757 protein-coding genes, 12 tRNA genes, 3 rRNA genes, 6 pseudogenes and 1 riboswitch (2 of these 779 cut by a window edge) are annotated in these 922,746 nt (G+C 57.4%); of the genes and pseudogenes, 372 read left to right on the top strand and 406 right to left on the bottom strand.

Annotation, left to right across the window (positions count from 1 at the left end):
* Both RBB75_RS07190 and mltG read right to left on the bottom strand, forming a co-directional pair.
* On the bottom strand, positions 1 to 516 hold the 5' portion of the coding sequence (locus tag RBB75_RS07190) for a LolA family protein (RefSeq protein ID WP_218884865.1). It extends 369 nt beyond the left edge of the window; only the first 516 of its 885 coding nucleotides appear in the window; it begins with the start codon at positions 514 to 516; its stop codon lies beyond the left edge, outside the window.
* 257 nt (positions 517 to 773) lie between these two features.
* Positions 774 to 1,778 carry an endolytic transglycosylase MltG gene (mltG, locus tag RBB75_RS07185; RefSeq protein ID WP_353070015.1) on the bottom strand — a complete coding sequence of 335 codons (1,005 nt, stop codon included), beginning with the start codon at positions 1,776 to 1,778 and terminating at the stop codon, positions 774 to 776.
* Between the two features lie 393 nt (positions 1,779 to 2,171).
* Between mltG and RBB75_RS07180 the strand changes: the two genes are divergently transcribed.
* Positions 2,172 to 2,651, top strand: a complete 480-nt coding sequence (locus tag RBB75_RS07180; protein ID WP_353070014.1) for a GreA/GreB family elongation factor — start codon at positions 2,172 to 2,174, stop codon at positions 2,649 to 2,651.
* A 100-nt stretch (positions 2,652 to 2,751) separates the two neighbouring features.
* A complete protein-coding gene (locus RBB75_RS07175) occupies positions 2,752 to 3,387 on the top strand; it encodes a CDP-alcohol phosphatidyltransferase family protein (protein ID WP_179640197.1) in 636 nt (211 codons plus the stop codon).
* A 194-nt stretch (positions 3,388 to 3,581) separates the two neighbouring features.
* Here the strand turns inward: RBB75_RS07175 and poxB are convergent, their stop codons facing one another.
* Positions 3,582 to 5,318 (bottom strand): ubiquinone-dependent pyruvate dehydrogenase, encoded by a 1,737-nt coding sequence (poxB, locus tag RBB75_RS07170; RefSeq protein WP_179640196.1) that lies wholly within the window; start codon positions 5,316 to 5,318, stop codon positions 3,582 to 3,584.
* 21 nt (positions 5,319 to 5,339) lie between these two features.
* Positions 5,340 to 5,582, bottom strand: a complete 243-nt coding sequence (locus tag RBB75_RS07165) for a KTSC domain-containing protein (RefSeq protein ID WP_218884863.1) — start codon at positions 5,580 to 5,582, stop codon at positions 5,340 to 5,342.
* A gap of 31 nt (positions 5,583 to 5,613) precedes the next feature.
* On the opposite strand from RBB75_RS07165, the gene RBB75_RS07160 reads away from it, so the two are divergent.
* The 4 genes from RBB75_RS07160 to RBB75_RS07145 all read left to right on the top strand — a co-directional run bounded on the left by RBB75_RS07160 (position 5,614) and on the right by RBB75_RS07145 (position 12,398).
* On the top strand, positions 5,614 to 6,534 hold the full coding sequence (locus tag RBB75_RS07160) for an isoaspartyl peptidase/L-asparaginase (RefSeq protein WP_179640610.1): 921 nt from the start codon (positions 5,614 to 5,616) through the stop codon (positions 6,532 to 6,534).
* Between the two features lie 90 nt (positions 6,535 to 6,624).
* A complete protein-coding gene (locus RBB75_RS07155; RefSeq protein ID WP_353070013.1) occupies positions 6,625 to 7,374 on the top strand; it encodes an endonuclease III domain-containing protein in 750 nt (249 codons plus the stop codon).
* A 65-nt stretch (positions 7,375 to 7,439) separates the two neighbouring features.
* Positions 7,440 to 11,222, top strand: a complete 3,783-nt coding sequence (locus tag RBB75_RS07150; protein WP_353070012.1) for a TonB-dependent receptor — start codon at positions 7,440 to 7,442, stop codon at positions 11,220 to 11,222.
* Positions 11,223 to 11,366: 144 nt separating this feature from the next.
* Positions 11,367 to 12,398, top strand: coding sequence for a hypothetical protein (locus tag RBB75_RS07145; protein WP_353070011.1), 1,032 nt, complete (start codon positions 11,367 to 11,369; stop codon positions 12,396 to 12,398).
* Positions 12,399 to 12,407: 9 nt separating this feature from the next.
* Here the strand turns inward: RBB75_RS07145 and RBB75_RS07140 are convergent, their stop codons facing one another.
* The gene (locus RBB75_RS07140) at positions 12,408 to 12,995 is read right to left on the bottom strand and encodes a hypothetical protein (protein ID WP_353070010.1); all 588 of its coding nucleotides are present in this window, start codon (positions 12,993 to 12,995) and stop codon (positions 12,408 to 12,410) included.
* An 88-nt stretch (positions 12,996 to 13,083) separates the two neighbouring features.
* Here RBB75_RS07140 and RBB75_RS07135 point away from each other — a divergent pair, with 88 nt between their 5' ends.
* The 4 genes from RBB75_RS07135 (at position 13,084) to RBB75_RS07120 (ending at position 16,712) form a co-directional block, all read left to right on the top strand.
* On the top strand, positions 13,084 to 14,187 hold the full coding sequence (locus RBB75_RS07135; protein WP_257031273.1) for a nucleoside hydrolase: 1,104 nt from the start codon (positions 13,084 to 13,086) through the stop codon (positions 14,185 to 14,187).
* Positions 14,188 to 14,286: 99 nt separating this feature from the next.
* Entirely contained in the window at positions 14,287 to 15,081 is a 795-nt protein-coding gene (locus RBB75_RS07130) for an NIPSNAP family protein (protein WP_353070009.1), read from the top strand.
* Between the two features lie 50 nt (positions 15,082 to 15,131).
* Entirely contained in the window at positions 15,132 to 16,037 is a 906-nt protein-coding gene (locus tag RBB75_RS07125) for a D-hexose-6-phosphate mutarotase (protein ID WP_179640189.1), read from the top strand.
* A 75-nt stretch (positions 16,038 to 16,112) separates the two neighbouring features.
* Positions 16,113 to 16,712 carry a Maf family protein gene (locus tag RBB75_RS07120; RefSeq protein WP_353070367.1) on the top strand — a complete coding sequence of 200 codons (600 nt, stop codon included), beginning with the start codon at positions 16,113 to 16,115 and terminating at the stop codon, positions 16,710 to 16,712.
* Between the two features lie 20 nt (positions 16,713 to 16,732).
* Here RBB75_RS07120 and RBB75_RS07115 read toward each other — a convergent pair whose 3' ends face one another.
* The gene (locus RBB75_RS07115) at positions 16,733 to 17,869 is read right to left on the bottom strand and encodes a M20 family metallopeptidase (RefSeq protein ID WP_179640188.1); all 1,137 of its coding nucleotides are present in this window, start codon (positions 17,867 to 17,869) and stop codon (positions 16,733 to 16,735) included.
* 153 nt (positions 17,870 to 18,022) lie between these two features.
* Between RBB75_RS07115 and lpxC the strand changes: the two genes are divergently transcribed.
* Both lpxC and folK read left to right on the top strand, forming a co-directional pair.
* Positions 18,023 to 18,940 (top strand): UDP-3-O-acyl-N-acetylglucosamine deacetylase, encoded by a 918-nt coding sequence (gene lpxC / locus RBB75_RS07110; RefSeq protein ID WP_179640187.1) that lies wholly within the window; start codon positions 18,023 to 18,025, stop codon positions 18,938 to 18,940.
* A gap of 96 nt (positions 18,941 to 19,036) precedes the next feature.
* The gene (folK, locus tag RBB75_RS07105) at positions 19,037 to 19,528 is read left to right on the top strand and encodes a 2-amino-4-hydroxy-6-hydroxymethyldihydropteridine diphosphokinase (protein WP_353070008.1); all 492 of its coding nucleotides are present in this window, start codon (positions 19,037 to 19,039) and stop codon (positions 19,526 to 19,528) included.
* 193 nt (positions 19,529 to 19,721) lie between these two features.
* Here folK and RBB75_RS07100 read toward each other — a convergent pair whose 3' ends face one another.
* Together RBB75_RS07100 and RBB75_RS07095 are read right to left on the bottom strand one after the other, a co-directional pair.
* Positions 19,722 to 21,296, bottom strand: a complete 1,575-nt coding sequence (locus RBB75_RS07100; protein WP_353070007.1) for a phosphatase PAP2 family protein — start codon at positions 21,294 to 21,296, stop codon at positions 19,722 to 19,724.
* 8 nt (positions 21,297 to 21,304) lie between these two features.
* Positions 21,305 to 22,348: a hypothetical protein gene (locus RBB75_RS07095; RefSeq protein WP_353070006.1), complete on the bottom strand. Its 1,044-nt coding sequence runs from the start codon at positions 22,346 to 22,348 to the stop codon at positions 21,305 to 21,307.
* A 278-nt stretch (positions 22,349 to 22,626) separates the two neighbouring features.
* Here RBB75_RS07095 and RBB75_RS07090 point away from each other — a divergent pair, with 278 nt between their 5' ends.
* Complete coding sequence (locus RBB75_RS07090) at positions 22,627 to 23,334, top strand: CADD family putative folate metabolism protein (RefSeq protein ID WP_353070005.1); 708 nt, start codon at positions 22,627 to 22,629, stop codon at positions 23,332 to 23,334.
* Positions 23,335 to 23,409: 75 nt separating this feature from the next.
* On the opposite strand, the gene RBB75_RS07085 is transcribed toward RBB75_RS07090, so the two are convergent.
* Positions 23,410 to 24,027, bottom strand: coding sequence for a CPBP family intramembrane glutamic endopeptidase (locus tag RBB75_RS07085; RefSeq protein WP_353070004.1), 618 nt, complete (start codon positions 24,025 to 24,027; stop codon positions 23,410 to 23,412).
* A 104-nt stretch (positions 24,028 to 24,131) separates the two neighbouring features.
* Positions 24,132 to 25,967, bottom strand: a complete 1,836-nt coding sequence (locus RBB75_RS07080; RefSeq protein WP_353070003.1) for an AI-2E family transporter — start codon at positions 25,965 to 25,967, stop codon at positions 24,132 to 24,134.
* Between the two features lie 135 nt (positions 25,968 to 26,102).
* Here RBB75_RS07080 and RBB75_RS07075 point away from each other — a divergent pair, with 135 nt between their 5' ends.
* Together RBB75_RS07075 and RBB75_RS07070 are read left to right on the top strand one after the other, a co-directional pair.
* Positions 26,103 to 27,494, top strand: a complete 1,392-nt coding sequence (locus tag RBB75_RS07075) for a DUF2252 domain-containing protein (protein WP_353070002.1) — start codon at positions 26,103 to 26,105, stop codon at positions 27,492 to 27,494.
* Between the two features lie 200 nt (positions 27,495 to 27,694).
* Positions 27,695 to 28,213 (top strand): L,D-transpeptidase family protein, encoded by a 519-nt coding sequence (locus RBB75_RS07070; protein WP_353070001.1) that lies wholly within the window; start codon positions 27,695 to 27,697, stop codon positions 28,211 to 28,213.
* 31 nt (positions 28,214 to 28,244) lie between these two features.
* Here RBB75_RS07070 and RBB75_RS07065 read toward each other — a convergent pair whose 3' ends face one another.
* The 4 genes from RBB75_RS07065 to RBB75_RS07050 all read right to left on the bottom strand — a co-directional run bounded on the left by RBB75_RS07065 (position 28,245) and on the right by RBB75_RS07050 (position 32,380).
* Positions 28,245 to 29,984 carry a L,D-transpeptidase family protein gene (locus RBB75_RS07065; RefSeq protein WP_353070000.1) on the bottom strand — a complete coding sequence of 580 codons (1,740 nt, stop codon included), beginning with the start codon at positions 29,982 to 29,984 and terminating at the stop codon, positions 28,245 to 28,247.
* Positions 29,985 to 30,231: 247 nt separating this feature from the next.
* Entirely contained in the window at positions 30,232 to 30,414 is a 183-nt protein-coding gene (locus RBB75_RS07060) for a hypothetical protein (RefSeq protein ID WP_353069999.1), read from the bottom strand.
* 48 nt (positions 30,415 to 30,462) lie between these two features.
* The gene (locus RBB75_RS07055) at positions 30,463 to 30,906 is read right to left on the bottom strand and encodes a nuclear transport factor 2 family protein (RefSeq protein ID WP_353069998.1); all 444 of its coding nucleotides are present in this window, start codon (positions 30,904 to 30,906) and stop codon (positions 30,463 to 30,465) included.
* A gap of 136 nt (positions 30,907 to 31,042) precedes the next feature.
* Positions 31,043 to 32,380 (bottom strand): TCR/Tet family MFS transporter, encoded by a 1,338-nt coding sequence (locus tag RBB75_RS07050; protein WP_179640178.1) that lies wholly within the window; start codon positions 32,378 to 32,380, stop codon positions 31,043 to 31,045.
* A gap of 201 nt (positions 32,381 to 32,581) precedes the next feature.
* Here RBB75_RS07050 and RBB75_RS07045 point away from each other — a divergent pair, with 201 nt between their 5' ends.
* A complete protein-coding gene (locus RBB75_RS07045; protein ID WP_179640177.1) occupies positions 32,582 to 33,391 on the top strand; it encodes a hypothetical protein in 810 nt (269 codons plus the stop codon).
* A gap of 223 nt (positions 33,392 to 33,614) precedes the next feature.
* On the opposite strand, the gene RBB75_RS07040 is transcribed toward RBB75_RS07045, so the two are convergent.
* The 3 genes from RBB75_RS07040 to RBB75_RS07030 all read right to left on the bottom strand — a co-directional run bounded on the left by RBB75_RS07040 (position 33,615) and on the right by RBB75_RS07030 (position 38,746).
* On the bottom strand, positions 33,615 to 34,490 hold the full coding sequence (locus tag RBB75_RS07040) for an aldo/keto reductase (protein WP_353069997.1): 876 nt from the start codon (positions 34,488 to 34,490) through the stop codon (positions 33,615 to 33,617).
* Between the two features lie 673 nt (positions 34,491 to 35,163).
* Positions 35,164 to 36,843: a multicopper oxidase family protein gene (locus tag RBB75_RS07035; protein WP_353069996.1), complete on the bottom strand. Its 1,680-nt coding sequence runs from the start codon at positions 36,841 to 36,843 to the stop codon at positions 35,164 to 35,166.
* Positions 36,844 to 36,961: 118 nt separating this feature from the next.
* Positions 36,962 to 38,746 carry a phospholipase C gene (locus RBB75_RS07030; protein ID WP_353069995.1) on the bottom strand — a complete coding sequence of 595 codons (1,785 nt, stop codon included), beginning with the start codon at positions 38,744 to 38,746 and terminating at the stop codon, positions 36,962 to 36,964.
* A 177-nt stretch (positions 38,747 to 38,923) separates the two neighbouring features.
* On the opposite strand from RBB75_RS07030, the gene tgt reads away from it, so the two are divergent.
* Positions 38,924 to 40,051 (top strand): tRNA guanosine(34) transglycosylase Tgt, encoded by a 1,128-nt coding sequence (gene tgt, locus RBB75_RS07025; RefSeq protein ID WP_353069994.1) that lies wholly within the window; start codon positions 38,924 to 38,926, stop codon positions 40,049 to 40,051.
* On the opposite strand, the gene RBB75_RS07020 is transcribed toward tgt, so the two are convergent.
* The gene (locus RBB75_RS07020) at positions 40,044 to 41,642 is read right to left on the bottom strand and encodes a hypothetical protein (protein WP_353069993.1); all 1,599 of its coding nucleotides are present in this window, start codon (positions 41,640 to 41,642) and stop codon (positions 40,044 to 40,046) included. The two genes, tgt and RBB75_RS07020, sit on opposite strands and share 8 nt — an antisense overlap.
* A 305-nt stretch (positions 41,643 to 41,947) precedes the next feature.
* Positions 41,948 to 42,448 (bottom strand): heme-degrading domain-containing protein, encoded by a 501-nt coding sequence (locus RBB75_RS07015; protein WP_353069992.1) that lies wholly within the window; start codon positions 42,446 to 42,448, stop codon positions 41,948 to 41,950.
* A 129-nt stretch (positions 42,449 to 42,577) separates the two neighbouring features.
* Between RBB75_RS07015 and RBB75_RS07010 the strand changes: the two genes are divergently transcribed.
* The 14 genes from RBB75_RS07010 (at position 42,578) to RBB75_RS06945 (ending at position 53,429) form a co-directional block, all read left to right on the top strand.
* Complete coding sequence (locus tag RBB75_RS07010; RefSeq protein ID WP_353069991.1) at positions 42,578 to 43,018, top strand: nuclear transport factor 2 family protein; 441 nt, start codon at positions 42,578 to 42,580, stop codon at positions 43,016 to 43,018.
* A 158-nt stretch (positions 43,019 to 43,176) separates the two neighbouring features.
* Complete coding sequence (locus RBB75_RS07005) at positions 43,177 to 43,497, top strand: MmcQ/YjbR family DNA-binding protein (RefSeq protein ID WP_353070366.1); 321 nt, start codon at positions 43,177 to 43,179, stop codon at positions 43,495 to 43,497.
* A 164-nt stretch (positions 43,498 to 43,661) separates the two neighbouring features.
* Positions 43,662 to 43,973, top strand: a complete 312-nt coding sequence (gene yajC, locus RBB75_RS07000) for a preprotein translocase subunit YajC (protein ID WP_179580550.1) — start codon at positions 43,662 to 43,664, stop codon at positions 43,971 to 43,973.
* A 144-nt stretch (positions 43,974 to 44,117) separates the two neighbouring features.
* Positions 44,118 to 45,725 carry a protein translocase subunit SecD gene (gene secD, locus RBB75_RS06995; protein ID WP_353069990.1) on the top strand — a complete coding sequence of 536 codons (1,608 nt, stop codon included), beginning with the start codon at positions 44,118 to 44,120 and terminating at the stop codon, positions 45,723 to 45,725.
* Between the two features lie 47 nt (positions 45,726 to 45,772).
* Entirely contained in the window at positions 45,773 to 46,735 is a 963-nt protein-coding gene (gene secF / locus RBB75_RS06990) for a protein translocase subunit SecF (RefSeq protein ID WP_179640168.1), read from the top strand.
* A gap of 135 nt (positions 46,736 to 46,870) precedes the next feature.
* A complete protein-coding gene (locus tag RBB75_RS06985) occupies positions 46,871 to 47,605 on the top strand; it encodes an energy transducer TonB (protein ID WP_179640167.1) in 735 nt (244 codons plus the stop codon).
* A gap of 132 nt (positions 47,606 to 47,737) precedes the next feature.
* Positions 47,738 to 48,481, top strand: coding sequence for a MotA/TolQ/ExbB proton channel family protein (locus RBB75_RS06980; protein WP_179640166.1), 744 nt, complete (start codon positions 47,738 to 47,740; stop codon positions 48,479 to 48,481).
* Positions 48,482 to 48,631: 150 nt separating this feature from the next.
* A complete protein-coding gene (locus RBB75_RS06975) occupies positions 48,632 to 49,078 on the top strand; it encodes an ExbD/TolR family protein (RefSeq protein WP_179640165.1) in 447 nt (148 codons plus the stop codon).
* 58 nt (positions 49,079 to 49,136) lie between these two features.
* Positions 49,137 to 49,571 carry an ExbD/TolR family protein gene (locus RBB75_RS06970; RefSeq protein ID WP_179640164.1) on the top strand — a complete coding sequence of 145 codons (435 nt, stop codon included), beginning with the start codon at positions 49,137 to 49,139 and terminating at the stop codon, positions 49,569 to 49,571.
* Positions 49,572 to 49,771: 200 nt separating this feature from the next.
* The gene (locus tag RBB75_RS06965; protein WP_353069989.1) at positions 49,772 to 49,969 is read left to right on the top strand and encodes a hypothetical protein; all 198 of its coding nucleotides are present in this window, start codon (positions 49,772 to 49,774) and stop codon (positions 49,967 to 49,969) included.
* 33 nt (positions 49,970 to 50,002) lie between these two features.
* The gene (locus RBB75_RS06960) at positions 50,003 to 50,218 is read left to right on the top strand and encodes a hypothetical protein (protein WP_353069988.1); all 216 of its coding nucleotides are present in this window, start codon (positions 50,003 to 50,005) and stop codon (positions 50,216 to 50,218) included.
* Positions 50,219 to 50,480: 262 nt separating this feature from the next.
* Positions 50,481 to 51,302, top strand: coding sequence for a hypothetical protein (locus tag RBB75_RS06955; RefSeq protein WP_353069987.1), 822 nt, complete (start codon positions 50,481 to 50,483; stop codon positions 51,300 to 51,302).
* Between the two features lie 133 nt (positions 51,303 to 51,435).
* On the top strand, positions 51,436 to 52,944 hold the full coding sequence (locus tag RBB75_RS06950; protein WP_353069986.1) for an acetyl-CoA carboxylase biotin carboxylase subunit: 1,509 nt from the start codon (positions 51,436 to 51,438) through the stop codon (positions 52,942 to 52,944).
* Entirely contained in the window at positions 52,941 to 53,429 is a 489-nt protein-coding gene (locus RBB75_RS06945; protein ID WP_353069985.1) for a biotin/lipoyl-containing protein, read from the top strand. The genes RBB75_RS06950 and RBB75_RS06945 overlap by 4 nt, the downstream gene beginning before the upstream one ends.
* A 416-nt stretch (positions 53,430 to 53,845) precedes the next feature.
* Here RBB75_RS06945 and RBB75_RS06940 read toward each other — a convergent pair whose 3' ends face one another.
* From RBB75_RS06940 to RBB75_RS06925, 4 genes are all read right to left on the bottom strand, one after another.
* Positions 53,846 to 54,715 (bottom strand): hypothetical protein, encoded by an 870-nt coding sequence (locus RBB75_RS06940; protein ID WP_179640160.1) that lies wholly within the window; start codon positions 54,713 to 54,715, stop codon positions 53,846 to 53,848.
* A gap of 144 nt (positions 54,716 to 54,859) precedes the next feature.
* Positions 54,860 to 55,576 carry a hypothetical protein gene (locus tag RBB75_RS06935; RefSeq protein WP_353069984.1) on the bottom strand — a complete coding sequence of 239 codons (717 nt, stop codon included), beginning with the start codon at positions 55,574 to 55,576 and terminating at the stop codon, positions 54,860 to 54,862.
* Positions 55,557 to 55,913, bottom strand: a complete 357-nt coding sequence (locus RBB75_RS06930; protein ID WP_353070365.1) for a PadR family transcriptional regulator — start codon at positions 55,911 to 55,913, stop codon at positions 55,557 to 55,559. Before RBB75_RS06930 ends, RBB75_RS06935 begins: the two co-directional genes overlap by 20 nt.
* A 45-nt stretch (positions 55,914 to 55,958) precedes the next feature.
* Entirely contained in the window at positions 55,959 to 56,630 is a 672-nt protein-coding gene (locus RBB75_RS06925) for a hypothetical protein (protein ID WP_353069983.1), read from the bottom strand.
* A gap of 176 nt (positions 56,631 to 56,806) precedes the next feature.
* Here RBB75_RS06925 and RBB75_RS06920 point away from each other — a divergent pair, with 176 nt between their 5' ends.
* Positions 56,807 to 57,247, top strand: a complete 441-nt coding sequence (locus RBB75_RS06920) for a hypothetical protein (RefSeq protein WP_353069982.1) — start codon at positions 56,807 to 56,809, stop codon at positions 57,245 to 57,247.
* Positions 57,248 to 57,262: 15 nt separating this feature from the next.
* Here RBB75_RS06920 and RBB75_RS06915 read toward each other — a convergent pair whose 3' ends face one another.
* The 6 genes from RBB75_RS06915 to RBB75_RS06890 form a co-directional block, all read right to left on the bottom strand.
* The gene (locus tag RBB75_RS06915; RefSeq protein WP_353069981.1) at positions 57,263 to 60,208 is read right to left on the bottom strand and encodes an FAD-binding and (Fe-S)-binding domain-containing protein; all 2,946 of its coding nucleotides are present in this window, start codon (positions 60,206 to 60,208) and stop codon (positions 57,263 to 57,265) included.
* 219 nt (positions 60,209 to 60,427) lie between these two features.
* Complete coding sequence (locus tag RBB75_RS06910; RefSeq protein WP_353069980.1) at positions 60,428 to 61,459, bottom strand: DUF1338 domain-containing protein; 1,032 nt, start codon at positions 61,457 to 61,459, stop codon at positions 60,428 to 60,430.
* Between the two features lie 238 nt (positions 61,460 to 61,697).
* Positions 61,698 to 63,008, bottom strand: coding sequence for an amidase (locus tag RBB75_RS06905; protein WP_353069979.1), 1,311 nt, complete (start codon positions 63,006 to 63,008; stop codon positions 61,698 to 61,700).
* 27 nt (positions 63,009 to 63,035) lie between these two features.
* Positions 63,036 to 63,917 (bottom strand): hypothetical protein, encoded by an 882-nt coding sequence (locus RBB75_RS06900; RefSeq protein WP_353069978.1) that lies wholly within the window; start codon positions 63,915 to 63,917, stop codon positions 63,036 to 63,038.
* 82 nt (positions 63,918 to 63,999) lie between these two features.
* On the bottom strand, positions 64,000 to 67,314 hold the full coding sequence (gene treS, locus RBB75_RS06895) for a maltose alpha-D-glucosyltransferase (RefSeq protein WP_353069977.1): 3,315 nt from the start codon (positions 67,312 to 67,314) through the stop codon (positions 64,000 to 64,002).
* Between the two features lie 27 nt (positions 67,315 to 67,341).
* Positions 67,342 to 69,375 (bottom strand): alpha-1,4-glucan--maltose-1-phosphate maltosyltransferase, encoded by a 2,034-nt coding sequence (locus RBB75_RS06890; protein WP_353069976.1) that lies wholly within the window; start codon positions 69,373 to 69,375, stop codon positions 67,342 to 67,344.
* Between the two features lie 532 nt (positions 69,376 to 69,907).
* Between RBB75_RS06890 and RBB75_RS06885 the strand changes: the two genes are divergently transcribed.
* The 3 genes from RBB75_RS06885 (at position 69,908) to RBB75_RS06875 (ending at position 79,139) form a co-directional block, all read left to right on the top strand.
* The gene (locus RBB75_RS06885; RefSeq protein ID WP_353069975.1) at positions 69,908 to 73,192 is read left to right on the top strand and encodes a TonB-dependent receptor; all 3,285 of its coding nucleotides are present in this window, start codon (positions 69,908 to 69,910) and stop codon (positions 73,190 to 73,192) included.
* A gap of 131 nt (positions 73,193 to 73,323) precedes the next feature.
* Positions 73,324 to 75,789, top strand: coding sequence for a beta-L-arabinofuranosidase domain-containing protein (locus RBB75_RS06880; protein WP_353069974.1), 2,466 nt, complete (start codon positions 73,324 to 73,326; stop codon positions 75,787 to 75,789).
* 113 nt (positions 75,790 to 75,902) lie between these two features.
* Entirely contained in the window at positions 75,903 to 79,139 is a 3,237-nt protein-coding gene (locus RBB75_RS06875) for an alpha-L-rhamnosidase (protein ID WP_353069973.1), read from the top strand.
* 36 nt (positions 79,140 to 79,175) lie between these two features.
* Here RBB75_RS06875 and ggt read toward each other — a convergent pair whose 3' ends face one another.
* The gene (gene ggt, locus RBB75_RS06870) at positions 79,176 to 80,954 is read right to left on the bottom strand and encodes a gamma-glutamyltransferase (protein WP_353069972.1); all 1,779 of its coding nucleotides are present in this window, start codon (positions 80,952 to 80,954) and stop codon (positions 79,176 to 79,178) included.
* Between the two features lie 136 nt (positions 80,955 to 81,090).
* Between ggt and RBB75_RS06865 the strand changes: the two genes are divergently transcribed.
* The 8 genes from RBB75_RS06865 to rplI all read left to right on the top strand — a co-directional run bounded on the left by RBB75_RS06865 (position 81,091) and on the right by rplI (position 87,018).
* Complete coding sequence (locus RBB75_RS06865; protein WP_353069971.1) at positions 81,091 to 82,284, top strand: 4-(cytidine 5'-diphospho)-2-C-methyl-D-erythritol kinase; 1,194 nt, start codon at positions 81,091 to 81,093, stop codon at positions 82,282 to 82,284.
* Between the two features lie 56 nt (positions 82,285 to 82,340).
* Positions 82,341 to 82,414, top strand: a tRNA-Gln gene (locus RBB75_RS06860).
* Positions 82,415 to 82,682: 268 nt separating this feature from the next.
* Positions 82,683 to 83,810 carry a ribose-phosphate diphosphokinase gene (locus RBB75_RS06855; RefSeq protein ID WP_433985308.1) on the top strand — a complete coding sequence of 376 codons (1,128 nt, stop codon included), beginning with the start codon at positions 82,683 to 82,685 and terminating at the stop codon, positions 83,808 to 83,810.
* Between the two features lie 114 nt (positions 83,811 to 83,924).
* Positions 83,925 to 84,623, top strand: a complete 699-nt coding sequence (locus tag RBB75_RS06850) for a 50S ribosomal protein L25 (protein ID WP_179640144.1) — start codon at positions 83,925 to 83,927, stop codon at positions 84,621 to 84,623.
* Positions 84,624 to 84,691: 68 nt separating this feature from the next.
* Positions 84,692 to 85,321, top strand: a complete 630-nt coding sequence (gene pth / locus RBB75_RS06845) for an aminoacyl-tRNA hydrolase (RefSeq protein ID WP_179640143.1) — start codon at positions 84,692 to 84,694, stop codon at positions 85,319 to 85,321.
* A 115-nt stretch (positions 85,322 to 85,436) separates the two neighbouring features.
* Complete coding sequence (gene rpsF / locus RBB75_RS06840; protein WP_179640142.1) at positions 85,437 to 85,940, top strand: 30S ribosomal protein S6; 504 nt, start codon at positions 85,437 to 85,439, stop codon at positions 85,938 to 85,940.
* 165 nt (positions 85,941 to 86,105) lie between these two features.
* Positions 86,106 to 86,456: a 30S ribosomal protein S18 gene (gene rpsR / locus RBB75_RS06835; protein WP_179640141.1), complete on the top strand. Its 351-nt coding sequence runs from the start codon at positions 86,106 to 86,108 to the stop codon at positions 86,454 to 86,456.
* Positions 86,457 to 86,535: 79 nt separating this feature from the next.
* Positions 86,536 to 87,018: a 50S ribosomal protein L9 gene (rplI, locus tag RBB75_RS06830; protein WP_179640140.1), complete on the top strand. Its 483-nt coding sequence runs from the start codon at positions 86,536 to 86,538 to the stop codon at positions 87,016 to 87,018.
* A 119-nt stretch (positions 87,019 to 87,137) separates the two neighbouring features.
* Here rplI and RBB75_RS06825 read toward each other — a convergent pair whose 3' ends face one another.
* Positions 87,138 to 88,412 (bottom strand): ABC transporter permease, encoded by a 1,275-nt coding sequence (locus RBB75_RS06825; protein ID WP_179640139.1) that lies wholly within the window; start codon positions 88,410 to 88,412, stop codon positions 87,138 to 87,140.
* Between the two features lie 37 nt (positions 88,413 to 88,449).
* On the opposite strand from RBB75_RS06825, the gene RBB75_RS06820 reads away from it, so the two are divergent.
* Positions 88,450 to 89,103: a hypothetical protein gene (locus RBB75_RS06820; RefSeq protein ID WP_353069970.1), complete on the top strand. Its 654-nt coding sequence runs from the start codon at positions 88,450 to 88,452 to the stop codon at positions 89,101 to 89,103.
* Between the two features lie 50 nt (positions 89,104 to 89,153).
* On the opposite strand, the gene RBB75_RS06815 is transcribed toward RBB75_RS06820, so the two are convergent.
* The 3 genes from RBB75_RS06815 to RBB75_RS06805 form a co-directional block, all read right to left on the bottom strand.
* Positions 89,154 to 89,984 (bottom strand): SGNH/GDSL hydrolase family protein, encoded by an 831-nt coding sequence (locus tag RBB75_RS06815; protein ID WP_353069969.1) that lies wholly within the window; start codon positions 89,982 to 89,984, stop codon positions 89,154 to 89,156.
* A 290-nt stretch (positions 89,985 to 90,274) separates the two neighbouring features.
* Entirely contained in the window at positions 90,275 to 90,868 is a 594-nt protein-coding gene (locus RBB75_RS06810) for a hypothetical protein (protein ID WP_257031268.1), read from the bottom strand.
* 190 nt (positions 90,869 to 91,058) lie between these two features.
* Entirely contained in the window at positions 91,059 to 91,808 is a 750-nt protein-coding gene (locus tag RBB75_RS06805; protein WP_257031267.1) for an SGNH/GDSL hydrolase family protein, read from the bottom strand.
* A gap of 83 nt (positions 91,809 to 91,891) precedes the next feature.
* On the opposite strand from RBB75_RS06805, the gene RBB75_RS06800 reads away from it, so the two are divergent.
* From RBB75_RS06800 to RBB75_RS06785, 4 genes are all read left to right on the top strand, one after another.
* On the top strand, positions 91,892 to 92,794 hold the full coding sequence (locus RBB75_RS06800) for a sugar phosphate isomerase/epimerase family protein (protein WP_306459729.1): 903 nt from the start codon (positions 91,892 to 91,894) through the stop codon (positions 92,792 to 92,794).
* A 29-nt stretch (positions 92,795 to 92,823) separates the two neighbouring features.
* Complete coding sequence (gene asnS, locus RBB75_RS06795) at positions 92,824 to 94,317, top strand: asparagine--tRNA ligase (protein ID WP_179640137.1); 1,494 nt, start codon at positions 92,824 to 92,826, stop codon at positions 94,315 to 94,317.
* A 101-nt stretch (positions 94,318 to 94,418) separates the two neighbouring features.
* Positions 94,419 to 95,501, top strand: a complete 1,083-nt coding sequence (locus RBB75_RS06790) for a DNA topoisomerase IB (RefSeq protein ID WP_353069968.1) — start codon at positions 94,419 to 94,421, stop codon at positions 95,499 to 95,501.
* A 340-nt stretch (positions 95,502 to 95,841) separates the two neighbouring features.
* A complete protein-coding gene (locus RBB75_RS06785) occupies positions 95,842 to 96,165 on the top strand; it encodes a hypothetical protein (RefSeq protein WP_353069967.1) in 324 nt (107 codons plus the stop codon).
* A 74-nt stretch (positions 96,166 to 96,239) separates the two neighbouring features.
* On the opposite strand, the gene RBB75_RS06780 is transcribed toward RBB75_RS06785, so the two are convergent.
* The 5 genes from RBB75_RS06780 to RBB75_RS06760 form a co-directional block, all read right to left on the bottom strand.
* The gene (locus RBB75_RS06780) at positions 96,240 to 96,764 is read right to left on the bottom strand and encodes a DUF4136 domain-containing protein (RefSeq protein WP_179640134.1); all 525 of its coding nucleotides are present in this window, start codon (positions 96,762 to 96,764) and stop codon (positions 96,240 to 96,242) included.
* Positions 96,765 to 96,865: 101 nt separating this feature from the next.
* Positions 96,866 to 97,609 carry a hypothetical protein gene (locus tag RBB75_RS06775; RefSeq protein ID WP_353069966.1) on the bottom strand — a complete coding sequence of 248 codons (744 nt, stop codon included), beginning with the start codon at positions 97,607 to 97,609 and terminating at the stop codon, positions 96,866 to 96,868.
* A 105-nt stretch (positions 97,610 to 97,714) separates the two neighbouring features.
* Positions 97,715 to 98,254, bottom strand: coding sequence for a DinB family protein (locus tag RBB75_RS06770; RefSeq protein WP_179640132.1), 540 nt, complete (start codon positions 98,252 to 98,254; stop codon positions 97,715 to 97,717).
* Positions 98,255 to 98,761: 507 nt separating this feature from the next.
* Positions 98,762 to 99,301: a DinB family protein gene (locus tag RBB75_RS06765; protein WP_179640131.1), complete on the bottom strand. Its 540-nt coding sequence runs from the start codon at positions 99,299 to 99,301 to the stop codon at positions 98,762 to 98,764.
* 54 nt (positions 99,302 to 99,355) lie between these two features.
* The gene (locus tag RBB75_RS06760; RefSeq protein WP_179640130.1) at positions 99,356 to 100,378 is read right to left on the bottom strand and encodes a VWA domain-containing protein; all 1,023 of its coding nucleotides are present in this window, start codon (positions 100,376 to 100,378) and stop codon (positions 99,356 to 99,358) included.
* A 126-nt stretch (positions 100,379 to 100,504) separates the two neighbouring features.
* Between RBB75_RS06760 and ychF the strand changes: the two genes are divergently transcribed.
* From ychF to RBB75_RS06740, 4 genes are all read left to right on the top strand, one after another.
* Positions 100,505 to 101,602, top strand: coding sequence for a redox-regulated ATPase YchF (gene ychF, locus RBB75_RS06755; protein ID WP_179640129.1), 1,098 nt, complete (start codon positions 100,505 to 100,507; stop codon positions 101,600 to 101,602).
* Between the two features lie 62 nt (positions 101,603 to 101,664).
* Positions 101,665 to 102,927, top strand: coding sequence for a tyrosine--tRNA ligase (gene tyrS, locus RBB75_RS06750; RefSeq protein ID WP_179640128.1), 1,263 nt, complete (start codon positions 101,665 to 101,667; stop codon positions 102,925 to 102,927).
* 106 nt (positions 102,928 to 103,033) lie between these two features.
* Positions 103,034 to 103,852 carry a hypothetical protein gene (locus tag RBB75_RS06745; protein ID WP_179640127.1) on the top strand — a complete coding sequence of 273 codons (819 nt, stop codon included), beginning with the start codon at positions 103,034 to 103,036 and terminating at the stop codon, positions 103,850 to 103,852.
* Between the two features lie 36 nt (positions 103,853 to 103,888).
* Entirely contained in the window at positions 103,889 to 106,579 is a 2,691-nt protein-coding gene (locus RBB75_RS06740) for a ribonuclease R family protein (protein ID WP_353069965.1), read from the top strand.
* A 61-nt stretch (positions 106,580 to 106,640) separates the two neighbouring features.
* On the opposite strand, the gene RBB75_RS06735 is transcribed toward RBB75_RS06740, so the two are convergent.
* Entirely contained in the window at positions 106,641 to 107,123 is a 483-nt protein-coding gene (locus RBB75_RS06735) for a hypothetical protein (RefSeq protein ID WP_179640125.1), read from the bottom strand.
* Between the two features lie 31 nt (positions 107,124 to 107,154).
* On the opposite strand from RBB75_RS06735, the gene RBB75_RS06730 reads away from it, so the two are divergent.
* The 3 genes from RBB75_RS06730 to RBB75_RS06720 all read left to right on the top strand — a co-directional run bounded on the left by RBB75_RS06730 (position 107,155) and on the right by RBB75_RS06720 (position 112,378).
* Complete coding sequence (locus RBB75_RS06730; RefSeq protein WP_179640124.1) at positions 107,155 to 107,427, top strand: oxidative damage protection protein; 273 nt, start codon at positions 107,155 to 107,157, stop codon at positions 107,425 to 107,427.
* A gap of 93 nt (positions 107,428 to 107,520) precedes the next feature.
* Positions 107,521 to 107,597, top strand: a tRNA-Pro gene (locus RBB75_RS06725).
* A 362-nt stretch (positions 107,598 to 107,959) separates the two neighbouring features.
* Positions 107,960 to 112,378, top strand: a complete 4,419-nt coding sequence (locus tag RBB75_RS06720) for an IPT/TIG domain-containing protein (protein ID WP_353069964.1) — start codon at positions 107,960 to 107,962, stop codon at positions 112,376 to 112,378.
* 161 nt (positions 112,379 to 112,539) lie between these two features.
* On the opposite strand, the gene RBB75_RS06715 is transcribed toward RBB75_RS06720, so the two are convergent.
* Positions 112,540 to 113,949, bottom strand: coding sequence for a glycoside hydrolase family 30 protein (locus tag RBB75_RS06715; RefSeq protein ID WP_353069963.1), 1,410 nt, complete (start codon positions 113,947 to 113,949; stop codon positions 112,540 to 112,542).
* Positions 113,950 to 114,021: 72 nt separating this feature from the next.
* Positions 114,022 to 117,504 carry a carboxypeptidase regulatory-like domain-containing protein gene (locus RBB75_RS06710; RefSeq protein ID WP_179640122.1) on the bottom strand — a complete coding sequence of 1,161 codons (3,483 nt, stop codon included), beginning with the start codon at positions 117,502 to 117,504 and terminating at the stop codon, positions 114,022 to 114,024.
* A 236-nt stretch (positions 117,505 to 117,740) separates the two neighbouring features.
* Here RBB75_RS06710 and RBB75_RS06705 point away from each other — a divergent pair.
* A pseudogene (locus RBB75_RS06705) lies at positions 117,741 to 118,061 on the top strand (winged helix-turn-helix domain-containing protein); the annotation flags it as partial.
* Positions 118,062 to 118,400: 339 nt separating this feature from the next.
* Entirely contained in the window at positions 118,401 to 119,942 is a 1,542-nt protein-coding gene (locus tag RBB75_RS06700; RefSeq protein ID WP_353070429.1) for a hypothetical protein, read from the top strand.
* A gap of 102 nt (positions 119,943 to 120,044) precedes the next feature.
* Here the strand turns inward: RBB75_RS06700 and RBB75_RS06695 are convergent, their stop codons facing one another.
* Positions 120,045 to 121,028, bottom strand: a complete 984-nt coding sequence (locus RBB75_RS06695; protein WP_353069962.1) for an oxidoreductase — start codon at positions 121,026 to 121,028, stop codon at positions 120,045 to 120,047.
* A 150-nt stretch (positions 121,029 to 121,178) separates the two neighbouring features.
* Here RBB75_RS06695 and RBB75_RS06690 point away from each other — a divergent pair, with 150 nt between their 5' ends.
* From RBB75_RS06690 to RBB75_RS06665, 6 genes are all read left to right on the top strand, one after another.
* The gene (locus RBB75_RS06690) at positions 121,179 to 122,120 is read left to right on the top strand and encodes a catalase family peroxidase (RefSeq protein ID WP_179640120.1); all 942 of its coding nucleotides are present in this window, start codon (positions 121,179 to 121,181) and stop codon (positions 122,118 to 122,120) included.
* Between the two features lie 206 nt (positions 122,121 to 122,326).
* Complete coding sequence (locus tag RBB75_RS06685) at positions 122,327 to 122,941, top strand: YceD family protein (protein WP_353069961.1); 615 nt, start codon at positions 122,327 to 122,329, stop codon at positions 122,939 to 122,941.
* 69 nt (positions 122,942 to 123,010) lie between these two features.
* Positions 123,011 to 123,196 carry a 50S ribosomal protein L32 gene (rpmF, locus tag RBB75_RS06680; protein WP_179581146.1) on the top strand — a complete coding sequence of 62 codons (186 nt, stop codon included), beginning with the start codon at positions 123,011 to 123,013 and terminating at the stop codon, positions 123,194 to 123,196.
* A gap of 33 nt (positions 123,197 to 123,229) precedes the next feature.
* The gene (gene plsX, locus RBB75_RS06675) at positions 123,230 to 124,234 is read left to right on the top strand and encodes a phosphate acyltransferase PlsX (RefSeq protein ID WP_179640118.1); all 1,005 of its coding nucleotides are present in this window, start codon (positions 123,230 to 123,232) and stop codon (positions 124,232 to 124,234) included.
* A gap of 488 nt (positions 124,235 to 124,722) precedes the next feature.
* Positions 124,723 to 125,049 carry a PadR family transcriptional regulator gene (locus RBB75_RS06670; protein ID WP_353069960.1) on the top strand — a complete coding sequence of 109 codons (327 nt, stop codon included), beginning with the start codon at positions 124,723 to 124,725 and terminating at the stop codon, positions 125,047 to 125,049.
* Between the two features lie 39 nt (positions 125,050 to 125,088).
* Positions 125,089 to 127,689 (top strand): ABC transporter permease, encoded by a 2,601-nt coding sequence (locus RBB75_RS06665; RefSeq protein WP_257031265.1) that lies wholly within the window; start codon positions 125,089 to 125,091, stop codon positions 127,687 to 127,689.
* 80 nt (positions 127,690 to 127,769) lie between these two features.
* On the opposite strand, the gene RBB75_RS06660 is transcribed toward RBB75_RS06665, so the two are convergent.
* Positions 127,770 to 128,420, bottom strand: a complete 651-nt coding sequence (locus RBB75_RS06660; protein ID WP_353069959.1) for a thiamine phosphate synthase — start codon at positions 128,418 to 128,420, stop codon at positions 127,770 to 127,772.
* A 166-nt stretch (positions 128,421 to 128,586) separates the two neighbouring features.
* Between RBB75_RS06660 and sthA the strand changes: the two genes are divergently transcribed.
* Both sthA and RBB75_RS06650 read left to right on the top strand, forming a co-directional pair.
* Positions 128,587 to 129,984 (top strand): Si-specific NAD(P)(+) transhydrogenase, encoded by a 1,398-nt coding sequence (sthA, locus tag RBB75_RS06655; RefSeq protein ID WP_353069958.1) that lies wholly within the window; start codon positions 128,587 to 128,589, stop codon positions 129,982 to 129,984.
* Between the two features lie 35 nt (positions 129,985 to 130,019).
* Entirely contained in the window at positions 130,020 to 130,916 is an 897-nt protein-coding gene (locus RBB75_RS06650) for an ROK family protein (RefSeq protein WP_353069957.1), read from the top strand.
* A gap of 28 nt (positions 130,917 to 130,944) precedes the next feature.
* Here RBB75_RS06650 and RBB75_RS06645 read toward each other — a convergent pair whose 3' ends face one another.
* Positions 130,945 to 131,775 (bottom strand): DNA-formamidopyrimidine glycosylase, encoded by an 831-nt coding sequence (locus RBB75_RS06645; RefSeq protein WP_353069956.1) that lies wholly within the window; start codon positions 131,773 to 131,775, stop codon positions 130,945 to 130,947.
* Positions 131,776 to 131,970: 195 nt separating this feature from the next.
* Here RBB75_RS06645 and RBB75_RS06640 point away from each other — a divergent pair, with 195 nt between their 5' ends.
* Both RBB75_RS06640 and RBB75_RS06635 read left to right on the top strand, forming a co-directional pair.
* Positions 131,971 to 132,783, top strand: a complete 813-nt coding sequence (locus RBB75_RS06640) for a methyltransferase, TIGR04325 family (RefSeq protein ID WP_353069955.1) — start codon at positions 131,971 to 131,973, stop codon at positions 132,781 to 132,783.
* 91 nt (positions 132,784 to 132,874) lie between these two features.
* Positions 132,875 to 133,915, top strand: coding sequence for a cytochrome D1 domain-containing protein (locus tag RBB75_RS06635; RefSeq protein WP_353069954.1), 1,041 nt, complete (start codon positions 132,875 to 132,877; stop codon positions 133,913 to 133,915).
* Between the two features lie 290 nt (positions 133,916 to 134,205).
* On the opposite strand, the gene RBB75_RS06630 is transcribed toward RBB75_RS06635, so the two are convergent.
* Positions 134,206 to 136,260, bottom strand: a complete 2,055-nt coding sequence (locus RBB75_RS06630; RefSeq protein WP_353069953.1) for a fused MFS/spermidine synthase — start codon at positions 136,258 to 136,260, stop codon at positions 134,206 to 134,208.
* Between the two features lie 354 nt (positions 136,261 to 136,614).
* Here RBB75_RS06630 and RBB75_RS06625 point away from each other — a divergent pair, with 354 nt between their 5' ends.
* The 4 genes from RBB75_RS06625 to RBB75_RS06610 all read left to right on the top strand — a co-directional run bounded on the left by RBB75_RS06625 (position 136,615) and on the right by RBB75_RS06610 (position 140,128).
* Positions 136,615 to 137,700: a VWA domain-containing protein gene (locus tag RBB75_RS06625; RefSeq protein ID WP_353069952.1), complete on the top strand. Its 1,086-nt coding sequence runs from the start codon at positions 136,615 to 136,617 to the stop codon at positions 137,698 to 137,700.
* A 139-nt stretch (positions 137,701 to 137,839) separates the two neighbouring features.
* Positions 137,840 to 139,150 carry an adenylosuccinate synthase gene (locus tag RBB75_RS06620; RefSeq protein WP_179640108.1) on the top strand — a complete coding sequence of 437 codons (1,311 nt, stop codon included), beginning with the start codon at positions 137,840 to 137,842 and terminating at the stop codon, positions 139,148 to 139,150.
* A 14-nt stretch (positions 139,151 to 139,164) separates the two neighbouring features.
* Positions 139,165 to 139,452 (top strand): putative quinol monooxygenase, encoded by a 288-nt coding sequence (locus tag RBB75_RS06615; protein ID WP_179640107.1) that lies wholly within the window; start codon positions 139,165 to 139,167, stop codon positions 139,450 to 139,452.
* 136 nt (positions 139,453 to 139,588) lie between these two features.
* On the top strand, positions 139,589 to 140,128 hold the full coding sequence (locus RBB75_RS06610; protein WP_257031263.1) for a nuclear transport factor 2 family protein: 540 nt from the start codon (positions 139,589 to 139,591) through the stop codon (positions 140,126 to 140,128).
* A 171-nt stretch (positions 140,129 to 140,299) separates the two neighbouring features.
* On the opposite strand, the gene RBB75_RS06605 is transcribed toward RBB75_RS06610, so the two are convergent.
* On the bottom strand, positions 140,300 to 140,617 hold the full coding sequence (locus RBB75_RS06605; RefSeq protein WP_179640105.1) for a hypothetical protein: 318 nt from the start codon (positions 140,615 to 140,617) through the stop codon (positions 140,300 to 140,302).
* Positions 140,618 to 140,691: 74 nt separating this feature from the next.
* Positions 140,692 to 141,267: an HIT family protein gene (locus RBB75_RS06600; RefSeq protein ID WP_353069951.1), complete on the bottom strand. Its 576-nt coding sequence runs from the start codon at positions 141,265 to 141,267 to the stop codon at positions 140,692 to 140,694.
* Between the two features lie 448 nt (positions 141,268 to 141,715).
* Between RBB75_RS06600 and RBB75_RS06595 the strand changes: the two genes are divergently transcribed.
* Entirely contained in the window at positions 141,716 to 143,728 is a 2,013-nt protein-coding gene (locus RBB75_RS06595; RefSeq protein ID WP_353069950.1) for a 30S ribosomal protein S1, read from the top strand.
* Positions 143,729 to 143,828: 100 nt separating this feature from the next.
* Here the strand turns inward: RBB75_RS06595 and RBB75_RS06590 are convergent, their stop codons facing one another.
* The 4 genes from RBB75_RS06590 to infC form a co-directional block, all read right to left on the bottom strand.
* Complete coding sequence (locus tag RBB75_RS06590) at positions 143,829 to 144,410, bottom strand: hypothetical protein (protein WP_257031262.1); 582 nt, start codon at positions 144,408 to 144,410, stop codon at positions 143,829 to 143,831.
* A gap of 426 nt (positions 144,411 to 144,836) precedes the next feature.
* Positions 144,837 to 145,013, bottom strand: coding sequence for a hypothetical protein (locus RBB75_RS06585; protein WP_353069949.1), 177 nt, complete (start codon positions 145,011 to 145,013; stop codon positions 144,837 to 144,839).
* Positions 145,014 to 145,078: 65 nt separating this feature from the next.
* On the bottom strand, positions 145,079 to 145,255 hold the full coding sequence (locus RBB75_RS06580; RefSeq protein ID WP_179640100.1) for a hypothetical protein: 177 nt from the start codon (positions 145,253 to 145,255) through the stop codon (positions 145,079 to 145,081).
* 469 nt (positions 145,256 to 145,724) lie between these two features.
* Positions 145,725 to 146,318, bottom strand: a complete 594-nt coding sequence (infC, locus tag RBB75_RS06575) for a translation initiation factor IF-3 (RefSeq protein WP_434557153.1) — start codon at positions 146,316 to 146,318, stop codon at positions 145,725 to 145,727.
* Positions 146,319 to 146,613: 295 nt separating this feature from the next.
* On the opposite strand from infC, the gene RBB75_RS06570 reads away from it, so the two are divergent.
* Positions 146,614 to 147,273, top strand: coding sequence for a response regulator (locus tag RBB75_RS06570; RefSeq protein ID WP_353069948.1), 660 nt, complete (start codon positions 146,614 to 146,616; stop codon positions 147,271 to 147,273).
* A 17-nt stretch (positions 147,274 to 147,290) separates the two neighbouring features.
* On the opposite strand, the gene RBB75_RS06565 is transcribed toward RBB75_RS06570, so the two are convergent.
* Positions 147,291 to 147,548 carry a hypothetical protein gene (locus tag RBB75_RS06565; RefSeq protein ID WP_179640098.1) on the bottom strand — a complete coding sequence of 86 codons (258 nt, stop codon included), beginning with the start codon at positions 147,546 to 147,548 and terminating at the stop codon, positions 147,291 to 147,293.
* Positions 147,549 to 147,809: 261 nt separating this feature from the next.
* Between RBB75_RS06565 and RBB75_RS06560 the strand changes: the two genes are divergently transcribed.
* The 4 genes from RBB75_RS06560 to RBB75_RS06545 all read left to right on the top strand — a co-directional run bounded on the left by RBB75_RS06560 (position 147,810) and on the right by RBB75_RS06545 (position 150,931).
* Positions 147,810 to 147,896, top strand: a tRNA-Leu gene (locus RBB75_RS06560).
* 112 nt (positions 147,897 to 148,008) lie between these two features.
* Positions 148,009 to 148,812 carry an indole-3-glycerol phosphate synthase TrpC gene (gene trpC / locus RBB75_RS06555; RefSeq protein ID WP_353069947.1) on the top strand — a complete coding sequence of 268 codons (804 nt, stop codon included), beginning with the start codon at positions 148,009 to 148,011 and terminating at the stop codon, positions 148,810 to 148,812.
* A gap of 33 nt (positions 148,813 to 148,845) precedes the next feature.
* The gene (locus tag RBB75_RS06550; RefSeq protein ID WP_353069946.1) at positions 148,846 to 149,529 is read left to right on the top strand and encodes a phosphoribosylanthranilate isomerase; all 684 of its coding nucleotides are present in this window, start codon (positions 148,846 to 148,848) and stop codon (positions 149,527 to 149,529) included.
* A 499-nt stretch (positions 149,530 to 150,028) separates the two neighbouring features.
* Entirely contained in the window at positions 150,029 to 150,931 is a 903-nt protein-coding gene (locus RBB75_RS06545) for a bifunctional helix-turn-helix transcriptional regulator/GNAT family N-acetyltransferase (protein ID WP_353069945.1), read from the top strand.
* Between the two features lie 187 nt (positions 150,932 to 151,118).
* On the opposite strand, the gene RBB75_RS06540 is transcribed toward RBB75_RS06545, so the two are convergent.
* A complete protein-coding gene (locus RBB75_RS06540) occupies positions 151,119 to 153,227 on the bottom strand; it encodes a prolyl oligopeptidase family serine peptidase (protein ID WP_353069944.1) in 2,109 nt (702 codons plus the stop codon).
* A 395-nt stretch (positions 153,228 to 153,622) separates the two neighbouring features.
* On the opposite strand from RBB75_RS06540, the gene RBB75_RS06535 reads away from it, so the two are divergent.
* Both RBB75_RS06535 and RBB75_RS06530 read left to right on the top strand, forming a co-directional pair.
* A complete protein-coding gene (locus RBB75_RS06535; protein WP_353069943.1) occupies positions 153,623 to 154,627 on the top strand; it encodes a VWA domain-containing protein in 1,005 nt (334 codons plus the stop codon).
* Positions 154,628 to 154,769: 142 nt separating this feature from the next.
* Positions 154,770 to 156,614 carry a bifunctional diguanylate cyclase/phosphodiesterase gene (locus tag RBB75_RS06530; RefSeq protein ID WP_179640093.1) on the top strand — a complete coding sequence of 615 codons (1,845 nt, stop codon included), beginning with the start codon at positions 154,770 to 154,772 and terminating at the stop codon, positions 156,612 to 156,614.
* A 476-nt stretch (positions 156,615 to 157,090) separates the two neighbouring features.
* Here the strand turns inward: RBB75_RS06530 and RBB75_RS06525 are convergent, their stop codons facing one another.
* The 7 genes from RBB75_RS06525 to RBB75_RS06495 form a co-directional block, all read right to left on the bottom strand.
* Complete coding sequence (locus tag RBB75_RS06525; protein ID WP_179640092.1) at positions 157,091 to 157,483, bottom strand: LysM peptidoglycan-binding domain-containing protein; 393 nt, start codon at positions 157,481 to 157,483, stop codon at positions 157,091 to 157,093.
* Positions 157,484 to 157,603: 120 nt separating this feature from the next.
* Entirely contained in the window at positions 157,604 to 158,011 is a 408-nt protein-coding gene (locus tag RBB75_RS06520) for a YidB family protein (RefSeq protein WP_179640091.1), read from the bottom strand.
* Positions 158,012 to 158,161: 150 nt separating this feature from the next.
* Positions 158,162 to 158,947 (bottom strand): hypothetical protein, encoded by a 786-nt coding sequence (locus RBB75_RS06515; RefSeq protein WP_353069942.1) that lies wholly within the window; start codon positions 158,945 to 158,947, stop codon positions 158,162 to 158,164.
* Entirely contained in the window at positions 158,830 to 159,513 is a 684-nt protein-coding gene (locus RBB75_RS06510; RefSeq protein ID WP_353069941.1) for a glycosyltransferase family 39 protein, read from the bottom strand. Before RBB75_RS06510 ends, RBB75_RS06515 begins: the two co-directional genes overlap by 118 nt.
* Positions 159,396 to 159,731, bottom strand: a complete 336-nt coding sequence (locus RBB75_RS06505; protein WP_353069940.1) for a hypothetical protein — start codon at positions 159,729 to 159,731, stop codon at positions 159,396 to 159,398. Before RBB75_RS06505 ends, RBB75_RS06510 begins: the two co-directional genes overlap by 118 nt.
* 122 nt (positions 159,732 to 159,853) lie before the next feature.
* Positions 159,854 to 160,921: a cobalamin-independent methionine synthase II family protein gene (locus RBB75_RS06500; protein WP_353069939.1), complete on the bottom strand. Its 1,068-nt coding sequence runs from the start codon at positions 160,919 to 160,921 to the stop codon at positions 159,854 to 159,856.
* A gap of 103 nt (positions 160,922 to 161,024) precedes the next feature.
* Positions 161,025 to 161,510, bottom strand: a complete 486-nt coding sequence (locus RBB75_RS06495; RefSeq protein WP_353069938.1) for a hypothetical protein — start codon at positions 161,508 to 161,510, stop codon at positions 161,025 to 161,027.
* Between the two features lie 65 nt (positions 161,511 to 161,575).
* On the opposite strand from RBB75_RS06495, the gene RBB75_RS06490 reads away from it, so the two are divergent.
* Entirely contained in the window at positions 161,576 to 161,992 is a 417-nt protein-coding gene (locus tag RBB75_RS06490; RefSeq protein WP_353069937.1) for a RidA family protein, read from the top strand.
* Between the two features lie 46 nt (positions 161,993 to 162,038).
* Complete coding sequence (gene msrB, locus RBB75_RS06485; RefSeq protein ID WP_353069936.1) at positions 162,039 to 162,449, top strand: peptide-methionine (R)-S-oxide reductase MsrB; 411 nt, start codon at positions 162,039 to 162,041, stop codon at positions 162,447 to 162,449.
* A gap of 92 nt (positions 162,450 to 162,541) precedes the next feature.
* Here the strand turns inward: msrB and rpmB are convergent, their stop codons facing one another.
* Positions 162,542 to 162,730 (bottom strand): 50S ribosomal protein L28, encoded by a 189-nt coding sequence (rpmB, locus tag RBB75_RS06480; protein ID WP_179640086.1) that lies wholly within the window; start codon positions 162,728 to 162,730, stop codon positions 162,542 to 162,544.
* Positions 162,731 to 163,128: 398 nt separating this feature from the next.
* On the opposite strand from rpmB, the gene RBB75_RS06475 reads away from it, so the two are divergent.
* From RBB75_RS06475 to RBB75_RS06455, 5 genes are all read left to right on the top strand, one after another.
* Positions 163,129 to 164,379 (top strand): efflux RND transporter periplasmic adaptor subunit, encoded by a 1,251-nt coding sequence (locus RBB75_RS06475; protein ID WP_353069935.1) that lies wholly within the window; start codon positions 163,129 to 163,131, stop codon positions 164,377 to 164,379.
* Positions 164,376 to 167,702, top strand: a complete 3,327-nt coding sequence (locus RBB75_RS06470) for an efflux RND transporter permease subunit (RefSeq protein ID WP_179640084.1) — start codon at positions 164,376 to 164,378, stop codon at positions 167,700 to 167,702. The genes RBB75_RS06475 and RBB75_RS06470 overlap by 4 nt, the downstream gene beginning before the upstream one ends.
* A complete protein-coding gene (locus RBB75_RS06465; protein WP_179640083.1) occupies positions 167,699 to 170,830 on the top strand; it encodes an efflux RND transporter permease subunit in 3,132 nt (1,043 codons plus the stop codon). The genes RBB75_RS06470 and RBB75_RS06465 overlap by 4 nt, the downstream gene beginning before the upstream one ends.
* A 6-nt stretch (positions 170,831 to 170,836) precedes the next feature.
* Positions 170,837 to 172,363, top strand: a complete 1,527-nt coding sequence (locus RBB75_RS06460; RefSeq protein ID WP_353069934.1) for an efflux transporter outer membrane subunit — start codon at positions 170,837 to 170,839, stop codon at positions 172,361 to 172,363.
* A gap of 110 nt (positions 172,364 to 172,473) precedes the next feature.
* Positions 172,474 to 175,155 (top strand): glycoside hydrolase family 2 protein, encoded by a 2,682-nt coding sequence (locus tag RBB75_RS06455; protein ID WP_353069933.1) that lies wholly within the window; start codon positions 172,474 to 172,476, stop codon positions 175,153 to 175,155.
* 19 nt (positions 175,156 to 175,174) lie between these two features.
* On the opposite strand, the gene RBB75_RS06450 is transcribed toward RBB75_RS06455, so the two are convergent.
* Positions 175,175 to 175,417, bottom strand: a complete 243-nt coding sequence (locus tag RBB75_RS06450; RefSeq protein WP_179640081.1) for a hypothetical protein — start codon at positions 175,415 to 175,417, stop codon at positions 175,175 to 175,177.
* A gap of 117 nt (positions 175,418 to 175,534) precedes the next feature.
* Positions 175,535 to 175,747 (bottom strand): hypothetical protein, encoded by a 213-nt coding sequence (locus RBB75_RS06445; protein WP_353069932.1) that lies wholly within the window; start codon positions 175,745 to 175,747, stop codon positions 175,535 to 175,537.
* A gap of 133 nt (positions 175,748 to 175,880) precedes the next feature.
* Between RBB75_RS06445 and RBB75_RS06440 the strand changes: the two genes are divergently transcribed.
* From RBB75_RS06440 to RBB75_RS06400, 9 genes are all read left to right on the top strand, one after another.
* A complete protein-coding gene (locus RBB75_RS06440; RefSeq protein ID WP_353069931.1) occupies positions 175,881 to 177,242 on the top strand; it encodes an APC family permease in 1,362 nt (453 codons plus the stop codon).
* Positions 177,239 to 178,171, top strand: a complete 933-nt coding sequence (locus RBB75_RS06435) for a carbohydrate kinase family protein (RefSeq protein ID WP_179640078.1) — start codon at positions 177,239 to 177,241, stop codon at positions 178,169 to 178,171. Before RBB75_RS06440 ends, RBB75_RS06435 begins: the two co-directional genes overlap by 4 nt.
* Positions 178,172 to 178,185: 14 nt before the next feature.
* On the top strand, positions 178,186 to 179,139 hold the full coding sequence (locus tag RBB75_RS06430; protein WP_353069930.1) for an alpha/beta hydrolase: 954 nt from the start codon (positions 178,186 to 178,188) through the stop codon (positions 179,137 to 179,139).
* Between the two features lie 388 nt (positions 179,140 to 179,527).
* Positions 179,528 to 180,652, top strand: a complete 1,125-nt coding sequence (locus RBB75_RS06425; RefSeq protein WP_353069929.1) for an ROK family transcriptional regulator — start codon at positions 179,528 to 179,530, stop codon at positions 180,650 to 180,652.
* Positions 180,653 to 181,160: 508 nt separating this feature from the next.
* Positions 181,161 to 183,680, top strand: coding sequence for a glycosyl hydrolase family 18 protein (locus RBB75_RS06420; RefSeq protein ID WP_353069928.1), 2,520 nt, complete (start codon positions 181,161 to 181,163; stop codon positions 183,678 to 183,680).
* Between the two features lie 146 nt (positions 183,681 to 183,826).
* Positions 183,827 to 187,357: a carboxypeptidase regulatory-like domain-containing protein gene (locus RBB75_RS06415; protein WP_179640074.1), complete on the top strand. Its 3,531-nt coding sequence runs from the start codon at positions 183,827 to 183,829 to the stop codon at positions 187,355 to 187,357.
* Positions 187,358 to 187,366: 9 nt separating this feature from the next.
* Positions 187,367 to 188,248 carry a GntR family transcriptional regulator gene (locus RBB75_RS06410; RefSeq protein ID WP_353069927.1) on the top strand — a complete coding sequence of 294 codons (882 nt, stop codon included), beginning with the start codon at positions 187,367 to 187,369 and terminating at the stop codon, positions 188,246 to 188,248.
* 108 nt (positions 188,249 to 188,356) lie between these two features.
* Positions 188,357 to 190,408 carry a beta-N-acetylhexosaminidase gene (locus RBB75_RS06405; protein WP_179640072.1) on the top strand — a complete coding sequence of 684 codons (2,052 nt, stop codon included), beginning with the start codon at positions 188,357 to 188,359 and terminating at the stop codon, positions 190,406 to 190,408.
* Positions 190,409 to 190,568: 160 nt separating this feature from the next.
* Positions 190,569 to 191,744 (top strand): tetratricopeptide repeat protein, encoded by a 1,176-nt coding sequence (locus RBB75_RS06400; RefSeq protein ID WP_179640071.1) that lies wholly within the window; start codon positions 190,569 to 190,571, stop codon positions 191,742 to 191,744.
* A 735-nt stretch (positions 191,745 to 192,479) separates the two neighbouring features.
* On the opposite strand, the gene RBB75_RS06395 is transcribed toward RBB75_RS06400, so the two are convergent.
* On the bottom strand, positions 192,480 to 193,241 hold the full coding sequence (locus tag RBB75_RS06395) for a GNAT family N-acetyltransferase (protein WP_353069926.1): 762 nt from the start codon (positions 193,239 to 193,241) through the stop codon (positions 192,480 to 192,482).
* Positions 193,242 to 193,373: 132 nt separating this feature from the next.
* Here RBB75_RS06395 and RBB75_RS06390 point away from each other — a divergent pair, with 132 nt between their 5' ends.
* Entirely contained in the window at positions 193,374 to 193,766 is a 393-nt protein-coding gene (locus RBB75_RS06390; RefSeq protein WP_353069925.1) for a hypothetical protein, read from the top strand.
* A gap of 109 nt (positions 193,767 to 193,875) precedes the next feature.
* Here the strand turns inward: RBB75_RS06390 and RBB75_RS06385 are convergent, their stop codons facing one another.
* Positions 193,876 to 194,178, bottom strand: coding sequence for a hypothetical protein (locus RBB75_RS06385; RefSeq protein ID WP_179640068.1), 303 nt, complete (start codon positions 194,176 to 194,178; stop codon positions 193,876 to 193,878).
* A 547-nt stretch (positions 194,179 to 194,725) separates the two neighbouring features.
* Between RBB75_RS06385 and RBB75_RS06380 the strand changes: the two genes are divergently transcribed.
* From RBB75_RS06380 to RBB75_RS06370, 3 genes and pseudogenes are all read left to right on the top strand, one after another.
* Complete coding sequence (locus RBB75_RS06380; protein ID WP_306459727.1) at positions 194,726 to 195,175, top strand: recombinase family protein; 450 nt, start codon at positions 194,726 to 194,728, stop codon at positions 195,173 to 195,175.
* 67 nt (positions 195,176 to 195,242) lie between these two features.
* Positions 195,243 to 195,377: pseudogene (locus tag RBB75_RS06375) on the top strand (helix-turn-helix domain-containing protein); the annotation flags it as partial.
* A gap of 143 nt (positions 195,378 to 195,520) precedes the next feature.
* Positions 195,521 to 196,516, top strand: a complete 996-nt coding sequence (locus RBB75_RS06370; RefSeq protein ID WP_353069924.1) for a DUF5700 domain-containing putative Zn-dependent protease — start codon at positions 195,521 to 195,523, stop codon at positions 196,514 to 196,516.
* Between the two features lie 292 nt (positions 196,517 to 196,808).
* Here RBB75_RS06370 and RBB75_RS06365 read toward each other — a convergent pair whose 3' ends face one another.
* The gene (locus RBB75_RS06365) at positions 196,809 to 197,438 is read right to left on the bottom strand and encodes a hypothetical protein (RefSeq protein WP_353069923.1); all 630 of its coding nucleotides are present in this window, start codon (positions 197,436 to 197,438) and stop codon (positions 196,809 to 196,811) included.
* A 339-nt stretch (positions 197,439 to 197,777) separates the two neighbouring features.
* Between RBB75_RS06365 and RBB75_RS06360 the strand changes: the two genes are divergently transcribed.
* From RBB75_RS06360 to RBB75_RS06350, 3 genes are all read left to right on the top strand, one after another.
* The gene (locus tag RBB75_RS06360) at positions 197,778 to 198,023 is read left to right on the top strand and encodes a hypothetical protein (RefSeq protein WP_353070428.1); all 246 of its coding nucleotides are present in this window, start codon (positions 197,778 to 197,780) and stop codon (positions 198,021 to 198,023) included.
* Positions 197,945 to 198,340, top strand: a complete 396-nt coding sequence (locus RBB75_RS06355; protein ID WP_353070363.1) for a recombinase family protein — start codon at positions 197,945 to 197,947, stop codon at positions 198,338 to 198,340. Before RBB75_RS06360 ends, RBB75_RS06355 begins: the two co-directional genes overlap by 79 nt.
* Positions 198,341 to 198,588: 248 nt before the next feature.
* The gene (locus RBB75_RS06350) at positions 198,589 to 199,032 is read left to right on the top strand and encodes a hypothetical protein (RefSeq protein WP_179640065.1); all 444 of its coding nucleotides are present in this window, start codon (positions 198,589 to 198,591) and stop codon (positions 199,030 to 199,032) included.
* Positions 199,033 to 199,044: 12 nt separating this feature from the next.
* Here RBB75_RS06350 and RBB75_RS06345 read toward each other — a convergent pair whose 3' ends face one another.
* From RBB75_RS06345 to RBB75_RS06335, 3 genes are all read right to left on the bottom strand, one after another.
* Positions 199,045 to 199,407: a vitamin K epoxide reductase family protein gene (locus RBB75_RS06345; RefSeq protein ID WP_353070362.1), complete on the bottom strand. Its 363-nt coding sequence runs from the start codon at positions 199,405 to 199,407 to the stop codon at positions 199,045 to 199,047.
* Between the two features lie 92 nt (positions 199,408 to 199,499).
* Positions 199,500 to 200,507: an SDR family oxidoreductase gene (locus tag RBB75_RS06340; RefSeq protein WP_179640063.1), complete on the bottom strand. Its 1,008-nt coding sequence runs from the start codon at positions 200,505 to 200,507 to the stop codon at positions 199,500 to 199,502.
* 220 nt (positions 200,508 to 200,727) lie between these two features.
* Positions 200,728 to 201,213 carry a DUF1440 domain-containing protein gene (locus RBB75_RS06335; RefSeq protein WP_353069922.1) on the bottom strand — a complete coding sequence of 162 codons (486 nt, stop codon included), beginning with the start codon at positions 201,211 to 201,213 and terminating at the stop codon, positions 200,728 to 200,730.
* Between the two features lie 382 nt (positions 201,214 to 201,595).
* Here RBB75_RS06335 and RBB75_RS06330 point away from each other — a divergent pair, with 382 nt between their 5' ends.
* From RBB75_RS06330 to RBB75_RS06295, 8 genes are all read left to right on the top strand, one after another.
* Positions 201,596 to 202,438 carry an alpha/beta fold hydrolase gene (locus tag RBB75_RS06330; protein WP_353069921.1) on the top strand — a complete coding sequence of 281 codons (843 nt, stop codon included), beginning with the start codon at positions 201,596 to 201,598 and terminating at the stop codon, positions 202,436 to 202,438.
* Positions 202,438 to 203,097, top strand: a complete 660-nt coding sequence (locus tag RBB75_RS06325; RefSeq protein ID WP_179640060.1) for a gluconate 2-dehydrogenase subunit 3 family protein — start codon at positions 202,438 to 202,440, stop codon at positions 203,095 to 203,097. Before RBB75_RS06330 ends, RBB75_RS06325 begins: the two co-directional genes overlap by 1 nt.
* Complete coding sequence (locus tag RBB75_RS06320) at positions 203,087 to 204,664, top strand: GMC family oxidoreductase (protein WP_353069920.1); 1,578 nt, start codon at positions 203,087 to 203,089, stop codon at positions 204,662 to 204,664. Before RBB75_RS06325 ends, RBB75_RS06320 begins: the two co-directional genes overlap by 11 nt.
* Positions 204,655 to 206,562: a glycoside hydrolase family 15 protein gene (locus RBB75_RS06315; protein ID WP_353069919.1), complete on the top strand. Its 1,908-nt coding sequence runs from the start codon at positions 204,655 to 204,657 to the stop codon at positions 206,560 to 206,562. The genes RBB75_RS06320 and RBB75_RS06315 overlap by 10 nt, the downstream gene beginning before the upstream one ends.
* Positions 206,559 to 207,032, top strand: a complete 474-nt coding sequence (locus RBB75_RS06310; protein ID WP_179640057.1) for a hypothetical protein — start codon at positions 206,559 to 206,561, stop codon at positions 207,030 to 207,032. The genes RBB75_RS06315 and RBB75_RS06310 overlap by 4 nt, the downstream gene beginning before the upstream one ends.
* A gap of 7 nt (positions 207,033 to 207,039) precedes the next feature.
* On the top strand, positions 207,040 to 207,729 hold the full coding sequence (locus tag RBB75_RS06305; protein ID WP_353069918.1) for a hypothetical protein: 690 nt from the start codon (positions 207,040 to 207,042) through the stop codon (positions 207,727 to 207,729).
* Positions 207,730 to 209,663: 1,934 nt separating this feature from the next.
* Positions 209,664 to 210,065 carry a BON domain-containing protein gene (locus RBB75_RS06300; RefSeq protein WP_218884847.1) on the top strand — a complete coding sequence of 134 codons (402 nt, stop codon included), beginning with the start codon at positions 209,664 to 209,666 and terminating at the stop codon, positions 210,063 to 210,065.
* A gap of 55 nt (positions 210,066 to 210,120) precedes the next feature.
* Positions 210,121 to 210,780 carry a general stress protein gene (locus RBB75_RS06295; RefSeq protein ID WP_257031258.1) on the top strand — a complete coding sequence of 220 codons (660 nt, stop codon included), beginning with the start codon at positions 210,121 to 210,123 and terminating at the stop codon, positions 210,778 to 210,780.
* Between the two features lie 661 nt (positions 210,781 to 211,441).
* On the opposite strand, the gene RBB75_RS06290 is transcribed toward RBB75_RS06295, so the two are convergent.
* On the bottom strand, positions 211,442 to 212,080 hold the full coding sequence (locus RBB75_RS06290; RefSeq protein WP_353070361.1) for a Crp/Fnr family transcriptional regulator: 639 nt from the start codon (positions 212,078 to 212,080) through the stop codon (positions 211,442 to 211,444).
* A 381-nt stretch (positions 212,081 to 212,461) separates the two neighbouring features.
* On the opposite strand from RBB75_RS06290, the gene RBB75_RS06285 reads away from it, so the two are divergent.
* From RBB75_RS06285 to RBB75_RS06255, 6 genes are all read left to right on the top strand, one after another.
* Positions 212,462 to 212,656, top strand: a complete 195-nt coding sequence (locus RBB75_RS06285) for a hypothetical protein (RefSeq protein WP_353069917.1) — start codon at positions 212,462 to 212,464, stop codon at positions 212,654 to 212,656.
* Positions 212,657 to 212,736: 80 nt separating this feature from the next.
* Entirely contained in the window at positions 212,737 to 212,997 is a 261-nt protein-coding gene (locus RBB75_RS06280) for a GlsB/YeaQ/YmgE family stress response membrane protein (protein ID WP_179640053.1), read from the top strand.
* A gap of 195 nt (positions 212,998 to 213,192) precedes the next feature.
* Positions 213,193 to 215,055 (top strand): AI-2E family transporter, encoded by a 1,863-nt coding sequence (locus tag RBB75_RS06275; RefSeq protein WP_353069916.1) that lies wholly within the window; start codon positions 213,193 to 213,195, stop codon positions 215,053 to 215,055.
* A 759-nt stretch (positions 215,056 to 215,814) separates the two neighbouring features.
* Positions 215,815 to 219,087: an Ig-like domain repeat protein gene (locus RBB75_RS06265; protein ID WP_353069914.1), complete on the top strand. Its 3,273-nt coding sequence runs from the start codon at positions 215,815 to 215,817 to the stop codon at positions 219,085 to 219,087.
* A gap of 467 nt (positions 219,088 to 219,554) precedes the next feature.
* Positions 219,555 to 219,743, top strand: a complete 189-nt coding sequence (locus RBB75_RS06260) for a hypothetical protein (RefSeq protein WP_353069913.1) — start codon at positions 219,555 to 219,557, stop codon at positions 219,741 to 219,743.
* Positions 219,744 to 220,142: 399 nt separating this feature from the next.
* On the top strand, positions 220,143 to 220,757 hold the full coding sequence (locus RBB75_RS06255) for a hypothetical protein (protein ID WP_353069912.1): 615 nt from the start codon (positions 220,143 to 220,145) through the stop codon (positions 220,755 to 220,757).
* Positions 220,758 to 220,926: 169 nt separating this feature from the next.
* Here the strand turns inward: RBB75_RS06255 and RBB75_RS06250 are convergent, their stop codons facing one another.
* The 7 genes from RBB75_RS06250 to RBB75_RS06220 form a co-directional block, all read right to left on the bottom strand.
* A complete protein-coding gene (locus RBB75_RS06250; RefSeq protein WP_353069911.1) occupies positions 220,927 to 222,939 on the bottom strand; it encodes an ATP-binding protein in 2,013 nt (670 codons plus the stop codon).
* A 416-nt stretch (positions 222,940 to 223,355) separates the two neighbouring features.
* Positions 223,356 to 223,571 carry a hypothetical protein gene (locus RBB75_RS06245; RefSeq protein WP_353069910.1) on the bottom strand — a complete coding sequence of 72 codons (216 nt, stop codon included), beginning with the start codon at positions 223,569 to 223,571 and terminating at the stop codon, positions 223,356 to 223,358.
* Positions 223,572 to 223,588: 17 nt separating this feature from the next.
* Positions 223,589 to 224,362 carry an SDR family NAD(P)-dependent oxidoreductase gene (locus RBB75_RS06240; protein ID WP_353069909.1) on the bottom strand — a complete coding sequence of 258 codons (774 nt, stop codon included), beginning with the start codon at positions 224,360 to 224,362 and terminating at the stop codon, positions 223,589 to 223,591.
* 367 nt (positions 224,363 to 224,729) lie between these two features.
* On the bottom strand, positions 224,730 to 225,071 hold the full coding sequence (locus RBB75_RS06235; RefSeq protein WP_353069908.1) for a hypothetical protein: 342 nt from the start codon (positions 225,069 to 225,071) through the stop codon (positions 224,730 to 224,732).
* Positions 225,072 to 225,293: 222 nt separating this feature from the next.
* Positions 225,294 to 225,740 carry a DUF2141 domain-containing protein gene (locus RBB75_RS06230; protein WP_353069907.1) on the bottom strand — a complete coding sequence of 149 codons (447 nt, stop codon included), beginning with the start codon at positions 225,738 to 225,740 and terminating at the stop codon, positions 225,294 to 225,296.
* A gap of 47 nt (positions 225,741 to 225,787) precedes the next feature.
* Positions 225,788 to 226,783: an amidohydrolase family protein gene (locus RBB75_RS06225; protein ID WP_353069906.1), complete on the bottom strand. Its 996-nt coding sequence runs from the start codon at positions 226,781 to 226,783 to the stop codon at positions 225,788 to 225,790.
* 86 nt (positions 226,784 to 226,869) lie between these two features.
* A complete protein-coding gene (locus RBB75_RS06220; protein ID WP_353069905.1) occupies positions 226,870 to 227,829 on the bottom strand; it encodes a hypothetical protein in 960 nt (319 codons plus the stop codon).
* A 186-nt stretch (positions 227,830 to 228,015) separates the two neighbouring features.
* Between RBB75_RS06220 and RBB75_RS06215 the strand changes: the two genes are divergently transcribed.
* The 4 genes from RBB75_RS06215 (at position 228,016) to RBB75_RS06200 (ending at position 233,462) form a co-directional block, all read left to right on the top strand.
* Entirely contained in the window at positions 228,016 to 229,602 is a 1,587-nt protein-coding gene (locus RBB75_RS06215; protein WP_353069904.1) for a DHA2 family efflux MFS transporter permease subunit, read from the top strand.
* Between the two features lie 90 nt (positions 229,603 to 229,692).
* Positions 229,693 to 231,153, top strand: coding sequence for a TolC family protein (locus RBB75_RS06210; RefSeq protein WP_353069903.1), 1,461 nt, complete (start codon positions 229,693 to 229,695; stop codon positions 231,151 to 231,153).
* A gap of 2 nt (positions 231,154 to 231,155) precedes the next feature.
* Positions 231,156 to 232,406, top strand: a complete 1,251-nt coding sequence (locus tag RBB75_RS06205; protein WP_353069902.1) for an HlyD family secretion protein — start codon at positions 231,156 to 231,158, stop codon at positions 232,404 to 232,406.
* A gap of 66 nt (positions 232,407 to 232,472) precedes the next feature.
* A complete protein-coding gene (locus RBB75_RS06200) occupies positions 232,473 to 233,462 on the top strand; it encodes an amidohydrolase family protein (RefSeq protein WP_353069901.1) in 990 nt (329 codons plus the stop codon).
* Positions 233,463 to 233,540: 78 nt separating this feature from the next.
* On the opposite strand, the gene RBB75_RS06195 is transcribed toward RBB75_RS06200, so the two are convergent.
* The 6 genes from RBB75_RS06195 to RBB75_RS06170 form a co-directional block, all read right to left on the bottom strand.
* Positions 233,541 to 234,548, bottom strand: a complete 1,008-nt coding sequence (locus tag RBB75_RS06195) for a VTT domain-containing protein (protein ID WP_353069900.1) — start codon at positions 234,546 to 234,548, stop codon at positions 233,541 to 233,543.
* Positions 234,549 to 234,625: 77 nt separating this feature from the next.
* Positions 234,626 to 235,873, bottom strand: a complete 1,248-nt coding sequence (locus RBB75_RS06190) for a carboxypeptidase-like regulatory domain-containing protein (protein ID WP_353069899.1) — start codon at positions 235,871 to 235,873, stop codon at positions 234,626 to 234,628.
* A 329-nt stretch (positions 235,874 to 236,202) separates the two neighbouring features.
* Positions 236,203 to 237,699 (bottom strand): efflux transporter outer membrane subunit, encoded by a 1,497-nt coding sequence (locus RBB75_RS06185; protein ID WP_353069898.1) that lies wholly within the window; start codon positions 237,697 to 237,699, stop codon positions 236,203 to 236,205.
* 22 nt (positions 237,700 to 237,721) lie between these two features.
* Complete coding sequence (locus tag RBB75_RS06180) at positions 237,722 to 240,838, bottom strand: efflux RND transporter permease subunit (protein ID WP_353069897.1); 3,117 nt, start codon at positions 240,836 to 240,838, stop codon at positions 237,722 to 237,724.
* Positions 240,835 to 244,206 (bottom strand): efflux RND transporter permease subunit, encoded by a 3,372-nt coding sequence (locus RBB75_RS06175; protein WP_353069896.1) that lies wholly within the window; start codon positions 244,204 to 244,206, stop codon positions 240,835 to 240,837. Before RBB75_RS06175 ends, RBB75_RS06180 begins: the two co-directional genes overlap by 4 nt.
* A gap of 3 nt (positions 244,207 to 244,209) precedes the next feature.
* Positions 244,210 to 245,493 (bottom strand): efflux RND transporter periplasmic adaptor subunit, encoded by a 1,284-nt coding sequence (locus RBB75_RS06170; protein WP_353069895.1) that lies wholly within the window; start codon positions 245,491 to 245,493, stop codon positions 244,210 to 244,212.
* Positions 245,494 to 245,595: 102 nt separating this feature from the next.
* Between RBB75_RS06170 and RBB75_RS06165 the strand changes: the two genes are divergently transcribed.
* Positions 245,596 to 246,231: a TetR/AcrR family transcriptional regulator gene (locus RBB75_RS06165; RefSeq protein ID WP_353069894.1), complete on the top strand. Its 636-nt coding sequence runs from the start codon at positions 245,596 to 245,598 to the stop codon at positions 246,229 to 246,231.
* A 1,746-nt stretch (positions 246,232 to 247,977) separates the two neighbouring features.
* Here RBB75_RS06165 and RBB75_RS06160 read toward each other — a convergent pair.
* Together RBB75_RS06160 and RBB75_RS06155 are read right to left on the bottom strand one after the other, a co-directional pair.
* Positions 247,978 to 251,676 (bottom strand): TonB-dependent receptor, encoded by a 3,699-nt coding sequence (locus tag RBB75_RS06160; protein ID WP_353069893.1) that lies wholly within the window; start codon positions 251,674 to 251,676, stop codon positions 247,978 to 247,980.
* 449 nt (positions 251,677 to 252,125) lie between these two features.
* Complete coding sequence (locus RBB75_RS06155) at positions 252,126 to 252,779, bottom strand: hypothetical protein (RefSeq protein WP_353069892.1); 654 nt, start codon at positions 252,777 to 252,779, stop codon at positions 252,126 to 252,128.
* Positions 252,780 to 253,186: 407 nt separating this feature from the next.
* Between RBB75_RS06155 and RBB75_RS06150 the strand changes: the two genes are divergently transcribed.
* Positions 253,187 to 253,999 carry an SDR family NAD(P)-dependent oxidoreductase gene (locus tag RBB75_RS06150; protein WP_353069891.1) on the top strand — a complete coding sequence of 271 codons (813 nt, stop codon included), beginning with the start codon at positions 253,187 to 253,189 and terminating at the stop codon, positions 253,997 to 253,999.
* A 509-nt stretch (positions 254,000 to 254,508) separates the two neighbouring features.
* On the opposite strand, the pseudogene RBB75_RS06145 reads toward RBB75_RS06150, so the two are convergent.
* The 3 genes and pseudogenes from RBB75_RS06145 to RBB75_RS06135 all read right to left on the bottom strand — a co-directional run bounded on the left by RBB75_RS06145 (position 254,509) and on the right by RBB75_RS06135 (position 256,963).
* Positions 254,509 to 254,821: pseudogene (locus RBB75_RS06145) on the bottom strand (SDR family NAD(P)-dependent oxidoreductase).
* 383 nt (positions 254,822 to 255,204) lie between these two features.
* Positions 255,205 to 256,209, bottom strand: a complete 1,005-nt coding sequence (locus RBB75_RS06140) for a zinc-dependent alcohol dehydrogenase family protein (protein ID WP_353069890.1) — start codon at positions 256,207 to 256,209, stop codon at positions 255,205 to 255,207.
* 304 nt (positions 256,210 to 256,513) lie between these two features.
* Complete coding sequence (locus RBB75_RS06135) at positions 256,514 to 256,963, bottom strand: hypothetical protein (RefSeq protein WP_353069889.1); 450 nt, start codon at positions 256,961 to 256,963, stop codon at positions 256,514 to 256,516.
* Positions 256,964 to 257,276: 313 nt separating this feature from the next.
* Here RBB75_RS06135 and RBB75_RS06130 point away from each other — a divergent pair, with 313 nt between their 5' ends.
* The 4 genes from RBB75_RS06130 (at position 257,277) to RBB75_RS06115 (ending at position 260,368) form a co-directional block, all read left to right on the top strand.
* Positions 257,277 to 257,891 carry a hypothetical protein gene (locus RBB75_RS06130; protein WP_353069888.1) on the top strand — a complete coding sequence of 205 codons (615 nt, stop codon included), beginning with the start codon at positions 257,277 to 257,279 and terminating at the stop codon, positions 257,889 to 257,891.
* Positions 257,881 to 258,270 (top strand): transcriptional regulator, encoded by a 390-nt coding sequence (locus RBB75_RS06125; RefSeq protein WP_353069887.1) that lies wholly within the window; start codon positions 257,881 to 257,883, stop codon positions 258,268 to 258,270. Before RBB75_RS06130 ends, RBB75_RS06125 begins: the two co-directional genes overlap by 11 nt.
* Positions 258,271 to 258,395: 125 nt before the next feature.
* On the top strand, positions 258,396 to 259,694 hold the full coding sequence (gene creD / locus RBB75_RS06120; protein ID WP_353069886.1) for a cell envelope integrity protein CreD: 1,299 nt from the start codon (positions 258,396 to 258,398) through the stop codon (positions 259,692 to 259,694).
* A gap of 164 nt (positions 259,695 to 259,858) precedes the next feature.
* On the top strand, positions 259,859 to 260,368 hold the full coding sequence (locus RBB75_RS06115) for a hypothetical protein (RefSeq protein WP_353069885.1): 510 nt from the start codon (positions 259,859 to 259,861) through the stop codon (positions 260,366 to 260,368).
* Positions 260,369 to 260,552: 184 nt separating this feature from the next.
* On the opposite strand, the gene RBB75_RS06110 is transcribed toward RBB75_RS06115, so the two are convergent.
* Positions 260,553 to 260,999 (bottom strand): PA2169 family four-helix-bundle protein, encoded by a 447-nt coding sequence (locus tag RBB75_RS06110; RefSeq protein ID WP_353069884.1) that lies wholly within the window; start codon positions 260,997 to 260,999, stop codon positions 260,553 to 260,555.
* A gap of 51 nt (positions 261,000 to 261,050) precedes the next feature.
* Between RBB75_RS06110 and RBB75_RS06105 the strand changes: the two genes are divergently transcribed.
* Positions 261,051 to 261,530, top strand: a complete 480-nt coding sequence (locus RBB75_RS06105) for a DUF3300 domain-containing protein (protein WP_353069883.1) — start codon at positions 261,051 to 261,053, stop codon at positions 261,528 to 261,530.
* A gap of 153 nt (positions 261,531 to 261,683) precedes the next feature.
* Positions 261,684 to 262,160, top strand: coding sequence for a DUF2127 domain-containing protein (locus tag RBB75_RS06100; protein WP_353069882.1), 477 nt, complete (start codon positions 261,684 to 261,686; stop codon positions 262,158 to 262,160).
* Positions 262,161 to 263,236: 1,076 nt separating this feature from the next.
* On the opposite strand, the gene RBB75_RS06095 is transcribed toward RBB75_RS06100, so the two are convergent.
* The 4 genes from RBB75_RS06095 to RBB75_RS06080 are packed head-to-tail and all read right to left on the bottom strand — an operon-like array spanning position 263,237 to position 269,267.
* Positions 263,237 to 263,530: a hypothetical protein gene (locus RBB75_RS06095; RefSeq protein ID WP_353069881.1), complete on the bottom strand. Its 294-nt coding sequence runs from the start codon at positions 263,528 to 263,530 to the stop codon at positions 263,237 to 263,239.
* Positions 263,517 to 266,732 (bottom strand): error-prone DNA polymerase, encoded by a 3,216-nt coding sequence (locus tag RBB75_RS06090; RefSeq protein ID WP_353069880.1) that lies wholly within the window; start codon positions 266,730 to 266,732, stop codon positions 263,517 to 263,519. The genes RBB75_RS06095 and RBB75_RS06090 overlap by 14 nt, the downstream gene beginning before the upstream one ends.
* A complete protein-coding gene (locus RBB75_RS06085; RefSeq protein ID WP_353069879.1) occupies positions 266,725 to 268,239 on the bottom strand; it encodes a DNA polymerase Y family protein in 1,515 nt (504 codons plus the stop codon). Before RBB75_RS06085 ends, RBB75_RS06090 begins: the two co-directional genes overlap by 8 nt.
* Positions 268,236 to 269,267: a recombinase RecA gene (locus RBB75_RS06080; protein ID WP_353069878.1), complete on the bottom strand. Its 1,032-nt coding sequence runs from the start codon at positions 269,265 to 269,267 to the stop codon at positions 268,236 to 268,238. Before RBB75_RS06080 ends, RBB75_RS06085 begins: the two co-directional genes overlap by 4 nt.
* A 413-nt stretch (positions 269,268 to 269,680) precedes the next feature.
* Between RBB75_RS06080 and RBB75_RS06075 the strand changes: the two genes are divergently transcribed.
* Both RBB75_RS06075 and RBB75_RS06070 read left to right on the top strand, forming a co-directional pair.
* Entirely contained in the window at positions 269,681 to 269,896 is a 216-nt protein-coding gene (locus RBB75_RS06075; protein WP_353069877.1) for a hypothetical protein, read from the top strand.
* A gap of 2 nt (positions 269,897 to 269,898) precedes the next feature.
* Complete coding sequence (locus RBB75_RS06070) at positions 269,899 to 270,681, top strand: SOS response-associated peptidase (protein ID WP_353069876.1); 783 nt, start codon at positions 269,899 to 269,901, stop codon at positions 270,679 to 270,681.
* 311 nt (positions 270,682 to 270,992) lie between these two features.
* On the opposite strand, the gene RBB75_RS06065 is transcribed toward RBB75_RS06070, so the two are convergent.
* The 7 genes from RBB75_RS06065 to RBB75_RS06035 all read right to left on the bottom strand — a co-directional run bounded on the left by RBB75_RS06065 (position 270,993) and on the right by RBB75_RS06035 (position 273,566).
* On the bottom strand, positions 270,993 to 271,181 hold the full coding sequence (locus tag RBB75_RS06065; RefSeq protein WP_353069875.1) for a hypothetical protein: 189 nt from the start codon (positions 271,179 to 271,181) through the stop codon (positions 270,993 to 270,995).
* A gap of 50 nt (positions 271,182 to 271,231) precedes the next feature.
* Positions 271,232 to 271,579 carry a hypothetical protein gene (locus RBB75_RS06060; RefSeq protein WP_353069874.1) on the bottom strand — a complete coding sequence of 116 codons (348 nt, stop codon included), beginning with the start codon at positions 271,577 to 271,579 and terminating at the stop codon, positions 271,232 to 271,234.
* A gap of 97 nt (positions 271,580 to 271,676) precedes the next feature.
* Positions 271,677 to 271,880 (bottom strand): hypothetical protein, encoded by a 204-nt coding sequence (locus tag RBB75_RS06055; RefSeq protein WP_353069873.1) that lies wholly within the window; start codon positions 271,878 to 271,880, stop codon positions 271,677 to 271,679.
* Positions 271,881 to 272,032: 152 nt separating this feature from the next.
* Complete coding sequence (locus tag RBB75_RS06050) at positions 272,033 to 272,461, bottom strand: type II toxin-antitoxin system VapC family toxin (protein WP_353069872.1); 429 nt, start codon at positions 272,459 to 272,461, stop codon at positions 272,033 to 272,035.
* Positions 272,458 to 272,703, bottom strand: coding sequence for a type II toxin-antitoxin system Phd/YefM family antitoxin (locus RBB75_RS06045; RefSeq protein ID WP_353069871.1), 246 nt, complete (start codon positions 272,701 to 272,703; stop codon positions 272,458 to 272,460). The genes RBB75_RS06050 and RBB75_RS06045 overlap by 4 nt, the downstream gene beginning before the upstream one ends.
* A 98-nt stretch (positions 272,704 to 272,801) precedes the next feature.
* Entirely contained in the window at positions 272,802 to 273,140 is a 339-nt protein-coding gene (locus RBB75_RS06040; RefSeq protein WP_353069870.1) for a helix-turn-helix domain-containing protein, read from the bottom strand.
* 153 nt (positions 273,141 to 273,293) lie between these two features.
* The gene (locus tag RBB75_RS06035) at positions 273,294 to 273,566 is read right to left on the bottom strand and encodes a helix-turn-helix domain-containing protein (protein WP_353069869.1); all 273 of its coding nucleotides are present in this window, start codon (positions 273,564 to 273,566) and stop codon (positions 273,294 to 273,296) included.
* A gap of 128 nt (positions 273,567 to 273,694) precedes the next feature.
* On the opposite strand from RBB75_RS06035, the gene RBB75_RS06030 reads away from it, so the two are divergent.
* The 4 genes from RBB75_RS06030 to RBB75_RS06015 all read left to right on the top strand — a co-directional run bounded on the left by RBB75_RS06030 (position 273,695) and on the right by RBB75_RS06015 (position 281,190).
* Positions 273,695 to 274,396 carry an RNA polymerase sigma factor gene (locus tag RBB75_RS06030; RefSeq protein WP_353069868.1) on the top strand — a complete coding sequence of 234 codons (702 nt, stop codon included), beginning with the start codon at positions 273,695 to 273,697 and terminating at the stop codon, positions 274,394 to 274,396.
* A 40-nt stretch (positions 274,397 to 274,436) separates the two neighbouring features.
* Positions 274,437 to 275,669, top strand: coding sequence for an anti-sigma factor (locus RBB75_RS06025; protein WP_353069867.1), 1,233 nt, complete (start codon positions 274,437 to 274,439; stop codon positions 275,667 to 275,669).
* 88 nt (positions 275,670 to 275,757) lie between these two features.
* Positions 275,758 to 278,868: a TonB-dependent receptor gene (locus RBB75_RS06020; RefSeq protein WP_353069866.1), complete on the top strand. Its 3,111-nt coding sequence runs from the start codon at positions 275,758 to 275,760 to the stop codon at positions 278,866 to 278,868.
* 15 nt (positions 278,869 to 278,883) lie between these two features.
* Positions 278,884 to 281,190 carry a prolyl oligopeptidase family serine peptidase gene (locus RBB75_RS06015; protein ID WP_353069865.1) on the top strand — a complete coding sequence of 769 codons (2,307 nt, stop codon included), beginning with the start codon at positions 278,884 to 278,886 and terminating at the stop codon, positions 281,188 to 281,190.
* 320 nt (positions 281,191 to 281,510) lie between these two features.
* Here the strand turns inward: RBB75_RS06015 and RBB75_RS06010 are convergent, their stop codons facing one another.
* The 8 genes and pseudogenes from RBB75_RS06010 to RBB75_RS05975 all read right to left on the bottom strand — a co-directional run bounded on the left by RBB75_RS06010 (position 281,511) and on the right by RBB75_RS05975 (position 289,790).
* Positions 281,511 to 283,355, bottom strand: coding sequence for an asparagine synthase-related protein (locus tag RBB75_RS06010; RefSeq protein ID WP_353069864.1), 1,845 nt, complete (start codon positions 283,353 to 283,355; stop codon positions 281,511 to 281,513).
* Positions 283,356 to 283,368: 13 nt separating this feature from the next.
* Entirely contained in the window at positions 283,369 to 283,746 is a 378-nt protein-coding gene (locus RBB75_RS06005) for a lasso peptide biosynthesis B2 protein (RefSeq protein WP_353069863.1), read from the bottom strand.
* Positions 283,727 to 284,473: a prolyl oligopeptidase family serine peptidase gene (locus tag RBB75_RS06000; protein WP_353070360.1), complete on the bottom strand. Its 747-nt coding sequence runs from the start codon at positions 284,471 to 284,473 to the stop codon at positions 283,727 to 283,729. Before RBB75_RS06000 ends, RBB75_RS06005 begins: the two co-directional genes overlap by 20 nt.
* A 168-nt stretch (positions 284,474 to 284,641) precedes the next feature.
* Positions 284,642 to 284,893 (bottom strand): annotated as a pseudogene (locus tag RBB75_RS05995) (hypothetical protein); the annotation flags it as partial.
* Between the two features lie 227 nt (positions 284,894 to 285,120).
* Positions 285,121 to 285,756, bottom strand: a pseudogene (locus RBB75_RS05990) (hypothetical protein); the annotation flags it as partial.
* Positions 285,747 to 287,117, bottom strand: coding sequence for a phosphotransferase (locus tag RBB75_RS05985; protein ID WP_353069862.1), 1,371 nt, complete (start codon positions 287,115 to 287,117; stop codon positions 285,747 to 285,749). The gene RBB75_RS05985 and the pseudogene RBB75_RS05990, both read right to left, overlap by 10 nt.
* A complete protein-coding gene (locus tag RBB75_RS05980; RefSeq protein WP_353069861.1) occupies positions 287,118 to 287,387 on the bottom strand; it encodes a PqqD family protein in 270 nt (89 codons plus the stop codon).
* Positions 287,388 to 288,230: 843 nt separating this feature from the next.
* On the bottom strand, positions 288,231 to 289,790 hold the full coding sequence (locus tag RBB75_RS05975; RefSeq protein WP_353069860.1) for a hypothetical protein: 1,560 nt from the start codon (positions 289,788 to 289,790) through the stop codon (positions 288,231 to 288,233).
* Between the two features lie 1,035 nt (positions 289,791 to 290,825).
* Here RBB75_RS05975 and RBB75_RS05970 point away from each other — a divergent pair.
* Complete coding sequence (locus tag RBB75_RS05970; protein WP_353069859.1) at positions 290,826 to 291,734, top strand: LysR family transcriptional regulator; 909 nt, start codon at positions 290,826 to 290,828, stop codon at positions 291,732 to 291,734.
* Between the two features lie 84 nt (positions 291,735 to 291,818).
* On the opposite strand, the gene RBB75_RS05965 is transcribed toward RBB75_RS05970, so the two are convergent.
* From RBB75_RS05965 to RBB75_RS05865, 21 genes are all read right to left on the bottom strand, one after another.
* Positions 291,819 to 292,721 carry a CpaF family protein gene (locus RBB75_RS05965; RefSeq protein ID WP_353069858.1) on the bottom strand — a complete coding sequence of 301 codons (903 nt, stop codon included), beginning with the start codon at positions 292,719 to 292,721 and terminating at the stop codon, positions 291,819 to 291,821.
* A gap of 163 nt (positions 292,722 to 292,884) precedes the next feature.
* Positions 292,885 to 294,921, bottom strand: coding sequence for a type IV secretory system conjugative DNA transfer family protein (locus RBB75_RS05960; protein ID WP_353069857.1), 2,037 nt, complete (start codon positions 294,919 to 294,921; stop codon positions 292,885 to 292,887).
* 17 nt (positions 294,922 to 294,938) lie between these two features.
* A complete protein-coding gene (locus RBB75_RS05955) occupies positions 294,939 to 295,247 on the bottom strand; it encodes a hypothetical protein (protein ID WP_353069856.1) in 309 nt (102 codons plus the stop codon).
* Positions 295,248 to 295,545: 298 nt separating this feature from the next.
* Positions 295,546 to 296,595: a hypothetical protein gene (locus RBB75_RS05950; protein ID WP_353069855.1), complete on the bottom strand. Its 1,050-nt coding sequence runs from the start codon at positions 296,593 to 296,595 to the stop codon at positions 295,546 to 295,548.
* Entirely contained in the window at positions 296,592 to 297,650 is a 1,059-nt protein-coding gene (locus RBB75_RS05945; protein WP_353069854.1) for a hypothetical protein, read from the bottom strand. The genes RBB75_RS05950 and RBB75_RS05945 overlap by 4 nt, the downstream gene beginning before the upstream one ends.
* Positions 297,647 to 297,940, bottom strand: coding sequence for a hypothetical protein (locus tag RBB75_RS05940; protein ID WP_353069853.1), 294 nt, complete (start codon positions 297,938 to 297,940; stop codon positions 297,647 to 297,649). The genes RBB75_RS05945 and RBB75_RS05940 overlap by 4 nt, the downstream gene beginning before the upstream one ends.
* Before the next feature lie 2 nt (positions 297,941 to 297,942).
* On the bottom strand, positions 297,943 to 298,251 hold the full coding sequence (locus RBB75_RS05935) for a hypothetical protein (protein WP_353069852.1): 309 nt from the start codon (positions 298,249 to 298,251) through the stop codon (positions 297,943 to 297,945).
* Between the two features lie 89 nt (positions 298,252 to 298,340).
* Positions 298,341 to 298,736 (bottom strand): hypothetical protein, encoded by a 396-nt coding sequence (locus RBB75_RS05930; protein ID WP_179639757.1) that lies wholly within the window; start codon positions 298,734 to 298,736, stop codon positions 298,341 to 298,343.
* Positions 298,737 to 298,767: 31 nt separating this feature from the next.
* Complete coding sequence (locus RBB75_RS05925; protein ID WP_353069851.1) at positions 298,768 to 299,181, bottom strand: single-stranded DNA-binding protein; 414 nt, start codon at positions 299,179 to 299,181, stop codon at positions 298,768 to 298,770.
* Between the two features lie 587 nt (positions 299,182 to 299,768).
* A complete protein-coding gene (dcm, locus tag RBB75_RS05920; protein WP_353069850.1) occupies positions 299,769 to 301,574 on the bottom strand; it encodes a DNA cytosine methyltransferase in 1,806 nt (601 codons plus the stop codon).
* Positions 301,571 to 301,951: a hypothetical protein gene (locus RBB75_RS05915; protein ID WP_179639755.1), complete on the bottom strand. Its 381-nt coding sequence runs from the start codon at positions 301,949 to 301,951 to the stop codon at positions 301,571 to 301,573. The genes dcm and RBB75_RS05915 overlap by 4 nt, the downstream gene beginning before the upstream one ends.
* A 5-nt stretch (positions 301,952 to 301,956) precedes the next feature.
* A complete protein-coding gene (locus RBB75_RS05910) occupies positions 301,957 to 302,640 on the bottom strand; it encodes a VirB8/TrbF family protein (protein ID WP_353069849.1) in 684 nt (227 codons plus the stop codon).
* A gap of 2 nt (positions 302,641 to 302,642) precedes the next feature.
* A complete protein-coding gene (locus RBB75_RS05905; protein ID WP_353069848.1) occupies positions 302,643 to 303,464 on the bottom strand; it encodes a type IV secretion system protein in 822 nt (273 codons plus the stop codon).
* Positions 303,465 to 303,478: 14 nt separating this feature from the next.
* Positions 303,479 to 304,384, bottom strand: a complete 906-nt coding sequence (locus RBB75_RS05900; protein ID WP_353069847.1) for a hypothetical protein — start codon at positions 304,382 to 304,384, stop codon at positions 303,479 to 303,481.
* Positions 304,385 to 304,554: 170 nt separating this feature from the next.
* Positions 304,555 to 305,820, bottom strand: coding sequence for a TrbI/VirB10 family protein (locus RBB75_RS05895; RefSeq protein WP_353069846.1), 1,266 nt, complete (start codon positions 305,818 to 305,820; stop codon positions 304,555 to 304,557).
* 8 nt (positions 305,821 to 305,828) lie between these two features.
* A complete protein-coding gene (locus RBB75_RS05890) occupies positions 305,829 to 306,581 on the bottom strand; it encodes a TrbG/VirB9 family P-type conjugative transfer protein (protein WP_353069845.1) in 753 nt (250 codons plus the stop codon).
* A gap of 27 nt (positions 306,582 to 306,608) precedes the next feature.
* Entirely contained in the window at positions 306,609 to 309,071 is a 2,463-nt protein-coding gene (locus tag RBB75_RS05885) for a VirB4 family type IV secretion system protein (RefSeq protein WP_353069844.1), read from the bottom strand.
* Positions 309,058 to 309,381 (bottom strand): VirB3 family type IV secretion system protein, encoded by a 324-nt coding sequence (locus tag RBB75_RS05880; protein ID WP_179639748.1) that lies wholly within the window; start codon positions 309,379 to 309,381, stop codon positions 309,058 to 309,060. Before RBB75_RS05880 ends, RBB75_RS05885 begins: the two co-directional genes overlap by 14 nt.
* 61 nt (positions 309,382 to 309,442) lie before the next feature.
* Positions 309,443 to 309,769, bottom strand: a complete 327-nt coding sequence (locus RBB75_RS05875; RefSeq protein ID WP_179639747.1) for a TrbC/VirB2 family protein — start codon at positions 309,767 to 309,769, stop codon at positions 309,443 to 309,445.
* A gap of 328 nt (positions 309,770 to 310,097) precedes the next feature.
* Positions 310,098 to 310,820, bottom strand: a complete 723-nt coding sequence (locus RBB75_RS05870; RefSeq protein WP_353069843.1) for a DNA methyltransferase — start codon at positions 310,818 to 310,820, stop codon at positions 310,098 to 310,100.
* Between the two features lie 350 nt (positions 310,821 to 311,170).
* Entirely contained in the window at positions 311,171 to 311,614 is a 444-nt protein-coding gene (locus tag RBB75_RS05865; RefSeq protein WP_353069842.1) for a hypothetical protein, read from the bottom strand.
* Positions 311,615 to 311,855: 241 nt separating this feature from the next.
* Here RBB75_RS05865 and RBB75_RS05860 point away from each other — a divergent pair, with 241 nt between their 5' ends.
* Positions 311,856 to 312,065, top strand: coding sequence for a helix-turn-helix domain-containing protein (locus RBB75_RS05860; RefSeq protein ID WP_179639744.1), 210 nt, complete (start codon positions 311,856 to 311,858; stop codon positions 312,063 to 312,065).
* A gap of 115 nt (positions 312,066 to 312,180) precedes the next feature.
* Positions 312,181 to 313,371, top strand: a complete 1,191-nt coding sequence (locus RBB75_RS05855; protein WP_353069841.1) for a tyrosine-type recombinase/integrase — start codon at positions 312,181 to 312,183, stop codon at positions 313,369 to 313,371.
* 5 nt (positions 313,372 to 313,376) lie between these two features.
* Here RBB75_RS05855 and RBB75_RS05850 read toward each other — a convergent pair.
* A tRNA-Val gene (locus RBB75_RS05850) sits at positions 313,377 to 313,453 on the bottom strand.
* Between the two features lie 80 nt (positions 313,454 to 313,533).
* Here RBB75_RS05850 and RBB75_RS05845 point away from each other — a divergent pair.
* Positions 313,534 to 314,112, top strand: a complete 579-nt coding sequence (locus RBB75_RS05845) for a CDP-alcohol phosphatidyltransferase family protein (RefSeq protein WP_179639742.1) — start codon at positions 313,534 to 313,536, stop codon at positions 314,110 to 314,112.
* On the opposite strand, the gene RBB75_RS05840 is transcribed toward RBB75_RS05845, so the two are convergent.
* Positions 314,109 to 314,393, bottom strand: coding sequence for a hypothetical protein (locus RBB75_RS05840; RefSeq protein ID WP_179638962.1), 285 nt, complete (start codon positions 314,391 to 314,393; stop codon positions 314,109 to 314,111). The two genes, RBB75_RS05845 and RBB75_RS05840, sit on opposite strands and share 4 nt — an antisense overlap.
* 101 nt (positions 314,394 to 314,494) lie before the next feature.
* Here RBB75_RS05840 and RBB75_RS05835 point away from each other — a divergent pair, with 101 nt between their 5' ends.
* From RBB75_RS05835 to RBB75_RS05800, 8 genes are all read left to right on the top strand, one after another.
* Positions 314,495 to 314,962 carry an RrF2 family transcriptional regulator gene (locus tag RBB75_RS05835; RefSeq protein ID WP_179640027.1) on the top strand — a complete coding sequence of 156 codons (468 nt, stop codon included), beginning with the start codon at positions 314,495 to 314,497 and terminating at the stop codon, positions 314,960 to 314,962.
* Positions 314,963 to 315,039: 77 nt separating this feature from the next.
* Positions 315,040 to 316,320, top strand: a complete 1,281-nt coding sequence (locus tag RBB75_RS05830; RefSeq protein ID WP_434557147.1) for an IscS subfamily cysteine desulfurase — start codon at positions 315,040 to 315,042, stop codon at positions 316,318 to 316,320.
* A 59-nt stretch (positions 316,321 to 316,379) separates the two neighbouring features.
* Positions 316,380 to 316,796: a Fe-S cluster assembly scaffold IscU gene (iscU, locus tag RBB75_RS05825; RefSeq protein ID WP_179639741.1), complete on the top strand. Its 417-nt coding sequence runs from the start codon at positions 316,380 to 316,382 to the stop codon at positions 316,794 to 316,796.
* Between the two features lie 94 nt (positions 316,797 to 316,890).
* Complete coding sequence (locus RBB75_RS05820) at positions 316,891 to 317,391, top strand: HesB/IscA family protein (RefSeq protein ID WP_179639740.1); 501 nt, start codon at positions 316,891 to 316,893, stop codon at positions 317,389 to 317,391.
* A gap of 90 nt (positions 317,392 to 317,481) precedes the next feature.
* Positions 317,482 to 317,667, top strand: a complete 186-nt coding sequence (locus RBB75_RS05815) for a type II toxin-antitoxin system HicA family toxin (protein WP_179639739.1) — start codon at positions 317,482 to 317,484, stop codon at positions 317,665 to 317,667.
* Between the two features lie 4 nt (positions 317,668 to 317,671).
* A complete protein-coding gene (locus tag RBB75_RS05810) occupies positions 317,672 to 317,893 on the top strand; it encodes a type II toxin-antitoxin system HicB family antitoxin (protein WP_179639738.1) in 222 nt (73 codons plus the stop codon).
* A complete protein-coding gene (gene hscB, locus RBB75_RS05805) occupies positions 317,890 to 318,510 on the top strand; it encodes a Fe-S protein assembly co-chaperone HscB (RefSeq protein ID WP_179639737.1) in 621 nt (206 codons plus the stop codon). Before RBB75_RS05810 ends, hscB begins: the two co-directional genes overlap by 4 nt.
* A gap of 408 nt (positions 318,511 to 318,918) precedes the next feature.
* A complete protein-coding gene (locus RBB75_RS05800; RefSeq protein ID WP_353069840.1) occupies positions 318,919 to 319,686 on the top strand; it encodes a hypothetical protein in 768 nt (255 codons plus the stop codon).
* 415 nt (positions 319,687 to 320,101) lie between these two features.
* Here the strand turns inward: RBB75_RS05800 and RBB75_RS05795 are convergent, their stop codons facing one another.
* The 3 genes from RBB75_RS05795 to RBB75_RS05785 form a co-directional block, all read right to left on the bottom strand.
* Positions 320,102 to 320,599, bottom strand: a complete 498-nt coding sequence (locus tag RBB75_RS05795; protein WP_179639735.1) for a DinB family protein — start codon at positions 320,597 to 320,599, stop codon at positions 320,102 to 320,104.
* A 155-nt stretch (positions 320,600 to 320,754) separates the two neighbouring features.
* Positions 320,755 to 321,210, bottom strand: a complete 456-nt coding sequence (locus RBB75_RS05790) for a VOC family protein (protein ID WP_179639734.1) — start codon at positions 321,208 to 321,210, stop codon at positions 320,755 to 320,757.
* A gap of 160 nt (positions 321,211 to 321,370) precedes the next feature.
* Positions 321,371 to 322,192, bottom strand: a complete 822-nt coding sequence (locus tag RBB75_RS05785; protein WP_179639733.1) for a helix-turn-helix domain-containing protein — start codon at positions 322,190 to 322,192, stop codon at positions 321,371 to 321,373.
* 107 nt (positions 322,193 to 322,299) lie between these two features.
* Here RBB75_RS05785 and hscA point away from each other — a divergent pair, with 107 nt between their 5' ends.
* Both hscA and RBB75_RS05775 read left to right on the top strand, forming a co-directional pair.
* Positions 322,300 to 324,369, top strand: coding sequence for a Fe-S protein assembly chaperone HscA (gene hscA, locus RBB75_RS05780; RefSeq protein ID WP_353069839.1), 2,070 nt, complete (start codon positions 322,300 to 322,302; stop codon positions 324,367 to 324,369).
* A gap of 3 nt (positions 324,370 to 324,372) precedes the next feature.
* The gene (locus RBB75_RS05775) at positions 324,373 to 324,807 is read left to right on the top strand and encodes a 2Fe-2S iron-sulfur cluster-binding protein (RefSeq protein WP_179639731.1); all 435 of its coding nucleotides are present in this window, start codon (positions 324,373 to 324,375) and stop codon (positions 324,805 to 324,807) included.
* A gap of 15 nt (positions 324,808 to 324,822) precedes the next feature.
* Here RBB75_RS05775 and RBB75_RS05770 read toward each other — a convergent pair whose 3' ends face one another.
* Positions 324,823 to 325,911, bottom strand: coding sequence for a PGN_0703 family putative restriction endonuclease (locus tag RBB75_RS05770; protein WP_353069838.1), 1,089 nt, complete (start codon positions 325,909 to 325,911; stop codon positions 324,823 to 324,825).
* Positions 325,912 to 325,990: 79 nt separating this feature from the next.
* Between RBB75_RS05770 and iscX the strand changes: the two genes are divergently transcribed.
* A complete protein-coding gene (gene iscX / locus RBB75_RS05765; RefSeq protein ID WP_179639729.1) occupies positions 325,991 to 326,206 on the top strand; it encodes a Fe-S cluster assembly protein IscX in 216 nt (71 codons plus the stop codon).
* Positions 326,207 to 326,334: 128 nt separating this feature from the next.
* Here the strand turns inward: iscX and murJ are convergent, their stop codons facing one another.
* The gene (murJ, locus tag RBB75_RS05760) at positions 326,335 to 327,984 is read right to left on the bottom strand and encodes a murein biosynthesis integral membrane protein MurJ (protein ID WP_353069837.1); all 1,650 of its coding nucleotides are present in this window, start codon (positions 327,982 to 327,984) and stop codon (positions 326,335 to 326,337) included.
* Between the two features lie 71 nt (positions 327,985 to 328,055).
* Here murJ and RBB75_RS05755 point away from each other — a divergent pair, with 71 nt between their 5' ends.
* Positions 328,056 to 328,976 carry a LysR substrate-binding domain-containing protein gene (locus tag RBB75_RS05755; RefSeq protein WP_179639728.1) on the top strand — a complete coding sequence of 307 codons (921 nt, stop codon included), beginning with the start codon at positions 328,056 to 328,058 and terminating at the stop codon, positions 328,974 to 328,976.
* Positions 328,977 to 329,058: 82 nt separating this feature from the next.
* The gene (locus tag RBB75_RS05750) at positions 329,059 to 329,994 is read left to right on the top strand and encodes a YeiH family protein (protein WP_179639727.1); all 936 of its coding nucleotides are present in this window, start codon (positions 329,059 to 329,061) and stop codon (positions 329,992 to 329,994) included.
* 4 nt (positions 329,995 to 329,998) lie between these two features.
* Here the strand turns inward: RBB75_RS05750 and RBB75_RS05745 are convergent, their stop codons facing one another.
* The 3 genes from RBB75_RS05745 to RBB75_RS05735 all read right to left on the bottom strand — a co-directional run bounded on the left by RBB75_RS05745 (position 329,999) and on the right by RBB75_RS05735 (position 332,155).
* Positions 329,999 to 330,376: a hypothetical protein gene (locus RBB75_RS05745; RefSeq protein ID WP_353069836.1), complete on the bottom strand. Its 378-nt coding sequence runs from the start codon at positions 330,374 to 330,376 to the stop codon at positions 329,999 to 330,001.
* Between the two features lie 2 nt (positions 330,377 to 330,378).
* On the bottom strand, positions 330,379 to 330,909 hold the full coding sequence (locus RBB75_RS05740) for a MerR family transcriptional regulator (RefSeq protein ID WP_179639725.1): 531 nt from the start codon (positions 330,907 to 330,909) through the stop codon (positions 330,379 to 330,381).
* 115 nt (positions 330,910 to 331,024) lie between these two features.
* Positions 331,025 to 332,155: an NADH:flavin oxidoreductase/NADH oxidase gene (locus tag RBB75_RS05735; RefSeq protein ID WP_353069835.1), complete on the bottom strand. Its 1,131-nt coding sequence runs from the start codon at positions 332,153 to 332,155 to the stop codon at positions 331,025 to 331,027.
* Positions 332,156 to 332,441: 286 nt separating this feature from the next.
* Between RBB75_RS05735 and RBB75_RS05730 the strand changes: the two genes are divergently transcribed.
* The 11 genes from RBB75_RS05730 to RBB75_RS05680 all read left to right on the top strand — a co-directional run bounded on the left by RBB75_RS05730 (position 332,442) and on the right by RBB75_RS05680 (position 343,954).
* Complete coding sequence (locus RBB75_RS05730; RefSeq protein WP_257031192.1) at positions 332,442 to 333,068, top strand: hypothetical protein; 627 nt, start codon at positions 332,442 to 332,444, stop codon at positions 333,066 to 333,068.
* 210 nt (positions 333,069 to 333,278) lie between these two features.
* On the top strand, positions 333,279 to 333,983 hold the full coding sequence (locus RBB75_RS05725; protein ID WP_353069834.1) for a hypothetical protein: 705 nt from the start codon (positions 333,279 to 333,281) through the stop codon (positions 333,981 to 333,983).
* A gap of 127 nt (positions 333,984 to 334,110) precedes the next feature.
* Positions 334,111 to 336,135 (top strand): DUF3857 domain-containing transglutaminase family protein, encoded by a 2,025-nt coding sequence (locus RBB75_RS05720; protein WP_353069833.1) that lies wholly within the window; start codon positions 334,111 to 334,113, stop codon positions 336,133 to 336,135.
* Entirely contained in the window at positions 336,107 to 336,853 is a 747-nt protein-coding gene (locus RBB75_RS05715; protein ID WP_353069832.1) for a tetratricopeptide repeat protein, read from the top strand. Before RBB75_RS05720 ends, RBB75_RS05715 begins: the two co-directional genes overlap by 29 nt.
* Positions 336,854 to 336,889: 36 nt before the next feature.
* Complete coding sequence (locus tag RBB75_RS05710; RefSeq protein WP_353069831.1) at positions 336,890 to 337,396, top strand: hypothetical protein; 507 nt, start codon at positions 336,890 to 336,892, stop codon at positions 337,394 to 337,396.
* A 78-nt stretch (positions 337,397 to 337,474) separates the two neighbouring features.
* Positions 337,475 to 338,050, top strand: coding sequence for a bifunctional pyr operon transcriptional regulator/uracil phosphoribosyltransferase PyrR (gene pyrR / locus RBB75_RS05705; protein WP_257031191.1), 576 nt, complete (start codon positions 337,475 to 337,477; stop codon positions 338,048 to 338,050).
* 213 nt (positions 338,051 to 338,263) lie between these two features.
* Positions 338,264 to 339,277 carry an aspartate carbamoyltransferase catalytic subunit gene (locus tag RBB75_RS05700; protein ID WP_353069830.1) on the top strand — a complete coding sequence of 338 codons (1,014 nt, stop codon included), beginning with the start codon at positions 338,264 to 338,266 and terminating at the stop codon, positions 339,275 to 339,277.
* Complete coding sequence (locus RBB75_RS05695; protein WP_353069829.1) at positions 339,274 to 340,590, top strand: dihydroorotase; 1,317 nt, start codon at positions 339,274 to 339,276, stop codon at positions 340,588 to 340,590. The genes RBB75_RS05700 and RBB75_RS05695 overlap by 4 nt, the downstream gene beginning before the upstream one ends.
* Positions 340,591 to 341,292, top strand: a complete 702-nt coding sequence (locus RBB75_RS05690) for a hypothetical protein (protein WP_179639721.1) — start codon at positions 340,591 to 340,593, stop codon at positions 341,290 to 341,292.
* A 199-nt stretch (positions 341,293 to 341,491) separates the two neighbouring features.
* Positions 341,492 to 342,604, top strand: a complete 1,113-nt coding sequence (locus RBB75_RS05685; RefSeq protein WP_179639720.1) for an alpha/beta hydrolase family protein — start codon at positions 341,492 to 341,494, stop codon at positions 342,602 to 342,604.
* A gap of 378 nt (positions 342,605 to 342,982) precedes the next feature.
* Positions 342,983 to 343,954: a hypothetical protein gene (locus RBB75_RS05680; RefSeq protein ID WP_179639719.1), complete on the top strand. Its 972-nt coding sequence runs from the start codon at positions 342,983 to 342,985 to the stop codon at positions 343,952 to 343,954.
* Positions 343,955 to 344,075: 121 nt separating this feature from the next.
* Here the strand turns inward: RBB75_RS05680 and RBB75_RS05675 are convergent, their stop codons facing one another.
* The gene (locus RBB75_RS05675; protein ID WP_179639718.1) at positions 344,076 to 345,296 is read right to left on the bottom strand and encodes a glycine C-acetyltransferase; all 1,221 of its coding nucleotides are present in this window, start codon (positions 345,294 to 345,296) and stop codon (positions 344,076 to 344,078) included.
* 132 nt (positions 345,297 to 345,428) lie between these two features.
* On the opposite strand from RBB75_RS05675, the gene RBB75_RS05670 reads away from it, so the two are divergent.
* Entirely contained in the window at positions 345,429 to 346,361 is a 933-nt protein-coding gene (locus tag RBB75_RS05670; RefSeq protein ID WP_179639717.1) for a hypothetical protein, read from the top strand.
* A 62-nt stretch (positions 346,362 to 346,423) separates the two neighbouring features.
* Here the strand turns inward: RBB75_RS05670 and miaA are convergent, their stop codons facing one another.
* On the bottom strand, positions 346,424 to 347,404 hold the full coding sequence (miaA, locus tag RBB75_RS05665) for a tRNA (adenosine(37)-N6)-dimethylallyltransferase MiaA (protein WP_353069828.1): 981 nt from the start codon (positions 347,402 to 347,404) through the stop codon (positions 346,424 to 346,426).
* A gap of 326 nt (positions 347,405 to 347,730) precedes the next feature.
* Between miaA and RBB75_RS05660 the strand changes: the two genes are divergently transcribed.
* Positions 347,731 to 348,204 carry a hypothetical protein gene (locus RBB75_RS05660; RefSeq protein WP_353069827.1) on the top strand — a complete coding sequence of 158 codons (474 nt, stop codon included), beginning with the start codon at positions 347,731 to 347,733 and terminating at the stop codon, positions 348,202 to 348,204.
* Positions 348,205 to 348,314: 110 nt separating this feature from the next.
* Here the strand turns inward: RBB75_RS05660 and RBB75_RS05655 are convergent, their stop codons facing one another.
* On the bottom strand, positions 348,315 to 349,340 hold the full coding sequence (locus RBB75_RS05655; protein ID WP_179639715.1) for a TonB C-terminal domain-containing protein: 1,026 nt from the start codon (positions 349,338 to 349,340) through the stop codon (positions 348,315 to 348,317).
* 182 nt (positions 349,341 to 349,522) lie between these two features.
* Between RBB75_RS05655 and RBB75_RS05650 the strand changes: the two genes are divergently transcribed.
* Positions 349,523 to 350,062, top strand: a complete 540-nt coding sequence (locus RBB75_RS05650; protein WP_353069826.1) for a MogA/MoaB family molybdenum cofactor biosynthesis protein — start codon at positions 349,523 to 349,525, stop codon at positions 350,060 to 350,062.
* A gap of 15 nt (positions 350,063 to 350,077) precedes the next feature.
* Complete coding sequence (locus tag RBB75_RS05645) at positions 350,078 to 350,725, top strand: YqaA family protein (RefSeq protein ID WP_353069825.1); 648 nt, start codon at positions 350,078 to 350,080, stop codon at positions 350,723 to 350,725.
* Here RBB75_RS05645 and RBB75_RS05640 read toward each other — a convergent pair.
* Positions 350,722 to 351,819 (bottom strand): metal-dependent hydrolase, encoded by a 1,098-nt coding sequence (locus RBB75_RS05640; RefSeq protein WP_353069824.1) that lies wholly within the window; start codon positions 351,817 to 351,819, stop codon positions 350,722 to 350,724. The genes RBB75_RS05645 and RBB75_RS05640 overlap by 4 nt on opposite strands.
* A gap of 235 nt (positions 351,820 to 352,054) precedes the next feature.
* On the opposite strand from RBB75_RS05640, the gene gatB reads away from it, so the two are divergent.
* From gatB to RBB75_RS05615, 5 genes are all read left to right on the top strand, one after another.
* Positions 352,055 to 353,551: an Asp-tRNA(Asn)/Glu-tRNA(Gln) amidotransferase subunit GatB gene (gene gatB, locus RBB75_RS05635; RefSeq protein WP_353069823.1), complete on the top strand. Its 1,497-nt coding sequence runs from the start codon at positions 352,055 to 352,057 to the stop codon at positions 353,549 to 353,551.
* A gap of 262 nt (positions 353,552 to 353,813) precedes the next feature.
* Positions 353,814 to 355,352, top strand: coding sequence for a hypothetical protein (locus tag RBB75_RS05630; protein WP_353069822.1), 1,539 nt, complete (start codon positions 353,814 to 353,816; stop codon positions 355,350 to 355,352).
* 89 nt (positions 355,353 to 355,441) lie between these two features.
* Entirely contained in the window at positions 355,442 to 355,738 is a 297-nt protein-coding gene (locus RBB75_RS05625) for a DUF6496 domain-containing protein (protein WP_353069821.1), read from the top strand.
* A gap of 2 nt (positions 355,739 to 355,740) precedes the next feature.
* Positions 355,741 to 356,196 carry a nucleoside deaminase gene (locus RBB75_RS05620; RefSeq protein WP_353069820.1) on the top strand — a complete coding sequence of 152 codons (456 nt, stop codon included), beginning with the start codon at positions 355,741 to 355,743 and terminating at the stop codon, positions 356,194 to 356,196.
* A 61-nt stretch (positions 356,197 to 356,257) separates the two neighbouring features.
* Positions 356,258 to 356,812 (top strand): DUF2199 domain-containing protein, encoded by a 555-nt coding sequence (locus RBB75_RS05615; RefSeq protein ID WP_353069819.1) that lies wholly within the window; start codon positions 356,258 to 356,260, stop codon positions 356,810 to 356,812.
* Between the two features lie 57 nt (positions 356,813 to 356,869).
* Here RBB75_RS05615 and RBB75_RS05610 read toward each other — a convergent pair whose 3' ends face one another.
* Entirely contained in the window at positions 356,870 to 358,255 is a 1,386-nt protein-coding gene (locus tag RBB75_RS05610) for an APC family permease (protein ID WP_353069818.1), read from the bottom strand.
* A 328-nt stretch (positions 358,256 to 358,583) separates the two neighbouring features.
* Between RBB75_RS05610 and RBB75_RS05605 the strand changes: the two genes are divergently transcribed.
* Positions 358,584 to 359,027, top strand: coding sequence for a hypothetical protein (locus RBB75_RS05605; protein WP_353069817.1), 444 nt, complete (start codon positions 358,584 to 358,586; stop codon positions 359,025 to 359,027).
* Positions 359,028 to 359,089: 62 nt separating this feature from the next.
* Here the strand turns inward: RBB75_RS05605 and RBB75_RS05600 are convergent, their stop codons facing one another.
* The 9 genes from RBB75_RS05600 to RBB75_RS05560 all read right to left on the bottom strand — a co-directional run bounded on the left by RBB75_RS05600 (position 359,090) and on the right by RBB75_RS05560 (position 369,063).
* Positions 359,090 to 359,518 carry an FmdB family zinc ribbon protein gene (locus tag RBB75_RS05600; protein ID WP_353069816.1) on the bottom strand — a complete coding sequence of 143 codons (429 nt, stop codon included), beginning with the start codon at positions 359,516 to 359,518 and terminating at the stop codon, positions 359,090 to 359,092.
* Positions 359,519 to 359,557: 39 nt separating this feature from the next.
* On the bottom strand, positions 359,558 to 361,435 hold the full coding sequence (locus tag RBB75_RS05595; protein WP_353069815.1) for a DEAD/DEAH box helicase: 1,878 nt from the start codon (positions 361,433 to 361,435) through the stop codon (positions 359,558 to 359,560).
* Positions 361,436 to 361,541: 106 nt separating this feature from the next.
* Positions 361,542 to 363,185: a phosphoglycerate dehydrogenase gene (serA, locus tag RBB75_RS05590; RefSeq protein ID WP_179639703.1), complete on the bottom strand. Its 1,644-nt coding sequence runs from the start codon at positions 363,183 to 363,185 to the stop codon at positions 361,542 to 361,544.
* A 95-nt stretch (positions 363,186 to 363,280) separates the two neighbouring features.
* The gene (locus RBB75_RS05585) at positions 363,281 to 363,922 is read right to left on the bottom strand and encodes a hypothetical protein (protein WP_353069814.1); all 642 of its coding nucleotides are present in this window, start codon (positions 363,920 to 363,922) and stop codon (positions 363,281 to 363,283) included.
* Positions 363,923 to 363,971: 49 nt separating this feature from the next.
* The gene (locus tag RBB75_RS05580; RefSeq protein WP_353069813.1) at positions 363,972 to 365,138 is read right to left on the bottom strand and encodes a glutathionylspermidine synthase family protein; all 1,167 of its coding nucleotides are present in this window, start codon (positions 365,136 to 365,138) and stop codon (positions 363,972 to 363,974) included.
* Between the two features lie 26 nt (positions 365,139 to 365,164).
* A complete protein-coding gene (locus RBB75_RS05575; protein WP_353069812.1) occupies positions 365,165 to 365,578 on the bottom strand; it encodes a hypothetical protein in 414 nt (137 codons plus the stop codon).
* Positions 365,579 to 365,617: 39 nt separating this feature from the next.
* A complete protein-coding gene (locus tag RBB75_RS05570; RefSeq protein ID WP_353069811.1) occupies positions 365,618 to 366,370 on the bottom strand; it encodes a glutaminyl-peptide cyclotransferase in 753 nt (250 codons plus the stop codon).
* A 21-nt stretch (positions 366,371 to 366,391) separates the two neighbouring features.
* Positions 366,392 to 367,762, bottom strand: a complete 1,371-nt coding sequence (locus RBB75_RS05565; protein WP_353069810.1) for a DUF3863 domain-containing protein — start codon at positions 367,760 to 367,762, stop codon at positions 366,392 to 366,394.
* A gap of 101 nt (positions 367,763 to 367,863) precedes the next feature.
* Positions 367,864 to 369,063, bottom strand: a complete 1,200-nt coding sequence (locus RBB75_RS05560; protein WP_353069809.1) for a pyridoxal-phosphate-dependent aminotransferase family protein — start codon at positions 369,061 to 369,063, stop codon at positions 367,864 to 367,866.
* A 196-nt stretch (positions 369,064 to 369,259) separates the two neighbouring features.
* On the opposite strand from RBB75_RS05560, the gene RBB75_RS05555 reads away from it, so the two are divergent.
* The 3 genes from RBB75_RS05555 to RBB75_RS05545 all read left to right on the top strand — a co-directional run bounded on the left by RBB75_RS05555 (position 369,260) and on the right by RBB75_RS05545 (position 370,906).
* A complete protein-coding gene (locus RBB75_RS05555) occupies positions 369,260 to 369,727 on the top strand; it encodes a GatB/YqeY domain-containing protein (RefSeq protein WP_179639696.1) in 468 nt (155 codons plus the stop codon).
* Positions 369,728 to 369,764: 37 nt separating this feature from the next.
* Complete coding sequence (locus RBB75_RS05550; protein WP_353069808.1) at positions 369,765 to 370,229, top strand: hypothetical protein; 465 nt, start codon at positions 369,765 to 369,767, stop codon at positions 370,227 to 370,229.
* A 221-nt stretch (positions 370,230 to 370,450) separates the two neighbouring features.
* Complete coding sequence (locus RBB75_RS05545; RefSeq protein WP_353069807.1) at positions 370,451 to 370,906, top strand: hypothetical protein; 456 nt, start codon at positions 370,451 to 370,453, stop codon at positions 370,904 to 370,906.
* 126 nt (positions 370,907 to 371,032) lie between these two features.
* Here RBB75_RS05545 and RBB75_RS05540 read toward each other — a convergent pair whose 3' ends face one another.
* Positions 371,033 to 372,928 (bottom strand): TonB-dependent receptor plug domain-containing protein, encoded by a 1,896-nt coding sequence (locus tag RBB75_RS05540; RefSeq protein ID WP_353069806.1) that lies wholly within the window; start codon positions 372,926 to 372,928, stop codon positions 371,033 to 371,035.
* A gap of 113 nt (positions 372,929 to 373,041) precedes the next feature.
* On the opposite strand from RBB75_RS05540, the gene RBB75_RS05535 reads away from it, so the two are divergent.
* Both RBB75_RS05535 and RBB75_RS05530 read left to right on the top strand, forming a co-directional pair.
* Complete coding sequence (locus tag RBB75_RS05535; RefSeq protein ID WP_353069805.1) at positions 373,042 to 373,512, top strand: MarR family winged helix-turn-helix transcriptional regulator; 471 nt, start codon at positions 373,042 to 373,044, stop codon at positions 373,510 to 373,512.
* A 206-nt stretch (positions 373,513 to 373,718) separates the two neighbouring features.
* Positions 373,719 to 374,129, top strand: a complete 411-nt coding sequence (locus RBB75_RS05530; protein ID WP_353069804.1) for an OsmC family protein — start codon at positions 373,719 to 373,721, stop codon at positions 374,127 to 374,129.
* 10 nt (positions 374,130 to 374,139) lie between these two features.
* Here RBB75_RS05530 and RBB75_RS05525 read toward each other — a convergent pair whose 3' ends face one another.
* A complete protein-coding gene (locus tag RBB75_RS05525; protein WP_353069803.1) occupies positions 374,140 to 374,826 on the bottom strand; it encodes a ribonuclease HI family protein in 687 nt (228 codons plus the stop codon).
* Between the two features lie 432 nt (positions 374,827 to 375,258).
* Between RBB75_RS05525 and RBB75_RS05520 the strand changes: the two genes are divergently transcribed.
* The 5 genes from RBB75_RS05520 to RBB75_RS05500 all read left to right on the top strand — a co-directional run bounded on the left by RBB75_RS05520 (position 375,259) and on the right by RBB75_RS05500 (position 380,133).
* A complete protein-coding gene (locus RBB75_RS05520; protein ID WP_179639689.1) occupies positions 375,259 to 375,915 on the top strand; it encodes an RNA polymerase sigma factor in 657 nt (218 codons plus the stop codon).
* Positions 375,916 to 376,049: 134 nt separating this feature from the next.
* Positions 376,050 to 377,000, top strand: a complete 951-nt coding sequence (locus RBB75_RS05515; RefSeq protein WP_257031188.1) for a HEAT repeat domain-containing protein — start codon at positions 376,050 to 376,052, stop codon at positions 376,998 to 377,000.
* Between the two features lie 62 nt (positions 377,001 to 377,062).
* A complete protein-coding gene (locus tag RBB75_RS05510) occupies positions 377,063 to 378,058 on the top strand; it encodes a PDZ domain-containing protein (RefSeq protein ID WP_353069802.1) in 996 nt (331 codons plus the stop codon).
* 177 nt (positions 378,059 to 378,235) lie between these two features.
* Positions 378,236 to 379,300, top strand: a complete 1,065-nt coding sequence (locus RBB75_RS05505) for a radical SAM protein (RefSeq protein WP_257031187.1) — start codon at positions 378,236 to 378,238, stop codon at positions 379,298 to 379,300.
* Positions 379,301 to 379,461: 161 nt separating this feature from the next.
* Positions 379,462 to 380,133, top strand: a complete 672-nt coding sequence (locus RBB75_RS05500) for a class I SAM-dependent methyltransferase (protein ID WP_353069801.1) — start codon at positions 379,462 to 379,464, stop codon at positions 380,131 to 380,133.
* 66 nt (positions 380,134 to 380,199) lie between these two features.
* Here RBB75_RS05500 and RBB75_RS05495 read toward each other — a convergent pair whose 3' ends face one another.
* Positions 380,200 to 380,850 (bottom strand): DsbA family protein, encoded by a 651-nt coding sequence (locus RBB75_RS05495; RefSeq protein WP_257031186.1) that lies wholly within the window; start codon positions 380,848 to 380,850, stop codon positions 380,200 to 380,202.
* 98 nt (positions 380,851 to 380,948) lie between these two features.
* Here RBB75_RS05495 and RBB75_RS05490 point away from each other — a divergent pair, with 98 nt between their 5' ends.
* From RBB75_RS05490 to RBB75_RS05480, 3 genes are all read left to right on the top strand, one after another.
* Complete coding sequence (locus tag RBB75_RS05490) at positions 380,949 to 382,433, top strand: TolC family protein (RefSeq protein WP_218884736.1); 1,485 nt, start codon at positions 380,949 to 380,951, stop codon at positions 382,431 to 382,433.
* A gap of 195 nt (positions 382,434 to 382,628) precedes the next feature.
* On the top strand, positions 382,629 to 383,969 hold the full coding sequence (locus RBB75_RS05485; RefSeq protein ID WP_179639686.1) for an MFS transporter: 1,341 nt from the start codon (positions 382,629 to 382,631) through the stop codon (positions 383,967 to 383,969).
* 38 nt (positions 383,970 to 384,007) lie between these two features.
* Positions 384,008 to 384,751, top strand: a complete 744-nt coding sequence (locus RBB75_RS05480; protein ID WP_179639685.1) for a hypothetical protein — start codon at positions 384,008 to 384,010, stop codon at positions 384,749 to 384,751.
* Between the two features lie 67 nt (positions 384,752 to 384,818).
* On the opposite strand, the gene RBB75_RS05475 is transcribed toward RBB75_RS05480, so the two are convergent.
* The 5 genes from RBB75_RS05475 to RBB75_RS05455 all read right to left on the bottom strand — a co-directional run bounded on the left by RBB75_RS05475 (position 384,819) and on the right by RBB75_RS05455 (position 391,910).
* The gene (locus tag RBB75_RS05475) at positions 384,819 to 386,801 is read right to left on the bottom strand and encodes a CocE/NonD family hydrolase (protein WP_179639684.1); all 1,983 of its coding nucleotides are present in this window, start codon (positions 386,799 to 386,801) and stop codon (positions 384,819 to 384,821) included.
* A gap of 98 nt (positions 386,802 to 386,899) precedes the next feature.
* A complete protein-coding gene (locus tag RBB75_RS05470) occupies positions 386,900 to 387,568 on the bottom strand; it encodes an energy transducer TonB (RefSeq protein WP_353069800.1) in 669 nt (222 codons plus the stop codon).
* A gap of 227 nt (positions 387,569 to 387,795) precedes the next feature.
* Positions 387,796 to 390,732: a phosphoenolpyruvate carboxylase gene (gene ppc / locus RBB75_RS05465; RefSeq protein ID WP_179639682.1), complete on the bottom strand. Its 2,937-nt coding sequence runs from the start codon at positions 390,730 to 390,732 to the stop codon at positions 387,796 to 387,798.
* 90 nt (positions 390,733 to 390,822) lie between these two features.
* Complete coding sequence (locus tag RBB75_RS05460; protein ID WP_179639681.1) at positions 390,823 to 391,599, bottom strand: DUF3052 family protein; 777 nt, start codon at positions 391,597 to 391,599, stop codon at positions 390,823 to 390,825.
* Between the two features lie 62 nt (positions 391,600 to 391,661).
* Positions 391,662 to 391,910: a hypothetical protein gene (locus tag RBB75_RS05455; protein ID WP_179639680.1), complete on the bottom strand. Its 249-nt coding sequence runs from the start codon at positions 391,908 to 391,910 to the stop codon at positions 391,662 to 391,664.
* A gap of 344 nt (positions 391,911 to 392,254) precedes the next feature.
* Between RBB75_RS05455 and RBB75_RS05450 the strand changes: the two genes are divergently transcribed.
* From RBB75_RS05450 to RBB75_RS05435, 4 genes are all read left to right on the top strand, one after another.
* Positions 392,255 to 393,202, top strand: coding sequence for a bifunctional 5,10-methylenetetrahydrofolate dehydrogenase/5,10-methenyltetrahydrofolate cyclohydrolase (locus tag RBB75_RS05450; protein ID WP_179639679.1), 948 nt, complete (start codon positions 392,255 to 392,257; stop codon positions 393,200 to 393,202).
* A 5-nt stretch (positions 393,203 to 393,207) separates the two neighbouring features.
* Positions 393,208 to 393,864, top strand: coding sequence for a dephospho-CoA kinase (coaE, locus tag RBB75_RS05445; protein WP_179639678.1), 657 nt, complete (start codon positions 393,208 to 393,210; stop codon positions 393,862 to 393,864).
* 149 nt (positions 393,865 to 394,013) lie between these two features.
* Entirely contained in the window at positions 394,014 to 394,562 is a 549-nt protein-coding gene (locus RBB75_RS05440) for a hypothetical protein (RefSeq protein WP_179639677.1), read from the top strand.
* 240 nt (positions 394,563 to 394,802) lie between these two features.
* Entirely contained in the window at positions 394,803 to 396,023 is a 1,221-nt protein-coding gene (locus RBB75_RS05435) for a S1C family serine protease (protein WP_179639676.1), read from the top strand.
* A 24-nt stretch (positions 396,024 to 396,047) separates the two neighbouring features.
* Here RBB75_RS05435 and purN read toward each other — a convergent pair whose 3' ends face one another.
* The gene (gene purN / locus RBB75_RS05430) at positions 396,048 to 396,656 is read right to left on the bottom strand and encodes a phosphoribosylglycinamide formyltransferase (RefSeq protein WP_179639675.1); all 609 of its coding nucleotides are present in this window, start codon (positions 396,654 to 396,656) and stop codon (positions 396,048 to 396,050) included.
* Positions 396,657 to 396,720: 64 nt separating this feature from the next.
* Complete coding sequence (locus RBB75_RS05425) at positions 396,721 to 398,370, bottom strand: amidase (RefSeq protein ID WP_353069799.1); 1,650 nt, start codon at positions 398,368 to 398,370, stop codon at positions 396,721 to 396,723.
* 186 nt (positions 398,371 to 398,556) lie between these two features.
* Between RBB75_RS05425 and RBB75_RS05420 the strand changes: the two genes are divergently transcribed.
* Positions 398,557 to 399,219 carry a DUF6629 family protein gene (locus RBB75_RS05420; protein WP_179639673.1) on the top strand — a complete coding sequence of 221 codons (663 nt, stop codon included), beginning with the start codon at positions 398,557 to 398,559 and terminating at the stop codon, positions 399,217 to 399,219.
* Between the two features lie 103 nt (positions 399,220 to 399,322).
* Here RBB75_RS05420 and purM read toward each other — a convergent pair whose 3' ends face one another.
* Both purM and RBB75_RS05410 read right to left on the bottom strand, forming a co-directional pair.
* A complete protein-coding gene (gene purM, locus RBB75_RS05415; protein WP_353069798.1) occupies positions 399,323 to 400,519 on the bottom strand; it encodes a phosphoribosylformylglycinamidine cyclo-ligase in 1,197 nt (398 codons plus the stop codon).
* 79 nt (positions 400,520 to 400,598) lie between these two features.
* Positions 400,599 to 401,048 carry a thiol-disulfide oxidoreductase DCC family protein gene (locus RBB75_RS05410; protein ID WP_179639672.1) on the bottom strand — a complete coding sequence of 150 codons (450 nt, stop codon included), beginning with the start codon at positions 401,046 to 401,048 and terminating at the stop codon, positions 400,599 to 400,601.
* 74 nt (positions 401,049 to 401,122) lie between these two features.
* On the opposite strand from RBB75_RS05410, the gene hemL reads away from it, so the two are divergent.
* On the top strand, positions 401,123 to 402,412 hold the full coding sequence (gene hemL / locus RBB75_RS05405) for a glutamate-1-semialdehyde 2,1-aminomutase (RefSeq protein ID WP_353070358.1): 1,290 nt from the start codon (positions 401,123 to 401,125) through the stop codon (positions 402,410 to 402,412).
* A 313-nt stretch (positions 402,413 to 402,725) separates the two neighbouring features.
* Positions 402,726 to 403,634, top strand: coding sequence for an NADP-dependent oxidoreductase (locus RBB75_RS05400; protein ID WP_353069797.1), 909 nt, complete (start codon positions 402,726 to 402,728; stop codon positions 403,632 to 403,634).
* Between the two features lie 32 nt (positions 403,635 to 403,666).
* On the opposite strand, the gene RBB75_RS05395 is transcribed toward RBB75_RS05400, so the two are convergent.
* Positions 403,667 to 404,065, bottom strand: coding sequence for an arsenate reductase ArsC (locus tag RBB75_RS05395; RefSeq protein WP_353069796.1), 399 nt, complete (start codon positions 404,063 to 404,065; stop codon positions 403,667 to 403,669).
* Positions 404,066 to 404,082: 17 nt separating this feature from the next.
* Positions 404,083 to 404,991 (bottom strand): arsenite methyltransferase, encoded by a 909-nt coding sequence (gene arsM, locus RBB75_RS05390; RefSeq protein ID WP_179639669.1) that lies wholly within the window; start codon positions 404,989 to 404,991, stop codon positions 404,083 to 404,085.
* A 75-nt stretch (positions 404,992 to 405,066) separates the two neighbouring features.
* Between arsM and RBB75_RS05385 the strand changes: the two genes are divergently transcribed.
* The 3 genes from RBB75_RS05385 (at position 405,067) to RBB75_RS05375 (ending at position 408,314) form a co-directional block, all read left to right on the top strand.
* On the top strand, positions 405,067 to 405,477 hold the full coding sequence (locus RBB75_RS05385) for an ArsR/SmtB family transcription factor (RefSeq protein ID WP_353069795.1): 411 nt from the start codon (positions 405,067 to 405,069) through the stop codon (positions 405,475 to 405,477).
* Positions 405,477 to 406,586, top strand: a complete 1,110-nt coding sequence (gene arsB, locus RBB75_RS05380; RefSeq protein ID WP_353069794.1) for an ACR3 family arsenite efflux transporter — start codon at positions 405,477 to 405,479, stop codon at positions 406,584 to 406,586. The genes RBB75_RS05385 and arsB overlap by 1 nt, the downstream gene beginning before the upstream one ends.
* Positions 406,587 to 407,009: 423 nt before the next feature.
* A complete protein-coding gene (locus RBB75_RS05375; RefSeq protein ID WP_353069793.1) occupies positions 407,010 to 408,314 on the top strand; it encodes a tetratricopeptide repeat protein in 1,305 nt (434 codons plus the stop codon).
* Here RBB75_RS05375 and RBB75_RS05370 read toward each other — a convergent pair.
* On the bottom strand, positions 408,307 to 408,945 hold the full coding sequence (locus RBB75_RS05370; RefSeq protein ID WP_353069792.1) for a TetR/AcrR family transcriptional regulator: 639 nt from the start codon (positions 408,943 to 408,945) through the stop codon (positions 408,307 to 408,309). The two genes, RBB75_RS05375 and RBB75_RS05370, sit on opposite strands and share 8 nt — an antisense overlap.
* 150 nt (positions 408,946 to 409,095) lie before the next feature.
* Here RBB75_RS05370 and RBB75_RS05365 point away from each other — a divergent pair, with 150 nt between their 5' ends.
* On the top strand, positions 409,096 to 409,983 hold the full coding sequence (locus RBB75_RS05365; protein ID WP_179639663.1) for an SDR family oxidoreductase: 888 nt from the start codon (positions 409,096 to 409,098) through the stop codon (positions 409,981 to 409,983).
* Positions 409,984 to 410,107: 124 nt separating this feature from the next.
* Here the strand turns inward: RBB75_RS05365 and RBB75_RS05360 are convergent, their stop codons facing one another.
* Positions 410,108 to 410,764 (bottom strand): TetR/AcrR family transcriptional regulator, encoded by a 657-nt coding sequence (locus tag RBB75_RS05360; protein WP_179639662.1) that lies wholly within the window; start codon positions 410,762 to 410,764, stop codon positions 410,108 to 410,110.
* Between the two features lie 91 nt (positions 410,765 to 410,855).
* Between RBB75_RS05360 and RBB75_RS05355 the strand changes: the two genes are divergently transcribed.
* Positions 410,856 to 411,725, top strand: coding sequence for an NmrA family NAD(P)-binding protein (locus tag RBB75_RS05355; protein WP_179639661.1), 870 nt, complete (start codon positions 410,856 to 410,858; stop codon positions 411,723 to 411,725).
* 208 nt (positions 411,726 to 411,933) lie between these two features.
* Here the strand turns inward: RBB75_RS05355 and RBB75_RS05350 are convergent, their stop codons facing one another.
* The gene (locus tag RBB75_RS05350) at positions 411,934 to 413,013 is read right to left on the bottom strand and encodes an AraC family transcriptional regulator (RefSeq protein ID WP_257031185.1); all 1,080 of its coding nucleotides are present in this window, start codon (positions 413,011 to 413,013) and stop codon (positions 411,934 to 411,936) included.
* Positions 413,014 to 413,106: 93 nt separating this feature from the next.
* Between RBB75_RS05350 and RBB75_RS05345 the strand changes: the two genes are divergently transcribed.
* Positions 413,107 to 413,997: an SDR family oxidoreductase gene (locus RBB75_RS05345; RefSeq protein ID WP_353069791.1), complete on the top strand. Its 891-nt coding sequence runs from the start codon at positions 413,107 to 413,109 to the stop codon at positions 413,995 to 413,997.
* Between the two features lie 162 nt (positions 413,998 to 414,159).
* Here the strand turns inward: RBB75_RS05345 and RBB75_RS05340 are convergent, their stop codons facing one another.
* Entirely contained in the window at positions 414,160 to 415,464 is a 1,305-nt protein-coding gene (locus RBB75_RS05340; protein ID WP_353069790.1) for an MFS transporter, read from the bottom strand.
* A gap of 207 nt (positions 415,465 to 415,671) precedes the next feature.
* Positions 415,672 to 416,403 (bottom strand): polysaccharide deacetylase family protein, encoded by a 732-nt coding sequence (locus tag RBB75_RS05335; RefSeq protein ID WP_353069789.1) that lies wholly within the window; start codon positions 416,401 to 416,403, stop codon positions 415,672 to 415,674.
* Between the two features lie 349 nt (positions 416,404 to 416,752).
* Between RBB75_RS05335 and RBB75_RS05330 the strand changes: the two genes are divergently transcribed.
* A complete protein-coding gene (locus RBB75_RS05330) occupies positions 416,753 to 417,589 on the top strand; it encodes a hypothetical protein (protein WP_179639657.1) in 837 nt (278 codons plus the stop codon).
* 112 nt (positions 417,590 to 417,701) lie between these two features.
* On the opposite strand, the gene RBB75_RS05325 is transcribed toward RBB75_RS05330, so the two are convergent.
* The 5 genes from RBB75_RS05325 to fabD all read right to left on the bottom strand — a co-directional run bounded on the left by RBB75_RS05325 (position 417,702) and on the right by fabD (position 420,754).
* A complete protein-coding gene (locus RBB75_RS05325; protein ID WP_179639656.1) occupies positions 417,702 to 417,989 on the bottom strand; it encodes a hypothetical protein in 288 nt (95 codons plus the stop codon).
* A 60-nt stretch (positions 417,990 to 418,049) separates the two neighbouring features.
* On the bottom strand, positions 418,050 to 418,529 hold the full coding sequence (locus tag RBB75_RS05320; RefSeq protein WP_179639655.1) for a peroxiredoxin: 480 nt from the start codon (positions 418,527 to 418,529) through the stop codon (positions 418,050 to 418,052).
* A gap of 66 nt (positions 418,530 to 418,595) precedes the next feature.
* Positions 418,596 to 419,063: a nuclear transport factor 2 family protein gene (locus RBB75_RS05315; RefSeq protein ID WP_353069788.1), complete on the bottom strand. Its 468-nt coding sequence runs from the start codon at positions 419,061 to 419,063 to the stop codon at positions 418,596 to 418,598.
* Between the two features lie 188 nt (positions 419,064 to 419,251).
* Positions 419,252 to 419,707, bottom strand: a complete 456-nt coding sequence (locus tag RBB75_RS05310) for a hypothetical protein (protein ID WP_353069787.1) — start codon at positions 419,705 to 419,707, stop codon at positions 419,252 to 419,254.
* Between the two features lie 42 nt (positions 419,708 to 419,749).
* On the bottom strand, positions 419,750 to 420,754 hold the full coding sequence (fabD, locus tag RBB75_RS05305; protein WP_353069786.1) for an ACP S-malonyltransferase: 1,005 nt from the start codon (positions 420,752 to 420,754) through the stop codon (positions 419,750 to 419,752).
* Positions 420,755 to 420,873: 119 nt separating this feature from the next.
* Between fabD and RBB75_RS05300 the strand changes: the two genes are divergently transcribed.
* Positions 420,874 to 421,311: a universal stress protein gene (locus tag RBB75_RS05300; RefSeq protein WP_179639651.1), complete on the top strand. Its 438-nt coding sequence runs from the start codon at positions 420,874 to 420,876 to the stop codon at positions 421,309 to 421,311.
* Positions 421,312 to 421,344: 33 nt separating this feature from the next.
* Here RBB75_RS05300 and RBB75_RS05295 read toward each other — a convergent pair whose 3' ends face one another.
* The 7 genes from RBB75_RS05295 to RBB75_RS05265 all read right to left on the bottom strand — a co-directional run bounded on the left by RBB75_RS05295 (position 421,345) and on the right by RBB75_RS05265 (position 430,818).
* The gene (locus tag RBB75_RS05295) at positions 421,345 to 421,629 is read right to left on the bottom strand and encodes a hypothetical protein (protein ID WP_179639650.1); all 285 of its coding nucleotides are present in this window, start codon (positions 421,627 to 421,629) and stop codon (positions 421,345 to 421,347) included.
* A 129-nt stretch (positions 421,630 to 421,758) separates the two neighbouring features.
* Entirely contained in the window at positions 421,759 to 422,418 is a 660-nt protein-coding gene (locus RBB75_RS05290) for a DUF4230 domain-containing protein (protein WP_179639649.1), read from the bottom strand.
* A 230-nt stretch (positions 422,419 to 422,648) separates the two neighbouring features.
* A complete protein-coding gene (locus tag RBB75_RS05285) occupies positions 422,649 to 424,907 on the bottom strand; it encodes a S9 family peptidase (protein ID WP_353069785.1) in 2,259 nt (752 codons plus the stop codon).
* A gap of 130 nt (positions 424,908 to 425,037) precedes the next feature.
* Positions 425,038 to 426,681 carry a CTP synthase gene (locus RBB75_RS05280; RefSeq protein WP_179639647.1) on the bottom strand — a complete coding sequence of 548 codons (1,644 nt, stop codon included), beginning with the start codon at positions 426,679 to 426,681 and terminating at the stop codon, positions 425,038 to 425,040.
* A 155-nt stretch (positions 426,682 to 426,836) separates the two neighbouring features.
* The gene (locus tag RBB75_RS05275) at positions 426,837 to 427,979 is read right to left on the bottom strand and encodes a carboxypeptidase-like regulatory domain-containing protein (RefSeq protein WP_179639646.1); all 1,143 of its coding nucleotides are present in this window, start codon (positions 427,977 to 427,979) and stop codon (positions 426,837 to 426,839) included.
* A 276-nt stretch (positions 427,980 to 428,255) separates the two neighbouring features.
* Positions 428,256 to 428,915: an epimerase gene (locus tag RBB75_RS05270; protein ID WP_353069784.1), complete on the bottom strand. Its 660-nt coding sequence runs from the start codon at positions 428,913 to 428,915 to the stop codon at positions 428,256 to 428,258.
* Between the two features lie 37 nt (positions 428,916 to 428,952).
* Positions 428,953 to 430,818, bottom strand: coding sequence for an LssY C-terminal domain-containing protein (locus RBB75_RS05265; protein WP_353069783.1), 1,866 nt, complete (start codon positions 430,816 to 430,818; stop codon positions 428,953 to 428,955).
* A 120-nt stretch (positions 430,819 to 430,938) separates the two neighbouring features.
* On the opposite strand from RBB75_RS05265, the gene RBB75_RS05260 reads away from it, so the two are divergent.
* From RBB75_RS05260 to RBB75_RS05250, 3 genes are all read left to right on the top strand, one after another.
* The gene (locus tag RBB75_RS05260) at positions 430,939 to 431,391 is read left to right on the top strand and encodes a YraN family protein (protein WP_353069782.1); all 453 of its coding nucleotides are present in this window, start codon (positions 430,939 to 430,941) and stop codon (positions 431,389 to 431,391) included.
* A complete protein-coding gene (locus RBB75_RS05255; RefSeq protein ID WP_353069781.1) occupies positions 431,385 to 431,894 on the top strand; it encodes a DinB family protein in 510 nt (169 codons plus the stop codon). The genes RBB75_RS05260 and RBB75_RS05255 overlap by 7 nt, the downstream gene beginning before the upstream one ends.
* A gap of 69 nt (positions 431,895 to 431,963) precedes the next feature.
* Positions 431,964 to 432,458 carry a hypothetical protein gene (locus tag RBB75_RS05250; RefSeq protein ID WP_353069780.1) on the top strand — a complete coding sequence of 165 codons (495 nt, stop codon included), beginning with the start codon at positions 431,964 to 431,966 and terminating at the stop codon, positions 432,456 to 432,458.
* A 49-nt stretch (positions 432,459 to 432,507) separates the two neighbouring features.
* Here RBB75_RS05250 and RBB75_RS05245 read toward each other — a convergent pair whose 3' ends face one another.
* Both RBB75_RS05245 and RBB75_RS05240 read right to left on the bottom strand, forming a co-directional pair.
* Positions 432,508 to 433,635 (bottom strand): glycosyltransferase family 4 protein, encoded by a 1,128-nt coding sequence (locus tag RBB75_RS05245; RefSeq protein ID WP_353069779.1) that lies wholly within the window; start codon positions 433,633 to 433,635, stop codon positions 432,508 to 432,510.
* 99 nt (positions 433,636 to 433,734) lie between these two features.
* On the bottom strand, positions 433,735 to 434,544 hold the full coding sequence (locus RBB75_RS05240) for a 2OG-Fe(II) oxygenase (protein ID WP_179639640.1): 810 nt from the start codon (positions 434,542 to 434,544) through the stop codon (positions 433,735 to 433,737).
* A 464-nt stretch (positions 434,545 to 435,008) separates the two neighbouring features.
* Here RBB75_RS05240 and RBB75_RS05235 point away from each other — a divergent pair, with 464 nt between their 5' ends.
* Entirely contained in the window at positions 435,009 to 436,013 is a 1,005-nt protein-coding gene (locus RBB75_RS05235; protein ID WP_353069778.1) for a glycosyltransferase, read from the top strand.
* 92 nt (positions 436,014 to 436,105) lie between these two features.
* Complete coding sequence (locus RBB75_RS05230) at positions 436,106 to 437,041, top strand: glycosyltransferase (RefSeq protein ID WP_179639639.1); 936 nt, start codon at positions 436,106 to 436,108, stop codon at positions 437,039 to 437,041.
* Between the two features lie 70 nt (positions 437,042 to 437,111).
* Here RBB75_RS05230 and RBB75_RS05225 read toward each other — a convergent pair whose 3' ends face one another.
* The 4 genes from RBB75_RS05225 to RBB75_RS05210 form a co-directional block, all read right to left on the bottom strand.
* The gene (locus tag RBB75_RS05225; protein WP_179639638.1) at positions 437,112 to 438,590 is read right to left on the bottom strand and encodes a hypothetical protein; all 1,479 of its coding nucleotides are present in this window, start codon (positions 438,588 to 438,590) and stop codon (positions 437,112 to 437,114) included.
* Between the two features lie 186 nt (positions 438,591 to 438,776).
* Positions 438,777 to 440,093 carry an O-antigen ligase family protein gene (locus tag RBB75_RS05220; protein WP_179639637.1) on the bottom strand — a complete coding sequence of 439 codons (1,317 nt, stop codon included), beginning with the start codon at positions 440,091 to 440,093 and terminating at the stop codon, positions 438,777 to 438,779.
* Positions 440,094 to 440,131: 38 nt separating this feature from the next.
* Positions 440,132 to 441,310, bottom strand: coding sequence for a GumC family protein (locus tag RBB75_RS05215; protein WP_179639636.1), 1,179 nt, complete (start codon positions 441,308 to 441,310; stop codon positions 440,132 to 440,134).
* A gap of 154 nt (positions 441,311 to 441,464) precedes the next feature.
* A complete protein-coding gene (locus RBB75_RS05210; RefSeq protein ID WP_218884733.1) occupies positions 441,465 to 442,361 on the bottom strand; it encodes a glycosyltransferase family 2 protein in 897 nt (298 codons plus the stop codon).
* Between the two features lie 98 nt (positions 442,362 to 442,459).
* On the opposite strand from RBB75_RS05210, the gene RBB75_RS05205 reads away from it, so the two are divergent.
* From RBB75_RS05205 to RBB75_RS05195, 3 genes are all read left to right on the top strand, one after another.
* A complete protein-coding gene (locus RBB75_RS05205; protein WP_179639634.1) occupies positions 442,460 to 442,660 on the top strand; it encodes a hypothetical protein in 201 nt (66 codons plus the stop codon).
* Positions 442,661 to 442,836: 176 nt separating this feature from the next.
* On the top strand, positions 442,837 to 443,457 hold the full coding sequence (locus tag RBB75_RS05200) for a class I SAM-dependent methyltransferase (RefSeq protein WP_179639633.1): 621 nt from the start codon (positions 442,837 to 442,839) through the stop codon (positions 443,455 to 443,457).
* 104 nt (positions 443,458 to 443,561) lie between these two features.
* Positions 443,562 to 444,938 carry a lipopolysaccharide biosynthesis protein gene (locus tag RBB75_RS05195; protein ID WP_179639632.1) on the top strand — a complete coding sequence of 459 codons (1,377 nt, stop codon included), beginning with the start codon at positions 443,562 to 443,564 and terminating at the stop codon, positions 444,936 to 444,938.
* 192 nt (positions 444,939 to 445,130) lie between these two features.
* On the opposite strand, the gene RBB75_RS05190 is transcribed toward RBB75_RS05195, so the two are convergent.
* A tRNA-Ile gene (locus RBB75_RS05190) sits at positions 445,131 to 445,206 on the bottom strand.
* Between the two features lie 1,033 nt (positions 445,207 to 446,239).
* On the opposite strand from RBB75_RS05190, the gene RBB75_RS05185 reads away from it, so the two are divergent.
* Together RBB75_RS05185 and RBB75_RS05180 are read left to right on the top strand one after the other, a co-directional pair.
* The gene (locus tag RBB75_RS05185) at positions 446,240 to 446,905 is read left to right on the top strand and encodes a hypothetical protein (RefSeq protein ID WP_353069777.1); all 666 of its coding nucleotides are present in this window, start codon (positions 446,240 to 446,242) and stop codon (positions 446,903 to 446,905) included.
* Between the two features lie 566 nt (positions 446,906 to 447,471).
* Complete coding sequence (locus RBB75_RS05180) at positions 447,472 to 449,541, top strand: PP2C family protein-serine/threonine phosphatase (RefSeq protein ID WP_353069776.1); 2,070 nt, start codon at positions 447,472 to 447,474, stop codon at positions 449,539 to 449,541.
* 48 nt (positions 449,542 to 449,589) lie between these two features.
* Here RBB75_RS05180 and RBB75_RS05175 read toward each other — a convergent pair whose 3' ends face one another.
* The 4 genes from RBB75_RS05175 to RBB75_RS05160 all read right to left on the bottom strand — a co-directional run bounded on the left by RBB75_RS05175 (position 449,590) and on the right by RBB75_RS05160 (position 451,993).
* Positions 449,590 to 449,955 (bottom strand): STAS domain-containing protein, encoded by a 366-nt coding sequence (locus RBB75_RS05175; protein ID WP_179639629.1) that lies wholly within the window; start codon positions 449,953 to 449,955, stop codon positions 449,590 to 449,592.
* Between the two features lie 12 nt (positions 449,956 to 449,967).
* On the bottom strand, positions 449,968 to 450,396 hold the full coding sequence (locus RBB75_RS05170) for an ATP-binding protein (RefSeq protein WP_353069775.1): 429 nt from the start codon (positions 450,394 to 450,396) through the stop codon (positions 449,968 to 449,970).
* A 23-nt stretch (positions 450,397 to 450,419) separates the two neighbouring features.
* Entirely contained in the window at positions 450,420 to 451,568 is a 1,149-nt protein-coding gene (locus tag RBB75_RS05165; RefSeq protein ID WP_179639628.1) for a PP2C family protein-serine/threonine phosphatase, read from the bottom strand.
* A 200-nt stretch (positions 451,569 to 451,768) separates the two neighbouring features.
* A complete protein-coding gene (locus tag RBB75_RS05160) occupies positions 451,769 to 451,993 on the bottom strand; it encodes a hypothetical protein (protein WP_179639627.1) in 225 nt (74 codons plus the stop codon).
* A gap of 168 nt (positions 451,994 to 452,161) precedes the next feature.
* Between RBB75_RS05160 and rfbB the strand changes: the two genes are divergently transcribed.
* From rfbB to RBB75_RS05140, 4 genes are read left to right on the top strand one after another with little or no spacing between them, the layout of a single operon-like run.
* The gene (gene rfbB, locus RBB75_RS05155; RefSeq protein ID WP_179639626.1) at positions 452,162 to 453,325 is read left to right on the top strand and encodes a dTDP-glucose 4,6-dehydratase; all 1,164 of its coding nucleotides are present in this window, start codon (positions 452,162 to 452,164) and stop codon (positions 453,323 to 453,325) included.
* Complete coding sequence (gene rfbA, locus RBB75_RS05150; protein ID WP_179639625.1) at positions 453,322 to 454,197, top strand: glucose-1-phosphate thymidylyltransferase RfbA; 876 nt, start codon at positions 453,322 to 453,324, stop codon at positions 454,195 to 454,197. The genes rfbB and rfbA overlap by 4 nt, the downstream gene beginning before the upstream one ends.
* The gene (gene rfbD / locus RBB75_RS05145; protein WP_179639624.1) at positions 454,197 to 455,123 is read left to right on the top strand and encodes a dTDP-4-dehydrorhamnose reductase; all 927 of its coding nucleotides are present in this window, start codon (positions 454,197 to 454,199) and stop codon (positions 455,121 to 455,123) included. Before rfbA ends, rfbD begins: the two co-directional genes overlap by 1 nt.
* The gene (locus RBB75_RS05140) at positions 455,120 to 455,668 is read left to right on the top strand and encodes a D-glycero-alpha-D-manno-heptose-1,7-bisphosphate 7-phosphatase (RefSeq protein ID WP_353069774.1); all 549 of its coding nucleotides are present in this window, start codon (positions 455,120 to 455,122) and stop codon (positions 455,666 to 455,668) included. Before rfbD ends, RBB75_RS05140 begins: the two co-directional genes overlap by 4 nt.
* 110 nt (positions 455,669 to 455,778) lie before the next feature.
* On the opposite strand, the gene rfbC is transcribed toward RBB75_RS05140, so the two are convergent.
* Positions 455,779 to 456,366: a dTDP-4-dehydrorhamnose 3,5-epimerase gene (gene rfbC, locus RBB75_RS05135; RefSeq protein ID WP_179639622.1), complete on the bottom strand. Its 588-nt coding sequence runs from the start codon at positions 456,364 to 456,366 to the stop codon at positions 455,779 to 455,781.
* Between the two features lie 393 nt (positions 456,367 to 456,759).
* On the opposite strand from rfbC, the gene RBB75_RS05130 reads away from it, so the two are divergent.
* The 6 genes from RBB75_RS05130 (at position 456,760) to RBB75_RS05105 (ending at position 463,962) form a co-directional block, all read left to right on the top strand.
* The gene (locus RBB75_RS05130; RefSeq protein ID WP_353069773.1) at positions 456,760 to 457,500 is read left to right on the top strand and encodes a sugar transferase; all 741 of its coding nucleotides are present in this window, start codon (positions 456,760 to 456,762) and stop codon (positions 457,498 to 457,500) included.
* A gap of 263 nt (positions 457,501 to 457,763) precedes the next feature.
* Positions 457,764 to 458,060, top strand: coding sequence for a DciA family protein (locus RBB75_RS05125; RefSeq protein WP_179639620.1), 297 nt, complete (start codon positions 457,764 to 457,766; stop codon positions 458,058 to 458,060).
* Positions 458,057 to 458,383 (top strand): Asp-tRNA(Asn)/Glu-tRNA(Gln) amidotransferase subunit GatC, encoded by a 327-nt coding sequence (gene gatC, locus RBB75_RS05120; RefSeq protein WP_179639619.1) that lies wholly within the window; start codon positions 458,057 to 458,059, stop codon positions 458,381 to 458,383. The genes RBB75_RS05125 and gatC overlap by 4 nt, the downstream gene beginning before the upstream one ends.
* Before the next feature lie 11 nt (positions 458,384 to 458,394).
* Positions 458,395 to 459,849 (top strand): Asp-tRNA(Asn)/Glu-tRNA(Gln) amidotransferase subunit GatA, encoded by a 1,455-nt coding sequence (gatA, locus tag RBB75_RS05115; protein WP_179640008.1) that lies wholly within the window; start codon positions 458,395 to 458,397, stop codon positions 459,847 to 459,849.
* A 159-nt stretch (positions 459,850 to 460,008) separates the two neighbouring features.
* Positions 460,009 to 462,843 carry an SLBB domain-containing protein gene (locus RBB75_RS05110; protein ID WP_353069772.1) on the top strand — a complete coding sequence of 945 codons (2,835 nt, stop codon included), beginning with the start codon at positions 460,009 to 460,011 and terminating at the stop codon, positions 462,841 to 462,843.
* Positions 462,844 to 463,056: 213 nt separating this feature from the next.
* The gene (locus tag RBB75_RS05105; protein WP_179639617.1) at positions 463,057 to 463,962 is read left to right on the top strand and encodes a glycosyltransferase family 2 protein; all 906 of its coding nucleotides are present in this window, start codon (positions 463,057 to 463,059) and stop codon (positions 463,960 to 463,962) included.
* 76 nt (positions 463,963 to 464,038) lie between these two features.
* On the opposite strand, the gene RBB75_RS05100 is transcribed toward RBB75_RS05105, so the two are convergent.
* From RBB75_RS05100 to RBB75_RS05090, 3 genes are all read right to left on the bottom strand, one after another.
* Positions 464,039 to 466,549 carry a capsule assembly Wzi family protein gene (locus RBB75_RS05100; RefSeq protein ID WP_179639616.1) on the bottom strand — a complete coding sequence of 837 codons (2,511 nt, stop codon included), beginning with the start codon at positions 466,547 to 466,549 and terminating at the stop codon, positions 464,039 to 464,041.
* A gap of 283 nt (positions 466,550 to 466,832) precedes the next feature.
* A complete protein-coding gene (locus RBB75_RS05095; RefSeq protein ID WP_179639615.1) occupies positions 466,833 to 467,993 on the bottom strand; it encodes a YeiH family protein in 1,161 nt (386 codons plus the stop codon).
* A gap of 344 nt (positions 467,994 to 468,337) precedes the next feature.
* A complete protein-coding gene (locus RBB75_RS05090; RefSeq protein ID WP_353069771.1) occupies positions 468,338 to 469,117 on the bottom strand; it encodes a CHAD domain-containing protein in 780 nt (259 codons plus the stop codon).
* A 129-nt stretch (positions 469,118 to 469,246) separates the two neighbouring features.
* Here RBB75_RS05090 and RBB75_RS05085 point away from each other — a divergent pair, with 129 nt between their 5' ends.
* Positions 469,247 to 469,525, top strand: a complete 279-nt coding sequence (locus RBB75_RS05085; RefSeq protein WP_353069770.1) for a hypothetical protein — start codon at positions 469,247 to 469,249, stop codon at positions 469,523 to 469,525.
* 30 nt (positions 469,526 to 469,555) lie between these two features.
* Here the strand turns inward: RBB75_RS05085 and RBB75_RS05080 are convergent, their stop codons facing one another.
* Positions 469,556 to 470,245, bottom strand: coding sequence for an FmdE family protein (locus RBB75_RS05080; RefSeq protein ID WP_353069769.1), 690 nt, complete (start codon positions 470,243 to 470,245; stop codon positions 469,556 to 469,558).
* A gap of 92 nt (positions 470,246 to 470,337) precedes the next feature.
* On the opposite strand from RBB75_RS05080, the gene RBB75_RS05075 reads away from it, so the two are divergent.
* Positions 470,338 to 470,790, top strand: a complete 453-nt coding sequence (locus tag RBB75_RS05075) for a CBS domain-containing protein (protein WP_179639611.1) — start codon at positions 470,338 to 470,340, stop codon at positions 470,788 to 470,790.
* On the opposite strand, the gene RBB75_RS05070 is transcribed toward RBB75_RS05075, so the two are convergent.
* A complete protein-coding gene (locus tag RBB75_RS05070; RefSeq protein WP_353070357.1) occupies positions 470,780 to 472,456 on the bottom strand; it encodes a SulP family inorganic anion transporter in 1,677 nt (558 codons plus the stop codon). The two genes, RBB75_RS05075 and RBB75_RS05070, sit on opposite strands and share 11 nt — an antisense overlap.
* A gap of 178 nt (positions 472,457 to 472,634) precedes the next feature.
* Positions 472,635 to 473,291, bottom strand: coding sequence for a hypothetical protein (locus tag RBB75_RS05065; RefSeq protein ID WP_353069768.1), 657 nt, complete (start codon positions 473,289 to 473,291; stop codon positions 472,635 to 472,637).
* A 400-nt stretch (positions 473,292 to 473,691) separates the two neighbouring features.
* Here RBB75_RS05065 and RBB75_RS05060 point away from each other — a divergent pair, with 400 nt between their 5' ends.
* A complete protein-coding gene (locus RBB75_RS05060; protein ID WP_179639609.1) occupies positions 473,692 to 474,222 on the top strand; it encodes a bactofilin family protein in 531 nt (176 codons plus the stop codon).
* A gap of 66 nt (positions 474,223 to 474,288) precedes the next feature.
* On the opposite strand, the gene RBB75_RS05055 is transcribed toward RBB75_RS05060, so the two are convergent.
* Both RBB75_RS05055 and RBB75_RS05050 read right to left on the bottom strand, forming a co-directional pair.
* Positions 474,289 to 474,702 carry a DUF2752 domain-containing protein gene (locus RBB75_RS05055; protein WP_353069767.1) on the bottom strand — a complete coding sequence of 138 codons (414 nt, stop codon included), beginning with the start codon at positions 474,700 to 474,702 and terminating at the stop codon, positions 474,289 to 474,291.
* Positions 474,699 to 475,373, bottom strand: a complete 675-nt coding sequence (locus RBB75_RS05050; protein WP_353069766.1) for a DUF4339 domain-containing protein — start codon at positions 475,371 to 475,373, stop codon at positions 474,699 to 474,701. The genes RBB75_RS05055 and RBB75_RS05050 overlap by 4 nt, the downstream gene beginning before the upstream one ends.
* Before the next feature lie 147 nt (positions 475,374 to 475,520).
* Here RBB75_RS05050 and RBB75_RS05045 point away from each other — a divergent pair, with 147 nt between their 5' ends.
* Complete coding sequence (locus RBB75_RS05045) at positions 475,521 to 476,486, top strand: diacylglycerol/lipid kinase family protein (RefSeq protein WP_353069765.1); 966 nt, start codon at positions 475,521 to 475,523, stop codon at positions 476,484 to 476,486.
* Between the two features lies 1 nt (position 476,487).
* Here the strand turns inward: RBB75_RS05045 and RBB75_RS05040 are convergent, their stop codons facing one another.
* The 3 genes from RBB75_RS05040 to RBB75_RS05030 form a co-directional block, all read right to left on the bottom strand.
* Complete coding sequence (locus tag RBB75_RS05040) at positions 476,488 to 478,074, bottom strand: rhamnogalacturonidase (protein WP_353069764.1); 1,587 nt, start codon at positions 478,072 to 478,074, stop codon at positions 476,488 to 476,490.
* Between the two features lie 121 nt (positions 478,075 to 478,195).
* Positions 478,196 to 478,912 carry a response regulator transcription factor gene (locus tag RBB75_RS05035; RefSeq protein ID WP_353069763.1) on the bottom strand — a complete coding sequence of 239 codons (717 nt, stop codon included), beginning with the start codon at positions 478,910 to 478,912 and terminating at the stop codon, positions 478,196 to 478,198.
* Entirely contained in the window at positions 478,909 to 480,063 is a 1,155-nt protein-coding gene (locus tag RBB75_RS05030; protein ID WP_179639603.1) for a histidine kinase, read from the bottom strand. The genes RBB75_RS05035 and RBB75_RS05030 overlap by 4 nt, the downstream gene beginning before the upstream one ends.
* 17 nt (positions 480,064 to 480,080) lie before the next feature.
* Here RBB75_RS05030 and RBB75_RS05025 point away from each other — a divergent pair, with 17 nt between their 5' ends.
* Positions 480,081 to 481,532: a sensor histidine kinase gene (locus RBB75_RS05025; RefSeq protein ID WP_179639602.1), complete on the top strand. Its 1,452-nt coding sequence runs from the start codon at positions 480,081 to 480,083 to the stop codon at positions 481,530 to 481,532.
* 4 nt (positions 481,533 to 481,536) lie between these two features.
* On the opposite strand, the gene RBB75_RS05020 is transcribed toward RBB75_RS05025, so the two are convergent.
* From RBB75_RS05020 to RBB75_RS05010, 3 genes are read right to left on the bottom strand one after another with little or no spacing between them, the layout of a single operon-like run.
* Positions 481,537 to 482,991, bottom strand: coding sequence for an efflux transporter outer membrane subunit (locus tag RBB75_RS05020; RefSeq protein WP_353069762.1), 1,455 nt, complete (start codon positions 482,989 to 482,991; stop codon positions 481,537 to 481,539).
* A complete protein-coding gene (locus RBB75_RS05015) occupies positions 482,988 to 484,253 on the bottom strand; it encodes an efflux RND transporter periplasmic adaptor subunit (RefSeq protein WP_353069761.1) in 1,266 nt (421 codons plus the stop codon). Before RBB75_RS05015 ends, RBB75_RS05020 begins: the two co-directional genes overlap by 4 nt.
* Before the next feature lie 29 nt (positions 484,254 to 484,282).
* Positions 484,283 to 487,462, bottom strand: coding sequence for an efflux RND transporter permease subunit (locus tag RBB75_RS05010; protein WP_353069760.1), 3,180 nt, complete (start codon positions 487,460 to 487,462; stop codon positions 484,283 to 484,285).
* Between the two features lie 135 nt (positions 487,463 to 487,597).
* Here RBB75_RS05010 and RBB75_RS05005 point away from each other — a divergent pair, with 135 nt between their 5' ends.
* Together RBB75_RS05005 and RBB75_RS05000 are read left to right on the top strand one after the other, a co-directional pair.
* Entirely contained in the window at positions 487,598 to 488,506 is a 909-nt protein-coding gene (locus RBB75_RS05005; protein WP_179639598.1) for a LysR family transcriptional regulator, read from the top strand.
* A gap of 62 nt (positions 488,507 to 488,568) precedes the next feature.
* Entirely contained in the window at positions 488,569 to 488,973 is a 405-nt protein-coding gene (locus tag RBB75_RS05000; RefSeq protein WP_179639597.1) for a response regulator, read from the top strand.
* Positions 488,974 to 489,040: 67 nt separating this feature from the next.
* Here RBB75_RS05000 and RBB75_RS04995 read toward each other — a convergent pair whose 3' ends face one another.
* From RBB75_RS04995 to RBB75_RS04985, 3 genes are all read right to left on the bottom strand, one after another.
* Positions 489,041 to 489,619 (bottom strand): YceI family protein, encoded by a 579-nt coding sequence (locus RBB75_RS04995; RefSeq protein WP_179639596.1) that lies wholly within the window; start codon positions 489,617 to 489,619, stop codon positions 489,041 to 489,043.
* 133 nt (positions 489,620 to 489,752) lie between these two features.
* Positions 489,753 to 490,457 carry a pirin family protein gene (locus tag RBB75_RS04990; RefSeq protein ID WP_179639595.1) on the bottom strand — a complete coding sequence of 235 codons (705 nt, stop codon included), beginning with the start codon at positions 490,455 to 490,457 and terminating at the stop codon, positions 489,753 to 489,755.
* Between the two features lie 212 nt (positions 490,458 to 490,669).
* Positions 490,670 to 491,143: a MarR family winged helix-turn-helix transcriptional regulator gene (locus RBB75_RS04985; protein WP_179639594.1), complete on the bottom strand. Its 474-nt coding sequence runs from the start codon at positions 491,141 to 491,143 to the stop codon at positions 490,670 to 490,672.
* 208 nt (positions 491,144 to 491,351) lie between these two features.
* On the opposite strand from RBB75_RS04985, the gene RBB75_RS04980 reads away from it, so the two are divergent.
* Positions 491,352 to 492,068 carry a carboxypeptidase-like regulatory domain-containing protein gene (locus RBB75_RS04980; protein ID WP_179639593.1) on the top strand — a complete coding sequence of 239 codons (717 nt, stop codon included), beginning with the start codon at positions 491,352 to 491,354 and terminating at the stop codon, positions 492,066 to 492,068.
* On the opposite strand, the gene RBB75_RS04975 is transcribed toward RBB75_RS04980, so the two are convergent.
* Positions 492,056 to 492,526 carry a hypothetical protein gene (locus RBB75_RS04975; protein ID WP_179639592.1) on the bottom strand — a complete coding sequence of 157 codons (471 nt, stop codon included), beginning with the start codon at positions 492,524 to 492,526 and terminating at the stop codon, positions 492,056 to 492,058. The two genes, RBB75_RS04980 and RBB75_RS04975, sit on opposite strands and share 13 nt — an antisense overlap.
* Before the next feature lie 52 nt (positions 492,527 to 492,578).
* On the opposite strand from RBB75_RS04975, the gene RBB75_RS04970 reads away from it, so the two are divergent.
* On the top strand, positions 492,579 to 492,857 hold the full coding sequence (locus RBB75_RS04970) for a hypothetical protein (RefSeq protein ID WP_179639591.1): 279 nt from the start codon (positions 492,579 to 492,581) through the stop codon (positions 492,855 to 492,857).
* Here the strand turns inward: RBB75_RS04970 and RBB75_RS04965 are convergent.
* Together RBB75_RS04965 and RBB75_RS04960 are read right to left on the bottom strand one after the other, a co-directional pair.
* The gene (locus RBB75_RS04965) at positions 492,844 to 495,213 is read right to left on the bottom strand and encodes an OPT family oligopeptide transporter (protein WP_179639590.1); all 2,370 of its coding nucleotides are present in this window, start codon (positions 495,211 to 495,213) and stop codon (positions 492,844 to 492,846) included. The two genes, RBB75_RS04970 and RBB75_RS04965, sit on opposite strands and share 14 nt — an antisense overlap.
* Positions 495,214 to 495,389: 176 nt before the next feature.
* On the bottom strand, positions 495,390 to 495,881 hold the full coding sequence (locus RBB75_RS04960) for a hypothetical protein (RefSeq protein WP_179639589.1): 492 nt from the start codon (positions 495,879 to 495,881) through the stop codon (positions 495,390 to 495,392).
* 253 nt (positions 495,882 to 496,134) lie between these two features.
* Here RBB75_RS04960 and RBB75_RS04955 point away from each other — a divergent pair, with 253 nt between their 5' ends.
* The 4 genes from RBB75_RS04955 (at position 496,135) to RBB75_RS04940 (ending at position 499,591) form a co-directional block, all read left to right on the top strand.
* Positions 496,135 to 497,118, top strand: coding sequence for a ComF family protein (locus tag RBB75_RS04955; RefSeq protein WP_353069759.1), 984 nt, complete (start codon positions 496,135 to 496,137; stop codon positions 497,116 to 497,118).
* A gap of 67 nt (positions 497,119 to 497,185) precedes the next feature.
* On the top strand, positions 497,186 to 497,845 hold the full coding sequence (locus tag RBB75_RS04950) for an HNH endonuclease (RefSeq protein WP_353069758.1): 660 nt from the start codon (positions 497,186 to 497,188) through the stop codon (positions 497,843 to 497,845).
* Between the two features lie 1,008 nt (positions 497,846 to 498,853).
* Positions 498,854 to 499,117 carry a hypothetical protein gene (locus RBB75_RS04945; RefSeq protein WP_179639586.1) on the top strand — a complete coding sequence of 88 codons (264 nt, stop codon included), beginning with the start codon at positions 498,854 to 498,856 and terminating at the stop codon, positions 499,115 to 499,117.
* 174 nt (positions 499,118 to 499,291) lie between these two features.
* Positions 499,292 to 499,591 carry a hypothetical protein gene (locus RBB75_RS04940; protein ID WP_353069757.1) on the top strand — a complete coding sequence of 100 codons (300 nt, stop codon included), beginning with the start codon at positions 499,292 to 499,294 and terminating at the stop codon, positions 499,589 to 499,591.
* Positions 499,592 to 499,639: 48 nt separating this feature from the next.
* On the opposite strand, the gene RBB75_RS04935 is transcribed toward RBB75_RS04940, so the two are convergent.
* The 3 genes from RBB75_RS04935 to RBB75_RS04925 all read right to left on the bottom strand — a co-directional run bounded on the left by RBB75_RS04935 (position 499,640) and on the right by RBB75_RS04925 (position 502,480).
* The gene (locus RBB75_RS04935) at positions 499,640 to 500,380 is read right to left on the bottom strand and encodes a hypothetical protein (protein WP_179639584.1); all 741 of its coding nucleotides are present in this window, start codon (positions 500,378 to 500,380) and stop codon (positions 499,640 to 499,642) included.
* A 15-nt stretch (positions 500,381 to 500,395) separates the two neighbouring features.
* Positions 500,396 to 501,196: a hypothetical protein gene (locus tag RBB75_RS04930; RefSeq protein ID WP_353069756.1), complete on the bottom strand. Its 801-nt coding sequence runs from the start codon at positions 501,194 to 501,196 to the stop codon at positions 500,396 to 500,398.
* A 336-nt stretch (positions 501,197 to 501,532) separates the two neighbouring features.
* Positions 501,533 to 502,480 carry a hypothetical protein gene (locus RBB75_RS04925; RefSeq protein WP_353069755.1) on the bottom strand — a complete coding sequence of 316 codons (948 nt, stop codon included), beginning with the start codon at positions 502,478 to 502,480 and terminating at the stop codon, positions 501,533 to 501,535.
* A gap of 124 nt (positions 502,481 to 502,604) precedes the next feature.
* Here RBB75_RS04925 and RBB75_RS04920 point away from each other — a divergent pair, with 124 nt between their 5' ends.
* From RBB75_RS04920 to RBB75_RS04910, 3 genes are all read left to right on the top strand, one after another.
* Positions 502,605 to 504,122: a sensor histidine kinase gene (locus RBB75_RS04920; protein ID WP_353069754.1), complete on the top strand. Its 1,518-nt coding sequence runs from the start codon at positions 502,605 to 502,607 to the stop codon at positions 504,120 to 504,122.
* A gap of 215 nt (positions 504,123 to 504,337) precedes the next feature.
* Entirely contained in the window at positions 504,338 to 507,361 is a 3,024-nt protein-coding gene (locus RBB75_RS04915) for a S9 family peptidase (RefSeq protein WP_353069753.1), read from the top strand.
* Positions 507,362 to 507,537: 176 nt separating this feature from the next.
* A complete protein-coding gene (locus tag RBB75_RS04910; protein WP_353069752.1) occupies positions 507,538 to 508,083 on the top strand; it encodes a regulatory protein RecX in 546 nt (181 codons plus the stop codon).
* A 200-nt stretch (positions 508,084 to 508,283) separates the two neighbouring features.
* On the opposite strand, the gene RBB75_RS04905 is transcribed toward RBB75_RS04910, so the two are convergent.
* Both RBB75_RS04905 and RBB75_RS04900 read right to left on the bottom strand, forming a co-directional pair.
* Entirely contained in the window at positions 508,284 to 508,667 is a 384-nt protein-coding gene (locus RBB75_RS04905; protein ID WP_353069751.1) for an RNA-binding S4 domain-containing protein, read from the bottom strand.
* Between the two features lie 33 nt (positions 508,668 to 508,700).
* Positions 508,701 to 508,892, bottom strand: a complete 192-nt coding sequence (locus RBB75_RS04900; RefSeq protein ID WP_353069750.1) for a hypothetical protein — start codon at positions 508,890 to 508,892, stop codon at positions 508,701 to 508,703.
* A 70-nt stretch (positions 508,893 to 508,962) separates the two neighbouring features.
* Between RBB75_RS04900 and RBB75_RS04895 the strand changes: the two genes are divergently transcribed.
* The 3 genes from RBB75_RS04895 to alaS all read left to right on the top strand — a co-directional run bounded on the left by RBB75_RS04895 (position 508,963) and on the right by alaS (position 513,433).
* Positions 508,963 to 509,877: a hypothetical protein gene (locus RBB75_RS04895; RefSeq protein ID WP_353069749.1), complete on the top strand. Its 915-nt coding sequence runs from the start codon at positions 508,963 to 508,965 to the stop codon at positions 509,875 to 509,877.
* Positions 509,878 to 510,006: 129 nt separating this feature from the next.
* The gene (locus tag RBB75_RS04890; protein WP_353069748.1) at positions 510,007 to 510,420 is read left to right on the top strand and encodes a methyltransferase family protein; all 414 of its coding nucleotides are present in this window, start codon (positions 510,007 to 510,009) and stop codon (positions 510,418 to 510,420) included.
* Between the two features lie 31 nt (positions 510,421 to 510,451).
* Entirely contained in the window at positions 510,452 to 513,433 is a 2,982-nt protein-coding gene (gene alaS / locus RBB75_RS04885; protein ID WP_353069747.1) for an alanine--tRNA ligase, read from the top strand.
* A gap of 109 nt (positions 513,434 to 513,542) precedes the next feature.
* Here the strand turns inward: alaS and RBB75_RS04880 are convergent, their stop codons facing one another.
* The 3 genes from RBB75_RS04880 to RBB75_RS04870 form a co-directional block, all read right to left on the bottom strand.
* Positions 513,543 to 514,871 carry an Nramp family divalent metal transporter gene (locus RBB75_RS04880; RefSeq protein ID WP_353069746.1) on the bottom strand — a complete coding sequence of 443 codons (1,329 nt, stop codon included), beginning with the start codon at positions 514,869 to 514,871 and terminating at the stop codon, positions 513,543 to 513,545.
* Positions 514,872 to 514,928: 57 nt separating this feature from the next.
* Entirely contained in the window at positions 514,929 to 515,636 is a 708-nt protein-coding gene (locus RBB75_RS04875) for a metal-dependent transcriptional regulator (protein ID WP_353069745.1), read from the bottom strand.
* Positions 515,637 to 515,853: 217 nt separating this feature from the next.
* Positions 515,854 to 516,024, bottom strand: coding sequence for a hypothetical protein (locus RBB75_RS04870; RefSeq protein WP_179639574.1), 171 nt, complete (start codon positions 516,022 to 516,024; stop codon positions 515,854 to 515,856).
* A 145-nt stretch (positions 516,025 to 516,169) separates the two neighbouring features.
* On the opposite strand from RBB75_RS04870, the gene RBB75_RS04865 reads away from it, so the two are divergent.
* Both RBB75_RS04865 and RBB75_RS04860 read left to right on the top strand, forming a co-directional pair.
* Positions 516,170 to 516,856, top strand: coding sequence for a hypothetical protein (locus tag RBB75_RS04865; RefSeq protein ID WP_179639573.1), 687 nt, complete (start codon positions 516,170 to 516,172; stop codon positions 516,854 to 516,856).
* A gap of 138 nt (positions 516,857 to 516,994) precedes the next feature.
* Positions 516,995 to 519,355: an N-acetylmuramoyl-L-alanine amidase gene (locus RBB75_RS04860; RefSeq protein WP_257031177.1), complete on the top strand. Its 2,361-nt coding sequence runs from the start codon at positions 516,995 to 516,997 to the stop codon at positions 519,353 to 519,355.
* Positions 519,356 to 519,460: 105 nt separating this feature from the next.
* On the opposite strand, the gene RBB75_RS04855 is transcribed toward RBB75_RS04860, so the two are convergent.
* Positions 519,461 to 521,893 carry an ABC transporter permease gene (locus RBB75_RS04855; RefSeq protein WP_353069744.1) on the bottom strand — a complete coding sequence of 811 codons (2,433 nt, stop codon included), beginning with the start codon at positions 521,891 to 521,893 and terminating at the stop codon, positions 519,461 to 519,463.
* A gap of 145 nt (positions 521,894 to 522,038) precedes the next feature.
* On the opposite strand from RBB75_RS04855, the gene RBB75_RS04850 reads away from it, so the two are divergent.
* Positions 522,039 to 523,136 carry a DUF6599 family protein gene (locus RBB75_RS04850; protein WP_179639571.1) on the top strand — a complete coding sequence of 366 codons (1,098 nt, stop codon included), beginning with the start codon at positions 522,039 to 522,041 and terminating at the stop codon, positions 523,134 to 523,136.
* 469 nt (positions 523,137 to 523,605) lie between these two features.
* The gene (locus RBB75_RS04845; protein ID WP_179639570.1) at positions 523,606 to 523,746 is read left to right on the top strand and encodes a hypothetical protein; all 141 of its coding nucleotides are present in this window, start codon (positions 523,606 to 523,608) and stop codon (positions 523,744 to 523,746) included.
* A gap of 83 nt (positions 523,747 to 523,829) precedes the next feature.
* Here the strand turns inward: RBB75_RS04845 and RBB75_RS04840 are convergent, their stop codons facing one another.
* Positions 523,830 to 524,321, bottom strand: a complete 492-nt coding sequence (locus tag RBB75_RS04840; protein WP_179639569.1) for a GNAT family N-acetyltransferase — start codon at positions 524,319 to 524,321, stop codon at positions 523,830 to 523,832.
* A gap of 122 nt (positions 524,322 to 524,443) precedes the next feature.
* On the opposite strand from RBB75_RS04840, the gene RBB75_RS04835 reads away from it, so the two are divergent.
* From RBB75_RS04835 to RBB75_RS04825, 3 genes are all read left to right on the top strand, one after another.
* Positions 524,444 to 525,337 carry a LysR substrate-binding domain-containing protein gene (locus RBB75_RS04835; RefSeq protein ID WP_179639568.1) on the top strand — a complete coding sequence of 298 codons (894 nt, stop codon included), beginning with the start codon at positions 524,444 to 524,446 and terminating at the stop codon, positions 525,335 to 525,337.
* 93 nt (positions 525,338 to 525,430) lie between these two features.
* Positions 525,431 to 525,506, top strand: a tRNA-Thr gene (locus RBB75_RS04830).
* 325 nt (positions 525,507 to 525,831) lie between these two features.
* Positions 525,832 to 526,284 carry a hypothetical protein gene (locus RBB75_RS04825; RefSeq protein WP_179639567.1) on the top strand — a complete coding sequence of 151 codons (453 nt, stop codon included), beginning with the start codon at positions 525,832 to 525,834 and terminating at the stop codon, positions 526,282 to 526,284.
* Positions 526,285 to 526,338: 54 nt separating this feature from the next.
* Here RBB75_RS04825 and RBB75_RS04820 read toward each other — a convergent pair whose 3' ends face one another.
* On the bottom strand, positions 526,339 to 528,441 hold the full coding sequence (locus RBB75_RS04820) for a PP2C family protein-serine/threonine phosphatase (protein WP_179639566.1): 2,103 nt from the start codon (positions 528,439 to 528,441) through the stop codon (positions 526,339 to 526,341).
* Between the two features lie 162 nt (positions 528,442 to 528,603).
* Between RBB75_RS04820 and RBB75_RS04815 the strand changes: the two genes are divergently transcribed.
* The 7 genes from RBB75_RS04815 (at position 528,604) to RBB75_RS04785 (ending at position 535,761) form a co-directional block, all read left to right on the top strand.
* Positions 528,604 to 529,170: a helix-turn-helix domain-containing protein gene (locus RBB75_RS04815; RefSeq protein WP_179639565.1), complete on the top strand. Its 567-nt coding sequence runs from the start codon at positions 528,604 to 528,606 to the stop codon at positions 529,168 to 529,170.
* Position 529,171: 1 nt separating this feature from the next.
* Complete coding sequence (locus RBB75_RS04810) at positions 529,172 to 529,759, top strand: hypothetical protein (RefSeq protein ID WP_179639564.1); 588 nt, start codon at positions 529,172 to 529,174, stop codon at positions 529,757 to 529,759.
* Positions 529,760 to 529,906: 147 nt separating this feature from the next.
* Positions 529,907 to 531,325 carry a flotillin family protein gene (locus RBB75_RS04805; RefSeq protein WP_353069743.1) on the top strand — a complete coding sequence of 473 codons (1,419 nt, stop codon included), beginning with the start codon at positions 529,907 to 529,909 and terminating at the stop codon, positions 531,323 to 531,325.
* 68 nt (positions 531,326 to 531,393) lie between these two features.
* Positions 531,394 to 532,062: a PspA/IM30 family protein gene (locus RBB75_RS04800; RefSeq protein ID WP_353069742.1), complete on the top strand. Its 669-nt coding sequence runs from the start codon at positions 531,394 to 531,396 to the stop codon at positions 532,060 to 532,062.
* A gap of 187 nt (positions 532,063 to 532,249) precedes the next feature.
* A complete protein-coding gene (locus RBB75_RS04795) occupies positions 532,250 to 533,158 on the top strand; it encodes a tetratricopeptide repeat protein (protein WP_434557146.1) in 909 nt (302 codons plus the stop codon).
* Between the two features lie 128 nt (positions 533,159 to 533,286).
* A complete protein-coding gene (locus RBB75_RS04790; RefSeq protein ID WP_353069740.1) occupies positions 533,287 to 534,453 on the top strand; it encodes an acyl-CoA dehydrogenase in 1,167 nt (388 codons plus the stop codon).
* Positions 534,454 to 534,522: 69 nt separating this feature from the next.
* The gene (locus tag RBB75_RS04785) at positions 534,523 to 535,761 is read left to right on the top strand and encodes an MFS transporter (RefSeq protein WP_179639559.1); all 1,239 of its coding nucleotides are present in this window, start codon (positions 534,523 to 534,525) and stop codon (positions 535,759 to 535,761) included.
* A gap of 43 nt (positions 535,762 to 535,804) precedes the next feature.
* Here the strand turns inward: RBB75_RS04785 and RBB75_RS04780 are convergent.
* From RBB75_RS04780 to RBB75_RS04760, 5 genes are all read right to left on the bottom strand, one after another.
* Positions 535,805 to 535,881, bottom strand: a tRNA-Arg gene (locus RBB75_RS04780).
* 60 nt (positions 535,882 to 535,941) lie between these two features.
* Complete coding sequence (locus tag RBB75_RS04775; protein WP_179639558.1) at positions 535,942 to 536,541, bottom strand: hypothetical protein; 600 nt, start codon at positions 536,539 to 536,541, stop codon at positions 535,942 to 535,944.
* A gap of 11 nt (positions 536,542 to 536,552) precedes the next feature.
* Positions 536,553 to 537,590, bottom strand: a complete 1,038-nt coding sequence (locus RBB75_RS04770) for a YheT family hydrolase (RefSeq protein WP_353069739.1) — start codon at positions 537,588 to 537,590, stop codon at positions 536,553 to 536,555.
* The gene (locus RBB75_RS04765) at positions 537,590 to 538,381 is read right to left on the bottom strand and encodes a DUF72 domain-containing protein (RefSeq protein ID WP_353069738.1); all 792 of its coding nucleotides are present in this window, start codon (positions 538,379 to 538,381) and stop codon (positions 537,590 to 537,592) included. The genes RBB75_RS04770 and RBB75_RS04765 overlap by 1 nt, the downstream gene beginning before the upstream one ends.
* A 42-nt stretch (positions 538,382 to 538,423) precedes the next feature.
* A tRNA-His gene (locus tag RBB75_RS04760) sits at positions 538,424 to 538,498 on the bottom strand.
* 65 nt (positions 538,499 to 538,563) lie between these two features.
* On the opposite strand from RBB75_RS04760, the gene RBB75_RS04755 reads away from it, so the two are divergent.
* Both RBB75_RS04755 and RBB75_RS04750 read left to right on the top strand, forming a co-directional pair.
* Positions 538,564 to 539,106 (top strand): DUF4112 domain-containing protein, encoded by a 543-nt coding sequence (locus RBB75_RS04755; protein ID WP_353069737.1) that lies wholly within the window; start codon positions 538,564 to 538,566, stop codon positions 539,104 to 539,106.
* 38 nt (positions 539,107 to 539,144) lie between these two features.
* Positions 539,145 to 539,221: transfer RNA gene (locus RBB75_RS04750), tRNA-Pro, on the top strand.
* A gap of 157 nt (positions 539,222 to 539,378) precedes the next feature.
* Here RBB75_RS04750 and RBB75_RS04745 read toward each other — a convergent pair.
* The 5 genes from RBB75_RS04745 to RBB75_RS04725 all read right to left on the bottom strand — a co-directional run bounded on the left by RBB75_RS04745 (position 539,379) and on the right by RBB75_RS04725 (position 548,850).
* Positions 539,379 to 543,047, bottom strand: coding sequence for an efflux RND transporter permease subunit (locus RBB75_RS04745; RefSeq protein ID WP_353069736.1), 3,669 nt, complete (start codon positions 543,045 to 543,047; stop codon positions 539,379 to 539,381).
* Positions 543,048 to 543,098: 51 nt separating this feature from the next.
* Positions 543,099 to 544,235 carry an efflux RND transporter periplasmic adaptor subunit gene (locus RBB75_RS04740; protein ID WP_179639554.1) on the bottom strand — a complete coding sequence of 379 codons (1,137 nt, stop codon included), beginning with the start codon at positions 544,233 to 544,235 and terminating at the stop codon, positions 543,099 to 543,101.
* A gap of 3 nt (positions 544,236 to 544,238) precedes the next feature.
* Positions 544,239 to 545,657: a TolC family protein gene (locus RBB75_RS04735; protein WP_257031176.1), complete on the bottom strand. Its 1,419-nt coding sequence runs from the start codon at positions 545,655 to 545,657 to the stop codon at positions 544,239 to 544,241.
* The gene (locus RBB75_RS04730) at positions 545,647 to 546,318 is read right to left on the bottom strand and encodes a hypothetical protein (RefSeq protein WP_179639553.1); all 672 of its coding nucleotides are present in this window, start codon (positions 546,316 to 546,318) and stop codon (positions 545,647 to 545,649) included. The genes RBB75_RS04735 and RBB75_RS04730 overlap by 11 nt, the downstream gene beginning before the upstream one ends.
* A 117-nt stretch (positions 546,319 to 546,435) precedes the next feature.
* The gene (locus RBB75_RS04725) at positions 546,436 to 548,850 is read right to left on the bottom strand and encodes a hypothetical protein (RefSeq protein WP_179639552.1); all 2,415 of its coding nucleotides are present in this window, start codon (positions 548,848 to 548,850) and stop codon (positions 546,436 to 546,438) included.
* A gap of 302 nt (positions 548,851 to 549,152) precedes the next feature.
* Here RBB75_RS04725 and RBB75_RS04720 point away from each other — a divergent pair, with 302 nt between their 5' ends.
* Positions 549,153 to 549,854, top strand: a complete 702-nt coding sequence (locus RBB75_RS04720) for a DUF4410 domain-containing protein (protein WP_353069735.1) — start codon at positions 549,153 to 549,155, stop codon at positions 549,852 to 549,854.
* A 96-nt stretch (positions 549,855 to 549,950) separates the two neighbouring features.
* On the opposite strand, the gene RBB75_RS04715 is transcribed toward RBB75_RS04720, so the two are convergent.
* The gene (locus tag RBB75_RS04715) at positions 549,951 to 552,173 is read right to left on the bottom strand and encodes a winged helix-turn-helix domain-containing protein (RefSeq protein ID WP_353069734.1); all 2,223 of its coding nucleotides are present in this window, start codon (positions 552,171 to 552,173) and stop codon (positions 549,951 to 549,953) included.
* Between the two features lie 266 nt (positions 552,174 to 552,439).
* Between RBB75_RS04715 and RBB75_RS04710 the strand changes: the two genes are divergently transcribed.
* Positions 552,440 to 555,937: a TonB-dependent receptor gene (locus RBB75_RS04710; RefSeq protein ID WP_353069733.1), complete on the top strand. Its 3,498-nt coding sequence runs from the start codon at positions 552,440 to 552,442 to the stop codon at positions 555,935 to 555,937.
* A 98-nt stretch (positions 555,938 to 556,035) separates the two neighbouring features.
* On the opposite strand, the gene RBB75_RS04705 is transcribed toward RBB75_RS04710, so the two are convergent.
* Positions 556,036 to 556,245: a hypothetical protein gene (locus tag RBB75_RS04705; RefSeq protein ID WP_353069732.1), complete on the bottom strand. Its 210-nt coding sequence runs from the start codon at positions 556,243 to 556,245 to the stop codon at positions 556,036 to 556,038.
* Between RBB75_RS04705 and RBB75_RS04700 the strand changes: the two genes are divergently transcribed.
* Positions 556,244 to 558,016 (top strand): alpha-amylase family glycosyl hydrolase, encoded by a 1,773-nt coding sequence (locus RBB75_RS04700; protein WP_353069731.1) that lies wholly within the window; start codon positions 556,244 to 556,246, stop codon positions 558,014 to 558,016. The two genes, RBB75_RS04705 and RBB75_RS04700, sit on opposite strands and share 2 nt — an antisense overlap.
* Before the next feature lie 143 nt (positions 558,017 to 558,159).
* Here the strand turns inward: RBB75_RS04700 and RBB75_RS04695 are convergent, their stop codons facing one another.
* The 15 genes from RBB75_RS04695 to purS all read right to left on the bottom strand — a co-directional run bounded on the left by RBB75_RS04695 (position 558,160) and on the right by purS (position 572,658).
* On the bottom strand, positions 558,160 to 559,275 hold the full coding sequence (locus tag RBB75_RS04695; RefSeq protein WP_353069730.1) for a pyridoxal phosphate-dependent aminotransferase: 1,116 nt from the start codon (positions 559,273 to 559,275) through the stop codon (positions 558,160 to 558,162).
* Complete coding sequence (cbiB, locus tag RBB75_RS04690; RefSeq protein ID WP_353069729.1) at positions 559,272 to 560,225, bottom strand: adenosylcobinamide-phosphate synthase CbiB; 954 nt, start codon at positions 560,223 to 560,225, stop codon at positions 559,272 to 559,274. The genes RBB75_RS04695 and cbiB overlap by 4 nt, the downstream gene beginning before the upstream one ends.
* Positions 560,222 to 561,832, bottom strand: a complete 1,611-nt coding sequence (locus tag RBB75_RS04685; protein ID WP_353069728.1) for a cobyric acid synthase — start codon at positions 561,830 to 561,832, stop codon at positions 560,222 to 560,224. Before RBB75_RS04685 ends, cbiB begins: the two co-directional genes overlap by 4 nt.
* Positions 561,829 to 562,518, bottom strand: a complete 690-nt coding sequence (gene bluB, locus RBB75_RS04680; RefSeq protein ID WP_353069727.1) for a 5,6-dimethylbenzimidazole synthase — start codon at positions 562,516 to 562,518, stop codon at positions 561,829 to 561,831. Before bluB ends, RBB75_RS04685 begins: the two co-directional genes overlap by 4 nt.
* On the bottom strand, positions 562,509 to 563,087 hold the full coding sequence (locus RBB75_RS04675) for a cob(I)yrinic acid a,c-diamide adenosyltransferase (protein ID WP_353069726.1): 579 nt from the start codon (positions 563,085 to 563,087) through the stop codon (positions 562,509 to 562,511). The genes bluB and RBB75_RS04675 overlap by 10 nt, the downstream gene beginning before the upstream one ends.
* Positions 563,084 to 563,923: a hypothetical protein gene (locus RBB75_RS04670; protein WP_353069725.1), complete on the bottom strand. Its 840-nt coding sequence runs from the start codon at positions 563,921 to 563,923 to the stop codon at positions 563,084 to 563,086. Before RBB75_RS04670 ends, RBB75_RS04675 begins: the two co-directional genes overlap by 4 nt.
* 26 nt (positions 563,924 to 563,949) lie before the next feature.
* Positions 563,950 to 564,537: a histidine phosphatase family protein gene (locus tag RBB75_RS04665; RefSeq protein WP_353069724.1), complete on the bottom strand. Its 588-nt coding sequence runs from the start codon at positions 564,535 to 564,537 to the stop codon at positions 563,950 to 563,952.
* Complete coding sequence (gene cobS, locus RBB75_RS04660) at positions 564,534 to 565,298, bottom strand: adenosylcobinamide-GDP ribazoletransferase (protein WP_353069723.1); 765 nt, start codon at positions 565,296 to 565,298, stop codon at positions 564,534 to 564,536. Before cobS ends, RBB75_RS04665 begins: the two co-directional genes overlap by 4 nt.
* Positions 565,295 to 566,365 (bottom strand): nicotinate-nucleotide--dimethylbenzimidazole phosphoribosyltransferase, encoded by a 1,071-nt coding sequence (cobT, locus tag RBB75_RS04655; protein ID WP_353069722.1) that lies wholly within the window; start codon positions 566,363 to 566,365, stop codon positions 565,295 to 565,297. The genes cobS and cobT overlap by 4 nt, the downstream gene beginning before the upstream one ends.
* Positions 566,362 to 567,753: a cobyrinate a,c-diamide synthase gene (locus RBB75_RS04650; RefSeq protein WP_353069721.1), complete on the bottom strand. Its 1,392-nt coding sequence runs from the start codon at positions 567,751 to 567,753 to the stop codon at positions 566,362 to 566,364. The genes cobT and RBB75_RS04650 overlap by 4 nt, the downstream gene beginning before the upstream one ends.
* Entirely contained in the window at positions 567,750 to 568,304 is a 555-nt protein-coding gene (gene cobU, locus RBB75_RS04645) for a bifunctional adenosylcobinamide kinase/adenosylcobinamide-phosphate guanylyltransferase (RefSeq protein ID WP_353069720.1), read from the bottom strand. Before cobU ends, RBB75_RS04650 begins: the two co-directional genes overlap by 4 nt.
* 127 nt (positions 568,305 to 568,431) lie before the next feature.
* Positions 568,432 to 568,606, bottom strand: a riboswitch (cobalamin riboswitch).
* Between the two features lie 26 nt (positions 568,607 to 568,632).
* Positions 568,633 to 570,042, bottom strand: a complete 1,410-nt coding sequence (gene hemG / locus RBB75_RS04640; protein ID WP_353069719.1) for a protoporphyrinogen oxidase — start codon at positions 570,040 to 570,042, stop codon at positions 568,633 to 568,635.
* Positions 570,043 to 570,119: 77 nt separating this feature from the next.
* Positions 570,120 to 571,142: a ferrochelatase gene (locus RBB75_RS04635; protein WP_353069718.1), complete on the bottom strand. Its 1,023-nt coding sequence runs from the start codon at positions 571,140 to 571,142 to the stop codon at positions 570,120 to 570,122.
* Positions 571,139 to 572,263 carry a uroporphyrinogen decarboxylase gene (gene hemE, locus RBB75_RS04630; RefSeq protein WP_353069717.1) on the bottom strand — a complete coding sequence of 375 codons (1,125 nt, stop codon included), beginning with the start codon at positions 572,261 to 572,263 and terminating at the stop codon, positions 571,139 to 571,141. Before hemE ends, RBB75_RS04635 begins: the two co-directional genes overlap by 4 nt.
* Positions 572,264 to 572,412: 149 nt before the next feature.
* A complete protein-coding gene (gene purS / locus RBB75_RS04625; RefSeq protein WP_179581391.1) occupies positions 572,413 to 572,658 on the bottom strand; it encodes a phosphoribosylformylglycinamidine synthase subunit PurS in 246 nt (81 codons plus the stop codon).
* A 140-nt stretch (positions 572,659 to 572,798) separates the two neighbouring features.
* Between purS and RBB75_RS04620 the strand changes: the two genes are divergently transcribed.
* Entirely contained in the window at positions 572,799 to 573,356 is a 558-nt protein-coding gene (locus tag RBB75_RS04620; RefSeq protein WP_179639533.1) for an inorganic diphosphatase, read from the top strand.
* A gap of 118 nt (positions 573,357 to 573,474) precedes the next feature.
* Here the strand turns inward: RBB75_RS04620 and RBB75_RS04615 are convergent, their stop codons facing one another.
* On the bottom strand, positions 573,475 to 574,845 hold the full coding sequence (locus RBB75_RS04615) for an APC family permease (RefSeq protein WP_353069716.1): 1,371 nt from the start codon (positions 574,843 to 574,845) through the stop codon (positions 573,475 to 573,477).
* Between the two features lie 195 nt (positions 574,846 to 575,040).
* Here RBB75_RS04615 and RBB75_RS04610 point away from each other — a divergent pair.
* Positions 575,041 to 575,132 (top strand) — tRNA-Ser (locus RBB75_RS04610).
* Between the two features lie 276 nt (positions 575,133 to 575,408).
* Here RBB75_RS04610 and RBB75_RS04605 read toward each other — a convergent pair.
* From RBB75_RS04605 to RBB75_RS04580, 6 genes are all read right to left on the bottom strand, one after another.
* Positions 575,409 to 576,947, bottom strand: coding sequence for an MmgE/PrpD family protein (locus tag RBB75_RS04605; RefSeq protein WP_353069715.1), 1,539 nt, complete (start codon positions 576,945 to 576,947; stop codon positions 575,409 to 575,411).
* 86 nt (positions 576,948 to 577,033) lie between these two features.
* Complete coding sequence (locus RBB75_RS04600) at positions 577,034 to 578,287, bottom strand: cupin domain-containing protein (RefSeq protein WP_353069714.1); 1,254 nt, start codon at positions 578,285 to 578,287, stop codon at positions 577,034 to 577,036.
* Between the two features lie 34 nt (positions 578,288 to 578,321).
* Positions 578,322 to 579,815 (bottom strand): MmgE/PrpD family protein, encoded by a 1,494-nt coding sequence (locus tag RBB75_RS04595; protein ID WP_353069713.1) that lies wholly within the window; start codon positions 579,813 to 579,815, stop codon positions 578,322 to 578,324.
* Between the two features lie 76 nt (positions 579,816 to 579,891).
* A complete protein-coding gene (locus RBB75_RS04590) occupies positions 579,892 to 580,992 on the bottom strand; it encodes an alpha/beta hydrolase (protein ID WP_353069712.1) in 1,101 nt (366 codons plus the stop codon).
* Entirely contained in the window at positions 580,976 to 582,364 is a 1,389-nt protein-coding gene (locus RBB75_RS04585) for a dicarboxylate/amino acid:cation symporter (RefSeq protein ID WP_353069711.1), read from the bottom strand. The genes RBB75_RS04590 and RBB75_RS04585 overlap by 17 nt, the downstream gene beginning before the upstream one ends.
* Before the next feature lie 75 nt (positions 582,365 to 582,439).
* Positions 582,440 to 585,775, bottom strand: a complete 3,336-nt coding sequence (locus RBB75_RS04580; RefSeq protein WP_179639529.1) for a TonB-dependent receptor — start codon at positions 585,773 to 585,775, stop codon at positions 582,440 to 582,442.
* Positions 585,776 to 585,934: 159 nt separating this feature from the next.
* Here RBB75_RS04580 and RBB75_RS04575 point away from each other — a divergent pair, with 159 nt between their 5' ends.
* Complete coding sequence (locus RBB75_RS04575; RefSeq protein WP_353069710.1) at positions 585,935 to 587,851, top strand: tetratricopeptide repeat protein; 1,917 nt, start codon at positions 585,935 to 585,937, stop codon at positions 587,849 to 587,851.
* 199 nt (positions 587,852 to 588,050) lie between these two features.
* Here RBB75_RS04575 and RBB75_RS04570 read toward each other — a convergent pair whose 3' ends face one another.
* The 7 genes from RBB75_RS04570 to RBB75_RS04540 all read right to left on the bottom strand — a co-directional run bounded on the left by RBB75_RS04570 (position 588,051) and on the right by RBB75_RS04540 (position 596,149).
* A complete protein-coding gene (locus RBB75_RS04570) occupies positions 588,051 to 590,642 on the bottom strand; it encodes a beta-glucosidase (protein WP_353069709.1) in 2,592 nt (863 codons plus the stop codon).
* Positions 590,643 to 590,767: 125 nt separating this feature from the next.
* Positions 590,768 to 591,877, bottom strand: a complete 1,110-nt coding sequence (locus RBB75_RS04565; RefSeq protein ID WP_353069708.1) for a hypothetical protein — start codon at positions 591,875 to 591,877, stop codon at positions 590,768 to 590,770.
* Between the two features lie 119 nt (positions 591,878 to 591,996).
* A complete protein-coding gene (locus RBB75_RS04560) occupies positions 591,997 to 592,785 on the bottom strand; it encodes a tetratricopeptide repeat protein (protein WP_179639526.1) in 789 nt (262 codons plus the stop codon).
* 2 nt (positions 592,786 to 592,787) lie between these two features.
* Complete coding sequence (locus tag RBB75_RS04555; RefSeq protein ID WP_353069707.1) at positions 592,788 to 593,570, bottom strand: hypothetical protein; 783 nt, start codon at positions 593,568 to 593,570, stop codon at positions 592,788 to 592,790.
* Positions 593,571 to 593,643: 73 nt separating this feature from the next.
* On the bottom strand, positions 593,644 to 594,996 hold the full coding sequence (locus RBB75_RS04550; RefSeq protein WP_353069706.1) for a sensor histidine kinase: 1,353 nt from the start codon (positions 594,994 to 594,996) through the stop codon (positions 593,644 to 593,646).
* Positions 594,993 to 595,688 carry a response regulator transcription factor gene (locus RBB75_RS04545; RefSeq protein ID WP_353069705.1) on the bottom strand — a complete coding sequence of 232 codons (696 nt, stop codon included), beginning with the start codon at positions 595,686 to 595,688 and terminating at the stop codon, positions 594,993 to 594,995. The genes RBB75_RS04550 and RBB75_RS04545 overlap by 4 nt, the downstream gene beginning before the upstream one ends.
* Positions 595,689 to 595,807: 119 nt before the next feature.
* Entirely contained in the window at positions 595,808 to 596,149 is a 342-nt protein-coding gene (locus RBB75_RS04540) for a hypothetical protein (RefSeq protein ID WP_353069704.1), read from the bottom strand.
* Between the two features lie 160 nt (positions 596,150 to 596,309).
* On the opposite strand from RBB75_RS04540, the gene RBB75_RS04535 reads away from it, so the two are divergent.
* The 4 genes from RBB75_RS04535 (at position 596,310) to RBB75_RS04520 (ending at position 603,452) form a co-directional block, all read left to right on the top strand.
* Positions 596,310 to 597,377, top strand: a complete 1,068-nt coding sequence (locus RBB75_RS04535; protein WP_353069703.1) for an FAD:protein FMN transferase — start codon at positions 596,310 to 596,312, stop codon at positions 597,375 to 597,377.
* Positions 597,377 to 598,669, top strand: a complete 1,293-nt coding sequence (locus tag RBB75_RS04530) for a Gfo/Idh/MocA family protein (RefSeq protein WP_353069702.1) — start codon at positions 597,377 to 597,379, stop codon at positions 598,667 to 598,669. The genes RBB75_RS04535 and RBB75_RS04530 overlap by 1 nt, the downstream gene beginning before the upstream one ends.
* A 443-nt stretch (positions 598,670 to 599,112) precedes the next feature.
* Positions 599,113 to 600,039, top strand: coding sequence for a bifunctional 5,10-methylenetetrahydrofolate dehydrogenase/5,10-methenyltetrahydrofolate cyclohydrolase (locus RBB75_RS04525; RefSeq protein WP_179639520.1), 927 nt, complete (start codon positions 599,113 to 599,115; stop codon positions 600,037 to 600,039).
* Positions 600,040 to 600,089: 50 nt separating this feature from the next.
* On the top strand, positions 600,090 to 603,452 hold the full coding sequence (locus RBB75_RS04520) for a TonB-dependent receptor (protein ID WP_353069701.1): 3,363 nt from the start codon (positions 600,090 to 600,092) through the stop codon (positions 603,450 to 603,452).
* A gap of 105 nt (positions 603,453 to 603,557) precedes the next feature.
* Here RBB75_RS04520 and RBB75_RS04515 read toward each other — a convergent pair whose 3' ends face one another.
* A complete protein-coding gene (locus RBB75_RS04515) occupies positions 603,558 to 606,068 on the bottom strand; it encodes a glycogen/starch/alpha-glucan phosphorylase (protein ID WP_353069700.1) in 2,511 nt (836 codons plus the stop codon).
* A gap of 375 nt (positions 606,069 to 606,443) precedes the next feature.
* Here RBB75_RS04515 and RBB75_RS04510 point away from each other — a divergent pair, with 375 nt between their 5' ends.
* Entirely contained in the window at positions 606,444 to 606,680 is a 237-nt protein-coding gene (locus tag RBB75_RS04510; protein ID WP_353069699.1) for a hypothetical protein, read from the top strand.
* 366 nt (positions 606,681 to 607,046) lie between these two features.
* Here the strand turns inward: RBB75_RS04510 and RBB75_RS04505 are convergent, their stop codons facing one another.
* The 6 genes from RBB75_RS04505 to RBB75_RS04480 all read right to left on the bottom strand — a co-directional run bounded on the left by RBB75_RS04505 (position 607,047) and on the right by RBB75_RS04480 (position 613,910).
* Positions 607,047 to 608,348, bottom strand: coding sequence for an MFS transporter (locus RBB75_RS04505; RefSeq protein WP_353069698.1), 1,302 nt, complete (start codon positions 608,346 to 608,348; stop codon positions 607,047 to 607,049).
* Positions 608,349 to 608,470: 122 nt separating this feature from the next.
* Entirely contained in the window at positions 608,471 to 608,857 is a 387-nt protein-coding gene (locus RBB75_RS04500; RefSeq protein WP_353069697.1) for an MliC family protein, read from the bottom strand.
* 406 nt (positions 608,858 to 609,263) lie between these two features.
* The gene (locus tag RBB75_RS04495; RefSeq protein ID WP_353069696.1) at positions 609,264 to 611,555 is read right to left on the bottom strand and encodes a CHAT domain-containing protein; all 2,292 of its coding nucleotides are present in this window, start codon (positions 611,553 to 611,555) and stop codon (positions 609,264 to 609,266) included.
* A gap of 185 nt (positions 611,556 to 611,740) precedes the next feature.
* On the bottom strand, positions 611,741 to 612,427 hold the full coding sequence (locus RBB75_RS04490; protein ID WP_353069695.1) for a hypothetical protein: 687 nt from the start codon (positions 612,425 to 612,427) through the stop codon (positions 611,741 to 611,743).
* Between the two features lie 155 nt (positions 612,428 to 612,582).
* Complete coding sequence (locus RBB75_RS04485; protein WP_353069694.1) at positions 612,583 to 613,272, bottom strand: anti-sigma factor family protein; 690 nt, start codon at positions 613,270 to 613,272, stop codon at positions 612,583 to 612,585.
* 59 nt (positions 613,273 to 613,331) lie between these two features.
* Positions 613,332 to 613,910 carry an RNA polymerase sigma factor gene (locus RBB75_RS04480; protein WP_353069693.1) on the bottom strand — a complete coding sequence of 193 codons (579 nt, stop codon included), beginning with the start codon at positions 613,908 to 613,910 and terminating at the stop codon, positions 613,332 to 613,334.
* 374 nt (positions 613,911 to 614,284) lie between these two features.
* On the opposite strand from RBB75_RS04480, the gene RBB75_RS04475 reads away from it, so the two are divergent.
* Positions 614,285 to 615,826, top strand: coding sequence for a CoA-acylating methylmalonate-semialdehyde dehydrogenase (locus RBB75_RS04475; protein WP_353069692.1), 1,542 nt, complete (start codon positions 614,285 to 614,287; stop codon positions 615,824 to 615,826).
* 103 nt (positions 615,827 to 615,929) lie between these two features.
* Here the strand turns inward: RBB75_RS04475 and RBB75_RS04470 are convergent, their stop codons facing one another.
* The 6 genes from RBB75_RS04470 to RBB75_RS04445 all read right to left on the bottom strand — a co-directional run bounded on the left by RBB75_RS04470 (position 615,930) and on the right by RBB75_RS04445 (position 624,487).
* The gene (locus tag RBB75_RS04470; RefSeq protein ID WP_353069691.1) at positions 615,930 to 617,315 is read right to left on the bottom strand and encodes an aspartate aminotransferase family protein; all 1,386 of its coding nucleotides are present in this window, start codon (positions 617,313 to 617,315) and stop codon (positions 615,930 to 615,932) included.
* A 10-nt stretch (positions 617,316 to 617,325) separates the two neighbouring features.
* Positions 617,326 to 618,810, bottom strand: a complete 1,485-nt coding sequence (locus RBB75_RS04465) for an NCS1 family nucleobase:cation symporter-1 (protein WP_179639510.1) — start codon at positions 618,808 to 618,810, stop codon at positions 617,326 to 617,328.
* A complete protein-coding gene (gene hydA / locus RBB75_RS04460) occupies positions 618,801 to 620,204 on the bottom strand; it encodes a dihydropyrimidinase (protein WP_179639509.1) in 1,404 nt (467 codons plus the stop codon). The genes RBB75_RS04465 and hydA overlap by 10 nt, the downstream gene beginning before the upstream one ends.
* Positions 620,205 to 620,276: 72 nt before the next feature.
* Positions 620,277 to 621,701, bottom strand: a complete 1,425-nt coding sequence (preA, locus tag RBB75_RS04455) for an NAD-dependent dihydropyrimidine dehydrogenase subunit PreA (protein WP_353069690.1) — start codon at positions 621,699 to 621,701, stop codon at positions 620,277 to 620,279.
* Complete coding sequence (locus RBB75_RS04450; RefSeq protein WP_353069689.1) at positions 621,688 to 623,061, bottom strand: NAD(P)-dependent oxidoreductase; 1,374 nt, start codon at positions 623,059 to 623,061, stop codon at positions 621,688 to 621,690. Before RBB75_RS04450 ends, preA begins: the two co-directional genes overlap by 14 nt.
* A 178-nt stretch (positions 623,062 to 623,239) precedes the next feature.
* Complete coding sequence (locus RBB75_RS04445; protein ID WP_353069688.1) at positions 623,240 to 624,487, bottom strand: Zn-dependent hydrolase; 1,248 nt, start codon at positions 624,485 to 624,487, stop codon at positions 623,240 to 623,242.
* A gap of 193 nt (positions 624,488 to 624,680) precedes the next feature.
* Between RBB75_RS04445 and RBB75_RS04440 the strand changes: the two genes are divergently transcribed.
* From RBB75_RS04440 to RBB75_RS04400, 9 genes are all read left to right on the top strand, one after another.
* On the top strand, positions 624,681 to 625,958 hold the full coding sequence (locus tag RBB75_RS04440) for an ectonucleotide pyrophosphatase/phosphodiesterase (protein WP_353069687.1): 1,278 nt from the start codon (positions 624,681 to 624,683) through the stop codon (positions 625,956 to 625,958).
* Between the two features lie 390 nt (positions 625,959 to 626,348).
* Positions 626,349 to 628,685: a penicillin acylase family protein gene (locus RBB75_RS04435; protein ID WP_179639506.1), complete on the top strand. Its 2,337-nt coding sequence runs from the start codon at positions 626,349 to 626,351 to the stop codon at positions 628,683 to 628,685.
* 81 nt (positions 628,686 to 628,766) lie between these two features.
* A complete protein-coding gene (locus RBB75_RS04430; RefSeq protein ID WP_353069686.1) occupies positions 628,767 to 629,414 on the top strand; it encodes a GntR family transcriptional regulator in 648 nt (215 codons plus the stop codon).
* A 649-nt stretch (positions 629,415 to 630,063) separates the two neighbouring features.
* Entirely contained in the window at positions 630,064 to 633,624 is a 3,561-nt protein-coding gene (locus tag RBB75_RS04425; RefSeq protein WP_353069685.1) for a TonB-dependent receptor, read from the top strand.
* A gap of 380 nt (positions 633,625 to 634,004) precedes the next feature.
* Positions 634,005 to 635,501 carry a GH1 family beta-glucosidase gene (locus RBB75_RS04420; RefSeq protein WP_353069684.1) on the top strand — a complete coding sequence of 499 codons (1,497 nt, stop codon included), beginning with the start codon at positions 634,005 to 634,007 and terminating at the stop codon, positions 635,499 to 635,501.
* 63 nt (positions 635,502 to 635,564) lie between these two features.
* Positions 635,565 to 637,391, top strand: coding sequence for a MutS-related protein (locus RBB75_RS04415; RefSeq protein ID WP_179639503.1), 1,827 nt, complete (start codon positions 635,565 to 635,567; stop codon positions 637,389 to 637,391).
* A 253-nt stretch (positions 637,392 to 637,644) separates the two neighbouring features.
* Positions 637,645 to 638,403, top strand: coding sequence for an electron transfer flavoprotein subunit beta/FixA family protein (locus RBB75_RS04410; protein ID WP_179639502.1), 759 nt, complete (start codon positions 637,645 to 637,647; stop codon positions 638,401 to 638,403).
* A complete protein-coding gene (locus tag RBB75_RS04405; protein ID WP_179639501.1) occupies positions 638,400 to 639,350 on the top strand; it encodes an electron transfer flavoprotein subunit alpha/FixB family protein in 951 nt (316 codons plus the stop codon). Before RBB75_RS04410 ends, RBB75_RS04405 begins: the two co-directional genes overlap by 4 nt.
* A gap of 259 nt (positions 639,351 to 639,609) precedes the next feature.
* Positions 639,610 to 642,318 (top strand): (Fe-S)-binding protein, encoded by a 2,709-nt coding sequence (locus RBB75_RS04400; RefSeq protein ID WP_353069683.1) that lies wholly within the window; start codon positions 639,610 to 639,612, stop codon positions 642,316 to 642,318.
* Between the two features lies 1 nt (position 642,319).
* Here the strand turns inward: RBB75_RS04400 and RBB75_RS04395 are convergent, their stop codons facing one another.
* Positions 642,320 to 643,297, bottom strand: a complete 978-nt coding sequence (locus tag RBB75_RS04395; RefSeq protein WP_353069682.1) for an alpha/beta hydrolase — start codon at positions 643,295 to 643,297, stop codon at positions 642,320 to 642,322.
* Positions 643,298 to 643,337: 40 nt separating this feature from the next.
* Between RBB75_RS04395 and RBB75_RS04390 the strand changes: the two genes are divergently transcribed.
* Positions 643,338 to 643,892: a hypothetical protein gene (locus tag RBB75_RS04390; RefSeq protein ID WP_353069681.1), complete on the top strand. Its 555-nt coding sequence runs from the start codon at positions 643,338 to 643,340 to the stop codon at positions 643,890 to 643,892.
* Between the two features lie 206 nt (positions 643,893 to 644,098).
* Here RBB75_RS04390 and RBB75_RS04385 read toward each other — a convergent pair whose 3' ends face one another.
* Positions 644,099 to 644,614: a septal ring lytic transglycosylase RlpA family protein gene (locus RBB75_RS04385; RefSeq protein ID WP_353069680.1), complete on the bottom strand. Its 516-nt coding sequence runs from the start codon at positions 644,612 to 644,614 to the stop codon at positions 644,099 to 644,101.
* Positions 644,615 to 645,224: 610 nt separating this feature from the next.
* A complete protein-coding gene (locus RBB75_RS04380) occupies positions 645,225 to 645,842 on the bottom strand; it encodes a CGNR zinc finger domain-containing protein (RefSeq protein ID WP_353069679.1) in 618 nt (205 codons plus the stop codon).
* A 511-nt stretch (positions 645,843 to 646,353) separates the two neighbouring features.
* On the opposite strand from RBB75_RS04380, the gene RBB75_RS04375 reads away from it, so the two are divergent.
* Positions 646,354 to 646,527, top strand: a complete 174-nt coding sequence (locus RBB75_RS04375; RefSeq protein WP_353069678.1) for a hypothetical protein — start codon at positions 646,354 to 646,356, stop codon at positions 646,525 to 646,527.
* 825 nt (positions 646,528 to 647,352) lie between these two features.
* On the opposite strand, the gene RBB75_RS04370 is transcribed toward RBB75_RS04375, so the two are convergent.
* Together RBB75_RS04370 and RBB75_RS04365 are read right to left on the bottom strand one after the other, a co-directional pair.
* A complete protein-coding gene (locus tag RBB75_RS04370; protein WP_353069677.1) occupies positions 647,353 to 648,303 on the bottom strand; it encodes an IS1595 family transposase in 951 nt (316 codons plus the stop codon).
* Positions 648,304 to 648,444: 141 nt separating this feature from the next.
* Positions 648,445 to 649,596, bottom strand: coding sequence for a lactonase family protein (locus RBB75_RS04365; RefSeq protein ID WP_353069676.1), 1,152 nt, complete (start codon positions 649,594 to 649,596; stop codon positions 648,445 to 648,447).
* 114 nt (positions 649,597 to 649,710) lie between these two features.
* Here RBB75_RS04365 and RBB75_RS04360 point away from each other — a divergent pair, with 114 nt between their 5' ends.
* Together RBB75_RS04360 and RBB75_RS04355 are read left to right on the top strand one after the other, a co-directional pair.
* Positions 649,711 to 650,439, top strand: coding sequence for an N-acetylmannosamine-6-phosphate 2-epimerase (locus RBB75_RS04360; RefSeq protein ID WP_179639495.1), 729 nt, complete (start codon positions 649,711 to 649,713; stop codon positions 650,437 to 650,439).
* A 66-nt stretch (positions 650,440 to 650,505) separates the two neighbouring features.
* Positions 650,506 to 651,786 carry a sugar MFS transporter gene (locus RBB75_RS04355; RefSeq protein WP_179639494.1) on the top strand — a complete coding sequence of 427 codons (1,281 nt, stop codon included), beginning with the start codon at positions 650,506 to 650,508 and terminating at the stop codon, positions 651,784 to 651,786.
* Here the strand turns inward: RBB75_RS04355 and RBB75_RS04350 are convergent.
* Positions 651,776 to 652,552, bottom strand: a complete 777-nt coding sequence (locus RBB75_RS04350) for a GntR family transcriptional regulator (protein WP_353069675.1) — start codon at positions 652,550 to 652,552, stop codon at positions 651,776 to 651,778. The two genes, RBB75_RS04355 and RBB75_RS04350, sit on opposite strands and share 11 nt — an antisense overlap.
* Before the next feature lie 214 nt (positions 652,553 to 652,766).
* The gene (nagA, locus tag RBB75_RS04345) at positions 652,767 to 653,888 is read right to left on the bottom strand and encodes an N-acetylglucosamine-6-phosphate deacetylase (protein ID WP_353069674.1); all 1,122 of its coding nucleotides are present in this window, start codon (positions 653,886 to 653,888) and stop codon (positions 652,767 to 652,769) included.
* 365 nt (positions 653,889 to 654,253) lie between these two features.
* Here nagA and RBB75_RS04340 point away from each other — a divergent pair, with 365 nt between their 5' ends.
* The 4 genes and pseudogenes from RBB75_RS04340 to RBB75_RS04330 all read left to right on the top strand — a co-directional run bounded on the left by RBB75_RS04340 (position 654,254) and on the right by RBB75_RS04330 (position 662,828).
* Positions 654,254 to 655,399 carry an SIS domain-containing protein gene (locus tag RBB75_RS04340; protein ID WP_353069673.1) on the top strand — a complete coding sequence of 382 codons (1,146 nt, stop codon included), beginning with the start codon at positions 654,254 to 654,256 and terminating at the stop codon, positions 655,397 to 655,399.
* A gap of 339 nt (positions 655,400 to 655,738) precedes the next feature.
* Positions 655,739 to 656,170 (top strand): annotated as a pseudogene (locus RBB75_RS21095) (Ig-like domain-containing protein); the annotation flags it as partial.
* 255 nt (positions 656,171 to 656,425) lie between these two features.
* Entirely contained in the window at positions 656,426 to 662,239 is a 5,814-nt protein-coding gene (locus RBB75_RS04335; protein ID WP_353069672.1) for an Ig-like domain repeat protein, read from the top strand.
* A 7-nt stretch (positions 662,240 to 662,246) separates the two neighbouring features.
* Positions 662,247 to 662,828: an outer membrane beta-barrel protein gene (locus RBB75_RS04330; protein WP_179639489.1), complete on the top strand. Its 582-nt coding sequence runs from the start codon at positions 662,247 to 662,249 to the stop codon at positions 662,826 to 662,828.
* 116 nt (positions 662,829 to 662,944) lie between these two features.
* Here the strand turns inward: RBB75_RS04330 and RBB75_RS04325 are convergent, their stop codons facing one another.
* From RBB75_RS04325 to trxB, 10 genes are all read right to left on the bottom strand, one after another.
* The gene (locus RBB75_RS04325; protein WP_179639488.1) at positions 662,945 to 664,360 is read right to left on the bottom strand and encodes an APC family permease; all 1,416 of its coding nucleotides are present in this window, start codon (positions 664,358 to 664,360) and stop codon (positions 662,945 to 662,947) included.
* Positions 664,357 to 665,055, bottom strand: a complete 699-nt coding sequence (locus RBB75_RS04320) for a YggS family pyridoxal phosphate-dependent enzyme (RefSeq protein ID WP_353069671.1) — start codon at positions 665,053 to 665,055, stop codon at positions 664,357 to 664,359. The genes RBB75_RS04325 and RBB75_RS04320 overlap by 4 nt, the downstream gene beginning before the upstream one ends.
* A 428-nt stretch (positions 665,056 to 665,483) precedes the next feature.
* Complete coding sequence (locus tag RBB75_RS04315) at positions 665,484 to 666,263, bottom strand: AAA family ATPase (RefSeq protein WP_353069670.1); 780 nt, start codon at positions 666,261 to 666,263, stop codon at positions 665,484 to 665,486.
* Between the two features lie 187 nt (positions 666,264 to 666,450).
* Entirely contained in the window at positions 666,451 to 667,707 is a 1,257-nt protein-coding gene (locus RBB75_RS04310; protein ID WP_353069669.1) for an amidohydrolase family protein, read from the bottom strand.
* Positions 667,708 to 667,966: 259 nt separating this feature from the next.
* Positions 667,967 to 669,268, bottom strand: coding sequence for an alpha/beta hydrolase (locus RBB75_RS04305; protein ID WP_353069667.1), 1,302 nt, complete (start codon positions 669,266 to 669,268; stop codon positions 667,967 to 667,969).
* Between the two features lie 24 nt (positions 669,269 to 669,292).
* Complete coding sequence (locus RBB75_RS04300; RefSeq protein ID WP_353069666.1) at positions 669,293 to 669,784, bottom strand: hypothetical protein; 492 nt, start codon at positions 669,782 to 669,784, stop codon at positions 669,293 to 669,295.
* Complete coding sequence (locus tag RBB75_RS04295) at positions 669,781 to 670,134, bottom strand: PadR family transcriptional regulator (protein WP_353069665.1); 354 nt, start codon at positions 670,132 to 670,134, stop codon at positions 669,781 to 669,783. Before RBB75_RS04295 ends, RBB75_RS04300 begins: the two co-directional genes overlap by 4 nt.
* 55 nt (positions 670,135 to 670,189) lie before the next feature.
* Positions 670,190 to 670,903, bottom strand: coding sequence for a hypothetical protein (locus RBB75_RS04290; RefSeq protein WP_353069664.1), 714 nt, complete (start codon positions 670,901 to 670,903; stop codon positions 670,190 to 670,192).
* Positions 670,904 to 670,995: 92 nt separating this feature from the next.
* Complete coding sequence (locus RBB75_RS04285) at positions 670,996 to 671,907, bottom strand: DUF3592 domain-containing protein (protein WP_179639482.1); 912 nt, start codon at positions 671,905 to 671,907, stop codon at positions 670,996 to 670,998.
* A gap of 46 nt (positions 671,908 to 671,953) precedes the next feature.
* Positions 671,954 to 672,907: a thioredoxin-disulfide reductase gene (gene trxB / locus RBB75_RS04280; RefSeq protein WP_353069662.1), complete on the bottom strand. Its 954-nt coding sequence runs from the start codon at positions 672,905 to 672,907 to the stop codon at positions 671,954 to 671,956.
* An 84-nt stretch (positions 672,908 to 672,991) separates the two neighbouring features.
* Here trxB and RBB75_RS04275 point away from each other — a divergent pair, with 84 nt between their 5' ends.
* The 4 genes from RBB75_RS04275 (at position 672,992) to RBB75_RS04260 (ending at position 678,568) form a co-directional block, all read left to right on the top strand.
* On the top strand, positions 672,992 to 673,192 hold the full coding sequence (locus tag RBB75_RS04275) for an allantoinase (protein ID WP_179639480.1): 201 nt from the start codon (positions 672,992 to 672,994) through the stop codon (positions 673,190 to 673,192).
* A gap of 88 nt (positions 673,193 to 673,280) precedes the next feature.
* Complete coding sequence (locus RBB75_RS04270) at positions 673,281 to 674,078, top strand: hypothetical protein (RefSeq protein ID WP_353069660.1); 798 nt, start codon at positions 673,281 to 673,283, stop codon at positions 674,076 to 674,078.
* On the top strand, positions 674,065 to 677,007 hold the full coding sequence (locus RBB75_RS04265; protein ID WP_353069658.1) for an IPT/TIG domain-containing protein: 2,943 nt from the start codon (positions 674,065 to 674,067) through the stop codon (positions 677,005 to 677,007). Before RBB75_RS04270 ends, RBB75_RS04265 begins: the two co-directional genes overlap by 14 nt.
* 181 nt (positions 677,008 to 677,188) lie before the next feature.
* Positions 677,189 to 678,568, top strand: coding sequence for an NAD(P)/FAD-dependent oxidoreductase (locus tag RBB75_RS04260; protein WP_179639477.1), 1,380 nt, complete (start codon positions 677,189 to 677,191; stop codon positions 678,566 to 678,568).
* 98 nt (positions 678,569 to 678,666) lie between these two features.
* Here RBB75_RS04260 and RBB75_RS04255 read toward each other — a convergent pair whose 3' ends face one another.
* Together RBB75_RS04255 and RBB75_RS04250 are read right to left on the bottom strand one after the other, a co-directional pair.
* Complete coding sequence (locus RBB75_RS04255) at positions 678,667 to 679,536, bottom strand: aldo/keto reductase (protein ID WP_179639476.1); 870 nt, start codon at positions 679,534 to 679,536, stop codon at positions 678,667 to 678,669.
* 3 nt (positions 679,537 to 679,539) lie between these two features.
* Entirely contained in the window at positions 679,540 to 680,457 is a 918-nt protein-coding gene (locus tag RBB75_RS04250; protein ID WP_179639475.1) for an MBL fold metallo-hydrolase, read from the bottom strand.
* Positions 680,458 to 680,603: 146 nt separating this feature from the next.
* Here RBB75_RS04250 and RBB75_RS04245 point away from each other — a divergent pair, with 146 nt between their 5' ends.
* Positions 680,604 to 681,677 (top strand): YihY/virulence factor BrkB family protein, encoded by a 1,074-nt coding sequence (locus RBB75_RS04245; protein ID WP_353069657.1) that lies wholly within the window; start codon positions 680,604 to 680,606, stop codon positions 681,675 to 681,677.
* A gap of 11 nt (positions 681,678 to 681,688) precedes the next feature.
* Here the strand turns inward: RBB75_RS04245 and RBB75_RS04240 are convergent, their stop codons facing one another.
* Positions 681,689 to 683,569 carry a M61 family metallopeptidase gene (locus RBB75_RS04240; RefSeq protein WP_353069656.1) on the bottom strand — a complete coding sequence of 627 codons (1,881 nt, stop codon included), beginning with the start codon at positions 683,567 to 683,569 and terminating at the stop codon, positions 681,689 to 681,691.
* 133 nt (positions 683,570 to 683,702) lie between these two features.
* Here RBB75_RS04240 and RBB75_RS04235 point away from each other — a divergent pair, with 133 nt between their 5' ends.
* From RBB75_RS04235 to RBB75_RS04225, 3 genes are all read left to right on the top strand, one after another.
* Positions 683,703 to 685,754, top strand: coding sequence for a M13 family metallopeptidase (locus tag RBB75_RS04235; RefSeq protein ID WP_353069654.1), 2,052 nt, complete (start codon positions 683,703 to 683,705; stop codon positions 685,752 to 685,754).
* A 92-nt stretch (positions 685,755 to 685,846) separates the two neighbouring features.
* Positions 685,847 to 687,295 carry a sodium:solute symporter family protein gene (locus tag RBB75_RS04230; RefSeq protein WP_353069653.1) on the top strand — a complete coding sequence of 483 codons (1,449 nt, stop codon included), beginning with the start codon at positions 685,847 to 685,849 and terminating at the stop codon, positions 687,293 to 687,295.
* Between the two features lie 215 nt (positions 687,296 to 687,510).
* Positions 687,511 to 687,861, top strand: coding sequence for a hypothetical protein (locus RBB75_RS04225; RefSeq protein ID WP_353069651.1), 351 nt, complete (start codon positions 687,511 to 687,513; stop codon positions 687,859 to 687,861).
* Between the two features lie 128 nt (positions 687,862 to 687,989).
* Here the strand turns inward: RBB75_RS04225 and RBB75_RS04220 are convergent, their stop codons facing one another.
* Complete coding sequence (locus RBB75_RS04220; protein WP_353069650.1) at positions 687,990 to 688,961, bottom strand: 2-hydroxyacid dehydrogenase; 972 nt, start codon at positions 688,959 to 688,961, stop codon at positions 687,990 to 687,992.
* 178 nt (positions 688,962 to 689,139) lie between these two features.
* On the opposite strand from RBB75_RS04220, the gene RBB75_RS04215 reads away from it, so the two are divergent.
* The gene (locus RBB75_RS04215; RefSeq protein WP_353069649.1) at positions 689,140 to 689,715 is read left to right on the top strand and encodes an elongation factor P; all 576 of its coding nucleotides are present in this window, start codon (positions 689,140 to 689,142) and stop codon (positions 689,713 to 689,715) included.
* A gap of 101 nt (positions 689,716 to 689,816) precedes the next feature.
* The gene (locus tag RBB75_RS04210) at positions 689,817 to 690,728 is read left to right on the top strand and encodes an acyl-CoA desaturase (protein WP_353069648.1); all 912 of its coding nucleotides are present in this window, start codon (positions 689,817 to 689,819) and stop codon (positions 690,726 to 690,728) included.
* A 91-nt stretch (positions 690,729 to 690,819) separates the two neighbouring features.
* Here the strand turns inward: RBB75_RS04210 and RBB75_RS04205 are convergent, their stop codons facing one another.
* From RBB75_RS04205 to RBB75_RS04195, 3 genes are all read right to left on the bottom strand, one after another.
* Positions 690,820 to 691,158, bottom strand: a complete 339-nt coding sequence (locus RBB75_RS04205; RefSeq protein WP_353069647.1) for a hypothetical protein — start codon at positions 691,156 to 691,158, stop codon at positions 690,820 to 690,822.
* 42 nt (positions 691,159 to 691,200) lie between these two features.
* On the bottom strand, positions 691,201 to 693,846 hold the full coding sequence (locus tag RBB75_RS04200; RefSeq protein ID WP_353069646.1) for a protein kinase domain-containing protein: 2,646 nt from the start codon (positions 693,844 to 693,846) through the stop codon (positions 691,201 to 691,203).
* 374 nt (positions 693,847 to 694,220) lie between these two features.
* Positions 694,221 to 695,480, bottom strand: a complete 1,260-nt coding sequence (locus RBB75_RS04195; protein WP_353069644.1) for an alginate lyase family protein — start codon at positions 695,478 to 695,480, stop codon at positions 694,221 to 694,223.
* A 209-nt stretch (positions 695,481 to 695,689) separates the two neighbouring features.
* On the opposite strand from RBB75_RS04195, the gene lepB reads away from it, so the two are divergent.
* The 3 genes from lepB to RBB75_RS04180 are packed head-to-tail and all read left to right on the top strand — an operon-like array spanning position 695,690 to position 698,518.
* The gene (gene lepB, locus RBB75_RS04190) at positions 695,690 to 696,490 is read left to right on the top strand and encodes a signal peptidase I (protein WP_353069643.1); all 801 of its coding nucleotides are present in this window, start codon (positions 695,690 to 695,692) and stop codon (positions 696,488 to 696,490) included.
* 15 nt (positions 696,491 to 696,505) lie between these two features.
* A complete protein-coding gene (locus tag RBB75_RS04185) occupies positions 696,506 to 696,757 on the top strand; it encodes a hypothetical protein (protein ID WP_353069642.1) in 252 nt (83 codons plus the stop codon).
* 36 nt (positions 696,758 to 696,793) lie between these two features.
* On the top strand, positions 696,794 to 698,518 hold the full coding sequence (locus tag RBB75_RS04180) for an AsmA family protein (RefSeq protein ID WP_353069641.1): 1,725 nt from the start codon (positions 696,794 to 696,796) through the stop codon (positions 698,516 to 698,518).
* Between the two features lie 486 nt (positions 698,519 to 699,004).
* Here the strand turns inward: RBB75_RS04180 and RBB75_RS04175 are convergent, their stop codons facing one another.
* Together RBB75_RS04175 and rlmB are read right to left on the bottom strand one after the other, a co-directional pair.
* Positions 699,005 to 700,963 carry a M1 family aminopeptidase gene (locus tag RBB75_RS04175; protein WP_353069640.1) on the bottom strand — a complete coding sequence of 653 codons (1,959 nt, stop codon included), beginning with the start codon at positions 700,961 to 700,963 and terminating at the stop codon, positions 699,005 to 699,007.
* Positions 700,960 to 701,745: a 23S rRNA (guanosine(2251)-2'-O)-methyltransferase RlmB gene (rlmB, locus tag RBB75_RS04170; RefSeq protein ID WP_179639462.1), complete on the bottom strand. Its 786-nt coding sequence runs from the start codon at positions 701,743 to 701,745 to the stop codon at positions 700,960 to 700,962. Before rlmB ends, RBB75_RS04175 begins: the two co-directional genes overlap by 4 nt.
* Before the next feature lie 169 nt (positions 701,746 to 701,914).
* Between rlmB and RBB75_RS04165 the strand changes: the two genes are divergently transcribed.
* The 4 genes from RBB75_RS04165 to RBB75_RS04150 are packed head-to-tail and all read left to right on the top strand — an operon-like array spanning position 701,915 to position 704,287.
* The gene (locus RBB75_RS04165; protein WP_353070356.1) at positions 701,915 to 702,550 is read left to right on the top strand and encodes an RNA polymerase sigma factor; all 636 of its coding nucleotides are present in this window, start codon (positions 701,915 to 701,917) and stop codon (positions 702,548 to 702,550) included.
* Entirely contained in the window at positions 702,547 to 702,930 is a 384-nt protein-coding gene (locus tag RBB75_RS04160; protein WP_353069639.1) for a hypothetical protein, read from the top strand. The genes RBB75_RS04165 and RBB75_RS04160 overlap by 4 nt, the downstream gene beginning before the upstream one ends.
* On the top strand, positions 702,927 to 703,475 hold the full coding sequence (locus tag RBB75_RS04155) for a zinc ribbon domain-containing protein (RefSeq protein WP_353069638.1): 549 nt from the start codon (positions 702,927 to 702,929) through the stop codon (positions 703,473 to 703,475). Before RBB75_RS04160 ends, RBB75_RS04155 begins: the two co-directional genes overlap by 4 nt.
* A gap of 8 nt (positions 703,476 to 703,483) precedes the next feature.
* Positions 703,484 to 704,287 carry a LytR/AlgR family response regulator transcription factor gene (locus RBB75_RS04150; protein ID WP_353069637.1) on the top strand — a complete coding sequence of 268 codons (804 nt, stop codon included), beginning with the start codon at positions 703,484 to 703,486 and terminating at the stop codon, positions 704,285 to 704,287.
* 793 nt (positions 704,288 to 705,080) lie between these two features.
* On the opposite strand, the gene RBB75_RS04145 is transcribed toward RBB75_RS04150, so the two are convergent.
* Together RBB75_RS04145 and RBB75_RS04140 are read right to left on the bottom strand one after the other, a co-directional pair.
* Positions 705,081 to 705,749 carry a BON domain-containing protein gene (locus RBB75_RS04145; RefSeq protein ID WP_353069636.1) on the bottom strand — a complete coding sequence of 223 codons (669 nt, stop codon included), beginning with the start codon at positions 705,747 to 705,749 and terminating at the stop codon, positions 705,081 to 705,083.
* A 680-nt stretch (positions 705,750 to 706,429) separates the two neighbouring features.
* Positions 706,430 to 707,044: an outer membrane beta-barrel protein gene (locus RBB75_RS04140; RefSeq protein ID WP_353069635.1), complete on the bottom strand. Its 615-nt coding sequence runs from the start codon at positions 707,042 to 707,044 to the stop codon at positions 706,430 to 706,432.
* A 182-nt stretch (positions 707,045 to 707,226) separates the two neighbouring features.
* Here RBB75_RS04140 and RBB75_RS04135 point away from each other — a divergent pair, with 182 nt between their 5' ends.
* Positions 707,227 to 707,490 carry a hypothetical protein gene (locus tag RBB75_RS04135; protein ID WP_353069633.1) on the top strand — a complete coding sequence of 88 codons (264 nt, stop codon included), beginning with the start codon at positions 707,227 to 707,229 and terminating at the stop codon, positions 707,488 to 707,490.
* A gap of 22 nt (positions 707,491 to 707,512) precedes the next feature.
* On the opposite strand, the gene RBB75_RS04130 is transcribed toward RBB75_RS04135, so the two are convergent.
* The gene (locus RBB75_RS04130) at positions 707,513 to 708,103 is read right to left on the bottom strand and encodes a hypothetical protein (RefSeq protein ID WP_353069632.1); all 591 of its coding nucleotides are present in this window, start codon (positions 708,101 to 708,103) and stop codon (positions 707,513 to 707,515) included.
* Positions 708,104 to 708,129: 26 nt separating this feature from the next.
* On the opposite strand from RBB75_RS04130, the gene RBB75_RS04125 reads away from it, so the two are divergent.
* From RBB75_RS04125 to RBB75_RS04115, 3 genes are all read left to right on the top strand, one after another.
* Positions 708,130 to 708,459: an Mpo1-like protein gene (locus tag RBB75_RS04125; protein ID WP_218884718.1), complete on the top strand. Its 330-nt coding sequence runs from the start codon at positions 708,130 to 708,132 to the stop codon at positions 708,457 to 708,459.
* 241 nt (positions 708,460 to 708,700) lie between these two features.
* Positions 708,701 to 715,363: an Ig-like domain repeat protein gene (locus RBB75_RS04120; protein WP_353069631.1), complete on the top strand. Its 6,663-nt coding sequence runs from the start codon at positions 708,701 to 708,703 to the stop codon at positions 715,361 to 715,363.
* A gap of 35 nt (positions 715,364 to 715,398) precedes the next feature.
* The gene (locus RBB75_RS04115) at positions 715,399 to 715,929 is read left to right on the top strand and encodes a hypothetical protein (RefSeq protein WP_179639452.1); all 531 of its coding nucleotides are present in this window, start codon (positions 715,399 to 715,401) and stop codon (positions 715,927 to 715,929) included.
* Between the two features lie 79 nt (positions 715,930 to 716,008).
* On the opposite strand, the gene RBB75_RS04110 is transcribed toward RBB75_RS04115, so the two are convergent.
* From RBB75_RS04110 to RBB75_RS04060, 11 genes are all read right to left on the bottom strand, one after another.
* The gene (locus RBB75_RS04110; RefSeq protein WP_179639451.1) at positions 716,009 to 717,118 is read right to left on the bottom strand and encodes a glycoside hydrolase family 130 protein; all 1,110 of its coding nucleotides are present in this window, start codon (positions 717,116 to 717,118) and stop codon (positions 716,009 to 716,011) included.
* Positions 717,119 to 717,246: 128 nt separating this feature from the next.
* A complete protein-coding gene (locus RBB75_RS04105; protein ID WP_257031162.1) occupies positions 717,247 to 717,603 on the bottom strand; it encodes a hypothetical protein in 357 nt (118 codons plus the stop codon).
* Positions 717,604 to 717,770: 167 nt separating this feature from the next.
* A complete protein-coding gene (locus RBB75_RS04100; RefSeq protein ID WP_179639449.1) occupies positions 717,771 to 718,397 on the bottom strand; it encodes a response regulator in 627 nt (208 codons plus the stop codon).
* The gene (locus RBB75_RS04095) at positions 718,390 to 721,362 is read right to left on the bottom strand and encodes a sensor histidine kinase (protein WP_353069630.1); all 2,973 of its coding nucleotides are present in this window, start codon (positions 721,360 to 721,362) and stop codon (positions 718,390 to 718,392) included. The genes RBB75_RS04100 and RBB75_RS04095 overlap by 8 nt, the downstream gene beginning before the upstream one ends.
* Positions 721,363 to 721,440: 78 nt before the next feature.
* Positions 721,441 to 721,767, bottom strand: coding sequence for a c-type cytochrome (locus RBB75_RS04090; RefSeq protein ID WP_179639447.1), 327 nt, complete (start codon positions 721,765 to 721,767; stop codon positions 721,441 to 721,443).
* Positions 721,764 to 723,911: a tetratricopeptide repeat protein gene (locus tag RBB75_RS04085; protein ID WP_353069629.1), complete on the bottom strand. Its 2,148-nt coding sequence runs from the start codon at positions 723,909 to 723,911 to the stop codon at positions 721,764 to 721,766. Before RBB75_RS04085 ends, RBB75_RS04090 begins: the two co-directional genes overlap by 4 nt.
* 173 nt (positions 723,912 to 724,084) lie before the next feature.
* A complete protein-coding gene (locus tag RBB75_RS04080) occupies positions 724,085 to 725,899 on the bottom strand; it encodes a CRTAC1 family protein (RefSeq protein WP_218884717.1) in 1,815 nt (604 codons plus the stop codon).
* 222 nt (positions 725,900 to 726,121) lie between these two features.
* A complete protein-coding gene (locus RBB75_RS04075) occupies positions 726,122 to 727,858 on the bottom strand; it encodes a CRTAC1 family protein (RefSeq protein WP_179639445.1) in 1,737 nt (578 codons plus the stop codon).
* Complete coding sequence (locus RBB75_RS04070; protein WP_179639444.1) at positions 727,855 to 729,744, bottom strand: CRTAC1 family protein; 1,890 nt, start codon at positions 729,742 to 729,744, stop codon at positions 727,855 to 727,857. Before RBB75_RS04070 ends, RBB75_RS04075 begins: the two co-directional genes overlap by 4 nt.
* Before the next feature lie 170 nt (positions 729,745 to 729,914).
* Positions 729,915 to 731,744 carry a tetratricopeptide repeat protein gene (locus tag RBB75_RS04065; RefSeq protein ID WP_179639443.1) on the bottom strand — a complete coding sequence of 610 codons (1,830 nt, stop codon included), beginning with the start codon at positions 731,742 to 731,744 and terminating at the stop codon, positions 729,915 to 729,917.
* A 16-nt stretch (positions 731,745 to 731,760) separates the two neighbouring features.
* Positions 731,761 to 732,345 carry a hypothetical protein gene (locus RBB75_RS04060; RefSeq protein ID WP_179639442.1) on the bottom strand — a complete coding sequence of 195 codons (585 nt, stop codon included), beginning with the start codon at positions 732,343 to 732,345 and terminating at the stop codon, positions 731,761 to 731,763.
* Positions 732,346 to 732,425: 80 nt separating this feature from the next.
* Between RBB75_RS04060 and RBB75_RS04055 the strand changes: the two genes are divergently transcribed.
* Positions 732,426 to 734,942 (top strand): amylo-alpha-1,6-glucosidase, encoded by a 2,517-nt coding sequence (locus RBB75_RS04055; protein ID WP_353069628.1) that lies wholly within the window; start codon positions 732,426 to 732,428, stop codon positions 734,940 to 734,942.
* 54 nt (positions 734,943 to 734,996) lie between these two features.
* Here RBB75_RS04055 and RBB75_RS04050 read toward each other — a convergent pair whose 3' ends face one another.
* Positions 734,997 to 735,869: a GNAT family N-acetyltransferase gene (locus RBB75_RS04050; protein ID WP_179639440.1), complete on the bottom strand. Its 873-nt coding sequence runs from the start codon at positions 735,867 to 735,869 to the stop codon at positions 734,997 to 734,999.
* Positions 735,870 to 736,061: 192 nt separating this feature from the next.
* Between RBB75_RS04050 and RBB75_RS04045 the strand changes: the two genes are divergently transcribed.
* Positions 736,062 to 736,868, top strand: coding sequence for a class I SAM-dependent methyltransferase (locus RBB75_RS04045; RefSeq protein WP_179639439.1), 807 nt, complete (start codon positions 736,062 to 736,064; stop codon positions 736,866 to 736,868).
* Between the two features lie 16 nt (positions 736,869 to 736,884).
* Here RBB75_RS04045 and RBB75_RS04040 read toward each other — a convergent pair whose 3' ends face one another.
* The 3 genes from RBB75_RS04040 to RBB75_RS04030 form a co-directional block, all read right to left on the bottom strand.
* Positions 736,885 to 738,681: a glycoside hydrolase family 13 protein gene (locus tag RBB75_RS04040; RefSeq protein WP_353069627.1), complete on the bottom strand. Its 1,797-nt coding sequence runs from the start codon at positions 738,679 to 738,681 to the stop codon at positions 736,885 to 736,887.
* Between the two features lie 27 nt (positions 738,682 to 738,708).
* Entirely contained in the window at positions 738,709 to 740,568 is a 1,860-nt protein-coding gene (locus RBB75_RS04035) for a glycoside hydrolase family 13 protein (RefSeq protein WP_353069625.1), read from the bottom strand.
* Positions 740,569 to 740,642: 74 nt separating this feature from the next.
* The gene (locus tag RBB75_RS04030) at positions 740,643 to 741,839 is read right to left on the bottom strand and encodes a GntR family transcriptional regulator (protein ID WP_353069624.1); all 1,197 of its coding nucleotides are present in this window, start codon (positions 741,837 to 741,839) and stop codon (positions 740,643 to 740,645) included.
* Between the two features lie 510 nt (positions 741,840 to 742,349).
* Between RBB75_RS04030 and RBB75_RS04025 the strand changes: the two genes are divergently transcribed.
* From RBB75_RS04025 to RBB75_RS04000, 6 genes are all read left to right on the top strand, one after another.
* Entirely contained in the window at positions 742,350 to 746,057 is a 3,708-nt protein-coding gene (locus RBB75_RS04025) for a TonB-dependent receptor (RefSeq protein ID WP_353069623.1), read from the top strand.
* Between the two features lie 200 nt (positions 746,058 to 746,257).
* Positions 746,258 to 747,235 (top strand): tetratricopeptide repeat protein, encoded by a 978-nt coding sequence (locus tag RBB75_RS04020; RefSeq protein ID WP_353069622.1) that lies wholly within the window; start codon positions 746,258 to 746,260, stop codon positions 747,233 to 747,235.
* 306 nt (positions 747,236 to 747,541) lie between these two features.
* A complete protein-coding gene (locus RBB75_RS04015) occupies positions 747,542 to 749,062 on the top strand; it encodes a tetratricopeptide repeat protein (RefSeq protein ID WP_179639435.1) in 1,521 nt (506 codons plus the stop codon).
* Between the two features lie 77 nt (positions 749,063 to 749,139).
* On the top strand, positions 749,140 to 750,906 hold the full coding sequence (locus RBB75_RS04010; protein WP_179639434.1) for a tetratricopeptide repeat protein: 1,767 nt from the start codon (positions 749,140 to 749,142) through the stop codon (positions 750,904 to 750,906).
* Positions 750,907 to 751,301: 395 nt separating this feature from the next.
* Positions 751,302 to 752,984, top strand: coding sequence for a CRTAC1 family protein (locus tag RBB75_RS04005; protein ID WP_406703567.1), 1,683 nt, complete (start codon positions 751,302 to 751,304; stop codon positions 752,982 to 752,984).
* A 58-nt stretch (positions 752,985 to 753,042) separates the two neighbouring features.
* Positions 753,043 to 753,624, top strand: coding sequence for a YceI family protein (locus tag RBB75_RS04000; RefSeq protein WP_353069621.1), 582 nt, complete (start codon positions 753,043 to 753,045; stop codon positions 753,622 to 753,624).
* A 109-nt stretch (positions 753,625 to 753,733) separates the two neighbouring features.
* On the opposite strand, the gene RBB75_RS03995 is transcribed toward RBB75_RS04000, so the two are convergent.
* From RBB75_RS03995 to RBB75_RS03985, 3 genes are all read right to left on the bottom strand, one after another.
* Positions 753,734 to 753,910, bottom strand: coding sequence for a hypothetical protein (locus RBB75_RS03995; protein WP_353069619.1), 177 nt, complete (start codon positions 753,908 to 753,910; stop codon positions 753,734 to 753,736).
* Between the two features lie 43 nt (positions 753,911 to 753,953).
* The gene (locus RBB75_RS03990) at positions 753,954 to 754,496 is read right to left on the bottom strand and encodes a hypothetical protein (RefSeq protein ID WP_353069618.1); all 543 of its coding nucleotides are present in this window, start codon (positions 754,494 to 754,496) and stop codon (positions 753,954 to 753,956) included.
* A 185-nt stretch (positions 754,497 to 754,681) separates the two neighbouring features.
* Entirely contained in the window at positions 754,682 to 754,942 is a 261-nt protein-coding gene (locus RBB75_RS03985; protein WP_179639430.1) for a GlsB/YeaQ/YmgE family stress response membrane protein, read from the bottom strand.
* A gap of 339 nt (positions 754,943 to 755,281) precedes the next feature.
* On the opposite strand from RBB75_RS03985, the gene RBB75_RS03980 reads away from it, so the two are divergent.
* On the top strand, positions 755,282 to 756,016 hold the full coding sequence (locus tag RBB75_RS03980; protein ID WP_179639429.1) for an MgtC/SapB family protein: 735 nt from the start codon (positions 755,282 to 755,284) through the stop codon (positions 756,014 to 756,016).
* Positions 756,017 to 756,122: 106 nt separating this feature from the next.
* Here RBB75_RS03980 and RBB75_RS03975 read toward each other — a convergent pair whose 3' ends face one another.
* The 3 genes from RBB75_RS03975 to RBB75_RS03965 form a co-directional block, all read right to left on the bottom strand.
* A complete protein-coding gene (locus RBB75_RS03975; protein ID WP_353069616.1) occupies positions 756,123 to 756,671 on the bottom strand; it encodes a cupin domain-containing protein in 549 nt (182 codons plus the stop codon).
* Positions 756,672 to 757,085: 414 nt separating this feature from the next.
* Positions 757,086 to 757,835, bottom strand: a complete 750-nt coding sequence (locus RBB75_RS03970) for a hypothetical protein (protein ID WP_179639427.1) — start codon at positions 757,833 to 757,835, stop codon at positions 757,086 to 757,088.
* Positions 757,836 to 757,905: 70 nt separating this feature from the next.
* Positions 757,906 to 758,250 carry an STAS domain-containing protein gene (locus tag RBB75_RS03965; RefSeq protein WP_179639426.1) on the bottom strand — a complete coding sequence of 115 codons (345 nt, stop codon included), beginning with the start codon at positions 758,248 to 758,250 and terminating at the stop codon, positions 757,906 to 757,908.
* Positions 758,251 to 758,642: 392 nt separating this feature from the next.
* Between RBB75_RS03965 and RBB75_RS03960 the strand changes: the two genes are divergently transcribed.
* Positions 758,643 to 759,548: a hypothetical protein gene (locus RBB75_RS03960; protein WP_353069615.1), complete on the top strand. Its 906-nt coding sequence runs from the start codon at positions 758,643 to 758,645 to the stop codon at positions 759,546 to 759,548.
* A gap of 481 nt (positions 759,549 to 760,029) precedes the next feature.
* Here the strand turns inward: RBB75_RS03960 and RBB75_RS03955 are convergent, their stop codons facing one another.
* The 4 genes from RBB75_RS03955 to RBB75_RS03940 all read right to left on the bottom strand — a co-directional run bounded on the left by RBB75_RS03955 (position 760,030) and on the right by RBB75_RS03940 (position 764,039).
* Positions 760,030 to 760,587 carry a hypothetical protein gene (locus RBB75_RS03955; RefSeq protein WP_353069614.1) on the bottom strand — a complete coding sequence of 186 codons (558 nt, stop codon included), beginning with the start codon at positions 760,585 to 760,587 and terminating at the stop codon, positions 760,030 to 760,032.
* Between the two features lie 150 nt (positions 760,588 to 760,737).
* Positions 760,738 to 761,334, bottom strand: a complete 597-nt coding sequence (locus RBB75_RS03950) for a Fic family protein (RefSeq protein WP_353069612.1) — start codon at positions 761,332 to 761,334, stop codon at positions 760,738 to 760,740.
* Between the two features lie 46 nt (positions 761,335 to 761,380).
* Positions 761,381 to 761,587, bottom strand: a complete 207-nt coding sequence (locus RBB75_RS03945; protein WP_353069611.1) for a hypothetical protein — start codon at positions 761,585 to 761,587, stop codon at positions 761,381 to 761,383.
* Between the two features lie 244 nt (positions 761,588 to 761,831).
* On the bottom strand, positions 761,832 to 764,039 hold the full coding sequence (locus RBB75_RS03940; protein WP_353069609.1) for a glutamine--fructose-6-phosphate aminotransferase: 2,208 nt from the start codon (positions 764,037 to 764,039) through the stop codon (positions 761,832 to 761,834).
* 236 nt (positions 764,040 to 764,275) lie between these two features.
* Here RBB75_RS03940 and RBB75_RS03935 point away from each other — a divergent pair, with 236 nt between their 5' ends.
* Together RBB75_RS03935 and RBB75_RS03930 are read left to right on the top strand one after the other, a co-directional pair.
* Positions 764,276 to 765,475, top strand: a complete 1,200-nt coding sequence (locus tag RBB75_RS03935) for an acetate/propionate family kinase (RefSeq protein ID WP_353069607.1) — start codon at positions 764,276 to 764,278, stop codon at positions 765,473 to 765,475.
* 76 nt (positions 765,476 to 765,551) lie between these two features.
* Entirely contained in the window at positions 765,552 to 767,972 is a 2,421-nt protein-coding gene (locus RBB75_RS03930; RefSeq protein ID WP_353069606.1) for a phosphoketolase family protein, read from the top strand.
* An 84-nt stretch (positions 767,973 to 768,056) separates the two neighbouring features.
* On the opposite strand, the gene RBB75_RS03925 is transcribed toward RBB75_RS03930, so the two are convergent.
* Complete coding sequence (locus RBB75_RS03925) at positions 768,057 to 771,389, bottom strand: TonB-dependent receptor (RefSeq protein WP_353069604.1); 3,333 nt, start codon at positions 771,387 to 771,389, stop codon at positions 768,057 to 768,059.
* Between the two features lie 624 nt (positions 771,390 to 772,013).
* Here RBB75_RS03925 and fabF point away from each other — a divergent pair.
* Positions 772,014 to 773,267, top strand: coding sequence for a beta-ketoacyl-ACP synthase II (gene fabF, locus RBB75_RS03920; protein WP_353070355.1), 1,254 nt, complete (start codon positions 772,014 to 772,016; stop codon positions 773,265 to 773,267).
* A gap of 2 nt (positions 773,268 to 773,269) precedes the next feature.
* On the opposite strand, the gene RBB75_RS03915 is transcribed toward fabF, so the two are convergent.
* On the bottom strand, positions 773,270 to 774,088 hold the full coding sequence (locus tag RBB75_RS03915) for a glycosyltransferase family 2 protein (RefSeq protein WP_353069603.1): 819 nt from the start codon (positions 774,086 to 774,088) through the stop codon (positions 773,270 to 773,272).
* A 98-nt stretch (positions 774,089 to 774,186) separates the two neighbouring features.
* A complete protein-coding gene (locus RBB75_RS03910; RefSeq protein WP_353069602.1) occupies positions 774,187 to 774,912 on the bottom strand; it encodes an FkbM family methyltransferase in 726 nt (241 codons plus the stop codon).
* 273 nt (positions 774,913 to 775,185) lie between these two features.
* Here RBB75_RS03910 and RBB75_RS03905 point away from each other — a divergent pair, with 273 nt between their 5' ends.
* On the top strand, positions 775,186 to 776,730 hold the full coding sequence (locus RBB75_RS03905) for an MFS transporter (RefSeq protein ID WP_353069601.1): 1,545 nt from the start codon (positions 775,186 to 775,188) through the stop codon (positions 776,728 to 776,730).
* Between the two features lie 12 nt (positions 776,731 to 776,742).
* Here the strand turns inward: RBB75_RS03905 and RBB75_RS03900 are convergent, their stop codons facing one another.
* Positions 776,743 to 777,978, bottom strand: coding sequence for a beta-ketoacyl-[acyl-carrier-protein] synthase family protein (locus RBB75_RS03900; protein ID WP_353069600.1), 1,236 nt, complete (start codon positions 777,976 to 777,978; stop codon positions 776,743 to 776,745).
* Positions 777,979 to 778,425: 447 nt separating this feature from the next.
* On the opposite strand from RBB75_RS03900, the gene RBB75_RS03895 reads away from it, so the two are divergent.
* The gene (locus tag RBB75_RS03895; RefSeq protein ID WP_353069599.1) at positions 778,426 to 779,001 is read left to right on the top strand and encodes a hypothetical protein; all 576 of its coding nucleotides are present in this window, start codon (positions 778,426 to 778,428) and stop codon (positions 778,999 to 779,001) included.
* Between the two features lie 32 nt (positions 779,002 to 779,033).
* Positions 779,034 to 779,933: a class I SAM-dependent methyltransferase gene (locus tag RBB75_RS03890; RefSeq protein ID WP_353069597.1), complete on the top strand. Its 900-nt coding sequence runs from the start codon at positions 779,034 to 779,036 to the stop codon at positions 779,931 to 779,933.
* Between the two features lie 176 nt (positions 779,934 to 780,109).
* Here the strand turns inward: RBB75_RS03890 and RBB75_RS03885 are convergent, their stop codons facing one another.
* Complete coding sequence (locus RBB75_RS03885; protein WP_353069595.1) at positions 780,110 to 781,525, bottom strand: PP2C family protein-serine/threonine phosphatase; 1,416 nt, start codon at positions 781,523 to 781,525, stop codon at positions 780,110 to 780,112.
* A gap of 85 nt (positions 781,526 to 781,610) precedes the next feature.
* On the opposite strand from RBB75_RS03885, the gene RBB75_RS03880 reads away from it, so the two are divergent.
* Positions 781,611 to 781,958: an EthD family reductase gene (locus RBB75_RS03880; RefSeq protein WP_353069593.1), complete on the top strand. Its 348-nt coding sequence runs from the start codon at positions 781,611 to 781,613 to the stop codon at positions 781,956 to 781,958.
* 185 nt (positions 781,959 to 782,143) lie between these two features.
* On the opposite strand, the gene RBB75_RS03875 is transcribed toward RBB75_RS03880, so the two are convergent.
* From RBB75_RS03875 to RBB75_RS03860, 4 genes are all read right to left on the bottom strand, one after another.
* Entirely contained in the window at positions 782,144 to 782,401 is a 258-nt protein-coding gene (locus RBB75_RS03875; protein ID WP_179639410.1) for an acyl carrier protein, read from the bottom strand.
* Between the two features lie 88 nt (positions 782,402 to 782,489).
* A complete protein-coding gene (locus tag RBB75_RS03870; RefSeq protein ID WP_353069592.1) occupies positions 782,490 to 783,683 on the bottom strand; it encodes an NAD(P)/FAD-dependent oxidoreductase in 1,194 nt (397 codons plus the stop codon).
* Between the two features lie 45 nt (positions 783,684 to 783,728).
* The gene (locus RBB75_RS03865) at positions 783,729 to 784,805 is read right to left on the bottom strand and encodes a type III polyketide synthase (RefSeq protein ID WP_353069590.1); all 1,077 of its coding nucleotides are present in this window, start codon (positions 784,803 to 784,805) and stop codon (positions 783,729 to 783,731) included.
* A 160-nt stretch (positions 784,806 to 784,965) separates the two neighbouring features.
* Complete coding sequence (locus RBB75_RS03860; RefSeq protein WP_179639407.1) at positions 784,966 to 785,847, bottom strand: hypothetical protein; 882 nt, start codon at positions 785,845 to 785,847, stop codon at positions 784,966 to 784,968.
* Positions 785,848 to 786,318: 471 nt separating this feature from the next.
* Between RBB75_RS03860 and RBB75_RS03855 the strand changes: the two genes are divergently transcribed.
* Positions 786,319 to 787,044: a PEP-CTERM sorting domain-containing protein gene (locus RBB75_RS03855; RefSeq protein WP_353069589.1), complete on the top strand. Its 726-nt coding sequence runs from the start codon at positions 786,319 to 786,321 to the stop codon at positions 787,042 to 787,044.
* A gap of 129 nt (positions 787,045 to 787,173) precedes the next feature.
* On the opposite strand, the gene RBB75_RS03850 is transcribed toward RBB75_RS03855, so the two are convergent.
* Positions 787,174 to 788,145 carry an SDR family oxidoreductase gene (locus RBB75_RS03850; protein WP_353070354.1) on the bottom strand — a complete coding sequence of 324 codons (972 nt, stop codon included), beginning with the start codon at positions 788,143 to 788,145 and terminating at the stop codon, positions 787,174 to 787,176.
* Positions 788,146 to 788,535: 390 nt separating this feature from the next.
* Here RBB75_RS03850 and RBB75_RS03845 point away from each other — a divergent pair, with 390 nt between their 5' ends.
* Positions 788,536 to 789,903 (top strand): nucleotide sugar dehydrogenase, encoded by a 1,368-nt coding sequence (locus RBB75_RS03845; protein WP_353069588.1) that lies wholly within the window; start codon positions 788,536 to 788,538, stop codon positions 789,901 to 789,903.
* Positions 789,904 to 790,041: 138 nt separating this feature from the next.
* Here RBB75_RS03845 and RBB75_RS03840 read toward each other — a convergent pair whose 3' ends face one another.
* The 11 genes from RBB75_RS03840 to RBB75_RS03790 form a co-directional block, all read right to left on the bottom strand.
* On the bottom strand, positions 790,042 to 791,493 hold the full coding sequence (locus tag RBB75_RS03840; RefSeq protein WP_353069587.1) for a hypothetical protein: 1,452 nt from the start codon (positions 791,491 to 791,493) through the stop codon (positions 790,042 to 790,044).
* On the bottom strand, positions 791,394 to 797,207 hold the full coding sequence (locus RBB75_RS03835; RefSeq protein WP_353069585.1) for a beta strand repeat-containing protein: 5,814 nt from the start codon (positions 797,205 to 797,207) through the stop codon (positions 791,394 to 791,396). Before RBB75_RS03835 ends, RBB75_RS03840 begins: the two co-directional genes overlap by 100 nt.
* Before the next feature lie 899 nt (positions 797,208 to 798,106).
* On the bottom strand, positions 798,107 to 799,885 hold the full coding sequence (locus tag RBB75_RS03830; RefSeq protein WP_353069584.1) for a hypothetical protein: 1,779 nt from the start codon (positions 799,883 to 799,885) through the stop codon (positions 798,107 to 798,109).
* A gap of 152 nt (positions 799,886 to 800,037) precedes the next feature.
* Positions 800,038 to 803,016, bottom strand: coding sequence for a putative Ig domain-containing protein (locus RBB75_RS03825; protein WP_179639402.1), 2,979 nt, complete (start codon positions 803,014 to 803,016; stop codon positions 800,038 to 800,040).
* Positions 803,017 to 803,582: 566 nt separating this feature from the next.
* The gene (locus RBB75_RS03820; protein WP_179639401.1) at positions 803,583 to 804,788 is read right to left on the bottom strand and encodes a glycosyltransferase family 4 protein; all 1,206 of its coding nucleotides are present in this window, start codon (positions 804,786 to 804,788) and stop codon (positions 803,583 to 803,585) included.
* Positions 804,785 to 805,951: a GT4 family glycosyltransferase PelF gene (pelF, locus tag RBB75_RS03815; RefSeq protein WP_179639400.1), complete on the bottom strand. Its 1,167-nt coding sequence runs from the start codon at positions 805,949 to 805,951 to the stop codon at positions 804,785 to 804,787. Before pelF ends, RBB75_RS03820 begins: the two co-directional genes overlap by 4 nt.
* Positions 805,926 to 806,720, bottom strand: coding sequence for a polysaccharide deacetylase family protein (locus RBB75_RS03810; protein WP_179639399.1), 795 nt, complete (start codon positions 806,718 to 806,720; stop codon positions 805,926 to 805,928). The genes pelF and RBB75_RS03810 overlap by 26 nt, the downstream gene beginning before the upstream one ends.
* A 170-nt stretch (positions 806,721 to 806,890) precedes the next feature.
* Positions 806,891 to 807,139, bottom strand: a complete 249-nt coding sequence (locus RBB75_RS03805; RefSeq protein WP_179639398.1) for an acyl carrier protein — start codon at positions 807,137 to 807,139, stop codon at positions 806,891 to 806,893.
* Positions 807,105 to 809,054 (bottom strand): HAD-IIIC family phosphatase, encoded by a 1,950-nt coding sequence (locus tag RBB75_RS03800; protein WP_353069582.1) that lies wholly within the window; start codon positions 809,052 to 809,054, stop codon positions 807,105 to 807,107. The genes RBB75_RS03805 and RBB75_RS03800 overlap by 35 nt, the downstream gene beginning before the upstream one ends.
* A complete protein-coding gene (locus RBB75_RS03795) occupies positions 809,044 to 809,415 on the bottom strand; it encodes a serine O-acetyltransferase (protein WP_179639396.1) in 372 nt (123 codons plus the stop codon). Before RBB75_RS03795 ends, RBB75_RS03800 begins: the two co-directional genes overlap by 11 nt.
* 418 nt (positions 809,416 to 809,833) lie before the next feature.
* Entirely contained in the window at positions 809,834 to 811,363 is a 1,530-nt protein-coding gene (locus RBB75_RS03790; protein WP_179639395.1) for a lipopolysaccharide biosynthesis protein, read from the bottom strand.
* A 465-nt stretch (positions 811,364 to 811,828) separates the two neighbouring features.
* Between RBB75_RS03790 and RBB75_RS03785 the strand changes: the two genes are divergently transcribed.
* The 3 genes from RBB75_RS03785 (at position 811,829) to RBB75_RS03775 (ending at position 815,558) form a co-directional block, all read left to right on the top strand.
* Positions 811,829 to 812,935 carry a glycosyltransferase family 2 protein gene (locus RBB75_RS03785; RefSeq protein WP_179639394.1) on the top strand — a complete coding sequence of 369 codons (1,107 nt, stop codon included), beginning with the start codon at positions 811,829 to 811,831 and terminating at the stop codon, positions 812,933 to 812,935.
* Between the two features lie 172 nt (positions 812,936 to 813,107).
* The gene (locus RBB75_RS03780; protein ID WP_353069581.1) at positions 813,108 to 814,337 is read left to right on the top strand and encodes an O-antigen ligase family protein; all 1,230 of its coding nucleotides are present in this window, start codon (positions 813,108 to 813,110) and stop codon (positions 814,335 to 814,337) included.
* A gap of 57 nt (positions 814,338 to 814,394) precedes the next feature.
* Entirely contained in the window at positions 814,395 to 815,558 is a 1,164-nt protein-coding gene (locus RBB75_RS03775; protein ID WP_179639392.1) for a glycosyltransferase family 4 protein, read from the top strand.
* 54 nt (positions 815,559 to 815,612) lie between these two features.
* Here RBB75_RS03775 and RBB75_RS03770 read toward each other — a convergent pair whose 3' ends face one another.
* The 3 genes from RBB75_RS03770 to RBB75_RS03760 all read right to left on the bottom strand — a co-directional run bounded on the left by RBB75_RS03770 (position 815,613) and on the right by RBB75_RS03760 (position 819,599).
* Positions 815,613 to 817,910, bottom strand: a complete 2,298-nt coding sequence (locus RBB75_RS03770; RefSeq protein ID WP_179639391.1) for a tetratricopeptide repeat protein — start codon at positions 817,908 to 817,910, stop codon at positions 815,613 to 815,615.
* A gap of 121 nt (positions 817,911 to 818,031) precedes the next feature.
* On the bottom strand, positions 818,032 to 818,694 hold the full coding sequence (locus RBB75_RS03765) for an exosortase C-terminal domain/associated protein EpsI (protein WP_353069579.1): 663 nt from the start codon (positions 818,692 to 818,694) through the stop codon (positions 818,032 to 818,034).
* Entirely contained in the window at positions 818,691 to 819,599 is a 909-nt protein-coding gene (locus RBB75_RS03760; protein ID WP_179639389.1) for an exosortase/archaeosortase family protein, read from the bottom strand. The genes RBB75_RS03765 and RBB75_RS03760 overlap by 4 nt, the downstream gene beginning before the upstream one ends.
* A 464-nt stretch (positions 819,600 to 820,063) precedes the next feature.
* On the opposite strand from RBB75_RS03760, the gene RBB75_RS03755 reads away from it, so the two are divergent.
* The 6 genes from RBB75_RS03755 to RBB75_RS03730 are packed head-to-tail and all read left to right on the top strand — an operon-like array spanning position 820,064 to position 826,929.
* Positions 820,064 to 820,768 (top strand): polysaccharide biosynthesis/export family protein, encoded by a 705-nt coding sequence (locus RBB75_RS03755; protein ID WP_257031158.1) that lies wholly within the window; start codon positions 820,064 to 820,066, stop codon positions 820,766 to 820,768.
* An 8-nt stretch (positions 820,769 to 820,776) separates the two neighbouring features.
* On the top strand, positions 820,777 to 822,108 hold the full coding sequence (locus RBB75_RS03750) for a hypothetical protein (RefSeq protein WP_179639388.1): 1,332 nt from the start codon (positions 820,777 to 820,779) through the stop codon (positions 822,106 to 822,108).
* A 9-nt stretch (positions 822,109 to 822,117) separates the two neighbouring features.
* Positions 822,118 to 823,650: a GumC family protein gene (locus RBB75_RS03745; RefSeq protein ID WP_179639387.1), complete on the top strand. Its 1,533-nt coding sequence runs from the start codon at positions 822,118 to 822,120 to the stop codon at positions 823,648 to 823,650.
* Position 823,651: 1 nt separating this feature from the next.
* Positions 823,652 to 824,569 carry an ExeA family protein gene (locus RBB75_RS03740; RefSeq protein ID WP_179639386.1) on the top strand — a complete coding sequence of 306 codons (918 nt, stop codon included), beginning with the start codon at positions 823,652 to 823,654 and terminating at the stop codon, positions 824,567 to 824,569.
* Positions 824,566 to 825,534 (top strand): CpsD/CapB family tyrosine-protein kinase, encoded by a 969-nt coding sequence (locus RBB75_RS03735; RefSeq protein WP_353069576.1) that lies wholly within the window; start codon positions 824,566 to 824,568, stop codon positions 825,532 to 825,534. The genes RBB75_RS03740 and RBB75_RS03735 overlap by 4 nt, the downstream gene beginning before the upstream one ends.
* An 18-nt stretch (positions 825,535 to 825,552) precedes the next feature.
* Positions 825,553 to 826,929: a TIGR03013 family XrtA/PEP-CTERM system glycosyltransferase gene (locus tag RBB75_RS03730; RefSeq protein ID WP_179639384.1), complete on the top strand. Its 1,377-nt coding sequence runs from the start codon at positions 825,553 to 825,555 to the stop codon at positions 826,927 to 826,929.
* 224 nt (positions 826,930 to 827,153) lie between these two features.
* Here RBB75_RS03730 and RBB75_RS03725 read toward each other — a convergent pair whose 3' ends face one another.
* Entirely contained in the window at positions 827,154 to 828,248 is a 1,095-nt protein-coding gene (locus tag RBB75_RS03725; protein WP_179639383.1) for a sigma 54-interacting transcriptional regulator, read from the bottom strand.
* Positions 828,249 to 828,755: 507 nt separating this feature from the next.
* Between RBB75_RS03725 and RBB75_RS03720 the strand changes: the two genes are divergently transcribed.
* From RBB75_RS03720 to RBB75_RS03710, 3 genes are all read left to right on the top strand, one after another.
* Complete coding sequence (locus RBB75_RS03720) at positions 828,756 to 830,201, top strand: sigma-54-dependent transcriptional regulator (protein ID WP_179639382.1); 1,446 nt, start codon at positions 828,756 to 828,758, stop codon at positions 830,199 to 830,201.
* Entirely contained in the window at positions 830,096 to 830,707 is a 612-nt protein-coding gene (locus tag RBB75_RS21090; protein ID WP_179638961.1) for a DUF6982 domain-containing protein, read from the top strand. Before RBB75_RS03720 ends, RBB75_RS21090 begins: the two co-directional genes overlap by 106 nt.
* Positions 830,708 to 830,860: 153 nt before the next feature.
* Positions 830,861 to 831,082, top strand: a complete 222-nt coding sequence (locus tag RBB75_RS03710; RefSeq protein ID WP_353070353.1) for a cupin domain-containing protein — start codon at positions 830,861 to 830,863, stop codon at positions 831,080 to 831,082.
* Positions 831,083 to 831,211: 129 nt separating this feature from the next.
* Here RBB75_RS03710 and RBB75_RS03705 read toward each other — a convergent pair whose 3' ends face one another.
* The gene (locus RBB75_RS03705) at positions 831,212 to 832,153 is read right to left on the bottom strand and encodes a branched-chain amino acid transaminase (protein ID WP_179639380.1); all 942 of its coding nucleotides are present in this window, start codon (positions 832,151 to 832,153) and stop codon (positions 831,212 to 831,214) included.
* Positions 832,154 to 832,217: 64 nt separating this feature from the next.
* Here RBB75_RS03705 and RBB75_RS03700 point away from each other — a divergent pair, with 64 nt between their 5' ends.
* The 3 genes from RBB75_RS03700 (at position 832,218) to RBB75_RS03690 (ending at position 834,763) form a co-directional block, all read left to right on the top strand.
* Positions 832,218 to 832,898, top strand: coding sequence for a MarC family protein (locus RBB75_RS03700; protein WP_179639379.1), 681 nt, complete (start codon positions 832,218 to 832,220; stop codon positions 832,896 to 832,898).
* A 135-nt stretch (positions 832,899 to 833,033) separates the two neighbouring features.
* The gene (egtB, locus tag RBB75_RS03695) at positions 833,034 to 834,434 is read left to right on the top strand and encodes an ergothioneine biosynthesis protein EgtB (protein WP_353069574.1); all 1,401 of its coding nucleotides are present in this window, start codon (positions 833,034 to 833,036) and stop codon (positions 834,432 to 834,434) included.
* A gap of 137 nt (positions 834,435 to 834,571) precedes the next feature.
* On the top strand, positions 834,572 to 834,763 hold the full coding sequence (locus RBB75_RS03690; protein ID WP_353069573.1) for a DUF5522 domain-containing protein: 192 nt from the start codon (positions 834,572 to 834,574) through the stop codon (positions 834,761 to 834,763).
* A 5-nt stretch (positions 834,764 to 834,768) separates the two neighbouring features.
* Here RBB75_RS03690 and RBB75_RS03685 read toward each other — a convergent pair whose 3' ends face one another.
* The 4 genes from RBB75_RS03685 to RBB75_RS03670 form a co-directional block, all read right to left on the bottom strand.
* Positions 834,769 to 835,662, bottom strand: a complete 894-nt coding sequence (locus tag RBB75_RS03685) for a tetratricopeptide repeat protein (protein WP_353069571.1) — start codon at positions 835,660 to 835,662, stop codon at positions 834,769 to 834,771.
* Between the two features lie 81 nt (positions 835,663 to 835,743).
* Positions 835,744 to 837,960 carry a VWA domain-containing protein gene (locus tag RBB75_RS03680; protein ID WP_353069570.1) on the bottom strand — a complete coding sequence of 739 codons (2,217 nt, stop codon included), beginning with the start codon at positions 837,958 to 837,960 and terminating at the stop codon, positions 835,744 to 835,746.
* 17 nt (positions 837,961 to 837,977) lie between these two features.
* The gene (locus tag RBB75_RS03675; protein ID WP_353069568.1) at positions 837,978 to 841,520 is read right to left on the bottom strand and encodes a TonB-dependent receptor; all 3,543 of its coding nucleotides are present in this window, start codon (positions 841,518 to 841,520) and stop codon (positions 837,978 to 837,980) included.
* Entirely contained in the window at positions 841,520 to 842,365 is an 846-nt protein-coding gene (locus RBB75_RS03670; RefSeq protein WP_179639375.1) for a hypothetical protein, read from the bottom strand. The genes RBB75_RS03675 and RBB75_RS03670 overlap by 1 nt, the downstream gene beginning before the upstream one ends.
* A gap of 157 nt (positions 842,366 to 842,522) precedes the next feature.
* Here RBB75_RS03670 and RBB75_RS03665 point away from each other — a divergent pair, with 157 nt between their 5' ends.
* On the top strand, positions 842,523 to 843,254 hold the full coding sequence (locus RBB75_RS03665; protein ID WP_179639374.1) for a VIT1/CCC1 transporter family protein: 732 nt from the start codon (positions 842,523 to 842,525) through the stop codon (positions 843,252 to 843,254).
* On the opposite strand, the gene RBB75_RS03660 is transcribed toward RBB75_RS03665, so the two are convergent.
* Together RBB75_RS03660 and RBB75_RS03655 are read right to left on the bottom strand one after the other, a co-directional pair.
* Positions 843,215 to 843,463, bottom strand: a complete 249-nt coding sequence (locus tag RBB75_RS03660) for a hypothetical protein (RefSeq protein WP_179639373.1) — start codon at positions 843,461 to 843,463, stop codon at positions 843,215 to 843,217. The genes RBB75_RS03665 and RBB75_RS03660 overlap by 40 nt on opposite strands.
* A 696-nt stretch (positions 843,464 to 844,159) precedes the next feature.
* Positions 844,160 to 844,711, bottom strand: a complete 552-nt coding sequence (locus RBB75_RS03655; protein WP_353069566.1) for a DUF4337 domain-containing protein — start codon at positions 844,709 to 844,711, stop codon at positions 844,160 to 844,162.
* Positions 844,712 to 845,649: 938 nt separating this feature from the next.
* Between RBB75_RS03655 and RBB75_RS03650 the strand changes: the two genes are divergently transcribed.
* The 6 genes from RBB75_RS03650 (at position 845,650) to RBB75_RS03625 (ending at position 852,044) form a co-directional block, all read left to right on the top strand.
* A 16S ribosomal RNA gene (locus RBB75_RS03650) occupies positions 845,650 to 847,149 on the top strand.
* 300 nt (positions 847,150 to 847,449) lie between these two features.
* Positions 847,450 to 847,526: transfer RNA gene (locus RBB75_RS03645), tRNA-Ile, on the top strand.
* 35 nt (positions 847,527 to 847,561) lie between these two features.
* Positions 847,562 to 847,637: transfer RNA gene (locus RBB75_RS03640), tRNA-Ala, on the top strand.
* A gap of 398 nt (positions 847,638 to 848,035) precedes the next feature.
* Positions 848,036 to 850,986 (top strand): 23S ribosomal RNA (locus tag RBB75_RS03635).
* Between the two features lie 180 nt (positions 850,987 to 851,166).
* Positions 851,167 to 851,283 (top strand): 5S ribosomal RNA (gene rrf, locus RBB75_RS03630).
* Together the 16S, 23S and 5S rRNA genes with 2 tRNA genes alongside form the textbook arrangement of a ribosomal RNA operon.
* A 599-nt stretch (positions 851,284 to 851,882) precedes the next feature.
* Positions 851,883 to 852,044 carry a hypothetical protein gene (locus RBB75_RS03625; RefSeq protein ID WP_353069564.1) on the top strand — a complete coding sequence of 54 codons (162 nt, stop codon included), beginning with the start codon at positions 851,883 to 851,885 and terminating at the stop codon, positions 852,042 to 852,044.
* Between the two features lie 12 nt (positions 852,045 to 852,056).
* On the opposite strand, the gene RBB75_RS03620 is transcribed toward RBB75_RS03625, so the two are convergent.
* The gene (locus RBB75_RS03620; RefSeq protein WP_353069562.1) at positions 852,057 to 853,886 is read right to left on the bottom strand and encodes an AIPR family protein; all 1,830 of its coding nucleotides are present in this window, start codon (positions 853,884 to 853,886) and stop codon (positions 852,057 to 852,059) included.
* A 311-nt stretch (positions 853,887 to 854,197) separates the two neighbouring features.
* Here RBB75_RS03620 and RBB75_RS03615 point away from each other — a divergent pair, with 311 nt between their 5' ends.
* On the top strand, positions 854,198 to 855,142 hold the full coding sequence (locus tag RBB75_RS03615) for an SAM hydrolase/SAM-dependent halogenase family protein (RefSeq protein WP_353069560.1): 945 nt from the start codon (positions 854,198 to 854,200) through the stop codon (positions 855,140 to 855,142).
* 58 nt (positions 855,143 to 855,200) lie between these two features.
* On the opposite strand, the gene RBB75_RS03610 is transcribed toward RBB75_RS03615, so the two are convergent.
* Genes RBB75_RS03610 through RBB75_RS03590 form a run of 5 tightly spaced genes read right to left on the bottom strand, consistent with a single transcriptional unit; the run spans position 855,201 to position 860,769 of the window.
* Entirely contained in the window at positions 855,201 to 857,036 is a 1,836-nt protein-coding gene (locus RBB75_RS03610; RefSeq protein WP_353069558.1) for a DUF4097 family beta strand repeat-containing protein, read from the bottom strand.
* A gap of 3 nt (positions 857,037 to 857,039) precedes the next feature.
* Positions 857,040 to 858,302, bottom strand: coding sequence for a B-box zinc finger protein (locus RBB75_RS03605; protein WP_179639368.1), 1,263 nt, complete (start codon positions 858,300 to 858,302; stop codon positions 857,040 to 857,042).
* Positions 858,299 to 859,321 (bottom strand): anti-sigma factor family protein, encoded by a 1,023-nt coding sequence (locus RBB75_RS03600; protein ID WP_179639367.1) that lies wholly within the window; start codon positions 859,319 to 859,321, stop codon positions 858,299 to 858,301. Before RBB75_RS03600 ends, RBB75_RS03605 begins: the two co-directional genes overlap by 4 nt.
* A gap of 33 nt (positions 859,322 to 859,354) precedes the next feature.
* On the bottom strand, positions 859,355 to 860,173 hold the full coding sequence (locus tag RBB75_RS03595) for an RNA polymerase sigma factor (RefSeq protein ID WP_353069555.1): 819 nt from the start codon (positions 860,171 to 860,173) through the stop codon (positions 859,355 to 859,357).
* Between the two features lie 56 nt (positions 860,174 to 860,229).
* A complete protein-coding gene (locus RBB75_RS03590) occupies positions 860,230 to 860,769 on the bottom strand; it encodes a superoxide dismutase family protein (RefSeq protein WP_353069553.1) in 540 nt (179 codons plus the stop codon).
* A gap of 166 nt (positions 860,770 to 860,935) precedes the next feature.
* Between RBB75_RS03590 and RBB75_RS03585 the strand changes: the two genes are divergently transcribed.
* The gene (locus tag RBB75_RS03585; RefSeq protein WP_353069552.1) at positions 860,936 to 862,411 is read left to right on the top strand and encodes a S10 family peptidase; all 1,476 of its coding nucleotides are present in this window, start codon (positions 860,936 to 860,938) and stop codon (positions 862,409 to 862,411) included.
* A gap of 151 nt (positions 862,412 to 862,562) precedes the next feature.
* Positions 862,563 to 863,831, top strand: coding sequence for a hypothetical protein (locus RBB75_RS03580; RefSeq protein WP_179639363.1), 1,269 nt, complete (start codon positions 862,563 to 862,565; stop codon positions 863,829 to 863,831).
* Between the two features lie 244 nt (positions 863,832 to 864,075).
* Here RBB75_RS03580 and RBB75_RS03575 read toward each other — a convergent pair whose 3' ends face one another.
* Both RBB75_RS03575 and RBB75_RS03570 read right to left on the bottom strand, forming a co-directional pair.
* Positions 864,076 to 865,047 (bottom strand): hypothetical protein, encoded by a 972-nt coding sequence (locus tag RBB75_RS03575; protein ID WP_353069551.1) that lies wholly within the window; start codon positions 865,045 to 865,047, stop codon positions 864,076 to 864,078.
* Between the two features lie 75 nt (positions 865,048 to 865,122).
* On the bottom strand, positions 865,123 to 865,737 hold the full coding sequence (locus tag RBB75_RS03570; protein WP_353069550.1) for a thymidine kinase: 615 nt from the start codon (positions 865,735 to 865,737) through the stop codon (positions 865,123 to 865,125).
* Between the two features lie 426 nt (positions 865,738 to 866,163).
* On the opposite strand from RBB75_RS03570, the gene RBB75_RS03565 reads away from it, so the two are divergent.
* Positions 866,164 to 868,251 carry a S53 family peptidase gene (locus RBB75_RS03565; RefSeq protein ID WP_179639360.1) on the top strand — a complete coding sequence of 696 codons (2,088 nt, stop codon included), beginning with the start codon at positions 866,164 to 866,166 and terminating at the stop codon, positions 868,249 to 868,251.
* Between the two features lie 155 nt (positions 868,252 to 868,406).
* Positions 868,407 to 870,146: a hypothetical protein gene (locus tag RBB75_RS03560; RefSeq protein WP_353069549.1), complete on the top strand. Its 1,740-nt coding sequence runs from the start codon at positions 868,407 to 868,409 to the stop codon at positions 870,144 to 870,146.
* A 243-nt stretch (positions 870,147 to 870,389) separates the two neighbouring features.
* Here the strand turns inward: RBB75_RS03560 and RBB75_RS03555 are convergent, their stop codons facing one another.
* The 11 genes from RBB75_RS03555 to RBB75_RS03505 all read right to left on the bottom strand — a co-directional run bounded on the left by RBB75_RS03555 (position 870,390) and on the right by RBB75_RS03505 (position 878,872).
* Positions 870,390 to 871,154 (bottom strand): class I SAM-dependent DNA methyltransferase, encoded by a 765-nt coding sequence (locus RBB75_RS03555; RefSeq protein ID WP_353069548.1) that lies wholly within the window; start codon positions 871,152 to 871,154, stop codon positions 870,390 to 870,392.
* An 84-nt stretch (positions 871,155 to 871,238) separates the two neighbouring features.
* Positions 871,239 to 871,679, bottom strand: a complete 441-nt coding sequence (locus RBB75_RS03550; protein ID WP_353069547.1) for a VOC family protein — start codon at positions 871,677 to 871,679, stop codon at positions 871,239 to 871,241.
* A gap of 26 nt (positions 871,680 to 871,705) precedes the next feature.
* The gene (locus tag RBB75_RS03545; protein WP_353069545.1) at positions 871,706 to 872,101 is read right to left on the bottom strand and encodes a VOC family protein; all 396 of its coding nucleotides are present in this window, start codon (positions 872,099 to 872,101) and stop codon (positions 871,706 to 871,708) included.
* 82 nt (positions 872,102 to 872,183) lie between these two features.
* Positions 872,184 to 872,699, bottom strand: a complete 516-nt coding sequence (locus RBB75_RS03540; RefSeq protein ID WP_257031154.1) for a DUF4142 domain-containing protein — start codon at positions 872,697 to 872,699, stop codon at positions 872,184 to 872,186.
* Positions 872,700 to 872,791: 92 nt separating this feature from the next.
* Positions 872,792 to 873,160, bottom strand: coding sequence for a YbjQ family protein (locus RBB75_RS03535; RefSeq protein ID WP_179639355.1), 369 nt, complete (start codon positions 873,158 to 873,160; stop codon positions 872,792 to 872,794).
* A gap of 195 nt (positions 873,161 to 873,355) precedes the next feature.
* On the bottom strand, positions 873,356 to 873,697 hold the full coding sequence (locus tag RBB75_RS03530; protein ID WP_353069543.1) for an L-rhamnose mutarotase: 342 nt from the start codon (positions 873,695 to 873,697) through the stop codon (positions 873,356 to 873,358).
* 39 nt (positions 873,698 to 873,736) lie between these two features.
* Positions 873,737 to 874,795: an anthranilate phosphoribosyltransferase gene (trpD, locus tag RBB75_RS03525; protein ID WP_353069542.1), complete on the bottom strand. Its 1,059-nt coding sequence runs from the start codon at positions 874,793 to 874,795 to the stop codon at positions 873,737 to 873,739.
* A 67-nt stretch (positions 874,796 to 874,862) separates the two neighbouring features.
* Positions 874,863 to 876,026 (bottom strand): MSCRAMM family protein, encoded by a 1,164-nt coding sequence (locus RBB75_RS03520; RefSeq protein WP_353069540.1) that lies wholly within the window; start codon positions 876,024 to 876,026, stop codon positions 874,863 to 874,865.
* 78 nt (positions 876,027 to 876,104) lie between these two features.
* Positions 876,105 to 876,479 (bottom strand): hypothetical protein, encoded by a 375-nt coding sequence (locus tag RBB75_RS03515; protein ID WP_353069538.1) that lies wholly within the window; start codon positions 876,477 to 876,479, stop codon positions 876,105 to 876,107.
* Positions 876,480 to 876,637: 158 nt separating this feature from the next.
* On the bottom strand, positions 876,638 to 877,033 hold the full coding sequence (locus RBB75_RS03510) for a hypothetical protein (protein ID WP_353069537.1): 396 nt from the start codon (positions 877,031 to 877,033) through the stop codon (positions 876,638 to 876,640).
* A 225-nt stretch (positions 877,034 to 877,258) separates the two neighbouring features.
* Complete coding sequence (locus tag RBB75_RS03505; protein ID WP_353069535.1) at positions 877,259 to 878,872, bottom strand: B12-binding domain-containing radical SAM protein; 1,614 nt, start codon at positions 878,870 to 878,872, stop codon at positions 877,259 to 877,261.
* A gap of 276 nt (positions 878,873 to 879,148) precedes the next feature.
* Here RBB75_RS03505 and sucC point away from each other — a divergent pair, with 276 nt between their 5' ends.
* Entirely contained in the window at positions 879,149 to 880,327 is a 1,179-nt protein-coding gene (gene sucC / locus RBB75_RS03500; protein WP_183764026.1) for an ADP-forming succinate--CoA ligase subunit beta, read from the top strand.
* Positions 880,327 to 881,202, top strand: coding sequence for a succinate--CoA ligase subunit alpha (gene sucD / locus RBB75_RS03495; RefSeq protein WP_353069534.1), 876 nt, complete (start codon positions 880,327 to 880,329; stop codon positions 881,200 to 881,202). Before sucC ends, sucD begins: the two co-directional genes overlap by 1 nt.
* 460 nt (positions 881,203 to 881,662) lie before the next feature.
* Here the strand turns inward: sucD and RBB75_RS03490 are convergent, their stop codons facing one another.
* Entirely contained in the window at positions 881,663 to 884,494 is a 2,832-nt protein-coding gene (locus tag RBB75_RS03490; RefSeq protein WP_353069532.1) for a M16 family metallopeptidase, read from the bottom strand.
* A 149-nt stretch (positions 884,495 to 884,643) separates the two neighbouring features.
* On the opposite strand from RBB75_RS03490, the gene RBB75_RS03485 reads away from it, so the two are divergent.
* Positions 884,644 to 886,395, top strand: a complete 1,752-nt coding sequence (locus RBB75_RS03485; protein WP_353069530.1) for a hypothetical protein — start codon at positions 884,644 to 884,646, stop codon at positions 886,393 to 886,395.
* A gap of 211 nt (positions 886,396 to 886,606) precedes the next feature.
* Positions 886,607 to 887,641, top strand: a complete 1,035-nt coding sequence (gene egtD, locus RBB75_RS03480) for an L-histidine N(alpha)-methyltransferase (RefSeq protein WP_179639346.1) — start codon at positions 886,607 to 886,609, stop codon at positions 887,639 to 887,641.
* Position 887,642: 1 nt separating this feature from the next.
* Here egtD and moaC read toward each other — a convergent pair whose 3' ends face one another.
* The 10 genes from moaC to RBB75_RS03430 form a co-directional block, all read right to left on the bottom strand.
* Positions 887,643 to 888,206 (bottom strand): cyclic pyranopterin monophosphate synthase MoaC, encoded by a 564-nt coding sequence (moaC, locus tag RBB75_RS03475; protein WP_257031152.1) that lies wholly within the window; start codon positions 888,204 to 888,206, stop codon positions 887,643 to 887,645.
* A 9-nt stretch (positions 888,207 to 888,215) separates the two neighbouring features.
* Positions 888,216 to 889,451, bottom strand: coding sequence for a molybdopterin molybdotransferase MoeA (locus tag RBB75_RS03470; protein WP_179639345.1), 1,236 nt, complete (start codon positions 889,449 to 889,451; stop codon positions 888,216 to 888,218).
* A gap of 101 nt (positions 889,452 to 889,552) precedes the next feature.
* Positions 889,553 to 890,746, bottom strand: a complete 1,194-nt coding sequence (locus tag RBB75_RS03465; RefSeq protein ID WP_353069528.1) for a tetratricopeptide repeat protein — start codon at positions 890,744 to 890,746, stop codon at positions 889,553 to 889,555.
* A 94-nt stretch (positions 890,747 to 890,840) separates the two neighbouring features.
* Complete coding sequence (queC, locus tag RBB75_RS03460) at positions 890,841 to 891,533, bottom strand: 7-cyano-7-deazaguanine synthase QueC (protein WP_353069527.1); 693 nt, start codon at positions 891,531 to 891,533, stop codon at positions 890,841 to 890,843.
* Positions 891,523 to 891,855 carry a DUF2007 domain-containing protein gene (locus RBB75_RS03455; RefSeq protein WP_353069525.1) on the bottom strand — a complete coding sequence of 111 codons (333 nt, stop codon included), beginning with the start codon at positions 891,853 to 891,855 and terminating at the stop codon, positions 891,523 to 891,525. The genes queC and RBB75_RS03455 overlap by 11 nt, the downstream gene beginning before the upstream one ends.
* Positions 891,856 to 891,875: 20 nt before the next feature.
* On the bottom strand, positions 891,876 to 892,691 hold the full coding sequence (locus tag RBB75_RS03450; RefSeq protein WP_353069524.1) for a DUF3108 domain-containing protein: 816 nt from the start codon (positions 892,689 to 892,691) through the stop codon (positions 891,876 to 891,878).
* Positions 892,692 to 892,763: 72 nt separating this feature from the next.
* Positions 892,764 to 893,339 carry a methyltransferase family protein gene (locus tag RBB75_RS03445; RefSeq protein ID WP_353069522.1) on the bottom strand — a complete coding sequence of 192 codons (576 nt, stop codon included), beginning with the start codon at positions 893,337 to 893,339 and terminating at the stop codon, positions 892,764 to 892,766.
* Entirely contained in the window at positions 893,336 to 894,496 is a 1,161-nt protein-coding gene (locus RBB75_RS03440; RefSeq protein ID WP_353069521.1) for a glycosyltransferase family 9 protein, read from the bottom strand. The genes RBB75_RS03445 and RBB75_RS03440 overlap by 4 nt, the downstream gene beginning before the upstream one ends.
* 39 nt (positions 894,497 to 894,535) lie before the next feature.
* Positions 894,536 to 895,564: a tetraacyldisaccharide 4'-kinase gene (gene lpxK / locus RBB75_RS03435; RefSeq protein ID WP_353069520.1), complete on the bottom strand. Its 1,029-nt coding sequence runs from the start codon at positions 895,562 to 895,564 to the stop codon at positions 894,536 to 894,538.
* Positions 895,561 to 896,856 (bottom strand): 3-deoxy-D-manno-octulosonic acid transferase, encoded by a 1,296-nt coding sequence (locus RBB75_RS03430; protein WP_353069519.1) that lies wholly within the window; start codon positions 896,854 to 896,856, stop codon positions 895,561 to 895,563. Before RBB75_RS03430 ends, lpxK begins: the two co-directional genes overlap by 4 nt.
* 133 nt (positions 896,857 to 896,989) lie before the next feature.
* Between RBB75_RS03430 and RBB75_RS03425 the strand changes: the two genes are divergently transcribed.
* The 3 genes from RBB75_RS03425 to trmFO all read left to right on the top strand — a co-directional run bounded on the left by RBB75_RS03425 (position 896,990) and on the right by trmFO (position 899,600).
* The gene (locus tag RBB75_RS03425) at positions 896,990 to 897,616 is read left to right on the top strand and encodes a hypothetical protein (protein ID WP_353069518.1); all 627 of its coding nucleotides are present in this window, start codon (positions 896,990 to 896,992) and stop codon (positions 897,614 to 897,616) included.
* Between the two features lie 16 nt (positions 897,617 to 897,632).
* Positions 897,633 to 898,160, top strand: coding sequence for a GNAT family N-acetyltransferase (locus tag RBB75_RS03420; protein ID WP_179639338.1), 528 nt, complete (start codon positions 897,633 to 897,635; stop codon positions 898,158 to 898,160).
* 87 nt (positions 898,161 to 898,247) lie between these two features.
* Entirely contained in the window at positions 898,248 to 899,600 is a 1,353-nt protein-coding gene (gene trmFO / locus RBB75_RS03415; protein WP_353069516.1) for a methylenetetrahydrofolate--tRNA-(uracil(54)-C(5))-methyltransferase (FADH(2)-oxidizing) TrmFO, read from the top strand.
* Between the two features lie 51 nt (positions 899,601 to 899,651).
* Here the strand turns inward: trmFO and RBB75_RS03410 are convergent, their stop codons facing one another.
* Positions 899,652 to 899,969, bottom strand: a complete 318-nt coding sequence (locus tag RBB75_RS03410) for a hypothetical protein (RefSeq protein WP_353069515.1) — start codon at positions 899,967 to 899,969, stop codon at positions 899,652 to 899,654.
* Positions 899,970 to 900,175: 206 nt separating this feature from the next.
* A complete protein-coding gene (gene der / locus RBB75_RS03405; protein WP_353069514.1) occupies positions 900,176 to 902,095 on the bottom strand; it encodes a ribosome biogenesis GTPase Der in 1,920 nt (639 codons plus the stop codon).
* A 123-nt stretch (positions 902,096 to 902,218) separates the two neighbouring features.
* On the opposite strand from der, the gene RBB75_RS03400 reads away from it, so the two are divergent.
* The 5 genes from RBB75_RS03400 to RBB75_RS03380 all read left to right on the top strand — a co-directional run bounded on the left by RBB75_RS03400 (position 902,219) and on the right by RBB75_RS03380 (position 907,636).
* Positions 902,219 to 904,267, top strand: coding sequence for an ATP-dependent DNA helicase (locus RBB75_RS03400; protein WP_353069513.1), 2,049 nt, complete (start codon positions 902,219 to 902,221; stop codon positions 904,265 to 904,267).
* Between the two features lie 46 nt (positions 904,268 to 904,313).
* Positions 904,314 to 906,113 carry a glycoside hydrolase family 13 protein gene (locus tag RBB75_RS03395; protein ID WP_353069511.1) on the top strand — a complete coding sequence of 600 codons (1,800 nt, stop codon included), beginning with the start codon at positions 904,314 to 904,316 and terminating at the stop codon, positions 906,111 to 906,113.
* Positions 906,114 to 906,153: 40 nt separating this feature from the next.
* Positions 906,154 to 906,399: a hypothetical protein gene (locus RBB75_RS03390; protein WP_179639333.1), complete on the top strand. Its 246-nt coding sequence runs from the start codon at positions 906,154 to 906,156 to the stop codon at positions 906,397 to 906,399.
* Between the two features lie 112 nt (positions 906,400 to 906,511).
* The gene (queD, locus tag RBB75_RS03385; RefSeq protein ID WP_179639332.1) at positions 906,512 to 906,892 is read left to right on the top strand and encodes a 6-carboxytetrahydropterin synthase QueD; all 381 of its coding nucleotides are present in this window, start codon (positions 906,512 to 906,514) and stop codon (positions 906,890 to 906,892) included.
* Between the two features lie 60 nt (positions 906,893 to 906,952).
* A complete protein-coding gene (locus RBB75_RS03380; RefSeq protein WP_179639331.1) occupies positions 906,953 to 907,636 on the top strand; it encodes a 7-carboxy-7-deazaguanine synthase QueE in 684 nt (227 codons plus the stop codon).
* Positions 907,637 to 907,642: 6 nt separating this feature from the next.
* Here RBB75_RS03380 and RBB75_RS03375 read toward each other — a convergent pair whose 3' ends face one another.
* Positions 907,643 to 907,900 (bottom strand): hypothetical protein, encoded by a 258-nt coding sequence (locus RBB75_RS03375; RefSeq protein ID WP_179639330.1) that lies wholly within the window; start codon positions 907,898 to 907,900, stop codon positions 907,643 to 907,645.
* 129 nt (positions 907,901 to 908,029) lie between these two features.
* Here RBB75_RS03375 and RBB75_RS03370 point away from each other — a divergent pair, with 129 nt between their 5' ends.
* Together RBB75_RS03370 and RBB75_RS03365 are read left to right on the top strand one after the other, a co-directional pair.
* Positions 908,030 to 909,130 carry a purine nucleoside permease gene (locus RBB75_RS03370; RefSeq protein ID WP_353069508.1) on the top strand — a complete coding sequence of 367 codons (1,101 nt, stop codon included), beginning with the start codon at positions 908,030 to 908,032 and terminating at the stop codon, positions 909,128 to 909,130.
* 75 nt (positions 909,131 to 909,205) lie between these two features.
* Complete coding sequence (locus RBB75_RS03365) at positions 909,206 to 909,937, top strand: hypothetical protein (protein ID WP_353069507.1); 732 nt, start codon at positions 909,206 to 909,208, stop codon at positions 909,935 to 909,937.
* Positions 909,938 to 909,972: 35 nt separating this feature from the next.
* Here RBB75_RS03365 and RBB75_RS03360 read toward each other — a convergent pair whose 3' ends face one another.
* The 4 genes from RBB75_RS03360 to RBB75_RS03345 all read right to left on the bottom strand — a co-directional run bounded on the left by RBB75_RS03360 (position 909,973) and on the right by RBB75_RS03345 (position 914,473).
* Positions 909,973 to 910,452, bottom strand: coding sequence for a DUF1440 domain-containing protein (locus tag RBB75_RS03360; protein ID WP_179639329.1), 480 nt, complete (start codon positions 910,450 to 910,452; stop codon positions 909,973 to 909,975).
* A gap of 190 nt (positions 910,453 to 910,642) precedes the next feature.
* On the bottom strand, positions 910,643 to 911,632 hold the full coding sequence (locus RBB75_RS03355; protein ID WP_434557152.1) for a tagatose 1,6-diphosphate aldolase: 990 nt from the start codon (positions 911,630 to 911,632) through the stop codon (positions 910,643 to 910,645).
* Positions 911,633 to 912,272: 640 nt separating this feature from the next.
* Positions 912,273 to 912,833 (bottom strand): PEP-CTERM sorting domain-containing protein, encoded by a 561-nt coding sequence (locus RBB75_RS03350; protein ID WP_353069504.1) that lies wholly within the window; start codon positions 912,831 to 912,833, stop codon positions 912,273 to 912,275.
* 302 nt (positions 912,834 to 913,135) lie between these two features.
* Positions 913,136 to 914,473, bottom strand: a complete 1,338-nt coding sequence (locus tag RBB75_RS03345) for a sugar MFS transporter (RefSeq protein ID WP_353069503.1) — start codon at positions 914,471 to 914,473, stop codon at positions 913,136 to 913,138.
* A 214-nt stretch (positions 914,474 to 914,687) separates the two neighbouring features.
* On the opposite strand from RBB75_RS03345, the gene RBB75_RS03340 reads away from it, so the two are divergent.
* On the top strand, positions 914,688 to 915,761 hold the full coding sequence (locus RBB75_RS03340) for a hypothetical protein (protein WP_353069502.1): 1,074 nt from the start codon (positions 914,688 to 914,690) through the stop codon (positions 915,759 to 915,761).
* Between the two features lie 114 nt (positions 915,762 to 915,875).
* Here RBB75_RS03340 and rph read toward each other — a convergent pair whose 3' ends face one another.
* Positions 915,876 to 916,643, bottom strand: a complete 768-nt coding sequence (gene rph, locus RBB75_RS03335) for a ribonuclease PH (RefSeq protein ID WP_218884712.1) — start codon at positions 916,641 to 916,643, stop codon at positions 915,876 to 915,878.
* A gap of 335 nt (positions 916,644 to 916,978) precedes the next feature.
* Between rph and RBB75_RS03330 the strand changes: the two genes are divergently transcribed.
* From RBB75_RS03330 to RBB75_RS03305, 6 genes are all read left to right on the top strand, one after another.
* Positions 916,979 to 917,953 (top strand): sensor histidine kinase, encoded by a 975-nt coding sequence (locus RBB75_RS03330; protein ID WP_353069501.1) that lies wholly within the window; start codon positions 916,979 to 916,981, stop codon positions 917,951 to 917,953.
* Positions 917,938 to 919,569 (top strand): sigma-54-dependent transcriptional regulator, encoded by a 1,632-nt coding sequence (locus RBB75_RS03325; protein ID WP_257031144.1) that lies wholly within the window; start codon positions 917,938 to 917,940, stop codon positions 919,567 to 919,569. The genes RBB75_RS03330 and RBB75_RS03325 overlap by 16 nt, the downstream gene beginning before the upstream one ends.
* 233 nt (positions 919,570 to 919,802) lie before the next feature.
* Positions 919,803 to 920,063 (top strand): ubiquitin carboxyl-terminal hydrolase 14, encoded by a 261-nt coding sequence (locus RBB75_RS03320; RefSeq protein WP_179639325.1) that lies wholly within the window; start codon positions 919,803 to 919,805, stop codon positions 920,061 to 920,063.
* A gap of 17 nt (positions 920,064 to 920,080) precedes the next feature.
* The gene (locus RBB75_RS03315) at positions 920,081 to 921,313 is read left to right on the top strand and encodes an acyltransferase family protein (RefSeq protein WP_353069499.1); all 1,233 of its coding nucleotides are present in this window, start codon (positions 920,081 to 920,083) and stop codon (positions 921,311 to 921,313) included.
* Between the two features lie 100 nt (positions 921,314 to 921,413).
* A complete protein-coding gene (locus RBB75_RS03310; protein WP_179639324.1) occupies positions 921,414 to 921,638 on the top strand; it encodes a CDGSH iron-sulfur domain-containing protein in 225 nt (74 codons plus the stop codon).
* Between the two features lie 116 nt (positions 921,639 to 921,754).
* Positions 921,755 to 922,746: the 5' end (the start) of a CocE/NonD family hydrolase gene (locus RBB75_RS03305; protein WP_353069497.1), read on the top strand. 1,180 nt of this gene lie beyond the right edge of the window; the window shows 992 of its 2,172 coding nt (coding positions 1-992); the start codon lies at positions 921,755 to 921,757; its stop codon lies beyond the right edge, outside the window.

The following is a 922,746-nucleotide window of genomic DNA, read 5'->3' as shown; positions in this document are numbered from 1 at the left end:
GGTGTCCTGGGTGAGGGAGACGACCTGGTCGGGGCCGAGGCCGTGGATGAGAAGCGAGTCGAAGAAGACGGCAGGGCGGAGATTTTCGAGACCGTTGGTGGAGGGTTTGGTGACCTCGCTGGTGCCGGTCATGGCGAGGTTGCGCTTGGGCACCCAAAGCTTCCAGGTCTTGCCGTCGCTGACCATGTCGAGGGCTACCGAGCCGAGAAAGGGGACGCGCAACAGGACGCGGAGGTCCTGCGGCTTTCTAAGGAAGATGTATCCGGCGAAGCTGGGGTACTGGGTCTCTTTGCCCTGGCGGCCGCCTCCGGTGGTGGCGACGATCTCGATACTGGCGTTCATGGTCTGGACGGCGCTGAAACGAACGTCGACCTGTTTGAGGAGATCTTCGAGTTCGGCGTTGAGGACGACATCGGCTGGACGGGTCTTAGGGACGATGCGGGTATGGGTCAGGCAGCCGGTTAGCGCCGGAGCCAGCCCAAGGATTGCCATCGCCGCCGCTTGTCTTATCCTCATGAGCACAAACTTCAAGTATATCTTTTCCGGTTCGGTTCCCGTGGTTCGGGCCGTGACGCGGCGATCTTCGACTATTCCGTGTACGAATTGGATGTCTTGAGGCTCCGATGCGCTTCCGAAACTTCTGGCTAAAGCGCGGTTGGCTAAAGCACTTCTCCCGTTGATGGGTATCCCGAAACGGGCGTGCAGCGTCGTTTTCATTGGGGAAAACGCCCATTGATATCTCTTCCCCGCGCTACACCTGCGGGAGAAATGCTCTAGGGGGTAACTCCGGTGCCGGTAAGCTGTTGCTTCTGTGCGGCGCGATAGGACTGGACCTGCTGGGCGTGCTCCTGCAGGGTGGTGGAGAAACGGGTGTGGCCGGAGGCGTCGCTGACGAAGTAGAGGTAGTCGGTGCGGGCGGGGCGCATGGCGGCTCGGAGGGCGGCGAGGCCGGGGTTGGCGATGGGTCCGGGGGGCAGGCCGGCGTGTTTGTAGGTGTTATAGGGTGAGGGAGACTGGAGATCGGAGGCGTAGATGGTGCCGCGCCAGTGATTGTTGAGCAGGGCCGCGTAGATGACGGTGGGGTCGGTGGCGAGCGGGATGCCTTTGGCGAGGCGGTTAACGAAGACGCCGGCTACGAGGGGGCGCTCGGCATCCTGGCGGACTTCTTTTTCGACGAGGGAGGCCATGATGACGGTGCGGGAGACGTCGTTGGTGAGACCGATCTGGGCGGAGACCTGGTGGAAGCGGCGGACCATGGCGGAGAGGATCTGGAGCGGGGTGGCGTGCCGGGAGAGCTGGTAGGTGTCGGGGAAGAGATAGCCTTCAAGGGATGCGGGGGGCGGTCCATCGGTCCAGGCTGAGATGAGTTCGGTGTGCTGGCGTTCGGCGGCGAGAAAGGCGTCGCGGGGGCCGAAGCCGGCTGCCTCGGCTGCCTGGGCGATGTCGAAGATGTTGAAACCCTCGGGGATGGTGAAGGCGCGGGTGTAGATCTCGCCGTGGAGGATGTGCTGGTAGACGTCGGTCATGGGGAGCTTGCCCTCGAAGCGGTACTCTCCGGCTTTGAGGGTGCCTCCCATTTTGAGGCGCAGGAGGTAAAAGGCGTAGCGGCTGCGGATGATGCCGCTCTTTTCGAGCTGGGTGGCGATGGTCTCGGTGCCGGTGCCGGGGAGGATGTCGAGGAAGGTCTCGGTGGAGGGGCCGTAGGGCAGGTAGATGACGCCGGCTGCGACGGCCAGGGCGATTAGCAGAAGCAGGAGGAGGAAACCGAGAAACTTCAAATGGGTGTCTCCGCTTTCGGGCTTGGAAGAAGTGGGCTGTCGCCGGGTTGCCGACGGGATCTGGCCGGAGTCGTTGGTGCGCCGGTTTCATTTTACGGCTGCTGGCAGAGAATCGGGGAGCGCGGGGCCGGTGGACTCAACTTTATGACTGCCGGGGAAGGTCCGGGGAAGATTCGCTGGTGGCCTCTGACCTAGAACAGGCTCGGCAGTACTGATTTTATGAGTGCTTTCTGAGGTCCGACCGAGAGAGGGTGGTGTTCCGCAGAGGTTGAGCGGCGCGTAGGAGGAGCGCAAGGGGTGGTTTTGCGGTCCGCCATCGTATAATCGAGTTTTGATCAGAGAGCGTTGACGCGCGAAGGGTTGCGCGCTCGCCAGTACCATCCGGAAGGCCCCATGCCAGAACAAGTAAAAAAGAGGCTTGCAGAAGAGATCAAGTTGCTGGAGCACGAACTTACGACCGAACTCCCTGCAGAGATCAAGAAGGCCGTCGCACTGGGCGACCTAAGTGAAAACGCGGAATACCACATGGCCAAGCAGCGCCAGGTCTTCGTCAACGCCCGGTTGGGGCAGTTGAAGAAGCGGATGGGCGAGCTGGCGATGGTGAACCTGGTGAATATCCCCAATGACAAGGTTGGATTCGGCTCACGCGTGACAGTCTTCGACTCGAGCAAGGACGAGGAGATCAAGTATCAGCTGGTGACCAGCGAGGAGTCGGACGTGTCCAAGGGTCTGATCTCGACGACTTCTCCGATTGGCCGGGCACTGCTGGGCAAACAGGTTGGCGACTCCGCGACGGTGATTACGCCGAACGGCAAGCGCGAACTTGAGATCCTCAAGCTGATGACGATTCACGACGCCCCCGAGGAAGCATAGACGCACGGCATCGCAGGCGTGGCGCACGTGTGCCGATGTGAACTCAGTGTGATAACAAGGAAGTGGTAGAGACGGGGATCGGCCCCGGAGGATTTGCTTTTTGACCTGGACAAGCGCATTCGGCAAAGGCAGCGGCTGGCTGCTGCAGAAGATCGTGAACGGCCTAGCGCTGACCCGCATCTCGCCAAACGCACTGACGTTTATCGGCCTGGTGATCAACATCATCGCGGCGTGTTTCTTTGGATTTGCGCGGCCGAATAATGCCAATCGGATGTTTCTCTATGCGGGTCTGATCATCATCGGGGCTGGCGTCTTCGACATGGTGGATGGGCGGGTAGCGCGGAAGACGAATCAGGTTTCTGTGTTTGGCGCGTTCTTCGATTCGGTGATGGATCGGTACTCGGATGTCGCTATCTTCTTTGGCTTGCTGATCTACTATGCACGCGGAAACCGCTTGTTTTATGTGGGACTGGTGGCGTTTGTGATGACGGCTTGCGTAATGGTGAGTTACACACGCGCGCGGGCTGAAGCGCTGATTGGGACCTGCAAGGTTGGGTTTATGGAGCGGCCGGAGCGTATCGTCTGCGTGATTTTGGGTGCGCTGTGCAACCGGTGGGGCGTGATGGCTCCTGCGCTTTGGGTGCTGGCGCTGTTTGCGACTCTGACGGTGATTCACCGCATTCGCTATACGTATGTGGAGACGGAGCGCAGAAAGCTGATCGCACAGGCTAAGTAGGTGAGCGGTGTCCTGCTGGACGGGCGCCCTGCGCGGGCGGCGGTCACTTCGTGACTTGTATACCGGCTTCGCCTGATCCTCCCGTTGGTCGGGGGAGGATTTTTTTCTTGCGACCAGCGGGAGCACGAACCGAAGGGATATACAAGTCACGAAGTGACCGCACCGCGCGTAGCGGTCCCGGCGGAAAGCCAGCCTTAAGACAGGATTCGCTGGAGGATGTTTGTCTTTGCGAGGTCGATAATCTCGTCGCCGCGTCCGCTGAAGACGCTTTTTGCCATGTAGAGCGAGAAGCCCTTCATCTGGTCGAGACTGATGTGCGGCGGCATGGAGAGCTCCTGTCGATTGACCATCACTTCGATCAGTGCAGGCCCCGGAGTTGCGAGTGCCGTCTTCAGTGCAGATTCGAGGTTGTTCGGTTTATCAACGTGAACTCCGTGTATGCCGATGGAGTTGGCCAGATCGGCGAAGCTGGGGTTGTCGAGGTCGGTGGCATAGTTGACGATGCCTCCGGCCTTCATCTCGAGCTCGACGAAGGCCAGAGCGCCGTTGTTGAAGACGACCATCTTGATGGGGAGCTTGAGCTGGCGGAGGGTGAGGAGGTCGCCGAGCATCATGGCGAGGCCGCCGTCGCCGGAGAGCGTGACGACCTGACGGGTGGGGAAGGCCGTTTGTGCGCCGATGGCTTGCGGGACCGCAGAGGCCATCGATCCGTGGGAGAAGGAGCCGAGGAGGCGGCGGCGGCCGTTCATCGTGAGATATCGGGCGGACCAGACGGTGGGGGTGCCTACATCGCAGGTGAAGATGGCGTCGTCGGCTGCTAACTGGTCGATGAGTTTTGCGACGTACTGCGGGTGGATAGGAGTCTTGTTGTCGTCCGGGCCGGCCAGCTCGTCCAGACCTTCGCGGACTTTTTTGTAGTCCTTTGTCTTGGTGTCAAGGTGGGCGCGATCGGTCTTTGTGGTGAGCAGGGGAAGGAGCGCGGAGAGGGTGTCCTTGATGGAGCCGACGAGACCGAGATCGACCTTGGTGCGCCGCCCGATCTGGTCGCCGCGGAGGTCCACCTGGATGATCTTCGCGTGGCTGGGGAAGAACTGCGGATAGGGGAAGTCGGTGCCGAGCATGAGCAAGACGTCGCAATCTTCCATGGCGTGATATCCGGAGCTGAACCCGAGCAGGCCGGTCATGCCGACGTCGAAGGGATTCTCGTACTCGATGTACTCTTTGCCACGGAGTGCGTGAACGATTGGGGACTTCAAGGCTTCGGCGGTAGCGATCAATTCTTTGTGCGCGCCAATGCAACCGGCGCCGCCGAGGATGGTGACCTTTGCTGCGGAGTTCAGGATCTCTGCGGCATCGCGCAGCTCGTCGTCGTTGGGGCGGATGACGGGGTTTGCGCTTCTGATAGGAACGAGGTTGTGATCGGCGGGGGCTTTGTGGAGGAGGACATCGCCGGGCAGCACGAGGACGGAGACGCCGGAGAGGTTGATGGCGGTGCGCATAGCGATCTCGAGCACGCGGGGCATCTGCTCGGGGATGCCGACCATCTCGCAGTAGTGGCTGCACTCTTTGAAGAGATTTTGCGGATGGGTCTCCTGAAAGTAGTTGGTGCCGATCTCGGTGCTGGGGATGTGGGCGGCAATGGCGAGCACGGGGACACGATTGCGATGGCAGTCGAAGAGGCCGTTGATGAGATGGAGATTGCCAGGGCCACAGCTTGCGGCGCAGACTGCGAGGGAGCCGGTGAGGTGGGCGTCCGCGCCTGCGGCAAATGCGGCGACCTCCTCGTTGCGCACGTGGACCCATTCGATGGTGCCGTCGCGGCGGAGGGAGTCGGTAAATCCGTTGAGCGAGTCGCCCGGGAGGCCGTAGACGCGCTTTACACCAGCGTTCTTCAGGCTTTCTACGATCAGGTCAGCGATTGTCTTTGCCATGGAGCACTCCATTTGTCTGTTTTATGAATCACCTGGTTGATGATGGGAGGACAGTTGACGGTTTGCGATGCGTTCGTAGTGGTATTGCTTTATCTTGAAGACTTCGTTGAGATAGACACCCTTTGATGGCGCTGCGCAAAATGCTGCAAACTCCTCCGGCGGAACGTTGAAGTACCGATAGACACCCCGGTTCCCGCGATAGACGAGGGTGAGGATTCGGCCTTCGTCGTTGTAGGACATGGCGGCGATGACGCTGGAAGGCATTCGGGGGAAGACTCCCGTAGACTTGGATGCGATGAGTGTGAAACCAGTTTTGTTAATTCATGGCGGTGCGTGGGCGATGCCTGACGACGCCATCGCTGCTCACGAAGCCGGTATCGCGAATGCTCTGGTTGCCGGTTATGCTCTGCTGGAACGAGGCGCTGCTGCGGTGGATGCCGTGGAGGCCGCTGTCGCAGTGATGGAGGACGATGACACCTTCGACGCGGGGCGTGGATCGTTTCTGACGCAGGATGGCCGGGTGCAGATGGATGCTCTGCTGATGAACGGGGAGAATCTTCGCACGGGCGGCGTGGCTTGCGTGGAGCGGCTGCGGAATCCGATACGGGCGGCTCGGCTGGTGCTGGATAAGTCGCCGCATGTGTACTTTGTCGGTACCGGGGCGGAGAGGTTCGCGCGGCAGCATGGCATGGCGCTGTGCGACAACATGGAGCTGGTGGTGCCGCGGGAGCGGGAGCGGTTGTATAAGGCTCAAGCTGATGAGCTGGCGGGCCTGCCGGATGAGACCTTTTCAGGAAGTCTTGAGTCGCACGATACGGTGGGCGCGGTGGCGCTCGATGGACATGGAAATATCGCGGCGGGGACGAGTACGGGCGGGACGTTGAATAAGGCGCCGGGGCGGGTGGGGGACTCTTCGCTGATAGGGTGTGGGTGCTATGCGGATAATCTTTCGGCGGCGGTGTCGCTGACGGGGTGGGGCGAGCCGATTATGAAGCTGGTGCTGGGCAAGTGGGCGGTGGATCGTGTGGCGGCTGGAGCCAGCCCTGACGAGGCTGCGCATGCGGCGATCGATTATCTCTTCGATCGGCTGGGCGGGCATGGCGGGATTATTTTGCTGGGACCGGATGGGCGCGTGGGGATGGCGCATAATACGCCGCGGATGGCCTGGGGGCTGCAGACGGCAGCGGGGAGAGAGTTCGGCGTTACTCGCAACTAGTTTGCATTGGATCGCATGCAAGCTGTGGCATCTCTTCCTCGAATCTTCTCTCAAAGGGCTCGTAGCGCCAGGGAATAAAATTACAGGGTGATGCTGGCTGCGCCGCTGTTTACCGATACACGTCTGGAGGAGATTCATCGCCGGTTGCTGGCGCACTACGGCCGGCCACAGGAGCGGGAGGTGTGGGATCCGCTGAAGCAGTTCATCTACTCGATGCTGTCGTCGCGGACGAAGACGGAGATCTCGCTGGAGGTGATCCGTCATCTCGAAGAACGCTTTGGTAGTTGGGAGAATCTTCGCGATGCTTCGCTTCCGGAGATCGAAGATGCGATTCGGGCGGTGACGTTTCCTGAACCGAAGGCGATTAATTTGAAGACCGCGCTGGAACAGATTACGCGGCGTTGCGGATCGCTCTCGCTGGATTTTCTGAAGGGGTACCGCACGGACAAGATTCGCTTGTGGCTGGAGCGCTTTGATGGGGTGGGAGTGAAGACCAGCGCGGCGGTGGTGAACTTCAGTAGCTTGCGGCGCAGGGCGATGTGCGTGGATAGCCATCATCTTCGGGTGACGCAGCGGCTGGGGTTTGTCGCGAAGAGTGCGGATGCGCGCGAGACGGAGAGCCGGTTGATGGAGATGGCTCCGGAGGAGTGGACGCCGGAGATGCTGGATGAGCACCACTCTTTGATCAAGATTCACGGCCAGCAGCTTTGTATGAAGAACCAGCCGAGGTGCGAGGAGTGCCCGCTGTTCGATCTCTGCCCTGCCGGCAAAGTGGAGGAGAGCCGGCGAGATGGCGTGAGCGGAGCCGGGCAGGCAAAGTTCACAAAACAAGGTCATTGAGCGGCTGAATTTGAAGGGGATTGCTCAGGTAAAGACGCCCGTGCCGCTTTCCTCTTGCGTACTGAATGGTCATTCATGTAGAACATCGCGTCGTCAAAGTTGTCGCTCAGGCCGTCGCCAACGGGGCTGGGCTGCCGACACAACGGGGAGCAACACGCATGTTCAACTTCAAGTCGCGGCTTTTCTGTTTCACCGCTCTGGCCGCTGTTCTTCTTCTGGTGTGCGTCTCCACCGGCCTCAAGGCTCAAAACATCTCTACGGCGCAGCTCAATGGCGCGGTTCACGACCAGACCGGAGCGGTGATTCCGAATGCCGCCGTTTCGATTGCGGATGAATCGAAGGGCTTTTCGCGCTCGACCACGACGGATGCACAGGGCAACTATCGCCTGCTGCTGCTGCCGCCGGGGAGCTACACGGTGCAGGCGACGGCGACGGGCTTCAACACCTACATCAGCAAGAATGTGGTTTTGACGACTGGCGAACAGGCTGAGCTGCCGCTGTCTCTTTCGGTGGGGACGACGCAGGTTGTTACGGTGAGCTCGGGCGCGGATATTATCGAGACGCAGCGCAGCTCGCAGTCCACGACGGTCGATCAACTGCGCATCGACAACCTGCCGACGAACGGACGCAACTACATCAACTTCACGCTGACGAACTCGCAGATTGCGCGCGATGCTGCGCCTTCGGTGGGCGCGATTCCGACTTCGGGACTGAACTTCGGTGGTGTTCGGGCGCGGTCGAACTCGATCAACGTCGACGGCGCCGATGCGGGGGATTACATCTCCGGAGGCACGCGGTCGACCGTGTCGCAGGATGCGGTGCAGGAGTTTCAGATCATCACGAACGGCTTTGCGGCGGAGTACGGCAGGGCGTCGGGCGGCGTGGTGAATATTGTGACTAAATCAGGCACAAATGCGACGCATGCAAGCGCCTTCGGGTTTCTGCGCAATCGCTACATTCAGGCGACTAACCCGTTTTCGACGGTGAATCAGCCGGCGTATACGCGGGTTCAGGCGGGCTTTACCGTTGGCGGCGCGATCGTTCCCGATAAGACGTTTTACTTCTTTTCGACTGAGATTACACGGCGGCAGGAGACAGGCTTTTCCGATATCGGCTCGAACAACTTTGGGCTGACGAGCATCGATGTGAGCCGGTTCTACGGGGTTCCGGGCGGTGCGCTTTCGATTCAGGGGACGCCGGAGCAGCAGGCGTTTTTGCAGAACGTTCCAGCGGCCACTCCGGGGATTCAGCAGTACATCGCCCTGGTCGGATCGGGGTCGTCGCTGGCTACGACCGGTCAAAATCCTGCGTTTCTGCAGTCGACGATTGGCCCTAAGAACTTTGTGACTTCGGGCCAGCCGACGCCTGCTTCGTTTACGCCGCTCAACAGCCTGATCGGAAACTTTCCTGTGACGGAGAAGACCGAGGTCTATTCGCTGCGCATCGATCATAAGCTGACGGGCAATCAGCAGCTGGTTTTGCACGCCAGTGTGAGCCCCAGCTACATCACTGGAATCGAGGAGAGTGCGGCGAACCAGAATATCGGCGAGAACTCTTTCTCCCGCACCGCGACACAGAGTCTGCATGATGTCGCGATTGCAGGGCAGCATACGATCCTGATCGGCAACAACAAGGTGAATGAGCTGCGCTTTCAATATGCGCGGCACCCGGTGCGATTCGCCAATACGGACGCGCCCGGGGGCAGCAGTACCGCGGTGAATATTCCGGGCTATGCGTACTTTGGCAAGACTCCGTTCTCGGTTGTTGACCGGATTGAGAATCAGAATCAGCTGCAGGACAACTTTACCTACACGCGCGGCGGCCACACGTTCAAGGCTGGTATCGACCTTCGGTACATCCCGATCAACCTGCTGCAGGGGCAGCTTTATGGTGGCGGCGACTATACGTTCGCTGCCCTGAATGCAACCGATATTTCGCCCTTGCTGGAGGGGTTGCCGGGCTTCTCTCCGGTGCAGGCTTATGGCCTGGGAATTCCACAGTCGTTCGCGCAGGGCATTGGGCAGACGACGTACAAGTACGACCTGAAGACGCTCGGAGGCTTTCTGCAGGACAGCTGGCGCGCGACCAGCAGGCTAACGTTGAACCTCGGAATCCGGTACGACATTGAGGCCTTCCCGACGCAGCTTGCGCTGAACTCCAACACGAATGCGGCTGAGAGGATCTATGGGATTCGGGAGGGCATTCGCCTGCAGGATAGCAACTTCGCGCCGCGGGTTGGAGTTGCATGGGACGTGCGCGGCGATGCGAAGACGGTGGTCCGCGCGAACTACGGGCTGTTCTACGATCGCGCTCCGGGAAATCTTGAGTCGCAGTCGACGAGCTTCAATTCGACCAAGGTGCCGCTGGTGATTCTTGGCGGCGGGTCGCCTTGCAGTGTAGCGAGTCCGAATGCTGCGGCGAGCCCGCTGAATCTGAACGCAACGAATGCGTTTCAGGGATCGCTGGCCAATCCGAACTGCCTGGGCGCGAGTGCTGCGGGGGTCAACTATCTTGCGAGTCAGCAGCGGTTCGATCCCAACAACTCGAACTCCGTCTTCGTCAATCAGAACTTTCTGGCTGCGGGTTTTCCTCTGGCGATTCTTCCCTCGGGGCTGCCTGCGGACCTGCACTATGTGACGCCGTATGTGCAGCAGATGTCGTTTGGAGTGGAGAAGGATCTCGGGCACGATCTATCGCTGAACGTTGCGTTTAATTCGACCGGTGGGCGTCACCTGAACCGTCCGGTCAATGTGAATCCGGTCAATCCACAGCTGCTCGTCGCCAACTGGCGTAATGCGGTGAACGCGGTGAAGGCAGGGACGGCGGCGCCTGGAACTGCCAGCCCTACCTCCAACCCGCTGACGGTCGGAACGGCGGCTGGGGTTAATCCCTGCGGAGTCGGCCCCACGGGACCCTTTGTTACTCCTGCGCTGCTCAACTTCTTTCGCCGGTCGGGGCTCAACACCTCGCTTGCGACCTTTCTTGCGAATCCGAGTGTAGGCGGCGGACAGTGCGTTGCGCTAGCTAGCGAGATTGCTGCCGGGGATGGGCTTGGCGTGGGTATTCCTGTTCCGTTCGGCGATATGTCGCCCAACCTGACGACGGGAACCTCGAGCTATAACGCTCTGAGCGCAAACCTGAGGAAGCGCTTTTCGACGAACTATGAGTTCCTCGTAAGCTACACGTGGTCGCATGCGATTGATGACTCGACCGACGTGGTCTCGACCTCGGATGCTCCGCAGAGCAACTTTGCGCCCAATGCGGAGCGCAGCACCTCGACCTTCGACCAGCGCCATCGCCTGGTGCTGTCGGGGGTGTATAACTCGGGCCATCTCGGCGGCTCGGGATTCTTTCCTGCGGCGTTCTCCGGCGTAACCGTGGCGCCGATCTTTGAGATCTCCTCGGGCCGGCCGTTCAACATCTTGACCGGAAGCGATACAAACTTCGACTTCGATCCGCTGACAGACAGGCCGAACGCGGTCGCGCCTGGCAGTGGGACGACGAGTTGCGGCACGGCGCCGGTGTTGTCCAAATACTCTCCGACGGGGGCGTTCAATCTGCCCTGCTATGCGGATGCGCCTGCAGACGCAGGCCCGGCGAGCAGCTACTTCGCAGGCAATCTCGGCCGCAATGTTGGAGTAAAACCGTACACGGTGTTCACGGATCTGCGAATCGCGAAGGCGTTCACGTTTTCGCATGAGATTGCGCTGCAGGTGACTGCGGATGTCTTCAACCTGATCAACAAGAACAACACGCTTGATGTGAACCTGCTCTACACCGCGGCCGGCACGCCAACTGCCTCGTCCGATCCGCGGCAGTTTCAATTCGGAGCGCGTGTCTCTTTCTAGCTGAATCTACAACTCGGCCGCACTATTCGACCTCTGTCCCCTTGTCACAGATAGCTCTGCGAGAACCTGCGCAACTTGTCTGAGAAGATAGAGGTTTGGGTCGATGAGGCTTTATCGAATCGAGCAGCCGCAGAGAGGATTCGCATGAGACAGTGGTGCGCCGGACTAACGACGCTTGTAATGCTGGTGTTGGCGATGGGTGGAGTCTGGGCTCGTGCGGATGCGGCGCTGCTGATGGAAGAGCCTTATGGCGAGTTCGGGGCATTCAACCCCACAGGGCATGCCGCGATCTACCTGAACCACATCTGCGCCGAGTCGCCGACGGTGCTGAGGCCGTGTCGCGCTGGCGAGCCTGGCGCGGTGATCAGCCGCTATCACAAGATCGACGGCTACGACTGGCTGGCCATTCCGCTGGTTCCTTACCTTTATGCGGTTGAGCATGTAGAAGACGTTCCGAAGACTGCAGATGCGCCACTGGAGGCGAGGTTGCGCGATCAGTATCGACGCGATCATCTACTGGAGCTGGCACCCGACGTTGAGAAGGGCAAGAAGGTCGGCGAAGCACCGGGGGGCGAGTGGACGCAGCTTGTCGGTGCGTCCTACGATCGCAGGATCTACGGATTTCAGATTCAGACGACTGCGGAAGAAGACGAGGAGTTCATGAACCGATTCAACGACAGCCGGAATGCCGGGCACTTCAACCTGCTGTTTCACAACTGTGCAGACTTCTCGCGGACTTTGCTCGATGTTTACTATCCGCACAGTGTGCATCGAAATATCTTTTCCGATCTTGGGATTACGACGCCGAAGCAGGTGGCGCGATCGCTTACGAAGTACGCCGATCAGCATCCCGATCTGAAGTTCTCGACGTTCATGATTCCGCAGGTGCCGGGCAGCATCAAGCGCAGCCATCCGATCGACGGAGTGTTGGAGGCGGTGGTGAAGTCAAAGAAATATGTCGTGCCGCTTGCGGTTTTGAATCCGGAGGTTGCGGCTGGATTTGTGGTGGCTTATCTGACGGACGGGCGTTTCAAAACGCCAAAGGATTCCGCGGTCGAGGTGATACCCGGGGAGCCTACGACGATGAACGGAGCCACGCCAGAACCCGGAGCGAACGAAGCTCGGCGACCGCTGCCCACTCCAGCAGCAACGCCAGACCCGGCGGCTCCACAGTAGGCTGCGAGGCTAGTTCACCTTCAGATTAGCGTCGGCGTCCATGACCAGGGACTCGCCTTCGACGAACAGCGAGTGGAGTTTGAGCGAGTCGAGTGAGAGGGCGTAGCCGGTGGTTTCGGTCGAGCGGCTGAGGAGCTGACGCATCAACACTGCGGCGTTGACCTTCATCTGTGCAGGGACTTTGTGGCTCAGGAAGGGTGCGAGGATGAAGTTCAGCTCCCTGGATTCACTGAGCTTTTCAATTCGCGCGTCGCGAAATCCGATGCTCTCTTCTTCGGCTTCGGGGATCAGCGAGACGTCGGTGTCGGTAGTGAGGGAGACGCCGAGGCAGGCGCCGCGGACGGAGGTCCCGAGCTTCGACCTGGCGTGAACGCGGACGACGATGCGGTCCTGCACGAAGGTGACGTGAGGTGATTCGGCGTAGACATAGCAGGGTGAGTTGGCGTCGCCGCGAAGGTAGTACCGGCCCTGTGGACCGTTGAAGAGCTGTGCCCGCAAGGTGCGCTCCAATGCCTGCGCGGACACCTTCACCTCAATCGCCGAGGCAGCTTGAGAGGCAGAGAAGATAAGAGCAAGCGAGAGCACGATTCGGCGCATGTTGTTAAGAGCATAACGGCTGTCGCGCGGGACAGCTCGACGTTTTACCTTTAGCTCTCTTCTAGATGGCTGGTAATCTGTGCTGACCATGAGCCGAAGATCCCCTCTGTTCCGCGTCGTGCTTTTTTGCGCTGCGATCTCGCAGCTTTCCAATGCTCAGGCCAGGCGTATGGTCTTGATCGATCAGGACGGCTCCGGCCCGGGCGGCTCTAACCAGATGGCGATGATGGTGCTGCTGCAGTCACCGCAGGCCGAAGTGCTGGGCATCACGATGGTGAGCGGAAATGCGTGGGAGCCGGAGGAGGTGCAGCATACGCTGCGTATGCTCGAACTGATTCATCGGACGGATGTTCCTGTTGTGCCGGGGGCGATTTTTCCGCTGGTCAGAACCGAGGAAGAATCGAAGATTCAGCAACAGCTTTATGGGACGTTTCCCTGGTACGGGGCTTGGGGCGATCTGACCGCGACGACGAGTCGCCAGCCATACCATGGACCTTACGTTGTTCCAAAGATGGAGGAGGGCGAACCGACGTTGAAGCCTTTGGCGGAGGATGCAGTGCACTTTCTCATCCGTCAGGTTCATGCGCATCCGCATCAGGTCACGATCTACGCCGCTGGCCCGCTCACGAATATTGCGCTTGCGATCTCGATCGATCCTCACTTCGCCGAGCTCACGCAGGGCATCGTGATTATGGGCGGCAGCCTGAGTCCGCAGACGGGCGATCCGGAGTTTGCGAACAATCCCCGGCACGAGTTCAACTTCTGGTTCGATCCGGAGGCCTCCCACATCACGCTTCGCGCGCACTGGCCACGCATCGACCTCACGACAGTCGATATCTCCATCAAGACAGCATTCACCAAAGCGATGCTGGAAGAGATCGCTCGTTCGCCTAACCCAGGTGCGAAGTATCTGGCGGCGTACACGGGCGAGTTCTACTACTTGTGGGACGAGCTTACGGCCGCAGCGTGGCTCGATCCAGCGATCATCACCAAAGAGGAGAAGCTATACGTTGATGTGGACCTGACTCGAGGCCCGTTCTACGGAGACACGCTTTCGTGGACTGCGGCCAACAAGCCTCGACTCGATGTGCAGCTTGTTCACGTCCAGAAAGATCTCGATCTGCCGCGATTCAACAAACTCTTTATCGAACTGATGAAGGGGCCGCCTCAGATTGAATCTTCAGCGAAGTAACTGGGCCTTCCGTTCACACTAACTGGCGAGACTGTCTGTATTCTGTACGAGATATTTCGTCCTGCAGCGGCGCATGTCTGGCCGACAGGGGAGGGCTTGATGGAAAGGCGTGACTTCTTGACCGCATCACTGGCAACCTCGGCGTTTGCACTCGCGAATCAGGTGTCTGCTCAGACCTCATCCGGCAAGCCGCGCGAATACTATGAGATTCGCAGATATCATTTGCAGACCGGACCGCAGATTAAGCTCACCGACAGCTACCTCTCGGACGCGTTGATCCCCGCGCTGAATCGAATGGGCATCGCGCCGGTCGGGGCGTTCCATCTGGACATTGGACCAGAGACGCCGACGCTGTACCTTCTGCTGCCATGCACAAAGCTGGAGGCGCTTGTCTCTACGGAGCTGCAGCTCGTGCACGACGAGCAGTTCATGAAGGCGGCGGAGCCTTTCTGGAGTGCACCTGCGACGGCTCCTGGGTTTCAGCGCATCGAGAGCTCACTTCATATTGCGTTTGAAGGCTGGCCAAAGTTGACTCCGCCGGCCGCAACGGCAGAGCACGGCAAGAGGATCTTTCAACTGCGCACCTACGAAAGTCCCAGTAGCCAGGACCATATCCGCAAGGTCGAGATGTTTCACCACGGAGAGTTCGACATCTTTCAACGTGCAGGATTCAGCCAGGTCTTCTACGGCGATACGTTGATCGGTCCGCGTATGCCGAACCTTACCTACATGCTTAGCTTCTCGGATCTGACGGACCTCAACGTCAAATGGGACAAGTTCCGCACTGATCCTGAGTGGATCAAGTTGAAGGGTTCGCCGCGTTACAACTTTGAAGAGATCGTGAGTAACATCTCGAATCTGATACTGAGCCCGACGGCTTACTCGCAGATCTAACTGGGGCAACACGGTTCTCTCGTCCTAGGGAGCGCAAGGAAAAGGAAACGATGGATATCAATCAACTGAACGAACACTTCGGCCTGCCGGGCGTGCTCGCATTTCACGCAACGGAAGGCGGCCTGGTGCGCGCCGACATTACGACGCCACATGCGACCGCAACCGTCTACCTGCAAGGCGCTCACCTGACAGCGTGGCAGCCTGCGGGCCATCAGCCTGCGATCTTTACCAGCCGCAAGACCGATCTCAAACCGGGTAAGGCTATTCGCGGCGGAGTGCCGATTGCGTTTCCGTGGTTTGCTGCGCGGCATGATGGCAAGACGGGGCCTTCGCATGGCTTCGCGCGGATTCAGGACTGGACGCTCGCATTTGCCGCGCTGGCCGGAGACGATCTGCACCTTACCTTTACGCTTGGGCCCAACGATCTCAGCCGAAGCCTGGGATACGATCACTTTCGTCTTGCCTATCAGCTCACCATTGGACGCACGCTGACGATGCAGCTGACCGTGGCCAACGATGCCGCTACGCCGCTTGTCTTCGAGGAGGCGCTCCACACCTACTACGCCGTGGGGGACATTCACGAGATTTCGATTGCGGGTCTCGATGGGGTCAGCTATCTCGACAAGGTCGATAACTTTGTAAAGAAGCTACAGCATGGTGACATTACGGTCACGGGCCCGACGGATCGTGTCTATCTGGACACGGCTGCGACCTGCACGTTGAACGACCACACGGGCAAGCGCCGCATCGTCGTGGCGAAGACCGGCTCCACTACTACTGTTGTGTGGAATCCTTGGGAAGAGGGAGCGGCAAAGTTGGCTGATATGGACCCGACGGAGTGGCATGAGTTCGTCGCGATTGAGACGGTGAATGCTGCGGTCGATGCGATTACTCTCGCTCCTGGCGCTACGCACACCATGCAGGCTCGAGTTTCGATAGAGGAGCTTTCTGCGTAACAGAGTCGCTAGGAGGAGGGGTCGCGCGTGGATGATTTTGCAGAACCGGCGCAGTGCCGATAGTCTCATAGCGTGATGCTCATCCTTGCCTCTGGTTCGCCACGCCGCCACGAACTTCTCACACAGGCGGGTCTTACGTTTACTGCGAAGGCTGCCGACCTCGACGAAGATCTGTTGCCGAGCGAAGCCGCTGCCGCTTATGTGCAGCGGCTTGCGGAAGAGAAGGCGCAGGCTGTGTGGAACGCTCATAGAGCCTCGGACACGGCTGAAGACCCGCTGGTTGTTCTTGGCGCGGACACCTGTGTTGTTGTCGAGGGACAGATTCTGGGCAAGCCCACAGACAGCGCCGACGCACGCCGCATGCTGGAACTCTTGAGCGGGCGCACTCATGCGGTGTTGACGGGGATCGCGGCTATCACGGCGAAGAAGACGGTTCGGGATCTCGATATCACCCAGGTGACCTTCAACGTCATCACCGACTCGGAGATCGGGCGATATATCTCGAGCGGAGAGCCTCTCGACAAGGCGGGAGCCTATGCGATTCAGGGGTACGCGGCACGGTGGATTCCGCGCATCGAAGGCTGCTACTTCAATGTTGTTGGCCTGCCGATCGCTCGCACGATCACGCTTCTCGCCCAGGCGGAATCGGATACACCAGCTGTAGAGAAGGTCTAGGACGCTCCTACTGTTACTGCTTACTCGATGCTGGCGATCATCGCTGCGAGTAGGGCAGTTCGCGGTACCAGATGTTCGATGATGACAGACTCGTGCGGGGCGTGGGCTCCGTCGCCTACTGCGCCCATGCCGTCGAGTGTTGGTACGCCGAGAGCGGCGGTGAAGTTACCATCGGAGCCTCCGCCGGTGGAGGCTTCCTCAAGGTTGAAGCCAAGTTCGGCGGCAAGGGTGCGGGCCTTTTTGAAGAGCGCAATCGTTCCCGGTTTGCGTTCCATCGGAGGACGGTTGATGCCCCCGGTGATGGTGAGCTTGCAGTGGGGGTCTGAGACTTTCAGTTTGCGGAAGAGCTTGTCGACATAGGCGGCGTCGCTGGCCTTGGCGATGCGGACATCAATCTCGGCGGAGGCGTGCGAAGGGACCACATTGGACCGTGTTCCACCAGCGATCACACCACAATTTACCGTGAGTTTGCGATCGAGATTCGTGAATCCGGAGATGGTTTCGACCAGTTTTGCAAGCTCGAGGATGGCGGAGTGGCCGCGCTCGAAGTCCACCCCACTATGCGCGCCGACTCCTGTAACCTGCACATTATATTGGCCTACGCCTTTACGGGCGGTCTTATAGGCCAGCCCCTGTGCGGGCTCCAGAACGAGGACGGCGGATGATTCTTTAGCCAACTTTTCCGTGATTGGCCGGGAAACAGTGCTCCCTACCTCTTCATCGGTATTCAAAAGTAATATCGTTGGGCGAGATAACTCTAGTTGTTTCAATGCGTTTAGGGCAGCCAGTGCCATTACGACTCCGGCTTTCATGTCCAGGACGCCGGGCCCCCAGAGACGACCTTCTGCATTGCGCCACGGCATCGTCTTGAGAGTGCCGCGCGACCAGACGGTGTCGAGGTGGCCTAAAAGGAGCACCGGTTGCTGCTGGGAGCGCGTTGGGCCGAAGCGGAGCTCCAGGACGTCGCCGAATTGGCGCTGTTTATGGCGTTTGGAGCGAGAGCCGATCATTTGAGCCGATTGCTCAACAAGAGTTACAGCCGCGTTAACTGACTGCGGGTCTTCACTTGGAGATTCCTGCAGCACGAGATCTCGCAGGGTGTCTTCGATCCATCCCTTTTGCTTCTCTACGGCGTTGAGGATCGCTTTGGCTTCCATGGACGGATGTTATAGCAATCAAAAGGATTAGTTGGTCGCCTTCTTGAGGAAAAAAGTAGTCATCCTTAGAGGTAAATGTGGTTTATTTGCCACAGCAGGAAGAGTTCCTTTCGCTATAGTCTCGGTGATGGTTCTATCCGGAGACGCCTACTCGTGGCATTGGAAGCTCACTTTGAGCAGACAATTCGTTCGGAGATAGAGTTCAGCGGTATCGGCTTGCATAGCGGGGCGCCTGTGCTGATGCGCTTGGTCCCGGCGCCGGCTGGATCTGGTATCGTCTTTCGTCGCACGGACTTAGACAACTTCGAGATTGCCGCGATTGGGCGGAATGTCGCTAAAGTTAGCTATGCGACAAGTTTGATGCGGCAGAGCGTTTTGATCTCCACAACCGAACATCTGCTCTCTGCTCTTATCGGCTTTGGCGTGGATAACGTGATCGTCGAGGTGGATAATCTTGAGGTTCCGATCCTGGATGGGAGCTCTTTGCCTTATGTTCAAGCCTTTCATTCTGTGGGGCTTAAACAACAGAGGCGGAAGCGCGAATACCTAAAAATTTTAAAAGAGGTGGAGGTTCGGGACGGATCCAAGTTTATCGGGGTCTATCCGGGGTCGGGGTACCGGATTCAGTATACGATCGACTTCCCGCAACCTATTGGTTATGAGACGTTTAGGGGAGATCTGGCGACTGGCGATTATGTTAAGTTGATTGCTCCGGCGCGTACCTTCGGGTTTAAAGAAGATGAAGCTATGTTGCGGGATATGGGGCTGATTCGTGGGGTTTCGGACGAGAGCGCTATTATTCTTTCGCGGCAAGGTGTTGAAAATGGGCCACTTCGGTTTGACGACGAGTTTGTACGGCATAAGGTGCTGGACCTGATTGGGGATCTGGCGCTGGCGGGGCGCAGAATTCAGGGTCATGTGGTGGCTGAACGGGCTGGACATGCGATGCATACTGCTCTTGTGCAACGACTTATGAGGGATAGATCGGCGTGGGAGCTGGCGCATGGGTATGATGAGGTAGCGGAGCCAGCCAGGGTGATGGGCCAGCTGCAACCAGCCACGGTTTCGTAATTTTGTGGTCAAAACGCGTGGTTTGTTGATGGTGGATTGTGGTGACGGCGTGGTGATTTGGGTGGCTGCTAAACCCGCTTTTCGCGCGGAGCGGGCGTGAAGGCTTTGGCGGCGATCGCATTGGGGTCGAACCTAGAATCGCGCTTCGGGGATCGTGAGGCGAATCTGGAGGAGGCGGTGCGGTTGATCCGGCCGCTGGGTGAGGTGACGGCGGTCTCGTCGTTTTACGATACGGAGCCGGTGGGTTTTTTGGATCAGCCTAGATTTCTGAATGCTGCTTTGCTGCTTGAGACCGAGCTGGACCCGGTTGTTTTGCTGCGGGAGTTGCTGATGGTGGAGCGGACGATGGGAAGGGATCGGGTTAGGTCCGTTGCGAAGGGGCCGCGGGTGATCGATCTTGATCTGCTGCTTTATGTCGATGCGACGGGGCGCGATGTGGTGATGTCGAATGAGGAGCTGGTGCTGCCGCATCCAGAGATGCAGGGGCGGAGGTTTGTGCTGGAGCCGCTGGAGGAGATTGCGCCGGGGATGGTTCATCCGGTGTCAGGGCTGACGGTGCGGGAGATGCTGGACGCGCTTCAAGGGTAGGGATCTCGAGGTGGACTGACGGAGGGTTCGAAGAGAACAGACAACAGCAAAGGCAATATCATCCGTGCTGCTTCGGCTTCACTCCGGCCTTCGGCAGAGAGGAGCCTACTCATTGCGCCGGAAGCCGAGCGATGAATGGGGCACCCGGCTGCGTGGACTTAGCTTCGGGTTTTATGCCTTCTGTCTCTTGTCTTTAGTTTGCTCCGTCGGTCTTTGCGAAGCTGACTGTGTAGTCTCCGATTCTCTTGCCATGATCCATTCCAACGTTGATATCGGAACGATAGTGAATGCCTGCGTAGAGCCTGGACATGGCGGCTTCCTGCATCTGCGCTTGAAAGTAGGTTGCGCCGCTGGGGAAGAGATAGGACAGGACATCTGAGCCTGCGGCGGAGAAGTCGGAGTGGCCCGAGACGTAGGATGGGAAGTTTGGCAGTCCGGTCTGGGTCTTGATCGACGGGTCGAGTTGCGAGGGTCGGGGGTTGAAGTAGAAGTACTTCGCATCCCAACAGGCAACGGCGGCGTCATGGAGGGCCATATTGAGCAGCGCGAAAGAGCGTGAGGCGCGAACCTCGCTGAAGCTGGCAGCGCTGATGTACGGCTCGGCGATGGCGTCCCAGTGTCCGGGAGGAGTTACGGTGCTGACTCCATCGGCCCACTTGTAGACCGTCGCCTGCTGGTCGCGGGTGAGGCTGTTGACGATGCTTTTTACTTCGGCGGTCTCGGTCTGCATTTGAGCGGATGACGTAGACGGAGGAGGCCCCGGCCGCTCGTTGACGATGTCGGTTGGAGTCATCATCCACGCCTTGACCTTGCCGAAGACGGGCAGCATCGGAGGGCGAGGGGGACCATCCTGGCTGATCCAGGGGATCTCTCCGCGGGCGGTTGCGTTGGCGGCCAGGGACTGCCAGATTGCAGGCGAGCCACCGGCTGCCTTCATTCCGTCGGTGGCGGCGCGGGCAGCGAAGACGGCGGCGACGGCTTTGCCGAGGGCGACTCCGGCGGCGATGTCGCTGGCGGACGCTCTGCCGGAGATGAGGGCGACTTGCTGCTGCTCGGCTGCCTTGGCGTTGATCTCGTCGACCGAGGTGGGGAAGAGGAGGGTAAGCAGAGCGGCGTTGACTCCTGCTTCGACAGCGTCCTCGGAGGGGTAGGAGGGAATGTTGCTGTCCGGCAGCAGCGCCTTGATGCCGGTGTCGGTTTTGAAAGGAGAGGGGCGGTTGTACTGGTACTTGTAGTACCAGGCGGTCTTTAGCGCCTCAAACTGCGCGACCGAGACGTAACTGTAGGCGCGTGCGGCGTAGGGAGGGTTGCTGAACGGATATTGCGGATTCGCGAATGGATTTGCGGGGTTGGGAACGGGATAGCTTCCGTCCGGATTAGGCGAAGGCGGCAGATCGGAGCGCGCTGCAATCTCGCGCATGATCTGATTCCAACGCAGGACGCCGCCGCTGCTCCAATAGGTGATGGCGGTCTTTTGCGCATCGGTAAGGCTGGCCTGGGCGGTCTTGATGGAGGCCAACTCGGACTGATAGCCGGGGTCGCTTACGGGGGCTGGGGCAGCTACAGCGATCTGCGTGGGGCCTGAGAGAACGATCATCTTCCAAGCTCCGGCATTGGCGTCGGTGTTCGCCGGAGTGACTGCGGGCAATGGCTCGGAGGTGGGGATGTCCTTGCTGCAGCTGGAGGTGCTTAGGGCCAGAGCAAGGAAGATCGCGGCTGAGATCGATGTGCGGAGGAGAGGCGTTTTTTTTGTGACGATCGTGGTCATTATCGTTTTCAAGGGGTGGCTCGCTTTTCGAAGGGAAGGGTGTACATGAGGCCGGTGGTGAAGGTGTTCGCCTGTCCAACGTTGCGGCCTTGAAAGGTGTTGGAGTAGATGAACCAGTACTGAAGGTCTTTTACCTTCGGGACCGGGACCTTGATGGTTGCGCCGGCTTTGGAGAAGTTGGTGCGGTTGGAGACGAAGGGCATGTCCTGGGGGCGGATGTCTCCGCCTCCGCGGGCTTGCTGTACGGAGAAGTCGCCTAAGAGCGAGAGGTTGTTTTTGCGATAGCCGACGCTGGTGCCGTAGTTGAAGAGGTTGGGCATCGCGACCTGATTGCTGAGATAGAGCTGTCCATTGGTGTAGTAGCTGGTGCGGTCGAGCGTTACGTTGCTGCGGAAGGTGTAGGCGGCGGTGCCGTTAAGATAGAGGCCGCGCCTGCCCAGATAGTTCAAGGTGGCGCGTCCGGTGAGGGTCTTGCTGTTGGTGCCGAGCGAGAGCGGTTGAAGGTCGGGGGTGTAGTTGGTCATGGGGAGGGTGCCCGATAGCACGGCGATCGCTCGTAGCGCGCCGAATTTGCCGACGGGAACGCTGACGAGCTTGTACTTTGCGGCGAGGGTGAGGTCCTGAAATCCGGACTGGCCGTGGAGTACGCCCTTGCTGGCGTCGGTCCACACGTACGGCACGTTGATGATGAAGTCGAGCCGGCTGGTCACGCCGTAGTTGGCTGCCATGGTGATGGTCTGGGTCGTGATGGTGCCGATGTTTCCGTTGACGCGTTGGAGGCTTCCCTGCCAGTAGCTGTCCCAACTGTCGTGCGTGTAGAGGGCGCCTGCACAGAGAGACCGCTTCGCCAGCATGATGCCGTCGTCGATGGTCTGGGCATGGAGCGATGGGCTGAGCAGAGACAGGAAGGTAAGACAGCCAGAGAGGAGAGCGGCATGTCCGGCTCTCCTCCCGTTGGATTTGGGGGTGCTTCCGGCGAGGAGGAATCGGCGACGGGAGAAGAGTAGCGGCTTATTGAACCCGGATGATGCTGGCACGTGATTCGAAGTCATGGGTGGTTCTCCGTGTCGTGAGAGGAAGGCATACGCACAGCCTCGTACGGAGCTGGCAGTCATCGGGTGACTGCGAAGCCTGGCTGCGAAGAGATTCGTATACCTTGGTCACGAGGGAGTTTATGCGCGCACGCGGGTGCTGTCTTCAGCTCAAAGGATGGTTTTTCTCTCCATCGTCTGGGGGACAGGCTTTGTGCCGGGGGCGTGGCGGGGGTACACTCTGAGAGTTCACGTGGGCGGTTGTGCCTGCTTGCGAATCTCTGAATGGAGCTTTGATTATGTCTGCGATTATGTCTGCTAGTGCTGGTTTCTGGAGCCGTTTCGAGGAGCGCGTTGCTCCGTTCAACCTGTTGCAGCACCCGTTTTATCAGGCGTGGTCGAAGGGTGAGCTGACGCGTGAGGATCTGCGGGAGTATGCGGCGGAGTACTGGCATCATGTGTCGGCGTTTCCGACTTATTTGAGTGCGCTGCACTCGCGGCTGCCGGATGGAGAGATGCGGCGCGAGGTGTTGCGCAATCTGGCGGAGGAAGAGGGTGTGGATCGGGCTACGTCTCGTCCGCATAGCGACCTCTGGATGGACTTTGCAGCTGGAATGGGTGCGACTCGCAGCGAGGTTGAGGATCGCGCGGTGCAGCCGGAGATGACGGCGTTGATGGCAACGTTTCGCGAGCTGATGCAGGAGGAGAAGGCCTCTGCTGCGATGGCGGCGCTGTATGCGTATGAGTCGAAGGTTCCTGCGATTGCGAAGACCAAGGCGGAGGGGTTGGCGGAGCACTATGGGACTGAGGGTGCGGCGGTGCGGTACTTCACGCTGCACCAGACGGCCGATGTTGCGCATGCGAGTGTGTGGCGAGAGTTGATTGAGAAGCAGCTTGCTGGTGCGCCGGAGGAGGAAGAGGCTGTGCTGGCGGCTGGGGAGCGGGCGGCAAAGGCGCTCTGGGTTGCTCTGGATGGTGTGGAGCGGGAGCGGCTGGCGGTCAACTAAGTCCAGAGGATCAATTTGAAGCGAGGGGCCAGGCGAAAGATGCCTGGCTCTTTTTTGCTTTCGGAAGCTCTGCGGTTAGTGGTGCGTGGGTGGAGTGTAGAGGTTGAGGAAGACCCAGACGCTCATGTTTCCGAGATCGACCAGCATGTGAGAGAAGGTGTTTGAACGCAGACTGCGTGTCTGACGATAGGTTGCGCTCCATACGATTCCCATAATCATGAGTGCGGCAACCATCTGCCAGTTTCTACTTCCAACGGAGAAGACTCCCCATTGCAGGGGATGGGCAGCCGCAAAGAACAGCGTTGGGTAGAGGAGTGCTGCCCATGCTGGCCATTGCGAGGTGACTTCACCGAAGAGGCCGCGCCAATAAGACTCTTCGATGAAGGGATTGATGAGGGCCAGAGCAAGCCAGCAGACGATAAGAAGTGGGGAGTGGAGGAGATTCAGGTGAAGGAGCAGGATCGGCCAGGGAATCAAGCCGATGAGGATGCCTGACGACCATGATCTCCATCCGGAGCTTCTCGTGTATGCCGTGAAGATGGTTGACATTCCATTGACGGAATAGAGAACCGCAATCATTCCGGACCAATACACGAGCTGCAGGGGAATCCAGGCCCAGGCTCCTACTACGGAAGAAAATACGCGAGCCGTAAGGTGGCCAGCGGAGATGAGCAGGATCGGTGACAGCAGCACGAAACGGCGTTGCCTGGAGGAGAACGCTTGTAGATCCTGATCTGGTGGCGTCGAAGAGTTTTCTATCACGCGAGTTTGGATTCGTGGGGATTGAATAATTCGGCTTAGAAGCGCATGTACTGAGTGTCGTGCTGTTGGTGCCATTGGGTGACTTGCTGGAGGGCCAGGGCCAGGGAGTTGACGACCACGGTGGGTCTGCCGCTGCCGAAGCGTTCGATGGACTGCTCGGCGGTCTGGTCCTGGTCGCTGGCAGAGTTCCAGAGACCGACGACGATGCGGTTATTGGGCAGGTGGGTACGGACGCGCTGGCAGATGGCTCGGGCCTGGGAGAAGGCGAAGGGTGGGAGGGCGGAGATAAAGACGACGGTGTTGGATTCGGTGGCGAGGGAGTCGAGGATCTCGCTGGAGACGGCGGAGGCGGAGAGGAGGAGGGTCTGATGGTTGGCTCGCTCCATGAGCTGGCCGAGCATGAGGGTGGTGAGCTCGTCGGCCTGGTCGTTGACGGAGATGCAGATGACGGCGAACTCTTTCTCCTGGTCGTTGGGGCGGGAGGAGCGGCGGGGTTTGACGGGGCTGGGGGCGTCGGCGGGTTCCTTCTGGTGGTAGTCGGCTAGTTCGGCGACGATCTCGCCGATGGTGAGGAAGAAGAAGTCGGAGCGCTTGTCGTCGAGGTTGCCCTGGTGCCGGTCCTGCTCGACGAGGGCGAGGGCGGGGATGAGGACGGAGTCGTAGAGCTCGATGAGTGGCTTGCCGACGAGGAAGCGGTTGGCGATGGCCTGGGCTTCGCGCTGGTCCATGGCGAGGAGGCGCTCGTAGAAGTGGGCTTCGGTGGAGAGCTCGGCGTCGGTGCCGAGGAGGGTGTGGAGGAAGGAGAGCTGCGGTACGTGTCGGCCCATGACGACGATGCAGACGGTGAGCGGGGTAGAGAGGATGAGGCCGGGCCATCCCCAGAGCAGCGCCCAGAAGATGGCCATGGCAAGGAGTGCGAGCGAGGAGATGCCGGTGCGGGTGCTGTAGAGCCAGGGTTCGACGAAGTTGGTGGCGGTGAGCTCGAGCGCGAGGAAGAGACAGAGGATGAGGATGGGCGGCCACCAGGTGGTGGAGATGGCGACCGAGACGATGAGAGGCAGCGCGAGGCTGGTGGCGGTGCCGACGTAAGGGACGATGCGGAGGATGCCGGCGAGGACTCCCCAGAGCGTAGCGTCGGGTACGCCGATGAGATAGAGACCGCCGCCGAAGAGGATGCCGTAGGCGGCGTTGACGGCGAGTTGGAAGAGGAGATATTGGCTGATGCGGGTGGCGGCCTCCTGCAGGGCCTGGGTCATGAGGTTGATGCGGCCCATGCCGGCGAGCAGGAGGATGCGGTGGCGCAGGTCCTCGCGCTTCATCAGGAGGTAGATGGTGAAGACGATGACGACGCCTACGGTTCCGATAGGGCGGAGGAAGCGCATGAGCAGCTCGGCGGTGGTCTGGAGCTGGGTGCGGTCGGGATCGATGACGCGGACGGGCTGGACCTGCACGGGGGTCTGCGAGACGGACGTGGGCGAGGAGGGGGCGATGTCGCCGCTGATGTCTTCGACGGCAGTGAAGGCCTTTTCAAGGGACTGTTCGGCTGGCGAGTGGACGGTGGCCATCTTCTGGTGGATGTTGAGGCGGTATGCGGGGAGGGTGCGAGCTACGTTGAGAAGCTGCTTGGCGACTACGTAGCCGACGCTGAAGATGCTGAGGAAGGCGAGGATGCCGATGAGGGCGACGGCGAGGACGCGGGGGACGCGGCGTGTTTCGAGGCGGCTGACGGCGGGGGCGAGCAGGAAGGACAAGGTGAGCGCGAAGGTGAGCGGGATGAGGAGCTCGCGCGCGAAGTAGAGGATGAGCACGATGACGGCAAGGACGAGGAGGGGCTCTACCCTGGGGATCTCGGTGGTGCCGGCGCGGGACATGGGTGTTGTGAGACCTCGTAAGACCTGATGAATGCTCTGCGCTTATGCGGGCAAGAATACATCAACATGCAGGCTCGCGGAGTTTATTTGCCGCGTGGGTAGACTAGACTCTTGGTTGCAGATGGAGGTGGATGGATGAAGGAGACGCAGCCGGTAAGCGCGCGGGAACGCTATGCCTTCGGGCACGAGCGGCGGAAGCAGTTGAAGCGCCAGCATCATAAGGCGTGGACAGCGAAGCAGAGGCGGGAGAGTCCGCTGAAGCTGCTGGAGATCTCGACGCGGGGGCGGGTGCCGGCGCTGGTGACGCTGAAGAACGAGTTGATGGCGGCGTCGCCGTTCGGGTACTTTCGCGGAGCGGTGCCGGTGATGGCGTATGACCTGTCGTTGGTGGGTAGTACGGGGATCTGCAACCAGCTATGCGGCGATGCGCATGTGAGGAACCTGGGGGCGTTTGCAGGGCCGGATGGGCGGCTGGTCTTCGATATTAATGATTTTGACGAGACGATCGTCGCGCCGTTCGAGTGGGACGTGAAGCGGATGGCGACGAGTCTGGTGCTGGCGGGACGTGGGTCCGGGGCCAAGGATGTGCGTTGCCGGGAGGCGGCATCGGTATTTCTGGAGCGGTACCGGACGATGATGCAGTCGTTTGCGCGAATGCCGGTGCTGGAGGTCGCGAAGTACCAGGTGCATCGGCTGGGGAGTGTGACGCCGGTGGCGGGGATCCTGATGATGGCGGAGCGAGCTACGCCGATGCATACCTTGTTGACGCTGACGGAGGTAGAAGGACGAGCTTCGGCGGCGAAGAAGAAGGGGAGCAAGACGGCGAAGGGTGCAGCTAAGAGCTCGGCTAAGAGTGCGGGGCGGGCGCCGAGGGTGTTTCGGACGATTCCGCCAAACCTGAAACGGGTGACGGGGGCGCTGGCGGAGCAGGTGGTGGGGTCACTGACGATGTATGCGGAGAGTCTGCAGCCGGAGCGGAGACACTTTCTGGCGCAGTACCGGCCGATGGATGTCGCGTTCAAGGTGGTGGGGACTGGGTCGGTGGGTCTGCGGGACTACGTGGTGTTGATGGAGGGAAATGGCACGAAGGACCCCCTGTTTCTGCAGATCAAAGAGGAGGTGGCTTCGGGGTATGCGCCCTACGTTTCGGGTGCTTTGAAGGGACGAAGAGGAAAGCAGCACGAGGGCCAGCGAGTAGTGAATGGGGAGCGAGCGATGCAGCTGCAGTCCGATCCGTTTCTGGGATGGACGACGATGGACAGCAGAGATTACCTGGTGAGGCAGTTGAACGATCACAAGGCCTCGATTCAGCTGGGAGATCTGAAGGCTGCTGGATTGCTGGAGTATGCGGGGGTGTGCGGCGAGATTCTGGCGCGGGGACATGCGCGGGCAGGAGATAGCGCAATGGTGGCCGGTTATGTAGGGACTTCACCGCGGTTCGATGAGGCGGTGGGAGCGTTTGCGGAGGCCTATGCGGATCAGACGGAGCTGGACTGGAGACAGCTGGTGAAGTCGTTGAAGAAGTGATGGCGATAGGAGACCTCCCTATCCAGGGAGAGGATCAATCACGGTATATCCCACCCACGTGTGATTGGCCTCGAGTCAGATAATCTTTTATAAGCCAACTGGCAGTAGAGTTATCTTCGCAACGGTTAGCCGCTGGGTTTAACCAGAGCCGCGGCGACCCTGTGTAATCCTTTGCCTGTGACGGAGTGCGGTCGATGTTGTTGTCGAAGATCACAAAGCTCGGCGTTCTCGCTCTTTTTGCCCTGCCAGTCCTTCCATTGCGGGCTATCTCAGCGAACGATGCTCCGTTACCAGCCTCCGCCATAGCCGACAAAGTGCTTGTCTTGAAGAGTGAGAGAAAGCTGCTTTTGATGAAGGGCAGCGAAGTGCTAAAGACGTATACGCTGTCGTTGGGGGGCAATCCGGTCGGTCCGAAGATCATGGAAGGCGATCGCAGGACACCTGAAGGCACCTACGTGCTCGACCGGCATAACGCACATAGCCAGTATCACCGGTCCATTCACATCTCGTACCCAAACGCGGACGATGTGGCGCGCGCGAAGAGGTATGGTGTTCCAACCGGCGGCGAACTGTACATCCATGGGCTTCCGAACGACTTCAAAGGGCCGGCTCACCACCTGGGCGACTGGACCGAGGGCTGCATCGCGGTGACCAATGCGGAGATTGACGAGATCTGGCGAGTGGTGGCCGATGGCACGCCCATCGAGATCAAACCTTAGCCGCGATGATCTGCGACCGCAGCGCTTCCGCTCATTTGGGATAGGGGTAGCCCTGGGCCAACTCCAGCTTGAGCGTTCTGTCATGATCGTAGATGTCATGAAAGAAGTGAACATCACCGTTCTCTTCCACGACGACCGTCATATAAAAGATCAACACGGGAACCGCCGGTACAAGATTCACCTGGAAGTTATCCCGGCCGTCATGCATGGCCTTCTCAACCTTTTCGAGATTCCAATTGGGATTGTTCCGGAGAAGCCACGCTGCAAACTTGGCGGGATCCTGCACGTGGATGCATCCATGGCTGGCCACCCGCTTTAGCTCTCCCTCTTCCCCTTCGGTTGCCTCGGAGAACATATCGAGGCTCGCAGGGGTGTCGTGGATATAGACATCGTGCTGGTTGGGAAATATGAATTTGACCAGACCCATCCCGTTCTCGGGACCGGGTGGCTGCCTCACCGTCAGCTTCCCTGCTCGCACCTGCTGCAACAGGGCAGGAGTGACGTCTCCCGACTTAATCACCTTCCCTCCTGCGCTGACCAGCTCCAGATTCTGATCGCTCAGAGAAGGATTTTTCTCAAGGTCGGGAATGATCTCCTTGCGCAGGATGTTTGGCGTAGGTGTCCAGTAAGGACGAAAGACGAGGTACTGAATGTTGTTTTCGAACATGGGTGTCTGGTGGTCGTAGTCCTCGCCCACATTCACCCTCATCGTGAGGCCCACTTCATTTTTACCGTCGAACCCGTAGAGACGGAACTCCGGAACGTTGATGACGATAGGAGGCTGTTTGAACTGGTAGGGCAACCAGCGATATCTCTCCAATCCCAGGCGCATCTGCTCAATCCGGTTGCTGAGCGGGACGTTCAACTCGACCACTGTCTTGTAATCGAGTTCCCCGGTTGCCTGTCGGCCCAGGCGCTCCTGAAAGTGTTTTACCGCATCGACCAGGGGGCCTTCATATACCTTCGAGTCGGGCGGGATGCTAACGCTATCCGGTAGATCGCCCAACAGCCGCAACCGGTTTGCCAGCCCTGCTATGCCCGCGTACTGGCCGCCTGGAGACACTCCTCCGACGTCAAGCACCTTCTCTCCGTCACCGCTCTTCTCAAGCTCCATGTAATGCAGCAAAGCAACGCGGAGCCGCTTGTAGCTTGGGAATGGTGGTTCGATCTGGGCCAGCTCGGCATGTAGATCGGACCCATTAACCAGCCGCTCGCGGACAAAGTGCGGCAGGTCGAGTTTCTTGCTGGAGACGTCGAACTCGAAACCCAGATTTTGCGGGTTAACCCTTCCAATATGCAGGTCGGAGACGTAACGCATCCCGCAGACGGTCAGGGTGGCGTCGAACCGCGCTTCGTCAGCAGCCTCGTGCGAACTCTTCAACAAGGTTAGGCGATCAGCCCACCGTGAGGCGTCGTAGTCCTCAGCCTGCAGGCCCTCTCGATCGGCATCCTGCAAGATCTGGATCAGTTCGAGAGCCTGGGTGGTGGGTTGGCCGTCGTGGATCCACGCAGGTTGATATCCGGGGCGGTAAAAGTTGATGACATGCGAGCGATAGTCCGAGAAGTCGGGCCAGCGAAGATCTTCGAGATGACCGGAGGCAGCGATCGCACTCAACCGGGCAGAGGCACTCTCTTGCTTCGCCGCCGAACGGGCTTCTCCAGCGGTTGTAGTTGGGGAGCTCGTTGTCTTCTGAGCGAAGATCTGTCCTCCAATCGGCAGAGGTGAGACAAGAAGAAGTAGGGCGATCTCAAGCCGGCGTGAAGGATGCACAAGACACTCCTCGAAACAACAATTCGCTTATGTTAAGAACGAGTTAACGGGCATTCGGCGCTAGTGCAGGCCCATCATAGCAAGACACCCGTCGCCACACTTTTCTGCTCAACCTGCCGCTCGCTGCACAGGATTTAATCCCGTCGCAGTTCCGCATGATTCCCTCTTTGTCTCGACTTGCGTCTCCACATCGCAATCGTCTGCTTGTCGAGGTGCACGATCTTTCGGGCGCGCCAGCGATTGGCTCTCAGGTTTGAATCGCGGGCTTGGCAGATCGAGTGGCGTATTGAGCGAGGATCAGGCCGATGAGGAGCATGGCGGCGGCGACGTAGAAGGGTGTGCCGGCGCACGGGAGAGCGCCGTGGATCGGGCTCGCTCCCGCCGCCTGAAGGCTGGGACCTGGCGGAGGCGGGGGTACGTCCGGAACCATCAGTGGCGTGTTTCCTCACAGCCTTGCGCCAGCGCTCTGCTTGACTGGCTACTTGATTGAGATGATGGTCGCCTGCCGGGCGATCTGCCGCCAGCTCGTGCCGGAACGCTGCCAGATATCGAGGAAGCGGCGCTGAACAATCTTGCCGGTGTTCGGGCCGGTCAAGGGCTTGACCATCTCTTGGCCCATGATGGCGACGACGTCCTGAGAGACGGAGACCCTTTCGATGGACTGCTCATAAGCAGAGTATTTGAGCATGCCGGCGTGCATGGCTCCGAAGACTTCGGGCTTGCTGCGCACCACGTTGTCGGGAGCGTTGACGATCATCTGCGGCGACCAGAGCTTATCGAGCGTGGGAGCGTCTTCGGCCAGGACGGCTTGGACCTGAGCGGCTTCGGCAGTTCGAACCTGTTGTTCGGCAGCGTCGCTCTGCGCGAAGACGGGGAGGGCGAACAGGCAGACGAGAAGAGAGAAGAGGCTGGAATGCTTCATCTATTTTTTCTCCAGGTAAAGGGATAGCTGTATGGTGCGGCAGGCGCCGGCAGCGTATCAAGCAAAATCCGCGCGGAGTCTTCAGCCGCGAGTGCAGGGCGCTGGGAAGAAGCTCGCCAGCCTCTTGTGGCCGGACTCAGGAGGGAACCGCGGGTTGAGTCTTGCGGGTGGCGTATTGGGCGAGGATCAGACCGATGAGGAGCATGGCGGCGGCGACGTAGAAGGGGGTGCCGGGGCTGCTGATGATCGCGTTGGCTCCGATGGATTTGCTGAAGATGTAGGTGAAGAAGCCCGGACCGATGAGTCCTGCGATGCCGCGCAGGCTGTTGATGGCGCCTTGAAGCTGGCCTTGTTCGGAGGGGCTGGTCTTGCGGGAGAGAAGGCTTTGGGCGGAGGGCCAGGTGAAGGACATCAGGTTGAGGACGGGGATGCCGAACCATAAGAGGAGGCCGGTTTTGGAGGAGCCGATCATGGAGTAGCCGATGGCTCCGCCGATGAGGCCGATGGTCATGGCGCCGCGCTCGCCTACTTTGGCGATGACGGGTTTGATGAGGAGTGCACCGTAGATGACGGTGAAGACGCCTACGGTGGCGAGCGAGAGACCGACGGTGCGATTGGTCCAGTGGTAGCGGTAGTCGTCGTAGATAACATAGACGTTCATGAGGACCTGCTGGGCGAAGTAGCCGAGGAGAAGGACTCCCGAGATGGCGAGCATGCCACCGCGGTTGAGCAGCTTGAGCGAACCGACGGGGTTGGCGCGCGCCCAGGAGAAGGGGCTGCGGTTGGCGAGCGAGAGCGACTCGGGGAGCACGAAGAGGCCGTAGAGTCCGTTGATGAGGCTGAGGCCGCCTGCGACCCAGAACGGCAGGCGCGGGTTGATGTTGCCGAGAAGTCCGCCCATGGCCGGACCAAGGACGAAGCCGATGCCGAACGCGGCGTTCAACATGCCGAAGGCTGCGGCGCGACGCTCGCGTGGGGTGACGTCGGCCATGTAAGCCATGGCAGTGGGGATGCTGGAGGCCGTGAGCCCGGAGATGACGCGGCCTACAAAGAGCCAGCTGAGTGCGGGAGCCCAGGCCATGAGGAGGTAATCGAAGCCGAGGCCGAAGTTAGAGAGCAGGACGACGGGACGGCGGCCGAAGCGGTCGGAGAGCGAGCCGAGAATGGGCGAGAAGAAGAACTGCATGGCGGCAAAGACGGTGCCGAAGAGGCCAAGCATCTTTGCGGCGCTGGAGGTGTCGCCGTGGAGGAAGCCTTCGATGAGACGAGGCAGGACAGGGGCGATCATGCCGAGGGCGAGCATGTCGAGGGTGACGGTGAAGAAGATAAAGGTGGCGGCGGCGCGGCGTCCCGCGGGTGGTGCGGACGGGAGCGCGGCGTTGCCGGTCAAGTCAGGGGCGACGAGTTCAGGCTCGGTGATCAGGGTATCGGGCGTGGTGATGGGTGGCAGCGGTTTTTCGGGAGATTCGGCCATGCGATTGATGGCAGTCTACGTGAGTTTTGTGACGGGTTATTGGATATTTCGGCGGGCAATCTCGAGGGCGAGTCCTACAGCGTTGCGATCGCGTCTGTACGGGCAGTTGGCAGGAATTTATACGAGTAGTGTTGCTGGCGTGCTTTACTGGGGCTTGGTGGGCTGGTAATTTTTTGCTGACGAGATGAGGATCCAAGGTCGATGCGGTTTGTTGTAGGAGCCACAGTGTCGATTTGTCTACTGGCAGCAGGGAGCTTGCATGCGCAGAGCTCGAGCGCCGCGAAGCAGATCGTCGACACCATGCTGCACCATGAGAACGATCCGGCGGAGCATCGCAACCGGTATATCTATCTCTGTGAGGAACGGTCTGATCGTACGGGCGGCCATCTGTGGCGGGAGCGCGTGATAGAGACTGCACTGGGTAAGGTGAGACTTCTGCTGACCGAAGATGGCAAGCCATTGAGTGCGGATCGGATGGCTGCCGAGAAGAACAAGCTTGCCGAGATTGTTGCGCATCCCGAGGTCTTTCGGCGGCGAGAGCAGGCCATGAAGAGTGACGAAGAGCACGCGGAGCAGATGCTGGCGTTGCTGCGAAAGGCTTTTCTCTTTGAGGATCCTCACGTGGAAGGGAGCGATCTGCATATTGCATTTCGACCGGATCCTGCTTACAAGACGCAGTCGCTTGAGGAGCGCGTGTTGCATGCAATGCTGGGCACTGTCTTGATAGATCGACGGACGATGCAGTTGCACGGGATTGATGGCAAGATGCCTGCGGATGTCAGCCTCGGGTTTGGTTTGCTGGGAACGGTGCATGCTGGCAGCAGCTTCAGCACGACGCATGAGATGGAGCCAGGTGGCGATTGGAAGGACGCGACGGTGAACACGGCGATCGAAGGCAAGGCGATGCTCTTCAAAGAGATTGGCAGGAATGAGCGGGTGGTGCACAGTGAGTTTCGACAGGTCCCGCAGGATATAACGGTGGCGCAGGCGGTGGAGATGCTGGAACGGTAGCCGGGTAACCCCAAAATAAATCTGCCGTCCGTGGCGTGTTTTGAGTCGAAGAATTTAGCGCGGCTCGCCACCACGTTTATCACCACAACTCACCACGCTCTCACCATCAATTCACCACACCAAAATCCCCGATTTTCGCAAAAACCCCTTACAAAACCACGAAACCCCGCGCAACATTTTTTGGTGAGTTGAAGGAAATTTAAGTTAGTCAGGTCCCAGACAGCTAAGCTGCGGCTACGCGCTGGATGAGGTTGTTCTGCTCTCGTTGGGATTCGGCGCCGATGGTGAAGGCGTCGAGTACGCCGGTGCCGAGGGCGTAGCGAATGGCTTCGGCCGGCTTGTCGCGAAGATCGCCCTGGCCGAGGATCTTCATGCCGACGATTCCCTTCCCTTGCGCGCGCATCTGCTTGATGACGCTGATTACGGTCGCTGGGTCAGCATCCATATGGGAGCCGATGGGGTTGAGTCGGACGAGATCGACTTCGACCCAGGGCGAGGCCGCCGCTGCTTTCAAGGCGGAGAGGCTGTGGCAGGAGACACCGTGCGCGCGGATGATGCCTTTTTGCTTGGCCTCGGAGAGGACATCCATGACGCCACGATAGCGTGTGGTCCAGTCGGCCTCGGTGACGCAGTGAATCAGGACGATGTCGATGTAGTCGACTCCCAGCTCTTTGCGATAGCGGTCGAGGTCGGCGCGGACTCCGGCGGCGTCACGCGTGTCGGTCTTGGTGAGGACGGTGACTTTGTCGCGGGGGATGTGCTTGAGAGCCTCGGCGACGTAGGGATGGCTGCCGTAGGAGTCGGCGGAGTCGAAGAAGCGGAGACCGTTATTGTTGTAGCCGTCGAGGAGGAGTCTGGTGAGAGGCGAGGTGCCGAGGCGGGTTTGGTTGGAGGAGCCTCCGAAGCCGATGGTGCCGGTTCCCATGGCGAGGCGGCTGGTGCGGATGCCGGTGTGGCCGAGGACGACTTCGTCCTGGGCTTGGAACTTTTGCGGGAGAGGATCGGGTTCGAGTAATGCAGCGCGAGCGATTGGGGAGCAGGCGAGAAGGGCGGCACCTACGGTGCGGGTCGAGCGGCGAAGGAAGTCTCTCCTTAGCATGGCGCGATCTCCTTGGGGATACGGTACTCCAAAAACGGGCACTAAGGAGAATGGCTGGAGGCGAGTTTTGCCGGTGGTGGGTAGGGGGTACCCCCCCCTATTGCCCGCGCGCAAGTCTTTTACAATGTGAAGGTTGCGGCGAGGCATTACTCGTAAAAACTTCATTCTAAAACACTTGCGTGCAGATACGTGCAAGCAAAGGAGTTAGGTCCTATAAGACGGCTGATCGAGGGGAAACTGACATGCAAATCTGTTTTGTTTGTCTTTTTAAAGAATAGCGGATCGAGCCTAACTGATACGCCACGCGAATTCCCTTGTCTGGCGGAGGGATTTGCAGTTTTGGGGGTTGACATGCGAATTTGCTGAGGAAATTCAGAAAAGTTTTTAGACATTTTTTTTAGAAGCTCGGTGCCGTGCATTGCTTCATGTGGGTGGCTTGTTCGGCGGGACACGAATCTTGAAATGATTCGATATCCATAACCTTTTGCTCCGGGTCTACTCGAAGCTAAAGCAGGTGGGTTGTTAATTCGAGGAAGGGAAAAGCAGATTCCCTTCGGGAATGGCAACAAAAAAGGCAAACTGCAAACGCAGATTCCCTTTGGGAATGACAAACAAGAAAAGCAGATGCAACTGCAACAGCAAGAGGGCGAGGCCGAGTTCACGGCAACTGCGACTAGGCGATGACTTCGAAGGGGCGCATCATGTCGTTGGCTTCGTGCTCGAGGATGTGGCAGTGGTAGAGGTATTTGCCGGGGTAGCCGTCGAAGTGCACGATGATGCGGGTGATCGCGCCGGCCGGACAATGGACGGTGTCCTTCCAGCCTGTTTCGTTCGGGTCGGGCGGGACGGCTGCTGCGAGATAACGGGTTCCCAGATTGTTGCGATATTTGAAGACATCAAATGCGCGACGATCGAGGACCTGGAAGCGCACCAGGTGCAGGTGCATGGGGTGCGTGTCTTCGGTGAGGTTTACGAACTCCCATATCTCAGTGGAGTTGAGGCGTGGAGTTTCGGTGACGGGCTCATGCCAATGCTTGTTGTTTAGCAGCATGAGCATGGAATTACCGATCTTGTCGAGATACTCGTTGAGGGTGATGGTGCGTGTAGTGGTGGCGGCGGACTCGGCGATTGGGTCGAGGGTGCGAAGAGCGGATGGAATGGAAGCTGCGGTGGCGATTCCATTCGAGGTCCGCGGGGTTCGCGATGATTGAGACGGTGCGGCGTCTTGGCTGGTCGTCGGGGCGACGCGAAATTCGAGGATCTGGACGGCGCCATTGACGAGGTGAATGTACTGACCGGGTGCCTGAGAGAAGTCGATCAAGAGGTCGGCTCGTTCGGCCGGGGCGATGAGAAGGTTGGACATCTTGACGGGTGCTGGGAGCAGGCCCTGGTCGCTGCCGATCTGATGAAACGGCTGCCGATTGGTGAGGGACAGATTGAAGAAGCTGCTGTTGGCGGTGTTGAGGAGGCGGAAGCGGTAGAGGCGCGGCTCGACTTCGAGATAGGGCCGCATCTTGCCGTTGAGGAGGATGCAGCTTCCGCCAAACTCGGGAACCCAGGGATGTTCGGGGTCGCCGGAGTCGGGATAGAAGAGCTGGCCGTCGGTGGTGAACTGGCGGTCGTAGATTTGAAGCGGAATCTCGTATTTGCCGGAGGGCAGGTTGAGCGCGTCCTCTGCGTCGTCGCGTAGGAGCACCATGCCGAAGAGTCCGGCGTAGGTGTTGAGCCGGTTGAGTCCCATGGCGTGGTCGTGATACCAAAGAGCGGCGGCGTCCTGCTGGAGAGGATAGGTACAGGTGCGGGAGGTGCCGGGAACGAACCAGTCTTCCGGGAAGCCATCGTCTTTGGAGGGGGTGCGACCACCGTGGAGATGGACGCAGGCGCGAACGTCCGGGATGTCATGACCGCAGCCGTGGAGGGAGTGATCGATGGGAAGGAAGTGCTGCTTGGGAAGCTGGTTGACCCATTCAACCTGAAGCGGCCGGTGGGCGCGGATGTCGATGAGAGGGGCGAGGGCGGTGTCTCCGTAACTCCACATGCGGGTGGGGGGGATGTCACGGTGGGCCTTGGCGTGGATCTCGCGCATGGTGATGCGCAGCTTGTGCGGGTGGAGTGAGGAGATGGGCCTGGCGCGTTCGGGAAGGGGGAGTTCGTCGACGAAGGGAGTGAGGGAGAAGCCGTTGATTGCAGGCTTGTCAGATTGCTGGGTGGGAGCCATGCCAGCCATGGACATGCCTGAGTCGGCGGACACGACGTGATTCTGCAGGAGGCGACTGGCGAAAGCGATTGGTGGGGAGGCGAGGGTTCCCAGCGCAGAGAGCTGCTGGAGTATGGTGCGGCGGGTGGGGGACAAACTTATCTCCGTACGAGCGTGATGGTGCGGGCTGAAAGCAGAAAAAGGACGCACCCTTGAATGCAGGGTACGTCCTTTGAGTTTATGGCTTATTTGTGAACGTACCGTGAAACCTTGGCTAGTTGCCAGAGGTAACTGCACCGGTAGTTGGGTTGAGGAGAACGACGTTGGGATTGGGCGGAACATTGCTCGTGAAGTTGAACATGTTCATGAGAGATCCGGCAGAGGCGTCGAAGGATCCGCCACCGATGCGTGCGCTGCTCAGGAAGACATCTTCAATAAAGCGAGTGATGGAGGCCTGGTCGGTCGGAGTCTGATCGACGTAGTTTTTCTTGGCCCAGGGTGAGATGACGAGCAGGGGCAAGCGAGGACCGTGACCGCAACGGCCCTGGACGGGAAGTCCGTTGGAGTTGGGACCCGCCAGAGTGGGAGCGGCGCCGTTGCAGAAGGCTGCATCGGAGGTTGTCTGGGAGCCGTTGACGAAGTCGGTGAGGTGATCGTACCAACCGTCGGAGTCGTCGTAGGCAAGGATGATAGCGGTCGAACCCCAGAAGGACGAGGACTCGATGGCGTTGATCTCGGTGACGAGGAAGGTCTGCTCGTCGAGAGGATCGGAGTAACCGGCGTGGCCGTCCTGGTAGCCGGGAGCCTTGAGGAAGGTGACGGCAGGCATGTTTCCGGCCTTGAGAGCTGCGTTGAAGTCAAGAATGTCGTACTGGTGGTTGGCGGTGGAGGGGCCGGTATCGGCCGCGGTTCCGATCGCTGCGACGGAGGCGGGGCGGATATGAGTCGGGTTTGCGGTGCTGGCGTAGTACTGGAAGGGCTGGTGGTGGGGGATGTAGTCAGCCTTGAGAGGATTGCCGGGGATGTTGACGGCGCCGGTGGCGCGGCTGCCGGTTGCTTCCCCGGGCAGGCATCCGGTACCGGAGGCGATGACGCCGTTGGCGCTGGTGTTGGTGATGGAGAGATTGAAGCCGCCCTCGAAGAAGCCCCAGGAGATGCCGGCGGTGTTCAACAGATCGCCGATGTTTTTGCCGGACATGCTGAAGTACTCGCCCGTCGAGGAGCAGACGTCATTGGCCGGGTCAGCGTCGTTGATGTCCGTTAAGCCACCCTGGCCGTCGGCGATTACGGCGCTGCCCAGGGCGCCGACCTGATTGATGACGCCGTTGGTCTGGCCGGAGATGAGGTTGATGGCGCCTGGGGTGGAGGGACCAAAGGTGGTGCCGAAGGAGTGGTCGTTGAGGCCGTAGTGCTGGGCATAATTCCAGAGTGCGGTGACGGTGTTGCCGTCATAGTAGCCCATGGTGAGGGCGGTGGTGCCAGTGATGGGAGCTGCTCCGGTCGAATTGACGAGGGAGGCGGGGTTGGCGGTTCCGACGGAGAGTGGGAAGAGATCCATCTTGCCGTTATCGAATGCCAGCTGCTCGGGGCCGTAGTTGTGGTCCTGGTCATTGGTGGCAGCCTGGTTTGGGCCGAGTCGGAAGGGATTGGCCGACACAGAGTTCGATGCAGACACATTATTGGCGCTGTTGAGATTCGGATTGGCCGTGAGCAGACTGGGGTTCGAGATGTAGTTATTGGTGATGGTGGGAGTGGCCGGAAGGCTGGTGGTGCCGGCGGCGGCCGCAGCAGCTACCGTGGCGGCGGTTGCAGGGGTAAAGGTGGTTCCGCCTGTGTTGGCCGCGTTGGGGTAGGTACCGAAGTAGTGGTCGAAGGAGATGTTTTCGCCGTAGATGACGACGATGTGCTTGATGGCGGCCTGGGCGGTGGTGGGCGTGATGACGACGGGCGGAGTGGTGTTGGCGTTGCCGTTGCCTGGAGGCGTGCTGACCGTGCCCTGGCCGCAGCCACTGAGAATAAGGGTCGAGGACAACGAGAGGGCGAGAAGTTTCCGAATCATTTTTTGAGGCCTCAAAAGTTGGTAGAGATGCGGTGCTCCTTATTGTTAGGTCTGAAGGTGGCTGGATTTGTGAATTGAAGTTGAATGCCAGATGAATTAATGGAGTGTGACTGCTCCGAAGAGGCTGTTGGTGCGTCGTTGGAGGCGAAATGGGCCTGCCCTCATACAATCGGAGTAATGGGATTTTCGTTTGAGGTAGACAGGACCGCTGAGGGCGGAGGGCGGAGGGGGCGGCTGAGGCTGCCGCATGGAGTGGTGGAGACTCCGGTGTTTATGCCGGTGGGGACGGCGGCGAGCGTGAAGGCGGTGCCGCAGAGTCTGCTGGAAGAGGTTGGCGCGGGTGGAAAGGGGGCGCAGATTATTCTGGCGAACACCTACCATCTGTATCTGCGGCCGGGGCATGAGCTGGTGCGGCGCATGGGCGGGGTGCATCGGTTTATGAGCTGGGAGCGCCCGATGCTGACGGATTCGGGCGGGTTCCAGGTGTTCAGTTTAAGCAAGCTGCGGAAGGTGACGCCGGAGGGGGTGGAGTTTCGGTCGCACCTGGATGGGAGCAAGCATTTTTTCTCGCCGGAGCACTCGATGGAGGTGCAGATTGCATTGGGGGCGGATATTGCGATGGTCTTCGATGAGTGCGTGGAGACGCCGGCGACGTGGGAGAGGACGCGGGAGTCGATGGGGTTGACGCATGCGTGGGCGCAGCGGTCGAAGGATCACTTTGAGTTACATAAGGACCGGGTACCGTGGTTTTCGGAGAGACAGGGGCAGACGCAGAGTTTGTTTGGGATTGTGCAGGGCGGCATGTATGCGGATTTGAGGAAGGAGTCGGCGGAGAGGCTGGTGGAGATGGATCTGCCAGGGTATGCCATCGGCGGGCTGGCGGTGGGGGAGCCGCGGAAGGTGACGCGGGAGATGATCGCCTGGACGCTGGAGCATCTGCCGAAGGATAAGCCGCGATATGTGATGGGGGTGGGGTATCCGGATGAGATTGAGGAGTACGCGCGGATGGGCGTGGACATGATGGACTGCGTGCTGCCGACGCGGGCGGGGCGGCATGGGCTGCTGTTTACATCGGAGGGCAGGCTGAATATCAAGAAGAAGGAGTATGCGGAGGATCAGGGGCCGATCGACGCGACGTGCGGATGTATGGTGTGCCGGCGGTATACGCGGGCTTATCTGCGGCATTTATTTGCGTCGGGCGAGCCGTTGAGTGCTGTGCTGAATAGCGTGCACAATATTGCGTTTTATCTGGATACGATGGAGCGGGTGCGGCGGGATTTGGCAGGAGTTGGCGAAGCTAGTTGAGGTTGTTTTGGACGTAGATTCTGTAGCCGAGGGGCTTGGAGGGGCTGCTGCCTGCGTTGACCATGCGCGGGGGGATTCGTTCTACGTCGAGGTGGTAGTTGGCTTGGAGGTAGTCGTCGAATTGGGGCCAGCGGTTCAGCTTTTGATAGGCGTAGCCGGGGCGCTGGGTGGCTGGGTCGCAGTCGTTGCTTGAGACGACGAAGACGGCAGGGGGATTCTTCGTGATGGCCTGCCAGAAGGCTTCGCGAGATCGGTCTCGTTCGGTCCCGGGTTGGTTGGAGAGCATGTAGCAGTCGTAGAGATAGCCGGTGGATTGCACGAGACGCATGTTGTAGAGCGTGGGGATGCAGCCGTCGGCCATGTCCAGACACTGCACACGGGCGTCGAGTTTTTCGCCTCCCAGTCGGTTGAGGTCGGCGCGGAGCATGGTGTCGAACTCCTGATTGCGCCAGTCCTGCCAGAGGGCGTGTGCGGTGGAACCGCCTGCGACGAAGACTACGCCAACCACAATTCCCGCTATGGACAGGGCAGGCAGAAGTTTATTGGTCTTGGTGAAGCGGAGTCGCCAGTGGGCTGGTTTGGTTTTGAGGATGGTGGTGAAGTCGATGGCGATCAGGAGGAGCAGAAAGGCTTCGGAGGGGTAGCGATGGTAGGGAAAACCCTTCCGTTGGAGATAGAAGGAGGCTAGTCCGAAGAGAACTGCGACGAGGAGGGCGGCTCGCTCCCAGGTGAGCCAGTCTTTTTTGAGGAGGACGATGGGGAGCCAGAGCAGCACGACGGGAAGCATGACGGACGAGATGCTGTGAAGGATGAGATGAGGGTAAGAGCGGGGGCCGAGGAGGAGGAAGTAGGGGAGGAGTTGGGTGAGGGTTCGGAAGAAATCGGCGGTGATGTGTTGGTGGTGAAGCCAGGCGAGGATTAATAGGAGCGGCGTCAGTGTTCCAAGAAGCCCAGCGATGAGGTGCGAGGCGAAGGGTTGACCTCTGCGTTTTAGGGCGATGGTTGCGAGGAGCAGGACAGCTGGTCCGAGGAAGAGAACGGATGGCTTGATGGTGGCTGCGACGCCGCAGAAGAATCCGAAGAGGGCCGTCATCCAGGGCCTGGTCTTTCCTGGTGGAAGCGCTCTGTGATGGGTTCTCAGGCCGGTGAGTAGGAAGGCGTAGCCGATGAGGAGGCAGACCGTCATCGTGAGATCGCGCTGACCTAGTTCGACTAGGCCGTTGCGGCCGTGGATGAGCGCGAAGAGGGACGCTGCAAAGAGTGCAGCGAAGCGGCTGTAGGGCCGGCAGATGACGAACATGGCGAGTGCCGAGACGGCCAGGAGCGAGAGGTCGAAGAGCCGCCAGGTGAGCGAGTTGCCGCCGAAGAGATGCATGACGGCGCCTTCTATCAGAAGCGTCGTCGGCATGTTGGGATCGACGATGTCGCGATACGGAGCCATGCCGTGGTCCATGAGGAAGACGACGTAATGCATGAGGGCGGCGTCGCCCATGAGGGGCCAGTGCCAGGTACGGATCACGAAGAGCAGAAGGTATCCCACGAGGAACACGGAGGAGAGTGTCCGGGTGATGGCGTATGACCGATCCGACATGGCTTCGATGCTCCCGTGGTGCCGCTGCTGCGGGCAAACTTTTATTAGAGCATTGCAGTTGTTAGAAGTTGTCATGAAGCTGTCCTGCCGGACGGGCCTTCTGCGCGGAGGGCGGGCGTTCGCGCGCCTTTTTTAGAGCTTCGCGTGGTCCTCCCGTTGGTCGGAATCATCTTTTTTTCGCGACCAACGGGAGAGCCAACCGAAGGGGTATACCCGTCACGAAGTGACCGCTCCGCGCGCAGCGGGCCCGTCCGGCAGGACAGTGTCTGGACAGATTATTAGAGCATTGCAGTGCGGCAGGTCGGTTATGCGAGGCGCAGGGAGTCGTGGTTCTGCTTAAGTTCGAGGCAGAGCGCTTCGACAACGAGACTGTGGTCTTCGCGCTGTGGCAGGCCGGAGACGGTGACGCAGCCGATCACGCCCGCGCCGATGACGTGGAGGGGAAAGCTACCGCCGTGGGCGGCGTAGTCGGCATCGGGAAGACTGTAGCGTTCGCTGAAGGTGCGGCTGCTCTGCTCGAGTGCGAGGCCGATGGCATAGGAGCTGCGATGGAAGCGGGCGACTACATTCGATTTGCGCTGCACCCAGCGGGGATTGTCCGGCGTGGTGTCGGCGAGGGCAGTGTAGAAGAGCGGCTGGTAAGGTTGGCCGAAGCGGCGAATGTCGATGACGAGAGACTGATTGCGGGAGACGGCCAGATCGCGCAGACTCTGGCCGAGACGCCAGGCCGTGTCATAGTCGAAGGTGGAGAAGCGGAGTTCGGCCTCCTGGTGAGCGATGGCGGCGAGGTCTTCGGGGATGGGCATGGGCGCTTCCTTCTTGCTTGCATACGGTTGCAAATCGATTGCTTCACGAAAAAAGAAATTCTGGCTAACTATTCCAGAGTCAAAATGTCCGACCGCTGCGTCTCTAACGGCATAGGAATGATAACGGCCATGAAATTTTTTTTACCCCTGTTGCTATTGTGTTCGTTTTCGTTGGCGCATGGCCAAGGTTGCCCAGCGGGCCAGCAAAAAGATCCGGTGACGCTGGTTCAGATTGAGCAGGTCTGGCTGCGAGCCGTGGAGCAGCACGATAAGGCTGCGCTAGAGTGCATTCTGGCAGATGAATTCGAAGAGGCAAACTTTGATGGCTCACTGATCGACCGCAGAGCAATGCTGGCGACCGTCGCGAAGCCGAGCACCGTTCACTTCGAATTATCTGAGTTGCATGCGCATGTGCATGGCAATTCCGCTTATGTCCGTGGTGTGGGCGGGACAAGAAGCCAGGACGGAAAATTTCATGCGAAGAATCGCTTTACGGATATTTTTGTCTATCGCGATGGGCGCTGGCAATGTGTCGCAGGCCATGAATCGCATTTTCCTGAAGAACGCTAGCGGCCCCATGCCAAAGCAACCCGTTTTTCGGCGGTGGTTGGCTAGGCATGTCTATTCATGCCTTTATGAGATAGGCGATTAGCGTCCCGCGTTAAGGCGAAGGTTGGCGCTGGATTGGCGGCGGTGGGCGTAGAGTGTTGAGAGCTTTTTACGAGGAGATGCGGGTGACTGCAAAGGATTATCGACGGATGGCGTTGAGTCTGCCGGGAGCCTCCGAGGGGTCACATCAGGGGCATCCCGACTTCCGGGTGGGAGGGAAGATCTTTTGTACTCTTGCGTTTGAGAAGGAGGGCTATGGCGTTCTGAAGCTGAGCCCGGAGGAGCAAACTGGGCTGGTGGAGGATGCGCCGGAGGCGTTTTCTCCTGTGCCTGGCGGGTGGGGTCGCGGTGGGGCCACCCGGGTACGGCTGGACTCGGTGAGCGCGGATATGTTGGAGGGCGCGATAAAGATGGCCTGGAAGCGACGTTTGGCGAAGTGAGGAGCGATGCTCGCGCCTTGACAGGGGGTTGCGGTTACGCGATGCTTAGGGGCTAGGCACACTTTTGCACCATAGGCGAAGTTGCGTCCGGCTGCGCGCACTGGGCTGTGGTTTCGCTGGCCAGTGCTAAAGAAGAATTGAGTGATTGAACGGAGTTTCGATTGATGTTTGCGATGTGGTTGCAGAGTGCGATGGGTGGACTGGGTAATCTTGGCAGTCTTGCCCTGCCGATCCTGTTTTTTGTGGTGCTTTATTTTTTGATGATCGCGCCGAACCAAAGGAAGCAGAAAAAGTGGCAGGAGATGCTGGGGCAGTTGAAGACCGGCGACCGTGTCACCACCAATGGCGGGATTCGCGGCACGGTACTGACCGTGAAGGACGATCTGGTAATCCTGCGGGTTCAGCCGGACGGCGTGAAGCTAGAGTTTGTCAAAAGCGCGATTGCCGCGGTGACGACTGACGAACAGGCTGCCTAGAACAAAGACTTCACAACAAAGCTGTAACAGATATTAGATGTAGGCACGTTGAGATTGAACCGTTAACAACGGACGAGGAAGAAACAAGGATAGCGGCGGCGGGACTGAAGCATGGCACCGCGGCTGCACCCTTCAATAAAGATCATGGGCAAGAATCTGGCCGGGAAATCGGCATTCATCGTTGCGGTACTGGTGATCTTCTGCTTCGGCATCGTGGGCATTCCACATGGCGGGCTCACGCAGTCGATCAAAGATCGTATCCACCTGGGGCTCGACCTTAAGGGCGGCACCCACCTGGTGCTTGAAGTGCACGTGGCTGAGGCGATCGCTTCGGCTACGGACCGCGATGTAGCGAGGCTTGAGGGCGATCTGCAGAAGGCCGGAGTGGTCGGCGCTACTGTGGGCAAGACGGATCCCTTGCGGCCACAGACAATCATCGTGTCGGGTATTCCGGCGGCGAAGTTGAGTGACGCTCGCTCCGTGCTGCAGGGGAACGATTATTCGACCTATGACGTCACCACGACGCCTGATGGCAACTCGGCACTGACGATGAAGGTTGGCGCGGCTCGGGATCTTGAGACGCGGACGCTCGATACTTCGATCGAGACGATTCGCGAGCGCATTGACAAGCTGGGTGTAGCTGAGCCGGTGATTCAGAAGTACGGGCTGGGCGAGAACCAGATCCTGGTGGAGCTGCCCGGCGTCAGCGATCCCGGCCGGGTGGAAGAGATTATTCAGTCGACTGCCAAGCTGTCGATTCATGCGGTGACTGGTGGGCCTTATGAGACGGATCAGGCTGCGTTGCAGGCGAACGGCGGGGCGATTCCTCCTGACTCGATGCTGGTGCATGGCAGCGGCTCCGCAGGCGCACCGGACCAGATCTGGCTGCTGAAGCGAGTCAGCGAAGTGGAAGGCACTGATTTCCGCGATGCGCAGCCGGGGCAGGACCAGAACGGCCGGCCGAACATCCGGTTCAACCTGACGACTGAGGCGGGAGATCGCTTCTACAAGTACACCGAGGCGCATACAGCTTCAAGCGCGACGCCGGGCTCGATGGCGATTCTGCTGGATAACAAGGTTCGCGAGGTTGCGGGAATCCAGTCAGCAATTCGCGACAGCGGCGAGATCACCGGTGCGTTTACGCAGCAGCAGGCGAACGATCTGTCGCTGATGTTGCGCACGGGCGCGTTGCCGGCTTCGATCTCGTATCTTGAGACGCGGACGGTTGGGCCGAGCCTTGGCGCTGCCTCGATCCATCAGGGCGTGGTCGCGGCGATCGCCGGTATGTTGGCGGTCATGATCTTCATGCTGATTTACTACAAGGGTGCTGGCATCAATGCGGATCTGGCGCTGATGCTGAACCTGGTGATCCTGCTGGGGTTCATGGGCTTCACCGGCTCGACTTTGACACTGCCAGGAATCGCGGGTGTGATCCTGACGATTGGTATGGGCGTGGACTCGAATGTACTGATCTTCGAGCGTATTCGCGAAGAACTTCGGGCCGGCAAGACAGCGGCGGCGGCGGTGCAGCAGGGCTTTGCGCATGCCTGGGTGACGATCATCGATACCCACGTGACGACCATCGTTTCGGCGATGATTCTGTTCCTCTTCGGTTCGGGTCCGGTGCGTGGGTTTGCGGTGACGCTGGCGTTCGGTTTGTTCGCCAATTTGTTTACCGCGGTGCTGGTGTCGCGCGTGATCTTTGACGCGATTCTGCAGAAGAAGGAACGCGGCGCGGCGCTGTCTATTTAGTTTTTCGAGAGATTGCGGAGCCATTGGCTGCCGCTGAGGGTTTGAGCTTGGAACTGTTTCGTACAACAAATATTGATTGGCTCGGGAAGAAGTGGTACTTCCTCGGGTTTTCCCTGATCTTTTCTGTTCTGGGTGTGTTGAGCATCCTGTTCTGGCACCACATTCCGATGGGGGTTGATTTCAAGGGAGGCACGCAGGTTCGTGTGGCCTTTGACCAGACTCCGAATGAGGATCATATCCGGCAGGCGATGGACCGTGCGGGCGTGCACGATGCCCGCATTCAGCGCGTCAGTGATCCCAGCGGCCATGCGGCGAACAAGGTGATCATCGCGCTGCCCGAGTCAACGGCGACCGACCAGTCGCACGATGCGGGTCGGCAGAGTGTGGAGAGCGCCCTGACTGCCAACTACCGCGACTCCGCGTTTACGGTGGAGCAGGTTGAGATTGTTGGACCTACGGCTGGGAAACAGCTGCAGAAGCAGGCGTGGCTGGCTACCCTGTACTCGCTGATCGGAATGCTGATCTATCTGTGGTTCCGGTTTGAGCTGATCTATGGCGTGGCTGCGGTGGTGGCGGTGTTCCACGACACGCTGATCACGGTTGGCGCGTTCAGTTTGACGAATCAGGAGATTACGCTTACCGTTATCGCTGCAATCCTGACGTTGATTGGTTATTCGATGAACGACACCATCGTCGTCTTCGACCGCATTCGCGAGAATCTTGCGCTTTCGCGGAGGGAGTCGCTGCATGATGTTGTCAATCGGAGCATTAACCAGACGTTGAGCAGAACTGTTATCTCGTCTGGCCTAACCTTCTTGACGGTGCTTTCGCTGTATTTATTTGGCGGAGAAGTGCTGCATGGGTTTTCCTTTGCGCTCGTTGTTGGCATCCTAATTGGAACCTACTCATCGATCGCGGTGGCTGCGCCGATGCTGGTGGCCTATCAGGACTGGCGAGTGAGCAAGGGCAAGTCGGTGACGTTACCTGCGGGCAAGCGCGCGAAGGTGTAGGGATCGGCTCTTCTGCCGATGGAGTAGGACAGGAACAAAAAAAGAAGTGGCTGGAACAAAAAACAACTGGGAACAAAAAGCAGCAACGTGGTGTCTAAAGAAAAATAGCTCTTCTTCACAGTAAAGAGGCTGCATATGTTCGAATCCTCGTTGATGGAATCCGGCGGCCAGATCAAGACCAAGTCCAAGTACTGGATGATTGGGACCTTTATCTTCAATGGCGCGATCCTGGCAACCATGATCCTTATTCCGCTGCTGTATCCGGAGGCTTTGCCGAAGACGGCAATGACTGCGATGCTGACAGCGCCGCCTCCACCCCCTCCCCCTCCACCCCCTCCGCCGCCGCAACAGATCGTCAAGCCGATCAAGATGGTGTCGGAGATCGACGCAGGTCTTCACGCTCCGACGAAGATTCCTAAAGACATTAAGATGCTGAAGGAAGATGCTGCTCCACCTCCGCAGGTTGCCGGTGTTGCCGGCATGGCTGGTATGGGTGGCGGAAGCGGTGTTCCAGGTGGCGTGATGGGCGGAATCGGCACTGCGCCGACTCCAGTCGTCAAGGTTGCTCCGCCGAAGGGCCCGGCTCGCGTATCGAGCGGCGTCGTAGCTGGCAATAAGCTGTCTGGGCAGAATCCCGTTTACCCACCAATCGCGAGAGCTGCTCACGTCTCCGGTGCGGTTGTTCTGCATGCGGTGATCTCGAAGAGCGGCACGATCGAAAAGCTCGAGGTCGTCAGTGGTCCTGAGATGCTTCGGTCTGCGGCGGTCTCGGCCGTCCAAGGGTGGCGCTACAAGCCGTACTTCCTGAACGGCGAGCCCACCGAAGTGGATACTCAGATCACCGTCAACTTCAACTTCGGCGGCGGCTAAACCAAGGCTCATCTAAATCAAGTCTAATCAGGCAATAACGTCTCTCGCGGGTCTCCCAAAGGTGTCGAACTTTTGGGGGATTCCCGGGTCAAGATTCTGAAAGTTAGAGTTCTACCAGGAGGAAATATTCCAGTGATTCTCGCTCATCTAGCAACAACCTTCGCTCACGTTCCCGCTTCCCTCGCCCTGTACTTCGAGGAAGCCCAGGTCAGCTTCAGTGTAATGGGACTTTGGGGCAACATGGGCTGGCTGGCCCGTTGCGTCGTCATTCTTCTCTTCATCATGTCGATCTGGTCGCTCGCTGTGATCATCGACCGGGCCCTCTATTTCTCTGCTGCCCGCAAGCAGTCTCGCGAGTTTGCCCCGAAGGTTGCAGGCGCGTTGAAGGACGGCCGTCTGGATGAGGCGATCAAAGTTGCGGACCGTTCGAAGAAGTCGCACCTCGCCGAGGTTGTTACCGCTGGCTTGCAGGAGTTTCGCAGCTTTGGTTCGGGTGGCACGATCACCGAGGAGCAGGTTGAGAGCTCCAAGCGTGCACTCGAGCGCTCGGAAGCCATCGTTCACGCAAAGCTGAAGCGCGGCCTGGGCGGTCTGGCTACGATCGGCTCGACGGCTCCCTTCATCGGACTGTTCGGTACCGTGGTCGGTATTTTGAACGCCTTCCAGCAGATTGCAACCCAGAAGACCTCTGGTATCGGCGCAGTTGCCGGCGGTATCTCGGAGGCTCTCGTAACGACCGCCTTCGGTCTGCTCGTCGCCATCCCGGCCGTTATGACGTTCAACTACTTCACCGGTAAGGTCGAGGCGTTTGACGTCGAGATGGACAACAGCTCGAGCGAACTGGTTGACTACTTCATCAAGCAGAGCCACCGGTAAGGCTTCGGTCCTGAAGGCGCAAGGCAATCAGCAGCACTCTGCGGGAATCACCCTCTGACCAAGCTTTCGGGCGCCGCCAGCGAACGGCGTCCGAGGGCTGGGCAGCTATCGCAGGAAGAGTAAATACAGCAACCGGACGGAGCATACGTTATGGGTATCAATAAGCGGGATGAAGGCAAGAAGGTCAACTCCAACATCAACGTGACGCCGATGGTGGACGTGATGCTGGTGCTGTTGATCATCTTCATGGTCATCACCCCCATGCTGAACAACAAAGTCAACGTGGATCTGCCGAAGGCTGATGCCGCGGTGGTAATGGAAGATGCCAATAAGGAAGATGCCGTCGTCGTCGCTGTGACCCGCGATGGCAGGACGTTTCTCGGCGGCGACCAGGTAACGCTCGATGATCTTGGACCTAAGATCTCCGCGAAACTGGAGAACAAGACCAGCAAAGAGGTCTTTATGCGCGCGGACATCCGTGCCAACTATGGCAAAGTGATGGATGCGGTGGATGGAATCCGGTCCGCCGGTGTAAGCCAGCTTGGCCTGTTGACTGAAAGAACAGACGACACCGGCGCGACAACAACCAAGAAGTAGCATGTAGGGTGCCGGACTCGCATCGACTGGAGCGGCAAGAGTATCTGAGGAGATTGCTATGGGAATGGGTGGTGGAAATACTGGCGGAGCGGTTTCTGAGATCAACGTAACCCCGCTTATCGACGTTCTTCTGGTGCTGTTGATCATCTTCATGGTCATCGTGCCAGTCACGCCTCGAGGGTTGGAGACGTTGGTTCCTCAGCCTCCCAAGGATCATAAGGAGCAGCAGGAGAATGACCGTACGATCGTCGTTCAGGTGCTATCCAATGGCGCTGCAGCCCCGGCTTACAAGATCAACGAGACTTCGATGAACAAGGGCGACCTTGAGCCTAAGCTTGCCGAGATCTTTGCAACCCGGCAGGAGAAGGTCATGTTCGTCAAAGGCGACAAGGATCTGGACTTCAGCAAGGTTGCTGAGGTTATCGACTTCGGTCATCAAGCCGGAGTGGATAACATCGGTCTCATTACACCCCGAGTCGAAGCAGGACAGTAATTCAGTAGGTAAAGCTTTGCGCAGGCGACTGGTCCAGGTGACCAGTTGCCTGAAGTTTTGTGTAAGTAACTGTGGTTGATCGAGTGCTAGCGTTACCTAAATTTCGTTCACCCCTCCGTCGACTCTCTTTCATATCCTGGGTGGTTTGACCCCGATGACAACAGGGACAGTGCATCTGAACGGCCGGGGATTTGGCGGGCATGACCAACGCCGAGCGAACGGAGCTTCGCAATACCACGGTGGGGTTCGTGTTCCAGAAGTACAACCTGCTGCCGACTCTGTCTGCAGAAGACAATATCCGGATCGTGCAGTATATCGGTGGCCGGAATACTGTGTTCGACCCGGCATTTCAGGAGATTCTCAAGCTGCTTGGGATTACCGACAGGCTGAAACATTAGCCTCGTGCCCTCTCTGGCGGGCAGCAGCAACGGGTGGCGATTGCGCGCGGACTGCTGAATTCACCGGCGATTTTGCTGACCGACGAGCCTACGGGCAATCTGGACAGTGAGAACTCGGAGGCAGTGCTGAAGTTGATCAAGGACCTGAACCGCCGGCTCGGGCAGACGATTCTGATGATCACTCATGACGCCGACGCCGCTTCCTATGCGGACAGAATCGTCAAGATGCGAGATGGGCGTATAGTTTAGGCCACTTTGTTTGTGTTCCGGCTAGCCCACGACCGCTGGCTTGCATCGAATCACGAAGAGCAGTTCGAGCTAGGCAGAAGCTTCATGGTTGTAGTACAAAAGACCGACATTAGTTCCTTTTTGAAGTAGGGAAAGAAAGCTGCTCTAGTCACGTTAGGACATATACCATTACAATCAAGCGAACGCCGAAACTTGGTTATGTAGTCTTTCCCGGTCTTTGGAATAGAAACTCGCGCCCATTTTGAAGGAGATGATTCGCCCAATGAAATTCACCGCACGGATTCCGGTTACGGCTGCTTTGCTGGCGCTGATGCTTATCACTGCAACCGGGTGTAATCGCCTGAAGGCTCGGGATCAGCTGACCAAGGGAGTGCAGGCATTCAAGAATGCACGATACGAAGAGGCAGTGAACCACTTCCAAAATTCGATCGCCCTAGATCCGAACTACGAAGACGCGAAGCTGTATCTGGCGACCGCTTACTCGTATCAAGTGGTGCCGAATCTGGACACGCCAGAGAACCTTGCGGTCGCGCAGAAAGCCCTTGATGGCTTCAACGCTGTTCTCGCGAAGGATCCTAACGATCTGACTGCGTTGAAACAGATAGCCTCCATCAATCGAAACATCAAGAAGTTTGATGTGGCTAAGGAGTACGAGAAGAAGGTCATCGCGATTGCTCCGAATGATCCGGAGGCCTACTACACCGTCGGCTTCGTGGACTGGACGCTGGCTTATAAGAACGCGATCACAATTCTTGCTGCGGACGGGTTGACCGACCAAGGCGATGGCAACCCCAAAAAGAGCAAGGGAGCATGCCAGAAGCTGCAGACTGCTAACACCGATCTGGTGAACGAGGGACTGCAGTATCTGAATAAAGCTGTCGAGTTGAACCCTACCTATGACGACGCCATGCAGTACCTGCAACTGACCTATCGTCGAAAGGCGGATCTGGAGTGCGGTGATGAACCTGCTCGTAAGGCTGATATGGCCCAGGTTGATACCTGGATACAGAAGGCCATGGGCGCTCGCAAGGAAAATGAGCTGAAGAAGGAAAAGGCGACACAGGGTGGCGTTTCGATGCAGTAGCCGCCGTTGCTTGTTGTGATGCTGGAGGCCTCCCATAGCGGGAGGCCTCTTTGTGTTTGGGTGTGTTCTGGTTTTGGCTCGGTGAGTCAGTCGTCTGGGGTAGAATGGCCGCTTGCGACGGTCGATAAAAAAAGTGTTGATTGCGAACCGCGGGGAGATTGCGCTGCGGGTTATTCGTGCGTGCCGGGAGATAGGGATGGCCACGGTGGCGGTTTACTCGGATGTCGACCGGGGGGCCCTGCATGTGCTGCACGCGGATGAGGCCTACCGGCTGGGGCCGGCGCCGGCGGGGGAGAGCTATCTGCGGGGGGATCTGATCCTCGAGGTGGCGCGGCGGACGGGTACGGATGCGATTCACCCTGGGTACGGGTTCCTCTCGGAGAATGCGGAGTTCGCCGAGGCTTGTGCCAAGGCTGGGGTGACGTTCATTGGGCCTCCGGCGAGCGCGATGCGGGTGCTTGGCTCGAAGACCAGGGCGCGACAGGCGGCGGATGCGGCGGGGATGCCTCGTGTCCCGGGGAGCGTGACGGGGCTGGCCGATGTGGCCGAGGCGCTGCGCGTGGCCGCCGGGATTGGCTATCCGGTGATGCTGAAGGCTGCGGCTGGAGGCGGTGGTAAGGGCATGCGGGCGGTGACGCGGGCGGAGGATCTCGGGGCGGCATTTACGGCGGCCAGCAGTGAGGCGGAGCGGAGCTTTGGGTCGGGCGAGGTGTATCTGGAGAAGCTGATCGAGCGGCCTCGGCATATCGAGATCCAGTTGATGGCGGATGAGCATGGGAGCTGCGTGTATCTGGGCGAGCGGGAGTGCTCGGTGCAGCGGCGGCACCAGAAGGTGATCGAAGAGGCTCCTTCCGCGGTTGTGGGAGATGATCTGCGCCGCAGGATGGGCGAGGCTGCGGCGCGACTGGCGCTCTCGGCTGGGTATGTGAACGCTGGGACGGTCGAGTTCCTGGTGGATGATGCGGAGAACTTCTACTTCCTGGAGATGAACACGCGGCTGCAGGTGGAGCATCCTGTGACCGAGATGGTGACTGGATTGGATCTGGTGCATCTGCAGCTTCGTTTGGCGATGGGCGAGCCTCTGCCGCTGACGCAGGAGGATGTTCGGCTGCGCGGACACGCGATTGAGTGCAGGATCTATGCGGAGGACCCTGAGAATCATTTCTTTCCTTCGCCGGGATTGATTACGCGGCTGATTCAGCCGAGCGGTCCGGGGATTCGCGAGGACTGCGCGGTGTATGAGGGTTGGAATGTGCCGCTGGACTACGATCCGATGCTGTCGAAGCTGGTGGCGTTTGCGCCGACGCGGGAGCAGGCTATTGACCGGATGCTGCGGGCGCTGGGGGAGTATGTTATTGGCGGGATCAAGACCAATATCGGGCTGTTCCGGCGGATCCTGATGGATGAAGACTTTCGCGCCGCCCGGATTGACACGGGGTATCTGGAGAGGCTGCTGGCTGAACCCGCTGCCCCTGCGCAGGAAGATGCGCAGGAGGATGTCCCGGAGGATGTGGTGGCGCTGGCGGCTGCGCTGTTTGCTGCGTCTGCGAGGCGGGAAACGATCGGGGCGCAGGCTGTCTCCGGTGTCTCTGAGGAGAGCCGGTGGGCTGTGGCCGGGCGGCGGGAGGGGTTGCGACTGTGACGGTCTGGCTTGAGGTTGTGGGAGAGAAGCGGCGGGTTGAGCTTGCGGCTGAGTTCGGCGCGGGGATGGAGTGCTCGGTGGACGGGCGGCCGATGGTGGCGGATGTAAGGGTGTTGCAGGCTGGAGTGCTGTCGTTGTTGATTGACGGACGGCAGTACCGGTGCGTTCTGGATGGCAATGGGGTGGTGATTGGGGGACGGCGGTTCGAGTTTGAGGTTGCCGATCCTCGGTCGCTGCAGGGGCGCCGGGGGGCGGGTGCCGGGACGGATGGGCCGCGTCCGGTGAAGGCTCCTATGCCGGGTAGGATGGTGCGGGTGCTGGTGGAGGTGGGCGATGCGGTCGAGGAGGGCCAGGCGCTGGTAGTGATCGAAGCAATGAAGATGCAGAACGAGCTGAAGTCTCCCAAGACCGGACGGGTGGCCAGAATTGCGGTCGCGGTTGGCGATGCGGTCGGCTCCGGGGATGTGCTGGTGGTGGTTGAGTAGAGCGGTTCTCCTAGCTGGCAGCTTGATAGGGTCATTTCTTTCTCCTCTCTCTGGGTGGGGGTACCCCCCTCCCCCCTTGGGGTATTTTGGGAGTAAATCACTTGGAATCATTGGTTTGCCGGCTGCTTGTGTATGTAAATTATTGATTCCATGCGACTTGCTTGCAAAATATTGAAAATAAATGACTTGTTGGCTAATAACAGAGGCCCCCGATTGCTCGGCGGCCTCTTTTGCTTCTCTACTACCAGTATAGCGGTTGGAGGATAACTCATACGCCACGCGAATGTGCTGGATTGGCGCAGGGATTTGCGGTTTGGGGGCTTGACAGTTTTTGGGGCACTTCCACTTGGGTGCCTCGAGGAGATTGTTGCGCGCGGGCCAGACACGACCGGGAACGGAGAATATGCTGTGTTGCTTTACTGCTCCGGGTTGGGCTGAAAGTGAACCGAGACTGGAAGGGCGGCACCTTGCCGGATCCGATAGGTCGCGACGACCTCTCCTACCCAATCGCAGGCGTGGCAGGTTGCATTGCGTTTTTGCACTCCGCTTTTTAGCCTGGATTCTTCAGGATGGAGCGCCCAGCACCGAGAGGTATATACGGTGTCCGGCGGCAGCGCAGTCGTGATGGCGCGGTCGAGTTGCGAGAAGTCCACCGGGTGAGCTCCTGCCGCATCGAACCACCAGTATCCGTCAGCGCATCCTCCTCCGTTTCCACCGTCAGGGTCGAAGGTCCCAAGGATGGCATTGGGTCCTACGCCATAGACGGATGCGGACTTGAGAGACTGAAAGAGTCCTCCGTCGGCTTGCAGTCGATAGATTTCGAAGTACTGATCAGGCTGCGGAGCAACACTGCGATCGTCGACCGGAACCTTCACCAGCAGGCTCTTCCATTGCGCGGGCGGTAGATCGGCTAAGGAAATAGGTGGGCCGGCGCCTGGCACCGTCGAGGTATCGAGGGCTAGACCGGGCTGGGCATAGATGGTGGTGATGATCTGGACGATGGCGTGGGTCGAGAGAACGCAGAGGTCGGTCACCTTCTGTTCGACGCGATAGTCCTGGGCGCTGATAAGGTGACCATCCGTTGCCTTGAGGCCGAAGGGAAGAGTGCGGTCCACATCGAGTCGAAGCGGGTCTTGAGTCCACCATGAGAGCGGATGGGCGACTGGAGTATCGTGCGTGTCTGATTTATCGGTCACAACCTCCCGCTGCAATTGGGAGGTTTGCGCGAGTGCCCGCTGGAAGAGGAGGACGGCTAAAAAAACGAAAGAGAGGGAGAATCGCAGCATGGGTCTTCTAATCTTCCACACTCTATCAAACTATCCATTACGTGGAGTCGGTTTGAGCAGGCTAAGTGTGGGTTGAGGGCGCGGAAGAGGCTCAATCTGGGTAGGCGGTGAGGAATTTTTTGTAGGCGCGGTCCGGGGAGTTCCTTAAGTCGATATTCCGCGACCGCGCCGGAGTATCGAAAAAAGGAGATAGGGCAGGACTGTTAGCAAGAAGATCAGCAGGGCTTGAGACAGGCCATCGGGAATCCCCTGGAGGAGAGGTCCAAGCGTGAAGCTCATGGTAATATGTGCGACTTTGTCATGCAGGTTTGGACGATGGGCGTGGACTTTCGCTGTGCCACCGACCAGTGCGACCAGAATCCAGCCGACGATGGGCCAAACCAGATTGAGTCTCTGACGGGCTGCGATGAGTCCGATTGCCCAACCGATGAGAGTCGGCGCTGCGGTAAAGAGAGACCAGCCAACGCCGAAGTAGAGAATGGCGAGGCCATTTATTGGGACGAATGGCGAATCGAGTCCCGGCAGGAAGATTCGCCAGCCAGACCACAAGATGAGACAGGCAATGAAGTAGGCCGCTGCGAGGAGCGAGAGCGGGGCGAGGCAAAAGGTTGCCCACGGCGCCCTGACGCTCCAGGACTGGAGTTGACGCTGGTCGATCATTGCCCTGGCGAGATCCTCCGTTTCGCCGAGCCGGAGGAGCGCCGCGGACTTCGCGTCCCCTGGGCTGAGACCGGCTCGCTCCTCTTCCGCGTTCAGGTCGGCCAGGTGATCGACAAGTTCGCTCAAGTAACGTTTTACATACCGTGGCGCTACGCCAGCCCGAAGCAGGCGTTCGCGAAGTTCATGGAATGGCCTGGCCATGGTGCCCTCCTGTCAGCATGGTTTGGATTGCGGTGGCCAGGTTGGTCCAGGTCTTCGAGAGATCGGCTAACCGTTTCGCTCCGACGGGCGTTACGGAGTAATAGATACGGCTACGGCGGTTGACGGTCTTGCGTCGGGACTTAAGCGCTCCGTCGCGTTCCAGTCCATGGAGAACCGGATACACGACGCCTTCGCCGACCGCGATCACTGCGCCGGTGCGGCTGCGGATTGCGTCGACGATCTCATAGCCATACATCTCCTCGTGCTGGAGGAGTCTGAGGATGAGGAGCTCCGGAACTCCATTCATAAAGTTCGGATTGGTCTCGCGGCGAGTCATCAAGGACACAATACCTTGTGGTTCGAGGTATTGCAATGGCTTTGTTCAGTCGGGGTGGGCGGTGAGGAATTTTTTGTACTCGCGGTCGAGGGTATTCATGAAGGATTCGACCAGGGTTAGCTGTCCCTGAAGAACCTCGATCTTTTGCTTCATGTCGCTGGCCTGGGCCTCGGTCAGGTCGGGACCTTTCTCCTCCATATTCATGAAGGGAGCGAGGCTGATGATGGCGTCGCGGGCGGCCTGCTGCTCGGCGTTGTAGAGCTCGGTCTGGGTGGTGTAGATATTGGCATACTCCTCGGCCCGGGCATAGGGCATGTAGGAGAGGGCGGTGGTGGATTGTGCGGTCCTCCAGCTCACGTCGTCGATGGTCTGGATACCGGAACCAATCGACATGCTCGCGTGCTCTGGCTCCTTGTGGTTCTTGATGACGTATTTGAGAACTTCGACGTCGTGCTTGAGTTCAGCCTGGTTCTTGTGCAGACCGGCCAGTGCATCGGGCAGGCCCTTAGCGTTGCTTTCGATCTCGGCGTGGAGGCTGGCTTCGGCTTCGTGGACGAGATGACGGTGGTGTTGCCACTCGACGCAGCCTTCGAGGCTGAGCGCGATGAGCAGGCCGATGGTGATGGTCAGGAGATGAAGCAGAAAGTCTCGCCAGCCATGAATGGGCTCATGGGGAGGGTGCACATCGATCACGGTGGGGACCTCGTCGAGATTCATTGAGGACTAGGGTAGCAAATCGTCTGGGGCGGGATGCATGTTGCGGCTTCGTGGTGCGGTTCTGAAGGAAGGGGTTTCTGGTCTCTCTTGATTTGTAACCAAAAATGTGATATAATACTAAAGTCCACTTTTTCCGGATGTTGGCTGTGGGACTATTCGAAATTCAAGGAGGCGAGATGGAGAATCTAAGCGAAGAGGTAAGAGTTTTTCTTGAGAAGTATGAGGCGAACTCTAACGTGGGGAGTCCTGAAGAGATTGCGATGCAGTTTGCCGATGTCTTTATGGCGGCTGATCCAAGCGGCGCTCGTGCAGTTCCGTCTTCGGTGCTGCTGATGGCGATTCCGCAACGCAGGCAGCTGTTTGAGAGCGTGGGGAGCAGTGTTAGTACGCTGGCATCGGTGGAACAGACAAGACTGGATGATCGATACGTTTTGCTAAAGACTGAGTGGTTGGTGAAGTTTGATCGAGGGAGCGGGCTAAACGACGAGCTTAGCCTGCGATCGACCTTTGTTGTGCATCGTTCGGGCGATGGTCTGAAGATTGTCTTTTATTTGAGCTACGAGGATCTAACGGCGGTTCTGCGCGATAGGGGGCTTTTGCTGTCGGATATGGCTTAGGTTGGCGCTTATCTCCTAGTCTGATTTTGACAGGGCTAAGACTTCGGCGAGGTGCATGGGTTTGGCTTTGGTGTTCTGGGTGATCTGCTCGGCGCAGCTGAAGCCATCGGTGACGAGGATGGTGCTGGCGGCTTTGTTGCGAACGGCGGGGAGGAGGACGCGGTTGGCGAGGGTTTGGGAGACGTCGTACTTGTCCTTTTCGAAGCCAAAGGGACCCGCCATGCCGCAGCAGCCGGAGTCGAGTAATTCAACGTCTGCTCCGGTTAGGCGGAGGAGGGCGACCTCGTCGTGCATGCCCATGGTGGCGCGGTGGTGGCAGTGGCCGTGAACGAGGATTTTTTCTGCCAGTTGTGGCGGGCGGTAGTTGGGCGCGTGTTTGACGAGGAACTCGCTGAGGAGGAAGGTCTGGTCGCGGAGTTTTTGCGCGCGGGGATCGTGGGGGAGGAGGTTGGTGAGCTCGTCGCGGAAGACGGAGGCGCAGGAGGGTTCGAGCACGACGATGGGGGTGCCGGCCTGGAGCTGCGGGGTAAGGGCGTTGAGAGTTTTGAGGAGGTAGTCTTTGGCGGTGTCGAGCATGCCGAAGTCGTAGAGGGGGCGGCCGCAGCAGAGATGCTGCGTGGGCAGGGTGACGCGGAAGCCGGCGGTGGTGAGGACCTGGTGGGCGGCGCGCATGGCGGCGGGGTGGAAGTAGTTGTTGAAGGTGTCGGCCCAGAGGAAGACCTCGGGGGCTTCGGCGGGGAGTGGATTGCGGCGGTCGCGGCGGCGTTTTGGGTCGCGGGCGAGGCGGCGGTCGGGGGTGAAGGGTTTGGAGAAGCGGGGGAAGGTTCGCTGCGGATGGATGTGGAGGATCTTCTTCATGACAGCGCTGATGAGCGGTGTGTGGTTGATCGCGTTGACGAGGTGTGGGGCGTAGGAGGCGAGGCGGGCGAAGACGTCGATGCGGCCAAAGGCGTAGTGCGAGAGCGGGCGGGACTCGCCTTCATAGTGGTGGGCGAGGAACTCGGACTTGTAGGTGGCCATGTCGACCGAGACGGGACACTCGGACTTGCAGGCTTTGCAGGCGAGGCAGAGGTCGAGCGACTCTTTGACTTGCTTGTTCTTCCACTGGTCGGGCAGGACTTCGCCCTGCATCAGCTCCCAGAGGAGATGGGCGCGGCCGCGGGTGGAGTGGAGCTCTTCGCCGGTGGCCATGAAGCTGGGACACATGGTGCCGGCGTCGGTCTTGCGGCAGGCTCCTACGCCTACGCAGCGGAGGTTGGCGTCGGCGAAGCTGCCGTTGTTTTCGGCGTAGGCGAAGTGGGTCTTGGGCTGCCAGGGATTGTAGTCGGCGCCGAGGCGGAGATCTTCGTGCGGCTGGTGGGCGTCGATGAGCTTGTTGGGGTTCATCCGATTGGTGGGGTCGAAGAGGCGCTTGAAGGTGCGGAAGGCGTTCATCAACTCTTCGCCGAACATCTTGGGGAGGAGCGCGCCGCGGGCCTGGCCGTCGCCGTGTTCGCCGGAGAGAGAGCCGCCGTGGGCGAGAGCGATGTCAGTGGCGCGATCCATGAACTGGCGGAATTTGAGGATGCCTGCTTCGGTTTCGAGGTCGAAGTTGTGGCGCATGTGGACGCAGCCCTGGCCGAAGTGGCCGTACATGGGGCTGCGGTAGCCGAACTCGTTCATGAGGGCGAAGATGGCGCGGAGATAGCTTCCGAGTTGATGGGGATCGACGGCGGCGTCTTCCCATCCCTCCCAGCCGGTGCCGACGCCGGGGATGAAGGCGGTTGCGCCAAGGGCGGACTCGCGGATGCGCCAGACGTTCTTGGCTTCGGCTGTCGCGTAAATACGTGATGTTGCGTCCGGGGCGATGGTTTTGAGTGAGGCGACCAGGGCGCGGGCTTTGGTGTTGGCTTCGGCCTGGGTGTCTGCGCCGAACTCGACGATGAGGAAGCCGTTGCCGCCGGGGAGGAGCGCGAGCTCTTCGGAGAACTTCTGCTTGCGGCGCATAGCGTCGAGGAGGAGACCGTCCATGCCTTCGAAGCCGATGGGTTTGTGCTCGAGGATTTGGGGGACGTGGTCGGCGGCGAGGAAGATGTCGGGGAAGCCCACGCCGACGAGGGTGCGGCAGGGTGGAGACTGGACGAGCTGGAGGGTGGCGCCAAGGATGATGGCGCAGGTACCTTCGCTGCCCACCAGGGCTCGGGCTACGTTGAAGGAGTTTTCAGGGAGGAGCTCGTCGAGATTAAAGCCGGAGACGCGACGGGGGATGTTGGGAAATTTTTCGCGGACCTGGCTGGCGTAGTTGTCGCGAAGGGATTTCAGGGTGGCGTAGATCTCGCCTATGCGTCCTCCTGTTGCGATGTGGGCGGCGAGCTCGGCTTCGGTGGTGGGGCCTACGGTGAGGCGGGTGCCGTCGTAGAGGAGGAGGTCGAGGGTGGCGATGTTGTCGACGGTCTTGCCGCCCATGAGGCCGTGAACGCCGCAGGAGTTGTTGCCGATCATGCCGCCGATGGTGCAGCGGCTGTGGGTGGCGGGGTCGGGGGCAAAGGTGAGGTGGAGCTTTTCGGCGGCGTCGCGAACGCGGTCGAGGACGATGCCGGGCTGGACTTTGACTGTGCGATTTTGCACGTCGATCTCGCCCATGCCGTTCATGTATTTGGAGATGTCAAGGATGACGGCGGCGTTGCAGCCCTGGCCGGCGAGCGAGGTACCGGCGCCACGGGTAAGGATGGGTGCGTTGAAGCGGCGACAGAGTGCGACGGTGGCGATGACGTCGGCTTCGTCGCGGGGGAGGACGACGCCGATGGGGATGTGGCGGTAGTTGGAGGCGTCGGTGGAGTAGAGGGCTTTGGAGGCGGGATCGAAGCGGACTTCACCGCGGATCTGCTCCTGGAGGAGCTGGGCTAGCTCGTCGGAGGCGGGGAAGGTGTCGTGCGCGCGGGCGTGGGAGCTCGGCAGGACGACGAAGGGGGAGGAGGACATATTGGTCACTATACTTTGGTCCTGCCAGACGGGCCCACTGCGCGTGGCGCGGTCACTTCGTGACTTGTGTACCTTGTCTGGGTTGGGGAGAAGCGCTGGTCCTTCCGTTGGTCGGAATCATTCTCTCTCGCGACCAACGGGAGCGCCAACCGAAGGGGTATACAAGTCACGAAGTGACCGCGCCACGCGCAGGAGGCCCGTTCGTCAGAACAGGATTTTTCAAGACTTGCCGGTGGCGGTCATCTTGAAGATGGCCTGGGCGTTTGAGCTGTCGAAGCCGAGGTCGAGTTTTTGTTTGCCGTCTTCTTCGGGAAGGGGCAAGCGGGTGATGAACTCGTAGAAGGAGCCATTAACTTCTTTGGGGATAAGAGCGCCTTCGGGCGTACGGAACTTGCGTTGAACTTTGGCGGCTAGAAAGGCTGTCTGGCGAACACGGCCGGACTGCGAGGTTTCGACTGCGGCCTTCATGGGCTGGCCTAGAGCTTTCTGTTCTTCGGCGAGCTGATCGACATCGGGAACGCGGTCGGTGGCGTGGTTGAAGGCGTTGCCTTCGGTCGAGATCCAGGCCATCTCAGGAGATTCGGCGAGGAGGATCTCGTAGTCGGCGAGAGCGGGTTCGGTGTGCTGACGCTCGAAGACGGAGGCCAGGATGGGGAGCAGCGTTACAGACTCTTCGACGCTGAGGGAGCCAGCGGATTCGAGTTTGTCGAGGAGGGACGTTGCCTGTGGGGTGACAGGATCCTTTGAAGTTGCGGTGACGCGTTGGACGGCGGCCTGGAACTCGGGCGAGAAGCGCTCGGGATGAAGCTCGCTGAGGAAGAACTGGGCGATCTCTTCGGGGTAGTCGGCCTGGGCGTGGGAGCGGCCGGTCATCTTGAGGCGTTCGAGGGGGTAGACGCCGTTGAGTCCATAGCCGAGTGGGCGGAGGATGCGCGTGATGGCTTCCTGCCCGGCGGGGAGACCACCCATGCCTTCGAGCGCAACGGTGCGGACGGCGCCGTGGTCGTGGAGGATCTGCCGGCCTTTGTTGAGGGTGTAGTCGGCGTAGGTTTTGGCGGTGGGTACGCGACGCAGAAGATCTTCAAAGAGGAGCATGTTGAGTGCTTGCGCGAGAACGGCGCGAGAGACCTGCGGGCCGGGGTCGGCGGCGATCTCGGGATGGATGACCAACAGCTTGAAGAGGTGTTCGGTGCGCTCGGTACCGATGATCTGGTCGAGTGTTTTGCGTAGGACGCTGGTGCCTGTGCTCATGGTTAATTCCTCGTGACTCCCGGAGGGTTTCGTCCGGCCCCTAACATCATCGTCAATGGGAGCGCGTCTGTAAAGGTCACTTCGTGACATGTATACCGGCTTCGCCGTGGGCCTCTCAATGGTCGGCAAAAAGATTTTTGATCGCGACCAACGGGAGCGCCAACCAAAGGGGCATACATGTCACGAAGTGACCGCCCCGCGCGTAGCGGGTAGTTCCGCGTCGTGAATGGTCTACGGCCTAGTGGTGGCGGATTGGGAGGGAGGCGGCGAAGGCTAAGAGTGCAGCGTCCTGCATGGGCGCGGCGATGAGCTGTATGCCGGTGCCGAAGGGCGCGCCGATGGCTTCGCCAGCGAGTGTGACAGCGGGCAAGCCCGCAAGGCTGACTGGCGTGGTGTAACGCAGAATCGCTTTACGGATGTGCGACTGGTCTTTGCCTGCAAAAAGTTTGCTGACCGGCGCGCAGGGGATCAAGAGAAGGTCGACCTGCCGAAAGAGCGAGGACATCTTTGAGCGGAAGTCTTCGAGACGACGGTGATGGAGGCTGAGCTGATCGGCGGTGATGGATGCTCCCCAAGTGAGGCGATCCGCGATTGCGGGCTCGAAGTGTTGATAGTGGCCGCGATGGAGATGGGCTGCTTCGCTGGCCTGGATGGAGGTAAAGATCTCTAAGCTGTCGGCCCAGAAGGTGGTGTCGATTGGCGAGAGGCTTGCGCCGTGTTGCCGGAGGTGCTGCTTCCACGCGGCGAATGCTGAGTGAACTTCGGGTTCGCAATCTTGCATGAACTCGTCGTTGACATAGCCGATGCGGAGTTGAGTTGGTACGGGCGCCAAGGGGATGTCGTAGATGGCGCTGGCGAGTGCGGGGCCATCGCGGAGATCGCGAAAGAGCAGACCGAGGGTATCGAAGGATGGTGCGAGATGGGCTGCGCCGGACCAGCGTTCTCTGCCGCGGCTGACAGCGTGAGAGGCGCGGTAGCCGGCGAGTCCGCAGAGTGCGGCGGGGACGCGGACGGAGCCGCCGGTGTCGGTGCCGATGGCTGCGAGGGCGGACCCTTGCTGCACGCTGGCCGCTGCGCCGCTGGAGGAGCCGCCGGTGAGCAGGGTTGAATCGCGCGGCTGGAGGCAGTCTCCGAAGTCGGCGTTCTCGCCGGTAATGCCGTAGGCGAGTTGATTGAGGTGAGTTTTTCCGGGGATGATTGCTCCCGCATCGAGCAGCCGCTGTGCGACCCATGAGTTCTTTGCGGCAATCGGATGGAGCTGCTGGTAGTAGCTGGAGCCGCAACTGGTAGCGCTTCCTGCCAGGTCGAAGCAGTCTTTGAGCGAGATGGGAACGCCGTAGAGCGGAGGGCGATTCTGAACGTCAGCAAAGAGGTTCGGGAGTTGTTCGGCTCGATGGAGCGATTCGGTTGTGGTGAGGGTGAGGTAGGTGTTGTGCGAGGCGTTGCTGTTCGCTTTACCGGCGGCAGCGGTTGCGATCGTGTAGGGATCGGTTTCGGCTGATGTAATTGCGTGGCGCAGGGATGTGAGCGGAGAGAGCGCGGTTGTCATAGTCTTGACCGCCAGGTGAGGAGATAGTTAGTGAGGCGTGGTGGCAAAGGTCTGGAAATAAGCCTGCAGGGCCTTTGCAGCAGGCTCGCCGAGCTGTGGATCACAGGACATGGTTGATTTCGGGTCGACGGACTTCGGGTCGCGGAGATAGCGTTCGAAGATGGCTGGCGACGAGGAGGCGAAGCTGCCTAATGTCTGCCACGGTTTACCTGCTTTTGTGCCGCCGTAACTGCCCAGGTTGTGGCAGCGAAAACAGTGTTGCTGGGCGATGCGAAAACCATCGATGACCTGCGGGTTGGCTGCGTCTCTTTGATGAGGTGAGATGGCGCCATAGACCTGTTGCGACGTGCCGAACTCCAGCCGGGTTACTTTCGCTGGTATCTTGGGGATCTCCTGGAAGGAGAGGACGCTGAAGGACGGAGTGAACCCTGCGTGCGTGATGAAGTAGGCGCCGGGGTCGTCGCTATGCGTCCGGGCTACCCAGGTTTCAACGGGCAGCCCATTGATCTTCAACGCGAGAATGGGACGGTGGATCTTCACATAGTCGCGAGGATAGGTTGCACGATAGCCATCGGAGCACAGGGCGATCAGGAGATCCGAGCCGGGAAGCGCGCGGAGGGAGCTTTCCAGTACGTCAAGATAAACGCCGGTCACGGCTAATTTTTGCTGAGGGAGTTCGCGGAAGTTGTCGTCTCCAGTGACTGTGACCGTCGTCTGTGGAAGTGTTAGAAGTCGCTCGTAGGAGATGTAGCGAACTGTTCCGGGCGTGACACCTGCAGCCATGCCTGTGATCTCGAGGTCTGACGGAGCGCTGCGCTCCATCAAAAGGGGAGGCCCGGATGAAGGGGAGTTGGCGGCTAGTAACGCAAGGCATGCAGCAAAGACAACGATCAGCTTCACTGGAGACATGATTCAGACTATCGTGTAATTTCTTTCCAACAAGAGCAAAAAAACAGGTTTTCGCGTATCGCTATCAAGGCCGGCCCGATGTTTACAGTTGCAGGGACAGAATGCCTGCGAGGGGAATTCTGACCCATGCGGGGCGGTTGTTGAGTTCATAGAGGAGTTCGTAGAGGGATTTTTCGAGCAGGTAGGCGCTGAGAAGAAGTTGTGCCTGCTTGGCTTTTGGAATGAGCTCAGAATCTTTGGCCATGACGGTTGCGTGGTAGGCGCGGAGAAATTCTGTGGAGACGGAGTTCTGCCAGAGGGTGGACCAGGGCTCGAGATACTTTGCGTCGTCGGGACGGCGCTGGGCGAAGGCGTTGTGCGCGGCGTGTGCGGCGTAACTGAAGGAGCGCAGCATCCCGGCTACATCGCGCAGAGGGGATTGCTTGGCGCGGCGTTCGGCGAGGCTGCGTGCGGGTTCGCCTTCGAAGTCGAGGATGACGTAGTCGCTGCGGGAGCGTAGGACCTGGCCGAGATGGTAGTCGCCGTGGATGCGGATGCGCTGGCCGGCTTGAGTAGGTGTTGCGGAGGCGATGGCGCGGGCGCGGGCGAAGAGCTCGATGCGACGGCTAAGAACGAGAGCCGCGTTATCGGCAGTGATCTCGGTAAGCTGCGACATGCCGCGCTTGAGGGCGTCGAGTGTGAGAGACAGCTGCGCGTCGATGCGGTCGGCATCGGCGACGAGATCGGCAGTGGTGAAGTCTTCGGACATGAAGGCGGGATCGTGAGTGGGTGTGGCGAGCGCCAGGTGCATCTCGGCGGTACGGCGGCCAAGGAGAGCGGCGGCATCGAGATAGAGGCCTGCATGCTCGCGGGCCAGGGCGGGTATTTCATTGTTGGAGAGGAAGGACGGGGGAGTGCCGAGGTCGTGAAGAGCGGGCAGGATGGCGACGCTGTCGTAGTAGTGAGAGAGCTCGTCGAGGGTCCACTGCCAGCCGTCGCCTTCGTTTTCGACCAGGCCTTGGAGCATCGCGATGGTGGTGGGTTCGCCGGTCTTGGAGTGGAGTGTGATGTCGCCTAGAAAAGGAGCGATGCGGGGGAAGTGTGCCGTCTCGGTGAGAAAGCGGCCAATCTCGGTGTCGGGATTTTCACCAGGCTGGAGCCGGCGGAAGAGCTTCAGGATGAGCTTCGCGTCGTACAGGATGGAGGTGTTGGATTGCTCGGCTGATCCTGTGCGGGCCGGCAGAGGATCCGAGCCGCGAGCTTCGGCGAATGCGCTGCTGCTTCGTCCTTGAAGGTTGCCGTTTTGCGTGGCGAGTTCGCCGTTTGTCTCGATGAGGTGAAGGATCGCCTGACGAACGTCTTCGCGCACGAGTGCATCGTGGAGGACCGCGGGGCCGTCAGAGGTTGTAACGGTTGCGACGATGCTCGCGGGATCGGCAGCGCGGATCATATCGGCAGTCTCGCCTGTGCTGGTGGTTAGGGCGAGCTGATAGACATCGGTGCTGTTGTCTTCGTAGGTGAGACGGAGGAGGAGAAGCACTGCGTTGAGATCGGGCAGCATCGCGGAGTCGTGAACTTCGACCGCTTTGATGGTCCGTGACTTGGCCCCAAACCAGCGTTGATGCGGGAGGTAGCCGACGAGCAGACGTTGCAGGAGAGCTAATCCCTCCCCGGTCAGAACGCCTTCGACGCCGCGGCTGAGCAAGTTGACGATAGGCTCGTCAACGGGCACCTCGACCGGCTCTGGTGCGGCGGGCGCGGATTGGAGTTCAAGCCAGAGAAAGGAGTATGGCGAAAGCGTGAGCGGATAGGGCTGTGCGGTGATGGTCGGAAAGTTGACGTATCCCAGCATCTCGACGGGGACCATGCCGGAGTACTTCGACAGGTCAAGGGAGACGGGTTGCGAGAAGCGTGACAGGTTCGCGACGCAAAGAACGGTCTCGCAGTTGCCATTCTCTTCGTATTGGCGAACATAGGCGAGGATCTTGCGGTTCTCGGGGTTGAGAAACTCCTGCGTGCCTCGCCCGAAGACATGGAAGAGTTTGCGCAGGGCGATCATGTTGCGCGTCCAGTGCAGGAGAGATGACTGATCGGACTGCTGTGCCTCGACGTTGATGGATTGATAGCCCCAGATGGGGTCGGTGATGACGGGGAAGTAGAGTCGCGCGGGGACTGACGTGGAGAAGCCTGCGTTGCGGTCGGAGTTCCACTGCATCGGCGTGCGGACACCATTGCGATCGCCCAGATAGATGTTGTCGCCCATGCCGATCTCGTCGCCGTAGTAGAGGATGGGGGTGCCGGGGAAGCTGAGCAGAAGCGAGTTGAGCAGCTCGATGCGGCGACGATTGTTATCGACCAGAGGCGCGAGGCGTCGGCGGATGCCAACATTGATGCGCATGCGCGGGTCGGCCGAGTATGCGAAGTACATGTAGTCGCGCTCGTCGTCGGTGACCATCTCGAGGGTGAGTTCGTCGTGGTTGCGAAGGAAGAGTCCCCACTGACAGTTATCCGGGATGGCAGGGGTCTGGGCCATGATGTCCGTGATGGGCAGGCGGTCTTCCTGGCGAAGGGCCATGTAGATGCGCGGCATCAGCGGGAAGTGGAAGGCCATGTTGCACTCATCGCCGTCGCCGAAGTAGGGGCGGACGTCCGCGGGCCACATGTTGGCCTCGGCAAGCACCAGGCGATTCTCATATTCGGCGTCGATCACCGCGCGAATCTGCTTGATCTTGACGTGGGTCTCGGGCACGTTCTCGCAGCTTGTGCCGTCGCGCTCGATCAGATAAGGAATTGCATCCAGACGCAGGCCGTCCACGCCCATATCCAGCCAGAACCGCATCGCCGTGAGAACCTCCTCCATCACGCGGGGGTTGTCGAAGTTCAGGTCAGGCTGATGAGAGAAGAAGCGGTGCCAGTAGTACTGCTGCGCGACGTCGTCCCAGGTCCAGTTGGATTTTTCTGTGTCGGTGAAGATGATGCGGACGCCCTCGAAGAGCTTGTCGGTATCGCTCCAGACGTACATCTCGCGCTCGGGCGAGCCTTTCGGCGCCAGGCGTGCTGCTTTGAACCAAGGATGCTGATCGCTGGTGTGATTAATCACCAGCTCGATCATCACCTGCATGTTGCGAAGGTGAGCGGCGTCGAGAAACTGCTTGAAGTCGTTGATGGTTCCGTAGCTGGGATTGACGTCGACGTAGTTTGCAATGTCATAGCCATCATCTCGCAAGGGAGAGGGGAAGAACGGAAGCAGCCATAGACAGGTGACGCCAAGATCCTGAAGGTAGTCGAGCTTTGACATGAGGCCGGGAAAGTCGCCGATGCCGTCCGCATTCGAGTCCATGAAGGCTCGAATGTGAATCTCGTAGATGATCGCGTCTTTGTACCAAAGCGGATCGGTGGCGCTGCCGGCTTTTTTCACTCTTCGTCCTCGCGCTGGAAGCTGTTTTTACGAATTGGTTGACTGCGTGGTTTGCGGAGCTTCGATGTTAGGTTTGCGAAGTAGGCGGAAGATGTGCGCGGGCATCACGTCCGGGCGCAGGGCAACGTAGTTGCTGCGATCATGCCATTGATAGCGGGTTCCGGTGAGCAGGTCTTCAATGTCAAAGGTTTCGTTGTGCGGGATGGCAAGTTCCTTGAGGTCGAGATCGATCCATCCCGCCTGCTCCTGGGTTGGGTCGAGATTGACGGCGACAAGAATTTGATTTTGGCCGCTCCATTTGCTGTAGCAGAGGATGCTTGAGTTATCGACGTTGTGGAAGTGGAGCGACCCGTCGCTCTGGAGCGCGGGATTGTTACGACGAATCTGATTGAGGAGCGTGATCAGCGGCGCGATGCTGTGGCTTGCGCTGCGGTCCCACTGGCGAATCTCATATTTCTCGCTGTTGAGATACTCTTCGCTGCCTGGTTTGGCAGGGACGTTTTCGCCAAGTTCGTATGCGGGGCCATAGATGCCGTAGTTTGCGCCGAGGGTCGCTGCGAGGATGACGCGCTGCATGAAGGCGGGGCGGCCACCATTTTGAAGTGCGGCGTGCAGGATGTCAGGCGTGTTGGGCCAGAGGTTGGGATGAAAGAAGTCCGTCACAGGCGGCTTGGTGATCTCTTCGAAGTACTCCCGAAGTTCGTCCTTGGTGTTGCGCCAGGTGAAGTAGGTGTAGGACTGGCTAAAGCCGGCCTTGGCTAGCGAGTACATCACGTGCGGACGTGTGAACGCCTCCGCGAGAAAGATCACATCGGGATCCTTTTTGTGGATCTCTCCGATGCACCACTCCCAAAAAGGAAGAGCTTTCGTGTGGGGGTTGTCGACACGAAAGATTTTGACATCGCGACAGATCCAATAGGTAAAGACATCACGCAGAGCCTCCCAAAGCCCGCGCCAATCGGCCGATTCGAAGTTGAGCGGGTAGATGTCCTGGTACTTCTTCGGAGGGTTTTCCGCGTATTGGATGGAGCCGTCGGGGCGAATGTTAAACCAGTCGGGATGCTCGGCGACCCAGGGATGATCGGGAGAACACTGGAAGGCGATGTCGAGAGCGAGTTCCATGCCGTGTTCGCGTGCGGCGGCGACCAGCGCGTCGAAGTCTCGAAGAGTGCCGAGAGGAGAGTGGATGGCCTTGTGGCCGCCCTCTTTTGCGCCGATGGCCCAGGGGCTTCCTGGATCGCCTTCCGCCGAGGTGACGCTGTTGTTCGGGCCTTTGCGAAACGCTTTGCCGATGGGATGAATCGGCGGCAGGTAGAGCACATCGAAGCCCATTGCGGCGATGGTCGGCAGAAGGGCCTGCACATCGGCGAAGGTGCCATGCCGCGCCGGATCGGGCGAGGTGGATCGGGGAAAGAGCTCGTACCAGGTGGAGTAGCGGGCTCGCTCGCGGTCGACCCACAGGTGCAGCTCTTTTGAGTAGCGCGTCGCCAGGGTGAGGTCGGGATGCTGCGCAACAAGGGTGACGATCTCGTCTGTCAAAGGATAGTCATAGGTGTCAGACTTCGCCTTTGCCAGTTTGAGCAGACGTGCGGCCTCGTCCGCTAAACGTTTGCTGTCGGGCCCTTTGGCGCGTGCTGCAGCCTGCTCCAATAGAAGAGCACCAGAGCGCAGAGCGAGCGGAATATCCTGTGATTCGGCGGAAGCGCTCACGCCAGTCTGACCCGGTTGTGCTGCCAGCCGCTTCCGTAGATCGGCAGACCATGTGTCGAAGTGGTCAACCCACGCCTCGAGGGTATAGACCCAGTCCCCGAGTGCATCTGCGTGGAAGGTGGCAGACCAGAGATCGTTGGTAAGTGCGGAGAGCGGCGTCGATCTCCAATCCTTCTCGGTTGAGGGGCGATAGAGCAGACGACCTGAGACATGGTCGTGGCCATCGCCAAAGATTGCGGCGGTTACGGTGACGATGTCGCCTAAAATTCGCTTTGCTGGATAGCGTCCGCAGTCAACCTGCGGGTTGACCTCTTCAATGATGACTCGCTTACGGCCTTCAATAGGTTTCATATCGCTCAGATCTTCACACTGCTTTCGTACCTATAGTAGCCCGACAGACTGCGCCAAATGCGCTATCGGGAGGAATGAGAACAACTGATAAGGAGATGCATCCCGAGCTGCATATGTTTGCTGGAGATGATGACAGGTCGGCGCATCGTGCGGAGGTCCAGCGGAAGGGCGAGGCTGGGGAGGGGGAGCCCTGGTTTACCGATGGAGGTTTATTCACATCCCTCGCTCGAAGGCTCGCGCGTGCCCTGACGACTATTTGCCCCTGATGGGGCTGTTTCGACGAGCCGCCGTTCGTCAGATTGTGACGGATTCCCCTGTTGAAATTCCTGACAACGTTAGTACCGAGGCAACAGAATCCATGCCGTCGTTTAGGCTGCTTTTTTGATGGTCGAAGCTGCTTTTACTGGCACTCAGCAGAGCAAGAACAGGCGATTGATTTCGAGGGAATTTTCCAATTGAAATAATTTTCCCCTTGACAATCGGTTAACACCTCTGTTCGACTTGCGGGCGTTACATGGAGGCGGAATCTCGCATGACACACCTAACCAAAACCAACGCTCCTTCAGAGCCGATCGCTAACGGCAGAACCAATCGCAAGTCCTCGACCCGGCCACGCGGCCTTCTCAAGATCAGACTTTCCCGGGCTCTCCAGACCGTACTCGTACTGCTGTTTGCTGCAGGCTTTGGTCCGCAGAGGACAATGCTCGCCCAGACCGATCTCGGCTTCATCTCAGGCACTGTCCGCGACAGCGCGGACGCGGTAGTTCCCAACTGTCAGATCGAGATCAAAAACACAAGAACAGCCACAACGCGTTTGGTCACGACGGATCAAAACGGCTACTTCAATGCTCCATCCCTCACGATCGGGCCGTATACGGTCTCGGCGACGGCGCCGGGCTTCAAACACCTGGTGACGAACGTGGACGTGACTACGAATGGTGCAACCGCCAACCTGCAACTCTCAGTTGGCAACGTGCAGCAGGAGGTGACGGTCACCTCAGAGTCTGGCTCGGTGAGTCTGCAGACCGACAATCATGAGTTGGTGACGACCGTCTCGCCGACCCAGCTGGTCAATCTGCCGAACAATAGCCGGAGCATCCTGAACGTTGCAACGCTTGGGCCCGCGTCGCAACAAGGAACCGATGTCGGCGTCGATGGCGGAGACGAAGGCTTCTACGGACAGACAGCGAACTCGGTCATCATCTCAGGGCTTGGCAATGCACACACGGCATTTCTCCAGGACGGCGTCGACAACACGAACCTGCTGACGCAGACGGTGAATATCCTGTCGTCGGTGGAGGCGAGCCAGGAGGTCACGACGATTCTGAACGGCGCTCCTGCGCGCTTCAGCCAGCCTTCGATCATCAACGTCATCACGAAGAGCGGATCGAACCAGATTCACGGAACGGCGTACGACTTTCTTCAGAATGACGACTTCGATGCCAAGAACTGGTTCGCCACTACCAAACCTGCGAAACGCTATAACCAGTTTGGAGCCAACATCGGCGCTCCGCTCTGGAAGAACAAGCTGTTCGCCTTCTTCGACTACTCGGGGCTGCGCAGCCACACGGCGAACATCAATCGCGACCGCGTTCCGACGGACGCAGAGCGCCTTGGAGACTTCTCGGCAGACGGAGTTACTCTCTACGATCCTTCCACCTACAATCCTGCAACTGGAACAAGCCAGCCGTTCGCGGGCAACAAGATCGGTGCGATCAGCCCGTTTGCGCAGCAGTGGTTGAAGAACTATCCCGAACCCAACACGACATTGGACGCGAACAACGTCAACTACGTTGTGAACCTGCCGCAGATCAGCAACTACGACGAGTACCTTGGCCGTGTCGACTACAACATCTCGCAACGGGACTTGCTGTTCGGCACGGTAGCAAGGCTGGAGAGCCAGTTCGGTAACGACAGCATTACGCCTGGGCTCTTCGGGATCTTCGATGCGCTCAAAGGAACGAATATCTCGGCCGCGGAGACGCACGTGTTCAACGCGAACGTTGTGAACGTCTTCAAGGTCGGCTACAACCGCAGCAATCTGTTTCGTACGCAGCAGGGCGAAGGAGCCGTCAACTATGCGGCACAGTATGGACTGGCGAACGTCAATCCTCAGCCTTCCCAATGGACGCCCCCTGCGATCAACTTGAACACGGGCAACTACACTTCGCTGGGAGACCCTTATTCCCCTCAGGGTGCCATTCAAAACCGCTATCAGTTCACCGACGAAGTGAGCTGGAAGGTAGGCAACCATACCTTCGTGTTCGGCGGTGATTATGTGAGGACGCAGTTCAATGGCAACTGGGTCGTCGGCAACAACGGCATCTACAACTTCGACGGCAGCTCGACCTCGGCTTATAGCGGAGGAGTACGCAGCGCGACAGATCAGGGAAACTCGCTGGCCGATCTTGAACTCGGATTCCCTCGAACCGCCAACGCTGCCAACGGCGTAACGGTGGGCGCGTTTCGCGGCACCGACGTCTCCGGCTATGTGCAGGATGACTGGAAGGCGCTGCCTCGGCTGACCTTCAACATCGGTCTGCGTTATGACTTCGACAATCCGCCGAACGACAAAAATGGCCACGGCGGGCAGTTCGATGTTGCGTCGAATCGCGTCATTCCCGGCACGTGGAAGACGAACTACAACGACTGGGCGCCCCGGTTTGGCTTCTCCTATCAGGCAAACGATCGTACCGTCGTGCGTGGTGGTTATGGCATCTACTATGCGCCAATCCTCTACAACAACCTGCAGTTCCAACTGCTCTATTCTCCGAACTTCGTGAATCAGTCTTACTCTTTCAACGTAGCGGCGCCGGTGGATATCCAAAACCTGTTTGTTCCTAATCCATCGTTGGCCGGACAACAGAACTACACCCTGACGAAGACTTTGAAAGATACGTCGGTTCAGGACTGGAACCTCAACATCGAGCGGTCGCTCAGTAACAACACTCTGTTGACGATCGGTTATATCGGGAATGTGACTCGTCATCAGTCCGCGCGCGCCGATCTCAATCAGCCCTTTGGATTGTTGCCCGGAAACAAGAGCGGCATCCTCGATCTGAGACCGAATCAAAACGTGGGAACGACTGACGGCCAGCTCAACGCGGTCTCGGCCAACTACAACGCTCTCGCGGTCAAAGTGGAGAGAACCTATACAAACGGGCTGCAGTTCCTGGGCGCTTACACCTACTCCAAGGCAATGGATATTCTCGATGGCGATAACGCGGATATTCAAAATCTCTATAACCCTGGCCTGACCTATGGGCCCGCAGGCTTCGACCGGACGCAGAATCTCATTATCAGCGCGGTCTACGAGTTGCCCATCGGCCCTGGAAAGAAGTTTTTGAACTCCAATAACCTGATCAATCGTGAGATCGTAGGCGGCTGGCAGCTCTCTGGAGTTCAGCAGTTCGCCACCGGTCAGCCGATCCAGGTCACGGCCAACAACAATGCTGATACCAGCTCGGTGCACAGCGTGTATGCCAATAGGATCTGCACTGGAAATCCGCCTACAGGACATCCGCGGCTCCAGTTCTTTGATCCGTCCTGCTATGTGCAGCCCGCCACAGGCCAGTATGGAACGGCCAGAAGTGGACCGCGTCAGCCTGGCATCGACACGACGAACCTGAGCCTGCAGAAGGCGTTTGCGATTACCGAGCGGCAGCAGCTTCAGTTCCGTGCAGAGGCGTTCAGCGTCTTCAACCACCCTAACTTTTCTACCGGCAGCACCAGCGTTACCAATCCGGCTGCCGGACTACTCACCCAGGAAGTTGTTGGTCAGCGAGTGCTGCAGCTTGCTTTGCGTTACGCGTTCTAATCCCGCTGACGTCAAACTCACAAGGGGTCAAGGGCTTCCCTTCTGACCCCTCTCACCTTAGGATTGCTCGACGAGATTCTTTCCTTTGACGCAACCGCAGTAACTCAGAACGAAGCACCGGGAGATGGGTCATGGCTGTGACACGACGTAAGTTTCTATTGAACTCCACCTATGCAGGAGCTGGATTTGCCGTAATTGGCGCCATGAAGCCCATAGCCCTCTTCGGGCAGACGAGCGAGAAGGAGATGGCGCCTTACCTCACTGGAATCAGAATGGCAGCAACGCCGGCAACGAACTATCGCGCGTATCGCTCGAAGGTGGTTACCACGCCCGATGTAACGACCTGGGTTCAGGTCGATCTCAAGAAGAGTGTCCCAATCTCTGCGATCCAGTTATTCCCTGCGTCGGAGCGGATGTATCCGGGGCGCGACCAGTACTACGGCGGCGAAGGTTTCCCACTACGATTTAAGCTGGAAGCTTCTGACGAGGCCAACTTCGCAAAGCCCAAGACCATTGCGGACTTCACGAAGTCGGACTTTCCGGATTTGAAAGACAACATCACGCAGTATGCGGCGCACGATGTTCACGGCCGGTATGTGAGGTTGACGGCAACGCGGCTTCGCGCAGTCAAGGCAGTGGCCTCAGACAGCACGCCGCTTGGCAAAGAGCCGCAGGACAGCCCCGACTACACGCTGATGGTTGCGAAGATGGCTGTTCTCTCTGGTGGACACGATGTTGCCTTGGGCAGCAAAGTAACCGCGGATGAGCAGTATGGAAACAGCGAACTCGTGGCACAACTGACGCGGCCGCCGCGACAGGATGGGGAGGGAATTCGTGTCGACAATCCCCACGCCGTGACCGACTCCGCAACCTGGAGGCCGGCAAAGTACAAAGCTGAAGCGCCGAAGACGGGAGTGACTCTGGATGGTGGTGTCTTTCAGGAGGCGATGCAAAACAACATTCAGTATCTGTTGAACTCGTACACGACAGACGATCTGCTGCGTCAGTTCTACGAGCGAACCGGCAAGATCAAGAACTTTAAGCCAACCGGCTCACAGGTCTTCTGGGAGGAGGATCTTGCCGGCTCAAATGCTGGACGCTTCCTGATGGGTGCGGGTAACACAATACGGTGGATCGATGATCCTGAGTTGCGCCGCCGAGTCAATGTCGTGGTTGATGGCATCGAAGAGTGTCGTCAGTCGAACGGATACATCATGGCGTACCCCGAAGACACGATCTTTTACTCGGAGCGCGCCGCCTACACTCGCGCGTGGCTTACGCACGGATTGCTCGAAGCTGCCTACGGCGGCAACCCCAAGGCTCTGCCGATGCTGCGCGGATACTACGACTGGTTCAATCAACAGCCGTTCCTCCCGGACATGCTGCGCGGCGCGATTCAAGGCGGTCAGGGCATGGTCGCGAATACGCGTATGTGCACCAGCCCCATGGGAAAGCCAGCGGATGCACAGGTAATTCAACGCTACTACCAGGAAGACGGTTGGATGGAGGGTTTGGCGAAGCATGAGAAAGAGCAGGTGTGGCAATACCCCTACGACCGCCCGCATTGCTATCTGCTGACTAACCTCGAAGCGTATCTGGATATGTATCTCGCCACCGGCGACGTGCGGTATCGCGACGGAGTTCTTGGAGCATGGGAGCTCTATCGCGCACACTGGCAGCAGGCCGGAGGAAGCATCTCGATCATCGAGTTCGAGAAGGATCCGCCCAACAGCAACTATCTTCGCCAGAAACTGGGAGAGCTTTGCGGCAGCAGTTTCTGGGTCTTTTTGAGCCAGCGCTTTCAGCTGCTAAATCCGGACGAGGAGCGCTATGCTACAGAGATCGAGAAGTCGATCTACAACGTTGGCATGGCGAACCAGGATGGCGGCGTCGGCCTGCGCTATCACACGATCATGGAAGGCAAGAAAGAAAAGTCGACGCACGAGAACACGTGCTGCGAAGGACAGGGGACCAGGCTGCTTGGAACTCTGCCGGAGCACATCTACTCCATCGCGCCGGATGGGATCTATGTAAACCTCTACGAGCCTTCGACGATTCGCTGGCAGCAGGCAGGTCAGCCGATGGAGTTGAAGCTGAAGACTCGCTTCCCCTACGACACCCACGTTAGCGGCGCGGTGAAGGTCTCGGCGCCCACACAAGCTAATCTTCGGATTCGAGTTCCTTCCTGGGCGGCGAAGGAGATGGCGGTTTCGGTAAACGGCAAGGTTGCAGGCTCTGGTAAGCCCGGCACTTATCTCGCAGTCAACCGTCAGTGGAGCGATGGGGACGTCATCGAGTTTGTGCTTCCTGCGGAGATTCGGGTACGCCGTTATAACGGGGACGACCAGATTGCGGGCAAGAAGAGGTACTCCGTGGAGTACGGCCCGATCCTGCTGGCCGCTGTCGGATCTCCCACTGCGAACCTCACCGTGGATAAGGGCAAGGAAGCCGAGCATCTCGCCAATCATCTGGAGCCGGTTGATGGTTCGCCGCTGCACTTCACGGTTCGAGGCAACGACGGCCAGAAGTTTGTGCCGTACTGGAAGATCTCGGAAGAGGAGTTCACTTGCTATCCGCAGGTCACCGCGATGGCTTGATGAGTCTGGACAGACTGCTGTAGGGCAGTCTGTCCTTGTTTTCCTAGAGGCGATGTTCAAGTCGATCTTCTCAACACATCACGCAGCGCTTTGATGTCCTGGATAGCCAACTCATGAAAACTCCGCGCGTCGCAATCTTCTCGTTCGCCTCCGTGGCGCAGCGTGCTTCGTTCCTGGCACTGTCCTTGTCTCTCTGCGTTTCGACGGCGTCTGCTGCACCGATCCATCTCCGTGTGGATCAGAGGATCGATCCGCTTGGCATCGATTCAACACATCCAACACTATCGTGGCAGAGTGATGCGACTACACGCAACTGGAGCCAATCGGCGTACCGGATTCTGGTTGCCAGCGCTCCAGATGCATTGCGTAACGGGCATGCAGATGTGTGGGACAGCGGTAAGCAGGTGTCCTCGGAGTCGGTGAATGTGGCGTATGCCGGACCCGCGTTGAAATCTCACCAGCGCTGCTACTGGGCAGTTCAAACCTGGGATGCGCAGGGAAAAGAGGAACGGTCTTCCGAGGTTGCATGGTGGGAGATGGGCCTGCTGCAACCCTCCGACTGGAAGGCTCAGTGGATTCGGCGCGATAACCGCGAAGAGGCCGAGGTGTTGAAGACGACCTCGTGGATCTGGTTACCGGATAGCGACTCAGAGCGCGTCTCACAGGGAGCCGAGGCGGAGTTCCGTTACAACCTCCATCTGGACAAAGTTCCGAGCTCGGCCAGTCTTCACGTTCTGGTGGGTGGCATCTTCACCACGCAGGTCAACGACACAGTCACAGGGCATAAGGATCAGTGGGGAGCGTTCGATCGTGAAGATATTCGTGACCAACTTCATGTTGGCGACAATCAGATCGTCGTCCACGTGGAGACACCGAGATCGAATGAATCGAATAAAACCTTTCGCGCTGCTTTGGCCGCTGCTCTAAAGCTCACCGACGATGCGGGCAAAACAAGGTGGATTGAAAGTGACGGCGCGTGGCAGGCCCGATCAATCAAGCCAGTGGAAGACAAGGAGTGGTCCCCTGCGAAAAAGCTCGGTGCATTTGCGGACCTTAACTTCGGTGTCGGTACGGATCGCGAATCGCGTGGGCAGAATCCCGCGGTGATCGAGTCGAGCACGGCGCTACTCCGAAAGCAGTTCACGCCGACTCGCAAGGTGGTCTCAGCTCGGCTCTATGTAACTGCGCTGGGCAGCTACCAGAGTTATTTGAACGGTAAAGAAGTAAGCAAATTCAGGCTCACGCCAGGATTTACGGACTATCGCAAGCGCGTGCTGTACCAGACCTACGATGTCACTTCTCTGCTTGTCCAAGGACGCAACACGATCGCTGCAATCCTCGGTGCAGGCTGGCACGGCAGTCCGCTCCTGTGGTCGGGCTCGCGGTTGTTTCCCGGCCCGGACCGTCTGCGCGCTCAGCTTGAGTTGACCTTCGCCGATGGCACTCATCAGACCATCGCAACCGACTCCAGCTGGGAGACAGCCGCGTCGCCCATTGTCTCTTCGGAGATCTATGGCGGAGAAGCCTACGACGCCCGGCTTGAAGTTCCGGGATGGAATACGTCCGCGTCTCCTAACTCCATAAAGTGGTCGCCGGTGGTTGTAGATGATGCAAATACTGCCATGCTTGTCACCGCTCAGCCGGACACACCGGTGCAGCCTGCGCAGACAGTCGCGCCTATTGCAGTAACCATGGTCGGCTCCGGCAATGTGCAAGATGCCGTCTTCGACATGGGACAGAATATGGTGGGGGTGGCGCGCCTGCGTGTGCACGGAGGGCGTGGAACTACCGTGAAGCTTCGCTTTGCGGAACGGCTCAATCCCGACGGCACGGTCTACACTGAAAACCTGCGCGACGCTGATGCAACGGACTACTACACCCTCAGCGGTCATGGGGAGGAAGAGTGGACTCCGGCCTTCACGTTCCATGGCTTTCGTTATGTGCAGGTGTCTGGCTATGGCGGCAAGCCTCCCCTCTCGGCGCTGCAGGGTCAAGTGCTCAATAGCCTTCCCGCTTCGCCGGCGATTCGTTTTGAGAGCTCCAGCGCACTGCTGAACAAGATGAGTGAGCTTGGGCTGTGGGGCCAGCGCGGCAACTTCGTCTCCATTCCCACCGACTGTCCGCAACGCGACGAACGCATGGGATGGATGGGCGATGCTGGTGCATTCTGGCGCACAGGTACGTACAACTTTGACATCGACGCCTTCTCCCACAAGTTCATGCTCGATGTCACCGATGCGCAAAGCCCGGACGGCGCCTTCGCCAACATCTCGCCGAATCTTTTGCAGGGGAGGGACGGCCATCCCGGCGCTCCCGGCTGGGGCGATGCGGGCGTGCTCGTTCCGTACGCAACCTGGCTGCAGTATGGTGACGCTGCGGTGATCGAGCAGAGCTGGCCGAACATGGAGCGGTGGATGGAGTTCATCCTGCGCACGAATCCGAACTATATTCGCGAAAAAGATCTGGGAGCGAACTACGCAGACTGGCTCGCGCCCGATCCGCATACTCCCTCTGATCTCGTCGCCACGGCCTACTGGGTCATCATCGCGCGCCAGATGCAGACGATGGCCACCGCGCTGGGTCGCACCGCAGACGCGGAGAAGTATGCGACGCTGATCTCTCGCATTCAGGCTGCGTATCAGCAGAAGTACGTGCACTCCGACGGCTTGGTCGCAGGCGACACCCAGACATCGTATGTGTTGACGCTCTACACAGGGCTCGCTCCAAGGGAGCTTGAGAAGTCGATGACCGACCGCCTGGTGCGCGACATTCAGGCCCACCAGACCCATCTGACGACGGGCTTTCTCGGCACGCCGTTTCTGCTCTCCGTACTGGAAGCGCAAGGCCGCTCCGACGTGGCGTACAACCTGCTCTTGACCTCGACCTATCCCTCCTGGGGATACATGGTCGACAAGGGTGCGACGACGTGGTGGGAGCGCTGGAACGGAGACACCGGCGACCCATCCATGAACTCCTATAACCACTATGCGTTCGGCTCCGTCATGGCATGGGTCTTTCGGCGCGTAGGTGGTATCGACGCAGATCCTGCGAACGCGGGTTTCCATCACGTTATTGTTAGCCCGCATGTGGAGCAGGGTCTGTCGCACGTGCACACCGAGTACGATTCGGTATATGGAACGATCGTCACGGACTGGACGAAGACGCCGAACGGCCAGTTTCAGTTGACCGTCAAAGTACCCGCGAATACTACGGCCACGGTCCTTCTTCCCGCAACGCCGACGAGCGTAGCAAAGCAGGACGGAGAACGCATCACGACTCCTTATAAAGAAGGGTTGATGGTCCGCGAGATTGGCTCAGGGAGTTACAACTTTTTGGTTGATAGCAACTAGGCACAGTGGAAGGCTGTTGTTGTCGGCAATCGCTCCTCAATAGCCCGCAGCTTTACCGTAGTTGCGGCGGTTATCGTGGCCGCCCAATAGCTCATGAGTCTTGGGGTCGACTGCGATGAGCTCGCTATCGCCCCAGGTGCCGGGGTTGTGTTCGTCAGCGACGGCAAGGCGATTCACGTTGTAGCCCATTGCTTTGAGTTGCTCTGCGACGTCGGGCGAGAACTTCTTTTCAAGGTCGAGACGATCCGGAAGATATTGGTGATGAAAGCGCGGCGCGTCGGCAGCTTGTTGAATATTTAGTCCGTTGTCGACGCAGCTGAGCAGGTCATTTGCCACGGTAGTGATAATGGTCGAGCCGCCGGGAGTGCCCAGAACGTAGGCCACTCTTGCGCGGCGAAAGAGGCCGACCTTCGTCGTGACGATGGTGGGCGTCATCGCAGAGAGCGGGCGCTTGCCGGGAGCAATCGAGTTGGCGGGGCCCTGGATCAGCCCGTACATATTCGGCTCGCCCATCTTGGAGGCGAAGTCGTCCATCTCGTTATTCATCAGGAAGCCGAGGCCGTCCACTGTCACGCCCGATCCGAAGGTGCCGTTGAGCGTATAGGTGTTGGAGACGGCATTGCCATCAGCATCGACGATAGAAAAATGTGTCGTCTGGGTCGACTCGTGCGCGACGGGCTGAAGCTGCGGTGGAGGTGGCATGAAGCCCGCGGGCCGAACCAGATCTTTGGACGGCGTCGGCGAGTAGGGTTGAATCGAGCTGCGCCATGCCGCCGCGTAGGCAGGGTTTGCCATCTGTTTGAGAGGCTGCGGCGTAAAGTCAGGATCGCCGAGATAGTCGGCGCGATCCATGTAGGCGCGACGAAAGGCCTCGGTGATGATGTGAACTTGCGGCGCAGACCGGTCCGGACCCAGCCTGGGCAGATCGTAGGTCGAGAGGATGTTGAGGATCTCCATCAGAACGATGCCGCCGGACGAGGGTGGAGGTGCAGTAATAATTTTGTAACCGTGGTAGGCACCTTTTACCGGCTCGCGATCCTTCACCTGGTAAGCCGCGAGATCAGCAGCAGTAATAAGCCCTCCGCCGGCCTGTTCAAACGAGGCGATCTGTTTCGCCATCTCGCCTTTGTAGAAGTCGTCGGGATTCGCAGCGATTCGCGTCAGCGTTGCAGCCAGCAGAGGCTGCTTGAACGTACCGCCTTCCTTGTAGAAGTTGCCGTCGCGCTGGAAGATGAGTGCCGAAGTCGGGAAGCGCGTGAGCATTTTGCTGTGGAGATTCTGCGCCTCTTCTGCTGAGAGCACATAGCCATCGGTGGCCAGGTGGATCGCCGGTGCCATGTCCTGTTGCAGCGTCAGCTTGCCGAAGTGGCTCTGCGCATAGACGAGCCCTGCGACAGTGCCAGGGACACCGGACGCTTTATAACCAACTGTGGAGAGGCCGGGAACTACGTTTTTCTGCTCGTCCAGGTACATATCGCGGCTGGCAGCAGCAGGGGCTTTTTCGCGGTAGTCGAGGAAGTGAGTCTGACCATGCCTGGTGCGGATCAGCATGAAGCCGCCGCCGCCGAGATTTCCCGCCTGGGGGTAGACGACGGCGAGCGTAAACGCGACGGTTACAGCCGCGTCGATCGCGTTGCCTCCCTGCTTCAGGATGGCGAGGCCGGCGTCGGTCGCGTCATGGTGAATCGTGACGACCATCGCATGCTTCGCGCGAACCGGCTCTTCGGAGGCTGAAGCGACGGTTTGCGCTCCGAGCGAATTTGTAACGAGGGCTAGTCCGACGGTAGCTGCGAAGACACGGGTGCCAGCGGGCATTCAGGGCTCCGGAAAGTTGTGGATGGGCGCTTTGATCAGCATAGCTGGTTCGTGATCGCGGCGTCCGAAATAATGGCTGATTGGTCCTCGGTGGCGAAGGGTCGGTAGAATCAGGATCGGTAGAATCAGAGGGGTCATGTCTACGCGTGTTCGTTCGTATTCGAAGATCAATCTGGGGTTGGCGATCGGGCCGGTGCGTTCGGATGGCTTTCATGGTCTGACGACTCTCTACCAGACGCTGGACCTGCACGATTTCGTCACGGTGAAGGCGAGGCGAGCGTCCGCAACCAGGATCTCGCTGACGACCAACCATCCGTTTGTTCCTCGCGATGGACGGAACACCGCCTGGCGGATGGTGGAGCGGGCACTGGTTCGATTGGGAATCACCGCAGAGGTCGAGATCAATATAGATAAGAGGCTCCCCGTTCAAGGGGGAGTGGGAGCCGGTTCCGCCAACGCTGCGACGGCCCTGTTGGGCTTGGAAAAGGAGCTTGGCGAAGCTCTCCCGGGAGTCGAAAGGCTGAAACTGGCGACGGAGATCGGGTCGGATGTGCCCTTGTTTCTGCTCGGTGGGGCTGTTCTGGGACTCGGCCGGGGGGAGCAGGTTGTGCCGATGCCGGACCTTCCCAGAACCTGGTGTGTCGTCGCGGTACCCGCAGTGGGCGTCTCAACGCCAGCGGCTTTTAAAGAGTGGGATGCGCGGCGGGAGGTGGAGGCAGAGCGGCATGTGGTTGATAAAAATACGGTTAGCGCATCAGAAGAAGGGGAGTTGGGGGAGGGCCACGGCGTCACTCGGGTGCTGGGGTTGACTTCCGATCCTCAAGTTGATAGGCTACATCAGTTGAGTCTAGCTTACTCATCCCTCTCTGCCCGAACTGGCGTTAGCCTAACGAGAAAGACAGACGATAGTAGGCCCGGCACCTCCGGTATCGTTCGCGATCCTAATCCTGAGAAAAAACAGGGTTTGCCTGGTGAAAATCAGGCTGACGCGAGGAACGATCTGGCCGAGAATACCCTTCTCGCGCTTGTCCGCACCGGGATTGGAAGCGATGGTCTTCAGAATGACTTTGAAGAGGTCGTCTTTCCTCAGTATCCCTCCTTGCGAATAACCAAGCGTCAATTGATGGGTAGTGATTTGGGCAGTTCCGGTCTAGATAGCTCTGCTATTTACGCGGCTCTGTCAGGTTCTGGCTCTGCTCTGTTTGGACTTTACCGGTCCGAGCGGGATGCCAAGGCAGCTCAACTGCGCGTCCAGTCCTCTGGGGTCCAAGCTCTCCTTACGGAGACCTTGCCTCGAGCCGAGTACTGGAACAGAATGTTCGCGGAGTGACCTCGCCGGTCGTTCGCAGGGTTGATAGTAAAATCAGACTGCATCCGGCGATGTACTGGGCGATCGACTAATGGTAGGTCAAGAGACTTTGAATCTCTTTGTCTAGGTTCGAATCCTAGTCGCCCAACCAGACAGTCGACGCCAGATGCGACGAGTGAGATTAGGGAGTCTTGTAGAGATGTTACGCGGCAGCAACAACTTGCCGCAGGATGAAGACGATTTTGGACTCCGCGGAAAACAGCGCGGAGAAAGAAGTACGAAGTTTGAAGAACCGAAGTCTTTTAGTTTTTTTGAGCAGTCCGCAACAAGGATTTCAGAAGAAGTAACGGGGCCGCAACAAGGCCTCGCAAGACAGTGCAGCAGGAACATTCAAGGTCAACCAGCCTGGAGGGTTTCACGTGAACGAACGAAACACGACTGCGGTTCTTTCCCCTATTTCAGAGCAGGCTGAAGAGACAGAAACGAGCTCTCAGCCTGCGAACGCGCCTTCTACGCAGGGCGGACAGACTAAAGGACCTCAAGGCCCACAGGGGCCGCGGGTATCAGAACCAGCTCCGGAAAAAAAGCGCCCGGGCCGGCTGGCAGATGATAAGCGCATCAAGATTTTTTGCGGATCTTCGAATAAGGCTCTGGCCGAGGAGATCTGCAAGTTCGTCGGTGTGCCGCTGGGCGAGACCCGGTTGCAGAGATTCTCCGACGGCGAGGTTCATTTTCAACTGCTCGAGAACGTTCGCGGTGCGGATGTCTTTCTCGTGCAGCCTACGTGTTTCCCGGTCGATCAGCACCTTGTTGAGCTGCTGATCATGATGGATGCGCTCAAGCGCGCCTCAGCTGGACGGATCACGGTTGTGATTCCCTACTATGGCTACGCCCGGCAGGACAGAAAAGACCGTCCGCGCGTTGCCATTACGTCGAAGCTGGTTGCCGATCTTCTGACCACCGCCGGGGCAAACCGCGCTCTGCTCGTCGATTTGCACGCAGCCCAGATTCAGGGGTTCTTCAATATCCCGGTGGATCATCTGTTTGCCAGCCCGGTGCTGGTGAGCTACTTCCGGGAGCTTGACCTGCCCAATCTGACGGTAGTTTCGCCGGACGCAGGGGGCGTGGAGCGTGCGCGCTTCTTTGCCAAGAAGCTGGATGTACCGTTGGCCATCGTCGACAAGCGGCGGACCGACATCAATGTCACCGAGGTAATGAACGTTATCGGCGATGTACAGGGCCGGACATGCTTGATCCTCGACGACATCATCGACACCGCCGGAACTCTGGTGAAGACGGTGGATGCGCTGCTGGCCGAGGGCGCGGAAAAAGTTTATGCGTGCGCGACGCATCCGGTGCTCTCGGGCCCGGCGGTCGAGCGTATCGCAGCCTCACGATTGGAGCAGTTGATCGTGACCAATACCATCCCTCTGCGCGAAGATGCGCTGAAGGTGGAGAAGATTAAAGTGCTTTCGATCGCAGGCCTGCTTGGCCGCGCCATCGAGAGTATTCACATGGAGACCAGCGTCAGTACGCTGTTCAACTAGGTCGCAATCAGCTACAGGCGGCCTGGATCAACCCAGGTAGCCTGGTAGCAAGAGACAGGAAGCAAGAGACAAAGGGAGCAGAGCTCAACTCTGTGCCCGAAAGGAAGATTCATCATGGCATCATCCACTATGGAAGCAGTCGTCGCAACGCCCCGCGAGGGCAAGTTCAACAAGAACGCCGCTCGTCGCGTTCGTGTCGCAGGCAAAATTCCGGCGGTCGTCTACGGCGCAGGCCAGGACGCAGTCGCCGTTGCGGTAGACCCTAAGGTCATCACCAAGATTCTCCACTCCGACTCGGGCCACAACACCATCTTCGATCTCAACGTCGAAGGTTCCGCGATCGTCAAGGCCATGATCGTCGACTGGCAGAATGAGCCCATCAAGGGCCACCTGCTGCACATCGACCTGAAGCGCATTGCGATGGACAAGATGATGACCGTTTCGGTGCCGATCCAGTTGGTTGGCATTCCTGTCGGCGTCAAATCGCAGGGTGGCATCCTCGAGCATGTCATGCGGGAAGTTGAAGTTGAGTGCTTGCCAAACGATATTCCGAGCCACCTCGACGTCGACGTTTCTAACCTCGAGCTGCACGGCATCATCCACGTCTCTGACCTGCCGCACTCGGGCAGTCTCAAGTTCCTCGAAGACGAGAACGCGACCGTTGCGCACGTCACCATCATCAAGGAAGAGGTTGTGGCAGTCGAAGCAGTCGTTGTTGCACCGACTGAGCCAGAGGTCGCCAAGAAGGGCAAGACAGATGCAGCCGCTCCTGCTGCTCCTGCTGCCGATGCCAAGGACGCGAAGAAGAAGTAGTTTTACGCGGCCTGCCGATCTTTTGGGATTTGCGGGCCGCCTGAGTTTGCTGGAAAGGGAAACAAAGCGTGAAGTTGATTGTCGGTCTCGGCAACCCCGGTATCGAGTATCAGTTCACGCCGCACAACGCTGGCTTTCTTGCAGTGGATCGCATCGCGGACGACTGCGGCGTGGTCCTCTCCAATCGCCGGGGACGGGCTCTCACAGCGAAGGCAAGGCTTAGAGGACACGAGGTTCTGCTGGCCAAACCTGAGACGTACATGAATTTGAGCGGGCTTTCGGTAGCCGCGCTGGTTCACGAGCTTGAGATTGCAATCCCGTCGGAGGACCTGATCGTCCTCTATGACGAGCTTGCATTTCCGCTGGGCAGGCTTCGCATCAGCGCGAACGGCAGGGCGAACGGGCATAACGGAGTGAAGTCGATCTCCGGTGCGCTTGGAACGGAAGAGTGGCTGCGCATTCGGATCGGCGTTGGGAAACCGGCGCTTGAGGATGGTAGAGAGATTAAGGCCGGCGGCAGAGATTATCTGCTGTCGCAGTTTCGCAAGCAGGAGCTTGCGAAGCTGGATGAGGTGCTCGACAGGGTCGAAGATGCTGTCGAGATGGTGTTGACCGAAGGGGTCAGTGCCGCGATGAACAGGTTTAACCGTCGGCCAGATGATCCGGAGAATGGATCGGACGTGTCGAAGGAGAAGTAAAGAAGCATTAGGTCAGGTGTAGTTAGAAATTAACCGCAGTCGAAATTCCAAACCGGGTTGGCAGAATAGACGTCAGCACGGTGCGAAGCAGAACTTCGCAGAAAGAAGTAATCGAATGAATCGTACCTACGAAATCATGTTCATCGTCCGTCCGGATGTTGAAGAAGCCGAACTCGACAAGCTGATTGAAGGCTTCTCCGCGAACGTCACCAATGGTGGCGGTGAAATCAAGAGCGTCGAGAAGATGGGCCGTCGCCGGCTCGCCTACACTGTCCGCAAGTTCAACGACGGCTTCTACGTCCTGCTGAACGTCGCCGCAGCCGGTTCGCTGATCACCGAGATCGAGCGTCGCCTCCGCGTCTCCGAGCAGGTCATCAAGTTCATCACCGTTCGCATGGACGAAGAAGAGAAGCGTCTCGCGAAGGTAAAGGCCATCCGCGACACCAAGGTCAAGCGTAGCGCCCAGCCGATCGCAGCACCTGTTCAGGCCCCTGCCGCAGCACCTGACGCCGATTCAGCAAAGTCTGAGACCGAAGAAGAGAAGAAGCCAGTTGCAGCAGCTCCCGTTGAGCACGTCACCTCCGACGCGCCGCCCGAGACTGTCTCCACCGCGGTCTAACTTCCGTCTTCGCCTGAACATTCGCGATGAGATACAAATCGCATCGCACAACGCACTACGATCACCGATCTTCGCTTCCAATCGACTGCATTTTACCGATTGTTCAGAGGCTCCAATGCGAACCTGGAGCGAGGAGAGGCACAACGCACCTGAGAGGGAACTATCATGGCTGACGAAACCAGCACGCAATCCACTGAGCACCACGCACCAACACCCCGCCCATCGCACTCTGGCCCCGGCGCAGGTCCTCGCACCCCACGCCCCGCAGGCGCACCCGGCGGCGGTCCTGGCGGCCGAAAGTTCTTCCGTCGCAAGAAAGTCTGCAAGTTCTGCACCGAGAAGATTGACGCCATCTCCTACCGCGACGTTCGCCTGCTTCAGGGCTTCGTTGCCGAGCGTGGCAAGATCGTTCCCCGTCGCCTGACCGGTGTCTGCACTCGCCACCAGCGCAAGCTCAGCCTGGCCATCAAGCAGTCGCGCAACATCGCCCTGCTCGCCTTCGCTGCACGCTTCTAACTCTTCCGCTGCGGCGGGACCTTACGGGATACGCAAGACTGGCGGCACCGCGAGCCAGAGACGAAATCGGAGAAATGCAATGGAAGTCATTCTGAAGGAAGACGTAAACAAGCTCGGACATCGCGGCGACGTGGTCAAGGTCGCTGACGGCTACGGGCGCAACTATCTGCTGCCGGAGAAGCTCGCCATCGAGGCGACCCTCGCCAACAAGGCAGTCATCGAACAGATGAAGTCATCGGCGGTTCGCAAGTCCGCCAAGGAGAAGGCTGGAGCCGAGCAGCTGGCCACCCAACTCTCTGAGGTTGAGCTTGTGTTCGAGCGCAAGGTCGGCGAGAACGAGCATCTGTTCGGCTCGGTCACCTCGGGCGATATCGCGCACCAACTCGAAGCCAAGGGCTTCACTATCGACCGTCGCAAGATCTCCCTCGAGGAGCCGCTGAAGACGATCGGCGAGTACCACGTTCCCGTGAAGCTGCACCGCGAGGTCACCAGCCACGTCAAGGTGACGGTCAAGGGCGATCAGCCGGAAGCCGAAGCAGCAGCCACCACCACCACCGCGTAACTCACGCATCACGAATTACAAAAACGCATCGCCCTGCGCAGATCTCTTGCGAAGGGCGATGCGTTTCTATTTGTAACCAGGTTTATTTGTAACCAGTAACGATCAGAGCCAAGGAAGCGCTATTCGTACTTGAGCGTCTGAACAGGATCAAGCCGTGCTGCACGGTTTGCTGGCAGCGTTCCAAAGAGCACCCCAACCAGCACTGAACTTCCCAGCGAAAACACTACCGACCAGGGGTTGATCGGGATCTTGAACGGTGTGAGCAGGCCAAGGGTAAAGGGAATCGCAAGGCCGAGAATAGTCCCAATGATCCCGCCGCTCAACGAGAGAAAAACAGCTTCGGTCAGAAACTGCATTCGAATCTCGCGGCTCGTCGCACCCAGCGCCTTGCGGATCCCAATCTCTTTCAGCCTCGACTGCACGTTGGCGAGCATGCTGTTCATAATGCCGACGCCGCTCACGATCATCGTGATGCCTGCGCCCAGCGTGAGCACGATGGTTAGCATATCGGCGATCTTCGCCATGCTGGTGAGAAGATCGGTCAGTGTAGCGGCGGTGTAGACCGAGCCCGCATAGTGACGCGACCGGACGATCTCGAGAATATGATCGCTGGCTGGAACCACCATGGACGCGCTTCGCATGGTGAAGAAGATCTCTTTCAACGTATTGGTGCCGGTAAAGTAACGCACCACAGGGTAGGGCACAAGCATGGTGTGGTCGCTGATCTCTGACTGTCCATAGGTGTCAAACGCCTCTCTGAATACCCCTATGACGACGAACGGAATGCCTTTGATGCTGATCGTCTTTCCGACGGCCGCGTTTGCGCTGCCATACAACTCTTCAGCGAATGGCTTGACGATCACGGCGACCTTCTCGTGGGCAAGCTCATCCTGATCGTCAAAAAAGCGGCCGGACACAATGATGAGATTGCGCACGACCCGATACTCCGGAGACACGCCAAGCAACGTTGTCTGCTTCGTGATGCCGCCTCCTAGGCTCACATTGTCGTGATACTCCAGCATGGGAGACGATGCGACGATGCCCGGAACCTGATCAAGAACAGCATGAAGATCATCGAGCGTCATGTAGTCCGGGGTGCTGGTGTTTTCGGGGCCGCTGACGTTTCCGCCGCCGTACTGCAGTTCAACCTTGTTGGGTCCGATGCTGGTCAACTGATCCAGCGCATACTGTTTACCGGTGGATCCAAGCGTCGCAACCAAAATAATCGACATCGAGCCGATGACCATGCCGAGCATGGTAAGCAGAAACCGCGTCTTACTTGCGCGGAAGCTGTCGACCGCCAGCCTCGCAACCTCACTGAACATCATGGTCGAACGCGCGCTGGCCAACGTACGGTCGAATGAGCTCGGTTTGGGAAGGTTCGTGGTTGCCATCGGCTTAAACCATTAGACGCCTACCAGTATCGCAGCGGTGCATGCTTTCTCGCTAACCCGAACGTCAGACTCCAGCGCTGTCGAATCCATCCGGCTCGACGGCCTCGGCCTCACCCACATCTCCGGCCCCGAGTCCGGCCTGCGCCAGCTCGCAGGCAGCGAAGCCGCAGCCTCTCAGCTTGTAGTCCTCATCTCCACGCTCTCCCCGGTCCCGTTCCACGAACGCTACCAGCAACAGAAGACCTCACAGCTCACCCCCATGGGCAACGCCGTCGACTACACCCGACCCGACCCACCCCTTCGCGAAGACCTGCGCCTGCTGGTCGAACGCTACCTCCATAGCGCCACGCCTGCCGACCACGTCGCCGCGCACCAGCAGCTTCAAACCCCCTTCCAGTCATGGATCGCCTCTGGTCCAGCGTTAGATGCCCTCGCCCCCGAACATCCGAAGCTTAACCAGCTCACCCTTCGCCGCAGCCAGCTTACTCAACTCGGCCAACTGGGAATCCAATCTCTCGCATCGATCGAATCCCACACCCCACCAACCGCGGCATGGATCGAAGCCCAGAGCACTCTCCTGAAGACATCAGCAGACCACTCCGAGCTAACCGACTTCGTCATACTGCCGCCCCTGCAACAACTAGTCGATACTGCCGGAAAGCAGGTGGTCACTGGCCCGTCGAGTCGATGAGATCTTCGATCACAGCATAATGGGCCTTCACAAGCAGTGGGGCCGCTGCGCTACTTATTCAGCGCCTTATCGATCGCTGCCTGCGCCAGCGGTGTCATAATCGCATACCCCTGCGCATTCGGATGCACCCCATCACTGCTGAGACCTGGCTTCATCCCGCCATCCGGCCCCACCATCGCGGAGTAATAGTCCAAATACGTCACCGAGTGGTTGATGCAGTATCCCCTTAGCCAGTCGTTTAATGTCTTGATCTTCAGCGCTGGCTCCAGTCCCCGCTTCCATGGGTAATCTGCCGCCGGAAGAATCGAAGCCACAATCACCTTGATCCCATTCGACTTCGCGAGATCGATCATCGACCGGAAGTTATCCTCCGTCATCTGCGCGGTCATCGGCCCTGTATTTCCAGCAATGTCATTTGTCCCGGCCAGAATCAAAACCGCCGCCGGATGCAGGCCGATCACATCCTGCCGAAACCGCACCACCATCTGCGGCGTGGTCTGCCCGCTGATCCCCCGATTCACATATGGCTTCGCAGGGAAGAACTCTCCCGTAGTTGGGGATCGTCCCCATGCGTCCGTAATCGAGTCTCCATAGAACACCACCCGTTGCTCTCCCTCCGCCACCGGAGCCAGTCCTTCATTGTCGGCCTTATACCGATCCAACCCCGGCCAATCCGCAAGCTTAGCCTGTAGCGTGGCAATCTGCTTCGCCATCTCCACTGGCGTCCCAACCACCGGCACCTTAGTCGAAGTTGGTCCCACGGCAGGAGTCTGCATTGACGTTTGCGCTGGCGTCTCCGGAGCCGTCCCAACCTGCCCATACCCCGCCCCACACCACATCCCGATACATCCAGTCACAATCAGCCGTGTAGAACCCGTCATCCTATGCTCCACTTGCGGCCCAATTTTAGCCGAACCACCCCAATGCCCTTCAATTCACCACCGAACCCTCTCCCGCTGTGCCTTGAAAGATATGCACCTGACATCTCGATCCAGGCCCTCTGCCCTAGCGTCTTCACCCACGCCTGCTCGACGCTCTCTACAAATCCGCACCCAGATCATTGAGAGCTTCGCCGCCCGCCGTCACTTAGCTACATTGCCCGAGCCGCAGCCCGCGAACGTCGCCTCATGGTTCCGCACCATCGCTATCCTCAACGTGTTCGAATGGGACATTACGAAATAGGCGGCAGCGAGATATCATCCGCTACGAAAGCGTGCAGCGATTGCCCCTGCTTAATATCGACATCTTTCCCGTGTTTGATCAGGCCGATAGGGCCAAACAGCACCGTCAGCACCACCGCTGCTCTTGTGCCACTCTCTCCCTTTTTGTCTTTCGTGCCCCGCAGCGCTACTTTTTCGTCTCCAACCTTCAGGTAGTCGAGGCTAATGTCTAGCTCGCCAGCCTTTCCCATCATCCGGGGCCGCTCTGCTCTGGCCACTTCGCCGACAGCTTTGCATCCGGCCTTCGCCACCACGACGCCACTGACCCTCAGATCGTCGACCAGCGTGAACCTGACGGGGTCACCCTCTACCGCCGTCTTCGAACTCACATCACGCGAGAATGCCAGGACTAGATCCATGCCTTCACGCAGTTTGTACTTGCCGGAAGCATCCGGGCCTCTTAACACACGAGTGACAAGAGTAGGTGCTATCTCCATCCGCGCAACCAGTGCGGGCCGAGATGCCGGCGCAACTGCTTGCTGGCTGTAGGCATCAGTGCCCAACCCAGAGAGAACCAACAGAGAAGAAACACCAAGCCAGCGCATAGTTTTCGTACGACCCTCTCTCAGCAAAGTTGAAGTCCATCCGAAACTAACCTCACTCATCACAGCACGGGCAGCACCACACAAAAACTCCACGAAAGTCGCAGAGAATTCCTTTATCGGCCGCATCCAACCGGAGCATGACTTTTTCAACAGGATCGTCGCTGGTGGAACCCTGGACCGCTAGTCCGCGTTATCGACGACCCAGCGTCTTATCGATCGCTGCCTGCGCCAGTGGCGTCATAATCGCATACCCCTTCGCGTTCGGATGTAACCCGTCGAAGCTTATCCCCGGTTTCATTCCTCCCGTTGCGTCCACCATAGCCGAGTAATAATCCAGGTACGTCAACGAGTGCTCCACGCAATACTCCCGCAGCCAGTCGTTCAGCGCCTTGATCTTCGGCACTGGAGCCAGGCCTCTCCTCCAGGGATAGTCCAGAGTCGGCGTAATAGACGCCAGAATCACTTGAATTCCGTTCGCCTTTGCCAGCTCCGCCATCGAACGGAAGTTATCTTCGGTCATCTCGGGTGTCATTGGCCCCGTCTTTACCCCGATGTCGTTTGTCCCCGCTAGAATAACCACCGCGTCCGGGTGCAGATCGATCACATCCTGCCGAAACCGCAACACCATCTGAGCTGTAGTCTGTCCGATGATGCCCCGATTGATATAAGGTTTGCCAGGAAAAAACTCCCCCGTGTCCTCGCGCCGACCCCAGAAGTCCGTAACCGAGTCCCCATAAAATACAATCCGTTGCTCTCCCGCAGGAACCGGTTCAAGGGTCGCATTGTCCACACGGTATCGCCCCAGCTGTGGCCAATCCGCCAGCTTCGCCCGCATGATCTCCACATCCTCCGGCCTTTCCACCCGAGCCACCATCGGCGTGCACCCAGTAGCGGTAATCAGCGCCATAGACCCCACGAGCGCCCATGTCGAAGTCTTCATCTCGTCCCCCGTCGGTCCGATTCTAGCCGACCCCTGCCGAACTCCTTCGATGTCTTTGAGCTTCCACTGCTGTACCTTAAGAGATGATGCAACCCGGAATCTCCACCCACGTCTTCCTGCCCCAGCGTCTTCACCCAGGCCTGCTCGACTCCCTGCACAAATCCGGCGCTCAGGTCATCGAGATCTTCGCCGCCCGCCACCACTTCGACTACACCGACCGTGCCGCCGTCCGGGACATCGCCACCTGGTTCAACTCGACCGGCGTGGGAGCCACCCTTCACCAGCCCCTCTACATCAGCGACCGCGCCGATGCCCAGTGGTCCCGCCACGTCGCCCCCAATCTCAACCTCATCGACCCCGAAAAGTCCCGCCGCATCGCTGCCATGGACGAGGTCAAGCGCGCCCTCGAGTCCGCCGAGCAAATTCCCATCTCCGCCTGTACCCTTCATCTTGGCTACAAGGACGACGCCTGGAACCTCCGCGCCCTCGAGAACTCCCTCACCGCCATCGAGCACCTCAAAGCCTTCGCCCACCCCCTCGGTGTCCGCATCCTGCTCGAAAATCTCCAGAACGAGATCACCACACCCGAGCACCTCCTCGAGATCCTCAAGGTCGGCCACTTCGACCGCGTAGGCGTCACCCTCGACGTCGGTCACGCGCATCTTTCAGCACCCCCCGACGGTAGCCAGCCCAATAAGGGTATCGACGAAGCCTTTGAGCTTCTCAAGCCCCGCATCGCCGAGCTTCACCTTCACGACAACCTCGGCCAGAGGGACGATCACCTCTGGCCCGGCACCGCGAGTCCCGGAAGTTTGAGTATCGACTGGAAAAATGTCGCAAAACACATCGCCTCCCTCCCAGCCAACACCCCCGGTATCCTCGAGATCGCCCACGAACTTGAAGAGACCCCCGAATCCGCAATCACCAAAGCCACGCAAGCCTTCGACCTCCTCAGGCGAACCACCGAAGCAGCGGCGAATAATTAGTACCTGTGACAAGTACAAATAAGGAACCAATGAGCGAATCTGTAACCACTGCCCGCACAACCTCCGCACCACTCGCCACCATCGCCTCCCTCTCCGCTCACGAAGGCCGAACCGTCACCCTCCGCGGCTGGCTCTACAACCTCCGCGCCTCGGGCAAGCTCCTCTTTCCCATCTTTCGCGACGGCACCGGCACCATTCAGGGCATCGTCCCCAAGGCCGCCGTCTCCGAAGAGGTCTTCAACACGCTCAAAGAACTAACCCTGGAATCCAGCCTCACCGTAACCGGCAAAGTCCGTGCCGACAGCCGCGCCCCCAGTGGCTACGAACTAGACGTGGAAAGCATCGAAGTCCTCCAGCGCGTCCCCGAAGACACCCCCTTCCCCATCTCCCTCAAAGAGCACGGCGTCGACTTCCTCATGGAGCATCGCCACCTTTGGCTCCGCACCCCGCGCCAGTCCGCCATCCTGCGCGTCCGAGCCACTATCATGCGCGCGGCAGCCGAGTACTTCGACACCAACAGCTTCATCCGCACCGACCCGCCCATCCTCACCCCCAACGCCTGCGAAGGCACCTCTGAGCTCTTCGAGATGGACTACTTCGACGACGACAAGGCCTACCTCACCCAATCCGGCCAGCTTTACATCGAAGCCACCGCCCTCGCCCTCGGCAAGGTCTACAGCTTCGGCCCCACCTTCCGCGCAGAAAAATCCAAGACCCGCCGCCACCTCACCGAGTTCTGGATGATCGAACCCGAGGTCGCCTTCCTCGAGCTCGACGGCCTCCTCAACCTCGCCGAAGCCTTCATCACCCACATCGTCACCCGCGTCCTCGAGTCGCACCGCGCCGACCTTAAAGTCATTGGCAAAGACATCGCCAAACTCGAAGCCGTCATCGCACCCGACTCTCCCGAGGCCCCCCGAAATGAGGCCCTCATCCTGAGCGCAGCGAAGGACCCCGAGGATGCTGAACCCGGCACAGCCGTTCAGAACCTTTCCGGCGCGACTGCGCAAACTTCGGCTGGCACCCCCAACCGCTTCCCGCGCCTAAGCTACGACGAAGCCCACGCCATGCTCGAAAAGGCCTTCGCCGAAGGCAAGCTCGAAGCCCCCCACAAGTACGGCGACGACTTCGGCAGCCCCGACGAGACCTACATCTCCAGCCAGTTCTCCAAGCCAGTCATGATCCACCGCTACCCCGCCGCCTTCAAGGCCTTCTACATGCAGCCCGACCCGCTCGACCCCACCAAGGCCCTCTGCGTCGACGTCCTCGCCCCCGAGGGCTACGGCGAGATCATCGGCGGCTCCCAGCGCATCCACGACTACGACCTCCTCAAATCCCGCATCGAGCAGCACGACCTGCCCCTCGCCGCCTTCCAGTGGTACCTCGACCTGCGCAAGTACGGCAGCGTCCCCCACGCCGGCTTCGGCATGGGCATCGAGCGCGCCGTAGCCTGGATCTGCGGCCTCGACCACGTCCGCGAAACCATCCCCTTCGCCCGGACCCTCAATCGCATCTACCCTTAGCGGCCGTGTCTTCCGTACCATCAAAACTCCGGCATAAGCCTCAAGCTCTCACCGTTCGCAAACTGCATCCAAAGCCCCCAGACGGAACCCCGAGACATCCGATGCCGCGAAAGAAACAGCTACAAATAGTCACCGATCCTGAGGAGTCAGCAAAAGCAGCAGGTCTGCGCTACGTCACCGACACGAAACCCGGAATTCAACGCAAACCCTGGCGCAAAAGTTTTCATTACTTCAACGCCGATGGAACCCCTGTGCATGAGGCCGAGACTTTAGCTCGCATCAAGTCCATCGTCATCCCTCCAGCTTGGAAAGAGGTATGGATCTGCCCTAATCCAAAAGGACATCTCCAGGTCACCGGTCGCGACGCAAGGGGGAGAAAGCAGAGCCGCTACCATCCCCGCTGGCGCGAAGTCCGCGACGAGACCAAGTACGAGCGCATGGTCGTCTTCGGAGCCGCCCTGCCAGCTATCCGGGAGCGGGTAGAACACGACCTCTCAACACCCGGTCTGCCTCGTCCAAAGGTTTTGGCCACCATCGTTCGTCTCATGGAGACAACCCTCATCCGCGTCGGCAACGAGGAGTACGCTCGCCAAAACCACTCCTACGGCCTAACCACAATGCGAAATAAACACGTTGATGTCGAGGGCTCTACCGTAACCTTCAACTTCCAGGGTAAGAGCGGAGTCAAACATACCGTCGACATAACTGATCGCCGCATCGCAAAGATCGTCCAACGGTGTCAGGACATACCCGGATATGAGCTATTTCAGTACGTCGACAAAGATGGTACTCAGCACTCCATCGATTCATCCGACGTCAATGACTATCTCCGCGAGATCGCGGGGCAGGACTTCACCGCAAAAGACTTCCGCACCTGGGCCGGGAGCGTACTGGCTTGCGACTTGCTGCATGAGTTCGAGGCATTCGAATCCGAAACGCAAGCTAAGCGAAACGTAGTTCAGGCAATCAAATCCGTCGCCGCGCGACTCGGCAACACACCATCTGTCTGTAGAAAGTGTTACGTGCACCCCGCAGTTCTCGACTCCTATATGAGCGGAGCGATGCTGAAGAGTGTTAAACGCACCATCGAAGAGAAAGACATTGACTCCTCCCACGAGCTACGACAACAGGAGTCCGCTCTTCTGGATGTTCTGCGTCGCCAGGTCGACCGTGCAGTTGCTTGATTTTGCTCAAAAACTTCTTGCAATTTCAATTCGTAACTGGCAAAGTAACAAAGCGTAGGAGAAGCCCGATGAACACAAAATCGCACAACACGATGCGTAGATCCCCAGAGACAAACTATCTCTGCGGCGATCGCCGGGCCATGCTTCTCACCTGCCAATAGCCGCTAGCGGACGATCCTACGCAACAACTCGCTCTCACAAATAAACTTCGATGAAGTCTCAGGAGAGATCTGTCTCTCCACTTCAACGAGTAGTCCACTGTCACGGACGCTACTGCGTACCCACGAAGCTGCGCCCGCAAATAATCCAGCCACGCGCTGGTTAGAAAGAAAGGCTCGCCATGGGCAAGCCATACATCAAGGGCGGAACTCCGATTGGTTCGGATTCGCTCTGCAAAACGTGCTCTTACGCGCACATCATGACCGGCTACCGAGAGTCGGAGATGGTCACAATGTGCAACGAAGTCCAACCCAATATCATCGTTCCGTTCCTCATCTACGACTGCACCGGATTCTACGACAAGAATAAGCCAAGTTGGAAGCAGATGGAGGACCTCGCCATCGACCTCGCTACCGGACCGATGAAGCCAGCCGGCTTCAAGGTAGGTGCTGGCTTTCACGAAGCTGTTGTAGCACGCATCTGTGACGACGAAGATGATGAGTAACCAATCCGCAACTTACCAACTGAGAGCGTCCATCTTTGCCCGTTCCTTAACGCGAAGATGGACATTTCAATCGTCTACTTTCCGCTCGGTGGATACTTCTTGAACATCTTCGCTACAGCCTTATCGATCTTCTGGCTGTTCTTGTCCGGCTTATCGGACAGAGTGTCCTTCGCTGCCCCACGCCAGGCCAGCTCCTTCGTCTTCCCGTCGTTGATATCCACCACCAAGGTCCCCACATTGGTGACATATTGGTTCACCGTAGCCATGCCACCACCCCGCCTCCATCCGCCGCCCATCCCCGTTGCCACCGCCTGATGCTGCTGCGAGACCCCCGCGCCATAGGTCACAAACACATCAGGAGACTGTTCGACCTTCCTCATACCTTTTTCTGCCAGCTGGCTGTCGATCGCTGCAACGATTCGCTGGTCCATCAGGGGATTCGATGTCGGACGCGTCGGTTTTACCCAGGCGTAAGTCTTGAAGTCTGAGAAGTTACTGATGTTGTGGTCCCAGTCCACAACCACCGACTGCGAATGACCAATTAGCGGAAACAGGAAGGTAACAGCCACCAGCAAAAGAATCTTCGCGCTTGACTTCATGGGTTCGTCCTCTCCAAACGCAGAAAACGGATGAACTACCGAACGCGGCTATCTTAGCAAAGCCTGTACAGTCAGCGTCACAAATAAGGAGCGCTCCCTCTTCAGCGGGTTCCATCCACGGTCTTCCGCGCGTTATGCACTGCGCAGGCCGCCGGAACATTCGTCATCTGCTTCGCAAACACCCGATAGCTCACCGTCCCAGGCCGGAGCGTCGACCAGTACCCCGATGCGGAAAGCAGCGCCATATGCTTCTCGATAATCTGCTTATCCAGAATCTTCACGCCGCACTCAAGATTGTTCTTCGGCTGCAGAATCGTCCTGTCCGGATCACCCACCTTCAACTGTTTATCCCGCTCCCAGTCGAAGTCGCACCCATACCGCTTCTGGTCTTCATAGGTAAGCTGCAGCAGACCCGAGGTTCGGCCCGGCCGCCCCGTCACCTCATCCTTCACCGCCATCTCCGGCTGGGCATGTTTGGCCTGAACCGTCGGCTCGAGGCCTGCCTCTGCACCAGCCAAAGCTTGAAAGAAGTAAGCCCAGAAAGCCCGCTTGTCGTCCTCCGCCATCCCGTAGAACGCCGGACAGAAGCGCTTCACATCATGCGGCACCTGCCCCGACAGCATCGCCGGCGGCAGCGCTAACTCAACAATCTTGTCCCACTCCGGATCCCACGTCGGCCCACCCACCTCTTCCTTCTTCACCTCGATCGGTGTAGGCGGCGCAGGCTTCATCGCCGGGGCCGGAACCGCTGTAGCCTGCGCTGTCTCGTGCTTTCCGCACCCAGCCAGCATCAACGCAGCCAGGCCACCAGCCAAAACTACCGCAATCCTCAGACCTCGGTTCATCTTTACACCTTCACGTTCATTTGCAGTCGGGAGCCCACCACACAGAGATGCGGTCTGTGAGTGTTCCGTTGTAGAGAGGGCTCGCTATATCGACTGCATGACTAGCTACTTAACGCCTTTATTCGGATCCCATACGCCCTGCAGCTTCCGCACGTAGACCATCTGCCCGATGTGATACGCGTTGTGCGTGCCAACATGCGCGATCCTCGAGGCCCAGAGCGAGACCTTCGCGTCATCTGCCGCCTCCACCGCACTCTCCCAATCGGTCATCACCTGGTCCAGCTGCTTTACTGTCGTGTCCCAGCTCTTGGCGTCGAAGTTGTTGAACGTCTCGTCATTGTTGCCATCGAACTTCGCCGGCGTCTCACCCTTGAACTTCGCGAGCATATCTCGATCCCAGAAGACAAGATGATTCGCCAGCTGTCCCACCGAATGATTCCCGCTCTTGTCCGTCCAGCTTGCCTGTGCCGGAGTCAGCCCCGCCACCGCGGTATTCGCCGGAACGAACCACTCCGCCTTGTTGTGCGTCGTCCGCAGCTGCTCCAGCAGAACGGCCTTCAGCGTCATCGGCTTCTCCTGCTGCCCCAGCGCAAAGATAGACGAAGCCACAACGAACACCATCAGACTAACCAGAACTCGCCTCATAAAGCTCTCCCTGGACCATGATTTAGCGCATCGACAACTGTTGATCCCACTTGAAGGGATCATTCTACGGCGGAGGTAGTACAAAAAGCTGCGCCCAGGCTATTCGCGCCGCATGCAAAACCGTGTCAAGCCCCAGACAACCGAAAACCCGCGTCAGACAAGGAGATTCACGTGGCGTATGAGTTATCTCTGTTCAGCTATACTTGAAGTACAAGGTAGAAAAAGCAAGCCCCGCGAAAGTGTCCGGGGCTTTCTCCTTTGTTTTGAATAATCTGCAAGTAAGTTCCATGGAATGAATATTTTGCAGCTGGTTACCCCCGCTAACTAGCTGTATTGATTGGACTTACATGCAGGTAATGGGGGGGGACCCCTCCCGGTTGCAACTGGCAACCGGGAGCGGACGGCCAAGAGAGATCACGGTCAGCGTAAGAGGCATACGGAGTGTTGCAGGGACACATATCACTTGCTGCCTGCTCAGCTTTAAGACTGCGCAGCAACGGCCCAGGATTATTTCTCGCTGGTCGGTGGCACCAGTCCTTTCAATCGCAGATAGAGCGCAAGCGTCGCGTACTGTTCGTTGTCATGCGACACTGTTCCCCACATGATCCCGATGCGCGATCGTTTCGCGTTGAACACCTCAAACATATCGCCCAGATTTGCATCCGTTACTGCGGCGAACGCCTTATCGCACTCTGCGAACGAGGCCTTCAGTCCTTCGACGATGGCTGCTTTATCTGCAGTATCCGCTGGAACCTTCGCAAGATCGGCGGCCGCTGTGCGATTTACCGCGCCGCATGTACGGAGCTGCGCCTCTGTCACATGGTTGACCACGCGCGCATAGGTTCGTACCTCAGGCGTCGGCTTGAACTGGTAGTCGCTCTCCGGCATCTTATCGGCGGACTTCAGGATGTTACCTTTCTGAGCCGCATAACCACGTTGTACCTCAGCTGCAGGCCCGGTCGGTCCAGTTGGAACCGCCGGCGTCTGACCCATCGCCACAGAAACAAATAACGCTGCTATCACGCACATCGAAAGTATCTGCCGCATCTTGTTCTCACCTCGTACCTTTAGCTTATCCGCGCCTCTTGAGACACGCCGAAATTATTTGTCAAAGTTTCGTTGTTTGTTACTCTCAGCCTCCGCCGCCCAGTAGTTGCTTCTGGCCGAAACCAGCATCTCCGGATGCCGCGCTAGCCGCACGCTGATCGTATGCAGCCCAGGGGCCGCAGATGTAGGTGTAAAGCTAAGCACGTAGCTGTTGTGCAGATGGTTCGTCAGCACGCCTAGGTCCTGCGTCAGCTCCCCAAGATTGTCGAAGCTAGTCCACTCTCCCCCGGACAACGTAGCCAACTCCGCCGAAGTATTCTTCCGCATCGCGCCAAAGATCAGCCGCAACGGCTCACTCAAATTGAAGTAAGCCTGGTAATCGCCTTCCCCAACATGCAATGGCGGATTCAGATGCGCTGGATCTTTGAAAGCCTGCCGCGCCGCCGTCTTCTCTGCTGAAAAAGTCACGCTATAGATCGCAGTATTCGTCTCTCCCAGCTCACGCACGATATCTTTCATCGGGGCCTTGCTTCCATCGTCATGCTCCTGGCTGATCAGCAGAATCGCCCGCCGATTTCGGATAGGCCGTTTCGACAGGAGATCCAATCCAAACGAAATTCCATCGAAGATTGCCGCCCCTTTATCTCCCACATCCGGATGATCGATCGCCTCCCCCCACTCCGCAACATTCGACGTAAACGGGGACGCCGCCTCTGGCTTGCTGTCGAAGTTCACAATCGACACCTCGTTCGGCGCCCCACCTATCAGCGAACCCAGCATCGTGTCGAGATTCGCATAACTCGGAAACTGCCCCCGCGCATCCCCACTGGTCTGTATCAGCACTACCAGCGATAGCGGCCTCTGCGTCTCCTCCTCCAACGTCACCTTCTGCGGAACTCCGTTATCCGTCAGCACAAAATCATCCGCCTTCAGCGAATACACCAGCTCTTTGCCTGGAGTCTGCACCAGCGTCGGCACAACCACCAGCGTCGTAGTGGTATGCAGCGTAGTCTGCGCAAATGCCGCGCTGGTCCAAACACCAACGAAAGTAACGAATACTCGAAGTCTCAACTGCATGGTGTCTCATTTAGACGAGCCAGCGGCCTATCGGCACGGGAAAACTAGCAAAAAAGGTATCCTATAAAGAACACACACGACGCCGAAACAGCCTCGTACTCAAGCCAGCAGCAAGGAAACAGCATAATGCCATTGAACTGCGGAATCGTTGGTCTTCCCAACGTCGGAAAATCAACGATCTTCAACGCCCTTACCTCGGCCAAGGCGCAAGCCGCCAACTATCCCTTCTGCACGATCGACCCCAACACCGGTGTTGTTACCGTGCCCGATGAGCGACTGGCCAAAATCTCCGATCTCATCAAGCCCAAGTCTCTCGTACCTACTTCTATGGAGTTTATCGACATCGCAGGACTCGTTGAAGGAGCCTCCAAAGGGGAAGGCCTCGGCAACCAGTTTCTGGGCCACATCCGCGCCACCGATGCCGTCGCACACGTAGTTCGTTGCTTCGACGATCCTGAGGTCATCCACGTGGCCGGCGGAGTCAATCCACTGCATGACATCGATATCATCAACACTGAACTGCTGCTCGCCGACCTCGATACTGTTGAAAAGCGCAACACAAAAGTCGAGCGCGCTGCGAAAGCATCGAGTGATAGCAAGATCAAGGCTGAGCACGCCATGCTGCAGAAACTTCTGGCGGCTCTCAATGCTGGTAAACCCGCCCGCACCGCGGATCTTACCGAAGAAGAAAAGCTCCTGTCCCGCGAACTCTTTCTCATCACGGCGAAGCCTCAGCTTTACGTTGCAAACGTCGACGAGTCAGGTCTCATCGAAGGCAACTCGTACACTGCTGCAGTTGAAAAGCGCGCCGAAGAAGAGGGCAGCCAGGTAGTGCGTATCTGCGGCGCACTCGAATCGGAGATTGCGCAGTTAGAACCTACTGAGCGCGACGAGTTTCTCAAAGACATGGGCCTCTCAGAGCCCGGTCTCAACCGGCTTATTCACTCTGCTTACCGTCTCCTCGATCTCATTACTTACTTCACGGCGGGCGTCCAGGAGGTTAGAGCTTGGACTATCCGTCGCGGCACGAAGGCACCTGGCGCAGCAGGCGTCATTCACTCGGACTTTGAAAAAGGATTTATCAAAGCCGATTGCTACGCCTCCGATGACCTTTTCAAATATGGCAGCGAACAGGCCGTCAAGGAAAAAGGTTTACTCCGTTCCGAAGGTAAAGAATATGTTGTCAAAGATGGTGACATTCTCTTTTTCAAGTTCAACGTCTAACGTGGTCATTAGTTGACCTAAGGTTGGTGCCAGTCACATTCTGGTCTTTATACTTGAGGGATATGCCTACGTTCGCTTCGCTTGAGGACCAGCTTGATTTGATCACTAAAGGTGCCGCGGAGATTGTTCCGCTGGAATCACTGAAAGAGCGCATTTCCAAGTCGATTGCTACTGGAGTACCGATGCGGATCAAGGCGGGGTTTGACCCGACTGCTCCAGACCTGCACCTGGGACATACCGTTCTGCTTAGAAAGTTGAAGCACTTTCAGGCTCTGGGACATACGGTGATCTTCCTGATCGGCGATTCGACTGCATTGATCGGCGATCCGACCGGGCGCAACGTAACTCGCAAGCCGCTGACGCGGGAGCAGATCGCGGCCAATGCGGAGACCTATAAAGAGCAAGTGTTCAAGATTCTCGACCCCGAGAAGACCGAGGTTCGATACAACTCCGAATGGCTGGACAAGCTCAGCTACTACGACATGGTGAAGTTGATGGCGCAGTTCACGGTATCGCAGATGCTGGAACGTGAGGAGTTTCATAAGCGCTTTAGCGAAGAGCAGCCGATTGGGCTTCACGAGTTCATCTATCCGATCGCGCAGGGCTACGACTCTGTGGCGTTGGAGTGCGACGTGGAGTTGGGTGGGACCGATCAGAAGTTTAATCTGATGCGAGGGCGCGATTTACAGAAACACTTCGGGCAATCCCAGCAGATAGTGCTGATGACCTCGATTATCGAGGGGTTGGATGGCGTCCAGAAGATGTCGAAGTCGCTAGGCAATGCAATCGGTGTACATGAGCCGTCGGGTGAGATGTATGGAAAGCTGATGTCGATCTCCGATGAGCTGATGTGGAAGTATTGGACGATGCTCACGGATCTGCGGGGTTCAGAGATTGCGCAGATGCAGACTGATGTTGTCGCCGGGGCGCTCCATCCGATGCAGGCGAAAAAGAATCTGGCATGGACGATTACTCAAGATTTTCATTCAAAGCAAGAGGCGGACGCGGCGGCTGAGAGCTGGGCGAAGATGTTTCAGCAACGCGGGATTAGCGAAGACGTGCCGGCGATAAAGATTGCCCTTGGTGCTGACGGACTCGCTATTCTGCTTGATTCGAAAGATGGTTCGGCGGTTCGTCTGCCGAAGCTCTTGCAGCTTGCTGGGCTTGCTGCCTCTACAGGAGAAGCGACGCGCAAGATCGCGGAGAATGCAGTCAGTGTGGACGGCGAGAAGTATAGCGGCAAGTCGCTTGAGGGTGTGAAGGCCGGTAGCTCGCATACATTGCGGCTAGGTAAGAAAAGCATTCGAGTGGAGTGGGTGAGCTAAGCTCGTAAGGGGCAGAGGTCGTGCACCCGCTGTAGACGGTACTTACTGCTAGATCAGGTAGCGCTAACATTATTGAAGAATCTGCATCTTATAGGATGTGGGGTCTATGAAGAGTTCGAAGTTCTTTTTGCGGGCGATCGTGACGGCGGGGTTTTTGTTGACGGAGCTTCTACCTTCGGGTGCGCAGGGCCTTCCCGAGCCTAAGGAGATCGTCAGAAAAGCCATGCAGGCGGAACTGTCGGCGGATTTGAACGACCACTCGCGGTGGAAGTATCGTGATGCACAGAAGGATGGCACAGATACGGTTTCGATTGTGGTGGAGACTGACCACGGATCGGTAAAGCGTTTGATCAGCAAGAATGGGCGACCGCTGAACAGTTCAGAGGCAGGAATTGAGGACGCACGAGTACAGACGTTTATTCACGATTCAAGTCAGATTGCGAAGCAGAAAAAGGACGGAGTGCAGGACGGTAAGAATGCTGAAGAGCTGTTGAGGATGCTTCCGGAGGCATTCACCTGGGGGGTGCAGAGCGAAGATGCGAAGATTATGACGCTGCACTTCGAGCCGAATCCGAAGTTTAGTCCGCCGGACATGCAAGGACGGGTGCTGGGGCAGATGGCTGGCGAACTGGTGGTCGATAAAGGGCAGAACAGGATCGTAACGATCAGTGGAAAGTTGACGGAAGACGTAACCATCGGCTGGGGACTTCTGGGACGACTGCGTCAGGGAGGGACTTTCCGCGTAGAGCGCAGAGAAGTTGCACCAGGTCTTTGGCAGATCACCGAGACCCACGTGCACATCGAAGGGAAGGCCCTGTTCTTCAAGAACATCGGACAGCAGCAGGACGAGATCCAGACTGACTTCACGCAGATGCCGCACGGAACCACGCTGGAGCAAGCGGCTGAGATGTCGAAGTCGCTCTAGTGAAGAAAAAGAATAGTGACTGTATGCTCGGAGACGATGGCACATACACCCTATCCACAAACTGACCGCGAGTTGATGAGGTTGATTGAGCGCTCTCCGGGCCATCGGGCTGGGTACAAGCAGCTGATCCGTGAACTGGGATTGAGCGGTGGACGTGAGCGTCGGTTGTTGTTAGAGCAACTCGCGCGGATCACGGCGCGGGGAGAGTTGGTGAAGGTTGATAGTGAGCAGTGGAGTCTGCCAACGGCAACGCCGGAGAAGACGAAACGTGTAAAGCGTGGTGGTGTCGAGATGCCGGTGGAGCATCGGGCCACGCGGGATAAGCTGCTGGCGGGGCGGCTGGATCTGCATCGAGATGGCTACGGATTTGTGCGGCCCAATGGGAGCGTGGATCGAAGCGATGACCTCTTCATCCCACCGAATGAGCTGAACGGTGCGATGCAAGGGGACGAAGTTCTGGTGGATGAAGCGCCTCCGGGTCGAGATGGCCGGAGGTCAGGCCGAATTGCCCGGGTACTGAATCGAAGAAATCCCACGGTAGTAGGGATCTTTCATTATGCGAAGACGCATCGCGGGGGAGGCCTTTGGGAGAGCGCTCCCATGATCAACGGAAACTACATTACGCCGTTGGATGAACGGATGACGCAGGCGATTTTGATTCCGGAGGGTGCAGAGATTGCCTCAGCGCCGAAGAAGACGCCACATCGCGTTCTAGGTGAAGAAGCAGTGGCGCAACAATCTCATTGGTCGGAAGAGCTAGACCCGCATAGGCCACTCGAAGGGCTTGCTGTCGATGTGGAGATCACCGATTTTCCAACTGTTGGAAGGCCAGCGCGCGGACGGATCATTGAAGTCTTAGGGCCACCGGATGCTTTCGGGGTTGATGTGGAAATCATTATCCGTAAACATCATTTACCGCATGTCTTCCCTGCCAACGTGCTCGCCGAGGCGACGGCGTCTGCAGAACAGACTGTCGCCACGCTGGACACCGATGAAATCAGGCAGCGCAGGGATTTTCGTGGACTGAACATCGTAACGATTGATGGGGAGACTGCTCGGGACTTCGACGACGCGGTACTGGTAACGCCGCTGTCGAATGGAAACTGGGAGCTACAGGTTCATATCGCAGATGTCAGTCATTATGTGAGACCAGGTACGGCACTTGATCTCGAGGCTCGCCTGCGGGGGACGTCTGTTTATTTTCCAGACCGTGCGATTCCAATGCTCCCGTCTCAGCTTTCAAGCGGCATGTGCAGTCTTCGACCCGATGAGGATCGCCTGGTCCTGAGTTGCGTCATGGAGATCGATGGGCGCGGCGAGGTGTTGGGATACGAGATCTGTGAGGGAATCATTCGCAGCGTCAAACGAATGACTTACACACAAATTCAGGGCGTAATTGATGGCAACGTCGAGACGCGGTCGGAGTTTGCCGAACTTGTCCCGGAGTTCGAACGGATGTATGAGTTGGCGCTGAAGCTCAATGCGAAACGGCATCGCCGCGGATCGATTGACTTCGATCTTCCCGAACCGGTGATTCAATTTGATCCAGATGGAAACATGGAGGCGATCGTACGGTCACAGCGCGGGTGGTCGCACCGATTGATTGAAGAGTTCATGTTGTCGGCGAACGAATGTGTCGCGACCTGGATCGAGTCCCAAGGTGTGGCAAGCGTGTATCGCATTCACGAGGTTCCGGACCCGAAGCGGATTGTCGATTTTGAAGAGACGGCGAGCCAATTTGGTTACTCTCTGGGCTTCAGCAGCCTGCCTGTAAAACGGATTCAAACGAAGGGCGACCGGCGTGATGCGCGTGGGACTAGCAGGCAGACGAAGACGCATGAGGTGGCGGAGTCGATTCCGGTAACGCCGCAGATGTATCAGAAGTTGACGGCGAAGATTGCGGGAAAAGCGGAGGAGAGGATACTCTCGTACCTCATGCTGCGGTCGTTGAAGCAGGCGCGCTACAGCGAAAAGAATGTAGGACACTTTGCGCTGGCAAGTCCCAGCTATACTCATTTCACTTCCCCGATCCGGCGCTATCCGGATTTGATCGTGCATCGGTTGCTGCGGGAGCTCATTCGAAGCGGTGTAGATACCCAGGGGGCGGCGATTCTGTCCAACTCTCCTCAGCCGTGGGGAGAGGCACGGGTTAAAGGGCCTTCCGAGAAATCTGAACGATCGGTTTTAGAAGGGCCGATACCCGAGGCTGAGCTTGGTGCGATTGCTGCGGAGTCAAGCCAGTCCGAGAGACGGGCCGATGATGCAGAGCGTGAGCTGATCGAGTGGAAGAAGATCAAGTTCATGCAAGACCGTGTGGGTGAAGACTTCAACGCCATCATACTTTCCTGCACGAAGTACGGCTTCTTTGTGGAACTGGACAGCCTCTTCATTGAAGGGCTAGTGCCTCTCACTTCACTGCAAGACGATCGCTACATGTTTCGCGACACAGACAGACAAATCGTCGGAACCCGCAATGGCCGTGTGTTCAAGATGGGGCAGCGGGTGCACGTGCTGCTGGATCGCATAGATCGTCAGCAGCGGCGGCTGCAATTCGCGCTGCTGCCTGGAGAAGGGGAGTCTGTTCTGCGTGCGCCTCGTAAATCGAAGACCGCTGCCAGTGCAAACGGAGAACGGCCTCACTCCAGTCCTAACCGTTCGGGGAAGAAGGGCAAGACGAAGTCAAAGGCTCGGGAACGAAATAAGAAATCGAGGGGTAAACGGCGTTAGGCGCCGGCCTTCACACAAGTCAAAATCAGAAGCTGGTTGAGGAGATTTTAGCAAGCCGACTTCAATAAGCCGTAAGGAGCAGAAGAATAGATACTACTAGCACCGCAACCCGTATGCGGTGAAGAAGATCCCAATGTACGCGATCTTTGAGCCAACCCGTCGTAGGGACGCGCGGTATCATCTTCGCTATACGATTATTGATCGGCACGAGCATGGTTACGGTGAAGGTGATGGTGCGGCCCAGAGAGATTCGGCATACGCAATGAGCTTCAAAGCCGTGTGAAATTGGGCGATGCTCGAAGGCTGCACCGATGAGGAACAGGAGCAAGAGGGCGTACCAGAAAGGCATCCCCTTTCCGAGGCTTGCTCCCATCGAAGCGGCAGCTTCAGCGTGCGTTCTGGTACTCAATCTTCCAAATTGAGATGGACAAAAAGCTGCAATGGCGAACTCATTGCCTGCCATCATTGCTGCTCCGGCTGCCATCACTACGTCGTAAGCGATAGTCATGGGGTATTGGATGCTGCGCAATAATTCGTACGGCATCGTAGAATAAAAGTTCCAAAGGAGTTAGAGAATGGCACACATGGTGTTCGACACGAGATTCAAGACTGAGATGGAAGGACTGGATGAGCCGCCGTTCGATTCGGACTTTGGTCAGAAGATCTTCAAGAACGTCTCGAAAAAGTCGTGGGGCGAATGGGTAGAGCGGCAGAAGATGCTTTTGAATGAGTATCGCTTGCAGCCGTGGACACGAGAGGCGCAGGAATTTCTTGTTGAACAGATGAACGAGTTCTTTTTTGGTGAGGGGGGCTCGTTGCCGAAGGAGTTTGTGGCGCCGACGACATAGTCTCCCTGACCTCAAAACCGGGCCGGTCGTGTACACTTAGGACTGCAACATACCCCCGCCGTCACCCTCCTGGGCTGACGTGCAAACCATAGTCGGGACGTGGCTCAGCCTGGTAGAGCGCACCCTTGGGGTGGGTGAGGTCGCTAGTTCGAATCTAGTCGTCCCGACCATTATTTTGTCTTTTGTTTCTAGCATCTTACAGCGGAACCCATTCTTCTATTTCGAACTGTATTGGGCGAGTCCGCTGATGCGTTCGATAGTGACTCGTCTAAATGAGGCTGCGCACAGTACTTCGTCAACAGTTTTGGTCGAGCTGCTGGAACGAAGTTTCCTCAGGCTCTGAGCGTCAGGCGATATATCGAGCGAGGACTGCGCTAGAAACACGGCGTGAGCCCCTCGTATCAATTAAAAGATGATCTGTGGCGAGGAGCAGGAGCCTCGTAAAGAGAGGGAGTGCGCTTGCTTCGATTGCTCTCCTTCCGCTGAAAATCGCACGCGAAATTAATCCCTCGCGGGTATACTATCCCCGATCATGAAACCCTGCTTATCTTTTGCCTTTGTCTCTGCCATAGTGTGTCTATCGGTTGCTCTCTTTGTTTCTGGTTGTGGAAGTTCAAGTCCTGCCGCTTCGGGTGGCGGAACTACGCAGACACCACCGCCAGCCGCTCTCGTTATCACCTCGATTAGGCCGACATCTGTCCCTGCAGGTTCCACAGCCGTCACGGTCACGGTGGCGGGCAGCGGATTTCTGAGCACGAGCGTTGTTCATGTGAACGGAACGTCCAGTCCGACTACCTACGTTAGCCCAACGGAGTTAGCAACGACCGTCCCAGCGGCTTATCTTGCCACCGGGGCGATGCTGCAGATTACCGTGTCTAACGGGAGCACGAGCACCGGCAGTGATACATCGGCTATCGCCCTCGAGGTTGATAACCCTGCTCCCATCATTACAGGCTATTCTCCGTCCGGCTTTCTCTCTGGCGCGATGCCAGTGACCGTCGCCGTAACGGGATCGGATTTCGTCCCGGCAACTGTCATTCAGGTAAACGGGACTGCGCGTGAGACTACTTATATCGATGCAACGCACGTTAGCGTGTTGCTCACTGCCAACGATCTGGCGAATCCAGGCAATATCGTACTGGTAGCAATTAATCCTGCGCCGGGTGGTGGCACGTCGGCCGGAGCTTCTCTGCCGGTAACGAATCCTGTGCCTGGAGTCATTTCTGTCGCCCCAAGCACGGTGGCAGTTGGATCCGCAACAGCGACAACCATCTCGGTGACGGGAACGAGCTTCATCCCGGGTTCCGTTGTGCACGTGAACGGCTCATCACGTCCCACCACGGTAGGCAGCCCGACGCAATTGAGCTTCCAACTTACGGTTGCTGATCAAGCTGCCGCGGGAAGCCTCCAAGTGAATGTAGTGAATCCTTCGCCCGGAGGCGGGGCGTCTTCAGGAATTTCTTTACTTGTGTCGAATCCGACGCCAAGCGTAGTTTCGCTAACACCCAATACTGTCGCCGCCGGAGCAGCTACGCCAACACCGGTCACGGTCGTAGGGTCTAGTTTTATCCCGGGTTCTGCTGTGCAGGTGAACGGCTCGTCACGTGCTACCACGATCGTCAGCGCGACACAATTGAGCTTCCAACTCACCGTTGCTGATCAAGCCGCCGCGGGAAGTCTCCAAGTAGATGTGGTGAACCCGGCGCCCGGAGGAGGAGCCTCTGCCTCTGTACCGTTTGTGATAACGTCACCTTCGGGAACACCACCACCGGTTTTGGCATCGATCTCTCCTCCCGTAGTCCCAATCAATCAAGACGCTACAGTCTTGATTAATGGCGATAACTTCACATCCACCTCTACGGTTGTAGTCAATGGCGTCACGGTTCCGTTTACCTGCGCCTGCCCTCAGCAACTCTCCCTAAGTATCCCCGCTTCTGCCCTGTCTGTACCAGGCATTAGCACGATTACTGTCACCAATGACTCTGGCACCAGTTCACCCATCGACCTGACGACTTACGTTCCAATAATCAATAACAGCATGATCTACAACCCGGCCAACGGGCTTTTCTACCTCTCCGTTCCCAGCTACGCCCCGGCGCCCTATAGCAACTCGATCGTATCGGTCGACCCCGTGACCGGGGCACTTGGAACACCTATCCCCGTCGGCAGCGAACCCAATCGTCTGGCAATTAGCTCCGATGGCCAAAACCTCTGGGTAGCTCTCGACGGTGCTTCAGCTGTCCGTCAAGTGAACCTCGCCACAGGTACGGCAGGGCTTCAGTTCCCGATCCCCGCGGATACACTATTTGAGGGTCCAGGCCTAGTCGCCTCGATGGCTGCCATCCCAGGCCAGCCTAACTCGGTCGCTGTGATGAGCTATTTCCCGTCTGACGGTCCCAACGGTATCCTACTCGCGATCTATGACAGTGGCGTTCCCCGGCCTACGACCGTAAGTTATGTCGCCTACGACCCGTTTCCATGGGCTATGGTCGTGAACGCCGCCACCAACGAGATCTATGGCCCCGGCGACCCCCTTGGCATCGGCGGCTACAGCACCTACACCTACAATTCGAGCGGCATCACTCGCGAATTCTCCACTTCCTCTGGCGAGAATACCGCTGAGAGCAACGTCGATGATGTCCAACTTGCCAATGGGGTGCTCTATACCTCCTATGGCCAAGCCATCAACCCGGCAAACGCTGACGTTCTCGGAACTTTCTATCCCAGCGGGACGACCGCTGCCATGGGGTCAATCGCAGTTGATACGACACTCGGCAAAGCCTTCTTTCTAGAAAATATAACCACTAACTTCTTCATCGGTACCGGTTTTAGTGCATACCAGATCGGCGCATTCAACCTCTCCAACTACACCGCAACTTCCGACACCCCCATCCAGATCGCTGCGCCGGAATCCAGGGTCAACTACCAGTATGAGGGCCCAACCGGTCCCAGACTCACACGTTGGGGATCGAATGGTCTCGCCTTCCACGGCACTGGAGGCTTTATCAGTTTCCGCTCCAACCTTGTTCAGAACCTCTCCACCACAAACGCAGACCTCGCCGTTGCCCTGACCCCATCCGGAGCCACCGCCACCGGCAATACAACTACCTATACCGCGATTGTGACCAACAACGGACCATCCTCCGCATCGAACGTTGATCTTACAGCGTTCCTCCCCTCGACTGGCATCCTGGTCTCTTCCACCTCGTCCTCCGGCACATGCGCGGGCCCGGGTCCTATCTCCTGTGATCTTGGTGGCCTGTCCAGCAATGGCACCGCCATCGTCACCATTGTCGTCCAGCAGCTTAGCTCTGGAAGCGCCACGATGACAGTTCAGGTAAGCGCTAGCGAAAATGACCCGGCCCCAGCGAACAATCAAGCCAGCTCCACCCAGACCATCACCGGAGGTGACTTCTCCGCATTGCCTACCCTCACGTCGATCAGCCCGCAGGTGATCGCTTCAGGCTCAACTGCCACCAACCTCACCGTGACAGGAACTGGCTTCAACAGCAGTTCCACAGTCCTGCTGAATGGCTCTTCGCTCTCGACCACCTTCAACAACAGCACCACTCTTACGGCTGTCGTTCTGCCTGCGGATGTTGCAAGCCTCGGCTGGGCCTCTATCTCGGTGGCGACCCCGGCACCCGGTGGAGGAACCTCCGCGGTGCTGCCGCTCACTGTCTTCTCCGTTCTCAAGCTCGGCGCGAACCACATCCTTTACGATCCTTATTCGCGCAACCTCATGGCCAGCATTGGTGCAGGAACCGCGTCAGTTGCAGCGAATTCCATCCTTGCCATCACCCCGGATACTGCTTCTATCGGAATCCCGGTCCCTATCGGCGGTGTGCCTACCGATCTCGCCCTCACCTACGACGGCCAGATCCTTTACACGCTTCTCCCTGCAACCGCCAACGGAAGTATCGCGCGCTTCAACATGCTCACTCAGCAGCCTGACTTCACCGTCTCCGGATTCCAATCCGCTAGCTACGACACACCCATCAGCTATGTCTCTACCATGCCGGGCACCGAGGACACGGTCGCGATCTACATAGGCGAATACACCGGGGCCGCTGTTATCGACTTCAATACAGCGCAGCATACCGCGGCAGAACGCGGCAGTCCGACCGGAATCTATTCCGGAATGTGCCCTGTCTTTCTCAGCTCAACCGTTCTCGTCGCGCCAGTCAGTCCGGATGCCGGCGAGGGAGCAACCAGCTTCCCCGTCACAGCCTCCGGAATCTCCCGTGGGACCAACATCCCAGTGAGCACCGCTTGCTTCAAACTCATCGCAGGAATTGCTTACGGTGAGACAGGAGCAGTCGTCAATTTCAATTCCGCCACGCCAATTTATAACGGAATATTCCATGGAGCGATCCCGCTTGTCGTCGGAACCTCCGGTTTCGGCATGGAGGCAGATCCCTCGCTGAATGTCGCCTTCTATCCGACCCTCGCCTCCTCCAACGGTGCCCTCGGGGCTTTCGACAGCATCAGCACCTTCAATACAACCACTTTTGCGACCACAAGCGTGCTCTCTCTTCCTTTCGCTTCTATCGAAGGCAGCACCACCAGCTTTAGCCCGGTAGATACGTTCCGTTGGGGCCAGGACGGCCTCGCCATCCTCACCTCCACTGGAAACGTTTATCTTCTACGCGGCCCTGCCATTGTTCCGCAGCTGCTCGACACGAATACTCCAGTCACCTTAAGCTCAAGCTCCCTCACCAGCGTCACTCACGGCACCGGGAACACCGTTCTTACGCTTACAGGAACAAATTTTGTACCCGGGGTGGCTGTGCTATGGAACGGCAGCTACCGGACCACGACCATTGTGGATCCAGCGCATGTCTCGGTAGCCATTCCAGCAAGCGATTTGGCCAGCGCCGGGACTGCAACCATCACAGCCGCTAATCCTGGGGCTGCGGTATCCGCTCCACTGTACTTCAATATCAACTAGGAACGACAAGCGACATGGTGGACGATGACTAGCGTCCATGGCAAGGAGGTCACATAACATCTTCGTAGAGCTTCAGATTTCGAAAATCGTCTATTAGGGCCGACCATTTTTCCAAATTTGACCATTCGAAAATCATGTTGGCCACATATCGGGTGGAATGGCTAGTGCTTCAGAGACCACATGTAAGTTGCAAGCGCTCCAGGTGGTAGCGACGTGTGGAAGGTACTGGCTCTCCAACTCACGTCGAATGTTGCCGCGTCGCTTCGATTGTTCAAGACCAGCAAGGCGATTGATCCGTCTACGTTTTGAAAAGCCACGCTTTCGAGACTGTCACTCCCGAAGGATGTTGAATCGATACGAGTTGCCACGGGATGGACGAACTTGCTAGCCTGTGCCAACGCGTAAAAATCCCCAGTGTAGGAAACGCTCATCTTATTCGTATCCAACGTAACCAATCCCCGACACGTCCCACAGCCGCCCGCATGTGGGTTGTGGTCGGTATCCAACACAATGCCCCAGAGTGCCACTGCCTTGGCCCAATTGCGGGTAGAGTCAATCAGTAGGTGAGCCGTAACCTCCAATGGAGCCTTCTTTTGCCACGTCCCACCGGAACACTCCGTCATCCATATTCCTTTGTCGGGAAACTTATTATGAATGACGCTCTGGGCAGTTGGCTCACCTCCATAGCAGTGCAGTGCGGACCCAGCCATGAAGGGAGCGGCCGCAGGGTCCGACAGCACCTCAAGTGGATACTCCGGATGATCCCAGTTGTGATCGTAGGCAAGCACCTGCGTCCGCAGGCCCATGCGACGTAGATCGGGCCCGAGATAATGGCCGATCAAATGCTTCTGCTGATCCGCAAGCATCAAGGTTCCGGGAAAGTCTTCTGTCTCATGTAGTGGTTCGTTCTGCACTGTCAAGTATTTCACCGGGATGCCTTCCTTCTCAAAGGACTGCAGCGATCGCACGATGTACTCTGCGTAAGCAGACATGTCCTCTTCGCGAAGAGAACCGCCGATCATGGAATCATGCGTCTTCATCCATGCAGGAGCGCTCCATGGTGTGGCCATGACGGTAATGGACGGATTGAGTTTCAGTGCCTCTCGCATGATGGGGAAGACATACGCCTCATCGTGCGTGGTTGAGAAGTGGTGCAGTTCGGTGTCTTGTTGTCCTGCGGGCATGTCGTCGTAGCTGTAGTGATTGAGCGATAGATCAGTAGAACCGATAGGGAGCCGAACAAAACTTAGGCCAATTCCGCTAGAGGGATCGAAGAGCTTCGTCATCACATCGCGGCTCATCGCTGGGGGCATCCGCTCGTGGAGCAACCATGCAGAGCCCTCCGTCATAGAGATGCCGAAGCCGTCCATTGTCTGGAAGCGGCTGCTCTCATCTACGCTAATCGTAAGAGGCGCCGGACTGCTTGCGGGCGCGAACGACAGGATAGGCTGCGCCTCAAGAGCACGGGAGAGATCGGATGTAGATATGTAAGACCGTACAGTCTGCGAGAACAAGGGGCTGGATGCGATAAGCAAAACAGCAGAGGCGTAGCGAAGCGCGCGAGAGAGCACAAAATTCCTCGGGAAGCAGAGATAAAAAATCGGGCTATCGTTTTCGGCGATAGCCCGGATGATGCAATTCGTTTAGAAGTAAACCTTTGCGGCAAGCTGGATAACGCGTGGGCCACCGGGACCAGCTGCTCCGAAAGCAGCAGTGGGTTGACCCCAGTTGGTGTCCTTCGCGATAGAGAGCGGCGTAAAGGTTCCATTTGCATTGTAGGTTGGCAGCGTGACGTTTGCGTTGTAGTCGCGTGTCAGGATGTTCGGATGATTGAGGACGTTGAAGAACTCGCCGCGAAGCTGGATGGAACGGCCTTTGCTTGCCTCTCCGATGGCGAAGTTCTTGAAGATAGAAGAGTCCCAGGTGACCATGCCGCCTTGACGGAGGCTGCCGGGTGCGCCCAAGTTAGGCTGCCCAATAGTAGGCAGAATCAGGTTGCCAAGGTGATCGACACCCACCCATGCAGGAGGCGTCTTGCTGTACTGTGAACCGCCAGTGACCTGGTTCGCAGGTGAGTAGAGGGAGTTCCGTACTGGCTGGCCGCTCATTATGTTGGCGAGGCCGGAGAGCTGATAGCCATCGGTAACGTAACTGAGCCAGTGAGGTCCATTGAAGCGACGGGCAAGGTTAGGAAGATCATAGACGTAGTTGATTGCGCCGATGTTGGGACGGTCGTAGCTCGCGACACCGTAGCTGTATTTGCGCGGGTTGAAGGGATCGACGAAGCTCTCATCTGCGCTGGAGGTAGTGAGTGTTTTGGACCAAGTGTAGACGCCGCCGAAGGTAAGACCACGGGCAAAGCGCCGCTGCACCGAGACCTGTAGCGAGTTATAGTTCGAGGTTCCGTCGAACTTGTAATACTCCATTTGGCCGTAGCCCTTGTACGGAGAGAGGAAGTTCTGCGTGTAGGCATACCGTCCACTGAAGGCGTATCCAGCGGCGGCGTACTCGGGTGGAAGGTTCGGCTCGACGGTTGGAACGACACCGCCGGCAAACTGGCTTGGATCCTGTGCAGCACGGGTGAAAGTTGTGCCGTACGGAATCGTGTTAAGGTCACGAGCTGTGACCAGATGGCGGCCCTGGGTGCCTACGTAGGCTACATCGAGAGTGGTTTCATGAAGGATCTCTCGCTGGATGCCGAGGCTGTAGCTATAGACAGTTGGAACCTGACCGTTTACGTCCGCACCGTAGATACCGCTGAGCACACCGGAGTTTGCCTGGGCAGCCGTAGGTATCTGTGGGATGGTGCTGAAAGGGACGGATGGAGTAGTTACAAGAGATGGGTTGCCGAAGACGGTATTGAAGATCAGGTTGCCCTGCTCACGGTCGTGCGAGATACCGAAGCCGCCGCGAAGAACACCCTTGTTGTCGCCGAAGATATCGTAAGAAGCTCCAAGGCGAGGCTCGTACATAATGCCGCGGCTATTCCATCCGCCCTTCGGCAGCGTTCCATCGGCGGCGTAGGTCATGCCATTGAGTCGATTGCCGGAGTTCGGAATAATGTTGCCACCGGTATCGATAGAGACTGCATCGGCGGGGTTGTAAGCAGATGGCGTAAAGAGAGCAATCTGGTTTTTAGCGTCGTACTGCGGCGGAATGTAGGCAAAACGAAGTCCGTAGTCGAGAGTGAAACGAGGCGAGACTTGCCATGTATCCTGCGCGTAGAACTCTACTTGGTTATAACGGAAGTAGCCTGTAGGCCGAGCGCTCGACTGGTCGAAGTTTGAGAAGGAACCGATCAGGGCACTAGCAAAGGGAGATCCACTGTTTGAGGAGCTGGAGTTAAGGCAACCCAGCGATCCAGTGCAATTGTTGCCGAAGCTGAACTGGCCGTTCGAGTTGCCGTAGCTGATCTGGTCTTTGCGAGCGCGCTGATAGAAGGCGCCGAACTTGACCGTGTGACTGTGCAGGCTCCATGTCAGGTTATCGTTTGCGGTGATGGTCGTGGTCGCCTGGTGCCACGGCGTCGAACCTAAGTAGGTAGAGGGATAGTTTTGCCCGTTGCCGCTGAATCCGAAGTCCGGAATCGAAGTATCACTTGTGACCGGATACAGCAGAGGCAGGTTAATGTTATTCGCACCGACGGTGATATTGCCATTCACGCCGTCGATATTGGAGTGATACACGCTGGGGCCGACGGTGAGCTCGTTGAGCAACGTCGGTCTCAGGGTGCTGGTGAGGTCGACCGAGAGATTCCAGCCAGGCTGCTTGTCGGTGCAACCACCTGCAAACTGGAGCGAGCCACCGCACAAGATGCCACCGAACGAACCGATAGGGCCAGTTTGGGTATCTTGGTTGTTGATATACCGAACGAAGATGCGTTCGGACGGCGAAATCTGGTAGTCAACGCGACCAATGTACTCGGTACGGGGATGGGTCGAGGAGAGAGGGTCCTGCCGGTTGTAGGTATTGTTATTGGAGACGTTCGGTAGGGGATAGAGACTGAAGATCTTTTGCACCTGGGCGAAGCTGGCCTGCTGCGAAGGCGTCAAAGCTGCCTGCGTGATCTTGTTACCAGCGAATGGAGCGCCAGTGGCTGGGTTGAAGATCTGGATAGGGTTGCCGCTGCTGTCGACACTCTGTGAAAAATCGCCCTGGCGCTCAAGCTGAGTCGGCGTGCGGTACTGGTCGAGGCTGCCTGGCACGAGTTGACGGTAAAACTCATTGGAGAAGAAGAAGAAGAGCTTATCCTTGAGAATCGGGCCCCCGATCTGGTAGCCGAACGTGTTGTACCGGTAAAGCTGTTTTGGGGTCCCGTTTTGATCGCTGACATAGTCGTTTGCATTCAAACCTTCGTTGCGATGAAAGTAGTGTGCGTTGCCATGAAAGTCATTGGTTCCACCGCGCGAGGTGACGACGAAAGACCCGCCGCCCGCCTTGCCGAACTCAGCTTGATAGTTCGAGGTGAGAACCTTTACTTCGGCGATGGCGTCGGTGTTGACGGTCACCTGGGTTCCGCCGTTGTCGCCTGTATCGACGTTTGAAGCTCCATCTATGGTGAAGTCGTGCTGATTTTGCCGTGTACCGTTGACACTGTACGAGGTGAGGCCACCCGTTCCGGAGGCACCGAAGGATCCTACGCCCGAGACGCCTGGAACGACGCGAATGATATCGAGAACGTTGCGGCCGTTGAGAGCGATATCATTGAGTTGCTTGCCAGTGATGAGGTCCGACCTCTCGCCTGAGTTCGCCTGAATCTGGAGCTGTCCAGAATCTGCGGTCACAGTGACGCTTGTGGCCTCGGCGCCGACTTTGAGGCTGAAGGTACCGGCGTTTAGTTTATCGGCGGAGCTGAGAATGATGCCGTCTTTTTCGAGGGTTTCGAACCCCTTTGCCGTTACCGTGAGTTTGTAAGTGGTCGCTGGGAGGTTAGAGAGCGAAAAGGTGCCGTTGTCGGCTGAGTTCACCGTCCGCGAAATGCCAAGATTCGAAGCAGTAGCAGTGACCTTAGCGCCGGGGATAATGGCTCCCGATGTATCCTGAATGGAGCCGAGAATAGTGCCCGAAGTGACTTGCGCGAAGGCAGGGAAACAGCAGGCCAGTAGGATAAACACCGCGGCCAACATAACTCTGTTCAGCGGATGAGCGGCCAGACATTCTGCCGACAGGAACCAGGTGCGACTCGGAGCGCTATTAACGAATCTATTAAGACTGCATGATTTTTTTGATTGGTTCACTTTGGCTTCCTCTGAAAACAAACAACTAATTGCGTTTCGAACCCTATGCAGACGACAACGCGATGATCCTGAAGAGAGAGTGATGCTTGTCTGAGGGTTTTCTGAGGGACGACAAGCATATTTGAATGAGCAATTTAAAGGAAGTCGGGGCAGAGGTGGAAGAACGCTGGACAGAGTTTCGGGTCGGAGAGTGGCTAGTTCAGACCGAGCTCAACTCTCTAACAAGGGACGAAGTGGTACGCCACATCGAACCTAAAGTCATGAAAGTGCTCCTTACACTCTCAGCTCAGCATGGTCGTGTCGTCTCCAAGGAAGACTTAATCTCTGCAGTTTGGCCGGACACATTCGTTAGCGACGACGTCCTCACCCGATGTATCTCCATTCTGCGACGTATCACCGAGGATGACCCTCATACGCCACACTTCATTCAGACGATCCCCAAAGTTGGTTACAGGCTCGTAGCCCCGGTCTCTGAGCTACCCATCGAAACTCAAGACTTATCATCTATCCACCCCTCCTTCAGCCACGCTGCTTTGCCTCCCCCAGTGCTATCGCAAACCTCCAGGTGGAGTGATCGCTACTGGATTGGGTGGATCGTCTTGATCGCGGTGCTGATTTTGGGTGCATTGATAGCCATTTGGTCCTACCAGAGAAGCAAGGGAAGATCGGTCAGGGCCGCCAACTCCTTTCGGACGATCCAGTTCACCTCTTACTCAGGTGAGCAGATTCAGCCCGCGTTCTCTCCTGATGGAAGAAAAGTTGCCTTCGTCTGGATCTCCGAAGATATGGCTTCTCGACGGATTTATATCAAGACCATTGGCACGGAAGAGGTAAAACAGCTCACCTCTGACGAGAACGAGCAGTTCAGCCCCACCTGGTCGCCGGATGGGAGTCAGATAGCTTATCTGGCTAGATCGAACGATGGTCTCAGCCTCTCGGTTGCGAATGTGAGTTCGCAGGCGGCTCCACATAGACTACTGATCCCGCAGGAACCCAGCCATTGGGAGCAAGGCGCGCTCTCCTGGGCTCCCTCAGGAAGCTCATTGATCTATCCGGACCACTCCGGCACCTCTCCAAACTCCTCAATCTTCCTGCTTGATCTCCATACCTTCAGTACCAGATCCATCACGACGCCACCTGCGGGCTGGGAGGGTGATCTGAACCCAGCTTACTCGCCCAACGGCAAATGGATCGCATTTACTCGGGCAAGTGAAACCGCCGTTCGGGACATCTACTTCATGTCGACTGCCACTGGCGAGTTGCATCAGCTCACGCATGACCATTTGAACATCGACAGCCTCGCCTGGGCTGCGGATAGCTCCTTCCTCATCTTCTCCTCTAACCGGGGCGGGAAGTATGGTCTTTGGAAGATCGGGCTGAAAGATAAGCTCCCCGAGCGCCTACCCGTGGGAACGGAAGATGCGTATCAGCCGGCGGTGGGGCCGAAGGCCGGAGAGTTAGCCTACACGCAAGGATCCGCCATCTGGAGCATTCTCCGTCTCCAACCGAGCTCAGGCAAGGAGACTCCGGTTCAGTCCGACTCTGTTCTGACCTCAACCCAGCAAGATTCAGCCCCAGCCCTTTCGCCCGATGGGCGCTTCTTCGCCTTCCAGTCCCGACGCTCGGGCAATCAGGAGATATGGATTGCCTCCCAGTCCGGGGATCAGCTTCGGCAACTGACTTTCATGGCTGGCCCGCTCACCGGCAGCCCCTCCTGGTCCAACCAAGGCAACAAAATTCTCTTCGACTCACGTCCCGAAGGTCACTCGCATATCTTCTGCGTGCCCGCTGCCGGGGGCCATCCAAAGCAGCTCACCTTTGGGGATGCGAACGATATCACTCCGAGGTGGTCTCATGATGATCAGTCGATCTACTTTCGCTCTAACCGCGGCGACCGCTGGCAGCTCTGGCGAGTACCCGCAGCAGGAGGGGACCCGCAGCCGGTGACCACGGGAGATGGGATCGTTCCGCAGGAATCGCCCGATGGCAAATGGCTCTATTACACCCGCGGCGATGAAGACGGGATCTGGCGGGTCCCACCAACTGGCGGAGCTGAGACGCAGATCCTGACGCAGCCATCCGCAGGTTATTGGGGGTACTGGCAGATTACTTCCCGGGGGATCTTCTACCTCGACCGCGGGGACTCCTCCAGTGCAATTCGTCTCTTCAATCCCGATACGAAGATCACATCCTTGTACGCAATGCTCAAGCAGACTCCTCCCGTCTACGCTGGCCTGACTGTCGCTCAGGATGGGAAGATCGTTCTGTTGACCGATCAGCACGATGCGGGAAGGCACATTACTCTTATTCAGGCCTTAGGCGAGTGAGTTGGTTTTAGTTCTTCTCATTCACCCACGTCTGCCAAAAGCTCCAGATCACTTAAGCGAGAGCCGTGTCTGCGTGGTGCCGTCGAGAAATTCTCATCACGTTTACGAGGCGACAGCCGCCACCTCGCTAAAGAATTTAACCCCTGTCAATTCTTCGCAGACTTGCCATAAGCGAACGGCACAGGCGGTGTCGGTCGCTTGTGCAGCTATCTTTGCTCGTCCTACCTCGTGACCACGCATCTCCAGAAAACCTTGCGGCCCATAATACCCACCGTCTTCTGCATCGTCGGATGTTGATGCATAGAGCGTCGGGAGAGCCCCTTCGGAGTCCGAGTTGAGAGCAATGCCAATAACATGTCCCACAAAGGTGCGAAGGCTCTTTTCAACTGCGGAGTATTCGCCCGACTGGAAGAGATTTGTATTCGCTACGCCAGGGTGCGCAGCAACGCTCATGATGCGTGAGCTCGCCGCGCGCAGGCGACGATCCAGCTCGAAAGCAATCAGAAGATTGGCGAGCTTCGATTGTTGATAGGCTCCCATCGGAGAGTAGCTTCGCGTGGAGTTCAAGTCATCGAAGTTTATGCGTCCTCGTTTGTGTGCAATCGAAGCAATGGTCACGACTCGAGGTCGTTCGGCTGCATTGCCGGAAGATGCGCCAGCAGCCTGCTGCAGCGCGGGCATAAGAAGTGCAGTGAGTGCGAAGTGGCCTAGAACATTCGTGCCAAATTGCACCTCGAAGCCATCAGCTGTTTCTTTGCGGCGGGGCGGAGTCATAACGCCGGCGTTATTGATGAGCAGGTGCAGCGGGCGATGTTGCGCGAGTTCAGCAGCCGCAAAATGATGGATCGAAGAAAGAGAAGCGAGGTCAAGAATTGCCAGCTCCATGCGCAAGCCCGGTGAATCGGCTTCCACTCGGGCGAGGGCAGCTTCGCCTCGTCTCTGATCACGGCAGGCAAAGATAATGTGAGCACCCTTACGGGCAAGCTTTAGCGCAGCATGATAACCGATGCCGCTATTCGCTCCAGTGATAAGAACACGCTTGTCTGCGAGCGACGGAATGTCTGATGCTTGCCACTTCTTGCTCATCGGTATTGGACGTAGCAGGGGGTCATGAAAGATGCGAACTTTTTCTGCGAGTAAGCCAGGCATTGTCTTTCTCAGACAATCATTTCGAGAAGAGTCCGTTTTAACTAAAGCTGAATCAGAGTGCAGTAGATTGTGAGAAGGAGAATAACGATGCCGCTTCCTACCGACGAAAAACTCATTGCGCTCAGCGAACAGCTTCTACAACAGTTTGACGCAATCTTTGGGTTGAATCCCGGGTTTCGACCGGCCCATGCTAAGGGCACGATGCTGACCGGCACGTTTACACCTTCCTCCGAGGCGGCCACACTTACCAAAGCGCCGCACATCTTGCGGCAGTCGATGCCAGTGACTGTCCGATTTTCGGACTCGACTGGTATTCCTCTGGTGCCTGATAACGATCCGAATGCAAATCCCCGAGGATTCGCGATTCGGTTCAACCTTGCGGAACACGTCCACACCGATATCGTCAGCCATTCGACGGATGGCTTTCCGACAAGAACAGGGGCGGAGTTTCTAGAGTTACTGAAGGCTCTTGCGACGAGTGACCCTAAGAATCTGGCCGGCTCTTCGCTTGAGGCGTTTCTTGGTTCGCATCCAAAGGCGCTGGCGTTTGTGCAGGCGCCGAAGCCTGCGCCGTCGAGCTTTGCCCGCGAGAGCTACTTTGGTGTGACCGCGATGAAGTTCACCAACAAGGATGGAGTCAGCCGATTTGGGCGCTATCGCATCGTTCCTGAGGCTGGGAACGATCATTTGGATGACGCTGCGGCTGCTGCCAAAGACGCGAACTACCTGATGGATGAGATTGCGGAGCGAGTTGCGAGAGGGCCAATCAAGTTCAAGATTCTGGTGCAGCTTGCGAACGATGGCGATGTGGTGGACGATGCGACCAATCACTGGCCGGACGATCGAAAAGTTCTTGAACTCGGCACCTTCGCTTTGACGGCGCTGGTGGCCGATAACGCTCAGGAACAGAAGCAGATCATCTTCGATCCGATTCCGCGGGTGGAGGGAATCGAACCATCGGATGATCCGCTGCTGGAGTTGCGAGCGGCGATTTATCTGCTGAGCGGGCGTCGGCGAAGGGCTGCTTAGAATCGATGTCCTGCTGGGCGGGCGTTCGCACACCTTTTTAGAGCTTCGCGTGGTCTTCCCGTTGGTCGGAGTCAGATTATGCCGACCAAGGGGAGGCCCCATGACTATCATCCTGCCAAGACCGGTATACCCGTCACGAAGTGACCGCTCCACGCGCTGTGGGCCCGTCCGGCAGGACATAAGCTTCCGATAGCCTCTTCGGCGCGATGGGCAGGGTATTTGATCTGCGCCGGGAACCTGCTACCCTTAATAACGTGCTGATTACTCCGCTCCAACTCGTAGATGAACCCCTTGAGTTCACTGAAGTCATCGCTCCAGGTGCATTGGACTATGCCTCCGATATTCGGCAGGTGGGGCCGCTGCCTGTCAACGGCGTTGCGGACCTGCTGATTGAGCACCGCAGCTCCAGTTCGCATGTGAACGATATCCGGTTGCGGGCTAATTACAGTGCGGACTTCGAGATTCTCTGTGCGCGGTGCGTCGACCCGGTGAAGGTGCCGCTTACGGGCGATTTCGACCTCATCTTTCGTCCCGAATCCGCCGATGCGGACGCCGGGGAGCGTTCTATTACTGCGGATGAGACCGAAATCGGTTATTATCAAGAGAGCGGTCTTTTGCTGGAGGATGTGGTGCGCGAGCAGGTGTTACTCTCCCTGCCAAGTCGCACCCTCTGTACGGCAGATTGCAAGGGGCTTTGCCCGCGCTGTGGTCAGAACCTGAATCAAGCGAAATGCTCCTGCGAGGAGGCTCCGGCTGATCCGCGTTGGAATGCGCTTGCGGGTCTGGGAACTCTGACCGACAAGCTCGAGCTGAAGCACTAATCAAGTTTTTGCCTCGTCGACTGCGTGTTTTTTGCGTGATTGCCGCGGCCGATTGAAAGGGATACTGCAATGCCTAATCCGAAACGGCGCCACTCCAAGCAACGGACTGCCAAGCGCCGCAGCCACGACTTTTTGACCCCCACCGGCCTCTCCGAGTGCCCCAACTGCCACGAGCGCAAGCTTCCCCATCGTGCCTGCCGCAAGTGCGGTACGTACAAGGGCCGCGACGTTCTCGTGACCAAAGAAGCCAACTAATCTTTCCAACTCAAACCCTGCTCTTCCCTGCTGATGCCGACTGACATCGTTGTAGATGCAATGGGTTCCGACAAGTCCCCAGAACCAGAGGTTCGCGGGGCCGTCCTTGCTGCGCGTCAGTATGACGTTCGCGTCCACCTGGTTGGGCCGGAGGATAAACTTCGTCCAATTCTGCGGCAGGCGCTGCGTGGACAACGTCTTCCGGTGTTCATCGTGCCTGCCACCGAGTGGATCACGATGGACGACAAGGCCGCCCAGGCGGTCCGGTCCAAGCGCGATTCGACGATGCGGGTAGGGCTGAAGATGGTCCGCGAGGGACGTGCCGCGGGGTTCTTTACCGCAGGCAACACCGGCGCGGCGATGGCTACGGCGAAGATGGTTCTGGGAATGCTTTCCGGCGTCGACCGGCCTGCGCTGGCCCAGATTCTGCCGACCGTCCATCGCATTCCCTCGTTACTGCTGGACGTTGGGGCGAATGTTGACTGCGATCCGGACAATCTGGTCCAGTTTGCCGTGATGGGCCACATGTATGCCAAGAACATCCTGAAGATCAACAACCCTCGCGTCGGCCTTCTCTCGATCGGAGAGGAGGATTCGAAGGGCAACGCTCTGACCCGCGATACTCTGCCGCTGCTGCGTGCCTTGAAGGGGATCAACTTCAAGGGGAACGTGGAGGGTCGCGACCTGTTCAACGGGCACAGCGATGTGGCGGTATGCGACGGTTTCGTCGGGAACGTGGCGCTGAAGTCGATTGAGGGGACGGCCCAGTTGCTGAGTGCGTCGTTGCGCGAGTCGTTGAAGTCCACGGTGACCTCTCAGGTAGGGGCGCTGCTGTCGCGCAGGGCCTTTGCCGAGTTCAAGAAGAGGCTGGATTACTCGGAGTACGGCGGTGCGGTGCTGCTGGGCGTGCGAGGTGTTTGCATCGTAGGGCATGGATCGTCGAATGAGAAGGCGATCATGAACGGGGTGCGGGTTGCGGCAGAGTTTGCTCAAGCCGAGGTGAACTCCGGGATTGAAGCGGCGCTGCTTCCTTCCTAGGGTCGTTCTCTCAAACTGCAACTTACCCCCCCCTTATTACCGTTGCGTAAGCCTTTTATTATTAATGATTTACGAGGATGCAAGCCTCGTAAATCATTCCTGCCAAAGGAGTTACGTACAAATTCCTCTGAATCAATGAGTTAGCGTTCGAAGTCTTACAGTTCTAGTTGCGCATAAGAACAGCCCCGGTCCCGGGGCTATTCTTGTCTCTATTTATCTTCTCTCTACTTATTATATCGGGTTGGCAATAACTCATACGCCACGCGATTGTCCAGCATTGACGAGGGTTTTCGTGTGGTGGGGACTTGACAGGATTTCGATCGGTACTCCGGGATAGCCAAATAGGGTCAACATAGGCGCGTTTATCGGTCCTGTTTCCGAGCAGCCTAACTGAGCTGTCATCGCCTATTAGTTTAGTCGTTTCGCCGTTGACACCCCTATACATCTATGGGTATCTTTTATCCCAAGTTGTTTAGGGGTCAATTTTCATGGCTAAGAATGATTTGCAGGGGACGCTCGATTTGCTGGTTCTCAAGACTCTCTCCCAGATGGGGGAGTTGCATGGTTATGGAATTGTGGTCCATATTCAGCGAGCGTCGGACGATCTGCTGCGCGTCGAGGAAGGCTCTTTATACCCAGCGCTGCACCGGATGGAACAACGTCGATGGATCGCTTCAGAGTGGGCGCTGACGAATACCAACCGCAGGGCCAAGTATTACAAGCTGACCTCCGTGGGCCGCCAGCAGTTACAGGATGCCGAGAAGAACTTTGAGTACCTAGTGAAAGGCGTTCGCGCCATTTTGAGCTATGCGTGAGGTAAATATATGTCGATGCTTCGCCGCATTTCGAATCTCATGTCCCGATCAAAGGTGAACCGGGAGATCGACGCTGAACTAAGGTCTCATATCGAGCTGCGGATAGAGGACAATCTTGCCGCGGGGATGTCGGCCGAGGATGCACGCCGTGATGCGCTGCTGCGCTTCGGCAATCTGACGAGCACCAAAGAGCACGTGGCAGGGGCGGATACGGCGCTGACACTTGACAGCATCTGGTCGGACCTATGCTATGCGTGCCGTCAGTTGTGGAAGAATCCGGGGTTCGCCTGCACTGCGATCCTTGTGCTGACTTTGGGTATGTGTGCCAGCATTGCGATCTTTGCATTTGTCGATGCGGTGCTGATCAGTCCGTTGCCGTATCAAGTTCCATCGCGGTTGGCGGGGCTGTTTGAGAGCACGCCCCTTGGGCCGAGATTCCATCTTTCGTATCTCGATTATCTGGACTGGAAGAGGCAGAACAAGGTCTTCAGTTCAGTGGAGGCTTACGACAGCATATCTTTTGCCTTGAAGACAGCGACGGAGACGCAGCGTGTGGAAGGCGCTACGGTGAGCGCTGGATTTTTTCGCACGTTGGGCGTTGCTCCCATCGTTGGTCGCGATTTTGGTGTCGGCGAGGATACTCCCAGTGCGCCGCGCACAGTCATCGTGAGTTACGCTGCGTGGCAGAGCCGCTTCGGCAAACGGCAGGATCTGCTGGGCCAGACGGTCACGCTTAATGGAGAACCGAGCGTCATCATCGGCGTGTTGCCGCAGGACTTTCACTTCGCGCTTACGGGGCAGACAGAGTTTTGGACGGCTCTCAGCGAGTCCTCCGATCCCAAGAATCGTGGAAACCACGGACTTTCGGCGATTGCGCGGCTGAAGGATGGAATCACGTGGGAGGCGGCATCGTCTGACATGCGTTCGATCGCGCAGCAGCTCGCGAAACAATATCCGGACTCCGATGAAGGACGCGGCGCGACCGTGTTGCCGCTGACGGAGGTCCTTGTGGGGAGCCTGCGCCCGGTCCTGCTGTTGCTGCTGTGCGGGGCGGTTCTTCTCCTGTTGATCGCGTGCGTGAATGTCTCCGGCCTTCTGCTGGTTCGCTCGGAGAACCGTCGTCACGAGATCGCGATTCGTGGGGCGCTGGGCGCATCGCGGATGCGGCTGCTCCGCCAGTTCGTGACGGAGGGAGTCATGCTTGCCGCGACCGGCAGCCTTCTTGGCGTGTGCGCTGCATGCGGAGCGATCCATCTCCTGAAGCTTCTTATGCCGGTCAACATGCTGATGGATATGCCTTATCTGAAAGGACTGGGACTGAATCTGCATGTGATGGGTTTCGCCGTGGCCATCGGTCTCGCGATGGCGAATCTGTTTTCGCTCACGCCCATCCTCCGTTTGTCGCTCGCAGATCTCCGCACTGGGTTGACGGAGGGCGGTCGTTCCAGTTCCAGAACGGTGTGGAGCCACCTGGGAGCGAATCTTGTGGCGCTAGAGCTAAGCGCGGCGATGGTGTTGCTGGTGGGAGCCGGGTTGCTGGGCAAGAGCTTCTACCGGTTGATGCACGCCGATATTGGATTCCAGACGGATCATCTGGCGTCAATGAGATTGTTGGCACCCCTTTCGCGCTATGCGAAGGATGAGCAGCAGGTTGCATTGGCGCGGCATGTCATGGACGAGACAAACCATCTGCCAGGGGTTCAGTCGGTGGCCATAGCGCACCAGATTCCTGTCGCCAATGTTGCAGGAGGAAATACGACCTTCGAGGTGATTGGCAGGCCGCAACATGGGAGTGAAGATGAATCGAGCAGCCGCAATGTGAGTGTTGACTACTTCAGCACGGTGCGGGCGCGGCTGGTGCGAGGCCGCTACTTCAGTGAGGGGGACGATGTCTCGAAGCCTCGGGTGACGATCGTCAATCGATCCTTCACGCGAAAGTACTTTGCTGGAGAAGATCCGATCGGCAGGCAGATACGATATGACGCGACGACGCCAGCAATCGAGATCGTCGGCATAGTGGACGACCTTAAGGAAGGACCTCTGGATGAGGAGGTTCAGCCGGTACTGTATACGCCGTTCAACCAGGAGCCCGACAATGCGTTCTTCCTAGTTGCAAGGACAGCACAAGAGCCGCAGGAACTGCTGAAGTCACTCGAAGCAACGGTCCACCGAATCGATCCCGAAATCCTGACCTTCAATGCGGAGACGATGGAGGACCGTATCAATCACTCGCAGTCAACTTATCTGCATCGCTCGTCTGCATGCCTTGTTGGCGGCTTTGCGGCGATAGCTCTGCTGCTGGGAGTGGTTGGTCTGTATGGTCTGATCGCGTACTCGGTGAGCCAGCGAACGCGGGAGATTGGTGTGCGTATAGCGATGGGCGCGCAGCGCAGCTCTGTGTACAAACTGATTCTTAAAGAAGCGGGGCGGCTGGCAGCTATCGGCATTCTTGCGGGCCTGATCTGTTCGGTGGTGACGGCGAGCCTGATGCGCAAGATCCTGTTCGGCACACAACCATGGGACGCAGGCACACTGGCAGGAGTGGCTCTAGTGCTCTCGATCTCTGCTCTGCTCGCAAGCTATATCCCCGCGCACCGCGCAGCCTCGGTTAATCCTGTGGAAGCCCTGCGCGCGGAGTAGCCTGAACTGCGGGCGTTTTGCCAGCTCTTAGGAACTACTTCAAAGCCAAGGGCTGATGGTTGGAAGGGACGTGGTGGGAGTCAGCTTTCTTTATGGGGAACGCGATGGAAGAGGCGGATGCCGGCGACTCCGGCTGCGCCTGCCTTGAGACATTCGGGAGTGTTTTCGGCGGTGACTCCGCCAAGGGCGAAGACCGGGATGGGGGCTGCGGCGAGGCAGGCGGCGCGGAGCTGATCGAGGCCCTGGCCGGGGAGGTCTTCGCCGTCGGCGAGGGGCTTCTCGAAGACGGGGGCAAACAGGATCGCGTCGACCTGGTGGGGATGGGCGCGGTGGACCTCGACGAGGTTGTGGCAGGAGAGCGTAATCAGGGGTTTGGTTGCGCGGGCGGAGAGGAAGAGGTCGCGGATCTGGCAGGGGGCTAGCTCGTCTGGCGAGGCGGTGAGATGGACCCCGTGGGCTCCGCTTGCGAGGGCGATGTCGGGGCGGGAGTTGACGAGCAGGCGCGTCGGGCTGACGGCGAGGGCTGTCATCTCCAGCAGGTTACGGGCGAGGTTCGCGAGCGTGGCGGCGGGAAGGTCTTTTTCTCTCAGCTGGATAAAGTCGATGCCATCGGCGATCCATCGGGCGGCTTCGGCGAGGAGTGCGGTTTGTTTTTCCTGCTCGCTGCCGGGGTAGAGCGCGCGGCTTGTGATGGCGTAGCGGAGCATGGTGAAATCAGTGTATGGTGCCAAGGGCCACTCAGTGGAGTCTGTGATGTTGGTGTGGTAGCTTCAAGGCAGTAAGGCGAACACGCACACAGTCAAGAACTGGCCCCCTCACGATCGCCACTCGAGGGGCCGATAACGGGACAAGAGCCGCCAAGACGCTGGAGTGGAATGTCCATGAGTATGTGCCAATATGAGTAGTGTTTACGATCTGATTGTCATCGGGTCCGGACCAGCCGGGCAGCGCGCTGCAATTTACGCCTCGAAGCTGGGCAAAAAGGTCGCATTGGTGGAGATGCGGGAGGTCGTTGGGGGCGCCTGCATCAGCACCGGCACCATCCCTTCAAAGACCATGCGCGAGGCGGTTCTTCACCTCTCCGGATACAACTACAAGTCCATCTACGGGATGAACTACCGGGTGAAGGAACGGATCACGATGGCGGACCTGGCGTTCCGGGTGCAGCATGTGATCAAGACCGAGATCGACGTGACCGAGGCGCAGCTTTCGCGCAACAACATCGAGATGCTGGTAGGCGTGGCGAGCTTTGAAGATGCGACCCACATCAAGGTGACCAACTCGCGCGGTTCGACGGTGTATGAGGCGACCAACATTCTGATTGGTACCGGGACCAAGCCGGCGTCATCACCGAAGGTGCCGATCAACGGGCGCAGCATCATCAACTCGGACCTGGTGCTGGAGCTGGTGAACCTGCCGAAGACGATGATTATCGTGGGCGGCGGCGTGATCGGGGTGGAGTACACGTGTATGTTCTCAGCCCTCGGGGTGCGGGTAACGCTGATTGAGCGGAGGCCGCGTCTGCTGGAGTTTGCCGACCAGGAGATCATCGAGGCGCTGAGCTACCATCTGCGGGACTCGCGGGTGACGATGCGGCTGAATGAAGAGGTGGAGTCGGTGGAGGAGATGCCGGACGGAACCGTCGTGGCAAATCTCGAGAGCAAGAAAAAAGTTCAGGGCGATGCGCTGCTGTACGCGGTCGGCCGCCAGGGCAATGTGGACGAGCTGAACCTGGTTGCGGTGGGGATCGAGTCGGACTCACGCGGACGCATCCCGGTGGATAAGGACTTCAGGACGAAGGTGCCGACGATCTTTGCCGTGGGCGACGTGATTGGGTTTCCGTCGCTGGCTTCTGTCTCGATGGAGCAGGGGCGCGTGGCGGCGGCGCGGGCGTTTGGGGATGAGAAGATCCTGTCGAACCCAGGGCTTTATCCGTATGGGATCTATACGATTCCGGAGATCAGCTTTATCGGCAAGACCGAGGAGCAGCTGACCGAAGAGGATGTTCCTTACGAGGTGGGCGTGGCCTACTATCGCGAGATTGCACGCGGCCAGATTCGCGGCGATACGACGGGCCGGCTCAAGATCATCTTTCACCGGATGAACCACTTGATCCTTGGGGTGCACATCATCGGCGAGGGTGCGAGCGAGCTGCTGCACATCGGCCAGGCTGTGATGGCGCTGGGCGGAACGCTGGATTATTTCGTGGATACGGTCTTCAACTATCCAACTCTCGCGGAATGTTATAAAGTTGCGGCTTTCAACGGGTTGAACCGCGTCAGTAAATTTGAGTAGAAACACGGGCACCTGAGGATGAGGCGGACAGGGTAATGGCAAAGACAGTTGGGGTAATACTTTCGGAGCGGATCTCGGCCGGATTGGTCGTGGATCACAAGCTTGTAGGACCGGTACGCCGTTTTCCTGAAGATCATGACGACGAAGATGCGTTGGTGGAGCAACACACCGAAGCTTTGGTGGAGACGATCGCAAATCAGGTGCTCCTGGCTGCTGATGGAGCGAGGGACTTTACGGCGATCGGCGTGGCGTTGCCAGGGCTGGTGAAGGATGGCGTGGTGGCAGAGGCGCCGAACCTGCCGCAGCTGAAGGGCGCGAAGATTCAGGAGTTGCTGGTTGCCCAGATGCGCAACCATGGGCTCGACGTGACCGTGACGGCGGTGAACGATGCTGATGGAATGGCTGCGGGGCTGGCTTCGATGCACGGCAAGCTGGACAGCATGATCCGGGTCTGGACGCTGGGCGTTGGTATCGGCTATGGGCGGTATCCCTTCGCTCCGGGCGTGTGGGAGGGCGGCCACACGGTGGTGACGCTCGACGAGAAAGAGCGCTTCTGCGGATGCGGCGGGCGCGGGCATATGGAGGGGATCATGGGGCATCGTGCGATGCGTCTGCGCTTCCTGGACATGGAGCCGGAGGAGGTCTTCGAGGCGGCAAAACAGGGCGATGCCCGCTGTGTGGACTTCAAGCGGCTCTGGCACAAGGCCCTGGCTGCAGCGTCGGCGACCACGATTCACATGGCTGGGCCTGGGAAGATCTTTCTCTCCGGGTTCAATACGCGGTTTCTCGATATGTCCATGCTGAAGGACTATCTGCAACAGATGGTGAAGATGAGTCCGCTGCAGGGGTATTCGCTGGAGATCGTCGACGATACGCCAGAGGTGCGGGTGATCGGCGCTGCTGTCTCGGCGGAACTTGCCGCGGGCCGGTAAGAAGTGAAACCGAATCCGACCGAACGCGCTATCTCTGGCAGGTGGGGCAGAAGTGGGTGCTACGGCCGCCGAGGACGATGCGCTTGATGGGCGTTCCGCAGGTAAGACACGGCTGGCCGGTGCGCGAGTAGGCGTGATGGTGCAGCTGAAAGAAGCCTGCGACTCCGTCGGCGTCGACGTAGTCTGAGACGGACGATCCACCAAGCTTGATCGCCTCGGTGAGTACTTTAATCAACGCTGCGTGGAGGCGCGTCAGTTCGGCGCGGGTGAGGCGGCCAGCGTGACGTGTGGGGCGAATGCCGGCGTGAAAGAGGCTCTCGTCGGCGTAGATATTACCGACACCGTGGAGCAGCGACTGATTGAGCAGCGCGGCTTTGATCGGGGTTTTGCGGCCACGAAAGAGCGCGATGAAGTCCTCAAGCTCGATGGTGAGGGGTTCGGCGCCTGGGCCGGCGTATCGTCCTTCGGGGCTTGCGGCTTTAACAACGGAAAGCCGGCCAAAGCGTCGGGCATCGACGAAGCGAAGCTCCTTTCCGCTGCTGAGAGAGAGGATCGCGTGCGTGTGGGGTGGAATCGGTGTGTCTGGAGTTGAGACGAGCAGGCGGCCGGTCATGCCGAGGTGGACGAGGAACTGCGCTGATTTTTGATTCTCTCTGGAGCAACTGAGATCGACGACGATGGTTTTGCCGACGCGGTGGACACGGTCGATGCGGCTGCCGGTGAGAGCTTCGACGATCTCGTCGGGCGAAGATTTAAAGGTTTGGGGTTTGTTGCTGGTCCAGACCGAACGGATTGTCTGGCCGTGGACTCTGGCGTGAACGCCGTTCGCGACGGTTTCGACCTCAGGAAGTTCGGGCATACTTTCTGTAAGTATAGGCGAATGAATGGATACAGGATTGCATGCAAGAAAATGCGCAGCAATCCCCTAACCTTTTGCATGTTTGCGGCTCAACAGTTAGATAATATTTACACAATATTAACAATTAATCACTGAATTCAGTCCCTGCGCGGCCTATATTTAAGTTCCTCCCCAAATACAACTGGATGAAATGCCATGACTATGACGGGTGTTCTGACACGTTTGAACCTCTCAACCCTTCCGGGATACAAGCAGCTACGGCAGTCCGGAGTACTGGATTTCGTAGCCGGCAAAGAGTTTGGGCACTATCGCGGGAGATTCAGTACCAGCGAAGAGGCGACGAACTCTCTTCCGCCTTCGCGCCGCGCAACTTATGACAATGAATCGCTGGTCTCGATCGGGATCGAATCGTACTCGACCATTCATCCGTTTGACTGGCCGATTCTGACCTTCTGCCAGAAGCTGATGCGCGAGAACCATCTGCATGCGGTGACCGATTTTGGTGGTCATATCGGCGTGAAGTTCTATGCGTTTCGACAGATGCTCGACCTTCCGGAAGACTTTCGCTGGCAGATTGTCGATGTGCCGGCGATGGTGAGGGAGGGGCGGCGGCGCGTGCCTCCTGAGGTGCACTCGTTGAGCTTCTACGAGAACGTCGAAGAGACCCAGGCGTGTGATGCGCTGTTGTGCTCTGGGAGTCTGCAGTATGTGGACTGGTCGATTGAAGAGCTCATCGAGCGGCTGCCGAGGAGGCCGTACATGATCTTTTTGAATAAGGTTCCTGTCTCGGCGAGTGAGGGCTTCTTCACGCTGGAGACGTTTGTTAAGACGCTGCCGTGCCGCATCTTCGGGCCCCACGAGCTTGAGGCGGCCCGTAAACATCTGGGCTACAAGCTTGCCGCGAGCTGGCCGATACCCAACCGCGACTTTGTTGTGCTCTCTTCGAAGGGCATGGAGAAGGTGCAGATGGTTGGCGAGGCCTGGGTATTGCAGCCAAGCAATGCATGAAGAGCTTCCTCTGGTTTGCGTTGATGGTTGTGCAACGGAACGCAGACCCGCAGCGGCCTATATCGTTCGGCGAGGCTATACTGATCGACTTATGAAGAAGATCTTTTTCTCGCGTTGCATGATGGGCTGTTCTCTTCTGAGCCTTCCCTTTTTACTCAGCGCCGCCGGTGCGGTTGCGTTCTCTCAGAGCGGCATGGAGAGACAAGCCCGGCCATTGCTGCTGGTGGTGAACCAGGGTGACCGAGATCTGAGTTTGATCGATCCCGGCGCGGGTAAACAGATGGCTACTGTGCTGGTGAATGGTGTGACGGGCCATGAGGTGGCGGCTTCGCCTGATGGAACGACGGCGTATGTGCCGATCTACGGCAGTGCCGGGGTGGGAAAGCCGGGTACGGACGGCAGCAAGATCTCGGTGATCGATCTTGCCAGCCACAAGATTGTCCACACGATCGATTTCGGGCATGGAGTGCGGCCGCACTGCGTGATCTACGACAAGAATAGCGGGATGCTGTACGTGACGACGGAGCTGGATAAGACGATCAGCATTATCGATCCGAAGACGTTGAAGATTGTCGGCAGCGTGCCTACGGGGCAGGAGCAGTCGCACATGCTGGCGCTGTCGCGTGATGGCTCGCGGGGATACACGGCGAACGTGGGACCGGGCACGGTATCGGTTCTGGATATGAAGGCGCGCAAGACGCTGGCGATTATTCCGGTTTCGACCGATACCCAGAGGATTGCGGTCTCTCGCGACGACAGCATGGTGTTTACGGCAGACCAGACCAAGCCGCAGCTTGCTGTCATCGATACTGCGACCAATAAGCTGAAGACGTGGATTCCGCTGCCGAGTGTCGGATACGGAACGGCGACGACGCTTGATGGGCGGTGGCTGCTCGTGGCGCTGCGAACGACGCATCAGGTGGCGGTGATCGATCTGAGGTCTATGCAGGTGGCACGCACGATCGACGTTGCGGAGGGGCCAACGGCGATCCTGATGAGTCCCGATGGCAAGACTGCGTTTGTCTCTTGCACTCGAAGCAATCAGGTGGCGGAGATTGATCTGGGGCAGTGGAAGATGGCGCGACTGATTGATGCGGGGAATGCGGCGGACGGGCTAGCCTGGGCGAAGTAGCGCACCTTGTGGGTTGTATACCGGCTTCGCCACGAGCGTCCCGTTGGTCGGCGAAAGCTTATTAACGCGACCAACGGGAGCACCAACCGAAGGGGTATACACGTCACGAAGTGACCGCGCTCCGCGCAGGAGGCCCGTCCGGCAGGACAACTCAGTTTTAGGGAACCTCTGATCAAGTTCCCGCTCAAAAAAGAAAGCGTACCCCAGCGGCTAAAGCCGCGTTCCTTTTGAACTCATTACGGCACGGCTGAAGCCGTGCCCTTAACAAAACGGGAGTTGATCAGAGTTTCCTAGTGATGTGAGAGCTGAAGAATAGGCAGGATGCTGGAGTAGTCGTCGGTCCAGACGCGGAGGCGCGCGTCGGTGGGAACGGCGCTGGCAGCGACGGCGATCTCGGGTTGATCGAAGAAGGTGGGACTCGAGGTGAGCAGTATCCAGGTGGCGCGATAGGCTCCGAGCGAGTCGTCGGGCTGGCTTTCGATCAGCTTTGCCTGCATATCGGCGGCGTGGGCGAGCTGTGCGATCTCGGGTGCGAGGTTGAGGTACTGGTTGGAGACGTGGAAGGCCAGGATGCCGTTTGGCGCGAGGTGTTTTTTGTAGAGTGCGACGGACTCGATGGTGAGCAGGTGGAGAGGAATGGCGTCGCCGGAGAAGGCGTCGATGGCGATAACGTCAAAGTTCTGCGGGCCCTCTTGCGTCAACTCGCGGGTGAGGGAGGTGCGTGCATCGCCGTCGGCAAAGGTGATCTGCGCGGGGGAGTCTCGCAGATAGGTGAAGAGATTTTGTGCGATGGGGCGTACGAGAGGGTTGATCTCGTAGAAGCGGATGCGGTCGCTGGTGGTGCCGTAGGTTGCGAGGGTGCCGGTGCCGAGGCCGATGACAGCGATGTTGCGTGAGCGCGACTGGCAGCAGTAGTGGAGGGCGAGTCCGATGCCAGAGTTATCGGCGTAGTAGGTGGTGGGGGTGCGGGTGAGGCCGGGCGCGAAGAGCTGCGTGCCGTGCTGGATGGTGCCGTTCAGCAGCATGCGCTCGGTGCCGCCGTGGGGGCCGACCGTCTGCTTGACGCGAAGGGTTCCGTAGAAGTTGCGAACCTCGAGGATTGCCTCGCGGGCATAAGCGGTGCGCAGCATGAAGGCGAAGAAGAGCAGCAGTGCGGCTGCGGTGGACCAGAGAAGACGCTGCGGCCAGCCGTCGCTCCACGTCACGACTACGGCGAGTGCGGCGGTGACGAAGAACGAGATTGCGAGGTCGTAGTTGGCCGAGAAGATCATCGGGCTGGCGATGCCGATGAAGAAGGTTCCGGCTGCTCCTCCTGCGGCGATCAGCAGATAGAAGAGCGTGGTTTCGGTGGGGCGTGAGGGTCGCAGGGCGAAGGCTTCCGCGTGGCAGAAGAGTCCGGCCAGGAAGCACTCTGTGAGAAAGAAGAGGATGGCGATGCCGATGGGCAGGCTCACGTCGGTCTTCGAGATGGCGTAGCCGAGGCTGGCCAGCATTACGACAAGCAGACGCACCACGATGCCGCGGCGGTAGAGTGCTGGGAACTCGAAGGCGAGGATGAAGGTAAGCAGGTAGATGGCGAGAGGCAGCATCCAGAGGAGCGGGATGGCTGCGATGTTGACGGTGAGGTGGCTGGTGACTGCGCTGAGCTGCATGGCGGCGGCCATGGGGAGGAGAAACCAAAGCCACTTTGATCTGGCGGGGGCTTTGGCGGGAGCGGGGGCTTCGGTCTCTTCCACAGTTTCCGAGGGCGCAGGTGCGGGGAGTTGGCGCGTGATGGTCGCGCATAAGACGGCATAGAGGAGGAAGCTGAACGACCAGAGGCTCCGCTGGAGCTTCAGGGTGAGGTGCGGCTCGACGACGAAGGGGTAGGCGATGAGAGCGAGAAGCGAGCCGAAGTTCGAGAGCGCGAAGAGGCGATAGGGGATGGTGCCGCCCCTGGCGCGTTGGAGCCAGACCTGCAGCAGGGGGCTGGTAGCGCTGAGCAGGAGAAACGGCAGGCCGATGGTGAAGGCGAGTGTCGAGAAGATGGTGGTGACGGGGTGGCCGACGCCCTGGGCTGGCTCTGCGGGGACGACTCTTTGTGCGATCAGGAGCACAGCTCCGGCGGCGAGCGTGACCAGATAGACGTGGCGGCGCCAGGTGGTGGCCTGACAGCGGGTGATCCAATGGGCGTAGAGGTAGCCGAGCAGCAGAGTCATCTGGAAGAAGACCAGGCATGTCAGCCAGACGGCGGAGGAGCCGCCAAGCACAGGCAGCAGTTGCTTGGCGGCCATCGGCTCGACGAGAAAGAGAAGGAAGGCGCCGAGGAAGACGGTAGTGCCGTAGAGCAGGCGGGATGCAGACATGGTGGGCCCTGAGGTCTCCGAGTTGAAGCAAAGCGCCAGCGCTGTCGCTCCGCACCTGATCTTTGTCGACCGAAGCGCAAGAGGAGCATATCGAGAGAGCCCTACGCTGCGCCACCGAAAAGGCCCGGCGCGGCTTTTTTGAGGATGCTGTCGCATCCAGCGGTCTGCCGGGGCGAGTTTTGCTGAAACTACTGGCCTGGCTGCCGCGTCTTCATGGAGGGCCGAAGATCGGCCCCTGCGACGTATTTTGCTGTGCATGGTTCGCTGGGCTGACTTTCATCATCTCAAGTTTCATCGTGCTAGGTTTCACGCTGCAAGCCGCACGGCTGCAGAGAGGTAATCGAGGTGGAAGTGATGAGTGCGTTGAATCGGGTCCCGCTGGTTCTGTTCTGTCTTTCGTTCCTCCCTCTCGCGGCATTCTCACAGCAGCAGGCACCGTCGGCGGAGCAGCTGCCAGCGGCCTCCGTGCCAATCCCTGAAGCGCGAGACGCTAACCTGACGCTGGATGTTGTGGTGACCGACCGGTCGGGTAAGCCCAGAACAGGTCTCACGCAGAGTGACTTTGTCGTGCGGGACAATAACCAGATCCGAAAGGTTCTCTCGTTCCGCGCTGTGGATAGTACTGCTCCCGCCGAGCCGGTGAAGATCATCCTCCTGGTGGATGAGGTAAACACTTCGTTCACTCGTGTAGCGTATGAGCGCGACCAGCTCAAGAAGTTTCTTCAGCAAAGCGGTGGGCAGCTTACCCATCCGGTATCGCTGGCCTTCTTCAGCGACGCGGGGACAGAGCTGCAGAGCGGCTCCTCGCGTGACGGCAATGCGTTGCTGGCAGAGTTCGATCAGCATGTGACGAAGCTGCGAACCATCAGGCGCTCAGCGGGTTTTTATGGCGCGACGGAGCGCTTCGATCTCTCCCTCAAGGCGATCAGTCTGCTTGCGGCCACCGAGGCGAAGGAGCAGGGACGGAAGATGGTGATCTGGATAAGCCCAGGCTGGCCGATTCTCAGCGGACCGAATATCACGTTGAGTGCGAAGCAGGAGCAGGGGCTGTTTTCGTCGATCGTCTATCTCTCTACGATGCTCCGGCAGGCTCGGATCACGCTCTACAGCATCGATCCGCTGGGGGTGGCCGATGCCGCGACGACCCGCGTCTTTTACTACGAGGAGTTTTTGAAGCCGATATCGAAGCCGCAGGATGCCCAGGCGGGAAACCTTGCGTTGCAGGTGCTGGCGCGACAGAGCGGCGGGCAGGCACTCAACTCCAGCAACGATATTACCGAGCAGATCACACGCTGCGTTCAAGAGGCGGACGCGTTCTATACGCTGACCGTGGAGCCGATGCCGTCGGACCGGCCAAACCAATCTCATGTGGTCGCGGTTAGTGTGGAAGCCCCTGGGCTGACGGCTCGAACGAGAAACCTGTACTACGGCCAGCCGTAAGAATGCCGAGACAGCGAAGCAAAACGCCGGAGCGAGCGACGCTATATGATAGATAGCAGCGTGCATCGGCCGTTTGCGGTGCGCGTCTTCGGGCTTCCGGTCTTGCGGCCAACCACCATCCTTGGAGAACACATCCGTCGTGAATCAACGCAAATCAGCGGTTATTTTGGGTGCCCAGTGGGGCGATGAGGGCAAAGGCAAGATTGTCGACGTGCTTTCGGAGAAGTTCTCCGTGGTGGCGCGCTATGCAGGCGGCCACAATGCCGGCCATACGGTCATCATCAAAGGCAAAAAGTTCGTTCTGCAGCTGATTCCATGCGGCGTTCTGCGGCCGGAGTGCAAGGGTGTCATTGGCAACGGCGTCGTTCTGGACCCCATGGCGTTTTTGAGCGAGGTCAAGAAGTTAAAGGACGCGGGTCTGCCGGTCGACGGTCAGCTCTTCGTGTCGAACCGTGCGCAGGTGATTCTGCCCTACCACCGGATGATCGAACTGGCAGCGGAGAATGCGCCTGGACGCACGAAGATCGGCACGACCAGCCGCGGCATCGGGCCGGCCTACGAAGACAAGATGCATCGCAGCGGACTGCGGGTGGTGGACCTGCTGAACTCGGCGCTGCTGCGGACGCATATTGAGAACGCCTGCCACGAGAAGAACACCATCGCTCATGCGTTGTTCGGCACGGAGCCGCTGGACCCTAAGACGATGTACGAGGAGTACTCACGCGCCGCCGAGCAGATCGCACCCTTTGTGACCGATACGGCGGTGATGTTGAACCAAGAGATCGACAACGGCGGGAAGGTGATGTTCGAAGGGGCGCAGGGCGCGTTGCTGGATATCGACCACGGCACCTATCCCTTCGTGACCTCTTCCTCTTCGACCGCAGGCGGAGCCGTGACGGGTACGGGAGTTGGGCCGACCAGGATCGGCACAGTTATCGGCGTTACCAAGGCTTACGTGACGCGAGTCGGCGAAGGTCCGTTCCCCACCGAGATCCATGATTCTACCAGCGATCTGTTGCGTGCTCGCGGGCAGGAGTATGGTGCGGTGACCGGACGTCCGCGACGCTGCGGCTGGCTCGATCTGCCGCTGCTGCGCTACAGCAACATGATCAACGGGACCGAATGGCTGGTGGTCACCAAGATGGATGTGATGGACGAGTGCGCCGAGATTCCGGTATGCACCGGCTACAAGGTAAACGGCAAGCTGACCGATCTGATTCCCGCGGACATGCCGGGTTACAACGCCATCGAGCCGGTCTACACCAGGCTGAAGGGCTGGAACAGCTCGACCGAGGGGATTACCGAGTTCGACAAGCTGCCGCAGCTGGCGCAGGATTACCTGAAATTTGTAGAGAAGGAGTCCGGGGCGAAGATTGGCATGGTCTCCACCGGCCCGGACCGCGACCAGACCATGAGCCTGCCAGCGTTTGAAGACGCATTGAAGGCATAGGGGAAAAGGCGATTATGCTTAGTTTCAACGTGCGAATGACCTTCGACCAGTCCGACCGCGACGAGATCTACGAGATCCTGTGCCATATCACCGCGGCCTCCAGGAAGGAGCCCGGCTGCGTCAGCTATATCCCGCACTTCGTAGAAGGAGAGGGCTGCACGGTACTTATCTATGAGCAGTATGTGGATGACGCTGCCTTGGAGCATCATAGAGGGACACCTCATTTTCATCAGTACGCGATCGGTGGTCTGTATCAGAAGATGAAAGAACGTCAGGTCGAGAATCTGACCGCTGTCTGTTGATGATTTTCCTGCGCGTCGCTCTGTCTAATGCGTGGAGTCTCGCGTACGACTAAAGTAGTTTTGACGCAACGCGATAAATCGATCTACTATCCGGTACGCTATGGGCTTGTCTGGTCGTCCAATTCGTAGGTCGCTGATGGGCTCTGGCGTGTTGCTGGCGGCCATGGCGATGGGATGGCCTGCGTCGATCGCCTTTGCCGGTCATCTCCAGCCGCTGCATGAGAAGAAGCACGACGCCAAGCGGCAGGTGGAAGCGCTCGAGGAGCAGTGGCGGCAGGCACAGCTGGCGGGCGACGTTGCCACCATGGATAAGCTACTCTCCGACGATTACATCGGCATCTCGATGACCGGCCAGGTCAACACCAAGATGCAGCAACTGGACCGCATGCGGACCCGCAAGTTTGTCCTGACCAAGCTGGACCTGGGCGAAATGCAGGTTAAGCTGGTCGGCTCCATCGCGATTGTGACCTCTCGCGCCCAGGTGGAAGGAACCAACGAAGGCGTAGCGGTTCAGGGAACCTACCGCTATACGCGTGTCTACCAACGGCTGCCTTCCGGGGGATGGAAGATTACGAGCTTTGAGGCTACGAGGGTGCCTGGACCAAGAGATCCGGGCAATCACGATGCGGCAGCACCCAAGGCTGTAAGCAGTGTGCCTCCGGAGGGGCCCTCTTAGCTCCCTTGGATGATTCGGTGGTCTCGGGGCGAATCTCGTTCGAGTAGGCGTGAAAGTCGCGTTTCGAGTGGAAACCCTGTTCGCGGCAGGGTTTTTTCCTATCGCAGCTTTGAAGGTCTTCAAGGCTCTGAAATTCTTCACGATTCTGCGGCGAGCTTTGGAGCGGAGGCCTTATGCGGTCTTCGGTGCAATCACCGTGACGCGTATCTCCCTTGCCTCCCGTGGCGTAATGGGAAGCTCTGATGCTTCGACTGGCCGGGGAAGATTCAACGCAAGCAGTCTGCGATAGAGAGAGCGGGTTGCCCCGGTCAGGCGTGCATCCTCGGACTCATGAGGAAAGAGCGAAAGATATTTGCGAGTCGAGGCTGCGGGCTTGCGCACGGGAACGATATAAGGGCGGCGATCGGGCTTTGATGCGCTGCGATCTTCGTTCGAAGCGGACGGAACCGATCGAAGAGATGCGGGGAGTGTCTGTGAGATATTTTGCATTGAGCCCTCAACGAAGACCAACGTGGCTTCATGCTTCTACACGATAGGACGGAGGCTGGGAGGCTTTGGTTGTATTAAATTTCGAAGGCAGCGCGAAGCCTCTCCCATGTCACATCGAGAGCCTCAGGAAGGACGCGGGTTTCGGCCGTCACCGTCATGAAGTTCGTATCTCCGATCCATCGGGGCAGGGCATGGAGGTGCATGTGAGCGGCGATGCCGGCACCCGCAGCCTCCCCCAGATTGAGGCCCATGTTGATGCCGCCCGGGCGATAGACCTGCCGGAGGGCCAGCTCCGAACGCTGAGCCAGAGCCACGAACTCCCGGGCGACCTCGACAGGAAGCGCAGCCAGCGTGTCCAGATGTTGATACGGCAGCAGCAGCAGGTGGCCGGTGGCGTAGGGAAAGGCGTTGAGGCAGATAAAGCAGTGTGTTCCACGGTGAACGATATGAGCGGCCTTCTCTGCGGCTTCCGGCTCCATCCCGTGCTCGACCGCGTAGTCGACCGCTGCGATCATATTGCAGAAGACGCAGTGCTTGTCCTCTGCTTCGGTCGGGGGCCAGGCGCTGAGAGCCTCGGGAACCCCGCTTTTGGCCTGCGGTTCCGAGCGGGTGACGTAGCTATAGCGCCAGGGCGTCCAGAGGCGGTCCATTCGGGGAGTATAGCGCGGGGGCTAAGCGCCTTCAGACTGAGAATGCGGCCGGACAGGCCGTGGCGAGTCCGATTCCGGTTCGTTCCCTGTGCTTTACCGGGTTTGGCGGACACTCTCTGCATCAAAACCGGACTTTCTGCATCGAACTAGGTACGACCCAAGAAGATTTCCTTCACTTCCGAGCATGACATGGTGATGAAAATGCAGGCGAAGAGGCCGGCTTTTGTTGACGTACCGTATGCAAAGTTCTATGCTTTATCAGTGAGCTATTGCGTGTGGGACCCAAGTGCAATAGCTCCTCTGCAAGACCTGATTCCTTCCATCCTGCCGAAGCTGTTGCGGGGATAGAGAAAGCAGCCAGCCTCCCCTCCCGGATTCGCTGATTGCTCCCGCCCACGCGCTGCTCTTAGAGGAAGGAATCTCTTGGATCCCGGAGTCCGCATTCACCATGGTAGAAAACCATAATCCTGACCACAACGAGAGCAAACCCCTGACCACCGAAACGGAAGTCCTAGCGCACGAAGCGACAGCGGCTCACACAGACCTGTCTTCTGAATCCACCTCAACCCAACAGCATGAGACCGCCCACGACGCGTCAAATGTAGCTGCACAGCATGTTGCACCCGCTGCCGCCGCTCATGAATCTGCAGATCACGGAACCGTTGCCACGGTCACCGCTGCAGCCGACGAGTCTGACGATGATTTGAACTACGACGCAGCTGACTTTGCCGCCGCCCTTGCGAACTTTGATCGCGAGCAGGCTGCCGAGTCCGCCGCTGCCCAAAACCTGACCGCAGAAGAGGTCATCGTTACCGGCACCGTCGTCAAGATCACCGACAAGCATGTTGTTGTCGACATCGGGCTTAAGTCTGAAGGTCTCATCCCCCTGGAACAGGTTCTGGACATCCATGGTGTCTCGAAGTTCCAAGCAGGTGACACTGTTGAAGTTGTGGTAGAGCGCGAAGAGTCCGAAGGCGGATACCTGGTCAGCTATGACAAGGCTCTCCGTCACAAGGTCTGGGACAAGCTGGAGCAGGCGGCGAACGACAAGACCCCTGTGAAGGGCATGGTTCTCAGCCGCGTCAAGGGTGGTCTCACCGTTGACATCGGCATCAAGGCGTTTCTACCCGGTTCACAGGTCGAGGTTCGTCCCGTCCGCAATCTGGACGGCTACATCGGCACCGAGATCGAAGTCCGCGTCATCAAGCTCAACAAAAAGCGCGGCAACGTCGTCATCAGCCGCAAAGAGCTTCTCGAAGAAGACCAGAACGCCAAGAAGTCCGTCACTCTCTCCACTTTGGAAGAGGGAAGCGTCCTCACCGGCACAGTGAAGAACCTCACCGACTACGGCGCATTCGTCGATATGGGCGGCCTCGATGGCCTGCTCCACATCACCGACATGAGCTGGGGTCGCCTCACCCACCCCCGCGACCTCGTCAACGTTGGCGACGAGATCCAGGTGAAGGTGTTGAAGTTCGACAAGGATAAGCAGCGCGTCTCGCTTGGCTTCAAGCAGCTCACGCCTGATCCGTGGCTCGATGCCACCGAGCGTTACCCAATCGGTGCGCAGGTTCGCGGCCGCGTTCTGTCGGTCACCGACTACGGCGCGTTCGTTGAGCTTGAGCAGGGAATCGAAGGTCTCGTTCACGTCTCCGAGATGACCTGGTCCAAGCGGATGAAACATCCGTCGAAGATGGTCAAGCCCGGCGACGAGGTCGACACCATCATTCTCAGCGTCAACCCGAACGATCGCCGCATCTCGCTCGGCATGAAGCAGCTGCAGGACAATCCGTGGGAGCAGCTCGAAGACAAGTACCCAACGGGTGCCATCATCGAAGGCCGCGTTCGCAACCTCACCGACTTCGGTGCCTTCATTGAGATTGAAGACGGAATCGACGGACTGGTGCATGTCTCGAACCTGAGCTGGACCAAGCGCATCAAGCATCCTTCCGAAGTCCTGAAGAAGGGCGAGAAGGTTCGCGCGCTCGTCCTCGGAGTTGAACCCGAGAATCGCCGTCTGTCGTTGGGCGTCAAGCAGCTTCAGCCGGATGTCTGGGATACGTTCTTCGCTCAGCACCGCGTTGGCGATGTCATCAAGGGTAAGATCCTGCGTACGGCACAGTTCGGAGCCTTCGTTGAGATCGCAGAAGGAGTCGAGGGCCTCTGCCACGTCTCCGAAGCGATCGATGCTGAGGGTAAGCCAGTCTCGATGGATGTGGACTCGGAGCACGAGTTCAAGATCGTCAAGATGAACCAGGAAGAGAAGAAGGTCGGTCTCAGCATCCGTGCCGTCGGCGAAGAAGCGAGCCGCGCAGAGGTCGAGAGCTACAAGGAGCGCGAGAAGTCGCCCAAGGGAGGCAACAACTCGGGCTCGTCTTCCTCTTCATCCTCGGGCAACAGCAGCAGCACGACGCTGGGCGATCTGATCAACTGGAAGCGTTCTGAATCTGAGCGTGACTAAGCTCGAATAAGCAAGCAGTAAAAAGGCCATCCCGCTTGGGATGGCCTTTTCATGTCTTTCGACAGAGGGCAAACGGATCGATGCTGCTCGGCAAAGGCTGTTATGCGGAGAGAGTGTGCATGGAGGCTGGCGACTCGATCGCTCCGGTAGCCATCTTCGCAGAGGCGCGGCGCATGACCTCGAGCTCAGCCGGGGCAAAGAGCTCCGGCGGAATTCCACCGACAGCCACATGCCCAGGATCGTCGCCCAGAGCCATCGAGATCTGGTTCCAGCGAAGAAACGGCGAGGTAGTTGGGAGAGTGATGATGCGGCGCTTCGGCTCAGGGAACGCGAAGTAGGTCGACCAGGTCAATAAAGTAATGCCAACGGCGAGGCCGTTAATCACACTAAACATGGAGTACATGTTTGAGTTATGCGCGATCCAGGCTGAATTGACCAGACTGATCGTCGCAAGGAAACCCAGACCTAGACTGATGCCGAAGATCCTGCTCCGATAAGAAAGCCCCATAGGGCGGATGGCAAAGCACACAAAGAGCAGCAAGCAAAGAGTAAGAATGCTTGAGGTTTGCTGAAGCTGCGTGATCATAGCAACCATGAAGTTGATTCCGGAGAGGTGCGGAGTGACGGCGACGCCTACTGCAACCGCAACCGAAATAGCAGCTACCCATCGGAAAACCAACATCCCTAGTGTTTGGAGTCCTTTAAGCGGTGCCATTGCAAGCTTGAAGATGCTGTAGATTACGAGCAGAGAAAGCACTGCTTCAAGAGCGTAACCGGACCAATAAACATAAAAGTAAATCTGGTATGCCAGATGACGTTCCATCCCAAAGTGTGCACTGACATAGATCAGGCTTAAGCACGCTAGGGAACAAACCAGACGCACACCCATGAGTGCCGTGAGATACGCAAACTGGCGAGCATTCTTGCCGCGAACCAAAAACGTGATGACAATCAGGCAAAGTAGGGGCTCGAGGTATTCAAGGAACGAAACTAAGCTTGCTGAGGATACGTTCATAGGCTCTGTACCTTAACGACAGAGCTAGCGTAGCCTAATGCAGTAGCGCACACAAGAAATAAATACCTGAATTATGCAAAAAGGTGCCTTTGCTCAACGCCCTTTCATTCCGCACGCATTTGGATCGCTCGGCGCACAAGTGGGAACCGGTAACATGCTGACGCGGCTGGCAACTACCTTTTTCTTCGCGGAGGCATTGGAGTTCTGGGTTGTGGCAGCTACACCGGTGAGGACGAGGACGACGACGAAAGCGCGAACGATGTGTTTCATGGGGATCCCTTAAGAGTTATTTTTGTAAGTGGCTGAAAATAAGCTTGTAAAGAAGGAAACCACTATCAACGACCGATCATCCCACAGGCATTAGGATCGTTCGGAGCGCAGGTTGGAACGGGCAACATACTGACGCGGCTGGCGACTACCTTGTTCTTGGCGGAGGCGTTGGAGGTCTGGGTTGTGGCAGCTGCACCGGTGAGGACGAGGACGACAACAAAAGCGCGAACGATATGTTTCATAACGAGATACCCCCAAAGTTGTATTTCTGTAAAAAGATTTCTCTGGACAAACCAGATGATGTAACCATAGGATACAAACTGGACTAAGTCTAATAGAATCAGTTATATAAAAAAGTATATAACAGTTTATATTACTAAAGTAACGTAAGCATCTTCACGGATGGGTGATGCTTGTAGACGTGCCGATTCTGGGATCAAATGTTGAACGGCCTGTTAGGTAGAGCTTTTGTCACGGGGCGCGAGTCGCCACGGTCAGGCTCGATGCCACTAACGTGTGGCTGGCTCTTAGTTAGAAGACTTCCGATTCGGCGGGGCCAGAGCCAGCCGCGGAGAAAGCGCCGGCGGCAACTAGGAAAAACAGCAAAGTCCCATCAGATGAAGGTGTCTGATGGGACTTTTTTCTTCTCTTGAAGCCGAAATGTTTTGCGCACCCGCCTCAGCCTAAAACCGATGGCAGAAGGAGTGTTGCTTAGGCTTGAGCAGGCGTTGGAGCTACAGGTTCGGCGGCCTTGGAGCCGGAAGCCGGAGTGGCTGAGGAGGCAGCTTTCTTTGGGGCAGCCTCAACCTTCTTGGACGGAGCCAGAATGGCATGGAGCGTGGTGCCTTCCATGCGGGGCATGAACTCCACCAGTCCGGCATCGCCGATATCCAAAATGAGGCGGTTTATGATCTTATAGCCAAGGTCGCGATGCGCCATCTGGCGGCCCTTGAAGCGCAGTGAGGCCTTGACCTTGTCGCCCTCTCCCAGGAAACGGACAGCTTGGTTCTTCTTGGTCTGATAGTCGTGCTCGTCCACGGTCACGGAGAACTTGACCTCTTTGATGACGATGACCTTCTGTTTCTTGCGGGCAGCGCGGTCGCTCTTGTCTTTCTCGTAGAGGAACTTTCCGTAGTCCTGAATCTTGCAGACAGGGGGAACGGCGTTGGGTGAGATCTCTACCAGATCGAGCGAACGCTCGCGGGCCATCTTGAGGGCGTCGAAGGGAGCCATGACGCCGAGCTGTTCGCCATTTTCGTCGATGACGCGAATCTCGCGGGCGCGGATGCGTTCGTTGGTGCGGATAAAAGACTTGGCGGAACGTTTATCAATTGGTGGAATAAGTCGCCTCCACAGCGGATTTTCTCAGCCGCTATGCGTTGTTTAGGGTTTAGATGCAAATCTTACGAAAGGTTGCACCGCAACGTGAAGTATAACACTTCGCGCACCAAGCCCCCTGTAATCAGCGAAGAAGATCGAACGTTGTGGGCTTCGAGTGGGAGCCTTCCAGTGCAGGACTCTTCAACGTCGGGACCCTTCCGCTTTGGAATCGTGCGCTCGATCATGTATGTTTGCACGGAAGCCTTCGAAAGGGAACTGAATGAGACGCCGTATTCTGTTGGTCGATGATGAAGTCGCTGTTCTGCTGACCCTGAAGGCTGTGCTGGAGATCAGCGGCTTCGATGTGGACACAGCCGCCTCCGCGCGCGAGGGCATCTCGAAGCTGCACACCCGCGAGTATCAGATGCTGATCACCGACATGCGCATGGAGCACGATGTTGCCGGTATCGAGGTGATCAAGGCCGCGCGGTTGGCCAACTACCATCCCGCGGTTGCGTTGTTGACAGCCTTCCCTGTCGCCGAAGAGGACTGGCAGGAGATGGGCGCTGATCAACTTCTGGTCAAGCCCATGCATACGCGGATACTCCTCCAGCAGATTGAAGACCTGATCGCCTCTCACGAGCGAAAGTTGGCCACTCTTGGCTTGACGTTAACCGCGTCGAACCCCGCTGCTGCTAAGGCGATTGGCAAAAAGAAAGCAGCCGTCAAGAAAGCGGTCGCCAAAAAAGCAGTTATCAAGAAAGCGGTTGCGAAGAAGGTTGCCAATAGAACGTCGCCGGCCAAGAAGGCTGCTACCGCGAAGACGCCAATCCGAAAGAAGCCCGTCGTCAAGAAAGCTATCGTCAAAAAAGCTATCGCGAAGAAGGCGACAAAGGCGTCCGCCAAGTCGAAGCCTGCACGTCGTCGAACGAAGCCCTGATCTCGCAGCTTTGCGTATCAGCTTGTGGTGTGTTCCTTGATGTAAGTGCGCAGCGACAGATTGAGCTTCAGTGCTTTTTCCACGCCACCATCGAGCATCCGCAGCCAGTCCGAAGCCGGTTCTTTCAGCTCGGTGGTGCTCAGCAGATAGCTCGTCTGCACAATAATCTCGAGTGCATTGCTCAGATCGTGTGCGATTCTGCGCATCTCGACTGAGATATCTTCCGGAATCTTTTCAACGTTTGTCCCCTGGGAGGGAGCCTTCGGTTCGTTCATGGAAATGGGTCAGCCTTCCTTAGGATCTAGACGCGGTTGCCGGGAAGAAGACTCGCAATCTCCGATCCTGCATTGAACCATGTTTCGTTATTGGATGCGCAAGGTCCCCACTCCGGACGTCTCCTTCTTCGGGGGATGTCCGCCTCCCGGAAACCTGCGCCACACTGGCAGCGACAACATTGACAGCAGCTGTCGCGTTTGTAAAACTAGAGACTCGCGGTTAGCGTGCTCCGGCCTTTGCGGTGGGGCGAATGACACCGTGCCGTAGTGGCGGAATTGGCAGACGCGCATGGTTCAGGTCCATGTACTCGCAAGGGTGTGGGGGTTCGAGTCCCCCCTTCGGCACCAAAGTTTCAACCTCGGTTGCAGGCAGGCAGCTTTCAATAGCCGCCAACGACAGCCGAGTGTTGGTCGAACCGGTCGCATCCGGAGCTGACCACAAGGCCATCGCAAGGGGACTATGCCCACTCAGCTCGACCAGATTCTTGCGCACACGCTCCTACAGGTAAGAGCTCGCAAGGCGGTCGCGGACTTTGGGCTGCTTGAGAGCATGGCCGCCGCCCACATCCCCCGCGGCTTCCGTGCCGGCCTCCAGGCAGCTGCAAAAAATGGCCCCGCCATCATCGCCGAGATTAAAAAAGCCTCTCCCTCCAAGGGCCTCATCCGCAGCAACTTCTATCCTGCCACCCTCGCCAAGACCTTCGAGTCCTCCGGCGCCGCTGCCCTCTCCATCCTCACCGACGAGGAGTTCTTCCAGGGTTCGCTCGCCTACCTCGAACAGGCATCGAGCGTCGTCGACATTCCCTGCCTCCGCAAGGACTTCATCCTCGATCCCTTCCAGATCCTCGAAGCCCGCGCCTACGGAGCCGATGCGATCCTGCTCATCGTCTCCGCGCACAGCGACGAGGCGCTCAGCGATCTGCGCGACGAAGCCAGCTCCCGCGGCCTCGACGTCCTCTGCGAGACCCACGACCGTGAAGAGATGGAACGCGCCGTCGCTCTGGGCTTCGACCTCATCGGTGTCAACAGCCGCGATCTGCGCACCTTCTCCGTACGCACCGAAGTTCTCTTCGAGCTCGCCGCATCCGTACCGAAAGACGTCGTCACCGTAGCCGAGAGCGGCATCCGCACTGCGGAAGATATCGCCAGGCTGCGGGCCGCCGGATATGATGCCTTCCTCATCGGCGAGACTCTCATGCGGCAGCCCAACCCCGCAGCCGCGCTCGCTACCCTTCTGGATCGTGAGTACTCCTCCGACATCTAACCAGAAGGCACGCGAGCGAAGCCGGCCAACCTCATGTGGATTAAGATCTGCGCCAACACTAACCTCGAAGATGCAAAACTAGCCGCCGAACTTGGCGCCGATGCGCTCGGCTTCGTCTTCGCCCCCAGCCCGCGCCGCGTCACCTCTGCCGAGGTCGCAAAGATTACGCCGCATCTTCCATCCACCGTCGAGCGCGTAGGCGTCTTCCACGCAGTCGATGCCTACGAGATCGCGCGCGCAGCCCATGAGGCCGGTCTCACCGCAGTGCAGCTCCACAGCGGCGTCGACTTCGCCCTTCTGCATCGCCTCCACAAGCTCTTCGCCGGGCAGGTCTCCCTCATCCAGACTATTCACTGGCAAGTCGATGCCGACGCCGCCAGCGCAGTGATCGTAGCCTCGGAGCTGCGCAAGATTGCAGCTGACGGCTTAGTAGATCGTGTTCTGATCGATTCGAAGGTAGGCGCAGTCCTCGGGGGCACTGGCGTCTCGTTTGACTGGGACATCGCGCGCAGCATCTTCGACGAAGCCCCGCCTCAGCTCAAGCTCATTGTGGCAGGTGGCCTCCGCGCCGAAAACGTAGCGGAGGCTATCCAGGGGCTCAATCCTTGGGGGGTCGATGTCGCAAGTGGTGTGGAGGCGGTGCCGGGCAGAAAAAGCCCGGAAAAACTAGCGGTATTTATTCGGAAGGCGCGTGAGTCGAAGGTCGATTCGATCTGACCTAAGTTGGTTTTATCTCAACTCAGCGGCAGCGAAGAACACTCGTTTACGCGTGGTGCGGGTATGAGTGTTCAATGTGAGCCTTCGGGGCGCGGTCGTGATACCCCTGTGGCCGCAGATGCGCTGCGGGCTGCTTTGGTGCTGCCGAAGCGAGTGCAGGAACCAGTGCCAGTAGGAACGCGATAGAAATTCTCAGTTTCATAGAGCGACCTTTCTACGTATTTATTAAGACGCGTAGGCGATGTCCCCGGATTCACATTTCTCCGCCGGATCACCACAAATGCTGGGTATTTGGATATACCCCGAAAGCAGGACAAACCCAGTATCGCCGCAAAAATAGCGATAAAAAATTGAATCCCGCCGTCGGGTGCCGCAAGCTGTATTGCGTAATTGGTTATTACCTGCCGAAATGCCCCAACCACTCCACAAGATTCAACGGCCGTGTCATCAGAAATCTAGATACTTGCTTTTAGCAACTATTTAATCTTAAACTCCTCCTATGGTTGGCACCAACCTCGACGAACCGAATCAGGTCTCCGCAGTACGAGAGTTCAACCGCTTCTACACCGCGCGGCTGGGCTTGCTGAGAAAGCGGCATCTGGACGGGGAGTTTTCGCTGACGGAGGCGCGGATCCTCTATGAGATCGGAGCCAATCCCCGACAGACTGCGTCCTCATTACGCAACACGCTCGGCCTCGACGCCGGATACATCAGTCGATGCCTCGCTCTGCTCACACGGCGAAGGTTGGTGCGCCAGGTCTCCTCAAAGCACGACGGCCGCGAAAGGCTGCTTACCCTCTCGCCATCCGGAGCCAGAGCCGTAGCAAAGCTCAACGAACAGTCTGAGTTACAAATACAGCAAATGCTCGCAGACATTAATTCCCCCGACCGCGAGGTGCTGCTTGATTCGCTCTCGAAGGTTCGCTCCATCATGAGTCGGCCGAAAGAATCTTCCCTGCGCATCGTTCGCGTATCGAAGTGCAGCGACGAGGTGCTTCAACTTCTGCAGGAGTACTACGATGCGATCAACGTCGTGGTACGCGATACGCTCCCTTCGATCCAGCAGATCATCAACGGCGCCTCCTCCGGCGTGTGGCTCGCCTTCCTGGAAGACAAGCCAGTTGGCTGCGTCCTGCTGCGAAAGATGACCACCATTCCGTTTGCCGGCGAGTGCAAGCGGCTCTACGTGCAGCCGGCCGCCCGCGGGCATCGCATCGCAGACAAGCTTATGGATGCGCTGGAGGAGTTCGCCCGAAGCAGAGGATTGCGTTGGATCTACCTTGATAGCCACGACGGTCTGAAGACTGCAATTGCTCTCTATCGGAGACGCGGCTACGTCCCATGCGAACGCTACAACGACAACCCCCAGGCGACAGTCTTCCTTCGCAAAAACATCTCTTAAGACTGTCCTGCCGGACGGGCCCACTGCGCGTGGGGCGGGCGTTCGCACGCCTTTTTAAAGCTTCGCGTGGCCCTCCCGTTGGTCGGGAATAGCTTCTTCTCCGACCAACGGGAGGACCAACCGAAGGGGTATACAAGTCACGAAGTGACCGCCCCACGCGTAGTGAGCCCGTCCGGCAGGACAGTCTCTACCGGTTTAACTCTCGTACCAGAAAAGCGTACTGATCTACCGTCGCTTCAATTCTCTTACTCAGCGGCATCCCCGCCCCATGCCCCGCCCGCGTCTCCACCCGAATCAGGATCGGATTCGTGCCGCCTTGTGCCGCCTGCAGAGCTGCCGTGTACTTGAAGCTGTGCGCCGGATAGACTCGGTCGTCGTGGTCGCCCGTGGTAATCAACGTCGCCGGATAGGCCACGCCCGGCCGAATATTGTGCAGCGGCGAGTACTTGTAGATCGCGGCAAACTCCTCCGCGTTCTCTGAAGGAGATCCATACTCCTCCTTCCACGCCCAGCCGATGGTGAACTTATCGAAGCGCAACATATCCATCACACCAACCTGTGCGACTACGGCGCCAAAGAGATCCGGCCGCTGCAGCTCACAGGCCGCCACCAGCAGACCGCCGTTGCTTCCGCCGGAGATGGCCAGCTTCGCCGCCGAGGTGTACCTGTTCGCGATTAGCCACTCTGCCGCAGCGATGAAGTCGTCGAAGACGTTCTGCTTCTTCAGCCGCGTTCCGGCCTCGTGCCATGCCTCGCCATACTCGCCGCCGCCTCGCAGGCTGGGTTGTGCGTAGACCCCGCCCATCTCCATCCACATCACATGCGCGGAAGAGAACTCCGGCATCAACGGCACATTGAAGCCGCCATACGCATACAGTAGTGTCGGCGCACTGCCGTCGAGCATAAGGCCCTTCTTGTGGCTGAGAAACATCGGCACACGCGTGCCATCTTTGCTGGTGTAGAAGATCTGCGTCGTCTCATAGAGCGCCGGATCGAACAACAACTTCGGCTGTCGATAGATGGTTGACTGGCGCGTCTTCATATCCAGTCGGTAGATCGTGCCCGGCGTCGTAAAGTTGGTGAACTGGTAGAAGGTCTCGGTATCCTCGCGCAGTCCGCCGAAGCCGTAGGCGGTGCCGATCGCGGGCAGCTTCAGCCGTTCGATCAACTGACCATCAAGACTGCGAAGTTCGATCAGGCTCTGCGCATCGGCAAGATAGTTCGCGATAAACGTATTGTCGATGATCGAGATGTCGCTCAGCTTGTTTTTGCTCTCGGGAATTACCGTCTTCCAGTGTTCGCGCTCAGGATGATTCAGGTCAATGGAGATGACCTTACCGTTAGGAGCATCGAGCGTTGTGAGCAGCCAGAAGAGAGAGCCGTCGTTGTTAATCGGTGCGTAGGTGGCATCCGCAGTTTCGATCAGCCGCAGAGTCGCAGACTCGGGCTGCTGAAGATTCTTGATGGCGATCTCGTTGTTCGGACTTGTGCCTTTGCTCTGATAGAGCACCAGGTATCTCCCGTCATCAGTCACGTTCGCCCCGAGATTCAACTCCTTGTCGTCGGGACGGTCGAAGACGAGCTTGTCCTCGCTCTGCGGTGTACCCAGTTTGTGAAAGAACACCTTGTGAAAGTAGTTGGCAGCCTTCAGCGCCTCAGCCGCAGGCGCGTCGTAGCCCTCGTAGAAGAAGCCGCTGCCGTCCTTGAGCCACGCGGCCCCGCTGAACTTCGACCACTCGACGATATCGGGCAGGTCCTTGCCGGTGGTGACATCGCGCACATGCCACTTCACCCAATCGCTGCCTGCGTCCGCGATCGAGTACGCTGCCAGTGATCCATCGTCGGTGATGCTGAGGCCGCTGATCGCAACCGTGCCATCGGCCGAGAAGATATTCGGATCGAGCAGCACCTTCGGCTCACCCTCCAGCCCCTCGTGCCAGTAGATGACGTTCTGATTCTGCAACCCGCTGTTGTGCGAGTAGAAGTATCGCTCGCCTCGCCGCGCGGGAGCGGTGTATCGCTCGAAGTCGATCAGTTCCATCAGCCGCTTCTGCATCGCCTCGCGAGAGGGGACCTCCGCAAGATAGCTCTGTGTCAGTTCATTCTCGGCATCCACCCAGACCTTCAACTCGGCGGAGTCGACATCCTCCATCCATCGGTAAGGATCGCTGACCGAAGTGCCAAAGTAGTCGTCCGTCTGCTCCACCTTGCGGGCAGTAGGATACGTGAGAGCTGAGGTCGTCGCAGGGGAGGTCATCGCAGGGGAGGGTGAAGCAATAGCAGGGGTCGTAGTCATCAAGTCAACTTTCGGTTCAATTCTCGTTCCAGGGGGAGGTCAGACAGCCACCCTCGGACTATAACTTAGATGAGTGACTCTGAAGTAAGTCGCCGCGAGGCAGTAGAGATTCCTGTCGTGTGGACGCAAATGGGAAAATTTTCTTTCGACCGCCCGGGAGGCAGAAAGTAAACCGGCAAGTCCGAAAATAAAGTTGAGATTTGTGGCGCATCTTTCGGTTGCAGAAAAGTGACGGCTAAAACACCACGTCAGCCACACAAGTCACCACGATCACACCACGATTTAACCATCGCAAAACACCACAAAAGCGCAAAACCCCAACAAAAGCCACCCCCTCACCACAAACCATTTTTTCCCAATCAAAATGCAAAATTTCCTCCGTTTAGACTTGAGGGATGCGGTCTCTCCTCCTCGCCCTTCTGCTGTGCGCCACGCTTCCAGCCCTGGCTCAGGCGCCGGCGGACAGCCAGAGCTACACCCTCAAAACCCAATCCAACGTGGTTCTGATCCCAACCACCGTCCAGACCAAACACGGCGAGATGATCTACGAGCTCAAGCCGGAGCAGTTTGTCGTTGAAGACAATGGAGTTCCGCAGGCGGTGCGCGTCGATGAGGACACCGACTCCCTCGGCCTGTCGCTCGTCGTCGTCGTCCAATGCAGCCGCGCCGCTGGTTATGAGTACCCCAAGCTAAGCGGCCTGGGCTCGATGATCGATGGCATCGCCGGCGATGCCCCGCGCGAGGTCGCCATCGTCACGTACGGCTCCGCACCGCTGCTGCTCGGCAAATTCTCCAACAACGTCGACGCTATGAGCCGCGCACTCTCGCAGCTTGAACCCTGCGACGATCCCGAAGCCTCAACCCTCGACGCCGTCGCGTATGCGACGAAGCTGCTTGAAGCGCGCCAGAACCAATATCGTCACGCGATTCTGCTGATCAGCGAGACCCGTGACCACGGCAGCACAGCTAAGCCGGCCGAGGTAGTTGCTGCACTTGGGAGAACCAATACGGTCGTCGACTCTGTGGCGTTTGGGCCAGGAAAGACGGAGGTTATGAGTGATTTGAAGTATGGCGGCGGTAGCGGGCCGATCGGCCTTCTGGTGATGGCGGTGAACGCCCTGAAGAAGAATGCGGCGCATGAGCTGGCTGCGCTCTCGGGCGGCGAGTACATCAACTTCACCACGCAGCGAGGCTTCGACGAAGGCCTGCATCAGCTCTCCAATCACGTGCATAACTACTATCTGTTGAGCTTTCAGCCCCACGCCGAGGCGAACGGTGAGCCGGCATCGGGAATGCACAGGATACGGGTCAAGATTCCGGATTATCCTGAGGCGCGAATCCGCTTTCGCGAGAGCTACTTTGCCGGCGAGCTGGACGCCGCTGCGGCAAACACGAACTGAGGCTTCGATCGCCCAGGTGAACAACAGGGTTCGAGATCGTTCGTTGGATGGTTGAACTTTCAGGAAGGAGCATACTAGGAGTCCGATGAAAGGCAATAAAGCGAAACGCTGCGTTTGCCGATAAGGTGGCTCCGGGCTGGTTATGGGTATTGGTTCTCTCAATGAGGCCGTAGAGGATCGCGTCTCGTCTCTGTGGCGACTGACGACGGTCGCGCTGGTGCTTGTGTGCCTGGGCTATGCGGCGCTACTGTTGAATATTCGGAGCTGGGACATTGGCGGGGCGACGATCCTGTGGCCTTCGAACGGCCTGCTGCTGGGGGTGCTCCTATGTTCGAGGCGTCGACAGTGGGCGGCTTATCTGGCGGTAGGTTTCGCTGTCGACCTTGGACTCAATCTATCGCTGTCGTTTGCGCCTGGTATCTCTATCTATCTTGCCGGGTGCAACATGCTGGAGGTGGGCATCGCGGCGGCGCTGACGTATCGGACGATCTCACCCAATCCAGACCTTACCCAGCGGAGGCAGCTGTTGCGGCTGCTGGCGTATGGCGTTGTGCTCGCGCCGGCGATTGCTTCGGTGCTGGCACAGCTGAGCATCTCGAGCCTCCATGCGCTGCCGAGGTTTATCGCAGCCAGACACTGGTTTGTGGCGGATGCGCTGGGCATTGCGGTGATGACGCCGCTGTACCTGTCGTTCCGGGAGAGGGAGCGGTTTCCCGGCCGGTCGCGGCTGGAGGTTACTGGGCTCCTGATGCTTCTGCTCGCGACGACGGTGGGTGTCTTCTGGCAGACGCGGTTTCCGCTTCTGTTCCTGCTGCTGCCTGTGCTGCTACTGCTTGGCGCTCGCCTGCGCCTGGCAGGATCGGCGCTTGGGCTGTTGATCGTGTCGATAGTCGGCGGCTACCTGACGATTCGGGGACGGGGTCCGATCGCGCTGGTGCATGCGGGCTCGCCGCTGACTGGTGATCTGCTGCTGCAGTTCTTCGTTGCGGTCTCGATGCTGGTGCTTTATGTCGTTGAGGTAGTGATCTCCGAGCGTGAGAGGCTGCAGGTCAACCTGAAGGCCAGCGAGACGCTATTTCGTCTTTTGGCTGAGGCTTCAAACGATGTGATTGTTCTCTCGGACCTCGCTGGCGCGAGGCGGTACGTCTCTCCAGCTGTTTTTACCGTGCTGGGGTGGGAGCCGGAGGAGCTGATCGGCCGGACCCACCACCAGATTGTCCATGCTGACGATATTGTGGCGGTGGAGGCGATGATGCGGGCCTGTCGTGAGGGGGAGCCGGTCGAGCCGTTGATCTACCGGTGTGCGGGAAAGGATGGCAGGTATGTCTGGATGGAGGCGAGCCTGCGGCTCTATCACGACGAGACGACGTGGGAGCCTATCGGGTTCGTCAACGTGGTGCGGGATGTAACTGCTCGCAAGGCTGCCGAGGAGGAGCTGAACCGCGCCTTCCGGCTGGTGGAGAATCTTGCGATGGCTGACGGCTTGACTGGCGTCGCAAACCGGCGGCGGTTCGAGGAGAAGATGGACCTGGAGTGGCGCAGGGCTATGCGCGATGGCTCGCTGATTTCGGTGTTGATGATCGATGTCGATCACTTCAAACCTTACAACGACCTTTACGGGCATGTGATGGGCGACAGCTGCCTGCGCCAGATTGCCATGGCGGCGCAGGAGGTGATCCACCGGTCGTCGGACCTGTTCGCCCGGTATGGGGGCGAGGAGTTTGTGGCCGTGCTGCCGAACACCGGGAGCAGCGGCGCGCAGCTGGTCGCTGAACAGATTCGCCGGACTGTGGAGTTGCTTGGGCTGCCGCACTCGGGCAGTCCTAGCGGGGTGGTGACGGTGAGTATCGGCTGCGCGACGAAGATGCTGGGGCATGATTCGGCTGCGACGATGCTGGTGGATGCGGCCGACCAGGCGCTCTACCAAGCGAAGTCCGCGGGCAGAAACCGGGTTGAGGTGGCTGCGGCTTCGACGATCCCGGGCTAGCGGGGTAACCCCCCCCTCCCGGGTATCTTGGGCGTAAACTGTTTACAATCAGTGGCCTAGCGGCATGGCATGCCTGTAAAATATTGATTTTAGATGACTTGCCTGCAAAATATAAGAAATAAAGGAGTTACTGGTTAAACTGGAGAACCCCGGAGTGGTCTCCGGGGCTCTCCATTCTATTAGTCCAGTATAACGGATGGAGACTAACTCATACGCCACGCGAATCTTCAGAATTGGCGCGGGTTTTCGTGGGGAGGGGGCTTGACAGGATTTTTGAGGCTGCCCTTGCGGAGGTGGCTTGGCCGTGTGCCCCATGTCTCAGAATCGAGACATGAGGCTACCGGTGATTTTATGAGGGTATAGAGACTGCGGACGCAGATTCCCTTCGGGAATGACAAACAAGAAAGCGAAGGCGACTCTACACCCCACCGCAGCGTTGCTCTAACCACCGCGGCGTTGCTCTAAATGACTTTGCGCTAGGTGATGACGGGGAGCTGAAGGGTGGCACCGGCCTGGATTTTGTTGGGGTCGGAGATGTTGTTGGCCTGAGCGATCTGAGTATATTTGCTGGCGGTGGCGTAGAAGAGCTGGCTGATGGCGCCGAGGGTGTCGCCGGATTTGATGGTGTAGGCCTGGGTGTCTCCGCCGGTGTTGGTGATCTCGTGGTGGAGGTCGGCGTAGGTGGGGTCCGCCTTTTTGATCTCGTCCCATACGCGCTCGAGGATGACGCGGGAGGGAACGCTGCCTTTGATGTGGAGCTTCTCGCCGTCGAGGTCGACTGCATCGAGGGTGGCTCCGTAGGGGGCGAACTTCTGCAGGGATGCAATGACACCGGCGTACTTCTGTTTCAATGCGTCTAGATCTGCCATGGCATGGTTCTCCTTGTCAGCTTGGCTGACTGTTTGGTTGATGCTGTTGGGAGGAAGCGCGGTGGCCCCTTGCGCTCCTGAAAATGATCCCGCGAAGTTGTTCCGCTTCGACCTTGCGGTTTAGACGAATTTGCTGAGGAGACTCTGTGCCATGCTGCCCATAGAGCTAGTCGGCGCGGCCTGTCCGTTGGGAGCGAAGTGCTGAATGACCATAGGCAGGACGGTGGCGAGGGCTACCTGAACGATCTGAGGCGAGACGCCGGCTTTGGCTGCAGTGGCCTCGATGAGGCCGGTTCCGCCGAGGCCCTGCTGGACCTGCTCGGGAGTGGCTGTGGTGGCCTGACCTGCGCCCCAGTTGTTGACGTGCTCGGCCATTCCGTTGTTCTTGAAGGCGTCGAGAACGCCCTGAATACCTTCGGGGTGCTGGGTGAGAGCTTCAATGAAGCCACCTGCAACTTTAGCCTGATCGGTGCCGGCTGCGGCTCCAGTCTGACCGGCGAGCGATTGGATCATATCCATAATTCCCATGTTGTTCACCTCGCACCCAATATATGACTGATTTAGCAGGAGTGCGGGCGTAAGAAAGAAATATTTATGGATTTGTCATGCGGTGACTTTTGATTTGGGTAGACGAAAAGGCGGGTCTGTTGGCCCGGCTGCGCGGCATAGAGTCGATGCTCAATTCCAACGCTTGAGGTCCGGCCAGATCGTTTGCAGGTTCCGCTTGAATCCGCGGCAGTGATAGATGGGTCCCCATTCATCGCGGCGGGAGAGCGGGTACTCCGTATTGCCGACAATCGAATAGCTGGTGCATTTTGTCTGCATGTTGCGCTCATTGCCCTCTCCGAGGACGATGATGCTCTCGCCGGTGTAGCTACGGGGTCCCCAGATCCAGTAGTTCTGATGAACTCCGATGGATTTGGGGAGGCCGTACTTTGGTCCGAAGAAGTCGATGGCTCCGGCGTCGCCGTAGTTATTGGCGAAGATGGCGGTCTTCTGTTGTTCCTCCGGCGAGAGGCTGTGATAGTACACGGCCACTCGCTGGGCGATCTGCTCCCAACCGAACATGTCGGCGTACAACTGCGGGAGAACCCCCTGTGGCATATTTTCGAACTTCTGTTGCTCGATGCCGGTCTTGTGCTCGTAGGCGAGGAAGTCAGGCACGGTGAGGATGGGCAGGATGGTTGGAGCGTAGATGCCGCCGACGGCGAGGATTGCGAGCGCGAGAGCGGGTTTGACCCAGATCCAGAGGGTGGAATCTGTGACGGCTTCGATCCAGACTGCACCGGCGGCGAACATGATGGGGTATACGGGGGCGACGTAGTACATTTTGCCGTGAAGAATCATCATTTCGGCGAGAAATACGAGGTAGGCCCATCCGAGGGCGCGATACGGGCGGCCCTGCCTGGAGAAGAAGAACAGAAGCGCAAAGGGTACGAGCAGCGCGGCGACAAAGCCAAGCATCTGTGCCTGGGCCTGGAGAAAAGGCAGCGGGGAGAGAAGAATGTCGCGGCCACTCTTTCGGACATTGGCATGAGCTGGAGAAATGGGAAGTGGTGCTGCCACTGCCAGAGGAAGTTGGGGAGAGCGATGGCCGCTGCCAGGGCGCAGCCGAACCAAAACCAGCGATGACGCAGACTTTGACGAAGAGGCGTCAGGCAGACGCCGATAATCAGCCCCGAGAGCCAGAAGATGACGGCGTACTTGTTGAGGATCGTGGCACCTGCAAGTGCGCCGACGGCAAGCCAGAGGGGCTCGTTGCCGGTCTTCGCGATACGCACGACGAGATATGCGATCGCGGCCCAGAGCAGGGGATCGAAGGCGTTCATGGTGAACAGGTGGGACAGGGCGAGGGAGACGGGGGCCATCAACGCTGCAAGTGAGGCGAGGAACATCGCCCAGCGGCGGCCACCTAGTTCGCGTGCGAGGAGGCCGGCAAGAAGGATGGTGGCAGCACCGGCAAGGGCTGGCAGGAGACGCAGAGCCCAAAGCGAGGTCCGATGGTGTGCTGGAGGAGCCAGGCGATCCATCCGATGAGTGGCGGCTGATCGACGTATCCCCAGGCGGGGTGCTCCCCACAGGCCAGGTAGTAGAGTTCATCGCGAAAGTATCCGTAGCGTGGTCCGGCAAAAAAGTAGAGGACGAGACGCACCAAGGCGACGTAGACGATGATGGCGGTTCCGGAGGTCAGGAGAGATGGGGTTCGGTCTTGTTTTGGCGCAAGAGTTGCCGATGGGGTCGCACTCATGCAAACAGAGTACGAAGGAGTGAGGGGAATGTTCCGCTGGACGGGTGGATTTATGGAGATCGCCAAGCGCTCCAATTTTGGTTAATTGTGATGGATTTTCATTGGAGCGAGAACGGGTGGTTCTAGGAGAGGCCAAGTTCCCGCGCGGCAAGTTCGGTGCCCTCGACTCTGGCCCGAATTTTGCTGAAGGCAAGGTCACGAGCGGTGGAGGTGTCATCGGCGAAGGGAGCGAAGCCGCAGTCATCGGTGGTTCCGAGCTGTGCTGCCGGGAGGAAGGAAGCCGCTTCGAGGACGCGATCACGCACTTGCGCCGGGGTTTCGATTTCTGGGTCAATAGGGTCGATGACGCCGATGAAGATGGTGTGATTCGGTTGAAGGAGCTGGCGTACCAGTTGGAGGATTCGTTTCCTGTCGGGTTCGCTGGCCATCTGGAGATAGAAGCACCCGACGTTCAACTGGAAGAGGTCAGGTAGCAACTTCGAGTAGTCCACCTCAGCACTGTGGGTGGAGTCGTGATCGCCTCCGGGACAGACGTGAACTCCGATGCGAAGGCGCTCGTCGGGGGTGAAGCGTTCGAGGACCTGATTGTTGAGGGCTATGAAGCTGCGCAGTAAGCCGGCTGAGGGATCGAGTTTGAGGGAGAGCCTGGCTTCGGTGAAGTCGATCTGGACAGAGGCTGCTCCGGCCTGGAGGGCGCCACGGATGTCGGCGGCAGCTTCGTCGATGAGGTCGGCCAGAAACTCTTCGCGAGGATAGCCCGGTATGCCCGCCGAGGGGTAGAGCAGACTCAGGGCAGAGGCGGAGATGACGGCCTGTTTTATTGGGAGCCGGGTGTAGCGACGAGCTGCGTTGAGGTAGCTGGCAGCGTGAACGCCGTAGCGGAAGGGACCTGCGGTGAGGCGAGGTAGCTGACGGACGTGGCCGTCGGCGAAGGGGATCGTGACTCCGTCCGGGGCGAGATTGGTGAGCCCGGAGAGGGGATAGGTTGCGAAGCTGGGCTTGGTCTGTTCGCCGTCGGTGAGGATGGGGGATCCGGTTTGCTCGAATCGCTGGATGGTGTCGCGGAGTGCCTCGGCGGTGGCTTCTTCAAGCGCCTTATTGCTGATTTGCTGGTTGTGGAAGGCGACGGAGGCTTCGAGCAATGCAGGTGGACGGGGGATGCTGCCGATGGGTTCAGTCGGGATCGCCATTGAGGGAGCATACTGATTTGAAGTTTGGCGGGATATCCATCAATAGATTGAGATGGATCTCGAGCAGGTCTTGCCGTGTGGAGGGTGCCTCGGGGCGATGTTGTTAGCGACGAGAGTCCCAGGTAATGCAGTTCCCTCTGGGGTCGGTTGTGTTGAGCGATTGGCAGCTGGCGACGCTGGTGACCTGAGGGACTTTGCCGCCGAAGGGTGTCAGTTTGGGCGGTCCGAGCACGCCAAGGGTGGTGGCGTCCCATGAGGTTGCGGTGAGAGTGCCGTGTTTGAAGGTGAAGACCAGAGGTTCGGGGATGGGTTTGTCGCTGGCAGGGTCAAAGGTGAGGGTGATCAGGTTTTTATTGCGCTTCCACTGTGTGTGCCAGATTTGGGGATCTTTTTCATGCCAGTTCTGCTCGACGATGGCGCTGCCGTCTGCCGCGAATTCGATGAGGACGACGCGGTGGACATCCCGGGAGAGGCCGCCGCTGCCGGAGTAGAAGCCATTCAGTTTGTCGGCAGCATGAGCCATGGGAGAGAGAGTCGCGATCGACAGAGCAAGAGCCACCATGGCGAGGGAGCGAAGAAGAAGGCGCATGGCAGCCATGCTACACGCAGGCGGATGATTTTCAACGAGCTAAGGAACGGGATAGACTTAGCGGCATGAGTGAACTTTTGAGCGATCAGGGGAAGACGGCGGTTTCGACGAAAGAGGCGCCGGGGGCGATTGGCCCATACTCGCAGGCGGTTCGGGTGGGCGATATGTTGTTTGCGTCGGGGCAGGTTGGGCTGGATCCGGCTACGGGGCAGATGGTTGCCGGGGGGATTGTGGAACAGACGGTGCGGGCGCTGGAGAATGTGAAGGCGGTGCTGGCGCAGGCTGGGCTTGATCTGAGCCATGTGGTGAAGACGACTGTGTTTTTGAAGTCGATGGGGGACTTTGCGGCGATGAACGAGGTCTATGCGAGGTACCTGGCGCCAGAGGGCGTGGTTCCGCCGGCGCGGTCGACGGTGGCGGTGGCCGGTCTGCCGAAGGATGCGCTGGTGGAGATTGAAGTGATCGTGAAGGGTGCCGCCTGAAACATAATGGGTGGCTGGGCATCTAAAGAGGTAGGAGGTCGGAACGATGGCCGAAGTGACAAAGGGTGAGAAGGTTCATAAGACGGAGGCGGAGTGGCGGGAGCTGCTGACTCCGGAGCAGTTTCATGTGATGCGTGAGGGCGGGACGGAGCGTCCGTTTACCGGGGTGTTGGTGAATAACCATGAGGACGGGGTGTATCACTGCGGGGCTTGCAATGCGCCGCTGTTTACCTCGGATAAGAAGTTCGAGTCGGGGAGCGGATGGCCGAGCTTCTGGAACCCGGTTTCGACGGACGCGATTGTTTCGATCGAGGACAATTCGCTTGGGATGAGGCGGGTGGAGGTGCAGTGTGCGACCTGTGGGGCTCACCTGGGGCATGTATTCCCGGATGGTCCGAAGCCTACGGGGATGCGGTACTGCATCAATAGTGCTTCGCTGGGATTCGAGAAACAGTGATTTTAGAAGCAGTAAATTGAGCTGAAAAACAGGAAATGCCCCAGCCGGCTGAGACGCGGCTGGGGCATTCTGTTTCTGCAGGTTAGAGCTGGTTAGCCTTTTACGACTTTGCCGGTCTTGATGCAGCTGGTGCAGACGCGCATGCGCTTGCTGGCACCGTTGACCTGGGCTTTGACGGGCTGGAGGTTCACGTTCCAACGACGACGGGTGGTGTTGTGGGCGTGAGAGATGTTGTTGCCAAACTGCGGGCCTTTGCCGCAAAGATCACATTTTTGTGCCATGACGAAGTGCTCCAATCCTGAGTCGCAGAAGATTCCCGGGGACGTGCGCCTGAGTGAAAGAAGCCTCAAAACGGGGTCGGGAAGGGTGGTACTGGGAGCGGGGTCGCTCCTGACCGCTACCCAGTGAAGGGTAGTCTGCCGATTTTGTAATCATACCATGCTGGGGGCGGTGGGCTCAATGGGAGAGTCGCGGGAAGGGGAAGGCTGGGGACATCGTGTGGGATTTTGCAGGCATCTCATTGAGGAGTCATTGCTTATTGAGCTGTCGATCAGATAAAAGTTGACGATTGCGTGGGCCGAAGCTGAGTCTTTGTACGGGCTCATCCGTCGATAGGATTAGGGACCTGCTGCACATTTTCTGTCCAAAAAAAATTCTCTGATGTGGCAAGGGAGACGTATTGCCAGCCGAATCGCATGAACAGCACCCCATCGTTGGGCCGGATCATCAACTTCCGGCTCCTCCTCCGACCTCGTCTCGAAGTAAGCTGCTTCGGGTTATTGTATGGGTCGTATTGCTGCTGATCTTTGCTATTGGTTTCTTTCTGGTGTTGCGGCATCACGAAGATTCGAGCACGAGCGCTGCTCCGAAGCGGGGGGCCGGGGGTGGGGCGGTGGCGCTAACGACCGCAACCGCACAGAAGGGCAACATCGGCGTGTACATCGATGCGATTGGGACGGTGACTCCGGTTTATACGGCTTCGATTACAAGCCAGGTAACGGGGCCGGTTGTCGCGGTGCGCTTCAAGGAGGGCCAGGTTGTGCGGAAGGGCGATCCGTTGATTGAGATCGATCCGCGGCCGTTTGAGGCGACGCTGATGCAGGCGCAGGGTGTACTGGAGCGCGATCAGGCTACGCTGGCGCAGGCGACGATGGATCTTAATCGATATCGCGATGCGTGGTCGAGGAATGCGATTCCGAAGCAGACGCTGGATGACCAGGAGAAGATTGTGCTGCAGGATGCGGGCACGGTGAAGAACGATGAAGGGACGGTGAAGTTCGACCAGATTCAGGTTGGGTACTGTCATATTCGGGCGCCGATCTCGGGAAGGGTCGGGCTGCGGCTGGTCGATCCGGGAAATGTGGTGCAGGCCTCGGGAACGACCACGCTTGCGGTGATTACGCAGATACAGCCGATCACGGTGATCTTTACGGTGCCGGAGGACAACCTGGGGCAGATTCAGCCGCGGCTTCGTCAGCAGGCGAAGCTGCCTGTCGAGGCATTTGATCGCGCGGCGTTGAGGCAGATTGCAACGGGGACGTTGTTGACGCTGGATAACCAGATCGATACGACGACAGGGACGGTGAAGGCTAGGGCGACGTTTGAAAATAAGGATTCGGCGCTGTTTCCGAATGAGTTTGTGAATGCGCGGCTGCTGGTGAATACGCTGCAGGGAGCGACGCTGATTCCGACATCCGCGATTCAGCATAACGGCACGGCGTCGTTTGTTTATGTTTTGCAGAATAATACGGCGCACATGCGCTCGGTAAAGCCGGGGGTGGTCGAGGGCGAGACCGCGCAGGTGACCGGGATCAATCCCGGGGACGTGGTTGCCAACAGCAGCTTTGACAAGTTGCAGGACAATTCGAAGGTCAGCGTGTCGAATAAGCCGATTCCTGCGGCAGCGACGGCTGGGAGTAGCGCTCCTTGAGTCCATCCCGTCCGTTTATTTTGCGACCGGTCGCAACGTCGTTGTTGATGGCTGCGATTCTGCTAGTCGGTATTGTGAGTTACACGCAGTTGCCGGTGTCGGCGCTGCCTGAGGTCGACTATCCGACGATCCAGGTGCTGACGTTTTATCCGGGCGCGAGTCCGCAGGTGATGGCGACGACGGTGACGGCTCCGCTGGAGCGCCAGTTCGGCGAGTTGCAGGGGTTGAGTCAGATGACCTCCAGCAGTTCGGGTGGAACCTCGGTGGTGGTGCTGCAGTTCAATTTGAGTTTGAACATCGATATTGCGGAAGAAGAGGTGCAGTCGGCGATCAATGCTTCGCAGAGCTTTCTGCCTGCGAACCTTCCTGCGCCGCCGATCTACAGCAAGACGAATCCTGCCGATGCGCCGGTGCTGACGCTGGCGATTACTTCGAAGACGGTGCCGCTCTCCCAGGTGGAGGATCTGGTGGATACGCGGCTGGCACCGAAGATCTCGCAGCTGAGCGGGGTTGGGTTGGTGAGCATCAGCGGCGGACAGAAGCCTGCGGTGCGGATTCAGGCGAATCCGACGGCGCTCTCGTCGTACGGCATCAACCTTGAGGATCTGCGTACGGCGGTCAGCCAGAGCAGCGTGAATGCTGCGAAGGGAAACTTCGACGGGCCGCGGCAGGACTACCAGATCGACGCGAACGATCAGCTTGTGACCAGCAAGGACTACAGGAGTGTGGTGGTTGCGTATCGCAATGGCGCGCCAGTGATGTTGACCGATGTAGCGCACATTCTTGACGGCGTTGAGAACACGACGCAGGCTGCGTGGATGAACCAGACGCCTGCGGTGATTTTGAATGTGCAGCGCCAGCCGGGTGGAAACACGATCAGCGTGGTCAAGAGCATCAAGAAGTTGCTGCCGCAGCTCGAGGCCAATCTGCCGAAGGGCATCGAGGTGACGACGCTGACTGACCTTACGACCCCGATTCAGGCGTCGGTGAGCGATGTTGAGTTTGAACTAATGCTGACCATCGGGCTGGTAGTGCTGGTCATCTTCCTGTTCCTGCGAAATCTGTATGCAACGATCATTCCAAGTGTGGCGGTGCCGCTGTCACTGATTGGAACCTTTGCGGCGATGTACTCGCTTGGCTACAGCCTGGATAACCTGTCGTTGATGGCGCTGACGATCTCGACGGGGTTCGTCGTCGATGACGCGATTGTGATGGTGGAGAATATCTCGCGGTATCTGGAAGAGGGCGATACGCCGATGGAGGCGGCGCTGAAGGGCGCGGAGCAGATCGGGTTTACGATTCTTTCGCTGACGGTCTCTTTGATTGCGGTGTTGATTCCGCTGTTGTTCATGGGAGATGTTGTGGGCCGTCTGTTCCGTGAGTTCGCGGTGACGCTGGCGGTGACGATCGTTGTGTCTGCGGTGGTTTCGCTGACGCTGACGCCGATGATGGCTTCGCGGATTTTAAAACACAATCCTGAAGCGCAGCAGGGACGTTTCTATCGAGCCTCGGAGCACGTCTTTGAACGGATGATTGCGTTCTACGGACGGACGTTGAAGGTTGTACTCCGCTACCAGACGATTACGCTGCTGGTTGCTCTTGCGACGTTGATGCTGACGATCTTTCTGTACATCATTATTCCCAAGGGATTTTTTCCTGTGCAGGATACGGGCGTGATCCAGGGAATCACGCAGGCTCCCCAGACGATTGGGTCGAAGGCGATGGCGGTCAAGCAGCAGGAGGTGGCGAAGGTGATCCTGGCGGATCCTGCTGTCGAGAGCCTGTCCTCGTTTATTGGCGCGGATGGAACAAATATCACGACGAACAGTGGAAGGATGTCGATCAACCTGAAGCCGCTCGAAGATCGCGATTTGAATGCCTCCGATGTGATTCGACGGCTTCAGTCGAAGCTGAAGGATGTGCAGGACATTCAGATCTTTATGCAGCCGGTGCAGAACATTACGGTGGATGACCGGGTGAGCCGCACGCAGTACCAGTACTCGCTGGAGGATCCGGATCAGAACGAGCTGAACGACTGGACGGCTCGATTTGTAACTCGGTTGAAGGAGTTGCCAGAACTGGAGGATGTTGCGACGGACCAGCAGTTGGGCGGGCTGGCGGTGTCGCTGATGATTGACCGGGCGACGGCCTCGCGGCTTGGTGTGGCGCCGACGACGATCGATAACACGCTTTACGATGCGTTTGGCCAGCGGCAGATCAACACGATGTATACGCAGTTGAATCAGTATCACGTGATTCTGGAGGCCGAGCCGCAGTTTCAGCTCGATCCGAATAAGCTGAACCATCTCTATATCCGGTCGGGTTCGGCGTCAGGGACCACGGGTGCAGCGGCAACTTCGTCTTCGGGCAATGGCTCGACCTCGGCGGGGTCGAACGCACTGACGGGCTCGGCACTGTTTACGGCTTCTGCGAATACGCTGGCTCCTCCGATCAATGCACTCACTTCGAGCACTGTGAATTCGACCTCGAGCAAGGGCGCGACTTCGGCTGGTACTACGAGTTCGACGTTCAATAATGCAGTGCCGTTCAGCGCGTTTTCGCACTTTGAGACGACGACGGAGGCGCTCTCGATTACTCACCAGGGACAGTTTCCGGCGATTACGGTCTCGTTTAATCTTGCGCCGAATGCTGCGCTGGGAGGCGCGATCACCGAGATTACAAAAGTGCAGAAGGACATGCACATGCCAGCAAGTCTGCAGGCGGATTTTCAGGGGACTGCGGCTTCATTTCGGAACTCGCTCTCGGGAATGCCGCTGCTGATTCTGGCTGCGCTGGTGACGGTATACATCGTTCTGGGTGTTCTTTACGAAAGCTTCATTCATCCAGTTACGATTCTTTCAACGCTGCCTTCGGCGGGTGTTGGCGCGTTTCTTTCTCTGATCCTCTTTCACCAGGATCTGAGCGTGGTGGCGATTATCGGGTTGGTTCTGCTAATCGGCATCGTTAAGAAAAACGGAATCATGATGGTCGACTTTGCGCTTGATGCGGAGCGCCACCGCGGGCTTAGTTCGACCGATGCTATCTATGAGGCGTGCCTGCTGCGCTTTCGTCCGATCATGATGACGACGATGGCTGCGCTGCTGGGCGGTCTCCCGTTGGCGTTTGGGCATGGTATCGGTTCGGAGTTGCGCAGGCCGCTTGGAATTGCCATGGTGGGCGGCCTGCTGGTAAGCCAGGTGCTCACGCTTTATACGACTCCGGTGATCTACATCTTCTTTGACAATCTTTCGCATCGGTTCTCGAGCAAGTCGAAGAAGGCGGAGCAGGGCGGAGGCGAGTTAGAGCCGGCGGAGCAGCCATGAACATCTCTGCACCATTCATCCATCGGCCTGTGGCGACGACGCTGCTTACGATTGCAATTGCGATTGCGGGGGCGATTGCGTTCAATGTGCTGCCGGTTTCGCCACTGCCGCAGGTGGATTTTCCGACGATCTCGGTGGGTGCGAGTTTGCCGGGCGGGAGCGCCGAGATCATGGCGTCGTCGGTGGCGACCCCGCTGGAACGGCAGTTTGGGCATATTGCAGGGGTGACGGAGATGACCTCTGCGAGCAGCCTCGGCACGACGTCGATCACGATTCAATTTGATTTGAGCCGGAATATTGATGGCGCGGCGCGCGATGTCGAGGCGGCGATCAACGCGGCGAGAACTTATCTTCCGGCGAATCTTCCGGGAAATCCGACGTATCGCAAGGTGAACCCCGCGGATGCGCCGATCATGATTCTGGGGCTGACGTCGGATAAATATGGGCCGGACAAGTTGTACGACGAAGCGTCGACGGTGGTGCAGCAAAAGCTTTCGCAGATCCAGGGAGTGGGGCAGGTCAATCCTGGTGGAGGCGCGCTGCCCTCGGTTCGGGTTGAGGTAAATCCGACGAAGCTTGCGAGCTTTGGGATGACGATGGCGAATGTGCAGTCGGTGGTGAGTCTGCAGAATTCGAACCTGGCGAAGGGTCAGATCACGAACGGAGACGTGTCAGCGGATATCGTTGCGAATGACCAGATCTCGCATGCGGAGGACTATAAACCGATCATTATTGGTTACAATAACGGGTCGGCGGTGCGGTTGTCTGATGTGGCAGATGTGGTCGACTCGACACAGAACCTGCGTGCGGCGGGATATCTGAACGGCAAGCGGGCTGTGATGCTGATTATCTTTCGGCAGCCCGGGGCCAACATTATTGATACGGTGGATCGTATCCGGGCTGAGCTGCCGTCGGTGGAGGCCTCGATTCCGAAGGGGATCGATACGACGATTGTGCTGGATCGCACGACGACGATTCGTGCGTCGGTGAGTGATGTGGAGCGAACGCTGCTGCTCTCTATCGCGCTGGTGATTGGGGTGGTTTTCGTCTTTCTGCGGAATGGGCGAGCGACGCTGATTCCCGCGGTGGCGGTTCCGGTTTCGTTGATTGGGACCTTTGCGGTGATGTACATGTTTGGCTACAGCATCGATAACCTCTCGCTGATGGCACTGACGATCTCGACCGGGTTTGTGGTGGACGATGCGATTGTGGTGATGGAGAACATCACGCGGCATCTCGAGAACGGGATGACTCCGTTTGCCGCTGCGCTAAAGGGAGCGCAGGAGATTGGTTTTACGGTGGTGTCGATCAGCATCTCGCTGGTTGCGGTTTTTATTCCCCTGCTTTTGATGGGCGGGATTGTGGGGAGGCTGTTTCGCGAGTTTGCGGTGACCCTTTCTACAGCGATCTTCGTGTCGATGCTGATCTCGCTGACGACGACGCCGATGATGTGCGCGTATCTGCTGCGGAACGAGCACGCGAAGAAGCATGGCCGGATTTACATGGCGTCGGAGAGGTTTTTCGACTGGGTGCTTTCGCTCTATCGGCGAAGCCTGCATTGGGTGCTGGAAAACCCTGTGCTGACTCTGACTGTACTGCTGTTGACGATCGCTTTGAATGTGGCTCTGGTGATCAAGATTCCGAAGGGATTTTTTCCGCAGCAGGATACGGGGTCGCTGGCAGGGGCGGTTCGGGGGCCGCAGGATGCTTCGTTCGCTTCTATGAATATGGCACTTCAGGAAGTCGCAAATATCGTGAAGAATGATCCGGCCGTTCAAAACGTGATTGGCTTTACGGGTGGCGGCGGGGCTACGAATACAGGAAATATATTCGTGGCGCTGAAGCCGTTGAACCTTCGCAAGATCACGGCGCCGGATATTATCAACCGGCTGCGGCCGAAGCTGAACCGGGTGACGGGCGCCTCGGCGTTTTTGCAGGCTTCACAGGATCTTCGCATTGGCGGACGATCGAGCAACGCGCTCTATCAGTACACGATTCAGGCGGATAACGTTACGGATCTTTCGACGTGGGGTCCCAAGCTGCTGACAGCTATGATGCATCTGCCCGGGTTTCAAGATGTGAGCTCGGATCAGCAGAATGGGGGCCTGGATCAGCTGCTTACGTACGACCGGGTGACGGCGGCGAAGCTGGGCCAGACGGCGCAGTCGCTCGATCAGGGGCTGTACAGTGCGTTCGGGCAGCAGCAGGTTTCGATCATCTATACCCAACTGAATCAGTACTACGTCGTGCTGGAGGTTGCGCCGGAGTACTGGCAGACGCCAGAGGGATTGAAGAATATCTATTTTCATCCTTCCGGCACCAGCAGCACGACGGCCAGCGGGAACGTCCCGCTCTTTACGATGGCGACATCTATGACTAATACGACTCCGCTTTCTTTGAATCACACGGGGCTGTTCCCTTCGGTGACGGTGTCGTTCAATCTGGCTCCCGGGATGTCATTGAGCGATGCGACGCTTGAGATTGCGCAGATGCAGCAGCGGCTGGGGACTCCCACCTCGGTGCATGGATTCTTTGCGGGAACGCTGCTGGCGTATCAGCAGTCGCTGGGGACCGAACCCCTGCTGATTTTGACGGCGTTGCTTGCGGTCTATATTGTGCTGGGAGTTTTGTACGAGAGTCTGGTGCATCCGTTGACGATTCTTTCGACGCTGCCTTCGGCCAGTGTTGGCGCGATGCTGGCGCTGATGCTCTTCAAGACGGATTTGAACGTTATTTCGATCATCGGGATTGTGCTGCTGATCGGCATTGTGAAGAAGAACGCGATTATGATGATCGACTTTGCGCTGCAGGCAGAGCGCGAGGGTGGCATGAATACGGAAGACGCGATCTTTGAGGCGTGCATGCTGCGTTTTCGGCCTATTCTGATGACGACGATGGCTGCGCTCTTTGGGGCGTTGCCGCTGGCATTTGGGACAGGAACGGGGTCGGAGTTGCGACGACCGCTGGGCATAACGATTGTTGGGGGTTTGATCGTGAGCCAGATGCTTACGCTCTACACCACTCCCGTTGTCTATCTCACGCTGGATCGCCTGCGTCTGCGTGCATTGGGTCGTAAGCACGATACTTTCAACCCCGGGGGCGGCCCAGCTGCCGTCGCTGCGGAGTAGATTTGGATGTCTAACTCTATGACGAACCTTCGATGGACCATCGCGATTTGCCCGACAGCCACGGCGCTTTTGTTGGCCGGATGCATGGTGGGGCCTAAGTACCACACGCCTCCGGCCGTTGCGCAGGCGCCGCCGGCGACGTATAAGGAGTCGCCGACACAATTTCAGGATACGGATGGCTGGAAGGTGGCACAGCCTCAGGATGCGATGCTGCATGGAAAGTGGTGGGAGATCTATGGCGATCCGGAGCTGAATGCGCTGGAAGAGCGGTTGAACATCGATAACCAGAACATCAAGCAGTTCTTTGCGAACTTTATGGAGGCGCGCACGCTGGTTGCACAGGCACGCTCGCAGCTTTATCCGACTGCGTCCGTAGGACCTTCGTATACCCGCTCCAAATCTTCAGCGAATCTTGGGCGTTCGTCGCAAGCCAACACGGGCTCAACGAACTCCGTCGGCTCTCTGCCGCTTTCAGTTTCGTGGGAGCCGGATGTCTGGGGCAGAGTTCGCAGCACGATTCATGAACAGCAGTACAACGCACAGTTGAGCGCTGCCGATCTTGAAAATGAGAAGCTGACTGAGCAGGCAAGCCTTGCCACGTTTTTCTTTGAGATACGAGGTCAGGATGCGCTGCAGGCAATTCTGAACGACACGGTGGAAGCGGATAAAACGGCGTTGAAGCTGACGCAGGCGCAGTACGAGACCGGCGTTGGCGACCGGATTTCGGTGGTGGAGGCGCAGAATACACTGCAGAATGTGCAGTCGCAGGCGATCAATCTTGGGGTGGCGCGCGCGCAGTATGAGCATGCGATTGCGCTGCTGGTGGGCGCCAATGCGTCCGACTTTTCTATTCCGGTGAGGGCTTCGAGTGTGACTCCCCCACCGATACCGATTGGGTTGCCGTCGGCGCTTCTGGAGAGGCGGCCTGATATTGCTGCTTCGGAGCGAAATATGGCGTCGGCGAATGCCCAGATTGGTATTGCGACGGCGGCGTACTATCCGAATCTAACGTTGAGCGCTTCGGGTGGATTTGAGAGCTCGACCTTCAAGCATCTTCTTGATTGGCCGAGCCGGTTCTGGTCGATCGGGCCGACGGTGAGCGAGACTGTCTTCGACGCCGGGCTGCGAAGGGCAACGGTGAATCAGTTTGTGGAGGTCTATAACGCCGATGTTGCGAGCTATCGGCAGGCTGTTCTTACGGGATTTCAGCAGGTGGAGGATGCGCTTGCTTCCGTGCGTATTCTTTCGCAGCAGCAGTTACAGCAGCAAGAGGCGGTGAAGTCGGCGGAGGAGTTTGTGACGCTCCAGACGGCGCGGTATCAGACGGGCATCGATCCTTACGTGAACGTGGTGACAGCGCAGACGACGCTACTGACGGATAGGCAGTCGGTCGCGTCTCTACGAGTGCAGGAGATGACGGCCTCGGTGCAGTTGATTGAGGCGCTGGGCGGAGGGTGGGATCGATCGCAGTTGCCTACCCCGGCGCAGGTCTCGAAGAAGCTGACGAAGCCAGAGTCGACGACTCAACAGTGAGGCCGCAGGTGTGACCTTTGCTTGATGATCGTGTAGGGTTTTCTATGTCAGGCGCGGGGCGGTCTTCGCGTTCGAAAATTCCGATCGTCACGATCAAAGGTGCGGGTTGAATGCGAATGAGAGTCTGGGGATCGGCGTTGGTGCTGTCGTTTGTTGCAGGTTCTGTGGGGTTGGGTTCGGTGGCTTTGGCAGCTAGCTCATCAGTTCCTGAGAGTGTGACTCTGTCGGCTGGCTGGCAGCTGCAGGATGCGGCGAAGGTGACGCAGGCCGGGGATGCGATCGCTTCGGCGAAGTTTAAACCGCAGGGGTGGTACTCCGCGACGGTGCCTGGGACGGTGCTGACGAGCCTGGTGAATGCAGGCGCCTACCCGGAGCCTTTGTATGGGGAGAATAGCCGTCCCGACAAGATTCCCGATAGTCTTGCGCGCACGCAGTACTGGTATCGCACGGTTTTTGAGGTGCCGAAGACGTACGCGGGGAGGCATGTGTGGCTGAACCTGGAAGGAATCAATTTTTCAGCACAGGTGTGGGTGAATGGGACGCAGGTTGGCACGATGAAGGGCGCGTTCAAGCGGGGGATCTTCGATATCTCGACCGTGGTGAAGCCGGGTAAGAGGGCGGTTCTGGCGGTGCTGGTGTCGCCGCAGCCTCATCCGGGCGTGCCGCATGAACATACGATTCGGGATGGCGTGGGCAAGAATGGCGGCATCACCGCGATCGATGGGCCGACGTTTCTTTCGACGATTGGATGGGACTGGATTCCGGCGATAAGGGATCGGGATACGGGAATCTGGCAGAAAGTTTTTCTCTCGGCGAGTGGGCCGGTGATGATTAAAGATCCGCTGGTGACGACGGATCTTCCTTTGCCTAAGACGGATACGGCTGATGTTTCAGTGCAGGCGCGAGTGGAGAATGTGACGGATGCCCCGCAGAAGGGCGTGCTGAAGGGAAGCTTTGGGGATGTGACGTTCGAACAGAGCGTGGTGGTGGCGGCGCATAGCTCGCAGACGGTTGCGGTCGACGCGAAGAACACGCCGGCGATGCACGTGGAGCATCCGAAGCTGTGGTGGCCGAATGGGTATGGGCCGCAGAATCTGTACAAGCTGCATTTGAGTTTTGAGGTGGATGGGAAGACTTCGGACGACAAAGATGTGAGCTTCGGCGTTCGCAAGTTTACCTATGCCGTGCCTGATTCGGAGAACCTGACGATCACAGTGAATGGGGTTCGGGTGTTTATTCGCGGGGGGAACTGGGGGCTAGATGAAGCGATGAAGCGCAATCCGCGGGAGCGGCTGGAGGCGCAGATTCGGATGCACCAGATTGCGAATCTCAACCTGATTCGCAACTGGGTAGGACAGAGTACGAGCGAAGATTTTTATGAGCTGTGCGACAAGTACGGGATTCTGGTGTGGGATGAGTTTTTTCAGCCGAATCCTTCGGATGGGCCTGATCCAGATGATTTTGATACGTACATGGCGAATGTGCGCGACAAGATTCTGCGGTTTAGGAACCATGCCTCGATTGTGCTGTGGTGCGCGCGGAATGAAGGGTATCCGCCGAAGAAGATTGACGATGCGCTGCGCGTTTTGATGAGTGAACTGGAGCCGACGAGGTTGTACCAGGCGAACTCGGCTGATGGGCGCGGGGTCAACTCGCATGGGCCGTATCACTGGAGGACGCCGCGTGAGTTCTATGTGTATGACGAGGCGTTCAAGACAGAGATTGGAAGCATGTCGGTGCCGACGCTGGAGTCGATTCATGGCATGATGCCGGAGAAGGATTGGGAGACGATCAACGACGACTGGGCGCAGCATGACTTTGCCAAGGGCGCGGCGGATGGCGACAAATATCCGGCGATGATTGCGGACAGGTACGGCAAGGTGGCGAATCTTGCGGACTTTGTGCGGAAGTCGCAGCTGGCGAACTATGAGGCGTTTCGCGCGATGTATGAAGGCCGCAATGCGAAGCTGTTCCATCCGACAACGGGCGTGATTACATGGATGAGTAATCCTGCTCAACCCAGCTTTGTGTGGCAGCTTTACCACCATGATCTGGAGCCGAACTCAGCGCTGTTCGCGGTGAAGAAGGCGGCCGAGCCGGTTCATATTCAACTGAATGAGGCGAATGGCGAGGTCCAGGTGATCAACAATCTGGATACTCCGCTGGAGAGTGCGCATGCTCACCTGGCGATCTACAACCTGGATGGGGTAGTGCAGTATCAACACGACTTTGACGTGTCGGCTGCACCGAGCCTGGCAACGACGCTCGGAAGCGTGGAGTGGCCTTCAACGCTTTCGGCGGTTCACTTCGTGAAGCTTGAGCTGCGTGATGCAACAGGGAAGCTGATCTCGGAGAACTTTTACTGGCGTGCGCTGCCGGAGCATCAGGATGATCTTAAAGCGTTGGGCAGCTTGCCTGTGGTGACGCTTGGAGCGTCGGTGATTCGCCGCGATGCGGAGGACAAGGTCTTCGTTACTGTGACGCTGCAAAATACAGGGAAAGACATTGCGCTGATGACTCACCTGCAACTGCGGCGCAAGCGCTCGGGAGAACGAGTGCTGCCCGTTTATTACAGCGACAACTACGTGTCTCTGTTGCCGAACGAGACGAGGACGATCACGATTGAAGCTGCGACCGCGGATCTAAAGGGAGAGGACGCCCTGGTCGTTTTGGATGGATGGAATGTTGGAGTGACCTCCGCTACTTCAGCGGGGGCTGGTGTTGAAGCTAACGTGGGAGCTTTGGTAGATCACTGGCGGCTCACCGGGTTGCCCACGGAAGGGGCCCGGTGAGCCGCGGCTGAAGACGCGCCTACTCTTTGGTCTTGAGCAGGCTGTCGTTCTTTACGATGAAGTCCTCGATCTCGGATGCCATTGCGAGGATCTTGCGCCACTGCTCCTTGTACAGAGTGACGGGAAATCTACCGACTCCATAGAGGGACAACCCACCCTTTTCGCTGACCTTGAGACTCAGTCCACGCACACTCTTGTTCTTCAGTTGATCGTTCTCTGCTCGCAAGCGTTCGAGTTCTGCTCTCAAATCCTCTTCAGACATGTGTCCTCCTTGAGCATGTGTTCTGACTACGAGAATACGACAAAGGCCGAAGCCGGGTTTGGAGAGACAATCGGCTGAATAATGATTGCGAAGGCCGCCTTGATTGCGCCGGAGTCGCTACGCAATGTTGCGGCTATATTTTCTTATTCCTTCAAGTGCTGCTCGATCTCTTCCAGAGTTTTGCCTTTGGTTCGGCAAGAGGAAGATTGCCGTGAGGAAGTAGATGACTGCCAAGGCAGCAAAGATAAAGAGCACTGTGGAGTAGCTGTACTCGCGGACGACAGGCAGGAAGAGGACGCAGGTATCGATGATGACGAAAGCGATGCTCATGCCTACCGAACGGATGCCGGTGGCATAAGCTTCAGGAAGACGCCTATACTAAGGAACTTATTAACGACTATTGACAAAGAATCTCCACTGCCCGATACTCGTCAATATCATTTATGGTGACTCGGAGCCTCTGATGCAGGTCAATCTAGCAGGTGTAGAGGAGGATTCAAGTCACGGGATGGGGATCCTCGGAGCCTGCACCTCTAACATGCTCAACATGATAGGCGTGGGCCCGTTTCTGAGTATTCCTCTTATCCTGGTCGCAGTGCATGGCTCAAAGGTTTTGCTGGCGTGGATTCTGGGTGCGGCAATTTCATTGTGCGATGGTCTTGTGTGGGCAGAGTTAGGAGCTGCGATGCCTTACTCTGGCGGTCCTTACTTCTACTTGCGACATGCATTTGGAGCCGAGTCTTATGGCAGGGCGGCAAGCTTTCTTGTTCTTTGGTCCTCTGTACTTACTGCGCCGCTTCTTATCGCCTCTGGCGCGGTAGGGTTCTCACAGTATTTTCATTACCTCTGGCCTTCCGTTCACACTGCGGGCCTTTGCGCGTTGGCAATGGCTGTCTGTCTTATCAACGTGATATTGCTTTATCGCAGAATTACTACGATCAGCGCAATCTCGATTGGTCTCTGGATATTAGTTGTCGGAACGATCGTCTGGATAATCATTGGTGGAGCGGAGCATATTCCGTCTGCTCTCAGAGCGCAGATCAGTGGTGGGTATCCAGTCTTAGATGGCGCTTTTTGGAAGGGCGTGGGTGCCGCGACTTTGATAGCTGTCTACGATTATGCCGGTTACTATAACGTCTGCCTGATCGGCGGTGAACTGAAGCGCCCCGAACGCACGATTCCCTACTCAATTATCGTCTCCATCCTCCTGGTAGCTATTCTTTACATTGCAATGAGCCTGGCCATTCTAGGTGTATTACCAGTTCAGCAAAGCATGCATTCAAGTGCGATCGTAGCGGACTTCATGCAGACGGTCTACAGTGTCAAGGCTGCTAGAGTGGCCGATGTGCTTATCCTGGTTGCGTCATTTGCATCAGTATTTGCGATTCTGCTTGGTTACTCGCGTATTCCGTTTGCTGCCGCAAAACAGGGGGAGTTTTTCAGCGTCTTTGCAAAGCTGCATCCGACGAAAGACTTTCCACATTTCTCGCTGGTTATCTTAGGCATTCTCTCTGCTTGCGCTTGTATGCTCAGCCTCAGTACGCTCATCAGCCTTGTAATTGTCATCCAGACAATGGTCCAGTTTCTTGCTCAGTGTGTCGCCGTAGTTCTACTACGTCGCCGCCATACTAAAGAAAACAACGCCACGTTTCTTATGCCGCTCTATCCTTTGCCGGCAGTGATCGCTTTTGTGGGATGGCTTTTTATTCTTATCTCCAGCGGGGCGAGAAATATACTCACCGCTTTTGCGATGACGCTGGTAGGAATAACAGTTTTTCTCTTTAAATCACGCCATGAACAAAGATGGCCTTTTGAAATCATATGACCAAGAGCAGGAATATTGCCGTTGCAGGTGAAGTGTTTGTAGACCATATCTTCACTGATTTCGATCACGTTCCGTTGCCGGGAGAAGAGGTATTCGCGGAGCAGTATCACCGTGAGGCTGGAGGCGGGACTGTCAACACGGCATGTGCTCTGGCTCGTCTGGGACATCACACTTCCATCTTTGGAGTGTTTGGAGAAGATGAAGAGGCGTGGCTTCGGTCGAGGCTCAGTTCGTTTGGAGTACACGCCGAACATGCTCGCTCCTCCGAATTGCCCAATGCGCTTACTATAAGCATGTCGACAACAGTGGATCGCAGCTTTTTAAGCTATGCAGGGGCAAATAGAGTTCTGGAAGAGTTTGTAGTTTTGCCTGAGACCATTGCCGCTCTTTCCATGGCTCAGCATATTCACTTTGCGATGCCGCTTGAAGTGGGGTTTGCAAGAGTATTGCTGCCTTCTCTACGAAACGCCGGTTGCACTCTTTCTATTGATCCTGGGTGGCGTAAGGATTGGTTTCTGAACTCTGACAATCTTGATGTATTACGCATGGTAGATATATTTTTGCCGAATGAAAGCGAAGCGCAGTTGTTGACGGGGCGCACGACGCCGGAGCAGATGTTGCGTGCATGTGCAGAGTTAGGGTTGGAGCACACGGTTATCAAGTTAGGGTCCCGGGGGGCAGTCGCTCTTCAGAATGATCGCCTGTACGCGATGGAGCCGCCCAATGTTCAAGTTGTAGATACTACCGGCGCGGGCGATGCTTTTGATGCGGGGTTCATCGATGCATGGTTATCCGAGGCCGATCTGGAGGAGCAACTACGGAGGGCTTGTGTTTGCGGGTCTCTTTCTACCCGTGCCCGCGGCGCACTCACCGCTTTGCCTTTCCGCGAAGAGATACTGGATGACGTGCTGGAAAAATCTATCTTTTGATCCGTGGAGAACGAATGTCGAACCTGCTGATGGATCCTGCGTTCGCGCCACTTGCCAAGGAACCGAGAGCGGTTCTTCGTGATGCTAACGTCGTGCGTGAAGCTCTCTCTGCTGCGCGGCTGGAAACGCGGCCGTTGCCATCAGATTATGATCTTGAAATTACAGACTACGATGTTCGTCTTTCTGAGGACGAGAAGGCGCAGATACCCGTGCGGATCTATCGCAGAAAAAATGTGATAAGTGCGTTACCTGTCCTGCTTTACTTTCATGGTGGTGGGTTTTTTTGCGGTGACCTTTTTTCTGAAGAGTCACAATGTGCCCATTACGCTCTGAACGCAGGGTGCGCTGTTGTATGTGTTGCCTACAGACTCGCACCCGAGGAGCCGTTTCCTGCTGCCCTTACGGACTGTTATCGGGTGCTTGAGTTTCTTTGGAGCAAGAGTCGCGATTTGAATCTCGATCGAGACTTTCTCGCTGTTGGAGGTTCGAGTGCGGGCGCGAATCTTGCCGCCGCGGTCTCACTTCTTGCCCGTGATCGCACCGGGCCGAAGATATGCTTTCAGATGCTATTGATTCCGGCACTGGATGACCGTCTTGAGACTCTGTCAGCACGCCAGTTTACGGACGTTCCTGACTTTGGCAGATCTGAGGCAGAAGTTATGTGGCGCTGGTACCTGGGTGAACACGCACATAATATTTCGCCCTATGCAGCTCCGGCACGAGCGAAGGATTTATCGGATCTGCCCACTTCATACGTTCTCTGCGCGGGCCTTGATCCGTTGCGCGATGAAGGTCTTGACTATGCACGTCGTCTCACAGAAGCCGGAGTGGCCGTTGAACTTCATCTGGTGCCATCGATTCCTCATGGCTTCGCGAGTATTCCGTCCGCTGCGATCTCAAAACGGTTGCTGAAAGAGCAGGTCGAGGTGCTGCGTGGTGCGTTTTCGCGCAAATCGGAGCAGTTTTGAGTCTATTTAGGGGGGAGCTTTCAGAAATGCGCTCAGGCGGGGGGTGGCTGGATCGTCTTTATCTTTATCCCTGATGGTCAAAGAAAGACTCTGAATCGCATGTGGTTCTCGCGAACTATTAGGAAATGTCAAGAGATCGATTTGGAAGCCTCATATAGGTTATCTGGATCATAAGCTCGATGAGAAAATATGACGTTGAACTGGAGCCTGGCCAAACCGCACGAAGTCTTGTTGCTGATAGAGCGGATTGGTGGACCAGTAGTTATTACCTTATGTCGGAAGGACGGAAGTCTCTTCCAAGATCGAACAAGGCGGTGTAATGAGTAAGAGCCGGTTGCTGATAGGTAATCCAGCATTAATGCGTCAGACGAATGCGCGCACAATTTTGATGCTGTTGAAGAAGCTAGGCCACTCCTCACGTGCAGATATTGCACGTGAAACCGGCATGAGTGCACCAACGGTTGCGAACGTCGTCTCTGATCTCAACGACATGGGGCTTATTGAGTGGATCGGGGAAGGTGCTTCGAGTGGAGGGCGCCGACCAGACAACCTTCGCTTCAAAGCTGACTATGGATATCTCGCAGGCGTGGATATCGCGGCTGATTCGTTTCGCGTACTACTGACTGACCTGAACGGAACTCTTCTCGAGGAGCAATATGAACCTCTTGCGAAGGAAGCCCGCAACCCAAGCGCTGTGATTGAGGTGTTGCGCGTCTCTCTGAAGGAATTAATGCAGAGACGTGGTCTGCCATGGAAAAAATTACTAGCGATGACAGTTGGTGTGGCGGGAATCACCAATGTTAGAGACGGGATTGTCATCTCTGTCAGCGGCTCAGACACCTGGAGAGATGTTCCTCTTCTGGAGATGCTGAAAGAGCAGTTTTCCTGTGCTCTGTTTGTTGAGAACGATACGAACCTTGCTGCAATTGGCGAACACTTTCGCGGGATTGCCCAATCCGAAGAGAGCTTTATTTTCGTGACCGTTGGTGCGGGCGTAGGCGCGGGGATATTTGTAAATGGCAGGATTGTGCACGGATCAAGTTGGTCGGCTGGTGAGATAGGTTATCTTCGTATCCCCAATATTGCCAGCATGCAGCCTTCGTTGTACGAATTCGGCCGCCTCGAGCAGGTACTGGGCGCTCCTGGCATTCTGAGAAGCTGGAATGCAGTAAGTCATAAGGCTGGAGTGCCGGCGAAGGTACGTAAGGCAAGTAGCGTGCTTGACCTTGCGTTAGAAGGGAACTCAGTTGCACAGAAGATCGTTCATCAGCGCGCACGCCTTCTTAAGGACGTGGTTCTGAATCTCTCTTTAACTCTGAACCCGAGCCTCTTTGTATTCGGAGGCGATCTTGGCGCCCATCCGGCGCTGCTCGAACCGACAGTAGAGATGCTCCGCAAGAGTGAAGTGGCGGTCGCCAGGGTGCTCCCGAGCAGCCTGGGAAATTCGGCAGTCGTATGGGGTGCCATCGCTGTCGCAATGAAAGATGCAGAACAGAATCTATACCGCTACTGAATCGAACGGGGATGGATGCAGAAAACTAGTTAGATTGCTGGGTATTCCTCTTCTGATTGTTTCCATCCCCCGGCTGATCTCGTCGTAGAGAAAAAGAGCAGGTTTTAAGTTTGAAATCCTTGTTGACCATTCCAACATTGTAATGATAGGTTCGTAAGTATCTTTTTGAGCCTAAGATTTAAAGTCGCATTTCGAGTCGACGCGTCGTCATAAGGCAGATCATTTTGTGGGTAACACCTTCTGGTTGGCCCATTCTGTCTATCGATGCATCGATGGAGGTTTCGAATGTCAACGAACGTCGAAGCGCTTACTCCCGTAATCCTGGTTGGCTGTGTCATGGGCACTTGGATCGCATCATGGATCCTCTCTCCTATCCTGTTCGCTCGATGCTTTATCACGGTGCCGCTTACCAGGTCTTGCCGAGAGTGATCTGATGCGACTCTATCCGAGTTTCCAACTTTCAAACCGCGGGCGGGTGCAACCTGCCCATCGAGTTCAAGGAGATTCCATGAAACGCGCTGTTCTCCCTTTATTCCTGCTCCTCAGCCTGATCATGCCCATGCTGCCCACCAGGGCCTCCGCCCAGACCATTCCCAATTGGGCGGTCGGTGTGTCTTACTCTGTTGGTTCGCTGGTGATGTATCAAGGTGTCGAATACCAAGCGCTCCAAGCTAATGTCTCCGAAGCAGGTTGGGATCCCATCGACGCTCCAGCCCTTTGGCAAAAGGTCGGCAGCGGCAGCTCCTGTACAACGATACCCAGCACTCCTACAGGTCTAACGGCTTCTGGAACCACTAGTTCCAGCACGAATCTTAGTTGGTCTGCAGTCAGCTCCCCCACAGGCTGTAGCGTTAGTTACAAAGTATTGCAGGGGGCAACCTCTATTGCGGCGCCGACGACAACATCCGATGCTGTAACTGGCCTTTCCGCTTCAACCACATACAGCTTCGCCGTCGAAGCGACAGATGCCGCGGGCACATCAGCCGCCAGCCCTGCAGTGAATGTGACGACTCTGGCAGGGTCCGGCGGTGGCGGAGGCACGTGCGGTACAGCGTGGAGCGCCACTGCTGTCTACACTGCGGGAATGACAGCGAGCCTGGGAGGGCAAAACTATGTCGCTAACTATTGGACACAGAACCAGAGTCCGGCGACCAACAGCGGTGGCGCCGGCAGTGGGCTGCCCTGGACTGCAACAGGAGCCTGTTCGAGCTGCACAACTGTACCCAGTGTCCCAACTGGATTGGCGGCTTCAGGGACAACCAGCTCCGGCACGAACCTAAGTTGGACAGCGGACACCACTCCAACAGGGTGCACTGTTAGCTATAAGGTACTGCAGGGTGGAACCTCCATCGCAACCCCGACCACGCCATCCGATGCAGTTAGTGGCCTAACTCCTTCGACGACTTACAGCTTTACAGTGGAGGCGACCGACTCTGCTGGCACTTCAGCAGCGAGCTCCGCTCTCAATGTGAAGACATCTGCAAGCTCCTGCACGACTAAACCCAGCGCGCCAACAGGGTTGACGGCTTCAGGTGCAACTTCCTCAACTGCAAATATTAGTTGGACAGCAGTATCTGCTCCATCCGGCTGCACTGTCAGCTACTCGATATCGGGAGGACCGTCCACTCTAACTTCAACGACTGCATCCGATGTTGAGAGCGGGTTGGCTCCATCCACCACTTATACCTTCACAGTAGCCGCTACTGACTATGCCGGTACGTCGCCCGGAACTTCGGTAAACGTTACAACGACCGCACCAAGCACGTTGATCGTTGGCGGGTGGTTTGAAGAGTGGAGCATCTATTACGCCGGCTACAACATTGCGAACATGCAGACCAATGGTGTGGCCGACAAACTGACGCATCTTTTTTACGCTTTCAGCGGTTTGACAGCACCAACCTCTGCGACCGCGGCATGCGTCATCGCTGATTCCTATGCCGACTATCAGAAGTTGGGTGTGCCTCAGGTCACTGGACCATACAGCGGAGCCGGAGGTGTCTATGGAAACTTTGGCGCAATCCAACAACTTAAAGCGGCCCATCCCAACCTAAAGACGATCATCTCCATAGGCGGTGCAAACGCTGCCGCGGTGACTGCCTTCACGACTGCCGCCAGCACTGCAGCGGGACGCACAGCGCTAGCCAGCTCGTGCATCAATATCTTCATTCAAGGCAATATCGCCTCAGGGATCACCGCTCCGGGCCTGTTCGATGGCATTAATATCGATTGGGAGTTCCCGACGCCGACGGACACGACTAACTTTACTGCATTATTGACAGAGTTCCGCAGGCAACTGACCGCCCTATCGGCAACCACCGGTAAGACATATCAATTGACCTTCGATGCGCCCGCCGGTCCCTCAGACGCGAACAACCCGGGCGGCTTCGATACGATCGATATCCCAGGGACATTCGCTCAATCGGACTTCGTCACCATCGATGGCTACAACTACGCCGGAGATTGGAAGTTAGCAACCAACGACGCATCCCCTATATACGACGATGCTGCCGATCCCTTGAATGGAACCGGCAATACGATTGATGCGACGGTAAACTATTACCTCGCAAAAGGTGTACCGGCGTACAAATACACCATGGGCTTCCCGGCGTATGGTGCCGGGTGGACTGGGGGATTGAATAGTACAAACTGTGGCGAGTATCAGAACGCGACTGCGGTTTCTCCAGTTCCTAACGCCAATGGGGCCGGGGTTTGTTCAACAGGTAATAACCAAAGTTCGCCGGCAGCAGGATGTGACACATTGCTGACGAACGGACTAGCCACTTATGGGACGATCAAGAATCTTCTAAGCAACGGGTACACCGCTTGCTACGACTCCACAAGAATAGCCACTTCGGCGTTCAACCCAACTACACAGACAGTCTTCAGTTATGACGACGCTACTTCAATAGCCGCGAAGGCAACTTACATCAAGGCACATGGTCTTGGTGGCGGGTATGTGTGGGCGGTGAAAGACGACGATGCCAATGGAACCATCGTAAAATCGCTTGCTGCAGGTCTCAATCCGTAGAGATCGTCACGAATGACTGGGGCGTCCTTACCAAGCTAAAGGTAGGACGCCTCCTAACATCCGGCTTCTTCTCAGAAGCTTGACTTGAATTAGCGATAAAGATGTAAATACCGGAATTGAACGCGCAACACCTTAAGGAGAGGCATATGAGAGAGATAAGTTCTTCGGACTGTCAGACAAAAATAAGAACTGCAAAAGCTGTCACAAGAGTTAACTTCGTCCCGGTTGTCCTTGCAAAAGCGTTAAGTCTTGCGAAGGGTGCGTCATTTGTACTTTTGATGCTGGCGTTGTTTGCGTTCCCTTCTGCCGCAAGCGCACAAGAACTGGCTGGAACCTTTACAGGTACAGTTACCGATACCACGGGCGCCGTAATTCCGCATGCCATCGTGACCATCACACTCAATGGAGTGGACGGCAACTCTCGCGTGGTGCAGTCGAATGACTCCGGCAACTATACCGCTACCAACCTTCCTGCCGGAACCTATACGATCAGCGTCTCGGTTTCGAGCTTCGAGAAGTTTTCGGATCGTAACGTCATCTTGAATGTGGCACAGAAACGAACCGTGAATGTCCAACTGAAAGCCGGCTCGCAGAGCCAGACCGTGACTGTGGAGGATAATCCGGTGGCGGTCGAAACGGAGAGCAGTTCCCAGGCCGGGACCATCTCCGGAACGCAGTTGCGCGAGCTAGAGCTGGTCAATCGGAATTTTCAACAGTTGGTTACGCTACAGCCAGGGGTCGTGAACCTGCTCGGCGATCAGCCTGGCTTTGGTGGGATCAACAGTACTTCTGCCGTTTCGATCAACGGCGCACGCAGTACAGCCAACAACTGGTCGGTGGACGGCGCCGATGTTAACGACAGCGGTTCAAACGCCACGCTGCTTAACATTCCCAGCGTCGATGCGATCCAGGAGTTTACGCTGGAGAGAAGCTCCTACGATGCGAGCTTTGGGCGCAGCGGCGGCGGCCAGGTCCTGGTAGCTACTCGGTCCGGTACTAGCTCGTTCCATGGCTCGGCCTACGAGTTTGTGCGCACGGCGAACACCGATGCAAACACCTACTTCAACAAAAATAACCCCGCAGCACTCCTCCCACGCGCACCCGATCACTACAATAACTTCGGTTTTACCCTGGGTGGGCCAATCTATATTCCCCACGTCTACAACACAGGCAAAACGAAGACCTTCTTTTTCTGGTCGGAGGAATGGCGTAAGATCACGAGTCCCAATGGGGAAAATGTAGCGGCGCCTACCGCGGCACAACTGGCCGGCTCGTTTTACGCTGCGAATGAGCCGAGCGCACCCGCCGGTTGCATAACTGGTTGGACGCCTAACCCGAATACGGTAGTAGGGGGCGGCACAGGCACTATCAGTCCCACCTGCTTCAGCGCAAATACCAAGGTATATCTTTCGCAAATCTTCAGTAAGAACCAAGCCAACGCCACGGCAGTCAACACCAACACCGGCTTTATCGGTGGCAGCCAGATCTCGTCTTTCTCTACGTTGAACAACTTCCGCCAAGACCTGGTTCGAGTGGACCACTATTTTAACGACAAGCTGCATTTCTTCGCTCGCGGCATGCAGGATGACGCTCCCAGCAATCAGCCTCTGGGGCTTTGGGGCGGTACCAACTACCCGGGAGTGGTGAATGTGGGCATCAATGCTCCCGGCAAGAATGTAGTGGCCAATCTTACCTGGACGATCTCTCCGAAGATGGTGAATGAGGTAGAGTTTGCCTACTCGCAGGGAACAATCAAAGGCGCGCTCTCCGGTCCAGCAAACTCATCTTCCATCCTCTCGTCGCTGACTAACAACCTGGCCAACCCAGACCCCTACGGACGCATTCCGACCGTGACTATATTGGACGGATCAGTCACAGGCGTTTCGCAGGGCAGCGCTCCATATTTCGAAAGAAACCTGGATCGCAATATCTTCGACAACTTCTCGGTGACTCTGGGGAATCACACCCTACGCGCAGGCGTAACGGCTCAGCAACTGTTGAAGACGGAGGACGCCTCTGAGGGGAATCCCAGCTTCACCTTCAATAGCTGGGGAGACTTCCTGCTGGGTAACGTGAATCAATACACGCAGGCCAATCGGGACATCGTGCCGGATCTGCGCTTCTGGAATACGGAAGCCTATGTTCAGGACGACTGGAAGGTGAGCCACAGACTAACGATGAATCTGGGCCTTCGCTGGACACGATTCCCTTCGCCTTCCGACGCGAAGAATACTCTGACCAACTTCGATCCACTGGTGTACCAGTCGACTCTGGCCCCGGCTCTCGACAACACCGGAAACTTTAAGCCTGGGCAGGCCTTCACGCCGGCGACTTACACCAATGGGTTGATCTTCCCCCAGGGCGCTGCCTGCGCAGCTGCCAAAGCCATCTCGGCGCAGGTCACCTGCTCTCCTTATGGTAGCAACGTAAACCCCAACTACAACTGGAACTTTGGACCACGTGTGGGCTTTGCCTACTCTCCTTTTGGAGACGGCAAGACCGTTTTGCGCGGCGGATTCGGTCTCTTCTTCGATCGCACGCTCAACGGCATCTGGGAGCAGAATGCATTCGGAGACCCGCCGCTGGTGCAGACGACTACAGTGGTCAACGCGTCGTTTGACAATCCGACGGGAGTTGGTTCTGCTGCGCCTCCGGCACTAGGACCGAACGCGCTGACAACAACAGGAAGCCCCGCTTTCAAGGTTCCCTCGTATTCGGATTACAACCTCTCGGTCCAACAGCAGCTGGCCCCGACAGCCACCCTTGAGATCGCGTATGTTGGCTCGCAGTCTAGACACCTACTCGGCGAACTGGATCTGAACCAGCCGACGCTCTCCACCCGCGTGGACAATCCGCTCTCACCTCTCAACAACATACGCCCCTATTTGGGCTATTCGGACTTTCACACAAGGTTGCCCATCTTCACCTCCAACTACAACTCGCTACAGGTATCGCTGAATCTTCGGACGACGCGCGACCTGACACTGGGCATCGCCTATACCTGGTCGAAGAATCTGTCAGACCAGACCAACGACCGCGGCACTGCAAACACCTATACCTATGATCCGAAGCTGGACTACGGTCCCTCTGGGCTGAATGAACCGCAGATCTTCATTGCCAACTTTGTTTACAAGGAGCCGTTCTTCCGCCAGCAGCATGGTCTTACTGGACATGTGCTTGGCGGCTGGGAGCTCTCAGGTATTACCTCCTTCAACACCGGAGTATCGACTACCGTCACTCAGGCAGTTGACCCATTCGCGGGAACCTATCCGGGCGGTCTGGGCATCTTCAGCCCGAACGCTGACATTGTGCCTCGTGCCGATCAGGTGGCTCCAGTTCACATGATCAAAACTCAGGCTCAATGGTTCTCGACCAGCTCCTTCGCTACAGCCCAGGGCCACTTCGGTACTGCTGCGCCTGGAAGTTTCCTGAGTCCAGGTACAGAAAGGATTGATTTGGGTCTGTTGAAGAACTTTAGGTTTACTGAAACTATCAATCTTCAGTTGCGCGCTGAGGCATTCAACCTCTTCAATCACACCAATTTCGGCAATACCGGCGGAGGTGTGGGTTCGACACTCAATGGCATAGATGTCGCTATTGCAGACAGCCAATTTGGACAGGCCACAAGCACTCGTATACCGCGCACCATGCAGTTCAGCGGAAAGATGTACTTCTAACAAGAACACATGGTTGTGAAGGTGGACCAGCGCGATGCTTACGTCTGGTCCACCTTTGCGAGTAGACACTGTGAGCATATGACTACAACTCCGTCTCAAACAGCCTCAGCGGTGCGGTCGCTCGACAAGAACGGATTTGTTCCCTTGTACTACCAGATTCAGCGCGCACTAATTGAGAAGATTCATTCAGGAGAGTTACGGAAGGGAGATCTTCTGGCTTCTGAGGGGGAGCTTGCGCGCGCCTACCAGGTAAGTCGGGTGACGGCGCGGCAGGCTCTGCAAGGGCTGAAGGCTAGGGGCTATGCGTTTAGCCAAAGAGGGCGTGGCACCTTTGTTACTAAGTCCAAGGTTGAGGAACAACTGTCGCAGCTCCAAGGTTTCACGGAGGAGACGATGCAGCGCGGCAGGGTGCCATCCTCGCGTGTGTTAGAGCAGAGAGTCGTTGATGCCGATAACGAATTGGCTGAGGATCTGGAAGTCCAAATCGGAGCGCCTGTGATGATACTTCGCCGCCTTCGTCTAGCCGATGGAACTCCCATGGCAGTCGAGAAGACCTACGTGTCGCTCAGGCACTTTCCGGGTATCGAACGGACTAACTTCGCTGAGCAGTCGCTCTACCATACGCTTCGTGAACAGTTTGGGGTTCGTGTGGCCTGGGCGGCCGAAGCAATCGAAGTTATGCCGGCAACATGGGAAGAGTCTGAGCTATTGGACGTTCCTGCAAACACGAGTGTGTTGTCAATCTCGAGAAACACGATTACAGCGGAGCGGATGCCGATCGAAGTGACAGTCTCACGATATCGCGGAGATCGATATCGCGCCCTGATTCGTATTCCGGCGGCGACCCTCCCCACAAGTGAGAGAATTCACGAAGAAAAATGTTTTGTGTAGGGGATATATTGCAATTAGCAACGCTCAAGGTCTTGCAAAAAGCAACCGTGCTCGTTACGATTTTCTTTGCAAATTAGCCCGAGATGGTTCAACAATGAAAAGGGTGTAATGTTTAAACCTGGTGTAGTGCGAGCCTGTTGCGCAATTTTTGTGTTCTATATAGTGTTGCCTGTTGGCGGGCAGTCAGTGCGGGCGCAGACGCCGCTTTCCATCATTCCTCTTCCTGCGGCCGCAGTCCAAAGGCCCGGGAGTTTGTCAGTCGATCATGGCCTGCAGGTTGTATTCGAGGGCTATACTGAGCCACGCCTCGAGCGAGCCCGAATACGTTTCTTCGGAACTCTATACCGTGAAATGGGGATTCCCGAACTGCCTGCCTCTCCTTTCAAGAGAGCGCAATTAGTCATTAAGACTGCCGGCCCGAGCGCACCCGTGCAGCATCTTGGTGAAGATGAGTCTTACCACTTGGAGATTACGGCAGCCGGGGCACTCCTCACAGCGCCCAATCCGCTCGGCGTGCTGCATGGACTTCAGACTTTTCTTCAACTTGTGCAGAGCACTCCTGAAGGATTTGCGGTTGCAGCAATGACAATCGATGATAGGCCACGCTTTCCCTGGCGTGGACTGATGATCGATTCAGGCCGACACTTTATGCCGCTCGATGTGATTCGACAGAATCTCGATGGTATGGAGGCGGTGAAGATGAATGTCTTCCACTGGCATCTCTCCGAAGATCAGGGATTTCGGATTGAGAGCAAGACCTTTCCTTTGCTGCAGGAAAAAGGCTCAGATGGTCTGTACTACACACAGGATCAGGTTCGAGGCATTCTCGATTACGCTCGTGATCGAGGGATTCGTGTTGTCCCGGAGTTCGACATGCCGGGTCACGCAATGTCGTGGTTTGTAGGGTATCCCGATCTGGCGAGTGGCAGCGGACCGTACAAGATCGAACGTCACTGGGGGGTCTTTGATCCGGCCATGGATCCGACCCGTGAGAGCACCTATCAGTTTCTCGACCAGTTCCTCGGGGAGATGACTGCTCTGTTTCCTGATGCCTACTTCCACATCGGCGGGGATGAGTGCAACGGGAAGGAGTGGGACGCTAGCCCGCGCATCAAGCAGTTCATGCAAACGCATCATCTCAAAGATGACGCTGCCTTACAGGCCTACTTCACAGGCAGGGTGCAGAAGCTCGTCACCAAACGCGACAAGATTACGGTGGGTTGGGACGAAGTGTTACAGCCAGACACGCCCCATGATGTCGTTATTCAGTCGTGGCGTGGCCAGGATTCGCTGGCAGAGGCTGCACGGAGGGGCTATCGCGGGATTTTGTCAGCAGGCTACTACGTTGACCTGAATCAATCGGCAGCCGATCATTATGCAGTGGATCCTCTGGTGAACGGCACGGCCGCACTATCCCCAGCGCAGACAGCCAACATCCTCGGTGGTGAGGCGACCATGTGGACGGAGTATGCCACACCTGAGATCGTAAACGGCCGCATCTGGCCGCGGACCGCCGCCGTCGCGGAACGGCTTTGGTCGGCTCAGAGTGTGAAAGATGTCGACTCCATGTACCAACGTCTCGATACGCTTTCACAAAAGCTTTCGTATTACGGTTTGCCATACCAAAGCGTCAGTGAGCAGATGTTACGGCGTCTGAGTGGCTACTCCGATCCAGTGGCTCTGCAGGTACTTGCGAGCGTGGTTCAGCCACCCAGGGATTACGCTCGAGAGGAGCTGAAGTCTTATGATGTGTTCTCTCCTCTGAATCGACTCGTCGATACGGTTCCCCCCGAAAGCGACACGGCACGGAGGTTCAACGAGGTTGCTGCGCGAATCGCAACAGGAAAAGCGGCGCCTGGAGATTGGGAGAAGGCGCGTCAATGGCTGCTGTTGTGGCGAGATAATGATGCAACTCTCCAGCCCTCGTTAGTGAGATCTGCGTTGACCGTCGAGTTAGTACCGATGTCCCACAATCTCTCTAAGGCGGCCACAACCGGTCTAATCGCCCTCGATGCCTTGCAAAACAGCACGCCGGTAGATGCCGAAACGCGGAAGAGGCAATTGTCCGAACTCAAGGAGTTTGAGAAACCAGAGGCCGTCCTGTTGAACAGGATCGTCCCCGGGGTAGAAGTGTTGGTACAGGCAACCAAGATTCAATAGATATGTGTTTTGAGGACCACCACCTGATCCTCTCGTTTCCTAGTTATCGATTTGCCTAAAAAGGGCGCCAATATTGAGGTCATCTGCCTAGTGAAACGATGCCGTTGCGTGTCAGGCTTCAGCGAGAGAAAATCTGAGAGGATGTGAGGAGAGATATCTATTGAGTTACAGGTTAGCCATCTGGTTGGCGTTGGTGCTGGTTACCTGGAATCCACCCATATACTCACAGAGCGATTCGACGCAGGCAGCGGTCCCACACGATCAACCACAGAGCGCGACTGATTCCGAAGCTACCTTGATTGCCTTATCGAAGGCCCACCCAACGAATGCCGAGCCGCTTGCCCAACTGGGTCTTCTTGAAGCCCGTCAGGGCCATTACCCGCAGGCGATTGTCTACTATCGGAAGGCCATGGCGTTGAAACCCGCGATGCCCGGCCTGCGTTTGAACCTTGGTCTGGCATTCTTCAAGGATGGTCAATACAAACAGGCGATTCAAACCTTCACTCCACTGCTCAGATTACAGTCGCAATCCACATCCGAGATGCAGCGTCTGAATGTGTTGGTCGGAATGTCGCACTATGGCTTGGGCGAGTATCAGGCTGCAGTCCCATACCTTAAACAAGTTGCGGACCGCGACGGGCAGAATCTTTCCTTGCTCTTGACCTTAGCGCATAGCTGCCTGTTATCGAAGCAGTATCAATGCGTTCTGGATACCTACCATCGGATGGTTGCGCAGAATGCTGAGTCCGCCGAGGCCGACATTTTGGTTGGAGAAGCGCTGGATGAGATGAAAGATACAGCCGGAGCGACGCGGGAGTTTCGCGCTGCGGTTCAGGTCAATCCGAAGGAACCTAACGCGCACTTCGGACTGGGGTACTTGTTGTGGACGCAACGGCAGTACCAGGAAGCTTCCCGGGAGTTTCAGGCCGAGCTCGAGAATACACCGGATTACACCCAGGCAATGGTCTACCTGGCAGACGCAGAGATTCAGATGAACCGGAATGAAGACGCCCGGTCCTTATTGGAAAAGGTGGTGAAGGTCGACCCCGCAATTTTTATGGGGCATCTCGATCTGGGCATTGTCTACGCCGAGGCCAACCGCGAAGAGGACGCGCTGCGAGAGTTCAAAGCGGCTGCCGCACTCAAACCGGACGATGTGAATGTCCACATGCGGTTGGGGCGGCTGTACCGCTCGATGGGGAAGGCCGGTGAAGCGAAGAACGAATTTGACAAAGCTCGTAACCAGAACAGAACCGCCCACGACGCGTTAATTACGGTGATGTCCAGCGCTTCCGAAAAATACAACAAGGCTCCGGCGAAGTCACCTGCCAGATAAGAAACAGAGAACGGTATGCAATAGAGATGGGGCTCTTGTGCCCTTTTCAGACTGGAAGGGGCGTCTCTGATGAAGGAGTTGTTTGGGGAGTTTGGTAGGCACGAGCGGATTCGAACCGCTGACCTCTACCGTGTCAAGATCTCAATGTAACGCAACTTATTGAAACCAGTTGGCACAGACCGCACTCTACGCCACTGATTACACCGAAAAACGCTGCTATTGGACCCTTATTGGACCCCCGTTTGGCTTCTACCCTTCATGGGTAAAATAGCCGAACCAATCGAACCGCCGATGCCGGCCTTTTCAGGGCCACCTTCCAATTATGCCAAGCGGTTTAGAATGAGAGTAAGTAACTAAACCAAAAGAGTTTAGACTGAGACCAATTTAGGATGACTTAGGGCTATCTGGGATGTTTTCGGTTCGTCGATGTACGCTAATGGTACGTTGTCATCCAGAGTCTTCCCGTCGCGATGGTCGAGCTTTGAAATGCATTAGCTTAGACGCACACTAGATTACCGGAGCAGATGGGACATGCCTCACCGCAGCGTGTTCTGCTCCTCACGATAGCTTTTGCATTTCTAATCGTGGGTATTATTGGCAAATAGGCATCTTTGACTTCTTCCTTGATGGCGGCTTTTGCTGGAGACGATGTGTTGTCCGGGAGAAAGTCTAGCTTGAAACGTTGGCCGTTCCAGATGACGGCTCGAACGATTCCGTTCGAGCCGATTTTCATGTCTAGCGAAGAGTCGAGATTCGCGACACCCGCTTGATGCCTGGCGAGGGTGGCTTGATCACTGCTAGCTGGAAAGTGCGACGAACGACAAACCCCACCTGCCGATAAATGCGAACCGCTCCCGTGTTTGCCTCAAGGGAGGTTAGAAACGGAGTGCGGCCTTCGGCGCGAATGTTCCGCGTGACTGCGGCAACAAGCGCTTGGGCACATCCGCGGCCGCAGAAACTAGGGTGAGTGCAGACGGCGCTGACTTCCGCGAAGCCGGTTGGGGATAATCGTTGTCCAGCCATCGCAGCGAGACGACCGTCGACCCGAATTCCTAAGAATCTTCCGAGCTTGGCGGTATCGTGGCGAAACGGTCCCGGCTCAGTGAGGTCTGCTAGAGCAACCATCTCGGGGATATCAGCCGCCTCCATCAAGACAATTGTGTCGTCGAGAGGAGGTTGTTCCGGAATCGACGGGCAGACCATCTGAACGAGTGTTCCACCGCGGAGAAGCTGCCAGCCTGCAGGAATTTCGGGTTGGTCTTCGAGAAAGAGAACGGCAACGTCTCCCTCCGGGACAATAGCGGCCAGGTCCGCATATGCAGCCGGTGTTGGTTCCTGGAAAGCCGAGAGTGGGCCTACCTCGGCAGGATAACGGCGGGCGAGGCCCTGTCCAATATGGGACCCTACAGCGAGATGGGCGTGACTCGTGGTGAGCGAATTCCAAATCGGATTATCGAGCAGCGCGTCGCCAAAGGGGTGTAAGGCTGAATCGCTCATGGTCGTTTTGTTGATAGGGTTGATGGGGTGTTGTATCGACAACGAGAGCTCGTTTCATGTCGCAGATCATTTCGGGAGAGTTGGGAAAAGCGAGGGCACCATTTGACTCGCGAACTCTTTGAAGACACGCACTTGACGCGGGATGTACCTGTTGCCAAGATGGACAAGCCAAAGGTCGAGCGTCCGGAAATGCCATTTCGGCATGACCTCTACCAGCCTCCCTTCGCGGAGCAATTGAGGGCACTACCAAGATTTTTGAGTCTTTCCATTGCAGGCTATGGCGGAGCTGCCGATGCAAAGCTGACAAAAACGCGTTCCTTGGGACTCATCTTTTCTCCGGTCACCTATGTGCCAATCGGCATCGCTAATGTCAGTGATCAAGGGCTCGAAAGCCCTCAGCAGACATCAATGGAGTCAATCCCGCCAAATTGCCTAAGTCCGGGTCTGTGTCTGAATCGAGTAGGGCCTTCAACGCTGCCCGAAATTGCAGGAAAGCCAGATGCTCTTTCAGGAACCCGCAGTTAGATCGTTCGGCTTTATTGATGAAGACCCGGCTAAGGCCGCTCCGTTACGTTAGGGTCCGGGCCTCAGTATCAAGCCGAACACATCAGACAGGATTCGGTACGGCTTCGTTTCAGCTCGTTAAATCAAAGACTATCAAGCCTGGGGCGAGCGCACTTAGTTCGCCGAGTTGCAATGAGGTAAGACTGGTGAGGTTTTTCACTGTGATCTTGGCCTTCCCGGAACTCGCAGCTGTTGTAATGTCTCGAAGTTGATTGAAGGTCAGGGTTGACGCATCGAGCGTCAGGCCGCCTCCTGTATCTGCTATCTGCTTCGCCGCGCTGCTCACTTTGAAGCCATGCTGCTCCAGAATCATGCTAAGACTGTATCGAATGGTGTTGTCGTCATCGACCAGGAGCACCTTCGCGTTCGCCATGAGAGTTCTCCCTCGGCGGGCTAAAGGTGCGATCCGCCTTGTCGTGACGAGAGTATACGCTTATGTCATATACCAGACAGAGCTGTTTAGACCTGAAAAATGTCCTGCCCTGAACTGACGCTTCTAGAGTGCAAAGTCACCGTGGTGGATCTCAACGCATGACACAGGACATTGTTCTGAGAATAGGGCGCTCTACTCAGCCGCGAAGGTGTTGTAGCCGAGCCTCTTGAGACAGCGAATATGGTGCCGGGCGCGCTCCTCGTTCCGGCTGACTGCTCAGAACGGGGTTTACTGGGATGGAAGAGTTGTCCTCGACCATCGTGCTTCATGAGAATCGAACTCCGCGCCCCAGGACCAAAACAAGGAATGTCCTCATTCGCTACATGCCACAGTTTTGCCATCCATCGTTGAACAGGGCCATCTCGCCAGTCTGCAAACTTCGCCCGATCTCACTGCGTCGCTAGAATTTCTTCTTTGGTAAGCGGGTCGCCAGAAGCGACCGCTCAAAGTCTGCCTTCCTCTGCTGAAGGGTCTGAGGCGGATCGTCTTGCGGCGAGGTCCCAGGACAGATCCATTGTGCCCGCTGGCGTGTACGCTGCCATACGGGTTGACGGTCCTGGAGAGAACAGGGGCGAGTCTCGCATTAGGAATCCTGAGTGCGATATATTTTGCAAAAGGATTGGGAGGCAGGTTCAATGAAGATAGGGTATGCGAGGGTCTCGACCGAAGATCAACGGCTGTCTTCCGGGAAAAAGTCTCCGGGGCGTACCGAGACCGCCCGGAGTTGAACCGAATGCTCGATCAGCTCCGCGAGGGCGACATCGTCACTGTCTGGAAGCCTCGCTCCACCCGCAATCTGCTGGAAATCGTCGAGACGATCAATCAGGTCGGCGCCCGCTTTCAATCTATTTCGGAACCCTGGGCCGACACCACCACCCACGCCGGCAAGATGATCATGACCATCTTTGCTGGTATCGCCGATCTGAACGTGATCTGATCCGCGAACGCACCGGACCGGACGGGCGGACGCGCACAAGCGCGGCGTCCGCTTCGGTCGCCCCAAGAAGATGAATGAAAATCAGCGCGAGCTCGCCAAAAGACTGCTCAAGGAAGGCAAACACGTCCGCGAGGTCGCCCGTACCTTCAGCGTTCATCCGGCCACTCTCTACCGTCTCCTTACACCTGCCGCTTCAGCCTAGTTGGGCAGGCCTAGCGAAAAGCTATCGTCGCAACAAGTACCACCCGAAGCACGTTATTAATGTATGTAGCTAATCTTTCTTAGGAGCGGCCCTTGCACAAAGGAGCGATCGTCTTTCTGGTTACAGTTTTATGTGGAGTACGGTTGGCCACCGCGCAAACAACGCCCTCAGTCCAGCTCACCTTGGACACTTCCGAAGCTGAACAGGCTTTGCAAATCCTTGATAAGGAAGCCGCCCATCAAGCGGTAAATCCTGAAGACTGGCAAAGGCTCTTTGCAACCACTCCGTACCAGTGGCTAAAAGACCGCGAAGCCGCCATGGGGCGAGAATTTACGGACGAAACATTCAAGCACTTTCTTCTCCAGCCAGAAACGCTCAGCAAGAGAGCAGAGTGGCACGACACGCTCACCAATCTTGAAAAGGCAAACATGGCTGCGTTGGGAGCCAACGTGCTGACGTGGTTGCCGCCCGGCGCAACTATCCACGCCCGCGTCTTTCCTGAGATCAAGCCGGTACACAATAGCTTTGTCTGGGCTAAACAGGGCGAGAGCCCCGCAATCTTCCTCTACCTTGAAAAGCAGTCTCAAGACAAATTCGAGAATACCGTCGCCCACGAATGTCATCATATTGGGCTAGCAAGCCTCGAAAAACAGCAGGACGCGATACAAGCCGGGCTGCCACTCAATGTGAAAAAAGCGATGGAATGGATCGGTGGGTTTGGCGAGGGGGAAGCGATGCTCGCCGCGGCGGGATCGGCGGACCGACACCCGCATTGGGAAGATGACGGGGTAGCACGAGCTCGGTGGGACGCCGACATGATGCACTTCAATGTCGATCTTCAATCGATACAGCAGCTTTTGATGGATATTCTCGATGGGAAATTGACCCCCGATACAGAGATCCGAAAGCGAGCGGCTCCATTCTGGGGCGAAATTCAGGGCGGCTGGTATACCGTCGGCTACGAGATGGCATCCCTGGTTGAAAAACAGTATGGTCGATCCGCACTCAATGAGTGCCTGCTTGATCCCAGAAAGCTGCTCGTTTTCTACAACCAGATTGCTGAGCAGGCGGATGCCAACGGTGCGACGTTAGCAACTTGGACACCGCAACTCATCGCCAAACTGAACAGCCAAAACTAACGTGCTGTCGCGCCACGGCCCTGGGGCATGTCCCTTTGAGCAGGTCGCTGAAACTGGCAGATTGCCCCTGGTAACAGCAATGTTGGGTTTAAGCAATGAATGAGCCTGTTCAATATTGGAGATCGCTCTCGATTCTTGCTACCAGACCGAGTCACTCATTGGAGGAGCGGCCCTGGCCTATCAGGTCGTAAGGAGTTGTCACGCCCCTTGGGTTCATAAACCAAAGGGTTGGGGCAGCGTACTGCTCTGAAACGTTCGTTTCAGAGAAGACAAGAAAGCCAATCGGTCCGAACTACGGTTTGGTAGCTTTGAAGCTAACGGATACGGGTTTAGCGACGCCTTGCTCGATCCTATAGACAGCATGTATCTCCCCGAGACCGCCACAAGCGCGACACTCGGCGTCCCTACGTTGCACCCAGCTCTTCAATTCAGAAGTCTCAGGGTGCAGAGCCCAGCAGTTCGGAGTGAACCTGGAATTCGCCGGAATCTCACGCTTGATTGCTTCGAGCAGGGGAGAAAAATTGACTTCGTGAGGACCCTTGTTGTCGATCCACCAGTAGCCGTCAAGACAACCGCCGCCGTTTCCAGTATCTGGATCATAGCTACCTAAAAAGGCATTCGCTCCCGATCCAAACAGCTGCGCTGTTGTCTCATGGATCAGCCCACCTCCGTCATAGTGCAGCGCGTAGATTTCGACGTATAAGCCTTCGCTCCCCGTAGATACAAGCAAATCTTTCCACTCTCCAGCGCTCCCGTCATCAGAGGCAAAACCTGCTGCGATCACTCGCGGACCCGGGTGAATGGAGGTTTGTACTTGAAGGATAGCGTGTCCTGCGAGGACACCCACTTTGGTTATCGTTTGTTTTGTCCGGTAGTCTTTCGCTGTGAGAGGTTGGCCGTCGGGTGCTTTAAAGCCAAGCATGAGATCTCCGCTCGAATCCAGTCGCAACAGGTCCTTGGTCCACCAAGAGAGAGGGTGTGCCGATAGGGCATCGCGTGTCTCACCCTTCTCCGTGTCAAGTCTCCTCTGCAACTCCTGACCGGAAAGAAAGCTCGACCCCATGCTGCAAAAGATCAAGAAGAGGCATACACAGCTTCTGAGCATTTCCGTCCACAATATCTAAGATGACCTCATTTAGCACTTTGACTTAATCCGCTAAACGTCAGCTCTCCGCTACCGACGACAACTCCGGTTGTTGGGGAGGCGTTGCTGGGAACCCAGTTTGCAGCTGCGACCGCGTCGGCTAACATCGAAATACCCATGGCAAACTCGCGAGAAAAGAAGCGGCTGGGATGGATTGATGGGCTATTCATCGTCCTCACGGGAGGTGTGTGGATTGTGACAGTCTACAAAGTGGTAACGAATGGTATCCCATCTGGATTGCTTCCGGGAGAAGGCCACCCGGGGGGCGCTGGAATCGTCCTGAGCTGCAACGACTGCTCGACCATCTTCGTAAAGGAGATGTCCTGGTCGTCTGGAAGCTGGACCGGCTTTCGCGATCATTGAGGGATGTCCTCACGATCATGGAGCGGATACAGGAAGCGAAGGCGGGTTTCCGCAGCCTCACAGAGGCGATCGACACCACGACACCCGCCGGCCGAATGATGATGCAGATGATCGGATCGTTTGCGGAATTTGAGCGAGCCATGCTGCGTGAGCGAACGCGAGCGGGCCTGGAGTCCGCCCGTGACCAAGGTCGTATCGGAGGGCGCCGTCCAAAGCCGACTCTTCGTGCAAGTGGAAAGCTTCAACAGCCGATCAGATCAGTCCCGAATCGAACCGCCGAGGATTTGACCAATTGTTCGGTCGCTAAGTATCTGTAGTTTCAGATTGCATTGCAGCGTGCGGCGGTTCAACGCGCAAGACACCTTTGTTCATTGCTACACACGCCTTTGCGGGTTCCGACAACCGGGATTGTGCTGAATCCGCGTCTGGAAATCGCGGCTGAATCGTGTGGAACTCATTGATCGATGTGTAGTTACGCAATGATGTCTTTACACCGTCGAATCAGACCTTAAAAGCCTCGGCTAAATTCTAAGACGAGCCTGACAAATGGTGTGAGAATGGATAGATGGCGCAACAGACAGTAGATGAACTTCAGAGAATGGAGCGAATCGAGACCCGTAGCGGGGCTCTCGCGTGGTCGGCGCTGGCATTCGCCTTTCTTCAAAGCGTTTGTACTGCGGTGATCGCAGCCAGCGGCATGCGTTTCGCGATTGGCTTAGCGGCATTCGTTACCTCGATTGCCACGTCTGCTCCTTCGCAGGATTTTCATAGGGATCGGATTAGGCTGCCGATGCTGATCTTTGCTCTCGCTGGCGCGGCTCTCAATTTCGCCGTTCTTTGGCAAGTGAGGCGACTTCGCCGAAGACCGTCAGCTCAGTGGCGTCTGACTCCAATATCAGCACACAAGAAGCGTATGGAGCAGTTCACGTTTTGGGTGAGCGTTATAACTGTACTTCTTGTTTTTGCTGAACTGTTCGCTCACCACAGGATCCACGGCTTCTACTTTTAATTAAAGTTAGAGTTAACTGAGGCGCCGACTCACGACTACGGTTTCTTGTGCGATGAGTTTTCGTCCCGCGAAGACCATAGCTGCAGTACAAAGAACCGTACCGGTGCACCACGAACATAATTTTCCGAACGACACCAATTGCCTAACTGCATTGAAACTTGCAGCCGATCCATCGGCTACCAATTTCACGACAAGCATCTTCCGTGCTATCGGGTGTCGTCGCGAAAGTAGGATAAGTGCGAGAGTGCCCCCATAACTTCCGAGCCCAAGAAGACCGTCTGGAATTCCTAATGGGTGCGCTGCTTTCGATTCGGTAATGTCATCGGAGGTAAAGATGGCAAAGGGCGGATCCGGTAAGTGCGAGAGTAGGCCCACCTGGTGAGCCGCCACTGGTAACAAAGTCAGGATTGCAGCCGAAGTTGCGGTGACAAGGGCTATATTCTCCGAGTGACCTTTCTTGTCTACCCTCACGAACGTCTCCTTCCGCCAAACGCAGCAACGCCTGCGCCGACCAGAGCCGCAGCCCCAAGAACAAGCCACGTACGGTGCATGGAGAGGAAGACCTCTGCACTGGTATGTTTGGATCGGTCGTCGAACTTGCCACGCGTATTGTGCGCTCCTGCGACTGGTTCGTACAGGTTGTTGGGAGCATTCGGATCGCTAGGCTCATCCATCAGCTGTTGCGCTTTGTATCCTGTCCTGCCGAGATATCGATCAAGCAAGCCTGGAACCACCTTCTGGGCGAGGATCGCGGCGATCGTTGGTGCGCCCACCCAATATTCACGACGAGGATGTTTCGCTAATCCCGCAGCCACTACTACTTCCGCGGCGATCTCCGGTTCGAAGATTGGAGGGACGGGTTGGGTATTGTGCGGCATCCGATTCTTTACCCAGCCAAACTGAGTCGTATTCATCGCGGGCATGTGTACGGCGGTGAGTCGAACGTTGCTGTGATCATGAAACAGTTCACAACGAAGTGAGTCAGTAAAGCCATTGATGGCGTGTTTGGACGCGCAGTAGGCCGATTGCAAAGGAATCGAACGATACGAAAGCGCGGAGCCAATTTGAACGATTGTTCCCCTATTGCGCGGCAGCATCCGGCGCAAAGCGGATAATGTTCCATAAACGAACCCGAGATACAACACGTCTGTAACACGCTTGTAGTCAGATGCCTCCATGTCTTTGACTGGAGAGAACACACTGACCATGGCGTTGTTGATCCATATATCGATTGGACCCAACTCCTGCTCAATCTGGCTAGCTGCCCGTTCCACCGCCTCAGCGTCCGAGACATCGACGGAAATGAAGATTGCTTGGCCGCCAAACTCATGGCATTCGCGCTGAGCCGCAGCGAGTGCCTCTGAACTTCTGGCTAGAAGACCTAGTTTTGCGCCGCGTTTGGCATAAGCATGCGCAATTGCGCGGCCCAGACCAGCAGACGCTCCCGTAATCACAACAACAGGTGGTGAGCTCATGATTGACTTGCGACCTCTACTGCAAATGCTTTTATCGATACGATTTTATGTCGTCCAGTGAATTGAATTTGCCAGCCGTCTTCTCAACCTAAACTCGTAGGTTCTTCCCATTGATGAAACTTTGCAATACTCATCATGCAACCTACGACTTTGATGCTCAATGGCAGCAAGTTGCTGGAAGAATGTCTTTTGTAAATCGACTGATATCAAGCCTCAGTCATTAGGATGCAACAGCCCTCCACCGCTTAATGAGGCGCCTTCTAATAAACTCCACGACAAAACCGTAGAGAGAATGGGTCGCAAGTTCGCTTGTGTGCTCTCGCAACGGCTGCTGCGTCGGCGGTTTGTCGAGACCCAGGAGAGGAAGTGTCGATTCATGGGTACCCAGCATGACCGCGATCCCAAACGCCACGCCGTAGCCAACCGTTACGATAGGCGAAAACTCCGCCGCCACTCCGTACGCTCCAGCGATACTCGTTCCAAGTGTCCAGTGAAAGAATTGGGTTGCAATTTCTTTATGAGTCTCACTAAGCGGATGACCGACGACTTTCTCCGCCAAGACAGCAGGAGGGGGGTCTTGCCCTTGCGTTCTCGGAGGATAAACAGCCTCACCGATCAACTTAGCTGCTGAACCTCCCACGCCGCCAATTAATCCAGCCAGAAGGCCTTGAGCGATGAAATGTTGGGACGGGCGCTGAATGTTCATGATGTGTTGATTCCTTAACAAAGCAACACTCCTCTTACTTCCAGCACTTTCAAAGAGGAGTCATCGCTTAGTGGGTGCGTGTGAAAAAGCAGTTTCGTTCTGCTAGCAGTCTGACGCTCAAACCATGCGTGCGGTTACAATTTAGACCGAAAATCACTTAAGTCTTTATTCGTAGGATCTCGTTCATTGCTTTCGTGTGCCGGCTTAACAAGATTCATAACATTACAGCTGTCGCGTGAGCGAACGCAGACTCAAAACTACACCCGTTGGTTCGCAAAAGTGCATCGAATGTCAATAGGTTTGTAACCAAATTGACGTCATACATGTCGAATGTTGGGACTTTCAAGATCGACAAGCTGTTTCTGAAGGAAGTGTGAAATGTATGGAAAGACAAACAGCCTATGAATCTGATACGAAAGTGCTCCTGAAACAATCTCCTGGCAAAGACAACGCTGGTCTTTCTTTGGTAGTAATGCCGTTTCTCGGCGGCAGTTGGAAGGAATGGGCGGAGGTGATCGAACTGCTTTCCCCCCGATTGCAGTGTGTCGGCATCGATCTGCCCGGATTTGGTGATGCCGCAGAGGTCAACGGATACTCGGTTGCGCTCATGGCCGATTACATTATCGCGCGACTGAAAACCCTGAAGCTCAAGCGCTTCGTGCTGGCGGGACATAGCATGGCTGGCAAGGTTTCCATGGTCGTTGCACTTCGTGCGAAGAATGACCCGGAACTCGCGGGGTTGGCAGGCTTGGTATTGGTAGCATCGTCGCCGGCGTCTCCCGAGCCTATGAGCGACGACAAGCGGACTGAGATGCAGGCCAGACTCGGGAAGCCGGGAAACAGTTATCGAAAGCATGCCGAGAAATTCATTCAAGAAAACTCAGCCCAGACACTCCCGTCCCACGTCTTCACACGTGCAGTCTCCGATGTGTTGCGCATGAACTGTGCGGCGTGGAATGCATGGCTTGACTCCGGGAGCAAAGAGGATTGGGCGGAGCGCGTGGGAGAACTGAATTTACCGGCACTTGTCGTGGCGGGAGACAAAGACAAAGCGCTGGGTTTTGATGCGCAGGCAAAGCTGGTAATGCCTCATCTTCCCCATGCACAACTGAAGGTGTTGGCCGGTGCAGCTCATCTCCTTCCTATGGAACGGCCGCAGGAACTGGCGAAGCTTATCGCCGACTTCGCAGATCGCATCGTACCGGATTTCGAGAGGCGAGGGTGATGATCACAAAAGAGAAAATCGATCCTTCTTATCTAGCTCTCATTGACTCCGACCGCGTAAGCACTCCGACGCGTGAGGTCCTGTTGAAGCGGCTCCGATCTTCAGATGAGCCAGGCAGAAAGACGGCCCTATCGACGGGCGAAAAAAAGATACTCCAGGCGCTCGCGGAATGCGTAACGCCGATGCCCGATCGTTCTATCGATTTCGCAACGTGCATTGATGCGCGGTTGGCGGTGGGACAAGGAAAGGGATGGCGTTATTCGGAGCTACCACCAGATCTGACGGCTTATCGCGGAGCCTTAGCGGCGATCGATCGGTATGCGCGCAGAGAGTTTCGGGCGTGTTTTGCTGAATTGCTCTCAGAGAAGAAGAACCAGGTCCTGAGGGTGATCGAAAGCGGAGAGATGGAGGCGGGCGAGCCTGATTCTGGTGTTGACGTCGCGAGTCTCAGCGCAACTCAGATGCAAAGGTGGTTCGAGGATCTGCGGGGGGACGTTACGGGGATTTATATGTCACACCCTGAGACCCTGGCACAGTTAGGGTATAGCGGGATCGCGGATGGAGCAGACTCGGCGGCATTATCCGGTTTCGTTCAATTGGGTCTCGGCAAGGTTGAGGGGTGGGAGCCGAAGGCAAAGGTGCGGGAGAATGAATCTTGATTCGATGCGGCGATATGGAACGGACGAAGTAGTAGATGCAGTAGTGATCGGCACGGGCGCGGGTGGAGCGCCATTGTTGGCGAAGCTGGCTCGTGCTGGATTGCGAGTAGTTGCTTTCGAAGCTGGACGCAACTGGGATCCGGGACGTGATTTTGCGACTGACGAAGTTGCAGCCTCGGAGCTTTATTGGCTTGGCGAACGGCTTAGTGCAGGAAACACTCCGACGGCGTTCGGTGGTAACAATAGCGGCACAGGCGTTGGCGGCTCAATGCTTCACTGGGGAGCGTTTGTACCACGGGCTGACCCGCGTGATTTTAGGATTCATTCTGAATTCGGCATAGGTGTTGACTGGCCGATGAGGGTGGACGATCTGAGGCCCTATTACGAAAAGCTCGAAAGGTTCTTCGGAGTCTCAGGTCCGGCACTATATCCCTGGGACCCGGAGCGAAGGTATCCGCTGCTCCCTGTACCTTTGAATGCACCCGCAGAACTGATGCAGCGAGGCTTTCGCGAACTTGGCCTCCGCACCAGCGAGGCGCCGGTGGCTGCTGTCTCTAGCGATTACCAGCAGGAAGGGTATGAGGCCCGACACGCCTGCGTGAATCGCGGATACTGCCATCAAGGCTGTCGCAACGGCGCGAAAGCCAGCATGGATGTGACCTATCTCCCCGCAGCCGTTAAAGCTGGCGCAGAGATCCGGCCTGAATGCTTTGTGCACAACTTCGAACTCAACAATCAGGGAAGAGTGAGTGCCGTAATCTATCGGCATGGCGATGAGAATATTCGACAGCGCTGCAAGGTTGTGTTCCTGTGCGCTGGAGCGGTCGAGACACCGCGGCTCCTCTTGCATTGCAATGGAGGGCATGGGGAAGGACTCGGCAACTCCAGCGGACAGGTCGGTCGCAACTTCATGGCACATGTGGCTACGCAGGTATGGGGGACGTTCGCCGATGAAACCCGGCCGAACAAAGGCTTTCCCGCGTCTCTGATCAGCGAAGACACGATTCGGCCTGCACAGGCAGGCTTCGCCGGCGGTTACCTCACTCAAAGCCTGGGCATCGTTCCGGTCACATGGTCGATGCAAGTGGCGCGAGGGCGCGGCCTTTGGGGTAAACCGCTCGTCGATTACTTGCAACAGTACAACCACGTCGCCGGTATTGGGATTAACGGCGATTGCCTTCCATCTGAAAACAATTTCCTTGAACTATCCGAGGAGAGCGATGCCCTGGGTATGAAGAAGGCACGTGTTCACTTCAGTTATGGCGAGAACGAACTGCGTATGAGTCGACATGCCCAGGATCTCATGACGGCTGCCTGGAAGGCCGCCGGGGCAACCGACATCTGGACCTTCCAACGATCGGCACACACAATCGGCACGTGCCGTATGGGCGACAATCCAAATACGAATGTGGTCGATCCGAACGGACGGAGCTTCGATGTGCCAAATCTATGGATTTGCGACAACTCTGTCTTCCCGTCTGCACTACCCGCAAACCCCGCACTCACGATCATGGCGCTGTCCCTGCGGACAGCAGATATATTTCTTCAGGATGGGGAATGGCGATGAGTCAATCCATGCCGATTCAGGAGCTTCCGGCCACCTTTTCTCGCCTCCAGCTTGGAATTGAGGATTACGCAGTCATTGGGGATTGCCGCTCGGCCGCGCTGGTTTCGACCGAGGGGTCGATTGATTGGCTTTGCTGGCCGTGCTTTGACAGCCCTTCAATGTTTGCTTATCTCATAGGGCCAGAGAACGGAGGCAGCTGGCAGATCTGCCCCGCGACTACCTTCACCACAAGCCGAAAATACGTGCACGACACAAACGTGCTCCAAACAACATTCGAGACTCAGACGGGAACCGTTCGATTGACCGATTTCATGCCGGTTGCCGGAGAAGAATTCACATCCGGCCGTCTCGTTCCTCAGCGGGAACTGATCCGTATCCTCGAAGGAGTGACCGGAGAAGTAGAGATCAATGTGCAATTCAATCCGCGACCCCAGTATGGAACAAAGAAGCCCGATATCCAAGATAACGGGAAGCTCGGTCTTCGCGTTGACATCCCGGGCGCGGTTGTTCGCTTACAAAGCCAGATGGAGTTTAAGCTCAATCCCTCCGGTGCGACCGGTATGACCAATATCCAAGCGGGAGATCGACTATCTTTCTCGCTGACTTTCGCGACTGATGCGCCCGCGGCACTCGCATTTCCTGAAGGGTCACTCGCTGCGCTCACTCGAACCATCGACTGGTGGCAGATGTGGTCTGCGAAGTGTTCTTACTCCGGGGAATATCGTGAAGCCGTCTTGCGAAGTGTGCTGGCGCTTAAGATGCTCCATTTTGCTCCCTCTGGAGCGTTCGTTGCCGCTGCGACAACTTCGCTGCCGGAACAGATCGGCGGCGACAAGAACTACGACTACAGATATTGCTGGCTGCGCGACGCTTCTGTGGCTGTCCATGTGTTGTGCGGCACGGGTCACGAGCTTGAGGCTGAAGCCTTTGTCGAATGGATGCTTCATGCGACGCGTCTGACGCAACCTAAGTTAATGGTAGTGTATGACGTCTACGGAAATATCGTGGGCGAAGAGAAAGAGCTGCCGCGCCTGTCCGGCTACAGGAGTTCGGTCCCGGTTATGATGGGAAACTCGGCCCGCTCGCAAGTGCAGATGGACCTCTATGGGGAGGTCATCTGCGCCTCGGCGAAGCTGTACAAGGGCAAAGGCAAGCTCGACCGGGACACCGCAAAAACAATCGTCAATTTCGGCAATTATGTATGCAAACACTGGCGCGAACCGGACGCGGGAATCTGGGAGCCAAGGGGTGAGCCGGTCTTGCATACACATTCTCTTCTGTTATGTTGGGTGGCGCTCGACGAGCTTGTTAAATTTGCAGAGACCGGGACGATCGACGTAAAGCAGATCGAAGCGTTCAAAAAGACTCGGAATGAAATCCGCACTTTTATCGAAACCCAATCCTGGAACGACCGCATCCGTAGTTACGCTAGTGAGCCGGGGTCGGAGAAGATGGACTCTAGTCTTCTGCTCATGTCATTCCACAACTTCCACGAAGCTTCTTCAGAGCGGCTTCAAGGCACCTATAACCGCATCAAGAATGAGCTAGGTGCGGGCGGGTCCCTCCTCTACCGAAATCGACCGGACGGTAGAGGTACATTCCCTGAGGAAGGAGCTTTCGGCATCTGCGGTTTTTGGGCAGTTGAGCATCTGGCCATGGGCGGAGGTAGCCTGAAACAAGCAGAGGAAACCTTTGAAGAACTTCTCCGGTACGCGAATGATGTCGGCTTGTTCGCCGAAGAGATCGACCCGAAGAGCGGTGCCGCGCTGGGAAACTTCCCACAGGCTTTTACACATATTGGTCTGATCAGCGCTGCACTTGCCATTGAAAAACGACGAAAAGAAGTTGCAGAGGACGTGAGAAATAGCGCACGTCAATGGATCGAGGCGAAGCAATGAACTGGCAAAGCTGGTTGTTCTGGGGCGTCATGGCGACGCTCGCACAAGCTACATTCGAGTCGATTACTCAAGCCCTTCACCTCACTCGGATGAGCTTGCCCTTTATGCTCGGCACAATGGTTACTTCGGCACGATCAAAAGCTCGCTTGTGGGGCTTTGGACTGCACATCGTAAGCGGTTTAATCTTCGCCCTGCCATACATCGTGGCTTTCCATTTTCTTGGCGGGCCTTCCTGGTGGCGAGGCGCCCTCTTTGGGGCTGTTCAAGGCACTATCGTCCTCACACTGGGTATGTCTCTGATGCCCAACCTGCACCCGCGGATGGCGACCGAATGGGCTGGGCCATCAGCAACACGCAGGCTGGAACCACCTGGTTTTCTTGCACTCAACTATGGCGCCAAGACACCCATTGCGGTTTTGCTTTCGCACGTAATCTTTGGAACCGTTCTCGGCAGTTTTTGCAATGCATGAAGCAGATATGAGCGATGAGAACACAAAACCAGCGGATGTCCAGTCAATCACAAGGATTGTCGTGCGTCCTTATGGCACTGCCCTCCCCCTCGGATGCTTCGGCTTCGGAGTGGGAAATGCATTGCTCAGCGCTTATGCGCTTCACTGGATTCCGTTGGCGGACACAAAGCTCCTCGCGGTGATGCTATTGGCCTTCGTCGCTCCCCTTGAGCTAATCCCGTGCATCATGGCTTTCCTTTCGCGAGACTCCGGAGGAGCCACAGCTATGGGCATCTTTGCCGCAGCATGGGTGGTGCAAGGGGTTGAATTTTACACTGGCGTACCAGGCAGCACCAGTATCGCGATGGGAGTTTTTCTACTCCTCCTGGCCCTCATCCTGATCGTCCTTACGGTAGTGACATTCCCAGGAAAGCCATTGCTTGGAGTTCTCTTGACCATCGCAATCCTACGATCCAGCGGCGGCGGCTTGGTGCAATTTGGATTTGGTGGCGGCGCGGTTCTCTTCGCAGCATGGACAGGCTTTTTGCTCGCCGCGTTTGCGTTCTACAGCGGCTTGGGCTTCCTCATGGAAGATGTCAAACAAAGGCCGCTCGCAATGACCTTTCGCCGAAAGGAAGCTAAGGCCGCTCTCCAAGGCGACTTATCGCACCAGTTGAAGCCCTTGGCAAATGAAGCGGGAGTCAGACAACAGTTGTGAAAATGTGAAAGCGAGAATCGCGAACTTAGCCCTAAACAGCTTGCAATTCAAACCAGGAGGGGTTTGTCATGGAAATCCCATCAACTCCGATACTTTCGAGCAGTGGCTGAGTGCCGCACGCACCGTTCATGCCTCCCAGTGTTCCGGGGTGATGAGGAACGATGTCGATAAACTTACCAATCTATATCGTTTATCTGTGGACTTGATTGGGATCGAATCGATGACTCTTCCATGCCATATAACTCAACGTTTGTAACTTATTGAATTCATGAGCATCGATGGCGATCGTAACGACTCAAAAGCACTGGAAATCACATAACCTGAAGTTTTCGGCACCCTATTTAGCACCCCAAATACCGCCAGTCAAAAACATCAGGGATCGCTTCTTTACTGAGCTTGTTCGGGTAGCCTGGGCCAATCCTTACTCAAGCCAAGCTTTTTGCTTCGGTCTGAGTTCGTTCTACACATCGAGACACATCCCCTGCCTAAGCTGCTTCTGCCGTCCTGATCAGATTCTCAAAACACTGCTCTAAGGCACCTGCTATGGGCGGCCTCCGCCAGTACGCCCGAACTTAGATGGATAGCAGGCGACGAGGGTGTCTCATTTACAGGTCCGACTACCTTAAGGTATTTATCTTTGGTTCGTCTGAATGCGAGTCCATAAGTCAATGCAATGATTTATATCAATCAGCTCAGACTTCTGTGCACTTATGGCACCGATCACTATGATTCACCATGGCGTTGTACGTCCAAAGAAGGTCTGAACGGCTCGAGCTCGTTCTGCCAGGGCCTACTGAGTTCACACACTCTCCAGCTGCCGCCAAAAACCTTAGCGCAAGCTCCAGTCGTTCATGACACGCTGGCATCTTCTCAATTTTTGAAACGGATGGTTGGGTATCGCTTTCTAATGGCATATTCCTTTACCTCTTTGTTCTTTTCTTACACCCTATTCTGATGACTGAAAGAGTGAAGCAGACGCTCTTTTCTGATGGTGACTTTAGCGTCGAGAGTGTTGCATTTCAGAGGCTGATCATCTCGGAAGTTTCCCGACCCGACTGACAAGGGAAATCGGATACGGACCGTGGTTTAGCAGGGGGTAAAGCATCGGATCGACTATGTTTGGCTGCGGCAGGGTTCTGGACCGGTCTGAGCTTCAGGCTCATCAACAAGGGCGATGTGGTCTGAATAAAGATCACGGAAGCCATGGCGGTCTAGCGCCTGGTGATGCGCTACGCAAGGGCCCAGAACTGAGCAAACTCGCGCCGTACGACCTGCGACAGACTCGCGCGAAACTCTGCCGGAAGCAGAAGGGGCACCAAAGCAAATTCAGCTGCTCCTCGGCCATGCCTCCATTCGACCCACGAGAGGTGCCTGGGGGACCAAACATCTTTCGTAAATGATGTGGACGGTCATTGGAACCGTGATAGCGATCTAAACAGATCTTCGTTTCCGTCGAATGACTGGCGAGAACAGATTGTTGCATCAGAATGAAAAGCCTGCAGAAGTGACAAGGCGATTCCGTAGGCGTTCCGTCCGTGTGCAATCATCTGGGAAGTCTGGTCCATATCTGCCAGGCTTTTTGCAGTTTGATAGACCGAGTGACCTGCTCTCGGATTCTTGCGTCCTAATTGCTGTGTTTGCCGCATTATTTCGTACAGTCCTGACTGACTTCTGCGGGAAGGCCCTGCGTAGGAAACTCGTGTTTTAGCGCCTTTCGGCATCAGCAGTGCCTACGCAGGAAACGAAAACGTACCTGGAGTACCAAAAATAAATTCAGATTCGCTCGCGCGCGAAGAAGTGTTCGGCATCATACATTTTGTAAGGGGCGGTGACGCTGCAGGTATTGATCCGAAGGCATACCCCCGAACTGTTCACCAATGCAATTCGCGCGACATAACTCAGGCGATTCGCAGTGCTTATTAAGGGAGACACATATGTCAACAAAGCTTCAAAACCTACGGAAATCGGCTATGACCTGTTGTGTGCTCATGGCGCTGTGCTTTCTGCCTGTTGCACTACCTGCTCAAGACCAGGCACAACCTGCCGCTTCTCCTGCTGCAGACAACTCAGCGAGGAACAAAGCGCGACAAACGACCGCGGACCAGCAAAAAGAAAACACAGCAGACCGCCTTACAAGCAAGAAAATCCGTCAATCAATCATGGCGGACAAATCGCTTTCGACATATGCGCACAACGTGAAGATCATCACTCAGGATGGAGCCGTAACGTTAAAGGGGCCTGTCAAATCCGAAGAGGAGAGGCAGAATATCGCCTCCAAGACAGCGGCTATCGTTGGTCAGGACAAAGTGACAAATCAGTTAACGGTCAAACAATAACAGAAATTGAAACTACGGTTTCAATCACTCTCTATCTGATTCAAGGAGAACTACCATGGCAGGAAAGAATACAGCAGCATTCGCAATATTCTCTACTCGTAAGGCCGCGGAATTAGCAGTCGATCAGCTAACAACCGCCGGTTTTTCTAACGATGATGTTTCAGTCTTGATGTCTGACAAAGAGGGATCCAAAGACTTCGCGACTGAGAAGAACACGAAGGCCCCTGAAGGAACTGCGACTGGCGTCGGAGTCGGTGGCGTGGTTGGAGGCACGCTCGGTTTGCTGGCAGGCATCGGAGCGTTGGCAATTCCTGGAGTCGGTCCTCTTATTGCCGCAGGTCCGATCATGGCCTCACTGGCGGGGCTTGGCATCGGCGGGGCAGTAGGGGGTTTAGTCGGTGCACTCGTTGGCATGGGCATCCCGGAATACGAGGCCAAACGCTACGAAGGGCGTGTCAATGACGGTGGCATTTTGCTATCGGTTCATTGTGACAGCTCTGATGAAGTATCCCGTGCCAAGGATATTCTCAAGGCTGCCGGCGGTGAAGACGTCGCATCGTCAGGGGAAAAGAGCGTCAGCAGCCACACCGTTGCGTCTGCAAATGAAAGCCCAGAGCAGGCCGCTTTACATCACTTAGGAACGGATCGGCCCGGCGCCACGCGAACTGCGGATGACGTTCTGATCGACCGGGAAAAGACTAAAGCAACTTATTAAACTTTTGCCACAATGACGTTTTCTCTGCTATCGGCTATCGAAGGCTTGCATGCGACTTGGTGTGCAGGCCTTCGCTTTTTCTGCTAGCAATTGACGTGCGACCCCATAAATCTGTATAGACAAACAGTACCGGATTCCTCATGAATTTGAGGCTTCCGAGAAAACTGGCGGTGGATGCCTCTGATGCTAACATTTTGCATGCTCTATGCCCTCACATTCAGGACTACGGACGAAGGACACCTTCGCATGGCGAGCTTGCCCATAGCGGAGCGGGCTAAAGGCGATCCAGTGGTAGCCATACAACCCAACATCTCGGCCCTTCAAACTGCGTTGGGCCTCGCTAAGATCAGGCCTACGGATTGTGATTCGATTTTGTCGTTTGCAAGGAATGCCTATGAGTCCCCAGGAGTCGATGTTTGCTGCGACCAATTAGAACTAAGCGCAGATCAATTAGCGATTCTATGTATGGCGCCTGGCCGGCAAAGACCCTTTATCGCTTCGACGGAATTTGCGCCAGAGCAGAACAATTCTGGCGATCCGGATTGCCAATAGCTTGGTGAGCCACAATGGAGACATTGAATTCAGCTCAAGCCCCGTCTGCCCCGGTCACATTCAAATCAACATCGCATACTACTCAGCCGTGGCTACTACTACGGCGTCTTTATGCGTAAAGCTTGACCAACACCTGCCGCGTGGTTTCGTAGCACAGACAAGCGATAGCTCGGAGACCAGTTCGGTTAAGGATCTGAACCGTTCCGCGGCGATGGCCTACCAATCCGGCCTTTTCAAAAGACCTGGCGACGATATTCAAGGTTGGCCTTCCAATCCCTAGCATCTGTGCGAGAAAGTCCTGAGTAAGAGAGAACTCCGCCGCTCGACTCCGGTCTTGGATAGTTAGGAGCCAACGGGCAAAGCGCGGAGCCGCGTCATGCACTCGATTGCAAGCTGCTGTTTGCGCCAAGTGCGCAATCTGATGTTGTACGTATTTCAGGACACCACTTCTCAGATCCGGAGAAGCTGCGAAGAGATTTTCTAACTCAGAGAACGGAATCTCATACGCTGTCCCCGTGGTTTGGATGAAACAGCGATGGAGCGATGACGATGGTCCCAAAAGATAGTAACTGCCGGTCAGCCCCTCGTTTCCCACCAGCCCTATTTCTACGAACTCCCCGTCGGCAAGTTGGACCACTTCCGACGCAAAGCCGGAGAGAAGAAAATAGGCTAGTTTTGGAGGCCCGCCTGCGTCTGAAAGGGTTTGCCGAACGGACAAATCGACAAGGCTGGACCTGGCAATAACCATTTGGCGAGTTTTGCGGTTCAGAGATTCTAGGAGCCTATTCGTTACTTCCCTTGCCATGAGTTCCTTAGAAGAGGTTTGACTTTCGCTATCTCAGGCCATTTCACTAGCCTGATTGTTAGCAGGTGGACGCTCTTCATCAAGAACACCGCCTACGAATGCTCCGGACAGTATCTCGCACTGTCACGCTATCAGGATACTCCCTAAAAAATTCATTCTAATTCTTCATTTGCCGATAAGTGTTCGGCATCATACACTTTGTACCAAGCCGTTTGGACCAACCAAGGACTGCCTGAAGGCGAACTTTTGCCGTCTGAAACGAAACCATCAGGTCAACCTAAGCGCACCAGTAACCTGAGTTCGGCTCAGATAAGGAAATCGATCATGGCACACGAAGCACATAAGAAAGCAGCAGAACACCACGAGAACGCAGCAAAGGCGCGTCACACGGCTGCGGACAAGCACGCAAAGAATGACCCGACTGCGGCGGAGCACTCGAACCAGGCACATGACCATTCCCGCAAAGCGCACGAAGCCTCGAAAACGGCGCATGACAAATCAACGATAACCAAAAAGTAATATAGCGTCCCGGGGGGGGGCTTGGTAGACTCAGCCGTCCCTTCGTACTCATCTCCTCCGAAGAATAGAAAGGTTACCTAATGTTTATTATCTGGTGGATTATTGTCGGTCTGATTGCAGGCTTTCTCACGGGGAAGCTTATGAAGGGGAGCGGTTTTGGTCCCCTAATGGATATCGTCGTCGGCATCGTTGGAGCAATTGTCGGCGGTTTTATCATGCGCACGCTTGGTTTTGCTGATCAAGGTGGACTGATTTATACGATCATTGTTGCCATCGTTGGAGCTGTGATTCTTACTTTGCTGGTGAGACTTGTCACTGGCGGAAGAGCCCGAAATCTGTAGACGCCTACCGCGGGGGCCATGGATTTGGCAACCAGGCCCCCATGCGTTCAAGTACCCCTATCCGATTGGAGACTCAGTCACGTTTGCTATTCGGTTCCGTTGCAAAAGGCACCGATCCGAAAACATCGCCCTTCCCGTCTACCTGTTCAGCGAAGGAACAGTGAATCTCGCTTCGATGGTCCGTGAGATGAACAAATGAACCGAAAATCGAATCTGACCGAGACGGCGCAGCTGCTTCGGATCGTTACCCTTGTCGTTATTGTTGCTGCCCTTTACTTTGGTAAGAGCGTATTCATCCCGCTCGCGCTGGCCTTCCTTCTTTCTTTGCTCTTAGCCCCCTTGATGACACTTCTGGGAAAACTCCGCATCCCGAGGATAGGCGCGGTTCTCATCATCGCTACCGGTTTGTGTCTATTAGCTTTTGCATTTGCGTGGAAACTATCCATGGAAGTTACCGATCTGACACTTCAGCTGCCGACGTATAAGGCAACGCTCGAGCAGAAGATCCATGCTGTGGGGGCTCTCCGAGGTTCGAATTTCAGCAAGGTTTCCGACGCTCTTGGAGATCTGGAAAAGGATCTTAAGCCGCAAAACGAGTCGACGCAGCAAGATCGCGGCAAGAAGCCGCTCCCTGGCGCTTCCCTTCAGAGGCCCCTAGCGGTTGAAGTCGTTCCCGAATCTCATACCTTTGCTTTCCTTGAAAGCGCCGTAGAATCCATGGGTTCAGCGGGCCTGGTTGTCATCTTCACAATCTTCGTATTGATCGGGCGTGAGGATCTGCGTAACAGGTTCATTCACCTTTCGAGTGGAGGCCGACTCCATGTAATGACACAGGCACTGGATGAAGCCACCAGACGTATTCAGCGTTATCTGCTTCTGCAATCGATGGTGAATGCAATCTTTGGACTGGTGGTGGGAATTGGCCTTTACTTCATCGGAATTCCTGAAGCTTGGCTCTGGGGCCTCTTAGCAGCGATCCTTCGCTTTTTGCCCTACATTGGAGCTCCCGCTTCTGCAGCGGTACCGATTTTGTTGTCACTTGCGGTCTTCCCGGGGTGGAAACATTGCTTCGGTACCACCGCATTTTTTTTAGCTTTAGAACTGGTTGTTGCCAACTTCGTGGAACCTCTGCTCTATGGCGCCCAGGTCGGTCTGTCTAGTCTAGCTATCCTTGTTGCAGCCGTCTTTTGGACGCTAATATGGGGCTTTCCCGGCCTAATCCTGGCGACACCCTTGACTGTTTCGCTGGTCGTTATGGGGCGATATGTTCCCAGTCTCAGCTTCCTAGACACTCTTCTGGGAGATGAACCCGAAATCTCAAAAAGCGGACTTTACTATCAGCGGTTACTCGCCTCTGATCAGGCCGAGGCTAGACAAGTCTTGGAGCAATACCTTGAAACTAAGCACCTCGACGATCTGTACACTGAAGTCCTGATACCTGCTCTTAGCCTGGTCGAACAGGACCGCCATCGCAACGAGCTAGACGATGCAACTTTAGCATTCATCATGCAGAGCACCCGAGAGCTCATTGAAGAGCTTGGGGAATCCGCACCCGTTGAAGCGACTAACCGACAGCTATTAGGATCGGATGCCGAGAGCCGCATCGCGTGCATCCCGGCACGGGATGAGGCGGATGAGGTCGTGGGAATGCTCCTCTGTCAGTCGCTGGATCGAGCAGGGCTCGTCAGTCAGAGCATCCCCACCGGGCCTGTTGCTGAGATGCTCTCCGCAGTGGCTGATCTTGATCCTGTGGTCGTCTGTATCTCGGCTCTACCGCCCTTTGCCATCGAACACACCCGAACCTTGTATCACAAACTTCGGGCCAAATTTCCGGAGATCAACATCATCATTTGTCTATGGCAATTTGCGGGCGATCTTGAGAAGACACAGCGTCGATTAAAGACGTCGAACGGGCACCCAGTATTCTTCACGCTACCTGAAGTGCTTGAGCACGTGAAAGATAAGCTGCTCCAACCTAAGGCCGGTTCAACAAGCACCGTTGAACTAGACGGTGCAGTACTACTTGCAGATGAAGAGAGAATTTCAGACTCGGTCTGATTAGTGATGTTTTATAACTCATTGCTTGGCTCAAAGCGATTCGGATAAGGCTAACCTTACGTCCTACCGCTTGGCATTGCGATTGAATCCGGTTCTTTCGAGGATACAGACAGACGGACGGCGCTTTTCTTTCGAGAACCTAAGCCGGTAGCAGAAGTCCTGCTCTAGCTATTGAGTTGGTGTGCAATACTACCGTTTTTCGTGGAATTTTGGTTCATTTGAGTCGATATCCCTCGCGTCCACAAGGCATGGACGTGGGTAAATTCCGCTCCAAAGAGGAAGATTTGCGCAGAGTAATAGACCCAAATGACCATAACCAATAGTGATCCTGCGGCTCCATAGGCGGCGCCTGGGATTGCTTTACCGAGATAGACTCCCAGAAACGATTTCCCGATCGTAAGCGTTCGGAATTCAACAACACACTGCAAAATTTGTAAGTTGTTGGCGCAACCGGCGGACTGACCAGGACCGAATGATGACTCATCCGCCTTATTTGGCAGCGTCATGCAACTCATTAGAGCAAATGATACAGACCCCTCTCTATGCCACCGATTACACATAAAATCTCCTTATTGGACCGGCGAAATCCCATCTCCTGATCGAGAGACTGGAGCCAAGCCGAAGCATTATTAGACGAGCCGCTTGAAAGGCATGGTCACCACATAAATTTTCTGCAACTTAGGTTGTATACATGGGGTGTGCTGGGCCGTCTAGGCTGACAAAGCAGACCATCTTCGCTCGATTGTGAGACGCCTCCCCATGCGATTCGACGTCGACACCCGATGCATTCAACTACTAGTCGCATGCGTTGCTGCGTCCGCAACAGCGGTAGGACAAGCTGGGCCTGCTCCCACAGTATCGATCGACATCGCCAGTGGAAGACATCCGATCAGCGCGCAAGTGTATGGCATCGCAAACTACGGTCTGGATGCGACGTATGCGAAAGAGATCGCAGTGCCGAATATTCGTTGGGGCGGAGACGGCACTACTCGTTACAACTGGCAGGTTGACTCGAGCAATGCGGGATTCGATTGGTACTTCATGGGCGGCAGTGGGACCACCAACACCACGCCAGGCGGCTCCGCCGATCAAATGATTCGGACGTATGAGCCGGCGAATGCGCTGATCACGATACCTATTATTCCGTTCGTCAATAAATCCGCAGCGTGGAGCTGCAGCTTCCCGGTCTCTGTCTACGGCGCGCAACAATCGACCAATCCCTATGTTCATCCAAATGGCGATAACTGCGGCAACAGCATCGCGTCCAATGGAACTCAGCTAATTGATAACAATATCTACGCCAACCATATCGACAACTCAACCGGCCTACAGAAAGGCTGGCTACAACACCTGGTGGGAACCTTCGGACCTGCAGCTCAGGGCGGAGTCGCCTTCTATCAACTGGATAATGAACCTTTAGGATGGGGCAACACCCATCGGGATGTTCTGCCCAGTGGGGCGGACTATCCCACCATTACACAACTAGGCGAGCAGTATGCCGCGGCGATCAAACAGGTCGACCCATCGGCCATGGTTCTCGGGCCTTCTGACTTCACCTTAGGCGGCTGGGTTGGCGATACCACCAAACAGGGTGGCCTTCTGGCGGGCCAATACTATCTTCAGCAGATGGCCGCGTATCAGGCGACGAACGGTAGCCGCATCCTCGACTATTTTGACGAGCATTATTATTTCGACGTGTCGTCCGCCACCGCACAGCTTGCTTCCACACGGACTCTTTGGGATCCAACCTTCAACGGAGGCACGTGGGTAGAACAGTATGTCTTCAACGGCCCCATGCAGTTGCTGCCGCGGTTTAAGGGATGGGTCAGCCAGTACTACCCCGGCACCAAGATCGCCTTATCGGAGTACTCCATCGACAGTGGAAGGAAGTCGATCGTCGATGCGATAGCCGAGATGGATGTTCTGGGAATCTTTGGACGCGAACAGCTCGGCTTTGCGAATATGTGGAGCGCTCCGGCTCCGGCTGATCCAATCGCCTACGCCTTCAGGATGTATCGCAACTATGACGGCAACGGGGAACAGTACGGAGACACCTGGGTCGATGCGGCCAGCTCCGATCAGAGCCAGCTTTCGGTCTACGCCGCGCAACGAACGTCAGATAGCGTCGTAACCATTCTCATCTTGAACAAGACGGGCGCAGCGATCAGCACAACGGTCGCCCTTACCGGCGTTCCTCTACCGGCTACTGCCTCTGTCCACAGCTACTCCGGCGCAAATCTGCAACAGATTGTCTCGGGAGCCAATGCCTCTATCGACAATGGAACGATCACGTACAGCTTCGCGGGCTACTCGGCTACTCTCTTTGCCTTTACTCCCGCTGCAGCGCCTCCAGCAGTTACAACGACCACGCTTACGGCATCCACAACGACGCTAACCACTGGACAGACGGTAACTCTTACGGCTGTCGTCGCGGGCTCAGGTTCGCCGACGGGAATCGTGGCCTTCAAAGATGGAGGCAGCACAATCGGTAGCGCGACGCTCTCCGGCAGCAGAGCCATCTTTAGCACGTCAGCTCTTAGCGTTGGCTCTCACATTATCACTGCGGTCTATGGCGGAGACCCCGGCGACGCTGTCTCCACGTCGAGCCCTGTGACTGTCACGCTGACGCAGCCTGCGCCTCTGAGCACTACAACCGTGCTCTCTGCAAGACCTTCGCTGCCCACAGCCGGCCAAAGCGTTGTTCTCAGCGCAATCGTCTCAGGCTCAGGTACACCGACAGGAATCGTGTCCTTCAAAGATGGAAGCAGCACCATCGGGAGCGCAGTTCTTTCCAGCGGCAAAGCCGTATTCAGCACCTCAGCTCTCAGCGCCGGCTCTCACACCATCATCGCGGATTATAACGGCGATTCGAATGACGCGACCTCCAGTTCAAACACAGTGATTGTGACCGTAGCCCAAGCCGCACCAGCCGCCACGATGACGACGCTTACAGCCTCGAGCACTCAGATCACGACACAACAAAATCTTGCCCTTTCCCTATCCGTCAGTTCCGCAACCGGCACGCCTGCCGGCACGGTGATCCTAAGTGACGGCGCGACCACCCTGGCCTCCGTACCCCTTGCAAATGGAGCCGCTACTTTCATTGACTCCAATCTTGCCGTCGGAGTTCATAGCATCGTAGCTGTTTACAACGGCGAAGCGACTTACGCAGCCTCAACCTCTTCCATCCTGACCGTAGCCGTGACAGAGCCTCCCGTTACTCCGCCCGTTGTGCCTCAACCACCAGCCGCCTCGAGCACCACCACAATCCTCAACGCGTCCTCGACTCAACTCACTGCAGGTCAAACTCTCACCCTCACCGCGACAGTAAACACCTCGACCCCGTCCGCGACCGGAACTGTCACATTCAGCGACGCCACCGACACACTCGGCGCCGTGTCGCTCTCTCATGGACTTGCCAGCATCACCACTACCCTCAACGCAGGCGCTCAAACCATCGTCGCGAACTACAGCGGAGATGCCAACGACGCTGCATCTGTCTCAGCTCCGCTAACGATTAGCGTGGCTGCTTCGGCACCGCCACCACCGGCTCCACAGGACTTTTCGCTGCAGCTGAGTCAAAGTGCAATGACTTTGGCACCGGGAGCCTCCGGACAGATTGGCTTTACCATCGCCCCGCAAAACGGATTCAACCAGCAACTGAAACTCAGCTGCTCCGGTCTTCCTGCCAGTGCCGCCTGCAGCTTTTCGCCCGCCACGCTGAACCCCACCGCTGCAGCTACCGGCAGCATGACAATTACAGTAGTCTCCTCCACGACTTCAACTGCCTATCTCCTCCTTCCGATCTCCGGCATCCTTCTATTTTTCCACAGGAGATTGGGCAGGTTCGGCGCAGCCTTTGTCATGGCAGCCTTCACGCTTCTTATCGCAGGATGTGGAGCAGGAGTCAACCAGACGATCGGGACGGCCACCAACGCAGGAGCGACAGCTGGCAACTACACGGTTCAGGTGACCGCCGCGACCACAACAGGATTAGTCCACATGCAACCAATGATATTGACAGTGCAATAGACAGGACGAGTGCGGCTTAACCGAACTTTCATCAGATTGTGCCCTATTCTCTTCACTTCCGACGAGGGAGAGCGCATCTCGGTCTCCTCTTCACCCGCATAGGAAGCGTTCAAGCAATTCTTCTCGCATTTCGTCCAACGTCACAGATTGCACATCTCATTTACGCGATCCCCTTGCCAGTAATCTGCGGCTCGCATCGATTGAACCGACACGGACGCCTGCAGTGATTGCTCAGTGGAACCCGGTGGGGAGGATGTCACTGAACATAGTGAGACCTGTACCTTTTCATGGCCCGGAGCGATTTCAGCAAAGGGGATCAAATTGAAGCCTACCGATCTTTAGGCCAAAGTTCTCCTTCGGAGCCGCCGCCACATACCTCTCCCCCGTTTTCGTCGGGTCAAAAGCGTACCACGTGAGCCATATCTCCTGAGGTATGCTGTACCCAACTTCCCATGGCTAACTTCGCTATGATCGAACAGCAGAAGCGCGAGCTCATCGACGAGCTCAGCCATTGGGCATCCGAGCGGCTCGCCTTCCGCCCCACTTCCAACGAATGGTCAGCCCTCCAGATGGTGGACCACCTCATCCGCACCGAACGCGAAATCCTCCTCGTGACCTACAGCAACGAGCATCAACTGCACCGTATCGGCCGATAGACCACCTGCGCACCCGGTTCCTCGAGGGCCTTTTCCGCTCCGACCGCAAAGTTAAGGTTCCCTCCACCGCCAGCGTTGTCCTCCCGGCATAGATGTCCAACTGCCGATCCTCACGGCGGAATGGCTAGAGGTCCGTGCCAAACTTGCCCAAAATGTCGATCGGCTCCTCGCCGGCCCTCATGGCATGGCGCTCTTCCATCATCCGGTAGGTGGGTGGATGAGTATGCAAGCAGTGCTTAACTTCTTATCCGTTCACCTAGTGCATCACCGTTTTCAGTTACAGCGCCTCCGCGCCGCATCAGTGCACCTGCAGCCGCTCGACGTCTCACCGTTCTCTCAATAAGCCTGCACCCAACCAGGCTTCCGGTAAATGAGCATCGATGGCGATCGAAGATGGTAATGAGCATTCAAACCGCGTATGCCAAGTTTTCAGCACCCTCGACAGCACCTTATAAGCATTCAGATCCTGAGTGTAGAAGGAGTGTTGGCGTTAGGCGGATCACGGCTCTGGCGCCCAAGCCGCGTTCGCAGAAGGTTGCGGACGACCCGAAAGCAAAGGCGCAGGAGGAGCGCCAGCGCAGGGAGATTGCGATTGCCAACACCACAGGCATCCGCACTCTTGCTGCCATCGCCGAAGCTGTCCCGGTGCGGTTGATGAAACGCGACTTGCTCTTCGTTGCCGAGCGGCTGGCTTCCGTGTTGGACGACAACCGTCTGTCTATCATCGCCCGCAGGTACGGCATAAAGAAGGCCAAGGACACCGACTCTCTCGGTAAACTCTTTGCGGCCTATCTCCGTCGTGCCGAAGAGAGCGTGTTGGGGAGCGTATTGGTCGAAACCACCATTCTCTATATGAGTACCCGGCAGAACCCGGCTCAGGTGCTCCAGGAAGCGGCGACCCTGTACAAGGTGGACACGGACGCCATCGCGCTCAAGGTTAAGCAGGAGTTCGCCGCGAAAGAGAAGTCGAAGAAACCTCCGAAGGCGGTGACCAAGGCTAAGAAAGCGGCTTGAAGTCCGTTCTGCCGGATGGGGCTGCCAATCGGCAGCCCCATTTGTTCTGCTTCCAGACGCCTGCGCTGCGGGCGGCAGGAGACGTTCCCCCTCCTGCACCTTCTCCTTTACTGCCTGCGGCGCTTCAGTGACGAGAACAGCGTTTATCGCTACCAATCTCGTGCAGCCGCTATTGGTGCGGGCTACATGGAAACGAGAGCGAGAAGACCGTTCCCCCGAACTCTTCAAGCCGCCGACTCTTCACGCGAATGCTGGCCTTATGCCTATTCAGAATTTCAGCGCTCACCCAAAGTCCCAGGCCCGTTCCGTTGAGTCCCTTCGTGGTAAAGAACGGGTCGAATATCCGCGAGCGCGTCTTCATATCCATACCATGTCCTGTATCCGCAATCGTCACTCGGACACACTTCTTGCTTGTCTGCCAATTGAAGGAATCTCGTGTGCGAAGGGTCAGCGTTCCTCCTCTTTTCGAAGCGTCATAGGCGTTCCCGATCAGATTCGATAGCACCTGTCGGATTTCGGATTGCATGCAGAAAACCGTTTGTTGCTCTCGGTAGTCACGTACCAATCGAACCCCTGATTGCGTAAGTCGGGCACTGTAAATGGCTACCGCAGACTCCATCAGAGTCGAGAGGTTTTGTTCTTGGGGTGCGGTACTCTCCCGGTTGAATTGCAAGGTATGCGTCACGATCTGAGAAACGCGGGCAAGTTCCTCCTCTGCCTGTTCCGCGTACCCTGACAGGCTGTCACTGGCTTCAGCATGGGTGCGTATCAGATAGAGAAGGTTCGTCACCGACTCAAGCGGATTGTTGATCTCATGTGAGATGCTTGCCGCCATGCGACCAACGACCGCCAGCTTCTCATTTCTGAGTAGCGCTTCCTCCGACTGCCTCTGATGTGTAATGTCAATCGTGATGCCGTCGAAGCGGATCGGATCCCCGTCCTCGCCGTAGCCAGTTCGTCCGATGGCCCTGATCCACTTGAGTTTTCCGTCCGGCGCCACAGTTCGGTACACCGTATCGTAGGTCGTCTTGCACGCAATTGAAGTTTCGATAGCCTGTCGCGTCGACTCGCGGTCGTCTGGATGGATAACCGCATAGAAGGTCTCGATTGTGACGCGCGTGTCGGACGCCAACCAAAAGTGTTCTTTAACACAGTTGTCCCAAATGAGCTCGGCAAACGGTAAGTCGCAAAACCAGTACCCGACACCCGCCGCCGTGGTGGCAAAGCTGAAACGCTCCTGCTGTTGCTGTAGCGCATTCTCGGTTGTCTTGCGGCCTGTGACATCGACTCCGACGGCGATGATGCCGGTAGTGCTCCCGTCAATTTTCTTGATCGGCTGGTACACGAAATCGATATAACGGCGTTCCAGGTGCTCGCCTTTCGTTCGAGCGAGGTCGATTGATATTCCGTTTGCACGGAACACTTCACCGCTCTGATAGACCTGGTCAAGTAGGCCAATGAACCCCTGATCGACAGCTTCGGGTATTGCTTCGCGAACCGGCTTGCCGACCGCATCTCGGTTTCCAATCAGTTCATCGTAGAGCCGGTTCGTCATCTCAAAGGTGTGTTCTGGCCCACTTAGAACAGTCATGAATACGGGCGCTTGACGAAAAAGATCAAGCAGACGGCCTCGCTCGGCACGTAGTTGCTCTTCGCTGGCGCGTATCTTGGCTTCCGCCGCTAGGCGCCCCATAGCCGTTCGCGTGCGACGAGCCACCTCTTGGATTAATAACAATTCATCTTTCGACCAAATGCGTTGTTTGGCATGATTGACGTACATCACCGCCCTAAGACGCCCTAGCTCGATCACCGGAACATTGACGAGCGAACGCGCGCTCGCACTCTCCAGGGATGCCGCAGCCACGGCGGTTCGTTCGTCCTCTCGCACATCATTGATCGCTATGAACTCGCCGCGCCTGAGGCTTTCAATGAAGGGAGTATAGTCGCGAAGCTGAAGCATCCCGGCGAACGACAAGACTCCCGGCGCACACCAATCTTTCGAGGTGTGAAGCGTTTCCTTGTCTGGATCGATGGCTGAGTATCCAACACGGCTCACACTCAACGCGCGTCCTAGGATTTCAGATGCCCCGTAGCCCAGATCGTCTGGATCGTTCATCTCGATGATCAAATCACTGAGTTTTAGCAGCACTGACCAGTGCTGCGCGGGGATACCTTCGGCCATCTCGGCACTACCATGAGGCCAAATCGTCATAACGCGTTCATGCCTTCTGGGGAAACTTTCAGTCAGTCATTCGGCCAAAAGCTCTCCATGGCTTTGACGGAGAGTTGCAGGTTTTTGAGATGATAGTCGAGTGCAGGGCCAATCCTCAAGGCACGCCTCTTGTCACGCAGCCATTTGACAGGCGTGAATGGACGAATTTGAGGTTGGTGCCTCACACATTCCGTTCCGTCAGAGTTCTCAAGCCCAACAGGAATTATGCAGGGCTGTTTTCTTTCGATACTGGCTAAACCGCCATCCACCATGTAACGGTCCGTTGCTTCTGCCTCAGTCCTGACAAGTCAGCTGTCAGTGAAAAGATCAACTCCCGAGAAGCGCGTTTATCCTTAGTTATCCAGAAGTGCTGATCTTTCGTCAATTTACTGGACCCGAACGTCCAGATGATCCACGGTCAACGTACCGATCGAGAGGTTCTCGATGCGTGCTTCCATCACTCCCAAGCGCCTCACGGTCATGGTACCCAAAGCGAGTACACCGATAGCCATTGCTTCAAAAGCAACCGCCCCCACCGCGAGTGCGCCCACCGCCGTACTGCCAATTTTGACTTTATCGACTGCACTCTTCGTTTGCGTCATCTTGTCTCCTGAAAATACTAGCTTTGGTTGAGCTTGCTGGTCGTCTTGAGGGCAAGGCGCAAGATCATGTTCCGCGGAAGGAACCTGGCACCCCAAGTACCGAGGCGGTTCGCCAGCTTGCCGGGATAGACCACCCTCTCCCCCCGCTCGAATCCGCGCAGGATGTCACGAACGACCGGCGTGGGCTGGTCCATTTGTTTTGCGTTCAGTGTGGGATTCATCTTGGCAAAGAAGTGTGTCGCAACGGGTCCGGGACAGGCTGCAGTGATTGTCACGCCGGTCTTCTCAAGTTCCAGAGAGAGCGCCTCAGTGAACGAGAGAACGAAAGCCTTGGACGCTGCATACACACTTGCACCAGCCAGCGGTTGAAAGGCGGCGGTCGAAGCGATGTTGATGACTCCGCCGCAGCGCCTTTCCACCATTCCGGGAGCAAAGGCATGAGTGAGCGCAACTAGAGCGCGTACATTCAAATCGACTTGCTGTACCTGCTGAGCAAAGGTCGTGGCGAGGAAGTCTTCAAAAACCCCAAGTCCGGCGTTGTTCACCAAGATATCTATTTTGAGATCACGGAGTATGACTTCGGCGATCAGATTGTCGACTGCATCGGCCGATGAAAGATCAGCGGCTAAGACGGTGACCTGCCCATTAGCTTCCCCACGCAACGTCTCCGCCAGTAGGTTCAGCTTGTTTCTAGAACGGGCTACCAGAACAAGGTCTGCGCCTTGTTTAGCCAGTTGTAGTGCAAACGCCTCGCCTAAACCAGCCGAAGCGCCTGTGATCAGAGCAGTCATGCCTCGGTGGTTCATTCGTTACCTCGGCACTAAATTTTGTGTACGACAGGTAGTTGCTGCGGCGGTACATGATTTGCTCAAGGTAGCTTCGCGCGTTCCATTATGCGGCGCTCTCCTTCTTTGATGCGGTCGCCGCAAGCAACGCACCCCTGGAGGACAGCGGCAGCCTACCGTCATCCTGAACGACGGTGCCGAATATTCCGACGCGTATGACGCGATTTGAGGATTGGTCTATCCCCGTGCCAGCTTGTCAGTACTTCCAAGCTGGCGACAAGAGCGTTTATGGATACCAATTCCGTCCTATCCGAAGATAGCCGTTTTCCCCTGGGGCGCAATAGAGCTTTTTGGTACCCAGCGCTGCTCTTTTTCACCGATCCCGCTTCGTTGTAGCAATCGGCGCAGCTGTTGAGTTTTCTGCTGAATTGCCAGACGTCATTTCACCTCTCTCACCCGAAGACTTTTCATCAAGCTCCGGTTCGCCTTGTTTATAGAATGCGAATCGCATTAGTGCGACTCCAATGAGTCCGATGGCGATCGTCAAAAGCCAACCAATTGAAACAAGTGTTGTTGTGTTGAAATGGAGTAAATGCCAAACGTAAAACGCACTGTATCGATCTAAGGCTGTCCACGCGAACACCACGAGACAGCTGATACCAAGTAGTAAAGCTATCCATTGTTCCAACAGAAAGAGCAAATCAGCACTGAACATGCGGTGACGCCTAATAGTTGACTCCATGGTCATTCCTCCGACTCAGCCAAGCTTCGTATACTGTGTGGGGTTCGTATGAACGATTCCATCAAGAGCAATTCAAGCAGCTAAAGAGGTAGCGAGGGAATGGCATTTCTACCGCTCCCCCCGTAAAACTAGACTCGATGGCTTCCCATCATGCGGCTCAAGCTTTTTGAGTGCAAATTGACTTGTGTTCCTGCGTTAATAGTGCAGCGTCAATGAGACTGACTGCTCTGAAGCGGTCAGCGAGAATTTGCTTGCGTCAAAACTCGGAGGATGCCCGGTTGCGTTATTCGAGACAGCGAAGCCCTCTTTGGGTCTCCCAAACGCTCCCCGATCCAGAATGCCGTTCCCATTCTCATCGTGAAATGTAAGGACGGCATAGTCGCCAGACGGAAGATCCTTGAATGTAGTCTGTATCGTGCCTTGCTGCGCCTGTGAAGCGTCTATCCAGACCGACTGAAGCGCATTCGCGTCCTCTTTCGGAAAGCCTTTCGCCGAGTTGAAAAGTTCAATGCGGACTTTACCGTTGGAACTGCGGAGGCCAGTAACCTTGACAGTCAATTGATCGCCGCCAGTAGATTGTGCTTGAGTCGCGGGCACGGCTGGCGTCAACAGAAGGACGAGTAATAAAGACTGTTTCAACATAGAGTTCTCCTTTGCGTGTTTGAGTTGTGTGAAAATTGGTATGACGGCTAGCGATCTGCTGCGGAGCGGGACGCCTGCTCGATCGCTTTTATCAGGCGAGGAAAGAGTTTCTCTGCGTTTGTCTGATCGATGGCAGACTTCTCCTGTTCAGAGAAACCTTCGAAATCACTCACGCCATCCTTGGCCCTGCCGATTGAAACCGGCGGCATGAATGGGAAATCGAATCCCATCAAGAGCCTGGAAGGGTCATGCGTTTCTTTGAGCGCTGCGAGATAGGCTGGGCTGGTTGCGGCTGTAAGGTCGAAGAAACAGGATTTTACTTGCCTTTCAACCCGCATGATATTGATAAGGGCAGAGAGCTTGTTGCCTCCGTTCTTAGCGACCATAAGTGGGCCAATCCGCGGTACAAGCAGAGGCAGTGCGCCTCCACCATGAGAGAAAATAAAGCGGACATGGCTGCAGCGCTCGATCGTATCTGTGTCCAACAGACTGACGGCCATACGCGTCGTGTCGAAAGGATATTCGAGCATCGGTGCCGGATAGCCTAACGTCAAACGGTCGGAACCTGCAGGCGTCGTCGGATGCACGAATGCGACGGCCCGCCGTCTGTGCAGTTCATCGAGTACCGGCGCAAATCGCGGGTCACCAAGATATACGCCTCCGTAATTCGTGAAGAGTCCTACACCATCTAGCTTCAACACATCCAAGGCATAGTCGATCTCTTGGAGCGCGGCTTCGACGTTCGGAAGGGGGAGCAACGCGAACGCACCGAATCGAGCTGGGTTGTCGCAAATGATTTCCGAAAATAGGATATTTATGGTTCGGGCAAGCTCGGCCGCAAGGCCGGGCTCCGCAAATTCTAATCCCGGAGATGATAAGGACAGAACACACGCCTGAATCTTGTGACTATCCATCATCTTGAGATGGTCTTCAACGCTCCAGTCGGGCGTAGAAAAACCGTCTATGTTTGTAATGCCGGCTTTCTGAAGCGCATTTAAGTAAATGTCGGGTAGAACATGAGAATGAACATCGATGGTTGACATGAGATGAACTCCTTCTTGTGTCGTCTACTTGACCGGCAAGTATGCAGCGTTCCAAAGAGAACGGCTGTTAGTAAATGTGCTTAGCGCTAAGCGGCCGGTTTCAAGCCCGCAGTCTTTGATTTCGCGAGAGACTTGGAGACGTTTTTGGCAAGGTTGCGGGTGACGCTCAGGCTGTCTCCGTCGCCATGCTTGCTCGCCTTCACAGACTTGTCGAAGAGAGTTGCCCCAGCGCTATCCACAAGGGTCATATGAAACGTTACCGATGATGCGCCGATAAATAGGCCAACCGGCCCTGTGGAGGCCCGGAGTGCTTCATTGCCCTTCTTGAACGCTGTAACGGAGATCTGTAATTTCCTGGCAGAACAGCCTGCTGCGGCGTCTCCAACGCGGTAGACCGTGCTGGCACCATTCGACATGCCCAGTTGATCCACTAGCTCCTCATAGAGCAAGGCGCGATATTCCGCCGGCAGTTCTACACCCGAAGCGGCAATGGGCTCTACGAGGAGCGTATTCGGGACCACGGAACCGCCACATGAAGGCGACTCAACGGCGGAAGCCGGACTGATGTGAGCGACGAACTGCTGCTGTGCAAGCGCAACCTGTACCTTCGGAACTTCAAACACAGCCCCGTGATACCCTCCGGTTTGATCGAGATATTCGATCGTCAACACGCCTACATTTTTGCTTGTCACTGCACCCATGGCTTGTCCGACTCCCATCGGAATCACCCGTGCTACCTTGCCGGCAGACCCACCCGTTGCCACGCGCTCATCTCCGATAGAAACCGCGGTGATTCGCTCGATGGGAATGGACCCCTGGGCGTGCTTGTTCGCGAAAACTACCGTGTTCTGCATCAAGCTGAGGGAACCGGAGCTGCCGGGTTTGACATCAGCCAGTCCTGCAACATAGACAACTGAATCTGAGTGCCAGGCTTCCGTTAGAGCGCCCCCTGGGTTGGGAGCCGCAGTTTGTGCGAACGCGAGACACGACCCAAGAGTGGCGGTCAGAATGGCTGCGCTGAAGATTTGAACATTCATATTGAACATGATTCCTCCGTGAAGTTCCGGATCAGTTTGGCAAGTCGTACCGAACCGACCAGTTCGGTATAAACTTATGACTCTAGCTACACGCAAAAGGTCTCACGATTATTAGTCAATTTTCTTTGCATCCCCAATTATGCGTTTTGCGTCCTAAAAGAACCGAACCGATCCGTTCGGTTATAAGGAGCGAGGATGGCTGAGGCTGCCTGGAAACCGAAGGTCAATCCGTGGGTTATCGCTGTGACCGTCACGCTTGCCACGTTTATGGAGGTTCTAGATACCTCCATCGCGAACGTTGCCTTGCCTCATATCGCTGGTGGACTTGGGGCGAGCTATGACGAGTCGACTTGGGTCATCAATTGTTACTTAGTCTCGAACGCCGTTGTTCTGCCGATCAGTGCCTACCTCACAACACTCTTTGGACGCAAAAGACTGTACATGACCTGTGTGGCACTGTTTGGGGTGAGCTCTCTATTGTGCGGGTTCGCTCCCTCGCTGCCGCTGCTGCTGTTCTTCCGGGTGCTGCAGGGAGCTGGCGGAGGCGGTCTTGGTCCATGCGAACAAGCGATCCTCACCGACACATTTCCGCAGGAGAAACGAAGCATGGCATTCGCCGTCTATGGCTTGGCGGTGGTGCTGGCTCCGGTACTCGGGCCGACTCTGGGTGGATTCATCACAGAACACTACTCCTGGCGCTGGATATTCTTTATCAACATCCCCATCGCAATCCTCTCGCTGATACTTACGCACAAATTGATCGAAGATCCTCCACGCATTCAGGAGGAAGTTAGGAAGTCAAAACAGGGCGGATTCCGGCTCGATTATCTCGGCTTCGGATTGACGGCCCTCACTTTTGGAGCACTCGAGTGTGTCCTCGATAAGGGACAGGAAGATGACTGGTTCAACTCACCATTTATCACCTGCGCTTCCGTCGTGTGTCTCTTTGCGCTAACAGCGCTCATTGTTTGGGAGTTGCGTCGTGCCCGCACCGACCAAAGACCCATCCTTGACCTGCGGCTTTTTAAAAATCGCACCTTTGCAGTGTCCTTCGTGATGATGTTCATTGTTGGGCTGGCGCTCTATGCAACTTCGAACCTGCTGCCCAATCTCTTGCAGAACTTGATGGGCTACACGGCGGAGTCGGCCGGCTTTGTCATGTCTTTTGGAGGCATCGCCACTGTGCTTACCATGCCGCTCGTCGGCATCCTGGGCGGCAAGATGGATAACCGGTATCTGGCCGCATTCGGCTTCGCGCTTACAGGCTGCACGATCCTCTACCTGACGAACATGGACTTACAGATGAGTTTCCAATATGCATCGGAGATCCGATTTGTACAGATGTTGGGTATCTCGTTTCTTTTTGTACCCGTCAGCACACTGTCCTATACGGGCACGACAGAGGCGCAAGGGAACGATGTATCGGGTATGACGAACCTCGCCCGCAACGTCGGCGGCTCGTGCGGCACCGCATTCGTGACAACGATGCTTGCCCGCAAACAACAAGTTCACCAGGTATACCTGAGCAGCCACGCCAAGAACTCAAATCCCTTTTACCTGGCGAAGATCCAGCAGTTGCAGCAGCACTACCAGCAACTCGGCTACGGCATATATCAGGCCAAGCAGCAGGCACTTGCAGATTTCTACAACACGCTCCAGAACCAGGCCTCGATGCTGTCATACCTCGACATCGTCGTGATACTGGGCGTGGCATCGCTATGCATGGTGCCGCTGGTTTTCTTGATGAAGAAGCCCAAGCAGGGCGCAGTGGTCATGCATTAAGGAGATGAAATGCGAGCTTTGAAAGCGGTAGTCATAACGTCGATAGCGATCTTAATTTTGCGGGACGCACACGCACAAGAGCAGGCCCCTATGGTAACGCCGGCGAAGGCACAACAGCAGCAGCAGCTTTCGGGCAGACCACAGGGCGGAGCGAGTGTAAGCGCTCAACAGTCTACGGCACCAGGCGGAAGCTCCAGTAGCGTGGATGTGTTGAACACGACCGTACAGGTGCAAGGGAGTTATATAGGGAGCGTACCGGACACGATCTCTGGCGCAGTACACCTAAATCTCCATGATGCGATTCAACGTGCTTTAAAGACAAATCTGGGTACGGTCGGCGCTAGCGCCTCCCAGCAGCAAGCACGCGGTGTGAGACTTGCGTCTCTAAGCGCACTTCTGCCCAGCATCACCGGGAGCATCAGCGAAAACGTGAATCGGTTCGATCTCCAGTCCGAAGGGTTGAGCGCGAGCACCTTCGGCGGTGCGGGAGCCTCATTTCCCACGGCTGTCGGTCCAGTCCACTATTACGACGCTCATGCTGCCGTGTCGGAAGACCTGCTTGATCCCGCCGCGGTGCATAATCTGCGCAGTGCTAGAGCGTCCGAAAACGCTGCTCTGTTGAACTTCAAGGATGCCCGCGAGTTGGTTGTGTACGCTACTGCCGGCACCTATTTGCAACTGCTCGCGACGATGGCTGAGGTAGAGTCGGAGCGCGTACAGGTGGACTATGCGCAAGCCAGTTACAAACAGGCTGCCGCGCAGAACAGTGTGGGGACGAAGTCCACCGTAGATACAAACAAGATTCTGATTCAGCTGGAGACGGAACAGCAACGTCTCTTGTCAAGGCAAACCGACTACGAGAAGCAGAAGATGCAATTGGAACGCATCATGGGATTGCCGTTGGGCGCGACTGTGATCATCGACGAGACGCTGCCTTACACACCGCAGCCGCCGATATCGCTTGAAGATGCGCTGCAACAGGCTGTCGCAAACCGCGCCGATTTACAGGCCGCCAAAGCGCAACTCCGCGCGGCAGAGCAAACTGTGAAAGCGTCAAAGTCGGAGTATTTACCAACCTTTGCTTTAAGTGGTACTTACGGCATAGAGGGCACGAACCCAAACCAGGGTATCTCTGTTTACACCGGTGTCGCTTCGCTTTCGATTCCAATCTGGCAGGGAGGCAAGGCGAAGGCCGATGTGGTGCAGGCGAACGCCGCCGTTGCGCAGCGCAAGGCGGAGCTTGCCGACCAGCAACAGGTTGTGGAACTCGACGTGCGCAACGCATATCTCGATATGGAAACGGCGACCAAGCAGGTGACTGTCGCGATCGACAACCGCAAACTCGCGCTCGCTACGTTGAAGCAATCGCAGGACAGGTTTGCAGCCGGTGTCACCACTTCAGTCGAGGTGGTGCAGGCACACGAGACCCTCGCCTCCGCGGAACAGGACTACATCAGCAGCCTGTACTCCCACAACCTTGCTAAAGTATCGCTCGCTCGAGCAATCGGCGATGCCGAACATACCATCCCTGATCTTTTGAAAGGAAACTAACCATGGCCGTTGACGAGACGAAACCAGAGCAGCAGTCAGAAACAAACCAAGGCGACCAGAACCATGACGACAAGAAGCAGGAAAAGACCCCGGTGTCTCCCCGTGCTAAGCTCCTGCTCTGGGCCGGTGTCGCGGTCGCGCTAGCAATCGTCATCGTATGGTGGCTGCATTCACGCACTTACGAAGACACGGACGACGCGCAGATCGACGGCCATCTCAATGCCGTCGCGGCCCGTGTCGACGGTACTGTCAAAGCGATCTATGTTGACGACAACCAGGTTGTTCATGCCGGACAGCCTTTGCTCGACCTCGATACCGCGGACGCCGAGGCGAAGTTGACGCAAGCTCAGGCGCAGTACGACCAGGCGCTTGCGCAGCTTAGCGCCCAGCAACCTAATCTTCCGATTACTCAGCGCAGCAATGCCACCGATGCACTCAGCTACGGGTCGGAAGTATCTGCCGCGCAAGCTGCGCTTGCTGGAGCGCAGAATGACCGTGACAGTGCCGTAGCAAAGTTGCAGCAGGCTGAGGCGACAAACATAAAGAACCAGTCTGACTTGGCGCGATATAGGCAACTCCTCGACAGGGAGGAGATCGCACCCTCTGACTACGATCAATACCTGGCCACAGCGAGAGCCCAGGAAGCCAGCGTGCAAGCAAGTCGGGCTTCGGCCGATTCGTCGGCGAAAACCGTGGATCAACGTCGAGCCCAACTTGACGAGCAAGTGGCTAAACTCGCCCAGATCGAGCAGAATGCGCCTCTCCAGCTTTCGATAAAATCCGCTGACATCAAGAGCCAGCAGGCCAATGTCGAGTCGGCAAAAGCCCAACTCATCACAAGCAAGCTGAACCTTCAGTATTGCCAAATCGTCTCCCCGGTAGATGGGATCGTGAGCGAGCGCTCTGTCGAACTGGGTGGACGGATCTCGACCGGGCAGCAGCTCCTCATCGTGGCGCAGACAAGCGATCTTTGGGTTACCGCCAACTTCAAGGAAACCCAAATGAAGAAGATGAAGCCAGGCCAGTCTGTCCGTATCACGGTAGATGCGTTTGGCCAGACCTTCGACGGATACGTGGAAGGTCTACCTGCAGCGACGGGGGATCGCACCAGCGTGCTTCCACCGGAGAACGCAACCGGCAACTACGTCAAGGTCGTACAAAGACTTCCAGTACGCATCCGCTTCAAAGGCGGCCAGAGCGGCTTGGAAAGGCTTCGTCCCGGTATGTCAGTCACACCCAAAGTGCTTTATTGAAAGCGCGATGATGGCATACATTCACCCACCAATAACTCACTCAAAACAGAAACAGGAGCCACAGCCATGAAAAACAAAATCATCGATGTTCATTCGCACTACCTACCCAAAGCCTACGTAGACGCTATGAAGAGCACCGGTGCGGTCGCTGTCGACGGAGTGCCCATGCCCGAGGAGTGGACCGTTGAAAAGCACCTCGAAATGATGGAGAAGAACAATGTTGGGAGTTGCGTGTTGTCCATCACATCTCCTGGGCCGAAGTATTGGAGTAACGAAGAAGCAATCCGTCTTTCCAGGACGATCAACGATTTTGGTGCGCAGGTCATAGCAGAACATCCCCAACAGTTCGGAGTTGACGCGCTGCTGCCCTTGCCGGATGTGGATGCCGCGTTGAAAGAGCTCGAATACGCTCTGGACGTTCTAAAGCTGGATGGCGTGGGTCTTTCCACCAACTATGATGGCGCTTATCTGGGCCACCCAAAGTTTCGTCCCGTGTTCGAGGAGCTCAATCGCCGCAAGGCAGTCGTCTTTGTCCATCCGGTCGAGCCGTCAAACTTCGAGCAGATCGGCCTTGGCTTCCCCGCGCCGATGCTTGAATATCCCTTCGAAACGACGCGCATGATCACAAGTCTGCTGCGCAAAAATGTGATCAAAGACTTTCCAGACATACGTTTCATCACGACCCACGGCGGAGGAGCGGTGCCGTTCCTAGGGCCGGAAAGAATGAGCATCCTCATTCCGATGACATTGGCGATGGAGGCGAAAAAGAAAGGCGAGCATCCATCGCTTTCACCAAAGGACGTTCTCTCGCAAATCAAGACGCTCTATTTTGATGTGGCCGCTGCGACCATACCGCCGTATTTTTTGGCGCTTAAGCAAGTGGCCTCAACTTCGCAGTTGCTGACCGGCTTCGACTTTCCCTTTATGCCGGCGCAATCAATCCCCCATGCCATTGACGCCGTAGAAAGCTACGACGAGTTCAGCAAAGGAGATAAGGAAGACATCTTCAGCAAGAATGCTCTATCGCTTTATCCAAGATTGGCTCCCAAGGTCTAGTCCGACAACGCGGGCATAATCCCTTTGTCGGCAAGCCGCCCTGCTGGCAAAGGGAATGCACACGCTAGGCCTGCTTGATTACGGTCCTGGTTCCTTCAGCCCAACATCCGTAGGCAGCACAACACCCATCCGAGCTGCCACGCGTTCGCCCGTGTCCAATTCGGTCGTGACAAGCCGTCCATCGCCCACCCAGGCCTCGAGGCCACCTTCCAATACCCACACGTTGTGCACGCCTCTTTTTTGCAGGGCGTCCGCAACACGAGCGCTAACAAATTCGTTCCTGGAAGAGCAGTACAGCACTATCTCCACGTCCGCAGGTACGAACAGTTTCTTCACCTTGCTCAGCCTTGAGGGCTTCGCACGGAATGCACCGGGAATTCCTTTGATCTCGCTATCCTGCGCCTCGTAGTTCAAAAGATCGACGACCATTACTTTTTCCTGATCGTCCAGTTTTCTCTGAAGCATCGCGGGGCTGATGCGTCGTAGCCTTAGATGGCGGATCATCCTTCCCACACGAACAGCCTTCCAGATGACATAGAGCAACAACGGAACGCCAACGATGATCCCCAGCGACACTCCAAAGCGTTGAATAACGCGCATTACACTGTTCACTTCATCAGCAAACAGAAAGCCGACGAGCACATAGGTGGACGTCCATAAGAGAGATCCGATCGCGTCATAAGACAGAAATCCATGGACAGTCGAGCCCTCAGCGCCGGCCAAAGGTGGTGCCACGCCGTCCAACCCCGGCACGAACTTCGCAACCGTGAGCAACCATAGGCCCCATTTTTCGAAGATGCGATGTGAGTTCTCGCGACTGCTTTGAGGATCTGCCGTAAAGCTGCACACCAGCCGGATGACCCCGCTACCCCATCGCCTGCCCAACCAAAACCAAAAGCTATCGGCAAGCAGGCATCCGGTTACTCCCGCGAGAATGACGAGCCAGATATGCAGAGCTTCCTGACCGTGCGCAGCCAATGCTCCGACAGTGACGAGCAGCACCATCGACGGAACCGGCAGGCAGAGTTGTTGGGCAAACACTGCAATGCCAATTCCCGGATACGTGAGCTGTGTCGACAGGTTCATAGTGTGCATCCCCTAAGAGGCCTTGGTCAGTCACCACCATTTAATGGGAGATGAACGCGAATCATCTTTCGATCTTCCTATGGCTTGCCTTCACCGGGGATATTTGTGGTAACGTGCTTCGAAACGAACTCTCGAATGACAGTTCCTCCAGCTTTTCCCAACATACCAAATGCCGCAGTGCTGAAGACTAGGCCGACTCCCCGGTCACCGTGGGGATAGTATGCGTTGGAGATGGCTCCCGAGCACAGAAGCGCTAAAAAATAAGAGTAGTTGGGCATAGGTTTCCCGGTGTCGCTCCGTGCGATCACTGTGCTGCTGAGAGCGTGGCTTAGGCGGGACGTTGTAGAACCGCTCCCTTGATAGAAATAGCGCGGGTCCTGATGGAACAGCGAGGGAAACACCGCATTGCTGAGATAGTCACTGGTTCGTCCATCGGCGAATAGAGCTGCGGAACGTTTGCCGTATCCCGCCGCGCCTTGCCCATAGCCGGGATGGGTGTTAAGCGCTTGTTGAATGCCGGCACCGAGACCAACTCCTATAAGTGAAACCGGATCGAGGGTGTCGTGTGTGGCAAGCGAAAACTTCTGCTTCGTCGTTAGAGGGGCAGCGTCCCAGGTGTAGCTTGTGAGATAGTTGGGCACGATACCGAACACACGCTGCTTTTCCTCCGCTTTAATCTGTTCAGCGGCAATCACGTCAGTGGGACGAACGGTGATTTCTGTATCGGTCGCTGCGACCGAAAGGGCGATGGCAGGAATTGCATAGTCTTGTTTGGACGTCACCACAAATTCCGTCGATACAAACGGCTGAAATCCCTTTGCGTAAATCGTCACGACATACGAACCTGCCGGGACGCTTCTAAATGAGAACTCACCAGCCCCGCCGGACTTGATACTGCCGAACAGTGTTTTGTCTCTGCGCGTTACATTGACTCGTGCTCCTGGAATGGCTGCCCCGCTTGCGTCTAGCACGGTGCCTGAGACAGTGGCTGCTCCCACCGGGCTAGGCACCTGCTCAGATGAGTTTTGAGAGTTCGATTGAGGCAAAGGTGCTTCTGGGAGCGAACTGCTCCTCCTCTCTGAAGCCCGTGACTCTTGTTGACCAGATGCGATGCCGGTGACTAGCAACAAAGAACATACGACGCAGGCGCGCGAAAGAGTCCCGAAGCCGCCACTCAAAGCGCGATTGTTGCCGTAAGAGGGCTCAGTGAAAAAAGCGGTCAAGCCCAACAAAGTTGCGCTAAAGGTGCGTTGCTGCATAAGGGGCTTGTCCTCAAATAATTTCTGAATAGCATCTGCACTTAATGGAGAAATGATGACGGACAACAAAAATGGCTCGGAACAACGGCACACCTGCTACAGCAGTGTGAGCGATAAAGATTGCTTTGCCGTCTCCTGTGAGTGCTTTGCACTATCTACGGGCGACTTGAAAATAGTACCGTACCGACCCGTTCGGCATGAATATCAGACTCTGGAGAAACCGAAAGGTTTCAGAAAAGGTTCCTAGGTAGATAAGCAGCTCTTAGGAGACTCTAATTAAGTCCATATGACCCTTGTCGTGAGCACGGAAGACGCAGATTCCCTTCGGGAATGACAAACAAAAGAAGCGTCCAGCAGCAGGAAATAGGACTTAATCAGAGCCTCCCTAACGCGTTTTACTTCTTTGCAGCCACTTCCTTTTCCGTTGGGAGCTGCGTTGTGTCCCATCCGCCACCGAGCGCCTCGATAAGCTGAACACTGCTTGTCATTTGCTGTACTCGCAAGTTGACCTGTGTCTGCTGGTCGGCTAGCAGCGTATTTTGGGCCGTAAATACGTTCAGATAGGTGTCGACTCCAGTGCGATAGCGGACTACAGACAGATCATAATAGCGCTGTGCCGCCGCAATCACTTCCTGCTCTTGCTGCAACTGCTTAGCAAGGATGCGTTCTGACGCAAGCGAGTCTTCGGTCTGCTGAAATGCGGTGAGTACGGTCTGCCGATAACTGGCAACATCTGCGTCGTACTGTGCCTTGTACTGTGCGACCGTATTGCGGCGGAGGCCTGCATCGAAGAGCGTCTGCGACGCCGATGGCCCGAGGGAGAAGAAGCGGCTGGGCCAGGTGAACCAATTCTTGACGTTCGAGCTCTCAAGGCCACCCTCAAATGAGATGCTGAAGCTGGGATAAAAAGCGGCAGTTTCGACACCGATAAGGGCATTGGCCTGAGACATCGTGCGCTCGGCTGCCGCAATGTCAGGACGACGCTGTAGCAGTTGTGAAGGCACACCAAGCGGTATTCCCGGAACCGCTGTCGTCAGCGGGTGCATTGGCATAGAGAAAGATGATGCAGGTTGGCCGATCAGCAGCGCGATCGCGTGTTCGTATTGCGCGCGGGCGACGCCCAAATTGGTGGCTGCGGCTTGTGCTGTTTTCAGGTTCAGCTCAGCTTGCGCGACGGCCTGATCGCTGTCTATACCAGTCCTGCCAAGTACGCGTGTCAATTCAAGACTCTTCTGGTATGTTTCAATCGTCTGTTTGTAGAGTTCTATGAGCTGATCCTGACCGCGAAGCTCGAAGTAGTACTCGGCCAGATTGGCTTGTTCTGTCAGCTTTTCATTCGCGAGATCAGCCGCGCTTACCTGGGCGGCATTTGCGTACTCTTTGACGGTGTTGCGAACGCGTCCCCAAACGTCCGGCTCCCAAGAGACATCGAAGGGCAGATCGAAGTTGTTGCTGTTGAGGTTCGTATTTGCTGGAGCCTGGCCGACGACGTTCGCGGAGGTCCGTGACCGGGTGTAGGAAGGCGTTGTAGAGACGGTCGGCGAATAACTAGATCGGGCTTCGCGGACTTGGGCGCGTGCGGCCATAAGGTTGTGGAACGCCTGAGCGATGTTTTGGTTCGAGTCGTTCAGCTTGTCTTCAAGACCGTTCAGTTCTGGCTTCTGATAGATTTCCCACCATTTGCCGCGCAACGTCGTGTCCTGCGGCTTCGCTGTAGTCCATGTCGTACCGTCGGGAGCGGTCTGGTCTGTCGTCTCCTTGAACGCAGGCGGAGCCTGAACGGTGGGCCTTACGTACTTGGGTCCTACCATGCAGCCTTGCAGCAGTGGCAGACAAGCAAAGCACAAAAGGATGGATTTGCGAGTGATGGGAAGAGGTCTGAAGCGTTTCATGATGTCCATTTCCTTCGCCTTTCTAGGCTGTTGCGCCGCTCGTGAGGTTCGTTGTCGTACCGCGACGACGTTTGAACCACTGACTAACTCGGTTGAAATACAGGTAGATGATTGGCGTGGTGTAGAGTGTGAGCGCCTGGCTGAAGATAAGACCGCCAACAATGGCAATTCCCAGCGGACGGCGAAGCTCCGAGCCCACGCCGCGACCAAAGGCGAGTGGCAGCGCTCCGAAGAGTGCGGCCAACGTCGTCATCAAAATGGGGCGGAAGCGCAGTAGGCAGGCCTCGAAGATGGAATCCTCTGTGCTCTTGCCCTCCAGCCGTTCCGCCTGCAGCGCAAAATCGATCATCAGGATGGCATTCTTTTTTACAATGCCGATGAGCAGCAATATTCCAATGAGGGAGATGACATCGAGCTCGCTCTTGAAGAACTGCAAAGCGAACATTGCGCCGACGCTCGCCGACGGAAGCGTTGTGAGAATCGTGACGGGATGAATGAGGCTTTCGTAGAGAATGCCAAGCACGATATAAATGGCAACGATGGCCGCAAGAATGAGAAACGGCTCCGTGGCGAGTGAACTTTGGAAGGCCTGTGCGGTGCCCGCAAATTGGCTCGTGATTGTTGTCGGTGTGCCTGCCCGCTGTTGCATATCGGTGATCAATTTCGTGACCTCCCCAAGCGAGACACCGGGAGCAAGATTGAACGATATGGTGGCTGACGGGAAGAAAGAGGAGTGATTGACTGACAGCGGCGACGTAGAAGCTTGCATGTGCGCAAACGTGCTCAGAGGGGCCGAACCCTTGCCTGTGGAGTGAACATTGGTTGAGTTCAATGCGGAAGGCGAAGTGAGCAGATGCGGAGCAGCTTCCATCACTACGTAATACTGGTTTAGTGAGGTGTAGATGGTCGAGACTTGCGACTCGCCGAACTCGTAGTAAAGGGAATTGTCGATCAGTTGCGGAGTTATGCCGAGTCGGGCGGCTGTGGCGCGGTCATAGTTGAGCAGCATCTGCAGGCCGCCATTCTGCTGGTCGGTCGTAACGTCCTTGATCTGCGGCATCTTCAGCATTTGGTGATAGAGGACAGGTGCCCATTGGCTGAGAGTCTCTACAGAGTCTGCCGATAGCTGATATTGATACTGTGCGTTGCTCTGCCTGCCGCCGACACTGATGTCCTGCGCAGCCTGAAGGAATGTCGAAGCCCCGGTAAGCGCGGCGAGTTTAGGGCGCAGGCGGTCGACCACCTCACCCGCGCTAATCTTTCGTTCGGCTAGAGGCTTTAGGCTGACGAATGCAAATCCCGTGTTGCTCGCGCCCCCGCCCGGTCCACCTTGTCCGCCTGTGAAGCCTGCGACCTTGCTGACCGCAGGATCTGCGCTGATGACGGATTGGATCGCCAGGAGAGAGCGATTCATCGACTGGAAGGATGCGTCCTGAGATCCTTGAAAACCGCCGAAGATGGTCCCAGTATCCTGTAGCGGGAACAGTCCTTTCGGCACTCGAACAGCAAGCACAACATTGAGCGCAAGAGTAACCAGAAGAGTGAGCGCGATCAGCGCGGGATGGCGAAGCGCCCACACCAGAGTGCGACGGTAGAACGCGAGTAAACCGTCAAAAGCGCGTTCGCTGAATCGATAGAGACGACCATGCCGTTCACTGTTGTGAGGTTTAAGGATATAGGCGCACATCGTTGGCGTCAGCGTAAGCGAAACGACCATGGAGATGGCGATCGACGCCGAAAGCGTCACGGCGAATTCATGAAAGAGCCGTCCTGGAAGACCACCCATGAAGAGGATTGGGACAAAGACTGCAGTGAGCGATAGGCTCATCGAAATCACTGTAAAGCCAACCTCCTTTGCTCCATCAAAAGCCGCCCGCATGGGCGAAACGCCTAATTCGATGAGCCGCGTAATGTTTTCCATTACGACGATCGCGTCATCGACGACAAACCCCGTCGAGACTGTTAGCGCCATCAACGACAGGTTATCAAGCGTATAGCCGCAAAAATACATGACGGCGAATGTGCCGATGAGCGAGACGGTAACGGCAACACCAGGAATGAGCGTCGCACGCGGGCTTCGCAGAAAGACGAAGACGACAGCAATCACCAGCACGATCGAGAGCACGAGTGTTCTTTCCACATCGTTGACAGACGCGCGAATCGTCGTCGTGAGATCGTTCACGATACCCAGCTGGTCGCCGGTTGGGATGGAGGCGCGTATGGACGGCAGTTCCTTTTTGACGCGGTCAGATGTCTCGATCACGTTGGCGTTGGGTAGCCGATAGACCAGCAAAATGACACTCGGTTTCCCATTGACGTAGCCTGCCGACCGCAGCGTTTGCACCGAGTCATAAACGTTGGCTACATCGCTGAGATGAACTACTTTCCCTTTACTCGAACCGATGACTAACGGAGCATAGTCTTTCGCCTTCGAGATCTGATCGTTGGCCTTGATGTCCGCAGTTGTGTACTGGTCGCTGATCTGTCCCTTGGGACGGTTGGAGTTCTGTACCGAGATTGTTTGTGCGACGTTCTGTGGGCCGATGCCATAGCTATTGAGCTGGGTCGGGTTCAACTCGATTCGTACAGCAGGCAGCGAGCTGCCGACCACCTGCACCTGCCCGACGCCCTGCAACTGCGAAATTTTCTGCTCGATGATCGATGAGGCCGTATCGTAGAGAGTTCCTGTGTCATAGACATCAGACGTGAGGCTCAGCACCATCATGGGCGCAACAGCGGAGTTGATCTTCCTGTACGTTGGGTTTGAGGGCAGGTTCGCCGGCAGATAGGTCCGAGCGGCATTGATCGCCGCCTCAACGTCCCTGGCAGCGCCATCGACATCACGGCTCAAGTCGAACTGCAGCGTGACGGAGGTGATGCCAAGAGTGCTTGAGGAGGTCATCTGAGCGACACCGGCGATATGTCCGAACTGGCGTTCGAGTGGAGTTGCCACTGAAGAAGCCATTACCTCGGGGCTGGCGCCGGGCAGCGTCGCGGCCACCGTAATCGTGGCAAAGTCGACCTGGGGCAACGAGGCAACAGGAAGCTCTTCGAAGGCGATCGCTCCCGCGATGGCCATGGCTATGGCGAGGAGCGTCGTCGCGACGGGCCTTTGGATAAATGGAGAAGAGATGTTCATGCCTGCTCCGCTGCTACTGACTGGTCAAACGCGGGTTTGGTGCGGCGACCGAATCGTTGCGCAATGCGATCGAAGAAGACATAGATCACAGGCGTGGTGTAAAGCGTAAGCACCTGACTGACGAGCAGGCCGCCCACCATCGCGATGCCGAGTGGGCGGCGTAACTCTGATCCGATCCCGGAACCGAAAGCAAGCGGAATTCCTGCAAAGAGCGCGCATAGAGTCGTCATCAGGATCGGCCGGAACCGAAGCTGCGACGCCTCGAAAATAGCGTCCACAGAGTTCAGTCCGCGGACCCGTTCTGCTTCGAGCGCAAAGTCGACGATCATGATTCCGTTCTTCTTGACGATTCCGATCAGAAGAATGATCCCGATGACGGCGATGATCCCGAGGTCCTGATGGAAAAGCCGAAGCGCTAACAAAGCCCCGACACCCGCGGAAGGCAGCGTCGATAAGATCGTGAGGGGATGAACGAAGCTTTCGTAAAGTACTCCAAGCACGATATACACGGCCAGTAGCGCAGCGAGGATCAAGATAGCCTCGTTGGAGCCGATGCCCTTATAAGCGGCGGCTGTCCCCTGAAAGTCAGCCTGCACGCTCGCGGGCATGTGCAATCGTTCTTGTGCCTTCTCCACTGCTTCGACGGCCTGGCCAAGCGAGTAACCTGTTGCCACATTGAACGATATGGTGACCACCGGGAACTGGCCTTGATGGGCAATTGTCAGCGGCGACGGCGCTGTCCCGAAGTGGCTGATAGCGCTCAGTGGCACGGGTGTCGGCTGTGTGGAGGAGGAGTTCGATGAGCCCGAACTACTCTGCAAACTCGATGAATTTGGAGAGCTGCCCCCGGTGCCCTGGCCGCTCGAAGCCATATTTCCCGAAGAGCCATTTGAACCGGACGAACTCGAGGCCAAAACACTCGTCGGCGTGGTCGAAGCTAAGCTCTCGTTGGAGGAAGGCGTAAGCGTTGTCGGCGTACCGTTTGAGCCGGACGACGTGCGCCCTGACGTACTCTGCGCCGAAGAACTGGACGAGGACGTTGAGCCCTGTATGTAGATGTCGTTGAGCTTGCCGGGGCTCTGCTGAAACTGGGGCAGGGTTTCGAGGATGACGTGGTACTGATTTGACTGCGTGTAAAGAGTGCTGATCTGCCGCTGTCCGAAGGCATCGTAAAGTGTGGAATCGATCTGGTCCGGTGTGATGTTCAGACGGGACGCGGTCGCCCTGTCAATGGTGAGGTTCGCGCTCACTCCATTTGTCTGCTGGTCGGTAGCCACATCGGTGATCTGCGGCAACTTGTGAAGTTCTGTGACCAGCCTGGAAGTCCATTGGTTCAACTCCAGAGTGTCCGGATCTTCAAGCGTGTACTGATATTCGGTTCGGCTCACACGGTCGTCCACGGTCAGATCCTGTACCGGTTGCATGTACACCTGAATCCCCTGCACGTTCCGCAATCTTTTTTGTAAGCGCTGTATAACGTCTGTCGCACTGATGTGTCGTGTCTGCTGTGGCTTCAGATTGATTTGAATGCGGCCACTGTTCAATGTTGTGTTGATTCCGTCGGCTCCAATGAACGAAGAGATACTTTCCACCGCAGGATCTTTCAGAATCTCTGTGGATAGCTCTTGCTGCTTGCGAGACATTGCCGCAAATGAGATCGACTCCGGGGCCTGCGATACGGCTTGAATAATGCCCGTGTCCTGGGTCGGAAAGAACCCCTTCGGGATCTCGATGTACTGGAAGACGGTGAGCAGGAGTGTGGCCAGCGCGACCAGAAGCGCGGGTGTCTCGTGTCTCAGCACCCACTGTAGACTGCGTCCGTAAGCCGCGATGATGCGCTTGAAGATACCTTCGGTCCAGCGGTAGAAGCCGTTCTGTTCGGACTCTGCTTTATGCCGCAGAATACGCGAACTCATCATGGGAGTGAGCGTCAAGGAAACTACAGCGGAGATCAAAACGGTCACCGCAAGAGTCACTGCAAACTCCCGGAAGAGACGACCCACCACTTCGCCCAGGAACAGCAGCGGAATGAGCACCGCGATGAGCGAAATCGTCAAAGAGATGATCGTGAATCCAATTTGCTCAGCGCCCTTGAGTGCCGCCTCCATCGGATTCATGCCCTCTTCGAGAAAACGCGAGATGTTTTCGATCATGACGATGGCATCATCCACCACGAACCCTGTCGAGATGGTGAACGCCATCATGGTGAGATTGTTGATGCTATAGCCCAGAAAGTGCATCACGGCCAACGTTCCGACCAACGACAGCGGCACGGCAACACTGGGGATGATGGTGGCTGCAAAGTTTCTGAGAAAGATAAAGATGACCATCACAACAAGCGCAATGGTGAGCATGAGCTCAAACTGGACGTCCTTGACCGACGCACGGATCGTAGTCGTGCGATCGGTCAGAATCTTTACGTTCACGGCCGAGGGAAGCGTCGCCTGGAGCTTGGGCAGAAGTTTTTCCACCTCATCCACCACGGCGATGGTGTTCGCTCCCGGCTGCCGTTGAATGTTCAGGAGGATTGCGGGCGTTTGATTCATCCACGCGGCGAGCTTCTCGTTTTCCACGCCATCGCTGATCTTTGCGACATCGGTGAGCATCACGGGGGCACCGTTTTTATAGGCCACGAGCACATCCCGATAACCGGCGCTGGAGAGGAGCTGATCGTTCGCATTGATCTGAAATGCCTGCGACTGCCCATCGAAGCTGCCCTTTGCGGAGTTGACCGTAGTGGCAGTCAGTGCGTTCCGCAGATCTTCGAGGTTAAGCCCGTAAGAAGCAAGCGCCACTGGATTCGTCTGGATGCGGACCGCTGGCTTCTGGCCTCCGCTGATCGTCACGAGACCGACACCGCTCAACTGAGAGATTTTGGGAGCAAGGCGTGTATCGACGAGGTCTTCCACTTTGGAAAGCGGAATCGTTGAAGACGTAAGTGCAAGCGTCAACACGGGAGCGTCGGCCGGATTCGATTTGCTGTATACCGGTGGGACCGGAAGGTCTGTCGGGAGATAAGCTTGCGCGGCGTTGATAGCCGCTTGCACCTCTTGCTCCGCCACATCGATATTGAGTGTCAGCGCGAACTGCAGGACGATCACGGAGCTACCGTCGGAGCTTGTGGATGTCATCTGCGTAAGCCCGGCAACCTGCCCGAACTGCCGCTCCAATGGGGCGGTCACCGCAGATGACATCACATCGGGGCTTGCACCGGGATAGAAGGTCTGTACCTGGATCGTCGGGTAGTCTGCCTCCGGCAGCGCGGACACGGGCAACGTGAAATACGCCGCGATCCCAACTACTAAGATCGCTGTCATCAGCAGTGCGGTCGCTACAGGCCGAAGAATAAAGATTCGCGATGGACTCATGGCCTACCTGCCCGCCGTCTTCGCCGAAGCATTCGGGAGGTTGTCGCTGTTGCCAAAGGGAACGATGCCCTGCACGTTGACCTTCGAGCCGTCAAGGAGCTTGTCGAAGCCTGTGACGGACACAACATCGCCGGCGTTGATACCGTTGACGGCAGCCACATTGTCCTCGGTGGAAGCCTCCGTGACGTTTCTGATCTTTGCGGTGCCGTTATCGATGATGTAAACGAACGCCTGCGCACCGTTCCGTTGCACCGCCGCCGTAGGAATTAGAACGACGCCCCTGAGCGTCTTTACCAGCAGGCGCGCATTTACAAACTGGTTCGGATAGAGCGTTAATGCGTCGTTGTCGAATTGGCCGCGGAAACGCACAGTGCCCGTCGATGTATCGACCTGATTGTCCAGAGTAAGAAGTTTTCCGGAGGCGATCTTCGTCATTTGCGAGCGGTCCAGCACGTCCACCGGTAAGGTCTTGCGCCGAAGAATCTGATCGTGGACCTGTCCTAAACTGTCTTCCGACACATTGAAGACGACCGTGATCGGCTGGAGCTGTGTAATGACGACGATGGCAGTTGAGCTGCCGGAGAAAACGGTGTTCCCAGGATCGACGAGGCGCAGCCCGACCCGTCCAGAGATCGGTGAGTTGATGTGGCAGTAGCTCAATTGCACCTGAGCGTATTTGACTTGACCTTCATCGTTCTGCACCGTCCCGCGATTCTGGTCCACGGTGTGCACCTGGTCCTCGTAGGTCTGCCGGGCTATAGCCTGTTGGCTGGAAGCATCCTTGTAACGCGCAAGGTCCATCTCCGCCTGCGCGAGGACGGCACGATCATGAGCTAGCGTACCTTGGGCCTCCAGGAGTTGCGCCTCGTAGGGGCGGGGGTCGATATCGATCAACGGATCTCCACGACGCACCATCTGGCCTTCGACATAATGCACGGCATCCACCTTGCCATTGACTTGGCTGTAAAGATTGACCGTCGCGAGCGGCGTCACCGTGCCCAGTGCTTCAATATATGTCCCCATATCGCCGAGGCGCGCCTGAGAGGCCATAATGTTCGCAACAGCTGGTTGAGTTGTATCGACAGAAGTGGTTGTAGACTTTGGCTTACGCACGACAGCAACGATGATCAGCGCAAGAAGCACGCCCACGCCTAGAAGCCATGCCCAGAGGCGGTGTCGGTGCGGTGACGATGCAGTTTCTGGAGAAGAATGGTCTGGCGCTTGCGTATCGACTTTGCCGGCGCTCACCTTCTTTGAGCCTTCAGTCCTCTGTGTCGAGTCGTCCATTGATTACAGATCCTTTCCGGCTATACTGGAACCGAACCGTTCCGTACTATATTTTAGACTGAGTGGAGCGGTTTAGGGATTCAAAATACCTTAGGAGAAATTATGGCGAAAAGCAAAAAGGCCTTAACATCTGCACCGACCGACAAGTCTGAGGCCCTAACCGAACACTTGCTGGATGTCGCCGCCTCCTTTTTCCTAAAGAACGGATTTGCAGGGTCGAGCGTTACCCAGATTGCGCGTGAGGCGCGTGCTTCGAAGGAATCGTTTTATAGCCGCTTTCCAACCAAAGAAGATCTCTTCCGTGCGGTGATTCAACGGCAGACCGACCACATGTCAGGCAAGATGAGTGCGCTGTTCATATCTGATGCCCCTATAGCGGTCACATTAACTTCATTTGGGGAAGGATTTCTAGCGCGGTTCATGGCGGACGACACCATTACACTCCAACGAACGCTCTCCTTGGACAGAGGTAAATTCCCAGAGCTGGGGAGAATGTTCTATGAGTTAGGACCGGCGCGGATGATAGGTGCTCTAAGTCGCTATCTCGAACAGCAGGTTTCTCAAAGCAAACTTCGGGAACTCAATTCAGAAGCTGCCGCGCACCATTTTCTCGGTCTCATCATCTCCGAGACAATGCTGAAAGTGACGCTCGGCGTTTCTCCAAAGCCAAATAAAGATGCACAACAACGCATAGTCAAATCCGCGGTTGATGTGTTCTTGCACGGCTACACGAAGTGACACTCGCCTCAAACGGCGGAATAGCTTTCGCACTTCGGCTGTACTTGGAGACGAGTAGAAAATCGTCGCGATTTCCCAACAAACATTCCGATGTGGCGTTCGTATTCCCTCTTTGGTGCGCGCCCGACAAATCAACTAGATTTTCGCCTGCGTCCGCATATCCTTCGAGCTTCGTCTGGCTAGGTCCCGTAGCCATAGGCCTTACCCAGCATCCCTGTACCCTGCGCGAACTCTAATACATTGAGACCCGTTCGACTTCCCAAGACTTTATAACGCATTGGGCTTCCCGGTTGATCCGTTAGAGGGTGTGCACGATTGGGAACGCTCGACTGTCTAGATCACTATTCCCCCATCTATCCGATGAGGTCGCAGTCACAGATGAGCTTTGTTCTAATGTGGATTTATGTCAACTTATGCGGTCTGCTCCTTTCGCTGTTGGTCGTAGATCCGCTGTCGCTCCTCGGCCTCTTCCTCTGTCTTCGGCCTCTGAAGCGGGTGTCATCGTCGGGGCTGGATTGGCCGCTTGTTCTGCCGCTGCTCGTGGGTCGTGCACGGGGCAGTCGTCGTCAGTGCATACGGTGACGGTGGTCCCTACACGTTTTGCCGTAGTTGTTGGAGCGCTTCGGGAGATCGCCTTCCTAGAAGGTCGCCGGGTGCTGTATGACGATTGAGAGATGGAGGTGCCCGACCACTACGTGCGGTCAGTGATCGAAATCCGCCAATAACTCACCGAGGAGGTAGGCAAGCCTGGAAGTTTGCACCGGCCTAGCCGCGGGCTTGCGAGCGATGCGTGCAGTATCTCGGAAGTTCCTTGACCGGGTTAGGCAAAGATGGACACGAGGGCATCCGGTACGCCATCGGCAGCAATGTTCATAGCTGGACGTTCGGCAGTGCCCTTGGGAGCTGCGGGGCACGTTAGGAGTCCACGTCGCCAAGATCGCAAATGTATCCCGGCCGGACGTGGAAGACAAACTGGCAGCGATCCGTCACCTTAGAAGGGATGCTGCACAGCGTGTTGCTATCGGCTCCGGCAGAGCCAGGGCCGGAGGCGGCGAGGTGGTGCTGGCCGACGTGTTGCCTCTGCGGTCGCTGCCCTTGAGTCTCCCCTTTCGGACGGCGAAAGGGAGCCTATAGCCGAAGCGGAGATGCGCGGCCTGATCGAGCCGACGGGGAAAGATGTAGCGGGGCGCGAGAGCGTCTGGACGCGGTGCGTAAGGAGTCGCGCAGGGCGGATGAGGAATCCCAACCGGAGGCATGGTCGGCAATTGCGCGGTCCGGAGCGGCTGCCGTTGGCCCACTGGTAAACGAATGTCTCAAGTCGCGGTCCGTAAACTCAGCCCGACAACTGAAATTTGTAGCGGTGTGTAATGGTGATGCTGGCCAGAAACGGCTTCGTTCAGTGATGCACATACCCTTTCAAATACCGACGATTGTAGGGTGCTGGACCCACGACGCAAAATCGCAGCTTGATGGGGTAGTTCAGCCTTGTGACTTCGGGCTTGGAGTGACGTAACAAATCGTATTATCAACTGGCTAGGGGCATAGTCAGGAGCTTCAGAGAGTCCAAAGTCATTGAATACGTTGCATCCGCAATATATGGTGGCGCGGGACGATTACTGCAAATCAGCCCACAGTGAGGGATATTGCTATCGGAAGTAAAGCGGATAGCCTTCCAAGCGTCGAGGGTAACGGGAAGTGATAACCGCGCCATCCGACCGGGTTCGAACGGCGCGGCTGGGTAGGTTGTCAGAAGCTGAAGATGCCGTAGAACTGAACCTGTCGTGGGCTTCCAATGGGGTTGGTGATGGCGCCTACTCCCTGACTGGAGAAGACTGTGGGGTCGCTGTTGGGTAGCGGAGTGATTCCCGGCGGGTTGTTGAAGTCGCTGCCGCTGAAGTTGTTGCCGGGCGTATCGAAGCTGGGGGTGTTGGTGACGTTGAAGACCTCCATGGCGATGCGGAGGCGGTACTGTTCGTGTAGCTTGGTCTCTTTGAAGAGGGCGATGTCGGCCCGCTTCTGGAAGGCGCTGCGGAAGATGTTGCGCTGGCCGGTTGCAAAGGTCGACTCGAAGGTATCGCAGAGATAACCGCCGCTGGTAGTCCCGCCGCAAGGTGGAACGCCGGACTCTCCGGGCTGCAAGGAAGGATAGGCGAAGGCAGACGGGGTGAAAGCGACATCGTTGAAGTTGGAGGAGGTGCCGTTGGGTGCATTCGGGTTCACGAAGGCTCCGCTGTGCTTGGTGCGCGCACTCTTCGGATTGAAGCCGGGCGCGAGCGGTAGCACAGGGTTGGTAAGGAAGTCGTTCGATGCGAAGAAGATGCTGCCGACGGTTCCGGAGAAGTCGTACACGTTATAAGGCTGGCCGCTCTGGAACGTGGCGACGCCACTAAGGCCCCATCCACTTCCCGCCTTGTCGGCAAAGCGGTTTCCAGTTTTAAGATCGGGTACCTGGTAGTTGAAGCTGAAGCTGGTGACGTGGGTGCGATCGTAGTCCGAAGAGGCATAGCCGGAGGCGAGATTCTGAGGATTGTTGCCGTTGTAAAAGAGCCCGAAGCCGCTTGCAGCATCCAGGGAGTGCGACCAGGTGTACGACAGAAGAAAGTCGAATCCATGCCAATTCGTCTGCCGAATCGAGGCCAGTAAAGCGTCGTAGTGGGACCAGCCTACCGTCGTCCAGGCCACGGAGTTGGGACTGTAGCCGATGTAAGGCACACGCAGATCGGTGTTGCCTCCGGTACTGGTGTTGTATGGCTCGGTGAGAAGCGTAGCTCCGTTAGGATACGTGGCGTTATACCCGTAGCTATAGCTCTGCCCGTTAACCGGGTGATCCGGCGTAGCCACCTGCGGCTGATTGAACGGGACAGGCACGGTCTGGTGGACCCCGTGATTGCCCGTGTATCCGAGCGTGGCCACGATACTACGCGTAGCTTGGTACTGGAGGTCGAGGCTCCAGTTCTCGGTGTACGGAAGGCTGTTGTTGGCCGCGTAAGCACCGAACAGATAGGGGTTGGCTCCATTAATCAGGGCTGCCTGATTGGAGAGATTCTTGATGAAGTCAGCAGGATTGGTGTCGATTGGCGGGCGCACGGTTCCGAACGGATTCTCCGACGTCGCACCCTTAGCGGGAATCACACCCTGCACAAACGGCGGCTGCAGCGTAACGCCGAAGGGCCCGTTGAAGCCATTACCGGCAGAGGGTGAGAACTCGGTGAAGTATTCGCCGCGATCGTAGTAAAGCCCGAAGCCTGCCCGCAGCACCAGCCTGTCTGTCAGGCTGTCAGCGAGACCGATGCGCGGACCGATACCCCATTGCCGGTTGGTCAGCGTGGACTTCGACGCGCCCGGCGAGGCATAAAGCTTGTTGTTGCCCGCTACGACCAGCCCACTGTTGATGATCGTATCGCTGGCGAGGTCGTAGGAGTACTGCCTTGGACTGAAGTTGACCAGATTGCCGTACTTCTCGTAGAGGCCGCCGTCGTAGTCGTAGCGTATGCCGGCAGTGATGGTCAGGTGCGGGGTCGCACGCCACTGATCCTGGGCATACCCGCCAACCTGAGGCGAGCGGTAGTAGCGGTTGCTTGCGCCCTGGAAGTAGACCGAGGTTCCAGCGCTGTTGCGAAGCGGCCCGCCGGTGAGGAAGTTGCCGATGCTGTTATAGGAGAGCGTGGCAACCTGGTTGGCGCGGTTGATGATGTTGAGTTGGGTGAAGTCGTAGTTGCCGCCGAAGGCGAAGGAGTGGTTTCCGACCACGTAGTTCAGCGTCGAGGTTCCCTCGAACGTGTTCTGAGAGAAGCCAGTGTTGGCAAAGTTGGAGGTTGGGCCGATATTAAGACTATTGAAGCCGTTTGCATTGCGAATGGCGATACCGGGAAGCAGCGGGCTGCCGAAGAGATTGATGCCCACCGCAGAAGGACCAAAGGGCTGCCCGGTAAAAGAGTCCACCTTCATGCGAACGAAGCCCCCCTTCTGCTCCCACGTAAGCCGCGGCGAGAGAACAACCGTGTTCTCAAGCGAGAAGACCTGGCTGCCGGCAGTGTACTTCTGCGGAAATCCGAGCAGGTTGGTGCTGGAAAAAGGACTCTCGCTGGGGTCTTGTTGGAAGTAGTACCTGCCGGTAAGCGTGTCTTTGTGAGAGAGCACATAGCTGATATTCAAATTAGCTTGATCCGCCTGAAACTTTGAAGCCGGGCCAATGAACGATACCTTCCCGGCAGGATCGGCAGGCGACTGAATCAGAAGCCGGCCGCCGGGCAGTTTGGCTTGGAGAAACGCGAGTGCGACGGGGTCGATGGGCGTGCCGGGAGGAAGGTTTGCCGCGGCTAATACAGGCTGCAGGCCAGCCACACTGCGGTCGTCGGTAATGCCAAGGGGCGCGAAGTAGCTACTGAGCGAATTGAGTTGGTCGCGCGCGCGGGTGTACTGATAGCTGGCGTAGAAGAAGAGCTTGTCGTGCCGGATGGGGCCACCGAGTTCCGCACCCGCGACATAGCGGTGAAGATCTGGAGTAGGGTTGCCGGTCTGTTTGTTGAAGAACGGATTGGCGTTGAGCGCGGAGGTCTCCCAGTTGCCATAAGCGGACCCATGAAGCGCGTTGGTGCCGGTTTTTGTAGTTACGTCGATGTGGGCGCCCGCAGTGGCTCCCTGCGCAGCGTCGAACATGGACGTGTTGACGCGCTCCTCTGCAATAGTCTGCTGCGGGGGAGAGGGAAGAGCTTCGCCGATAGCGTCGAAGATCGAGGTGTTGGTGCGGATGGTGCCATTCGACTGGAATGACTCGCCAGTGTTCAGAACGGCGCGGCTTTCGGTGACCTGACTGGAAGAGGCGCCGTTGAACAGGTTGTTAGTCATGACTCCGTTAAAAGTGAAGGTGTTGCTGCTGAGGCGCTGTCCGTTGGCATAGATGTTCTGGTTGCCAAGGCCGGTGTTGGTGCCGGTGTCGGCAAGCAGGTCAGCGTGAACTCCCGGACTAAGCGTTGCCAGTTGCGTGAAGCTGCCGGTGCCGAGCGGAATCTTTTCAATCTGCGCCGCGTCGAGAATGTAACCGTTGGTGGTATCCACTGTGTCGAGCTGAGGCGTCGCTGCAACGTCGATAGTGGAGGAGACCTGGCCGGCCTTGAGGCGCACAACCAGCGCGGCAGTGCGATCGGCCTGAATCTGGAAGCCGCTAAGCTTTTCCGTATCAAAGCCATTGGCTGTGATAGTCACCGTGTACAGACCGATCGGCAGACCTTGCACCTGGTAGGCGCCGCTTCCGTTCGTGGAAGTAGTACGGCTCGCTGCAGTTTGATCGTTGACGAGCACGACACTTGCTCCGGAGATGATTGCTCCGGTCGCGTCGCTGATGACGCCGGACACCGAACCCAGTGTTTGTTGCGCGTTTGCGGATTGAAGAATAATCGCACTCAGGATGATCAGGGCGATAAGTATCGCTCTACGTGGCGTCATTGGCTCTACCTTTCAGTAAACAAAGCAGGTATGTAGTAGTGAAATTAGGGCCTATGGTTCAGTTGTGGCCTTTGTTGATGAGGCTAGGGATCAAATGTTAAACGGCGGTGACAATTGTCTCGCGTATGTCGCGGTATGAATAAAGGACGGTTTTTTTGTTGTGCTATTCCGACGACCTCCCGGAACGATCCGCCCTTCTCAAAAAAAACTGCGACTCTAAAAGTCGTCTATACCTTTTGGCGGGGGGTAGGGTGACGACAACCCCCCGCGTCCGCACCCAAAGACTGCGAGGTCTCGATTGCCACGCGCTCCCTTCACCGAGTCTGTACCGCCTCAAATTCGCCCCCTGCCCTCGAGGCGTGCGTCTGAATTCGGGTACCCCTAAAATCCTATTCGCGAGACATCCGCGTGGGGCATCGATCGGATAAGTTGCGTTGCGCCTGCGCTGGCTAACAGCCCGAGGAGCGCGGCTGCAGCCCGTCGAACAAAATAAGACGCAATATCTGATCACGTTGCGCGCCGAGGGCGATGCGAATGCCAATTTCCGACACTCGCTGGGTCACCAAGTAGGAAAGCACTCCATACAGGCCTACCGCGGCCAGGAGAAGCCGGCGCACGCGCTCAAGCAGTGACTGGTGGAAGAGCATCACTTTGTCGCGCGTATCGTATTGGATTTCCGGCAAACCGAATTTCATGGTCATCACGTGATCGATACCGCAGCCTAGGTCCGCCATGCGCAGGTGCATGAAGCTCTTGAAAAGCAGTCCGGCTGAGAAGAGCAGCATGACCGTGAGCGCGATTTCAACTGTAAGCATCGTCTTGTGAAGCTGCGCCCGCGAGGTGCTGGTGCTGGCCGATCGTGAGGACTCCTGCAGCGCTGTGAGTAGCCGACTGCCAGTGGATGTGACTGCCGGCGCGAGACCAGCCAGCAATCCTGTAATCACGACCAGCCCTGCGGCAAAAGTGAAAACCCATCCATCGATGTGCACGGAGTCGGCCCGGGGTAGATTGCGCCAGTTGGCAGCTAGCCATCGCGTCGAAGCGAGCGATAGCATCAGGGCGAGCCCGCCACCCGCCATGCAGATCAGCAGGCTTTCGGTCATCTGCTCGCGAATTAAAACAGGCTTTCGAAAGCGCAGAGAGCGGATTCCTGGTTGTACCTCCCTCGTTTGCAAACAACAACGAGCAAGTACAGGCGGATCCTATAAGGCGCAGTTCATCCAGTATCGAGCGAATTCGGTCTTTGCAGAAGGAATCGTAGACATGCTGATCTCCAAGGACAGGGATTAGACAACGCCGAACTGCGCACCGCTCACAATACGACTCCGACCAGCTTCAGCGATTGGTGCGAGGAAGTCTTGAAGCCTGCCGTAATGAGCTAGGCTGTTGATCAAATCTACTCACCGGAGTCCGGTCGCGTGCATGAGGGTTGAGTGCTTCTTTGCTGGAGTGTCTGTTGCTTCTTTGCGAGTTCTTGTTATTCACCGGAATTGAGCCTAGCCTTGGACACATGGAATTGCAATTGCATGGCAAACGTGCCTTAGTCACGGGCAGCAGCAAAGGAATCGGCGAGGCGATTGCGCGTTTTCTCGCGGTCGAGGGCGCGATCGTGCTCGTTCATGGCCGGGATCGGGAGATGACAGAACACGTCGTCGCCAGCATCGTCGGTCATGGAGGCCAGGCTCATCCTGTCACCGGGGACTTGACGGACGATCGTGCCGTCAAACGGCTCATCACGGCAGCCGAGGATATCGTCGGTTCCGTTGATATCCTCGTGAACAACGCTGGAGGTTCTGGTCCAAAGGAAAGTTGGGAGACGACTCAGCCCTCGACATGGGCTTCTGCCTATGACCGGAACGTTCTGGCCGCGCTTCGAGTCATAGCGCGCGTTCTGCCGAAGATGCGGCAGGCCAGGTGGGGGCGCATCGTTAACATTTCGAGTCTGGCGGGGACGATGCCCCCAGCAAGCGGGCCGGATTATTCCGCATGCAAGGCTGCTATGAATGCGATGACCGTGTCCTTAGCGAAGGCGGTTGCTGCAGAAGGCATTATGGCCAACGCCATTTCACCGGGAACGATTTTTAGCCCCACCCTCGAAGCACGGTTCAGGCAGTTCGCGGAAGAGCGAGGCCTAGGGGGGCCGGATACGCCATGGAAGGAGATCGAACATGCCGTCCTGCCTATGTTCGCTCCAGTTCCTCTCGGCAGAGTCGGGCAGCTTGATGACATAGCCAACGCAGTCGCTTTTCTGGCTAGTCCCCTGGCAGGCTATATCACCGGAGTCAATCTACGGATAGACGGCGGCGCGTCGCCGAGCCTTTAGTTCTCTCTCGACAACGGTTGAATCGGCAGCGACTAAGTGGCGCTCTGGTAAAAAATATTAATGAAGTCAGTCAGAAAAAACACAGAGAAGGACGCCCGGATTGCTACTGCCTTCTCTGTCTGCAGATTACTTTGTGAGTACTGGCACCTCTTCTGAATTTTCGAAGACGGTTGAATGCCCCAAATCGCTCCACTTCGCAGCTTCATCGCGGCGCGCCGATTCAAAAAGCTTCTACGCGTTTCTCGGTGTGACGCCGAGGATAAGCCGGAGAAGGATCTTGTCCTCGTTCGCGAGCTTCACTACTAGTTGCGCGATCCGTTTCGGGTCGCCTTCCTGCTTGCGGAGTACTGTTTCGTCGTATCGACTATTTTGCCAAACAGAGGCTTCGTAACTGGCAGAAGCTCCGGCATGTCCTCGCGAAAGCGCTCCATCCAGTTGGTGCGAATGCCTCCGGGTTCAACTGTTATACCTGGACTTCAAAGGGCGCCACCTCTGCGGCCACCGAGTGGCTAGAGCCGCCGGCGGCCCCATTTGGCAGCATGGTAGGGAGAGTTGCCAGGTATCGCCATCCGGCCGCCGATCAAGGACACCTGAAAAATGCTCCCGCTACGCTGACTGCGCATGACCGGAACTGCAGCACGCGTTGTGTAAACCATCGAGCCGCCCATACTCAGATACGGCCGTCGCGACTGCATCTTTCGCAGCTGCTTCATCGCGGACTTCGAGCGAGACCGGTTTGATTCGCTCTCCATACTGTCGCACCAAATCATCGAGTTGCGCAGTCTTGCGAGCCCCGGCGACTACGTTGTCACCTGCAGCCAACGCCGCTTCCAAAATGTCCCGCCCTAGTCCGTTGCCACTTCCTGTAACTAACCAAACTTTTGTCGTGAGAAGATCTCCTAGTTATTAGATTCACAATTCAAGGCCGAGGTTCCGAACAAGACCGGGTCCATTGCTAATTCGCACTCCCTCCACTCTAGGACTGGAGTAAAAAAACTTTGTCCAGCTTGATAGCGACTCTGCAAGCCAAGTCGCTTGACACATTGCCATTGCAGTCGCCTTTCTGGCTAGTCCGCTGGCAAGATATGTCTCCGGAGTCATTGTGCGAATCGGCGGCGGCGTATAGCCGAGCTTCGAGCCTTTCTCACCAGCACGAACGACGGCCTTTAGTCTTCCAGTGAGCGTGCCGCCCTTGGAATTGAGAGCTAAGGGATGCTGATCGCGATCTTGCCAAAGTGCCCGCCTTCAGCCAGATGTCTGTAGGCTGCCTGCGCCTGATCCATGGGGAACGTAGCGTCGAGAACGGGTTTGATTCCATGGGCGGTCATCGCAGCTGCGGCGTCGGCAAAATCAGCCACAGGGCCTGTATTGTTGCCCTGCAGGCGAATGCGCCTCTCCATCACGGGGACCACGTTGATCGAGACCTCCGTCCCGGACAGGAAGCCGATGATGAACACTGTGCTATCAAGACCCGCAGCTTCGATCGATTGCGGAAAGGTCGCCGCACCGCCTGTCTCAAGCACAAGATCAGCGCCTCTTCCATCAGTCAGGCGAAGCACCTCATCCGCCCACTTGGGAGTGAATTTGTAATTGATAATTCCATCAGCGCCCAGTTTACGGGCGCGCTCCAGCTTTTCGTCAGAGGACGATGTAACAAGAACCCGCGCCCCGTGCGCCTTTGCAAACTGCATTGCAAAAAGCGATACGCCGCCGGTGCCGAGCACGAGAGCCGTCTTGTGCGGTCCCAGTCCGGCGCTGCGAACGGCGCGCCAGGCCGTGGTCGCTGCTATCGGTAAGGTGGCCGCTTCAGCGTGCGATAGGTGCGCCGGTGTATGGACCAGCGAGTGCGCAGGAACCACCACATACTCCGCGAGGCTGCCGGGAAGATCGATGCCACGACGTGGGCCGCCGCCGGCGGTGGGCATCCGGCCATCCTGCCAGTTGGGAATGAAATGCGGGATGACCCGTTCTCCAACAGTCCAGTCGGTCACAGCCGCGCCGAAAGCCGCGATCTCGCCTGCTCCGTCTGTAACGGGGATGATCGGAAAATTGTTGATGGGATACTTACCGGTGGCAACGGCGATATCAAGAAAGTTCAACGAAGCAGCCCGCAGACGAACTAACACCTCAGCCGGGCCTGGGACGGGATCAGGATAAGTGCTGGAATGCAGTGCATCGACACGTGGTGCCGCTAGCTCTATGACTTTCATGAGTTCTCCAAGTTAATCTTTTAGATGGCCGCGGAATCGATTCGATTCCACACCTTGCCAGCGCGCGAAATACTACCGATAAATCATCTTAAACGAAATAGAAGGTCAGATGGCGAGATGCGCGCGATGAGCGCTATCAAGTCGGAGCGCGGTGTGCTGAGGCGGCTTAGCATTAGCGGCTATGTGTGCCACAAAGTCGTTTGAACTGGACTCACATAAGCCGCCTTATCAGCAGCGGTCCATTGCTCAATAGAAGCGCATTTTACGGCGAGTAACGAGCACTCGCAAGATTCTGTATCGTAGGTTAATGCAGCGAGTCTCCATGTGGTTGTGAGGGGTCGTTGCCGCTGTAATAGTTTGCAACACCGCCTGTCGGCTGCTCACCGCGGATCGACAACAGACCCGAGGAAGTTGGAAGTCGCAGTACGAGCGACTCCTTACCTCGGCTGCTCGGAAGAACGATGCGGTCCTTTTCGAGAAGTATGAACCCATCTTTTGTGTGAGCGAGAAAGCGTACCTTCGGATCAAACTGTCTCCGATTCCCCTGGAAGACGAGAGGAAGCTTTACGGAAGCGGGAACCGCGTGGGGCGCCAATTTACTCGGCCCAATCTTATAGTCGTCGACGTTATCGAGGGACGCATCCGCCGTTGCGCCTGGAACGGAACTGCCGGGCACCTTTGGCGTAGAAGCTGCAGTGAAATAGCTGGTGGAGAACAGAAGCAGAAAAAGAGCGAGCCGGCCCGAAGTGAACATGAGACTCCCAAAAGCAGCAGTAGCGAAGCTGCCCTAGCAACTATCCGCTGCTGAACCCAACAATCTAAATTGATTGACGCTCTGATCGTGCTTAAATAGACATAGCTCCAGTGACTGAAGATTGGCTCTCGAAGCGGAAGTTGGTGTGTCCACCCAAGTCAATTTTGTTGAGTCCCTTGTAATCTGAGTAACCATTGGGGACTAGTCGCAGTAAATGCCTTTTTGTCAGTGCGTCCACTTGGAAGGTACTCACAACGTTCAACTGTAAAAATTATTGTTCCACAAAATTACTTTGCAGTGTAAAGTTACCAGCATGAGTGAACTTCATGAGGCGCTTGGTGATATCAGCAGCATACGCAGGCAGATGGCCCATAGTACTCAGTTTCGGGGTTATGGGCCTGCAACGCTTGCCGCCACGGGGATATTCGCATTGCTGGCTGCGTCGTTCCAATCGACATGGCTGAAGGATCCAGCCAACCACATTCCGGCATACCTCAGCATTTGGGTCAGCACCGCTGCGCTATCAGCTGCACTGACCGGAGTACAGATGTATACGCGGACCCGACGCATTCATTCTGGTCTATCCAATGAGATGATCCGTATGGCCGTAGAGCAGTTCCTCCCAGCGGTCGGCGCGGGAATACTTATCACCGTTGTTTTCGTACGCTTTGTCCCTTCGGTCGTCTGGATGCTGCCCGCACTCTGGCAGGTGATTTTTAGTCTGGGGATCTTTTCGTCTTGCCGCTTTCTCCCACGCCCCATGATTGCTGCCGGTACTTGGTACCTGCTCACCGGGTTGGTCTGTATTGCGCTCGGAGATAGCCGCGTACTCGCTCCCTGGACCATGGGTCTTGCCTTTGGGGCGGGCCAGTTTCTGGTAGCTGGCATCCTATTCGTTGCCTCGCAGGAGGATGCAGATGAAAACTAAAGCTCCGTCAAGCGAAGGGCGCTTTGCATATGAAGGCCTTGATCGAGTGATTCATGAGCGTGCACGTCTCAGCGTTCTGACGTCTCTGATTACAAATTCAAAGGGCCTGATCTTCAATGATCTCAAGCAGCTTTGCTCGCTGACGGACGGAAATTTGAGTCGTCATCTGCGAGTTCTGGAGACGGAAGGGATGGTTGAGATTCTGAAAGGCCATGACCGCAATCGTCCACAAACGATCTGCCGCATCACGCCCGAAGGGCGGAAGCGTTATCTTGAATATCTTTCGACGCTCGAACGTGTAGTGAAGGACGCGACAAATGGAAGCAAAGAGGTAACTTCCCCCAATCTATTGCGCGGTCTGGCCCCCTCTCGCGCTTAACCTTTTTCGGAGATAACTTTACGATGCAAAGCTTCCTCGCCGCGTCCACCTACTTTGTATTGCAAAGTTAATTCTCGAAACGTATTGAAGCATTGAACGGACAGGGATTCAAAGAGGAGAATGAGATGAACCTTAAGTTAACGTTTAAGCTGCTGGTCATTGGCGTGGTGACAGGAGTTATCTTGATTGCCTTGGCGATGGTGAACGGTGCGATCACCGATCGACAGAAGTACCGGGACGAGGCGGTGCAGAGTATCGAGGCGAGCTACGCTGGTCCACAAACGGTGATCGGTCCTGTATTGGTGAGGCCGTATACACAGACGACTGTGACGATGGAGGATGGCGAGAAGGGCGTGAAGAAGAGAGTTGAGCATGTCGCTAAGCTGACCGCAACGTCGTTTCCCCATGTGCTGGATGTGCGTGGAAGGCTGACACCGACGGAACGGCAGCATGGGCTATATACGGTGACAGTCTACGAGTTTGCGGGGCACCTAAAAGGATCGGTGGATATTGTACCGCTACACACGACGGGACAGGTGGAGTGGGGTGAGCCATATCTGGCGATGTCTGTTGAGGACGTGCGCGGTATCGTAGGGACGCCGACGGTCGTGGTAAATGGGATTCCTCAGACGATGTTTCAGGGGGCTGAATCTACGATGGGTTGGCAGCCCAATCTGCGAGTGCCATTACGATGGGTGAGGGAGCTGAAAGGTCATATGGAGTTTGCTATCGATATGGATCTGGCAGGGACAGAACAGCTGAGCGTGGCGCCTGTGGGCGATTCGAATCATGTTGAGCTGAGTTCGACTTGGCGTTCACCGCTGTTTGCTGGACGCTTTCTTCCGCGGACAAGGCAGGTGGGAGGAAATGGGTTTTCAGCCGCATGGGATATTTCTTCCTTGGCAACAGGGACGCAGGTACAGATGGAGTCGAACCCCGCGAAGCCGATCGATCTGATGAATGTGAGCCTGTTGACGCCGATCGATTCGTACAAATTGAGCGATCGGGCGACGAAGTATGGAATTTTATTTGTAGTGCTGACGTTCGGTGGGTTCTTCCTATTCGAGATGATTAAGGAGTTGCCGATTCATCCAGTTCAGTATCTACTGGTCGGGTTCGGGCTAGCGATCTTCTTTTTGCTGCTCGTCAGCTTCTCGGAACATATGGCGTTTGCGCTGTCCTACCTGGTTGCCAGCGCAGCTTGTATCGGGTTGCTGACGTTCTATCTATCGTATGTCTTGCGAAGCGTGACGCGCGGCGTCGGGTTTGGAGCGATGCTCACTTCCCTTTATGCTGCGGTCTACGGACTGCTCATCAGCGAGGACAACGCGCTCATTCTGGGATCCCTACTCTTGTTCGCAGTACTGGCCGTGGTGATGGTGGTGACGCGGAAGGTAGATTGGTACAAGAGTGGTTCGGATTGATGAAGGCCGCCGTCCCACCGGCACCACCGCCTCCTATGCGAGGACTGGGACTGTAAGGGGCAATAAGGTCGCCCTAACGCCAATCGGAAAGCAAATAAGCTAGTTACTACGGTATGAGCAGTTCAACAACATGCAGACCGGCTTTTGGGAAAGAAGTTTAGTCTTTGGCGCATAACCATCTGCGAGCGATCCGATTCTGGCTTGTCATTTTTATGACTGGTTTGTTTCTCAGCGGAGTCACGGCCTTTCCGTTACAAACCGAACTCCATTGGCTGTTGTCTATTCTCGAGACCCCGCCCGTTCGACGAACCGCTAAAGCTACTCATCTGCTGCCCTGGATCGCTCGCGTGCATCATGCGCTCTCCGAAACAAATGCGCAGTATCCATTCCTCGCATATGGAACGGACTGGCTGGCTTTTGCCCACCTAGTGCTCGTTGTTTTGTCTATAGGGCCCTACCGCGATCCCGTGCGCAACAAATGGATCATCACGTTTGGTTTGATGGCCTGCGGAGGAGTGATTCCGCTCGCTCTGATTGCGGGCGATGTTCGTGGCATTCCTCTCTCAGGCGACTCATTGACTGCAGCTTTGGCGTCTTCGCAGCACATTCCTCTTGTGCGTTGCAGAGTGCTCATTAACGAATTAGAGCAAAGGGAAACAGTGGCTCAAATCTGATGGTAATTGGTGCTATAGATCTCGCTCTTTTAAGTCTGCAATTGTCGACGAGGGTATCCTATGCGGATTGGCTCGTCACTGAGAGGATTAGCGTGCCTGCCAATAATCTGCGCTAAGATCTTTAATCGGTCTTAAACTTGCTCGGGCCGCGGCCGAGGCCGCGACCCGAACTTGCGTTTGTGCTCTACGAAGCAGTGCTGTCGCGGAACGCCTTCACTTTGTCATGTGAAGCCGTAATGTGGGCCTGCTGACGCGTAAGCAGCTCGCGTGTCGCTGAGGAGGGTAGATCCTTCGCCTCTAAAGCTTCTTTGTAAACCTTCTTCGCAACGTCTTCGCCTTGCTCCGCGGTCTCGAGCAGGGAATGATCGCCACCGCCAAGACTGGCTTTCAGGTCGGCCCAAGTGCGGTGAATCGCTCCCGTAGCCGTCCCGCCTATATCTTTCGTATCGCCCTTTGCGAGCGCGAGTTCAGCCTCAAGTTCTGTAGCAAACTTGCCGCGGTTAGTGGACTCTGCCAGAAAGAATTCTCTTAGATCTGGTCTCTTCAGTTTCTCTCCAAGATCTGCAAACCCTGTTTGTCCGTCGTGGAGTACCTGCACAATTGTCTTCACTAGTGAGTAGCCTTCAGCCATGGGAGCACCTCACTTGGTTTGAAGCGCAAGCGCTAACAATGGTTGTCATGTGTGCCCGCGTGGAACGGCTCAGATCGGCTGGCGCAAGATCCCACATGGACGCAGCAGCTCGACAACGCCGTTCTTAGCCAGCGCGCCGAGGTGATGGATGCTGTGCAGCCGATGCGGCAGAAGGCACGCAGCTATGGCGATCGGGCTCCTAACAGCTACGTGAATATGGTCGAGACGGGAGGCTCCATTGAGATCCGACTTCTAAACCCTGCGGTATTCTACGTACCTTACTACGATCCGGTCATCGTGTTCGCTCGCCCTCGGCCAGGCTTCGTAGTTGGCACCGCGATCCGATTTGGACCCGCAGTCACCATCTCCGCCACCTTCGGGACATGGGGCTGGTGGACCGGTCCGGCGTTCTTCTGGCCAGCTCACACGATTGTGATCGGAGGGAATCCGTGGGAACATAGTTGGGTAAACCGGGGGTCTATGTTCACCCGTACTCCCATCCCCGGATTCGGCCGGTCGGCCCGCGAGTGAGATCCACCGGAGATAGGAAGCGTGGCAAACGCAGACAATCGAGATTGTAAGGGGGCGGCAGAGATGCCGCCCCAGGTGCCACTGGGGTATCTCTTAGAGACTTCGGTTAGCATCCAATGGCAATGCTAAAGTCCTCTGAAGGCGAACGGTCCAATGAACAAAAAAAATTCTGGTCTGCTAAAACTAATAGCGATCTTCAAATTATTCAAAGCGATCGCTCTTATCGCGGTGGGCTTTGGCGCCTTGCATTTGTTTCACGATGGCGTTCCTGGGGACTCAGTGACTCTCTTGATCGCCAAGTTCGGCTTCAATCCTGGGGGGCACTACGTCGACCTTGCCCTTGGCAAATTATCGAATATTCCGCCCAAGGACTTCAAGGATCTTGGCATCGGCAGCTTCGTCTATGCCGCCCTCTTTCTCACCGAGGGTATTGGGCTCTGGCTTGCGAAGCCATGGGCGGAGTGGTTCACGACGATTACCACGAGCTCACTTGTGCCACTAGAGATTTTCGAGATTTACCGCCATCCAACTGCCACGAAGGTCATCGTGCTCCTGCTCAACATTGCCATCGCTGTCTATCTCATATTGAGAATTCGTGAAGAACGATCTAGTGTCAACGAAACACACTAGCCGAGCCCGAGGCCAGCTCCTTTCGTTGACCGTTTCTCAACTGTTTTCCGCAATCCATACTCCCGCCTGAGCTAGGAAAACGGCCAGTTCTATTAAGTGTTGTCGAGACTAGGTCTGACGGAACTAAAGGGGAGCATCTCGCGTTTCAGCCTAACTGAATGCATGCTCTTAGCCGCTTCAAGGGACTAAAGCTATACCGATTGTTTCCCGTGACGAGCCGAACAAGCAAGGTGAGAATCACATCTCCGACAACCGCGATCACATGCTCGTAATGACGCCATGATCTCCGACGCCGCCGAGACCAATATGCGAGGAGATGAACCCTCCGGTCAGGGCACCGATGACCCCGACACTATATCCATCACGGCTCCGAAGCTAGATCCTTTCATGATTTTGCTCGTAAGCCAGCCTGCGACGATGCCAATGATGATCCGGCACTCCCGCAGAACAGCAGCGCCGCCTGTTTGGTCGCAGGCGAGTCGCATTTTGAATTCAGGGCGAGTTCTGGGGCCTCTTTGCGGAGCCTTCCTGGCAAATTTGTTTCTTGATGCAGTGTTCTTCTGAGCGAAGCTGCGTTGCTGATCGCAGCCTTGGCGACCTTTGTCCTCCTACCCGAGACCTTGGTGTCCACTGGCAATCTATTGCCTGCCTTCTGGATAGCCGTCTAGCAGTGCTGCTGCTCTGGTTTTTGGTGCTGGAGGTCGCAGGCAACTGGGTGGAGTCCGTTTTACCACTTTATGCCCATAATGCTGAAACACTTACGGGATCGGGGGTTGGTCTTCTCTTCTCCTGTGCGGCTCTGCTCATAGTGTGTTTCCAGCTTGCGCTGACTCGTATGCTAGCGTCTGTCTCCGGCTTTGGGATGATTTTGGCCAGTGGTGCCCGCTGATCGGTGGCTTTACGTGTCCGAGCATCTCCGCCTCGACCGGCTCAGTGATTTTCGCAGTAACTCTCTTTTTATTCGCGGACATGCTGGTCAGGACACTTATTTCAATTGGCGATATCAGTCAATGCCCTCATGGAGCAAGTTTAGGAATATTGGTCTTGTAAGACACGCTTGTGTCTACCCAAAAAACCTATCTCGGAGTTTCTTCATCTGTCGCGACATACCAGGCGACATCTCTCGATTGAAAGAGATCAGGATGCCGGGAAGTCAGATGAGAAAGCACAATCTTCGCGATGCGGACGCTATGCTCAACTTCTTTTTCCCACTCCACGTTTGCGAGCCCGTCGCTCTGCGTTGGGTCCCAACGTGATGTGCGAATCGCGAGGACAAGACTGGAGGCGATGAGCAGTGCCGACCCAAGCTTTTGAAAGTCCACCTCCCGACGATAGCCGCCCACCCGAGAACCAACATTAGTGGAAGTCATGCGACGTCACCTCTAACACTCGTGTCAGTAGAGCTTTGATTCGTGAGGCTTTGACATGAATCGTGCCGTCTTCGTTCTGAAGCGGCCCTTCCACCGAAATGAACTTAGCGTTCGAGATTGCGCTACGATTTCGCTCAAAGAATTCCTTGGTAACGATGACGTTAAAAATCCCTGTCTCATCCGAGACGGACAGGAAGACCGTACCCTTCGCTGTACCTGGCCTCTGTTTTACGATGGCCAAACCCGCTGTCCTTACGAACTCTCCGTTCCGTCGCTTCCTCAATTCAATGGCAGTGAGATATCCCTGCTTGTTAAGTTCCTGCCTGCGAAAGTGCATAGGATGCGGGCCGGTGGTCACACTCGTTCCAGCATAATCGGCAACCAAGCGTTCTTCTGAGGTCATCTCTCGTAATGGAAGACTTTTGCTGTTTTCCTGGAGCCAATCGCTTTGCTGACTGAGCAAAGGTCCTTCCAGCTTGCCAGCCCGTTCTACTTGCCAGAGTGCGTCGCGCCGATGCTGCACTCCGTCAATACCATTCATCGCGCCCACACGCGCGAGCAAAGCCAGCTCCTTCCGGTTCAAAACAGGTACACGTAAAGCAACATCCTCGACAGAACTGAATCGACTTGCGTCGCGGGCGCTGACAACCGCTTCCGCAGCATGTCGCCGAAGACCTTTCGCATAGCCCAGACCAAGCCTAAGCGAGAGCGAATAGTCCGGTTCGCGTTCCAGCGTACAAGCCCATCCCGATACCTGAATATTTATTGGTTTAACACGGAGCCCATGACGCCGAGCATCTTCGATCAAGACGGCTGGACTATAAAAGCCCATCGGCTGGTTATTCAGAATCGCGCAAGTGAAGGCAGCGAGATACTTTATCTTGAGGTACGCCGAAGCGTACGCGATCAGAGCGAAGCTCGCCGCGTGCGACTCAGGAAATCCATAGAGCGCGAAGGAACTGATGTTCTGGATGATGTTTTCCTGGGTTGCCGTGTCGAGGCCGTTTGCGGTCATTCCGGCCCGGAGCTTGCCTTCAAGATTCTTCATGCGCTCCCAGGATCGGCGCATTCCTACTGCGCGGCGTAATTCTTCTGCCTCCGCACCTGTGAAGTTCGCAACCGTCATCGCCATGCGGAGCAATTGTTCCTGAAAAAGCGGCACCCCTAGAGTGCGTTTTAGTGTGCTTTCGAGGGAGGGGTGAGGATAGGTGATCTCTTCTTTCTTCTGTCGTCTCCGCATGTAGGGATGCATCATCTTGCCGACGATGGGCCCAGGGCGAATGATGGCAACCTGCACCACTACGTCATAGAACTTCTCTGGCTTGTTTCGAGGTAGAGACGCCATCTGTGCACGGCTCTCAACCTGAAACATACCGATCGTGTCGGCCCTCTGCAATGCCCGATACACTTCCGTATCTTCGGGCAAGTCGGAAAGATCTACGGGGTCACCATAGTGCTCAGGGATTAGCTCGACGCAATCCTTGAGCACGGCCATCATGCCGAGCCCGAGCAGATCGACTTTGATGATGCCGAGGTCGGCGCAGTCTTCCTTGTCCCACTGCACGACGGTGCGGCCCGGCATGGAGGCTCGCTCCAGCGGAACCACGCGATCTAGTTGCCCCTGGCAGATAATCATGCCGCCCGAGTGTTGCCCCAGATGACGCGGAAGATCCTGGATGCGCATACAGAGTTCAAGATATTTCGCGATACGCGGATGCTTGATATCGAAGCCAGCATTGCGAAACGAGTGCGCCATCGTGTCGGTTGGTCCACGCCACTCGAAGTGGCTAACGAGACTCGATAGCCTCTGAAGTGATTCACGATCAAACCCGAGCGTCTTCCCGACTTCACGCGCTGACGACTTTCCGCGATAGGTAATCACGTTAGCGCACATGGCTGCACCCAGTTCACCGTACCGTTGGTAAACATGCTGAATGGCTTGTTCCCGTTTGTCTTCCGAAGGCAGATCGAGATCAATGTCCGGCCACTCGCCGCGACTCTCGCTCAGGAATCTCTCAAAGAGCAGTTCCATTCCAACCGGATCGACCGCCGTGATCTCCAAGGCATAACAGACCGCGGAGTTAGCCGCGCTCCCGCGCCCCTGAATGAGAATATTGTTCCGCTTACAGAAGCAGACGATGTCCCAGACAATAAGGAAATATCCTGCAAAACCAAGCTTTGCAATCAATGCAAGTTCATGCTCGACTTGCTTCTTCGCACGTTCGAAAAGTCCCGAATTGCTTTTTGCCCCGTAACGCTTCGTAACTCCCTCGGACACACGTTTCCGGAGAAAGCTGTCCATTGTCTCGCCGTCCGGCACCGGATAGCGCGGAAACTCGTATCCCAGGTCACCCAACTGAAATTCAAGACGATTGGATAATTCGACAGTGTTAGCCACAGCACAATTCAAATCAGCGAAAAGCGTCGCCATCTCGGAGGCCGAACGGAGATGGCGTTGGCTGTTCTCGGATAAGAGTCGCCCCGCGAGATCAAGTTCTGTGTGGTTCCGAATCGATGTGAAGAGGTCAAGAATTTCGCGGTCATAGGCGTGCGCATAGCGCACTCCATTTGTGGCCAGCAGTGGCAGCTTCAGAGAACTAGCAATACGAATCGCTGCTTGATTGCGCCACTCTTCCTCGCGCTCGTGATGTCGTTGCAATTCCACGTAGACATTCTGGGGACCAAAGACGCGGACCATACGCTCAACCACATCGCGCCCAGCGGTCTCGCCGCCGCGCGCCAAGGCCGAGGCGAGCGGCCCTTCATCGCCACCTGTCAGGCAGACCAGACCACGCGAGTAATCCTGCATTTCTTCGAGCTTCGCTGACCCATCTCCCTTGCTCTTCTCTCTCATTTTGAAGCGTGTGATGAGCTGGCAAAGATTCTGATACCCCTCCCGTGACTCGCATAGGAGAGGCAGTCGCACAGGCTCCGCAATGTGTTGGTGCGGGAGCCATTTCGGAGGGGTAAGACGAGTACCGAGGTTAGGAACCGCGATCTCAGCCCCAACATGGGCTCGAATGCTATTTCGTTTCGCAGAGGTGTGGAAGCGGGCTGAGCCATAGACGCCGTTATGATCGAGCAACGCCATTGCAGGCATCTCTATTCCAACTGCACGCTCTACCAACTTTTCGGGTTGGGAGGCTCCCTGAAGGAACGAGAACGCGCTCGCGCTATGGAGTTCGACATAGGGGTTAGTCATAGAGTGCCTCCATCTGCCATCGATTTCTTACCCTGTCCCGCACCACGCAGCAGCACAGGAGTGATCCATCCTCACTACGCGCATCGAGATCCCACTGTTCCATTCCGTAACGATCTCGACTCCACCATGCGCCGCTTGCGAACCACGGCCCATAGAGATGCTCGACCACATAGCGCCGGGTGCGAAAGCGTAGACTCTTGGGCCGCGCATCCTTCAACATGACGGCTATCGGCTCGGGTGGACGCAGTTGCCGAAGGGAGACTCGCGACATCGGGGATGCCGTGATAGTTGCGTCTCCTGACGGCAGGGTGAATGGCTCGATACGGAAGCTACCCGGGAGATGTTGATCGGGGAGAGCCGGAGATCCGACATTGCCTTCTCCCACGAGCGCCGACAGACGCGCTAGCGTGATATCCAGCCGGCCTGCTTCCGGCAACTGAGGAGAAAACAGTCCGAGCTGAACCTTGCTGGTAGAGCCGGAGTCCGCACGCAGTCCGACAGCGAGAATCGCTGCCCGTGGTGGATGGGCCTCAAGATCAAGGTGGAGCAGTTTGATCCAGAGTTGCTTGTCATTTGTTGGCAATGCGGGACGTACCGTCCGCTCATGAGTGCCGCTGCCTTCGAGGTCCAACGTAACAGTCACAGAAGCCAACGCGAGAACGCGCGCTGACACACGCGCGATGAGTTGATCCAGCATCATCGCGATACCAAAGAGGAGCGATTCCAGGACATCGAGTGGCGAATCCAGTTCCAGTCTGTCTTCAAGCCGAAACACTGGCTCCGCCGCTTGGAAGAGGTGGGGCAGCGATCCTGCTGCCATCTGCCGGAGTCGCTTGCCGTCCTGGCCCATACGGGAGATCAGTTCTTTCTCAGGAAGGGTTGCCAACTCTCCAAGTCTGTAGATGCCCCACGATGCGAAGGTTTCCAATTGAGTGTCAGACACTGCAAGAACAGTCAGCGGTAAAGATGACAACGCGGCCGCTTCCTCACCCAACGCGACAACCTGCACCGAGGCTCGCCGTGAGAATCCCTTCGCGAGGCTCACAGCCGTATGGAAGTTCGTGCTGACTGCGACGCTCGCGGACATGCCGCTGGCTCGGATCTGTGTGATGAGGCTTCTGCCTAATTGCTCAGGTGGTCCGAACAAACTTCGCGTTCCCGTAATGTCGATGCCACAGAGGAACGCTGTATCTTCGCTTCGGTCCTCCACCTGCGGCGAGAAGCTTCCGGCTACCTCAAGCAACGCAGCCTTCGTCATGCTTTCCGCGACAGTGGACCGACGCATGATGATTGGATTGGCGAACGTTTCTATTTCGACGCGAGACATGCGGTGCTTCATGCCAGCAAGCCGGGCCTTGGTGTTTAGCGAGCAGACCTTTTCGCTGGGCACTTCGCCAGTCATGACGACGCAGGCTGCACCACGTAATTCCGGTCTCAGCCGTAGGAGCGACTGTGCGGGAAACTCCCGCACATAGAGGCAGGCGTAGAGAGAAGCTTCGTTTGTCATCGCTGACCTGCCCAGGTCACGCGGTTTTGCCAGCAAGCTGTCGTGACGTTCTGGGGAGGCTTACGAATCGGGAGGATATTACTTCCTCGCTCTTGGAAGCGATGCCGCGTGACCTCTGCCTTCGGCTGTGTTCCGGAGAACACGGTTGTCTCCTCGCGGAGCATCCTTGGAGTATGCAGACGCAACAAGAGTTCTGCGCTACTCTTGGCACAGACATACTGGGTCAAAAGAACGATGCTCGACTGCGTCCGTTCTGCCGCTACGCGATACCGATGCCATGTCCCTAGCTCTACGCGCGACACGAACTCTGGCGCGATGCTTCCAAGATCGAGCACGATGGCACCGAATCCGCCGGCCTGCAGGATCAAGTCGGCGCTCTTCAGACCCTGTTCAATCCGCTGGTACTGGCCGAGTGCGGATCGCCTCCGCACTGGAGATACCACAGGCTGAGAAGCCGGAGCATAGGTGACCTGAATAGGGCGCGTCTTTCGTTGCGGTTCCGCACACCGTGGATTCAGCGCCTCGGTCTGAAGCAGACCGCTGACAGCCAAAGAGAGGCCCTTGGCTTCATGCCGAGGATGAGTGCCACAGCCGCCTCCATGAATACCTTTCTTTGGTGTTCCAGGAATCAGGTATGCGTTTGGAAGCGCGAAATCGCGGGCCTGTTCCGGATTAGAATTTTCCGGTACCCCGCAACGTACCCAAAGAAGCCGCCGCAGATCGATGCCGGCTGCAGCAGCAGAGGCCGGGTCGAAGGTGTCCGATACATCTATCCAGGCGGCAACTTTGCCACTTTCGACGACCCGCGCAATAAGGGATTGCGCCAGGGAGGTCCGGCCGGAACAATCTGGACCGGTGATCTCGCTGACTGATCCGATCCGGAAACCACCTTGTAAGAGATCATCTACCGGCGCAACCCCTGAAGAGACTACGGGTCGGACCATCTTCGCAACCGGAGTCAGGGCAGAAGGGATCTTATTGGCGAGGGTACTTTCGACTTGAATACGGAGGGCAGAGGATGACGGCATCGTGAACAACCTTCGCCAAATCTTCGCCTATTACATTTGAAAACGCAACCGCCCTTGCCTCCAAAATTGGGCAACAAATCATTTAGGTAATTGATTCTATGCCGATTATTTAAGGCAAAAAATGTACTGTCGGTATAGGAGCTGAAGCAGGTTGGGCGTGATTTATGGAATAACCGTAGACAGAGGTTCACTCTGGATAGCAATTTCCGCCGAATAAACGCCGATTTGCATCCAACAGAAAAGTCAAAGAGTTTGGTAGTGGACCGTCTAGGGGCAGAGAAGCGTTCAAACTGCTGCAGAAATTATGAAACCGTGTTACCTGGCTCTAGTGGACCATGGTGACGGCTGTCAACAGATGCAATGAAGCTTGAGTTAGCTAAACCCGATTCCCAAATCCCAGCCCGGAGCACCACATGATCAGCGATGCATTAGAAAAAATCATAATCAAACGAGTGGATATCGCTTATGAACTCACGGGCTCCGATGGCGTCAGTATCGCTGTTTACCTAAACTGGGATCCCATCGAACAGATGTTTCGTAAAGCGGATTTCTCGACTGAGTACATCGAAATGCGAAAGGCCGAAATTGACCGCGGCGGCGAAACAGCAATTGACGAGACCGAGGAATAGCTATGTGCGGCCGTTACTACAGCCAAGGCGACAAACAGCGTATTGCGGAAGCTTTCAAGGTGGGCAAGATGCCGCCCGGCTATCATTTGCCTGCGGATTACAATATCGCTCCCAGCACCTACCAGCCAGTCATCCGTCCGGACCGGGAAACGAGGGAAAGGGAACTGGTGCCGATGAGATGGGGATTGGTTCCCGCCAAAGTCGCCGACCCGAAAGCATTTAAGATTTACACCACCTCCAACGCCCGCGCCGAATCGATACTTGATAAGCCTATCTGGAGAGGGCCTTTCCTCCACACACGTTGCCTGATACCGATCGACGGTTTTTATGAATGGCTGCAACGCCCCGGTCTCCCTCAGCCTCCTGCTATAGAGCCCGGCGAACACGGCCTGTTTCCAGGAGCGCCACCACCACGGATGAAGACGCCAAAACCCAAGTCGGCCTCGAAGCCTGTTTATAAATTCGAGATGAAGGGCCATACGCCATTTGCAATGGGTGGCCTGTATTCACAATGGCGACCACGTCCGGGTGATATGCAGGAGCCGCTGGATACATTTTCCATCGTCACGACGGAAGCGAATGAGATGATGACGGCGATCCATGACCGGATGCCGGTAATCCTCCACGAGCGCGACTATGACCGCTGGCTAAACGACTATGATGAATCGCGGCCGCCCATTGATCTACTGCGGCCTTTCGAGTCGGAAGGCATGAGTATGACTCCAGCAAATCAGCTGGTAGGCAACGTTAAAAATAATGGGCCAGAGATGCTCAATAGTGCTTAGGCCCCACCGGGATCATTTGTTGAAATGACCTCGGGCCCAAAGCCAAAGCGCGAAACACCGGCAGAATTTTCTCAGCGCGCCGACTCTGTTACGCTCAGCATTGCGCGCATCCATGAAGCAAGATGGTAGTGATACGGCGCCCACAATCGCTGCGTCAGCCAGGCGAAGGCGTGGCATATGACTTAATCGAAGGCATGTATAAGCCCTCGGCCTTATGGGTGAACTTCTGACAATCGCAAACTGGGCGTGACGGTCATTGCAGACACGACCCGACACAGTCACGGTTACTCCATCGTTTTTCGCTCGACTACTCAGGCCGACTTTAATTCCCGCGCGTCTTCAGCAGCAGCTTTTCGAGCGGGCTTCTTGGAGTCTGCCGTGACAATACCCAGCGAGACCGCTTTGTCGACCGCGCCCTCGGTGACACCTCTTTTTACTGCTCTCCTGACCGCTTTTTCGACTTTCTTCACTGCCTTCTTCTTAGCTTTGTTGTTTGCCATAATCCCTCACAGTTATTACTGACGACGCGCAGCTTCCTTCGCGGCCTTCTTTACGATTTTTTTCGCAGCTTTCTTTGCTGGTGTTTTTTGGAAGCAGCTTTCTTGAAAGTCTTCTTATCGGGTGCCTTCTTGACGGCTTTCTTGGTCGCGGCTTTTATAGTGGTCTTCTTCATAGTTGCCTTTTTGGCCGCGTTTTTTTTCGGAGCCTTCGCAACGGGCACCTTCCTGACAGCTTTATTTCTCGCAACCGCTTTGGAAGGCTCCTTCTTCAGCACGTCCGTTACCGTGGTTACAGCCGCGCCAGCTGCCGTTTTGACCTTGCCAGCTGCATCTTCCGCCATTGCCATTCCAAACCCAACTGCTTCAGCAACCTTTTCAACTATTGTCTTCTCAGCCACTTTTCGTCCTTTCAATCTACGTGTTCACACGTAAGTAGGGATTGTAGAGGCATACGGGCATATCCGCATCAAACTCTTGAAATTGACGACGAATCCCCTAATGGCTGGACTGCCCGTAGCAGTACAGGCCGATGTGGGCCTTCGTAACACCCGCGTCTTCCAAGATGCTTAGGGCAGTCAACGCGACCATTTCGTTTTCGCCGATAGCTTGCGCGAGCATGGCTGGGCGAATCTCGGCGTCGGGATTGTCGGTTGCACGATTCCGTAGGTACGCGAAAGTTCGCTCGATGAGAGATCGCACGGCGGGCGACCGCTTCGAGCAGAAAGGGATAGTGAATCCTTATTTCTGCATTTTCACTGGACCGATCCGTTGGTCTATCCGCTCTAGTTTGCGCTATGCCGAATTCAAAGACAGAAAAAGTACATGAGGAATCATCTCCCGGCGACGATGGTTCACGAGTCGCTCCGCCAGGGGTTTAACAGCTTGATAGGAAGATCTTGAACATCGCTTTCGTTGCGCGTGACGAAGACTAGGCCGTGTACTACGGCGGTTGCGGCGAGAAGTGTATCGATGACGGGCCGGGGCCTCTGGACCGACCACTCACCCCAGAGCTTCGCGCTGGCAGTGTCCACACTCAAGATCCGGTCTGCAAAGTTCATCTCAAGGCCATCGACCCACCCCGCAATTGCCTTGGCTGCCGACGGGTCGGAGTTCCGCTTGAGGGCCACACCCTTCCTGAGTTCTCCAACGGAGAGGCAGCTAAGATACAACGCAGTGGGAGCCGCATTCGAGAGGAATGCCAAGACCCGCTCATCCGGCCTCTTCTTGCGAGTCTCGGACAACACGTTTGTGTCCAGGAGATATCGGCTTCGACCGGTCACAGGCGGATCTTTCGTCCTCTATCGCGACTGCGCTTGACCTCGAAGTCGTCCACCTTTGGGCCGCCTAACAGATAGTCCTTCAGATTCGCTCTCTGATCAGTAAGCGCGCGATAGTCAGTGATCGAGAGCACCACGGCGTGTTCGGAGCCGTGACGGGTGATGACCTGGGGGCCTTTTTTGTTGGCTTCCTCGATCAGTGCGCTTAAACGAGTTTTCGCTTCCTGAACCTGCCATTTCGCCATTCTCCCCCCGGACTATCTGACTATAAATATAGCATTTCTAGTCAGAATGATTTTCTGAGCATACTCCAGGCGTTTTGTAAGCAATACGCTGTCGTTCATCATTCTTCAACTATCACCAGAAGTAAACGATAGAATTTACGAAGCTTTTTAACGTCCGAAGTTTCAAGTAACGTTTTGATCCGGAACTTTATGTCGTCTGCACTTTCTGCCAATCCGTCGATAAACAATAGATCGTCAATAGTCACGTCCAAAGCGAGCGCCAATTTCGCAAGGACATCAAAAGGTACGGTCTTAACGCGTCCCGTCTCCACTCGACTAATGTAGTTGTAGGCACGTCCAATTCTCTCTGACAACTGCTCCTGCTTCAGCCCCTTGGCATTGCGAAGCAATACCAGTCGAGCTCGAAACTGTTTTCCATCGAGAGGATGAAGGCTCATGTACCTCAAGCATCCTGAATCTTACGAATGACTTGAAGTACATAACAACTACAATATGGTTGACTGATTGTACCGTTTACGCCAATATGGGGACGTAACCAAGTTAGTGAGCAATTTGGACTAGTGTAGTTATTCTGCATGTTTCCGGAAGAGCTAGTCGGTAGGAAAGACAAAAAAACGAGACTTCACGGTTCTTTCAATGAGAGCTTGGGGTTCGACTTCTACTCCTCTGGCGACACGAAGGACAGTTCTTAGACTTGGACCTTGTATGCCCCGCTCCAAATCACTGATGAACGTTCGATCTAAACCCGTGGCCTCATATAAGGCCATCTGCGACATCTTTTTCTTCAATCTAGCCTTACGCATCTCATCCCCAAAAGCTCGCTCAACGCCCGCCCGAGGTTGAATTTGTTTACGCTTAGCCATCACGACTTTTATGGTCTGTTTATGTCGGTAATTGCCCAACGGGTAATTACCGACAAGTGTGTGGCTAGACATTTCTTCGATAATGTTGTTTTTAGCAGCGCACCGCTGAATGTTTGGGGCGCAACCGAATGAGTCTCGACGCCGCCGCCTATTTCCCGGATACTCTTGCGAGTGCCTCAGACGTCGACGCGCCTGCTTCTGCATCGTCTCCCGTCATGGTCCAGCCCAACAGCGGATCAGCTTCACCGGCCATTGCGATCTATAGTCCTCTCCGAGAGAGCACTGATGAAGATCTTTTGGTTCAGGTGGGGAAGGGAAGCAAGGAAGCGCTGTCTGTTCTGTTTCAGAGACACGCCCGGGCCGTCCTCAGCATCGCCCGCCGCATTCTGAGAGACGACTGCGAGGCAGAAGATCTCTTACAAGAGCTCTTCCTCTTTATCTTCCAGAAGGCAAGCATCTTCGACGCGGCAAAGGGTTCGGGTGCCTCCTGGATCATTCAAATGGCTTACTGCCGAGCTATTGATCGCCGAAGGTATCTGAGCTTTCGCCAGCACTACAATGGTGAGGAGCTTGATGAGGACCGCTTGACAGGTCATCAGGGGCGGATATCGATTGACGGACTTGCTGGGAGAGCGCTGTTGGAGAAGCTTCGCAGGGAGCTCTCGCCGGAGCAGATTCAGACGATGGAGCTCCACTTCTTTGAAGGATATAGCTTCCATGAGATCGCCGAAAAGACCGGCCGAACGTTCGGGAGTGTCAGAAACCATTACTACCGTGGACTGGAGCGGCTCCGGTCCCACATCTTCCCGGGAAAAAGAATCACGAAGTGAGAGAATTGGTACACAATAGCTCCAAGCGGGAGCCGAGCCGGTGAACCCTCAATGGCATGACGAGTTCGTTGCCCTTTGCGCCCTCTTCCCTTCGGGTGAACTGACAGAGGAGGAGTGGGCTCTCCTGCAGGTGCACCTCGCCTACTGTAATTCCTGCCGTATGGTGTTCGATGAGTACCAACAGCTTGCCAAGGATGTGATTCCGGTGATGGCCGCCAGCGCGGCTTCAGAGCTGGACGGGCCGCCAGGACCGGCGTCGTTTTTTCTGGAAGAGGCTGAGCAACGGCTGATGAGCCGGTTGAACTCCGACGGCCCAGCCGACAGTACACACAAACCACAGAGCAGGAGCTGGAGGCTTCCGCTAGCCCTGATTGCGGCCTGCGTCGCGATCCTGTCCGGCCTGATTGGCCTTAGTCTGCATCACTCAGGGATTCGACCTGCCGTGCGGCCTGTCTCTACAAGCAGTGTGGATGAGAGAACACGGCCAGAGGGGAAGTCTGGAGCCAATAGCGAGCTCAGAGCTCAATTGGAGGCCACCCAAAATGAAGTGACAGAGCTTCAACAGCAGATTAACTCAACCAAAGACCTCTATCGGCAATCAACGTCTACTGCGACCAACACGGAGCAGCAACTGGAGGCTGAGAAGAGCCAGCGGGTTAAGATCAGCGATGAGCGAGACACTCTTAGCCAACAGCTTGCCGCCGCGCAGACCGAACTCGAATCTCTGCGCAGCCGATCCACAACCTTCGATGTGGCTTCCTCGCAGCAAGCGGTTCAAGCAGAAAGTCTAAAGGCGAAACTTCGCGAGGCAAACCTGGCTCTCGAGGAGAAGGACCGGATGCTGGCGCTCGACAAGGAGTTCCTTGCCCATGACCGGGAGATCCGAGACCTGATCGGGGCGAGAGATCTTTACATCGCCGATATCTTTGATGTGGCGCAGACTGGAAAGACAAACAAGCCTTTCGGCCGGCTCTTCTATACGAAAGACAAGTCGCTAGTGTTTTATGGCTATGATCTGGATAAGCAGTCCGGCTTGAAGCAGTCAGTTGCCTTCCAGGCGTGGGGCAGCAGTGACGACAGACAGGACGTCAGTCTCGGCATCTTTTATCAAGACGATACGCACAAGCGATGGGTCCTCAGGTTTAACGACATCAAGACGCTGGCGCATTTGAACAAGGTCTTTGTCACGGCAGAGCCGCAGGGAGGAAGCGCCAAGCCAACCGGCAAGCCGCTTCTGCTCGCCTACCTTCAGATTCAACCCAACCACCCATAAAATAGCACCAGCAGCTGATACATAACCTCGACCTCCAACCGTAGACAGGATGAACACCTTTCATCCTAGATTTCCGGAGCATCGTCGTATGAAGCTACTTGCTTGCCTTCTCCTGTCCTCCCTCTGGTTCGTCTCCACGGCGGTGTTTTCCCAGTCGACGAGTGCCACGATCAGCGGAGGAGTCACCGATCCCACAGGCCGTTTTATCACGGGCGCCGCGGTGGAGATTGCCAATGATGAGACCGGCGTGCGGTATTCCGACCAGACGAACACCTCAGGAATGTACTTCGTTCCCATCCTGCCTCCGGGACACTACCATGTGCAGGTCTCGAAGCAGGGCTTCAAGACCATCATCAAGCCTGACGTGGTTCTGAATGTGCAAGGGGCTATCGCGCTGAACTTTGTTCTGCCCGTGGGGGCGACGTCGCAGAGCATCACGGTGGAAGCTGGGTCGTCCTTGCTCAATACAGCGGACGCTTCGGTCAGTACGGTGATTGACCGCAAATTTGTTGCGAATATCCCCCTCAACGGCCGCAGTTTTCAGGATCTCATCTCAATGACGCCAGGCATCGTGACTCAGAGCCCGCAGTCGTCTCAAGCTGTGGGCGCGAGCGGTGATTTCAGTGTGAATGGCCAGCGAACCGAGAGCAATTACTACGCGGTCGACGGTGTGAGCGCGAACGTCGGCGCCGGAGCAGCAACGGGAGGTCCTCAAGCGGCGACCAGCGGAGGGATCGGAGCTACAACCGCCCTTGGCACGACGCAAAGCCTGGTTTCGGTCGATGCGCTGCAAGAGTTCCGTGTATCCGGATCAACCTATTCTGCGGAGTACGGGCGCTCCCCTGGAGGACAGTTCTCACTACTTACCCGGTCGGGCACAAAGAAATTTCATGGGAGCGCATTCGACTATCTTCGCAACAATTACTTCGACGCGAACAACTGGTTTAACGACCATTACGGAAGAGCGATCACCCCTTTACGCCAGAACGACTTTGGGGGAACACTCGGAGGCCCAATCCACCTTCCGTATCTTGGTCCGCCTTCGCACCCAAGCTACTTCTTTGCTTCCTACGAGGGGCTTCGGCTTACCCAACCTCAAGCTGCTTCAATTCAGTATGTTCCTGACGCTGCCATGAGGCAGAATGCTCCTCCTGCCATGAAGTCCATACTTAGCGCTTTTCCTCTTCCAAGCATCGGCGGCATCGACTACGCTAGCGGTCTTGCGCAGTTCATCGAGCCTTTCTCTCTCCCGAGCAAGATCGACTCCATCAGCGGCCGGATCGATTACGTCGTCTCACCCAAGTCGAGCGTCTTCTTTCGCTTTAGCGATACACCCAGCTCCACCAGCACCCGCGTGCTCTCTGCTCTAACGCAGACTTCATTTGACACACAGACCTACACTGTTGGCGCAACCAGCCAATTATCAAATCGGTTCACAAATGAGTTCCGACTTGGCTACTCCCGTAGCGACTCGAGAACGCAAACGGCGTTGGATTCCTTTGGAGGAGCTACGTCCGTTGACCTCGGAAGCGCGCTTGGGAATGAAGCGTCTAAAACTGCCGGCAGCGCTTTTCAACTGAGCTTTTTCGGTACGGGAACATCGATCTTGCAGGCAATCGGCAGTGTGAATCAGAGCCGACAATGGAATATCGTCGATACAGCCGGTCTGAGCCTCGGGAAGCACCAGCTCAAGCTCGGCATCGACTACCGGAGGATCAAATCTCCACTGTATCCATCATCTCCCTATGTCTCGGGCATCTATCTCGATCAATCCTCGGTTCTCAATAACAGCGCGGATATCGGTATTCTCTCGAAGGTTCTGCCAGCCACGCCAATATTTAACGAAACCGCGGTGTTCTTGCAGGACGAATGGCATTCGCTTCCAAGGCTGACCATCTCCGGTGGGATTCGGTGGGAGATCGATCCCCCGCCAACCGAAGAGCACGGGAACGACGCCTTCACCCTTCTCGGCGATCTAGCCGACCCTAGTTCGCTTACAGTCGCACCACGAGGGACACCATTGTGGAAGACAAGTTGGTACAACTTCGCTCCGAGACTTGGAGCTGCATGGACGGCTCGGGATCAGCCGGATTGGGAGACGATTTTGAGGACAGGGGCTGGCGTGTTCTTCGACAGCGGAAACCAAATCGCCACAACGGGCTATCAGTATCTCGGTTTCTCCGCAATTCAAATCGGAACGGGCCAGGCATTCCCGGTAATTCCAGCACAGTTGGCTTTCTCGCCTTCCACCACCGCTCCCTACACCAGCACCGCAGTAGTTGCTTTTCCCCCGCATCTGCAACTGCCATATACGCTGCAATGGAATGTGAGCCTGCAACAGGCATTGGGGCGGCCTCAGGCTCTGACAGTCTCCTATGTCGGATCGAACGGCCGGCGGCTATTGCAGATGCAGCAGCTCTCTCTGACAGCGTTGAATCCGAACTTCAGCACCGTGGATGTCGTCCAAACGGGAACCACATCGAACTACCAGGCCTTGCAGATACAGTTCCAGCGCACAGTGACCCACGGCATTCAGGCGCTTGCCTCCTACACCTGGTCTCACTCGTTAGACTTCGGTTCAAACAACGCTTCTCTGCCACTGACTCGAGGGAACTCCGACTTCGACGTCAGAGATAATCTTCAGGGAGGGGTGAGTTGGGAGCTGCCAGGCGAGTACCAGAGGAAGAGTGCGGAAGCGATCCTTGGAGGGTGGGCGCTCGATGGCCGCCTCATAGCACGGACTGCTTTCCCCGTCACTTTGGGAGGCGACCTGCTTACCGATCCGGCAACAGGTAGCCGTTACTATAGCAATGTCGACCTGATCGCAACTCAACCTGTCTATCTCTATGGTTCCCAATATCCAGGTGGACGTTCGATCAATCAGGTTGCTTTCCAGCTTCCGGCAGCGGAGAAGACAGGGAATGCCCCGCGCAACTTCGTAAGAGGATTCGATGCTTCGCAGATCAACCTCGCCGCACGCCGCACCTTCCCCCTGGCGGGTAGCGCAACAGTGCAGTTCAGAGCGGAAGCGTTCAATCTCCTCAACCATCCGATGTTCGGTCTGATCGATTCGACGCTGTCCGATGCTACGTTTGGACAGGCTACTCAGACGCTGAATCAAAGTCTCGCTACCTTAGGTTCGCAATACCAACAGGGCGGTCCTCGCTCTCTTCAATTTGCATTGAAGATTCAATTTTAGAGCGAGGAAAAGCCAATGACCCAACAGAAGATGTGGAAGCGCCACAACAAGTTCTTGATATTCACCCTATGCGTCTTCGCGGGAAGTCTTCAGGCTGAGTTGCGGAGGGCAATCGTTCCGGCAGATTGCGTTACTGTCCGGCACTTTCTCGAGGACGATTTTCGTTCTTCCATTCAGACCAATTCCCAAGGGACTGCTGTTGCGTACCTGGTTCAGGCCCCTAATCTTCAGTCAAATCAGAACGATATTCTCCTCGAGCTGAAACAGCTTGGTGCGCCGCAGGGGCAAGTGCAACACTTACTCGCCGGTGCGGATATCTCCGGCTTGCAGTGGCTGAACGATGGCACGGCCGTCATTGTCTTGGCGAAGGATGACGGCCACACCGTTGTTAAACAGGTTGAGATCCCTTCAGGACGCGTCCAGGTCTTAGCGCGAGCGTCTCAGGATATCTCCGAATACAGCGTCGCCGAAGATGGTAAAACCATTGTCTTTGCGATGGAAGAGCCGGACCAAACCCGGAACAAGCTAAAAAGTGCCAGCGACCTCGCGCAAGGCTATAGAATCCCCTTTCAGAGAGAGCAGGTAGCGCTCTTCTTTCGGCGAAAGATCTTCGTTACCCGGAGACGCGGTACGGGAGGGTGGACCGCACCACAGGCCTTGAACGTGCAGTCGCCATTTACCAAGGGAACTCTCACGTCTCTTTCCTACGCCCTCAATCTGCGGCTAAGCCTCTCTCCAAATGGAGAGTCGCTGGCGTTAACATATCTTGAAAATTCCAGCCGGATTTCAAACGCCTGGAAGAAAAGCCCGGTAGTTCGGGACATCCTTTCCAGCATTGGAGTAGCGCAGGTTACTGTAGTGGTCGATTTATCGGACGGCGAAACACATCTTCCATTTGAGGGCCCATGGGCATGGAGCATTCCCTTCTGGTCGCGCGACAGCAAGTCGTTCATGATCGCCTCTGTCTCTCCAGTCAATAGCGTGTGGGAGCAGCAAGACCTGCGAGAGCATCGAGGAGCCAGCGAGGCAGTTCACTTATTCGAAGTCAACGTTGCGTCCGGCTCGGTCATACAGGTTCGTTCTGAACTTAATGGAATCTACGATCGTCCCTTGTCGTGGAGATCCGATGACGATCTTGTCCTTCGTACAGGAGACAACATCGTTTCGCGGTTTCAGTATAAGCATCAGAAGTGGGAGGAGTCGTCGCAGATCCATCTTCCCCTTCAGGGGCTCTTCAGGAATGCAGGGCTTGCGAGCGATGGAAAATCTGTCGTAGGAGACTATGAATCACCGGCAACTCCGCCGGAGCTGTTTTCTTACAAAGAGGACGAAGAACAGGTGCAGATCCTGGCCAAGCTCAATCCGCAGTTCGACGAACTGACTCTGGCACCAATCAAAGAAGTGCAGTGGGAGACTTCGACCGGCTATCGTGCCTCCGGCATTCTCCTTCTACCTCCGGACTACAAGCCAGGCACACGCTATCCCTTGGTGATCCACTCATATCCAGCAGCGGGTAATTTCTTTTGCGATAGTGGCTTGAATCACGAGCCCTCATTTGCTCCCCAGCCGATTGCAAATGCCGGAATCATGTATTTGATTCGTTTTTTGCCCGAAGGACCGCAGACAGCGGAGGAACAAACCCACTATCCCAAAGGCCTCCCTGGACTTTTGGGACAAGTAGCATTTCAGGCGGATGTCTGGGATAGTGCCATCGACCATCTTGCGAAGGACGGCCTCATTGACCGGAACAGAGTTGGAATCATAGGCTTCAGCCGTTCCGGCTGGTATACCGAATTTGCGCTTACACACGGCAAAACAAACTATGCTGCAGCGACCGTCGCAGATAATACACAATACAGCTTGGGCGAGTATTGGATGATCCACACGGATGGGGTTCTACGCGCTTGGGATGCGATGTACGGAGGGCCGCCCTATGGCGCGACACTGAGATCGTGGCTGGACTATTCCATCTCGTTCAACCTTCCAAGGGTTCAGACTCCATTGTTGATGGAGGTAATGGGTAACGGCGTGGCGTATGACAACGATGGGGCACCTCCAAGCAATCTCGCTCTAAAGTGGGAGGTGTTTGTCGGACTCAGTCGCCTAGGAAAACCTGTCGAGATGTACTACTATCCTCTGGAGTCGCACCAGCCCGGTCATCCCTTGGCCCGCCTGGCATCGCTAGAACGCAATCTGGATTGGTATCTGTTCTGGCTAAGAGACCAAGAGCGACCTACAGCGATGGACCCTCAGCAATACCAGCGATGGCGTGAATTGCGGAGCGCAGTTAATGCAGAACGCCGGCTGGATTCGCCACACTAGTGTGAACGATTTTCATATCACACAGGAGTTGAGTGTCCAGATTTCCGGCAATCAACTCCTGTATGGAAAGCATGAAGGTTACTCGTCCGCCTCATATGCTCCGACGGAACTGAGGAAAGCAGGCATGCCACCTTCAATGTTGTCAGGGTTTCTGGTTGCCTTCGGAGAGCCCATGACGGAAGAACTAGCCATGGAGTAGGACAAAACAACTGGTTCCGTGTAGCGCATAGAATTACTCCTTTTGTGACTTCCGTATGGGTGATCCATCCGGAACTTGTAGCCTTCCAGAGAAGGCAAACTGTCTAGCGTTTTTCTCAGGTCTAAGGAATGGTGGCCCATCCTGACTTCAACCAGATTTCAAAGAGGGATGTCCTCATGAGAGACAATCCCCACCTGCTCTGATCTTGGGATCCCACTTGACGAAGAAAGCTTTCGAATTTAGGAATGTCGATATATCCATGCCTGGCCAGGAGTGAGTTCGCCACGGAGTCCAGAATTGTGTCTGTAGAGAGGGCAAGTGTGACAGCTGGTCCTCGATCGATATAGGCCTTCCTGCGCCGCTCCAATACAATGGAGGGAAGAATGCCCGAGAGCGCTCTACGCATGAGAGCGCGTCTTCGGCCTGGGCGAACGAGCTGATCATTGGGGATGCGAAGGAGGAAATCCACCAGATCTCGGTCAAGGTAAGGAAAACGGTATTCTCTTCTCGAAGATGCAAGGTGGGGGCTGGGAAGGGTCTCCAGTATCGACCACCACGTTCTTCCGTTCATGACCCTACTCGGCAGGAGCAAACCTCCTTCTTGTTTGGCATCAGCCTCGTTCGGTTCCAAGCGGGGGGAGGCCCATGGCGGCAGGTGTATCTTGCCGGATGAACCGCTCCAATAGGCGCGCTTTGAGAACCTAACAGTATCCCGAACCAGATGTAGGAGCGAGGTGCGCAAACTCAGGCACCAAGGAAGCGTCTTCTGAAACAAAGCAGCGAGATTGCAGGTCAAGAGATAATCGGACAGCTCGGGCAGAGGCGTCGGCACGCCCCCCAAGAGCTCATCTCCTCCGACTCCGGACAAGAGGACTCGATATCCCCGCGATGCCAAGATTTCTTCAAAGTGCTCCCTTTGTTCGTAGGAGCCCCCATCGTTCCCCGGCAGTAGGGGATATCCCCCTGGAGGACAAGACAGCGGAGTGAATGTTGGGCGTGTTGAAGATACGTCAACGTGTAAACCCACTTTGCCTCGCTGGGACTCCACAGCCGTAAAATAAGGTTTTTCATCCCAGGCTGGCTCGGAGTCGTCGTAAAACGAAACCGTATCGAGCAGTTGCTCTATTTGTCGCCCCTGATGCAGCCTGAGGGTGTCGGACATGCAAACAATTGCGCTGGAGTCCATCCCACCGCTGAGGTGCGCGAGAATCGGGGCCCCGGGACCGGTGCGACGATCGACAGCCTGTGCAAAGAGCTTCAGGAAATGCTCCTCATATTCACTGTCCTGGTTGTAGGTGATCCGGTCTTTGACCATCCATTGCCAGTGCGGTCTGCGAACAATGGTTCCCTTAGAGAAGATGAAATAGTGCGCGGGGGTCACCGCAGCAATATTGGCGAAGGGTGTCAGGTCGCCGATTGGGTGGCACGACAGGTAGCGTGCCGCATAAGTTTCATCCAGAGGCCTCGACCTTCTATCGGCAAAGAAGGTCTCCAAGAAGGTCGACCATACAAGATGGCCGTTTGTTTCTTCAAAATATAGCGTCCGCGTACCGGCATGATCTCTAGCGAGGTAAAGCGAGCTGTTCTCTTGTATCCAAAGAGCGAGCGCCCAGTCTCCCACAAATCTAGCAAAGCACTCCTCCCCCCAGCAACGGAAAGCCGTTAGAATGATCAGCGAATCCGCCGTATCCGTCCCAGGAATGTCCAGCAATTCACGAAGTTCTTTGTGATTATCGAGGCGGCCATCCAACGAGACCATATTGCCGAAGTCATCGAGGAATGGCTGGGATTCCAGATCAGCACGCTGATGAGTACGGTACGACTGAAAGCCCATCCCGACGCTTCCCTTGGCTCGTACAAAGGTCCCATCCAGCGCATAGCGATTAGTCGCGTGAGCTAGGTCGAGTAGTTGCCGCCCCTCGACCAACGCTCCTTCGGTCTTTCTGATTCCGAAAATAACACTCATGACCTACCTCAGATCAGCAGCGCTCCAGTACCCGGTACGTATCCAGCATGTACGGTTTGTCATTCACGACAACACCCTTGATCTCCACCCACGCGTGCGAGCGGAACGGCATTATCTGGGCTCCGATGACCATCTCTGCTGCCCACCCATGACGACGCAACAGAAGCGTCGTTGCGGCTGAACGTTGCAAGCACATCACTCGCTTGAAATAAAAGACGCAGGCCAGATCGACGGCATGACACAGGCCGGTGCTTGTCAGGCAATCCTGCTCGCCAACGGGTCGTACCTTCATCTCTCGGACAGTGCGATGAAGGTGTTTGAAGCCGCAGACGCGTAAGATTAATTCGAAATAGAGCAACAATAACCAGCTTTCAAGCACAAGCCGTTTCATGACAGTCTCCGAAGACGACAGGCAGGTTGAGCTCCTTGCACAGAAAAGCGATTCTCCTTGCTAAGGCCTCGATGCGAACAGACAAAGGCAGAACCGGGGAATGTCCTCGTTCTCCGCAGTAGTCCACGATGATGGGAGAACGTTGGGCCGCGCGGTTCTGCAGACGAGCCGCCATCTTCCTGACATGAGCGGGATTACAGCGATCATCGCTGTCTCCGGCTACAAACAATAAGGACGGATAGTTCATATGGTCCCCAATATGGTGGTACGGAGAAGATGCGTACAGAGCGGAGAAGTCCTGCGGATCGTTGACAGTCCCATACTCCTTCCGCCACTTCGCGGCTTGGTCGAAAAATTCGTAACGCACCATGTCCAGAAGCGGAGCAATGCAGAGTACAGCGGTGAACAGATCTGGCCGCTGCGTCATCCCTGCGCAGACCAATAGCCCCGAGTTCGATCCGCCAAAGATGGCAAGCCGAGGCGAAGTCAAACTTTCCCTGTTCAGCCACTCCGCGGCGGCTATGAAATCGCTGAAAGCTACCTGGCGATTTCTTCCTCGGCCAGCTTCGTGCCAATCCTTTCCGAACTCCCCGCCGCCGCGGATGTGGGGCAGCACGAAGGTACAGCCCAGCTCCATCATGATGGACACGAGAACGGAGAACTGTGGCGTCATCGACACACCGAAGCCTCCATAGCTTGTCATCAACACTGGCAATCCAGCGCTCAAACCAACTCCTTTGGGAGTCACGAGGGTTATCGGAATGCTCTTTTCGTCTCCGGAGGGGTAATAGGCCTCACGAATAGTACACAAAGGCGCTATTGGTGTGCATCTCCGGTGCCAGAGGTGCGGCTCGTCGGCGTCAATCTCATACTCAAACAAGACGAGCGGCTGCGTGAACGATTCAAATGTGTAGAAGACACTATTTCCATGGTCGCCATGGTGAGCCAGCAGTTGAACTGTTCCATTCGGGGGAATGGGTACACGGCCCATATCTTTCCCAGCGAGATTCCAGCAACGGACCGAATGTTCCAGTTGATCCAGATAGTTGATAAAGATTCTGTCGCCGAGCATGATGAGCTCACGGATTGTCCCTGCCTGCTCCGCAATGACCGTCCGGATCTCAGTTCCCGCGAGATCGAGCTCCACGAGCTTCCCCGGGAGGCATGTTCGTAGCTGAGAGCGAAAAGACGACCTTGTTTCAAAATGGGGCCAAATGGGAGGGTGCGATTTGCGAACACACAATTCCAGATCTTCGTCTCATCGCGCCGGGCGACCCAGAAATCGACAACGAACTCCCCATCGAGCTCGTGTACGTACAACGCACCCAAATGGATCTCATCGGCTCTCAGGAGCAAGCGGCTTCCACGCGTGCGTGGAGCGCGAAAACATACCTGATCCTCGGCTGGCTCTCCAAACAGGTGGACGCAGATCAAATGCTCTTCCGGTGATTCCAGCACTTCGTGGCAATAATAAAACCCCCGAAGATCCGAAGTGAAGCAGAAGCCCCTCGCATAGCCGGTCTCGATGCTGTCGGGCAAGATGTAACCACTCACAACATCTACAATGCGGATGGCTTTCCGATCTCCGCCATCCCGTTTGAGCTCATAAGCGAGCAGCGATCCGTCGTCGGCGACCTGATGGATGCCGACGCTTGTGAAGGGTCCCATCGCCGCAGGGTCGACGAGTAGCCGCTCGAGTCCCGATGTCATGTCTCGAATGTAGATGCTTGCCTGTTCCTGCCCTCTATCGCGCCGACGGTAAAAGTATCGGCCTGCCACTCTTGCCGGCTGATCGACGACTTCGATATCCAGATACTCACGTGCACGCTTTCGAAGCCCGTCGAGATCGATGCAGTCTGCGAAATATTCTTCGCACCTCAAGTGCTGATCGCGGAGCCATTCTTCCGTTTCGGGAAGATTCCGATCTTCAAGCCAGCGATAAGGGTCACGTACCACAACGCCGTGGATGAGTTCTTCGACCGGAGTATGAATTGAGTTGGTTAGTGGCATAGCGCCTCCAGCAGCTTCGGCTCGCGCGCTGCGTTGTCCATGTGTCGCGCAAGACTGCGTGCGTACGACTGCCGTCGGGGATCATTTCGTTGGGGCGAAGTCAGCCAATCGCCTCTTCCATACAAGGTCGAGACAACCGCAAGGAGCGGCATATAAATCAATCCCTTATCGAATGAGCCGGCATTGCAGGATCGCAACCAGATCGTTCGATACCTGTCCGTGATCCCCTGGCTCATGAAGCCCCTCAGCTCCGGATCCTTCGTCTTGTTAAGAAGCAACAGGTGCTGTAGGGAAATGAGTGGACTAGCGATATATGCCTCGCACCAGTCAATGAACTGACAACGTCCGGAACGGAACAAGATATTGCCGTAATTGATGTCTCCATGCACGATAGTCTTGGGTATATCGAGACGCTCCATGCGACTGCATACATCATCGAATATTATGCGAATCTCCTGCAGACGTGATCGTTCAAGACGAGGAACCCTGGATGAGGTTTGCAGGCTCATGGCCTCTTCGAGAGAGTCGAATAATGCTTCGGAATGCATTTGAAAGACATCGAAGCCTTGATCGAAGACGCCGGAGTCCATCAGATTCTGGCTGTGTCCTTGAGTTCTCATTTGAAGTTCAGCTATGGATCCAGCGGCGCCTTCCAAAAAGCAGAAGAGCTTGTAAGGCTCGGTAGTCACCTCCTCGACCTGGGGCCCACCTGACATCAACCAGGCGTTCCATTCTGGCCGTGCTGAGACGAAGTGTGGGAGACAATCACCGCTCAGCTCGGACAAATGCTTCGTAATCGGGAGTTCGTGTATACATGGCTCGCCCGTCGCCTTCAGCCAGTAATTCGTCGTATCGTCCATAGGAAAACGGATAAGGGAGAAAGCTCCACCCGCGTTGTACTGTTCGATTTGGCTCTTGGACGAGAGCTTCGCAGCAGTCTCCCACTCAAGCCATCCAATTGCCTGATCGATCCAGCCGATCTGGGATACTGCGGAATGGCTGGTGCCGGAAAGCAGGGAAGCAAGTTGGGCACGCTCCTGTTCGGATAACTCGGCACCCGCAATCTTCTCGGGCGTCACCGGCCTGAGTTCGGAGCTTGCATCGGGAGCAAGGACCTCAGCAACCGCGCAGCGGCAGCAACCGTTCTCCACGGCGAGAAACTCGAGAATGATAACGGCCAGTCCCACTATGGCTTTGATAGCCTTCTGCAATTGCTCCGCTGGACGGGTAAACAGCGGAATCCGAACACGCGGCAGACAGTAGCCTCCAACTGCATCGAACGCCAGCAGCTGGCGGGAGTCAGAACGCACAAGGATGACCCGATACTCGATCGTCTCGATAGTAGCTTCGGCGATTGACACTTAGGCCCTCCGCATAGGCCGAGTCAAGAGGTTGTTTTGCTTGAGTGATTCGACAAACTCGCGCACGTCACGCTCGACGGTTAAGACATCTTCGCCGGTATCACGCGAAAGACTCGCGGCAATGATCTGCAGACCTTCCCCTCGCTCAAGTCGTTGCCAAACAAAGGCCCCAGTGGAATTGAGCGTAGTGACCGTGCCGTGTTCGATATCGAGGATGGCGGCGCCATCCTGATCGGTGACCGTATGAATATGATTGCTGCCGATGCTCATTGGCTTCCTCCAGCTGCTTTATACCCCGCAAGGATGCGGACAATGGAGAAGAGCTTAACCTCAAACCAAGTACTGACCCTGAAAAATCTGACGCATGGCCAAACTTAATCGAAAACTCAGGCTCATATCGGATAGCTGGGTCGCTGCTCTGTCAAGATTCTGTAGGTTCACACGCAATAACGGTCGAAGCTCGAAGTATAAACTTCTCGTCGATAGGTCCCGGAGGAAGTCACTTACTTTCCCTGAGGGCTAATTGGCCGAAATGTAAATTAAAGGCTGATAATCCCAGTGCAACTGTCATCACAGGCGATGATCCAGGTCCAGTCAGCCAGTGCGTGGAACTTGTTCACTAACAAAAGGACGACGGCAGCGGGCTTGAGTGTGCACTCAGAAGCGGGAACTCTGTACCTTGGCGCTGGTGGGAAGGGAATTGGGGAAGGACGGCGAGCAGAGTAGGAACTGAAGAAAACCGGCACTCGCAAGCTTCTGCGAAGCATCGCAAAGGATGCGTTGCCTGATGGAAAGGTCTCATCCTGAGATGCAACAACTGTCTGAGTTGGTTCTATCTACATGCAATTCGCGTCTACGCCCCCACTAAAGTATGGATAATCATCCTTGCGGTAAGTCTGCACGTGCATCGGCTACGCCTGAGCACGATCAGCCAAACAACCTCTAACCGAATCACAGATTATTCATCTGGTCGGCAGATCATCGAAGGCTTCGGATGATCTGTAGCAGTCCTAACCAAGACGTATAGCCCGGCTCACATGTCAAGAACCCCAGATTATGTTGAAACCACGATCCCCCAAGGAAAAGTCTGAAGCGAAACCCGCACGCAGATCGTTATAGCGGCACAGCAACGCCGGAGATGCGGTTAAGCTGGTGAATTTCGTCCTGACGAATCGAAATCGCTTCGCCGGCACCGTCAGAGCCGACAAGAAGAGTGTAATGGTCCTCATTTCTATCCAAGTAGCCGCATCGTAGATCCGTGCCTCTACGAAACGCATAGAGCCGGCGCCCCCAGCCGGCCTTTGTCGTGTCGCTATGAATCTCAGAGATACCGGGTATTTCTTCCAAAAGAATGAGAGAGCCTGGAGAGATGGGTGGATCGACACCCTGAAGTGCGCTGCCCTGCGGAAGTAGAACCACTCGATCGTCCAAAGAGCGAAGTTGCGGAAATCGTAGCGACAGCAGCATGGGCCATTCAGCAAATTTCTTGCGGAGTTCCATCCACCGATCCCTCGGAACGGGCATATGCGGTCGGCGAAACTTTCCCGATAGATCCGCAAGGTGTCTTGCATTGAGAAGAGCATCGAGAGAATACCTCCCTAGATCAGAGGGCATAGGCCGCAGCACCCTGAGGGCATCGGTGTAACGCGTCAGATGCATCACGGAGAGTCGGATCAGTGCATCGACATGGGGCATAGATGACGTATGGCGCCGATAGCGCCGTTCCGTCCTGCCGCTGAGTTTCGTATGGAAGATTGACTCCATCGTCTCTTGAATGCGCGGAAGATCCTGACGCGATCTCCGAAACCGGCGATGTTTCGTCCCGAACAGCCGATCCATTGAGGAATGCTCCCAGGGAAGGACCAGCGGGGCGTTGTGCTCAGACATTGGAAGAGAATGGAGTAACGAATAGTCGGGCAGCGGAAGGCTCAACGCGAACATGCGTATTCTTCCTACAATCCGCACGTCTTTCGGAAAAGCGAACTCATGAGGGCCGTTATGTCTTCGACCGGAGACTAGCAATATGAGCTTTCCTCGGCTGACGACACAGCGACTGCAACGGTATCCGTTACCGAACTGAAGCAGATAGATTGCTCTTGGGTTTGGACGCGATTGTTCTGCTTCGTCTATCGGCACTACAAGAGCAATTGCACCGGGCGGCAGGCTGGAGCCCAGGCTGTCTTCTGTTCCGACGTGCACATAGAATGCGCCTGGCTGACGCCAATCGGCATTCTCCAAGGCATGGATAGGAACGTTGCCTTGCCACTCCGGGACAAGTTCATGTAGGGTGGCACTCCTGGTAAAGATCTCATCGCCGCCCAACTGTGAGGGCAGGTCAACCAGAAGATCGCGCTCGAATGGGTAAGTTTCAATGATGTGAGTGCGTCCGGCGTTCAATCTGAGGTCATACTCTCTGATTCTCTCCAACTCGTATCCGAAGAGTCGGTGCGCGCCATCAAGAGTCAGCGAGAAGGCATTCGCAACCTCAAGAACGGAGTGAAGAGTGGGATGATCCTTGGTGCGGCGGAGATTCGAAAGCAGGTTCTTTGTCAAAAGCTCTCTTCTCTCTTGCGCCCGATATTCCTTTTCGTCGACGGGTGGAACGTTACGAAACAGCCCGCGGAGATGGATGAGTGTGTCGGCGATTTGCTCGCGTGGGACAAAACTGTACACAATGAGCAGCCTCCTCAAAGAAGCTCAGCACGGGAGTCGGAAGGACGAAATGAACAGGAGAGCCCTTAGCAGCAGGATCGTAAAGAATCCATGTAAAGAATATTTACTTCAAAGTTTGCCTATTGCCTATATGGCGCGAGCCGACGATATGAGCAATTTTGTGCCTCGACATAAGGTAACGCAACAGGAAATATTCGGCTTCGTCGCCGAACGCGAGAATCCGTCCGATTAGCGGTTTTAGACATGTTTCGCAGTGAGCTTCAATTCCTTACCGCACCCCCCTTCGACGCCTGGGCAATCATCCAGCCCTTCGTGACTGTCACTTTGATCCGCCGTAGCTCTGCTCGTCTAGCATTACTCTCTCAGCCTCCGACACATTTCAAGTCGGGCTCTCCAGTTTCATTGAGAGAGTAAATTTGGCCAATCGCATAATTTCTGTTGCATGTCCACCATCTCACTGCCAAGCTTGCGGCACGGAGCCAGTCCGGCTCCAATGTCGCACTGATTGCTCTTTTTGTCGCTGAGTAGGGAGCTATGTACGATTGGGCCGAGTTGTGCCATTTCAATTATTTGCCTACGATCCTCAAGAAACAGGGGTTCGGAGTCGCTGCAGAGGAACCGCAGACCTCACGGTCGAAGTTGATCCTCCATGTGCGGTGGCTGCAGTGGTGCGTTTTAGTCCGACTCGTCCACAAAATGAAGAAGAGTCGTATCCGACCTGCCGGAACCAGGATTGCGTTGACTACCCTTGCCCGGTCGCATTTGGGTGTGTCCTGCTAGGCGGATATGAGCCTGTTTCGCAGGTTCCGAGCTCTGCACAAAAATGACTCCAATTTGTGTAGTTTTCCCCCAACGATGGGGATTACTGTGCCATCCCACGGAAGAACGTCTAGTCGGCGCAAGTGTAGGAACAGAGCTGCGCAATATCTAGCCCCTCCATTTCGTTTTATTCCAGAATCGCTGACGCAGAAAGGCATTTCCCACTCATCATAACCTCTACTTTGAAGGCAGGTCTCCATGCAGAGCAAGAATCCATTGGAAGTCACCATCATGATTGTCATCATCGCTCAGGAGGGCAATTTCGTCCGGGCCTCGAAGAAGCTGGGAATTACTCCGCCCTCACTCACCAGAAGAGTCACGTTGCTGGAGCAAAGCATCGGCGTCAAGCTGTTTGACAGATCGACGCGCAAGGTGGATCTTACCGCTGCAGGAAGGCTCTTCGTTCAGGAGGCATCTCTCTCGATCAGCCATGCGGAACGTGCTTGGGATCTCGCCAGATTTCAGGCTCAGATTGAGACCGGCCCCTATCGCATCGGGTATTCTCCCTACACTCACAATGCGTTCCTACCGCTTTTGAACAGGCTGAGCCCGGCGTCTCATCCTCCCGGCGATGAACCTTCCGGAATCGTCCTTGAGACAGCGAATACTCTAGAGTTAGTGGAGCGAGTTCTTCAGGGCCGTCTACACGTCGCCTTGGGAGTTGGCCCCATAGTTGACCGCGATCTATGGGTACAGCGCGTTGGACAGGAGGGATTCTCGGTCTGCCTGCCAAGGAATCACCGGTTGGCTCAGAAGGTAGCGGTGACCGCACATGACCTGGACCGCGAAATGATCTTCTGGATGCCGCGATCGTTGCAGCCACGGTTCTATGGACGGGTAATGAGATATATGGCCAGCCTGTCTGTACGACCGGTATTCAAAGAGGTCAAAAGTACGACGCACGCTCTTGAGTTCACTGTTCATGGCTTTGGTATCGCCTTGCTGCCCCGTTCTTCTGTGGCCCATATCTCCTATTCCGGAATTGTTTTCAAGCCGCTTGCTGATCGCTATCTCGGAATTGAGATTGCGCTCTTCATGAGGCGCGATCAACGGTACGGCAAACTCAAAGAGATCGCAGATGGATTTCTCTCTCAACTCTTGGCTCTCAGGATTGAAATCAATTGAGGGTCAGATAGGTGTCCTGCGGTCGAAGTATGGATCGCTCCCGATCACCTGACTTCTGAGGGTTTATGCATACATCCCCTTGGATCATTCCCTCGATGTGCGAATCTCCGAGAGATGGCGCCAACCGTCGTGATTCATCACGTGCGCGATCATGTCGATGGACCTTCTACACTCCTCTTCGACGTCATCCAGCGGGACACCTCCGGAGCCGCGCATGGCGAGTTGCGCGAGACGCCGCAGCGCATCTCCGGCGCTGTTGGCGTGGATGGTTGAGAGCGATCCGCGATGGCCAGTGTTCAGAGCGTCCAAAAATGTTCGCGCTTCTGTGCCGCGAATTTCACCAACAATGATCCTGTCCGGCCTGTGACGGAGCGCAGCCTTGAGGAGATCAGCAAAGCTGATCTCGCTCTTATGAGTATCGAGCTGGGCTTCAGCGGAGATAACATGTGGCTTCTTAATGTTGAGTTCAGCGACATCTTCGAGGATCAGGATACGATCCCCATCAGGAATGAACGAGGCCAGCACGTTGGTCAATGTGGTTTTACCTGATGAGGTACTACCTGAGATTAGAAGATTGTCGCCGCGTTCAATCGCGTCCGAGAGTCGTTGTCCTTGTGCGCTTGTGATCATTCTGCGTTCGATCAAATCGTCCATCGTGAAATCGCGAGAGGTGAACTTGCGGATGGTCATCATGGGCTGAGGATTGACCACGGGGGGAATGAGCGCAGCCATACGACTACCGTCCGGCAGTCGGAGATTGAGGATGGGCGAATCGGCGTCAAGTTTTTTGCCAAAGCTGTTGGCGATCACTTCGAGGCTGGTCAACAGCGCGCCGTCTTCAAATCCTACGCTTGGTTGTAAAACGATATGGCCCTTCTCTTCCATCCATACGGAGCCGTCAGGATTCACCATGATCTCGGAGACTGTTTTGCTGGACAGAAGATGCTCGATAGGTTTGAGAAACGGAATAATAACGTCGAAGCTCATAGTTGATACCTCTTGTTGGTTGAATGTCTGAAATCAAAATTCGATCGCCGCGGTCGTGGCGGTGGTAATGTGGGAATCGCAAAGCGATTTCCAAGGTCAGTGAGAAGGGAGGAAACGGCAGCGTTCTTTTTACGCTTTCCACTGCCCGTCATTTCCACCGCCTTCATATAGAAATCCTGTCCGGATTGAAGCCGATCTGCGCCTGCTCGAACCAGCTCATATTATTGGGCAGGAAATCAGGCTTGAGATAGCAATAGGTTGGTGGCAAAGGGCTGATGCCGTCGAACGCAACGACTACGGACTGTGCATTCTTCAGGTCGAAGAAGATCTTCTCTTCAAAGAGTGGTTCCTTATGTTTCTGGTACTGCTTTGAGGCAGAGACGGAACCTTTACTGGACGAGGTGCGGCCACTCAAAAGTCCAACATTTGCATTGGTGTTGGATTCAGAGACGGTGTAGCTGATCCGGGTACGGTCTGCTTTGCCGCACAACTCAGACGCGTATCGTGCCGTCTCTGGGTCTGTCGTTGTCAGAAAGACCTTGGTACGGAGAGCCTGTAGCAGGGTCATGACTCCTTCGTTGGGAAGAGCCTCTTTGAGGCTTGAGACGCTCTGGGTTGCGACAATGGGAATGCACTTCGGTTGCCGGGACATCGAGTAGAAGCGCTCATCGCCAGTCGGATTGTCACCACCGACCGTAGCGAAGTTCTGGTACTCGTCGCAGATGAATACCGTTGGACGGAAGTGCCGTTCGGGGTGAGCATCCATAATCGGGATGCGTAGCTGAACGGCACGCTGGTAGTCGATCTTCATGAAGGTGCCGATGGTCTTGGCGAGCGCGGGGTTGAGAGCCACCGGGAAGTTCAGGCCGACGATTCTGCCGGATTCGATCAGTTCGTCGAACGGTGGAAGTACCCGTCCTTTGAGGTCGGAGGAACAGGGTTTGCCTTCGTACAGCTCTTTGGGCGGACAGAAGACCCGACGGACCTTGGCGTCGGTCTCAAAGAGAGACAGAAAGACGACAATACCCTGCACGATCGAAGTCTTGACCTCGGAGCGAAAGAACTTCCAGTGTTCCCAGTACCAATACTGGACGCTCTCGAAAAGGTCTCGCTGTTCAGCTTGGTATGGCCTTCGAGTGTAAACAGCAAATTCTGCTGACGTGTGTTGGATCAGCAACTGTTCCAACGCCTCGGTCCAGGCTACGAGGTAAAGTTCCTCGTCTTCGCGCCACTCGAGTCCCAGCGGGGACAACAGACCCTCATGCTCCAGGTATGCTTCCTTATCGATACCGATATAGCTGGTTGTGCTGAAGCGCGTTCCAACTTCGATCATGAGTTCTTCGAGTCGTCCGGCGCTGATGACGGTGCGGAAGATATCGACCATCGTCAGGTATCCGTCGCGGATGCGGTGGAGCAGGATCACGTACCGGACAAGGTCTGTATAAGACTGCTGCCAGAAGGGCTCCTTACCCTTGCCCCATATCGAAGTAATGATGGAGGCGATGTTGAATGCCTGCGCGTAGGCGTCGAGAGTATTATTTAGCGGGTTATAGCGCAGATCGCCATCGAGGGAAATTTCGTCATAGTCGGTCTCTCGCCCGCACCACATAAGGATGCGTTGGAGTTGGCGGCATAGGTCCCCTTTGACCTCAAGGACGATGCCCGAGAGCTTTCTTTCCGGATCGTCGGCACGGTATGCGAATAACTGGCGCATCGCCGGCAGGATCAGGCCGAGGGTTTTGCCAGAGCCGATGGAACCGAAGGAGGCGATGCCGGTATAGAGACCCCGTTCCGGGATGGAGAGCCATCGCGGGGTCGGACTGGGTCGCGGAACGAGCTGACGATGTACCTCGCCAAGTACCAGCGATAGCTCCTGCCTGATGCGTGGATCGACGAATGGAGGCAGCGATCCGGCAGCCTGCTCCAGCTCTTTTCTATATATATGGACATAGATCAGAGAGAACATCATGGAGAACACTAGGAACGGTGTGCTGTAGAGGAACAGGTTATAGCTCCATACCAGATCGAGATAGATTGATGACCGTTCGAGTGAGATCAACCGCAGTAAAGGGTTCACCTGATTGATCGGGTAAAGACTATTAAGGACGATGCCGCAGGCTGCGCTGAGTCCAAGCGACAGCAGGATGCGGTACTCGACCAGGGGACGGACGATCTGTTGAAAAGTTGCGCTTAGACGCATACGGATCACGTCTCCTCTTAAGCGTGGGGCGTGCTGCTGTTTGGAGTGGAATCGATTTTGCGAACCGGTTCAGTTGCGCCTTTGATCGGCGTCGCCTGAATTTTTTGCTCGCTGGGAGGACGTGAGGACTGGCTGCCTTTGTACTTGAGGAAGTCCTCCTCCTGTGTCAGAGCGAAACGCAGAAGCTCGTTGATGATGTACTTGCGTTCGTTATCCGACCACTGACACATCAGGTCGATGTCGTTTGAGATGCTGTCCTCGATATTGGTCTTCAGGAGCACGAGCCGAACCTTACTGGCACCATGCTCGATCTTGAATCTACTCATTTGCAGTTTCCTCCGTGGCCGGGATACGGCCTCGTTTTGAACTTGTACCGGACTAATCCGGTACCTCCTCTAGCCAGAGCCAGGTACTCACCTCAGCCAAGTCAGGTACAGGCTTCGGACTGGACGAGGTACCAACTCTGGACCTGACGTGGTGTCTGATTGGGACAACGGCAGGTCGGGGGTGGGAGCGACCAGCGCGGCGAAGCCGACGCGGAAGTGCGGCGCACTGGGGTCGCTCCCACCCCCTGCATACACCCCTCCCTGACCCCATCCACTAGTGCAAATCTCTGTATATAAGTCACTTATCCTCCAACAAGGGGGTATTGTGGTGGATATGGTGATGGGTATCGTCATCCTCGACAGAGAAAGACTCGGGCTGCGTCGGATCTAATGGGTAGCGATAGAGGAGGACCAGAGTGGAGAAGGTCACACGCATGGACGTCTGGAGAAACCGTTGGCGGACCTTCTCCACTGTGGTGCTCCCCGCCTTCCACGCCGAGTAGAGAGCCTGGTGCTCCAGCGAGGTGTAGAGTGATTCGCCCTCCCGCAGAGTTTTCAGATCGCTCGACAGAACGCCGCGGCCACCCATCTCGGACTGCTGACGGACGGCGAGATATTCGAGGAAGTGATCGACGCCGAGCGGTGTCACGGCAGTGACTCCGCGCAGGCGGTCTGCGGGCAGAAAGCGGTTGAAGGTGGTTTTGGCTCTGGCGGAGTTACTGTTGGTGGCGGTGACGTAAACCAACTCGAACTCGCCGAGCGCCCCAAACAGTAGTTGGTACTGTTTGAGGTAGCGCTCGAAGCGAGCTGTTGTCGCCTGTCCCTCGTCGAAGAAGGCGAAGCGTGGAATGCCAGCGTTCGAGACGAGGATGGGGAACCCATCCGAGAAATACATCAGGCGTCCGGCGTGACTGCGAGGCAGCAGTTCCGACCGGACACCACACTGCGTAGTGAAGAAGTCAACTTTGTTGACTTCTTCAACGAGCATGTTCGCGCTTAGGTGTGCGAGGACGAAGTCCAGCACCATGAGGCGCGATTTGATGTGAGCGTCGCCCTTGATGCGGCGATTCTGGGAGTGTGGCCGTTCGATGGCGGCGTAAAGAGTCTTCGATTTCAGGTGGTAAATGTGCCAGCCCCGACCGCATTCGATGACCTGAATATGGTTATGTCGATCCGCTTTGCGGAGCATCCGATCAAGCGCAGTACCGCCGTCGCGACAAGCGAAGCGGTTGTACTGACGGCGCAGGAAGTAGCCGGAGTGAACGGCAACCAGATACAGAAATGAAGCCTCCCTTTCCAGGTAGCCGATGGCTTCGAGTGATGAGATCGGATCGTAGTCCATGGTCATAGCTCCAGAATGTCTCCCAGGGGATAGTGTTCGTCTTCGATCCTGGAGATGATGGTGGCTCGGTCTGCGGCAGAGGCATAGTTCCGGAAGCCAGCCTGGCCTTTGGATCGGAGATGGCCGGCATGGTAGGCGGCGGTTAGGACTTCGATGTCCTCGTGGCCGGTGCGTGATCGGTCGTCCGCATCTACGGTCTGCTCCATATCGCGGGGAAGGTCATATTCGATTCGAGCGTCAGGGATCTGGATTTTTCCATCGACGAACGGCAACTCCAGGCGTTCGGCGACCTCGTGCTTGATCTCGGCCATGTCGCGTTTGGGATCGGCTTTGCGTTCGGCGTGGATCGCCTTCTGTACCTGCGACTTGATCTCGAAATCGAGTTTCACTCGAAGATTCGAGCCACCCTTCTCCGTGATCTTCTGTACCTCTTTCCGATAAGCGCGGTAGATTTGGGAGTCGTGCTCCACCTCGCGCGGCTTTACTAGTCCTGCATAGAGCCTCTGGTCTTTCGGCAGGTCGCCCTGCTTGAGAAGCAAGCGGCGACCGTCCTGGGTCAAGGTGGCAACCTCGACGCGCTCAATCGTGCGCCGCCTTCCGTCGCGACGCAGATTGACCTGAGAGGTTTCGACGAGACCTTTGTCTCGGAGATACCAAAGGTCATTCTCAAGAGGACGTGATTTTCCGTTGTAAAGCGTCTCGCGGAGGTCCGCGACGCGGACGACGCGAAAGCGCCCAGCTTCGCTCAGGAGTTGTTTCTCTTCTGGGCGCAATTCAAGTCCGACGATGTTACTCGCTGTCCGAGACGGACGCCGAGGATCGGCGGATGGCTCGGGACGGCGACGGTCACGCGGAACATCTCGCGCACCCTTGTCACGCGGGCGTTTCTCCCGAGGACAGGTGCGGCGAAAGTCCTCATCCTTCACCTCCAGAGACTTTAGGCGATGGCGAATCGGGTTGTTAGGGACCTTGCGGGAGACGGACCATTCGCCGGGCTGTGGGGCAACGCGTTCGTCGCCATCGCGACGACGCGGCGGTTCCTGGGGGATGTCGATTCTCATGCGGCCTCCCCGTCATCGCCGCGCCCTGCGGGAGCGGGCGCGAAGTCAATCGCGGTCTGGGTATTCGCAGGCTTCGCGGACGACTTCTTCTGGCGGTTGGCTGGGGGAGAAGGCAAGATGGTTTCGTTAGAAACCGGTGGAGCCTTAGGGAGTTGGCCTACGACACGACGGACGTCGTAGTCGTCCACGTGCGTGAAACGGTTCATTTGCTTGTCGACAAACTCGCGCATTGCACGGATACTGGCGACAAGATCGGGCGTGCGCTCCATGTATTGGTCTTCGTTGGACATAGTTACTGTTCCTCCTCTGCACCACCGAAGCGAGAGAGAATCTCTTCGGAGAGTTCACTCTGTCCGGTCTGAATCTCCTGATCGAGATGCCGGAGCTTGCGACCGGCATCTCGGAGGAAGAACTTGCGCTCGATCCAGATGGTGACGCCAAGGATGTTGGCGAAGAGCAGAGCGCAGTAAAGCGCGATGCTCTGAAGATCGTGATGAAGAATGAAGCTGCGCCAGGGAGTGAGGAAGCGCAGTTCCGCGCTCAGCCAGAATCCGAGCGCGAGAAAGATCAGAGTGGCAACGAATACAGCGTTGGCGAACATTGGGTTCCTTTCCGCCGCGATGGCGAAGCGGGAATTTCAGAAAAGAGCGGAGAGGCGTTAGCCTCTCCGTGAAGAAGGCTGGACAGCGATTAGTTGTCGGCAACCTCGTATACTTCGCTTGGCGGATAGTCGAGTCGCTGAATCTTGATGGCATGTATCTCGAAGCCGCTCTCCTTCATCGCGAGTGGGTCTTCAGAGATCACGACTGGTTGGGGGTACTCGAAGTCTCTTAGCGTGCCCTCGATTTCGATGTAGTCACCCCGCTTCATGCCGCGCGTCAGACCGCACAAGAACGGGCCGGGACAGATGATCGTATGTTCGGCGGTATGAGAGAGCCAGTAGCTATCGCGTTTCACCCACTGACCGGCCTCGGTACATAGGGTGAGTACTGCGAACGACTCTGCCGTGATGCCATCCGATGGAGGCGCCTCGGCATCTCTGCCGAGGAACCCACGCAACGTAACACTGTTGGCGAAGAGATTCATGATTGCACCTCCCGAGGGAGGACAACACGGCCTAAGCCGCGTCGTCCTCCGTGACCGGCTCGGCGTCGAGGTTCTCTCCACGTGAGCTCTCGGGCTGCGCCAGCTTCTTGACGAGGCTGGCGCGTATCTCCCAACCACGACGCTTGAACGTGGTCTTCTTCTTGCCCTCACCGACCTCGGCGTCAAACTCGGTGCTGCGGAGCTCGCCCTCGATCTCGACGTAGTCGCCCTTCTTCAGGTTCTTCGCGTGGTCGGCGGGCTTGCCGAAGGTGACGATGCGGTGCCATTCGGTGTGGTTGACCCATTGCTCGATCTGCTTGTCCTTGTAGCCGGACTTGGTGGCAAGTGAGAGGACGGTGAAGGTCTTCTGCTGTTTGGTTGCGAAGTTCTCGGCGTCCTTGCCGAGGAAGCCCTTCAGAGTGATCTTGTTTTCGTAGAGTGCCATTGTGTTTCTCCTTGTTTGTATTTGCCCGGATTGCCCTCGGGACACTCTTGCGCGAAGCGACGGGAGGTGCCCCGCTCCCAAGTGCCAAGCGGCGCTTTTACGGAAGGTTCGGAAAATCTTTTCGTCCGCGTCTTGTGCGGAGTCTTGCCGAAAAGATTTTCTGAAAGCCGTAACCCGCAAGGGCGGCGAAGCCGAAGCAGAGACGCGCCGTGCCGCAGGGCGTGGGATAAGCACCGAGCGAGTGACCGAGGGTGAGCAGGGAAAATACGAGGAGGGATGGCGCTTTACGGAAACACCCGTCTGAAGAGATCCATCGCGTTCAGGACTTCTGTGCAATCGGACAGCAGTGGTGCCATGTCCGCTCGCCACCAAGTCCTGCTCCAAAAGCAGATCGTGGGTGAACCGCACCGATCGGTTGCTTCCATCGCCGTTTGCGTCCTGGCACGCGAAGAGCCTGTGTTTGGGCGACCGGCGAGAAGGCGAGTTGCACAGCGTGAACTCCGAAGCTGTGAGGGCAAGAAAAAGACCATAGCTTTTCCGTGATTGGGAGATACGCGCCAGTCTGTTCAGAATCTGCAAGCCGTTGCTCATTGGACCCTCTCGATACCGGGCCGGTCGCGGAGGACCTTATCGACTGCTGCAATCCGTTTCCCGATCCAATGCATGACCGGAACCGCCATCGAGTTACCGAGCGCTTTGTAGCGAGGGCCATCGGCTGCCATCTTGCCGCGATACTCGACCAGCGTGTAATCGTCTGGGAATCCCTGTAATCGCTCGCACTCGCGTGGAGCCAATCGCCGCACTGCCATCTGAGGCGTCATAACACCATCGACGCGCCCGCCCTCTCCGCCACGCTGAAGTGTTCCCGCTACATCGGTCGATGCAGTGAGTTCTCCAGACCAGGCGACAGACTGTTCCTGGAGCACCGCGGTAGTCGAGCTGTTCTCGATGCTTCCCGGAGCACGGGTCCGGAGGCTTCCTGCGGTTTCGGTGGATGAGGCTGCACTCGCGGTGCCGTCACTGCCGTGGAGCGTGAACGCAATCGTCGGGGCGTTGCGTCCGGTGGCATTGGAGTTGGTTCCGAGCGACTGCATTACATCGCCGCTGAGAACATCTCCTTCCTGATTCTGTGCGAAGGCGATCGCTACCTGGCCGCCACCGTTGGCATGGCTCCGATCAGGCCCAATGCTGCGCAATGTCGGTGCGACGTCATCCGCGTCAGCGCCATAAACTTTTGCGGAGAAGGCGACGTAGGATTGCTGCTTCGCGCCCGGTTGCGCAGACAGCGCTCCGACTGTCCTTCCGTCCCATCCATGCAGTCGTACTTCGTCCCGGCTGTTCTGCGCAAAGGCGACAGCCTGCGCCCCTCCACTCTCCAAGGTATGGGCAACATCGTCAGAGAACCCGCTACCATTCGACTGGGTATGCGCAGTACAGATGGCGACCGGCACGACGGACGTTCCACGCCCGGTGCCGTCCTCGCCCGCGTCGAAGCCATCGGCTGAGAGCGCATGAGCGATCAGTGTTTCTGTTTCGAAGTCCTGCCTGCCCATGCCACCAGCATTCGGGCAATGAGATATCTCATCGGTGGAGGAGAGGACTCCTGCGCCTAGTTGATTGCGGACGAACCCGTCCTTACATCCGGCATCGATGGTTGGGGCAGTGTCCGTGAGGCGACCGCCAGCAGGGCCGACTTCAACGCCTCCGGTAGCTCCTTGCCGCGCTTCTCGGCGCGGCGGAGGATACCCCGACAGGCTGTGGCGCTCAAATAATACCGCTGCGGCACCTCGCCAGCTTCCAAGACATCCGACAACGAAGACGCGGCGCGGTCGCTGGGGTACTCCGAAATACTGAGCGTCCAGAACTCTATAGGCGATCCCGTACCCGAGTTCGACCAGCATCCCGAGGAAGGCTCCAAACGTGCGTCCGTCATCGATCGACAGGACGCCGGGGACGTTCTCCCACACCAGCCATAGGGGCCGGAGTCGACCAGCAAGTCGAGCAAACTCGATGGTGAGGTTGCCACGCGGGTCATCCAGTCCCGCTCGCTTACCGGCGATGGAGAAAGATTGGCAAGGTGTTCCTCCGGCCAAAAGGTCGATTGCTCCGGCATCCTCAGCTCCAATCTTTGTGAAGTCTCCGGCATTGGTAACGGCGCCTCCGGCAGACAGAGCAACGATGTTGCGAATGGCTGCCGCGCGCTGCTTCGCCTCTTTCCGTGTGGGCGCATCGTGCGGACTGGGCATGTGGATGGGCCGCGATGCGCCATAGCGCGAGCACAGCAGCCAGCAACAGAAAGGATCAATCTCCGCGAACATGGCAGGTTGCCAGCCCAACGGGCCCCACGCAACCGAGACAGCCTCAATGCCTGAACACACGGACAGATACCTCATGCAGCGTTCCGGGGTCCGCGCTTTCTCGCGCAGAGCACATTGAGAGCGCTGAGGATGTGGGCCATCGAGGTATTGCGGCCATAGAGCACCATGTCTGCGTACCGGACGGGTGCGAGATCTCCTGCCCGATCCACCAGCAGCAAAGGTGTATGCAGGTCCGTTTCGAGCAAGCGATGGATCATCCTGCCTGCGAGATCACCTTGTCTTGCGTGGATCAGGATGCCGCAGACGAGGTGGCTCGCCATCATGACGGCAGCGGCGCTCCGACTGTCGTCAATGGCAGTGACATCGTAGGGTTGCAGGCGCAGCGCGAAGGCCGTGTTTGAGAGCAGTTCGCGGTCGGCGCAGTAAAGCAGTATGGGCATCTTCGATCGCATGATCGTTAGCTCCCGAATGCCTGATCCTCATGGACATAGCTGATGACCAGGCCGAGAGGATTGGTGAGTAACATCTTGTTTGGCACTTCATCACGGAAGCTGTAGACGACATTCGCAGTCCAGCATTCGCGTCGTTGTTCGTCCTGATCACCAAGCGAACGGAACACTTTCTCGAATTCGATATGGGCGCGATAGGGTGCCTCTCGCAGGTCTTCAAGAACGACGGCCTTGATTTCTATATCGACGGTCGACGTGCTCGGATCGAGAAGAAAGGTTTCGAGTGTCTTTGCTTTGGTGACGCGCAGGAGCGTAGCGCCCTGCAAGTCGTTCGAGAAGAAGTTGAGCGACTCGGTGAAGTCACGCTGGAGAGTAGCGTGATTGCGACCGTAATAAAGCTCCGTCCAGCGGGCGAGGTAATACTTGCTTACGCGATCGACCGGGACTTTGGAGAAGTCGGCGTAGCTCGACACCTGCCCGCGTCCGGCTTCCGAGACCGCGATGACTAGCGGCTTCAGCCGCAAGGCGGCGGTTTCGGCGCGATACAGAAGCGCAAGCGAAGCGAGCGTAACGACGGAGAGTACGAGCAGTGCCACCTTCAGATAGGTGTTGGTGACGACGGGCTCGGCGTACAACTCCAGGAACTTGTGTCCGGCATCGGTGGTTCTAAGCGTGTTATTCGTAGCTGTCATGATTACCTTCCCATTGGGTTAACCCAGGTGCCGCTGCGTCCGCTGAGGATCGCGCCGGTCAGCTCTGGGATTTTGACCAGTCCATAGATGCAGACAAAAAGAGTGATGAACAGCGCGGGTAGCTCCATCAGTGCATTCGAGATGCTGATGGTTCCGATGACCTGGAACATAGAGGTCAGCACCTTTGAAAAGACGAAGATGAACGCGGAGGCAATGACCTGATAGAAGCTGAAGCCGATAAAGGCTTTAAACCATCCCCAGAAGAGCCAGTCCATCTTGGGCACGATGAACCACGGGATAAAGACCGGACCTATCAGCACGCATACGGCGGCGGCGACGTAGCCATAGGAGATGACTGCGAAGGATACGGCCTGCATCGCCGCCAAAAGAATGGCAAGTATCAGGTACACCAGATCTTCGAGGATGTTGAAGTTACCCGGAGGCGCTCCAAGCTGCTGCTCGGCTGTGGTGACGGTGGTTGCGATCTGCTGTGTGGTATCGGACTCGATCTGGCCGGAGATGTTCAGGGTTTCTTTGGTGATCAGGTCGCTGAAGCTAAAGCCGACACCCGGGATCGGCGTCGAATAGTATGTCAGCATTCCCAGGCCAAATGAGATCAACAGGATCAGGTCGGCAAACTTGCCGAAATGAAATCCGCCGTGTCCCTGCGAGGCGGACAGGGCGGATTTGATCCCGAACCAGGCGATAAGAATAACGGCTAGACCACGGAACATATCAAGTCCCGCAGCCTGCAATGCAGCGCTGTTTGACGACAGAAGCTGACTGATGGCCTGGCCGAGAAAGGTAAACGAATTATCCTGCATGAACGGCCTCCGGCTTACTGTCCTGTGGTGCTGAGTGAGATCGCACGCAAGGACGTGCTCACGCCGTTGCTCACGTTCTGCATTGTGTTGGAGAAGTTTTGCTGGAAGTAAATGGAGTCATTGATGGCGCGGTTCTGCGCGTCAATCTGCTGCTTTTGGGCGAAAAGCTGTTGCTGGATCGAAGCCATGAGGAGTTGGTTGGTGTCCTGCTGGGAGTGAATCTGGAGCAGCGTGGCGGAGTTGATCTTGCCGAGCAGGGCATTCTGCGTCTGCTGGCTGGGATCGTTGGAGAAGGTGTCCGATTCGAGGTTGGCGAGCTTGGTTGCGAATGCCTCGGCATCGGCGCGAATCGTGCCCAGGGTCGAGAGTGTGCCGGTGGTCGTGCTTTGTGCTAACTCGGACGTGGCGTACTGGTTCGCGACTGTGGCTTGTGTTCTTGAATCGAGCGACGAGTAGGTCCCCGAGGGGTAGCTCTGAGGCTGCACGTAGGCGATGTTGTAACTCTGCTGTGCCTGGGACAGGCCACCGAAGTTCAGAGCATTTACCAGCGGAGACGTATTGCCGTAGGCATTTGGCGGAGCCGCGAGGCTCTGCCATTGCGACCAGTCAGCCTTATATCGCGCCTCAAGGTTTTGCGGCATCGTGGCCATTTGGTAGGCCAGGTTGTACATGGTCACGATCTGCGTCCTGGTCTGTTCCGCGGTGGTAAATATCTGGGATTCCTTGAGGAGATGTTGCTGCCAGTTATTGAGTTCGGTTGCCCACTTCTGAAGTTGCTGCTCGCCTTGCTGGATCTCCTGGACGGCATGGGCGCTCTGTGTGGGGTCGTAGACGATGCCTGATCCGAACTGCGCGTGCGCCGCAGGCGCGAGTGCAGTGAACAGGCCGAAGACAGGAAGTACAATCCTTACTGCTTTCATGGTGGAACCTCCGGTGCGTTACGGGTGGATGGATACGGGACGGGACGGAGAACGTGTTTCAACACGTTCGGGCGTCCTGTACCGATAGGGAGAGGGTTTGGGCGGCGGCGAGGGGGAGGCGCAGCCAACCACGAGCACGCAGCCGAGACAAAGGATGAGAGGGACACGCATCAGAACACCGCCGGCATGTCGTGGTTTTCGTAAGCGGGCAGCAGCATGTCCTGGATGATGTAGACCTTGATGCGGTGCCCCTCGAAGATCGTGTGCGTGGGCAGGACGTTGATGAAGCGGTCGAGCACGTTCGCGCTCGACTGTGAAAGGCTGGACGCTATGCCCTGGCGGTAGGCGTCCGAGCCGCTCTGGTTATAGCCGCTGTTCGTCGTGGACTCAGCGGCGCCGGCGATGACGCCGAGAGCAATGGATGTTCCGAAAACTTCGAGATAGTGGTTGTTGACTTTGCCTTTGACACCTGTCTCCCCGGCCTGATCGAGACCTTTGAACACATCGAGATCGACGGAGTATTTGTCCGGCATAAGCATCCGGTGGAAGGTGAGAGCCAGGCGCTTTTGGCCGAAGCTCGACACCTTCTGGGTATTTCCGAGAATGAAGGTTCCCTCGGGGATGACCACATGCTGACGGTCTTCGCTGTAGACGGGATTGGTGACCATGACCTTGAAGCTCCCCGCGAACTCTCCGTCGAGTCTGTCCACCAGAACGGTGTCGATCGTGGTGCCCTCGAAGATCGCAAAAGGCTGGCCGTGTGCTGAGTTGAGGCTCACCTCCGGCGCACGTTTATTCGCCGCGGTCTGCGAAGCAGAAGCCTGCGATGGCGAGTTCGCAGAATGAGCCGCAGGCGTGACCGAGTCGGACTCCGGGCGGGCGATCGCGTCAGCGGAGTCTTCAGGAGACGCCGATGGGCGCGAAGCGCCGATATCGGCGGAGACGAGGTTCGACGCGAATCTTGCCTTGAAGGCCATCGCCTTCTCCGCGTCCGCTATGGGATCGCGGGGAGGCTCCGTGGCCGCAGGCGTTACCGACTGCGCAGCAGGAGACGCCGGGCCACCCGCCTGTGTCGGAGCCTGGATGCCTGCAGTCGTGCCGGCAGCAGACGTTTTCTGCTGCTGGGTCTGCTGCTGGCTTTGTCGCTGCTCCGCAGTGAGGTTCTGCTCCAACTCTGCGATCTTGCGTGCGTTCGCATCGCTTGAAAACGGCGTGACGCTCGGCAAAGAGACAGGCGTGGTCTTCGCGTGGTTCTTCGAGAACATGACCGCGAGCAGAATGAGCACGGCGAGTCCTGCAACGACGTAGCCCTGCGCCTGTTTGGGGACGACACCCTCCGGCAAAGCGCGCTTGTCGCGCAGGGCCGGAGGGACTTTTGTCTGAGGTGCAGCAGCCTGCACCTCGGATACTTCGGGGATCTGTTTTTCTTCTGGCACGTTGCCTCCTATTTGTCTTTGTGGTCGAAGCTGAGCTTGTGTTTGCCGATCTCGAGGTAGCCGTGATCGACCACAGTGGGGATGACATAGGTGCCGTCGAGCAGCTGGAAGGTGATCAGGTCGGGCTTCTTATCCTTCAGCTCGTAGATGGAGAACTTCTCTGACGCCGACGACTTGATGTAGGTGAACTTGTCATCGTGATAGATCGCCGAGACATCGAAAGGGCTCTCGGTGCGGTAGGTGTAGTCAAACTTCAAAGCCTTGACCGGATAGTCGGCGCGGAACTGTTCGACGGCACTCGCTGCATGAGTCTGGGCAAGTCGCGCCTGCTCCTGAGCAGCAATCACTTCCGACGCGGAGACCAGCTTGCCTGCGTTGCCGGCGGCAAATAAGGACTGGTCGGACGGCTCGATAACGATCTTCAGGTCGGGATCGGCGGGCCCGGCTTCATCGAGGGTGAATGAATAGATGCTGCCCCTGTCGGTAATCAGGTCCAGGCTGGAGTGGATGCCAGCCTTCGCAGGATGCACAAAGCAATAGTTTCCGACCGTATCGACGATCCAGAAGTCTTTGTCGCCGGTGGCTGCATCCAGAATCTTCTCTGTTGGCGGAAGCTGAATGAGTGTTGTGTAGCTCATCTTGCCGCGGACATTCACGATGTCGTTGGCGTGGTATTTGACGATGCGGGCGGTGGTCTGCTGGCCGTGAGCGACGGTTGCAGCAAGGCCGAGTAGAAGAGGGATGATGGGTGCAGAAGGCATGAGATCTCCTTTGAGGGTCGAGTTGGGTTATGAGCTGAGCGGGTTCGGGTAGTCCTGGGCGAGCCGGATCAAGCCTTGCTCCGGCCCAAAGCGGGCAAAATAATCCTGTTTGCGAACGTTGTCGCGAGCGTTGTTGGTAGCCATCCAATACCCGAGCGCATCGACTTCGAGGACCAGCTTCTTCGTACCGCGCGGCTGTATTAACAGCAGCTCGCGCTTGGGTACAAGCGACTCGAACAGCTCAAGCTGCGTGTCATTGAGCTGGAAGACCTCGGCATAGAGTTTGCGATCGATGTTTGGATTGGCCAGAAAGATCTTGGTGGGACAGGACTCGTTGATGATGTTGAGAACGCCCGCATCGGCTAACTCCACGACCGACTGCGTCGCCAGAATCATGGCGGCATTTTTCTTACGCCACGTCCGTGCTGCCCGCACCACCCAATCGCGGATGATTGCGTTCTTCAGGAAGATCGAGGCTTCGTCGGCGAGAAACACTTTGAAGATTGCGGCATTCGTCGCCTTTTCAATCTCCGATGAGGCCCTTTGGAGCACGTAAAAGAGCAGCGGCTCCAGGATGTCGGGATAGTCCGACCAGCCATCGAAGTTGAAAGTCTGGAAGCGGGCGAAGGTCAGGGTGTCCTCGGCGTTGTCGAAGAGGTAGCCGAACTGACCTTTACCTAGCCATCGTTGCAGCCGCTCACCCAGAGGCCCGAGGATGGAGGCGAAGTTGGATAGGGTCCGTATCTCGCGCGGGAGTTTATAAGCACGCTCGATCGTGGCGAAGAGCGATTTTTCATCGTCGCCTGTCAACGTGTACTTCCCCTGGCCTTCGATCAAAACCCTCATGAATAGGTAGAGAAAGTTCAGGTTCTCGTATGTGGGTGCGAGCGAGAAAGGATTAATACTGAAGCCGGGAGTCTTGAGTCCGACGTTCAGGCAGGTGCCTCCGAAAGTCCGCGTCAAAGCCTCGTAGCTGCCACCGACATCGAAGATAAAGGTCAGCGGGGCATACTTCTGCAGTGATTGAATGATGAACCCCAGGGTGAAGGATTTGCCCGCGCCCGTTGCGCCGAGCAATAGGGTGTGGGCAACATCTCCCGCATGGAGGTTCAGGTAGTACGGTGTTCCATGCGTCGATTCAAGGAGAGAGAGATACTCGCGATCGAGATGCCCGTTCCACGGCGATCCGGTATTGATCGTGAAGAGGAAGGATAGATCGGCATAGTTGGAGTTGAGCGCCCACTGCTTCCGGAGATTGAACTGTTTATTTCCCGGCACAGTAGCGAAGAACGCATTGAGAAGGTTGTAACGTTCCTCGTATAGCAACCCATCGTGCTGTGTGAATAACTTCTGAAACTCGGCGACGGCATGTTCGACCTTCAGGCGGTCCTCGTCGTAAATCACGACGGAGAACGTGAACTCGCCGAAGTTCTTGCCTTCCATACCAATGGCCGTCAGGGCCGAGCCCAGCTCGGCGACCGCCGCTTCCTTCGAGTCATCGACCAACTCGTCCTTCGGTCCGGCGTTCTGCCGGTCCTGGAGGTTCGAGACAAAGCTGGTCTTGGAGTTGTGGTGATGGCGGCGACGCGAAGCGATCTCCTTGCGCGCCTTCGCGTTGTCTACCGGATGCCATTCGGTGACGACATGGAAGTTGGCTGGAATGTCGAGCAGACTACGCAACTGCAGTGGCCGCGTCTCGCTGGGCATCTCCTTCAGCGTGAGGACGCGGACGAAGCAGTCGTCAAGACGCAGATAGCCACGGTGCGCCTCTAACTCCGAGTCGCATGCCTGCCGGTCGAGATGACGCGAGCCGCGAAGCGGAGCGTCATCGATTTTGGAGGGGCGGAAGTTGACGAGACGCCGGACAAGCCGGAAGGTCGTCTCCGCCCCTGACAGCTCGATCTTCATCAGATCGTTAAGCTGTCCACTCAAACTCTGAACTTTTTGCTGCAGGCGCAAACGGTCGCGTTCGATCTGCTCAGAGAGCAGGGTGCGCTCTTTGTTGCCTGAGAACAGAGCGCGCAGTTCGCGCAGCGACGAACTCGGCTGTTTCGGTAGTTGCGCCAGCGCATGGAGGAAGCTCGTCTTTGCATAGCTGCCGTCCACCATGACGATCCAGTAGATCTCGATGGAATAGAGCCGATCGGATTTCGACTGGAGAAACGCAGCGCGTTGTTCTGCGGCGGCGCGGACGAGTGGGTCGTCGTACTCGGCATAAGAGATCTCCGGCCGATTGTGTTTGAACAGGATCTGGTAGAGGCGCGTCTTGTCGTCGAGAGACCGCAGAGCGGCTTCGAGCCGCTTCACCGCGTAGTCGCGTCCAGCATGATCGAGACTCTCGTAGTCGATCCCACCGACTTTGAGTACGACGCCCAGGTCGCCTGTCTTCGTCAGGAAGCTGTGTTCGTCCCAGAAGCCGTACAGGTTGAGTTGTGCGGCGAAGGAGCCTGCTTCCATCCAATCTTTCGTGATGTTTTCAATTCTGAACATTGCGTGTCCTGACGCTGATTGCGGTGGACTCCCACTTCATGGAGTCGTAGCGCCTGTGGAACTTTGCGGAGTTGAAGAGGATGCGAAGGATCTCTACGTCGTGCTTCGTGGCGACTTGCGCAATGATGACCCCAACGATGAACAGGCCTATGCCACCGACCAGCGAGTGCAGCATGGAGAAGATCGCGCCGCCTGTAATCAGCGCAACAAAGAAAAGTCGCCGTTCTGCGCCTAACACGGTCAGCGGGCGGTTCATCGCCTTGAAGACCCTATTTCTACGTGCGTCGCGTTGTGAACCGCCCTCTGCCATGCGCTACCTCCCTTCTGCCCACCATCCTTGGGTTGTGATTGAGCCTGCCGTCAAAACACTGCTACGGAAAGAGCCAGGCCATGAAGTTCACAGCGCCGATGGCCATGCCTATGCCGAAGACGATGCCGGCGAGCATCTTCTTCGACTGGCCTTCGCCGTAGGCGAACATCAGGCCTCCGACGACAATGGCCACGAGCGACAGACCCTGTGCGATGGGGCCAGTGAACGAGGTCTTGAGGGCGTTGACCGCGTTCTCCCATGGACTAGCGCCGGTCTGGGCGTAGACCGGCAGAGCGGCAAGGAACATCAGCGTTGGAATGGCCCACCTCCGGCATTGCGAACGCAATCGCCGGAAGTGAAGCCGTTTGGTGGGAAGGCTGGGTTGCATGTCTGCTCCTTTCGTTTGCATCTCCGGCGAGTGAGCACTCTCCGTTGCAACGACTGGAGCGACAGTAGGCGACAAAAGGGAGGTCGATTATTACCTTTTGCGACGCATTATTGCGTTAAAAGCAATAATCCAGAGACACAGTTTGCGAACGAAAAAACACATCATGAGAAGGGGAAGATGGGCTTCAGCTACCGCGCCGCGCAGGCGCAGAGCCTGGCATTCCCACCATGACTGGCAAAGAATCCGCGGGCGTGCTGCGGGTCAAGGCAACGATCATGCGACTCAGAGCGACTGCTCGCATTGAGGCGCGACCGGCATGCGGATAACATCACACTCGCGTAGGAATGCCCGAACCAGAAGATCGTCTTACGGCGACCCTCTGGTGGACTCTCTTTAAGCGTTCGCTGGCCTGCTGGAAGTACACGTCATCCATCTCCACGCCGATGTACTCACGACCCGTAAGGAGCGATGCGGCGCAGGTGCTTCCGCTTCCAGCGAAGGGATCAAGGACGTTCTCTCCTGGAATGGAGAAACTGCGGATCAGTTGTGCGAGTGCTGATACCGGCTTCTGCGTGGGATGAAGCTTGTTGCCGCTGTAGGGCATATCCATCACATCGCCGAGCGGCTGCTTCGGGAGTGGCGGCCTGCCCTTCGCTAGTAGGAATGCCTGCTCGTGCTGATAGCGGAGGAACCTGCTCTTCGAGCTATAGCTCTTGCGAAATACGATGTGTCCGACAGGGTGGAAACCTGCGCTGCGCCAAGCTTCGAAGAACGCATCGATCTTCGTCCACCCGTAGAACACGACGGCGACGCGGTCCTGCTTTAGTACACGATACGCTTCTGCCATCGCGGGTTTGAGCCAGCTCTCATCGACGTCGTTCTGAATCGTGCGTCCACTGCGATCACGGTAGTTCACGAGATACGGTGGATCGGTTAGTATGAAATCGACGCTATTCGCGAGCATCTGACGCATGACTTCGATGCAGTTGCCGTAAAGGATCTGGTTGTTGAAGTTGCTCTGCTGTGCGGTTGCTACGGTCGTGGTTGCCATCTCTGAATCTCCTCTTGATCCCTTGCCTCTGAAGGCGCTCGGGACACACCACGCGAAGCGATGCGAGGGACCCGCCTCCCAAGGCAAGCGGGTGCATTTTCGTGAGGGCCGAAAGAATGTTCTGTGTTCTTTGCAGAAGATTGTTTTGGAGAGACCCGAAACCCGGAGGGCGGCTGTCAGGCCGAAGCAGAGCCCGCCCCGTCCGAAGGGCGGCGGACCAGGCCCGAAGTAGTGTCCGCGCGCGCGAATGAAGAGCAATGGAGTTGCGGGGATCAGTATTGGCAATCACTCAAGTGCTGCAGGAACGTCTTCGAGAATCGCTCCTTCAGACATTTCGAAGACGCAGACTTTTACTGAACGATTCCAGACTGCCCGCCCATCAGCATGGTTGCGATCAGAGTGACTCGCTGGACAACGTCTTCAGGCAAAACCTTAGCGATAGGTTGGGCCGCATCGATCTCGTCCTGCGGAGGGACCTGAATGAATTCTTCGTCGCAGGCGGATAGTTCGTTTGAATTGAGAAGGCGGATGAACTCAGCTTTGTTCTCAGTCGAATTGAACGAGAACAGCAGCTCGTACGCGTCCGCTCGAGGATCACCCAAAAGGGCCAGCATTCGGGTGTCGGTCATTTGCGCATACGCCAGCATGTACCCGATCCGCTCTGCGGCCTGCGTGCGGTCTTCGACGTCATCTTTTGGCAGAAACTCGATGAGGACGATCCAATCGCTTTCCTCAAGCCAGTGCGGTGGGGTTGGCGGCATACCGCCTGGCGGAATGATGGGTGTGCTGCTCATCGATGAAATCGATCATCGCGCATAACCGGGCAAGACTCAAGCTGAAGGCTTTAACAATTGTGGTCGCGATGCAACACAGTGTGGCTCTGGATTATTGCCTCAGATGGAATAATGCGTCGCAAAAGGTAATAATCGCCGCCATAATTTCAACCTATCGTCTGGCTATGGGCGCTACGGAGCGCAATTGATCGCACTTCCCAATCTCGCGAAATCCGGGAAAACGTGCCGATAGGAGACGAAGATGCAAAAGCAAGAAGACGATCAGATGAAGGCGGCCGAGATCTTCGAGCCTTTACTGGACAGCCAGCAGGCTGCGGAACTAATGCGTGTGCATCCCGAGACGGTAAAGCGAAGAGCACGGCGAGGGGAGATTCCCGGCCTCAAATTCGGGAAATTATGGCGTTTTCGCGCCTCCGGCCTGGAGGGCTATATCCGCAATTTAATGCAGTAATTTGCGACCCAACTGCTGAAAATATGGCACCATCGAAATCAGCGGTCTGTGGCCAACGAAACGGGAGGACTTTATGTTTCGAAGGGCACGATACCAACAAGGAATGATCAACCGCATGAAGAGGAAGCAGGGCCCGGACTGCTGGATCTTCCGCTGGCGTGAGACCGATGCCAGCGGAAAACGGGTTCGCCGCAAGGTGGTTCTCGGAACGGTCGAGAAGTATCCCACCGAATCGAGCGCCATAAGGGCTGCCGAATCTTTACGCATCACCATCAACGAAGAGCAGCCCCGGTTCCCTCAGCAGCCGGTCTCGGTCGCCGCTCTCATCACACACTTCAAGCAGCATGAACTGGGTGCTATGCAGGAAGACGACGAAGGCCGGGCATACTCAACGCGGATCGTCTACAAAGACTTTCTTCGATTGTATGTCGAGCCCAAGTGGGGCGACGCAGGGCTGCGTGAGGTGCGGGCAGTAGCTGTCGAGAAGTGGCTTCGCACCCTGCCCATTGCAAAGGGAACCAAGTCGAAGGTCCGCAACATTATGAGCGTTCTGTTTAATCACGCGATCCGGCACGAGTTCCTTCCACAGAACTCAAACCCCATCTCGATGGTGCGGCAGAGTGCGAAGCGGAAGTCCATTCCGGACATCCTCGATGTGGCAGAACTGGTCGCTTTATTCGAGGAGCTTTCACGCCGGGAACGGGTGATGGTGTTGCTCGACGCGCTGACCGGTCTTCGCCGCGGCGAGCTGATGGCTCTGAAGTGGAAGGATGCCAACCTCGAGGAACTGGAACTTGCTGTCACGCGGTCGATCTACCGGCAGGTAGTGGGACCGTGCAAGACGGAGGCCTCGATGAAGCCGGTTCCTCTTGATCCTTGGATCGCCGAGGAGCTGCTGACTTGGAGACGCGCTTCTCCCTACAACCAGCCGGAGGACTGGATCTTCGCCAGCACGCGGAAGAAGGGGAAGCAGCCTTATAGCCCTGATGCCATCCTCAAACGATGCATCCGCCCCGCAGCGACGCGGGCAAAGATCACGAAGCGAATTGGCTGGCACACCTTCCGGCGGACCTTCTCGACTTTGCTGAAGGCCAACGGCGAAGACGTCAAGGTGATACAGGAACTATTGCGGCACGCGAGCGCGAAGATCACGCTCGATGTGTACGCGCAGGCTGTCACACCGGACAAGCGGCGGGCGCAGTCGAAGGTGGCGGAGATGCTGCGGGCGGGAAGGGGAATGGCGGAGAAATGCTTATTGGACCCTTCTGGACCCTCGGCTATTTCTAAGGAGGTTGTAAGTGATTGAAGATATGGTAGGCACGAGCGGATTCGAACCGCTGACCTCTACCGTGTCAAGGTAGCGCTCTAACCAACTGAGCTACGCGCCTGTGCGTTCATTCAGTCTAAACGGAGATTGGGGTTGGGGCAACCTTGTCGGGGTTGGGTTAGGATGGATTGACCCCGCAACGTGCCCTTTCTGAGCCAATTTCGCGCCGCGCCGAACCTGCTTACGCTTATGCGGCTCTTTATTATCCCCTTCCTTTTGATTGAGATTCTGGACGGGCACTACGGGGTGTCGTTTGCCTTGTTCATGCTGGCTGGCATCAGCGATGCGCTCGATGGATTGCTGGCTCGATGGCTGAGCCAGAAGACTACGCTGGGACTATATCTGGACCCAATTGCGGACAAATTGCTGCTGAGTTCGCTGTTTGTGGTGCTGACGCATGTTGGGCTGATTCCGCTGTACGTTACGGTTCTGGTCTTCAGCCGCGATGTTGGGATTTTGTTGATCGCTACGCTGCTGTTTGCGACGGGAACGCTACGGGACTTTCGGCCGAGCGCGTTGGGAAAGCTGAACACGTTTGTGCAGATCGTCGCTTTGATTGTGGTGATCTGTCAGAAGCTGTTTCTGTCCCCGCAGCTTGCGACGCTGCGGGATATTCTGGTGCGCGCGATCGCAGTGCTGGCTCCGCTGTCTGCTGCCCAGTATGCATGGATTGTGCTTCGCAGGATGAGCACTCCACCACCGGAGCAGACGGTCGTCTAGTCGTCTGAGGGAATCTCGGAGAGGGCGGATTTTTCTTCGATGGCGATATCACTGTACTCGGCCGAATCGAAGACTTCTCCGCATTTTTGACACTCAACAAATTCGGCGTCTTCCTCTCGGGCGACGATTTTGACAATGGGATGTTTGCAGATGGCGGTCATTTTGGGGAGAAAAAAATGTGAATGGTATGGATTTTGCGCGTCCGCAGACCCCTTGTCAACCCGGATTCCGGAGTTTTTGTCCGGCAAAAACGCTGGAAGGAATGTTGAATCGGAGGGCACTCGCCCCCTGTTGCATGCATGGAATTTTGGACGTACACTATCTAGGACTGGAATTGTCTGATTTGCGCCCAATTTCCAGGGACCGGGAGCGCGAAGTCTACATGCTGCGTCTGACCAAAAAAGCCGATTATGGTCTGATGGCTCTGAAGTATCTGGCAGAGCAGACGGACGGCAGCGCGCACAGCGCCAAGGATATTGCAGAGGCGTATCACATTCCACCGCAGTTGCTGGCGAAGATTCTACAGACTTTAGCGAAGGCTGGACTGCTCGTTTCGCACGCTGGGACCAATGGGGGCTATGCGCTCTCTCGCAGTGCGACGGAAATGACGGCCTTTGAGGTGATTCGGGCGATCGACGGGCCGCTTTTTATTACTAGCTGCATTACGATTCACGGAACTTGCGACCTTGCCGGGCATTGCACCATCAAAGAACCACTGCGCAAGGTCAACGACAGCATTAAGGATTTGTTGAACGGGATCCGTATTGCGGACTTGATCGAGGCCGGGGATACGGAGCAGGCTGGACCGGGAGCGCCGGTGGGCGGTGGTCTGGTAAGTATTGCGGTTTAGCCGTACGCTGCCGATGATAGATAGTTTGAGTTGAGTGACGAGTCAGAAGCATTAGTTTGGGAGATTTGGGAGATACGATGAGCAACGAGATGAGCAATAGCGGCGTAGTGATCAGCGAGTCCTCTGAACCACTGCCGGCTGGCGTAACGCTGCCGATTTATATGGACAATCACGCGACGACACCGATGGACCCGCGGGTCCTGGATGCGATGTTGCCTTATTTCGGCAAGGTGTTTGGCAATGCAGCGAGCCGCAATCATATGTTTGGCTGGGAGGCCGAGCAGGCGGTGGAGAAGGCGCGGGAACAGATAGCCAAGTTGATTGGCGCGACCGCTAAGGAGATTATCTTCACCAGCGGTGCGACCGAGTCGAACAATCTCGCGCTGAAGGGAATCGCCGAGATGTATCGCGAGCGCGGCAACCACATCATCACGCAGGTGACCGAGCACAAGGCAGTTCTGGATACGTGCAAGAAGCTCGAAAAGCAGGGCTATCGCGTGACTTATCTGCCTGTGCAGGCGGATGGGTTGATTGATCTTGAGGATCTGAAGCGTGCGATCGACGATAAGACGATCCTGGTTTCGATCATGTATGCCAACAATGAGATTGGGGTGATTCAGCCCATCGCCGAGATCGGCAAGCTGTGTCATGAGAAGGGTGTGATCTTTCACACCGATGCGGTGCAGGCTGTGGGTAAGATTCCGGTGGATGTGCAGAAGGACAACATCGATGTGCTCTCACTCTCGGGGCATAAGGTCTACGGGCCGAAGGGTGTGGGGGCGCTGTACGTTCGTCGCCGTAATCCGCGAGTGCAGATCTCGGAGCAGATCAACGGCGGTGGTCATGAGCGCGGGATGCGGTCGGGCACGCTGAATGTTCCGGGTATCGTTGGCCTTGGCGCGGCTTGCGAGATCGCCGGGCAAGAGATGGAGGCCGAGGCGAAGCGCGAGCAGGAGTTGCGCGACTACATGAAGGCCAAGTTTGAGAAGGCGTTGGACTACGTTCATGTGAACGGCAACATGGCGCATCATCTGCCGGGCAACCTGAATATGAGCTTCGTCTATGTTGAGGGCGAGAGCCTTCTGATGGGAATCAACGATATTGCGGTTTCTTCAGGCTCTGCTTGCACCTCGGCGACGCTTGAGCCATCTTATGTATTGAAGGCTTTGGGTCTGGGCGACGATGTGGCGCACAGCTCGATCCGGTTCGGTCTTGGGCGCTTCAACACGAAGGCTGAGGTCGATTATGTTTCGGACAAGGTCATCGACGTGGTTTCGAAGCTGAGAGAGCTTTCGCCTTTGTATGAGATGGTGAAGGAAGGTATTGATCTCACCAAGATTGAATGGGCTGCTCATTAGTTCGGCGGCATTTGCACATTAGAGTTTGGAATCGGACAAGGTAGAGACAGGAGAATAAGATGGCATATAGCGATAAGGTCGTAGACCACTACAACAATCCACGAAACGTTGGCACGCTGGACAAGGGCGCGGCCGAGGTTGGGACTGGGCTTGTAGGCGCGCCGGAGTGCGGCGACGTGATGCGGCTGCAGATCCGCGTGAATCCCGAAACGAACGTGATTGAAGATGCCAAGTTCAAAACCTTCGGCTGCGGGTCGGCGATTGCTTCTTCTTCGCTGGCGACGGAGTGGGTGAAGGGCAAGACGATCGACGAGGCATTGGCGATCACGAACACAGACATTGTGAAGGAGCTTGCGCTTCCTCCGGTGAAGATTCACTGCTCGGTGCTCGCGGAAGACGCGATTCGTGCGGCGATCGGCGATTGGAAGAAGAAGAACAACGTTGCCGAGACGGCGTCGGTTGCTGTTGCTCACTAGGTTTTGAGCGGCGGTAAAGGGTTGGGAACAACGGTAGCGGCGCATTTTTTAGTCGCGCCGCTACCGTGTTCTGTTGGTAGGGAGTGATGGCACTATGGCGATGGTGACTCTACAAACCGCGGCGGAGATGGAGGCGGCCCAGCAGGCTGCAGCCTCAGGCCAGGCGAAGAATCCTCTGGCGGGGATGAACGTGCTGACGGCGCAGGGGCAGGAGGCGGGCCAGAAGGGCATTCAGATTACCGAGAAGGCGCTGAAGCGGATTCGTGTCGCGATGGCCAAGGAAGGCGTTTCGCCGGAGCAGGGTGGACTGCGGGTGGGGATTCAGGGTGGCGGCTGCTCGGGTCTGAGCTACAACATTCGCTTCGATACGCAGCCTCGGGAGCGGGATCGCGTCTATGCGTTTGGCGAGGGGCTGGCTACGGCCGGCGATCCGACCGACGGGAAGGCGATACGGATCTTCGTCGATCCGAAGAGCTTTATTTATCTGCATGGCATGGTGCTCGACTTTGAAGAGACGCTGATGCGGCAGGGGTTCAACTTCATCAATCCGAATTCGACCAAGAGCTGTGGCTGCGGGTCGAGTTTTACGGCGTAGATGGCGCTGAATTAGAAGAACCCGTTTCGAAAGCCTAAAGACTATTGTCTGAATCATGACTGCCTCTTTTGTTGTGTGCTGCGCGCATTTATGAACTATCGAGATCTCATCAAACTCATTGAGCAGGACGGCTGGTATCTTCACAAAACGACCGGCAGCCATCAGCAATTCAAGCATCCCACGAAGCCGGGCCGGACCACGGTCGCAGGCAAAGGCGGGAAAGACGTTCCAGAGGGCACGCTGAAGAGTATTCTTCGGCAGGCAGGTCTAAAATAGAGCCATGCGCGAATATACCGTCATCTACGAGCGTGCAAAGGATGGTGGGTGGGGAGCCTATGTGCCCGACCTCCCGGGTCTCGGTGTCGTTGGCGACAGCCGCGAGGAGGCACACCGGCTGATCGTTGAGGGAATCGCGATCCATATTGCGGGATTGATCGAAGATGGACTGCCTGTTCCAGAGGCTGCGTCGTATGCGGAACTCGTCACTGTTCCTGCCGCATGAGCCATCAGGATTATTTCTCCTTTTTTGATCTGCCGCGGAAGCTGACGCTGGATGTGGTGGCGTTGGAGAAGCAGTTTTATGTGCTCAGCCGGAAGCTGCATCCGGATCGCTTCGCTTCGAAGCCGGTGGCGGAGCAGGAGGCGGCACTGGCGCAGAGTTCGCTGCTGAATGATGCCTACCGGACTCTGAAGGATCCGATTGCGCGGACGCAATACCTGCTTGGGCTTGAAGGAGTTGAGCTGGAAGAGCAGTCGAAGACGGCGACCGATGCGGCGCGGGCTTCGGGTGAACAGAAGAAGCAGATTGTGCCTCCGGAGCTGCTGGAGGAGGTCTTTGAGCTGAACATGCAGCTGCAGGAGATGCGCGCGGCCAACCAGATGGGTGAGGATGAGCCGGAGCTGCGGCGCGACCTGATGACGGCGAAGGACAGTTTCGACGCGAAGATGGTGGAGACGCAGGCGGAGTTGGAGGGGCTGTGGTCGGCCTGGGACGCAGGTGTGGATGCCGGGGATGAGGGGGCGAAGCTTCGGGCGAAGGACGCCATGGTGGTGCTGCTGAACAAGCGGAGCTATCTGCGGAACCTGGTGCGGGATGTGAATGAGGCTTTGGATATGTAGGCTCCGGCGCGGGTGTGCATCGTTGACTTCCCTTTCCGGGGTACCCCCCTATATACGCCGCGCGTAAATTCCCCATTATGAACGGTTTACGCCGGGTAACTCCTCGCAAATACGTCATATCAAACGACTTGCTTGCAAATACGTGCAGGCGCTGGACTTAGCCTAATAAAAGAGAAAAGCCCCGGCTGACTGCCGAGGCTTTTTCTCTTCTCTATCGATTATAGCGGATCGCACATAACTGATACGCCACGCGAATGTGCTGGATTGGCGCGGGTATTTCGCGTTTGGGGGGTTGACAAGCTTTTTTGCCGGGTTTTTGGGCTGGGCGGCAGTTTGCAATTGTCGGGCGGCGAGATGCCGGGAGCATTCGGGTAGTATGGTGCGCAGCGGAGGTGAGGGTGAAGAGCGATGATTTCTTTAGTCAACAGTCGCCCAGTTGCCGTCCTGTCTTGCGTGGTTTTGTCTCTGCTTTCTTTGACGGCGAACGCACAGATAGAAGTGGAATCTCCGCAACAGGAGCCGACATTTGATAACGATGTCTGGCATGTGAGTGTTTCACCCTATCTATGGCTTGCCGGGCTTGATGGAAACCTGAATCTGTTGGGTCATGATGCTGCAGTACACCAGTCGTTTGGTGACATTTTCAGCAACCTCAAAGTCGGGTTTATGGGATTGGGCGAGGTTCGCCGCGGTCGTGTGGGCGTGCTTACCGATCTTCTCTTTGTGCGCGTCGGCGATCAAGCTGCTGTCCCGGTGCTTCAGCTTCCACTCCCAGTGCAGGTGAAGCTGACGACAACTACGTTTACGCTGACGCCGGAGTTCGCTTACCGCGTCTATTCGCAGAAGCACTTCACTGCGGATGTACTCGGTGGATTCCGCTTCTACCATCTCGGTGCGAATTCGAATTTCAACGCTGGACCACTTGGCCAAGCTTTTTATTCGGGCACAAATGATTGGGCCGACGTTACGGGATGCGCGCGCCTGCTTGCCAGAGTCACACCAAAGATTGGTGTATTTCTGATTGGTGATGCCGGAGGAGGCGGTTCGAGCCCGACCTGGGAGATTGCTTATGGCGCTGGATACAAAATCCTCAAAGATGCGACGGCGCAGATCGGGTATAAGCGCCTCTATTTCAACCGGCAGGACGGAAACGCCTTCGGCTTGGAAGCCACATAGCAGGGACTTATCTTAGGGACTACCATTCGCTTGCGCTAGCCGCTGCAGCGGTGGATACACACTTGACTAATCCATGCTCCTGAAAGGATACCAACTATGATGGATTCTGAGATTGCGGCTCATGCAGCTAAGCTGTGGCCCCACAGAGAGCATGAAGCGAGCGTAGTGTTAGGTTTGCTCTGCTGTTTGGGGATCCATCGATGGCGGCGACTCGACCTTACAGAGCTGATACCTGGCAAGGATATTGCACACTGTTTCTGGTGCTCAAAGGTGAAGGTTGACGGCGTTGTTTATGACGTTTGATCGAGCGTCATCTTCGGCTTGGATTAGCCAAGTAAGTTGTTACCGCTGCAGCTACTTGAGCGCAGAGGATTGGGCTTTTCGTAGCACAGTCCTCTGTTGGATTTAAGAAGAGTTAGAGGCCTATTTGAGCGAGGCGCTCGAGTTGCTGGAGGTGGTTGAGGTCGTGGCCGGCCATGGTTTCGACGATGGTCCAGAGGGTCATGGTGCCTCGCTCGGGGTGAGTTGCGGGGCGGTGGCGGTCGTCGTCGGAGACGGTGGCGAGAAAGAGGAGGTTCCAGTTGCGGATGGCGTCGAAGAGAGCGAGCGCGGGTTCGAGAGGGTAGACGGCGTAGCGCTGAGCCCAGGCGTCCTGGTCGAAGGGCTGGATGATGTGGTGGGGCTGGTCGAGCGCGGGGGCAAGAGTCTGACGGAGGCGGAAGGAGAAGACGAGTTCGGTGTCGGCGAGGTGGGTGACGATGTTTGTGATGCTCCACTTGCCTGGGGCGGGTGGGGTGGTCAGTTGGGCGTAGGTAAGGCCGGTGGTGAGGGTGTGGAGGCGCTTGGAGGTGCTGGCGAGGACGGGAATGGGGTCGTTGCCGTCGAGGTTTTTGGCGTAGGGGTTTAATTCCATTTGGAGACGGTATCATGACGGCGCTGGGATGGCCTTAAGAACAGTCCTGCCGGACGGGCCCACTACGCGTGGAGCGGTCACTTCGTGACGTGTATGCCGGTTTGGGAGGATGAGGTGCTTGGGTCCTCCCGTTGGTCGGGATGAGCGTTTGGTGGCTAGGGCTTTGGTTTGAGCTCTGGTTCGGCCCAGGGATCGTAGGTGCCGATGCCCCACGTGTGACCTTCGAGGTCGCGACAGGAGAAGTGGCGGCCGCCGTAGTCCATGTCGCGGATGTCGATGATCATCTCGGCACCGGCGGCTTTTGCGGTGGCGTAGATGGTGTCGGCGTTGGGGACTACGAGGTACGCGCCCTGCGTTTCGCGGAAGCCGATCTCGTCGGGCTGGACCATGAATTTGCCAGCTTCGCCGCCGTTGTCGACGGAGCCGAGCATGATCATGCCGTTGCCGAAGGTGAGTTGGGCGTGCTGGACGGTTTTTTTGTCCGGGCCGACAAAGACGGCTTGTTTCTTGAAGCCAAAGGCGGTGACGAGCCATTCGATGGCGGCGAGGGCGTCGCGGTAGCGGAGGCTGGGGATGATGGTGGAGTGTGTGCTGCTGATTGAAGTGTTCATGGTTGGAAGGATGCCATGTTGCGGGGGGATGGTCTTGGAAAAATCGGCGTGATGAAAGAGAGATGTCCTGCCGGACGGGCCCGCTGCGCGCGGCGCGGTCACTTCGTGACGTGTATACCCCTTCGGTTGGTGCTCCCGTTGGTCGCAAATGAAATTCATGCTAATCGAGGGGGATGTGGTTGGCCCAGATGCGGTTGGTGGTGGAATAGTCGGTGGCGCTGAGGCCGGAGAAGGCGCGGAAGTCGTTGGCGAAGTGGGACTGGTCGTAGTAGCCGCAGGCGAGGGCGAGCTCGGCCCAGGGGATGTCGGCGCCGCGATGCATCTGCTGGATGGCTTGCTGGAAGCGCTGGATGCGGCAGTAGAGTTTTGGAGAGATGCCGATGTGTTGGTTGAAGCGCTCGGAGAGACGGCGGGGGCTGAGGCCGGTGGTGCGGGTGAGCTCGGCGATGGTGGTGGTGCCGGGCGAGGCGTCGAGGTGGGTCAGGGCGTAGTGGAGGATGGGGTCGCGACGTTGTTGTCTGCTGAGGGAGAGGCGAGTGAGAAGGGCGAATTCGAGGAGGGCGAACTTTTGTTTGGGGGTGGGAGCCTCGCGGAGCTCGTTGCGGAGGTTGTCGGCGGCGCGGCCCCAGAGATCGCTGAGTGCGGTTTCGCTGTTGGTGAAGACGTGGGCGTTGTCGGGGAAGAAGGCAGCGGTGCCGCCGGGGTGGAAGACGACGCCGATGAGTTCGGTGAAGTCGATGGCGTCGATCTGCTGGTAGCGGGAGTAGATGCCGAGGAAGATGCCGGCGGGCGAGTGATTGAGGGGATTGGCGAAGTTGTTGGCGTCGGTGAGATGGTCGCGGGCGAGGGAGAGGACGATCTGGGCTCGGCCGGTGGGGAGGACGCGCTCGTGCCGGTGGGTGGCGCGGGGGTCGCGAACGTACCAGAGGGCTTTCACGAAGGGTGCGAGGACGGGATGGGGAATGTGCTCCAGGTAAAGCATGCATCTGTCTCGAGTTGTGAGTCATCTGAAGGAGATGGCCGTGGGTGGCTCTGCCGGTGATGCGATTGTAGGACAATAGAAGATGGACGAATAGGGGATTTGAAGCGATGGCGGAGGAGCGGGTTGTAGGGATCGGGCGTGTTGTCGGGATAGACCTGGGTACGACGAACTCCCTGGTGGCATATATGGAGGATGGTGCGCCGGTGGTGATCCCCGGCGAGGACGGTGAGCGCCTGGTGCCGTCGGTGGTGGCGTGGACCGATAGCGGGGTGATGGTGGGGAATGCGGCTCGGGGGACGTTGATGGCGGACTCGGCGAGCGCGGTGTACTCGGCTAAGCGGCTGATGGGCAGGGATATTGAGGATGTGCAGGGGGAGCTGAAGCTGTTTCCGTTCAAGCTGGCGGAGGGTTTGAGGCCGGGTGAGGTGCTGAAGGTGAGTGTGGCCGGGTTGATGCTGACGCCGCCGGAGATCTCGGCTTATGTGCTGCAGCAGCTGAAGAAGAATGCGGAGAGGTTTTTTGGCGGGCCGGTGACGAAGGCGGTGATTACGGTTCCGGCTTACTTCAATGATGCGCAGCGTCAGGCTACGAAGGATGCGGGACGGATTGCCGGGCTGGAGGTGCTGCGTCTGGTGAACGAGCCTACAGCTGCGGCGCTGGCTTATGGGCTGGATAAGAAAACTGCCGAGAGCGCCAATGGGGATGACCGGCTGATTGCGGTGTATGACTTTGGCGGCGGGACATTTGACGTTTCAATTTTGAAGCTGCATGAGGGGATCTTTGAGGTGGTGGCGACGGGTGGGGATACGCACCTGGGTGGGGACGATATCGACAGCCTGATGATTGCGATTGCGCTGGATGATATTGCCGGGGATCTGGGTGTGGATGTTCGCGGGAATGGTGAAGCGGTGCAGGCGGTGCGCAAGGCTGTGATCGAGGCGAAGATTCTGCTTTCGAGTGCGAAGAATGCGACGTTGAATGTTGAGCTGCCGCCGGTCGATGGGAAGCCCGCGAAGAGGTATCAGCGGCAGATCTCGCGAGAGCAGTTTGAAGGCTTGATTGCCGACGTGATTGCGCGGACAGCTGGACCTTGCAGGCAGGCTTTGAAAGACGCTGGGTTGAACGCGGCGCAGATCGATGAGGTGGTGCTGGTGGGCGGGTCGACGCGAATTCCTGCGGTGCGGGCGCTGGTGGATGATTTGTTTGAGATGGGTGCTCGTGGGAAGAAGCCGCATACGGAGTTGAATCCGGATGAGGTGGTGGCGCTGGGGGCCGCGGTGCAGGCGCAGATTCTTGCTGGTGGGGCTGTGTCGGGATCGGGGCTTGAGGATCTGTTGCTGCTGGATGTGACTCCGTTGTCGCTGGGGATTGAGGCGCTGGGTGGCGTGGTGGCAAAGATTATTCAACGGAACTCGACGATTCCGGCGAGTGCGACGGAGCACTTTACGACGGGCGTGGATGGACAGACGAATGTTGCGATCCACGTGGTGCAGGGAGAGCGGGAGTTGGCGAAGGATTGCCGGTCGCTGGCGCGCTTTGATCTGAAGGGGATTCCGCCGATGGTGGCGGGGCTGCCGCGCATCGAGGTGAAGTTTCTGATCGATGCGAACGGGATTCTGCACGTGAGTGCGCGGGAGCAGAGAAGCGGCAAGGAGGCTGAGGTCGAGGTGAAGCCGACGTATGGGCTTACAGATGAGCAGGTAGAGACGATGATTCTGGACTCGTTCGATAACGCCGAGACAGATATTCAGGAGCGGCAGACGATCGAGGCGAAGAATGAGGCTGAGACGATTCTAAGTGCGGTGAAGAAGGGCAAGAGCCATGCTGCGTGGCAGATGTTGACGAGTGTGGAGATAGAGAAGATTGAGGAACAGGCGTCGTTTTTAGAGGCGGCTGTGCAGGGCAGAAACTATAAAGACATTCGAGCGGGAATCGAGCGGCTGGATAAGGCGACGCGGAGGTTTGCGGAGTTGATGATGGATAACGCGGTGTCGGGCGCGATTGAGGGCAAGACGATGGAGGCGGCGGGTGAGAGCATGGGAGAAGGACCGACGGCTCCTCACCCCTTTGCGAAGGCGCAGGTGAGCAGTTCGCGTTCGGACGCGGATGTTGAGGCGACAAAGATTGAGGAATCAGTTAAGGATGAGGCTACGGCCGGAGAGTCGACGGAAGACTGAATAATGAGTGAGACGAAGAAGGTTGCTGAAGCTGTGGATCTGTCGAAGCCTGCGGGCGACGGGATGGTTCGCGTGACGTTTTTGCCTGAGGGCAGAACGGTGGAGTTCCCGTTCGATACGCTGCCCTACGAAGGGCACGGCCTGCCGATGTCGTTTCTGGATGTAGCGGAGAACTATGACATCTTTTTGGATCACGCGTGTGGCGGAGTTTGCGCTTGTACGACGTGCCATCTCCACGTGAAGGAAGGCGCGCAGGGGATTAGCGAGGCGGAGGATCTGGAGTTGGACCGGATGGAGACGGCGGCGGATATTCAGTTGAACTCGCGGCTGGGATGCCAGGCGGTGATTGAGAAGCCGGGAACATATGTCGTGGAGATTCCGAAGTGGAATCGGAACTATGTGCAGGAGGGTAAGCCTAGCCACGGGCCGGGAGCTTAAGCCTGGTCTCCTGGTCTATGGTTTCGCTGGAAGAATTCCGTACTTTGCTTCGAGGAATTGTTGCAGGTCTTCGGGGAGGACGGATGTCAGTTCCTGCCATGTCAGGAGCTTCAGTCGCCAGGTGAAGTTGGGGTGATGGACAGCGGAGAGAATGGAGTACCAGGTTTCGACGAGGTCGTGGCGGCGAGCGTCGCAGAGGACGCAGAAGGATGCGTTGGACGCGAAGGCGGCGAGGACGTTGCGGATGAGTTGGTAGCCCTGGATGACAGTGCGTGAACGCGCAGACGTCGGGATTGGTGAGGGTGGATTGGGCGATCGCTCTTCAAGGTCGGAGAAGTCCTCTGCTGATGGGTGTGGTGATGGAGCGATGATTTTGTGGGGCAGGCGTTCGATGGCGAAGATTGTTTCGAGATCGCGGTAGCGCTCGATGAGGCGCGGGCTGGCGGTTTGGAAGTTGGATTCGGTGAGCTTGGCTTCGACAAAGAGTTTGCCAAGTTGGAGATCGATCTCGGTGCGGTCTTTGAGATGCTGCTGCTCTTCCGTTTGTGGCGAATTTGTGAGGATGTCGGCGTCGTTGAAGAGTGATGCGGTCGATTCTTGTTGATAGATGATGTGGGCTGTTTTCTTTCGACTGGCAGGAGATTTTTTCAGCGGAATGCCGGGATGAATTCCGAAGTTGGGTTGAGTTTCGGCGGGGACGCCAAGAAGATTCGCAACGGCGGGGGTGAGGTGGCCGTTAGAGAAGATTCCCGGGTGGCAAAAAATGTTCATTAGGAGAGCGTCGGAGCTGTTGGCGCAGTCGAGCTCCTTCCACTGCCAGTCAGCGTGTGCGCGAACGCGGCGGTGGGCGGTGTGGGCTTTGGTGAGGCGACGGGACCAGGCTGGGTTGGCGCAGATGGCGGCGTAGCTGGCGGGATGGAAGTTGCCGTGACGGGCTTGCTCTGCCTTGTCTTCATGGCCGAAGAGGATGCTGGGCTCGGAGCCGGTGGTTTGCTCGTGCAGAAGATTGCTTGTGACGGCGAGGTGCTGGGCGCGGGCGTTCAGGTCGCGGCGCAGCAGGGAGGCGGACCAGGGGATTGAAGCGGGTTGGTGGTTATGCGTCATAAAACTGTGGCAGGTTTTCTTGTAGTCTTTCGATGAGACGGTTCTTTGCCGCTTGAGATTAGTTTATTTGGGGGATGCTATGGCTTTTGAGTTTGATTGGACAGATGCGGAAGAGATTGGGATTCAGTTGCAGGAGAAGTATCCGGAGATCGAGCCCTATTCGGTGCGGTTTACGGATCTGCACAAGTATGTGACGGGGCTGCCGGGATTTGTCGGCGATCCCGCGAAGTCGAGTGAGGGGATTCTGGAGGCGATTCAGACGGCTTGGAATGAAGAGTATGAGGATGCTAAGTAAGGGGTTTGTCCTGCCGGACGGGCTCCCTGCGCGGGAGGCGGTCACTTCGTGACTTGTGTACCGCTTCGCCTGGTCCTCGCGTTGCTCGGAGGAGAGATCCCCTCCTGTTGGTTGGGAGTGCGCGTGGCTTAGGCTATGCGGGAGCGGATTTGATGCAGGAGCTTTGAGCCGGTTAGATGGAGGGTTGCGATTGAGAACGCGGCCCAGACTGCGGTGGCGGCGGCAATGATCATGAGATCGCGAAGGTGGCTGTGGTGGAGGGGGATGAGATGGACGACGACGGCTGCTCCGGCAAAGCTGATGATGGCGGCGAGAAGTGCGCCGGCTAATTCGCGGAGTTCGAGTCCAGAGAGACGGACCAGTTTGCGGTGGTTGAGGAGGATGGCCAGCGTCAGGGTTTGAATCACGATACCGATGTCGGAGGCGATGGTGAGGCCTTTGAGTCCGAGGGTGTGAAAGAGAAGCGCGTAGATGGGGATGGAGACGAGGGTGACGATCCACCCAGCGGTGGCGGGCGTTATGGTGTTGCCGGCGGCGTAGAAGGAGCGGGCGTAGATTCCCTGAGCGGCCCAAAAAGCAATGGAGAGGGTGAAGAGAGTGAAGTAGAGCGCAGTGGCGCGGGCATCTTCTGGCGTGAAGGAGCCGCCGCGGAAGAGATCGACGATTGGGTTGGCGAGGGCGATCATCCACGCTCCGAGGAGGAAGGATGCGGCTAGAACTCGGGAGACGGAGCGGTTGACGGCGTTGGCGAAGTCGTCGAATCGACTCTGGCTGTAGAGGGCGGAGAAGAAGGGGAGCGAGGCTGCTCCTGCGGCTTGGCCGAGGATACCCATGGGAGCGGTGAAGAGCGTCTTGGCTACGGTGAGGAGGCTGATGCCGCCTACGTCATTTGAGGCGAAGTAGCTGAGTATCCACTTGTCGGCGGTGACGAGGGAGACGCCGATCATGAGAGGGAGGGTGAGTCGCAGCCATTCGAGGAAGGCTGGGTGGCGGAGGTTGAGGATGGGGTGATAGCGGAGGCCGCCGTGGAAGGCTCCGTAGAGATTGAGTGCGGCTGGGCCAAGGATGACTCCGGCTAGCACTCCGATGGCAAGAGAGTAGATGCCGAAGCGTTGGTGGAGGAAGATAGCTCCGACGATGATGCCGGCGTTATAGATGAGCGGGCTGATGGCCTGGTAGAGAAAGATCTTTCGGACAAGGAGGCGGGAGCCTAAGACTCCGCCGAGGAAGAAGAAGAACTGCGCGGGGAGCAGGAGGCGGGTGAGTGCGGTGCAGAGGGCGGCGCGATGGGGATCGAAGCCGCGGAAGGCGATGTGGGTGTAATAGGGGGCGAAGATCTCCGCGATGACGATGCCGAGGAGAAGCACGGCGGCCATGGCGTTGAGGATGATGGAGAGTGCGCGGTCTGCGCCTGCTTCGTCGTTTTGCGCCCGGTAGCGACTGAGGATGGTGACGAGCGAGATGGAGACGACCCCGCCGACGAGGAAGTAGGCGAGCATGTCGGGTAGCTGAAAGGCGGCGTTGTAGGCGTCGGTTTCGGGGCTGGCTCCGAAGATGCGGTTGATGTACTTGGTGCGGATGAGGCCGAGGACTCCGGAGAGGAGGGTGGAGAGCATGAGGAGGAGCGTGGCGGAGAAGGCGCTCTGCGACGAGGAGGGGTGGAGGAGAGCGAAGAGGCTGCGGCGAGGGTTGCGTTCGATGCCAGGGGCGATGAGGGGCTCGATGGTAGCGGATTCGAGAGGGTTGACGGCCGGGTTGGGATCTTCGTTGATGGACACGGGTTGAGTTGATTTTATCGGGTGGGCTTATGCTGATGGGTGGCGGGTCTGGTTCGTGGTGAGGAGTGGGTTTGGAGAACTTTCGGTTGCGGGTGTTTCGGGCGGTGGCGGAGGAGTTGAGCTTTCGCAAGGCGGCGGAGGTGTTGCATCTGAGCCAGCCGGCGGTGAGTCAGCATGTGCATGCGCTGGAGGAGGAGGTTGGAGTGCAGTTGTTCGACCGTGCGAGAGGCGCAGGGCATGGGAGCCAGATCTCGCTGACCGAAGCAGGGCGAGTACTACTGGGGTATGCGAATGCGGCTGCGGAGACGATGGTGGAGGCGAGGCGGGCGCTGGCCATGTTGAATCACGAGGCTGCGGGTCCGTTGAAGCTTGGTGCATCGACGACGGTGGCTCAATATCTTTTACCGCGGATCCTTGGAGCGTTCTTGAAGCAGCATTCGCAGGTGAAGCTTTCCCTGGTGAGTGGGAATACAGAACAGATTGTGGAGGCGGTGGCGGAGAAGAAGGTTGCGCTGGGGATTATTGAGGGGCCAGCGATGCGGCGGGATGTGAAGACTGAGCGCATGGTGCAGGACGAGATGGTGCTGATTGCTAGTCCGAATCATGCGTGGGTGTTGCGCAAAGGCGGAGCGATTGAGGTGGCGGAGTTGACGAAGGTGCCGCTGTTATTGAGAGAGCGCGGGTCAGGATCGCGGCGGGTGGTGGAGCGGGCCTTGAAGAAGATGGGGCTGCCGCTGCGGTCCTTGCAGGTTGCGGTGGAGTTGGATTCGACCGAAGCGATTATTTCGGGCGTGGAGGCAGAGCTGGGTGTGGGGTTTGTTTCGCGTTGGGCGCTGGGAAAGGTCTTGCGGCTGGGAGCGGTAAAGGTCGTTGCGGTTAAGGGGCTGGAGATTCGGCGGGACTTTAGCTTCGTTTGGCTGGCTGGTACCGAATTGACGGGGGCAGCGGCTGCGTTTCAGGGATTCGCCGTGGGAGCGATTGACGTTCGCTAGATAATGTTGGCGATAAGTAATACTTATCACCAATTGGAAAGTACTTCTCGACTGGGTAGACAGGCACGCGCATGCTTTAAGCATGTGGAAGAAGAACCTCTTTTATATCGGAATTATCATTTCGGCGAGCGGGCTGATCGGGCCTCCGCTTGCGTTGGCTGCGGGGCTCGCGTTTGGCCTGAGTACGGTGCATACATTTCATGGGGAAGGTCGGAATCTTTCAAAGTTTCTGCTGCAGGCTGCGGTGGTCTGCCTGGGATTTGGGATGAATTTGAAGGAAGTAGTGCACGCCGGGGCATCGGGGTTCTTGTATACGGCGATCAGCATTACGTTTGCGCTGGCGCTGGGTGTCGCTCTGGGCAAGTTGCTGCAGGTGGGGAAGACACAGTCGCTGCTGATCAGCTTCGGGACGGCGATCTGCGGAGGGAGCGCGATTGCGGCGATGGGGCCGGTGCTGAATGCGAATGAGGAGGAGATGGCTGTTTCGCTGGGTACTGTGTTTGTGCTGAACTCGGTAGCGCTGCTGCTGTTTCCATTGATTGGACATCTGCTGAACTTTTCGCAAACGCAGTTTGGGCTGTGGTCGGCGCTGGCGATTCATGACACCAGTTCGGTGGTGGGCGCAGGTGCTAAGTATGGACCTACGGCGCTGGCTGTGGGGACGACAGTGAAGCTGGCGCGGGCACTGTGGATTGTGCCGCTGGCGATTGCTACGGCGATGCTGAAGAAGAGCAAAGCGAAGGTGCCATGGCCGTGGTTCATTCTGTACTTCTGCTTTGCGGCGGTAGCGGCGAGTTACCTGCCGCGGTATATTCCGCAGGCTGTGCCCTTGTTTTCTGCTCTGAACCGGTTGGGGCGCGCTGCTTTGACTGTAGTGCTGTTTTTGATCGGGACCGGCATTACGCGGGAGACATTGAAAGAAGTTGGAGTAAGGCCGATGGTGCAGGGGATTACGCTTTGGATTGTGGTGGCGAGCTTGTCGCTATGGGCGATCCATGTGGGATGGATTTCACTATGAGGAACTAGCGATCGGGCGGCGTCGAGACAGTGGCTCGCGGCTGATCGCCGCTTCTATCCTTGAAGGGGTCTTTCCATTGGGTAGGGAGGCTGTGTCGACTGCCTCTTTTTTTTATTTTGATGCTGGAAGAGATGGAGATGCCGGCTACGGTGAAGCTGACCATCTGGCGCTGACTGCAGCGGAGGCAGCGGACGGGATAGCGCATGAGGAGTATTTCGGTGAGGTCTTGCGAGCGAAGGCTAGAGCGGCGGAAGTTTTGACCGGGGCAAAACTGACAACGGATGGGAGCGCCGTTGCGAGACTCGGTTCCGAGGTAGGGGGCGCGATCGCGGGAGGAGTGCCAGCGGCGAGAGCTTTCCTTGTAGCTTTCGTTGAATCTCATCTTCAACTCTTGTCCCCTTCGGGAAGGAGTGGAAGGTTGAAGAGCCTTTCCGGAGTTCGTCGCGGGGTGTTCGGTGTACGTGGAGCGCGGATCGTGTGTACGGTGGGACGGGCTGGTGATTTAGAGAGCAGAGTATGGAGATCGCGAAGATCTTTGTGCAGTTTGCGGAGCTGGCGCGAGTCGATGCTGGTGGGTGCGCCTTCGATGGTGAGAGCCAGTTGCGGCTCGCTATGTCTGAGTTCACTTTTGAAGACCTGACGAGCGCCGGGGATGGTGTAGCCCTCACTGTAGAGGAGGCTCTTGATGCGGAGCGCCATCTCGACGTCTCGCCGGCGATAGAGCCGCTGGCCTGTGCCGCCTTTGTGTGGCTTGAGTTGAGGGAACTCGCTCTCCCAGAAGCGCAGGACATAGGCGGGGACGTCGCAGAGTTTGGCGACCTCACCGATGCGAAAGTAGAGCTTATCGGGGATGCCGCCGGGGATGTCAGACCCGGAGGGTGGGGTGGTTTTGCGGATTGGCTGGTGCTGCGCCATGCCAGGAGCTCCGGAACCGCCTGCCCGGCGGAGTGGCCTATCGTTCGGCTGCTGCCAGTATAGGCCACTCGGTCGGCATGGTTTGTAATTTTTCCCTGGTGAGGGCTGTTGAATTTCAGGCAACTGGGGTGGAGACGGGCTGGCGTGGCTCAGTCTTTCCGCGGGCGCTGCGGACATATTGGACAGGCCAGGTGGTGGATTGGTGAAGGACCGCCGCCGCGTGAAGCGGCCAGTAGGGGTTGCGGAGGAGCTCGCGCGCCAGGAGGATGAGGTCGGCCTGACCGGTGCGGATGATCTGGTCGGCTTGGGCTGGCTCGGTGATCATGCCGACGGCTGCGGTGGGGATCTCGGCCTCGCGGTGGATGGTGTCGGAGTGGTGAACCTGATAGCCGGAGCCTACGGGAATCTGCTGGGCGGGGTGATTGCCGCCGGTGGAGACGTCTACCAGATCGATGTCGGCCTGTTTAAGGAGTCTCGAGAAAGCGACGGATTGGGGAAGATCCCAGCTTGGGCCGAGTGACTCCGGTGCCCAGTCTGTGGCTGAGATGCGGACGAAGAGAGGGAGATGCTGGGGCCATGCGGCACGGACGGCGCGAACGATCTCGAGGGGGAAGCGAACCCGGTTTTCAAAGCTTCCGCCGTACTCGTCGGTGCGTTGATTGGAGAGCGGGGAGAGGAACTCATGCAAAAGATAGCCGTGCGCTGCGTGGATTTCGACGAGGTCGAAGCCGGCGGTGAGGGCGCGGTGGGTGGCTGCTACGAAGTCGGCGATGATCTTGTCCATGCCGGCGCGGTCGAGGGCGGTCGGGAGCGGATAGGCCTCGTCGAAGCGGATGGCGGAGGGGGCTACGGGCTGCCAACCGCCTTCGGAGGAGGGCATGGTGCGGACTGGATCCCAGGGGAGGGACATGCTGGCTTTGCGGCCGGCGTGGGCTAGCTGGGTTCCGGCGTAGGCGCCGTGCTGGTGGAGGAAGGTGGTGATGCGGGTGAGTTCGGGGATGTGTTCGTCTTTCCAGATGCCGAGGTCGCCGGGGGTGATGCGGGCTTCGGGGCTGACTGCATTGGCTTCCGTGATGACGAGGCCGACACCGCCAATGGCGCGGCTTCCGAGGTGGACGAGGTGCCAATCGTTGGCAAAACCGTCGACTGAGGAGTATTCGCACATGGGGGAGACGGCGATTCGGTTGGGAAGCGTGAGGCTGCGGAGCTTGAGAGGAGCGAAGAGGTGGTTGATGGGCTGAGGCACTCCTATTGGATGTGGCGAAGTGGATTTGGATGTGAGGGATCGATAGTTGTGCGCAGGAATTAAATTTTGTGGTGGTTTTTGGGCGGGTTTTGGGAAAAGCCAGAGATTTTTGTGGTGTTTTGATGGTGTGGTTGTGGTGAAATGCGTGGTGAACGTGGTGAGCAGACAGCGGTTATTTGAGTTCCGAAAAAAGCGCCACGGTTTCGTTGTTTTTTTGCGTGCCCGGGGGAATGGAACCCGACAGGACAAGAGAGCGTATTGTTTCTCTGATCGGATGGAGGCTGAGATGAGGGTGAATCAGAGTGCGGCGGCGTCGATGTTGGCAGCGACGATTGCAGCGTCGACGATGTTGATGACCGGGTGCCGGATTGAGAACGATAAACATGGCGACGCGGATAACGTGAAGATCGCTACGCCGTTTGGCGGTATGTCGGTGAAGACGAACGAATCTGCTGTGGTCGATGGGATTGGGCTGCCGGTGTATCCGGGCGCGGTATTGGTGAGGAAGAAGGACAAGAACGATGGCGCGGCAGACATCAATCTCAGCTTCGGCAGCTTTTCGCTCAAGGTGAAGGCGGCCAGCTACACGACGCCGGATAGTCCGGACCAGGTGACTGCCTTTTACAAAAAGGCACTGGGACGGTATGGCGATGTGATTCAGTGCCAGAACGACAAGCCGGTGAGCTCGCAGACGCAGACTGCTGAGGGGTTGACGTGCGCGGATGATCAGAAGAACCACATCAAGGTGGACAATGATCTTTCGGGCAAGCTGGAGCTGAAGGCTGGGTCGAAGCAGCATCAGCACATTGTCGGGATCGATCCCGATGGTGGCGGAACGAAGATCGGGATGGTGGCGCTGGATCTCCCGGGGCATATCTCAGTAGGAGACGGGGACGACTCGAACAAGCAGTGATGCGGATTGTGTTTCCTGAAGACGTGTCCTGCCGGACGGGCCCACTTCGCGTGGGGCGGTCACTTCGTGACGTGTATACCTTTCTCTGCAGGAATGATCATTCTCGTCCTCCCGTTGGTCGGCGTCATCTTCTCGTCCCGCAGGACACGCAGTGGCGGTCTGGAGGCGGTCGCTTGCCGCGCCCTTTGGGGTGGGGTAGCTTCATAAGATATGCATGAGTACTGTCATCGTTGCGGAGGCGAGCTTTCTGCCAGTGTTGGCGATTCGCCGTTCTGTCCCCACTGCGGTTCGCCGCAGATCTATCTGCAGGACTATGAGCTGCAGAGCAACGGGGAAGAGCAGAGCAACGGCGCGGAAGGCGATACGACCGGCGCGATGCCGCCCCCGCGGCCGCAGCAGGTGGAGTGGAAGACTGCGATTCGGTGCGCACTGCTGGTGGCGGTTGTGGCGGCGGTGCTGAGTGTGTTGTCGGCACGGGTGCAGCTGGTGTCGCCGCTGACGTGGCTGTGGACGATCAGTGGGTCGATGATTACGCTGGCGCTGTATCAGAAGAGGAAGCCGCTGGCGTGGATGGATGCCGGGATCGGAGCGCGGATTGGGGTGGTGGTGGGGCTGGCCTTGGTCTCGTGTCTTGCGGTCGCGATGGCGGGTGCGGGGCTGGTGGCGAGGTTTGGTCTGCATAACATGGCGGGGTTCGATGCGGAGCTGACGCAGACGCTGCATGCCCAGGTTGAAAAGGCCGCTGCGACGACGCCGGAGCCGCCGGATGTGGTGCGTTTTTTGTATTCGCCGGAGGCGCGGGCGGGGATCATGCTTGCCGGGTTTGCGATGGTGTCGGGCGTGCTGCTGGTGTTGTCGACCGTGGGCGGGGCGCTGGGTGGATTTATGCGGATGCGGCGAAAGATTTCTGCGTAGGTTTCGTTGGAGGGGGATTCTACGACCTTTGTGGTAATTCTTTCGTTTTCGAGGCAGTTCTGCGCTCGTGACGTGATGAATTCCGTGGTTCGTTGAATTAGGTTCTGCTATACACAGCAGAGAGATTATGAAAGCCACTTTGTTTCGCTGTGCTCCTCTGCTAGTTCTCTCTGCCTTCGCGTTCGGTCAAAGCCCGACTCCGCCGGAACATATTCCTGTCAAGAATTTGCCGTTGTCCGCGCCCGCATCAAGTGCGAAGGGTGCGGTAAGCTCCCCAGACTACTCTGGAGAACCAGGCATTATTCAACATATGGACAGGGTGTATCAGGTGGAGGCAGACGGTACGGGTTGGCGATTGCTGACGACGTCGGCTCAGGTGTTGACCGAAGGCGCGGTGAAGCAGTTTGGCGTGCTCTGCATTGCCTTTGCGAGTAGTTCGGAGAGCGTTGAGATTGTCTATGCCAGGGTGAAGCGCCCGGATGGAACGGTGGTGGAGACGCCGGTGAGCGGTGCGATGGAGCAGCCCGATCCGGTGACGCAGGCGGCTCCGTTTTATAGCGATCTGAAGCAAAAGCAGCTTCCGATTCGGAGTCTGAGCGTTGGCGACACGCTGGAGTGGCAGGCAAAGATCGTGCGAACCAAGGCAGAGGCTCCAGGCCACTTCTGGGGTCAGGAGACCTTCTTCGAAGATGCGGTGATCCTGTCTCAATCGGTGGAGCTGCGGGTTCCGAAGGATGCGTTTGTAAATGTGTGGAGCCCTACGTTGAAGCCGACGGAGACGACTGCGGGCGGGTACAGGGTACTGCGATGGGAGAACTCGCAGCTGAAGCCGACCGTGGGCAAAGAGGCCGACGCGGAGAAGGAGGCCAAGAGCAAGGGAGTGTGGACGCCGGAGCAGGAGTTGGAGGCGACGCAGGGCAAGCTGCCTATGATTGAGTGGACGAACTTCAAGAGCTGGGAGGATGTGGGTGGATGGTATCGAGGTCTGGAGAAGGACCGGACGGTGCCGGATGAGGAGATCAAGGCGAAGGTTGCGGAGTTGACGGCGGGGAAGACGACGGAGGAGGAGAAGGTTCGCGCGGTGTATGGGTATGTGGCGACGCAGATACGGTACATCGGAGTTGCGTTTGGTGTGGGTCGGTATCAGCCGCATCGCGCGGAGGACGTGATGCAGAACCGGTATGGGGACTGCAAGGACAAGCACACGCTGTTGGCCTCGATGCTGGAGGCTTTGGGGTTGCACCCGGATGCGGTGTTGATTGGTGCGGGGATTCGGTTCAACGAGGCGGTCCCTTCGCCCGCGGCGTTCAATCACCTGATCACGATGGTTCCTGTGGATGGGAAGGATGTGTGGCTGGATGCGACGGCGGAGGTCGCTCCGTACAAGATGCTGATGTACTCGATTCGCGACAAGCAGGCGCTGGTGATTCCGAGTACTGGAGTTGCGCAGGTGGAACGGACACCGGAAAAGCCTCCTTTTGCTTCGTATCAGGCGATGCATGCGGAGGGTTCGCTGGATAAGGATGGGACTTCGAACTCCCGGCTGTCGATAACGTTTCGCGGCGATGACGAGTTGTTGATGCGGAGCGTGTTGCGGCAGCTGTCACCTGCGCAGTATGACCAGGTAGTGCAGCAGATGTCACAGAATATCGGTTATCAGGGAACGACGAGCCACTCCGAGGTGAGCAAACCTGACGATACGGCAGAGCCACTAAAGATCAGTTACGACTACAAGCGAGAGAAGGGAGGCGACTGGGATAACTACCGAATTCTTCCGCAGATCGCGCCGGTGCTGCTTACGAGACCGGACGATAAGATGCCTCCGGTTCGCGCGATCTTACTCGGTGTTCCGAGGACTGAGACTTCGACTGCGGAGATGAAGCTGCCGCAGGGTTGGGGTGTCGAGCTTCCTGAGGCGGTGCATCAGAGGTCGGCTTATGCGACGTATGACCAGACGTACCGATTTGAAAAAGGGACTCTATATACGGAACGACGAATCGAGGTGTTGCAGGACAAGGTTCCGGTGAGTGACTGGAAGAGCTACAAGAAGTGGGCGGATGCAGTCGATCTGGGGAATGAACAGTATGTGCAGCTGACGGGGCAAGGTGGCGGAGGGCGCCGGTTTGACGGGATCGCCCACCGCGACGGTTAACAATGCGGAGGCGCAGAAGCTGATTCAGGACGCGTGGAAGGCGGTGCAGCAACGTGACTTCAGTACGGCGCAGACCAAGTTGGATAGTGCGAAGAACTTGAATGAAAGACAGATCGGACTCTGGACGACTTATGGATACCTTGCATTCTCGCAAGGAGAGATGTCGAAGGCGATTGAAGACTATCAAAAGGAGCTGAAGTCTCATCCGGAGCAGTATGCGGCGTATGGGATGTTAGGGCAGTTGCAGAGGAATATGGGACGGCGTAAGGATGCGATGGAGACTTTGAAGAGCTGGAGTGCTGCTCAAGGAGATAATCCAACGCCCGTCGTAGCTTTGGTGGGCATGCTTCTTGAGGATAAGAATGCTACGGAGGCCGTTTTGGTGGCGGAATCTGCGGTTGCCAAGCTTCCGGAGGATAAGAAGAAAGATGCAAGCCTTCAGCTAGCGCTGGGGAAGGCGCAGATTATGGGGGGAGAGAAGGAGCAGGGCCGCGCTACGTTGCTCGGCTTGATGCAGAGTACGGAAGATCCTTTGATGATGAATAACAGCGCTTATGAGCTTGCGGATGCGGGGCTTGAACTACCGGCAGCAGAGACGGCGACGCGGACTGCGCTGGGCAAGATGGAGGAGGAGAGCAAGACGTGGACGCTCGATGAGAATCCACAGATGCTGGCTGCCAAGTCAGAATTGATTGCAGCGACATGGGACACGATGTGATGGATTCTCTATCGCGAAGGGAGGTTGCCGGAGGCGGTGAGTTACATCCAGGCTTCGTGGAGGAGCAATCAGAACGCGGAGGAGGGAGAGCATCTGGCGCAGTTGCTGGAGAAGACGGGCGATAAGAGTGCGGCTCTGACGGCCTACGAGCTTGCGGGCGCCACGATTCCTGACTATGACGCTATGGGGGTGAAGAAGGCTCCTGGAGAGAAGAAGATTGAGTTGGGGAAGCGGTCGGAGGCGCTGCGGAAGGCGGGAGTGAAACCAGGGCCGCATGATGCGCATACTCTGCAGGAACTTCGTACGATTCCGCTGGGGGCGGCGAAGGGGATGTCGGGAACGATGGAGTATCGTCTGCTGCTAAGCCAGGGGAAGGTGGTGCGGGCTGAAGCCATGGGGTCGAAGGCGATGGAGGGCGGGGAGGAGCGGGTGAAGACGCTGGCGGTTGCGGGGTTCTGGCCGGCGGGTTCACAGGCGCAACTTGTTAAGACGGGGTTCCTGAACTGTCATGCGAATGTTTGTGAGGTGGTGATGGAGCCTTAGGCTTTGGCGGAGACGGATTGGGCTGATGGCGGCGGTTCGTTCGGGTGGGTGGATGCTGATATCATCAAGCGCAATTATATGAGTGAAAATACTGGAGTTCGGAAGCCGAAGTTTCGTGAAAAGGGGAGGCTGATGTCGGCCTCGGAGATCGAGCGTACGCTGGTGCGGCTGGCGCATGAGATCGTGGAAAAACATGACGGCAGTAAGAATGTCGGCCTGGTGGGGATCAAGCGCCGGGGCGTTCCGCTGGCGCAGAGGCTGGGCGTACTGATCGAGAAGATTGAGAAGCATCCGGTGGATGTGGGGGTGCTGGATATCAGCTTTTATCGCGACGATCTGTCGACGGATGGGCCGCGACCGAAGGTGACGCCGGGGGCGATCGGATTCGATGTGACGGGGCGCGACGTTATTTTGATGGACGATGTGCTGTATACGGGGCGGACGATTCGGGCGGCGCTGGATGCGCTGTTTGACTATGGGCGGCCGAAGAGTGTGCGGCTGCTGGTGCTGATCGATCGCGGGCATCGCGAGCTGCCGATCGAGGCGACGTATGTGGGGCGGCTGATTCCTACGTCAAAGCGGGAGATTATCGAGGTGAAATTGAACGAGGTGGATGGGCAGGAGCAGGTGCTGCTGGTTGAGCTGATGGATTGAGCTTGTCCTGCCGGACGGGCTCCCTGCGCGGGAGGCGGTCACTTCGTGACTTGTATACCCCTTCGGTTGGCACTCCCGTTGGTTGCGAGGGAAGATTGTGCCGACCAACGGGAGGGCCGCGCGAAGCTTTAAAAAGGCGTGCGAACGCCCGCGTTCCGCGCAGGAGGCTCGTCCGGCAGGACAGAGAGTCGCCACAGGCTCTAAGATAAATTCGTGACGATATTAGAGACGGGCACGATTGCGGCGGGGTCGCTGCTGACGGTTGCAGGCCTGACGGTGGAGGAGGTTGCGGCGATTCTGGCGGCGACCGACCGGCTGGAACGAATGGCTGCTGCGGAGAGAGCGAAGATTCTGGCGGGGCGGCGGATTGCGCTGCTGTTTTATGAGTCGAGTACGCGGACAAGGACTTCGTTTGAGCTGGCGGCGAAGTCGTTGGGTGCGATGACGACGCTGGTGAGCGATAAGTCGTCGTCGATTGAGAAGGGTGAGAGCCTGAAGGACACGGGGCTGACGCTGCGGGCACTGGGGGCGGAGTGCATTGTGCTGCGTCATGCGAACTCGGGGGCGCCGTATCTGCTGGCGAAGACGACGGGGCTGCCTGTGTTGAATGCGGGGGATGGGATGCATGAGCATCCGTCGCAGGCGCTGCTGGATCTGCGGACGATGCTGGCGCGATTGCCGGGGATGAGTGGGCGGCTGGTGAACGCGAAGACGCTTGAGGGTGTGACGGTGGTGATTACGGGGGATATTCTGCATAGCCGGGTGGCGCGTTCGAATGCGATGCTGCTGCCGCGGCTGGGGGCGAGGGTGGTGCTGTGTGGGCCACCCGGGTTGCTGCCGGATGATGCGTTGGGGCTGGGCTTGGATTCTAAAGGGGGGATTGAGATTGAGCGGGATTTTGATAAGGCTTTGAAGCAGGCTGGCTCGGGGGGTAAAGCGGTGGTGATGATGCTGCGGATTCAGCGGGAGCGGCTGGCGGGGTTGGAGCTGGATTTGGAGGAGTATATCTCGCGGTATCAGCTGGACGAGGAACGGTTGATGGCGCGGGCGCCGGAGGCTCTGGTGATGCATCCGGGGCCTATGATTCGCGGGCTGGAGATCGCGGGTGAGGTGGCGGACGGGCCGAACTCGGCGATTGAGGACCAGGTGCGGCATGGGTTGGGCGTGAGGATGGCTCTGCTGGTGAGGGCGCTGGGTGCAGGCGGATTTGAGAGTGTAACGGTATGAGTGACGTATTGATTTTGAACGGGCGGCTGGTGGACCCAGCGAGTGGAGTGGATGGGGAGCGGGATCTATTGCTGCGGCATGGGCGAGTGGCTGCGGTGGAGATGCCGGGGGTCTTGCGCGCTGTCAAGGGCAAGGAGATTGGTAAGGAGATCATCGATGCGAAGGGGATGATCGTCGCGCCGGGGCTGGTGGATGTGCATGTACATCTGCGGGAGCCGGGACAGACTTATAAGGAGTCGATCAAGACGGGTACGGCGGCTGCGGCGGCGGGTGGATTTACGAGTGTAGTGGCGATGCCGAATACTTTGCCGGTGAACGATTCGGTGGAGAAGCTGGAGTGGATGCTGGATGCGTCGCGTGGGGCCTGCGTGAAGCTGTTTGCGATGCCAGCGGCTACGTTTGGAAGCTTGGGCGAGGAGATTACGGACTATCACGAGCTGCAGAGGGTCGGGGCGGTGGGGTTTACCGATGATGGAAAGCCGGTGTTGCATGATCGCGTGATGCGTGCGGCGCTGGTGGCGGCTGCGGGGATTGGCGTGCCGGTGTCGCAGCATGCGGAGGATACGCGGCTGACGGGTGGGTGCAGCATGAATGCGGGGCCGGTGGCGTTTCGGCTGGGGCTGCGCGGGATGACGGTGGAGGCGGAGTCGAAGATTGTGGAGCGGGATATTCGGCTGCTGCGGGATATCGAGCAGCATGATGGATTGCGGCCGCATCTGCATGTGCAGCATGTGTCTACGGCGAAGGCGATGGAGGCGATTCGGCAGGCTAGGCGGGCGGGGCTGCATGTGACGTGCGAGGTTGCGCCGCATCACTTTACGCTGACCGATGAGGCAATTGGCGAGTACGACACGAATGCGAAGATGAATCCTCCGCTGCGCAATGATGCGGACCGCATGGCGATGATTGCCGGGTTGATGGATGGCACGGTGGACTGCATTGCGACCGATCATGCTCCACATGCGTTGTTTGAGAAAGAGCAGGAGTTTGAGCGGGCTCCGAATGGGATTACGGGGCTGGAGACGGCGCTGGGATTGGCGTTGCGAGTATTGCATAAGGGCAATGGGATGCCGATCTCGCGGGTGATTGAGTTGATGAGTGCGCAGCCGGCTGGGATTGTTTCGCTCGAGGGGCGTGGGACGCTGAAGGTGGATAGTTTTGCGGATGTGGTGATATTTGATCCAGCGGCGGAGTGGAGTTTTGCGGCTGCGAAGAGTCTGTCGAAGTCGCGGAATACTCCTTTTGATGGGGCGCCGATGTTGGGCAGAGTAATGGCTACGATCTGCGAAGGCGTGATTGTTTATAGAGGATAGATGCTTCGTTTTGTGCAGAGTTGGATGGTCGTTCTGTTCGGTACAGTGCTAGCCACCTCCTATGGGCAGTCCTCTATTAAAGCTCGCCCCACAGACTTTCCAAGTTTCACGGTGTTCCCAGGTGCTGCAGATTCGGATGGCTTGCCGACTTCAGGGGCGAAGCTTTGTCTTCTTAAGCCGGCAGGAGTTTGTTTCCAAATGCCTTCACATCGGGCGTCCGATTCTGTGGAGTACGAATTTGGTCTCGATCCTCGCTCAGAGATTCTTTCGTTACCGGGCGGCGGATCACTTGTTTTCTTTTCGTCCCAGTTTTCTGGTGGTGGCAGCGGGACTTTAGATAGGCTTGCGATTTTGCGGTATCAAGTTGATGGCAAGATTATCAATCTGATGCCATTCGTTGGAGTGACAAATCAAAGCGACCGAGCTGTGTGGCATATTGCTTCGATATCAAACTTTCCTATTCTGATGACGGCTGATTTTTACTGGAGGGATGGAGAGACGCACTTCTCAGAGCATTACTATACGGTGACTGCATATGAGTTCGATACTAAAAGGGGACGGTATGTCAAAGCCTTCTCGTATGAAACGTCTAAGAGATATCCGGGGCTCGATAGAGTTGATCAAGTCCATGTGCTGAACTCAGAACGTGCGCAGATTTTGCGACGTCTTGAAACAGGCCTCGACGAGCACAAAGCAAGGTAAACGATTTTAAAGATGCCGCGATTCTAGGGATCCGGCCTCGCGGGGGGACAGATTCAACATAAAACCGCGCGGGTGCGGGGTGGTTGGGATAGAGTATTTTTTCTAACTGCGCTGTTGCGTGCGAGCAAAGGGACATCGCTATGTATAGGAAAGTGCGAGGGCGGTGGAACCCAGTGGAGGCGGTTTCGTATAGTGACGCATGAGAACTTTGCGATTGGCGGCGACGCTGGTTTTTGGATTGACGGTGATGGTGAGTGTGCGGGGTGGGTTGGCCGCGACGACCACATATGAAGTGGGAGAGAGTTCGCGGGTTTTTAAGCCTGGTCATGCTCGGAACTGGCGGGGTGCGAAGACTCAGGCGCTGGTGGCGACGATCTGGTATCCGGCGAATGCCGATGGGACATTGTATGAGGAGCCGCAGGTGATTGGGCCGCCGGACATGCCTCTGTTTCTGGCAGGTGGAGCGGTGCTCAATGCTCCGATTGCGAGTTCGCAGGTGAAGTTTCCGGTGGTGATGCTGTCGCATGGGACGGGTGGGTCGGCGATGCAGCTGGCGTGGCTGGGCACGGTGCTGGCGCGGCATGGATATATTGCAGTGGGGGTGAATCATCCTGGCAACAATGCGCTTGAGCCGTATACCGCTGAGGGGTTTGTGTTGTGGTGGGAGCGGGCGACCGATATCAGCGATGCGCTGGATGGGTTGATGACTGATTCGACGTTTGGACCGCACGTGGATGAGGGCCGGATTGGTGCGGCTGGGTTTTCGATCGGCGGCTACACGGTGCTGGAGCTGGCGGGGGCGAGAACGGATCAGGAGAGATTTCTGAAGGCGTGCCAGACGGATCCGACACTGCATAAGTGCGTGGTGCCGGAGATGAAGAACATGGGTGATCCGGAGCAGATGCTGGCGAAGGTGAGGGCGAGCAGTGCGGAGTCGATGGCGCGTGGAGGTGCGAGCTATCGCGATGCGCGGGTGAAGGCGGTGTTTGCGATCGCTCCAGCGGTGGGGCAGGCGTTCGCCCCGGATGGATTTCGTGAGGTGACGATTCCTGTGGCGATGGTGGTGGGAGCGGCGGACCCGATCGCTCCTGTGGCGACGAATGCGGGGAGATTTCTGGCGTTGATGCCGGATGCGCACCTAACGGTGCTACCCGATGGCGTGGCGCACTACACGTTTTTGGATACGTGTACGGATGTGGGAAGGGCTAAGCTTGGCGTGTTTTGCGGGGATGCTGCTGGTGTGGATCGCGAGAAGGTGCATGCGACCGTGTCGGCGATGGCGGTGAAGTTCTTCGATAAAAATCTGAAGTGAGGAGGGGAAGAGCGGACTCCTTCGCTGTTCGGCTATGCTGAGCTGGAGCTGATGACGTCGGCGTAGTTGAGACACAGGGATTTGAGGCAGGGTTCAAGTTGCTGATTCAAAGCAGGCAAATGACTAGACACGCGGCACACATATTCTTTCATCCCACTGTAGGCGAGAACACATTTGGCTCGTCTATATTCATAACCCCAATCCCTAATCAGTTAGTGGGAGGAGTGTCCACCAGCTTTGATTTCTGTTTAGACTTTTCCGTACGGCACATCATGCATCGGCAATAGCGAGAGGAATTAATTGATTCCTCGAGTATGAATCGCTGCCGATGCCTGGGGGGTGCAGGGTATTGCAATACCATTCAGGTAAACTTTTAAAGTGACCGTTTTTTCTCGCCGTCTTCCGCTCTTCGTCATCAATGTGATGTTCCTCGTCATTGCAGCCCCGGTGCTCTCGCAGAGTCCTGTTGCGATTGAGGCGACGCTGCCTGATGCGCCTTTGCCGCAAGCGCCCGTGGAGATCGCAAACAACACAGACGAATATAGTTCTTCTACTCTTGATGAGGCGCGGACCGGGCAATCTCAGACCGTTCCGGCTCAGCCGACTTCGCCTGGGCAGACGGATACGGCGCAGAAGCCAATGACGGATGAGCAGAAGAAGAGCGCCTCGGAAGAGGAGCTTCAGAAGGAACTACACCAGCGAATCGGAGTCGTCGTGCCGAACTTCAACGCTGTGCTCGACGGGAACAATCTTCCTTTGACTCCGGGGCAGAAGATGCGGGCGGCTTTCCGAAGCGCGGTCGATCCGTACCAGTTTGGACTCGCGCTTTTTACGTCGGCGATTGGGCAGGCGGAGAATTCGCATTCCAGCTATGATCTGATTCCGGGTACAAATCCGGCGCAGTATATGCCAGAGGGTTATCAGCAGGGCTGGGGGGCTTATGGCAAGCGCTTCGGGGCGGCATACACCGACCAGTTCGATGGAACGATTCTCGGCAACGGCGTGTTTCCTGTGCTGTTGCACCAAGACGCACGCTACTTTCGGATGGGTAAGGGAACTTTCAAGAAACGGTTCTTTTATTCGGTGAGTACAACAGTCCGCTGCAAGGGCGATAACGGAAACTGGCAGCCTAACTTCTCGAACCTGCTGGGGAATCTAGCCGCAGGCGGAATCTCGAATCTTTACTATCCGGCGGCGGATCGAGGATTTGGTTTGACGATCGAGCAGGGTCTGCTGGTGACCGCCGAGGGTGTGTTCGGCGCGCTTCTCATTGAGTTTGCGCCAGATGTTATCGGACATTTTCACAAGAATCGTACCCCGCCGGATGTGCCTACCCAAAGCGCTCCTTAAGGAAGAGAGTGTCCTGCCGGACGGGCTCCCTACGCGGGAGGCGGTCACTTCGTGACGTGTGACCGGTTTGGGGTAAGTGAGACGCTTAGGTCCTCCCGTTGGTCGGGACGGGTGATTTCCTTCAGGCTTGAAGGATGCCCATTTTTCTAGCGACGGAGGAGAAGGTTTCGAGGGCCTGATCGATCTGTTCGCGGGTGTGTTCGCTGGTCATGATGGTGCGAATACGGGCTTTACCTTCGGGGACGGTGGGAAAGGCGATGCCGGTGGCCATGACGCCGGCGTCGAAGAGGGCGCGGGAGAAGTCCATGGTGCGGCGGCTGTCTCCGATGAGGATGGGGGTGATGGGGGTTTCGCTTTTGGGCGTGGTGTTGCCGCCTGTGTCAAAGCCGGCATCGGCGAGCTGCTGTTTGAAGTAGCTGGTGTTGGCCCAGAGGCGGGCTATGCGGTCGGGCTCATTCTCCAATATGTCGAATGCGGCGATGCAGGTGGCGGCGACTGAGGGTGGGTGCGAGGTGGAGAAGAGGAAGGGGCGGGCGCGGTGGTAGAGGTAGTCGATGAGGTCGCGGCTGCCGCAGACGTAGCCGCCGAGTGCTCCGATGGCCTTGGACAGGGTGCCGACCTGGACGTCGACTTTGTCGGTGGCGTGGAAGTGATCGACGGAGCCGCGGCCGTTGCGGCCGAGGACGCCTGAGGCGTGGGCGTCGTCGACCATCATGATGGCGCCGTACTTTTCGCAGAGGTCAGCGAGCTTGTCGACGGGGCCGATGTCGCCGTCCATGGAGAAGACGCCGTCGGTGATGAGGAGCTTACGGCCGGGCTCGTTCTGGACTTCCTGCAGGAGCTGCTCGGCGTGGGCGATATCTTTGTGGCGGAAGACTTTGATCTTGGCCTTCGAGAGGCGGGCTCCGTCGATGATGCTGGCGTGGTTGAGCTCGTCGGAGAGGATGAAGTCTTCTTTGCCGAGGATGCTGGAGACGGTGCCGGCGTTGGCGGCGAAGCCTGACTGGAAGACGACGCAGGCTTCGACTCCCTTGAAGGCAGCGATCTTTTCTTCGAGTTCCATGTGGATGTGCATGGTGCCGGCGATGGTGCGGACTGCTCCGGAGCCTACGCCGTATTTTTTTGTGGCGGCGATGGCAGCCTCTTCGAGGCGGGGGTCATTGCAGAGGCCGAGGTAGTTGTTGGAGGCGAGGTTGATGACGCGCTTGCCGTCGTAGGTGCAGACGGGGGCCTGCTGGTCGTCGAGCACACGCAGCTTGAAGAAGGTGCCGCGCTCGCGGAGGTCGTCGAGCTGGGCGGTGAGGTGGGCAAGCTGGGGGCGTTTGGCGGCTGCGGAGGTCATGAAATTATCTTAAACCTTTTTAGGCTGGGCGGTCTCCGGTGAAGAATGAGCATCTTACGAGGTGAAGTGCTTCGCGAGGCGCGACTTCTGGTCGCTGAAGCTTATTTCTGAACTAAGAACGAGGATGTCACGATGAATTTTTCCTATAAGACTGTTGGAGCGATGATGCTGGCTGTGGTGATGCTGGCCGGATGCAAGTCGAAACAGGATGCTGCGATTGACCAGGCAAAGAAACAGGCTGCGGCTACGGGGCAGGCGCAGCAGGTGGTTTCGACCGACAGTAACGGCAATGTGACGACCACGACAGTGCAACCACCCGCGCCTGGACAGACGGCGCAGGCTATTACGACGACCACGACTCCTGCTGCTGCTGCGGGACCGGTAGCGGCGAACACGCCGGCGGTTGCGCCTGGTGCTCCTGAGCAGGTTGCGCCTGGAACTGCGGACCAAGTGGCGCAAGGACAACCGGCGACTGCAGGGCCAACGGATTCTTCCGGTCAGCCGGTCGGGCCACCTGCTCCTGGGGGTGCGCCGATTATTCGGCCGGCAGATGTGAATGTTCCTGCAGGGACGAATCTGACGATCCGCATCAATCAGCACATCAGCGTGAAGACGAGTCATGCAGGAGACCGGTTTACCGGAGAGGTGGAAGAGCCGGTGGTTGGCCGGGGTGACCGTGTCGTGATTCCGAGGGGAGCGCCGGTGAGCGGTGTGGTGGTTGCTTCGCATCGCCGGGGGCACTTCAAAGGGTCTTCGATTCTGGAGTTGAGGCTAACCTATCTGACTCTCAACGGGTCTCGCTATGCGCTGGATACTTCTGATTTGACGCGGACCAAGAAGGGCAAAGGGAAGCGGTCGGCTGCGATTATTGGCGGCGGCGCTGGGGCGGGCATGCTGGTTGGCGGTTTGGCCACCGGAGGCGTTGGGCTTTTGGTTGGCGGGCTGGTTGGTGGCGGTGGCGGTACGCTCCTCAGCGGGTTAACCGGGAATCGGGATATCGAGATTCCGGCTGAGTCGATTGTGCGGTTCAAGCTGGCGGATAACCTTGTGATCCAGCCTTCTTGATTTTGTTTGAGGAGTGAAGAGAGAGACTCATCTTTGCGGGTGGGATTTTTTCTTGTCAGGACTTATGTTTGAAGGTGCTTTGCGACGAGGTGGTGGGCCTGAGCTGTGATGTCTGCGTCGCCGCCGCAGCCAAGAAGCCAGTGCATGCCGGGTTCGCGCCGGAACCAGGTGAGCTGGCGCTTGGCGTAGTTGCGATGGCCTTGCTGGGCGTGGGCGACGGCCTGCTCGCGGGTGATTTCGTTGCGGAGGACGGCGGTGGCTTCCGCATAGCCGAGTGAGGTGAGGGGGCGGCAGGCTTCGCCGTAGCGGGCTATGAGGCGCTCCGTCTCTTCGATAAGGCCGCCGTCGGGCCGTTCGCGGGAGAACATAGCTGCGGCGCGCTGGTTGATGCGTTCATAGAGGAGGGTTCGGGGTGGGTTGAGGCCGAGGCGCAGGATGCGGTATCCGGTGAGGGCATCGCGGCCCTGCTGCCATTGCTCGGTCATAGGAGTGCGCTTGTTGGCGTTGTGGCTTTGGCCGGTTGCAAGAGAGACCTCGATGGCGCGGATGACTTTGGGGACGTCGTTGGGGTGGATGGCTGCTGCGGCGGCCGAGTCGAGGCGGGTGAGGATGCGATGGAGATAGGCGGGGCCGCGGGTCGAGGCAATATTGCGGAGGCGTTCGCGCTGGCCAGGTTTTTGTGGTGGAGCGGGGAAGAGGCCGTCGATGAGGGCACGGAGATAGAGGCCGGTTCCTCCGGCGACGATCGGCAGGCGGCCTCGGGCGGTAATGGCGGCGAGGGCTTCTCGGGCCTCGCGGCTATAGTCGCCTGCGGTGCAGGACTCGTCGGGCCACGCGATGTCGATCATGTGGTGGGGGACGAGGGCGCGTTCTTCGTGGGTGGGCTTGGCGGTGCCGATCTCCATCTCGCGGTAGATGGCGACTGAGTCGCAGCTGATGATCTCGCCGTTGAACTGCTGGGCGAGAGAGAGCGCGAGGGAGGTCTTGCCGCTGGCGGTGGGGCCGACCAGAACGATGAGGGGGTGCTCGGGGGCGCTTACCATAGACGCCACCAGCCAGGGTGGAAGAGGTTGTGGACTCCGGCGCGGAAGAGACTGAAGAGGAACACTGCGAGGGCGAGCAAGAGGAGGCCGCGAATCTGGCGGCGGCGTTCGGTTTGGAGTGGAGTTGCTATGGTGGTGGCCCTTTTTGGATGATAGTGGATTGACTTGGTGGAATGGATTGGGCCGGTTTTTGTGGGTTGAGGAGAGCGGTTCGCGCCTGCCGGCGCGAATACCCCACCCTATCGCGATAAAACTGCGAGAGGATGGGGCACCCGGTGTTTGGCGCGCGGTTGCCCGGAGGGTGCTTAGAATGGCATGCTTGGAAGATGATGCGGAAGAAGATGGCCGGTGCGATGGTTGGGGCTGTGGCTGGTTCCGTGCTGGCCTGCTGTCTTTCTGTGGCGGCACAGGAAAAAGGGTACTGGCGTGCAGAGAGTTCTACGGCGCAGGCCATTACCGGCGATATCGGCTTCACCGGGGAGAAGATGTCGATTAACTTCACGAGCTTCGTGGTGGCGCAGATACGTTCTCTTGAGCCGGGCGAGGTGAGCGCGGTCTTCGATGTGGACAGCAGTGCCGGTGGGAATGGCAACCTCTTCAGGCTGGACATCCCGGCTGCTAAGAAGTTTCTGCATAAGAATACTTTGTGCGGCACGGAAGACGTGCAGTGGATGGCCACTTATGTTGCGGGGCGCTCTTTGAAGATTGCATTTTTTTCGGGAGCCAAGATGCCGGTATTCGCGTTGAATGAGATCGCAAATTCGACGGATTTGTGTGGCACGTTTTCTTATGTTCGGTGAGCTGCTTGCCCCTTGTGTCCTGCCGGACGGGCGCCCTGCGCGGGCTGCGGTCACTTCGTGACTTGTGTACCGCTTCGCTTGGCGCTCCAGTTGGTCGCGAAGGAAGGCGATCAGGGGAGCGGTTTGTTCGTGTAGAAGGCGATGCGGAGTTCGAGGTTGGGGCCGTGGAAGTTTGCCGGGAGTGGGGGGAACTGGCCTTCGCCGGTGATAGCGCCCCAGCATGCTCTGTCGATGGATTGATCCTGGCTTGAGCCGTCGAGGTTCATAGCGGCGATGCGGCCGTCAGGGAGAATGGTGAAGCGGACGAGGGTCTCGCCTTGTTTATTGAGCGGCGGGCGGGCCTCCTCGGGGATGAGGGGAATCCAATTGCGTTTTATATCACTGAGGATTCGGCGGAGGTAGGGGTTGAAGTCTACGCCCTGCATATCGGACAAAACCTGAACTCCTTGGCCCATACCGGTGCGTCCGCTGGATGAGCCTCCGCTGTAGTCTCCTGAGCTGCCGTGGTCGTGGGCGGCGCCCTGCGCAGCTTGACGAATGGCATCGCCTGCGGTCTGGTTGGGATTGCCAAAGTTCGGCCGGGTTGCGACGGGCTTTGGCGCTTCAACGAGAGCCTGTTGCTGTGTAGGCTGGGGTTGCGGCGATGGAGGCAGAGGAGTTGCCTGTTGCTGGGGAGCCGGCTGCGTCACAGGGGGGGTGGACGTTGGCGGAGCAGGGGCAGCGGGTGTTGGCGGAGCGGCCTTGCGCATCGCCTGAAGCTGCTTCAGCATCTTTTGGTCAACGGCTGGCTGCGATGGTCGTGCTTTAGGGGTTCTGGGCGCGATTTTAGATAAGTTTGCCGGGTCTTCGAGACGGGTCAGCTGCTGCTCACGCTCTTTGAGTACTTCGGCGGGACTGATGAGGCGAGGCTGATGAAAGAGGACGCGGGGGCCATAGAAGAGGAACCAGGCGATGGCCAGGTAGATGATGATGGAGATGTAGATGGACTCGCGGAAGCGGGCTTTGGAGCGCTCGTCGTCGAGGGAGTCCAGCAGGTGAATCAACTCCCGCTCGTCGAGCTCTCCGAAGCGGCCGGTGCGCACCTTTACGGGCTGGTTGGACGGTGCGGATTTGGGCGGAGTCTCGAGTAAGGGCATCGGCTATGTGGTCTGACGGCTACGGGGGACGAAAGTTTCGTGCGGGATGGATCGGGACACTTCCCAGTAGGGTGCACCGGGTTGCGTAGTTCTCCCTATTTTCTCATCTTTGATGCATGTATTGGGAAAAGAAGCGTCGCTTGGAACTTTCGGACAGAGAGGCGAAACCGTAGACTGGGAGGGTGACTCTAAGATTTGCGCCAGATGTACGTGCCGTTGTGCTGACGATCAGCGACCGCTGTTCTCGCGGGGAACAGATGGATCTGTCGGGGCCTGCTGTGTGCGAGCTGCTGGAAGATGCCGGAGTGGGGCAGGTGTTGAGCGAGATGTTGCCGGATGAGATCGATCAGATTGCGGCGGCGTTAAGACGTAACGCGAAAGTTGTAGATCTGATTGTGACGACCGGAGGGACCGGGCTGGGCAAACGCGATGTGACGCCGGAGGCTACGAGAATGGTCTGTGAGCGGCTAGTTGAGGGGTTATCGGAGAGAATGCGAGCGGATGGGCTGCTGCAGACTCCGCTTGCTGCACTGAGCCGAGCGGTCTGCGGGACGCTGGGGGATGCGCTGATTGTGAATCTGCCGGGGAGTCCGGCGGGCGCGAGGAGTTCGCTCGCGTCGATTCTGCCGGTGTTGCCGCACGCGCTAGATCTGCTGGCGGGGCGGACGGCTCATCATGCATTCACAGAGAGCGGTCAGCATGGAAGGGCCGACGGCAATTAGAATGAGAAGGACCCCGTGAAGATCTCTCCTGTCGCACTTCTGCATAAGTTGAATGTCGTGATGCTTGCGGCACTGAAGCCGCTTGGCGTGTGGGGTATCGGCGCGCTGGCGGTGATCGATTCGGCGGCGATTCCGGTGCCGATTGATGCGCTGCTGATCGATTATGTGGTGCACGATAAGTCGCGTTTTCTGCTTTATTGCTTTATGGCAGCAGTGGGCTCTGCGATTGGGAGCCTGTTGCCGTACTACCTGGGGCGCGCGGGCGGGGAGCTGTTTCTGCTGAAGCGGATCAACCGGCAGCGCTATGAGCAGATGCGGGACCGGTTTGAGAAGCAGGAGTTTCTGGCGATCATGATTCCGGCGATGATGCCCCCGCCGACGCCGGTGAAGCTGTTTGAGTTTGCCGCGGGTGTGTTCGAGATGAAGATGCTGTGGTTCTTCAGCGCGATCTGCGTGGGTAAGTTTATTCGGTTTTTGATCTGGGCCATTATCACGATCACTTATGGGCCGGCGATTCTGCATACGATTACGCGCGCGATTCATCAACACCTCGCTTATGTGCTTGGATTCAGCGGTGTTTTGATTGTGCTGCTGCTGGTGTATGTGCTGCGGAAGGTGTTCGACCGGCGACGAGGCACGACGCTTCCGGTGGAAGAGGGTTAATGCTGGATGCGGCCGTCCATCTCCATGCGGACGATGCGGCGGTCGGCGTTGAGGTAGACGGCGCCTGAGAGTGGGGGCTTTTCGCGGCCGGCCAGCAATGGCGTGTCGTAGAAGAAACGCAGGTCGCGAAAGGTGACGGTGGTGAGGCCTTCTTCGTTCGTGCCGATGTCGGTGACTACGGGGTACTGGGACCAGTCGAGGTAGGCCTCGCCGAGCCAACTGCGTTTGGCGACGAGGGTGGCCAGCGTAGTGGGGGGCTTATAGATGACGTCGGGCTGGGTGCTGGTGGTGACTATGCTGTTGAGAGTGTCGATGGTGGCGAGCTGGTAGAACTGCGGAGTTTCGGCGATGGTCTGCCAACGAAAAGGATTGATGGGGTAAGGGCTGGCGAAGACGCGGGAGACGGGGGATTCGTTGTAGTCGGCGGATTGGGCTAATTGGAGGGCTTTGGCGTGTTCTACGAAGCGGAGGGTCCAGAGGGCAATGATGGCGAGGAGAGCGAAGATGGCCCAGCCTCGTCCGCGGAAGGCTTGTTTGCGTGCGCCTACTTCGCTGTTGATGAGGCCGAAGAGAGAGGGCGCGATGAGGGCGAGGAGCAGGATGAGAAAGAGGACGGGCTCGAAGATGAAGACGATGGAGCCGGAGTACCAGCGGGGGTTGAAGGGAAAGAAGGGGCGGATGCCGTAGTTGTTGGTCCAGTCGAGCAGGAGGTGGCTGAGCAGGGCGATGAGGGAGAAGCAGTAGAGCAAACCCCAGCGGACGGGGGCGTGATAGTGGGGCAGCGGAGTTGTGGTGGGGTCGTACGGGAGGGTGGGTTCGGGTTGTTTACGGGCTTCGTTGCGGCGGATTCGCCAGCGGTGGAAGAGCCAGACGACTCCGGTGACGATGGCGGCTTCCAAGGGGATGCCGAGGAGGGTATGGGTCCATCCGCGATGATGCTGGAAGGCTGCGATGGGGCCGCGGATGGACCAGAGGGTGTCGAGGTCGGGGGCTTCGGCGGCGAGGGTCATCGCTGCGGTGGCGTAGGCTGCTTTACGATTGAAGCCCGCGTGGGAGAGGACGGCTCCGGTCATGAGGTGAGTGATGGGTTCCATGCTGATGCGATGTTAGCTTGTTTCGCGAAGCTGTCCTGCCGGACGGGCCCACTGCGCGTGGGGCGGGCGTTCGCACGCCTTTTTAAAGCTTCGCGTGGTCCTCCCGTTGGTCGGGATCATTTTTCTTGCGACCAACGGGAGCGCCAACCGAAGGGGTACACGCGTCACGAAGTGACCGCTCCACGCGCAGTGGGCCCGTCCTGCCGGACATGAGCTTGGTAGAATCAAGTTGTCTATGCCTACTTTGACCGCGCTCTCACCCGAGATTCTTGCCAAATATCAGCCCGTGATTGGGCTGGAGGTTCACGTTCAGCTTTTGACCAAGTCGAAGGCTTTCTGCGGATGCGTGAATAAATATGGCGGAGAGCCGAATACGCATTGCTGTCCGACCTGCCTGGGATTGCCGGGAGCGCTGCCGGTGTTGAATCGGAGGGCGGTGGCGTTTGCGGTGCTGGCGGCGAAGGCGATCAACTGTGAGATTCGCGAGACCAGTATCTTTTCGCGGAAGAACTATTTTTATCCGGATTCGCCGAAGGGGTACCAGATCTCGCAGTTCGATAGGCCGATTGCGGAGCATGGTTGGGTAGAGGTGCCTTCGTTCGATGCGAGCGGTGCGGCGGTGACGAAGCGGATCGGCGTGACGCGGCTGCATATGGAAGAGGATGCGGGGAAGAGCATTCATGATGGATTTGCGGATTCGGTGTCGAAGACTTATATCGACCTGAACCGGTGCGGGACGCCGCTGGTGGAGATTGTGAGTGAACCGGATCTGCGGACGGCGGATGAGGTGTTTGAGTATCTGACGAAGTTGAAGGAGATTCTGCTCTACACCGGCGTGAGCGATTGCAATATGGAGGAAGGCTCGCTGCGCTGCGATGCGAACGTCAGCGTCATGCTGAAGGGCGCGAAAGAGTTTGGGACGAAGGCTGAGGTGAAGAACGTCAACAGCTTCCGATATATTCGCGCTGCGGTGGAGTATGAGATTGAGCGCCAGATTGGCGTGCTCGAAGACGGTGGGCGGGTGGTGCAGGAGTCGCGGCTTTGGAGTAGCGCGGAGGGGCGGACTTACTCAATGCGGAGTAAGGAGCAGGCGCATGACTATCGGTACTTCCCGGAGCCGGATCTACCGCCGCTGGTGGTTGGTGCGGAGTGGCAGGCTGAGATTCTGAAGATGATGCCGGAGTTGCCGGAGGCTCGGCGAGCGCGAATGATTGCGGAGTATGAGATTTCGGTGCAGGACGCGGCTACGCTGACGGCGACGCGTGAGTTTGCGGACAAGTTTGAAGATGCGGCGAAGAAGGCGAAGAGTCCTCGGCGCGTGGCGTCGCTGCTGACGAGCGAGTTGACGATGCGGTTGCGGGCAGCGGGGCTGGAGCTGGAGCAGTCGCCGGTGTCGATGGCGGGTGTGGTGATGGCGGCGGACCTCGCGGAGTCGGGGGAGCTGTCGAGCAAGATGCTGAAGCAGTTGCTGGATATGGCGTTTGAGAAGAACGAAGACTTTCCTGTTGTGTACGAGCGGGAGAAGCCGCAGCAGATCTCGGATACGGGTGCGATTGAAGCGATGATCGATGAGGTGATCGCAGCGAATGCGAAGCAGGTGGAGCAGTATCGCGGGGGGAAGAAGACGGTGGCTGCGTTCTTTATCGGCCAGGTGATGAGGCTGTCGAAGGGACAGGTAAATCCGGCGCTTCTGAATGAGCTGGTGACGAAGAAGCTAGATGCGTTGGGGTAGAAGATAGGTCCTGCCGGACGGGCCCACTGCGCGTGGGGCGGGCGTTCACACGCCTTTTTAAAGCTTCGCGTGGTCCTCCCGCTGGTCGGCACAATCTTCCCTCCGACCAACGGGAGGATCGTTGTCTTCCACTTGCCACATCAAGGTATACGCGTCACGAAGTGACCGCTCCACGCGCAGTGGGACCGTCCGGCAGGACATGAATCTTTTCTTAGGGTTTAATGGGCGGATGTGTTTGAGGAATGTTTGTCGTGGGGTGTGTGTGAGCATTTTGCTTGCTCTTTTTGGGTGCCGGAGCGAGGCTCCGTATGTTGTGCCGGAGGAGCCGATGCCGGCGAACACCGTGATGCTGTCGCAGATGATGCGGCAGTTGTCGGCTACGCCTGGATTTACCGATGCGATGCTCGCGCAGTTGGATAAGAACGGAAAGAAGGGGCCGGCGTTGATGACGCCGGCGCTGGTGAAGCGGCTTCGCGAGTTGATCCTCGGGAAAGACTGGCAGGGTCTGGACCGGTTTCCCGGGTGGACGATGCAGGCGATCAATCCCACGGTGAGAGTTGCTGGCCGCGTGGTTGCCAAAGATCAGAAGATGGATGGTTTGGCGGAGCGGCATCCGGGGGCGCCGGATACAACTGCAAATGCAACAACGAAAGCAAATGCGGGGGTTCTTCGCTCCGCTCAGAATGACAAGGAGGGAGAGTCAGCAGCTCTGACAGCTTATGTCGATCTTGGCGACTATTCGCTGGTGAAGGCTGAGGTGGTCAATCTGGACACCCCATCGAAGCTGCCGGGATTCACGACAGATGGATTGGTGAGCGAGCTTGGTGCCGGGGTTGTTCGAGGAGATGGGGCGAATGCGACGCTTGCGCCAATGCATGCTGAGAGTCAGAGGCTGGCGGATGTGCTGAACCGGCTGAGCCTGAATGGGCTGGATGGTACTGCTCCTATGGTGGTTACAATTGAAGGACAGGATGTGAAGACGCCGCAGGATTTGGTGAAAGCGCTGATGGCTGCTGGACACACTGTGGTGGTGGCAGATGCGCGCTACTTCGCTAACTTCGGGCACTTTCATTACAAGGGACAGGATGTAATGATGCCGTTCTGGGTGGACTCTCAGATCCGCATACCGGGGACGAGACGTCCGCTTCTGGTTCCGGTGAGCCATGCTGAATATGAGTGGGAGTTTCGCGGGCCGAAGGTGAATGCGAATGTGAGTTGGTACTTCGGCATCGACGGCAAGGCGGAGTTTCGCACGATGGACACGCAGGATCAGTCCTGGGTGCTGGGGCGTCACGCGCATGAGTACGCGCAGGCGGATGCGGTGGAGGTGACGCGGCTGGCGGGGAAGATGTCGATTGCGTATATGCATCAGCACCTGGCGCGGCCTGAGCTTCCGTTTGGCGGGTATTATCTGCTTGGAGTTTGCCAGGATGGCGTTGCGGCGATTGAGAGGAAGATGACGGGGAACGACACTCTGTTTCCCAACACGGCGGATGGTGCACTGTTTGATGATCCACGCGATGCGGAGATCAATGAACTGATCAAGGCAATTCCGAAGGACCGGGAGGGAGGCGCGCCGGCACCTGAACGGATCTTCGGGTCTCTGCCGGTTACGGATTTTGATTTGATCACAATTCCTGGTTTCGCGGCTGATCTAAAGCTGGTGCATGCGGCGTGGCAGGATGGATCGCTGGAGCGGACTCCCTCGTGGGTTAGAAAAGTGACGTTGAGAGTTGTTGGTGTGGCAGCTTTAGGGATGCTGATGGGAGTTGTGGTTTGGCGAAGAAGGCGAAATAGTTGAAGCTGGTTGATGTCGTTTGAGGTGCGGTGACGAACTGTTGATGCAACGTGCGGTGGCCATAAGGACTCCTAGTGGGAGGAGGAACCTCGATGACTACAAAGAAGGCAACGACAAAGAAGTCAGTGAGTAAGAAGACAGCTTTAAAGAAGACGGCAGCTAAGAAGGCTCCGGCAAAGAAGAGTTCAGTAAAGAAAAGCCCGGGGCGGAAGTACAGTCCTTCGGCCAGCAAAAACGTTGAGACCGAGATGCGCGAGATGAAGAAGGGCACGCTGAAGAGCGGTCGCAGCGGGAAGAAGGTGACCAATCCGAAGCAGGCGATTGCGATTGGTTTGTCAGAGGCGCGGCGGGCCGGGAAGAAGGTTCCGCCGCCACCGGAGAAAGGGTAAGGATGACTGAGCTCGAGAGGTACCGCGCGATGCTGGAGGTCGCGTTGGAAGAGGCCCGCACCGGGCGGAACGAGGGTGGTGTTCCGATCGGTGCGGCGTTGTTCGATGGGGAGGGCAGGCTGCTGGCATCGGGAAGAAATCGCCGGGTGCAACAGGATGACCCGTCGGTGCATGGAGAGACCGATGCCTTTCGCCGCGCAGGCCGGCAGCGATCTTATAAGGACAAGGTGATGGTGACTACGCTTGCTCCCTGCTGGTACTGCAGTGGGCTGATTCGGCAGTTTGGTATTCGCACCCTGGTGGTTGGGGAGAGCAGGAATTTTGCTGGCGGGGTGGGGTGGCTGAAGGAGCTTGGTGTTAAGGTGATCGATCTTGATTCGCAGGAGTGTTCGGATCTGTTGACCGGGTTTATTGCGGAGAAGCCTGAGATCTGGAACGAGGATATCGGTGAGGAGTAAAGGCTCTTTGGCAGAGATCACTCTCGCGTGAAGATGCTCTTCGATATGGAATGATGGAGAGATGAGCATAGAGTCAGGGAGCGGATTTGGGTGCAGGGTTTGCGGCGAACGACATGCTCTGCCGTTGAGTTACAGTGTCAAGGCTCCGCTGGCCGTGGGTGCTATTCCAGCGGAGGAGTTTGATCAGCGAGTGGTGATAACTCCCGACCAGTGTGTGATCGATGGCAGGGACTTTTATCTCCGCGGACGTATTCTGGTGCCGGTGATTGGACTGGAGGAGCCGTTTGTCTGGGGGATCTGGGCGGAGGTGAGTCCAAAGAACTTTGTGCGGACGAATGAACTGTGGGTTGTTGAGGGGCGGGAGAAGGAGCCAGCGTTTCCGGGATGGCTGAATTCGCAGCTCCCGGTCTTTGGCGATACCTACAACCTTGAAGTGAGCGTGCAGACACAGCCGGTTGGGCAGCGGCCGCAGTTTACGATTGTCGATCAGGATCATCCGCTGGCAAGGGAGCAGAGGGATGGGATTACGATGGAGAGGGTGGAAGACATTGCGGTGAGGATGCTGCATCCGGTCCTGCCGGACGGGCCCGCTGCGCGCGGCGCGGTCACTTCGTGACTTGTGTACCTTTTTCTCGGTTGGTAACCGGCGAGGGTCTCCTCTGTCTGCGTGGCTTTAGATTGCCGAGGATTGGCGACGCGTGGTAAAGCCAAACCATGCAATGCCGGCAAGGATGTAAACGAGGTATACGTACGGCAGCCAGTTGTAAGGACGCTCGGGGACCGGATAGAGGGTTCCGGCGATTGCGAGGACGATGGCGAGCGTGGTGGCGATGGAGAGGATCAGCGAAGCGCTGGTGAGGTGGTGGTTGCGCTTGAGATAGAGGCCCAGCGCGATTGCGGCGAGACCGTAGGTGGTGAGGAAGCCATAGACGGCGAGAGAGCCCATCCAGCCATAGATATCGGTTCCGGCGACGCCGCGGAGAGCGAGGATCGTCACAGGAAGCGCGGTGAAGACTCCGGAGACGACGACTGCTGAGCCTGGAGTGGCGTTTTTGCGGTGGGCCAGTCCTAGTCGCTGGGGGACCAGGCCGTTGTGGCCCATGCGCATGAGCACGCGTGCGGCCGCAGTAATGCAGGCGAGGGTACAGGCGAACATGCTGACAAGAGCGCCGAGGTCGATGAAGGGGCCAAGGGGCGTGACACCGGCCAGTGTGGCGAGGACGCGCATGGGGGCGGTGGATTCGCCGAGGTTCTGGTGGGCGGTGTGCATACCCAGGGTTTCGAGATAGGCGCAGAGGATGAAGAAGAGCCCGGTGAAGACGGCGCTCTGGATGACGGCGCGGGGAATGGTGCGGAGCGGATTGGAGGCTTCGGCTCCGAGGGTGGTGGCGCTCTCGAAGCCGACGAAGCTGAAGAGGGCGAGGACGACGCCTAGACGGACGGCTGAGGGCGTGACGCCTTGAAGGTGGAGTTGGGCGTGATCGATGTGGAGGCCGTTGCGCCAGAGCAGGAGCGCGAGCACGATGGCGATGAGCGCGACAGAGGTGGCTTCGATCCAGAGCATGAGGCGGGCGGAGACCTGCACGTCACGATAGGCGATGAAGGTGGAGACGCCGACGCAGAGAATCGCGAGGAGGAAGGTTGGGGCTGACTTGCCGGTGATCGAGAGGAGGAAGACGTTGGCGTAGTTGATGAAGCCCCCTGCGACTGAGGCTCCCGTAGCGATGTAGGCGAGCAAAAGTGCCCAGCCGGCGATGCCGCTGATGGATGGCGGCAGAGATGAGGTGGCGTAGGTGTAGAGCGAGCCGGAGCAGGAGGTGTAACGGGCGAAGCGGCTGATACAGAGAGCGATGAGCAGGATGGCGACGGTGGCGAAGAGGTAGGCGAGCCAGGTTCCGTTGCCGGCGAGGACGAAGACCAGGGGGATGGTCATGGTCGGTGTGGTTGTGGGCGCGATGGTGGAGATGGATTGGGCGAGGGTTTCCATCGGCGAAAGGATGTTCGCGCGTAGACCGGGGACTCGAACGAGGGAGGCTTCGGATTCGGCGACTTGCTCCATTGTGCTTGACCCTTCTTGCGTCGTTGGAAACGGAGATGCGGATGCTGAAGCGTTGCCGGATGATCGAGGCAGAGCTGCTGTTGGCTGGAACGATGACGTGGAGTTAGATCGAGGATAGCCGAAGTTGCCAGTGGCGCGAAGGAGTATCTTGCGCGGATGCCGATGACAGGGAGCTTGCCGTAATCGAATGCAGAGGTTGGTTTACCGGAAAAGGCTAGCTTGTTGCTGCGATCCAACTCTTCAGATGAGTGAAACGGAGAGTTCAAAATCGCAAATTAGGTGTAAGCTTCGGGCGGGTCCCCACACACAAAAACTATGAGGTACGACCATGAAGGCGTTCGCACGTTGTTTCGTCGCTTTGGTACTCACTGCTGCTCCGCTCAGCGGGCTGGCACAACAGTATTACAGTCATGCCGGAGTCACTCGGGCGGTGAAGCTCCGGATTTTGCCCGGGAAGACGAAGGAGTTTTACGAGGCGTTTGCTTATGCCCCTAAGGTCTTCGAGGCCGAAAAGGCAGCTGGCATTATCACGGGATACTCGATCTACACCTCAGTCAACTTCGAAGGGCCGGAGAAGTGGGATGTGATGTATGTGATCTTCTTTAAGAATATGGCGGCACTGGATACGTCCGCGGATCTGGCCGAGCCGATTGTTGCCAAGGTGTACGGCTCGCCCGAGAAGAGAGCAGAGGTGCTCAAGATGAGGGCGGAGAGCACGGAGGTGGTTTCGAGCGAGCTGGTTCGCGAGATTCATCTGAAGCCGCTGCCATAAAACTGAAGCCGCTCCATAAACCGAAGCCGCATCATAAACCGAAATCCGGCGCGCCTGTGCGATTACTTCTTGTCTGACGAGGAGGATGCCGCTGCAGGCGCTGCCGGGGCAGACGGAGCGGTAGCCGGGGTGCTGTTGCCCGAGGAGCTGGAGTCGGTGCTCGACTTTGAACCGCCGGACTTGGAATCACCAGACTTGGAACCTTCAGACTTGGAACCTTCAGACTTGGAATCGCCAGATTTCGAATCGCCGGACTTGGAGTCGCTGGCGCTTGATCCTGAGTTATTGCTGTCGCCGGAGGATTTTGGCTTGGCGTTGCCGTAGCCGTCGGCGTACCAGCCGCCGCCTTTGAAGCTGACGGCAGGGGCGGAGAGGACGCGCTCGAGATGGCCTCCGCAGTGAGGGCAGATGGTGATCTCAGGATCGGAGAACTTCTGGATCTTTTCAGTGTGCTTACGGCAGGTGGTGCATTCGTATTCGTAAAGCGGCATGGGGCAGTTTTCACTTTCTAGTTATAGCTTACTGAAATTTCACACCTGAACGGTTGTAGAGAGCATCTCGCTGATTTCAATAAGCTCGTTTAAAAAGCCTGACTGAGTGTTTCCCAGGATATACAGGAGGTCCTGGGCGCGAGTGAGGCCGACGTAGGCAAGTTTTCTTTCGCTGGCTTCGTCGCGGTTGGGTCTGGGAAGCATTTCGATGCCGACCAGAAAAACGAGTCGAAACTCCATTCCTTTGGTAGATTCGATGGTGGAGAGCTTAAGCGATGGAGAGGAAAGGTTTAACCCCATCTTGCTTTGCCGCGATTCGCTGACCCAATAGAGTTTCTCGTTGCCGAACCGCTTTTCAAACGCGGATGAGAAGCTCTTTGCGAAGTTTGGGGAGACATAAAGCACGGCAACATCACACCAGCTACAAAGGCCCCCGTCGATGTATTCGGATATTTCTTTCAAGATGTATTGGATCTGGTCGACGCTCGCCATTCCGCAGATTATCTGTGGAGGTTGACCGTGACGATTTACATCGACTGGAAAGAGGAGGCTCTCGATGGCAGACTCGGTATCCGGATCAGAGGGGGTGTCCTGAACCTTCGAGAAGTTTCGGGCAAGACTTAGAATTTCGGCAGTATTGCGGTAGCTCCTGTTAAGCGAGACGGGTCGTTTGCCTTGTACCTTGATGCCCACACTCTTGAAGGAGACCTTTCTTCCGAAGATGTTCTGCGCGGGGTCGAGGCAGAAGAGGAGGCTGTCGCTCTTTTCCTCAAGGAGCTCAGTGAGGGATTGCAGCCATTCAACGGCGAAGTCCTGGCCTTCGTCAATCAAGATCGCATCGTATTTTGCAATTGATCCGCTGGCGATGGCCTCGCGAAGGATGACGCCTATTCGTTCGTCCCATTGTTCTTGGGTCTCAGAGTCGCGCCGCTGCAGGCTTGCTCCTGTGAGCTCTTTGACGAGGCCGTGATAGAGAAAGACCTCGATGCCGATGTGCTCCGATTCGGGCTCAGAGATCGTAAGCAGCTGCTGAATGTACTGGCGAAGAGAGATGTTGTAACAGACGATGAGAATTCGCCAGTTGGGCTGAAGCTTTTTGAGATACTTGGCGCGACAGGAGAGGACGAGAGTTTTGCCGCTACCTGCAACACCCTTCAGAATGCGATGCCCTTCCAGGATGCTCTTCGCGGTTCTCTCCTGTTCGAGATCAAGGGCTCTGATCATGGCGCTCTGATCGGGGTCACGCAGGACGCATGCGTTATCGGAGCGCACGTTGTTAATCCGGACCTCGGGAAAGATGAGGTAGCGAAGTGTTTTGAGATCATCGGCGGTCAGAGGATCGAAGGGGAACGTAATGACAAAAGTCTTTTTCAGCTTGGAGACTAACTTCCGCCTCGATTCCTTGGAGTCGAAGGTATCCGTGAGATCGTCGCTGAAGAAGCAAAAGACGGGACCGAGTGCGCGGATGATGCCGGAATCTCCAGCTTGTTTGCGGGTGATCTGGGTGAAGGCAGCGCAGTACCCAATCGGAAACCGGATATTGCCCTGGTTGGGGCCATCTTTGTGACGCAGTTCGGGAGATTTCTGGATCAGCTCCTTAAATTTGATAAAGCATTTTCGTGCCTGTTCGACGGGGCTATCTTGTGTTTTGAGAACATTATCCCAGCGAATCGTCCACCGCTCAGGGTTGAGATCGACAATCTGCTTGAGACCCCAATCTTTTACTTCAATGACGAGAAGTCCCAGATCTTGAGACCAGACAAGAAAGTCGGGGCGCTTCTTTACGGCTTTCGGTTCGAACCAGACGATAAACTCTTCGTCCGGGAGTAAAGCGTCTCGGAGCACTTTGAAGACGCGCTTCTCGCCCGACGTTGCTTCTTTCATCGCGGCGATCGACTCTGGAATCATTTCCGCCATGCTGTAAATTCCTTTTGGGATGCTTAGCCGCTCCGGGCGAACAGCCAAGGGTTAGCAATAAATGATGCGATAGAGTCAGACAACGATGTAAGAAGTATCGACCCGGTTAGAGCTTGCCCAGTTCGATGAGGCGGACGCTGGCGATAGCTTCTACTTTGCGCAGGGCTTCGACGGCGGCGGTGGCTGAGGCTGCCTTGGGGACGTCGATCTGCACGACGGCGAGGGCCTGGCCCTGTGGAACGCAATGACTTTGCGTGGAGTGTGCACGGCCCAGGGCGAAGTTGGCGATGTTGACCGAGTGCTCGCCGAGGATGGTTCCGATGCGGCCGACGACGCCGGGGACGTCGTGGTTGCGAATGGCGACGAGGGTGCCGTGGAGCGGGGCTTCGATGTCGATGCCGTCGTAGGTGAGTAGGCGGGGCGAGGTGCCGTGGAGGACGGTGGCGGAGGCGCTGGCGTCACCGGCCTTCTCTCCAGTGGCAGCCCCGGAGGAGTGGAGCACGATCTTGAGCACAGAGCCTGCGCCGCCGATCGTGAACTCCTTCTTGTCCTCCTGAATGCGGATGCCGCGCTCAGCTGCGATGGCGGCGGCGTTGATACGGTTGGCGGTGCTGCCTCCGTCTGTTCCTGAGAAGATGCCGGCCAGGGCAGCGTTGCGGATAAGGTCGGTTTTGCCGGAGGCGATGCGGCCGGTGTAGGTGATCTGGATGTTTTCGAGGTTGCCGGGTGTCGCATGCGAGAGAAATTGACCGAGGCGTTCGGCCATCTCGATGTAGGGAGCAATCTCTTTGTACTCCTCGTGCGAGAGCGAGGGCAGGTTGACGGCGTTCTGGACGACGCCGAGCTTGAGGTAGTCGCGGACCTGCATGGCGAGTTGGATGCCGATGGCCTCCTGGGCTTCGTCGGTTGCGCCGGCGATGTGGGGGGAGAGGAGGACGTTATCCAGATCGTAGAAGGGCGACTCTTTGAGCGGCTCCTGATGGAAGACATCGAGAGCTGCGCCGCCGACGTGGCCGGATTTGATGGCGTCGGCGAGGGCCTGCTCGACGATGAGCTCGCCGCGGGCGCAGTTGATGATGCGGATGCCCTTCTTCATGATCTTGATGGAAGTGGCGTTGATAAGGCCCTCGGTCTGGGTGGTGAGGCCGACATGGAGGGTGAGGTAGTCGGAGGTTTTGAAGATCTCGTCGATGGGGACGAGAGTGACGTTGTTCTCGCGGGCGATGACCGGGGCGACGAAGGGGTCGTAGCCGATGATCTCCATGCCGAAGCTGGCGGCGCGACGGGCGACTTCGAGTCCGATCCGGCCCAGGCCTACGATGCCGAGCGTCTTGCCGCGGAGTTCCTGGCCCTGAAGGGTTTTCTTGTCCCACTTGGCCTGGTGCATGGTGGAGTTGGCGCGTGGGATGGAGCGGGCGAGCGAGATCATGAGGCCGAGGGTGAGTTCGGCGACGGCGACGGCGTTGGCGCCGGGGGTGTTCATGACGACGATGCCGCGATGGGTGGCGGCATCGGTGTCGATGTTGTCGACGCCTACGCCGGCGCGGCCGATGACGCGGAGCTTGGGGGCAGCGGCAAGGAGCTTGGCGTCGGCCTGAACGGCGGAGCGGACGACGAGGGCGTCGGCATCGGCTAGCTCGGCGGCGAGGCCGTTTTTGATCTGGTCGGGGGTGACGATCTGCCAGCCTGGTTCTTGTTGGAAGACGGCGAGGGTTGCAGGGGAGACTTTTTCGGCGAGAACGATCTTCATGGAGCTCCGTAAGCGCAATTAAGGTTAAGACTTAGTTTAGTCGACAAGGCGTTATCGAGTGGAATGAGAACAAAAGGGTGTTTGTTCTGAAAAGATTAGAGCGCCTTGTCTTCGCTCTGATAGATCTTGTTGAGGCTCTGCATGAGATCTCTGAGGTAGTGGACATCTGTCAAAGTCTGCTTTGAATTGACGATGGCTTCATCGATCTCCTCCGGTTGGAGATCCTCGACTTTGCGTGTCGCAACAGGGCGCCCACATTTGTACACGTCGCGAATGTAGACCCAGGCCTGATCGTTCACCAGCGACTGTTGGCTATAGATTACGGAATAATCCTCAGCCGTTTCGTAGGACATCAGGGCGATCGCCCCGGTGTTGCGTGCCGTATCCCAGGCTGCTGATTGCAGTCCGTTCCACTCCCACTGCAGTCCGAATTTTTCGGTCGGGACGCGATGAGCTTTGAGGTCGGCGAGAATTTTCAGATTATCTTCCATTCGATGTTCGATCTCGGCTAGTTGCTTCTCGTCCGCTGCCAGGGTCTGGCGGTTGTCCTGGATCTCCGAGTGGAGATTGTCCTCTGCCTGATGGAGGAGATGTCGGTGATGGAAGTACTCCACGGTCTGTTCAAGGCCTATGGCGATAAGCAGTCCGATTACGATGGTGGCAATGTGGATGAAGAAGTCTTTCCAGCTATGTGCGGCCTGGTGTGGCGGATGAACGTCGAGAATGGCGGGCTCCATTTCTGCCCCTAGGGGCTGAGGCGTGCTCGGCGTCGGATTGGGTGTCGACTCAGACAAAAAAGTGAGGTACGAAGGAGCTTAGATTATCAGTGATGGGGTTGAAGGACTCGCGGACGCCGAGGCCGCAGCAGTCCTGGTCGATCATCCAAAGGCCGAGGACAGTGTGGCGATGGTCAAAGACCGCGTCGGGGGCGAGCGCCTGAATGATTTGTTTGCCGTTGTAGGGACCAGGGGTGGTGGCGCTGTTTACGCCTTCGCGAACGAGAGTGATGTTGGCGCCTTCACGGGACATGAGCGGCTTGCGGACAAAGTTGCGAAGCTGAGCGGCGTTGGGGTCGTCGGCAAAGTGGGATTCGAGGAGGAGCTCGTGATTAGGGTAGAGCTGCCATAGGATAGGCAGGATGCCTTTGTTGGAGAGCAGCATCTTCCAGATGGGTTCGATCCAGCGGGTGCTGGGGTAGGTGTCGATGGCGTGAGGGGCAAACTCCTCTTGGAGCATGGCCTCCCACGGGTAGAGCTTGAAGACGGAGAACATGGGATGCTCGTCGGGGTCGAGGAAGAGCTGCTGCTCGTCGTTCCAGCCGATCTCGTTCATGAACATCTGTAGGGTGTCGAGACCTGCTTGCTGTGCGGTGTCGCGGAGGTAGGTGACGGTGAGCTGGTCTTCGGGGTTGTCGAGCGCTGCGAAGTAGATGGGCTTGGAGAGGTAGGGGTCGATGTCCTTCCACTTGGCGATGAGTTTTTCGTGGATGGAGTTGAACTGGTCCGGCTTGGTGGAGACAAGCGACGAGGGCATGTCTTTGAGCCAGTGCCATTGCACAACGCCGGCTTCGAGGAGCGAGGTAGGAGTGTCGGCGTTGTACTCGAGGAGCTTGGGGACTTGGCCTGATTGTGCGCCAGCCCAGCTTAGGTCGAAGCGGCCGTAGAGCGCGGGTGGCTCGTTGCTCCAGGCCCACTCTATGGCTTCGATGGCGAAGGCGGGGATGTCGAGTTCGGCGTAGCGTTTTTGGTCGATGATGTGCTGGGCGGCGGCGAGGCACATCTCTTGCAGCTTGTAGCCGGCGGCTTCGAGAGTGTCGATCTCGGCGGCGGTGAAGCTGTAGGCGGCTGACTCGTCCCAGTAGGGAGTGCCGTTTTCGAGGGTGTGGAAGGTGAGGCCGACGGACTCGACTTTTTGTTGCCAGTTGTCGCGGGGAGTGAGGGTGATGCGCTGCATGGTCTCCTGTGTTATTGCTTGCGTCTTTATTCGCCTGCGCCGCCGCCGTGAGCTCCACCTTCGCCCCCGCTGCTGTGGCTTCCGCCTTCGGAGAACGAGCTCCCGAAGCCTCCGCGAATGGTGACGCCGGAGCGGTTGGCGTAGCTGCGGCCGGAGACAGGAGCATAGCCTCCGCCGCCGACTACGCTGCCGAGGCCGTAGCCTCCCCAACCGCCGTAGTAGTAACGATAGGGGATGAGGACAGGAAGGAAGCCGCCGTGGCCATCGGAGCGTTGCAGTACGCCCTGCTGATTGGCAGGAAGATTGGCGCAGAGGTTGTCGTCCACGACGTGGTTGTTCTCGTCGACGCAGCGCTGCATCTGGGGTTTCTGACAACCGGCAAGCATGGAGAGTGCGGCTGCGGCTAGAAGTGGGGCGGCGACTTGGTTTGAGCGGCGCATGATGAGTAGTTTCGGTGTAGCTGAAAGAGTAGCAGGCGGCTACTTTGATTTTGGGATGATTTTTATCTCGAAGACTGTGGGCCATTGCTTGCCGGTGACGAAGAGGCGGTCTTTCTTTGCGTCGTAGGCGATGCCGTTGAGGACGGACTCGGCGTTGACGCGCTGGTCCTCGAGGAGGAGACCTGTGAGGTTGATCCACGCGATGACGTGTCCGTCGATCGGCGAGATGCGGGCGATGCGGTCAGAGTGCCAGACATTGGCGTAGATCTCGCCTTTGATGTACTCGAGTTCATTTAACTGGTCGATGGTTTTGGGGCCGTCTTTGACGACGATGTGGCGGGTCTCGTCGAAGGTGTCGGGGTTGCGGAAGCGAAGGGTGGCGGTGCCGTCGCTGGTGATGAGCTCCTTTGCGCTGCGAGTGATGCCCCAGCCCTCGCCGTCGTAGTGAAACTGGCTCACAATGCGCAGGGAGAAGCGATCGAGCACAAAACCAGTGTGGGATTGCCAGGTCCATTGCAGGAGGTCCGGGCCCCAGTCGATGATGCCTTCGCCAAAATACTTCGAGGGTAGATCGAAACGCTGAACCGGGATGCCGGTCTCGGGCTGCGTCACGACTATGCCAGAGTGGCCGTTGAGGCCGATGCCCTCGTAGAAGAGACCGTTGAGGTAGAAGAAGCCTTCGGTGTAGCTGTCGGTGGAGTGCGGATATTTGGCGATGATTTTGTAGCCATAGATGGGAGCGGCGGCACAGGGTAGGGTGAGGGCGAAGAGAAGACAGAGTTTGTGGAGCATCAGGCTTGGCTATGGGAGAGTTTACCTCCCATCGTTCAAATTCGGATACCGCTCAAATATCTGTCGCTGGTCCTCCGCTGTCAACTGTCCCAGCCGCTGGGGCTTATCCTGCGGCCGCGTGCCTTTCTGATTCAGCACATTCATCAAGCTCCACTCCCGCTGCAAAGTTTGCGGCTCCTGCGTCGGTAAGTCGTAGCGAGTAAAGTCGATGACCATCGGTGCTTCGTTTTTTGTCCAGTTCCGCAGCAGCGCCAAACGAAACTCGCGATTCATGTACCACTCGATCTCCAACTCTTTTTCCGAACCCGGCGCGCCGGTTCCTCGCGCATCGAACTGATAGTTCAACGAAGCATTGCTGGGCGTGTGCTCACGCCACTTCAGGCCGAATTCACCCTCGGTCAATACGCTCGTGTCGGGCCACCTGTCCCTCACGGCCTGTAGCCAGTAGGTCAGATCCTCGTCGTGCCCAACCGACACCTCCCAGATCCCTGTAACCCAGCCAAATCCATTCAGAGCGTGGCCTCGGTCAAAGTGCACCGCCGTGGTGTCCAGCATCTCCTTACGGCCCGCTGCCGTCCCGAGATTTCCTACAGCTTCGATTGGACCCACGCCCAATCGGCTGTTGAACCCGCCCTCGAAGCCCTCCCGCCGTGCCGTTAGAAAGTCGCAGGTCCAGCCATCCAGGCAGACGCAGTCGATGAAGTCGGCCGCATCCTGTGCCGGTTTCAGATAGTGCTCGCGGCTTGGATAGTACGGATAGCAGATGCCACCATCGCCATCACCGTGGTCGATGCCGTGCTGGCTCCAGATCTGCCCTTGGCAAACATGAATGCCTTCTTCCGTGGCCAGGTATCTCTGGTTCTCCGCATCCAGGAAGCCCGCGACGATGCACTGCGGACGATATCCGCCGCCCACCATGCTAGAGATCAAGCCCAACGCCTTGTGAATCGTCTCCCGGTTATGCGCTCGCGTGTCATACATGGGTGCAAAGTAGCCGCCCGGAATGAAGGTGACCTCGTCGCCATACCGATCGTGATACGACGCCAGAAGGCGGCGCGCGTCTTTGTACTCCTGCCGGCTGTCGTTCAAGGCCAGCCAACTTACCGCCCACGTCATCCGTCCTTCCGGGCACCCTCTGGCAAACGCTTCTCTTCGCGAACGAATATGGGCCGGGCTGTTGTCCGTAGCTTCGTCTTCTCCGATCGAACGACTCGGCGTCACCTCGATCTGATTAACGCGCACCACTGAGACATGGGTCAGGAATCGTCCGCGTAGAGCAGAAGTGCTCGCCCCCAACGCCATCGCGCTCTGCGCCTTGAGCGCGCCTGAGACCGCAGCGCCGGCGGCACCGATCAGGAACTCTCGTCTGCTATAAACGTCGTCCGTTGCCATATTTAGATTTCCTGTCTTCCCATGGCTACTGAAAACCCACGTCCGAGAGTCCGGACGTGGGGCACGGTTTTGTGGTGAAACCGAGAGGGTGGTGTTGCTGGTTATTTGGCGTGTTCGGCGAAGAAGGTTTGGGCGGCGATGAGGCCTTTGCCGAAGGTGAAGTTGGGGGCGGGAAACTTGGTTTTGTGGATGACTTGTTCGAGGGCACCGAGGATGGCGATGGTGTCCATGTAGTCGAAGAAGCCGATGTGGGCGATGCGGAAGAGCTGGCCCTTCATCTCGCCCTGGCCGTCGGTGACGATGGCACCGAACTGCGACTTGAGGCCTTTGACCAGCGTGCCGGAGTCCGAGCCTTCGGGGGCTACGATGGCGGTGGCGGCTGCGGCTTCGTAGCCTTCGGGGGCGAAGAGTTTTAGGCCGAGTGCGGTGGCTGCGGCGCGGGTCATGGCGGCGCAGGTGATCGCGTTGTCGACCAGCTTCTTGCGGCCTTCGGCTAGATCGCCCTCTGGTTTTTCGGGTGTGGCGGCTTGTGCGGCGATGTAGTTCAACGCTGCGCCCAGAGCGGCGATGAGCGCGACGGAGGGTGTGTAGGCGGACTCGCCCTTGGCGGCGTTCTTGCGCTCTTTGCGGAGGTCGAAGTAGTAGCGCGGGTTGTAGGTGGCCTCCATGCGGTCCCAGGCGCGGGCGCTGACGGCGAGGTAGCTGAGGCCGGGGGGAATCATGACGGCTTTTTGCGAGCCGCCGATGAGGACGTCGATGCCCCAGCCGTCCATATCGAGGTGCGAGGTGCCGAGGCCGGTGATGCCGTCGACGATGAGGAGAGCTTCGGATTTTTCCTGCTTGAGGAGCTTGGCGATGGCCTCGATGTCGTGACGGACGCCGGTGGAGGACTCGGTGGCCTGGACAAAGACGGCGCGGGTTTCGAGGTGGAGATTGGCTTTCACTTCGTCGAGGGAGAAGGTGCTGCCGTAGGGGGCGCTGACGACGTCGACGTGGCAGCCGAAGGCCTTTGTGATGCCGGTCCAGCGCTCGCCGAACTTGCCGGCTGTCAACACCAGCACGCGATCTCCAGGTGATGTCAGGTTGGAGACGGCGGCTTCCATGGCGCCCGAGCCGCTGCTCGAGAGGATGATGACGTCGTTCTTGGTGCCGACGAACTCTTTGAGCTGGGAGAGGACGCGGGTATACATGGCACGGAACTCGGGCGTGCGGTGGTGGATATCGGCCGCAGCCATGGCGAACTGGGCGGCGGGGAGTAGGGGGGTCGGGCCTGGGGTGAAGAGGCGAGTTTTGCGGATCATGGGTTTATTGTAGCGGGGTCCTGCCGGACGGGCCGCCTGCGCGGCGGGCGGGCGTTCGCGCGCCTTTTTACTGCTTCGCTTGGTCCTCCCGTTGGTCGGAATGATTATTATGCGACCGCTGGGGGCGGCGTGCTTGTGTACCTGCTTCGCGTTGCTCGGCTTCCCTATAATGGAGGGATTGTTGGATGGAGATGCGATGACAATTGGCGAGAAGATTCAGACAGATATTGTGGTGGCAATGAAGGCGAAGGATGAGCATAAGCTGACGACGCTGCGGATGGTGAAGTCTGCGCTGAGGAATAAAGAGATCGACAAGCGCGAGAAGCTGACCGATGCTGAGGAGTCGCAGATCCTGACGACGCTGATCAAGCAGCGTAGAGAGTCCGTGGAGTCGTTCACCAAGGGCGGACGGCCGGAGCTGGCGGAGAAGGAACAGACGGAGATTGGGATGATCGAGGGCTATCTGCCGCAGGCCGCGGGCGAGGATGTGATTCGCGGCGTGGTGCTGGGTGCGATCGATTCATTGACGGTGGATGGGAAACGACCGGGGCCGAAGGATATGGGCCCGCTGATGCGGGTGGTGCAGCAGCGGATACTGGCGGATGGCCTGCGAGCGGATGGGAAGCTGGTGAGCGAGATGGTGAAGACGGAGCTGGCGAAGTAGGGCGAAGGATGGTTTTTGCCCTGAGGAGTTAGAGTTCATGCCGATCGCTCCAGTGAAACCGGCGCAGTCTGAAGGCGCTCAGCGGCTGCTGATCTCAAACGAGGCAGAGGCAGCGCGTGGTGCGATTGCGTGGTCGAGCTTGTTCTTCGTGATGTTGCAGAGTGTCTGTACGTTTTTTACGGCGCTGGATGGTTTGCGGCTTGTCCTTGGAGTGAGTGCGCTGGCCAGCATGGTTGGTGCTGGGGAGAGATGGGATAAGTTGCATGCAGACTGGATCCGCTTGCCGATGGTCGTCTTCGCGCTCGCAGGAGCCTTGTTGAACCTGACGATCCTGATGCATGTTCGGCATCTGCGCAGTCGTCCCGCGGCGCAGTGGCGTCTGCAGCCGCTTACGCCGGGTAAGGTTCGCAGGGAGCGTGTTCAGCTGATCTTATCTACGGTGGCGCTCGCTCTTCTTGTGATCGAAGAAGTGACACATCTGCATACGTTTCATCGGATGTAATCCTCGATTTCGGGTGAGTTGGCGTCTATCTTCTATCTTCGCTACCAGTTGAAGTTCCGAGCTGCGATGATGGTGAGCCTGGCGCGCGAATGGAAGCTCTGCGAGCGAGATCTTGAACGACGGAGTTGGCAAAATAAATCAGGCGCTTCGGAATAGGCGATTTCTGAATTGCGTGGGCGCGGCGAGCAGGTGTATAGTCCTCGGCCATCGAGGTAACAACTATGCGAAAGATTCTGTGCGCCTTAGTGCTGTTAGCGTTTGCGACGCCGCTGCTGGCGAGTGATCCCTTCGTTGGGACATGGACGCTCAACTCGGCAAAGACGAAGTATACGACCGGTACCGCACCAAAGAACGTGACGCTTGTGATCGAAGAGCAGGGCGACAGTCTTCAGGTGACTGGTACCGGCACGACCGGTGATGGCTCACCCATATCGGTGAAATATACGGTTCCGATCAAAGGCGGGGCGGGGACGGTGCAGCAGGGTGACTTTGACGGAGTCAGCTCAAAGCTAGTCAGCTCTCACAGCCGCATCAATACCTTCATAAAAGGCGGAAAAGAGATCAGGAAGCGTCATACCGTTGTGTCATCGGACGGGAAGACGCTTTCGACCACAGTCAAGGGAGTGGGATGGGATGGGAAGCCGACTGCGGGTCTTGACGTTTACGACAAGCAGTAGCCAGACGGCTGACAGAAAGCGATGCGACTCAAAATATTGAAGGTTAGGTGTGGTTAGCCCGGAATGTAGAAACGGCGCATCTGGGGTTCCCGAGTGCTGTCATTTCGGAACCCAAGTTGTGCAGGGCTAATGGTGCAAAGTAGTCCAGTTGAACTCGGTGCCGGCGAGGATGGTACGGCCTTGCATGGGAACTTGCGGGATCTCCTGATAGCCGGTGTTGCTAAGGTCGAGCAGGCGCAGATAAGGGCGGATGCGGCCGGTGTTGCGGGAGAGGGCGATGTCCCAGAGCGGGTAGGCGGTGTGCTGGGTGCGCTGGACGACGTTGAACTGGGTGCGGGCGTTGATCTGGCGGCCTGCGCGTCCGAAGATTGAGCCGGGCAGGGTTCCGTTCCAGGCGAAGACGGCGTTTTGTGCGGCGTAGTTGTAGGCGTACTCGGAGATGAGGTTTGGCGGTGGGGATGCGGCGTGGGCTCCTGAGTAGCTGAACTGCAGGTTCTGAGTTTGTGTGAGGCGGAGGCGGAGTGTGGTCTCGGCTCCGGTGATGTTGAGGTTCTGGATGTTGACGGCCTGGTAGGGTTCGGCGAAGGTGAGGGCTGGGGTGGCGAGGGAGAGTTTGGAGTAGTCGATGGTGTCTTTTTGCTGGAGGCGGAAGGTGGTCGCGGTAAGGGTTAGGCGTCCGTTGTTCGGAGTCCAGTCGAGACCGGCCTCGTAGCTCCACGAGGACTCGGGTTTGAGGTTGGGGTTGCCGATGGTGGTGGGGTCGGCGTAGTAGAGATCGATGTATGTGGGGAGGCGGAAGCCGTGGCCGGCGGAGGCTCGGAGGCGGACCGTGTGAGTGAGGGTGTAGGCGGTGGCTATCGAGGGGGAAAAGACGTTGCCGTTGCTGGAGAGGACTTCGTCGCGTGCTCCGAGGGAGAGGGAGAAGCGAGCTAAATATCGATTAGAAAAGGCGCGGAGGCTGAGGTTGGCGTAGCCTGCGCCCTGATTGCGGGCGTGTTTGCCGAGCGAGTTGGAGCGGATGGAGTCGCCGTCGGCTTCGAGGCCGTAGGAGAGGGTGGTGTTGGGGGTGAGGTTGTCGGCGCGGCGCAGGGCAGCTTCGTAGCTGGTGGTGATGTGGTTGTTTTCGTAGATCTGGGGCTGGTCGGCGAAGAGGACGAAGAGGTCGGAGTGGCGGCGGTAGCCGTAGCTGGCGGCGGTGCGCTGGCCTAGCTGTTGCTGGATGCTGGCGAACCAGCCCTTGGTGCGCTCCCATGAGTCGTAGGGGCCGTAGAAGAGGTTGGCTCCGTAGGGGCGGTCGCTGGCGGCGAGGAGGATGTCGGTGGTGCCGGGTTTTAGGGTGAGCCAGGTCTCGGAAGCCAACGCGTTGCTGCTGTAGTTGCGGTCGGGAATGAAGCCGTCGGAGGTGTCGCGGCTGCCGGTGAGCTGCTCGGCGATGGGGCCGCGAGTGTAGGAGGCGCGGAGGTGCTGCTCGATGGAGTAAAAGCTGCCTGCTCCTGCGCTGGCTACGATGGCGAGGCCGGGGGCGGGGGATTGGGTGAGGAGGTTGACGGCGCCCCCGATGGCGTCGGAGCCGTAGAAGGTGGAGCCAGAGCCGTGGAGGATGTCGATTCTGGTGACGGCGTTGAGGGGGATGGGGAGGTCGAGATTGAGGTGGCCGGTCTCGGGGTCGTTGATGCGGAGGCCGTTGAGGAGTATGAGGGACTGCTCGAAGGTGGTGCCGCGAAGGGAGAGGTCGGCCTGAACGCCGTTGGCCGCGCGGGCCTGGAGGTTGAGGGACGGGTCCTGGCGGAGGAGGTCTACGACGGAGTTTGAGACGAGAGGCTGGTCGCGTGGGGAGAGGAGATTGACAGCGCGGTCGTTCTCGGCGAGAGGCAGGGGTTCGAGGGTGGTGGTGACGGTAATGCTTTCGGCGATGGGGGCGAGTTTTGTTTGGAGCTGGGTGGAGTTGGCTTGCTGGGGCTGCTGGGCGATGGCCACGCTCAGGCAGAAGAGTAGGGGAAGATGTGCTGGGCAAATTTTCATGGTTGGCGATGCGCTTTGATCTTGTCACTATCATCGGTTGAAATGGGCGGGAAGAGGAGTTAGTTTAGTCTGTTTTTAGATAGTTGAATTGCTCAACTAGTGGAGGGCTGGCGTTGAGGATTGAAGCGTTTTTGCGGCAGAGCCCGATCTTTCAGGCGAGCCGGATCGCTCGGAGGATGGAGATCTCGCTGAATTTGATTCTGCGGGATGAGAGACTGACCTTGTTTGAGGCATTGATGCTGGCTGCTATCTTCTTTGAGGAAAAGGGCGGCATTAAGCCTTCGGACCTGGCGGAGACGTTTCAGACGACTCGGGGGAATGTGAGCCATTGTGTCTCATCGCTTGAGGCGAAGGGATTAGTGCGGCGGCGGATCGATGAGGACGACGCACGGTCGTTCCGGTTGGTTCTACAACCGATGGGCAAGAGGCGTGCCGCGCGAGTAGCGGGAATCTTCGATCGCATGCAGACTCACTTTGAGGAGAATGTGGGGGAGGCAAAGCTGGCGGGGATGTTGGAACAGATGCGTGTCGTGGAGGAGTTGTGCTTGCATTTGGCCGAAGCGGCTGGCGAGCGAGGACGGTGAAGCAGGTGAAATTGAAGGGAGAAGCCATGTCTTTTGAATATGCGAATGGAAAGATCTGTATATCGAAATACCTTCATCTGCCAAAAGGGGGCGCCTGAAAGCATTAGGGAAGAGAGCGTTATTCGTGGATGATCTTGACGAAGATGCCTTCGCGGAAGATTTCCAGCTCTTATCGACTGTCTAATGAATTCGGGAAGGAGCGACCTATGATTGCCAAAACGGTTTGGAAAAAGGAGATGGAATTTGATGGGCACTCCGAAAGTGGTCATCATGTCGTTTTCGACGCCGGAGCTGCGCACGCCAACGGCCCTACCCCTATGGAGGCGGTTCTGATGGCCCTTTGCGCCTGCACCTCCGTCGACATAATGTCTATCCTGCAAAAGATGCGCGAGCCTCTGACAAGCCTTACTGTATCTGCAACTGCTGAACAGGCCGCTGAGCCGCCCCGTGTCTTTACACGGATCGGTTTGGTCTATTGCGTTGGTGGTGCTGTCTCAAAAAAGGCCGCCGAAGACGCAGTCGCACTCTCCAAGAACAAGTACTGTTCGGTCTCGAAGATGCTTGAAAAAGCCGTCCAGATCGACTTCACCATCGAATACGCAAGCACGACCGTCTGAAGCGGATAGCTTACTCGCGGATGATTTTTACGAAGACGCCGTCGGGGAGGGTGGCTCCGCCGAGGATGTGGACGACGCCGTCTTTGGTGAAGCCGCGGAGCATGGTGTCGGCTTTGGCGTAGGGGTTTGGCGGGGCGTCGGATTTGTTTGGGTAGGGGGTGGCTTTGATGGGTGGTGGCGCGGGCTGGCTGGCGCTGGAGCCGGTGGCTGGGCCTCGGCGCATTCCGTGGTCCATGGCTTCGTTGGCGAGGCGGTCGGCGTCCTTGTTTTTGTGGCGGAGGGCGTGGGAGATCTCGAAGCCTTCGAGTTTGGCGATGCGGCTTCGGGCCTCCTGCCAGAGGGGTTTGAGGTCGGGGGAGTTGACCTTGTACTTGCCCTGGATCTGCTTGACCATCAGTTCGGAGTCGGAGACGACGCGGAGGCGGGGGTGGTGGTGGTCGAGAGCGTATTGCAGGCAGCCGAGGAGTCCGGAGTACTCGGCGTAGTTGTTGGTGCGAAGCCCGAGGAACTCGGAGAGTTCGGCGAGGACGTTGCCGTGGTCGTCCTGGATGAGAGCGCCGTATCCGGAGGGGCCGGGGTTGCCGCGGGCTCCGCCGTCGCAGTGGGCGTTGATCCAGTCGGTCTTTTTCGGGGTAGGCGTATTTGGGCTGGGGGCTTCGGGGAAGAGGCTGGGGACGGCGGTCGGACGGGGAGGCATTGGGTGAGTTTACCGGATGTGGCGTGCGTGAATTCGGCGGCGTGATGAATCGGAGCTCCTGGAATTATGGCTAAGGTAAGTGCGAAATGCGGGGGTCTCTCCACTACGGCGGCAAATTGCGCCGCCTCCGGTCGAGATGACGAGCATTTTTGTAGATAGTGAGTATTTGTAGGGATGGCAATGCTATGCGGTTTGGTGGGGGGATGCCTCTTTCGTGGGATCTTTTTGCGCTCACCTTTTGGAAGTTCGGGGGTCTATCGGGGTGTACTTTGATTTCCTGACTCCGGAGTCAGAACGATGAATGCAGAAGTCGCTGGGTTGAATCCTGGCGGGGAGTTGTCTTCTCCGCTCGCTGTGGGGCTCCGAAAACGGCACGTTAGCCCGTTTGCCACGGGATTATTAGGGGCAACAGCGGTAGAATCGTTGCCAGCGATGGCAAAAGCAGCGGCTCAACCTGGAACCCGGAACGGCGGCAAGCTGACGCAGGCGCAGCTCGATGCACGGGCGCAGCAGCGAACCGAAGACGACGAGTTGATTCGCGAGGCGCAGAAGGGCCAGCGAACGGCGTTCGACGCTTTGGTGCGGCGATATGACCAGTCTGTGCTTCGGCTGGCGCTGCATATGCTCGGTAATGAGCAGGATGCGCAGGATGTCCACCAAGAGGCCTTCATTAAGGCGTATCGCCACCTGGGGAACTTTCGGTTCGAGTGCAGCTTTTACACGTGGCTTTACCGGATTGTGACAAACCTTTGCCTGGACCAGTTGCGTCGGCGAAAGAGCCGCAGGGAGGATCCGGCGACGGTGCTGGATGCCAGTGGCGATGAGATGGACCTGATGGCCAATATCACCGACGACCGGGCTATGGCGAACCCTGGGCGGGAGCTGGACCGGAAGGTGATGAGTGAGCGGATCGGCGAGGCTTTGAGCAAGCTGACACCCAGGGAGCGAACGGTCTTCGAGCTGAAGCACTACCAGGGGCTGAAGCTGCGGACGATCGGGGAGATGTTGAGCACGACGGAAGAGACGGCTAAGAATACGCTGTTCCGGGCCACGCGAAAGCTGCGGGCTAATCTGGCGGAGCTTCGGTAGAAGCCGGTGTGGGTGCGGTAGGTTAGGGATGACTTTACAAGGGCGCACGTAGAGCCTACGAAGAACAAGCAAAATTTGAGGCTGGCTGAGGTAGGACAATGAAGTGTGAGAGCGCAAGAGACTGTATCGTTTTGTTGAACTACGGCGAGCTGCCCGATGAGCTGGCTGGGGGACTGGAACAGCATCTGACCGAGTGCGAAGGTTGCCGCGCGGAGCTGGAGGCGTTCCATATGTTTGAAGAGCGGTTGGCGTTGCTGCCGGTGCTGGAGCCATCGCCGAATCTTCTGGCGCAATCGCGAATGCGGCTCGACGACGAGCTGGACATGATTGAGCCGCATGGGTTTCTTACTCAACTGAGGACACATTTTTATCGTTGGCTGGGGCATGTGCAAGGTGCGCCGGCGCTTGCGACGCTGCTTCTGGGAGTAGGGTTTCTGGCGGGAAACTTTACGCTGCGCTACCAGGTGGCTCATGCGCCGAAGCCTCAGAAGCCTGTGATTGTGACGGGTCCTGATGAAGGCGTGGATAAAGGCGTGATCGCGAATGTGACCGGGATTGTGCAGACGCCGAACTCGGAGCTGGTGCAGGTGAAGTACAACAGGGTGGTTCCCGAGACGATGGAAGGGTCGCTGGACAGCCCGGAGATCCGGAACCTGTTAATGGTGGGCACACGTGCCGCCGGCGTGGCTGGCGCCGATACAGTGCGGAAGGATTCGGTTGCGTTGCTGACGAACGAATGCAAGTCCGGGCATGCGTGTCAGCCGACCGCGGTAGACGGTAAAGAGATTCGCAGTGCGCTGATGGTGTCGCTGCGATATGACCAGGATGCCGGGGTTCGAATGACGGCGCTCGAGGGATTGCAGCGGTTTGTGGGACAGGATCAGCACGTCCGCGACGCGGTGCTCGAAGCTGTGATGCATGATTCAGATGCGCAGGTTCGGAAGACCGCGATTGGGTTGCTGGAGCCGGTCCAGTCAGACTCGAGCGTGCGGCAGGTGCTGCGAACGGTTTCGACGCAGGACGCCAACCCGTATATTCGGACAGCATCGTATAACGCGCTGCAGGGCTCCGCAGATATTCAGTAGACAAGGCAGGAAAGTGCGCTCGATCACCGGGTGCGAGAGATGGTGCGGATGAGGGTAGGCGAATGAAATACCGCAGGTCATTGGGAGTTGTGGCGGGGTTTGTGGCGCTGGCTGGGACGGCTGGTCTGCAGAACTCACTCGTGGCACAGGGTCTTCCTTTCTGGTCTGCGCGCACGGTGCTCGAAGGAGCGATGGAGGGCAGTTCGCATAAGTACGCGGCGCAGGGGTACCTCGGGGTGGAGGCACGCGACGTGAACGACGATCAGGTTGGTTCGCTTCGGATGAAAGAGGCGCGCGGGGCGGAGATTGTGAGCCTCGATCACGATGGGCCGGCATGCAAGGCAGGGATGCGGATGCATGATGTGATTCTGCAGATGAACGGCCAGGCGATCGACGGCCAGGAGCAGTTCAAGCGGATGCTGCGCGATCAGCCAGTGGGGCGGACGGTGAGCTTCGTGGTAAGCCGCGATGGGCAGACGATGACGATGACCATGCAGATGGCGGATCGGCGAACGGTGGGGCAGCAGGCTTGGGACCAGCACTACACAGTTCCGGCGCCGGGTGATGGACCTTCAGGGGCTGTGCGCGGTGGCAATAGTTTTATGGGCGCTTCAACATCGTCCGGCACAACAACGATTCCCAAGGGGCATCGCGAGATGCTGGCGATGAATATGATTCTGAGTTCGTCTTACACTGGCGCTCAGCTTGAGGTGATGGGGCCGCAGCTTGCGGGTTTTTTTGGCGCAGAGGGTGGAGCGGGGTTGCTGGTACGGAGCGTCGACGGCAACAGTCCGGCGGAGCAGGCTGGGTTGAAAGCGGGAGATGTGGTGGTGCGGGTTAACTTGATCGCGGTTTCGAGCGGAACCGATTGGACGAAGACGATCCACGACAACCGGGGCCGGCCGGTGCCGGTGGTGGTGATTCGTGACAAGCAGGAGCAGACGCTGACGCTGACGCCGGATACCAAGAAGCGCTCGTGTGTGCTTCCGGGGTTTGGGCTGGAGGAGTTGTTTGGCGAGACAAGCCAATATACCCGCGAACTGCTGGCCAAGTTGTAGGGCGAAGTGCGGTTCGGAAGACTCAGCAGGATTTTTAGCAGAACTCTATCTGGGTGATAGGCGCGAGTTCTTTGGCAGGTAGCCGAGACATAATTTCTGGTCTTTTCGCGCGGATTTGCCGGTCCTCTCGTTGGGGAAGGAGGAGATTGGCATACACTTCGATATACTTAAGCTGATATGTCTTCTGCTCCTACAACTGCCGTGGTGAACGGCAGCCGTCCGATGACTGCCAGGCGCCGCTGGAAGGCAGTGACGCGCAAGCTGCGTGAGCTGGGTTCGATCGGGTCGGCGGTGCTTTCGACCGGGCATCCATACATGGCGCACATTGTGCCGATGCGGCGATGCAATCTGGCCTGTACCTACTGCAATGAGTACGACGACCACTCGGACCCGGTGCCACTGGAGGAGATGCTGCGACGCATCGACGATCTGGGGCGGCTGGGGACTTCGGTGATTACGATCTCGGGCGGCGAGCCGCTACTGCATCCGGATCTCGATCAGATTATTGCGCGAATCAGGAAGACGGGCGCCATTGCGGGGATGATCACAAACGGGTATCTGCTGATGCCAGACCGGATCGAGAGGCTGAATAAAGCCGGGCTCGATCATATGCAGATCTCGATCGATAACGTGATGCCGGACGAGGTCTCGAAGAAGAGTCTGAAGGTGCTGGACAAGAAGCTGCAGATGCTGGCCGAGCATGCGGACTTTCATGTGAATATCAACTCTGTGGTGGGTGGTGGGATTGCGAATCCAAATGATGCGCTGACGGTGAGTGAGCGAGCGCTGGCGCTGGGGTTCAGCTCTACGATCGGGATCATTCATGATGGCAGCGGACAGTTGAAGCCGCTGGGCGAGGCCGAGCGCACGGTCTGGGACAAGGTGCGGAACCTGACGCGGCGGAGCTACTCGCGGTTCAACCACTTCCAGGAGGCGATTGCCAACGGGAAGACGAATGACTGGCGTTGCCGGGCGGGCGGACGGTATGTGTATATCTGCGAGAACGGGCTGGTGCACTATTGCAGCCAGCAGCGTGGATATCCGGCGGTGCCGCTGGCGCAGTATCAGACTGCAGATGTGAAGCGGGAGTTTTTGACGGAGAAGAGCTGCGCGCCGAGCTGCACGATCAGTTGTGTACACCAGGTAAGCTACATCGACCACTGGCGCGCGCCGCAGACCTCGTCGGTGACGCCGGGTGCATCGGGGCATGGAGCGGACGCGGAGCTGGTACAGATTCGTTGACCGTGCGGTGGCGATGTTGGTGAGGTTGTAACAGACGACTGACCGCGATTGCTTCAGCCGCTAAATTGGTGGATTCTGTTGGAATGATGCTTTCGAGTGGTACGTCGCGGCTTGGGATGGGCCGAGGTCTTCTGATTTCAGTTTTGGCGGTCGGAGTTTGCGTGCCTTCTCGCGCGCAGACCGGGGCGGGAACGCAGCGCACCCTCGACAAGGCAACCGTGGGGATGTCGACCTCGCCCGATCCAACCGAAGACGTGACGCAGCGGCCTACCAGCACTCCGTACTCTGGCGATCTTTCCATCTTCGAGTATCCGGATCGGGATAAGAAGCTGCAGATCGAGCGCGTGATGGATCTGCTGGGAATTGTACCGGGAAAGAATGTCGCAGATATCGGTGCAGGCTCGGGGTGGTTTACGGTGCGTGCGTCGCGCAGGGTGGGACCGGCGGGCGTGGTGATTGCAGAGGATATCAATCCGCTAGCGATCGAATACATCGGCAAGAGAGCGTTGAAGGAGAATCTGCCGAATGTGCGGACGGTGCTGGGGAGTCCGGACGATCCGCGGCTGCCGGGGGGAAGCGTGGATGCGGTGTTGATGTTGAAGGTTTACCACGAGATCGTGCATCCTGTGCCGACGATGAAGGTGCTGCAGAAGGCGCTGCGACCGGGAGCTAAGGTGGGGATCATCGACCGCAACGGCAATGGAGCGGATCATGGGTTGAACCACGAGGTAGTGGTGAAGGAGATGGGCCAGGCCGGGTACAGGCTGGTTGGGACCTATGACTTTACCAAGGCGGACGGGCAGGATTACTTTTTGATCTTTCAGGTTCGATGAGCGGAAGGTCACATTGCAGAAAAAGATCCGGGATTTCCGGGCCTTTTGGTTTTGTGACAGAAATCGTTACTTGTGGGCGGTGGTCTTCGGCTTGGCTGCTGCAGGTGCCGGGTTCTCTGCGATCGCATTGTCCAGCATGGCGTAGAGCTGGGTGACATCATTGACCTCGACAAAGCCCTTGTGGGTGACGATGAAGATGGTCGGGGTCTTGGTGAGGCCGACTCGTTCGCCCAAGGTTTGGTCAGCGTGCACCTCGGCGGCGAAGAGACCGTTCGGATCGATGACGAACGGCATCACGCGACCGTGAGATTGAAAGTACTTTTGCGTGAAGGCGTTGAGATCTTCCTTTGAGGCGATGGAGATCTGGTTGGCGAAGACGGCGCCGCGATACTCTTCGGCGGCCTGGGGCGAGATCTTGTCCTGAATGTAGCGGGCGATCACAGCCGCGTCAAAGCTCCAGACGTGCATTCGCAGGGGGAAGTCGTGGCGGAGAAGGGGAATCTTATATTTCTCCACAGCCGCATGGACGATGGGGAATGCGTGCGAGCAGGCGGGGCACTCGAGGTCTTCAAAGTCGTAGATGGCGACCTGAGATCCGGCGGGAGCGCGAAGCATTGAGGTGTCTTTAAAACCCTGGGCAAGGGCCGGGATGCCGACCGGAATGGCGAGGAGCAGGGCTGCGGCGAGGAGGATGCGGTTCATTGGTATAAGACGCATAGGATTATCTTTTGTATTTTAGCCGAGGGAGGGAGCCGAAGACCGTTTTCTCGCTATTTCTGCATCGAGAGGGGAGTGTGGCACTCTAATAAGAGAGCATGAAAGCCCAGACTGGAATTTCAAGAGAAGCGAAGACGCGGCTATGGGCTGCGGTGTGGACTGCGGCGCTGATTTTAAGCGTTCCCCTGGCGATTGCGCAGAGCCAAGGTGCTCAGACCCAGAACGTTGATCTTCCGCCGGCGCCGGTGCCGAATATCGTCAAACTGCCGGGCGGGGTGGTGGTTGAGCAGGGGACGGCTGGGGCGTTGCCGCTGAGCCTTGATGACGCGATCGCTCGGGGAGAGAAGCGCAACCTGCAGATGCTGCTGGTCATCCAGAACGAACGAGCGGTGCGCGGCCAAGTGTTGACCGTCGAAAATAGTTTGTTGCCGAGTCTGACGGCCAAGGGAGCGGTTGAGGCCCAGGAGATCAATCTCGCGGCGCAGGGATTCAAGGCCTCGTCACTGGCGGGATTTGGCCTTGCGCCAGGAACGTTCAACGAGATTGTCAAGGTGAATACGGCTTCGGCGCAGTTGAGCCTGAATCAGCAACTCTTCAATGTGCCCGCCTATTACCTGTTCCGATCGGCGCAGCAAGCGGTGAAGGCGGCTAATCTCACGACCTTGAATCAGCTGGGCAACGTCACTCTTTCCGTGGGCACACAGTATCTCCTTGCATTGGCGGACGCCTCGCAGATTGCGAATGCGCAAGCTCTGGAGAAAGCGGATGAGGTGGCGTACCAGCAGGCGAAGGCCTCGCACGAGGCGGGCGTGGGGACGAATCTGGATGAGTTGCGCGCCAGGGTTCAACTGCAGACGCAACAGCAGGCGCTAATCAACGATGAGAACGCGTTTGCGAAGGACAAGATTGCGCTGAACCGGCTGATCGGACTCCCTGCGGACCAGGAGATTGCGCTGACCGATACGGCTCCTTATGCGGAGTTTGCGCAGCTGCCGCTCGAAGATGCGAAGAATCTGGCTTTTCAGAGACGGAAGGATCTGCTGAGTCTGCAGGCGCAGCTTGAGGTTGCAGCCAAGGCGCGGAAGGCAGTGCGGGCGGAGCGTCTCCCGGTGGTCTCGTTCGATGGATACTACGGCGTGCTGGGGGAGATTGGTTCGCTCTACCATGGAGTGTTTGCGGCGACAGGCAAGGTAAGCGTACCGGTGTTTCAGGAAGGACAGCTTCGCGGCGAGCGTGAGGTAGCAGACGCGCAGGTTACGGGGCTGAAACAGCAGATCGACTCGCTTCGGGTGACGATCGAGCAGCAGATTCGCGCGGCGATGCTGGATGTTCAGTCGTCGAATGATCTGGTGAAGGTGGCGAAGAGCAACGTGGACCTCGCGACCCAGGAACTGCAGGATGCGACGGACCGCTTCTCTGCCGGGGTGGATGATAATCTACCGGTCGTGCAGGCGCAGGCGACGTTGGCGGCGGCGCAGAGCAGGCTGGTGGATACGCTGTATCAATACAACCAGTCGAAGCTGCAACTGGCGCGGAATACCGGAGTTGTCGAAACCCAATACAAAGTTTACCTGGGCCGATAGAGCTCCTTCGACGCGGGAATCTCCAACAAAATGAGGCGTGATTGCCTTATGTCCTTGCGATGCGCTCTCGCTGGGGAGAGGCGTCTTCGGCCTGAAGGCTCGAGAAGTCAGGTGATGCTTCAGATGTTGGCTAGAGAGCGAAGGAGATCCCGGAGATGGTGACACTTTCGTAACAGAAGTGTGAAAACATAGGGCATGGCGGATGGTTCGGAACGAGTGAAGCCGGCGGTAGAGAAGGGTTACCGCTCGGCATTCAAGTCACGGGACTTTCGGCTATATCAAGCGGCGCGGTTGATGGTGATTCTGGGCGCAGAGGCGCAGTCGGTCGCTGTGGCATGGCAGGTATATGCGATCACCCACTCTGCCTTGGACCTTGGATATACGGGGCTCGCGCTCTTTCTGCCCGGGTTGTTCGTCATGCTGGCCGCAGGACATGCTGCGGACCGATATGACCGGCGCAGGATTATTCTGCTCTGTTATGGATTGCAGGCGTGTTGCACGGCTGTGCTGCTGTGGCTCTCCTTGAGTGCGACGGCGTTGCAGCATGGGCGAATCTGGCCGATCTATGCGGTACTGGTGGGGATTGGGTTGGGCAGAGCGTTCAGCGGGCCGGCGGCAAGTGCCATGCTGCCAAGCCTGGTGCCGAAGGAAGATTTCGTCAACGCGGTGACCTGGGGGGCGACGGTCTACCAGATTGCGAATATGTCCGGCCCCGCCGTCGGCGGCCTGCTGTTTACGCTACCGCTGGCCGGTGTTGCGGCGATGTGTAATGGCGCGCCGCTTGTATACAGCTTCACGCTCCTGATGCTGGTTGGGTTCATCGTGCTGGTCGGTATGATTCGAACGAAGATGGTTACCACGGAGAAGAAGGCCTTCAGCATGAAGACGGTGCTGGCAGGGTTGGAGTATGTGTGGCGAGCGAAGCTTTTGTTGGGGTCGATTTCGCTGGACCTGTTTGCCGTGCTGTTGGGCGGAGCAACGGCGCTGCTGCCGATCTTTGCGACTGACATTCTGCATGCTGGGCCGCGCGGGCTTGGATTGCTCCGGGCGATGCCATCGGTGGGCGCGCTCGCGGTTTCTCTGTTGATGGTCGTGAGGCCGATAAAGCGCAGAGCCGGTCTGACGATGCTGGTGTGCGTTGGAATCTTCGGCGTGGCAACGGTTGTCTTCGGGTTGTCGAAGAGCATCTATCTGAGTGCAGCGGCCCTTGTCATCGTCGGCGCGAGTGACATGGTGAGCGTGGTGGTTCGGTCGAGCGTGCTGCAACTGGCGACTCCGCCTGAGATGCGTGGACGCGTGAGTGCGGTGAATTGGCTGTTTATCGGAGCTTCGAATGAGTTTGGCGAGTTCGAGAGCGGCGTGACGGCGCACTGGTGGGGTGCGGTTCGGGCCGTGGTGGTTGGGGGAATCGGGTCGATGCTGGTGACGGCCTCTGCTGCCGGGCTGTTCCCGCAGCTGCGCAATGCTGACGCTCTGACGGCGGAGGCTTTGATGGGAGCCAATGAGGAGTTGAGTGTCGCAGAGCCGGTAGATTAGAGTGCAGAGGTTGCTATCTAAGGGGTAAGGGAGAGTCGATGCAGAATGGGGCTAAGGCGGCGATCGGGGCGACTGTGGTGCTGGTGCTGGCGGTGGGCATTCGTGTGGGGTTGATCTACCGGGAGCGAAATGCTCCAGACAACTCGGTGAAGGCGCCTGCGCGCGAGGTGATTCCCGAGGACGATCTCGTCTTCTTAAAGAAGAAGCGGCCGGATACGCTGAAAGACATCAAGGATCTGGCTGGCACGACGGTCTGGGTTTCGGCTGGCGGACAGCTCGAATACTACCCTCTCGTTGGACATGCGGCTCAGTACGGCAAGGCTGCCGGAACGTTGTTGGGCGCGGAGCCTCTGGTCGTGAAGGACGCGATTGAGCAGGTGGCTCCTAAGGCTGCGACGTTTCGAATCCCAGGCGGCGACAAGCAGGTGTTGATGGTCTTCACGCGGCCCGATGTCGCAGGAGATACCAAGGAGTATGCCGTGCCAGTGGGGTACCGGCAGGGGGGCCAGTACACCTTTTATACCGACGAGATCCTGTTCTATGACGATCCGCATGATCTGTACAAGCACTGGGGACCGGAGATCTGGAAGGCAGTGGACACACACCAAGTCATTCTCGGAATGAACGAGCGGCAGGTGGAACTCTCGTTGGGACAGGTGAGTAAGAGCACGAGTAACGACTACGGAAACCGCATGGTGGTGTTTGCGAATCTTGGTAAACCGATGGCGGTCACGTTTGTGAAGAATAAAGTGACGGCGTTCCGGGCGGATCAGGGGTATTGAGTCTTAGTCTGGAACAAATAGAAAAGGGCGAGTTCATGGCGCTCCCCCCTTTTGCGATCCCGATGGCTTAGTGCTTTACCACCGTTAGTATCACGGCGCTTGGATACTGGCTGCTGTGATGGATGGCGGTGTGAGCGACGAGCCCAGTGGTCTCGTCGTAGTTGTTGCCGCCTGTGTTGAGATTGCGGTCGAACCGTGGGAAGTTTGAGCCGGCGACCTCGATGCGAACTCTGTGGCCAACATCAAAGTAGTTGCTGGTGTTCATCGGGGTTAGGGTCACTTTGTAGATCTTATCCTTCTCCATCCATACAGTGTGGTCGTCGCCCTCACGGTAGCGAAGGCGCTGGATCGTCTCGTCGAGGTTGTAGGCGGTGCCGTCGGGCAGGACGTCGATGACTTTGACGGTGACGTCGGTATCCTTCACGTCGGAGGAGACGTAGAGCGTTGCCGTAATCGGGCCGCTTACCTCCATGCCTTCTTTCAGCGGCTCACTGGTATAGACAAGGATGTCGGGACGCTCCTCCATCTTGCGTTGATCGAGCGCGCCGCCCATGCCAGAGATCGTATTGGCTGCGCAGCAGACGTTGCCGCCATAGCTCGGTGTGGGATTCATGGGATCGTAGGTGAAGAGGTCAGCGATATCTGGAGACTTCGCCTTCGACTTTGCGGGTGGCGTTGAAGAGAAGGAGAGAACGCCGTCGCCGTGAAGTGTGTTCGCATGGCCGCCGCTGGAGAGGGTGAGCGTTACGGGCTTTGCGCCTTCAGGAGGCCAGCTCTCAGAGTGCTGCCACTTGTTGATGCCCATGGTGAAGTACTGCACCTTGGGTGTCTTCTGGAGAAAGCCGTTGTCTTCGTGCTTGAGGAAGTGATCGAACCAGGCGTAAGTGAGCGCGTCGTAGTCGAGCCGTGCGTCGCCCATGCTGCGTTCGCCGACGATGGTGTCCTCCTTGGCACGCTTGTAGCCGCAGTGAAGTGTGGGGGCAATCACCGCGTACTGCTCGTTTGCCGCCTCACCTTTAGCGGCGGAGCGGACGAAGTTGTAAGCAGCGAGATTTGGACCGATGGAGACGTCGTACCAGGTCATGAACCAGAAGCCCGGAACGTTGATCGGCATGGTGTCGGACTGCCAGATGCCGCCCTTGCGCCACGCGGGATCGTTCGGCGTGCGCTGGATCATGGCGCCTCCGGTGGTGTTCGGCATCTTGTCGGAGAAGATGCCCTTCGGGCCATCAATGGCGGAGATGATCTCTTGCTCTGGCAGATGCTGAAAGGCCTTGGCCCAGTCGACAGGAGGAAGCTGCGGTGCGAGGTCAAACAGTTTCGATGCCTTGATGAGATCAGCTTGTGAGGTGTCCTTTGGAAAGCTGGGACGCACCTGGTTTTGTTCGCCATAGAGCCAGTCGATGAAGAGCATCTGTACGGCGCCGCCGCGATACCAATTCCCTTGTTCGTTGTATGGACCGACCTTGCCGACGCCAGCGCCGAAGCTCTGCGGAATGATTGTGGTGAGTGCCTTGTTGCCCAGTGAAGCTGCGGCGAGCTGCCACTCTGCGGTGGAAGAGCAGCCGATGAGACCGATCTTGCCGCTGGACCAGGGTTGCGCGGCCATCCAGTCGAGCTGATCGTTGGCATCGGAGAGAGGTGCGCCGAGGATGTCGTAGTTGCCCTCGGAGAAGAAGTGTCCGCGCTCGTTCATCTCGATCAGGACATAGCCGCGCTTGACGGCGTCGAGCTCCTGGCTCATGTCGCGATACGTCCCGAGCTTCACGTCCCAGAAGTTGAAGTTGTAGGGCGTGCGGCTGAAGATGATCGGATACTTCTTGCTTGTATCTTTCGGGCGATAGATATCGGCGGCCATACGCGCACCGTCACTCATCGGAACCATTACCTTGCGGTCGATGACGGCGACATCTTCCAGTTGCCTCTCGATAGCTTCGCGCTTTTCGATGAGAGCCTTGGTCTCCTCAGGCGAGAGCTGGGGCCGTGGACCTTGGGCAAAAGCAATCGGAGCGACGGCGAGAAATAGAGCTATCAGGTTAGACAAGCGCATTGGAGTCTTCTTCCAATTCATATAAGGCTTTTGAGACGTAATAGGAGATGAACTGGTGGCGACATGAGCTTCGTCGAAGTGGAAGATTTTTACTAACACTAGTGGAACGAAAAGGCAGTTTCAATATTGAGTTCGACCGTTACGGGTTTCCCATTCTCCTTTGCTGGTTCGAAGGTGTACTGCTGCACGGCGGCCATCGCATCTTCGTCCATACCAAGCCCCAACGCCCGACGAACACTAAGGTGACTTATCGCGCCGTTGCTTCCTACCCATAAGTTCATGAGGACAGTCCCGCTATACTTTTTATCTTTTGCCACGTTGTTGTAATTGGGATTGACGTATCTCACAACCTTTGGCGGGGTGATCGCACCACCGATCTTTCTAGGCCTCGTGTTCGGTGACTGTGAGTCAGAGTCTGCCGAAGTGGCTGCAGGCGTTGTTGTGGTGGAAGTTGGCAGGAAGTTCTTTTCCGCATAGTTCTTCCAGTAATACGGCATGGATGGAACTAGCTTATCGAGCCCATCGACAAAGACTGCATCAAGCGCAGGTCCATAGTCGCCACTTGGGCTTGCATCTATCTCGATATGGATGGGAGAGTCGAGGTGAACGCGGTTTTGCTTGTTGTCCGCTAATTCGAGACCGACGCGGGGGCCTTCGAGGATGAGTTTATCCGGCTTTAATTTAACCGACTTAAGGTCGAAGCCGCACACCGTGAAGGTAACTCTACCGGACTTTCCGATGAGTGTACCGTTGGAATCGAAGTGCAATTTATCTTCTCGCCAGAGTCCGCGTAGGGTAGAGGGGCTTGTCTTTCAGCTTGGCTTTGATGTCCGCTTCGGTCGATTGTGCGTTGAGGGATGGTAAGAGCGGGCAGGAGAAAATGAACGCAAAAGCGCAACGAGCAAGAGGCGAACGCAAAATCAGCATGAGTTCGAATCTAGACGAAAAATAAGCCTAGTGAAACAGCAAAATGAGAGATAGACCTACAGAGTCCTCAGCCGGTATTGCGGAGGCCGGCGCTGATGCCGTTGATGGTTGCGGAGATGGCGCGGTCCAGCTCGGGAGAATTGGGTTCTCCTTTTCTCAGAGCGGCTCGTTTGCGTCGCATCAGTTCGACCTGTATGAGCGACATCGGATCGACATAGGGATTGCGCAGCCGGATGGAGCGCTCGAGAACAGGGTTGGTTTCGAGGAGCGACTTTTGCTGCGTGATCTCGAGAATCATGCGGTGGGTCAGGTTGAACTCAGCTTCGAGGGTAGTAAAGACGCGGTCGCGCAGGGCTTCGTCTTCGACCAGTGACGCGTAGAGGCGGGCGATCCCGAAGTCTGCCTTCGCAAGCGCCATCTCGACGTTACGCATGATATCGAGAAAGAGAGGGAAGGCGCGGGCCATAGTTTGAAGCTGCGCGAGGCCGTCGGGTTTGGATTGAATGAATTGATGAAGCGCGTGGCCGACGCCGAAGTAGGCAGGAACAAGCTGCCGCGACTGCATCCAGCCGAAGACCCATGGAATAGCACGCAGATCGGCCATGGATTTTTTACCGCTCCGTTTAGCGGGGCGTGAGCCGAGGCGGGCGTGTTCAAGCTCCGCGACGGGAGTGGATTGCTCGAAGTAGGTAAACGTGTCGGCGCTGTCGACGATGTGTTTGCGGTAGAACTCGTAGGAGGTAGCCGAAAGCTCGTCGAGCGTGGCCTCCCATGCGGGAAGGATCTCGCCGGTGAGATGGGGAGTCTCCGCGCCACGCTGCAGCGCTGCATCGGGGCGGGCCAGTGCGTCGAGGCTTGCGGCGATCATCAGCTCGAGATTGCGCTCGGCGAGCACTACGTCGGAGTACTTCCAGTTGAGGACCTCTCCCTGCTCGGTGATGCGAAGTTCGCCGGTGAAGCTGTCGACAGGCTGAGCGAAGATGGCGCGGTGCGTCGGTCCACCACCGCGACCGACGGTGCCGCCGCGACCGTGGAACAGACGCAACGTCACGTTGCACTCGCGAGCGACCTCGTGGAGTGCTCGGTGGGCCTTCCATATCTCCCACGTACTTGTGATCATGCCGCCGTCCTTGTTGGAGTCGGAGTAGCCGAGCATGACTTCCTGGTGTCGATTCCAGCTTGCGAGCAGTGGCTTGTAGACATCGCTCGTCCAGAGCTTGCGCATGATTGCCGGGGCATTCTGAAGATCCTCGATAGACTCAAAGAGGGGGACAGGTTGGAGGCCAGGATCGTCTACTCTTCCATTTGCAGCCGGGGCTGTGCCTTCCACTCTGACGCCGCCGAGACGCGCAAGCCAGATCACCTGGAGTACATCTTCGGCGCTGGTTGCACCACTGATAACGTACTGCCGGATGGACTCCGGAGAGTACGTTTGTTTGAGCTCAGCGATTGTGCGGAAGGTGTCGAGGACCTCGGCGGTCTGCTCACTGAGAGATGACGGAAGGTTCAGGGAGTCAGTCGAGTTGGAAGGGCACCATGCCGAGACCTCGGCGACGGCGGCGGCGTGGACGCGGGCGTGTTGGCGGATGTCCAGCGTCTGCAGGTGCAGTCCGTAGGTGCGAACCTCTATCAGCAGCGGATCGATCAGCATCTCGGCGAGTCGCGGACCGCTGTTGCCGATCAGCGAATCACGAAGGATGGTCAGATCGGAGAGCATCTCGGAGGCGCGGGTGTAGGGCTTGAGCGCGGGATTGGCTGGAACGGGAACGGCGGATTGGGGAGTTGCTCCCAACCGCATCATGATGCAGGCGATGAGGAGCCGGATGGACTCGTGAGGGAAGCGTTCGCCCAGGGCGCTCTGACCAGCGGTGCGAAGTTGGCTGAGGTAACAGTCGAGCAGCGCGCTTAGTTCGTTGGAGACGGGAACCTGCTGGGTGGAGCTTGCAAGCTGTTCGAAGACGTTCTGAAGGCGGCGTCGATAGTGCGTGAACAGGAGCGTGCGAGCCATCGCGAGGGCGTCACGAGTCGCCTGGGGAGTGACGAAGGGATTGCCATCCCGGTCGCCGCCGATCCAGGAACCGAAGCGGATCAGCAAGGGAAGATCGGCAATACAGGATTGAGTCGTTGAGGATTTGTCTTGTTCGGGTCTATTTGTAACTGAACTGAAGCTTTTCTCGCTGGGGTATTCAGCGGCGAGCGCGGTGGCGACTTCGGAGTAGAGGACGGGGAGGGTGTCGAAGAGGCTGGACTCGTAGTAGTCGAGCGCCATGCGGATCTCGTCGAGCACTGTGGGGCGGGCGCTGCGCACGTCATCAGTCTGCCAGAGTGCGGTGATCTCGGCCAGCAGGTCGCGTTCAAGAGATTCGAGGTGGGGTTCGGGGACGGGGATGCGGTCGAGCTGCTCGAGCAGATCGGAGATGCGGCGGCGCTTGAACATGACGCTGCGCCGGGCGACCTCGGTGGGATGTGCGGTGAAGACCGGGGAGACGCAGATGCGAGTCAGCAGAGCGTGCACCTGTTCGGTGGTAACGCCAGCCTGGCGCAGACGACGAAGAGTTCCGCGCAGATCGCCACGTTGGATAGAGCCGGATGCGCTGGCATTCTGATTGAGCTGCAAGGAGAGGCGCCGCCGCTTGCGATGGTTGGTCTCGGCGAGGTTGATGAGCTCGAAGTAGAAGCCGAAGGCGCGGGCCAGCTGATAGGCAGCGGGAAGGTCAAGCGTGTGGACGCGGGCGAGCGCCTGCTGAAGATGGGCGGTGGCGGCGGCTTGGTCGGCAGCTCCGGTTTGCGGGGCCTCTGCTTCGCGACGGGCGATTGCAATGCGGCGAAGCGCCTCGACGGCCTCGTAGAGAGGCTCACCGGCCTGCTCGCGTAACACCTCGCCGAGCAACATACCGAGAGAACGGACGTCGCGACGCAGAGGAGCTTCTTTCAACTCACCAGTTGGAGCCTGGAGTTCGGCGAGGCGCTGGGGCCAGTCGGTTGGAGACCAGAGAGACGACATGCTTTGATTATGCCTTGTGAGATGGCCGAAGAATATTTAGATGAGGTAGCGCAGGTGTTTTAGGTGGTGAAGGGGATCAGGCACGACGGGCTAACGCTTGCGCCAGGCAAATTTTAGAGCGGACCAGACTTCGTTGATGGAGCAGACCTTGTAGTCGACCAGACCTGCCGTGAGGGACGCATCGCGTACATGATTCTGGTTGAAGTCGACGTGGTGTTTGCCGCTGCGCTTGGGATGAATGATCCAGACGGATGCTGGCCTGGGGAGACGAAGTGTCAGGAGATCCAGTGTGGAGGACAGGTCTTCGAGTGAGCGGGTAAAACACAGCGCGAGACTTGTGGTGGGGCGCAGGCGCGAGAGTAGTGCGGTGTTTTCCGGGAGATCGCCTAGCAGCTCTTCGAAGCCATCCGGGGCGGCGATTAGAGCTACCTCCATGCTCGTATTGATTCCTAATTTTTTTAGCAGGGGTGTCGCCGAGAAGTCGCGTGGTGGGGCGACAGCCGGAGTGACCGGTGGATGAGCAAGGAGTGCGGCGAGGGCGCCAGGAACTTCGGACCAGGAGGCGTAACTGGCGTCGGGATTTTCTACGCGGATTCGTTCAGTTCTTTCGGGCGATCCGCCTGCGAAGAGAATCGGTATATGGTGTGCGGATCTGCTGGAGCGAAGAATTAGAGCGATCTCACGGGAGCGCGATGGAAGTTTGTCCAGATCGAAGATGAGCACGGCAGGGTTGAGATGGGCAAGCTCACCGACAACTGCTGAGGTTCTGATCAGAGGAGAGGCGTCGATCTTCAGGCCACGGCGTTTCAGCGCCGCCGCCTTTGTCATAACGTCTTCGTGCCAGGAGAGAAGTCTGACGATCTTCATGGGCTTTCGCGGGTTCGCGCTGTGTTGCAAAGGATTTTAGGCCATCGCCCTGACGTCATACCTCACATCAGCTGCGCGATCTTCTCCAACTCCTCTTGGAGGCAGGGCAGGGAGCAGCTGATAGCCTCCATCCGGAAGGCCGCTTTGCGAGCATCCTGCGTGGAGACCCCGTAACCGCGCGCGACAAGAAAGCTGCTGATGAGATCGGCGGCCTGCCAGGAGTCGAGACCCGACTTCATCAGATCTTCCCGCAATCCGGAGAGATCGGCCTCAGCGAACTTTTCGACGTGGGCACCCTTAGCCTTTGTCATTTGTTCTTCTCCTGCTCGGCGTGTGTTCGCCGTCAGCTTACCCAAAGTGTTAGACGTCATATATCGACCTATCGTCAGAGGACTTTACGAAAAGATGGCCTGGAAAGTTTCCTTGAGGCGCTCCCAGCAGAGAGTGCGGTTCGCAAGCAGTACGGGAGATCCTTCGATCACCGGATAGCGTCACCCGCATCTCCCGTGCACGAGATGACATTTCCGGCGCGGCCAAGCTTCTGATGGCACACTGGACAGACAACGTACTGCAGATCTGCGGCGGCAGGGATTGCGCGCTCACGGAACTATCTTATCGTCGGAGATGCGGGGGAGCGCGATACCATGAAAGATGTATGGATGAGATAAAGAGAACTCCGGCGCTTTTGGACGGCGTCGCCATCGCCACCCGGATCAAGGCCGAGGTCGCAGCCGAAGTCCGAGCTCTCTCGGCTCGCGGGATCACTCCTGGGCTGGCGGTGATTTTGGTCGGCGAAGAGCCTGCGTCACAGATTTACGTCCGAACCAAAGTGAAGACCTGCAGCGAGTTGGGAATCTTCAGCGAGATGATCACACCACCGGAGAGCATCACGACTGACGAGATGCTGGCGCTGGTCGCGGCTTTGAATGCCCGCGATGACATCGACGGAATCCTGATCCAGCTTCCGCTGCCGAAGCACGTGGACACCAAGCGGCTCCTCGAGGCTGTCTCTCCGGACAAAGACGTGGATGGATTTCACCCCGTGAACATGGGCCGGTTGCAGAGCGGTCAGGCGGGGCTGGCTCCATGCACACCTGCGGGCATCCTCGAGATTTTGCGGCGGAGCGGATTGCCAATCGCAGGCCAGAACGCGGTCGTCGTGGGGCGCTCGGATATCGTAGGCAAACCGACGGCGGTGATGTTGCTAAATGCCTCTGCCACGGTGACTGTATGCCACAGCAAAACGGTCGACCTCGGTAGCTTCACCCGCGAGGCTGATCTTCTCGTAGCAGCGATTGGTCGGCCGGGGTTTATTACCTCGAAGATGGTCAAGCCGGGCGCGACGCTAATAGACGTCGGAATCAATCGCATCACCGAAGCCGCCGAGGTGGAAGAGTTCTTCCCGGGCGATCCGGCCCGGGCGGCAACTTTTGCCAAACGCGGATCGGTCGTCGTCGGGGACATTCATCCGGCTGCCTTTGCGGTGTCGGGCGCGTACACCCCGGTCCCGGGTGGAGTCGGCGCGCTGACCATAGCGATGTTGATGCAGAACACGGTAGCTGCGGCGAAGCTGCGCCGGGGAATCTCGCGGGGGAGCAAGTAGCCACGATGCTGCGCGTTGGACTCACCGGCGGCCTGGGAAGCGGCAAGTCAACCGCGGCGAACCTGTTCGCAGCTCTCGGGGCGCATATCCTGCAGTCGGATGCGATCGGCCGCGAGCTGATGGAGGTCGGCCAGCCGATCTATGACGGGATGGTCGCGCACTTTGGCCCCAACGTGGTGTTGGCCGATGGCACACTTGACCGCACTGTCCTGGCACGCATCGCCTTCACGGAGGGCCGCGTTGAAGAGTTGAATGCAATCGCTCATCCTCTTGTGATTGCGCGCCAGATGGAGTTGACCGAAACAATCTTTCACAAGAATCCTCACGCCGTCGTGATGGTGGAGTCAGCGCTGATCTTCGAGACGCACTACGGTGCCGCAGATGGTTCGCGCTGGCAAAGTCGTTTCGACAGGATCATCTTAGTGACGGCTCCAGAGGAGGTGAAGGTCGCACGATTTGTCGCTCGGTCTTCCGCCGGCAGGTCGATCAGCGAGGAGCAACGCACGGAGTTCGAAGCGGAGGCGCGTCGCAGGCTGGCACAGCAGATCTCCGACGAGCAGAAGGCAGCTTTGTCAGACTATGTACTGACCAACGGTGGTGCGCTGCCCGAACTGGAGTGGCAGGTCGATCAACTCTGGCCGATCCTCGAAGCCGCGGCGTAGATGATCTTTGTCTGAATTTAGAGAGTGGAACCTGCTGCGTCGAACCCAACAAACAATTGACTATCCTCGGATGATGCATTTCGATCTTTTGCCGATGAAAGGACTGTGTCAGACAGGCACACTTCACCGAGGGATAAGGAGACGGGCAGATGATCCGGCAAGCTATCAATTGCGATATCTGTGCAGCAGAGAAGCAGACGAGTAACTACTGGTTCGTCGCTTACGAGCAGGACGGGGAGTTGAAAGTTCGTGGCTGGGAGTCGCCCAAGAATTCGCGCAAGGGCGCCAAGCACCTGTGCGGACAGAAGTGTGCGCAGCGCATGATGGCAAACTTCATGGCTTCGTTGATGGCCGCCGTTCATAGCAGCGATCAGGACGCCGAGCCTGCGTTGGAAGATATTGAGGTTGTGGCGAAGAGAAAAGAGGTAGAGGGGATCGTCCGTCCGGAACGCTCCGAGCGTACGGAGTGGCTTGAGCGCGGCGATGGATCCGATCGGCTCGATCGCACTGACCGCTCGCTGGTAGGTCGCGCAAGCATCGACAGCGTCGACCTCGAAGCCGAATCGTGGGCCGGTCCGGTAAAGGTCAGGGAGGAGCCCTGGGAGGTGCAGACCAAACGCCTGCCCGAACGCGAGAACTTCCTCCATGCGCCGCGTATCAAGCCCTCGGCACTCAATCGGCTGCAGCGAATGGTGTGAGAAGGTCGAGACTTAGCCCTGTCCAGCAAAGAGGGCGGGAGCACGACCGATTGGGTGCCCGATGCTCTCCAAAAAGTGGGACGAATTCGGTTCGTAGTCCCACTGTTCTGACAATCATCTGAATCGCTTCGATAGGATCCGCGACTATACGCCGCCCGAGCAGCAGGGCGCGCGGCTCGATACAATAAGATGTGTCGGTCTTTCGCAACCGGCTATTTGAAAGATCAGGTCGTGCTCACGATGAAACTGCGCCCCGTTCTCCTTGTGGTCCTTCTTCTCTCCGGCTTTTACTACCTGACCACGCACGTCTGGTCGACAGGAGCCGCTTCGCCCTGGCTCCATCGTGCCGCAGCGCCCTCCGCATCACTGCCTGCGACGAATACTGCAGCCGTGAATGGCCCGCTGGGAACCTTCGAGCTGACCGAGGCCCATGCCGCGCCCGCGTACGACACCGAGGAGCAGCAGAATATTGCGGTCTACAAGAAGGCTTTGCCGTCGGTGGTCAACATCACTTCCACAGCGATCGCGATGGACTTCTTTTACGGCCCGGTTCCGCAGCAGGGGCAAGGCTCCGGATTCATTCTGGACAAGCAGGGACACATCCTCACCAACAACCACGTCATCGACAACGCCCAACGCGTCGAGGTCACGCTCTCTGACAAGCACAAGTACAAGGCTACCGTCGTTGGCGTGGATAAAGGACATGATCTCGCTCTGCTTCTGATCAACAATGCTCCTAACCTTCAGCCGGCAACGCTCGCAGAGTCGCAGAGCCTCACCGTGGGTCAGCGCGTCTACGCCATCGGCAATCCGTTCGGCTTGTCCGGCACCATGACACGCGGAATCATCTCGGCGATTCGGTCGATTCGCGGGCCCAACAACAATCCCATTGAAGACGCGATTCAGACCGACGCCAGCGTCAACCCAGGCAACTCCGGCGGCCCACTGCTCAACTCCCGCGGCGAGGTCATCGGGATCACCACTCTCATTGCTTCGAATGGCGTTGATCAGTCGGCTGGTATTGGTTTTGCTATCCCGGTCAATACGGCCAAAGCTGTCATCGCAGACTTCGCGAAATACGGTCGAATCCGTCGTCCGTCGCTCGACATCGCCACGCTGGAGATTGGTCCGGAGGTTGCGCAACAGATCGGTCTGGCGGCTGACTATGGGTTGTTGATCGAGCGTGTCCTGCCAGGCGGCGCAGCGGAGAAAGCCGGGCTGCACGGGGGAACTCAAAGGGCCTACCAGGGAAACATACCCGTGATGCTGGGCGGCGATCTGATCGTCGCGATGGACGGACAGGAGATCACCAACGCGCAGGATCTGGCGGCAGTGATGAACTCGCATAAAGCGGGCGACGAGGTGACACTTACAGTCTTCCGCGGGCGCAAACGGGTCGACGTAAAGGTAAGGCTGAACGATGCAACTGAGCAGCAAGGGCAGGCTGGTCGCGAGACGTAGGAGGCGTCCGGCAGGACATTGCTGTTAAACTTTGCTGCGAACGTAGCGGCGATCCTGGATGGAGTATTCGCCGCTAAGTACAGCCGCGATCGCCTCCGGATAGGCGCGGTGCTCCTGTTCGAGGATGCGAGCCGACAGTGTCTTATCGGTATCGTCGTCGTGGACGGGCACAGTCTTCTGCACAATGATGACGCCATGATCCACTGCCTCATCGACAAAGTGCACGGTGCATCCGGCGACCTTGGCTCCATATTTCAGCGCCTGCGCCTGCGCATCAAGCCCCGGAAAAGCAGGTAACAGCGACGGGTGTACGTTGAGAATCCGATCTGGAAACGCCTCCACAAACACCGTTGAGATGATGCGCATGTACCCCGCCAGGCAGACCAGATCAACCTTGTGCTGATGCAGCCGCGCGATCATCTCCGCGTCATGCTCAGCACGCTTGCGGCCAGCGGAAGGAATCGCAAACGCTGGAATTTTCAGCTCGTTCGCTGCTGAAAGCCCCGGAGCATCTTCAAGATTTGACAATACCACGGCGATCTCCGTGCCGAGCAGCCGGTGTTCGTGGATAGCCCTAGCGATTGCAAGAAAGTTTGAGCCTCTGCCGGAGAGAAGAATGCCGAGTCGATGCATGAAGGGGTCCCTTGTTTAGATTTTAGGCGACGCCTACGCTTGATGTCTCGCCGACTCACAATCCTTACCGCGCATCCGGCAGCAAGCCATTCTCCACCAGCACCGGCGGCCTGCGATGCTTCGTTGCCTGCTCATACGCATAGGCCCAGCCCAGCAGATCACCATCTTCCCACCGCCGGGCCGAGATCTCCAGCCCAAACGGCAGTCCGTCGGGATAGAAGCCGCCCGGCACCACCACAGCCGGCACGCCGATCATGTTCACCCATCCAGTATCACTGTGCGGTCCCTCGCTGAGCTTTCCATTCTGCGGCATCGTCTCATCCGGCGGCGGCATCTGCGTCGCCGGGTAGACAAACCCGTCGAGTTGCAATCGGTCCAGCGTCTCGTTGTAGGTTTCGAGCGCCTTCCTGCGCGGGGCGTAAAAATTTGCTTCAGCCTGCGGATCGCTTTCGATCGACTCCTGCACGATCGCCGGTCGTCCTCGTCTTGTTGCGGGATCGGCGCCACCGATTATGGTTGTTGGGAGTGGCGATCCTACCACCTTCGCATACTCCGCAGCCGAGTGATACTCCGCCGGGCCATACTCCGCCAGAAACTTCTCCGTTCCCTCCTTCACATAAGGAAACGTCCCCACTCGTCCCACTGTCACGGCAAAGCTGTCCGGCAGAATCGAATCATCGAACACGACCGTAGCTCCCGCCGCCCGCAAACCTTCAATCGCCTTTATAAACGCCGCCCGCGTCTCTGGTCGCAAGGGTTCACGTGCGTCCTCGGTATCCTCGGCCACCTCGCTCGCTGTTGCCGATGCAGGGATACCTTGAAAGGCAATCCCAGCTCCCGCAAGAATGAAAGCCGGTACGCCAAACCGCTTGCCCTTCAGCGCATCCGTCTTCAGATACTGCGTATACGGCCCTCTTTGTGCCTTCGCGGTGAAATCGACTGTGCGCGCATCCGCAGCGTCCTCTCCGGCCATCACATCGAGCGCGATCGTCGCATCGGTCACTGTGCGAGCGATTGGCCCCGTGTTGTCCAGCAGCCAATCCAGGGGCGCGATCCCCGTGATACTCACCAGCCCGCGCGTCGGAAACACGCCTACCACCGAGCTCGTCGCCGACGGCATGCGAATCGAGTTCCCCGTATCGGTCCCGTTGCCCAGTAGCGCAAAGTTGCTTGTCACCGCCGTTACAGTTCCGCCCGACGAGCCGCCTGGGCTGAATCGGACGTCGTAAGCATTACCCGTCCGCCCAAACGCCGTGCTGCGATTAGTATCGCTCGCCGCAAAGTCCGGCATGTTTGTTTGCCCCAGAATCACCGCTCCAGCCGCCCGCAGCTTTGCCACGATGGTCGCATCCTTTGGGGCGACCAGCTCGTGCCCTGGAATCAAGTAGCCTTTCCACCCATCGGTCGTCACCAGCCCCTTAATACTCGTATTCGCCTTCGTCACAATCGGAACGCCCCACATCGGCCTGCGGCGAAAGCCGCTCCCACCAGCCTTTGCCTCTGCATCTTCTCGAGCCGCAGTGGCCAGCGCATTCTGTGTATCCACCGTCTGCACGGCGCGATAGATTCCGTTGTACCTCGCAATTCGCGCGAGGTACCACTCCACCACCTCGGTCACGGTGTACTTGTGGGCACGGTACAACTCCTCCAGGCGAGGAATCGTAACCTCCAACAGGTCGCGATCCATTGCTGTCTGCGAAGCCCGCGCATTCACGGAAGGCGCATCCTGCGCGTACAAACAAGTACCTGACAACAAGCCGACCACGACAAGAGCAAGGCAAGCGCTGACTCGAATCCTCATATTGTCCTTGAATGATCTTGAGAGATTTGGTGCCTTCTATAAGAACACAAATCCATCGCTAGACACTCAAGTTATGATGGCCTGAACCAAGAGGCTCCTATGTGTTTCTCTGCAACCGCGAACTTTGTCGGCAGTGCTGTTCTGGGCGGCATCGGCGTCGCCACGCTGACTGAAGTAAAGCACCGCCGCGAGCTGCTCTTCGCCGCCATGCCCTGCCTCTTCGCCTTCCACCAGTTCATCGAAGGATTCGTCTGGCTGGGCCTCGGCGGAATCCTCTCCTCTACGGTGACCCATAACGCTGGGGCAGCATACGTTCTCTACGCCCAAGGTCTGCTGCCGTTTCTCCTTCCTCTCAGCGTCCTGCTCATCGAGCCTACCCACAAGCTCCGCCGTCAGATGCTCCCCTTCGCCATCCTCGGCTGCATACTCATGCTCTACATGCTCTGGGGCCTGATCGCCTATCCGCTGCAGGTCTCGGTGCAGGACAACAGCATCGTCTACGTCAACAGCATCACAACCACGACGGTCATTGCAATCCTCTATGTCATCGCTACCTGCGGCTCGCTCTTCTTTTCTGGCTTCCGCGACCTCATCACCCTGGCGTGGCTCAACCTTGTAGGGCTGCTCGTCGTCATGCTGGTCAAGAGATACGCCTTCACCTCGGTCTGGTGCGCCTACGCCGCCGTCGTCAGCGTCATCATCTACTTCTTCTTTCGCCGCAGCCGTGCGCACCGCCCATCTACCTACACTCCCCTCGCTTAGCGGACTTCATTCGCCGAAGAAAACCGCGCCAAAACGAAAGTCCCCGGCCACCATGTAAAAGAATACAGTGGCCAGCGGGCTCGTAAAGCGACACTGCGACTATCTAGTTGTAGCTGACCTTGCGTTCCCCACGCACCACGCGGCCAATCAGGCAGTGCCGTTCGTTCGCGCGGTTCAAAATCGCCTTCGCCTTCTTGATCTTCTCTGCCGGAATCACCGCGATCAGACCAATGCCCATGTTGAAGGTCCGCAGCATCTCGTCCTCATCCACATTGCCCAATTGTTGCAGGTGTTCAAACAGTGGCGGTACCGTCCACGAGGCACGGTCGATCAGCGCTCCCATGCCCTTCGGCAGAATGCGCGGCAGATTCTCGGTGATTCCACCTCCTGTAATGTGCGCCATTCCGCTCACCACCTCGGCTCCGGTCAGCTTCTTGATCACCGACAGATAGCTGCGATGCGTCCGCATCAACGCGGCTCCAGTCTTGTCTTTCAGCTCGTTGATGTACTGCTCCGGGCCATACTTCGCGACTTCAAACAGCAGCTTGCGCGCTAGCGAATATCCGTTCGTATGTAGTCCGTTAGAAGGCAGCCCCACCAGAACATCACCGATCTGAATCTGTTCTCCGGTGATGATCTTGTCACGGCTCACTGCGCCGATGATCGTGCCGGCAAGATCGTACTCGCCATCTGCGTAGAAGCCAGGCATCTGTGCGGTCTCACCGCCGATCAATGCACAGCCGTTGGCCTTGCAGGCCTCGCTGATACCCTGCACCACCCGCTCGATCACCATGTCTTCGAGCTTGCCTGTGGCCAGGTAGTCGAGGAAGAACAGCGGCGTCGCGCCCTGCACAGCAATGTCGTTGACGCAGTGGTTCACCAGGTCCTGGCCAACGGTATGGTGAATGCCCAGTTCAAACGCGACCTTCAGCTTCGTGCCAACGCCGTCTGCGCTCGAGACCAGCACGGGGTTGGGAAACTTCTCCAGGTCTAGCGCGAACAAGCCGCCGAAGCCGCCGATCTCGCTCAGCACCTGTTTGTTGAAGGTTTTGCGCGCCAGCATCTTGATGCGCTGCTTGCTACGGTCGCCCGAGGTGATGTCCACCCCGGCATCCGCATAGCTGATGCTCTTTTTTGAGGGGATCTTGGTCTTTTCTTCCGAAGCAGGCCGCTTTATGCCAGCGGCTTTTCTCTGTGCGACTGCGGACTGCAACGAAGTGGTCTCCACGGGCATCTCCCGCCCGGACGTGGTGGAATGCGTGGCGATTGAATCGGGCGGCGGGGAGGTCTCATCCGGCAAGGTCGTGCTCCATATCGTAGTGCTTGAAAAGAAGAAGTTTAGTCTAGCAGGGCGGCGGTCAAAGCATCGTAAACAAACGTTATTCGTACACGCCCAAAAGTTTTTGTCGCTGATGCAAAGGTGGTAGAGGACAGGTATCGTAGCGCCCGAAGATGCGGTAGCGGAGGCGAGCAACAACGCCGTAGCCGAACTCACGCAGGGCTCGGGGAACCAGCGTTACCAGCCGCCCAAGAAGCCTCCAGGGGGTCGAAAGCAGCTTCAACGCCGCGGCAATCGCATCGGAGCGGTGGTAGAGCCGCTCCTGCGGCCTCAGGGCATCGGTCAGAAGCACTACACCATCGGGAAAGCTGTGAATGCCGAAGCGGTCGAGCACTTCGCGGCCGAGAGCGCTCTGGAGCGGGGCATAGCGCAGCCTCTCGCTACGGTCGTGTTTGAGCAGGAACTGAACCACGCCATTGCACAACGCGCAGACGCCGTCGTAAAGCAGTAGAGCCCGGCCCTCAATCTCTGCATGTTCTGGCTCGGTCATGTCTCCTCGGTTCTGTCTTCGTCTTCTAACTTCTCGTTTTCTACTTTCATGATATGCCCTCTTATACTGTTGATATGTCCCGCAGCCTCACCCGCTCCCGTCAATTGCAGCTTCGCGCTGAAAAGTTTCTGCCCGGGGGCGTCGACTCGCCGGTGCGCGCGTTTCGCGCCGTGGGGGGTGATCCACCCTTTGTCACCCATGCCGAAGGGGCCTATCTGTTTGATGCGGATGGAAATAAGTACCTAGACTTCTTCGGCTCGTGGGGGCCGATGATTCTTGGACATGCTTTTCCACCAGCGGTCGAGGCGACTCAGAGGGCAGCCTCGCGTGGGGCGAGCTTTGGAGCCTCCACCGCGGCCGAAGCAGATCTGGCTGAACTGGTGACGCGATGCTTTCCCTCGGTCGAAAGGCTGCGCTTCGTCAGCTCCGGCACGGAGGCATGTATGTCAGCTATCCGACTTGCGCGCGGCTTTACAGGACGCAACTTCGTCATCAAGTTCGAAGGCTGCTACCACGGCCACTCGGACGCCATGCTGGTCAAAGCAGGCAGCGGAGTTGCTACGCTGGGAATCCCTGGGTCCGCCGGCGTTCCCGCCGAGACCGCGATGCACACTCTTGCGCTGCCCTACAACGATCTCGATGCTGTGCGAGAGGCCTTCGCCGCACGACCAAACGAGATTGCCTGCGTCATTGTTGAGCCGGTGGTCGGCAACGCCGGGACGATTGCCCCTGCTGCAGATTATCTGCAGGGCCTGCGGGAAATCACCGCGGAGTACGGCGCACTTCTCATTCTCGACGAGGTAATGACTGGCTTCCGTCTCTCGCTTGGCGGTGCGCAGCAGGTCTATGGCGTCGCACCGGATCTTACGACTTTAGGCAAGATTATCGGGGGTGGGCTGCCCTGCGGAGCGTTTGGGGGACGAGCCGATGTGATGGAGTTGCTCGCTCCGCTTGGGCCTGTCTACCAGGCGGGAACGCTGAGCGGAAACCCGCTCGCCATGGCTGCGGGGATCGCTACTTTGAGTCACCTGCTCAAGCATGAAGAGGAGGTCTACAACGGCCTTGAGAGCACCTCTGCTCGCATTGCTGAGGGGGTTGCGGGTGTGGCGCGGGAGGCGGGAATTTCGTTGACGACCAATCGCGTTGGGTCAATGTTTACGTGGTTTTTTACGGATAAACCAGTTACTGATTTTGCTTCGGCTGCGACGTCGGACACGGTCGCCTTTGGCCGGTTTCATCGTGCCATGCTCGACGCTGGAGTCTGGTTGCCGCCTAGTCAGTTCGAGGCCGCCTTCGTCTCGACCGCGCATGGGGAGGCGGAGATTGGAATGGTCCTCGAAGCTGCCCGCAAGTCGCTTTCCTGAAACCTGCCTGGGAGTAATTTCGGGACTTTTTTGCAGATTTTTTTTGGCTGTGGTGGCCGGGTTAAGAGTTGCTGGTTTGCTGAGGTTTTTGAAGGGGGTTGCAGGAAAACCGGGTGTTTGGACGTGGTTTTTTGATGGTGAAGACGTGGTGGGATGCGTGGTGGATGTGGTGTATTAGCACCCTACTTTTCGGCTTCAAAAGATACGCCAACTTTTTGAGATTTATTTTTGGCTGGCCTGGAACGGATTCGTCTCGATGAACCGATGCCGCCAACAACCGCATCTAAGCCTGAAAAACGAGAGAGGTATTGCTATGAAAGCAGTGGTGCTACATGAGTACGGCGGCCCCGATATGCTGAAGTATGAGGAGTGGGAGGATCCCCAGGCGGGCGAGGGTCAGATCCTTATTCGGGTGACCGCAGCGGGAGTCAATCCGATCGATTGGAAGATCCGCAGCGGCGCCATGAAGGATTTTATGCCGCTGGAACTGCCCATCATCCTCGGGTACGACTACTCCGGCGTCGTACGCTCGGTGGGCCGAGGCGTGGAGGGATATGCCGAGGGTGACAAGGTCTTCGGCCGCGCCGGCAAGACCTACGCCGAGCTGCTTTTGGGTGATCTTGCGGGCTTGTCGAAGCTTCCTGAGGGCCTTGATCCCATCGAAGCCGCTGCACTCCCTGTGGTGCTGAACACTGGGGAACAGCTTATTACGCAGGCCGGCAAGGTTCAGCGTGGCCAGACGGTTGTCATCACCGGCGCACTGGGCAGCGTAGGCCGCACTGCCGTATGGGTGGCGAAGAAGCTTGGTGCTCACGTCATCGCCGGCGTCCGCGGTTCACAGAAGAAGGCGGCGGAGGAGCTCGGGGCCGATGCTGTTCTCGCGCTCGATAGCCAACAGGAGATGGACTCACTGGGCCTGGTCGAGGTGGTCGCGGATACGATTGGCGGCAACGTCGGCGACGGGCTTCTGGCTAAGGTCAAGCCGGGTGGAAGCTTTGCCTCCGTGGTGGGGTCTCCACCAAATGCCAAACTTTATCCCGACGTAAGAGTGGAGGCCTTTGGCTCGCATCCTGATGCAGTGAGTATGCGTTCGCTCGCGGAAGATATTGCAAAGGGAAGGTTCAAGATTTCTATTGATCGGACGATGCCGCTTGCCGACGCGGCGAAAGCACACGCTGAGGCGGAGAAGGGCGGCATCGGGAAGATTCTCTTATTAGCATGACCGCGCGTTCCTTGAAACGGATTTTGTGAAGACTAATCTAAACCTTCCAGCCTGAGAAGAACCTGCACGCGACTTTTGATGTCATCGCGTATCGCCCGGACTTCCTCTGTCGGCAGTCCCTTCGGGTCGCGGAGCGGCCAATCGTCCCGGCGTAGGCCGGGGACGTAAGGGCATTTGTCACCGCAGCCCATCGTGATCAGAAGGTTCGCGGCCCTCGCGAGTTCCTCCGTGAGCTTCTGGGGCTTCGCGTGGCTGAGGTCGATGCCGATCTCCTGCATGACAGCCTGCACTTCCGGGTGGATACGGTCTCCCGGCTCTGTACCAGCTGAAACGGCTTGTGCCTTCCGTGGATCTGCAAGATGATTGAAGAACGCCGCCGCCATCTGAGACCGACCAGCGTTGTGCACGCAGGCGAAGATTACTTTGAGCATGTCGCCTCCTCTGTCTCTTATGAACAGCAACCCGGAGCACAGCATGACGCGACTGTTTTGCTTGTGGCTCCAGCCATGGGCTTGATGGCATATACCTTTACGCTTGCCGCTGCTGCGTTCAGGTCATACTTGCTCAAGAGGTCGGACAGCTCCGTGTGCAGTGTGGTGTCCCTATCCGATATGGGCGAACAGCACGACTCCTCGGCCATCGCCGGGGAGCAGCAGCCGGACTGGTTCTCCACCTTCGCGTAGGCGTTGAGGTTTGAGCCGCTGTCCACGATCTCCACATGCTCGAAGCCAGCAGCCAGCAAGCCGGTGCGGTAGTCGTCAATCCTGATGGCACCAGCGATGCAGCCGACATATGCCGCCATGCTCTGGGCGACGGCTTCCGGTAGCTCTCCCTTGAGCGCGATGTCGCTGACTGCAAGTCGGCCGCCCGGCTTGAGGATGCGGGCAATCTCACGAAAGACGACAGGCTTGTCCGGCGCCAGGTTCAGGACGCAGTTCGAGATGACGCAATCAACCGACGCATCCGGTAGTGGGATCTTGTCGATGGTGGACTGGTAGAACTCCACGTTGGTGTATCCACCGGAAGCCGCATTTGCCCGTGCCCGTTCCATCATGGCCGGTGTCATATCGATACCGATGGCACGCCCCTCCGGCCCTACCATCTTCGCGGCGAGAAACACGTCCAGGCCGCCACCGGAGCCGAGGTCTACGACAACTTCACCGGCTCTCAGATGCGCGGTCGCTGTGGGATTGCCGCACGACAAACCCATGTTGGCCTCAGCCGGAATGGAAGTCAGTTCTTCTGCGGAGTAGCCGAAGGCCTCCGCCACGGCCTTGACACCTGCATCGTTGCTGGAGAGCTTGCTCTGCGCGACCGCGCCATACTTCGAGCGGACGGAATCAAGAATCTGTGCCATGTCTCACCTCCCACATATTCGTCTAGGTGAATATATATATTGCTAACGAATTTGTCAAGGCGTATATATAAATGCATGACCCGCGCCAGACAGTTCGACCTGCCTCAGTTCTTTCAGGCACTTGGTGACACAACCCGCCTCCGGCTGCTGAACCTTATGGGAGAACAAGAGATCTGTGTCTGCTACTTTGTGGAGATTCTGGGGGCACCGCAGCCGAAGATCTCCCGGCATCTTGCGTATCTGCGAAACGCCGGCATCGTCTCAGCCCGGCGCGAGGGCAAATGGATGCACTACCGCATCGTCATGCCGCCGCACGTCGGGGCATCGCAGGTGCTCCTGCAGACGCTCGACTCCCTGAAGGAAGACAAGGCGATGCAGGCAGACCGGGCGCGTCTCACAAAGGCTTGCTGCTCCCCTGCGAAGTACGCGCTTGATGGCGTTCCATTGCCTACCGCTGTGGCTGAGCAGAGCTGTGAGGCTTGCTAATGGCTACGACACCCACACCGACGACCCGGGGCCGCGTCTGTGCTCCGGCCGCCCAACGGAAAAAGCTTTCTTTCCTAGATCGACTTCTGACGCTCTGGATATTCCTTGCGATGGTGTTAGGCGTGAGCATCGGGCATTTCGTTCCCGGTTCGGCTGCCTTCGTTAACCATTTTCAGACCGGCACGACGAACATCCCTATCGCCATTGGCCTGATCGTGATGATGTTTCCGCCGCTGGCCAAGGTGCGTTATGAGAAGTTGGGTGAGGTGTTCCGCAATAAGCGGCTGTTGGGGTTGTCGCTGGTGCAGAACTGGCTTATCGGTCCGGTGTTGATGTTCGTGCTTGCCGTGATCTTTTTACGGGACGAACCGGCCTACATGCGCGGCCTGATCTTGATTGGCATTGCGCGTTGCATCGCGATGGTGCTGGTCTGGAATGAGCTTGCCGAGGGTGATACGGATTACGTCGCCGGATTGGTCGCAATCAACAGCGTCTTTCAGGTGCTCTTCTACAGCGTCTATGCATGGGCATTCCTAACCATCCTTCCCCGGTGGTTCGGCCTGCAAGGAAGCGTCGTACAGATTGGCATCGGCCAGATTGCCAAGAGCGTGGGCCTGTATCTGGGGGTGCCGTTCGCGGCGGGCTTCCTGACTCGCTATGCGCTGATCCGGGCCAAAGGTGAGGAGTGGTACCGGACGCGGTTCGTGCCCCGTATAAGCCCGCTGACGCTACTCGCGTTGCTCTTCACGATCCTTGTGATGTTCTGCCTGAAGGGCGACTTGATCGTCCGGCTTCCGTTGGACGTGGTGAAGATTGCAGTCCCGCTGGTGGTGTACTTCCTCCTTATGTTTCTAGTCAGCTTCTGGATGGGGAAACGGCTGGGAGCCGACTACGCACAGTCCGCCACGCTGTCATTCACGGCTGCTGGAAACAACTTTGAACTTGCGATTGCGGTGGCGGTCGCGGTATTCGGGTTGAACTCTGGGGAGGCATTCGTAGGTGTCGTGGGTCCGTTGATCGAGGTTCCGGCTCTCATCGGCTTGGTGAATGTAGCATTTTGGCTACGCCGCAGACTCTTTAGCAATTCTGTCGCAGCTTATGAACGGTAGTCCCGGTAATCCGGTTTGTGCTTAGCGAGTAGCTGCGAGGACGGCAGGACGAAACTGCGCGGCGTGCTCTTCGACGGTAGTTGAACCGAAGGAGACCGCGGCTGTGCCGCCAGCAAGGATGACTTCGACTTCGGTGATGCCGATGAAGGCGAGGATGCGTTTTATGACGACTATTTAGCGCGCAGCAGCAGTGATAAACTTCCCATGAATTAACCTCGATCAGCCTCTTTTCAGGAGCGCCTTCGTGAGAGTTGTGTTTCGAATTGCGTGTGTGCTCATACTGCCCGCTGCTCTGTCAGTGCTGTGCAGCTCTCAGGTGCACCAGCCATCCTCGACATATCCAGAAGTAATCTCGATGTGTGAGGACTCAGACGGATGCTCCAACTGGCTCTTCAAGACGGGAGACGGCAAGGGGACGGGCCAGTGGGCGAGTGGCGGCAATGCAGACCTCACCATCACCACCTTGATGCCACCTCTATCACCGTCCATCGCGAGGACAGGGCCGGTCCAGTCAAAGGCATCGTCGTCGATTACACCGGTACGATCTCAAACTACTGGATCGACGGCGATGTGAGTGCGACTTGGCCAGGCCACTCGACGGGGGCTTCGCACATGAGATGGCGAGGATTATTACTCCCAACCCCCTCCGAATTTGGAGATGCCGGCAAGCTCTATGACAACTCGATCGCCCATGCTCAGGCATGGAGCATGTGCCAGGCATTCGGAGAGGAATGCTCCGCTGCCAAACCGCCAGTCAACTCCCTTATGGTCATTGGGGGAAAGATCGGCTCGATGCAACTCACTACGGACTACTCCGCGGTGATTACAACCTTCGTCGATACGCTTCCCGGAGGCACTGTCGTCATGCGGCGTTTCGATATGAAAGGAACCTTCTCCGGTGCCACTGGAATTTATACAGGGAAGCGAATTGGAAACCGGATCAGTGGAACGTTCAAGGTCATCTGGCCAGGACAGTCGAATAATGCCATGGAGAGTAAGTGGAATGCGACGGTGGCCCCGACTCGCTGCGACCCTGCCATGAATGTCGAAACAGAAAAGAACACAGGTACGCTCGCAAACATGATTGGCGATAAGGCCGCTTCCTTATCCTGCTACACGGCTGCTGCGAACAAGGGCGACGGCGAAGCTGAGGATGTAGCGGGCTATTACAGCTACGTCGGTTGGGGCGGGGCGCCTGACTACCAGAAAGCCCAGATGTACCTGATGCGGAGCGCTGCGCAGGAAAACGTGAATGCGATGCTTTCTCTCTCGCAATACTACAGAGAAAGTAAGTGGGGTCCGCCGAATCTGTTGCTGGCTAACTACTACGGCAACCGGGCGGAGTTGCATAAGAGGAAGACTCAGGAGAATGCTGCCACTTTCTTTTTCTTCCGAGGTGACGATCTCGCTGCCACTGTCGCCCATGAGGAATCCGTCATCAGCCTCATGGGTAGCGGGACATCGAGAGTCGATGCGGAGGCAGAGGCTTTCAAAAGAGAGGATGCCGACAATCCCAGCCGGGAGGTTGACCCCGAAAAGCGCTGTCCCGCCGGCAGCCCGGCTGACTACTACAAGTTAAGCTACCAGCAACGCGAACAGGCCGAATCGAAGCACGCCGAATGCGTCAATTCCGTAAAGAGAGCGGCAAATCAGGGGCGCGATTATCAAAGTTGCGTGCAGCGCTATAAAGACTCGAATGCCATCGAAGAAAATTGCAAATTCAACTGATCTCCCTGACCGAAGCTAATTTTGTGATTCTGTGAGTGCGGGGTTTCGTTGGGCGCGAGCCGGCAATAAGGATGTCGACGAGACGACGGGCGCTTGGCTCCCAGCCGGGCATAGCAGTAGTGTGGAAGACGCCGACGAGGGCACGGACGAAGTCGTTGGGGTCGGTGTCAGAGCGGAGATCACCGCTGGCGATGGCGCGCTCGACGGAGGTTACGAAGGCAGTGTGAATGAGCGAGCGGGAGTCTTCGAACAGACGCCTGGAGCCGCCAGCGACGGTGTCCATCGCGGGAAGGATGAGTTTCTTGCCTAGGATGTGGTCGATGAAGAGGAGCATCCAGGCGCGCAGCGCTTCAAGCGGCGGCATAGTGGCAGCGAAGCGCTGTTCGGCTGCCGCAAGCTTTTCGACTTCGCTGCGGTAGACGGCTTCGATGAGGTCGTCGCGAGTGGGGAAGTGGCGATAGAGGGTGGCGTTGCCGATGCCGGAGCGGCGTGCGATGTCGTCGAGGCTTGCAGCTGCTCCATCGCGGGTGAAGGCTTCCCTGGCTACCTCTAGGATGCGCTCGCGGTTGCGCTTCGCGTCGGCGCGAGGTTTGCGGGAGGGCGGGAGTGGTGAGATCTTCTTTATCGACATCGGAGATGTGGCGAAACTTTTTTTGCAACCGGGGACTATCCCCGTTTATCTTATCTATACGGGGACTGCCCCCGTTTTATAAGGCACAGGCTCGGATGTCAACTTTAACGCGGCCTCCGAAGGGCTGCGCCACCAACAATAGGAGGAGCGATGCGCGTATTCGTAACGGGAGCGACGGGATTCATTGGGACGGAGCTGGTGAAGGAGTTAATCGGATCAGGGCACCAGGTGCGTGGGCTTACCCGCAGTGATGCGGGCGTAGAGCAGTTGAAGGTTGTGGGTGCGGAGGTCCATCGCGGCAATCTGCAGGATCTCGACAGCCTGCGCAGTGGAGCGACGGGGATGGATGCCGTGGTGAACCTGGCGTTCAACCACGACGACTTTTCGAAGTTTGCGCAGAATGCGAAGGACGAGATTCAGGCGATTGAGGCGCTGGGATCGGTGCTCGAATCGGGCAAACTGCTGGTGGTGACCTCCGGGGTTGGACCCGGCGCGCCAGGCCAGGTGCGGAAAGAGTCTGATCCTGCAACAGATTCGTCTGCGATGCCGCGCAGGCCGGAACAGGCGGCGCAGGCGGTGGCGGCAAAGGGTGTGCATTTGGCGATTGTGCGTCTGCCGCAGGTGCATGACACGCGCAAGCAGGGGTTGGTGACGAGGTTGATTCAGATCGCGCGCGAGAAGGGTATTTCGGCGTATGTGGGCGATGGGACGAACCGGTGGGCGGCCGCTCCACTGAAGGATGTGGCGCATCTGTATCGGCTGGCGGTCGAGAGTAGTGGACCGGGCGTGACGACGTATCACGCGGTGCAGGAAGAGGGCGTGCCGCTGCGGGATATCGCGGAGACGGTCGGTAAGGGGCTGAAGGTGCCGGTGGTTTCGATCCCGGCGGAAAAGGCCGTCGAGCACTTCGGGATGTTCTTCGGACACGCTGCGTCGCAGGATATGCCGGGTTCGAGCGAGTGGACGCGCAAGACGCTGGGGTGGGAGCCGACCGGGCCGGGGATGATCGAGGATCTGACAAATATGAAGTACTTCTGATGAAGCTGCAGTGGGCAGGTTTGGACGACCGTGGTGATTTAAATGGAAAGGCCCCGGAGTTCTCCGGGGTGCTTCCTCCGCAACGGATTCGTTCTGGAAGGCCGGCTTCTCGTTATCTGCGTTTCTAACTGTGCGCTTCTAACTGTGCGCTTCTAACTGCGCGGCCCGCCTTCGATTCAGCCAGTACAGGGGTCAGATAGCGGAGAATGGCATTGCGCATCGCCTGCTGCAGGCGCGGGCGGGCATGAGGCGAGGCGACGGTCAGCTCGTCGAGGATTCCGCGGAAGATCATAAGGGCTACCTGCCCATGGTGGGCCGCTTCGGAGCGAGAGAGAGTGGGTAGCTCGCGGCGGAGGCGGGCCTCGATGAAGTCGACGAAGACCTGCCCAAGAACCTGTTTGTCTTCGCGGGCGGAAGGTGAGAGCGGTGCGTCGACCACGAGGGTGTGAAACTCGGGACGCTTCCGGTTGAAGCTCATGCAGACATTGATCAGTTCGCCGACGGCTTCTGTGAAGCTCAACACGCCTTCGGAGTCGATTGCGCGTTCTGCCTCGGCCATTTCGCGCGCGTACCTCGAGGCGAGTTCGCTGGCGATGGCTTCCTTATTGGGGAAAAACTGGTAAAGAGTAGCCGGAGATACGCCCGCCTCCGTGGCGATCGCGTTTGTGGTGGTCTGGTGGTAACCAAGACGACCGAAGACTGCGGCAGCGGCGCGGAGGAGAGCCTGCTGGCGCTCCTCGCCCCGAGCGTTGCGCTTGCGGTTTGGATCGAAGACGGTCACAGGAGGATTCTCGCAGAAAAGGAATCATATAAGTAAAAACTTGCATCCTTTCTTTGAATATAAGTATCTACTTGCATAGGAGGTGAACGATATGTTCACAGTGATGGGAATTACGGGCAAAGTTGGCGGCGCAGTGGCGGAGAATCTTCTTGCTGCGGGTAAAACGGTGCGGGGCGTGGTGCGCGATTTGGGGAAGGCGAAAGCCTGGGCTGATCGCGGTGTGGAGCTGGTGCAATCCGCGTATGACGACGCGGCGAGGCTCGCACGGGCGTTCTCGGGGGCAGAGGGTGTATTCGCGATGATTCCACCAGACTTTGCGCCTGCTCCCGGGCTGCCGGACCAGAAGCGTACGATTGAGGCGATCCGTGAGGCGCTTGAGCAGGCGAATCCTGGCAAGGCTGTGTTTCTTTCGTCTATCGGTTCGGAGCAGGCGAGCGGGCTAGGACTGATTACCTCGACCCACCTGATGGAAGAGGCTATGCGCACGCTGCCGATTCCTGTGGCGTATCTGCGCGGGGGTAGTTTCATGGAGAACTGGCTGGGAGCGTTGGACCACATCCGGGCGACGGGTGAGATGCCGTTCTTCTATGCGCCACTCGATCGCAAATTTCCGCTGGTCGCCACGCGAGACATCGGCATGGCTGGCGCCAAGGTGTTGCAGGAGACCTGGACGGGCGAGCGTGTGCTCGAGGTAGACGGGCCTGAGGGTGGAACCGATTTGCATGAAGCGGCGGCCGCGTTCGGCAAGGCGCTGGGCTGTGGGGTGAAGGCCGTGCAATTACCTGAGGCTGCGTGGCAGAACGTTTTGGAAGCGATGGGTACGCCGGCTGATCGGACCGGGCTCTACATGGAGATGGTGAAGAGCTTCAACTCGGGCTGGATCCACTTCGGCAATTCAGGAACAGAGAAATTCCACGGGCCGACGACGATCGAGGCGTTCGCACAGGAACAGGTCAAGTAAAGAGAACAGGCGCAGGAGCTCTTCGATGCAATAAATTCGGCATCTCGGAAGCGGCGTTAGCTTCCGAGATGCGCGCTTCTCGTTACTTCCGCGAGAACGCCGGAGTAGCCCTTTGCAAGATATTCTTCTTCTCGTCACTCAATATGCGGACGAGAGTCATGTCTTATGAAGACAGAAGACAGATAGTCCTCGCAACGCGTACAACGTCTTATCCAGTGACAACTAGCTCTTGCTCGTGATCTTCAGCGGAGTTCGTTGGTGTTATTGCGCACGGCACCGAAGACCGGGAGTATTGCCTTGGAGAGTAGCCCATCATGCGGCGGAAGGCCTTGCCGAAGGCACTCTCGGACTCGTAGCCAAGGGACTGCGCGATAGTGGAGAGCCCGTCACTGGAGTTCTTCAGGCGGTCGGCAGCCAAGAACATGCGCCAGCGGAGGAGGTACTCCATCGGCGTGGCACCAACGGTCTGGCGGAAGCGCAGAGAGAAGACTGAGCGCGACATACCGACACGTTCGGCCAGCAACTGGAGGGTCCAGGGATATCCCGGGTCGTTGTGCATGCTGGTGATGGCGATACTCATATGCTTGTCGGACAGCGCAGAGAGCCAGCCGGGCCCAGCGCTGGCGGCGTCAGCTAAGTGCAGGCGCAGGGCTTGAATGAGCATCATGTAGGCGAGTTGCTGCGCAATCAGCGAACCGCCGGGTTGTGGGTCGCGCAGTTCTTCGCGCAAGCGCTCGAGGGACCAGCGCATGGCGGCCTTGTCCGACTCGCGGCGTATGTGGACGATGGGCGGTAGAGAGTGCAGGAGCATCTCGGCGTGGCTGCCGGTGAACCGGAAGAAGCCGCCGGCCATGTATTGCGCCTCTTCGGGGATCTCCGGGAGGTCCTTGGCCTTGCTGAGGCGCGCCAACGCGAGGGTGTAGTGGACCGGTTCGAGCGAGAGATCCGCGGTGAGCTGGAACGACAACCCGCGCGGCAGAAGAAAACAGTCCCCGGCCTTTAGCAGGACGGGCTCCGGGACCTCCTCGACCAGCAGCCAACACTGGCCGGCAAGCATCGCGTAGCACTTGACGCCTTGATGCTTCGGGAAGTGAATCGCCATATCGTCAGGAACCACGAAGCCGCCGGAGTACAAGCTCTGCGGCTTCAGCAGGGCAAGAACCTCGGAGAGCGGATCCATACGCTGACTCGATTCGGCAGCCGGTTGCAGGAGCGGCGTCTCGGATCTCAGAGCCTCAAAGTTCGGGGTTTCGAGGTTCTGGCTTGGCAGGACGATTGAACCGATCATACGGACTCTCAGTATAGATCGTCCCAACACCAGGACCCATCTAGTAGTAGACGGCGCAGATTGGCCGCATCAAAACTTTAAGGAGACATCATCATGCGTATCTTTGTGACCGGAGCAACGGGGTTCATTGGTTCGGCGCTTGTTCCGGACTTGTTAGCGGCAGGGCATCAGGTGCTGGGCCTGACGCGTTCGGAGGAAGGCGCCGAGAAGCTGCGGGCGGCAGGCGCTGAGGTGCTTCATGGCAACCTCGAGGACCTCGACAGCCTGCGCAAGGGAGCAGCCGATTCGGAGGGCGTGATCCATCTGGCCTTCAACCATGACTTCTCGCAGTTTGAGAAGAACGCGGCTGACGAACGCAAGGCAATCGCGGCGCTGGGATATGTGCTGGTGGGTTCCGATCGGCCGTTCGTGGTCACCTCGGGTACTGCGATGGCAGCTAATGTGAACGGCAAGCCCTCGACCGAAGACAGCCCGATAGCGTCCTGGAACCCTCGCGTGGGGTTGGAGACGGCGGTGAAGGAGTTTACTGAGCGCGGCGTGAAGACCTCCATTGTTCGGCTCGCGCAGATTCATGACACGCGCAAGCAAGGGCTGGTGCCCTACGTCACGGCCGCGGCACGAGAGAAGCGGGTGTCGGCCTACATCGGCGATGGCAGCAATAGCTGGCCGGCGGCACACGTCTCGGACACGGCGCGGCTCTACCGCTTGGCGTTTGAGAGGGCGGAGCGGGGCGCGATCTATCACGCGGTCGACGAAGAGGGCGTTTCGATGAAGACTATCGCCGAAGCGCTGGGCCGCGGGCTGAAGGTGCCGGTGGTCAGCATCACGCCCGAGGAGACTGCGGCGCACTTCGGCTGGCTGGCTCCCTTCGCCGGGCTCAATATGCCATCCTCCAGCGCTATCACGCAACAGAAGCTGAACTGGAAGCCAACGGGGCCGGGCCTGATCGCCGACCTGGACGGCATGGACTACACGCAGGCCTGAGTCATCGACGGCGCACCGGCGGCTACAGCAGATTGCCGGTGCGCTTTGCGTTGATAGATCTCATTAACTTCGACCACAATTTGTATATGGCAGGAGCATCTGCACGACTGATCAGTAATATGTCGGCTTAGCTGAGTGAGCGTCAGACCGTTTGAGTGGAGTTCAGGCAGGCTGTGTGACTGCGGGTTTTGGCTCCATCCAGATTTTGCCTACTGCCATCAGGACTACCAGCATGGCGGCGCATAGGGCGAAGACCCGGCGCACGCCGATGTAGTGGGTGAGGATGCCGGAGAGGACGAGGCCTGAGATCTGAGCGGTGAAGATGATGGACATGAAGGTGGAACCTACGCGACCCATCAGCTCCGGGGGCGTTGCTTTTTGAAAGAGGGTTTGGGAGGGGACGATGATGCCGGCGACGGAGAAGCCGATGATGAGGTTGCCGAGGATGGTCGACCAGAGGTGGGGCAGTAGCGTGAGTATGACGAGGCCGACCGCGATGCCGCAGAGGCCGGAGTAGACGAGGAGGGTGTCCTTCAGCTTCTTGCCGAAGGTGTTGAGGCCGTTGATGCCGAGGAGCATCCCGAGGCCGATCATCGCTGAGGCGATGGCGAAGGATTTGGTCGAGGCGTGGAGGGAGTCGCGCACGTAGATGGCGATTAACGGGCCAAAGCAGCCGAGAACAAACATACCCGCTGCCATGGCGAGGATGACGAACAATAGAGCGGCGTGGTGCAGGATGAAGTTGAAGCCCTGCTTCATGTCGAGCCACACTTTGCCGATGGCGGATGCGTCCGCGGCATGGGGTGTTGGTGCGGCTGCCTTCGGTCCGGGTGCGAGGAAGGAGACGGAGGCGATGAGTAATGCGGAGCCAATGAAGCTGGCGGAGTCGAAGGCGTAGCAGCTGACGGCTCCCATGTAGGAGACCATGAGGCCTGCGATGGCGGGGCCTACGATACGCATACCGAACATGACCTGCTGCATGAGCGCGTTCGCGGAGCGGAGACCGTGCAGCGGGACTGCGGAGCGGATGGCGACCCCTTGTGCGGGGCCGAAGAAGCTGGAGATGACGCTGATGGCGGCGAGGATGGCGTAGTAGTGCCAGATCTGCGTGGCGAAGAGGAGCAGGAGACAGAGGCCTGCGCGGATGGAGTCGCTTGAGACCATGGTGGGTTTGAGGGGCCAGCGGTCGACGAAGACTCCGGCAAGGATGCCGAGGACCGCAATGGGCAGCATATAGGCGATTTGCACGCCCGTAACCTGCTGAGCGGTGGCGTGGAGCTTAAAGGTGAGGACGTTGATGACGGCGAAGAGGGCGAGGAAGTCGCCGAAGACGGAGATGACCTGGGCGTACCAGAGGCGACGCATCATGGAGATGCGGAGGACATCTCTCATGGATAGAGGTGCTGGGAGTTCGGGATCGATGACGGGATTCTGCTGGGCCGCGGCCGGATTGGCGGTTGTGCTCATCGGAGTTCCTCTCGGGTGTTGCATGGTACGGGGTCAAGTGGGATTAGACTCCAGAGTTTTGCATGGCGTCTGTCTGGAGATCTACTTGGGAAATCTTTCTGGGACTATGGCAATTTGCCTGATGGTGTAGAGACTGCAAAACGCAGATTCCCTTCGGGAATGACAAACAAAAGGCCAAGACGACTCTACCTCAGCTTCGGCGTTGCTCTATGTCCAGGAATCTACTGTCACGAACGCTATCTTGGGTTGATTTTGGTAGTGGTGAAGAATCAGTGCTGTAGCTTCGACGCTGGGCAGACGTGGTTGGCCTAGACCAGCCTGTCCGCCGTCGTGCAGCACGATATTGGATGAACGGTTTTGGCGTTGGTTGCGGAGAATTCCACGGAGGGTTCGGTCTGCGATCTCGCGTGGGGAGAGGGGCTTCCAATCGCCGGGAAGGATGTTCCACTGAACGGGGGTGAGGCCTAGCTCGTGGGCCATGCGGAGGACTGCGGGGCGACGGGCGCCGTGGGGGGCGCGGAAGTAACGGACGGGGATGCCGAGCGCGTCTTCAATGGCGGCGTTGCAGCGGGTGAGCTCTTCGCGGATGCGGGCGGGCGACTGCCATGCCAGCCAGGGATGGGTCATGGTGTGGTTGCCAATGAGATGTCCCGCGGCTGCGATGGCGCGGGTAATGGCGGGGCGCTGCTGGACATAACGGCCGATGAGGAAGAAGGTGGCGCGGGTCTGATGGCGGGCGAGGGTTTCGAGCAGGCGTTCGGTGACGATGTCGTTGGGGCCGTCGTCGTAGGTGAGGGCGATCTGGTTGGGATTATCGCCGGCGATGAGCAGCTTGCCGAAGAGTTGAGACTGAGCGGAGAGCGCGGCGTAGGTGAGGGTGGCTGCGGCGGTAGCGGCCGCGGTGAGAAGGGCGGTGGTGGCTATTTGAGTTTGTGTCATGCCCCGTATCTGCATTATAGGGAATCGACCCTGAGTCGATGGGGTTGAAGGGGGAGCGCGGCTGAGTTGCGGTGTGGGCGTCTGAGATCTGGCAGGTAACGGAAAGCAGGTAACGGAAGATCGATTGCTTTCCTGCATTCAAGTTCCTACTATTGGCCGCACCAAAATTGACACTTGCTTCCAGGCTCCGGGGAAAGACTCGTTCCCGGGCAGTCAGGCTGAGGATTTTTATTCGCGGCGTGCCTGTCCGCATTGCAGCCGATATACCTCTCGCGAAGACACCAGAGGAGTTCGTCGTCTGCGCTCCGCCTTAGCTTCTCTCACGTTTGAAATCAAGGAGAAAGACTGTATGAAGCTGCCAATGAGTTTTCGATGCACCGTGCTGCCCCTGTTGTTTTTTGGTCTCGCAGGCAGCGTTGCTGTTACGGCCTCTGCGCAGGAAAAGACGATTGCGAGTCAGAAGATATTAACGATTCAGCGGGAGTACACCAAGCCGGGCAAGGAGGGTGCAGCCCATGAGAAGAGCGAGGCTGCGTTTTCCAAGGCGATGGCGGATGCGAAGGTGACGGACCACTATTACGCCCTTACGTCTCTTTCAGGCCGGCCGAGAGTTCTGTTTCTCAGTACCTATCCGAGCTTTGCGGAGATTGAAGCTGAGCGCAAGAAGGTGAATGGCAACGCGTCTCTTTCTGCGGAGCTTGATCGGGCGAATGAGGCGGATGGGGATCTGCTTGCGGAGACGAACTCCAGCATGTGGATACGAAGGGACGATATGAGTCTGAACCAGGGATATCGGGTGGGAGCTCGCTATGAGGAGTTGACGCAGTTTGTGGTTCGGCCGGGCCACATGGGCGAGTGGACAGAGTTGGTGAAGCTGGTGATCGGCGCGTACAAAAAGGGCGTTCCGGATGCTCACTGGGGAACCTACGAGATGGTTTATGGCGGGGGGAGCACGTTCCTGGTGATTACGACGCTGAGGTCCGGGGAGGAGATCGACTCGAACTTCGCGAAGGATCCTAAGTTCATCGAGGCGCTGGGGCCAGAGGGATTGAAGAGGCTGGAGGCGTTGGAGGCTTCGTGCGTCGAGTCGAGACAGTCGAATCTGTTTCGGATCGCACCGACGATGAGCTACCCGCCAGAGCAGTTGGTGCAGGCTGAGCCGGATTTCTGGACGCCGAAGCCGTAGGTGCCGGGAGAGTCACGGTTGCTAAAGGAAGAGCCCTGCGCTGGCTGGCGTGGGGCTCTTTTTTTTTCGCTTTTCGTCTTACGGCGGCTTGCGCTGGAGCGGCTGCGCGGGATCAGGCGGGTATGTCGAAGCCTATGTCCCGCATCATTTGATCGGTGACTTCGTAGTTCTGCTCAGCGTCCGGCATGACGTCTCTGCCTGAGTCCTCGTGGCCGAAGGAGTGGAGGTAGAGGCCGGCTTTGAGGAAGGCTCCACGAAGTTTTACTGCGTCTGGAAAGGCAACTTTCAAGAGATTTTCTTCCTGTGTGATGTCGATCACAGGCTGGTATTGAAGGATGTATCCGCCGGCGTGTTCTGGGTCTGGATGAAGCTTGAATCTGACTGGGTAGGTGTTCATCATCTGTAGAGTACCTTCTCCTTCGATGCCGGATCGGAGTCGGCAGGCCCAGTGTTTTGGAGGTTATTTCTTTGCGTGAGCTTTGAGGAGCGCGAGGACCTCTTCGGCGTGGCCTTCGGGTTTGACCTCTTCGAAGATGTGGAGGAGGCGCTGGCCTTTTCCTATGTCTGGACCGATGAGGTAGGTAGTGCGTTTGACACCTTTGACGAGCTTGCCGTACATGTTCTTGGGCTTGACGAGGTTGTAACGATTGATGAGCTCCATGTCGGGGTCGGCGAGGAGATCGTAGGGGAGGTCGTACTTGTCTTTGAACTTCTTCTGGTCTTTAACGGTGTCGCGGGAGATGCCGAGGACGACGATGCCTTGCTTCTGGAACTTCTCGAAGGCGTCGCGGAAGCCACAGGACTCGATGGTGCAGCCTGGGGTGTCGGCGCGGGGGTAGAAGAAGAGGACCACAGGCTTGCCCTTGAAGTCGGTGAGGGAGACTTCTTTGCCGTCTTGGTTTTGGAGGGTGAAGTTTTCTACGACGTCGTTGATTTGCATGCTGGCCTCTTGTTGTCTGAGATGAAGTTTATCGCTTGCGCAGTTTCCGCCGGATGGTTGCGCTCGTTACTTCGCGGAACAGTCTTTGCGTCCGGTGTCTGCTACGCTGGCGATCAACCATTTGCCATCCTTGCGGACGAGGTTGAAGAGATCGGTTCCGCAATGATCCACTTTACCGTCGACTAAGAACTCGAACGGGGCCCAGACGACGGCGAGGTCGTTGTCGATGCGTATGAGCGGATCGTGGATGCGTTCTTCGATCTTTGTGGTGCCGGGTTTTCCTACTCGGGTGGCAAAGTCCTCGAATGTCATCTGGGTTGGCTTGCCGTCTCGCATTAGAACCATCGTGCCGCCGGGGAGGGTTGGCTCCTTAATGGCTGCTGCGTCTCGCTTGGCCATGCCGTCGAACATAGCTGTTACGGGAGCAAGAACTGCCTGCTCTTCTGTTGTGGTGGCGTGTAACAGAGCGGGCACTAACACGGTTGCGATTGTTACGGCGATAGACAAAACCAAACACAGTTTAGGTGTCTTCATGGCTCCCGATTCTAAACCTTGAGTTAGAGGGAGTTGGATAGATCTCAAAATTGAAGGCGTTACAAGCAGTTAAGTGAAGCTGGTGTCTCGGTATTTGATAGGCTCAGACTTCTTTCTGACGTTTTCGTATTTGGTCTTTATGCCGGCTTGACTTTAGAGGATGAAGTTCTCTCCTTTGTCGCCTGAATTCATGAGATCTTCTCCTGTCGAAGCGGTTCATTTTTTTGATTGAGCTGCGCGTATTCAACTTCGTTCACAAAATATGCTGCGAAGACAAGGACTTGATGAGGATCGAGGCCCTGAGCCATTGCGTCCTGGACAGAGGGCCATTCGGATGCAATCTTCCGAAAGTCTGTCTCTGCAATGAGCTTAGTAAAAGCGCTCAAAATCTCCGAGCAGGAGCGACGACAAAAGGCTGGCCATGGTTCATTGAGTTTGCGCTCTTTCGAATCAGCACTGAGCCAGTACATTTCACAAGTGCCGGTAGAGAGGCGAAGTTGAAACTGCCCTCCAAGGCAAGCGTATCCAAGAGCCTCTGCTTTAGCGAGAGCACTGGGGAAACAATCAAGTTGCCACGCATACTCGCTACCGCTTTGCGCTGCGCCAATTGTCATCTCTGGCGGAAGATTGTCAGGCTTGATCATGGGTTCTTTTCAAAGCAATGAGATTGTAGGCAACGCAGAGTATCAGGCTGGGGCCATAGAAGCCAGAGTCTTTTCGAGGGAGGCGGAGTCGGAGACGTGGGAGGCGTGCTGGTTTTTGTCGATCTTGTGGACGAGGCCGGAGAGGACTTTGCCGGGGCCTACTTCGATGAAATGGGTGGCGCCCTCGGCGATGAGGAGCTGCATGCACTCGACCCAGCGGACGGAGCCGGTGACCTGACGGATGAGGCAGTCGGGGACTTCGGCGCGGCGGTGGACGAGACGGGCGTCTACGTTGGAGGCGACGGGGAAGGCGGGGTCATGAAAGGTGACGGCTTCGAGGGTGGAGGTGAGGGACAGTTGGGCGGGCTGCATGAGGGCGCAGTGGAATGGGGCGCTGACCTGAAGCATGATGGCGCGCTTGGCTCCAGCTTGTTTGCAGAGATCGGCCGCGCGCTCGACGGCTGCTGCGGCGCCGGAGATGACGGTCTGATCGGGGGAGTTGAGGTTGGCGGGTGAGACTACGGCGTCGTTGGGGGAGAAGTCTTTTGCGGCGGGGTCGTTGGGGAGGGGTGTGAGGTCGTCGGAGACCTGGGCGCAGATGTCGTTGATGAGGTCGGCGGAGAGGCCGAGGATGGCGGCCATGGCCCCGACGCCGGGGGGGACGGCTTGTTGCATGAACTGGCCACGGGAGCGAACGGTGCGGACGGCTTCGGTGAAGGAGAGGGTGCCGGCGGCGACATGGGCGGAGTACTCGCCGAGGGAGTGGCCGGCGGCTAAGGCGGGGCCGGGGAGGCCTTTTTCTGCGAGGGCTTCGGTAAAGACACGGGCGGCTGCTACGGAGACGGTGAGGATGGCGGGCTGGGTGTGCTCGGTGAGCTTGAGCTGGTCTTCGGGGCCTTCGAAGATGAGTTGGGAGAGGGGGAAGCCGAGGGCCTGGTCGGCCTCGTCGAAGATGGCGCGGGCGGTGGGGAAGTTGTCGTAGAGATCGCGGCCCATGCCTACGGATTGCGAGCCTTGGCCGGGGAAGAGAAGAGCTAGTTTAGTCATCGTGATTATCGTAAATCAGGGTGCGGACTGCTCGCTGAACGAGGAATTCAGGCTTGTGAACAATTATTTCGGTCCTAACTGCCGTTCGCGGGTATCTGAATATTGGAAGGGTAGAGATCATGTTCAAAAAAATCGCTGTGGCCTTCGATGAATCGCCTGAGGCGGGACGAGCGTTTCATTCTGCGCTGAATCTGGCCAAATTTTCTTCGGCCGAACTTCACCTGATCACAGTGCTTGAGGGCTTTCCGGCCTATATGAGTTATGTTGCGGCGGTGGCTCCTGATGTGCCGGTTTTGTTGAAGAACGAAAAGCGGAATTTTTATACGGATCTGCAGGGCAAGGCAAGGGCGGAGGCAGACCGGGCTGGGGTGCGTGTCGTTCCGGAGATCGCTGAGGGAGATGTGGCGGCGGAGTTGTTACGAGTGATTGAGGCGATCAGACCGGATTTGTTGGTGGTTGGTCTTTGCCATCACCAAGGTCCTGTGGGGCGATTGATGGGTCGAACGGCGCACTACATCGCGGTCCATGCCAAGTGCAATCTGCTGGGAGTTCATTGAGGAGTTTTTGAGTTGATTACAACTTTGAATAGGTTAGATGCCGAGGCCGAAGTCTACGTCTTTTTCGTCGCCGGAGTGGGCGTAGAAGTCGTAGGGGGTGCGGCGGTTGAATTTATAGCGCTGGCGGAGTTCGCGGCCTACGAAGAGGCCGAGGGCTACGGCGCCGAGACCGGCGGAGATCCAGCCTACGGTCTTGATGAGAGTTGATTCTGCGTCGTCTTCTTCCAGTTGCGCGAGGCGCGGGAAGGGGAGCTGGGCGGTGACCGGGACGTCCTCGTTTTGGGTGTCTTCAGGCCTCGATTTGGAGCGGAAGATCATGGTTGAATGATAGCGCAGGTTCGTGGGTGGCTGGGAGAGGCGACGGTGGCGAGGTGCTGCTTCGGTGGCATTGACCAGTTGGACGCCGTGCGTCAGATAAGGTTGCCGCGGATAGTGTCGATGGTTGGTTTAGGTGACATCGACCTGGTGGAAGCCCAAGCTGTAGAGCAGGGTGGTGACGGTGGCGCGGGCGTTTTTGCGGGCGGTGTCGAGGATGCCGTCGGCGAGTGCGGACTGCTGGAGCTGCTGCTCGGCTTTGACGCGGGTGTCAGACTCGAGGTTCTGGTCGGCGGGAACGAGGATGCCGGTTGAACGGGCGTAGACGCGAGTGTGCTGGTTGTCAAGCGTGGTGAGGAAGAGTTGCGAGGCGGGGAGGGTGACGTGGATGGACTGGCCGTTGTTGTCGATGCGGACGTCTTCGGGTTTCAGTTGCGAGAGATCGATGCCGGCGATGGACTGGCCGTGGACGACGAGGAGGAGGCGGTCTCCGGCGAGGAGGTCGGGCAGGACGGCGCTGGACTTAGAGCCTTCCACTACAGTGTCGATGGAGTAGACGACGGTTTCGAGGCGGTTGAGGCGTTGAATGCGCTGGACGACGGCGGGGACCGAGGTGTCGAAGGTGGTGGTTCGGCCGGTGATGGCGGTGGCAACGCGGGCGAAGATGCCGGTGGTGGCGTGTCGCAGGAAGACGGCCAGGGCTGCGGCGCCGAGGATCAACGAGAGCAGGACGACGAAGAAGGTGCCGGAGGATCTGCGTTCTGAACCGTATGAGCCGTATTGGGTAGTCATGTTGTTTGGATGCTACTACTTCGCGTGGCGGAGGGGGGTATGGGTGCGGCAACTGCGCTGTGCCCGGGATGACGGCTGTAAAGGCGGAACGCAGATCCCCTTCGGGGATGACAAAAAAAGACAGGTGCAACAGCAAAAGCAAATGCCAAAACAAATGCGGGGATCCTTCGCTGCGCTCAGGATGACGACAAGCTCAGGATGACGACAATTTGAGGCGCATGTAAAGGGAGTCAGGGCTTGAGGTAGGTTTCGAAGTGCCAGAGGATGCGGTTGAAGAGTTCGTCGCGGGCGGTGGGGCCGGCGATGGAGTGGGTCTTGCGCGGGAAGAGCTGGAGGTCGTAGGGGATGCCGGCGTCGATGAGGGGCTGAAGGAACTGGATGGTGTTGGCCATGTGGACGTTGTCGTCGCCGGTGCCCTGGGCGATGAGGAGACGGCCTTTGAGGTTGGCGGCGTTCGTGGTGGGGGAGTCGAGGGTATAGATGTCGGTTGCTACATCGGGCTTCGATGCGGGGATGCCGAGGTAGCGCTCGGTGTAGATGGAGTCGTAGTTGCGCCAGTCGGTGACGGGGGCTACGGCGACGCCTGCGCGGATGCGGTCGGTATGCGTCATAGAGTAGAGGGTGAAGGTTCCTCCCCAGCTCCAGCCCCACCAGCCGATGCGTTTGGGGTCGAGTTGCGGGTATTGCGCGAGGATCTGGTCGAGCGCGGCCATCTGGTCGGATAACTGGATGGGGCCGAAGTTGCGGTAGGCGGCCTGCTGGAAGTCGCGTCCGCGTCCGCCGCTGCCGCGGGTGTCGACGTCGAGGACTGCGAAGCCATGCTGGGCGAGGAGCTCGTTGAAGATCTGGCCGGCGCTCCAGGAGTTGCGGATGCTGCTTTCGGGAGTTGGTCCGTTGTAGGGGTTGAGGATGAGTGGAATGGAGACGGATGTAGGACTTGTTGTTGGGGAAGGAAGTGTAAGGCGACCGTATAGTTTGGTCTTTCCGTCGGCGGCGGTGACGGAGACGATGTCACTGGTGACGGTTGTGGCGGGGGGAAGCGGCTTCGACTTCCAGATGGGAGAGCAGTTTCGGGTGATGTTGCAGAGGCTAATGACGGGCGGGGTGATGGCGTCGCTGTAGTAGTCGGTGAAGTGGGCGCCGTCGGGTGAGGTTTTTGTGCCGTGGGTGCCGCGGCCGGCGGTGAGCTGATCTTTTGCGGAGCCGTCGAGTTTGATGGACCAGAGATTGTCTTCGAGGGGCGAGCCCTCGTTGGAGGTGAAGAAGACTGTGCTGGATTTTTCGTCTGTGCCTGACTTGATGCTGTTGACGTACTCGACTTCGTAGTCGCCCTGGGTGAGTTGGCGGGTGAGGGTGGCGTCGGCGGCGAGGGGATGATGCTCGTCGAAGCTGTAGAGGTAGAGGTGGGTGTGGCCGTCGCGCCAGCTTTCGATGAGGAAGCGGCCGCCGGGGAGGATGCTGAGGTCGGTGCTGAAGTCGAGGTATTTGGCGTCGGTGTTGGTGTAGACGAGGCGGGTCTTGCCTGAGCGGGCGTCGGCGAAGTAGAGGTTGAGGTGCTGCTGGTCGCGGGTGAGGACTTCGAGGTAGATGGTGTTGGCGTCGACCCAGCCGAAGCGGGGGATGTAGTCGTTGTTGGGGCTGAAGGGGACTTCGAGGAACTTGGTCTTGCCGCCTTTCGCGGCGACGATGCCGACGCGGACGGCGGGGTTGGGGTCGCCGGGCTGGGGATAGCGCTGGCTGTCGATGGTGGCGTGGGTGGGGATCCAGTCGGTGATGGGGTACTGCGGGACTTTGGCCTCGTCCATCTGGAGGTAGGCGATGGATTTGGAGTCGGGCGACCAGAAGTAGTTGCTGCGGACGTCTAGCTCTTCGAGGTAGACCCAGTCGACTTCGCCGTTGAGGAGAGTGTCTGTGGTGTCGCGTGTGAGGGCGGTCTCCTTGCCTTGGGCGGCTACGGGGTGGACGTAGAGGTTGTGGTTGTGGAGGTAGGAGACGGACCTAGCGTCGGGGGAGAACTTGGGGTCGTCGCCGGAACCCTCGTGGGTGTCGACGATGAGGGAGCCGGTGCCGGCGGCGATGTCGTAGAGCCAGAGGCGGCCGCCGTTGTCGAGCAGTAGATGTTTGGAGTCGGCGGCCCAGAGGTAGGCGGACATGCCGTAGCGGGCGCGATGATCGGCGTCTTTCTCGTTGACGGCGGCGGCGGTGAGTTTGCTGAGCTGCTCGGCGGTGGCGAGGACGCTGGCGTGGCCGGTGGCGGCTTCGATCTGGACGATGTCGCCGGGCTTGCCGGTGGTGTCGTCGTCGGAGGCGATGTAGGTGAGGAGCTTGCCGTCGGGGCTCCAGTCGATGCCGTGGGGAGGGGTGCCGGTGAGGTTTTTGTTGGCGTCGGCGATGGTGCGGAGGCCGGGGTCGATAGCCGTGGTGGTCTGGGCGATGGCGCAGGTAGTCGAAAGGCTGAGGAGGAGAGCAACGCGCAAAGAGAGAGGCATGATTGCGACCAGTCTACAGAGAAGGCAGGCGCTGTCCAAACCTTAGTCGTGTTCGAGAGATTGTCCCTGGCGTCGGATCGAGCCATATCGCCATAGTGGTTAGAGATATGGCTCCCGGGCAAAGCTTTCGTTACTGGGCTTCGAGGCTGGAGGAGGTCGCGATCTCGTGGCGGATGGCGAGGCGGTTCTGATAGCTGGCGGCGATGAAGTCGCGGAAGAGCGGGTGGGGCTCGAGGGGCTTCGATTTGAACTCGGGGTGGAACTGGCAGCCAAGGAAGAAGGGGTGGGTGGGAATCTCGACGATCTCGACGTAGGTGGAGTCGGGTGTGGTGCCGGTGAGGCGTAGGCCGGCGCCGGTGAGGATGGCCTCGTACTCGCGGTTGAACTCGTAGCGATGGCGGTGGCGCTCGCTGATCTCGGTCTTGCCGTAGGCGTGGGCGGCGAGGGAGTCGGGCTCCATGACGCAGTCCCAGGCTCCGAGGCGCATGGTGCCGCCCATCTCTTCGACGCCGGTGAGTTCGCGGAGCTTGTAGATGATGCGGTAGGGGGTGGCGGGGTCGAACTCGCCGGAGTTGGCGTCCTTGAGGCCGCAGACGTTGCGGGCGTACTCGATGCAGGCGGTCTGCATGCCGAGGCAGATGCCGAAGTAGGGGACGGCCTCTTCGCGGGCGTAGCGGATGGCGTTGAGCATGCCTTCGATGCCGCGCTTGCCGAAGCCGCCGGGGACGAGGATGCCGTCGAAGCCTTGAAGTTGCACGGGGTAGTCGGGGGTTTCGAGGCCCTCGGCTTCGAGCCAGGTGACGCGGAGCTTGAGGTTGTGGGCAAGGGCGCCGTGGACGAGGGCTTCCTTGAGGGACTTGTAGGAGTCTTCGTACTCGACGTACTTGCCGACGATGGCGATGGAGACCTCGTCCTTGGGGTTGTAGGCGCGGCGGACGATGTCCTGCCACTTGGAGAGGTCGGGCGCTTTGGTTTCGATGCGGAGGTATTTGAGGGCTAGAGTGTCTACGCCTTCGGCGGCGAAGGTGAGGGGGACTTCGTAGATGCTGGGGACGTCGCGTGCGGCGATGACGGCGGCCTCTTCGACGTTGCAAAAGAGGGCGATCTTGTTGCGCATCTCGCGGGGGACGGCGCGGTCGGAGCGGCAGAGCAAAATGTCGGGCTGGATGCCGATGGAGAGCATCTCCTTGACGGAGTGTTGGGTGGGCTTGGTTTTGAGTTCCTGCGCGGCGGCGATCCAGGGGATGAGGGTGACGTGGACGAAGCAGGTATTTTCCCGGCCCAAATCTTGCCTCATCTGTCGAATCGCTTCGAGGAATGGTAGGGATTCGATATCTCCTACGGTGCCGCCGATCTCGACGATTGCTACTTCGCAGTCTGCCGCGACCTTGCGCATGGCGTTTTTGATCTCGTTGGTGACGTGCGGGATGACCTGGACGGTCTTGCCGAGATAGTCGCCGCGGCGCTCTTTGGTGATGATCTGCTCGTAGATGCGGCCGGTGGTGAGGTTGTTGTCGCGGGTGAGCTTGGCGTGGGTGAAGCGCTCGTAGTGGCCGAGGTCGAGGTCGGTCTCGGCTCCGTCGTCGGTGACGAAGACCTCGCCGTGCTGGAAGGGCGACATGGTGCCGGGATCGACGTTGAGATAGGGGTCAAACTTCATGAGGTTGACCTTGATCCCGCGGGCTTCCAGGAGGCAGCCGATAGAGGCTGCGGCGAGACCCTTGCCGAGCGAAGACACGACTCCGCCAGTTACGAAGATGTACTTTGCAGACATGTCCGCGACCTCTTTATTTGTATTTGAAATTTGTGCAGGATGGGCACGGTTAAGTATCGCAGGGTCCGCGCTTGGAAGCAATGGGTTGACTTTTTGAGGGGAAGCCAGTTTGAGTCGTGAGATTTTGGCGAGTCAGGCAGAATCGGCTCTATTTTTCAGGGGAGGGGATTCTTTGGGACGCCGCGTGAGATCTTCTTGACGAGGAACTCCTGAATGAGGGAGGAGGCTGCGCCTGAGGCGGTGTCGATGAGTCCATTTCTGATGGTGAGGCCTGCTCCGTTGCGGTCGCTGGCGGGATAATAGAGGTTCGATATGCCGGCGGAGGCGAAGTTACCGAGGATGAAGGAGTAGTTGGGTTGCCAGTGGCCGTTGTCTCCTTTGCAGATGAAGGCGGTGGACATGGCATAGAGGGCGCGGGAGCGAATGGTTCCGGTGCCTTTGTAGAAGTAGCGCGGGTCCTGGTGGAAGACGGAGGGGAGGATGGCGTTGCCGAGGAGGTTGCCGATGAAGCCGTCGCCGTAGGAGGCACCGAAGCGTTTGAAGTAGCCTGCGGTGCCCTGGCCGTAGCCGCTGAAGATGTCCTGAGACTGCTCGGTGCCTGCGATGATTGCGGGGACTGCGAAGGAGACGGGATCGTAGGCGGTTCTGAGGGAGAGGCGGAACTTCTGCCCGGTGCTGAGGGGAACGGCGTCCCAGTTGTAGGAGACGTAGAAGTTTGGGAAGACGCCGAGGACGCGCTGTTTTTCTTCGAGCGAGACCTGCTCTTCGGCGATGTCGTGGCGCGTGAAGTTGACGTCGACGTTGGTGGTGGCGGAGGAGAGTTGGAGGGTGATGGTTGGCAGCTCGTATTGCTGGCCTCTTTGCAGGATGAGGGAGGAGGACGCCCAGCTTGCAAAGCCGGAGGAGATGACTGTGATTTTGAAGGTGCCGGGGTTGACTGCGGTGAATCTGAAGGAGCCGGTGGAGTCTGTGGCGACGGTGCGCTGGGGTCTGGAGTCGAGGAATTGAATTGAGACGAGAGCGCCTTCGACCTGGGCTCCGCTGGGATCTAAGACGGTGCCACTGATGCTGCCAGGGGGTTGCTGATCGGATGAGAGGAGGTTGGCGGATTGCTGTGCGGGCGCTTCTGGGAGTTCGTTGTGGAGGGGATCGAGTGTGGCGATCTGTCGGACTGCGGCTGTCGGCGTTGATGGGATTGGCGAGGGGCGAGAGAGTGTCTGCGCGTGTGCATACGCGCTGAGCATCGTGAACAGCAGAGTGGTCAGCAGAAGAGGGCCCGGATTACGCAAATCATGCATATCAGCGATGTTTCCAATTGTAGATGTCTACGCACCGTGGTTGATAGGACGCAAGCGCGTGGAGCCGATCTTGCTGACGTGATTGATCTTCTTAATCTTTGCTTTTCGAGGATCGATCCTGCAATCACCCATCGGTCCAATCCCTTGGATAGTCCCGGACGGGATCTCTTATTGGATTGGATTCAATATCGCTCTTAGAGTTTGCAAGCACGAGTTTGCAACTGGGGATGGATGCTGCGGTTGATTCTTGTTTCAGGGGATAGCTCAGTGGTTTTTTTACAGGGTGTTAATGTCTCTGGGCTCCAGGATGGGTCGAGGGAAGCCGTGTTTGGCGACCAGCAGCATGGCGCGGCCGACCTGTTCGGTAGTGCCGATCTGCGCGGGGAAGGCGCGTCTCATCAGGGGGAGGATGGGATTCAGGACGGAGTAGAAGATGCGGTACACCTTTGTTTTGGAGACGATGCCGTGGAGCGGCTGGATGAATCCGATGCGGAACATGTAGGCAGCTTTGAAGGGGAGTTTGAGGATGTCGTTTTCGGTTTTGCCTTTGACGCGAGCCCACATGGTGCGGCCGCGCTCGGTGCTGTCGGTCCCGGATCCTGAGACGTAGATGAAGGTCATGGAGGGGTTGAGCTTTGCCAGGGTTGTTGCAGCCGCGAGGGCGAGGTCGTGGGTGACATGGGTGTACTGCGCCTCGGACATGCCGGCAGAGGTGACACCGAGGCAGAAGAAGCAGGCGTGGTAGCCGGTGAGGTCGGCTTCGATGGTGGAGTAGTCGAAGAGGTCCGGGTGGGCCAGTTCGCGCAGCCTGGCGTGATGTTGGCCGGTTGAATTGCGGCCGATGGTGAGGACCTGCGTTACGTCGGGGTCGAGCAGGCACTCGCGCAGTACGCCCTGGCCCACCATGCCGGTTGCGCCGAAGAGGATTACGTTCATCGGTTCATGCTACAGGTTGGTTCGAGGTGGAACGCTGCTAACGGGATTGCAGGACTGGAGAGGGTGGGTTGAGGATGTTCGGTTTGGTTGGGCCGAGTTCTACGATGGATAACTGGCCGTCGGTGAGCAGCTCGTCGCCGGTTGCGTTGGCGGTCTTCTTCGGAGCGTGCGGACGATCGACCAGAGCGTAGGAGGTTGCGGTGCCGGAGTAGAGGAGATCGGTTTCAATCCATTCGCGTTCGCGGTCGACATGGGGATCGATGCGGTGGGACCACTTCGTTTTCGCTTTTGCGGTGGAGATGGCGATGTCGTGAGTGGCGGCTCCGATCCAGACGTCGCGGCCCTGGTAGGTTCCAGGCTCCTTCCAGATACGGATGTGATGCCGTTTGGCAAAGGTGTCGAGGGATTTTTGAAAGACGAGATCGGGTGGTTTGCCGTTGATGGTCAGGAGAGAGACTGGAGCGTTGGTGTAGCCGGCACCGCGAATGGTTGCTTGAACCGACTTTGCGGCAGAGCCCATGCTGAGGGAGTCGGCTTCGAACCAACCTGACTCGCGAAAGGCTGCTTCGAGTTGTTGCTGTGAGCCGAGGAACATGAGATTGGTGACGTCGGAGGGCTTGTTGTCTTTGGTGTAGACGCGTATCGGGGCCGCCGTGACGAGTGCCTTCAGCTGTGTGTCGACCGGCAGTACGGGCCAGCCGGACCAGGTGTCGCGGGTTTTAAGCATGGAGGGCCGTACGACCTGGATCTGGAGGTCTGTTCCTGCGGGGAAGAGGATCTCGCGTCGAATGGAGAGGCCGTAGACCGCGGAAACTCCTCTGATGGTGTATCCGGCGATTGGATTGACCATGCCGAGTCCGGCGAGAGCAACGGATGCCTTGGTGGAGGCGTGAGGCTGGATGATGCCGAGGATCTCGTTGTTGCGGACGGTCTCACGGGCGTTATCGACATCGAGGACGCGGGCGTAGAGTGGCGAGCGGGTGCCGTCGGCGTGAATGATGTTGGAGAAGTCGAGGACGAGACGGGGGCGTGAGTATTTGTCGGGAGCTTTTTGCGCGAAGAGGACAGTCGCCTGAATCTTTGTGCCGGGAGCCATGACTAGTTCTCCGTTGGGGCAAGCAATATTTTCTCCGCTCTTGCAGAGGGGATAGGTGACGGTCCCTTCGACGGGATCGCCGGTGCGGGAGTGTTCACTGTAGACGGGGCCGTTGAGGCGGACGCTCAGGGTTTGGCCGGGTGCGAGATCGGCTTGTCTTGACTTCGCTACGCTGGCGGCGATGGTGTGCGGCATATCACCGTTTTCCTGGTTGAAGAAGTGGAAGAAGGCGGTAAGGAATCCGCTGGTTGCTCCGTTTTCTATTAGCAGGGTCTGGATCTCGAAGTTAGGAGAGTAGAGCAGGTAGTCGAGCGCGGTGTCGTTGTAGATGTCTTCGCGATTGATCTCTACGCCGTGCTGGATGAGCTGGTCTGCGATGCCTTCGTAGGCGACGATGATCTTCGGCTTGGTGTTGTAGCTGGAGCCGAAGATGGTCCAGTGAAGGGCGGTGCGGCCGTACTGGTCGGTTGGCTTGACGTCGGCTCCGTCGGCGATCAGTTTTTTGGCTTCGGCGAGCCGGTCGAGGATGGGCTGCTCCTTGGTTTCGCGGGTGGCCTGGTAGAGCTTTTGAATGAGCGGTGATGTGTGCGAGAGGTCGAGGGTTACGGCGGCAGTGTCCAGCTCGTCGTCGGGCGTCTCCTGTGTGTATGCGGTGGCGTCGGCGGCTTCAGGTGGGGGCGTCTGTTGATCGGCTTGAGCTGACGGTGCGGGCTGGCTTTGAGCGATCGCCTGATCTCCCGACGCAGGTCCGGCGAGAGTCAAGGAGATGGCGAGGAGAAAGAGCGACGCTCTCGATGCGTTTGGCATATGTGACCTCTGAGTTCAGGGGGCCCGAGTATGGAACAGGGAACGCTACGTAAGGACAGCAGTTCGAAAGCCACGTATTCTACTGGGAGATGATGGTTGAAATGATATACGAGAGAACGGATGCCAGCTACGGTGTGGATTGACGTTCAGGCCTGGGCGATGCGGAGGCTGGATTCTCTGAGTGTCCGCCGCGATGGAGGGCCTGCTCATCTCGCGACAGGGGAGCAGGGCGAACGGGAGGCTCTGTTTTATCTTCGGAAGTTGGGATATACGGTTGTCGCGCAGAGGTGGAAGAGCGCGAAGTTGTGGGGGGATATCGACCTGGTGGGGTGGGATGGGCCGACGTTGTGCTTTGTCGAGGTAAAGGCGCGTGGTGCCAGGGATGGAATGACGGCGGAGTCGGCCGTGGACCGGGACAAGCGGGAGATGCTGAGGAGGATGGGGCGGGCGTACCTGAAGGGATTTCCGGAGAAGCTGAGGGGCGATGTGCCGGTGCGATTCGATGTGGTGTCGGTATACTTGCTGCCAACTGGAACTGAGTTTGAAGTGTATCGGGGAGCGTTTGGATGGTGATCTATGCGCAGGAGTCGGATGTTGGGCTGCTGGATTCTGCCGAGTTGAGTGAACGGCTTGCGGCGGTACTCAGAGACTGGATGCCGTGGCTGGTGACACTCTCCGAGGCTGAGGCAAGTGTGCCGGAGCGGCCGGGCAAGTGGAGCGCGAAGCAGGTGATCGGGCATCTTGTCGATTCAGCGGTGAATAACGTAGGAAGGGTTGTTCGATTACAGATTAAGCCGGGTCAGAGTGAGCCAGGCTATGAGCAGGTGGAGTGGGTGAACCTGCAGCATTACGCCGAACGCGAGTGGGCGCAGGTGCTGGCACTATGGTTTGCGCTGAATGAGCATATGGCATGGACAGTTCGGCATATCGAAAAGTCTCGTCTTAAGAGTGTCGGATTGATTGAGGGCGAGTCTGTGACCCTGGGATTTCTGATCGAGGACTACATTGCGCATATGCAGCATCACTTGCGACTGATGCAGGGATGGCTGGGAGTCGGCGGCGATACGGTGGGGTAGTCGTACGAAAGAAGTGGCACCGGTGTCTAATAAAGTTGATTTGTGTTTGATCTACAAGAATGAGGAACTATGACCCTGCTGAATGCACCGGAGTTCGACAACCGCCGCGAGACGCGAAACCGTAATTTGTTGATCGCTTCCGGGGCTCTGATTGTGCTGTTGGTCGTTTTGGGGATGGGCGGATTTCTTTTGGGACATGGGTGGTTCTTCTCCAATCTTCCGGCCGAGCATAAGGTGAGCAACTTCTTTAGCGCCCTCGAGGCGCAGGACTACGGCAAGGCGTTTGCAATTTATACAAACGACCCGGACTGGCAGCAGCATCCCGAACGTCATGTGGACTATCCGCTGAAGAGATTTACCGAAGACTGGACGACTGCAAGTCCGGTGGGCGAACCGATTCGTTCTCATCACGTGGATATTTCGAAGACAGACGGAACGGGGGCGTTTGGAAGTGGGATCATTGTTGCAGTGCGGGTGAATGGGAATCACAAACTGTTCATGTGGTATGAGCGCAAGGACGGAACACTGACTGAGCCGGCGCCACATGAGCTTCAATATGACTGACCCGGCTGTTAAGCAAACACCGCATAACGCAGGCTCGATTTTTGTTCTTCTACACTAGCTCCACAATCGCGTTATTGAACGTATCCCAATACACGCGGGTTGTACCGGCGGCGGTTTCTTGCCATGTGAACCGGGCGGCCTGGAGAAGCGAAGCTTTATGCAATTCTTGCCGTAAAACTGAATCTGAGAGAAGACGATTTAAAGAGAAGGCGATCTGTTCGACATCCGTTGGATCCACCGCCAGTGCGGCGACTCCAGAGACCTCTGGCAAGGAGGATGTGGTGCTGGTGAGAGTAGGAATTCCGCAGGCAAGAGCTTCTAGCACGGGGAGACCAAAGCCCTCGTACAAAGAAATATAAGCAAAGACGTCCGCGGCGCAGATGAGGAATCGCTTATCTGCTTCTGCTACGAATCCCGGGAAAAATATACGTGCTTCCAGCCGCAGGCGGCTTATGCACTCAAACAGTGAGTCATACATCCATCCTTTTGATCCTGCTATTACTAGTGCGGTATCCGGATGAAGGGGGGCTATCTCCGAGAACGCTTCAACCAGCCGCACGAGGTTTTTCCGAGGCTCTATTGTTCCCACATACAAAATGAAACGCGTGGGCAGACCATACTTTTTCCGGACTTGCTGGAGAAGGTCCTGATCCCAACAAGGCGAGAAACTATCGCTTTTACCATGATGTATTACGGCAGAAATACCCTTCGGAGAGCCGAACCTTGCTGTCAGATCGCTTTGAGCGGATTGGGAGACGAAAATAAGAGCGTCCGCCAGCTTGGCTGCAGCTCGAATAAAAGTCCGGTAATAAAGCCTCTTAAAAGTTAGGTGCACTTCGGGCATCGAGAATGATGTCATGTCATGAATTGTGACAACGTTCTTTGCTCGACCGCTGATGAGAGGAAAAGAGTAGTGGAGGGAATGCACAACATCGATATGGTGCTTCCATAGGATAAGAGGCAAAAGCAGCTGCTCGAAGATCAAGCGAATCAGCGGTGTTCGCAGCAGTTTCGAGGGAACCCACAATACCGTGACATTAGGCAAGCCTTGGTAATCGAAGTCGGAGTCATCATCCTGAGCGAGAACAAACAGATGTAATTCGTCATTCGATACCAACGAATCAATTAGATTCTTTGCATATACGCCGACCCCGGCCTTCTTCTTGGTCACACCCATTGCATTGATAAGTATTCTCATGACCATTTAAGCCGGGTCAACGATCCGATAACAGCGCACATTAGTTGCACACTGGCTCTGTCGAGCGGCTTCCAGGACTTAGCTCTTTTCGTAAACGTGCTTGTTATCTACAATACCCTTCTTGAACACCTTCCGAATACCTTGTCGTAGAGCTATGTCCCCCTGTAGCACCAAATCGCGTACTGGCTGCTCAGGCCTACCCCTAAACGAAGTCACATGAAAATACTCATGATCTTCTAAGGGCTTCGGCGAAAAGTAATAGTTGGAGACGCAGCAACGCGAACGGTCTACTTTCACCTCGCTCACTGAATGCCATGAATTCTCGTGAGTGGCCATCAGGGCAAGGCGATTGAAATGACTTGTAATCTCGCGCGGCGCACCCTTAGGGCCGTCATCCCATAACTCCAAGTTTCCACCGTGTTCATGGCCCCAGTTTGGGGTTACGTAGTAAAGCAGATTGAGGACACGGTACATCTCGCGCTTGATGTCATGAGAGTTGTCAAGATGTGGATTTAGGAAGTTTTCTTTCGCCATGAGGCTGATTCCACCGGCATACAGTTTCTCGTCGGGGACCATGCCCTGGATGCCGGTAATTTCCGCTACCGCGTTCAGGACGCCTGGCTCTTGGAACGCATAAACGATCTCTTCAAGTATTGGGGCATATTGATTCATCTGCGCGGCAACATGCTTGTTTTCGCGCAGGCTCTTCTTGAGCATCATCGCGCTCTTGTCAGGAAAGGCGTTGCATATCTCTAACGCGAGTTCTTTCGGTAAAAGGTCATCGACATAGCAGCTTTGCACCACATACTTTGGAAATTCCTGCCGCAGCCGGTCAGATTCGACTTTGAGTCGTCTTTCGATAAGCGCGGCGTACTCTCTGCGATTCATGTGAGCCAACTCCTAAATAAGACGCGTTCTGCGATGTTCAATCGCAGTGGGACAAAAATAGTATAAAGGAATTGATTCGTTGGTAAGTAGAGAGCCCATCCGTTAACGTTACTTTGGCACAAATTCTGGCGGCCCCTCCTCTCGATCGGATCGTCGTGCGAAAAACGAGACCACTCTTATCTATAATGAGATGCGGCGGTCCCGTTCGTGGTGGAGGAGGCAACGGGAAGTGGCCCGGTATGATCTGTAGAGGCGAGTGACCCAGTTGGCGCGTGAGGCTGCTTCTCAAAGGAATATTCCGAAGAAAGCTGGCAGGATGACGCGACGCAAAGCGCACATTGGCGGCACGGAGGTATGCCTAAATCAGCGCACCGCTTGCGGCCGGCTCGCGGCACTCTCGGAGTGCGTCGGAACGTGGATGTCTCAAGGGATTGATTTTCAAAGGAAACCGACGGAGAAATTTGGTGCGTGAAGACGTGCGATTCTCAATCGCAATGTGTACTTACAACGGGGAAAAGTATCTTGGCGAACAGCTGGAGAGCATTGCACGTCAGCAGCAGCTGCCAGCAGAACTTGTTCTTTGCGATGATTGCTCGAGCGATGCCACTGTGAGCATCGCAGAGAGGTTCGCAGTCGAGAGTCCTTTCCCGGTGCGTATTATCCGCAATCCGAAGAATCTAGGCTATCGTGGCAACTTCGCGCAGGCCATCGAGCTTTGCACCGGGGAGCTTATCGCGCTCTGCGATCAGGATGATGTCTGGTATCCGCAGAAATTGAAAAAGCTGAAAGAGTTGTTCCTCAGCAATCCTTCCGCCGCAGGGGTCTTCTCAAACGGCGACTTGATCGACTCGTCCTCGCGGCTTTTGGGAAAAGATCTTTGGGGAAGTTTTCAATTTGATACTTTCGATCAAATGAACTTTCGATCAGGACAGGCTGTGGGGGTTTTGCTGAAGAGGAATGTCGTTACGGGCATGGCCTTTGCTATACGCAGCTCATCAAAGAATGAGCTTCTCGCAATGCCATCGAGTTGGAATCACGATGCCTGGCTTGCACTCATGCTGGCGGCACACGCTAGATTGATAGCCTGTCCCGAGCATTTGGTTGGATATCGCGTGCATGGAAATCAACAGATCGGTGTGCCAATCTCTCTAAAAGAGAAGTGTAGTTACATCTTGTCGCACGGCATCAGTGGCTATATTCAGCTCTCACGCGATCGAAACCAAAAAGAATATCGAGAAAATGCTCTCCAATTCGACGCACTGCAGGTGTGTTTGGAAAAACTGGGTATCTCGAGTGACGATCATCTGTTGATCGAGGCGCATGCCAAGGCAGAACATGCTCATCGTGGTGGTGCACTTTTATCTCTTAGCAGGTTGAGAAGATTGCCCACTGTCCTGGGTCATCTACGGAGTTATAAGAAATACTCACCAACTGGATTAAATGCTGCCTTTCGGGATCTTGTTTTGTGAGCAGATCTGAACAACGAAGCCATGCTGTGTGGAAGCGGATGCCTGACCCAAAGTTATAATGAAGTCGAAAGGTCTATCAATCTACCATCCGTATGGATGCCCCTGCCCAGTTCGAGACGCAACGTAATGGAAGAACAAGCATTTTCGCTATCATTGTTCTTTACAACAAGCTGGCCGCCTCGTCTCCCACCATAAAGACACTGCTCGAGGCAGCCCACGCGGCTTCTAACCGACTGCGGCTTACGGTTTTGATTGTCGATAATACCCCCGGAGGCCAGGACCCAGGCATTCTTCCGGAGGGGGTTCGATATTACGCAGAGCCTGATAATCCAGGGCTGGCTGTGCCCTATAACAAGGCGCTAAAGATGGCCGAAGAAGAGGGCTTTACCTGGTTGCTCACCCTCGATCAGGACACAAACCTCCCAGTGGACTTTCTCAAAAAGATCGAGGTTTATGCAGAGGAGTATGTCTCTGATGCACGAGTCGCAGGCATCGTTCCTCGTATTGCAGATCGTGGAAGACTTATCTCTCCGTTCCGTTTCGTAGGAGGGTTTTTCCCGAAGGTTCTTGCGCCGGGGGTGGAGGGCGTCTCGAAGCGATTCACGTCTGCGCTCAATTCAGCGTCGATGCTCCGTGTTTCTGCCGTCCGGATGCTCGGTGGTTATGATTTGCAATTTCCACTTCATAATAGCGACACAAATCTCTTTCATCGTCTGGATCTAGCGGGAAAACGGCTGATTGTAGCTGGAAATATTCTGGTAAACCACGAGCTCGCGATCATGGATCGTCAGGGTCGCATGACTCCAGAACGGTACAGGCGACTTCTGGCGGATGAGCGCGCGTTCTGGGATTTTCACATGGGAGTTTTGGGCAGGGCCGAGCGGCTGTTGCGGCTAGTTGGACGAATGTGTAAGGACACTCTACGCGACGAGAATCGTGATTTTCGCGCGATAACACTCAATGAGATCAAGCTCCGGTTGCTGACTCGCAGGAGCAATAGGATTAGGCGCTGGACAGAAGCTAGGTGAGGTTAAGTTGGTACTCGGATGATTGCCTGTGGAGGCGCATTCTCTAATCCATGCGGCGCTCCGCACCAAGTTAGTGAGGTATGCGCCAAATCCCTACCTCAGGGTAGACCGTTTCAAGATCAGTGGTAATTTCACGATAGCGAAAGATAAGATTTGCGTCGGAAAGTATGACTGTGCCGGCATCTCGTTTTGTCAATGGTGCCTTTATTTCCATAATCTGTTTAGCCTTTCCACCAGATCCTCGAAGTGCGAGGCGGTCGTATATCTGACCCTGATGCAGGTAAGGAGCTATAAAATAATCGATGTGCTTTCTGGTGGCATAATCACTAAATCCCTCTTTTACTACTTCATCGTTGTACGCATAATTGGCTACAAGACCATCTACGGGAAGAATGCTCATACCGGAGTAGAAAGCAACGCTACCAGGAGCGTCAAACACGAAGATTCGGCTTCCTTTTGGAAGAGTATCTCGCAGTGTTATTGCGAGGCCCAGTTTAGGTTCGAGATAAGATCCGTGAAATGTAACCTGCCTATGCACGAAGTGCGTATAGGTGAAATTTGAAAATATACGTAAAGCAGCCAAGCTCAGAAAAGCAAAAAAGACAAGTGCTGCGAGCGCCGTTTCCATCCACTCCAGAGATGGCGCCACTCGTAAAACGCTGTCGACCATCCATATGACGCAAAAACAAAGAGTAAGATACCCCGTTGTGAGGTACCAAGGGGCTAACTCTCCGAACGTTAGTGTGTATGCCATGTGAAGTGCGGCTGCTATTGCGGTGAGAATGCAAATATTCTCGAAGCTCGTCCTAGTTTTTTTAATAAGCAAAGAGCTATTTAAAAATATAGCCCCAATAACCGGATACATAAAATTGCTAAAACCCCAGCGTTCTGGGTGTGGAAAAGTACTTTTGATAGCACCACTGATGGGAAGCAAGTGACCGAATTGATGTATGTTCCATATGAAATATGGCGCTAAGAGCATTCCTGCCGCAGTCATTTGTATCAGTGATGATCTAGTCCGCGTCTGTAAGCTGAGCGACCAATTGGTATTGACAATTTCGTAGATAAGTATTGTCGCAACAAAAAACATAAGATCTAGTCGTGCGAGCATTGTTAAGCCAAACAGTGTTCCGATGAGAAGGTTACGCCATCTACCTAACTTGTCATAAAAACTTGCCGAGAGGACTGGACACACTATGATCAACACGCTTAACTGAAGTGCAAGTGCCAAGTTCGCCTCGAGCAGGCGCCAAATACCCAATACCATGCCGAAGAATAGGAGCGGCAGGCACCCTAGGACGGAACCACGCATTTTGGCACGGCGTGATACTGAGACGATCGTGTACACGCAGCCCAATATGAGCACGTCCTGTACTGAGGTTAGAAGTTGGACGAGTGGATAAGAGGCTGGCGTGATCCATGCGCCTATTACACAGATCAGCATCCAAAGTGGGTGATAGCCGTTTGTCAGCATTATGCCGTTGAAGGTACTACCTTGACCACGTGCGATGTAGCGCGCAATTTGAGGATAAAAATAGCCATCATCCACAATGAAATTGTCAGGGCGAAGATGGAAGGGGACCGCTAGTAACAGGGTCCCAACCAATATTAGCCACATAGGAATTTGAGGCAACCGTCGATGAAGTGGCATAATGAGATAATCGATTTTACGCGATTTTGATAGCATGGGTGCGGATTATTGAGGTGGCAGAGATCAAGAAGTAAGAATCAAGTCTCAAGTCTCAAAGGATTTGAGCGTGCTCATCAATCCTGACTCAGAGCTTATTTCCGAGAGCGCATTAATGGCGGCATATGACATTGCCGCAGCGGAATTGAATAGCATTGGGTTAAATAGGCCAGCGGCAAGCCAGCCAAATAGAATAATGATCAGGCCGAATCGGTGGCTGGAAAAGAATCTTCCTTTCGACCATAATAATGGGTAATAGTAGAGCAACAATAAAACACCCATCAGCAAAAGCCCAATTATGCCTTCTTGTCCAGCCAATGCGTAGAGCTGAACCTCGTATCCGTATTGAAGGTCGGAGCTTCGGATAACATCTGGGGTATAGCTGCCATATCCATGTCCTAAGAGCGGGGCATCTAAGAAGAACCGCTCAAGCGCTGGAATTTGTTCTGTTCGTACTGAATCCGATCCGCCTGCAATCGCGTCAGAAAAGCGAATTTGATAGAGATCGACAATGACAGGAAGACTCACCAGTAAAACAATGCAAAGCAATGTGATGACCGAAGCGTGAAAATGATCTTTTTTACTAAAGATCATTCCGAGAGAAAAGGCTAGAGCTGCAAACCCCCAAAAATATCTTGAAAAGGTAAAGACAAGGGATACGGCAAGAAGAAAAAACATGACGACTGCACTCACGCTACTAATCTTAAGTTTTGTACGGTAGCGCAGCAGCATATAAATGCATATGGGAATTAGACCATCGGCTACAAATTGAATCCTGCCGAGAGCTGAGTCCAAGTCCATGCTCATTAGCTTCGTCCCAAAAAAGTCACTGATACTATCGATCATGAGCGAAACGGGAATTTCCTTATAAAAGCAGTAACCGAGCAGCGTAATCTTGATCAAACACGCAACGATTTCTGCAATAAGTACCGTTCGTAAGAATCGAATATCTGCGCCTTTTCTGTTTCTGCAGAAAACGGAGACCAGCCAGCAACTCGCAAAGGTTGTGGCAATGTCCTTGAATTGAAAGTAAGACAGAGCTGCGTTGGCTTCATAAACCTGCGCGATCAAAATCCAAACGAGCAGTGCTCCGGGTACAACAAACAGTAATGAAACCTTGGACAAGGTGGTTTTGCTATCTGCTAGATGTTTCGAGAGCGCAATTGGGAAAAGAAGAAAAAAGCAGATGAACTTGATGTTGATTCCGAAGAGGCTACCAGTCGGCAAGAGGACTAGGAGATAGACGTATATATGAAAGAGGGGCTCAAAACCTTTATTTGAGATCCAATTTAAGATCGACGAGTGGCCAAACGGGGGGGTCTTTGAATGCCCAACCTCCACGTACAGTGTGGACTCATTACTCACGGCTCGTTCCTCCATGTCGCCCTAAGAATCCGACGTCGTCAGCGTACAACGCGCTTGATCGTATCGGCCCGCAACAAAACCCAGGCGGAGCTCCCCAGCACGCCAATCACAAGACCGAGGGCCATGATCAGAGAGCGGTGCGGCCCGGACTTCATATCGGGGAGGACCGGCTGGTCGAGAACCTGAAGGGGAGAGTCTTTTGCTTCGTCTAATCGCGCCGCTTCGTATTGTTTGGCGATGATTTCGAAGAGTGCTTGATGATACTTCACCTCACGGGCCTTCCGAATATAGTCGAGCTCCAAGCCAGGCACCAAAGCACTCGAGAGGCTTCCTGTAGGGTTTTTACCGTTTCCCTTTGCCAATTGGGAGGCTTGAGACTGCAAACTTTCGATCTGCGTCCGTAACCGAAGGATATCAGGATTTTGTTCGGTCTCATTCATGAGCAGGGCGGCCAGCCTTGTCTGGAGGTCTGTGATTTGTGCCTGGACCTGTGCCTGCGCTTGAATGTTGGAAGCCATCTGCCCGACCGGCGCCACCAATCCACTCTTTTCCTCTTCCAGCTTCAAGGCGACCTCTGCGTTGGCGAGGTCGTCCTTTTCTTTGGCAAGGCGCTGCTCGTAGAACAGACGCCGCTGTGAACTCTCTGAGAGGGCCAATCCGGCCGAGGTAGCTTGTAACGTCTGAAGATATCCTGCGGCCAAATCCCGGGCGCGCTCGGGGGATTTATCGGTCACCGACACGGTAACGATGGGATCTTTCGTTCCCAGCGTAAACTCGGATTCCGAAAGGAGCTTCTTCTCCGCCAGACTCTCTTTTTTAACTTTGTACACCTGCATAAGATTGAAACGCTGAACAATGTCGCGAGCGACTGTATGACTCTTGAGAATGCCGACGTAGAGATCGCCTTGGCCTTTGCCGCCAAGGAGGCTGCCAGCTCCTATGGCTGAAAGCTGACCCATCAGTGCTGCGGCACTTGAAGTATTGTTCGCTCCCGGAGGGACAAAGGAGCCAGTTGCGGTGTAGTAAGGAGGGAGTATGAACGCCAGGATTGTTGCGAGAATGAACGTTATAGCTGCTGTCTTTAAAATGAAGCGTCGAGAACGCTGCAGAATCTGTAGCACCAGCGTCAAGGAGAGCGGTTCATTCTCGGTAAAGACGAGGCTCGTGGATTCCGAGATGTTGGAGCTCTCACTCTGAGTCGGTGTTTCGATTGGCATTCCGTACCTTTATACTCGCTATTGTCTTTTCAGCACATCCTGCAAAGTGCTGGCGGATAATGCTCGTTAGCCGATGACTAACTTCCAGTGTAATAGATTTTAGAAACCTTCTGAGGACGGCGAACGTGCGGACCTGCAAGCTCAGGTGGACGCCTTACTGATTTGATTCCAGATATCCCCGCTGTTGGTGACTTCGTAGAAGCATGGCGTGTAATTTTCCGGGCTTCAGCGGTCCAGAGAGACGGTCGACCGACGAGGTAAGAATGTCTAAAAGGAGGGGACGAGCTCCTAAAATCGTACAGATTTTCGTCTTTATATCCCTAACCGCTATATCCCGAGCAGAAGGCCAGATTTGATGAAACTGTCGCTGTGAACGGCCAAGGGTGTGCATTCTTCTGACAGCTTGCAGGAAAGTGGTTGGATGGACGTGGGAAGCGATTGCATTAGGAAGAAAGGTGAGGTGCATCTGATCCCGGTCTGCCAGCCGAAACCCGAGTTCTATGTCCTCCCAGGCAGCTGCTTTAAACCTTTCGTCAAAGGGGTTGGCTCGAAATAAACGCGTTTTGAACGACAGATTGCTAGTGTAGAAATGCTGCCAGGTCGGGGTCAGTCCTGCAGTCAGTCGCCCATAGTCAAACTGAACCTCTTCGTACCATTCCATAAAGGGTGTGATCTTCTGGTGAACTGTGTCCCATTGCGTCCGACCAAGACCGACCGCCTTGTTGTCCGGGTTAGCTCGGTGAAACTGGAGATGAGCGTCGAGGAGATTCGGAGTCGCAAGGATATCGTCGCCAATCAGAAGACAGATCTCAGTTGTGACATGTGCAATCGCCCAATTTCGCGCTCGTGCGGGTCCGGAGTTTTGCTGATGCAGAACCTGTAGATGGAGAGAGCTATTCTCTCGAATGTCAGCTAGCGCTGCCTCGGTGCCGTCGGTCGATCCGTCGTTGACGATGAGTACATCGAAGTCGGTCATCGTCTGCGCCTCTAAACAGTCCAAGCAAAGTCGCAGAGTGGACAAGCGATTGAAGGTAGGGATGATGACCGTCATCGCACTTCTAGTAATCATAGGATCTTCGGGATCTTGAGGGTTGTTGATAGAGAACCCTGGCACAGCCACAGGAAATTTCGAGCAGGTAGATATGGCTAATGGAGATCGCCGACCTCATTGCATCTGGTTCAAAACTGCTTATTGATAAGTTTATCGCACCAGTCACCATTTTTCTCGATCTGGTGCTCACGTACTCTCGCGCGAGAGTATGTCTTTCATTTTTGCGTCGGAATGTATCAGTTATCTTTGCTTTGGATTCTGCGCAAGCGCGCATTTTGATGGACGAAGAGATTGTATAATTTCGCTGTGCTATCTTCCGATTCTCTAACAGTTTAAATCGACCAGGGATAGCGACTATCGCGTTTCTTACTTTGTGCGGACGACCGTCGGTTGCCGCCTCTACCATGTAAAGGATCCAATGCTTAACTGGGCGGCCAGGTATTATCCAATTACACGAATATTGAAATCCCACGACATGTTCGAGCAGGGATCTGTACTTGAAATTGGTTCTGGCCCTGTCGGTCTGGGGCGATTCCGTAAAGTTCCTTTTGTCGGTTGTGATGTTTCCTTCCCCTTTGAGCCATCATGGCCTATGACCCCCATGGTCGCTTCTGCGACGGAGTTGCCCCTGAAGGACAACGAATTTGATGTCGTCGTCGCATCGGATGTACTTGAGCATGTTCCACCTCATCTACGAAAAATGGTGATTAGCGAGGCTCTTCGTGTTGCACGTAAGCTTGTTATCTTCGGATTTCCGTCTGGCAGGCCAGCCTGGGAGTCGGATCGAGAGTTGCTGAATGTTTACGTGAAATCTAAACGGACACCACCAGGTTGGCTCAGCGAGCACATGGATGCACCCTTCCCTGAATCAGAGATATTTGAAGGATTGGAAGGGTGGGAGATGCGGCAACAAGGCAATGAAAGCATATCCTTCCATTCATGGCTGATGCAGAAAGAGATGTCAGGAATCTTTAATAGGGCGTCTTCGCTAGGAATGCAAATTGCGCCGTCTCTTGTTGAGATGTTGCTACGCAGAGCGGATCGAGGGCCATTTTATCGGCAGATTTTTACCTTACGAAGCACCAAGAATGATTGAAGACTACTTGGTTAGAGTCATCTCTCTCTCCACAAGCGTTCCTGACCGTTCACGATGCTCCGGGCCGAGGCTGCACAACAATGTTCCTTGGGAGCAGGCTTGCCATGACAACCGTAAGATCTGACGATTCTCGTGGCGATCCTTCACTGGAGACAGTTGATGAAGCGACGCGTAGCCCATTGAACGCGAAGGTTCGCCGAATGCTCCGGATCGTGTTCCACTTTTTTCTTGGCCAGGGAGCACTTCAGGGAATCAACGTAATCATTGGAATTTTTCTTATACGCGTCTTGAGCGTCAGTGATTATGCAAAGTTCGGGTTGGCTTCAGGATTTCAGGCTACGACCTCGATCTTAATGGATCTAGGTTGTGCCAGTACGATCATACCTTTGATTGGCGATCGGGCTCTGGATCCATTAGTTGTAGGTAGATATGTGCGGGGCGCAAAGTCTCTCCGGGACACTGCATTTTGGATGTTGTCACCTTTTGCAGCTGTTGTCTTCTTGATCATTACTCATAAACAGAAGTGGCCATGGCCCATTCAGATCACGCTGTTGATGACGGTTCTTCTCGCGCTTTATTCGAGCGGCCCCGTCTCTTACTATTCAGCCCCGTTGTTTCTTCACAGGCGGTTGCGCGATTATTATGTCCCGCAAACGATTTCGAACATCTATAGGTTGGGTGCTTATGTTGTTCTGAGTGTTTTAGGTGCGCTCAATTCATGGACGGCTGCTGGATTGAGTGCATTGAATATCACCTTTAATGGCCAACTTCTCGGGAGAAAGAGCCGACAGTTCTTCACTTGGCCACAGACCAACGACCTGTCGATCCGGAAAGAGATTGGTCGTTATATCCTGCCAGCTTCTCCGGCTATCATTTTGGGTGCTTTTCATGGACAGGTGGCGTTATTTCTAATCAGTATCTTTGGCAATACGGTGAGCATCGCTGAGGTCGCGGCGTTAGGACGTCTCGGTCTCATCTTCAACTTTCTGATGACGTTTAATATAGTGATCGTCGAACCGTATATAGCTCGCTTGCAACGGGGACGATTACTTCTCACTTATTTTCGTCTGATTTTCTTCGCTGCACTCTGCTGTGCCGGACTAGTTCTGTTTTCTTTTGCTGTTCCCACTGTCTTCCTATGGCTTTTAGGGCCGAAATATGGCGATCTACGCGGTTTGATCGGATGGGTCGTTCTGACGGCATGCATCAACTACGTTGCTGGGTTGATTTGGATCATGAACCGCTCCCGCAAATGGGTGTTCTGGCGAGGGACGATTGCGGAGATCGGACTGCTGCTGCTTGTTCAAGTCGGATATGTAATCGTCTTTGGAGTACGAAGCACTCGAGACGCGGTTATGTTTAATCTTGCTTCCAGTTTCTGTTATGTTTTCGCCCATTCGTACGTAGCGGTCTACGGCTTTCTAAAGAAGGAAGAGAACCCCGTGGCGGAACTGGCACCGGATCCACCTATGATGGATTGATCAATGCACGTGTTGGGTGGAACGCAGAGACTCGGTCAGTTGAAGGCGGAGTTTAGTCAGTCTTTATTGGAAATCGAAAAGAACAAACGGTGAGTACAACGTAGTCGGGTCCGAATACGTTCTCTACACTCAGAATATTGATCGTATTTCCGCGCACTCACATCCGAGCCTAGAATCAATCCCTTACGCGAATGGTGGGCCCGGAGGGATTTGAACCCCCAACCAAGGGATTATGAGTCCCCTGCTCTAACCGTTGAGCTACAGGCCCTTCCATGACTTACGGACAACGACTGCGACAGGGTAGCGGATACTGCCACGCCGCGTAGCTGTCTTTTCGGCTCAACTTCGGGTCCCGTTGCCAGACAATTACAACCGCTCGAAAGCGCGCTCCACTGCCTGGCGTCGGATGGATATACCGTTGCGATACGAGGGTAGTGCTGTGTTCGGCAATCCGCATGGTGATGAAAGCGTCACTCCCGATTCCCCAAGCCTAATCAGCATTGTATGGCGTAGAGAGTGCAGCTCAAAATCAGCCGATAAGTAATTGGGGATTTTGCGTAGATCAGGAAAAGGTCTGTGCCTGTCGAGATATTTACAATGGCCCCGTTACCGTCAAGTGTCTGGCAGGGCAGCATAGTGAAGCGGGTAAGCAACCCGTCACATTCCGGATGTATTGCGTCGTTTTGTTTTGCTGCGATCTAGCCAATTGTGTCTGGCCTAGGATCGACTGACAAAGAGCAGAACGCTAAGAATGCCTGCAAAACGGTAGAAAGCTCTGTGCACGAAAAAGTTCCCCAACAGATTCGGCTCATAGCCTTCTCACCTGACCAACTGGATTCGAATGTCAGACGCATCAACTATTTGAAAGTAACGGTTGGTTAGCCAAAAGGACAGGAGTAGGGCCGGGGAATCGAAGTTTGGAACAGGATTGTGTTAAATCCGGTTAAGGATTATTGGCATTCTTCGCGGAGTTCAGCCATCTCCTGACACTTCATTTTGAACGTGTTATCCATTGCCCCAAACGGCGCCCGTTCTGGAGGAAGTCAGATGAAGTCGCCGCGGGTTTCCCGTGCCCTGAAAGGTACTAATACTTCCGTTTGCCCTGCAATGTTCTGCGTATTGAGAAAGATGGAGTTGATGATTTTGCTGGATTTTTTGGGTTTTTCTTTGGCATGTCACGTGCTTCATGAGATCGCAATCAAGGGTCATAAACGATAAGGTCCAACGGTGTACCGGCACGATTTCCTGATCCAAGCTGTGGTTGCAGATAGACACATGAGTTTTCTGGAGGAATACAGATAATGAAACATCTTCTTCGCATCCTTTTCGTTCTGGCTCTGCTTTGCGGCGGTTCCAGCCTCGCCCACGCGAGCGGCATCGACTTCCGAATGACCGTTCTTGACCCTCCAGCAGTGGATGTTTGCAATCCGCCGGGCGTTCCCCAAGGATCTCCGGGCAACACGAATTGCACGATCTTTACTGGTGGTGACATCTCCCCTGTTAACCTCTCGCAAGCTGCTTGCAACGGGGCTGGAATTGGAAACGGCCTCACTTCAGGCACCTACGGATGCTTTGTCGTAGACAATGAATCGGGCCAAACTATTACCTCGCTCGACCTTGGTTTTCTTATTGCACCTCTTAGTACCACTCCCCAGTGCGACTCGGGTGGTCAGGTTGGGAATGGGGGCACCGTTATTCCGAGCGCTCTAAACGTTGTGAGTTGTGGACCTGATCCCAGCAATCCTCTTGAGTACGCTCTGGATTTTGCGGGTGGCGCGGGTGTTGCTCCTGGGGGCGCACTTATAGTCTTCGAGCAGGGAGAAAATCCCGGCGACTTCCAGGGAGGGTCCGGAACGATCGGTGTCGCCCCTGAGCCGGATTCGCTGTTGCTGTTCTCGACGGGCGTCATGATGGCTGGCATGTATATGTCGCGCCGGCTTTGGACGACTGTCAGAAAATCAAACTGATTGTAACCGCTGAGTCAGATGGAGTTGAAATCAGGGGGGCGGGCACGAGCCAAACAGCTCGCCTCCCTGAACGTCAATAGAGTTAGAAAGAAGCCCGGGCTCAAGCCTGGGTTTCCTTGTTATGAACGTCGGGTCTTGTGGTGGGTCGAGGAATGACAAAGTGAGAGTCACTGACCCGTTTCCAAATAGCAAGGCAGACGTGACTGAAACGGGGTGGTTCGCAACGGTGTTATCGTGGCTGAGTTGCAGGACGCGAGCCCATGATATTTCGGGGCAGCATGTCCCAAAGTCCCGTGGTGTCAGAAAGATGACGTTGACATCGGAGCTTTGTTTTGCGTAACCTTCGAAATAGCAACCTGCGGGCTAGCTACCTCCTCAACCGAAAGTCTTGCCTGGCAATCGTTGGAACAATTTTTGGAAAGTTCCAAGAGAACCTCACTCAGAATCAGACGCGGGTTGATGTGAGGAAAGTGGCAGCTACCCTTAGCCCAGTCCGTGGGGAGTAGTGTTCGGTCTTCCTTTCATCCGCAGACAGATTTTATCGACAAGTTTTGAGAGTTGCATCTATGCGCCGTGCAAGAGTTTCGACCGTGTTGTTGCTGCTCTTTGGTTTTGCAGTTGGACTGCGTGGAGAGAAACCTCAGTCAGCTCCTGCACCTAGAGCGCAGCTGGAGGCCACGCTCGGCGATAGCACCGTCGAACTCTCCGGCCTCTGGAAGTTCCATATCGGCGACGACATGGCCTGGGCGCAACCGGACTTTGACGACTCGAGCTGGGGGACGATCGATCTGACTCCACCTGCGGGGTCCGCGAATCCGGAGCTAGGCAGCAGCGGATACATTCCTGGCTGGACCGCCAACGGTTATCCGAAACATACGGGATTTGCCTGGTATCGGCTGCGCGTGAATGTGCAGAGTTCGCACGGCAGGCTTGCGATCAAGATGCCGAACGAAGTCGACGACGCATATCAGCTTTATGTCAATGGTCAGCTGCTTGGGGAACTCGGGAAGTTTGGCGAACATAGGACGACCGCGTATAGCACACTTCCGCGAGAGTTTCGGCTGCCGAGAGAGCTGCGCAACGGGCCAATTACTATTGCGGTGCGGATCTACATGGACAGTGCATCTCTTTTTCTTACTCCAGACGCGGGGGGAATGCACGAACCTCCAGTTCTTGGCCACGCCGGAGTGATTGGAACCCTGATTCAGATGGACTGGGACAACACCGCGCATGTTGTAGGCAGTGGCTTCCTGGAGATGTTGATTCTGCTCCTTGCATGGATGGTCGCAGTCAGCCTTCTCTCAATGGACCGCACGGAACCTTCGTATCTGTGGCTAAGCCTGGTTTGCGCAGTGACGATCCTGGGAAATGGCGTCGTCCTGATTGTCAGTTTTGTGCCATGGATTGCCCTGACACCTGGAATTTTTCTGCAGTCTGTCATCATTAATCCGATTCGAATTGGGCTTTGGGTTATCTTCTGGGGCTATTGGTTCCGCATCAGCCAGATGCAGTGGGTTCATCGCATCGTTTGGGGGCTGGTCGCGCTTACGATGATCGGAACGGCCATGATGAGTGCGCCGATTTACGGTGAACACATCCCGGTGCACGCTTCCGTTTATCTGCTACCTATTCTGCTGGGGCTGAGGCTTAGTTTTGCTGCGCTTTTGTGCGCAATTACCTTTCGAGGTATCCGCAAACAGAAGACCGAAGGATGGCTGGCCCTCTCGGCAGTCGTTCTGGTAGCCGTCGCTCTCTTTCAAGTACAACTCCGCCTTCTTCTTCATATACCGACCGCATTCAACATCCTTGGATTCGATGTTCAATTGGGAACTATCTCGACGATCTTCTCACTCTTTCTGATCACGGTCATGTTGGTTCGGCGATTCCTGCAGACCCAGCGGATACGTGAACAGTGGAAGGCTGAGATCGAACAGGCACGGCAGATTCAACACGTGCTTATTCCAGAGCATCTACCGCAGACACCTGGTCTTGCCATCGAAAGTGAGTATCGTCCGGCACGCGAGGTCGGCGGGGACTTCTTCCAGATCCTTCCTGTGCAGGAGGATGGCAGCGTGCTGATCGTGGTTGGCGACGTCACAGGGAAGGGCTTGCAGGCTGGGATGCTGGTTGCGCTGATCGTTGGCGCGATACGGACGGCGGTTCAATACGACTCCGATCCTTTGATTTTAATGAACAGCCTTAATGATCGGTTGTGGGGGCGTGGTCGGGCCAGTGCGACCTGCCTCATCCTGCAGATTTGCACCGACGGGCGGGTCACGCTGGCAAACGCGGGACATCTGCCACCGTATCTGAACGGGGCAGAGGTTGAGATGGGCGGTTCGCTGCCGATCGGCGTGGTGCCTGGAGCTGAGTTCTTTGTCTCCCATTTCAAGCTGGAGCCAGGGGACACACTGATGCTGATGTCAGACGGAGTCGCTGAGGCGCAGGATCAAGAGAAGCAGCTGTTTGGGTTTGAACGCATCGAGAAGATGCTGCAACAGCCAATCTCAGCGGCAGAGTTGGCGTCGGCTGCCCAGGACTTTGGGCAGGAAGATGACATTCTGGTGCTGCGGATTCAGCGCAGACTCCAGCCTGAGAACGTTCCTGACGAGAAGCGCATTCTCACGGCGATGTAAACCGCGGTTTCAGCGAGGACGATTTGATGCCTCAGCGAAGGCTCAGGTTTATTCGAAGCCTGCACAGGCGGCGGCTTCATCGGGGTAGAGTTTGGTGTACTTCGTTATGCCTACCATGGTGAAGACTTTCTGGAAGTGCGGAGTCAGGCCGAAGGTCTGGACGGTTTGTCCTTTCTGACTTGCAGCGTAGAGCAGTTGAATGATCAGTGCGATGCCGCTGGAGTTGAGATACTCCACCTTGGAAAAATCAAGCAGGATGCGCTTGGATGTCTCGGGCGATAGTCCGCTGTACGTGCCTAGTACCGCAGGCTCGGACGAACTCGTGATGTCGCCGGCGAAGCGCAGTACCGTGATTGGATCGCCAGAGGCGCACTTAACCTGCTCCATTTTGACCTTCGTACCTGAGTCCGCCATCTTGGTGTCTCCTCAATCTCTAGTGTTGTTTAAGCGTATGACGAGTCGGGCGTAGCTTCCAGTGAGAGGCGCACTCACCCATTCTGCCTCATCCACCAAAGACTGAATAAGGAACATTCCCATGCCGCGACTAGCCTCTTCTCCGTGCATTTTTTTGTCCATATCCGGGGCGTGAACTCCGCCCGGAGGCCCGGTGCCCGTGTCGAGCACCTTTACTTCAAGGGAACCCTCGTTCATGGAGAGAATGACATCGACAATCAGAGATTCGTCGAGTTTGTTTCCATGCTCCATGGCATTGATGCAAGCTTCGGCGACAGCGGTTTTTAGATCTTCAACCCGGTCCGGAGCGAAGCCCATCAGTTTGGCGACACTGGAGGCGGTGCTCATTGCAACTTTTTCAAAGCCGAGACGCGAAGGAAGACGCAGCTCGATGCTGTTCACGTTCTTTCCGTTCACTTCCCCTCCTACGGCTTTCGTCCAATTACGAGTGCGGTCATATCGTCTGATTGGTTTTCCTGATTGGAGAAAGCATCCAGAGTCTGCCAAATCGAGTTCAGTGTTCCAGTCGCGTCCGAGACTCGGCAGGTGCGGAAGGCCTCCATGAGACGATCCTGGCCGAATTCTTCGTCACCTTGAAATACCTCAGTCATTCCGTCGGTGTAGATTAGCAGCTTCGCCTTCTCGGACAGTACATATTTTTCTGCCGAGTAACCAGAGAAAGGCAACATCCCGACCGGGGTTCCACTGGCCTCAATCAACTCAGGGACATCGCTGCCGTTGAGAAGAAAGGCCGGATTGTGACCGCAGTTAACTACTTCGACAGTATGTGTCTTTGGATCAAGCTTCAGGAACATGGCCGTGACGTAGCGGCGGCGGGACTCCTCGCCTTCTTTGTAGTGGAGAAGGTTCATGTGTGTCGCCATGTCGGCGAGCGGCATCCCCGAGTTCGCGATAGCTCGCAACGCCGCCCGAAATGAGCTGCCAACCAGGGCCGAGGCAAGGCCTTTGCCTGCGACGTCGGCTACGACGATCATCAGCTCGCCAGAGGTAAGTGGGATGAGATCGAGGTAGTCGCCGCCGACTTCATAGCAGGTCTGCGAGCGGCCCGCGATGCTGTAGCCGGAGATGTCTGGAAACGTTTGAGGAAGGAGGCTCCGCTGAATGTCGCGTGCGCAGGAGAGATCCTGCTTGACCCTCTCCATATCCAGGGTTTGTTCGTGATATCGTGCGTTTTCAATCGCGACGGCGGCCTGGACTGCGAGATGTTCTAGAAAGTCCTGCTCGAAGAGGGTGAGCGGAGCGCCTTCGCGGGTGATGACTACCATTTCGGTAAGGGCAGCACCGTGGCGATCCAGCAAAGGGAAGCGGTAACAACCGCGTCTTGGATCGGAGGACGGCGGATGCAAGAGAAATCGTGGGGGGATCTCCCCGTAAGAAAACGGAAAGGCTGTAAAAAATGCACCCGCCATCTCAAGTTCCCGCACGGTGATCTGCAGGACGCTGCGGAGAACGCTGTCCAATTCGATGGTGCTATGGATTCTGTGGGTCGTGTCGAGGAGTGCTTGTAGACGTGCAATTTGCTGCTGAAGATGGAGACTGCTTTCGATTTCCATGGGAACTGCTCCTTCACGTAACCCCTTTCAGACGACGATAAGAACTCTTTGCCGCATAGGCGGGCGAAGGGTTCGCTCCTGCCGTTATCCACTGTTTCCTGGGCAAACAGTGGCGCAAACTCGACTGGCGCAGTGGATGTCGACGTCTTGTAGGTCCTTTCAGGAGATACCACGGATGAAAGACATTGAACAGAACAATCTTATTTCTTGTCTGTTGTGCCTGGGGTTGTGTTCGCATCTTCGGGCGCCGAGGGATTGATGCGCCCCCGATTATTTTCCGGGGTGTTGGAGGTGACCTTTGTGGGGCCCGGGCCTGCGGTCGATGGGTTATCCCCCTTGGGACCTGAGGGTTCTACAGCATGTTTTGAGTCGCCCGCAGGCGTCTGGTAGCTGGTTTGATTGGACTGTTGATTATTCGTGGTCATAGGGTCACCTTTCGCGTCTCGATCTCCATTGGAGAGAACGGTGGAGTTTGCAGTTGCCTGGTTCTTCGCAAAGGCAAAACACCGCCGGGAGGTGATCCACCTGATGGCGAAGGGTAGGTAGCCTATTATTAAGCGTTGGAACCAAAGTTCGGAGGCATAAACAGAAACATGAGAGCAGCAACAGAGGCAGAAGCGATCCCGTGCAGCGATTCCATTCTAGTGACTGGCGGAGCCGGGTTTATAGGGAGCAACTACGTGCTGGACTGGCTGGCTGCAGGCCATGGACCGGTCGTCAACCTGGACAAGCTGACGTATGCGGGGAATCCGGAGAACCTTGCGTCTATTGAGCGCAGCTCTGCCTACACGTTTGTGCATGGTGATATCTGCGACGCGAAGGCGGTTTCCGGATTGCTGCAAAGATACCGCCCGCGAGCGGTGATTCATTTCGCAGCGGAAAGCCATGTCGACCGTTCGATTTTGGGCCCAGAAGCGTTTCTGCGAACCAATATCGACGGCACATTTACCTTGCTGCAGGCGGCACGGGCGTACTACGAGGGCTTAGCAGGGGCAGATCGGGAGAGGTTCCGCTTTCTGCATGTTTCGACCGATGAGGTGTATGGCACGCTGACGCCGGAGGCGCCGGCTTTTCATGAAGACACGCCATACGCTCCAAACAGTCCTTATGCGGCGTCGAAGGCGGCGTCGGACCATCTGGTGAGGGCATGGGTGCATACCTACGGGCTACCGGCTATCATCACGAACTGCTCAAATAACTATGGTCCGTATCAGTTTCCAGAGAAGCTGATTCCGCTGATGATTGCGAATGCGCTGCAGGGTAAGCCGCTGCCTGTCTATGGAGATGGACAACAGGTTAGAGACTGGTTGTATGTAGGAGACCATGCGAGTGCCTTGCGCACGATTCTGGAACGAGGCCGCATTGGCGAGACGTACAACATCGGCGGGGGAAATCAGCGAAGCAATCTCGAGGTAGTGACTACGGTGTGCGCACTGCTGGATGAGCTGGTGCCGCAGTCAAAATTTAAACCGCATCTGCAGTTGATGACCTACGTTACCGATCGGCCGGGGCATGATCGACGGTATGCGATCGATGCGCGCAAGCTTGAGGGAGAACTCGGCTGGAGAGCGCAGGAGAGCTTTGAGACCGGGCTGAGGAAGACGGTGGAGTGGTATCTGAGAAACGCGTCGTGGGTAGAGCATGTAACCAGCGGGGCTTATCAGCAATGGGTTCTCCAGAACTATTCCGGTCGCGAAGATCAGCTTGCTGTTGCTGATCGTGGCTTCTTGACCGAGGCAGGCGAGAGGGTTCGATGAAGGGGATTATTCTCGCAGGCGGCTCTGGGACGAGGCTGCATCCGGTCACGCAGGTAGTCTCAAAGCAACTGCTGCCGGTCTACGACAAGCCGATGATCTACTATCCGCTGTCGGCGCTCTTACTGGCAGGGATTCGCGAGATTCTCGTGATCTCTACTCCGGAAGATACCCCGCGTTTCGAGCAGCTGTTGGGAAGTGGTGAGCAGTGGGGAATCAAGCTTCAGTATGCGGTGCAGCCGTCTCCAGATGGTCTGGCCCAGGCGTTTTTGATCGGTAAAGAGTTTCTTGCAGGGAAGGGGTGTTGTCTGGTGCTGGGAGACAACATCTTCTACGGACATGATTTTGCCAGGACATTACGGGAGGCTGCTGCAGGTGGTGCCGGAGCGACAGTGTTCGCTTATCCTGTTCTTGACCCGGAGCGATATGGGGTTGTGGAGTTCGACCAGCATCGCCAGGCGATCTCGATTGAAGAGAAGCCGCTGAAACCGAAGTCGCGCTATGCGGTGACGGGAATCTACTTTTATGATGCGCAGGTTGTTGGCATCGCTGAAGGGCTGAAACCCTCGCCGCGGGGTGAACTCGAGATCACAGATGTAAATCGCTGGTACCTGGAGCGAGGACAACTGAGGACTCAGGTGCTTGGCCGCGGAATCGCATGGCTCGATACTGGAACACACGATTCTCTGCTGGATGCGGCGACGTTCATCCATACGATTGAGAAGCGACAGGGGCTGAAGGTAGCTTGCCCTGAAGAGATTGTGTACCGGCTCGGTTACATAAATACCGATCAGCTGCGAAACCTGGCATCGAAGATCGCGAAGAGCACTTATGGGCAGTATCTGCTGAGGGTGCTGGAAGAGACGGTGTACTGATGGTGTCTGGGAGGTTGCCGCTGGGTGAGCGGATCCTGTTGACGGGAGCTTCGGGCCAGGTTGGTGGTGAGCTACTTCAGACCCTGAAGTCGTTGGGGGATGTGGTTGCCCCGGAACGCGAAATGATGGATCTTGCGAATGCGGTTTCGGTCAGGGAGACGATTCGTGCGATTCGGCCCAGATGGATTGTGAATCCCGGAGCTTACACGGCGGTCGACAAAGCGGAGAGCGAGCCGGAGATGGCGAATGCGATTAATGCCGAGGCTGTCAGGGTAATAGGAGAAGAGGCGCGAGCGCTTGGTGCTGGTGTCGTCCATTTTTCTACGGACTATGTTTTTGATGGCTTAGGGAATAGACCATACCTTGAAACTGATGCAGCCGAACCAGGGAGTGTCTATGGCGCGAGCAAGCTGGCCGGCGAGAGGGCACTTGCGGAGAGTGGTGCAGGGCACATGATCTTCCGCACGAGTTGGGTCTATGGAGGACGAGGGCGGAATTTTCTGTTGACGATCTTGAAGCTTGCAAGCGAACGCGAGACATTACGAATCGTGAACGACCAGCATGGTGCGCCAACCTGGAGTCGTGATCTGGCGAGGATGACAGCGCATGTAATCGGGCGAGTCGAAGCAACCGCAGAGACAACCGGACTAGAGAGGTCAATTGAGGACGCGAGCGGGATTTACCACGCGGCTGGCTGCGGTGAGACTACATGGTTCGAATTTGCAGCGGAGGCGCTTCAACTGCGCCGCGAAATGGAGCCTGGAGTGCAGTTTGCGACCGTCGAGGCAATCTCGACTGCTCAATATCCCACTCCTGCGAGGCGGCCGTTGAACTCACGGTTGAACTGCAGCAAGCTGAGGGAACGATTCAGTTGGTCCATGATGGACTGGCGGCAATCGCTGCGAGAGGTGTTAGCAGAGCTATGAAGCAGCGAGCGTTATTTCTCGATCGAGATGGTGTTGTCAATGAAGAGGTGGGATATCTGCACCGCGCCGAGGAGGTGCGATTTGTTGATGGGATATTTTCGCTCTGCAAGACCGCTGTAGGACTTGGATATCGGCTGATCGTTGTGACCAATCAGGCGGGCATCGCGCGGGGCTACTACTCTGAGGCCGATTTCCACGCGCTGATGCTGTTCATGCGCGCAGAGCTTCGTGCAGAGGGGGTTGAGCTGGATGCTGTTTATTTTTGCCCGTTCCATCCCGAGCATGGTGTTGGCGAGTACAAACGCGAGCATGAGGATCGGAAGCCCGGCACGGGTATGCTTCGACGGGGGGTTGCTCAATTCGGGGTGGAACTGAACGAGAGTGTGATGATTGGAGACAGATGTTCGGACGTGGCGGCCGCGAACGCAGCCGGATTGCGGCAGGCTTTCTTGATCAGAGGGACTGAGACTGACCGATGTGACGGCGAGTATCTAATGGTGGAGTCCTTGGCTGAGGTTGAACGTTGGCTGGTAGCGCACGGATAAGCGACTGTTGAGCATGCAGGTGTCACTGCGTTCAAATTGTGTAAGCTGCGGGATTCGGAATCTGCGGGGAAGCAAGAAGCTCCTCGACCGCGACGTTACTCGCGGAGTTTTCAGACCAGATGACTCACTTCGACCGGTGGCAGTTCGGCCTCGAGAAAGTGCTTGCCTAGGGCGTCTTTGGAACTGACCAGGGGAGGGTTACCATCGAGCGCCTCGATGGGCCAATCAATAGCGAGGACGGGATCGTTCCAGAGGATGGAGCGCTCTCCCGCAGGGTAGTAGAGGTTCGTGGCTTTGTAAAAAACCTCCGCGGTCTCTGAGAGAACAAGAAAGCCGTGGGCGAAGCCTTCGGGGATCCAGAGGAGTTGCAGTTGGTCGGCGGAGGATTGGGCTTTCAGGTGGAATCCGGCCCATCTGCCGAAATCGGGAGATTCGCGCCGAAGATCGACTGCCACGTCCCAAATGTGGCCGGAGAGGACTCTGACGAGCTTGCCCTGAGGCCTGCCAAGTTGATAATGAAGGCCGCGAAGTACACCTTTCAGCGAGAAAGAGTGGTTGTCCTGCACAAAATTCGCTGATAATCCTTGAGCGGCGAAGGTTGATTGATTGAATACCTCTGCAAACCAACCGCGACTATCTTCGAAGCGTTGGGGTTGAAGTAGCTTAACGTCACGTAGAGGCGTTTCAAGAACCTGCATCAAAGTAGTTTAGTGTCTCGACTCATACATGAAAACAGACCCAACGTGGCGGTTCCAAAGTGGAACGAATAAAAGGCGAACTCGGAATGCGTAAACTCCTTTTTCAGAACACCGTCGGTTAGAATAGTGAAGTTGTATCAATGCGCTTTGTTTTCCCAGTCGTCGACTTGGTCCAACCCGACCGATAGAGAGGCCATCGTATAAGGTCCATGGACGGGTAGCATGAGCAGGCAGGTGGAAGTGATTTGGAAGCGCGGCCGTTTCCCGGTCTCATTTGAGACTCCAGGAGCGGATTAGAGAAGGTACCGCGACACAAGGCGTGTAACAGGAACCGGTCCGGCTGATGGAACGCAGAGCATGCGGACATGCGAGCCGAACAGATACAGGATTCGAATGCAGGCTGAATATCAATCTCCCGAGTCGCGGACAGCGGCTATCGAAGGTTCTTATTCGTATCCAGAGTCGGTTGGTAGCTCGTTAGAGATTTCGCATCGAGCAGAGGAAACGCCATCCGACTTCTTCCGATACCGGGTGATCAAACGATCAGTCGATGTTGTCCTGGTTTTGATTTCAATGCCGGTTGTGCTGTTGTTACTCAGTATTGTGGCCATCTCCGTGAAACTGAGTTCGCCCGGGCCAGTCTTGTATTCGCATCGGCGGATTCGCAAGCATGGCGCCTTTTTTTCCATGTGGAAGTTCCGCACGATGTGTATCAACTCGGCTGAAGTGCTGGAGACTCATCTAGCGCGATATCCAAAGGCGAGGGCGGAATGGAACAAGACCCATAAACTTCGTAAAGATCCGCGGATTACCCCCCTGGGGCTTTTTCTCCGGCGATACAGTTTGGATGAGTTGCCGCAGCTTTGGAACGTGCTTGCTGGACAGATGAGTCTGGTGGGGCCTCGACCGATTGTAGCGGCGGAAGTAGAAAAGTACGGTGATTGCTTCGACTGCTACTGCAGGGTCAAGCCCGGCTTGACTGGTCTTTGGCAGGTGTCGGGACGCAGTGCGTTGAGCTATGAAAAACGTGTCGCACTTGACTGTGAATACGTTGAAAGATGGTCTCTGATGAGAGACCTCTGGATCCTGCTGAAGACGTTTGCCTCGGTAGTGAATCAGGATGGCGCGTATTAGTCTGACTCACATAAAATAAAAGTGACGTGGCTGCAACCACCTGTCTCTCACTCACTAGCGCGTGGAGTTTATCTCTTCATCTTGAGGGTTTGCAGCTTGTTTTGTATCTTGGCTTTGCCGTGGGCTAGGCTGGACAAACCGCGCATCTGCCGTAATTTCAACAGTGGGGCACGAAGTTGGCCCATGACTGACATTTAGCCGGAAGCTTGCTTTTAACTCCCAGTCGAGAATCTCAACCGTGACAACTTGATCGGGGTTTGCCGATGCCTTTAGAGGGAATGCGGGATATGTTGAAAGGCTCATTAAGAAGGAGCCTGCAAGCGCTCCGGGAGGAGGACAGACTCGCGGCAGCGTGGCCGGTGGCGTGCGGAAGGGCAATGGCCGAACGAGGGCAGGTCATAGGATTTGAGAATGGCGTGGTGCGCGTTGAGGTGGAAGATGGCGTATGGTTGCGGCAACTGGTCAGTATGCGTCGACAGCTTGCCGCAGAGCTGTCGCGTATTTCGGGAGTACCTGTAAGCGAGATACACTTTGATAAGAAGGGGAACTACAAGCGATGAAGGAACAGGCTGGCGTGACCCTGGAGGATGTGCGGCGGGTCGCAGAGTTGGCGAATCTGGAGCTAACGGCGGAGGAAGAGCCGAGGATGCAAAGAGACTTGAACGCCATTCTTGGCCACATCGATCAATTGAATGAGCTGAATACTTCTGGGGTTCCTGCGATGGCGCAGGTAGGGGAGATGTTGGGCGGCGCGTTGCTCGACAATGGAGAGGCATTGCGGAGGGACGAGGTACGGCCGTCGCTCGACCGCGCTGAAGTGATGTCTGCGGCTCCTGATACCGATGGACGGTTTTTCAAGGTTCCCAAGGTGATCGAAAGGTGAGCGCAAAGGTAGTGAACCTGGAAAATCTAACGATCGATGCCGCGCATAAGGCGGTAGCTTCGGGTGAAACTACGGCAACAGCGCTTGCGGAGCAGCACTATGACCGTATCGCCTCCCAGGATGGCAAGATTAACAGCTTTCTGGCGTTCAGCCGTGAGCGGGCGATGGCCCAGGCTGAGAGGATCGATGAGATGGCCTCCAGGGGGAACCCGCTGCCGCCGCTGGCAGGGGTTCCAGTGGGCATCAAAGATGTTCTTGTCATGAAGGGAGCCCCGGCCACTGCCGGTTCTCTTATTTTGAAGGGGTATCGGCCGCCGTATGATGCAACCGCGGTCGCTAAGCTGGAAGAGGCTGGGGCGGTGCTGCTGGGAAAGTTGAACTGCGACGAGTTTGCCATGGGTTCGTCGAATGAGAACTCTGCCTACGGACCGGTATTGAATCCAAAAGCGTTAGATCGTGTCCCCGGCGGATCGAGCGGCGGATCGGCGGCTGCCGTGGCGGCAAATTTTGCAGTAGCGACCCTTGGATCCGATACTGGCGGGTCGATTCGCCAGCCAGCGGCCTTTTGCGGCGTGGTGGGGGTCTTGCCTACCTATGGCAGGGTCAGCCGCTATGGATTGATTGCATTCGCCTCCTCGCTGGATCGTGTCGGGCCATTCACCACGACTGTCAAGGACGCGGCAACTGTACTGCAGGTGATTGCAGGAAAAGATGTTATGGATGCAACCTCATCGACCAGGCCGGTGGATGACTATGTTGCCGGACTGGGAAAACCTGTGGAGGGGTTGCGGATCGGCGTGCCGGAGGAGTACTTCGGCGAAGGATTGGATCCGGAGATTCGCAGCGCAATCGATGGTGTAATTGCTGGTCTGAAGCTGGTGGGATGCGTGGTGAAGCCGGTCAGTTTACCGCACACCAAATACGCGATTCCAACCTATTACGTGATTGCGACGGCAGAGGCATCCTCCAATCTCTCCCGGTTCGATGGGGTCAGGTTCGGGTTAAGGGCGGAAGAGGCGACCACGTTGTCCGCGATGTTTCGCAAGACTCGAGATGCAGGCTTTGGCGCCGAAGTGAAGCGGCGAATCCTGCTGGGCACTTATGCCCTCAGTGCGGGCTACTATGACGCGTATTACCGCAAGGCGCAGCAGGTTCGAACTCTGTTGACCCGCGACTTTCTGACGGCATTTGCCGATGTGGATGTGCTGGTGGCTCCCGTGACTCCGACCCCGGCATTCAAGCTGGGCGAAAAGACAGACGACCCTGTCCAGATGTATCTGGAGGACATTTACTCGGTGGCTGCGAGTCTGGCGGGTATCTGCGGTGTGTCCGTGCCCTGCGGGCAGACGAAGGAAGGATTGCCGATCGGAGTTCAAGTCCTGGGCAATCACTTTGATGAATCGACGATGCTTCGAGTGGCGCAGGCCGTGGAGACGCAACAAGCTCGCCAGGAGTCTGGTGCCTGAGGCTGGCTTTCCTTACAGGAGGACGCTCCGCCATTTTGATGGGATCGGGCACCTGAGAGATCCGGAGATCAGGTGTCCGGCCGCCATTTCAGCGAGTTCGGCTGCTGATTGTATGATGAACGATACTAGGCTAAAAGAAGGTTGCGAGGATTAGAGCAGATGCAGTTTGGTAGTTCCCCCAGAGTACGCAGGTTTGGATATGTGCTTCTAGTCAGCGTGTTCGGAACGCTAACATCCTCTGCTCAGTTCGAACAATTCGGTCAGGCGCTCAGTGGGCAAACTTCACAGCAGCAGTCCTGCGACCCGAATGATCCGACGTGTCAGTCTTCTGACGATCAAAGCAACCTTCAGCTCCGCAACCCATCGGTCAATCAGCAGCAGCAACAGACCTTGACTCCGCAGATTATTGTGCCCGGGCAGCAGGACACCCAAACCAACTCGCAAAATAATACTCGGACCCAACAGCAAAATCAGAATCTTCAGACTCCTCTTCCGCTGGACTCGCCCACTGAGTTTCAACTTCTGGTCGCTAATTCGATTGGGAAGATGCTGCCGATCTACGGCGTGAATCTATTTCGCAACTTGCCGTCTACTTTCGCGCCGGTCAACCAGATACCGGTGACGCCAGATTACGTCGTAGGGCCGGGCGACCAGTTGCTGATCCAGATGTGGGGCCAGGTTACCTTGAACGGCCGCTTTCTGGTAGATCGATCTGGAAGCATCTTCGTGCCCCAGGTAGGCTCGGTTCACGTTGCTGGGGTGAAGTTTGAGCAGATGCATGACTTTTTGAAGAGCCAGATTAGCAGGGTCTTCCGAAACTTTGATCTCAATGTGAATCTGGGCCAGTTGAGGTCCATTCAGGTATTTGTGGTAGGACAAGCGCGCAGGCCAGGAAGCTATACGATCAGCTCGTTGAGCACACTGACCAACGCTCTCTTCGCCACGGGGGGACCAACTCCGCAGGGAAGCCTGCGACACATTCAGTTGAAACGCGGCGATAAAGTAGTCGTTGATTTCGATTTGTATGACCTGCTGCAGCGTGGCGACAAATCGAAGGATGAAAAACTCCTGCCCGGGGACGTTATCTACATTCCGCCGGTCGGTCCGCAGGTGGCTGTCACTGGAAGTGTCAATCATCCAGCGATCTACGAGCTCAAGTCACCGAGCGATACAACCGTCGGGGATGTTCTCGAGTTGGCGGCAGGTTTGACGAACGTTGCTTCGGGACAGAGGGTCCGGTTAGAGAGAGTGGACGAGCGCCGCAGGCGTAGCATGCTTGAGATATCCCTTGACGCGCAGGGAAGAGCGACTGTGATGCAGAATGGCGACGTGTTGGAGCTGGACGCGGTGGTCAGCCAGTACAAGGATGCGGTCACGCTGCGCGGAAATGTGGCTAATCCGGGACGGTACACTTGGAAGCCGGGAATGCGCATTCGCGATCTGCTGCCCGATAAAGATGCATTGATCACCCGCGACTATTGGTTGAAGCGAAGCCAACTCGGTCAGCCCACTCTGACCTACATTCCCACCTGCCTTCCCTTGACCCCCTACGGCATTCCAAATCTGCGGTACGGGATTCCTGTTGGAGAGGAAGGATCTAACCCCAACTGGAGATACTCCTCTACCAGGAATCCCAATTTAATTGGGCTGGCCTTCGGAAGCGAAGAAGGAAGTAGCTATCGAACGACGGATAGCGATATGGGAAACGACAACGATACCGATCCCCCCACCGATGGCGGACTCGACTGCATCAAAATTCCCGCTTCTCAGACCTCGTTGAGCGGAAGCAATGATCGATATTCTCCTTCCGCAGCGGCAAATGCAGCCAACGGAATAAGTGGGACGAATTCGGCGAACAACAATCAAAACGCCTACAGCGGTAGCAACTCCAACCCATCCGGGTTGCCGCAAAATGGCTCCCAGTTCAACACGGCACCTACAAATCGCGTCAGTGCAGCCAGCGCGAGTCTGGGTTCAACTGTGGCAAGTGCATCGTCTGGAGAGTTTAAGCCGCGGAATAATGTCAAGTTGAGCGAGCCCGATATCGACTGGAGCTACGCGGTCATCGAGCGTCAGAGCAAAGCGAACCTGACAACCTCTCTCGTCCCATTCAATCTCGGCAAAGCGATATTAGAAGAAGACGCTGCTCAGAATATCGAGCTGCTTCCCGGCGATGTTCTTACCATATTCTCGAAGGCTGACATTCGGGTGCCCCAGGCGCAACAGACCCGATTCGTGCGGCTGGAGGGAGAGTTTGCCTCCTCTGGTGTCTACAGCGTTCTGCCAGGCGAGACCTTGCGACAGTTGGTAGAGCGTGCCGGCGGGTTTACCTCGGAAGCATATCTCTATGGCTCGGAGTTCACTCGCGAATCTACACGTCGGGTGCAACAACAGCGCCTGAATCAATACGTCGACGAGATTGCGCTGCAGGTGAGTACAAACGCAACAAATAATGCGGGCCGAGCTATAAGCGCTTCGGACACCGCAGCCGCAGCTGCAACTCAGGCCCAGAATCAGAACATCATCGCCAGCTTGCGGCAAGCGAGGGCGACCGGACGCATCGTGTTGGATTTGAAGCCTGACAGCCGCGACTTGAGCCAGATCCCTGATCTCCCACTCGAAGATGGAGACCGTTTCATCGTTCCGCGTGTTCCCTCTACCGTAAGCGTCGATGGGGCAGTCTATAACCAGAACTCTTTTGTTTTCGAGTCACAACGCAGGCTTGGCGGCTACATAAGACTAGCCGGTGGCTCCAATAGAGATGCTGATAAGAGCCGGGCTTACGTCATTAGAGCGAGTGGATCTGTGATCAGCAAGCAATATAGTTCTTCGTTACGAGGAAACAGCTTTGACTCGCTCCACTTGTATCCTGGCGACACGGTAGTGGTCCCATTGAATCTGACCAAGGGCAATACGATACGGCTAATCGTCGATATTGCGCAGATCGTCGGTCAGTTTGGACTTGCCATAGCCGCGGCTAACGTTGTCTTCTAGAGAGACGACATTTAGCCGTGGGTTGGAATGCTGAAAATGGAATTGCAGTCCCTCCAACTGAATCGATGCCGGCATCGGAGTGATCGGTTCTGCCACCGCGATTCTTGAGCGAGAATGTAACCAGAGAGTGACAGAATGTACGCCGCCACACTCCCCTCGACGACTCAGCTTATCTCTATAAACCGCCGTTTCAACAGTGATAACCTCTGACAGGTGAATTTTTTTGTAGTTGTACCCACTTTGAATGCCGCCGAGGGATGGTCGCGGCTTACGTCGCTGCTGTTGGAATCAATTGCGGCGGACCGGGTGTTGATTCTCGACTCTTCTTCTACAGATGAAACAGTGAATCTAGCGAATGCCGCGGGCTTTCGAGTCCATGTGATCGCAAGATCCGAGTTTAATCACGGCGGAACAAGGCAACTGGCCGCTGAACTGTTACCTGATGCTGAGATTCTCGTCTTCCTTACGCAGGATGTTGAGCTGGCGCAATCCGATGCCATTCGTTGCCTGCTCGAGGCCTTTACCGATTCTGGCGTTGCAGCTGCCTTTGGACGTCAGCTTCCGCGTCGTGGTGCAACTCCGATTGAAGCTCATGCGCGCTTCTACAACTATCCTGCTGAGTCTGGCGTGCGCACGTTGTCGAGCCGGGAGCAGCTTGGGTTCAAGGCTATCTTTATCTCAAACTCCTTTGCCGCTTACCGGCGCGAGGCGCTGATGGCCGTCGGCGGATTTCCGCGCGGCGTTATTTTTGGAGAAGATACAGTCACCGCCGCCAGGCTACTGCTCGCGGGATGGAAGCTCGCCTACGTGGCTCAGGCGAAGGTCTATCACTCCCATAGCTATACCTGGATGCAGGAGTTCCGGCGATACTTCGATATTGGCGTGCTGCACCACCAGGAGAGCTGGATGCTGAGTGAGTTCGGTGGCGCTGGAGGGGAAGGCGGCCGCTTTGTTCGATCGGAGTTGCGGTCTCTCTGGCCTCGCTATTGGTGGCTTATTCCTTCTGCCTTGGCTCATACAGCGGCTAAACTGCTAGGCTACCGGCTCGGTCGAGTTGAGAGTCTGTTCAGCGTCGGTTTGAAGCGTCGATTGAGCATGAATCGTCTTTTCTGGAACTAGCAACAGTGTATGACTAACGGCAGCCGCTCCCATGAATTGCTGTCGGGAGATACCTGCGTGCCTATCGAAGCGTCTCTTAGCGATGCAGATGTAACTCGGGCGTCCACGTAACCTGAAGCCAGCCGCTCACATTGTGCCGCGAGCCGCTCATGTAGGAGGGAATCAGGAATCGCTCGTACTGCGTGAAGACTTGCGCCTGCCAGTGTTGATTGAAGGCATAGGATCCGTTGAGGAAGCCATCCGTTATCGTACTGCCACCGGGAAGAAATTGGATGCCCCCCTTGTTCTGCCGGTAGCCTAGTTCGACTTTAGTCCGCGCTGAAAACCAGTAGCCGGTGCGGCCTTCGATAGCTCGGCCATCGCGGCCCACAGCGTTGCCCAGCAGAAATCCCTTATTAGTATTTCCGTCCAGGTACTGGTTATTGATGAAGAAGTGCTGGCCGCCGAAGTCATTCACAAGCCCCTGCGAACTAACGGCCTCGACGCGTAAATCCATATGCGGCAGAAAGGGCAATCGCGCAAAGTATATGCCTGGGCTCCAGGCAGCCCTGCGAGGTGCATCGATTGGACTGGGGTCGTCGTCGGAGTATGCATCCGCGTAGAGGGTGACGGCCCGGCGCAAAAATGGCAGCCGATAACTGAAGTCGAAGTTACTCTTGCGGTCGCCAGGATCGGCTCGATCTCCGTAGCCGCCGCTCCCGCCGTTTCCAGTGGATATATCCCCGGTTGAGTTGAAGCTGAATACATTGTTCTTGAAGGTGTGGAGTGTGATGGGGTGTCCGACGCCCCAGAAGATGGACCAGCGGGTGAAGCTCATCTCGAGGTTATCGCCAAAATTAAAGTCAAGCTTTTGCCCATTGAACCAGGGACGTGCCGGATAGCTATGTCCGGAGAGCTTTCCGAGCACGATATCAAAGCGATAGGTGCCCAGCGATGGCAGGAACGGTATCGGGTGAGGGCGCGTGGATACGAGGCGCAAGTTGTACGTTGGCTCTGCGTTACTGGAGAAGGCGAGCGGACCCATCGTAGTCGGTCCCCAGTAGATCTCCTGTTTGCCCAAAGAAAGCGCATTGCCCTCGAAGGCAACGCCTGCATATAGCTCGATCGGCCGTTGGCGAGTGTAGGCTGATCTTTCAGGGATAGGCTGTATGGTTGGGTCGCCGAAGTTCGGTAATCGATCCAACACGTTGATCAGCTGATTAATTGCCAGCGATTCAGCCGGATTCCCAGGGCTTTGCTGCAGCTCCTGGCGATCATAAAAGAAGAGCCTTCCGTAGTTGGCGCGTATCGAATAGCCGGCGATTGCGCTGCCGCCGCGGCCAAGGGGGCGGCCGAAGTCGTTCCACCAGGTCTGTCCAAAGTGGAAGCTGTCTGCCAGCGCAGGGCCTGCGATTGTGCCGTATCGTGCGTAAACTGACTCGAGACTCAACGACTCGTAGTAGTTAGGTTCGATCTCGAACTCATTGTGGAGATCGGCCATGAGACGGCGAGCCTCAGAGACAAGCCTGGGACTGTTGTATTGCTCCATATCGATCTGGTCCTCCGCCACTCTGAGCTGGCGTAGGCACTCCTGCCGGGTCCACGGGCGGATTGAGACACTCTGACCGGGGATGAAGCCCATGGCGGCAAGCCGTTCCAGTGCCGGATAGACCCAACTGTCCATGGGGACGTTGGTCGATCCGATCGAATCTGGATCGTCATCTTCAGAGAAGAGCCGCGGTGGATGATGAGCGACAGGCACTGGCTGAGAGCTTCCCTGCGCTTGCTGCGTCTTGTGGGTTCGCGGCACCCCAAAGTCATCCGGCATCGCCTTGGAATCGAATGGGTTCAGGCTGAAGTTGTGGTGCGCGCGATAGACGTAGTGACCGATCAGCCATCCGGTTGCGCTTCCAATCAGAACGTCCGAGGGAAAGTGCTGTTCGGCGAGCACGCGGCTGACGCTTACGCCGGTTGCCAGTCCATAAACCGCTGTGCGGGTAATCCAGCCAGGGTACTCATCTCCAATTACCGAAGCCATCGCCCATGCAGCAGTCGCGTGATTCGAAGGGAAGCCTGACGCAGATGGACTGGAGTTGAAGAAGTCTCCCTTGGCATTGTTTACAAGGGGACGGTCACGCAGGGAGATGAATTTGCCTACTTCGCTCACCGCCAGGCTGTCCGCCAGCGCTTCTGCTGTCAGCAGGCCGGTCTCGTGGGCCTGGGGCGCGTCGTTGAAGAGACTCCAGAGGTACATGGCTGCCGGCGCCGCCCCAAGCGCCACTACGCCAGCGTTCGAGAAGGTGTTGAATTTGCTTCGGTCGTTTGCGTTGATTTGGATCAACGAGTTCATGGTGTGCTGGTCGCTGCCGATCAACAAACCTGTCGTCGCGCCAAGGGGAGCCAGCCAGATTGCGTCGCTGGGCCGAAGATGCAGAGGGCTCGTCCAGATGGCCTTTTGATCGGCCAGGAGACGACGCGGGGTGCCAGCGAAGGTTACGGGGGGTTCGACCTTTTCTGCCGCTGTTGCAGAAGACGAGGCCGGGTCGGTGGCGACTTGAGGCTCCGGCGCATCAGGCAGAGAGCTCGATGTCTCCGCTGAAACATTCATCGACGCTTGCCGAGGAGCTACGTTTTGAGCGAAGCACAGTCGCCCAATCGAAAGCAGAAGGAATGCTGTGAGGCGGAAGTATCGACCAGGTTTTGGGTGAGCTACAAGCATCGGCAACGGGTCGGGGTGAGCTTACTCGGATAATGCAACCCCTTGCAGGAGGCTACCATAGCTGGGCACGCCATGAGGACACCGTGACGAAAGCGTGACAACTTTCCCACTCGGAACTCCCGCTTCGCTTGACCAAAATCGGCGAAACGGGAGCGTCCACAAGGTGGTGATTTTAAAGATGGAAGAAGTGGTTGGCACCGAGGACAAGCAGCAGAGTAATGGCGGCAATAGCGACCTCGCCGACTGCTCCCACAATGAACGGCCTCGCTCCTTGTTTGAACAGGTCCTTCAGGTTTGTGCGCAGCCCAACTCCGGCAAAGGTGAGCAGAAAGGCCCAGCGGCTGAGGTTCCCTAACGCTGCGAGCTGAGGTTTCGAAAAGCCCAGCGCGGCTACATTGGGGTTGGTCGAAGAGCCCAGGGTGGCCAGCAGAGAGATAAAGAGGAAGCCGAGGACGAACTTGGGAAACTTCTTCCAGAGGAATGCGGCTTTGTTCTCGAGTTGTTCCGTGGCGCCGCGGCTGGCGAGGCCCTTCCGTGCCCACTGGATCGCGTAGGCCAGCACGACGAAGCCGATGAGGGCGTTGCGGCAGGTCTTGGCGAGCACGGCAAACTTGCCGGCGGCATCGGAGTAGAGGGCTCCAGCGGCGGTGGCTTCGGCGGTATTGTCGACCGCGAGACCGGCCCAAAGACCGTAAGCGCGATCACTCATGTGCAACGCATGGCCGATCAGCGGAAAGGTGAACAGCGAGATTGCGCCGAGAGCCAGAATGGCGGCAATAGCGGTCGAAGAGTCTTCTTCGTCGGCGTCAATTGCACCCTGGGTTGCGATGATGGCGGAGACGCCGCAGACGCTGGACCCAACGGCCAGCAGCGTAGTGAGTTGGGGACCTAGTTTGAAGGTGCGGCCCAGCCACGTCATGAAGGTCAGTGAGAACGCGAAGGCGACGAAGACCAGGGCCAGCGAGATGCCGCCGAGTTTAAGAATATCGCCGAGAATAAAGCGTGCGCCGAGCAGGATGATGCCTGCCTTCAGCCAGAACTCGTAGGTAGCGACACCCGCACGAAAGATGCGGGGCAGACCGACGGTGTTGGCGATGAGGATCCCAAAAAGAATGGCCCAGAGCACGTATTCGATGTTGGGCAGGACGTAGTGGTGAGCCTTCCCGTAGGTGTTGATGAAGTGCTCGACGAACTTGCCGGCATAGCCGACGACGGCCAGAAGTGCGATGCCTGGGAGCAGGCCAAGGAGGGAGGAGCGCTCGGCTGGGACGCGGCCCGGGGCGTGTGGGGGGTACTCGCTGCGAAGATCGGGTAGATCGACTGAGGCGGCCATAGACTCTCCTTCATGTTGTTTTGTTGAGGCGAGGACCTCGATGTTTACCAGGCGACGGTTTTGAGCAGACCGGCGCGGACGATGATCGCTAGAGCAAGGGACAATACGATTGCCCAGGTGTCGGTGGAAAAAGAGAGACGGGTACGAGGGGTGGACATGGAGAAGTCTCCTTGGAGAAAGAAGTGGTGCCCACGAAGCGACGTGTGGGCTATAACGCTGAATTTAGAAGAGGGGTAGTAAGAAGGAAGGACTAGCTACAACAACAACGAGTCGGCATGAGGTACAACGCGGCGGATTGGCGGAAGACCGTCATGTCAACTTTGAGTCTACACCACGGAGGCTGCTCAGGCTCTCAAGAGATGCGCTGCCTTCGCCTCAGCCTGGCGCCGCAGCAGTGCGGCCTTCGCGTAAAGCTTTTTGATGACTCGACTTCCGTCCGGCAGCCGGGTCTGAGCCTGATCCAGCAGAAGAAGATAGTCGTGCCACGCGCCGGTTGTCTGCTGGATGTTCTCCATATGCTTGGCAAACTTCATTGCGGTCCTGGACTCTTCGCCGCCAATCTCTGCGATGTAGCGTGCGGTCTTGCAGGCCTTCCGAATCGAGTGAAGGTCATCGTCCTCGTGAGGATCGAGCCCCTGCACCGCCGGCGTCAGCCAACTTCGTGCGACATGGAACAGCCTTCCACCGCTAAGTTTAAAATCGGCGATTCCCGCAAAGATCATCTCGAGTCTGTCGAGCGCGTGGCGGATCTTATCTTCGTCGGCGCTGATCTGCTGTAGCAGTTTCTTCACCTTCTTTTTTCTCGATACTGCCAGCTCTTTCTCCAATTTGGTTGCGCCGTCTGAGGTTTGATAAGCGCGGAGAAGTTCAAGTTGAACGTCCAGGTCGCGGACGTCGCCGGCGATGCGTCGGGTCTTTTGGACGGAACGTTTGAAGGCGCGGGACCTCTTCGGCAGAGCGGGAAGATCGGCGGAGGCAGTCAGCAGCTCGAGCACAGCTTCCAGGCGGCGATTGCTGGAGCGAAGTCGATGGACGACCTCCGGCTTAGGATCCTCGAGGCAGTCCGCCATTGCGGCTTTCAGGATCAGAGAGTAGCGAAGAAAGATGATAACCGGCTGCGGCATAGAACACCTGCTTTTGTTACAGATGCAGCTTATACGGATTAGGGTTTCAGGACACAGGATCGTCACGATAGTTGCGCGCAACCGGTGCGCGTAGGGCGGGTTTCATCAGGTGTAGGCAGGAGGATTGTTATGAAGATCACAAACGTAAAAGCGATGGTTGCAAAGGGTGTAACGGTTGGCTTACTGGCAGGTGCGTTTGTGTTGGCAGCACCGGTGAAGGCTGACGCACAGCAGTTCGCAGTGGGGGTCCGGGTCGGCTATCCGGCTTACTACGGCTACCCCGCTTACCGTTGCTATGGGCCGGACTACTATGCTCGTCAACGCTTCGAACAAGAACGCCGGCATGACGAGTGGGTGCGAGCGCATGAGTTTGAACGCTACCACTACGATCATCGCGGACGCTGGTAGTCCACGCGAAAGGCTGCAATCTTGCAGCGCCTAACAATGTTCGCAGGCCGGTTGCGGAGAGGTTTCCGCGCCGGCCTTGCTGTTGTTAGGGAACTCCGCTTCCGTAAGCGGTCGATAGTAGCGGGCCTCGGGAAAGGCGCACCCTTGGCAAAGTGTTCGTCCGTCGCTAAAGCGCTCGCGATCGTAGTTGATGCCCTCGCCGCACTGCGCGCAGGTGATCCGCGCCGACTTGTAGCCAGGCATCTCGCGTGGATGGATCGGTACGGCAACCCACTCTTCGTGGAAGAGGTCTTCGTCAGGTAGCTCGCGATAAGCAAGCATCTGCTGCTCGTTCTTGTTTTCAATCTGCGGAAAAAGTTCGCGGGCGCGTTGTTTAGAAGATTCGAGTGCGGCAATCCGCAGAGCTTTGAAAACAGGAGTATCGCCCAGCGGTGTCAGGGGTGATGTCAGGTCGACAAAGGTAGCTGCCATCTTCCCCCAGTCGCGAAACTTGATGGCGCGCTTGCCCAGGCGGCAGCCTGTGACGACGGCAATCGCGTCCGTGGCGCAGCGGTCGATCTCGATGAAGGTGACCAGGCGCTTGCGGTCGGCACCCTTGGGATCTTCGACGCCAAGCCGTTCGCAACCCAGCATGGCCATGCGGACGCCGAGAATCTGGCCGGCGCAAAGGTGGCCGTGGGCGATCTCAGCTTCGCGGAGAAGGGCGTCAAAAGACTGCATAACCAGATGATACTGCTGGATGCGGGAGCGCGTTTTTAAGTGTTTGCGCGAGGTTGCTCAGCGGGGGTACTATTCGAGGCCCGAGGTGCTCTATGGCAGAATTTGCAACGACAATCGGTATGGTGCTGAAGCAGAAGTCTGGGCCAATTGCGGCGATCGCGCCCGACGCCTCCGTCTATCAGGCAGTCGAGATGATGGCCGAGCGAAAGGTCGGCGCGTTGTTGGTGATGGAGCATCAAACCCTAATGGGCATCATCTCCGAACGCGACTACGCACGAAAAGTCATCTTGCAAGGGCGCTCGTCAAAAGAGACGCAGGTTGCCGAGATCATGAGCAGCCCGGTGATCTCCGTTTCGCCAAAGCATACTGTGGGCGAGTGCATGCGCATCATTACGAAGAATCGCATCCGTCACCTGCCGGTGGTGGAGGCTAATGCAGTTGTCGGTGTGGTCTCGATCGGCGATCTGGTGAACTCGGTCATCAGCGAGCAGGAGATGACGATCCGGCATCTCGAAGCCTATATCTCGGGTGCGGCTACGACCTAGCGTGTGGTGGCACTATTGCGACGGATAACGCTGGGTTCTTTGCCGCGAATGCCTCGTAGGCATCGAGCGCGTCATGCAGCCGGCTGAAGATCCATGCGCTCCCGATGGTCTCGGTCAGGTGATGCCGATCGAAGTCTGCCCTCGTGTTCCAGGGCACTCGAGCGAACCCCAGTTGAACACCGGCATCTGTCAGATTTTTTTTCAACTCCTCCACCACTCGCGCAGCGCTGTAATCCAGGTTGGTGATTGCCTCGGCATCAACGATGAACCAGCGGACGGTGGTCGGTGATGGGCCTACCAAGCCGAGAACCTCGTCGGAGAACCGGCTCGCGTTCGCGTAGAACAGTGCGGCGCCGAAGCGGTACATCACCAGCCCGGGTTCGGTCACTGCGCCCGGAGTCGGAGGAATCAGCTTCCACACATTAGCCTCATCCGGAATCATGACGCCCGTGCGGGGATGATAGCTGTGATGCACGATGCGCAGCAGAGACAGGACCATCGCCAGAACGATACCCACCTCGACGCCCGCAGTAATCACGACGAGGGTGGTTGTCACGGCAAGCGCGAACTCGGCAGGGCTTTCGCGGAGAATATCCTTCAGGCTGCGCAGCTTGATCAGCCGGATCGCGACGAGGAAGACCAGTGTGCCAAGGACGCACTGGGGCAGGTATTGAAGCGGCTTGGTCAGAAACAGCAGGACCAGCCCGACGATGATCGCCGTGGTGACCTGGGCGACCTGGCTCCGGCTGCCAACACTTTCCACCATGGCCGTCTGCGTAGGGCTGCCGTTGACGACGAACGTCCCGCTGAAGGCAGCGGCTGCATTGGCCGCGGACAGGCCGATCAGGTCCTGATTCTCATCCAGCCGTTGATGGTAACGCGCTGCGTAGATACGAGAGGTGGCAGCGCTCTGGGTAAGGATCATGACAGCGCATGAGCCGGCGACCGAGACCAGCGGCCGGATGTCGCTCCATCTGACGTCCGGCATCGCAAGGTGAGGCAGGCCGCCAGCCACCGCGCCGATGATGGCGATGCCATGTCCGGCAAAGTTCCATAACGCGCTGGCCGCCGTGGCTAGAATGACGGCCAGCATTGGCCCCGGCACCTTCGGGGCAGACCAGCGGAGAGCGAAGACGAACACAAGCACGGCAAGTGTCACCGCCAGCGTAGGCAGATGCACCTTCGGGAGGCCACGGGTAATCTCTACAAGCTGAAGAATCGATCTGCGCGAGGTGGCCTGAATGCCAAGCATCTGGCCCAGAACCGCTATGCCAACCTGAAATCCTATGCCCGTGAGGAAGCCGACGAGCACCGTCTGCGAGAGGAAGTCGGCGACGAACCCCAGCCCGCACAACCGCCCCACCAGTAGGAAGACGGCGGTGAGCAGCGCCACCAGGCTCGCCAGTGCGACATACCGGGTGCTCGCAGTTGGCGCCATGCCTGCCAGGCCACTATGAAGGATGGCTGCGGTGGCCGAATCGGCGGCGACGACCAGAAACCGCGACGAGCCAAAGGTCGCAAAGGCAAGTAGTGGCAAAAGAAGGGAATAGAGGCCGGTTACGACAGGCATTCCAGCGATCCGGGTATACCCGAGCGCCTGGGGAATGTTCATCGCGGCAAACGCGACCCCGGCAACAGCGTCTCGTATAACGCCGTTTCGCTTCAATGGTCTGATGCCCTGGAACAGATTCAACAAATTCGAAACTCCTGCCTGGGAGACGCGCAAAGTCCCCAGCCTCCGCAGCTGTCTTGTAACTAGACGTTGATCCTAAACCAAATATCGCCGGTTTGATGCAGGTCGTGTCGCGAATCCTCAACCCCGTCAGCCCAAACCAACACTCCCACTATTCATCCGAGTTATCGCCCTCTTCCAGGAGAGAGACAGTGCCGACCACATCGTAAGTGGTGGCCTCGCCGCCAGTCGGCTTCAAGGTCACCCGCATGGGCAGCCGTTGCCACTGCGCAGGCTGGCAGACCGGAATGAAGTGATCAGCCTCGGGCCACTTTCCAATCTGCTTCTGAACCACAGGACGACGCGCCCCCAGTTCGGCCACAATCGCGTAGAGTCCTCCCTTGGCCGTCGTGGCGATGCCGCAGTACGCCGCATAGTCGCGAAACCAAACCACATCGGAGACAGAGAAGTCGAAGTCGGGCAGGTGCAGCACCGTGATGTGGCCGGTGACGCGATCAACCGAAAGCCACGGTCCAGGCTGCCAGATCCAATGCGGCGCAGCGTCATTCGGTAGAGCGTCGTTGAGCCGAAGCGCGCGGCGGACAGTGAAGGTACGGTCCGTCACATCGTGAATCTCGCCAGTCGTCCACTCCTTCTGGCGGTCATCCACAAACAGCGGGCGCACCTTCAAGATGCTCGTCTCATCCACTTTCGTGTCGGGGGTGGCGTCCGGCTGCGTGTAGGGAACCTTGCGATACGCCCCCAACGTGACCGTATGAATCTTAGGACCGGCCGCCAGCAGCGGATGTCCCAAGTAATTTGACGACAAAGCTAAAAAAAACATTGCTGGCAGGAGACGAGAAAACTGCGGTCTGGCGGGGGTCGCGCGAGGAGTCGAACTCAAGGGATAGGGCTCTCACAGTGGAAATTTCCGTTGTTGCCATGCTACCTGACACATAGTCTTTTCTATGCGGTAGGGGCCTTAGGCCGCGTACCACTTTCGAGGTGGAATAAAAGGGAGAAAAGGCAGAAGAAAATTCAGGGAGGCCGGAAAGAACTTCATAGGTAACGGAAAAGGTACAGACGTTGTGGAATAGATTGTGAATACAGGGCAATCCGCGGGCCTTTGCAGAGTAGTATCGTGGAAAGTATGCGTGCTGCCGTCGTGGTAGCGCGTGCGACAGACCGCGGCGGATCATTTGAAGCAGTACGAAAGGATACAAACGAACATGTGGAAACCGAATCAGACTGGAAGCAACACTCCCTCGACTCCTGAACCGGTGCGTCCGTCGACTCCAGCGACGAACTTCGAGGCGAGCCCAACCCGTCCCGCGACCGTCGGCGCTGGCAATGCGGCAGCCGCTGTACCAACCGGCGAACAGGCCACCATCGGCAAGTCTCTCATCGTCAAGGGAGAGCTGACAGGTTCTGAGTCTCTTTACATCGACGGCAAAGTCGAAGGCGCAATCAACCTCCCCGGCAACCGCGTCACCGTAGGCCGCAACGGCCAGGTCGCGGCGAACATCGTGGCGCGCGAGATCGTTGTGCTGGGTAAGGTTCGCGGCAACTGCCAGGCCAGCGACCGCGTTGATATTCGCAGCGAAGGCTCGCTCACCGGCGACGTCATCGCAGCGCGTATCTCGATTGAAGATGGCGCCTTCTTTAAAGGCGGCATCGACATTCGCAAGCCCGGCGGAACCGACCTGAAGGGTGGCACCGCTACCCAGGCTTCTACCGAGCCTGTCGCCGTCGAAGCATAACGCTTCGTCGACATCGTTCCTTATTGAGTCGAGCGGTCCCTGCTAATCCCAGGGATCGTTTGCTTTTTATTGGAATAGCTGCAGCGGAAGATTGCGAAGAACCGTAAATATTGAAGCCGCAGCAAGCGCGACATAAACAGCCTCCTGCGAAACGACCAGTCCGCGGTAGACTCCGCGCCGCACAAAGCGTACGTACCAATAAAAACCATAAGCTGCGGCGACAGGGAGCAGGAGCGTCACGAGCGCATTCAAATGCATCGCCTCGCCGAAACGACCCCGCAACAGCGCAGCAAGCGCGCGTGTAGCTCCGCACCCCGGACACTTTAAATGAAAAGCTTCATAAATAGGACATCGTGGATAGAAGTTGTTCTGCGCTGGGGGAAAGCGATGCAGAACCTCAGCGAACGGCCCGAGAATCACCAGCGGCGCAGCTGCGCGCACGATTGCTGCGACACGGTCGCCTCGAATCAGCCAGATCATCGCGGCAGGTTCTGGTATCGAAGCGTCTGTTTCAGCTGGTTGATCTCGTTGAGCTTGTACTGAAAGTAAATGCCGCCGAAGAAGAAGGTCATGACGGGGTTCAGACGCAGCCCAAGCGGCTCCGCGCTGTTGAAGTGCTGTTCCAGCGTATCGCGCAGCGTAAAGCGAGCGATAAGGCGGGCGACCCAAGAGGCAATTCCAATGAATCCTCCTACAAAGTTCTGGTGCGGCTGCTGATGGTGGCTCATCGAGATCACAACCCCCCACGACCCGCCAAGGTTGAGCACGACCAGCACCGTGGCAATGATGTAAAACATCAGGGCTTTGCTCGCCGGCTGCACCTTGTTTGCCCATGCTGCGATTACCAGGTTCCACACCACTACGAAGAAGGTGCAGGTTAGAAATCCCAGCAGCAACTCGAGCACCCAGTTCAAATTCGGAGGATCTGGATATGCGCCGCCAGCCTGCGGATACGCAACCGGAGCAGCGTAGGCGGCTGCCGTCGGCACTACCGCTGCGCCGACGAGCTGGGCAACAGGAACCCAATCCGGCATCGCGTCGCTCTTAGCCATGTCCGTCGGCAGAACGTTTCCCGAAGCGACGTAGCGCTGAAGATCTTCGAGGGTATACGGTCCATACATCTGCCCATTGCGCGAAACCTGATAGGTCATGCAAAGCTCCTGAGTGTCGAGGACTGCAACGCAGCTGCAGCCTCGATGAAATCACGGAGAGGCGCTTTCGCACAATCACTTTCGAAGCGGGCGCCTCGATAGCTCAAATTCTGTCCCCTCGGAATACAGATGTGAGAGTCTTGCAGTGTGGAGCGAGCAACTCTGATCGTCAACGCGTCGGCGGGCAGAAGGAAAGTTGTGCAAACGCTGGTCCCAGCCCTGTTGCAGGTGCTTGAAAGAGCTGGTGTGCAGTCAAATGCACTTTTGACCACGGCCGCTGGGGAGGCACAGTCCCTTGCGGCGGACGCAGCGGCCAGCGGAAGCGATGCGGTCTTCGCCTGCGGGGGCGATGGCACTGTGCACGAGGTTCTGCAGGGCCTCGTGGGCACAACAGCCGCGCTTGGAGTCGTACCTCTCGGCACGGCAAACGTCTTTGCACGCAATCTGGGGCTGGCGCTCGATCCTGTGAGAGCCCTCCAACAACAGCTCAACAGTGAGCCTCGTGCGATCTCGGTCGGCGAGGCTTGCTACGCCACCAGCGGATCCGAACAAAAAAAATTCTTCATCGTCATGGCCGGGGCCGGCCCCGACGGTGCGCTCGTCTATCGACTTCTTGCAGGAAAACGATCGAGGCTGGGTCGCAGCGCCTACTATGGCCACTCCCTGCGGCTCTTCCTAACGCGGAAGTTTCCGGCGTTTCGTGTGGAGTATCGCAGCAACGAATCTTCCGAGTGGGTGGAACGGCGCGGAGTTGGCGTGATCTGCTCACGTGTCCCGAACCTTGGAGGCATATTCAGGAGTCTGGCAATGGAAAGCTCGCCAACCGACGACAAGCTTCTTCTCTCGATAGTGAAACCGCCCGCCGGAATCGGCTTACCGGCCTGGTTTGCGTTCAGCTACCTTACACTCAACGCAAAAAATCCATGGCTGGAACAAGTTCGAGTCTCCGAGTTTCGCTGCACACCACTTGAGCAGAATCATCGCATTCACGCAGAACTCGACGGCGAGTGGATCGGACATCTGCCAATGTCAGCGCGACTTTTGCCGCAGGCGGTCTCGCTGCTTATGCCACCCCTAAAACGTGAAGACATTCGGCATCATGGCACGGTATAGCTTATAAATTTTTCTTATCCGCGCTCTCCATCTGGATGTCCTTGGCAGCTCTGCTCAGGAGGATGCGCAGATCGGTAACTTTTTCGAGATAGAAAGCCGGACGATCGGTGGGAGCTGTGACGGCAATAAAATCCGCACGGTTGACACTCTCCAGAAAAAAGCTTGGTCGCGGATCGGGCTCGATGGGCCGAATCTCGACGTGGCTCATCTCAAGATTGCGTATATGCCGAAGATAAAACCCCTGCGCAGGCATCGGTCCGAACATGCCCGGGTCCGGATATCTCTCTTCGTACTCGGGCGGCCGTATGGCAACAGCATCCCTGGAGGCTCCCCCCGTGTGCTCTTGATAGATGTTTGAAAGTTTGATGTCCTGAATCGCATGATCGGGAACGCCGCTGAGAATCGAGCACAGCCTCGAGTTCGCGTTTGAGCTCACCACGTTGTTGATCAGGATTCGCTGCATCTTGCCGACTTGGGTGCTCTCTTTAGGGCCGCGAAGCCGGGCGCCCAGGCGCAGGAACAAGGGCGACGTAACGATGTCGCGCATCGTAATGTTGCTGATCGTGATGTCTTCACACAGCGCACCGTCTTCACTCTCAAGCGCCAGTCCATCGCAACCCTCAAACACGCAGTTGGAGATCGTGATGTTCTTGAATCCTCCATTGGACTCCGTTCCGCATTTGATTCGACCAGTGCGCGGAACCCGAACCTCAGGGCCGAACTTCTTGAAGCTGCCGTCAAGCACCGTTCCCAGTTCATAGGTGCCTGTGACGTAGCAGTTTGTAATCGTGACGTCTTCGGTAGTCCGGCTGTAACCCAGGGCATAGCTGCTCTTCGGGCATATTCCATCGTCCCAGGGCGAGTTCACCGTGCAGTTGGAGACGCGAGCGTTTTTACAGCAATCAAGATCCATCCCGTCTCGATCAGTATCGATCTTTAGATTGTCGATCGTGAGGTTGTCGACCCCCGTAAGCAGCAGACCGAAGTGACCGCCCTTCAGAATGGAGAAATCCCGAAAGATGACATTCCGGCAGTTCTTCAACGCGATCGCTTTATTGCCAACCCCAGGCTGTTCCGCTACGTATACCGGATAGTTGCCCCGAGCCTCCCGAGTGCCTCCAAAGCTAAGGCCTTTGCCATAGATAAGGCCAGGCCCCGTAATGCTGACATTGGTAAGCGACTCGCCCCAGAGCAGCGAGTTATGCCAGTGATTGTGACCGTAGTCCTGGTACGCCTCCCACGCAGTGTTGGGTTCGGCGGCGTCGTAGGTCCCGCCGTTGTATCCGGTCGATGCACCAGGCAACGGAGAGTCAGCGGCAACGATCATCGCACCCTGGGCCAGGTAGAGCTCCACGTAGCTCTTCAATCGAACGGAGAAGCAAAGCCATGTTCCGGCCGGGAAAAAAACTGTGCCGCCGCCCGCCGCTGCTGCCGCTTCGATTGCTCTGTTGATGGCAGGGGAATCGACTGTTTTGCCGTCGCCGGCTGCTCCATAGGAGCGGATATCGAAGACGCTCCCGCCAACTGACTGGTGATTTGCAGCAAAGGATCTGGAAGGAGAAGCGGCTACGGCTGCTGCCAATCCCATACCTCCCAGCCGAAGTAGATCGCGACGAACAGAGTTGAACGAGTCCATTGGCAATGATCGTAGCAGACCTATGGCTGAGTCAAAGATTGCTCTTCTGGAGACCTTCGGTCAATTAGAAAAATCAGAAATCGTCGTTCCCGGTGGGACGAAAGCGATAGCCGATCCAAGGCTCCGTCACGATATACGCAGGCTCCTCTGTCAGTTCAATCTTCTTCCGCAACTGACCGATGTTGACGCGCAGATACTCCGGCTGGTCGGCGTTCGTTCCCCACACTGCGTGGAGCAGCGCTCGATGCGTAAGCACCTGCCCAGGATGCTGCGCCAGGCACACAAGCAGATCGAACTGTTTCGGCGTCAGATGGGTGTCTTGCCCGCGAACCACCACACGGTGCTGCGGAATATCGATATAAAAATCACCAGCCGAGATAATCTGCGGAGCCTCGGCCTCGGCGGCCGAACTGCGGCGGAGCTGTGCACGGACGCGAGCCTGCAGCTCCTGAATGCTGAATGGCTTCGTCACATAGTCATCCGCACCGGCGTCGAGCGCTTCAATCTTCACCGCCTCTTGATTGCGGACCGAAAGAACAATGATCGGAACCTTGGATACGGCGCGAATCTCGCGGCATAGCTCAATTCCATTCATCTCCGGCATGGAGACATCGGTGACGACGAGGTCCGGCTTCCACTCGTGCACAGCCTCCATTCCTTCCACGCCATTCGCAGCGATGCGCAACGAATAGCCTTGCGTCGAAAGCGCCGTGCGAAGGACGCGGGTGATCTGTGCTTCGTCGTCCACGATAAGAATCTTTGCGTGCTGGTCCTGCACGTTCTGTTTCATTCACGCTCCGGATGTTGCGTCACGATGTGGACATCCACATTCGGCGACTCTTTCAAAAAATGCTGAATCGCCCAGTAATAGAGGTATTTGCGAAAGCCGTGGACGGCGGTCCGGCCGAAGACAATGTGGGTGATGCGCTTCTCGCGGACAAAACTGGCAGCAGCGTGCGCGATGCTCTTTCCTTTGACCGTGAACACCTGCGCGTCGAGATTGCGTGCGAACTGCATATTGGCAGCAAGCGTAGCCTTCTCGTCGTCAGCCAGGTCTTCCTCGGTGTCAACATGCAGGACGAACAACTCGCCGCCAACACCCTCCGCTACCCGCGCCCCCCGCGCAATCAGCATCTGCGACGAGCTGTTGGAGCTGATGCACACAGCAACGCGCTCGCGGACAGCCCAATGTGCTTCGATACGTTTCGCGTCCATGTAAGCGGTCAGCGTGCGATCAACCGCCTTGGTCACATGCTGTAGTGCGAGCTCGCGCAACGCGATCAGGTTGCCGCGGCGGAAGAAGTTTGCCAGGGCCTTCTCCGCGCGCGCCGTTCCATAGATATCTCCGCGCCGCATCCTGGTCTGAAGAGCCTCAGGTGTCAGATCGGCCATGACGATCTCATCCGCGCGCTGCACCAGCCAATCCGGCACGGTCTCGCGAATCATCACGCCCGTGACGCTCTGCACTGTTGGCGCAACGCTCTCAATGTGCTGTACGTTCATCGTCGCCAGTACGTCAATGTTTGCAGCCAGAACGTCCAGCACATCCTCATAGCGTTTGCGATGTTTGCTGCCCTCGATATTGCTGTGCGCCAGTTCGTCGATCAGAACGATCTGCGGTCGCCGAGTCAGGATGCCGTCGAGGTCCATCTCTTCAAAGACCACGCCCTTGTACTCGATCCTTCGACGTGGCACCTGCTCCAGCTGCTCAGCCAACTCCGCCGTGCGCGGTCTGCCATGCGTCTCGACTACCCCGATGACAATATCCTCACCCCGCTGATGCCGCCGGATCGCCTCGCTCAGCATGCTGTAGGTCTTGCCGACGCCCGGCGCATAGCCAAGGAACAGTTTGAAGGTCCCCCGCATCTTCTCCGGTGCGACCTTCTCCAGCCATTCCTCCGGACTCTTTAACGCCGGATTCGAGTTGTCACGAGTGCCCATAAGGATAAGATAAGACAGTGCAGCGCAAGCTTACACGCAGTATCGTCCGCTACAGTATCTCCACTGCCGGCGCAGCTGTCATTGTAGCCGTCTACTTTCTTCGGCTGCATGTCAACGAAACCACGGTAGCCCTGACATTTCTGATTGGCATTCTTCTCGTAGCCGCAAACTGGGGCCTGCGCCACTCGATCTACCTGTCCATCCTCTCGGCGGCAGCCTTCAACTTCTTCTTCCTGCCTCCAGTCCTCACCTTTACCGTCGGGGATGGCCGAAACTGGGTCGCCCTCTTCGCCTTTCTGGTAACCGGAATCGTCGCCAGCCAGCTCGCCGAGCGCGCACGTCGTGAAGCAAAGATCTCGCGCCGCCGCCAGCGCGAAGCAGAACGCTTGTACGAGTTCAGCCAACAGATGCTGGTCACCGGCAATGTCATCGATCTCCTCAACGTCCTGCCACAGATGATCGCCGCGACCTTCAACCTCACCGGAGCCGCTGTTTATCTTCGGGAGAAAGATCGCATCTATCGCTCGAGCCCCAACTACATGGACGTAACCGCCTCCGAGCTGCGGGATGCAGCCTTCACCCGCGATCATCGCTATGACGAAGCACGCGCCGTCACCCTCGTCCCAATTCTCCTCGGAACCCGCCCCATCGGCGCCGTCGGAATCACAGGCAACAGGACCTCCCCTGAGGCTCTCGATGCAGTTTGTGGCCTGGCGGCGATTGCGATCGAACGCGCCGGCGCCGTCGAAACCCTGACCCGAGTCCAGGCCTCACGCGAGAGCGAGCGACTGCGCAATGCCTTGTTGGACTCTGTTGCGCACGAACTCCGAACACCTCTCACCTCCATCACTGCTGCCGTCACAACCCTTCGTAGCGAGCCCTCCCTCGATGCCGAGCAAAGTGGGGAGATGTTACAGGTCATCGAAGAGGAAGCCGCCCGACTAGATCGGCTCGTCGGCCAAGCAATGGAGATGGCGGAGCTCGATGCAAACGACATCAAGCTCGATCTACGTATGCACTCCATGCGAGAGGCCGTCGATCTCGCGCTCGAGGCTGTTCAAGGGCCGCTCAAAAATCATCCCCTCGAACTACGCCTCCCCGACACTCTTCCTCCCGTCCAGATGGACCTCGAGCGCATCGCCAAAGTGCTCCAGCACCTGTTAGAGAACGCGGCAAAGTATTCCACCGAGGGAAGTCCAATCTTCGTCAGCGCCGAAGTCTCCCGAGGCCAGCTCGTCACCAGCGTCGCCGACCGTGGTGCAGGAGTCGACGACCTGGAAAAGATGATGATCTTCGACAAGTTCTACCGCGGCCAGGGGCAGCGATATCGCGTCCAGGGAACAGGCATGGGGCTGGCCATCGCAAAGGCGATCGTTGAAGCCCACGGCGGCTCCATCGAGGTCACCAGCCAGCCCACACAAGGCTCAGTCTTCTCCTTCTACCTGCCGCTGAATCTCTCCGGCCGCTGAGGGGCTACAACTTCGGCAGCTGCGTCACGTTCCAGCCGCCACCCAGAGCCTTGATCAAGAGCACGCTCGCATCCATCTGCCTGCGCATAATATCGATGTCGTTGCGCTCGTTATTCAGCTCAGTGGTCTGGGCCGTCACCACCTGCAGATAAGTGTCGAGTCCGCCAACGTATCGATTGTTGAATATCTGCGCCGCAGACTGGGCCGCCATCGTGGCTTGGTGTTGATGCCCTGCCTCCTGGTTCAGAACGCGAAGCGCGACCAGATTATCTTCAACCTGTTGAAACGCCGTCAAAGTCGTCTGCCGATAGTTCGCAACCGTCTCGTCATAGCTCGCATTGGCCTGTTCGGACACCGAGGCTCTACGTCCAGCGTCAAACACCGTCTGCGACAGCATTGGCCCAAGCGACCACAGCAGACTCGCCGGGTCGAACAGGTTCGCAAACGAGGTCCCCTCCACCCCGACGGTACCGCTCAACGAAATCGTAGGATAAAACGCAGCCCGTGCAATGCCAATGCGGTCATTCGCTTCGGCAACCCGCCGTTCTGCCGAGGCAATATCCGGACGCCTTTCCAGCAGCTCCGAAGGCAGCCCTGGCGGAATCGCCGGCGGCCTCGCATCGAGAGGAGCGTTCGGCAACGCGAACGACGCCGGCGGCTTGCCCAGCAGAATCGCGATCGCATGCTCGAACTGTGCTCGCTGTAGCGTAATATCACGCGACAGCACCTTCGCCGCCTCAAGCTGCGTCTGCGCCTGATCGACGTCCGACTTCGGAGCGACGCCGCCCTCAAAACGATTCTTTGTAATCCGGTAGGCCTCTTCGAAGTCCTTCACAGTATCGTTCAGCAGCTTCTCCTGGGCATCGGCGCTGCGGGCCTCGAAGTAATCTACCGCAAGCTCAGCCTGCAGGCTTAACATTACTGTCTGCCGATCTCCCGCGCTTGCCTGGGCCTCCTCGCGAGCAGCGCTCACTGTGCGCCGAACACGCCCCCAGACATCGAATTCGTAGTTCAAATCCACAGGCAGTTGAAGTACACCCACGCCATTTCCCTGGGCGTTGTTCACATTGAAGTAAGGCTGGTTGGACGATTCCCGTTCGCCCCCGCCAGTCGGCGCCACACCAACGGTCGGATACAGCGACGCATGATTGAAGCGGATCAAAGCTCGGGCCTCGCGAAAACGAGCATCCGTTGCCTTGAGACTCTGGTTATTCTCCGCCACCTGCGGCTCAAGGGCATTCAGCTCCGCATCGCCAAAGATCGTCCACCACTCTCCGCGCTGTGCTGCATCGGACGGCTGCGCCACCTGCCAACTCGAGTTCTCCTTGTAGGCATCCGGCCCTGCTTCCTTATAGTCAGGCGCCATGGGAACCGAAGGCTTCACATACTTTGGCCCCACCATGCATCCGCTAAGCAGGAACACAGCGGCACTGGCCAGAGCACCTGGTCGTAGCGTCACTGCGCCCCCTCTTTCTTTTCCATCTGCGTTGCGTTTTCATTCATCTGGCTCTTCACCTGCACCTCCTGGCCGCTCGCCAGCGAGTCGGAAGGATCCAGAATTACGGCATCGTTCGGTGTCAACCCCGAGGCAATCTCAACGTTCGCGCCCATGTCTTTGCTGATCGTCACTGGCACCAGCTGCACGCGTCCATCGCGAACGACTCCCACCTGCAGACCCTGTGCCCGGAACAGCAGCGTGTTCGACGGAATCATCAAATTCGAACTGCGCTGCGGCACCTTGAAGTGGGCAAACACATAGGCGCCCGGCAACAATTCGCCCTTGGGATTGTCTACATCCACTTCAACATTCAGTGTGCGTGTTGCTGAATCGATCGCGTTCGAGTTGCGCGCAACGGTGCCCTCAAACTCCCGCCCCGGATACTCGTCCAAAGTCAGCATCGCCTTGCCGCCGGCCTTGATCGAGGTGGAGTAAGCCTCCGGAACCGACACGAACACGCGGATCTTTTGAATCGCAGCAAGATGGAACAGCTCCTTCGGAGTCGTATTCTCGCCAGCCTGAATCAGTCCGCCGATATCGATATTGCGTGCCGTCACGATTCCATCGAAGGGTGCATAAATCTTCTCGAACGATTGCAATTGTTGCAGTCTACGCACTGCCGCCATCGAGGCATCCACCGCCGCCTTCTTCGCCGCGGCATCACTCACCGCAACATCGGTCTCCTGCTTTGAGACCGAGTTAGTCGTCAGAAGATTTTGATAGCGTGCTGAGGTCGTATTCGCCAGGTTGAGGTTAGCCTCTGCGCTCTTCAGATCGGCCTGCGCCACCTGAAGCTGCTCATCCAACTCCGGCGTCTCGATGACCGCCATCAACTGTCCTTTGCGAACATGCGTGCCAATGTCGAAGTACCATTTCTTTAGATAGCCGCTCGTGCGCGCGTAGATCGGCGTGTCTACATACGCCTGCGTGTTTCCCGGCAGCGCCAGCCCCGAAGACAGCACCGAACTCGCAGGATGAATCACTTTGACGGACGGAATCGCGGCAGCTTTTGTGTCCGTTTCGAGCGTGCTCTCCGTCCGGCGACGCGCGGCAATCCCGAAGATGACAACCAGGGCCACAATCACAGCGATGACCGCCACTCCAATCCACGTCCCCCTTGTCAGGCCGGGCGCGGGGGCGTCCACCACCGCAGCCGGGCGATCGCCGGAGAGTGTGGTCTCATCCTCATTCATCCTGGTCTCCACCTTAGTTCCGCTCGTCATGCGTTCTCCTTCATGCCTCTCAAATTCTTTCAGTCGCCCGCAGTCAACTGGTGCTCGCGGCTCTCGTTGGCAACCGCATTTTTCTTATCCGAGCTGTGCAGCAAAGCAAAGACCGCGGGAACGAAGATCAGAGTCGCAACCGTAGCGCAGCACAGTCCGCCGATCACAGCTCTACCTAGCGGAGCGTTTTGTTCTCCGCCCTCTCCCGCACCCAGTGCCATCGGAATCATGCCGATGATCATCGCCAGAGCCGTCATCATCACAGGCCGGAACCGCGTCGCTCCCGCTTCAATAGCAGCCTCGATCGCGTTCCCATGATGCAACAGGCGCTCTTTCGCAAACGATACCACCAGAATACTGTTCGCCGTCGCAACGCCCATACACATGATCGCGCCCATCAGCGCGGGCACACTCAACGTCGTCCTCGTTGTGAACAGGAAGAGCACAATACCCGCCAGCGCTGCCGGCAGAGCAGTAATAATGATGAACGGATCGAGCCAGGACTGGAAGTTAACAACGATCAACAGGTAGACCAGCACAATCGCAAACGCCAGTCCGGCAAACAGTCCAAAGTAAGAGCTGTTCATCGTCTCAATCTGACCGCGCACCCTCACAAAGCTGCCGCGCACCAGCGACTTCTCATTTCTTGCCACAATCTTGTTGATGTCTCGCCCCACCGACCCAAGATCGCGCCCCTGAACATTTCCATAGATATCGAGCGTGCGCCGCACGTTGTAGTGCGTCACCACCTCCATTTCGCTGCTGCGCTTAATCGTCGCGACATCGGTCAAAATCTCCGGCTGCTTTGCCGTCGGAGACGAGATTGGAATATTCTCGAGCGAGTTCAATGAGCTGATCTGGTACTGTGGCGTCTGCTCCACAATGTTGTACGTGTTGCCATTGTTCCAGTTCAGATAAAACATCGGATTCAGCTGCGTACTGCCCCCGAGGATGTTCAGCAAACTGCTGCCCACATCCCGTTCCGAGTAGCCGCCCTGCGCCGCCTTAGTGCGGTCTACGTCGACGTTCAGCACGGGATAATCATCCGGCTGCTGGATGCGCAGATCCACAAGGCCAGGAACCTTGTGCAGTTCGCTCAATACCTGGTTCGCAACCTTTCGGTTAGCCGCGATATCCGAACCCTCGAACTGAATGTCAATCGGAGCAGGCAGGCCAAAGTTCAGAATCTGCGTAACAATATCCGACGGTAGAAAGTAGAACGTAACCCCAGGGAAGGCACGCGGGAGATCCCTGCGCAATTCCTCGACATACTTGGCGGTCGGATGGTGATCTTCCTTCAGCGAGACCAGAATGTCCGCATCTCCCGCACCGATTAGCCCCGAAGTAGCATGCTGCGTATTCAGTGTGCTGTACGGCAGGCCAATGTTATCGAGGATGTTGTCCATCTCTCCTGCGGGAACGGTCTTCCGAATATCTTGTTCGATCAGATCGCAAAGCTTCGCAGTCTCCTCGATGCGGATTCCGCTCTTGCCCCGAACATGGAGGATGAATGATCCGTTGTCTGTGCTCGGAAAGAAGTTCTGTCCAAGAAACGGCAGCAGTGCGAAAACACACAGGCACAGCAGCAAAAAGATGGGAACGAAGAAGACCCGTGCCGCTACCAGCCGTCCGAGCAGATCTTGATAACTGGTGCGCAGCTTCTCAAAAAGGCGCTCAAACCCCCGCTGGAACCGCGCAAGAATGTTATTCGAGGGCACAGCATGGTGATCATGCGCCTTCAGCAGATACATCGCCAGCGTCGGAACCAGCGTGCGAGAGAGAACATACGAAGCCAGCATGGCGAAGACCACAGCCTCCGCCAGCGGCACAAAGAGATAACGCGCAACCCCGCTCAAAAAGAACATCGGCAGAAACACAATGCAGATACACAGCGTCGATACCAGCGCCGGCACCGAGATCTGCGCCGCACCTTCCAGAATCGCGTCATGCAGCTCTCTGCCCTCCTCCAGGTAGCGTTCGATATTCTCAATCGTCACCGTCGCATCGTCCACCAGAATGCCGACTGCCAGCGCCAATCCGCCCAGCGTCATAATGTTGATCGTCTCGCCCAGAAGTCCCAGCACAATGATCGAGGTCAGGATCGACAGCGGAATCGAGATCGCGATAATAATCGTGCTGCGCCAGCTCCCCAGGAACAAAAGAATCATCAGCCCTGTCAGCACCGCCGCAATCACAGCCTCGCGGATCACCCCCTGCACCGATCCGCGAACGAACACAGACTGGTCCCCGATCGGCGTAATCTTCAACTCAGGCGGCACCGTCAGCTTCACCCTTGGAATCAGATTCCGCACGCCGCTCACCACGGTCAATGTCGATGCGGTCCCCGACTTCAGAATCACCATCAGCGCCCCGCGGCGTCCGTCCTGCCGCACAATATTCGTCTGCGGTATGCTTCCGTCCGCCACCGTCGCCACGTCATGCAGATAGATCGTCGTGCCATTCACCTGCTTGATCGGCAGGTTGCTGATCCCCTCCAGCGTCACCGGCGACGAGTTGATGTGAATGTCATACTCGTCCTGGCCAATCTTCGCCGTCCCACCCGGCTGCACCACATTCTGCTGTCCCACCGCATTCAACACATCAACCGGCGACAGCCCTTTGGCCTGCAGCAGCTTCGGATCGATGTTCAACATAATCGACCGCTGCTTGCCGCCATAGATATTCGGAATCACAACCCCCGGCACCGAGATCAGCTGCGGCCGAACAAAATTTGCCCCCAGGTCATTCAGCTGCTGCTCGCTCAGCCCCGCGCCCGACAAGCCCAGTTGTACGATCGGCACGCTCGACGCGCTGAAGTTAATAATCTGCGGCGGCAGAATCCCCGGAGGCAGGCTCCTCAGTTGGTACTCCGAAGCCGCCGAAACCTGCGAGTTCGCCGTATCCAGACTCGCCCCCGGCTGCAGGTAGATCTTCACAATCACCTGCCCCGCAAACGTAGTCGACTCGATATGCTGAATGTTGTCCACCAGCACCGTCAGAGCCTTCTCATACGGAGTCGTCAGCCGGCCCTCAAGCTCCTCCGGATTCAGTCCCGTGTACTGCCACGCAACCGACACCACAGGAATATTAATATTCGGAAAGATGTCGGTCGGCGTACTCGAGATGACCACAGGCGCAGCAATCAGAATCAGGATCGCCAGCACGATAAACGTGTACGGTCGGCTCAGAGCTACTTTGACAATCCACATGCGACAAGCCCTCTTCCGCTTCGGGTAAATCTTTCTCTATAGAGTAAGACATTCCTACCCGCCTGAAGGTTGCGACAGTTATTTCCGCGACCCGCCATCGGAAAAACCGATACCATCAAACCAGAGGACCCTTCCATGGAACTGAGACATCTGCGTTACCTCTGCGCCGTCGCCGAGCACGGCACCTTCAGCGAAGCCAGCCGCCGCCTCCACGTCTCCCAGTCCGCTATCAGCGAGCAGGTCGCCGATCTCGAGCGCGAAGTCGGCGGCCCGCTCCTCAATCGCAACTCAGGCCGAACCCGCCTCACGCCCCAAGGCCAGCTCTTCCTCGCCGAAGCGCGCAAAACCCTCGCCGCCGCCGACCGCGCCATCGAAATCACTCAGCGATCCCTCATTGGCCAGGTAGGGTCTCTCAACATCGGCTTCTTCCTCTGGGGCGCCGGCGGCTTCTTCGCCCGCATCATCCGCGACTACCGCAAGCTCCACCCCGACATCAAGCTCTCCCTCTACGAGATGCGCACGCCCGAGCAGATGGAGGCCCTCCTCACCGGCAAGATCGACATCGCCTTCGCCCGCCCCCTCGAGCCGCCCTTCGACCAGACCCTCCGCGCCGAACTCCTCTATCGCGACCCCATCGTCGTCGTCCTTCCCCGCGACCATCCTCTCGCCGGCAAACCCATCTCGATCCAATCCCTTATCACCGAACGCTTCGTCCTCTGCGATCGCCAGATGACTCCCGCTCTCTTCGACGGTATCCTCGCCCTCTGCTCCGGCGCAGGCTTCTCCCCGAACATCGTCAACACCTCCTCCACCTGGTCCGGCGTTCTCACCCTCGTCGAATCCGGCGAAGGCGTCGCACTGGTCCCGTCCGGAGTCCGCTACCTCCGCCCGCCTGGAGTCGTCATCACGAAGCTTGTGCCACAAAAGCTCCACATGGGACTCGCCGTCGCCTGGAACCCGCTGAACGAAGACCCCATCCAGCAGAACTTTCTCCGTTTGGTCCGCGATAACAAAGACCGCATCCAGCGCACCCACGGCCTCTAACTGAAAATTTTTGCCTCACCCTGAAATCGTCTTCTAAAGTGTTTTTAGCGTCTAATGTCTTCATGATCAGACCCTGCTTCCTAGTCATCGACCGAGAGTTTCCCGGCAGCATCTCGACCCGCAAGCTAGTGATCGAAACCGCAAAGTTCAACGTCATCACCGCCTACAGCGGTCAGGAGGCCTTTGATGTCTTCACTCGCTTTCCCGCTGTCAACGGCATTGTTCTCGACGGCGGTCTCGACGACATGTCCTGCGAAGAGGTCGCCAGCAAAATCAAACTGCTTCAACCAAAAGTCCCCATCATCGTCATCACCACCCCCGGCTTCAAGGGCTGCCCCTCAGCCGACTATCAACTCGAGTCCTTCGACCCGGCGAAGCTGCTGGAGATCCTGCGCAGCCTGAAGCCGGAGGCCGCCGCCGCAATCGAAAAGCGCAACGAAGAGCTCAGCCGCGAAACCCTCTCCTGATTCAGACACACAAAAGCCCTTCCCTCCGCGATCTTCCGCGAAAAGAAGGGCCATTTCTGCTTCCTGCTTATTTACCCGCTTCTACGTCGATCGTGAACTGAACCTCATCGCCCAGCATCGGCGAGCCATACTTCGAACCGAAGTTGAAGTCGCTGCGCTTCAGCGTTCCCGTAGCTGAAAAGCCCGTCACCATCTTGCCCCCCATACCCTTCTGCGGAGGCGTCGGTCCATCCACATCGAGTGTCACGCTCTTGGTCACCCCGGCCAGCGTCAGATCGCCCACCACCTGCAGCTTGCCGTTCGCGCTCGTCACCGCAGTCGACTTGTACGTCATCGTCGGGAACTTCTCAACGTTGAAGAAGTCAGGTGACTTCAGGTGAGCGTCGCGCTTTTCATTATTGGTGGAAACGGTCGTCGTAGTAATTGTCGCTTCCACACTCGACTTGCTGGGATTCTTCTCATCCCAGACCACGGTCCCGTTCACGCCGCTGATAGAGCCGCGCACCGTGCTGACGCCAAGGTGTTTGATCCCAAAGTTCACCTGCGAATGGTTAGGGTCAATCGTCCAGCTTGAGCTTTGGGCCAGCGCGCTGACTCCGGTCAGGAGCAGCGCAGAGAGGGCGGCGGTAAAGATGCGACGGTTCATAATCGTTCTCCTCGGAAAATTAAGTCTGCTGTGAGATGTCATCGTTATAGTGACCGACTCAAAAAATATGTGCCGGTCACCGTTGCAATTGTGTAAAACGTTGTCAACTCGCTGTCAGCGGCGGGGGAAAGGATTATGCGAGATCGAACAACAGTATCTCGCTATTCGCCTTCCCCTGCGCACTTACTTCCAGTGCCTCTTCGTTATCGACGGCAACAGCATCGCCCGTCTCCAGCGCCTTGCCGTTCACCGTCACCTCTCCCTGGATCACATGCAGCCACGCATGGCGCTTGCTCCCCAGCGGATAGGTAATCTGTTTGCCCGGCGTCAACTCAGCAACCGACACGCTCGTGTCCTGGTTGATCGTCGCCGCCCCGGCTGTCGGCGTCGGCGAAGCCAACAGCTTGAAGCGGTCCAGCTTCTCCTCGGCCTCAAACTTCAACTGCTCATAGCTCGGCTTCGTGCCTCGGCTCTTCGGCTCAATCCAGATCTGCAGAAAGTGAACCGGCTCCGTCTCCGAACCGTTGAACTCGCTATGCACCACCCCGCTGCCGGCCGACATCTTCTGAATCTCGTTCGGTCCCAGCACCTCCACATGGCCCATGCTGTCCTTGTGGGCAAGCTGGCCCTTCAGCACATAGCTCAGAATCTCCATATCGCGATGCGCATGCGCTCCAAACCCGCGCCCCTCTGCCACGCGATCCTCATTGATCACCCGCAGCGAACGATATCCCATATGCTCCGAGTCGTGATAGTTGGCGAACGAAAACGTATGGTGCGAATCCAGCCATCCGTGGTCTGCATGGCCTCTCTCGTTACTCTTCCGAACAGTCAACATAACATTTCCTTTCCATATCTCCACCGGCCCATTGCTTAGGCCCGCATGTCCTGCAAATCAAACTGCTCTTGCAATCTTCAGCTACCTCTGAACACTCTCAAAACTGTCGTCATCCCGACCCCGACCACTAAACCGTCGTCATCCTGAGCGGAGCGAAGGATCCCCGCATTTGCCTCTCCTCATCTCCGCAGATCTTCCCCTTTGATCCATCTCTAACCAGCCTTCATACACTTCTGTGTGGGAACCGCAACCTTCGCCGCGATCCCCATCTTCTTCAATCCCTCGTACATCGTCCTTCGCTCTGCCTCGCTCAACCCGGCAGCGACAAACTCAAGATCCTTCTCATGCCGCGCGTAGATCTCCTCGATGAACTCCTTGCCATCGCACGTCAGCTCCACGTAGCGGGTGCGCCGGTCCGAAGCGCAGTTCTTACGACGCACCAGCCCTCGCTTCTCCAGCCGGTCGATCGCAGAAGTCATCGAAGCGCTTGCCAGCAAGACCTTCTCGCCGATCGCCGAGATCGTTAGTGGCCCCTTATGCAGCAAAACCTCCAGCACCATAAAGTCACTAAGAATCAACCCCTGAGCAGTAAAAGAGCCCTCGATGAAGTCCCCGATTGAGTGAAATGCCCGAGCCAGAACGAGCCAGAGCCGAGGGGCCGAAACTATATTGTGCTCATCCGTCATCTTCGGCCTCCAAACTCCTACGGCATAAGATATCTCGACATCGAGATAAGATTCAGAATCAGCCTTATACTCCGGCCAGGAAAAGTGGCTATCCGAAGGTTCTGTGGAGTGGCCATTGGCATCCGTCCTGCCTCGCTCTAAGTTCAAACATAGCTAAGTGCAGCAGTTTCAGGCATCTCCCTGGGCGCTGCCGGAGGACGCTTTGTCGATGTCTCTACTGCCCCTGTCGTTGTTGGGCCTACCGATTCAGGTGCTCTTGCCTCTAGCTCTTGCATTCCTCCTGCTGTTTGTACCCCTGCCGCTTCCTCTCCTCATGCTTTCCCTGCGTAGCGTTGCGGAGGAATCTGTTGTTCTGGTCTTTTCGAACTTTAGCGCTCATGCCGCCTCCCTCCGACATCTCTCCTTGGCCCTCGCCATCCTTACAACCGTACCGACCTCGACGATCAGGACGGCGAGCAACATGAAGAGCAACGCATCGACAATCGCACGCCTGCTCTGCTTCGTACTGTTTCTCTCATTCGCCGCAATTCCGGCCTCAAGCGCGAAGAATCTCTCCCCCTCCATTCGCGGCACGGTCACTAACCCCGACGGAGCAATCGTCAAAGGTGCCAGGGTGCTGGTGACCAATCAGAAAACCGAGGCGGTCTTCAAAACCCAGACCAGCGCAGACGGAACCTACGAGTTCTCGAAACTTCCAAACGGCATCTACTCGCTGAGCGTTCAGGTTCCAGGCTTCCAGACCTTCACGGTCTACGGAATCAATCTTTCGGTCGACTCGAAGTACTCCAGGCAGGTCCAGATGCTTCGCGGCATGACCAGCGCAGTTCTGGTTCCGGCCGGAGATCAAGCCAAAGACACATCGAACGAACTGGCCGTTCGATCACTTTCATCGCATATCTTGTCGCGATGTCCTCAGATCCGTTGACGCCCAAGCTGGCGGCCGGCATCCTTCATTCGCTCCGTCTCATCGGCAGCATCCGAGACCAGTGCAGGTACCGGAGTGATTCCAGCCGTCAGTAAAGCCTCCTCCGCTAACGTCTGTGCCTCGGTCCTCTTCGAGGCGATACCCTCCGCGTTAAACGTCCAGTACTCCTTACCCTTCATCTGGCTGGAATCAAGCCCGGACAGCACCATAACCAGCCCGTTCAGCTCCTGTGTACTGGATTTTTCGCCCTCCAATCCAACCACAACCGTATCCGCCCAGAGCACGTCCGCCTCGCGCAGCGTCCCATAACCCTTATGCCCCACCTCGACGGCGCCTGGCATCCTCAGGCGCCGCAACCGAATGCCCGCCTCAGCCTCGACTGCACCCACCCCGACGGCCAGCGCCATCTGCTCTGTGCGCTCCGTATCCGCTTGGAAGATAACCAGTACGTGACTCATATCCCAAATCCCCTTCCGGTCCCAAATCTCCTCCGACCGGGAGTTCAGGACCATGGCCGAGCAAGTGCCCACAATCGCCCGTCTCCTTAAACCCGAAAAAGACAGCTCCGACAGGCGGCCGGTCAAAAATAAAGTTCAAAAACGTGGCGTATTTTTTCTCCTCCAAAAAGTGACGGCTAAAACACCACGTCAGCCACACAATTCACCACAACGTCACCACGACTTACCAGCGAAAAACACCATCAAAAACGCAAAACCCCCTGCAAAAAGCCCAATTCACCACGCAGCAATTTTTTTGGTCGCAAAATTCCGAAAAATTACCCCTCGTTAGTGAGCGGTTTCCGCGCAAAGTAGTAAAGCGAAAAAGCCAGCAGAGCAAACATCACCACGCTGACCGGATCATGATGCAGAGGATTATGCTCGCTGAACCGCGGAATCGAGCGATCCGTAGCCGCCTCATAAAGTTTCACGCAAACCCCCAGTAATCCAACGATTCCACCCGCCGCAATCAGCCCCGAAGCATAAAGAGAACCTGGCGAAACCTCAGACTCAATCGTCACATCGCGAGCAGTAATCGCGTTGAAGACAGGAACGCCGCTGGGATCCGCATGGGCAGGATCTGTAGGGTCAAAGCTCGGGTGTTGAGCTAGCCATGAATCGCGATCAGAGTGCCACAACGCCAACGAAGCATCATGCTCAACTCGAGCCTTCTCCGCAGCATGGCGAAGCATCGCGCGATCCACCATCCAGCGCATCACACCACCCACAAAGATCGCCAGCGTAGTCGCAATGCTGAGATAAGCGCCCACAGCGAAGGTGAGAGAGCGCACGCCAAGAAGCTCAACAACGACAACGATCGCAACACCCAGCAAGACCAGAGCCCAGGGAAGCTTACGGCTTAGAATGCCATTGATGACAGTGGCCATCAGACGGCCCTGCGGCGCAGCTGCTTTTTCACTGCCGATGCCCTGAATCCACTGAACTTCGATCTCGCCGGTCGAGGTGTTGTAGAGATATTTGCCATCATCCAGCGTGGTTGATCCAATGGCATTCAGCAGTACGTACTGTCGTGCGTTGGAGAGCTCTTCTTTGGCATGGTCGACACTGTGAGAGGTAAGAGTGATCTTGTCGTTACCAGTGAAGTGACCGTTGTTCTGAACGCCGTCAGGGAGTTTATCTAAAGAAAAGACGATTGGTTTCGGGAGGCGCTGAAAGGTCTCGAGTCCCTTGTTCATCGCGTTGAGCGTGGCGCCGATGGAGAAGATGGAGATGATGACGCCGATCATGATGGCGATCTGCTGCTTCCACGGCGTTGCGCCGATGAGGTAACCGGTTTTGAGGTCCTGCGAGGTGTCGCCTGCGTTCGAAGCGGCGATGCAGACGACTCCGCCAATGGTGATGGCGAGCGCTCCGAAGGCAGGTGCTGTCCAGCCTTTGACGAGGAAGATGGCGGCGGTTGCCATGAGAGTTGCGATGGTCATTCCCGAGACGGGTGAGGCGGACGAGCCGACGATGCCTACGATTCGGGCGCTGACGGTGACGAAGAGAAAGCCGAAGACGACGACGAGAAGGGCTGCGGCGATGTTGGCGAGTGGACCGACCTGCGCTCCGGGGATCGGCTTGAATTGGAGGAAGAGGAACATCAGCACGATGAGAAGAAGAGAGCCACCGAAGACCACGATGGGAGGAAGGTCATGTTCGGTGCGAGACGGCTGTGTCGCAGCCGATTTGCCGGAGCCTGTCTTCTTGAAGCCCTGAGTGAGTGCTCCTACGATGGTAGGAAGAGTGCGAAGCAGGGTGATGAGGCCCGCGGCGGCAACTCCACCTGCACCCATCGGACGGACGTAGGTTCTCCAGAGATCGGACGGCGACATCTGCGTGATGAGGACAGTGCCGGGATAGAGCGGCGTGGAGAGATGTGAGCCGAAGAAGTAGATCGCTGGCATGAGGACCAGCCACGAGAAGACACCACCAGCGAGCATGATGGCGGCGACTCGAATTCCGATGATGTAGCCGACGCCGAGATACTCAGGTGTGCAGTCAGCACGGATGGCAGAACCTTTGAGAAGATGTTGCGAACCGAGATCGGGCTGATAGTCGGGCTGGCTGGGCCAGAGTGCGAAGAGGTTGTCGTTCTGGAATAGAGTGTAAAGGCCGCCAAGCCCGAGGCCGAGGAAGACACGAGAGGCGAATGAGCCTCCGCGTTCACCGGCAATGAGGACGTCGGCGCAGGCCGTGCCTTCGGGATAGATGAGATTGTCGTGTTCTTCGACGATGAGCTGGCGGCGAAGCGGGATCATGAAGAGAACGCCGAGCCATCCTCCGAATAGAGCCAGCGCGAAGATGCGGGATGCTTCAAGATCGAAGCCAAGGAAGATGAGAGCGGGAAGGGTGAAGATGACGCCGGACGCGATGGACTGGCCTGCGTTGCCAGTGCTTTGGACGATGTTGTTTTCAAGAATGCTGGCTTTGCCGAAGGCTCGCAGGATGGAGATGGACAGGACTGATATGGGAATGGACGCGGCAACCGTGAGACCAGCACGAAGACCGACGTAGACCGTGACGGCGCCGAAGAGAACGCCGAAGATTGCCCCGAGGATGAGCGCCCGGGCGGAGAGCTCGGGTCGGGTCTCCGTGGTGGGGACGAAGGGTTTGAAGGTCGGTTTGGTCGGTGTGGATGTTGCCATGGTGGTGCGTCTCCCGCTTGGTCGAGCTTTGTTTTGGCTTCGATGGAGTGTATCAGCGCGGTGAGTCTATAGGTATCGAACGGATCTGAAGGGGGATGTTCGAGTATGGTGCGCTTCTTTTGTGTTGCGAAGAAAACTTTGCCACGGAATTAGCTTCGGTACGAGAGCAGTGAGGATCACACCGACTCGTCATCGTGTGTGTGCGCTTCTGGTTGTGGCTTGCGCGAGTTTGTCAGTTGATAGCGGAGCAGGGCTGCGAAGGCGCAGGCGATGAGGAAGAGCATGGGGCCGGTGAAGAGGAAGCGATCGGTGATCCATTTGCTGTCGAGCAGGCCGGAGGTCTGTCCATAAAGAGGTCCGAAGAAGCGTTCCATACGACCGACTGATCGGTGCGTGTCGAAGATACTTGAGGCTTGGGACTTCCAGGTGGCAAAGCGGATGAGAAAGGCGACGGTGACGGGTAGCCATGCCCACAGGATTGGTGGGACGGCTTCGGGCTCCTGGGTTGGCCCGGCAGAGGTGGAAGGGGTGATAGAGCGGGAGAGGTCACCTAGCGCTTTGCCGAGTTTGCCGAAGGGGATGAGGCCGAGGAGAAATCCGGTGGCTGCGAAGATGGGCAGAAAGTAGCTCAGTACGTATCCGACACGATTCAGGCTGGTCCAGTGCATGGTGGTAGCCAGTTGCCATACTGGCGTCGTGACCCATGAGAATCGGATCGCGGCGATCGCGACCAAGAGGTACAGAAACAAACATTTGGCGCACCAGGTGGCGACTTTCAACATGGCCTAGATGTAGCACAGGCGCATCTTTTGTGGTGCAGAATTGTTGACGGCTGGTGTGGCTAAGGGGCTATACTGCGTGAAATGGCGCGGTCCGACGGACCTGGAGCGCCGGCGAGTGAGGTGAGTCTTCAGCGATTGCTTGAATGACAATGCGCTCGGGATTGGTTCCGGGGGCCCCCCCGGTGTTCCGCCTGGCGGCGGGGTAGAAGGGCACGCGATCTCTCGCTGGTGGCGTGGGCCGGGACGGGTGGTTCGGACAGCGCTGGATGATCTGGTTACTACGTTGTATCCGACCGATTGCAGGGCTTGTGGTGGGCCTCTGCTGACAGCTGGGCTGTCTCCTGTATGTGACAGATGTGTAGAGGGGGTTGAGGCGCAGTCGATGACGCTGTGCGTGCGTTGCGGCGAGGCGCTCGACATGGAAGGCGTGCGGTTCGCGGGGCAGTTTCCTGTGGAGGGGCTGGTGTGTTCGCCCTGCAGGATGGCGCCGCCGGAGTTCGAGCGAGCTGTGGCCTATGCGGTGTATCAGGATGAGCTGCGGGAGATGATTCACCTGCTGAAGTATGAGCGGATGGCTTCTATGGCTAGGCCGCTGGGGAGGTTCCTCGCGCGGGCGATTGAGATGCTTGAGGGCGAGGCTGGTGATGAGTTGCTGGTTGTTGCGGTGCCGTTGTTTCCCTCCAAGGAGCGCGAGCGAGGCTACAACCAGGCGGTTTTGATGGCGGATGCTGCGCTTGTGGAGTTGAAGAGGACTCGTCCGCAGTGGAAGCTGCGTTCGGCCCATGAGGTGATTCGCCGGGTGAAGGATACGCGGAGCCAGTTTGAGTTGACTCCGAAGGGGCGGAGACGAAATCTGCAGGGTGCGTTCAAGGTAGACGATCGCGCGGCGCTGGCTGGACGCGAAGTTTTGTTGGTGGATGACATCTATACGACTGGGGCTACGGCTCGCGCTTGTGCGCAGGTTTTGCGGCGGGCCGGGGCTGGCAAGGTGTGGGTGGCGACGGCGTCGCGGGCCCAGGCGGAGATGGTCGCTTCGTGGGATGCGGCTTCCTCTGATTCGGCTTCGGCGGATGCAAGGTCTGGTATTGCGGGTTCTGGTGTTGCCGTCTGGGATGCTGGTTAGTGGAGTTGGAGTGGCAGAGAAGCTTGGCGCGGAGTGCTAACAGTAGCTGGAACCGGAGGGCTTTGAGATGCAATCGGGGAAGATGCGGAAGCAGGGGCTGAGTGGAAAACGACACGCGGGGCACGGGGCTGGCCACGTTTCCGGACGGGTTACGACGGAGCGCGAGGTGCGGGTTGGCGTGTTTCGTCAGCCGGCGATGCAGACCCCGGTGCTGGTGCTGAATGCTTCGTACGAGCCGATCAACATCTGCGGGGCGCGACGGGCGCTGGTGCTGGTGTTGAAGGGCGTTGCCAGGACCGAGGAGGAGCAGGGTGCGGTGCTGCATGCGGCGCGGATGCGGGTGGCGATGCCGAGCGTGATTCGGCTGCTGGAGTACCGCCGGATTCCGCACCAGACGCGGGCGCTAAGCCGCAAGAACATTCTTCTGCGCGACCGCAACTCGTGCCAGTACTGCAGCGTCATCCTGACCGCGGGGGAGTTGACGCTGGATCATGTCATTCCGCGGTCGCGTGGCGGGCTTTCGACGTGGGAGAATCTCGTTGCCTGCTGCCACAACTGCAACCGGCGCAAGGGCAACCAGATGCTGCATGAGCTGACGGACATGAAGCTGCAGCGGGAGCCAAGGCCGTTTTCTCTGCATACCTCCCGGCACATTATGCGCATGATCGGAAGCGCGGACGCGGCGTGGCGGAAGTACCTTTACTTCGAGGCTGAGCCGGCGGCCTAAGGTTGTAGCGTTGTCAGTTCTCCGTTTCCTTGTTACTTAGTCGATGTCAGGTCCCCCCTCCCCCCTTGGGGGTATCTTGCGACTAAAGTTATTGCAATCAATAATTTACACTGGATACCCGTCTGTAAAATATTGACGACAAAGTAGTTGTGGCTAAAATACTTGTAATCAATGGCTTAGCGGCTCTTTTCGAGTAGCGCAAAGAGGCCCCGAAGTATCATATCCGGGGCTTTTTCTTGCTTTGATTCCATTATAGTTGTTTCGATATAACTCATACGCCAAGCGGAAGTACTTGTTTTGTATGGGTTTGCAGTGTTTAGGACTTGACAACATTCCTGGGTCCGCATGATAGGTCACAAGGCCTATCGATGTTATGAAATCCGTTATCACTCCCGCTTGCACTTCCCGGGAAGGTTTTTTAGAGGAGTGCTCGGATAAGCGCAAATGACGATGATGCTGTTTCACTTACTCCTGAGTGCCGGACTAGTCAGGACGGTTTCCACTTCGATTGGGGCGGGGCACCCGGGCGGAGTAGGGTACTGCTTTGCACCTGTGCGCTCTATCCAGTTCGTTCAGTTCTTCTTCTAGTTTGCTTACGCCGACGGTTCTCAAGCAGGTGAGGCATATCGATTGAAGGTTGCCATCCTGGATGCGCCGGTGGGGGAAAAATGGTTCAGTTTTCTTATCCATCGTGTCTCCTGACTTCAAGAACGCGATGGGTGGGTGGTTCAGATTTCACTGTTTTTCCCAATTAATCTGCTGTTTTCGGGATATTTTCGGACTTCGGCAGGCGGACATCCCGGTAAAGCAGATGCACATCTTAGCGATGTTTGCGGTTGATTCAGGCACAGAGAAAGTGCATCCGCAAGGACGGAATGCGGGGGTCTCTCCACTGCGTCGCGCGATGAGACTGCGCGACTCTGGTCGAGATGACGTGGTTTGGGGGTGTCCCGTCTGGGGGCTGCCCGTTGAAACGGGGATGTGATAGTTTCAGCGGCAGGAGTTCGAATGTCTTATATCGAGAGTTATCAGTGCGACGTGTGCGGGGATAAGAAGGGCGAGGGTGGGGACTGGTGGCTGGCCTGGGTGGATTGTTTTCCGGGGGAGAAGCCGGAGGAGGATCAGCCTCTGATCAAGCTGACGCGGTGGCAACATCACCATGCGCACTCGGCTGGGGTGAAGCATTTGTGCGGTGCGCGGTGCGCGGGCACGCTGATGGATCGGTGGATGACGCAGCAGCATGCGGACCCTGATGCTCACTGCGAGACTTAGGCGGTTTTTTCCTCTAACTCGTGCGCCGTCTTGTCACGGAGTGTAGTGCGTCTTTGCGTTGATGTCGACGGTATGTGGAGCAAAACGGAATGCGGGGTCTCTCCACTGCGTCGCGCGACGATACTGCGCGGCTTCGGTTGAGATGACGGATCTTGGGGATGGGACGAGATAGCGATGGGTTGCTTCGGTTGGCTTTTCGGGTGGGGGAAGAACGGTATCGGCTGGAGTGTTGGGTTGAAAGGTTCGAACGGTATGGGTGGGTGGAAAGTATCGGGATCCTTCCCCTTCGGCTTCGCTCAGGGTCAGGATGACGACTTTAACTTTCGTTTTGATATCGACTGGTTTACTAAGAGCAAAAAACGGAATGCGGGGGTCTCTCCACTGCGCCGCGTGATGAGGCTGCGTGGCTCCGGTCGAGATGACGAATTCTGGGGATGGGTCGAGATGATGAATCTTGAGGATGGGTCGAGGTGACGGATTGTAGGGCGGTCTTTGGATTGGGGGGAGATGGCGGCGGCTATTTTATTGGCCGATGGGCTCGTAGCCGGAGTTGGTGGTGGTGACCTGGAGTTTTTTTGCGGTGGCGTCGAGGACTGACCGCTCGACGTAGTTGGTGTTGTCGGGCAGGCTGGCAAAGCGTACGGCGAGGGTCACGACGTCCTTCGGTTCGTCCATGTAGGTGTTTACGTTCAGGGCGCTGATCTTCTTGTCCGAAGTGTCGAAGGAGATGGTCATCTGGTCGCCGGGTTGAGCGTAGTCCTTGAAGACGATCTTAGCGATGCCTGAGTCCGGGGAGGGGTTGATGGAGACTTTTCCTTCCTGAAAGGCCTGCTGCATGCGTTGGGCGTCGGGCGGCACGTACATGGCGAGCAGGATCTTGACCTGCCCCATGTAGTCCTTCATCTCTTCCTTCTTCTTGGCGATGATTCGTTGTTTGAAGCGTCCTCCGCTGGGGGCCTCCTGACGCTGGGGGCTCATGGGGGCCTTCTCCACCTTTCCGTCAGGACCGTACTGGCACATGGCCTGGGTGGCGGGTTTGGCTTCGCCCTTGAGCGTGAGCTGAGTGGTCTCGAGCCAGCGGTAGTGATGCAGCTTCTGCTGGTTTTCGGCGGTGGACTGCTTGAGGGCCGCCATCTTCGCCTGCAGATCGCCAAGGGCCTGGCCGTTTGCGGCGGTGGCGGAGAGAAGAGAGGCGAGCAGCGCTGCTGTGACGAGTACGGCCGGGTGACGATGCGATGGAGTGCCTGCGGTTGACCGGTTCATCGAGCACCTAATGGTTTACTTGGTCGCGGTTTTTTTGACGTGGGGAATGCGGGTGACTGAGCCGTCGGGCATGACGATGTATTTGTCGCCGGTAGCGTCTTCGATGTAGGCGTTCTTGCTGCCGGGGGCGAGAGTGACCTCGCGGGCGTCGGTCTGTCCGGGTGCGGTGAGGACGAAGTGTTTGCCGTCGCCTTCATCGACTACGGGGGATTTGGTGGGGAGCGGAGCCGGGGCGACCATGGCTGCGGGGGCTGGGCCAGGGGTGGGCGCGGGTGCGGCGGAGCTGGTGGGGGGCGCGCCGGTGTAGGCGGTCATCTGGCCGGTCTGGCGGAAGTGGACGTACTCTGGCCCCTTGATGCCGTTGACGCACTGCTGGTAGGCGTCGACGCCGACGGTCTGGCTGGTGGCGGTGGTGCTGGCGACGGCCTGGCTGTTGCGGTCGGTGCGCTGGGTGGCTCCGGTGGCGGCGGCGGTCTGGGCGCCGTTATTATTGCCGCCCCACCAGCCGTAGTTGTTCTTGCGGGAGATGGCGCTGGTAGCTGCGCCGGTGATTCCGGTGATGCCGCCCTGGGCCATCTTGTCTTTATCTTGACCATGTTCACGGTCGTGAAGGGTTTTTTGTTCGTCGGTGAGCTGGCTGGAGGCCTGTTGGCGGCACTGGGTAAGCTGCTCCTGAGTGATGGGGATCATGTCCATGGTGATGCCGTCGGCGGGGCCAGCTGCGGGTGGCGCGGGTGCGGGCGCTGTCTGGGCGAGGGCGTAGCCCAGGGAGAGGGTGGCGATGCAGGTGGTTTTGAGAAGGAATTTGATTGGCACGGTGACCTCCCGGTGTGCGATCGTTCCCGACGATCAGACGCTGCAGGGGCCCGTGAATCAAAGGATACGGGAACAGAGTGATAGTAAACTCGGCGCGGTTGGTGGGCAAGCGAATCTTCGGTAACTTTGATTAATTCTTGTCCTGCCGGACGGGCCCACTTCGCGTGGGGCGGTCACTTCGTGACTTGTATACCCCTTCGGTTGGCGCTCCCGTTGGTCGCGAGAGATCCTGTGCCGACCATCGGGAGGCCCCATGCTGCTCATCCTGACCTGACCGGTATACGCGTCACGAAGTGACCGCTGCCCGCGCAGGGCGCTCGTCCGGCAGGACATGCGTTATGGTTTTGGGTTCTGCGGAGGATTGGCCGGGGGCTGGGTGGTGTCCTTCTTGTCGGTAATGTCCTCGCCGTTGTAGATGATGCGCGCGGTGGCGTGGTACTGCTTGTAGTCGGTGTATTTGACGATGTTGCGCATGTGGACGTCCTGAGAGAGGGCGCCCTCCTGGGCGACGAAGTGGAGGTTGCCCTCGGCCTTGGTGTAGGTAGGGAACCAGTACTTGCCGTCGATCTGCTCGTAGTAGGTGGTGAAGGGCGGGGAGAGATCTTCGTGGCCTTTGCGCTTGTCCTGGGGAACGGTGATGCCGTTGACGAGGACGATCTGGAAGTCCTGCTGGTCGACCCAGACTTTGCCCTGGAAGTAGCGCTTGCCTTTTTCGAAGGTCTTGGGGGCGGCGGAAAAGACGTAGGTTTCGAGCTCGTCAATGTGCTGGCGGCCGAGGTAGGTGATGTCGTACTTGGGTAGGTCTTCGGTGGTGAGGATGAAGGGGAGGCGGTGCTCGATCTCGTCGAAGTCGGCGGGGGTCATCTGGACGCGGTCAAGGGTGTTCTGGGGGGCGAAGACGACGTGCTCGGCGCGCTTGCCGTCCTTGTCGAAGGTGATGTCGGTGACCTGCTGGTACTCGCCGTCGATGCGGTTGGTGTCTTCGGCGAGGGTGTCGACCTTGACGGTCTGGCGGAAGGTGTAGTTCTGGCGGGCGAGCTTGAAGAGGGTCTCGCGGGCGGCGAACTTGTCGATGATCTGCTGGGGGGTCATGCCGGCGGGGGGCGCGGGGTCAAGCTGGCCAAAGCCGGAGGGTTCCTGGGAGGCGGTTGAGGCGGGGGCGGCTCCGTCTGGATTTGCGACAGCGGCGATGGCTGCGGTGGACGGGGCCGATAGCAAGAGGGATAAGACGCTTGCAGCAAAAAAGTAATGGGTCGCGGAGGCAGAGGCGCGGCTGGGCTTCATGTGGAGAACTCCATGGGCGGGGCTGTCTGTTGTCTTGCCTGCGTCGCCCCACACATTACTAACGCACGCTACAAGAATAGACGCGATTTGGGGAGGTTTGGTGATGTGGCCTGGAGCGAGGGAGATGAGCGGGTTGATTGTGGTGAGGTGGGTGGAGCTTTCGCTGGCGGGCGGGGGGCTGTGGGCACTGTGGTGTCGCATGCAGGCTCGGGTGGCGGAGGGCAGGCGGGAGCGGCGGGAGCAGGAGGAGCTGCGCGCTTATGCAGGGCTGGATGTTCGGCTGGATGGTCGTCTGGGGGCGGATGCGGAGATGCCTGAGCTGGCGGCGCGGGTGAGCCGGCTGATGGCGGAGAAGAGCGTCTTTCGCAGGACGGCGGTTCTGGTTCGTGATGCGGCGGGAGTGCTGGCGGTGGCGGCCAACGCGGGGATGGAGGAGATGACGGTGGAGTCGCTGAACGCCTGGGCAGAGGGTGTGGTGGAGGCTGAGCGCAGGGGTGGGATTGGCACACGGCGTGGGGAGGGCGGCCTGGGACGGCGGGTGAAGAACAATGCGTTTGCGGTGGTGTTTGAAGGGGGAAGGGGGCAGAGTGCGCGATTGGGGGAGGAGGCGCGGGGGGCGATCGTGGTTCCGCTGTGGACAACGAGCGGGAGAATGATGGGAGCGCTGGCGGTGGGGGCGGATGGGTTGCTGAGCGTGAGGCAGAGGGAGCTGGAAGAGGTGTTGTGGCCACTGGAGGCGCTGGGAGTGAAGGTGGCGCGGGCGATGGAGAACGTTGCGCTGGCCGAGAAGCTGATGCGTGCGGAGAGGCTTGCGGGGCTGGGGATGCTGGCTGGGGGGATGGCGCATGCGCTGAGTAATCCGTTGACTGCGGTGCTGGGGTTTGCGGAGCTGATTGCGGGATCGACGGGCGAGGCGCGGGTGAAGGAGGATGCGGAGATCATCGTGCGGGAGGCGCTGCGGATGCGGCAGACGGTGGAGACGCTGCTGGAGTTCTGGAAGCCGGTGGGGCAGGGCGATGAGCTGATTGACCTGACGGAGCTGGTGCGGGAGCTGGCGGCGGCGTGTGGCGAGAAGCTGGAGGGCAGGGGGATTCGGCTGGTAGTGCAGGCCGAGGGCGAGGTGCCTGAGGTGAGGGGGAACCGGCACAGGCTGCGGCAGTTACTGGAACATCTGCTGAATAATGCGGCGCAGGCGCTGGCTGGGGTGCGGGGCGTGAAAGCGGAGGAGGAGATGGTGATCCGAATGTCTTTGAATTGTTCGGGGAACTGTTCCGGGAGTGGTTCGGGGAGTGGTTCAGGAGGCGTTTCGGGGAGTTTTCCAGGGGCTTTTTCCGGAGAGGATTCGGAGGAGGCATTGGGCTTGGATGGGCGGAGGGTTCACTTGATTGTGAGCGATACGGGGCCGGGTTTTCGGGAACCGCGGAGGATCTTCGATCCGATTTACACGATGCAGGAGGCGGGCGATGGTGCGGGGATGGGCCTGAGTCTCTGCTACTCGATTGTGCAGGAGCATGGCGGGGAGATTAGCGCGTTCAACATGCATCCGCATGGGGCGGGGGTCGCGGTGGAGCTGCCGGTGAGGATGGAAAAAAAATCTGTGGTGGCGGAGGAGACGATTCGCCGCGCCGCTGTTGGGGGATAGCCTGTTTTGCCTGTGGTTTTTTGTGGTGCAGAACGTGGTGGGACGCGTGGTGGGCGTGGTATCGACGTGGTGTTTTGCGTGGCGAATTTTGTGGCTGGAAAAAGTGCCAGGTTTTCTGAATTTATTTCTTGCGGAGTGTGAAAACTTTGATGGGGATTTTCTTCCGTGGTTCCCCTTTCGGTTCGATCTTTGAGTAGCGGCGTTAGACTGGCGCGATGAAGAAGTGTGCGGTTCGGGCGGGTGTTCTGGCTCTATCGGGTGTTCTGGCTCTGGCAGTGGTTGGGATTTGGGGCTGGTCCGGTGGCACGATGTTGGCGCAGGGATTTGGTCCTGACTCTGATTCTCTGCCGGGTAGTGCTGCGGGAAGACGGCCGATGACGTTTGCGGATCTGCAGCGGATGAAGCGGGTGAGCGATCCGCAGGTTTCGCCGTCGGGGAAGTGGGTGATGTTTTCGGCGACCGACGTTGATCTTGAGAAGAACACGAAGGTGAATCATCTGTGGGTGGTGCCGATGGCGGCTCCCGCTGCGGCTTCGGGAAAGAGTGAGGGCGCGGGTGTGCTTGCGAAAGAGCGGCAGGTCACGTTCTGGAAGGACGGCGAGTCGGGGGGACGATTCTCGCCGGATGGGAGACAGGTTGCGTTTGTGGCGACCGAAAGCACGACGGGGTTGTCGCAGATCTTTCTGGCGGCGTGGGATGACGCGATGGGGACGCTGGGGACGCCGAAGCGGCTGACGAATGTGAGCACGGAGGCGGATGGGCCGGTGTGGTCGCCGAACTCGCAGCGGATCCTGTTTGCGTCGCGCGTGTATCCGGAGTGCAGTGATGAGGCCTCGTGGGTGGATGAGGATCTTTGCAACAAGAAGAAGGACGATGCGGCGGCGGCGAGTCCGGTGAAGGCTCAGGTCTTTGAGCATCTGCTGTACCGGCACTGGAACAGTTACCTCGGTCCGAAGCGGAGCCATGTGCTGGTAGTGTCTGCAGCCGATGGAAATGCTATTCGAGACCTGACGCCGCGGAGGGATATTGGAGAGGCGGAGTCGCCGACGTTTACCCTTGGCGGTCCGCTGGGATACGCATGGGCTCCTGGCTCGGAGGAGATTGCTTATGTAACTAATGTTGATCTTGTTCGGGCGGCGAGCACAAATAACGATGTATTTACGCTTCTGCTGGATGACGCGAATGCGAAGCCGCGCCGGATTTCGACATCGTTCGGCAGCGACGATGGGCCGTCTTACTCGCCGGATGGAAAGTACATTGCATTTCGCTCGCAGGAGCGGGCGGGGTATGAGAGCGATCGGTTTCGGCTTGTGACCTATGACAGGTTAGCGCACAAACTACAAACGTTGGACATGATGTTGCTTGAGCGAGAGCCGCCAACGATTGTTATAGCGGGAGCCAAACCAAGTCAAAACTTGCCTCCCCCGGTCATCAAGCCGGAGCGCGATGTAGATCGCTGGGTGGACGAGTTTATATGGTCGAGCGATTCGCAGCGCATCTTTTTTACTGCCGGCGACCAGGGCCAGCAAGTTATTTATGGAGTCAATGCCACCGGTGGAAATCTTCATCGTTATGGTAAGTACGCGGGTGCCAAAACGGTTGGCGAATGGAGCGATCTCGTTCAGGTGGGACCGGGATACCGACTAGCCGGAGTTTTAATGCGAGCGGATAAGCCAGCCGAGTTGGCGATCGCCAATATGTCCGAGATGGACGACTCCGGCTTCATTAACATGCCTGTTGTAAGCAAGTCGCCGTCGGCAATGAAGATGTATAACTTGCGCGAAGGTGTAGCGCTGGCCACTCCAAACTTTCTAACTCATCTAAATGACCATCTTGTTGAGGCTCTAGATTTAGAGCCGTTAGAGCCGTTTTGGTTTACGGGTGCGGAGGGGACAAAGGTGCAGGGGTTTGTGATTCGTCCGCCGAAGTTCGATGCTTCACGGAAGTATCCGTTGAAGTTTTTGATTCATGGGGGGCCGCAGGGGGCGTGGGGAGATATGTGGAGCTACCGGTGGAATGCGGAGCTGATGGCGGCGAGTGGATATGTGGTGGTGATGGTGAATCCTCGCGGGTCGACCGGGTACGGGCAGGCGTTTATTGATGGTGTCAATGGCGATTGGGGTGGGAAGGCTTATGTCGATCTGATGAAGGGGCTGGACTATGCGGAGGCGCACTACTCCTTTATCGATAAGCGGCGGGAGTGTGCGCTGGGCGCGAGCTACGGCGGGTTTATGGCGAACTGGATTTTGACGCACACGAATCGGTTTGCCTGCATTGTGACGCATGATGGGATGTTCAATCCGGAGAGCGCGTACGGAACGACGGAGGAGCTTTGGTTTAACGAGTGGGAGTTCCGGCGACCAGAGGAGATTGCGCCGGGTCAGCCGTGGAGGTATGCGGCGGGGCCGGTGGCGAACGATCCTTTCAGGAGATGGTCGCCGATGCTTGCGATTGAGAACGCGAAGACACCTACGCTGGTGATTCACTCGCAGCGAGACTATCGGCTGGATGTGTCAGAGGGGTTTCAACTCTTTACGGCGCTGCAGCGGCTGAATGTTCCGAGCAGGATGCTTTATTTTCCCGATGAAGGGCACTGGGTGTTGAAGCCGCAGAACTCGAAGCTCTGGTATGAGACGGTGGGGGAGTGGTGCGACCGGTGGACGAAGACGAATCTGTATGCGGATTTAGTGCCAGACACAGAAGCACCGGTTGCACCTACCAAGGGGAAGGGAGCTACGCGTACGACGACTGCTCCAGCGAACCCGACTACGCATTCTGCGCCTGTGGCTGCTGGGCCGGGGGTGGAAGATCTGCCGCAACGAGCTGTGGGTTCAGAGGATTTTACGGTTGCGATTGGCGCTCCGCAGGATGAGGTGAAGGCGGGGACGGATGCGAAGGTGACGATTGCGCTGAGGAATGTCTCGAATCACCAGATTGCGTTTGCGCATAAGCCTGGGGCGAACAATCCGGAGTTTTCTTACCGGATCGAGGTGAAGGACGCGAAGGGCCATGAGGTGGAGGGGACTGCGTATGGCCGGGAGGCGTTGCAGCACCAGCAGGAGGAGACGCGCATGGTGGAGTATGTGCAGCCTGGGAAAGCGGCGGTGCAGACGGCGCATCTGGAGAGGCTGGTGAATATGAATCGGCCGGGGCGATATACGGTGGTGGTGTTTCGCAAGGATGCGAAGAATGGTGCGGTGGTGCGGTCGAATGAGCTGACGATGAACGTGGTTCCCTGAAGGTGACGAGCGTGAACTGCAACTACTGTCCTGCCTGACGGGCCTCCTGCGCGGAGGGCGGTCACTTCGTGACTTGTATACCGGTCAGGGTAGATCCTCTTCATGGAGCCTCCCGTTGGTCGGCGTGGGATCTGCTCTTTAGTTATTTGGGTGAGAATGGGTTGAGGGGATTCGCGATGGCGTTTGTGCGGCCGAAGAAACGGGAGCCGGTGGGTGAGGCGGGGTTGTTCGAGTATGCGGTGGGGGCACTGGCGCGGCGGATGCGGACGGTGCGGGATCTGCGGCGGTTGATGAAGGCTCGCGCGGAGGAGGGTGAGGCGGGCGAGCGGGCGATGGATGCGGTGATCGTGCGCTTGAAAGAGCTCGGCTATGTGAGTGATGAGAAGTTTGCGGAGGGCTATGCGCGGGTGCGGAAGGAGAACGAGAAGTTTGGGAAGAGGCGGGTGCAGCAGGATCTGATGATGAAGGGGGTGGAGAAGGAGCTGGTGGCGTCGACGCTGGAGACGGCGTATGGCGAAGTGGATGAGGTGGCATTGGCTCGGGAGTATATTGCGCGGAAGCGGATGAAGAAGCCTGGTGGGGAGAACGCTCAGAAGGAGACGGTTCGGACGATGAATCGGCTGATGCGGGCTGGGTTTTCTTCGAGTGCGATCTTTAAGGTGCTGCGGGAGTGGGATCTGCCGGAGGAGGCTCTGGCTGGGGTGGAGGAGGAGATGGATTGAGTCCTGCCGGACGGGCGCCCTGCGCGGGCGGCGGTCACTTCGTGACTTGTAGACCCCTTCGGTTGGTGCTCCCGTTGGTCGCAGGCTAGATTTTGTGCCGACCAACGGGAGGAGCGAGTGTCTCATTCTGTCACGACAAGGTATACCCGTCACGAAGTGACCGCGCTCCGCGCAGGAGGCCCGTCCGGCAGGACCTATCTTTAATAGTCGCCACGGAAGCTGTGGATGAGGCGCCGGTCGCGCTTGCTGGGGCGCTTGGAGGGGGCGGTGTAGGCGATGGGGCCGAGGAGTTTGCGCTCTTCGGCGGCTTTGCGGCGCGCCTCTTTACTGTCTTCGGTTTCGCGGTAGAGGGTTTGGGCTACGGCTGCAGAGCCGCGCTGCTGGCTTAGGGCGAGGACTTCTACTTCGAACTCGCCGCCTTCATTTTTGATACGGAGCATGTCGCCGAGGCGGACCTCGCGGGAGGGCTTGGCGGAGAGGTTGTTCGAGGTGATGCGGTTCATGTCGCAGGCTTTGGAGGCTTGCTCGCGGGTCTTGAAGAAGCGGGCGGCCCAGAGCCACTTGTCGATACGGGTGCCAGTCATGGATCTATTTTCTTCTACTTCTGCAGGCAGGTGTTAGATGGCGCGGAGCATTCGCACGGGGAGATAGAAGAGCGCGGCGATAAGTTCGAAGGTGCCACTGACAACGATGCCGATGAGGCGGAAGGGTAGGAGGATCAGCCAGACTAGCGGATAGAGGAGGAGTGCCGCGAGGGCAAGGGGCCAGCAGACGATCATGAGGATCAAAAAGAGTAGAAGGTTGAGCATTGGTGTTTCTCTCCTGGGAGATTAAACGTGGTTCGTTGGGGAAAAGTTCCCTTGGGTAGATGATAGGAGGATGGCGGAGAGCGGGCTCGAGCGGGTGGTGGGGGTGGATTGGTCGGGCGATAAGGGGCCGGGGCAGCGGAGGAAGATCTGGGCTGGGGTTTGGACGGCTTCCTCTACGGGCGGCCGGGTGACGCTGGAGAGTGGGCGAACGCGGGAGGAGTTGGTGGCGTGGCTGGTGGAGATGAGCCGCGAGACTCCGCGGATGGTGGTGGGATTTGATTTTTCGTTTAGTTATCCGGAGTGGTTTTTGCGGGAGCTGGGGATTGGGTCGGCGCCTGAGTTCTGGGAGCTGGTGGCGAGTGGACGCGGGGAGGAGTGGCTGCATCGGGAGTGCGCGGATGTGCGGTTCTGGGGGAGGGTGGGGCCGAGGCGGCATGGGAAGAAGCCGGCGGAGTTCAGCGGAGAGCATGCGCACAGGATGTTGCGGAGGGCGGAGACGGTGTTGAAGGTGAGGGCGGAGATGACAGACCCGCTGCAGGTAGCGAAGATTGCGGGGATCGCGCCGAAGTCGGTGTTTCAGATTGGCGGGGCGGGGGCGGTAGGGACGGCTTCGCTGCGGGGGATGCCGGGGTTGCTGGTGTTGCGGGCGGCTGGGTTTCGGATCTGGCCTTATGATGAGCCTTCAGTGCGGAGTGCTCCTTTGGTGGTGGAGATTTATACGCGGTTGATGACGGGGGCGGTGACGAAGAGCTCGGAGGTGGCGCGGACGGCTTATCTCGCGAAGAAGCGGAGGGAGAGTGCGCTGTATGCGGGGCTGCCGCGGGGGGTGGTGGCGAAGGCGCGGGCTTTGGAGGATGCGTTCGACGCGCTGGTGACGGCGCTGGTGATGACGGAGCATCGCGGGGAGTTTGCGGAGCTGAGGAAGACGGAGGATGAGGTGTTTCGGATGGAGGGGCAGACGTGGGTGCCGGGGTTGGTCGGCTAGCGTTAGTGCTTGTGGTGGAGAGCGGTTCGCGCGTGGCGCGAATGCCTACATCTCAGAATCGAGATATGGGGCACCCTGCACCCGGTCGCGGCTACACTGAAGGCCAGCACTGAAGGGGCTGGGACTGGTATGAAAGCAAATCTGCTGACGCTTGCTGTCGTTATCTTTACGCTTGGTCTCCTTCTGGCTCATCCGTCGGAGGTGATCTGGAGTACGGCGAAGGTGATTGGAGCAGTGATCGCTGGGATATCGTTTCCGTTGTTTGTGCTGGCGCGGTGGCAGCTCGGCAGTTCGTTTTCGATCAAGGCGAAGGCTAGCCGGCTGGTAACGACGGGGCTGTACTCGCGGATTCGGAATCCGATTTATCTGTTTGGGGGATTGTTTACGGTGGGGGTGTCGCTCTTCTTTTCGGTGTGGGGGCCGCTGGTGGTGGCGTTGGTGATTGTGCCGATGCAGGTGGTGAGGGCTCGCAGGGAAGAACGGGTTTTGGCGGGGGCGTTTGGGGAGGAGTACGCGCGGTACAAGAGCAGGACGTGGTTTTGAGGTGCGGGCTCGCTGGTAGACTTTAAGGTCTATGACGAATCGTTCGGGAAGCCAGCGTTTTTTTTCGGGAACGCAAATCAGGGAAGATTTTTTGCGGTTTTTTGAGGGCAAGGGGCATCGGCGGGTGCACTCTTCTTCGCTGGTGCCGGCGAACGATCCTACGCTGCTGTTTACCAATGCGGGGATGAATCAGTTTAAGGATGTCTTTCTGGGGAACGAGAGGCGGGATTACTCGCGGGCGGTGAGTTCGCAGAAGTGTGTGCGTGCGGGGGGGAAGCATAACGATCTGGAGAACGTCGGGTTTACGCGGCGGCACCATACTTTCTTTGAGATGCTGGGGAACTTTTCCTTTGGGGATTACTTCAAGAAGGATGCGATTGCTTATGCGTGGGAGTTGCTGACTTCGAATCATGATCATTGTTTTGGGATCGATCCTTCGCGGCTTTATGTGACGATCTGGGATGGTACTGGCGTTCCTGGGTTGGATCAGGGCGAGGATGACGAGGCAAGACGGCTATGGGTTGAGACAGGAATTCCCGCGGAACGAATCTTTGGAATGCCCGGCAAAGACAATTTCTGGCAGATGGGCGAAACCGGGCCGTGCGGGCCTTGTAGCGAAATTTTCTACGACCTTGGGATTGAGGCGGCGGAGGAAGCAGGTGTCGATAAGCCGTTTCCGCTGGACGAGCAGAGGTATGTCGAGATTTGGAATCTGGTGTTCATGCAGTTTGATCGTTCGGTAAACGGATCAGCACGGACGGATGGTACGTTCCCATCCTATGGGTTCGCGCTTTTGCCTAAGCCTTCGATCGATACGGGCATGGGTTTGGAGCGGGTGGCGGCGGTACTTCAGGGAGTGCTGTCGAACTTTGAGACGGATCTGTTCACTCCGCTGATTGCGCGAGCGGCGCAGCTTGTGCTCTATTCGGGTTCTGACACCAGTGATACGCTCGGTTCAATCTCGCGCAATTTAGAACTTTCGCGAGTCAAACGCTATGTTGCAGACCTTGGCGGATCTCCAAGCGAAGTTGAGCCACATCATCTCCTTAAGAATGCTAGCTTGCGAATTATTGCAGACCACGCTCGTGCAGCTACTTTTCTAGTTAATGATGGTGTGCTTCCTGCCAACGAAGGGCGCGGATATGTTCTGCGAAAAATCTTGCGACGCGCGATTCGACATGGGCGTTTACAAAATCAAAATAAGCCCTTTTTATCCAAGATGGTTTTCGCCGTTCGTGACCTGATGCAGACAGCTTATCCCGAGTTAAACGATTCCGTAGATCGGATAGCCTCAGTGGTACATGCGGAAGAGCTGCAGTTTGATCGAGTACTGAAGGTTGGCCTCGCCGCTTGGGAAGAGCGCGTTCAATTATTGATGTACGAGAACATGGGGAATGCTGAGGGCTCGATATCTTTCTCCAGTACCGGCGAAAATCGCGTAACTGATGTTATGCGAAGCGGTGCACCAGTCGTATTCCCGGGAAAGGATGCATTTCATCTCTACGAGACGTTCGGGATGCCGCTCGATTTTATGGTCGATGCGGCGCGAGACGCAGGGCTCAATTTCGACCAAGAAGGATTCGATAGGGCGAAGGAGGAGGAGCAGCAGCGGGCGCGTGCGAGTTGGAAGGGTGGGTCGCAGAAGTCGGCGGCGCCGGTTTATCGGGAGTTGCCGAAGACGGAGTTTGAAGGGTACTCGACGCTACGGGTGGATGGAGCGAAGGTGTTGGCGCTGGTGAAAGACGGGGTTGGTGTGCCGGAGTTGAAGGGCGGCGAGTCGGGTGAGGTGGTGCTCGATACTACGAGTTTTTATGCGGACTCGGGTGGGCAGGTGGGGGATCAGGGATGGCTGGTGGTTCCTAGGGGGGCGGGGGGCGATCACAGCTCGGTGGTGGCTGAGGTGAGTGGCGCGACCAAGCCGGTGCAGGGGGTGTTTGCGCATAAGGTGAGGGCGAACCGGACGATTGCGGTGGGCGATACGGTGGATACGGTGGTCGATGGTGCGGTGCGGGCGGCGACGACGCGGAATCATACGGGGACGCATCTGCTGCATGCGGCGCTGCGGGAGGTGCTGGGGAAGCATGTGAAGCAGGCGGGGTCGTTGAACGATGCGGCCAGATTGCGGTTTGATTTCTCGCACTTCACGGGTGTGGCCGAGGAGGAGTTGCGCGAGGTTGAGGAGATTGTGAATCGGCAGGTGATGGGGAATACGAAGGTGGAGACGCTGGTGGATGTGCCGATCGACGTGGCGGTGAATGAGCTGGGGGCGATGGCGCTGTTTGGCGAGAAGTATGGCGAGAGGGTGCGGGTGGTGAAGATCGGCGACTTTTCGACGGAGCTTTGCGGCGGAATTCATACGGGGGCTACGGGGGAGATTGGCGTGATTAAGGTGGTGGGGGAGGGGTCGGTGTCTTCGGGGGTGCGGAGGGTGGAGGCGGTGAGTGGTACGGGGGCGTTGCAGGAGTTCAGACGCGATTTTGAGGTGGCTCGTGTGGTGGGGGCTTTCGTGGGTTCGGGGGTGGGGAGCTCGTCTGAGGGTGTTACGCCGGCGGAGGCGCTGCGTGCGCGGATTGCGACGCAGGAGGAGGAGATGAAGAAGCTGCGGCGGGAGCTGGATGCGGTGCGGATGAAGGCGGCGAGTTCGTCTTTGTCTGACGCTGGCGCGTCTGCCGTGGAGGTGAAAGGTGTGAAGGTGCTCGCGCAGCGGGTGGATGGAGTGGAGAAGGCTCAGATGCGGGAGCTGGTGGATTCGCTGCGAATCAAGCTGGGGAGTGGCGTGGTGGTGTTGGGTGCGGCGGATTCTGCTGCAGGGAAGGTTTCGCTGATTGTGGGTGTGACGAAGGATTTGACGGCGCGAGTGCAGGCTGGGAAGATTGTTGGGCTGCTGGCGGCGCAGGTTGGCGGGAAGGGTGGTGGGCGGCCTGATCTGGCGGAGGCTGGGGGGAGCGATGTGGGTTCGCTCGATGCGGCGCTGAAGGGTGCGGCTGAGGTGGTGGGCGGGTTGCTGGGTTAGGGGCTGGTGTCCTGCCGGACGGGCCCACTGCGCGTGGGGCGGTCACTTCGTGACGCGTATACCTTGTCTCGGTGGGACAGGACCTGCTGGTCCTTCCTTCGGTCGGTGGCTAATGGTGGTGGAAGGTTTCTATGAGGAACCAGATGTTTAGTCCGGCTATGAGGAATGCTACGGCGTAGCTTAGGAGCCTGGTTCGCGCATGATTGACGAAGGGGCCCATCTTCGTTGCGTTGCTGGTGAAGGCTACCAAGGGAAAGACGGCGAAGCTCAACTGCAGACTGAGGATGACCTGGCTTAGCAGTAGCAGTTTCGTGATGCCTCTGTCGCCGTAGAAGTAAGTGACGATGACGGTGGGGATGATCGCGAGAGAGCGGGTGATGAGCCGGCGCAGCCAGGGAGCGAGGCGAATGTGGAGGAAGCCTTCCATGACGATCTGGCCGGCGAGGGTTCCGGTGATGGTGGAGTTTTGACCGGAGGCGAGCAGGGCGAGGGCGAACATGGTGCTGGCTCCTGCGAAGCCCAGCATGGGGGTGAGGAGCTTGTAGGCGTCGCCTATCTCGGCGACCTCGTAGTGGCCCGCGCGATGGAAGACGGCGGCGGCGAGGATGAGGATTGCAGCGTTGACGAAGAGGGCGAGCATGAGGGCGGTTGCGGAGTCGATGTTGGCGAAACGGATTGCTTCGCGTTTGCCCTGCTCGGTGCGTGGGTAGTTGCGCGTCTGGACGATAGAGGAGTGGAGATAGAGGTTGTGCGGCATGACGGTGGCGCCGAGGATTCCGATGGCGATGTAGAGCATGTCGGGGTTGGTGATGATGGCTCGCGAGGGGATGAAGAGGTTGTGGGCGATGGGGAGCCACTCGGGATGCGAGAGCAGGACTTCGACGCCGAAGAGCGCGGCGATGGTGCCGATGAGGGTGATGACGAGCGCTTCGAGATAGCGGAAGCCGCGATTTTGCAGGAGCAGGATGAGTAGGACGTCGGCGCCGGTGATGAGGACGCCGAGGAGGAGTGGGATGTGGAAGAGGAGTTGGAGGGCGATGGCGGAGCCGATGACTTCGGCCAGGTCGCAGGCGGCTATGGCGATCTCGGCGAAGAGCCAGAGGAGGATGTTGGTGGGGCGGCTGTAGGTTTCGCGGCATGCCTGGGCGAGGTCGCGTTCGGTGGCGATGCCGAGTTTGAGGGAGAGGCTTTGGAGGAGGATCGCCATCAGGTTGGAGAGCATGATGACGAAGAGGAGGGTGTATCCGTACTTGGAGCCGCCGGCGAGGTCGGTGGCCCAGTTGCCGGGGTCCATGTAGCCGACGGAGATGAGGAAGCCGGGGCCGAGAAAGCCGAAGAGGCGTCGCCAGAAGCCGGGCGACTGCGTGAGGCGCACTGAGGAGAATGCCTCCGGCAGGGATGGACGCAGCTCGCGATTGAGTTCCTGGAGGGTTGGCATAGGCGGCATGGAGACGTGCAGTCTTAAATGCAGTATGCCACATTTAGTTAACCGAGGTTACGTTTTTTTACGTCGCCTTGGTTCATGCGCTTCTTTGGATCCTGAACTTGGCCGTACCCAGACCCTGATGGCGGCGGATTGGCCGAGGATCACGGAGCCGTTTGGGGTCTTTAGTTGCATCGTGTTGTCGTAGTTGCGTTTCTGTACGCGGACGGCGACTTTGGGTCCGATTCCGAGCTCGTGAAGAAATTCGAGGAGGCTGGAGTCTCGTTCGTAGAGACTGGCGACGACGTAGTCGGTGTTCTCGGTGGCTTCGGAGAGGGCGACGAGGCCTCGGCGTTTGATCTGCGCGGGGGTTTCGGGGAGGACCTTGTTGCCGTGGGGGCAGTCGCCCTCTTCGCCGAGTCTTTCGATGAGCTTGGCTTCGAAGGCGGGGGAGATGGCGTGTTCGAGGCGTTCGGCTTCGGTGTGGATCTGGTGCCACTCCATGCCGAACATCTCGGAGAGCATGCGTTCGACGAGATGATGGCGGAGGGCGGTGCGGTGAGCCGCTTCGCGGCCCTTGGTGGTTAGTTTGAGGGCGCCTTCGCGGCCTGCTTCGATGTAGCCGTCTTCGCGGAGGCGCTTTACGGCCTTGGTGACGGCGGGTGCGGAGACCTCCAGCCACTGGGCGAGTAGGGCGGCGATGACGGTGTGGCCTTCGCTCTCAGCTTCAATGATTGCCTTGAGGTAGTCTTCTTTCGAGACTGTGATTTCCTGCGACATGATTGCAAGTTAACCATGGTAAAGGCGATTTGTCATCGCAGGAGATGACGCCTGGGGTGGGAATAACGGCAAACTGTGGGTGTTTGGTTTGGAAGGTTTGAACGGCATGGGTAGGTGGAAGACGTCGGGATCCTTCACTCCGTTCAGGATGACGGCAAGAACAGACTACGGGCCTTCCCGTTCGACTCGCTCAGGGTCAGGTGCTCAGGGGCATTGGCTATTTTGATTCTTGCTCGTCTTCGAGAAGCTGTCTGGCTTCTTCGAGGTTGAGGAGATTGCCGTCTACGACGATTTCGTAGACGCCTGCGTTATCCGGGACTGAGAAGACGCTTTCGACAGTGTGGCCGCGTTTGCGAATCGCTTCGACGAGAAGATCGATGTCTACCATGGGTGGAAGTTTACAGGATTCAAGTTCAGACGGGCAGGCGTTGTAAAGAACTAGGTTTCGGGTGCGCTAGAATTTGTCGCAGGGTGGAGCGGATGTTTGCTTGCTCAGACCTTGGCAACGGAGATTCGCGGTACTGGAGGGGACTTTGGATGTACATGCTCCGCATGAACCGATACATGGCGTGAAGGATTTTCTGCTGCATCTGTTGACGATTACGGTGGGGCTATTGATTGCGGTGGGGATCGAAGGCTGCGTAGAGCGGCATCGCGAGCACAAGCTGGCGAATGAGGCGCGGGCGACGATGCGGGAGGAGATTGAAGACAACTCGAAGGTGATGGAGGGCGCAGTAGCGGACGTGCAGAAGGAGAAGAGTCTGATGCAGAAGAATATGGATCTGCTGTCGCGGATTCAGGTGAACCCGAAGGATCAAGAGTCCGATGGGCCTAGTATCAATGCTTCGTTTTCGAATAAGAGTTTGAAAGGGACTGCGTGGAAGACGGCCCAGACGACCGGGGCGCTTGGTTATATGCCATACGCCGAGGCGCAGCGGTATGCAGACATCTATCAGGCGCAGGATGCGTTTCTAGCGGCGCAGGACAAGAACTGGGAAGATCAGTCGCAGTTACTGGGTGTGATTGGAAAGACGAACTTAGGTCACGGGCCTGTGACGCGGGAGCAGGCCAGTCTGATGATGGAGCGATTCGGGATATGGAAGGGACACCTGATGTATCTCGACTTGATGGCAAAGCTTACCTCTTTGAGTGATAAGGCTTTTCTGGAGGGGAAGGAGGGGCCGAAGTCGTTGCATGAGGATTTTGGCGGCGGGAAGTAGTGCTCCTTGGTGAAGGCTGAAAGCTGAAGACTTTTCTAAGGTCTGGGGGTATCGGGGGGTGTACCGGGCTTCTTTTCACGGGCGTTGCGGGGTGGGTTCTCTTAAACTTAGGCAGTCTGTCGATTTTTTGAAAAGACTATGGGCCTGAGAAAGACAAGGCGTGGTGTCTGGTGGGGTGCGGGTTGCGCGGTGGTGCTGAGCTGCGTGATGGTACAGGTTCTGCCTGCGAAGGCGGCGCGGCAGCGGCATGCGGAGTTGACGCTGTGGGAGCAGGCTGAGCGCGGGCGCGAGACGCTGGAGGCGATGCCGACGGGCACGCGGACCAGGGCAGATTATGCGCGGGCGATGGATGGATTTCGTGCGGTGTACCACGAGGCTCCGGGAGATGTGCATGCTCCCGACAGTGTGAATTCGGTGGCGGAGCTGCTGGCTGAGCAGGGGCGCGGGTTGCATGATGCGAAGAGTCTGAAGGCGGCGGTGGGGCAGTATGAGTTTTTGCGGACGCAGTATCCGGGCAGCTCGCTGCGGGTGGGGGCGTTGCTGGCGGAGGGGCAGATCTATGAGAACGATCTGCAGGATGCGGGCGCGGCGCGGGAGAGATATGCGCTGCTGGTGAAGCAGTATCCGCGGAATGAGATGGCGGAGGAGGCGAGGGCTGGGCTGGCTTCGTTGGAGCAGGGGATAGGGCGTAGGGATCAGGGTGTAGTGGGTGCGGCTCGGGGTGGGTCTTTCGGGACTTTCGGATCTTCCGGGACTTCGGTTTCTTCGGTTGCGAAGGAGGCTGGGGTCGGCGGGATGCTGGCGACGGATAGTGCGTCTGATGGGAGTGATGCCAAGGTTTTGGGTACAGGTTCTGGTACAGGTTCTGCGGGGCAGGCGGGAGTTGGGGAGAGACAGGGGGGCGCAGGTCAGGGGTTTGCGGCGCCGGGATTAGCTGCTGAGGATGGGGCGGTTGATGCTGCTTCGGGTTTGGCTTCGGGCTCCGATGCGGGAGCGCAGAGTGGGGCGCCGATGCATGTGGCGAAGGTTGTGCGGCGGGGACACATGGCGCAGGTGACGGGGATTCGTCACTGGTCCACGCCGAACTACACGCGGGTGGCGATTGATCTGGGTGACGATGTGACTTATGAAGCGGCGCGGGTGCCGCATCCGGATCGTATCTACTTTGATCTGCATGGAACGCGTCTGGCGCAGGAGCTGGTGGGTAAGAGTTTTGCGGTGACCGATGATGGTTTTCTGAAGAAGATTCGAGCGGCGCAGTTTTCAAACGATATGACGCGGGTGGTGCTGGATGTTAATGATGTGACGGAGTATTCGGCGTTTCTGCTGCCGAATCCTTATCGCTTAATTATTGATATCCATGGTGGGAGCAAGGCGGAGCCGGGTGCTCCGGCGGTGAGCGTGCCAATGCAGAGGGCGGCGGCTCCTGCGCCTTCGGTTCCGAATACGACGGCGGTGAGGTCGGGGAGTTCGTTCGATGTGGCGGCGGTGAGTGCACAGCCGGGCAGGGTGGAGGCGACGACGCAGCCTACGTCGCAGCCTATCTCGGCGGTGGTGTCGGATAGGAGTCAGTCAGATAGGGCTCAGGGTTCAGGGCTTGGTGTTCCGGGTGCTTCGGGGACGGGTACTTCAACTATGCCAGCAACAAGCTCTGCTGATGTGGCGGTGCCTGTGCCGAGCACCAAGAAGCTGCGGCACGGCAAAGGTGTGAGGGATGCCGATGCGGTTCCGGCGCGGGCGGCGTTGCCTACGGCGGATGGCGAGACCTCGATGGTTCGGGCGCTGGGGTTGAAGGTTGGGCGGATCGTGATCGATGCCGGGCATGGGGGGCATGACTCGGGGACGCTGGGCGTGGATGGGATTGAAGAAAAGGACGTGGTGCTGGATGTGGCGCTGCGGCTGGGGAAGCTGCTGCATGAGCGGCTGGGGTCGGAGATTATCTATACGCGATCGGATGATACGTTTATTCCGCTTGAGACGCGGACGGCGATTGCGAATAAGGCGCAGGCGGATCTATTTCTTTCGATCCATGCGAACTCGTCGGCGGATGCGAGTGCGCGGGGGGTGGAGACTTACTACTTGAACTTCTCTTCGTCGCCCGATGCGCTGGAGACGGCGGCGCGCGAGAATGCGGTGTCGGATCAGTCGATTCATCAACTGAGTGATTTGGTGAAGAAGATTGCGCTGAAGGACAAGATTGCGGAGTCGCGGGAGTTTGCAGGAGATGTAGAGCAGAGTCTGTATGGCGGACTGCAGAGGGGCAATGCGGGGCTGAAGGATCGCGGGGTGAAGAAGGCTCCGTTTGTGGTGCTGATCGGGGCGAATATGCCTTCGATTCTGGCGGAGATCTCGTTTGTGACGAATGCGAAGGATGCGCGGCAGCTACAGCAGCCGGAGTATCGGGAGCGGGTGGCGGAGAGTCTGTACAAGGGTGTCGCGAGGTATGCGGGTGGGTTGAGTGGGGCGAAGACGCCGACGGAGCGGGCTAGCGGGAACTAGGACGATTGCTGCATGGGGTAGAGAGTGCAAACGCAGATTCCCCATTCGGGAATGACAAACCAAAAGCTAGACAACTTCAACAACTGTGGTATTGCTTAGGGCTTGTTATTCGTCGCGCAGGGTCTTAGCAGGATCGATTCCGGCGATGCGCAGCGTTGGGACGGTGGTGGCGAGAAGTGTTATCGCGATGAGGGTGAAGACTACGGTGAGGAGGGTGGGCGCGTCGTAGACGTCAACTCCGTAGAGCACACTGTGCATGGCCCGCAAGGCTGCTGCGGAGAAGATTAAGCCCAGGAGGAGGCCTAATGCAGAGGCTCTTAGACCAGGTGCGCCGATGTGGACCATGGCCTGGCGGATGGTGGAACCGAGAGCGATGCGGATGCCGATCTCGCGGGTTCGCTGCACGACGATGTTGGAGACAAGGGCAAAGATTCCTACGGCGCTGAGCAGCAAAGCGAGAGCCGACATGGTGCTGAGGAGGGCGACTTCGACGCGCTGGGTTGCGAGGGTTTTTGCGAGCAGGTCGCGCATGCTGTAGAAGCCGGAGAAGGGGAGGTTGGGATCGGCGCTGGCGAGGGCCTGCTGCATCTGCGCGGTGAGGCCTTCGATTGGGTAGGCGGTGCGGACGATCCAACTGGGTTGAAACCAGACGTGGACCATCGCGAGTTGTCTGGCTTCGATCTGTGCGGCAGGAACGTACATCGTCTCTTCGCCGGTGAGGGGCGCGACGGGATCGACTCCCGGCGCCATGGATACACTCTCCACCACTCCGACGATCCTTGTGTCTTTATTAAGGTAGCGGCCAACCGGATTTGCGCCATGGAAGAACTTGCGTGCGAACTCCTGGTTGACGATGGCCACATGCTGCGACTCGGCACGGTCTGCTTCGGTGAAGGATCGTCCTGCCATGACTGGAATCTGCAAGGCGGCGAAGTAATCAGGGGTGACATAGACCTCGTCGGCCATAGCCTTTTGGCCGGCTTCCTTGCCATCGCTCAGGGTAATCCCTCCCATAATCAGCGAGCGTTCATAGGGCAGGCTGAGGCCGACGGCGGCATGTTGCACGCCGGGAATCTGGCGCATGGCGGAGGTGCTTTCCTGAAGCAACTTTTGGAAGGCGGCCGCGTCGTGATAGTGGACGTCGTCGAGCGATGCCTTGGCGGTCATGACTCCCGTGGGGTTGAATCCGGGGGGCAGGGTCTGGAGGTGGACGAGGGTGCGGATGAGAAGGCCGGAGGCGGCGAGCAAGACTACGGTGAGGGCGACCTCGGCCACGATGAGGGCTTGACGGAGGCCGATGCGGTCGCCGCCGGTGGCGGAGCGGCTGGCGATGGCGGAGCGCAGATCGAGCTTTCGCATGACAAGGGCGGGAAGCATGCCGAAGAGCACGCTGGTGAACAGGGAGAGGAGAAGGGTGAAGGCGAGGACGCGGCCATCGAGGGGAATGCGGGCGACGGGCAAGAAGTGTTCGGGGAGGAGCAGGAGGAGGCCGCGGAGGGCGACGAAGCCGACAGCGACGCCTACGGCTCCGCCGATGAAGGCGAGGAGGAGATTTTCCACCCAGAGCTGCCGTTGAATCTGCCAGCGCGAGGCTCCGAGGGCGAGACGGGTTGCGACTTCGGGGGTGCGGCGCAGCATGCGGACCAGGGATAGGCCGGCGAGGTTGGCACAGGCGATGAGCAGGATGAATCCGGCGGCGAGCATGAGCGCCAGGACCTGCGGACGCAGGGTTGCGGTCTGTCCCTGTTGCAATGGCACGGAGTAGTAGGTCACCTGTGCGCCGGGGTTGTCGGCCAGTTCGTAGCGGTTGGAGCGGAGGGACCAGGCGCGACTAATCTCGGCATCGGCCTGCTGCCAAGTTGCGCCGTCGCGGAGGCGGGTGATGGCCTCGAAGTTAGTTCCTCCGCCTTCGCCGTCGCGGGCGGGTTGAAGCGCGGTGTAGAGGTCGGCGTTGAGGGGAGTGGTTGCGCCTTCAGGGAGCACCCCGATGACGGTGTAGGGCTCGCCCTTGAGGAGGATGGGTTGGCCTAGGATGCTGGCATTGGTGCCGAAGGCGCTGTGCCAGAGGTTGTAACTGAGGATGACGGTCTTCGGGCCGTGGGGGAGATCTTCGACGTTGGAGAAGTTGCGTCCGGCAATGGGGTGGATGGCCAGCACGTCGAGGTAGTGCTGGGAGATTCGGCCAGCATGTAGATATTGAATGTGGGAGCCGGCCTGGAGATTGACACCGGCTGCCCTGGAGCTGGAGACGGCGGAGAGGAGGGAGGGGACGTTGTCGCGCAGCAACTCCCATTGCTCGCCGTTGACGTGGTGACGCTCGTCGGAGGGTTTGGCTCCGGTGACGCGGGTGTAGATGGTGCCCATGCGCTCCGGCTGGGAGTAGGGCAGGCTCTTCAACATGAGGGCGTTGACCAGGGAGAAGATTGCGGTGTTAGCGCCGATGGAGAGTGCCAAGGTAAGGATCACCGTGACGGTGAAGCCAGGGTTGCGACTCAACTGGCGTACTGCAAACTTGAGGTTTTGAACGAAGGCTTCCATCGACGATCTCCTAGTGCAGCGCGGCAGGGATTTCTCTACAGCAATATTCCATCAACATACGTTGATGCGCCGAGGAAGTTCCAGCAAACGAAGACGGGTGTGGCTCTAGGCTTACGTTCGCGTGCTGGTGTAGTCTGACCAACGTATGGGTTTTCTCTCTCGGATACGGGTGGCGGCTGTGCTGGGGCTGGTGGTGATGGGTGCGTCAGTGATTTCGTTGGAGGGGCAGACGCCGAAGGTGATGCTGGCGGAGCCTCCGACGCCGCTGCTGCCGGAGTCGCTGCGGGGAGGGTCTGATCATGACGCTGGGACGGGTGCTCCTTCGTGGAGTGGGGCCGATGCGCCGGTGCTGGTCGAGGATGGAATTCGCCGGTATGAGCGGGGTGGGCCACAGGGTCCGGGTGCAAAGGGCATGGTGACGGTGTATCAGTTTGACGATGCGACGGGTGCGGCAGCGGCGTGTGACTATCTGCGGAAGAGCGGTTCCACAGTGGTGCGGAGTGGGGTGTCCGTTGTGGTCGCGGCTTTGAAGGGCAGTCCGGCTTCGACGGAGGCGGTTCTGCGAACGGTGGAGGTGGGGCTGCCGAAGGTGGGGGGTCCGAAGGGGATGTCTCCGCTGCTGCCGACTTACTTGCCGGTGAAGGATTTGGAGAAGGGCTCGGAGCGGTATGCTGTGGGGCCGCTGGGCTATCAGGCAATGGGTGGGGTGCTTCCGGCGGAGATGATTGGTTTCGACAAGGCAGCCGAGGTGGTGACGGCGAAGTACGAGGGGAAGGGTGTGCTAACGATGCTGCTCTACCCGACGCCTCAGATTGCAGGCGAGCATGGGCGACAAATTGAGGCGGAGATGAACCGGGAGGGCAGTGCGGCCGGGACGGTGAAGCTGAGGCGGGAGGGGCCGCTGGTGCTGCTGACGACAGGGGTCTGGGGTGCGGCCGAGGCGCAGAGGCTGGTGGAGGGGATTCATCTGCGGAGTGAGGTGACCTGGAACAAGCCGGTGCCTCCTGAATTCCATGCGGAGATCAAGAAGACGGTGAGTTTGCTGACGAGCATCCTGGTGTTCTGCGGGGTGGGGGCTTTGGCGGCTGTGATTCTGGCGCTGTTTCTGGGTGGCGGACGGGCGGCGATCAGGGTACTTCAGGGTAAGCCAGCGGCGACTGAGCCGGAGTTTCTTCGTATCGATCTGAGCGGAAGTGCGGCTCGGATTCATACGGAGGGGTCCGGGGTTGAGCATGGGGGATGATCGACGGGCTCGCAGATCTGCACTGGGGATGGTGCAGGCGAGGAGCTAAGCGTCTGATAGGATAGCGGTTTAGATTTTGGCGGTGGCGCTAAAAACGAAACTTAGGCGAATATAGGGGCCCCTGTTGGCAGGTTAGTAACCCCCGTAACCATTGAGGAATAAGGACTTACAGTAGTCAAGTTTTGGCCTTGACACGTCATATCGCCAAACTTAGTATTTCGCCAGAAAGTTCTGATGGCTTTGCCTCCGTTGGAACTATTCTCCCTAAAGAAGAGGCCACCTCGTTGCCGGGTGGCCTCTTCGCTTTTCCGGAGGGAATTTTCGTGCGTTCTCTTCCGAGAGAGTTGGTTACCAAAGTGGGATGGCTGTGGTGAGGAATCAGCCGGGGTGATGGCGTTGCGTCACGGTCGAGAATGAGGCTGCCGATGAAGATCGCAAGGGAACAAAAGGCTCTCTGCCGAGGCGCACTATGTCTCAGGGTCTACATCCGGTGCTGCAAGTAGTGATCGCTCTGGCGGCGCTCGCGATACTGGTGTGGCCTGCCGACGGAGCGAATTGGGTGGACTCGGATGGTGGAGAGTTTGACGGTGCTGGTCGCCGCGACCTGTGAGTGTGTGATCTCTGCGCTGTGAGTGTGGAATTGGGCTTGTCTGCTCTGATGGACGATGACGCGCGTGGATCTTTGGTCTTCGGTCAGCGAGTGGGGAACGATAGCTCCATCGAGACGTCTGCGCGGGCGTAGGGGGATGGCACTACGCGGTCTGGCGGGAGGCGTCTGAAACCGACCGCTTCGTAGAGGTGAATGGCTGGGGTTAGCTTGTGGTTGGTTTCGAGATAGAGCCGGGTTGCGCCTGAGGTCCTCGCTTCGTCCACGACGGTTTGGAGGAGGCGACGTCCGATTCCGGTTCCCTGGCAAGCTTGGGTAACGGCCATCTTGGCTACTTCGAACTCTCCGGGTTTCATCGCGACAAGAGCACAGCAGCCGACGGTCTCGCCGTTTTGAATGGCGAAGAAGATGCGGCCGCCATGATCGAGGATGGTTGCCTGTGGGTTGGAGAGGGAGTAAAGGTCCTTGGGTTCGAGGACGAACTCGCGGGTGATCCACTCTTCGTTGAGGCGGCGGAAGGCGATCTTGTCTTCCGGTTCGAACTCCCGGATCTTGAACTCCAGGGCTGTGTTGTTCATGAGACCTCCACTGAATCTTTTGTTCCGGAAAGGGTCACTGGCGGTGTGTCCTGCACTCAACGCTACGAGGAGTGGCGCGGGATGTCCAATAGCTGAAAGGTCGCGATCTATATGATTGAGATATGAATGAGCGCATCGAGCTGCGGCATCTGCGGTACTTCCTGGCGGTTGCGGAGACGCTTCACTTCAGCAAGGCGGCGAGACGTCTGGGGATGGCGCAGCCTCCGTTGAGCCAGCAGATCAAACGGCTGGAACAGATGCTTGGTCATGCGTTGTTTGAGCGGACGACACGCGGAGTGAAGCTGACGGCTGCCGGTCAGCTGCTTGCGAGACGTGCGAGGAGCACGATGGAGAAGGTGGACGAGGACCTTGCCCAGGTTAGGCGTTTGGGTCGCGGTGAGGAGGGAACGCTGACGGTGGGTTTCAGCGGCTCGGTGATGTTTACGGAGCTGCCGGCTGCTATTCAAAGTTTTCGGCGCCATTATCCGAAGGTGGAGTTGCGTCTTCGGGAGTTGGTGACGTCGGCGCAGATTGCCGCGTTGTTGAATGGGCAGATCGACCTGGCGTTTCTGCGGGATGGAGATCCGACCGAGGGGATTCGCATCACTACTTTGTTGAAGGAGAGGTATGTGGCGGTGTTGCCGGAGGCGCACCCGCTGGCCCAACGGAAGACGCTGGGCGTGAAGGCGTTGGAGGGCGAACCGTTCATCATGTTTGCGCGGCGGATGGGTCCGCTGGCCTATGACCGGACGATTGCGTGCTGCGAACGGAGCGGGTTTCGTCCGAACATCGTTCAAGATGCGCCGCAGTGGTTGACGCTAGTGCGCTTGGTGGCGGCGGGACTTGGGGTGACGCTGGCACCGGCTTGCGTGGCGAGGGTTGCGATGCCGGGGGCGGTGTATCGAGCGGTGACGGCTGCTTGCCGGACGACGATTGATCTTGGAGTAAAGACGGGTGCGGAGAGCGTTCTTGCGAGGAACTTCATCGAGATTGCGAATCAGCATCTGGTGGGTTGATCTCTGACGTTGGCAGCTTTTTGGTTACGGCTCATCGCCGGGCGAACTGAAGAGTTGGCGAATGGCCACGAAGCCGATAGAATAGAGAAACAGGCCGATGTAGCTCAGTTGGTAGAGCAACTGATTCGTAATCAGTAGGTCAGCGGTTCAACTCCGCTCATCGGCTCCACAATCCCTTTAAAGATGAATTATTTGGTAGGCTCTGCTCCTGCAGTTGGGGAGACGGTGCGATTTGAGGGCGTGCCTCCTCTTGGAGGAGCTTTGCCTTGGGTGCGGCCCGTGGCCAATCGCAAAAAGTGCCGAGGCGACCAAAAAATGCGAGGGCGCTTGAATCAATGCTATAAACACTGCACCTAGCTTTCTCCTTGGCAAGGGTCTGTGTTTTTTCAAGGTCACATGGGACTCGCCGGATTGAGTTGGCAGTAATTCTTCGGGTTGTGGGGCCCCGTATTTCAATTCAATGGAATGATAGTGAAATCAACAAGGAGAGAGCTATGTCAAACATGACGAAGTGGACCACTCAGCATTTGGTTGAGAAGGGGAACAAGCATGGGCTGAGCGGGGTTCATCCGGATTGGGGGATGCACCCGTCGTGGATCGCGGGAATCGAGGGTTTGGACGCTTATAACCGCTGGGTGTCCGAGGTGCTGATGCCGATCGTGTTCCAGTGGATCGACGAGAACTATGACGAGGTCTATGCGAGCGTACCGCCTGATTTGGAGGACGATGTGGGTGTTGTCATCGCATCTGCCTTCGAGATCGTGAAGGGCATGCAGAATTACACGGATGGAGAGAATAAAGCTCAAGAATTCGCTACAGCGCATGGGCACGGGCAGGTCGATCTCACGACAATCAACCCGGTATGGACCGATATCATCTCAAAGGTAAGAAACGACACGACGGCGGAATTTCAAAAGTACAAGGGTGTTCTCAAAGACACGATTTGATTGATCTTAGGTAGATCTGCGGTTGATCTGCGGTGAGGCCGCTCACAGGCATTTTTACAGGTTCCGATTGGCCGGCGCGATGTCGGTCGATTCTTCGCCCATGGGGACGCGGACCAGGGTGACGACGGTGATGTCGTCGTCCTGACCAAAGTGCACGGCGGCTTCGGCGGCGCGGGCGGCGTTGGGGAGTGCCGCGAAGAGTTCGCGCGTCCGGTCGAAGCCGTAGAGTTCGCCGGACTTGTTGCGGGCTTCTAGGAGTCCGTCGGTATAGAGGGCGAGGTGATCGTTGACCTGCAAAGGCAGGCGGCTATCCGGATAGGCGACGGTGGGAAACAGGCCGAGCGGGAACGACCCGGGGATGACTACCTCTCGATCGTTGAGGTAGGGAGGGGGGTGTCCGGCGCTGGCGAGGACGCAGTTGCCGTGGGGATCGAGACGCAGGGCCACGCACGTGGCAAAACCGCCATGCAGGCGGCCGGTCAGTCTCCGGTTCAACTCGGTCAATAGTTGAGCGGGGCTGTGAGTGTTTTCCACCAGGACGCGCACCAGTCCGACGATGAGTGAGACCGCGATGGCAGCCTTGAGGCCTTTTCCGCTGACATCGCCGAGGATGACAAGGGTGAAGTCGCCATCGAGGGGGATGATCTGGAAGAAGTCTCCGCCGACCTCAAGTGCGGGGCGATAGGCACTGGTGACGGCGAAGCCAGGGATCGAAGGGAAGGTTTCGGGGATGAGCACGTGCTGGAGTTCGCGGGCACTGCTCATCTCGTGCTCGAGAAGGCTGCGGCGGCGGCGGTCCTCCATGGAGGTGCGATAGACGGAGTAGAGCAGAGCGACGAGCAGGAAGATTCCGGCGAGCGTGGGCAGGGATACGGCGTTGCCGTAGAGGTGAAAGAGGGGGGCGCGTAGTTTGTCGGCGAGGGTCCAGTGGGTGAAGCGCTGTCCCTGGGGAGCTAGCCTCTGGACGACCTGAATCATGCCCCAGAGAAATGCTGCGATGACTAGTAAGCGACGGGCCAGATCCAGATGGCGGTGCTGTTTGATGGCGAGGGCGACGAGTGCAAGGGGAACTGCCGCGGTGATGAAGTAGATCCCTGTGAGCACCGCGTCCGCGATCTGAATGAGCCAGAACCAACTCACGCTCGCATCCAGGAGCGACAGAAGGCCATCGGAGATACTGGCTGCCAGGCTGATGATGGCAAAGCGACGGATGAGTTTTGTTAATGATGGGTTGTCGTCGAGGTGCAGAAGCCAGAGCAGCAGAAACCAGAGAGAGATGTCGCGAATCGAGGAGACGGGCGGTCCGAGCGCGTTTGATAAGCCTACGGGCCACGCGATACGCATTCCGTAGAGGACCAGCCGGAGGAGCGGGCTCAGGGCGAATCCGGTCATCCACAGGAGGGCTTTCTGCTGTCGATCTCGAAGCCAGGCGAAGAGGGCGAGGAGCCCGGCGATTCCGTAGAGGAGGTATTGGCTGAACGAAAATTGATTGGCGCGGAGCCACTGATAGTCGAGCGTGGTTTTATACGCGGCTACGGATTCGGGATAGCCGATGACGGGGGATCCCTCGAAGCCGCCGGATTGTCCTGAGTCCTCGGAGGTAAGAGGAGCCTTCCAGACGCGGATGGCGAGTGTGCCGTTTTCGTGCTCCGACCCAGACTCAGGGGTTGCCGGGTGGAGCGGGTAGGTAGCTGGTGCGTTTGAGGATCGATACCAGATGGGGTAGGGAGGGAACTTTCCGCTGCGGCCGATGGAACTGCCGTTCCAGAAGATCTCGTACACGTCGTCGAGGTGGGGCACGAGGAGGGCGAAGCTGGGTTGATCTCTTGGGGACGGGTTGAGCGACAGGTGCAGGCGGTACCATGCATAGCCGGTGTAACTCGTGTAGCCCTGCTCGCCCCAGGGTTTCTCTGCGGTGAGTTGTTCCCATTGGGAGTCATCGAAGGAGGGCGAGGCCCAGGTGGGATCGTCGCCCAGGTGGAAGCGCCAGGGGCCATCAAGTCGTGCGACGGCTCTGCCTAAGCCTTCAATCGCGAGAGTGGATGCGGGGGGCTGGCCGAGCGCGGGTGCCGGTGGAGATGCGACGAGGAAGGAGACGCTAAGCAGGTGTGCGGGCAGGCAGCACGAATGCGATAGACGCCAGGCAGGCCGAAGCATGTGGCCAGCATACGCCGGGTTTCCATGTGTGAGGAATCGAACGTACTCTGCAGATTCTTGCGATGTCTTTGGGGCGGAGCTTTTCTGGTTTGAATTGGAGTGAAAAATCGGTCTTGATTTTTATTGCATATTGCGATATAAATATTGCGATTTGTAATTGTCATGAGACTCAGCGACAAAATCCGTTATCTGCGTGAGGTTGAGGGCAGCCTTCGTGGTCTTAATCGCGCTATGACGCAACAGGAGCTGGTTCGGGCGATTCAACAAGAGAATGGTGCGGGTAAGAAGGCAGGCAACAGGGCAAACAAGGGAACTATCAGCCAGTCGTATCTGTCTCAGATTGAGAGTGGCGCGCGCCCGCACCTGACGAACACGACGCGGCTGCTGCTGGCGAAGTTCTTCAAAGTTCATCCCGGCTATCTCGTCGATGATCCAGAGGGTTATCACTCCGAGTTGATCTCCGACCTGCGAACGGCGGAAGACAAGCTCGACCTGTGGCTGGTCGGAGGCGTCGAACGCTTCCGTCGTGACCCGGCACTCTGCCAGGCTCTGCTGGCGCTGGCGAACCATAGCGATTCACGGCGCTGCTTTCTTCTGATCGAGAGCATTCTTGAGACGCCTGCTCTGCTGGATCGTCTGTTTCAGGTTCTTCGTCCTGAAGGCTCTTCGATGATGGCTCCACTAACTCAACCGGCTCCAAAGAAAGCCGCGAAACGGAGCACCAAATAATATGGACTCCTTCTATCTCATCTGTTTCTGTGTCGGCTTGGTGCTTAGCCTGATCTCGGTCGTTGGGGGTTTCGGCCATCTGCATATCGGCCGATTCCATATTGGCAATGTGGCTCACGGTCATGCCGCGCATGGGGCACATCGGGGATCAGGCTTGTCTGCGGTGAACGGCTTCACCATCACGGTGTTTCTGTGCTGGTTTGGCGGCGCCGGGTATCTGCTGCACCACTCGAGCATCTTCGGCGGCGTGCTGATTTTGCTGACTGCATTGATAAGCGGTGTCGCCGGGGCCGCGCTCATCTGGGCTGTTCTCTTCAAGCTGCTTCTTCCTCATGAGCGGATTCTGACTCCGGAAGAGACGGAGATGGCGGGCGTACTTGCCCAGGTGAGCGACTCCATTCGTGACGGGGATGGGATTGGCGAGATTATCTTTTCGCAGGCCGGGGCTCGTCGTGCGGCTGCTGCCCGGAGCGAAGACGGCAGCGCCATCGCGCGAGGAACGGAGGTTGTTGTTATTCGTTATGACCGCGGCGTTGCCTACGTCCGTCGATGGGACGAACTCGCGAATGGAATGCACGATGCGTTGTAGATCATGATTGTAATTTTTGTTGATCGTCGTTCCTGATCCGGGCGGCCTCACTTGCCGAGGCACATCACCCGCTCAACCCTCTCTTGAGGCAAGCACATTACACGCTCTCTCGTCCGTCTGGACAAAGGACTGGGACAAAGGAACGATATGCCGAACTCGGTCGTTATTATTGTTGGTCTGGTAGTTCTCGCCACTCTCGCATTGGCCCTTCTAATGGCTAAGATGTTTCGCAAGGCTGGTCCTAACGAAGCGATTATTGTCTATGGATTCCGCGGGCCGCGCGTCATCAAGGGCGGCGGCGCGGTGATCTTTCCGGTCGTGGAAAACTCTCGTCAACTTTCGCTGGAGCTGATGAGCTTTGACGTTGCGCCGCAGCAGGATCTCTACACCAAGCAGGGTGTCGCGGTGACTGTGGAGGCTGTTGCGCAGATCAAAGTTCGTTCGGACAAAGAGTCGATCCTCACTGCAGCGGAACAGTTTCTGACGAAGTCTCCTGACCAGCGCGAGGGTCTCATTCGACTGGTGATGGAGGGTCATCTGCGCGGCATTATTGGTCAGCTTACCGTTGAGCAGATTGTGAAAGAGCCGGAGATGGTGGCTGAACGGATGCGCTCTACTTGTATGGATGACATGAGCAAGATGGGGCTTGAGGTGATCTCTTTCACGATTCGCGAGGTGCGCGATAAGAACGAGTACATCACCAACATGGGCCGTCCAGATGTGGCTCGCATACGACGCGATGCCGAGATTGCTACGGCAGAGGCTGAGCGCGATACGGCGATTCGCCGCGCCATTGCACTACGCGAGGCAGCAGTCGCCAAGTCCTCGGCGGATCAGGATCGCGTGATCGCAGAGACAGCGTCGCTTGCAAAACAGGCGGAGGCTCAACGTGACCTTGATATCCAGAAGGCGCAGTTCATGGAGCAGAGCCGTCGCCAGGAGGCTCAGGCGGATAAGGCGTACGAACTCCAGACCAACGTCATGCAGCAGAAGGTCGTTGCCGAGCAGGTTCGCGTTCAGCAGGTTGAGAAGCAGGAGCAGGTGAAGGTGCAGGAGGCTGAGATTCTGCGTCATGAAAAGGAGCTGATTGCGACGGTGCTCAAGGGCTCTGAGATTGAGCGTCAGCGCATCGAGAATATCGCTCAGGCCGATAAGGCTCGCGTCATGATGGAGGCCGAGGGTCGTGCCGCAGCCACGAAGCTGCAGGGCGAGGCGGAGGCCAACATCATCTTTCAGAAGGGCGAGGCGGAGGCGAAAGCGATGAACGTAAAGGCCGAAGCTTACCAGGAGTGGACGCAGGCCGCCGTCGTCGACAAGCTCATCACCAACATGGCCGATGTGGTTCGCGCAATGGCGGAGCCTCTGAGCAAGGTCGACAAGATCACCATTGTTTCGACCGGGAACGATGGGGCGACCGGAGCCAGCAAGATTACGGGCGAGATGACGAAGATCGCGGCTCAGGTTCCTGCGCTCTTCGAGGCGCTCTCCGGGATGAACCTTCACGATCTGATGTCCAACGTTAAAGCGATGAAGCCTCGCGATGACGGCAACGGTCCACAAGCCTGATCTATCAAACCAGCGCGGAGAAAACTCTCTCCGCGCTGGACGCACTACCGCAGTAAAGGAGAACTCCCATGGCACTGCTTGAGCGTGTAGGAACACTTCTACGAGCCAACATCAACGACCTTATCGAGAGGGCGGAAGATCCTGAGAAGCTGGCGAAGCAACTCGTGCTGGATATGGAAAACCAGCTGCTCCAGGTCAAGACGCAGGTCGCTATCGCGATTGCCGACCAGCACCTTCTCGAGAAGAAGCTCAAGGAGTACGAGGTTGCTATGACCCAGTGGAATCGGAAGGCAGAGCTCGCGGTGCAGAAGCAGCAGGACGATCTAGCCCGCGCTGCGTTGGAGCGCAGCCTGAGCAACCAACAGCTGACAGCAAACTTTGCGCAGCAGCTTGAAGATCAGAAGGCTGAGACGGAGACTCTTCGCAACGCCTTCAATCGTCTGCAGCAGAAGCTGTCCGAGACGCGCTCGGCTTGCGAGTTATTGATCGCTCAGCAACGCCGCGCCCGCACGGTAGGCAAGGCGAACGCTGCCCGCACGATCGCTGCCTCGCACCAGAGATCGACCGCCATGAACCGGCTGCGCTCGAGCATTCAGCGTGAGGAGGCAGACAACTTTGCCAGCCATGTGGTTCTTGAATCTCAATCTCTTGAAGACCGACTCAACACTTTGGAAAGAGAGGATCAGATCGAGCGGCTGCTTGAAGATCTGAAGAGCAGACAGCCACGCCTGAGTTGAAGTGGGCCTGCGATCTGCCGAGTGTGAATGTGGGTTGAAGATCGGGGAACCCATTTGGGTACGAGTTATCCACCACTATTCGAGGGGGTTAGAAGGTTTTGGTCTTGATTGGCGCGGGTTTCGAAGGCATACTCCAGAGAGAGTTCGCAGGATGAACTTGTAAGACGGTGCCAACTGAGACACCACTGTGACCCGATATAGCCGTCAAGACGTAATCCGGATCCTTCACTTGCAGGCACGCCAGCTAACGGCGTGGGAGCGAGCAGGACTGATCTCTCCCAAGGATGACTATTCTTTTGATGCGCTGGGTCAGTTGCGCAGGCTGCGCGATCTGCAGGCGACGACAAAGATCTCTGCAAAAAATATACGAGCGTCGGTGGAGGCCATGCAGCGGCTAGGCGGAGTAGGGAATCCGCTGCTGGAGGCGAGCTTTGTGCGGCGCGGATCACGGTTGAGCTTTCGGCATGGCGGTGCGCTGATGGATCCGCTGACGCAGCAGCTGGCCTTTGACTTTGAAACTGCGCCGGCGCGTCAGCTTCGTGTCGTGGGTAGTGGGGATGCCGGTTTGCGACAGGCGGCAGAGATCCAAGAGATGTTTTTGCGTGCGGTGCAGTTGGAGGAAAATCCGGCTACGATCCAGCAGGCTGCCGAGATCTATGCTGCGATTCTGGCGATGCGCCCGCAGCATGCGCCGGCGTTGATCAATCTTGGGACGATCCACTACAACCTGCGGCGGTTTGAGGATGCGGAAGGGCTCTATCGACAGGCGACGGTGGCCGACCCGGAGTATGCGCTTGCGTTCTTCGATCTGGGCAATGTGCTGGACGAGATGCAGCGTCTGGCTGAGGCGACGACCGCTTATCAGAAGGCTGTTGCTCTGGTTCCGCAGTATGCCGATGCACACTACAACCTTGCGCTAGCGTATGAGCGGCAGGGGCAGCGTCGAAGGGCGTTGCGACACTGGCTGGCTTATGTGCGGCTCGATCCAGTGGGACCGTGGGCCAATCATGCCAGAGAGCAGGCTCGGAAGATTTTGAATACCGAGAAGCTCTCGATCGTCACCCGGCGTGGGCGGTTGGTTAAGGTCGCGGGCTAGCGATTTGCTCTCTTCTTGATGAGCGATTAGACAGATGCCTTTGCTCAATTAGTTGAGTGAATGACTATTCAGTGGTGTGCTCAAGATGCTAGACTCGCCTTTTCCTGAATACGGGCAGAGGTGAGTGGATGTCGCAGCAGGTTGGACCGATGGCGTTGACGCAGCTAGGGGATGACGAGCAGCTTTTTCGTAATACGATACGGCGCTTTGCGGTAGAACAAATCGGTCCGCTGGTGCGCGGCATGGATGAGTCGCAGCAGATGGATGCCGGACTTATCCGGAAACTCTTCGAACTTGGGTTGATGGGGATCGAGATTCCCGAAGAGTACGGTGGGGCAGGGGGCACGTTTTTCAATGCGATTCTCGCGGTCGAAGAGATCTCTGCGGTCGATCCGTCGGTCGGGGTGATGGTCGATGTGCAGAACACGCTGTGCATCAATGCGCTGGTGCGATGGGCGAATGAAGAGCAGAAGAAAAAATACCTGACGCGTCTTGCAACAGACACCATTGGATCGTATGCGCTCAGTGAAGCTTCGTCGGGGTCTGACGCCTTTGCGTTGCAGACGCGCGCGGTGAAGCGCGGGGACGATTATGTTCTCAACGGACAGAAGCTGTGGATCACGAATGCAAAAGAGGCAGGACTGTTTATTGTCTTTGCGACGATCGATCCGGCAGCCGGTTACAAGGGGATTACGGCGTTTCTGGTTGAGAAGGGTGCAGCCGGATTTACGCTTGGGAAGAAGGAAGACAAGCTTGGTATTCGCGCGTCGAGTACTTGCGAACTGATCTTCAACGACTGCGTTGTGCCTGCGGCGCAGGTGCTGGGCGAGCCGGGCAAGGGATACAAGATCGCTATCGAGACGCTGAACGAAGGCCGTATCGGGATTGGCTCGCAGATGCTCGGACTGGCCGAAGGTGCATGGGGCTATGCGGCGAAGTGGGCGAAGGAGCGCAAACAGTTCGGTAAAACCCTGGTGGAGTTTCAGGCGATGCAGTTTCAACTGGCCGAGATGGCGACTGAGATCGAAGCGGCGAAGCTGATGGTCTATAACGCGGCTCGGCTGAAGGATGCGGGACTGGATTTTCTGAAGGAGGCGGCGATGTGTAAGTACTTCACGTCGCAGGTGGCGGAGCGCGTTGCCAGTCTAGCGGTCGAGGTCTATGGGGGATCGGGCTTTGTGAAGGACTACCCTGTCGAGAAGCTGTATCGCGACGCCAAGATCGGCAAGATCTATGAAGGCACGTCGTTTATGCAGCTAGCGACCATTGCTAAGTTGACATTGGGCAAGGCTTAGCGTTTCCGCGCAGACTTCGCCTCTGGTCGAGCAGGCTCTAATGCTTTACACTTGAATTAGAGCATTGGTATGACCACTTCATTACGATCCGAACAACGTGCTCCGCTGCCTTTTCTGGGGCTGGCTTGCGCAGTTGGTGTTTCGACGATCTACTACAACCAGCCGCTTCTGCTGGAGATGGGCCGTTCGTATGGCGTTACGGCTGGCCATGTGGGCTTTGTGGCGGTGGCGACCCAGGTGGGTTACGCGTGTGGTTTGCTAGCCTTCGTTCCGCTGGGCGATGTGCTGGAACGCCGCGCCCTGATGATGAAGATGTATGGTGCGGAGGCGGTTGCGCTTCTGCTGGTCGCGCTTGCCCCCGGACTGACCTGGCTTATCGTTGCGAGTGTGTTGCTTGGACTCTTTGCGTCGGTCACCCATGTTGCGCTTCCGATTGCGCCCGATCTGGTTTCGCATGAAAAGCGCGGTCGGGCTATCGGTACGGTGATGACTGGACTGCTGCTGGGTATTCTGCTGGCCCGCACTTTTGCGGGGTGGGTGAGCGGTATTCATGGCTGGCGCTGGGTCTTTGTGGTGGCGGCGGTGGTGAATGCGGCCTTTGTTCCGCTGATGGGGCGGGTGATGCCCAAGCTGCCCCCGAAGCAGCAGTTGCGCTACTCCGATGCGATGAAGTCGCTCTGGACGCTCTTTCGCACGCAGCCTCTGTTGAGAGAGTCCTCCGTTGTCGGGGCACTAGTCTTTGCGTCATTCAGCTGTTTTTGGACGACGCTGGCTTTTGTGCTGCATAGTCACTACGGGCTGGGCGCCGGGGTCGCGGGTACCTTCGGGGTGGTTGGCGCGGCGGGAGCGTTGGTCGCACCACTTGCAGGGAGGCTGTCCGATAGGCATGGGTCGCGATGGGTGATCTCGCTTGGGATGGGCCTGCTCACGTTTTCCTACGTTTTATTGTGGGTGGAAGAAGTAGCCGGGCTGCCGATCACGATCCATATCATCGCGCTGGCGGTCGGAGTGCTGGTGCTCGACGTAGGAGCGCAGATGACGCAGGTCGCCAATCAGACACGGATCTTCGGGCTGATGCCCTCTGCGCGCAGCCGGATCAATACGGTTTATATGACGGTGTACTTTAGCGGGGCGGCAGTGGGATCGGCTCTGGCGACTATCGCATGGGAGCACTGGAGGTGGAACGGAGTCTGTTGCCTGGCTATCGGCTTTATCGCGTTGGCGGGGCTGCGACATGCGACCGGAGGCCGCGATGCTGGAGCAGATTACCACCAGGTCAAAGAAGAAGATCTCTTGCTCGAGGCTTAAGTAAGCTCGGGAAGCTTAGAGGGGCGCAGACGCTTGGTACGGGTGGTGGGCGAGGCGGGGATCGAACCCACAACCCCGAGCTTAGAAGGCTCGTGCTCTATCCAATTGAGCTACTCGCCCGTATGCGTCTGTATTGATTGTATCGGGGAAGGCGACCCAGAGGGTTTGGAAAATTGGGGGCTAGCCCAAGGCAAGATCCTTGCTGCGCAACAGTGCGACGACAGCGTCCAAGGCCGAGGCCCAGTTCTGTTCTGCTGCCTGGGGGTCGTGACCGATGGCCTTCACGTACAGGCTGATGGCAAAACCCTCCTGCGGGCCGGTGAGATCGACGAGCGCAGGTCGGATGACGCAGTCGAGCATGGCATAGGGCTGATCGAGCGGAGCGGAGTGACGGGTCAAGCGATGCACCCTTTGCTCCATCTGGTGGTAGGAGGCGAAGAGAGATCGCTCGCGCCAGAGGATGTCGATGTAGCTGCCGAAGCCTGCCGGGGCGTCGTCGGAGGTTGCGTCGAGGTTTGCGCGGAGAGCGTCAAGCTCCTCTGCTTCGAGCGGCCATACATCGCACTTCGCGGTGAATACAGCGGATCGTGGGGCATTGAGCGCGCGCAGGGCATGCATCAGCGGGGGATGCTGCTCGACTTCGGGGAGATGGTCGAGGTCGTAAGGGTTCTCGCGGAGATCGATGAATCGGCGATTGCCGGAGGGATCGGATGGGTCAGACCAGGGAACCACGAGTACAGGATCGTCTGAAGAACATTCGGCGGACCAGTCAGAGAGCATTACGAACTATCTTATGCGTTGGCGAGCAGGAAGCGCAGCAGGGTGTGCTCGGCCCAGTAGCCATCGTAGCCACTGTCGGCATCGGGCCGCGCGAGGAAGGCGCAGTGACCTCCGTGATGGGTCGTGATCAGCTGGATACTCGGATTGGCCTCGAGTGTTTTGCAACTCTCATCGCTGATGCGGACAAAGGGATCGTCCAATGCATGAAGGATGAGTGTCGGCACGGCGATCTGGTCGATGACGCGGGCGGCAGCGGCGCGGTAGTAGTAGTCGTCCGCTCCAGTGAAACCTGAATAGAAGGCGGTGATACGGTCGTCCAACTCGCGCAGAGAACGGATCCCAGTGGCGAGAGTGGGATCGTAGACGTGAGGAAACAGCGCGACCTTGCGGCGATAACGGCTGAGAAGAGCGCGCAAGAACTTCAGCTCGTAGACCCGATTGTACGGGCGATGCAGAGCGTCAGCCGATGGGCCAAGATCGAGCGCGGGCGATACGCCGATGACGGAGTGCAGCTCTGGCGGAGCAGCAGAGCCAAGCTCGCCGGCAAGCTTGAGGACGAGATTTCCGCCCATCGAGTAACCGATCAAGGATACTGACCGCAGGCGGTGTTGTGCGACGAAGAAGTCCATCACGGCGAGTACGTCGTTGGAGAGACCGGAGTGATAGAGCGTCTGCGTAAGCGCTTCGGTGCCTCCGCAGTTACGCATGTTCATGCGGATGATGTTGCATCCGGCTCGCCAGAGCTTGTTCGAGTTGCCGATGACGTACTGTGAGTTCGAGGAGCCTTCCAGCCCGTGGACGAGAATGGCTGTTGGACGCGAGGAGCGGACGTTCTCGGGCTGCCAATGACAGTGGCAGAGAACCTGACTTGCGATCTGGTTGGGTGTCGCCGGCGAAACCTCGACGAGCGTTGCCTCGGGCGCGGGCAGACTGTTGAGTCGCGGCAGGTAGTTGCCCATGATCGTCTGCAGATGTCCGTTGATTATGAAACGTCGAGGCTGAAACTCTACGGCGTGGCTCTCGATGCTCTCGATCTCCGCTGTCGGCATTACTGCTTCTCCGACAGTGCCTGAAGGCGGGCAAGAAATTGCGTAGCGTTGAGTGCTCCGGTTGGCTCGTCCTCGTGTTTGAAGTAGACGTAGACGTCGCGCTGCTGGGCGAGAGCTGCGAAACGTTGAGCAAAGGCATCCAACTCGATTGGCGAGTAGCCGCTGCTTCGCCGCAGCCGGTAACAGGTGTAGTCCTTCGCGGTGTGCACCTCCGGCGTGAGCAGGTCGTCGCTCTCGGCGATGCAGACTGCTGCGTTGTGCTCGCGTAAGACTGCATAGATCTTCTCGTCGAACCAGGACTCATGGCGGAATTCAAAGGCGATTAGCGGTGCGCTGCTTCCGTGGAGGGCAGAGAGAAAGAGGAAGGTGCTGAGAAGTTCGGCGTCAGCCTTGAAGTTCGGAGGAAGCTGGAAGAGCAGAAGGCCAAGTTTGCCGGACTGACGAACTGGTTCAAGGGCTGCCACAAACTGAGTTACCAGTTCTTCGCAACTGCGCAGCCGCTTGAGGTGGGTGATGCGTTGTGGGGCCTTGAAGCTGAAGCGAAACTCTGACGGCGTCGCGGCAAGCCAACTCTCGAGTATCTTCGCCGTCGGCAGGGCACGGAAGGTGTAGTTGACCTCCACCGAGGTAAGTTGCGAGGCGTAAAACTCCAGAAACTTTTTGGCGGGTGTGCCAGCAGGATAGAACTCCGGCTTCCAGGTGGGATAGGCCCAACCCGAGGTCCCGGCATAGAGGCGCGCCAGTAATTTAGGAGCGGCTACCGGGGCGGGCGTAGAGGGAGCTTTTGGCACGCGGGGCAAAGGTTGATCCGCAGGTTAAAGATTTGAGAAGTTTGGGGCGGCTAGTGGGTTTCGAACCCACGACATCCGCTGCCACAGAGCGGCGTTCTGCCACTGAACTATAGCCGCCGTATACTGGAATTATAGCACTGGCCGCCTGCGAGACAATCTCCCAGTCGGACGGGGAGGGTCCGATGCCGTTTACCGCAAAGCCGGAGGTCCTGTCTCCTCGCCTGAAACGTGGCGGAAAAGCTTTTGATGACGAGAATCTGGACCTGCTTTCGCATGTTCTAGACGATTTCATCAGGATTCCCGGCACCTCGATCCGCTTCGGACTTGACGGGATTGTGGGCTTCATTCCAGGCGTCGGCGACCTGATCGGCGGAATTGCCTCTTGCATCATCATCGTCGCGGCGTGGGTGCGTGGCGTCTCGTATGCTACTGTGGCGCGCATGGTGGCCAATGTGGCGATTGAGGTCGTGGTTGGGTCTGTTCCGGTTCTCGGCGATATGTTCGACATCGCCTGGCGCGCCAACCGGCGGAACTACGCTCTCCTTGTCGGCAGCGTGGATGAGCCGCGCAAACATACGCTGCAGAGCTGGCTGTTTCTTGGGGTCCTCTGTCTTGTGTTGGCCGGGCTGGTCATTTTGCCGCTCCTTCTGTTCACGTGGGTCTTTGACGGCCTCTTCCACGCGCTCTTCGGGACTAGCAGCCACGGCTTGTTTCGAACACTCTGATCGCGGTGGCCAGCTTGATGCGATAAACTAAATTAAGTCGGGGCGTAGCGCAGTCTGGTAGCGCATCTGGTTTGGGACCAGAGGGTCGGGGGTTCGAATCCCTCCGCCCCGACCATTTTGAATACAATCCCGTCTACAACTTACTTTGCATTCTTTGGCGATGATGCGCTGGCGCTTGGCGACTCAGAGGCACGTCAAGGCAAAAATGCAGGCACGAGAAAAAGATGCGATTTTCGCGCGAGACTCCTGCATGAAGGACGACGATTGATAACTTATGCGTTTGTAGGTTGAGCGGCAGGCTCTTTCTCGGCTGCATCCCACTTCAAGATTTTGAGATCAAGTACAAAAATCGCGTACATCACTGGTACCTGGAGCTTCGTGACCACGGTCGCGACCAGCAGCCCACCTATCTGCGCATAGCAGAGCGGCTTCCAAAGCGGACCGCCATGCGCTGCGAGAGGGACAAGCGCCAGCACGGTTGCGAACACTGTTATCAGCACGGGACGAAGGCGGAGAATGCCAGCATCAATCAAAGCCAGTTCAAAGTCATCGCCAGCGATGCGCCGCTCTTCGATGAAGTCGAAGAGGACTATGGAGTGGCTGACGATGACGCCGACAAGACTGGCGATGCCGAGAAAGGCCATGAAGCCGAAGGGCTCGCCCATGACCCACAGCGCGGCGAAGGCGCCCACCATGCCATACGGCGCAGCGGCCAACACCAGCGTGGGTTTAATGGCGTTCTTGAATTGAAAGACAAGAGCCATGAAGATGGCGGCAACCGAGATCACCATCACCGTGGCGAGATTCCGGAAGCCATGCTTTGTCTTGTCATATTCGCCCCCGATCTGGATCTTGTAGCCGGGTGGCAGGGTCGCTTCCAGTGCCAGCAGCTTAGGCATGGCGATATTCAGGACTTCCGAACTTAGGTGCCCAGCGACGGGGAAGCTGCGCACATTGATGGTACGGAACTGCTCCAGCCGAACGATGCGACCGGTCACCAGGTCGTGGTTGATATCCGAAATTTGCGCAAGCTTGATCTTGTTGCTGTCCTGCGAGCCATAGACGTAGAGACTTTGGATATCCGAGAGCTGAGCACGTTCGTTCATGCGCAGGCGCGCTACGACCGGAATCTGCTTCTGACCCTCCTGCAGAACACCGACGGTAGATCCGCTAATGCCTGCCGTCGAAGAGTTCGCCACGTCCATGTTCGTGATCCCGGCAAGATTGGCGCGGTCTGGATCGATGGTGAGCGCAATCTGCGCATTCGCCTCTCCCCATTCATTACGGGTGCGCTCCGCGATCGGAATGGAGCGCAAGATGTCCTCGACCCTGCCCGCAACAGCCTGCAACCCGCGGATGTCCTCCGGCTCCTGCTGAGCGCTCAGATCGGCGGTACTGGAGACGCGAATTTCAATGGGATAGTCCATGGGGTTGGTCAGCAACTGGCGTGCATCCAGACGCGCACCCGGAATGGACGCGGTCAGCGCCGGCTGCAGCGCCCTGATGAACTCCGGCGTCATCTCTTTGTCACGAACCTCAATCAGGATCTGCGCATAGTTCAATTGCTGTCCTTGCGGGGAAGCGGAAAACCAAAAGCGCGGGCCGCCGCCGCCGACAAAGGTCGTGATGTAACGCAACAGGTCGCATTGTTTCAATGGATGTTCGTGTTCTTTCGAGAATCGCGCCGCTTGCTCCCGAATGATCTGTTCCGCTTTGAGCGCGATCTCATTGGTCGCTCCAATGTTTGCATCGTTCGGCAGCCAGACGTCGATGTAAGACCAGTACTGAACGTCCTCCGGGAAGAAGGCAGTCGTGAGCCTCGAAAAGATCAAGACACCGGCGGCGAGAAACAAGAGCGAAGCGAAGAAGAACTTCCAACGATGCTCGATCGAGTACTTCGCAGCTCGCGCATAGAGGCCGAAGAAGCCGTGTTTGCGCTGCTCCTCCAAAGATTTTTCGCCGTTCTTTTCCGGGCGAAGCAGATAGTAGCCGAGCATGGGCAGAAAAGTCATCGAAACCAGACGTGAAGCAATCAGCGCTACGGTCATGACGATCGGCAGGCTGAAGAGAAATTCACCGGTACTGCCAGTGACCATCAGGAAGGGCAGGTAGGCCACGATGTTAGTGACTGTTGCATACATGATGGCGGTTGCAAGCTTGGTAGGGCCAAGCCATGCGGCGACGATGCTTGGGTGGCCTTCGGCGAGCGCATGTTTAATAGAGTCGCCTGCGATTACCGGGTCGTCGACCAACAGACCCAGTGCGATGATCAGAGTAGCGACTGAGACTTGTTGAATATCAATGCCGATCAGATACAAGACGCCAAAAGTCATGGCTAAGGTGATGGGAATAGAGATCGCCATCAGCAACGCCGAGCGCCACTCCCAGAAGCCGATCCACGATACCAGCACGACGAGAACAATCGCCTCGTACAGCGAATCCATGAAGAGACTGATGTTTTCTTTTACCTGCAGCGGCTGATCGGAGGTGCGGGCGAAGATTAGATCGTCGGGGAGATATTGCTTCACGGCAGCGAGCTTCGCGTCCACGCTTCGGCCAAAGGCGTCGATCTGTTCAGAGTCTTTTACCTGAACCGCAATCGTAATCGCGCGGCTGCGATGCCAGTGTCCTTGCTTATCCGCCCAGGTCAGGTAGTTTAGGTACCGCGCAGGGCTCTGATAAGCGCGAGATATCTCCACCAGATCGCGAAGGTAGACCGGACTCTGCGCGGCGGAGGAAGAAGAGCCGACTATTACATCGCCAATTTGTCGTGGGTCAGTGAACTTCCCCGACGGGTCAATCTGAATGCTGGCAGGGCCGACCTCAAGCTGGCCTCCGGGTAGCGTAGTGTTGCGCGCCCCGAGTATGTCCTTCAGATTGGAAGGAGTCATGCCGTATTGGGCTAGCCGGTCCTGAGAGTAGTCCAGATAGATTTGTTCAGGAAGCACTCCCTTGCGATCGATCTTGGCGACCTCAGGAGCTCCCTGTAGCGTTCTTCCTATGAGGTCGGTAAAGTCATCGAGTTCGCGATACGTGTACCTGTCTCCCGCCACTGCGGACAGCTGCGTCTCTGTGTCTTGGGGATTGCGGATGAAGGCCGCTGGCCACGCATCGGGGTGGATTTCGGAGCGGTGCAGCTTCTCCACCACTAATCGGTCTCCGGCTTCGCGAAGCTCTGCGTCAGTCAGGGTAGTGGCGACATCGACGCCGATGAAGCCGCTGCCTTCAAAAAAATGTGGGTCGAAGATCATCCTAGTCTGTGCTGCCGCTTCGATGAACGACACAAAAGAATCGTGCATCAGAGAAGCGGAGACCGACAAGGGAAATGCGTTGACAATCGTCACTCGTGGCTGCGGAGATCGTTTTGGTTCGGCAGCTCGCGTCTTTTCGATCGCACCGCGAATCGACCTCGCCCGCAAAGCAACCTCGACTTCATTCGCGGGGGGACTGGCTACAGTTAACATCAGAGCTGCGGTGTCACCAAAATCGCTGTTGAACTGAATGGGACCGGCACCCTGCGGCAAGCTGCTGTTGAGCGCATTCAGCTTCAGGTTCATATCAGTGAACTGCTTTTTGGGATCGCTCACCTGATCGTCAAGTTGGACATAGACCATCGACAGATTAGGAAAGCTGAAGGAGCGAATGCCGAAGTCAGAGGCTGACGGTGGCTTGATGAAGGAGTTCTGTGCCATTGTCTGCTCGACTTGCCGGGTGACCAGTTGTTCGACCTCCTGCGCGGTTGCGCCAGGCCACTGCGTGAATGCAACGGCCACACGCACCGGTATCTTCGGATCTTTGCGCTTTGCCATGTGCTGAAAGCCGTACCAACCCCATAGGCAGAGAGCGATCAGGATGACAAGCGAGAGCTGCCGGTTCTCCACGAAGAAGCGCGCCGTATTGTGGGTATGAGCAATGTACTCGGCTTCCGACTTGTGGCTCATGGCTTCGTGCACCCTTGATGACTGTTCCAGCGAGACGTGTTCGCCGGGAGTTTACGGTATGACGCGGACCTTATCGCCGCTCTTGATCAAAGTGACTCCGGTAGTGATGACTCTCTCTCCGGAGGTGAGTCCTCCCTTCACGACGATCATGTTTCCAGAGGTATCGCCGAGATCCACTGGCTGCAAACGTGCCGATACGAGATCTCCGCTGCCGTCGGCTGCCATGACGGCGAAGCCATCTGCGTGCGAGGGATCGCGGATGACTGCTGATAACGGAACGACCAGGGCGGGCTGTTGCAGACTTGCGCCATCCAGACTGAGCGAGGCGATCATACCCGACTTCAACTCATCTTTTTGATTTGGGATTGTGACTTCGACTGAGAATACGCGGCTCTTTGGGTCGGCGGCGGGCGAGATCGCACTGACCCGGCCTTCTACAGGATGCGATAGCGCGTCGGTGGCGATAATTAGATGCTGGCCCAGTCTGACCCGGCTGATGAGGATGTCGGGAACTCCAAAGACAGCTTTCACCGAGCTTGTATCCGCCAGTGTAAAACCATTGGTGGCTGGTCCCACCAGGCTTCCGAGATCGACGCTGCGCTTGACCAGCCATCCATTGAACGGCGCTCGCAGGGAGCAATAAGCGAGAGCAACCTTCGCCTCGCTGATCTGCGCTTGTGCGCCTGAAACGGAGGCAGTCGTGCTGTCCATCTGTGCTTTAGCGGAGTCGTAGTCGGGTTTGGTGGCGCTTTGCGTGGAGTAGAGAGAGGAGACTCGGTCGAAGCTCAGCTTGGCTTTTTCTTGTTCGGCTTGTCCACGTGCGAGTTGCGCCTGTGCCTGCTGCAACTTGTCGCTATAGTCCTGTTGGCTGACCAGCGCCAGCACCGTTCCTTTCGGAACCCAATCGCCCTGATCGACATTTCTCATGCCGCCACTTGGGCTCTTGACCTGATGGATGCGCTCGACGTAACCGTTCGATTTGAAGGACAAGTCGACCTGGGCATAGGGAACGATGTTGGCAGAATATTTTGTGCCGCTCTCTGCGGAGACTGACTGCACGACTGCCGTGTGCACTGGAAGGGGAAGTGTCGTCGCCGGATTTTCCTGTTTGCAGGCAGCGAGAGCTAGGACAAGAGAGTTCGCGAGAGCTGCGACCCAGAGACGACCCGGCTTGGCGAGGCGATTCATGTTTCACTCTTCTCCCAAGGCTTTTTCAAATTCTGCCTTCGCGTTCCAGAATGCGAGCAGGCTCTCTTCGTATTCGTGATTGGCATTCGCGACTGCGGCTTGCTGCTTCAAGACGTCGCGCAGCAGGACCGTCACCTGTCTGTACTGGTCATTCACTTCGCGTAACTTTTCGTTCGCGGCATCGCGGGCGGCCTGTGCGACCTCCAACATGGAACGGCTCTCGCTCAGTTTGCGGAAGGTATTGTCGACATCCAACAGCACCTGGGAGCTGGTGTGGTCCAACTGGTATTGGCTTTGCTGCACCTGAATGTCTTTTTCTTTCACATTGTCTTTGCGCCGGCCCCATTCGTATGGCTCCCAGGTCATCTTCAAACCGACGGAGAGGATATTTTGCGGCAGGATCTGGGTATTGATTGGAGTGAGGTATTGGAGTTGCGCGCCGATGCCGGGGATGTATTCGGCCTTTGCGAGGCTGCGGTCGTAACCGGCCTTCTCGACGTTGATCTTTGCTTCCTGTAACTCGGGCCGCTGCTGGAGAGCCGTCTTTCTAGCTGCCTTCAAATCCATCTCATCGGTTGAGGCCGGTGGAACGGGTTGAGTGCGAAAGGATGTATCGAGATCCCTCCCCAGCAGATCGTTGAAGTGTTCTTTCTGGGTCTGCAGATCGTCCCGGAGCGTGATTAGCTGATGTCTTGCCTGGGCCAGTTGTGCTTTCACCTGCAGGCTGTCCGATTTCAGGATGGACTCTTTGCTCAGATATTGCGTGGTGACTCGATCGGTTTCCTCGTATTCCTTTATCAGCGCCTGCTCGGACTCGAGAGCGCTCTCGGATTGAAGAATGGCGTAATAGCCTTGCTTTACATCCACCACGGTAGCCTGCCTCTTCTGCTTGTATTTTTCTCCTGCAAGATCGACGGAGAGCTGCTTCTCTCGCACCAAGAGATGTATTTGATAAAGCTGCGAGATTGGCTGAGCTACCGTTGCGATAGCGTAACCAGTCAATCCGCTCGAGAGACTGATCTGCTTATCCGTCGTTGGAACCGGTTGGTTGTCTATGGTCCCGAAGACGCCTTGCTTGAAGGTAAAGCTGGGAGAGTCGATATTTCCGGAGGCGAGCAGCTCTGTCTTGAGTTCGGGAAATCGATGAGTCTTGGCCTCGGCGACCTCCCATCCATATTTCGTAACGTCAAGCCTGGCTATTTGAACCGGCCGATTGTTTCCCAGCGCAATCTGAATCGCGTCAACCAGCGCAAGTTCCGGTGCCTGGTCTGAGGTGCTTTGGCCAAAGCCAGAGACGCCCCACAGAATGACCAGTGCGCTTGAAAAAAATCCGAGAGATCCTGTACGTCTTACTCGAATCGTCGCCATACAGAGAATTAAGAAGGATGTCAGCGTCCTCATTCCGGCCTGACTAAAGCCCATTTCTCCTCAAACCACCTCCGCCTCCGTTGCCTCCAAGATTGTTTAAGTCATCGAGGACGGTTTGCTTGTCCTGCGGCCGGAACGAGCCTTCATTCATCGTCTGCTCGATCTGTGCTTTGGCGGTCTTCATCGTCCTGAACTTTTCGAGCATGCCGCCACCGCTGGTTTTGATCGATTGAAGGGAGTTCAGGCTTTCCTGAAGTTGCTGCACTTGCGGAGGAGTTGGTTCGCCGTGCATCACAGCAGCGAAGATATCTCTGCCGAGTTTTTTCCCCGGCGTATCAGGTTCAGCAGAGGGCTCGGGCTGTTTCGTCGCCATCATGAGCTGAAAGTCCTGCCGCAGAGTGCTACGGTCCGGTTCCTTGACGGTAGCCATGGTCGCTCTTATTTTGGAGACGGCCAGGTAAGGGGTCATCAGGTCCACAGGCGCTCCAGGCTGCTGTTCGGCCTTCGCCGCCTTGAGTGTCGCAAGGTTCTCCTGCATCTCCTTCAACTGGGGGACGGTGATGCTTTCGTTCATGACGGCTGCTTTAAGATCTTCCTGAAACTTTTCCTTGACTGGGTTGGGTTCGTCCTGGGCTATGACGTACACCGAAGATGGGCACAGGAGTGCCGCCATGAGGAAGGCAGAGAAGGCGATTGTCTTGCGCGTGGTTTTCATAGATCCCGCTTTCTAGAGAATCTTCTGGATTGACTGGGGATTATTTCCTTGATCAGTGATTGAGCGGTAAGTCATCGGCGACGTGTGCCACGATCAAATAATGCTTCATTCTTTTGCTTATCGCTGCCTGCGCGAGCCCCGTGAGCCGCCGCCTCCGCGATTTTGCGATTGCTCTAGTTGATCTCCGCGTGCGCGCGATTGCGAATCATTCTGTAGCTGGCCCATGGTGCTGGGAGGGTTCAAACTTCCCGGATTATTCTGTGCCTGAGACGGAGGCTGGTTCTGAGTTCCGCGTCCTGAAGTACGAGGGTTCGTCGGATCGGACCCTCTGCCAGTTGCTGGCGTAGTGTTTCCGGCTTGCGAGCCTGGGGTTGAAGATTGCGGCTGCTTCGGCTGATTGGCACTATTGGAGTTCTGCTTCTGCTGCCGCGTCTGGTTTGCGCCAGTGGATGGATCTACTGGAGTCCAGCTGCCGTTGTCGTACTTGCTCCAGTTTCCGCTGGAATCTTTCTTGTAGACGTTGCCATCGGCTCCCGCATAGACATTGTTGTTATTCGCATCCTTAGCCACGAAGCCACTGTTTCCATTGGCCCCGGAATATCCGGCGCCGGCGCTTCCCTTGGAGGTCTGGAAAGATCCCGCCGTTCCGTTGCTGTTCGTGACATGCTGCGCCTGGGCCCAGTTGTCGCCATTGGTCACTACGGAACTTCCCCATTGGCTGTACTGGTTGTGGCCCTGGGAGGTCGCGGCAGAGGTACCAGTCCAGGGATTATAGGTTGAGGCGTATGTATGACCGCCATAGGCATTTTGAGTTGTTACGGCCCGTCCATAAGTCCCAGTGGTGGGGTTGTACCAGGCCGCTGTTCCAGCTGAGCCATACGGTCCGTACACTGCGCGGCCCACTCCATAGGCTCCTGTGTAGGGGCTGTACACAGCAGCCACGCCGTAGGTATAGGGATACGGATAGTAGATTGGATGTGGTCCCCAATAAACATAGGGAGGGTAGTAGTAGCCTGTGCCATACACGACGGTGGATCCAACTGCCATCCCCACAACGAAGACTCCAAGATATCCGCTTGAATAGCTTGTCTGCACGGTCGTTACAGTCGGGTTTGAGACCACCACATATGTGACGTTGTACACAGGGGAGCTTGGTGGAATCGTGTAGATGACTGGAGGCACTGAATCCACGGTCTTCCACGGACCAGCGGGGTTTCGAGAGACAAACCAGACTCCCTGAAAACAAAGATAGTAGAGGTCCCCGACACGGATCACTTTATCGGGCGTGTTCACCGCGTAAGACATCGTTGTGGTTTCGATCTTATTGAATTGGGGCGGCCCCGCATAAGCGACTTTGACCTGCGCCTCCGCCTGGGCGCGATTTACGATTGCCGTAGTCGGTACTTGCGAGAGCAACACAGCGTCACTAGCCTCCTGCGTTCCTGGCACGGAGACAAGAACATCGTGGCACGGATTGCCCCTCGGGATCATTGCGAAGTCAGCTGGAAGAGAATCGCCTGCATAGCTCCATGAACCATCCAGTCTGGCGGCTCGAAACCATCGTCCAGAGATCAAGACGTAGATCTGGCCGTCGGGCTGATGAACGAAGACCTTATTCTCTGTATTCGTTGCATAGCTGAGACTAGTGCCGGGGATCTTTGAGTAGACCGGCTTACCCCTGAAGGCAAGCAACTCGGCCGGCTTTTCTGTGAACAAAACCTGAGGAGCAGCCAAACCATTGGAGCGCGGCGGCACGGCTTTCAAAACCTCGTCCCAGTTCTGCTGAGCGGGCAACTTGGCTATGTCCGGGGGCAGCTTCATGGTTGCGGCCCAAGGTCCATGCAGATCTTTTGCTTTCAGCCAAGTCTTGCCACTTAGTAAGTAGTAGTCGGATTTATCAAAGAAGAGATCCCAATTGGTGTTGACGACATACTCCAACGTTGTGCCTTGAATTGGAGCCAGTATTGGTTTTCCATCGACCAGGAGCATGATCGCTGGCGCCGTGGCGACGAGAATTAATGGCGCCTGGGTGCTGGCAGCAACCGTCCGCACAGGCTCGTTTACCTTCGCAAGACTGGCGATCATACGCGGCAGTCCAATCGTGAACGTCATGGTTGGATAGAGTTGGTGGGCACGCTGCTGCATTTGCGCTTCCTGCGCTGCATTGAGCGAAGGAAAGCGTGCATCGAGTACCTGAATATCGTTCACATAGACAGTTTGCGCACTTACGTTGGCGATGGTATCGGCGCGCCAGGAGACAACACCCAGAATAGGCTTCTGTCCTTTGTCTGTCACGGAGATCGCAGTATCCGCAACCATCGTGCGATATTTTTGCCAGGCCTTAAGCTGGGGCTGATAGACGACGAGGTGCACGCCGTTCCGGTCAAAGACCCGTGGCCAGGAAGGAGCAGAAGCTGGGGGGCCGATCGGCTTGCTGGTGGCCGGAGATGCCGGTAGCGCCAAGGAGGAGATTGCACCACCCAGAAGGCAAATCGCAACGGCGGTAATTGTAAGACCCTTTGGTTCTCTCAAAAGTGGCCTACTTTAACGTTCGAAAGTGAGTAGTATCTGGCCTGTTTTTGTGCGAAACCGATTGTAACCCCATAACTTTTATTTCCAAGGATTTTTTTTGAAGGGCCACTAGGAAAGCGGTTGAGCTAAGACGTTACCTCTTTAGTCTGCAAAAGGTCTGGAGAAGGATAAGTAAAAATGCCAATAAATTTATTTGCAAGAAATCAGATTCACTCTTAGAATTGACGCGTTTCCGAAACATAATTGCGCATCTGGGCTCAAGTACTGTCGGAGCAATCTGGCTAGCTCTTTTTGAGGCACAAATGAAACTTATGCGACGACTTTCGGCACTATCCCTTTTGCTCGTGTCTCTCAACGTTGTCGCTCAAGCTCCTCCAGCGCAAAGCTCCGCAGCGCCGCAGACGCTTCCGACATTCACCTTTACGAAGGATATGACGGTCTACGTGAGCGACTTCGAACTGGACGCGCAGAATGTTCAGGTAGATAAGGGGTCGGTGATAGATCAAGTAAGGCCGGGAATTCTGGAAAGACCTTCGAAGAAGGAGCAACGAGATCCGGAGGCCCAGGCAAAGAAGTTGGTCGACACGATGTCGAAGAGCATCGTCAGCGATCTCCAAAAGGCCGGTTACAAAGCTCAAAGATTGACAGACGATGATCCGAAGCCAACGGCTGGCGCCTGGGTGCACGGTGTGTTTACCCAGGTGGATGAAGGGAGCCGTATCCACCGCGCGGTCATCGGCTTTGGATCCGGCAAGACGACAATGGAGCTAGTTGTAACACTCTCGGATCTGGCGAGCCCCAAAAAGCCGCTCTATGAAAGCTCGGAAGAGGGAGCGAGCAAGAAGAAGCCTGGCGCGGTTATTACACTGAACCCTTACGTAGCCGCTGCTAAATTCGTTATGGAAAAGAATGCGCCAGAGAAGACGGTCAAGAGTACCGCCTCGGCGATTACAAAAGAGATCGTGCAGCATCTGCAACCAAGTCCTAGCTTGCCGGCGATGTAACTTGCCAACCGGGACGATGAATCGCGTGAAGCGATAGCATGCAGCAGTAGCGCGACTCGACCTATGAGTTACAAAAAATGGGAGTGTTGATGGATATTAGGGGCCATCAAGATTAAGCGTATAAAGATTGCCCGTACGAGTTCGTGATCGCACGATTGGCACGCTCTCCGGCGTCAAGCCACAGAAGAAATAGTCTTCCGTATCTCCCCCGCTGAAGTTTGACAGGTTCGCAATTTGTTCCAGCCGACCACCTGGAATCGAAACACGGTAGATCGGCTGCATCTCGGCCGAGGACGCATGAAAGAAGATGGTTTTACTATCTGACGACCAAACTGGATCCGCGACCGTGGTCTCTGCGATCGTCCGCCAAGTTTTCGACTCGGTATCAAAGAGCGCAAGCTTCCGCTGATCCAGCGAGATTGCGGCTATATAACGTCCGTCTGGCGACCATCGCGGACTGAACCATCCTTCGGATCCAGTTACCGTCGACACCGCCTGAGTTCTCAGATCGAATATCTGAATGGCTCGCGGCCCATCCTCTTTTCCCATCATATCGGTCACGCGCCCAAAGGCGATCTGCTGCCCATCCGCAGACCAGGATGGGTCTGCCGCATTACGGCTCTCCCGCAGTAGTCTCTCTGGAGCTCCACCGTCCGCAGGCACCAGGTAGATCTGCCACGCTTTACCTGACTCCTTCGCCATGATTGCCAGTTTCTTTCCATCGGGCGACCAATGGGCGAGAAATACCTGCAAAGAATCTGGGGTTATCTGGATCAACTCTGATCCATCAGCCTTCGCCCTCCATAGTCTTCCGGACGCGTCGGTCCAAAGAACCCACTGCCGATCGTGCGAGTATTCAACCCTGTTTGCTTCTGCCAGAAATCCTGGTAAGGGTACAAATTCATGTCGGCTGGCGTCGTAGTGCTGAAGAAGCGATTGGGTCTCAAGCCCAAGGAAGAAGATCCTATGCCCGATCCGCGAGGTCACAGGTCCGACAAAACTCAACGGACCATTTGTCACGCGTTTCGGTTCACCAATACTTTTTCCGTCAAGTCGCCAAAGATCGCTGCTTCCTCCACGATCCGACTGAAAGACAAAGTACTTCCCATCCCCGGTCCAGATGCCACAGCACTCCGACGAAGGCTTGGTCCAATTGCTAAGAATTGGACGGACTGACTTACCATCGCTCGACGCCTCCCAGAGCCCCAGCGTATGTTGTATCGGATCGAGCAGTGTAAATCTCAGTACCTTGCCGTCAGGCGACCAGCGCAACCAGAAGGCTCGTTCCGGCAGTTTCGCGAAGAGGGAAGAGGTGCCGTCCTGAAGTTTGTTCACCAACAACTCGTCTCCCGTGGCGTAGAGGATGCTCTTGCCATCAGGCATCCATGTCGCATCGTGAGCCACAACATTCGCTACCCGCAGCGGACTGCCTCCACCCACGGGAACCGTCCATAGCGATTGCTCTGACTCCGGCGATACATGACTTCGCAGCAGCAGCATCGACCCATCGGGAGACAGGTCTCCAAGCGTGGCGGAGGCAAGCTCGCTTGGCAGTGGAAGGTTCTGTACCGCCCCAGTGCGCACATCCACCTGCGCCAGAACCGACCTGCCACCTGAAATTACCGGAATATAGATGCGTAGTCCATCCGTTGCTGAGGCAGGAAGGCTCTCCATTGCCTGCACTCCCGGCGCTATCCGTCCGATCCGGGTTAGGCGTTCCACACGCGGCAGAGGTGAAGTGCTTCGAGAGCCATAATAAAACCCAGCCAAACCCGCTAAAACGGCCATGGGAACCAATATCGCGAGCCATAGCCAGGATCCGAAGTCCCTCTGGCGCGTGGGTGATAGATCGAGTTCGTTGGGAGATGGAGAGACTTGAATTGAAGGAGAAGTCCCCGGCGGTTTCTCCAACACAACTCGTGCAGCACCCGATTCTGCACTGAACTCATGGTTCATTGATTCGGCTGCTAAAGATCCGTTCAGTGCCGTAACGGGCGCGACGAAGCGATAACCCCGTTTTGCCAGTGTCTCTACAAATCGCGGATTATCTGCTGTGTCGCCTAACGCATCCCGGATCTTATTGATCGCGGTGCCCAGCGAGTGATCAAAGTCGACGACTACGTTCTTGCCCCACACCCGAAGCTGCAGCTCTTCTCTGGTGACAACCTCACCATGTTTCTCCAGCAGTATTGCCAGCACCTTGAAAGGCTGACTTTGAAGCTTGATCTTCCGGCCCGCCTTCCACAGCTCGCCGGTCTGGAGGTCAGCCTCATAAACTCCGAATCCGAACCTAGAGGCGATTTCCGGGTGAGACAGCATAACGAGGAACCCTGTAATCAAACTTTATCATGCGGTGATCCAAGCAGATTGCACCTGCGATCTAAGCAAAGTTGGAGCACTTGCCTGTTGATGCAAAGCAACTATGTGCTTTCAAAATGAGCGACTTACTCGATGATAAAAGATTGATCGAAAAAGGACAGCCAGAAGATGGCCATGAACGCAAAGAAACGTTCATCGTTCTCCCTCAAAGTCTTGACAACCAATCGACTACACGCAATTTAGGCAGCACCTTTGGAGGCTTCACCATGCACACGGATCTCGATCAACGTCAGCCGGCCCTCGCCAGCAAGCTACTGGTTTTATTCCTTTGTCTGCTTTTCTTGCCAGTCCTAAGCCTGAGAGCTCAGACAGACACCGGTCGAGTCACCGGTATCGTCACAGATCCTTCCGGTGCCGTTGTCCCAGGTACCACTCTCAAGCTCACCAACACTGACACTGGCATTGCTCTCACGGTCACTGCAGGGAGCGACGGCAACTTCACGTTCTCCGCCGTCCCTCGCGGCAACTATCGCGTCGAAGCCAGCCATGCCGGATTTCAGACCATCGATCAGACCTTCGCTCTCCAGGTCTCTCAGGTCCAAACCGTCGAGTTCAAGCTACCCATCGGCTCCTCCAGCCAGACTGTCGAAGTTACCGATGCCGCACCGGTCGTCAATCTGTCCACCTCGTCCACCGGAGCGGTCATTGAAGGCAAGCAGGTCACCGATCTCCCTCTCAACGGCCGCAACTTTACCAGCCTCGCCAATCTGATCCCCGGGGTAACCCGTGGCGCCTTCAACTCCGACGCCAGCGGGCGCAACGGCAACGTCGAGACCTTCCGCTACTCAGACTCCGGCGGTGGCGCTCTCTCGGCCAACGGACTCCGGCAGCAGTCCAATAACTTCATCCTTGATGGCGTCGACAACAACGAATCCCTCGTCAACTCCATCGTCTTCTTCACGCCGCCCGAAGCCATCCAGGAGTTCCGCGTCACCACCTCCGTCGCCCCCGCCGAATTTGGTCGCGCCGGGGGAGCCATTCTCCAGAACTCCGTCAAATCCGGAACTAACAGCATCCACGGCTCGGCCTTCGGCTACTTCCGCGACCAGATCTTCGATGCCAACCCCCTCTTCTTCAATCCCGGCACCCCGGCACCAGCCTTTCAGCGCAAACAGTTCGGCTTCGCCGCAGGCGGACCCCTCTGGAAAGATAAGATCTTCCTCTTCGGCGACTACCAGGCTCTTCGTCAGAAGCAGCCAAAGGACACCGGCTTCTACACCGTTCCCACTGCGCTGATGCGTCAGGGTAACTTCTCCGAGCTGCTCGGGCAAAACGTCACCAGCGATCCGGGAACCTTCTCTTCGGCAACCGGCTGCCCCGCACCCGCTGCAAACGCAACCGCGGTGGTCGGGGCCATCTATGACCCAACAACCTGCCAGCCCTTCACCGGAAACATCATCCCGCAAAATCGCATCAACTCTGCCGGTCTCAAGTACCTCAACGCCTTCGACGCGCCGACACGTGCCGGCATCCTGAACAACTACTTCGCCGTGCGTAAGGCCATCCAGAACTTCAACGACTTCGACGCACGCCTCGACTACCACGTCACCCAGAGGGATTCGGTCTTCGCCCGTTACAGCTACGGCCAAGACAACCTCGACGTCAACAGCCTCTTTACCAAGCTTCCGGCGGGCTTTGCCTCAGGCGGCAACGTAAACCACCCACGCGGCGGAGCGGCCGGGTATACCCACATCTTTACCTCGAATCTCGTCAACGAATTTCGCTTCGGCTACATCCGCCCGGAGTTCGCCTACGTCAATCCGGACCAGGGCACACCCATCTCAGCCAATCTCGGCATCGTCAACGCGAACCGTACCCCGCTTCTGGGAGGCGGGGCTCTCATCGGCGGCAACAACTCTCAAATCGAGTACACCGGCGACGGCGGACCCTACTCCGTGCCTGAGAAGACCTTCCAATATCTCGACAGCGTCACCTACAACCGTGGCAGACATACCCTGAAAGGCGGTGCTAACGTTATTCGCCGCGAGGTCGACTTCTTTCAGGGGAACGACTCCAAGGGCTACTTCATCCTGGGCGGAGTTAACTTCCCCGGCACAGGACGCTTCACCGGATATGAAGCCTCCGAGGTTCTCGCTGGCTTCTCCGACTATGAGATCGGCGCAGCCAGCACGTTCTTCAAGACCTTCAACTACGAGACCGGCTACTTCGTCCAGGACGATTGGAAGGTGAATCGCAGGCTTACACTTAACCTCGGCGTTCGCTACGATTTTTATACCTACCCCTACGAACAAAACAACAACCAGGCGAACTACGACTTTGCCACCGCGTCCCTCCAGGTTGCAGGCGTCAACGGAAACTCTCGCTCGCTCATCAACACCGACAAGAACAACTTCGCGCCTCGCATCGGCTTTGCCTACGACCTCTACGGCAACGGTAAGACCTCACTCCGCGGCGGCTATGGCATCTTCTACTTCCTCGATCGTGGCGGAGTCGGCAACCAGCTCTCCAACCAGCCCGGCTTCAACGGCATCAGTCAGTACACCGCCACCAACGGCTACCGCATTACCTTCACCGGCCAAAGCCCCACGATTCCTAACAACGCAGCCACCGCAACCGCTGCTCTACCCCTACCTGCCTTTGGACCAGGAGCGATTAGCTCTATCGACCTGTCGAACGCCTCCGTCATCGCCGTGCCAAAGAACAATCAGAACGGTGCGGTTACTCAATACAACCTGCAGATCCAGCAGCAACTCGATCATGCAACCTCGCTCAACATTGCCTACGTCGGCAACAAAACCGATCACCTCATGACCTGGTACAACGCCAACGCGCCGGTCCTCGACGGCACCACGAAGGGCCTCTACCCCAACCGCGGAACCATCACCGAAGGCCTGGCCGGCGGCTCCTCGAAGTACGACGGACTGCAGGTCTACCTTGATCGTCACGTCGGCTCGAGTTTCCTGGCAACGGTCGCTTACACCTGGTCCCACTCCCGCGACAACTCGAATGGCGCCTTCAGTTCTGGTGCCGGTGCAAGCGCTAGCGGACGCATCTTCATCACCCAGCAGGGAGTCGATCTGCCCGCCAACTACGGCAACTCCGACCAGGATCAGCGTAACGTCTTCGTCGCCAGCGCCGTCTACTCGCTCCCCGTCGGCCGTGGCAAGATGTTCGGCTCAAACATGAATCGCGCTCTCGACGAAGCCATCGGCGGCTGGCAGCTCAATACCATCGTCACACTCGATAGCGGCACTCCGATCGACTTCAGCACTAATGGCAGCGGCGGCACCATCGACAACCGTCCGGACTTCATCAGCTTCAGCAAGGTACATCGCCAGCTAGTCGGCGGCTCGACGAACTCCAACAACCGAACCTTCTTCACCGGAGAATTTGCCCTGCCGCCTATCAACTCTTCCGGCATCTTCACTCGTCCGGGCACCCTCCAGCGCAACGCCTTCTCCGGCCCAGGCTACAAGACCGTGGACCTCGGACTCTTCAAAGGATTTCGTATCACCGAACGAGTCAACGCCGAGTTTCGCGCTCAAGCCTACAACCTCTTCAACACGCCGCAGTTTGGCAACCCCGACACCAACATCCACGATGGCGCCAACATCCCCGGATCAACGACCATCTTCACCACCGGTCCAAATACCAGCGGCGCAGACAACGGCTTCGGAAGCATCAACAGCATTCGCCTCAATACCGAACGCCAGCTTGAACTCGCCGCTCACATCAACTTCTAACCCGTAGGAACCTCAGGCGGCATCATCGAGCGAGTCTCGTGGTGCCGCTGCTCTCTTCGAAGAACACTAACTACAGGCACCCTCACCCTTCACCTCGCTCACCAGACCGCCGCTTCTTCAACCTGAAGTAGCGGCGTCGGAAAGTTGTCGCCATTGTTGACCATGTCGATTCGAAGCTGCTCGCTAAGTGTCCTTCGTGCGATTCTGTCCACGGTGCTTGGATCTCTCTTGCTCTTCTCAACTGCTGCGGCCTTGGCTGAACTGCCCGTGATCACCAAAATAGATCCGCCAAACTGGTGGATCAGCATGCCTCCTCCCATGCTGCTCGTGCATGGCGAACACCTCACAGGGTGCACGTTCCGACTCCGCAACAGCAAGGCTTTGATAACCAAGCAGAGTGTTTCAACCAACGGACGTTGGGCATTTCTCGATATCTCGACAGCTTCAGCTGCTCCGGGCACGTTTTTGATCGAAGCCAGGAATGCTGATGGCGTGGCCACGAGCCCCTATACTCTCGAAAAGCGCCGGACCGCCTCGGACCAACCGCGCGGCTTCTCCTCGGCAGACGTCATGTACCTCATCATGACGGACCGATTCGCCGATGGCGACCCCAGCAACGACCATCAGCCGGGGATGCCCTACGCTCTCGATGTCCCAAATGCCTGGCACGGCGGCGACCTTCGCGGGATCGAACAACACCTGGACTACCTCGCGGAACTAGGCGTGACCACCATCTGGATTACGCCTGTGGTCCAGAACCGGGAACCGGAAAGCTACCACGGATATGGGGCCACGGATCTATATAAGGTAGACGACCACTTCGGTTCTCTCGACGACTTGAGAACTCTCTCGAACAAGCTACACGAACGGGGCATGAAGCTTGTATTGGATATTGTGCCCAACCACGTGGGGCCTGCGCATCCTTGGGTCGAAGACTCGCCTCAGCCCGACTGGTTTCATGGCACCAAGGCAAACCACAGCGAAGCAGTAGGAACTTTTCAAACGCTCCTAGATCCCTACGCTCCCTGGCGTGATCGAGAGAAGGTGCTCAATGGATGGTTCGTCAATCTCCTGCCCGACATGAATCAGGAAAATCCGGCTGTCTCTCGTTACCTCATCCAGAACACTCTCTGGTGGATCGAGGAGTCCGGTGCGGACGGTCTCAGGCTTGACACCTTTCCCTACGTCGGCCGGACCTTCTGGCATGACTTCCATTCGCAGCTCCGTGCCACCTATCCGAAGCTAACGACGGTAGGCGAAGTATTCAACGGGACCTTCGATATGTATCCCGTCTTGAACTCATTCTTCGCTGGCGGCGCAGTGCGTAGCGGCGATCAAGGCTCGATCGACACCGGCTTAGATACCCCCTTTGACTACCCTATGTACTCTGCCATCCGGAATACACTGCTGCGTGGCGCGCCCATGTCGCAGATCGCGGATATTCTTAGTCAGGACGGCCTCTATCCGCATCCGGAGCGCCTCGTTCCACTCATCGGCAGCCATGATACGAAGCGCTTTTTGGGTGAACAAGGGGCGACCGAAGAGAAGATGAAGCTGGCGTTCGCAATCCTGTTGACCATGCGAGGCACTCCGCTCATCTACTCCGGCGACGAGATCGCCATGACCGGCGGAGACGATCCCGACAATCGGCGTGACTTTCCCGGCGGCTTTCCCCACGATGGACAAAAGACAGAAAACAATGCATTTGACAGTAGCGCGCGAACCGAACCCCAGCGAAAGATGCATGACTGGGTAAGCCTTCTAACTACCCTCCGCAAGACCTCCCCTGAGTTAGAAGCTGGCGGCATACAGATTGAAGACGTGGCAGCTGATTCGATCAGCTACGTGCGTGGATTTGATTTTGATCGTGGTTGTTCGTCTGGGTCGCAACGCGTTCTCGTGATGGTGAATAAAGCAGAGCATCCTAAGACCATTCTTCTGTCCACTGACAAGACGGCCCTCCAGAATTGCACCAAGGCAGATGTCCTGCTCGGCGATAAAGTCTCCGTAGAGCTATCTTCCGGCAAACTACAATTTCTTGTTCAACCGGAAAGCGTTGTCATTCTTCGATTGAAATAGCAATCCAGTATTTAGGAGCAAAAAGTGTAGTTCAGTGATCACAACCCCTGCGAGCCTAAAACGCGCCGCTCCCCTGGGATTCCTATACCAAGCCTGCAGCGCGTTGTTTTGCAAGCAGAGGGGGCGAATTTCCTCTCTGGCCACTATCCTTTCGCGCGCCGAAGGACCTGCTCCAGACCTCGAATCAACCTCTCATTTTCGGTTTCCGAACGGACTGCTATACGCAGATGGCCTGGCGCGAGCCCTTCGAAGTTCGCGCAAGAGCGAAGCACGATCTGGTGTTCGAGGAGCATCCTCTCCCAAAGCAGTGAGACCTCGACCTCTGCGGAAAAGCGAAGCAGCAGGAAGTTCGTGTTTGAGGGGTAGGTGACGATCTTCAAGCGAGCGAGTTCCCCTTCAAGCCAGGTCCGCCGTGGGGAGTTCTTCCGCCGAGTGTCTTCCGCATAGGTCTCATCCTGCAACGCAGCGCAGACTGCACACGATGCCAATGTTGTAACCGGCCATGGCGGAAGCCTCCGGTTCAGATCTTCTATCGAAGAAGGACTGCTGACGACGTAGGCGACACGTAACCCGGGGATTGCAAAAAATTTTGTAACCGAGCGGAACACAATCAAATTCTCATGTTGAGAAGCAGCTTCAGTCAGGGACTGTTCTGGAACATAATCTATGAAAGCTTCATCAAGCAGCACTTTAATTCCTTGCTCAGCGGCCGCTTCTATCAGACGTCGCATCGTCTTCGCTTCACAAAGTGAGCCGGAAGGATTCTGCGGATTCGCCAGCAGGATTGCGTTGCATCTCTCTTTCAGCGCAGCCTGCAACAGGGAGTCCGGAGCGTATGAGAAACTATTTTCTTGGAAGAGGTAGTGCGGAGCGGCCGCAACTCCGGCGTTCTCGAGCGTACGTCGATACTCGCTGAACGAGGGCACAGGCAGAAGGCAACGTGTAATCCCTAACGAACGCAGAGCAGCTTCGAGCAGCGGTACAAAGCCGTTAGCCACAGAGATATTTTCCGGCGAAATATTCGAAGCTTTCGACAGTGCCTGCTTGAGTGCGGCGAGTTCAAGGTCTGGATACGCCGTCAGTGTGGCAAAGTCCGCCAAAGCTCGATTTAGAGTTGCAAGCACTGACGCAGGGGGATCAGCCGGGTTAATGTTGGCGCTGAAATCAACGAGCTGTTCCACCGGGATTTCATATTGCGCAGCGATTTGACGCAGTTGTCCCCCGTGTGCGGGTAAAAAATCCTGCGGAGGGTGACTCATCTTCGTCTCCGATGCAGCAACAGTGCGGTAACTGCGCCAAGGGCAGAGACGATAGTAACTATCCTGATGGCCAGCCTTGCTTTGAGCACATTGGGCGGCGGAAAACCCGCCCCAAGCAGGGGCGCTGCAATAAGCTCGCCGGCGTAGTAGTTGTCTCCTCCAAGTCGCACCTTCAGTGCGCCCGCCATGGCGCTCTCTGGCTGTCCCGCGTTCGGACTTTTGTGTTTCATGCCGTCGCGCCACCATGTCTCAAGCGCTGCTGCAGGACTCGCGTCTTGTAAGGCGGCTGCTGCAGCGATACCCAGAGCTGTCAATCGAGAGGGTATAAAATTGGCGACATCATCCAGCCGCGCTGCGATTTTTCCAAAGTAAAAATATCGATCATCTGCATGGCCGATCATCGAATCAAGAGTGTTGATCGCCTTATAGGCCATGGCAAGCGGAACTCCTCCGATAGCCAAATAAAAAAGTGGTGCGACGACGCCATCCGAACCGCTCTCTGCCACGGTCTCGATGACAGCGCGGCTGATCTCCTGCATGTCGAGTGCCTGCGTATCGCGACCGACGATTCGTGTCAGCCGCTGTCGGGCCAGGATGCTGTCGCCTTCCTCCATAGCGTCGACAACTGCAGAAGCCTCCTTGTGCAGGCTGCGCGATGCAAGGCACGTCCATGCGAGCAGCATCTCCGCAGCGAATCCCAGCCGCCGGTCCGTCTTATGCGCCCAGTCAATCGTCTTTGCCGACGCGAAATACGCCGCAACGACCACTCCTAAGGTCAGTATGCCACCGGCGACAAACTCTGCTGCTGGAGTCTGCCTGGGCCTTCGAAGAATTCGTTCTCCCCCTTCTATTCCTTTGCCAATCAACCGAACGGGATGAGGGAACCATTCAGGATCGCCAGCTACCCAGTCGAACAGATAAGCTGCTGCGATAACGCTTCGACGACTCATCGCATCGCACCTGCACTTCGACGCTGCGGAGATACATCCTCTGTCAGAGGGACCTCATAAGACAGACCCACCCACTTGAAGATTGCTTTCATATCAAGCGAACTCTCAACCTCGCGTGCCAGCCTGTTCAGGGAGTCTACTCGAAGTTGCTTCCAGGGATTCATCTTCGTCGGCGTGGAGAGCTTGTGAAACCCGCGAGCGGCACTGAGAAACTGATGACGAAAGCAATCATCATCGAAGATCCCATGAAGATAGGTGCCAAAGACGCGCGTGTCGGCACTGACGCAACCGTCTCTGCTGTTGCTGGAGGGGTCATTCTCGGGTGAGAGTGTCGAGAAGTGCTTTGCTCCAGCTTCATAGTCAGTGTGTCCAATGTGAATCTCATACCCTGCGAGCCTGCTATCAGTAACGGGATGGTCGAACAAAACCTCAACCTCAATCTGTCCGCTGGCATTTCTGGTTACTTTTTCGGTGTGCATGACGGTGCCGATGGGAAGCAAGCCAAGACCCGCAACCGATCCCTCGTGCTCCATTCCGGACGGGTCGCTGATAGTTTTACCAAGCATCTGCATACCACCGCAGATACCTGCAACCAAGCCTGTCTGCGCGTGTCGCTTTATAGCGACCTCTAAACCTGAACCTCTCATCCAAAGAAGGTCATCCACAGTCTGTTTACTGCCAGGCAGAATGACGACATCAGCGTGTGCGATCGCCTCTGCTGTGCGACAGAAGAGAAGTGATACCGATGGCTCCGCCCGCAAAGAATCGAAGTCCGTAAAGTTCGAAAAAGAAGGGAGTGCAATGACTGCGACCCGCAAGGCGCGATCAGTCCATTGGTCCGCAATCTGCTCTCCAGTCCACTGAGTTTGAGCAGACACCGGCAGACCCAGGCTATCTTCTTCTTCGAGCATAAGAGAATTCAGATAAGGAACGACGCCGAGACATGGCTTCTTCACACGCTCTTCTATCATTCGTATGCCGGGCTCCAAGAGGCTTGCGTCACCACGGAATTTATTGATCGCGAATCCACGAATCCGCCGCTGCTCGTCCGGTTCCAACAGCTCCAGCGTTCCCAGCAACGACGCGAACACCCCTCCGCGATCTATATCCCCCACCAGCAGGCAGCTGGCATCTGCCATCTCCGCCATTCGCATGTTCGCAATGTCATGCTGTTTGAGGTTGATCTCAGCTGGTGATCCGGCACCTTCCAGAATAATTACGTCGTACTGAGAGGCAAGCGAGTCATAGCTCTCGCGTACCACGGGCAGCAGCTCTTCTATGCGTCGACGATGATAGTCCGCTGCCGTGACTCGTCCCCAGATCTTGCCGCGTACAACTACCTGCGAAGAGTGGTCGCCCGACGGCTTGATCAAAATTGGATTCATATGAACCGAGGACGCGACTCCTGCAGCCTCTGCCTGCAACGCTTGTGCACGCCCGATCTCGAGACCTTCAACAGTTGCTGCAGAGTTCAATGACATATTCTGCGATTTGAACGGCGCAACGCGATAGCCATGTTGCGCGAAGATTCGGCATAGAGCGGCAGTCAGCAGAGACTTGCCGACATGAGAGCCCGTACCTAGAACCATGATTGCTCGCGCTCTCATGACGGCAGCCGCCCCTGGTCCCAGCTGCTGTCATATTCATCCAGCGAGAGCACGCTCTTCAGAGGCGTTCTTGTCTCCCAACCGGCGCGCTCAAGGTCCGGTTCTGTAGCAAACGCATCGACGTAACCCAAGCACAGATAAGCCACCGGAGTAATATGGCCGGGAATCTTCAGAGCCTCGCGCAACAAAGACGGCTCAAGGATACTCACCCAGCCCATGCCGATGCCCTCGGCTCTTGCGGCGAGCCACAGATTCTGAACCGCGCAGACGGCCGAGTAGATCGCGGTCTCAGGCATCGTTCGTCGTCCCAGCTGGTGCCCCTGGCTGCTCTGCGAATCGCACACGATGCACAGATTCTGCGGTGCCTCCAGTATGCCTTCGAGCTTCATCCCCGCATAGCTCTGTTGCTTTTCCCCTTCGTAGTGCGCCAGCGCCTGCGTGTTTGCATCGAGGAAGATCTGGTGAACCTTTTGACGCACAGCGAGTTCGCGCACGACAATGAATCGCCAGGGCTGCATCAGACCAACCGAAGGTGCGTTATGTGCAGCTTCGAGTAGCCGATATAGCAACTCATTTGGAATTGGCTCCGGGAGAAAGCCGCGGCGCACATCTCTCCGCTCGCGAATCGCCCGGTAGATGGCATTTCGCTCATTCTCGTCGAAGCCTGCAGCCTTCGTCATTTCCATGCCCTTGACCACTTCGGTCCCGCAGTGTCGCCGCTGCGCAGCCGCGCATCAACGCCTACCTTTACTTCAATGAGTCTGCCGAAGAGCCAGATCACGTCGGACAAGCGATTGAGGTACGAGAGTATCTCAGGCTTGAGCTCTACGCCACTGTTCACAAGTCGAACAGCGTTTCGCTCTGCGCGCCGGCAAATTGTGCGAGCAACTTCGTATGCGGCAGACTCGGTATGCGCACCGGGCAAAGACCAGTCGGCAAGGATGCCTTCGGTTGCCTCGATCTGATGAACCAGGTCTGTCAGCATGTCAACGTCCTCGATCAAAACGGATGGCGGAGGTTTTTTGCTCTCCGGCGGGGTAGCCAGCGCGGACCCTACTCGAAACAGCGTGCGTTGGATCGTCTCGGTCCAGTCATGAATCTCCTTATTTGTGCAGATGCTTCGGGCAAAGCCTAGAGCCGAGTTCAGCTCATCGACCGTCCCATAAGCTTCAACACGCAAGTCAGCCTTCGAGATGCGAATTCCGCCGGCCAGTCCTGTCTGTCCGCCATCTCCACGTTTGGTTGCAATGCTCATAGTCTTTCCTCTTGTTCTTGAACTTCGTCAAACGGCTGCAGCGACTCTTCCACACGAATACGAATTAATTTGCGGAGAGCCGTTCTCTCGTAGTGCAGGATCAGGTCGTCATCAAGAAAATCCGTGACCCGCGGAGGACGATCAGAGAAGATCTGCTCTTCACCGAAAAACCATGGGGCGGTTGCGCCAAGTTCCTCGATGCTCCGTGTGTGGATCACGACGGCAGGAGTGCGATCGACTCCCGCCTGCAGAAGATGGTAGGCGCGATGATAGCCATCGCGCAAAAGCCAGCGTCCGCGTAGTTCAGCTACTTCGAAGAAAGGAGTGCCGCCATACAGCGACAGTGGCAAAGCTCCAAATCCGCTCGTCTTCGGAGTAAACCGTAGCTGCAGATCAGGATTATTCGAGTGAAGGCTAATATCCAAAAGGTCAGTATCGCTGCCGTTATGAACCAAAACATGCTCCGTGCTGCGTTGCGAACCGACAGTGAGTGAGATCAAACCGGGCCAATCGTTTTGCGCCGGCATACACAATGCCTGCCGTGATGGATTGAAGATCAACCGGCGTTGAAATGCAAGCAGAAGGCGCAGGTCGACCACGCCCAGCATCCAGTCAAGGCCCCGATACTCCGCTTGCAAGTCTTCGCGTTGCGTTACCGTCGCGAGCAAAGGTTGAATGTCTCGTGTCTCTCGCTCGAGTAAAGCGCTGATACTCGTGTACCGAGCATGCTCGGCTAACTTCGCACCTGCTTTCGCAATGCGGGCAGCTAACTCCCTCGAATTGAAACCTGTGACGTCGTCGCGGTAGGAGTATTCATCCAAACCCCAGGCGATCAACTCGCGTACGTCAACCTTACGCGAAGTCATGAGCTCGCTCCGATGATCTGCGTCAGGAGCGGTGGTGCAACCGTATGCCGAACAATGGCACAGTAGCTCTCAGTCTGTCTCCAGGCATCTTGCTGGCTGCAGTTGCCCAGCGAGCACAGCACGGTTCTCAGGACTCCCGCGTGGGTCACGACCGCGATCCTTTGTTCTATTGCCTTTGTAGACAAGAACTCCACTTCCTTCAGCACCCGCCGTTCAAAGTCGCTGAAGTCCTCTCCGTCAGGCGCCGCAAATCTCGGATATTCCGCCATCCATCGATGCGCATAAACCGCATCGCGCTGTTCAATGTCTTTCCAGCTAAGCCCCTCCCATGTGCCGAAGCTGATCTCACGCAGGGCCGCACGCACCTCGCACTCAACGCCGAACGCCTCGGCAATTGCGCTGGCAGTCGCCGCAGCGCGACGCAGATCGCTCGTGTAAACGATGTCGATACTCTCCTTGCGAAGTCTGTCGATCAACTCGGAGATCTGTTGCTGTCCGCGCGCATTGATGTCAGGGTCAGAGTGGCCGCAAAAGGTTCCAGCCATGTCTGTCGCCGCATGACGAATGAAGAGTATCTCGCTCATGCGATCCATACCCCACAGAAGTAAACCGCGATTTCGGTAAGCTGATTGGTTGCGCCGAAGCAATCTCCAGTCACGCCATCAATCCTTCGATAGTAGAACCACCCGCTCAATGTCACTACAAAGAGGGAGACGAAAAGAGGCTGCACGGAAGCCCGTCGAAGAGCGAAGACCACGATTGCGGCAGCGAAGGTCGAACCAAACAGCAGCGAAGGGAGAGAGGTGAGCCGAGCGATGCGCGCACCTTGTCCCTCCTGTTTGCGAGCAGGAGGGAGAAAATAACTCAGCGGAAGGGAGCTCCATCGGCAGAGCACATGGGCGGATATGACGTAAGCGGCAAAGTGCTCCATCGGCATTGAAGACAGCAGGAGATAGCGCGCCAGCAACGACAGAATAAGAGCAGTCGCGCCGTAACTTCCAATCCTGCTATCTCGCAGGATGGCTAATACCCGATCCTTAGTCCAACCACCGCCGAACCCGTCTGCAGTATCCGCAAGGCCATCTTCATGCAGAAAGCCGGTAATCAGTACAAAATAAGTGAGCACAACCAGCGCGGCAAGAGGACGAATAAGATGTGTTGTCAGCAGCTTTTGCAGCAGCACGGCTCCTGATCCGACAACTAATCCAACCAGCGGGAAAAATTTGACGGCACGCGAGAGGGAATCGGACTCGAACGCAATCGCAGGCATGGGGATTCGCGTGAGAAATTGGAAGGCGACTATGAGCTCCTCGCCAAGTCTCCGAATTTGTGCTGCTACGGTCAATCCCTAGCCTCGCTCACGCCGGCAGATTCAAACGTCGCCATCTGGTTATAAAGGCACATCGCGGACTCAAGGATCGGCATAGCCAGGACCGCGCCAGTGCCTTCGCCCAGACGCATATTCAACGCGAGAATCGGCCTCAATTCCAGGTAGTCGAGCAGCGCCTTGTGCCCGGGTTCTTCGGATTGATGTCCAGCAAAAAGATAGCCGCGCACCTGCGGGGCTAACGCGTATGCAATTGCAGCAGCTGCTGTAGAAATGAAGCCGTCGACAACCACTGCGACTCCATGCCGCGCCGCGCCGAGTATGAAACCCGTCATCGCAGCGATCTCCAACCCACCGACGATACGGAGTATATCGACTGGATCAGGCAGAGTGTCACCTTTCGCTTCCCCAAAATACTTCTGCAAAACTACTTCGATGATCCGGCGTTTGTGCTGCAACGCCTCGGTGTTCAGGCCGGTCCCTTTGCCGGTAGTGAACTCAACTGGTTTCCCGGTAAGAAGAGTGGTGATGGCGCTCGCAGCCGTGGTATTTCCAATGCCCATCTCGCCGACAGCAACCAGGTTGTGCCCCTTCGTCTTCGAATCGTCAGCCAGGTCCAGTCCTACACCAAGAGCTTCCGTCAACTCGTCGCTGCTCATTGCGGGCTCATGCATCATATTGCGCGTTCCCCTGCGCACTTTGCGATGCAACAGTCCGCCGATCCGGTTGAAGTCCGCATCCACACCGACATCGACAACATTCATCTCGACGCCGTGAAGTTTCGCGAGCACATTGATAGCCGCGCCATGAGCAAGAAAGTTGAGCACCATCTGCCGCGTCACTTCGCTTGGATACGCACTGACGCCCTCAGCGGTAACTCCATGATCGGCTGCAAAGATGTAGACAGCCTTTCGTAGCGGCTCCGCAAACTCCTGCTGTCGAATCGACACCATCTGTGCCGCAAAGTCTTCCAACCGGCCGAGACTGCCCAGCGGTTTGGTCAAAGTATCGAGATGCGCTCGTGCCTTTGCAAGCCACCGCTCACTAGGCGACTCAATGGTCGACACGATGTTAGAGTCGCTCACCGCGCCACCGTCTGCAGTGTGCGCGCTCGTCGAATGGCAGCGACAAAATCTCTCGCGATTGTAGGATTCGCCCGGAAGTGTAGATGAACATAGCTGGCCAGCACATTGCCTTGCCTAAATCCCTCAAGCTCCTCTTTGCCGGACATCGAGTACTGCACGCGATAATTTGTTGCCACCTCTCCCCGGGAAACAAGACACGAATAGTGAAAGCTGTGCCCGCGAACGGTGGTTCCTTTCACGCCCAGCAAGCAGTCGGCGGTGAACTCAACAGTGACGTATCCGAACTGCACGAGTTTATCCGTCATCTGCATCGACAGCGGTAGCACGCCAGCCATCGGGTACGTCTCCCCGTCCGTTGTGCTGAGGCTTTCGGATAGATAAATCATCCCTCCGCACTCCGCATAGACCGGTCTTCCCGAAGCCGCGAAGGTACGAACATCCTCGAGCATCCTGCGATTACTGCTCAACTGTTCTGCATGCAGTTCGGGATATCCTCCCCCCAGATACAGCCCGTCCAGTCCGTCTGGCAGACACCTGTCGTGCAGTGGACTGAACCAGACGATCTCAGCTCCCTGTTCGCGCAGCAGGTCAAGATTGTCCTCATAATAGAACGAGAACGCATGATCGGACGGGACGCCGATTCGCACATCTTCTTCAGATCGCGAACGCTTCACGCCGAAATCCTGATTCTCGTTCAGCTCCAAATCATAGTGCAGCTCAAGCAAACGATCCAGACAGAAGAACTTTTCCGCAAGCGCAGACAGCGTGTCGATCGCTGCATCGTTATCAATCGCCGCTTCCGCCGCCCCCTGCAAGCCAAGATGCCGTTCAGGAATCGCAATCGTCGGATCGCGCGGCAGCCAGCCCAGAATCTTTGTCCTGCAGTTGGTCTCAATCGCCGCCCGCAGCATCTCGTAGTGCCGCTCCGTCGCAACGCGGTTCAGAATCACACCAGCAAGCTGCAACTGCGGATCGAACATCTCAAAGCCGAGCACCACCGCTGCGATGCTTCGCGCAGTCTTTGCCGCATCGACAACCAGCACTACCGGCAGCTTCAGCAGCTTAGCAATCTCCGCGGTGCTTCCCGCTTCGGTGTTCCCGCTCTTTCCATCGAACAGTCCCATCATGCCTTCAGCAACCAGAACATCCGCGCCCCGAGCTGCATCTCGCAGAACACTTCGGTTCGCCTCTTCACTCAGCATCCACGTGTCAAGGTTGCGAGCCTTTCGCCCACATATTCGGGTGTGGTGTCCCGTGTCCAGAAAGTCAGGCCCACATTTGAACGGCTGCACCGCAAGCCCGCGCCGTCGAAGGCCCGCCATAACCGCAAGAGATACCGTAGTCTTACCAACGCCGCTTGCAGCACCTGAAATCAGCAGCCCTCTCACAGAGTCACCTCAAGATGTCCCTTCAGCGCAAGTGGCAGCCCGGCTACCATCAGCACCACATCATCGGCGACTCTTGCCACGCTCTGATTGATCTCTCCCAGCAGATCACGGTAACGCCGCCCCATCGGGTACGCCGGCACCACTCCGCTGCCCACCTCGTTTGAAACCAGCACAACCGAGCAACCAGCCGACCGCAACGCCTCACAGAAAGCCTCAACGCGACGATTTACGGTGTCCTGGTCATCACCTTCGGTCTCAAGAAGATTCGCCGCAAAGATCGTCAGGCAATCCACCACCATCACATCGCAGCTCTGCCCATGCTCTGTCAGTACCTGTACCAGCTCCAACGGCTCCTCCACCGTGATCCACTCCGCCGGGCGCTCTTTGCGATGCCGTTCGATCTTCCTCTGCATCTCGTCGTCCGAAGCCTTCGCTGTCGCCACAAAGATCACGCGGCTTTCTCGCTCTGCAAGCTGCTGCGCATAACGGCTCTTGCCGCTGCGAACGCCGCCAAGAACGAGTGTCACGGAACTCTGGCGCATCTCCTGCATTGTTAGCTCCTTGCCCGGCATCTTTCGAAGCAGCCGAGCAGAGCGGGAATAAAGTTAGGCAGCGCTCGGGCAGACCTCGGTTGCAGTCAGCGAGAATGCTCTTCAGCTCTCCCAGCGAAGCTGAATCAAGCCTGATCGGCCACCGGCAGGTCTCCTGACTTACGCTTCACCGAGCTTCGACTCACCTTCCCAGGACAAATCCCAGTGGCTTAATACCAATCGTCAAAACTCTCAGCGCTTACAGTTACGGGGTAGCGACGGATTTACACCGTCTTCCCAACACCAGTGTAGAAAAAGACTATCCCGGCCATTGCGCCGGGTCAAATATTTACAGCTCCGCGACCCCTGCAAGATCTTTATTCGCACCTGCGATACGCCTCGCCGCAACCCGGGCATCCCGAATTAGGTCGGGCACACCCACGCCACGATATCCGTTGCCAAGCAGCGACAGTCCATCAAGCTCACTCACTCGTTCATCTAGCTTCTTCATCCGTTCCAGATGCCCCACGGCATACTGTGGGAGGCTTCGCGGCCATCGCCGAACCACGGTCACTTGAGGCTCCGGCAGCGGCCCCAGAATCCTGGCCAGCTCCATCCGCGCCACTGCGGCGGTCTCGTCGTTACGACATCGCATCAGCCGTTCTGCAGCTTTGCCTCCAAAGAAGGCTCGCACTAACCGTCCACCCTGCGGCACCCGGTCTTCAAACTTCTGATCGACGAAGGTTGCAGCGAGCAGCAGACTATCGGAGCCTGGGGGCACCAGAAAGCCAAACCCAGGCGGCACGGGAAACTTCGTCGCATCGGGAAAGCCAAATGCCACCACCACCGCGGAGCTTGCCGCCATCTCCATCAACGGAGCCACCTCCGCGTCCACCGGTTTCAGCAAAGAACAAGCAACATCCACCGGAGTCGCCATCATCACGGCATCGAACCGTTCCACACCGCGAGCTGTTCCCACCAGCCAACCTTCGTCGCCGCACGACACAAATTGCACTTCGGCAGCCAGTCGAATCCAATCTTCAGGAATGGCCGCAATCATACGATCCACCAGCGTTCCCATACCGCTGCGCAGTGTAGTGAACACTGAGTGTTTCTTCGCTCCCGCACGCGCCTGCAGTGCGACGATCAGACTGCCATGCTCTCGTTCCATTGCGACAAAGGGAGTCATCACCGCCCGCACGCTCAACTTCGATACATCGCCGCCAAACACACCGCTCAGCAAAGGCGCACCGATCTTCGTCAGCACCTCTTCTCCAAAGTGGCGTCGAATAAACTCCGCAACGCTTTCATCCTCATCAGGAGCGTCCGCCCGCAACTGCTCCGCTCGTCCCACCTCTTCGCGATAAGCCCGCTTCGCCGCCGCGCTAAACATCTCCGACGCATCCAGCGCATCGAGATCGGCCGGCACCATCATCCGCATACCATCCGGTATCGCCTGCAGCTTCTTGTCGACCAGAATATAAGTCTTCCGCGTGGCATCGTTGGAAGGTATCACTTCATCGCCCAGGCCAAGCTCTTCTGCCAGCTCACGCGCCCACGGCTTCTCCGTCACCCACGCATCGGGTCCGCACTCAATCACGAACTCACCTTCATGCACCGTCTCGATAATTCCACCCAGGCGCGTCGAGGCTTCGAACAACACCACCTGCAGCGATGCGCCGTTACGGGCCTGCCGCGACAGCTCATACGCCGCCGCCAGTCCTGCGACTCCGCCGCCAACAATCGCAACGCGCTTCATCTTCTCTCCAGGAAACATCTGCCAATAAAAGAGCGGAGAACAGAGCCCCCGCCGTCGGCCCTCAAGACAGCCTATACCTAAGCCGGAACCATCACCTCATCGACGGTCGCCTTATATTTTCCGGTGATTACGTCCACCAGCGCCTCCACCAGCACCGGCGAGTCGTTCAGGCTCTCCGCCCGCCACAACTTCAGACCCAGCTCGCTCGCCGTCTGACGAAAAGCAACGTCAATGTCGTACAGAATCTCCACATGATCGCAGAGAAACCCCACCGGCTGCATCACGACGCCCACGTGCCCTTCTGCCTTGATCGCTTTGAGCGTGTCCTCCACCGTCGGCCCAATCCACGGTCCTCCGCTCATACCCTGACTCTGAAACGCGAAGTACCAATCGTTCTCGCGAAAACCGATTGCCGACATTCGATCGGCCACCATCTGTGCGGTGCGCTTGGCCTCCACAGGATAAGGATCAGGCGAGTCCTGCACAGGAGTTCCCGGCCTCGCTCCCGTAATCGAAGCCTCACCAGTCATGATTGTTCGGCACGGCACGCTGTGCGCTGTAAACAGAACCGGCACTCGCTGTCCCGACTCAGCGCAGGCTTCCGTCCACACCGGGCGCAGCTTCTCGGCAAAGGCCTCCGCCAGCAGCGGACTGTCCGCCCATCCAGCAACAAACTCAACCTCAATGCCAGTCGCCGCAGAGAGCACAGCCTTCCGGTAAAGTCCGACGCTGGTCCGGGAGTTCTGCGGAGCCAGGCACACAGCCTTGATTCTCGTCACTCCATCCTGTCGCATCTCCGCAACGGTGTCCGCAATATAGGGATGCCAGTTACGCATACCGACATACACCTTGCCCGCGTCCAAGACATGCTCCAACATATGTGCCTGCACCATCGTCCACTTCGTCAGCGGCGGAGGCTCCAACCCAGGCGCCTCTTGCAGCCCGATCTGCGCATACCGATGCTGCAGCTCTTTGACAATCTCCTGCGGCATCGCTCGCCCGCCGGTCACCTTGCTCAGATACTCGGCCATCTCACCCAGCATGTCCGGCGTTCCATGGGCAAGCAGCAAAACCGCGCTTTTACCTTTCTCAAAACTCATCGTCGTGTCACTCCAACCGCGCTCAACTCCTTGACCCACTCCACCACGCGAATTACATTCTCCACCGGCGTACCAGGCACAATGCCGTGGCCCAGGTTGAAGATGTGCCCGGGCCGTCCATTTGCGGCGGTCAGAATCTCGCGCACCTGATCCTTCAACACCTCTTCGTTTGCGAACAATGCAACCGGATCAAGATTTCCCTGCACCGCGCAGCCCGGGCCGACTGCCTTCCATCCCGCATCCAAAGGCGTCCGCCAATCCAGCCCAATCACGTCTGCTCCCGTCTCGCTCATCGCCGGCAGCAGGGAAGCGGTCTCCACGCCAAAGTAGATCACCGGCACTCCAAGGGACTTGATGCGCTCGACCAGCTCCGTCGTCCATCCAAGACAGTACCGCCGATAGTCTCGAACGCTCAGCTTTCCCACCCAGCTATCGAAGACCTGGATCACATCCGCGCCAGCCTCCACCTGCTGCTGCGCATAAGCAACTAAAACGGTAACAATCTTCTCCATCAGGAGCGACCACGCAGCTCCATCGGAGTACATCATCTTCTTCGTCTCGATGTAGTTGCGATCCCCGCCGCCCTGCTTGCCGCCCTCAATCATGTACCCAGCCAGCGTCCACGGAGCACCGCAGAATCCAATGATTCCCAACTCATCCCCATCCGCCCGCGGAGCAGCAAAGTGCTTTGCAACCTGCTCGATGGCGCGCGCAACGTACTGTAGTTCCTCCACGCGATCGGTCCGCAGCGCCTTCACATGCTCCAGCGTCCGCACCGGCGTATGAACCACCGGCCCTTCTCCCGCAACGAACTCGAAGTCCAGTCCCATCGGCGTAAACGGCAGCAGCAGATCGGCAAAGATAATCGCAGCATCCACGCCCAGCCGTTCAGCGGCCGTAATCGTTACCTCGGCCGCAATCGTCGGAGTCCGGCAGATCTCCAGCAGCGAATGGTGCTTCCGCACGGCCATATACTCCGGCATGTACCGCCCTGCCTGCCGCAGAAACCACACCGGCGTCCTGGCTACCGGCCGACGCAGGCACGCCCGCACAAAGCGGCTGCCGCCCGACGCCGCATCGGCAGACCATACTGTCGCACCTTCCACGATCGCATCACTCAAAAGACTCGTCCTCTATAACCTTTTAAGCCTAGCACTCGTGGCTCGTCGCGCGAACTCGCGCCAGCCTAAGCTGTTCATGGCACCCGAAAAATTCACGTCACTTTAGTATCGGGTGCCGCCCGTCGAGTACAGACCCAAAAAGCCTTCGCTCAGGCCTCAAGCCGGAACGTAAACTCTTCAATCACAGGGTTTGTCAGCACCTCACGCGCAATCCGTTCCACTTCGGCCTGCGCGGCGCTCTGTTCCAATCCATTTTCCAGAGTCAGCAGAAAATACTTCCCCTGCCGTACATCCGCAACGCCGCGATATTCCATCCGCCGCAAAGCATCTGCAACCGTCTGCCCCTGGGCATCCAGCACCGTTCGTTTCAGCGTGACATAGACATGAGCCTTCATCTTGTCTGATTATAGACAAGGTGCAGCCTTCGCCCTCAATCGAGGTCACGAACCTCCGCCAGGCAAGCTCGGACCCAAGCGACACAACGCCGCCCTCCGCCTAAAACTTTGATCGGACAAGAGAAGAGACACCAGCCTTTATGACGAACTACCTGGAACTCCCCGTTGGGCCTAAAAGCCCCGAGGTCATCAACGCAGTCATCGAGATTCCCTACGAGGGTGTCAACAAGTACGAGTACGACAAGGAGCTCCACGTCTTCCGTCTCGACCGCAACCTCTACTCCCCCGTCCACTACCCCGGCGACTACGGCTTCATCCCCAGCACCCTCGGCGACGACGGCGACCCCCTCGACTGCCTCGTCCTCGTCGACACTCCCAGCTTCTCCGGCTGCGTCATGCAGGTCCGCCCCATCGGTGTCCTCGAGATGCTCGATCAGGGCCTCGGCGACGAGAAGGTCCTCTGCGTCGGACAGGACAACCCTCGCTACAAAGATGTCTGGAACTTCTCCGAGATATATCCCCACATGCTTAAGGAGATCACCCACTTCTTCGCTATCTATAAGGACCTCGAAGGCAAGCGCGTCGAAGTCAAAGGCTGGCGCGACGCCTCCTTCGCCCGCAACAAGGTCCTCGAAGCCCAGCAGCGCTTCCTCGATAACAAAGTCACGCCCATCCCCAAGCCAGTCCCGAAAAAATAGTCTAAGCCAGATCCCGACCAACGGGAGGGTCAAGCCCCTCATCCTGCCGAGACAGGGTACACAAGTCACGAAGTGACCGCCTCACGCGCAGTGAGCCCGTCCGGCAGGACAAGCACTTTCACCCACCCAAGCGGCCCTTCCGCACCATCCGCGCCCCCAGATAAACCATCGGCCCCGCCGCCGCCACAATCCCCGCAAACTCCAGCGCCGGCAGCCCAGCCACCCGCTCCCCTCGCGCTGCCCATAGCGCAAACGCGATCAACACCCCCGGCCCAACCCCCATCCCCACCGCACCCCAAACCCCACCCGGCACCCTGAACGGCCTCGCCAATCCGGGCTCTTTCACCCGCAATACCACCAGCGCCACAAACTCCAGCATCAACGCCCCTCCATACAGCACCAGGTCAATCGAGATCAGCCGCTCAAATGACAACCGCAGCGCCAGCGCCCACCCCACCGAACACACCGCCACGCTTACCCACGGCACGCCCCACCTGTTCTTCCGCTCCATCACCTCCGGCAGCAGACCCTCCTCTGCCAGCGCATACGGCACACGCGTATAGCTCATCATCAGCGCGTTGAACATCCCCCCACCATTGATCATTCCACCCAGCACCACGCACAGCGCCAGCCAGGGTCCTACCAGCTCTCTCGCCGCATCCGTCCACGCCCCCGTAGAAAACTGTGCCGCCGGAATCCCCACCAGCGCCACCGCGGCCAGCGGCAGCACATACGTCAGCGCTACCAGCCCCGTCGCCGACAGCATCGCCCGCGGATAGTTCCTCTGCGGCTCCTCCACCTCCTGCGCCACCGTCGACGCATTATCCCACCCCATATAGTTCCACAGCGTCACCGACACCGCCCCCGCCCAATCCACTCGCCCCGTCCCAACTCCCGGTCCACGAAGCAAAGCGAACTCCACCCCATGCCCACTCACCAGCCCCTTCCACAACCCCACCGCTGTCAGCACCACAAAAGGCGACAGCAGCACGCAGAACAGCCCCACCGACCCCTCGCCCACCGCCCGCGCCCCTCGCAGATTCCACACCATACAAACCACCACCACCGCCAGCGCCCAAGCCGTCCCCCGATACCCCGCCGTCCACGCCGGCTCAATCCTCCCCAGGTACAGCACAAAGATCGTCGGGTAGATTGCCATATCGAACACGCTCGCCGCCAGGCTCAGCCACGCCTCCTGAAACCCCCAGAACTCCCCCATCGCCCGCCGCACCCACCGGTAGTACCCACCCTCCTCCGGTATAGCCGCCGCCAGCTCCCCCACCATCAAACTCGTCGGCAGACTCCACACCACCGGAATCACCAGCAGCAGCAGCAGAGCCCGCCCATAACCCGCCATGCCAATCACATCTTCCAGCCCATACGGCCCACCCGCCACCATAAAGTACGTCGCCGCAATCAGCGGCAGCAGCCGTATCTTCCCCCCGCCCGCCGCCCTCGCTCTTCCCAAACCCACCCGGCCCAGCGCCATTCAGTCTTTATATAGCGAGTCCCGCCAGACCGCGAACCCGAAGCGCCTCACTTACCAGACATTCTTCGTCGTCTCCACCTGTCGTCATGCCACGAAGTGGCCGACTCGTTAACCCGCTGACTCGCGAAGCAGCTGTCTTGCTATAATTGCCTCAGCCGGGCATCACCTATAGGTGATGCTCACCGCAACACAGACGGAGAGTTGGCCGAGTGGCTGAAGGCGGCGGTTTGCTAAACCGTTATAGGGCGAAAGCTCTATCGGGGGTTCGAATCCCCCATTCTCCGCCACAAACTAGTATCAGGATCCCCAAGAGACCTCTAGATTTCCGGTGAAGCAGACGAGGCATCACCTCATCGCGGAAGTTCGCGTGGGCGGACCATCCGTCCGATCCAGCCTCGTTCCCGAATGAACGAACGACAGGCTGTGGCAGTCAAGTCGATCATGACGCGGATTGTCTCCAGCACGCTTTCCATCCAGTGTGAACGCGGCCTACGCGGGCGGTCTTCTCGCCTTTGGAGCCAAGCGTCGACGCGCCTTTTGCTCCATGCGCTTGTGTCCCAATATCATGACGAGCTGCGAAGCAACCGGCTGAGAGTGTGTATGTCTGTGAGTTGCTCGAGCTGGAGGACTGCAGAGATAAGCGCCTTCGAGGACGCAGGTCCGAGGACAGGTTCGATGAGGTCGCGGGACTTGGCGATGATCTCTTCACGACTCATTGGGTTCTCGGCAGTTCCGCGGACGGCGTCGACGTGCTGGGTGAGGACGGTGCCGTCATTCAAAAGGATCTCGACGGTGGCTTCGCGGGCGGGGAGGCGTTTCTCGAGCTCTTCGTCTCCGATCAGAGTGACTTTGGCGCGTTGTTGGAGGATGCCTGAATCCTTCATGAGGGCGGCGTCGTGGGCAGAGCGAAAGGTTAGGGTTCGCTGGACGAGCGTGACGGCGACGAGGTGTTGGAGGCAGATGTCGGGGAGTGCGCGGTTGTCGACTATCGTGGCCTCGCGGGTGGCGACTTTTACGGTGACGTGACGAACCTGGTCCGGGGTGAAGGAGTGCTGGTTCAGGAGGAGCTGAACGGCGTCGAGCGGCGCTTGAATGGGCGAGCCGACGCACCATTTCTTGATATTCGTGCGTGTGATCTCGTAGTGCTCTCCGAGACCGCCGACTAGATTCTTGGCGAGCCCCTGAGGATTGGCGTGAGAGGCGTAGGCTGCGAAGAAGCTTTCGGGGCCTGAGAGCACATCATCGACGCCGCTCCAGCCCGCCTGAACCAGCAAAGCGGAGGTGACTCCATTGCGGGCGGGCATGCCGGCGAAGACGAAGGCTTTTTCGACGTGGAGGGTGTCCCGTTGCCACGCAGTGAAGCCTGAGGACTGCTGCGAAGCGTAATCGAGGAGGAGGCGCATCTGGCGTACGTCGAGGGAGGCGGCACAGCCAGCGGCAGCTGCGGCTCCGAAGCCTTCGGAGGTGGCGTGGGGATCACGGTGTGTCTCGGTCTGATAGTTGACTCCACCGAGGGTGACGCCGAAGCGCGGGCCTATGTCGTACCCGAGGGTGACGGCGCGGAGAAAGTGGGAGCCGGAGATGTTGAACTGTTCGCCCACAGCGAGTGCGGCGGGAACTACAGCGCAGCCTGGGTGGGACTGCGACGGGGAGTGGGAGTCATCGGTCTCGTCGGAGTGGGCGAGGACTCCGTTGGCCAGGGCGGCTTCGAGCGGACCGCACAGAATGGTGGAGGTGGCGACAGAGGCGACTGGCTTACCGCCGTAGGATTGCGCGAATGCGATGGCGGCGCGGCCGGGAGGAAGCTGGGAGCCGGAGATCATAGCGGCGAAGGTGTCGAGGATGTGATTCTTTGCCTGCTCGATGATGGCGAGAGGGAGTGGCCGGGTGGCGGCCTGGGCCATGTAGGTGCTGAGGGTCTGCATGACAGGGCCGATGGGGGCGGAGGGCGTCTGCTGCTCCTCTGAAAATAGATAGGAACGAAGAGGCAGAGCCGCGCCGGCCAGCACACAGGCTCCCTTTGCGAGCAGATTCCGGCGAGTGAGTTGGGGGACGGAGTTTGTGGCCTCCATTGGTTTGAACGATAGGTGCGGTGCGTCCATTGAGTCTCCTGAATTCGGGCAAATCGCGGTGGTGGGGAAGCGGAACAACGAGGATGCCACGCAGGAATCCCCATCACGACACGCGACTAAAGGATGGCCAGCTTCTCTGCGGGAATGCGGCTTATGGAAGAGGCGTCAAGGTTGAGGTGAGCCGAGACCATCTCTGGGGGGAGACGACGTATCCAGTTATTGAGAGAGAACTCGAGGAATTGATCGAGCTTGAACATCTCAAGAAAGATGAGGTCGGAGGAGCCGGTGTTTTCGATGTAGTGGCCAGCAGCCGTGGGGACGAAGCCAACGTCGTTTGCGTTGAAGTCCATGGTGCGTGCGCGGCCACCTGGGGCTATGACAGTCATCCTGCCGGAGCCTGCGATGTAGAACTGCCATTCGGCGGCGGTGGGGTGCCAATGCAGCTCGCGCAGGCCTCCGGGTTTGAGGGTTACGATGCCGGCGGCGACGGACTTCGAAGCGGGAAAGTTACGCGAGTCGACGATGCGAACTTCGCCCTGGGCGGAAGACTTTGTGGGCGGCATGGATCCCGCGCGGAAGATGTATTGGATGGGCGATACGGCAGAGGGACCGCCTGCGGATTGGCGGTCGTGCTCGAGGGACTGCGGCAGCGCGGCGGGGAAGATGAAGAGTTCGCGTGTGGGCAGCTTCGAAAGCTCGCTGGTGCTAAGGCGGAAGTTCTTTTCAAGGATCTCTGGCGGGGTGTGAGCGACCCACTCGGAGATGGAAAAGGTGTTCTCCTCGGAGAAAAATCCTTCGTCGAAGACCAAAAGAAACTCGCAGCCGTCGGAGGCGAGGCCCTGAATGGAGTGCGGGAAGCCAGCGGGAAAAAACCAGAGGTCGCCCTTGGAGACATCTTCGATCTGGATGGTCCCGTCCGGATTGAGGACAGTTACGCGGGCGGAGCCGTAGATCATGTAGGCCCACTCGTCTGCGGTGTGCCAGTGGAGCTCGCGGAAGCTCCCGGCGGTGAGGCGCATGTTGACTCCGGCGAGATCCCTGGATGGAGGAAGCTCACGCTGAGTCACTTGATGTGTCCAGCCACCATTCTCCAGGCGTTTGTGGTTAAGGTCGAAGGAGTACCAGATCGGTCCAATGTCTCCACGGTCAGTACGGGGAGGAGTATTAGAGCTGGGGTTTTCTTTGAGGAGCGGAAGATTCTCTTGACCGGGATTAGAGCCGGATGCGTTATGTGGGGTGGCCGATGGCTGTTGGGCGGAGAGGCTGGCACCTCCTAAGGCTGCGGCGGCTAAGGCTACGGAACCGGCCTCCAGGAAGGAGCGGCGTGATAGAGAGTCGGCGGAAGGCCTTTCGTCGTTCTGGTTCAGCATGGATTCCTCGGGAAGGTAGTGGATGGATCGTTTGTCATGCGATGGATCCCAGACGCGGGAGGTCGCCGGCGTTGTGTTGCTCGGGTAGGTTCCAAGCAAAAGTGAGAAGCTCTTCGATCTGGGCGGGGGGAAGGATTCCGGTGGCGAGCTGGGTGAACTTGAAGGAGAGGTCTTTGTCGGTGAGCGGGTTCTGGACGCTGCCTACGGCGTGCTCTACGTGTTTGGTGAAGGTTTGGCCGCCTGTGGTGGTGATGGTGATGTACGCCTCGTCGGTGCGGATGGCGGGGTCAACGGAGACGTAGACGCGCTCGCGCAGGGCAACGACCTGGGGATCGCGCGCGGCCTCGTCGGTGTACTCCTTCTCTCCTGCGAAGCCGCGGAGGAGAGCGACTGCGGCGGAGTGGAAGACGCTGAACTTGGCTTCGAGTCCAGTGGTGGGTGTCTTCTTGCCGGTGAGCTCGAGGACGAGGGGGTTGGCGCGAATGGCGATGGATCGGATCTCGGGGGCTTTGAGGTTGTGCTGGTTGCGGAGTTGGAGGACGCCGTCGATGACGGGATGGATGACGATGCCGCAGGCGAAGGGCTTGTAGGTGTTGAGGACGATCTCGTAGTGCTGGCCGAGGCCGTCGAGGAGCGGGGCGTAGTTGTGCTGGCGGGAGGCGGCGAAGATGTAGCCTTCGTGACCCTCGATGCTCTCGTCGGAGCTGGTGAAGTTGCTTGCGGCGAGGAGTGCGGCGAGGAGGCCGTTCTCGGCGGCGCGGCCGATGTTGAGGCTCTTCGACATGCTGCCGAACATGATCTTGAGGCCAGCGGCTTCGGTGGCGGCGATGCCGAGAGCCCACCGCATCTGCTGGGGGTTGAGTCCGAGGATGCGTCCGCAGGCGGCGGCGGCACCGAAGGCTCCGCAGGTTCCTGTGATGTGCCAGCCCATGTCGTAGTGGGAGGGATAGATGGCTTTGCCGAGACGGCACTCGATCTCGGTGCCGAGGATGAAGGCGTGGAGGAGATCGGCTCCGCTGACTAGTCGGGTCTGAGCGAGCGAGAAGAGGGCGCTGGCGACGGGGCCTGCGGGGTGGATGATGGTCTCGAGGTGGGTGTCGTCGTAGTCGAGCACGTGGGAGCTGATGCCGGTGATGAGGGCGGCGCGAAGCGGATCGAGGGTCTCGGGGCGGCCGAAGAGATGGGCGGAGGAGGTGCCGGTGTAGGGCTGAAGGGTGGCGAGGGCTCGAACGACGGCCTGCTGGCCAGAGCCTCCGACGGTGACTCCGACCCAGTTGACGATGGAGCGCACCGCTTCCTTTCGCACATTGTCGGGTACGGCGGATGGCGGAGAGGAGACCAGCCAGTCGGCGAGGATGCGGGTCGCGGGGGGAGTGGACGGTTGGACGTCGCTGGTTGCTTGCGGCGTAGGTGTCTGCGCTGCGGGTGTTTGCGGGGATGGGGCGACGGTGACCGCGTTGGCGGAGACTCCGGCCAGTGCTCCCTGGACGAGGAAGGCGCGGCGGGAGAGCAGATGGGAGAGACTCATAGGAGGAGAGTTGCTCGCTTTCCGAAGGTGCACGGGAGTATTCGTGCGAAGTGCCGTCAATGTTAAGGAACAAACGTTAAAAACCGGAGTCTGGTGGAGGAGGCTTCTGATCGAGACGCGGAGGCATATCGAGGAACGCTCGCATGGTGTGCCAGAGTTGACTTCGGTTTGTGCCGAGGGCGACCGAGTGAGCGGCCCCGGGGAGGATGACGAACTCGCGGTCGGGTATGGGAAGGTTGCGAAAGAAGTTCAGGAGATCTTCCTCGGTGGCAATGCCGTCATACTCGCCGCGCACGATGAGGACGGGAACGCGGAGTTTGGTGGGGTCGACGAGGGGAAGGTTGGCGGACATATCGAGGTAGGTCCCGGTAGGGGCAAAGTCACCGAACTTGAGCTCGGCATCGGCCATAGCCTCGGCGACGGCGGGATCGGAGGTGCCGGGCTTGTCGCGGGTGAAGATGCTGCGGATGGCGTCCCGGCCACGTGGTCTAAGGTTGTGGGTGCGGTAGGAGTCCAGCGACTCGGCGCGTTTGGTGAGGGTGGAAGAGCCCTTCCCTGTCCAGGTGAAGGCTGCAAGAACGAGGCGGCGGACGCTGGCGGGCTGGGCGACGGCGAAGGCTCCGGCGCGGAGTGCGCCGCCGGACTCTCCGTAGAGATGAAAGCTAGGCTGGCCGGTCTCCTGTTCGACGATCAGGCTGGCTGCCTTCAGGTCTTCCACGCCGTCGGCGATGTTCGAGTTGCCGGCAGAGGGCGAGGATCTGCCATAGCCCTCGAAGTCGATGGTCCAGACATCGAAGCCGAACTCTACGAACTTGTTCATCAGGGAGTATTCGCCGTGGCCGGGAACTTCGAGGTCAAAGGTTGGCCGGGAGGAGACGGAGGAGCCGTGACAGAGGAAGAGGATGGGGCGGGTGGAGTGGCCGGATGGGGCGTGGCCGGCGTTCTTGCGGAAGAGGTAGAGCTTAAGGTCTCCCCTGTGGGCCCAGTACTCGCGGCTCCACATGACCGTTTGCGAGGTTTGCTTTGCAGAGGCGTGGGCGCTTAGTGTGTGAGGGTCTCCCAGCAGTGCCATGGTGCTCGCGAGAGCCAAGGGGGAGCGGAGTAGAAAGCTTCGGCGCGAAGGCGCGGTCTCTGGAGTGTTGGAACCTCCGAGCACGGGTTCATCCGATGGGTTCATGTTCTTCTTCGCTCTCCGAGATCTGTTGGTCTCTGGTTTGTCGCTCCATGCTCGGTTGGTCCATGATCTGCTGTTCGATGGTGCGATTAGTTGGCATCGCTAGAGCCTGGGTGAGTGCGGAGCCTTCGATCTCATGCTCCCATGAGGCTACAACGATGGTGCCTACGCCGTTGCCGATCATGTTGACCAGGGCGCGAAAGGTGCTGAGAAAGCGATCGATGCCGAGGATGAGGGCCATGCCCGCAACCGGGATGGTGGGCACGACGATGAGGGTTCCGACGAGCGCGACAAAGCCTGCGCCCTGTACGCCGCTTGCACCCTTGGAGGTGAGGATTGCGACAGCAAACAGGCTGAGCTGCTGGCCGATGGTGAGGTGGGTGTTGGTGGCTTGAGCTACGAAGAGCGCGGCCATGGTGATGTAGAGACTGCTGCCATCGGTGTTGAAGGTGTAGCCGGTAGGGACGACGAGGCCGACGAGAGCTTTGGAGCAGCCGAGGCGCTCCATCTTCTCCATCAGGCTGGGGAGAGCCGACTCCGAGGAGCTGGTGCCGAGGACGAGAAGAATCTCTTCCTTGATGTAGCGCAGGAAGCGAAAGATGTTGAAGCCGGCCAGCCAGGAGACCGCGCCGAGAACGATGATGACGAAGAGCGCGCAGGTGAGATAGAAGGTGAGGATGAGCTTGAGCAGAGGCCCGAGGGACATGACGCCGTAGCGTCCCACGGTGAAGGCCATCGCTCCGAAGGCGCCGATGGGTGCGAGGCGCATGAAGAGATTGACGATGGTGAAGATGGCCTGGGTCAGCACCTCGAGCAGGCGGAGGAGAGGCTCGGCGCGGCTGTGCATCATGGCGAGGGCGACACCTAAGAGGACGGAGATGAAGACGACCTGCAGGATGTCTCCTTTGGCAAAGGCGTCGACCATAGTGGTGGGAATGATGTGCAGCAGGAATTGCGTGGTGTTTTGCGCCTTGGCCGCGCCGGAGTACTCGGCTACTGCCTTCACGTCGAGGGTTGCGGGGTTGACGTTCAATCCGCTGCCGGGGTGGGCGAGATTTCCCGCGACCAGGCCGATGAAGAGCGCGAGGGTGGAGACGACCTCAAAGTAGAGCAGGGCCTTGCCTCCGACGCGCCCGACCTTCTTCATATCCTGCATGCCAGCGATGCCGGTGACGACGGTGCAGAAGATCACCACGGTGATGACCATGGCGATGAGTTTGATGAAGGCGTCTCCGAGCGGCTTCATGGCGATGGCCGTCTGCGGCGCGAAGCGACCCAGAGCCACCCCTAGAACGATCGCCACGGTGACCTGCACGGAGAGGCTCTGATAGAAAGGCTTGCGCAGCGGAACGTCTGGCTCGATCTCTGTTCTCATGGTCACTTTCCTTGGGCCATGTTCCAGGCCTGTGTGCTGCTCGGGATGCAGGTACTGGCGAGAGGTGTGGGCGAATTAGAAGGTGAGCTTGACCGCTAATTGAATTTGCCTGGAGGTGAGAGTTGTTTGGTCGATCAGACCGGCGGAGGGAACGCCGTTTCCTGAGCCATCGTAGATTTGGAAGTGGTCGGTGGGCGCTGCGAAGTCGGCGTGGTTCATGAGGTTGAAGATCTCAGCGCGAAGCTGGAGGTTGGCGCCTTTGCCGAACCGCTCAATGGGCGTGTTCTTGTAGAGAGAGAAGTCGAAGTTGATGCTTCTGGGGCCGGTGAGCTCGTTTCTCCCAGCGTTACCCATGCGATTGACGGGGTTGGGGAAGGCAAAGCATTTGAGATTGATAAACCCGTTTGGATCTCCGGTGGTAAGACTTTTGCCGCAGCCTTTGATTCGGTCGGGAAAGTCGAAGGGGATGGCGGCGTTGGTTCCGAGGGGATCTCCGCCGATGGTGACGCTGAAGGGAGCTCCGCTGGCCGCGCTGAAGATGCCGCCGGTCTGCCAGCCGTTGATGGCCCATCCGGCGATGCCATGCCGGGCCTGGTCTCCGGGGAGGTTCCAGATTGCGTTGATGGTGAGGTTCTGGCCGACGTTGGTGTCGCAGGGGCCGCGATGGGTGGCGGGTGCGATGTAGAGGTCGACGTTGAGTGAGTTTCTGTACTGATCGGAGGCAGCCGAACCGGAGCTGGTATCGATGCAGCGGGACCAGGTGTAAGAGAGCTGACCCTGGAGGCCGTGCCAGGGAGATTGAGTGATCTGGGTCTCCAGCCCGTGGAAGGAGGAGCTGCCGTTCCAGCGTGCATCGAGGGTTTGACCGACGAGTGGATCGACGACGGTGCCGCTGCCGATGGGCGTGGGCCAGTAGAAGCTCTTTCCATCAGGAGTGGTGGGGAGGACGATGTTGGCGTCGTCGGTCTGGTACCAGTTGTGGACGCCGCGAGAGCCGACGTAGCCGACGAGCAAGGTGGTGTTCTTGGCGATGGCGCGCTGGACGTTGAGATTCCACATCATGATGTAGTTGCGCGGGGGATTGTACTGAAGGACGTAGTAGTTGCGGTTTGCGGGGTTGTTGGCGACGATCTGGTAGGCGGTGGTGGGAAAGGCTCCTGCGGGAAGGACGCCGGTGCTGGCGTCCTGGGCGAAGGGGTAGGCTGCGTCAACGCCGCTGCCCATTTCGACGATGTAAGGAAGCACGTCGTAGATGCCGAAGGCTCCGCGGATGGAGGTGTTGCCATCGTGGAAGGGATCCCAGGCGAAGCCTACCTTGGGCTGAAAGTTTTTGAAGGTTGGGTTCTTGATGTAGGGGTTGCCGAGGTAGGGGGTGTTGCCCTGCAGGATGCGGAGGTTGGAGAGCTTGCCGTTGATCTCGTAGGGGACCGAGGCGGCCTCATAACGGAGACCGAGGTTGAGGGTAAGGTTGGGATTCAGGCGGAGATCGTCCTGAACGTAGGCTCCGAAGATGGTCTGGCGCAGATTGCGCGGGGTGAGGGTGGAGGGCAGAGTGGTGATGAAAGACTGTGGCTGGTTGGTGATGAAGGCGTCAAGCGAGGGGAAGGAGAAGTTGCCGCCGGGGGCGTCGGAGCTCTCCTGATTGTCCTGAATGCGCTCGATGCTGACACCGAAGGTGATGTTGTTCTTGCCGGCGGTGTGGGAGACGTCGTCGTAGCCTTGGAAGGAGTTCCATCGAAAGAGCAGCGGGCTGGCAGCGCTGACGCCTCCGGTGAAGGTGGTGATGCCGGGGACCTGAACGATTCCTGCGCTGTCTCCGGGCTGAAAGCCGAACTGCGGGTCGGCAGCGGCCGGCTTGATGGCGGAGGCGGCGTAGGGGGAGCCGGCGTTGTCGCGGCTGAAGCCAGCGTGGAAGGTATTTACGGTGGCGGAGGAGAGGATGTGCGTTTCCAGGATCGACACTGCCTGGCGAACGGTTTTACTAAGGGTGAGGACGTTGTTGAAGGCATCCGGCTGCTGGCTCGGTGAGTTGTCGTACATGTAGACGACGGCGGCGGTGTCCTTCTGGGAGAAGGTGCGGTCGACTCTGATGGTGAAGTAGTTTTCGCTGGTGACCTGATAGGCGGGGAAGGTAAAGGTGCCGGTGTCGCCCTGGGTGGTTCCGGTGTTGGGTAAGGGGATGAAGGTGTTCAGGAAGTTGACGATGGCGGGGTCGGGGGTCACCTGCATGGTGGAGGCGCAGGGGTTGGAGCCGTCTGGCGAGGGGACGCAGAGGGTTCCGGCGCGTGCGGCTGGAGAAGGAACGGTATCGATGTAGGAGACGCCGAGGTTTTGGCGGACGCCTTCGTAGTCGCCGAAGACGAAGGTCTTTTCTTTTTGAATGGGTCCGCCGAAGGAGGCTCCGAACTGGTTGCGGCTGAAGTCCGGCTTCTGTACGGGATCGAAGTAGTTGCGGGCGTCGAGGGCAGCGTTGCGGGCGAACTCGTAGGCGCTTCCGTGGAAAGAGTTCGTTCCTGAGCGGGTGACGGCGCTGATGACTCCAGCTGCGGTACGGCCATACTGTGCGGTGGGATTGGTGGTGACGACGGTGAACTCCTGGAGTGCGTCCACTCCGATGTTGCCTCCGAGCACGCTTCCGGGGCCTGCGTTGGAGTAGTCGTTGATGTTGATTCCGTCGAGGAGGTAGCTATTCTGCTGGGGACGCCCACCGGCGATGCTGAGTTGACCGCCAAGTCCTCGCTTCATGCGGTCGGGCGCACTTACAGGAGGTTGGGTCTGAATGACGGTGACGCCGGGGGAGAGGGAGGCAAGGTCGGTCCAGGAGCGGCCATTGAGGGGGAGCTCACGCATCTCGTGGCCACTGACGGCGTTGCTAAGCTGGGAGCTGGTGACGTCGACCGAGGCAGGGCTCTCTGTGACGACGACCTCCTGGGTGATACTGCCGACCTTGAGGGAGAAGTTGATGAGGGAGGCTTCCCCGACGGTGAGGACGACTCCTTTGCGCGTTTCGCCGGCGAACCCGGGGGCGGAGACTTTGACGATGTAGTTGCCGGGGGGCAGGGCGGGGGCGTTGTAGATGCCGTCATCGTTGGCCGTGATGCTTCGACTGATCTTAGTGTCGATGTTGGTGATGACGACCAGGGCTTTGGGTATCTTGGCTCCGGTGGCGTCCTCGACAGTTCCGGAGAGGTTTGCGCGGCTGGTCTGTGCGCAGGTGGTGCCGACGGTGAGCACGAGGAGTAGAGCCAACAGGAAGAACACTCCAGAGCGCGGGGCGAGTCTGTGGGTCGCCGGTCTCTTCAGGAGGCTTGGAAGCAGTCCGTGATTCCCGGTGACATCGATGGCGGCTGGGATTTGGTTGAAGGGGCTGATCTTCACCGGATGGTTCGGGCGATGGGCTGCGTCATGCATGGCCGCTCCTCTTTTACGTCTCGACTTGCGTAGTTCGCTGTGCCTATAATCTCGGGCCTACGGAGAACTCCCGTGATGAGGTTCCAGTCACCGTAGATTGAGAGCGGAAGAAAGTCTTTTGAGAAGTGCGAAAAAAAGATAAAGGAATTATTAAGCTCGATGTCCCATACGGTCAGCCACTTATACGAATTTGGAAGCTTCAGTCTGGATCCGGTTCAGAGGCTTCTTCTACGCCAGGGCAGACCTGTTTCCGTAACTCCGAAGGCGTTCGACCTGCTTGTGCTGATGGTGGAGAACAATGGCCAGCTGCTGGTGAAAGAAAAGCTGATGGACGCTCTTTGGCCGAGAGTGTCGGTCGAGGAAGGCAATCTGGCGGTGACGGTCTCGCATTTGAGGAAGATTCTGGGCGACGATCGCGGGAAGCATATCTATATTGAGACTGTTTCGAAGCAGGGCTATCGCTTTGTGGCTCAGGTCGTGGAGGGGCAGGAGGTTCCGCTGGAATCCATCGACCTGCACCCAAAGCACGTGGAGGAAGAGCCGGCGGCTATGACTCCAATCGTGTACGCGGCTTTGCCATCGATGCTGGCCGGGTGGAAGTGGATGGCCGGCCCTGCTATTGCACTCGCTGGTCTATTGGCTATGACTGGCTGGTGGCTGGCGAGCAGGCATGTGGCTACAGCTTCGGCAAACGGCCGTCCGATCAAATCGCTGGCTGTACTGCCCTTTGCGATGATAGGGGGCGCGGGTTCCGATGAGTACCTTGGCCTGGGAACGGCTGACGCGCTGATTACGAGACTGTCCAATACAGGGAAGATCCTGGTCCGGCCGACCAGCGCGATCGAGAAGTACAGGAGCAGCTCCATCAGCGCGGAGGGTGCCGGGAAGGAGCAGCAGGTAGACGCGATCATCGATGGGAGGATTCAGCGCGAGGGGAATCGCGTGCGGATGACCGTCCAGATGGTGAGGGTAGCGGACGGAGCGCAGTTGTGGGCACAGGCGTTCGATGAGGAGTTCACGAATATCTTCAGCCTGGAGGATGAGGTCTCGGAGCGGGTCGCCCATTCCATTCGTCTGCAGTTGAACAACAAGGAAGAGAAGAGGTTTACGAAGAGGCCCACAGAGAATCAGGAGGCTTACAGCGCGTTCGTCAAGGGCAGGTACTACTGGAACAAACGGACGAACGAGGGGATGATGAAGGGGCTGGAGTACTTCCGCGAGGCGATACGGATGGATCCGAACTTCGCTGAGGCATATGAAGGAGTGGCCGACTCCTATGCCGCGCTGGGGCTATATGCGGCGATTCCCCCACAGGAGGCGTTTCCGGCGGCACGGGATGCGGCGAACAAGGCTCTCCGGATGAACGAAGATCTGGCCGACGCGCACGCGACTCTGGGGTTGATTGACTTCTATTACGACTGGAATGGCCCCGCGGCGCAGAACGAGTTTCAGCGCGCCTTCGATGTGAATCCCAACTACGCGATGGCACACTCATGGAATGCCGAAAATCTTGCGGCGATGGGGCGCTTTCCTGAGGCGCTGGTGGAGGCGCGGCGCGCGGTGGAGGAGGACCCCCTGTCGTTGAGTGTGAACAGCAACGCGGGCTGGACGTTCTGCCTGGCAGGCCACTATGAAGAGGCTATCCAGACCTTGAACAAGGCAATCGACATCGATCCAAGCTTTCCGCGTACGCACTTTCGTCTGGGCGACGTCTATGAAACAAGGGGTTTGTATGACCAGGCAATTACGGAGTTCACCCATGCCGTACAGTTGTCGGGAGGCGACGTCTATTACACTGCCGGGCTGGGGCATGCCTATGCGATGGCCGGCAGGACTCGCGAGGCACGTGAGATTCTCGTCACTCTGCTGAATAAATCGGCTCACCAATACGTCCCTGCGTTTGCGATGGCGATGATCTACGCTGGGCTGAGGGAGAATGGCCAGGCTCTGAATTGGCTGGAAAAGAGCTCTGCGGACCATTCCACATCCATGGCATACGTGAAGGTGGACCCCACGCTAAATGGGCTGCGTTCCGACCCAAGATTTGGCGAGCTCCTGCAGCGCGTGAAGTTCTAACCGACTGCGGTACGATCATCACCCACACTTCCCAAAACCCTTCGTCGTGCTTCCTTACGTTCCAGGCCTGTCATAGGTATTTCAAGCACTATAACGGCTTAACGGGCGAGCCACAGTAGTTCGGAGGTGCGCACCAAGATCCCCCCCGATGCTTCGGCTATCTGAAAGCTATCGGCCAGGCGATCCGCTTGGAGTTCCGTCAGTTCCCGCTGGTCTTCAAAGTAACCCCCGTCTTCAGCGGCAGCGATTCAACCGAATCACCTACGGAAATCGTGAATCGATTCGATCCAATCGCCCATCTCTTGGCCGCAACATCATAGTAAGAAAACGACCTCGCCTCCAATGGAATCTCGACATGCTTCGTCTCGCCGGGTGAAAGTTCTATCCGCTGGAAGCCCTTCAACTCATGCTCTGGTCGCGGCACCTTCGGGTGGTCCTCCGTCACGTAGAGCTGCGCGACTTCAGCACCTTTTCGACTACCCGTGTTCGTCACGTCGAAGCTGGCCGTGCCTCTAGCCTCATCGCCAGAGCCGTTCTGATCGAACTTCAGATTCGTAAACTTGAAGGTGGTGTACGAGAGACCGTATCCAAACGGAAACAGGGGCTTGACCTTGTTCTTCTCATAACCGCGGTATCCAACAAAGATCCCTTCCTTGTAGTCGACCCGCTTTGAGTCACCCTCGGGATAGTAGTTCGCGAAGGTTGGATTGTCCTCTGCATTGCGCTCAAAGGTGGCGGGCAGATGTCCCGACGGATTAACGTCGCCGAACAATATCTCAGCCAGCGCCTGTCCCGCCTGCTGTCCCGCGTACCATGTCTCCAACACTGCGGGCACGCGATCAATCCACTTCGCCGAATCCACATTTCCGCCCGACGTGATAGCGACGACAACCTTCGGATTTGCCGCCGTGATCTCGCGAATCAGTTCGCTCTGTCCATACGGCAACGCGAACGTCCTGTCGCCAGCTTCGCCCTCGCTTTCTTGATCGAAGCCAGCTTCCACCAGAACCACATCCGCTTTAGCGGCAAGCTGTACCGCCTGCGGATTCACCACCTTGTCTTCCGGCACGATCGCCAGCTCCACATGGCCTCCGATGGGACTCTTTTGCCACTCTTCGATGACAACCTTGTGAGGCCCTGCCGCCAGCTCGAGCGTTACGTGCGGCTGAAACGCGCGCACAATCTTCCAGTTGTCGATCACCAGCTTGTCATCGACATACACCCGATTGCCTGATCCCTCACCAGAGTCCTCCAGCGCAAAGATGTATTTCGTCGAGGTCGCGGCATTGTAAAAACCGGTGAGTCGATGCGAGACCTCAGACGGTGGCGAGTTGAACAGCATCTCGATCACCGCTTCCACGTTTGCAATCACATCCTTTATAGTGAGTCCTTCCAGCACAGCATGGCGAATAACTAGCTTTGTAGCCGGAAGGCCGGACAGGTCCAGATTTTTAAAGCTCTCAAGCGTCAGTCCTGCTTTACCGTTCTTGGCATCGGTCGTAAATTCAGTAGCGGACGCCAGATGCGACAACGTCGGAACACCGCGATCGTAAAGCACCGTCGTCCCCGAACCCACCATGTTCGAGATTCCCTCAAGCGCACTCACCATATGGAACGGCACTACTCCAGCGCTTCCTCCACCCACCGGCACGCTCGGATAAGAGTCCGGCCCTACAATCAGAATCGTCTTAACCGCCGACTTATCCAACGGCAACAAATTACCTGTGTTCTTAAGCAGCACAGCCCCCTCGCGAGCCGAATCAAGGGCAGCCTCTTTATTTTTCGCGTCGACGAAAGAGATCGACGTATCGCGTTGATCGCGATTCAGCCAGCCATAGGAAGCAGCCGTCCCGAGGATATGCCGCACCTTCTCGTCGATCGTCGCCTCGGTTACCTTGCCGGCCTGTATCGCCGGGCCCAGGTTTGCATTGTTCATAAACTTTCCGCTTGGTTCCTCTATATCGAGCCCGCCGTTCGCCGCGCCAATCGCATCGTAGGTCGCATCCCAGTCCGACATCAACACGCCTTTGAAGCCCCATTCCTTACGCAGAATGTCGATGTTGAAGTAGCTGTTCTGGGTTGCATGTTGTCCATTGATCAGGTTGTAAGAGTCCATCACCGAGCTCACATGCCCCTGCTTCACCGCCGCCTCAAAGGCTGGCAGATAGATCTCGCGCAAGGTGCGTTCATCAATCTCGGTATCTGAGTCGTGCCGCAAAAACTCACTATTGTTGCCGAGATAATGCTTGACCGTCGCGCTGACGCCCTGCTCCTGCATCCCCGTGATGTAACCAACGGCGATCTGCCCTGAAAGGAACGGATCCTCGCCGAAGTATTCAAAGTTGCGCCCATTTCGCGGCGAACGGTAGATATTCACCCCGGGCCCAAGCATGAAGTGAACACCACGTGCCCGCGCATCACGCCCAATGCCTGCCCCCACCCGCGCCGCCAGCGCAGGATCCCACGAAGCTGCCGTATTGATTCCTGCTCCATACGTCGTCGAAGGAAACCCCGAATTCGATCTCGTCCCAAAGGGGCCATCCGACATATCGAGCGCAGGAATCCCGGCCGACGGAACTGCCCGCACCCCAAACCCTGTTCCTCCGATGTAGTCCAGCTTTTGCTGAAGCGTCATCTGCTTCACCATCGCATCCACACGCTGTTGTTCCGCAGCATCCACCGGATGGGGCGCTTGGGCGAACACTGGCGCACACAAGATTGCAACAGTTGCACTCAGGGCCAACTTCGCCAGGAAAGCAGGATTGAAGGATGTGAGAAATTTCGAATACATGGAAGGGATGTCCTCGTAGTTACAAAATTGTATCTGCATCATCCCGCTCTCGTCGCTAATCGCAAAAACACACAAGCCCGTACCTACAAGGATGTCGTTATCATCCAGTGCGGAAGAGGCAGCGACTAGAAACTAATCTTCAAAATCTGGCCGTTGTTGCCTACGAACCATCCGGCCTCCGGATTCGCAAAAGCGACCGCCCAATAGCCGCTCACCTCCGACAGTTTGATCCAGGTTTGTCCTTCATCCGGACTCCAGGCAGCTGCACCGGAGCTGAAGTTCGGCTGAGTCTCTGTCGTGATCACCACACTCCGGTCGTGTTCATGGCCGAAGTCGTCTCGATGCCGCCAATCATCCTTGTGTTCAACGCCACGAACATAGGCGAGACAGAAGATCGCTCCAGGAATAGGTGGTTTGGTGGTAAGCGTCCATCTCTGGCCGCCATTATCCGAAGTTGCTGCCTGCGTAGCGCTGTCGTTGGTCAAATCGCCGCCACCGACGATGCCGTGCCAGGGATCGCGGAACGCTACCGACAAGGCGCCTGCATTGGCGTTGCTCACGAACGGAGTGTCATACGCATTCCACGCATAGCCGCCATCCCGAGTCGCCAAGATTCGCGCGATGCTTGAGCCGCCTGTGGCAATCCACGCGTTTTGCCATCCTTCTGTAGTGATGCAGGTTCCGCTGGAAGAGAACGACGCTTCGCCTGGCAACGCAGGCGGCATGTGGGCGATCGAGTGCCATGTCGTGCCATCGCTGGTGCGAATGTCGGGAAATACTCCGTTGACGGAATCGCTATGCGTGATGCCGCGATCCGGCCCCCAGAACGCGAAGCAATCATAGAAGGCGTTCGCCGTCTTATTCGTAAACTGAACAGTCCAGTGTGCGCCGGCGTCTTCCGTCTTATAGATGCGAAAATCTCCGGTGTCATTCCCGATCGACATGAGATATGCAACTCGATCGCTTACGCCTTGCACGTCGCGGAACTGCAGACCTTCGGCTCCCGGCACGACTCCGGACTTCCACGTCGAACCGCCATCGGTCGTAACCACGTAAGTACCACCCGCTCCGGCCGCCCACACTACGCGGGAGTTCACGGGACTGACCGCGATCAGCAATTGTGTCGTGCCGCTGTGCTGAGGAACGAGAGAGGGTTTATGGCCTTTCCACTCTTGTGCATACGCGCCGGTAGCGGTTGCAATCAAGAGAACGAACAACAGCACACGCTTTGACATGGACTTCCTCCTTGAATTGCCGTTCGAGTGTGGAGAAGTATAGGAACGCCGGAGGAGCCGAGTCAAATCAGGTACACGTGACTTCTGCATGTGGTAAACATCTACTGTTGAAGCGGAACTCATGGATCGCGGTACTCCCGGCGCTTGAGTTCGCGCAGTGCCTGTTCGTGGCCTTGAAGAGCTGCCTGACGAATCCAGTGACGGGAGTAGGTGTAGTCATGCTCCACGCCGTGGCCTACCGCGTAAAGGTGGCCAAGCTGAAACTGCGCCTCTGCGTTGCCCTGATCAGCAGCCTCGCGATACCACGCGGCGGCCTGAGTGTAACTGAGCGGGACGCCTTGACCCATGTAGTAGAGGTCCGCTAGCTTCTGCTGAGCTTCGGCAAAGTTCTGGGTAGCGGCAAGGCGATACCAGTAAGCAGCTTCGATATCGCTTTGTTGTACCCCCTCCCCTTTTCGATACATCAAGCCAACGTTGTACTGAGCCCAGGCGAGGTTACTGTGCGCGGCGCGTTCGCACCATGCGAAGGCTTCAGCGAAATCATCGGCTGCGTAGTAGCGAAAGCTGAGGTTGGCCTGCGCGTAAGCGTGGCCCTGCTCGGCAGCCTTGCGCTCCCAGTAGGCGGCCTGCCTGTCGTCTTGCGGCAATCCCTGACCAGCGTCGTACAACGTGCTCAGCAGATACTGCGATTCGGCGTGGCCTTGCTCGGCGGCGAGCCGAAAACCGTTTGCGGCTTCGGCGAAGTTGCCGGCGTTGTAGTCGGTGACAGCCTGCCGGTAGTTCGGGTTCGAGGCTGCGTTGGCGGCATCGCGGCGCCCGCGGGCGATGATGCTCGAACGCGTGGAATGGAGTGACAACGCGGCGCCGATAGGAATGTGCTGCAGGCCGGCTTTGGCTTTATCGTCCATCTTTATCTTCCATGCGCGCTGATCTGGCGGTCGATCAGTTCGAAGCGGCGCCGAGCGTCGGCAATCTGCTCGCGGAGGCTGGTAGCGAGTTCCGTGAGGAGGTCGCGGTGCGCCCCGGCTGTGGCTTCCGCGTCGCGGTGCAGTTGGGCGACCTCTCCGGCGAGCAGCGCATCCCGCTCGGCATCGAGCGTGGCGATATCGCGCTCGGCGTGCTGAATTTGGCGCGTGATGCGGAGAAGCTCAGCAGCGGCGCCTTCGCCGGCGATCGAGGCATTAGTCTCGCGACGATCGTCAAGCAACCGCTGCAGGGTTTCGGTATCGCCGCGACTGTACGCCTGATTAGCGCGGGCCATCAGCAGTGTGAAGTGTCTCTGCTCCACGTCATCGCGCGCGAAGTCGGGGTGGATGCGCTTGGCGACATCGCGGAAGAGGGTCTTGAGGCTGGGTGGGGGGTCGAACTCCTCGGCTTCGCGCGCATCCCCGAAGGCGGCATCATGTGTCTCCTGTGCGCGCTGGCGAACCTCCTCGGCTCGGCGACGGGCGGAGTCGGAGTCATAGAGATCGACTTCACGCTCAGCGATGCGCGCCTCCAGGTCGTCGAGTTCGGCATAGAGGATGCCGACTTGGCGGAGGTAACGGCCTTCAAAGGTCTTGAGCTGGGCTCGGATTTGGGCAAGTTCGGATTCGCGCTCGGCCAGCGTCGTGCGCACAGTGGCAAGTTGCTCCCGCTTGTCGAGGAGGGCGGCGTCATCCGGGGTTTGCTGGAGAATGATTTCGGCTGGCATGCGGCTTCCCCTGAGGGAAGTTCTAGTTTAGCGGAATCAAGCTCCCCGTTTCGCAGAGCAGCCGTGATTGTCGCTACGTCGCTTCATTGGTTCGAGACTCTGCCCATTTGTCATTGTCGGGAGCAGGGCTTCCAGTAGGAAGGTTAATTGAGACACGCAGTCCAGGCATTGCATTCTCCGCTCGAATGGTCCCACGGTGAAGTTCGACAGATCGCATCGCAATGCAAAGCCCCAACCCAAGTCCGCCCTGGCTAGCTGACCGAGCAGGGTCGACCTGAAAGAATGGATCGAAGATACGCTCGAGCAGCTCTTCAGGCACTCCCGGTCCATAGTCTCGAACTATAATCGAAGACCAGGCGTGACTCTGGTGAAGCGTCACTTCAACAGTCGCCTTCTCCGGAGAATGTCGAACAGCATTCCGCAAAACATTTCCGATCGCGCGTCGTAGATGTTCTGCTTCGCCTGAGATCATCTCCCTTGCAGAACCCGTACAGGAAACCGGGCATCCCTTCGCGGCAGCCTCCAGTTCGCAGTCGCGAACAGCCTCAAGCACAATCCCCTCCAGATCAACAGGCGAACTCCCCAGGCCATAGTGAGCGCCACCCGGCGGTCCAAGACTCAATGCGGTCAACTCCGAGACCAGAAAGCTGAGTCGATCAACATCTCGCTTCACTTCATCCATTGCAACACTTTGGTCCGGAGCCGTTCTCGCCAGCTCCGTCGAAAAGCTCAGCCTCGTCAACGGAGCCCGCAGTTCGTGAGAAACATCCTGTAATAGCTGCCGCTCTCTTCGGAAGGCAACCTCTAGCCGATCCGCCATGTCGTCATACGATTTCGCCAGAGCTCCAATCTCGTCGTGTCGCTTCGTTCCGATGCGTGCACTCATGTTGCCCATTCCGAAGCTTTCAACAACGGCAGCCATTCTGCGCAAAGGCAGCACAATATATGCCGTTGAAAATGCTCCCAAAGCGAAAACGACACCCGCGATAAGGAAATAAAAGCGGCCGAAGGATACTCCAGGACTTTCGTTCTCTTCTGTGACGAAAAACCAGTACCGGCGATCTTCGGACTGCTGCGTCAGAGTAAAGTGGCCGTTGTGCCAACCCCGCGAATTTGTCTCCGGAATGGGGGGAAGAGAACTGGAGTGGTCTTCTCCTCCATCCATGCTCCGGCCGCTCCCATCCAGCAGAAAATGCTTGCCCCCGAACTGCCTGTCCAGTCTCTGAAGATAAGCCCGCAGAGCCGGTAGCCCTCTGCCTTCGAATGCCGACCGCGCATCCTCCAACTCCATCCGATCCATCCTGTGAAACACCGGGTCGAAGTAGGCGTGCTCTGTTTGCTGCGAGATCGCAAATGCAGTGAACAGGCAGATGACAAGAACACACAGAGAGGCAAGCGCGACCGCCGTGCTCAGAGACCGTATCACCGTGGATCCTCATCGTCTGTCACCAGAACATATCCGGTGCCCCGAACAGTGCGAATTCTCGAACCCTCTGGACCAAGCTTCGTGCGGATGTGGCTGATGTGAACATCGAGGCTTCGATCAAAGTGGCTCGGTTGCCTGTCTTGAATCGCAGTAGTCAGAGAATCCCGCGTGACCACGCGACCGTTTGCCCGGCTGAGTATCAGCAGTAGTTCAAACTCAACCGCCGTAAAGTTGATACGGGCATTCTCTCGAAAGACCTCACGGCTCGTCTCCGAGATGCGCAGAGGACCAATCCTCTGCCACTGCGAGCTGGCCGCAGCAGGTTCGGATCGACGAAGAACTGCACGGATGCGAGCCAGAAGTTCCTCCGGATCGAACGGCTTGCACAGATAATCGTCCGCACCACTGTTGAGACCAGTCAAGCGGTCCGTTGCCATACTCCTGGACGTCAGCATGATGATCGGAATTGTACTGCTCCGACGCACCTGGTGAAGTACTGCGAAGCCATCGAGAACGGGAAGAGTCACGTCCAGCAAAACTAGATCGTATGCGTTTGAGATCGCTTCGGTGACACCGTCGCGGCCATTGGCGCTGCAGGTCAACCTGTAACCGGCCTTACCCAGGTACCGCCCTATCAGCCGGCAAAGCTCCACATCATCATCGATGAGCAGCAGCGAGACGTTTGTGTCCATATCGAAAGACCGAATCCCGGATCTGCCCAGCAACTTCGTTCCAGTCGCCCTAAAGGTCGTATGGAACGAAGGCAAGGGTCCGGGATCTATAAGAAGACCCGGACCCTAAACGCGTTGCGTTACTTGGTTGCGGCGTCTTTAATCATAAGGTTACCAAACTTTGTCGAAAAGCCTTGAACAAGAGTCTTGTCTCCCGACACTGTGAGGATCGCCCCGTTCGTGACAATCGCACTAGGAGTGACAGTGATTGGTATGGACACTTTCTGCCGGTTGCCAGTGATCGAAAGGTCAACCACTCCCGAACCATCTGGCCAATGAAGGGTGTAATCTCCTGCCGGCAGCGCGTTCGAGCCAACATACACGGTTTCATACAGAGTCACCGAAGCTGAATGTTGAGTTGCGGCATAGCTTCCAGTGACCAACGCAAGGACTAACGCAAAAGCACCCAAAAATCTCTTCATATTTCTCTCCTGTTGCCCCGGCACGCCCGGAAGCTGATGTGAGTTAATCACCGCGGCAGCCTTCCGAAACCTAAGAAGTCTTAAGCCGCAAACCTCCGACAGCCTCTAACCTCTAAGTGGCGGGTGCATATAAGATTTTTTTGAGGATCGAGGAGAGGAGATGAGAGCTTTTCAACAGTGGTCGCTGATTGCCGAGATAGCACTCCTGTTTGGAGCAGCGTCGGTCGTGGCACAGCCGACCACATCCCCTGAGGCGCTCTATACCGAGTCCCGTCCCGCGATGGGTACGGTCTTCACCATCAAATGCTACATGCCCGATCGTGAGAGTGCAGACGAGGTCATGGACGCAGCCTTCGAGGAGATCAATCGGTTGGAAGCGTTGCTGAGCAACTACCAACCATCGAGTGAGCTGTCGCGGATCAGTCGCGAGTCGGGTAACGGACCCGTGGTCACCGACCCTGAGACATTCGGCTTCCTTGCCAAATCGTTCGATTGGAGCGATCGATCCCACGGAGCATTCGACATCACCGTAGGTCCCCTGCTTCGTGCCTGGGGTTTCAAGGCGCGGAACGGACATGTACCGGCGCAAGCAGAGCAGAAGCTTCTCCGCGACCAGGTCGGATGGGACAAGGTGAAACTTGATCCGGCAACGGATTCCGTTCGATTTACCACCCACAATCCAATGGAGCTGGACCCGGGAAGCATCGGCAAGGGTTTTGCGGTAGACAGCGTGGTGGCCCTGCTGCGCGAGAGCGGCGTCCACGCGGCATTCCTCTCAGCTGGCGGCAGCACGTTGTACGGCCTTGGCGCTCCGCCGGGTAAGGCCGGGTGGCCAGTCGAAGTTCCAGATCCCCGAACCGCAGGGAGCATCGCGGCTACGTTTTTCCTGCACGATACGTCTCTTTCCACTGGTGCATGCACGGAAAAATTCTTCATCCAGAACGGACATCGCTACTGTCACATCTTCGATCCCCGCACTCTGATGCCAGTGGAAGGTGTTCTTCAGTCCACCGTCATTGCACCGAGTGCGACCGACAGCGATGCGCTTTCGACCGTTGTCTTCGTGCTCCCGCCTGCGCAGACTCGAGAGGTGTTGCGCGGACTGCAGGGTACACAGGCTATCCTGTTCTTATCGGCGCCCGGTGCGCCCACCTGCATCGTCTTCGGAGCACCGGACTCCGCCTGCGATGCTCATATGCCCGCAACCAGAAAAGGAGTTCGTCCCTGATGGATCATCGGATGGATCGTCGCACGTTTACCCAGAGTCTTTCAGCTCTTGCCCTGGCTTCCTCCGCTTCGCTCAGCAGCTCTGCCCTGCAGGTTGCAGCCAGCGTAGTTGCCCCACAGGGTTCCCCTGACGACACGCGAGCGGAGCGACAGACTGCACGAACGACGGTAAAGACGCCCCTGCGATTGGGTCTCATTGGCGCTGGCAGCCGCGGACAAGAGCTGATGCGGAGCTTTCTGCGTGTCCCAGGCGTCAAGGTCACCGCAGCCGCTGACGTGTATCCATTGCGATTTGAGCAACTCAACAGAGTATGCGGATATGAGGTAGCAAAGCACGCCGAGTACAGCGCGCTTCTCGATCGAAAGGACCTCGATGCAATCGTTGTAGCCACGCCCCTTGGCTTACATGCGGAGCACGTGTTGGCAGCGCTAAAGAGCCGTCGGCCGGTCTACGGGGAAAAGACGATGGCCTACACCATCGAACAGGCGCGACAGATTGTGACGGATGTGACTGCCGGAAAGCAGATATTTCAAGTAGGTCACCAGTACCGTTACTCTCCCTGGATTCGCGCCGCCATGACGCGGGTTCAGGCAGGCGAGATCGGCGACGTCACTCACGTTTTGGCTTACTGGAATCGGAACAGCAGTTGGCGGAGACCCGTGCCCGATCCATCGTTGGAGCGGCTGATCAATTGGAGACTCTATCACCAGTGGTCACTCGGGCTGATCGCCGAACTAGGGTCGCATCACATGGATATCGCCAACTGGGCCATGGGCTCCTACCCGGTAGCAGCGCAAGCCTCAGGCTCGATCTGCTGCTACCACGATGGACGTGAGACAGACGATAACGTCCAGGTCATCCTGAGCTATCCAGCTGGCAGACGGATGGTCTTCACCTCGATGACCGATAATGCGAAGATGGGCGATCAGCTCTGGCTCTATGGAACCAAAGGCTCGCTGAACCTGACGCTGCAGGACGCAACCTTCTTCTACGAGCCACGAAAAGTAGAGGTAGACAAGGTTGTAAAAACCGGCGAAGGCCATGAGCCGGCAGTCACAAGTGCCTCGTACAACCCGGCGAACGAGATGCCCTACCGCGGACCTGGAAGCCCTGTTCAGGTTAAAGACGGAGAAGATCCAACGACAGCAGCCACGCGGGCGTTCGTGCACTGTGTCCGAACAGGGGACAGGCCCATCGCAGACGAACATGTTGGCTTGGGCTCCGCATTGGCCGTTGTGTCAGCAAATGAGGCACGTGTCGCCAAGCGAGAGGTTGAGATTGCTATCGTCTAAACACTCGCTGCCGCGCGTCGAACCTTTGTTCTTCGCAACGGATCATGGATACCCAGAAGTGACGCGAGTGAAGCGGTTCAGGTACTGCTATGTTCTTGGCCCGCCCGCACAAGCATGCCAATACTCTCCTGAATTGGAAAGCCCCAAAATAAATCCCAAATCTTTGTCACATTTTTAGAGACCGGAAAAGTGACTGCCAAAACACCACATCCACCACGCAAAACACCACAACTTCACCACCAAAACACCACGTTAAAACACCCGATTTCCCCAAAAACCCCAGCAAAAACGCACAAAGCATCGCGCAGGAAAAAATCCGTAGTCTGCCGCCCGGTCGAACGCCAAAACACAATCCCCAAAATTCAAATCCGGAGGCGCACGCTACCGCCACCGTCCCGATAATCCCCAATACCAGACTGTAAACTGTACTGAGGACCATACTTATGACAGCAACTCCAATGATAGGCAAACCGGTTGCCGACGCAATCGTGACCAAAGTAAAAGCAGATGTCGTTGATTTAAAAGAGCGCTACGGAATCACCCCACAACTAACGGTGGTCCAGGTAGGAAAAGACGCCTCCTCCGAAGTCTATTTGCAGAACAAAGTAAAGAGCTTCGCCAAAATCGGCATCGCCGTAAAGCCCCACACCTTCGAATCCACCGTCAGCGCCGCCGTGCTCGAAGACACAGTGAGTGCCTTGAGTGAAGACAAATCCGTTCACGGAATCATGATCGGTCTACCCCTTCCACTACACATCGAAAACTCCACCGCCGCAAACAGAGGCAAATTCGATATCTTCGACCGCATCCATCAATTCAAAGACGTCGATGGTGTATCGCGACACTCCACAGCGGAGCTCTATCGAGGGCAACTTGAGCGCCTGACCTTCCTTCCCTCAACCGCCCTGGCTGTAAGTCGAATGCTGAAGTTCTACGGTGTCGAAACAGCAGGGAAACGAGTTGTAGTAGTAGGCAGAAATGACATCACCGGCAAGCCGATTCATCATATGCTAGGCGGCCGAATGGGAAACGCAACGGTCTCATGGTGCCACCGGTTCACGCCCAAGGAGACGCATGACGACCTGACCAGAGCGGCAGATATCGTCGTTACCTGCGTCGGCAGCCCTCGATATCAATTGAAAGCAGATGTTCTTCGCGGCGGATCCACAGTGATCGACGTAGGCACACGAGTCGACAAGGACGGCAATTTGATTGGAGATGTAGACTTCGACGGCGTGAAGCACGTTGCAGCCTTGTTGACGCCGGTACCCAGAGGTGTCGGACCCGTTACAGTGGCCTGTCTAATGGAAAACGTCGTCAGGGCTACAAGGTTTTGCGCCGGAGAAGATGTCCGCGGATATCTCCTCTAGGCCATCTTCTCTAGGCCAATTCAATGCAAGTCTCAATATAATGACGTCTCATGCGTTTTACTAAGACTGTCCTCGTCCTACTTTTCGTATCCTCCTTGCTCTGCGCTCAGGAACTGACCACTCGATATTGGGGCGGGACGCTGCAGAACGAAACCGGCGCATCAATCGATGGTGCAACGATCCGCCTCGTTGCGAAGCAAGGTGAACTTAGCTCGAAAACATCGGCAGACGGCAGCTTTCAACTCCCCAATCCAGCCCCCGGCGACTACATGCTCGAGGTAACAACGGCCGACGGCATCCTTCATCGCTCCGTGGAGCCACTCAAACTCAAAGCGGGCTCACCCCAAGCGATAGTGACACTCTCCGCTGAGGGAGCCATCTCGGTTGTATTTCGCGCAGCCGATGCTGCGAAGACCGGCGGAGAGAAGCTCTCCAGTCAGACAGTCAGCGCAATTCCATTGAACAAACGCGATTTCAGCCAGTTGCTGCTGCTCGCGGCTGGAACGATGACCGACGCCAATGGCCAGACGAACTTCACCCAGCAGTTCGCCATCAACGGACAGCGCGGCGTCGAGGCAGTCTTCGCTATGGATGGCGCCGACACGAGCGACCCCGAGATGGGAGGCGCGACGTTCAGCAACTTCAACGTCGATGCTGTCCAGGAGATCCAATCGACCTCAGGCTGGATGCCCGCCGAGATTGGGCGCGGCGCAGCAGGTTTTACAAACATTACGACACGCTCCGGAAGCAGTGGTTTTCACGGCTCCGTCTTCGAGTTTCTTCGCAACTCCGCACTCGACGCACGCAACTACTTCGATCATCCTTCTATCGCCGAACCGGGTCGAATCCCGCCATTTCGGCGCAATGAATTCGGCTTCACCAACGGCGGCCCGATCATCCTGCCCCATCTTTATGACGGAAGCGGCAAGACATTCTACTTCGGGCAATATCAAGGCTTTCGTCAGGTTCTTGGAACAACACAGGTCCTCCCGGTGCCCACGGCCTCCGAGCGGCTTGGCATCGACACGACCGCGTTTCCAGGCGATACGCTGGTCATTACGCCCAAGCCGGAGATCGCGAAGATTCTCTCCCGCTATCCGCTGCCCAATAACCCGACAGGCTCCTACGGAGCCAATACCTACGCGGCGTCCTCCAAAGTAGTCACGAACGCCAACCAGTTCTCCGTGCGTATCGACCAGGTGCTCTCCCCCAGCAAACACCTTACCGCGAGATTCAACTTCAACAATCTCTTCGGCCCGACCACCAACCCTGATCAAACAGCCATTGATCCCAGCTTCGGCGTCGTGTACGTCGATCATCAGCGCAATGGAGTCCTTACCTACAACCAGACAGTCTCTCCTCGCTTCTCCTTCGAGAGTTCTATAAGCGTGACTCGAACGACACCCCAGTTTCCAACACCGAACCACACCGACCCAGCAGTCAAGTTCAACGACGGACTCTTCGAAGCCTTCAACTCTGCGGCAGGCTCAGTCGCGTCCGCATACGGCAATCTCTTTCAGGCCAGACAGAACTTCGTAGTCACCATCGGACGTCACCTCATCAAGGCTGGCGGAGAGTTCCGCGCCAATCGCGACACGACCTACTTCGGTACCAGCCCAAACGGCGAATACGACTTTGGTGGAGGGACAGCCTATTCTCCTGTAGACATCACCTCGCAGAGCGGTGCTCACAACATCCGCGTCGGCGATCCTCTTCCAGATACCCTTAGCGGGCTGCTCACCGGGAGTGCCTTTGTTTACACAAGGGCGGTCGCGGCACCTTATGTCTCAGGTGGCGATCACATCGGCCCTGCAGCCGTCTCTCGCAACGGCGGAGCAATCTACGCCCAGGACACCTTCAAGATCTCCGACCGGGTCGTGCTCGACTACGGAGTTCGCTACGAGATCTACTCTCCCATCGCCGAACGTGCTCATCGCACCTCAGGCTTCCTCATCAACGGTTCGCAGCAGCAATATCTCGTCAATCCTCAGCCTGGATATCACTTCGACTGGGGCGGTATCGCTCCCCGAGTTCAAGTCGACTGGAAGGTTACAAATACACTTCACCTTCACGCTGGCGGCGGCATCACGACAATCCCGCCCAACATCTGGCAAGACAATTTTCTAACCGGTGCCGTCCCCTTCGTGATCTATCCCCACATTACTGCCGCCGTTGGAGCGCCGATTCTGTATGGATTTCAGATCACCTCAGCGCAGCTTCCCACCTTCTACACTCCCACTGGACAAAACGTCTTTGCCAGCGGCAATACCAAAAGCGTTCCATCCAACACCGTTCTCGACGTGGAGCGCTATCAAAGAGATCTTGCCGCGCTCTCGCCAGGCGCTCAGTTCACGCCGCTAAACCTGACAGGAATCGACCGCCACTTCGGCAACGGTTATCTGCAAACGTGGACACTCGGCGCCGAACGTCAGTTCGGTAAGCTCACCGCGGACGCCGCCTATGTCGGCACTGCATCGGTCAAGCTGCCGCGTACCGCCTTTCCCAACAGCTACTCTGGAGCCAGTCCGGAATTCGCTACTCATACCCAGTTTGACGGTTCTGGCAACGCGATCGGCGGTTTTGGGACGGAACAGCTCATCGTAAATAATGCTCACTCCAGCTATCACTCGTTGCAAACTTCGCTTACTGGGACACCCTTTCAGGGTGGCCCCGGCATTCAACTCAGCTACACCTGGTCAAAGTCGATCGATGACACAAGCGGCGTCACGGCAAACGGAAATACCACTGGCGCGATATCCAATCCGTACCCGCAAAATCCATTCAATACCCACGCAGAAAAGGGGCCATCCAGTTTCGACGTTACCCATGGCTTCACCATGAGCCTCGCTCAAGATCTGCAGTTGGAAAAGATCGAGCTGCTGCAACCGATCAATCGAAAAGTCACAGCCGGGTGGGAGCTGTTGAGCATCTCGACGATCAGCAGTGGTCTGCCCTTCACCGTCTACTCCGGCGTACAGCAGACAGGTGCAGGCTCCAATGGAGTGGATCGGCCAAACCAGATCGCGAAGCCGACTCTCTCCACCGCCAGAAAGGTTCGCGAAGACTATTTTGGACAGGGAGCAAATAACGCCAGCTTCTTCTCGATCCCAATCAACCAACCAGGCGGCACAGGGCCGAATCAGGGATTCTTCGGCTCTCTCGGCCGGGATACCTTTCGCGGACCGGCCTACTACGACTTTGATTTCTCGCTTATCAAGGACACTCCCGTCGGAAGGCGTGCCGGCGGTTCCGAACTCTTCGACGTGGAGTTCCGGTCAGAGTTCTTCAACCTGTTCAACATCGTAGATATGGGTCTGCCGGCCAATACGATCAAAGGATCAGGCTTCGGCGTAATCAGCAAAACCGCGGGAACCTCACGGCAGATTCAATTCTCCGTAAAGCTGCTTTTCTGAGTGCCTCTTTTAGAGGAGCGTTAGTCCCGCACATTTTTTGCTTCGACCACTCCCGCATTGCGAAAAGTATGGGCTGGAAGTATCAGCGCGAACCCTCGCCGCTACTTACTTGCCTGCCGGAGCCTGAGGCGCATCCACTCCGAACCGAGTGATGTTCCAGATATTCCTGCAGTACTCCTGAATCGATCGATCGGAGGAGAAGCGACCCATGCGTGCTGCATTGTAGATCGACATCTTCGACCATCCCTCCTGGTCCGAATAAGCTTTACCCACCTGATCCTGACAGTCGACATAAGACTGATAGTCGGCGAACAAAAGATAGGGATCAGTATTGAGCAGACCATCGACTAGCGGGCGGAAAAGATTGCGGTCGCCTCGCGAAAACTGCCCGGAGACGATGCTATCGATGACCTCGCGCAGCTCCCCATTTGATTCGTAGATTTGATGAGGATGGTAGCCGGCAGCCTTCTTCGCAGCAACCTCTGCTGCTGTCAATCCGAAGAGGAAGAAGTTTTCATGCCCCACAGCCTCGCGAATCTCAATGTTGGCTCCGTCGAGAGTCCCAATGGTAAGCGCTCCATTCATGGCGAACTTCATATTGCCCGTGCCGGATGCCTCTTTGCCGGCCGTAGAGATCTGTTCACTAAGATCGGCGGCAGGGTAGACCAGCTGGCCGAAGGTGACGTTGTAGTCCGGAAGAAAGACCACCTTCAGCTGTTGATTTACCTCCGGATCATTATTGATGACCTCAGCGACTGAGGTGATCAGCTTGATGATCAACTTCGCTATGAAGTATCCAGGAGCAGCTTTTCCGCCGAACAGGAAAGTCCGCGCCGGAATCTCCAGCCCGGGAGTCTTCTTCAAGCGGTGATACTGCGTCAGGATGTAAAGAAGGTTCAAATGCTGCCGCTTGTACTCGTGAATGCGCTTCACCTGGGCGTCGAACATCGACTTCGGATCGACAGCAATTCCGGTCGTGTCGGCGATGTACTGGGTCAGTCGAACCTTGACGGCGTACTGTACATTGCGCCAATCCGCACGGAAGGCGGAGTCTTCGGCATAGCGCTCTAGCTGTGAAACCCGATCGAGATCCCCAATCCAATCCTGTCCAATCTTGCTGATCATCAACTCCGTCTGCTCAGGATTGCTAACCGCCAGCCAGCGCCGCGGCGTCACGCCATTGGTTACGTTGATGAACTTCTCAGGCCACAGCTCATAGAAGTCGTGAAGCACGTCGCTCTTCAGCAACTCGGTATGCAGTCGAGCGACCCCGTTGATATGCTCGCTTCCAACGCAGGCGAGGTGGGCCATGCGAACGTACCTCTCCCCGTGCTCGTCGATCAGAGACATGCGAGCCACCCGATCTTCATCGTTCGGGAACTGCTCGCGTAGCGTACTCAGAAAGCGCGCATTAATCTCATAAATGATCTCGAGGTGGCGAGGCAGCAATGAGCCGAACATCGGCAGCGGCCAGCGTTCGAGCGCCTCTGGCAGAAGAGTGTGGTTGGTGTAATTAAAGGTATGCGAGGTGATCTCCCAAGCCTTGTCCCATCCCAGACCATGAATATCGATCAGGAGCCGCATCAGCTCGGCGACGCCGATCGACGGATGAGTGTCGTTGAGCTGCACGACACACAGCTCGTGGAAGTTCTCAATGGCATGGCCCGCACTCTGATGCCGCCGGATCATATCCTGCAGGGAACACGATGTGAAAAAATACTGCTGCTGCAGGCGAAGTTCTTTGCCGCGAATCTCTTCGTCATTCGGATAAAGAACCTTAGAAATATTCTCGGCGAAGACCTTCGCCCCGACCGCACCCTCATAGTCACCGCTGTTGAAGCGTTCAAAGTAGAAGGATTCGGTCGCTTCGGACCTCCACAGGCGGAGAGTGTTTGCGACTCCCGAGCGATACCCCAGGATCGGCGTGTCGTAAGGAATTCCCTTGACCACTTCCCCGGGAATCCACTGCACCTTGTACTCGCCGAAGGGATCTCTCCAAGACTGAGTATGCCCGCCGAAGGCTACTTCGACGTCGGCCTGGGGACGCCGAATCTCCCAGGGATTGCCGTAGCGCAGCCAGTAGTCCGTGAGCTCGACCTGCCAGCCATCACGGATCGTCTGATGAAACATGCCGTACTCATAGCGAATCCCGTACCCCATCGCAGGAACTCCCAGCGTTGCCAATGAGTCGAGATAGCACGCTGCAAGTCGACCAAGTCCACCATTGCCCAATCCAGGCTCACTCTCCTGCTTGATCAATAGATCGAGGTCAAGATCGAGCTCCGACGTTGCCTGGCGAACAGCCTCCTGGAGTCCAAGATTGAGTAGGTTGTTTGCCAGATGAGGTCCCATCAAAAACTCAGCCGACAAATAATGGACAGTACGCATGTGATGCTTTACGTAATCTCCTTTGGTCGTAAGCCAGCGGGCCAGAATCCGGTCTCGCACTGTATAGGCGAGAGCCATGAAGTGATCCATGTCCGTCGCCACCTCGGCTCGCTTGCCCACAACGTAGAACAGATTATCCAGAATCGCTTGTTTGAGCGCCGGAACCGTGATGCTGGTCCGATCGTCATCAACTATCAGGTCATGCCCCTTCGGCGTTGGTTCCTGCATGGCGTGCCTCGTTTCTAGTAGCCTGCTTCTGTTGCAGAGAGAGGTGAGAACTTAAAACTATGCAGTCGACAGGGAAGTACTAGTGTCGTGCCGACTCCTTATGCTCGACTCCCTCTATGATCGATGCTAGAGACGGCTCAGAGGCGGCAGCAATAAAATATTGCAAAGTCTAAATAATTTACGGGAAAATAATTCATATGACATTCACGAACCATCGGTGATGGCTCCAATCACCTCGTTCGTCTTGTCACTAGACGATAAGCAAAATCATCAAAACTCATTGCGATCCAGGCAGTTCAAAGTTTTCCACTCGACAGGCAACTTCGAGGCACAATCGCGAGTTGCGGATTTGCATCAAATATACTAACTACTGGCATGAGCGAAGAAGATCTCAAACAACGGCTTGCATATTTTCAACAGAGGCTCGAAGAGGCCAAGCGAAGGCACTCCGCAAAAGAGCCGCACCCGCGAACCTTCGATGCCGGCTACACCACCGAAACCTTCAAGACTTGGGCCGAATCAATCGCCGTTATTAATGAGCGCCTTGCAACCATCAACGATCAGTTGAAGGTGGAGGCTCGAAAGTCGAATCTGACCCAAAAAGACCTCTAGGAGATCGCGGCGGCTCCCCTGGGCGGCGTCCGTAACTCGACACCGACGGTAAGTTCCAGGGCGCCCCAGGCAACTCCTGCGACAGTTTACTCATCGGACAACAAAACATAGTAACCTTGTAGAGGAGACCCTATGGCCGATCAAGCCGCTGCAACACATCCCCGTCGCCCGAAGATGGATGGATCATCTGATTCGATTTGTTTGAACTGTCTAGCGACTGTTGTTTCAAAGCATGAACAGGAGGCTGATAAGTCTGGCGTTGACTTGCGCCACATCTGTCATCCCTACTTCTCAGCCAGACGGACCCCTATCCCGCAGCAGCTGTTGGCCTGAATCCGGGTCGCTCACCAACAAATTCTCTAAAACTTATCTCAGCGCAACGTTATCTCTCGAGGACACCTCCTCGGTCGCCTCCGCTCGATGGCCTGTCACGAAGCTTCTGCCTCGCTTCTCCGGACCAAACCAGAAGATCAGAAGCAGCGAAACGATCACCAGCGTCTCAAAGGAACATAACGCCCAAGGATAGCCAAATCTGCTTCGCAACAGATTCTGCAGCGGCAGCACAGGCGAAGCAAACAGCACGCCGAGCTGATACACAAACCCAGGAAACAACCCGCGAATCGCATCCGGAGCCAACTCATTCAGGTGCGCCGGAATCACGCCAAACGCCCCCTGCACGCCGCTCTGCATCAAGTAAGATCCAACCACAATCGCCAGCACTGAGCCGCCGAATGCCCACATCGGCATCGCCAGCAGACACACCCCAAGCGCAGCCATCACGGCATACCGACGCCCAATCCGCTCCGACATCGCCCCCACCACAATAGCCCCGATGATCGCTCCAATGTTGTAGATCACCGGAACTCCAAACGTAGCGTTCATTCCCAGCACGGTGACGCCGTTCATCCATGGCAGCGTCTTCAGAAAGTCGGGATAAAGATCCTGGGTACCGTGAGAGAGGCAGGTGATCGCTGCCATCAACAGCAAAAGGTATCCGAAGACGCCTAAGTGTTGAAACAGCGTTCCGAATATCTTTCCGAGAGATGGCGTCCGATGCAACCGCCAGGCCGCCGATTCAGGCGCCACTGCAGCCAGCACAACAATCACTAGCGTGACCCCAACCCCCACAAAGAACATCGCCTGCCAGCCGAACCTCGGCGCTATCGTCTGCATTCCGATTGCCGCCATGAGATACCCGAACGGATAACCACCCTGCATAAGACCAGAGAGAACGCCACGCCTGTGCCGAGGAGCGCTCTCCATCGCATAGGAAGCGCCAATACCCCAATAGCCACCCATTCCGAGACCGTACAACAGTCTCATCGCCATAAATATCCAATACGTCGGCGCAAGCCCGCTCAGTACGGTCACCGCCGAGAAGTACAGAACGCAAGCAATCAGCGGTTTCTTGCGTCCGAACTTATCGGCTAGGGCCCCGAAGAATAACGCTCCAATCGGTCGCATGGCCAGCGTCAGTGTCATGCTCCACACAATCGCGGCCTTCCCCACGTGAAATTTGCCCATCAGCTCCGATATCAGAAAGACGACGACAAAAAAATCGAATGCATCGAGAATCCAACCCAGAATGCCGGCCGCTACGGCAAACCTCCACCCTGGAGCGCCCGTCTCCGAGCTTGCAGCGGCTGCTTCGATCTCTTCAAAATGCATAAAAAAAGGGTCTCTCTTCCGGCGAGACTAGGAGATGGGTGATAGGTAGCGTATCCAGACCAGGCCAATCGGCAGTCATAAACACCTATCTGACCCTTGCAGAAATACTATCGTGATGCGGATTACTCCGCACGATGACATTCAGAGGTCATCGTGCCTGCAATTGAATCCGACGAAAAGGTAACTCCCCGGCCTCCAGCCTCCCACCAGATATAGCTCCCAGCCGCATATCGCGCTCCCGACCCCGAAGTTACATTTGCAAAGATCAGAGAATGTCCGGCAACGGGAACAATCGCAAGACTGTTACCCGCTCCGTTTATATACTCCACCGAAAATATTCCTGCAGGCAGTCCCATCTTGCTTCCCTGGCCGTCACATTGGTACTTCATCGTGTTCCGTGAGATCGGCTCTGTACTATTCAGGTGGATCGTTACGTCAGTGGCTCTCGCAAAAGCGCAACAAGCAAGAACAGTCAAACCGGCCAGAGTCTTCTTCAATGATGCCCGCATAAAATATCTCCTCGTCCTCAACCTCGTAGACGCAAACATCATACCTTCTAAGTCTGTGGCTTTCGATGTCGCGCCCGAGCCTTCACTAACGTTCCGCGGCTGCACCCTGGTAAGTCCATCTTGAGGAGATGCTTCACGACCAAGGTGTCGCAAACTCATTGGTCTACGAGATCCGTCTGAGAGATCGTCCTGAAAAAGTAGAAACCTGCGGAGGTGATGTCTCCCGTCACCTCTCGCAGGCATCACCAGCCCGAACAACTCAACTGGCTGGAACTCAAGATCAATTTGTCCCTGCACACAATAGTGATGGCTACCACAAGATCGTTTCAACATCTCCGACTACTTGCCTGAACCATTCTAAAGATGGCCAAATCGATCTAAGCCTGCCAAGACAGCTGCAAATCTCTCACGAACCGGCGTAAAGCTGAAAAGCTGCCCAATACATAGGCTTGCGCATGACACCGTTGGAGCGCATCATCTCTAACTTAGCCGCTCGAAGCGCCTCGTCCGGATTGCTTCCGCCTTCAAGTCCGCCATATAAGCGATCCATCAGTTGCGGTGTCGAAGCGTCGTTTACCTCCCACAACGCTCCAATGACGTTGTGCGCACCCGCGCGCAGGAACGCCCAGGACAGACCCACCAGCTCCTCTCCCGCGTAAGCACGAAGCCCAGATCCATAACAGGACGAGATAGTCACAAGCCGGGCGTGCAACGGATGACGCACAATCTCTCTCGCATACAGCTTATAGTCATCCGCGTGTGCGGCAGGCGCCGAAAGCACCACCGCCGAATCCAGCGGACTAAGCCGACTCGCAGTTCCATGAGCGACGAAGTGGATGTACGCAAAACGATCCGGCCTGACTGTTCCATACGCCGAAGGCACAGCCTCTGCCTGCGTCAACACCGTCTCTCGGTCCACTGGAAAATGTCTCTTGATCCTATCGACTTCAGCCGGCGCGTTAGGCAGGCTTTCATACTCCGAGCCCGAAGAGACCGGATTGCCGATCAACAGTAGATCATTCGCATCTTTGGAAGACACCGAATCGAGCCGCGACAGAAGCCGAATTGAGTTCGCGTTCGTCAGCGTCACATCTTCGATCCAGTAATGCAGTCTTTCGCCACCCGGCTTCAACAGAGTCTCGAAGTTCAACCCATTGAGGCCGCCATCAGGAATGATAAACACCTTTGTCCCATCCGGAATCATCGACGCAGCTGGAGCGACGATCGTGTCATAGAGGTATCTCCCGTCAACATTCCCCTCGCGCAGCGCATCACTCGACTTCAAAATCGCTCTCTGGTAACTCTGAACATGAGATTCGATCTCCTGCTTCTTCGGAAGCACAAACAGACTAGTATGAGTAGCTGTCACAGCCCACAAGTAAGACTTCTCTGCTCCCAGAGAATAGAAGAGAATTGCAGCGTTATGTCTGCGAGCGATCGCCTGCGGATCAACGTCTTCCTTTAGGGTCACCAAAATCTGTTTCGCGGCTCCCAGACCCTCCTCCAGCGTTCGCGCGCGGCCGAGGTCAAGAAGCTTCAAAGCCTCCCTCTGCCGACGCGAAGAGATCAGAAAATCCGCATAGTCTCTATAGAGCGCATCCCCGTGGCCAAAAAAAGGCAACTTAAGCTCTTCGTTCTTAACGGAGTCTCGTTTCGCTTCGAAGGTGTGAATCGATTCACGATACCAGTGCTCCGCTTGAACTGTCCTATGCCTGTCGTTGTAATAATTGCCCAGGGAATCTTCGATATCCCATCTCAAATAGGGAGCTCCGATCGACTCCTCATGGACCTGCAGCAGCATCTGCTCTGGGTTCTGTCCATTTGGCGTCCGCACCGCCAGAAGTGCCTGGACGTACAAAGGTTCTAACTTCGCCGACTTGTCTGCAGACTCTGCTGCCGCCCGGATCGCCTCATCGCAGTGACTCTTGGCCGAATCGAGCTGTCCTTTCTTAAATAGCACCATCGCCAGTTCAGTATTGGTCCCCGCAATCTCTTCCCGCGCGTTGATCGCGGTTGCCACCTTCAGCGACTGTTCATAGTCCAGCTTTGCATCATCAAGTCTTCCAAGTTCGTAGTTCGACGAGCCGGCGTTCCAAAGCCACTTAACCTCAAGGTACGTAGAGCCGGTCTCTCTCGCTTCTTTTTCAGCCAGTTTGAAGTTATATAAAGCCTTCTCAAAGTCACCGAGATGAAAATAAGCGACTCCAAGATTCCCCAGTGCTACTTGAAGGAGCTGCCGCGATTGAATCGTCTTGGCAAAATCAGTTGCCGCATCCAGCGACGCCACCGCTTCATCATAATGTTCCTGTTGCAACTCGACGAACCCAAGATTCAAAAGGTCACTGGCTTCAAGGAACGTATCCCGCTGCTCTCGAGCAGCCCCCAGGCTCTTCTTATAGAGAGCTGTAGCTTCTGCCGGATGGTCGTTGGAGAGCTGAATCTTGGCCTCGGCCCGAAGAACCTCACCGTTTAGCTTTGAGTGACTCAAATCGGTGAGACGCCGGGCCTCGCGCAAATCCTGATCAGCCAACTCCGGCTTATTCAGCCCGGAGTACGCTTGACCGCACAGCAAATCTCTCTTGATCGCCAGATCACCATCGGTTGGATAAGAAACACCCTTCTCCGTCAATAGGGCAAGAACATCTTGGCGCTGTCCTTGATATGTGCGGATCTCAGCCTCAAGCATGCGAAACTTCATGGGCCAATCCGAGCCCATTTGAGAGAAGTCTTCTCGTGCCCTCTTCGCCCTCTGCTGGGCAACATCGAGATTGCCCTGCAAGGCATCGCTGCGAATGCTTTGATAAGTCTGCTCAGGATCCCGGCTCACAGGAGAGGAGCGGCAACCTGATGAAGTTGCGGCCAGCACAGTCGCCGCAAAGAGCACTATGGTGGAAAAGTTGAGCCCCCGCCCCCCACAACTCCCGCGCTGATATTCCCCTGGATACTGCAACCCAACTCGGCCCGAATCATGGAGAGCCGGACCGACCCGCAACTCGGAGTAAACTCCCCTAGAAAGATCCTGCCAAACTCCGGAATCTCCAGAACGTGACCGAACGATCGACCCGGAACGTCTTGATCCACGCCATCCACCAAGGAACATAGAACACATCGATCTTCTCCTGGCTTCGGTTCCGAATCCATCCAGCTAAATCTGTCGTGCACCCATTTAACTTTCTTAGCATTGGCGCTCTTGATTATAGTGCGACCCTGCTCGCGGCTTGCCTTCTGAAACTCCTTGAGCGGAAGGCAGTCTTCATCCTCGCACTGCAGCGTCATAAACTTTTTGTTCATCACCGGCACAACATCGCGGCCTGCCACTCGCAGCCCATCAAACCGGGAACCGGCAAACGAAATGCGAGGGAAGCGAACGCCCTTGGCGTACTGAAGGGAGACCTGACCCACAATTCGATCGGCCGTCACGACCTCCATAATGTTCAGCCCCTCGATGACAGAGGTAGTCACCATCGACCACGGCCCCTCCTCACCTTGCTCTCTGCCCGAAACGCGTGTGTAAGCCGTTCGGCATGAGACGACCGAGTCGTGATCGAACGCTCCGGTCGTTGTCGTCACATGGCCTCCTACGGCCGGCAGCGAAGAATGTGCCTGTGACGGGATCACTTTTTGCGAAGGATGTTGAACGAATCCGCCCAGCGAGTGAGCATCGGATTGAAAGTAAAATGTCTTCGTTGAAGTGGGTCGCATATCAGCCCTTCAAGTTCAGTAGTCTAATCCTGAATATTCAAAGTAAAGCGATAGTGAGCTAGTTCGACAGCGGGCCCGGTTGAAGCTTGATCTGCATCTCCTCGCACGGTCAAGGTGTAAGTGCCGCTCACCTTGTCCACGCCGGGGACGCGTATCGAAACAGTATCCTTCGCTTCCTGTGCAGACACCTCGACGTGCCACGCAAGCGTGCCGGAAGGAGAATACAGAGAGCAAGTGTAGCCCATAAAGCGATCTTGTGTAGGAACATCGACAAGCAAAAGAAAGGGCTTAGCCTTTGACACCGTTACAGTAGCTGCCTCACCGCCGCCGCGGCTGTTTCCGTTTACTAAAGATAGCGATGGTAGAACCTCGGGTGCGCTCAACTGAGCAATCTCCCGAGTCAGGTGTGGGTACACCATGACATTCTGATACGCAGTCACCAGCAAAGATGCTGCCAGCGCCGCCCAGGCAAACACCGGCCACTGTAGAACGAAACGGGATCTCTTCGCAGGCTCAGCCGTCGGCTTCGAACGAGGAAAAGACTTCAGCTCCTGTTTCGCTGTATCAAGGAATGCAGCCGTTGCGCGAAGATCGGCAGCGCACTCCGGGCAGTCAAAGAAGTGTTCTTCGAACGCATCGCGCTCTACCGGAGACATCTCTCCCAGCAGATACTTCTCTACCGCTCTGCTCTCTGTGGATTCGAAATGATTCATTAACAAAGATGCCTCAACTCTATAGTGTTTCAACCCGCGAAATCGTGTCACGGACTTCTTCAGTTCACCCTGCTATCGCCTAAGTGGCTTATATAAAAAGACTTGAAAGACTGCTTCGCGCGGTGTACTAGCACCCTCAGATAGTCCCGGGTTATGCCAAGCTCAGCGCACACTTCATCTTTATCGCGCTCTTCCAGCAGAACCAATTGCAGCAACTGCCGATCCCGGTCGGTCAACTCCGTCAAAATCTGACGAACGACTCGCTGCGCATCCTTTGTCTCCAGAAGACTCAGAGCGCTCGGTTCGTGATTCGCCAGGGTGGCTTCCATGTCGCTGTCGAGATAGGACTCTGTCTTACTCCTGGAACGGTAATGCTCCATCAAAACATGGTTACAAACCGAATTGACAAACGCCCCTAGGCGATCAGGCTCCCTCAGGCCATTGGCCGAGCGAACCAGCCCCAGCACCCGCACAAAAGTCTCCTGCCGGACGTCTTCGATTGCTTCTCTGGAGTTCAGTCGCGAACGCAGCTTCAGCTGGATTAATTCCCCGAAATAGCTGACAAAGTGCTCCTCGGTGCGGGCGTCTCCAGATCGGAGTCTCTCAAGATACGCCGCGTCGAACGCAAAAAATTGCAAGCTCTATCCCCCCAGGCGGCTGTACTTGCGCCCAAGTTTACACCGTGGGACGAACTTGTTACGAACCTCCAGGGTAATCGTGAGTTCTGATCTTTCGGCACCCTGTCGCCTCGCTCAATTGGTCGTTCTTACAGGATCTTCTGGTACGCCCCAGAAGGGAATCAAGGCAGAGAGTAACGCAAAAAAAAGAAAACAAGAGTTTCGCTTACAAGGCGTGACATTTGGATAGTGACCGACAGGTGACAATCGTTTCAGAAGAGATCCAAAAAAAAGACGAGCGCAAACCCGCACAATTGCTCTCCGCTGGAAGTCTGCACGATTACGCCCCCTCGACCGCGGCTGGTAGGATAAATCTCTCCAGAGGAGGTCCGCCTATGTCCGCCACATCCACACTGACCCCATCCGAATCCACCGCCCGCCAGCTTCGAGAGGTCCATCACTGGGTAAACGGCGAAATCATGGCCGGAGTCTCCGGACGGTTTGGAGATGTCTACAACCCCGCCACCGGTAAGGTCCAGGCGAAGGTAGCCCTCGCAACCAGTGCCGAAGTTGACAAGGCCGTAGCCGCTGCTGCTGCAGCATTTCCAGCATGGTCGGCGCAACCGGTGCTTCGGAGAGCTCGCGTACTCTTCCGCTTTCGTGAGATCTTCGAGCGCCGTCTCGACGAGGTCGCCGCCTTACTCACCAGCGAGCACGGCAAGGTCTTCTCCGATGCGAAAGGCGAAGCAACCCGTGGCCTCGAAGTCGTCGAGTTTGCCACCGGCATCCCGCACCTTCTTAAAGGCGAGTTCACAGAACAGGTAGGCTCCGACATCGATAGCTGGTCCATGCGTCAACCTCTGGGCGTCGTAGCCGGCATCACCCCCTTCAACTTCCCGGCCATGGTGCCCATGTGGATGTTCCCCATCGCTCTGGCATGCGGCAACACCTTCGTTCTCAAGCCCAGCGAGCGCGACCCCAGCGCATCGCTGCTCCTCGCCGAGATGCTCAAAGAAGCTGGCCTGCCCGACGGAGTCTTTAACGTTGTCCATGGAGATAAGACAGCAGTCGACGCCCTCCTGGCCCACCCAACCGTACAGGCGATAAGCTTCGTAGGTTCCACCCCGATCGCCGAGTACGTCTACCGCGAAGCAACCAGCCACGGCAAACGCGTACAGGCTCTCGGCGGTGCCAAGAATCACATGATTGTCATGCCCGACGCCGACCTCGATCAGGCCGCGGATGCGCTCGTCGGCGCAGCCTACGGATCCGCAGGCGAACGCTGCATGGCCATCTCAGTCGCGGTCACAGTAGGCAATGCCACCGCCGAAATGCTGATAGACAAGATCGAGCATCGCATCGAAGGCCTGCAGATGGGCGACGGCATGCAGCCAGGCGCAGAGCTTGGCCCTCTCGTTACAAAGGCTCATCTCGAACGAGTCACCGGCTATCTGAAGCAAGGTCAATCCGAGGGGGCAGAACTAAGAGTCGATGGACGCAACAATGCTCTCACCAAAGGAGAAGGCTTCTTCCTCGGCGCCTGCCTATTCGATCACGTCAAGCCGGAGATGAAGATCTATCGCGAGGAGATCTTCGGCCCTGTGCTCGGCATCGTGCGAGCCAGCGACTTCGAAACAGCGCTGCAGCTAGTCAACGAGCACGAGTACGGCAACGGCACCTCCATCTTCACGCGCGACGGAGACACAGCACGAGACTTCGCGCACAGAGTCCAGGCCGGCATGGTCGGCATCAACGTCCCCATTCCAGTGCCAATGGCGTTCCACAGCTTTGGCGGATGGAAGCGTTCTCTCTTCGGCGATTACGCCGTCTACGGCCCCGAAGGCGTGCGCTTCTACACAAGGCTAAAGACGATCACCTCACGCTGGCCCACAGGCATTCGCAAAGGAGTAGACACCTCCATGCCAACGCTAGGCTGAAAGCTGTATCCCGACCAACGGGAGGGCCAACCGAAGGGGTATACAAGTCACGAAGTGACCGCGCCACGCGCAGTGGGCCCGTCCGGCAGGACGCAGGACACGGTCACGCACCAACAGCAGCATCTGCAATCACAAGATGCTTATCCAGAACCGAAATCCCAAGATCAATCTGCTCCTTCGTAACAATCAGCGGAGGAGCAATCACAAAGTGCGAGACCCAAGCCTGGATCGTGACACCATCCGCAAGTATCTTCGCGGCAATCTGATCCACGAGCAACGGCTTTCCCGAGACCTTGTCCGAGTAAGTATTGAAAGGCTCCTTCGTAGTTTGATCTTTCACCAGGTCAACTGCCCAGAAGAGTCCCTTCCCGCGAACATCCCCAATGCTGGGATGTTTCGCCTTCAACTCCTTGAGCTTGCCTTCAACATAAGGACCAAGCTCACGAGCCCTCTCCACCAGCCCAAGACGCTGCATCTCACGAATCGTAGCCACCGCAGGAGCAAGCGTAAGCGGATGCGCCTCATACGTATGACCATGAGCGAAATAATGATCCTGAAAGAAATCAGCGATCTTCTCACTTGTCGCGCAAAGTCCCAACGGCACATAAGCCGAAGTAATCCCTTTCGCCGTAACCAAAATGTCCGGAACGACACCCCAGTGATTCATGGCGAACCACTCGCCAGTACGCCCCCACCCCGTCATCACCTCATCCGCAATCAACAAAACGCCATATTCGTCGCAGATCCGGCGAAGCTTCGGCATGTACTCCTCTGGAGGAACGATCACACCATTCGTCCCAACAATAGGCTCCACCAGAACCGCAGCCACATCCGACTCATTCCGGATCATGTGTTCGATATAATCCGCGCACGCGATCCCGCATCCCGGATAGGTGTGCTTGATCGGACATTTGTAACAGTGAACCTCCGGCGCAAAGAGAACACCCGGCCCCTTGCCGCCAGGCTCCATCGCCCATCGCCGCGGATCTCCAGTCGCCGCGATAGAACCGGCGGTAGACCCATGATAAGAGCGATAGCGCGCAATGATCTTCGTCTTTCCCGTATACATGCGCGCGATCTTGAACGCCGCCTCGTTAGCCTCTGTCCCGGAGGTAGTAAAGAAAAACTTGCTGATGCCCTTAGGCAAAACTTCCAGTAGAAGTTGAGACAGCTCAGCGCGCGCCGTGGTCGCATAGCCAGGCATCGCGTAACTCAACTCCTGGGCCTGCCGCGCAATCGCATCAATTACAGCCTGATTTTTGTGCCCAAGATTAGAGCACATCAACTGCGACGAAAAATCCAGATACCGCTTGCCCGCACCATCGACGATGGTGCAGCCCTCGGCGTCCGCGATGTGCATCGGGTTCCAGCCCTTTTGAAATCGCCAGGTGCCGTAGTTGTGCTGTCGCGTAATATCCACCACCTGCTGGCTCGTAAGCGACGCTGATTTATTAGAGCTCTTAGGCTCGACGACATCAATCGGACTCATGAGTGCCATCCTATTCCTGAGACGTTATCTGTGTCACGACGCCGGACACACCCGAAGCCGCCGTGCGGTATCCCTGCATAAGCAGATAGTAGCTGGCCGCCGCAACAAAAAAGCCAACGAACCACGCGTAGTCATAGAGGAACCGCAAAGAGGGAACAGCAAGCCCAATCAACGCGACGGTTACCCCACCGACCAGCGCAACAATCGCTCTTGGATTGATCCCGCGTGTGTACTCATAAGGCCCGCCTCTGCGATACAGCGACACCGTATCCAGCCGCGTCCCACGTATCAGGAAATAATCCGCGACCATAATGCCGGCAACAGGCCCGAGCAACCCCGAGTACCCGATCAGCCAGCCAAAGATGTAGTTGCCAAAGCTGCTCATCAGCTTCCACGGCATCATCGCCAGTCCCAGAAAGCCAGTGATCAATCCGCCGGTGCGAAAGCTGATCAGCCCCGGAGCCAGGTTGGAAAAGTCGTTTGACGGCGAAACCACATTCGCGCCGATATTTACATTCAGTGTCGCGATCAAAAGAGCAACCAGCGCCAGCAAAGCCGCAAAGGGCTGATGAAATCGCCCCAGCAAAGTGATAGGCGACCAGACCGGCTCTCCAAAGATAATCTCAGATGCTGAAGTGCAAGCGATGCCGATAAACGAGTAAAGCACCATCGCAACCGGCAAACCGAACGCCTGTCCCACAATCTGCGAATCCTGAGACTTCGCATAACGTGTAAAGTCCGGAATATTCAGCGACAGCGTCGCCCAGTACCCCACCATCGCCGTCAACGAAGGGAAAAAGAAACGAAGAAAGCTGCCAGTCGTATGGAAGTGGCTCGGTGCCGAAAGCATCGGTCCAAATCCACCCGCCTTATGCAGCATCCAGAAGAGCAGCGTCAGCGACATCACCAGCATGAAAGGCGCAGAGAAGCTCTGTAGAAATCGAATCGATTCGACGCCCCGCCACACCACATACATATTCAGCAACCAGAATCCAAGAAAGCTCGCCCACAGCACCAAAGGCATCTGGGCAGTCTGTGGCCAAAGCACTCCAATCATCGCGGCAATCGCCTGCCCTCCAAGCCACGACTGAATACCAAACCATCCGCAAGCCACAAACGCCCGCAGCATCGCCGGAAGATTAGCTCCCCGCGTCCCAAAGCTCGCGCGAACAAACACAGGAAAGGGAATCCCGTACTTCGCGCCAGCATGTGCATTCAGAAGCATTGGCACCAGCACGATCAGGTTTCCCAGAAGAATCGTCAGAATCGCCTGCTTCCAGTTCATGCCACCCGCGATCAGCGACGACGCCAGCATATACGTCGTCACCTCCATCGACATCGAGAACCACAGCGCAATGTAGTTATAGGTCCCCCACGTACGTTGAGCCGCGACCGTAGGTGCAAGATCGGCGTTATAGAGGCGCGAGTCATGTTCCGCTGCAAGATCAGCGGCAGACTGATCAACAACTCGTGTCGAAATCGAACTTACTGCCACGCCCCTCCTCTCGCCTCACGCCGCAGATACTGGCCACGGCCCACCGCCGCCACATAGCGTCCTCCATCCGCAACAAGCTCCCCACGCGAATAAACCTGCCGGGCATTTCCCTTCACCTTCCACCCTTCAAACATAGAAAAATCGCAGCGCATACTGTGGGTAGCCGCAGAGATCACGTGTTCCGCCTCAGGATCCCACAGCACAATATCCGCATCCGATCCAGCAGCAATCGTCCCCTTCTTCGGATACATCCCGAAGATGCGCGCCGGCGCAGTCGACGTAATCTCGACAAACCGCTGCAGCGAAATCTTTCCCGCATTCACGCCGAAGTGATACAGCAACTGCATGCGATTCTCCACGCCCGGCCCCCCGTTAGGGATCTTGGTGAAATCATCCTTCCCCAGCTGCTTCTGATCCGCAAAGCAGAACGGGCAATGGTCGGTCGAAACCACCTGCAGATTGTCCGTCGCCAGCCCATCCCAAAGCTTCGGTTGATTCTTCTTCTCCCGCAGTGGAGGAGTAAAAACATACTTCGCCTCTTCAAAACTCTTCCCCGGCATCTGATCTTCGATCGACAGCAGCAGATACTGCGGACAAGTCTCCGCAAACGCCGGCACTCCGCGATCCCGGGCCTCACGAACCTGATTCAGAGCATCCTCACTCGAGAGATGAACAATATAGACAGGCACTCCAGCCATCTCCGCCAGCGCAATCGAGCGGTGCACCGCCTCCGCCTCCGCCTTCGTAGGCCGCGTCAGCGCGTGATAGACCGGAGCAGTCTTCCCCTCCGCCAGCGCCTGCTGCACGATCACATCGATCGCACTTCCATTCTCCGCATGCATACAAACCAGCGCACCATTCTTCGCCGTCTGCTGCAGCGCCTTAAAGATCGTCCCGTCATCTACCATCAGCACATTCGGGTAAGCCATAAAGAGCTTGAAGCTGGCGACACCCTCCCGCACCATATCGTCCATATCGTGCAGCCCCTGTTTGCCATTATCGGAGCCAAGATCGGTCACAATCATATGCAGCCCGTAGTCGATACAGGCCTTGCCGTCGGCCTTCCCCATCCAGAGATCCAGCGCGTCCCGCATCCGCGTTCCCTTCGCCTGAATCGCAAAGTCGACAATCGTAGTCGTCCCGCCGATCGCCGCCGCACGTGTGCCCGTCAGAAAATCATCCGCAGAGACAGTCCCTCCAAACGGCATATCCATATGCGTATGCGCGTCGATGCCGCCCGGCAAAACAAAGAGTCCAGCCGCGTCCACAACCGTATGCCCCGCAGGATCAATTCCGGCCCGGACCTCCAACACCGTGCTGCCATCAATCAACACATCCGCTTTTTCGAAGCGCTCGGCCGTGACAACGGTGCCGTTCTGAATCAGAGTCCCCATACACATTGCTCCAAACTATTTCCACGCTGTAGTTCAACACGAGAGGATGCTCCATCTCTAAAACACACCGCATCAAGTATTCGTACTCATCACTTCACCCGTCCCCGTCGCGACCAGCCCCTTGGCAACTCGCTCCTCCCAGCTCTCGAACGGAAGATCCTTGTCGATGCGCTCCATCGTGATGCAGTTCTCAACCGGGCAAACCAGCGAGCAAAGATTACAGCCCACGCAATGGTGCTCATCTACCCGCGGAATGCGCTCAAGCGGAGTAATCGCGTTCGTCCTGCCCGAAGTTCCCGAGTCAAGCTTCGGAATAGGCGTAGTCGAAATTCGTCGCGCAGATTCAGCCTCAACCATCTTCGGCGTCCGTGTCGTATCCGGCGCAGGCGATGTGCGATCAAGATGAATGCACTGATGCGCGCCATCCCAGCACGCCGTATAGCAAAGCTGGCATCCAATGCATAGATCCTCATGAATACGAGCAACAATCTGGTAGTTGAGATTAAGCTGCTTCCATTCGTGAACATTCGGAAGCGACAACCCGCGAAAGTCTTCGATCGTAGCGAAGCCCTTCTCCGCCATCCAGTTCAACAACCCGTCCTGCATATCCTCGACGATCCTGTAGCCGTAGTGCATCGCAGCCGTACACACCTGCACCGTGCTGCATCCCAGCAGAATAAACTCCGCCGCATCGCGCCAGCTTCCAATGCCGCCAATACCTGACAGAGGAAGCGCACTCGTAGCATCAGCCTGTATCTGCTGAACCATGTTGAGCGCAATCGGCTTCACCGCAGGCCCACAGTAACCGCCATGCGAACTCTTGCCATCCACATTCGGATTAGGCTGAAACGTATCCAGATCGATGCCCGTAATCGAGTTGATTGTATTGATCGCCGAGAGCGCATCCGCCCCGCCCTGCTTTGCAGCCCGCGCAGCCACACGGATATCAGAGATATTCGGAGTCAGCTTAACAATCACAGGCGTGCGAGCCTTCTCCTTAACCCACCCCGTAATCTGTTCGCAATACTCTGGCACCTGCCCCACCGCAGACCCCATCCCCCGTTCGCTCATCCCATGCGGACATCCAAAGTTCAACTCCAGCCCATCCGCCCCCGCATCCTCCGCACGCTGCACAATCTCATGCCAGCTCTCGCGCTTACTCTCAACCATCAGCGAAGCGATCACCACATGCTTCGGATACCGCCGCTTCACCTCCGCGATCTCCTGCAGGTTCACCTCAATCGGGCGATCCGAGATGAGCTCAATATTATTGAAGCCCATCATCCGCCGCCCCTCCCAATCGATCGACGAGTAGCGCGAGCTCACATTCGTAATCGGCTCGCCAATCGTCTTCCACACCGCTCCTCCCCAACCCGCATCGAAGGCCCGCATAATCTGCTCGCCGCAGTTGGTCGGCGGTGCAGACGCCAGCCAGAACGGATTCATGCACTCGATGCCGCAAAAGGTACTCGCAAGCGTCGGTCTATCCTTTGCCATGTTGCACCCCCAGCCATCCAGCGATTCCGATTCCAGCACGCTTCCCGTCCGCCACCGCGTCCACGACCTCGCGCCCCCCGTTCGTGCAGTCTCCCCCAGCAAAAAACTTAGGCTGAGAGGTCTGCCCCGTCGCACGATCGATCACAATCCGGCCACGCTCCAGCTGAATCTTCCCGAACGCACTCGAAGACCCAGAACTCGAAGATCCAGAGAGAAAATTCGCATGCGTAGCCTGCCCAATCGATAGAACAATCAAATCCGCCTCGAGAACAAACGCCGAATCTTTTTCAGGCACAATCGAACCATCCTCAGTCCCCGCAACTCTCGTCAGTTCGAGTCCCTTCACGACTCCATCCCCGCGAATCCCTGTCGGCTGCACATGCCACAGGAACTTCACGCCCTCGTCCTTCGCATGCTGGTATTCAAACGTGAACGCCGACATCTGCTCCTGCCCTCGCCTGTAAAGAATATGGACCTCGCTCGCACCTAGCCGCACCGAAGCGATGGCCGCATCGATAGCAGTATTTCCCGCTCCCACCACCACCACGCGCTCCGGCACCGTCGTCAGCGCACCGGACTTATACCCGGCGATTAGATCCAGAGCATTCGTCACCCCCGCAAGTTCCTCGCCAGCAACTCCGAGCTGATGAATCGCGCCAAGCCCAATCCCCAGAAAAACCGCATCATGCGTCCGTTCCAACTCCGCAAGCCCCGCCGCATCCACCTTCGTCTCGAAGTGAAATTCCACTCCCAGCTGCGAAAGCATCTCAATCTCCCGCAGACTCTCCACCAGCGGAAGTTTATATTCCGCCACCCCATAGGTATTCAAACCCCCAGGCAGAGGACGCGCGTCATAAAGATCGGCACGAATGCCACGCCGTCGCAGCTCAGCAGCACAAGCCAGCGAAGCAGGTCCCGCACCGATCAGCGCGACCGCCAACCCAGTCTCCGGCCCAGGCTCAAACGGCAGCGGAGCTCCACTCTCGTGGAGCGCGTCCATTGCGAAGCGCTGAAGCCGTGCAATCTGAATCGGTTGTTTGTTATACCGGTGCATCACGCATGCACCTTCGCACAGCACCTCAACCGGGCACGCGCGAGAGCAGCTCGCACCCAGAATATTCGCATCCAGAATCGTTCGCGCCGACCCAGAAAGATTTCCGCTGGCAATCTTCTTAATAAAGCTAGGCACATCAATATGCGTCGGGCAGGCGGTCGTACACGGAGCATCAAAGCAATACAGACAGCGATTCGCCTCGGGCACAGCGGCCTGTCTGTCGAAGGGTGGATGCAGATCGCCAAAACGCTCTACCACCTCTGGAGTGGCTACAACCTGCTCAGGAAAGGGAACGCGCTCGTTCATCGGAGTCCGGTCGCCTCTTCGAAACGCCCATCCAATGGAAGCAGTTGCATCATGGAAGAAGACAACATGACCCTCCTTGCCCCGCATATCTTTTCTCAGGAGTGACTATTATGCACCATCACAACAAACTCCTCGTCAGTCGAGAGCGAAATCCACCGTGAAATCACAACACACGCCGTTATCCTCCCCGTTCGCTCAACCACTCCAACGTCTTCCTCGCAAGCCGGTCAAAGGCCTGCACAGCCAGCGTCAAATCTTCGACCCTCGTATCTTCCGCCTTGTTATGACTCAGTCCGGCAAGCGACTGCGTAAACATCATCACCGTCGGAATCCCCGCGCGCGCCACCTCCGCAGCATCATGCAACGGACCCGAGGGCAGTCGATGGGACACGCCCGCCGTCTCGCGGACAGCTTCCTCGGAAAACGCAATAAGCTGCGCATCAAACGGTATCGGTTCGATACTCCAGATCCTCGACCAATCGACCGTGCATCCCTCTTCCTTCGCAAAGCGTTCACTCGCAGCGCGAGCCTCGGCTAACATCGAGGCAAGCACCCCCGCGTCCAGATCCCGCATATCAAGTGTCGCCTCGCAGCGTCCAACCACAGCCGTCACAATCCCAGGAAAAGTCTTCACGCTTCCCATCGTCGCAACCGCGTCCGGATGCCGTCGTGCGATCGGACGAATCTCAAGCGCCAGCTTCGCCGCAGCGGCCAGCGCATCTCGTCTCGCACCCATCGGAGTGGACCCCGAATGAGCCTCCTGCCCAAGGAACGTAATCGCATGCCGCTCCACGCCTTTGGTTCCAAGCACAACTCCCAGCGGCAGCCCCATCCCTTCAAGCACCGGCCCCTGCTCGATATGCAACTCCAGGTAAGCAGCCGCACCGCCTCGTTCTTTTGCCGCGTCTCCTATCTGATCCATGGCGACGCCGCAACTCCGAAGTGCATCCTCCAGCCGAACTCCATCGCGATCCGTACGTCCGCGATCAGCCTCAATCGTATGGGTCCCGGCAAACGCAGACGAGCCGAAGAGACTCCGTCCAAAGCGCGCTCCCTCTTCATCCGCCCAATCCACCAGCCGAATCGTGATTGGCGGTTCGCCCTCGAAATCCTCCGCCAGACTGCGCAACACCTCAAATCCAGCCAAAACACCCAGACACCCATCCAGCCAACCGCCGTTCGGAACCGAATCGAGATGACTCCCCAGAATAAGTGCTCGCTCGGAGCCCCCCCGCAGCGTCGTCCACGAATTTCCCGCAGCATCATAATGATGCTCGAACGGCAGCCCCTCCAGCTTGCTCTGAAACCACGCCCGCGCCTCCTGCCACACGGAACTCCACGCCACCCGCTGGGCACCATTGGCATCTGCCGTTAGGGCACGAAGTTCTTGAAGGTCGGAGATCACTCGCAACGGATCAACGGGCACGCATCGTCTCCTGAAAAGTAGTCCTAAAAACAAATCCTGAAAAAATAAGGTTATACCCAAATCCGCAGCTGCAACTTTCATCAAAACACGGACGTCAGTCTGCCAGAGAATCACTAACATCAATCCAGACCTCTCTGTATCAGCCCACTCGTCCATCAACCAGGCTCATAGCCAAGCAACCAGGGAGCACTGTTTGTTCGCTCGCCATCTCATCCTCAAAGCGTGCCTCATCGCAGCTCTGTTTGCCTCTGCAGCGCAAGGCGTTCGAGCGATCTCTCCCCAGAGCGCTGATAACGGCAAGGTTGTCGAGACCGCCGGGCCTCTCAATTCGCCCAGGCAGCAGAAAAAACACTACGTCGTTCTGGTCTCGCTCGACGGCTTCCGCTACGACTATCCACAAAAGTGGGGCGCACCCCACATCGCCGCGTTAGCAAGCACCGGAGCAACAGCGCCGGAAGGAATGCTTCCCGCATACCCCTCCATCACCTTTCCCAATCACTTCACCCTCATCACCGGCCGCTATCCCGAGCACCACGGCATCGTGGGCAACACCTTCTACGACCCCGCCCGAGGCGAGGGTTATTCCTACAAAGACAACAAGACAAATCGCGACGGAAGCTGGTACAGCGGCACTCCTCTCTGGTCGCTGGCCGAGCAACACGGAATGCGCGCCGCCTCCTTCTTCTGGCCCGGCTCCGAGGCCCAGATCGCCGGCGAACGGCCCGACGAGTACGTCCACTTCGACGACGCCTTCGACGACGAAAAGCGCATCGACCAGGTCATCGCGTGGCTCCAGCTGCCGCCACCGCAACGCCCTCACTTCATCACTCTCTACTACAGCAACACCGATCACGCCGGCCACAACTACGGCCCCAACTCACTCGAAGAGCAGCAGCAGGTCCATCACGTCGATCAACTCATGGGCGACCTGAAGTCCAAGCTCGACGCCACGCATCTCCCCATCGACCTCATCATCCTCGCCGATCACGGCATGACGAAGGTCGAAGGCGACTGGATCACCCTCGACCAATACGCCGATCTCTCGCACTTCAAAACCGATGGCGCGCTCCTCTACGCGGACACCGAAGCCGATGCGCAGAAGGCCTACGAGAGCTTTCGCGCTCACACCGACCCACGTTTCACTGCGTACCGCCGAGCCGACGTCCCCGCCTATCTGCACTTCAACGAAAACCCACGCGAAGGCGATCCTGTCATTGTGCCCAACGGACCCTACGTCTTTCGCGCCCATGAAAGCTCCCGCAAGCCGCCCGCAGGCGACCACGGCTACGACGCAACCCGCATGCCCGAGATGAAAGCCCTCTTCGTCGCGAATGGCCCGGACATCCGCCCAGGAACAAAACTCCCAAGCTTTCAAAACGTAGACGTCTACGACTTCATCGCAAAACTCCTCCGGCTCAAACCCGCACCCAACGACGGAGAACTTAAACCGCTGCGCCCAGCTCTCAAGTAACGCAGGGGGCTGCGTTCCCAGGCGTCTCGCGATCAATTGGCACACACACCCTCAAGCTCGGCGTCCATACCACATCGACCAGGTCAATGAGCATCCCAACGCCACCTTCAACCACACCCAGTTCTACGGCCCCGTGCGGTCACGTCGTGACGTGTATACCGGTCGCGGTAGGATGAGTTGCACAGGTCCTCCCGTTGGTCGGAAGAGAAGGTCGATTCCGACCAACGGGAGGACAGCGCGAAGCACTAAAAAAGGCGTGTGAACGCCCGCCCCACGCGCAGTGGGCCTGTCCGGCAGCACAGCTTCTAACCAACGGAATTCTCCCAGCAGGTAAACTGTTCGCACCGCCGCGCCAGTCGAACTTACCCCGCTCACGGAGATGCGCCGTTCATGCAGAACAGAAGCTGTTTCAATCCGCTTGTCATCCTCATAGCAATCCTGTTCTCTTCAACCGCACTCCGCGCAATACAAAACGAAGAGCAGACACGCTGGAAGCAAGAAGCAGCCAACGTCACCATCACCCGCGACTACTGGGGAATCGCGCACATCCACGGCAAGACCGACGCTGACACCGTCTTCGGAATGGAGTACGCCCAGGCCGAAGACGACTTCAATCGCATTGAGATCAACTACATCAACGCCATGGGCCGCCTCGCCGAAACAGAAGGAGAATCCCGCATCTACCAGGACCTCCGCATGAAGCTCTTCATCAACCCCATAGCACTGAAGAAGCAGTACGCCGACAGCCCCGCATGGCTCCACGCCCTCATGGACGCCTTCGCCGACGGCCTTAACTTCTATCTCTACCAACACCCCGAGGTAAAGCCGCGAGTCATCCACCACTTCGAACCCTGGATGGCCCTCTCCTTCACCGAAGGCAGCATAGGCGGCGACATCGAACGCATCGACCTCCCGCAGCTCGAAGCCTTCTACTCTCACCCACCGCCCGTCGCTCCTGCCGTTGGCTCTCATCTTTCTAGCGAGCCTCAAATACAGTCATCTCGACCGGATGCGGCGCATCTTGCCGCCGTAGTGGAGAGACACCCGCACTTCATTTTCACGGCAAATCTTCCATACATCCACGACAGCGACCCACCCGAGCCCACCGGCTCCAACGGCATGGCCATCGCCCCATCGAACACCGCCAACCACCACGCCCTCTTGCTCATCAACCCCCACACCTCTCTCTTCTTCCGCTCCGAACTTCAAATGACCAGCGACGAAGATCTCGACGCCTACGGAGCCGTCACCTGGGGCCAGTTCTTCATCTATCAGGGCTTCAACCAGCGTGCCGGCTGGATGCACACCTCGAGCGGTGTCGACGCGGTCGACGAGTATCTCGAAACCGTCGAGAAGAAGGGCGACCACTTCACCTATCGGTACGGCAACCAGCAACGCCCCATCACCGCCGAGCAGATCACCATCCCCTACAAGACCGACCACGGCATGGCCGAAATGAAGTTCACCATCTACCGCACCCATCACGGCCCCGTCATCCGCGAAGAGAGCGGAAAGTGGGTCAGCATCCGCCTCATGCAGGAGCCCATCAAAGCTCTCACCCAGTCCTATCTCCGCACCAAAGCCACCAGCTACAAAGCCTTCCGCCAGACCCTCGAACTCAAAGCCAACTCCTCCAACAACACCATCTTCGCCGACGCCGACGGCGATATCGCCTACTTCCACGGCAACTTCATCCCCCGCCGCGACCCCGCCTTCGACTTCACCAAACCAGTCGACGGCAGCAACCCCGCCACCGACTGGAAGGGTCTCCTCACCGTCGACGAGATCCCCCAACTCCTCAACCCAGGCAGCGGCTGGCTCTACAACAGCAACAACTCGCCCTGGTCCGGAGCAGGCGCCAGCAGCCTCCGCAAGCAGGACTACCCCGCCTACGTCGAAACCGGCACCGAAACCGCCCGCGGCCTCCACGCCATCCGCGTCCTCGAGAACAAAAAAGACTTCACTCTCGACTCACTCATCGCCGCCGCCTACGACAGCTACCTCCCCTGGTTCGACAAGCCACTCCCCGCCCTCCTCAAAGCCTGGGACGAAGCCCCGCGCTCCAATCTCCTCAGAGCGAAGCTGACCGAGCAGATCGCAACCCTCCGCCCTTGGAACCACCGCTGGGCCGTCGACTCCATTCCCACCTCGCTCGCCGTCTTCTGGGGCGAAGACATCCGCCGACACACCCTCGCCGACGCCAAAGCCGCCGGCATCTCCGTCGAAGACTTCATCGCAACAAGAGTTTCATCCGCCCAGCTCCTGCAATCGCTCTCCAACGCCACCGACAGACTCACCGCCGACTTCGGAACCTGGAAGACCCCTTGGGGCGACATCAACCGCTTCCAGCGTCTAGCCGGTAATGGCGTCGCGACTGGGAAAATCGCCCAACCCTTCGACGACACCCAGCCCAGCATCCCCGTCCCCTTCACCTCCTCCCTCTGGGGCTCCCTCGCCTCCTTCGGCGCCCGCCCCTACCCCGGAACAAAGAAGTGGTACGGCACCAGCGGCAACAGCTTCGTAGCCGTAGTCGAGTTCGGAGACAAAGTCCACGCCAAAGCCGTCACCGCCGGAGGCGAGAGCGGTGACCCCACTTCCCCACACTTCAACGACCAGGCCACCCGCTACAGCACCGGCAATCTCCGTGACGTCTACTTCTATCCCTCCGACCTCAAGGACCACATCGCCCGCCAGTACCATCCCGGAAGTCAGGAGCCCGGCAACTAAGAAATCCCTCAAGTAAATCCCCACAAGCCACCGCCATAAGCGGCCTCTGTCCAGTCGTGTAGAATCCTCCAGACCACCATCATGATTAAGCTGGCGAAAATCCCAAACCTCACCGAGCTCACCTACCGGAGCATTAAGCAGAGCGTGCTGAACGGGACCCTGGGCGAGCTATCCCGCCTCACCGAAGAGTCCCTCGCCACCCAGCTCGGCATCAGCAAATCTCCCGTCCGCGAAGCCCTCAACCGACTCGAAGCCGAAGGTCTCGTTCGCATCGAAGCCCGTCGCGGAGCCTACGTTCGTCAGTTCTCCGCCAAAGAGATCCGCGACCTCTACGAACTCCGCGAGCTCCTCGAGGTCCACGCCATCGAGGCCGCGACCATCACCCCTAAACTTCTCACCGATCTTGCCGCCAGCATCACCCGCACCAAAAAATTCCTCAAAAACGGCAACAAGCTCGAGCACATCGAAGAAGACATGCGCTTTCACAGCCTCATCGCCGCCGCCACCGGCAACCAGGAGCTCAGCCGCGTCCTCGAGAACGTCCAGCAGAAGGCCCTCCTCTGCCGCTCCAAGTCCTACGAGCTCTCTGCAACCACCGCCCCCGTAGCTCACACCAGGATCTACCAGGCCCTCAAAAAAGACTCCAAACGCGAAGCCCGCCTCGCCATGCGCGATCACATCGTCTTCGTTCGCGAGCGCCTCCTCGCCACCTTCAAAACCCCAAACTGAGCCTCGCAAATTCCGTAACTCACCACGAGCCCCGCCAGCCCCAACCTCGCCCAAAAACCTCCACGCTCTTGTCCATTTTTAGGGACGAATCAAAGGTAGTAAGCACTTCAAGCAGTAACCAGCCAGAGTCCCGCACCCCTCAAAAATCGTCCGACCACTGCCCCAAGGGCACCCCGCCCCTCTACACACTTGTTGTCGGAATATCGCCCAAAAGCGGAATTAACTCACACAGGGATAACGTGATCCAGCATCTCTGAAAAAGCAGCCTTCCATTCCCGCAAACTGGTATGACCAACCCCGAACCAACCCCGAACCAACCCCGAACCAACCCCGAACCAACCCAAGACAAGCCTCTCGGCCGACCCTCCGAAGTCACTCCCCGGCCAAAAACTTTCTTGACAAGCAATAGGCCGATCCAGCAGAATCCTCAGCCGGGGAAGATTGACGACATTTCCCCTACTCAAACGTTTGAAGTAAATGCAGGACGAGCAACATTTGCCGGATACGGCGACTTCCACCGAACAACAGTAGTCAAGTAAGTAGATTCAACGTGTTGAGCAGCTCTAAACAGAAGTCTGCCAACACAAGTACAAGAGCGTCAGATTCACTTAAACGTTTCACAAACCCAAAGCTCGAAGGGCAGGACAACATGATCAACGAGGTAACTACCCAGATGGACCGCTCAGGCCAGTGCGGACGCAGAATATCTCTCAGAATAGCTAAGGGGTGGAGCAAGCCGGCATATCTCCTGGCGCTCCTCGTCCTCTTTACCTCAGCCGCCTTCGCGCAGCTGACCACCGCCGACATCCTCGGCACCGTCACCGACGCCACCGGCGCCGTCGTTCCCAACGCCACCGTCGTCCTCACCAACACCGGAACCAACGAGAAGCGCACCACCACCTCCAACGGCTCCGGCGACTACAGCTTCAACCTCCTCCCGGTCGGCCACTACTCCGTCTCAGTCAAGGCTGCTGGCTTTCAGGCCCAGGTCGTCAGGGACCTCTCCGTAGAAGCTGGCGACCGCGCCCGCAACGACGTCCACCTGCTCACCGGTTCAACCGACACCGTCGTCGAAGTCACCGCCAGCACCCCGCTCCTCCAGGCCGACAGCGCAACCGTCAGCTCGACCGTGACGGCAAAGGCAGTGCAGGACCTTCCCCTCAACGGTCGTAACTTTGTCCAGCTTGTTCAACTCGTCCCCGGCGCCAACGAAGGCCCTGGCAACGGTCTCAGCAGCGGCGGCCGTCCCGACGATCGTCGTACCAACGCAGCCGGTATCTCCGTCAACGGACAGGACGACACCCTCAACAACTGGGTAGTCGACGGTATCGACGACAACGAGCGCATCATTGGCTCCATCGGTGTCAAGCCGAACGTCGAAGGCATTCAGGAGATCACAGTCCAGACCAACAGCTATGCCCCAGAGGCTGGCCGTACCGCTGGCGGCGTCATCAACATCGTCACCCGCTCTGGAACGAACGCATTCCATGGCTCGGTCTACGAGTTCTTCCGCAACGACATCTTCGATGGTCGCAACGTCCTCCAGACCACCGGCAACAAGCCTGAGCTCCGTCAGAACCAGTTCGGCGGCAGCATCGGCGGACCCATCTTCCGCGATCGAACCTTCTTCTACTTCGACTACGAGGGACTGCGTCAGGTCTCCGGCGTCACTTACTCCAAGAACGTTCCAACCCTTAGTGAGTACAACAACATCAACAGCTTGAACGGGGGTTCGCCTCAAGCGCTCTTCTCCACCGGCAACAGCACATCCCAGGCCGCCGCCGGAACACTTCCAGGCCAGGTTGGTCCAGTTCAAATCAATCAGATCGCGCTCAATTACCTCAAATTGTTCCCCGCGCCGAACGCCGGCACATCGGGCCAGTTGACCAATAACTACATCATCAGCCCGAACAAGACACAGACCAGCAATACGTACGATGCCCGTATAGACCACAGGTTCAATGATAAGAACATTGTCTTTGCCCGCTTCGCTTACAACACAGTCACCACCTTCACGCCTCCGGGTCTCGGAACCGCTCCAAACGGCATCGAACTCAGCGGCGGTCGTTACGACTTCGACGGTCCTGCGACGGACGTAGCTCAGCAATATGCTCTGGGATACACCCACATCTTCAGCCCAGCTCTCCTGCTCGACCTCCGGGCCGCATTCACACGCATCAATAACCTATCGCTTCCGCTCAACTACGGTAAGGGTGCTGATCAGGCAGTAGGCTTTGACCCGATTATGACGTCCTTCAGCCCCTTTGCCGATTCACTGACGCCGTTTGCAATTGGTGGTCTCTCCGAACTCGGTGACGGCGCGTATGTTCCCCTCCAGGACATCGACAACACCTTTCAGTACAGCGCCACCATCAGCTGGACCAAGGGCAACCACAACATCAAGGCGGGCGCCAGCTTCCTTCGCCGCCAGGCTCGTAACGTGCAAAGCGCCTCTGCCGTCGGAAACTACGGCTTCGGTCTTGTCAGCGACAGCAACGCCAATCTGAATACCCAACAGGACAATCAACTTGCGTCTACCCTGCTTGGCGCCTTCCAGAACAACGGTCGGCAGTTCGACCTCACCCCGCCCGACTACCGCAGCTATGAGCCCAACGGCTTCGTGCAGGATAGCTGGAGGGTCAACCCGAAGTTAACTCTCATCTACGGCCTGCGTTACGATGTCTTCACCCCCTTCACCGAAGCGCACAACAGAATCGCAAACTTTGACTTCCTGCAGGCGCTCACGTCCACCCCGGCGAACGTAACCTCTGCACTCAAAATAGCTGGTGTCAATGGCGTCGACTCGCAGGTAAATATCCCAACCGACTACTCGAATGTGGCTCCTCGTGTTGGTTTCTCAGCGTCCTTGACTCCCACGATTGTTCTTCGTGGCGGCTATGGACTCAGCTTCTTCCCCGGTAACTACACCTCTAATGCCGACCTGAAGAACGCACCGTTCGTCTCCAACTTTGCTCCGAACTGCCAATCGAGTCTCGCGATCAATCTGGAAAAGAACACCAACGGTGGTACGCTCCCATCCGGCCAAAATCAGGACTGCGCAGCCGTAGGTGGAGCGCCCACAGCTCTCGTCCCGACTGGCTTGCCGGTTCCTTCCGCACCGGATGTGACAAACATCACAGCCATTCCCGCTCTGGGACTAACGGCCGAAGCTCCGAAGTTCAAGTCGGCTCTTATTCAGCAGTTCAACCTGCAGGTTGAACAGCAGATCGGTGCCAACGTGTTCACCCTCGGTTATGTCGGCAACATCGGCCAGCATCTGCCGGAATCAATCAATAACATCAACCAGCCGTTGCCGTTCAACCCCGTCACCAATCCGGGCGGTTCAGCGCGTCCTTTGGCAAACATCGCTGGCAATATCAACGGCATCAGCTACATCAACAGCGGCGGTGTCTCCAACTACAACGCACTCCAGGCGTCCTTCCAGCGTCGCTTTACCAAAGGTCTGGCATTCGACGCAAACTACACTTGGGGCAAGGGGCTCAGCGACATCACTGGCTTCTCCCAACAGGGCGGCAACCAGGGTTGGAGCAACGCCAATCCGTTTGCAATTCGCCAGATCGAGTACGGCATCGCGGAAAATGACATACAAAACCGCTTCGCTCTCTCGCTCAACTACGAACTGCAATATGGCAAGAGCTTTACGGGAATCAAGAAGGCCGTTCTCTCCGGATGGCAGGCCAACACGATCACCGTCTGGCAGAGTGGCAAGCCCTTCACCATTACCGAAACTGGCAGCGGTGCCGACAATCCATTCGAACTCAACGCCGCTGGTAAGCTGGTCCAATTCGGATACAACAACCGTGCGACCCCCCAAAACAACGGCGGTCAGGATCGTCCCAACCAGATCGTCGCCGATGCCCGCGGTTCGAAGTCCAATCACAACTTCTTCAACACCGCAGCCTTCGCCCCTCAACCCCTCGGAACCGTCGGAACCACGCAGCGTAACTCGCTCTTTGGCCCCAACTTCCGTCACGTAGATCTCTCCATCTTCAAGGACTTTCCTGTTACCGAACGGGTAAAGGTTCAGTTCCGGGCGGAGAGCTACAACATCTCAAACACGCCAAACTTCTACATCGGGAACGGCAGCTCAACGGCTCAATTCGGCAGCAGCGGCTTCGGCACTGTCTCGCAGGTTGACCCGAACTACACCCCCCGGCTGTATCAGTTCGCACTCAAAGCGCAGTTCTAACCCAAAGCAATATCCAGCCCGTCGGCGAAGTGAAGCCTTCTTCGCCGACGGGCAATTTTTGCCCTATCCTCAACTCCCCCGGAAGTCGTCATCCTGTCCTTTCAACGTCGTCATCCTGAACGGAGTGAAGGATCCCCGGATTTCGCTTTGCTCAGAACTCGCCCCAAAAATAAATTTCAAAACCTGTCACATTTTTCAGACCACAAAACTCACCATCCAAAACACCACATCCACCACACAGACCACCGCAACCACACCACCAAAAACCACCGTCGAAAACCACGTTTTTCCCAAAGCCCCCTTCTAAATCCGAGTTCCACCCATCCAGATTTTTTTCCGCGAACTTCGTTCAAAAACAATCCGCACGGAGACCACCTGACATGAATCGCCGAAGTTTTCTCGCCCAAACCTCCGCATGGGCCGCAGCCGCCGCGCTCCCCAACCTCGGCGCAGCCTCCATCCTCCCCTCCCTCGACGCCTTGGCCGACCAGGGCCCAGCCGCTGCCGAGGTCAAGTTCCCCAAGGACTTCCTCTGGGGCACCGCCACCGCTGCCTACCAGGTCGAAGGTGCCTGGAATGTTGACGGTAGAGGCGAGACCGTTTGGGACCGCTTCAGCCACTCCCCCGGCAACGTCAAAGGCGCCTACACCGGCGACACCGCCTGCGACGACTACCACCGCTACCCCGGCGACATCGCCCTCATGAAGCAAATGAACATGCGCAGCTACCGCTACTCCATCGCATGGTCGCGCATCCAGCCCACCGGCGAAGGAGCCGTGAATCAGAAGGGAATCGACTACTATAAGCGCCTCACCGACGCCGTCCTGGCCGCCGGAATGCGCCCTCTCGTTACCCTCTACCACTGGGATCTCCCCCAACCCCTTGAAGACAAAGGCGGCTGGCCCAACCGCGACACCGCCGCCCGTTTCGCCGACTACACCGAGATCGCCGTCAAAGCCCTCGGCGATCGCATCAACACCTGGGCCATCTTCAACGAACCATGGGTCTTCACCTACCTCGGCTATGGCAGCGGCGTCCACGCCCCCGGAAAGCAAGATTTCGACCTCTTCCTCAAAGCCTCCCACACCGTGAACCTCGCGCAGGGAGACGCCTTCCGCGCCATCAAAGCCATCGCCCCAAAATCAAAAGTCGGCAGCGCCTTCAGCATGTCCTCCACGACTCCCGCAACCTCCTCGCCGGAAGACGCAGCCGCGGCCAAACGCTTCGACGCCTTCAACAACGTCTGGTTTCTCGAAACCGCACTCCGCGGCCGCTATCCCGAAGCCTTCGTCCACGGCGTCCCCCTCGAAACCATGGGCTTCCAAAGCGGCGACGACAAGCGCATGACCGCGCCCCTCGACTACATCGGCGTCAACTACTACTTCCGCCAGATCGTCGCCAATCTCAAAACCCCAGCCCCCACCAAGCCCTCCTACGACGCCATGGGCTTCGACCACTTCAACGGAAAGGAAGGCCCCCTCACTGAGATCGGCTGGGAGGTCTACCCGCGCGGCATGTACGAGATCGTGCAGCGCGTCTCGCAGGACTACAAGCTCCCCATCGAGATCACAGAAAACGGCTGCTCCTACGGCGACTATCCCGACGCCACCGGTCGCGTCGCCGACGTTCGCCGCATTCACTACTACCGCGAGCATCTTCGCGAACTCGCCCGTGCCATCCACGACGGAGCCGACGTCCGCGCCTACCACTCCTGGTCCATCCTCGACAACTTCGAGTGGTCCGAGGGCTACACCCAACGCTTCGGCATGGTCTTCGTAGACTTCCCCACACAGCGCCGCTTCATGAAGGACTCAGCAAAGTGGTACACCCGAGTCGCCGCCACCAACACCATCGAAGCCACCCCAGCCACTACATAACCGCCTCAAAACAGAGGCACAGGGGTAAGCGATAATACCTCTGTGCCTCCGCCCGATCTTTCAATGCCCGATTACTCTCCGTCCGATCTTTCTCCCTCCGAAGAGTACAGGCAGCGCCAGCAAGCCCGCGAGCAGCAGGTCGCGCACTTCGAAAAACTGCACCGCCGCTTCGGAAATCTCCGCCTCCTCGTAGTCCTCGCAACCCTCATCGCCGCCTGGCTCTCTCTCCACAACGACGTCTTCTCTCCGTGGTGGCTGCTGGCCGGCCCCGCAACCTTCCTCGCCCTGGCCATCCTCCATGCCAGAGTGCTCCGCAGTCGCGCCTGCGCCGAACGCGCCGTAGACTTCTACCGCAAGGGCCTCGCCCGCACCGAAGACCGCTGGAGCCAGACCGTCCCCAGCCAAACCGGCGAACGCATCGACACCCACGCCAGCCTCTACGCCACCGACCTCGACCTCTTCGGCCCCGGCAGTCTCTTCGAACTCCTATCCCTCGCCCGCTCCCGCATGGGCGAAGACACCCTCGCCGCGTGGCTCCTCTCTCCATCCCCCGTCGCCGACCTCAAGCAACGCCACGCCGCCCTCACCGAACTTCGCACCCGCCTCGACCTCCGCGAAGACATCGCCATCCTCGGCGAAGATCTCAAGGTCGGCATCCACGCCGAAGCCCTCACACACTGGGCGGAAGCCTCCAATCAGCTCAAGCATCAAGCTCTCCGTTGGATCTCTCTCCTCCTCTCCCTCTCATCGATAGCTTCAGCCGTCTTCTGGGCCGAGCGCGGAGAAAAAACTCCCTTCTTTATAGTCCTCATCCTCGCTTGCATCCTCACCGCCTCTCTTCGCAAACAAACCGCCGAAGTCCTTCAATCCACCGAGCACGCCCTCAAAGATCTCCAACTCCTCTCCTCCCTCCTTGCCCGTCTCGAACGCGAAGATTTCGAATCCCAACGTCTGCAGACCCTCAAGCAGCAACTCTCCTCGCATCACCTCGCCGGCTCTCAAGCCATCGCCCGCCTGCGCACCATTGTGGAGTACATCAACGCCCTCGAAAACCCCATCCTGCGCGCCCTCAACGTGCCACTCCTCTACGGCGTCCAGGTCGCCTATGCAGCCGAGGCCTGGCGCAACGCCCACGGAATCGCAGTCCGTTCCTGGCTCACAGCAATCGGCGAAGCCGAAGCTCTCCTCTCCCTCTCCGCCTACACCTACGAGCATCCCGCCGATCCCTTCCCCGAGTTTGTCGAAGGCCTCGACCACATCCCAGCTCCGCCCTGCTTCATCGCCGAACAACTCGGTCATCCCCTCATCCCCGCCGCAAAGTGCGTTCGCAACAACGTCAGCATCTGCGGCGAAACCCGCGTCCTGCTCATCAGCGGCTCTAACATGTCCGGCAAGAGCACCCTTATGCGCGCCGTCGGCATCAACACCGTCCTCGCCATGGCTGGCGCTCCCGTCCGTGCCCAAAGATTGCAACTCACACCGCTACAAATAGGCGCAAGCATCCTCATCAACGACTCGCTCCAGGAAGGTAGCTCCCGCTTCTACGCCGAGATCACCCGACTCCGCCAGATCTGCGACCTCGCCGAACAAAATCCCCCCGTCCTCTTCCTCCTCGACGAACTCCTGCAAGGCACAAACTCGAAGGATCGTCTCATAGGAGCTGAAGGCGTAGTCCGCGCTCTGCTCGACAGCGGTGCCATCGGCCTCATCAGCACCCACGATCTCGCCCTCACCAACATCGGCGAACAACGCGATTCTCGTCTTCACAACGTTCATCTTCAGGACGAAATCAAAAATGGAACGATGAGCTTCGACTTCAAGTTGCACGAGGGAGTCGTCACCAAAAGCAACGGTATCGAACTCATGCGCCTCATAGGCCTAAAGGTTTGATTCGCAACTTCCACCGACCGAAGGGAGGACCAAAGCCGTCAGATCCATCCAGAAAAGGTATGCGAGTCACGAAGTGACCGCCCCACGCGCAGTGGGGCCGTCCGGCAGGACAGAGTTTTTGGGGAGCGTTGACGAACTGAACGCCCATTCAGTATCCTTCTCGCGTTGGACCAAAGCTCTTTTCCCGAACTAATCCCATAAAGAGTCAAGCCAAACAGTCAAACAACGACACACAGGATAAGGTAGAGATGACATGCGCATACTGACCTACATTCGGCAGGTCCTCGACGCCGAAGAGAGCGTACACATCGCGAACAACGCCGTCGCGCTCGAAAACAGCAAGCTCGTCATGGACACCATGGACGAGTACGGCGTCGAAGAGGCGCTGCGCCTCCGCGAGAGCGGTATCGAAGCCGAGATCGTCGCCGTCGCCGTAGGTCCCGCCCGCGTGCAGGACGCCCTCCGCACCGCCCTCGCCATGGGTGCCGACCGCGCCATCCACGTCGAAACCGACACCCGCCTCGACGCCATCGCGCTCAGCAAAGTCCTCGCCCAGCTCGCCACGCAGGAAGAAGCAACGCTTATCCTCTCGGGCGGTCAGCAGGCCGACTGGGACTCGCACGCTCTCGCCGCCGCCACCGCCGAGCGCCTCAACTGGCCGCAGGTCACCTGGACCAGCGCCCTCGAACTTGCAGGCACCACCCTTACCGGCAAGCACGACGCCGACGAAGGTAGCGAATCCTTTACGCTCGAGCTCCCCGCCGTCGTCACCACCCAGCAGGGACTCAACGAGCCGCGCTATCCCACGCTCCCCAACATCATGAAGTCGAAGAAAAAAGAGCTGCGCAAAGAGGCTTTCGACCAATTCGATGCAGCGCCCAAGCTCAAGTTCGTCAGCGCCGAGATCCAGGTAAAAAATCGCCTCAACAAAATCCTCGATGGCAAAGACGCCCCAGCCGCCGCCGTGCAACTTGTAGATCTTCTCCGCAACGAAGCCAGGGTGATTGCATGATTCTCGTCGTCGTGGAGTATGCCAACGGCAAAGTAAGCAAGAGCACCTGGGAGATGATCACCGCCGCACGCGAGTCAGGCCGCGAAGCCCCCGTCACCGCCCTGGTTCTCGGCAGCAACATAGCAGCCATCGCCGCTGAAGCAGCCAAAGCCGTCGACCAGGTTCTCGTCGCCGATCTCCCTGCTCTCGCCCAGTACGACCCCGAACTCTGGTCCACGGCGGTCGCACAGATCGCCACCGAAGGCGAAGCCTCCCTCATTCTCATCGGTGGTAGCCGCAGCGGTCGCGAGTACAGCCCACGCGTAGCCATCAAACTCGACGCGCCCCTGCTCGAAGACGTCATTACACTCAAAGCTACCGGCGAAACTCTTCAAGCCCAGCGCTACACCTTCCTCGCGCGCGTCACCGAGACCATCGAAACCACCGCGCCCATCGCCGTAGTCACCATCAAACCCGGCGTCTTCAATCCCGCAGCGCCGAAGGCCGAAGCTGCAGAGCAGTTCGACGTAGACCTCAACCTCCCCACGCCGCGCCTCAAGATCACCGGCAAGACCGCCGAACGAAGCTCCCGCATCTCGCTCGCCGAAGCCGAGATCGTCATCTCCGGAGGCCGCGGCGTAGGCAGTGCCGAAGGCTTCACCCAGTACGTCGAAGCCCTCGCCGACCAGCTCGGCGCCGCAGTAGGAGCCACCCGCGCCATCGTCGACGCAGGCTGGCGCCCCTACTCCGAGCAAGTCGGCCAGACCGGCAAGACCGTGCAGCCCAAGACCTACATTGCCATCGGCATCTCCGGCGCGGTCCAACACCTCTCCGGCATGAACAAAAGCAAAACCATCGTCGCCATCAACCGCGACGCCGAGGCCCCCATCTTCAAAATCGCCGACTACGGCATCATCGGCGACGTAACCCAGTTAGTCCCAGCCATCCTCGCCGAGCTAAAAAAATAACTTGTTCAAGAGACCATCAGCGCGCGAGATGGCGATCCATCAAACGCGAGGAGTTATCTCAGAAATCGACGTTTTTGCATCTAGGTACCCCAAGGCTTTAGCCTTGGGTCTCTCAATCTGCCTTTAACGCGGGGCTTTAGCCCCTGGGGTATGTCTTTCTCATCCCGCGATTCGTATCAATGCATGGCAAGATCCAACGGTTCATAGAAAACGACGCACAGTTCGTCATAACAAGCACTAGACTAGCGGCTCAAGCCCAATGCTTCCATTCCACCAAAAGATCGCCTTCCTCCTCTTCGCAGCAGTCACCCTCGCACTGGGCTTCCATGGCTTCTATCGCCTCTACCTCCGCATTCGCCGAGGCACCACAGACCCGGAACCCCGCTTCAACAAACTCCCGCGCCGCTTCCTCTACGCCCTCATCACCACCCTCACCCAGCAGCGCACCTTCAAGAAGCGCCCCACCGTCGGCCTCTTCCACTCCTTCATCTTCTACGGTTTCGTCTTCTATGGCCTCGTCAATCTCGTCGACGCCGCCGAAGGCTTCCTTCCCGCATCTTCCGGCGATATAAGTTTCTCCTCAAATGTCCCCGGCCTCACTCATGCGTTTCTCTACACTTACATCACCGTCCTCGCAGCTTACAGCTTCCTCGCCGACCTCCTCAGCTTCCTCGTCCTGCTCGGCGTCGTCGCGCTGGTCATCCGCCGCTTCGCCCTACCCAGTCGCACCGACTTCCGCTTCAACCCACGTACCCTCCTCCACAAAGACGTTCAGCACCAAAAGATCACCCGCGACTCCCTCATCGTCTCCGCCTTCATCCTCTTCCACGTCGGCAGCCGAGCCATCGGAGCTGGAGCAAAGATCGCCTCCGAGGGTCCCGACCCGCTCCAACCCTTCGCCACCCTGCTCTCCCACCTCTTCACCCCCGCCAACGCCGAAGCCTTCCGCATCTTCGGCTACTGGGGAGCGCTCGGCAGCGTCCTGGCCTTCCTCGCCTACTTCCCCTACACCAAACACATCCACATCTTCATGGCCCCGGCGAAGTACCTCGTCGCCCGCGAACCCACCTCCGGAGTCCTCCCTCTAGCAGCCCTCAATCTCGACGCAGAGAACGAAACCGAAGACGAAGCCAACGCAAAAACCATCGGCGCCGCCAAACTCGAAGACCTCGCCTGGCCCCGTCTCCTCGACGCCTACGCCTGCATCCAGTGCAACCGTTGCCAGGACGTCTGCCCCGCCACCGCCACCGGCAAATCCCTCTCTCCCGCCGCGCTCGAGATCAACAAGCGCATGGAGCTCAACGACCTCGCCGCGCAGCAAAGCCCCTTCGCGTTCACCTCCGCGCCCTTCGAAGCCGGAAAACCCAGTCTCCGCCCGCTCCTCCAGTTCGCCCTCTCCCCCGAAGCCGCCTGGGCCTGCACCACCTGCGGAGCCTGCATGGAGGTCTGCCCCACACAAGACGAGCAGATGCTCGACATCATCGACATCCGCCGCAATCAAGTCATGATCGAAGGCGAGTTCCCCAGCCAGCTTCAATCCGCCTTCCGCGGCATGGAGCGAGCCCAAAACCCCTGGGGCATCAACCACGAGCAGCGCCTAGCCTGGGCCGACGGCCTCAACGTCAAGACCACCGACGAGAATCCCACCCCCGACGTCCTCTACTGGGTTGGCTGCGCCGCCAGCTACGATCCCCAGGCGCAAAAAGCCGCCCGTGCCTTCGTAGAACTCCTCACCCACGCCGAGGTCAACTTCGCCGTCCTCGGGAAAAAAGAGTGCTGCACCGGCGACAGCGCCCGTCGCGCCGGCAACGAGTACCTCTACCGCCAGCTAGCCGACAAAAACGTCTCCACCCTCAACACTGTCCAGCCCAAACTCATCGTCGCCAGCTGCCCCCACTGCATGAACTCCATCGGCCACGAGTACAAACAGATCGGCGGCGACTACAAGGTGATGCACCACACCGAGTACCTCGAAACCCTCGTAGCCACAAAAAAACTCACCGCCACGCCCAGCGCAGCGACCATCACCTACCACGACCCCTGCTACCTCGGCCGCCACAACGGAGTCTACGAACCTCCACGCAACCTCCTCAACATCCTCTCCAACTCCACCCCCGAACTCCCCCGCCACCGCGAAAACTCCTTCTGCTGCGGAGCCGGCGGAGCCCAGTTCTGGAAAGAGGAAGAAGAGGGCGACGAGCGCATCTCCGACAACCGCTTCCGCGAAGTCCAGCAAACCCTCTTCCCCGCCGCCGGAGAAAAAATCCTCGCCGTTGGCTGTCCCTTCTGCAAGAGCATGCTCGGCAGCACCCCCACCAAAGCCGACTCCGAAGACATCGCCATCAAAGACGTAGCCGAACTCCTCCTCGAAGGCGTCCGCCGCAGCAAAGGCCTCACCACTCCCGTCACACAAAGCGAACCCGCAGCAACTCCCGTTACCCAATCCATCCCCGAGCCTGCCCCCACATCACTCGTCGCCGCCGCTGTTGCTGAAACTCCCCGCAAGGAAGATGTCTCGGCACCGCATACACCCGCGCCGCCGTCGATCGACAGAAAAAAGTGGCAACCGAAATCTGTCTCACCCGCTCAACCAACACAAAGCATCACCACCCAGACTCTACCCGCTCCTGCAGCGCCAGCGGCTGAAGTCTCGTCAACCCCGTCGACCCCCGAACGCAAGAAGTGGCAACCCAAAGCAGCAACCCCTGTTCAGCCGGAACCAGGCAACGTTCAGGCTTCCACAGTTGAGATCCTTCCGATCGAACCGCCAACTCCCACCGCGCCGGCACCCACGATTACCCCGCCCCCCGAAGCCCCAACGCCGGAACGCAAGAAGTGGCAGCCAAAATCCGCAACTCCAACGCCTGCCTCGGAACCGGTCCCTACAGTGTCTACCGAAACGGCAACGCCGCCTGTGTCAACCGATGCACCCGCGCGCAAAAAGTGGAGCCCAAAAAAGCCCAGCTAGCCTACCCCCCAGCCTTCACCCACTCCGCCACCCTCCGCAGCATCTCCTTCGCCTGCGGCAACAACGGAAATTCATTCGCCGAAGCCGCAAACCCGTGGTTCATCCCCTCCGCAAACAAATGGGTCACCTCCACCCCATCCGCCTCCATCCGCCGAGCGTAAGCCTGCCCCTCATCCCGTAGCACGTCATACTCCGCCGTCACCACGAACGCCCTCGGCAGCCCCGCCAGCGAACCTGCCAGCAGCGGCGCCACCCGAAAGTCCGCCGCCTCACTCCTGTCCTTCAAATAGTGATCCCAGAACCAGATCATCCCCCTCCGCGTCAGCCCATACCCCTCAGCATTCTCCAGATAAGAAGCCGTCGGCGGATCATAGTATGCCGCAGCCGGGTAGAGCAGAATCTGCCCCGCCAGCCCACCCACACCCTTATCCCGGAGCAGCAGAGCCACCACTGTAGCCAGCGTTCCCCCGGCGCTATCGCCCCCCACCATCACCCGCGAGCCATCTCCACCCAACTCCCCGGCATGCTCCAACACCCACTCCGTAACCGCCACGCAATCCTCCAGCCCCGCCGGAAACTTATGCTCAGGAGCCAGTCTGAAGTCCACCGCGACCACCACCACTCCAGCCTCTTTCGCCAGCGCCCGGCAGTAGGGATCATGCGTCTCAAGCGTCCCCGCCACCCAACCTCCTCCATGGAAGAACACCACCACCGGCAACAGGCCAACCCTCGCCGGCGTAAAAACCCGCACGCCAATCTCTCGCCCCGCTGCCGCAGCAATCGTCCGAGCATCGATTCCAAGAGCAGCGATCGCCCGATCCGCAACCCTCACATCGGCATACTCCGGCATCGGCACAAACCGCGCCATCATCTCGGCTCTCTCCGCCCGAGCCTCCTCCGGCGTCTGCTGCTCCACAGGCGGCCGACCCAGCGCCTTCCCCGCATCCAAAATCGCCCTTATCTTCGCATCCAGTGTCATGAAGCCATCTTATCGCCGCCCTGCGTGATAATCCTTATCCATGCACCTCGCCGGATCCTGGATCCTTCTCATCTTCCTGGCGGTCGTCACCGCGCTCATCCTGTTCGTCCTCCATCTCACCAGTGCCGGGGAGATTATCCGCCAGCAGATTCCCGACCGCCCCCAGCGGCGCCACTTCCTCGCCTCGGTCAGCTTCTTCATCACCTTTCTCGCCGTGCGTCTCCTGGTCGCCTCCATCACCCATCACATCGGCCCCTTCGGGTACGTCGAGATGGGCGGCCGCCACATCCACCATCTTGTCTGGGGAATCCTCCTGCTTCTCATCTCCGGCTATGCTGAAATCGCGGGCGTGGGGACCGGAGACACCTCCATGTCCATCCTCCTCAGCCGGCTCCTCGCTCTCACCTACGGAATCGGCGCTGCCCTTACCCTCGATGAGTTCGCCCTTTGGCTGAACCTTGACGCCGCTGCCTACTGGTCTCGCGAGGGCCGCGAAAGCATCGACGCAATTGTTCTCTTTGGCGCTTTACTCTCCATCAGTGCCTGGGGGGCACCGGTCTTCCGCTGGATCGGCCGTCCGAGAGCCAGAACCTGATCTGATTAAAGCGCCCTCTGTGGGGCGGCGGTCACGCCGTGACGTGTCTACCGGTTTCGCCCGGGCCTTCCGACGGTCGGCACAAGATCTTATTCGCGACCAACGGGAGCGCCAACCGAAGGGGTATACGAGTCACGAAGTGACCGCCGCCCGCGCAGGGCGCACTTTAAAGAGTTAAAGAACCCACCGATAGAGCCTGGCAAGGCTTAGTTTTGAAAGCTCAAAAGCTCCAGTTTCACCGGATCGAGCCCCGTGTTGACCATCCGCAGCTGTCTCGCGGCTCCAAGAGAAAGATCGATCACCCTGCCCGGATACAGCGCCCCCCGGTCAGTAATCGTCACAATCACCGACCGCTGATTCCGCAGATCGGTCACCTTCACCTTGCTGCCGAACGGAAGCGTCTTGTGCGCCGCCGTCATCTCATTCATGTCGAAGATCCGTCCACTGGCAGTCCGGCGTCCCTGCCATACTTCACCATACCAGCTTGCCAGCCCACTCTTAATTCGGGTCAAAACCGTGCGCCTGGGGACCGATACCGTATTCACAATCTCCGATGTGGTGACATCGTGCATCACCGGCACGGGGTCGGTAGGTCGAGCCGATGCCGGATTAGCGTTATCCGTCGCAAAGGCAGACAGAACGACCATCGCCGCCAGAGTAACAGCGGTTCGAGCCCTTCCTGTCAGGATTGCCGTACGGTCGTTTCCGGGTCTCTGTTTCATCCCTTAAGTATAAGAAAAACAACCATTAAAGGGTATTTTTAATACACTAAAATGAGCTCCGGTTCACCATACCTAAACCACCTTGTCAACCCTTTTCGGGGTTGCCTGGCCGCACCAAAAAAGTGCCAAAAACAGTCCCGTTTTGGCAACTCAACGTTACAAAGGGGTTAACCTTAGCCTTCAAGAGAGTGATAGCTCCTCCGCGTACACTCTCCTGTGCATTTTTTTTGGTCCCACGCCCCAAACAGCCTAGTACAACGAATCTGCCCGAACAGGAGGGAATAACAATCCACCCGAAGACGGCCTCAGCAACCAAAAACCAGCCTTCCGCGCTCCCGCCCGAGGGAGGGCCTACCTCGTCAGTAATGCCACCTTATCGTCGCTGTTGCCCCTGCTTTCTTGTTGTCATGCCCGAAGGGGATCTGCTGTTGTCTTGTCATCACCCTTGCCCTTGCCGTCATCCTGAGCGCCGCGAAGGATCCCGAAGGTCTCCGCCATTCACAACCTTCCGAACCTTTTTGCCAAAAACTGTTCGGCCATAAACATCTCATTCCAATTAGCTTATTGCTCCCTCTCGTCGCCGGTCAGCACCGACATAGTGTCAGTCTCCCTATTTGCTCTTCTGCTGTTGCCGGTAGTACCGGCGAGCCTTCTCTCGGTTGCCGCAGTCCTTCATGTCGCACCAGCGTCTGCGTCTCCCTCGGCTCTCGTCGAGAAAGAGCCATCCGCAAAGGCCGCCTCCACAGATACCGATCCGAGCCGACCTCCGGGAACAGAACAAAGACAGCGCCTCCCCCGCCAGGATCGCCCTCAGCTGCATCGATGCGAACTGCGGATCAGGCCGCCAATGGAGCCCTCCTCCGAGACTCACAACTATCGGTTTCGGCGCGTTCGCCTCTTCGCGAATCGCCACCAAGTCGTCTTCCGCAACCGGATCTCCCAGGGCAAGCGTTAGCCCAACATGGTAGATCTCCTCTCGAAGCTCCCAAACCTCATCGATAGGCGACGAAGATTCCACCAGTTCGCAGTACAACTCAGGCTCGATCAACCCAACCTGAACCGTCCATCGGACAAACGACTCCCAGTCCGGAAGCAGCTCGTCAGGCTGTTCGGCCAGATGCTCGGCCGCCGTATTGCAAAAGTCGAGCGCCAGGTGGCCACCAATGAGGGAAGCGACAGGCTTCGCAAGTGCAGCCCTGACAGCAACATCGCTCTGTCGATCCTTCATCGGCGTATCCCGCTCTCTATTGCCCGTCTTCCTGGATGCGAGATCTTTATACCACCTAACCGGTTAGACAGCCAAGTCGCAATAACAAAAATTACGCTCTCAAAGTCGCAAGTCATCTTTCTTCGCGAACAACGGGAGCGCCAACCAGAGGGTATACAAGTCACGAAGTGACCGCCGCCCGCGCAGGGCGTACTTAAAGCTTAAAGAAAGCCCGATCAAAACGATCTTTCAAAGGAGCTCGGCTAGTCGCGAAGACCAAAACTCTGTCAAGCCTCCAAATCGCATAACCCAATTCAATTCAGTACATTACGCGTGGCGTATAAGTTACATGCCAGACGCTATAATTGATACATAGATAAAAAGCCCCGGCTCTAAGCCCGGGGCTTTTTGTTGCCGTGCTAACTAATTGATAACAAGTATTTTAGGCACAAGCCTTCTGGTTTCTACATTTTGCAGACATCACCCCTCTGCAAAGGTAATAATATACTTGACTGAATTAGGGAGAAAGAAGATGATTGAACATACCGTGACAGGGCAGCAGGAGGAAGTATTGATAGAGGAATATCAAGAAGGTTTAGGCGGGCAGTTTCCGAAGACTACTGGTTCGGGTCCTATCCCGCCATACACCCCGTTACCTTCTGGCGCTCTTGAGGAGATTTCTCATTTCGTCATCGGAAATGAGTAGCTTGTCCCAATGTGCGTCGGCTAGGACCTCTTGAACTAGCAAGCGATCATTCGTTTTTATTTCGTAAGTAAGGGAATCGTAAAGCTTCTCGGATTCTCCGACGGGCCGGACAACAAGGTATTCTGAATAGAGTACTTTAGTGGCCCCTAAGCTTTTCAATTCTGCCCACAGGCCTTCGTATTCATCCTTGTTCTTTTCGTTGATGTCATAACTAACTAGATAAAGTGCCATCACGTCCCCTATTTGCTCTTCGGTTGAGGTACAGTGGTTGGAAGCGGAAAGGCGCAAGCCGATCCAAATGGCCGCACCCGTAGCAATCCGGGTGCGGGTGTGACTTCGATCACCTGGCCCTCGATTCGCTTTCCTTGTCAAGGGGAGATCGCGAATCGAGGGTTCCGTCATTGTGCGCCGCCGCTAGCGGTGATCTAGCGGAAACTGTCGGATCTCATATCAAGCATCATGCATACCGTAATATACATCCAAAAAGTGAATGAAATACGAAAACTCGCCGTGCAAGTACTTAATTCCAGACGATTTAACTTGAATCTCCCCCAGTAATCGGTTACGCTCAGGGCCGGCGTAACCGATTGAAGTGGGCGGTCTACGCCTTAAAACGGGCTATTTTTTCCAATCTTACCCTGTGGAAATCTTTTTTAAAGGTGGGATAATTCAATCCATGAAGAAGCAATGGGTAGACCCCGCGAAAAGACCTCCAAAACCAGAAACGATGAACACTCCCGGAGATTTTGGGAGGTTCACCGAGCTGATGAGAAGAGTCGTAGCCAAGAAGCCTAAACCTTCCGCTTCCCCCGACCCTGTCGCCTCCTAGAACGGTCTTTCTGCTGTCTTGCCCGTGACCTCGGCAAGGGTCAACCGTTTTCCTACTACCTGCGATAGAGCCTTCTTGAACCGTGCGCCATCATTCATCTTCTTGCCGCTGTTGTTGAACCGCCAAACCTGCTCAGTCACATAGGCGTCAAGGTGGAAAGGTTCAACGGCAACGTATGTTCCTTTTAGGGTCCGCTTCAGAAGTGCCCAGAAGTTTTCGATGCCGTTCGTGTGGACTTCACCCTTAACGTGCTCCACCATGTGATTTACGGTCTTGTGAACGAAGTGATTCGTTGCGCTCAGCTTGTCGTATCCAACCCATTGATCGGTGTAGATGTGCGATCCCCAGCCCACATGCTCAAGTATCTTGTCCTGTAGGGTTGTGCGCTTTGCATCAGGAATGACCATAGCGCGAACCTCGCGAGTGGTGCGGGTCTTCATTCCCATCACAATCGACTTGCGGCCATCTACGCCGCGCTGACCGATGTGGCGATTTTTGGGAAGGCCAGAGATGTAAGTCTCATCAATCTCTACTTGGTTCTTGGGGCTGTTGCCGATCTGAAAGGTATTGGCATCCTTCATGACCTCACGGATGCGATGCAGCATGAACCAAGCGCTTTTCTGGGTGACGCCGATAGCCCGGGCAAGCTCGTAGGAGCTGATACCATTTTTGCAATTCGATAGAAGCCAGAAAGCCGGAAGCCACTTGTCTAGGGCAATAGGGGAATCCTCGAAGATCGTGCCGACTTTGAGAGAGAACTTCTGTTTCGGATGTTTCACTTTGCAGAAGTAAAGCTTGGCGTTTTCGAGGTAGGAGACTTTCTCGGAGCCGCAAGTTGGGCAGAGCACAACGCCGTCGGCCCAGCGAACGGCAACCATGAACTGCCGGCAGTTGTCTGGGTTGCTAAAGTATTGAATCGCTTCGATTAAAGTCTTGGGGTATTCCATGAATCAAAGCATAACCCTTAACCGATATTCAGTCAAGTATATTATTACCTCTGCAAATTACTGAATAGAATAACTTTACCGCCAAGATACCCCTCGGGGGGGGAGGGGGTACCAGGGGGAAAGGAGATTCAAAGGGAGGAACTAGACAAACACCAGGCACTGCGGCCGCGACAAAGGAAAACTCTTCCCCGCATCCGTCAGCTTTCCCGTCTTTTCATCACGCGCCAGCACCGAGATATTGTCCGACTCCTGATTGGCAATCAGCAGCCACCGGCCACTCGGATCAAGCGCCAGATGACGTGGAACTTTGCCTCCGCACGGTATCCGGTCCACCACGCTGAGCCTCCCATCGGTCGGCGAGATTGCAAAGATGACCACAATGTCGTCAAACCGGTCGGTCGCATAGGCAAACTTTGCCTCCCGATCGATGACGATATCGTTCCCTGAGCTCACACCCGAAAAGTCGGCAGGCCTCATCACCACCTCCTGCACCGTCTCAAGCGCCCCGCGCGCAGAGTCCCATCGCAGCACCACCACCGAAGACGTCATCTCGGTGACGCAGTACGCAACCCTGCCGTTCGGATGAAACCGCAGCGCCCGAGGCCCAGCCCCCGGAGCAGACTTCCAGGCCGCCGGCTCATTCGGCACCAGCTTCGCCGTAGCCGCATCCAGCCGATAGATGTGGACCGTGTCCAGTCCCAGATCGTTGACCAGCAAAAACCGGTTATCAGGAGACACCGTCACGCGATGGGCATGAGGAGCCGTCTGCCTCTCCGCATTCGGTCCATGTCCACTGTACTGAAAGAACGAAACTGCGGGACTCAATGCACCGCCCGCTCCCACCGCAAACGAAGCCGCGCTGCCCCCGCCATAGTTCGCAGCAAACGCAGCCTTGCCAGTCCGGTCGAACGCGACGTGACAGGTCCCCCCTCCCCCGGAGGCAACCTGACTGACCTTGGACAACCGCGTCTTAGTTCGATCCAGCGTAAAAGTCGATACCGCCCCGCCGTCCTTGCCCTCGAACTTATCCAGTTCATTCGCCACGACGACGGTCTTCCCGTCAGGAGCCAGCGCCAGAAACGTAGGATTCTCCGCCTCAGCCGCAAGGCTGAGCGCCGTCAAATCTCCCGTCGACGACGCAAAGGAGTACGAATAGATCCCCTTGCTCGAGCCGGAGGTCTGAGTCCCGACCAGCAGCCGCCCCCCATCCTTTCCGGCCGCAAACCCAGCCCTCCCCGCCACCGTCAAAGCCGCCGAACCGAAGATAAATCCACGCCGATCAATCTGTCTCAAATCTCGCTCCTTTTTTCCCTCATCCACAATAACGCGATTTGCAGATAGTCTGTTTCCTACGGCGTCGTGTCTTCCCCATCAATAGCCAGACAGCCGCATTCAAGGAAGCATCAAGTGTCTCAAGGCTCGAACCCCTCATTCAACTCGCCCTTCCATCTCCTCCGCGGCCGCATCATCGTCTCCTGTCAGGCTGCAGAAGGCGATCCGCTGGACGATCTCGAAACACTCACCCGAATCGCAACCTCGGTCCTGCGCGGCGGAGCTGGCGGTCTCCGCGCCGAAGGCACAACTCGTATTGCCGCCTTCCGCACCCTCACGCAGCTCCCCATCATAGGCATCATCAAGACATACGACGCCAACGGAGACGTCTACATAACCCCCGACTTCCACTCCGCCAGGGTCATCGTTGACGCCGGAGCCGACATCGTCGCGCTCGACTGCACCGGCCGCCGCCTCACCGCCCCCGAACCGTGGCCAGAACTCATCACCCGCATCCACACCGAGCTGCGCCGTCCTGTTCTCGCCGACATCGCCTCCTTGGAAGATGCCCTTGCCGCCGAGCGCGCCGGAGCCGACGCCGTCGCGACTACTCTGTACGGCTACACCGCTGAGACCGCCGGCATCCGCTCTCCCTCCTGGCTCTTGCTCCAATCCCTGGTGGCCCGCTTGACTATCCCCATACTCCTCGAAGGCCACATCACCCACCCCCAAGAGGCCCGCCACGCACTGGACCTGGGGGCCACCGCCGTTGTTATCGGCTCCGCCATCACCCGCCCCGAGACCATTACGAATCGGTTTGTGCAAGTGACCAGGCAAACGGGGATTCAATCTTCAAGCAAGTAATCCGTCGAAACAGTATAGTCATCTAGACATATAAAAAGACAGTTCGTGCACAAACAGGGGATGGAAATGGCGCTTGGAGTCGCGGGAGAACGCTCGATCACCACGGTCGAGACCAGCAGCAAGAATTACACCGTTCCACTCATGCTGATGGTCTCTTTGTACTTTGGCATCGGCTTCATCACCGCGCTGAACGACATCCTGGTTCCACACTTCAAAGATCTCTTTCATCTCACCAACGTCACTGCGCTGCTGGTTCAGTTCTGCTTCTTCGGAGCATATTTCGTTATGTCGCTTCCGTCAGGATGGATCGTTGGACGGATCGGCTACAAGCGGGGCATTGTGGTCGCGCTGTCAGTTATGGGTTGTGGCCTGCTTCTCTTCCTGCCCGCGTCCATCATCATCTTTTATCCACTCTTCCTCTTCGCTCTGTTTGTCGTCGGCAGCGGACTTGCGCTCCTCCAGGTAGCCATTAATCCCTACGTGGGCGCATTGGGACCTCCGGAGACTGCGGCTTCCCGACTAAATCTGGCGGGCTTCTTCAACTCGATTGCTACAACTTCCGCTCCTCGAGTTGGCGCCGCATTTATCTTCATAGCCGCCGGTGCCTCTACAGTGCAGCTCGCCCACTCTGTGCGTAAGCCCTATCTCATTCTCGCAATCTGCGCCTTTGCTATGGCAGTCATCACAGCCTTCGTGCAGTTACCCGACGTCATTGAAAAGGGCGGCTCCAAATCCGGGACTGATGGCAGCGCGTGGAGCTTCAGCCATCTAAGGCTGGGTGCGCTTGCTATCTTCTTCTACGTAGGAGCCGAGGTTGCCATTGGAAGCATCATGATCACCTATCTTGGCCAGCCATCGATGGGAAGCTTGAGCCACGAGGTCGCCGCGCGATACGTCTCCTACTATTGGGGACTATCCCTGATAGGCCGCTTTGTCGGCTATTTCGCGATGCGCTGGATTCGAGCTCAAAGGGCACTTACCGTCGTCTCGCTGATTGCTGCTGTCCTCATCACTCTCACGGTCGCAGCACATGGACACATTGCAATGTGGGCCGTAGTCTTTTGCGGCCTGTGTAACTCGGTCATGTGGCCTTGCATCTTTCCGCTGGCGGTAAAGGGTTTGGGAAGATTCACGAGCCAGGGCTCTGGAATTCTAATTACTATGGTCGTCGGTGGAGCCGTTATCCCTGAGATTCAGGGCTTTCTCGCCGATACGCTCGGCTATCAGCACAGCTTCGCGATTGTTCTACTCTGCTACGCGTATATTTTCTTCTTCGCGATCAGAGGGCATCGCAACCTGGACTTAGCCGAGGCGTTGCATTCTCAGAGCGCCGCTCTTACTCAATAGTTGTGGTTGGGACACGGATGGAAGCCCGATAGCGGTCACCGCGGTATCGAGAGCATGCTACTTCGATTGGCGTCTCTTCGGTCGTCATGATTGTCCGCGAGACGGAAAGGATGCTCGCCTTCTTGGGAATTGTAAGTAAGTCAGATTCTTCGCGAGTCGCGGGGAGCGCCTCGATTACCTCATCGGCCCAAGCGACGCGCACGCCAAAGGTTTCGCGAAGTACGAAGTAAAGAGATTGCTTGGCAAAGTTGATCTTTTCAAGGCCTGGAAATTGCTTTAATGGGATATGCGACACTTCAAGCGCCATCGGAATTCCGTCGGCCAGACGTAATCGCCGCAGCCGCATTACGACCTCGCCCGTTTCGACCTTCAACTGCTCCGCGAGTTCCGCAGTAGCCTTTATGACGGTTTGCTCGATCAACTTTGAACTCGGGACCATACCGAGATGTTTCATATCTTCGGTAAAGCCACGCAGATGCATGATGTTCTTCTCAAGTTTAGGCCGTGTAACAAATGTGCCGCGCCCCTTCTGACTGACGGCGAAGCCGCTGGTCTTTAACCCGTGCAGCGCTTGCCGCGCTGTCATTCGGCTAACCTGGTAGATTCGCGCCAGCTCCTCCTCGGAGGCTAAGGGGTCCCCGGTCGAAAGTTCTCCCGAGTGAATTTTTTCCATTAATGCTCGCTGAATCTGGTAATACAACGGTATGAAACCGCTCTTATCCAAAGGACGAATTGTTGAAACAGATTGATTTTGAGGCTTCGGCACTCGATCTCCTGAGACGTTCCGACATCGTGTCTACATACTCACACTGATGGAAGATGGCAGTTTCAGCCAGCATCTTGCGATATACGATGTTGAACTAATTCGCGTCCTAGTCTTTGTAGTCCTATCCCGCTTCGGTTGTCTATACACATTTCGTCAAAACGAGTGGTAGTAGTCACAGATTCGGTTCGTCTGTCGCAAGAGTTAGTGATTCTCCTCAAGCAATCATCGATCTTCCCGACAAGAAGGTTTGTATGACCTCGGCTGACGATGATAGTACGGCGATGTTGGCCGTGCGGCCCTCTTCCAGGCTACCCCAGCTGTCATCAATGCCCATCAGTCGAGAAGGGTTTCGTGATGCGGCAGCGACAGCTGTCCCCAGGTTTGCTCCGGTAAAGTTCATGAGGTTTTGTACTCCGCGGTCGAGAGTCAATACGCTGCCTGCAAGAACACCATCGGAGGTGCAACGCCCATCACGCACCTCCACATTCATATCGCCCAACATATAAGTTCCGTCTGGCATTCCAGTAGCACTCATGCCATCAGTCACCAGAATGATGCGGTCTCTCTCTTTGGCTTTGAAGAACAGCCGAACCATTAAGGGGTCTACATGAATGCCGTCACAGATAATCTCGGCAAACAGAGAATGCTTGTCCAGCACATAGGCCGCTAGTCCGGGCTCTCGATGGTCGATAGCCCGCATTGCATTGAATGTATGGGTCGCGGAACGCGCTCCAGCTATAAAGGCCGCCTCTGCCTCGCAGACCTTGGCGTCACTATGTCCCATGCTGCAACGAACCCCCAGTGCAGTTGCGTGCGCGATCAATTCAATCGCTCCGGGCAACTCGGGAGCAATCGTCATAAGGCGAATTTGGCCCTCTGCTGCCTGCCAGAAACGATCGAAGAGTGAGATAGATGGCGCTTCCAACAAGGCATCCGTATGTACACCACGCTTCAAATGCGAGAGAAACGGCCCTTCCAGATGTATCCCTAACGGAGTAGCACCATGGCCGGCAGACTCAGCCCACCGCCTGATCTCAATCGCGAGTCCCGTCAAAGAGCGTAGAGTCTCGTCCGTCGGAGACGTCACTGTAGTTGGAAAGTATGCTCCGACGCCACGGCTGGAAAGGTAGGATCCAATCGCGTTTAGCGCCTTCGAGTCGGCTTCCATAACGTCGTGTCCAGCGCAACCATGAATATGTATGTCGACATACGTTGGTACCAGGGTGGCCTCACGAAAGCTATGTGTTGCCTGCACCCGTTCATGATCAGCGGCATTCAGACTGGCTATCTGGCTGATGCGACCATCTTCCACTGTTACCAACGGATACTCGATCACCAGGCCTGAATTTATGAGTCTTCGTGCCGCTATCGTACTAACCATTGCTGCCCTTTCATCGACTCCACGCTGAACGCAAACTCTAGTTAACCATGTTCTAAACCTTCGCGGAACCCCGTGAAGGCGATAAGCCAGCGGTACTACTTTTTGTAAACAAGCTCTATCATCTACATCGCAAGTCCAGTATAGTCGTACATACAAGTATATGGATATAAGATTTGTTCTCCAGGCGAAGTAATCCACCGTCAAATTCGGCGTCCAGCGTAATTCAAGCTGCCGCTCTCGAGAAATGCACATATCGTCTTCAACGGTCAGTTACTCCAGCCATTCGTAACCGCAGCTAAACCATTGGGATGCCAAAGCAAATGACAGAACCGACGCCCATTCCTCAGGAACTTGTGACATTTCCTCACTCCATGCTGCGCGAGATCTATGAGCAGCCCCAGGCCCTTGCCGCGACGATCGAGCGATATGTTCCAGGCGGCGTCTCGACAGCAGAGATGTTTCAACCGGTTCTTGATGCACTCGGAGGGCGAGAACGGCTTGTTATTGCCGCCAGTGGTTCTAGCCGACACGCAGGTCTCGCCGGTGAAATCATGCTTGAAGATCTGGCTGGAATCTCTGTCGATGTCGAATACGCAAGTGAATATAGCTATCGCTCAACGCATACGCTACATAACCCCGGTGTTGTCGTGATCTCCCAGTCCGGGGAAACGGCCGATACACTAACCGCTCTCCGAGAAGCCCAGGCCCGGGGACTTGCCACCGTCGCAATCACCAACAATGCTCGTTCCAGTATGGCAACCGAAGCGAGCGCTTCAATGCCAACTTTCGCCGGCGTCGAGAATGCCATTCCGGCAACGAAAAGCTTTACCACGCAGCTCGCAGTACTCTATTCTCTCGCCCTTCACTTGGCTCGCGTTCGCGGGCGCATGACGCTCCAGGCTGCCGAAGCGCACGGCCGCCAGCTTCAGGAGATCCCGAGCCTCCTTCAAGCCGCATTGCCGGAATGGCAGAGACAGATTGAGGCGTTGACGCCTCAGCTGGCAAGTTCTCGGACGCTGCTTTACCTCGGTCGCGGTGCTCACTATGCGATCGCCCGGGAAGGCGCGCTCAAGCTTAAGGAGTCCGCCTATTTAAATGCAGAAGGATATCCCTCGGGCGAGTTGAAGCATGGCCCCAACGCTCTTGTGAGCAAGGACTCTCCGCTAATCATGATTGCTACTGCTGACTCTGGCGATCCCGACTCCTTGTTGCGCTACTCCAAGGTCCTTCAGTTGATGAAGGACATGCGGACACAAGGTGCAAGAATTATCGCTTTGGCGACCGAGGGTGATCAGGAGGTCCCTCAGTGCAGCGACTCCTGCCTCTTTATTCCCGCGAGCAACGATTTACTCTCAACCATTCTAGAGGTCGTTCCATTTCAGCTGCTTGCCTACTCACTGGCGATCAGCCGCGGCATCGATGTTGATCGGCCCAGAAATCTGGTCAAGGCGGTCATAGAGGAGTAATTCTCGGGCAGCGCTTCCGCTCCAATCCACCTGGCACTCCGACGTGCATCGGAAATAGCTCTCGCTCTAATAATTCCGACCTTCGCCATATCTAGGCGCCGTATCGTCGTGCTCCTTCATTTTGAAAACTCCTCCCAACTACTGCATAGCAGTGATTTAGCTGGCCGCAAGCAAATCCTTTGCCATTCCACTTTATTTGGACTTCTCAAACTGCACCTAGCGTGACTCGGGCCAAACGAGACATCGCTATGGTGCAACTTTCGTGTAATAGGTACTGCTCAGTCAGAAGGTTACGGTGGGTACTAAAGTTTGGTTGAAGTAACGAGCCAAGGGGACCCTATGAAGCGCTTGTTTCACCGTTCGCCTTGTTTTCCTGTCTCGGTATTTATAAGCACTTGCCGCACACGAGTTTTTCTTTCCCTCGTGTTGATGTCAATTCTTTCCTCCGCGGCCTTTGGAATAACGCCCAATCCAACGCCAACTGTCACGACGTTGGCAATCTCAGCTACTTCGGTTGCTTATCAAACGCCCATTACTTTGACGGCAACCGTTACAGCGGGAAACTCGCCAATCAATGCCGGCTTGGTGCTTTTTTGTGAGGCGACAGCAAAGTTTTGCGAAAATAACTCTGCTTTGGGTATTGCCCAACTGACCTTTCCGGCTGCAACCGCATCCGTAAAGATCGGTAGTGGACCGATTGGAAATCACAGCTATAAAGCGGTATTTAAAGCGAATAATATTTATGCCGCTAGTGAGTCGAATACAGTCAGCTATGCAGTTACGGGAACTTATGGTTCGACCCTAACTTTGGCTTCTACAGGTACAGTCGGAAACTACAGCCTCACAGGAACGGTGGCAGGTTTTGGCTCGCTTAATACAGGTCCCACCGGTACTATCTCGTTTCTAGACACCAGCACAAGTAACAGTCTGCTCGGTACTGAGAACCTAACGGTATCTACGCTCTCGACAACCTTTCTTCAAAATCAGCCATTTGCAATAGGGGGAAATGGAACAACCCTGCGGTCTGTGGCAATTGCGTCGGCCTATCTCGATACCGACAACAACCTGGATGTCGTAACCGGAGACGCTGCGCAGACAATCTCTGTACTTCTTGGAAATGGGGACGGAACTTTCAAGCCGAAGGTAAATTACTCTGGCTGCATCGTAGGAAAAGCGCTTCAGATTCTCCTTGCTGATTTCAATCGGGACGGTGTCACTGATATCGCCCTTGGTTGCTCCGACGGAACGAATGGTGGTCTCGTGATCATCCTCGGCAGCGGGGACGGCAAATTTAAAACACCAGTTTATTATCCAACGGGCGATGTCGCGAGTATTGCCATTGGAGATTTCAACGGCGATGGTCTCCTGGATATAGCACTCTCCAATAAGTCACAGCAGAATGTCACAATTTTTATTGGCGATGGAAGCGGCAAGTTTGTTCCCGAGACAGTACCTCTTCTCACTCCCGCTCTCGCACATGGGGTGGTTGTTGCAGACTTCAACATGGACGGCAAAGACGATGTGGCCTATGCAGTCGATACCGCATCGCCCAACAGTTCATTGTCAGACCTATACCTCGCGTTTGGTAATGGTGACGGCACATTTCAGGTGCCAACGTCACCTGTGGCAACCAAAATAGGTGAATTTCTTACCGCCGGTGATACAAACGCAGACGACTTCCCGGATGTTGTAGCTAGTTCCATCACTCGACCGGGTAGCGGAAATAACAACGTCGGCAACAGTCTTTTCGTTCTCCTCGGAGATGGAAAAGGTAACTTTCAGACAACAACTTACGTATCCGACATCCCGTCTGATCCTCACCTTGCTGACGTGAACGGAGATGGAATTCCTGACATCATTGCAGGAGGTAGTACTGGCGCGCTCGTTTATCAGGGCAATGGTGATGGAACTTTTCAGAACTATCAGGAGCCTGGCATAGGTGGCTTCGCACTGACATACGCCGTAAATGCCGGAGACTATAACAACGACGGCAATGCAGATCTCATCGGAACCGATGCGGACACGCCTCGTGCAGCGGTTTCGTTGAGTCAGGTCCAGCAGACATCCGTTGCCTCCGCCCTCACTCATGTAGCTGTCTTTCCACTTGGCAGTGGCGTTCATCAAGTGGATGCGAGTTACTCTGGTGACTCTATCTACATAGGTAGCCTGTCTGCCACAGTGCCGCTAACTGCCGCACCAGTAAATACCGCACTCACTTTGACGGCATCTTCAACTTCAGCAATCTTGCCCGGGCAATCAATAGTGTTGACTTCTGTACTGTCCCCCTACACGGTTGGACCGCCGACTACGACGACCAACAATGAGCCCATTCAATTCTTTACCGGGACTACCCTTCTTGGCTCTGGAAGCTTGGTGAACGGAGTCGCCACACTAACGACAACCGCGCTGCCAGTGGGAGCCGACGTCCTCTCGGCCGCATTTGCTGGAGACTCAAACTACAACCCCAGTAATTCGAATACGGTTACGGCCACAGTTTCTAATGTCCTGCTAAGTTCTTCACCCAATCCCTCAATTTATTCGCAATCTGTTACCTTCACTGGGACCGTAGCTACTGGAAAAACCGGAACAATAACCTTCTTCGATGGCACGACGAGCATCGGAAGCGGTGTCATATCCAATGCCAACGCAACACTCGCAACTTCTAGTCTCTCGGTGGGCAGCCATAATATCACCGCACAATATGGTTCTAATAAGTCCCCCGTCCTCGTTCAGGTCGTCAATAAAGCGACACCGACTGTAAATGTTGTAACCTCTGGGCCTAGCAATTACGGCGCCACTGTTACGATCACAGCTTCGATCCCGACTAATGCGACGGGCACAGTTGTCTTTACGAGTGGCAGCCTCTCTCTTGGCTCGGGAACCGTCGCTGGCGGTACAGTATCAATAACTACGACGCTGCTGTCGCCGCCAAGCGATCTCATCACCGCCACTTATAGCGGAGATGGCAACTACAACTCGGCCGTGGGGACTACTACCCAGACTGTAGCTAAAAACAGCCCCACCTCGACCTTGACATCGTCAGTAAATCCCTCGCTGCCCGGGGGAACGGTCACTTTCACAGATACGTTGTCGGCAAATGTGACTGGTACAGTGTCATTCACAAGCGGCTCGACCCTTCTGGGGAGTTCAACGTTGACGAATGGGGTCACCACACTCACTATTTCGACGCTTCCGCTTGGCAATAATCTCATCACTGCGACATATGGCGGAGATGGGAACAACAATGCTTCCAGCTCTACCTTGACTCAAGTCGTTGCAAAGTTAAATCCATCGGTGACAGTTACAACCTCCGGCTCGAGCATCTACGGCCATTCCGTCACAATTACCGCGTCTCTACCGGCCGGCCCAACTGGCACGATCACGATCACGAGTGGTGGTGTAACGCTGGGATCGGGCTCTGTCACGTCAACTTCCGGAACAGTCACGATATCGACTACCGTATTGCCGGTAGGTAGCGATCTGATTACGGCAAACTACAGTGGAGACAATGTCAATAACCAGGCGACGGGTTCAACGACCCAGACGGTAACAAAGGCATCTCCTACTGAGACGCTCTTGTCGTCGATCAATCCGTCCGCGGCGAATCAGTCTGTGGTCTTTACCGCGTCTGTCCCGACCAATGCAAACGGAACCGTGACCTTCGTGAGCGGTTCAACCACTCTGGGAACATCGCCCTTGGCCAATGGTGTGGCAACGATAAGCAGCACAACGCTGCCAATAGGTCCCGACACGATCACAGCGACCTACAACGGGGATGCCAACAATAACACCGCGACAGCGACTCTGACCCAGACCGTGAATAAGGCGACTCCGACGGTGGTAGTTACTACCTCTGGTCCGAGCACATATGGAAATCCCGTCACGATCACGGCAACGGTCCCCCCTGGTACCACAGGCACGATAACGATCACCAGTGGAGGAACGAGCTTGGGTTCTGGAACAGTAAATCTGACAACCGGAACTGTAACCGTCACTACGTCGACCCTGTCTGTTGGCAGCGATCCAATCACTGCTTCCTATGGCGGGGATACGAATGACAACCCAGCCACTGGCACTACCACACAGAACGTGACCAAGGCCACTCCGGCCGTAACGCTGGCCTCCTCCACAAACCCATCTGCGGTGAATCAGTCTGTGACTTTTACCGCCTCGCTTCCATCTGGCGTAAGTGGCACGGTGACCTTTACCAGTGGTTCAACTCTCCTCGGCACCTCAACGATATCGAGTGGAACTGCAACCATCTCCACCTCTACCCTGCCGACAGGCAACGACATAATCATTGCGACCTACAATGGAGATACCAATAACAACTCCGCAACCGCAAGCCTCACCCAGTCTGTCGGAAAAAATACGCCACCTGTGACGGTGACCACCTCTGGATCCAGCACCTATGGCGGGTCAGTCACAATAACGACGACTGTTCCTCCTGGTACAACCGGCACGATCACGGTCACTAGCGGCAGCGTAACTCTTGGTTCAGGAACAGTGAATCCCACAACTGGAACGGTGACGGTCACTACGACCACACTTCCAGTAGGCAGCGATCCGATCACGGCCTCTTATGGGGGCGATACAAACAACAACCCAGCAACAGGCACCACAACCCAGACTGTCACCAAGGCCTCTCCTCAAGAGATCCTCTCTTCGTCGATCAACCCATCGGCCGCTAATCAAGCAGTTGTCTTTACAGCATCCCTTCCACCGAGCGCGACCGGAACAGTAATCTTCTCTAGTGGGTCGACTGTTCTAGGTACATTCACATTAGTAAACGGTGTAACTAGTGTAAGTACTTCGACGCTCCCAATTGGCTCTGACCCGATCACAGCTACGTACAACGGCGACACGAACAACAACTCTGCAGTCGCAACTCTGACCCAGACAGTTAACAAAGCTACGCCAACCGTTATCGTCACTACCTCTGGTTCGAGCAGCTATGGAAACCCGGTTACCATCACGACGACCGTGCCTCCTGGCACAACGGGCACAATAACGGTTACTAGTGGCGGTACGACGTTGGGGTCTGGCACAGTAAATCCTACGACTGGAACCGTGACAATCACCACAACGGTGCTCCCGGTGGGCAGTGATCCGATCACAGCCTCCTACGGCGGCGACACAAATGACAACCCGGCCACTGGCACTACCACACAGAACGTGACCAAGGCTAGTCCGGCCGTAACTCTAACCTCCTCCGCCAACCCATCTGCGGTGAATCAGTCTGTGACTTTCACCGCCTCGCTTCCATCTGGTGTAACTGGCACGGTGACCTTTACCAGTGGTTCAACTCTCCTCGGCACCTCAACGATATCGAGTGGAGCTGCAACCATCTCAACCTCCACCTTGTCGACAGGCAACGACATAATCACTGCGACCTACAATGGAGATACCAATAACAACTCCGCAACCGCAAGCCTCACTCAATCCGTCGGGAAAAATACGCCGATTCTGCCCCCGCCCGTTGTGTCGTCGTCTAACCTACCCATCGATACACCTGAGACTATTAGCGAGACAGTTCCGGCAGGCGTTACGGGTACAGTTACTTTCTCCAACGGTACGACTCCATTAGGTTCGGCAACCATTGTTAATGGCGTTGCCACTCTTACGGTCCCATCGCTTCCGCTAGGAGTTGATTCCATTACTGCAGCCACCTCAGGAGACGCGAATAATAACCCGGCTGTGTCGCCACCTACTCTCGTCACGGTAGGAAAGACAGCAACTGTTGTGACCCTGACGTCATCGGCTAATCCATCGGCAGTTAGTCAGCTTATAACTTTCTCTGCAACCGTACATCCTGGTGCAACTGGTTTGGTGGCCTTTCTCGATGGCTCAACCACCCTGGGAACTGGAGTAGTCAATACCTCAGGAGTCGCGATCTTTTCCACATCTGCATTGACGATCGGCTCTCATCCCATCACCGCATCCTATGGGGGCAACTCGAGCTATAGCTCATCGATCTCTTCGGTGTTAGTTCAGGTCATCAGTAAGATCCCAACCGTCATCACTATCACTGAAAGTACGCCTGCCCAACTAATCCAAACCGGAATTACCTTCACGGCCAACGTCACCGCTTCGAGCCCAGATGCTACAGGAATGGTAACGTTTATGGATGGCACGACCATACTGGGAACAGCTACTCTCTCATCGAACGGAGGTGTTGCTGTGTCGCTTAGCACTAATGCTAATGCGGCTCTCCTTACTTCCAAGCTCGCCACGGGCTCGCATCAGATCATAGCAATTTATTCGGGAGATAGTTCCTTTGCTCCTAGTACGTCGGCACCTGCGAATGACGTCGTGGAAGATTTTACAAACACAAACAGTGGCCCCACCAGCCAGAACGTCTTCCCGGGATCGACGACCAGCTATAACTTTAGTCTTGCCCCCATTAGTGCTACGACCTTCCTCAATGATGTGACACTAACGGTCGCAGGCCTACCGCCAGGTTCAACCTATACTCTTACTCCATCCACGGTAGCTGCTGGCAGCGGAGTCACTGGAGTTGTTCTTAATATTCAAACCAGTAGCTCCCTCCGTGCAGAAAACCATCCACTCCAAGGCACGCCTGACACAAGAAACGAGCTGCCAATCGTTGCTGGAATGCTGGGAATTCTAGGGCTCGGAACAATCCGAAAGTTGCGCAAGAAGCTGCCTCGCACTTTGATGCTTGCCTTGCTGGCACTCGGCTCTCTTTTACCAATCGCTGCACTTAGCGGCTGCGCAGGTGGGTACTTTACTCTCACCCCCACAACCTACACCGTCACGGTAACCGGTGTCGAAGGTCCCGTCCAACATGCCGCAACCGCCACTTTGATTGTTCAGTAGGAGAGGAATGATGCATCTTCGAAGCGTCCTGCTGCTGACACTTCTATCCGCTTTGTCCGGGGTTCTGCATGCCCAGGCCATATCGACGAGTGGAAACAACTACGAAATCCCGCGGTTCGAGGTGGGTGCCAACTATAACTACTTCCATGCGAACGCACCCCCGGGTCAGTGTGGTTGCTTCTCGCTCAATGGAGGCAGTGGAACTATATTAATGAACGTGACGCCCGTGTGGGCCGCAGTGGCCGATATCGCAGTAGCCCACGCTAACAATGTGGATAACACTTCGCAGAACATCACTATTATTAACTATCTCTTTGGCGTGCGGTACTCTCGCCGAAATTCAAGTCGTTTCGTACCTTATGGCGAAGTACTGTTTGGCGGAGCGAAAGAGGATGTCAATTTTCAATTCACGATCAATCGCAACTCGTTTGGTTTAGCTGCAGGAGGAGGCGTAAGCACTCGACTAAAGCGAAAGCTGGGCATGACCATCGCTCAATTTGACTATGTCTACACGCAGATCCCCAACGCCGCGAACGACCGTCAAAACAATATTAGAATTAGTACAGGTCTCACATATAACTTTCGGTAGCATGAGTTGACGAACAGGCCATAATTGCCTGTCTAAAATGATTTTTTTCTCAAACCCAAGGGTCTCAACTGGCGAAACCTAATGAGTTATCAAATCTATTCCAATTGGCTTCTGCGCTAGTTCTTTTCTGTCCGCCTTCGGATGCTGATGTAGCGCAGCGCATAGACAATGGAGCCTGCTACCAGGATTAGTTCGGCTGTCCTCATCTCCCGCAAGAAGTTCGGTCTCGAAAAGAGAATAAAGACAAATCCACTTAGCGCCAGCAATACTGGCAGTGGGTACAGCGGCATCCGAAACCCTTGCGTCTTACGCGCGAGACGATGCTTCGGCAGCAGCACGGCCGTTCCCTGCAAAAGAAATTGAAACAAGATGCGAATTACTACAAGAGTCGTAATGACCTCCTGAAGCCTGAAGATGCAACACATCAGGGTTATGCCGCCCAGGGTCAACAGGGAGTGCGTTGGGACTCGATATTTTGGATGTACAACTCCAAACCATGAGGGGAAGTTACCGTCCCGAGCAGCGGCAAACGGAATTCGCGAATATCCAAGCAATAGCGCAAACACGGATGCAAGCGCTGCAAAAGCGATTAGCAGAACAATTACTCCGGCGGCGGCATGCCCGTACAGCTTCTCCATGAAGACTGCCATCGTGAACATGCGGGCGTGGCTGTCGGTATTCTGTGCCATCTCACGCCATGGGAGTACGCCAAGAACGCTTATGTTCATCAGCAGATAGAGTGTCGCGACAACGCCGATTGAGCCCAGTACGGCTCGGGGAATAGTCTTTTCGGGATCGCGGACCTCAGCGCCCAGAAAGCATATCCCGTAATAGCCCCAATAGTCGTAGGCAGAGATCAGCATCCCAGCGCCGAGGCCGGCGAAGAATGCCGAGTTGATATGAAAGGCACCGGCTGGGAAGTCGAAGGCCAGATGCGGGTTGAAGTGGGTAAATCCAACCACAATCAGCAAGATAAGTGTGAGACCTACGGCAACTCCGAGCCAGCGTGCGATTCGGCCGATGGCGAAGATACTGCGGTGCAGAATGATCATGGCGGCTACGCACGCGCTCATTGCAATTAGCGTCTGTCCGCTCAACACCACCGGAACACCGAGCAGCGAGGTGGAGGCGAATGGACGGCTCGTGTTCGGAAGAAAGAAAGAGAGGTATTGTGCGAATCCTATACACCCGGAGGCGATCGAGAGGGGGGCGCTGATCAGGACCTGCCAGGCGTAGAGAAAAGAAAATGCCCGCCCCCAGGTCTTCTCTCCATAGAGGTGCTTCAGGTAGGCGTAAGAGCCGCCGGCCTCCGGATAGGCGGTGCCGAGTTCGCTCCAGATCAGGCCGTCGCAGAGGGAGAGGAGGGCCCCCATCAGCCAGCCGAGCATCGCCTGCGGTCCACCCATGACCCCGACGATCAGGGGCAGCGTGACGAATGGGCCGACTCCGACCATGTCGATGATGTTGAGGCCCAGCGCAGCGCTGGTGGAGAGGCCGCGATGGAGCTCACCTGCTCTGGGCTCGGAGTTCATCCTGCGCTGGCCACGATCCGTTTGCCGAAGAGGGCGGTTCCAACGCGGACGCAGGTGCTGCCCTCTTCGATCGCTACCTCGAAGTCGTTCGACATGCCTATGGACAACTGGGTCAGCTTCGGGAAGCTGGCGACTGACTGGTCTCTCAGCTTGCGGAGGTCGCGGAAGGAGGGCCTTGCCAGCTCTGCGTCCTCGGACCACGGTGGAACCGTCATCAGGCCTACGGCTTCTACCGACTCCAGCGGCTCTATCGCGGCGAGCAGAGCGGGTAGTTCGGCTGGGTCGAGGCCATGTTTGGACTCCTCGTGGCTCAGCTTCACCTCGATCAAGATCGGCAGCTTCTTTCCCAGTGCTTTGGCGGCCGCGTCGAGCCGTTGTGCGATCTTCAGCGAGTCGACGGCGTCGATGGCGTGGAACAGCTCGGCTGCGCGGGCGGTTTTGTTGGATTGGAGCGGGCCGATGAGGTGGAACTCGGCGTCGTTCAATGCGGTGAGGTGCTGGGACTTTTCCTGAAACTCCTGTACCCGGTTCTCGCCGAAGAGGCGCTGGCCGGCGGTGTAGGCTTCGAGGATGACCTCGACCGGGTGGACTTTGCTGACTGCCATCAGGGCTACTTCGCTGTCGGAGCGGTTGGCTCGTCGGCAGGCTTCGTGGATCTGTTGGTGAAGGTGTTCGAGGTTTCCGGCGATGGACATGCTCTTTGCATCTTATCGTTTAGCACTTGCAGCCTTCGGCTGCCTGATCACCGGCGCGTTTTTCATGTTTCACAAGTTCTAGACGTCCCCTGACACCTCCCCCCTCCCCCTTGAGGGGTATTTTGGGCGTAAAGTGTTTGGATGGAGTGGTTTGCAGAGGGTATGCGGCTGTAAAGTATTCCACCGAAAAGACTTACTTGCAAAATATTGTTTCTAAACGGGTTAGAGCGATGAAAAGGGCGTAGAACTTATCCACCTGTGTTCCGTGCCCATATTCCCCTGTATCCATTATAGAGATTGCTGCATAACTCATACGCCACGTGATTGTTCAGTGCTGGCGCGGGTGTTTACGTTTTGTGGACTTGACATGGTGTTTTGCTGGTGTTTCGGTGGTGTTGCGTGGTGGTTTTTTTGCCTTGGGCCAGGAGCTACGGCTTGTCGGGTTCTCCGAAGAGGGAAGGGGGCTCCGCGAAGAGCTCTTCCAAGAAGCTGTCGCGGTCGTTGGTGAAACGGCGGACGATCTGAAGGGGTGCAGTGTCTTCGTAGGAGATCTCGTGGAGGTGGCCGTCGTCGAAGGAGAAGATCTGCGCGCCCGGGTAGCCGAGAAGGAGGGGGGAGTGGGTGGAGATGAGAAACTGGGCGTCTTTGTAGTGGCGGAGAGTGTCCCGGATGAGGATAAGGAAAGACAGCTGGCGCTGCGGGGAGAGGGCGGCTTCGGGTTCGTCGAGGAGGAAGAGGCCAGAGTTACGGAACTTGTTGTCAAGAACGGTAAAGAATGTCTCGCCATGAGAATGGTTATGGAGTGAGACCCCGCCATAGCTATCAATGATCCTTCCACCCGAGCCTGGGTCCTTATCCCATTCGTCGATCTGCGTCGCAAGGCTGAATAGACTTTCTGCACGAAAGTAGAATCCCTTTCCAGTGCGTATATCGAATGAAAGCCGCAGAGCTCGCGTAAGTCGTTCAACCGATCGCGAGCTGTCGCTGGTTTCGAACTGAAGATTTCGGTTGCCGCCTTCGGGGCCGAAGCCGTAGTGGGCGGCGATGGCTTCGAGGAGGGTGGATTTCCCGGTGCCGTTTTCTCCCGCGAAGAAGGCGATGCGGGAGTGGATGAAGATCTCGGGCAGGGAGGCGATAGTGGGGACGGAGAAGGGGTAGACGGTCCAGTCTTCCACTCGTTCGCGCAGGAGGGTGATCTTTTTGAGCATGGGATGGAACGGAACTTGGTTTCTTCAGCATAACCTGCGAATTTATGCTTTTGAGAGGTGCGCGGCAATACAAGAGACTTGCTGTAACGCATACGCCACACTATTGTTCAAGGCTGGCGCGGGTGTTTGCGTTTTGTGGACTTGACACGGTGTTTTGCTGGCATCTCGATGAAAAAGTTGCACACCTTCACCGTCCGCGCAGCAGCAATTCCTGCCCGGTAATGAAACGGTGTTCAATTCGTTGTGTGTTGCTGAAATCACGAAGAGGATTCCCGGCGAGGATTAGGAAGGTTGCTTCATCACCTTCGGCGATGGAGCCGATCTTTCGGCCGGGAAAGATGGCGTGAACGGTATCGGTGCTCCAGAGGCGAAGGAGTTCCGTGTCGCTGAACAGGTGCAAATTTCTGATGACCTGAACTTCACCGACAGAATCCGTGTTGTAGCCATCAAAGCCGAGGGCCAGGTGTACACCGGAGGAGCGCAGGAGCTCGACGTTGTATTTCGTGAGCCTGCGGTGTAACTCGTCCAAGTTCGGATCTCCGGTCTGATAGTCGGAGGCGAATAAGGTCAGAGTAAGCGAGATATGCTGTGCCGCTGCTTGGCGGGCATCTTCGGAATGGATCTTGTACATGCGTTCGAGCATGTCGCCTTTGGCAAAGACCAACGGTGCGTGAGCGAACTCATCGATGCCGGAGATGACCCCGACATGAAAGTCGTGCGCTGTGTTGATGTGCGCGCTGACCCGCAACCCCGCAGCATGGGCCTTCTGCACGACCAGCGGTAGCAGTTCGGGATTGAGTCCAAGTCCATAACCTTGCTGCACATGTTCGCGATAGTTTTCGGTGTCAAGTAAATAGACCTTGATGAAGTCGGGCTTACCCGCAAGAATCAGGGGCCACTTCCGCTCCAAGTCAGCCCGCGTGTCGATGACAAAGTACGCATCGTTTTCTTCGAGACGGCTGGCGTCGATCTGCTGGGCGTGCTCCGGCTTGGTTTCGCCGTGGTAGCCAAGCGCGATGCTCTCGTAGATGCCGGCAGGATGACTGCGCGTTCCGGTAAGACCACCGTGCGCATACGCTATGTTGAGCGGATCGCCCCAACGGTGCAGTTGCCCGGCGGCCTCGACGGCGGTTCGCCGGGGGTCCGTCATCGACTTAGCGGAGAGTACCCCGTCATGGATATACAGTGATGTTTGCTTGTCCAAGTCCGCTAAGTGAGAAAAGTTGTGACAGTGGGCGTCGCCGTACGCTGGCACTAGAAAGCGATGCTGAAGCGATAAGACACGCTCGATGTGCGCAGGGCGGTTCCGGGTAAAGCGGCCAGCTTCATCAACAAACCATGTTCCCCGTTCAAACTTATTTCCATCAAACCAGTTCGCATTCCGGAGTTCCAGCGTCTGTCTTTGGCACACCCGCACCGGCGCAGGTAAGAGGTCTGCCTGCAAGACTTTTTCCGGATCGCATTGCCCCGCTATCAACCCAAGGCATAGAACAAGGTTGAGAACTCTCATACCTGAGACTGTAACTCACAGACCTTTGCAGGCGAGCGACACACACGTGCATGCCATGCTCGTACTCTTCAAAAACGCAGATGCACCAATCCGCAGTTCACTGAGGCTGATCAGGCCTCGTAAATGCGCATTTGTCACCCTGGTTTTTGGCTATGCTGCACACGTTCCCTACCAGAGGAAGTCTACGACCGCCTCAATTTCCTGGGAGAGTCGCGATGAATGCGTTCATCTCACGGAGGGTGTCGGCTTCATTCGATTTGAAGACGTAGTGGTCGGCGTTTGGCAGGCGAACAATGTGAGCTGATGGTACGCCAGACTGGAATGCGTCCGCCTGAGCCGTGCAGCGAGCCTCGTCTTCTTTAATAATCGCTGCCTTCCCTTCCGGAGTGGTGTGGAAGTGGAAGTTATCGCCGAAGGCATGCGGGCACGCCACGATGGAGAGGATGGGAGCGGGGATCTGCGTGTATTTTTGCTGCCCGAACATGATCGCTAAACCAAGCGGCGGAGGCGGCGGCGGGTATGGAGGGAGCATCTTCGCCAGGTCATTTTTTGTTTTCTGCAGATCCTTTTCGAGTTGGGCGACACTGGTCAGCATGTTGTCCACAAACTTCGGCTCCAGCACAGCGCCTGCCTGGAGCGCATCGATCTGTGTTCTGACGTCGACCATATCCAGAAATAAGTCGGTGTTGGCGTGGTTGTAGAAGGCGTAGGGGAAGGCTGCATCGAGATAGATGAGTGCGGCGACTTTTTCCGGGTGCCGGCTTCCGATGGAGCTTAACTCTTCGCCGGCGATCGAGTGGCCGACGACGATGGGTTGGTTTAGTTTGAGGGCGCTGATGACAGCCAGGACATCGTCTCCGAGGCGGTCGGCGTTGTAGTTGGCTACGGTGGCGGGCGGTACGCTGGAGGCACCGAAGCCGCGGCGGGTAATACCGTAGACGTGGTAGTTCGGAGTTAGCTTGAGCGCGAAGTTGTCGAATACGTGGGCGTCGTTGCCCAGACCGCTGAGGAGGACGAGTGGGCGGCCGGTGCCTCCCCAGTCGAGGACTTCGAGTTTGACGTCTGCTTCAACGGGAACGAACTGGACCTTGTGCGGCGTGGAGTCGAGCGGCCATGCGGTGGCTTCGGTGGCACGGTTGAAGGTGAGGGGTTGGGATTTGCCCTGCGTGAAGGTTCCGGCGATGGAGTTTCCGTCTGGAGAGATCGTTCCTTCATACGACACGTGGTAGTCGTCGACGGTGAATTTGATAAGAGCGCCTGTGATGGTGAGGGTCGTCGTGGGGTAGGTTTTGTCCGCCTGGTTGATCGTGTAAAGAGTCCCTTTCCAGGAGTCGATGGTGCTGTTTGTCTCGCCCTTTTCGATCTTCAGCATGATGCGGAGTCCCTGCGACTCGTCAGGTAGTGTGGCTTGCCAGGAGCCGACAGGATTTTGAGCGTGGAGTTGGCTTGCAGCAGAGAGTGTGATGGCTATAAGTCTCAGGGCCAGTCGCTTCATCTTGGATCTCCTATCTTGGGTCTCTTATCTTGGGTCTGGGGATTGTGGGTTGCGGGTTGAGAGGGATCTTTCAGACGAAGAGATGTTGAGATCGGCATAGACGGCAGGATTGACGTCGATTCGATAGAGATGCCAGTAAGTGAAGCTGTGATGAACTCTGGAGGAGGAGACCAGGGGAGAGTGGGAGAGTCTTGGTTGCGGACCCTGCGGGCCGAAGAGATGGGTGTAAGTTGATATGGCAACGATGGAGAGGAACGCTGCATGGACGATTCGGCGCAGGGGAGGCGTCGAAGAGATCTCCGAGTAAAAGCCAGAGGGCTGTGGCTGGGGGTGAAGCTGGGCGTCGAGATGTTGAACGAAGAGCGAACGCATGACGTCGAAGAGAAGTTGGAAGGAACGGCCTTCGCGGGTCTGCTCGTCGAAGATCCAAAGCATCTCTTCGCCAAAGCGATCCCGGAAGGAGTAGGGATGGAGATGAAGGAGGGCGCGATAGAAGAGACGGATAGGCGAGTTCATACTCTGCGCGGCCTCTTTTCGTTGAGCGTCTGTCTTGCCTCGCGTACTACGTTGTGCAGGCGGTCTATCTCTGCCGAGAGCACGGTGCGGCCTTGGGCGGTAAGGCGGTAGAGTCTGCGGGTCTCATCCTCAGAGAGAGAAGATTTTGGAGCGTCGATGACGAGTCTCTGGTCCATGAGCCTTTTGAGATTGTCGTAGAGTGTGCCAGGGCCAAGTTTGTAGTGCCCGTGTGACTGGCGCGCGATCTCCTGGATGATGCCGTAACCGTGGAGGTCTTCGGCGGCAAGTGCCAGAAGGATGTGAAGCGTGGCAGGGGCGAGAGGCGGGTTGTGGCTGGGGTCAGGCTTCATGGTCGGAATCCGACTATATCAGATTCCGACTATATGTCGCATTTTGTTTTTATATTTAGTCGGCGACCATGAGCTCGCCGGGGACGATGGGGCGGGTGCGCGGGAGACTGCCTCGGTAGGCGGCTAAGCCCATGAGGAGAAGGGAAGCGGCGAAGATGGCTAGTTTCGTCAGGCTGGCTGCGCGGGTTGCGGGGAGGGTCTTCCAGAAGAGCAGCAGGATGGCTTGTGAGATGGTTACAGCCCAGACGGAGCCGTAGAAGTAGCGGCGTTCTGTTCCTTCGCCTTTGGTCGAGGGTCGGACGCGGGGGAGTACGCCCAGAGCGCCTAAGAGCAGGATGGTTCCGCAGAGAGGTAAGTAGGCGTAGTGGTAGATCTGCTGCATATACCAGTGGCCGATGGCTGCGGCGAGGAGGAGTCCGGTGAGGTTGAGGAGAGCGAAGGTGAGGACTGCGCTCCAGGCGAAGGTGTAGCAGACGCGGCGGTAGAGGGGGTTGGGCTTGTCCTCGTCGAAGCGAAGGATGTAGGGGCGCGGCTCGGAGCCGGGAAGGCTGCCGCGCAGGGCGGCGATGCCGGTGCCGATGAGGACTGCGATGAGCCAGGTGAGGTTGCCGCTTCCGAAGCCGTGGGCGAAGAGCGAGAAGGTCAGCGGGCCGGGGGCGAGGAAGAAGACCCAGATCCAGATGGGCCAGTGGGCGAGGCGGTAGAGGGCGGTGTTGCGTTCGCGTATCTTGCGCTGCTGAGCATATTCGACCTTGCCGCTGTATTGCATAGGGGTGAGTCTCGCAGGGGTGTTGAGGGCGGGTCAATCGACCAGGTTGCGGTTTAGCGGCCGTGTTCTTTTACTCATTTGAGAGATGGTCGTCATGAGTGATCGATGGGTGCCGAGCTTCGCGATGCACTGTACAAGATAGCTAAGGCGGCTGAATAAAAAGCCATCCAATGTCCGGAGAATCCTCTCCATACTGTCGCAGGAGGATTTGTACCATTTTCTCCATTGGGAGCATTGACCATGAACAAAAGAAAGTTGACCACTGCATACCCTCCAAAGGCGTAGACCATGTAACGCATCCAGTCAGGGGAATTTCTTAAGACGACCTTCCAGAAATCCTTGCGGTTCGTAGTCCCAACGAGTCTTTGGGCAACTAGCACTGCAGGCAGCCACACAACGAAGACTCCCATGTGAAGAATCCAGAAAAAGGATTCGGGAGCTACACGCTTCCCCATCACGGCGCCGAGATGGACCCACAGACTCAATACGAGACCTACGACGGAGAGAGCAATAAAGATTGGAAGAAGGGAGCTGATCGACGACGGTATTGACCTTGGTGGTGGCAACGACGCGAGAGGTACTGGTGTGCGGCTCTGAAGCAACAATTCGACGTCGCGTTCGAGCAAAGCAGAACGTGAAGGCTTTTCCGGGTTGTAGTGAACTGCTATCGCCTTACCTTGAAGATCGCGGATGAATTCGTCGGCCTCTTCTGCGGCGGGGATGTCGCGAGTGTAACGGCCAGAGTAGCTGACGCCAGCGAAAGAGTAGGAGTAGAGGAGCTCCGCTAGATAGTGACCGCTTTTGACGGTTAAGGAGAAGCCAGGTTTCGAGATTTGTGCAGAGTCGATCCGTCCATCGGCAAGTGGCCAACTCTCTCCTCTGCCCCGTTGTAACCAATGCCAAGCTGGTTTAGCTGCGCCGATTAACGCAAATGCCGCCCACGCGTAAACCATCCAAGGCCATGTCGAAGGACTACTCCAGACTATCGGACCTGCAATCTTCATCGTGCGTCGGTTCTCCTGCGAAGATCGTCCCGGATAGCTTACTCGATCAGCGGCCGTGTTCTTCGAGGTACTTTTCGACCTCGAGGGCGGCCATGCAGCCGGAGCCGGCGGCGGTGATGGCCTGGCGGTAGCGGCGATCCTGGATGTCTCCGCAGGCGAAGACGCCGGGGATGATCTCGCCGTTATGGGTGGTGAAGACGTTGTTGCGCGTCTGGATATAGCCCTCGGGGTCGAGGTCGATCATGCCGCGGAAGGCTTCGGCGTTGGGGATGTGGCCGATGGCCAGGAACATGAAGGCTACCGGCAGAACGTACTGCTCGCCGGAGACCTGATTTTTGACGCGGAGGCCCTTGACGTCCTTCTCTTCTACGCCGAGGACCTCTTCAACGATGGTGCTGGAGAGGAAGCGGATGTTGGGGTGAGCCATGGCGCGGTCGAGCATGATCTTGGAGGCGCGGAACTTCTCGCTGCGGTTGATGATGGTGACCTTGGTGGCGAAGCGGGTGAGGAAGAGAGCCTCTTCCATGGCGGTGTCGCCGCCGCCGATGACGGCGATCTCTTTGCCGGAGGCGAAGAAGCCGTCACAGGTGGCGCAGGAGGTGACGCCGTGGCCGATGAGGGCCTGCTCGGAGGGGAGGTTCAGCCAGCGTGCGCTGGCACCGGAGGCGATGATGAGGGTACGGGTGTGGATGGTCTCCTTGCCGAGGTTGAGGGCGAAGGGACGTTTGGTGAGGTCGATGGAGCTGAGGTGGGCCATGCGGAGTTCGGCTCCGAAGCGGACGGCCTGCTTCTTCATGTTCTCGATGAGGTCGGGACCCTGGACGCCCTCGGGCCAGCCGGGAAAGTTTTCCACCAGCGTGGTGATGGAGAGCTGGCCGCCGGGCTCGTGGCCTTCAAGGACGAGCGGCTTGAGGTTGGCGCGGCCGGTGTAGATGGCGGCAGTGAGTCCGGCGCAGCCTGAACCGAGGATGACAGTGTCGTGCGTTATGTTTTCGGGCATATAAGCTCCACTAGTGTAAATGCGCCACGGGGGGAAAAGATGCAAAGCGGGGTTTTTGGCGGGATTAGTGAAACAATTGAGACTATGGCAAACCTGACCCTGGTGTATGGAATGAGGCTGTTACCTGCGGATGAGATCGCGTCCGTGGGCGAGGCGCCTGTAACCCTGAAGAACGGCAACGAGGCGCATGTGACGCTGCATGTGCTGGAGGGCAGCCGGGAGCAGATTGAGGCGCAGCTGCGGATGAGCATCGACGCGTTCTTCGACTTCTACCCGGAGATCTAGCTGCAAGGTGGCGCAGTGTACGGAAACAGGACAACCGTTCGTAACGTGACTCTCCTGACGAAGAACAAGGAGAGGACGGAGGGACGGGATGGCCTGCATGGCTGGGATGCTGCGAGTTTTTTTTCGGCTGCGCGCCGTTGCTGTGACTGCGCTGCTGGCGGCTTCGATGGCCTGGGGCCAGGCGGCTCCCTCTGCGGGAGCGCAGATGGTTACGGATGTTCTACACGAGATGTCGGACCGGGCAGGCGTCATCTTCATGGGGCAGGTGCTGGCGGTGCGGCTTCCCGTCGGTGTTCGGCCAGCGTCAGGGGTCGTCGAGGTTGATTTTCGCGTCGATGAGGCGATTCTTGGGTGCAGAACCGGCCAGCCGTACAGGTTGCGGGAGTGGGGCGGGCTTTGGGCCGGTGGCGCTGAGCGGTATCGCGTGGGACAACGCCTGCTGATGCTGCTGCATGCTCCGAGCGCGGGCGGGATGAGCTCGCCGGTTGAGGGGCTTGATGGAGCTATTCCGATTCGCCAGGGCGCGGGGGTGAGCCCGGGGAAGGCCGGTGTCGTGGCGGAGAGATTGGTGGCTCCGCCATCTTCGTCGTCGTTTGTCGACCTTCGATGGCTGGGCGCGAGGTTGCCGCGTACGGTGGCTTATCGCAGTGAGGCGGTGAGGCCAGCGAGTACGTTTCCTCAGCTGGGTGCGACTGGGCCGGGTGCGACTGGGCAGCAGGCCGGGCAGGTGGTCGCAGCGGGATCGGTTGGCAGGGAGGTATCGCCGGTTCAGCCGCTTGGATACACCAATGCGTCGGATGCATCGACCCCCGCGCAGCAGGCTTCGGTGGATGTGGTGCTGGGGTTGTTGAACTCATGGCAGAAGGCGCAGCATGTCACGCCCTGACCCCAGCTTACGAACTCGAACCGAGATACGACGGCAGACTCTTTGGACGATGGCGATCTTGTGGTTCGCGAGCGCGGCGACGGTTTGGGCCGGTGGGCCGCGCTGGGTGACGGGGCCACCGTACTTTACGACCTCCGGGGTTCCGGTGGTCTGGTACACGAATCAGCCGCTTTATTTTACGGACCCCGGCGATCTGAGCTCGAATGTGAACCATGCGGCTGCGGATGCTCTTGTTGCGGCGGCAGCCGCGGTGTGGAATGTTCCGACCGCGAGCCTGGTGCTTTCGCACGGTGGCGCGCTCGAGGAGCATGTGAGCGGAGCGAATGCTTTTCTCGGATCGAATGGGCCAATCTTTCCGGCGGATGTCGAGAGCAGCAACTATCTGGCCAAGCAGATTGCCGTCATCTACGACAGGGATGGTTCGGTCACGGATCTTTTGCTGGGCAGTGGAGCGAGCGACCCGTCGGGGTGCCTGCAGAACGGCGTGACCGAGAGCGTTGACTCGATCGTGCCGGCGGGTTTCATTCAGCACGCGATTCTTATCCTCAATGGCCGATGTGCCGGGCCTGCACCTCAGCAACAGATGCAGCTGCAGTACCAGTTGATGAGGGCGTTTGGGCGCGTGCTTGGCCTGGGGTGGTCGCAGACCAATGACAATGTCTTTACTGACAGCCCGCAACCTACGGTCAACCAGGCGCTGTACTGGCCGGTGATGCATCCGATCGACATTATTTGTAGCTCGTATACCTACCAGTGCATGCCGCAACCGTTTACCTTGCGGCCGGACGACCTGTCGGCACTGGCGCAACTTTACTTCATCGCTCAAGGGCAGGCGGGCCCGGGGAAGCAGGACAGCCTGCTGAATGCGAATGAGCTTAACGGTCATATGAGTTTTCCGGGCGTGGAGGGGATGCAGGGGGTGAACGTCGTCGTACGTCGATGGCCGCAGTTCACGCTGCCGGCGCAGATTGAAGACTGGTACGTTGCTTCCGGTGTCTCGGGTTCGTTGTACCGTCAATCGAATGGCAACCCGGTGACGGGTACGGATTCGTCCATGGCAGGGAGTCAGGGGACCCAGGACTCGTGGTACCAGGGATATACGTTGATTCAACGAATACCGATGCTCCCCGGCAGCTGGCAGCAACTGATTCTGGAGACCGAACCTGTCAATCCGCTGTATACGGGGCAATATGCGGTGGGACCTTACATCGCCAATACCGTGGCACCCTCCGGCTCGGACCCGGTGCTTACTGAAGGAATCTACGGCAGCTACGCGCAAGCGCATCTCGATTGGGAGACCGACAATCCAGTGACCGCCTGCAACTCTGGCACGGACGGGACGGAGGCTGCTCCCGCGGCAGTGCCGGCGCAGGGATGGTGGCAGGATCAGCTTTGCGAGTATGGGCACTCTGCGTGGTCTTCGCTCTCGGTCAAAGCCAATCGCTCGTTGACGGTTGAGGTGACGGCGGAAGATGAGCAGGGGTTCGCGAGCAACGTAAAGGCGATGCCGGTGATCGGCGTGTGGAACGCGACGGATGCGCTGGGCTCATTGCCTGGAGTTGCCAGTGCAGGTGAGGCCTTTAATGGCGAGGCAAACGGCATGACCAGGCTGGCCACCTCGTTTACGCAACCGAATCAGTTACGAATTGGGATCGCGGATCAGCGTGGCGATGGGCGGCCTGATTTCAACTATGGGGCGCGCGTGCTCTACGCAGACTCGTTGAGCCCAGCCACGATGAACGCGTCGGGAGGCGTGATTACCATCACGGGAATGGGCTTTCGCACCGGAGATACGGTGACCGTCAATGGGGTTGCAGCAACGGTTTCGAGTTGGACTGCGAATACGATTGTGGCGACGGCACCTTCGATTCATGCTCTGGGGTCCACGACCGGGCTGGTGGCCGATGTTGCTGTGACGGATCTGTCTACGGGGGGGACGACGGTGATGACGCAGGCGCTGAGCTATGCCGCGCCGGTGCCTGTGTTCAGCCTGGTGAGTGCGCCATCGGGCCTGGTGCAGGCTGGGTTGAGTGCTGCGACGCCGTTTGCGGTGAAGGTGTCAAACGGCGATGGGGCGACTCCAGTGGTGGGTGAGGAGGTTACGTTTACTGCGACCGCAGGCACGGTGCAGTTCGCCGCCTGTGGGACGGCCAGCTGCGTCGTCAACACGGATGCCAACGGAATGGCATCGACGCTGGTGACTCCTTTAAGTTCGGGTACGATTGCGCTGCAGGCGGCTGGAGTCGATGGCATGGTGGCTGCTTCCTTCATGGCGGCGGCGCGGGTGCAGACGGCGATTGCGGTGCAGGCGATGGAGTACATTGCTGCGGGCACAACCTTTGCATGGACTCCACAGGTCAGCGTGAGCGATAACTTTGCCGCTACTGCAGGGGTGCCGGTTGGCTGGCAGACGACTTCGGGTGTTGTGTCGGTGGCGCCGGCCAGCTCTGTGGTGAACTCGCAGGGGATTGCGCAGACGGTTGCGACGGCTGGCCCGTTGGCGGCGGGTGCTGAGGCGACGCTCTCTGGCTGTGCGTGGACGAACGTCTGCGCTTCGTTTACTACAGCGGGCGTGGATCTTGCGGACCTGCGGGTGATCGCGGTGAGCGGAGCCAATCTGATTGTTCCGGCGAATGGAACAATTGTGCCGGTTGTTCTGCAGGTTACGGATACGGCGTCTCATCCTGTTGGGGGGGCTGTGGTCCAGATCTTTGAGACTGTGAGGGCCTGGCAACCGGCGTGTCCGAATCGGGGGCGTTGTCCTATCGCACCTGTGCTTGCCTCCTCGCAGTCTTTTGCTGTCTCGGACGCGAACGGACTGTTGACGGTTGTTCCGCAGCAGATCCCGGGCATAGCTGAGACGACGAACCTCGCCGTGGGTACAGGCACACAGGGCTTCCTCTCGCTTACCTTGCAGAAACAGCCCTAATTTTTATTTATCGAGTCTTGATCCTCTATTCTTTGATCTCCGATTCTTTTTGGTGTAAAGATTCGCTTTTTTGTAACCCCTTTGGGAGAAGATCGTCGAAGGAAGCAGAAAATTCCGGCAACGCCGAACAGCTCAATTCGGCATCAGATAGTGGATATGTCACACCGAGGAGCCTTGAACGATGGCGGTATCAACGGCAACAGGAAGCGGACCGGTACGAAAGCGAGTCGTGATTCTGGGCGGAGGCTTTGGCGGGGTCAATGCGGTGACGGCGCTGGGTAAACTGCCAGTCGATGTCACTTTGGTGGATCGCAGAAACTACTATCTGTTTCAGCCTCTGCTGTACCAGGTTGCGCTGGCGGTGCTCTCGCCTGCCGACATTGCGCAGCCTATCCGCACGCTGGTGCGGGATCATCCGAATGTCGATGTTCTGATGGATGAGGCTGTGGGCATTGACCTGGCGCAGCAGCGGGTTCATCTGAAGACCGGCGTGCAGCTTGAGTACGACTACCTGATCCTTGCGACGGGGTCGACGCACTCTTACTTCGGCAGGGACGACTGGGCCGTGCTTGCGCCGGGACTGAAGACGGTCGAAGATGCGACTGAAATTCGGCGGCGGGTGCTGCTGGCCTTTGAGCTGGCAGAGCGGCAGATGATGGAGACCGGAACACATCCAGCTTTGAACTTTGTGATCATCGGCGGCGGCCCGACGGGGGTGGAGCTTGCCGGGGCTATCAGCGATATTGCGCGGCTTTATATGGCGCGGGACTTTCGTCATATCGATCCTTCGATGGCGCAGGTTCTGATTCTTGAGGGCGGGCCGAATATTCTTGCCGCCTATCCTGAGGATCTGCAGCAGAAGGCTTTGCAGCAGTTAGCCGAACTTAATGTGAAGGTGCGCACCGGCGCTCATGTCAGCGATGTGCAGCCCGGCTATGTGATGGTCGGCTCAGAGCGGATCGACGCGGTGGTTACGCTATGGGCGGCGGGCGTGCAGGCTTCGCCGCTCGGAAAGATGCTGGGTGTCGAGATTGATAAGCGTGGTGCGGTGTTTGTAGATGGGCATCTGAATCCGCCGGGGCATCCGGAGATTTTTATCTGCGGTGATCTGGCTCACTTCGAGCAGGACGGGAAGCAGGTGCCAGGTGTGGCGCAGCCTGCGATGCAGATGGGCCGTTATGCCGCAAAGCGTATAGGAAGGCTGGTGGCCGCGGGGCTCGGCAGCGATGGGAGCGGCAAGGACGAACAGTTTCGCTACTTTGATAAAGGGGACATGGCGACGATCGGGCGCAAGGCGGCTGTGGCCAAGATCGAATGGCCGTTCAAGGCTCACTGGAGCGGCTTTCCAGCGTGGATGACGTGGCTGGTGGTTCACATTTTTTTTCTTATCGGCTTTCGCAATCGGCTTAGTGTCTTCAGGCAGTGGGCGTGGACGTATCTTACCTTCAGCGATGGGGCGAGGCTGATCACCGGCTCGCAGGAGCTGCCGGGGTGGAACTCGCAGGAGGACCTCGTTGGGGCTACGACGAAGCCACTGGATATGAACTCGCCGAAGACGTAAAGACCTTTGAAGCCAGGCGTAATTTCTGCGTAGCTTTTTGAAGAAAAGAAAAGAGCCGTGCGGTGGCGGCTCTTTCAGCGTGAACATGGAGTTCGCTATTATTTCGCGGAGTCTTCGATCTCTTTCCATTCGGCTGCAGACAGCTTGACGTCGGCTGCTGCCACGTTCTCTTCAAGATGCTGTACCGAAGTTGTGCCTGGGATGGGCAGCATGACCGGAGAACGATGGAGCAGCCATGCGAGGGAGAGCTGCGAGACAGTTGCGTTGTGTTGCTTTGCGGCAGCGTCGAGCTTGCCTCCCGGTTTGGCCAGTTTGCCTGCTGCTACGGGGAACCAGGGGATAAAGGCGATCTTGTGTTTGTCGCAGTACTCGACGACATCTTCATGCTGGCAGTCGCCGATGTTGTACTGGTTCTGCACGCTGACAATCTCAACGACCTTGCGGGCCTGATCGATCTCGTGGGGCTTTACTTCACTCAAGCCGATGTGGCGAATCTTGCCTTGCTGCTGAAGTTTTTTGACTGCACCGAGGGAGTCTTCGACGGGAACCTTGGGGTCAATGCGGTGCAGCTGCCAGAGGTCAATTCGTTCGACCTTCAATCGGCGCAAGCTCATCTCAACCTGCTGAGTCAGATACTCCGGCCGCCCTACCGGCAGCCATCTGTTTGGGCCCTGCCTGGTCAAGCCGCCTTTGGTTGCAATGACAATGCCACTCGCATAGGGAGACAGGGCTTCGCCGATAAGCTGCTCACTGACATCAGGGCCGTAGGAATCTGCGGTGTCGATAAAGTTGATGCCGAGCTCGACGACATGCTTAAGTACTTTCTTTGCGCCTTCTATATCTTTGGGCGCGCCCCAGACTCCGTCGCCGGTGATCCGCATCGCGCCGTATCCCATGCGATTGACCGTAAGATCCCCGCCTATCGAAAATGTTCCACTTGCTTTCGCATTTACTGTCGAAGTAGCCATACGTTATCGGATGCTGGCTGCCGGGCAAAGGTGCATCGTCTCACCCTCGGCGAGAATTTTTATTTTTCCTTTAATGCCCAGCCGCTCGCCCTCTGCTTCCAGCCTTTGCAGGGGTTCTTCCATCGGCTCGCGGCCCAGACGGAAGGTGCCATAGTGCATCGGCACCATTTGCTGTGCACCGAGTTCAACGAAGCCTCGTACAGCCTCCTCCGGGCTGGTGTGAACGGAGCGGTAGGTATCGGGAAAGTAGGCGCCTATGGGCAGAAGGGCTACTTCAGGTTTGAGTTTTGCACCAATCTCCCTGAATCCATCGAAGTAGGCGGTGTCGCCGGAGTGATAGACGGATTGGCCGCCGCCTTCTATGACATATCCGCCGTAGCCGCGATGGGTGTCGCGAAACATCCTCGCGCCCCAGTGCTTGCAGGGAGTCATCGTAACTTTCAGGCCCTGTACCTCGATCTGGTCCCACCATGCCAGGCCGTGGATCCTGGAGAAGCCTAGTCTTTCGACGAGATCCTCCACGCCGCGGGGTACTACGACCTCGGGGGTCTGGCCGGTCAGCCTGCGCGTTGCGCGAATAACGCGGCGGAGGGATGCCATATCGAGATGGTCCATGTGCGCGTGCGTGAGCAGGACCACATCGATGGGAGGAAGTTCCTCGACCATGACGCCCGGTCGCCGCTGTCGTCGAAGTACGATCAGGCGCTTTGAAAAGACCGGATCGACGAGCAGCTTTCGTCCGTTAACCTGCAGGAGAAACGAGGAGTGTCCGATGAAGGTGACTCCGAGCTCGTCTGGTTTTACCAACTGCACTGGCCGGGGAGTTCCGGTCATTGGCTGCTCGTGGCTCTCGCGCACCAGCCGCCAAAGCTGCTCCATCTTTCTCACCGCAAACGGCCGACCTCGCCATGTTCTATGCATTCATCTCACCAATAATTGGATGCTCGATCGTGATGTTATGCATTATTAGCCAGTGGAAAACGAGGTTTCCGCGGCTACCTCTTCGACAAGCGAGGCATCTACCTTGCGAGAATGCCTGCTTTCAGGGCCCTCGATATGCCGGTTCAATGAGCAAATCAGGGGCGATAGGAGCCGTAATCTCTTCCGGGGAACCCATACTCGATCCGGCTCACGGCACTCGCGTAGAGCGGCGCATCTGGGATCTTGTGTCGCGTTCCCCGCTTCACTCCCTATGGGATCTTAGAGGGATTCCGATCAAAGTAGTTGCGAAGCATACCTGGACTGCCTTCTTTGACGATAATCTCGTCGGACGTGCGGCGGAGCTAGGTTTCTACTTCATCTTCGCGCTCTTTCCCAGCCTCGTAACGGCTACTGCGCTACTCGGGCTCGCTGCGCGTTCGGCCTCCCATATCTACTACTCTCTGTTGGGTTATCTTTCGATTGTCCTGCCGCACGATGCGATGGGGATGGTGCTTGAGACCTTCAACCAGACTACGACTGCTACGACCAGTGGGAAGCTAACCTTCGGCCTGGTAGCCGCGATATGGAGCGCGTCTGTCGGGTTCTCCGCGATTCAAGATTCGCTGAATGTTGTTTACCGCGTCAAAGAGACTCGATCGTACTTCGCCGCAAGGCTGTCCGCGATTGGCGTGACCATTCTGCTCATGGGTCTGGTTACGCTGATACTGGCCTCCCTGCTGGGCGCAGACTTCTTCGCCCGGCTCGCCCATCTACATATCAACGAGCGCTTTGCGGCGGCGCTGGCGGCGGTTACGGTAAGAGGGATCGGCTGGCTCCTCGCGGCTGTTCTACTGTCGCTCTTTTTTGCGGTCATCTACTATTTTGCGCCGGACGTGAAGCGGAGCCAGTGGCATTGGTTTACTCCGGGTGCGGCCATCGGCATCGTCGGGTGGCTGCTAGCCTCAATGGGTCTGCGGCTGTACGTCCATCTCTTCAATAACTATTCGGTGACGTATGGCTCCCTTGGCGCGGTCATTATCCTTCTTACATGGTTTTATCTGACGGGTCTGATGCTCTTGCTGGGGGCTGAGATCAATAGCGAAATAGAGGCCGCCGCAGCGGCGAAGCGTCTGCTCGTTGCTGAGCAAAGCGGCCTCACCATTGCGGCGGCTCCTGGTTCGCCGGTTTCGATGTCGAGTGCTCCGAAGCCCGCCGCTTGATTGAGCGGATATTACTTTGCTGCAGGTTTCAGAATATCGTCCAGGCGATCCGGAACTGCAGTGACGCGTTCCAGCGTGGGATAACGTTCGCCTTCGTGATAGTCGAGTTTAACGACTTTATAGTAGCCAGTGTTCAAGAGGATCAACTCAACTGCTGGACCAGAACCCTTCGCATCGTGAATCGCAGCTTTGAGCACATCGGGGGAGTAAGCTCGGCCGTTGACGGCGACGATCTTCATCCCTGGGCCAATACCGCTCTTGTCGGCGACTCCGCCCTTGAGAACATCGGAGATATTCCCAACCTTGTTCGCATGCAGGCCGATGGAGTACCAGAAGTTGAAAGTTTCTGACTGCTGATCTTCAAGCGTGCTCCAAGCGTTCGGCTTGTCGGTATAGCTGAGCTTATAGCCTCCATTCTCTAGACCGCCTAGTGGCGCGTGATAAGAGTTTGAGTCGAGGCGACTCCGCAGAAACATAACCCAGTCGTTCGCGACGACGCTATTCAGTCCCGCGACCACATCGTCAAAGGTGTAGGGCACAACCTTCGGTCCCGTGTCTCCGCCGAGCCCGTGGAACTTCGCGACGAAGTCGTCGATGGTTTTTTTGCCATTGGTCATCTTGCGGATGGTGGTGTCAACATCGAGCCAGACAAGTTCGCCCTCGTCGTAGTAGTCCACGCTAAGCCGCCAGTTGTCCCATCCGCCACCCGCGGCATAGAGGGTCTGCGCGGCAGTTGCGGTGTCCTGAATGTCGCGCCAGGTGCGGCCCGGACGATTGTCATACTCAGCGGCGATGGTGGAGAGCCGCTGCTTATATTGGTCGGGTGTCCAGATGCCGCAGCGCGCAGCGAGCACGTCGCCGAGGTACTCGGTCAACCCTTCGTAGACCCAGAGGAGATCGCCCTCCATCGGCTTCTGGTAGTTGCTGGTGGCAAGCCCAGCGGGACGACGGTACTTGCCGTTCCAGCTATGGGTGAACTCGTGCGGAAGCAGCAGGCCGTCGAGCACAAACTCGCGATCGTCGGTGAAGGTCGTTGCCATCACGCGGTCGTCGCTGGACTGGTGATGCTCAAGGCCGAAGTGCGCGACCTCGTCGCTGAGCGTGACGAGGAAGTGATAGGAGCCGTAGTGGCGCGACTTGTAGAGAGCGCCGGTCTCGCGCACCAGCTTGTCGAAGTCAGCGATGTGTTCCTTCGAGAGGTTGAGCTGCTCGGGGCCATCGGCGGCCATGTCGAGATAGTGTTTAGGCGAGATCTCCGGGGCGAGGGGAATCTCGCGGAAGTAGCGTCCGGCGAGGACCGGCGAGTCGATGAGTTGCTCGAGGCTGACAGTTTTGAAGTTTGAGGTCTGGCCTGAGCCGCCATCTTTATCCAGCGCGGTTCCGAGATTCCAACCACTCGGCAGCTTCACAGAAGGCGTGAACATTACCTTGTCTGCGTCGGTGTCGGCGGGGTAGACGAGCAGCGTATTCCAACTAAGTAGCGCGAGATTTTCGCTGGTCGATCCGCCTGCGGAGAACCCTGAGAGTGCGGAGGAGGCGAGGAAGTCGATCTTCATCTCAAGCTGCGTAACGCCCTGCGGGACGGTGAGGTGATAGGCAAACATATCCACCTTGTCGCGCTCCCACTTTACGGGCTGGCCGTTAGCGGTGATGAAGAATCCGGCCATATTTTCGATGGGGCCGGTCGGTCCGTGCTCGCCTGGAATCCACTTGGGATAGACGACGGTCAGCGGCCCGGCTGTCACCGGCATGACCTCGGTTGCGTGAAGGATCTTTCGGGGAGCGTCTGTGAGATCGACACTCAAGGTAATCGGCGCGGTCTGCGCTCCTGCTACCAAACTGCTTACGGCTGCGGCCAGAGCTGCTCCGGCACACTTCTTCCAACTCATCATTGTTTCGCCTCTCCACGCTGCTGTTGTTGTACGAAATCAAGTCTAACCTGCCTGAATCTGAGGTGCTTTCTTGAGCACGGAACTTGGCGTAAGACTGGATTTTGAGGGTAGGATGGTGCACACAGGAGAACCCATGCCTTCGAAGATTCCGGTAGCCCTGGCGGCCACTGCACTTTTGCTCGCCGCGATCCAGCTTCCCGCGCAACAGGCGGTTCAGCCCCTTGAATCAATGCCGTATTCGCCATCGCTTGACCTTTCCAGTCTGGATCGCAATGCGGATCCGTGCACCGACTTTTACAAATTCTCCTGCGGCGGTTGGGAGAAGAAGAATCCTATCCCCGCGGACCAGTCTGGCTGGAGTGTCTATGCCAAGCTCGGCAACGAGAATGAGCAGTTTCTCTGGGGCATTCTCGAAGCAGATGCGAAGGCCGCGAACCGCGACGCCGTGCAACAGAAGGTCGGCGACTACTTTGCCGCCTGCATGAACACCTCGACGATCGATGCGCTCGGCGTGAAGCCTGCGCTGCCGGGCCTCGCGCGCATCGACGCCTTGAAGACGCGGCCCGAGCTGGTGGCGGCCATCAGCTCGCTGCACCATGAGTATGCAGGTAGTTTTTTCTTCGACTCCGGCACGGATCAGGATGCGGTTGACTCTTCGGTTGAGATCGTGGCGCTGAGTGCGGGTGGACTCGGTCTGCCGGATCGCGATTACTACCTGAAGACCGACGACAAGAGTGTGAAGCTGCGTGAGCAATATGTCGCTTACATTCAGAAGCTGCTCACGCTGGGTGGGGAATCTTCCGACCAGGCAAAGTTCGACGCGGATGCGACTCTGCGCGTTGAGACGGCGCTGGCCAAAGCTTCGCTGACGAGGGTGGAGCGGCGCGACCCGCATAAGACGTATCACATGATGACGATTGCCGAGCTGAGCAAGATCGCTCCTGCCTTCGATTGGCCGCACTACTTTGAGACGCAGGGTGCGCCTGGGGTCGCGAAGCTGAACGTCGCGCAGCCTGAGTTCATGAAGACAGTGCAAGCGGAGCTTACGACCGAATCTGTCGAGGCACTCCGTGGCTATCTGCGATTTCACTTTCTGACCGCTGCAGCGCCCTACCTTGCTCATCCTCTACAGCAGGCTGACTTTGACTTTTATTCGACAACGCTGCGTGGCGTTCCTGCCATGCCGCCGCGTTGGAAGACCTGCACGCGTGGAGTGGACCGAGACCTGGGCGAAGCACTAGGTCAGGAGTTCGTCAAACGCACGTTCTCTGCCGACACCAAAGCCAAGACGCAGCTGATGACGGAGCAGATCGAGACCGCCATGAAGCAGGAGATCGAGAATCTGAACTGGATGAGCCCCGCAACCAAACAGGAGGCTCTGCGCAAGCTGCATGTGATTCGCAATAAGATCGGATACCCGGACCAGTGGCGCGACTACACCACGCTGGAGATAAAGCCCGGCGACTACATCGGCAATGTCGTGCGGTCCTATCGCTTCGAAGACGCACGCCAATGGCACAAGCTGGGCAAGCCGGTAGACCTGAACGAGTGGGGCATGACTCCGCCCACGGTCAACGCCTACTTCAATCCGCAGATGAACGACATCAACTTTCCTGCAGGCGTTCTGCAACCGCCGCTCTACGACACGAAGCTCGATGATGCTCCAAACTATGGAAACACCGGCGCGACCATCGGCCACGAACTCACGCACGCCTTCGACGATGAGGGCCGGCAGTTCGATGACAAGGGAAATCTTCGCGACTGGTGGACGGCGGCCGATGCCAAGGGCTTCGAGGATCGCATCAACTGCGTTCGCGATCAATACGCGCAGTACATCGTTGTGGACGACATTCATATCAACTCGAAGCTGACCAGCGGCGAAGACGTAGCCGACCTGGGCGGGACGCTGCTCGCCTACATCGCCTGGAAGAAACAGACGGCCGGGCAGCAACTGGCAAGCGCAGACGGATTCACTCCGGATCAGCGTTTCTTTGTCGGGATGGCGCAATGGGCCTGCGAGAATGAACGTCCGGAGGTGCTGCGAGTTCACGCCATTACGGACCCCCACTCGCCGGGGTACGCCCGCATCAACGGCGTGGTGTCGAATATGCCGGAGTTCCAGAAGGCCTTCAGCTGTAAAGCCGGCCAGCCTATGGTGCACGCCCCAACGTGCAGGGTTTGGTAGAGCTTCCTGTCGCCGGCGGCTTCGCGTAGTCAATGCGAGGCCAACGGTGCGGGAATCGGCTGCAAGACAGTACACTGACCTAACCTAACCTAATGAATCTCTACGCGATCGTTCTATCAGTTATTGTCGTCACCCTGCTCACGGTTTCGCTCACTCGTCTTGGCAAGGTGAAGACCAAGGCGGATTATCTTGTGGCGGGCCGCTCGTTGCCCGCCTTCGTGCTGGTCTTCACGCTGCTGTCGAGTTGGATCGGTTCGGGGTCGCTGCTCGGTGGAGCGGAGAATGCCTATAAGCATGGCTTCGCGGCGCTTTGGCAAGGCGGCGGCGGCTGGGCGGGCCTGCTGCTGATCTACTTCATCGCGCCGCGTGCCAGAAAGTTCGCACAGTTTACCATTCCCGATCTGCTGGAGGCTCGTTATAACCAGGCGGCAAGGGTGCTCGGAGTCATTGCGATTCTCTTCTGCTACACCGCTGTGACCAGCTACCAGTTTGTCGGCGGCGGCGATATTCTGCACCTGATCTTTCCCGACCTGATTACCCCCGACTTCGGCAAATACATTATCGCTGCGTTCGTTATTGTCTTTACTGCGATTGCCGGTATGGCTTCGGTCGCGTATATGGATGTTGCGATCGGCCTGCTTGCTACCTTTACGATGCTTATCGCGCTACCTATCCTCGTCCATCACGCGGGTGGCTGGTCGGCAATCCATGCGAGTCTTCCTGCCACGCACTTCCAGGTGCTGGGAGACCTCACGTTTATCCAGGGGCTTGAGCTGTTCCTTCCCACTTGCCTGCTGCTGCTTGGAAATCAGTCGATGTATCAGAAGTTTTTCTCTGCCAAGTCAGAGAAGGATGCCACGCGCGCAGTGGTGGGATGGATCATCGGGACCGTCATTCTGGAGACTGTTATCGTCGCGCTCGCAGTCACCGGCTCGAGTCTTTTTCCTGGAGGAGAGGTTCATGCGCGCCCCCGCGAGATTCTCGCTTACCTGGGGCTCCACGGTTTCTCTGGCTCGGCACAGCTTCGCCTGCTGGGTGCGCTGCTGATGGGAGCCATCTTCGCGAAGATTATCTCCACTGCGAACAACTGGCTCTTCTCGCCGTCGACCAACCTGGTCAACGACATCTATCTCCGCTATATCAATCCGCAGGCTTCGAACACAAAGACTCTCGCGGTCTCTCGTCTGATGGTGGTCCTGCTTGGTCTGTGGGCGCTCTACCAGTCGCTCCATATCGAGTCGGTGCTGAAGAAGTCGCTCTACGCCTACACGATCTATGGCGCTGCTTTGACGCCGGTTATCCTGGCCACCTTTTACTGGAGACGCGCGACTGCAGCGGGTGCGGTGGCTAGTATTGCAGTGGGCACCTTCGTTACGGTCTTCTGGGATACCGGCTTCGTCCACTCTCATCTTCCGGCGGTGGTCAGTGAACGCGACGCTATTCTTCCAGCTTTGGTCGCCTCGCTGCTGTGCCTGATCGCTGTCAGCCTGTTGACGAGCCCACCCACGGAGAAGCAGCTCCAACCCTTCTCGGAGGCATAACAGGGGCGTTTGCGGTCTATTCATGATGCTGTTCGATACTTACCTTCACTCACAGCCAAGATGCAGTCTCTTCAATCAACCGCCGCCAGAGGCTTGCATCCCTGGATGAGCCAGATTTCGTCACTCTTCAAATTCACGGAAATGTGAATTTTCACACTCACTTTTTTCAGTCTGCTGCATCCTATCCCAGTACACATTTTGAACAGGAGATTTTTATGGCACTTGAGACCCTAACCTTCGACTTCAACGTAACCTTCTTCCCCGTGGGTCTGGATTCCATTGCCGCCTTTGAAGGCCCCCTTGAAATGACCTCACTGTACTGCACGTCCGTGTCCGTAAGCGCCGCCAAGAAGCCACTCGACGAAGATGACGAGTTCGAGGACGATGACGACGAGGAAGAAGAAGACGACGACGAGGCTGACGAGTTCGAGGAGGATAACGACGACGAGGATGAGGAGGAAGACGAAGCTGACGAGTACGAAGATGATGACGAAGAAGACGATGACGACGAAGAAGATGACGACGATGACGATGTAGACGAGCTTCAGGTTGGGCGAAGACGTTAGCCCTGGCGGTCAAACCGGCCCTATCTGAATTTCTTTTGTTCTAACTTCATCCTGCTTGTCCTGCTCAAGCCGTGTGCAGTCGGGGGCTTTTCTCATCCGTAAATTTGGCCGGGATCGAGGAGCGAAGGTCAGTAGCCTGCCTTGGTTACGATGTTCTGCAACTCTTCGCCGGCCATAAACCGCCTCACCTGTTGCGCTCCGAAGCGAAAGGCCCGATGGATAAACTCCGGGGTGGAACCGCCCACGTGCGGCGTGATCATGCAGTCTGGCGCCGACCAGAGGGGGTGGCCTGCCGGGAGCGGCTCAGGGTCCGTCACGTCGAGAACCGCCCGCACCCGATGCTGTTCGAGCGCCGCCACTAAAGCCTCTGTCACCACGACAGGGCCTCGGGCTGCATTGACGAGAAGAGCGCCGTGCTTCATCAGGCCAATCTCTGCTGCTCCCATCAACCCACGCGTCTCCGGGGTTAGAGGCACGATAAGCACCACCACGTCGGCCTGCGGCAGCAGACGATGCAACTCCGTAACGGCGAAGATCTCCGGCTCTTTGCGGGGGCAGCGCGCGAGCCGCATGATCGTTACGTCGAACGGCTTCAGGCGAGCCTCAATCGCAGCGCCGATCGAGCCATAACCGACGATCAGGACGGTTTTTCCGGTGAGGTCCTCTCCCAGGACCTGGTATTGTCCAACCTCGGCACCGCGTTCATTCATAAATCCGTCCGTTACAGAAGATTGACCCTTCCACTCCTGAAGTAACTGCGCGTCGCGATAGCGCGGAAATCGCTTCAGGGACGTGAGGATCGCGGTCAGAACCCATTCTGAGGCTGAGATGTCGTGGACTCCGCGCCCGTCGCAGAGCACGATCTCCTCTGGCAGCCACGGCGCAATCCAGTCCACTCCCGCCATCATCGATTGCACCACCTTGATGCCGCGCAGATGGGAGAAGGTCTCCCGGGCATCTGCACGGGCGAAGACCAGAATCCAGAAGTCGACATCCAAAGTTGCCAATGGTTTGCGCGGAATCCGCACAATCTCCACCTCGGGAGGAAGATCTAGAAGCAGCTGTGGAGCAAGGTTCTCATCGACGCCGACACGCACCATCCCCTCAGTGTGCCTGATTTACAGGCCGGAGAGAAAGCAGGGCTGCGGCAAATTCACAAGCTTTGCAGGGCGGGTGTGAGTTCGACAGGGGGCGATGATGCCCTGTTATCCTAAGGGCACCTTCAATCGGTGCAAGCCGCTGCAGGATCTCCCCTTTTCGATCGGTATTTGAAGAATTATGGCTGCATTAATCGACGCCATCGACGTAAAACGCAAGATGTTCTTCGAGTTTGAAAACGTTCCGTTCTGCTGCCTGGAGTCGGATATCTCCACCCCGACAGCCCGGGGCGGCCAGACGCTAGTCCGTCTGAGAATGCGCAACATGCTTACACGCGCAGTCTTCGATAAGACGTTCAAGGCCAGCGACAAGTTCAAGGAGCCGGACCTGCAGACGGTCGGAGCATCCTATCTCTACAGCGACGTAGATGGCTCGTACTTTCTGGACCAGGAGAGCTTTGAGACTCTCTCCCTCAGTGACGAGATGGTAGGGGATGCTCTGGACCTGATGGTGGAGGGGGTTCTGATCCAGATCGACAAATATAACGGCAATCCAATCGGGTTGCAGTTGCCGCTGCAGGTGGAGCTGTCTGTCACTTACACCGAACCGGGCGTTCGCGGCGACACTTCGAGCGGAAGCGTGACCAAGCCAGCCAAACTGGAGACAGGTGTGGAGATTCGCGTACCGTTGTTCATCAAAGAAGGCGAAAAGATCAAGGTGAACACAGAGACCCGAGAGTTCGCCGGGCGGGCTTGACTTGTCGAAGCGCTGTCGTCGCAACTATTACCGAACTGTTACCTGCGCCCTATAGCCATGCCTCTGTTCGGGCGTTAGCCTCCAGATTAGAGGCAGGCGCCATGGCAACTCTTGTAACGCAACCGCAAAAAGCTGGCAGTCCCCCAATCGTCGAAGTGGTACAGGCGAAGTCGGCGGAGTTCAACTGGGTGTTCTTTGTCGTCATCGCGGCGTTTCACGTGGGAGCCGTTGCGGCACTGTTTACCTTCCATTGGTCGTGTCTTGTCGTGTTTCTGGTGATGTGGATCTTCGGTCAGAACGTAGGCATCGCCATCAGCTATCACCGCCAACTCACGCATCGCGGCTTCACCACGCCCAAGTGGTTGGAGTATGCCATGGCTATCTGTGGCAGCATGGCGCTGCAGGGCAGTCCAACGTACTGGGTTTCTGTACACCGTATGCACCACCAGTACACCGATAAGCCGGGCGATCCGCACTCTCCCCGCGATGGCAAATGGTGGTCGCACATGGGCTGGATTCTGCGCGGCTCTCTTCACAGCGAGACCACCACGCTCTCCCGCTATGTCCCCGATCTGGAACGCGATCCCTTCTACCGCTGGCTGGCGGTCTGGCACTGGGTCCCGATCACCCTCGCAGGTGCTGCTCTGCTGGCTGGCGGCACTGCTCTCGGTGGATGGAAGCTGGGCCTCTCCTGGCTGCTCTGGGGAACATTTCTTCGCATCACCATCGGCTTTCACACTACGTGGCTGGTCAACTCTGCGACGCATCTGTGGGGCTCACGCCGCTTCAAAACGCGTGACGACTCAACCAATAACTGGTGGGTCGCCCTCTTAACCGGCGGAGAAGGCTGGCACAACAATCACCATGCCCATCCTGTATCCGCCAGCCACGGCATGGCCTGGTGGGAGCTGGACTTCAACTACTGGGGCATCAGACTATTGGAAGTGCTCGGCCTGGCGAAGAACGTGAAAGTGACGCATCTCGAGCATCCCGATCGGGTCAACGAGCTCTGACCTCACGACATAATCTCAAACGGCGGGAACGGTGCCTAGTAAGTTCGCGAGCACCGTTCCCGTATGGCATAGCCGACTGACTATTGACTGCTCACGCCGGGTGTCCCACCGTCCCGGTATCCACGTATATTGTCCCCGGAGCTGATGTGAAACTAGGCTGTTCTGCTCCGGCAGGCGTCCAGCTGAAGGTGTAGGTTTTACCGGCAGCGTAAGGGTTAGGCTCGGTTCCTTCCGGATAATTCGTCGTGTTCGGCCATGTTTCATTCTGCTTCAGCGACTTGTTGTGAGGCAGATGAGGGCAGAAATACTTCGCATAGGTGCTGGCGAAGACACCCGCGACCTCAGCGACAAACTGAAGAGTGTCTGTAGCTTCCACGTTGATTTCGATTGGATCGGTTGAAGCTGTAAGAGGGACAACAACGATCGACAAGGTGATTCTCCTTTTGTTTCGATGGCATTTATTGGGTTAGAGTTAAGGTTTGCTGCGATGAAATTCGGGGTCACTCATGATTCCCTGCATATCCGGATCATCTCCGAGTTGACTCAAAGGATAGCCTTTATGCAGAGCCATCTCAAGAAAACGCAATGCCTGCTTGCGATCACCGCAGATCTCGTAGACCCCTGCGACGTTGACCAGGATGCTTGTATCATCCGGCAAGAGAGCTACTGCAGTCTGGGCATGCTCCAGCGACTTCTCATGCATCCCGCTCTTGGCCTGCATCACCGCTAACAAAGAGTGCGCTTGCGCATCTTGAGGTTTCAGTCGGATATTTTGCTCGAGCAAAGGGATGATTCGTTCCCGCACTGTCTTTGCTTTTGAGCTGTCACCAAGCCGTTCATTAGCGATGAGCAGATTATTCCAAACCATATAGTCGTTTTCGTTTATTTGCAGAGCTTTCTCATTCACCTCTGCTGACTCCTTATATCTTTTCTGCGAAAGGTAAAGACTCGCCAGATTTGCATACGCCGGGTAACTGGGCTCCAGTTCGATCGATCTCTTCAGAGCTTGCTCGGCTGCCGGAAATGCCGTAGCGTCGCCCGAATCGATATAGGTTGCGCCCAGATTGAGATACACCTCCGCATTGTCGGGTGTCATCTCAAGCGCTCTCTGCAACGCCTTGATCGCCTCCGGATACCTCCCCTGACGGTCATAGAAGTGGCCGATCAGGTTATAGCTCTCCCAATCGTCCGGTTTCAGCGCGACCGCCTTTTTGTAAGCAGCCTCTGCGTCGGGGATGCGGCCGGAGCGCTCATAGGCGCGTGCCTGCCCTCGCACCGCCAGTGCGTTTCGCGGATCGAGTGTGAGAGCGTGTTGAAACTCTTGCAGCGCAAGCTCGCGCTTCCCACTCACGTCATGGATTCGGCCGAGGGTGACGTAGGCCGCAGGCAGACTGCCGTCGAGTTGTATCGCCCTCTCAAGGTTTCCCTGGGCTTCGTCCAGCCAATGTTGATTCTTATCCAGTTGATATTTGACTCGATACGCCTCTCCAAGCTGGCCGTACCCCAGCGCGAACTTCGGATCGGTCTTGATCGACTCATTCAGTTGGTTGATCGCCTTATCCAGGTTTCCCGCTTTGTCGTAACGCTGCATATAGCCCAGCGCAGTCAGGTAGTTCTCATAGGCCGCAGGCACAACCGATCCACCGGTATTGCGCAGCATCTCGGCGGAGACAGGCAGGTTCATCAGGTGCGCCAGTCTTGACACGGCCTCATCCTGCAGAGCAGAGAGGTCTCCCGCCTGATCCACAACATCGACCGAACCGATCAGCCGAAGATTCTCTGTATTGATCAGGTTGAGGTTGAGGTTTATCGCGGTCCCATCACGTCGAATGCTCCCGTTGATCACCAGATTTGCGCCAAGCGTCTTGAGCGCAGCGGCAGGGTCCGTCACTTTGAGACGCCGGATCTCACTCGCCGGAATCACCCACAGCGCCTTGTTGCCAACATCAAGGTTGGAGAGCTTCCCGGACAGCGTATCTACCAGTCCCTCACTCAGCGCTTCGTTCTCCGGATTGTTCCCAATGTTGGTAAACGGAAGAACCGCGATGTGCTCTTCCCCCACGCTGATTCGTGAACCAAAAAGCCGGTCGCGGACTTGGGGAATGAGAAACAGGCTAGCCAATAAGGCGAGCACACAGAGGCCGAGGCCCAGCGGCAGCCATCTGCTCCGAGGCTTTTGCGCCCTGGACCAGGTAGAGACGGAAGCCTGCTCCACATACTTGCGGATGTCATGGGACCGATGCGTAGTCTTTCTATCAGCCGTCTCTCTTCGGCCGGTGGAGTCGTTCGAAAGCTCTGTTCGCGCGGCCCGCAGATCCACCAGCATCTCCGAGCAGTGCTGATACCTCTTCTCGGCATCCTTCGAGAGTGCGCGATAGATAATCCCCTGCAATGTGATCGGCAAACCGTCCAGCGACTGCGGCGGCTCATTGAGGATCGCAACCAGAATCGCCGGAATCGCACCGCGCTCAAAGGGATTCCGCCCCGTCAGCATCTCCGCCAGAACCACTCCAAGCGACCATATATCTGTTCGCTGATCCGTTCGATGACCCAGCGCCTGCTCCGGCGACACGTACTTGATCGATCCCACGATTCCGCTTGCGGTCGCCGTCTCGGCGCTCATCAGACGAGCCAAGCCAAAGTCGACGATCTTGACAGCCCCTGAAGTCGCCAGCATCACGTTCGACGGCTTGATGTCGCGATGCACAATCTGATGCGCATGAGCTTCGCACAGCCCGAGCGCAATCTGAATCGCAACATCGACAGCCTCTATCGAGCTCAGCGGACCTTTGCCAATCCTCCGCGCCAGAGAGAGACCATCATAGAAGCCCATCACAATAAACGCACGGCCATCCGCCGTCTCTTCGATGCCGTGGATGACGCCGATGTTCGGGTGATCGAGGGACGAAGCCATTCGTGCTTCGAGAACAAAGTACTCCCTCTCCCGAACGTCAGCATTCAGCAGAGTGGGTAGAAATTTGAGCGCAACCTGACGCTCGAGCTTGGAATCCCATGCACGATAAACCACACCCATTCCGCCGGCGCCAGCGATGCCCAGAATCTCGTAGTTATTCCCAACCAGTTCTCCCAGGGGGAGAGCGTTATTAACCTCTGCCATTTAAATTCGCTCATGCTCAGAAATAGGAGGCAGTTATTCAGGCTCGAAACCCTCCTAGGGTATCACTCGGGATCGCGTGAGCTGCAATGAGGCCTTGGCGTTGAACATTGCTTTCAAGACTGTCCTGCCAGACGGGCCTTCTGCGCGGAGGGCGGGCGTTCGCACGCCTTTTTAGAGCTTCGCCCGGTCCTCCCGTTGGTCGGAATCATCTTCCTCGCGACCAACGGGAGCGCCAACCGAAGGGGTATACAAGTCACGAAGTGACCGCGGCCCGCGTAGAGCGCCCGTCCGGCAGGACAGTTTCGTAAGGGACGAAGTCGTCAAAAGTTAATCTTTGCGGCAAGCGCAATCTGTCCGCGATCTTTGTCGCTCTGCTACACCCACAACAAAGGCTGGCGAACCGGATAGTTGCGAATGATCTCCCTGTCGGTGGGGTCCGGATCTTCGGTCTTCCAAACAGAGAGGTACTCCGGCTTTTCGCAGGCGAGTCCTGCGAACAACAGCCCTGGAGAGCGCACCGGCAGCGAGTCAAAGTGCTCCACATCCTTCGGATAAGGCCACGTGCTTTTATCCTTCAAGTAGGGATAGAGAAACTCCGCTGCCTTACAGAGTCCGCGCCCGTCGGCGAGCTTGAAGATCGTCAAATCCTGCCCGGCGCCCTTGAGCGATTGGCAGAGGCAGGCCATCACGTCGAAGTTAAAGATGGAGTAGCTGTAAGGCTTGGTTCGCGCCAGCTCCTTGGGGAAGGAGCCATCCGCTCCCAGCTGATTCGGCAGAAGAATATCCGTGTACTGCCGGTGTACCCGGCTGCGCGTCTCTCCATCTCCGATCAGCCGCGCGAACTCCGCCGCCTGCAACGCCCAGCACATCGCGTGATTGTTCAAAGCATCCCGCTCTTTCTGTCCCTTGTCGCTGGTCTTCATCCATTGGAGATAGTCCCGGAACCAACCCATGAGAGCCGTCGTCTCTTCCTTTCGAAGAAACTTGGCCGCAACCAGACTCGCTGCGCGGGCCACCTCGACGAGGTGAAGCGTGTCGATGATTCCGTAGGAGCGGCCGGTGGAGACGCCATGAACTCCCTGCGAGAACTCCAGGTTCGGATTCATGCGCGTCTCAGACGAGATGAACCATGCCCGCAGGTGGTTGCAGGCACTCTCTCCATAGCGGCGTTCTCCCGTCAATAGCCATGCCGACGTCAGCGCCGGCATCTGGATTGAAAGCGCAATCATCGCCTTCCTGTGCTCGTTGAAGTTATCGGGATTGCTCTGGCCGTCCCGATTGATAAACGGGCCATTCGGATCCTTGGGGTTCGGCCAGAAGTAGTCCGCCTGCGAGAAAAAGTCATGAACGCCTCCCGGGCTGCGATCGGAGTGATATGAGGTGATCGTCACCGGCTTCTGCGTCAGATAAAGTGTTCCCGCCTTCAGGATCCGCTCGCGATCGGTCTTAGCGACGAGTCGATAGGCATCGCTCTTTGTCGGCGCGGCAGCGAGCCCGCGTAAGAACCCTCCAGACGAAAGAGCGCTCAGAGCGATAGCTTTGCAAAACCGGCGTCGGTCGATCGCTAAGGGGGAAGGCCTTGAGGGCAAAATCGTTGAGGGCAAAGTCTTCGAAGGATAGATTGTCTTTCTCACTTCATCTCCTGGCGGTTGAGCGTCGGCCCCCGGCACACTCCTCGTCGAAATGTCCTTGGCACGTGACCAACCGTCTGTTACATCGCTGACTCGCGTTAAATCGTAGGAAGATTATAGTTCGCACTTTGGACAAACATGCAGAGAACTCCCACCTTCCATCAGCGATACACTAATAGCTGCATCCATTTGAGGACGCTGGAGACCCAGTCTTGCCCGAAACCATCACCACCGAAGCCGCCACCCCCGACGTCGCCCAGCAGGAGCAGGCTGAAACTCCGTTAGAGTCCCTCGCCTCCATCTGTACCGTCCTCGCCATCGGTCTCTTCGTGATGACCTTCATCTTCCAGAACTTCGAGATCCCCTCCGCCTCCATGGTGCAGACCCTGCTCATCGGCGACCACGTCCTGGTAGACCGCATCTCCCTCGCCCCACCCGCAAAGTGGGCGCCCTTCACCTTCTATCGCGATGTCCGCCGCGGCGACATCATCGTCTTCTTCAAGCCCGGCGAGCCGGACCTCTTCCTCGTCAAGCGCACCATCGGCATCCCCGGCGACCGCATCCATCTCCGTAATGGCGTCGTTTACCTCAACGGCGTCGCGCAAAACGAGCCCTACGCCGGCATGCCCGCCAACGACGACAATCCCCAGCACGCCTTCGATCCCTACCGCGACGACTTTCCCGCCGTCCCGCCCGACAACTACGGCAACGTCACCGCCAGCTGGGCCTACGAGCTTCCCAACCACATTCAGGATGGCGACCTCATCGTCCCTCCCGGCAAGGTCTTCGCTATGGGCGACAACCGCACCGAAAGCCTCGACGGCCGCTACTGGGGCTTTGTCCCGCGCGAAAACATCGTAGGCCGCCCCCTCTTCGTCTACTGGTCCTTCCAAACTCCCGCCGACCAGATCAACAAGCAGAGCATCGGCGAGCGCCTCGGCTTCATGGGCCACATCATCGTCCACATCTTTGACGAGACACGCTGGAAGCGCACGCTTCATCTCATCAAGTAAAGAGAGACGAATCACTTGACGGTAACCAAGACAGATGCGCTGGCGGTCAGGCTAATTATCTCGCTTACTGTCGCGGTTACCGCTTTTCTCGCTATGTTCTTTGTCTTCAATTTTGCTTTTATTCGTTGGGCTGTCTGGCGCTATCCACAGCACAACTCGATGGCGGGATTGACAGCCTTCGTTTATGGTTTGCCGGTAGCAGCTGACTGTGCGATTTTTGGTTTTGCGATTGCCTTTCGTAGAGCTTCTCGCGTCAAAGCAAGCTGAAGATCTACTACCATCAGGTACACGCCGGAACGATACATGCAGAAAATCGACCCCATCGACGAGCTTCGCACCTACGAGCCTTCCAGCGACGCCGCGGAGACAGACACCGCTCCGTCCCTCAGCACGCATATGCTTCGTCGCCTGCTCTACCTGGCCTTCGGAATTCTTGCCGTCATGCTGCTCGTTCTGCTCCCTCCCTACATCAGCGTCAACCGTTATCAACGCCGCATCGCCACCAGCATCGGCGACAGCCTCGGCCGCCCCGTCCATCTCGACAAGGTCTCCCTCAACCTCCTCCCCCTACCCGGCTTCACGCTCGAAAACTTCGTCGTTGAAGAAGACCCGGCCTTCGGCTCCGAGCCCGTCATCCGCGCCAACTCTGTCCGCGCCACCCTTCGGCTCAGCTCCCTCTGGAGCCGCCGCGTCGAGTTCTCCACCATCAGCTTCACCGACCCCAGCGTGAACCTCGTCCACAGCTCCTCAGGCAAGTGGAACCTCGAGAGCATCCTCCTCCACGCCGCCCACATCTCCGCCGCGCCCACCGCGCAGAGGCAAGCCGGCCCCGCCCCGCGCTTCCCCTACATCGAAGCCACCGGAGCCCGCCTCAACCTCAAACTCGACCGCGAAAAATCCCCCATCTCCCTCACCGAAGCCGACTTCGCCCTCTGGCTCCCCGACCCCCAGCAGTGGCATCTCCGCCTCTCCGCTCACCCCCTCCGTACCAACACCGATGTCACCGACACCGGCATCCTCGAGCTCGAAGGAACCCTCAGCCGCGCCCCCTCCCTCGGCCAGGTCCCGATCAACCTGCGCGGCACCTGGCATAACGCTCCTCTCGGCGGAGTCAGCCGCTTTCTCCTCGGGCGCGACGCCGGCCTGCGTGGCGAAATGACCCTCACCGCCAACGCGCAGGGCACCGTCAGCAACAGTCAGATACAAACCCGCCTCCGCCTCACCGACGCCCGCCGCGCTGACTTCGTGCCCGCCCAACCCATGAACATCGATCTCCAGTGCCTGGGCGAAGCCAGCGGCGACTTTCACGCCTTCGACGACCTCCGCTGCAGTTGGCCTCCCGCCGGCTCCCCCAACCCTTTCAACGACGCTCCCATCCTCGCGGTCACCGGCTCTGTTCCCGATCTCCTCAACCCGAAGTCCGCCAACCTGCAGATAGGAACCCCTGGCCTCCCCGCCGCAACCCTCCTCGATTGGCTGCGTGTAGCCAGCGCTCGCGTTCCTGCCAATATCGCAGCCGCAGGTGCCCTCACCGGCAATCTCTCCTACGAGCCCGCCCCCGGGTCATTGCCCTGGAAGGGCGATCTCCTCGTCACCAACGCCAGCCTCATCAACCCCCAAGCGGGCGCTACCTCTCTGGTCATCGGGGATGTCGCCCTCCACTCCACCGTGCAGGCCTCCACTAAAGCCGCACCGGGCAAATATCGCAAACCCGCCCCTGCCATATCCGATGGCTTTCAACTGGTTCCTGTCTCTCTCGCTCTCGGCGGTAAGGATCCCGCAACCCTTGAAGGCCACCTCAACGCCGCGGGCTGCACCTTTCATCTCACGGGCATGGCCTCCACAGCACGTCTGATAGCTCTCGCAACTGCGCTTCCGCAGCTAGGCGATGGCCTCGCCGAAATCCTGCCCACCAACCGCGCCACCGGCCCCTACCGCATCGACCTCACCGCCACCCGGCCCTGGGGCCAACCCCAAACCTGGACCGACACCTCACCCCACCTTCCAGCTCCCCGACCCCATCGCTAGCTTTTCCTTTTTGCGCGCACTTGCTCTTACATCTCCACCTACACAACACACATCGTCATTCTGAGCGAAGTTGCTCACGCCTTTGTGAGCAACGCAGTCGAAGAATCCCCGTATTTCGCATTTGCCGTTGCCTGTGTCCTTTTTGCCTTGTCTTTGTCTCTGCGTGTCCTTTTAGTTGTCGCGTCGCTTGTCGCTGCTAAAAATTCCTGTCAAGCCCCTCAATCACCTAACCCAAATCCACACAACAAGATACACGTGGCGTATTAGTTATGGTCAAACCTCTATAATAAAAACAACAAACAAAAACCCGGCAAATCGCTTGGGTTTTCCTATTTAATCCCGTAACTCGTTTGATTGCAAGAATCTGGGCGCAACTCGTTTGGAATGACATATTTACAGAGAGTTATTACCTGTAAATATATGAAAATAGGAGACTTACACGCTGGCAATAGGGGGGGGGGGGGACCCCTCCCGGAAAAGGAGAAGTCAATGCGCCACAATCTGCTTGGTATGGACCGAAGCCGTCACCTCCGGCACGCTGCCGTCATTGACGATCACCTCATCCGGCGTCCCCTCGAACACCAGCCGGGTCGACGCGCTCGACCGTCCCGCGATCCGCAGCCTCTGCGTGGAGGTCAACGTCCCCGACCGCACCGTCACCGGCACCTCCGCCGCCGCGTCCCCGTCGTTCTTCACCTCTACCGACACCAGGAACCCCTTGCCCTTGTCTCCAATCTTGTCGAGAGCACGAGGCGTCACGTTGGCGATGCTCAGGTCCGGCAGCCCGCGGTCGCGATACACCCAATCGTCAAAAAACCACGCCAGATCCCGTTTGGCGCTTCGTTCCAGAACCCGCTGAAACTCCCTCGGATCGCTGTCCATCTTGTCGGTCCGATAGGCCGCGAGCGCCCGCTTCAACGCATCGTCACCCACCACCGACCGCAGCATCCAAAGCACAGCCGCAGCCTTGGTCCGGTAGTAGACCTCATCGCTGGCCAGAATCAGGCTTTGCCCGGCATCGGAGTCGGAGGCGCCTGCCGACGAACTGGACGACGTTCCACTCGGCATTCCAACGGACGAGCCGGAAGAAGGACCAGGTTCCACCAGGGCCAGCGTATTCGCCGTCTGTTGCAGTTGCTTCACCGCAACCTTGCGCCCCTGTGCCTGCTCAACCCAAAGCAGCGAAGCGAACTGCGCCACACCCTCATCCAGCCACACATGAGCCGAGCCGAACCAGGCATGGCTCAGCGAATGCACCAGCGAAGGAGCCAGCACCTCAGCCGTCGCGGCACGCATCGGCACCACCAGCAGAGCATCGTCCTCAAACGGCTGCCCCGCATGGTCGAGGATGTTCAGCATGCGCAGCGGACCTGCTCCCAGCCACTCGGCCAGCAGCGGCTGCACCTTCGTCGAGGCCGCACTATAGCTCGGCAGCGCGTCGTAGTGATCGGTCACCGCCGAGATCAGGCTGTTGTCCGTCACAGTACCCGCCCGGTCAGTGATAAACAGACTCAGCGCGCGAAATCCCAGCGGCCGCTCGGTGAACTCAGCCGTAGCCACTCCCGGCGACTCAGCCACCGGCAGATTCTGATTCTCACTTACCTTCACCAGCTGCTCGCGCCGACCACAGAAGAACGCAGCGTCCGGCGCATCGCCGACGTACTCCACCGTCAGCCGCATACGCACCGTCGCCTCGGCCTGCCGCAGCTTGTTCAGCCCGACACTCTGGAACAGCTTCGCTCCATCGCCCAGAAACACCGGTGCCGCAGCCGTCGGATACCACAGAACATTGCCGAACCCGCGCAGCGCCGTTCGCTCCGCACCGATCAGATCCCAGTCCGCATTGGCTGCCTGGTCGAGCGGCGCGCCAATTCGCTCCAGCCGCTCCGCCGACTGCACCACCTCGCCGGAGTAGAAGCCGGTCAGCGCAAGCGTCGCGCCAGGCTCGAGCCGATGAGGCAGAGTAACGACAGCCTCCGTCGCCTTGCCGGTATGGTCCGCGTCGGTATCGATCGCATGCTGCGTGAAAGTGAGAGGAGCCACACGCCCCTCGGTCTGCATCGCAAAACTCTCCCAACTCAGAGCTGAAGAGATCTGAAACACCAGCCTCGTGAGCGGAACCTTCCCCGAGTTCTTCACGCCGAACCTCGCATGAACCGCAAGCTTCGACTCCGCGGGAGTCAGATGCACATCGAGATCATACGAGGTGAAGGTAAGCGACGTCCGCTCCGCATCGGTGACCTCGACTGCCACCTGATTTACCGGCGGCTTCTCCTTCTCCTTGGCCTCCGGCGAATCCAGATTCCGATCGAACAGTACCTTCCCTTGCGGCGGAGGAGGCGAATCAGCAGGTGGAGCCTCCTGGGCCGGCGCGAAACTCACTCCAAACACAGCCGCCAGAATGAGCCAGCGGCCTCCAGCCGAAACAACAGAAAAACTCTTCAAGATCCCAATCCCTTACGTTCTTTCACAGGCTTTCGTGCAGGCGGAGCTGCAGGTTGACGCCGTTGCCGCATCGCCTCATACATCACAATCGCGCCCGCAACCGACACATTGAGCGACGACACTTGTCCCGCCATCGGAATCCGCAGCAGGTGATCGCAGGTCTTCTTCACCAGGTCGTGCAGACCAGCGCCCTCGCGCCCCAGCACCAGAACGCAGTCGCCCTTGAAGTCATAATCGGTGTAATCCGGCGTTCCGCGCTCATCCAGTCCAAGAACCCAGACGTGCTTCTGCTTCATCTGCTCGAGCGCACGAACCAGGTTCGTCACCCGCGCGATCCGCACATGCTCCGATGCTCCCGCCGAGGTCTTGGCGACCGTCGCGGTCACCGGAGCTGAACGCCGCTCCGGCAGAATCACGCCATCGACGCCCGCTCCATTCGCAGTCCGCAGCAGCGCCCCAAGGTTGTGCGGGTCTTCGACACCATCGAGAGCCAGGAAGAATCTGTGGTGTCCCTCCGCCTTCGGAGTCAGCAGGTCCTCGATCCCCAGGAACTTACGCTCCCGCACCACCGCCAGCACGCCCTGATGTGCATCCGTCCGTGCCAGCCTGGTCAGCTGGTCCCGAGACTCCAGCGACACCCGAACCCCAGCTGTCCGGCACAGCTCGATCAGCCTCTCCAGCCGCTCATCCCGGCGCTCCCGCGCCACACTGACATGGTCAAGCTGCCGCCCCCCGGCCCGGATAGCCTCCTCAACAGGGTGCAGCCCATAAAGAACTTCCATTCCTCAAGTCTACCGCCCCCACCCGGAGAAAGGCAGCGAGGCCTTAGAATGTCTAAAGTAGGGGCGGCCCTACGGACAGAATCCAGGATCTCTCAAAGGAATCTCTCTTTTTATGAACCGTGTGGGCAAAAAGCGAGTCTTGTTCGACTCGAAGAACGTCTCTAGCAATGTGCAAAATGGTTCCATCTCGCTCGCCTCAACGCTTGGTGCTCAAACCTCAAGCGAGAATGCGGCGATTGCTCAGGGGTTAAAGAGGCAGAGTCCGGAACTTCTGGATACGCTTATTGAGCTCTATCAGCACCGTCTTCTTCGTTATCTGCTCTTCCTTACAGGGAAGCGTGAAGTTGCCGAGGATCTCTTTCAGGAGACCTGGATGAGGGTTCTACTGCGGGGAGCGCAGTACAACGGTAAAGCACGCTTCGACACCTGGCTCTTTACTATTGCGAGAAATCTGGTGATAGACCTGTCGAGAAAACGCGTGATGGCGAGTCTCGACGAGATGAGTGAAGGGAAAGATGACGATCGTCCTTTTGAGGTCGCGATGTCAGGACCTTCCCCGCTCGAGCAGTTTCAATCCCGCGAAAACTGCGCTGAGGTCGGCGAGGTTTTACTCAAACTGGAACCCAGCTATAGAGAGGTTCTGGTGCTTCGATTTTATGAAGAACTGTCATTGGAAGAGATCGCTACTGTAACCCGGGCTCCCTTATCGACGGTGAAGTCCAGGCTTTATCGCGGCCTGGCAACTTTGAAGCCGGAGATGGAGCAGCTTCGATCCTCTCGGTCCCATGCAGAGGTTGGGATATGAGCGACGCCTTCGAGAGACCGTTGTCGCAAGACGCTTCTGGATCGGTTCTCCGGGACGAAGTGACGGATTTGCGGATGGGCGCTCGTGCGTCGGTGGTCAATCGAACTCATCGTGTGGTCCGGGAGCGCGCGAAGGCTCTTGCAGCGCGGCGCAATCGCATTCGAAGCCTCTGGATTCCGCTGGCAATCTGCTCCTCGCTTTTTGTTATTATTTATACTGCCGTGTGGAGCGCGCTGGATGCGTACGACGTGACACCGACCGGTGTTCCCGATGCGAGTAATCAGTTTTTAGTTCTCTGTTTGTGGTTCTTTCCTGTGTCGATGGCTTTGCTCGCTTTGGTATTGTTTCACCGTGCCCGTAAGCGCGAGGTGGCTGGATGATGAGGTTTTGGGGTCAGGAGTCGGAGAGATCGCAAGGCACCCTGGCAGGGGGTGATGATGAATTGAGCATGATACCGACCTGGTCGGTGGTGCTGGCCATCCTGGTGTTTGGGGCGGTGCAGTATCTGTTCCATGGCGTGTTGCCGCACCATAAGCATGAGCTGCTGCCGATGCGGCTGCTGATGGGATACTCGTGGGGGACGGCGTTTGCGAGCTATGTGCTGCTGGTGGGGTATGTGAGCCGCGATGTGCGGCGGCGGCGAATGCCGGCAGGATTGTGGATGCTGATTGTGGTGGTGCTGCCGGGCGGGATCGGAGCTGTGGTGTACTTCCTGCTGCGGCAGCCGATGCTGATGCCTTGTCCGCACTGCAGTACGGAGATTACCTCGAGCGTGCACTTCTGTCCGCAGTGCCAGTTTCAACTGGCTCCTGTGTGCGGCCGCTGCTTCCGCGGGGTGCAGATTACGGATGTGTATTGCACGCAGTGCGGGCACGATCTGGCCGAGGACCATGCGCCGGCGCGACTGCGCGTATATAGTGACTAGTTGCGAGCATGTCCCTGACTGCACTCATCATCGATGACGAACCTCTGGCCAGGCAGGAGCTGCAGTATCTGCTGGAGCGCGCGGGCGGGGTTGAGGTTCTGGCGCAGGGAACCAACGGGATTGAAGCGGTGGAGCTGATTCGGACGCATAAGCCGGATCTGGTGTTTCTGGATGTTCAGATGCCTGGCCTTGACGGCTTTGGCGTGCTGAAGAAGCTGCTGGACCGGAAGGTTCCGATGCCTGATGTGGTATTTGCTACTGCATTCAATCAATATGCGGTGCGCGCCTTTGAGGTGAATGCCATCGATTATCTGCTGAAGCCCTTCGATCGAAAGCGGGTGATGCAGACGATAGAGAAGGCGCAGGCGCGGAAGGTGGCACCTGCAGGCCCGGGGGGGCTGGGGCTAGAGACCGGGGCCAAACTGGATGCGCTGCTGCGGCTGGTCGAGGAGCAGACGCAGGCACCGAAGGGCAACTCCGGCAAGGTGATCGTCAGGGCGCAGAGCCGGTTGCTGCTGGTGGATCAGCGCGAGATCTGTTTTGCCTCGATCGAGGAGGGAACGATCAGCGTGGTGACCAAGGCGGTGGAGGGACACTCAAACTGCAGGACGCTCGAGGAACTGATGGATCAGCTCGATCCGGAGACGTTCTGGAGGGCGCACCGGTCGTATGTGGTTAATATTCAGCACATACGGGAGGTGGTGCCGTGGTTCAAGTCCAGCTATCAGCTGCGGATGGACGACTCTCAGAAGACGGAGATTCCGGTGAGCCGCGCCCAAACCAAACGCCTGCGGGAGCTGTTCAATTTGTAGGGGTGCTACCCCCCCTATTACCCGCGTGTAAGTCTTTTTTTATAAATGGTTTACGTGGTGTTTGTGTCTCCAAAATATTCATTCTAAATGAGTTACCTGCAGATTCGTGCAATCAAAGGAGTTAGCTGGCTGACCCTCCTGTTGTTAAGAGCACAAAGCCCCGCATTGGCGGGGACTTTTTTCCTTTCTTTATTATAGCGATTTGACTGTAACTAATGCGCCACGTGCATCTTGTTGAGTGGGCTTGGTTTAGGTGGTTCTGGGGCTTGACAGAAATTTGCCAGGACGACAATAGCAATCTTTCGCTTCCGCCCTTGTGGGCTTTGCTCCGGCATGACACCCTAACGAGCGAAGAACACTCACGGCGGACCTCGCCTTCTGCAGAGAGGTGCCGCTTGCGGGGGTTGGTTCTTGCGGCACGGCTGAAGCGTTACCCTTAAGCGAAACAGACTCTACCGCAGATCCCCTTTGGGGATGACAACAAAAAAGACACAGGCAAATGCAAAGACGAAATACGGGGATCCTTCGCTACGCTCAGGATGACGCACGAATGATTGAAGCCGCTATTGACGCACGAATGATTAAAGCCGCTGATGACGCATGAATGATTAAAGCTGCTATTGATAATAGGAAACAGTAAATGCAAATGCTGCGGGTTCTTCGATTGCGTTGCTTACAAAAGCGTGAGGAACTTCATTCAGAATGACAATGTGCTTTCTGGGGGCTTGGGTTCGTTTGATGCGGGAGCCGGTTTTAGACGGCTCCCGCATTCGGACGAGGGTTGGAGTAGTTATTATTTCTCTTTTGGTTTGGAGGCGGAGCCTTGAACGATGAGGTCGTTGTCGACGCTGAAGGCGCCGGGGGTTGAGTTTGCCTGCATTCCGGCGATGGAGGAGTCCATCTGGTTGAGCACGACGCCGTAGAGGGTGACGTTGCCGTTCTTCACGATGATGTGGATGGCGTGGAAGCCCATAGGTGGGGTGTTGGTGATGCCGCCGGCGGCGAGCGCGATTCCTGCTCCGGGCCCGATGGCGCGGCCGATGTTGCCCTGGTTGGCGTTATATTTGCGTAGCGAGGGCTGGGTGTAGATGCGGTTGTAGACGGCGGCGCGGATGCGGTCGTCCATGGGGGAGTTGGGCAGGACCTCGATCTGGTTGTCGACGGAGTCGATGCCCTGAATGCCTTTGACGGCGTTTTCGGCGTCACTCTTGAGGACGGGGCGGGAGGCGTAGCCTTTGAGGACGAGCGTTTTGCCGTGAATGCCGAAGGTAAGCCAGTCGAAGACTCCGAGGTTGGAGAGGCCGGCAAGCTTTTTCTGTACCTGCTGGACGATGCGGAGGGTATCTTCCTGCGACCAGGTGGGACCGGGCGTGGCTTCCTGGGCGATGATGGATGGGGCAGAAAGGGTGAAGACGAGAGATGCAGCAAGTGCCGGGAACACGCGACGGGTTAAGCGGGTCATCGATTTCTCTCCGGTTGTTTTGAATTTTGACTTCCGGCAAAAAGATACGCTATGGCAGAGGGCGAGTCCAGAGGGTGGCGATTTGGGTGGGCTTGTTCTGGAGGACGAGGTGTTTTCTGGTGGCAGTGAGGGTGAGGAGAAAGCCCCCCTGGGGTGGCATCGGAAAGACGCATGATGACAGTCGGCGAGGAGGGCAAGGCAACGGCAACGGCAATGTAATGTCGCTTCGCGCTTCGGGCTTTGCTCCAGCCTTCGCAGAGAGGTGTTGCTTGCGTGCGTTGGCTCTTGCGGCACGGCTGAAGCCGTGCCCTTAAGCGAAACAGATTCTCTCTAGCTCGGAAAGCCTCGATTCTCGATGGCAAACGGCAAAGGCAGATCCCCTACGGGGATGACAATAAAGGGACAAGCAAAAGCAGCGGAAACGGCAAAGGCAAAGGCAGATCCCCTACGGGGATGACAACAAAAGTACAAGCCAAAGCAGCGACAACAGCAAAGGCAGAGGCAAACGCAGATCCCCTTCGGAGATGACAACAAGGGGTGATGGTTCTGCGCGGGCGACGATTTGGGCGCGGCTTGTTTCGAGAATATTGGCGAAGTGGTGCGCTTCATAAGCCGCGGTCGTTACAGATTATGGGTCGCGACTACATAAGATGAGGGCGGTTCTATAACTTGGGTTGCGGCTACATCATGTGGCGATGGTGCGGGTTGAAGTCGAAGAGGTAGACGACGCCGAGGGTGGTGGCTTTGGGATGGATGCTGCCGGAGGGGACGGCGGGGGTGTTCCAGTGCTGATACTGGAAGTCTACTTTGACGGCGAGGTGATGGGTGAGGCTGTAGTCGAGGCCGACGCCGGGGGAGAGGACGAGGGTGTTGGAGTTGAGGTAGCGGAAGTTGCCGAAGATGTAGCCGCCCCTAAGATAGTCGATTGCGCCGCGGCCGATGAGGAAGTTGGCATAGGGGTGGAGGCGGCCGAGGGGATAGTCGATCTTGGGGCCGAGGAGGAAGTTTTTCTGGCTGCTGGTGGTGCCTTCGTCGATGGGGTAGGAGCCGCGGATCTCGGCGGCGGGGTGGAGGCGGCGTAAGGCGAGGAGGGTGATGTCGGCGCCGGCGGTGATGTCGAGGTTCTTTCCGCCGGCCAGGTTGGTGAAGGTGCCGGTGGCTCCGGCGAAGGTGGAGAGCTGAAGCTGTTGGGTCGCGGTGGGAGAGCTTTGTGCGTGTGCGTTATGGGCCGGGAGACATGGCAGAGAGAGCGTGGTGAGCAGGATCAAACGGGTCAATGACTCTTTAAACTTCATTCGATCCTCTGCTCTCTCTTCTCTCTTGGTCGAACGCAACGCATGGCTCCGAACGCAGGCCGACTTCCTGAGCGAAGCGGGGGAGTTCACGGTCTTCGCTGAAGGAGTTATCGGCTCGTTGGCCGCAAAGCTTACTTCGTCTCTGTGCCATACTTTGGCTGATGGGACGATGGAGTGGGCGGGTGGTTCGATTGCTGGTGGCGCTGGCGGTTGCGGCCGGAGCGTTGTGGGTGGGGGATTGGGCGGTGCTGCGGGTGCGCGTCTCGCATGGGACGGCTTACGGGGTGGTGCAGGTGAACCAGTTTCTGGCTACTCCGTTGAAGGGCAGCAAGGTGGAGTACGACTATATGGGCACAGCTCCGGTGACGTGCAGCCGATCGATCTTTCCGCAGCAGGGGAATGAGGCGTGCTGGTGGCTGGAGCGGCACAGCACCCAGTGGCAGTGATGCACGGCGGGAGCGAGCGCGGCTAGACTTCGAAGAGTATCTGGACGATCTGCCTGGAGAGATCTTCGGGTTGATGGAAGCGCTTTGGGTTGTCGCCGAAGGAGTCCTGGAGGTAGAGGGCGTCGTCGTCGGTGACCTGGAAGGCGAAGTGCCGGGTTTTGCGATCGATGGCCGGGTCGCCGGCGATGCCTAGGCCTTTGGCGTAGTCGAGGAGGATGACCGAGTCCTGGTGGGTGATGAGGGCGTCGAACCAGGGGAAGCGGCTGCGGGTGAGTTTGATCTCTGCGGGCTTGATGGTTTGGATGGTGGTGTCGGAGACAGTGACGTCGCCTTGAAGCTGGCGCTTGATCTCGGTGATGTCCTGTTCGAGAGTGAGGACGAGGGTGGTGAAGAAGGGTTTGCCCTGAGTGGTGATGATGCCGGCCTGGTGCTGGGAGCGCCCGTATTGTTCGGCTGCTTCGTGGGACTTTTGCTTGATGTCCTGGGCGAGATTCTCGATCCACTCTTTAGCCATGCTGACAGTTGCTCCTTCACCCGTCGCTTCGCCTGAGAGGCTTGCGATGTGGATGTTTAAGGTTTGACGGCGGCGAGGCGGGAAAAGCCGCTTGGCCATGATGTGGAGGATTTTGATTGCGGGCGGTGAGGAGGCGAGCGTATGGTGTCGCCATGCTTGGTGGACGTAGCTGGGAGAGCTGGATTGCGGAGTATTCGGAGAGCCACCAGCATCCGCTGAACAGGCTGACTCATACGTTTGGGATACCGATTATTATGCTGTCGCTGCCGGTGATGATGGCAGCGATTGTGTGGCACCGATTGCTGTGGGTGGGAGTTGGGCTGTTCTGTTTTGGGTGGCTGCTGCAGTTTGTAGGGCATGCGATTGAAGGGAAGCCGCCGGAGTTTCTGAAGGATTGGCGATTTTTGCTGGTGGGGTCGCGCTGGTGGGCAGCGAAGATGCGTGGGAAGGCCTAGGCTCTTCGAGTAACTCGGGTAGGTGATGCGAACTGGGGGCAGATCCGGCGACTGGCGATAGAGGCTTGTGAGCCTTTGTCGCAGATCTCGTGCAACTTACGGGTAATGTCCCATTGTTACGAAAAAACCTAAAGTCATGATTACCAAAGGGTCAGTGTTCCATCTTGCGATCTCTGGCGTTTCTTCCCCGACTTTGGAGCCACGTCGCAACCTTATCTCCGTTGAGCTCCTGAGGTAAAACATGCTCGCTCCTGTTCGATTTGATAGAAACTTTTTCTGCCGCTTCGGTGATCTGATCCTCCCAACTTGTACACGCCGCGAGGGACGGTCTCGGTTTACAGCGAAGTTATACTTCTGCTTCGCGCTTATCCTGTTTGGCGTTCCTGCGACTCACGCTTACGCCTCTCCTGTGACATTGCCGGGGGTGACGGCGGTTGGAAGCACGTCCGCTGTTCAGACGGTATCGGTTGTCGTGACGGCGAATGGTCAGTTGGGGAAGGTGAGCGCACTTACTGGAGGAGTTGCCAATCTTGATTTTGCTATTTCGGGGGCTGGCTCCTGTTTGACGGGAAGTACACTTGTTGTGGGGCAGACGTGCAGTTTTCCGGTTACGTTCAGTCCTAAATATCCTGGACAGCATATTGGTGCGGTCGCTCTATTTGACGCTTCGGGATTGCCGCTAGGAGATACGTGGCTGGTGGCGACGGGTGGCGGCCCGCTTGCGTTGTTTATTCCTGGCATCATCAGTACGGTCGCCGGGGATGTGTCGTGGATCTACCGTGGAGACGGGCAGCCAGCTACGTCTTCTCCGATCTTTCTTCCATTCGGAGTGGCGGTGGATCCGGCGGGAAACATGTTCATTGCCGATTCGAGCAACAATCGCATTCGGCGGGTGGATGCGGGTACGCAGCTGATGTCGACCTATGCTGGGAACGGCAGCGCAGGTAACAGCGGCGATGGAGGCCTGGCGACGCTGGCTTCGGTCAGCCTGCCGACTTCGGTTGCACTTGACGGTGCGGGCAATCTCTACTTTGCCGATAGCAATAATCATGCGATTCGTAGGGTGAGCGCGGCTACGGGAGTGATCACGACGATAGCGGGCGTTCTGGGAGCACAAGGGTACTCGGGCGACGGCGGGCTTGCAATTCATGCCCACCTGGATACGCCTGATTCAGTTGCGATCGATCCGGCGAAAGGCTATCTCTATATTGCGGACAGTGGAAACAATCTGATCCGGCGCGTGGATCTTTCTACCGGGATTATCTCTGTGTTCGCGGGGAACCGTGTGGCAGCTTATGCCGGGGATGGAGGGCCGGCGGTAGGCGCGAGTCTAAACGGACCGTGGGGTGTGACGGTTGGTCCTGATGGCCAGATTTACATCGCCGATCAGAACAATCACAGCGTGCGTAAAGTCGCGCTGGATGGGACGATTTCAACCATTGCGGGGAATGGAACTTCGGGGTTCGCGGGCGACGGCGGCCCAGCGAGCGCTGCTGTGCTGGATAGTCCGGCGGCGACAGCGATCGACGCGGCAGGAAATATTTATATTGCCGATGCAGGCAACAACAGAGTTCGTAAGGTGAATGCTGTTACAGGTGAGATCGATACGGTGGTGGGCAGCAATCAGGAGTCCTTTAGTGGCGACGGTGGGCCGGCGACTGGAGCGGGCATGTATGGACCCTATGGAATGGCGCTCGATGGATCGGGAAATCTTTATGTCAGCGATGTGTTCCACAATCGGATACGCCTGGTCAAGAGCATCAATGCGGTTCTGAATTTTCCGACGATCCGGGTGCAACGCGTTTCGGCAACACAGGATGAAGAGCTTGAAAACGATGGGAACGCGCCACTGAATATCTCCAGTCTGAATCCAGGAGTGAATACGCAGCTGGATCCTGTTGCTACAACCTGCTCGACCAGCGTGGCGATGGCTTCGGCTTTGAATTGCATCATCGGGGCTCAGTTTGCGCCGACGGTGATTGGCAACACGGTTACGGGAACGATTATTGTTACATCGGATTCGCCGACCAGTCCGCAGACGATCACTCTCAGTGGTAAGGTTTTGACGCTCGATCCATCGACCATCACGTTGAACACAAGCGGCTCTCCCTCTGCCACGGGGGCGCTGGTTACGTTTACTGTCGCGGTGACGAGCACTGGAGTGACACCGACCGGCATTGTTACTTTTCTTGATGGGGCGGCGACGATTGGGACCGCTACGCTCAATAGCGCCGGCGTGGCGCTATTTCCGACGCAAAGCCTGGCGAGTGGGACTCACATTATTACGGCGAGCTATGCGGGCGATTCGAATACCGCGCCGGGTACCTCTACCTCCGTAACTCAGATTGTCAAGGATGGGACGTCGGTTGCGCTGTCGTCGAGTCTCAATCCTTCCTCTCCGCAGGTCAGTGTGACTTTTTCAGCGCTCGTTGTGGGGACGTCGGGAGTTCCTACTGGGAGCGTCAGGTTTCTCGATGGGGGAGTTCTCCTGGGGACGGTGAATTTGGATGCAACGGGAGCAGCTAGTTTTAGTACGTCCACGCTGAGCGTTACGACCCATCGCATTACGGCGAGCTACAGTGGAGATGCCAATTCGATCGCGAGTACGTCGAACACGGTCAATCAGATCGTGGTCGCTTCTTCGACTGCGACCACCCTCACTACCAGCAACCCGGATGTATCTTTTGGGACTGCTGTTACCTTTACGGCGAACGTGACGGGAAGCGGATCTGTAACGCCAACCGGCACGATTTCCTTTCAGGAGGGCACTACGGTTCTGGGTACGTTGACCCTGGACATTCATGGCGCGGCTGCTCTTACTCTTTCCACTTTGTCTGTTGCGGCGCACTCGATTCGTGCCGTGTATGGAGGCGATGCAAACAATGGCGCTAGCTCCTCCGCGCCGGTGCAGGAGACCATCGAGCAAATCAATACTACGACGGCGGTCACTTCAAACGCGAGCACAGCGCCCGCCGGATCGAGTATTCAACTGAATGCGACGATCACACCTAAGTCATCGGTCCCATCGAGCCCGATCACTGGAACCGTGACGTTTATGGATGGGACGACGACACTTGGCGCTGCGACGGTTAGCGGGGGTACGGTGACGATCACTCTGAACTCGCTGGCAGTTGGGCAGCACACGATTTTTGCGATCTACGGCGGATCTTCCATCTATGCCGGGAGTATCTCCACCACGATTGTGCAGAAGGTGCAGCAGGCGGTCACGTCGGGCACGCTGATTGCGTCTGCCAACCCGTCGATCGCGGGGAAGAGTGACACGCTCACGGTTTCGATCACGAGCAATGGAGGCGTTCCTACAGGCGTTGTGACGTTTATGGATGGAACGACGGTGCTTGGTACGGCGGCTCTGAATGCGCAGGGCGTCGCGAGCTTTACGGTGCCTTCTTTCTCCACGGGAACTCATTCGATTACAGCCGTCTATGGAGGAGATAACAATAACCTTGGAACGACTCCCTCGTTGACTTTGACGGTGCAACAGGCGACAACGGGAGTTGTGCTTTCGACCTCTGGAAGCCCATCCACAGCGGGGTTGCCGGTTACTTTGAGCGCTACTGTGACGGGGAATGGATCCGCTCCTACTGGATCGGTTACTTTCTATGACGGCTCGGCTGCTTTGGGTTCGAGCCCAATCAACGCGGCAGGGCTTGGCACGATTTCGCTGTCTACTCTGACGGTTGGGCCTCATACTTTGACCGCAGCCTACTCCGGAGATGCTTATAACGGAACGAGTACGTCGCCTGCGATTACGCAGGTTGTTGTAAAGGCAACGACGACCACCACTCTGACTGCGAGCGCTTCGACGACACCGGTTGGAGCTCCCGTGACGTTCACCGCTACGGTGGCGGGTAGTTCGGGAGCGTTGAGTGGAACCGTCCAATTTATGGATGGCTCGACGGTGATCGGCAGCCCTTCGCTGGCGGCAAACGGAACGGCGGTGTTAAGTATTTCGACGCTGATTGTCGGACAGCACATTATCACTGCTGTTTATCTTGGCGATACGAATGATGCCGGCAGTACTTCGGCGGGCCTGACTCACATTGTTTCGCCGGTCACCGGGGTTGCGCTCGCGTCGAGTCAGAACCCTGTAAGCGCCGGCGCCAATGTGACGTTCACGGCGGCGGTTGGGGGTTCGGAGCCTGCGCCGACCGGAGTGGTTACCTTCCATGACGGATCGGCTACGCTGGCGGCGGTCACGCTGAATGCAGCTGGCGTTGCGGTCTTCAATACGACGAGCCTGGCTTTAGGAACGCACATCATTACTGCATCGTATGGTGGAGACGCTAACAATAATGCGGCTCTTTCTTTGCCGTTGAGCGAGTCGGTGCAGCGCGCGACCACTCAAACTTCGATGGCGGTAAGCGCGATCACCGCCACGGTGAACTCTACGGAGACTTTGACTGTCACGGTTACAGGATCGGGCGGGATCCCCGGTGGACAGGTTACGTTCCTTGATGGCACCGCTGTGATCGGGACGGCAATTCTCAGCGCAAATGGTTCTGCGAGCCTGTCTGTGTCGAATCTCTCTCTCGGCCAACATACGCTGTCAGCTAGTTACGGTGGAGACACGAACGATGCAGCTTCCTCATCTCCGGCGCAAACGATTACGGTGAACAAAGGTGCGCCTGGTCTTACGTTGGTTTCAAGCAGCAACCCTTCCATAGCGGGACTTCAGGTTGTCTTTACCGCCAATCTTAGCGGAACGACTGTTGCTCCGACCGGCAGCGTTACGTTCACTGATGGCACGACGGTGCTTGGTTCTTCGCCGATTGCCGCGAATGGCAGCGCTAACTTCTCGACCTCGAGTCTCTCGGTCGGGCAGCATACGATCGTAGCGACTTACACCGGTGATGCGAATAATAGTGCTGCCAGTTCGCCGGGTGTTGTGGAGACGATTCAACCGTCGACGAGCACGGTCACGCTGAGCAGCAATAAAAACCCTGCGCTGATTGGAGACGCGGTTACGTTCGCGATGACGGTGAGTGGGACGGGATCTCAACCAACCGGCACGGTGATCCTCCGCGACGGGGCGAACAGTATCGGGACGACGGCGATCGGCGCGAGTGGCCTGGCTACGCTTACTGTGTCTAACTTGACGATTGGGGCGCATACGCTGATCGCGACCTACAACGGCGATTCGAGTCATCCTGGCAGCGTGTCGGGACCTCTGCTCCAGACGATTTTGCAACCGACTGCCAGCACTCTCATTTCAAGCAGCAATCCATCGTTGTCGGGTACCCCAGTGACGTTTACAACCGTGGTATCAAGCAGTGGCGGTTCGCCTGTTACGGGGTCTGTCACATTCCGCGATGGGGCGGTTATTCTCGGGACGAGCATCGTGGGGGCATCGGGGACTTCGACGTTCACGACGAATGCTTTGAGTCCGGGGCAACACTCGATTGTTGCGACTTATAGCGGCGACAGCGTGAGCCAGACGAGCAGTAGTCCGGTGCTGGTCCAGACGGTACAGAACAGCGGCACGACGACTGTGCTGACTACTTCGGGAACGCCCTCGATTGCGGGCGCTCCTTTGACTCTTACCGCGCAGGTGACTGGAAAGGGCGCGGCCCCCGCGGGTCCGGTGAGCTTCGAAGATGGGACTACGGTGATCGGGACCGCTTCGGTGGGAGTCAACGGCATTGCGACTCTTACGACGTCTTCGCTTGCTGCTGGTCAGCATATTCTGCTCGCAATCTATGAGGGCGACAGCAACACTTTGACCAGCACCTCTAATCCTGTGTTGCAAAACATAGAACAACGCACTGTCGTTGCGCTGACTGCGGTCAGTAGCCTGGGGACAATCAGCGGGACGAGTTCGGGAGGCGCTCTGATTGGCAATCCGATTACCTTTACCGCTTCGGTGACTGGCAGCAGCACAACCCCACCCACGGGGTTGGTCACGTTGTCAGATGGCTCTACTATTTTGGGGACGGCGAGTGTTAATGGCTCTGGGCTTGCAACATTCAGTGTTTCAACGCTTGCGCTGGGTCCACATACTTTGACTGCGACCTATGCCGGGGATACGCAAAACTTTCCGGGTACCTCGCCGGAGTTGACTGAAGTAGTGCTGCTGCATACTTCCAAAAATACTCTGACGATCTCTTCGAGTCCCGTGATCGAGAATCAACCGTTTACTCTGGTTGCGACCTTGCAGGGCGATGCTGCTGTGCCGCCGTCTGGTACGGTGGTGTTTAGCTCTGGGGGGAAAACGCTTGGCAGCGCGACTCTGAACGCGTCGGGCATTGCTACTCTGACTACGACCCTGGGGCTGGGGACCTACACTCCGATCGCTACTTATCAGGGAGACTCGCAGTATCTGGGTTCGGTGTCGAGCGCTGTGTCTTTGACGGTGATTCAAGCGACCAACTTCACGATTAGTTTGAATCCTCCGGCGATGCAGTTGAAGACGACGCAGCACAACACGATTCAGTTGACGCTGACTTCGATCCAGAACTTTACGGATGTCTTGTCGCTTGGATGTGTGGGCCTGCCGCGAGCGGCGACCTGCACGTTTACTTCTGACCAGGTGTCACTCGATGCGAACGGGCACCAGACGATCAGTCTGACGATTGATACAGGTTCGCCGCTGACTGCGGGGAGTATTGCAAAGGCCGACGAACCATCCGCTAGCCGGATTGCGCTGTGCTTCCTGCCGGGCGGGCTCATCCTCGGGTTGTCGCTGCTGCGTTCGCGACGTGCCGGTAAGCTGCTGAGCGGCCTTCTGCTTGCGTTGCTCTTTACCGGGGCGATGGCGATCACGGGTTGCGGCGGACTTGATGTACATGGAACTCCTGCAGGGACCTATACCTTCAATGTGACTGCTATCGGCGCCAAGACGGCGGTGACACAGTCTGCTCCGATGACTTTGACGGTGACCCAGTGATCGATTGGTCTGGTCCAGGACATCTCCGAAGATCGTTGCGGAAGCTTGTTGTTCTGCTGTTGCTTGCCGCTGCAACGTCGGCTCTGCACGCACAGGCGCTGCCGACGGCTACAGGGCCAGGGCCGCGGTGGATGGTTGGCGGGACTTACTCGTTCTTTGCGGCAGACTATGGCAAGCGTGACCTTGGCGGAGGGTCTGGCTTTGTCGATTACGCTCGTTCGGAGAGGATCAGCTACGAGGCTGAGGTTCGCTTTCTGACCATCAATGAAGAAGTTGGTACACATCAGTCGACTTACCTTATCGGGGGAAAGTTTCCCTATCGCAGGCGGTGGATGACTGCGTACGGCAAGATTCTTATCGGGGATGGGCGCTTTCATTTTCCGTACGATTACGCGGACGGCAGTTACTTTGTGCTTGCTCCGGGCGGTGGTGTAGATCTGGCGCTTGGAAACAGTCGGTACAGCGTTCGGCTTGTCGATTTCGAGTATCAGTGGTGGCTTAATTTTCCGTTCGGTACGCTGCGGCCTTATGGGGCCAGTACTGGAATCGCCGTTCACTTCCATTAGGCGGATTGAAACAGGTTTGTTTCGTCAGACCCTCAATTGGATATGCGGCTTTTTATTGCTATGAGGGAGTGAGTGCTATTTATTTATTGGGCGCCGTGACGACGGATACCAAAGAGTCGGCACAACCGTAGTAGAGAAACCAGCTGTTGTGAAAGTAGACCAAGCCTTCTGAGAAGGTTGTGCCCGCAGCGTATTGTCCTGTTTTCTCATATGGCATGGTTGGCCTGAGTACCGGATGCTCCGTCTGTTCGACGAGATGCGAGGGATCGCTGCCGCTAAAGAGCGCTTCGCCTACGGCGTAGGCATTCGGACCGAGATCTGGATCGCCTTCCCTCGCAGAATTTTTTCCGTTATACAGAACGACGATTCCTCTAGCAGTGAGGACTGGTGGCGGACCTGTTTCTGGGAAGGTGCTGTCGAAGTGTAACGGACGCGGGCGAAGGATCTCGATGGGATCACCTTGAGCGTTTTCTATGGGACTCCAGTGGATTAAATCGGTGGAAGTGGCCAGATGGATGGCACCCTCTCCCCAGTACATCCAGAACTTCCCGTTAATTTTTGCGGCAATGAGTCGTCCGTTGTCTAAACGAGTTACGATTCCTGCTGATTTGTACTTGAGCTGGTCATACTTGCCGTTCGATGCGCCTGCAAATGCCGGACCGTGTTTGACCCAATGCGTCAGGTCGGCTGAGGTTGCGATTCCCACGGAGTAGGTACTGCGATTCCATTGGGTGTAAGTGAGGACATAGCTGCCATCTAGTGTTTCGACGATCCGCGGATCTTCGACACCACCGGGCCATTCGCGAGATTGCTGCGCGTCTTTGGATGGGTAGAAGACCGGCTCAGATCGCCGCATGAAGTGAATACCGTCTTTACTCTCCGCCAGACCGAGCCGTGAGGTATGTTCGCCAATCTGCATCGTCCCGGAGTTATCTTCTGCGCGGTAGAGGACGTATATCTTGCCGTTGCGAACGATTGCTGCCGGGTTGAAGGTGTGGAGGGTCTCCCAGTTAACCAGGGCTCCGAGCACAGGATCGGTGAAGATGGATCGCGGACGAGGAGTGATGACCGGATTGCCGTTCGCTGGGCGTGTGAATGGGCCGATCTCCCATGTGGCCGCACTCTGCGCCTGGAGCACGTTCGCGACGAATAGTGTCACCACGACAATTACCACGCGATCAATTTTCATGCTGACTAAAGTACAGTGCTTGTGCACTGATAACAAGCTCTCGTTCCTCGGTGTCGATTACAGACTGTTGCGCCCGATGGTCAGGTCAAGATGTCTCTCTTCGTTTCGGCGGATCGTCATTTTGTGGGTTACTTTTCCAGGACGTAGGGGATTGCGAAGCGGCCGATTTGAAGGATTGAGTTGTTTGAGGGCGGCCAGATGCGAAAGGACTCTACACGTGATCCCGTTGCCAGACGATGAGCGGTGACGGTGCCCTGTTCCTTTCCTGTCACGGCCTCGTAGAATTTGACGACGAGGTCGTCTTCACCACGCTGCCATCCGATGACGTAGCTGCCGGCGGCGAGTGAGATGTCTCCGAAGGTGACGGGGGACTGGACTAAAAGGTAGTGGGAGTATTTTCCGTCAGCGGAGTACCCAGCAGTGATGAGGACAACCCCTGCGATGATCTTTCCGCGTGCGTCGATGATACCGGAAGCGGTGCGCATTTCTGTTTCGATGCGCTCCTTCTCGACTGGTGCGCGGGCGGGCAACACAGCCTGTAGTTCTGAAGGCGTCGCGGCGCGCCAGGATGATTTTGATTGCGATAAGGCGACTGAAGAGAGGCTAACGATCAGAAGGAAAGCTAAGAGAGCAGACTTTATTGGTTGCGTTGTCATTTGAGATGTACGATACCCCGCTGGAGAGCTACGGTTGCGGCGTGAGTGCGATCGCTGACGCCAAGTTTGCCGAGCAGGCTGTTGATGTGTGACTTGACGGTGGCTTCGCTGATCTTCAAGTCGGATGCGATCTCTTTGTTAGCGCGGCCGGCTACTATGCGCTCCAAGACTTTCAGCTCGCGATTGGTTAGGGGCTGCGTGCTCATCCGTTCGGCGAGTTTCTCTGCGATGGCGGGAGAGATCAGCGTCCTTCCGCTGTGAACTGCCTGGATGGTGGAGAGGAGCTCGTCAACGGTCATTCCTTTGAGGAGGTAGGCTTTTGCGCCGGCCTGGAGGGAGCGGAAGATATCTTCATCTCCGTCGAAGGTGGTGAGGACGATGAATCTTGCGGTGGAGTCGTCGGCACGAATCTTCAGGATGGCGTCGACTCCGCCGAGGTTAGGAAGCTGCAGATCCATCAACGTGATGTCGGGTTTGAGGGTGCGGTAGAGCTCGATGGCTTGGAGTCCGTCACTGGCTTCACCTACGACTTCAATGTTGGCCATGATGCTGAGCAGAGCAACGAGGCCCTGCCGTACGACGTGATGGTCATCTACTACAAGGATTCGAATGCGTTCAGCCATGGGTTGCTGTCTCTTTTCCTTCTGCGATGTGCGCTTCGAGGATGACGGTCGTGCCATCTTCGGGAGAGCTCTTTATCGTCAGTCGAGCATTAATTTGAGCTGCGCGTTCGCGCATGCCTTTTATTCCGAAGTGGCCGTTTGCTGAGAGATGCTCTTCGGCAAGCGAAAATCCGCTGCCGTTGTCGGAGATGCGTAATGTTAACCGAGTTGAATTGTAGTTGAGGTCTGCGGATACCTGAGTCGCGTTTGCGTGGCGTGCGGCATTCGCCAGAGACTCCTGGGCGATACGAAAGACCTCATCTTCAAAAGACTGGGCGAGAGGGCGGTAGGTGCCGGAGATATTGAGGCGGGTGTTGAGTTTCTTTTGGCTCCACTGTTCTGCAAGCTGCGTGAGCCGGGTGGGTAGGCTGTTCTGCGCAGTAATCGCGCGAAGATTCCAGATGCTGCGACGAGCGTCGGCAAGGCCCTCCCTGACGTAAGTTCTGGTGCGGTCGACCTGCTGGCTGGCGGCGGAGACTTGCGACTGAGCCAGCAGCTGAGAGGTGAGTTCGAGTTGTACGGAGACACCGACGAAGCTTTGGGCCAGGGTGTCGTGGATCTCGCGGGCCACACGGTTTCTCTCAGCGAGAACTGCCTGGAACTGTGATTCAAGCCGCCGAACGCGGAGGCGATAGAGGGCAAGCGCGATGGCGGCGATGAGAAGAAGAAGCAGCAGGAGAAACCAGAGGGTGCGATAAAAGTGCGGCCGCACAGAGAAGGAAATTTGAGCTCCGATTTCATTCCATACGCCATCGTTGTTTGCTGCTTGCACGCGAAAGCGATAGTGGCGCGGCGGGAGATTGGTGTAATAGGCGATACGACGTGAGCCGGCGTCGGTCCATTGCCTGTCGAACCCCTCGAGAATATAGCGGTAGCGAATCTTGGCAGGAGCTACGTAACTGAGGCCGGCGTATTCGAACGCAAAACTGGCGTGGCCGGGGGCAATATTTTTCTCGGTCGCTCCTAGGGGAATCTCAACACCATCTACCGTAAATTGCTCGATGACGACTGGGGGAGGGATGAGGTTCTCGATGAGGTGGCTAGGATCGGCAATGGCAACCCCTTTGCGGGTGGCGAAGAGGAGCATTCCTTCTGTAGTTTTCCATGCAGAGGGATGACCCGCGCCGGAGGCTTCTTCGGTTGGCATGCCATCGGCGCGGCCATAAGAGACGGGATGAGGATTGCAGGTTGAAGACGAGCCGCATTTGACAAGCGCTGAAGCGGAGACGCGCGTGAAGCCTCGACCTGAACTTAGCCACAGGTTGCCGTGGCTGTCTTCGAGGATCGAGTCGATGGTTTGGGGCAGATCGTCTCGATGCAGCGGCGCGAAGCCGGCGGCGGGGGACATGACGCTGAGTCCAGCTGCTTTCGTTCCGATCCAAAGTGTGCCGGTTGGATCTTCGGCGAGAGAGGTGATGGTGTTTCCGGAGAGCCCATCTTTTGTAGTGAAGGTTGTGATGTTGCCTCTTCGGAGGCGCGAGAGTCCATTGAGTGTTCCTATCCAAAGGTCATGTTCGGAGGTGGCATGAGATCGGAGCAGAGCGCCTACGAGGTCACTTCCGAGACCGTCGGATTGAGTGAGAGTGACGAACTGGTTGTTCTGCCAGTGCGCCAGGCCGCGGCGGGTGCCGATCCAGAGTGAGCCGTCATCGTCGCTCAGCAGAGAGCGAATGAGGTCATCAGGTAGCCCGTCGGCAGAGGTGTAGGTTCGAACCTTCGCGCCCTCGATACGGTTCAGGCCGTCGGGGGTGCCGACCCACATGCTGCCGTCTCCAGCCGGGGCTAAGGTAAGGATGGTTTCGCTGAGAAGGCCGGTGCGGGTAGAGAGATGCTGAACGTTTTCCGCTTGCCAGCGGTTGAGGCCATCGCTGCTGGTGCCTGCCCACAGAGCGCCGTCGGATGCCTGTGCGATGGCCGTGATTGGGAGGTCGGAGAGGGCAGGAATGGCGCGGAAGTTTTTGTGCCTCAGGATTTGCAGGCCGCTGGTCTCTGTTCCTACCCAGAGATTTCCCTCTTCATCCTGCATGAGGGAGAGGATGCTGTCGGAGCTGAGGGCAGGGACGGGTTGTGGATGGTTGTTGATTTTGTCCAGGGTGAAGAGGCCTTTGTTGGTTCCTATCCATAGTTGGTTTTGATAGTCGACGAGAGAAGACTGTATGTGCGCAGCGGCCAGATCGCGGCTTAGTGGGAGTGTTCGGGTTTGGCCATTCTGCAGGACTGTGATGCTGGTTGCGGTGCGCAACCAGAGGCTGCGGTCGCGGAAGAAGCCGAGGCCTGTAATGTCTTTTTGCGCTGGGATAGAGTTGAGTGGTTGAGGAAGAACTCGGCCGCTTTGATATTGAAAGATTCCGGAGTTCGATGCGATCCAAACGCTGCCGTCGCGAGCGGTGGCGATTGCAGATGGGGCGGCGAAGGACGGAAGAGAGATGGTGGTGAAACGCTGACCGTCAAAGCTGGCGAGGCCATCTGTGGTGAGGATCAAGAGAGTGCCATCTTCTGCGGCGGCTAGGTTGAGGATGCGGCCAGTGGGTAATCCGTTCGCGGCGGAGTAACGGTGAAACGTTCCTGCCGAGTATCGGAGGAGACCGTCGGAGGTTGCGATCCAGAGTGGGCTGGCGTGGCTCTGGGCGAAGCAGCAGATGTCATCGCTGGTGATTTCGGTAGTGGTTTCGTGGTTGAAGACTTTGAAGTCGATGCCATTGAACCGAGCAACGCCGCCTTCGGTTGCGATCCAGATGTACCCGTCGGTGGACTGGAAGATCTGATGGGCGCTGTTTTGAGGAAGGCCGTTTTCCGTAGACCAGGATTGATAGCCGAAGTTATTCAGTGACTGGGAGTGTGCGGAGAGAGAGAGTACGGCGATTCCGCACGAGGTCCAGATGAGGGAAGAACGCACGACGAGATGGAGGCGCGAAAGTAAGTTCATGCGTAGGGTCGATACGTTCGAAAGCATGATGGACGGAGTCGCTTCAGCTTGGATGATACGTCCTCTGTCCGGGAGTACTTATGGATATTTCGGCTTTTTGTCACGGCAGGAGTGGAGGTAGGCGACGAGGTCATCCACTTCAGCCGTCTTCAGGATGTTGGCGAAGGATGGCATCTCTCGTCCCCCCTGAACAATCTGCGTTCTGATCTGAGTTTTGTTGAGCACGCGTCCTACCCCGGAGAGGTCGGGACCCTTGTCGCCGCCCACGTTGCGGATCGTGTGGCAGTGTTGGCAGCCGTTATTTACAAACAATGCTGCTCCGCGCTGCTTCGCGGACTCGGCGAATGCCGGGAGACAGGAAACGGCTGCGAGGGCAAAAAAGAGTGCAGAGCGCAGCAGATTCATCGAGCAGATGTTCCGGTGTTGGCGGCGGGCTCGACGGGGGAATCTGTGTGTGTGTGCCAGGGTACGGTCTCCGATGCGATTTCGTTGTGTTTGCGCAAGAACTCGAGCGCGTAGGTGCTGGCTGTGGGATCGTCTTTTTGATCTGCGAACATTGCGGCTTCGTGAGAGGCCTTATCTTTCATGCCGAGACGGCGGTAGACGATGGAGAGGATGTAGTGGGCAGCGAGATCGTCTGGGTCGATGGATTGGAGGGTCTCGTACTCTGTGCGAGCTTCGTCGTACTTGCGCTGCTGATAGAGAGAGAAGCCTAACTCTTTATGGGCGTCACGTGAGTTTGGAAATTTTTCGATGACCTGGCGAAGGTCTGCGATGGCGTTGTCAACCTGGCCCTGGTTGCGTTCGACTAGTGCGAGGTAGTACAGAGCGCGCGAGTTGTGAGGGCTGAGAGCGAGAGCTTTGTTGAGACTGGCGCGGGAGGCGTCGTAGCGCTCCCACTGGAAGTTGGCGATGGCAATGTTGATAAAGGCGTCGGCATAGTCGGGACGGAGTTTGGCGACCTGCTCGAACGCGCGGCCGCTCTCTGCGTACTGTTGTGCGTCCAGCATGGCGATGCCGTAGTTGTTCCATCGCATCCAGAGTTTGTTGTCCTGCGGGTCGACCGCGGGGGGATTCTCGCCGAGGGTGAAGGTGCGTGTGCGCTCGGACATGGCAACGACGGGCATCTCGTAGTGCTTGCCCATTCCGAAGTCCATGAAGTGCTGATCGAATCGGCGATAGTTGACCCGCGCGGTGACGGTGATGGGACCGGCTGCGTCCGCGGGTACTTTGAATTGGTAGCGGACGAGCTGTGATCGGCCTGAGGCGATGGTGTTGTTGTAAGCCACCACGCGATTATCCCAGACCTGGTGAAGATCGTTGATGGTCCCTTTGGTGTTTACGAGGCGATTGGTGAAGCTGTGTGCGCGAGGGTCTAGGTCACCGTTGGGTTGGATCGCGCCGGAGTGCATCAGGATACGGCCGGAGGAATCTTTGGCCTCGAATTCGACCCAGCTCTCGTACATATCGCGCTGCTCGGGTACGTGGCTGTGTGCGATGCCTTTGTTCTGAATGATGATCGTGGTGGTGAGGAGGTCGCCGGGCGAGACGGTGAAGTTGTCGCTGCCGAGAGGCGCGATGATCTTGCCTCCGTTTCTCTCGAGGCCGAAGATGTCGACGTTGAAGACACCTGCTTTGAGGAAGGCTATGGTCTTCTCCATCTGAGTGTCGTAGTTGTAGAACTTTGGAAGAACAGTGTTGGCACCTAACCATCGGTGAGAGGCAAGCTTGCCCTCTTTCGCGCCGGAGTCGGAGGTGGTGAGAGCTTCGCGGGTCATGTGGCAGGTCTGGCAGGTGGAGACCTGGTCTTTTACGTAGAAGGGAAGCGGCGACTGTTTTGCGAAGGAGGAGAGCTGCCACTCGTCGGAGAGGAAGATGGCGCGCTGCCATTTGTAGTCGTTGAGTTGTTTGGGGAGGGCGGCCTTATGACACGCAGCGCAAAAGTTGCTGGTGCGATAGAAGTCCTTCATGACGGCTTTAGAGTGGCGGTCGAGATGGGCGAGAATCTCCTTGTCGGAGACCTCGCCGTAGATGGGTTGATTGTTTTCGTCGAGCAGAGCTGCGGGCTGCGCGAGAACGTAGCTTCCTGTGCCGCGGGCGTCAACCTTCTGGATGGAGTGACAGACGGTGCAGGTGATTCCGTCTTCGTCGAACTTGCGATTTACCGGGGAGCCCTTGGTTAGCGCGCCAGAGACGAGGGCGATTGGGTTGTGACAGCCTTCGCAGTGGCGGGTGTATTCAATGCCCTTTTCCGCAGTGAGCAGGTTTGTGTTTCTGATGTACCAGGGGGCGCGAAAGGAGTTGGCGTGAGCGGACTGACGCCATTCTGTATGCGCTTCCTGATGGCAGTGGCTGCAGTATTTGGCAGTGGGGAAGGCTTTGGGGTTGATGAACTGGCCGGTTTCGGTGGTTGCATTTGACGGGAGGAAGGGCTGATCGGCGCCGAATCGAAAGTTGTAATGTTGTTTGACTGATTCGGTATAAACCTCACGTTGCGTGGGGGTCGTGACAGCATCAGATGCGAGAGCTCCATCACTTTTCAAGGCCATGAAAAATGAGGCGATTGCGCCGCACAGCACTGTACAGAGAAAGATGCGACCGATCCGGCTGTAGGGCAATTTCATAGCAACTGTGAATTCTATTGAAGCGGTAAGACTGTTAGCCATCCTCTTACGGGCTGATAGAGATCTCAACCAAAAGATTGAGTGGGGAGGGATGGAAGTTAGAGTCTTGCTCCTTTACCTTCTGCCAGAGTAACGATCTGGTCAACCTTGGTAACTGCGAACTTTTCTTTGACTCCGCTTGGCCAGCGAACTTCAACGGAGTCGATGGTTGTGATGTCGCCGAGGCCGAAATGCACGCGCGGGTCGTGGGTGGAGGCAAAGCTCCCACCAGAGGTAACGTCTCCGCGTTGTCTCTGGGTTCCCGCGGTGAGATAGACCGTGGCGCCGATGGCGTCTCTTGGGCTCTTTGGACCGCCTATCAGCTTCAGTTCGATCCAGTGGTGATGGTCTTGCGAGACGTTGCGGAGCAGGCCGGGGTGACCATCGAGGGAGTTGATGACGACATCCAGCTTGCCGTCGTTGAAGAGATCTCCGACCGCCATGCCGCGGCCAACGTAGAGGCTTGCGAGCGCGGTGCCTTCGACTGCAGGTTCGAAATCAAATTTTTTACCCTCGATGTTGTGAAAGAGGAGCGGTCGTTCTGCCCAGGTGGTCCCCCAGGATGTGTGATCGACCTGCGGATAGACGTGGCCGTTCGCGATGATCAGATCTTTCCAGCCGTCGTTGTCGAAGTCGAGGAATGCGGTCCCCCAGCCGAGAAAAGGAATTGTGGGTTCGGCGATGCCCATCTGATAGCTGATATCGGTGAAGTTGACGTCGCCGTCGTTGCGGTAGAGCGGGTTGTAGTCGTCAGAAAATGTGGTGTTGTAGATGTCGAGCAGGCCGTTATTTCGGTAGTCGCCAGTGGCGATGCCCATTGAAGCGGTCTCGCGGCCGTTCTCATTGAGTGCGTATCCGGAGGCGTAACTCACGTCTTCGAAGGTGCCGTCGCCTTTGTTGATGTAGAGGTAGTTCGGCGTTGAATCGTTCGCGACGAGTAGGTCGGGCTTGCCGTCGTTGTTGACATCGACGAAGACAGAGGCGAGACCGTAGAAGCCGTTTTTGTCGGAGACACCGGCTTTCTCGCTGACGTCAGTGAAGGTCCCGTCGCCGTTGTTGTGGAAGAGGTGGTCTGGCTCTCCCTTGAGACCGCGCGGACCGCACATGACCTTCTCGCCGCGAAACTGGCAGAAGCTGTAGGAGACCTCCTTGCCGCCAGATCCGGGCTGATTTGCGAGGTCGTAGTGAACGTAGCCGGGAACAAAGAGATCGAGTCGCCCGTCACCGTCGTAGTCACCCCAGGTGGCGCCGGTGGACCAGTTGCCAAGACTGACACCAGCTTTCTCTGCGACGTCGGTAAAGGTTCCGTCGTGGTTGTTGTGGTAGAGACGATTTTTGCCGAAGTTGGTGACGTAGATGTCGGGCCAGCCGTCATTGTCGTAGTCCGCTATGGCGACGCCGACGCCCCAGCGGTCATTGGTGACGTGTGCCTTCGCGGCGACGTCGGTAAAGGTACCGTCGTGGTTGTTGTGGAAGAGAGCGGCGTGGGGGGGTGTTGCTTTGCCGCTGATAGCGTCGGAGGTGGAACCGTTGACGAGATAGATATCGAGCCAGCCGTCGTTGTCGTAGTCGATGAGTCCGACGCCGGAGCCGATTGTTTCGATGATGAATCTTTTTTCGGGCGTGCCCATGGTGTGGATCCATGAGGCCAGTCCGGCTTTTGCGGCGATGTCCTGAAAGATGACTGGGCCACTCTTTACGAAGCCTCCGGCAGTGATGGGTCTCTTCTCTTCGTCGAGGACTGCGCGGTGAGCTCCGCCGGTGTTTGATCCTCCTGTTGCCGGAGCCTGGCCGCCCTCTTGAGGCTTGTCAGATTGCGCGTCGGAATGGGAGTTCGGGGATGTGGACTGAGCGATTGATGCCGCTGTGCTCAAAAAAAGTGTCGCGTAGAGAGCAAAGGTAATGGAAGGTGAACAATGGCGAGAACGATGGTGAACGGTCACGAGCGTGTCCTTATAGTCTTCCAGTTTCGAATTCGCAGGAGAAGCTAAGTCCTTCGTCTCTGCATCGGTTTGCCGGATGGTTGATGCAGCATCATGTCTACCATAGACCCCGAAAGAGTGGGTTGAGAGCACTGTTTTGCACTATCGCTGTTTTTAATTCGCCGATGGCACCCGGCCATCTCCCTCGGTCAGGTCGATCATGCGATCCACCGACGCGGGAGGGTCAAAGATCTCCATCTGGCCGTTGGGCCAGCGAATTTGAATGCTCGTGAGGTGCGTCTCCGTGCCGAGGCCAAAGTGGAGACGGAGATCGCTTGACGAGTTGTAACTGGAGCCGCTACGAACCTCGTCTACCCAGAGGCGCTTTGCGGATTTCAGGGTTACGCGCGCGCCAATGGCATCACGGTTGGAGGATGTACCTCTGAGATGAAGGCCGAGCCAGTGGTTCTGATTCCTCGCGAGGTTGACTAAAAGCATTGGACGATCGCTCAGGTTGTTAATCACGGCTTCGAGGCGTCCGTCGTTGAAGAGGTCCGCGATGGCAAGGCCACGGCTGGAGCGTGGGTCGACGAGCCCGGGGCCGGAGGTCTTGCTGATGTCGCGGAACTTTCCGTTGCCCAGGTTGTAGTAGAGGAGGCGAGGCTCGCGATAGGACGAACCTAGTTTGGCGGAGTCGACCTCGGGATAGACGTGGCCGTTCGCAACGAGAAGGTCGGGCCAGCCGTCGTTGTCGACATCGGCGAACATGGCGCCCCAGCCGAGGGCATCGGTGTTGATGCCAAGCCCTGCGGCGAAGGTCATGTCGGTATAGGTGCCGTCGCCATTGTTGCGATAGAGGGTGGAGGTGTCGTCGGAGAAGTTGGTTTTGAAGAGGTCGAGTCTGCCGTCGCCGTCGTAGTCGGCCGTGGTTGATCCCATCCCGGCCTGTTCGCGGCCGTCTTCGTTGAAGGCTACGCCGGCGTCGGCGGCAGTGTCCTTGAAGGTGCCGTCGTGGTTGTTTCGATAGAGGATGGCGGGTGTGGAGTCGCAGGCGACGTAGAGATCGGGCCAGCCATCGTCGTCGTAGTCGAGCGTGGTGATGGAGAAGCAGTAGTGGCCTTGTGTTCGTTCGAATCCACTGGGCTTGCTGACGTCTTCGAACTTTCCGCCGCCAAGGTTGTGGTAGAGGATGTTCGGTGCGCTCTCGAGGCCGCGTGGACCGCACATGACGGGCACTCCCTTCCAGATGCATCCTGAGGTTTGGCCCGGTGTTGGAGTGCGGGCAAGATCGAAGTGCACGTAGTTGGCGACGGCCAGGTCCAGCTTGCCGTCGCGATCGTAATCGACGAAGGCGCAGCCGGTGCCCCACTCCTTGCCTGTGCCGGCGACGCCTGCCTGCTCGGCTACCTCTTTGAAGGTTCCATTGCCCTGGTTGTGGAAGAGGCGGTTTTTGCCGTAGCCGGTGACGTAGATGTCGTCGAATCCGTCGTTGTCATAGTCTCCAACGCATGCTCCTTGCCCCCATCCAGTGGAGACCAGGCCTGCCTTTACGGTGACGTCGGTGAAGGTTCCGTCGCGATTGTTGTGGAAGAGATGATTGGTTGGCTTTGCCTGGCCGGCTGCAGAGGTTGTGCCGGGCAGGTTCGTGCCGTTGACGAGAAAGATGTCGGGCCAGCCGTCGTTGTCGTAGTCGAGAATGGCGACGCCGGAGCCGGTAGCCTCGATGATGTAACGCTTGGATTCGACGCTTCCGTTGACATCGCGAACAGTGATGCCAGCCTTCAAGGCGACATCCACAAACCAAGCGGGGGGAGGATGATCGGTCGTTGGCGGATAGGGCTGCTGCTCTCCGAATGCGGTCGCCGCAAAGAAGAAGATGGCCGCGGTTCGAAGAAAGGAGCTAAGCTTCATGGCTTTGGGGTCGTTGCTGGAGTGGTTGACGCTTTAGATTGCGAGGAGGCGCCCATGGCAACTGTCTTCAGAATCTTTCCGCCCTCTTGAATGACATAAAGATGATTGGCCGCAAGGTCTGTGAGTTTGTCGGTTGTGCCGGAGGGCCACTTGATTTCGACTGAATCTGCTTTAGCGGAGTGGTCGAGGCCGAAGTGGATGCGGAGATCGTTCTGGGAGTAGTAGCTGCCGCCGCTTCGAACTTCGTCGATTTGGATAAAGGGTTTGGCACCGTCTGGTGTTGCGGTTGTGACGCTGATCTTTGCGCCGATGCCGGAGAGGTTTGACTTTGTGCCTACGGTGCGGATCTTGATCCAGTTGCGGCCAGTCGTCGATTCGCAGCGGAGCAGCTGGGGAAGGCTGTTGATGCAGTTGACGACCACGTCCACTACGCCGTCGTTGTCGTAGTCGCCGAAGGCGCAGCCTCTGCCGGGGGCGGGTGTTGTGATGCCTGGACCACCTTGCGTGGTCACCTCTTCGAACTGCCCGTTGCGGAGATTGCGGTAGAGGTACTTGTGTTCGGCGTAGGGCGCGTCGATGGCGGTTCCGTCGACCTCGGGATAGACGTGGCCGTTGCAGATGAAGATGTCGGGCCAGCCGTCGTTGTCCATATCGAAGAAGCCGACGCCCCAGCCGAGATAGCGGGTGTTGACGCCGAGTCCGGACATGTAGGTGTGGTCGTCGAAGTTCCCGTCGCCGAGGTTGACGTAGAGGGAGTCGGTGTCGCCGGCAAAGTTCGTCTTGACGATGTCGAAGTGGCCGTCGCGATTGAAGTCGCCAATAGAGACGCCCATGCCGGCCTGCGGCTTGCCGTCGGGTGAGTAGGCGATGCCGGACTCAATGGCCACATCTTTGAAGGTTCCGTCTTTCTGATTCTGGTAGAAGGTGGCGGCGGTGGAGTCGTTGGCGACGTAGATGTCGGGCCAGCCGTCGCCGTCGATGTCCGAGACAGCTACAGATAAGCCGTAGGTGCCGATGGTCTCCCACATTCCGGATTTTTGTGAGACGTCGGTGAAGGTTCCGTCGCCGTTGTTGCGATAGAGGATGTTCTTGCCGCCCTGGAGACCGGGAGGACCGCAGGCTACCTGAATGCCTTTGTAGGCGCAGCCGGCGGCTTCGGGGAGGGGAGCTGTCTTGATGTCGAAGTCGATGTAGTTGGCGACAAAGAGGTCGAGATGGCCGTCGCGATCGTAATCGATGAAGGCACAGCCGGAGTTCCAGCGCGTCTTTGACTGGAGCAGGCCAGCCTTCTCGGTGACGTCGGTGAAGGTTCCGTTGCCATTGTTGCGATAGAGAACGTTCTGACCGTAGTAGCTGACGAAGAGATCGTTCCAGCCGTCGTTGTTGTAGTCGCCGACACAGCAGCCCTGACCCCAGCCAGCGCGGCCTACGCCAGCTTTGAGGGTGACGTCGGTGAAGGTGCCGTCGCGATTATTTTTGAAGAGGCGAGAGATGGGTTCCTGCCCCTTGGGAAAGCCGTCGAGCCGCGTGCCGTTGACCAGGAAGATATCGATCCAATCATCATGATCGTAGTCGTAGAAGGCCACGCCGCAGCCAGTGGTTTCGAGGAGATATCGATTTTTGTGTTCGCCGCCGTAGATCGTCTTTGCATTGAGTCCGGATTGACGCGCTACATCGATGAAGCTGATGCCGAGAGGAGTGCCTGCGACGGGTGAGGGAAGGAGTTTGGGAGCGGGTCGGGGTACGGCGTCGTAGGTGGGGCGCGATCCCATCTGCTGGGCCGGTTGAGAGGTTTGCGGCGCTGCCAGAGCCAATACGTCATCAAGCGAAAGAACCAGTGCGGTGGTCGAAAGCGAAGTAAGAAAGTTACGGCGAGACCAATTCAAATGGATGCTCCTGAGACAATGGCCCGGTACTGGCGTTCGAGGCTCTCTTCGCCGTGGTAATTGTAATCACAAAATCGAAGACGATTGAAAGAGTCTTGAAATCTGTGCGCGGTGTAGAGAATCTTTACGTGCTAAGGCAACAAACGCTTGTGAGTACCGTAGTGTCGATTCTATGGGCGAGCGGAAGGTGCCTCGCCTGGGGTGGAAGTATTCGCGAGAAGTTTTTTTGCTTTCTGTCGCTCTAGCGCGGCATCAGCGCTTCGTCCCTGCCTGTCGAGAGCGTCGGCCAAAACGGAGTGAGGCTCGCTGTAGTTCGGATCTGCATCGACTGCGGATTGCAACTGTGCGATTGCCTCGGCAATCTGACCTTGCTTGAGCAGAGCCTTGCCGCTATCGAGGGCAAAGTTGGCACGCTGGCGGCTGACAGCGATACGGCTGAGGGATGCGGCTTTTTTCCGTTCGGCTGCAGCGCCTTCAGAGTCTCCCTGCTGGCTGAGGATGGCGGCAAGGCTGATGTGTGGACTGGGCTGGTTGGGCAGAAGATCGATGGCAAGTCTCAAGGCGGCTGCAGCCTTTTCGGGATCGTTGTTATTTTTATAAACATTGCCGAGCAGCGCCCAGGCCTCACCGTTGTTGGGGCGCAGCGTGGTGACATTCTCCAATTCGGTCTGCGACTCTGCGAAGCGTCCGAGCTGCATGTAGAGTACGCCGAGTGTGTAAGGCGGATCAGGCAACCTGGGATCGAGTCGTTCGGCGCGTACGAACTCCGCGATCGCTGCGTTTGGATCGTCTTTCAACTTCAACGCCAGCCCAAGATCGTAGTGGAGATGTGAGTTGTCGGGTTCGACCAGGAGGCCTGCACGAAACTGCTCTATGGCGTGGTTGAGATCGCTCTGTTGAAGATAGGCGACGCCGAGGTCTTGGCGCAGGGTGGGATTTTTCTCATCCAGTACAAGAGCTCGAAGGTAGAAGAGGATGGCGCCCTTGGCGTCGCCTGTCTGCACAAGAGCGAGTCCGAGGTTTGTGAGTACGGCAGAGTCCTGCGGCCGGGCGGCGGCGACCTGTTGAAAGAGTGGAATAGCTTCGCGGGGATTGTCGTTCGCCTGAAGGGTAAGGGCGAGTTCGTACTTGATGTCTGTCGAGGCAGGATCAACAAGCAGCGCATGCCGAAGGACGGTGAGGGCCTTCTCTTCCTGTTCGTTCGCCCGTAGGGCGCGACCAAGTTGCAGCATGTATTCGACGTTTTCTTGAGAGATGTCATTGGCTTTGGTGAGTTCGCTGACTGCGTCTGCAAGGTTGCCTTGATTGAGAAAGACGGAGCCGAGGTGGTAGTGCGCGGATGCGAGCGATGGCTCCAGTGAGATCGCACGCTGAAACTGAACGGTGGCGTCACTGTAGGTTTGCTGCTGCGCGAGGACGGTGCCCAGGCTATCGTGCAGGGCAGCGTTGTCAGGGGAGCTATTGAGAGCTGCCTCCAAGTTTTTTTGAGCGGTGGCAGGCTCTCCCGTTGCTGCGAGGGAGGCGGCGTAGGCGATGGAGGCCTGTGGCGTGAGTGCCTGTACTGCATCGCTCTTCGTTTCGTTGAAGAGCTGAAACATCTGCACTGATTTTTGGTATTCCCGTAGCTGAGAGTAAGCGATCGCCAGGTTAAGGGTGGCATCTGAGTTCTGCGGATCGAGTTTATGCGCCTGTTCGAGTTGATCGGCAGCGTATGGGAGATCTCCCTCAGCAAGTAGTACGGTGCCAAAGGCGCTGTGGCCAGCCGCGACCTCAGGAGCTAATTTGACGACTTTTGCGAACTGAATGTGGGCGGAGAGTAGATCGTTTTTAAGATAGGCTGCGGACCCGGCACGAAATGCCTCTTCGGCCTCTTTCACTCTGTCGGTTGTAAGGGTCTGTGACGAAGCTGCCGGTGCGGAATTTGTCTGTGCCTGCGCCAGGGGAATCATCGTCGCGAAGGCGATACATCGCAGAAGCGGACGTGTCGGAAAGAGTTGCATCTGAGCCCGATTGTAATTACGGATGGAGGGAAGTGGGGTTGGTCGTTTTAGCTGGCGTCTGCGTAAAGTCGACATAGTCGCGACCGCCATAAAGGCGATATCCGGTGCCGTTGGGCGCGGTCAGGATCTGTAGAGGAGTCGGGCGGTGGAGGGTGGCGTCTTTGGTGGTGGGGGCGGAGAAGAGATCGTGGCCGCCGATGTCCATCACGACGAAGGTGTTGCCAGCAACAAAGCCGCAGCCGTATGCTCCAGGCCTGAGCGTGTGTCCTTCGATATCGATCGATGCCTCAGTGATGAGATAGGCCTGATATTTCTCCTGCACCGAACTGGAGTAGCCTGCGGTATCCACTAGTGCGACTAGAAGCAGCGCGTCTTTCGCAAATTGCACTCCGCTGGAGTTTCTGGATTGAATAGGCGCGCTCTGACCTCGGAAAAAGACGGTGGCGGGCAGGAACTTTGCTGCTTCAGCCGCAGTGAGGGTCTTGGATTCAGCGATGGTGGCTGAATCCTTCTGGTATCGACCGGCCAGTGGAGATGCGGCGTGTCCGAAGGAGATCGCGATAGCCAGCAATGAGAGGGAGCACAGGAATCTACGAAGCATGTGCGGCATCTTATCAGTCGCATCGTCGTTAGAGAACACGGCAGCATGTAGACTGGTGGTCTTTTGAGGTGGAGGGGCCGATGAGAGCTGCGTTTGCCGGGGTGGTCATGCTTGGGGGAATTGCGGCTGCGCAAACAGGGGCTCTGCGGCCGGTCGATGCTTTTCCTGTGGCCGATGGCGCGCTGACGATTCGACGTCACGTTGAGACCGGGAAGCCATTTACCGTGGCGGGGACCCGCGGCGTCATAGTGGGGCAGCAGGAGGGGACTTTTGAAGCGTGGGTGTTGCCAGTCAAGCTGCTTAGCCACTTAGCGATTCGAGCAGAGGTAGAGGGCTACTCAGTGCCGATCGATCTAAATGCGGGTGCGGCGGAGATCGAGGTATCTCCCGACCACACCGTAATTACGTATTCGCATATTGCCTTCACGGTACGGCAGATCATGTTTGCGCAAGACGATGCGGAGGATGGGACGGGCGCGGTAGTGATGTTTCAGATCGACTCGACGAGGCCGATGGATTTGACCTTCAGCTTTACTCCGGAGATGCGGCCGATGTGGCCACAACGCAGCCAGGGAGTTCCGTCGGCGGAGTGGGTGAAGCAGCAGGATGGCGGGTTCTATGTGTTGCATACCGACTTCCCGAATCTCGCGGGAGCTGTGGCGATGCCGAATACTCAGCCGGGGATTCTGGCTCCCTATCAGGAGAAGCCGCGAGTTTACCCGCTGGAGCTGAAGCTGCACTACGATCCGAAGCGGGATACGAACCGCTACTTCCCGTTGCTGATGGCGATGGGAGATACTGTGGAGACGGCGACGAATGCCGCGCTTCAGGGGAAGCTGGAGCGGTTGAATGCTACTCTGCCGCAGGTGTATGCGAAGCATGCGGCGCGATATGCCGGGATGAGGGACAGCCTGACGGCGATTAGCACTCCGGATGCTGGATTGAACGATGACTTCGCCTGGGCTGAGATGTCAATTGAGCAGTTGAGGGCGAAGGCGCAACCAAGTGGGGAGATTGGTCTGGTTGCGGGATATTACTCGTCGGGCGATTCGGCGAGGCCTGGATTTGGCTGGTACTTTGGGCGCGACAGCTTGTATACACTCTATGCCGTGAATGGCTTCGGCGACTTCGGGTTGGTCCGCGACGAGCTTGAGTTCCTGATGAAGCGGCAGCGTGAGGATGGAAAGATCATGCACGAGTATCCGCAGACCGCGGCTTACTTTGACTGGAAGAACTTCTCTTACGCTTACGCTGCTGCTGATTCGACGCCGCTGCTTTTGACGGCGATGCTGGACTACGTACGGACCAGCGGCGATGTCGATTTTCTTCGGAAGCATCGGGAGACTGTTGAGAAGGCGTGGCGTTTTGAGACGACCCATGACACCGATGGTGACGGGATCTACGACAACTCTCAGGGGACCGGATGGGTGGAGAGCTGGCCGACCGGGATGCCGCATCAGGAGATCTATCTTGCGCTGCTGGATCAGCAGGCTTCGGCTGCGATGGCGAAGCTGGCTGGGCTGCTGGAGGACAAGGCAACGGCTGACTCTGCCGGTGCGCGGGGTGTCGAGTTAGCGAAGAAGATTGAGGCGGAGTACTACGATGCTTCGCGGCAGGCTTATGCGTTCAGCCGGAACGCTGATGGGTCGCTCGACCGCGCTGCTACGGTCTATCCGGCGATTGCATGGTGGGACGGCGGTGAAGGTTTGGCTCATGCGCAGGCGAGCTTTCGGCGGTGGGCTTCGCACGATTTTTCTACCGACTGGGGCCTGCGGGATGTCGCCGAGAGCGATCCTTTTTATGATCCGATCAGCTATCACCAGGGGTCGGTGTGGCCTCTGTTTACCGGGTGGGCGTCGGTGGCGGAGTACCGTGCGGGACATTCGCTGGCTGGGTACGCGCACCTGATGCAAAATGCGGATCTGACTACGGCGCAGGATCTTGGCGCGGTGACGGAGTTGTTGTCGGGTACGTTCTTCCAGCCTTTCGGGCGCAGCACGAGTCATCAGCTCTGGTCTTCAGCGATGGTGATTACTCCGATGCTGCGTGGTCTGTTTGGTGTCGATGTGGACGGGCTTGCAAACTCCATTCATCTTGATCCGCATCTCCCTGCTGACTGGGACCATGCTGCTGTCGATAGGCTTCATGTGGGTGCGTCTATTTGCTCGCTGGAGTACCAGCGTGAGGCGCGTGGCCTGGTGGTGAAGGTGAGTACGCTCTCTGGCCCGACGGTTCGGCTGGCTAGTACGGTGAAGGGTTCGCGGGCTTCGGCAGCTGGTTCGTCGGTGGTCTTTGCTTTGCCGGCGGTTGAGGTTGTAGTGCCGCATGGGTTGCCGCTGCCGGGAGCGCGGACGGCGCAGATGAAGGTGCTGAGCGAGGTCTCGGAGGCGCACTCGATGAAGCTGGAGTTCGAGGGACAGGCGGGCACGACCGTCGAACTGACGGTTCGGCGGAATGTGGCCAAGCTGAATCTCCACGTTGAAGGTGGAACGATTGTGGATGCGGCAGCCGGCAAGGGTGATGGGTTGGAGAAGCTGGTGGTGAAGTTTCCGCAGGGTACGGGGTATCAGCAGAGTGCTGTGACTTTGAGCTGGTAAAGGTATGCGTGCCGCCAGCGTTCTCGATGGATCGAACAGTGTGCCGGGCGGAGACTAGAACAGTATGGACGGCAGCCAGGAGCCGGCGGGATCGTTATACAGCCCGACGCTCATCAGCGTCATGGGCTGAACCACTCGCAGACCATTCTGCAGGCACCACCGCAACAATGCGCTATTGCGAGAGGGGACGAGGATTCCAGGACCGGCAAAGGAGTCTGCGGAAGCGATCAACGCCTGCATATCCGGATTTGTCTCCGATGATGAGTGGCCAAAGAAGGCGAGATGGGTTGTGTATCCGGTAACGCGCCCTTCTCGTTCGACGACCAGGGCTGTGCCTCGCGAGATGGCCTGTTGCAGGTCGACGGCGCGATCGAAGCCATGAACGCGGCGAGAGAGCGAGTTGCAGGCATCTTCGTCGGTCGGAGTAGCGGGCCGCACCTGGCATCCGGGAACGCTGCGCTCGCGAGTCTGTCCCTGCAGGCAGCAGAGCGGCTCACGGACGTCGAAGCCGCAGGAGGTATAGAGGGAGAGGGAGCGATTGTGAAAGGCCGCCTGGACCAACCGTACTCCGGCGGCTCCGCGATCATGGGCGCGATTCATCACGGCCTGCATCAGCAGACGGCCGACACCCCTGTTCTGTACCGCGGGGTCGATCGTAATGGGTCCGACGCCGCGGATGATGGAGCGCTCGTCAAGGACGTTGCTGCCGACGATCTGGCCGTCGATCTCCGCCACAACGCAGTAACAGTTGGGGTCTGAAAACATCGAGGAGATGGCACGTATCGCCATCTCAGGTCGGGGGAAGTCGGGTGGAAAACCATGAGCAGAGCTGATGGCAGTAAAGGCGTCATAATCAATCTGCCCACAGGTTGCGGCATCTTCGGCTGTGGCAGATCTGATAACGACAGACGTATCTTTCGACGGCATCGTGAAACGCCTCCAGTTTTGTGCGAGAAGTCTACCAGCGCAGCATTCAGCGTATAGGCCAGCAGAAGCAAGCTCAGCTTGTACATAATCAGGCTCGTTTGACTTTACGTCTTTTTGAAAATTCCAAAGTAGGTTGCTAGTCTGTTAGCCAATTCATCCACCAATAGAAACAGGCTGAGGAGGATCTCTAACGTGTCACAGAAAGTGGATCTCTATGACAGTGCATATGGAAATTATGTGTCGGATACGTACCGACATGTGCGCATCGAGACCTACGGCGAGGATTTTGGGCAAACAAGCTGGGTTACAACGGAAGAATCCAACGAAATCCCCCAACTGCTGGACCTGAGACCCGATTCGTTTGTGCTGGAAGTGGGGTTCGGTTCGGGTGGCTATGCGTTGCACCTTGCGGAAAAGGTGGGCTGCCGTCTCGTCGGGTTAGATATCAATCCATTGGGAGTTCGCAATGCGAACCAACTTGCGCTGGCAAGAGGCCTTGGTTCAATGGCCCGTTTTGAGCAGTGTGACGCTTCGAAAAATCTGCCTTTTGACGACGACAGCTTTGACGCTGTGTTCTCGAATGACGTTTTGTGCCATCTTCCAGGACGTCCCGAGGTGCTGGCTGAGATGTTTCGCATACTGAAGCCCGGCGGACGGATGCTGTTCAGCGACGCTCTGATAGTTGGCGGATTGCTTTCCAACGAAGAGATCGCCACGCGCAGCTCGATTGGTTTTTATGTGTACAGTCCGCCCGGAGAGAATGAACGACTCCTCGAGCGAGCAGGGTTTCGCCGGATCCGCGTAACCGACACAACCGAGAGTGCATCTCGGGTGGCGAAACAGTGGCATGATGCACGGGAGAAAAGGAAAGAGGAACTGGTCGCAGCGGAAGGCGATATCAACTTCGAGGGGCTGCAGCGGTTCCTTTCCTGCGTACATACCCTAACGGGCGAAAAGCGCCTACTGAGGTATCTGTACTTTGCGATTAAGGAATCGTGAGATGATCGGCCAGTGTTTACTGGACCTCTGCGATCCAGGTGGCGTACGGTGCGAGGGTGACGGGCTTAGTGAGTGGGGCGTGATTGATGACGGGGTCGTTGGTTTCGAGGGTGGCGGTTGCGCCTTTGGTGAGGCCTAACGCGGCATAGTCGTATTTCAGAGTTTGGGGTTTGCCGGAGAAGTTGAGCGCTACGAGGACAGAGGGTTTGCCGGGTGGCCCTTGGCGCAGGTAGGAGAGGACCTCTTCGTTGGGATTGAGGACGGTCATGCTGCCTGCGTAGAGGGCTGGGTTGGTGCGGCGTAGCTCGATGAGACGTTTGTACCAGTTGAGCATGGACTCGTGGTCGGGTGACTCGACGGCGACGTTGACGGTCTTGTAGTCGGGCGCGACGGGGAGCCAAGTGGTGTTGGCGGTGCTGAAGCCTGCATTCTTCGAGTCGTTCCACTGCATGGGAGTGCGTTCGCCGTCGCGGCCTTTTTGTTTGGGCCAGCCGGTGATGCCTTCGGGGTCTCTTACGTCTTCCACGCGAGTGGGAGTTGTGGTGACCATGCCGATCTCGTCGCCGTAGTACATCTGCGGGGTTCCTCGTGAGGTGAGGAGCAGAGTTGCCATCATGCGTGCGATGCGGGCCTTCATGGCGGGATCGGTGACGCCGATGCTGTAGCGGTCCCAGATGCGGTCCTGATCGTGGTTGCCGAAGAAGAAGTAAGGCTGGCCGTGAGCGGGGTTGTTCTCTACCTCTTTGAGGAGCTCGCGGAACTTTGGCGCGGAGAGCTCGTTGACGTCGGCTACCTGGAAGTCCATGGGGAGCTGGACCTCGTCGTTGTTGGCGCCGTACATCTTGGAGAGCTCGAAGATGTTGGGTTCGTCCGCTTCGCTGATGAGGACAGGATTGCCGGGGTATTGGTCGACGACCTTGCGCATCTCGCGGAGCATGTCATGAACTTCGGGGAGGTTGTCCGTGTATTTGTGAACGATGTTGGGGTCGCCGAAGGCGTTGGTACCCGGAAGGATGGGGTCGTCGTGGAGGTTGGGATCTTCGAAGAGGCGGGAGACGGCATCGATGCGGAAGCCGTTGACGCCTTTGTCCATCCAGAAGCGGAGGACGTCCATCATGGCCTTGATAACTTCGGGGTTGCGCCAGTTGAGGTCGGGCTGCTGGACGTAGAAGTGGTGGTAGTAGAACTGCTTCGTGGTGGCGTCGTACTCCCATGCAGAGTGGCCGAACCAGCTCTGCCAGTTGTTCGGGGGGGTTGGTTTGCCGTCGGCGGTGAAGCCCTTGGGGTCGCGCCAGATGTACCAGTCGCGTTTGGGATTGGTGCGGGAGGAGCGTGATTCCTTGAACCAGGCGCTCTGGTCAGAGGTGTGATTGGGAACGTAGTCCATGATGACGCGGATGTTGCGGCGTTTGGCTTCCGCGGTCATGTGCTCGAAGTCGGCCATGGTGCCGTACTGGGGATCGATGGCTGTGTAGTCGGCGATGTCGTAGCCGAAGTCGATCTGCGGCGACGGATACATGGGGCTGATCCAGATGGCGTCGATGCCGAGCTGCTTGATGTAGTCGAGACGGGAGGTGATGCCTTTGATGTCGCCAATGCCGTCGCCGTCGGTGTCCTGAAAGCTTCGGGGGTAGATCTCGTAGATGACGCCGTGCTTCCACCAGGGGTCGGCGGTGGTGTTCTTCTGGTCGGCTGCGGGGGGGGCCTGAGTTGCAGTTTGAGCAAACGCGCCCGGTAAGAGACTACCGAGCGCGAGGGCTGCACAGAGGAGGGAGTTTGCAATGCCTGAAGTGCGTAACGGCGTTTTGTTCACGAGCGACCCCTTTAGGCGTAGCTGTAGCTATTTGCTGGAGCCGATCTGGCCAATCTGTCCAATCCACGACGCGTACGGCGGTAGCGTGATGTTCTGCAGGCTGGTGTTTTGTTTGAGACCGGGTGCATTGGTAAGGACCGTGGTCACCGCCTTGCCGGAGCCGCTCGCTTTGCCGAGATCGAGCGAGATGGTCTGGGGTTGAGCGGTGAAGTTGAGCGCTACGACGACTGAAGGATGGCCGGCGACGCCTTCGCGAAGGTACGAGAGAACAGATGGATTCGACTCATCGAGTATGACCTGTTTTCCGTCGCGAAGTGTGGGATCGCTTTTGCGCATTGCGATGAGCTGCTTGTACCAGTTGAGGAGCGAGTCGGGTTCGATCTCTTCCGCCTTCACGTTGATGGTTGCGGAGTTGGATGGGACGGGAAGCCATGTGGTTGATGATTCGCTGAACCCGGCGTTCTTGGAGTCGTCCCATTGCATGGGTGTGCGCTCGCCGTCGCGGCCTTTTTCCTTTGGCCAACCTGTGACGCCGATGGGATCCTTCACATCTTCTTTGCGCTTGGGTGTCGAGGTGACCATGCCGAGCTCTTCGCCGTAGTACATGAGCGCGGCGGAGCGGGAGGTGAGGAGGACGGCTGCGAGGATTCTAGCGATGGCCTGATTGTGCTCACCGTCGCTGTAGCGATCCCAGGAGCGGACGTTGTCATGGTTGTCAAAGACGAAGAGGGGTTGCGAGCCATTGAGCTTGGTCTCGGCATCGTTAAGGAAGGTGCGAAAGCTTGCGGCATCGAGCTTGTCGTGGTCGCCGTGGAAGCCGAGGAGCATGTCCATGGGGAGTTGCAGCTCATCGTGCTTTGCGCCACCGTACCACTCGTTGAGCGCGGCGGTATCGGGAAGATAGGTTTCGCCGATGAGGACGCGGTTGCCGGGATATTTTTCTACCATGGTGCGCATGCGGCGCATGACATCGTGAACGTCAGGGAGATTGCTGGTGTAGATGTCTTTGAGGTTGGGATCGCCCTGGGCGTTGATGCCTCCAGCCTCGGGTTCGTTGCGGAGTTTGGGGTCTTCGAAGAGAGTTGGGATGGCGTCGAGGCGGAAGCCGGCTACGCCGCGGTCGAGCCAGAAGCGCATGGCGTCGAAGCAGGCCTTCTCGACGGCGGGATTGCGCCAGTTGAGGTCGGGCTGCTGCTTGTAGAACTTGTGGTAGTAGAACTGATGGACGGCCGGGACCCACTCCCATGCCGAGCCGCCGAAGCCGGAGACCCAGTTGTTGGGCGGGACGCGGCCTTCGTGCTCGAAGCGCTTTTGATAGGCAGTGACGTTGGGGCCGTTGGCGGGAACGCCGTCGTTCCAGACGTACCAGTCATGCTTGGGGTTGGAGCGAGAACTCGCGGAGTCGATGAACCACTGGTGTTTGTCTGAGGTGTGGTTGAGGACCATGTCGAGGATGACGCGAATGTTTCGCTGTTTGCCCTCGGCGATGAGGTGGTCCATATCGGCGACGGTGCCGTACTGCGGGTCTACGGACTGGTAGTCAGAGATGTCATAGCCGAAGTCGACCTGGGGCGAAGGATACATGGGCGCGATCCAGATGGCGTCGATGCCGAGGCTTTTGAGGTAGTCGAGGCGCTGAGTGATGCCGTTGAGATCGCCGATGCCGTCGCCGGTGGAGTCCTGAAAGCTGCGGGGATAGATCTCATAGAAGACGGCGTGCTTCCACCAGGGACCGTCATTATGTGTCGCGGCGGCGACGGATGAGGGCTGCGGTGTCTGACTGAGCGCGTGGCTGCCGTAGGTCCAGAGCGCGCTGGCGGCAAGGATTGCGAGCACACGCAGCCAGTTTGAAGTAGATGTGTTGGAACGGCGTAACTTAATAGTCAAAACAGGCCTCCGGGGAGTTCGCAACACTATAGCATTCGGGATGCAAGCTGCGACCTAAGGATATGGCATTTTGATTAGGTGAGTTTGTGGGTGGGCGAGGGATGAGTTCCGCAAGAGCTGCGCAAGACTGTTTTCGTCTGCAAGAGGATGTCGCGGGTGGGGAGGTCGGGTTTTTCGAGTCGCTGTAGCATGGTGGCAATGGCCATGGCGCCGATGTCGGCACAGTTCTGATGCTGCGTAGTGAGTGGCACGGGCAAAAGGCTCGCGTATTTCACGTCATCGATTCCGACGATGCGGATCTCCTCCGGGACGCGTATTCCACGAGCTGTAAGGCCTTGCATGATGCGAGCGGCTGTAATGTCGTTGGCGCAGACGATGGCGTCCGGATGGCAGTCTTTGAGTATCGTCTGAAGAAATTTAGGATCTTCCGGATCGCCAAGGCGAACGAGATCGTGTTGCTGGTTGCCTCCTCGCGCGAGCAGAGCCTCTCGATAGCCGGCGATTCGTCCGTGAACCGTCGAGGCCGAGAGGCGCCTGGCGACGAAGGCGATGCGTTTGGCTCCGTGCTGAAGCAGATGCTGGGTAATCAGAAAGCCGGCGCTGCGGTTGTCGATGCCCACGAGGTCATACTTTGAGCGGCGGGGATAGGGAGCGTAGCACCTGTCGAGCAGCACGACCGGAATTCCTGCACGATCGAAGGCAGAGGCGATGCGGCGGTTGACGATGTCTTTTTCTGGAGTGAACTCGAGCGGCGCAAAGAAGACGCCTGAGACTCTTTGCGCGATGTACTTATGGCAGAGCTGCTCGGCCTCCTTCTGCTGCTGGGCGAACTCGCCCATGGAGTGCCCCCACAAGAGGGAGTGCGGCCGGGAGAGAGGTGACCGCATCATGCCGTTGCAGATGGGCTCGAAGATTTCGGTTCGGCCGAGATCGGGAATGAGAAGCCCGAAGACGTGATCGGCCGAGGCAAGAGGTGCAAGAACGTGGGTGCCTGCGCCTGGCCGTCGCGATACGAGGCCCTGCAGCTGCAGTTCATGAACAGCTTTAGCTACCGTGATGCGTGAGGTGTTGTAGCGCTCACCGAGTTCGGCTTCGCTGGGAAGACGGTCTCCACGGCGAAGGATTCCGGCTTTGATGGCGGAGTGAAGATCCTCGAAGACCTGGCGATACTTTGGCGTGGTGGAGGAATCTTTTCTGCTGCGGGATTTGGGTTGCGATTCGACGGCTGGCGACGGCGAGGTGTCGATTCGGTGGACCGGCTTCTTCTTCATGTCGTCAACCCCGAGAGATTGGTTTGAGGTCTGTCGCTAATGTATAGACAAACTTGTCTTCCGACGAGTTTGGAACTCAATTCGTTACTTGGAATGTGGTCAACCTTTTGATTGATATTTTGCTGCACCTGCGACGTTGCTGGGTTTGTGAAAAATTACGCTTAACGTATATCTATCAGCAATTTAGCGGTCTTATAAAACAAAACTGCAGTAAGATTGCCCAGCTAAAGGTAGGACCAATTTCTTAAATCTTCTTCGTACTTTTCATAAAGATTTGTCCTGTCAACAACTTGCAAATTATTAACAGCTCTAGGTCGTTGACATTGTCTCGAGGCCGCGAGTATTTTTCGGTTCGATTCAAAAGGTCAGGAACTTCGGGTTTGAAAGGGCGACATTTGCCCTGACTACGTCGTGCAAGATTGATGCCGTTTGAATTCTGAAGTGATGTTCGGCAGCACTCATAGATGATTGCCAACAGTTAGCAACGTGAAGCACTTTTGGAGGTTTGCAATGAGATTTATGACGCGCGCAACAGTGGGGTTGATATTTGCCGTGTGTGCTCTGGCGTCTTCGCCGGTGGCATATGGCCAGGCAGTTTACGGATCGATCTTCGGCTCGGTGACGGATACCACGGGCGCAGCGGTCCCAGGGGCGACTGTGACGGTGACCGACGAGGCCAAGGGGACAACTGTCACGGCGACCTCCAACGGGAGTGGCGAATTCACTATTGAACACTTGATCCCAGACCTCTACGACGTGAACGTGACCGCGCAGGGTTTCAAGGGATTTGAACAGAAGGGTATTCAGCTCTTTGCCGATACGTCGACCAAGGTAGTAGCGGCCATGACGGTCGGAGGTTCGGATCAGACTGTGGAAGTCGATGCAGACCAGGTTCCGCAGTTGAAGACTGACCGCGCGGATGTTTCTACAATCTTCGGCTCGAAAGAAATTGGCGATCTGCCGGTTGGTGGCCGGAACTTTACAAACCTTCAGCTTCTTCTTCCGGGTGCGCAGTTGCTTGGCTGGAGCCATGCTCCAGATGAAAACCCACAGGGGAGCGCCCAGATTCAAGTCGATGGACAGGCCTTCGGTGGCGTTGCTTTCATGCTCGATGGTACCGATAACCAGGATCCAATTCTTGGAATCATCGTGGTGAATCCGAATCTTGATTCACTTTCCGAGACCAAAATAACGACGCAGAACTTCGATGCAGAGTTTGGTAAGGCTGTCTCGTCGGTGGTGACTGCGCAGACGAAGTCCGGTTCAAATAAATTCCATGGTTCTGCTTTTGACTATCGCACCAGCACTGCAAACCTTGCGAAGGATCCCTATACACAGTTCCCTGCCGAGGGCGGCAACGCCGGCAGCGCCATTGCTCCAGGTCTGAAGAATTTGTTTGGGGGATCGATTGGTGGTCCGATTTGGAAGGATAAGTTCTTCTTCTTTGGCGACTACCAAGGTGCGCGTCAAAGAGTAGGAACCACCTCTTCGACCATCGTCCCTACTTCCCTGGTTACCTCCTCGTGTCTAAGTGGAAATGGTTGCAATTTCAGCGAATTTGTTAACCCTGGGTTAGGCCTGAATTACCCGGTGTATCACAACGTCGACGGCGCCTCGGTGCAGTATCCGGGGAATGTCGTACCCCAAAGTGACCTTTCTGCTCCGGCCTTGAATTACATCAAGGCCATCGCACAGTACGCTCCAAACAAGATTGGGGCCAGTGGTTTGCTTGACACCTATGTCCAAGGTGGAACAGGTATCTTCAACAGCAATCAGTGGGACGTGCGATTGGATGGACAGATTACACAGAAGGCGCACGCTTTCGTTCGCTTCAGCCGGTTTACAGATACGCTGACTGGAACCTTGCTTCTTGGAGCGGCTGGAGGCCCAGGCTTTGGCCTTGGTGGATATGGTGGAAACTCCACAGGCGCAAACGACAGCGTGGCGTCGGGTATGGACATTGCTGTGAATTCAACACTCGTCACAGACTTCAGACTGGGCTACTACCGCTATAACATCATCGATTCGAAGTTCGACGCTGGAACGACGGCGGCCTCTGATCTCGGATTCGGCGGTCTCAATACGGCGGACCCTATTACCAGCGGTCTACCGGGCTTTCAGATCAATACGTTTACCGGCAATACTCAGACAGAGTGGGGAGCCGGTCTTAACATCAATCGCTGCAACTGCCCCCTGATTGAAAAAGAGGACCAGTATCAAATTGTTAATAACTGGACTAAGACAATTCGCAATCATGCCGTAAAGGTTGGAGTTGATCTTCGCTATGCACGAAACCTTCGGGTGCCGAGCGACAATGACCGCACCGGACTATTCAATTTCAATGGAAATGCAACTGCGCCCTCTGATGGTACGACTCCGGGCCTTGGCTTCGCCTCCTTCGTAAAAGGGGATGTAAATACCTTCAATCGATACGTCAGCACCTCGACCAACGCGAAGGAATTCCAGAAGCGTACGTTCTTTTATCTGCAGGACACCTGGCGCACGACCTCCAAGCTGACGCTCAATTTGGGCGTTCGTTACGAACTCTACTTCCCTGAGGATGTCAACGGAACCGGCAACGGCTCTCTTCTAGATCTGACGACCGGCTACCTACACGTAGCGGGTGTTGGGGGCGTTCCAACTAACATGGGCTGGGGCGCAGCGAAGAACGCCTGGAATCCACGTGTGGGTGTGGCGTACCAAGCGACCGATAAGACTGTCGTACGCGCCGGCTATGGCAGAAGCTTTGATTTAGGCGTATTCGGCTCAATCTTCGGTCACGTCGTAACCCAGAACCTCCCTGTTCTTGCGAATCAACAGATTACGGCAGCGGGTTCGAACGCTGCCAGTTATGTCCAGCCGTTTGATCTCACAACCGGGCCTGTAGCAAATCAAACAGTTACAGTTCCTTCCAATGGTCTGCTGCCGAATCCTGGCTACGCCGTCAACACGAAAGCTCGTCCTAACCCTCTGAAGCTTCCAACACTTGATGCCTGGAATCTAAGTGTCCAGCAGTCCATTACGCCGACCTTGTCTTTGACAATGGCTTATGTGGGCAATAAAGGAACTAATACCTTAAGTGCAGGTGATGGAAACAACACAAATCCAAATGAGCCAGGGATCTTTCTACCGGCGGCAGACAGCGTGACGGGAACTCCGCTGCACTACGATCCGGCCGGCGGCAACTGCTGGCCTCTCGGTCCTAACTGCACGGCGGCTAATGTCATCAATTCCGCGACCGGAGCAGTATCTTCACAGAATTTCCTAAAACGCTACTATGGCGGCAGTGTTGCGGCTTGTAAGGATCCGAACTATTCGCAGCCCACGGGTGAAGGTCTCGCTCCAGGCGCTTGCGGATGGAATCAGCCCATCTCCTACTATGGAGACAACCAGAATACTCACTTCAATGCATTGCAGGTGACTGTAGCTAAGCAGATATCTCATGGGCTTTCATTCACAGCGAACTATGCCTGGCAGCGTGGGTTCAACTACAACAACAGTTATGCTACCTGGTTGAAACAGGCTGCCTATGGGCGCGACGATTCGATTCGTGAGCAACAACTGGTTGTTTACGGTCTCTATGAGCTACCCGTGGGTCGAAACAAGCTGTTGCTTCCTAACTCGAACCGAATTGTGGATGAGATTATCGGCGGATGGCAGCTAAGTCCGGTACTCAATATTTCGAGTGGTTTACCGTATAGCCTTTCGATGGCTAACTGCGCGTCTTCGGTTGGCGGAAGCGGGATCGGTGACAACAGTGGTCACCCCACTGCGGCACCATGCTATCCGAACGGTAACCCAGGAAATTTCCATCCCAAACAGGGTAGCTTCAACCCGGTCAGCCACTCCAGGCCGTACTTCACTGCTCTTCCGGCCTTGTGTCCCGCATCGGGAGCTGGTTCGGGTGGCTTTTCTTGCCCGGGCCTGGATCAGATAGGAAACACGGGCCGGAACAGCAACTTCGGTCCGCATTTCTTCAACACCGACCTGGCAGTCCAAAAGACCTTCCCGATCAAGGAAAGCATCTCGGCGATGTTCAGAATGGATGCGTTCAACGTCTTCAACTACATCAGCTCAGGTACCCCGAATGGCAACTCTAATAGTCTCGCTATCGATAGTAACGCTGCCATCACAAATGGTATCGGAGGCAACGGTATAGGGCCTGTTGGGGCATCTAGTCCGCGCCAACTTTCGTTTACGGCGAGAGTCACCTTCTAGCCGAACGAATTGTGCGAAGAGGGGAGCTTCGGCTCCTCTCTTTTATTTTGAGTTACACTCGGTCCAGATCTTTTATGTGTCACCTGCTCAAAGTGGTTCTATTTCGTTGCTTCACTTTTTCTGCGGTGCTGTCGCTGCCATTTGGGTTTGCGCAAAGTTCGACGCCAACTTTGCCAACAGAACCGACGCCTGAGACAAGGGTGTCCGCTCCAGGAGCTGCTTCTGGCGATGCTTCGCTCAACTTGGTGCAGTTGCGGGCGATGATCGATCGGGGGCGTACTGAGGATGCTTTGAAGAAGTTGGATGTGCTGGCTGCAGAAAAGCCGGTGCAAGCAGGGGTCTATCGGGTGCGGGGGTTGGCACTGTATTCGCTGAATGATTTTACGGATGCCGATGTTGCGCTTACGAGTGCGCTAAAGCAGGACCCCCATGATGAAGAGTCGGCGCAGTTACGAGGCCTGACGCTGTTTCGCATGGGGCGGCCTGCGGACGCGATTCCTCTGCTCGAGTCCACGTCCAGCTGGACAACGCAGACCAAAATCGATCCTAACTATGTGCTCGCACTCTGTTATATCGACACCAATCAGTATGACAAGGCGCGTGCGGCATTCGCGACACAGTATGGCTTTGCTGCTGATTCGGCAGCGGCCTATCTTCTGGCTGCGCGAATGCTGCTACGGCGAGATGGCCTGCCAGTGGCGCAGCAGTTTGCTGCGAGGGCGCTGGAGTTAGACCCGCAGTTGCCGCTGGCCCATTTACTGCTCGGCGAAGTCGCGCTCGCCGGAGAGCATCTGGATACGGCGATCGCGGAGTTTGAGAAAGAACGGAGCCGTAATCCGCTGGATGGGAGCATCTACGATAGGCTGGGGGACGCGTATAGCCGGTCGGGGGACTATACGAAGGCTCAGCAATCGTTGCAGCGCGCGCTGTTGTTGGAGCCGAATTCGACGGGGCCTTATATTCTGCTTGGTAAGGTTTTACTGAAGCGACAGGATCCTGCCAGCGCGTTGATGTATTTGGAACGTGCCGAAAAGATGGACTCGAGCAACTACATTACGCATAGTCTGTTGGGACAGGCGTATCGATCGCTGGGCAGGACAGGGGACGCAAGTCGAGAGACCGAGATCTCGCACAAGATACAGGCAGCGAACGAACCCAAACTGGAAACGCTTCATTGAAGATAAGGGGCATGCTTGTCGCGGAAGAAGCCAATGCGGATCACATCGCAAGACAGGTCTTCTCGGCGCGATGGCGGATCGTTGCAGAAGCAAGTAGCCTGGCATAGGTCGGCGCGAGGCCTCAGTCGTTTCGTGGTAACGGCTGTGGTCGTTCTGTTGGTTCTTTTTTTTGGGTTTTCTAAGACAGGGGTTCGCGCTTCCGGCACTGATCAGGCGAAGGCTGATGGGGCTGTAACTTCGGCAAATCCCGATGCGATATGCGCGGGGTGTCACCGGGAGATCTACGAAAAATATGAACGAACTCCAATGGCGCGAGCTAGCGGGACTGCCATGGAGGGTTTGCTGCAAGGCGGCTTCCTACATACTGCTTCCGGAGTTCGCTACAAGGTGTTTTCCCGGGACGGCAGAGCCTGGATGTCTTATGACCGCGATGATGCGCCGGAGATATCGAAGGAGCGATCCGTTCTGGATGGAGAGAAAGAGCTGCTCTACTTCATAGGGTCAGGACATCGTGGCCGTACTTATCTTTATGAGGTGGAAGGGGAGTGGTTTGAGATTCCCATCAACTTCTACGGCAAGAGACAGTTGTGGGACATGGCTCCCAACTATGGCTCTGCGAAAACTATGCCTGCGGCTTTGCCGGTTGATTCGAATTGTCTCCATTGTCATGCTTCCTCGGTGCAGATAGCATTGCCTGGGGCGCGCAATCGCTATGAGGGGGCACCGTTCCTGCAGGGTGGGATCGGATGCTCTGCCTGTCATGGGGAGGCAGCGAAGCATCTGGAGGAGCAGGGGCGCGGGCCTATTGTGAATCCCGCAAAGCTGGATACCGCCAGAAGGGATAGCGCTTGTCTTCAGTGTCATCTTGAGGGAAATGTGGCTATCTACCGGGCGAGAAAATCGCTTGCGGATTTTCGAGTAGGGGATGATCTTGCCGACTATGTGGTTTATTCCGTCAGGGCAGATGCAAAGACTGGTGGCAGACGGGCAAGTAGCCAGTATGAAGCGCTTTTGCGGAGTGCCTGTAAGGCCGCTAGTGGAGACAAGTTGACCTGTACGACCTGCCACGATCCACATCGCTCCCCAAGCGCGGAGGAACGAGTTAACTACTTTCGCGAGAAGTGTCTTACCTGTCATACGGGCGTGAAGATGGCGACGGCACACCATCCCGAGCAGAGGGATTGCGCGGTATGTCATATGCCTACGCGCGAGGCCGCAGACATCTCTCATGAACAGGTGACTGATCACGATATTCAGCGTCACCCGCACTCAACAACGCCGATTGCGCGACTTCTGGATACTGCTGAGGCGGACGATTTGGTGCCGGTGGGAAGGGTATCGGCCGGCGATCGGGAGATGGGATTGGCGTATGCGCAGCTGGCCGCGAGCGGAAACCAAAAGGATGCGGAGAAAGCTTTGCGGCTGCTGCTGAAGGCAGAGAGAGAGGGATCGAGTGATGTCGAGTTGCATACGAAGCTTGGACTGATTGAGCAGATGTCTGCGGACAACAACGATGCTCGCAGAGAGTACGCGGCTTCCTTGAAGGAAGCTCCCTACGATGCTACGGCGCTGGGGAATCTTGCGATTCTGGACGCGGTCTCGGGGCACACGGCTGATGCGGTTAGTCTGCTGCAACGAGCGATCGATGCGGACCCCAGTCAACTGACGGCTGGGTTGAATCTGGCGTTCATCGAGTGCAGGGTTGGTAACAAGAAGAAAGCGTTACAAATACTGACAGGACTGACTCGGTTTGATCCCGATGATCCGACACTTCGCAAGTTTCTTTCGTCCGGCACGTATGCTGGCGAGCGATGCAGTCTTCTGTAGGGAGCGCGCAGGACAATAAGTGCAAGCGGGGAAGAGATTTGGCGTTTCATTGAGGAAGATGTGAAGAGATAGATCGTATGGGTAGGTTTCCTCAGAATGAGTTTGTTGCGGTGAAGGCGATATTGATTGCATGGATGGCGCTGTCGAACGCCGCTCTTTCGCAAGAGCCTTCGGCTGCGTTGAAGAAGGCGGATGCGGCGTACAGGGCAGGTCAGGCTGCGTTGGCTCAAAGAGATTTGAACGCCGCACAGGCTGACTTTGAGCAGGTAGTTAGACTCGCCCCGCAGGCCGAGCAGGGGCACAGTGCGCTCGGGGCAGTTTTGGTAAGCCGGGGGCTTGTGAAGGAAGGCATTGATGAGCTTGAAAGAGCGCTGGCGATAAAGAGCACAGACAATACTGCACAGATGAATCTTGCGATGGCGTATGAACAGATCGGTTTGCCGGCGAGGGCGATTCCATTATTTTCCAAATGCGAAGCAGAGGCGCGGCTCGAGAGGCGCACGCTGCCGCCTTACGTCCTCGCCGGATATGCGCGTGCGCTTGCGGCAAATCGTCAGGTTGGGCTTGCTGTGACAAAGATGAAAGCTGCGCTTGCCGCAGACTCACAGAACGCTGAGCTTCACGATGAGCTGGGTTCGTTGTATGCGCGGCAAAAAGATTGGCCTCACGCACGAGAGGAGTTTGTAACAGCCGTTGAACGTAATCCCAATCTTGCGGTCGCGCATTTGCATCTTGGGCTGGCGATGCAGGCCCTAGATGAAAAGGATGGGATCTCTGAGTTGATGCAGGCAGCACAACTGGCTCCGCAGGATGCGATGATTGCGTTTGAGTATGGCAAGGCGCTGGCGGCAGATGGAAAGGACACAGAGGCGATTCTGGCGTTCCAACATGCTCTGGAACTCGCGCCGGGCACCACTGCGGCTTCGTATCAGTTGGCTCTCGCGTTACAGCGGTCGAACAGAGCGCAGGATGCGATTGTGCTGCTGAAGAATGTAGTCGCCGCAGAGCCGGACAACGCAGAGGCGATGACGAACCTTGGGATGGCGCTATGCCAGGTGCAACAGGCGAAAGAGGCGGTGCCGATTCTTGAGCGCTCGATTGCAATTGCACCTGAGAGTGGGACGGCGCATCAAGACCTTGCGGCCGCTTATGTGCAGTTGAGCCAGTTTGGCGATGCGGTGGTGGAACTGCACCAGGCGTTGAAGCTGGCTCCTGACGCCCCTCAGCTGCACTACAACCTGGGTCTTGCGCTGAAGATGCAGGACGATGCGGCGGGCGCTATTCCTGAGCTGGAGACCGCGCAGAGGCTTGATCCGTCGGCGGCCGAGGCTCCTTATCTTCTGGGTGTGCTCTACATGCAGACCGGGCGGTATGAGGATGCAGCGCGTGAGATGAATATCTCGTTGAAACTTCGTCCTGAGAACGGAGATGGATGGGCGACGCTGGGAAGCGTCTACGACAAGTTGAATAAACTACCCGAAGCCACGTCGGCACTGCGAGAGGCAATCCGGCAACTTCCGGGGCAGCCCGATCCGCATTTGACGCTCGCGGGTGTGCTCGTCAAACAAAACCAGCCGGGTGAGGCTGCAACGGAGCGCAGAAAAGCAGCAGAGCTGATGCGGAGCAACATGAATCGTCAGCGCGCGGAGGTTGCTACCAACGCTGGAAACTCTGCGTTGAAAAACAACGACGTGGAGGGCTCGGTTACACAGTTTCAAGATGCATTGAGCTATGACGCGAACTACGCTGAGGCTCATCTTGGTCTTGCGGCGGCTCTCGACAGGAAGGGTAAGACCGCAGAGGCGGCGGCTGAACGTCAGAAGGCTGCGGCGGTGAAGCCTTAGCTGGCCTGTCGTAAGCCGGCGTAGAGTATTCCCAATTGCTGCTTGAAGGGCTTGTGTACAGTGCGTTGGAGCGTTCGCTATAATTCGGCGGACAGGGAATGGATGGCTTGTTACTGGCGTAACGCTTACAGTTGGCATACATCAACTCGCTGCATGTTATTCCCACTGAAACCAGGGTCACTTTGAGAACAGGATTCACTGACTTGAATCGCCGTAGATTTATCCGATCCCTTAGCCGAACCGCACTGGTGTTGCCATTTGCGGATATTCTGGCGCTGGCTTCGCCGTTGCAACAGCAGGCCCCGCCGCCGCCAAAAGGGATAGGTCCGCAAGAGCGCAGCTATGATGCGAAGACTGCTCCGCCTCCGCCTGGCGAGAGGTCTCCGATAGAGGATATGCCGCTTGGGGTAAGTTTTTTCGATGTGGCAAAAGAAGCTGGTCTGACAAGCAAGACGATCTACGGTGGGGAAGCAAAGAATAAGTATCTACTAGAGACGACGGGGTGCGGGTTGGCTTTTTATGACTACGACAATGACGGATGGCTCGACCTATTCCTTGTCAATGGGTGGCGCCTGGAGGGGTTTCCTGCGGGACAGGAGCCACGATGCCATCTCTTCAAGAATAATCGGGATGGAACCTTCACGGATGTCACCGCCGGCTCCGGCCTGGAGCACAAGACCGGCTGGGGGCAAGCGTGCTGCGTGGGGGACTATAACAACGATGGCAACGACGATTTATTTGTAACTTATTATGGTCAGAATGCGCTGTACCGGAATAACGGGAATGGAACCTTTACCGATGTGACGCAGCAGGCGGGCCTGATGCAGCCTGGGCCAAAGGTGCGTTGGAATACAGGATGCACGTTTGTGGATTACGACCGCGATGGGCATCTCGATCTGTTTGTCGCCAACTACGTCGACTTCGATCTGAAGACCGCGCCTTTGCCCGAGGATGGACCGTGTACGTATAAGGGGATACTGGTGGCGTGCGGTCCGCCGGGGCTGGCTGGCGGCAGGAACATCCTGTATCACAACAACGGTGATGGAACCTTTAGTGACGTTAGTGAGAAGTCGGGGATGTGGACTGCGGTAGGAACCTATGGGCTTAGTGTGGCCGCATCGGATCTGGACAATGATGGCTGGCCTGATATCTATGTTGCAAATGATTCGGCGCCAGCCACGCTCTATCTGAATCAGAAGGATGGAACCTTTCGCGATATCGCGATCGAGGCCGGGGCCGCGTTGTCGGCTGAAGCTAAACCCCAGGCGGGGATGGGTGTTTCGATCGGAGACTATAACCACAGCGGCAGCTTCGACATCGTGAAGACAAACTTCGCGGGCGATACCGATTCGCTCTACACCAACATGGGGGACGCGACATTTGAAGACCACACTTATCCCAGCGGATTAGGCGAGAATACGCGCCTGCTTGGATGGGGCGTTGGCTTCTTTGATATGGATAACGATGGGTGGCTCGATATTCTGATGTCGAATGGGCATGTTTATCCTGAGGTGGATAAGTCGAAGGCTGATCTTAAATATGCGGAGCACAAATATCTGTATCGGAACCTGCACAATGGCCGTTTTCAGGACGTCACCAATAAAGGTGGTCCAGGGATATTGGAGGATGTGCCTGCTCGCGGCTGTGCCTTTGGCGACTACGATAACGACGGCGACTTGGATATAGTCGTGAACTGCATTAACGCTGGACCGCAGCTTCTGCGCTGCGATTCGACGCTAAATCGTAACTGGATCAAGATCAAACTGGTTGGAGTGAAATCGAATCGTTCCGGAATTGGCACCAGAGTGATTGTGACCGCTACAACAACACCTGATGTGGCAAAGCCTTCCAGACAGCTTGATGAGCTAAGGAGCGGAGGCAGCTATTTTTCACAAAACGATATGCGGATGCACTTCGGGCTCGACCAGGCCAAAAAGGTGGATATGGTGGAGATACGATGGCTTAGCGGGCAGGTGGATCAACTCAAGAATCTTGAGGTCAACCAGCTTTATGTTGTTCAGGAAGGTGGAAAGATCTTAAAAGCCGGTCCACTGAAGGCAGCAAAACGGAAGGGTTAGACGCGAGGCTTTCCTTCTTGTTTGACAGCGGAGCGGAGACATTTCAAACTCAGGCATCATGCGACTAGCCCTTCTCAGTCTTTTGACAATTGTCTTGCTGCCGACACCAGGCAACGCTCAAGCTCCTGTCTTCAAAACGACTCCGAAGGACAGCAGCATCAAGTTTTTCGTGAAGGCCTCTGTTTCTCTGGTCGGTAAATTCGAGAAGTGGGATGCCTCTCTGAAGTTCAACTCTTCGGATGTGACGACGGGTGTACTGGACATCAAGATCGCGGCGGCCACAGTGAACACCGGAAGCGGGATGAAGGACCAAAAGCTGAAGAGCAAGGATTTTTTCGACGTGGAACAGTCCCCGTCGATCACGTTCCACTCAACGAAGGTAGTGCAGACCGGCCCCGAATCTTTTGATGTTTTGGGAAATTTTTCCATACGAGGCGTGTCTAAGCCCGAGACTTTGAAGTTGACGGTTTCAGGCAAGGGCACGGGGACCGGCAGTATCAAAGGGTCGATGGCCTTTGACCGCAAGGACTATGGGATGACGAGTGGAATTCCTTTTGTGAAGATCGCCGACCGCGTTCAAGTGGATGTGGACCTGAAAGTAGAGCAGGTCAGCGGGCCACGGCTGGTTTATAAGCAGTAGTCTCCCCTGCTGCGAGTGGCCAAGAGTGAATGTTCGACTGTTGCATTGGCCAGCCGTCGCCTTGTGGGTGCGAAGCCGAGACGGACTTGCCCTTGCGCGAGGGTGAACGCTATTCGTTAGCGATCATCTCGCGCACTTCGGCGAGGTGCTGCTTGAGTTGCGAGATCTTGAGGGACCAAGAGCCCTCTGGGTCGGGATAAGGCTCACCGGCGGCGTAGAGACGCTCGGCTTTGGCGAGGCCTTCCGTAATGTGGGCCATGCGGTCTTGCAGGGTGGGGCCACTCATTGGGAAGAGCGTATCACTTTGCAGACCGAGGAGGAGTGAGTTTCTACCTTGAAAGAACAAGGGATTTGAGGTGGCTTCCGTCGTAGTAGAACTGGTTTGCGGGACCTACCAGTTTTTCGTAGACGAAGGACTCTCGTGAGATGGTCACTTTTTTGGCGCCGTAGAGATCCTGGTAGCTGCCGCGGTGGAGCTTCCAGACAACCATTGGGGCTGGAACCTGAGTGGGAGGAATGACCGGTACTGTGATGGGGCGGTCTTTTTTGAGGTAGACAAGGGTGAGTTTTTCGAGCTGGCTGGTCTGCTCGCCTGCCTGGGTGGGGTCGCGCTGAATGAGAGCGATGAGGTAGGAGGTCTTTCCTTTCGGATAAAAGTTTCCCGAGGTGACGCCGGGGCATTCGCCTGGGTGGTTGCCCTTCCATCGTTGCGGGTCGGTGCCGGCGAGATCCTGGGGTTGCAGGATGGTCCAGCTGTCTTGCTCGACGGCTGTGCGGATCGATGGAGGGAGGTTGTTCAGGCAGTCCTCTGCGCGGACGTTTGCCGAGAGGGAGAGGAGGGTTGCAAAGAGGATGCCTTTAGAGACGCTCATCGTACTAGCTTCGTCTGCCCTGAGGGGTTTAGCGATACTACCTTTAGGGGAGATAGCTTTGCGGTATACGAGGATTCGCGCGCCTTCGTACGAATGCCCATATCTTCGAAGACGGAGTCGAAACCGAGATCGAGATATGGGCACGCGGATTGGAGCGCTCGGAGGTATCCGCTTGGGCGGCCGACTTAGAGGTTTCGAGCTCGGTTGCCAGTGACGAGGCGAAGGAGCAGGGTAAGGAGGACTGCTCCGACGATGGCGACGATGACGGTGTAGATAAGGCCGCCGGACCCTGCGTAACCGAGCTTCTGCATGATGAAGCCACCTACGACGGCTCCGATGATGCCGATGACGATATCGCCAATTGCGCCGTAGCCGCTGCCTTTCATGAGCTTTCCGGTAAGGAAGCCAGCGATGAGACCAACAATAATCCACCAGATAATAAACATTTCATACTCTCCTGAGAGTTGAGATAGGGGCCCGCGCAGCTGTGTTGGAGTGGCGTTCGGATCGATACCTGCGGCTCACATCCGGGAATACAGTCTTTCAGAGAACATTCCGTTCCGGCGAGTTGTTCGTCTTTAGTATTTTGCGCCTAGATTCGATCCGTAGAGTTCGGAGAAGCTTATCAGGATCGGCGTTGAAGGGGAAGATCAACTTCTTGTGCCAGGGTAGTTCGTGATCGCCGCTCCGGGAAGAGGTTGCTCGTCAAAATCGAAGTGTGAACAAGGGTCGAGATTTGAGGGGGGAATGTGCAAAGCTATATGGGAAAGGGCGATAGGTAACTTATGGCGAACCCCTGGCTGCATTGGTGGACCGATTCGACGGCGCTTTTGCAACAGCCGACGTTTCCACGCCTGGTGGTGGCTCTGGTGCTCGGCGCCTGCGTTGGAGCGGAACGACAGTGGCGGCAGCGGGCGGCTGGGCTGCGCACGAATACGCTGGTGTGCTTTGGCGCCGCGGCGTTCGTCGATCTGGGTTTGACGATAGCGCCGGGAACGACGCAAGTGATTGCCTACGTGGTCTCGGGCGTGGGCTTTCTGGGTGCAGGGGCGATTATGAAGGACGGCGGCAATGTGCGCGGACTAAATACCGCTGCCACGCTGTGGTGTTCGGCCGCTGTGGGCGCATGTGCCGGTGCGGGGGAGCTGCTCGATGCGGTCTTTGTAGCGGTGCTGCTGGTAGCGATCAACTCCGTGTTGCGTCCACTGTCGCGGTATATCGATCAGCGGTCTCTGTCGGTCCTGGAGACTCACACGTTTTACAGGCTGAGGCTTTTTTGCGAGACAGAGTTCCAAGCGGAGGCTCTGTATCAACTGACGCGGGAGATTGCGGCGCGTTCCCTGGTACTGCGGAAGACGATCTCGGAGAAGGTCGAAGGTACGGAAAACTCGGTGGTCCAGGTCGTTCTTGAATCGCCAACGCATGATGCGACTGTTCTGGAGGGGATCGTTGACGAGCTGCGGGAGTATCCGTGGACTCAGTCGGTGGAGTGGACTGAGACCGGGAGCGAGGCTGAGTAGCTGATTCAGGGCGTTGCTCTGCGCGTGTAGATTTGCGCTTGTTGCTCTGGGTGGTTTGCCTTTCTCTCGAAGGGCTCTGGAATCTTCTGACTTGTTCCTCGGTGCGTCAGGAGCGTTGGAGCATCTCGGTTTTGTACTTTGGGTTGAGGGCTTCTACTTTGGCTTTGAAGGCTGCCTGGGCTGCTGCGTCCAGCTTTGGGGGTGGGGTGGTGCGGGTGGCGACGGGTACGCCGATCTCGGCGAAGAAGTCCTCCTGGCCGGCGGGTGAGCAGAGACAGAGGAGGCGTACGGGCTGATCGCTTGAATTGTGAAACTGGTGGGGTGCGTTGGCGGGGATGTGGATGGTTTCGCCAGCTTTTACGGTGGACTGCACTCCGCGAAAGGTGGCTTCCATCTCGCCTTCGACGAGGATGAAGGTCTCTTCGAAGTCGTGGCGATGAGGTGGGGGGCCGCCGCCGGGTGGGATGTGCATGTCGATGAGGCAGAAGCGGCCTGCGGTGTCTTTGCCTGAGAGAAGGACGGTGTAGGTGTCTCCTACTAATCCGATATGGGGCCGATTTTGGTCGTCGGCGCTGGCGAGGATCAGGCTGCGGGCTAGATCGTCGGGCGGTAGCAGGAGCGTGTTCTGGGTGCCTTGATCGGAACTACTGGGCATGGTGCGCCCTCCTTGATGGGCCATTCGCTGCGCGCGTATACCTGTTCGATGGCCGAGTCTCAAGCGGGGTTGTGGGCTCGTCGCATTCGGGTCGCAAATTGATGGTGCAGTAAGAGAAGCGAATTACTGCTTTGTGCGAATTCGCTACTGAGGTGAGCCGCTGAAGTATGCGTACTATTTTGACAACTCATCTGTAGGGGGCTGTACGTTTCAGATGGAGATTTTGTTGGCGGGGAGTTGTGGTGTTTTTCAGGGGATTTCGGGAAAAGGGAGTGTTTTGTGGTGGTTTTTTGATGGTGAACACGTGGTGGATTGCGTGGCTAACGTGGTGTTTTGGCAGTCACTTTTTCGAGGTAAAAAAATACGCCAGGTTTTCCGGATTTATTTTTTGCAGGTTCTCTTTTTGGAAGGATGTTATTTGGGGCATGCGTCGGCGCAATACGATGCCGTCATGAGAAAGCCGACGGTCGCGATGGCGCATCCGATTCCGGCGGTTCCGCCGCAGATGATGAGAGCGGCGAGACCGGAGATTCCGTTGCACAGGGCGTGACAGTTGCGCTCGGCCCAGACGTGAGGATGGTCCTCTTTCTCGGGGTGGATGCCGGTGGTCTTCTCCAGGCCGTGGACTTTGTCCTGTACCGGCCCATTGAGTGGGGAAAGCTGCTCTTTGACGTTGCCGGGGAGGACGGAGTCGAGTGGGGGTGGATACTTTGCGTTGTCGGGGTTTGAGGAGCTGCCGATTGAGCCGGAGAACTCCTGCTTGTTGCCTGCCTGCTGCTCGATGACCACTCTGAAGGTGACCTGTGGGGGCTGGTTGGGTTGATTGGGAGACTGTTTCGCGTTGACCTGGATGTGGTAGGTGAACCCGTGCCCGTCGGTCAGGGTTTGAGAGGTGAGTGCCTCAGTTGGAGAGGTGTTGATGAGGGTTGTTTTGGTCTCGAAGAGCTTTGCGCCGTCTTTGGTGACGACAATGTGGACAACGTCGCGGCCGTTCTGCCTGGTTTCGGTGATGTGCATGTCGACGCCGCCGGCGTTGATGGTCTGGTCTGCGATGGGTGTACCAGAGGGTGTCTGCGCGAGGGCTTCCAAGGTGGCAGTTGCGGCGAGGGCAGAGGAGACGAGGCGAAGGGCTTCGCGGCGGGTGAGTTGTTTGATGGAGGACATTCTGTGCACACTCCTGAGCTGGAAGAGAAGTTGGCGGGGGGCCCATGTTGAGAGGCGGATCTATTATCCCTCACATTCTGATGTCGTGTTCGCCGACGATGGTGAAGGCTGGGAGGAGGTTGGTCATGATGAGGAGGTCTCGGACTTTTTTGCCGATGTGGCGGAGTTCAAGTTCGCAGCCGTGTTTGCGGGAGGAGACGTAGAGGCGGACGAGCGAGCCGAGGCCCATGCTGTCCATGTGGGTGAGGTCTGCGAGGTCGAGGATAAGGCGCTGGTGGGTGGGAAGCAGTTGGGACACCGGAGCGTGAAGGAGCTCGGTGGAACCCGCCAACAGTTTGCCGTGACAGCGTATGACGGCTGTGCTGCCGTGGTCTTCGATTTCGAGCGTGAAGGGCGGCGGGACGGATGCAGGCATGGGTGCTCCTTTGGGAGCCTATTCTATCGTTCGGAGTGGGGAGCGATTCATGCTTTCGCGCGAATTCTGGTTTCGTGGGGAGGAGGCATGAAATACGCGCCTAGCTTTGACAACTCATTTGCAGAGTTGTAGGTTTCATCTTATTCACAGATCTACTTGAAGCCGCAACGCAGGTATTCCGGGCCTTTCTCGCAGTCTCGAGTTACTCACGACTTTTGGAGGCGAAGATGTACTTTTCCGATCCGTGTGTTAAACGCGGTGTGTTTTGCTGCCAGACTCTGATTGCATTCCTTCTTATGGGCTGTTCCCATCCGACGATGATAGTGACAGGGCCAGGGCCTTCGGCGACTGCGCCCTCCTTACCAGGACTTCCTTTTTATACGAAACATGGGGTGTGCAAGAGGGAGACGGTGTGGCTGGAGCCGCAGTACACGCTTAGTCTCTCTGTGACTGCCGACAAACAGCTTCCGGTTACGAAGACCATGACGGTGACGCGCCAGGCTTATCTGAACAATGAAGTTCAGACGCTGATAACGGCGATGAATGCTTTGTCTGGTGAACACAAGCTGGATGCGAACGACGCCAGGGAATGCCCATCGAGCGTGGGTGCTGTCTGGGATAAAGTGGCTGCCAACAAGTCGTACTTTCCTGTTGCAGCATTGGAGACAAGTGGTGGGCTAGGTACTGCCGAGGCAGCTGGCAATATCGTTCGAGTGGGAGATACCGCAGCGGTTGTGACGGAGGTGGACTACAAGAATGTCTACTACCTGAATACGAAGTCTCCATGGATAGGGACGGCGCAGGTGGATGCGAAGCTGGGTAGCGATGGGACACTTACAGAAGCCAGTGCACAGAGAGACGATGAGACATGGTCTACGATTTTGAACGCCGCTACGTCTCTGGCGGGCGATTTTTTGGGTGCGGGGTCTGCTGCGAGCGCTCCTGCGGCTCCTGCGGCGACTGCTCTTATGGCGCACGCCACCGTTGCAAGCGGCCCGAGAGTTTCGTGTCCTGGGCTGGCAGGCTGGCCGACGCCCCAGGAGTCGGTCAACTATAAAACTGCTGTGAAGACGACGGTCTACAAGCACGATCATACGGAGTTGTCAGAGTTGGATAAGCCTTGCGAGACGACCCGGGAGGGAGTTGTTGGTGGAAACTTTACGGTTGTCGCAGAGGACATGGATGCAAAGGAGAAGAAGGACGACGCGGATACCATCTCGGTTAAAGGAGCGATCAAGCTGCCTAAGAAGAGTTCGGATGATAAGGGCAAGGGAACAGCAGGGAAGCAGGAGCAGTAGGCGTTGCGCGGCTTTTTTCCGGCGAGAGGATAGTGTGTCTTCCTCTAAGTCAATTTACGGCTGTGGGTGAGCTACCTTGGGCTGGAGTTATAGAGCGCAGGGATGACACGGTTCACGTTTTCGCGTGAATGGCCATATCTCAACTTTGAGATATGGCCATTCATTTTGAAGGCGGGTTGTGCCCACTCTCCGAAACTACCTTGGATTGCCTCTGGGAGGTTCTGCGGATCGCGCTAAGGCGAGCCTAGAGGTATCTTTGAATTTATCGGGTCGGGGAGGGAAGCGGTTCGTGCTTTCGCACGAATGCCCACTTATGCGGTGAAACTTTATGAATGGGGCACCCGAGGTTGGGGGTTGCGTTTTATGTATGGCCACCCGCCAATGCTGGCGAAACAGTTGCACGCGATTTATGAGGAGTCGGCGTCGGGCGGCGAGTAGCCGATTTTATCGGCGTGGTTCGTCATGAATGGGGCACCCAAGGCTAGTTAACATTGCGCAGCGTTTCTGGCATGAATATGCCGCTTTCATGTGTCGAACAGTCGTCTTCGATCACTTTCGCTGTGACGTCTCCGTTCTCGATTGTGATATGAGCTCGCTTCGTTCTGTGAGTTACCTTCTTATCCTTGAAGCTTTCACAGGGGGTTCCAAATTCTAGGTCGTATGCTATGCATGCAGTGAATTTCTCTAGCTGTAACAAGCTACGGCGTACCACTTCGATCATCTCTGCTTCTGTATGGGAGCTACCACAAAATTCTTTGTCTATTTGGGTGCCGTAGTCATCGGCAGCTGTCGTGAGTGCATCGTCGATTCTCCTATACCGCTGATCGAATATTGGATCTGGATAGGCTCGCAACGTTGCTTCATCGAGGATTTTTTCGAGGTTATCCTCGATTATGTTCCCCATCATTCCTTCGATATACTTCTTCTGTTTGGACAACCATTGTTCAGCTTCCTCAACAGTTGGCTTTTGGCCCCGTTTCTTACAATATGTGATCACGTCTAGAGGGGTGATTCGGGTGGATGGAAGGCGGATGCTCATTTGTTTGCTCTCTTTTGAATAAATCGGACAACATTTTAGGTATTGTATTTCGTGCTTTCGCACGAATGCCTACTCATGCGGTGAGACTGCATGAGTAGGGCGCCCGAGACATGGGTTGGGGTTATGTATGGGCCACCCTATCGCTTAAACTTATATGTCGCTGAGTTGTTCTATTAATAATTTGTTTAAGTATTTCGCGAGTTCCGAAACGTCGAAGTCGCCTTCATCCCACTTTCGATCGGCGGCTTGAAGTGCTGCATAGTATGGATCACGATTCTCTCTAATTCTCTCAGGGACGATTTTCTTTCCTGGTAGAAGCGCGCCCACTTTAAGACAAATTAGGTAATAGCAAGCCGCTCGTGCTGTTCGACCGTTTCCTTCTACAAAGGGGTGAATCCAGTTGAGTCTCCAGAGAGCATATGCCGGGAGAACCATAGGATCACCTCCTGAAGACCAGTTTTCGTGTATTACGGCGAAAAATCGGTCCATTTCCTCTGATACTTCTTTGAAATGAGGTGGTCGATGATTACTTACATATATGGGCTCTTGGCGATATCTCCCACCAAATTGAGCCAGATTTGAAACAGCGGTGGCGTTGAGAGACCAGAGAGTGTATTTATCGAAGGCTTCGATACCCTTTTCCAAGCCAATCTCGATGCAATTCAACAATAGGTCATATTGTCTCAAAAGATTTTTCTCTAAGACTTTTGCGTATAAAGTTGGGTCGTCTTTTTCTCGGATTACCATAGAGGGACTCTTAAACCGGAATGCCCGGCTAGCCGGGCATTCTTGGTTACGCCTTTAGGCGAATATGTTGTGAAGTGTATCGAACACTGTCTTTTGTCACAAAATCTCTGTTAAGCGCGTTTCCAAACGCGAAACTCACTCGCTGATCCTGCAATTCCTCTTCGCTAATTACTTTTTCCTTAGCTCTTTCAATCAAGCTTAAGAGGTGCGGATCAGCTTCTCCTTTACTTAAAAATTGCTTACGTTCTGCCATTTTGAGTTCCTCCACTCAATTTGTTTCGACTTGCCATTCTTCAAAATGTTTATTGAAAGGGGACATCGACATCTGATATCCACAGTTAGGGAAGGTTTTCCAACATGTTAATCAAACACTATCACCAAAAACGGTGAATTTGACCAATCAACAATTATATAGGTTCTTGACTCATTATCCACACTCGCATCTTTATAGGCACTTGATTTTCACTCCGTTTAATGAAGTAGTCTTGGCAGGCAAATCATTCCACGGTAACGCTTTTGGCGAGGTTTCTGGGTTGGTCTACGTCGCAGCCTCGGCGTACGGCTATGTGGTAGGCGAGGAGTTGGAGGGGGACTACTTCTAGGATGGGTAGGAGTAGTTCGGGGGCCTGGGGGATGTAGATGGTCTGCTCGACGAGCTGGCTGATCTCGGTGTCGCCTTCGATGGCGATGGCGATGACGCGGCCAGAGCGGGCGGTGACCTCTTGAATGTTGCTGAGGGTTTTTTCGTACTTGAGGACGCTGGAGGGATCGTTGGGGTCCTTGGTGGCGATGCAGACGACGGGGAGGGATTCGTCGATGAGGGCGTTGGGGCCGTGCTTCATCTCGCCGGCGGGGTAGCCTTCGGCGTGGATGTAGGAGATCTCCTTGAGCTTGAGTGCGCCTTCGAGGGCGATGGGGTAGTGGATGCCGCGGCCGAGGAAGAGGAAGTCGTCGGAGTTGTGGAAGAGGCGGGCGAGCTCTTCGCACTGGGCGGAGAGGGGCTGGCGGGTGGTGGCGCGGCGGTCGGGTGCTGCCCATGACGATGTGGGCGTGGAGACAGAATGCGGGGGGCTCTCCACTCCGCTCCGGTCCGGTCGGGATGACAGATTTTGGGTGTGGGTAGAAGGTGTTTGTGCTTCGGCGGTTTGCGTTGCCGGTCGGGATGACGAGAACTTTGTGGGGGCGGCGACGCCTTCGGAGGAGCCCGGAGCGTCGGGGGAGTTGATGTTGAGCATGGAGGCGAGCTTGCCGGGGAGTTTGGAGAGCTCGGTGACGAGGTGGAGGGATTCTTCGTCGGAGATGGTGCCGCGGACCTGGGCGAGGTGGAGGGCGAGGACGAAGAGGGCAGTGAGCTGGGCGGTGAAGGCCTTGGTGGAGGCGACGCCGATCTCGGGGCCGGCGTTGGTGGTGAGGGTGCCCTGGGCTTTGCGGGTGACGGCGGCGCCGACGACGTTGCAGATGGCGAGGGTTTTGGATCCTTTGGCGATGAGCTCGGCCTGGGCGGCGAGGGTGTCGGCAGTTTCGCCGGATTGGGTGATGAGGAGGCCGATGGCGCGCGGGTCGGCGATGGGGTCGCGGTAGCGGTACTCGGAGGCGTAGTCGACTTCGACGGGGAGGCGGGCGAGGCGCTCGATCATGAACTTGCCGGCGAGGCCAGCGTGCCAGCTAGTGCCGCAGGCGGCGATGGTGATCTGGCTGGCGTTGCGGAGGTCTTTGTCGGAGATCTGCATGGCTTCGAGGAAGACTTTGCCGGTTTCGAGGGAGACGCGGCCGAGGGTGGTGTCGCGGATGGCGCGGGGCTGCTCGTTGATCTCCTTGAGCATGAAGTGCTTGTAGCCGGCTTTTTCGGCCTGGATGGGGTCCCAGGTGATGCGCTGAACTTTTAAGGGGAGGGGGTTGGCGTCGAAGTCGGTGAGGGTGACGCCTTCTTTGGTGAGGATGGCGAGTTCGCCGTCGGCGAGGAAGTGGATGTTGCGGGTGTGGTGGAGGATGCCGGGGACGTCGGAGGCGAGGAAGAACTCGCCGTCGCCGATGCCGATGACGGCAGGTGGGCCCATGCGGGCGGCGACGAGTTTGTTGGGTTCAAGTGCGGAGAGGACGCCGATGGCGAAGGCTCCGGTGATGCGCTTGACGGCGATGCGGACGGCCGTTTCAAGGGAGATGGTGGGGCGGGTGCCGTCGGGGTTGAGGGTGGTGACGACGGCTTCGGACTCGTTGGCGGAGTCGGTGCCGGCATAGGGGCTGGTGGTTTGATTGCGGCCGTGTCCGATGACTTGTGGGTGGCCGTTTTCGTAGGCGTCCTGGATGAGGTGGGCGATGATCTCGGTGTCGGTCTCGGAGACGAACTTGTGGCCTTTGGCGATGAGCTCTTTTTTGAGGGCGAGGTAGTTTTCGACGATGCCGTTATGGACGACGACGAGGGTGCCGGAGCCGTCGCGGTGGGGGTGGGCGTTCTCTTCGGTGGGGCGGCCGTGGGTGGCCCAGCGGGTGTGGCCGATGCCGAAGGTGCCATCGATGGGGGAGGCGTGAATGGCGGTTTCGAGGTTGCGGAGCTTGCCGGGGGCGCGGCGGAGTTCGAGGCCGCTGGGGCCTCCGGCTACGGCGATGCCGGCAGAGTCGTAACCGCGGTACTCGAGGCGGCGAAGACCTTCAATGATGACGGGGACGACAGACTGAGGACCAATGTATCCAACGATTCCACACATGGATTGAGTTTAGATGGGTGGGGCAGATTTTGCGCGGGGAAGCGGGTGGGACTTTTGGGGGAGGATGTCAGGGGTGGCGGAGGTATGGACGAAGATGCCGTCGAGTTGAGCGGAGGGAGGGTTCGAGATGCATCCAACATCGGGTGGCCTTGGTTGGAGGAAGGCGCTTGAGAGAGAATTTACGGGCCTGTGATGGGCTGGGTGTAGCGTAGGCAAGGGTTTGCGACAGGAGTGCTGTGCACATACTCGTTATCAATAGCGGATCTTCGTCGATAAAATTTTCCCTGTTTGAAGCTGAGGGGGAGGAGATACGGTCGCTGTTTGAGGGGGAGGTGGCCGGCATTGGCGGGGCGGAGGGGAGTTTCAAATTTCGCGACGCGGGTGGACGGGATTTAAGCGGGGGACGCAGCGAGGTAAAGGCTCAGACGGCGGTGGAGGCGATTGGGCTGGTAGTTGAGGCGGTGAGTGGGCAGGGTTTGCCGACGGTGGACGCGGTGGGATATCGGGTGGTGCATCCGGGAGCAAAGCTGGATCGGCATCAGCGGATTACCGGGGAGGTGCTGAAGGATCTCGAGGAGGCGGTGGTGTTTGCGCCGCTGCATGATCCTGCGGTGATTGAGGTGATCAAAGACATGATGGCAAAGTTTCCGGGGGTGGTGCACTATGCCTGTTTTGACACTGTGTTTCACGAGACGATGCCTGAGGCCGCGACGACGTATCCGATTCCGGCGGAGTATCGCGAGCGGGGAGTTCGGCGGTATGGGTTTCATGGGTTGAGTTGCGAGTCGATTGTGCAGCAACTGAGGGCGGAGAAGGCAATTTCGTTTCCGAAGCGGATGGCGATTGCGCATCTGGGCAGCGGGTGCAGCGTTACGGCGTTGGTGGATGGATGCTCGATCGACACGACGATGGGGCTGACACCGACGGGTGGTGTGGTGATGGGGACGCGGCCGGGGGATCTCGATCCGGGGCTGGTGCTTTATCTGTTGCGACAGAGGAAGGGTGACCAGGTGGGGGAGCTGGAGAAGATGCTGAACCATGATGCGGGGATGGTGGCGCTCTCGGGCATGCCGAATGATATGAAGGCGGTGCGGGAGGCCGTGATGAAGGGCGATGCTGCGGCGAGGCTAGCGGTGGAGATCTTTACGCGGAGTGTGAAGAAGGCGTTAGGTGGCTTTATTGCGCTGATGGGCGGGATCGATGCGGTGGTGTTCGCGGGTGGAATTGGGGAGCACGATACCCGGTCACGCGAGGAGATACTTGCTGGAATGGATGGTTTGGGCATCTCTATTAATTCTGAGTTGAACGAGGCTAAAGGAGACGCCCTTCGACAGATAAGTGCATCTGATTCTGCAACGATGGTACTTGTCGTTCCGGCGAAAGAAGATTGGATGATCGCGGTGCATGTTCATCAAATGGCCCAATCTGCAAGATAGTTCTCTAACGGTTACAAATTTTTTGCGAGCTAACTTGTTTTCGACTTTACTGAACCATGACTGACGGAGTTTATCTATGAGCAACGTTTCCAAAGAGCTGGTTAAAGATAAGAGTCAGGGTGGTAAGCCGCTTTCGGCTGACGAACTGCGGAAGGTGGATGCCTATTGGCGCGCCTGCAACTATCTTTGCGTGGGAATGCTGTATCTGCGGGCGAATCCACTGTTGCGAGAGCCGCTGAAGCCAGAGCACATCAAGAACCGGTTGCTTGGGCACTGGGGATCGGATCCCGGTCAGAGCTTTGTATGGGTGCATTTGAACCGTCTGATCAAAAAATACGATCTGGATCTGATTTACCTGTCCGGGCCCGGCCACGGGGCACCTGCGACGTTGTCGAACAGCTATCTGGAGGGCGTGTATTCGGAGGTGTATCCGGATAAGAGCGAAGACGTTGCAGGAATGCAGAAGTTCTTCAAACAGTTTTCGTTTCCAGGTGGCATTGGGAGCCACTGCACGCCGGAGACGCCGGGGTCGATCCATGAGGGCGGCGAGCTTGGGTACAGCCTGTCGCATGGGTTTGGCGCGGCGTTTGATAATCCTGATCTGATTGTGACGGTAGTGGTTGGCGATGGGGAGGCTGAGACTGGGCCGCTGGCGACGTCGTGGCACTCGAATAAATTTCTCAATCCGGTGCGGGATGGTGCGGTGCTTCCGATACTGCACCTTAACGGTTACAAAATAGCCAACCCTACTGTGCTGGCACGCATTACGCCCGAAGAGTTGGAGTGGATGTTCAAGGGGTATGGGTGGGAGCCGCATGTTGTCGAAGGAGATGATCCGGCGACGATGCATCAGTTGATGGCTGGAGTGATGGAGGATTGCGTGAAGGAGATCCGCGCGATTCAGAAGAAGGCACGGAGTGCGCCTAAGGGGATAGAGCCTGAGCGGCCGCGTTGGCCGATGATCATTCTGCGCTCGCCGAAGGGATGGACGTGCCCGAAGGAGATTGATGGGCACAAGCTGGAGGGATCGTGGCGGGCTCACCAGATGCCGATTCTCGATCCGGTGACGAATCCGAAACATTTGAAGCTTCTTGAGAAGTGGATGAAGAGCTATAAGCCAGAGGAGCTGTTCGATGATTCGGGTAAGTTGATCGCGGAGTTGAGGGAGATGGCGCCTGTGGGACAGCGAAGGATCACCGCGAATCCGCATGCGAATGGAGGGCTGCTACGGAAGCCGATGGAGCTGCCGGACTTTCGCGACTATGCGGTGAAGGTTGAGAAGCCGGGGCAGATTGAGGCTTCGCCGACTGATGTGCTGGCGCACTTTTTGCGCGATGCGATGAAGAGGAATATGACGAGCTTTCGCGTGTTCGGGCCTGATGAGACAGCTTCGAATAAGCTGCAGGTGATCTACGAGGGCAGCCACGGAAAGACGTGGATGGCGAAGATGCTTCCGGAGGATGCCGATGGTGGAGATCTTTCGCGTGAGGGCCGCGTGATGGAGATTCTGAGCGAGCATACGCTGGAGGGATGGTTCGAAGGTTATGTGTTGACGGGCCGGCATGGGTTCTTTTCGACGTATGAGTCGTTTGTGCACATTATCGATTCGATGTTCAATCAGCATGCGAAGTGGCTGGAGAAGAGCAAGCTGGAGCTGAGGTGGCGAGCGCCGATTTCATCGATCAATCTGCTGATTACTTCGCTGGTGTGGCGGCAGGATCATAACGGGTTTACGCACCAGGACCCGGGATTTCTGGATGTGGTGACGAATAAGAGCCCGGAGGTGACGAGAATTTATCTGCCGCCGGATGCGAACTGTCTGTTGAGCGTGGGGGATCACTGTCTGCGCAGTTCAAACTACGTGAATGTGATCGTTGCGGATAAGGCACTGCATCTGCAATATCTGAATATGGAGGATGCGGTAACGCATTGCACGAAGGGGATTGGGATCTGGGACTTTGCAAGCAACGATGCGGGGGATGAGCCGGATGTTGTGATTGCGTGTGCCGGGGATATTCCAACGGAAGAGGCGTTGGCTGCTGTTGCGATTCTGCGGGAGCGCTGTGCGGATTTGAAGATTCGGTTTGTGAACGTGGTGGATCTGTTCCGGTTGATGCCGGAGACGGAGCATCCGCATGGGCTTTCGGAGAGAGAGTTCGATAGTTTGTTTACGAAGGACAAGCCGGTGATCTTCAACTTCCATGCCTACGCTTCGCTGGTCCATAAGCTGACTTACAAGCGGACGAATCATGAGAACTTTCATGTGCGCGGGTACAAGGAGAAGGGAAATATCAATACTCCGCTGGAGCTGGCGATTCTGAATCAGATCGATCGGTTTGATCTGGCGATCGATGTGATCGATCGGGTGCCGCGGCTGCAGATGACGGCGGCGCATACCAAGGAGTGGCTGAAGGGGCAGATTATCGAAGCGGTGAACTACGCGCATGAGAACGGGATCGATAGCCAGGAGATTCGAGAGTGGAAGTGGCCTTTGTAGGTTGATGAGTGGACGTGAAAAAGCCCCATCCGGCGATGCTCTGCGGGATGGGGCTTTTGGTTGCGCGCTGGGGTTAGCTTGGGGTTAGAAGATGATCTTTCCACCGAATTGAGTGTTGAAGGCTTCGCCGGCGCCGATGCCGGGTGCGCCGTTGTAGTCGCCGATGGTGTCGCTGAGTTGTGAGCTGCCGCCGACGGAGGGGGAAGGTGGAGCAAAGTTATTACGGTTGAAGAGGTTGAACATCTCTGCGCGAAGCTGAATGGTGAGCCGCTCGCCGATTCTCGTGTTTTTGAAGACCGAGAGATCAACGTCACTGTAGCCAGGAGCGAAGAATTGGTTGCGGCGAACGGTGCCGAACGTACCTGGATTGGGATCCTGGAAGGCGCTGAGGTCGATCCAGTTCGCAGTGGTGGACTGACCCTGATAGCCGGTGCGAGCAGGAGCGATCTGGACTGCGCGATCGTTGCCCTCGTTGGTTCCGCTGATGTCTCCGGAGGCGTGGACGGTGAAGGGCTGGCCACCATGGAAAGAAAGTAGACTGTTGACCTGCCAGCCACCGGTGAGGCGCTTCAGGTGCTGCGAGCCAGGAACTTCGTAGCTCACGAAGCTGACGAAGGTATTCCGAGTGTCGAAGTCTGAGTTGCCGTAGTCGCCTTTGAAGTTGGTACTGTCTTGAGGAAGAGCGCCGCGGTAGGCCGAAACTTCGTCGAGGGCGTGAGACCAGGTATAGATGGTTTGGGTGGAGAAGTGATGCCAGTTGGTGATGCGAATCTGCGCCTGGAGCGAGTTGTAATTCGCGGTGCCGATGCTTTCGATCTGGTTGATGTTGCCATACTGCTGATAGGGGCCGTAGAACGGACGATGTTGCTGGCGTTTGAAGTCAGCGGACTCACCATTCGGTACCGTTGGTGGATCGCTTACATAGATGCCGGGAGTGGCCTGGTTGATGTCGAGGAGGCTGAGGAGATGACGGGCTGATGAACCTACATAACCCAGCTGAAAGATTACGCTGGGTGCCAGGGTGTGCTCGAGGTTGACGTTGTAGTTCTCGTTGTAGGAGGGGCGGAAGTTGGGGTTGACGGAGAAGACGCCGCACGGTGAGGTGGCAGCGCAGGGATATCCCACCGAGGAGGGGAAGATAGGAACTCCCTGCACGATGGTGGTGTTCGATCCGCCGTTTGCAGCTGAGACGGAGTAGACAGGGCTTGCGCCACCGGGGTTGCCTTCAACACCGTTCGGAGCCTGGTTGCCGGGACGGTTATCGAGGAAGGGGTTGAGATTGGGGGTGTCTGCGTACCAACCGTAGCCGGCCCGGATGACGGTGCTGCTATCGAGCGAGTAGCTCAAGCCGAGGCGCGGACTGAAGTTCTTGTAGTACTTCGGGTAGAGGGAGTCGATCTCGCTGCCCTGGAAGGCAAGACCATTGGTGGAGGTAAGAGCGGGACGGAAGACGGACATATCCTTGTACGAGTTGTGGAGCGGTCCCTCGTAGTCGTAGCGGATTCCGTAGTTCACGTTGAGCTTGGGAGTGAGCTGCCAGGAGTCGCCCGCGTTGAGGAACCAGGTGTTGACGAAGACCTGACGCTCGGGGTCGCCGATGGTGATGCTGGCGGCGGATGTTGTACCGGCCAAAAAGTCAGCGAGGGAGTAGCGGTATCCGTCCAGACCATCTGGATTCGGTGTTGGCGCGTGGCCGCCGTTGTTGGCGGTAGCGACCGCAGTGGTTTGAGTTCCGTCGAAGGTGAAACTGCCGGTAGCATGGCGATGGTAAAACTCGTCGAGTTGTGCCTGACGGTATTCTCCACCGAAGCGCATCTGGTGCTTGCCCTTGGTCCAGGAGAGTTGATCGGTGAGGTGACCCGTGATGTCGTTACGACCCTCGGGAGGGGTCAGGCCGACGGGATCGAAGTTGCTGCTTGCGGCGCTTGTGCCGCCGCCTGTGGTGGCGGGCCTTCCGATGGTGATGTTCGGAGCGTTCGGGAAGGTAGCGCCGGTAATGAAGCCAAGGCTTTGAACATCCTGACCCGTCTGGTTGTCGTTGAAGACCTGATTGAAGTAGTTGACGCCGGCGAGAATCTGGTTAGAGATGCTGGATGAGATGACACGGTTGTAGACGATGGCGATGTTCTGTACGTGAATTGGTGCGACTTCGTAGTAAGCGAGAAGCTGCGAGCCGACGGGGGCAACCTGGCTCCCTTGTCCTACAAACCAGTGGGCACTGATGTTGTCTTTGTCGCTGAGGCGATAGTCGACCTTACCTAGACCGTTCCAACTGTAGCCATACTCGGGGTCGCCAGAGTGGAAGTTGTTTACGGTGCCTACGGTGTCTTGCGCGAGGACATTTGTACCCCAGAGTCTGTTGAGGACACTTTGCATGACTGGATTGACCGCAATTCCGTTCTGCGCAAGGATTGCTTGTGCTTGACTCTGCCAACCTACGGAGGGCTCGGTTGCGTTACCGGATTGGCCGATGACGAAGCGTTGATGTTCGAAGGTGGCAAATCCGAAGAGCTTGTCTTTGAGGAAGGGGCCGCCGACGGAGAAGCCAGTGTTGTAGTTGCGAACCTTCTGCTTGGTGGAGGCGAAGGGGCTCTTGGCGCCGAAGACTTCATTGCGATTGAAGTAGTAGGCGGTGCCGTGAAGCTGGTTGGTGCCGGAACGCAGGGTCAGGTTGACGGTGCCGCCAGGGTTGCGGCCGCCTTCGGGGCCGGACTGAGTTTGAGCGGAGAACTGGTCGACCGCGTCGAGTGGAAGGATGATACCGGCGATGCCTGAGACGCCGCCCTGATTGACAGCGGGAATGTTGTGCCAGAGGTCGTTGTTGTCGACGCCGTCGATCTGCCAGTTCATCTGGTTGGCGCGTGTTCCGTTGAGCGAGCCGTATCCGCCGCCGCTGTAGCCAGCGTAGCCGGGGGTGAGAGAGATCATCTGGGTGAAGTCGCGGCCGTTGAGTGGGAGGTCAGAGACGACCTTGGCGTCAAGCACGGTGGTTTGAGTGGTGGTCGTGGTATCGAGAGCTACGGCTGCAGCATCGACTTCGATGGTGGTGGCGGAGCTGGAGAGTGGGAGAACGACTGGCAGAGTGAAGATGACACCGGCCTGTACGGAGATCTTGTCGGTCTTGACGGTTTGAAAGCCGGAGAAGGTGACGGTGACGCTGTAGTTGCCGAGGGGAAGATCCTGGAAGAGGAACTCGCCGCCGCTACTGCTGGTGGTGCTGTGCTTGACGTCGGTGTCGGTTTGTACGGCGACGACGGTAGCGTTGGCGATGGCGGCGCCGGTGCGGTCGGTGACGGTACCGTTGATTCCACCGCGGAAGGTCTGGGCGTTCGCAAGCGATGTTCCGAGGATGGTTAGCAGAATTGCGGCGAGGCTGTAGAGCACAGCCTGTACGGGTCTTACCGATTGCCTACGCATAGAACCTCCGAAAAAAGACAAAGAATCTCCTTGATCGCTCTGAAGCGATTTTTTGAATTCGTTTTAGACAACAAGCCGGCGTCGCAGCTGAAGCTACGGGTACGTCACTGTGTTCCAAAGGCCAAACGGCTGCTAGAAGTGTGGCGAAAACGGCAAATTAAGAAAGAGTGAGCCAACCCTAAATGGCTTTCGCGAATATTGCAAGAATTTTTTTGAGATATCACACAACGAGTTTCACGGCTGAAATACAGGAATCACTCAGGCGCAGGCGAGAGATTGATCTTTTTAGAGAGTCTTGAGGAAGGACATTGGCAACTGATAACGCAATGCCGTCTCATGGAAGCGTGAGTCGATAAACCTCTGCGGCTGCAGCTCCGGAATTACGCGTCGCCGTTTTTTTGTTTTCCGCTGGAGCTTCCTGCGAGTGCTGGGACGGACTTTGAGCAGGAGTTTGGTGGCTTAGTGTCAAGGTCCTCTCTGACTGAGCTTTGACAAAATAAATTATGATCATCCTGTAAATAAAGATGTTTTTCGGGATTGCTTTGTTTCGAAGGACAGTTCGACGTAGTGAGGTAATGGCGACTCGTTGCGAGAAGAGGGAGCTGGATGACTTCGAAGGCAAAGATGAGAGAGCAGTTTCGCGTTGTGGTGACTGGTGTTGGGCTGGTGAGTCCGGTGGGAGTTGGCACAGAGGCAACCTGGGCCGCGCTGCAAAGGGGAGACTCGGGAATCGATCGAATTTCGCTCTTCGATCCAGAGAGATTCAGCTGTCAGTTTGCCGGCGAGGTGAAGGGATTTGTTGCTGAGAACTTTGTCGACCGCAAGGACGTGAAGAAGATGGGGCGCTTCATCCAGTTTGCGATGGCGGCGGCGCAGTTTGCCATGGAGCAGTCGGGACTGGATATGTCGGCTGAGGATGCGGAGCGGGTGGGCGTGTACGTTGGGAGCGGGATTGGTGCGTTCGAAGTGATCGAGCGGGAGCATGCGAAGCTGCAGAGCGGAGGGCCTGACAGAATATCGCCGTTCTTCATTACGGCGACGATCGCTAATCTGGCGGCGGGTCAGATCTCGATACGTTATGGGGCCACGGGGCCGAACCTGACGTGTGCCACTGCGTGTACGACCGGGGCGCATGGAGTTGGGGAGGCGTTCAGGATTATTCAGTGGGGAGATGCGGATGCGATGATCTGCGGTGGGAGTGAAGCAGCGGTCACGCCACTTTCAGTGGGTGGATTCGGTGCGATGCGCGCTTTGTCGACGCGCAATAACGATCCGGCAAGGGCTTCGCGGCCGTGGGATTGCGGGCGAGATGGATTTGTTGTGGGCGAGGGAGCGGGAGTTCTTGTGCTTGAGGAGCGGGAGCATGCCCTGAAGCGGGGAGCGACGATACTGGCGGAGATTGTGGGCTATGCTGCGAACTCGGATGCGTTTCATACGAACGCTCCGCCGGAGGATGGGCGCGGAGTTCGGCGCGTGATGCAGTTGGCACTAAAGGATGCCGGGCTGGAACCGAGTGCGATTCAGTACTTGAATGCACATGCTACGTCTACTCCGCTGGGAGACAGAGCGGAGGCGAGGGCAATCTGCGAGACGTTTGAGGATCACGCGAAGAGTCTCCTGGTGAGTTCGACGAAGTCGATGACGGGACATCTGCTGGGTGGTGCGGGTAGTCTTGAGGCGGGTATTACGGTGCTGGCTCTGCGAGACCAGATTGCTCCTCCGACGACGAACATCGAAGATCTGGATGAGGCTTGTCAGTTCGCATTGGTGAGGGACAAAGCTGTCAGCGCGACGATGGAGTATGCGATGTCGAACTCTTTTGGATTTGGCGGCACGAACGCTTCGCTGATCTTCCGGGTACATCATCCTGATGCGTGAGGTTACGCTCCGCCGCTGCGAAGCTCTTTGGTCTTGAGGACGATGAGGTACTCGTAGAAGGCCTGGAGAGTGGCGTAGGTCAGGCCTGCAGCGCCGTCGAGGATCGCTCCGCGAAAGAAGACCATGTAGAGCCACTTGATGAGAGGGCGTCCGGGAAGGCGGTAGAAGATGGCCTTCTGGTGGAGGCGGCGTGTGTGGAAGTCTGGGTCGCGGAGAGCTGTGAGGAATGAGGGATTCTGCAGACCTTGGTTGCGGGCGATGAGCTCAGCTTCCATGGTGGAGTAGAGGTTGTGCTTCTCGATCCAGCGGGCTATGCCTTTGGAGAAGGGGTAGTGATCGAGTGGGTAGCTTAGTTCGGCTACGGGGCCGTCGATCTCGAGGACTTCGTTGATGGCGCGGGTGTAACGGGCGTGCTGGGGGCGTACGAGGCGGATGTAGAAGGGAGAGATCTGCGCGTGTTTGAGCCAGGTGTCGAAGAGGAAGTCGCGACGGCGTACGCGGAAGGCTGCGGTTTGATCGGGGGCGGCGAGGGCGATCTGCTGCATCTCGCGGGACAGATCTGAGGTGGGGCGCTCGTCGGCATCGAGGATAAACACCCAGGTGTACTTGAAGGGGATGGTGGTGAGGGCGGCGTTGCGATGGGTGGCGTAGTCGTCGAAGGTGCGCGTGTGGATGTGGGCGCCGGCGGCTTTGGCGATCTCCACCGTGTTGTCTGTGGAGTGAGAGTCGAAGACGTGAATGTCGTCGGACCAGGAGACGGAGGAGAGGCAGTCAGGGAGGTCGTGCTGCTCGTTGCGTGTGAGGATGAGAACGGAGATCATCTATCGGCTATGGTATCGCGATGACCTCCAGTTGAGGCTAAAAGCGCAAGCCGAGGCCGGTGGTGAGTTTGCGGGCTAATGTCACGAGCGCTCAAGGTCTAAGCGGGATTACTGACCGACGAACCTTGCTCGCGAGGAAGGAAGAAGTAATTTGGGATCTTGTCGGCGGGAGTCACGATCCGGAAGGTACCGTCTTCGTAGATGTACGCATCGTAGTCGAGCGAGGCGAAGAGCTCGAAGGTGCGAGGGCTGGAGACCTCAACAACCCAGATGGGGCGGGAACGAGCGATCAGTTCGAGCGCGCCGTTGATGCATGGGACCTCGTGGCCCTCTACATCGCATTTGATAAGCCGCGGGTTGAGTGTTGGAAATAGGGTATCGAGCCGCGTGACCTTGACGGGAATGTCTCCGGTATCGGAGAGGGTGGACTCATAGATGTTTGCACCTCCGGAGGCGTACTGCGGCATGCTCATGGCGGCTTGGTCCTGGTCGCGGTCTGAGGCGGCAAGGTTGTAGCAGGTGACGTTGAGGAGGTTGAGGGCGCGGACGTTAGAGGTGAGGTAAGAGAAGGTCTCGGGGATCGGTTCGAGTGAATGAATCTGTCCAGTTGGACCGACAAAGTCCGAACAAAACCGAGTGTAGACACCGATATTGGCCCCGATGTCGAACACGACATCTCCGGCATGCAGAAGCGCCTTGCAGCCAAGGAGATCGGGCTCATCGTTGAGGTCGTAGTGCTTCAACTGATCCTGGTAGTGACGGGCACGAACCGGCTTGAGGACGGAATCGGGAAGGTACTTCAGTGCGAACTGCTTTAGAGGCATCTGCTGCTCCATGGAATGAGGGCAAATCCGGAAATCCTTACAAAACCGGTTCCGTTGCGAGCAGTATAGCTCTCTGATAAGTATTTTTTAGTGCACCTTAAGAAGCAGAAGGGATTCTTCACGTACACGTGAAGGCCATCCTGATCGTTGAGGCGACATGAAGGTGTGTTGGGCAGCGAGAGACCCGCGGGCCAGGTAGGGAGTTGTTGTCTTGCCGCGGCAAGAGTGTCCTTGTCGATTGCTGTATGATCGGCGGCGGTGAGGGGAGAAAAGATGCCTAATTTGCCATGCGAAGAAGGTGCGATGCGCAGCGTGGCTTCTGCGCCGGCAAAGACGCGGGGTGGGGTGTGGGTGCTCGCGGCTACGATTCTTGGGTCGAGCATGGTGTTTATTGATGGGACGGTGGTGAATGTTGCTCTGCCGGCGTTGCAGAGCTCTTTGAACGCTACAGTGACTGACGTTCAGTGGGTGGTTGAGGCTTATGCGCTGTTTTTGGCGGCGCTTCTTTTGGTGGGCGGGTCGCTCGGCGATCTTTATGGGCGGCGGAAGATATTTCTGGTTGGAGTGGTGCTGTTTGCGGGAGCTTCGGCCTGGTGCGGGTTTGCTTCCGATGTTCGTGCGCTGATTGTGGCGCGGGGTCTGCAGGGAGTGGGCGGGGCGTTACTTGTTCCTGGAAGCCTTGCGTTGATCAGTTCTTCGTTCTGCGCTGAGGAGCGAGGGCGCGCGATTGGGACGTGGTCAGGCTTTACTGCGATTACTACGGCTGTGGGGCCTGTGCTGGGTGGTTGGTTGATCGAACATCTCTCGTGGCGTTGGGTGTTCTTTATCAACTTGCCGCTGGCGGTGCTGGTGGTGTTGATCTCTTTGGCACGGGTGCCGGAGAGTCGCGATGAGGAGATGGTTCAGAGGCTGGATGGGTGGGGGGCGGCTCTGGCTACGGTGGGATTGTGCGGGATTACGTTTGGGTTGATTGAGGCTGGCCACGGTGGGAGGAGGGCGTTGGTTGCTGCAGTGGTCGGTGCGGTGGCTCTTGCGGCTTTCTTTGTGGTGGAGTCGCGGTCTGAGTCTCCGATGCTGCCGCTGGGTCTGTTTCGATCGCGGACCTTCAGTGGGGCGAATCTGATGACGTTGTTTTTGTATGCGGCGCTGAGTGGGGTATTGTTCTTTTTGCCGTTGGATCTGATTCAGGTGCAGCACTATTCGGCTACGCAGGCGGGCGGGGCTTTGCTTCCGCTGATTCTTCTCATCTTTTTGCTGTCGCGCTGGTCGGGTGGGTTGATTGTGAAGTATGGGGCACGGCTGCCGCTGATTGTTGGGCCGTTGATTGCCGGGGTGGGATTTGGTTTGTTTCAGCGGGGTGGGATGGGTGGGGGTTACTGGTCTACGGTATTTCCGGCGGTGATTGTGCTGGGGCTGGGGCTGGCGGTGAGCGTGGCTCCGTTGACGACTACGGTGATGAGTTCGATCGATCAGAGCCGGGCAGGTGTGGCTTCGGGCATCAATAATGCGGTGTCGCGCGTGGCGGGGTTGCTGGCGATTGCGGTGATGGGGCTGGTGTTTTCGATGACCTTTAACGGGAGGCTGGGGCGGGGGCTTGATGAGCTGGGGTTGCCGGCGGCGGAGCGGCAGAGTGTTGAGGCTCAGAGGGCGAAGCTGGCCGCGGCGAAGAGTGACGATGTGCGGGTGCAGCGGCTGATTGGGGAGTCGTTCGTCGGGGCTTATGGGGTGGTGTTGTGGATTGCAGTGGGGCTCTCGGTGGCGAGTGCCTTGAGTGCGGCGTTGCTGATCGAGAAGAGACCAGAACCAACGCGGGCTTAGTGATTTTCAGATTTATTCGATGGAGCGGATGGCCAGGACGGCGTTGAGTCCTCCGAAGGCGAGGGAGTTGGAGAGGGCTAGTTTTGGCGAGGCTTTGCGGGGCGCGCCGAGGATGATATCGAGGTCGATGGCCGGGTCGACCTGGGTGATGCCGGTGTTGGCGGGGAGGAGGCTCTCCTTGAGGGCGAGGATGGTGGCGAGGGCTTCGAGTGCTCCGCTGGCTCCGATGGAGTGGCCGTGGAGGGATTTGGTGGAGCTGACGGGGATTTTTGAGGCAAGTGGCCCGAAGACCTGATGGATGGCGGCAGCTTCGGTGACGTCGTTGACCAGGGTGCCGGTGCCGTGGGCGCTGAGGTAGCCAACCTCTTCAGGTGAGGCGCCGGCGTCTTTGAGGGCGGCTCGCATGGCTGCGGCGGCTCCGTCAGGGTGGGGCTGGGTAATGTGGCTGGCGTCGGCGGAGCTGCCGGTGCCTACGATCTCGGCGTAGATGGTGGCGTTGCGGGCTTTGGCGGATTCGAGGGTTTCGAGGGTGAACATGGCGGCGCCTTCGCCGAGGGTCATGCCGTCGCGGTCGGCGGAGAAGGGGCGGCACTGGGTGGGGGAGACGACGCGCATGCTGTCCCATGCGCGGAGGAAGCCGAAGGTGAGGGGGGCTTCGTGGCCTCCGGTGATGGCGGCGTCGATCATTCCGGCGCGGATCATCTGGAAGGCGAGGCCGATGGCGTGGGTACCGGAGGCGCAGGCGGTGGAGATGTTGAGAGAGGGGCCGGTGATCTTCTGGTCGATGGAGATGTTGCTGGCTCCAGCGGAGGCCATGGTGCGGACGACGGTGAGGGGGTGGACACGGGCGTCGCGGGTGTACAGCTTATTGGTCTCGGTCTCTTCGGCCTGGCGGCCACCGCAGGCGCAGCCGACCACAATGGCGATTCTGTCGGGTGCGTAGTGGCTGGTCAGGTGGGACTCTACGGCGGCCTGGCGGGCGGCTACGACGGCGAAGTGTACGGTGCGGTCGGTGGCGGAGAGGATGCCGGAGTCGAGGTGCTGGCGGGCGTCGAAGTCTTCGACGGCGGCGGTCTGGGTGAAGCGGAGGCCCTGTGTCTTATCGTGAGCTTCGCGGGCGGGGGCTTCGGGGTAGGGCGGGAAGGGGGCGATGCCGGTGGTGCCGGCGAAGAGGGAGGTGCGGAAGTCCGCGACGGTGTTACCGATAGGGGTGATGCATCCGAGGCCGGTGACTACGACACGATTCACTTCTTCTCCCTGATGGTGCTCTGGTGATTGTAGATTCTTCCGAGCGGCCTGCTACCCCCCTCCCCCTGCGGGGGTATTTTGCGGGTAAAATACTTGTTTTGAATGGTTTGCGGACAGAGCAAGCTTGTAAAACGTTGCATTGAAAAGGGTTGCTCGCAAAATATTCCATTAAAACGGGTTACGGGGTCCACGGCGAGCTGTTCACGATCTGTTTCTCTATTTGTCAAAAAAAAGCCCCTGCTGATCTCAGGGGTCATTTTTAGTCCTATTTCCATTATATCTGTATGGACCAAACTCATACGCCACGCTTTTATGCTGGATTGGCGCTGGGTTTGGAGGTTTTGGGGGTTGACAGTGTGCGGGAGGAGATCTTGGAGACGAGGTTATGGGACTTTGAGGTCCGGCCGCGCGTAGTTGTTACATTCTTGAGATACAGGACAGGACTCCATGCAGACTCGTCTTCCACGCTTCTCTATCTTTTTCGCGCCGGTTGTTTTGGTGGCTATGCTCTTTTGTGTTGCGGGGGGCCTTGTCGCCCAGAAGCCGGATGGAGGCGTGGAGCTCCATGCCAAGTCGAACATTACGGCGGCGGATGTAGGTTTGCCTATTTATCCGGGCGCGACCTTGTTCAAAGATGCGGATAACGATGCCGCGGTGGATATGGGACTGACCTTCGGAGACTTTCATTTTAAGCTAATGGCGGCCAGCTATGTGACGAGCGATTCTCCAGCGCAGGTTCTGGCGTTCTACCGTAAGCCGATGTCGCGCTATGGGGAGGTGTTGGAGTGTGACCATGGAAAGCCAGTCGGCGCTCTGACGGTTACGCGGAGTGGCCTTACATGCTCGGACGATCACGGTGGCCATGTGCAGGTAAACGACTCCTCGAGCGATCATGAGTTGCGGGCGGGCTCGCCGCTTCGTTATCGGATCGTCGGCCTAGACAGATCGCACTCGGGGCCTACCCACTTCGGACTGGTTTATCTTGAGCTGCCGAAGGATAGTGACGAGAAGCAGAAGCAGTAGGGCTTAACAATCTGGCGCACAATGGAAAGACGATGAGGGATGCGTTGGAACTCCTTGTGCGGCAACTGGAAGAGCAGCCGTCGCTTCTTGAGCCGGATCGGCTTCGCGAACGCCTGGGGGCGCTGGACCGGCTTGACGCTTATTTTGCCTTTCTTCCGGATGTTCCTGAAGTAGTGCCTGGGGTTGGTTCGAAGGATGCGGAGCTCTCTCTTCGCGCTAGGGCTGTGTGTGCCAGGCTGGAGGCTGCGAATGCGGCGCTCTACGGGGCCATTCGAGGGGAGATTCAGCTTGGGCGCGGGCGGGATGCTTTGCTGCGGTGGGTTCAGAGTTGCTCCGAAGAGGCGGGGGGAGTTGCCAACGGTGCGGGCTACGACTACTTAGATGAGTTGGTCAGCGGGGTGTTGCAGTTTGAAGATCCTGATGCGCGAGAGGCTGCGCGGGAGCCTGAGATGGTGTTTTATCAGCCCACTCCGGCGCGCCATATCTTTGATCTGATCGGCGGGAATCTGATCGGCGGGGCTGGGCTGAGTGGGGAGGATGTTGTTGTCGATCTTGGATCGGGGCTGGGCCATGTTCCGCTGCTGGTTTCGATCTGCACAGATGCGCGCAGTATCGGTATTGAGTTGGAGGCGGCTTACGTCGAATGTGCTCGGAGGTGTGCACAGAGGCTGAACGTGAAGAGGGCTACGTTCCTTTGTCAGGATGCGCGGACGGCGGATCTTTCTGGCGGCACGGTCTTCTATCTTTACACTCCTTTTGCTGGATCCATCCTGCGCGAGGTGCTGGATCGTCTCAGGCGGGAAGCTGCTACTCGCCGGATCCGCATCTGCACGTATGGGCCTTGTACGTCTGTGGTTGCGAAAGAGCCGTGGCTTGAGGCTACCGCAACGCCAGAGATGGATCGGATCGTGCTCTTTCGCTCTCGCGATTAAATCCTGCCGGACGGGCCTCCTGCGCGGAGCGCGGTCGGCTGTTCCTCCCGTTGGTCGGAGGGAAGATCGTGCCGACCAACGGGAGGAGCTATGTCGCTGATAGTTGCAAGAAAGGTACACGCGTCACGAAGTGACCGCTGCCCGCGCAGGGCGCTCGTCCGGCAGGACCTTTTTCTCTAGAGTTGCGGTTGAGAGATGTTTGCCGAGAAGTAGTCGCAGACGAGGAGGGTGAGGTCGTCGTTCTGGGATTTGGAGGACCAGCGTTCGAGCGAGGAGAGGATGCTGGCGGCGGCGGCTTCGACGCTGAGGCCGGCGGCCTCTTTGAGCAGGGTGTGGAGGCGACCAGATCCGAACTCTTCTCCCTGGGCGTTGGTGGCTTCGAGGATGCCGTCGGTGTAGAGGAGGAGGCGGTCGTTGGATTGAAGTGCGTGTTCGGCGGTCGTGTAAGTTGCGAAGGTAAACGCTGCGAGCATGAGGCCGTTTTCCGTGAGCTCGATCACGCTTCCTTCACGCAGTAACAACATGGGAGGGTGCGCGGCGGAGGAGTAGCGGAGGGTGGAGGAGGCGGCGTCGAGATAGACGTAGGCGGCGGTGACGAACTGATCCTGCGTGTTGCCGCAGAGGACGGAGTTCATTCCGGCGAGGAGAAGGGCGGGATCGGCGGCGTTGGCGCGCTGGGAGGTGGCGGCGAGTTTAACCATAGAGGCGATGAGGGCGGCGGGGACGCCGTGGCCGGAGACGTCGGCGATGAGGAGGCCGGCCTGGGTTTGATCGGCGACGAGGAAGTCGTAGAAGTCTCCGGCGACGGCGGTCATGGGGACGTAGCGGGCGGCGACGTGGAAGTGGGCGGACTGGGGGTAGGCTCGGGGGAGAATCGAGGTCTGGATTTTCCGGGCGATGTCGAGTTCTTTTTGCAGGTCGCTGAACTGCTGGTCGCGTTGGAGGCCGCGCTTTGCGGCTACGTAGCCGAGGATGGAGAGGAAGATGGTGAAGCCGATCGGTTCTATGAACACACGGTGACCCAGGGCTCCGCCGATGTTATCGAAGAGCGCGAAGAGAATGAAGACGAAGAGGCCGCGGCGAGCGATGACGAAATCTCTGTCTGTCTGCTTTCGTGTGAGTGATTGGATGATGAGGGCAAATAAGCTGGCGATGACGACCAGGTTGTTGGTCGTCTGAATGGCGGGTCTTAGACCGAATACCATCGTTGCGACGGCAAGACCCAGGAAGACGGCAGTGAGAGCGAGGATGAGCTTGCGGCCAGACCGGCCGAGGAAGCCTGCCGCTTCGAAGTAGAAGAATCCGGGGATGGGGACCAGGTAGTTGCCGATGGCGCGGAGGTCATCGAAGAAGTGCGACGGAGGGATGATGAGGGCGAGGAGGCCGAGCTGGAGCCAGAGTCTTTGACCGTAGAAGATGGCGAAGAGAGCGAGCCAGAAGAGCATGGCGTCGAACTTGCGGCCTAGGAAGGCGAAGGCTATCGAGACGAGACCGACGGCGGTGAAGGAGGCGCCGAGGAAGAGGTAGAGCTCGTCGTGATGAAAGGTCCGCAGAACCTGACTGGCTGTCAGTTGAGGGTCGCCTACATACATACGAGCGAATGATACACGGGGGCGCGGGGCGGTTGCGGTAGTCTAAGTTTGGCCTGTGCAGGATGGGCGGTGGTTCGCGCTAATTATGATCAAGCGTTTTGTGATACTCAGACGGCGATCGGGAATGTCGAAGGGGGCCTTTCGAGCTTATTGGCGAGATGTACATGGTCCGCTGATCGCTGCGATACCCGGCGTCCGGAAGTATGTACAGTTTCATGTGGACTCCGAGATCAACCCGGAAGAGGATGAACCGATCGACGGGATCGCGGAACTATGGTTCGATTCCAAAGAGGCTCAGGTTGAAGCCTGGAGTTCCCCGCAGTATGCGTTCGCGGTGGCCGATGAACCCAATCTTTTTGATAGCAGCAGCCGGTCGATTCATCCGGTGATGGAGATCGAAACGGTGATCCTGGTGCCGGAGGGTGGCTTGTAGATTGGGGAAGGAGAGCGGTTCGTGCTTTCGCACGAATACCCCACCCTATCGCGATGAGACTGCGAAAGGATGGGGCACCCGAGGTATAGGGGATTCGAGTATATGGTCGTCGGATGACTTAGCTGTCCGGCTGATTTGTCAGGGAAGCGACCGAAGCGTCGAGGTTGTCCGTCGAGGGCGGAGGGTCAGTGGGTGGTGATGTGGGCGGGGGCGGTGGTGAGCTTGGCGACGCCTTCGACCATGTCACCTACGGTGCGGAGGGTGCTGAGGGCTTCGTCGGGGATCTCGATGTTGAAGGCCTCTTCGACCTCGAAGGAGATGTTGATCTTATCGAGGGAGTCGATGTTGAGCTCGTCGAAGGTGTTGGTGAGGGAGATGGAGTCCGCGGGGATGCTCTTGGATTTTGCGATGATGTCAATGCAGCGTGTGGCGATATCAGTCATGGAGCTCCGGAGTCCTCGGGGATAGCCTGAACTTACAGTGAGGCGAGTGCCGCTGTAAAGTTCATTGGGGCTGCCGCCCAGGTCTAGTTTAGCTTGTCAGCAGGTGTAATCCGGTTGCCAGTAGTTCGTCAATACCTGGGAAGATGCAGGCGCGGTGGTCGATGTGGACCTCGAGGAGACGCTGGAAGAGGATGGGATAGCGTTCGAAGGTGTTGAGGACCCGGGTACGGAGGCGAGGGGAGCGATCCATCTGAAGCAGGCTGCGGGACATGAGGCTGGGAGCAAGCTGGATGCGGCTGTGGGCGTGCTGGTAGGAGGCGAGGTCGTCTGCGTTGAGGGCATGGGCGAGCGCGAGGGCCTGACGGAAGCAGAGGGCGAGGCCTTCGCCGGTGATGGCATCGACGGAGCCTGAGGCGTCGCCTAGGAGTGCAATGTTGTTTGCGGTGACTCGGCGGAGGGAGCGGCCCAGGGTGATGGAGCCGCGCGGTGCGCTGCTTGGAGTGGCTGCTGCAAGGTGGCGTTGCAGGGTGGGATAGTGGGCGAGGGCCAGATGGGGGCTGGGGATTTTTTTATTGGAGATGAAGGCGACGCAGACCTCGGTGGAGGAGGTTGGGGTGACGTAGGCTTGGCCGTGGTTGCTCCAGTAGACCTCGACGAAGTTGGTCCAGGGGGCGATGGCGTAATGCTGTCGGAGGCCGATGCGGCGGGAGTGAACGGTGGCGGCGGTGAGGCCGGCCCAGGCGGCGATGCGGGAGTGATGGCCGTCGGCGCCGATGAGGTAGCGGGTGCGAAGGGTTTGACGGTTGGTGTGGACGAGGTGGCCGATGGAGGCGGGCTCGATGCTTTGGACGGAGTTGTCCCAGTGAAAACGGACGCCGAGCGAGAGGGCGCGATCGAGCAGAAGCTGGTGGAGGACGGTACGGCGGATGCCTCGGCCGGGATTGGCGGGGAAGGTGGCTTCGGCGGTGGTGGGTGTGCGGTTGGGGTGCTCGTGATTGGGATGGTCGTTACTGGGATGCTCGTTGAGAAAGCGGATGCCGCGCAGGAGTTGGTTCTCGATGTTGCACAGATTGCGATTGAGGTGGAAGCCGAGGACTTCGAGGGCATCGAAAGCATTTGGCAGGAGGCCTTCGCCGCAGGCTTTGTCGATGGGCGGCTGCCGGGCGTCGAGGACTTCGACCTGGAGGCCGCTGGTGGCACAGGCGATGGCGGCAGCAAGGCCGGCTGGGCCTGCGCCAACGATGAGAACCTCCGCGGCGGATCGACCGTTGCGGAGGTTCATCGGGGACTGCTTTCAGGTTTGTCTAGCGCGCTGCAGAGACTGCTGCTACCACTGCAGGAGAACGAGCTCGGAACAGAAGGCTGGCCCCATGGCAGCGAGGATGCTGTAGGTGCCGGGCTTGCCGGGCGCGTTGACGAGTACATCTTCGAGTACGGCAAGGACCGAGGCTGCGGAGAGGTTGCCGACCTCGCGGAGACTACGCCACGAGGGCTCGAGGGCGTTGTCGGGGAGGTTGAGGGTGGTCTCCATGGCTTCAAGAACTTTGGGGCCGCCGGAGTGGAAGATGTAGCTCGAGATGTCATCGAGGGTTAGACCGTTGTCGGTGAGAAAGGATTCAACGTTGCCGCGGAGATGCTCGTTGACGACCTTGGGGACGTCGGGGGAGAGGACGATCTTGAAGCCCATGTCGCCGATGTCCCAGCCCATGATGTGTTCGGTGTGCCGGTAGAAGGTTGAGCGGGTGTCGAGGATCTTGGGGCCGGAGATGCAGGTGGGGCAGGTGCGCTTGGCGAGTGCGGTTTCGCTGCCTGCGATGATGACGGCGGCGGCTCCGTCGCCAAAGAGGCCGCAGGAGATGAGGTTGGCGATGGACTGGTCGTTGTCCTGCCAGGTAAGAGAGCAGAGCTCGACCGAGAGGAGGAGGGCGTACTGGTTGGGGAAGGCGCGGACGTAGTCGGAGGCGCGGGAGATGCCGGCGGCACCGGCGACGCAGCCGAGGCCGAAGATGGGCGTGCGCTTGATGCTGGTCGGGAAGGGCATGCGGTTGATGAGGCGCGCGTCGATGGTGGGACTGGCGATGCCGGTGACCGAAGCAAAGAAGATGGCGGAGATGTCGGCTGGGGTGAGTCCTACGCGGGCGAGCGCGGTGTCGATGGCTTTTTCGCCGAGTTCGACAGCGGCGACGATCCAGGCGTCGTTGGTGGGGCCGAAGCCCGAGAGGTTCTTGTAGACGTCGAGGGGGAAGACCAGGTTGCGAAAGTCCACCCCGCAGTTGACGAAGAGCCGGTTGATGAGCCGGGGCTCTTCCATGCGGTCCTGCCAGCGCGCGGTAAGTGCTTCTGAGATTTGTGCCTGGGAGTAGCGGTGAGGTGGATAGGCCGTGCCGACAGATGCAATGCGCATGCTTATGAGAACCCTTTGTGGTGACGTAAATTGAGCTGCGTTTCGTTCATGATGCGTGGAAGTCAATAATGCAGCCTGCGATCGTCTCTGGAGGCGTGGATGGAGCGATGGGTTAAAGGTACACGCTGAGTGAGGTTCAGTGTTGAATTTCGGCGGGAGGCTAATGAAGGCGGCCGATCTGGCGCTGGTAGAGGGTGTTTTTTGGGAACTCCTGGGAGAGGCCGATCAGGATCTGTTTGCCGGATTGGGTGCGGCCATCGCGAAGCTCTCCGACGGCGAGCATGAGGCGGGCGAAGGGAGCGAGATAGTGACCTCGTTCGGCGGTAAGTTTGAGGAGGCGGACGCCTTCGGCCTTGTTGGTGCCTGCTCCGGCCATGCCGAGGAACCAGCGGATGGGAGCGGCTTTAAGGCTAAGCATGTAGTTTTCGATGCCTACGGCCAGGTTGGCGTCGTAGAGGGTGGGGTTGGCAGCGAGAGCCTGCTTGGCATACTTGCTAGCTAGTTCGCTGTATTTGAAGGCGCCATACTCGTGACGGTCGATCAAGGAGGCCCAGTCGGCCTGCATGCCTGAGGTGACGGCTTTGCAGTAGAGCGCGTTCGAGTCGCCGGGGTTGCGCTGGAGGGAGACATCGGCGAGGTGGTTGGACTGATTAATGCGATCCTCGAAGCCTTGCTTTATCGCCGGGTCGATGGCGGGGCGGGTGCGCGAGGTGAAACGGTTGTCGTCGGCGAAGAGCTCGATGTCTAGGACGCCAAGGCGGTTGAACTCGTCGAAGATGTAGCCGGCCGCGTCGGAGGCAGGGCCGAGGCAGTCGTCGGGATGAGCGCTCATCCATTGACCGAAGTGTCCGTGGGCGACGTTGAAGTCGAGGTTGTAGAGGGCGTAGTAGCCGTCATTGAGCGGGGTGCCGGTAAGGGGTGCGCTGAAGGCGAGGACGGGTGTTGCCAGAAGGAGTAGCAGGAGGGATCCGGAGAGCGAGAGGCGCCGGGTGATTCTGGCCGAGAGTGGTGCGGTTCGGGCTGCCGGAGACGTGAGATGCATTCTTTTCTTTTACCTCATTGGTTTGAAAGTGCGCTTTGGTTTTAAAACTTTGCGAATGGAATTTGCCTGATTTAGGACGTTGCAGCGGTTCTCTCTACTGAGATGCGATTTAGAGGGGACGCCCGCCCGGATCGACTGGAGCGGGCGTCCATTTTCAGAGGATCGGTAAGAAAGTCCTGATCATCTACGGCGACGCGCAATTTTTAGCAGTCAAGTGGCAAAGTTTGTCTTATTTGCATTAAATGGGTGCATTTTATTGCACTTTGTCTTCCTAGTGAATCTCTAACTGTCTCATTCAAAATGGTTTTTGTTTGGGGAACAAGCTGCTTCAAGATTTGCATGATTGCCTTCAAGACCCGCTGCGGTTCGGTTAGCCAAATTGAGGGTAGTGACAGGCGCACATGTACGAGACCGTGGCAAGCCATGGTTCAGGATCGAACCGCTTCAAGCGGAATTTCAGGAGGCCCTTTCATGAAACTGTTTTCGAAACTCTCTGCCTTAGGCGCGGTGTTCGTAGTTGCAACTACGTTCGCCTCTGCCGACAATCTTCAAATTGGAAGTTATGGCGTGTATGGCGTTGACGGCGTGACGGCTGGCGGTAACTTTGGCAATGTCAATTCGGTTTTGGGAGAATCCAACTATCCCGGCTTTTCGTTCAACGACGGATTCGGGTCTGGTCAGTTGCCAGGCACCCCTACGGTGGATCTTGCCTCCGATGGGTCGGTGTGGAGCGCTGCCCTGCCGAAGTCGAGCTGGGTCTCCTTTGGTTCGACGGGACCACAGTCGAGTTCGTTTTTCACTACACCAAATGGCAACTACTTCTTCACCAGTACGTTCACCCTTGAAGATAAGAACCCTACCGACGCAAGCGGCTATCTGAATATCTATGCGGACGATACGGTCGCGGTATTTCTGAACGGGAACCTGGAGAACACGCCGACGGGAGACTCGTATCCGCATTGCTCGAACGGCGTTCCCACCTGCATTGGCGATCCTACGCTGGTCCAGCTTAATTCGAATGACTTCGTCAGCGGCGTCAATAAACTGACGTTTCAAGTGCTCCAGGCTGGCGGTGCGGAGTACGGCGTTGACTTTGCGGGTGAGGTCTCCACGGTTCCGGAGCCGAGTTCGCTGCTGCTTCTGGGAACGGGCCTGATCGGTTCTGCGGGTGCATTGTTTCGTCGAATGCGCGCGTAGTTTGAGTTGATCCAGATCGGAGGTTGCGGGAGCAGCCACTGGTGAGATGAACGTCATCGTGAGGGGCCGCCTGGTTGATGGCGGCCCCTTCGTCTGGGGTTGAGTTGATCTCTTGCAGTCAGGCGCAGGTCAGGCTTTGAGCGCTGTAACTTCCTTTTTCTGCTTTTCTTCGAGGTACCAGGCGACGGTCTTCTTGAGGCCTTCGTGGAAGTGGGCTTTGGGTTGGTAGCCCAGCTCGGTGGTGGCGCGGGTGATGTCGGCCAGTGAGTGCTGGATGTCGCCTGCTCTTGGGGGGCCGTAGATTGGCTGGGCGGTGAAGCCGAGATGTTCGGCGATGGTGGAGTAGACCTCGTTGAGGGTGTGGCTTTTGCCGGTGCCGATGTTGAAGACGCGGCCTGTGGCTACTTCGCTGGGCGCGAGGCAGGCGAGGAGGTTGGCACTGACGGCGTTGTCGACGTAGTTGAAGTCGCGGCTGGTGAGGCCGTCGCCGAAGATGGTGGGGGTGATGCCCTCCATCATCTTGAAGGTGAACTGGGCGATGACGCCGGAGTAGGGCGAGTCGGCAGCCTGGCGGGGGCCGAAGATGTTGAAGTAACGGAGGCAGACTCCTTCGAGGCCGTAGGCTCGGTAGAAGGACTGGATGTAGTACTCGCAGGTGAGCTTCTGGACGGCGTAGGGCGAGAGCGGCCGGGGTAGCATGTCCTCCTGCTTGGGCTGGGTGGGCTGGTCGCCATAGGCTGAGGAAGAGGCCGCGTAAACGATGCGGCGAACCTTGGCGTCGCGCGCTGCGATGAGGAGGTTCAGCGTGCCGTTGATGTTGGATTCATGTGAGGCGAGGGGATCTTTGACGGAACGCGGGACCGAGGCGAGGGCTCCCTGGTGGAGGATGTAGTCGATGCCTTCACAGGCGGACTTCATGCCGGCGGCATCCTGAAGATCCATCTGCCGAAAGTCGATGGAGTGGCGGATGCCGGCGAGGTTGTTGAGGTCGCCGGTGGAGAGGTTGTCGATGCCGCGTACGTCGTGTCCCTGTTCGACGAGAGCGTGGGCCAGGGATGAGCCGATGAAGCCTGCGATTCCGGTGATGAGATAACGGGCCATCATTCCTCCACCCAGACGTACTGTGCTGGGGCGTTGCAAAGATGTTCGTGACGTGATGCCACCCTTATTATCAGGGTTTGTGGGACGAAAGCTAGTGTTGCCGACAGAGGAGCAGTTTGATTTAAGTTTGAGGAGCGGAAAGAGGCAAGTCAATGCGACTTTCGTGCGACGCGGACGACCGAAGAGGGCTGATCGATAGACGTCAGGATAAAGTAAAAAATAATCAGACGGATTCTGGCTATTCGGGGAATATTGTCCAGCATTGTTCCATGCGGTTTGCATGCGAAGTGTGAAGCGTGGTTGAGAAGGCGAATAATTTACTGGAAATGGGATGTTTTGATTGAGTTTCAAAATGATGAAGTGCGGAAGGTGGATGCGATAATCGAGACTATGTTGACACAAAGCCAAGTTATTTTGCCGAAGATTGCGCAGGAGCGCATGACGCGTCTGGAGAACCGTACCGCGAAGATCGGGGTGATCGGGCTCGGATATGTCGGGTTGCCACTGTCTCTGCTGTTGTCGGAGGCGGGTTTCAAGGTGACGGGATTTGATATTGATACTAAAAAAGTTACAGATCTAGAAGCGGGCCGGTCGTATATCTTTCGAATTCCCGCGGAGGAGATCCAGAGCGCGCGGAAGCAGGGCTTCCAGGCTACTGCGGACTTTGCCGGGCTCTCGGAGATGGACGCCATCATTATGTGCGTGCCGACGCCGCTGACCGAACATCGCGAGCCGGACCTGAGCTACGTGGAGAATACGGCGAAGGCCGCGGCTCCGTGGTTGCAGGAGGGGCAGCTGGTGGTGCTGGAGAGCACGACGTATCCGGGGACGACGGAGGATCTGATGATCCCGATCCTCGAGGCGGAGAACCGCAATGGGCTGAAGGTGCAGAGCAAGGGTACGGTGGCCGAACAAGGTGTTTTCTATGTGGCGTTCTCGCCGGAGCGTGAAGATCCGGGCAATACGACCGTGGCGCGGCACAATATTCCGAAGGTGGTGGGCGGCCATGAGGAGATTGCGACCGAGCTGGCGGCGGTGATGTACGAGGGTATCTTTACGCGGTCGGTGAGGGTGTCTTCGACGCGCGCGGCTGAGATGACGAAGCTGCTCGAGAACATTTATCGCTGCGTGAATATTGCTCTGGTCAATGAGCTGAAGGTGCTGGCGCTGAAGATGGGGATGGATATCTGGGAGGTGATCGACGCTGCGGCGACGAAGCCATTCGGGTTTCATCCGTTTTATCCCGGGCCGGGCCTGGGGGGACACTGCATTCCGATCGATCCGTTTTATCTGAGTTGGAAGGCGAAGGAGTATGACTTCAATACGCGCTTCATTGAGCTGGCTGGCGAGGTAAATGAGGCTATGCCTGCGCATGTGGTGCAGTATGTTGCGAAGGGGCTGAACCAGAATAAGAAGGCTGTGAACGGGGCGCGCATCCTGATGTTGGGGATGGCTTACAAGAAGGACATTGATGACCTGCGCGAGTCGCCGTCGCTGACCGTGATCGAGTTGCTGCGGGAGCAGGGCGCCGAGGTGCAGTACAACGATCCCTACTTCCCGACCGTGGGCAGAGGGCGGCACTACAACCTGAATATGACCTGCACGCCGCTCGATGATCTGGGGCAGTACGACTGCGTTCTGATCATGACTGACCATACGGACTACGACTACAAGGACATTGTGAACAAGTCGAAGCTGGTGGTGGATTCGCGGAATGCAACGAAGGGGATCAAGTCGGACAAGATCGTTCGTTGCTAGTAAGGTCTTGCTCGGCAATGCAGTGGTTCCGCTTTCCTGAGTGGCCCCCTTCGGATAGCTCGCTATCGGTGGGTTTATAGAGCGCAAAAGAGCCGGCCGCGTGTGATTGCGCGGCCGGCTGTGTGTTTATGGTTTTGTTTATGGTTCCATGGCTCCGATGGCTGGTGGGTTTGCTCTGGTGGCTCCGTTGTAGTCGGTGGTGATTCCTGAGATTGCGATTCCAGAGTTGATGGCCGCGCTGGAGGAGGTGAGGTGGGGGTCGAAGTGGTTGACGTCTGTCTCACTCGCAAAAGCAGGGTCCCCACAGGTGTAGATCTTCTCGTATCCCGCGGTGACGGAGTTGTCCGGGCAGCCCGTGTTCATCGTGCTCCAGAGATTGTGGTCGATCGCCGATCCGGAGTTGGCGAAGACATTTCCGGCGCCGAGGTAGATGCCGGAAGCGAGCCTGTTACCGTTTCCGGCATCGGGATAGCCCTTGTTGATGTTGTTTCTGAAGATGAACCTGGCTCCGTCGGCCACGCAGTTGGGAGCCTGAACGGCACATTCGAGGTCGAACATGGTGGTACCGTAGCCAACCGAGGTGTTATTCTCCAGCGTGATAACAGTTCCACCATTCATTTGGAACGCCCATTCGTTGCCGGCGGCGCGGCAGGTGTCAGCGCTGTCGAGAGCCCAGCCCGACGGGTTGAGGGGGAAGTTCGAGGCCGTGGCGAGCACTCGGCAGTTGCTGATGGAGACGTTGTTGATGGCAGAAGACGCAGCTCCGGCACCGAGCTTGAAGGTTTGACCGCCGTTGCCCTCCGACCAGGAGTCCGAGATGTGGATCGCCGGCGAGGTGGTCACGTCGTCGGAGAGGTGGAGCGAATCGAATCCGTCCTGGGTATTCCAGCGGAAGAAGCTGTGGTCCACGTTCAAGGTCATGTTGCCAGCCGCCACCTGCACAAAGCCGTCGCCGTAGCCTCCGTCTACCTGTCCGTAGCAGTAGTTGAATTTGTTCTGGGTATCGGGCTTGGTCATGTCGTACGGCTTGACGGCCATGCAGCCATTCCAGTCGACGATCACATGAGACAGGTCCATGGTCCCGACGGATTCGCAGTCATTGGCGGCTGAGCCATCGCAAGCTCCACCATCTCCATTCCAACCCGCTTGTCCGTTGCCGATCACGTATACGTCGCTCGCGGTAAAGACATCGCTGCTGGATTTGTTGAGATGGCTGCCAAGGATGCCGCTGCCAGAGACCCCAACTACAGCAAAGTCGGTGAGTGTGAAGTTGGACGGTCCCTGCGCGGTTAGGTACTGCAGGACAAGACCGCCGAAGCGCACTGCGTTAGGCACATTATTACCGCAATTGCCCGGTGCGCCGGTGCCCCCTGCCGTGGTGCAGGTGTCAGGCTGGGTCACTTCAATACAGGAGACATCAACATAATTACTGCCCTGTACGTCCAGCACCCAGTAGGCATTATCAATACCGCTCAACACGGTGGGATTGACTAAGTGAGTGTGTGCGGAGTCGTGGCAGTTGCCTGCGTTCTGACCGAGAATCCGGGTGTGTTGCCCGGCTGTGCCCGAGGGGGAACAGGCAGGACGCATTCGAATCCCTGACTCTGGTTTGCATTCGGCTGAGGGCAGATTACGCTCAGTTGCGAATGCCAGTCGGTTCCTATTCCCGCATTCTGCTCGCCCATGTAATAGGTGTCGGACGTGCCACTGGTGTTCACAAACTGGATCGTGTCGCCGCCAGCAAAGCTGGTCCAGGCTCCCGACGAGTTCATCATCTGGTACGGGTGATTGAAGGCGCACGCCTGACCGCTGCCAGAACCTGGATAGGCTGCGTTGGTCTTGCCGGTGCACTGCGTGTTCGTGCCACCATCCGGGCGGATGTACCAGGTGGTCCCCGGACCAGGAGGTGGCTGCGCTGCGCTCAACGTGATCGAGACGGTGACCGACTTGGTCTGGACGGGAGTGCCGTTGTCGCTTACGGTTGCAGTGAAACTGGAGGTGCCGGTCACCGAGGGAGTACCGGAGATCACGCCGGTGGTTGCGGCCAGGGTGAGTCCAGCGGGCAGGCTGCCAGTGCTGATCGACCACGTGTAGGCAGGGGTGCCTCCGCTCGCCTGTAAAGTGCTCGAATAGGCTGTGCTTTCGGTGCCTGAAGGCAGAGTTGAGGTGGTAATTGTAAGTGGAGTTGCAGTGACCGCGAGTGAGATGGTGGCGGATGCGGTCTTGGCTGGGCTCTGGCTGTCGGTGACGGTGACGGAGATGGAGAAGTTGCCGGTGGCGGTCGGGGTTCCGGCGATGACTCCGTTGCTGCCGAGTGCCAGACCAGCGGGTAGGCCGGTGACCGACCAGGTGTAGGGAGCGGTTCCGCCGGTTGCGCTGAGAGTGGTGGTGTAGGGCTGGGTGGAGGTTGCTCCTGCGAAGGTGGTGGAGGTGATCGAGAGTGGGGCGATGGCGGCGGTGACCGCGAGTGAGATGGTGGCGGATGCGGTCTTTGCTGGGCTCTGGCTGTCGGTGACGGTGACGGAGATGGAGAAGTTGCCAGTGGCGGTGGGGGTTCCGGCGATGACGCCGTTGCTGCCGAGTGTGAGACCAGCGGGTAGGCCGGTGACGGACCAGGTATAGGGAGCGGTTCCGCCGGTAGCACTGAGAGTGGTGGTGTAGGGCTGGGTGGAGGTTGCTCCTGCAAAGGTGGTGGAGGTGATCGAGAGTGGGGCGATGGCGGCGGTGACCGCGAGTGAGATGGTGGCGGACGCGGTCTTTGCTGGACTTTGGCTGTCGGTAACGGTAACGGAGATGGAGAAGTTGCCAGTGGCGGTGGGGGTTCCGGCGATGACGCCGTTGCTGCCGAGTGTGAGACCAGCGGGTAGGCCGGTGACGGACCAGGTATAGGGAGCGGTTCCGCCGGTAGCACTGAGAGTGGTGGTGTAGGGCTGGGTGGAGGTTGCTCCTGCGAAGGTGGTTGTGGTGATGGCGAGAGGGGCGATGGCTGCGGTGACCGCGAGCGGGATGGTGGCGGATGCGGTCTTGGCTGGGCTCTGGCTGTCGGTGACGATGACGGAGATGGGGAAGCTGCCAGTGGCGGTGGGGGTTCCGGCGATGACGCCGTTGCTTCCGAGAGTGAGACCAGCGGGTAGGCCGGTGACGGACCAGGTATAGGGAGCGGTTCCGCCGGTTGCGCTGAGAGTGGTGGTGTACGGCTGGGTGGAGGTCGCTCCTGCGAAGGTGGTTGTGGTGATGGTGAGAGGGGCGATGGCTGCGGTGACCGCGAGTGAGATGGTGGCGGATGCGGTCTTGGCTGGGCTCTGGCTGTCGGTGACGGTGACGGAGATGGAGAAGCTGCCAGTGGCGGTGGGGGTTCCCGCGATGACTCCGTTGTTGCCGAGTGCCAGACCAGCGGGTAGGCCGGTGACGGACCAGGTGTAGGGAGCGGTTCCGCCGGTTGCACTGAGAGTGGTGGTGTATGGCTGGTTGGAGGTTGCTCCTGTGAAGGTGGTTGAGGTGATGGCGAGAGGTGCTATGGCTGCGGTGACCGAGAGTGAGATGGTGGCGGATGCGGTCTTGGCTGGGCTCTGGCTGTCGGTGACGGTGATGGAGATGGAGAAGGTGCCGGTGGCGGTGGGGGTTCCGGCGATGACTCCGTTGCTGCCGAGTGCCAGACCAGCGGGTAGGCCGGTGACCGACCAGGTGTAGGGAGCGGTTCCGCCGGTTGCGCTGAGAGTGGTGGTGTAGGGCTGGGTGGAGGTTGCTCCTGCGAAGGTGGTGGAGGTGATCGAGAGTGGGGCGATGGCTGCGGTGACCGCGAGCGGGATGGTGGCGGATGCGGTCTTGGCTGGGCTCTGGCTGTCGGTGACGGTGACGGAGATGGGGAAGCTGCCAGTGGCGGTGGGGGTTCCGGCGATGACGCCGTTGCTTCCGAGAGTGAGACCAGCGGGTAGGCCGGTGACGGACCAGGTATAGGGAGCGGTTCCGCCGGTTGCGCTGAGAGTGGTGGTGTACGGCTGGGTGGAGGTCGCTCCTGCGAAGGTGGTTGTGGTGATGGCGAGAGGGGCGATGGCTGCGGTGACCGAGAGCGGGATGGTGGCGGATGCGGTCTTGGCTGGGCTTTGGCTATCGGTGACGGTGACGGAGATGGAGAAGTTGCCAGTGGCGGTGGGGGTTCCCGCGATGACTCCGTTGCTGCCGAGGGTGAGACCAGCGGGTAAGCCGGTGACGGACCAGGTGTAGGGAGCGGTTCCGCCGGTGGCGCTGAGGGTGGCGCTATAGGGCTGGGTGGAGGTTGCTCCTGCAAAGGTGGTGGTGGTGATGGCGAGAGGTGCAATGGGTGCGACCACGGAGAGGCTGATGGTTGCCTTTGCGGTGAGTGTGGGCGAGCCAGCGTCGGTGATGGCGATGGCTATGGGGAAGCTGCCGGTGGCCGTGGGAGTTCCGGCGATGACACCGTTGCCTCCTAGGGTGAGGCCTGCAGGCAGGCCGGTAACGGACCAGGTGTAGGGAGCTGTTCCGCCGGTTGCACTGAGAGTGGTGGTGTAGGGCTGGGTGGAGGTTGCTCCTGCGAAGGTGGTGGAGGTGATGGAGAGCGGCGCGATGGCTGCGGCGACGGAGAGGCTGATGGTTGCCTTTGTGGTGAGTGTGGGCGAGCCAGCGTCGGTGACTGCGAGTGTAATGGGGAAATTGCCGCTGACCGTCGGGGTTCCTGAGAGAATGCCGTTTGTGGCGAGAGAGACTCCGGCGGGAAGCCCAGCGCCGGACCAGGTGTAGGGAGGTGTTCCTCCAGTCGCATTTAGTGAGGCACTGTAGGGTTGGTTGGCCGTCGCGCTCGCAAAGGCGCTGGAGGTAATGCTGAGCGGTTGGATGGCTGCGGCGACCGAGAGGGTCAGGGTTGCCTTCGTGGTGAGGGTTGGGGATCCGGCGTCGGTGACCGTGAAGGTGATGGGGAAGCTGCCGGTCGCGGTGGGAGTTCCTGCAACGATTCCGTTGCTGGCGAAAGAGAGCCCGGCAGGGAGGCCGGCCGCGGACCAGGTGTAGGGAGCAGTTCCTCCGGAGGCGTTGAGGGATGCGGTGTAGGGTTGGCTGGAGGTTGCGCTCGCGATTGCAGTAGAGGTGATCGTGAGGGGCTGGATTGGCGCGGTGACCGAAAGACTAAACGTAGCTTTTGCTGTCACGGCAGGCGCGCTGGAGTCAGTGACGTTTACCGTGATGGGAAAATTACCAGTCGCGGTTGGGGTTCCGGAGAGGATGCCGTTGCTGGCGAGAGAGAGTCCAGCGGGCAGCCCGGCGGCGGACCAGATGTAGGGAGCAGTTCCTCCAGATGCGTTGAGGGAGGCGCTGTAGGGTTGGTTGGCCGTCGCGCCTGCAAATGGAGTGGAGGAGATTGTAAGGGGTTGGATGGCCGCGGTGACGGAGATGCTGAGCGTAGTCTTGGCGGTCAGGGCGGGAGAACCGGCATCGGTGACAGTAAAGGTGATGGGGAAGCTGCCGGTTGCGGTCGGGGTTCCGGAGAGGATCCCGTTGCTTCGAAGACTGAGTCCAGCAGGGAGCGCAGTGGAGGACCAGGTGTATGGGGCTGTTCCTCCAGAGGCGTCGAGGGAGGCGCTGTAGGGTTTATTGGAGGTGGCGCTCGCAACGGAGGTGGAGGTAATGGTGAGGGGTTGGATGTCCGCTGTGACGGAGATGTTGAGCGTTGCTTTCGCGGTTAGGGCAGGTGTCCCGGCGTCGGTGACAGTGAAGGTGACGGGGAAGCTGCCGGTAACGTTGGGGGTTCCGGAGAGGATGCCGTCGCTGGCGAAGATGAGTCCAGCAGGAAGCGCGCTCGCGGACCAGGTGTAGGGAGCTGTTCCCCCAGAGGCGTTGAGGGAGGCGCTATATGGTTGGTTGGAGGTGGCGCCTGCAAGGGTAACGGAGGTGACGTTAAGGGGCAGGATTGCGGCGGCGACTGACAGACTGAACGAAGTCTTGGCGCTGAGAGAGGGTGAACCTGCGTCGGTGACCGTGACAGTGACGGTGAAGACGCCGGTAGCAGTCGGTGTTCCCGAGAGGATACCGTTGTTGGTGAGAGTGAGTCCAGCAGGAAGAGCGCCGGCGGACCAGCTGTAGGGAGCAGTTCCTCCTGATGCATCGAGCGAGGCGCTATAAGGTTTGCTGGAGGTGGCTGGCGCAAGGGAAGTCGAGGTAATGACAAGGGGTTGGACTGTCTCGGCGACCGATAGAGTGAACGAAGCTTTTGTGGTCAGGGTTGGTGAACCGGCGTCGGTGACCGTGACTGTGATCGGAAAGTTGCCGGAGGCGGTTGGCGTTCCAGAGATGGTGCCGTTGTTTGTCAGAGTAAGTCCAGCGGGTAGGGCGCTGGTGGACCAGGTGTAAGGTGCTGTCCCTCCGTGTACCTGCAGTGACGCGGAATAGGGAGAGTTCGTCTGGGCGGCCGGCAGACTGACGATGGTAATTGTCAGAGGCGACGGGGTTACCGCGAGTATTGCAGTGACCGAGGCGGTCAAAGCTGGGCTGCTTGAATCTGCAACGGTAAAGGTTACAGTAGTGCTTCCACTTGAAGTTGGATCTCCTGAGATGGCGCCGTTGCCTGCGAGGCTAAGTCCTGTGGGTAACGCGCTCGAGGACCATGTGTATGGCGCGGTACCTCCACTTACCTGTAGCGAACCTGAATAGATCGACCCAACTGCACCAGCGGGGAGCGAAGGCGTGATCTGCAGAGGCGTGGGACTAACGGGTGGGGCTGCAGCAGCGGGTATATTCAAGCCAAATTGCATCGCTGCGGTTTGTGCGGGGGAACCGGAGTCAGTGACCGTGATTGCAAATGAAAAACTTCCGCTTGCGGTGGGTACGCCGGAGATAACTCCGGTCGAGGACAGGCTGAGTCCAGAAGGCAACTGCCCTCCTGTGACACTCCAGGTATATGCGGGTGTGCCTCCATTTGCGGTCAACGCCACGCTATAGAGAGTGCCGAGGGCGGCCTGGGGTATAGAGGTCGTAGAGAGCGTCAGGGTCGAAGCGGATGCACCGGTCGCAGGTGTCGTGATGACCACGGGTACTGACGATGAAGAAGCTTTTGTAACAGTGTTCTGTACCTGCAATTCCACCGTGGAAGGAGTTGCGACGATGTTGCTTGCAAGTGGGCTTGAGAGGGTATTCGAGTCGATGACCGAGGTGGAGAGTGCGCTGCCATTCCAGAGGATGACACTCTCGCTTGTGAAATGGCTTCCTGAGACCTTGATGGTCAGGTTCTTTGAACCCGCAGCGATGGTTTGGGGGACGACCTGGCTGATACTTGGCGCGACGTTTACCGGGACCAAGCCGGCTCCACAGCCGAGACAAAAGTGAAGGAGCGCGAAGCTTGCGGTCGCTGCAGTAGCCCTAAAAAGTTTCACCAAAATCGCACCTCGAGTTACATCAAGACTTATCGACACTGGAGCGGCTTAGCGCTGTAAAAAATTGCTCAAAGCCGTCGCATCAACTGAAAACTACAGTGAGAAAGTGGTTACTACAGCTACCCGATAGGGGATGCGGGAGTGCCACTTCCGTGTGATTAAGGCAAAATTCTCTCGGCTTAAGGCGCAAAAAACGCCTTTGCAGAGAGAGGAACAAAGAGACAAGTGAAGCAGAGGTTCTAATTTGGCCGAAGACGAAAACCAAAGTAATGCGAGACAAGTATCGAGGTACAACCTCCCTCGGCGACATACCACGGAAGTAGTAGGGGAAGGAGTAAGAGCCGACGACGAAGTGTCTTTTTTTCGGGCACTCTTGCCAGGAAAGGAGGTTTGTTCCCGGAGAGGTTACTTATATCCCCGAAGAATCACGAATTTAGAGCAGACAGCGTAGGAGTGTTTCGCAGAGGCATACGGGCTCTCAACGTCTGCGAGTTGAAACAAGCTCGCATAAGTTTGTCGGAGAATTCGGTGTTTAGCTGTAGTTCGGATTGAGAAAGGATGGGGTGGCTAATGATCTAGAGCGCGTTCTTCAGCTTTTCTGCAGCCTCGGCTCAATGGCTGGGGAAGAAGAGGAAGCTTTTGTGATCAGGTGGGTGCGAAGGCCTTGAGCAGGGAGCAGTTAATCGCAAGCAGGTGTTGGTATGGTGCAGAGAACACTGATCTGCAGAGGGAGAAGGGACCCAGATGTGCTAACTCTTCATGCCTATAACCCCACGAACCGCAGGGTCACTCTTCTTAAATCTGATGAGACGTCCCAGCCCTAGTTAGACTTTGGTTGCTCGGTCACGCAGGTATCGCCACGCCTGCCATGCGCCGGTCACCAGTACTGCTGCACCCAGGGACTCGATCAAGGTAGAAGCATGCAAGGCTGCGTGAGGTTCCGGTGCTGGCGGTAACGAACTCTTGTCTACGGCTTTGATGGGTAAAACATCCCCGTAACCAAACGGATGCCATGTTTCATCTTTCAGGTGCGGGTTGCTGCAGCTACCACCTGTCTCATGCAGCTCGGTGGCGGGGCATTTCCAATCGCCTTTTGGATGGTAGGTGACATTGTTGTTAAAGCTGGCACCTGGATTGGTCAACATCTTCAGGTCGGTTTCGCCGTAGATCGGCGACGGGTAGTGTCCTTCAGAGTTGTGAAAGCCGACAAAGATGTTGTCGTCATATTTGAGTGCATGTCTGGGCGATGGGCGATCTCCCTCATATTCAACTTCCAAAGCAACGTGGTTGTTGGAGTAGATAACGTTGTGTTGGAAGATCGCAGGCCGGTCTTCGATTGTTTTGATGAGGATCGCGGTATCGCCGGCGCGGCAGAAGAGGCTGAGGTTAGCGTTGTACGCCGGCGGCGTGCCTGGGATCGGGTGGGACATAGCGTCGCAGTTTCCGACGACGTAGTTGCCGGTCAATGTCGTCAGCGAGCCACCTGCTTTAATCTGCTGTCCCATGTTGCTGAAGGCGAGGCTATCTGTAACGGTCATGCTGGAGCCGGCGCCGCCGATGTGGAGTGCGTCCAAACCGTCCTGGGTGTTATAGCTGGTGGTTCCCTTATCGAAGTGTACTTGCCATCCGGGAGGGTCACTGTCTTTTGTGGCCGTTCCGAAGCCGTCGCCGTATCCGCCATGGTCCTGATCGGTGCAGTCCCCATAGGGCAGAGGATGCACGATCGGATACTCTTCGGCGCAACCGTTCCAGCTGATGTCGTAGTGTTGCACCAGCAGGCTACCCTTGCCGGTGGTTCCGTCGTCGGCGTCCCAACCAGAACTGGCATTGCCCTGGATATCGATGTAGTCCATGACGACGCCGTCTCCGGTTGGGCCAGCGATTCCTGAAACAGCGAGGCCGTGAAGATGAAGATCGGTAAGCGTGAGGTTTGTCGTCTTATTGTTGAGTCGAATTCCAACCTGGGCGAAGTCCTGGCCTGAACCGCACCCGACCTTCTGCGCAGCTTTGCCGCAGGCGGAGAAGTCCGTAATGTCCAGACAAGCCACATCCACATACGATGTGCCGGAGAGATTAAGCACGTTGAGGGCTGCCCATCCGCCGTGAAGCTGTGTCTTAGCCGAAGCGCTTCGACATGAAGCATAGTTTTCGCCGAGGATCCGAGTGTGCTGCGCGGCAGTGCCCGATGGTGGCGGAGGAGCCCCGGAGCCGTAGGGGTCTCCCGTGAGGCCCCAGCACGGGTTCTTATCACAAGAATATGTGGGATGATCCCACCCGACCCTGTAGGAGACGCCGGTGCCGATCGAACCACGGATGATGACGGTATCGCCTCCCGCGATGACCCATCCCCAGCCTGGAGATTTCGTGCCATTGGAGTAGCTGCCATCCTGCCACAGCATACGAACATCCTTGAACGCGCAGTGTTGATTTTTTCCGCCAGAGGGTGCGGCGTCGGCTTTGCCATCGCATTGACCGTTAGAGACGTTGGAGGAGTATCGAGTTCCTCCATCCGGCCGCACATACCAGGTTGTTCCATAAAGCGGCAGGCATGCCCATCCGACGATCAGTACGCAAAGCGTCTTGAGACAAATGCGAACGTTCATAAGCTCTGGTCTCCGAGGGACTCTATGAGTTTTGCGAGCCTAGTATAGACGGTCGTGATTGGAGGTTGTTTGGGGATGGGAGAGAGGAAGAGCGCAAAAAAAGCCGGCCGCGTAGAGTTGCGCGGCCGGCTGGGTTGGGGTTGTGGTTTTGTTTATTTTTCCATAGCGCCGATGGCTGGCGGGTTGGCTCTGGTAACTCCGTTGAAGTCGACGGTGATTCCTGAGATGGCGATACCGGAGTTGATGGCGGGGCTGGAGGAGTTGAGGTTGGGGTTGATGGCGTTGATGTTGGACTCACCGCCCAGATTGGGATCGCCGCAGGTGTATATCTTCTCGTATCCCGCGGTGACGGAGTTGTCGGGGCATCCTGTATTCATCGTGTTCCAGAGGTTGTGGTCGATCTCCGATCCGGAGTTGGCGAAGACATTTCCGGTGCCGAGGTAGATGCCGGAAGCAAGCCTGTTACCGTTTCCGGGATCGGGATAGCCCTTGCTGATGTTGTTTCTGAAGATGAACTTGGCTCCGTTGGCCGCGCAGTTGGGAGCCTTAGCAGCACATTCGAGGTCGTACATGGTGTTGCCGTAGCCGACCGAGGTGTTGTTCTCGAGTGTGATGACGGTGCCGTTGTCCAACTGGAAGGCCCATTGGTCGCCGGCGGCGCGGCAGGTGTCAGCGCTGTCGAGAGCCCAGCCCGAGGGGTTGAGGGGGAAGTTCGAGGCCGTGGCGAGCACGCGGCAGTTGCCGATGGAGACGTTGTTGATGGCAGAAGAGGCTGCTCCGGCGCCAAGTTTGAAGGTTTGACCGCCGTTGCCCTCCGACCAGGAGTCCGAGATGTGGATCGAAGGCGAGGTGGTCACGTCGTCGGAGAGGTGGAGCGAATCGAATCCGTCCTGGGTATTCCAGCGGAAGTAACTGTGGTCCACGTTCAAGGTCATGTCACCGGCGGCGATCTGAACGAAGCCGTCGCCGTAGCCTCCGTCTACCTGTCCGTAGCAGTAGTTGAATTTGTTCTGGGTATCGGGCTTGGTCATGTCGTACGGCTTGACGGCCATGCAGCCATTCCAGTCGACGATCACATGAGACAGGTTCATGGTTCCAACGGATTCGCAGTCATTGGCGGCTGAGCCGTCGCAGCCTCCGCCGTCTCCATTCCAGCCCGCTTGTCCGTTGCCGATCACGTAGACGTCGGTTGCGGAGAATACATCGCTGCTGGATTTGTTGAGATGGCTGCCGAGGATGCCGCTGCCTGCCACACCGACCACGGCGACATCTTGAAGGGTCAGGTTCGACGGACCTTGATCGGTCCCGTAGTTGAGGACGAGGCCGCCGAAGCGCACCGCGTTAGGCACGTTATTACCGCAGTTGCCCGGTGAGCCAGCGCCGCCCGCCGTGGTGCAGGTGTCGGGCTGGGTGATCTCGATGCAGGAGATATCCACGTAGTTGGTTGCGCGGGTATCGAGCACCCAGTAGGCGTTGTCGATGCCGCTGAGCACGGTGGGATTGACTAAGTGAGTGTGCGCGGAGTCGTGGCAGCTGCCGGCATTCTGGCCGAGAATCCGGGTGTGTTGCCCGGCCGTGCCGGAGGGAGGAGCAGGCAGGACGCATTCGAATCCCTGGCTGTCGTTTGCATTCGGCTGAGGGCAGATAACGTTCAGCTGCGAATGCCAGTCGGTTCCTATTCCCGCATTCTGCTCGCCCATGTAATACGTGTGCGCCGCAGAGCTGGAGTCGGCAAACTGGATCGTGTCGCCCCCTGCAAAGCTGGTCCAGGCTCCCGACGAGTTCATCATCTGGTAGGGGTGATTGAAGGCGCACGCTTGACCGCTGCCAGAACCTGGATAGGCTGCGTTCGTCTTGCCCGTGCACTGGGTGTTCGTGCCACCATCCGCCCGGATGTACCACGTCGTCCCAGGGCCACCCGACTGCGGTGCTCCGGTTGTAATGGCGATGGAGGTGCTGGCGGACTTGGTCTGGTCCGGGTTGCTGCTGTCTTTGACTGTGGCTGTGAAGGTGGAGGTTCCGGTAACCGAGGGCGTTCCGGAGATCGTGCCGGTGGTTGCTGCGAGGGTGAGGCCCGCGGGCAGTTTGCCGGAGGTTATCGACCACGTGTAGGCAGGTGAGCCGCCGCTGGCCTTCAACTGCGAGGCATAGGCTGAGCCATCGGTGCCGGCAGCGAGCGTCGCCGATGTGATGGTGAGCGCAGCCTTACTGGCTGCTGAGACGGCCATTGAAATGGATGCGGATTTAGTGAGACTGGGACTCGAAGAATCCTTGACCGCGAAGGTGATGGGGAATGTCCCGGTAGCCGTTGGTGTGCCGGAGAGGGTGCCTGTGGTTGCGAGAGCAACTCCGGCAGGAAGCTTACCGGAGCTGATGGACCAGGTATAGGACGGTTTGCCTCCAGCTGCTTGCATGGAAGCCGAGTACTTGGTCCCCGTCGTGCCGGCGGGGAGGGCCGTGGTGGTAATAGAGAGCGGCGACGGAGTGGAACTTGTTGTTCCTACAACGATCGAAAGGGCGGAGGACTTGGTGAGGGCGGGGTACGAGGAATCCGTGACGGTAAAGCCTACGGAGTACGTCCCGGTGACGGAGGGTGTGCCGCTAAGGATTCCTGTCGAAGCAAACGTCAAGCCGGTGGGGAGTTTGCCAGAGCTGAGGGACCACTTGTAGGTCGGGGACCCTCCGGTTGCGGTCAAGGCCGCTGAGTACTTGGTCGACTTCTTGCTGGCAGGAAGCGAGGTCGTTGTAATAGAGAGAGCCGGGGCGACGACTACGACTGTTACTTTGAGAGTCTTGGTTTGAGCTGGGGAGGAAGAATCTGTCAGCGTGAAGGAGAGCGGGTACGTGCCGCCGGCAGTTGGCGTGCCAAATAACTGGCCCCCGCCTTCCCCGAGAGTGAAGCCTGGGACGTGCTTGCCGGGCACAGCTCTCCAGTGGTAAGGCAACGTGCCCCCGGTAGCTTTGAGCGTCGTGGTGTAGGCCTCACCGAGGGTCGCTTTTGGGACCGAGGTGGTGGTGATGGTTAGCGTGGTAGCGGCGCTTGCTGTCTGTGACGGGGAGAGCGAATCCAGACCGAAGAAGAGAAGCGCGAGGGAGAGGACGGCTACGAGGGTTTTGAAGATTTTTCGCAAAATAAGCTCCGTACAAAGAGGAATTGGTTAGTCAAATCGTGCTGCCCAGAGCCGAAAGTAAATCGGGGCCTGGACATCCGGATGAATATTTTGTTTTGAAATGGTTACTACAGTTACCCTCTAACGGAAACCGGGGCCCACTTCGTCTATCGCGAGGCAAAGTTCCTCATCTGCATGTCCAGCTTGGTTTGCATGCAGTGAGTTCGCAAATGACACAAAAAGGCAGAGCTTGGGGGGACTAAGAATTAATTACCAAAGTAACCTACCAAGTCAGTAAAGAATATATCAGGCCGGTACTGCTATCCCACATTCGTTGCACAGACGTTTGAGGCTCGACGAGGCATACGTCATGAGGTTCGTGGCGTGTCTTGGAGCCAACGAAGCAGGTCCATCGCGATGCTTGCTAGTAGGGAACAGAGAGGATACGAATTGAGTCGCTCTATATCGAATTGGTCTTGCCCGCCTGAGAAAGATTGCTCTTGAGAGAGCGATCTCCTAACTCATCAGAACCGGCAGAGAGAAAGAGCGACGACTTACAACGACGAACGCTTCAAAAAGGGAATTACTCATTTTTTATACCATAGCTCAGGAGGCTGGACGAATTTGTAACAGTCAATTGTTTTGTCCGCGATGGAAAGCCAGGACTCCTCGCCAAAGTTCATCTTTCGCACATTTTCTGCAAGTCGTTCTCTTAGAAGCGCATCGCCCAGAAGCTGAGTGATCGCGTCGGCCAGCTCGGCTGGTTTTTGGGGATCAAAAAAAAATGCAGTCTCGCGATCTGTGAGTAACTCACGAAAGACAGGGAGGTCGCTGGCGATGATGGTTTTGCCCAACGCCAGTCCAGTCGCGAGCGCACCGCTGGTTGTAATCGCGCGATAGGGATAGACCACGATGTCTGCCGCTCGGTAGAGAGCTACGAGCTCTTCCGTGGAGATGAAGCGTGGGTGAAGCTGGACACGTTGCAGCTTCAGGTTGCGAATCTGCTCGCGAATCTGGCCGATCAGCTCTGCCGGTCCTGTGCCTACAATCAGCAGTCGAGCGTCTTCAACGGATGTTTCCACGCTCTGCCAGGCCTCGAGCAGAAGATCGATTCCTTTGTAGGGGGAGAGGATGCCCTGCCATAGCACGAGCAATGTTCGCGGATCGAGCTCGAAGCTTTGCAGGGTTTGTTCGGCGGTTGCAGCAAGGTCGTAAAAGAATGGGCCGTGAGGAATGACCGTGACCTTTTCTTCCTTCGCTGCGAACTCAATCGCGAGTCTCTCTCGAATGCTTTCGGAGTGACAGATGATGCGGTCGACCATTTGATACAGATCGAGGAAGGTTTGCCTGTGGCTCTCGCCCGTGTTGTGGGGGAGTAGATCGTGAACGGTTAGCACGATCTTCGAGCCGCGTCGCTGGCAGAGGCGGACGAACCATAGATCGAGCGGCAGGGGCCCGGCCACCATCGGAAGAAACTGCACGTGAACGATGTCGGGTGGGGAGACGAGGAAGCGCAATGACAGCGCAGCGAGATTGAGGAGAGATTCCAGGAGCTTCAGGACTCTGCGCGGGAGCCGTGGCATTTGGAAGTTGCCGACGACGTTTATAAATCCCGAATCGAGCTTGATACCTCGATTTGAGAAACAACCTGGGTCGAGATAGTAGGAGATGGAACCGACGGTTAGGTTGACTCGCTTCTTCAGCAGCGCCTGTGAGAGATACGCCGTATAGTAGGGCACGGTGGCCAAGAGATCCATCATGAAGACGGTTGGTCTCTGCTTATCTTCGCTCACTTGGTCTTTCCTTGTGAGACGGCGGAGGAGATTGAGCCGGTGGCTGCGTGTTGCTTCTTCGTCATGATTGCTTGTTCGTAGATGTGGAGATAGTCCGCTGTCATTCGCTCGGCGGAGAACTCCGCTTCAATGAGTTTTTTTGCTGCTGCTCCGAACTGCTGTCGCTGCGTGGAATTAGTGAGTAGTTTTACGATCTCGGATGCTAGCGTCTCGGCGTCTTCCGCAGAAACGAGAACTCCCGTACGGCCATTGAGAACGATGGTTGGCACCGCGCCTACTGCGGTTGCAACTATGGGCAGGCTGCTTGCCATGCCCTCGAGGATCGCAATGGGCAGACCTTCTTGGCGAGAGGCGGAGACCATGATGTCGAGCGAGGCATAGATGGAAGGCATATCATCGCGGCGTCCGAGCATTAAAACATTCTCGCGAATCTTCAGCTCATCAATAAGTAACTCAAGTTGTTCGCGATCCGGTCCGTCGCCGACTACGACGAACTTCGTGGCTGGGAGTTTTATCAGGACCTGCGCGGCAGCTCGAAGAAAGATGTCGACTCCCTTTTCCGTGGCTAACCTGCCGATGAGTCCGACGATAGCGGAATGATCTTGGGATGAGATGTTGCGCAACGCCGGAGCGGCATCGTCAAAAGGACGCAAGTCAATGCCGTTCCGAACGATGTGGATCTTCTCTTCGCGAACGCCAGCCTTCAAGAGCCGTTTTCTTACCTCCTCCGAGACTGCGACTACTGCCGCGTAGCTTCGCAGCACCATTCGATCGACCATTCCGTAGAAAGAGAGCATGAGATCGTTGTCGTACCAGGTATGGCAGGTCGAGACGAGTGGAATACTTGATCTGCGCAAGGCGAAGTAGCAGTAAAGGTCGGCTTTATAGCCGTGGGCGTGGACGATATCCGCATCGGTGCGAACAGCAAGCTCTCGAATGCTCGAGGATACGGTGCGGTCGATCTGTCCGGCGCAAGAGATCAGATGCGATTCGACGCCTTGTGCGGTCGCAACTACGTGAAGCTGTAGATTCGGATTGGCGGAGTTCGAAAAAACGCCGAGGATGCTTGCGTGCGAGCTTTCATTCAGACTGCGCGACATGTTCAGGATTACGGCCTCTGCGCCGTACATTCCGCCGCTACTGATGATGTGCAGGATCTTCATAGTTTGCAGCGTCTCTCACGTCGGTAGACGGCTCCTGTCGGTTGAGAAGAGCCCAGAGTTTTTCGTAAAGGTGGTCGCCAAGTAGAGTTTTTGCGGTGGCTTTGATCTGATGTTGCCGTTGGAGACCGGACAGAACGCCGCTCTCGGGTTGGAATAGCTTCGCGATCCACTCCAGCGTCATGTCGCCACGAACGTTGAGCCTGCCCACGGTGGATCGTGCAGGTTGGGGCTCTGCTTTCGGGACCGACGTGAAGACCTGGGTATAACCGGCTTGTCGACAGGCAGAGAGGACTCGTTGGTTCGAACGGCCACCGGGCAGAGACATCGTGGTGATTGAAGTTCCCAGCTTGTCTTCGAGGGTGAGTCGAGCTTCGAGCAGTTCTTTTTGCAACTGTGACTGATCGCAATGAGTGAGCAGGGTGTGAGACCATCCATGTGCTCCGATTTGTTGGCCATCTTCATGCAGTGCGCGCAACTCTGGCCAGCCCATGTAGCCAGGTTTTTGGCCTGTCCAGCCTGTGGTGATGAAGAACCATGCCTTCAGGGCACGCGATTGCAGGATCGGCAGTGCGTACTCGAAGTTTGAGATGTGTCCGTCGTCGAAGGTGATCTCCGGATAGAAACCAGGTGCTTTCTCGACTTTTCTTAACTTGAAGAAAAGATCGATGTGTTTCTCGAACTGATCGGTTTCGACGACGTAAGAGTAATCGCTCCGGCTGGGCCGTAGTTCGTGATAGAGAAGGTAGAGTCTGTCTGGCGGCTGGGTCACCGGGTTCGTCTCGATTCAACGAGCAATGATTTTGTCTCAAACAGATTGGAGAAGCTTGGCTGAATCATACAGAGGTTGTATCCGATCGGAGCTTGAACGACTTCAAGGAGTGGACGGGTGCGCGCTAATCTCCTGCACATGGCGAAGTTTGGCTCTGAGATCCTCAACGTTCAAAGTGTCGCTCCCTTAGCGATTAGCTCCGCCTGGATGAGCGAGACAGTGGTCAGCTCCGCGATACGGGCGGGATCGAACTGAACGCTGTACTCGCCTTCGATGGCGAGGATCGCCTGCAGATGGCGAAAGGAGTCCCAGGTGTCGATGGTACCGACACCAAGCTCAGGCGTGACCTCTTCGGGCGAGATTTCGAGAACATCGGCGAGAATGTCACGAAGCGATGGCGGCACTTGCTGAGAACTCATTCGATTCATTTCCTTCCAGTGTTAGCCACTTGGGACTTTCGGGAGCCGCGGTGGCCAGGTCAAGTTGATAAAAGATGGAATCAGTAGAGGCGTCGCATGATGTTGCCTGCTGAAGAAAACCGTGGTCAAGATAGAAGTCGGCACAGGGGGCGTTTTTCTTGGTCGGAATGAACTCGCCCACCAGACTCTGGGCTCCTGCTCGTGTGGCGTTCGCTCCGAGATGGGCCAACAAAGCGGTTTCGATGCCACGGCCGATCACTCGGCACGATAACAGCAGGGAATCGATCGAACAAGTAGTCCCCTCTGTGCGCGCAAGAGCGAGGCCGACTACGCCGGCATCACCGAAACGGTCGCGCACGCGAACTGCGATTGCCTGACCACCTGCTGCGGAGGCGAACTCTTCCACCTCTGCTGCCGAGCGGCGGCGGGTGGTGAGATTGAATTGGTTTGTTTTGGCGAGGAGCTGGACCGAACGCGCTAGGGGCGCGTCCAAAGCGCTGAGGAAGGTGCAAACGATCTTCAGGGAGGCGAGAAATTCGTCGCGATTGCCTGCGCTGCTGGCTAACTCTGCTCGTTGGGCCTGCGCTTTGTAATCGTTCAAGCGATTGAGGTCGTCGTCTGTCACCAAGGCTGCGTCGAAGAACGGCTGTGCGGACAGAACCTCGACCAGCTTCCAGGGCTCTTCTACGGGGGCCGCGATGACGGCTACCTCAGGAAGCTGCTGGCGGATGGCTTCGCACTCCACAGGGTTGTCGTCGACGAAGACAAAGGAATCAAGGCCAAGAGAGAGCTCTTCGGCAAGTTCACGAATCGAGGCAGTTTTTTCATTCCAGCCTATCTTTGTTGCAACGAAGTCGTCGAGGGTGAGTCCGAGGTCGGCGGCGCGGATCTGGAAAGCCTCGCGAACATCTCCGTCGTTGTTCTTCGAGACGATGGCCAGCAGAATCCCTCGAGACGATAGCTGTTTGAGATAGCGCTGATACTCGAGATAGCAGTTGCCCGGGAAGGCTGTTCCCGTGGCGATTACTTCGGGGCCTTCTTCTCCGAGGATTCCGCCCCACAAGGTGTTGTCGAGGTCCGTACACAGGATCTTTCGCGGAGCACGGAAGAGTGGCGAGAACGAACGAACGAGGCCGCGCGCATAGGCTCCGAAGGATGCCGAGGACAAAGGGAGTCGCGAAGCCAAAAACATTCGCGCGTCGCGCCAGTTAGAGCGGCCGTGACGTGCAGCAAGATGATCGACATCGAAGAAGACGCAGTCGGAGATGGTGCGACAGACCGCAGCGAGTCTCTGGTTTAACTGGTAGACGGCTTTGGTCAGGCTGTGGGGGAGATTTGCTTCACCAACATCGCCGAGCGAGCTGTGGTCCGGGACGACACAACCCTGGAAGAGAATTCGACCGGAGTTGATGGAGCGGAAGCTTCTTAGCAAGTTTGTTATGCGAGCAACGGATTCTTCGATCTCCGCTTCGACCGCGTCTCCGATGCCATCCGCGCACAGGGCTGGAAGCCGGCCAGCGATGTCTTCGAGATCGAGAAGAACGAAGACGAGGTCGGGGTTGAACTTGGCGAGGGCGCTCTGCGGATTGAGCAGTTCATCAACGTAAGACCCGTAGCCGCCCACGTCGAGGTCGAGCACGTAGTTCGAAAGCACCGCTTCGGTCTTCAGAAAGGGAATGATCGGTTCGATTGTGACGGAACGGACGATGTAAGTCTTAAGCCGTTTGGCACGCAGCTGGCTGGTGAGGGCTTCGGCTATCCCCGTAAGCGCTGAGGCGCAGAACATAACATCCGCCGGCTTGTTAGAGCAAGCAAGAAGACTTCGTACGTGAGTGACAGCGGTTCCCGCATCTTCCACGGCCGTGGCCTGTTTGATACGGTTGCGGAGATTCTGCCGATCGCTATCATTTAGCATCTATCGTCTCCGCTACTGGCAGGGCAGGGGATTCGACAGCCTTAGGGGCTCGCATGACGATGCGACCGGGTACGCCCATGACTGTCGCCCCATCGGGGATATTGCTCATGACGAGCGTATTGGCGGCAATCTTGACGCCATTGCCTATCTTGATCTTTCCGATTACCGTTGCGCCTGTACCAACGAAAACACCGTCGCCGAGGATAGGTGCACCCTTGCGACCCATCGCAGAGGCGCCGATAGTCACGCGATGGCCGATGTTGCAGTTACTTCCAATGATCGCCTGTGGGTTGATGTGAACGCCGCCGATGTGGCCGATGTATAGGCCGCCACCAATTATCGCGTGCGGATCAATCGACATTTCCATGACTACTTCGCAGAACATAGAAGCGAAAAAGTACACGGCCTTCAAGGGAAGGCGAATCAGGATAAAAGGCTTCGCAGAGTATAACCAATGACCCAATCGATAGGTTGCGACTGCCCAGACCGCCGGGTTCACCCAAAGACGTCTTCCGCTTAGGCCATCGGATCGATATCGTGCAATATCTTCGGAGAAGTTGGACATTTGAGGGCTCTTAGGCGCACTAAAAGTAGCTCGAATCACTCCAGCCATCGTAGCAGTCCTGTAACGATCGATTGGATAATTTTATCATTCCACCCGGGCACAAAATTATTCTGGTCAACGTTCGAACCGTAGGAGAGAACGATCCCTTCTGTTCGATCAGAGGATGCAAATTCTAGAGCGACGGGTGCCATGCAGTCCCCCATTCTGATCGCTTTCAGACCGTGCCCTGAAGCACGGGGCGCCGTGATGCCTGCCATCTTTTGAATGCGCTGAACACCTGCTTGTGGAAGATGGCAAGCACAGCAAGAAGATATATAGGCAAAGTCATCAAGACCTCAGCAAAAAAAGCCACGAGAGAGTGGGGATGTACACGGCGGTCCACTAGCAGGGATACAACTGCGAATGGGATGGAACACAACACGACCTTCCCCCACCCTTCCCAAAGGTAAGTTCCAGGCGAAACGCCGAATTCTTTCTTTACGAATCGTGGCCAGAAGATCAGGTGAATGACGGCCATCGAGATCGATGTGCCCCAAGCCACTCCATAAAGCCCGATCGTTTTCACCAGCACAAGGCTCAGGCTTAGATTGAAGACGGCTTCAATTGCTGACCACTTCGCGACTAACCTGTGTTTATCGACTCCGAATGCTATCTGCGACGCGGTCGAGTTGCCGATGGTGAAGAACTGGCTGATCATCAGGATCTGAAGAATTGTGCCAGAGATCTCGCTGAATTGCGGTCCCATCCAAAGGCCGATAAATGTTTTACCACGCAAGGCCAAGGTGAGCCCGATGGGCATCATGAGTCCAAGCATGGCCTGGGTTCCACGAGTCAGTAGTTTCTTCAGGCTATCCGAGTTGCCGCTTGCATCGAGACCGCTTGCGATGGGGATAAAGGTGGTCCCCATCGCAGTGGATATCTGCCCCGAATACATTGCCAGACTTCCAGCAATGGAATAAAAGGCGACGATGCTAACATTGAGAAAAGCCGCGACCACGATGTTGTCCGTATAAAAGATGACGTGCACGGCGATGATGATGATGAATGTCTTGAAGCTGTAGGACCAGATGCTCTTGAGGGTTTTCATATCGGGCCGGAAGACAAAAATCCGGCACGGCGGGTACAGTCTCAGCGCAAACACGAACTCTGAGATCGCAGACAAAAAAACGATTATGAATTCCCAGACGGCCAAGACTACGAGACCGTGACCACTGCGGAGAATAAGGATGACTCCGACAGCTCTTACCAGAGTCTGGGTCATAGTGATCGAGCTCAGAACATCGAAGCGATTGATCGCCCGGAGTACTCCGCCGTAGACGCCCGCGACCAACGTAGAGGCGACTCCTAAAGCACAGAGCAGAACCGTAATTTGTGCCGGGCGCACTAAGTCATGAGGGATTTTGAATATCGCGCCAAACCAGACACTCAACGCGATACTGATGATCACCATCACGGCAGCGATCAAGCCGCGAAACCAGAGGGTGGCGGCGATTGCCTTCTGCGCTGCCTGGGTATCGCCCTCGGTCGCGCTTTTTGAAACAAAGCGAGTAATCGCGCTCCGCAAACCCAGGTCCAGCATATTGAGATACCCGGCTGTCGAGACAGCTAGAATCCAGATGCCGTAGATCGTTGCGCCGAGATGACGGACAACGAAGGGAGCCAGGAAGAAGGGAACGACCATGCCGACTGCCATGGCGACCCAGTTCGTTACGACGTTGATTGCGAATCGCTTTTTGCTGGACATTGAACTCGAAGTAAACTTACTGGAAATCGCGCAAGGGTGATCTGTCTATTGGAAACGTTGTCGACCCGATCTGTACCCGATCATGGTCCTTTACTACGTCTCATGTCTGACTACGGGCGGTAGGGCTCGGTATCAGTTTAGTCGAGAGAATTGGATTTGCCAGCTGCGATCGTTACGCGAAGTCCCCTGAAAGGGGTAGGTGGCCCGTTTTGGAGTCGAAGTATCATTACGTGATGCTATAGCCGACTAAGAGAACGAAAATGCCATTCGGGTCGCATCCTGATCCGGCAGCATCGTTTAGTAGAATGACGTCAATCGAGGGATCGTGAAACCTGGAGCTGGTATTTTGAGGATTGCAGGTTTCGGCAGGTGGAGGCCGATTGTTTCCTCTGACGCGAACCAGTACTTTCGTTACCTATTTCATCTTTCTTTAACTGGCGGTGTTGGCAACAACGGGACTGAACGGTGAAGTTTATTTTCTGGATTTGCCTCGCGCTTACCGGCTATGCGTACTTTGGCTATGCCGTTCTGCTGTCGATCTGCGTGTACCTTCGAAAGCAATCCATCCGGAAAGCAGACTATACGCCTGGTGTTTCTATCATCATGGCTGCGCGCAACGAGGAGGTAAATCTTCCATCGAAGTTGGAAAACCTCCGTATGTTGAACTATCCAAAGGAGCAGTTCGAAATAGTTGTTGCCTCGGATGGATCGACGGATCGAACCGCCGAGATTCTTCTGGAACAGTCTCCGCCTGTTGTCGCTATTCTTCTGGAAGAGTCCGGTGGCAAGGCGCGGGCTTTGAATGCTGCGGTCAGTCGCGCCAGGGGGGAGATTTTGGTTTTTCTGGATGCGCGGCAGTCTCTTGAACTGAACGCGATCTCGGAACTCGCTTGCTGTTTTGCCGATCCAACTGTGGGTGCAGTGAGTGGGGAGTTGTTACTTGAGAACTCTGGAGTTCATTCGCACGAAGGGCTCGGCATCTACTGGAAGATCGAAAAGATGGTGAGGAAGCTTGAATCTGCTTCGGGGTCAGTGGTGGGAGTGACCGGCGCGATCTACGCGATTCGCCGGGAGCTCTACGTCGCGATTCCTCCCGGTGCGATTCTGGATGATGTCTTTGTTCCGATGAATGTAGCGCGACAGGGGAAACGGGTTGTTTTTGAACCGGCAGCGATTGCGCGGGACCGATTTTTTAATGAAAAGGGGAAGGAGTTCTCTCGAAAGGTCCGTACCTTGACCGGGAACTACCAATTGCTGCAACTGGCTCCTTGGCTGCTCTCTCCGTCAAACCCGCTTCTCTTCCGCTTTGTCAGTCACAAACTGCTGCGGCTGCTGATTCCGATCTTTCTTCCGCTGATGTTGGTAGCTTCCGGTGTCGTGGGAGGGCCTTTTTACGGCGCAATCTTCTGGCTTCAAGTGCTATTCTACGTTGCAGCCGCGTGCGGATCCTTGATTCCGTCCGCCAAGAGATTCAAGCCCGTTGGCATCGCCAGCACCTTTGTAATGCTCAACGCGGCTGCGGCACTTGCCTTTTTTAACTTTGCGGCAGGGCGGAAAAAAGTATGGCTCTAATGGCTAACGCGGGTCTGTGGCGTCGAGTCTGTCTGGAAAGGTTTGCCGTCAGCGGGAAGGGTGAACTTTGGGACTAGGAATCGGACATTACATTCCGTTGGTCGCATACCTCGGGTTCTGGGTCATGTGTATCGTCTCTTTGACTGGACGCCCTTTGTTGGGCCTTTATTACATGATTCCTTTCCTGCCCTATCGCACGATGCGGGATCACTTTTTGGATTATCCGCTCGGCGGCAACGTGCTGACCATTCTGGTGTTTGCAGTCATCGTTGGTGCCCTGATCAAAGGGAAATCGATTCCTAAGTCGCCGCTCTATCCCCTATGGCTGATGTTCGGTATCTATCTTTACCTTACGATGTGGGTTGGTTCGGCACTCGGCACTGCTCCTCCGCCGATCTGGATCGACGACCAGAACTTTGCGGCGTGGAAAGACTACATTCTGATCCCGTTGATCTTCGCCGCGACTGGTATGGTCGTCGAGGATCGGAAGGCGGTGCGGATGGTGATCATGCTCACGGCGTTTTCCCTCCTGGCAATCGACAAGAGTTGTTTGCTGGAAAGCATGTCCCGGAGCTGGGGTTCCTTCGATGAGAATAAAAGAAGCGTGGGGCCGCTTGGGTACGGTTCGAATCAGACGGCAGCCTTTCTCGCCCAGTTCGCCGTGTTCTTCTGGGGTTTTGCCCAGTTTGTCAAAAAAATGAAGCTTAAGCTGATCTTCTATGGACTTGTTGCCTTGACGATCTTTGCCGACCTGTACACGTTCTCCCGAGGATCGTACGTGGCCCTCATCGTCAGCGTCGTCATTCTTGGACTATTGAAGGACCGCAAGCTTATCGTGATCGCTGCAGTCTTTCTCGTAACGTGGCAAGCTATTGTTCCGACTGCAGTCCGCGAACGTGTCGATATGACTCACAACTCCAACGGGAAGTTGGAGGATTCGGCTCAGGAACGGATTACCTTGTGGAAGGACGCAGAGGAATCCATTATCAGCTATCCGATCTTCGGCATTGGCTTCGCCAGCTTTGCCTTGTCGACTCACTTTGACGGGCTGAGAGACACCCATAACTGGTACGTCAAAGTGATGGTGGAGACAGGAATCGTCGGTACGATCTTCGTGCTTGTTTTACTGCAGCAGATGCTTGCCGTGGGATACCGGCTCTTTAAACGAGCCGAGGACCCGCTGTATCGGGGGCTCGGGCTGGGATTGTTTCTCGCCATGTGTTCCTGTGTCGTCGCGAATCTCTTTGGCGATCGATGGACTTATCTCGAGATTACAGGCTTGCTTTGGGTCCTTGTGGCAATCTCGATTCGAGCGCTTCAGCTGACCGAGACCGAAGCCGCAACGGAAGCGGCTATCCCCGAAGTGACCACGCCAACCAACCCGTTTTTGGCGTACCGGTGATGTGTCAGTCTGTCCGGCGCCCACAGCTTCCTTGGCTTTGGGAAACTCTGAACAAGCATGATTAGGCCGCTTCACCTTGAGGAATCGAGCGGGGACGCGGCGCATGCCGAACTGCCTCACGTGCTGCTCGTGCTCGATCAGTTCCCCAAAACACTGGGGGGCGGCGAACGGATCGTACTCAAGCTTGCAGCACTTCTGCCGCAGTATGGATACCGCGTATCGATCCTGACGTTCTCTGCCCATCCCGAAAGCGCCGGGCTGAAGTCGCCGCCATGCTCTATATATCTTTTGCCTCTGCAGCGCACGTACGATTTGACGGCGATGCAAGGCAGCTTTGATCTCAGAAGATTCCTCAAGAAGCAGCGAATTCGGATCGTTCAGACGTTCTTTGAAAGCTCCGATATTTGGGCAGGATTTGTAACCAAAGCGATGTCGAGCGCTAAGCTCATCTGGAGTCGAAGAGATATGGGCATCCTTCGAACCGGCAAGCATCATGCAGCTTATCGTCTGATGGCAGGCGCTCCCGATAGGGTGTTTGCCGTCTCCGAACAGGTGCGTCGGCACTGCATTGAGGTCGATGGCATCGATCCATCGCGCGTGATGACGGTCTATAACGGACTCGATCTGGCGGATTGGAATGCGAACGCCGGATCAGCAGGACGAGTTGGAGAATCGGTCGTGGCGACGGTTGGTAATATTCGACGGGTAAAAGGGCACGATGTTTTCATCCGCGCCGCCGCCTCTATCGCAGAGAAGTTTCCCGACGCTTCGTTTCGCATCGCCGGCGATGTTCTGGAGCCAGAGTATTTTGCGGAGTTGCAGAAACTGGTCAGCGAACTAAAGCTGTCCGACCGCTTCCACTTCGTTGGAGGCGTGACCAATCTGCAAGACTATCTCTCCACCGCCGAGGTCTTCGTGTTGCCATCACGGAGTGAAGGCTTTTCGAATGCGATTGTCGAGGCAATGGCTGCGTCCCTTCCTGTAGTCGCCACCAATGTTGGCGGCAATGCGGAGGCGGTACAGGATGGTGTGAGTGGAATTATTGTGCCGCCGGAGGATTCTGCTGCTCTGGCGGCTGCGATCATCAGCCTGCTCTCCGATAACGCGAAGGCAAAGCAGATGGGAATAGAGGGAAAGAGACTGGCTGCAGAGAAGTTCACGACCGAGGCCATGATGAGCCAGATCACCAGCGTCTACGATAGCTTGCTGCAGGGAGAGTAATCCTCCGGAGCCGTATCGGAGCCGATGGCAGTATCGGGAGCTCGAAAGAAGCGTTTAGCCTAACAGCGCGAGTTCTTTGTCGGCATCCTTCGCGGTCTGCGTGTTCGGAGCCAACGCCGCCGCCTTCTTCAGATGAGTCATGGCATCGGCGGTGTTGGACAGCTTGGTGTAGGTCATCCCGAGGTGATAGTGGATGGAAGCGCTGTTGGGAGCCGCCTTGAGGGCATCCTCGAGAAGATCCCGCGCGGAAGCAAAGTTACCCTTCTGATAGTAGATCCAGGCCAGGGTATCCGCTGTGTTTGGAGATGAGGGCATGGCGCGCCGCGCAATCTGGGCCAGAGAGAGAGCAACGTCGAGGTTCTGTCCAGTGTCCACCATCAGGTAGGCAAGATTGTTGGCGGCAATGGGCTGCTCGGGCTGGACGGCAAGCGCCTTTTTGTAGCTGGCCATGGCTCCGTTGCGATCGCCCTGCGACTCCTGCATGGTCCCCAGCATAGTGAAGCCCTGAGCATCGGTGGGATGGTCGGTGGTCCATTGCTGCCACTTGGCCACGGCCTTGGCGGGATCGCCAGCGGTGACTTCAGCCCGGGTGTAGGTGACGACCGCCGCGTTGTCGTTCGGGTTCAGCTGTAACGCTTTCTCTGACGAGGCAAGCGCGTCTTTCGCATCGCCTGTGCTCAGCTGCAGCTCTGCCAAAAGGTTGTACATGTCGCCGTTTTGCTGTGACTTGGCGATTTGGTCCTGCACTCGGCTGAGTGCCTTCGCTGGCTGCTTTTCAAACACGAGAGCAGAAGCCAGCAGTCGCAGAGCGCGGGAGGAGTTGGGATTCAGCTCGAGTGTCTGTTCGAGCAGGGTCTTGGCTTCAGGGATCTTCTGCTGGAAGAGGCGCAGCTGCGCAAGCTCCAGATAGCCAGTGGAGTTCTTTGGATCCAGCTTGATGGCCTGATGGAAGTCCGCGTCTGCTTTGTCGAACTCCTTCTGGCTGCCTTCGGCGATACCGCGCCAGATATAGGGCCCCGCGATCTGTGGGTTGATAGAGATGGCCGTATCGGCTACCTGATGAAGCGTGCTGAAGTCGTGGGTGTCGATCGAGATTTCGGCAAGACCGGCTTGCGCCTCCAGACTTCCCGGGCTGAGTTTGGCGGCATCTCGGAAACTCTGCTGCGCAACGCCCATATCGCCTTTGGCGCGGGCTGCCCGGCCGAGCCAGAGCTTGACAACCAGATTGTCGGGGTTGGCCTTGGCTGCCTTCTGCAGCGCGGCAAAGGCATCGGCCGACTTGCCATCGTTCAACAGAAGCATACCGTTGAGAACCGCAACCTCAGGAATATTGCTGTCGGTTTTAGATAATTCCGCGCCGACCGTCCTCGCCTTGGGAAGGTCTTTGTTCAGAATCAAAAGTCGCAGATAAGCGATCTTGAGTGGCGCACTCTTCGGATGTTTCGAGACGAGGTCTGCATAGGCGGTCTCCCCCGCGGCAAGCTGGTTGGTGCGGATGTAGTAAGTAGCCAGCATTCCTGCACCGCTCTCAGAGTCAGAGAGATCCTCCGATGCCTGGTGAAGAGTCTGCTCAGCCTTGGCCGTGTCCTTTTGCCGCAGGTAAAGATCCGCGAGGCTGGCGCGCGCCATTACGCTCTTCGGATCGGCAGCAATGGCTGCCTTCATCTGATCCTCGGCGCCCTGGAGATCCCCCTTCTTTTGTAGAAGCGACGCCAGGACGACACGCGCGGTTACGTTCTTCCCGTCGAGGGAAACGGCTTTGCGGAGCTGGTCTTCCCCGGCGGCAGCCGTGGTGGGATCGTTGCTTTGCAATAGACCGAGGGAGGCATGGAATGCTGCGCGATTTGGGTCTGCGGCCAGAGCCTGCTGAATTTGCGCCAGCGCCTCGATGCGATCCCCTTTGGCCGCGGCGATGCTGGAAAGAAGAGCATGGGCGTCGGCGTTATTGTTATCGATGGCGAGGACCGCGGTGGCCTGTGCGGAAGCCCGGTCGATCTGTTTGCCGGCGAGCAGTATGTTGCCCAGATCTATACGCGCTTGCAGGTTGCCCGGCTGCAGATCCACCGTGCGCATCAGCTCGCTGTACGCGGGCATGACCGAACCCTGCTTGAGAAAGACCTTTGAGAGCTGGTAGTGAGCGTCGGCGTAGTTACGGTCGACTTTGAGGGCGTTGGCGAACTGGATCGTCGCCTCTTTGAGTTTGCCCTGGTCGGCGTAGCGTTTGCCACTTTCGAGATAGCGCAGCTTCTGCTTGTTGGGATCGCGATGACAGCCCGCCGTGAGCCCAAGAGCCAGCGAGACGGCAAGCACTGTTGAGATTCGACGGGTTGCCAGGGGGAGGGTGGTTCGCATCACGCATTTCCTCAACTGTTCTTCTAACGGTCTTGTTATTCTCGCACTGTAATTGATACTGTCGCGGCCCGGCGTGGCTATGCGATATACAACTTATGTGAAAGATTGATCTGCCGGCTCTTTAGTCGGGAATGAACCGGGGCAGATTGGGTGCCATCTGTTGGGTGAACAGGGTGGCCCGGTCCCTGGCGCTGTCTAACGACTCTGACGGCAGGACCTGGGTGATGACCCGGACCAGGGCGCCATCCGTGCGGTTCGTGCGGATCGCGTCGGTGACCATGTAGAGCTTTGCTTTGTACTCGTTGGGAATGCTGCGGCCGTGCGCCTGATACCAGTAGATAACAAACTGTTTAATATCTCCGTTGCTGATAACGTATTCGCCAACCTTATATTGCTTGCCGTTGATGTCCTTGAGGCTGGTGTATCGCTGTGAGTCGAAGGTCCAACCGGCACCCGGCAGGCAGTTCTGCGGAGAGTGCATGGTCTGGCCGGTGCGCTGGCTGGCGAAGTAGCCGATAAAGAGGGTGATGGGGGCTTTTGTCACTGGGCTACCAACCGTCGTTGGTTGGCTCGCGTAGACGCGATTGAGAAAGTCGCCTTTACCTAGAACGGCAAGGGTATCGTCGGAGAGCGGGATATCCTGCGCAGTCCAGTCGCCGAAGCGCTCCGGCATCTGGCTAAGCGGCTGGCTCGCCGGGATGCGGTCGGCGTCGCCTCGGCTCTGCAGAATAAAGGCCGTCGAGATGAGTAAAAGGAGAACAAGCCAGAAGCGTGGAGATCTCATTTGGGTTGTGCCTTTACGGGGGAGATCAGCTGCATGGCCCGGTGAACCAGGTAGAGGCAAGCCAGAGAGATAACGAACATGACCCAGCCGGAGAATTCGTGGAAGAAGCCCAGCGCTTTTTCGGGATCCCAGTACTGGACGCACAAGCCGGTACCGACGATACGCGCCACGTTGGCCGCAACCGCGATGGGAATGCTGGCAAGAGCAAGAATAATGCGGCGCCGATTGGTCCGCTCCAGAAAATAGCCATAGAAGACCGCAAGGGTGAACAGGCTCATCAACGAGCGGATGCCGCTGCAGGCCTCGGCGACCTCCAGCTTCATCACCGGCAGCTCGATCACATTGCCTTCGTGGAGGGTAGGTACTCCGAGCAGCGGAAGAATGTCACTGGCGATCCGCGAGGCCAGCAACTGCAGCGGGAAGGTGATCTGGTTGAAGAGGATTGCGGGAAAGGGAATCGCGAGGACAAGAACCAGAAGAGGAAAGCGGAGGGCGCGGACCATCGCCCATCCAAAGAAGGTCCAGATCAGGCCTGTCATCAAGAAAATAAAGGACATGCGCGAAGTGAAGAGTTCGACGCCATAGACGCCAAGGATCAAAACAGCGATGGAAAAAACAACCAGCGGAACTCCAAACCAGCTTTGGCGAATTGGGATGGTCTGGAGCACCTTGCGCTTATCCCAGATGAGAAAGGCGGCGAAAAAGGGCACAAGGAAGCCATGAGAGTAATCCGGGAGCGTGAACCAGTCGTATACCAGTTTGATAGCGACGCGGTAGTACAGAACGACGATCAGGAGGACGATCGAGGCGTAGGAGATCCAGCCCAGCCGGGCTGAAGCGCCCGAAGGGGAGGTAAGGGGCTCTGGATTGGCCTCCTGCGCGGCTAGATCCACGGCATAGGGCATGATGTGAGTTGTCCCCGGTGTTGCTCGTATGACGTTATACTTCACCTGATCCTTGTAAGCAATTCACGTGCCTCTTCCTGGAACTTAGGTTTGTTCACAGGGTTAGAGTTTATCGACACAAAAGTGGTAGCAAGGATACGTCCTATGGGAAAAAGTTTTCATACTTGCACTGATAATCTGCACACCATGGGGAACTAAGGAGGGTAGCGCGGCAGTTTTCCCGTCAGATACTTATACTTTCCGGTTTTCTCGCGGGAAAAAGGACGAGGTGCAGATTTTGGCCATTGCGTTGCTAGAAGCTATAGTACCGCCGGTAGAAGATTCGGGGTCTTCACAGATCCTGAAGCGACGGGGTATTAGGGAGTATTCCCTGGGCATGAACTTCTAAATGGATTCAAGGCGATTTACCCTCACGCGCAAAGGGGATGCGTCAGAATAGATGAGTGAATCCACGGCGACTGGACATGAGGAAGGTTGAGGGCTATTCGATGAAGCGGTTTTGTTCCATAGGCGCGTTGCTGCTGCTGCTGCCGGTTGCGGCTGGGTCACTCGCAGCACAAGGCATACCAGAACCTGCGGCCACAAAAGGTGCAGCACCGAATGCTACGTCGGCGAACCAGCAGACGGCCGCCCCCGCCACGCCGAACGCTCCCGCAACGGCGAGTGCAAACTATGCAGGTCCGATGGAAGCGTCGCGTTATGTTATCGGTCCGGAAGATTCCCTGCAGATCACTGTCTGGAAGGAGCCTACGCTCTCGGGCACGATTCCGGTGCGGCCAGACGGAATGATCTCAATGGTGCTGGTGGGAGACATCCCGGCGGCCGGAATGACGCCGACTGGGCTTTCGACCGACATCAGCCAGCGGCTCAAAAAGTACATTCAGGATCCCGTGGTTACGGTGGTGGTCCTCGGAGTCAACAGCCAGCGGATCTTTCTGGTGGGTGAGGTCGTGAAGGTCGGCCCCGTCGTCATGACTCCAGGAATGACACCGCTGCAGGCGATCGTTACCGGCGGCGGTCTTACCCAGTTTGCGAACTCGAGACGCATCTACATCCTTCGAACCGTTGCCGGCAAGCAGCAGAAGATGCCGTTCAACTACAAGCAGGCGCTCAAGGGCGAAAATGCGGGGGTCTCGCTTCTTCCAGGAGACACAATCGTCGTCCCATGAAGGAAGGTATGAGGATTCAACCACTGATCTTTGGCTTGTTGCTGGCGATGGTTCCTTCCTTCGCACAGGGCCAAGCCGTGCCGACCGCAGAGTCGTCGATGTCCTCGACTTTGGGTCCAAATCTGCCCAATCTCGATGGTCTCTTTCATTACTCTCTCAGTGCCGGGGAGGTGATTCAGTTCGGATACTACGGGGCTGGGGAGACATCGTACTCGACCAATCTTACCGGCAATGCCGCTTACACCTCCCGCAGCACGGTGCGACCTTTCAGCCTGCTCGTCGCAAGCGGTGTTATCTTTGGCAACCAGGGGGGGCAGGGAACTAACGGCTTCGTGAACTTAGCGGTGTCTCAAGGATATGAAACCCGCCACTGGATCTTCAATATCTCGGACTCCTTTAGCTATCTGCCACAATCGCCCACGACGGGTCTATCCGGAATCCCTGGAGTAGGCGACCTCGGATCGATTCCCATTTCGGGTCCTGGCTCAGGACCAATCGGGACAATTCTGACGACTGCGGGCGATCGTATCGGTAACAGCCTGAGCGGCAGTGTCGAGCGGCAGCTCAACCACAATAATTCGATCAGCGGCAGCGGTACCTGGTCAGACCTTCATTATTTAGGCAGCGACGAAGAAGGGCTTGATACGAGCCAAGTCTCTGGCGTTGTCTCTCTGAATCATCGAATCGATGCGCGAAGCTCCGCCAGCGTCTCCGGCGTCTACTCGACGTTTTCCTACGGCAGCACGAGTACAGGCGTCAATCAACCTGACTTTCAAACTCGTGGTCTCAATGTTTCTTATCAACGGGTGTTGAGTCGAACGCTTAGCTTTAACGTCTCGGTCGGTCCGCAGTGGATTTCGAGCTCTGACAGTGCCCTTATTCCGGGCTCGACCAATGTATCTATCACAGCGGGACTCTCTTATAGTTATCAGAACTGGCACGCCGGCGCGAACTATGCGCGGGGAGCGAACGGTGGGTCCGGAGTCCTGCCAGGCGCCATCTCCAACACATTCTCAGGTTCTGCCGGCCGTAACTTTGGACGAGACTGGGTGCTTGGTTTAACTGCCTCTTACTCTCGAAGCTCCGGCCTGACGCAATACTCCACCGGTTCCTCCCCACCCTCGACCAATGAAACCTATGACACAACCTATGGCGGGGCTCAGCTTACCCGCCGGTTCAGTACTCATTTTTCTGGCTATGCAAGCTATACGGCAGCAAGCCAGTCATTCAACACCAATCTCGTGACGCCGGTCACACAAAACGTTCTCGACAGCAACTATCAAACAATTGGATTTGGAGTCACGTTTACTCCCCGTTCTACAAGTCTGGGGCAATTCTAAGGAGTCATCATGCTTGGCCATCGCGCATTGACGGTGCAGGACTACCTCACCATTCTGAAACGAAGATGGTGGATCCTTGCGATCCCGGCGATTATCTTTCCTATCGTTGGGTTCGCTCTCACGTTTCTGGTGCAGGCACAGTATATTTCGCAGACGCTGGTTCTGGTGGAGCAGCAGAAGGTTCCCGAATCTTACGTCAAGGCCGTCGTCACCGAGGACCTGAGCGGACGGCTGGCCTCCATGAAGGAACAGATCTTGAGTCGGTCCCGGCTGCAGCCAATCATCGAACGCTTCAACCTCTTCGCGAATGGAAAGCTGTCGATGGACGAGCGCATCGATCTGACCCGCAAAAACATCGGGATCACGCCTATTCAATCGGAGATTGCGCGAACGAACGGTCTGCCGGGATTCTTCATCTCCTTCAAGGCGAATGACGCGCGCACGGCCCAGTTGGTCTGCGGGGAGATTCAGTCGCTCTTCGTCAGTGAAAACCTCAGCGACCGGGCAGCATCGGCAGCAGGAACAACCGAGTTTCTGAAGAGTCAGCTGGCGGATGCTAAGGCCAAGCTGGACGAGCAGGATGCCAGACTCGCCAAGTTTCAGCAGACTTACATGGGCAAGCTGCCGGGCGCAGAGACGTCGAATATGAACATGCTGACCACCTTGAATACACAGCTGGATGCCGCGACCCAGGCACTGGCCCGCATGGAGCAGGATAAGAGTTATACCGAATCGATGTTGTCTCTGCAGCAGGCCCAACAGTCGCAGTCGACAGAGCGTGGAGCCCCGGCGCCGCAGACTCAACTACTGGAGTTGCAGCAGCTTGAAGCGCAGGAGTCTGAGCTCACGGCACGATACACCGATGACTATCCGGATGTCGTGACGGTGAGGAGAAAGATTAAGGAGTTGGAGCAGAAGATGGCTCAGGCCCCCGCCGCATCCGCGGCGCCACTTTCCTCGGCTCCTAAGCCGACCGACTCTCTCAGCGTACAGCAGATGCGCGCTCAACTGCGTGCAATGGAACAGGGGATTGCGCAGAAGAAGCGTGATCAGGCCGCGGTTCAAGCCGAGCTTAGGACCTATCAGGATCGCGTCGCCTCCAGTCCCGCCGTGGAGGAGGAGTACAAGAGCATTACGCGCGACACCAGCACTGCGCAGGCGTTCTACGACGATCTGCTCAACAAACTGAATCAATCCAAGATGGCAACCGACTTGGAACGTCGGCAGCAAGGAGAGCAGTTCCGAGTCATGGATGAACCTAATCTTCCTGAAGAACCCGCTTTCCCAAAGCGCTCAGTCTTCGCTCTGGGAGGCTTCGCGGTCGGCTTGGGATTAGGCTTGTTCATCATAGCCTTGCTCGAGTATCTGGATACGGCCGTTCGAAACGAGCGCGATATCTGGGCGTTTACCAAGCTGCCAACCCTCGGCGTCATTGGCTTTGCCGGCGAAGGGGAGCCGGTGGTCACGAAACGAAGCCTGTTCGGTCGTCGCAGCCCGGACGTAACCTCAGGCAGCAAGCCGTTGATGAATGCGGGGGGCTGAGATGTATAACACCTTCTTCAAACTTCAGAGTAGCCCCTTCGGAACTAGTCCCGACCCTCGGTTTCTCTACATGATGCCGCACACCCGGGAGGCGCTCGCCTGCCTGGAGTACGGTATCTCCGCACGCAAGGGTTTTACAGTCCTGACGGGCGAAGTGGGCACCGGCAAGACGACGCTGCTGCGCCGAGCGCTGAGCTCGTTCAGCGGCCGCAAGGTCTCGACGTCCTTCGTCTTCAACCCACGTCTGGACGTGCTGGACTTCCTTGAGTTTGTGCTCACAGACTTCGGCATTGTGCCGGCGACGCGAACCAAATCGGGCATGCTGCTGCAGTTGAATCGCTGGTTGATCGAACGCTTCCGCATGGAGGAGACCTGTGTGGTGGTCGTCGATGAGGCGCAGAACCTCTCTTGGGAGCTGTTGGAGGAGATTAGACTGCTGACCAATCTTGAAACCTCCTCAGAAAAGCTGTTGCAGATCGTGCTATCCGGGCAGCCGGAGCTAGACGAGAAGCTTCGCCACCCCAGTGTGAGGCAGCTCCGCCAGAGAGTCTCGCTATGGTGCCGTACGCAGGCTCTGACTGAGAGCCAGACCCACGCTTATGTAGCCGAACGCCTCAGGATCGCGGGTGCAAGCTGGCCGCTTTTTTCGATCGAGGCGCTTGATCTGATTCATCGTGCCAGCCGGGGAATTCCGCGCATCATCAACCTATTGTGCGAGCACTCGCTGATCGTCGCGTATGTCGAACAAGTGCAGCAGGTAACCGGGACTATTGTCGAAGGTGTAGCCGCAGAGCTTGAGCTGGAGGTGCAGCCGTTCATGATGTCATCGGCTGCCCTCGGCAACGGCGACAAACAGAACTCGAAGGAAGATAACTTTATGGCTGCTTTCAACAGAGAGCCGGGAGGGCACAATCGATGAGCCGCATCTACGAAGCACTCCAGAAGGCAGAGTCCGAGCGCAAGTTGGAGCGGCGCGAACCGGAGCCGCGCACTCCAGAGCAGTCGGTCCACTCCGCCATTTATGCGACCGCCGTGGCCACAGCCGAGGAAGAGCAGTCGAGTTTTACTTCGGCCGTTGAGCCTTATGTTGAGACGAGACCCTCGCCGGTCCAGCCACCTGTTCGGGTGGATCCAAATGCGCTTGATGTTAGTAAGATTCCCGTCCGCCCGTGGGCTCTGTCTCTTGAGCGTCTACCCTCCCTGCTGGAACGGGGTCCTGCAGTCGAGCAGTTTCGTAGCCTTCGCTCTCGAATCTTCGAACTCCGCGACATCACCCCGCTCAAGAGCATCATGGTGACCAGCGGCCTCCCACAAGAGGGCAAGAGCTTCATCTCGACTAATCTCGCATTGAGCCTGGCACGGCACAAGAGCAGCAAGGTGTTGCTGATCGACGGCGACATGCGGCGCTACACGCTCCATCAATTTCTCGGATGTGAGTCGCATCCCGGCCTCGCGGATTATCTTGCTGGCAAGGCGAGTCTGGCGGAGGTGATGCAGCGTTCGGAGCCGTTTGAGGGAATGACCTCGGGAACTGCCGCAATCACGCAGAACCTGACCTTTATTGCCGGCGGCAATGGCGGCGATAAGGCCGCAGATCTCTCCGGCAGCCCGCGCTTCGAAGAACTGATTCGACTGGCGGCGCCGCACTTCGACTGGATCATCGTCGACTCTTCGCCCGTCCTGCCCGTCTCCGATGCCGTCAACCTGGCCCGCGCCTGTGATGGCGTTCTGCTGGTGGCGCGCAGTGGACAGACGAAGTTTCCGGTTGCGCAACGCGCTCAGAGTGAGTTGAAAGCCTCAAACATCCTGGGGTTTGTCTTGAACGCTGTGCAGGAAGCGCCCCAGGTCGGCAGCTACTATGGATACGATGCCGCCAAACCGTAAGAGGGAGCGAAAGACCCGATGATCCGGCTTTTCAACGTGTATTATCCCACGCGTACCATCGTTCTCCTGTTGTGCGAAGCGCTGATTGTGAGTGGTTGCTTCCTGCTGGCGACGGTGCTGCTGCTGGGGCCGGATACCTATCTCGTTCTGAACTATGAGAACGGCGGCCTGAAGATTCTTGGCCTGACCATCCTGACGCTGCTCTCCTCTTACTACTTCGATCTGTACGAGCCGCAGCGCATCTCTGCAAGCTGGGAGATCTACTTTCGCCTGCTCCTGGTCCTTGGCTTCCTATCGTTTCTGCTCTCGGCGATCATCTATCTCTTTCCCGCAGCCGACATCGCCCACTATGTTCTGCTGCTTGGCCTGATCTTCCTCACCCTGGCACTGGTAGCATGGCGCAGCGCATACGAGTGGATCATCGGTCGGGAGATGTTCCGAGAGCGGGTTTATGTACTTGGTGCAGGCGAACGTGCCCAGACTATCGTCAACCTGCTCGAAGCTCGCAAAGACGCGGGCATGGAGGTCCTGGGCTGGGATGGCGTCGTCACCGACCGCGACCAGCGCAAAGAGGCTATCCACATTGCCCTGGAGAGATTCTCCGTACCCAGACCGCCCGTCGATCGTGTCATCGTTGCCATTGAAGATCGTCGCGGCGAGTTTCCCGTCCGAGAGTTGCTGAAGCTTCGGTTCAACGGAGTTGTCATCGAAGATGCTGGATCCCTGCTGGAGCGGCTTACCGGCAAGCTGCATCTCGATGGTCTTCATCCGAGCAGCTTCATCTACAGCGAAGGCTTTCGCGTGAAGCCATCCCAGCAGATTGCCCGGCGGATAGTCTCGACGCTGACAGCCGCGGTCGGTCTGCTTCTCTTCCTACCATTCTTCCCCATCGTCGTGTTGATGGTGCGGCTGTCCTCCCCCGGCCCGATCTTCTTCCGGCAGACACGGGTAGGTCTCGGCGGAAAGAACTTCACTGTCTACAAATTTCGTACGATGCGAACCGATGCAGAGGTCGCCGGAGCAAAGTGGGCGACCAAGAACGATCCGCGCGTGACCCGCGTTGGCATGTTTATGCGTAAGACCCGGCTCGATGAGGTCCCTCAGCTCTGGAATGTACTTCGCGGCGATATGGGCTTTGTCGGTCCACGCCCAGAGCGGCCAGAGTTCGTGCCGTGGCTCACCGAACAGATTCCGTATTTCAACCTTCGCCACATGATCCGCCCTGGTTTAACGGGTTGGGCGCAGGTGCGTTATGGCTATGGGGCGACGCTGGCAGAGAGCCGCGAAAAGCTGGAGTTCGATCTTTATTACATCAAGCACATGACGCTGGGGCTCGATCTGTTGATCATGTTCGAGACGATCAAGACGATCATCCGGCGACAGGGCGCGCAGTAGCTCCTGTCACAGACAACAAGCCTTACTCTTTCCGACCAACCCGAGGACCGGCGCACATCTATCCTCACGAAAAAAAGTATACAAGTCACGAAGTGACCGCGCGAATCGTGGTCCCCGGAACAGGCTTCGTTCTTGGTACAAAGCGCAGTAAACCGTTCGGCAGTAAATCTTTTACTAAACTCAACCGAATGCGAATCAGAAGCAGTTCACCTGAGGAGGCAGCATCAATAGATGCGCGTCCGCGAGGAGAGTGCAGGCTTCAGTGTCCGCTCTTCTTTCTTCACCAAGTGGGGGATCCGCAGAGGCCGCGGCGGAACCTCAGGCATGCCCACCTCGCTCAGCTTGTACAACAGAGACCGATAGCTGATCTGAAGCCACTTCGCCGTCTTCTGGCGATTCCAGCTATTCTCCTGCAGAACTTTCAAAATGATCTGCCGCTCGAGGTCCTGAGTCGCCTTCTTGGTAATGTTCTTCAGGGAGATTGGTTCGCTGAGGTCGATATCGGTAGTGATGCCTCCGCGCGGAGTCTCGGGCATAAGTTCCGCGACCAACGCCTCCTCGCTGCCGATCAGCACATAGCTGCGGATGAGGTTCTCCAGCTGGCGGATATTTCCCGGCCAGTGATAGTTCTGCATCAGGCGGACCGCGCTCTTAGAGAGTAATTCCGGTGCATTGTGGAAGATCTTTGCATAGTGGTCGATAAAGTAATCGATCAGGATAGGCAGGTCGGCGATCCGTTGGCGCAACGGAGGCAAGTTAATCGTGACCGCATTGATACGGAAGAGGAAGTCCAGGCGGAAGCTTCCATCCTCGACCTGGCTGCGAAGGTCCGTGTTGGAAGCTGAGACCAGCCGGGTTACAATGCTTCTCGGTTCGTGGCCACCCACGCGGACAAAGGTTCCGTCCTGCAGAACTTGGAGGAGCTTCGATTGAACTCCCAAATCAAGGCTTCCGACCTCATCCAGAAATAGCGTGCCATTGTGAGATTGTTCGACGCGCCCCAGCTTTGTGGACATAGCGCCTGTAAAAGCGCCCTTTTCGTAACCGAAAAGCTCGGTTTCGAGCAGCGAGTGAGGGATCGCCGGACAGCTTACTTTGACCAGAGAGCCTTTGGCCCGCAGAGAGAAGGCATGCAGCAGACGCACGCAAATCTCCTTGCCGGTTCCGCTCTCCCCCTGGATCAGCACGGGGACATCGGTTTCGGCGACTCGCTCCAACTTATTTCGAACCGCCTGCATAACAGCTGTCTTGCCAAAAAAGATCTCAAGAGGTGGCAAGTTAAGAGAGGCGGCGGATTCGGCGTGATGATCCAAGGTCATTTTTTCCTATCGGCGTTGTGCAGAAACCGCAAGTTTGCAATATCCTTCACACTGCACGTCAAGCGCCATTTCCAGGACACCGGGGAGAAACAATGAGGATTTCCCGGGCTCAACCGAAAAGCGAAATATACGGGCAAACCCCAAAATTGGATTGAAGTGGCGCTTTTCCATTGAATTTTGAGGTCACCGGGCGGCCCTTCACCAAAGTAACCCGCAAAAAAAAGTTCACATTTTTTTCGTTTTACTGATGCCAGTACCATGTAAGCTATGCCTACTCGATAGGAGAGTGGTAAACCTTTATCTCTTTTGTCGGCAAAGTTCGTAACATTTTTGTGCAAATGTTGTGTTAGTAGAGCTAGAATCTGCTGGCGCGGGTGGTTCGGATGACCCCATCCGCTTTTTGGCAACTGTCTGGATTGAGTACAGTCTGACCCTGGGGGGCCAACCGGGTTCAGGATCACCGCAGGTTTGGGAGACAGTCCACACCTGCAACTTGAGGTACTTTGTATGTCAGCTGCGCTTTCTTATCCCGTCCCTGCCTTGAAGCCCAATACGCGAACGCGTGCCCAGATTCTAATTCTGGAGCCGGATCTCGCCGTTCTGGATTATCTACGGTCCACCCTCGGCACCCGGTACTCGCTCAGTCTCTTCTCTGACGAGCAGACCCTGCTCGAGCGCCTGGACAAGGCCGAGCAGCCGGATCTGCTTTTGCTCGCCCTGCACACCAATCGCGACCCGCTGCCTCTGCTCACCCATATTCGTTGCACCAAGCCGAATCTCGCGGTAGTTGTCCTGTCGTGCTCCGCCGAACTCCGCGATCTGGAGATGGTCATTCGCCTGGGCGTCCGTGCCATTGTCATGAAGCCGTTTACCGGCAGCGATGTCGAGCAGGCCATTGAGGAACACCTGGCCTCTGCCGAAAAGAAGATTCCCGTCGCCGACGCCCTGAAGGAGATCCCGCTCAACGAGAGCCACTCCTTCGTGCGGTCCAGCAAGAGGATGCGCGAACTTGAGGCTCAGGCCGCCCTGGTAGCCCGCGCGGACATTCCACTCCTGATTCTGGGAGAGAGCGGGACCGGTAAGGAGATCCTCGCCCTCTACACCCACAAGATGTCGGCCCGCAGCCAGAACATCTTTCTCAAGGTCAACTGTGCGGCAGTCCCGGCCGACTTGCTGGAGAGCGAACTCTTCGGCTACGAGCAGGGAGCTTTTACCGGCGCGGTGAAGACTAAGCCCGGCAAGTTCGAGGTCTGCACCGGCGGAACGATCTTTCTCGACGAGATTGGCGAGATGCCCGCTATCCTCCAGGCCAAGCTGTTGCAGGTCCTGCAGGACGGAACCTTCTCCCGTCTGGGCAGCCGCTCGCCGATGAAGGTAGACGTCCGCGTGATTGCAGCCACCAACATTAATATGAAGGAGGCAATGGCCAACAAGACCTTCCGCGAAGATCTTTACTATCGTCTCAATGGATTTACCCTCAGCATTCCGCCGTTGCGAGAGCGCCGCGAGGAGATTCCCGTACTGTCGGAGTACTTCATGCGCAAGGGGGCCAAGCGGTACGGCCGCGATCCGCTCCCCTTCTCGCAGAACCTGCTGAACGCCCTGTCCGAGCACTCCTGGCCGGGCAACCTGCGCGAGTTGGAAAATGTAGTCAACCGTTACCTGGTGCTTGGCGAAGAGAGATCCATCGTCGACGAGCTCTCCCCCTCTACCGTCTATCAGGGGGGAGCAGCTACAGTAGCAGCAGCCCAGGAGGCGCCAAACGGCGCCGGGCTCAAGGCGATGGTCCGCAACCTTAAGGGGGATGCGGAGTCGACGGCAATTGCACAGGTACTGGAGGGAACTGGATGGAACAGGAAGGCCGCGGCAAACGATCTGCAAATCAGCTACAAGGCGCTCCTGTACAAGATCAAGCAGTACGACCTGTCGCCGCGGAACAACCACGCATCGTAAGGTCCTCAACCAGATCCCAGGTCGCCGAAAAAGAGCCATCCGACGCGTATCGTGTCGTCGTCCGCTACGAGAACCATGCAGTTCGCGGTCTCGCGGAACCCCAGGAGCTTGGTTCGATCGAACAGCTTCTACGCAACGATCCCGTCTATCCCCTGGACTCGATCCGGTTGAAGCTACTTGACTCGGACGTAGTAGAAGATGTCCCCACCAAGGATGCGAAGGCCGTTTTTTTCGTCAAAACCTTCGACGGCGATCTGCGCCACAGGGCTCTCCACTTTCACGAGCATGCGCCTGTCGTACCTGGCCTGTGGGTGCGCGTCTACTTCTACGACGGCGAGATGATCGAGGGCATCATCAGCAACACTCGGGACTTCGTGCTCGAGTCTGGTTTCTTCCTGCGACCGACCGATCCAAATGGAAATAACGCGCTCGTCTACGTTCTTAAGGGCGGCCTCAAGGACTTCCATGTCCTCGGAATGCGAAACGTTCCAAAAAGCCCTAACTAACTCGCAACCAGAGCGCAACGATCCTCTCGATGACTCAGATTGTCAGCCCGCAGACCGCCGAACACTACCAATGGGGAGAAGGCTGCGACGGCTGGCATCTCGTCAGAACAACCGATCTCAGCATCATTGAAGAACTCATGCCACCTGGCACAAGTGGAGGTTCGACACCGTCACATCCGATCCCGCCAGTTCTTCTACGTTCTTGAAGGAGAACTGACCGTTGAAGTGGAGCAGAGCAACTTCGTCCTGCAAGCTGGCACAGGTGTCGAGGTCTCTCCCGGCCAGCAGCATCAGGTCTTCAATTGCGGTTCGACCCCCACCCGCATCCTCGTCACAAGCCAGCCACCGAGCCACGGCGACAGGATCACGCAGTAGCCGGAGCCTGCACACCGTCATGGTATGTTTCGGTTATCCAAGGCCAAAACAAACGCGAGGGGACCGCACACACAAGAAAGAGGCAGCCGCTATGGCTGCCTCTTCTCTATTCGTGACATTTTCAGTTGCTTATACGCCGACCGGTTCGCCGGCCTTCACATTTACCGGCGTCAGCCAATTATGGCGGTCGGGCAGTGTGCCGTGGACGATGCCGAAGAACTCATCGTGCAGCGCCTTGGTGATCGGACCCATCGTGCCGTCGCCCACCATAATCCGATCAACCGAACGGAGATGGGTCACCTCGGCAGCAGTACCAGTAAAGAACGCCTCATCGCAGATGTAGAGCATCTCTCGGGGAAGTGCCTGCTCGACCACTTCGATACCGAGCTGCTTGGCCAGGGTGAGAACGGAGCTACGGGTGATGCCGTTCAGCACCGAGTTCGCCAAGGGGGTGGTGTAGAGCACGCTACCACGCACCAGGAACAGGTTCTCACCCGATCCTTCGGAGAGGTAGCCATTCGTATCGAGGCCAATGCCCTCGGAGTAGCCGTTGATCTCGGCCTCCATGCGAATCAGCTGCGAGTTCATGTAGTTCGCACCGGCCTTGGCGAGCGTCGGCATCGTATTCGGAGCAAGCCGGCTCCAGCTCGACACGCAGACATCGGCTCCGGAGGTGCCCGGAACGTACTTGCCCCATGGGTAGTTCGCAATGTAAACCTCGACGGGCGACTTCAGCGGATTGACGCCAAGCTCGCCATACCCGCGGAAGGCGATCGGGCGTATGTAGCATGGAGCGACACCATTGGCTTCCACCACATCGATCACTGCGGTCGAGAGCTGTTCCACCGTGTAGGGAAGCGGCATTCGGTAGATCTTGGCCGAATCGACCAGTCGAGCCATATGCTCCGGCAGGCGGAAGATGCTGTTGGCGTTCGGCTGGGCGTAGCAGCGGATGCCCTCAAAGACTGACGAGCCGTAGTGGACGACGTGGGACATAACGTGAATTTGGGCTTTGTCCCAGGGAATCAGGCTCCCGTTGTGCCAGATATTCGTGGTGGTCTGTATGGGCATTCGTACGCTCCTAGGCGCTGAAGCACCATTATAACGGCTGCCCGGCATGGGAGAATAGATAGTGATGTTCAATCCCCATGCCGTCAGCCTCGCGGGGCTGGAGCACTCGGCGTACGTGCAGTTTTCTGTTCTCGCGCTCAGCTCCATCTTCTTTCTCGTCGACCCGTTTGCCGCTCTGCCCACCTTTCTCGCGGTGACAGAGGGTGCGGATGCGGCGCGTCGACGAAAGATGGCCTGGAAGGCGTCGGTCACCGCACTGGTCGTGCTCAGCGCGTTCGCCGTGGCGGGGCAGTACATCTTTAGGATGTTCGGCATCACGCTTCCGGCCTTCGAGATCGCCGGCGGCATTATCCTCCTGCTCATCGGCCTGGACATGCTCGAAGCCAAGCGCTCGCCCACGCAGGAGTCGACCGAAGAGACTACCGAAGCCGCGCAGAAAGAAGACGCGGGTATAGTCCCGCTTGGCATTCCAATGCTCGCGGGTCCAGGCTCCATTACCAGCGTGATGGTACTGGTCGGCCAGGCACAGTCGAGCTGGCAGAAGATCGCCATTATCTTGCTTGCAATCTTCATCACAGCGGCGATCTGCTATCTGGTCCTCGGAAACTCCGACCGGGTGGCCCGCGCTCTGGGAGATACTGGCGTCAGGATTCTGGTCCGCATCATGGGTCTGTTGCTGGTGGCTCTCGCGGTGCAGTACTTTGTGAATGGCATGATCGATCTTGGTGTGATCAACAAGCCGTAAAGCAGCATTTGAAGCTGCGAAGGAAGCCCCTTTCAGCGCACACGGATCACCGGCCCAACGTAACTTTTCGGCAACTTCGCAGTCCTACAGGGCATCACATAACCATCCTCGATCTCTTCGTGAAGCGAGAAGAATATGTCTCAGACAGCTGAAACCACCGCCACTGCAGCATCGCTTCTCGCGCGATACCAAGCCGTTCGTCTGGCGAGCAAGCATCTTTGTAGTCCCTTATCTCCAGAAGACATGATGGTCCAGTCCTCTTCTGAAGCCAGTCCGGTCAAATGGCATCTCGCCCACACCAGCTGGTTCTTCGAGACGTTTATCCTCCGCGAGTTCGCCGCTGGCTACCAGCCCTTTCATCCCGACTTTCACTGGCTCTTCAACAGCTACTACAACTCCCTTGGTGAGATGCCCGAGAAGAAACTTCGCGCCTCCTTCTCCCGCCCACCCCTCGATTCCATCCTCGCCTACCGCACCCACGTAGACGCAGCCATGGCTGCCCTAATGCAGCATCCCCTTGAAGACGAAGCTGCGCTCCGCATCGCTCTCGGCCTCGAGCATGAGCAGCAGCACCAGGAGCTCATCGCCACCGACATCAAGCACGCTCTCTTCACCAACCCGCTCCATCCTCCCTACCTCGAGTCACCCGCGAAGCAGAAGCTCGACGTCATCGCCCCGCCTCTGGACTGGATCGACTTCGCTGGAGGCATCACCGAAATCGGCTTCAAACTCGATCCCACTGACCCAATCCAGTCCGTTTCCGCATTCGCCTTTGACAACGAGACCCCCCGCCACCCCGTCTATCTCGCGCCCTATCGCCTCGCCACGCGTCTTGTCACCTGCGCCGAATACCTCGCCTTCATCGACCAGAACGGTTACAACCGCCCCGAGCTTTGGCTCTCCGAGGGTTGGACCACTAACCGTGCAGAAAACTGGCAGGCCCCCCTCTACTGGCGCCGCGACGAAGAGACCAACTCCGGCTGGTCCATCTACACCATGCACGGCTTCCGCTCGCTCGACGACCTCAGCGAGACCCCTGTCTGCCATCTAAGCTTCTTCGAAGCCGACGCCTTCGCCCGGTGGGTGGGCCACCGTCTCCCCACCGAGTTCGAGTGGGAGCACGCCGCCAGCCAACTCGGCCTTCTCCGCAAAGAGCTCGACTCGCAACCCGCGCTCCTCACCTACCAGCCTGACCCCGCGCAGAGCATGTCCGCCATTCCAGCCGTTCAGGCCAATCTCCTGGAGACCGGAAACCTCCATCCAACCCCTGCATCTGCCCTCCCCGGCCTGCAGCAGATCTTCGGCGATGTCTGGGAGTGGACCGCCAGCGGCTACACGGGCTATCCCGGCTACAAGCCCCTTCCCGGCGCGCTTGGCGAGTACAACGGCAAGTTCATGTCCTCCCAGGTCATTCTCCGAGGAGGATCCTGTGTCACGCCAGCCACACACATCCGCGCCACGTACCGAAACTTCTTCTCACCCGCAACGCGCTGGCAGTTCTCCGGACTCCGCCTCGCTCAGGACGCCACCAAATAACACCGACGACTTCAAGTCAGTCGATTCGAACCTGCCACTCGCCCATACCAGACTCTCCTTAAAAAAAAGAACTCCTGCGGCGGCCCGACCCGCAGGTCTTCAAACGGGTCTAGGATATCGATCTAGGACATAGGACCATGTCAGCCATGCAGGACTCCATCAAACCCGCCGTCATTCCACCGCCTGTTCCACCTGCGGACGACGCGCCTCAGGAGCTCCTGCCTGAAGACTTCTACTACGAGGGTCCATACCTCGTGTTTACCGCTGCCTACCATCTCAAGCGCGGCTACTGTTGTAACTCAGATTGTCGTCACTGCCCCTATAAGTAATGCAATTAGTTGGGAATCTGCGGCAACAGTGGCGGTACACCGCCGCTTCGCGCATCCGCGACCGACGTCTTCGCGTTTCGCAGAGCATTCGCATTCTTCACCAGGCTTATCACGCGCGGATCTTTGCGATACTTCGCCAACACTTCGTCGGAACCCATCGATCCCAACACGTCGTATCCACCTTCACTGGCGAGCGTAAGGTAGCGAAGCATATCCTCTTCATCGCCGCGATGTGCATAGAGCCGCGCTATCTCGAAGCAATAATGCGCATGATCCGCCGGCGAGAGCATATGAGCTTCAATCCCGCTCGCTCCATGATGCTGCATCATGTCCGGATCCAGCGTCAGCGCGATATCGAACTGCTGCCGCGCCTTCTCGAAGCTCTTCTCTTCGAAGTATGCGGTTCCCAGGTTGGAGTGATAGATCGCCGATTTCCTATCCAGCTTGATGGCCTTGCTGTAGTCGGAGATTGCCGTCCCATAGCGCCCATCTATATATTCGGCCGCGCCAAGATTGTTCCATCCCTGTGAGTTCTTCTTCTGTAGATGAACCACCCGCAGAAAATAAGTGCGCGCAACTGCTATATGTCGCAGGTCAAGCTCAGTTACGCCCATTCGGATGAGCAGCTCCTGCTCAGGCCCACCGCGCTGCAGCGCATATCCGTAATAGACCAGCGCATCTTCCGGAAAACGTCGCGCCCGTAGAACGTCCGCAGCGATCTCCAGCTTCTGCGGGCTCGCAGTCGCCGGATCGGGAAGATGAGGTTCGATGGCGAACCAGTCGGCGCTTTGGTGGCGTAGATCGCGCTGGGCATCAGGGGTGGCCGCAGGAGAAAGCTTCTGCGACGTCAGGGGAGGATTGGAAAGCGCTAAACCAAGAACTGGGAGAAGAAGAGTCAAGCGAAGTTGCGGTCTCATAAGAGGACCTCACGAATTCGCCATCATCATCGGCCTCAGGATTTAACACTGTCAATAGCCACTTCACTGCGGTTTGATAGGACCACCAGGGGAGACCGGCGCGGATGCAGAGGTTGCGGGAGCCACCACTGGCGCCGTCCCCGGCTCCACTCGCATCGCCATCCGGGGAAAGCTGAAGCTTCCGCCAGCATCATCGATCACGTTTACTTGGCAGATATAGGTCCCAGGTTTCAACGGAGTCAGCGGCACATCGAACTGGAACGCCACGGCGCCCCGCTCGGGGACATTCACCGTTTTGGCCTCAACCAGCGGCGTTTCATACACTTTCACGCCGCCAATCAGAAACTCAATGCTGGTCAACACCCGTACCGGGCCGCCCTCGCGCCGCGTCAACCCGGGAGAACTCGAGGGCTCCGCAGCACCCTTCTCCTTCGCCGGATCGTACACCTCGTACAGAAAGTAGAGGTGCTGGTCCTGCCGAAACACGTGGGGCACATTCGGAATCCACTCCACTCCGTCCCGCACCAGGGGACTCGAGACCTTCTTGGCCGTGTTCGGCACCCGCTGGCTCGACAGCACAATCGAACTCAGCTTCAGTGGAGTCTTCTTCAGATCGGGCACCTGCAGGTCGGTCTCAAAGCTGCCCATCGCGCCCGTCTGGTTCTCCCGCACCACAAACTTCAGGTGGTATCTTCCGGGAGCCAGCGTGAATCCAGTCGAATACTGAATCTTCTTCTGCTGGACCTGTTGCGCCGCATCGAGCGCGAGCTTCACCGTGTCGCGAACGTTCCCCACAACAATGCCCTCGGCGTTCTTCACCTGCCCGATCACATCGATATTGGCTTTATCCCGGTCGCCGTTCTTCACACTATGGATCTGCGACCCCGGAATGATCAGCGATACCGGAACAAAAAACTTGTTCTCCGCCATCCTGAAGTACAAGGCCTGCAGATACACCGCAACATCGGTCGCCGGAAGATCGCTCCGCAACTCCTCCATCAAAGCCTGCTCCCGGTCCTGGGACTTCTGGTGCTGAAAGTCGGCAGGGGCGTAGTAGCCCGGGCGGTAGTCGAGCTTTACATCGCTGCGATTCAACTTCACCGTCAGGTGCCGGAAGCTTCCATCCCGCGCCGTATTGGTCGAGCGGAACCCAACGATGTAGTAAGCCTCCGTATCATGCTGCACCTGCTGAAACGCCGGCGCAAAGTCGTTCGAATCGAAGAACGCCTTCCCGCCCGTGTCGGAGGAGAGCGTCGCCAGCGTCTCCTGCGAGCCGAAGTTCGCATCCAACTGGCTCTGCATCGCGCCGCCGCTGTAAGCCGCCGTCCCACGCAGGCTACCCGTCGAGGCATTTCCCACCGGCGGCAGAGCCTCCAACCCACGCGAGTCCACACTGTAGATGGCCATGTTGGCCTTCACGGCCTCATTCGTAGCCGCCCGCATACTCGCCTGGTTTTCTATCCCCTGTCGCGTCAGCCCGCCGCTGAAGTACAACAAGCTCTTCCGCTGATCGACCCTCTCGAGACTCTTCGCAATCGTCCGGATCGCATAGAGCTCCCGATCCGTATTCAGCGCGTTGTACTCGCTGTCATCAGAGGTAAAACTCGAAGCATCATCCGCCGTCCCGCCTGAGTTGCCCCCTTCATTGCCGTTCGCGAAACCCGTCCCCTCGGTTCCGTTGTACTTGCCCAACCCCTTGAGCAGCGCCGCCTTATCCGAGGTAAAGTCCTGATCCATGCTCAGGCCGGTAGCCATGCTCACCAGCGCCACCAGGTCCGCCTGCTGCATCTTCTTGTTCACGAAGTCCTGTGCCGACTCCACCGCCCGGTCGATATCCTCCGGCTGCATACTGCTCAAATCGAAGAACATCACGATCAGCCGATGATCCCGCAGCGTAGCTGGATTCGACGCAAACTCCCCATTGACCAAGTCCGCGATCGAAGCTTTTCCAATCACGGTCGACTTCTCCCGCAGCACCGCGGCTTCATCCACATTTTGATAGTCGAAGCTGGCAATCTTCTGCGGCTTCCCATTCTCCAGAATCGTAAAGTCGCTCTCCTTCAGTCCCTTCACAACCTCGCCCGTCTTCTTGTCCCGCACTATCACGTTGGTCAGCACAATATCGCTCTGCACCTTCAGCGTAAATCCACCCGACTGGTCCGGCTGCTGCGCCCACCCACCCGCCACAGGCATCCCGGCAACCACGCCGACCAGCATCGCAGCTACAATTCCACGCCAGGTCACCGCTTGTCGCAAGTTAGCCGCTAGTCGCAAACTCATAGCCTCGCCCCTCAATATCAAAACCGGTACCGCGCCAGCACCGTCAACCGCCGCATCGTCGCCGCCGAGGTCACCTGCCCAAACGTCTGCGAGTTCAGTGTCGTATCGATCCCCGAGTACTGCACCGTGTTGAAGACATTCGTCGATGTCACTCTCGCCTCAAACGACCGCGTCTCGCCCAGTGCCACCGTTCGCGACAGCGAAGCATCCGCAACCGCAATCCCCGGCCCCTCAATCGACCCGCGCGACGCCGTCCCATACCCGTTCGCCGGAGCCGCGAACGCCGCCGCATTGAACCAGTTCAAGATCGTCCCCTGCCCAGGAATCGGCTGCGAAAAAACCCTGTCCGGCCGCAGCGTATTGTTGGTCCCCGTAGCTGTCTCCGCTACCGTCGAAACATAGTGCGGCGTGAAGTAAGTCCCCGAAGCAAACGTAAAGTCCCCCGACAGCGAGAACCCATCCAGCGCCCGCGACCAGAATCCCCCCTTCGTAAAGAAAGCCCGGTTCGGCCCAAACGGCAGCTCCAGCACCCAGTTTCCCGTCACCTGGTGCCGCACATCGAACGAGCTGTTCCCCTCTTCCGCATTCAAATCCTTATCGTTCTGCGCAGGAACCACTGTCGTCCCGCCAATCGACGAAGCGTTATCGATCGAGTGCCCATAGTGATACGTCGCCTGCAGCGAAACCCCCTTCTGCAGCCGCTTCCGCACATTCACGCTCAACTGCTGAAACCGCGAAAACCCCAGCGAATCCTCATAATTGAACGGCTGCGCCCCAGGATTCAGCACACCCGTCGCCGTCCGGTTCGGTGCCCGCACAATATCCAGCTCCCCACCCTTCGCTCCGTTGTATCCAACATTCGCCACAATCCCCAGCGGAAACGTCCGCTGAATATCCACGTTCCACACCTGCACATGCCCCAGTCGATAATCCAGATTAGCCGCGTAGTTGTTCTGCACCGGCGTCGTCGAGCAGCCGAACCCATTCGCCAGCGTCAGCGTCCCCGGAGTGCATCCCGTCTGCCCCACCACGTTCGTCTGCGTCAACGCAAACGGCACCTGCGCGGAAAGATTCCTCGCCACCGTCGCATACTGCCCCGTGTTGAAGTTGATCCCATACCCCCCACGCACCACCGTATCTTTGAAGATCTTCAGCTTCGGCCGATACGCAAACCCCAGCCGCGGCGAGTACATATTCCTATCCGGATTCACCAGCGACCGCACCGTCCCCGCCCCGCATGCCCCCGCAATCGCCACCGGACACACCGGCGTCACCACCGTAAAATCCGCATTGTGATCCAGATTCACCAGCCGATTATCCTTCTCCACATAAGGCGAAAAATACTCATACCTCAGTCCATAGTTCAAAGTCAGATTCGCCAACACCCGCCAATCATCCTGCGCATACCAGTCAAAGACATTCGCCCGCAGATAGGTCTTCTGCGTCGCCGCCTGGATCGCCGACTGCTGCGGCAGCCCCAGCAGAAGATCAGCCAACCCATATCCACTCGGCGCCACCACCGGGCAAGTCACCGTCGAGGACGACGTACACGCACTCACCGGATTCTGCGTCGCATATCCGGTAAACGTGAACGATCCCACCACATTCGTCCCACCCACCGTATCCGCATGCACTCGCCGAATATCAAATCCATACCGCATACTGTGTTTCTTGTATCTGTAACTCATAAAGTCCGAGAATGAGATCGTCTGATTCACCGCATCGTTCGGCAGAGCCTGCGTCAACCCGGTAAAGTTCGAGACGCTCACATTTGGCAGGCCGTTATAGATCCCCGCATCGCCGCCAATCACCGGCTTCGGAATCGTGATCCCCGTACCATCCAGCGGATCGCTCCCATTCGTAAAGTAGTTCCGCGCCGTAGCGTGCGACCGGTTCCAGTTGATCGAAGCGTTGTTGGTCAGCTTGCCATATCCGATCGTGTAACCGGCAGTCACGCCATATCCATTCGTCTCCGTCGCACCCCCCAGCGGCAGAAAGATATTCGGATTATCCGCAGCTGTGTGCGAGTAGCTCCCATTGAAGTTGATATTCTGCCGCAGCGTTGCAGGCCCGCTGCCTTGCTGCTCTCTGCGTCCACCGCCAAAGGTATTGTTCTGCCCAAAGTTCCGCACGTACCGGAGCGCCGCCGTCGTCGCGTTGTTTCCCGCAGTCGTAATTGTCTGGTAGTTGTACCCCTGCCGCCCCGTCGTTGCAATATTCGGTGCCGGATAAAAGTTCAGCAGCGCCGCCGCCTGTGGCGAGACGCTAAGCCCCGCGTTTGAAAATACGTTCGCCGGAATCGCCGCGCCGGTCGCCGGATTGTAGAGCTGCGTCGCAGACAATCCGTTCGTAGGCTGCAGCAGGGCAGAGAAGTCCCCACTCCGCTCAGCCAGCGTCGGCACCGTGCCGTAAAGGTTCGAGGGTGTAATATTCCGCTGCCCCGTCACGTTGAAGAAGACGAACTGCTTCGTACTCGCCTTCACCACTCCCGGAATAAACGGCGACCCCGCAAAGCTCACTCCAAATCTGTTCGTGCTGTAACCCGGCTTCACCACCGGCGCTCCCGTCAGCGAAAAGTTCGTTGCATCCAGCGCACCGTTGCCGCCCTGGTAGAACACCGCTCCATGCGGCTGCGTAGGATTGAACCCGCGAAACCCACCGCCGCCACCACCACGCCCGCCGCCGCCACCGCGACCTCCGAATCCCCCGCCGCCCGGCCCGCCAAATCCTCCCCCTCCCATCATCCCGCCCAGCATCCCTACCACCGAACTCGCAATATCGCCCACCGCTCCACCCTGCCGCTGCGCCTGCGCAATCGCATCCTGCACCCGCTCCCGAATATCGTCTTCGCTGTATCCCGCAAGCCCATTTGTCTGTCCCGCTGCACCACTCACGGTCACCGAATCGCTCGCCGCCGCCTCGCCGCCCCCCATCCCCGCAAGCGACGGAAGCTGCGCTCCAGCGCCTCCTCCTCCAACCGTTGCATCCGCCGAACCCGACGCATCACCAGTCACACTCAAGGCCTGCAATCCCCGCATCACTCCAGCACTTGTCGCCGCAGCCTGGCGCTGCTCCTGCTGCTGCACCCGCGAGGCCAGCTGCAATCCAAACTCCGCCACCTGCGCAGGTTTGCCGCCATTCTGCCCGGCAGCGTTGATCAAAACCTCCTTCGTCTCCGCTGCGAACGCGGCCAGCTCAGCCCTCACCACATAGCGGCCGTTGCGCGGAACCGTCATCGCAAACGCGCCATTCCCATCGGTCGTCGTCGCATACCTCTTCCCGGTCAGCGTATTGCTCGCAGTCACGGCAACTCCGGGCAAGGGAACTGCTCCAGCCTTTACGGTTCCGCTGATCGTTCCGCCACTCGATTCAACCGCGGCAGGCGGCGTAGCCGCAGGGGGCGTCGCCTCTTGCGCCGGCGTAGCCGCATTCGGTTGAACCGGCGGCACAGCCTGTCCCCACGCACTCCCAGCCAACACCAGACCCAACGCCACTGATCGAATCGATCCCCGCACCTTTGCCTCGCCTCGCGCCATCACCGTCAAACAGATCGCCTGCATCACTGAGGAACCGCAGCAGGCTTCGCCGGAGCCGCACCCGCAGCAGGAGCAGCAGCTCCGCTTCCACTCAACTCACGCCGTCGCCTCCGCGTCATCGCGGCCGCATCCGAGATCCCAAGTTCCGTAGGCACAAACAATCCATTCTTCAGCGCTCCACGTCCGGCGACCGCATCTCCAACCTTCACGTCCGCAAGCGTAATGCTCTCTCCCCCCGCGCCCCCCGCACTCTCGCCAGCCCCATTGGCCGATCCCGCTCCGCCGCTCACTCTTCCACCCACCGGACCCATCTCAGTCACCCCCGCACCGCTCGCAAGTATCCCCATCCCACGCCCGCCGCGCTTGAACGAGGTCTGCTCATCCACCCCAATCACCTGGGTCACACCATCCGGACGCAACACCGTCAGCTTCAGCGCTTCCATGTCGATCGCCGTCACCCTTCCGGTGATGTAGACCTTGCCCATCCCCTCCCGCGCCTTCTTCACCTGTTCCGCATCCATCACGCCGACAAACACCGCATGAACCGTCTTTGTCGCCGGGTCGAGCACACCCATCGCCCCCACCCCATCCCCCGCCTTGATATCCGCAATCTTCACCGGCTGCCGGTCCTTACTCACCCGCGTATTTGCAGAAAAGACCACCTGATACACCTCGCCCGCCTCGGTCTTCACCGTCAGATGGTCCGCAGTCGCGGCGGTCACAGTTCCCCGAACCATCTGCCCACCCGCAAACACAACCCCGCCCTCGCCTTCGTCATCCCCCTGCTGGGCGCGCACTTGGGATGGCATAACCGCGAGAGCCATCACCAGCGCCATCGTCCCAAACCGGCCCATCCACGGCTGTCTCATGCCGCCATCCGCTTTGCTCTTTCTGCCACGGTCACCTGCTCCTACAGACGCTTCGGTTGCTCGAAAGACTCCCGGCAGCCTGCAAAAACATGCCCCGCACAACCATTACAGCCGGACGCTTCTTCCTCCCGCATAAAACCTGCACTACACTACCCCAATGCATGAGGTAGCGCACGCAACACACAGCCACGGCCCCCACATCGAAGGCCACTTCGAATCCACTGAGGCCGTCCGCGACATCGTCATCGGCCTCTCCGACGGTCTTACCGTTCCCTTCGCTCTCGCCGCAGGCCTCTCCGGAGCTGTCGCCTCTTCCCACATCGTCGTCCTCGCCGGACTAGCCGAAATAGCCGCAGGCTCCATCGCCATGGGTCTCGGCGGCTATCTCGCCGCCCGCGGAGACGCCGAACACTACGTCTCCGAGCGCGAACGCGAAGAGCGCGAGATCATCGAGCGCACCCGCGACGAAGAAGAAGAGATCTACGAGATCTTCGAGCACTACAACGTGGATCGTACCAGCGCAACTCCAGTCCTCAATGCGCTCAAACAGAACCCCACCGCCTGGGTCGACTTCATGATGCGTTTCGAACTCGGCCTCGAAAAACCTGCCGCAAACCGCGCCCACCGCTCCGCCCTCACCATCGCAATCTCCTACATCGCTGGCGGCCTTATCCCCCTGCTCCCCTACATGCTCGTCGCCGACAACCTCACTGCACTGAAGCTCTCCGTCGTCATCACGCTATTGGCACTAGCAGTCTTCGGAGCTTTGAAAGGAAAGCTGGTGGGCACTGGCTGGCTGCGCAGCGCTCTACAGACCGTCCTGATCGGTGGAGCCGCAGCCGCTGTCGCCTACACCCTCGCCCGTCTCCTAAACTCCCACGCAAGCTGATCCAATCTCTCAACAGCACGCCCACACGCTGTGGCTCGCCGTACGTTGTCATTCTGAGCGAAGCGAAGAATCCCCGCAGTTGTGTTGCTGTTGCAGTTGCCTTTATCGTTCTTGTTGTCATCCCCGCAGGGGATCTGCTGTTGGCTGTTGCTGTTGTTGTGCTGTTGCTGTTGGCGGTCGCCGTTGCCCACTGCCGTTGCTGTTGACATTGCAGTCGTTTGTTTCAGCCGGGTGTGCTGCTCGTTTTGACCTGCTAGAACCATACAAAAAACCGTCATCTCGACCGAAGTTGTTCACAGTCTCACTGTGAACAGCGCAGTGGAGCTCCCCCGCATTACGCGTTCGCTCTCATCTCGCGATCGCACTTCTGGGTAGTTTCGCGATTTTCCTGCCAAATTCTGCTGTCAAGCCCCATCCAGACTCAATCGCCTTAGAATCAGTAGCATAAGCATGGCGCATCAGTTACCGCCAATCCGCTACACTAGATCTAGTACGAAAAATCCAAGGAGCCTCTGATCAAACCGCGCCTTTTGAAAGGCCGGGGGGCTTCACTGCACGTTGTTAAAAGGGCAGGACTTTAGTCCCGCGGCAAGTCGAACCGCATCAACGCGACTTTAGTCGCTGAGGGAATGCTAAGACACTCCGTCAAAGTCTCCCTGGTTACGGAAAACGACGCCATATACCGCTCTTTCAGAGGGTTGGTTAGCCGTAAGTCATTTCATTGCAGGTATCTGCACGCAACTCATTTGTTATGAAGTATTTACGAGTGAATTATCCCCGTAAATATATGATAATAAATAAGTTACACGCGGCAATGGGGGGGGGGTACCCCCTCCTGGACTCAGTAGGGCAGAAGCATCCGCCACCCCCCGCGCAACGCAACAAAGCCACGCGAATACGTCGACCTAGCGGACCAGAAAAGCCGAACAGGCCACCACAATCCCTGCCCCCCCCAGCGAGAGCCCGAGAAGGAAGTAAGCCCGCTTTCGCGTGAACAGCGTAATCGAGCAAAGCACCACAGCAATCTGCAGCAGCGCCTCTCCAAGATCGTAACGAGAGGCCTTCGCCTCGGCGAGAGTCACTTCGGCCTCGAACTCACGAGCCTTGTTCTGCTCCTCGGTCAGATCTTCCTTCCACTTCTCGATATGAGCCTCATACTCCTGACGCTTCGTCTCGGTAGCAGAAGCGTTGAGCGTAGGCTCCATCGCCAGCAGATCCAGGGTGACCGAGAGATTATCCATGCGAATCTTCTTCGCCTGGTACTCGTTCCACTGATCGCCCGCGCGAGACTGCATCAGCACCGCCTCAGTATGCGTGCGATGCCCAAGAACGGTGACCATTGCAACCAGCACCGCCAGAATCGAGATGCCAAGCGAGATGCTCTTCAGCGACTCTTCGCCCGACTCCCCCGACTCCTTCATCTGATTGGCAAACTCTGAGACTTCATTGGCTTCCATAGTGGACGATTCTAGACCGTATCCCCCGTATCCACGGTTCAAAAACGAAGATCGAGGAGTAATTTCAAACAACATGGTAAAGAATCGAAGATTTCTTACCCCGTCTTTGCTGGGCCAAACCCACTTTTCTACAGGAACTCCCGGTTATTCACAGCATTGAACTTGCACAGAGTCTCCGTCGCTGGTAACCTCAGGAAGTCGCAAAGAGACATACGGCAAGAGACGAAGTGGAAAGCATCAAGCTTGCACGGAGACGAAAAGCACGATACTCTAGGTGAGAAGTAAGTAGTACTGCTTCGCACCTTGGCTCTGGCAACACAAGAGCGAGTAACAAGGGAAGACGGAGCGCAGTCCAAGCGTTTGATATCGGTTGAAAGCCTAAAAGCTAACCGGCAATCCAACCCAAGCCACTGCAGTTGATTTTATTTTTTACCAGGAGCTAAGTGCTCCGCGCTCATCTTCGAGCGTCACGATGTTTTGATATTTTGTGCTGAGCGAACAACATCAACTTATCTTCACCTTCTTTAGAATAGGTTGCTAAAGAAAGTAAAAAATAAAGTTGACATACGAGATGAAAATTGATAATATCAGAAAGTTCGCTAAAACGTCACACGCTACTCAAATACTCCTCGAAAGCCTGAAGCAAGGCTAATAAAAACTAACGAGAGAGATGAAGCAGGTAGCAAACACAGACGACAACAGCGCATCAAGTTCGAGGACACGAGTATGGCTTATGCCGACTCAGTCCTTGATCCAAAGCTGCCCGCTTAGGTGGATGCAGTTCGGATCTTTGACAACATAGTTGAACGTGCCAGTCGTGAGATGATACGAAATTTGGTTTAGTCATTCTCACTAGTTATAAACCTCCGGGTGTTTTCGAGCACCGGGGGCGCTTGATCCGCACCGACCCCTGTCGATGTGCGGCAAGCAAACCAAGATTAAACGAGAGTTTGATCCTGGCTCAGAATCAACGCTGGCGGCGTGCCTAACACATGCAAGTCGCACGAGAAAGGGTAGCAATACCTGAGTAAAGTGGCGCACGGGTGAGTAACACGTGACTAATCTACTCTCGAGTGGGGAATAACTGAGAGAAATCTTAGCTAATACCGCATAACACTTACGAGTCAAAGCAGCAATGCGCTTGGGGAGGAGGTCGCGGCCGATTAGCTAGTTGGCGGGGTAATGGCCCACCAAGGCGATGATCGGTATCCGGCCTGAGAGGGCGCACGGACACACTGGAACTGAAACACGGTCCAGACTCCTACGGGAGGCAGCAGTGGGGAATTTTGCGCAATGGGGGAAACCCTGACGCAGCAACGCCGCGTGGAGGATGAAATATCTTGGTATGTAAACTCCTTTCGATGGGGAAGATTATGACGGTACCCATAGAAGAAGCCCCGGCTAACTTCGTGCCAGCAGCCGCGGTAATACGAGGGGGGCAAGCGTTGTTCGGATTTATTGGGCGTAAAGGGTGCGTAGGCGGTTTGGCAAGTCTTATGTGAAATCTATGGGCTCAACCCATAGTCTGCATAAGAAACTGCCGGGCTTGAGTATGGGAGAGGTGAGTGGAATTTCCGGTGTAGCGGTGAAATGCGTAGATATCGGAAGGAACACCTGTGGCGAAAGCGGCTCACTGGACCATAACTGACGCTGATGCACGAAAGCTAGGGGAGCAAACAGGATTAGATACCCTGGTAGTCCTAGCCCTAAACGATGATTGTTTGATGTGGCAGGTACCCAATCCTGCCGTGTCGAAGCTAACGCGATAAACAATCCGCCTGGGGAGTACGGTCGCAAGGCTGAAACTCAAAGGAATTGACGGGGGCCCGCACAAGCGGTGGAGCATGTGGTTTAATTCGACGCAACGCGAAGAACCTTACCTGGGCTCGAAATGTAGTGGAATTCGGCAGAAACGTCGGCGTCTAGCAATAGACCGCTATATAGGTGCTGCATGGCTGTCGTCAGCTCGTGTCGTGAGATGTTGGGTTAAGTCCCGCAACGAGCGCAACCCTTATCTTCAGTTGCTACCATTTAGTTGAGCACTCTGACGAAACCGCCTCGGATAACGGGGAGGAAGGTGGGGATGACGTCAAGTCCTCATGGCCTTTATGTCCAGGGCTACACACGTGCTACAATGGCCGGTACAAACCGCTGCAAACCCGCGAGGGGGAGCTAATCGGAAAAAGCCGGCCTCAGTTCGGATTGGAGTCTGCAACTCGACTCCATGAAGCTGGAATCGCTAGTAATCGTGGATCAGCATGCCACGGTGAATACGTTCCCGGGCCTTGTACACACCGCCCGTCACATCACGAAAGTGGGTTGCACTAGAAGTCGGTGCGCTAACCGCAAGGGAGCAGCCGCCCAAGGTGTAATTCATGATTGGGGTGAAGTCGTAACAAGGTAGCCGTAGGAGAACCTGCGGCTGGATCACCTCCTTTCTAAAAGAGAACGCCTCGACACACTTCAGCGCCCTGCGAATGCAGGCAGCTTGGTTTTGCGACCAAGTTGAGCTTGAAGTGACGTTGTCGAGAACCATCTTGATGAGCTTCGGCAAGTCTCGATGAGCCTGAACTAAACCTTCTTTTTTTCGCTATCTGTCAACACCGATGGTCAATGGCAGCGTAGCTGCCATGCACGTTCAACTGTGTCCTCGAAACCTTTCGAGAAAAACCAGCTAGTAGCTTCTAGCCGTTAGCTTTTAGCTAAGTGCTAGGAGCTTCGCGCAGGGCTGCTATTTCGGGCCTGTAGCTCAGTTGGTTAGAGCGCACCCCTGATAAGGGTGAGGTCGGTAGTTCGAATCTACCCAGGCCCACCACCTTTATCCCGACGGTCAGCTAAACTGACCATCAAGGGGCTGTAGCTCAGTTGGGAGAGCACCTGCTTTGCAAGCAGGGGGTCAACGGTTCGATCCCGTTCAGCTCCACCATAACTTATCGATTGGCATATTCGACATGTAAAGCAAGCGATGTCTGCTTGAGGTTGAGCTTCCATTTGTGGAAGTTGAACCTTGAGCAGGAATGCTCAAGCCGCCTGAGGGCGCGAAGCAAGACGCAGCGAAGCGATTCGTGCAACTTTGCTCTAGGATTTTTGACAACTGAATAGATTGGGTAAATATAACTACAAGGCTGAGCAGCTAGCTCTCAGGTTGTCTCTGATAGCAACGCTGTCGTCAGTATTGAGTGTCTTTAGAATAATTTTCGTGTTATCGACCCGATTTTCGCAAGTTGAGATGAAGGGTTGTACGACACAGGCGTGGACTATATCAAACGTAGATAGCTCTATGTTGCAGAGGTTGTCACTCTGCTGCGTGCGAGTAAATTCTATGGTCAAGCTACTAAGGGCGCACGGTGGATGCCTTGGCAGAAACAGGCGATGAAGGACGCGGCAAGCTGCGATAAGCTTCGGGGAGCGGCACACACGCGTTGATCCGGAGATTTCCGAATGGGGAAACCCACCCAGGTAAAACCTGGGTATGTCCAACTGAATTAATAGGTTGGAACAGGCGAACGGAGGGAAGTGAACCATCTCAGTACCTCCAGGAGGAGAAAGAAACCTCGATTCCGATAGTAGTGGCGAGCGAAATCGGAACAGCCCAAACCCGTACTATTTCGGTAGTTCGGGGGTTGTAGGGCCTGCAAAAGTAGAGTTACCAATCTGGTTGCTAGTCGAATTTTCTGGAAAGGAGATCCAAAGAGGGTGACAGACCCGTAGACGAAAGCGATCCAGACTCGAAGCAGGTACCTGAGTAAGGCGGGGCACGAGAAACCCTGCTTGAATCCACGGGGACCATCCCGTAAGGCTAAATACTCGTTTCTGACCGATAGTGAACCAGTACCGTGAGGGAAAGGCGAAAAGCACCCCATTGAGGGGAGTGAAAAGTACCTGAAACCGTGTGCCTACAAGCAGTGGGAGGACTATGCCCGCAAGGGAATGTCTGACCGCGTGCCTATTGCATAATGAGCCGGCTAGTTATTCTTGTCAGCAAGGTTAAGCGTGAGCGAGCCGCAGCGAAAGCGAGTCTGAATAGGGCGATAAGTTGGCAGGAATAGACGCGAAGCGGGATGATCTACCCTTGGCCAGGTTGAAGGTGAGGTAACACTCACTGGAGGACCGAACCGGTGTTTGTTGAAAAAAGCTCGGATGAGCTGAGGGTAGGGGTGAAAGGCTAATCAAATTCCGTTATAGCTCGTTCTCTCCGAAATAGCTTTAGGGCTAGCCTCGGGTGATTTGGATCGGTGGTAGAGACATGGATAGACTAGGGGGCTTTCCGGCTTACTGAATCTAATCAAACTTCGAATGCCGATCACAACCAGCCCGGGAGTCAGACTGTGGGGGCTAAGCTTCACAGTCGAGAGGAAAACAGTCCAGACCGCCTGCTAAGGTCCCAAAATTACAGTTAAGTGGGAAAGGAAGTCGGAACGCTCAGACAGCCAGGAGGTTGGCTTAGAAGCAGCCATCCTTTAAAGAAAGCGTAATAGCTCACTGGTCAAGCGGTCCGGTGCCGACAATACAACGGGGCTAAAACTGTATACCGAAGCAGCGGATGCACACCATTAGGTGTGCGTGGTAGGAGAGCATTCTGTCGTGGATGAAGCGCAACTGGGAAGATGCGTGGACATTACAGAAGAGACCCTGCCGGCATAAGTAGCGATAATGAAGGTGAGAACCCTTCACGCCGAAAGTCTAAGGTTTCCTGAGGAAGGTTAATCCGCTCAGGGTTAGGCGGTCCCTAAGCTGAGGCCGAAAGGCGTAAGCGATGGAAATCCGGTTAATATTCCGGACCTCCCAGTTTTTCGTTATTACGATGGGGTGACGCATAAGGATAGGCAGGACATTATATGGCTATGGTGTTCGATACGCGTAAGCTGGATTCTCTAGGCAAATCCGGAGAGTCTTAACAGTGAGGCGTAAAGCAGTAAGCCGAATGGCTGAAAGCTGCTGATTTCATGGTGCCAAGAAAAACCTCTAAGGAGAGAAATTGGGAACCGTACCACAAACCGACACAGGTAGACGAGGAGAATATCCAAAGGCGCTCGAGTGAAAGCTTGTTAAGGAACTCGGCAAATTAGACCCGTAACTTCGGGAGAAGGGTCGCCCTTCAGGGTGCAAGCCCAGAGGGGCCGCAGTGAAACGCGAACGGCGACTGTTTAACAAAAACACAGGTCTCTGCAAAGTCAAAAACGACGTATAGGGGCTGACTCCTGCCCGGTGCCGGAAGGTTAAAGGGAGAGGTTAGGGCGCAAGCTCGAAGCTTTGAACTGAAGCCCCGGTGAACGGCGGCCGTAACTATAACGGTCCTAAGGTAGCGAAATTCCTTGTCGGGTAAGTTCCGACCTGCACGAATGGAGTAACGATCGTTCGACTGTCTTAACGAGTTGCTCGGCGAACTTGTAGTACCGGTGAAGATGCCGGTTACCCGCAGCTAGACGAAAAGACCCCGTGCACCTTTACTATACTTTTACTATGAGTTACGGCCACTGCTGCGCAGGATAGGTGGGAGGCTTTGATACCGGACTTTTGGGTTCGGTGGAGCCAACGGTGAGATACCACCCTGCGGTTGTTGTGATTCTAACCTGCTCCCATTATCTGGGAGAGGGACATAGTAAGACGGGTAGTTTGACTGGGGCGGTCGCCTCCTAAATTGTAACGGAGGCGCGCGAAGCTACACTCAGGTCGTTTGGAAATCGACCGTCGAGTGCAAAGGCATAAGTGTGGTTAACTGCGAGACCTACAAGTCGAGCAGATGCGAAAGCAGGCCTTAGTGATCCGGTGGTTCTGTATGGAAGGGCCATCGCTCAACGGATAAAAGGTACGCCGGGGATAACAGGCTGATCGAAGCCAAGAGTTCATATCGACGCTTCGGTTTGGCACCTCGATGTCGGCTCATCACATCCTGGAGCTGTAGAAGGTTCCAAGGGTTCGGCTGTTCGCCGATTAAAGTGGTACGTGAGCTGGGTTCAGAACGTCGCGAGACAGTTCGGTCTCTATCTGCTGTGGGCGTAGGAGATTTGAAGAGGGCTGTCCTTAGTACGAGAGGACCGGGATGGACGAACCTCTTGTGTTCCAGTTGTCCTGCCAAGGGCACGGCTGGGTAGCGAAGTTCGGTTGTGATAACCGCTGAATGCATATAAGCGGGAAGCACGCTCTAAGATGAGATCTCCCAACCCAAAAGGGAAATGAAGGGCCCTAGAAGACCACTAGGTTGATAGGCTGGAGGTTGAAGTGCAGTAATGCATGTAGCTTACCAGTACTAATCGCCCGTTCGGCTTGTCCATAGAATTTACTCTGCGCAGTGACTGATAAACCGTAAAAATAACTACGAGTCCACTGTTCTGGAGTCATTCAATACAAGCTTTGTAGTTATATCTTTTGGAAGATACGCAGTAAAAGCAACAAACGTCTAATCCCAATCTATTCAGTTGTGGAAGATCGCGAGAGCGAGATTTCTAAAGTTTGCCGGTGAGTTTACCGCGAGGGTCACACCCGTTCCCATCCCGAACACGGAAGTTAAGCCTCGTTGGGCCGATGGTACTGCACGCGTAAGTGTGTGGGAGATTAGGTGATCGCCGGCATATTACAGAGCCCCATCCTTTCGAGGATGGGGCTTTTTTATTGCCTGGTCCAGCCGTGCTGAAGCGCTAGCCATGCTTCTGCAGGTGGGGAAAGTCAAGAGCAGAGGACCGACCAATTGGCTGTGGATAAAAACAGTCTTCGGCATTTGTGGTGAGTTGTGGTTGATTTCAGATAATTATGGGGATCAGTGCTGCTCTCAGGCTGGAATCTTCAGGCTTTCTGGCGACGAGAGGGGCATTTTCTTGCTGCAAGATCGTGGTTGCAATGTGGTCGATACGTGGTTGCATGATGGTGTTAATTGTGGTCGTTGAGAGTGGAGGAGCTGCTTGTCGGATTCAGGTAGTCGACCAGGTAGCGCGTCATCTCGCCGCCCACCATCTTTGCGATGACTGAGCCACCCATTGTTGGAGATCGTGAAGTCGGGTTGAAGTGTAGGTCCGAATTTTGGGTGAGGCATTCGGCCAGTGACTGAACCACTCATCGATTGAGATTCTACATCCCACCCTTCGCAGGAGTGCGAAGGATGGGGCACCCGATCGTTTAGGTGGGCACCCAGCCGAGTCATCGCCATCGAAGGTGACACTTGAGATCAGCCAGCTTGTCGAGCAGACCTTCTACATCCATCCCCCAGGCCCCCGAGCTACTCCTCCCCATCCTCGAAGTAGTCCCACTCCAACTCCTCGCCTACCACATAGCTGTCCGCCGAGGCTGCGACGTAGACCAACCCAGAAACTTGGCAAAATCTGTCGCCATAGAGTAGTGACAAACGATTTTATGGCCAGATCCGGGGTGGGACACCGAATTCTAGCGCCAACTCCAAACCCTCATTGATGGCTCGAAGTGTTTCCTGATCCCGGAACCAATTTCGATGTTTGAAGCCGGAGTCATTCTTCTTCTTTGAGTCGTATTGTTGGCTCAGAACCCTAATGGAAATTTCAAATGCTCTTAGAATGGCATGCCTTGGAGGGGTATCTGCCTCGGTCAGCCACGAGTTTGGCTTGGTTAGCTTACCTAGATCGTGATCTAGGTTCCAGCCCTGCTTAGCGTAACTCTGGCGCTCTAACTCTCCGACAGCGTAGTAGATGAGGCCCTTCCGTTCCAACGCTGGGGGCATCGTCATCTGCTTAGAGCGCAAAAATTTACGGTACTCCTCCCAAAGTTTCTTGATCTCATTGCAGACTAAAAATGTACCGGATATTTGATTGAACTCAGACTCGGTCAACGGACTATCCGGGCTAACAAATACTTTTTTATAAAGGCCTGTGGCCGATGCATCGAATAACTTGTTTGTTCCACCCCACATGTCGTCCGGGCCGAATTGGAAAGCAAAAACGGCCTTTGTTAGTTCCTCAAGGGTGATGGCGATGGAGTTTCGTTTCTTGTCACTGCGTTTGTTCTTGTACTCGTATTTCCGTCCGCCGAGATTGAGGTTACTAAACCTGCGAGCCATATCCTTCTGTACTTCGTCGTTACTCCTAAAATCGGCAACCTTGACCGCATTCTGAGTGTTGTTGTACTTCGTCACCTCGTTTACGAATGGTACTTCTGCTGGATAACCGAATGACATCAGTCGGAAAAGCACTCTGACGGAACTGACAGGCTTGTGTGTCGTACCGCCAGGACGGTTGATCGCCGCCAAAAGAGATCTAACGGTCTGCGCTCCATTGATTATCGACATTCGGTCGCATGTTAGCGTCCCGGCGTCCCGATCAGGCACAATCTTGCCAGCGACCGCCGTCACCCCATTGTTGAAGTACTCGAAATTCGATGGATCAGCCAGAGCCGTATTAATAATTTGTTTGTTAGTCTTTGAGTCGCCAACGTAGTCTCGAATGTTCATTGTGAACAGACTAGCTTTGTGTTTTTGCAAAATTGAGGCAAGTATAGCTCCGCTTACTTCACCGATATACAGCTCCCGATATTCCCCCTCGAAGTGACACCACGGACTTTCATTGGAGTCCGCAATCATAGGAATAACGATAGGGCGATCGGAAAAATCAGCTGAAGAAATCGCCTCGCGGAGTTCTTGATTCAGCAGGGATTGATCCAGATATCTAAACTCGCTGCGGTCGCCCAAGTCAGGCAGCTCGGCGATTTGAACCAAACCCTGCTTAACGCGATCTTTAACGCTGTCTCCCGTTCGCGCAGTGGTGATGAAATATACCCTAAAAGTATCTTCCTCCCAGTCGATTTGGTTGGCTAACTCAATTAAATCCTTATGAAGGCTCTCCTGCTTCCCTTGAGTTGCAAGATATAGGCGCTCGAGAACGTCGCACACGCGTCCGACGGACTCAGCGGACTCGGAAGCATCTTTGCCACGGTATTTGGCTTGGATGACGAGCACCTGTCCGTCATCAGTCCTATACAGGAGATCTGCGCCACCATCACCAGAACCATCGACGATGCAGCTCTCCAGTTCCCCTTCGTCATCGGGCACAATTCCAGGAAACAGTTTTTCCAAAACTTCTTGAACAAAGAAACTGATCATCTGTCGAGAACGCTGAAACTGAGTCAAATTGTCGAACTTGACTCCGAGGCTCGCCTCTGACCAAACTAGTAGGCGATCCTTAAACTGTTCTTTCAGCTTCGTTTCTACTTTCATCAATCACTCCGTGTCACCTACCTAGAGTAATCGAACGCGGGGCGGGTGGCGGGTGGCCCATACATAAAACCAACCCACAACCTTGGGTGCCCCATTCATGCAGTCACCGCAATGGCAAATCCTTGGCTATCGTTCACCAGATACAGCGTGAAATTGCCCGGGGTTGCACGGCGATCTGTGCGTGACTGACGCTCTCCTGATAATTACCAGCCTGGTTAGCCAGACGGTGCAGAGCCGCCGTCCGCTTGCAAGTGGACGGCGGGGGCTGGGTATGATTGAAGAGATCCTATTTCATTTCTGTGAGGCTGTCGGTGAGACGACTCGATTTGTTCAAGAAGGTTTTTGTTCTGTTGTTTGCGGCTGGTCTTTTCTGGACGAGTTTTGTCGGCGAGGCTTCGGCACAGAGTAGCTCCGCTGGACCTGCTGGGGCTGGTGGAACTGTGCTGCGGACGATTGGTTTCATGACGGACTTCGATGTGAAGGATGATGCTGTCGGGATCTGCAAGGCGGTGATGAATGGAGTTGCGCCTGGGGTGCAGGTTATCGACATTACGCATCAGGCTACGCCTTACGACATTGCGCAGGGTGCGCGATTTCTGGCGGGATCTTCGCCTTACTTTCCGAAGGATGCGGTGTTTGTTGTGGTGATCGATCCTACGGTGGGAAGTACGCGCAAGGCCATCATCGCCCATTCCAAACTGGGGCAGTATTTTGTGCTGCCGGATAATGGTCTGCTGACGCTGGTGCAGGATCGGGATGGAATTGACGGAGTGAGACAGATCACCAACCCGGAGTGGATGATCGGGGCGAAGACCTCTTCGACCTTTCATGGCAGGGATATCTTTTCTCCGGCAGGGGCGCATCTTGCGCGGGGCGATGACTGGACCAAGGCTGGACCCGCGGTGGAGGTGGCGAGTCTGGTGAGGCTCAGTCTTCGTAGCGCCGTGGTGGATGCGTCAGGCCTGCATGGGGAGGTGATCGGGACCGATGGTCCGTTTGGAAACCTGGTGCTGAATGTGCCGGCAGAGACGTTTGCGAAGCTTGGGTATCGCGTAGGGGATGTCGTGCCGGTGCAGGTGGGCGATCATCTCTACCAGCTGCCGTTTGTGAAGACCTTTAGTGATGTGGCGGTGGGGAAGCCTCTGGCTTACATTGATTCGCGCGGCCGGTTGAGCCTGGGGATTAACCAGCGCAGTTTTGCCGATACGTATGGAGTTCGGGCATCAACTCCGGTCTCGATTGCGGCGAAGCGTTGAGGTTGGTGCAGTGAGCTGATCCGGCATCTGATCTGGGTGCCGTTAGCAGTCACAGGAACTATTGGTTTTGATCTTTCTGCTGCTTGGCTTCGCGTTTGGCCTCGTCAGCGGCTTGTTTGGCCTCACGTTTGGCTTCATCTGCTTCACGCTTCGCCTCGTCTGCTTGCTGCTTTGCTTCGCGTTTCGCTTCGTCAGCTTCCTGCTTGGCTTCGCGCTTCGCTTGTTCTGCTTCTTGCTTGCCTTCCCGTTCCTCCTGCTTCGCGTCTTGAATAGCCTGGCGAGCCTCGGGAGGCATCATGGGAGACAGAGGCGGAAGGGGCATGACGGTGATCTTAGGCATGGGCGGCAGAGGTGGCAGGGGCATGACGCTCCCCTTCTTCAAGGAGATGTCGCCCTGGCTGGTAGAGATGTGAAAGAGCGGACCGCCTTTGCCTGAGGTGCCGCTAACAGTCTTCTTCTGGAGTCCGCCGTCAGGAATCTTGATGTCGGAGAAGTCGCTTTCGATATCGCCGTTGGTGGCGTCGAGCTGGTAGGCAAAACCTGCCTGCTCGGGCAGGGTGAGGTTGACGGAGCCGTTGCGATTTTCGACGGTGACATTGCCGAGAGGAGGGGCGCTGGTGAGGTCGACCGAGCCGTTGCGGTTGGTGACGGTGACGTCTCCGGCGATTCGGTCGAGGGTGACGTTTCGATTGCCTGCGGTGAGGGTCAAGGGGCCGACGGCCTCACTGGCGGAGATGTCGGAGTGGCTGATATCGATCTCGCCATCGAGACGGGCAAATTGAAGGTCGGTGCGGCTGGTGTGGAACTTGATGGGACCGCGGATGCGCTCGAAGTGCGTGGTGCCGAAGAAGTCTCCGCTCATGGTGACGGGGCCGGTGAGGTCAGAGAGTGTGGTGTCGTGGCCGCGGCCTTGGATGGTGAGGGGGCCGGAGACGCTGTGCGCGGAGAGGTCGGAGTCGCTGTTGTTGACGTGGGTGACGACGGGGCCGGTGATTCCGGTGAGCTCGATGTTGCCGTGGTTGGCGGTGACCTGAAGCGGGGCTTTGATCGCACTGACGTGCACGTCACCGTGATTGGCGGTGATGATCAGGGGCGCGCTCGCGGGGAGGGAGATGGTGAGGTCGGCGCGGGTTCCGTCGATGGTTGGAATGGAGAGCGCCAGGCTGTCTCCTGTGCTGGTCAGGGTTGGGCTGAGTTTTTGTGCTTTGCTGTCGGCGTCCGAGTCGGACCGGGTGTAGACGGCTTTGTGGACGGCGATATGGATCTGGTTGTCGTCGCTGGTGCCGGAGATGGAGATGTCGCCACGAGGATTGTCGACGGTGAAGCCGCTGTTGGCGGGGAAGGTTTGCGAGAGGGTCTGGTCGCTCTCATGCTTATCGCCAAGGAACTCGTCCAGATTGTCCTGGTTGAGATTCAGGCCGTTGAGCATGTAACTGTGGCCGTTACCATTTCGGACGCTGCTGAAGACGATGCCGGTGATGCCGAGGATCAGGAGCAGGGTAAAGACGCCGCCGCCAAGACGACGACGATAGCGTGGCTGGGTGTCATCGGACTGCATGTACTGGTCGTAGGCCCACTCGAGGAGCATGATGATGCCGGCGCCGACGAGCAGGATGGGCCAGAAGCGGGCGTACCAGTCCCAGAGGCTGTGCGCTGCGACGCGGCCGGTCTGCACCAGAAGAAAGAGGATGCCGATGGTGATCAGGAGCAGAGGGCCGAGGATGGAGCTGCGGCGAAGGCTGCGAGCCTGGTAGCGATAGGCGTCACGCTGGGCTTTGGCCATGTCGCGCTGGGCGCGGGCCTGCTCTTTGAGGACGCGGCGCTGATACTTCCAGTCGCCTCCGTAGGGAGGGCCGGGGGGTGGTGGGTAGGGTGGAGGAGGATAGCTTCCCATGGCCTAGCTCCCTTCCTGATCGTGCTGGTTGGAGGGCACGATGCTGGTGCTCGGAGTGGCCGGTGGGGGCGGAGTGATCGGGGAGGCCGGAGGAACCCCATAGGGATAGGCTACGGCTGCGGCTGAGTTGAAGGAGGTGCGCTGAAAGACGGCCATGAGACCGGCGACGATGATGAAGAGCGGCCAGCTGTGGGACCAGGAGAGGATGTCGAAGGAGTCGAGCAGGAAGAGGACACCGACGAGAATGACCCAGATGGAGCCGCGCAGTGCGCTGAAGAGGCGGTACTGGTAGGCGGGGGTGCCGTCGTCTGAGAGGCCGTTGCCGGTACCGGTCATCTTGTGGACGAAGAGCCAGACGCCTAGGCCGATCAGGAAGAAGGGCACGATACGGTGGATGGGGAAGTGGTGGAAGAGGCCGGCGTTGCCGATCAGGAAGATGCAGCCAAGGCCGATCAGCCAGAGGGCGCCGGAGGGGAAGCGGTTGCGCGGAAGGTTGGGATCGACCGGGTAGTCCGGTGTGCCGTAGGGCGGGATTGGAGGGATGGGTGGGGTGGCATAGTTCTCCCAGGGAGTTCCCCAGGCAGCGGAGGCAGGTTGCTGCGGCGGATAGCCGGAGGGTGGTGGAGTGTAGGCGCTGCCTGACGGGGAGTTGGGGATGTCGGAGGTGGGGTCGGCTGTTCCCTGCGGGATGAAGGGGGCTGCAGCAGATGATTGGCCGGAGCCGGGCCAAGATTTTCCGAAGCCCAGGCGCTCGCCGAGATCATTGAGGCCGAAGGGATTGGGGAGGGGAGTGCCGTCGCGGCGGGCTTTGGCGGTGTGGCCAGCCTCGATGACCTGATAGGCCACCCAGCCAAAGACTAGTAACAAGAAGATGCCGTGCTGGTCGGAGAGGCTGACGAGGATCGCGAAGATGACCAGGTGGACGACGCCCTTGGCGTACTGGCCGTTGTACATGGCGCCAACGCCGGGGATAAAGCCCAGAAGAGCGGCGAGGCCGGGGTTTGGAGCGCCTGGGGGCACAGAAGGCGGGATGACGCCGCTGTAGTTCGCACCGGCTTCGCTTGCGCTGTAGGGGTAAGACGTGCCTGCGGGGCCGGCAGCGTAGGTTCCGCCAGCGGGTGGAGCGGCACCGGCCAGTTTAGCGACGAGGCAGGGTTCGCAGAAGACAGCAGAGCCGACGGTGCGGGTGCACTCCTGGCAGAGTGGCTTTCCGCAGTTCTGGCAAAAAGCAACACGTTCACGATCAGGATGGTTTGCGCAAGTCATACCAATCCCCCTTCCGACTTAATGAGACTGGGAGTAAAGACAACAAAATCTTGAGACTGGAAGGGGAGAGGGGCCCGGGTACTGACAGACGCTACTAGCTGGACATTTCCGCCGGGAGTTTCGCGGCGGCTGGAGCCAGGGTTGGGTTTGGGGCTGTTCTTCTGGTCGTTTTTCTGGCCGGGCTTCTGGTCTTTTGGACTATCCGGATTATCCGGCTGAGCGCCCGCAGGCTTGCTGTTCGGCTGGGAGGAGTCGTTCTGGTTGGCTGGAGTGGTTGATCCAGACGATCCGGCTGCTCCGTCTTCGTTGGAGGAGCGCTGCAGATCGCGGACGCGGGACTCGAGTTCGTAGACAACGCGGAGGTTGTCGGAGTAACGGACTACCTTGGCCTTGGCCTCGTAGCAGCTACGCATGATGCTGGAGGGTTTGAGGTCGCTGGCGTGAAGCTGACCGAGGCGAATGCCGGTGAGGTTCATGGTGAGGGCGATGGAGAAGAAGGCCATTGCAGCAGTCATGGCAAGACGAGGCTGCAGCATGGTCTGGCCGAAAGAACGAAGCCCGTAGGCGACCCGGGTGCGGAAGGGAAGAACCTTGGCAGAGGCGAAGGGGCTGGCAGGGAGCGTTCCACCAACGGAGGGAAGCAGGGACGAATGGCCGGGGAGGGTATTGGGCGTGCGCAGGTAGTCGGTTCGGCCGAGGACGATGGGGGGCTGGTCTTCTTTGGCAGGGCCGAGGGCGGTCTTGCCGCTGGTCTGGGCGAGGATGCTCTCAAAGAGGGAGGCGGGAGGCTCGGGGCGGGGAGACTTGAGCATCTCTATCCATGCGGCTCCGCGCTGGGCGTCGGCGAGCAGGGTGGCGCAGCCAGGGCAGCCGATCATGTGGGTGTCGAAGGTGGCCTGGTCTGCCGTGGAGAGGGTGCCGTCGAGGGCATCGGCGAGCATGGCCTCGCACTGCGCGCAGTGCTGAGGATCTCCGGGTGCGCCTGGTTTGACGCTGCCGAATTGGTTGAAGTCTGCCACTTTAAACCACCTCTCTCTCTAGCACTATGTTCACTAACTTTCTATACGTTGCAGAAGCCTTGCCAGTTCCCCGCGACCGCGGCTGATGCGGCTTTTTACGGTTCCTTCGGGTATGCGAAGAACCTGTGATATCTCTTTGTAATCCATATCCTCGAGATCGCGCAGAATAACAGCTTCGCGAAGCTCTGGGGAGAGTTGTTTCAGCGCGTGCTGGACGCGAACTTTGAGTTCGAGGCCGGCCACGTGGTGTTCCTGGGAGGGCCGGGGGTCGGCGAGCCGATCGGCCATGGTAGGGCCGTCCTCTTCGCCGTCGAAGGTGGCGTCGAGGGAGTCGGAGGCACGCTCGAGGCGGGTCCGGCGGAAGTGGTCTACCAGGAGATTACGGGCCAGGGTGGTGATCCAGGTCTGAAAGCTGCCTTTTTGGGTATCGAAGCTGGAGAGGTTCTTGTAGAGCTTGAGGAAGACCTCTTGCGTGAGGTCCTCGGCGTCGGTACCTGAGCCGGTGAAACGGTAGCAGATGGCGTAGATACGGCGATGCTGAGAGGCGACGAGCTGCTGCCAGGACTGGGAGTCGCCAGCCATGCACTGGCGTACCAGTTTGGCTAGGGCTTCCTGCGCTGCTTCCTGTGCCGCATCCTGTTGTGGGGTACGCTCCAACTTCGCCTCAAGTGATTTTGTCGGTGGGAGAAGTGTACCGCGTGGAGCGGGGGATGGATTGATTTGTTGTTGGACTTGAAGGATTTCGGCACGCTGAGTAACGGGCTGTGCCGGGACTCGAGGCAGGCGGCGCACCGGGTACTTGAGCGCCGTGTACCGGCTCACTGTCGGAATCGCCATTTGCAGAACGCCCATGGATTGCTATACGCATGGGCGTCCCGGTTTGTTCAAAGATGGACAGTGAATGCGGGCTAAGGGGTTGGGGCGGAGATGACACCGCAGGCGATCCGATTACCGGAGTTTCCGGAGGGGTCGGTCTTCATGTCGTCGGCTTTCTCGTGAATGACGATGGAGGTTCCTCCGTTGGCGAGGATGCTGTTGGCCGCCGCGGGGTCCATCGAGAGATAGTTGACGTTGAAGATGGCCTGGCCCAGGTGGCCCTCGCCGATGGTGACGTTGTTTGGCAGGTCGCCGGCATGGTGGCCCATGGGGTTCTGGAAGCCGTGCTGCTTGTTTTCGGGGTTGAAGTGGCCGCCTGCGGTTTTGAAGTCGGGTGCGTCGCAGAGGGCTTTGGCGTGGATGTGGACGCCGTGCTCGCCTACGGGGAGGTTCTTGAGGTCGAGCTTGATGCGAACGCCCTTCTTCGAGGGGCTGAAGGTGGCGGTTCCTGCATCTTCGCCGGTGCCGGTCTTGATGGGAACGATAACGATGTTCTTTGGCTTGGCGAAGGCGGGGACGATGAGGGCGGGAACAACGAGAAGGCTGAGGGTGATGGCGAGGATGTTGCGCATGGGCTCTATTCTCCGAATCGGCTACGTGATGAGAATACCGAAGTATTTGTTTGGGTTGCGTGTTGGATGGGAACAACTATGTAAAATTTGGATCATGATTGCAACGCAGTGCGCGTCCCTGTCGAAGTTCGTTATTTTTTCATGCCTTCTTAGTGGTTTTTTCGCAGTGGCTCCTCTTTCTGCTGTTGCACAAGCCGCGCCGGATGCCAAGCCTGCCGACGCGAAGCCTGCGACTACGTCGGGAATGTCAGCGACGTTGCCTCCTCTTCCGGCGGACGCGCATGTAGAGCAGACCATGCAGCTTGAGGGCAAGACGCTGCACTATACCGTGACGGTGGGCACGCTGCCGGTACGGGACAGCAAAGGCGCTCTGAGCGGCGAGGTGGTTTATACGTCCTATGTCGTTGAGGGTAAGGACCGGCCGGTGACGTTTGCGTTCAACGGGGGACCGGGCGCGGCTTCGGTGTATCTGAACCTGGGGGCGATCGGGCCAAAGAGAGTGGCGTTCGGTGCGGAGGGGCAGAGTCCTTCGGATCCGGCGACGTTGATGGATAATCCGGGGACCTGGCTGGACTTTACGGACCTGGTGTTTATCGACCCGATTGGGACTGGGTTTTCGCGTTCGCTGGTGTCGGAGGAGGAGTCGAAGAAGCAGTTTTATGGGCCGGACCAGGACATTGCGTATCTCTCGCGGAATATCTACGACTGGCTGGTGAAGAACGGGCGGCTGCAGTCTCGCAAGTACATTGTGGGCGAGAGCTACGGGGGGTACCGCGGACCGCGGCTGACGGCTTATCTGCAGTCGCAGACCGGGGTTGCGGTTAATGGGCTGGTGCTGGTTTCGCCGGCGTTGTCTCCTCAGGGTGGTTCGCCGGATATCTCGCCGGTTCCGTGGATGATGACGTTGCCTTCGATCGTCGCGGCGAACTATGAGCGGCAGGGCAAGTTGACGAATGAGAGTATGGCCGGAGTGATCGACTACACGCGCGGGGAGTATGCGGTGGATCTGATGAAGGGCAACAGCGATCCTGCGGCGACGCCTCGTCTGGTGAAGAGGGTGACGGAGCTGACGGGACTTGATCCGACGTTTGTGAAGCAGTCCGGCGGACGGCTGGAGACGCAGGCGTTTTTGCGTGAGGAGTTTCGGGAGACGGGTAAGCTGGGCAGCCGGTATGACCCGAATGTGACGGCTTACGATCCGTTTCCTTATAACCCGACGCAGGAGACTCAGGACCCCATTTTGTTGAGCATTATTGCGCCAACGACAACCGCGATGGTGGATTTTGTGACCCGGACGGTTGGCTGGAAGACGGATGCTAGTTACAACGCGCTGTCGTTCGATGTGAACAGGATGTGGGATAACAGCGGACGCAATGGGGCGTTTTCGGGGTCGGCTTCCGCGACGGATCTGAGGGTTGCGGTGGCTACCGATCCGAAGCTGCGCGTGGTGATTGCGCATGGATGGGCGGACCTATCCTGCCCGTTTATGGGTTCGGTGTTGACGGTGAGCCAGATTCCGCCGATGGGTGATCCGACGCGAGTGCAGGTGCATGAGTATCCTGGGGGGCATATGTACTATGCACGGCCGGCTAGCTCGCTGGCGCTGCGCAAGGATGTGATGGAGATGGTGTCGAAGCATTGAAGGGGGTCCTGCCGGACGGGCCGCCTGCTCTCACTCTTGAGCCATCACAGCACAATCCAGGACCATTTGTGGCGCCTTGCATGCGGCTAAACTACAATTTCTAAAAACATCAATCGTTGCTTCAGCTTGGCTCGCGAGCTGTGAGGATTACATGAACAGGCTCCGCCCATCTGAACGTTTCCGCCCGTGGATTTCTCTCTACGTCACTGTGATTGCCACGGCAACCGCTCTCATCGGAATCAAGCAGATGCGCGAGAGAAACATCTGGTCCATGGGCGACTGGCTGGTGAACTATCAAGGTGGCTTCGTCCGTCGAGGGCTACCGGGCGAAGCAGCTTTTCGTCTCGGGCAACTGATGCACGTGTCGCCGGACGTCTTCGTTCTCATCATGCAGCTCGCGTGCTACGCAGCGATGTTTTACTCTTTCTATCGCTTGTTGATTGGCCTGCGCCTTAAGCTCTGGATGATACTGGTACTGGTCTCACCGGCAACATTGGCCTTTCAGCTGGAGGAGTATCCGAGCGGCTTCCGAAAGGAAACCATTCTCCTCGCTGGTCTTGGTCTGCTCATTCTCGTCCTCCTCCGCGGTTCAATACGTGACGCGTGGATCAGCGCATACACGACAGTCTTCGTCGCCATCTGCATTCTGAGCCATGACGCGCCCATACTCTACGGCGGATTGGTCCTCGCCGCGCTCGCCATTGAATTCGGGCTGAGCCGACGCTTGCTCAACGTCCTGATGTGTCCTCTCATCTGCATGTTCTGCATGCTGGCGTTGACGCTCACGCATCATGGCGACTCAAACACTACACGGCGGATTTGCGCATCTTTGGGCTACAACGTCGAAGAACGAATCCTCCCTGCACCATGCAGGGGCGAAATAGCGCAGATCGGTCTGACCCTCCAGGAAGAGCGCGCCGAGGCTCGTTATGAGCACCCGCTGTGGCATTACAACCGTCGATATCTAGTCTGTACGCTCTTAGCCTCTGTGCCATTGATCATGGCATTCGCCGCGCTTTGGAGATGGAAAGCAGGCAGGCCCTTGCTGAAGATATTGCTCTCGATGATTGCCTTAACCAGCTGTGCAATCGGCGTGCTGCTTTACATGACGATTGATTGGGGTCGTTGGATTTACATCGGCGTATTCGCCATCGCCTTGCTGTTGATGATGATTGAAAACATTCGCCAATCTGATCCATCTGAACGCGAGGCGGACGAACGCCAACGCGCATCCCGCACCCAGGTCTGGCAAACCAACATAGCGACTGTCCTGTTTGTTGCCTTCTATTCCCTTAGCTGGCACCTGCCACACTCACGCCCCAACGACTTCCGATTTGCAGGCTACACAGTTAGGGACTATACCTCGCTCGCGCTATCCGATCTGCGGCCGTCGCACTTCTGGCGCAGAGCCCACCGGTAAGATTTCGGCACGCGCCATCGTTTCTATGGCACCGTGGCCCTCGGATTACACGTTTTCAATCGCCTTCGTTGCTCGCCGCCTGGAAGTAAAGGTATCCTGGGGGCATATGTACTATGCTCGGCCGGCTGGCTGCGCTGCGCAAGGACGTGATGGAGATGGTTTCGAAGCACTGAGACCAGCATCGGTGGAAGGCGTTTTTAGCAGCTTGAGGCCGCCGGCGGATGGATGTTCGTCACGCTGCGTTTCAGGTGGCGGAGTCGAATCGGGCGCTCAGGAAAGATGCCGATACCCTGGCGAAAACCATGCACATAATTAGCAGGAAGGGCACATAGATGCGCGCTTCGGAGGCGAGGCCGAACGTGAAGTACATCGGGAGATAGAGAAGAGCAGACCCAATCGCCACTTTTTCCACGGCAGTTAGAGAAGGCCGATAGACGATCAACAAGAGTGCGAATGAGACGAACGGCGCCAAGATGATGGTGAGGATCTCGAGATTGTGAAAGCCAAAATTGGGCCAGAACTGGATGTCCAGGCGGTCCTGTGGATAGAGGATGTGCAGGTAAACCTGAATCCCTGCAGCGATGAGGGCGATTAGACTGCCGATAACGATGTAGTCCAGGCTCGCGCGGAATTTACCTTGCGATCCCCGTTTGACGAGGGTCAAGAGGCCAACGAAGGCGGTCGCAATCCCAAAGATAAGGGGTACGTCCGTCCGAACGAAGGTTTGAATCAGGGCTGCAGCCAGAAGCGGGAGCGCCCACATCCGATTCTTTTCGATCTTCGCTAGACAGAAGAGAGAGAACGCCAGGAAGAGAGCGGAAGGCATGGTCTCCGGCCGTTGCCAGGGAACGACCCAAGCAAGTGGAAATTGAATGATCGCCAGGAAGAGGAGGATCTTCAGCGCTCTGTCCTTCGGTCGGTCCGGCTCTTCCAATGGGAGATCGACGGTCATCAAATACAGGAGGTAGAGTGCAGAGAACCCTGTTATCAAGTCGAACGCGGCGGCAGTAATGGACGTGTCGGCAAGATGAAAGATCTTGGTGGTCGTATTGATCAGAACAGGAAGCGCAATCCGAAAGGTCTCACCCTTTGGTGGTCTTGGGACCCGCGCGGTGTGCGCGTACGTATACCACCCGCTGTGCACGAAATGGGCTAGCTGCACACAGACGAAGAACAGGAAGATGCCAGTGAGGATTCTTTCTTGCTTTTTGCTCAACGTGATATCTCCGGGAAAGGTCGCTTCTTTTTATCATGCTCGCGAAGAGCGTTCCTGTTCGGTGTTTCTGCTTGCTTAGAGAGGCGTTGCGACGGTGGGAAGTTCGAGTTGTTCGGAGTGTTGGTCGTCGAGGAAGGGCTCGAAGTGGGTGCGGCAGCGGGCTTCGTAGAGGCCGGCGGCGCCTACGAGGACGAGCTCCTGGCTTTGGCCTAAGCGCTGGGTGTGGATGGCGGGTGCGCCGCAGACCATGCAGACGGCGGAGAGCTTGGTGACCTCGTCGGCGATGGCCATGAGGGCGGGGATGGGGCCGAAGGGCTCGGCGTTGAAGGTGGTGTCGAGGCCGGCGAGAATGATGCGTTTGCCGAGGTGGACGAGCTCTACGGTGAGGGGAAGGATGGTGTCGTCGAAGAACTGGGCCTCGTCGATGCCGATGACGTCGATGTCGTCTAACTGAGGCAATAATGAGGCTTTGAGGTGCTCCACGTTGGTGACTGTGCAGGCTTCGTGGATCTGGGAGCTGTGGCTGGCGATGGAGGTGCGGTGGTAGCGGAGGTCGATGTCGGGCTTGTAGCAGGCGACGCGCTGGCGGGCGATGCGGGCGCGTTTGAGGCGGCGGATGAGCTCCTCGGATTTGCCTGAGAACATGGGGCCTACGATGGTTTCGATTCTGCCGGGAGTGGGGTGGGTCATCTGTTCGGGGGCCTTTTGGGTGGGGTCTCTGATTATCCTAAACGGGGCTTGCAGTGGAATTCCGGGGGAGTAATTTTTTCGGTTGGGGGAGGTGTGGTTTTGCTGGGGTTTTTGCGAAAAGGCTGGTTTTGATTGTGGCTTTTGGGTGGTGAGAACGTGGTGGATTGCGTGGTGAACGTGGTGTTCTGGCAGCGTGTTTTTTGGCTTCGAAAGATGTGACAGGTTTTGAAAGTTTTTTTCGCCTCACGCAAAAGCAGTTTTGGAGCTTGACCTTGCCGGAGGAGGCCCGTAGTATTCGTCCACCGAAGTCACTTAGTACCAACGGCGATGCCTCGCAATCCCACGTTCGTTGTACGCCCACGCTCCTCTCACCACTGACTCACCACTGAACCGATCGATAAATCAATCTCATGAGGGTATTTTGCTATGAAGCAGCACTCTTTTCGTAATCATGCCTCTTCTCGCCTTACTATCGCCGCTGCGCTGGGAGCTTTTGCGCTGACGGCGGGTTCGGCATTTGCTGCCCCGGCCAGCCAGACGACGAATGTGGGCCCGGAAGACGAATCCAAGCAGATTTCAGTGAGGGTTTGGCTGAATCCGCATAACAAAGCGGCTTTGGATGCCGCGGTCGAGCAGATGTATGACAAGGGCTCGGCGAACTATCACCGGTTCCTGACGTTGAAGGAGTTCAACGAGAAGTTCGCGCCGACTGAGAAAGAAGCCGGCGTGGTTCGCGAGTACCTGGCGGCTCACAATATGAAGGTGACGTCGACGGAGAAGAATAACCGTTTTGTTGTGGCCGAAGGGAAGGTTGGGGACGCGCAGACGGCATTCAATACCAAGATCAACAAGGTGATGGTGAACGGAGAGGTCCACCATGCCAACGCGACGGAAGCATCGGTTGCGGGACCGGCGAGCGCGCTGGTGGCGACGGTGCAGGGGCTAAGCGATCTCAAATATCATGCGATGGTAAAGCCTTCGGTGAACCCAGAGAGCGGCGTGCCTTATGAGGGAGTCTCTCCCTCCGCGGCCGGCGCCGACGGACTGTTCTACAGCGCGGACTGTCTGCGTGGAGCCGCGTCGAAGGTCTTCAAGACAGATGGAGCATTTCCGGAGGCGTTTTATGCCGGCAATCTTTATGGAGCCAGCATCACGAATGCCAAACCGCCGAATCTGCCGCCGTGCGGCTACGATGCGGCTGAGATCCAAGAGGCGTACGGCCTGAAGCCGCTGTACAAGAAGGGCCTGGACGGGGCTGGACAGACCATCGTCATCGTCGATGCGTTCGGCTCGAACAGCATTGTGTCCGATGCGAATCTGTTCTCGCAGCTGAATGGATTGCCTGCGTTCACGTCTTCGAACTTTCAGATCGTGGAGCCGACCGGGCCCGCTACCTGCACCGCAACGAACGGGTGCATTGCAGGGAACTGGCAGTACGAGACGACGCTGGATGTGGAGTGGGCTCACGCGATCGCGCCGAATGCCAACATCGTGCTGGTGCTGACAGCGGACAACTCCTTCACCAATCTTGATCTTGGCAATCTTGCTGCAATTCAGAATGGATATGGCAACGTGATCTCGAACAGCTTCGGGATCTCGGAGATTGCGCTGAAGGACCTGGATCCATCGGAGCTGGTGGTAGAGAACGGCATTGCGCAGATCGCTGCGGCATTGGGGATCTCGCTGAACGTATCCACTGGCGACAGTGGGGATGAGCTGATCACGAATAATGCCGACTTCGGCATCAATGCGGTATCGGTGAACGCGAATGCGGACTCCCCGTATGCGACGGCGGTTGGCGGCACCAGTACGTTTCTGGATGCGCACAGCAACATCAAACTGCAGACGGGATGGGGCTTGAACCTTGCGCGAATTGCCAACCCCACTCCGAATCCTCCCGTGATTCCTCCGCTGCTGTTTGGCTTTCAGTCCGGTTCGGGGGGCGGCACCAGCGTTGTCTTCGCCAAGCCCAAGTTCCAGAAGAGCCTGAAGGGTAAGTTCCGTCTGTTGCCGGATATCTCGATGAATGCGGACCCGCAGACCGGCAACGAGATCATCGTTTCGCCTGACGGCAATCCCGCGAATGCGACGGTGCTGGTGTTCGGGGGGACGAGTCTTTCTTGTCCGATGTTCTCCGGCTACTGGGCGATTGCGAATCAGGCTGCGGGAGTTCCGCTGGGGCAGGCCGCGCCAATTCTTTATGAGTTGTCGGAGGGCGCCATCACGGACGTCAACGTAACGCCAGTCGATACGCTGCTGAACGTGTCGGGCCTCATCATCGACCCGCCGAACAGTCCGATCTTTGAAAGTCAGGCTGCTCTGGCACAACCATTGGAGAACACGAAGCTGTTTGTGAGTGCGTTGTACCAAAGCCCCAGCTCGACTCGCTGGGACGTGCTGACGTTCGGAACGGACTCCTCGCTGGTCACTGGACCAGGCTGGGACAATGTGACTGGGCTGGGCACGCCGAATGGTGCGACGTTCATCAATAGCGTTGTGAAGGCTGTGCAGTAGAAGTTGGACTGTTTTTTCCAGGCTGGTTTTGTCTAGCTGCTATCTAGCTGTTAGCTATCTAGCTGTAATCCGGGCCGGAAGTCTGTGGCGATACGATCTGCCAGAGACTCCGGCCGGAAGTACGTTCATCTTTGAGAACTCCACGAGGACACTATATGAACACTTCCCGTTTAATAACCCTGGCGATCTCCGCCGGGTTTGCGCTCACCCCGACACTACATGCCACCCAACAGAAGCACATCGATGTTCACAAGAAGGGAACGACCAGTATGGCTCAGGCCCGAGCGCTGGTTGAGTCTCCTGCGACTTCGGCACTGTATGCGATGAAGCCGAAGGCGATGCGGAAGCAGATGCCGAAGCCGTTCGTCGGCAGATCTCATGTGGAGCTGAATAAAGCGACAAGCGCGGGTCTTGTATTTGGCGGCTTTCCGATTGTGGCTCCCGATAAGACGTTCACGGGTTTCGACGGACTTGACTCGACCGACTCGGGCGAAGCGAATGGGTTTGTTGTGGAACCACCGGACCAGGGTCTTGCGACCAATGGCGAGGAGATTCTGGAACCGGTGAACCTGGCGCTGCGGGTGTTTACGAAGACGGGAGCGCCTTTGACTCCGCCGGTGAGTTTGAATGCGTTCTTCGGCGTGCCGACGGCGCCCAATAAGGACGGCTCGACAGATCAGTTGTCCGATCCGCGGGCGTTTTACGATTGGGAGTCGAAGCGCTGGTTTGTGACGATCCTTGAATACGCCACCACGCCTGCGGGGGCTTTGGTTGGAGGTTCGGAGGTGATCGTTGCTGTCAGCGATACGAGCGATGTGCTGGGTACCTACACGGTGCAGTCCATCGATGTCTCGGACGCGGGCTTTGGGCAGTGCCCGTGCCTGGGGGACCAGCCGTTGCTGGGATTGAACAAGGATGGCGTGTATCTGAACACGAATGAGTACTCGAATACGACGGGGTTCTTTCAGACGGCACTGTTGATTGCGGTCAGCAAGCGCGACCTGATTGCGGGTTCGTCGAGCGTGGCTGCTGCAGGGTTTGACGGTCTGCCGGTGGCAGAGGGGCAGGCGTTTTCGATTCAGCCATCGTTTCCTTCGCCTGGAACTTCGACCACGGAGAATCGCGGGACGGAGTACCTTGTCAGTTCGCTCGACTTCACTGGAACGGTGGACAACCGTCTGGCGGTGTGGTCGCTCACCAACACCCAGAGTCTGAATGGAAGCGTGCCTAATCTGAACCTGCAGTTGACGGTAATTCCGACGCAGGAGTATGGGCAACCGGTTCCTGCAGTGCAGAGAGTTGGAAGCTATCCGCTGGGGCAATCGCTGGGAGAGCCTGAAGAGGCGATTGATACGGGCGATGACCGCATGATGCAGGTGTTTTACTCGCAGGGCAAGCTGTACGCGGCGTTGAATACAGTTCTTCTCGACCCCAAAGGAGCGAGCGGACCACGTACAGGCGCTGCCTGGTTTGCGATCGATCCGAATGCTACGTTCAGTTCTGTTTCGGGGAAGATCTGGAAGCAGGGATTGATCGGGATCGCCAATGGGGCGGTGATGTATCCCGCGTTTGCGGTGAACGGTGAGGGCAACGGTGTGATTGCGTTCAGCCTTACGGGGGAGAACTACTTTCCAAGTACGGGGTATGTCGATTTCAGCAAGGGAAGCGTTTCGCCTAAGGTGCATCTGGCCGGGATTGGTCAGACGCCGGACGATGGTTTCTCGGGCTACCCGGAGTTTGGGGGTGGGGGAGTGGGTCGCTGGGGCGATTATTCCGCAGCGATGGTGAGTCCGAACGGAGATCTTTGGATGGCTGCGGAGTATATTCCGAATACGTTCTCTCGCCCACGGACCACGTATACGAACTGGGGAACCTTCGTTTATCAGGTGCATTGAGATGAGGGCGGGCGTTCTGATGGACGTCCGCCTTTTATTTGGTTGGCTGTAAAGGAACTGAGCGCCACTACTCGTGTGGTTGGTGACTGTCTTTCGGAATGTGTCGCTGTTCGCGGCGAATGGCGTGTGGGGACGCTACTATGTGTTCTCCTACAGCCAGCCGGCGGGTGGTGCTCCATGCATGGGCGATCCGTTGACTGGCCGGGCGTGTGGAACGTTATTTGCGGCTCGGATTGTGGAACGTCAGGGCCATCTTGCGAGAACAAGAGGCTGGTGGTAGTCACTCTCTCGGGGCATCAGCCAGACCGGCTCTTCAAAACCCACCGAGCGTAATGCATCCGAAAGTTCCTGCCGTCTGACGCAACGGTACTCCGACACGAAGTGGTGTGTAGTCCAACTGTGATCGGCTTCGATTGTGATGTAGAGGTGCAGCGTGTATCTTGCTGCTTCGGTCCAGTCCCAGACCTGATGGACGATTCTTCGGCTCCCTTTGCTGCCGAAGAACACGGGTTCCTGCATGGCTGGTTTTTGCTGGAGGAGCAAGTCGTAGTCTCGAATACTTGCGATGAACAGTCCACCTGAGTTCAACCGGCTTGCCATTGCTCTGACAGTATGGATTAGTTCGTCTGATGTGAGGTGGGGCAAGGCGTTATCGAAAGCTGCAACAACATCAAATCCGGTTTCGGGGATCTCCTTCAGATCCGTCATGTCCGAGACATAAAATTCGATGTTCAGGCCGCGCGCGTAAGCCTCTCGGGCAGCCCTTGTCACCTCCATAGGACTTATGTCGGAGCCAACAACATGATGTCCTCGTGCGGCGAGACCCAAAGCCTGGGTACCAATACCGCATGCGCAGTCGAGAATCCTCAAGTGCTGGCCGGGCAGTTCTCGCGAGATCACGGTGTCCAGAATCCTCGCCTGCCTCTGAATAGACCGATCCCAATCTTCAAAGATTAGGTGGTAGTAATCCGCCATCGAGTCATAGAAGCTCAGCACCTGATCCGACATCGGCTTCCACCTGCCTTTCGCAGAAAGGATACCCACTACCCTCAACTCGTTCGCAGAAAACGGGGTTATCGGCAGGTTCAGGAACTAGTCTGGGTCAGAGTAGAGGGCTTCGTCCGGGGCGTCGGTGGGGCTCTCGAAGTCTAATTTGTAACCGTCGGGGTCCGGAAGGATGGTGACCCACATGGCGTTGCCTACGAAGGGGCGTTGCGGGTGGAGACCATTTGCGAGCGCTGCGCGATAGATGGCGAGGGCGTCGTTGCATTGGAAGCAGAGGGAGATTCCTTCGCCGAGTTTACCGGGTGGGCGTTTGTCAGGGCGGAACTCCTGGAGCATGAGAGCTGCGCCTTCGAGTTGCAGCCAGCACCAGCGGAGCTTGCCGCCGTCGATCCACTCTTTGGTCTTTTGGAAGCCGAGGCCGTTGATGTAGAAGCGGAGGGAGGCTTCAATATTTGAGACTGCGAGGAAGGGGACGACCTGCTGGATGTTCGGAGCTAGTTTTTCTTCTTTGCGTTGGAGAGTCGGCATCCGATTTCCTTTCGCGAAAAGATGACTTACTTGTCGGCGAGGGGCTGCCAGAGTTCGATGCGGTTGCCTTCGGGGTCGGTGATCCAGGCGAAGTGGCCGAAGTCAGCGCTTTCGCGTTTAGGGTCGATGGGGATGTTTTCGGCGGCGAGCTGGGTGAGGAGTTCGTCGAGATTATCGACGCGGTAGTTGACCATGGCTTGCTGTGGGCCTCTTTCGTTGCCGGGGCCGAAGTGCTTGCTGCTTTCAGAGAAGAGAGACCAGGTGGTGCTGCCTGTGGTGGCGGGTATCTCGTCCGTCCAGAGGAAGGTGGCTCCGCCATAGTCGGAGAGGGTGATGCCGAGGTGCTTGGCGTACCAGGCGGAGAGGGTTTTAGGGTCGCGTGCGCGAAGGAAGATGCCGCCGATGCCTGTGACTCGAGCCATGAGTGTCTCCTGATTTGAAGACGAGTATACAAAACCGGAGTTGAGGCGAGGGGCTCGAATCGCGAATGAGTGTCGGATGCGGTTAGTTTGTCTTGTCGGTGCCGTGGAGAGCGCCGATGTGACGCTTGACGATGAGGTCGGTTTTGGCGGCGAAGGCTTTGTATTCGCTGGAGCCGTCGATGGCCTCCTGGGCGAAGAGCTTTTCGTCTTTATCGTGGATCACGGCCATCTCGCTGAGATAGGTTTGGTCGAAGTCGGCGGCGGAGAGAGTTTTGAGATGGTCGAGCTTTTGCTGGAACTCTGAGTTAAGGACAGGGGCGATGAGGACTTTTTCTGCAGCGGATATGCGCTTTAGTTCGCTGTTGACGAGTTCGTGATCGTGCACCTCGGAGGTGGCGAGGTCTTTGACATCCTGAGCGACAGCCTTTTGAAGGGCGATCTTGCTGGCTTCTACTTCGTATCGGCCGCCCTGGGATACTTTGGCTACGAATGCCTTGTCGGTATCGGAGGCGGTGCTCTGCGCCAAGAGCTGGCCTGCGGAGGTAAAGGCGAAGAGTGCGGCGGGCAGGCAGAGGGCTGCGAGAGATTGCTTCATCATTGGGTGCTGGCTCCTGAATGAGTCCTGAGAACGATCGACACTTCTCTAGTTAGATGCAGGCGCAGAGGGTTTAGCCAGATGCCAGAAGAAATTCAAGCACTTTTGATGGGTTCTACGACGACTGCGGTGCCGTAGGCGAGGACTTCGGTGACTCCGTTCATGAGCTCGTTGGCGTCGTAACGGAAGGAGATGACGGCGTTGGCGCCTAGCTGGGCGGCGTGGAGGGTCATCATGGCGTAGGAGTCCTGGCGGGTTTTTTCGCAGAGCTCGGTGAAGATGGTGATGTCGCCGCCGACGATGGTTTGGAGCCCTGCTCCGATTGTGCCAAGGATGTTGCGCGAGCGAACTACGATGCCGCGGACGATGCCGATGTTCTGGACGATGCGGTAGCCGGGGAGCTCGAAGGCTGAGGTGACGAAGGCTGGGTGGATGGAGTTCGTGGGCGGTGGGTAGGTCGACATGTTGGAGCGACTCCTGAGTGGCTGGAGAAGATACGGATTGGGGGTTAGTTTGGTTCCGATGGTGGTTGCCGCTCGGTGTTGGAAGTGCTGTCGCCAGGGCAATTTGTCTGATGGTTTAGAGACTGCAACGCAGATTCCCTTCGGGAATGACAAACAAGAGAGCCAAGACGACTCTATATCAACCGTGGCGTTGCTCTAGTCGATGTGGAAGACTTCTTCGAGGGGGGACATGAGCTGGTAGGGGTCTTTGCTGGTGGTTTGGACGAAGAAGTCCTTCATCTCGGACTGCCAGAGGGCGTTGATGGGTTTGTCGCGCATTCTGGTCTGGGCTAGTTGGAAGTCGTTGGTTTCGAGGTAGCCGATGAGCTGGCCGGCGGGCGTGAGGAAGAGGGAGTAGTTGTGCCAGCCGGTGCGCTGGAGGGCGGCGATCATGTCGGGCCAGACGGCGGCGTGGCGGCGGCGATACTCGTCGAGGCGGTCGGGCTTGATTTGGAGGAGGAAGCAGACTCTTTGCCTGGTTGGGTGGTCTGGGTTCATGGGGTTCTCTTGTTTGTTGCTCGATGCTTGTTGCTGGATTCAGACGCGGAGGCTGGCGATGAGTTTGGTGACGGTTCCTGAGTCGATATTTCTGGCGGCGAGGGCGATGCCGTTGTGGAGGTCGAGGGCGAGGTCTGCGGCGACGAGGACGGCGGCGGCGTTGAGCAGGACGATGTCTCGGCGGGGGCCTTGTTCTCCGGAGAAGATGGCGGTGAGGATGGCGGCGTTGGTTTGGGCGTTGCCGCCCTGGAGGGTTTCGATGGGGGCACGCTCGAGGCCGAGGTCTTCGGGGGTGATGGTGGCGATGGTGATGGCGCCGTGGTGGACTTCGGCGAGCTGGGTGGGGCCGCTGATGGAGATCTCGTCTATGCTTCCGTGTGGGCCGCTGGTGGGGCCTTTTCCGCGGAGGGTGGTGCCGTGGACGACGAAGGCGTGATGGGTGCCGAGGAGGCACATGGCTTCGGCGACGATGGGGACCAGATGCTCGGAGTAGACGCCCATGACCTGCGCGGAGGCTCCGGCGGGGTTGGTGAGCGGGCCGAGGATGTTGAAGATGGTGCGGACTCCGAGGGCGCGGCGGACGGGCATGACGGCCTTCATCGCAGGGTGCAGGCTGGGAGCGTGGAGGAAGGCGAAGTGGTGGGTGCGGAGGGTGGTCGCGGCCTGGTATGGGGCGAGGTCGACGGGGATGCCGAGGGCTTCGAGGACGTCGGCTGATCCGGTCTGCGAGGTGATGGCGCGGTTGCCGTGTTTGGCGACCATGAGGTTTGCGTCCGGCGTTGCGGCGGCGACGAGGGCGGAGGCGGTGGAGATGTTGAAGGTGCCGCTGGCGTCGCCGCCGGTGCCGCAGGTGTCGACTAGGTTGGTGCGCTCGGCGTCGGTGAGGGGGATGGGGGTGACGGCGGTGCGCATGACGTCGACGAAGCCGGCGATCTCGGAGGCGGTTTCGCCGCGGGCTGCGAGCGCTCCGAGGAGGGCGGCAATCTCGAGGTCGGCGAGCTGGCCGGCGAGGATCTGCTGCATGAGGTCGCGGGCTTGTTCGCGGGTGAGAGTGGTGCGGGCTTCGAGGATCTGCTTGAGATGGGGCTGGGGCGGCATTAAATAAAGCGTAGCAGGTGGGTGCGCCGTAACATGCGGCAGGTGTATAGAAAGTACGGCGCGAGGTTTATTGAGATGAGTTCGCGAGATCAATCGACAGATCGGAGACGTCTCCGTTTTGGACAGCTATCGGCATCGACAACGAAGGTTTGCGGTCCTGCGGATCTTCCGGGAGCGAGTTATCGACCGGAGAGTAAACCATCAAGTTGTAGTTGCCTTGCGGTAGGAGATCGAAGCGGAAGAAGCCTTTCTCGTCCGCGACGGTTCCGTGGCGGTTTTCAGGATCATTTTGATCTTTCAGTTCGAGACCAGCGCCCTTGATCGGGATTCCCCGGCGATGAATTATGCCGCTGATTGAGCGGAGAGCAGTGAGGTCGGCGGTGAAGTCGATGCCCTGCTTCTCGTCGCCCTGAACGAGAGTGATCTTCTGGGCTTTGCTCTCTTGCGTAGAGGAAGGAGCGTAGAAGACGAGATTGACATCTCCCGGCTGTGTTGTGGAGAGGGTAAGAATATTTCCCGGGCCTATGTCGGTTTTCAGGTGATTCGCAACGATCTTCGCCGAGACGATATAGGTTCCTGCGGGGAGGCCAGTTATACGATATCTCCCGCGATCGTCCGTTGCGATACCAGATTGAAAGGTTGGAGTGTCGATTGAGCCTTGACCGTTGTTCTGGCCGGTGGATAGATGTTTGATCCGCTTTGCGATGACGGTAATGTTTTCGATCGGGGCTCCGTCGTCATAGGTGACTCTGCCTGAGAGGGCTGCACCTCGCTCGATGGAGATAGCGATGGTTGCCGAGGAGCCGTTTTCAAGGGTCACATGCGGGATGCGATTGAGGACCACTTTGCGTATCTGAGGATCGCTGTTTTGCAGTGCTTCGGGAGAGACGAGATGGAGAGGCTGCAGGTAGCCGGGGAGAGAGACATCGATGAAGTATGTGCCTACGGATACATTGGAAAAGAGGATGCGGCCGTCGCGGTCGGTGGTGCTTTCCTGGCGAGTCTGCGTTGGTGATTCTGGCGTGTTGGGAAGAGGACTCAGTACGACATGGACAAAGCGCGCTGGTGCTCCCGAGTCTGCGCAGAGGATGCGTCCTGTGACGAGTCCGGGGCTGAGAAGTTGCTGCGCGAAGCCAGTACACTGCAGAACGGACGCGCAACAAAAGACGGTAAAGACACCCAGTTTCCACGTAATAACTCTTTTGTTGCTGCAGCTGCAACGAAGTTTCATCCCATGCCCCGGCGATCATGGTAACAAACCAAATACGAGACTTTGCTGGCCACTGTGTCTGAAGTGAGGGGTGACGAATCAGGGAGAGTTTGTTTGTGTCGGCTGCCCGGTACCAGGGCCAAACCATTCGTACATGTTGCGATATGAGTCGTGAAGTTTTTCAAGATCGCGAAAGTTGAATGGATCGTACCAATTCGATTGTCCGGAGAAAAAGTCTTCGGAGCGTTCTAACTCGACATCCGTGAAGTGAACCGCATGGACCGTATAAGTCGTTCCAGGAACGCCCGGAATGGAGAGCACTCCCTGGGCATAGCCCTGGGTCCCGTTTTTGTCGGTGAATCGTCCGGTAGCTAGGACATTTCCCGCATCATCTTTTAGAGTGCACTCTACCGTTGCTTTATAGAAGGCCTGGACGGTGATATCCAGATCGGTCTCGCATGTCGCGATCACCATGCCACTCACTGGGTCGATATCTAATAAGGCGCTTCCCGTTACTCCCTGAGCCGATCCTTTGCGACCGAGGCAGATACAGAGAAGGACGGCAAAGATGATTCGAGTAAGACGCCTCGTATCGTATCTCCTCACTGTATTTGGGGCGTATGGAAACACCTTCACAGCGGCTTTCCAAAACTCTCCAATATCGTTGCGTGGAGTTTTTTGAAAGCCTCTTCTTGCATGGTATTGCGAAGTAGATCGCGATACCGAAGAGTGACGGCGTCTTCTTGTTGCTCCAAAGTTTTGAGCTCAGTTGGAGGATTCGGATCCTCTCCTGGTCCAATAACGTCGGTGGGGAACCGAGCGTGAAACCGGGTGATGATCTCGACGACCCGAGTATGAATTGGATCGATCTCTCCCTGATAGGCGAGAGACAGTCTTTTCAAATTTGCGCTGTCATCGTCGCTCAGTTGGAATCGAGCCCCTAAAAGGCGTCTGAAATATGGCTTAGGATCGTGCGAAGCTTCAGCTTCATCGGCGAGTTTCTCGTATGTCATCGATTGTCGGAACAACGTTCGAAAAGCGTTCCTATCGAGCCTGTCGGGAGAGACCGACGAAGTGGGATTTTGCTGTGCTCCAGATTGTGGGCAGTGGAGAAAAAGCGCCATCACAAAGAAGGCGAGAGTTGGCAGAGGAGGATGAAAGATTCGCTGTGCTCCCATAGGCGAACACTGTTGCATCTTTGGAAGAGGTTGGCAAGGCAATTCAATCTACGTGCTTGCTGAACCGCTCACGCGCTATAGCTTTGTGATTACCGTGAAGGGGGACGGATTCTCCTGCGGACCGAGGAAGGCTGGGCGGCGGAGGTTGGCGGAGGAGAAGGCGTGCTCCCATGCGGGGGATTGGAGTTCAGGCATGGGTTTGGCGGCGAAGAGTTTGCGGCATTGCTTGGCGGTCCAGCGAGCCCAGGTCTTGGACTTCTTGCGGCGGGCGCTGTCGGTGGAGATGCCGGTGCCGGCGTACATCTGGCGGTAGAGCTTGGAGAGGAACATGAAGGCGATGCGTGCGCGGAGGGTGGGGGTGCAGGCGCTGCGCTGCCAGATGGAGGGCCAGTCGTAGAAACGGTCCCAGACTTTTTGCGTGCGCAGGCTGATCTCGGATGAACTCATGGAGGGATGCGGGGTGAACATCTTGGGGCGAATGGCGGTGGGGATGAGCCAGTAGCGGGTGATGGGGATGTCGCCGGTTGGGGTTGCGACGACTTCGGGTGCTTTGGCTTGCTCTTTTTCCCAGCGGCCGAAGTCGACGGTGCCGGGGAAGGGCGTCATCATGACGAACTGGGCGAAGGTGACGCCGGCTTTGAGGGCCATCTCGACGGTGGCGTCGAAGGTGGCGGGCTTGTCGGTGGGGAGGCCGAAGATGAAGGAGCCGAGGACGTGGACGCCGTGCTTTTTGAAGGTCAGGAGCTGACGGGCTAACGCTTCGCCGGAGTAGTTGAAGTCTTTGAAGACGGCTTTGAGGCCTTCGGGGGTGACGGCTTCTACGCCGACGAGGGCGCCTTTGATGTTGGCCTTGCGCATGGCGTCGAGGTACTCGCCGTCTTCGCCGGCTTCCATGGTGATCTGGGTGAAGAAGACCATGTCTTTGGGGAGCTTGGCGAGCTCTGCCATGAGGAGGAAGCGTTCGGCGCGGATGGCGGTGAGCTCGGCGAGTTTGGCTTCGTTATTTTGTTCGCGGGCGAGGCGTAGGTCAGTGAGGGTGACGGGGTAGAAGTTGTCGTCGGCGAGGGCGATGAAGCGGAAGCCGATCTGGCGGAGGTTGACGATCTCGTCGATGACGGACTGGTGGGGGCGCTGGCGGGGCTGCTGGCCGTCGGTGCGCCAGACGCTGCAGAAGGAGCAGTGCTTGGGGCAGCCACGAATGGTCTGGACGGAGGCCCACATGTACTTGTCGCGGGGCATGAGGTCCCAGCGGGCGGCGAGGAAGTCTGTTCCACCGATGCGGCCGCCTTCGTAGATTTTTTCGGGCTGGTTGCCGGAGAGGATGTCGGTTACGGCTTTGCCCCAGGCGATGTCGCCGTCGCCTTTGACTACGGCGTGGGCGTGGCCGCGCTCGAAGGCTTCTTCGGGAAAGAGCGTGGCGTGGATGCCTCCATAGATGACCCAGGCTCCGCGCTCGCGGGCGATACGACCGACCTCGTAGCCGCGGAGGGCGTTGCCGGTGTGGACGCTGATGCCGACGATGTCGCCGGACTGGATGGATTCGGGGATGATCTGCTCGATGGATTCGTCGATGAGGATGGGGTCGCCTGCGAGGGAGGGTGTGGCGGCGGCGAGGACGAAGAGCCAACGTGGCGTGATGACTGCGGTCCCAAAGGAGTTATCGCTGGGATTTACGAGATGAACACTCAAGAATCCAACTTTGCTGATGCAGGTGCAGTGGGTTCACAGAGTGTTTGAGAGTGGAACGAATCAACGCGGAGCTGCGGCAGGCGGTGAGTGCTGGCCGGGAAGATTCCCGCCGGACTAATGTCTTCTGTCGTCCATCATACAGAGGCAAGATGAAGAAAGGCTTAAGGTTACGCGGAAGAGAGGGTGCGATAAACGCACGGTTGTGCGAGTTTGCGATTGCGGGTGGTTACGGGACTCCGCTACACTTCTCGCGCGAGCGTAATTTCAAAGGCATCCATGAAAATTCACGAGTATCAGGCGAAAGAGATTCTGCGGAAGTACAGTGTGCCGGTTCCGGGCGGCGAGATGGCGACCACGCTGGAGCAGGCGGATACTGCGGCGAAGAGCTTGTTTGGCGCGGGGAACAAGGTTGTGGTGGTGAAGGCGCAGATTCATGCGGGTGGGCGCGGCAAGGGCGGCGGGGTGAAGCTGGCGAGGACGCTCGAAGAGGCGAATGCGGCGTCGAAGGCGATTCTGGGGATGCAGCTGGTGACGCACCAGACGGGGCCTGCGGGGCAGAAGGTGCAGCGGTTGCTGATTGAAGAGGGGTCGGCGATTGAGCGGGAGCTTTATCTGGGGCTGGTGCTGGACCGGGCTTCGGCGAAGGTGGTGTTTATGGCGTCGCAGTCGGGTGGGATGGAGATTGAAGAGGTGGCGCACGCTACTCCGGAGCTGATCTATAAGGAGTACATCGATCCGGCGGTGGGGTTTGCGCCTTATCAGGCGCGGAAGCTGGCGTTCAAGCTGGGATTGAAGACGACGCAGATTAATGATGCTGTGAAGTTTATGACGGGGTTGTACAAGGCGTTTGTGGAGACGGATTCGACGCTGATGGAGATCAATCCTTTTATTACGACGAAGGATGACAAGCTGCTGGCGCTGGATTGCAAGATCAACTTTGATGATAATGCGATGTTTCGGCATAAGGATCTGAAGGAGCTTCGTGACCTGGCGGAGGAGGATCCTCTAGAGGTGGAGGCTTCGAAGTTTGCGCTGAACTACATCAAGCTGGATGGAACGATTGCCTGTATGGTCAATGGCGCCGGGCTGGCGATGGCGACGATGGACATCATCCAGTATGCGGGTGGGAGTGCGGCGAACTTTCTGGATGTTGGGGGTGGTGCGAATCAGGAGCAGATTGAGAATGCGTTTGGGATTTTGTTGAGCGATCCAAATGTGAAGGCGATTTTCATCAATATTTTTGGTGGGATTTTGCGGGTGGATGTGCTGGCTCAGGGTGTCGTAAATGCCGCGAAGAAGCTGGGCGTGAAGATACCGATTATTCTGCGGTTGGAAGGCACGAACGTGGAAGAGGGCCGTAAGATTCTGGCGGATTCGGGATTGAACTTTCAGGTGGGCCAGACGATGAAGGAAGCCGCGGATCTTGCTGTGGCTGCTGCGAAAGGTGGCAAGTAATGGCGGTTTTGGTTGATAAGAATACGCGGCTGATTGTGCAGGGGATTACGGGGCGTGAGGGAACCTTTCACGCTAAGGGCTGCGCGGAGTATGGGACGAAGGTTGTGGGTGGAGTGACGCCGGGTAAGGGTGGAACCACGCATGAGAGTTGGCCTGTGTTCAACACTGTCGAAGAGGCGGTGAAGGAGACGGGGGCGAATGTTTCGGTGATCTTTGTGCCGCCGCCGTTTGCTGCGGATGGGATTCTGGAGGCTTCGGCTGCCGGGGTGCCTCTTGTGATTTGTATTACCGAGGGGATTCCTGTTCTCGACATGGTGAAGACGTGGGAGTTTGTGAAGGGGACAGGCACGCGGTTGATTGGGCCTAACTGTCCGGGGGTGATCTCGCCAGGGAAGGCTAAGGTCGGGATTATGCCGGGGCGGATTCATAAAGAAGGCTCGGTGGGGATTGTTTCGAAGTCGGGGACGCTGACGTATGAGGCGGTGTACCAGTTGACGACGCGCGGGATTGGACAGTCGACGGCGATTGGGATTGGGGGCGACCCGATTATTGGGACGACGCATATCGATGCGCTTAAGCTGCTGAATGAGGATCCGGAGACTGAGGCGATCATCATGATTGGGGAGATCGGCGGCTCGGCTGAGGAGGCTGCGGCGAAGTACATCAAGGAGTTTGTGAAGAAGCCGGTGGTTGGGTTTATTGCGGGGCAGACGGCTCCTCCTGGGCGGCGGATGGGACATGCTGGGGCGATCATCTCTGGCGGTGAGGGGACGGCTGCGGAGAAGATGAAGGCTATGACCGAGGCTGGGATTACGGTGGTGAAGTCTCCAGCGGAGATTGGCGAGGCGATGGCGAGGGTGTTGGGGAAGGCTTAGTTTCTTTGCAGATGTGGCTCGGAGGAGAAGGCATACCCCAGGGGCTAAAGCCCCTTCTTCTGCTGCTGGTTGAGAGACCCAAGGCTAAAGCCTTGGGCTACCTAGATGCAAAAGCAACTGGCAAAGGCAAAGGCAAACTAAAAAAGCAGAATGCGGGGTCCCTCCACTGCGCTGCTCACGATGAGACTGTGAGCAGCTTCGGTCGAGATGACGTGTTTACGAGTTCGTAGTAAAGCAGCAAATACAAATGCGATAACAAACGGCGAGTGCAACAGCAAATGCAAAAATGCAGCGGAAAACGCAAATACAACAGCAAACGCAAATACAACAGCAAATGCTGGGGTTCTTCGCTGCGCTCAGAATGACGAGAGTTTCGAGGGTGTGTGAGGAGACGAAAAGGCCTCAGAGTAAATGCTCTGCGGCCTTTTTGTTGCGAGTGCTGATCAATTTTTGCGTGTGGCTATTTGATTGGGTTGCCGGTTGTGTCTCGGTATTCTATGGGACCGAGGTTCAGTTCCTTGAGGCCGGGTTCGATCTTTGCGCGGTCGCCTACGGCCATCAGGATGAGTTGGTCGGGATGGACGTCGGTTTGGGCGGCTTTTGAGACTTCGGCTGGGGTGACGGCTTCGAAGCGGGCGGGTAGCTTGGCGAAGTAGTCGGTTGGGAGACTGTAGATGAAGATTTGACGGAGGCCGCCGACGGAGGCTTTGGTGGTTTCAAAGTCGCCGGGGAGCGAGTGGAGGAGTGAGTCCTTTGCGAGTTTGAGTTCGGCTTCGGTGGGTGGCTCGGTGCGGATGCGGTTGAGCTCGAGCATGAGTTGTTTGGCGGCGGGAGCGGTGACGTCGGTGCGGACCTGGGCTCCGCTGTAGAAGGGGCCTCCGGTGCGGTACATCATGAAACCTGAGCTGGCGCCGTAGGTGTAGCCGTGCTCTTCGCGCAGGTTCATGTTGATGCGACTGGCGAAGAGTCCGCCGAGGACGTTGTTCATGATCATGACGGCGGGATAATCTGGCGTGGTGCGGGGAAGGCCGAGGCCGATGGCGTAGAGCGCGGTTTGAGGTGCGCCGGGCTTGTCGACGATGACGACCTTCAGGCCGGGCGGGGCTGGGGCCGGCGGGACTGTGGTCGCTGTGGCTGCGGAGGCGGACCAAGGGGCGAAATACTTGTCGGCGAGGTGTTTGACCTCGGACTCGTTGACGTCGCCGGCGAGGACGAGCGCGGAGTCTTTGGGGCCGTAGTGGGCTGCCCAGAAGGTGGCGATGTCGTCGTGGGTGATGGATTTGATGCCGTCAGTATTGCCGATGGAGCGGATGCCGTAGGGGTGGTCGCCGTAGAGGGTGCGGAAGCCTACGCGCAGGACGGATGCTACGGGCTGATCGCCTTCCTGGAGGATGGCGACGAGGCGTTGCTTGCGGATGCGCTCGACTTCTTCAGGGGCGAAGGCAGGGTGCTCGATGACGTCGGAGAGGAGGTCGAGGCCTGCTTCGGTGTTGTTGCTGAGCGCGCTGAGGCTGGCGTTGGCGCTGTCGACGTCGGCGGCGGAGGTGAGGGTGGTGCCGATCTGCTCGGCGTTGTCGGCGAGTGTGGTGGCGGAGCGCTGGGTGGTGCCTTCGGTGAGGAGACGGGCGGTGAAGCCGGCGAGGCCAGCTTTGGCGGGCGTGTCGGATTCGCTGCCGGCGCGGGTTACGACTGCGGCGCTGTAGACGGGGAGGGAGTGATCTTCGAGTAAGTAAACCTGAAGGCCGTTAGCGAGGGTGAAGGTCTTTGGGACGGGGAGGTGGAAGGCGGTGGTGGGGCCGGGTGTGGGTGCAGTCTTGCGCCAGTTCTGTTGGTCTTCAAATTGAGCGGTGTAGGGGGCGGTGAGCTTGACGTCGGCGTCGGTGTTATCGGGGCTGCGGGGGACGTCGTCGACTATTTTCTTGCCGGGGACGCAGTTGACGACGACGCTTTGATCTTTGCCGAGGTACTGCGTGGCGGCCTGCTTGACGGAGGCGATGGTTGCGGCCTGGTAGCGGGCGATGTCTTTGGGGAGATAGCCGGGGTCGTCGAGGAACTGGTTGTAGCGGTCGAGGGTGTCGGCTACGCCGCCGAAGCCACCGAGGCGCTGGAGGCCGGTGATCTTGGCGGTGACGTCGACGGTGCGGGCGCGGTCAAGTTCGGCTTGCGTTGGGCCTTTGGATTGGAGGCTGGCTACTTCTTTCCAGACGGCGGCTTCGAGGGTGTCGAGCGAGACGCCGGGTTTGGCGGTGATGTCACAGTCGGCGATGGAGCCTAGCTTGAGGGCGTTGAGATTGCAGGTGACGGTTTGGGCGACTTGTTGCTCGTAGACGAGCTTGCGGTAGAGACGGCTGGCCTTGCCTCCGCCGAGGATGTGGACGAGGAGGTCGGTTTCGGCGTCGCCGGGGGTGAAGACGGGAGGGGTGAGCCATGCTACGGAGAGGCGTGGGAGCTGGACGGAGTCGGTGACCGTGGCGCGTTTTTGTGCGGTGATGGGCGGGGTTTTGACGGTGACGGGTTCGACCGCGGGGCCTTGCGGGATGGGACCAAAGTATTTGGTGAGGAGAGCCTTCAGTTTTGCGGGGTCGAAGTCGCCGGCGATGGCGATGCTGGCGTTGTTGGGGGTGTAGAAGTGCTGGTGGAAGTCGCGGATGTCGTTGATGCGGGCAGCTTCGATGTCGGCGTGGGAGCCGATGACGGAGGCGTAGTAGGGGTGCTCGTGCGGGAAGAGGAGGTGATAGGCCTGCTCGTCAGCGAGCGCGTAGGGAGTTCCTTCGCCCTGGCGGCGCTCGTTGCGGACGACATCGCGCTGGTTGGTGAGTTTGATGCGGTCGAGGCCTTCGAGGAGGAAGCCCATGCGGTCGCTTTCGAGCCAGAGGCCGAGCTCGAGCTGGTTGCTGGGGAGAGTTTCGAAGTAGTTGGTGCGGTCGAAGTCGGTGGTGCCGTTTATGTCGGTGGCGCCTGCGCCTTCGAGGTATTTGAAGTGAGCTTTTTCACCGACGTGCTCGGAGCCTTCGAACATCATGTGCTCGAAGAGGTGGGCGAAGCCGGTGCGGCCGGCGCGCTCATTGAGGGGACCGACGTGATACCAGAGATCGATGGCGACCAGCGGAAGGCGGTGGTCTTCGTGGGTGAGGATGACGAGGCCGTTGGGGAGGGTGTACTTCTCGTACTTGAGCTCGGGGAGCTTGAGGGGCTTCGCGGCGGGGAGATCGGCTGCGGCCATGGAGACAGATGCAAGGCCGCATAGAAGGGTCGCTGCGGCGATTTTCTTGAACGCAAACAGAGGTGTCATCTTTTCTCCACGGAGGGCCGGGCCAGGTCTTTTCGAGAGTGCCTGCGTACTCGGATAGGAACGGTGATAAGGATGATATCAACTCGGGAGGTCAGGTGGCCCGGAAGATATTGCCGTGTATCTGCTCGCAGGGTTTGTATACTGACGCAATGCGTCTTCCTTCGATTGCTCCTGTCGTCATGCTGGTTGTTGCTTTTCCTTGGTTGAGCTCTGAGGCTGGAAGGGCTCAGACCGGTGTTCAGGCGGTTTCGGTGTCTTTTCCTGCTGGGCGGTCGGCGAAGCCTCTGGATGGGCGGGTGCTGTTGTTGTTGTCGAATGATCCGTCGGAGGAGCCTCGGATGCAGATCGACGATACGCCGCGGAGCCAGATGGTGTTTGGCGTGACGGTGGATGGACTGAAGCCGGGTGAGAGTGTTGCGGTGGATGACAAGGCTGCGGGATATCCCATTGGGAGTCTGAAGGATGTTCCGGCGGGGGAGTATACGGTGCAGGCGGTGCTGGATGTGTATGAGACGTTCCATCGCGCGGATGGGAAGACGATTAAGCTTTCGCCGGACCGGGGCGAGGGGAAGCACTGGAATCTTGCGCCGGGGAATTTGTACAGTAAGCCGGTGAAGGTGCGCGTTGGAAGGGGTGGGGCGCCGATTGCGATTTCACTGGATCAGGTAATTCCGCCAATTGTGCCTGAAGCAGATACAAAATATGTTCGGCATATCAAGATTCAGAGTGCGCTGCTGACGAAGTTCTGGGGGACGCCGGTGTATTTGAGTGCGGTGGTGCTGGTGCCGGAGGGATTCGATGAACATACGGAGGCACACTATCCGCTGATGATCTTTCATGACCACTTCGTGACGGGTTTCGATGACTTTCGGACGACGCCGCCGGATCCCAATTTGAAGCCGAACTACTCGGAGCGGTTTCATCTTGAGGGGTACAACCGGATTCAGCAGGAGGAGGCTTACAAGGAGTATCAGCAGTGGATTGGTCCGAAGTTTCCGCGGGTTCTGGTGATGAAGATTCAACACGCGAATCCCTACTACGACGACTCGTATGCTGTGAACTCGGCGAATCTGGGGCCTTATGGCGATTCGATTGAGACGGAGCTGGTTCCGGCGGTGGAGAAGCAGTTTCGCGGGATTGGACAGCCGTGGGCGAGGTTTATGTATGGCGGCTCGACGGGTGGATGGGAGTCATTGGCAGTGCAGATCTTTTATCCGGACCACTACAACGGGGCGTTCGTAGCTTGTCCTGACCCGGTGGACTTTCATGCGTATATGACGCGGGATCTTTATAAAGACGAGAATATGTTTTACCTGCAGGGCGCGAACAAGCGGGTGGAGCAGCCGGCGATGCGGGATTATCTGGGGCATACGCTGATCTCGATGCGGGACAACATCGCGTATGAGGCGGCGCTGGGCGATAGGGGACGTTCGGGGGAGCAGTTCGATATCTGGCAGGCGGTGTATTCGCCGCAGGGGAAGGATGGTTATCCGGAGCCGATCTTCGATAAGGAGACTGGGGCGATTGATCACAAGGTCGCGGAGTATTGGAAGGAACACTACGATCTGAACGCGAAGCTGCAAAGAGATTGGGAGACGCTAGGGCCGAAGCTGCAGGGAAAGATTCACCTGTATGTGGGCAGCGACGACACATATTTTTTGAATAACGCGGTTTATCTGATGGAGGATTTTTTGAAGACGACCGGCACGCCTGGGCATGGTGTGCCCTATGACGGCGAGGTGCTCTATGGGCCGAGGGCGGAGCACTGCTGGAATGGCGATCCGACGCTGCCAAATGCGCTGTCGCGGCTGCACTACAACACGATGTATCTGCCTAAGATCATGGATCGGATAGCGAAGACGGCTCCGGCGGGGGCGGATGTGACGAGTTGGCGGTACTAGGGCGGCGCTCAGGGTTCCGAGCGGTCCTGAAGTTTGATTGCAGCAAATAAACGGGATTTTAGTATCGTTCTCTCGACTTTGGTTGTGCGGAATTCGCGCCAGTAAAGATTAAGTTGCACAAAACCCCGCGTAGATGCATCCAATTTCGACAGCGGTGGGGTTTCGACGCTTGCGCCTCCCACTCAGCTATTGATTTCCCGGGGGATTACACGTGCCATCAACGACCTTCGCGCTGGACGAACCGCTGATTAGTACTCTTGATGCCGTGGCGTATGAAGCTCGCACGGGCCTGTCTGCCACACCAAAGACCCTAACCCCCTGGCTCTTTTATGACGAGGCTGGGTCGCATTTGTTCGAACAGATTACGGAGCTGCCGGAGTATTATCTGACCCGGACTGAGCGAAGCATCTTTGCGGCCAGTGCCAGCGAGATTTTGAGTGAGGCTGCGCGGGGGCAGGGGCCCAGCGGAAAACTTACCTTGATCGAGCTGGGGGCGGGAACGGCGACCAAGACGGGCATACTGTTGGCCGAGGCTGTTCGGCAGCAGGGCAGTGTGGTGTATCAACCTGTGGATGTCTCCGAGACTGCTCTTGCGGAGGCGAGTGAGAATATCCTAGCGAACATTCCGGGGGTGACTGTTCGCTCTCAGGTTGCGGACTATACCCGCGAGGCGCTTCCGCTCAATCGTCTGCCGGACACGCGGACGCTGGCGCTTTACATTGGTTCGAGCATCGGGAATTTTATGCCGGAGGATGCGAAGGACGTTCTTCGCAATCTTCGCGCCCAGTTGCTTCCCGGGGATACTCTTTTGCTTGGCACAGACCTTGCCCCCAGTGGCGGCGCTGTCGCCAATAAGACTGTGGCCACACTTCTTGCGGCGTACGATGATGCGGCGGGGGTGACTGCTGCGTTCAATCTAAATGTGCTCACACGGCTCAACCGCGATCTTGGGGCTGATTTTTTGCCGGCGAACTTTCGCCATCGTGCTTGTTGGAACCCCGCTGAGTCACGCATCGAGATGCATCTGGAGTCGCTGATTGCGCAGTCTATTCATGTTCCTGCAAACTCCAGCGGCCCGGCGTTCATTGTGGAGTTCGCGCATGGCGAGAGTATTCACACCGAAAATAGTTACAAATTTACCTCGACTGCCGTGGATGCTCTGCTGGCCTCGACGAACTTCAGGAAGATGAAGTCTTGGCAGGATCCGCAGCATCTGTTTGCCGTTACGCTGGCGACTGCGGTTTGAATTAGAGGCGTTCGCGCCGATATTCGCCGCTCTTGCCACCGCTCTTGCGTAGCAAGACTACCTCTCGAATTCTGATTCCTTTGTCGAGCGCCTTGGTCATGTCGTAGACCGTGAGGGCAGCGATGGAGGCTGCCACCATAGCCTCCATCTCAACGCCGGTCCCGGCTATGGTTGCTGCTGTGGCTTCGATCGCGACGCCGCCTTCGACGATCTTTGTCTGAATGTCTACGAAGCTCAGAGCAATTTGATGGCACATCGGAATCAGGCTGGAGGTTTGTTTTGCGGCCTGGATTCCTGCGAACCGAGCTACTTCCAGCGGATTGCCTTTCGGATTTTGCGGCAGAGCTGCGAGCACTGCGGGGGAAAGCTCGACAAATGCTGCGGCGACTGCCTCGCGCCGGGTTAGCGTCTTCTCGCCGACGTCCACCATGTGCGCTTCGCCCGCCTGGTCATAGTGCGAGAGGTGCAGCGGCACGGGGGCCACGGCAGGAAAGTCCGCGTCGTTGCCCAACGGTTCCGGGTCGTCGTCCATCAGCTGTTCGGAGGTGTAGTCTACGTCGTCCATCTCACAAGCTTAACGCAGGAGAATCGTGATGACATCCCCGGCTGCGAAGTGATCTTTGTCGGGTGAGAGCACGGCGTAGCAGTTTGCCCGGGCGTTAGCGGCGAGGTCGCCCGATCCCTGCCACGCTACGAGTCTTACTTCTGGGCGAGTGCGATCCGAGGTCCATCTTGCGGGGAGTACACGCATCAGGCCGGTTTTTCCGGACACGTCCTCGGCCAGCGTTGCTTGAAGAAAGCGAGGGACCTGTGCGTCTGCACCGGCCATGGCACGGAGCATCGGCTCGACGAAGCAGTGGAAGGTGACCTGGGTGGAGACCGGGTTGCCGGGCAGTCCGAAGAAAAATTGTGGAGGGAGGTTGCTCTCATCTGGCAGGCGGCCGAAGACGAGGGGCTTGCCGGGCTGCATTCTGACGCCGGTGAAGAAAAACTCCGCGCCGAGCGCTTGCAGCACCTCTTCCACGAGGTCGTACTTGCCCATCGAGACGCCACCGGAGAGAAGCATGAGGTCGCAACGGCGCGCGGCACGGATGGTTTGTTCGAGTTCGGGCCGCTGGTCTGGAGCGATCGGGAGCTGTATTGGTTCTCCGCCTGCGCGACGGATCAGTTCGGCCAGACCGTAGCTGTTCGAGTTTCTGATCTGCTGGGGCGCTGGGTTGGCGGCGAGGTCCACCAACTCGTCTCCAGTTGCGACGATCGCTATCTTTGGCTTTCGAAATACTTGTAGCTTTGAGTATCCGCATGAGGCGGCGAGTGCGATCTCTGCGCCCTCGATTGGTGTGGCGGTGGGCAAAACTGTCTGGCCAGCGCGGGCCTCGCTTCCCTGGGGAACGATGTTCTCTCCGCTTCGAATGGTTCGTCCGGTGGACAGGCGGATCGAGTCGTGGTCGCGTTCGATATGCTCGATCATTACGACGGCATCGGCGCCTTCAGGAATGGGTGCGCCGGTCATGATTTCAATTGTGGCGTTGGGTTCGAGCGGGCTGCCGTGCCACTGCTCGCCGGCTCTGACCAAGCCGACTACCTTGAGCGGACCGGGTGTGTCGCTTGCGTGTAGAGCGAATCCATCGCGTGTCGATCGGTGGAAGGGTGGCTGATCGCGATCCGCTAAGACGGGTTCGGCGAGAATGCGACTTCCACACTCCAGCAGCGGAAGCGACTCGCTTGGCGGGAGCGGGAGATCGATTGCGTGCTGGAGGACCATCGCCAGAGCTTGATCGAAGTCCAGAACTGTGGCCGCTGGCGACATCGTCTCTCCTTGAGAGTAGGTATGGAGTGCAAAGTGGCTTAGAGCGTGGCAAACAAAAAGCCCCGAGCCGTGTCGCCCGGGGCCTCCTGCTGTTTGAAAGGCTACTTCTTTCCAGACTTGAAGCTCGACTTGACCGGTGCGCCGATGCCTTCGAGGATACCCTTCACGTCGGCAGCGTGGCCACCGTCCGGCGCCAGTTCAAGGTACTGCTGATAGGCTTCGACGCATCCCGGTGGGGCGACGATCTTCTGGGTTTTGGGATCGACGGTTGCCTGCGGAATGAGCGCCTGACCCTTGATGTAGTAAGCATCCGCTTTCTTGGGGTCGGCTGCGATGGCTTTGTCAGCGGCGGCGCCTGCTTCGGGAAGTTTACCGGAGTTGTAGAGGGTTGCGGCTTCGTTGAAGTAGTACATGCCGGCCTTTTCGGGCTGGGCTTTTGCGGCCTGTTCGTAGGCGTCAGAGGAGGCTTTGGCGTCGCCCAAGCGAGCCTCTGCCTGTCCCAGTTGGTTGTAAGCCACACCTGCGGTCTCAGGGTTGGGCTTCTTGGAGGCGGCGTTCAGATCGGCAGCCTTTTTGTAAGAGGTTGCTGCATCGGTGAACTTCTGCTGGACCGCTGGATCGGTGGGCGAGGTGCCTGCTGCCTTAGCAGCTTTTGCGGCGGCGTCTCCGCTGCCGAGCTGTGCATCGCCTAAGGTAACCCAGAGGATGCCTTCGTCTGGCTTGGTGTCGGTGGCCTGCTTCATGGCGGTAATTGCTGAGTCGTAGTTGCCGGCCTTGTTGTCTGCGCGCGCCTGAGTCAGCAGCGCATTCAGATTCTGAATCTTCGCGTTGGTGGCACTTACTTCAGAGTTTTTCTTCTTGTACTCTTCGATCTGCTTGCGCTCTTCCGGAGTCATCTTGCTGAGGTACTCCGGGCGGGACATGTCGAAGTTCACGAGCTTGTCTTCTTCTTTGGCGATGGGAACACTTTCATTGAAGTCGAGGCTCTTGTCGTCCTGGAAGACGAAGACGATGTAGGTGCCGGCTACAATTCCTGAGCCCTTGTAGTCTCCGTTGGCGTCGATCGGAAAGGTGTAGAGATATTTTCGATCTTTGGCCTCTGAGGTTCTATCGGTCGACAGGCGGACCTCCCCTTTGGTAAGAGGGAACCCGGCTGGATTGAGGACGTGGCCGTGGATGCTTGCGTTTCCTGCAGGCGGCGCGGCCTGTGCTTTCAAGAGGGTTGGCTTCGCCATCACCAGAGTTACCAGCAGAGCAGCTGCCAGGGTGCTTATCTTCCATCCGATACGTTTCATGCTTTGTCTTCTCCAGGCCCATGGGTTGCGGGCGTAAGTCTTCGTTGAAAAACGGCTGCTGCTTCCTAGAAAAATTTGATGCAAAATGCGACGGTCATGCGACCGCATACGGTATGGGATCAACCGCTCCGGCCTCGCGAAATGCCCGCAGTCGTAGAACGCAGCTCTCGCAGACGCCACAGGCTTCGGTTTCGCCGGAATAGCATGACCAACTTACATGGAACGGTGCACCGAGTTCAACTCCCAACCGGACGATCTCGCTCTTGCGCATCTGGATCAGAGGCGTGACGACCTGAATGTGACCGTCTTTGGTGCCTATCCGGATGAGCTGGTTGAAGGCCTCGTAGTACGCCGGGCGGCAGTCGGGGTATCCCGAACTATCCTGCTCGACTGCTCCGATAAAGACCTTTTCTGCGCCAAGAACCTCGGCCCAGCTTACCGCGGCAGAGAGAAAGTGCGCGTTGCGGAATGGGACATAGGTGACTGGGACTGCGTTTCCTATTGCCGCTTCGTCACCTGCGACGGGTACGGCGATCGAGGTGTCGGTGAGGGCTGAGCCGCCGATCCGGCGAAATAAGTCGATCTTCAAATGCAGCAGCTCTTTTACCCCTACGATGCGCGCTACCTCCTGGGCGGAGTGTAACTCGCGGGCTTCTGTCCTCTGGCCGTAGCTGAAGTGGACGGCGAAGACCTCGTAGTCGCGGGCGGCGAGGGCAGCGCAGACGGAGGAGTCCATTCCGCCTGACAGGCAGAGGACGGCACGGGGGCGGCTTAGTTCAGTCGTCATCGCCTGTTTCGAGTTCGTGCTGTTCTGCAGGTGTCAGATCGTCTCCGGTCAACTCGCCGACGGCTTCGCCGAGAATCTCGCGTGCGGTTTCTTCGTCGTGCTTATGCACCAGGAGCCGCGCTCGAAACGCCAGCGCCAGCAGGCTATTGGCGTTCTCGCCCTGCAGGAAACACTCGATACTGGCGGACTCGAGCATCCCTTTCGCCATCTGGGCGTTCACGGGCTCGAGGAACTTGCCTACGGTCACGAACTTGTCTGGATCTTTGTCTGGATCTAATGCCGCATTGTGCTTTGGATCTGTCGGATCTGGCGTATTTGTCATCAAAAAAGCCGTCTTTCTTCTTATTTCGTATCGTACGACTGAAGGTGGAAGGTGATTGTTCCCCAGAACAGTCGTGCCTGGATCTGGACAGGCATGTGGCGCGCGTCGTCGGTGTACCAGACCCAGATGTGTCCGCGATTTTTTACGATGCCCTCATCCGCGGTCGGCTCTACTTTGAGGGTCTGAAAGGTTCCTGCAGGGGTCTTGATCTCTTCTTTGGACTCGACCTTCATCGCGACGGTGACGGTGCGCATGGAGTCGGCCAGGGGGAACCGGATGCTTTGACCGACCGCCATTGGCTGCGATGCCGCGTAGAAGATGGCGGAGAGGGAGTCGGTGACGCAGGCGGGAATGGAGGCCACCTGCTCCTTCGACGTGCCTTTGACGAGGTTCTTTTCGATCTGCTTCTGCTTGCCCTGGGTGTAGTCGAAGCTGAGTTCGCTTGAGACTTTGCGGCGTCCCTCCTGAAGCTGTTTGGTGAAGCCGGTGGAGCAACCGGTCTTCGTGTCGAATCCGGCCTGAAACTTGTCGATGACGGGGAAGAGCATGGTCACGGCACCGGTGGAGTCGGCGGTGGCAGCAATCTTTTGCACTGTGCCTTCCTGCTCGAGCTGAAAGACTGCGGTGCCTGCGGTGAAGACGCGCCAGTCCACGGTAAAGGTCAGGGTCTGTTTTTGGGGGAAGGCGAAACCAGGCTGCGGGGGCTGCAGGGTGGGAATGACAACGGGTGCCGGCTTGGGTCCTAACCCTAGAAGCTGCGCTTTCGCGGTTAGCGAAGCTGCGGAACACGACACCAGAAGAAAAAATGCAAGAAAAGACCGTTCCGGCTTCAGCAAAGGGCAGCACTCTCACCAGTTGAAGTTTGTAGGTTGCCCGAGCCTTCTACGCTTTAGCGCAGACCCTCTCCATTAACCACGGTGATGGAGAAAAAGCCGGACTGCCAGCGCCAGATAGATCGCGCCAGCACCCATGAGAGCATTGTACTCGCGGTGGTGCTGCCACTGCTCCCAGGAGAACCTGCCGCCGCTGGCGTTCTGATCGGCGGGAAAGGTCACCGGGGTCAGTCGCGGCAACAGGCGAGGCACCCTGGCGGAGTAGTCATCGAAGCCCGCAAAGTGCTCTCGGAGATAGGCTTCCTCACTGTGGATGGTGGGGATGTAGATGGCTGCGAAGAGCGTGGTCAGTGCAATCAGGATCACCCAACTGCCTGCCGCTGCGGCGAATCCGAAGGCGATCAGCATGGAGCCCAGATAGAGGGGGTTTCGCGTGTAGGCATAGGGGCCGGTGAAGGTCAGTTCGGCGTTCTTGCGGACATAGCCTGCCGCATAGGCGCGGAGCCAGACGCCTGGCACTACCAGCAGGAGGCTCAGCAGCATGGTCTTTCCGGTCGGTCTGGCCAGCCATAGAAATACCGCGGCAAAGACGAATCCCAGCGGTACGCGAATCCGCCGCGCGATTTTCTGCCATGTGGTTCGTTCGCTCACAGCTTTACCTTATCCTGTCCGTCGCGCAGTAGCTCGAGCGCTGCTTCGACTACCTCATTGGTCGATATCTGCATGAGTCCTGTCTCTGGGTCGGAGTGGCGGGAGTGGTCTGTGCGGCTAGACTCGTGACGCAACACTCGCACCTTTGAACGGTCGAGCGTGTAGGGGCCGGGCATGTAGGGGCCGGTTCGGGAGGGATCGGTGGGGCCGTATAGACCGACTACTGGCCGCTCCAACGTGGCCGCGAGATGCAGAGGTCCGGTGTCCCCGGCTATCACGACACCGGCTCGGCGCTGGAGAGCGATCATCTGCTCGACGGAGCAAGGAACGGAGATTGCGCACCCCTCACTTGTGGTGACGACTGCGTCTGCGAATCGATGGCCTGGGGCTTCGTTCACTAACGAGTGATATCCGGCCTGGCGCAGGGCAACAGCGACGGCGCCGTATCGCCCGGCGGGCCATTGCTTCGCACCCCAGCCGGCGGTGGGGGCGAGGAACGCAAATTTTTCTCCGGTCAGGGAGGTTTGAGCTAGAAGCCTGTCGCACCATAGCTCCGCCTTGGGGTCTACCGGAAGCGTCACGGTTGCTGGTCTCAGAGTTTCTCCGACGGCAGCGCTGAGCAACTCACATCCCTGCTCGACTACATGTTTCGCGCTGGTTTGTATTCGTTGGGTGTAGAGCAAGCGTGCGGGTGTCTCTCGCGGGTGCTCCGGACCGGCGAATACGGGTGTGGATGCCATTCGGCCCACGAGTGCGGACTTGATCGAACCCTGCATGTCGACGCAGATGTCATACCGAGATCTTCGGAGATCACGACGCGTCGTCTTGATCTCTGCCAGCGTAGAGAGAGCGAAGGGGTGCTTGCTCCAGGCTCTGGCGGGCAAAGAGTGCCATCGATCGACCAATGGTCTTCCGTCGCTGCGGTCGATTTTTGGGGGAGTGCAGTTGAAGTCGGTTGAGGACTGCAGCAAAGCACTCCAGGCCGGCTCGATTGCCCAGCCGATAATCCACTCGGGGTGCTGTTGCCGCAGTGCAGCGACGGCAGGCATTGCGTGGAGCACATCTCCCATTGCGCCAATTCGTACAATCAGGACGCTTCGCGACTTAGCAGACCCGTAGGTTGCGACACTGCGCGAAGGCTTGAGTTCGGTGGCCAAGGCTTCATCTTCTCATGCAGGCTTCGATCGCAAGCGGTTCTAGTGGCGCCGGCGATCCAGTCGACCCACCGTTGTAACTAACTGCTCCAGCGACTGCTTCTCGTCCAACAGTTCCACACAGAGGCGCGCGACCACAATGGGGCCGACCGTCTCGAGCCTGTCTCTGAGGATCGGTGTCAGCTTCACGGCGTCCTTCTCAGTGGTTACAAATCCATTGGCTTCGATAGCGCGCGCCTGCTGCATTAAGTGCGCGATATCGTCTTCGTTGTAGGCATGGTGATCGTCGAAGGTGACCATCCCGGTGGCCTCGTACCCCTGCGCCGAGAGCATCCGGGTAAAGTTTTCAGGTCTGGCAATACCGCAGAAGGCAAGCGGCATCGTGGGCAGAGCTACCTCTCCGGCCTCTCCCAGGCTGAGCGTTCGGCGGATGGTCCAGATCGACGGCTTGTTTTTCGACTCGCTTAACCCTTTGACAACGCTCCTGAGTGAGTCCGCTTCTTCCTCGCGGAGAACTACCACGTCCGCCTGTGCGATGGTCTCTAACGGTTCTCTCAGGTTGCCGGCCGGCAGAAGGGTATCGTCAACGTCTTCCTGCGTTAGGAGGACAATGTCTATGTCGCGCGCGAGGCGCCGGTGCTGGAATCCGTCGTCGAGCAGATGAACGACGAGCTTCTCCGAGGGCTCGCCTTGTTCGGCCATCACGCCAGCCTGATAGCGATCTGCTCCTACGTAGACCGGAACTCCGGAGCGCTGCGCCAGCAGGACGGGTTCATCCCCATGCCAGCGGGCGTCGTCGAACGGTTCGACCCGTGCAATCATCTCCGAACTGCGTTTGTAGCCTCGTGTGAGGATTCGCACCGCATAGCCGCGATGGCGCAGAATACCAGCCAGCATCAACACAAAAGGCGTTTTGCCTGCACCGCCCGCAGAGACGCTGCCCACGCTGATCACGGTACTCTCGAGGTGGCTGCGCTTCAGCCAGCCCCATGCGAAGAGCTGCTTCTTCAATGCAAGCGCGACGCCGTAGAGAGGAGCCAGCGGAAGCAGCCATGGTCGTCGCACGCTCATCGCGCAGGCCCCACGCTTTTCTTCAGCAGCAAAACGATGGCCTGAGCTGTTTGCGCTGTCGATCCTGACTGGGATTGAAATACTGCTCTGCCGCGTTTCCCAAGTGCGTGGGAGTCCTCTTTGTTTCGCAGCATTTCGATCAGCGTTTGGGTAAGCTTTTCTTTGGCTACTATGCGAATCGCGTCTGCTTCCTGCATGGTCTCAACGATCTCACGAAAGTTCTCGAAGGAAGGTCCCATGACGACTGGCACGCCAAACTGTGCCGGTTCCAGTGGGTTATGTCCGCCTCGGGGAACTAGGCTCCCACCGACGAAGGCCACCGATGCCAGGGCATAAACCGACGCAAGGTCTCCTATTGTGTCCAGAAAGAGGATTGTTCCGCCGACGATGTGGTCAGTGTGTTGCATGACTTCGCTGCATCGAACGAACGGGAATCCCTCTTTTCGAATCAGCTGTAAGACCTCATCGAAGCGATCGGTATGGCGCGGGGCGATCAGGAGCGTCGCGTCTGGAACAGCTTGGCGGATGGCAGGCCATGCAGCCAGGAGCGTCTGCTCTTCGCCGGCAAGGGTGCTACCTGCGACGATCAGCCTGGTTCCGGCCAGCGTCGAGGTGATTCGTCTCGTCATCTGGTTGTCGGTATTTGTTTGCACGTCATACTTCAGATTCCCGGTCACACGAACCCGCGTCTCCGGAGCGCCGATTTCTATTAGCCTGGCGGCGGTCTCGGGACTCTGTGCGAGGAACAGAGAGATCATCTCCAGGAATGGTCGCCAGAGACGCCGCAGCCGCATGTAGCGAGGGAACGAACGATCTGAGATCCGCGCATTAACCACTATGATCGGAGTTCCATCTTTTGCGCACTCGGTGATTAGGCGCGGCCACAGCTCGCTCTCCATAAGCACCAGTATCTGCGGCCTCAGCACGTTCAGGTACCGTCGGACCGGAGACTTGAGGTCCAGCGGCAGATAGAACACGGGCGAAGCTGGCAGCCTCTTCTTCGCGAGCCTCTGACCCGTCTCCGTGGTTGTTGAGACGGCCACTAACGCATTCGGCAGCCTCTCGTTGAGTTCGCGGATCAACCGGGTTGCGGCCATCACCTCGCCGACACTTACGGCGTGGAGCCAAATAATGCTTTGCCCGGCGACCGCCGCTTGCAAGCCCTTTGGCACCAGTCCTAGCCGTCCGCGCAGCCCCGCCCGGTATCGCCCGCTGGTTGCCATCCGTACCAGCCAGTAGGGAGCGCCCACTACCAGCACGGCTACCAGCAACGCGCTATAGACCACCATCATCACCGTCGCCGAGCCCTCGCTTTACGTTGTACGCCAGCGGAGATGATAATCAACCCTGGCTATGAAGTCCCACCGGTTCCCCACGATTCCGATCCTACTAGTAACTAGTTTCTGCTTTTTTGCAGGCAGCGCTTTGGCCGCCGACAAGAAAGCGCCGCCGGTAAAACCTGCGAACCAGTATGCTGCCTTCGAGACGCACCCTAACGAAAAGGTTACCGTTGCGGCGGAGCCTTGCGACGACCCGAAGGACTGCGACTTCTTCCGTCTCCCCTATATTCAGCACGGCTTTGTTGCAGTCCGCGTTATATTTACGAACGAAAGCGACGCGCCGCTCTCTCTCGACGACGCCCGCATCCAGTTCATCTCCATTAATAGCGACAAGATTCCGGCTGCGACCGACGATGATCTTCAACGCCGACTTTTTTCTACTAAAGGGACGGCGGGCAAGAAGATCCCCCTCCCAATGCCCCTGCCGCCCATTACGATGCATGACAAACCTGTCGATAAGCAGATCACCAAGGACGACGGCGACTTTGGCTTCAATGGAACTACGGTCAATCCGCACAGCACTCTGGCCGGCTATCTTTTTTATGACGTTCGCGAACTGCCTGACCGACCATTGAAGGGTGCTGAACTCTACGTCAAGATGGTCCATACACTGGACGGCAAGAAGCAACTCTTCGACTTCAATATTCCATTCGACAAATGGCTCGCCGCGCAACCTGGAGCGAAGTCGGCTGAGGCTACGCCTAAATTATGAACACAGGAATCAATCCATGACGACTATTACCCCTTTGAACCCCAACGGCACACTCAATCTGCGGGCTGCTACACCTGCGGACATTTCTCAGATTCTCGTCTTCGTTCGTGATCTCGCCACTTATGAGCGCGAACCGGATGCCGTTCTTGCTACGGAAGCCGATCTGCTTCGGGATGGGTTCGGGCCTGACAAACGCTTCGACTGCATCATCGCCGAGTTGGCTGATGGTGAGACGATCACGGCTGCCGGCTTCGCTCTTTATTTCTATAACTACTCGACGTGGCGCGGACATGCGGGTATCTATCTTGAAGATCTTTACGTCGACCCGAAGCATCGCGGGAAGGGAGTTGGGAAGGCTCTGCTTACTCGGGTCGCAGCTATTGCGGTTGCCGAGGGTTGTCCGCGGTTTGAATGGAGCGTGCTTGATTGGAATACGCCATCTATTGACTTCTACCAGCAGTTGGGAGCTGTGATGAAGTCGGAGTGGAAGGGAATGCAGGTTTCGGGGGAAGCTCTGGTTGCGCTGGCTGCACTATCGCAGTAGATCAAAGAGTGCCCTGGTAGCTCGTAAAGTTGTTCGACTGGGTTGACTGCGAAAAGCTTCCTCAAATTCCTCTATGCTTGAAGGAGCATGAAAAAGATAAAAGTCATCGGGGGCGGCCTGGCTGGCCCCGAAGCAGCACTCCAGGCAGCAAAACGTGGCTGCGAAGTCGATCTTTACGAGATGCGCCCGACGCGTTCGACGGAAGCCCATCAGACCTCCGATTTTGCAGAACTTGTCTGTTCCAATTCGCTGAAGTCCGAGTCTGAAAATACTGCTCCGTGGTTGCTAAAGCAGGAGATGCGGCGGGCAGGGAGCATCCTACTTGCCGAAGCAGATGCTACGGCTGTTCCCGCTGGACATGCGCTTGCGGTTGATCGCGTTGAGTTCTCCAAGCGCGTAGCCGAACGCATCGCGGCGGAGCCTCGCATACGTGTTCATCGTGAAGAGGTGACTACGCTCAACGAGGCTGACTCTGACACTCTAACGATCCTTGCGTCAGGTCCGTTGACCAGCGCGGCGCTTGCTGGCGAACTTCAGCGCCTTACTGGATCTGACCATCTGGCTTTCTACGACTCCATTTCGCCTATCGTTGACGCCTCGACCATCGATATGTCGAAGGTTTATTTCGCGGCGCGATATGACAAAGGCACTGCCGACTACATCAACTGTCCCTTCACCAAGGAAGAGTATGAGCGGTTTATGGAGGCTCTGACGACGGCGGAGGCTGTGGAATCCAAGGACTGGGAGAAGTTTCCTGTGACCGGGACGGCCGAGAAGCTTCAGTACTTTGAAGGGTGTCTTCCCATTGAGGAGACGGCTCGTCGTGGTCGCGATACGCTTCGTTTCGGTCCGATGAAGCCAGTCGGGCTCACCGATCCGAAGACAGGCCGCTGGCCTTATGCTGTCGTTCAGCTTCGCCAGGAGAACCTCCGCGCCGACTCTTACAACCTTGTAGGCTTCCAGAATCATTTGAAGTACGGTGAGCAAAACCGCGTTCTCAAGCTTATCCCGGGCCTTGAGAACGCTACTTTTCTGCGCTATGGCCAGATTCATCGCAATACGTACATCCATGCCCCGTCGCTGCTTACCGAAAGCCTCCAGCTCAAAGCTCATGCGGGCATAATGATCGCCGGACAGCTCAGTGGCGTTGAAGGTTATACCGAATCGATTGCGTCTGGAATGCTTGCGGGAATCTATGCTGCGTCGATCGCGAACGGTAATGTGCCTGCGATTGCGCCTCGGCTGAGCGCTAATGGCTCGCTGACGCACTACATTACCCACGCAGAGACGAAAAAGTTTCAACCGGCTAACATCACCTTCGATCTTCTGCCATCTTTGGAAGAGGATCTCCGCAAAAAAATCCGCGACAAAAAAGAGCGCCACAAACTTCAATGTGATCGCGCTTTAGAGGCCTGGGTGGAGTGGCTCGCCGCCAACTAAGTGGGGCGAGCCATTGCGTAACAAGAACGTCTTCGTCTCTTGCCCACTCTATCAGGCAGTGTTTTTACTCATCTGCGTTTTGATCAATCCCACGATCGCCATGACTACCGCGCCGCCTACGCCGCCGCCAGCCACATTTCCTAGAATCGATGACATATCCATTCCGCCTGAGGCCGCGGCAGATGTAGCCGCACCGGCTGCCCCGCCTGACAACAGCATACTCAGCAGTTGTCCACCGCCGGCACCGCCAACGAGCCCGGCAACTGTATTCCCGATGGGGCCCAGGTCGAATTTCTTCAACAACGCGCCGGCAATATTGCCGCCTACTCCTCCGGCGATCAAATCGGTAACAATACCTGCTACATTCATGGCGTTTTCCTCAGTGTTCCCGGGCCTGGTGGAGCATCTACACGTGCGTCTGCCAAAACAAGCTTGGGAAGTTCTTGGGGAGACTGATATTTACCCACTGATCGGGAAAGAATGCAACATTTATCTGAAAACTTGCTTTCCGCCAACTACGTGCCTGTGGTGCGAGGCGATTTTGCAGCAGTTGAGTCCCACTTAACTCTCATTTTCTATTCGGCTTTTTTCTTGTTTCGAGCTTTGATCTTGAACCAGATTGGGCTTCCGATAAAGCCGAAGTTCTCCCGGATCTGGTTGCCCAGAAAGCGCTCGAACGAGAAGTGCATCTTTACATCCTTGTCCGTGAAGAGCACGAACGTTGGAGGAGCAACCGCAGCCTGCGTCATGTAGTAGATCCGGACGCGCTTGTTCATCGGCACGCTTGCTTTTTGAAAGTCGACTTTTTCCAGAAAACGGTTCATCTGGCCGGTGGTTACGCGCTTGCGTCTCTCACGTGCGACCAGCTCTACCTTTTTGAAGACGGACTCTATGTTTTTTCCATCGGCTGCAGAGATAAATAGCAGCGGCGCATATTCGAGGTACTTTAATTTATCTCGAACGTCCTGCTCGTAGAGCTTTTGATCGGCTGGTGGCTTGCCGTCGAACAGGCGCATGCCATCCTTGCCGATGCGGGTCATCAGATCCCACTTGTTGACGACGATAATTACGCTGCGGCCACTCTCGTGTGCGTAGCCGCCGATGTTCGCGTCGAGCGCGGCAACGCCCTCAGTCGCATCGATGACGAGCAAGGAGACATCTGCCGCTTCCAAATGTTTTCGGGCCATGATGACGGACAACTTTTCGGCCATCAGCTTCGTCTTGCCCTTTCGGCGAATTCCTGCGGTATCGACAAAGCGGAACGCATGACCGTCGCGCTCCACCACTTCATCGACTGCATCGCGAGTGGTTCCTGCGATGGGTGAGACGATGGCCCGCTCGGTTCCAGTGAGCGCATTGAGAAGCGTGCTTTTGCCGACGTTCGGTCGTCCGATGATGGCGATCTTTGTCTCGCGGCTCTCATACTCGCCGTGTGATCGGAGCATACGCGGGCGTCTCGGCGCGGTATTCTCTGACGCTTCCGATGCGAGGGTCGCAGCGGGAGAGACGAAAAAGTCCGGGCCTGTTTCATCTTCTTCCGCTTCGTCGCTTTCTGTGAGCATCACCTCAGGCTCTTCGATTCTCTCCTCAGGCTCGGGGAGCACTTCGAAGACCGCATCCAGCAGATCGCCCATTCCTGAGCCGTGTTCGGCCGAGATGGGGAGAACATTTTTGAAACCAAGGCGCCGGAAGTTCTCCGCCTGTGACTGCATTGCGTCGGTGTCCATCTTGTTTACAGCGAGAAACACTGGTTTTCCGCCGCGCAAAAGCAGTCGCGCGAGTTCGAGATCGGGCGAGGCCAACTCGGTGCGACCATCCACGACCATCACAATCGCATCGGCCTCTTCCAACCCAACCTTTGCCTGGCGGAAGATCTCCGACGGGATCAGAGCCTCGTCGTCCGGTACTACGCCGCCCGTGTCGACCATTCTTGCGGCACGGTTCATCCACTCGATCTCGCCGTAGATTCGGTCGCGGGTAATTCCCGGTTCATCGCCTACGATCGATCGACGCGAACCAGTCAGGCGATTGAAGAGGGTGCTCTTACCTACATTGGGACGGCCACAGATGGCGATCAACGGCAGTTCGCGTGCGTCTGCGTGCTCGGTCTCGGTGACCATCTGGGAAGCCAACAACTCGATATCCCGCCAGTCGTCCTCGATTCGCTCGCGACCTGCGACGTTCGCCGAACGTGGCGTCTGTCGCCCGACGATCCCATCGGCTGGTCTCTCCAGCTTCGGACGAACTGCTCCCGCGGGCTTTCTGGGAGGAGGTCCGTCTGGGCGGATTGCCTTTCGCTTCTCCCGGTCAGGAGATTGCTTGGTGACTCGCGAAGCCTTGTCTACGGCGGCTCGCTTCGTCGAAAGGATCTTCCGCTTCCGCGGGTCGATGGCTCCTGTCGTTGGGGTGGACTTTGGAGCGCGACCTTTTTTTGGCCGCGTGCTGGCCTGCCTGTGCTTTTTGCCTAACCGCTTTCTATCGTCTTTCTGAGCCACGGAACGTCCAACTTTCTCCCGCGCACGCATCAGGCGGCCAGGCTTATTACGCTAATTCTTCGCTTCCCCCTCTATTATAGAAATTGCAAAGCCTCTGTGCCGCCGATCCTCCAGCAAATCGCCTTGTCTACGACCGCTCCCATCTCGATTACGCCTGTGAAGCCGGAGAATCTGCCGAATCTCCGTGATTTTTTTGCTCCGGGCGGTATGCTGTCTCGATCTTCGCTGGCCTTTGAGCATCGTCAAGGGCAGTACGACATGGCACGGGCTATTGAGTCTGCTTTCAAGGAGAAGCGTCACCTGATTGTTGAAGCGGGGACGGGAACGGGTAAGACGCTCGCGTACCTCTTGCCTGCCCTACGACTAGCCCGAGAGCGGGGCCAGCGGGTCATTATCTCGACTGGCACCAAGAATCTGCAGGAGCAGCTTTATTTCAAGGACGTTCCCTTTCTTGAATCCCTTCTTGGCCCACTCAAGGTTTGTTATATGAAGGGCCGCGCCAACTACCTTTGCCGGCATAAGCTCTACGCGCTCCGGGACAACCCTCTTCTGAATGGCCTGGAGGAGATCGATCAGTTTCATCAGATTGCTACGTGGGAGAAGACGACAGAGACCGGGGACCGGGCGGAGCTCGATCACCTGCCAGAGTCCTCCGCGCTGTGGCACAAGCTTGATGCCCGCACTGAAGTTTGCCTTGGCCAGAGCTGCCCGGACTGGGAGCGCTGCTTTGTCACCGGGATGCGGCGCAAGGCACTCGAGTCGGATATCGTCATCGTCAACCATCATCTTTTTTTTGCTGATCTAAATATCAAGCAGCAGGCAGCGGGTGCACCTGACGCCGGCATTCTGCCTGAGGCTGCTTGTGTCATCTTCGATGAGGCGCATGAGTTGGAAGAGATTGCCTCGAACTATTTTGGAATTGGACTCTCTACTCAACGGGTTGACGAGCTTGCGCGCGATGTGGAGATGATGCTCAAGGCAAAACAGGCCAGCACATCAGCGATCGAGAGCGCCTGCGCGACTCTGAAAGACCGCTCGCGCCTGTTCTTCTCTGTTCTTCCGACGGATCCTATGGGGATGCCGAATGGCGGGGGGCGCATGCCCTTTCTTCACCGCGAAGCTTTTCTAGAGGAGAGCGGCGATACCTATACGGCCACCCTGAATGCACTGACTCGACTCGAAGGTGAACTCGATTACCTCAAGAATGTTGAGGAGGCCTCTGGCCTACGTAAGCGTGCGGCTGACATTCGCGCTCATTTGGCCTTCTTGCTTGAATCGACGGATCGAAACACCGTCTTTTGGATCGAGCGTCGCGCCGCCGGCGGGGTGCGGAACTTTGCGCGTGGAACAGGGCAAGCGAGCTTTCACACACATCTGCAGGCGACTCCCATTGATGTCTCCGAGTTGCTCACCACATCGCTCTTCGATAGCTACAGCTCAATCATTCTCACTTCGGCGACGCTTACCGTCTCGGGAGGATTCGATCACATTCGCAGACGCCTCGGACTTACTTCGGCTCGAGAGCTGATCGTTTCGTCGCACTTTAATTACGAAAAGCAGGCGCTGCTCTACCTTCCGCCCAACATGCCCGACCCGCGCGAGCCAGATTTTCCCGAACGTGCGGCCGAGCGCATTCGTCGCGTCCTTGAGATTACGAAGGGTCGCGCCTTCTGCCTCTTTACCAGCTACGCGCAGATGCGCAACACGTATGAGCGGCTGCTTATCGAACTTCCTTATCCGCTGTTGTTACACGGCACTGCGCCGCGCCACGTCTTGTTGCAGCAGTTCCGCGATACGCCTAACGCCGTTCTGTTTGGGACTTCGAGCTTCTGGCAAGGAGTAGACGTGCAAGGGGAGCAACTATCCTGTGTCATCATTGATCGCCTTCCGTTTGCTGTTCCCTCCGACCCGATCGTTGAGGCGCGGATGGAGGCCATCGAAGCACTTGGGGGCAAACCTTTTTTTGACTACCAGATTCCGAATGCTGTTATTACGCTCAAGCAGGGGTTTGGACGTCTGATCCGCTCGCTCAACGATCGGGGTGTTCTGATGCTCCTTGACCCGCGAATCCAGCGTCAGCGTTACGGGCGCATATTTCTCGAATCTCTTCCGCCCTACCGGCTCACACAGGAGATTACAGACGTCGAACAGTTCTTCGAGCGTCCCGCTTGACTGACTCGCGCTTGACTGACTTGATCGATGCGTAGAGCATAGTCCGGTGAAGCCACCTATTCTCACCACCTTCGCTCTATTCCTGGCTACTTTAGCGCCTATGACCTTGCTGCAGTCTCAGAGCCTGACGTCCACTCCCGCTCTTGTGAACGGTTACCAGCCCACCTGGTGGAAGGAGGCGGTGGTTTATCAGATTTATCCGCGATCCTTCAAGGACTCAAACGGCGACGGGATCGGTGATATTCCCGGCATCACCTCAAAGCTTGACTATCTGCAGAAGCTTGGGGTCAATGTCATCTGGCTCAGTCCGCATTACGACTCTCCCAACGCCGACAATGGCTATGACATTCGCGACTACCGCAAAGTGATGGCTGAGTTCGGCACTATGGCTGATTTCGATACGATGCTTGCCGGTATCAAACAGCGCCACATGCGCCTGATCATCGACCTCGTCGTCAACCACACCTCTGATGAACACCATTGGTTTGTTGAAAGCCGCAAATCCAAAGACAATCCTTACCGCGACTATTATTTCTGGCGTGATGGAAAGCCCCGCCCCGCCGGTCCGGATGGTAAGACAAGGATGCTGCCGCCAAACAACGATCCGTCGTTCTTCTCCGGCTCTGCGTGGCAGTTCGATTCTGCGACTGAGCAGTATTATCTCCACTACTTCGCGGTAAAACAACCTGATCTCAACTGGGACAATCCCAAGGTTCGCGAAGAGGTTTACAGCCTTATGCGATTCTGGCTCGACAAGGGCGTCGATGGCTTTCGTATGGACGTGATTCCGCTGATCTCGAAGAATCCGGCCTTCCCGGATCTGACTCCTGACCAACTTCACAACTACGGCAACGCCTACGCCAATGGGCCCCACATGCATGACTACCTGCAGGAGATGAATCGCAACGTCATGGCCAAGTATGACGTGATGACGGTAGGCGAAGCTCTTGGCATCTCCCTGGAACAGACTCCGCTCATGGTGGGCGACAACCGACACGAACTGAACATGATCTTCAATTTCGATGCCATTCGTTCTAACCGCGAGGGCATCAAGCTGAAGCCCTTCGATCTGCTTGCGCTTAAGGCGATCTATGCCCGCCATGCGGAAGTGCTTGGCATCCATAGTTGGGATACGGTCTTTCTTTCCAACCACGACAATCCGCGCATTGTCTCGACGTTTGGCGACGACTCTCCGGAGTTCCGCGTTCCTTCTGCTAAATTGCTTGCGACGATGCTGCTTACTCTCCGCGGAACGCCGTTCCTTTACCAGGGGGACGAGCTCGGAATGACCAACTACCCTTTCCGCAGCATTAATGACTTCGACGACATTGAAGTCAAGAATGCTTATAAGGCAAATGTTCTGACTGGCAAGATTCCCGAGGAGACTTTTATTGCCGACCTTCGACATACGAGTCGAGACAACTCGCGAACTCCGATGCAGTGGGACGAGTCTGCGAATGGCGGCTTCACGACGGCAGCTAAGCCCTGGCTTGCTGAGAATCCAAACTACACGCAGATCAACGCCAACGCCGAAGTAGCCGATCCGAATTCTATCTACAACTACACCCGGAAGCTGATCGATCTTCGTCATGCCCACCAGGCATTCGTCTATGGCGAGTACAAAGATCTTGACCCGGAGAATAAGTCTATTTTTGCCTACACTCGCGCTCTTGGGTCGGATCGATATCTCGTTGTCTTGAACTTTAGCTCAGGCCCTGTGGCGTATACCCTACCAGCTAAAGTCAAGGTGGATTCTCTTGTTTTGTCTAATCTCGATTCTGCGGGCCTTGTTACCGATACCTTCAATCTTGCAGGCTGGGAGGCTCGCATCTACAAGCTGAAGTAGTCCGCGCGTACCGCTCTCACCGTAAAATAGGACTATTCGCATGGGACGCAACCTCTATATCCTCGCTGGCAGTCTTGTTTTGTTTGCTTTCATCTCCTGTGGCGTTGCGTACACCAACATCGCGCAGCAGCCCGGGTCTCCGGGCGATGTCTCTCTCTGGCGCACCATGGGCCTTGGCCTCTTTGTGGTTGGCCTGCTGGTTGCGCTTGCCGGCATCCTCTCGTCGCTCTTCGAGCAGGCTGAGCGCCGCGACGAGGAAAGCCGCCGAGCAAAACGCCGCCGCTAGCCCGTCCGTCCGCGCAAAACGGTACAATCGAAGAGAGGCTGCCGCCACGTCCTCAGCCCACCTCACACTCCTCCAGACGCGGCACTGAAAGATCGAAGGGATTCCTAGAACCATGTTCGAAGTAACTGTAGAAGCCGGCTTTTCTTCCGGCCACTACCTCCGTAACTACCGAGGCAAGTGCGAGAACCCGCATGGGCACAACTACAAAGTCTTCGTCACGCTTGTTGGTGAAAAGCTTGACGAAGCTGGAATGCTGCTAGATTTCAAACTGCTTAAGCAGGTGATGCGCCCCACTGTCGATTATCTTGACCATTTCATGATCAACGACCTTGCGCCCTTTGACAAAGAGATCAATCCGAGTGCCGAGAACCTTGCCAAATACTTTTACGAACAGACGAGCAGTCAGCTTCATGAGATGACCGGTGGACGGGTTCGCGTGAAGGACTGCACCCTCTACGAGACCGACACGAGCTTTGCCCGCTACTACGAGTAGTGAAACTCATTGGTTCGGGCACTCCTCTCCCTTTGCCATTGAAGTATCTTTCGACATGAAATGCATCTAATCGAACTTTACAAATCCGTCCAGGGCGAGTCGTCCTTTGCTGGCCTCCCATGCATCTTTGTCCGTCTTGCGGGCTGCAATCTTCGTTGTGTCTGGTGTGACTCCGAGTACACCTTCTCGGGCGGTAAGGCGTACACCGCCGATGAGATCGTCGCGCAGATTGAAGCTCTTGCTCCTTGTCGTCTCATCGAGTTTACTGGCGGAGAACCCATGCTTCAGGCCAAGGAACTCCTGCCGTTGATGGAGCGGCTGCTAGCGCAGAACTACATCTTGATGATGGAGACCAGTGGCGAACGTCCTTTGGCGGATGTTCCCAAGGCGGTTCACAAGATTGTCGACGTCAAATGCCCTGGGGCGGGCAGCGCAGCCAACAGCTTTCGTATGGAGAATCTCGACGCACTCACAAAAAATGACGAGATAAAGTTCGTGATCTCGAATCGAACAGACTACGATTTCGCACGCGACTTTATTCGCGCTCATGGTCTCCATGAGAAGGCTGGCCAGATCCTTTTGAGCCCGGCCTTCAATAAGGCTCCGAGCTTGCTCCGAACAACCGACAACGCCATTCTCGATCCTCGCATCCTTGTGGAGTGGATGATGGCCGATGGAATCGACGCTCGTTTGTCGCTACAGATTCACAAGTTCATCTGGGAGCCTGTCAGGAAAGGCGTCTAGCTCGAATCAGTTCAGCAGGGCCAGCGAACATAGCGACGTGATTATTGTAATCAGCACGACCGTCTCGTATCCATGTCCCTTTTTGTCGCGGGTCTTAGACTTCATCTCGGACTTCATCTCGAAGACGCGGGCATTCTTGCTCTGTCGCTCGGGCTTCGGTTGCTTGCGCATCGCCCTTCCACAACACTCGACTAAAGGAATCCAAGCGGCCATCACCGCAAAGAAAGCGATGGTCACTACAACTGCAGCAGTGTTTTCTGACATGTCAGTCTCCTTCCTTGCTTATGCAAGATAGTGCAGGAGCTCGTCAGTCCGTTACAAAGGCGTGCGGTTGCTGCGATACCATTTGCCATGCGCCTCTTTTTCATGCTCCTTTGGTCTGTCGCGTTGAGCGTGTCTGCAAGTGCCTGTTGTCCCCCTCCGCTGGCTCCAATTGCCACTATCGATGAGCACCTGACCGCTTTCATCGAGGTTCCGGAGAAGCCTTCGAAGCCGATTGAGATCAAAGTGGTGGTCATCAATATGTTTGAAGTAGGCTCCGATAAGGGCGATGCACCTGGTGAGTATCAATACTGGGTTGAGCGAGAACATCTCGATACGGTCATTCCCTTTCCCATGGGTTATCACGACCTCCGGCTCAATGAAAAGAATGGGATCCTTGGTGTGCTGACCGGAGTTGGAACCGCCCGCACCGCCGCCACGATCATGGCACTGGGCCTCGACCCCCGCTTCGACCTTACGCACGCCTACTTCCTCGTTGCCGGCATCGGCGGCATCGACCCTCGCATGGGTTCGCTTGGATCTGCAGTCTGGTCTGACTACATCGTCGACGGCGACCTTGCCCACGAGATCGACGCTCGCGAGATTCCCAAAGACTGGCCGACGGGGTACGTGCCGCTTGGCAAGTCCACTCCTTACGAACAACCTCGTACTGCCCGGTTTGGCGACGACGGCAACATCTATCACCTCAACAGCTCTCTGGTTGACTGGGCCTTCGCGCTTACCAAGGACACGCCGCTTCCTGATACGCCTGCAATAGCGGCTCGCCGGCAGCAGTACGCTGAAGAAGCGGCACATCGCGCTCCCTTTGTTTTGCGGGGCGATAATCTTTCCGCCTCGACCTTCTGGCATGGCAAACTCCTGAACCAGTGGGCGCGGGACTGGGTGAAATATCAAACCGATGGCCACGGCACGTATGCGATCTGCGGCATGGAGGACACCGGGACTATGCAGTCGCTTACCTGGCTTGCTCATGCACACAGGCTCGATATCAGCCGAGTTCTTGTGCTTCGAACGGCGTCGAATTTCGATCAGCAGCGGACTGGAATTACGGCGGCCGAGAGTCTGGGTGAAACCAAAGTCCGGCAGTATAGCGCGTATCTTCCGGCGCTCGATTCCGCTTATCGTGTTGGTCACTTGGTCGTGGATCAGCTGGTTGCCAACTGGTCGCAGACTCGTGATCACATCCCTACCAGCATTGGCCCGGTAAAATAGGATCTGGAGCCGACACTGAAGATCCTTATCCTCTCTCCGCACCGTGATGACGCTGCGTTTTCACTCTCGCTTGCCATGACTCACTGGCTTACTGCGCGCCATACTGTGACGCTGCTCAATGTCTTCACGCGCAGTCGCTATGCTCCTTATTCCGATGCGGCGTTTGTGCACGAGAACGATGAGCTTTCGTATGTCTCGGCTATGCGCCTGCGTGAAGATGAGCTTTTTATCCGGCGGATGAAGGAGTCCTTGCCGAAGGATCTCAAGAACAATCTTCAGATGCTTGATCTGAACCTCAAGGACGGACCGATCCGGCTCAGAGTGCCGCTTGATCAGTTGCGTGCGACTCCGGTGAATCCTGCTGATCCGTCTATTGAAAAGATTCGTAAGGCTCTCGCTCGGCAATCCGAACTAGGGGCGATGGAGACGCTTGTTGTTCCGGCGGCGGTGGGCAATGATGTCGACCACCTTACGGTACGGGAGGCGGCGATGCCCTTTACTGCATTGCTGCCTACTGCTTTCTATGAAGACCTGCCGTATCTGGCTACTGATGCCTCCGCCTCTGATGACCTCGAGACGATGCGAGGGTCTGCATTAGAAGCTGGCAGTCCGCTTACCCCGGTTGTCCTTTCTGCCGACGAAGCTTCAGACGCCGCGATCGCTCGCAAGCGAAAGCTGGTTCTAAACTATGCGTCGCAGATTGATGACGAAGCGGGCGCCGTCATCAGCGGCGTTGCTGCCAACTATAACGGCGGCGAACGGCTTTGGGTGAATCTATCCTGGCTCATGTGCTTTGCTTCGGAGTGAAGCTGGTTTGGTTGTGTGACGGTGCCGTGAGAGACCTACCCCAGCATCTTTCTTACGACTCGGCGGACGGTTTCGGTGACCATGCCATAGACGACGTGGGTGGCCATTTCGCTGGTGCGCTCGCGGGTGGTTTGATCTTCCAGTTCAGCGGAGAGACCTAGCGCCGGCAGTGCTGTGCCGTGGGTCAGGGAGGTGAGGGCCATTCCAAAGCCTGCGCCATCCTTTGCTGTGGCCTGTGGGTAGTACTCTGCCAGCGCTCCGTAGGCTGCTCCGGTGAGCGCTCCGAAGCTCCAGTGGATCGTCTCCATGGCTGCCAGCTTTTTCGCGCCCTCCAACCTATGTCCTGCAATCTTTTCTGCCAGCACCAGCGGAGGCTCTGGCTCGCCGTGAGTGCGTGGGGGATAGATCTTTTCGGCAAGTGTCTTTGCGGCTGTTGACACCAAGCCGCCAATCAGCCCCGCCAGCAAGCCTTTTGCCAGCGACCTTGTTACTGTTTTTTCCTGCAGGTGTTTCATTTGTTCGACCTCTTCTGAATTTATCTAGCTTACGATGCGTCCGAGGCTCCTTTGGGGTGTCGAATGAAATAATGCTCCACGGTCGGTCGAATCTTTTTCACACCCTTCCCATAGGGCTATGGCGATCGCTGCAGCAAGGCAAAGGCGCTGCACGGATGCAGCGCCTTGAGATGCGCCCGGCTGGGGAGGCCTATTTTGACTCGACTTTGTCGTGCCAGGAGTGGGCAAGTTTGAGGGCGTTGTTGACATTGGTGATGTTTTCTACACCGGTGGTGTTGAGCCAGTCTTCGAAGGCCTTGGCGCCCTGCTTGGCGTAGATGGGGATGCCATCCTTCCACGTGGCTCGGCCGCAGAGGACGCCGTTGAAGCTGGTTCCGGATTCGACGGCGAGCTCAAGGGTTTCGATGAAGACGGGGTTGGAGACGCCGGCCGAGAGATAGATGAAGGGCTTGTGGGTCATGGTGGCAGCGTCGCGGAAGTGCTGGAGGGCCTCGGCGCGGGTATAGGCCTTCTCTCCCTTGAAGGATTTGGTGCCTTCGACGAAGGCCATCTCGACGGGGACTTCGACCTTGAGGACGTCGACGTGGTACTTCTCTTTGCCAAACTCGGCCATGGAGCCGGAGACGATCTCTGGCTTCTTTTTGGCGTAGGTTATCGATTTTTCGTCCCCACCGTCGGCATCGTAGCCGACGAACTCGAGGAAAAAGGGGATGTCGTGGGCGATGCACTCGGCGCCGATGCGCTCGATCCACGCCTGTTTTAGATCGTTGACGGGCGACTTCTCATAAGGGGTGTAGTAGAGGAGGATCTTGATGCAGTCGGCTCCAGCTTCCTTGAGGCGGGCGACGCTCCAGTGGTCGAGGAGGTCGGGCAGGCGGCCGGGGGTGGTGGCGTCGTAGCCGGTCTTCTCGTAGGCGAGTAGGAGGCCTTTACCGTTGCGGTGCTTGGAGGCGGGGAGGCCGAACTCGGGGTCGAGCAGGATGGCGGAGGCGTGCTTGGTGAGGACGGAGGTGACGAGGGTCTTGAACTGCTCGAGGTCGTGGGCGTCGGCGGCTGCTCCGCGCTCTTTGGCGAGGGACTTCTGGAGGGATCCGCGCTGGTCCATGGCGGCGGCGGCGATCACGCCACGATGGTCGGAGACGGCTTTGAGGCCTGCTAACTTTCCTGGGGTCAACTTGATCATGGGGTGCATTTCTCCTGAGACGGTTGGAGTGATGGATGACTACGAAGGGCCATTTTACACAGCGAAGGAGAGGGCAGGTGTGAAGGGGAATGTGTTTGCTAAGTTCTTTACCTGGAAACCCCCAAGGGGGTACCCCCCACTATTACCCGCGTGGAAGTCTTTTATTAACAACAGGATAGAGGGACCAAGCTTGGCTAAATTCTTGCAAGCAAAGGAGTTGCGTCCAGATACGTGACAGCAAAGGAGTTATGGGTTTTGCTGGGAAAGCTCTAAGTTGTACCGGCAGTTTCTTCACTCTGTTTCTATTTTACCGGATTGGGTATAACTGATACGCCACGCCTAAGTTTCCTTTAATGAGCTAGTTAGGTGTTCCAGGGGCTTGACAAGTTTTGGGCAGCCATTCGCTCGGGACGGAGATTGTCAGGGTTCGTTCGTTATGGCAAAGCTGTTGAAGACTGCTCTATCTCGACGTTACTTTCGGAGCACTGCGCGTCCACGCAGACGGGATGATTCAAACAGTTGAGTCAGTACAGAGGTCAGGCTTGGTGGACAGTTACCTGAGCGGAATGATTGCCGAATCATAAATGGAAGAGGGGAGTCCGAGAGGAACTCCCCACTTTCCGTGAGACTTGTCTTTCTAGCCGATGTTGAATCGACGGCGAGCGATGCCGGCGATGCCGACCAAGCCAGTGCCCAGCAGCACGAAGCTCCCAGGTTCAGGCGTTGTAGCGACCGAGCCGATCTCGACTTCACCTGACTGCACTTGCTTAGGGTTGCCGCCTCCGAATGGGAAGAAGATGGACTCATAGGCTGATCCGTTGAAGGTGAAGCAGCCACTGGATTGAAAGCATAGGTCTGTGAAGTCCTGCCCGAAGAAGCCAAGGTAGTCGTAGGTGAAGTGGGATTCGCCTGAAACGTAATCGTAAAAGAGACCAGAAGAGGTTGCGGTGACGCCTGAACCGGCGATGGACTCAAGGGAGTTTGCTGCGGTGAGGGTGTCTGTGTGGGTTCCATTCGATACGGTCAGGTTGTAGCCAGTGATGTCAGAGCTGGCTAGTGTGCCTAGAGCGCCGTCTGTGGTGATGGTGCCGGAGACGCTAAAGGTGGAGAAGACGTTGTTGAGGGTGTAGGTGATGGGTGAGGCGGCAGCGATGCCTGGGATGGCGAGAAGTGAGCTTAGCAGAAGTGCGAGTTTCATTATTTCTCCTTGGGGGACGGCCGGTGAGACGCATGGAACTGTGCACGTTTCTCGCCAAAGCGGAGGTGCGCAAAGGTTGGGAAAGTGCGAGTTCGGTGCGCCTCAGCCGGTTGTCTGTGCAAGGGAGTGCGACCGCCGTGGGGAAAGTTCGACGTCGGGGCTCAACTTCAGGGAGGAAGAAGAGTGGGAAGCTGGGTCTTGCCGGACGGGCTCCCTGCGCGGCACGCGGTCACTTCGTGACTTGTATACCTTTTTGGGGTTGGGTAGGTGCCTGGGTCCTCCCGTTGGTCGGAAGGAATGATTTAGTGGGCGGCGGCGGTGTGTGAGGCGTGGCGGGGATCTTGTTCGATGTCTTTGCGGCGGGAGGCGAGGAAGCCGAAGACGGCGATGTAGATGTAGCAGACGGCGGGGATGATAAAGGCGTGCTGGACGCCGATGCGGTCGGCGAGGTGGCCTTCGGCGAGTGGGAGGATGGCTCCGCCGACGATGGCCTGGACGAGGAGGCTGGAGCCTTTGCTGGTGAGTTCGCCGAGTCCGGCGAGGCCGAGGCTGAAGATGCTGGGGAACATGATGGAGTTGAAGAAACCGACGGCAAGGACGGTGTAGAGGGCGACGGGTCCTCCGGTGGCCATGGTGGTGAGGACGAGGCAGAAGGCGATCAAGGCTGCGGCTGCCAGGGCTTTGCCGGTGCTGATGTAACGCAGGACATAGGAGCCGATGAAGCGGCCGATCATGGCTCCGCCCCAGTAGAAGGAGACGTAGTGGGCGGCGGTGCGCTCGGAGAAGTTCATGATGTGGGGCAGGCCGAGGTAGTTGATGAGGAAGCTGCCGATGGAGACCTCGGCGCCGACGTAGACGAAGATGCCGATAGTGGCCATCAGAAGATAGGGCTGGTGCCAGATGCTGCCTGCGGCGCGGCCGACGAGTTCGCCGGGGCGGAAGTCGCGGGTGAAGTCGGTGGTGGGAAGTTTGATGAGGCCGATGGCGACGGCGAGGACGAGAAGGGTGAGAGCGATGACGAGATATGGCATGCGGACCGACGATGCCTGCTGCTCGCGGTAGGTCTGGAGGGCTGCGGTGGAAAAGGATTGGAGCTTTTCTGGCGAGGCCTGGATGGCGCCGAGGATGAGCGCTCCGCCGAAGAAGGGAGCGATGGTGGTTCCGAAGGAGTTGAAGGCCTGGGCGAGGTTGAGGCGGCTGGCGGCGGTGGCCTGGGGGCCGAGGTTCGTCACGTAGGGGTTGGCCGAGACCTGGAGGCAGGTGATGCCTGCGGCAAGGATGACGAGGGCGGAGAGGAAGAGCGGGAAGGATGCAGTGCTGGCGGCGGGAAGGAAGAGCAGCGCACCGGCGGCCATGACGATGAGGCCGACAACCATGGACTGCTTGTAACCGCGCCAGTCGACGAGTTTGCCGGAGGGCATGGCGAAGATGAAGTAAGAGGAGAAGAAGGCGAACTGGACGAGCAGGGCCTGGCCGTAGTTGAGGCTGAAGATGCCCTTGAGGTGGGGGATGAGGATGTCGTTGAGACAGGTGAGAAAGCCCCACATGAAGAAAAGGACGGTGGCGATGCTCATGGCGCGAACGTCGGTGGCCTGGGGGTCGCGGGTGGAGGCGGTCTGCTGGGTCGTGGTTATGTTCAAAGGTTTTCCCCTGCTTGTGCAAAGCGTGTAATGTCGGCGTCACAGATTCTACAGGGTTGGAGTGCCGGGATGCGCATTTGGTGGCAAGAGAGGTGTGCGCAGTTGCAACCCCCTGGAAGGGTGGGGTCATCCTAAGAGGTGATTGCGGCGGAACGGGGGCTGCCAATTCCCTTGCCGAAAGCCAGTGGCATGCGGTTTTTGACGAGGTGAGCCTATGTCCAGGCAGAAGCGGATCAGTTTATTGGTGGTCTATGTGTTCGCCACGGTGCAGTTTGTGTGGTGCTATCTGTGGCTGACGCGGCCGTATGTAAATACGCTGCTGTATGAAGAGGGCCGGGAGCGGATGCCGTTCCAAGGGCGAAGTCTGATGATGCTGCCGATGCGGTGGGCGCATAAGAGCACGGCGCTGGCATGGCTGGCGGGACCACTGTCGAGGGCTCACTTCTGGTTTCCGAAGCCGGTGTCGCCCGAGGTGCTGGTGCAGGCAGGGATCAATGTCGGGTGTCTGCTGGTTGCCGGGTATATGACGACGAAGATCTACCAGGCGAGCTCCCGGCGGCGGCTGCTGACGCCGATGATCTATCCTCTGCTGCTGGTGGCCTGCGCGGCGACGTATGTGATGCACACGGTGCAGAACTTCCGGTTCGTCTACGATCTGCCAAGTCTGGCGTTCTTCGCGACGGCGATGTACCTGATGTACTTCCGACGGCATTGGATCTACTTTGCCGGTCTGTTTGTGGTGGCGACCTTGAACCGGGAGACGACGCTGCTGTTGCTGCCTCTGTTTTTGCTGAATGAAGCGGTGGAGGGCGGGCGGCTGCGCTGGTCGCGGATGCTGCGGGTACGCAGTCTGGTGGCGGTTATGCCGCTGGCTTTGTTCTGGGCGGCGTGGCAGATCTTTCTTCGGCACGTGTTCGCGGGGAATGTCTCGGAGTTCTATCCGCGGATCGACTGGAATGTGAAGTCGCTGCTGTTTCCGCAGGCGTGGCCGCAGCTGATGAGCGCGTGCGGATATCTGCTGGTGTTTGTGGTGGTGATGCGAAGGAGGATTCGCGATCCGCGGCTGGAGGCGTGGCTTTGGCTGCTGCCGATCTGGTTCGGGTTCATGTTTGTGTATGGGATTTTGATCGAGACGCGGGTGTTTGGCGAGTTGATTCCGCTGATTGTCTGTGCGACGGGTTTGATTGTGGAGGAGGGGTTGCTGATGCGGATGCGGCCGGGCCGGCAGGTTGCTTTGGAGCTGGCTGCGTCGACGGGCGCTTCGATTGGGGCTCGAGAGGCGGCTTGAGGAGTGTTGTCCTGCCGGACGGCCCCACTACGCGTGGGGCGGTCACTTCGTGACTTGTATACCTTTTTGGGGTTGGGTAGGTGCCTGGGTCCTCCCTTTGGTCGGGATGATTGTTTAACTTATCTGGTTCAGGATTTCACGCTGTGCTGCGAGGAGTTCGTGAATGCCCTTTTCAGCGTAGTCGAGCATCTGGCCTAGCTGAGTGCGGGTGTAGGAGTCGTGTTCGGCAGTGGCCTGGGTCTCGACGAGGCCACCGTTGGCCAGCATGACGACGTTCATGTCGACGGCGGCGCGGGAGTCCTCTTCGTAGGCGAGGTCGAGCAGAACATGGCCGTCGACGATGCCGACCGAGGTGGCGGCGACCATTTGTTTGAGTGGGGATGTTTTCAAGGTGCCAGCCTTGAGTAGCTTGCCGAGAGCGAGTGCGAGGGCGACGCAGGCCCCGGTGATGGCTGCGGTGCGGGTTCCGCCATCGGCCTGGAGGACGTCGCAATCGAGGATGATGGTGCGCTCGCCGAGAGCTTTCATGTCGACTACGCTGCGGAGGGAACGGCCGATGAGGCGCTGGATCTCGTGGGTGCGGCCGCCGACCTTGCCGCGTTCGCTCTCGCGTGCGGTGCGGGTGAGGGTGGCTCGTGGGAGCATGCCGTACTCGGCGGTGACCCAGCCGCGGCCGGAGTTGCGGAGCCAGCCGGGGACGCCCTGCTCGATGGTGGCGTTGCAGAGGACGCGGGTGTTGCCGGACTCCATGAGGACGGAGCCTTCGGCCATGGCGATGTAGTGCGGGGTGATGCGGACCTGGCGGAGGGCGTCGGCAGAGCGGTGGTCGGGGCGGAAGATCTGGGGGGAGGGTGTGGCGGTGGTTACGGTGGTTACGGACATGGGGGAATTATAGTTGCGGGGTTTTGCGGGGGGATGGAGCGGTGGCGTGTGAGTCCTTTGGGGGAGTGTTCCGAAATGGGATTGGTTCCATAATGGGAAGCTGAATTTGGAGCTGAGTTTTGTTGAGGATTTGCGGGAGAGTGAGGATCTCGCGTTGGCTCGGTTCCCATATTGGAACGGTGTCTGATTTGGGCGGGCGAGGGGATTTGAGGTGTTTTGGATTGATGTGGAATCACTTAGGAAGGGAGTTCCAGTTTGGCACTTGAAGTGATTACAGGAGTGCATCTGCTGTAGGTTACTAAGCAGGAGAACGGTGGATTTAGAGAATGCAGGCAATGCAGAGCAGTACTGCCTCGGGGCCAGAGAGTTATTCAGGGAAGTTTGCGGCACTTCGCCACGTGACACGCCAGATGGGTCTTGGTGGGTTGGCGATGCCGACGGTGCGCAAGACGGTGGATGCGCCTGCTGCCGCGGAGGTGGCGGCGATTGCGGGCGTGGCGATTGCGGGTGTGGCGGAGGGCGCGGGACTGGCGCATGACGCGGGGAATCTGCTGGGGGCGCTGAGTCTCTACTCTGACTTGCTGGCGCTGCCTGGAGTGCTGCATGACGAGCATAAGGAATATGCCAACGAGTTGAGGATGTTGAGCGATCGCAGCTGGGCGATGATTGACCGGCTGGTGAATCATGCGCGGGCGGGCCGGGCGACGAAGGGGTTGGGTGAGTTTGCCGTGCTGCCGGATGTGGTGGATCGATGCAGAGGGCTGCTGAGCCGGGTGGCGGGGCGGACGGTGGAGATCTCTTATGGTGTGGGCGCGTTTCAGGCGGTGAAGGTGCCGGTGGAGTCGGTGGAACGGATACTGACGAACCTGGTGAAGAACGCAGCGGAGGCGACGCCTTGGGTGGGAGCGATCTCGATCCATGTGGAGGGCGTGCTGCAGGAGGGAGAGAACGAAGGCGAGGAGCCGCGGCGCAGGGTGGTGATGACGGTGAGCGATCGTGGCTGCGGGATGGATAAGGCTGCGGTGCTGAGGTTGATGCAGGCTGGCGGGATCTCTTCTGCGAATGGGAGGGGGCTGGGCTTTCGCGTGGTACGGGAGCTGGTGGCTATCGCGGGTGGAGTTGTGAGTATCGACAGCCAGCCGGAGGTGGGGACGAGCATCTCGGTGGAGTGGAGTGCGATGAAACGGCTGGACGCGGTGGTCGAGCAGGAGAGGTTTGAGATAGAGGAGTTTGAGATGACCGAGAAGCGCATGAATGATTCGACGGTGAAGATGGTAGTGCGGGGAGAGGCAGGATGGATCGCATGCTAAGGACGGGTTTCGAGACGGCGGGAGCGGGAACCAGTAGCGCAGGAGGTGTTTCGGTGTTGAGCGAGAGAACGAATAGTGAGCGGAGAAGAGACGATGGGGGAGCGGATTCGCCATCGGGAGTGCTGGTGGGCGTGTCACCGGTCTTGTCGACGATTTCGGCGCCGGATGCGAGAGCGCATGCGGTGAGCTCTGCAGAACATCTAGGGCTGCTGCATGTGCTGGTGGTCGATGATGATGAGGCAGTGCGGAAGGCTTGCTGCGAGATTGCTGCGGGGATGGGATTTGAGGTGGTGGGTGCCGAGAGCGCTACGGCGGCGCGGGCGATCCTGAAGCAGAGGCGGATTGATCTGTTGCTGCTGGATCTGAAGCTGCCGGGTGGTGGCGGGCTGCCGCTGCTGGAGCAGGTAAAGGCGCTGCATCCGGAGATGGCGGTGATTGTGATGACGGCGTTTGCTACGGTGTCGTCTGCGGTGGAGGCGATGCGGATTGGTGCGGGAGACTATCTGACCAAGCCGTTTGCGCTGGAGGAGTTGACGGCGGTGCTCGAGCGTACCGGGCAGCAGCTGCACATGGATGTTCAGAGCCGGCAGCTTCGCGAGAGGCTGAGGACCCAGCAGGGGATGGGTGGGCTGGTGGGCCGGTCTCCGGAGATGGAGAAGCTGTATCGGATCTTGTCGAAGGTGGCTTATTCGACGCATCCGGTTTTGATCCTGGGCGAGAGTGGGACGGGCAAGGAGTTGGTGGCGCGGTCGATCCACTTCAATGGGCCGAATGCGGCGAAGCCGTTTGTGCCTGTGGACTGCGGGTCGCTGGTGCCTACGCTGATTGAGAGCGAGTTGTTCGGGCATGTGAAGGGGGCATTCACGGGAGCGGATCGCGCGAAGGAGGGACTGCTGGCCTCTGCCGAGGGCGGGACGGTGTTTCTGGATGAGATTGGCGAGTTGCCGCTGGATCTCCAGGCGAAGCTGTTGCGGGCACTGCAGGAGAAGGAGGTTCGGCCGGTGGGGGCGACGCAGGCCAGGCCGATCTCGGCGCGGGTGCTGGCGGCGACCAATCGCGACCTTGCGACGATGGTGGAGCAGGGGCGGTTTCGCAAGGATCTTTATTTTCGTTTGAACGTGGTGAATCTCAGGATTCCTCCGCTGCGGGACCGGCGCGAGGATATTGCGGTGCTGGCGACGCACTTTCTGAAGCAGATGGAGAAGGAGACTGGAGTGGAGAGAAGCTTCTCGGACTCGATGCTGCGGACGATGGCGGAGTACGACTGGCCGGGCAATGTGCGGGAGTTGGAGAATGCGATCGAGCGGGCGTGTGCGCTGTCGTCGGGGCCGGTGCTGCATCTGGGCGATCTGCCGACACAGCTGCAGAACTTTCGCATGCAGCAGGGGCCGGCGATCCATGCGGTTGAGGAAGACGGAATGGGGCGGGAGACGGTGGGCGCTTCGCAGGGCGGCGGGATCGTGTCGATTGCGGAGATGGAGAGGCAGGCCATCCTGGGGACGATTCGGCAGTTGAAGGGCGATAAGCTGATGGCGGCGAAGCTGCTTGGGATCGGGAAGACGACGCTGTACCGGAAGCTTAAGGAGTATGGGATTACGGAGGGGATGGGGGATTAAAGACTTGTCCTGCCGGACGGGCCCACTTCGCTGGAGCGGCCACTTCGTGGCGGGTATACCCTTTCGGTTGGCGCTCCCGTTGGTCGCGAAGGAAGATAATTCCGACCAACGAGAGGACCACGCGAAGCTCTAAAGAGGCGTGCGAACGCCCGCGCTCCGCGCAGGAGGCCCGTCCGGCAGGACAGCTTCTACGCAGCCTCTTAGAGATAGAATCAGGCGAAGGCGGTGCGCGAATGGAATGTACTCATCTGGATCAGATTCGTAAGGTGAAGCCGTCGGCTAAAGGCTGTGAAGAGTGTTTGAAGATTGGCAGCAGCTGGGTGCATCTGCGGATGTGCCTGGAGTGTGGGCATGTGGGGTGCTGTGATTCGTCTCAGCACAAGCATGCGACCAAACACTTTCACAAGACACAGCATGCGATCATGCGGTCGGTTGAGCCGGGCGAGAGCTGGGGCTGGTGTTATGTGGATGAGATGGAAGTTGATGTGGTGTGATTGAGGGCTCTTGTCTTTTGAGTAGGGATGAGCAGGGATCGAACTTGAGGGTGGGGAGACAGGCTTCGCTGATCTGGTCGCGTCTGGATGGGGTGGATCTTCTTCGCGGCGTGGCCATTTGCATGGTGCTGATGAATCATGTCAACATGCGACTGCTTGGGGCGAATGTTCCCTACGCGGATGGGCTGCCGCGGCAGCTTGTGTCTTCGCTGGTCTGGAATGGTCAGTTCGGTGTTCAAATCTTCTTTGTGATCTCCGGATTTCTGATTACCTCGACAACGTTGCGGCGTTGGGGTTCAGTGTCTGCGGTGAATGTGGGGGACTTTTATCGGTTGAGGTTCGCTCGCATCGCGCCTCTGATGGTGCTTGTTTTGGTGATCCTCAGTCTTCTTCACTTCGCGGGTGTCAAAGACTTTGTTGTTTATCGGAAGACAGGCGGGCTGGGGCGTGCTCTCGTCGCGGCGCTTACCTTTCATGTCAATCTGCTTGAGGCGCGAAGAGGATATCTACCTGCGAGTTGGGACATTCTATGGTCACTGTCGGTCGAAGAGATGTTTTATCTTGGTTTCCCGCTGGCTTGTAGAGTGTTTCGTCGCGTCAGCTTGCTCTCTGCTTTGCTCTTTGTCTTCGTCCTATTGGGACCCTTTGCGCGGTCGCAGCCCTTCAACCATAATCCGGTTTGGAGAGAATATTCGTACCTTGGTGGCATGGACGCGATCGCGTTGGGATGCCTGACGGCACTGCTCTCTGCGAAGGCACGTCTTTCCAGTACGACGCTGCGAGTACTTGGCACCGCTGGAATGATGATGTTGGTCTTTGTCCTCTGCTTTTCCGTCATCGCGCATCGTTGGGGGCTGGGCCGTACCGGGCTTGATATGACGGTGCTGGGCCTGGGTGTTTGTATGATGCTGGTCGTGGTTGCGCAGACGCGGTGGCAAGCGCCGAGATCTCTTGGTCCTATGGTGCTCATGGGGCGATTGAGTTATGAGGTCTATCTGACGCATGTTTTTGTTGTCTTGAGTCTTTTTCATCTTTTTCTGATTGTGGACAAACCAGTTCGGGCTGTTCCGGTGATGTTCCTTGCTGTTCTGCTGCTTTCGGGGGCGCTGGGAGCATTTGTCTCGCGGGGGTATTCAGAGCCGCTGAATCGTTGGCTTCGAGCGCGCTGGGTGAAGGATGCAACGAGAGTTGGCTCGGTTCTCCAGGCAGAGGCGATGATTGTGAAGAGCAATGATGTTCTCTCGCTGTAGCGATGAGAGTAGAGGATCGGCCTCTTCTAGGCTGAGCGATGTGGCTGCCACGATTTTGCTATGCTGAACGCATCCTTTGTAAGAGAGAGAGTAACGAACGATGTCAGAAGAAGCGGTAAAGATTACGGTTCGGCCCAATGGACCGCTGCGGGTTGAAGGACATATTGTTTTGAAGGACGCAGATGGCAAGGAGTGGGATCTAACGGGGAAGCCTGCGATCTCGCTTTGCCGCTGTGGGGCCAGTGAGAAGCGGCCGTTTTGTGATGGATCGCATAATCGAGTGGGCTTTCAGTGTGCGGCTGGTCCTGAAGCAGTTCTGACCTAAAATTAGGCCGCAGATTTCATTTGAAGAGACGGGCGAGTAACACTTGATCCGTTCTCTTCCTGAGGATCTGCGGTTTTTATTTTTCGTGCGATGATTTCACTTTGAGGTTGAGCTTGATGAAGATTCGTGGCTACTGTGCTTTGGTTCTTTCCGGATGGTTGATGGCTTCGGTGGCTGTGGGGGCGGCGCAGGAGGCGCAGACTGCTGAGAAGCATCATGCGATTACTCTGCCGGTTGGCGCGCTGGATGAGTACGTGGGGCAGTATCGGGATGAGGTGGAACCTGATGTGGTGAGCTCGGTGTATCGCGAGGGGGACAAGCTTTACATCGAAGGCGTGCGGTGGGCGCGATTGGAGCTGCAGGCTGAAGCGGCCGATCATTTCTATGCGAAGGGGCTGCGGGTTGTGTTTGCGCGGAGTGCCGCTGGTAAGGTGTCTGGTTTGACCAGCAAATATGGCGAACGTGGCGAGCGAGGCGTGGAAACGACGGAAGAGCGCTTCAGTCCGGTGGGAATTCGGTTGAATCACTTCGGGGAGTACACGCGCAGTGAGGCGATGATTCCGATGCGGGATGGAGTGAAGCTGCATGTGGTGATTCTGCGGCCGGCGGGGTCGGAGGCGGCTGGAGAGGCGTTGCCGTTTTTGATGCAGAGGACGCCGTATGGGACTTCGTGGGCTTCGTCGGCTGCGGTGAATGGCAGCAAGCCGGAGTTGGCGGCGAGCGGATACATCTTTGTGTTCGGCGATATTCGCGGGCGGTACGAGTCGGAGGGGAAGTTCGTGATGAACCGCGCGATCGTTGCGCATACGACGAAGAACGATGTGGATGAGACGACCGATACGCGCGACACGATCGACTGGTTGCTGAAGAGTGTTCCGAATAACAACGGCAAGGTGGGGGTGCTGGGGGTCTCGTATCCGGGGTTTTTGGCGATGTCGGCGGGGATTGAGGCGCACCCGGCGGTGAAGGCGATCTCGCCGCAGGCTCCGATGACGAATGTTTGGATGGGAGATGATTTTTTTCATAATGGGGCGTTTCGCGAGACGTATGGCTTCGACTATGTGCAACAGTTAGAGGCACAAAAGACGGATGCGCGGGTTGAGAGCAA

Source organism: Tunturibacter empetritectus, assembly GCF_040358985.1.
In the GTDB taxonomy this organism is placed as follows: domain Bacteria; phylum Acidobacteriota; class Terriglobia; order Terriglobales; family Acidobacteriaceae; genus Edaphobacter; species Edaphobacter empetritectus.
Note: the sequence above shows the minus strand (reverse complement) of the source record. Positions and strands in the feature narration are given on the sequence as shown.

Excerpts from the sequence above, each read along its gene's own strand:
- RBB75_RS07180 (WP_353070014.1), top strand. The coding sequence starts at position 2,172 with ATGCCAGAACAAGTAAAAAAGAGGCTTGCAGAAGAGATCAAGTTGCTG.
- poxB (WP_179640196.1), bottom strand. The coding sequence starts at position 5,318 with ATGGCAAAGACAATCGCTGACCTGATCGTAGAAAGCCTGAAGAACGCT.
- RBB75_RS07165 (WP_218884863.1), bottom strand. The coding sequence starts at position 5,582 with ATGCCTTCCAGCGTCATCGCCGCCATGTCCTACAACGACGAAGGCCGA.
- RBB75_RS07160 (WP_179640610.1), top strand. The coding sequence starts at position 5,614 with ATGAGTGTGAAACCAGTTTTGTTAATTCATGGCGGTGCGTGGGCGATG.
- RBB75_RS07155 (WP_353070013.1), top strand. The coding sequence starts at position 6,625 with ATGCTGGCTGCGCCGCTGTTTACCGATACACGTCTGGAGGAGATTCAT.
- RBB75_RS07150 (WP_353070012.1), top strand. The coding sequence starts at position 7,440 with ATGGTCATTCATGTAGAACATCGCGTCGTCAAAGTTGTCGCTCAGGCC.
- RBB75_RS07145 (WP_353070011.1), top strand. The coding sequence starts at position 11,367 with ATGAGACAGTGGTGCGCCGGACTAACGACGCTTGTAATGCTGGTGTTG.
- RBB75_RS07140 (WP_353070010.1), bottom strand. The coding sequence starts at position 12,995 with ATGCGCCGAATCGTGCTCTCGCTTGCTCTTATCTTCTCTGCCTCTCAA.
- RBB75_RS07135 (WP_257031273.1), top strand. The coding sequence starts at position 13,084 with ATGAGCCGAAGATCCCCTCTGTTCCGCGTCGTGCTTTTTTGCGCTGCG.
- RBB75_RS07130 (WP_353070009.1), top strand. The coding sequence starts at position 14,287 with ATGGAAAGGCGTGACTTCTTGACCGCATCACTGGCAACCTCGGCGTTT.
- RBB75_RS07125 (WP_179640189.1), top strand. The coding sequence starts at position 15,132 with ATGGATATCAATCAACTGAACGAACACTTCGGCCTGCCGGGCGTGCTC.
- RBB75_RS07120 (WP_353070367.1), top strand. The coding sequence starts at position 16,113 with ATGCTCATCCTTGCCTCTGGTTCGCCACGCCGCCACGAACTTCTCACA.
- RBB75_RS07115 (WP_179640188.1), bottom strand. The coding sequence starts at position 17,869 with ATGGAAGCCAAAGCGATCCTCAACGCCGTAGAGAAGCAAAAGGGATGG.
- RBB75_RS07100 (WP_353070007.1), bottom strand. The coding sequence starts at position 21,296 with ATGACCACGATCGTCACAAAAAAAACGCCTCTCCTCCGCACATCGATC.
- RBB75_RS07095 (WP_353070006.1), bottom strand. The coding sequence starts at position 22,348 with ATGACTTCGAATCACGTGCCAGCATCATCCGGGTTCAATAAGCCGCTA.
- RBB75_RS07090 (WP_353070005.1), top strand. The coding sequence starts at position 22,627 with ATGTCTGCGATTATGTCTGCTAGTGCTGGTTTCTGGAGCCGTTTCGAG.
- RBB75_RS07080 (WP_353070003.1), bottom strand. The coding sequence starts at position 25,967 with ATGTCCCGCGCCGGCACCACCGAGATCCCCAGGGTAGAGCCCCTCCTC.
- RBB75_RS07075 (WP_353070002.1), top strand. The coding sequence starts at position 26,103 with ATGAAGGAGACGCAGCCGGTAAGCGCGCGGGAACGCTATGCCTTCGGG.
- RBB75_RS07060 (WP_353069999.1), bottom strand. The coding sequence starts at position 30,414 with ATGGTTCCGGACGTACCCCCGCCTCCGCCAGGTCCCAGCCTTCAGGCG.
- RBB75_RS07055 (WP_353069998.1), bottom strand. The coding sequence starts at position 30,906 with ATGAAGCATTCCAGCCTCTTCTCTCTTCTCGTCTGCCTGTTCGCCCTC.
- RBB75_RS07050 (WP_179640178.1), bottom strand. The coding sequence starts at position 32,380 with ATGGCCGAATCTCCCGAAAAACCGCTGCCACCCATCACCACGCCCGAT.
- RBB75_RS07045 (WP_179640177.1), top strand. The coding sequence starts at position 32,582 with ATGCGGTTTGTTGTAGGAGCCACAGTGTCGATTTGTCTACTGGCAGCA.
- RBB75_RS07040 (WP_353069997.1), bottom strand. The coding sequence starts at position 34,490 with ATGCTAAGGAGAGACTTCCTTCGCCGCTCGACCCGCACCGTAGGTGCC.
- RBB75_RS07030 (WP_353069995.1), bottom strand. The coding sequence starts at position 38,746 with ATGATTCGGAAACTTCTCGCCCTCTCGTTGTCCTCGACCCTTATTCTC.
- tgt (WP_353069994.1), top strand. The coding sequence starts at position 38,924 with ATGGGATTTTCGTTTGAGGTAGACAGGACCGCTGAGGGCGGAGGGCGG.
- RBB75_RS07020 (WP_353069993.1), bottom strand. The coding sequence starts at position 41,642 with ATGTCGGATCGGTCATACGCCATCACCCGGACACTCTCCTCCGTGTTC.
- RBB75_RS07015 (WP_353069992.1), bottom strand. The coding sequence starts at position 42,448 with ATGCCCATCCCCGAAGACCTCGCCGCCATCGCTCACCAGGAGGCCGAA.
- RBB75_RS07010 (WP_353069991.1), top strand. The coding sequence starts at position 42,578 with ATGAAATTTTTTTTACCCCTGTTGCTATTGTGTTCGTTTTCGTTGGCG.
- RBB75_RS07005 (WP_353070366.1), top strand. The coding sequence starts at position 43,177 with ATGCGGGTGACTGCAAAGGATTATCGACGGATGGCGTTGAGTCTGCCG.
- yajC (WP_179580550.1), top strand. The coding sequence starts at position 43,662 with ATGTTTGCGATGTGGTTGCAGAGTGCGATGGGTGGACTGGGTAATCTT.
- secD (WP_353069990.1), top strand. The coding sequence starts at position 44,118 with ATGGGCAAGAATCTGGCCGGGAAATCGGCATTCATCGTTGCGGTACTG.
- RBB75_RS06985 (WP_179640167.1), top strand. The coding sequence starts at position 46,871 with ATGTTCGAATCCTCGTTGATGGAATCCGGCGGCCAGATCAAGACCAAG.
- RBB75_RS06975 (WP_179640165.1), top strand. The coding sequence starts at position 48,632 with ATGGGTATCAATAAGCGGGATGAAGGCAAGAAGGTCAACTCCAACATC.
- RBB75_RS06970 (WP_179640164.1), top strand. The coding sequence starts at position 49,137 with ATGGGAATGGGTGGTGGAAATACTGGCGGAGCGGTTTCTGAGATCAAC.
- RBB75_RS06965 (WP_353069989.1), top strand. The coding sequence starts at position 49,772 with ATGACCAACGCCGAGCGAACGGAGCTTCGCAATACCACGGTGGGGTTC.
- RBB75_RS06955 (WP_353069987.1), top strand. The coding sequence starts at position 50,481 with ATGAAATTCACCGCACGGATTCCGGTTACGGCTGCTTTGCTGGCGCTG.
- RBB75_RS06940 (WP_179640160.1), bottom strand. The coding sequence starts at position 54,715 with ATGCTGCGATTCTCCCTCTCTTTCGTTTTTTTAGCCGTCCTCCTCTTC.
- RBB75_RS06935 (WP_353069984.1), bottom strand. The coding sequence starts at position 55,576 with ATGGCCAGGCCATTCCATGAACTTCGCGAACGCCTGCTTCGGGCTGGC.
- RBB75_RS06930 (WP_353070365.1), bottom strand. The coding sequence starts at position 55,913 with ATGACTCGCCGCGAGACCAATCCGAACTTTATGAATGGAGTTCCGGAG.
- RBB75_RS06925 (WP_353069983.1), bottom strand. The coding sequence starts at position 56,630 with ATGAATCTCGACGAGGTCCCCACCGTGATCGATGTGCACCCTCCCCAT.
- RBB75_RS06920 (WP_353069982.1), top strand. The coding sequence starts at position 56,807 with ATGGAGAATCTAAGCGAAGAGGTAAGAGTTTTTCTTGAGAAGTATGAG.
- RBB75_RS06915 (WP_353069981.1), bottom strand. The coding sequence starts at position 60,208 with ATGTCCTCCTCCCCCTTCGTCGTCCTGCCGAGCTCCCACGCCCGCGCG.
- RBB75_RS06910 (WP_353069980.1), bottom strand. The coding sequence starts at position 61,459 with ATGAGCACAGGCACCAGCGTCCTACGCAAAACACTCGACCAGATCATC.
- RBB75_RS06905 (WP_353069979.1), bottom strand. The coding sequence starts at position 63,008 with ATGACAACCGCGCTCTCTCCGCTCACATCCCTGCGCCACGCAATTACA.
- RBB75_RS06900 (WP_353069978.1), bottom strand. The coding sequence starts at position 63,917 with ATGTCTCCAGTGAAGCTGATCGTTGTCTTTGCTGCATGCCTTGCGTTA.
- RBB75_RS06890 (WP_353069976.1), bottom strand. The coding sequence starts at position 69,375 with ATGAAACCTATTGAAGGCCGTAAGCGAGTCATCATTGAAGAGGTCAAC.
- RBB75_RS06885 (WP_353069975.1), top strand. The coding sequence starts at position 69,908 with ATGACACACCTAACCAAAACCAACGCTCCTTCAGAGCCGATCGCTAAC.
- RBB75_RS06880 (WP_353069974.1), top strand. The coding sequence starts at position 73,324 with ATGGCTGTGACACGACGTAAGTTTCTATTGAACTCCACCTATGCAGGA.
- RBB75_RS06875 (WP_353069973.1), top strand. The coding sequence starts at position 75,903 with ATGAAAACTCCGCGCGTCGCAATCTTCTCGTTCGCCTCCGTGGCGCAG.
- ggt (WP_353069972.1), bottom strand. The coding sequence starts at position 80,954 with ATGCCCGCTGGCACCCGTGTCTTCGCAGCTACCGTCGGACTAGCCCTC.
- RBB75_RS06865 (WP_353069971.1), top strand. The coding sequence starts at position 81,091 with ATGTCTACGCGTGTTCGTTCGTATTCGAAGATCAATCTGGGGTTGGCG.
- RBB75_RS06850 (WP_179640144.1), top strand. The coding sequence starts at position 83,925 with ATGGCATCATCCACTATGGAAGCAGTCGTCGCAACGCCCCGCGAGGGC.
- rpsF (WP_179640142.1), top strand. The coding sequence starts at position 85,437 with ATGAATCGTACCTACGAAATCATGTTCATCGTCCGTCCGGATGTTGAA.
- rpsR (WP_179640141.1), top strand. The coding sequence starts at position 86,106 with ATGGCTGACGAAACCAGCACGCAATCCACTGAGCACCACGCACCAACA.
- rplI (WP_179640140.1), top strand. The coding sequence starts at position 86,536 with ATGGAAGTCATTCTGAAGGAAGACGTAAACAAGCTCGGACATCGCGGC.
- RBB75_RS06825 (WP_179640139.1), bottom strand. The coding sequence starts at position 88,412 with ATGGCAACCACGAACCTTCCCAAACCGAGCTCATTCGACCGTACGTTG.
- RBB75_RS06815 (WP_353069969.1), bottom strand. The coding sequence starts at position 89,984 with ATGACGGGTTCTACACGGCTGATTGTGACTGGATGTATCGGGATGTGG.
- RBB75_RS06810 (WP_257031268.1), bottom strand. The coding sequence starts at position 90,868 with ATGCGCTGGCTTGGTGTTTCTTCTCTGTTGGTTCTCTCTGGGTTGGGC.
- RBB75_RS06805 (WP_257031267.1), bottom strand. The coding sequence starts at position 91,808 with ATGAAGACTTCGACATGGGCGCTCGTGGGGTCTATGGCGCTGATTACC.
- RBB75_RS06800 (WP_306459729.1), top strand. The coding sequence starts at position 91,892 with ATGATGCAACCCGGAATCTCCACCCACGTCTTCCTGCCCCAGCGTCTT.
- asnS (WP_179640137.1), top strand. The coding sequence starts at position 92,824 with ATGAGCGAATCTGTAACCACTGCCCGCACAACCTCCGCACCACTCGCC.
- RBB75_RS06790 (WP_353069968.1), top strand. The coding sequence starts at position 94,419 with ATGCCGCGAAAGAAACAGCTACAAATAGTCACCGATCCTGAGGAGTCA.
- RBB75_RS06785 (WP_353069967.1), top strand. The coding sequence starts at position 95,842 with ATGGGCAAGCCATACATCAAGGGCGGAACTCCGATTGGTTCGGATTCG.
- RBB75_RS06780 (WP_179640134.1), bottom strand. The coding sequence starts at position 96,764 with ATGAAGTCAAGCGCGAAGATTCTTTTGCTGGTGGCTGTTACCTTCCTG.
- RBB75_RS06775 (WP_353069966.1), bottom strand. The coding sequence starts at position 97,609 with ATGAACCGAGGTCTGAGGATTGCGGTAGTTTTGGCTGGTGGCCTGGCT.
- RBB75_RS06770 (WP_179640132.1), bottom strand. The coding sequence starts at position 98,254 with ATGAGGCGAGTTCTGGTTAGTCTGATGGTGTTCGTTGTGGCTTCGTCT.
- RBB75_RS06765 (WP_179640131.1), bottom strand. The coding sequence starts at position 99,301 with ATGCGGCAGATACTTTCGATGTGCGTGATAGCAGCGTTATTTGTTTCT.
- RBB75_RS06760 (WP_179640130.1), bottom strand. The coding sequence starts at position 100,378 with ATGCAGTTGAGACTTCGAGTATTCGTTACTTTCGTTGGTGTTTGGACC.
- ychF (WP_179640129.1), top strand. The coding sequence starts at position 100,505 with ATGCCATTGAACTGCGGAATCGTTGGTCTTCCCAACGTCGGAAAATCA.
- tyrS (WP_179640128.1), top strand. The coding sequence starts at position 101,665 with ATGCCTACGTTCGCTTCGCTTGAGGACCAGCTTGATTTGATCACTAAA.
- RBB75_RS06745 (WP_179640127.1), top strand. The coding sequence starts at position 103,034 with ATGAAGAGTTCGAAGTTCTTTTTGCGGGCGATCGTGACGGCGGGGTTT.
- RBB75_RS06740 (WP_353069965.1), top strand. The coding sequence starts at position 103,889 with ATGGCACATACACCCTATCCACAAACTGACCGCGAGTTGATGAGGTTG.
- RBB75_RS06735 (WP_179640125.1), bottom strand. The coding sequence starts at position 107,123 with ATGCCGTACGAATTATTGCGCAGCATCCAATACCCCATGACTATCGCT.
- RBB75_RS06730 (WP_179640124.1), top strand. The coding sequence starts at position 107,155 with ATGGCACACATGGTGTTCGACACGAGATTCAAGACTGAGATGGAAGGA.
- RBB75_RS06720 (WP_353069964.1), top strand. The coding sequence starts at position 107,960 with ATGAAACCCTGCTTATCTTTTGCCTTTGTCTCTGCCATAGTGTGTCTA.
- RBB75_RS06710 (WP_179640122.1), bottom strand. The coding sequence starts at position 117,504 with ATGTTGGCCGCGGTGTTTATCCTACTGGCCTGCTGTTTCCCTGCCTTC.
- RBB75_RS06700 (WP_353070429.1), top strand. The coding sequence starts at position 118,401 with ATGGCTTCTCGACGGATTTATATCAAGACCATTGGCACGGAAGAGGTA.
- RBB75_RS06695 (WP_353069962.1), bottom strand. The coding sequence starts at position 121,028 with ATGAGCAAGAAGTGGCAAGCATCAGACATTCCGTCGCTCGCAGACAAG.
- RBB75_RS06690 (WP_179640120.1), top strand. The coding sequence starts at position 121,179 with ATGCCGCTTCCTACCGACGAAAAACTCATTGCGCTCAGCGAACAGCTT.
- RBB75_RS06685 (WP_353069961.1), top strand. The coding sequence starts at position 122,327 with ATGGGCAGGGTATTTGATCTGCGCCGGGAACCTGCTACCCTTAATAAC.
- rpmF (WP_179581146.1), top strand. The coding sequence starts at position 123,011 with ATGCCTAATCCGAAACGGCGCCACTCCAAGCAACGGACTGCCAAGCGC.
- plsX (WP_179640118.1), top strand. The coding sequence starts at position 123,230 with ATGCCGACTGACATCGTTGTAGATGCAATGGGTTCCGACAAGTCCCCA.
- RBB75_RS06670 (WP_353069960.1), top strand. The coding sequence starts at position 124,723 with ATGGCTAAGAATGATTTGCAGGGGACGCTCGATTTGCTGGTTCTCAAG.
- RBB75_RS06665 (WP_257031265.1), top strand. The coding sequence starts at position 125,089 with ATGTCCCGATCAAAGGTGAACCGGGAGATCGACGCTGAACTAAGGTCT.
- sthA (WP_353069958.1), top strand. The coding sequence starts at position 128,587 with ATGAGTAGTGTTTACGATCTGATTGTCATCGGGTCCGGACCAGCCGGG.
- RBB75_RS06650 (WP_353069957.1), top strand. The coding sequence starts at position 130,020 with ATGGCAAAGACAGTTGGGGTAATACTTTCGGAGCGGATCTCGGCCGGA.
- RBB75_RS06645 (WP_353069956.1), bottom strand. The coding sequence starts at position 131,775 with ATGCCCGAACTTCCTGAGGTCGAAACCGTCGCGAACGGCGTTCACGCC.
- RBB75_RS06640 (WP_353069955.1), top strand. The coding sequence starts at position 131,971 with ATGACTATGACGGGTGTTCTGACACGTTTGAACCTCTCAACCCTTCCG.
- RBB75_RS06635 (WP_353069954.1), top strand. The coding sequence starts at position 132,875 with ATGAAGAAGATCTTTTTCTCGCGTTGCATGATGGGCTGTTCTCTTCTG.
- RBB75_RS06630 (WP_353069953.1), bottom strand. The coding sequence starts at position 136,260 with ATGTCTGCATCCCGCCTGCTCTACGGCACTACCGTCTTCCTCGGCGCC.
- RBB75_RS06625 (WP_353069952.1), top strand. The coding sequence starts at position 136,615 with ATGAGTGCGTTGAATCGGGTCCCGCTGGTTCTGTTCTGTCTTTCGTTC.
- RBB75_RS06615 (WP_179640107.1), top strand. The coding sequence starts at position 139,165 with ATGCTTAGTTTCAACGTGCGAATGACCTTCGACCAGTCCGACCGCGAC.
- RBB75_RS06610 (WP_257031263.1), top strand. The coding sequence starts at position 139,589 with ATGGGCTCTGGCGTGTTGCTGGCGGCCATGGCGATGGGATGGCCTGCG.
- RBB75_RS06605 (WP_179640105.1), bottom strand. The coding sequence starts at position 140,617 with ATGCAAAATATCTCACAGACACTCCCCGCATCTCTTCGATCGGTTCCG.
- RBB75_RS06600 (WP_353069951.1), bottom strand. The coding sequence starts at position 141,267 with ATGGACCGCCTCTGGACGCCCTGGCGCTATAGCTACGTCACCCGCTCG.
- RBB75_RS06595 (WP_353069950.1), top strand. The coding sequence starts at position 141,716 with ATGGTAGAAAACCATAATCCTGACCACAACGAGAGCAAACCCCTGACC.
- RBB75_RS06590 (WP_257031262.1), bottom strand. The coding sequence starts at position 144,410 with ATGTTGGTTTTCCGATGGGTAGCTGCTATTTCGGTTGCGGTTGCAGTA.
- RBB75_RS06585 (WP_353069949.1), bottom strand. The coding sequence starts at position 145,013 with ATGAAACACATCGTTCGCGCTTTCGTCGTCGTCCTCGTCCTCACCGGT.
- RBB75_RS06580 (WP_179640100.1), bottom strand. The coding sequence starts at position 145,255 with ATGAAACATATCGTTCGCGCTTTTGTTGTCGTCCTCGTCCTCACCGGT.
- RBB75_RS06570 (WP_353069948.1), top strand. The coding sequence starts at position 146,614 with ATGAGACGCCGTATTCTGTTGGTCGATGATGAAGTCGCTGTTCTGCTG.
- RBB75_RS06565 (WP_179640098.1), bottom strand. The coding sequence starts at position 147,548 with ATGAACGAACCGAAGGCTCCCTCCCAGGGGACAAACGTTGAAAAGATT.
- trpC (WP_353069947.1), top strand. The coding sequence starts at position 148,009 with ATGCCCACTCAGCTCGACCAGATTCTTGCGCACACGCTCCTACAGGTA.
- RBB75_RS06550 (WP_353069946.1), top strand. The coding sequence starts at position 148,846 with ATGTGGATTAAGATCTGCGCCAACACTAACCTCGAAGATGCAAAACTA.
- RBB75_RS06545 (WP_353069945.1), top strand. The coding sequence starts at position 150,029 with ATGGTTGGCACCAACCTCGACGAACCGAATCAGGTCTCCGCAGTACGA.
- RBB75_RS06540 (WP_353069944.1), bottom strand. The coding sequence starts at position 153,227 with ATGACTACGACCCCTGCTATTGCTTCACCCTCCCCTGCGATGACCTCC.
- RBB75_RS06535 (WP_353069943.1), top strand. The coding sequence starts at position 153,623 with ATGCGGTCTCTCCTCCTCGCCCTTCTGCTGTGCGCCACGCTTCCAGCC.
- RBB75_RS06530 (WP_179640093.1), top strand. The coding sequence starts at position 154,770 with ATGGGTATTGGTTCTCTCAATGAGGCCGTAGAGGATCGCGTCTCGTCT.
- RBB75_RS06525 (WP_179640092.1), bottom strand. The coding sequence starts at position 157,483 with ATGGCAGATCTAGACGCATTGAAACAGAAGTACGCCGGTGTCATTGCA.
- RBB75_RS06520 (WP_179640091.1), bottom strand. The coding sequence starts at position 158,011 with ATGGGAATTATGGATATGATCCAATCGCTCGCCGGTCAGACTGGAGCC.
- RBB75_RS06515 (WP_353069942.1), bottom strand. The coding sequence starts at position 158,947 with ATGCTTGGCTTTGTCGCCGCGCTGCTCGTACCCTTTGCGCTTCTGTTC.
- RBB75_RS06510 (WP_353069941.1), bottom strand. The coding sequence starts at position 159,513 with ATGGATCGCCTGGCTCCTCCAGCACACCATCGGACCTCGCTTTGGGCT.
- RBB75_RS06505 (WP_353069940.1), bottom strand. The coding sequence starts at position 159,731 with ATGAGTGCGACCCCATCGGCAACTCTTGCGCCAAAACAAGACCGAACC.
- RBB75_RS06500 (WP_353069939.1), bottom strand. The coding sequence starts at position 160,921 with ATGGCGATCCCGACTGAACCCATCGGCAGCATCCCCCGTCCACCTGCA.
- RBB75_RS06495 (WP_353069938.1), bottom strand. The coding sequence starts at position 161,510 with ATGCGCCTTCTTCTTCGCTCCCTCGCCATGGTGGCTCTTGCTCTGTCG.
- RBB75_RS06490 (WP_353069937.1), top strand. The coding sequence starts at position 161,576 with ATGAGTGAACTTTTGAGCGATCAGGGGAAGACGGCGGTTTCGACGAAA.
- msrB (WP_353069936.1), top strand. The coding sequence starts at position 162,039 with ATGGCCGAAGTGACAAAGGGTGAGAAGGTTCATAAGACGGAGGCGGAG.
- rpmB (WP_179640086.1), bottom strand. The coding sequence starts at position 162,730 with ATGGCACAAAAATGTGATCTTTGCGGCAAAGGCCCGCAGTTTGGCAAC.
- RBB75_RS06465 (WP_179640083.1), top strand. The coding sequence starts at position 167,699 with ATGAACATCTCTGCACCATTCATCCATCGGCCTGTGGCGACGACGCTG.
- RBB75_RS06460 (WP_353069934.1), top strand. The coding sequence starts at position 170,837 with ATGTCTAACTCTATGACGAACCTTCGATGGACCATCGCGATTTGCCCG.
- RBB75_RS06455 (WP_353069933.1), top strand. The coding sequence starts at position 172,474 with ATGCGAATGAGAGTCTGGGGATCGGCGTTGGTGCTGTCGTTTGTTGCA.
- RBB75_RS06450 (WP_179640081.1), bottom strand. The coding sequence starts at position 175,417 with ATGTCTGAAGAGGATTTGAGAGCAGAACTCGAACGCTTGCGAGCAGAG.
- RBB75_RS06445 (WP_353069932.1), bottom strand. The coding sequence starts at position 175,747 with ATGAGCATCGCTTTCGTCATCATCGATACCTGCGTCCTCTTCCTGCCT.
- RBB75_RS06440 (WP_353069931.1), top strand. The coding sequence starts at position 175,881 with ATGCAGGTCAATCTAGCAGGTGTAGAGGAGGATTCAAGTCACGGGATG.
- RBB75_RS06435 (WP_179640078.1), top strand. The coding sequence starts at position 177,239 with ATGACCAAGAGCAGGAATATTGCCGTTGCAGGTGAAGTGTTTGTAGAC.
- RBB75_RS06430 (WP_353069930.1), top strand. The coding sequence starts at position 178,186 with ATGTCGAACCTGCTGATGGATCCTGCGTTCGCGCCACTTGCCAAGGAA.
- RBB75_RS06425 (WP_353069929.1), top strand. The coding sequence starts at position 179,528 with ATGCTGTTGAAGAAGCTAGGCCACTCCTCACGTGCAGATATTGCACGT.
- RBB75_RS06420 (WP_353069928.1), top strand. The coding sequence starts at position 181,161 with ATGAAACGCGCTGTTCTCCCTTTATTCCTGCTCCTCAGCCTGATCATG.
- RBB75_RS06415 (WP_179640074.1), top strand. The coding sequence starts at position 183,827 with ATGAGAGAGATAAGTTCTTCGGACTGTCAGACAAAAATAAGAACTGCA.
- RBB75_RS06410 (WP_353069927.1), top strand. The coding sequence starts at position 187,367 with ATGGTTGTGAAGGTGGACCAGCGCGATGCTTACGTCTGGTCCACCTTT.
- RBB75_RS06405 (WP_179640072.1), top strand. The coding sequence starts at position 188,357 with ATGTTTAAACCTGGTGTAGTGCGAGCCTGTTGCGCAATTTTTGTGTTC.
- RBB75_RS06395 (WP_353069926.1), bottom strand. The coding sequence starts at position 193,241 with ATGAGCGATTCAGCCTTACACCCCTTTGGCGACGCGCTGCTCGATAAT.
- RBB75_RS06385 (WP_179640068.1), bottom strand. The coding sequence starts at position 194,178 with ATGGCGAACGCGAAGGTGCTCCTGGTCGATGACGACAACACCATTCGA.
- RBB75_RS06365 (WP_353069923.1), bottom strand. The coding sequence starts at position 197,438 with ATGCTTGGCTTTAAAGCACCCGACGGCCAACCTCTCACAGCGAAAGAC.
- RBB75_RS06360 (WP_353070428.1), top strand. The coding sequence starts at position 197,778 with ATGGCAAACTCGCGAGAAAAGAAGCGGCTGGGATGGATTGATGGGCTA.
- RBB75_RS06350 (WP_179640065.1), top strand. The coding sequence starts at position 198,589 with ATGGCGCAACAGACAGTAGATGAACTTCAGAGAATGGAGCGAATCGAG.
- RBB75_RS06340 (WP_179640063.1), bottom strand. The coding sequence starts at position 200,507 with ATGAGCTCACCACCTGTTGTTGTGATTACGGGAGCGTCTGCTGGTCTG.
- RBB75_RS06335 (WP_353069922.1), bottom strand. The coding sequence starts at position 201,213 with ATGAACATTCAGCGCCCGTCCCAACATTTCATCGCTCAAGGCCTTCTG.
- RBB75_RS06330 (WP_353069921.1), top strand. The coding sequence starts at position 201,596 with ATGGAAAGACAAACAGCCTATGAATCTGATACGAAAGTGCTCCTGAAA.
- RBB75_RS06325 (WP_179640060.1), top strand. The coding sequence starts at position 202,438 with ATGATCACAAAAGAGAAAATCGATCCTTCTTATCTAGCTCTCATTGAC.
- RBB75_RS06320 (WP_353069920.1), top strand. The coding sequence starts at position 203,087 with ATGAATCTTGATTCGATGCGGCGATATGGAACGGACGAAGTAGTAGAT.
- RBB75_RS06315 (WP_353069919.1), top strand. The coding sequence starts at position 204,655 with ATGGCGATGAGTCAATCCATGCCGATTCAGGAGCTTCCGGCCACCTTT.
- RBB75_RS06310 (WP_179640057.1), top strand. The coding sequence starts at position 206,559 with ATGAACTGGCAAAGCTGGTTGTTCTGGGGCGTCATGGCGACGCTCGCA.
- RBB75_RS06305 (WP_353069918.1), top strand. The coding sequence starts at position 207,040 with ATGAGCGATGAGAACACAAAACCAGCGGATGTCCAGTCAATCACAAGG.
- RBB75_RS06300 (WP_218884847.1), top strand. The coding sequence starts at position 209,664 with ATGTCAACAAAGCTTCAAAACCTACGGAAATCGGCTATGACCTGTTGT.
- RBB75_RS06295 (WP_257031258.1), top strand. The coding sequence starts at position 210,121 with ATGGCAGGAAAGAATACAGCAGCATTCGCAATATTCTCTACTCGTAAG.
- RBB75_RS06290 (WP_353070361.1), bottom strand. The coding sequence starts at position 212,080 with ATGGTTATTGCCAGGTCCAGCCTTGTCGATTTGTCCGTTCGGCAAACC.
- RBB75_RS06285 (WP_353069917.1), top strand. The coding sequence starts at position 212,462 with ATGGCACACGAAGCACATAAGAAAGCAGCAGAACACCACGAGAACGCA.
- RBB75_RS06280 (WP_179640053.1), top strand. The coding sequence starts at position 212,737 with ATGTTTATTATCTGGTGGATTATTGTCGGTCTGATTGCAGGCTTTCTC.
- RBB75_RS06275 (WP_353069916.1), top strand. The coding sequence starts at position 213,193 with ATGAACCGAAAATCGAATCTGACCGAGACGGCGCAGCTGCTTCGGATC.
- RBB75_RS06265 (WP_353069914.1), top strand. The coding sequence starts at position 215,815 with ATGCGATTCGACGTCGACACCCGATGCATTCAACTACTAGTCGCATGC.
- RBB75_RS06260 (WP_353069913.1), top strand. The coding sequence starts at position 219,555 with ATGATCGAACAGCAGAAGCGCGAGCTCATCGACGAGCTCAGCCATTGG.
- RBB75_RS06255 (WP_353069912.1), top strand. The coding sequence starts at position 220,143 with ATGAGCATTCAAACCGCGTATGCCAAGTTTTCAGCACCCTCGACAGCA.
- RBB75_RS06250 (WP_353069911.1), bottom strand. The coding sequence starts at position 222,939 with ATGGCCGAAGGTATCCCCGCGCAGCACTGGTCAGTGCTGCTAAAACTC.
- RBB75_RS06245 (WP_353069910.1), bottom strand. The coding sequence starts at position 223,571 with ATGACGCAAACGAAGAGTGCAGTCGATAAAGTCAAAATTGGCAGTACG.
- RBB75_RS06240 (WP_353069909.1), bottom strand. The coding sequence starts at position 224,362 with ATGACTGCTCTGATCACAGGCGCTTCGGCTGGTTTAGGCGAGGCGTTT.
- RBB75_RS06235 (WP_353069908.1), bottom strand. The coding sequence starts at position 225,071 with ATGTTCAGTGCTGATTTGCTCTTTCTGTTGGAACAATGGATAGCTTTA.
- RBB75_RS06230 (WP_353069907.1), bottom strand. The coding sequence starts at position 225,740 with ATGTTGAAACAGTCTTTATTACTCGTCCTTCTGTTGACGCCAGCCGTG.
- RBB75_RS06225 (WP_353069906.1), bottom strand. The coding sequence starts at position 226,783 with ATGTCAACCATCGATGTTCATTCTCATGTTCTACCCGACATTTACTTA.
- RBB75_RS06220 (WP_353069905.1), bottom strand. The coding sequence starts at position 227,829 with ATGTTCAATATGAATGTTCAAATCTTCAGCGCAGCCATTCTGACCGCC.
- RBB75_RS06215 (WP_353069904.1), top strand. The coding sequence starts at position 228,016 with ATGGCTGAGGCTGCCTGGAAACCGAAGGTCAATCCGTGGGTTATCGCT.
- RBB75_RS06210 (WP_353069903.1), top strand. The coding sequence starts at position 229,693 with ATGGTAACGCCGGCGAAGGCACAACAGCAGCAGCAGCTTTCGGGCAGA.
- RBB75_RS06205 (WP_353069902.1), top strand. The coding sequence starts at position 231,156 with ATGGCCGTTGACGAGACGAAACCAGAGCAGCAGTCAGAAACAAACCAA.
- RBB75_RS06200 (WP_353069901.1), top strand. The coding sequence starts at position 232,473 with ATGAAAAACAAAATCATCGATGTTCATTCGCACTACCTACCCAAAGCC.
- RBB75_RS06195 (WP_353069900.1), bottom strand. The coding sequence starts at position 234,548 with ATGAACCTGTCGACACAGCTCACGTATCCGGGAATTGGCATTGCAGTG.
- RBB75_RS06185 (WP_353069898.1), bottom strand. The coding sequence starts at position 237,699 with ATGAAACGCTTCAGACCTCTTCCCATCACTCGCAAATCCATCCTTTTG.
- RBB75_RS06180 (WP_353069897.1), bottom strand. The coding sequence starts at position 240,838 with ATGAACATCTCTTCTCCATTTATCCAAAGGCCCGTCGCGACGACGCTC.
- RBB75_RS06175 (WP_353069896.1), bottom strand. The coding sequence starts at position 244,206 with ATGAGTCCATCGCGAATCTTTATTCTTCGGCCTGTAGCGACCGCACTG.
- RBB75_RS06170 (WP_353069895.1), bottom strand. The coding sequence starts at position 245,493 with ATGGACGACTCGACACAGAGGACTGAAGGCTCAAAGAAGGTGAGCGCC.
- RBB75_RS06165 (WP_353069894.1), top strand. The coding sequence starts at position 245,596 with ATGGCGAAAAGCAAAAAGGCCTTAACATCTGCACCGACCGACAAGTCT.
- RBB75_RS06160 (WP_353069893.1), bottom strand. The coding sequence starts at position 251,676 with ATGACGCCACGTAGAGCGATACTTATCGCCCTGATCATCCTGAGTGCG.
- RBB75_RS06155 (WP_353069892.1), bottom strand. The coding sequence starts at position 252,779 with ATGACCGAAAGCCTGCTGATCTGCATGGCGGGTGGCGGGCTCGCCCTG.
- RBB75_RS06150 (WP_353069891.1), top strand. The coding sequence starts at position 253,187 with ATGGAATTGCAATTGCATGGCAAACGTGCCTTAGTCACGGGCAGCAGC.
- RBB75_RS06140 (WP_353069890.1), bottom strand. The coding sequence starts at position 256,209 with ATGAAAGTCATAGAGCTAGCGGCACCACGTGTCGATGCACTGCATTCC.
- RBB75_RS06135 (WP_353069889.1), bottom strand. The coding sequence starts at position 256,963 with ATGTTCACTTCGGGCCGGCTCGCTCTTTTTCTGCTTCTGTTCTCCACC.
- RBB75_RS06130 (WP_353069888.1), top strand. The coding sequence starts at position 257,277 with ATGAGTGAACTTCATGAGGCGCTTGGTGATATCAGCAGCATACGCAGG.
- RBB75_RS06125 (WP_353069887.1), top strand. The coding sequence starts at position 257,881 with ATGAAAACTAAAGCTCCGTCAAGCGAAGGGCGCTTTGCATATGAAGGC.
- creD (WP_353069886.1), top strand. The coding sequence starts at position 258,396 with ATGAACCTTAAGTTAACGTTTAAGCTGCTGGTCATTGGCGTGGTGACA.
- RBB75_RS06110 (WP_353069884.1), bottom strand. The coding sequence starts at position 260,999 with ATGGCTGAAGGCTACTCACTAGTGAAGACAATTGTGCAGGTACTCCAC.
- RBB75_RS06100 (WP_353069882.1), top strand. The coding sequence starts at position 261,684 with ATGAACAAAAAAAATTCTGGTCTGCTAAAACTAATAGCGATCTTCAAA.
- RBB75_RS06095 (WP_353069881.1), bottom strand. The coding sequence starts at position 263,530 with ATGACTTCCACTAATGTTGGTTCTCGGGTGGGCGGCTATCGTCGGGAG.
- RBB75_RS06090 (WP_353069880.1), bottom strand. The coding sequence starts at position 266,732 with ATGACTAACCCCTATGTCGAACTCCATAGCGCGAGCGCGTTCTCGTTC.
- RBB75_RS06085 (WP_353069879.1), bottom strand. The coding sequence starts at position 268,239 with ATGACAAACGAAGCTTCTCTCTACGCCTGCCTCTATGTGCGGGAGTTT.
- RBB75_RS06080 (WP_353069878.1), bottom strand. The coding sequence starts at position 269,267 with ATGCCGTCATCCTCTGCCCTCCGTATTCAAGTCGAAAGTACCCTCGCC.
- RBB75_RS06075 (WP_353069877.1), top strand. The coding sequence starts at position 269,681 with ATGATCAGCGATGCATTAGAAAAAATCATAATCAAACGAGTGGATATC.
- RBB75_RS06070 (WP_353069876.1), top strand. The coding sequence starts at position 269,899 with ATGTGCGGCCGTTACTACAGCCAAGGCGACAAACAGCGTATTGCGGAA.
- RBB75_RS06065 (WP_353069875.1), bottom strand. The coding sequence starts at position 271,181 with ATGGCAAACAACAAAGCTAAGAAGAAGGCAGTGAAGAAAGTCGAAAAA.
- RBB75_RS06045 (WP_353069871.1), bottom strand. The coding sequence starts at position 272,703 with ATGGCGAAATGGCAGGTTCAGGAAGCGAAAACTCGTTTAAGCGCACTG.
- RBB75_RS06040 (WP_353069870.1), bottom strand. The coding sequence starts at position 273,140 with ATGAGCCTTCATCCTCTCGATGGAAAACAGTTTCGAGCTCGACTGGTA.
- RBB75_RS06035 (WP_353069869.1), bottom strand. The coding sequence starts at position 273,566 with ATGGCTAAGCGTAAACAAATTCAACCTCGGGCGGGCGTTGAGCGAGCT.
- RBB75_RS06030 (WP_353069868.1), top strand. The coding sequence starts at position 273,695 with ATGAGTCTCGACGCCGCCGCCTATTTCCCGGATACTCTTGCGAGTGCC.
- RBB75_RS06020 (WP_353069866.1), top strand. The coding sequence starts at position 275,758 with ATGAAGCTACTTGCTTGCCTTCTCCTGTCCTCCCTCTGGTTCGTCTCC.
- RBB75_RS06015 (WP_353069865.1), top strand. The coding sequence starts at position 278,884 with ATGACCCAACAGAAGATGTGGAAGCGCCACAACAAGTTCTTGATATTC.
- RBB75_RS06010 (WP_353069864.1), bottom strand. The coding sequence starts at position 283,355 with ATGAGTGTTATTTTCGGAATCAGAAAGACCGAAGGAGCGTTGGTCGAG.
- RBB75_RS06005 (WP_353069863.1), bottom strand. The coding sequence starts at position 283,746 with ATGAAACGGCTTGTGCTTGAAAGCTGGTTATTGTTGCTCTATTTCGAA.
- RBB75_RS05980 (WP_353069861.1), bottom strand. The coding sequence starts at position 287,387 with ATGAGCATCGGCAGCAATCATATTCATACGGTCACCGATCAGGATGGC.
- RBB75_RS05965 (WP_353069858.1), bottom strand. The coding sequence starts at position 292,721 with ATGAGCTTCGACGTTATTATTCCGTTTCTCAAACCTATCGAGCATCTT.
- RBB75_RS05960 (WP_353069857.1), bottom strand. The coding sequence starts at position 294,921 with ATGCGTCTAAGCGCAACTTTTCAACAGATCGTCCGTCCCCTGGTCGAG.
- RBB75_RS05955 (WP_353069856.1), bottom strand. The coding sequence starts at position 295,247 with ATGAGTAGATTCAAGATCGAGCATGGTGCCAGTAAGGTTCGGCTCGTG.
- RBB75_RS05950 (WP_353069855.1), bottom strand. The coding sequence starts at position 296,595 with ATGACCATGGACTACGATCCGATCTCATCACTCGAAGCCATCGGCTAC.
- RBB75_RS05945 (WP_353069854.1), bottom strand. The coding sequence starts at position 297,650 with ATGAGAATCGACATCCCCCAGGAACCGCCGCGTCGTCGCGATGGCGAC.
- RBB75_RS05940 (WP_353069853.1), bottom strand. The coding sequence starts at position 297,940 with ATGTCCAACGAAGACCAATACATGGAGCGCACGCCCGATCTTGTCGCC.
- RBB75_RS05935 (WP_353069852.1), bottom strand. The coding sequence starts at position 298,251 with ATGTTCGCCAACGCTGTATTCGTTGCCACTCTGATCTTTCTCGCGCTC.
- RBB75_RS05930 (WP_179639757.1), bottom strand. The coding sequence starts at position 298,736 with ATGAATCTCTTCGCCAACAGTGTTACGTTGCGTGGGTTCCTCGGCAGA.
- RBB75_RS05925 (WP_353069851.1), bottom strand. The coding sequence starts at position 299,181 with ATGGCACTCTACGAAAACAAGATCACTCTGAAGGGCTTCCTCGGCAAG.
- dcm (WP_353069850.1), bottom strand. The coding sequence starts at position 301,574 with ATGAGGTATCTGTCCGTGTGTTCAGGCATTGAGGCTGTCTCGGTTGCG.
- RBB75_RS05915 (WP_179639755.1), bottom strand. The coding sequence starts at position 301,951 with ATGCGATCGAAGATGCCCATACTGCTTTACTGCGCCGACCGCGAACTG.
- RBB75_RS05910 (WP_353069849.1), bottom strand. The coding sequence starts at position 302,640 with ATGACAGCTACGAATAACACGCTTAGAACCACCGATGCCGGACACAAG.
- RBB75_RS05905 (WP_353069848.1), bottom strand. The coding sequence starts at position 303,464 with ATGCAGGATAATTCGTTTACCTTTCTCGGCCAGGCCATCAGTCAGCTT.
- RBB75_RS05900 (WP_353069847.1), bottom strand. The coding sequence starts at position 304,384 with ATGAAAGCAGTAAGGATTGTACTTCCTGTCTTCGGCCTGTTCACTGCA.
- RBB75_RS05890 (WP_353069845.1), bottom strand. The coding sequence starts at position 306,581 with ATGCCTTCTGCACCCATCATCCCTCTTCTACTCGGCCTTGCTGCAACC.
- RBB75_RS05885 (WP_353069844.1), bottom strand. The coding sequence starts at position 309,071 with ATGTTCAGAATTGAAAACATCACGAAAGATTGGATGGAAGCAGGCTCC.
- RBB75_RS05880 (WP_179639748.1), bottom strand. The coding sequence starts at position 309,381 with ATGGCAGAGGGCGGTTCACAACGCGACGCACGTAGAAATAGGGTCTTC.
- RBB75_RS05875 (WP_179639747.1), bottom strand. The coding sequence starts at position 309,769 with ATGCAACCCAGCCTTCCCACCAAACGGCTTCACTTCCGGCGATTGCGT.
- RBB75_RS05870 (WP_353069843.1), bottom strand. The coding sequence starts at position 310,820 with ATGGCAACCACGACCGTAGCAACCGCACAGCAGAGCAACTTCAACAAC.
- RBB75_RS05865 (WP_353069842.1), bottom strand. The coding sequence starts at position 311,614 with ATGAGCAGCACACCCATCATTCCGCCAGGCGGTATGCCGCCAACCCCA.
- RBB75_RS05860 (WP_179639744.1), top strand. The coding sequence starts at position 311,856 with ATGCAAAAGCAAGAAGACGATCAGATGAAGGCGGCCGAGATCTTCGAG.
- RBB75_RS05855 (WP_353069841.1), top strand. The coding sequence starts at position 312,181 with ATGAAGAGGAAGCAGGGCCCGGACTGCTGGATCTTCCGCTGGCGTGAG.
- RBB75_RS05835 (WP_179640027.1), top strand. The coding sequence starts at position 314,495 with ATGCTGCGTCTGACCAAAAAAGCCGATTATGGTCTGATGGCTCTGAAG.
- RBB75_RS05830 (WP_434557147.1), top strand. The coding sequence starts at position 315,040 with ATGAGCAACGAGATGAGCAATAGCGGCGTAGTGATCAGCGAGTCCTCT.
- iscU (WP_179639741.1), top strand. The coding sequence starts at position 316,380 with ATGGCATATAGCGATAAGGTCGTAGACCACTACAACAATCCACGAAAC.
- RBB75_RS05820 (WP_179639740.1), top strand. The coding sequence starts at position 316,891 with ATGGCGATGGTGACTCTACAAACCGCGGCGGAGATGGAGGCGGCCCAG.
- RBB75_RS05815 (WP_179639739.1), top strand. The coding sequence starts at position 317,482 with ATGAACTATCGAGATCTCATCAAACTCATTGAGCAGGACGGCTGGTAT.
- RBB75_RS05810 (WP_179639738.1), top strand. The coding sequence starts at position 317,672 with ATGCGCGAATATACCGTCATCTACGAGCGTGCAAAGGATGGTGGGTGG.
- hscB (WP_179639737.1), top strand. The coding sequence starts at position 317,890 with ATGAGCCATCAGGATTATTTCTCCTTTTTTGATCTGCCGCGGAAGCTG.
- RBB75_RS05800 (WP_353069840.1), top strand. The coding sequence starts at position 318,919 with ATGATTTCTTTAGTCAACAGTCGCCCAGTTGCCGTCCTGTCTTGCGTG.
- RBB75_RS05795 (WP_179639735.1), bottom strand. The coding sequence starts at position 320,599 with ATGGAATTAAACCCCTACGCCAAAAACCTCGACGGCAACGACCCCATT.
- RBB75_RS05790 (WP_179639734.1), bottom strand. The coding sequence starts at position 321,210 with ATGAACACTTCAATCAGCAGCACACACTCCACCATCATCCCCAGCCTC.
- RBB75_RS05785 (WP_179639733.1), bottom strand. The coding sequence starts at position 322,192 with ATGCTTTACCTGGAGCACATTCCCCATCCCGTCCTCGCACCCTTCGTG.
- hscA (WP_353069839.1), top strand. The coding sequence starts at position 322,300 with ATGGCGGAGGAGCGGGTTGTAGGGATCGGGCGTGTTGTCGGGATAGAC.
- RBB75_RS05775 (WP_179639731.1), top strand. The coding sequence starts at position 324,373 with ATGAGTGAGACGAAGAAGGTTGCTGAAGCTGTGGATCTGTCGAAGCCT.
- RBB75_RS05770 (WP_353069838.1), bottom strand. The coding sequence starts at position 325,911 with ATGACGCATAACCACCAACCCGCTTCAATCCCCTGGTCCGCCTCCCTG.
- iscX (WP_179639729.1), top strand. The coding sequence starts at position 325,991 with ATGGCTTTTGAGTTTGATTGGACAGATGCGGAAGAGATTGGGATTCAG.
- RBB75_RS05750 (WP_179639727.1), top strand. The coding sequence starts at position 329,059 with ATGTGGAAGAAGAACCTCTTTTATATCGGAATTATCATTTCGGCGAGC.
- RBB75_RS05745 (WP_353069836.1), bottom strand. The coding sequence starts at position 330,376 with ATGAGATTCAACGAAAGCTACAAGGAAAGCTCTCGCCGCTGGCACTCC.
- RBB75_RS05740 (WP_179639725.1), bottom strand. The coding sequence starts at position 330,909 with ATGGCGCAGCACCAGCCAATCCGCAAAACCACCCCACCCTCCGGGTCT.
- RBB75_RS05730 (WP_257031192.1), top strand. The coding sequence starts at position 332,442 with ATGAGGGTGAATCAGAGTGCGGCGGCGTCGATGTTGGCAGCGACGATT.
- RBB75_RS05725 (WP_353069834.1), top strand. The coding sequence starts at position 333,279 with ATGCATGAGTACTGTCATCGTTGCGGAGGCGAGCTTTCTGCCAGTGTT.
- RBB75_RS05720 (WP_353069833.1), top strand. The coding sequence starts at position 334,111 with ATGAAAGCCACTTTGTTTCGCTGTGCTCCTCTGCTAGTTCTCTCTGCC.
- pyrR (WP_257031191.1), top strand. The coding sequence starts at position 337,475 with ATGAGTGAAAATACTGGAGTTCGGAAGCCGAAGTTTCGTGAAAAGGGG.
- RBB75_RS05695 (WP_353069829.1), top strand. The coding sequence starts at position 339,274 with ATGAGTGACGTATTGATTTTGAACGGGCGGCTGGTGGACCCAGCGAGT.
- RBB75_RS05690 (WP_179639721.1), top strand. The coding sequence starts at position 340,591 with ATGCTTCGTTTTGTGCAGAGTTGGATGGTCGTTCTGTTCGGTACAGTG.
- RBB75_RS05685 (WP_179639720.1), top strand. The coding sequence starts at position 341,492 with ATGAGAACTTTGCGATTGGCGGCGACGCTGGTTTTTGGATTGACGGTG.
- RBB75_RS05675 (WP_179639718.1), bottom strand. The coding sequence starts at position 345,296 with ATGACCTCCGCAGCCGCCAAACGCCCCCAGCTTGCCCACCTCACCGCC.
- RBB75_RS05670 (WP_179639717.1), top strand. The coding sequence starts at position 345,429 with ATGAATTTTTCCTATAAGACTGTTGGAGCGATGATGCTGGCTGTGGTG.
- miaA (WP_353069828.1), bottom strand. The coding sequence starts at position 347,404 with ATGGTAAGCGCCCCCGAGCACCCCCTCATCGTTCTGGTCGGCCCCACC.
- RBB75_RS05660 (WP_353069827.1), top strand. The coding sequence starts at position 347,731 with ATGATGCGGAAGAAGATGGCCGGTGCGATGGTTGGGGCTGTGGCTGGT.
- RBB75_RS05655 (WP_179639715.1), bottom strand. The coding sequence starts at position 349,340 with ATGCCCTTACTCGAGACTCCGCCCAAATCCGCACCGTCCAACCAGCCC.
- RBB75_RS05640 (WP_353069824.1), bottom strand. The coding sequence starts at position 351,819 with ATGGAACCCATCACTCACCTCATGACCGGAGCCGTCCTCTCCCACGCG.
- gatB (WP_353069823.1), top strand. The coding sequence starts at position 352,055 with ATGCCTACTTTGACCGCGCTCTCACCCGAGATTCTTGCCAAATATCAG.
- RBB75_RS05625 (WP_353069821.1), top strand. The coding sequence starts at position 355,442 with ATGACTACAAAGAAGGCAACGACAAAGAAGTCAGTGAGTAAGAAGACA.
- RBB75_RS05620 (WP_353069820.1), top strand. The coding sequence starts at position 355,741 with ATGACTGAGCTCGAGAGGTACCGCGCGATGCTGGAGGTCGCGTTGGAA.
- RBB75_RS05615 (WP_353069819.1), top strand. The coding sequence starts at position 356,258 with ATGAGCATAGAGTCAGGGAGCGGATTTGGGTGCAGGGTTTGCGGCGAA.
- RBB75_RS05610 (WP_353069818.1), bottom strand. The coding sequence starts at position 358,255 with ATGGAGCAAGTCGCCGAATCCGAAGCCTCCCTCGTTCGAGTCCCCGGT.
- RBB75_RS05605 (WP_353069817.1), top strand. The coding sequence starts at position 358,584 with ATGAAGGCGTTCGCACGTTGTTTCGTCGCTTTGGTACTCACTGCTGCT.
- RBB75_RS05600 (WP_353069816.1), bottom strand. The coding sequence starts at position 359,518 with ATGCCGCTTTACGAATACGAATGCACCACCTGCCGTAAGCACACTGAA.
- RBB75_RS05595 (WP_353069815.1), bottom strand. The coding sequence starts at position 361,435 with ATGGCGGAAATGATTCCAGAGTCGATCGCCGCGATGAAAGAAGCAACG.
- serA (WP_179639703.1), bottom strand. The coding sequence starts at position 363,185 with ATGAAGATCGTTCTCGCCGAAAAAGTCTCCCCTGCAACCCTCGCCGTC.
- RBB75_RS05585 (WP_353069814.1), bottom strand. The coding sequence starts at position 363,922 with ATGGAGCCCGCCATTCTCGACGTTCATCCGCCACACCAGGCCGCACAT.
- RBB75_RS05580 (WP_353069813.1), bottom strand. The coding sequence starts at position 365,138 with ATGCAGCGCATCACCCTCACTCCCCGCGACAACTGGCAACAAAAAGTC.
- RBB75_RS05575 (WP_353069812.1), bottom strand. The coding sequence starts at position 365,578 with ATGCGCCGCTCAAACCAAGTCGCCGCCCCACTTCTAGCCGCAGCCGCA.
- RBB75_RS05570 (WP_353069811.1), bottom strand. The coding sequence starts at position 366,370 with ATGCTCCACAAACTCTGTCTTCTCTTCGCCCTCACCCTACCCTGTGCC.
- RBB75_RS05565 (WP_353069810.1), bottom strand. The coding sequence starts at position 367,762 with ATGGCAACGGACGACGTTTATAGCAGACGAGAGTTCCTGATCGGTGCC.
- RBB75_RS05560 (WP_353069809.1), bottom strand. The coding sequence starts at position 369,063 with ATGATCCGCAAAACTCGCCTCTTCACCCCAGGCCCGACCCCCCTACTC.
- RBB75_RS05555 (WP_179639696.1), top strand. The coding sequence starts at position 369,260 with ATGACAATTGGCGAGAAGATTCAGACAGATATTGTGGTGGCAATGAAG.
- RBB75_RS05550 (WP_353069808.1), top strand. The coding sequence starts at position 369,765 with ATGCCGATCGCTCCAGTGAAACCGGCGCAGTCTGAAGGCGCTCAGCGG.
- RBB75_RS05545 (WP_353069807.1), top strand. The coding sequence starts at position 370,451 with ATGCGAAAGATTCTGTGCGCCTTAGTGCTGTTAGCGTTTGCGACGCCG.
- RBB75_RS05540 (WP_353069806.1), bottom strand. The coding sequence starts at position 372,928 with ATGAAAATTTGCCCAGCACATCTTCCCCTACTCTTCTGCCTGAGCGTG.
- RBB75_RS05530 (WP_353069804.1), top strand. The coding sequence starts at position 373,719 with ATGATTGCCAAAACGGTTTGGAAAAAGGAGATGGAATTTGATGGGCAC.
- RBB75_RS05525 (WP_353069803.1), bottom strand. The coding sequence starts at position 374,826 with ATGCCTCCCCGTCCGACCGCCGTCCCCAGCCTCTTCCCCGAAGCCCCC.
- RBB75_RS05520 (WP_179639689.1), top strand. The coding sequence starts at position 375,259 with ATGGCAAAAGCAGCGGCTCAACCTGGAACCCGGAACGGCGGCAAGCTG.
- RBB75_RS05510 (WP_353069802.1), top strand. The coding sequence starts at position 377,063 with ATGAAATACCGCAGGTCATTGGGAGTTGTGGCGGGGTTTGTGGCGCTG.
- RBB75_RS05505 (WP_257031187.1), top strand. The coding sequence starts at position 378,236 with ATGTCTTCTGCTCCTACAACTGCCGTGGTGAACGGCAGCCGTCCGATG.
- RBB75_RS05495 (WP_257031186.1), bottom strand. The coding sequence starts at position 380,850 with ATGCGTCTTATACCAATGAACCGCATCCTCCTCGCCGCAGCCCTGCTC.
- RBB75_RS05490 (WP_218884736.1), top strand. The coding sequence starts at position 380,949 with ATGAAAGCCCAGACTGGAATTTCAAGAGAAGCGAAGACGCGGCTATGG.
- RBB75_RS05485 (WP_179639686.1), top strand. The coding sequence starts at position 382,629 with ATGGCGGATGGTTCGGAACGAGTGAAGCCGGCGGTAGAGAAGGGTTAC.
- RBB75_RS05480 (WP_179639685.1), top strand. The coding sequence starts at position 384,008 with ATGCAGAATGGGGCTAAGGCGGCGATCGGGGCGACTGTGGTGCTGGTG.
- RBB75_RS05475 (WP_179639684.1), bottom strand. The coding sequence starts at position 386,801 with ATGCGCTTGTCTAACCTGATAGCTCTATTTCTCGCCGTCGCTCCGATT.
- ppc (WP_179639682.1), bottom strand. The coding sequence starts at position 390,732 with ATGTCGTCTCTCTGGTCTCCAACCGACTGGCCCCAGCGCCTCGCCGAA.
- RBB75_RS05460 (WP_179639681.1), bottom strand. The coding sequence starts at position 391,599 with ATGAAGATCGTCAGACTTCTCTCCTGGCACGAAGACGTTATGACAAAG.
- RBB75_RS05455 (WP_179639680.1), bottom strand. The coding sequence starts at position 391,910 with ATGACAAAGGCTAAGGGTGCCCACGTCGAAAAGTTCGCTGAGGCCGAT.
- RBB75_RS05450 (WP_179639679.1), top strand. The coding sequence starts at position 392,255 with ATGGATGAGATAAAGAGAACTCCGGCGCTTTTGGACGGCGTCGCCATC.
- coaE (WP_179639678.1), top strand. The coding sequence starts at position 393,208 with ATGCTGCGCGTTGGACTCACCGGCGGCCTGGGAAGCGGCAAGTCAACC.
- RBB75_RS05440 (WP_179639677.1), top strand. The coding sequence starts at position 394,014 with ATGATCCGGCAAGCTATCAATTGCGATATCTGTGCAGCAGAGAAGCAG.
- RBB75_RS05435 (WP_179639676.1), top strand. The coding sequence starts at position 394,803 with ATGAAACTGCGCCCCGTTCTCCTTGTGGTCCTTCTTCTCTCCGGCTTT.
- purN (WP_179639675.1), bottom strand. The coding sequence starts at position 396,656 with ATGCATCGACTCGGCATTCTTCTCTCCGGCAGAGGCTCAAACTTTCTT.
- RBB75_RS05420 (WP_179639673.1), top strand. The coding sequence starts at position 398,557 with ATGTGTTTCTCTGCAACCGCGAACTTTGTCGGCAGTGCTGTTCTGGGC.
- RBB75_RS05410 (WP_179639672.1), bottom strand. The coding sequence starts at position 401,048 with ATGACCGAGCCAGAACATGCAGAGATTGAGGGCCGGGCTCTACTGCTT.
- hemL (WP_353070358.1), top strand. The coding sequence starts at position 401,123 with ATGTCCCGCAGCCTCACCCGCTCCCGTCAATTGCAGCTTCGCGCTGAA.
- RBB75_RS05400 (WP_353069797.1), top strand. The coding sequence starts at position 402,726 with ATGAAAGCAGTGGTGCTACATGAGTACGGCGGCCCCGATATGCTGAAG.
- RBB75_RS05395 (WP_353069796.1), bottom strand. The coding sequence starts at position 404,065 with ATGCTCAAAGTAATCTTCGCCTGCGTGCACAACGCTGGTCGGTCTCAG.
- arsM (WP_179639669.1), bottom strand. The coding sequence starts at position 404,991 with ATGGCACAGATTCTTGATTCCGTCCGCTCGAAGTATGGCGCGGTCGCG.
- RBB75_RS05385 (WP_353069795.1), top strand. The coding sequence starts at position 405,067 with ATGACCCGCGCCAGACAGTTCGACCTGCCTCAGTTCTTTCAGGCACTT.
- arsB (WP_353069794.1), top strand. The coding sequence starts at position 405,477 with ATGGCTACGACACCCACACCGACGACCCGGGGCCGCGTCTGTGCTCCG.
- RBB75_RS05370 (WP_353069792.1), bottom strand. The coding sequence starts at position 408,945 with ATGTCGATAAAGAAGATCTCACCACTCCCGCCCTCCCGCAAACCTCGC.
- RBB75_RS05365 (WP_179639663.1), top strand. The coding sequence starts at position 409,096 with ATGCGCGTATTCGTAACGGGAGCGACGGGATTCATTGGGACGGAGCTG.
- RBB75_RS05355 (WP_179639661.1), top strand. The coding sequence starts at position 410,856 with ATGTTCACAGTGATGGGAATTACGGGCAAAGTTGGCGGCGCAGTGGCG.
- RBB75_RS05350 (WP_257031185.1), bottom strand. The coding sequence starts at position 413,013 with ATGATCGGTTCAATCGTCCTGCCAAGCCAGAACCTCGAAACCCCGAAC.
- RBB75_RS05345 (WP_353069791.1), top strand. The coding sequence starts at position 413,107 with ATGCGTATCTTTGTGACCGGAGCAACGGGGTTCATTGGTTCGGCGCTT.
- RBB75_RS05340 (WP_353069790.1), bottom strand. The coding sequence starts at position 415,464 with ATGAGCACAACCGCCAATCCGGCCGCGGCCCAGCAGAATCCCGTCATC.
- RBB75_RS05335 (WP_353069789.1), bottom strand. The coding sequence starts at position 416,403 with ATGACACAAACTCAAATAGCCACCACCGCCCTTCTCACCGCGGCCGCT.
- RBB75_RS05330 (WP_179639657.1), top strand. The coding sequence starts at position 416,753 with ATGAAGCTGCCAATGAGTTTTCGATGCACCGTGCTGCCCCTGTTGTTT.
- RBB75_RS05325 (WP_179639656.1), bottom strand. The coding sequence starts at position 417,989 with ATGATGAACACCTACCCAGTCAGATTCAAGCTTCATCCAGACCCAGAA.
- RBB75_RS05320 (WP_179639655.1), bottom strand. The coding sequence starts at position 418,529 with ATGCAAATCAACGACGTCGTAGAAAACTTCACCCTCCAAAACCAAGAC.
- RBB75_RS05315 (WP_353069788.1), bottom strand. The coding sequence starts at position 419,063 with ATGAAGACACCTAAACTGTGTTTGGTTTTGTCTATCGCCGTAACAATC.
- RBB75_RS05310 (WP_353069787.1), bottom strand. The coding sequence starts at position 419,707 with ATGATCAAGCCTGACAATCTTCCGCCAGAGATGACAATTGGCGCAGCG.
- fabD (WP_353069786.1), bottom strand. The coding sequence starts at position 420,754 with ATGACTAAACTAGCTCTTCTCTTCCCCGGCCAAGGCTCGCAATCCGTA.
- RBB75_RS05300 (WP_179639651.1), top strand. The coding sequence starts at position 420,874 with ATGTTCAAAAAAATCGCTGTGGCCTTCGATGAATCGCCTGAGGCGGGA.
- RBB75_RS05295 (WP_179639650.1), bottom strand. The coding sequence starts at position 421,629 with ATGATCTTCCGCTCCAAATCGAGGCCTGAAGACACCCAAAACGAGGAC.
- RBB75_RS05290 (WP_179639649.1), bottom strand. The coding sequence starts at position 422,418 with ATGACTACCCAATACGGCTCATACGGTTCAGAACGCAGATCCTCCGGC.
- RBB75_RS05285 (WP_353069785.1), bottom strand. The coding sequence starts at position 424,907 with ATGCCTCTCTCTTTGCGCGTTGCTCTCCTCCTCAGCCTTTCGACTACC.
- RBB75_RS05280 (WP_179639647.1), bottom strand. The coding sequence starts at position 426,681 with ATGTCTGCAAAGTACATCTTCGTAACTGGCGGAGTCGTGTCTTCGCTC.
- RBB75_RS05275 (WP_179639646.1), bottom strand. The coding sequence starts at position 427,979 with ATGCATGATTTGCGTAATCCGGGCCCTCTTCTGCTGACCACTCTGCTG.
- RBB75_RS05270 (WP_353069784.1), bottom strand. The coding sequence starts at position 428,915 with ATGAACGTAATCCTCTTCGGCGCAACCGGCATGGTGGGCCAGGGCGTA.
- RBB75_RS05265 (WP_353069783.1), bottom strand. The coding sequence starts at position 430,818 with ATGCCAAACGCATCGAGAGCGTCGCTCTTTCTCCTCGCCATCTCCTTG.
- RBB75_RS05260 (WP_353069782.1), top strand. The coding sequence starts at position 430,939 with ATGCCAGCTACGGTGTGGATTGACGTTCAGGCCTGGGCGATGCGGAGG.
- RBB75_RS05255 (WP_353069781.1), top strand. The coding sequence starts at position 431,385 with ATGGTGATCTATGCGCAGGAGTCGGATGTTGGGCTGCTGGATTCTGCC.
- RBB75_RS05250 (WP_353069780.1), top strand. The coding sequence starts at position 431,964 with ATGACCCTGCTGAATGCACCGGAGTTCGACAACCGCCGCGAGACGCGA.
- RBB75_RS05245 (WP_353069779.1), bottom strand. The coding sequence starts at position 433,635 with ATGGGTGTGACCAAGAAGAAGGCCGGGGTCGGCGTATATGCAAAGAAT.
- RBB75_RS05240 (WP_179639640.1), bottom strand. The coding sequence starts at position 434,544 with ATGAATCGCAGAGAGTACGCCGCGCTTATCGAAAGACGACTCAAAGTC.
- RBB75_RS05230 (WP_179639639.1), top strand. The coding sequence starts at position 436,106 with ATGGATGCCCCTGCCCAGTTCGAGACGCAACGTAATGGAAGAACAAGC.
- RBB75_RS05215 (WP_179639636.1), bottom strand. The coding sequence starts at position 441,310 with ATGCCAATCGAAACACCGACTCAGAGTGAGAGCTCCAACATCTCGGAA.
- RBB75_RS05210 (WP_218884733.1), bottom strand. The coding sequence starts at position 442,361 with ATGACGGTCATCATCCCTACCTTCAATCGCTTGTCCACTCTGCGACTT.
- RBB75_RS05205 (WP_179639634.1), top strand. The coding sequence starts at position 442,460 with ATGGAGATCGCCGACCTCATTGCATCTGGTTCAAAACTGCTTATTGAT.
- RBB75_RS05200 (WP_179639633.1), top strand. The coding sequence starts at position 442,837 with ATGTTCGAGCAGGGATCTGTACTTGAAATTGGTTCTGGCCCTGTCGGT.
- RBB75_RS05195 (WP_179639632.1), top strand. The coding sequence starts at position 443,562 with ATGACAACCGTAAGATCTGACGATTCTCGTGGCGATCCTTCACTGGAG.
- RBB75_RS05185 (WP_353069777.1), top strand. The coding sequence starts at position 446,240 with ATGAAACATCTTCTTCGCATCCTTTTCGTTCTGGCTCTGCTTTGCGGC.
- RBB75_RS05180 (WP_353069776.1), top strand. The coding sequence starts at position 447,472 with ATGCGCCGTGCAAGAGTTTCGACCGTGTTGTTGCTGCTCTTTGGTTTT.
- RBB75_RS05175 (WP_179639629.1), bottom strand. The coding sequence starts at position 449,955 with ATGGCGGACTCAGGTACGAAGGTCAAAATGGAGCAGGTTAAGTGCGCC.
- RBB75_RS05165 (WP_179639628.1), bottom strand. The coding sequence starts at position 451,568 with ATGGAAATCGAAAGCAGTCTCCATCTTCAGCAGCAAATTGCACGTCTA.
- RBB75_RS05160 (WP_179639627.1), bottom strand. The coding sequence starts at position 451,993 with ATGACCACGAATAATCAACAGTCCAATCAAACCAGCTACCAGACGCCT.
- rfbB (WP_179639626.1), top strand. The coding sequence starts at position 452,162 with ATGAGAGCAGCAACAGAGGCAGAAGCGATCCCGTGCAGCGATTCCATT.
- rfbA (WP_179639625.1), top strand. The coding sequence starts at position 453,322 with ATGAAGGGGATTATTCTCGCAGGCGGCTCTGGGACGAGGCTGCATCCG.
- rfbD (WP_179639624.1), top strand. The coding sequence starts at position 454,197 with ATGGTGTCTGGGAGGTTGCCGCTGGGTGAGCGGATCCTGTTGACGGGA.
- RBB75_RS05140 (WP_353069774.1), top strand. The coding sequence starts at position 455,120 with ATGAAGCAGCGAGCGTTATTTCTCGATCGAGATGGTGTTGTCAATGAA.
- rfbC (WP_179639622.1), bottom strand. The coding sequence starts at position 456,366 with ATGCAGGTTCTTGAAACGCCTCTACGTGACGTTAAGCTACTTCAACCC.
- RBB75_RS05130 (WP_353069773.1), top strand. The coding sequence starts at position 456,760 with ATGCAGGCTGAATATCAATCTCCCGAGTCGCGGACAGCGGCTATCGAA.
- RBB75_RS05125 (WP_179639620.1), top strand. The coding sequence starts at position 457,764 with ATGCCTTTAGAGGGAATGCGGGATATGTTGAAAGGCTCATTAAGAAGG.
- gatC (WP_179639619.1), top strand. The coding sequence starts at position 458,057 with ATGAAGGAACAGGCTGGCGTGACCCTGGAGGATGTGCGGCGGGTCGCA.
- RBB75_RS05110 (WP_353069772.1), top strand. The coding sequence starts at position 460,009 with ATGCAGTTTGGTAGTTCCCCCAGAGTACGCAGGTTTGGATATGTGCTT.
- RBB75_RS05100 (WP_179639616.1), bottom strand. The coding sequence starts at position 466,549 with ATGAATGTTTCAGCGGAGACATCGAGCTCTCTGCCTGATGCGCCGGAG.
- RBB75_RS05095 (WP_179639615.1), bottom strand. The coding sequence starts at position 467,993 with ATGGCCGCCTCAGTCGATCTACCCGATCTTCGCAGCGAGTACCCCCCA.
- RBB75_RS05090 (WP_353069771.1), bottom strand. The coding sequence starts at position 469,117 with ATGCCGCAGCCGGTTATCATCTTTCTTCGCTACTCTCTGATCCTGAAA.
- RBB75_RS05085 (WP_353069770.1), top strand. The coding sequence starts at position 469,247 with ATGAAGATCACAAACGTAAAAGCGATGGTTGCAAAGGGTGTAACGGTT.
- RBB75_RS05080 (WP_353069769.1), bottom strand. The coding sequence starts at position 470,245 with ATGCAGTCTTTTGACGCCCTTCTCCGCGAAGCTGAGATCGCCCACGGC.
- RBB75_RS05075 (WP_179639611.1), top strand. The coding sequence starts at position 470,338 with ATGGCAGAATTTGCAACGACAATCGGTATGGTGCTGAAGCAGAAGTCT.
- RBB75_RS05060 (WP_179639609.1), top strand. The coding sequence starts at position 473,692 with ATGTGGAAACCGAATCAGACTGGAAGCAACACTCCCTCGACTCCTGAA.
- RBB75_RS05055 (WP_353069767.1), bottom strand. The coding sequence starts at position 474,702 with ATGATCTGGCTGATTCGAGGCGACCGTGTCGCAGCAATCGTGCGCGCA.
- RBB75_RS05050 (WP_353069766.1), bottom strand. The coding sequence starts at position 475,373 with ATGACCTATCAGGTTTCGCGCAATGGGCAGATGTATGGACCGTATACC.
- RBB75_RS05040 (WP_353069764.1), bottom strand. The coding sequence starts at position 478,074 with ATGGGATTGGCAGCAGCCGTAGCCGCTTCTCCTTCCAGATCCTTTGCT.
- RBB75_RS05035 (WP_353069763.1), bottom strand. The coding sequence starts at position 478,912 with ATGAAACAGAACGTGCAGGACCAGCACGCAAAGATTCTTATCGTGGAC.
- RBB75_RS05030 (WP_179639603.1), bottom strand. The coding sequence starts at position 480,063 with ATGGGCACTCGTGACAACTCGAATCCGGCGTTAAAGAGTCCGGAGGAA.
- RBB75_RS05015 (WP_353069761.1), bottom strand. The coding sequence starts at position 484,253 with ATGACGAGCGGAACTAAGGTGGAGACCAGGATGAATGAGGATGAGACC.
- RBB75_RS05010 (WP_353069760.1), bottom strand. The coding sequence starts at position 487,462 with ATGTGGATTGTCAAAGTAGCTCTGAGCCGACCGTACACGTTTATCGTG.
- RBB75_RS05005 (WP_179639598.1), top strand. The coding sequence starts at position 487,598 with ATGGAACTGAGACATCTGCGTTACCTCTGCGCCGTCGCCGAGCACGGC.
- RBB75_RS05000 (WP_179639597.1), top strand. The coding sequence starts at position 488,569 with ATGATCAGACCCTGCTTCCTAGTCATCGACCGAGAGTTTCCCGGCAGC.
- RBB75_RS04995 (WP_179639596.1), bottom strand. The coding sequence starts at position 489,619 with ATGAACCGTCGCATCTTTACCGCCGCCCTCTCTGCGCTGCTCCTGACC.
- RBB75_RS04990 (WP_179639595.1), bottom strand. The coding sequence starts at position 490,457 with ATGTTGACTGTTCGGAAGAGTAACGAGAGAGGCCATGCAGACCACGGA.
- RBB75_RS04985 (WP_179639594.1), bottom strand. The coding sequence starts at position 491,143 with ATGACGGATGAGCACAATATAGTTTCGGCCCCTCGGCTCTGGCTCGTT.
- RBB75_RS04980 (WP_179639593.1), top strand. The coding sequence starts at position 491,352 with ATGTCTCTACTGCCCCTGTCGTTGTTGGGCCTACCGATTCAGGTGCTC.
- RBB75_RS04975 (WP_179639592.1), bottom strand. The coding sequence starts at position 492,526 with ATGAGTCACGTACTGGTTATCTTCCAAGCGGATACGGAGCGCACAGAG.
- RBB75_RS04970 (WP_179639591.1), top strand. The coding sequence starts at position 492,579 with ATGGCCGAGCAAGTGCCCACAATCGCCCGTCTCCTTAAACCCGAAAAA.
- RBB75_RS04965 (WP_179639590.1), bottom strand. The coding sequence starts at position 495,213 with ATGGCAACATCCACACCGACCAAACCGACCTTCAAACCCTTCGTCCCC.
- RBB75_RS04960 (WP_179639589.1), bottom strand. The coding sequence starts at position 495,881 with ATGCACTGGACCAGCCTGAATCGTGTCGGATACGTACTGAGCTACTTT.
- RBB75_RS04950 (WP_353069758.1), top strand. The coding sequence starts at position 497,186 with ATGCAATCGGGGAAGATGCGGAAGCAGGGGCTGAGTGGAAAACGACAC.
- RBB75_RS04945 (WP_179639586.1), top strand. The coding sequence starts at position 498,854 with ATGTCTTATATCGAGAGTTATCAGTGCGACGTGTGCGGGGATAAGAAG.
- RBB75_RS04940 (WP_353069757.1), top strand. The coding sequence starts at position 499,292 with ATGGGTTGCTTCGGTTGGCTTTTCGGGTGGGGGAAGAACGGTATCGGC.
- RBB75_RS04935 (WP_179639584.1), bottom strand. The coding sequence starts at position 500,380 with ATGAACCGGTCAACCGCAGGCACTCCATCGCATCGTCACCCGGCCGTA.
- RBB75_RS04925 (WP_353069755.1), bottom strand. The coding sequence starts at position 502,480 with ATGAAGCCCAGCCGCGCCTCTGCCTCCGCGACCCATTACTTTTTTGCT.
- RBB75_RS04920 (WP_353069754.1), top strand. The coding sequence starts at position 502,605 with ATGAGCGGGTTGATTGTGGTGAGGTGGGTGGAGCTTTCGCTGGCGGGC.
- RBB75_RS04915 (WP_353069753.1), top strand. The coding sequence starts at position 504,338 with ATGAAGAAGTGTGCGGTTCGGGCGGGTGTTCTGGCTCTATCGGGTGTT.
- RBB75_RS04910 (WP_353069752.1), top strand. The coding sequence starts at position 507,538 with ATGGCGTTTGTGCGGCCGAAGAAACGGGAGCCGGTGGGTGAGGCGGGG.
- RBB75_RS04905 (WP_353069751.1), bottom strand. The coding sequence starts at position 508,667 with ATGACTGGCACCCGTATCGACAAGTGGCTCTGGGCCGCCCGCTTCTTC.
- RBB75_RS04900 (WP_353069750.1), bottom strand. The coding sequence starts at position 508,892 with ATGCTCAACCTTCTACTCTTTTTGATCCTCATGATCGTCTGCTGGCCC.
- RBB75_RS04895 (WP_353069749.1), top strand. The coding sequence starts at position 508,963 with ATGGCGGAGAGCGGGCTCGAGCGGGTGGTGGGGGTGGATTGGTCGGGC.
- RBB75_RS04890 (WP_353069748.1), top strand. The coding sequence starts at position 510,007 with ATGAAAGCAAATCTGCTGACGCTTGCTGTCGTTATCTTTACGCTTGGT.
- alaS (WP_353069747.1), top strand. The coding sequence starts at position 510,452 with ATGACGAATCGTTCGGGAAGCCAGCGTTTTTTTTCGGGAACGCAAATC.
- RBB75_RS04880 (WP_353069746.1), bottom strand. The coding sequence starts at position 514,871 with ATGCCAACCCTCCAGGAACTCAATCGCGAGCTGCGTCCATCCCTGCCG.
- RBB75_RS04875 (WP_353069745.1), bottom strand. The coding sequence starts at position 515,636 with ATGTCGCAGGAAATCACAGTCTCGAAAGAAGACTACCTCAAGGCAATC.
- RBB75_RS04870 (WP_179639574.1), bottom strand. The coding sequence starts at position 516,024 with ATGGTAGACATCGATCTTCTCGTCGAAGCGATTCGCAAACGCGGCCAC.
- RBB75_RS04860 (WP_257031177.1), top strand. The coding sequence starts at position 516,995 with ATGGGCCTGAGAAAGACAAGGCGTGGTGTCTGGTGGGGTGCGGGTTGC.
- RBB75_RS04855 (WP_353069744.1), bottom strand. The coding sequence starts at position 521,893 with ATGGAAGCCTTCGTTCAAAACCTCAAGTTTGCAGTACGCCAGTTGAGT.
- RBB75_RS04850 (WP_179639571.1), top strand. The coding sequence starts at position 522,039 with ATGGGTTTTCTCTCTCGGATACGGGTGGCGGCTGTGCTGGGGCTGGTG.
- RBB75_RS04845 (WP_179639570.1), top strand. The coding sequence starts at position 523,606 with ATGTCTCAGGGTCTACATCCGGTGCTGCAAGTAGTGATCGCTCTGGCG.
- RBB75_RS04840 (WP_179639569.1), bottom strand. The coding sequence starts at position 524,321 with ATGAACAACACAGCCCTGGAGTTCAAGATCCGGGAGTTCGAACCGGAA.
- RBB75_RS04835 (WP_179639568.1), top strand. The coding sequence starts at position 524,444 with ATGAATGAGCGCATCGAGCTGCGGCATCTGCGGTACTTCCTGGCGGTT.
- RBB75_RS04825 (WP_179639567.1), top strand. The coding sequence starts at position 525,832 with ATGTCAAACATGACGAAGTGGACCACTCAGCATTTGGTTGAGAAGGGG.
- RBB75_RS04820 (WP_179639566.1), bottom strand. The coding sequence starts at position 528,441 with ATGCTTCGGCCTGCCTGGCGTCTATCGCATTCGTGCTGCCTGCCCGCA.
- RBB75_RS04815 (WP_179639565.1), top strand. The coding sequence starts at position 528,604 with ATGAGACTCAGCGACAAAATCCGTTATCTGCGTGAGGTTGAGGGCAGC.
- RBB75_RS04810 (WP_179639564.1), top strand. The coding sequence starts at position 529,172 with ATGGACTCCTTCTATCTCATCTGTTTCTGTGTCGGCTTGGTGCTTAGC.
- RBB75_RS04805 (WP_353069743.1), top strand. The coding sequence starts at position 529,907 with ATGCCGAACTCGGTCGTTATTATTGTTGGTCTGGTAGTTCTCGCCACT.
- RBB75_RS04800 (WP_353069742.1), top strand. The coding sequence starts at position 531,394 with ATGGCACTGCTTGAGCGTGTAGGAACACTTCTACGAGCCAACATCAAC.
- RBB75_RS04790 (WP_353069740.1), top strand. The coding sequence starts at position 533,287 with ATGTCGCAGCAGGTTGGACCGATGGCGTTGACGCAGCTAGGGGATGAC.
- RBB75_RS04785 (WP_179639559.1), top strand. The coding sequence starts at position 534,523 with ATGACCACTTCATTACGATCCGAACAACGTGCTCCGCTGCCTTTTCTG.
- RBB75_RS04775 (WP_179639558.1), bottom strand. The coding sequence starts at position 536,541 with ATGCTCTCTGACTGGTCCGCCGAATGTTCTTCAGACGATCCTGTACTC.
- RBB75_RS04770 (WP_353069739.1), bottom strand. The coding sequence starts at position 537,590 with ATGCCGACAGCGGAGATCGAGAGCATCGAGAGCCACGCCGTAGAGTTT.
- RBB75_RS04755 (WP_353069737.1), top strand. The coding sequence starts at position 538,564 with ATGCCGTTTACCGCAAAGCCGGAGGTCCTGTCTCCTCGCCTGAAACGT.
- RBB75_RS04745 (WP_353069736.1), bottom strand. The coding sequence starts at position 543,047 with ATGAGCCACAAGTCGGAAGCCGAGTACATTGCTCATACCCACAATACG.
- RBB75_RS04740 (WP_179639554.1), bottom strand. The coding sequence starts at position 544,235 with ATGAATCGCCTCGCCAAGCCGGGTCGTCTCTGGGTCGCAGCTCTCGCG.
- RBB75_RS04735 (WP_257031176.1), bottom strand. The coding sequence starts at position 545,657 with ATGGGCTTTAGTCAGGCCGGAATGAGGACGCTGACATCCTTCTTAATT.
- RBB75_RS04730 (WP_179639553.1), bottom strand. The coding sequence starts at position 546,318 with ATGAAAACCACGCGCAAGACAATCGCCTTCTCTGCCTTCCTCATGGCG.
- RBB75_RS04720 (WP_353069735.1), top strand. The coding sequence starts at position 549,153 with ATGAAACTTATGCGACGACTTTCGGCACTATCCCTTTTGCTCGTGTCT.
- RBB75_RS04715 (WP_353069734.1), bottom strand. The coding sequence starts at position 552,173 with ATGCTGTCTCACCCGGAAATCGCCTCTAGGTTCGGATTCGGAGTTTAT.
- RBB75_RS04710 (WP_353069733.1), top strand. The coding sequence starts at position 552,440 with ATGCACACGGATCTCGATCAACGTCAGCCGGCCCTCGCCAGCAAGCTA.
- RBB75_RS04700 (WP_353069731.1), top strand. The coding sequence starts at position 556,244 with ATGCCTCCTCCCATGCTGCTCGTGCATGGCGAACACCTCACAGGGTGC.
- RBB75_RS04705 (WP_353069732.1), bottom strand. The coding sequence starts at position 556,245 with ATGCTGATCCACCAGTTTGGCGGATCTATTTTGGTGATCACGGGCAGT.
- RBB75_RS04695 (WP_353069730.1), bottom strand. The coding sequence starts at position 559,275 with ATGAGTCACCCTCCGCAGGATTTTTTACCCGCACACGGGGGACAACTG.
- cbiB (WP_353069729.1), bottom strand. The coding sequence starts at position 560,225 with ATGAGTCGTCGAAGCGTTATCGCAGCAGCTTATCTGTTCGACTGGGTA.
- RBB75_RS04685 (WP_353069728.1), bottom strand. The coding sequence starts at position 561,832 with ATGAGAGCGCGAGCAATCATGGTTCTAGGTACGGGCTCTCATGTCGGC.
- bluB (WP_353069727.1), bottom strand. The coding sequence starts at position 562,518 with ATGGAAATGACGAAGGCTGCAGGCTTCGACGAGAATGAGCGAAATGCC.
- RBB75_RS04675 (WP_353069726.1), bottom strand. The coding sequence starts at position 563,087 with ATGAGCATTGCAACCAAACGTGGAGATGGCGGACAGACAGGACTGGCC.
- RBB75_RS04665 (WP_353069724.1), bottom strand. The coding sequence starts at position 564,537 with ATGAGCGAGATACTCTTCATTCGTCATGCGGCGACAGACATGGCTGGA.
- cobU (WP_353069720.1), bottom strand. The coding sequence starts at position 568,304 with ATGCAGGAGATGCGCCAGAGTTCCGTGACACTCGTTCTTGGCGGCGTT.
- hemG (WP_353069719.1), bottom strand. The coding sequence starts at position 570,042 with ATGAAGCGCGTTGCGATTGTTGGCGGCGGAGTCGCAGGACTGGCGGCG.
- RBB75_RS04635 (WP_353069718.1), bottom strand. The coding sequence starts at position 571,142 with ATGAGTTTTGAGAAAGGTAAAAGCGCGGTTTTGCTGCTTGCCCATGGA.
- purS (WP_179581391.1), bottom strand. The coding sequence starts at position 572,658 with ATGAAGGCTCATGTCTATGTCACGCTGAAACGAACGGTGCTGGATGCC.
- RBB75_RS04620 (WP_179639533.1), top strand. The coding sequence starts at position 572,799 with ATGACGAACTACCTGGAACTCCCCGTTGGGCCTAAAAGCCCCGAGGTC.
- RBB75_RS04615 (WP_353069716.1), bottom strand. The coding sequence starts at position 574,845 with ATGGCGCTGGGCCGGGTGGGTTTGGGAAGAGCGAGGGCGGCGGGCGGG.
- RBB75_RS04605 (WP_353069715.1), bottom strand. The coding sequence starts at position 576,947 with ATGGACGCACCGCACCTATCGTTCAAACCAATGGAGGCCACAAACTCC.
- RBB75_RS04600 (WP_353069714.1), bottom strand. The coding sequence starts at position 578,287 with ATGCTGAACCAGAACGACGAAAGGCCTTCCGCCGACTCTCTATCACGC.
- RBB75_RS04595 (WP_353069713.1), bottom strand. The coding sequence starts at position 579,815 with ATGAGTCTCTCCCATCTGCTCTCCCGCCGCGCCTTCCTCGTCCAGGGA.
- RBB75_RS04590 (WP_353069712.1), bottom strand. The coding sequence starts at position 580,992 with ATGAACCCATCGGATGAACCCGTGCTCGGAGGTTCCAACACTCCAGAG.
- RBB75_RS04585 (WP_353069711.1), bottom strand. The coding sequence starts at position 582,364 with ATGAGAACAGAGATCGAGCCAGACGTTCCGCTGCGCAAGCCTTTCTAT.
- RBB75_RS04580 (WP_179639529.1), bottom strand. The coding sequence starts at position 585,775 with ATGCATGACGCAGCCCATCGCCCGAACCATCCGGTGAAGATCAGCCCC.
- RBB75_RS04575 (WP_353069710.1), top strand. The coding sequence starts at position 585,935 with ATGTCCCATACGGTCAGCCACTTATACGAATTTGGAAGCTTCAGTCTG.
- RBB75_RS04570 (WP_353069709.1), bottom strand. The coding sequence starts at position 590,642 with ATGTATTCGAAATTTCTCACATCCTTCAATCCTGCTTTCCTGGCGAAG.
- RBB75_RS04565 (WP_353069708.1), bottom strand. The coding sequence starts at position 591,877 with ATGTCAAAGCGTGTGCTGTTGTTCGTTCTCTTGATTGCAACCGCTACC.
- RBB75_RS04560 (WP_179639526.1), bottom strand. The coding sequence starts at position 592,785 with ATGGACGATAAAGCCAAAGCCGGCCTGCAGCACATTCCTATCGGCGCC.
- RBB75_RS04555 (WP_353069707.1), bottom strand. The coding sequence starts at position 593,570 with ATGCCAGCCGAAATCATTCTCCAGCAAACCCCGGATGACGCCGCCCTC.
- RBB75_RS04545 (WP_353069705.1), bottom strand. The coding sequence starts at position 595,688 with ATGGACACAAACGTCTCGCTGCTGCTCATCGATGATGATGTGGAGCTT.
- RBB75_RS04540 (WP_353069704.1), bottom strand. The coding sequence starts at position 596,149 with ATGAAGAGATTTTTGGGTGCTTTTGCGTTAGTCCTTGCGTTGGTCACT.
- RBB75_RS04535 (WP_353069703.1), top strand. The coding sequence starts at position 596,310 with ATGAGAGCTTTTCAACAGTGGTCGCTGATTGCCGAGATAGCACTCCTG.
- RBB75_RS04530 (WP_353069702.1), top strand. The coding sequence starts at position 597,377 with ATGGATCATCGGATGGATCGTCGCACGTTTACCCAGAGTCTTTCAGCT.
- RBB75_RS04525 (WP_179639520.1), top strand. The coding sequence starts at position 599,113 with ATGACAGCAACTCCAATGATAGGCAAACCGGTTGCCGACGCAATCGTG.
- RBB75_RS04520 (WP_353069701.1), top strand. The coding sequence starts at position 600,090 with ATGCGTTTTACTAAGACTGTCCTCGTCCTACTTTTCGTATCCTCCTTG.
- RBB75_RS04515 (WP_353069700.1), bottom strand. The coding sequence starts at position 606,068 with ATGCAGGAACCAACGCCGAAGGGGCATGACCTGATAGTTGATGACGAT.
- RBB75_RS04510 (WP_353069699.1), top strand. The coding sequence starts at position 606,444 with ATGAGCGAAGAAGATCTCAAACAACGGCTTGCATATTTTCAACAGAGG.
- RBB75_RS04505 (WP_353069698.1), bottom strand. The coding sequence starts at position 608,348 with ATGCATTTTGAAGAGATCGAAGCAGCCGCTGCAAGCTCGGAGACGGGC.
- RBB75_RS04500 (WP_353069697.1), bottom strand. The coding sequence starts at position 608,857 with ATGCGGGCATCATTGAAGAAGACTCTGGCCGGTTTGACTGTTCTTGCT.
- RBB75_RS04495 (WP_353069696.1), bottom strand. The coding sequence starts at position 611,555 with ATGAAGTTTCGCATGCTTGAGGCTGAGATCCGCACATATCAAGGACAG.
- RBB75_RS04485 (WP_353069694.1), bottom strand. The coding sequence starts at position 613,272 with ATGAATCATTTCGAATCCACAGAGAGCAGAGCGGTAGAGAAGTATCTG.
- RBB75_RS04475 (WP_353069692.1), top strand. The coding sequence starts at position 614,285 with ATGTCCGCCACATCCACACTGACCCCATCCGAATCCACCGCCCGCCAG.
- RBB75_RS04470 (WP_353069691.1), bottom strand. The coding sequence starts at position 617,315 with ATGAGTCCGATTGATGTCGTCGAGCCTAAGAGCTCTAATAAATCAGCG.
- hydA (WP_179639509.1), bottom strand. The coding sequence starts at position 620,204 with ATGGGGACTCTGATTCAGAACGGCACCGTTGTCACGGCCGAGCGCTTC.
- preA (WP_353069690.1), bottom strand. The coding sequence starts at position 621,701 with ATGGCAAAGGATAGACCGACGCTTGCGAGTACCTTTTGCGGCATCGAG.
- RBB75_RS04450 (WP_353069689.1), bottom strand. The coding sequence starts at position 623,061 with ATGAACGAGCGCGTTCCCTTTCCTGAGCAGGTTGTAGCCACTCCAGAG.
- RBB75_RS04435 (WP_179639506.1), top strand. The coding sequence starts at position 626,349 with ATGCAGAACAGAAGCTGTTTCAATCCGCTTGTCATCCTCATAGCAATC.
- RBB75_RS04430 (WP_353069686.1), top strand. The coding sequence starts at position 628,767 with ATGATTAAGCTGGCGAAAATCCCAAACCTCACCGAGCTCACCTACCGG.
- RBB75_RS04425 (WP_353069685.1), top strand. The coding sequence starts at position 630,064 with ATGATCAACGAGGTAACTACCCAGATGGACCGCTCAGGCCAGTGCGGA.
- RBB75_RS04420 (WP_353069684.1), top strand. The coding sequence starts at position 634,005 with ATGAATCGCCGAAGTTTTCTCGCCCAAACCTCCGCATGGGCCGCAGCC.
- RBB75_RS04415 (WP_179639503.1), top strand. The coding sequence starts at position 635,565 with ATGCCCGATTACTCTCCGTCCGATCTTTCTCCCTCCGAAGAGTACAGG.
- RBB75_RS04410 (WP_179639502.1), top strand. The coding sequence starts at position 637,645 with ATGCGCATACTGACCTACATTCGGCAGGTCCTCGACGCCGAAGAGAGC.
- RBB75_RS04405 (WP_179639501.1), top strand. The coding sequence starts at position 638,400 with ATGATTCTCGTCGTCGTGGAGTATGCCAACGGCAAAGTAAGCAAGAGC.
- RBB75_RS04400 (WP_353069683.1), top strand. The coding sequence starts at position 639,610 with ATGCTTCCATTCCACCAAAAGATCGCCTTCCTCCTCTTCGCAGCAGTC.
- RBB75_RS04395 (WP_353069682.1), bottom strand. The coding sequence starts at position 643,297 with ATGACACTGGATGCGAAGATAAGGGCGATTTTGGATGCGGGGAAGGCG.
- RBB75_RS04390 (WP_353069681.1), top strand. The coding sequence starts at position 643,338 with ATGCACCTCGCCGGATCCTGGATCCTTCTCATCTTCCTGGCGGTCGTC.
- RBB75_RS04385 (WP_353069680.1), bottom strand. The coding sequence starts at position 644,614 with ATGAAACAGAGACCCGGAAACGACCGTACGGCAATCCTGACAGGAAGG.
- RBB75_RS04380 (WP_353069679.1), bottom strand. The coding sequence starts at position 645,842 with ATGAAGGATCGACAGAGCGATGTTGCTGTCAGGGCTGCACTTGCGAAG.
- RBB75_RS04375 (WP_353069678.1), top strand. The coding sequence starts at position 646,354 with ATGATTGAACATACCGTGACAGGGCAGCAGGAGGAAGTATTGATAGAG.
- RBB75_RS04370 (WP_353069677.1), bottom strand. The coding sequence starts at position 648,303 with ATGGAATACCCCAAGACTTTAATCGAAGCGATTCAATACTTTAGCAAC.
- RBB75_RS04355 (WP_179639494.1), top strand. The coding sequence starts at position 650,506 with ATGGCGCTTGGAGTCGCGGGAGAACGCTCGATCACCACGGTCGAGACC.
- RBB75_RS04340 (WP_353069673.1), top strand. The coding sequence starts at position 654,254 with ATGACAGAACCGACGCCCATTCCTCAGGAACTTGTGACATTTCCTCAC.
- RBB75_RS04330 (WP_179639489.1), top strand. The coding sequence starts at position 662,247 with ATGATGCATCTTCGAAGCGTCCTGCTGCTGACACTTCTATCCGCTTTG.
- RBB75_RS04325 (WP_179639488.1), bottom strand. The coding sequence starts at position 664,360 with ATGAACTCCGAGCCCAGAGCAGGTGAGCTCCATCGCGGCCTCTCCACC.
- RBB75_RS04320 (WP_353069671.1), bottom strand. The coding sequence starts at position 665,055 with ATGTCCATCGCCGGAAACCTCGAACACCTTCACCAACAGATCCACGAA.
- RBB75_RS04315 (WP_353069670.1), bottom strand. The coding sequence starts at position 666,263 with ATGCTCAAAAAGATCACCCTCCTGCGCGAACGAGTGGAAGACTGGACC.
- RBB75_RS04305 (WP_353069667.1), bottom strand. The coding sequence starts at position 669,268 with ATGAAGCGACTGGCCCTGAGACTTATAGCCATCACACTCTCTGCTGCA.
- RBB75_RS04300 (WP_353069666.1), bottom strand. The coding sequence starts at position 669,784 with ATGAACTCGCCTATCCGTCTCTTCTATCGCGCCCTCCTTCATCTCCAT.
- RBB75_RS04295 (WP_353069665.1), bottom strand. The coding sequence starts at position 670,134 with ATGAAGCCTGACCCCAGCCACAACCCGCCTCTCGCCCCTGCCACGCTT.
- RBB75_RS04290 (WP_353069664.1), bottom strand. The coding sequence starts at position 670,903 with ATGCAATACAGCGGCAAGGTCGAATATGCTCAGCAGCGCAAGATACGC.
- RBB75_RS04285 (WP_179639482.1), bottom strand. The coding sequence starts at position 671,907 with ATGAAGATTGCAGGTCCGATAGTCTGGAGTAGTCCTTCGACATGGCCT.
- trxB (WP_353069662.1), bottom strand. The coding sequence starts at position 672,907 with ATGCCCGAAAACATAACGCACGACACTGTCATCCTCGGTTCAGGCTGC.
- RBB75_RS04275 (WP_179639480.1), top strand. The coding sequence starts at position 672,992 with ATGGCAAACCTGACCCTGGTGTATGGAATGAGGCTGTTACCTGCGGAT.
- RBB75_RS04270 (WP_353069660.1), top strand. The coding sequence starts at position 673,281 with ATGGCCTGCATGGCTGGGATGCTGCGAGTTTTTTTTCGGCTGCGCGCC.
- RBB75_RS04265 (WP_353069658.1), top strand. The coding sequence starts at position 674,065 with ATGTCACGCCCTGACCCCAGCTTACGAACTCGAACCGAGATACGACGG.
- RBB75_RS04260 (WP_179639477.1), top strand. The coding sequence starts at position 677,189 with ATGGCGGTATCAACGGCAACAGGAAGCGGACCGGTACGAAAGCGAGTC.
- RBB75_RS04255 (WP_179639476.1), bottom strand. The coding sequence starts at position 679,536 with ATGGCTACTTCGACAGTAAATGCGAAAGCAAGTGGAACATTTTCGATA.
- RBB75_RS04250 (WP_179639475.1), bottom strand. The coding sequence starts at position 680,457 with ATGCATAGAACATGGCGAGGTCGGCCGTTTGCGGTGAGAAAGATGGAG.
- RBB75_RS04245 (WP_353069657.1), top strand. The coding sequence starts at position 680,604 with ATGAGCAAATCAGGGGCGATAGGAGCCGTAATCTCTTCCGGGGAACCC.
- RBB75_RS04240 (WP_353069656.1), bottom strand. The coding sequence starts at position 683,569 with ATGATGAGTTGGAAGAAGTGTGCCGGAGCAGCTCTGGCCGCAGCCGTA.
- RBB75_RS04235 (WP_353069654.1), top strand. The coding sequence starts at position 683,703 with ATGCCTTCGAAGATTCCGGTAGCCCTGGCGGCCACTGCACTTTTGCTC.
- RBB75_RS04230 (WP_353069653.1), top strand. The coding sequence starts at position 685,847 with ATGAATCTCTACGCGATCGTTCTATCAGTTATTGTCGTCACCCTGCTC.
- RBB75_RS04225 (WP_353069651.1), top strand. The coding sequence starts at position 687,511 with ATGGCACTTGAGACCCTAACCTTCGACTTCAACGTAACCTTCTTCCCC.
- RBB75_RS04220 (WP_353069650.1), bottom strand. The coding sequence starts at position 688,961 with ATGGTGCGTGTCGGCGTCGATGAGAACCTTGCTCCACAGCTGCTTCTA.
- RBB75_RS04215 (WP_353069649.1), top strand. The coding sequence starts at position 689,140 with ATGGCTGCATTAATCGACGCCATCGACGTAAAACGCAAGATGTTCTTC.
- RBB75_RS04210 (WP_353069648.1), top strand. The coding sequence starts at position 689,817 with ATGGCAACTCTTGTAACGCAACCGCAAAAAGCTGGCAGTCCCCCAATC.
- RBB75_RS04200 (WP_353069646.1), bottom strand. The coding sequence starts at position 693,846 with ATGGCAGAGGTTAATAACGCTCTCCCCCTGGGAGAACTGGTTGGGAAT.
- RBB75_RS04180 (WP_353069641.1), top strand. The coding sequence starts at position 696,794 with ATGCAGAAAATCGACCCCATCGACGAGCTTCGCACCTACGAGCCTTCC.
- rlmB (WP_179639462.1), bottom strand. The coding sequence starts at position 701,745 with ATGGAAGTTCTTTATGGGCTGCACCCTGTTGAGGAGGCTATCCGGGCC.
- RBB75_RS04160 (WP_353069639.1), top strand. The coding sequence starts at position 702,547 with ATGAGCGACGCCTTCGAGAGACCGTTGTCGCAAGACGCTTCTGGATCG.
- RBB75_RS04155 (WP_353069638.1), top strand. The coding sequence starts at position 702,927 with ATGATGAGGTTTTGGGGTCAGGAGTCGGAGAGATCGCAAGGCACCCTG.
- RBB75_RS04150 (WP_353069637.1), top strand. The coding sequence starts at position 703,484 with ATGTCCCTGACTGCACTCATCATCGATGACGAACCTCTGGCCAGGCAG.
- RBB75_RS04145 (WP_353069636.1), bottom strand. The coding sequence starts at position 705,749 with ATGACCCGCTTAACCCGTCGCGTGTTCCCGGCACTTGCTGCATCTCTC.
- RBB75_RS04140 (WP_353069635.1), bottom strand. The coding sequence starts at position 707,044 with ATGAAGTTTAAAGAGTCATTGACCCGTTTGATCCTGCTCACCACGCTC.
- RBB75_RS04130 (WP_353069632.1), bottom strand. The coding sequence starts at position 708,103 with ATGGCCAAGCGGCTTTTCCCGCCTCGCCGCCGTCAAACCTTAAACATC.
- RBB75_RS04120 (WP_353069631.1), top strand. The coding sequence starts at position 708,701 with ATGCTCGCTCCTGTTCGATTTGATAGAAACTTTTTCTGCCGCTTCGGT.
- RBB75_RS04110 (WP_179639451.1), bottom strand. The coding sequence starts at position 717,118 with ATGAAAATTGATCGCGTGGTAATTGTCGTGGTGACACTATTCGTCGCG.
- RBB75_RS04105 (WP_257031162.1), bottom strand. The coding sequence starts at position 717,603 with ATGCGCACCGCTTCCGGTATCATCGACGCACGCGGAAAGATCATCGCA.
- RBB75_RS04100 (WP_179639449.1), bottom strand. The coding sequence starts at position 718,397 with ATGGCTGAACGCATTCGAATCCTTGTAGTAGATGACCATCACGTCGTA.
- RBB75_RS04095 (WP_353069630.1), bottom strand. The coding sequence starts at position 721,362 with ATGAACTTACTTTCGCGCCTCCATCTCGTCGTGCGTTCTTCCCTCATC.
- RBB75_RS04090 (WP_179639447.1), bottom strand. The coding sequence starts at position 721,767 with ATGAATCTGCTGCGCTCTGCACTCTTTTTTGCCCTCGCAGCCGTTTCC.
- RBB75_RS04085 (WP_353069629.1), bottom strand. The coding sequence starts at position 723,911 with ATGGCCTTGAAAAGTGATGGAGCTCTCGCATCTGATGCTGTCACGACC.
- RBB75_RS04075 (WP_179639445.1), bottom strand. The coding sequence starts at position 727,858 with ATGAAGCTTAGCTCCTTTCTTCGAACCGCGGCCATCTTCTTCTTTGCG.
- RBB75_RS04065 (WP_179639443.1), bottom strand. The coding sequence starts at position 731,744 with ATGCAACTCTTTCCGACACGTCCGCTTCTGCGATGTATCGCCTTCGCG.
- RBB75_RS04060 (WP_179639442.1), bottom strand. The coding sequence starts at position 732,345 with ATGCTTCGTAGATTCCTGTGCTCCCTCTCATTGCTGGCTATCGCGATC.
- RBB75_RS04055 (WP_353069628.1), top strand. The coding sequence starts at position 732,426 with ATGAGAGCTGCGTTTGCCGGGGTGGTCATGCTTGGGGGAATTGCGGCT.
- RBB75_RS04050 (WP_179639440.1), bottom strand. The coding sequence starts at position 735,869 with ATGCCGTCGAAAGATACGTCTGTCGTTATCAGATCTGCCACAGCCGAA.
- RBB75_RS04030 (WP_353069624.1), bottom strand. The coding sequence starts at position 741,839 with ATGAAGAAGAAGCCGGTCCACCGAATCGACACCTCGCCGTCGCCAGCC.
- RBB75_RS04025 (WP_353069623.1), top strand. The coding sequence starts at position 742,350 with ATGAGATTTATGACGCGCGCAACAGTGGGGTTGATATTTGCCGTGTGT.
- RBB75_RS04015 (WP_179639435.1), top strand. The coding sequence starts at position 747,542 with ATGGCGCGAGCTAGCGGGACTGCCATGGAGGGTTTGCTGCAAGGCGGC.
- RBB75_RS04010 (WP_179639434.1), top strand. The coding sequence starts at position 749,140 with ATGGGTAGGTTTCCTCAGAATGAGTTTGTTGCGGTGAAGGCGATATTG.
- RBB75_RS04005 (WP_406703567.1), top strand. The coding sequence starts at position 751,302 with ATGCCGCTTGGGGTAAGTTTTTTCGATGTGGCAAAAGAAGCTGGTCTG.
- RBB75_RS04000 (WP_353069621.1), top strand. The coding sequence starts at position 753,043 with ATGCGACTAGCCCTTCTCAGTCTTTTGACAATTGTCTTGCTGCCGACA.
- RBB75_RS03995 (WP_353069619.1), bottom strand. The coding sequence starts at position 753,910 with ATGAGTGGCCCCACCCTGCAAGACCGCATGGCCCACATTACGGAAGGC.
- RBB75_RS03990 (WP_353069618.1), bottom strand. The coding sequence starts at position 754,496 with ATGAGCGTCTCTAAAGGCATCCTCTTTGCAACCCTCCTCTCCCTCTCG.
- RBB75_RS03985 (WP_179639430.1), bottom strand. The coding sequence starts at position 754,942 with ATGTTTATTATCTGGTGGATTATTGTTGGTCTCATCGCTGGCTTCCTT.
- RBB75_RS03980 (WP_179639429.1), top strand. The coding sequence starts at position 755,282 with ATGGCGAACCCCTGGCTGCATTGGTGGACCGATTCGACGGCGCTTTTG.
- RBB75_RS03975 (WP_353069616.1), bottom strand. The coding sequence starts at position 756,671 with ATGCCCAGTAGTTCCGATCAAGGCACCCAGAACACGCTCCTGCTACCG.
- RBB75_RS03970 (WP_179639427.1), bottom strand. The coding sequence starts at position 757,835 with ATGTCCTCCATCAAACAACTCACCCGCCGCGAAGCCCTTCGCCTCGTC.
- RBB75_RS03965 (WP_179639426.1), bottom strand. The coding sequence starts at position 758,250 with ATGCCTGCATCCGTCCCGCCGCCCTTCACGCTCGAAATCGAAGACCAC.
- RBB75_RS03955 (WP_353069614.1), bottom strand. The coding sequence starts at position 760,587 with ATGAGCATCCGCCTTCCATCCACCCGAATCACCCCTCTAGACGTGATC.
- RBB75_RS03950 (WP_353069612.1), bottom strand. The coding sequence starts at position 761,334 with ATGGTAATCCGAGAAAAAGACGACCCAACTTTATACGCAAAAGTCTTA.
- RBB75_RS03945 (WP_353069611.1), bottom strand. The coding sequence starts at position 761,587 with ATGGCAGAACGTAAGCAATTTTTAAGTAAAGGAGAAGCTGATCCGCAC.
- RBB75_RS03940 (WP_353069609.1), bottom strand. The coding sequence starts at position 764,039 with ATGTGTGGAATCGTTGGATACATTGGTCCTCAGTCTGTCGTCCCCGTC.
- RBB75_RS03930 (WP_353069606.1), top strand. The coding sequence starts at position 765,552 with ATGAGCAACGTTTCCAAAGAGCTGGTTAAAGATAAGAGTCAGGGTGGT.
- RBB75_RS03925 (WP_353069604.1), bottom strand. The coding sequence starts at position 771,389 with ATGCGTAGGCAATCGGTAAGACCCGTACAGGCTGTGCTCTACAGCCTC.
- fabF (WP_353070355.1), top strand. The coding sequence starts at position 772,014 with ATGAGAGAGCAGTTTCGCGTTGTGGTGACTGGTGTTGGGCTGGTGAGT.
- RBB75_RS03915 (WP_353069603.1), bottom strand. The coding sequence starts at position 774,088 with ATGATCTCCGTTCTCATCCTCACACGCAACGAGCAGCACGACCTCCCT.
- RBB75_RS03910 (WP_353069602.1), bottom strand. The coding sequence starts at position 774,912 with ATGCCTCTAAAGCAGTTCGCACTGAAGTACCTTCCCGATTCCGTCCTC.
- RBB75_RS03905 (WP_353069601.1), top strand. The coding sequence starts at position 775,186 with ATGCCTAATTTGCCATGCGAAGAAGGTGCGATGCGCAGCGTGGCTTCT.
- RBB75_RS03895 (WP_353069599.1), top strand. The coding sequence starts at position 778,426 with ATGCAGACTCGTCTTCCACGCTTCTCTATCTTTTTCGCGCCGGTTGTT.
- RBB75_RS03890 (WP_353069597.1), top strand. The coding sequence starts at position 779,034 with ATGAGGGATGCGTTGGAACTCCTTGTGCGGCAACTGGAAGAGCAGCCG.
- RBB75_RS03885 (WP_353069595.1), bottom strand. The coding sequence starts at position 781,525 with ATGTATGTAGGCGACCCTCAACTGACAGCCAGTCAGGTTCTGCGGACC.
- RBB75_RS03880 (WP_353069593.1), top strand. The coding sequence starts at position 781,611 with ATGATCAAGCGTTTTGTGATACTCAGACGGCGATCGGGAATGTCGAAG.
- RBB75_RS03875 (WP_179639410.1), bottom strand. The coding sequence starts at position 782,401 with ATGACTGATATCGCCACACGCTGCATTGACATCATCGCAAAATCCAAG.
- RBB75_RS03870 (WP_353069592.1), bottom strand. The coding sequence starts at position 783,683 with ATGAACCTCCGCAACGGTCGATCCGCCGCGGAGGTTCTCATCGTTGGC.
- RBB75_RS03865 (WP_353069590.1), bottom strand. The coding sequence starts at position 784,805 with ATGCGCATTGCATCTGTCGGCACGGCCTATCCACCTCACCGCTACTCC.
- RBB75_RS03860 (WP_179639407.1), bottom strand. The coding sequence starts at position 785,847 with ATGCATCTCACGTCTCCGGCAGCCCGAACCGCACCACTCTCGGCCAGA.
- RBB75_RS03855 (WP_353069589.1), top strand. The coding sequence starts at position 786,319 with ATGAAACTGTTTTCGAAACTCTCTGCCTTAGGCGCGGTGTTCGTAGTT.
- RBB75_RS03850 (WP_353070354.1), bottom strand. The coding sequence starts at position 788,145 with ATGGCCCGTTATCTCATCACCGGAATCGCAGGCTTCATCGGCTCATCC.
- RBB75_RS03845 (WP_353069588.1), top strand. The coding sequence starts at position 788,536 with ATGTTGACACAAAGCCAAGTTATTTTGCCGAAGATTGCGCAGGAGCGC.
- RBB75_RS03840 (WP_353069587.1), bottom strand. The coding sequence starts at position 791,493 with ATGCGTCCTGCCTGTTCCCCCTCGGGCACAGCCGGGCAACACACCCGG.
- RBB75_RS03830 (WP_353069584.1), bottom strand. The coding sequence starts at position 799,885 with ATGAACGTTCGCATTTGTCTCAAGACGCTTTGCGTACTGATCGTCGGA.
- pelF (WP_179639400.1), bottom strand. The coding sequence starts at position 805,951 with ATGAAGATCCTGCACATCATCAGTAGCGGCGGAATGTACGGCGCAGAG.
- RBB75_RS03805 (WP_179639398.1), bottom strand. The coding sequence starts at position 807,139 with ATGAGTTCTCAGCAAGTGCCGCCATCGCTTCGTGACATTCTCGCCGAT.
- RBB75_RS03800 (WP_353069582.1), bottom strand. The coding sequence starts at position 809,054 with ATGCTAAATGATAGCGATCGGCAGAATCTCCGCAACCGTATCAAACAG.
- RBB75_RS03795 (WP_179639396.1), bottom strand. The coding sequence starts at position 809,415 with ATGTCGATTGATCCGCACGCGATAATTGGTGGCGGCCTATACATCGGC.
- RBB75_RS03790 (WP_179639395.1), bottom strand. The coding sequence starts at position 811,363 with ATGTCCAGCAAAAAGCGATTCGCAATCAACGTCGTAACGAACTGGGTC.
- RBB75_RS03780 (WP_353069581.1), top strand. The coding sequence starts at position 813,108 with ATGATTCCTTTCCTGCCCTATCGCACGATGCGGGATCACTTTTTGGAT.
- RBB75_RS03775 (WP_179639392.1), top strand. The coding sequence starts at position 814,395 with ATGATTAGGCCGCTTCACCTTGAGGAATCGAGCGGGGACGCGGCGCAT.
- RBB75_RS03770 (WP_179639391.1), bottom strand. The coding sequence starts at position 817,910 with ATGCGAACCACCCTCCCCCTGGCAACCCGTCGAATCTCAACAGTGCTT.
- RBB75_RS03765 (WP_353069579.1), bottom strand. The coding sequence starts at position 818,694 with ATGAGATCTCCACGCTTCTGGCTTGTTCTCCTTTTACTCATCTCGACG.
- RBB75_RS03760 (WP_179639389.1), bottom strand. The coding sequence starts at position 819,599 with ATGCCCTATGCCGTGGATCTAGCCGCGCAGGAGGCCAATCCAGAGCCC.
- RBB75_RS03755 (WP_257031158.1), top strand. The coding sequence starts at position 820,064 with ATGAGGAAGGTTGAGGGCTATTCGATGAAGCGGTTTTGTTCCATAGGC.
- RBB75_RS03750 (WP_179639388.1), top strand. The coding sequence starts at position 820,777 with ATGAGGATTCAACCACTGATCTTTGGCTTGTTGCTGGCGATGGTTCCT.
- RBB75_RS03745 (WP_179639387.1), top strand. The coding sequence starts at position 822,118 with ATGCTTGGCCATCGCGCATTGACGGTGCAGGACTACCTCACCATTCTG.
- RBB75_RS03740 (WP_179639386.1), top strand. The coding sequence starts at position 823,652 with ATGTATAACACCTTCTTCAAACTTCAGAGTAGCCCCTTCGGAACTAGT.
- RBB75_RS03735 (WP_353069576.1), top strand. The coding sequence starts at position 824,566 with ATGAGCCGCATCTACGAAGCACTCCAGAAGGCAGAGTCCGAGCGCAAG.
- RBB75_RS03730 (WP_179639384.1), top strand. The coding sequence starts at position 825,553 with ATGATCCGGCTTTTCAACGTGTATTATCCCACGCGTACCATCGTTCTC.
- RBB75_RS03725 (WP_179639383.1), bottom strand. The coding sequence starts at position 828,248 with ATGACCTTGGATCATCACGCCGAATCCGCCGCCTCTCTTAACTTGCCA.
- RBB75_RS03720 (WP_179639382.1), top strand. The coding sequence starts at position 828,756 with ATGTCAGCTGCGCTTTCTTATCCCGTCCCTGCCTTGAAGCCCAATACG.
- RBB75_RS21090 (WP_179638961.1), top strand. The coding sequence starts at position 830,096 with ATGGAACAGGAAGGCCGCGGCAAACGATCTGCAAATCAGCTACAAGGC.
- RBB75_RS03705 (WP_179639380.1), bottom strand. The coding sequence starts at position 832,153 with ATGCCCATACAGACCACCACGAATATCTGGCACAACGGGAGCCTGATT.
- RBB75_RS03700 (WP_179639379.1), top strand. The coding sequence starts at position 832,218 with ATGTTCAATCCCCATGCCGTCAGCCTCGCGGGGCTGGAGCACTCGGCG.
- egtB (WP_353069574.1), top strand. The coding sequence starts at position 833,034 with ATGTCTCAGACAGCTGAAACCACCGCCACTGCAGCATCGCTTCTCGCG.
- RBB75_RS03690 (WP_353069573.1), top strand. The coding sequence starts at position 834,572 with ATGTCAGCCATGCAGGACTCCATCAAACCCGCCGTCATTCCACCGCCT.
- RBB75_RS03680 (WP_353069570.1), bottom strand. The coding sequence starts at position 837,960 with ATGAGTTTGCGACTAGCGGCTAACTTGCGACAAGCGGTGACCTGGCGT.
- RBB75_RS03675 (WP_353069568.1), bottom strand. The coding sequence starts at position 841,520 with ATGCAGGCGATCTGTTTGACGGTGATGGCGCGAGGCGAGGCAAAGGTG.
- RBB75_RS03670 (WP_179639375.1), bottom strand. The coding sequence starts at position 842,365 with ATGAGACAGCCGTGGATGGGCCGGTTTGGGACGATGGCGCTGGTGATG.
- RBB75_RS03665 (WP_179639374.1), top strand. The coding sequence starts at position 842,523 with ATGCATGAGGTAGCGCACGCAACACACAGCCACGGCCCCCACATCGAA.
- RBB75_RS03660 (WP_179639373.1), bottom strand. The coding sequence starts at position 843,463 with ATGTCAACAGCAACGGCAGTGGGCAACGGCGACCGCCAACAGCAACAG.
- RBB75_RS03655 (WP_353069566.1), bottom strand. The coding sequence starts at position 844,711 with ATGGAAGCCAATGAAGTCTCAGAGTTTGCCAATCAGATGAAGGAGTCG.
- RBB75_RS03620 (WP_353069562.1), bottom strand. The coding sequence starts at position 853,886 with ATGAAAGTAGAAACGAAGCTGAAAGAACAGTTTAAGGATCGCCTACTA.
- RBB75_RS03610 (WP_353069558.1), bottom strand. The coding sequence starts at position 857,036 with ATGGGAAGCTATCCTCCTCCACCCTACCCACCACCCCCCGGCCCTCCC.
- RBB75_RS03605 (WP_179639368.1), bottom strand. The coding sequence starts at position 858,302 with ATGACTTGCGCAAACCATCCTGATCGTGAACGTGTTGCTTTTTGCCAG.
- RBB75_RS03595 (WP_353069555.1), bottom strand. The coding sequence starts at position 860,173 with ATGGGCGTTCTGCAAATGGCGATTCCGACAGTGAGCCGGTACACGGCG.
- RBB75_RS03590 (WP_353069553.1), bottom strand. The coding sequence starts at position 860,769 with ATGCGCAACATCCTCGCCATCACCCTCAGCCTTCTCGTTGTTCCCGCC.
- RBB75_RS03580 (WP_179639363.1), top strand. The coding sequence starts at position 862,563 with ATGAACAGGCTCCGCCCATCTGAACGTTTCCGCCCGTGGATTTCTCTC.
- RBB75_RS03570 (WP_353069550.1), bottom strand. The coding sequence starts at position 865,737 with ATGACCCACCCCACTCCCGGCAGAATCGAAACCATCGTAGGCCCCATG.
- RBB75_RS03565 (WP_179639360.1), top strand. The coding sequence starts at position 866,164 with ATGAAGCAGCACTCTTTTCGTAATCATGCCTCTTCTCGCCTTACTATC.
- RBB75_RS03560 (WP_353069549.1), top strand. The coding sequence starts at position 868,407 with ATGAACACTTCCCGTTTAATAACCCTGGCGATCTCCGCCGGGTTTGCG.
- RBB75_RS03555 (WP_353069548.1), bottom strand. The coding sequence starts at position 871,154 with ATGTCGGATCAGGTGCTGAGCTTCTATGACTCGATGGCGGATTACTAC.
- RBB75_RS03550 (WP_353069547.1), bottom strand. The coding sequence starts at position 871,679 with ATGCCGACTCTCCAACGCAAAGAAGAAAAACTAGCTCCGAACATCCAG.
- RBB75_RS03545 (WP_353069545.1), bottom strand. The coding sequence starts at position 872,101 with ATGGCTCGAGTCACAGGCATCGGCGGCATCTTCCTTCGCGCACGCGAC.
- RBB75_RS03540 (WP_257031154.1), bottom strand. The coding sequence starts at position 872,699 with ATGATGAAGCAATCTCTCGCAGCCCTCTGCCTGCCCGCCGCACTCTTC.
- RBB75_RS03535 (WP_179639355.1), bottom strand. The coding sequence starts at position 873,160 with ATGTCGACCTACCCACCGCCCACGAACTCCATCCACCCAGCCTTCGTC.
- RBB75_RS03530 (WP_353069543.1), bottom strand. The coding sequence starts at position 873,697 with ATGAACCCAGACCACCCAACCAGGCAAAGAGTCTGCTTCCTCCTCCAA.
- trpD (WP_353069542.1), bottom strand. The coding sequence starts at position 874,795 with ATGCCGCCCCAGCCCCATCTCAAGCAGATCCTCGAAGCCCGCACCACT.
- RBB75_RS03520 (WP_353069540.1), bottom strand. The coding sequence starts at position 876,026 with ATGAAACTTCGTTGCAGCTGCAGCAACAAAAGAGTTATTACGTGGAAA.
- RBB75_RS03515 (WP_353069538.1), bottom strand. The coding sequence starts at position 876,479 with ATGGTGATCGCGACATGCGAGACCGATCTGGATATCACCGTCCAGGCC.
- sucC (WP_183764026.1), top strand. The coding sequence starts at position 879,149 with ATGAAAATTCACGAGTATCAGGCGAAAGAGATTCTGCGGAAGTACAGT.
- sucD (WP_353069534.1), top strand. The coding sequence starts at position 880,327 with ATGGCGGTTTTGGTTGATAAGAATACGCGGCTGATTGTGCAGGGGATT.
- RBB75_RS03490 (WP_353069532.1), bottom strand. The coding sequence starts at position 884,494 with ATGACACCTCTGTTTGCGTTCAAGAAAATCGCCGCAGCGACCCTTCTA.
- RBB75_RS03485 (WP_353069530.1), top strand. The coding sequence starts at position 884,644 with ATGCGTCTTCCTTCGATTGCTCCTGTCGTCATGCTGGTTGTTGCTTTT.
- moaC (WP_257031152.1), bottom strand. The coding sequence starts at position 888,206 with ATGGACGACGTAGACTACACCTCCGAACAGCTGATGGACGACGACCCG.
- RBB75_RS03470 (WP_179639345.1), bottom strand. The coding sequence starts at position 889,451 with ATGTCGCCAGCGGCCACAGTTCTGGACTTCGATCAAGCTCTGGCGATG.
- RBB75_RS03465 (WP_353069528.1), bottom strand. The coding sequence starts at position 890,746 with ATGAAACGTATCGGATGGAAGATAAGCACCCTGGCAGCTGCTCTGCTG.
- queC (WP_353069527.1), bottom strand. The coding sequence starts at position 891,533 with ATGACGACTGAACTAAGCCGCCCCCGTGCCGTCCTCTGCCTGTCAGGC.
- RBB75_RS03455 (WP_353069525.1), bottom strand. The coding sequence starts at position 891,855 with ATGACAAATACGCCAGATCCGACAGATCCAAAGCACAATGCGGCATTA.
- lpxK (WP_353069520.1), bottom strand. The coding sequence starts at position 895,564 with ATGAGCGTGCGACGACCATGGCTGCTTCCGCTGGCTCCTCTCTACGGC.
- RBB75_RS03430 (WP_353069519.1), bottom strand. The coding sequence starts at position 896,856 with ATGATGGTGGTCTATAGCGCGTTGCTGGTAGCCGTGCTGGTAGTGGGC.
- RBB75_RS03420 (WP_179639338.1), top strand. The coding sequence starts at position 897,633 with ATGACGACTATTACCCCTTTGAACCCCAACGGCACACTCAATCTGCGG.
- trmFO (WP_353069516.1), top strand. The coding sequence starts at position 898,248 with ATGAAAAAGATAAAAGTCATCGGGGGCGGCCTGGCTGGCCCCGAAGCA.
- RBB75_RS03410 (WP_353069515.1), bottom strand. The coding sequence starts at position 899,969 with ATGAATGTAGCAGGTATTGTTACCGATTTGATCGCCGGAGGAGTAGGC.
- RBB75_RS03390 (WP_179639333.1), top strand. The coding sequence starts at position 906,154 with ATGGGACGCAACCTCTATATCCTCGCTGGCAGTCTTGTTTTGTTTGCT.
- queD (WP_179639332.1), top strand. The coding sequence starts at position 906,512 with ATGTTCGAAGTAACTGTAGAAGCCGGCTTTTCTTCCGGCCACTACCTC.
- RBB75_RS03380 (WP_179639331.1), top strand. The coding sequence starts at position 906,953 with ATGCATCTAATCGAACTTTACAAATCCGTCCAGGGCGAGTCGTCCTTT.
- RBB75_RS03375 (WP_179639330.1), bottom strand. The coding sequence starts at position 907,900 with ATGTCAGAAAACACTGCTGCAGTTGTAGTGACCATCGCTTTCTTTGCG.
- RBB75_RS03365 (WP_353069507.1), top strand. The coding sequence starts at position 909,206 with ATGACTCACTGGCTTACTGCGCGCCATACTGTGACGCTGCTCAATGTC.
- RBB75_RS03360 (WP_179639329.1), bottom strand. The coding sequence starts at position 910,452 with ATGAAACACCTGCAGGAAAAAACAGTAACAAGGTCGCTGGCAAAAGGC.
- RBB75_RS03350 (WP_353069504.1), bottom strand. The coding sequence starts at position 912,833 with ATGAAACTCGCACTTCTGCTAAGCTCACTTCTCGCCATCCCAGGCATC.
- RBB75_RS03340 (WP_353069502.1), top strand. The coding sequence starts at position 914,688 with ATGTCCAGGCAGAAGCGGATCAGTTTATTGGTGGTCTATGTGTTCGCC.
- rph (WP_218884712.1), bottom strand. The coding sequence starts at position 916,643 with ATGTCCGTAACCACCGTAACCACCGCCACACCCTCCCCCCAGATCTTC.
- RBB75_RS03330 (WP_353069501.1), top strand. The coding sequence starts at position 916,979 with ATGCAGAGCAGTACTGCCTCGGGGCCAGAGAGTTATTCAGGGAAGTTT.
- RBB75_RS03325 (WP_257031144.1), top strand. The coding sequence starts at position 917,938 with ATGGATCGCATGCTAAGGACGGGTTTCGAGACGGCGGGAGCGGGAACC.
- RBB75_RS03320 (WP_179639325.1), top strand. The coding sequence starts at position 919,803 with ATGGAATGTACTCATCTGGATCAGATTCGTAAGGTGAAGCCGTCGGCT.
- RBB75_RS03310 (WP_179639324.1), top strand. The coding sequence starts at position 921,414 with ATGTCAGAAGAAGCGGTAAAGATTACGGTTCGGCCCAATGGACCGCTG.